Annotated in this window: 757 protein-coding genes, 6 tRNA genes and 1 riboswitch (1 of these 764 running past the window's edge); of the genes, 436 read left to right on the top strand and 327 right to left on the bottom strand. The window is 63.0% G+C overall.

Annotated elements, in window-relative coordinates; genetic code table 11:
- Positions 1-3,491 (bottom strand): M10 family metallopeptidase C-terminal domain-containing protein (locus V6B08_RS18125; protein WP_341983483.1); only part of this gene is annotated, 3,491 nt, incomplete at its 3' end.
- A gap of 366 nt (positions 3,492-3,857) precedes the next feature.
- On the opposite strand from V6B08_RS18125, the gene V6B08_RS18120 reads away from it, so the two are divergent.
- The 3 genes from V6B08_RS18120 (at position 3,858) to V6B08_RS18110 (ending at position 7,648) form a co-directional block, all read left to right on the top strand.
- Positions 3,858-4,727, top strand: a complete 870-nt coding sequence (locus V6B08_RS18120) for a WxcM-like domain-containing protein (protein ID WP_341983482.1) — start codon at positions 3,858-3,860, stop codon at positions 4,725-4,727.
- A 2-nt stretch (positions 4,728-4,729) separates the two neighbouring features.
- Positions 4,730-5,611 (top strand): dTDP-4-dehydrorhamnose reductase, encoded by an 882-nt coding sequence (rfbD, locus tag V6B08_RS18115; RefSeq protein WP_341983481.1) that lies wholly within the window; start codon positions 4,730-4,732, stop codon positions 5,609-5,611.
- A gap of 66 nt (positions 5,612-5,677) precedes the next feature.
- Positions 5,678-7,648: a polysaccharide biosynthesis protein gene (locus tag V6B08_RS18110; RefSeq protein ID WP_341983479.1), complete on the top strand. Its 1,971-nt coding sequence runs from the start codon at positions 5,678-5,680 to the stop codon at positions 7,646-7,648.
- Positions 7,649-7,691: 43 nt separating this feature from the next.
- Here V6B08_RS18110 and hspQ read toward each other — a convergent pair whose 3' ends face one another.
- Entirely contained in the window at positions 7,692-8,024 is a 333-nt protein-coding gene (gene hspQ, locus V6B08_RS18105; RefSeq protein ID WP_341983477.1) for a heat shock protein HspQ, read from the bottom strand.
- Positions 8,025-8,063: 39 nt separating this feature from the next.
- On the bottom strand, positions 8,064-8,804 hold the full coding sequence (locus V6B08_RS18100) for an SDR family NAD(P)-dependent oxidoreductase (RefSeq protein WP_341983474.1): 741 nt from the start codon (positions 8,802-8,804) through the stop codon (positions 8,064-8,066).
- Between the two features lie 119 nt (positions 8,805-8,923).
- On the opposite strand from V6B08_RS18100, the gene V6B08_RS18095 reads away from it, so the two are divergent.
- The 3 genes from V6B08_RS18095 (at position 8,924) to V6B08_RS18085 (ending at position 10,650) form a co-directional block, all read left to right on the top strand.
- A complete protein-coding gene (locus tag V6B08_RS18095) occupies positions 8,924-9,430 on the top strand; it encodes a PAS domain-containing protein (protein ID WP_341983472.1) in 507 nt (168 codons plus the stop codon).
- 87 nt (positions 9,431-9,517) lie between these two features.
- On the top strand, positions 9,518-10,078 hold the full coding sequence (rfbC, locus tag V6B08_RS18090; protein ID WP_341983470.1) for a dTDP-4-dehydrorhamnose 3,5-epimerase: 561 nt from the start codon (positions 9,518-9,520) through the stop codon (positions 10,076-10,078).
- Positions 10,075-10,650 carry a D-sedoheptulose-7-phosphate isomerase gene (locus tag V6B08_RS18085; RefSeq protein ID WP_341983468.1) on the top strand — a complete coding sequence of 192 codons (576 nt, stop codon included), beginning with the start codon at positions 10,075-10,077 and terminating at the stop codon, positions 10,648-10,650. Before rfbC ends, V6B08_RS18085 begins: the two co-directional genes overlap by 4 nt.
- Before the next feature lie 4 nt (positions 10,651-10,654).
- Here the strand turns inward: V6B08_RS18085 and V6B08_RS18080 are convergent, their stop codons facing one another.
- The gene (locus tag V6B08_RS18080; protein ID WP_341983466.1) at positions 10,655-10,987 is read right to left on the bottom strand and encodes a hypothetical protein; all 333 of its coding nucleotides are present in this window, start codon (positions 10,985-10,987) and stop codon (positions 10,655-10,657) included.
- A gap of 144 nt (positions 10,988-11,131) precedes the next feature.
- On the opposite strand from V6B08_RS18080, the gene V6B08_RS18075 reads away from it, so the two are divergent.
- A complete protein-coding gene (locus V6B08_RS18075; protein WP_341983463.1) occupies positions 11,132-12,121 on the top strand; it encodes a glycosyltransferase family 2 protein in 990 nt (329 codons plus the stop codon).
- Here V6B08_RS18075 and V6B08_RS18070 read toward each other — a convergent pair.
- The 9 genes from V6B08_RS18070 to V6B08_RS18035 all read right to left on the bottom strand — a co-directional run bounded on the left by V6B08_RS18070 (position 12,118) and on the right by V6B08_RS18035 (position 20,068).
- Entirely contained in the window at positions 12,118-13,332 is a 1,215-nt protein-coding gene (locus tag V6B08_RS18070) for a multidrug effflux MFS transporter (protein WP_341983461.1), read from the bottom strand. The genes V6B08_RS18075 and V6B08_RS18070 overlap by 4 nt on opposite strands.
- Before the next feature lie 103 nt (positions 13,333-13,435).
- A complete protein-coding gene (locus V6B08_RS18065) occupies positions 13,436-14,239 on the bottom strand; it encodes a crotonase/enoyl-CoA hydratase family protein (protein WP_341983459.1) in 804 nt (267 codons plus the stop codon).
- A gap of 797 nt (positions 14,240-15,036) precedes the next feature.
- The gene (locus tag V6B08_RS18060) at positions 15,037-15,267 is read right to left on the bottom strand and encodes a hypothetical protein (RefSeq protein ID WP_341983456.1); all 231 of its coding nucleotides are present in this window, start codon (positions 15,265-15,267) and stop codon (positions 15,037-15,039) included.
- A gap of 406 nt (positions 15,268-15,673) precedes the next feature.
- On the bottom strand, positions 15,674-16,423 hold the full coding sequence (locus V6B08_RS18055) for a metallophosphoesterase family protein (RefSeq protein ID WP_341983454.1): 750 nt from the start codon (positions 16,421-16,423) through the stop codon (positions 15,674-15,676).
- A gap of 68 nt (positions 16,424-16,491) precedes the next feature.
- Entirely contained in the window at positions 16,492-17,139 is a 648-nt protein-coding gene (locus V6B08_RS18050; RefSeq protein WP_341983453.1) for a hypothetical protein, read from the bottom strand.
- Positions 17,136-17,867 (bottom strand): HAD domain-containing protein, encoded by a 732-nt coding sequence (locus V6B08_RS18045; protein WP_341983452.1) that lies wholly within the window; start codon positions 17,865-17,867, stop codon positions 17,136-17,138. The genes V6B08_RS18050 and V6B08_RS18045 overlap by 4 nt, the downstream gene beginning before the upstream one ends.
- Positions 17,868-18,042: 175 nt before the next feature.
- On the bottom strand, positions 18,043-18,480 hold the full coding sequence (locus V6B08_RS21950; RefSeq protein ID WP_440588824.1) for an integrase core domain-containing protein: 438 nt from the start codon (positions 18,478-18,480) through the stop codon (positions 18,043-18,045).
- Between the two features lie 15 nt (positions 18,481-18,495).
- A complete protein-coding gene (locus V6B08_RS21945) occupies positions 18,496-18,927 on the bottom strand; it encodes an IS3 family transposase (protein ID WP_440588823.1) in 432 nt (143 codons plus the stop codon).
- A gap of 667 nt (positions 18,928-19,594) precedes the next feature.
- Positions 19,595-20,068, bottom strand: coding sequence for a hypothetical protein (locus V6B08_RS18035; protein WP_341983451.1), 474 nt, complete (start codon positions 20,066-20,068; stop codon positions 19,595-19,597).
- A gap of 2,221 nt (positions 20,069-22,289) precedes the next feature.
- On the opposite strand from V6B08_RS18035, the gene V6B08_RS18030 reads away from it, so the two are divergent.
- Genes V6B08_RS18030 through V6B08_RS18020 form a run of 3 tightly spaced genes read left to right on the top strand, consistent with a single transcriptional unit; the run spans position 22,290 to position 25,380 of the window.
- Positions 22,290-23,159, top strand: coding sequence for an SMP-30/gluconolactonase/LRE family protein (locus V6B08_RS18030; RefSeq protein WP_341983449.1), 870 nt, complete (start codon positions 22,290-22,292; stop codon positions 23,157-23,159).
- A gap of 15 nt (positions 23,160-23,174) precedes the next feature.
- The gene (locus V6B08_RS18025; RefSeq protein ID WP_341983448.1) at positions 23,175-24,326 is read left to right on the top strand and encodes an acyl-CoA dehydrogenase family protein; all 1,152 of its coding nucleotides are present in this window, start codon (positions 23,175-23,177) and stop codon (positions 24,324-24,326) included.
- 10 nt (positions 24,327-24,336) lie between these two features.
- A complete protein-coding gene (locus V6B08_RS18020) occupies positions 24,337-25,380 on the top strand; it encodes an acyl-CoA dehydrogenase family protein (protein ID WP_341983447.1) in 1,044 nt (347 codons plus the stop codon).
- Here V6B08_RS18020 and V6B08_RS18015 read toward each other — a convergent pair.
- Complete coding sequence (locus tag V6B08_RS18015; protein WP_341983446.1) at positions 25,377-26,006, bottom strand: DNA-3-methyladenine glycosylase I; 630 nt, start codon at positions 26,004-26,006, stop codon at positions 25,377-25,379. The two genes, V6B08_RS18020 and V6B08_RS18015, sit on opposite strands and share 4 nt — an antisense overlap.
- Positions 26,007-26,024: 18 nt before the next feature.
- A complete protein-coding gene (gene ygfZ / locus V6B08_RS18010) occupies positions 26,025-26,876 on the bottom strand; it encodes a CAF17-like 4Fe-4S cluster assembly/insertion protein YgfZ (protein ID WP_341983444.1) in 852 nt (283 codons plus the stop codon).
- Positions 26,877-26,944: 68 nt separating this feature from the next.
- Between ygfZ and V6B08_RS18005 the strand changes: the two genes are divergently transcribed.
- From V6B08_RS18005 to asnB, 4 genes are read left to right on the top strand one after another with little or no spacing between them, the layout of a single operon-like run.
- Positions 26,945-27,910, top strand: coding sequence for a glycosyltransferase family 9 protein (locus V6B08_RS18005; RefSeq protein ID WP_341983442.1), 966 nt, complete (start codon positions 26,945-26,947; stop codon positions 27,908-27,910).
- A 2-nt stretch (positions 27,911-27,912) separates the two neighbouring features.
- Complete coding sequence (locus V6B08_RS18000) at positions 27,913-28,662, top strand: glycosyltransferase family 2 protein (protein ID WP_341983440.1); 750 nt, start codon at positions 27,913-27,915, stop codon at positions 28,660-28,662.
- The gene (locus V6B08_RS17995) at positions 28,662-29,702 is read left to right on the top strand and encodes a glycosyltransferase (RefSeq protein ID WP_341983438.1); all 1,041 of its coding nucleotides are present in this window, start codon (positions 28,662-28,664) and stop codon (positions 29,700-29,702) included. The genes V6B08_RS18000 and V6B08_RS17995 overlap by 1 nt, the downstream gene beginning before the upstream one ends.
- Positions 29,681-31,450 carry an asparagine synthase (glutamine-hydrolyzing) gene (gene asnB / locus V6B08_RS17990; protein ID WP_341983436.1) on the top strand — a complete coding sequence of 590 codons (1,770 nt, stop codon included), beginning with the start codon at positions 29,681-29,683 and terminating at the stop codon, positions 31,448-31,450. Before V6B08_RS17995 ends, asnB begins: the two co-directional genes overlap by 22 nt.
- On the opposite strand, the gene V6B08_RS17985 is transcribed toward asnB, so the two are convergent.
- The 7 genes from V6B08_RS17985 to secA form a co-directional block, all read right to left on the bottom strand.
- Complete coding sequence (locus tag V6B08_RS17985; protein ID WP_341983434.1) at positions 31,437-31,715, bottom strand: usg protein; 279 nt, start codon at positions 31,713-31,715, stop codon at positions 31,437-31,439. The two genes, asnB and V6B08_RS17985, sit on opposite strands and share 14 nt — an antisense overlap.
- A 220-nt stretch (positions 31,716-31,935) precedes the next feature.
- On the bottom strand, positions 31,936-32,694 hold the full coding sequence (locus tag V6B08_RS17980) for an SDR family oxidoreductase (protein WP_341983432.1): 759 nt from the start codon (positions 32,692-32,694) through the stop codon (positions 31,936-31,938).
- Positions 32,695-32,771: 77 nt separating this feature from the next.
- Positions 32,772-33,227 (bottom strand): MaoC family dehydratase, encoded by a 456-nt coding sequence (locus V6B08_RS17975; protein WP_341983430.1) that lies wholly within the window; start codon positions 33,225-33,227, stop codon positions 32,772-32,774.
- The gene (locus V6B08_RS17970; protein WP_341983428.1) at positions 33,224-34,405 is read right to left on the bottom strand and encodes an epoxide hydrolase family protein; all 1,182 of its coding nucleotides are present in this window, start codon (positions 34,403-34,405) and stop codon (positions 33,224-33,226) included. The genes V6B08_RS17975 and V6B08_RS17970 overlap by 4 nt, the downstream gene beginning before the upstream one ends.
- A 46-nt stretch (positions 34,406-34,451) precedes the next feature.
- Complete coding sequence (locus V6B08_RS17965; RefSeq protein ID WP_341983426.1) at positions 34,452-34,742, bottom strand: hypothetical protein; 291 nt, start codon at positions 34,740-34,742, stop codon at positions 34,452-34,454.
- On the bottom strand, positions 34,739-35,770 hold the full coding sequence (locus V6B08_RS17960) for a DUF2891 domain-containing protein (protein WP_341983425.1): 1,032 nt from the start codon (positions 35,768-35,770) through the stop codon (positions 34,739-34,741). The genes V6B08_RS17965 and V6B08_RS17960 overlap by 4 nt, the downstream gene beginning before the upstream one ends.
- Positions 35,771-35,772: 2 nt before the next feature.
- Positions 35,773-38,472 (bottom strand): preprotein translocase subunit SecA, encoded by a 2,700-nt coding sequence (gene secA, locus V6B08_RS17955; protein ID WP_341983423.1) that lies wholly within the window; start codon positions 38,470-38,472, stop codon positions 35,773-35,775.
- A 221-nt stretch (positions 38,473-38,693) separates the two neighbouring features.
- Here secA and V6B08_RS17950 point away from each other — a divergent pair, with 221 nt between their 5' ends.
- The 4 genes from V6B08_RS17950 (at position 38,694) to V6B08_RS17935 (ending at position 42,498) form a co-directional block, all read left to right on the top strand.
- On the top strand, positions 38,694-39,320 hold the full coding sequence (locus V6B08_RS17950; RefSeq protein ID WP_341983534.1) for an IS607 family transposase: 627 nt from the start codon (positions 38,694-38,696) through the stop codon (positions 39,318-39,320).
- Positions 39,314-40,531 (top strand): RNA-guided endonuclease InsQ/TnpB family protein, encoded by a 1,218-nt coding sequence (locus V6B08_RS17945; RefSeq protein ID WP_341983421.1) that lies wholly within the window; start codon positions 39,314-39,316, stop codon positions 40,529-40,531. Before V6B08_RS17950 ends, V6B08_RS17945 begins: the two co-directional genes overlap by 7 nt.
- 45 nt (positions 40,532-40,576) lie before the next feature.
- Positions 40,577-41,722 (top strand): succinyl-diaminopimelate desuccinylase, encoded by a 1,146-nt coding sequence (gene dapE, locus V6B08_RS17940; RefSeq protein WP_341983418.1) that lies wholly within the window; start codon positions 40,577-40,579, stop codon positions 41,720-41,722.
- A gap of 179 nt (positions 41,723-41,901) precedes the next feature.
- Entirely contained in the window at positions 41,902-42,498 is a 597-nt protein-coding gene (locus V6B08_RS17935; protein WP_341983416.1) for a DUF6624 domain-containing protein, read from the top strand.
- Positions 42,499-42,533: 35 nt separating this feature from the next.
- Here V6B08_RS17935 and truA read toward each other — a convergent pair whose 3' ends face one another.
- Genes truA through def form a run of 3 tightly spaced genes read right to left on the bottom strand, consistent with a single transcriptional unit; the run spans position 42,534 to position 44,732 of the window.
- The gene (gene truA, locus V6B08_RS17930; RefSeq protein WP_341983413.1) at positions 42,534-43,277 is read right to left on the bottom strand and encodes a tRNA pseudouridine(38-40) synthase TruA; all 744 of its coding nucleotides are present in this window, start codon (positions 43,275-43,277) and stop codon (positions 42,534-42,536) included.
- Positions 43,277-44,212, bottom strand: coding sequence for a methionyl-tRNA formyltransferase (gene fmt, locus V6B08_RS17925; RefSeq protein ID WP_440588822.1), 936 nt, complete (start codon positions 44,210-44,212; stop codon positions 43,277-43,279). Before fmt ends, truA begins: the two co-directional genes overlap by 1 nt.
- Before the next feature lies 1 nt (position 44,213).
- A complete protein-coding gene (def, locus tag V6B08_RS17920; RefSeq protein WP_341983411.1) occupies positions 44,214-44,732 on the bottom strand; it encodes a peptide deformylase in 519 nt (172 codons plus the stop codon).
- A 58-nt stretch (positions 44,733-44,790) separates the two neighbouring features.
- On the opposite strand from def, the gene V6B08_RS17915 reads away from it, so the two are divergent.
- Both V6B08_RS17915 and V6B08_RS17910 read left to right on the top strand, forming a co-directional pair.
- Complete coding sequence (locus tag V6B08_RS17915) at positions 44,791-46,185, top strand: DNA recombination protein RmuC (protein WP_341983409.1); 1,395 nt, start codon at positions 44,791-44,793, stop codon at positions 46,183-46,185.
- A gap of 23 nt (positions 46,186-46,208) precedes the next feature.
- Complete coding sequence (locus V6B08_RS17910) at positions 46,209-46,628, top strand: cupin domain-containing protein (RefSeq protein ID WP_341983407.1); 420 nt, start codon at positions 46,209-46,211, stop codon at positions 46,626-46,628.
- Here V6B08_RS17910 and yddG read toward each other — a convergent pair.
- Both yddG and V6B08_RS17900 read right to left on the bottom strand, forming a co-directional pair.
- Positions 46,625-47,527, bottom strand: a complete 903-nt coding sequence (gene yddG, locus V6B08_RS17905; RefSeq protein ID WP_341983405.1) for an aromatic amino acid exporter YddG — start codon at positions 47,525-47,527, stop codon at positions 46,625-46,627. The genes V6B08_RS17910 and yddG overlap by 4 nt on opposite strands.
- Positions 47,528-47,545: 18 nt before the next feature.
- A complete protein-coding gene (locus V6B08_RS17900; protein ID WP_341983403.1) occupies positions 47,546-48,028 on the bottom strand; it encodes a hypothetical protein in 483 nt (160 codons plus the stop codon).
- A 103-nt stretch (positions 48,029-48,131) separates the two neighbouring features.
- Here V6B08_RS17900 and V6B08_RS17895 point away from each other — a divergent pair, with 103 nt between their 5' ends.
- Entirely contained in the window at positions 48,132-49,346 is a 1,215-nt protein-coding gene (locus V6B08_RS17895) for an MFS transporter (RefSeq protein ID WP_341983401.1), read from the top strand.
- A 3-nt stretch (positions 49,347-49,349) separates the two neighbouring features.
- Here the strand turns inward: V6B08_RS17895 and V6B08_RS17890 are convergent, their stop codons facing one another.
- The 4 genes from V6B08_RS17890 to V6B08_RS17875 form a co-directional block, all read right to left on the bottom strand.
- Complete coding sequence (locus V6B08_RS17890) at positions 49,350-50,651, bottom strand: TRAP transporter large permease (RefSeq protein WP_341983399.1); 1,302 nt, start codon at positions 50,649-50,651, stop codon at positions 49,350-49,352.
- A complete protein-coding gene (locus tag V6B08_RS17885; protein ID WP_341983397.1) occupies positions 50,648-51,166 on the bottom strand; it encodes a TRAP transporter small permease in 519 nt (172 codons plus the stop codon). Before V6B08_RS17885 ends, V6B08_RS17890 begins: the two co-directional genes overlap by 4 nt.
- Positions 51,167-51,241: 75 nt before the next feature.
- Positions 51,242-52,258 carry a TRAP transporter substrate-binding protein DctP gene (gene dctP / locus V6B08_RS17880; RefSeq protein ID WP_341983395.1) on the bottom strand — a complete coding sequence of 339 codons (1,017 nt, stop codon included), beginning with the start codon at positions 52,256-52,258 and terminating at the stop codon, positions 51,242-51,244.
- Positions 52,259-52,314: 56 nt separating this feature from the next.
- Positions 52,315-53,205, bottom strand: coding sequence for a shikimate dehydrogenase (locus V6B08_RS17875; RefSeq protein WP_341983393.1), 891 nt, complete (start codon positions 53,203-53,205; stop codon positions 52,315-52,317).
- Between the two features lie 173 nt (positions 53,206-53,378).
- Between V6B08_RS17875 and V6B08_RS17870 the strand changes: the two genes are divergently transcribed.
- The 3 genes from V6B08_RS17870 (at position 53,379) to V6B08_RS17860 (ending at position 58,287) form a co-directional block, all read left to right on the top strand.
- Complete coding sequence (locus V6B08_RS17870; protein ID WP_341983391.1) at positions 53,379-54,089, top strand: TetR/AcrR family transcriptional regulator; 711 nt, start codon at positions 53,379-53,381, stop codon at positions 54,087-54,089.
- Positions 54,090-54,311: 222 nt separating this feature from the next.
- Positions 54,312-56,192: a bifunctional sugar phosphate isomerase/epimerase/4-hydroxyphenylpyruvate dioxygenase family protein gene (locus V6B08_RS17865; RefSeq protein ID WP_341983389.1), complete on the top strand. Its 1,881-nt coding sequence runs from the start codon at positions 54,312-54,314 to the stop codon at positions 56,190-56,192.
- Between the two features lie 127 nt (positions 56,193-56,319).
- Positions 56,320-58,287 (top strand): APC family permease, encoded by a 1,968-nt coding sequence (locus V6B08_RS17860; RefSeq protein ID WP_341983387.1) that lies wholly within the window; start codon positions 56,320-56,322, stop codon positions 58,285-58,287.
- 18 nt (positions 58,288-58,305) lie between these two features.
- On the opposite strand, the gene V6B08_RS17855 is transcribed toward V6B08_RS17860, so the two are convergent.
- The 4 genes from V6B08_RS17855 to V6B08_RS17840 all read right to left on the bottom strand — a co-directional run bounded on the left by V6B08_RS17855 (position 58,306) and on the right by V6B08_RS17840 (position 60,650).
- Positions 58,306-59,097, bottom strand: coding sequence for a TerC family protein (locus V6B08_RS17855; RefSeq protein WP_341983385.1), 792 nt, complete (start codon positions 59,095-59,097; stop codon positions 58,306-58,308).
- Positions 59,098-59,262: 165 nt separating this feature from the next.
- On the bottom strand, positions 59,263-59,460 hold the full coding sequence (locus V6B08_RS17850) for a hypothetical protein (RefSeq protein WP_341983383.1): 198 nt from the start codon (positions 59,458-59,460) through the stop codon (positions 59,263-59,265).
- 66 nt (positions 59,461-59,526) lie between these two features.
- Entirely contained in the window at positions 59,527-60,228 is a 702-nt protein-coding gene (locus tag V6B08_RS17845; protein ID WP_341983381.1) for a cation efflux transmembrane domain-containing protein, read from the bottom strand.
- Positions 60,225-60,650 carry an ArsR/SmtB family transcription factor gene (locus V6B08_RS17840; protein WP_341983379.1) on the bottom strand — a complete coding sequence of 142 codons (426 nt, stop codon included), beginning with the start codon at positions 60,648-60,650 and terminating at the stop codon, positions 60,225-60,227. Before V6B08_RS17840 ends, V6B08_RS17845 begins: the two co-directional genes overlap by 4 nt.
- A gap of 216 nt (positions 60,651-60,866) precedes the next feature.
- On the opposite strand from V6B08_RS17840, the gene V6B08_RS17835 reads away from it, so the two are divergent.
- Genes V6B08_RS17835 through V6B08_RS17825 form a run of 3 tightly spaced genes read left to right on the top strand, consistent with a single transcriptional unit; the run spans position 60,867 to position 63,282 of the window.
- Positions 60,867-61,820: a hypothetical protein gene (locus tag V6B08_RS17835; RefSeq protein WP_341983377.1), complete on the top strand. Its 954-nt coding sequence runs from the start codon at positions 60,867-60,869 to the stop codon at positions 61,818-61,820.
- A 17-nt stretch (positions 61,821-61,837) separates the two neighbouring features.
- A complete protein-coding gene (locus V6B08_RS17830; protein WP_341983375.1) occupies positions 61,838-62,524 on the top strand; it encodes an SDR family oxidoreductase in 687 nt (228 codons plus the stop codon).
- Between the two features lie 11 nt (positions 62,525-62,535).
- Positions 62,536-63,282 carry an SDR family oxidoreductase gene (locus V6B08_RS17825; protein ID WP_341983374.1) on the top strand — a complete coding sequence of 249 codons (747 nt, stop codon included), beginning with the start codon at positions 62,536-62,538 and terminating at the stop codon, positions 63,280-63,282.
- Between the two features lie 2 nt (positions 63,283-63,284).
- Here V6B08_RS17825 and V6B08_RS17820 read toward each other — a convergent pair whose 3' ends face one another.
- The 3 genes from V6B08_RS17820 to xseA are packed head-to-tail and all read right to left on the bottom strand — an operon-like array spanning position 63,285 to position 65,781.
- Positions 63,285-64,121, bottom strand: coding sequence for a M23 family metallopeptidase (locus V6B08_RS17820; RefSeq protein ID WP_341983371.1), 837 nt, complete (start codon positions 64,119-64,121; stop codon positions 63,285-63,287).
- A gap of 2 nt (positions 64,122-64,123) precedes the next feature.
- Positions 64,124-64,339, bottom strand: coding sequence for a DUF2093 domain-containing protein (locus V6B08_RS17815; protein ID WP_341983369.1), 216 nt, complete (start codon positions 64,337-64,339; stop codon positions 64,124-64,126).
- Positions 64,339-65,781 carry an exodeoxyribonuclease VII large subunit gene (gene xseA, locus V6B08_RS17810; protein ID WP_341983367.1) on the bottom strand — a complete coding sequence of 481 codons (1,443 nt, stop codon included), beginning with the start codon at positions 65,779-65,781 and terminating at the stop codon, positions 64,339-64,341. Before xseA ends, V6B08_RS17815 begins: the two co-directional genes overlap by 1 nt.
- 81 nt (positions 65,782-65,862) lie before the next feature.
- On the opposite strand from xseA, the gene purD reads away from it, so the two are divergent.
- The 3 genes from purD (at position 65,863) to V6B08_RS17795 (ending at position 69,417) form a co-directional block, all read left to right on the top strand.
- Positions 65,863-67,131, top strand: a complete 1,269-nt coding sequence (gene purD, locus V6B08_RS17805) for a phosphoribosylamine--glycine ligase (protein ID WP_341983365.1) — start codon at positions 65,863-65,865, stop codon at positions 67,129-67,131.
- Between the two features lie 159 nt (positions 67,132-67,290).
- The gene (locus tag V6B08_RS17800) at positions 67,291-68,358 is read left to right on the top strand and encodes a phosphotransferase family protein (RefSeq protein ID WP_341983363.1); all 1,068 of its coding nucleotides are present in this window, start codon (positions 67,291-67,293) and stop codon (positions 68,356-68,358) included.
- A 30-nt stretch (positions 68,359-68,388) separates the two neighbouring features.
- Positions 68,389-69,417: a phosphotransferase gene (locus V6B08_RS17795; RefSeq protein WP_341983361.1), complete on the top strand. Its 1,029-nt coding sequence runs from the start codon at positions 68,389-68,391 to the stop codon at positions 69,415-69,417.
- Between the two features lie 55 nt (positions 69,418-69,472).
- On the opposite strand, the gene V6B08_RS17790 is transcribed toward V6B08_RS17795, so the two are convergent.
- The 3 genes from V6B08_RS17790 to V6B08_RS17780 all read right to left on the bottom strand — a co-directional run bounded on the left by V6B08_RS17790 (position 69,473) and on the right by V6B08_RS17780 (position 72,404).
- On the bottom strand, positions 69,473-70,570 hold the full coding sequence (locus V6B08_RS17790; protein WP_341983359.1) for a M14 family metallopeptidase: 1,098 nt from the start codon (positions 70,568-70,570) through the stop codon (positions 69,473-69,475).
- Between the two features lie 62 nt (positions 70,571-70,632).
- Positions 70,633-71,838: an acyl-CoA dehydrogenase family protein gene (locus V6B08_RS17785; RefSeq protein WP_341983357.1), complete on the bottom strand. Its 1,206-nt coding sequence runs from the start codon at positions 71,836-71,838 to the stop codon at positions 70,633-70,635.
- 110 nt (positions 71,839-71,948) lie between these two features.
- The gene (locus V6B08_RS17780) at positions 71,949-72,404 is read right to left on the bottom strand and encodes a nucleoside deaminase (RefSeq protein ID WP_341983355.1); all 456 of its coding nucleotides are present in this window, start codon (positions 72,402-72,404) and stop codon (positions 71,949-71,951) included.
- A gap of 88 nt (positions 72,405-72,492) precedes the next feature.
- On the opposite strand from V6B08_RS17780, the gene V6B08_RS17775 reads away from it, so the two are divergent.
- From V6B08_RS17775 to rsmD, 3 genes are read left to right on the top strand one after another with little or no spacing between them, the layout of a single operon-like run.
- Positions 72,493-73,221 (top strand): gamma-glutamyl-gamma-aminobutyrate hydrolase family protein, encoded by a 729-nt coding sequence (locus V6B08_RS17775; RefSeq protein ID WP_341983531.1) that lies wholly within the window; start codon positions 72,493-72,495, stop codon positions 73,219-73,221.
- Positions 73,218-74,066, top strand: coding sequence for a pseudouridine synthase (locus V6B08_RS17770; protein WP_341983353.1), 849 nt, complete (start codon positions 73,218-73,220; stop codon positions 74,064-74,066). Before V6B08_RS17775 ends, V6B08_RS17770 begins: the two co-directional genes overlap by 4 nt.
- A complete protein-coding gene (rsmD, locus tag V6B08_RS17765) occupies positions 74,066-74,638 on the top strand; it encodes a 16S rRNA (guanine(966)-N(2))-methyltransferase RsmD (RefSeq protein WP_341983351.1) in 573 nt (190 codons plus the stop codon). Before V6B08_RS17770 ends, rsmD begins: the two co-directional genes overlap by 1 nt.
- A 190-nt stretch (positions 74,639-74,828) precedes the next feature.
- On the opposite strand, the gene V6B08_RS17760 is transcribed toward rsmD, so the two are convergent.
- The gene (locus V6B08_RS17760) at positions 74,829-75,995 is read right to left on the bottom strand and encodes an aromatic ring-hydroxylating oxygenase subunit alpha (RefSeq protein ID WP_341983349.1); all 1,167 of its coding nucleotides are present in this window, start codon (positions 75,993-75,995) and stop codon (positions 74,829-74,831) included.
- A gap of 224 nt (positions 75,996-76,219) precedes the next feature.
- Here V6B08_RS17760 and V6B08_RS17755 point away from each other — a divergent pair, with 224 nt between their 5' ends.
- On the top strand, positions 76,220-76,648 hold the full coding sequence (locus tag V6B08_RS17755; RefSeq protein ID WP_341983347.1) for a PaaI family thioesterase: 429 nt from the start codon (positions 76,220-76,222) through the stop codon (positions 76,646-76,648).
- Between the two features lie 5 nt (positions 76,649-76,653).
- A complete protein-coding gene (gene lepA / locus V6B08_RS17750; protein WP_341983345.1) occupies positions 76,654-78,459 on the top strand; it encodes a translation elongation factor 4 in 1,806 nt (601 codons plus the stop codon).
- A gap of 68 nt (positions 78,460-78,527) precedes the next feature.
- Here the strand turns inward: lepA and V6B08_RS17745 are convergent, their stop codons facing one another.
- On the bottom strand, positions 78,528-78,851 hold the full coding sequence (locus tag V6B08_RS17745; RefSeq protein ID WP_341983342.1) for a hypothetical protein: 324 nt from the start codon (positions 78,849-78,851) through the stop codon (positions 78,528-78,530).
- Between the two features lie 97 nt (positions 78,852-78,948).
- Between V6B08_RS17745 and V6B08_RS17740 the strand changes: the two genes are divergently transcribed.
- From V6B08_RS17740 to V6B08_RS17720, 5 genes are all read left to right on the top strand, one after another.
- A tRNA-Ser gene (locus tag V6B08_RS17740) sits at positions 78,949-79,039 on the top strand.
- A 210-nt stretch (positions 79,040-79,249) separates the two neighbouring features.
- Complete coding sequence (locus tag V6B08_RS17735) at positions 79,250-80,533, top strand: TniQ family protein (protein ID WP_341983340.1); 1,284 nt, start codon at positions 79,250-79,252, stop codon at positions 80,531-80,533.
- 47 nt (positions 80,534-80,580) lie between these two features.
- Positions 80,581-81,096, top strand: a complete 516-nt coding sequence (locus V6B08_RS17730) for a TnsA endonuclease N-terminal domain-containing protein (RefSeq protein WP_341983338.1) — start codon at positions 80,581-80,583, stop codon at positions 81,094-81,096.
- Between the two features lie 80 nt (positions 81,097-81,176).
- Positions 81,177-83,108, top strand: a complete 1,932-nt coding sequence (locus V6B08_RS17725) for a TnsB C-terminal domain-containing protein (RefSeq protein WP_341983336.1) — start codon at positions 81,177-81,179, stop codon at positions 83,106-83,108.
- Complete coding sequence (locus tag V6B08_RS17720; protein ID WP_341983334.1) at positions 83,105-84,001, top strand: TniB family NTP-binding protein; 897 nt, start codon at positions 83,105-83,107, stop codon at positions 83,999-84,001. Before V6B08_RS17725 ends, V6B08_RS17720 begins: the two co-directional genes overlap by 4 nt.
- Before the next feature lie 32 nt (positions 84,002-84,033).
- Here the strand turns inward: V6B08_RS17720 and V6B08_RS17715 are convergent, their stop codons facing one another.
- The 4 genes from V6B08_RS17715 to V6B08_RS17700 all read right to left on the bottom strand — a co-directional run bounded on the left by V6B08_RS17715 (position 84,034) and on the right by V6B08_RS17700 (position 90,675).
- Positions 84,034-84,996: a Wadjet anti-phage system protein JetD domain-containing protein gene (locus V6B08_RS17715; RefSeq protein WP_341983332.1), complete on the bottom strand. Its 963-nt coding sequence runs from the start codon at positions 84,994-84,996 to the stop codon at positions 84,034-84,036.
- Positions 84,997-85,178: 182 nt separating this feature from the next.
- Complete coding sequence (locus V6B08_RS17710) at positions 85,179-88,616, bottom strand: SbcC/MukB-like Walker B domain-containing protein (RefSeq protein WP_341983330.1); 3,438 nt, start codon at positions 88,614-88,616, stop codon at positions 85,179-85,181.
- Positions 88,613-89,281: a DUF4194 domain-containing protein gene (locus tag V6B08_RS17705; protein ID WP_341983328.1), complete on the bottom strand. Its 669-nt coding sequence runs from the start codon at positions 89,279-89,281 to the stop codon at positions 88,613-88,615. The genes V6B08_RS17710 and V6B08_RS17705 overlap by 4 nt, the downstream gene beginning before the upstream one ends.
- Positions 89,278-90,675 carry a Wadjet anti-phage system protein JetA family protein gene (locus V6B08_RS17700; RefSeq protein WP_341983326.1) on the bottom strand — a complete coding sequence of 466 codons (1,398 nt, stop codon included), beginning with the start codon at positions 90,673-90,675 and terminating at the stop codon, positions 89,278-89,280. The genes V6B08_RS17705 and V6B08_RS17700 overlap by 4 nt, the downstream gene beginning before the upstream one ends.
- Positions 90,676-90,937: 262 nt before the next feature.
- On the opposite strand from V6B08_RS17700, the gene V6B08_RS21940 reads away from it, so the two are divergent.
- Positions 90,938-91,444, top strand: coding sequence for a DNA-binding protein (locus V6B08_RS21940; protein WP_440588821.1), 507 nt, complete (start codon positions 90,938-90,940; stop codon positions 91,442-91,444).
- A gap of 265 nt (positions 91,445-91,709) precedes the next feature.
- Here V6B08_RS21940 and qatD read toward each other — a convergent pair whose 3' ends face one another.
- The 11 genes from qatD to V6B08_RS17645 all read right to left on the bottom strand — a co-directional run bounded on the left by qatD (position 91,710) and on the right by V6B08_RS17645 (position 105,746).
- Positions 91,710-92,465 carry a Qat anti-phage system TatD family nuclease QatD gene (gene qatD / locus V6B08_RS17695; RefSeq protein WP_341983324.1) on the bottom strand — a complete coding sequence of 252 codons (756 nt, stop codon included), beginning with the start codon at positions 92,463-92,465 and terminating at the stop codon, positions 91,710-91,712.
- Positions 92,462-93,832, bottom strand: coding sequence for a Qat anti-phage system QueC-like protein QatC (gene qatC, locus V6B08_RS17690; RefSeq protein ID WP_341983322.1), 1,371 nt, complete (start codon positions 93,830-93,832; stop codon positions 92,462-92,464). The genes qatD and qatC overlap by 4 nt, the downstream gene beginning before the upstream one ends.
- The gene (gene qatB, locus V6B08_RS17685) at positions 93,829-94,563 is read right to left on the bottom strand and encodes a Qat anti-phage system associated protein QatB (RefSeq protein ID WP_341983320.1); all 735 of its coding nucleotides are present in this window, start codon (positions 94,561-94,563) and stop codon (positions 93,829-93,831) included. Before qatB ends, qatC begins: the two co-directional genes overlap by 4 nt.
- A 143-nt stretch (positions 94,564-94,706) precedes the next feature.
- Positions 94,707-96,686 (bottom strand): Qat anti-phage system ATPase QatA, encoded by a 1,980-nt coding sequence (qatA, locus tag V6B08_RS17680; RefSeq protein ID WP_341983317.1) that lies wholly within the window; start codon positions 96,684-96,686, stop codon positions 94,707-94,709.
- Positions 96,687-97,497: 811 nt separating this feature from the next.
- On the bottom strand, positions 97,498-98,349 hold the full coding sequence (locus tag V6B08_RS17675; RefSeq protein ID WP_341983315.1) for a metallophosphoesterase: 852 nt from the start codon (positions 98,347-98,349) through the stop codon (positions 97,498-97,500).
- A 1,230-nt stretch (positions 98,350-99,579) separates the two neighbouring features.
- Complete coding sequence (locus tag V6B08_RS17670; RefSeq protein WP_341983528.1) at positions 99,580-99,891, bottom strand: TauD/TfdA dioxygenase family protein; 312 nt, start codon at positions 99,889-99,891, stop codon at positions 99,580-99,582.
- A 232-nt stretch (positions 99,892-100,123) separates the two neighbouring features.
- Positions 100,124-100,447: a BON domain-containing protein gene (locus tag V6B08_RS17665; RefSeq protein ID WP_341983312.1), complete on the bottom strand. Its 324-nt coding sequence runs from the start codon at positions 100,445-100,447 to the stop codon at positions 100,124-100,126.
- A 43-nt stretch (positions 100,448-100,490) separates the two neighbouring features.
- On the bottom strand, positions 100,491-100,742 hold the full coding sequence (locus V6B08_RS17660; protein WP_341983310.1) for a YMGG-like glycine zipper-containing protein: 252 nt from the start codon (positions 100,740-100,742) through the stop codon (positions 100,491-100,493).
- 96 nt (positions 100,743-100,838) lie between these two features.
- Complete coding sequence (locus tag V6B08_RS17655; RefSeq protein ID WP_341983308.1) at positions 100,839-101,009, bottom strand: CsbD family protein; 171 nt, start codon at positions 101,007-101,009, stop codon at positions 100,839-100,841.
- A gap of 26 nt (positions 101,010-101,035) precedes the next feature.
- Positions 101,036-101,194, bottom strand: coding sequence for a DUF3309 domain-containing protein (locus V6B08_RS17650; RefSeq protein WP_341983305.1), 159 nt, complete (start codon positions 101,192-101,194; stop codon positions 101,036-101,038).
- Positions 101,195-101,339: 145 nt separating this feature from the next.
- Positions 101,340-105,746 (bottom strand): chemotaxis protein CheB, encoded by a 4,407-nt coding sequence (locus V6B08_RS17645; protein WP_341983303.1) that lies wholly within the window; start codon positions 105,744-105,746, stop codon positions 101,340-101,342.
- A gap of 684 nt (positions 105,747-106,430) precedes the next feature.
- On the opposite strand from V6B08_RS17645, the gene V6B08_RS17640 reads away from it, so the two are divergent.
- Together V6B08_RS17640 and V6B08_RS17635 are read left to right on the top strand one after the other, a co-directional pair.
- Positions 106,431-107,048, top strand: a complete 618-nt coding sequence (locus tag V6B08_RS17640) for an OmpA family protein (RefSeq protein ID WP_341983301.1) — start codon at positions 106,431-106,433, stop codon at positions 107,046-107,048.
- A gap of 294 nt (positions 107,049-107,342) precedes the next feature.
- The gene (locus V6B08_RS17635) at positions 107,343-108,032 is read left to right on the top strand and encodes a LuxR C-terminal-related transcriptional regulator (protein ID WP_341983299.1); all 690 of its coding nucleotides are present in this window, start codon (positions 107,343-107,345) and stop codon (positions 108,030-108,032) included.
- Here the strand turns inward: V6B08_RS17635 and V6B08_RS17630 are convergent.
- Together V6B08_RS17630 and V6B08_RS17625 are read right to left on the bottom strand one after the other, a co-directional pair.
- Entirely contained in the window at positions 108,029-108,559 is a 531-nt protein-coding gene (locus V6B08_RS17630; RefSeq protein ID WP_341983297.1) for a hypothetical protein, read from the bottom strand. The two genes, V6B08_RS17635 and V6B08_RS17630, sit on opposite strands and share 4 nt — an antisense overlap.
- A 119-nt stretch (positions 108,560-108,678) precedes the next feature.
- On the bottom strand, positions 108,679-109,338 hold the full coding sequence (locus V6B08_RS17625; RefSeq protein WP_341983295.1) for a helix-turn-helix transcriptional regulator: 660 nt from the start codon (positions 109,336-109,338) through the stop codon (positions 108,679-108,681).
- A 168-nt stretch (positions 109,339-109,506) separates the two neighbouring features.
- Between V6B08_RS17625 and V6B08_RS17620 the strand changes: the two genes are divergently transcribed.
- The 5 genes from V6B08_RS17620 to V6B08_RS17600 all read left to right on the top strand — a co-directional run bounded on the left by V6B08_RS17620 (position 109,507) and on the right by V6B08_RS17600 (position 113,403).
- A complete protein-coding gene (locus V6B08_RS17620) occupies positions 109,507-110,493 on the top strand; it encodes a CsgG/HfaB family protein (RefSeq protein WP_341983522.1) in 987 nt (328 codons plus the stop codon).
- Positions 110,490-111,491: a hypothetical protein gene (locus V6B08_RS17615; RefSeq protein ID WP_341983293.1), complete on the top strand. Its 1,002-nt coding sequence runs from the start codon at positions 110,490-110,492 to the stop codon at positions 111,489-111,491. The genes V6B08_RS17620 and V6B08_RS17615 overlap by 4 nt, the downstream gene beginning before the upstream one ends.
- A gap of 91 nt (positions 111,492-111,582) precedes the next feature.
- Positions 111,583-111,987 carry a hypothetical protein gene (locus tag V6B08_RS17610; RefSeq protein WP_341983291.1) on the top strand — a complete coding sequence of 135 codons (405 nt, stop codon included), beginning with the start codon at positions 111,583-111,585 and terminating at the stop codon, positions 111,985-111,987.
- 34 nt (positions 111,988-112,021) lie between these two features.
- Positions 112,022-112,969, top strand: coding sequence for a tetratricopeptide repeat protein (locus V6B08_RS17605; protein WP_341983289.1), 948 nt, complete (start codon positions 112,022-112,024; stop codon positions 112,967-112,969).
- A gap of 20 nt (positions 112,970-112,989) precedes the next feature.
- The gene (locus V6B08_RS17600; protein ID WP_341983287.1) at positions 112,990-113,403 is read left to right on the top strand and encodes a hypothetical protein; all 414 of its coding nucleotides are present in this window, start codon (positions 112,990-112,992) and stop codon (positions 113,401-113,403) included.
- A gap of 6 nt (positions 113,404-113,409) precedes the next feature.
- Here the strand turns inward: V6B08_RS17600 and V6B08_RS17595 are convergent, their stop codons facing one another.
- The 7 genes from V6B08_RS17595 to V6B08_RS17565 all read right to left on the bottom strand — a co-directional run bounded on the left by V6B08_RS17595 (position 113,410) and on the right by V6B08_RS17565 (position 128,009).
- Complete coding sequence (locus tag V6B08_RS17595) at positions 113,410-121,878, bottom strand: glycoside hydrolase family 94 protein (protein ID WP_341983285.1); 8,469 nt, start codon at positions 121,876-121,878, stop codon at positions 113,410-113,412.
- 75 nt (positions 121,879-121,953) lie between these two features.
- On the bottom strand, positions 121,954-122,229 hold the full coding sequence (locus tag V6B08_RS17590; RefSeq protein WP_341983283.1) for a hypothetical protein: 276 nt from the start codon (positions 122,227-122,229) through the stop codon (positions 121,954-121,956).
- Positions 122,230-122,362: 133 nt separating this feature from the next.
- Positions 122,363-123,709, bottom strand: a complete 1,347-nt coding sequence (nhaA, locus tag V6B08_RS17585; RefSeq protein ID WP_341983281.1) for a Na+/H+ antiporter NhaA — start codon at positions 123,707-123,709, stop codon at positions 122,363-122,365.
- A gap of 12 nt (positions 123,710-123,721) precedes the next feature.
- Positions 123,722-124,018: a hypothetical protein gene (locus tag V6B08_RS17580; RefSeq protein WP_341983280.1), complete on the bottom strand. Its 297-nt coding sequence runs from the start codon at positions 124,016-124,018 to the stop codon at positions 123,722-123,724.
- Positions 124,019-124,549: 531 nt separating this feature from the next.
- Complete coding sequence (locus V6B08_RS17575; protein WP_341983279.1) at positions 124,550-125,332, bottom strand: hypothetical protein; 783 nt, start codon at positions 125,330-125,332, stop codon at positions 124,550-124,552.
- Between the two features lie 118 nt (positions 125,333-125,450).
- Positions 125,451-126,587, bottom strand: a complete 1,137-nt coding sequence (locus V6B08_RS17570; protein ID WP_341983278.1) for a hypothetical protein — start codon at positions 126,585-126,587, stop codon at positions 125,451-125,453.
- A 531-nt stretch (positions 126,588-127,118) separates the two neighbouring features.
- Entirely contained in the window at positions 127,119-128,009 is an 891-nt protein-coding gene (locus tag V6B08_RS17565) for a LysR family transcriptional regulator (RefSeq protein ID WP_341983276.1), read from the bottom strand.
- A gap of 139 nt (positions 128,010-128,148) precedes the next feature.
- On the opposite strand from V6B08_RS17565, the gene V6B08_RS17560 reads away from it, so the two are divergent.
- From V6B08_RS17560 to V6B08_RS17505, 12 genes are all read left to right on the top strand, one after another.
- Positions 128,149-129,330, top strand: a complete 1,182-nt coding sequence (locus V6B08_RS17560; protein WP_341983274.1) for a lipid-transfer protein — start codon at positions 128,149-128,151, stop codon at positions 129,328-129,330.
- 10 nt (positions 129,331-129,340) lie between these two features.
- Complete coding sequence (locus V6B08_RS17555; protein WP_341983273.1) at positions 129,341-129,841, top strand: MaoC family dehydratase N-terminal domain-containing protein; 501 nt, start codon at positions 129,341-129,343, stop codon at positions 129,839-129,841.
- Between the two features lie 10 nt (positions 129,842-129,851).
- Positions 129,852-130,268, top strand: a complete 417-nt coding sequence (locus tag V6B08_RS17550) for a MaoC/PaaZ C-terminal domain-containing protein (protein ID WP_341983270.1) — start codon at positions 129,852-129,854, stop codon at positions 130,266-130,268.
- Positions 130,269-130,349: 81 nt separating this feature from the next.
- Entirely contained in the window at positions 130,350-131,498 is a 1,149-nt protein-coding gene (locus V6B08_RS17545) for an acyl-CoA dehydrogenase family protein (RefSeq protein WP_341983268.1), read from the top strand.
- Between the two features lie 2 nt (positions 131,499-131,500).
- Positions 131,501-132,325: an SDR family NAD(P)-dependent oxidoreductase gene (locus tag V6B08_RS17540; RefSeq protein ID WP_341983266.1), complete on the top strand. Its 825-nt coding sequence runs from the start codon at positions 131,501-131,503 to the stop codon at positions 132,323-132,325.
- A gap of 27 nt (positions 132,326-132,352) precedes the next feature.
- Positions 132,353-133,225 carry a branched-chain amino acid ABC transporter permease gene (locus V6B08_RS17535; protein ID WP_341983264.1) on the top strand — a complete coding sequence of 291 codons (873 nt, stop codon included), beginning with the start codon at positions 132,353-132,355 and terminating at the stop codon, positions 133,223-133,225.
- A gap of 4 nt (positions 133,226-133,229) precedes the next feature.
- Entirely contained in the window at positions 133,230-134,306 is a 1,077-nt protein-coding gene (locus V6B08_RS17530; RefSeq protein WP_341983262.1) for a branched-chain amino acid ABC transporter permease, read from the top strand.
- The gene (locus tag V6B08_RS17525; RefSeq protein ID WP_341983260.1) at positions 134,303-135,067 is read left to right on the top strand and encodes an ABC transporter ATP-binding protein; all 765 of its coding nucleotides are present in this window, start codon (positions 134,303-134,305) and stop codon (positions 135,065-135,067) included. The genes V6B08_RS17530 and V6B08_RS17525 overlap by 4 nt, the downstream gene beginning before the upstream one ends.
- On the top strand, positions 135,064-135,834 hold the full coding sequence (locus tag V6B08_RS17520; RefSeq protein ID WP_341983258.1) for an ABC transporter ATP-binding protein: 771 nt from the start codon (positions 135,064-135,066) through the stop codon (positions 135,832-135,834). The genes V6B08_RS17525 and V6B08_RS17520 overlap by 4 nt, the downstream gene beginning before the upstream one ends.
- A complete protein-coding gene (locus tag V6B08_RS17515) occupies positions 135,831-137,684 on the top strand; it encodes an AMP-dependent synthetase/ligase (protein ID WP_341983257.1) in 1,854 nt (617 codons plus the stop codon). The genes V6B08_RS17520 and V6B08_RS17515 overlap by 4 nt, the downstream gene beginning before the upstream one ends.
- 38 nt (positions 137,685-137,722) lie before the next feature.
- Positions 137,723-138,886 (top strand): ABC transporter substrate-binding protein, encoded by a 1,164-nt coding sequence (locus V6B08_RS17510; RefSeq protein ID WP_341983255.1) that lies wholly within the window; start codon positions 137,723-137,725, stop codon positions 138,884-138,886.
- Positions 138,886-139,749 carry an enoyl-CoA hydratase/isomerase family protein gene (locus tag V6B08_RS17505; RefSeq protein ID WP_341983253.1) on the top strand — a complete coding sequence of 288 codons (864 nt, stop codon included), beginning with the start codon at positions 138,886-138,888 and terminating at the stop codon, positions 139,747-139,749. The genes V6B08_RS17510 and V6B08_RS17505 overlap by 1 nt, the downstream gene beginning before the upstream one ends.
- 161 nt (positions 139,750-139,910) lie before the next feature.
- Here V6B08_RS17505 and V6B08_RS17500 read toward each other — a convergent pair whose 3' ends face one another.
- The 5 genes from V6B08_RS17500 to V6B08_RS17480 are packed head-to-tail and all read right to left on the bottom strand — an operon-like array spanning position 139,911 to position 144,944.
- Positions 139,911-142,232, bottom strand: a complete 2,322-nt coding sequence (locus V6B08_RS17500; RefSeq protein ID WP_341983251.1) for a molybdopterin cofactor-binding domain-containing protein — start codon at positions 142,230-142,232, stop codon at positions 139,911-139,913.
- A 3-nt stretch (positions 142,233-142,235) separates the two neighbouring features.
- Positions 142,236-142,730: a (2Fe-2S)-binding protein gene (locus V6B08_RS17495; RefSeq protein ID WP_341983248.1), complete on the bottom strand. Its 495-nt coding sequence runs from the start codon at positions 142,728-142,730 to the stop codon at positions 142,236-142,238.
- Positions 142,723-143,598 carry an FAD binding domain-containing protein gene (locus V6B08_RS17490; protein WP_341983246.1) on the bottom strand — a complete coding sequence of 292 codons (876 nt, stop codon included), beginning with the start codon at positions 143,596-143,598 and terminating at the stop codon, positions 142,723-142,725. Before V6B08_RS17490 ends, V6B08_RS17495 begins: the two co-directional genes overlap by 8 nt.
- 21 nt (positions 143,599-143,619) lie before the next feature.
- Positions 143,620-144,261, bottom strand: coding sequence for an SRPBCC family protein (locus V6B08_RS17485; RefSeq protein WP_341983244.1), 642 nt, complete (start codon positions 144,259-144,261; stop codon positions 143,620-143,622).
- 26 nt (positions 144,262-144,287) lie between these two features.
- Complete coding sequence (locus tag V6B08_RS17480; RefSeq protein ID WP_341983242.1) at positions 144,288-144,944, bottom strand: GntR family transcriptional regulator; 657 nt, start codon at positions 144,942-144,944, stop codon at positions 144,288-144,290.
- Positions 144,945-145,124: 180 nt separating this feature from the next.
- Here V6B08_RS17480 and V6B08_RS17475 point away from each other — a divergent pair, with 180 nt between their 5' ends.
- The 13 genes from V6B08_RS17475 (at position 145,125) to V6B08_RS17415 (ending at position 157,682) form a co-directional block, all read left to right on the top strand.
- Positions 145,125-146,369: an ABC transporter substrate-binding protein gene (locus tag V6B08_RS17475; protein WP_341983240.1), complete on the top strand. Its 1,245-nt coding sequence runs from the start codon at positions 145,125-145,127 to the stop codon at positions 146,367-146,369.
- A gap of 46 nt (positions 146,370-146,415) precedes the next feature.
- Positions 146,416-147,279: a branched-chain amino acid ABC transporter permease gene (locus tag V6B08_RS17470; protein ID WP_341983238.1), complete on the top strand. Its 864-nt coding sequence runs from the start codon at positions 146,416-146,418 to the stop codon at positions 147,277-147,279.
- Positions 147,276-148,223 carry a branched-chain amino acid ABC transporter permease gene (locus tag V6B08_RS17465; protein WP_341983236.1) on the top strand — a complete coding sequence of 316 codons (948 nt, stop codon included), beginning with the start codon at positions 147,276-147,278 and terminating at the stop codon, positions 148,221-148,223. Before V6B08_RS17470 ends, V6B08_RS17465 begins: the two co-directional genes overlap by 4 nt.
- The gene (locus tag V6B08_RS17460; RefSeq protein WP_341983234.1) at positions 148,220-148,963 is read left to right on the top strand and encodes an ABC transporter ATP-binding protein; all 744 of its coding nucleotides are present in this window, start codon (positions 148,220-148,222) and stop codon (positions 148,961-148,963) included. The genes V6B08_RS17465 and V6B08_RS17460 overlap by 4 nt, the downstream gene beginning before the upstream one ends.
- Positions 148,953-149,669: an ABC transporter ATP-binding protein gene (locus V6B08_RS17455; protein ID WP_341983232.1), complete on the top strand. Its 717-nt coding sequence runs from the start codon at positions 148,953-148,955 to the stop codon at positions 149,667-149,669. The genes V6B08_RS17460 and V6B08_RS17455 overlap by 11 nt, the downstream gene beginning before the upstream one ends.
- Positions 149,670-149,682: 13 nt before the next feature.
- Positions 149,683-150,462 (top strand): alpha/beta fold hydrolase, encoded by a 780-nt coding sequence (locus V6B08_RS17450; protein ID WP_341983229.1) that lies wholly within the window; start codon positions 149,683-149,685, stop codon positions 150,460-150,462.
- Between the two features lie 363 nt (positions 150,463-150,825).
- Positions 150,826-151,458, top strand: a complete 633-nt coding sequence (locus V6B08_RS17445; protein WP_341983227.1) for a GntR family transcriptional regulator — start codon at positions 150,826-150,828, stop codon at positions 151,456-151,458.
- 45 nt (positions 151,459-151,503) lie between these two features.
- Complete coding sequence (locus tag V6B08_RS17440) at positions 151,504-152,610, top strand: ABC transporter substrate-binding protein (RefSeq protein WP_341983225.1); 1,107 nt, start codon at positions 151,504-151,506, stop codon at positions 152,608-152,610.
- 39 nt (positions 152,611-152,649) lie between these two features.
- The gene (locus V6B08_RS17435) at positions 152,650-153,438 is read left to right on the top strand and encodes an ABC transporter permease (RefSeq protein WP_341983223.1); all 789 of its coding nucleotides are present in this window, start codon (positions 152,650-152,652) and stop codon (positions 153,436-153,438) included.
- Between the two features lie 18 nt (positions 153,439-153,456).
- Positions 153,457-154,551, top strand: coding sequence for an NAD/NADP-dependent octopine/nopaline dehydrogenase family protein (locus V6B08_RS17430; protein ID WP_341983221.1), 1,095 nt, complete (start codon positions 153,457-153,459; stop codon positions 154,549-154,551).
- 27 nt (positions 154,552-154,578) lie between these two features.
- Positions 154,579-155,676: an NAD/NADP-dependent octopine/nopaline dehydrogenase family protein gene (locus V6B08_RS17425; protein ID WP_341983219.1), complete on the top strand. Its 1,098-nt coding sequence runs from the start codon at positions 154,579-154,581 to the stop codon at positions 155,674-155,676.
- A gap of 71 nt (positions 155,677-155,747) precedes the next feature.
- A complete protein-coding gene (locus tag V6B08_RS17420) occupies positions 155,748-156,848 on the top strand; it encodes an ABC transporter substrate-binding protein (protein WP_341983217.1) in 1,101 nt (366 codons plus the stop codon).
- 27 nt (positions 156,849-156,875) lie between these two features.
- Entirely contained in the window at positions 156,876-157,682 is an 807-nt protein-coding gene (locus V6B08_RS17415; protein WP_341983215.1) for an ABC transporter ATP-binding protein, read from the top strand.
- 109 nt (positions 157,683-157,791) lie between these two features.
- Here the strand turns inward: V6B08_RS17415 and V6B08_RS17410 are convergent, their stop codons facing one another.
- Positions 157,792-159,276 carry an amidohydrolase family protein gene (locus tag V6B08_RS17410; protein ID WP_341983213.1) on the bottom strand — a complete coding sequence of 495 codons (1,485 nt, stop codon included), beginning with the start codon at positions 159,274-159,276 and terminating at the stop codon, positions 157,792-157,794.
- 31 nt (positions 159,277-159,307) lie between these two features.
- Between V6B08_RS17410 and V6B08_RS17405 the strand changes: the two genes are divergently transcribed.
- Positions 159,308-160,168, top strand: a complete 861-nt coding sequence (locus V6B08_RS17405) for an SMP-30/gluconolactonase/LRE family protein (RefSeq protein WP_341983211.1) — start codon at positions 159,308-159,310, stop codon at positions 160,166-160,168.
- On the opposite strand, the gene cofC is transcribed toward V6B08_RS17405, so the two are convergent.
- From cofC to V6B08_RS17340, 13 genes are read right to left on the bottom strand one after another with little or no spacing between them, the layout of a single operon-like run.
- Positions 160,153-160,791 (bottom strand): 2-phospho-L-lactate guanylyltransferase, encoded by a 639-nt coding sequence (cofC, locus tag V6B08_RS17400; RefSeq protein WP_341983209.1) that lies wholly within the window; start codon positions 160,789-160,791, stop codon positions 160,153-160,155. The two genes, V6B08_RS17405 and cofC, sit on opposite strands and share 16 nt — an antisense overlap.
- Positions 160,792-160,794: 3 nt before the next feature.
- Positions 160,795-161,754, bottom strand: a complete 960-nt coding sequence (gene cofD / locus V6B08_RS17395; protein WP_341983207.1) for a 2-phospho-L-lactate transferase — start codon at positions 161,752-161,754, stop codon at positions 160,795-160,797.
- A 15-nt stretch (positions 161,755-161,769) separates the two neighbouring features.
- Complete coding sequence (cofE, locus tag V6B08_RS17390; RefSeq protein ID WP_341983204.1) at positions 161,770-162,537, bottom strand: coenzyme F420-0:L-glutamate ligase; 768 nt, start codon at positions 162,535-162,537, stop codon at positions 161,770-161,772.
- Positions 162,538-162,560: 23 nt separating this feature from the next.
- A complete protein-coding gene (locus V6B08_RS17385; RefSeq protein WP_341983202.1) occupies positions 162,561-162,773 on the bottom strand; it encodes a MoaD/ThiS family protein in 213 nt (70 codons plus the stop codon).
- 47 nt (positions 162,774-162,820) lie between these two features.
- Positions 162,821-163,825 carry a glucose-6-phosphate dehydrogenase (coenzyme-F420) gene (gene fgd, locus V6B08_RS17380; protein WP_341983200.1) on the bottom strand — a complete coding sequence of 335 codons (1,005 nt, stop codon included), beginning with the start codon at positions 163,823-163,825 and terminating at the stop codon, positions 162,821-162,823.
- A 34-nt stretch (positions 163,826-163,859) separates the two neighbouring features.
- Positions 163,860-166,250, bottom strand: a complete 2,391-nt coding sequence (cofH, locus tag V6B08_RS17375; RefSeq protein ID WP_341983198.1) for a 5-amino-6-(D-ribitylamino)uracil--L-tyrosine 4-hydroxyphenyl transferase CofH — start codon at positions 166,248-166,250, stop codon at positions 163,860-163,862.
- Between the two features lie 7 nt (positions 166,251-166,257).
- Positions 166,258-167,232, bottom strand: a complete 975-nt coding sequence (gene gnd, locus V6B08_RS17370; RefSeq protein ID WP_341983196.1) for a phosphogluconate dehydrogenase (NAD(+)-dependent, decarboxylating) — start codon at positions 167,230-167,232, stop codon at positions 166,258-166,260.
- A 36-nt stretch (positions 167,233-167,268) separates the two neighbouring features.
- Complete coding sequence (locus V6B08_RS17365) at positions 167,269-167,991, bottom strand: carboxymuconolactone decarboxylase family protein (protein ID WP_341983194.1); 723 nt, start codon at positions 167,989-167,991, stop codon at positions 167,269-167,271.
- Positions 167,992-168,002: 11 nt separating this feature from the next.
- On the bottom strand, positions 168,003-171,395 hold the full coding sequence (locus tag V6B08_RS17360) for a molybdopterin cofactor-binding domain-containing protein (protein WP_341983192.1): 3,393 nt from the start codon (positions 171,393-171,395) through the stop codon (positions 168,003-168,005).
- The gene (locus V6B08_RS17355; RefSeq protein WP_341983190.1) at positions 171,392-171,856 is read right to left on the bottom strand and encodes a (2Fe-2S)-binding protein; all 465 of its coding nucleotides are present in this window, start codon (positions 171,854-171,856) and stop codon (positions 171,392-171,394) included. The genes V6B08_RS17360 and V6B08_RS17355 overlap by 4 nt, the downstream gene beginning before the upstream one ends.
- Positions 171,853-172,779, bottom strand: a complete 927-nt coding sequence (locus V6B08_RS17350) for a DUF1177 domain-containing protein (RefSeq protein WP_341983188.1) — start codon at positions 172,777-172,779, stop codon at positions 171,853-171,855. The genes V6B08_RS17355 and V6B08_RS17350 overlap by 4 nt, the downstream gene beginning before the upstream one ends.
- 25 nt (positions 172,780-172,804) lie before the next feature.
- Positions 172,805-173,812 (bottom strand): LLM class flavin-dependent oxidoreductase, encoded by a 1,008-nt coding sequence (locus V6B08_RS17345; protein ID WP_341983186.1) that lies wholly within the window; start codon positions 173,810-173,812, stop codon positions 172,805-172,807.
- 6 nt (positions 173,813-173,818) lie between these two features.
- Entirely contained in the window at positions 173,819-174,526 is a 708-nt protein-coding gene (locus tag V6B08_RS17340) for a GntR family transcriptional regulator (RefSeq protein ID WP_341983184.1), read from the bottom strand.
- A gap of 278 nt (positions 174,527-174,804) precedes the next feature.
- On the opposite strand from V6B08_RS17340, the gene V6B08_RS17335 reads away from it, so the two are divergent.
- From V6B08_RS17335 to V6B08_RS17290, 10 genes are all read left to right on the top strand, one after another.
- Entirely contained in the window at positions 174,805-175,965 is a 1,161-nt protein-coding gene (locus tag V6B08_RS17335) for an ABC transporter ATP-binding protein (RefSeq protein WP_341983182.1), read from the top strand.
- Positions 175,962-176,669 carry a dipeptidase PepE gene (gene pepE / locus V6B08_RS17330; RefSeq protein WP_341983180.1) on the top strand — a complete coding sequence of 236 codons (708 nt, stop codon included), beginning with the start codon at positions 175,962-175,964 and terminating at the stop codon, positions 176,667-176,669. The genes V6B08_RS17335 and pepE overlap by 4 nt, the downstream gene beginning before the upstream one ends.
- Positions 176,670-176,679: 10 nt before the next feature.
- Complete coding sequence (locus tag V6B08_RS17325) at positions 176,680-177,552, top strand: FAD binding domain-containing protein (protein ID WP_341983178.1); 873 nt, start codon at positions 176,680-176,682, stop codon at positions 177,550-177,552.
- Positions 177,549-178,031: a (2Fe-2S)-binding protein gene (locus V6B08_RS17320; protein WP_341983176.1), complete on the top strand. Its 483-nt coding sequence runs from the start codon at positions 177,549-177,551 to the stop codon at positions 178,029-178,031. Before V6B08_RS17325 ends, V6B08_RS17320 begins: the two co-directional genes overlap by 4 nt.
- 72 nt (positions 178,032-178,103) lie before the next feature.
- Positions 178,104-179,126 (top strand): extracellular solute-binding protein, encoded by a 1,023-nt coding sequence (locus tag V6B08_RS17315; protein WP_341983174.1) that lies wholly within the window; start codon positions 178,104-178,106, stop codon positions 179,124-179,126.
- Positions 179,127-179,159: 33 nt separating this feature from the next.
- Positions 179,160-179,993 carry an ABC transporter permease gene (locus V6B08_RS17310; protein ID WP_341983172.1) on the top strand — a complete coding sequence of 278 codons (834 nt, stop codon included), beginning with the start codon at positions 179,160-179,162 and terminating at the stop codon, positions 179,991-179,993.
- On the top strand, positions 179,990-180,790 hold the full coding sequence (locus tag V6B08_RS17305) for an ABC transporter permease (protein WP_341983170.1): 801 nt from the start codon (positions 179,990-179,992) through the stop codon (positions 180,788-180,790). The genes V6B08_RS17310 and V6B08_RS17305 overlap by 4 nt, the downstream gene beginning before the upstream one ends.
- 36 nt (positions 180,791-180,826) lie before the next feature.
- Positions 180,827-183,094: a xanthine dehydrogenase family protein molybdopterin-binding subunit gene (locus tag V6B08_RS17300; protein WP_341983168.1), complete on the top strand. Its 2,268-nt coding sequence runs from the start codon at positions 180,827-180,829 to the stop codon at positions 183,092-183,094.
- A gap of 10 nt (positions 183,095-183,104) precedes the next feature.
- Complete coding sequence (locus tag V6B08_RS17295) at positions 183,105-183,725, top strand: flavin reductase family protein (RefSeq protein ID WP_341983166.1); 621 nt, start codon at positions 183,105-183,107, stop codon at positions 183,723-183,725.
- A 92-nt stretch (positions 183,726-183,817) separates the two neighbouring features.
- On the top strand, positions 183,818-184,624 hold the full coding sequence (locus V6B08_RS17290; RefSeq protein ID WP_341983164.1) for a short-chain dehydrogenase/reductase: 807 nt from the start codon (positions 183,818-183,820) through the stop codon (positions 184,622-184,624).
- On the opposite strand, the gene V6B08_RS17285 is transcribed toward V6B08_RS17290, so the two are convergent.
- On the bottom strand, positions 184,621-185,418 hold the full coding sequence (locus V6B08_RS17285) for an enoyl-CoA hydratase/isomerase family protein (RefSeq protein WP_341983162.1): 798 nt from the start codon (positions 185,416-185,418) through the stop codon (positions 184,621-184,623). The two genes, V6B08_RS17290 and V6B08_RS17285, sit on opposite strands and share 4 nt — an antisense overlap.
- A gap of 112 nt (positions 185,419-185,530) precedes the next feature.
- Between V6B08_RS17285 and V6B08_RS17280 the strand changes: the two genes are divergently transcribed.
- The 9 genes from V6B08_RS17280 to curA all read left to right on the top strand — a co-directional run bounded on the left by V6B08_RS17280 (position 185,531) and on the right by curA (position 195,611).
- Positions 185,531-186,199, top strand: a complete 669-nt coding sequence (locus V6B08_RS17280) for a TetR/AcrR family transcriptional regulator (protein WP_341983160.1) — start codon at positions 185,531-185,533, stop codon at positions 186,197-186,199.
- 266 nt (positions 186,200-186,465) lie between these two features.
- Positions 186,466-187,602 carry an ABC transporter substrate-binding protein gene (locus V6B08_RS17275; protein ID WP_341983158.1) on the top strand — a complete coding sequence of 379 codons (1,137 nt, stop codon included), beginning with the start codon at positions 186,466-186,468 and terminating at the stop codon, positions 187,600-187,602.
- A 72-nt stretch (positions 187,603-187,674) separates the two neighbouring features.
- Positions 187,675-188,574, top strand: coding sequence for a branched-chain amino acid ABC transporter permease (locus V6B08_RS17270; protein ID WP_341983156.1), 900 nt, complete (start codon positions 187,675-187,677; stop codon positions 188,572-188,574).
- Between the two features lie 5 nt (positions 188,575-188,579).
- Positions 188,580-190,328, top strand: a complete 1,749-nt coding sequence (locus tag V6B08_RS17265; RefSeq protein WP_341983520.1) for a branched-chain amino acid ABC transporter ATP-binding protein/permease — start codon at positions 188,580-188,582, stop codon at positions 190,326-190,328.
- Positions 190,328-191,038: an ABC transporter ATP-binding protein gene (locus tag V6B08_RS17260; protein ID WP_341983154.1), complete on the top strand. Its 711-nt coding sequence runs from the start codon at positions 190,328-190,330 to the stop codon at positions 191,036-191,038. The genes V6B08_RS17265 and V6B08_RS17260 overlap by 1 nt, the downstream gene beginning before the upstream one ends.
- Positions 191,039-191,060: 22 nt before the next feature.
- Positions 191,061-192,299, top strand: a complete 1,239-nt coding sequence (locus tag V6B08_RS17255; protein ID WP_341983152.1) for a thiolase family protein — start codon at positions 191,061-191,063, stop codon at positions 192,297-192,299.
- Positions 192,300-192,314: 15 nt separating this feature from the next.
- Positions 192,315-193,853: an AMP-binding protein gene (locus V6B08_RS17250; RefSeq protein WP_341983150.1), complete on the top strand. Its 1,539-nt coding sequence runs from the start codon at positions 192,315-192,317 to the stop codon at positions 193,851-193,853.
- Positions 193,853-194,509: an SDR family NAD(P)-dependent oxidoreductase gene (locus tag V6B08_RS17245; RefSeq protein WP_341983147.1), complete on the top strand. Its 657-nt coding sequence runs from the start codon at positions 193,853-193,855 to the stop codon at positions 194,507-194,509. The genes V6B08_RS17250 and V6B08_RS17245 overlap by 1 nt, the downstream gene beginning before the upstream one ends.
- 85 nt (positions 194,510-194,594) lie before the next feature.
- Positions 194,595-195,611, top strand: a complete 1,017-nt coding sequence (curA, locus tag V6B08_RS17240; RefSeq protein WP_341983145.1) for an NADPH-dependent curcumin/dihydrocurcumin reductase — start codon at positions 194,595-194,597, stop codon at positions 195,609-195,611.
- A gap of 19 nt (positions 195,612-195,630) precedes the next feature.
- Here curA and V6B08_RS17235 read toward each other — a convergent pair whose 3' ends face one another.
- Both V6B08_RS17235 and V6B08_RS17230 read right to left on the bottom strand, forming a co-directional pair.
- On the bottom strand, positions 195,631-196,524 hold the full coding sequence (locus tag V6B08_RS17235) for a shikimate dehydrogenase family protein (RefSeq protein ID WP_341983143.1): 894 nt from the start codon (positions 196,522-196,524) through the stop codon (positions 195,631-195,633).
- Positions 196,521-197,933 (bottom strand): FAD-binding oxidoreductase, encoded by a 1,413-nt coding sequence (locus tag V6B08_RS17230; RefSeq protein ID WP_341983141.1) that lies wholly within the window; start codon positions 197,931-197,933, stop codon positions 196,521-196,523. The genes V6B08_RS17235 and V6B08_RS17230 overlap by 4 nt, the downstream gene beginning before the upstream one ends.
- 89 nt (positions 197,934-198,022) lie before the next feature.
- Between V6B08_RS17230 and V6B08_RS17225 the strand changes: the two genes are divergently transcribed.
- The 9 genes from V6B08_RS17225 to V6B08_RS17185 all read left to right on the top strand — a co-directional run bounded on the left by V6B08_RS17225 (position 198,023) and on the right by V6B08_RS17185 (position 206,427).
- Positions 198,023-198,478 carry a MaoC/PaaZ C-terminal domain-containing protein gene (locus tag V6B08_RS17225; RefSeq protein WP_341983139.1) on the top strand — a complete coding sequence of 152 codons (456 nt, stop codon included), beginning with the start codon at positions 198,023-198,025 and terminating at the stop codon, positions 198,476-198,478.
- Positions 198,475-199,281 carry a 3-ketoacyl-ACP reductase gene (locus tag V6B08_RS17220; RefSeq protein WP_341983137.1) on the top strand — a complete coding sequence of 269 codons (807 nt, stop codon included), beginning with the start codon at positions 198,475-198,477 and terminating at the stop codon, positions 199,279-199,281. Before V6B08_RS17225 ends, V6B08_RS17220 begins: the two co-directional genes overlap by 4 nt.
- A 26-nt stretch (positions 199,282-199,307) precedes the next feature.
- Positions 199,308-200,081 (top strand): SDR family NAD(P)-dependent oxidoreductase, encoded by a 774-nt coding sequence (locus V6B08_RS17215; protein ID WP_341983135.1) that lies wholly within the window; start codon positions 199,308-199,310, stop codon positions 200,079-200,081.
- A 133-nt stretch (positions 200,082-200,214) separates the two neighbouring features.
- Positions 200,215-201,069: a branched-chain amino acid ABC transporter permease gene (locus V6B08_RS17210; protein WP_341983133.1), complete on the top strand. Its 855-nt coding sequence runs from the start codon at positions 200,215-200,217 to the stop codon at positions 201,067-201,069.
- A complete protein-coding gene (locus V6B08_RS17205) occupies positions 201,069-202,037 on the top strand; it encodes a branched-chain amino acid ABC transporter permease (RefSeq protein ID WP_341983517.1) in 969 nt (322 codons plus the stop codon). The genes V6B08_RS17210 and V6B08_RS17205 overlap by 1 nt, the downstream gene beginning before the upstream one ends.
- The gene (locus V6B08_RS17200) at positions 202,034-202,795 is read left to right on the top strand and encodes an ABC transporter ATP-binding protein (RefSeq protein WP_341983131.1); all 762 of its coding nucleotides are present in this window, start codon (positions 202,034-202,036) and stop codon (positions 202,793-202,795) included. The genes V6B08_RS17205 and V6B08_RS17200 overlap by 4 nt, the downstream gene beginning before the upstream one ends.
- On the top strand, positions 202,792-203,550 hold the full coding sequence (locus V6B08_RS17195; RefSeq protein WP_341983129.1) for an ABC transporter ATP-binding protein: 759 nt from the start codon (positions 202,792-202,794) through the stop codon (positions 203,548-203,550). Before V6B08_RS17200 ends, V6B08_RS17195 begins: the two co-directional genes overlap by 4 nt.
- Positions 203,551-203,587: 37 nt before the next feature.
- On the top strand, positions 203,588-204,730 hold the full coding sequence (locus tag V6B08_RS17190) for an ABC transporter substrate-binding protein (protein WP_341983127.1): 1,143 nt from the start codon (positions 203,588-203,590) through the stop codon (positions 204,728-204,730).
- A 53-nt stretch (positions 204,731-204,783) separates the two neighbouring features.
- A complete protein-coding gene (locus V6B08_RS17185; RefSeq protein ID WP_341983126.1) occupies positions 204,784-206,427 on the top strand; it encodes an AMP-binding protein in 1,644 nt (547 codons plus the stop codon).
- A gap of 3 nt (positions 206,428-206,430) precedes the next feature.
- Here the strand turns inward: V6B08_RS17185 and V6B08_RS17180 are convergent, their stop codons facing one another.
- The 3 genes from V6B08_RS17180 to V6B08_RS17170 all read right to left on the bottom strand — a co-directional run bounded on the left by V6B08_RS17180 (position 206,431) and on the right by V6B08_RS17170 (position 208,409).
- The gene (locus V6B08_RS17180) at positions 206,431-207,084 is read right to left on the bottom strand and encodes a TetR/AcrR family transcriptional regulator (protein WP_341983124.1); all 654 of its coding nucleotides are present in this window, start codon (positions 207,082-207,084) and stop codon (positions 206,431-206,433) included.
- Between the two features lie 96 nt (positions 207,085-207,180).
- The gene (locus tag V6B08_RS17175; protein WP_341983122.1) at positions 207,181-208,110 is read right to left on the bottom strand and encodes a dihydrodipicolinate synthase family protein; all 930 of its coding nucleotides are present in this window, start codon (positions 208,108-208,110) and stop codon (positions 207,181-207,183) included.
- A gap of 11 nt (positions 208,111-208,121) precedes the next feature.
- On the bottom strand, positions 208,122-208,409 hold the full coding sequence (locus tag V6B08_RS17170) for a DUF1330 domain-containing protein (RefSeq protein WP_341983120.1): 288 nt from the start codon (positions 208,407-208,409) through the stop codon (positions 208,122-208,124).
- A 158-nt stretch (positions 208,410-208,567) separates the two neighbouring features.
- Between V6B08_RS17170 and V6B08_RS17165 the strand changes: the two genes are divergently transcribed.
- From V6B08_RS17165 to V6B08_RS17105, 13 genes are all read left to right on the top strand, one after another.
- Positions 208,568-209,377, top strand: coding sequence for an enoyl-CoA hydratase/isomerase family protein (locus V6B08_RS17165; protein WP_341983118.1), 810 nt, complete (start codon positions 208,568-208,570; stop codon positions 209,375-209,377).
- Positions 209,378-209,415: 38 nt separating this feature from the next.
- On the top strand, positions 209,416-210,579 hold the full coding sequence (locus V6B08_RS17160; RefSeq protein WP_341983116.1) for an acyl-CoA dehydrogenase family protein: 1,164 nt from the start codon (positions 209,416-209,418) through the stop codon (positions 210,577-210,579).
- 27 nt (positions 210,580-210,606) lie between these two features.
- Positions 210,607-211,794, top strand: a complete 1,188-nt coding sequence (locus tag V6B08_RS17155) for a CaiB/BaiF CoA transferase family protein (RefSeq protein WP_341983114.1) — start codon at positions 210,607-210,609, stop codon at positions 211,792-211,794.
- Positions 211,795-211,815: 21 nt separating this feature from the next.
- Positions 211,816-215,232 (top strand): indolepyruvate ferredoxin oxidoreductase family protein, encoded by a 3,417-nt coding sequence (locus V6B08_RS17150; protein ID WP_341983112.1) that lies wholly within the window; start codon positions 211,816-211,818, stop codon positions 215,230-215,232.
- A gap of 94 nt (positions 215,233-215,326) precedes the next feature.
- Positions 215,327-216,541: a TIGR03862 family flavoprotein gene (locus V6B08_RS17145; protein WP_341983110.1), complete on the top strand. Its 1,215-nt coding sequence runs from the start codon at positions 215,327-215,329 to the stop codon at positions 216,539-216,541.
- Between the two features lie 266 nt (positions 216,542-216,807).
- Positions 216,808-217,650, top strand: coding sequence for an IclR family transcriptional regulator (locus V6B08_RS17140; RefSeq protein WP_341983108.1), 843 nt, complete (start codon positions 216,808-216,810; stop codon positions 217,648-217,650).
- Complete coding sequence (locus tag V6B08_RS17135; RefSeq protein ID WP_341983106.1) at positions 217,650-218,900, top strand: M24 family metallopeptidase; 1,251 nt, start codon at positions 217,650-217,652, stop codon at positions 218,898-218,900. Before V6B08_RS17140 ends, V6B08_RS17135 begins: the two co-directional genes overlap by 1 nt.
- A 4-nt stretch (positions 218,901-218,904) precedes the next feature.
- Positions 218,905-219,750, top strand: coding sequence for an ABC transporter permease (locus V6B08_RS17130; RefSeq protein ID WP_341983105.1), 846 nt, complete (start codon positions 218,905-218,907; stop codon positions 219,748-219,750).
- Positions 219,747-220,535 (top strand): ABC transporter permease, encoded by a 789-nt coding sequence (locus V6B08_RS17125; RefSeq protein WP_341983103.1) that lies wholly within the window; start codon positions 219,747-219,749, stop codon positions 220,533-220,535. Before V6B08_RS17130 ends, V6B08_RS17125 begins: the two co-directional genes overlap by 4 nt.
- A 49-nt stretch (positions 220,536-220,584) precedes the next feature.
- Complete coding sequence (locus V6B08_RS17120; protein WP_341983100.1) at positions 220,585-221,679, top strand: ABC transporter substrate-binding protein; 1,095 nt, start codon at positions 220,585-220,587, stop codon at positions 221,677-221,679.
- 22 nt (positions 221,680-221,701) lie between these two features.
- Entirely contained in the window at positions 221,702-222,808 is a 1,107-nt protein-coding gene (locus tag V6B08_RS17115; RefSeq protein WP_341983098.1) for an ABC transporter ATP-binding protein, read from the top strand.
- A complete protein-coding gene (locus tag V6B08_RS17110) occupies positions 222,805-223,707 on the top strand; it encodes an amidohydrolase family protein (protein ID WP_341983096.1) in 903 nt (300 codons plus the stop codon). Before V6B08_RS17115 ends, V6B08_RS17110 begins: the two co-directional genes overlap by 4 nt.
- A gap of 1 nt (position 223,708) precedes the next feature.
- Positions 223,709-224,419, top strand: a complete 711-nt coding sequence (locus V6B08_RS17105) for a DUF1028 domain-containing protein (protein ID WP_341983094.1) — start codon at positions 223,709-223,711, stop codon at positions 224,417-224,419.
- A gap of 8 nt (positions 224,420-224,427) precedes the next feature.
- Here V6B08_RS17105 and gcvA (V6B08_RS17100) read toward each other — a convergent pair whose 3' ends face one another.
- Positions 224,428-225,393, bottom strand: coding sequence for a transcriptional regulator GcvA (gene gcvA / locus V6B08_RS17100; RefSeq protein ID WP_341983092.1), 966 nt, complete (start codon positions 225,391-225,393; stop codon positions 224,428-224,430).
- A 53-nt stretch (positions 225,394-225,446) separates the two neighbouring features.
- Between gcvA (V6B08_RS17100) and V6B08_RS17095 the strand changes: the two genes are divergently transcribed.
- The 9 genes from V6B08_RS17095 (at position 225,447) to V6B08_RS17055 (ending at position 235,223) form a co-directional block, all read left to right on the top strand.
- Positions 225,447-226,049, top strand: a complete 603-nt coding sequence (locus tag V6B08_RS17095) for a (2Fe-2S)-binding protein (protein ID WP_341983090.1) — start codon at positions 225,447-225,449, stop codon at positions 226,047-226,049.
- Positions 226,046-229,432, top strand: a complete 3,387-nt coding sequence (locus V6B08_RS17090; RefSeq protein WP_341983088.1) for a molybdopterin cofactor-binding domain-containing protein — start codon at positions 226,046-226,048, stop codon at positions 229,430-229,432. The genes V6B08_RS17095 and V6B08_RS17090 overlap by 4 nt, the downstream gene beginning before the upstream one ends.
- Before the next feature lie 28 nt (positions 229,433-229,460).
- Positions 229,461-230,558 carry an ABC transporter substrate-binding protein gene (locus V6B08_RS17085; protein WP_341983085.1) on the top strand — a complete coding sequence of 366 codons (1,098 nt, stop codon included), beginning with the start codon at positions 229,461-229,463 and terminating at the stop codon, positions 230,556-230,558.
- Positions 230,555-231,352, top strand: a complete 798-nt coding sequence (locus V6B08_RS17080) for an ABC transporter ATP-binding protein (RefSeq protein WP_341983083.1) — start codon at positions 230,555-230,557, stop codon at positions 231,350-231,352. The genes V6B08_RS17085 and V6B08_RS17080 overlap by 4 nt, the downstream gene beginning before the upstream one ends.
- A 20-nt stretch (positions 231,353-231,372) precedes the next feature.
- Positions 231,373-232,164 carry an ABC transporter permease gene (locus tag V6B08_RS17075; protein ID WP_341983080.1) on the top strand — a complete coding sequence of 264 codons (792 nt, stop codon included), beginning with the start codon at positions 231,373-231,375 and terminating at the stop codon, positions 232,162-232,164.
- A 107-nt stretch (positions 232,165-232,271) separates the two neighbouring features.
- Positions 232,272-232,658 carry a RidA family protein gene (locus tag V6B08_RS17070; RefSeq protein ID WP_341983079.1) on the top strand — a complete coding sequence of 129 codons (387 nt, stop codon included), beginning with the start codon at positions 232,272-232,274 and terminating at the stop codon, positions 232,656-232,658.
- Between the two features lie 26 nt (positions 232,659-232,684).
- Entirely contained in the window at positions 232,685-233,134 is a 450-nt protein-coding gene (gloA, locus tag V6B08_RS17065) for a lactoylglutathione lyase (protein WP_440588820.1), read from the top strand.
- A 24-nt stretch (positions 233,135-233,158) separates the two neighbouring features.
- A complete protein-coding gene (locus V6B08_RS17060) occupies positions 233,159-234,163 on the top strand; it encodes a Rieske 2Fe-2S domain-containing protein (RefSeq protein ID WP_341983074.1) in 1,005 nt (334 codons plus the stop codon).
- A gap of 295 nt (positions 234,164-234,458) precedes the next feature.
- A complete protein-coding gene (locus V6B08_RS17055) occupies positions 234,459-235,223 on the top strand; it encodes an IclR family transcriptional regulator (protein ID WP_341983071.1) in 765 nt (254 codons plus the stop codon).
- Between the two features lie 2 nt (positions 235,224-235,225).
- Here V6B08_RS17055 and V6B08_RS17050 read toward each other — a convergent pair whose 3' ends face one another.
- From V6B08_RS17050 to V6B08_RS17035, 4 genes are read right to left on the bottom strand one after another with little or no spacing between them, the layout of a single operon-like run.
- Positions 235,226-236,650 carry an amidase gene (locus V6B08_RS17050; protein ID WP_341983069.1) on the bottom strand — a complete coding sequence of 475 codons (1,425 nt, stop codon included), beginning with the start codon at positions 236,648-236,650 and terminating at the stop codon, positions 235,226-235,228.
- Positions 236,647-236,841 carry a hypothetical protein gene (locus V6B08_RS17045; protein ID WP_341983067.1) on the bottom strand — a complete coding sequence of 65 codons (195 nt, stop codon included), beginning with the start codon at positions 236,839-236,841 and terminating at the stop codon, positions 236,647-236,649. Before V6B08_RS17045 ends, V6B08_RS17050 begins: the two co-directional genes overlap by 4 nt.
- A gap of 10 nt (positions 236,842-236,851) precedes the next feature.
- Positions 236,852-237,652 carry an alpha/beta fold hydrolase gene (locus tag V6B08_RS17040; protein WP_341983062.1) on the bottom strand — a complete coding sequence of 267 codons (801 nt, stop codon included), beginning with the start codon at positions 237,650-237,652 and terminating at the stop codon, positions 236,852-236,854.
- 33 nt (positions 237,653-237,685) lie between these two features.
- Positions 237,686-238,879, bottom strand: a complete 1,194-nt coding sequence (locus tag V6B08_RS17035; protein WP_341983060.1) for an FAD-dependent monooxygenase — start codon at positions 238,877-238,879, stop codon at positions 237,686-237,688.
- 436 nt (positions 238,880-239,315) lie between these two features.
- Between V6B08_RS17035 and V6B08_RS17030 the strand changes: the two genes are divergently transcribed.
- The 14 genes from V6B08_RS17030 to V6B08_RS16965 all read left to right on the top strand — a co-directional run bounded on the left by V6B08_RS17030 (position 239,316) and on the right by V6B08_RS16965 (position 253,894).
- The gene (locus V6B08_RS17030; protein WP_341983058.1) at positions 239,316-241,712 is read left to right on the top strand and encodes a xanthine dehydrogenase family protein molybdopterin-binding subunit; all 2,397 of its coding nucleotides are present in this window, start codon (positions 239,316-239,318) and stop codon (positions 241,710-241,712) included.
- A gap of 99 nt (positions 241,713-241,811) precedes the next feature.
- Complete coding sequence (locus tag V6B08_RS17025) at positions 241,812-242,648, top strand: ABC transporter ATP-binding protein (RefSeq protein WP_341983513.1); 837 nt, start codon at positions 241,812-241,814, stop codon at positions 242,646-242,648.
- Positions 242,649-242,662: 14 nt separating this feature from the next.
- Positions 242,663-243,505, top strand: a complete 843-nt coding sequence (locus tag V6B08_RS17020; protein ID WP_341983056.1) for an ABC transporter permease — start codon at positions 242,663-242,665, stop codon at positions 243,503-243,505.
- A gap of 70 nt (positions 243,506-243,575) precedes the next feature.
- The gene (locus tag V6B08_RS17015) at positions 243,576-244,562 is read left to right on the top strand and encodes a D-2-hydroxyacid dehydrogenase family protein (protein WP_341983054.1); all 987 of its coding nucleotides are present in this window, start codon (positions 243,576-243,578) and stop codon (positions 244,560-244,562) included.
- Positions 244,563-244,579: 17 nt separating this feature from the next.
- Positions 244,580-245,617, top strand: coding sequence for a 2,5-dihydroxypyridine 5,6-dioxygenase NicX family protein (locus V6B08_RS17010; protein ID WP_341983052.1), 1,038 nt, complete (start codon positions 244,580-244,582; stop codon positions 245,615-245,617).
- A gap of 77 nt (positions 245,618-245,694) precedes the next feature.
- Positions 245,695-246,795 carry an ABC transporter substrate-binding protein gene (locus V6B08_RS17005; RefSeq protein ID WP_341983049.1) on the top strand — a complete coding sequence of 367 codons (1,101 nt, stop codon included), beginning with the start codon at positions 245,695-245,697 and terminating at the stop codon, positions 246,793-246,795.
- 64 nt (positions 246,796-246,859) lie between these two features.
- The gene (locus V6B08_RS17000; RefSeq protein ID WP_341983046.1) at positions 246,860-247,720 is read left to right on the top strand and encodes an FAD binding domain-containing protein; all 861 of its coding nucleotides are present in this window, start codon (positions 246,860-246,862) and stop codon (positions 247,718-247,720) included.
- Positions 247,721-247,740: 20 nt separating this feature from the next.
- Positions 247,741-248,238 carry a (2Fe-2S)-binding protein gene (locus V6B08_RS16995; RefSeq protein WP_341983045.1) on the top strand — a complete coding sequence of 166 codons (498 nt, stop codon included), beginning with the start codon at positions 247,741-247,743 and terminating at the stop codon, positions 248,236-248,238.
- A 31-nt stretch (positions 248,239-248,269) separates the two neighbouring features.
- Entirely contained in the window at positions 248,270-248,974 is a 705-nt protein-coding gene (locus V6B08_RS16990; RefSeq protein WP_341983043.1) for an isochorismatase family protein, read from the top strand.
- Positions 248,975-249,132: 158 nt separating this feature from the next.
- Positions 249,133-250,221 carry an AbrB family transcriptional regulator gene (locus tag V6B08_RS16985; RefSeq protein WP_341983040.1) on the top strand — a complete coding sequence of 363 codons (1,089 nt, stop codon included), beginning with the start codon at positions 249,133-249,135 and terminating at the stop codon, positions 250,219-250,221.
- A 2-nt stretch (positions 250,222-250,223) separates the two neighbouring features.
- Positions 250,224-250,685: an SRPBCC family protein gene (locus tag V6B08_RS16980; protein ID WP_341983038.1), complete on the top strand. Its 462-nt coding sequence runs from the start codon at positions 250,224-250,226 to the stop codon at positions 250,683-250,685.
- A gap of 32 nt (positions 250,686-250,717) precedes the next feature.
- A complete protein-coding gene (locus tag V6B08_RS16975) occupies positions 250,718-251,824 on the top strand; it encodes an ABC transporter substrate-binding protein (protein ID WP_341983036.1) in 1,107 nt (368 codons plus the stop codon).
- A 153-nt stretch (positions 251,825-251,977) separates the two neighbouring features.
- On the top strand, positions 251,978-252,616 hold the full coding sequence (locus V6B08_RS16970) for a VOC family protein (protein WP_341983034.1): 639 nt from the start codon (positions 251,978-251,980) through the stop codon (positions 252,614-252,616).
- Between the two features lie 87 nt (positions 252,617-252,703).
- Entirely contained in the window at positions 252,704-253,894 is a 1,191-nt protein-coding gene (locus tag V6B08_RS16965; protein ID WP_341983031.1) for a lipid-transfer protein, read from the top strand.
- A gap of 54 nt (positions 253,895-253,948) precedes the next feature.
- Here V6B08_RS16965 and V6B08_RS16960 read toward each other — a convergent pair whose 3' ends face one another.
- Positions 253,949-254,476, bottom strand: coding sequence for a MarR family winged helix-turn-helix transcriptional regulator (locus V6B08_RS16960; RefSeq protein ID WP_341983029.1), 528 nt, complete (start codon positions 254,474-254,476; stop codon positions 253,949-253,951).
- Positions 254,477-254,482: 6 nt separating this feature from the next.
- Positions 254,483-255,055 carry a carboxymuconolactone decarboxylase family protein gene (locus V6B08_RS16955; protein ID WP_341983027.1) on the bottom strand — a complete coding sequence of 191 codons (573 nt, stop codon included), beginning with the start codon at positions 255,053-255,055 and terminating at the stop codon, positions 254,483-254,485.
- Positions 255,056-255,193: 138 nt separating this feature from the next.
- On the opposite strand from V6B08_RS16955, the gene V6B08_RS16950 reads away from it, so the two are divergent.
- The 6 genes from V6B08_RS16950 to V6B08_RS16925 all read left to right on the top strand — a co-directional run bounded on the left by V6B08_RS16950 (position 255,194) and on the right by V6B08_RS16925 (position 261,358).
- Positions 255,194-256,390: an ABC transporter substrate-binding protein gene (locus tag V6B08_RS16950; RefSeq protein ID WP_341983026.1), complete on the top strand. Its 1,197-nt coding sequence runs from the start codon at positions 255,194-255,196 to the stop codon at positions 256,388-256,390.
- 98 nt (positions 256,391-256,488) lie between these two features.
- Positions 256,489-257,346: a branched-chain amino acid ABC transporter permease gene (locus V6B08_RS16945; protein ID WP_341983024.1), complete on the top strand. Its 858-nt coding sequence runs from the start codon at positions 256,489-256,491 to the stop codon at positions 257,344-257,346.
- Complete coding sequence (locus tag V6B08_RS16940; RefSeq protein WP_341983021.1) at positions 257,343-258,287, top strand: branched-chain amino acid ABC transporter permease; 945 nt, start codon at positions 257,343-257,345, stop codon at positions 258,285-258,287. The genes V6B08_RS16945 and V6B08_RS16940 overlap by 4 nt, the downstream gene beginning before the upstream one ends.
- Positions 258,284-259,045 carry an ABC transporter ATP-binding protein gene (locus tag V6B08_RS16935; RefSeq protein WP_341983019.1) on the top strand — a complete coding sequence of 254 codons (762 nt, stop codon included), beginning with the start codon at positions 258,284-258,286 and terminating at the stop codon, positions 259,043-259,045. The genes V6B08_RS16940 and V6B08_RS16935 overlap by 4 nt, the downstream gene beginning before the upstream one ends.
- On the top strand, positions 259,038-259,727 hold the full coding sequence (locus V6B08_RS16930) for an ABC transporter ATP-binding protein (protein ID WP_341983017.1): 690 nt from the start codon (positions 259,038-259,040) through the stop codon (positions 259,725-259,727). The genes V6B08_RS16935 and V6B08_RS16930 overlap by 8 nt, the downstream gene beginning before the upstream one ends.
- 23 nt (positions 259,728-259,750) lie before the next feature.
- Positions 259,751-261,358 (top strand): AMP-binding protein, encoded by a 1,608-nt coding sequence (locus V6B08_RS16925; RefSeq protein ID WP_341983015.1) that lies wholly within the window; start codon positions 259,751-259,753, stop codon positions 261,356-261,358.
- A gap of 22 nt (positions 261,359-261,380) precedes the next feature.
- On the opposite strand, the gene V6B08_RS16920 is transcribed toward V6B08_RS16925, so the two are convergent.
- The 3 genes from V6B08_RS16920 to V6B08_RS16910 all read right to left on the bottom strand — a co-directional run bounded on the left by V6B08_RS16920 (position 261,381) and on the right by V6B08_RS16910 (position 262,879).
- Positions 261,381-261,454 (bottom strand) — tRNA-Gly (locus V6B08_RS16920).
- Positions 261,455-261,580: 126 nt separating this feature from the next.
- Complete coding sequence (locus V6B08_RS16915; RefSeq protein ID WP_341983013.1) at positions 261,581-262,291, bottom strand: hypothetical protein; 711 nt, start codon at positions 262,289-262,291, stop codon at positions 261,581-261,583.
- A gap of 75 nt (positions 262,292-262,366) precedes the next feature.
- Positions 262,367-262,879, bottom strand: a complete 513-nt coding sequence (locus V6B08_RS16910; protein WP_341983011.1) for a PaaI family thioesterase — start codon at positions 262,877-262,879, stop codon at positions 262,367-262,369.
- A gap of 127 nt (positions 262,880-263,006) precedes the next feature.
- Here V6B08_RS16910 and V6B08_RS16905 point away from each other — a divergent pair, with 127 nt between their 5' ends.
- Positions 263,007-263,477, top strand: coding sequence for a MarR family winged helix-turn-helix transcriptional regulator (locus V6B08_RS16905; RefSeq protein ID WP_341983010.1), 471 nt, complete (start codon positions 263,007-263,009; stop codon positions 263,475-263,477).
- Between the two features lie 141 nt (positions 263,478-263,618).
- Positions 263,619-265,562: an acetate--CoA ligase gene (acs, locus tag V6B08_RS16900; protein ID WP_341983008.1), complete on the top strand. Its 1,944-nt coding sequence runs from the start codon at positions 263,619-263,621 to the stop codon at positions 265,560-265,562.
- A 157-nt stretch (positions 265,563-265,719) separates the two neighbouring features.
- On the opposite strand, the gene V6B08_RS16895 is transcribed toward acs, so the two are convergent.
- Positions 265,720-266,406: an extensin-like domain-containing protein gene (locus V6B08_RS16895; RefSeq protein WP_341983006.1), complete on the bottom strand. Its 687-nt coding sequence runs from the start codon at positions 266,404-266,406 to the stop codon at positions 265,720-265,722.
- The gene (gene epmA, locus V6B08_RS16890) at positions 266,382-267,437 is read right to left on the bottom strand and encodes an EF-P lysine aminoacylase EpmA (protein WP_341983004.1); all 1,056 of its coding nucleotides are present in this window, start codon (positions 267,435-267,437) and stop codon (positions 266,382-266,384) included. The genes V6B08_RS16895 and epmA overlap by 25 nt, the downstream gene beginning before the upstream one ends.
- A gap of 114 nt (positions 267,438-267,551) precedes the next feature.
- On the opposite strand from epmA, the gene efp reads away from it, so the two are divergent.
- Positions 267,552-268,118, top strand: coding sequence for an elongation factor P (gene efp / locus V6B08_RS16885; RefSeq protein ID WP_341983002.1), 567 nt, complete (start codon positions 267,552-267,554; stop codon positions 268,116-268,118).
- Positions 268,119-268,175: 57 nt separating this feature from the next.
- Here the strand turns inward: efp and V6B08_RS16880 are convergent, their stop codons facing one another.
- Complete coding sequence (locus V6B08_RS16880) at positions 268,176-268,589, bottom strand: winged helix-turn-helix transcriptional regulator (protein WP_341983000.1); 414 nt, start codon at positions 268,587-268,589, stop codon at positions 268,176-268,178.
- A 192-nt stretch (positions 268,590-268,781) separates the two neighbouring features.
- On the opposite strand from V6B08_RS16880, the gene V6B08_RS16875 reads away from it, so the two are divergent.
- Positions 268,782-269,246, top strand: coding sequence for a (2Fe-2S)-binding protein (locus V6B08_RS16875; protein WP_341982999.1), 465 nt, complete (start codon positions 268,782-268,784; stop codon positions 269,244-269,246).
- A 2-nt stretch (positions 269,247-269,248) separates the two neighbouring features.
- The gene (locus V6B08_RS16870) at positions 269,249-271,447 is read left to right on the top strand and encodes a xanthine dehydrogenase family protein molybdopterin-binding subunit (RefSeq protein ID WP_341982998.1); all 2,199 of its coding nucleotides are present in this window, start codon (positions 269,249-269,251) and stop codon (positions 271,445-271,447) included.
- A gap of 31 nt (positions 271,448-271,478) precedes the next feature.
- Here V6B08_RS16870 and V6B08_RS16865 read toward each other — a convergent pair whose 3' ends face one another.
- The 5 genes from V6B08_RS16865 to V6B08_RS16845 are packed head-to-tail and all read right to left on the bottom strand — an operon-like array spanning position 271,479 to position 276,423.
- Complete coding sequence (locus tag V6B08_RS16865; protein WP_341982996.1) at positions 271,479-272,669, bottom strand: MFS transporter; 1,191 nt, start codon at positions 272,667-272,669, stop codon at positions 271,479-271,481.
- A gap of 12 nt (positions 272,670-272,681) precedes the next feature.
- On the bottom strand, positions 272,682-274,826 hold the full coding sequence (locus V6B08_RS16860; protein WP_341982994.1) for an FUSC family membrane protein: 2,145 nt from the start codon (positions 274,824-274,826) through the stop codon (positions 272,682-272,684).
- Positions 274,827-274,838: 12 nt separating this feature from the next.
- On the bottom strand, positions 274,839-275,363 hold the full coding sequence (locus V6B08_RS16855) for a GNAT family N-acetyltransferase (protein ID WP_341982992.1): 525 nt from the start codon (positions 275,361-275,363) through the stop codon (positions 274,839-274,841).
- Positions 275,360-275,851: a GNAT family N-acetyltransferase gene (locus tag V6B08_RS16850; RefSeq protein WP_341982990.1), complete on the bottom strand. Its 492-nt coding sequence runs from the start codon at positions 275,849-275,851 to the stop codon at positions 275,360-275,362. The genes V6B08_RS16855 and V6B08_RS16850 overlap by 4 nt, the downstream gene beginning before the upstream one ends.
- Complete coding sequence (locus V6B08_RS16845; RefSeq protein WP_341982988.1) at positions 275,848-276,423, bottom strand: helix-turn-helix domain-containing protein; 576 nt, start codon at positions 276,421-276,423, stop codon at positions 275,848-275,850. The genes V6B08_RS16850 and V6B08_RS16845 overlap by 4 nt, the downstream gene beginning before the upstream one ends.
- Before the next feature lie 79 nt (positions 276,424-276,502).
- On the opposite strand from V6B08_RS16845, the gene dgt reads away from it, so the two are divergent.
- A complete protein-coding gene (gene dgt / locus V6B08_RS16840) occupies positions 276,503-277,774 on the top strand; it encodes a dGTP triphosphohydrolase (protein WP_341982986.1) in 1,272 nt (423 codons plus the stop codon).
- Here dgt and V6B08_RS16835 read toward each other — a convergent pair.
- Positions 277,771-278,502, bottom strand: a complete 732-nt coding sequence (locus V6B08_RS16835; RefSeq protein ID WP_341982984.1) for a 2OG-Fe(II) oxygenase — start codon at positions 278,500-278,502, stop codon at positions 277,771-277,773. The genes dgt and V6B08_RS16835 overlap by 4 nt on opposite strands.
- A 69-nt stretch (positions 278,503-278,571) precedes the next feature.
- Between V6B08_RS16835 and V6B08_RS16830 the strand changes: the two genes are divergently transcribed.
- Complete coding sequence (locus V6B08_RS16830; protein ID WP_341982982.1) at positions 278,572-279,675, top strand: PQQ-dependent sugar dehydrogenase; 1,104 nt, start codon at positions 278,572-278,574, stop codon at positions 279,673-279,675.
- A 234-nt stretch (positions 279,676-279,909) separates the two neighbouring features.
- Here the strand turns inward: V6B08_RS16830 and V6B08_RS16825 are convergent, their stop codons facing one another.
- The 4 genes from V6B08_RS16825 to V6B08_RS16810 are packed head-to-tail and all read right to left on the bottom strand — an operon-like array spanning position 279,910 to position 283,081.
- Entirely contained in the window at positions 279,910-280,437 is a 528-nt protein-coding gene (locus V6B08_RS16825; protein WP_341982980.1) for an OsmC family protein, read from the bottom strand.
- Positions 280,438-280,480: 43 nt separating this feature from the next.
- The gene (locus V6B08_RS16820; RefSeq protein ID WP_341982978.1) at positions 280,481-281,254 is read right to left on the bottom strand and encodes an ABC transporter ATP-binding protein; all 774 of its coding nucleotides are present in this window, start codon (positions 281,252-281,254) and stop codon (positions 280,481-280,483) included.
- Positions 281,254-282,105, bottom strand: a complete 852-nt coding sequence (locus tag V6B08_RS16815) for an ABC transporter permease (RefSeq protein WP_341982977.1) — start codon at positions 282,103-282,105, stop codon at positions 281,254-281,256. The genes V6B08_RS16820 and V6B08_RS16815 overlap by 1 nt, the downstream gene beginning before the upstream one ends.
- A gap of 4 nt (positions 282,106-282,109) precedes the next feature.
- On the bottom strand, positions 282,110-283,081 hold the full coding sequence (locus tag V6B08_RS16810; protein WP_341982976.1) for an aliphatic sulfonate ABC transporter substrate-binding protein: 972 nt from the start codon (positions 283,079-283,081) through the stop codon (positions 282,110-282,112).
- 311 nt (positions 283,082-283,392) lie between these two features.
- On the opposite strand from V6B08_RS16810, the gene V6B08_RS16805 reads away from it, so the two are divergent.
- From V6B08_RS16805 to V6B08_RS16795, 3 genes are all read left to right on the top strand, one after another.
- Positions 283,393-283,743, top strand: coding sequence for a hypothetical protein (locus V6B08_RS16805; RefSeq protein WP_341982975.1), 351 nt, complete (start codon positions 283,393-283,395; stop codon positions 283,741-283,743).
- Between the two features lie 586 nt (positions 283,744-284,329).
- Positions 284,330-285,349 (top strand): NADP-dependent oxidoreductase, encoded by a 1,020-nt coding sequence (locus V6B08_RS16800; protein ID WP_341982974.1) that lies wholly within the window; start codon positions 284,330-284,332, stop codon positions 285,347-285,349.
- Positions 285,350-287,173 (top strand): ABC-F family ATP-binding cassette domain-containing protein, encoded by a 1,824-nt coding sequence (locus tag V6B08_RS16795; protein WP_341982973.1) that lies wholly within the window; start codon positions 285,350-285,352, stop codon positions 287,171-287,173. It abuts the gene before it with no gap.
- 87 nt (positions 287,174-287,260) lie between these two features.
- Here V6B08_RS16795 and V6B08_RS16790 read toward each other — a convergent pair whose 3' ends face one another.
- Genes V6B08_RS16790 through V6B08_RS16755 form a run of 8 tightly spaced genes read right to left on the bottom strand, consistent with a single transcriptional unit; the run spans position 287,261 to position 295,959 of the window.
- Entirely contained in the window at positions 287,261-288,139 is an 879-nt protein-coding gene (locus tag V6B08_RS16790) for an ABC transporter permease (RefSeq protein ID WP_341982971.1), read from the bottom strand.
- Positions 288,136-289,077, bottom strand: a complete 942-nt coding sequence (locus V6B08_RS16785) for an ABC transporter permease (protein WP_341982969.1) — start codon at positions 289,075-289,077, stop codon at positions 288,136-288,138. Before V6B08_RS16785 ends, V6B08_RS16790 begins: the two co-directional genes overlap by 4 nt.
- 48 nt (positions 289,078-289,125) lie before the next feature.
- The gene (locus V6B08_RS16780; protein ID WP_341982967.1) at positions 289,126-290,628 is read right to left on the bottom strand and encodes an ABC transporter substrate-binding protein; all 1,503 of its coding nucleotides are present in this window, start codon (positions 290,626-290,628) and stop codon (positions 289,126-289,128) included.
- A gap of 18 nt (positions 290,629-290,646) precedes the next feature.
- On the bottom strand, positions 290,647-291,717 hold the full coding sequence (locus tag V6B08_RS16775) for an ABC transporter ATP-binding protein (protein WP_341982965.1): 1,071 nt from the start codon (positions 291,715-291,717) through the stop codon (positions 290,647-290,649).
- Positions 291,714-292,679 carry an ABC transporter ATP-binding protein gene (locus V6B08_RS16770; protein WP_341982963.1) on the bottom strand — a complete coding sequence of 322 codons (966 nt, stop codon included), beginning with the start codon at positions 292,677-292,679 and terminating at the stop codon, positions 291,714-291,716. The genes V6B08_RS16775 and V6B08_RS16770 overlap by 4 nt, the downstream gene beginning before the upstream one ends.
- Positions 292,679-293,413, bottom strand: a complete 735-nt coding sequence (locus V6B08_RS16765) for a DUF1028 domain-containing protein (protein ID WP_341982961.1) — start codon at positions 293,411-293,413, stop codon at positions 292,679-292,681. The genes V6B08_RS16770 and V6B08_RS16765 overlap by 1 nt, the downstream gene beginning before the upstream one ends.
- A 32-nt stretch (positions 293,414-293,445) precedes the next feature.
- Positions 293,446-295,263, bottom strand: coding sequence for a gamma-glutamyltransferase family protein (locus V6B08_RS16760; protein ID WP_341982959.1), 1,818 nt, complete (start codon positions 295,261-295,263; stop codon positions 293,446-293,448).
- Positions 295,264-295,269: 6 nt separating this feature from the next.
- Positions 295,270-295,959, bottom strand: coding sequence for a GntR family transcriptional regulator (locus V6B08_RS16755; protein ID WP_341982957.1), 690 nt, complete (start codon positions 295,957-295,959; stop codon positions 295,270-295,272).
- 286 nt (positions 295,960-296,245) lie between these two features.
- Here V6B08_RS16755 and V6B08_RS16750 point away from each other — a divergent pair, with 286 nt between their 5' ends.
- Together V6B08_RS16750 and V6B08_RS16745 are read left to right on the top strand one after the other, a co-directional pair.
- Entirely contained in the window at positions 296,246-296,935 is a 690-nt protein-coding gene (locus V6B08_RS16750; RefSeq protein ID WP_341982955.1) for an SDR family NAD(P)-dependent oxidoreductase, read from the top strand.
- Positions 296,932-297,666 carry an SDR family NAD(P)-dependent oxidoreductase gene (locus V6B08_RS16745; protein WP_341982953.1) on the top strand — a complete coding sequence of 245 codons (735 nt, stop codon included), beginning with the start codon at positions 296,932-296,934 and terminating at the stop codon, positions 297,664-297,666. Before V6B08_RS16750 ends, V6B08_RS16745 begins: the two co-directional genes overlap by 4 nt.
- Here V6B08_RS16745 and V6B08_RS16740 read toward each other — a convergent pair.
- Genes V6B08_RS16740 through V6B08_RS16730 form a run of 3 tightly spaced genes read right to left on the bottom strand, consistent with a single transcriptional unit; the run spans position 297,663 to position 304,572 of the window.
- On the bottom strand, positions 297,663-298,607 hold the full coding sequence (locus V6B08_RS16740; RefSeq protein WP_341983511.1) for a transglutaminase family protein: 945 nt from the start codon (positions 298,605-298,607) through the stop codon (positions 297,663-297,665). The genes V6B08_RS16745 and V6B08_RS16740 overlap by 4 nt on opposite strands.
- Entirely contained in the window at positions 298,607-301,195 is a 2,589-nt protein-coding gene (locus V6B08_RS16735) for a circularly permuted type 2 ATP-grasp protein (RefSeq protein ID WP_341982951.1), read from the bottom strand. Before V6B08_RS16735 ends, V6B08_RS16740 begins: the two co-directional genes overlap by 1 nt.
- A 32-nt stretch (positions 301,196-301,227) precedes the next feature.
- On the bottom strand, positions 301,228-304,572 hold the full coding sequence (locus tag V6B08_RS16730) for a transglutaminase family protein (protein ID WP_341982949.1): 3,345 nt from the start codon (positions 304,570-304,572) through the stop codon (positions 301,228-301,230).
- Positions 304,573-304,786: 214 nt separating this feature from the next.
- On the opposite strand from V6B08_RS16730, the gene V6B08_RS16725 reads away from it, so the two are divergent.
- The gene (locus V6B08_RS16725) at positions 304,787-305,554 is read left to right on the top strand and encodes an SDR family NAD(P)-dependent oxidoreductase (RefSeq protein WP_341982947.1); all 768 of its coding nucleotides are present in this window, start codon (positions 304,787-304,789) and stop codon (positions 305,552-305,554) included.
- Here the strand turns inward: V6B08_RS16725 and V6B08_RS16720 are convergent.
- Positions 305,551-306,219, bottom strand: coding sequence for an RluA family pseudouridine synthase (locus tag V6B08_RS16720; RefSeq protein ID WP_341982945.1), 669 nt, complete (start codon positions 306,217-306,219; stop codon positions 305,551-305,553). The two genes, V6B08_RS16725 and V6B08_RS16720, sit on opposite strands and share 4 nt — an antisense overlap.
- 134 nt (positions 306,220-306,353) lie before the next feature.
- Between V6B08_RS16720 and V6B08_RS16715 the strand changes: the two genes are divergently transcribed.
- Positions 306,354-307,097 carry a GntR family transcriptional regulator gene (locus tag V6B08_RS16715; protein WP_341982943.1) on the top strand — a complete coding sequence of 248 codons (744 nt, stop codon included), beginning with the start codon at positions 306,354-306,356 and terminating at the stop codon, positions 307,095-307,097.
- Positions 307,098-307,110: 13 nt separating this feature from the next.
- Here V6B08_RS16715 and atzF read toward each other — a convergent pair whose 3' ends face one another.
- Positions 307,111-308,913 carry an allophanate hydrolase gene (gene atzF / locus V6B08_RS16710; RefSeq protein WP_341982941.1) on the bottom strand — a complete coding sequence of 601 codons (1,803 nt, stop codon included), beginning with the start codon at positions 308,911-308,913 and terminating at the stop codon, positions 307,111-307,113.
- A 315-nt stretch (positions 308,914-309,228) separates the two neighbouring features.
- Between atzF and V6B08_RS16705 the strand changes: the two genes are divergently transcribed.
- From V6B08_RS16705 to V6B08_RS16630, 16 genes are all read left to right on the top strand, one after another.
- Positions 309,229-310,845 carry an ABC transporter substrate-binding protein gene (locus V6B08_RS16705; protein WP_341982939.1) on the top strand — a complete coding sequence of 539 codons (1,617 nt, stop codon included), beginning with the start codon at positions 309,229-309,231 and terminating at the stop codon, positions 310,843-310,845.
- A 14-nt stretch (positions 310,846-310,859) separates the two neighbouring features.
- Positions 310,860-311,873 (top strand): ABC transporter permease, encoded by a 1,014-nt coding sequence (locus tag V6B08_RS16700; RefSeq protein WP_341982937.1) that lies wholly within the window; start codon positions 310,860-310,862, stop codon positions 311,871-311,873.
- 13 nt (positions 311,874-311,886) lie between these two features.
- Positions 311,887-312,732 (top strand): ABC transporter permease, encoded by an 846-nt coding sequence (locus tag V6B08_RS16695; protein ID WP_341982935.1) that lies wholly within the window; start codon positions 311,887-311,889, stop codon positions 312,730-312,732.
- 36 nt (positions 312,733-312,768) lie between these two features.
- A complete protein-coding gene (locus V6B08_RS16690; protein WP_341982933.1) occupies positions 312,769-313,737 on the top strand; it encodes an ABC transporter ATP-binding protein in 969 nt (322 codons plus the stop codon).
- Complete coding sequence (locus V6B08_RS16685) at positions 313,734-314,774, top strand: ABC transporter ATP-binding protein (protein WP_341982931.1); 1,041 nt, start codon at positions 313,734-313,736, stop codon at positions 314,772-314,774. The genes V6B08_RS16690 and V6B08_RS16685 overlap by 4 nt, the downstream gene beginning before the upstream one ends.
- A 5-nt stretch (positions 314,775-314,779) precedes the next feature.
- Complete coding sequence (locus V6B08_RS16680) at positions 314,780-314,962, top strand: DUF4089 domain-containing protein (protein WP_341982929.1); 183 nt, start codon at positions 314,780-314,782, stop codon at positions 314,960-314,962.
- Positions 314,959-316,344: an AtzE family amidohydrolase gene (locus tag V6B08_RS16675; protein WP_341982927.1), complete on the top strand. Its 1,386-nt coding sequence runs from the start codon at positions 314,959-314,961 to the stop codon at positions 316,342-316,344. The genes V6B08_RS16680 and V6B08_RS16675 overlap by 4 nt, the downstream gene beginning before the upstream one ends.
- A complete protein-coding gene (gene hpxZ / locus V6B08_RS16670; protein ID WP_341982925.1) occupies positions 316,341-316,733 on the top strand; it encodes an oxalurate catabolism protein HpxZ in 393 nt (130 codons plus the stop codon). Before V6B08_RS16675 ends, hpxZ begins: the two co-directional genes overlap by 4 nt.
- Before the next feature lie 228 nt (positions 316,734-316,961).
- On the top strand, positions 316,962-318,083 hold the full coding sequence (locus tag V6B08_RS16665) for a TRAP transporter substrate-binding protein (RefSeq protein ID WP_341982923.1): 1,122 nt from the start codon (positions 316,962-316,964) through the stop codon (positions 318,081-318,083).
- A gap of 8 nt (positions 318,084-318,091) precedes the next feature.
- Positions 318,092-318,646: a TRAP transporter small permease subunit gene (locus V6B08_RS16660; RefSeq protein WP_341982921.1), complete on the top strand. Its 555-nt coding sequence runs from the start codon at positions 318,092-318,094 to the stop codon at positions 318,644-318,646.
- The gene (locus V6B08_RS16655; RefSeq protein WP_341982920.1) at positions 318,636-319,961 is read left to right on the top strand and encodes a TRAP transporter large permease; all 1,326 of its coding nucleotides are present in this window, start codon (positions 318,636-318,638) and stop codon (positions 319,959-319,961) included. The genes V6B08_RS16660 and V6B08_RS16655 overlap by 11 nt, the downstream gene beginning before the upstream one ends.
- Before the next feature lie 43 nt (positions 319,962-320,004).
- Positions 320,005-320,829, top strand: a complete 825-nt coding sequence (locus V6B08_RS16650; protein ID WP_341982918.1) for a sulfite exporter TauE/SafE family protein — start codon at positions 320,005-320,007, stop codon at positions 320,827-320,829.
- Between the two features lie 10 nt (positions 320,830-320,839).
- The gene (locus V6B08_RS16645; protein ID WP_341982916.1) at positions 320,840-322,429 is read left to right on the top strand and encodes a gamma-glutamyltransferase family protein; all 1,590 of its coding nucleotides are present in this window, start codon (positions 320,840-320,842) and stop codon (positions 322,427-322,429) included.
- A gap of 22 nt (positions 322,430-322,451) precedes the next feature.
- Positions 322,452-323,084, top strand: coding sequence for a bifunctional 4-hydroxy-2-oxoglutarate aldolase/2-dehydro-3-deoxy-phosphogluconate aldolase (gene eda, locus V6B08_RS16640; RefSeq protein ID WP_341982914.1), 633 nt, complete (start codon positions 322,452-322,454; stop codon positions 323,082-323,084).
- A gap of 44 nt (positions 323,085-323,128) precedes the next feature.
- The gene (locus tag V6B08_RS16635) at positions 323,129-323,737 is read left to right on the top strand and encodes a glutathione S-transferase (protein ID WP_341982912.1); all 609 of its coding nucleotides are present in this window, start codon (positions 323,129-323,131) and stop codon (positions 323,735-323,737) included.
- A 15-nt stretch (positions 323,738-323,752) separates the two neighbouring features.
- Positions 323,753-323,947: a superinfection immunity protein gene (locus V6B08_RS16630; RefSeq protein ID WP_341982910.1), complete on the top strand. Its 195-nt coding sequence runs from the start codon at positions 323,753-323,755 to the stop codon at positions 323,945-323,947.
- Here V6B08_RS16630 and V6B08_RS16625 read toward each other — a convergent pair.
- From V6B08_RS16625 to V6B08_RS16605, 5 genes are all read right to left on the bottom strand, one after another.
- Entirely contained in the window at positions 323,919-324,992 is a 1,074-nt protein-coding gene (locus tag V6B08_RS16625; RefSeq protein ID WP_341982907.1) for an ABC transporter ATP-binding protein, read from the bottom strand. The genes V6B08_RS16630 and V6B08_RS16625 overlap by 29 nt on opposite strands.
- 13 nt (positions 324,993-325,005) lie before the next feature.
- Positions 325,006-326,028 (bottom strand): ABC transporter substrate-binding protein, encoded by a 1,023-nt coding sequence (locus V6B08_RS16620; protein WP_341982904.1) that lies wholly within the window; start codon positions 326,026-326,028, stop codon positions 325,006-325,008.
- Positions 326,029-326,058: 30 nt separating this feature from the next.
- Positions 326,059-327,078 carry an ABC transporter substrate-binding protein gene (locus V6B08_RS16615; RefSeq protein ID WP_341982902.1) on the bottom strand — a complete coding sequence of 340 codons (1,020 nt, stop codon included), beginning with the start codon at positions 327,076-327,078 and terminating at the stop codon, positions 326,059-326,061.
- 17 nt (positions 327,079-327,095) lie between these two features.
- Entirely contained in the window at positions 327,096-329,237 is a 2,142-nt protein-coding gene (locus V6B08_RS16610; protein WP_341982900.1) for an ABC transporter permease, read from the bottom strand.
- Between the two features lie 190 nt (positions 329,238-329,427).
- On the bottom strand, positions 329,428-331,461 hold the full coding sequence (locus tag V6B08_RS16605) for an elongation factor G (protein ID WP_341982898.1): 2,034 nt from the start codon (positions 331,459-331,461) through the stop codon (positions 329,428-329,430).
- A gap of 181 nt (positions 331,462-331,642) precedes the next feature.
- Here V6B08_RS16605 and V6B08_RS16600 point away from each other — a divergent pair, with 181 nt between their 5' ends.
- Positions 331,643-332,413 (top strand): crotonase/enoyl-CoA hydratase family protein, encoded by a 771-nt coding sequence (locus V6B08_RS16600; protein WP_341982896.1) that lies wholly within the window; start codon positions 331,643-331,645, stop codon positions 332,411-332,413.
- A 49-nt stretch (positions 332,414-332,462) separates the two neighbouring features.
- Here the strand turns inward: V6B08_RS16600 and mutY are convergent, their stop codons facing one another.
- Positions 332,463-333,566 (bottom strand): A/G-specific adenine glycosylase, encoded by a 1,104-nt coding sequence (gene mutY, locus V6B08_RS16595; RefSeq protein ID WP_341982893.1) that lies wholly within the window; start codon positions 333,564-333,566, stop codon positions 332,463-332,465.
- A 375-nt stretch (positions 333,567-333,941) separates the two neighbouring features.
- On the opposite strand from mutY, the gene V6B08_RS16590 reads away from it, so the two are divergent.
- The 5 genes from V6B08_RS16590 to V6B08_RS16570 are packed head-to-tail and all read left to right on the top strand — an operon-like array spanning position 333,942 to position 338,843.
- Positions 333,942-334,502, top strand: a complete 561-nt coding sequence (locus V6B08_RS16590; RefSeq protein WP_341982891.1) for a F0F1 ATP synthase subunit delta — start codon at positions 333,942-333,944, stop codon at positions 334,500-334,502.
- Complete coding sequence (atpA, locus tag V6B08_RS16585; protein ID WP_341982890.1) at positions 334,502-336,031, top strand: F0F1 ATP synthase subunit alpha; 1,530 nt, start codon at positions 334,502-334,504, stop codon at positions 336,029-336,031. The genes V6B08_RS16590 and atpA overlap by 1 nt, the downstream gene beginning before the upstream one ends.
- 18 nt (positions 336,032-336,049) lie before the next feature.
- Complete coding sequence (locus V6B08_RS16580; protein ID WP_341982889.1) at positions 336,050-336,934, top strand: F0F1 ATP synthase subunit gamma; 885 nt, start codon at positions 336,050-336,052, stop codon at positions 336,932-336,934.
- Between the two features lie 49 nt (positions 336,935-336,983).
- Positions 336,984-338,408, top strand: coding sequence for a F0F1 ATP synthase subunit beta (gene atpD / locus V6B08_RS16575; protein WP_341982887.1), 1,425 nt, complete (start codon positions 336,984-336,986; stop codon positions 338,406-338,408).
- A gap of 33 nt (positions 338,409-338,441) precedes the next feature.
- Positions 338,442-338,843: a F0F1 ATP synthase subunit epsilon gene (locus V6B08_RS16570; protein ID WP_341982885.1), complete on the top strand. Its 402-nt coding sequence runs from the start codon at positions 338,442-338,444 to the stop codon at positions 338,841-338,843.
- A 129-nt stretch (positions 338,844-338,972) separates the two neighbouring features.
- Here the strand turns inward: V6B08_RS16570 and V6B08_RS16565 are convergent, their stop codons facing one another.
- Together V6B08_RS16565 and thiC are read right to left on the bottom strand one after the other, a co-directional pair.
- Complete coding sequence (locus V6B08_RS16565; protein WP_341982883.1) at positions 338,973-340,043, bottom strand: TIM44-like domain-containing protein; 1,071 nt, start codon at positions 340,041-340,043, stop codon at positions 338,973-338,975.
- Between the two features lie 142 nt (positions 340,044-340,185).
- Positions 340,186-342,018 (bottom strand): phosphomethylpyrimidine synthase ThiC, encoded by a 1,833-nt coding sequence (gene thiC, locus V6B08_RS16560; RefSeq protein ID WP_341982881.1) that lies wholly within the window; start codon positions 342,016-342,018, stop codon positions 340,186-340,188.
- 73 nt (positions 342,019-342,091) lie between these two features.
- Positions 342,092-342,232, bottom strand: a riboswitch (TPP riboswitch).
- Positions 342,233-342,638: 406 nt separating this feature from the next.
- Here thiC and V6B08_RS16555 point away from each other — a divergent pair.
- From V6B08_RS16555 to V6B08_RS16540, 4 genes are all read left to right on the top strand, one after another.
- Complete coding sequence (locus V6B08_RS16555; RefSeq protein ID WP_341982879.1) at positions 342,639-343,742, top strand: autotransporter outer membrane beta-barrel domain-containing protein; 1,104 nt, start codon at positions 342,639-342,641, stop codon at positions 343,740-343,742.
- A 207-nt stretch (positions 343,743-343,949) separates the two neighbouring features.
- A complete protein-coding gene (locus V6B08_RS16550) occupies positions 343,950-344,771 on the top strand; it encodes an alpha/beta fold hydrolase (protein ID WP_341982877.1) in 822 nt (273 codons plus the stop codon).
- Between the two features lie 173 nt (positions 344,772-344,944).
- Positions 344,945-347,083 carry an O-antigen ligase family protein gene (locus V6B08_RS16545; RefSeq protein WP_341982875.1) on the top strand — a complete coding sequence of 713 codons (2,139 nt, stop codon included), beginning with the start codon at positions 344,945-344,947 and terminating at the stop codon, positions 347,081-347,083.
- 67 nt (positions 347,084-347,150) lie between these two features.
- On the top strand, positions 347,151-348,104 hold the full coding sequence (locus V6B08_RS16540) for a glycosyltransferase family 2 protein (protein WP_341982873.1): 954 nt from the start codon (positions 347,151-347,153) through the stop codon (positions 348,102-348,104).
- Here V6B08_RS16540 and V6B08_RS16535 read toward each other — a convergent pair.
- Complete coding sequence (locus V6B08_RS16535; protein ID WP_341982871.1) at positions 348,101-348,943, bottom strand: MraY family glycosyltransferase; 843 nt, start codon at positions 348,941-348,943, stop codon at positions 348,101-348,103. The genes V6B08_RS16540 and V6B08_RS16535 overlap by 4 nt on opposite strands.
- Positions 348,944-349,027: 84 nt before the next feature.
- On the bottom strand, positions 349,028-349,231 hold the full coding sequence (locus tag V6B08_RS16530; protein WP_341982869.1) for a hypothetical protein: 204 nt from the start codon (positions 349,229-349,231) through the stop codon (positions 349,028-349,030).
- A gap of 135 nt (positions 349,232-349,366) precedes the next feature.
- Here V6B08_RS16530 and V6B08_RS16525 point away from each other — a divergent pair, with 135 nt between their 5' ends.
- Genes V6B08_RS16525 through V6B08_RS16510 form a run of 4 tightly spaced genes read left to right on the top strand, consistent with a single transcriptional unit; the run spans position 349,367 to position 353,388 of the window.
- Positions 349,367-350,665 carry a glycoside hydrolase 5 family protein gene (locus V6B08_RS16525; protein ID WP_341982867.1) on the top strand — a complete coding sequence of 433 codons (1,299 nt, stop codon included), beginning with the start codon at positions 349,367-349,369 and terminating at the stop codon, positions 350,663-350,665.
- A complete protein-coding gene (locus V6B08_RS16520) occupies positions 350,662-351,474 on the top strand; it encodes a VanZ family protein (RefSeq protein WP_341982865.1) in 813 nt (270 codons plus the stop codon). Before V6B08_RS16525 ends, V6B08_RS16520 begins: the two co-directional genes overlap by 4 nt.
- Positions 351,449-353,047, top strand: coding sequence for a sulfatase-like hydrolase/transferase (locus tag V6B08_RS16515; protein ID WP_341982863.1), 1,599 nt, complete (start codon positions 351,449-351,451; stop codon positions 353,045-353,047). The genes V6B08_RS16520 and V6B08_RS16515 overlap by 26 nt, the downstream gene beginning before the upstream one ends.
- Positions 353,044-353,388 carry a hypothetical protein gene (locus V6B08_RS16510; RefSeq protein WP_341982861.1) on the top strand — a complete coding sequence of 115 codons (345 nt, stop codon included), beginning with the start codon at positions 353,044-353,046 and terminating at the stop codon, positions 353,386-353,388. The genes V6B08_RS16515 and V6B08_RS16510 overlap by 4 nt, the downstream gene beginning before the upstream one ends.
- A gap of 12 nt (positions 353,389-353,400) precedes the next feature.
- Here the strand turns inward: V6B08_RS16510 and V6B08_RS16505 are convergent, their stop codons facing one another.
- From V6B08_RS16505 to sfsA, 4 genes are read right to left on the bottom strand one after another with little or no spacing between them, the layout of a single operon-like run.
- Positions 353,401-353,988 (bottom strand): hypothetical protein, encoded by a 588-nt coding sequence (locus V6B08_RS16505; RefSeq protein ID WP_341982859.1) that lies wholly within the window; start codon positions 353,986-353,988, stop codon positions 353,401-353,403.
- Positions 353,989-354,017: 29 nt separating this feature from the next.
- Positions 354,018-354,704 (bottom strand): RadC family protein, encoded by a 687-nt coding sequence (radC, locus tag V6B08_RS16500; protein ID WP_341982857.1) that lies wholly within the window; start codon positions 354,702-354,704, stop codon positions 354,018-354,020.
- A gap of 53 nt (positions 354,705-354,757) precedes the next feature.
- Positions 354,758-355,570 carry a type I methionyl aminopeptidase gene (map, locus tag V6B08_RS16495; RefSeq protein ID WP_341983509.1) on the bottom strand — a complete coding sequence of 271 codons (813 nt, stop codon included), beginning with the start codon at positions 355,568-355,570 and terminating at the stop codon, positions 354,758-354,760.
- A gap of 27 nt (positions 355,571-355,597) precedes the next feature.
- A complete protein-coding gene (sfsA, locus tag V6B08_RS16490; protein WP_341982855.1) occupies positions 355,598-356,314 on the bottom strand; it encodes a DNA/RNA nuclease SfsA in 717 nt (238 codons plus the stop codon).
- Between the two features lie 81 nt (positions 356,315-356,395).
- On the opposite strand from sfsA, the gene V6B08_RS16485 reads away from it, so the two are divergent.
- The 5 genes from V6B08_RS16485 (at position 356,396) to V6B08_RS16465 (ending at position 358,668) form a co-directional block, all read left to right on the top strand.
- Entirely contained in the window at positions 356,396-357,169 is a 774-nt protein-coding gene (locus tag V6B08_RS16485; RefSeq protein WP_341982853.1) for a competence/damage-inducible protein A, read from the top strand.
- Positions 357,169-357,576, top strand: coding sequence for a Rap1a/Tai family immunity protein (locus V6B08_RS16480; RefSeq protein ID WP_341982851.1), 408 nt, complete (start codon positions 357,169-357,171; stop codon positions 357,574-357,576). The genes V6B08_RS16485 and V6B08_RS16480 overlap by 1 nt, the downstream gene beginning before the upstream one ends.
- Before the next feature lie 107 nt (positions 357,577-357,683).
- The gene (locus V6B08_RS16475; RefSeq protein ID WP_341982849.1) at positions 357,684-358,019 is read left to right on the top strand and encodes a hypothetical protein; all 336 of its coding nucleotides are present in this window, start codon (positions 357,684-357,686) and stop codon (positions 358,017-358,019) included.
- Positions 358,016-358,357 (top strand): hypothetical protein, encoded by a 342-nt coding sequence (locus tag V6B08_RS16470; protein ID WP_341982847.1) that lies wholly within the window; start codon positions 358,016-358,018, stop codon positions 358,355-358,357. Before V6B08_RS16475 ends, V6B08_RS16470 begins: the two co-directional genes overlap by 4 nt.
- Complete coding sequence (locus tag V6B08_RS16465; RefSeq protein WP_341982845.1) at positions 358,354-358,668, top strand: hypothetical protein; 315 nt, start codon at positions 358,354-358,356, stop codon at positions 358,666-358,668. The genes V6B08_RS16470 and V6B08_RS16465 overlap by 4 nt, the downstream gene beginning before the upstream one ends.
- A 600-nt stretch (positions 358,669-359,268) precedes the next feature.
- Here the strand turns inward: V6B08_RS16465 and V6B08_RS16460 are convergent.
- From V6B08_RS16460 to V6B08_RS16440, 5 genes are read right to left on the bottom strand one after another with little or no spacing between them, the layout of a single operon-like run.
- The gene (locus tag V6B08_RS16460) at positions 359,269-360,246 is read right to left on the bottom strand and encodes an ABC transporter ATP-binding protein (protein ID WP_341982843.1); all 978 of its coding nucleotides are present in this window, start codon (positions 360,244-360,246) and stop codon (positions 359,269-359,271) included.
- Entirely contained in the window at positions 360,243-361,211 is a 969-nt protein-coding gene (locus tag V6B08_RS16455) for an ABC transporter ATP-binding protein (RefSeq protein ID WP_341982839.1), read from the bottom strand. The genes V6B08_RS16460 and V6B08_RS16455 overlap by 4 nt, the downstream gene beginning before the upstream one ends.
- Before the next feature lie 3 nt (positions 361,212-361,214).
- Positions 361,215-362,051, bottom strand: coding sequence for an ABC transporter permease (locus V6B08_RS16450; RefSeq protein WP_341982837.1), 837 nt, complete (start codon positions 362,049-362,051; stop codon positions 361,215-361,217).
- A complete protein-coding gene (locus V6B08_RS16445; RefSeq protein WP_341982835.1) occupies positions 362,044-362,991 on the bottom strand; it encodes an ABC transporter permease in 948 nt (315 codons plus the stop codon). Before V6B08_RS16445 ends, V6B08_RS16450 begins: the two co-directional genes overlap by 8 nt.
- A 3-nt stretch (positions 362,992-362,994) precedes the next feature.
- The gene (locus V6B08_RS16440; protein ID WP_341982833.1) at positions 362,995-363,183 is read right to left on the bottom strand and encodes a DUF1289 domain-containing protein; all 189 of its coding nucleotides are present in this window, start codon (positions 363,181-363,183) and stop codon (positions 362,995-362,997) included.
- A 142-nt stretch (positions 363,184-363,325) separates the two neighbouring features.
- Here V6B08_RS16440 and V6B08_RS16435 point away from each other — a divergent pair, with 142 nt between their 5' ends.
- From V6B08_RS16435 to htpG, 5 genes are all read left to right on the top strand, one after another.
- On the top strand, positions 363,326-364,066 hold the full coding sequence (locus V6B08_RS16435) for an ABC transporter ATP-binding protein (protein WP_341982831.1): 741 nt from the start codon (positions 363,326-363,328) through the stop codon (positions 364,064-364,066).
- A gap of 11 nt (positions 364,067-364,077) precedes the next feature.
- Positions 364,078-364,812 carry an ABC transporter permease subunit gene (locus V6B08_RS16430; protein WP_341982829.1) on the top strand — a complete coding sequence of 245 codons (735 nt, stop codon included), beginning with the start codon at positions 364,078-364,080 and terminating at the stop codon, positions 364,810-364,812.
- 3 nt (positions 364,813-364,815) lie between these two features.
- Positions 364,816-366,765, top strand: coding sequence for a GldG family protein (locus V6B08_RS16425; protein WP_341982827.1), 1,950 nt, complete (start codon positions 364,816-364,818; stop codon positions 366,763-366,765).
- Between the two features lie 10 nt (positions 366,766-366,775).
- Entirely contained in the window at positions 366,776-367,909 is a 1,134-nt protein-coding gene (locus V6B08_RS16420; protein ID WP_341982825.1) for a DUF4340 domain-containing protein, read from the top strand.
- A gap of 139 nt (positions 367,910-368,048) precedes the next feature.
- Complete coding sequence (gene htpG, locus V6B08_RS16415) at positions 368,049-369,929, top strand: molecular chaperone HtpG (RefSeq protein WP_341982823.1); 1,881 nt, start codon at positions 368,049-368,051, stop codon at positions 369,927-369,929.
- Positions 369,930-370,043: 114 nt separating this feature from the next.
- On the opposite strand, the gene V6B08_RS16410 is transcribed toward htpG, so the two are convergent.
- The 16 genes from V6B08_RS16410 to V6B08_RS16335 form a co-directional block, all read right to left on the bottom strand.
- Positions 370,044-370,865, bottom strand: coding sequence for an NUDIX hydrolase (locus tag V6B08_RS16410; RefSeq protein WP_341982821.1), 822 nt, complete (start codon positions 370,863-370,865; stop codon positions 370,044-370,046).
- A 38-nt stretch (positions 370,866-370,903) separates the two neighbouring features.
- Complete coding sequence (locus V6B08_RS16405; RefSeq protein WP_341982819.1) at positions 370,904-371,377, bottom strand: GNAT family N-acetyltransferase; 474 nt, start codon at positions 371,375-371,377, stop codon at positions 370,904-370,906.
- A 46-nt stretch (positions 371,378-371,423) separates the two neighbouring features.
- Positions 371,424-372,173, bottom strand: coding sequence for a DUF1223 domain-containing protein (locus tag V6B08_RS16400; RefSeq protein ID WP_341982817.1), 750 nt, complete (start codon positions 372,171-372,173; stop codon positions 371,424-371,426).
- Positions 372,170-375,652 carry a double-strand break repair helicase AddA gene (addA, locus tag V6B08_RS16395; protein ID WP_341982815.1) on the bottom strand — a complete coding sequence of 1,161 codons (3,483 nt, stop codon included), beginning with the start codon at positions 375,650-375,652 and terminating at the stop codon, positions 372,170-372,172. The genes V6B08_RS16400 and addA overlap by 4 nt, the downstream gene beginning before the upstream one ends.
- A gap of 2 nt (positions 375,653-375,654) precedes the next feature.
- Positions 375,655-378,591, bottom strand: a complete 2,937-nt coding sequence (gene addB / locus V6B08_RS16390) for a double-strand break repair protein AddB (RefSeq protein WP_341982813.1) — start codon at positions 378,589-378,591, stop codon at positions 375,655-375,657.
- On the bottom strand, positions 378,575-379,327 hold the full coding sequence (locus tag V6B08_RS16385; protein WP_341982811.1) for a nucleotidyltransferase family protein: 753 nt from the start codon (positions 379,325-379,327) through the stop codon (positions 378,575-378,577). Before V6B08_RS16385 ends, addB begins: the two co-directional genes overlap by 17 nt.
- Positions 379,324-380,328: an aminoglycoside phosphotransferase family protein gene (locus V6B08_RS16380; protein ID WP_341982809.1), complete on the bottom strand. Its 1,005-nt coding sequence runs from the start codon at positions 380,326-380,328 to the stop codon at positions 379,324-379,326. The genes V6B08_RS16385 and V6B08_RS16380 overlap by 4 nt, the downstream gene beginning before the upstream one ends.
- Positions 380,325-380,789, bottom strand: coding sequence for a tRNA (adenosine(37)-N6)-threonylcarbamoyltransferase complex ATPase subunit type 1 TsaE (tsaE, locus tag V6B08_RS16375; protein ID WP_341982806.1), 465 nt, complete (start codon positions 380,787-380,789; stop codon positions 380,325-380,327). The genes V6B08_RS16380 and tsaE overlap by 4 nt, the downstream gene beginning before the upstream one ends.
- Positions 380,790-380,799: 10 nt before the next feature.
- Entirely contained in the window at positions 380,800-382,899 is a 2,100-nt protein-coding gene (locus V6B08_RS16370) for a PAS domain-containing sensor histidine kinase (RefSeq protein ID WP_341982805.1), read from the bottom strand.
- Between the two features lie 57 nt (positions 382,900-382,956).
- Positions 382,957-384,348 (bottom strand): adenosylhomocysteinase, encoded by a 1,392-nt coding sequence (gene ahcY / locus V6B08_RS16365; protein ID WP_341982804.1) that lies wholly within the window; start codon positions 384,346-384,348, stop codon positions 382,957-382,959.
- A gap of 181 nt (positions 384,349-384,529) precedes the next feature.
- Positions 384,530-384,811: an HPr family phosphocarrier protein gene (locus V6B08_RS16360; RefSeq protein WP_341982802.1), complete on the bottom strand. Its 282-nt coding sequence runs from the start codon at positions 384,809-384,811 to the stop codon at positions 384,530-384,532.
- On the bottom strand, positions 384,811-385,218 hold the full coding sequence (locus V6B08_RS16355; protein ID WP_341982800.1) for a PTS sugar transporter subunit IIA: 408 nt from the start codon (positions 385,216-385,218) through the stop codon (positions 384,811-384,813). The genes V6B08_RS16360 and V6B08_RS16355 overlap by 1 nt, the downstream gene beginning before the upstream one ends.
- 12 nt (positions 385,219-385,230) lie before the next feature.
- On the bottom strand, positions 385,231-386,172 hold the full coding sequence (rapZ, locus tag V6B08_RS16350; RefSeq protein WP_341982798.1) for an RNase adapter RapZ: 942 nt from the start codon (positions 386,170-386,172) through the stop codon (positions 385,231-385,233).
- Entirely contained in the window at positions 386,172-386,627 is a 456-nt protein-coding gene (locus tag V6B08_RS16345) for an HPr kinase/phosphorylase (RefSeq protein ID WP_341982796.1), read from the bottom strand. Before V6B08_RS16345 ends, rapZ begins: the two co-directional genes overlap by 1 nt.
- A gap of 86 nt (positions 386,628-386,713) precedes the next feature.
- On the bottom strand, positions 386,714-388,309 hold the full coding sequence (locus tag V6B08_RS16340) for a sensor histidine kinase (protein ID WP_341982794.1): 1,596 nt from the start codon (positions 388,307-388,309) through the stop codon (positions 386,714-386,716).
- 14 nt (positions 388,310-388,323) lie between these two features.
- On the bottom strand, positions 388,324-389,100 hold the full coding sequence (locus V6B08_RS16335; protein ID WP_341982793.1) for a response regulator transcription factor: 777 nt from the start codon (positions 389,098-389,100) through the stop codon (positions 388,324-388,326).
- A 102-nt stretch (positions 389,101-389,202) separates the two neighbouring features.
- Here V6B08_RS16335 and V6B08_RS16330 point away from each other — a divergent pair, with 102 nt between their 5' ends.
- A complete protein-coding gene (locus V6B08_RS16330) occupies positions 389,203-389,598 on the top strand; it encodes a DUF2306 domain-containing protein (protein ID WP_341982791.1) in 396 nt (131 codons plus the stop codon).
- A gap of 5 nt (positions 389,599-389,603) precedes the next feature.
- Positions 389,604-390,620: an MBL fold metallo-hydrolase gene (locus tag V6B08_RS16325; protein ID WP_341982789.1), complete on the top strand. Its 1,017-nt coding sequence runs from the start codon at positions 389,604-389,606 to the stop codon at positions 390,618-390,620.
- Between the two features lie 91 nt (positions 390,621-390,711).
- Here V6B08_RS16325 and V6B08_RS16320 read toward each other — a convergent pair whose 3' ends face one another.
- The gene (locus V6B08_RS16320) at positions 390,712-391,089 is read right to left on the bottom strand and encodes a VOC family protein (RefSeq protein ID WP_341982787.1); all 378 of its coding nucleotides are present in this window, start codon (positions 391,087-391,089) and stop codon (positions 390,712-390,714) included.
- 93 nt (positions 391,090-391,182) lie between these two features.
- Between V6B08_RS16320 and V6B08_RS16315 the strand changes: the two genes are divergently transcribed.
- Positions 391,183-392,055, top strand: a complete 873-nt coding sequence (locus V6B08_RS16315; RefSeq protein ID WP_341982785.1) for an AraC family transcriptional regulator — start codon at positions 391,183-391,185, stop codon at positions 392,053-392,055.
- Here V6B08_RS16315 and V6B08_RS16310 read toward each other — a convergent pair.
- From V6B08_RS16310 to V6B08_RS16300, 3 genes are read right to left on the bottom strand one after another with little or no spacing between them, the layout of a single operon-like run.
- Positions 392,012-392,506 (bottom strand): GNAT family N-acetyltransferase, encoded by a 495-nt coding sequence (locus tag V6B08_RS16310; RefSeq protein ID WP_341982783.1) that lies wholly within the window; start codon positions 392,504-392,506, stop codon positions 392,012-392,014. The two genes, V6B08_RS16315 and V6B08_RS16310, sit on opposite strands and share 44 nt — an antisense overlap.
- A gap of 2 nt (positions 392,507-392,508) precedes the next feature.
- Positions 392,509-393,321, bottom strand: coding sequence for an ABC transporter permease (locus V6B08_RS16305; protein WP_341982781.1), 813 nt, complete (start codon positions 393,319-393,321; stop codon positions 392,509-392,511).
- Positions 393,318-394,130: an ABC transporter ATP-binding protein gene (locus V6B08_RS16300; RefSeq protein WP_341982779.1), complete on the bottom strand. Its 813-nt coding sequence runs from the start codon at positions 394,128-394,130 to the stop codon at positions 393,318-393,320. The genes V6B08_RS16305 and V6B08_RS16300 overlap by 4 nt, the downstream gene beginning before the upstream one ends.
- A gap of 121 nt (positions 394,131-394,251) precedes the next feature.
- Between V6B08_RS16300 and V6B08_RS16295 the strand changes: the two genes are divergently transcribed.
- Positions 394,252-394,327 (top strand) — tRNA-Phe (locus V6B08_RS16295).
- 18 nt (positions 394,328-394,345) lie between these two features.
- Here V6B08_RS16295 and V6B08_RS16290 read toward each other — a convergent pair.
- Complete coding sequence (locus V6B08_RS16290; protein WP_341982777.1) at positions 394,346-394,918, bottom strand: DUF3291 domain-containing protein; 573 nt, start codon at positions 394,916-394,918, stop codon at positions 394,346-394,348.
- Positions 394,919-394,931: 13 nt separating this feature from the next.
- The gene (locus tag V6B08_RS16285) at positions 394,932-395,201 is read right to left on the bottom strand and encodes a hypothetical protein (protein WP_341982775.1); all 270 of its coding nucleotides are present in this window, start codon (positions 395,199-395,201) and stop codon (positions 394,932-394,934) included.
- Positions 395,202-395,357: 156 nt separating this feature from the next.
- On the opposite strand from V6B08_RS16285, the gene V6B08_RS16280 reads away from it, so the two are divergent.
- From V6B08_RS16280 to V6B08_RS16260, 5 genes are all read left to right on the top strand, one after another.
- Positions 395,358-396,584 (top strand): aminotransferase class I/II-fold pyridoxal phosphate-dependent enzyme, encoded by a 1,227-nt coding sequence (locus V6B08_RS16280; RefSeq protein ID WP_341982773.1) that lies wholly within the window; start codon positions 395,358-395,360, stop codon positions 396,582-396,584.
- Positions 396,585-396,728: 144 nt separating this feature from the next.
- Complete coding sequence (locus V6B08_RS16275) at positions 396,729-399,218, top strand: DNA translocase FtsK (RefSeq protein ID WP_341982771.1); 2,490 nt, start codon at positions 396,729-396,731, stop codon at positions 399,216-399,218.
- Between the two features lies 1 nt (position 399,219).
- The gene (locus V6B08_RS16270) at positions 399,220-399,903 is read left to right on the top strand and encodes a hypothetical protein (RefSeq protein ID WP_341982769.1); all 684 of its coding nucleotides are present in this window, start codon (positions 399,220-399,222) and stop codon (positions 399,901-399,903) included.
- Between the two features lie 104 nt (positions 399,904-400,007).
- Positions 400,008-401,210, top strand: a complete 1,203-nt coding sequence (locus V6B08_RS16265; RefSeq protein WP_341982767.1) for a DUF3142 domain-containing protein — start codon at positions 400,008-400,010, stop codon at positions 401,208-401,210.
- Entirely contained in the window at positions 401,211-403,298 is a 2,088-nt protein-coding gene (locus V6B08_RS16260) for a hypothetical protein (RefSeq protein ID WP_341982765.1), read from the top strand.
- Between the two features lie 266 nt (positions 403,299-403,564).
- On the opposite strand, the gene V6B08_RS16255 is transcribed toward V6B08_RS16260, so the two are convergent.
- Both V6B08_RS16255 and V6B08_RS16250 read right to left on the bottom strand, forming a co-directional pair.
- Positions 403,565-404,122 carry a methylated-DNA--[protein]-cysteine S-methyltransferase gene (locus V6B08_RS16255; RefSeq protein ID WP_341982763.1) on the bottom strand — a complete coding sequence of 186 codons (558 nt, stop codon included), beginning with the start codon at positions 404,120-404,122 and terminating at the stop codon, positions 403,565-403,567.
- Complete coding sequence (locus V6B08_RS16250) at positions 404,112-404,639, bottom strand: RNA methyltransferase (protein ID WP_341982760.1); 528 nt, start codon at positions 404,637-404,639, stop codon at positions 404,112-404,114. Before V6B08_RS16250 ends, V6B08_RS16255 begins: the two co-directional genes overlap by 11 nt.
- Before the next feature lie 60 nt (positions 404,640-404,699).
- Between V6B08_RS16250 and V6B08_RS16245 the strand changes: the two genes are divergently transcribed.
- A complete protein-coding gene (locus V6B08_RS16245) occupies positions 404,700-405,734 on the top strand; it encodes an asparaginase (RefSeq protein WP_341982759.1) in 1,035 nt (344 codons plus the stop codon).
- 10 nt (positions 405,735-405,744) lie between these two features.
- Here the strand turns inward: V6B08_RS16245 and V6B08_RS16240 are convergent, their stop codons facing one another.
- From V6B08_RS16240 to V6B08_RS16225, 4 genes are all read right to left on the bottom strand, one after another.
- Entirely contained in the window at positions 405,745-406,518 is a 774-nt protein-coding gene (locus V6B08_RS16240) for a BUD32 family EKC/KEOPS complex subunit (protein WP_341982757.1), read from the bottom strand.
- Positions 406,519-406,522: 4 nt separating this feature from the next.
- Positions 406,523-407,716 carry a CobW family GTP-binding protein gene (locus tag V6B08_RS16235; RefSeq protein ID WP_341982755.1) on the bottom strand — a complete coding sequence of 398 codons (1,194 nt, stop codon included), beginning with the start codon at positions 407,714-407,716 and terminating at the stop codon, positions 406,523-406,525.
- Positions 407,717-407,800: 84 nt separating this feature from the next.
- The gene (locus V6B08_RS16230) at positions 407,801-408,151 is read right to left on the bottom strand and encodes a thermonuclease family protein (RefSeq protein ID WP_341982753.1); all 351 of its coding nucleotides are present in this window, start codon (positions 408,149-408,151) and stop codon (positions 407,801-407,803) included.
- Positions 408,152-408,391: 240 nt separating this feature from the next.
- Positions 408,392-409,678 carry a nucleotide sugar dehydrogenase gene (locus V6B08_RS16225; RefSeq protein ID WP_341982751.1) on the bottom strand — a complete coding sequence of 429 codons (1,287 nt, stop codon included), beginning with the start codon at positions 409,676-409,678 and terminating at the stop codon, positions 408,392-408,394.
- A gap of 156 nt (positions 409,679-409,834) precedes the next feature.
- Between V6B08_RS16225 and V6B08_RS16220 the strand changes: the two genes are divergently transcribed.
- Positions 409,835-410,989: a glycosyltransferase family 4 protein gene (locus V6B08_RS16220; protein ID WP_341982749.1), complete on the top strand. Its 1,155-nt coding sequence runs from the start codon at positions 409,835-409,837 to the stop codon at positions 410,987-410,989.
- Positions 410,986-411,990, top strand: coding sequence for an MraY family glycosyltransferase (locus V6B08_RS16215; protein ID WP_341982747.1), 1,005 nt, complete (start codon positions 410,986-410,988; stop codon positions 411,988-411,990). The genes V6B08_RS16220 and V6B08_RS16215 overlap by 4 nt, the downstream gene beginning before the upstream one ends.
- 4 nt (positions 411,991-411,994) lie before the next feature.
- Here the strand turns inward: V6B08_RS16215 and V6B08_RS16210 are convergent, their stop codons facing one another.
- The 4 genes from V6B08_RS16210 to V6B08_RS16195 all read right to left on the bottom strand — a co-directional run bounded on the left by V6B08_RS16210 (position 411,995) and on the right by V6B08_RS16195 (position 416,146).
- Positions 411,995-412,972 (bottom strand): HpcH/HpaI aldolase/citrate lyase family protein, encoded by a 978-nt coding sequence (locus tag V6B08_RS16210; protein WP_341982745.1) that lies wholly within the window; start codon positions 412,970-412,972, stop codon positions 411,995-411,997.
- A 71-nt stretch (positions 412,973-413,043) separates the two neighbouring features.
- The gene (gene xerD, locus V6B08_RS16205) at positions 413,044-413,970 is read right to left on the bottom strand and encodes a site-specific tyrosine recombinase XerD (RefSeq protein WP_341982743.1); all 927 of its coding nucleotides are present in this window, start codon (positions 413,968-413,970) and stop codon (positions 413,044-413,046) included.
- Between the two features lie 17 nt (positions 413,971-413,987).
- Positions 413,988-415,823, bottom strand: a complete 1,836-nt coding sequence (locus V6B08_RS16200; RefSeq protein WP_341982741.1) for a hypothetical protein — start codon at positions 415,821-415,823, stop codon at positions 413,988-413,990.
- A gap of 2 nt (positions 415,824-415,825) precedes the next feature.
- Positions 415,826-416,146 (bottom strand): hypothetical protein, encoded by a 321-nt coding sequence (locus tag V6B08_RS16195; RefSeq protein ID WP_341982739.1) that lies wholly within the window; start codon positions 416,144-416,146, stop codon positions 415,826-415,828.
- On the opposite strand from V6B08_RS16195, the gene V6B08_RS16190 reads away from it, so the two are divergent.
- The 4 genes from V6B08_RS16190 to V6B08_RS16175 are packed head-to-tail and all read left to right on the top strand — an operon-like array spanning position 416,141 to position 419,601.
- Positions 416,141-416,704, top strand: a complete 564-nt coding sequence (locus V6B08_RS16190; RefSeq protein WP_341982737.1) for a shikimate kinase — start codon at positions 416,141-416,143, stop codon at positions 416,702-416,704. The genes V6B08_RS16195 and V6B08_RS16190 overlap by 6 nt on opposite strands.
- 7 nt (positions 416,705-416,711) lie before the next feature.
- Positions 416,712-417,851, top strand: coding sequence for a 3-dehydroquinate synthase (gene aroB / locus V6B08_RS16185; RefSeq protein WP_341982735.1), 1,140 nt, complete (start codon positions 416,712-416,714; stop codon positions 417,849-417,851).
- Positions 417,848-418,711 carry a transporter associated domain-containing protein gene (locus tag V6B08_RS16180; protein ID WP_341982733.1) on the top strand — a complete coding sequence of 288 codons (864 nt, stop codon included), beginning with the start codon at positions 417,848-417,850 and terminating at the stop codon, positions 418,709-418,711. Before aroB ends, V6B08_RS16180 begins: the two co-directional genes overlap by 4 nt.
- A gap of 5 nt (positions 418,712-418,716) precedes the next feature.
- Positions 418,717-419,601 (top strand): AEC family transporter, encoded by an 885-nt coding sequence (locus tag V6B08_RS16175; protein ID WP_341982731.1) that lies wholly within the window; start codon positions 418,717-418,719, stop codon positions 419,599-419,601.
- On the opposite strand, the gene V6B08_RS16170 is transcribed toward V6B08_RS16175, so the two are convergent.
- Both V6B08_RS16170 and V6B08_RS16165 read right to left on the bottom strand, forming a co-directional pair.
- Complete coding sequence (locus tag V6B08_RS16170) at positions 419,502-419,870, bottom strand: ribbon-helix-helix domain-containing protein (protein ID WP_341982729.1); 369 nt, start codon at positions 419,868-419,870, stop codon at positions 419,502-419,504. The genes V6B08_RS16175 and V6B08_RS16170 overlap by 100 nt on opposite strands.
- 142 nt (positions 419,871-420,012) lie before the next feature.
- Complete coding sequence (locus V6B08_RS16165; protein ID WP_341982727.1) at positions 420,013-420,306, bottom strand: BolA family protein; 294 nt, start codon at positions 420,304-420,306, stop codon at positions 420,013-420,015.
- A gap of 84 nt (positions 420,307-420,390) precedes the next feature.
- On the opposite strand from V6B08_RS16165, the gene V6B08_RS16160 reads away from it, so the two are divergent.
- The 3 genes from V6B08_RS16160 to cobT all read left to right on the top strand — a co-directional run bounded on the left by V6B08_RS16160 (position 420,391) and on the right by cobT (position 423,992).
- Positions 420,391-421,011, top strand: coding sequence for a J domain-containing protein (locus V6B08_RS16160; RefSeq protein WP_341982725.1), 621 nt, complete (start codon positions 420,391-420,393; stop codon positions 421,009-421,011).
- A 119-nt stretch (positions 421,012-421,130) separates the two neighbouring features.
- Positions 421,131-422,096, top strand: coding sequence for a cobaltochelatase subunit CobS (gene cobS, locus V6B08_RS16155; protein WP_341983506.1), 966 nt, complete (start codon positions 421,131-421,133; stop codon positions 422,094-422,096).
- A gap of 15 nt (positions 422,097-422,111) precedes the next feature.
- Positions 422,112-423,992 carry a cobaltochelatase subunit CobT gene (gene cobT, locus V6B08_RS16150; protein ID WP_341982723.1) on the top strand — a complete coding sequence of 627 codons (1,881 nt, stop codon included), beginning with the start codon at positions 422,112-422,114 and terminating at the stop codon, positions 423,990-423,992.
- Positions 423,993-424,070: 78 nt separating this feature from the next.
- Here the strand turns inward: cobT and V6B08_RS16145 are convergent, their stop codons facing one another.
- Positions 424,071-427,892 (bottom strand): PAS-domain containing protein, encoded by a 3,822-nt coding sequence (locus V6B08_RS16145; RefSeq protein ID WP_341982721.1) that lies wholly within the window; start codon positions 427,890-427,892, stop codon positions 424,071-424,073.
- A gap of 93 nt (positions 427,893-427,985) precedes the next feature.
- Between V6B08_RS16145 and V6B08_RS16140 the strand changes: the two genes are divergently transcribed.
- A complete protein-coding gene (locus V6B08_RS16140; RefSeq protein ID WP_341982719.1) occupies positions 427,986-428,945 on the top strand; it encodes an esterase-like activity of phytase family protein in 960 nt (319 codons plus the stop codon).
- A gap of 57 nt (positions 428,946-429,002) precedes the next feature.
- Here V6B08_RS16140 and rpmB read toward each other — a convergent pair whose 3' ends face one another.
- Positions 429,003-429,293 carry a 50S ribosomal protein L28 gene (gene rpmB, locus V6B08_RS16135; RefSeq protein WP_341982717.1) on the bottom strand — a complete coding sequence of 97 codons (291 nt, stop codon included), beginning with the start codon at positions 429,291-429,293 and terminating at the stop codon, positions 429,003-429,005.
- A 209-nt stretch (positions 429,294-429,502) separates the two neighbouring features.
- Here rpmB and rpmH point away from each other — a divergent pair, with 209 nt between their 5' ends.
- The 6 genes from rpmH to argB all read left to right on the top strand — a co-directional run bounded on the left by rpmH (position 429,503) and on the right by argB (position 433,789).
- On the top strand, positions 429,503-429,637 hold the full coding sequence (gene rpmH, locus V6B08_RS16130; RefSeq protein WP_341982715.1) for a 50S ribosomal protein L34: 135 nt from the start codon (positions 429,503-429,505) through the stop codon (positions 429,635-429,637).
- 20 nt (positions 429,638-429,657) lie between these two features.
- Positions 429,658-430,029 carry a ribonuclease P protein component gene (gene rnpA / locus V6B08_RS16125; protein WP_341982713.1) on the top strand — a complete coding sequence of 124 codons (372 nt, stop codon included), beginning with the start codon at positions 429,658-429,660 and terminating at the stop codon, positions 430,027-430,029.
- 4 nt (positions 430,030-430,033) lie between these two features.
- Positions 430,034-430,315 carry a membrane protein insertion efficiency factor YidD gene (yidD, locus tag V6B08_RS16120; RefSeq protein ID WP_341982711.1) on the top strand — a complete coding sequence of 94 codons (282 nt, stop codon included), beginning with the start codon at positions 430,034-430,036 and terminating at the stop codon, positions 430,313-430,315.
- Positions 430,308-432,152 carry a membrane protein insertase YidC gene (gene yidC, locus V6B08_RS16115; RefSeq protein WP_341982709.1) on the top strand — a complete coding sequence of 615 codons (1,845 nt, stop codon included), beginning with the start codon at positions 430,308-430,310 and terminating at the stop codon, positions 432,150-432,152. The genes yidD and yidC overlap by 8 nt, the downstream gene beginning before the upstream one ends.
- 1 nt (position 432,153) lies before the next feature.
- A complete protein-coding gene (gene yihA, locus V6B08_RS16110; RefSeq protein WP_341982707.1) occupies positions 432,154-432,789 on the top strand; it encodes a ribosome biogenesis GTP-binding protein YihA/YsxC in 636 nt (211 codons plus the stop codon).
- Between the two features lie 67 nt (positions 432,790-432,856).
- Positions 432,857-433,789 carry an acetylglutamate kinase gene (gene argB / locus V6B08_RS16105; protein ID WP_341982705.1) on the top strand — a complete coding sequence of 311 codons (933 nt, stop codon included), beginning with the start codon at positions 432,857-432,859 and terminating at the stop codon, positions 433,787-433,789.
- A gap of 13 nt (positions 433,790-433,802) precedes the next feature.
- On the opposite strand, the gene V6B08_RS16100 is transcribed toward argB, so the two are convergent.
- A complete protein-coding gene (locus V6B08_RS16100) occupies positions 433,803-434,711 on the bottom strand; it encodes a 5'-methylthioadenosine/S-adenosylhomocysteine nucleosidase (protein WP_341982703.1) in 909 nt (302 codons plus the stop codon).
- Between the two features lie 117 nt (positions 434,712-434,828).
- Here V6B08_RS16100 and V6B08_RS16095 point away from each other — a divergent pair, with 117 nt between their 5' ends.
- Positions 434,829-436,631, top strand: coding sequence for a monovalent cation:proton antiporter-2 (CPA2) family protein (locus tag V6B08_RS16095; protein WP_341982701.1), 1,803 nt, complete (start codon positions 434,829-434,831; stop codon positions 436,629-436,631).
- 3 nt (positions 436,632-436,634) lie between these two features.
- Here V6B08_RS16095 and gcvA (V6B08_RS16090) read toward each other — a convergent pair whose 3' ends face one another.
- On the bottom strand, positions 436,635-437,537 hold the full coding sequence (gcvA, locus tag V6B08_RS16090) for a transcriptional regulator GcvA (RefSeq protein ID WP_341982699.1): 903 nt from the start codon (positions 437,535-437,537) through the stop codon (positions 436,635-436,637).
- A gap of 95 nt (positions 437,538-437,632) precedes the next feature.
- On the opposite strand from gcvA (V6B08_RS16090), the gene V6B08_RS16085 reads away from it, so the two are divergent.
- Positions 437,633-438,112 carry a VOC family protein gene (locus V6B08_RS16085; protein WP_341982697.1) on the top strand — a complete coding sequence of 160 codons (480 nt, stop codon included), beginning with the start codon at positions 437,633-437,635 and terminating at the stop codon, positions 438,110-438,112.
- Positions 438,113-438,185: 73 nt separating this feature from the next.
- Here the strand turns inward: V6B08_RS16085 and V6B08_RS16080 are convergent, their stop codons facing one another.
- From V6B08_RS16080 to purB, 4 genes are all read right to left on the bottom strand, one after another.
- The gene (locus tag V6B08_RS16080; RefSeq protein ID WP_341982695.1) at positions 438,186-438,521 is read right to left on the bottom strand and encodes a hypothetical protein; all 336 of its coding nucleotides are present in this window, start codon (positions 438,519-438,521) and stop codon (positions 438,186-438,188) included.
- Between the two features lie 31 nt (positions 438,522-438,552).
- On the bottom strand, positions 438,553-439,071 hold the full coding sequence (locus tag V6B08_RS16075) for a hypothetical protein (RefSeq protein ID WP_341982692.1): 519 nt from the start codon (positions 439,069-439,071) through the stop codon (positions 438,553-438,555).
- Positions 439,072-439,137: 66 nt separating this feature from the next.
- Complete coding sequence (locus V6B08_RS16070) at positions 439,138-440,019, bottom strand: haloalkane dehalogenase (protein ID WP_341982690.1); 882 nt, start codon at positions 440,017-440,019, stop codon at positions 439,138-439,140.
- Positions 440,020-440,127: 108 nt separating this feature from the next.
- Positions 440,128-441,507: an adenylosuccinate lyase gene (gene purB, locus V6B08_RS16065; protein WP_341982688.1), complete on the bottom strand. Its 1,380-nt coding sequence runs from the start codon at positions 441,505-441,507 to the stop codon at positions 440,128-440,130.
- A gap of 134 nt (positions 441,508-441,641) precedes the next feature.
- Between purB and V6B08_RS16060 the strand changes: the two genes are divergently transcribed.
- From V6B08_RS16060 to V6B08_RS16025, 8 genes are all read left to right on the top strand, one after another.
- Positions 441,642-443,462: an acyl-CoA dehydrogenase gene (locus V6B08_RS16060; protein WP_341982686.1), complete on the top strand. Its 1,821-nt coding sequence runs from the start codon at positions 441,642-441,644 to the stop codon at positions 443,460-443,462.
- A gap of 73 nt (positions 443,463-443,535) precedes the next feature.
- Entirely contained in the window at positions 443,536-444,006 is a 471-nt protein-coding gene (locus tag V6B08_RS16055; protein ID WP_341982685.1) for a hypothetical protein, read from the top strand.
- 36 nt (positions 444,007-444,042) lie between these two features.
- Positions 444,043-444,543, top strand: a complete 501-nt coding sequence (locus V6B08_RS16050; RefSeq protein WP_341982683.1) for a DUF721 domain-containing protein — start codon at positions 444,043-444,045, stop codon at positions 444,541-444,543.
- A gap of 109 nt (positions 444,544-444,652) precedes the next feature.
- A complete protein-coding gene (locus V6B08_RS16045) occupies positions 444,653-445,420 on the top strand; it encodes a DsbA family protein (protein ID WP_341982681.1) in 768 nt (255 codons plus the stop codon).
- Positions 445,421-445,462: 42 nt separating this feature from the next.
- The gene (locus V6B08_RS16040) at positions 445,463-449,800 is read left to right on the top strand and encodes an AAA family ATPase (protein ID WP_341982679.1); all 4,338 of its coding nucleotides are present in this window, start codon (positions 445,463-445,465) and stop codon (positions 449,798-449,800) included.
- 21 nt (positions 449,801-449,821) lie between these two features.
- On the top strand, positions 449,822-451,162 hold the full coding sequence (locus V6B08_RS16035) for an AmpG family muropeptide MFS transporter (protein WP_341982677.1): 1,341 nt from the start codon (positions 449,822-449,824) through the stop codon (positions 451,160-451,162).
- A gap of 146 nt (positions 451,163-451,308) precedes the next feature.
- Positions 451,309-452,181, top strand: coding sequence for a l-ornithine N(alpha)-acyltransferase (gene olsB, locus V6B08_RS16030; RefSeq protein ID WP_341982675.1), 873 nt, complete (start codon positions 451,309-451,311; stop codon positions 452,179-452,181).
- Between the two features lie 63 nt (positions 452,182-452,244).
- Positions 452,245-453,789, top strand: a complete 1,545-nt coding sequence (locus tag V6B08_RS16025; RefSeq protein WP_341982673.1) for an acyl-CoA synthetase — start codon at positions 452,245-452,247, stop codon at positions 453,787-453,789.
- 214 nt (positions 453,790-454,003) lie between these two features.
- On the opposite strand, the gene V6B08_RS16020 is transcribed toward V6B08_RS16025, so the two are convergent.
- From V6B08_RS16020 to V6B08_RS15995, 6 genes are all read right to left on the bottom strand, one after another.
- On the bottom strand, positions 454,004-455,011 hold the full coding sequence (locus V6B08_RS16020) for an NAD(P)/FAD-dependent oxidoreductase (protein WP_341982670.1): 1,008 nt from the start codon (positions 455,009-455,011) through the stop codon (positions 454,004-454,006).
- A complete protein-coding gene (locus tag V6B08_RS16015; RefSeq protein ID WP_341982668.1) occupies positions 455,008-456,240 on the bottom strand; it encodes an aminotransferase-like domain-containing protein in 1,233 nt (410 codons plus the stop codon). The genes V6B08_RS16020 and V6B08_RS16015 overlap by 4 nt, the downstream gene beginning before the upstream one ends.
- Positions 456,241-456,293: 53 nt before the next feature.
- Positions 456,294-457,325, bottom strand: a complete 1,032-nt coding sequence (locus tag V6B08_RS16010; protein WP_341982666.1) for an ABC transporter ATP-binding protein — start codon at positions 457,323-457,325, stop codon at positions 456,294-456,296.
- Positions 457,322-459,010, bottom strand: a complete 1,689-nt coding sequence (locus V6B08_RS16005; protein WP_341982664.1) for an ABC transporter permease — start codon at positions 459,008-459,010, stop codon at positions 457,322-457,324. Before V6B08_RS16005 ends, V6B08_RS16010 begins: the two co-directional genes overlap by 4 nt.
- Before the next feature lie 10 nt (positions 459,011-459,020).
- Positions 459,021-460,370 (bottom strand): ABC transporter substrate-binding protein, encoded by a 1,350-nt coding sequence (locus V6B08_RS16000; RefSeq protein ID WP_341982662.1) that lies wholly within the window; start codon positions 460,368-460,370, stop codon positions 459,021-459,023.
- A 135-nt stretch (positions 460,371-460,505) separates the two neighbouring features.
- Positions 460,506-460,898 carry a helix-turn-helix domain-containing protein gene (locus V6B08_RS15995; protein WP_341982661.1) on the bottom strand — a complete coding sequence of 131 codons (393 nt, stop codon included), beginning with the start codon at positions 460,896-460,898 and terminating at the stop codon, positions 460,506-460,508.
- Between the two features lie 181 nt (positions 460,899-461,079).
- Between V6B08_RS15995 and V6B08_RS15990 the strand changes: the two genes are divergently transcribed.
- From V6B08_RS15990 to V6B08_RS15980, 3 genes are all read left to right on the top strand, one after another.
- On the top strand, positions 461,080-461,559 hold the full coding sequence (locus V6B08_RS15990; RefSeq protein WP_341982660.1) for a PAS domain-containing protein: 480 nt from the start codon (positions 461,080-461,082) through the stop codon (positions 461,557-461,559).
- Positions 461,549-462,103, top strand: coding sequence for a DUF924 family protein (locus V6B08_RS15985; RefSeq protein WP_341982658.1), 555 nt, complete (start codon positions 461,549-461,551; stop codon positions 462,101-462,103). Before V6B08_RS15990 ends, V6B08_RS15985 begins: the two co-directional genes overlap by 11 nt.
- 72 nt (positions 462,104-462,175) lie before the next feature.
- A complete protein-coding gene (locus V6B08_RS15980) occupies positions 462,176-462,766 on the top strand; it encodes a LysE family translocator (protein WP_341982656.1) in 591 nt (196 codons plus the stop codon).
- On the opposite strand, the gene V6B08_RS15975 is transcribed toward V6B08_RS15980, so the two are convergent.
- Positions 462,767-464,293 carry a YifB family Mg chelatase-like AAA ATPase gene (locus V6B08_RS15975; protein WP_341982654.1) on the bottom strand — a complete coding sequence of 509 codons (1,527 nt, stop codon included), beginning with the start codon at positions 464,291-464,293 and terminating at the stop codon, positions 462,767-462,769.
- 150 nt (positions 464,294-464,443) lie between these two features.
- The gene (locus tag V6B08_RS15970; RefSeq protein ID WP_341982652.1) at positions 464,444-464,893 is read right to left on the bottom strand and encodes a helix-turn-helix domain-containing protein; all 450 of its coding nucleotides are present in this window, start codon (positions 464,891-464,893) and stop codon (positions 464,444-464,446) included.
- Positions 464,894-465,253: 360 nt separating this feature from the next.
- On the opposite strand from V6B08_RS15970, the gene V6B08_RS15965 reads away from it, so the two are divergent.
- Positions 465,254-465,901 (top strand): hypothetical protein, encoded by a 648-nt coding sequence (locus tag V6B08_RS15965; protein WP_341982650.1) that lies wholly within the window; start codon positions 465,254-465,256, stop codon positions 465,899-465,901.
- A gap of 142 nt (positions 465,902-466,043) precedes the next feature.
- Here the strand turns inward: V6B08_RS15965 and V6B08_RS15960 are convergent, their stop codons facing one another.
- Together V6B08_RS15960 and V6B08_RS15955 are read right to left on the bottom strand one after the other, a co-directional pair.
- Positions 466,044-466,568, bottom strand: a complete 525-nt coding sequence (locus V6B08_RS15960; RefSeq protein WP_341982648.1) for a hypothetical protein — start codon at positions 466,566-466,568, stop codon at positions 466,044-466,046.
- A 97-nt stretch (positions 466,569-466,665) separates the two neighbouring features.
- Positions 466,666-467,193, bottom strand: a complete 528-nt coding sequence (locus V6B08_RS15955) for a helix-turn-helix domain-containing protein (protein WP_341982646.1) — start codon at positions 467,191-467,193, stop codon at positions 466,666-466,668.
- A 452-nt stretch (positions 467,194-467,645) separates the two neighbouring features.
- Between V6B08_RS15955 and V6B08_RS15950 the strand changes: the two genes are divergently transcribed.
- Together V6B08_RS15950 and V6B08_RS15945 are read left to right on the top strand one after the other, a co-directional pair.
- Positions 467,646-468,212, top strand: coding sequence for a TMEM165/GDT1 family protein (locus V6B08_RS15950; protein ID WP_341982644.1), 567 nt, complete (start codon positions 467,646-467,648; stop codon positions 468,210-468,212).
- A 21-nt stretch (positions 468,213-468,233) separates the two neighbouring features.
- Positions 468,234-468,797: a hypothetical protein gene (locus V6B08_RS15945; protein WP_341982642.1), complete on the top strand. Its 564-nt coding sequence runs from the start codon at positions 468,234-468,236 to the stop codon at positions 468,795-468,797.
- 8 nt (positions 468,798-468,805) lie between these two features.
- Here the strand turns inward: V6B08_RS15945 and V6B08_RS15940 are convergent, their stop codons facing one another.
- Positions 468,806-469,789: a LacI family DNA-binding transcriptional regulator gene (locus V6B08_RS15940; RefSeq protein WP_341982640.1), complete on the bottom strand. Its 984-nt coding sequence runs from the start codon at positions 469,787-469,789 to the stop codon at positions 468,806-468,808.
- A gap of 150 nt (positions 469,790-469,939) precedes the next feature.
- Between V6B08_RS15940 and V6B08_RS15935 the strand changes: the two genes are divergently transcribed.
- Positions 469,940-471,505, top strand: a complete 1,566-nt coding sequence (locus V6B08_RS15935) for a UxaA family hydrolase (protein ID WP_341982638.1) — start codon at positions 469,940-469,942, stop codon at positions 471,503-471,505.
- Between the two features lie 7 nt (positions 471,506-471,512).
- Here V6B08_RS15935 and V6B08_RS15930 read toward each other — a convergent pair whose 3' ends face one another.
- Entirely contained in the window at positions 471,513-472,316 is an 804-nt protein-coding gene (locus V6B08_RS15930; protein ID WP_341982635.1) for an SDR family NAD(P)-dependent oxidoreductase, read from the bottom strand.
- Between the two features lie 380 nt (positions 472,317-472,696).
- Complete coding sequence (locus tag V6B08_RS15925; RefSeq protein WP_341982633.1) at positions 472,697-474,418, bottom strand: methyl-accepting chemotaxis protein; 1,722 nt, start codon at positions 474,416-474,418, stop codon at positions 472,697-472,699.
- A gap of 408 nt (positions 474,419-474,826) precedes the next feature.
- On the opposite strand from V6B08_RS15925, the gene V6B08_RS15920 reads away from it, so the two are divergent.
- The 3 genes from V6B08_RS15920 to V6B08_RS15910 all read left to right on the top strand — a co-directional run bounded on the left by V6B08_RS15920 (position 474,827) and on the right by V6B08_RS15910 (position 478,090).
- Positions 474,827-476,002 carry a phosphoserine transaminase gene (locus V6B08_RS15920; RefSeq protein WP_341982631.1) on the top strand — a complete coding sequence of 392 codons (1,176 nt, stop codon included), beginning with the start codon at positions 474,827-474,829 and terminating at the stop codon, positions 476,000-476,002.
- A 76-nt stretch (positions 476,003-476,078) separates the two neighbouring features.
- Positions 476,079-477,653 (top strand): phosphoglycerate dehydrogenase, encoded by a 1,575-nt coding sequence (gene serA, locus V6B08_RS15915; protein ID WP_341982629.1) that lies wholly within the window; start codon positions 476,079-476,081, stop codon positions 477,651-477,653.
- Positions 477,654-477,826: 173 nt separating this feature from the next.
- Positions 477,827-478,090, top strand: coding sequence for a hypothetical protein (locus tag V6B08_RS15910; RefSeq protein WP_341982627.1), 264 nt, complete (start codon positions 477,827-477,829; stop codon positions 478,088-478,090).
- 7 nt (positions 478,091-478,097) lie between these two features.
- Here V6B08_RS15910 and V6B08_RS15905 read toward each other — a convergent pair whose 3' ends face one another.
- Positions 478,098-478,757: a YggS family pyridoxal phosphate-dependent enzyme gene (locus tag V6B08_RS15905; RefSeq protein WP_341982625.1), complete on the bottom strand. Its 660-nt coding sequence runs from the start codon at positions 478,755-478,757 to the stop codon at positions 478,098-478,100.
- 101 nt (positions 478,758-478,858) lie between these two features.
- Between V6B08_RS15905 and V6B08_RS15900 the strand changes: the two genes are divergently transcribed.
- Positions 478,859-479,404: a thiamine phosphate synthase gene (locus V6B08_RS15900; RefSeq protein WP_341982623.1), complete on the top strand. Its 546-nt coding sequence runs from the start codon at positions 478,859-478,861 to the stop codon at positions 479,402-479,404.
- 84 nt (positions 479,405-479,488) lie between these two features.
- On the opposite strand, the gene V6B08_RS15895 is transcribed toward V6B08_RS15900, so the two are convergent.
- Positions 479,489-480,277, bottom strand: coding sequence for a TorF family putative porin (locus tag V6B08_RS15895; protein WP_341982622.1), 789 nt, complete (start codon positions 480,275-480,277; stop codon positions 479,489-479,491).
- A gap of 457 nt (positions 480,278-480,734) precedes the next feature.
- Here V6B08_RS15895 and V6B08_RS15890 point away from each other — a divergent pair, with 457 nt between their 5' ends.
- Both V6B08_RS15890 and V6B08_RS15885 read left to right on the top strand, forming a co-directional pair.
- Positions 480,735-482,384 carry a 3-(methylthio)propionyl-CoA ligase gene (locus V6B08_RS15890; protein WP_341982620.1) on the top strand — a complete coding sequence of 550 codons (1,650 nt, stop codon included), beginning with the start codon at positions 480,735-480,737 and terminating at the stop codon, positions 482,382-482,384.
- A complete protein-coding gene (locus V6B08_RS15885; RefSeq protein WP_341982618.1) occupies positions 482,381-482,980 on the top strand; it encodes a hypothetical protein in 600 nt (199 codons plus the stop codon). Before V6B08_RS15890 ends, V6B08_RS15885 begins: the two co-directional genes overlap by 4 nt.
- A gap of 6 nt (positions 482,981-482,986) precedes the next feature.
- On the opposite strand, the gene V6B08_RS15880 is transcribed toward V6B08_RS15885, so the two are convergent.
- From V6B08_RS15880 to V6B08_RS15870, 3 genes are all read right to left on the bottom strand, one after another.
- Positions 482,987-483,253, bottom strand: coding sequence for a GNAT family N-acetyltransferase (locus V6B08_RS15880; protein ID WP_341982617.1), 267 nt, complete (start codon positions 483,251-483,253; stop codon positions 482,987-482,989).
- Positions 483,250-483,801 (bottom strand): PAS domain-containing protein, encoded by a 552-nt coding sequence (locus V6B08_RS15875; protein ID WP_341982616.1) that lies wholly within the window; start codon positions 483,799-483,801, stop codon positions 483,250-483,252. The genes V6B08_RS15880 and V6B08_RS15875 overlap by 4 nt, the downstream gene beginning before the upstream one ends.
- 119 nt (positions 483,802-483,920) lie before the next feature.
- Positions 483,921-484,829 carry an MBL fold metallo-hydrolase gene (locus V6B08_RS15870; RefSeq protein ID WP_341982615.1) on the bottom strand — a complete coding sequence of 303 codons (909 nt, stop codon included), beginning with the start codon at positions 484,827-484,829 and terminating at the stop codon, positions 483,921-483,923.
- 189 nt (positions 484,830-485,018) lie between these two features.
- Between V6B08_RS15870 and V6B08_RS15865 the strand changes: the two genes are divergently transcribed.
- The 9 genes from V6B08_RS15865 to V6B08_RS15825 all read left to right on the top strand — a co-directional run bounded on the left by V6B08_RS15865 (position 485,019) and on the right by V6B08_RS15825 (position 495,250).
- Positions 485,019-485,873: a branched-chain amino acid ABC transporter permease gene (locus V6B08_RS15865; RefSeq protein WP_341982614.1), complete on the top strand. Its 855-nt coding sequence runs from the start codon at positions 485,019-485,021 to the stop codon at positions 485,871-485,873.
- Between the two features lie 3 nt (positions 485,874-485,876).
- Positions 485,877-486,953 carry a branched-chain amino acid ABC transporter permease gene (locus tag V6B08_RS15860; protein ID WP_341982613.1) on the top strand — a complete coding sequence of 359 codons (1,077 nt, stop codon included), beginning with the start codon at positions 485,877-485,879 and terminating at the stop codon, positions 486,951-486,953.
- On the top strand, positions 486,950-487,708 hold the full coding sequence (locus V6B08_RS15855) for an ABC transporter ATP-binding protein (protein WP_341982612.1): 759 nt from the start codon (positions 486,950-486,952) through the stop codon (positions 487,706-487,708). Before V6B08_RS15860 ends, V6B08_RS15855 begins: the two co-directional genes overlap by 4 nt.
- Before the next feature lie 3 nt (positions 487,709-487,711).
- Positions 487,712-488,485, top strand: a complete 774-nt coding sequence (locus V6B08_RS15850; protein WP_440588819.1) for an ABC transporter ATP-binding protein — start codon at positions 487,712-487,714, stop codon at positions 488,483-488,485.
- 23 nt (positions 488,486-488,508) lie between these two features.
- Entirely contained in the window at positions 488,509-490,362 is a 1,854-nt protein-coding gene (locus V6B08_RS15845; protein ID WP_341982611.1) for an AMP-dependent synthetase/ligase, read from the top strand.
- 59 nt (positions 490,363-490,421) lie between these two features.
- The gene (locus V6B08_RS15840) at positions 490,422-491,603 is read left to right on the top strand and encodes an ABC transporter substrate-binding protein (protein WP_341982610.1); all 1,182 of its coding nucleotides are present in this window, start codon (positions 490,422-490,424) and stop codon (positions 491,601-491,603) included.
- Positions 491,604-491,766: 163 nt separating this feature from the next.
- The gene (locus V6B08_RS15835) at positions 491,767-492,954 is read left to right on the top strand and encodes an ABC transporter substrate-binding protein (protein ID WP_341982609.1); all 1,188 of its coding nucleotides are present in this window, start codon (positions 491,767-491,769) and stop codon (positions 492,952-492,954) included.
- Positions 492,955-493,040: 86 nt separating this feature from the next.
- Complete coding sequence (locus V6B08_RS15830) at positions 493,041-494,228, top strand: ABC transporter substrate-binding protein (protein ID WP_341982607.1); 1,188 nt, start codon at positions 493,041-493,043, stop codon at positions 494,226-494,228.
- 119 nt (positions 494,229-494,347) lie between these two features.
- Positions 494,348-495,250, top strand: a complete 903-nt coding sequence (locus V6B08_RS15825) for a DMT family transporter (protein WP_341982605.1) — start codon at positions 494,348-494,350, stop codon at positions 495,248-495,250.
- On the opposite strand, the gene V6B08_RS15820 is transcribed toward V6B08_RS15825, so the two are convergent.
- Together V6B08_RS15820 and V6B08_RS15815 are read right to left on the bottom strand one after the other, a co-directional pair.
- Positions 495,239-495,315, bottom strand: a tRNA-Pro gene (locus V6B08_RS15820). The genes V6B08_RS15825 and V6B08_RS15820 overlap by 12 nt on opposite strands.
- An 88-nt stretch (positions 495,316-495,403) precedes the next feature.
- Positions 495,404-496,402 (bottom strand): polyprenyl synthetase family protein, encoded by a 999-nt coding sequence (locus V6B08_RS15815; RefSeq protein WP_341983500.1) that lies wholly within the window; start codon positions 496,400-496,402, stop codon positions 495,404-495,406.
- Positions 496,403-496,521: 119 nt separating this feature from the next.
- On the opposite strand from V6B08_RS15815, the gene V6B08_RS15810 reads away from it, so the two are divergent.
- The 5 genes from V6B08_RS15810 to ppdK all read left to right on the top strand — a co-directional run bounded on the left by V6B08_RS15810 (position 496,522) and on the right by ppdK (position 503,575).
- Positions 496,522-497,316: a tRNA1(Val) (adenine(37)-N6)-methyltransferase gene (locus V6B08_RS15810; protein ID WP_341982604.1), complete on the top strand. Its 795-nt coding sequence runs from the start codon at positions 496,522-496,524 to the stop codon at positions 497,314-497,316.
- Between the two features lie 45 nt (positions 497,317-497,361).
- Positions 497,362-497,631, top strand: coding sequence for a hypothetical protein (locus V6B08_RS15805; protein ID WP_341982602.1), 270 nt, complete (start codon positions 497,362-497,364; stop codon positions 497,629-497,631).
- 172 nt (positions 497,632-497,803) lie between these two features.
- Positions 497,804-498,697: a glycine--tRNA ligase subunit alpha gene (locus tag V6B08_RS15800; RefSeq protein ID WP_341982600.1), complete on the top strand. Its 894-nt coding sequence runs from the start codon at positions 497,804-497,806 to the stop codon at positions 498,695-498,697.
- Positions 498,697-500,769 carry a glycine--tRNA ligase subunit beta gene (gene glyS, locus V6B08_RS15795; RefSeq protein WP_341982598.1) on the top strand — a complete coding sequence of 691 codons (2,073 nt, stop codon included), beginning with the start codon at positions 498,697-498,699 and terminating at the stop codon, positions 500,767-500,769. The genes V6B08_RS15800 and glyS overlap by 1 nt, the downstream gene beginning before the upstream one ends.
- Before the next feature lie 7 nt (positions 500,770-500,776).
- A complete protein-coding gene (ppdK, locus tag V6B08_RS15790) occupies positions 500,777-503,575 on the top strand; it encodes a pyruvate, phosphate dikinase (protein ID WP_341982596.1) in 2,799 nt (932 codons plus the stop codon).
- Between the two features lie 71 nt (positions 503,576-503,646).
- Here ppdK and V6B08_RS15785 read toward each other — a convergent pair whose 3' ends face one another.
- From V6B08_RS15785 to V6B08_RS15770, 4 genes are all read right to left on the bottom strand, one after another.
- Positions 503,647-505,617 carry a glycosyltransferase gene (locus tag V6B08_RS15785; protein WP_341982594.1) on the bottom strand — a complete coding sequence of 657 codons (1,971 nt, stop codon included), beginning with the start codon at positions 505,615-505,617 and terminating at the stop codon, positions 503,647-503,649.
- A gap of 5 nt (positions 505,618-505,622) precedes the next feature.
- The gene (locus V6B08_RS15780; RefSeq protein WP_341982592.1) at positions 505,623-506,876 is read right to left on the bottom strand and encodes an HlyD family secretion protein; all 1,254 of its coding nucleotides are present in this window, start codon (positions 506,874-506,876) and stop codon (positions 505,623-505,625) included.
- A 230-nt stretch (positions 506,877-507,106) separates the two neighbouring features.
- Positions 507,107-509,908: a DNA polymerase I gene (gene polA / locus V6B08_RS15775; protein WP_341982590.1), complete on the bottom strand. Its 2,802-nt coding sequence runs from the start codon at positions 509,906-509,908 to the stop codon at positions 507,107-507,109.
- Positions 509,909-509,918: 10 nt separating this feature from the next.
- On the bottom strand, positions 509,919-510,095 hold the full coding sequence (locus V6B08_RS15770) for a zinc-finger domain-containing protein (RefSeq protein ID WP_341982588.1): 177 nt from the start codon (positions 510,093-510,095) through the stop codon (positions 509,919-509,921).
- A gap of 117 nt (positions 510,096-510,212) precedes the next feature.
- On the opposite strand from V6B08_RS15770, the gene V6B08_RS15765 reads away from it, so the two are divergent.
- From V6B08_RS15765 to V6B08_RS15750, 4 genes are all read left to right on the top strand, one after another.
- Entirely contained in the window at positions 510,213-511,148 is a 936-nt protein-coding gene (locus V6B08_RS15765) for an ABC transporter ATP-binding protein (RefSeq protein ID WP_341982586.1), read from the top strand.
- A gap of 99 nt (positions 511,149-511,247) precedes the next feature.
- A tRNA-Arg gene (locus V6B08_RS15760) sits at positions 511,248-511,324 on the top strand.
- A gap of 170 nt (positions 511,325-511,494) precedes the next feature.
- The gene (locus V6B08_RS15755) at positions 511,495-512,334 is read left to right on the top strand and encodes a hypothetical protein (RefSeq protein WP_341982584.1); all 840 of its coding nucleotides are present in this window, start codon (positions 511,495-511,497) and stop codon (positions 512,332-512,334) included.
- Positions 512,335-512,838: 504 nt separating this feature from the next.
- A complete protein-coding gene (locus tag V6B08_RS15750) occupies positions 512,839-513,654 on the top strand; it encodes a hypothetical protein (protein WP_341982582.1) in 816 nt (271 codons plus the stop codon).
- A gap of 427 nt (positions 513,655-514,081) precedes the next feature.
- Here the strand turns inward: V6B08_RS15750 and V6B08_RS15745 are convergent, their stop codons facing one another.
- The 10 genes from V6B08_RS15745 to V6B08_RS15700 all read right to left on the bottom strand — a co-directional run bounded on the left by V6B08_RS15745 (position 514,082) and on the right by V6B08_RS15700 (position 524,796).
- Positions 514,082-514,576 carry a hypothetical protein gene (locus V6B08_RS15745; RefSeq protein ID WP_341982580.1) on the bottom strand — a complete coding sequence of 165 codons (495 nt, stop codon included), beginning with the start codon at positions 514,574-514,576 and terminating at the stop codon, positions 514,082-514,084.
- Positions 514,577-515,281: 705 nt separating this feature from the next.
- A complete protein-coding gene (locus V6B08_RS15740) occupies positions 515,282-515,809 on the bottom strand; it encodes a cupredoxin domain-containing protein (RefSeq protein ID WP_341982578.1) in 528 nt (175 codons plus the stop codon).
- Positions 515,810-515,990: 181 nt separating this feature from the next.
- Positions 515,991-519,236 (bottom strand): efflux RND transporter permease subunit, encoded by a 3,246-nt coding sequence (locus V6B08_RS15735; protein ID WP_341982576.1) that lies wholly within the window; start codon positions 519,234-519,236, stop codon positions 515,991-515,993.
- Between the two features lie 23 nt (positions 519,237-519,259).
- Positions 519,260-520,474 carry an efflux RND transporter periplasmic adaptor subunit gene (locus V6B08_RS15730; RefSeq protein WP_341982574.1) on the bottom strand — a complete coding sequence of 405 codons (1,215 nt, stop codon included), beginning with the start codon at positions 520,472-520,474 and terminating at the stop codon, positions 519,260-519,262.
- Between the two features lie 16 nt (positions 520,475-520,490).
- On the bottom strand, positions 520,491-521,729 hold the full coding sequence (locus tag V6B08_RS15725; RefSeq protein ID WP_341982572.1) for a TolC family protein: 1,239 nt from the start codon (positions 521,727-521,729) through the stop codon (positions 520,491-520,493).
- A 65-nt stretch (positions 521,730-521,794) separates the two neighbouring features.
- Entirely contained in the window at positions 521,795-522,178 is a 384-nt protein-coding gene (locus tag V6B08_RS15720; protein ID WP_341982570.1) for a hypothetical protein, read from the bottom strand.
- A 25-nt stretch (positions 522,179-522,203) separates the two neighbouring features.
- Positions 522,204-522,575, bottom strand: a complete 372-nt coding sequence (locus V6B08_RS15715; protein WP_341982567.1) for a hypothetical protein — start codon at positions 522,573-522,575, stop codon at positions 522,204-522,206.
- A gap of 105 nt (positions 522,576-522,680) precedes the next feature.
- Positions 522,681-523,154, bottom strand: a complete 474-nt coding sequence (lspA, locus tag V6B08_RS15710; protein WP_341982565.1) for a signal peptidase II — start codon at positions 523,152-523,154, stop codon at positions 522,681-522,683.
- Entirely contained in the window at positions 523,151-524,023 is an 873-nt protein-coding gene (locus V6B08_RS15705) for a cation efflux transmembrane domain-containing protein (RefSeq protein ID WP_341982564.1), read from the bottom strand. The genes lspA and V6B08_RS15705 overlap by 4 nt, the downstream gene beginning before the upstream one ends.
- Positions 524,024-524,025: 2 nt before the next feature.
- On the bottom strand, positions 524,026-524,796 hold the full coding sequence (locus V6B08_RS15700; protein WP_341982563.1) for a transglutaminase-like domain-containing protein: 771 nt from the start codon (positions 524,794-524,796) through the stop codon (positions 524,026-524,028).
- 98 nt (positions 524,797-524,894) lie between these two features.
- Here V6B08_RS15700 and V6B08_RS15695 point away from each other — a divergent pair, with 98 nt between their 5' ends.
- The 3 genes from V6B08_RS15695 (at position 524,895) to V6B08_RS15685 (ending at position 527,176) form a co-directional block, all read left to right on the top strand.
- Positions 524,895-525,329: a MerR family transcriptional regulator gene (locus V6B08_RS15695; protein WP_341982561.1), complete on the top strand. Its 435-nt coding sequence runs from the start codon at positions 524,895-524,897 to the stop codon at positions 525,327-525,329.
- A 281-nt stretch (positions 525,330-525,610) separates the two neighbouring features.
- Positions 525,611-526,876 carry an adenylate/guanylate cyclase domain-containing protein gene (locus V6B08_RS15690; RefSeq protein ID WP_341982559.1) on the top strand — a complete coding sequence of 422 codons (1,266 nt, stop codon included), beginning with the start codon at positions 525,611-525,613 and terminating at the stop codon, positions 526,874-526,876.
- A 96-nt stretch (positions 526,877-526,972) separates the two neighbouring features.
- Positions 526,973-527,176, top strand: a complete 204-nt coding sequence (locus V6B08_RS15685; RefSeq protein ID WP_341982557.1) for a heavy-metal-associated domain-containing protein — start codon at positions 526,973-526,975, stop codon at positions 527,174-527,176.
- Between the two features lie 18 nt (positions 527,177-527,194).
- On the opposite strand, the gene V6B08_RS15680 is transcribed toward V6B08_RS15685, so the two are convergent.
- On the bottom strand, positions 527,195-529,588 hold the full coding sequence (locus V6B08_RS15680) for a heavy metal translocating P-type ATPase (RefSeq protein ID WP_341982555.1): 2,394 nt from the start codon (positions 529,586-529,588) through the stop codon (positions 527,195-527,197).
- Between V6B08_RS15680 and V6B08_RS21960 the strand changes: the two genes are divergently transcribed.
- Positions 529,522-529,686, top strand: a complete 165-nt coding sequence (locus tag V6B08_RS21960; protein ID WP_502258302.1) for a hypothetical protein — start codon at positions 529,522-529,524, stop codon at positions 529,684-529,686. The genes V6B08_RS15680 and V6B08_RS21960 overlap by 67 nt on opposite strands.
- On the opposite strand, the gene V6B08_RS15675 is transcribed toward V6B08_RS21960, so the two are convergent.
- Positions 529,605-529,916: a hypothetical protein gene (locus V6B08_RS15675; protein ID WP_341982553.1), complete on the bottom strand. Its 312-nt coding sequence runs from the start codon at positions 529,914-529,916 to the stop codon at positions 529,605-529,607. The two genes, V6B08_RS21960 and V6B08_RS15675, sit on opposite strands and share 82 nt — an antisense overlap.
- A 236-nt stretch (positions 529,917-530,152) precedes the next feature.
- Between V6B08_RS15675 and V6B08_RS15670 the strand changes: the two genes are divergently transcribed.
- The 15 genes from V6B08_RS15670 to V6B08_RS15600 all read left to right on the top strand — a co-directional run bounded on the left by V6B08_RS15670 (position 530,153) and on the right by V6B08_RS15600 (position 543,169).
- Positions 530,153-530,617: a hypothetical protein gene (locus tag V6B08_RS15670; RefSeq protein WP_341982551.1), complete on the top strand. Its 465-nt coding sequence runs from the start codon at positions 530,153-530,155 to the stop codon at positions 530,615-530,617.
- Positions 530,618-530,694: 77 nt separating this feature from the next.
- Complete coding sequence (locus tag V6B08_RS15665) at positions 530,695-531,015, top strand: hypothetical protein (protein ID WP_341982549.1); 321 nt, start codon at positions 530,695-530,697, stop codon at positions 531,013-531,015.
- A gap of 8 nt (positions 531,016-531,023) precedes the next feature.
- Positions 531,024-532,442: a TolC family protein gene (locus tag V6B08_RS15660; protein ID WP_341982547.1), complete on the top strand. Its 1,419-nt coding sequence runs from the start codon at positions 531,024-531,026 to the stop codon at positions 532,440-532,442.
- 18 nt (positions 532,443-532,460) lie between these two features.
- A complete protein-coding gene (locus V6B08_RS15655; RefSeq protein ID WP_341982545.1) occupies positions 532,461-533,759 on the top strand; it encodes a multicopper oxidase family protein in 1,299 nt (432 codons plus the stop codon).
- Positions 533,760-533,789: 30 nt separating this feature from the next.
- The gene (locus V6B08_RS15650) at positions 533,790-534,302 is read left to right on the top strand and encodes a cupredoxin domain-containing protein (RefSeq protein WP_341982543.1); all 513 of its coding nucleotides are present in this window, start codon (positions 533,790-533,792) and stop codon (positions 534,300-534,302) included.
- Between the two features lie 14 nt (positions 534,303-534,316).
- The gene (locus tag V6B08_RS15645; RefSeq protein WP_341982541.1) at positions 534,317-534,517 is read left to right on the top strand and encodes a hypothetical protein; all 201 of its coding nucleotides are present in this window, start codon (positions 534,317-534,319) and stop codon (positions 534,515-534,517) included.
- 14 nt (positions 534,518-534,531) lie between these two features.
- The gene (locus tag V6B08_RS15640) at positions 534,532-534,831 is read left to right on the top strand and encodes a copper-binding protein (RefSeq protein WP_341982539.1); all 300 of its coding nucleotides are present in this window, start codon (positions 534,532-534,534) and stop codon (positions 534,829-534,831) included.
- Between the two features lie 93 nt (positions 534,832-534,924).
- Positions 534,925-535,443, top strand: a complete 519-nt coding sequence (locus V6B08_RS15635) for a copper chaperone PCu(A)C domain-containing protein (protein WP_341982538.1) — start codon at positions 534,925-534,927, stop codon at positions 535,441-535,443.
- A gap of 82 nt (positions 535,444-535,525) precedes the next feature.
- Positions 535,526-535,888 (top strand): hypothetical protein, encoded by a 363-nt coding sequence (locus tag V6B08_RS15630; RefSeq protein ID WP_341982537.1) that lies wholly within the window; start codon positions 535,526-535,528, stop codon positions 535,886-535,888.
- 59 nt (positions 535,889-535,947) lie between these two features.
- Positions 535,948-537,228: a TolC family protein gene (locus V6B08_RS15625; protein ID WP_341982536.1), complete on the top strand. Its 1,281-nt coding sequence runs from the start codon at positions 535,948-535,950 to the stop codon at positions 537,226-537,228.
- A complete protein-coding gene (locus V6B08_RS15620) occupies positions 537,225-538,556 on the top strand; it encodes an efflux RND transporter periplasmic adaptor subunit (protein ID WP_341982534.1) in 1,332 nt (443 codons plus the stop codon). The genes V6B08_RS15625 and V6B08_RS15620 overlap by 4 nt, the downstream gene beginning before the upstream one ends.
- On the top strand, positions 538,553-541,669 hold the full coding sequence (locus V6B08_RS15615; protein WP_341982532.1) for an efflux RND transporter permease subunit: 3,117 nt from the start codon (positions 538,553-538,555) through the stop codon (positions 541,667-541,669). The genes V6B08_RS15620 and V6B08_RS15615 overlap by 4 nt, the downstream gene beginning before the upstream one ends.
- Positions 541,670-541,680: 11 nt before the next feature.
- Positions 541,681-542,127 (top strand): DUF411 domain-containing protein, encoded by a 447-nt coding sequence (locus tag V6B08_RS15610; protein WP_341982530.1) that lies wholly within the window; start codon positions 541,681-541,683, stop codon positions 542,125-542,127.
- 31 nt (positions 542,128-542,158) lie between these two features.
- Positions 542,159-542,641: a DUF305 domain-containing protein gene (locus tag V6B08_RS15605; RefSeq protein ID WP_341982527.1), complete on the top strand. Its 483-nt coding sequence runs from the start codon at positions 542,159-542,161 to the stop codon at positions 542,639-542,641.
- Between the two features lie 93 nt (positions 542,642-542,734).
- Positions 542,735-543,169, top strand: coding sequence for a cation diffusion facilitator family transporter (locus tag V6B08_RS15600; RefSeq protein WP_341982525.1), 435 nt, complete (start codon positions 542,735-542,737; stop codon positions 543,167-543,169).
- An 89-nt stretch (positions 543,170-543,258) separates the two neighbouring features.
- On the opposite strand, the gene V6B08_RS15595 is transcribed toward V6B08_RS15600, so the two are convergent.
- The gene (locus V6B08_RS15595; RefSeq protein WP_341982524.1) at positions 543,259-544,098 is read right to left on the bottom strand and encodes a dienelactone hydrolase family protein; all 840 of its coding nucleotides are present in this window, start codon (positions 544,096-544,098) and stop codon (positions 543,259-543,261) included.
- 219 nt (positions 544,099-544,317) lie between these two features.
- Between V6B08_RS15595 and V6B08_RS15590 the strand changes: the two genes are divergently transcribed.
- Positions 544,318-544,701 (top strand): helix-turn-helix domain-containing protein, encoded by a 384-nt coding sequence (locus tag V6B08_RS15590; RefSeq protein WP_341982523.1) that lies wholly within the window; start codon positions 544,318-544,320, stop codon positions 544,699-544,701.
- A 7-nt stretch (positions 544,702-544,708) separates the two neighbouring features.
- Here the strand turns inward: V6B08_RS15590 and V6B08_RS15585 are convergent, their stop codons facing one another.
- From V6B08_RS15585 to V6B08_RS15555, 7 genes are all read right to left on the bottom strand, one after another.
- Complete coding sequence (locus tag V6B08_RS15585) at positions 544,709-545,071, bottom strand: DUF3768 domain-containing protein (RefSeq protein ID WP_341982522.1); 363 nt, start codon at positions 545,069-545,071, stop codon at positions 544,709-544,711.
- Positions 545,072-545,153: 82 nt separating this feature from the next.
- A complete protein-coding gene (locus tag V6B08_RS15580; protein WP_341982521.1) occupies positions 545,154-545,381 on the bottom strand; it encodes a hypothetical protein in 228 nt (75 codons plus the stop codon).
- Complete coding sequence (locus V6B08_RS15575; protein WP_341982520.1) at positions 545,368-545,556, bottom strand: hypothetical protein; 189 nt, start codon at positions 545,554-545,556, stop codon at positions 545,368-545,370. The genes V6B08_RS15580 and V6B08_RS15575 overlap by 14 nt, the downstream gene beginning before the upstream one ends.
- Positions 545,553-546,344, bottom strand: coding sequence for a hypothetical protein (locus V6B08_RS15570; protein ID WP_341982518.1), 792 nt, complete (start codon positions 546,342-546,344; stop codon positions 545,553-545,555). Before V6B08_RS15570 ends, V6B08_RS15575 begins: the two co-directional genes overlap by 4 nt.
- 7 nt (positions 546,345-546,351) lie before the next feature.
- On the bottom strand, positions 546,352-546,558 hold the full coding sequence (locus V6B08_RS15565) for a hypothetical protein (RefSeq protein ID WP_297683033.1): 207 nt from the start codon (positions 546,556-546,558) through the stop codon (positions 546,352-546,354).
- 98 nt (positions 546,559-546,656) lie between these two features.
- Positions 546,657-547,658, bottom strand: a complete 1,002-nt coding sequence (locus tag V6B08_RS15560; RefSeq protein WP_341982514.1) for a hypothetical protein — start codon at positions 547,656-547,658, stop codon at positions 546,657-546,659.
- A 126-nt stretch (positions 547,659-547,784) separates the two neighbouring features.
- The gene (locus V6B08_RS15555; RefSeq protein WP_341982512.1) at positions 547,785-548,360 is read right to left on the bottom strand and encodes a tyrosine-type recombinase/integrase; all 576 of its coding nucleotides are present in this window, start codon (positions 548,358-548,360) and stop codon (positions 547,785-547,787) included.
- A gap of 259 nt (positions 548,361-548,619) precedes the next feature.
- Here V6B08_RS15555 and V6B08_RS15550 point away from each other — a divergent pair, with 259 nt between their 5' ends.
- Positions 548,620-549,576, top strand: a complete 957-nt coding sequence (locus V6B08_RS15550) for a hypothetical protein (protein WP_341982511.1) — start codon at positions 548,620-548,622, stop codon at positions 549,574-549,576.
- Between the two features lie 24 nt (positions 549,577-549,600).
- Here V6B08_RS15550 and V6B08_RS15545 read toward each other — a convergent pair whose 3' ends face one another.
- Complete coding sequence (locus V6B08_RS15545; protein WP_341982509.1) at positions 549,601-549,792, bottom strand: hypothetical protein; 192 nt, start codon at positions 549,790-549,792, stop codon at positions 549,601-549,603.
- 168 nt (positions 549,793-549,960) lie between these two features.
- Entirely contained in the window at positions 549,961-550,704 is a 744-nt protein-coding gene (locus tag V6B08_RS15540; protein ID WP_341982507.1) for a competence protein CoiA, read from the bottom strand.
- A 477-nt stretch (positions 550,705-551,181) separates the two neighbouring features.
- Between V6B08_RS15540 and V6B08_RS15535 the strand changes: the two genes are divergently transcribed.
- Positions 551,182-551,871 carry a helix-turn-helix domain-containing protein gene (locus V6B08_RS15535; RefSeq protein WP_341982505.1) on the top strand — a complete coding sequence of 230 codons (690 nt, stop codon included), beginning with the start codon at positions 551,182-551,184 and terminating at the stop codon, positions 551,869-551,871.
- The gene (locus V6B08_RS15530) at positions 551,858-552,490 is read left to right on the top strand and encodes an RES family NAD+ phosphorylase (RefSeq protein ID WP_341982503.1); all 633 of its coding nucleotides are present in this window, start codon (positions 551,858-551,860) and stop codon (positions 552,488-552,490) included. The genes V6B08_RS15535 and V6B08_RS15530 overlap by 14 nt, the downstream gene beginning before the upstream one ends.
- Here V6B08_RS15530 and V6B08_RS15525 read toward each other — a convergent pair.
- Entirely contained in the window at positions 552,487-553,170 is a 684-nt protein-coding gene (locus V6B08_RS15525) for a hypothetical protein (RefSeq protein WP_341982501.1), read from the bottom strand. The genes V6B08_RS15530 and V6B08_RS15525 overlap by 4 nt on opposite strands.
- Positions 553,171-553,317: 147 nt before the next feature.
- Between V6B08_RS15525 and V6B08_RS15520 the strand changes: the two genes are divergently transcribed.
- Positions 553,318-553,596, top strand: coding sequence for a helix-turn-helix transcriptional regulator (locus V6B08_RS15520; protein ID WP_341982499.1), 279 nt, complete (start codon positions 553,318-553,320; stop codon positions 553,594-553,596).
- A gap of 193 nt (positions 553,597-553,789) precedes the next feature.
- Positions 553,790-554,710 (top strand): hypothetical protein, encoded by a 921-nt coding sequence (locus tag V6B08_RS15515; RefSeq protein WP_341982497.1) that lies wholly within the window; start codon positions 553,790-553,792, stop codon positions 554,708-554,710.
- A 384-nt stretch (positions 554,711-555,094) separates the two neighbouring features.
- Here the strand turns inward: V6B08_RS15515 and V6B08_RS15510 are convergent, their stop codons facing one another.
- The 4 genes from V6B08_RS15510 to V6B08_RS15495 all read right to left on the bottom strand — a co-directional run bounded on the left by V6B08_RS15510 (position 555,095) and on the right by V6B08_RS15495 (position 559,008).
- Positions 555,095-555,757, bottom strand: a complete 663-nt coding sequence (locus tag V6B08_RS15510; RefSeq protein ID WP_341982495.1) for a DsbA family protein — start codon at positions 555,755-555,757, stop codon at positions 555,095-555,097.
- Positions 555,754-556,203, bottom strand: coding sequence for a disulfide bond formation protein B (locus V6B08_RS15505; RefSeq protein WP_341982493.1), 450 nt, complete (start codon positions 556,201-556,203; stop codon positions 555,754-555,756). The genes V6B08_RS15510 and V6B08_RS15505 overlap by 4 nt, the downstream gene beginning before the upstream one ends.
- 1 nt (position 556,204) lies before the next feature.
- Positions 556,205-558,418: a heavy metal translocating P-type ATPase gene (locus V6B08_RS15500; protein ID WP_341982491.1), complete on the bottom strand. Its 2,214-nt coding sequence runs from the start codon at positions 558,416-558,418 to the stop codon at positions 556,205-556,207.
- Between the two features lie 128 nt (positions 558,419-558,546).
- Positions 558,547-559,008 (bottom strand): MerR family transcriptional regulator, encoded by a 462-nt coding sequence (locus V6B08_RS15495; RefSeq protein ID WP_341982489.1) that lies wholly within the window; start codon positions 559,006-559,008, stop codon positions 558,547-558,549.
- 93 nt (positions 559,009-559,101) lie between these two features.
- On the opposite strand from V6B08_RS15495, the gene V6B08_RS15490 reads away from it, so the two are divergent.
- The 8 genes from V6B08_RS15490 to V6B08_RS15455 all read left to right on the top strand — a co-directional run bounded on the left by V6B08_RS15490 (position 559,102) and on the right by V6B08_RS15455 (position 567,298).
- On the top strand, positions 559,102-559,836 hold the full coding sequence (locus V6B08_RS15490) for a transglutaminase-like domain-containing protein (RefSeq protein WP_341982487.1): 735 nt from the start codon (positions 559,102-559,104) through the stop codon (positions 559,834-559,836).
- A gap of 113 nt (positions 559,837-559,949) precedes the next feature.
- Positions 559,950-560,321, top strand: a complete 372-nt coding sequence (locus V6B08_RS15485; RefSeq protein ID WP_341982484.1) for a hypothetical protein — start codon at positions 559,950-559,952, stop codon at positions 560,319-560,321.
- A gap of 36 nt (positions 560,322-560,357) precedes the next feature.
- Entirely contained in the window at positions 560,358-560,741 is a 384-nt protein-coding gene (locus V6B08_RS15480) for a hypothetical protein (protein WP_341982482.1), read from the top strand.
- Between the two features lie 68 nt (positions 560,742-560,809).
- Positions 560,810-562,108 carry a TolC family protein gene (locus V6B08_RS15475; RefSeq protein ID WP_341982480.1) on the top strand — a complete coding sequence of 433 codons (1,299 nt, stop codon included), beginning with the start codon at positions 560,810-560,812 and terminating at the stop codon, positions 562,106-562,108.
- A 76-nt stretch (positions 562,109-562,184) separates the two neighbouring features.
- A complete protein-coding gene (locus V6B08_RS15470) occupies positions 562,185-563,342 on the top strand; it encodes an efflux RND transporter periplasmic adaptor subunit (RefSeq protein WP_341982478.1) in 1,158 nt (385 codons plus the stop codon).
- Positions 563,343-563,365: 23 nt separating this feature from the next.
- On the top strand, positions 563,366-566,602 hold the full coding sequence (locus tag V6B08_RS15465) for an efflux RND transporter permease subunit (protein WP_341982476.1): 3,237 nt from the start codon (positions 563,366-563,368) through the stop codon (positions 566,600-566,602).
- 113 nt (positions 566,603-566,715) lie between these two features.
- Positions 566,716-566,838 (top strand): hypothetical protein, encoded by a 123-nt coding sequence (locus V6B08_RS15460; RefSeq protein WP_341982474.1) that lies wholly within the window; start codon positions 566,716-566,718, stop codon positions 566,836-566,838.
- Positions 566,839-566,845: 7 nt separating this feature from the next.
- On the top strand, positions 566,846-567,298 hold the full coding sequence (locus tag V6B08_RS15455; RefSeq protein ID WP_341982472.1) for a copper chaperone PCu(A)C domain-containing protein: 453 nt from the start codon (positions 566,846-566,848) through the stop codon (positions 567,296-567,298).
- Between the two features lie 141 nt (positions 567,299-567,439).
- On the opposite strand, the gene V6B08_RS15450 is transcribed toward V6B08_RS15455, so the two are convergent.
- Positions 567,440-567,787, bottom strand: a complete 348-nt coding sequence (locus V6B08_RS15450) for a hypothetical protein (protein ID WP_341982470.1) — start codon at positions 567,785-567,787, stop codon at positions 567,440-567,442.
- 310 nt (positions 567,788-568,097) lie between these two features.
- On the opposite strand from V6B08_RS15450, the gene V6B08_RS15445 reads away from it, so the two are divergent.
- The 8 genes from V6B08_RS15445 (at position 568,098) to V6B08_RS15410 (ending at position 574,352) form a co-directional block, all read left to right on the top strand.
- Positions 568,098-568,397, top strand: a complete 300-nt coding sequence (locus V6B08_RS15445) for an ArsR/SmtB family transcription factor (RefSeq protein WP_341982468.1) — start codon at positions 568,098-568,100, stop codon at positions 568,395-568,397.
- Positions 568,398-568,446: 49 nt separating this feature from the next.
- Positions 568,447-569,844, top strand: a complete 1,398-nt coding sequence (locus V6B08_RS15440; RefSeq protein WP_341982466.1) for an FAD-dependent oxidoreductase — start codon at positions 568,447-568,449, stop codon at positions 569,842-569,844.
- A gap of 10 nt (positions 569,845-569,854) precedes the next feature.
- Entirely contained in the window at positions 569,855-571,063 is a 1,209-nt protein-coding gene (locus V6B08_RS15435; protein ID WP_341982464.1) for an MFS transporter, read from the top strand.
- A gap of 38 nt (positions 571,064-571,101) precedes the next feature.
- Positions 571,102-571,494 (top strand): ArsR/SmtB family transcription factor, encoded by a 393-nt coding sequence (locus V6B08_RS15430; protein WP_341982462.1) that lies wholly within the window; start codon positions 571,102-571,104, stop codon positions 571,492-571,494.
- Complete coding sequence (locus tag V6B08_RS15425; protein WP_341982461.1) at positions 571,460-571,984, top strand: arsenate reductase ArsC; 525 nt, start codon at positions 571,460-571,462, stop codon at positions 571,982-571,984. Before V6B08_RS15430 ends, V6B08_RS15425 begins: the two co-directional genes overlap by 35 nt.
- On the top strand, positions 571,981-572,406 hold the full coding sequence (gene arsC / locus V6B08_RS15420) for an arsenate reductase (glutaredoxin) (RefSeq protein ID WP_440588817.1): 426 nt from the start codon (positions 571,981-571,983) through the stop codon (positions 572,404-572,406). Before V6B08_RS15425 ends, arsC begins: the two co-directional genes overlap by 4 nt.
- 48 nt (positions 572,407-572,454) lie before the next feature.
- A complete protein-coding gene (gene arsB, locus V6B08_RS15415; protein ID WP_341983496.1) occupies positions 572,455-573,477 on the top strand; it encodes an ACR3 family arsenite efflux transporter in 1,023 nt (340 codons plus the stop codon).
- 173 nt (positions 573,478-573,650) lie between these two features.
- Positions 573,651-574,352 (top strand): hypothetical protein, encoded by a 702-nt coding sequence (locus V6B08_RS15410; RefSeq protein ID WP_341982460.1) that lies wholly within the window; start codon positions 573,651-573,653, stop codon positions 574,350-574,352.
- A gap of 412 nt (positions 574,353-574,764) precedes the next feature.
- On the opposite strand, the gene V6B08_RS15405 is transcribed toward V6B08_RS15410, so the two are convergent.
- The 4 genes from V6B08_RS15405 to V6B08_RS15390 all read right to left on the bottom strand — a co-directional run bounded on the left by V6B08_RS15405 (position 574,765) and on the right by V6B08_RS15390 (position 578,090).
- Positions 574,765-575,619, bottom strand: a complete 855-nt coding sequence (locus tag V6B08_RS15405; protein WP_341982458.1) for a hypothetical protein — start codon at positions 575,617-575,619, stop codon at positions 574,765-574,767.
- A gap of 211 nt (positions 575,620-575,830) precedes the next feature.
- Entirely contained in the window at positions 575,831-576,052 is a 222-nt protein-coding gene (locus V6B08_RS15400; protein ID WP_341982456.1) for a dienelactone hydrolase family protein, read from the bottom strand.
- A 529-nt stretch (positions 576,053-576,581) separates the two neighbouring features.
- Entirely contained in the window at positions 576,582-577,424 is an 843-nt protein-coding gene (locus tag V6B08_RS15395; RefSeq protein WP_341982454.1) for a dienelactone hydrolase family protein, read from the bottom strand.
- Positions 577,425-577,478: 54 nt separating this feature from the next.
- Positions 577,479-578,090: a hypothetical protein gene (locus V6B08_RS15390; RefSeq protein WP_341982452.1), complete on the bottom strand. Its 612-nt coding sequence runs from the start codon at positions 578,088-578,090 to the stop codon at positions 577,479-577,481.
- Between the two features lie 336 nt (positions 578,091-578,426).
- Between V6B08_RS15390 and V6B08_RS15385 the strand changes: the two genes are divergently transcribed.
- Positions 578,427-578,780: a helix-turn-helix transcriptional regulator gene (locus tag V6B08_RS15385; protein WP_341982450.1), complete on the top strand. Its 354-nt coding sequence runs from the start codon at positions 578,427-578,429 to the stop codon at positions 578,778-578,780.
- 3 nt (positions 578,781-578,783) lie between these two features.
- Here the strand turns inward: V6B08_RS15385 and V6B08_RS15380 are convergent, their stop codons facing one another.
- The 8 genes from V6B08_RS15380 to V6B08_RS15345 form a co-directional block, all read right to left on the bottom strand.
- Positions 578,784-579,125: a DUF3768 domain-containing protein gene (locus V6B08_RS15380; RefSeq protein ID WP_341982448.1), complete on the bottom strand. Its 342-nt coding sequence runs from the start codon at positions 579,123-579,125 to the stop codon at positions 578,784-578,786.
- A 76-nt stretch (positions 579,126-579,201) separates the two neighbouring features.
- Positions 579,202-579,444, bottom strand: a complete 243-nt coding sequence (locus V6B08_RS15375; RefSeq protein ID WP_341982446.1) for a hypothetical protein — start codon at positions 579,442-579,444, stop codon at positions 579,202-579,204.
- Entirely contained in the window at positions 579,441-579,770 is a 330-nt protein-coding gene (locus V6B08_RS15370) for a hypothetical protein (RefSeq protein ID WP_341982444.1), read from the bottom strand. Before V6B08_RS15370 ends, V6B08_RS15375 begins: the two co-directional genes overlap by 4 nt.
- A gap of 8 nt (positions 579,771-579,778) precedes the next feature.
- A complete protein-coding gene (locus V6B08_RS15365) occupies positions 579,779-579,985 on the bottom strand; it encodes a hypothetical protein (RefSeq protein WP_341982442.1) in 207 nt (68 codons plus the stop codon).
- A 95-nt stretch (positions 579,986-580,080) separates the two neighbouring features.
- Positions 580,081-581,082 (bottom strand): hypothetical protein, encoded by a 1,002-nt coding sequence (locus V6B08_RS15360; RefSeq protein WP_341982439.1) that lies wholly within the window; start codon positions 581,080-581,082, stop codon positions 580,081-580,083.
- Positions 581,083-581,210: 128 nt separating this feature from the next.
- Positions 581,211-581,786, bottom strand: coding sequence for a tyrosine-type recombinase/integrase (locus tag V6B08_RS15355; protein ID WP_341982437.1), 576 nt, complete (start codon positions 581,784-581,786; stop codon positions 581,211-581,213).
- A 157-nt stretch (positions 581,787-581,943) separates the two neighbouring features.
- Positions 581,944-583,329 (bottom strand): MFS transporter, encoded by a 1,386-nt coding sequence (locus V6B08_RS15350; protein WP_341982436.1) that lies wholly within the window; start codon positions 583,327-583,329, stop codon positions 581,944-581,946.
- A gap of 27 nt (positions 583,330-583,356) precedes the next feature.
- The gene (locus V6B08_RS15345) at positions 583,357-583,638 is read right to left on the bottom strand and encodes a metal-sensing transcriptional repressor (RefSeq protein ID WP_341982434.1); all 282 of its coding nucleotides are present in this window, start codon (positions 583,636-583,638) and stop codon (positions 583,357-583,359) included.
- 83 nt (positions 583,639-583,721) lie between these two features.
- On the opposite strand from V6B08_RS15345, the gene V6B08_RS15340 reads away from it, so the two are divergent.
- The 8 genes from V6B08_RS15340 to V6B08_RS15305 all read left to right on the top strand — a co-directional run bounded on the left by V6B08_RS15340 (position 583,722) and on the right by V6B08_RS15305 (position 591,788).
- Positions 583,722-584,126, top strand: a complete 405-nt coding sequence (locus V6B08_RS15340; RefSeq protein WP_341982430.1) for a hypothetical protein — start codon at positions 583,722-583,724, stop codon at positions 584,124-584,126.
- Between the two features lie 107 nt (positions 584,127-584,233).
- A complete protein-coding gene (locus V6B08_RS15335; protein WP_341982429.1) occupies positions 584,234-584,905 on the top strand; it encodes a HupE/UreJ family protein in 672 nt (223 codons plus the stop codon).
- A gap of 17 nt (positions 584,906-584,922) precedes the next feature.
- Positions 584,923-585,549 (top strand): transmembrane anchor protein, encoded by a 627-nt coding sequence (locus V6B08_RS15330; RefSeq protein WP_341982427.1) that lies wholly within the window; start codon positions 584,923-584,925, stop codon positions 585,547-585,549.
- 20 nt (positions 585,550-585,569) lie between these two features.
- Positions 585,570-586,691 (top strand): efflux RND transporter periplasmic adaptor subunit, encoded by a 1,122-nt coding sequence (locus V6B08_RS15325; RefSeq protein ID WP_341982424.1) that lies wholly within the window; start codon positions 585,570-585,572, stop codon positions 586,689-586,691.
- Positions 586,692-589,778, top strand: a complete 3,087-nt coding sequence (locus V6B08_RS15320) for an efflux RND transporter permease subunit (RefSeq protein WP_341982422.1) — start codon at positions 586,692-586,694, stop codon at positions 589,776-589,778. It begins immediately after the preceding gene.
- The gene (locus V6B08_RS15315) at positions 589,775-590,086 is read left to right on the top strand and encodes a DUF3240 family protein (RefSeq protein WP_341982420.1); all 312 of its coding nucleotides are present in this window, start codon (positions 589,775-589,777) and stop codon (positions 590,084-590,086) included. Before V6B08_RS15320 ends, V6B08_RS15315 begins: the two co-directional genes overlap by 4 nt.
- The gene (locus V6B08_RS15310; protein WP_341982418.1) at positions 590,086-591,528 is read left to right on the top strand and encodes a TolC family protein; all 1,443 of its coding nucleotides are present in this window, start codon (positions 590,086-590,088) and stop codon (positions 591,526-591,528) included. The genes V6B08_RS15315 and V6B08_RS15310 overlap by 1 nt, the downstream gene beginning before the upstream one ends.
- A 23-nt stretch (positions 591,529-591,551) precedes the next feature.
- Positions 591,552-591,788 carry a hypothetical protein gene (locus V6B08_RS15305; protein WP_341982416.1) on the top strand — a complete coding sequence of 79 codons (237 nt, stop codon included), beginning with the start codon at positions 591,552-591,554 and terminating at the stop codon, positions 591,786-591,788.
- Between the two features lie 21 nt (positions 591,789-591,809).
- Here the strand turns inward: V6B08_RS15305 and V6B08_RS15300 are convergent, their stop codons facing one another.
- A complete protein-coding gene (locus tag V6B08_RS15300; protein WP_341982415.1) occupies positions 591,810-592,265 on the bottom strand; it encodes a chromate resistance protein ChrB domain-containing protein in 456 nt (151 codons plus the stop codon).
- A gap of 100 nt (positions 592,266-592,365) precedes the next feature.
- Here V6B08_RS15300 and V6B08_RS15295 point away from each other — a divergent pair, with 100 nt between their 5' ends.
- Positions 592,366-593,343 carry a chromate resistance protein ChrB domain-containing protein gene (locus tag V6B08_RS15295; RefSeq protein ID WP_341982414.1) on the top strand — a complete coding sequence of 326 codons (978 nt, stop codon included), beginning with the start codon at positions 592,366-592,368 and terminating at the stop codon, positions 593,341-593,343.
- A gap of 24 nt (positions 593,344-593,367) precedes the next feature.
- On the top strand, positions 593,368-594,771 hold the full coding sequence (locus V6B08_RS15290; RefSeq protein WP_341982412.1) for a chromate transporter: 1,404 nt from the start codon (positions 593,368-593,370) through the stop codon (positions 594,769-594,771).
- A gap of 171 nt (positions 594,772-594,942) precedes the next feature.
- On the opposite strand, the gene V6B08_RS15285 is transcribed toward V6B08_RS15290, so the two are convergent.
- Together V6B08_RS15285 and V6B08_RS15280 are read right to left on the bottom strand one after the other, a co-directional pair.
- Complete coding sequence (locus V6B08_RS15285) at positions 594,943-596,229, bottom strand: tyrosine-type recombinase/integrase (protein WP_341982410.1); 1,287 nt, start codon at positions 596,227-596,229, stop codon at positions 594,943-594,945.
- Between the two features lie 219 nt (positions 596,230-596,448).
- Positions 596,449-597,843, bottom strand: coding sequence for a class II fumarate hydratase (locus tag V6B08_RS15280; protein WP_341982408.1), 1,395 nt, complete (start codon positions 597,841-597,843; stop codon positions 596,449-596,451).
- A gap of 97 nt (positions 597,844-597,940) precedes the next feature.
- On the opposite strand from V6B08_RS15280, the gene V6B08_RS15275 reads away from it, so the two are divergent.
- Entirely contained in the window at positions 597,941-598,699 is a 759-nt protein-coding gene (locus tag V6B08_RS15275) for a sulfite exporter TauE/SafE family protein (RefSeq protein WP_341982406.1), read from the top strand.
- A gap of 1 nt (position 598,700) precedes the next feature.
- Here V6B08_RS15275 and V6B08_RS15270 read toward each other — a convergent pair whose 3' ends face one another.
- The 3 genes from V6B08_RS15270 to V6B08_RS15260 are packed head-to-tail and all read right to left on the bottom strand — an operon-like array spanning position 598,701 to position 603,252.
- The gene (locus V6B08_RS15270) at positions 598,701-600,122 is read right to left on the bottom strand and encodes an efflux transporter outer membrane subunit (RefSeq protein ID WP_341982404.1); all 1,422 of its coding nucleotides are present in this window, start codon (positions 600,120-600,122) and stop codon (positions 598,701-598,703) included.
- Between the two features lie 5 nt (positions 600,123-600,127).
- Entirely contained in the window at positions 600,128-602,110 is a 1,983-nt protein-coding gene (locus V6B08_RS15265; RefSeq protein ID WP_341982402.1) for a MacB family efflux pump subunit, read from the bottom strand.
- Positions 602,107-603,252, bottom strand: a complete 1,146-nt coding sequence (locus V6B08_RS15260; RefSeq protein ID WP_341982400.1) for an efflux RND transporter periplasmic adaptor subunit — start codon at positions 603,250-603,252, stop codon at positions 602,107-602,109. Before V6B08_RS15260 ends, V6B08_RS15265 begins: the two co-directional genes overlap by 4 nt.
- A gap of 217 nt (positions 603,253-603,469) precedes the next feature.
- Here V6B08_RS15260 and V6B08_RS15255 point away from each other — a divergent pair, with 217 nt between their 5' ends.
- The 5 genes from V6B08_RS15255 (at position 603,470) to arfB (ending at position 609,208) form a co-directional block, all read left to right on the top strand.
- Positions 603,470-605,494 (top strand): hybrid sensor histidine kinase/response regulator, encoded by a 2,025-nt coding sequence (locus tag V6B08_RS15255; protein ID WP_341982398.1) that lies wholly within the window; start codon positions 603,470-603,472, stop codon positions 605,492-605,494.
- Positions 605,495-605,566: 72 nt separating this feature from the next.
- A complete protein-coding gene (locus tag V6B08_RS15250; protein WP_341982396.1) occupies positions 605,567-606,517 on the top strand; it encodes an MBL fold metallo-hydrolase in 951 nt (316 codons plus the stop codon).
- The gene (locus tag V6B08_RS15245) at positions 606,514-607,503 is read left to right on the top strand and encodes a phosphotransferase (RefSeq protein ID WP_341982394.1); all 990 of its coding nucleotides are present in this window, start codon (positions 606,514-606,516) and stop codon (positions 607,501-607,503) included. The genes V6B08_RS15250 and V6B08_RS15245 overlap by 4 nt, the downstream gene beginning before the upstream one ends.
- Positions 607,500-608,783: a phosphopyruvate hydratase gene (gene eno, locus V6B08_RS15240; RefSeq protein ID WP_341982392.1), complete on the top strand. Its 1,284-nt coding sequence runs from the start codon at positions 607,500-607,502 to the stop codon at positions 608,781-608,783. Before V6B08_RS15245 ends, eno begins: the two co-directional genes overlap by 4 nt.
- Before the next feature lie 5 nt (positions 608,784-608,788).
- The gene (gene arfB / locus V6B08_RS15235; RefSeq protein WP_341982390.1) at positions 608,789-609,208 is read left to right on the top strand and encodes an alternative ribosome rescue aminoacyl-tRNA hydrolase ArfB; all 420 of its coding nucleotides are present in this window, start codon (positions 608,789-608,791) and stop codon (positions 609,206-609,208) included.
- Positions 609,209-609,238: 30 nt separating this feature from the next.
- Here the strand turns inward: arfB and V6B08_RS15230 are convergent, their stop codons facing one another.
- Together V6B08_RS15230 and V6B08_RS15225 are read right to left on the bottom strand one after the other, a co-directional pair.
- Positions 609,239-609,961 carry a response regulator gene (locus V6B08_RS15230; RefSeq protein WP_341982388.1) on the bottom strand — a complete coding sequence of 241 codons (723 nt, stop codon included), beginning with the start codon at positions 609,959-609,961 and terminating at the stop codon, positions 609,239-609,241.
- On the bottom strand, positions 609,961-611,493 hold the full coding sequence (locus V6B08_RS15225; RefSeq protein ID WP_341982386.1) for a sensor histidine kinase: 1,533 nt from the start codon (positions 611,491-611,493) through the stop codon (positions 609,961-609,963). Before V6B08_RS15225 ends, V6B08_RS15230 begins: the two co-directional genes overlap by 1 nt.
- Before the next feature lie 312 nt (positions 611,494-611,805).
- On the opposite strand from V6B08_RS15225, the gene V6B08_RS15220 reads away from it, so the two are divergent.
- Together V6B08_RS15220 and V6B08_RS15215 are read left to right on the top strand one after the other, a co-directional pair.
- Positions 611,806-613,389, top strand: a complete 1,584-nt coding sequence (locus V6B08_RS15220; protein ID WP_341982384.1) for an MFS transporter — start codon at positions 611,806-611,808, stop codon at positions 613,387-613,389.
- Between the two features lie 132 nt (positions 613,390-613,521).
- A complete protein-coding gene (locus tag V6B08_RS15215; protein WP_341982382.1) occupies positions 613,522-613,932 on the top strand; it encodes a GFA family protein in 411 nt (136 codons plus the stop codon).
- Positions 613,933-613,951: 19 nt separating this feature from the next.
- On the opposite strand, the gene V6B08_RS15210 is transcribed toward V6B08_RS15215, so the two are convergent.
- The gene (locus tag V6B08_RS15210; RefSeq protein ID WP_341982381.1) at positions 613,952-614,449 is read right to left on the bottom strand and encodes an Lrp/AsnC family transcriptional regulator; all 498 of its coding nucleotides are present in this window, start codon (positions 614,447-614,449) and stop codon (positions 613,952-613,954) included.
- Between the two features lie 159 nt (positions 614,450-614,608).
- On the opposite strand from V6B08_RS15210, the gene V6B08_RS15205 reads away from it, so the two are divergent.
- From V6B08_RS15205 to V6B08_RS15190, 4 genes are read left to right on the top strand one after another with little or no spacing between them, the layout of a single operon-like run.
- Positions 614,609-616,615 (top strand): hypothetical protein, encoded by a 2,007-nt coding sequence (locus V6B08_RS15205; RefSeq protein ID WP_341982379.1) that lies wholly within the window; start codon positions 614,609-614,611, stop codon positions 616,613-616,615.
- A 47-nt stretch (positions 616,616-616,662) separates the two neighbouring features.
- Complete coding sequence (gene trxB, locus V6B08_RS15200; protein WP_341982377.1) at positions 616,663-617,631, top strand: thioredoxin-disulfide reductase; 969 nt, start codon at positions 616,663-616,665, stop codon at positions 617,629-617,631.
- A gap of 41 nt (positions 617,632-617,672) precedes the next feature.
- Entirely contained in the window at positions 617,673-618,560 is an 888-nt protein-coding gene (locus V6B08_RS15195; protein ID WP_341983494.1) for a LysR family transcriptional regulator, read from the top strand.
- Positions 618,561-618,568: 8 nt separating this feature from the next.
- A complete protein-coding gene (locus V6B08_RS15190) occupies positions 618,569-620,779 on the top strand; it encodes a PAS domain-containing sensor histidine kinase (protein ID WP_341982375.1) in 2,211 nt (736 codons plus the stop codon).
- Positions 620,780-621,028: 249 nt separating this feature from the next.
- Here the strand turns inward: V6B08_RS15190 and V6B08_RS15185 are convergent, their stop codons facing one another.
- The 3 genes from V6B08_RS15185 to V6B08_RS15175 form a co-directional block, all read right to left on the bottom strand.
- Entirely contained in the window at positions 621,029-621,679 is a 651-nt protein-coding gene (locus V6B08_RS15185; RefSeq protein ID WP_341982373.1) for an HAD family hydrolase, read from the bottom strand.
- Between the two features lie 48 nt (positions 621,680-621,727).
- The gene (gene msrP / locus V6B08_RS15180; RefSeq protein WP_341982371.1) at positions 621,728-622,723 is read right to left on the bottom strand and encodes a protein-methionine-sulfoxide reductase catalytic subunit MsrP; all 996 of its coding nucleotides are present in this window, start codon (positions 622,721-622,723) and stop codon (positions 621,728-621,730) included.
- A 113-nt stretch (positions 622,724-622,836) separates the two neighbouring features.
- Positions 622,837-623,307 carry a Dps family protein gene (locus V6B08_RS15175; protein ID WP_341982369.1) on the bottom strand — a complete coding sequence of 157 codons (471 nt, stop codon included), beginning with the start codon at positions 623,305-623,307 and terminating at the stop codon, positions 622,837-622,839.
- Positions 623,308-623,485: 178 nt separating this feature from the next.
- Between V6B08_RS15175 and folP the strand changes: the two genes are divergently transcribed.
- From folP to thiD, 3 genes are read left to right on the top strand one after another with little or no spacing between them, the layout of a single operon-like run.
- The gene (gene folP / locus V6B08_RS15170) at positions 623,486-624,319 is read left to right on the top strand and encodes a dihydropteroate synthase (protein WP_341982367.1); all 834 of its coding nucleotides are present in this window, start codon (positions 623,486-623,488) and stop codon (positions 624,317-624,319) included.
- Between the two features lie 55 nt (positions 624,320-624,374).
- Positions 624,375-625,718, top strand: coding sequence for a phosphoglucosamine mutase (gene glmM, locus V6B08_RS15165; protein WP_341982365.1), 1,344 nt, complete (start codon positions 624,375-624,377; stop codon positions 625,716-625,718).
- A gap of 10 nt (positions 625,719-625,728) precedes the next feature.
- Positions 625,729-626,538: a bifunctional hydroxymethylpyrimidine kinase/phosphomethylpyrimidine kinase gene (thiD, locus tag V6B08_RS15160; protein WP_341982363.1), complete on the top strand. Its 810-nt coding sequence runs from the start codon at positions 625,729-625,731 to the stop codon at positions 626,536-626,538.
- On the opposite strand, the gene V6B08_RS15155 is transcribed toward thiD, so the two are convergent.
- Together V6B08_RS15155 and V6B08_RS15150 are read right to left on the bottom strand one after the other, a co-directional pair.
- Positions 626,535-627,965: an L-lactate permease gene (locus V6B08_RS15155; protein ID WP_341982360.1), complete on the bottom strand. Its 1,431-nt coding sequence runs from the start codon at positions 627,963-627,965 to the stop codon at positions 626,535-626,537. The genes thiD and V6B08_RS15155 overlap by 4 nt on opposite strands.
- Positions 627,958-629,370, bottom strand: a complete 1,413-nt coding sequence (locus tag V6B08_RS15150; protein WP_341982358.1) for an aminotransferase-like domain-containing protein — start codon at positions 629,368-629,370, stop codon at positions 627,958-627,960. Before V6B08_RS15150 ends, V6B08_RS15155 begins: the two co-directional genes overlap by 8 nt.
- Positions 629,371-629,475: 105 nt before the next feature.
- Between V6B08_RS15150 and V6B08_RS15145 the strand changes: the two genes are divergently transcribed.
- From V6B08_RS15145 to V6B08_RS15085, 13 genes are all read left to right on the top strand, one after another.
- Positions 629,476-629,742 carry a DUF1127 domain-containing protein gene (locus V6B08_RS15145; RefSeq protein ID WP_341982356.1) on the top strand — a complete coding sequence of 89 codons (267 nt, stop codon included), beginning with the start codon at positions 629,476-629,478 and terminating at the stop codon, positions 629,740-629,742.
- A gap of 32 nt (positions 629,743-629,774) precedes the next feature.
- Positions 629,775-630,572, top strand: a complete 798-nt coding sequence (locus V6B08_RS15140; protein ID WP_341982353.1) for a PhzF family phenazine biosynthesis protein — start codon at positions 629,775-629,777, stop codon at positions 630,570-630,572.
- Between the two features lie 106 nt (positions 630,573-630,678).
- Positions 630,679-631,152, top strand: coding sequence for a GNAT family N-acetyltransferase (locus V6B08_RS15135; RefSeq protein WP_341982351.1), 474 nt, complete (start codon positions 630,679-630,681; stop codon positions 631,150-631,152).
- 63 nt (positions 631,153-631,215) lie between these two features.
- A complete protein-coding gene (locus V6B08_RS15130; protein ID WP_341982349.1) occupies positions 631,216-632,085 on the top strand; it encodes a crotonase/enoyl-CoA hydratase family protein in 870 nt (289 codons plus the stop codon).
- Positions 632,075-632,710, top strand: a complete 636-nt coding sequence (locus tag V6B08_RS15125) for a TetR/AcrR family transcriptional regulator (protein WP_341982347.1) — start codon at positions 632,075-632,077, stop codon at positions 632,708-632,710. The genes V6B08_RS15130 and V6B08_RS15125 overlap by 11 nt, the downstream gene beginning before the upstream one ends.
- Positions 632,711-632,761: 51 nt before the next feature.
- Positions 632,762-634,117, top strand: coding sequence for a thioesterase family protein (locus tag V6B08_RS15120; protein WP_341982345.1), 1,356 nt, complete (start codon positions 632,762-632,764; stop codon positions 634,115-634,117).
- Between the two features lie 26 nt (positions 634,118-634,143).
- A complete protein-coding gene (locus V6B08_RS15115; protein WP_341982343.1) occupies positions 634,144-635,085 on the top strand; it encodes an AEC family transporter in 942 nt (313 codons plus the stop codon).
- A 229-nt stretch (positions 635,086-635,314) separates the two neighbouring features.
- A complete protein-coding gene (locus V6B08_RS15110; RefSeq protein WP_341982341.1) occupies positions 635,315-636,490 on the top strand; it encodes a TRAP transporter substrate-binding protein in 1,176 nt (391 codons plus the stop codon).
- A 114-nt stretch (positions 636,491-636,604) separates the two neighbouring features.
- Entirely contained in the window at positions 636,605-637,207 is a 603-nt protein-coding gene (locus tag V6B08_RS15105) for a TRAP transporter small permease subunit (RefSeq protein ID WP_341982339.1), read from the top strand.
- Positions 637,204-638,658 carry a TRAP transporter large permease gene (locus V6B08_RS15100; RefSeq protein ID WP_341982337.1) on the top strand — a complete coding sequence of 485 codons (1,455 nt, stop codon included), beginning with the start codon at positions 637,204-637,206 and terminating at the stop codon, positions 638,656-638,658. The genes V6B08_RS15105 and V6B08_RS15100 overlap by 4 nt, the downstream gene beginning before the upstream one ends.
- Positions 638,659-638,801: 143 nt before the next feature.
- Positions 638,802-640,265: a DegQ family serine endoprotease gene (locus V6B08_RS15095; protein ID WP_341982335.1), complete on the top strand. Its 1,464-nt coding sequence runs from the start codon at positions 638,802-638,804 to the stop codon at positions 640,263-640,265.
- A 58-nt stretch (positions 640,266-640,323) separates the two neighbouring features.
- Positions 640,324-641,004 (top strand): winged helix-turn-helix domain-containing protein, encoded by a 681-nt coding sequence (locus tag V6B08_RS15090; protein ID WP_341982333.1) that lies wholly within the window; start codon positions 640,324-640,326, stop codon positions 641,002-641,004.
- Positions 640,934-642,364, top strand: a complete 1,431-nt coding sequence (locus V6B08_RS15085) for a sensor histidine kinase (RefSeq protein WP_341982331.1) — start codon at positions 640,934-640,936, stop codon at positions 642,362-642,364. Before V6B08_RS15090 ends, V6B08_RS15085 begins: the two co-directional genes overlap by 71 nt.
- 44 nt (positions 642,365-642,408) lie before the next feature.
- On the opposite strand, the gene V6B08_RS15080 is transcribed toward V6B08_RS15085, so the two are convergent.
- From V6B08_RS15080 to V6B08_RS15050, 7 genes are all read right to left on the bottom strand, one after another.
- Complete coding sequence (locus V6B08_RS15080; RefSeq protein WP_341982329.1) at positions 642,409-644,532, bottom strand: 3-hydroxyacyl-CoA dehydrogenase NAD-binding domain-containing protein; 2,124 nt, start codon at positions 644,530-644,532, stop codon at positions 642,409-642,411.
- A gap of 11 nt (positions 644,533-644,543) precedes the next feature.
- Positions 644,544-645,752 (bottom strand): acetyl-CoA C-acetyltransferase, encoded by a 1,209-nt coding sequence (locus V6B08_RS15075; protein WP_341982327.1) that lies wholly within the window; start codon positions 645,750-645,752, stop codon positions 644,544-644,546.
- A 171-nt stretch (positions 645,753-645,923) separates the two neighbouring features.
- Positions 645,924-647,072: an acyl-CoA dehydrogenase family protein gene (locus V6B08_RS15070; protein WP_341982325.1), complete on the bottom strand. Its 1,149-nt coding sequence runs from the start codon at positions 647,070-647,072 to the stop codon at positions 645,924-645,926.
- A 43-nt stretch (positions 647,073-647,115) separates the two neighbouring features.
- Positions 647,116-648,909 (bottom strand): acyl-CoA dehydrogenase C-terminal domain-containing protein, encoded by a 1,794-nt coding sequence (locus V6B08_RS15065; RefSeq protein WP_341982323.1) that lies wholly within the window; start codon positions 648,907-648,909, stop codon positions 647,116-647,118.
- Between the two features lie 26 nt (positions 648,910-648,935).
- A complete protein-coding gene (locus tag V6B08_RS15060) occupies positions 648,936-651,254 on the bottom strand; it encodes a 3-hydroxyacyl-CoA dehydrogenase/enoyl-CoA hydratase family protein (RefSeq protein WP_341982321.1) in 2,319 nt (772 codons plus the stop codon).
- A gap of 16 nt (positions 651,255-651,270) precedes the next feature.
- Positions 651,271-652,407: a thiolase family protein gene (locus V6B08_RS15055; RefSeq protein WP_341982319.1), complete on the bottom strand. Its 1,137-nt coding sequence runs from the start codon at positions 652,405-652,407 to the stop codon at positions 651,271-651,273.
- 64 nt (positions 652,408-652,471) lie between these two features.
- Entirely contained in the window at positions 652,472-652,924 is a 453-nt protein-coding gene (locus V6B08_RS15050; protein WP_341982317.1) for a MerR family transcriptional regulator, read from the bottom strand.
- Positions 652,925-653,127: 203 nt separating this feature from the next.
- Here V6B08_RS15050 and V6B08_RS15045 point away from each other — a divergent pair, with 203 nt between their 5' ends.
- The 6 genes from V6B08_RS15045 (at position 653,128) to V6B08_RS15020 (ending at position 660,222) form a co-directional block, all read left to right on the top strand.
- Positions 653,128-653,556, top strand: a complete 429-nt coding sequence (locus V6B08_RS15045) for an Mpo1-like protein (protein ID WP_341982315.1) — start codon at positions 653,128-653,130, stop codon at positions 653,554-653,556.
- Positions 653,557-653,584: 28 nt separating this feature from the next.
- Positions 653,585-654,511, top strand: coding sequence for a sulfite exporter TauE/SafE family protein (locus V6B08_RS15040; RefSeq protein ID WP_341982313.1), 927 nt, complete (start codon positions 653,585-653,587; stop codon positions 654,509-654,511).
- Entirely contained in the window at positions 654,508-655,281 is a 774-nt protein-coding gene (locus V6B08_RS15035) for a TIGR02186 family protein (protein WP_341982311.1), read from the top strand. Before V6B08_RS15040 ends, V6B08_RS15035 begins: the two co-directional genes overlap by 4 nt.
- A 118-nt stretch (positions 655,282-655,399) precedes the next feature.
- Complete coding sequence (locus V6B08_RS15030) at positions 655,400-656,569, top strand: acyl-CoA dehydrogenase family protein (RefSeq protein ID WP_341982309.1); 1,170 nt, start codon at positions 655,400-655,402, stop codon at positions 656,567-656,569.
- Positions 656,566-657,828, top strand: coding sequence for an MFS transporter (locus V6B08_RS15025; RefSeq protein ID WP_341982306.1), 1,263 nt, complete (start codon positions 656,566-656,568; stop codon positions 657,826-657,828). The genes V6B08_RS15030 and V6B08_RS15025 overlap by 4 nt, the downstream gene beginning before the upstream one ends.
- A gap of 75 nt (positions 657,829-657,903) precedes the next feature.
- Positions 657,904-660,222 carry a xanthine dehydrogenase family protein molybdopterin-binding subunit gene (locus V6B08_RS15020; RefSeq protein WP_341982304.1) on the top strand — a complete coding sequence of 773 codons (2,319 nt, stop codon included), beginning with the start codon at positions 657,904-657,906 and terminating at the stop codon, positions 660,220-660,222.
- Here V6B08_RS15020 and V6B08_RS15015 read toward each other — a convergent pair.
- Entirely contained in the window at positions 660,207-661,421 is a 1,215-nt protein-coding gene (locus V6B08_RS15015; RefSeq protein WP_341982302.1) for a cytochrome P450, read from the bottom strand. The genes V6B08_RS15020 and V6B08_RS15015 overlap by 16 nt on opposite strands.
- 47 nt (positions 661,422-661,468) lie before the next feature.
- Between V6B08_RS15015 and V6B08_RS15010 the strand changes: the two genes are divergently transcribed.
- From V6B08_RS15010 to V6B08_RS14995, 4 genes are all read left to right on the top strand, one after another.
- Positions 661,469-661,900 carry an NUDIX hydrolase gene (locus V6B08_RS15010; RefSeq protein ID WP_341982300.1) on the top strand — a complete coding sequence of 144 codons (432 nt, stop codon included), beginning with the start codon at positions 661,469-661,471 and terminating at the stop codon, positions 661,898-661,900.
- Between the two features lie 106 nt (positions 661,901-662,006).
- The gene (locus V6B08_RS15005) at positions 662,007-663,116 is read left to right on the top strand and encodes a hypothetical protein (RefSeq protein ID WP_341982298.1); all 1,110 of its coding nucleotides are present in this window, start codon (positions 662,007-662,009) and stop codon (positions 663,114-663,116) included.
- The gene (locus V6B08_RS15000) at positions 663,113-664,534 is read left to right on the top strand and encodes a hypothetical protein (protein ID WP_341982297.1); all 1,422 of its coding nucleotides are present in this window, start codon (positions 663,113-663,115) and stop codon (positions 664,532-664,534) included. The genes V6B08_RS15005 and V6B08_RS15000 overlap by 4 nt, the downstream gene beginning before the upstream one ends.
- Positions 664,535-664,571: 37 nt before the next feature.
- Entirely contained in the window at positions 664,572-665,819 is a 1,248-nt protein-coding gene (locus V6B08_RS14995; RefSeq protein ID WP_341982295.1) for a pentapeptide repeat-containing protein, read from the top strand.
- Here V6B08_RS14995 and V6B08_RS14990 read toward each other — a convergent pair whose 3' ends face one another.
- The 5 genes from V6B08_RS14990 to V6B08_RS14970 all read right to left on the bottom strand — a co-directional run bounded on the left by V6B08_RS14990 (position 665,820) and on the right by V6B08_RS14970 (position 672,164).
- A complete protein-coding gene (locus tag V6B08_RS14990; protein ID WP_341982294.1) occupies positions 665,820-666,956 on the bottom strand; it encodes a hypothetical protein in 1,137 nt (378 codons plus the stop codon).
- A 65-nt stretch (positions 666,957-667,021) separates the two neighbouring features.
- Positions 667,022-668,692 (bottom strand): glucose-6-phosphate isomerase, encoded by a 1,671-nt coding sequence (pgi, locus tag V6B08_RS14985; RefSeq protein WP_341982292.1) that lies wholly within the window; start codon positions 668,690-668,692, stop codon positions 667,022-667,024.
- A gap of 3 nt (positions 668,693-668,695) precedes the next feature.
- Complete coding sequence (locus tag V6B08_RS14980; RefSeq protein ID WP_341982290.1) at positions 668,696-670,318, bottom strand: alpha-D-glucose phosphate-specific phosphoglucomutase; 1,623 nt, start codon at positions 670,316-670,318, stop codon at positions 668,696-668,698.
- The gene (gene glpX, locus V6B08_RS14975) at positions 670,315-671,280 is read right to left on the bottom strand and encodes a class II fructose-bisphosphatase (RefSeq protein ID WP_341982288.1); all 966 of its coding nucleotides are present in this window, start codon (positions 671,278-671,280) and stop codon (positions 670,315-670,317) included. The genes V6B08_RS14980 and glpX overlap by 4 nt, the downstream gene beginning before the upstream one ends.
- A gap of 101 nt (positions 671,281-671,381) precedes the next feature.
- A complete protein-coding gene (locus tag V6B08_RS14970) occupies positions 671,382-672,164 on the bottom strand; it encodes a DUF1194 domain-containing protein (RefSeq protein WP_341982286.1) in 783 nt (260 codons plus the stop codon).
- A gap of 188 nt (positions 672,165-672,352) precedes the next feature.
- Between V6B08_RS14970 and V6B08_RS14965 the strand changes: the two genes are divergently transcribed.
- Positions 672,353-673,594, top strand: coding sequence for a UbiH/UbiF/VisC/COQ6 family ubiquinone biosynthesis hydroxylase (locus V6B08_RS14965; protein ID WP_341982284.1), 1,242 nt, complete (start codon positions 672,353-672,355; stop codon positions 673,592-673,594).
- Between the two features lie 5 nt (positions 673,595-673,599).
- Here V6B08_RS14965 and V6B08_RS14960 read toward each other — a convergent pair whose 3' ends face one another.
- The 4 genes from V6B08_RS14960 to V6B08_RS14945 are packed head-to-tail and all read right to left on the bottom strand — an operon-like array spanning position 673,600 to position 675,857.
- The gene (locus V6B08_RS14960) at positions 673,600-673,989 is read right to left on the bottom strand and encodes a gamma-butyrobetaine hydroxylase family protein (protein WP_341982282.1); all 390 of its coding nucleotides are present in this window, start codon (positions 673,987-673,989) and stop codon (positions 673,600-673,602) included.
- Between the two features lie 5 nt (positions 673,990-673,994).
- The gene (locus V6B08_RS14955; protein WP_341982280.1) at positions 673,995-674,195 is read right to left on the bottom strand and encodes a Trm112 family protein; all 201 of its coding nucleotides are present in this window, start codon (positions 674,193-674,195) and stop codon (positions 673,995-673,997) included.
- A 29-nt stretch (positions 674,196-674,224) separates the two neighbouring features.
- Positions 674,225-674,893, bottom strand: a complete 669-nt coding sequence (locus V6B08_RS14950) for an LON peptidase substrate-binding domain-containing protein (RefSeq protein WP_341982278.1) — start codon at positions 674,891-674,893, stop codon at positions 674,225-674,227.
- A 10-nt stretch (positions 674,894-674,903) separates the two neighbouring features.
- The gene (locus V6B08_RS14945) at positions 674,904-675,857 is read right to left on the bottom strand and encodes a tetratricopeptide repeat protein (protein ID WP_341982276.1); all 954 of its coding nucleotides are present in this window, start codon (positions 675,855-675,857) and stop codon (positions 674,904-674,906) included.
- Between the two features lie 216 nt (positions 675,858-676,073).
- Between V6B08_RS14945 and amt the strand changes: the two genes are divergently transcribed.
- Positions 676,074-678,182 (top strand): ammonium transporter, encoded by a 2,109-nt coding sequence (gene amt / locus V6B08_RS14940; protein WP_341982273.1) that lies wholly within the window; start codon positions 676,074-676,076, stop codon positions 678,180-678,182.
- Here amt and V6B08_RS14935 read toward each other — a convergent pair.
- Positions 678,179-678,964 carry a 2-keto-4-pentenoate hydratase gene (locus tag V6B08_RS14935; protein ID WP_341982271.1) on the bottom strand — a complete coding sequence of 262 codons (786 nt, stop codon included), beginning with the start codon at positions 678,962-678,964 and terminating at the stop codon, positions 678,179-678,181. The genes amt and V6B08_RS14935 overlap by 4 nt on opposite strands.
- 19 nt (positions 678,965-678,983) lie before the next feature.
- Entirely contained in the window at positions 678,984-680,069 is a 1,086-nt protein-coding gene (locus tag V6B08_RS14930) for a malate/lactate/ureidoglycolate dehydrogenase (protein ID WP_341982268.1), read from the bottom strand.
- Positions 680,070-680,239: 170 nt separating this feature from the next.
- Between V6B08_RS14930 and V6B08_RS14925 the strand changes: the two genes are divergently transcribed.
- Positions 680,240-680,647: a hypothetical protein gene (locus V6B08_RS14925; protein ID WP_341982266.1), complete on the top strand. Its 408-nt coding sequence runs from the start codon at positions 680,240-680,242 to the stop codon at positions 680,645-680,647.
- Positions 680,648-680,710: 63 nt separating this feature from the next.
- A complete protein-coding gene (msrQ, locus tag V6B08_RS14920) occupies positions 680,711-681,577 on the top strand; it encodes a protein-methionine-sulfoxide reductase heme-binding subunit MsrQ (RefSeq protein WP_341982264.1) in 867 nt (288 codons plus the stop codon).
- On the opposite strand, the gene V6B08_RS14915 is transcribed toward msrQ, so the two are convergent.
- On the bottom strand, positions 681,489-682,400 hold the full coding sequence (locus V6B08_RS14915; protein ID WP_341982262.1) for a DMT family transporter: 912 nt from the start codon (positions 682,398-682,400) through the stop codon (positions 681,489-681,491). The two genes, msrQ and V6B08_RS14915, sit on opposite strands and share 89 nt — an antisense overlap.
- 115 nt (positions 682,401-682,515) lie before the next feature.
- On the opposite strand from V6B08_RS14915, the gene V6B08_RS14910 reads away from it, so the two are divergent.
- From V6B08_RS14910 to V6B08_RS14900, 3 genes are read left to right on the top strand one after another with little or no spacing between them, the layout of a single operon-like run.
- A complete protein-coding gene (locus tag V6B08_RS14910) occupies positions 682,516-683,424 on the top strand; it encodes a LysR substrate-binding domain-containing protein (RefSeq protein ID WP_341982260.1) in 909 nt (302 codons plus the stop codon).
- Positions 683,425-683,467: 43 nt separating this feature from the next.
- Positions 683,468-683,956, top strand: coding sequence for a response regulator (locus tag V6B08_RS14905; protein ID WP_341982258.1), 489 nt, complete (start codon positions 683,468-683,470; stop codon positions 683,954-683,956).
- Positions 683,953-684,447 (top strand): Hpt domain-containing protein, encoded by a 495-nt coding sequence (locus V6B08_RS14900; protein ID WP_341982256.1) that lies wholly within the window; start codon positions 683,953-683,955, stop codon positions 684,445-684,447. Before V6B08_RS14905 ends, V6B08_RS14900 begins: the two co-directional genes overlap by 4 nt.
- A gap of 6 nt (positions 684,448-684,453) precedes the next feature.
- Here the strand turns inward: V6B08_RS14900 and V6B08_RS14895 are convergent, their stop codons facing one another.
- Together V6B08_RS14895 and V6B08_RS14890 are read right to left on the bottom strand one after the other, a co-directional pair.
- Positions 684,454-685,023, bottom strand: coding sequence for a cob(I)yrinic acid a,c-diamide adenosyltransferase (locus tag V6B08_RS14895; RefSeq protein ID WP_341982255.1), 570 nt, complete (start codon positions 685,021-685,023; stop codon positions 684,454-684,456).
- Between the two features lie 4 nt (positions 685,024-685,027).
- Positions 685,028-685,225: a twin transmembrane helix small protein gene (locus V6B08_RS14890; RefSeq protein ID WP_341982254.1), complete on the bottom strand. Its 198-nt coding sequence runs from the start codon at positions 685,223-685,225 to the stop codon at positions 685,028-685,030.
- Positions 685,226-685,337: 112 nt separating this feature from the next.
- Between V6B08_RS14890 and V6B08_RS14885 the strand changes: the two genes are divergently transcribed.
- The gene (locus V6B08_RS14885; protein ID WP_341982252.1) at positions 685,338-686,273 is read left to right on the top strand and encodes a threonine/serine dehydratase; all 936 of its coding nucleotides are present in this window, start codon (positions 685,338-685,340) and stop codon (positions 686,271-686,273) included.
- On the opposite strand, the gene V6B08_RS14880 is transcribed toward V6B08_RS14885, so the two are convergent.
- Together V6B08_RS14880 and serB are read right to left on the bottom strand one after the other, a co-directional pair.
- Positions 686,270-686,539, bottom strand: coding sequence for a hypothetical protein (locus tag V6B08_RS14880; protein ID WP_341982250.1), 270 nt, complete (start codon positions 686,537-686,539; stop codon positions 686,270-686,272). The two genes, V6B08_RS14885 and V6B08_RS14880, sit on opposite strands and share 4 nt — an antisense overlap.
- A gap of 202 nt (positions 686,540-686,741) precedes the next feature.
- The gene (gene serB / locus V6B08_RS14875) at positions 686,742-687,641 is read right to left on the bottom strand and encodes a phosphoserine phosphatase SerB (protein ID WP_341982248.1); all 900 of its coding nucleotides are present in this window, start codon (positions 687,639-687,641) and stop codon (positions 686,742-686,744) included.
- A 27-nt stretch (positions 687,642-687,668) separates the two neighbouring features.
- Between serB and miaA the strand changes: the two genes are divergently transcribed.
- From miaA to ilvC, 4 genes are all read left to right on the top strand, one after another.
- Positions 687,669-688,649, top strand: a complete 981-nt coding sequence (gene miaA / locus V6B08_RS14870) for a tRNA (adenosine(37)-N6)-dimethylallyltransferase MiaA (protein WP_341982246.1) — start codon at positions 687,669-687,671, stop codon at positions 688,647-688,649.
- Between the two features lie 65 nt (positions 688,650-688,714).
- Positions 688,715-690,496, top strand: a complete 1,782-nt coding sequence (locus V6B08_RS14865) for an acetolactate synthase 3 large subunit (RefSeq protein WP_341982244.1) — start codon at positions 688,715-688,717, stop codon at positions 690,494-690,496.
- A 32-nt stretch (positions 690,497-690,528) separates the two neighbouring features.
- Positions 690,529-691,047: an acetolactate synthase small subunit gene (gene ilvN, locus V6B08_RS14860; RefSeq protein ID WP_341982242.1), complete on the top strand. Its 519-nt coding sequence runs from the start codon at positions 690,529-690,531 to the stop codon at positions 691,045-691,047.
- A 43-nt stretch (positions 691,048-691,090) separates the two neighbouring features.
- Complete coding sequence (gene ilvC, locus V6B08_RS14855; protein WP_341982240.1) at positions 691,091-692,113, top strand: ketol-acid reductoisomerase; 1,023 nt, start codon at positions 691,091-691,093, stop codon at positions 692,111-692,113.
- A 67-nt stretch (positions 692,114-692,180) separates the two neighbouring features.
- Here ilvC and V6B08_RS14850 read toward each other — a convergent pair whose 3' ends face one another.
- Positions 692,181-692,702: a methylated-DNA--[protein]-cysteine S-methyltransferase gene (locus tag V6B08_RS14850; RefSeq protein WP_341982238.1), complete on the bottom strand. Its 522-nt coding sequence runs from the start codon at positions 692,700-692,702 to the stop codon at positions 692,181-692,183.
- Positions 692,703-693,079: 377 nt separating this feature from the next.
- Between V6B08_RS14850 and V6B08_RS14845 the strand changes: the two genes are divergently transcribed.
- Complete coding sequence (locus tag V6B08_RS14845; RefSeq protein ID WP_341982236.1) at positions 693,080-694,267, top strand: pentapeptide repeat-containing protein; 1,188 nt, start codon at positions 693,080-693,082, stop codon at positions 694,265-694,267.
- A gap of 16 nt (positions 694,268-694,283) precedes the next feature.
- On the opposite strand, the gene V6B08_RS14840 is transcribed toward V6B08_RS14845, so the two are convergent.
- Both V6B08_RS14840 and V6B08_RS14835 read right to left on the bottom strand, forming a co-directional pair.
- Positions 694,284-695,387, bottom strand: a complete 1,104-nt coding sequence (locus V6B08_RS14840; protein ID WP_341982234.1) for a nucleotidyl cyclase domain-containing protein — start codon at positions 695,385-695,387, stop codon at positions 694,284-694,286.
- Between the two features lie 42 nt (positions 695,388-695,429).
- Positions 695,430-695,915, bottom strand: a complete 486-nt coding sequence (locus tag V6B08_RS14835; protein WP_341982232.1) for a helix-turn-helix domain-containing protein — start codon at positions 695,913-695,915, stop codon at positions 695,430-695,432.
- 511 nt (positions 695,916-696,426) lie between these two features.
- On the opposite strand from V6B08_RS14835, the gene V6B08_RS14830 reads away from it, so the two are divergent.
- From V6B08_RS14830 to V6B08_RS14800, 7 genes are all read left to right on the top strand, one after another.
- The gene (locus V6B08_RS14830; RefSeq protein ID WP_341982230.1) at positions 696,427-698,013 is read left to right on the top strand and encodes a 2-isopropylmalate synthase; all 1,587 of its coding nucleotides are present in this window, start codon (positions 696,427-696,429) and stop codon (positions 698,011-698,013) included.
- Positions 698,014-698,117: 104 nt separating this feature from the next.
- A complete protein-coding gene (locus tag V6B08_RS14825) occupies positions 698,118-699,164 on the top strand; it encodes a rod shape-determining protein (RefSeq protein ID WP_341983492.1) in 1,047 nt (348 codons plus the stop codon).
- 78 nt (positions 699,165-699,242) lie between these two features.
- A complete protein-coding gene (gene mreC / locus V6B08_RS14820) occupies positions 699,243-700,097 on the top strand; it encodes a rod shape-determining protein MreC (RefSeq protein WP_341982227.1) in 855 nt (284 codons plus the stop codon).
- 22 nt (positions 700,098-700,119) lie between these two features.
- Positions 700,120-700,638 carry a rod shape-determining protein MreD gene (gene mreD, locus V6B08_RS14815; protein WP_341982225.1) on the top strand — a complete coding sequence of 173 codons (519 nt, stop codon included), beginning with the start codon at positions 700,120-700,122 and terminating at the stop codon, positions 700,636-700,638.
- 13 nt (positions 700,639-700,651) lie between these two features.
- Positions 700,652-702,583, top strand: a complete 1,932-nt coding sequence (mrdA, locus tag V6B08_RS14810) for a penicillin-binding protein 2 (protein ID WP_341982223.1) — start codon at positions 700,652-700,654, stop codon at positions 702,581-702,583.
- 2 nt (positions 702,584-702,585) lie between these two features.
- Positions 702,586-703,734, top strand: coding sequence for a rod shape-determining protein RodA (rodA, locus tag V6B08_RS14805; RefSeq protein ID WP_341982221.1), 1,149 nt, complete (start codon positions 702,586-702,588; stop codon positions 703,732-703,734).
- Between the two features lie 83 nt (positions 703,735-703,817).
- Positions 703,818-703,893: transfer RNA gene (locus V6B08_RS14800), tRNA-Lys, on the top strand.
- A gap of 50 nt (positions 703,894-703,943) precedes the next feature.
- Here the strand turns inward: V6B08_RS14800 and V6B08_RS14795 are convergent.
- Positions 703,944-704,855 (bottom strand): diacylglycerol/lipid kinase family protein, encoded by a 912-nt coding sequence (locus tag V6B08_RS14795; protein ID WP_341982219.1) that lies wholly within the window; start codon positions 704,853-704,855, stop codon positions 703,944-703,946.
- 4 nt (positions 704,856-704,859) lie between these two features.
- Positions 704,860-705,540 (bottom strand): exopolysaccharide biosynthesis protein, encoded by a 681-nt coding sequence (locus V6B08_RS14790; RefSeq protein WP_341982218.1) that lies wholly within the window; start codon positions 705,538-705,540, stop codon positions 704,860-704,862.
- 117 nt (positions 705,541-705,657) lie between these two features.
- Between V6B08_RS14790 and V6B08_RS14785 the strand changes: the two genes are divergently transcribed.
- Complete coding sequence (locus tag V6B08_RS14785; RefSeq protein ID WP_341982215.1) at positions 705,658-706,374, top strand: hypothetical protein; 717 nt, start codon at positions 705,658-705,660, stop codon at positions 706,372-706,374.
- Here the strand turns inward: V6B08_RS14785 and V6B08_RS14780 are convergent.
- The gene (locus V6B08_RS14780; RefSeq protein WP_341982213.1) at positions 706,371-706,886 is read right to left on the bottom strand and encodes a flavin reductase family protein; all 516 of its coding nucleotides are present in this window, start codon (positions 706,884-706,886) and stop codon (positions 706,371-706,373) included. The genes V6B08_RS14785 and V6B08_RS14780 overlap by 4 nt on opposite strands.
- Positions 706,887-707,033: 147 nt before the next feature.
- Between V6B08_RS14780 and V6B08_RS14775 the strand changes: the two genes are divergently transcribed.
- From V6B08_RS14775 to V6B08_RS14745, 7 genes are read left to right on the top strand one after another with little or no spacing between them, the layout of a single operon-like run.
- Entirely contained in the window at positions 707,034-707,492 is a 459-nt protein-coding gene (locus V6B08_RS14775) for an SUF system Fe-S cluster assembly regulator (protein ID WP_341982212.1), read from the top strand.
- Positions 707,493-707,515: 23 nt separating this feature from the next.
- Positions 707,516-708,994, top strand: a complete 1,479-nt coding sequence (gene sufB, locus V6B08_RS14770; protein ID WP_341982210.1) for a Fe-S cluster assembly protein SufB — start codon at positions 707,516-707,518, stop codon at positions 708,992-708,994.
- A gap of 11 nt (positions 708,995-709,005) precedes the next feature.
- Positions 709,006-709,755 carry a Fe-S cluster assembly ATPase SufC gene (gene sufC / locus V6B08_RS14765; protein WP_341982208.1) on the top strand — a complete coding sequence of 250 codons (750 nt, stop codon included), beginning with the start codon at positions 709,006-709,008 and terminating at the stop codon, positions 709,753-709,755.
- Positions 709,752-710,933, top strand: coding sequence for a Fe-S cluster assembly protein SufD (gene sufD, locus V6B08_RS14760; protein ID WP_341982206.1), 1,182 nt, complete (start codon positions 709,752-709,754; stop codon positions 710,931-710,933). The genes sufC and sufD overlap by 4 nt, the downstream gene beginning before the upstream one ends.
- Entirely contained in the window at positions 710,930-712,177 is a 1,248-nt protein-coding gene (locus V6B08_RS14755) for an aminotransferase class V-fold PLP-dependent enzyme (RefSeq protein WP_341982204.1), read from the top strand. Before sufD ends, V6B08_RS14755 begins: the two co-directional genes overlap by 4 nt.
- Positions 712,177-712,518, top strand: a complete 342-nt coding sequence (locus V6B08_RS14750; RefSeq protein ID WP_341982202.1) for an SUF system Fe-S cluster assembly protein — start codon at positions 712,177-712,179, stop codon at positions 712,516-712,518. Before V6B08_RS14755 ends, V6B08_RS14750 begins: the two co-directional genes overlap by 1 nt.
- Positions 712,519-712,551: 33 nt before the next feature.
- A complete protein-coding gene (locus tag V6B08_RS14745) occupies positions 712,552-712,929 on the top strand; it encodes a HesB/IscA family protein (protein WP_341983490.1) in 378 nt (125 codons plus the stop codon).
- A gap of 88 nt (positions 712,930-713,017) precedes the next feature.
- Here V6B08_RS14745 and V6B08_RS14740 read toward each other — a convergent pair whose 3' ends face one another.
- Positions 713,018-714,682 carry a hypothetical protein gene (locus V6B08_RS14740; RefSeq protein WP_341982200.1) on the bottom strand — a complete coding sequence of 555 codons (1,665 nt, stop codon included), beginning with the start codon at positions 714,680-714,682 and terminating at the stop codon, positions 713,018-713,020.
- A 91-nt stretch (positions 714,683-714,773) separates the two neighbouring features.
- Between V6B08_RS14740 and V6B08_RS14735 the strand changes: the two genes are divergently transcribed.
- The 3 genes from V6B08_RS14735 to V6B08_RS14725 are packed head-to-tail and all read left to right on the top strand — an operon-like array spanning position 714,774 to position 716,814.
- The gene (locus V6B08_RS14735) at positions 714,774-715,508 is read left to right on the top strand and encodes a class I SAM-dependent methyltransferase (protein WP_341982198.1); all 735 of its coding nucleotides are present in this window, start codon (positions 714,774-714,776) and stop codon (positions 715,506-715,508) included.
- The gene (locus V6B08_RS14730) at positions 715,505-716,476 is read left to right on the top strand and encodes a glycosyltransferase family 2 protein (protein WP_341982196.1); all 972 of its coding nucleotides are present in this window, start codon (positions 715,505-715,507) and stop codon (positions 716,474-716,476) included. Before V6B08_RS14735 ends, V6B08_RS14730 begins: the two co-directional genes overlap by 4 nt.
- A complete protein-coding gene (locus V6B08_RS14725; RefSeq protein ID WP_341982194.1) occupies positions 716,473-716,814 on the top strand; it encodes an EamA family transporter in 342 nt (113 codons plus the stop codon). Before V6B08_RS14730 ends, V6B08_RS14725 begins: the two co-directional genes overlap by 4 nt.
- A 16-nt stretch (positions 716,815-716,830) precedes the next feature.
- On the opposite strand, the gene V6B08_RS14720 is transcribed toward V6B08_RS14725, so the two are convergent.
- Positions 716,831-717,952 (bottom strand): DegT/DnrJ/EryC1/StrS family aminotransferase, encoded by a 1,122-nt coding sequence (locus V6B08_RS14720; RefSeq protein WP_341982192.1) that lies wholly within the window; start codon positions 717,950-717,952, stop codon positions 716,831-716,833.
- 101 nt (positions 717,953-718,053) lie between these two features.
- Between V6B08_RS14720 and V6B08_RS14715 the strand changes: the two genes are divergently transcribed.
- Positions 718,054-718,473, top strand: a complete 420-nt coding sequence (locus V6B08_RS14715; protein WP_341982190.1) for a hypothetical protein — start codon at positions 718,054-718,056, stop codon at positions 718,471-718,473.
- Positions 718,474-718,499: 26 nt separating this feature from the next.
- On the opposite strand, the gene V6B08_RS14710 is transcribed toward V6B08_RS14715, so the two are convergent.
- From V6B08_RS14710 to ugpB, 4 genes are all read right to left on the bottom strand, one after another.
- Entirely contained in the window at positions 718,500-719,582 is a 1,083-nt protein-coding gene (locus V6B08_RS14710) for a sn-glycerol-3-phosphate import ATP-binding protein UgpC (protein ID WP_341982189.1), read from the bottom strand.
- A gap of 6 nt (positions 719,583-719,588) precedes the next feature.
- A complete protein-coding gene (gene ugpE, locus V6B08_RS14705; RefSeq protein WP_341982188.1) occupies positions 719,589-720,446 on the bottom strand; it encodes a sn-glycerol-3-phosphate ABC transporter permease UgpE in 858 nt (285 codons plus the stop codon).
- Positions 720,446-721,327 carry a sn-glycerol-3-phosphate ABC transporter permease UgpA gene (gene ugpA / locus V6B08_RS14700; RefSeq protein ID WP_341982186.1) on the bottom strand — a complete coding sequence of 294 codons (882 nt, stop codon included), beginning with the start codon at positions 721,325-721,327 and terminating at the stop codon, positions 720,446-720,448. Before ugpA ends, ugpE begins: the two co-directional genes overlap by 1 nt.
- An 81-nt stretch (positions 721,328-721,408) precedes the next feature.
- Positions 721,409-722,773: a sn-glycerol-3-phosphate ABC transporter substrate-binding protein UgpB gene (gene ugpB, locus V6B08_RS14695; protein WP_341982184.1), complete on the bottom strand. Its 1,365-nt coding sequence runs from the start codon at positions 722,771-722,773 to the stop codon at positions 721,409-721,411.
- 113 nt (positions 722,774-722,886) lie between these two features.
- On the opposite strand from ugpB, the gene V6B08_RS14690 reads away from it, so the two are divergent.
- On the top strand, positions 722,887-723,624 hold the full coding sequence (locus tag V6B08_RS14690; RefSeq protein WP_341982182.1) for a M48 family metallopeptidase: 738 nt from the start codon (positions 722,887-722,889) through the stop codon (positions 723,622-723,624).
- A 10-nt stretch (positions 723,625-723,634) separates the two neighbouring features.
- Complete coding sequence (locus V6B08_RS14685) at positions 723,635-724,837, top strand: multidrug effflux MFS transporter (protein ID WP_341982180.1); 1,203 nt, start codon at positions 723,635-723,637, stop codon at positions 724,835-724,837.
- Here the strand turns inward: V6B08_RS14685 and V6B08_RS14680 are convergent, their stop codons facing one another.
- Both V6B08_RS14680 and V6B08_RS14675 read right to left on the bottom strand, forming a co-directional pair.
- Positions 724,838-725,872 carry an alpha/beta hydrolase family protein gene (locus V6B08_RS14680; RefSeq protein ID WP_341982178.1) on the bottom strand — a complete coding sequence of 345 codons (1,035 nt, stop codon included), beginning with the start codon at positions 725,870-725,872 and terminating at the stop codon, positions 724,838-724,840.
- A 10-nt stretch (positions 725,873-725,882) separates the two neighbouring features.
- A complete protein-coding gene (locus V6B08_RS14675) occupies positions 725,883-727,967 on the bottom strand; it encodes a transglycosylase domain-containing protein (RefSeq protein WP_341982176.1) in 2,085 nt (694 codons plus the stop codon).
- 149 nt (positions 727,968-728,116) lie between these two features.
- Here V6B08_RS14675 and V6B08_RS14670 point away from each other — a divergent pair, with 149 nt between their 5' ends.
- The 5 genes from V6B08_RS14670 to V6B08_RS14650 all read left to right on the top strand — a co-directional run bounded on the left by V6B08_RS14670 (position 728,117) and on the right by V6B08_RS14650 (position 735,814).
- Positions 728,117-728,302 carry a hypothetical protein gene (locus V6B08_RS14670; RefSeq protein WP_341982174.1) on the top strand — a complete coding sequence of 62 codons (186 nt, stop codon included), beginning with the start codon at positions 728,117-728,119 and terminating at the stop codon, positions 728,300-728,302.
- 11 nt (positions 728,303-728,313) lie between these two features.
- Positions 728,314-729,060 carry a metal ABC transporter ATP-binding protein gene (locus V6B08_RS14665; protein ID WP_341982172.1) on the top strand — a complete coding sequence of 249 codons (747 nt, stop codon included), beginning with the start codon at positions 728,314-728,316 and terminating at the stop codon, positions 729,058-729,060.
- 2 nt (positions 729,061-729,062) lie between these two features.
- The gene (locus V6B08_RS14660; RefSeq protein WP_341982169.1) at positions 729,063-729,935 is read left to right on the top strand and encodes a metal ABC transporter permease; all 873 of its coding nucleotides are present in this window, start codon (positions 729,063-729,065) and stop codon (positions 729,933-729,935) included.
- Positions 729,936-730,202: 267 nt separating this feature from the next.
- Positions 730,203-731,141, top strand: a complete 939-nt coding sequence (locus V6B08_RS14655) for a metal ABC transporter substrate-binding protein (RefSeq protein ID WP_341982168.1) — start codon at positions 730,203-730,205, stop codon at positions 731,139-731,141.
- A 65-nt stretch (positions 731,142-731,206) separates the two neighbouring features.
- The gene (locus V6B08_RS14650; protein ID WP_341982166.1) at positions 731,207-735,814 is read left to right on the top strand and encodes a PAS domain-containing protein; all 4,608 of its coding nucleotides are present in this window, start codon (positions 731,207-731,209) and stop codon (positions 735,812-735,814) included.
- Between the two features lie 121 nt (positions 735,815-735,935).
- Here V6B08_RS14650 and V6B08_RS14645 read toward each other — a convergent pair whose 3' ends face one another.
- Entirely contained in the window at positions 735,936-736,274 is a 339-nt protein-coding gene (locus V6B08_RS14645; RefSeq protein WP_341982164.1) for a P-II family nitrogen regulator, read from the bottom strand.
- A 284-nt stretch (positions 736,275-736,558) separates the two neighbouring features.
- Entirely contained in the window at positions 736,559-738,247 is a 1,689-nt protein-coding gene (leuA, locus tag V6B08_RS14640) for a 2-isopropylmalate synthase (RefSeq protein WP_341982163.1), read from the bottom strand.
- A 470-nt stretch (positions 738,248-738,717) separates the two neighbouring features.
- On the opposite strand from leuA, the gene V6B08_RS14635 reads away from it, so the two are divergent.
- Complete coding sequence (locus tag V6B08_RS14635) at positions 738,718-739,422, top strand: CoA transferase subunit A (protein ID WP_341982162.1); 705 nt, start codon at positions 738,718-738,720, stop codon at positions 739,420-739,422.
- 12 nt (positions 739,423-739,434) lie between these two features.
- Positions 739,435-740,085: a CoA transferase subunit B gene (locus V6B08_RS14630; protein WP_341982160.1), complete on the top strand. Its 651-nt coding sequence runs from the start codon at positions 739,435-739,437 to the stop codon at positions 740,083-740,085.
- Between the two features lie 57 nt (positions 740,086-740,142).
- On the opposite strand, the gene V6B08_RS14625 is transcribed toward V6B08_RS14630, so the two are convergent.
- Entirely contained in the window at positions 740,143-740,712 is a 570-nt protein-coding gene (locus tag V6B08_RS14625; RefSeq protein ID WP_341982159.1) for a hypothetical protein, read from the bottom strand.
- A gap of 178 nt (positions 740,713-740,890) precedes the next feature.
- Between V6B08_RS14625 and V6B08_RS14620 the strand changes: the two genes are divergently transcribed.
- The 3 genes from V6B08_RS14620 (at position 740,891) to V6B08_RS14610 (ending at position 742,484) form a co-directional block, all read left to right on the top strand.
- Positions 740,891-741,478, top strand: a complete 588-nt coding sequence (locus tag V6B08_RS14620; RefSeq protein ID WP_341982158.1) for a YbaY family lipoprotein — start codon at positions 740,891-740,893, stop codon at positions 741,476-741,478.
- 152 nt (positions 741,479-741,630) lie between these two features.
- The gene (locus tag V6B08_RS14615; RefSeq protein WP_341982157.1) at positions 741,631-741,990 is read left to right on the top strand and encodes a DUF6152 family protein; all 360 of its coding nucleotides are present in this window, start codon (positions 741,631-741,633) and stop codon (positions 741,988-741,990) included.
- The gene (locus V6B08_RS14610) at positions 741,990-742,484 is read left to right on the top strand and encodes a hypothetical protein (RefSeq protein ID WP_341982155.1); all 495 of its coding nucleotides are present in this window, start codon (positions 741,990-741,992) and stop codon (positions 742,482-742,484) included. The genes V6B08_RS14615 and V6B08_RS14610 overlap by 1 nt, the downstream gene beginning before the upstream one ends.
- 15 nt (positions 742,485-742,499) lie before the next feature.
- On the opposite strand, the gene V6B08_RS14605 is transcribed toward V6B08_RS14610, so the two are convergent.
- The 3 genes from V6B08_RS14605 to V6B08_RS14590 are packed head-to-tail and all read right to left on the bottom strand — an operon-like array spanning position 742,500 to position 745,497.
- Positions 742,500-743,690 (bottom strand): MFS transporter, encoded by a 1,191-nt coding sequence (locus V6B08_RS14605; protein WP_341982153.1) that lies wholly within the window; start codon positions 743,688-743,690, stop codon positions 742,500-742,502.
- Positions 743,691-743,693: 3 nt separating this feature from the next.
- Positions 743,694-745,088, bottom strand: a complete 1,395-nt coding sequence (locus V6B08_RS14600) for an FAD-dependent oxidoreductase (protein ID WP_440588816.1) — start codon at positions 745,086-745,088, stop codon at positions 743,694-743,696.
- 49 nt (positions 745,089-745,137) lie between these two features.
- Positions 745,138-745,497 (bottom strand): ArsR/SmtB family transcription factor, encoded by a 360-nt coding sequence (locus V6B08_RS14590; protein ID WP_341982147.1) that lies wholly within the window; start codon positions 745,495-745,497, stop codon positions 745,138-745,140.
- Positions 745,498-745,710: 213 nt separating this feature from the next.
- Here V6B08_RS14590 and V6B08_RS14585 point away from each other — a divergent pair, with 213 nt between their 5' ends.
- A complete protein-coding gene (locus V6B08_RS14585; protein WP_341982145.1) occupies positions 745,711-746,799 on the top strand; it encodes an alkene reductase in 1,089 nt (362 codons plus the stop codon).
- Positions 746,800-746,936: 137 nt separating this feature from the next.
- Here the strand turns inward: V6B08_RS14585 and V6B08_RS14580 are convergent, their stop codons facing one another.
- Positions 746,937-747,404, bottom strand: a complete 468-nt coding sequence (locus tag V6B08_RS14580) for a DUF1569 domain-containing protein (RefSeq protein WP_341982143.1) — start codon at positions 747,402-747,404, stop codon at positions 746,937-746,939.
- Positions 747,401-747,844: a hypothetical protein gene (locus tag V6B08_RS14575; protein WP_341982141.1), complete on the bottom strand. Its 444-nt coding sequence runs from the start codon at positions 747,842-747,844 to the stop codon at positions 747,401-747,403. Before V6B08_RS14575 ends, V6B08_RS14580 begins: the two co-directional genes overlap by 4 nt.
- 167 nt (positions 747,845-748,011) lie before the next feature.
- On the opposite strand from V6B08_RS14575, the gene V6B08_RS14570 reads away from it, so the two are divergent.
- Positions 748,012-748,788 (top strand): glutathione S-transferase family protein, encoded by a 777-nt coding sequence (locus tag V6B08_RS14570; protein WP_341982139.1) that lies wholly within the window; start codon positions 748,012-748,014, stop codon positions 748,786-748,788.
- Here V6B08_RS14570 and V6B08_RS14565 read toward each other — a convergent pair.
- Positions 748,785-749,114: a YkvA family protein gene (locus tag V6B08_RS14565; RefSeq protein ID WP_341982136.1), complete on the bottom strand. Its 330-nt coding sequence runs from the start codon at positions 749,112-749,114 to the stop codon at positions 748,785-748,787. The genes V6B08_RS14570 and V6B08_RS14565 overlap by 4 nt on opposite strands.
- Before the next feature lie 104 nt (positions 749,115-749,218).
- Here V6B08_RS14565 and V6B08_RS14560 point away from each other — a divergent pair, with 104 nt between their 5' ends.
- The 10 genes from V6B08_RS14560 to V6B08_RS14515 all read left to right on the top strand — a co-directional run bounded on the left by V6B08_RS14560 (position 749,219) and on the right by V6B08_RS14515 (position 756,837).
- Entirely contained in the window at positions 749,219-749,980 is a 762-nt protein-coding gene (locus V6B08_RS14560) for an SDR family NAD(P)-dependent oxidoreductase (protein WP_341982134.1), read from the top strand.
- A 104-nt stretch (positions 749,981-750,084) separates the two neighbouring features.
- Entirely contained in the window at positions 750,085-751,053 is a 969-nt protein-coding gene (gene mdh / locus V6B08_RS14555; protein WP_341982132.1) for a malate dehydrogenase, read from the top strand.
- 12 nt (positions 751,054-751,065) lie between these two features.
- On the top strand, positions 751,066-751,728 hold the full coding sequence (locus V6B08_RS14550; RefSeq protein WP_341982130.1) for a lysoplasmalogenase: 663 nt from the start codon (positions 751,066-751,068) through the stop codon (positions 751,726-751,728).
- Positions 751,729-751,760: 32 nt separating this feature from the next.
- On the top strand, positions 751,761-751,949 hold the full coding sequence (locus V6B08_RS14545; protein WP_341982126.1) for a YqaE/Pmp3 family membrane protein: 189 nt from the start codon (positions 751,761-751,763) through the stop codon (positions 751,947-751,949).
- A 24-nt stretch (positions 751,950-751,973) separates the two neighbouring features.
- Positions 751,974-752,549 (top strand): hypothetical protein, encoded by a 576-nt coding sequence (locus V6B08_RS14540; RefSeq protein WP_341982124.1) that lies wholly within the window; start codon positions 751,974-751,976, stop codon positions 752,547-752,549.
- 224 nt (positions 752,550-752,773) lie between these two features.
- Entirely contained in the window at positions 752,774-753,355 is a 582-nt protein-coding gene (locus V6B08_RS14535) for a hypothetical protein (RefSeq protein WP_341982122.1), read from the top strand.
- Positions 753,352-754,527, top strand: coding sequence for a M48 family metalloprotease (locus V6B08_RS14530; RefSeq protein WP_341982120.1), 1,176 nt, complete (start codon positions 753,352-753,354; stop codon positions 754,525-754,527). The genes V6B08_RS14535 and V6B08_RS14530 overlap by 4 nt, the downstream gene beginning before the upstream one ends.
- Positions 754,524-755,126, top strand: coding sequence for a hypothetical protein (locus V6B08_RS14525; RefSeq protein WP_341982118.1), 603 nt, complete (start codon positions 754,524-754,526; stop codon positions 755,124-755,126). Before V6B08_RS14530 ends, V6B08_RS14525 begins: the two co-directional genes overlap by 4 nt.
- Positions 755,127-755,231: 105 nt before the next feature.
- Positions 755,232-756,452 (top strand): MFS transporter, encoded by a 1,221-nt coding sequence (locus tag V6B08_RS14520; RefSeq protein WP_341982116.1) that lies wholly within the window; start codon positions 755,232-755,234, stop codon positions 756,450-756,452.
- A gap of 16 nt (positions 756,453-756,468) precedes the next feature.
- The gene (locus tag V6B08_RS14515; protein WP_341982114.1) at positions 756,469-756,837 is read left to right on the top strand and encodes a hypothetical protein; all 369 of its coding nucleotides are present in this window, start codon (positions 756,469-756,471) and stop codon (positions 756,835-756,837) included.
- Here the strand turns inward: V6B08_RS14515 and V6B08_RS14510 are convergent.
- Entirely contained in the window at positions 756,817-757,293 is a 477-nt protein-coding gene (locus V6B08_RS14510; RefSeq protein WP_341982112.1) for a PAS domain-containing protein, read from the bottom strand. The genes V6B08_RS14515 and V6B08_RS14510 overlap by 21 nt on opposite strands.
- A 119-nt stretch (positions 757,294-757,412) precedes the next feature.
- Here V6B08_RS14510 and V6B08_RS14505 point away from each other — a divergent pair, with 119 nt between their 5' ends.
- Positions 757,413-758,060, top strand: coding sequence for a response regulator transcription factor (locus V6B08_RS14505; protein WP_341982110.1), 648 nt, complete (start codon positions 757,413-757,415; stop codon positions 758,058-758,060).
- Positions 758,061-758,063: 3 nt separating this feature from the next.
- Here V6B08_RS14505 and V6B08_RS14500 read toward each other — a convergent pair whose 3' ends face one another.
- Positions 758,064-761,906: a hybrid sensor histidine kinase/response regulator gene (locus tag V6B08_RS14500; RefSeq protein ID WP_341982108.1), complete on the bottom strand. Its 3,843-nt coding sequence runs from the start codon at positions 761,904-761,906 to the stop codon at positions 758,064-758,066.
- Between the two features lie 116 nt (positions 761,907-762,022).
- On the opposite strand from V6B08_RS14500, the gene mtgA reads away from it, so the two are divergent.
- Positions 762,023-762,715, top strand: coding sequence for a monofunctional biosynthetic peptidoglycan transglycosylase (gene mtgA, locus V6B08_RS14495; protein ID WP_341982106.1), 693 nt, complete (start codon positions 762,023-762,025; stop codon positions 762,713-762,715).
- Here mtgA and V6B08_RS14490 read toward each other — a convergent pair.
- Both V6B08_RS14490 and V6B08_RS14485 read right to left on the bottom strand, forming a co-directional pair.
- Positions 762,702-763,055 carry a cupredoxin domain-containing protein gene (locus V6B08_RS14490; RefSeq protein WP_341982104.1) on the bottom strand — a complete coding sequence of 118 codons (354 nt, stop codon included), beginning with the start codon at positions 763,053-763,055 and terminating at the stop codon, positions 762,702-762,704. The genes mtgA and V6B08_RS14490 overlap by 14 nt on opposite strands.
- The gene (locus tag V6B08_RS14485) at positions 763,055-763,864 is read right to left on the bottom strand and encodes a DUF4394 domain-containing protein (protein ID WP_341982102.1); all 810 of its coding nucleotides are present in this window, start codon (positions 763,862-763,864) and stop codon (positions 763,055-763,057) included. The genes V6B08_RS14490 and V6B08_RS14485 overlap by 1 nt, the downstream gene beginning before the upstream one ends.
- Before the next feature lie 149 nt (positions 763,865-764,013).
- On the opposite strand from V6B08_RS14485, the gene V6B08_RS14480 reads away from it, so the two are divergent.
- Both V6B08_RS14480 and V6B08_RS14475 read left to right on the top strand, forming a co-directional pair.
- Positions 764,014-765,528: a malonate--CoA ligase gene (locus tag V6B08_RS14480; RefSeq protein ID WP_341982100.1), complete on the top strand. Its 1,515-nt coding sequence runs from the start codon at positions 764,014-764,016 to the stop codon at positions 765,526-765,528.
- 8 nt (positions 765,529-765,536) lie between these two features.
- Positions 765,537-766,676 carry an aminotransferase gene (locus V6B08_RS14475; RefSeq protein WP_341982098.1) on the top strand — a complete coding sequence of 380 codons (1,140 nt, stop codon included), beginning with the start codon at positions 765,537-765,539 and terminating at the stop codon, positions 766,674-766,676.
- Here V6B08_RS14475 and V6B08_RS14470 read toward each other — a convergent pair.
- Positions 766,673-767,083 carry a DUF2000 family protein gene (locus V6B08_RS14470; protein ID WP_341982096.1) on the bottom strand — a complete coding sequence of 137 codons (411 nt, stop codon included), beginning with the start codon at positions 767,081-767,083 and terminating at the stop codon, positions 766,673-766,675. The two genes, V6B08_RS14475 and V6B08_RS14470, sit on opposite strands and share 4 nt — an antisense overlap.
- Positions 767,084-767,167: 84 nt before the next feature.
- Between V6B08_RS14470 and V6B08_RS14465 the strand changes: the two genes are divergently transcribed.
- Positions 767,168-768,001, top strand: a complete 834-nt coding sequence (locus V6B08_RS14465; protein ID WP_341982094.1) for an AraC family transcriptional regulator — start codon at positions 767,168-767,170, stop codon at positions 767,999-768,001.
- Here V6B08_RS14465 and V6B08_RS14460 read toward each other — a convergent pair.
- A complete protein-coding gene (locus V6B08_RS14460) occupies positions 767,958-768,884 on the bottom strand; it encodes a ketopantoate reductase family protein (protein ID WP_341982092.1) in 927 nt (308 codons plus the stop codon). The genes V6B08_RS14465 and V6B08_RS14460 overlap by 44 nt on opposite strands.
- Positions 768,881-769,516 (bottom strand): TIGR02466 family protein, encoded by a 636-nt coding sequence (locus tag V6B08_RS14455; RefSeq protein ID WP_341982090.1) that lies wholly within the window; start codon positions 769,514-769,516, stop codon positions 768,881-768,883. Before V6B08_RS14455 ends, V6B08_RS14460 begins: the two co-directional genes overlap by 4 nt.
- Positions 769,517-769,604: 88 nt before the next feature.
- On the opposite strand from V6B08_RS14455, the gene V6B08_RS14450 reads away from it, so the two are divergent.
- From V6B08_RS14450 to V6B08_RS14435, 4 genes are all read left to right on the top strand, one after another.
- Positions 769,605-770,342: a DUF4197 domain-containing protein gene (locus tag V6B08_RS14450; protein WP_341982088.1), complete on the top strand. Its 738-nt coding sequence runs from the start codon at positions 769,605-769,607 to the stop codon at positions 770,340-770,342.
- Between the two features lie 105 nt (positions 770,343-770,447).
- Positions 770,448-771,656 (top strand): acyl-CoA dehydrogenase family protein, encoded by a 1,209-nt coding sequence (locus tag V6B08_RS14445; protein ID WP_341982086.1) that lies wholly within the window; start codon positions 770,448-770,450, stop codon positions 771,654-771,656.
- A gap of 197 nt (positions 771,657-771,853) precedes the next feature.
- A complete protein-coding gene (locus tag V6B08_RS14440) occupies positions 771,854-773,275 on the top strand; it encodes a DUF1217 domain-containing protein (protein WP_341982084.1) in 1,422 nt (473 codons plus the stop codon).
- A 148-nt stretch (positions 773,276-773,423) separates the two neighbouring features.
- Positions 773,424-775,145, top strand: coding sequence for a DEAD/DEAH box helicase (locus V6B08_RS14435; RefSeq protein ID WP_341982082.1), 1,722 nt, complete (start codon positions 773,424-773,426; stop codon positions 775,143-775,145).
- Here the strand turns inward: V6B08_RS14435 and V6B08_RS14430 are convergent.
- Genes V6B08_RS14430 through V6B08_RS14405 form a run of 6 tightly spaced genes read right to left on the bottom strand, consistent with a single transcriptional unit; the run spans position 775,100 to position 781,488 of the window.
- Positions 775,100-776,227: an amidase gene (locus tag V6B08_RS14430; protein ID WP_341982080.1), complete on the bottom strand. Its 1,128-nt coding sequence runs from the start codon at positions 776,225-776,227 to the stop codon at positions 775,100-775,102. The two genes, V6B08_RS14435 and V6B08_RS14430, sit on opposite strands and share 46 nt — an antisense overlap.
- Positions 776,224-776,886 carry a cysteine hydrolase family protein gene (locus V6B08_RS14425; protein ID WP_341982078.1) on the bottom strand — a complete coding sequence of 221 codons (663 nt, stop codon included), beginning with the start codon at positions 776,884-776,886 and terminating at the stop codon, positions 776,224-776,226. Before V6B08_RS14425 ends, V6B08_RS14430 begins: the two co-directional genes overlap by 4 nt.
- A gap of 4 nt (positions 776,887-776,890) precedes the next feature.
- Complete coding sequence (locus V6B08_RS14420; RefSeq protein WP_341982076.1) at positions 776,891-777,811, bottom strand: ABC transporter permease; 921 nt, start codon at positions 777,809-777,811, stop codon at positions 776,891-776,893.
- Positions 777,811-778,896, bottom strand: coding sequence for an ABC transporter permease (locus V6B08_RS14415; RefSeq protein ID WP_341982074.1), 1,086 nt, complete (start codon positions 778,894-778,896; stop codon positions 777,811-777,813). The genes V6B08_RS14420 and V6B08_RS14415 overlap by 1 nt, the downstream gene beginning before the upstream one ends.
- Before the next feature lie 13 nt (positions 778,897-778,909).
- Entirely contained in the window at positions 778,910-780,496 is a 1,587-nt protein-coding gene (locus tag V6B08_RS14410; protein ID WP_341982072.1) for an ABC transporter ATP-binding protein, read from the bottom strand.
- Complete coding sequence (locus V6B08_RS14405) at positions 780,496-781,488, bottom strand: BMP family protein (RefSeq protein ID WP_341982070.1); 993 nt, start codon at positions 781,486-781,488, stop codon at positions 780,496-780,498. The genes V6B08_RS14410 and V6B08_RS14405 overlap by 1 nt, the downstream gene beginning before the upstream one ends.
- 271 nt (positions 781,489-781,759) lie before the next feature.
- Here V6B08_RS14405 and V6B08_RS14400 point away from each other — a divergent pair, with 271 nt between their 5' ends.
- From V6B08_RS14400 to V6B08_RS14325, 16 genes are all read left to right on the top strand, one after another.
- Entirely contained in the window at positions 781,760-782,554 is a 795-nt protein-coding gene (locus V6B08_RS14400) for a cysteine hydrolase family protein (protein WP_341982068.1), read from the top strand.
- 600 nt (positions 782,555-783,154) lie between these two features.
- Positions 783,155-793,786, top strand: coding sequence for a cadherin-like domain-containing protein (locus tag V6B08_RS14395; RefSeq protein ID WP_341982066.1), 10,632 nt, complete (start codon positions 783,155-783,157; stop codon positions 793,784-793,786).
- A gap of 26 nt (positions 793,787-793,812) precedes the next feature.
- On the top strand, positions 793,813-795,357 hold the full coding sequence (locus V6B08_RS14390; RefSeq protein WP_341982064.1) for a TolC family protein: 1,545 nt from the start codon (positions 793,813-793,815) through the stop codon (positions 795,355-795,357).
- Between the two features lie 2 nt (positions 795,358-795,359).
- Positions 795,360-796,331 carry a TAXI family TRAP transporter solute-binding subunit gene (locus V6B08_RS14385; protein ID WP_341982062.1) on the top strand — a complete coding sequence of 324 codons (972 nt, stop codon included), beginning with the start codon at positions 795,360-795,362 and terminating at the stop codon, positions 796,329-796,331.
- Positions 796,328-797,098, top strand: coding sequence for an efflux RND transporter periplasmic adaptor subunit (locus V6B08_RS14380; protein ID WP_341982060.1), 771 nt, complete (start codon positions 796,328-796,330; stop codon positions 797,096-797,098). The genes V6B08_RS14385 and V6B08_RS14380 overlap by 4 nt, the downstream gene beginning before the upstream one ends.
- 7 nt (positions 797,099-797,105) lie before the next feature.
- Positions 797,106-798,488, top strand: coding sequence for an efflux RND transporter periplasmic adaptor subunit (locus V6B08_RS14375; RefSeq protein WP_341982059.1), 1,383 nt, complete (start codon positions 797,106-797,108; stop codon positions 798,486-798,488).
- Between the two features lies 1 nt (position 798,489).
- A complete protein-coding gene (locus tag V6B08_RS14370) occupies positions 798,490-800,568 on the top strand; it encodes an HlyD family efflux transporter periplasmic adaptor subunit (protein ID WP_341982057.1) in 2,079 nt (692 codons plus the stop codon).
- A 136-nt stretch (positions 800,569-800,704) separates the two neighbouring features.
- Entirely contained in the window at positions 800,705-801,484 is a 780-nt protein-coding gene (locus V6B08_RS14365; protein ID WP_341982055.1) for an IclR family transcriptional regulator, read from the top strand.
- 1 nt (position 801,485) lies between these two features.
- On the top strand, positions 801,486-802,532 hold the full coding sequence (locus tag V6B08_RS14360) for an extracellular solute-binding protein (protein ID WP_341982053.1): 1,047 nt from the start codon (positions 801,486-801,488) through the stop codon (positions 802,530-802,532).
- Between the two features lie 2 nt (positions 802,533-802,534).
- Entirely contained in the window at positions 802,535-803,602 is a 1,068-nt protein-coding gene (locus V6B08_RS14355; protein WP_341982050.1) for an ABC transporter ATP-binding protein, read from the top strand.
- Positions 803,599-804,459, top strand: coding sequence for an ABC transporter permease (locus V6B08_RS14350; RefSeq protein WP_341982048.1), 861 nt, complete (start codon positions 803,599-803,601; stop codon positions 804,457-804,459). Before V6B08_RS14355 ends, V6B08_RS14350 begins: the two co-directional genes overlap by 4 nt.
- Entirely contained in the window at positions 804,456-805,235 is a 780-nt protein-coding gene (locus tag V6B08_RS14345; protein WP_341982046.1) for an ABC transporter permease, read from the top strand. Before V6B08_RS14350 ends, V6B08_RS14345 begins: the two co-directional genes overlap by 4 nt.
- A 22-nt stretch (positions 805,236-805,257) precedes the next feature.
- Complete coding sequence (locus V6B08_RS14340; protein WP_341982044.1) at positions 805,258-806,685, top strand: dihydroorotase; 1,428 nt, start codon at positions 805,258-805,260, stop codon at positions 806,683-806,685.
- Between the two features lie 2 nt (positions 806,686-806,687).
- Positions 806,688-807,707: a zinc-binding dehydrogenase gene (locus V6B08_RS14335; protein ID WP_341982040.1), complete on the top strand. Its 1,020-nt coding sequence runs from the start codon at positions 806,688-806,690 to the stop codon at positions 807,705-807,707.
- The gene (locus V6B08_RS14330; protein ID WP_341982038.1) at positions 807,704-808,762 is read left to right on the top strand and encodes a CobW family GTP-binding protein; all 1,059 of its coding nucleotides are present in this window, start codon (positions 807,704-807,706) and stop codon (positions 808,760-808,762) included. The genes V6B08_RS14335 and V6B08_RS14330 overlap by 4 nt, the downstream gene beginning before the upstream one ends.
- A gap of 565 nt (positions 808,763-809,327) precedes the next feature.
- Positions 809,328-809,649, top strand: partial view of a ShlB/FhaC/HecB family hemolysin secretion/activation protein gene (locus tag V6B08_RS14325; RefSeq protein ID WP_341982036.1) — the start only. The gene runs 1,334 nt beyond the window's last position; only the first 322 of its 1,656 coding nucleotides appear in the window; its start codon is at positions 809,328-809,330; the stop codon falls past the right edge of the window.

Genomic DNA, 809,649 nt, shown 5'->3' with positions numbered 1-809,649 from the left:
AGGCTGTCGTCGGAGGCCGAGCCATAGACGCGCTCGATGCCAACCAGCGTGTCGCCCTGGGCATCGCCGCCCAGCCCCGTGCCTGTGGTGAGATTGATGGTGACGCCGGCAGATGAGGCAGAGTAGTAAACCGAATCGTTGCCGGCACCGCCATCGATATAATCCGCCCCGGCGGAGCCGTTGAAATGGTCATGGCCGCCGCCGCCCACCAGCAATTCGGCAGCGGCGCTGCCGGTCAGGCTGTCGTCGGAGGCCGAGCCATAGACGCGCTCGATGCCAACCAGCGTGTCGCCCTGGGCATCGCCGCCCAGCCCCGTGCCTGTGGTGAGATTGATGGTGACACCGGCGGCGGAGGCGGAATAATACACTGTGTCGATGCCGGCGCCGCCATCGATATAATCGGCGCCCGCGGCCCCATTGAAGTGATCGTTGCCGTCGCCGCCTATCAGCAATTCGGCGGCGGCACTGCCGGTAAGGCTGTCGTCGGAGGCCGAGCCATAGACGCGCTCGATGCCAACCAGCGTGTCGCCCTGGGCATCGCCGCCCAGCCCCGTGCCTGTGGTGAGATTGATGGTGACGCCGGCAGATGAGGCAGAGTAGTAAACCGAATCGTTGCCGGCACCGCCATCGATATAATCCGCCCCGGCGGAGCCGTTGAAATGGTCATGGCCGGTTTCGCCATACAGGTAGTCGTTGCCTGCGCTGCCAACGAGGCTGTCGTCGAAGGCGGAACCGTAAACCCATTCGATGCTAACCAGGATGTCGCCCTGGGCATCGCCACCGCTGCCCGTGCCAGTGCCTAGGTTGATGCTGACGGCGGCCGCAGAGCCGGTATACTTGATGCTGTCGCTGCCGCTGCCGCCATCAAGATAATCCGCGCCAGCCCCGCCGATGAGGGTGTCGTTGCCGATATCGCCGGCCAGGTATTCGCCGCTGCTGCTGCCTGTAAGGGTGTCGTCGAAGCCGGAGCCAAAGACACGCTCAATGCTGACCAGCGTATCACCCTGGGCATCGCCGCCGATACCGGTGCCGGTGCCCAGATTGATGGTCACCCCGGCAAGCGAAGCGGAGTAGTAGATCGTGTCGTTACCGGCGCCGCCATCGATATAATCGGCCCCGGCGGCGCCGTTGAAATGGTCGTGACCGACATCTCCAAGCAGCGAGTCGGCGCCGGCGCTGCCGGTGATGGAATCGTCAAAAGCAGAGCCGACAACGCCCTCGATGCGGAGCAATGTGTCGCCTTCGGCATCGCCGCCATGCCCGGTGCCGGTTGTCAGGTTGATGGTAATGGCGGCCACCGATCTGGTATAGCCGGCGACATCATTGCCGGCACCGCCATCGATGCTGTCGGCCCCGGTGCCGCCATCGATGTAATTTGCATTTGCGTCGCCGATCAGTGTATCGGCGTAAGCCGAGCCGCGCAGGTTTTCAAAACTCAGTAAGCTGTCGCCGGCCGCCTCGCCGCCGGTGCCCTTGCAGTCCAGTAGACTAACGATCACGCCCGCCATGGCGGCCTGATAACTGGCAGTGTCGATGCCGGCACCGCCATCCATGATATCGGCGCCAGCACCGCCGCGCAGGATGTCGTCTCCATTGCCGCCATAGAGTATGTCGTTGCCTGCTTCACCGCGCAGTTCATCATTGCCGCTATTGCCGATCAGATGGTTGGCTGAGGCATCGCCAAAAATGAAATCAGACCCAAAGGAGCCGACAATGTTTTCGACACCGGATATGATCTGGGTAAGTGTTGTATTGGTGCCGCCAGATCCAGTGCCCGCGGAAAGGTCGACATAGATGTTGTTCGAAACGGGTGAATAGTCGATCGTGTCAGTGCCGGCGCCGCCAATCAAGGTATGGGTGCCGCCGCTTACAACAAGAATGTCGTCGCCATCGCCGCCATCCAGTAGATCTTTAGCGTTGTTGTCGTACTTCCCAGCCTGCTCGCCGCGAGTTTCGAAATAGGCATAGAGAATGTCGTTGCCTGCTTCGCCGTAGATTTTCTGATTGCCGCCGTGGCCTTTGATGATGTCGTTGCCTGCGCCGGCATTATAAACCGTGGCAATACCGGTCAACACGTCGTCATAAGCGGTGCCGACGATACGCTCGATCTCGAGGCCGCTCAGCGCATCATAACTGCTGAATATATTCAATGCCGTGGTCGCCAATGAAAAATCCACGGTGTCGAAGCCATCGCCACCATGGAATTCGCCAGCGACCGCGCTGGAGAGAATGGTGCCTCCGGTTGAGCGGTAATAGGTGTCGTCACCGCCCCGGCCATAAATATAAATCGAACCGGTATTCTTGAAGTTGTCGGCATAGGCCGTGCCGATCAGGTATTCGACATTGCTGATACTGTGACCGGCAATGTTGGTTTTCGAGGTCGCCGTCAAGCCGCTGCTCAGTGCCGACAGATCGATTGTATCAACGCCGTGGCCCCCATTTACGGTGTCTGTGCCGTCGCCACCGACAAAGACGATGGTGTCATCGCCGTCGCCGCCATTGATTGTGTCGTTGCCGGCGCCGCCGGTCAGCACGTTGTTCAGGGTGTTGCCGGTGATGGTATCGTTGCCGCTGCCGCCTATGGCATTCTCGATATTGGCGCCATAGGCTATGGCGATATTGTTGCTGCCGCTGGTGTAGATGCTGCTGAAGCTGCCGGCATTGAGGTTGATCGTATTGCTGCCGCTGAGGCCGGTCAGGTCGATGGTGTCGGTGCCACCGGCATCCCAGAGGGTGCGGATGACATCTTTGGTGAACCATGTGGCATCGTAAATAGTGTTGCCCGAACGCGTGCTGGCGTTGGCGCCATAGACCAATTGCAATGCCGCGATATCGAGTAACATCGGCGTCAGCGGCGCCTGATAGTTGCCGCCTTCATAGGTGTAGCTCGGGTGATCGTAGTAGGACATTACCGTGTACTGGTTGTTGTCCAGGTTCGAGGGCAGGAACGGACCTTCCTCGAGGCCATTGTAATTGCCCGGATGCTTCAGGCCGAGCGCGTGGCCGACTTCATGCAGGATGGTGAGGTAGCTGTATTTCTGGAATGCTGTGCCAGTGTAGCTCGAATTGGTGTAATCATTGTCGACAAAGATGTCACCGCCGACATCGATGTCGCCACCCACGGGCTGCGAGTTCGGATAGAAGGCGAAGGCTGCAGCGCCGGCCAGCGCAGTGGCGTCGATATTGAAATTGCCGAAGGAAATACTGCTCTTCGCATTTGGGTTAAAGTTCACCTCGGTAAAGATGATGTTGGTAACCTCGGCGATCAACGCGAATATCTGCGAGACCACATTGCGCTGCGCCGTGGTGAAGGCCGAGAAGCCAGTGCTGACAGTGGAAACGTAGTCGCCATCGCTGCCCGGCTGCGCATCCAATTGGGCATAGCGCGTTGGCACAGAGGTCATGAAGCTGTAGGTGAGAGTTACGCCGGTGCCGAGCGCCGAACTGTAATTCCAGTATAATTGCGATGTCTGGTTTAGTATGCCGTCCACATTGGTGGGCGCGCCGAAAATTAAACTAACCCGGGGAAGGGCCGTTGGCTCGGAGAACGCATTTGGTTCGGCGACCATCAATTAAGCCCAGGCCAGGATGAAGTATGGATTGTTGCACACATCAGTATATGTGAGGTGGTGGCGGCAATGTCAATCAATAGTTGTATTTTATCTTAATATTTCCATTATTTATAGTGGATAAGCTCGAGCCATAGTGCTGCCTGCCAGCGCTTGGCTGATATTGCCGGCGTGGCGGCAACCGCCTAACAATAGACATCATTTTGTGGTGCCTGGCTATCCGATGCCGAGCATCTGGCCCTGTGATGAATATCCTAAGCGATCCGTGCCTTAGGATGGAGCGCTTGCATGACCAAAGCCGCCACTGCCATCGTAATAGATGGCGCCACCGTTGCCGCCTCTGCCAGGGTTGGCGACCATGTGGTGATCTATCCTGGCGCCGAAATCGCCGAAGATTGCGTGCTGCACGGCTTTACCCAGGTCTGGGGCGGCATTCGCATCGGCCATGGCGCAAGTTTGGGGCCGGGCGTGGTCTTCGATGAGGCCGTTGCCGGCGGCGCCATCGAGATCGGCGCTGGCGCCCGCATCGGCGCTGGCAGTGTGATCAGCCGCGGTGTCAATATCGGTGCCGGAGCCGTGGTGATGCCGGGCTCGGTGGTGGCGCAGAATGTGCCGCCCTATGCGATTGTTAGTGGCTCGCCGATCCGCATCACCGGCTATGTCTCTACCCATGCGCTCGGCCTGGCGCGCGAGCCGGAGCAGTTCAATCCGAACTTTCCGCCGGGCCAGGACAGTATCCGCATTGGTGTCGGCGATGTGACGCTGCATCGCTTCAAGAAAGTGCGCGACATGCGCGGCGATCTGGCAGTTGCGGATATTCCGAAGGATGTACCCTTCGCGCCGCAACGCTGGTTCGCAGTGTTCAATGTGCCGAGCGAAAAGACGCGCGGCGAACATGCGCATTACCGCTGCCATCAGTTCTTGGTCTGCCTGCATGGCAGTTGCGCCATTGTCGCCGATGACGGCATCAACCGCACCGAGGTGATGCTCGATTCGCCCGACATGGGAATCTACCTGCCGCCGCTGACCTGGGGCATCCAGTACAAGTATTCGGCCGATGGCGTGCTGCTGGTGTTTGCTTCCGATCCTTACGATCCCACCGATTATATCCGCGACTACGCTGATTTTGTCCGTGTCGTCGCCGCCAAGCCGGCCTGAGCGTGGCTGACATCCTCGTCACCGGGGCTTTGGGTCAGGTAGGCCAGGAATTGCAGCGCCATGCGGTCGGCCGCGATGCCGTGTTCGTTGATCGCGCGGCACTGGATATCACCGATGCTGCGGCCGTGGCGCGATGTGTCGCTGAATTGAAACCGCGTGTGGTGATCAATGCCGCTGCTTACACGGCGGTGGATAAGGCGGAGACTGAACGGGAATTGGCCTTCGCGGTCAATGGCGAAGCGCCTGGGCATCTGGCGCTGGCCTGCGCTGAGACAGGAGCTGCGCTGCTGCATCTCTCTACGGACTATGTGTTCGATGGTAGCGGCACTAAGGCATGGCGCGAGGATGATCCGGTGATGCCGCTCTCGGTCTATGGCGCCAGCAAGCTGGCCGGGGAGCAGGCGGTGCGGGCTGCCTTGCCACGTCATCTGATCCTGCGCACCGCCTGGGTGGTGAGTCCGTTCCGGAGCAATTTTGTCAAGACCATGCTGCGGCTGGCAGCCGAGCGCGACGAATTGCGCGTGGTCGCCGATCAGTTCGGCGGCCCGACCATGGCCGCCGATATCGCCGCCGCCTGTTGGCGGCTGGCTGACCGCATTGCCACGAGCCACGATCCGGCACAGTTCGGTATTTTCCATTTCGCCGGCCAGCCGCATGTCAGCTGGCATGACTTTGCCTGCGCCATCATCGCCGAATCGGCACGCCATGGCGGCAGGCAGCCGAAAGTCACGGCAATCACCAGTGCCGAATACCCGCTGCCAGCACCGCGCCCTGCGAATTCGCGGCTGGATGGCGCCAAGCTTGAGCGCGTGCATGGCATATCGGTGCCGGATTGGCGCCGGTCGCTGGCGACGCTGGTCGACGAGCTATATGCCAGCAGCTAGCGCGGGCAGATAAATCCTTGGATCGGCTGGCGCCGGCCATAGCCGCCCCGGCCAGCCCCGGCTAAGATGGCCGCCAATCTGGAAAACCGCCGTTTTGCCCTGCAGCCACTGATGCTCCGCTTCAATTCCCGCATCGCCGTCGTCGCCCTGCACGATATCGTCATGGCGGCGCTATCCTTCGAGGGTGCGCTGGCGCTCCGCTACTGGCTGGCCGACTATGATTACGTCTGGCTGGGCCATCCCGAACATACCTTGCTCTTCACGGTGCTGGCGGCGGTGGTATTCCAGGTCATGGGGCTGTATCGCGGCATTTGGCATTATGCCTCGCTGCGCGATATGGCAGCAATCATGAAAGCCAGCGCCCTGGCGCTGCTGATCTTCCTGCCGTTGCTGTTCTGGATTTCGCGTCTGCAGGATTATCCGCGCAGCGCCGTGGTGATCCAGTATGGCCTGCTTTGCCTGCTGCTGGCCGGGCCGCGCCTGCTCTACCGCTCCTGGAAGGATGGCAGCCTGATGCAGGCCTTGAAGCGCGAGGTGGATACCCGCGTGCCGGTGCTGCTGGTCGGCTCAGGTGCTGCCGCCGATGCCTTCATCCGCGAAATGGACCGCAACCGCCAGTCCGGCTATCGCGTTGTCGGCATTGTCGATGCCAAGGAAGCCCGCCAGGGCCGAGACATCCGCGGTGTGCGCGTGCTTGGCAGCATTGATGAACTGGACGCGGTGCTGGCCCGCTTTGGCGATCATGACCGCCCGCGCCGCCTGATCCTGGCCGACATGCGGCCGGAGCGCGAGCAGATGGCGGCTTTGCTCGAACTGGCGAACCAGCGGGGGCTCACAGTATCTCGGCTGCCACGGCTCACCGATTTCCAGCGCCAGGGCGAGCAATCCCCGGGAGGGCAATCCCTGGGTGCGCGGGACCTGCGCCCGGTGGATATTGAGGACTTGCTCGGCCGGCCGCAGAAAGTGCTGGACCGCGAGGCGGTGCAGCGCCTGATCAAGGGCCGCCGCGTGCTGATCACCGGTGCCGGCGGCACCATTGGCTCCGAGCTTACCCGCCAGGTAGCCGATCTCGCGCCGGCTGAAATCATTCTGTTCGAGCAGGGCGAGCATGCGCTCTACCAGATCGACCTCGAGCTTGCCGAGCGCTGGCCCAGTCTGCCGCGTCGCGCCCTGCTTGGCGATGTGCGTCAGCCCGAGCGCGTCGAGCGCGTTTTGGCCGAGACGCAGCCGGAAATCCTGCTGCACGCCGCCGCCTACAAGCATGTGCCGCTGACCGAGGCGAATATCGAGGAAGCGGTGCAGACCAATGCCTTTGGTACCCGCGTGGTGGCGGAAGCGGCCTTGCGCCACAAGGTCGGCGTCATGGTGCTGATCTCCACCGACAAGGCGGTGAACCCGACCAACGTGATGGGCGCCAGCAAGCGTGTCGCCGAGATGGTGGCGCAGAGCCTGGATATCGCCGCCAGTGAAGCGGCGGCGCCGACCCGCTTCGTCACCGTCCGCTTCGGCAATGTGCTGGGCTCGTCCGGTTCGGTGGTGCCGCTGTTCCAGCGCCAGTTGCAGCAGGGCGGGCCGCTCACCGTCACCCATCCGGAAGTAACACGTTTCTTCATGACTACGCGCGAGGCAGTGGAACTGATCCTGCAGGCTGCCGCCATGCCGGCGGAGGCGGTGCATGCGGCCGGCAAGATCTTCGTGCTCGACATGGGCGAGCCGGTGCGCATTCAGGATCTGGCACGGCAGATGATCCGGCTGGCGGGCTTAAAGCCCGAAGCCGATATCAAGATTGTCTATACCGGGCTGCGGCCGGGCGAGAAGCTCTACGAGGAAGTGCTGCACCAGTCGGAAACCCTGGTGCCGACGCCAAGCCAAGGTATCCTGCTGGCGGCACCACGCATCCTTGATGCCGCCGAACTCGGCCGTGCACTGGATGCGCTCTCAGCCGCCGTGCAAGCCCGCGATGCCGCCCGTGCGCTGGCATTGCTGAAAAGTCTGGTGCCGGAATTCCAGCACGCGCCGCACGGTCAGGATAAGTAAGCTGGGTCAGGATAAGGGCTGGATAGCTTAGGCGCGTCTGCCGCTACATGCGGCTGCCGCCGCGCCAGATGTAATGACCGTCGCGATAGCCGTCGAAATACTTCGGCACATCGGGGTGGTTCACCGGGCCGCTCTCGGCATCGGGCAGCAGGTTCTGCTCCGAAACATAAGCCTGGTAGCTGGTCTGGGCATTCTCGGCCAGCAAATGGTAGAACGGCTGGTCCTTGCGCGGGCGCATGTCGGCGGGGATTGCCAGCCACCACTCCTCGGTATTGTTGAATACCGGGTCGACGTCGAAGATCACGCCACGGAACGGGAAGAGGCGATGCCGCACGACATCGCCAATTGAAAACTTCGCTTCCCTGCTTTGCGGCATCCTGCCTGCTGTCCCGCCATGATTACGCTGACCTGCAGTTTAATAGGTAGCGCGTCCACCGCTCAAGTCGAACACGGCGCCAGTGGTGAAGGAATTCTCCGCCGACAGCAGCCAGGCCACCATCGCCGCCACTTCCTCAACCAGCACGAAGCGTCCGCGCGGAATCTTCGACAGCATGTAGTCAATATGGGTCTGCGCCATCTGGTCGAAAATGCGGGTTTTCGCCGCTGCCGGCGTTACGCAATTGACCGCGATATCGTGCCCGGCCAGTTCCTTGCCGAGCGATTTGGTCAGCGCCACCACGCCGGCTTTGGCCGCCGAATAGGCACCCGCATTGGGATTGCCCTCTTTTCCGGCGATTGAGGCGATATTGACGATGCGGCCGAATTTCTGCGCCAGCATCAGCGGCACCACGGCGCGGCAGCAATAGAATACGCCGTTGAGGTCCAGGTCGATCACTGCCTTCCAGGCATCCAGCGGGTATTCATGCACCGGGCCGTTGGGGCCGGCGATGCCAGCATTATTCACCAGCAGGTCGATGCCGCCGAGTTTGGCGGCCGTGTCGCGCACCGCCTGTTCCACGGCGGCATAGTCGGTCACATCCACCGCCACCGCCTGGGCGCCGATTTCCTTGGCCACGGCCGCTGCCAGGGCGGCATCGCGGTCCCAGATCGCCACGCTGGCGCCGGAGGCAAGCAGCCGTTCGCTGACGGCGCGGCCAATACCCTGCGCGCCGCCGGTAACGACGGCACGGCGGCCCTTGAGGTCGATCTGGTTCATGGTGGCATCTCTCCCGTTGATTTTGCCTTTCTCATATATCAGATATGATGGATTCGCCAGAGCTGGAGCGCTCAAGTCATTCACTCGACCGCGGCTCTGGTCCGTCATAGGCTGATGCGATGGATGATAAGCCGCCGATTATGCGCGCTACCCAGGAATGGCCGGAAAGCCTGCCTGAGCCGCTGGCGCTGTTCCTGGCCTATTGGCGGCAGCATTGCGGCCCCGATGGCCGTCCGCCCCTGCGCCGGGACATTGATCCACTCGACATGCCGGCCCGCATCCTGCCGGGCCTCGGCCTGATCGAAGCCCTGGCACAGCCCGATGGCCGGGTGCGCTACCGCTATCGCCTGCTCGGCACCGACCATCTGGTGGCCAATGGGCGAGAGCATACCGGGCTGTATTTCGATGATCTGCATCCGGCAGCGGAAATGGCCGTGGTGGAACCGCTTTATGCCCGTCTGCTGGCCGGCCGGGAGCCGCATTACTGGCGCCGCCCCAGCACCGACCCGAGCCGCCGCCATATGGGCTACAGCCGCATTCTGGCCCCCCTGCTGAACGATGCCGGCGAGGGTGCCTTTCTGCTCGGCTACTGGCTGTGGGAGCATCTGCGCTACGGCCCGGATTAAGGCCCGCCAGTTGCGGGGGCTGGGCGAACCGACTACTAACAGGGGCATCCGCCACCTGCCGCCCAGCCCGATACAGCGCCCGATTCAATGCAGATCACCGTCACCCGTTTCGATATCGAAGGTCCGCTCAAACTGACCGGCCGCCGCTTCGGCGACAATCGCGGCTGGTTCGCCGAGACCTACAGCCAGGCGGACATGGCGGCGTTTGGCATCACCAATACTTTTGTGCAGGACAACCATTCCCAGTCGGTGCCGCGCGGCACTGTGCGCGGCATGCATTATCAGTTGCCGCCCCACGCCCAGGCCAAGCTAATCCAGGCCCTGCGCGGCCGCGTGCTCTCGGTGGCGGTGGACATCCGGCGTTCATCGCCCACCTTCGGCCAGCATGTCGCGGTCGAACTGTCGGCCGACACGCCGGAGCATTTCTACATTCCGGCCGGTTTCGCCCACGGCTTCTGCACCCTCGAGGACAATGCCGAGATTTTTTACAAGGTGGATGCCTATTATGCCCCGGCGCAGGAACGTGGCATTCTGTGGCATGATCCAGCGCTTGGCATTGCCTGGCCGGTCGATCCTGCCTCCGCCGTGATCTCTCCCAAGGATGGCCTGCATCCACCGCTGGCTCAGCAACCGGACCTGTTTCCATGACCCAGACTTCGCTCAACGACTACCTGTTGCATTCCGCTGAAATCCTGCGGCTGGCCGCCAGCCCGGCGCTTGAAGATGGCGTTGCCAAGGCAGTGGCGGCGGTGGTTGCGGCGCTGAAAGCCGACAAGCCGCTGCTGGTCTGCGGCAATGGCGGCTCGGCTGCCGATGCCATGCATATCACCGGCGAACTGGTGGGGCGGTTTCTCAAGGAACGCCCGGCCCTGCGCTGCATCTGCCTTTCCGACAATCCCTCGGTGCTCACCGCCTGGGCCAATGACTACAGCTACGAGACGGTGTTCTCGCGCCAGGTCGAAGCCTATGGCCAGTCCGGCGGCGTGTTCTGGGGCATCAGCACGTCAGGCAATTCGCCGAATGTGGTGCTGGCGGCCAAGGAAGCGCGCAAGCGCGGCATGACTGTGCTGGCGCTGACGGGAGAAGGTGGCGGCAAACTGGCGGCGGAAGCCGATATCCTGCTCGCCGCGCCTTCGCGCCACACGCCGCTGATCCAGCAGGTGCATATCTGCCTGTATCACTATATCTGCGAAAAGATCGAAGCCGCCTTCGCGGCTTGAAGATTCAGCGTGAAGCAGTGCCCGCCGCAGCCGGCGGTGCATCGCCACGCTTGGTCATCTCGATATGGCCTTCGAGCGACTGGATCTGTAATTCGCAATCGACATTGGCGTTGTAAATTGCCTGGCGATTGAACTTGGTCATGGTTTTGAGTGCCTCGTTGAGGCATTCGCGACGGTCTGGCGCCTCGATATTCGAGCCTGGGATATAATGAATCTCAGCCCGCTTGCTCTGCTCGTAGCTCTTGATCGCATTGGCCCCGACCATACCGGCAGCGCCAAGCCCTGCCAGGACCAATATGCCGGTAATTCCGGCCCGCTGCAGATCGTTAAGCGCCACGCACTGCCTCGTGCATTCCAAATCTGACCATTCTGGCCGCCAGCGTGGCGGGGAATGCCGTGCTGCCGTGATCTATCCCTAACAATCCGCCCCGGAATGGTCAACGGGGCTTGGCAGGGTGTTACGAGGAATTCATGATGCAGCATGGTCGCCGCCAGCATACTGATCGTGAACTTCAACGCCGGCAGGCATTTGGCCCGCTGTATCGAGGCACTGCGCCGTCAAGATTCGTCGAATTTCGAAGTGCTGCTGCTCGATAATGCGTCGAATGATGACTCATGGGCGCTGGCCCAGCAGGCAGCAAGCGGCGATCCGCGTTTCCATTTCGAGGAGGCCGGCGTCAATCTCGGATTCGCCGCCGGCAACAACCGCCTGGCGGCGAAGGCCCGCGCGCCCTGGTTGGCATTCCTCAACCCCGATGCGATAGCGGCGCCGGACTGGCTTGGCAAACTGCTCGACGCGGTGGTTCGCCATCCCGGTGTGGCGCTGTTCGGTTCGCAGCAACTGGATGATGGCGATCCTGCCATCCTCGATGGTGCCGGCGACCGCTATTTGTGCCTCGGCCTGCCCTGGCGCGGCGGCCATGGCTGGCCCGCCAGCTTAAAAATGGCCGAAGGCGAAGTGTTCACCGCCTGTGCCGCCGCTTCGCTATGCCGCCGCGATGCCTTCGAGGCGGCAGGTGGCTTCGATGAAAGTTTCTTCTGCTATGTCGAGGACGTCGATCTCGGCTTCCGCCTGCGCCTGCAGGGGGAGACCTGCATTCAGGTGCCGGCCGCTGTGGTGCGCCATGTCGGCAGCATTTCCTCAGGCGGCGCCGGTTCCGCCTTCGCGCGTTACCACGGCACCCGTAACTTGATCTGGTGTTTCGTCAAGAACATGCCCTGGCCGATCTTCTGGCCGCTGATGCCGCTGCACCTCATCGTGCTGCTGCTTCTGTGGCTACGGGCATTGTCGCGCGGCATGGGTGGCACGGTTGCACGTGGCATCGGCGACGGCCTGGCTGGCCTTGGCCGCGTGTGGTTGGCGCGCCGTAAAATCCAGGCGCGTCGTCGCGCCTCGCTCTGGGCTATCGCCCGTGCTCTCACCTGGGATCTGCGCGAGTACCTGACCCGCGCACCGGCGAATAGGCTTTAGCTTTTCGAGATTTGGCCGCGCGCTTTGGCGCTGATCAGGCAGGTGATACCTGCCGCCAGTGACATGCCCAGCATGGTCAGCACCATCGGAAACTGGTTTGGTTGCACGTCCTGCCAATGGCCGACGATCTGGGTCGCCACCGCACCCATGCCCATCTGCATGGCGCCGACCAGGCCCGCCGCCGTGCCGGCAAGCTTCGGATTCACCGAGATGGCGCCGGCAATGCCATTGGGCAGCGTGATGCCATTCGCCACCGCCACAACGGCCATGGGCAGGAAAACCGTTTCCGGGGTAACGATATTGAGGAAACCGAACAATGCGATCAGGCTGGAACCGACAATCGAGATGATGGCGCCGGCAGCAAACATGCGGTCGGTGCCGAGCCGTCGGACCAGGCGGCCGGTGGAAAAATTGCCGAGCATGTAGCCCAGCGATACCAGGATGAACCACAGGCCGTAGGTTGAGGGTGGCAGCTTCAGCACCGTGATCACCACGAAGGGGGCGCCGGTGATGAAGGAGAAGAAGACACCGGAAACGAAGGTGGTCTGCAAGGCATAGCCACGAAAGGCCGGGTGGCGCAGCAACGTGAAATGATCGGCGATATAGGCACGGATGCTGCCGGCTGGCATGGTCTCGGCACCGGCTTTCAGCGTTTCCGGCAGGCGCAGATAGGCCCAGAGGAAGACGCTGCCGCCAAACAGCATGCAAACCGCGAAGCTGGCGCGCCAGCTGATCCAGGAATCGAGATAGCCGCCGATAGCTGGGGCGAACATCGGCGCCAGGCTCATAGCCATGGTGATATAGCCAATCATCGCCGCCGATTCTGAGCGATCGTAGATGTCGCGCACGATGGCGCGCGACAGCACAATGCCGGCGCAGCCGCCCAAAGCCTGCAGCAGGCGGCCAAAGATCAGTACTTCCACATTCCAGGCGGCGGCGCAGAGCAGGCCGCCGGCGATGTAAATGCCGAGGCCCCAAAGCAGTGCAGGACGGCGCCCAGTGCGGTCGGAAATCGGACCATAGGCGAGCTGCGCCGAGGCCATGCCGACGAGGTAGAGCGTGAGTGTGAGCTGAATGGTGCCGTAATCGGTGTTGAACACTTGCACCATGCCCGGCATCGACGCCATGAAGATGTTCAGGGCGGTGGGGCCGAGCGCCGTCATGGCGATCAGAATCGCAAGCGACGGGCGAGAGAGACTCAAGGCGGACATTGACTGCCGGGGAGCGGGGGATCTGCCGGGGGCGGGGAAGGCCGGCAGCATAGCCGGCCACCGCCCCGCGTCAATCGACGGGGCGGCAGTCAGTCGCGGAAAGTCACTTGCCGACGAATTTTGGCGCCCGTTTCTCGAAGAAGGCGGTCACCGCCTCGCTCTGGTCCTGGCTGCTCTGCACCAGGGCCTGCATGCCGGCGGCCATTTCCAGGCTGGCGCGCAGCGGAATACCGTAGCTTTCGCGGATCAGCTTCTTCGACAAACGCAGCGATTGCGGCGATTGCGCTGCAATACGCTTTGCCAGCTTCTGCGCTTCCGGCAGTAACTTATCCACCGGCACCACATGGTTTACCATGCCCCAGGCGAAGGCCTGCTGCGCCTTGATCACGTCGCAGGTGAAGGTCATCTCCATTGCCCGCGACAACCCGATCACACGCGGCAGGAACCACGCGCCGCCATCGCCGGAAATCAGCCCGACGCGGAGGAAGCTTTCGGAAAACTCTGCATCCTCGGCGGCGACGCGGATGTCGCACATCATGCTGAGGTCGCAGCCAGCGCCAACAGCATGGCCGTTCACGGCCGCGATGGTCGGCACCTCGATGGCCTGCATCGCCTCCGGAATGCGCTGGATGCCGTGCTGATAGCCGCGCCGGGCTTCCAGTGGCGTGCCGCCGAACAGGCCGGTGCGTTCGCGCATCTCTTTCACATTGCCGCCCGAAGAGAAGGACTTGCCGGCGCCGGTGATCACCACGCAGCACACGCTCATATCAGCATTGATCCGGGCGCAAGCAGAAGTTATGCCATCGACGATGGCCGGCGAGATGGCGTTGCGGGTGTCCGGCTCGTTCAGGGTCAGAGTGACGACGCCACCCTCCTGGGCATAGATCACCGCATCCTTTGCGCTCATGGTTTCCTCCTGGTCCAACAAGAAAGGTATCAAAATTCGTCAGGAACTATTAGTGCTCTATAGAGATAAATAACTTCAAATTATATAGAGTTCGGGGTCGAACTCGTTACAGCTACCGAAAGACGGGAGTGATGGCGGCGAAGAGGCTCTGATATTTCCGCCGAAGCGCATGACCAATGGGCGCCAATCCTTGAGGCAGAAGGATGATCAAGCAATGACGTGGTTGATCTTTTTGTAATGTTTTGGACTTAAGTGGACACGCATGCCACGCAAATAAAAAATCAACCAAGAAGAGGTAGTTACAAAACTCCTCCATGTGGGCGCTTACCCCTCATGGACAAAGCCTCACTGAGAGGATCTCTTTATCCGAGTTACCGAGGCGGTTTATTATCGATAGGGCAGGGAGCAGGCTAAAGATTGAATATGTATTGCACCTGAAGGAACTGAAACGGGGGAATGCCGAGTTGCGCTGAGTGGTCTCTGACGTGACCCTGGAGAAATTGATCCTGGCTAAGGCGGCAAAGGGAAGCATCTAAGTTCTGCGGGCCTATGTTCCCAAAGCCGATTCATGGCGGCATGCTATCAGCATTTGCCTCGCTGTCCGTGGCGCCGACAGCCTCATCGAGGTGCGGTACCTCTATGCCTATGAAGGCGGCTCCTTGTTTCAGCCGACCTATCTCGGCCAGCGGGCCGAACTCGAGGTGGGCGACTGTGTGAAGAGGCAGCTCGAATGTAAGCCGGAAGAATAGCCTGCCGCCCGGCTTCGCATGTAGGCGGCGGTGTAGCCGGCCCCCATTTCAATCCAGTCCGCGAACACCTTTGGCGATCAGCAGATTAATCGCAGCCGACCGGCTTAATCCGCGGCGCTTGGCCCAGAGATCAAGCTCTTTCCTCAGGTCCCGAGGCATCTTTAAGGGCGTGACCACCAAGCCGGCATCATCGATTTCCGGTGGTTCGCCGTGATTAGTGAAATCGCTATTTTGCGAAATATGAATGCCCTGGTCCCCTTGCGATTTACCGCTGTTCAAGGGAAATCTCTCGCGAATACCTTGTAGATGCAATAAAATTCTATCGTATATGCTTGACATATCCAACTCGTTTTTAGCAAAAGAAGTTCCCTCTGTAGGGTGCGGCTACAGGCTTTCACTATAGAATTTTTTGACGCCTGTTTTTTGATTATTCCTGATTGACTGGCTATTCGGCAGGCGTCTGGGGGCGGCAAGTGGTTATTATTATTGAAAACGGAGGATTTGCGAATTGCTATGCTCGGCCCAAATCCAATGATTTTGGCGAAACTCTCCTGAGCGCCACGCCCTTTGAGCTCGAGATGTTGCTTCGGTCAATGGTGATGCCTGATAAGAAGCCAGGTGACTGAAAATCCATCCCGAATCTAAACGAACTGCCTACGCGAATGGATGAATTGAAGGAACTAAACTAATCACCTTTTCGGGTCACCGGGTAACTTTCGAGCCCTGGCGAGATTAGTTCACCATCTTGGTCGATGATACCGGCAAGGGAAACACCGATCACTGGAACTCCGAATTCGGTCGTTCCACGGTAGTTCTGGTGGTGATGCCCGTGGATCACCAGCCTCACCTTCATCGCCTCAGCAAGCTCGCCGAGGGTCCGAAATCCGAACGGATGGCATTCTGGCGCCTCATGCAGAACCAGGATGTCTGCTTGCTGCTGTCGCAATGTCTCATAGTCCTCCGGCCAGATGGCGACGTGATGGCGAAACGGGATCCCATCCCGCAAGGCATCCCTTGTCGCAGGATCCCGTGCCAACCGCTGAGCGGAATGACACAGGCTGTTCCGATCCCTATGTCTGGGCGCTGACTGAGACTTGGGATTCCAAATCTTCTGACGAAAGACCCCGCCCAGCCCAGCGACGTTAAGCCCGCAAACCTCTCGAACATTCCCAGAGAGATTGTTGGTCGATAGATCGCTGCCGAACAAACAATCAAACATTTCCGGCTCATCGCCGTCGTGGTTGCCCGGGATCCAGTAAATCTCGATTCCTGCTGCTATCACGGCAGCCAATTCTTCATGCAGTGGACGGACCAACTCCATATCGCCAAGGAGTACAGCGGCCGCGGGCCTATGCTCCATGAGAACAGGCACGATCCTCTCCCATTGCCCATGGGGGTCGCCAACAAAGAAGATGCGGTTTACATCAAAACCCACAGAAGACACTCTCTAAGGGAGGAGATGATCAGCTTCCCAGGCGTCGTGCAGGCTGGCAAAGTAGCTGATCATATATCAGGCTGTACAATCTGCCGCGCACGCCCCGTTGAGTATATTTCTATGCTGCCTACTACACTGCGTAAGACATCCAATCCCAGATCAGACCCATCGGCTATTCCCCCAAACCCTGCACCGGCAACTCTCTCGACAGCGATCTGCCACCACGCCCAATGCGCGGCATCCTCGGCTGCTGCATGCGGGATGGGCGGCGCCAGTTTCTTTAAAAGCGTCCAGGATACGTCACCAATACCCAAGCGATGCGCAGAGTTGATCGTCAGCATGTCGGCGGACGTCGCGGCGAGCCGTAACACTCTCTCGACCCCGCTCTCGGCATACAGTTGATCAAGCCATCGACTGTCTATCCCGGCGGCACCCGTATCGAAGCAAATCTCTGAATCGACAAGCGCTTCATTGATTGTTCTACAGGCGGCGTCGACCGGTTTTCCTGAGTGGCGCAGCATATCCATTCCGATCCCGTGAATGTGCTCCGCCGCAGGATCCCAATGATATTCTGGCGACAGCCATCTATCTGTTGGAGCGATAAGAAATGAGCGCGCCTCAACATGTGAACTTTCAGCCCAGGCCCAGCCGAACTCGATCGGGAAGCCTCGGTGCAATGCAGATGCCTCAATGTCTGCAAACACAATGCGCTTCATGGTTTGTCCAGCAAAAGATGAAGATCAAGTTTGGTATCAGACAAATCCACGCCCTCAGCTAATGCGGTTTCAGTCAGCGCCTCCTGATCATCCAATACCATTGTCAGTTTCATCCACACGCCTGACGCAAATACGAAGGGGCCGATGATGCGCTCGGGCAAGATATGGCGCAGTCGCGTCTTGGGGTATCCAATGAAAAGTCGGTAGCTGCCATCTTTTGCCCGTCCAATGCGATATTTTGCAGCAAAGCGATCACTGCCTAATACACACGACGCCTGCGTATATATTGATGCGGTGATGCCATCGTACCTACTGAACTTTGGCCGCCTCATCCCGTGCGGATCATTGAGCAATACTCCGGCTTCTTCGCCCTGTAGGTCTGCGTCGTCGTCGAGCGCGAACCATTCTGCCGGTCCGTGTTCGGCGATCCAGGCCGCAATCTCAGCGTGACGGTCGTGGCGCAAGCTGGGCGTGACGGAATGCTCGTGAAACCACGGAAGCTCAATTCCATTCGCCAGTGCTATGCGATCAAGCACCTGCCTTCCGTGAGACTTCCAAGACGTCGACCAGACCAGCTTGGCACCTGTCTCAGTGACAAGCTCGCGCAGCATATCGACTGCGACTGCATCAAACCTGTGTATCCGGGGGTCAGGAAACGCGCCGGGAGGCAGACGATGGGCTCGACCAGGCAACAGTACCCCGTCTATATCGAGGAAAATGGCCTTCATAGTGGTGGGCGCTCGATGCTTTTTTGTGTTGTGAAGGGTCTCATAGCTAAGCAGCCACCGCAATCACAGGGCCTATTCTTTCATGCAGCAGCTGGGCCAGATCATATGCCCGAGGAATACCCTGACCGGCCCCCATTGAGTGGTCCGTCTGCAATTTTAGTTTAGCGGTGGGGTGTCAGGCAATGGCAGCGTGGTCAGCAGAGCTGGCCGGGGTAGCGCTGCCGCCCCCGCTGCCATTGCCTGGACAAAGCCCCACCGGTGCTGGCGGTCGGTAGCGGAGCGAGGCATGCGGCCGGACCGTGTTGTAATGCTGTCGCCATGCCTCGATGCCAATCCTGGCATTAGCCAGGCTGTAGAACAGCTCGCCATTGAGCGGGTTCGTCGCGCAGGCGGGCGTTGAAGCTCTCGACATAGCCATTTCCCAGGGGCCGCCCGGTATGATGTAGGCCATCTTTGCACCGACCGCAACGATCCAGTCCTGGATCGCCTGGGCAATGAACTCCAGGCCATTGTCGGATCGGATATAGCAAGGAACGCCCCGCAAGACGAATAGATCGGACAGCACGTCGATTACATCGACCGCCTTGGGCCTGCGGGCGATGCAGATGCTCAATCACTCATGTGTATATTAATCGGCCATGTTGAGCATGTGGTATTCGCGGCCATCATGGGTGCGGTCCTTAACGAAGTCATAGGGCCTGACATGGTTGCGGTGCTCGGCCCGAAAGCGGATGAAGGAGCCGTCATTGAGCCAGAGACGCCCCCGCTTGGGCTGTTTACTCGGGACCTTGAGCCCTTCGGGCCTGTGCGCCCGTATCCGCTTCGCGGCTGCGCGCTTACAGCCCTCGCGTCGCCAGATACGCTCGACCCGCTTATCGTTGACCAACCAGTCGGCCCGCCGCAGCACGGCGGCGATCTTGCGGTAGCCATAGCGGCCATATTGCCGGGCCAGTTCGATGATGTCGGCGGTCAGTTGCTTCTCATCGTCACGGCCCTGGGGTGCTTTACGCTGGGTCGAGCGGTGCCGCCCGAGCGCCCGGTAGGCGCTACGCTCGGACACCGCCAACACCGACCGGACATGGTCGATGCAGGCAGGGCGAAGCGAAGGGCTTAGTAGTTTCCCTTTGCCTTCGTCGGACTTACGCGGCCTTCGGCCACGCTTCCCCCTCAGCGGTCAGGATCAGCTTATCCAGGGTCAGGTCAGACACCGCCCGGCGCAACCGGGCATTCTCCTGCTCCAGATTCTTCAGGGGCCGAATCCGGTCGCTCTTCAGCCCGCCGAATTCCTGGCGTCACCGATAGTACGTTACCTCGGCAACCCCGATCTGGCGGATTGCCCAGGCGACACTCTGGCCCTACGAGGTCAGCACATCGACCTGGCGCAGCTTCGTAACTATCTCTTCCGGCTTGTATCTTTTGCGTGGCAGGCGATCATCCTTGATGCCAAAAACAATACATCAACTCGGACCACTTCAGTGGGGGAGGATCAGTCATCCCAGCGACACCAGCGCGCTCGGCAACGTAAACTCGATTAGCTTCGCCACCCATCCTGCCATTGTTAGACACAGCACCATTAAACTAACATTGCAGCCGCACCACTCCGAGAGCACCAATTAGTGGTCACTTCTAGATCAATGAACCCGAGAATGCCGTGCGGACTGTAGACTGCAATGCACTTCAATACGATAGATTGCCTGACCCATCCATTTCCACGCCGTACCAGGAGTCTACTTCGGTGGGGAAAGTTTTACATCTGCAAGTTCGAACTCAAAGCGATGGAAATCGTAGTGAAGCTCATCATCATTTCCGACAAGTATACTAATTCTTCGATACTCGTCATCCATAAGCACAAAATCTGCAACTCTCTTTATTTGCTCCCCCGAAAACAATAGTAAATCCGAAAACTGATCACCGTCGGAATCTATTACGTCGACCCAGTAGCCTGATCCCAGTTTTTCCAGGTGGACACCAGCCGGAAGAAGCCAAGGCGTAGAGCATCTGCTTGAAATCGCCTCAATGGCGACAAGCAAACTCACTGCTTGCGCCGGATCTAGTCCGGGGCCTTTGATTACAGAAAAGCTAACGTCAATTCCGGCAACATTAATTGCACCAAGTAGGTAGTTCTCATCATCGCTTCGGCCTAGAACAGATAGCCCTTCGAGCAGGATCGCTCTATCTTTAATCATGATCGGCTTTGCCATTTCAGTAGCTCCATGTATATGAGGAGATGTAGACGATTTACTAAGCTGTCTTTACTTCTTTTGTTTCTACAAAGTTTTCACCTCATCCAAGCAAATGACGATGTTTGGAGACCCAGAGAAATCCGCGTCGCTGGGGGTAGGCGACGGAATGCTGAAGTCCTGTGACCTGGAATACGTGGCCAGTCGGCTTGTTAGCTGAGGCCTCGCCAGCAAGGGTGTGCCGACGCTGATAGGCGGAAATGCTATAAAAAATATCTTCGTCGCATTCCCATCTTTGTAGCCTTCCAGAAAACCGCAGTTGACCAGCTTCATTACCAAGCTTCCATCACAACCAAGAGTCTTGGCGGTGGCCCTTATTGGAATGGCGTCTCTGATGTAGTCGGTTGACATTGGTTCATTACCCTCTCGAAAACCCAATTATTGTAAACTTTCATACTGGCAAGGAGATGAAGGGTGCCTAAGTGAAATATTTTTGAGGTCCTTTTGATCACAGCTCAGATGTCTACGGTTGAGGTGGTCGTCGCTGATATTAATGTCGGCGCCCTTAATGCCTGAAGTCACCACTCTGAACTTTGCCGCCCTTTAGATCGTTGGCAGGCGCCCCACAGACAAGAGCATGTCGACGCTAATAAGCTGGGATGCTTTCAACAAAGACTCTGGTGACGGAGCCGTCCTTGGAACCTTCCAGCAGGTTTGGTTGACTAGTTTCCGAACATGGCCGGCATCACAGCCCAGAGCGTTGGCGGCAGTTTTGGTTGGCACGGCGTTTCTAATGTATTCGGTCGGTATCGGCTTGTTTCTCTACGGTGCCGTATCTACTGTCTGGTTTCGCGCAGACCAGTGACTCCGATGCCCCGAAGAAAATAATTTTCGGGGCCCCAGGTCGCTACCTCAGCTCCGCTGTCCTCGCCAGGCGTGCCATTTGCCTTTGCTAGGCATGTGAATGGCCTCCTTACGGCCCTCATGTTGTTCGAACTGCCTTGCTCAGAAAAAAATAAATACGCCAGAGCGGGGGGCGCTCACCGGGGGGGCTGGCTAACATCTGTCTCCCGAATTGATGGGCTACTAATCTGAGCCGAGAGCCCTCGCTTCCTGCGCGGCGTTGGCTGTTTCGCGATACTTGAAATCGTCGTTGGGCTCGTCGGGCCCCTATGCGTGTTTAAGCAGACAGCTCTCAAGGCTGATTTCAGCTAATAGCTTCTTCGATCACTCATCTCGTTGCGAAGGCTCTTAGCTTCAACACTGTTAGCTTGGCGTTTCTGTATCTCGAGTCAGTCGACGCTTACCAGCTTCCAGGAACTCCTTCGGCCAACTGAAATATAGGTTTTCCGTAATGCCCATGCCGCGGCATAGTTCGGAGATTTAATAATCCTCCTGAGATCCGGCCAGCGCGTTCCTGATCCTCAATTCCTCGGATTATTTCTTACGTGTCGCGCGGCGGATGTCTCACACATACTGTTCGCAGTCTCAAATCGAATGCTGGCGCTGGACAGAGTTGGGTCCCCCTTGGCTCATTGTGGCCATCAGACAATCAGCATGTTGGCCAAGCGAAGGGCGGAGTTGTCTTTCTGCCCTGTTGACGGATCTGAAAGGCCATAAGCCGCCAGACTATTACAGGTTGTGAGATAAGACCTCGTCGTCCAGGAGGGCGGTGATGGGGGCGGTATGAAAGTGGTCGCTTCCTATAATTACCTGACGGAATTTAGTGTGTAAGAAATGTAAGCTAATGCAGTCAGGCAGAAATCACATTGTGTTGCGGATAAAGATTGCTCGGGGCTGCAAACGGCAAATACAACTAAACGATGTTATCGTGTCTCTGAAGGAAGGCTCGTACTCAAGGCCGCCTGCATTTATTGACGGAATTTTGCATTTGGGTCCCAGGACCCAAAATGAAAAAAATGTCAGCTAATGCAGGGGTCGCTTTTTCAGTGCGCTGTAGATGTGTGGCATGATCCAATAGACACGCCTCGCCACTCTTGCCCCCCCCCCCCCTTCGTTGTTGGCTGCAAGGCATTCTGCAATGGGCTGGCGAAATCCTTTGTACCCGGATTGTACGAGGCGCCCCCGATTGATCCTGCATTAGCTGAATTGGACGGGCGGCTTTCAGAGGCGTTACCCCTTATGGAAAATGGGTGTGACAGCACAGTGGCTGCCAACGTGCTGCCGCTTGATCCGTGCCGCTTTGCTGGTCATGCTGGCAGCACACAAGAGGAAACGCAGCATGTATGCCCTGCCCGAGACGCGGTCGCTTGCGGTTTTCGACCGGCTGCCCGAGCGCTATGCCAAGCCGCGCCAGAGCCGCTGGGCGGATATCAACCTCGCCGGCCATCATGCCGGCTGCTTCCTTGAAGGCCCGGATTTCGATCAGGCGGGCAATCTCTATGTCGTCGATATCCCGTTCGGCCGTATCTTCCGCCGCGATCCGGCAGGTGGCTGGCATCTGGTGATCGAGTATGACGGCTGGCCGAACGGGCTGAAACTGCTGCCCGATGGCCGCCTGCTGGTGGCCGATTTCCGTCGCGGCCTGGTGCGCGTCGATCCCGCCAGCGGCGGCTTCGACGTGTTGTTTGACTCGATTGATGGCCAGCCGCTGCATGGGCTGAATGACCTGACCTTCGGCCCTGACGGCACGCTCTATATCACCGATCAGGGCCAGACTGGCCTGCATGATCCGCGGGGCCGCGTGTTGCGCATGACGCCCGATGGTTCTGTTTCGGTGCTGCTGAACAATGGCCCGAGCCCGAACGGCCTAGTCTTCGATCAGCAGAAGCCCTGGCTTTATGTGGCGATGACACGCGGCAATGCGATCTGGCGCGTGCCGCTGTTTGAGGGCGAACCGGTGAAGGTCGGTATCGCGGTACAGCTTTCCGGCGGCATCGGGCCCGATGGCATCGCCATCGATGCAAAAGGCCGCCTGCTGGTGGCGCATATGCAGATTGGCGTGTGGCATTTCGATGCCCGCAATCGCCCGTTGGCGCTCTATGAGGCGCCGGCCGATAGTTACACGACCAATCTCGCGGTGCGCGACAAACGCATCTATGTCACCGATTCGATTCAGGGCCGTATCCTCACGGCTGCCCTGGTGGATTGAGGGAGTAAATATATCATGCGTGCCTTCCGCTTCGATGCGCCCGAGCTTCCCGCCGATACCACCGCATTGCGCCAGCGGCTGCGCGCCTTTCTGGCCGAGCAGCGTGATGCCGGCTTATACAAGCCGAACCGCAATAGCTGGATCAGCTTCAATGCTGAATTCAGCCGCCGCGCCGGCAAGGCTGGCTTCATCGGCATCACCTGGCCGAAGGAATTCGGCGGCCATGCGCTGTCCAACCTGCACCGCTATGTGGTGACCGAGGAAATGCTGGCCCATGGCGCGCCCTGTGGTGCGCATTGGATCGCCGACCGGCAATCGGGGCCGCAGATACTGCGCCACGGCAGCGACCGAATGAAGCGGCTGCTGCTGCCGGGTATCGCTGCCGGCGAATGTTATTTCGGCATTGGCATGAGCGAGCCCGATACCGGCTCGGACCTGGCCAGTGTGCGCAGCCGCGCCGCCAAGACCGAAGGCGGCTGGCTGATCAACGGCGCCAAGATATGGACCTCGAACGCGCATCACGCGCATTACCTGATCGTGCTGGTGCGCACCGCCCAGGCCGGTGAGAACCGCCATATCGGCCTGACGCAATTCATCGTCGATATGCAGTCGCCGGGTATTACCGTGCGGCCGATCCGCAATCTCGCAGGCGTGCATGAATTCAATGAAGTGGTGTTCCGCGACTGCTTCGTGCCCGATGATGCCATGCTCGGGGCCGAGGGCATGGGCTGGAGCATGGTGACGGCCGAGCTGGCTTTCGAGCGTTCCGGGCCGGATCGTTTCCTCTCCGACTACCGCCTGTTGGCGGAATTGATCAACAAGGTCGGCGCGAGGCCCGACGCGCGGCAATCGGTCGAGGTCGGGCGCCTGATAGCCCATGCCGCTGCACTCCGGCGCATGTCGGTTTCCATCGCCGGCCTGCTGGAGAAAGGCCACAACCCAGCCACCGAGGCTGCCCTGGTGAAGGAAGTTGGCACCAGCTTTGAGCGCGAAATTCCCGAGGTTGCACGCAAGCTGGTGCCGGTGGAGCCAAGCTTCGATGAGCCGGGCGATGATTTCAGTGAAGCCCTCGCCTACGTGCTGCTGAATGCACCTTCTTTCACGCTCCGCGGCGGTACACGCGAGATTCTGCGCGGCATGATCGCGCGCGGCTTAGGTCTGCGGTAAGGGGACGGCGATGAACGAGGCGAACGAACTCTCCGCGATTGTCACCGAGCAGGCCGGCCGGCTGTTGCAGCAGCGTGTTACCAAGGAAGTACTGCTTGCCGCCGATCAAGGCGAATGGCAGGCCGGGCTGTGGCGCGAGGTCGAGAAAGCTGGCTTGCCGCTGGCGCTGCTCAGCGAGGCAGCCGGCGGTGTTGGCCTCGGCGCCGTGGATGCCCTGGGGCTGGTGCGGCAGGCCGGCTATCACGCGCTGCCTTTGCCCCTGCCGGAGCATATGCTGGCAGCGAGGTTGTGGTGCGAGGCTGGCGGCGACTTGCCGGAAGGTGTCATCACCCTGGCGCCGGAAACGCTTGGTCTGACGCAGGGGTGTATCCAGGGCGATGCGAAACGTGTGCCCTGGGGCGCCGTGGCCGATCATGTACTGCTGCTGCTCCGCGATGCTGCCGGTGCGTTGCATCTCGCGCTGCTGCCCAAGGGTGTGGCAAAGGCGCAATCGCGCCGCAACGTCGCCTACGAGCCGCGTGACACGCTGCTTTGCGATGGCCTGGCGGTAAAGACACTGCCAGCACCCGCCGCCATCGGCGCCGATGGCCTGTTGCCGCTGGGTGCGCTGCTACGGGCGCAGCAGATGGTGGGTGCCATGGAGCGCGCCTTGGATCATGGCCTTGATTATGCCAATGAGCGCGTGCAGTTCGGCCGTGCTATTGGCAAGTTTCAGGCGGTGCAGCATATGCTGGCGGTTGCCGCCGGCCATCTTGCTGCGGCCACTGCCGCCGCCGATATGGCGGTTGAAGCCTGGGATAGTGATGGCTTCGGCTTCGCCATTGCTGTCGCCAAGGCGCGGGTCGGCGAGGCGGCGAGCGAGGTGGCGGCAATCAGCCACCAGGTGCATGGCGCCATGGGCTTCACCCAGGAGCATCCGCTGCATTTCGCCACTCGCCGGCTATGGTCCTGGCGCGATGAATTCGGGAACGAAAGCCTGTGGCAGCAGCGCCTCGGCGACCTGGTCTGCGCCCAAGGCGGCGAGAAGCTCTGGTCGCTGTTGACCGCTACTTAAGCTCGGCGCTTTAGCTTCTTCACCTGGGCGTGCCGGAAGCAATCGGTGGTGTGGTCGTTCACCATGCCCACCGCCTGCATGAAGGCATAGACGATGGTGGGGCCGACGAAAGTGAAGCCCTGCTTCTTCAGCGCCTTCGACAGGGCCTGGCTTTCAGGGCTTTCCACCGGCACTTCGCGCAGGTGTGTCCAATTATTCTGCTTCGGCTTGCCGCCGACGAAATCCCATAAATATTCAGAGAAGCTGCCATGCTGCTCCTGGATCGCCAGCCAGCCGCGCGCGTTCAGTACGCTGCCGTCGATCTTGGCGCGGTTGCGCACGATGCCTTCGTCCTGCATCAGGCGGTCGAGCTTGCGGCGGTCATAGCGCGCGATCTTCTCCGGCTCGAAGCCATCGAAGGCGCGGCGGAAATTGTCGCGCTTACGCAAAATGGTGATCCACGACAGGCCGGCCTGGAAGCCATCCAGGATCAGCTTCTCGAACAAAGCCCGGTCATCCCATTCCGGCACGCCCCATTCGGTGTCGTGATACTGTACATAAAGCGGGTCATGGCCGGGCCAGCCGCAGCGGCATTTGCCGTCGTCATGAATCAGGCTGGTGCGTTTGTCTTCTGGTCCGGCCGGCATCTTAGCGCTCCCGCAGGCTTACGATTTTGGCGCGGCATAATCCGGGAGGCGGGCGGTGAGTGCAATGCCTTCGCAGAGCAGTGGCGGGCCGCCTGCCGCTGCCCTCGCCACCGCCTCCAGCCGCAGCAAGGCGAGCCCTTGGGGGCCGAGGCTTGAGCGCAGTTCGCCGGCTTCCTGGCCATCCAGGGTGACGATACTGCCGCGTGCCGGTAGCGGCGCTTCGGCATGCACCAGGAAAAGCTGTTTCTTCACCAGGCCGCGATACTTGGTCCGCGCCGTGAGTTCCTGGCCGACATAGCAGCCCTTGTTGAAATCGACGCCGTTCAGCGCCTCGAAATGGTTCTCCAGCAACAGGCCCTTGTCGCGCTCGATGTCGCGGCTGCCGTCAGGCACGCCCAGCAGCAGGCGCAGGGCTTCGTATTCGGCAAGGTCACCCGCCGCCCCGGGCGGCGCAACGCCGTCGGGTAGCCACAGGCGCTGGCCCAGTGCCGGCAGCCGGGGATCGGTGAAGGCAAAGCCCTCTGCCGGGATCACTGTCTCCGGCCCGGCGTTCAGCAAGGCATAGACCTGCCAGCCAGTTTGCATGGCGATCTCCACCTTGGCGCGCAGGCGGTACATTTTTAGCTTTTTTTCCAGTTCTGGCGCGGTGTCGGTCTCGGTATCCAGCCACACCGCCCCCTGCCAGTCGGCCAGCAGCAGCTCGTAGAGGAACTTGCCCTGTGGCGAGAGCAGGGCGGCGAAAAGTGGCTGGCCCGGTGCCAGCCGGCGGGCATCATTGGAAATCAGCCCGTTAAGGAATTCCTTGCTCTCCGGGCCTTCCAGCCGAAGCAGCGTGCGCCCCGGCAGGGCGATGTGGGTCAACAGGCTCATGGCCTTAACAGGTATGGGACTGGCCCCGGCTTGGCAAGCCGGGGCTGGACTTCTATAACCGCCCGGCCATGCGCATTCTGTTCATAACCTCGAACCGCCTGGGCGACGCCATCCTTTCCACCGGCCTGCTCGCAGGCATCGTGGAGCGCGATCCCCTGGCCAAGATCACCGTCGCCTGTGGCCCCGCCGCCGCCGGCCTGTTCCAGACCTCGGCAATGCCGAATCTGGAGCGCCTGATCGTGGTGGAAAAGAAGCCCTGGGCGCGGCATTGGTGGGAATTGTGGAAGCAGGTCGCGACCACCCGCTGGAGCATGGTGGTTGACCTGCGCGGCTCCGGCCTGTCGCAATTCCTGATGGCGTATCGCCGTCGCGTGTTCCATGGCTCAGGTTCCAGCGTGCATCGGGTGATCGTGCTCTCCCAGCTGCTGCGCCTGCCGCCCACCGCGCCGCGCATCTGGATCGGCGAAGCCAACGAAAAGCGCGCCCGCCGGCTGTGGGATGGCAAGCAGCCGGTGCTGGCCATCGGCCCTACCGCCAATTGGGGCGGCAAGATCTGGCCAGCCGACCGTTTCGCCGAACTGGCGCAGCGCCTCACCGCGCCCGATGGCATCCTGCCCGGTGCCCGCATCGCGGTGTTCGGCGGCCCCGGCGAGGAAGCCCTGGCGCAACCGGTGCTGGACCTCCTGCCGCCCGACCGTGCCATGAACTTCGTCGGCAAGCTGGACCTGCTCGATCTCGGTGCCGCCTTGCAGCGCTGCGCGCTCTATATCGGCAACGACAGCGGCCTGATGCATCTCGCCGCCGCCGTTGGCACGCCCACGGTCGGCCTGTTCGGCCCGAGCAAGGAATCGGTCTATGGCCCCTGGGGCCAGAAGACGGCAGCGGTGCGCACCGATCTCAGCTATGATGAGATCGTGACCAGCCCCGGCTATGATTACCGCAAGCAGGACAGCCATATGCTGACCTTGAGTGTCGACAAGGCGCAGCGCGCCGCCGAGACTTTGTGGCGCTATTGCCAGGATGACGACGATTGAGCATGAAACTCTCCGCCCTCGTCGTTGCCCATAACGAGGAAGCCCAGCTCGGCGAATGCCTTGCCCGGCTCAGCTTCGCCGACGAGATCGTGGTGGTGCTGGACCGCTGCACCGACCGCTCGAAGGAGATCGCGCTGGCCGCCGGCGCGCGCATCCTGGAAGGCGCCTGGCCATTGGAAGGCCCGCGCCGCAATGCCGGCATCGCCGCCTGCACAGGTGACTGGACTGTGGAAGTGGATGCCGATGAGCGGGTTTCACCGGCTTTGGCCGAGGAGATCCGCAGCACGATTGCCACTGCTGCACCCGGTTATTTCCTGATTCCGTTCGACAATTACATCGGCGGCCGCCTGGTGCGCTATGGCTGGGGTGCCGCCTGGGGTGTTTCCGCCGCACCGCGCCTGTTCTCGCGTGGCGCAAAGAGCTGGGGCAGCCAGCGGGTGCATCCCGCCCTCGATCTCAAAGGCGAGAAGCGCAGTCTGCGCAATCCGATGGAGCATTACGTCGATACCGATATTTCCGACATGCTGCGTCGGCTCGACCGTTATACCTCGGCGCGCGCTGCCGATCTGCGTGACAGCGGTAATATCGGTGAATTCTGGCCCAATGTGCGGCGCATCTTCTCGCGCTTCTGGAAATGCTATGTCGCGCGCAAGGGTTATCGCGAAGGGCAATACGGTTTCCTGATCGCGCTGATGGCCGGGCTCTATCCGATCCTCAGCTATCTCAAGGCCAGCCTGGAGAAGCCGGAATAATGCGCCTGCTGCAGGTCATGGCGGGAGCGAGACAGGGCGGCGCCGAGACCTATTTCGTCAACCTGGCGATTGCCTTTCAGGCAGCGGGTATCGAACAGCAGGTTGTGATCCGCCGCCATGCCGAACGCGCAGCCATGCTGCGCCAGGGCGGCGTCGAGCCAGTGGAGCTGAAATTCGGCGGCGCGCTGGACATCATCACGCCCTGGCAGTTGCGTGGGCTGGCCAAACGGCAGCGGCCGGATATCGTAATGACCTGGATGAGCCGGGCTTCCGAGAAGATGCCGCGCGGGCCTTATCCGATCGTCGCCCGCCTCGGCGGCTATTATGACCTGAAGCATTACCGCAAAGCCGACTGGCTGGTGGCCAACACGCCGGATATCGCGCGCCACTGTGTCGAGGCCGGTTTCCGCGCTGACCGGGTGCGCTCGATTGCCAATTATGGCCGCTTCGAGGTGGCGTCACCGCAGCCGCGTGCCGAACTCGACACGCCGGCTACTGCGCCTTTGCTGCTGGCCATGGGTCGGTTGCACAAGAACAAGGCGTTCGACGTGCTGCTACGCGCGCTCGCCGAGTTGCCGGAGGCCTATCTGTGGCTGGCCGGCGAGGGTGACGAACGTGCCGCCCTGCAGGCTTTGGCCGAGAGTCTCGGCGTCGCGCGCCGGGTACGCTTCCTCGGCTGGCGCAACGACCGCGAGGCGCTGGCGGCGGCCTGCGATGTCTATGTCGTGCCGTCGCGCCATGAGCCGTTCGGCAATGTCATCCTGGATGCCTGGGGTGCGGGTAAGCCGCTGGTCGCCTCCGCTTCGCAAGGGCCGAAGCAGTATGTGGTGGAAGGCGAAAGCGGCATCCTGGTGCCGGTGGAGGATCACCGCGCGCTCGCCGCCGCGATCCGCGAAGTGCTGACCTTGCCAGAACTGGCGCAAAAGCTCGGCGCGGCCGGCAAGGCGCAATTCGCGCGCGACCATAGCGAGGCGGCAGTGGTCGCCACCTGGCGGCGTTTCTTCGAGGAAGTGCAGGCATGTGCGGCATCGCCGGGCTGATGCGCGCCGATGGTGCGGCGCCGGATGCGGCCCTGCTGGCCCGCATGCTGCGCGCCGTCGGCCATCGCGGTCCTGATGGCGAGGGCAGCCATACCAGCGGCTCGGTGGCTTTGGGCCAGGCGCGGCTGGCGATCATCGATCTTGAAGGTGGCAAGCAGCCGCTGTTCGGTGCCGATGGCCTGGCGCTGGTCGCCAATGGCGAAATCTACAATTACCGTGAGCTCTACAGCCTGCTGCCGGGTGTGAATTTCGCCACAGGGTCCGATTGCGAGCCGCCGCTGCATCTCTATCACCGCGACGGCAAGAGCTTCCTCAACTATCTGCGCGGCATGTATGCCATCGCATTGCATGATCCGCGTGATGATTCACTGCTGCTGGCGCGTGATCCCTTTGGCATCAAGCCGCTCTATTACGCCGAAGCCGGCGGCCACCTGCTGTTTGCTTCCGAGCCGCAGGCGATCATCGCCTCGGGTCTGATCGAGCCGCGTCTGGTGGCGGCGAAGCGAGACGAATTGTTGCAATTGCAGTTCACCACGGGTGCTGACACCATCTTCCAGGGCATTCAGCGTTTGTTGCCCGGCGAAATGCTGATCTGCCGCAAGGGCCGCATCATTGAGCGCGAGCGTCGCGCGGCGCCGATGGCTGCCGTCACGCCACGCAGCGAGACAGAAGCCCTGGCTGAACTCGACCGCCTGCTGCAGGAGAGCGTCGATCTGCACCAGCGCGCCGATGTGCCCTATGGGCTGTTCCTCTCCGGTGGCATCGATTCTTCTGCCTTGCTGGCGATGATGGCGCGGCTCAACCCGCGCCCGGTGCTGGCCTATTCGCTAGGTTTCCCCGATAGCGGCCTGCACGATGAGCGCAATCTTGCCGCCGCTTTGGCACGCAAGGTGGGAGCCGAGCATCGCAGCGTCGATTTCACGGCAGCGGACTTCTGGTCGCTGCTGCCGCGTGTCGCTGAGGCGATGGATGATCCGGCCGCCGATTACGCCTGCCTGCCGACCTTCAAGCTGGCGCAATTTGCCGCCCGCGAGGTGAAGGTGGTGCTTTCGGGCGAGGGCGGCGACGAGATTTTCGGCGGCTATGGCCGCTACCGTTCGGCGATGCGACTGCTGTTCGCCAAACCGCTGCGGCGCAAGGGGGCGCTGGATGGCCTCGGTCTCTTCCGCGAGGAGCCGGCGAAATGGCGCAGCGGCTTTGCCGGCGCGGAGCGGGCCACCCGGTTCGCCGAGGAAAGCAAGCTGCAGGCGGCGCAGCGCCTGGATATCGCCGACTGGCTGCCGAATGACCTGCTGACCAAGCTGGACCGCTGCCTGATGCGCAATGCGCTGGAGGGGCGCACACCGTTCCTCGATTGCGGCGCCGTGGATGCGGTGGGCCTCAGCGCCTTCGGCTTCGGCCTAAATGATGGCTTCAAAATCCGCGATGGCCTGGGCAAGCATCTGCTGCGCCGCTGGCTCAAGGAACATCTGCCTGAGGCTGAGCCATTCTCGCGCAAGCGTGGCTTCACCGTACCTGTCGGGCAGTGGATTGCGGCGCAAGGCAAGCGGCTGGCGCCGCTGATGGTGCAGCAGCCCGGCATTGCCGAGACATTCAAGCCCGAAGCCGTGACGCAGCTTTTTGCGGGCGGCGCCGAGCGCAACGGCTTCGCCGCCTGGGCGCTGCTGTTCTATGCGCTGTGGCACCAGCATCACATGCTGGGCCACAGCGCCGAAGGCGATGCCTTCGATTTACTTAGTGCAAGCTGAACGACTCGCTCGCCGCTCGAATTTCCGCCGGCTTGACCAGTTGGGAAGACACCACCCGCACCGAGTAGAGCTTGCCGTCCAGCTTAGCTTCCCAGAAATCGAGGAATTTGCGCAAGCCCGGAAATTTCGGGGCCAGATCGTATTCCTGCCACACATAGCTTTGCAGCAGGTTGGGATGATCAGGCATGCGGTAAAGGATTTCAGCCGTGGTCAGCCGGTAATGCAGCAGGCGTTCCAGGCGTTCGGCACCAGACAAAACGGTCATTCTGCCTCCTTGCTTGGTTAAGCTGAGGCCGAAATCCAATCGCCGGCTTCGAGGCAACCGGATCGCGGCACCCACGCATTAAGCCTGCAAGACAGTCTGGTTGCAGTGCAATAAAAATGTCTTAAGACACTGAAGAATGGCACTCGGGAATGATGGCTGCTAACAGCCAGACCAAAGGTGTCATCCCTGCTTTCGCGGGGATGACACCTTTATTGGAAGTCTAGCCCCGGCCGACGAACGGCATCTTGGTCGCCATCACGGTCATGAACTGCACATTGGCATCCAGCGGCATGTTGGCGATATGCACGATGGATTCGGCGACATGGCGCACATCCATGCGTGGCTCCACCATCATGGTGCCGTTGGGTTGCGGCACGCCCTTGGTCATGCGCTCGGTCATCTCGGTGGCGGCGTTGCCGATATCGATCTGGCTGCAGGCGATGTTATGGGCGCGGCCATCCAGCGAGGTGGACTTGGTGAGGCCGCTGATGGCGTGCTTGGTGGCCGTGTAAGGCGCCGAGAACGGGCGCGGCGCATAGGCCGAGATCGAACCATTGTTGATGATACGGCCGCCCTGCGGCGTCTGCGCCTTCATGATGCGCATGGCTTCCTGGGTGCAGAGGAAGGGGCCGGTGAGGTTGGTATCCACCACAGCCTTCCATTGCTCGAAGCTCAACTCGTCCATTGGCACGGCAGGGGCGCCGATGCCGGCATTGTTGAACAGCACGTCCAGTCGGCCGAAGGTGGCCTTCAGCTTGGCGAACAGGCCCTTCACCGAATCCGGGTTCCCGACATCGGTGACGACGCCGATCGCCTTGACGCCGAATGCCTCGCATTCCTTGGCTGCCGCATCCAGCAGTTCCAGCCGGCGCCCGGCCAGCACGATATCGTAGCCGGCCTTGGCCAAAGCCAGGGCCGAGGCCTTGCCGATGCCGGCGGTGGCGCCGGTGACGAGTGCGACTTTGCGCGGGGCGGACATGGGTTTCCTCCAGATATGTTTGTATCCCGTTGGTTACTTTGGCGCCGGGGCATGCCCGAGGCAAGAGCTAGCCGGATTTAGCCCGGCCGCTTGGACACAAGCTGATTGCCGTAGAAGCTCATCACCATTTCGCCGCGCTGGTTTTCCACCCAGTATTTCAGCTTGACGATGCCGCGATCCGGCTTCGAGGCGGACTCGCGCTTCTCCTCCACACTGGCCTTGCCATAGAGCGTGTCGCCCGGCCGCACCGGCTTGTACCAGCGCAGTTCATCCAGGCCCGGCGAACCCATGCTGCCTTTGCCGAGCAGGCCGGCCTGCATCAGCATGCGGAAGCCCAGAGCGCCGGTCTGCCAGCCCGACGCGATAAGGCCGCCATAGATCGATTTGGCCGCGACTTCCTTGTCGAGATGGAAGGGCTGCGGATCGTAGCGATAGGCGAAATCGAGGATGTCGGCTTCCGAGACGGTGACGCCATTGGCATGGATCACCTCGCCCTGATCATAGTCTTCGTAATAGCGGTCACTGCGGCTCATAAAGTCTGGCTCCTGAAAAACGCCTGTACATCCTCGACGAAAATATCCGGCTGCTCCATGGCAACGAAATGCCCGCCACACGGCATCACACGATGCTGCACCACATTGTAGCCGCGCTCCAGCCAGCCAGGCGGCGAGGGTGGAACCAGATCCCAGGGCGGCAACAGAAACGCAGTTGGCGGGGCAATGTATTGGCCGGGCTTGAGCGACAGATCGCCGCGCTGCACCGCTGCCCAGTAAAGCCAGGTGGCGGTGGCCGCCGTGTCGGTCAGCCAGTAGAGCGCGATGGTCGCCAGCATGTCGTCCATGGTGAAAGGCGGCTCGCTGTTGGCTGCGCCACGCGGATGGCCGTGGAATTTTTCCACGATCCAGGCGGCAAGCCCGGCCGGGCTGTCGGTGAGGCCGAAACCCAGCGTGTTCGGCTTGGTGCTCTGGATGGCGAAATAGCCGCTCTCGGTGCTCTGGCGCTTTTTCACCTCAGCCGCCCAGGCTTTCTCGGTGTCGTTCAATGGCGTGGTGAGCGGCGGGCGCAGCGGCACCATGTTCAAATGCATCGCCGCCACGGCTGCAGGGAAATCGGCGCCGAGCCAGGAAGAAACAATCGAGCCCCAGTCGCCGGCCTGCACGAAGAAGCGCGGGATGCCCAGCGCCTTGGTTATCAGGTCATGCCACAGCGCGGCTACCTGGCGCGGGCTGATCGGCTGCTTAAGTGGGATCGAGAAACCATAGCCCGGCAAGCTCGGGCAGATCACGGTGAAGGCATCTTCCGCGCGACCGCCGAAGCGTTCCGGCTGTGTCAGGCGGTCGAGGATATGTATGAACTCGAACACCGAACCCGGCCAGCCATGGGTGAGCAGCAAGGGCCGCGCCGCCGGGTTGCTGCTGCGCGCGACGAGGTAATGCACGGTTTGCGGCGTGCCGTCATCGGGGCGGGGCAGGCTGACGCGGTAATTCTCGTAATCATTCAGCCGGGCTTCCCACTGGCGCCAGTCGAAGCCATCGCGCCAATATTCCAGGAAGCGCGCAAGGTAGGCGCCGTTGGCGCCATACTGCCAGGCCGTATCGGCTGGCTGCAGCGGCAGGCGGGTGCGGCCGAGGCGCTGGCGCAGATCATCGAGATCCGCTTGCGGCACGGCGATGGTGAAGGGTTGCGGTTTATAGGTTTCGAGCGTTTCCATAGCCTGAGCAAGCCATAGAACGGCTTGCCTGTCACGCCCCGGAATATTATGGGCAGATGTTGCCGCCGCGCGCGTAGCAATCCAGCTGGCTCTCGGCGCGGTCGCGCTCGCGGCGGCCCCGGTCGGCCTCGTCGTTGAGGCAATCGATATAACGGTCCATGCGCCGGCGGTAATCGTTCACCTCGGCGCGGCAATAGGCCACCGCCTGGTTGTCCGCCGTGCTGCCCAGGCGCTCCAGGCAGCCGGGCGGGCGCGGCGGCGTCGAACAACGCGAGGGCTGCGCCAGGGCAGGGGAGGCGATCAGCAGCAGGGCGAAAAAAGCGGCACGCAGGCTCAATCTTCCAGCCCCTCAATGGCAAGCGCGGCGAAAGTCGCCAGCCAATGCTCGCCGCCATACTCGCCGCTCTCGAGAAACGGCAGGCTGGCCGCTTCGTGGCTATCGGCCACGCTCATCAGCACGCCATGGGAGGAATGGCCGGCTGAAAGCGTGGCGGCGATACCACGCAGGCACCAGGCACGCGAGAGGTTCAGGCCATCGAGATGCACACCCTTGGCGTCGTTGCGGTCGGCAACGATGGCAGGCTGAAACGGCCCGGCGCCACCATTGTGGTAACCAGGCAGATAGTGGCCGAACCAGGCAGCGAATTCCGGGGGTTGCATCAGGCGGCTCATCAGCAGCGCGGCAACCAGGCCGCCGGAGAGGAAGTCATCGCCATTCGGCTCGTAATGACCGGGGTAGTCCACATCCTGGCCAAAATAGCGCCGTGCCGTCTGTTCGATCAGCGCCACCATGGGCAGCCTGTCGATCACGCGGGCATAATGCAGCGCCAGCAGCAGGCCGAAGGCGGTGTTGAAATGGGTGCCGACGCGGATCGGATAGGTCAGCTTCGCCAGATAGGACGGGAGTTCCTGCAGGATGACGCTTTCCAGCGGCTTCAGCGCCTCGCGCCAGCCCGCGGCCTGCGGGTCGTCCCATTGCGCCAGTTCGGCGGAGAGAGCCAGTAGCCAGCCCCAGCCATAGGGACGCTGCCAAGTAGTCCTGCCCGGTGAGCTGAAATACTCCGCCTCACCGACGCCGGCAGCCGACGTGAAGCGGGTGGTGAAGATGGCGCGGGAGACTTCGGCATGGGCCAAGCCAGGATGGCGGCGCAGGCAGCGTGCCAGCAGCCAGAAGCCATGCACGCAAGAATGCCAATCGTAGCTGCCCCAGAAGATCGGATGCAGTTCACGTGGCGGCCGCATGTCGGCATCGCTATGGGCGAAATGCGCCAGGCTGTTTGGGTATTCGCGCTCGAGGTTGCGCAAGGGCAGCGCGGCGAAACGCAGCGCCTGGGATTCGGATAATCCGCCCGGGCGCTGCGCCATGCTCATTTGCCGTGGCAGTATTTGTATTTCTTGCCCGAGCCGCAGGGGCAGAGCGAATTGCGCGGCGTCGCCCGCCAGGTATTCGGATCGTTGGGATCGACCTGGGCGGAGGCCTGCACCGGACGCGCCGCCAGGGTCGGCTGCGCCTCGCCGCCTTCCAGGGCCTCGCCACGGCTTTCCTGCATAGGTTGGGTGGGGCGCGCGAACAGGTCAGCGGGCGGCTCCTCGGCACGCACTTCCACCCGCGCCAGCACGGCGGTGAGATTCTCGCGCACGCGCAGCAGCATCTGCTGGAACAGCGCGAAAGCCTCGCGTTTGTATTCGTTCAGCGGGTCCTTCTGCGCATAGGCGCGCAGGCCGATGGCCTGGCGCAGGTAATCCAGGTGATGCAGATGTTCCTTCCAGGCCTGATCCAGCACCTGCAGCAGCAGGCTGCGCTCGATCATGCGCATCAGGTCGGGGCCGATATTCGCGGCCTTCTCGGCCATCTTGCGGTCGGCGGCATCCTGCAGGCGCTCATGGATCTCGGTATCGGCGATACCTTCCTCCTTGGCCCATTCCTGGATCGGCAGGTCGAGGCCGAACACGCGGCGCACTTCCTCTTCCAGGCCGGCGGCATCCCACTGCTCGGCATAGGCCTTCTCGGGGATGTGGCGCGTCACCAGGGTTTCAACGATCTCGCGCCGCATGTCGGCCACGGTATCGGCGACATTGTCGGTGCTCATCAGTTCGATACGCTGTTCGTAGACCACCTTACGCTGGTCGTTCATCACGTCGTCGAACTTCAGCAGGTTTTTACGGATTTCGTAGTTCCGCGCTTCGACCTTCTGCTGCGCCTTTTCCAGCGCCTTGTTGATCCAGGGATGGGTGATCGCCTCGCCATCCTTCAGGCCCAGCTTCTGCAGCATGCCGTCCATGCGCTCGGAGCCAAAGATGCGCAGCAGGTCGTCTTCCAGGCTGAGGAAGAAGCGCGAGGCACCGGGATCGCCCTGGCGGCCGGAGCGGCCACGCAGCTGGTTGTCGATGCGGCGGCTTTCATGGCGCTCGGTGCCGACAACGCAGAGGCCGCCTGCCGCCAGTACCTTTTCCTTCTCGGCGGCTACTTCGGCGCGGATCGCCGCAACCTTGGCTTCAAGGGCTGCGCCTTCCAGGCCTTCGGTCTCGGCTCGGATGCGCATTTCGGCATTGCCGCCAAGCTGGATGTCGGTGCCGCGGCCGGCCATGTTGGTGGCGATGGTGACGGCACCCAAGCGGCCGGCCTGGGCGACGATGCCGGCTTCCTGTTCGTGGAAGCGGGCATTCAGCACCGCATGCTGCACGCCCTTCTGCTTCAGCAGATCGGAAAGATGCTCCGACTTCTCGATCGATACCGTGCCGACCAGCACCGGCTGGCCCTTGGCGCGGCATTCGGCGATCAGCGTGGCGATGGCTTCATACTTCTCGCGCGCGGTGCGGTAGACCTCGTCGTCGTTGTCGAGGCGCTTTACCGGCACGTTGGTGGGAATTTCCACCACTTCGAGATTATAGATATCGGTGAATTCCGCCGCCTCGGTCGCTGCCGTGCCGGTCATGCCGGCCAGCTTCGGATACATACGGAAATAATTCTGGAAAGTGATCGAGGCCAGTGTCTGGTTCTCGGTCTGAACTTCAACGCCTTCTTTGGCTTCCAGTGCCTGGTGCAGGCCATCTGAATAGCGGCGGCCTTCCATCATGCGGCCGGTGAATTCGTCGATGATCACCACCTTGCCGTTCTTCACGATGTAATCGACATCGCGGGTGAACAGTTTGTGGGCGCGCAAAGCCTGGTTGGCGTGATGCACCACAGCGATGTTGTCGATATCGTAGAGATCGGTATCGGGCTTGATCAGTCCGGCACCGCGCAGCAACTGCTCGATATGCTCGGTGCCAGCTTCGGTGAAATTCACCGTGCGCTGCTTCTCGTCCTTCTCGAAATCCTCCGGCACCAAGTCAGGCACCAGCACATTGACCTTCACATAGAGGTCGGTGGTGTCTTCTGATGGGCCGGAAATGATCAGCGGCGTGCGGGCTTCATCCACCAGGATGCTGTCCACTTCGTCGACGATGGCGAAGCTGAACGGCCGCTGCACCATGGCCTCGCGCTGGAACTTCATATTATCGCGCAGGTAGTCGAAACCGTATTCGTTGTTGGTGCCGTAGGTCACGTCGCAGGCATAGGCGGCGCGGCGTTCCTCGTCATCCAGGCCATGCACGATGATGCCTGTGGTGAGGCCGAGGAAGCCGTAGACGCGGCCCATCCATTCGGCGTCGCGCCGCGCGAGATAGTCGTTCACGGTAACGACATGCACGCCCTTGCCCGGCAGGGCATTGAGGTAGACGGCCAGCGTAGCGACCAGGGTCTTGCCTTCGCCGGTCTTCATCTCGGCGATCTTGCCGGAATGCAGCACCATGCCGCCGATCAGCTGCACATCGTAATGGCGCTGGCCGAGCACGCGCTTGGCCGCCTCGCGCACCACCGCGAAGGCTTCCACCAGGATGTCGTCGAGGTCGCTGCCCTGTTCCAGGCGGCTGCGGAATTCAGTGGTCTTGGCCTTAAGTTGATCGTCCGACAGGGCGACCATCTGCGGTTCCAGCGCGTTGATCGCTTGTACCTTCTTGGCGAAGCCGCGCACCGCGCGATCGTTGGCCGAACCGAACAATTTCTTGGCGAGCGCGCCGAACATGCCGTACCTCTGATTGTCGGCTGGGGTGTGGGTACCGCTACCGGCGCCCGGGGCCGAAAAACGGCCCGGGTGAGAGATAAGGGGCGGGGGACGCTCTGTCAACGCAAGCGGGCACAACGGCTGGACTTTCAGGGCTTTGGCAGCCTTGTGAACCTGCGAAATACAAAGTGGCCAGTACAAATTTCTTGAAAACTACCCAAAACTATTCTAATCTCTACAATATGAAGAGATTGGTAGGTGTAGGTGAAGCAGCAGAGGCGCTTGGCGTGTCGATTACGACGCTGCGCCGTTGGGAGGCTTCGGGCAGGCTGGCTGCCGAGCACACGGCCGGCGGTCATCGTCGCTATGACCTTGCCAAGCTCAAACCGGAACTCTTTCGCGTACAAGATGATGCCCGGCGGCGTACCGTTGCGTATGCCCGCGTCTCAAGCCACGACCAGAAGGATGATCTGGAGCGACAAAAGCAGGTGTTGGGGCATTATTGCGAGCGGCAAGGTTGGACGTTCGAGGTCATTGCCGATCTTGGTTCGGGCGTGAACTACCACAAGAAGGGCTTGAAGAAGCTACTCGTTGCCGTCATCGACGGCCAGATCGGGCGACTGGTCATCACCCACAAAGACCGGTTGCTCCGCTTTGGCGCAGAACTGGTCTTTGCAATCTGTGAAGCAAAGTCCGTCGAGGTGGTGATTCTGAATCAGGGTGAGGATGCGACATTCGAGGAAGATTTGGCCAAGGATGTGTTGGAAATCATTACGGTATTTTCTGCCCGTCTGTACGGGTCGCGTAGCCGGGCGAACCAGAAACTGCTTGATGGCGTGCGCCAAGCGGTAGAGGCATCGCAATGCTGATCGCCCATCGCATCGCGCTCGATCCGAACGACATGCAGGCCGCATATCTGGCCCGTGCGGCGGGGGCGGCGCGTTTTGCCTACAACTGGGCGTTGGCCGAATGGAAGCGCCAATACGAGGCTTGGAAGGTCGACAACTCCCTGCCCAAGCCTTCGCAAGTGGCGCTGAGGCGCCAGCTGAACGTCATCAAGCGCCACCAGTTCCCTTGGATGCTGGAAGTCACGAAGAACGCGCCGCAGATGGCGATTATTCAGTTGGGGCAGGCATTCCAGAACTTCTTCGCTGGTCGTGCAAAGTACCCGCAGTTCCGCAAGAAGGGCGCGCATGATCGCTTTACGCTCACTAATGATCAGTTTTGCATCGACGCTTCACGTATTCGCATCCCAAATCTTGGCTGGGTGCGCATGCGCGAGACGTTGCGCTTTACAGGCAAGATCATGTCGGCCACGGTGTCTCGTGTGGCTGACCGCTGGTTTGTCAGCATCGTCTTGGACACCGCAAACAGATCACACTTTTCCACAGCCGAAAACCAAGGCGCGGCAGGTGTAGATCTGGGTGTCTCGGTGCTTGCAACACTCTCGACCGGCGAAACGATCCCTGGCCCCAAGCCACACAAGGCTCTGCTTGCCCGGCTACAACGACTCTCGCGCAGCTTGAGCCGAAAGGTCAAAGGATCGGCGAATGGGAAAAAGGCCAAAGCCAAGCTGGCGAGGCTACATGCCCGGATTGCCGACATTCGCAGCGATGCTCTGCACAAGCTCACCACAGATCTCGCTCGCCGATTTCACACCATTGGCATCGAGAACTTGAATGTGCGTGGGATGATGAAGAGCCGCCATCTGGCGCGTTCCATCGCTGACATGGGTTTTTACGAGTTCCGTCGGCAACTGTACTACAAAACGGCAGTGCGTGGCGGTCAGTTGGTGGTGGCTGACCGTTTCTACGCCAGCAGCAAGTCCTGCTCGACTTGTGGTCACAAGCTCGAAGCACTGGCATTGTCGGTGAGAAACTGGACATGCCCGGCTTGCGGTGCACAACATGATCGCGATTTGAATGCGGCGATCAATCTGAAGAACTTGGCGGTGAGTTCCACCGTGTCAGCCTGTGGAGAGGAAGGCGCTGGCTCAGGTCGCAAGACCTTGAGTGAAACCGGCCTCAGTGAAGCAGGAAGCAATCCGCAGATCAGATCAGTTATGATTAGATTTGTATAAGTATTGCGGAACGGTTACATCGCAACCCCGGCAAGGAGTAAACCCGTGATCGATCCCGTTGCGCTCGCCCAAGACCTGATCCGCTGCCCCAGCGTCACCCCCGCCGACCTGGGCGCGCTGGGCGTGCTGGAAGCCACCCTGACCCCCTTGGGCTTCGCCTGCCACCGGCTGAAATTCACCCATCCCGGCACGCCGGATGTGGAAAACCTCTATGCCCGCCATGGTAAGGGGGGGCGCAATTTCTGTTTCGCCGGCCATACCGACGTGGTGCCGGTGGGCGACCGCCAAGGCTGGACCGTCGACCCCTTCGGCGCCGAGATCATTGATGGCCAGCTCTATGGCCGTGGCGCCACCGACATGAAAAGCGCGATTGCCGCCTTTGCTGCCGCTGCTGAACGCTTCCTGGCCGAGCGTGGCGCCGGCTTCGATGGCTCGATCAGCTTCCTGATCACCGGCGATGAGGAAGGCCCGGCCATCAACGGCACCGATAAGGTGCTGAAATGGTTAAAGGATCGCGGTGAAGAGCTGTCCGCCTGCGTGGTTGGCGAGCCGACCAACCCGTTGCGCCTCGGTGAAATGATGAAAATCGGCCGGCGTGGCTCGCTCACTGCCCGCATCGCCGTAAACGGCATCCAGGGCCATGTCGGCTACCCCCATCTGGCCGATAACCCAGTGCCGCGCCTGCTGGATATCCTGCAGGCCCTCAAGACCCGCCGGCTCGATACCGGCAACGCGCATTTCGAGCCGAGCAACCTGGAAATCGTCACCGTTGATGTCGGCAATGCCGCCACCAACGTGATCCCGGCCCAGGCCCGCGCCGTGCTGAATATCCGCTACAACACCGAGCAGACCTCGGCCGGCCTCAAGACCTGGATCGAGACCTGCTGCGGCTTGGGTGGCGAAGGCAGGGTCGAGGTGGCTTTTGAAGACGGCGCGCGGCCCTTCCTCACCCAGCCCGGCCCCTTCGTGCAGGCAATGGCGGAAGCGGTCGCGGAAGGTACCGGCCGGCAGCCGGAACTCAGCACCACTGGCGGCACCTCTGATGCGCGGTTTATTCAAGCCTACTGCCCGGTGGTTGAATTCGGCCTGGTCGGCCAGACCATGCACAAGGTGGATGAGCGCGCCGGGGTGGCCGACATCCGTGCGCTGACGGATGTCTATCTCGGCATGCTGCGGCGCTACTTCGCTTGAAAGATCAATCTGCCTAAATGTGACGGTTGCACAAACCGGTCGCTGCTGCCCGTATCGGCATGCTTGCGGTTGGCGCGTTGCCGGGGCAGGGTTAAGGCGTGGCGAATCGCCCGCTGAATCGGTGCGCCGGTGTCTGGCAGTAAGCCTTTCCGGCCATTATCAAGCCAAGTGGACCTGTCATGGACGATCAACTTCGCCGCCGCCTGTTCGAGATGCTCGAACGCGATACCAAGGCGCGCCAACTCGCCGCCATCGGAGGCGGGCTGTTCGAGGGCTATAACGAAAAGCTGCGCGATGTCTACAACGCAAATGCGCGCGAACTGGCCGAGATCGTCGACCAGGGTGGCTGGCCCGACAAGTACCGGGTTGGCGAGGATGGCGCCACGGTGGCATTCCTGGTGGTGCAGCATGCCATCGGCCTGCCGAATTTCATGCGTGCCTGCCTCGAACTGATCGAGGAAGCCGCCGCCCGTGGCGCCGTGCCGCGCTGGCATGTCGCCTTCCTCACCGACCGCATCCGCGTCATGGAAGGCAAGCCGCAACTTTACGGCACGCAATTCGACTGGGATGAAGCCGGCCAGATCAACCCGCTGCCGATTGAAAGCCCGGAGACGGTGGATGAGCGGCGCAAGGCAATCGACTTGGTGTCGCTGGCCGATGCCATCGTGATCGAGCGCAAGGAACGCGCGGATCGCGGCGAATTGTCGCCCGGCAACTGGGCCCGGCGGCAGGCCGATTTCGTATTCTGGGCAGAAGCGGTTGGCTGGCGCAGCTAGGCTGCGCGCAAGCGAATGGCGGCTGGCGCTAAGCCCTAATACTCCACAGCCATGAAGTAGAGGCCATCGGGCGGCGCGGTCGGCCCGGCGGCGCGGCGGTCGCGTGCAGCCAAAGCCGCGCTCACGTCATCGGCATTCCACTTGCCTTCGCCGACCAGTTTCAGCGTGCCGGCCATGTTGCGCATCTGGTGATGCAGGAAGCTGCGGGCGCGGCCATGGATATGGATTTCTGCACCGGAGCGTTCGACGCGCAGTTCTTCCAGGGTCTTTACCGGCGATTTAGCCTGGCATTCACTGGCACGGAAGCTGGTGAAATCGTGATGGCCGATCAGGCGCTGCGCTGCCTGGTGCATCGCCTCGGCATCAAGCTGCACCGGCACATGCCAAACCAGCCCGGCCTCGATGGTCGGCGGCGGATGCCGCGTCAGGATGCGGTAGAGGTAATGCCGCTGCTTTGCATCCAGGCGAGCATTGAAGTCAGGCGCGGCATAATCGATGCGCAGCACACTCACCGGCTCCAGCCGCAGATGGAAATTCATCCCCGTCAGCAGCCGTTCAGGTGCAAAATCCTTCGGCAGGTCGACATGCGCCACCTGGCCGCGCGCATGCACCCCGGCATCGGTGCGGCCGGCGGCGAAAACCTGCGGCATTTCGCTGTTGCCCAGCATCGCGGCGAAGGCTTCTTCCACCGCCTGCTGCACCGAGCGGCCCGATTCCTGGCGTTGCCAGCCGACATAGGGCCCGCCCTGGTATTCCAGCGTGAGCTTGTAGCGCGGCATCAGCCGAGCCGGGTGCCGGCGGGCAGCGGGCGGCCATTCAGGAAAGCCGCGAGATCCATTGCCGGCTTGCCTGGGCGCTGCAGCCGCAGCAGGCGCAGCGCACCGTCTGCGCAGGCGACAAGGCCCTTGTCATCCAGCATGGTGCCCGGCAATCCCCTGGCCGCCACCGGCTCGGCGGCCAGCACCTTCAGCCGTTCGCCTTCCAGCTCGGTAAAAGTACCAGGCCCTGGATTGAGGGCCCGGATCATGCGGTCGAGTTCGGCGGCGCTTTTCGTCCAATCGAGCTTGCCTTCGTCGCTTTTCAGCTTGGCGGCATAGGTCACGCCCTCGGCACTCTGCGGCACGGGCTGCAAGTCGCCGCGCGCATGGGCATGCAGCGCGCGCAGCATCAGCGGTGCGCCAACTTCGGCGAGCGCGTCATGCAGCTCGATGACCGTCATGCGCGGGCCGATCGGTACCACCGCGCGATCCAGTACCGGCCCGGTATCGAGGCCGATATCCATTTTCATGGCGCAGACACCGGTCTCGGCATCGCCGGCCATCAGCGCGCGCTGGATCGGCGCAGCGCCGCGCCAGCGTGGCAGCAGCGAGGCATGCAGGTTGAAGCAGCCGAGCCGTGGTGCTTCCAGGATCGGCTTGGGCAGCAGCAGGCCATAGGCCACCACCACCGCCGCGTCGGTTTTCAGGCCGGCGAATTCGGCCTGTGCTTCGGGTGTCTTGAGGCTGGTGGGGTGGCGCACCAGCAGGCCCCGGCTTTCAGCGAAGGCCTGCACCGGCGAGGGCGTCAGCTTGTAGCCACGGCCGGCCGGGCGCGGCGGCTGGGTATAGACGGCGGCGATCTCGTCGCCGGCTTCAAGGAAGGCGCGCAGCACTGGCACGGCGAAATCCGGGGTGCCCATGAAAACCAGGCGCAGCCTCTGCGCGGTCGCTGCCATCTCAGGCGTCGGCCTTGAGCCGCTTCATCTTCACCAGCTTGCGCAGGATCATGTTGCGCTTCAGTGCTGAAATGTGGTCGACGAACAGGATGCCTTCGAGATGATCCATCTCATGCTGCAGGCAGATGGCGAGCAGGCCGGTGGCATGCAACTCGCGCTTTTCGCCGTTGTAATCCAGGTAGTCGATCTTCACCTCGGCCGGGCGCACCACCTCGGCATAATGCTCCGGCAGCGACAGGCAGCCCTCTTCGTAGGACTGGTCGTCATCCGACACCCAGGTCACTTCCGGGTTGATGATGTAAAGCGGCTGCTTTTCCTCATCCTCGCGCGACACGTCGATCACCAGCATGCGCTTCGGGATGCCGACCTGGATCGCCGCCAGGCCGATGCCGGGCGCGGCATACATGGTCTCCAGCATGTCGTCGAGGGTACGGCGAATGTCGTCGTCCACGGTTTCGACGGCTGTGGAAATCTGGGTCAGCACCGGGTCGGGTGCCACAAGGATGGGTAACAGGGCCATGGCAGGGAAATAAGGGCCGGGCTGGCGGTCCGTCAAGCCCGCTGCTATGGATTAGGGCATGGATAATGCCTTGATTCTCGCGATTCCACTGCTGGTGCTCATCCTGGGCGGCATCGTGCTGCTCTACCTGCGCGTCAACCGCGGCCAGGGGCCGGATCTGGCCGGCCCGCTCCAGGCCCGGCTGGAACAGGCATTGGCCGACCGTGCCGCTGCGCTGGAACAGGCCCGGCTGCATGGCATCGAGGTGGAGAAGGCAATGGCTGCCCGCGATGCCGCCATCGCCGCCAAGGAACTGGAACTCGGCCGCCGCGTCGAAGCCGAGCGCGAGGCGGCCCTGGCCCGGCAAAAGCTGGTGGATTTCGAGCAGCTTAAACAGCAGATGACCGAGGCCGCCAAGGCTGCGACGCTCGAAAGTGGCAAGCAGCTTTCCGGTCAGTTGCTGGAACAGCATAAGCGCGAGGCGGAAGCCGCCAAGCAGCAGCAGGAAGCGGCGATCAAGCAGACCACGGAAGCCCTGACCCAGCGGTTGGAGCAGGTCAGTGCCGGCCAGGTCGCCAGCGTGGCGCAACTGAACCAGACCCAGATCACGGTGGCGACCATCCACCGCGCCATCTCGCATCCCGGCGGCGCCGGCCGCATGGCGGAAATCGGCCTGGAGAATCTGCTGAAATCCTTTGGCCTCGAACCCGGGGTGGATTTCATCGTGCAGTACCACGTTGCTGGTGATGGTGAACGCGGCACGCAACGGCCCGATGCCGTGGTGTTTCTGCCGGGTGATGCGGCCCTGGTGATCGATTCCAAAGCGTCGAAAACCCTGCTCGATCTTGCCGAAGCCGAGACGCAAGCGGCAGCCGAGGATGCCCTCGCGCGGTTCGCACAGCGCATGAACCAGCATCTGCGCAGCCTCAGCAGCAAGGAATACGGCAAGGGTGTGCTGGATCAGTACAAGACGCTGGGGCGTGGTGGCAGTTTAAGCCGCACCATCATCGCCATGGCGCTGCCCAATGATGCGGCGGTGGAAAAGCTGCGCCAGGCCGATCCGACGCTGGAGCGGCTGGCGGCAGAGAAGGATATCGTCATCGCCGGGCCTTCGGCGCTGGCGGCGATCATCAGCATGGCGCGGGTGAACATTTTCGCCGGAAGGCAATCAGAGAACCAGGAGCAGATCGTCGAGGCCGTGCGGCTCTTGATCGATGGCCTGGTGACGGCGCTTGGTGCTGCCGAGAAATCCGCCAAGGGTTTCGCCACCGCTGCCGAACAGCTTGAAGCCTTCACGCGCTCGGTGAATTCGCGCCTGCTGCCGCGTGTGCGTAGGCTTGCGCAGCTTGGCATCCGCCCGAGCAAGCAGCCGCCGCAGGCTCTGCCCGGTGTGCAGGTGACGGTACAGCAGGGCGATGCCATTGATGCCGAGGCCGAGGAAATCCTGCCGCCCCGCATCGGCAAGCCTGAGTAGCAGCCCGGGTAATAGGGGGTATCGTGAGCGAAGCCGACGACATCATTGCCGCCCTGGGTTTGCAGCCGCATCCCGAAGGCGGGCATTTCGCCGAAACCTTCCGCGATGCCGCCAGTAAGGATGGCCGCAGCCATGGCACGGCGATCTATTTTCTCTTGAAACGCGGCGAGCGCTCGCATTGGCATCGCGTTGATGCCGCCGAAATCTGGCATGTCTATGCCGGTGCGCCGCTGAAACTCGGCATCGCCGCGCCAGGCGAGAAGGCGAAATGGCTGTTGCTTGGCGGCGATGTGCTGGCCGGCCAGCGGCCGCAGGCGGTGGTGCCTGCAGGCCATTGGCAGGCGGCGGAATCCAGCGGCGACTATACCCTGGTCGGCTGCACCGTGGCGCCGGGCTTCGACTTCAAGGGTTTTGAACTGGCACCGCCCGGCTGGGAGCCTTAGGCCGCTTTCTTCCTTAAATCCCCGGCGCCGAGCACGGCACCGCCGGCAATCAGCAGGCAGGCGGTGGCTACCTGCCAGGTGAAGGCGCCCTTGCCGAAAAGGATCAGCAGCAAGGTCGAGAGCAGCGGCGTGGCATAGGCCATGGCGCCGAGCGCGCGGATATCGCCGCGCTTCATGCCGATATCCCAGAGGAAGAAGGCGCCGCCGGCAGGGCCGAGGCCGAGCGCCAGCACCGCCAGCCATTCAGTGACATCGGCTGGCCAGAACGTGGTTTCCCATAAGCCATGCCCGCCCCAGGCGAGCAGGGCGGCAACCGCGCAGAAGCCGCCGATCGAGCCGGTCGGCACATCGGGTACGCGGCGGCAGAGCACGGAATAGATCGACCAGGTGAAGGCGCAGGCGAAGGCGGCGAGGAAGCCCGGCAGATGCGCCGGATCGAAGGCAATCTCCTTGCCGAGAAACAGCACCACGGTGCCACAGAGGCCGAGCAGCACGCCGATGGCATGAAACCAGCGCAGGCGCTCGCCCGGCAGCAAGGCGGAAAAGGCAACGATCAGCAGCGGCCAGAGGTAGTTGATCAGGCTGGCTTCCAGCGGCGGCGCGAATTTCAGTGCCACGAAGTAGAGTGCGTGATAGCCGAACAGGCCGAAGATACCCAGTGCCCAGATGGCAGGCGGCAGGCGCAGATAGCCGAGCGGGTTTTCGCGCCGGGCGATCCAGGTGCCGAATGCCAGCAGGGCGGCGATGCTGAAGGTCATGCCGGTCAGCTGCAGCGGCGGCACCGCGCCTGTGAAGGTGGTGAGCAGCGCCAGCGAGGACCAGAGCAGGATGGCGCAGGCACCTATAAGCGTGGCGCCGGTTCGCGTGGCGCGCAGGCGCGCCGCGGTATCGGTAGACATGAATAAACCTGGAAGAATTTAGGCGGCGCGGGCGCCGTCGAGGCGGAAATACAATGGCGACTGGTCCTGTTCGATCAGGCTCAGCTTGCCACGGACCATCAGCGGCGCATTGTTCAGCGCCACCGGCTGGGCAGCACGGACCGCGACGATGCGCGTAAGATCGCCCATCATGCAGGTGGAGCAGTGGAACTGCATGCCGCCGAGCAGGAATTCGCTATGGGCCGGGGAATTGCTGAACGGCATCATGTAGCCGGTCAGCGTCACCTCGGTATTGTGCAGCGCGCGGAGCGCTGCGGGGAAACGGCTCATGGCGCCATCGCGGAAGCGGGTTTCGCCGGCTTCGGCCAGCAGGCTCCAGTCCACTGCGCCATCGGTGGACGGTACGCCAAGGCGCAGATGAGAGGGCGCCGGTTCCAGCGACATCGCCTGCGCCGGCATGGCGACGAAGCCACTGGCGGTAGCGGCGAGGGCGAAGTTGGAAAGGAAATGGCGGCGCAGCATGGTCGGCCTCCGGTTGGCATCTGCCCGTATAATGTAGGCATTTACGCATCCTCCGCCAAGGGCTGCTTGACGCTGCCAGACAGTAAGATTATTGCCGGGAGCCATGTCCGCCGGCCCAGAACCAACAAATTTCCGCCATAACGGCTGGCCGCTGGTCATGGCGCTGTCCTTCGCCCAGCTGGTCTCCTGGGGCACCATCTACTATGGCTTCGCGCTGTTCGTGGTGCCGATGGAGGAGGCGCTTGGCTGGAACCGTGCCACTCTCAATGGCGCGATGTCGCTCGGCTCGCTGGTCGGCGGCTTCTGCGCCTATCCGGTGGGCAGGCTGATCGACCGCCATGGCGGCCGCCTGCTGATGAGTGCCGGCTCGCTCGTCGCGTCGCTGATGTTTGTCATCTGGTCGCAGGTGGAGCAGGTCTGGGTTTTCTATGCGCTGTGGATCGGGCTGGGCGCCACCAAGGCGATGACGCTCTATGACCCGGTCTTCGCCGTGGTCACAAGGCTGTTCCCGGACAATTTCCGCCGCCGCATCACCATCATCACCCTGCTGGGCGGCCTCGCTTCCACTGCCTTTGTGCCGCTGACGGCATTCTTCATCCACTGGCTCGGCTGGCGTGATGCCTTGCTGGCGCTGGCGGCCTGCAACCTGCTGATCTGCCTGCCGGTGCATGCCCTGTGGCTGCGCGACCGTACGGCACCGCCTGCTCCGGTGCATACAGCGCCCGAATTACCGCAAAGCCGTGGCCCGATGCAGCGTGCATTGCGCCATCCAGCTTTCTGGGCCCTGCTGGTCAGCTTCACGGCCTTTACCACGGTGGCGGCGTCGCTGACCTTCCACTATTTCCCGCTGGTCGCCGAGCGCGGCGTGCCACAGGCCTTGGCCGTGGCGATTTTCGCCGTGATCGGTCCCTGTCAGGTGCTGGGCCGCATCGTCCTGCTGGCCTTGCCGCCGATGAACGTGGCGACGATAGGGCGCATCGTGGTGCTGATCTTCCCGCTGTCGGTGCTGATGCTGCTGCCGACCGATGGCGGCGCGATAATGCTGTTCGCCTTCATCCTGCTCTATGGTCTGGCCAATGGCTGCATGACCATTGTGCGCGGCACGGCGGTGCCGGATTTGCTGTGGCGCCAGGGCTATGGCGCGATCAACGGCGCCATCGCGCTGCCCGGCAGCATCGCCGCCGCCGTGGGGCCGACGGCAGCGGCTCTGCTTTGGGAAATCTCAGGCGCTTACGGCCCGGTGCTGTGGGTGATTTTCGGCCTCAGCCTGCTGGTTGCCGGTGCCTTCTGGTTCGCGGTCAGCCGCCGCGAGCAGTAGACCTCAGCCCTGGTAGCCGAGCAGGTGCGGCAGCCACAGCACGGTTTCGGGCACGAAGGTGATCAGCGCCAGGGCGGCCATCATGGCGAACAGGAAAGGCATTGTGTCCTTCACGATGTCACGCACCGGCACCTCGGCGATGCGCGTCATCACGAACAGCAGCAGGCCATAGGGCGGCGTGATCAGCCCGAGCATGATATTCACCACCACCACGACGCCGAAATGCACCAGGTCGATGCCCAGCGCCTTGGCGGTGGGGATCAGCACCGGCACCACCACCAGCAGGATCGTGGTGCCTTCCAGCAGGCAGCCCAGCACCAGCAGCAGGATGTTGACCAGGATCAGGTAGGTGGTCGGACTCAAATCCCAGGCATTGAGCAATACCTTGATGCTGTCCGGGATATTCTCCACCGTTACGACATAATTGAACACCAGGGCGCCGGCGATCAGCATGCCGATGGAAGCCGAAGTGCGCGCGCTGGTCAGCACCGAGCCGTATAAATCGCGCCAGGAAACGCTGCGGTAAAGCACAACCGAGATCATCAGGGCATAGGCTGCTGCCACCGCCGCCGCCTCGGTCGGCGTGGTGATGCCGCTGTAGATGCCGCCGAGCAGCACCACCGGCATCATGATGGTGGGCAAAGCGCGCCAGGTGATCAGCGGCAGCTCGCGCAGGGGTGTCGGCGGCTCCACCGGAAAATTGCCGCGCCGTGCCTGGACGCCGACAATGAACATCTGCGCACCGGCCATCAGCAGGCCGGGAATCAAACCGCCGAGGAACAGGAAGCCAATGGAAGCATCGGAAACCAGGGCATAGAGGATCATCGGGATCGAGGGCGGAATGATCGGCCCGATCACGGCGGTGACGGCGGTGAGCGCAGCGGCATAGGAGGCGCGGTATTTGTTATTCGCCGTCATCATCTGCTGCATCATCTTGCCGGTGCCGGCGGCATCGGCGATGGCCGAGCCGGACATGCCGGCGAAGATGATGCTTTGCAGCACATTGACCTGCGCCAGGCCGCCACGGAAGCGCCCGACAATGGCATCGCAGAAGCGCAGCAGGCGCTCGGTCATCGAACCGATATTCATCAGTTCGGCGGCGAGGATGAACAGCGGCACCGCCAGGATGATGTAGTTGGAATACATGCCGTTGAGCAGTTGCTCGGCGGCGGTGCCCATATCCAGGCCGGCAAGCCAGAGATAGAGGATCGAACCGGCGATCATGGCATGCCCGATCGGCAGGCCGAGGAAGGCCAGCAGCGTCATGGTGACGATACAGAGCGAGAAGGGACTGGCCAGATTCATACGCCGGAAACCGTCTTGGTCGGGTCGATGGCCTCAGGTGCCCGGCCCCACACCGCCTGGCCGCAGAGCCAGAGGTAGCGCACCAGCACCGCGATGATGAACACCACATAGATCGAGAACAGCCAGTCGAAGCGGATCTTCAGATAGGCGGTCTTTTCCACCTTCATGAACATCACATAATCAGTGCTGGCTGGCAGCGAGGCGCCATAGAGCAGCAGCAGGCCGATGCCGGAAATCAGCAGCATGGCGCGCCGCGCCTTCGGGCCGGCGGCGCCGGTAAACAGGTCGAAGCGGATTTCTTCTTCCTCACGCAGCACGAAGGCGGCGCCCCACAGCACCAGCCACAGCCACAGCACGGTGCTGGCCTCGTTGGTCCAGCCGGTTTTCATGTTCAGCAGGTAGCGGAACACGATCTGCAGCAGAAACAGCACGAACATGACGCCGAGCATTGCCGCCAGCAGGTTCTCGGCGCGGCGGTGCAGGAAGCTGCCCCAGCGTTTCATGGTGTTGTGCATGTCGTGTCCACCCCACTGGAAAACCGAGATGGCCCGGACCTCCCCCCGAAGGCCCGGGCCTCGCGCTAGTGTACTTTACAGCGCGTTGATGCGGTCCAGCATACCCTTCGGCCAGTCCTTGGCCAGATCGGAGGCCAGGTACTTCTGCTGCGCATGCTTGCGGAAGGCGGCCTGGTCCGGCTCATAGACCTGCACGCCCTTGCTCTTGAAGAATTCCACCAGTTCCTTCTCGCGGCTCTGGTGCTTCTTGGTCGAGAAGTCGATTGCCGAGTCGGCGGCGGCCTGGAAATTCTTCTGCTGCGCCGCGTTCATGCCGGTCCACACCTTGTTCGACACCGTGAGCAGGTCGAAGCCGACCAGATGCGATGTCATGACGATCTGCGACATCACTTCGTAGAACTTCATGTTCTCGACATTCGGCAGCGGATTGTCCTGTGCATCGATGGCGCCGGTCTGCAGGCCGGTATAGACCTCGGCATAGGCCATGGCGGTGGGGTTGGCGCCGAGCGACTCGCCCAGGAACTGCCAGGCCTCGCCCGGCGGCATGCGCAGCTTGATGCCGGCCAGATCAGCGGGTGTGTTGATCTTCTTGTTCGGCTTCAGGCCCACCTGCCGCGCGCCGAAATAAGTCGGGCCGAGAATGCGCACGCCGAGCTTGTCCTCGGTCATCGCCTTCATTTCAGCGCCGGCCGGGCTGGCGAAGAACTTGGCCAGATGGTCGGCATCGCGGAACAGGTAGGCGGCGGTGAGGATCGACCAGGCCGGAATCTGCTTGGAAATATCCTGCGGCGCGATGTTGCCCATTTCCAGGTTGCCGCGCTGCAAGGCCACCAGCTCGGTACCCTGCTTGAACAGGTTGCCGCCGTAATAGCCCTCGAACACGAAGTCGCCGGCCACGCCCTCGGCGAATTTCTTCATCATCTCGGCGCGAATATCCTGCTCCGAGAACACCGCCGAGAAGCGCAACTTCGGCTTGGCCTGGGCCTGGGCCTCGCGCGAGACGATGGCGGGGAAGCCGGCGAGACCTGCCGCCAGCATGGTGGCTTGGGCGGTGCCGGCCAGGAAGCGCCGGCGGGTGGTGTGCATGCTCATTTGTTTCCTCCGTTTTTATGGTTCGTGGGTAAGCAAAGCTCGACTGAACGGGTAAGCTAACGGCTGCCTTGCGCCTTGCCGGCAGCGAGGAAATGCCGCGTCATCGCCTCCGCATCGGGCGCGATACCGCTGAACAATTCGAACGCCTTCACCGCCTGGAAGATCGCCATGCCGGCGCCCGGCAGCACGGTGCAGCCAAGGCCGCGCGCCGCTTGCAGCAGGGCGGTTTCGGCAGGGAAATAGATGATGTCGGCCACCCAGTGGCGCGGCTTGAGCCAGCCCAGCGGGATCGGGCTGCCGGGATAGCTGGCCATGCCGATGGGGGTGGCATTCACCACGCCATCGGCACGGTGCAGGGCCATTTCCGCATCACTCACCGGCACGATCTGTTTGGTGCCGAAACGCTCGGCCAGTGCAACCGCGCGTGCCGGATCGGTGTCGAACACCGCCACCTGACTGGCGCCGAGATCGAGCAGGGCGCGTGCCACCGCAAGGCCGGCACCGCCGGCACCGAGTAACAGCACATATTCACGCCGCGCCTCTGCTAGGCCACGGCGGAAGCTTTCCGCGAAGCCCCAGCAATCGGTGTTGTAACCATGGCGCCGGCCGGCCTCGAATACCACGGTGTTGACCGCACCGATGGCGGCAGCTTCCGGCGAAAGTTCGTGCAGCAGCGGGATCACCGCCTGCTTTACCGGATGGGTGATGTTGAGGCCGCGATAGCCTTCGGCCTCGGCCTTGTCGAGCAGGTCTGCCAGTTGCGTGCCAGCAGGCAGCTCAGCCAGGTCGATGCGGTGATAGCTGTAAGGCAGGCCGAGGCGGGCCCCCTCGGCCTCATGCATGTAGGGCGTGCGCGAGGCGCCGATGCCATGGCCGATCAGGCCGGCCAGCACGGCTTGTTGCGTCCCGTCCCTGGAGGGCCGCAATTTGGCGTCGAGCGCATTCACGCCGTCATTCCTCCCTGCAAGCTGGCGGCGCTTCCTGGGAACCAGGGCGTCGCGGGCCTGTTGCTCTGCCGGGAATCACGGTATCTGATACCAGTATTCCGGCTTGCCGGGACTATGTACGAACTAGTTCGTCCGTGCAACGGGTAAGTTGCCGGGCTGCAAAGGGCAGGAGCATGACGGCCAAAAAGGCTGGGGAAACAGGCAAGACAACGGCCAGGGCAGGGACCGGGGCGGCCAGGACGGAGGGCGCCCCGCGCAGCCCGAATCCAGAGGCGACGCGGCTGAATATTCTGGAAGTCGCCACCGAGGAATTCGCCCGCATGGGCCTAGCCGGCGCGCGCGTGGATGAGATCGCGGCCAAGACCGGCTCGTCCAAGCGCATGATCTATTATTACTTCAAGGACAAGGAAGGCCTCTATATCGCCGCGCTGGAAGAGGCCTACCGCAAGGTGCGGCAGACCGAGGCGACGCTGGACCTGGAGCATCTGCCGCCGGTCGAGGCGTTGCGCAAGCTGGTGGAATTCACCTTCGACCACCATGGCGCCAACGAGGATTTCATCCGCCTGGTGATGATCGAGAATATCCACCATGCGGAGTACTTGGCGCGGTCCGAAGCGATCCAGGAACTCAATGTTTCCGCCATCGGCGAGGTCGAGCGGGTCTACAAGCGCGGCGTCAAGGAGGGCCTGTTCCGCAAGGGCCTCACCGCCATCGACCTGCATTGGCAGATCAGCGCGCTGTGTTTCTTCAATGTCTCGAACCGCGCGACATTTTCGAAAATCTTCCGCACCGATCTCGGCTCCCGCAAGGCCCAGGCCGCCTTGCGCGAACACACCGTCGAGATGGTGCTGCGCAACGTGCTGAAATCGGCGCGGGATAGCTGAAAACAGCCTGTATTGTCATACCCGCGAAAGCGGGTATCCCATTCATCTTGTCCTGGCCAATAATGGGATACCCGCTTTCGCGGGTATGACAATTCCATTAGCCATGCGCGATCGCAAAATTCCCGCCTTGACCCTGGCCGGCTTCGCCGCCATCTTATGTACGAACCAGTTCGTTCATAGTGGGCCGGAACCATAACCGGCTCAGGTCCGGGAGGCCAGACGATGAAAACCTCGATCGCCACCGTGTCGATCAGCGGCACCTTGACCGAGAAGTTGCAGGCCATCGCGGCGGCCGGTTTCCAGGGCGTGGAGATTTTCGAGAATGATTTCCTGGCTCAGGATGGTTCGGCGCGCGAGGTCGGCCGCATGGTGCGCGATGCCGGGCTGGAAATCACGCTGTTCCAGCCGTTCCGCGATTTCGAGGGTCTGCCGGAGCCGCAGCGCAGCAAGGCTTTCGACCGCGCCGAGCGCAAATTCGACCTGATGCAGGAAATGGGCACCAGCCTGATGCTGGTCTGCTCGAATATCTCGCCGCTCTCGCTTGGCGGCATCGACCGCGCAGCGGCGGATTTTCGCGAGCTAGGCGAGCGCGCGGCGAAACGCGGCCTGCGCGTCGGCTACGAAGCGCTGGCCTGGGGGCGCCATATCAACGACCATCGCGATGCCTGGGAGATCGTGCGCCGCGCCGATCACCCCAATATCGGCCTGATCCTCGATTCCTTCCACACCCTGTCGCGCCGTATCGATCCGAATTCGATCCGCGCCATCCCGAAGGACAAGATCTTCATCGTGCAGCTTGCCGATGCGCCGCGCATCGACATGGACCTGCTCTACTGGAGCCGGCATTACCGCAATATGCCAGGCCAGGGCGACCTGCCGGTGCTGGATTTCATGCGCGCCGTCGCTGCTACCGGCTATGACGGCGTGCTGTCGCTGGAAATCTTCAACGACCAGTTCCGTGGCACACCGCCGCGCCAGATCGCCCAGGACGGCCGACGCTCGCTGGTGGCGCTGATGGATCAGGTGCGCCGCCGCGAACCGGGCATCGCCTATCGCGTGCCCGAGATGCCGGACCGCATCGCCGTCGAGGGCGTCGAGTTCATCGAGTTCGCAGCAAGCGAGACCGAAGCCGAAGCCCTGGCCCGGCTGTTCCGCAGCCTCGGTTTCCGCCGCGCCGGGCGGCATCGTTCCAAGGATGTGGTCTGGTGGCGCCAGGGCGGCATCAATCTGGTGATCAACACCGAGCCGGAAGGCTTCGCCCATGCTGCCTATCTGCTGCATGGCACGGCGGTCTGCGATATCGGGCTGCATGTCGAGGATGCCGCTGCCACGCTCAGCCGCGCGCGGCAACTCGGCGCGGCGATGTTCGAACAGCCGGTGGCGCCGGGCGAACTCAGCATCCCGGCGATCCGTGGCGTCGGCGGCGGGCTGTTGCATTTTCTCGACCGCAAGAGCGATCTGGCCCGCGTCTGGGATATCGAATTCATCCCCGAGGCCGATACGGCGGTGCCGGTGGATGCCGGGCTGACCCGCATCGACCATGTGGCGCAAACCATGCCGCATGAGGAAATGCTGACCTGGATCCTGTTCTACACAACACTCTTCGCCACCCATAAGACGCAACCGGTCGATATCGTCGATCCGGCCGGCCTGGTGCGCAGCCAGGTGATCGAGAATGTCGCCGGCACGCTGCGTCTGACATTGAACGGCGCCGAGAATGACCGCACCCTTGCCGGCCACTTCCTCGCCGAACGCTTCGGTTCCGCCGTGCAGCATGTCGCCTTTGCCACCGATGATATCTTCTCCACTGCCGCCGCGCTTAAGCGCAATGGTTTTGAGGCGCTGAAACTCTCGCCGAATTACTATGATGATCTCGAAGCCCGCTTCGGCCTCGACGATGACCTGCTCGAGCGCCTGCGTGCAGGCAACATCCTCTATGACCGCGACGAGGCCGGCGAGTATTTCCAGCTTTATGGTCCCAATGTCGGCGGCGGCTTCTTCTTCGAGATCATCCAGCGCGGCGGCTATGGCGGCTATGGTGCCGCCAATGCGCCGTTCCGCATCGCCGCCCAGAAACGCCATATCGCCGCCCCCGCTCCCTGAATGCCGGCACCCTGACCGGCCAATAGCGCAAGCGCGTAATCATTTCTTTATGGGGAGCGAACTTGACCGTCGCGGGAAACGGGTGGAGATTCCGCCCATCCACGACCGGACATAAGTTTCCTCCCCCATGCCAAACTTTAGCCTCGCCGGGCTGAAACGCTTCTTCCTGGGCGCGCCGCTTGATCCCATGGCACCCGGCATGCGCAGCCATATGGCCTTGGTTGCTTTCCTCGCCTGGGTCGGCCTCGGCGCCGATGGTCTCTCCTCGGCCAATTACGGTCCTGAGGAAGCCTTCCTGGCGCTCGGCACGCATACCCATCTGGCGCTCTATCTCGCGGTCGCCACGGCGGTCACGGTGTTCATCATCGCCTTCGCCTATAATCAGGTGATCGCGCTGTTCCCGGCTGGTGGCGGCGGCTACAAGGTCGCCACCGAACTGATCGGCCCCTATGCCGGCCTGGTTTCCGGCTGCGCCCTGATCGTCGACTATATCCTCACCATCGCCATCTCGGCGGCCAGTGGCATGGATGCGCTGTTCAGCCTGCTGCCGCTGCACTGGCAGGCCTATAAGCTGCCATCCGAATATCTCATCGTGCTGTTGCTGATGGTGCTGAACCTGCGTGGCATGAAGGAGCCGATCGCGCTGCTGGTGCCGCTGTTCCTCGGCTTCCTGATCACCCATGTGGCGCTGATCGTCTATGGCATCATCGCCCATGCCGGCGCGCTGCCGGCCCTGCTGCCCGATACCATCGCCGAGACCAGCGACCTCACGCGCGAGATCGGCTGGATCGGTGTTGCCGCCCTGCTGCTGCGTGCTTTCGCCATGGGCGGCGGCACCTACACGGGCATCGAAGCGGTGTCGAACAATGTCAACATGCTGCGCGAGCCGCGGGTCGAGACCGGCCGCTACACCATGCTCTACATGGCGCTGTCATTGGCCTTCACCGCGGCCGGCCTGATCGTGCTCTACCTGCTATGGAATGTGCAGCCGCAGCCGGGCCAGACGCTCAATGCCGTGGCCTTCAATGCGATTCTGGAAGAAGCCTTCGGCGCCGGCTCCGGCATTGTCGCGGTCGGCCTCACGCTCACGCTGGTATTTGCCGCCGCGCTGCTGTTTGTCGCCGCCAATACCGGCTTTCTTGGCGGCCCGGCAGTGCTGGCGAACATGGCGGTCGACCGCTGGGTGCCGCACCAATTCAGCCAGCTTTCCAACCGCCTGGTGACACAGAACGGCGTCTTGATGATGGGCGGTGCCGCGCTCGCCGCGCTCTGGGTCACCCATGGCAAGGTACATCTGCTTGTGGTGCTCTATTCGGTGAACGTGTTCCTCACCTTCTCGCTCTGCCTGTTCGGGCTTTGCCGCTACTGGTTGCTGCATTGGCATGAGCGCGGTTCAGGGCTCAAGCTGCTGCAGGCAGCCCTTGGCCTGCTGGTCGCCGGCGGTATCCTGCTGGTCACGGTGTTCGAGAAGTTCCTCCATGGCGCCTGGCTCACGGTGCTGGCTACTGGCCTGCTGATCATCGCCGGGCTTTGGACACGGCGGCATTATCTCGGCGTCAAGGCGCAATTGAAGGAAGCCGACACGCTGTTCGTTGACCAGCGTGACAGCGTGCCGGTGGCGTCGCCGCCGCCCGACCCGAAGGCACGCACAGCCGCCTTCTTCGTCGGCTCTGCCGATGGCATGGCGATGCATACCCTGCTGGCGGCGCTGGCCCTGTTCCCGAAGCAGTTCCGTAATATCGTGTTCATTACAGTCGGCGAGATCGATGCCGAGCAGTTTCGCGGCGAAGCCAAGATCGAGGCTTTGCGCGCCGAGACCCAGAAGCGCATGCAGCGCTTCATCACCTGGTGTGCGCGCCACGATCTGGCTGCGGAGGTGGTGCAGGATTTCGGCACCGACCCGGTGGAACTGCTCGACCGGCTCTCCGGTGATGTGCTGGCGCGTTATCCCAACACCGTGTTCTTCGCGGCGAAGCTGCTATTCCGCCAGGAGAACCTGCTTACCCGCCTGCTGCATAACGAAACGGCGCTGACTTTGCAGCGCCGTCTGCATCTGCGCGGGCAGGCCTGTGTCATCCTGCCCATGCGCATTTAGTGCGGGATCGCTGCAGGCTTATGCCTGCGGCTTTTCCAGGGGCTTGTCCTGAGCCTGCTCGTCATCTTCTCGGATGTCGCGGAAGGGCTGGCTCAGCTTGGCGCGGCGCGAAAGCATGTTCAGCGCTTCGACCGCCACCGAGAAGCCCATGGCGGCATAGATGATTGCCTTCGGCACCGGGATGTCTACGCCCTCGGCCACCAGCGCCATGCCGATCATCACCAGAAACGACAGCGCCAGCATCACCACATTGGGGTTGCGCTTCACAAAGCGCGCCAGCGGCTCGGCGGCGGCAATCATGATCGCCACCGATACCAGCACCGCCACCACCATGATTTCCAGGTGGCGCGTCAGGCCGATGGCGGTGATCACGCTATCCAGCGAGAACACCACGTCCAGAATCATGATCTGGCCGATGGTCGGCCAATAGGCGGGCATGCGCTTCGGCGTCGGCTTGGCGCCCGGCTCGTCCAGTTCGTCGGCATGCGACGGCGTCACGCGCTCGTGAATCTCCATCGTCGCCTTCCAGATCAGGAACAGGCCGCCGCCGATCAGGATCAGGTCGCGGCCGGAGATTTCCTCGCCGAACACGCTGAACCAGGGCTCGGTCAGGGTGATGATCCAGGCCGCCGAGAACAGCAGCATCAGGCGAGTGACGACCGCCAGGGTCAAACCCCAGCGCCGCGCACTGGGCTGCTGCGCCTCGGGCAGGCGGCTGGTGACGATGGTGATGAAGATCAGGTTGTCGACCGCCAGCACCAGTTCAAGCGCGATGAGGCCGCCGAGGCTCAGCAGAGCCGCGGGTTGCATAAAGATCGAAAGATCCATGGGGAGAGTCCCGGCGGGAGAATAGGGGCCCTAGGTCGGATTCCTAGCGTCCGACATCACCGCTGCTCCCGCGCAGCGACCAGAGGGGCCCGGACGTGCGCCTATATAGCCACGCCCCGCCGGGTTGCAAAGGGGTTTTCTTTGAATTTACGCCGAAATATCGACGGAGCCGCCAACGCCGCTGGCGAGCGCGCCAAGCGACTGGCTGAGAGCGGCGGAAATCTGCGCCAGATTCGCCACAGCCTGGGCCTGGGCGGCGCTGGGCGTGGTGCCGGCGGTGAGGCCGGTGGTGGCGGAAGCCGGGGTGTAGCTCCCGGAGGAGCCAACGGAAGAGATGCTGCTCATAACTTCAGACTGCCACGTCTCCGGGCCGCCGGCAACGGCGCCGTGGTCAAGGCTGTGTGACGGTACTCACAGGTTTTCAGTTCTGAGTTCGGCCCTGGCCAGCCAAAGCACGCGCCAGGAGGCATGCAAAGCCAGACCGGCCATGAAGGTCGCCACCAGCAGGTCGGGCCAGTTGGCGCCGCCGGTCAGCCACACGCCGCCGGCCGCGCCCAGCACCGCCAGGTTGCCCAGCGCGTCGTTGCGGGTGCAGAGCCACACCGCCTGCATGTTGCTGTCACCATTGCGGTGGGCATAAAGCACCCAGGCGGTGGCGAGGTTGGCGAGCAAGGCCAGCACGCCGATCGCGCCCATGGTGGCCGGCTCCGGTCTGGTGCCCTGCAGCAGGTGCCACACCACGGTGCCAAGAATCCAGAGGCCGAACAGGCCCATGGATGCTGCCTTCACCAAAGCGGCGCGGGCGCGCCAGGTCAGCGTCAGCGACAGCACGGCAAGGCTCAGGCCGTAATTCGCCGCGTCGCCGAGGAAGTCGAGCGAGTCGGCAAGCAGCGAGGTCGAGCCGGCGGCGAAGCCGGCGCCGATTTCCACCACGAACATACCGGCATTCAGTGCCAGCGCGATGATCAGTGCACGGCGTGGTGCGCCTTCGCCGTGGTTGTGGTCGCAGAAGGCGCCGTGGGTGTGATCGTGATTATGGTCATGCCCCGCATGGTCATGGACATGATCGTGGCCGTGCCCGTGCCCATGTTCATGAGTGTGCTGTGCGCTCATGGCGTCTCTCTTTCTTCCGCCATGTGCTCGATCATGTCGCGCAGCATGTGGCGCACATGGTCGTCGGCGGCGGTGTAGCGGATGGAGCGGCCGTCACGCTCGGCGCGCACCAGTCGGGCGGCTTTTAAAAGCCGCAGGTGGTGGCTGGCAGCCTGGGGCGACAGGCCGCAATAGGTTGCAAGCTCGGTGGCCGGCCAGGCGCGTGACAGGCAGGCCAGCAGCAGCCGCAGCCGCGAGGGATCGCCGAGCAGGTGGAAGATATCGGCAAGCTGCGCCACCTCGGCCGCCATGGCGGCGTCGAAGCCGGGCGGCGTGTCGGCGCCAGGAGCATGAAGCCCGGGAGCCTGGACCCCGGTGGTATGGATACCGGTAGAGTGGGCCTTGGCAGTGCCGGTGGGGGGTATGTGGAGATGATCCTTCATTTAAATAGATGTTGAAATGTGGAAGTGTTTAAGTCAAGCCCTTTGTTGTGTCCTTCCCAAGCCGGGGATTGCCCGGAATCGGCGCTGCGTTATGCTCAGGATTGGCCGTAGGCGAATGATCTGCCGGCCTGTCTCGCCGTCCTCACAATAAAAACCAAAGGCTTATATGCCTCTTCCGGGAATATGTTCGCTTCTTGTTTCACGTGAAACGCGGCCATGCTGAGTTCCGCGCTGGATTTCATTGGCCGCCACGCCACCCGCTTCATGTTCGGCGGCGTGCTGGTTGGCCTGGCTCTGCCCTGGCTGGCCGATCTGATGCGGCCGCTTTTCGTGCCGCTGCTGCTGATTCCGCTCACCCTGGCGCTGATGCGGCTCGACTGGCAGGCCTTCACGGCCTATGGCCGCCGGCCGCTGCTGATCCTGGCGATCCTGGTTTTCCTGCTGCTGCTCTGCCCGGTGCTGATGCTGTTCGCGCTGAAGCCCTTCGGCCTGCCGGCGCCGCTGAATGCCGCCATCGTGCTGATGGCGGCGGCGCCGCCAATCGTCTCCGCCGCCGCAATCTCCTTCATCCTCGGCCTTGATGCGGCACTCGCCGTCATCGTCATCGTACTCTCGACCGCATTGGTGCCGCTCACCCTGCCGCCGCTCGCCTTCATCCTGCTCGGCATCCAGGTGGAAATGTCGCTGCCGGAATTCATGGCCCGGCTCGCGTTGCTGGTCGGCAGTGCCTTCATCGCCGCCCTGGTGCTGCGCCGCTTCACCTCGCCAGCCTGGCGTATCGAAAACGCACGGCTGCTGGATGGCACATCGGTGCTGGTGCTGGTGCTGTTCGCGGTGGCGATCATGGCCGGCGTCACCGACAAGATGCTGCAGAGCCCGGGCTATGTCGCGCTCACCACGCTGGCCGCCTTCATCGCTAACCTGTCGCTGCAGGCCCTGGGCTACGGCGTCGCCCGGCTGGTCTTTCGCCTCAGGCCGCCTGCCTCGGCGACGCTGGCGCTGCTTACCGGCAATTGCAACATGGGCCTGGTGATGGTGGCCCTGGCAGACAAGGCGGAATTCGACATGGTGGTGTTCTTCGCCATGGGCCAGCTGCCGATGTACATGCTGCCCGGCCTGCTCTATCCATTGTATAAGAAGCTGGCCCAAGGCAGCCCCAGCGAGAGCTAAAGGAACGGAAACGCCCCATGCCCACCGTGTTCATCACCGGCGCCAGCCGTGGCATCGGCCTGGAATTCGCCAAGCATTATGCCGGCCTGGGCTGGCAGGTCATTGCCGGCGTGCGCGCGCCGGATACCGCCACGGCACTATCCTCGCTCAGCGCCGGCGGCAATGTCAGCATCGAACGCCTGGATGTCACCGACGACGCGGCGGTGGATGCGGTGGCGGCCAAGCTGAAGGGCCATGCCATCGAGCTGCTGATCAACAATGCTGGCATCTATGGCGACCGCGATGCGTCGCTCAGCATCGGCAATTTCGATACCTACCGCCGCGTGCTGGCGACCAATATCGCCGCGCCGATGAAAGTGGCGCTGAGCCTGCTGCCCAATCTCAAGCTCGCCGATGGCGCCAAGATCCTCACCATTTCCAGCCGCATGGGTTCCATCGGCTTGAGCGGCGGTGGCTCCTATGTCTATCGCTCGTCGAAAGCCGGCGTGAATGCGGCGATGCATGCGCTGGCGCTGGACCTCAAGCCGCAGGGCATCACCGCCATCGTGGCGCATCCCGGCTGGGTGCGCACCGACATGGGCGGCTCCGGCGCAGATATCTCGGTGCAGGAGAGCGTCGCCGGGCTGACCAGTGTCATTGCCCGCGCCACGCTGGCCGATAGCGGCAAGTTCTTCAATTACGATGGCGCCGAACTGGCCTGGTAGGAACAACGACCATGAGCAAGACCATTCTCGTCACTGGCGGCAGCAGAGGCATCGGACGTGCCGTGGTGATGCTGGCGGCGAAGCGTGGCTGGGCCATCGGCGTCAATTACGCCAGCAACGCCAAGGCAGCGCATGAAACCGTGGCGGCGGCGAAAGCGGCCGGCGGCAAGGCCATCGCGGTGAAGGGCGATGTGGCGTCAGAGCCTGATGTCATCGCCATGTTCGAGGCCACTGAGAAGGCTTTCGGCCGCATTGATGGTCTGGTGAACAATGCCGGTGTGGTGGCGCCCACTGCCGATCTGGTCGATATGAGCCTGGAGCGTCTGCGCCGCGTGTTCGATACCAATGTGCTCGGCTCGGTACTCTGCGCGCGTGAGGCGGCACGCCGCATGGCGAAAAGCCGGGGCGGCAAGGGCGGCGTGATCGTCAATCTCTCCTCGGCTGCGGCGCGGATCGGCTCGCCGAACCTATTCGTCGATTACGCCACCTCGAAAGGCGCCATCGATACCATGACGCTCGGGCTGGCGAAGGAACTCGGGCCGGAAGGCATCCGCGTCAACGCCGTTCGTCCCGGCATCATTGAAACCGATATTCATGCTTCGGCCGGCGAGCCTGACCGCGCGGCGCGGCTTGGCCCCACGGTGCCGCTCGGCCGCTCCGGTTCGGCGGAAGAAGTGGCGGAAGCGATCCTCTGGCTGATGGAGGACAAGTCCTCCTACGTCACCGGCGCCATTCTCGACGTTGCCGGCGGGCGGTGAGCCTAACGCGGCGGCAGCAGCCGTTGCGGATCAAGGCGGACATCGAACCAGTTCACGCGCCAGTCGAGATGCGGTCCCGTGGCGCGGCCGGTGGCACCCACCGCGCCGATCTGCTCGCCCTGTTTCACTTGCTGGCCGACCTTCACGTCGATCCGTGAGAGATGCGAGTAGGCGCCGTTGATGCCGTGGCCATGGTCGATGATCACGGTGCCGCCGGTGTAATACACATCCTTGTCGGCGAAGGTGACCACGCCGCCGGTGGAGGCGCGCACCGGCGTACCCGTGGGCGCCGCGATATCCAGGCCGAAATGCGGCTGCCGCGGCTCGCCGTTCAGAATCCGCTGGCTGCCATAGACGCCGCTCACCGGGCCATCCGCCGGCCATACCCAGCCGGCGAGAAAATCCAGGCGCGGCGAATTGATCTGGCGTGCGGCGGCGATCTTGGCATTCTCGCGCTTGATGCGTTCGAGCAGTTCCGGCGGCGGCGTCACCTGCGCCGGCGGCAGGCCATCAATGCGCTGGATGTCGTATTGCCGCTTGGCGATGCTTAGCGTGAGCTTGGTCTCGCGGCCATCGGCGGCGCGGATACTCAAATTCGCTTCCGCCGGTTCATCGCGACCGAAGCCGAACACAAATTCGCCATTCGGCCCCAGCGGCACGTCACGGTCGCCGAGTTTCAGCTTGAGGCCTGCTGCCGCGCGGCCCTGCACCAAGCCGCCCTGGCTGAAATCGCCCCGCCACTCGATGCCGCCAGGGGCCTGATTGGTTTGGGCTTGATTGCTACCTTGTGCCCAAGCCGGCGTGGCGAGCAGCAGCAACACCGTCAGCAGACGCCACATGCTCAGTCGACCCGCTGGCCGCGCATGCCCTGCAAGGCGGCATTGGCATTGACATAGGCTTCCTGGCGCTCGGCGCTCCAGTATTTCAGCCGCTCGATATCGATGCGCATACCGGTGACAGCACAAATTACATAACGCCCCGGCACAAGCACCTGGAAGCCGGCATCGCCATAGCGCAGCTTGGCCTCGCCATCGCGCGGATTGAATGGCATGTCCATCAGAACAGCTCCTCCTGCTTGGTCGGCGCGCCACTGCGTGCGGGTTTGCGCGATGTGGACTTTGCTGCTTCGCCCTCGATGATCGCCTTGCGGCTGCCATCGCGCAATTCGATGCTTACACTGACGCCAGGGTCGAGCGCCGCTACCCCCTGTATGGCGCGGCCCTGTTCATCCAGGATCACGGCATAGCCGCGCGCCAGCACGTTGCGATAGCTCAAGGATTCAAGCAGTTTCGACTGCTGCTGCAGCGCGCGGGCGGCCAGTTCGGTGCGCTGCTGCGTGGCACGGCGCAGGCGCTGCGTGCGTTCGTCTAGCTGGCGGCGGTAGTCGCGGGTCTCGCGCAGTAACTGCTTCGGCTGCAGTTTCGCGAACTGCACCTCCATGCGGGCGCGCTTGGCTTCCACGCCGGTGCGGAGCGCATGGCGCAGTCGTTCGGCCAGGTCGTCGAAACGCTGCTGCAACTGCGCCAGTTGCTCGCGCGGATCGCGCAGGCCCCGGCGCAGCAGATCAAGCTGCCGCCGCTTGTCGCTGGCCATGCGCGCCACCGAGCGGCGCAGGCGTTCGTCCAGTCCAGCCAGGGTCTGCAGCAGGTCGAGCCGCACCGGCACCGCCATCTCGGCGGCAGCCGTCGGCGTCGGGGCGCGGCGGTCGGAGGCATAGTCGATCAGCGTCGTGTCGGTCTCGTGGCCCACCGCCGAGATCAGCGGGATGGCGCTGGCGGCTGCCGCGCGCACCACGCTTTCCTCGTTGAAGGCCATCAGGTCTTCCAGGCTGCCACCGCCGCGCGCCACGATCAGCAGGTCCGGGCGCGGCACTGGTCCGTTCGGCGCCAGAGCGTTGAAGCCCTGGATGGCGCGGGTCACCTGGTCGGCGGCGCCTTCGCCCTGCACCAGCACCGGCCAGACCAGCACGCGGGTCGGGAAGCGGTCGGCCAGGCGGTGCAGGATGTCGCGGATCACCGCGCCGGTGGGCGAGGTGACGACACCGATGACGCGCGGCAGGTAGGGCAGGGGGCGTTTGCGTTCGGCGGCGAACAGTCCCTCGGCGGCCAGCTTCTGCTTGCGCTGCTCCAGCAGGGCCATCAGGGCACCAAGCCCGGCCAACTCCATGCGCTCGACCACCATCTGGTATTTCGAGCGGCCGGGATAGGAGGTCAGCTTGCCGGAGCAGACCACCTCCATGCCATCCTCGGGCTTCACGCCCAGCCGCGCCGCCTGGCCTTTCCAGCACACGGCATCGAGCAGCGAGTCGGCATCCTTGAGGGCGAAATAGAGATGGCCGGAGGCGGCACGCTTGAAGCCGGAAATCTCGCCGCGCACCCGCACCCAGCCGAAACTCTCCTCGATGCTGCGTTTCAGCTTCAGGGATAGTTCGGTAACGGTGAATTCCGGCACATTGCCCCGTCCGTCTGGGCCACGGCTGGTTTCCGGCGAATCGCTCATGCTGCAAGCCTTGCCAATATGCCGGCCATGATACAAAGATTGCCGCCTTTCCGATAGTTGCCGAACAACAGGTGAATCAAGATGAATCTGCTGGTGGTGGGTTCGGGCGGCCGCGAGCACGCCCTGTGCTGGGCGCTCAGCGCCTCTCCGCTGGTGAACAAGCTGGTCTGCGCGCCGGGCAATGCCGGCATCGCGCAGGTGGCGAAAATCCGCCCCGTAGGGGTGAGCGATCTCGACGGCATGCTGCAGCTCTGCCGCGACGAGCATATCGACTTCGTGGTGGTCGGCCCGGAAGTGCCGCTGGTCGCCGGCCTGGTCGACAAGCTGGAAGCCGCCGGCTTCGCCTGCTTCGGCCCCAATGCCGCCGCGGCCCAGCTCGAAGGTTCCAAGGGCTTCATGAAGGATATCTGCGCCAAGTACGGGATCCCGACGGCGCATTACGGCCGCTTCAAGGAGCGCGCCCCGGCGGAAGCCTATATCCGCAAGCATGGCGCGCCGATCGTGGTGAAGGCCGATGGCCTGGCCGCCGGCAAGGGCGTGACCGTGGCGATGACGCTGGAAGAAGCGCTGGAGCCGCTGGAGAGCCTGTTCGCTGTGCCCGGCGCCGAGGTGGTGATCGAGGAATTCCTTGATGGCGAGGAGGTCAGCTTCTTCGCCCTGGTGGATGGCCAGACGGCATTGCCGCTGGCCTCGGCGCAGGACCACAAGCGTGTCGGCGATGGCGACACGGGGCCGAATACCGGTGGCATGGGCGCCTATTCGCCGGCCCCGGCGCTGACGCCGGCCTTGCAGCGCGTGGTGATGGACAGCATCGTCAATCCCACCGTGGCGGCGATGCAGGCGGAAGGCATGCCATTCAAAGGCGTGCTGTTCGCCGGCCTGATGCTCACCGCTGCCGGCCCCAAGCTGCTGGAATACAATGTGCGTTTCGGCGACCCGGAATGCCAGACGCTGATGCTGCGGCTGAAATCCGATCTGCTGCCGGCACTGATCGCGGCGCGCGAGGGCCAGCTCAAGGACTTCGATCTGCGCTGGCGCGATGAAGCCGCGCTCTGTGTCGTGATGGCTGGCAAGGGCTATCCCGGCGAGCCGGCGAAGGGCGGCGTGATCGAGGGCCTGGAGGCAGCGGCGGCGGAACCCGATGCGCAGGTGTTCCATGCCGGCACCAAGCCCGGCGCGGGTGGCGCAGTGATCGCCGATGGCGGCCGCGTGCTCGGCATCTGCGGCCTGGGCAAGAGCGTGGCGGAGGCACAGGCACGCGCCTATGCGGCGGTGAAACATGTGCGCTGGGCCGATGGTTTTTGCCGCAGCGATATCGGCTGGCGTGCCATTGCCCGCGAGAAAGCCTGAACCTCCCCGGGTTTCAAGCGCAAACATACAATTTTCTGCCGCTTTCCTGACTTGCCGCTTTCCTGACTATCGTACCCGTCGTCATGGCGGCGGCTAGATGGTTGCGCCCCTGCCGCTGCCTTGGCTATCGTAGCCGCAGCCTCGAGGGGGGAATGTTGAATGAGTGAGCAGGATCGTTTCGTTGGCACCATGCCTGTGCAGGATCGGCATCGTTTCGATGTCGGCCAGCTTGAGGTATGGCTGAAGGCGAATGTCGAAGGCTACAAGGGCCCCCTGGAAGTGCAGCAGTTCAAGGGCGGGCAGTCGAACCCGACCTTCAAGCTGGTGACGCCGGAGCGCAAATACGTGCTGCGCCGCAAGCCGCCGGGCAAGCTGCTGCCATCCGCCCATGCGGTGGACCGCGAATACCGCGTGATCAAGGCGCTGGGCCAGACCGATGTGCCGGTGGCCAAGGCCTATGCCTTGTGCGAGGACGACAGCGTCATCGGCACCGCCTTCTATGTCATGGATTGCGTCGAGGGCCGCATCTTTTGGGACCAGCGCCTGCCGGAACTGAACCGCGATGAGCGCGGCCAGATCTTCGATGCCATGAACCGCACCATCGCGGCGTTGCACAGCGTCGACTACAATGCCGTGGGCTTAAGTGATTTCGGCAAGGCCGGCGATTATTTCGCGCGCCAGATCGCGCGCTGGAGCAAGCAGTACAAAGCCTCCGAGACCGAGCATATCCCGGCGATGGAGAAGCTGATCGAGTGGCTGCCGGCGAATATCCCGCCGGGCGACGAAGTTTCCGTGGTCCATGGCGACTACCGCATGGACAACATGATCTTCCATCCCACCGAACCGCGCGTCGTGGCGGTGCTGGATTGGGAACTTTCCACGCTGGGCCATCCGCTCGGTGACTTCACCTATCACCTGATGAGCTGGCGCCTGGCGCCGGATGTGTTCCGTGGCATCCAGGGTGTCGATTTCGCCGCGCTGGGTATTCCGGATGAAGCCGAATACTGCCGCCGCTACTGCCAGCGCACCGGTCGGGATGGCATTCCGCATCTCGAATTCTACATGGCCTACAACATGTTCCGCATTGCCGGCATTCTGCAGGGGATCATGGGACGGGTGAAGGACGGCACCGCCGCCAGCCAGCATGCGATCGAATCCGGCAAGCGCGCCAAGCCGATTGCCGAGATCGCCTGGGCAGTGGTGGAAAGGCTCACCGGGGGTAAGTGAGCCATGGTCTTTCCCGCCGAATTGATGCCCGTGCAACCGCAACACCGGTTCGACGAAGGCAAACTATCGGCGTATCTGCAGGGCGCACTCGCTGATTTCCGCCCGCCGCTGACGGTGAACCAGTTCAAGGGCGGCCAGGCATCGCCCACTTTCCTGCTGCACAGCCCGGGGCAGAATCATGTGCTGCGCAAGCGCAGCGTGGCGAAGAAGGGCGCAACACTGGCCGAGAGCATCGAGCGCGACTATGCGCTGATCTCGGCTTTGCATGCCGCCGGCCTGCCGATGGGACAGCCCAAGCTGGTCTGCCTGGATGAAGCCGTGATCGGCACGCCCTTCTATCTGCTGGAATACGTGCCGGGCCGGCATTTCCGCGATCCCAACCTGCCGGGCATGGATGCGAAGCAGCGCCAGTCCATCTATGCCGCGATGGCGCAGGCGATGGCGCAGGTGCACCAGCTCGATCCACTCAAGCTCGGGCTTCCCGCCAATGGCAGCGGCAGCGACTATCTGGCACGCCAGGTGGCGGCGTTAGTGCAGCAATACAATGCCAACCGCACCGAGGATATCGGTGCCATGACGCGGCTGCTGGACTGGCTGCCGGCGAATGTGCCGCAGGATGGCATGACCAGCCTGATGCATGGCAATTTCCGCCTCGACAACCTGGTGTTCCATCCCAGCGAGCCGCGCGTCGTCGCGCTGCTGGATTGGGATGTGGCGGCGGTGGGCCATCCACTGGCCGATCTGGCGATCAACTGCATGCCCTACCGCGTCACCATTCCCGGCATGGGCAGCCTGCAGGGCATCGATTTCATCGATACCGGCATTCCCGGCGAGCATGATTATGTGTCCAGCTACTGCGCCGCGCGCGGGCTGGAAGGCATCGCGCACTGGAACTTCTTTCTCGCCTTCGCGCTGTTCCGCGTCGCCGTGATGGCGCAGGGCATCTACAAGCGCGGCAGCGAACGCGGCCCGGCCACGCCGGCGGTGAAAGCCTATGGCGCGGTGGTACGCTCCGTCGCCAACCAGGCCTGGAACCTGGTCGACGGCGGCGACGACTAATTTCCTGTGTCACCCTCGCTTTCGCGAGGGTGACGGAATGAGGTGAGGCGACTGCCTACTCCGCCAGGCCGTGGAAGCTGCGCAGCGCGAAATCGGCGGCGCGGCCGAAGATCGCGGCCTTCCAGGGCGCGGTATCGACATAGAAGGCATCGCGCATCTGGCGCTTGAGCTGCTGGCCGAGGGCTGAATTGAGATCGCCGCGCGCATGCAGCCAATGGTCGGCGCGCAGCGCATTCAGCACTTCCGGCACCGGCTTGGTGCCGTATTCAAGGGCCACCGATACCACCTCGATGCCAGCAGGCAGGTCGAGGAAGGCTTCCGGCACTGTGCCGGTCACCTTGGCCGAGGTCGAACTGCCGTCATTCGGATCGGTCACGGAGGGGCCATACCAGGCCTTTGCCTTGTCAACGCCGCGCATCGTGCCGAGCATCTCGGGGCCGACATAGATCGGCTCGCCATAGCCCATGGGGCCGAGGCCGGTATGGTAGTCGATGCTGGCGAGTTTCAGCGCACCCGCCGGCACATGCTCGGCCAGGATGCGGCGCAAAGTGGTGTTGGACCAGGTGGCCTGGCCGCCGCCGAAGAACAGCCCATCGCCATGGCTGTATTGCCCGCCGGTGACGGCGGCCTGATAGGCGCGCAGGCCATGCTTCTGCTGGTAGTCGAGGATTGCCTTGTCGGCGGCGGCCTTGGCCGGGCCGTCCCAATCGGCCGGGATCAGCCAGTCATGCACATCCTTGTAGGCGGCATTGTTCGGCAGCGGCTTGGCGAAATCCTGGAAATTGCGGTTGAGGTCCACGTTGTCCTCGGTCACCCGGCGGATCCAGGCGAAGCCGTAGGGATTGATGGCGTGGATCATCACGATCTTGGTGTCGGCCGGCGCTGCTTCATAGATGCGCTCGTGGAAAAAGCCGACCTGGCAGCCCGAGCCGCAGAAGCCTTCGGCGCCATGGGTGCCGGAGATGGTGAGGTAGACGCGCTTGGCATTGGCCGGGCCAAGGCAGGCGACATCGGTGGTCAACGGCGCCCCGTCAGGCGTGCGCGCCTTGGGATTCTCATAGGCCGTCAGCGTGGCGCCGGCGTCCCGGGCCGCGGCGCGGAATTTCTCCCGCGCCTCGGCATAGGTGGCAGAGAAGTAATCGGAAACGGTCATGGGGAGGCACTCTTTTTTTGTTGTGTCTTAAACCTGACCGTTTCCGGCCAATCACTTCCTGCTTAGTTCCAGCGCTGCAGCTCGAGGCGACCGATCTGGTTGCGATGCACCTCGTCCGGACCATCGGCGAAACGCAGCGTGCGGGCCTGGGCATAGGAATAGGCCAGCATCTGGTCGTCGGAAACGCCCGACGCGCCATGCACCTGCATCGCCCAGTCGATCACCTTGCAGGCCATGTTCGGCGCCGCCACCTTGATCATGGCGATTTCCTTGCGCGCCGCCTTGTTGCCCACCGTGTCCATCTTCCAGGCCGCGTGCAGGGTCAGGAAGCGGGCCTGGTCGATCAGGATGCGCGATTCGGCGATGCGCTCCAGCGTCACCGTCTGCTCCGACACCGGCTTGCCGAAAGCAACACGGCTCTTGGCGCGCTTGCACATCTTCTCCAGGCTGCGCTCGGCCAGGCCGATCAGGCGCATGCAATGGTGGATACGGCCCGGGCCAAGGCGGCCTTGAGCGATCTCGAAGCCACGGCCCTCGCCGAGCAGCACGTTGCTCACCGGCACTCGGACATTGTCGAACACCACTTCGCCATGGCCATGCGGCGCGTCGTCATAGCCGAATACCGGCAGCATGCGCAGCACCTTCACGCCGGGCGTGTCGCGCGGCACCAGCACCATGCTCTGCTGCATGTACTTGTTCGGGTTGTTGGCGTCGGTCTTGCCCATGAAGATGATGATCTTGCAGCGCGGGTCGCCGATGCCGGAGGTCCACCACTTGCGGCCGTTGATCACGTAGTGATCGCCGTCGCGCTTGATCTCGGACTCGATGTTGGTGGCGTCCGACGAGGCCACCGCCGGCTCGGTCATGGCGAAGGCGGAGCGGATTTCACCAGCCAGCAGCGGCTCCAGCCACTGCTTCTTGTGCTCCTCGGTGCCGTAGCGTTCGATGGTCTCCATGTTGCCGGTATCCGGCGCCGAGCAGTTGAACACTTCCGGTGCCAGGAAGGAGCGGCCCATGATTTCGCAGAGGCTGCCATATTCATGGTTCTTGAGGCCGGCGCCGCGATGGCTGTCAGGCAGGAACAGGTTCCACAGCCCTTGCGCCTTGGCCTTGGCCTTGAGTTCTTCCACCACCTTTGTCGGTTCCCAGCGGTCGCCGGTGGCGATCTCGGCAAAGAAACGGTCCTCGTTGGGATAGATATGGTCATCCATGAATTTGGAGACCTGCTCCTGCAGCGTTTTCACGCGGTCGGAAAAAGTGAAATCCATTGTGGTTAGTCCTTGTTCGATAGTTAGCCGATAACGGTTGACGGACCGAGTTTAAACCCGTGCAAGGAAGCCGGATAGGGCCAGCCGGGTGGCCGAACAAACAGGAGGGATCAGCGGCGGCTGGAAAAGAAGTCGCGCAGCAGGGCTGCCGAATCCGCGGCGGCCAGCCCGGCATAGACTTCCGGGCGGTGATGGCAAGTTGCCTGGGCGTAGAAACGCACGCCGTTTTCCACGGCGCCGCCCTTGGGATCGTCGGCGCCGTAATACAGCCGTCGCAGCCGCGCGAAGGAAATTGCTGCAGCGCACATAGGGCAGGGCTCCAGCGTCACGTAAAGGTCACAGCCGGTCAGCCGTTCCTGGCCCAAGGCGGCGGCGGCGCGGCGGATCGCCAGCACCTCCGCATGGGCGGTGGGGTCGTTCAGCGCCCGGGTCTCGTTGCCGGCCTGGGCCACCACCTGGCCGGTGGCGCCATCCACCAGCACGGCGCCGACCGGCACCTCGCCGCGCTCTGCTGCGACGCGAGCCTCGGCCAGAGCCAGATCCATGTAGCCGGAAGCCTGTTTCATGGCGCCAACCTGCGGCAGCGCGGGTGGGGCGTCAAGCCCGGTTGCCGCCGCTGTTGCTGTGATGGGCTGCCGGGCCTATAACCGCGCCATGACCAGCAAGACCAAAGTCCCCCTGATCGGCCTGACGCTCGATTCCGAGCAGCCCGGCGGCTATTCCAAGTTTCCGTGGTATGCGATCCGACAGAATTACTGCTCGGCGGTTACCGAGTCCGGCGGTGTGCCGCTGGTGCTGCCGCATGAGCCGGCGGTGGCAGCGCGCTATGTCGAACTGCTGGATGGCCTGATCGTCACCGGTGGTGCCTTCGATGTCGATCCGGTGCTGTTCGGCGCCGGCACCAAGCATGCCAGCGTCACCACCAAGGATGCGCGCACGCAGTTTGAGTGGGCGATGATCAAGGGCATGCTGGCGGCGGACAAGCCGGTGCTCGGCATCTGCGGCGGGCAGCAATTGCTCAACGTGGTGCTGGGCGGCACGCTGATCCAGCATATCCCCGATGCGGTGCCCGATGCCCTGGCGCATGAACAGCCCAATCCGCGCAACGAGGCCGGCCATGATGTGGCGATCACGCCCGGCACCAGGCTGCAGGCGATCGTTGGCAAGGACGCGCTGCCGGTGAACTCGGCGCATCATCAGGCAGTGGACAAGGTGGCGCCCGGCGCCACCGTCAATGCCGTGGCCTCCGATGGCGTGATCGAAGGCATCGAGCATGGCGGCTACCGCTTCTGCATCGGCGTGCAATGGCACCCGGAATTCTTCATCTCCGAAGGCGACCGCGCGCTTTACGCCGCCTTCATCGCCGCGGCGGCCAAGCCATGACCGACAAGCACAAGGATGCCGCCAAGGATGGCACCAAGGATGGCGAGCGCATCGCCAAGCGGCTGGCGCGCGCCGGGCTTTGCTCGCGCCGCGATGCCGAACGCTGGATCGCCGAAGGCCGCGTGATGGTGAACGGCAAGGTGCTGACCACCCCGGCGGTGGTGGTGACCGCCGCCGACCGCATCGTGGTGGATGGCAAGCCGGTGGGCGAGCCGGAGCGCACCCGGCTGTGGCTGTTGCACAAAAAGCGCGGCCTGATGACCACGCATCGCGACCCGCAAGGCCGCCCGACGGTGTTCGAGCAACTGCCCGAGGATATGCCGCGCGTCATCTCGGTTGGCCGGCTCGACTTCAATTCCGAAGGCCTGCTGCTGCTGACCAATGATGGCGCGCTGGCACGCAAGCTGGAATTGCCGAGCCAGGGCTGGCTGCGTCGCTACCGCGTGCGCGTGCATGGCCAGGTGGTGGAAGCTTTGCTGGCACGGCTGGCCAATGGCATCACTATCGATGGCGTCGAATATGGCGCCATCCAGGCCAGTGTCGAGCGCCAGAAGGGCGACAATGCCTGGCTGATCATCGGTCTGCGCGAGGGCAAGAACCGCGAAATCCGCCGTGTCATGGAGCATCTCGGCTATCCGGTCAGCCGCCTGATCCGTGTCGCCTATGGCCCGTTCCAGCTCGGCAACCTGGTGGAAGGCGAAGTCCGCGAGGTGGCGGGCAAAGTGCTGGCCGAGCAGCTTGGCGAAAAGCCGGCGAAGCGTCCGCGCACAGGCCAAGATCGCAGCGCCCAGGACCGCAGCGCCCAGAACCGCGGTATTCAGGCCCGGCCTGAAAAGAAAAAGTAATGCGCATCGTAGGCGGCAGCCATCGCGGCCGTGCGCTGCATGCGCCGCCGGAACAGGCTACGCGCCCGACCACCGACCGGGTGCGCGAATCCCTGTTCAACATGCTGCTGCATTCGCCCTCCCTGCTCACCGATGAGGGCAAGACACGGCTGGATGGCGGCATCGTGCTGGATGCCTTCGCCGGCAGCGGCGCCTTGAGTTTCGAGGCGTTGTCGCGCGGCGCACTGCATGCCTATCTGTTCGAGATCGATCCGGCGGCGCGGCGCTGCATCCTGCGCAATGCTTCCGAGCTTGGTCTATCGGAGCGCATCACGCTGCGCGCCGCCGATGCGCGCCAGCCCGGCCGCGCTTCTGTGCCGGTGGACATTGTGTTCCTCGATCCGCCCTACCGTTCCGGCCTTGGCACGCCGGTGCTGCAGGGTCTGGACCGCGATGGCTGGCTCAAACCCCAGGCGCTGGCGATCATCGAAACCGACGCCAAAGGCGCCTATGCCGTGCCCGAGGGTTTTGATCTGCTCGAGGAACGCCAGCAGGGCCCGGCGCGGCTCACTTTCCTGCGGAAGAGAGCTTAGTCTCGTCACCGCCGGGCTTGACCCGGCGGTCTCTTGGAAAGTGGCATGAGATGCGCGGATCAAGTCCGCGCATGACGATTCTTTTTTATTCGTCATGCCCTGCGGAGGCAGGGCATCCACGAGTGTTTTTATTCTGCGATAAAAAGAAACTCGTGGATGGTCCGCCTGCGCGGACCATGACGAAACCTAGTTACTCCTCCACCGACCGCGTGCCGAGATCGGCGTCGAGCTGGTCATGGAACACCTTGATGCCGTATTCGAGCTGGCCGAAGGTGAAGCGCGTATTCGCGCCCGAACGCAGCGAGGCGTGGATACGTTCCGAAATCCACAGATCTTCGGCCTGGAATACGCCGCCTTCGATCAGCGCGAAGGAGCGCTGCCAATGGTCGCGCTCCTTGTCGTTGCGCGGCGGATGTGGGGTGAGCATGGTATGCATGAAGTCGGTTTCGTCGGCACCGACCGGATACATCGTCAGGATGCTGGTGTAATCGGGATGCAGCACCAGAACGGTGTTGGGATAGATCACATAGGCGAAACTGGCATGGCGGCGGGCATCCCAGTCGCTCTCCGGCAGGTGTGCGATTTCGCCGAATTCCTGTCGCGCCACGATGGAGCGGATGTGCGGCCCGACGCGGTCGAGAATCGCGGCACCATCCTGGAAGAACGGCCCGACGGTTTTGTGATGCAGTCGCACCACATGGTAGCTTTCCAGGAAAGCATCCATCACCAGCTTCCAGTTGGTCTTGCGCCGCGTGATCGCGCGGGCGAAGCCGTGCATGTTGGCGAAGCCGAAGACATCCAGGTCTTCGCCCAGCCCTGAGAGGAAGCTGGTCAGGTCGAGGCTGCTGCTGTCGCCGGCTTGCGGAATGCCCCAGATGATGCCGTGGCGGATTTCGAGCGGAAACGGGGTGAGGCCATGCCGCGCCGGATCGAGGCCGGGGAAGGTGTCGAGGCAGGGGATATGCTTCACCCGGCCATCCAGATCGTAGGTCCAGTTATGATACGGGCAGACCAGCGACGACTTGCGCGCCGGTTCCGGGCAATCCGCCAGCCGGGCGCCGCGATGGCGGCAGGCATTGAGGAAGCCGCGGATTTGCCCGTCGCGGGCACGCAGCAGCAGCAGCGGGCGGTCGATGATATCCAGCGTCAGGGTGTCGCCGGCCTTGGGCAGGGTGCTTTCATGCCCTAGCACCAGCGGCAGGCGGCGGAACAGCGTCTCCTGCTCCAGCCGGGCGCGGTCGGCGTCGTAGTAGACCTCGGGGGCAATATGGAAGGGGCGCGCGATTTTCTCCGCCCGCTCGGCGGCGAGGCCGTTCAACAGGCGCCGGAATTGCGCCAGATGCGCCGGGTGTCGCATCCTGAAATCCTCCCTGCGGCCCACTGGAAGGGGCCTTTCTTGGCACCCAGGGAAGCATGGCGGGTGGAAAAAGCAAGCGGAATCGCCAAAACTGCCGCTACGTCAAGCGCTTAACCGCATTTCGCGGGCGCAACCGGCTTTCATTGCTCAGGCCCCGCTTGGGTGCTAAAACCCGCGCCATGACACAGCCTCAACCTATTGCCCTGGCGACTGTTCCGGCCGGCATGAAAAAGTTGGCCCTCGATGTCGGTTTCATGGCGGCGAACGGCCCGCTATGGGGCCGGCTCGATCCGGAAGACGGCTTGCCGATCATGGGCTTCCGGGTGGAGGAGCGGCACATGAATCCGGGCCGCATCTGCCATGGCGGCATGATGATGACCTTCGCCGACATGCTGCTGGGCTTCACGGCCGGCATCGCCGCCGGTGGCCGCAAATTCGTGCCGACAATCCAGTTGAATGGCGACTTCGCCGCGCCGGCACCGCTCGGCGCCTGGGTCGAGGGCAAGGGCCGCCTGGTGCGCCTGACCCGCAACATGGGCTTTGTCGACAGCCTGATCACCGCCGATGGCGTGCCCTGCCTGCGCGCCAATGGCATCATGAAGATTCCGTCGCAGGATACGCCGCATGGCGATATCCGCCGCCTGTTTGGATAAGCACCTTGGCCACCGATCTTTCCCTGATCCGCAACTTCTCGATCATCGCCCATATCGATCATGGCAAGTCGACTCTTGCCGACCGTCTGATCGAGGCCTGCGGCGGCCTGGAAAAGCGCGAGATGACCGAGCAGATTCTCGACAACATGGATATCGAGAAGGAGCGCGGCATCACCATCAAGGCGCAGACCGTGCGCCTGAACTACACGGCCAAGGACGGCAAGACCTATGTGCTGAACCTGATGGACACGCCCGGCCATGTCGACTTCGCCTATGAAGTCAGCCGCAGCCTGGCGGCCTGCGAAGGCTCGCTGCTGGTGGTGGATGCCAGCCAGGGTGTGGAAGCGCAGACGCTGGCAAACGTGTATCAGGCACTGGATGCCAATCACGAAATCGTGCCGGTGCTGAACAAGATCGACCTGCCGGCGGCCGAGCCCGACCGCGTGAAGGCGCAGATCGAGGATGTGATCGGCCTGGATGCCACCGATGCGGTGGAAATCTCGGCCAAGACCGGGCTTGGCATCGACAAGGTGCTGGAAGCCCTGGTGACACGCCTGCCTGCACCGAAAGGCGACCGTGAGGCGCCGCTGAAGGCCCTGCTGGTGGATAGCTGGTACGATGCCTATCTCGGCGTCGTGGTGCTGTTCCGTGTTGTCGATGGCACGATCAAGAAGGGCATGAAGATCAAGTTCATGTCCTCGGGTGCGGTGCATCCGGTGGAGCGCGTCGGCGTATTCAACCCTAAGCGTGTCATCGTTGATGAACTCGGCCCCGGTGAGATGGGCTTCTTCACCGCCGCGATCAAGGAAGTGGCCGATACCAATGTCGGCGACACGATCACCGAGGAAAAGCGCGCCACGGCAACGCCGCTGGCCGGCTTCAAGCCCTCGGTGCCGGTGGTGTTCTGCGGCCTTTATCCTGTGGATGCCTCCTCCTTCACCGAATTGCGCGACAGCCTGGCCAAGCTGCGGCTGAACGACGCCAGCTTCCATTTCGAGATGGAAAGCTCGGCCGCGCTCGGCTTCGGCTTCCGCTGCGGCTTCCTTGGCCTGCTGCATCTGGAAATCATCCAGGAACGGCTGGAGCGCGAGTTCAACCTCGATCTCATCACCACGGCACCGAGCGTGATCTACAAGGTGCACAAGATCGATGGCAGCGTCGAGGACGTGCATAACCCAGCCGATATGCCGGATCCGACCCAGATCGACCATATCGACGAGCCGTGGATCAAGGCCACGATCATGGTGCCGGACGAGCATCTCGGCTCCATCCTCAAGCTCTGCGAAGACAAGCGCGGCCGCCAGGTGCAACTCACCTATGCCGGCAATCGCGCCATGGTGGTTTATCGCCTGCCGCTGAACGAAGTGGTGTTCGATTTCTATGATCGCCTGAAGTCAGTGAGTCGCGGCTATGCCAGCTTCGATTACCAGATGGATGGCTACGAGACCGGCAATCTGGTGAAGATGTCGATCTTGGTGAATGCCGAGCCGGTGGACGCGTTGGCCACCATCGTGCATGCCGCCCGCGCCGAGGCCCGGGGCCGCCAGCTCTGCGAGCGGCTGAAGGAACTGATTCCGCGCCAGATGTTCAAGATCGCCATCCAGGCGGCAATCGGCGGCCGTATCATTGCGCGCGAAGACATCTCGGCGCTGCGCAAGGACGTGCTGGCGAAATGCTATGGCGGCGACATCAGCCGCAAGCGCAAGCTGCTGGAGAAGCAAAAAGAGGGCAAGAAGCGTATGCGCAATGTCGGCAATGTGGAAATCCCGCAGGAAGCCTTCATTGCGGCGCTCAAGATGCCCGAGCCGTAAGGCGGGGAAGAGCTACCCGAGCCGTAAGGCGGGAAGAGCAACCCGAGCCGTAAGGCCCAGGCAGAAGGTTAGCTGAGCGCGCCGAAGCGGGCACGCTGTTTCTCTGCCGGCTTGCGGAACAGCCAGATTGCCGCCACGCCGATGGCGGCCAACACAATGGCACCTGGCTGGTGCAGCAGGCCGGTCATGCCCGGATCCCAGATATAGGCCGGCAGGTAACGCTGCATCAGTGCCTGCAACAGGGTCAGGCTGCCGGCATCGAGCTGATACCAGAAGGCGCCGAGCTCGCCGAAACGGGCCTGGCCGCTCTCCAGCCAGTTCAGGGCGTCGCCGCCCAGCGCCATCAGGCTCAACGCCACCAGCACCCAGCCGATCCAGCGCCCCAGAAACATCCCCACACCCCGCAGAAAGCCCTACCTGCCAATAGCTTAAAGCCTGTGGCGGGACAATTGCAAATTCGCCCGGCCAAAGTATAGTGCCGCCCGCGCTGGATGGGTGGCCGAGTGGTCGAAGGCGCGCGCCTGGAAAGTGCGTATACCCCAAAAGGGTATCGTGGGTTCGAATCCCACCCCATCCGCCATCTTCCCGTCGCCAACCACGACAGCGACTGTCGGAAACCACGTTAGTTGACAAAACACCACGTTAATTGACAATTCCGACAACCTTAATTGACAATTCGGCAGCATTACTGCCCCACTAAATCGCTATTTCATCTTATCCATCGTGGTAAAATTGTACCGAATCGCGCTCGCATTTTTCTCACCCGCGATGGATCCAGATGGATGCTTCCATGCAGCTGCCGAGCAGATGGCCGGTTGGCGTGAAGTTGCAGCCAAGCGAGAGCTTCGGCTCTTGGTTCGCACGCCTTGCATGGGCTCATGGACTATCGCCGTCTGAACTCTATCGCGTTGCGTTGCCCGGTGGGCGCATCGCCGGCGCCGACCTCGATCGCCATGCATGCGATGATCTGATCGCCAACCTGACGATCCACACCGGCGTACCTCGTAGCGACCTGGAGAAGGCCACCTGGCGCTCCTGGCGAGGCGCTGTCTTCGGCAGGGACGACGGCGGCGGGAATCTAGCCTGGCTGCCACCAGGCGGCCGTATCTACTCCAATCACTCCTTTGGCCAGCAGGTATGCCCCTCGTGCCTGGCGGCCGACAAGGAGCCCTATTTCCGGGCCGAGTGGCGCCTGGGGTTCGTGGCTGCCTGCCCCCATCACCGCCAACTGCTGGTCGACCGGTGCCCCGGTTGCTCCAGCTCGATCGGCGCTCAGGCTGCCCCGAACAACGCTTCCTTGGCCAAGTGCGGCTATTGCGGCTTCGACCTCCGGAATATCGCTCCGATCAAGGTGGATGAGCATGACCTGGCGCCTCAGCGACGTCTGCTGCGGATCGCCCGGGGCGACTGGCAGCACATGGGCGAGGCCGGGCCAGTGCATCCGGTGCTCTTCTTCAGGATATTTGCCCTGCTCTACCGCCTGGTGGCGTCCGGCCGCCATGCTCTGCCATTGCGCCGCTATCTGATGGGCCCGGGCTCTGACATTCGCGCAGAAGCGATCCCGAGGCTTCAGGAGATCGAGCGCTATCCGCCAAGGACTCGCCTGATCCTGGTCGGCCTGGCTTGGCAGCTGGCGCAGGATTGGCCGCATCGCTTTGCCGAGGCCTGCGGTGCAGCAGGGTTCCACCGCTGGATGATGTTCAAGCAGCCGGTTGACGTACCTTTCATCTATGCCGTGGCAGTGATGCGGTATCTGAACGGCTCGACCCATCATGTTCAGCCGGACGAGATTCGTGTAGCCGCCGGCAAGCTGGAAGCAGAGGGAGAGCAGCCAACCTACAAGGCGCTCCGGGGCGTCCTCGGGGTGAAATTCCATGCCGCTCGTCATCTGGCCGCGCCGGCGAAGCCGCACAAACCTTATGGCACACATCGCTACTGGAAGCTCGATGGCGTCTCGCCGTCGACCAGGGCGGCAGTAAAGGCCGCAGCCCATCACGCGGGCGAGAATGTCGGTGCCTGGGTGGATCAGGTGCTGCGCGAAGCGCTGGCCAAGACCAAGAAGGCGGATGGATGAGAGCGAAAGCCAGAAAGATCGGCCCAGGCAGGCAGAGCATTACCGGGATGGTTGCCAACGGTGACGATCCCATAGAGTTCGAGTCTACCCTTGAGCGCGATTATGTGGTGCTCACCAAGTTCCGGGAGCCGGATGCCGAGATACAGGATCAGCCCGAGAAGGTCTGGTTTATCAATGAGAGGGGCCGGAAGACCAAGTATGTCCCCGACTTCCTAGTCCGGCATGCCTCGGGCTATACAGAGCTAGTCGAGGTGAAGCCCAGACAAATACTGACGGAGCAGAAGGACTTCTTCGCTGCTCGCTTCGACGCCGCCCGCGAATTTGCCCGTGAGCGAGGCTGGGAATTCCAGATCTACTCAGAAATCCATATTCGCATCCCGATGCCGCGGAATGCGCATTTTCTTACCCCGTATCGTTCCCAGAAGGTGAAGCCAGACCTGTGCGCACGGTTGCTGCTCACCGTGAAGCGAGGACGCTTGCCGGTATCTGAACTGATAGCCGCGGTGGCTGGCAACAGAGAAGAGCGCCTCTATGCGATTCCTCAAGTGTGGCACCTGGTCTAGACCGGAAGACTGTCCGTCGATCTGGATGTCCTGGTTTCCCAGTCATCCATGATCTCCCTCACCCAAGCGGAACGTCATTAATGAAGCAGCTCGCTACCTTCAAGAAGGGTACGGAGGCCTATCTCTATGGCCGGCCCTGCCGGATCGTCGGTACGGCCGGCACGACGGCTGTGAGGGTGATGTTTCTGGACAGCGGTGAAACCGTTCAGACGAGCATCGACAACCTTTGGTCGGAGCTGCCCGAGAGTGCGCCGGAGCCTGCGCGCACATTGGATATGTGCCATCCGGGCGATATCTCTGAAGCCACCCGCCGTTTTGAGATCATTCGTCCTATCATTGAATTCATGGATTCACCTGAGAAGGCCGGCAAGATCGGTGATGTCTATGCCGCCGTGAACAAGCAGAGCGGCTTGGGGATCAAAACACTGTATCGCTGGGTCGATGTGTTCTGCAGCCGCCGTCTCCTCGCCGATCTTGCGCCACGCCGTCGGCGAAAACACAAACGGTTTCTCGGTGCCAAGCAGGAAGAGCTGGTGGCCGAGGCCGTGGAAATATACCTGTCGCCAAAACGGCCTTCGGTTAAGAAGGTTTATAAGTGGCTTACAATACAATGTGCGGACCTGGCTATTCCTCCACCGCATCTGAACACTTTTCGCCGGCGTCTGCGGGAATTGCCGCCCAGGCGCGCCCTGGCAGCCCGCCATGGCGCCAAGGCCGCGGCCGATAAGTATGACCAGATCAAAGGCCACTATCCCGGAGCCGATTATCCCCTGGCTTATGTCCAGATAGATCACACGCTCTTGGATATGACTGTCGTCAGCTCGAAATCCCGCGAGCCGATTGGGAGGGTCTGGCTGACAGTCGCGATCGACATATTCAGCCGAATGATCGTTGGGTTCTACCTTTCATTCGAGGCGCCGAGTGCATTCTCGGTATGCATGTGCATCCGGCGGGCCTTCCTGCCGAAAGAATCACTGCTTCTCGACCTCAAGGTAAATGGCGATTGGCCGGTCTGGGGCTTCATGCGAAATCTGCATGCCGATAATGGCGCTGATTTCAGAAGCGAAGTTTATAAGATAAACGTCATGCAGTATGGCTGCAATCTGAACTGGCGGGTGGTGCGGGATCCGCATTATGGCGGACATATTGAACGCCTCATCGGCACGATAAACACGTTCATGCATGATATTCCGGGGACGACATTCTCCAACCCGAGAATGCGTGGCGAATATGATTCGGAAGAGAATGCTGTCCTCGATATCGATGAGCTGGAGCAGCTTTTCTGCCATTGGATGGTGAATGTTTATCACAAACGTCCTCATACTGAGCTCGGCTGTACCCCGCTGGAGAAGTGGGAGGCAGGCATTGTCGGCTCTGATGGGTCGCCAGGTGTCGGCCTGCAGGATCGGATCGAGGATCCGGCGCGGCTGGCGATTGAGATGCTGCCCTTCACGGAGCGGACCATTCAGCGGGACGGCATCTCCTGGGATTCGATCACCTACATATCGGAAGCTTTAACGCCCTATATCCGGGCCACAGAAGGGCGGTCTTCTGCCAAGTTCAAAGTGCGTCGAGATCCCAGGGATGTCTCCTGCATATGGTTTCTTGATCCGAGGTCAGGTGAGTATCACCGGGTATACGAAGAAACACGCCAGATGCAGCCAATAACCATATGGGAGCACAAAAGGGCGAGGGAGCTGGCTGCCAAGCTCGGGCGGAGAAATGGCACCACGGCAGATAATATTGATGCTCATAAGGAAGTAGATCGCCTTGTCGAACAAGCCGAAACGAAAACCAAAACGGCCAAATCAGAGCGTCGCAATGCCGAGCGCCGGCGGCGAAGCAGGGCAACGTTAGCTACGGAGCCCCATCAGAAGAGGCCATCCGAGACACATAAGCGGGCTGCTGGCTTGCAACTGGTTGTTGATAACGACAGCAAGGCACAGCCCTTTGCACGTGACCTGGCACTCGACCTGGTGGATGACGACTTTCCTGTGGCGGAGGAAATATGACCGAACCAAATGCGGGTACCGATATATTCTCCGGCACGGGCGCCACGCTTTTTGCTGGGGACTTTGATGTTCTGCGGCGGCCCTGCTGGATACCTTATCCGCGGGCCAGCCTGGGGGTGCGCAAGCTTCGTGACCTGCTCCAGGCGCCCAGAAGCCACCGCCCTCGTGGCATGCTGCTGTATGGCGAGACTAACAGCGGCAAGACGACGATTGCCCGACACTTCCAGAATACGATCAACAAGGAGAGGCAGAGAAGCACGGAAGGCGACGACGTACCTGAGGACCGGCCCGTCATCATTGTTCAGTCCCCGCCATATGCCTCAGCCGAAGCCCTGCTCAGTAGCCTTTTGCGTTCAATCAATGCTCCTTTCCAGGAAACTTGGCGGTTCGAACGCAAGCTTGCCCAAACACTGAAGCTATTTCCGAAAAGCGGCATCAAGATGCTGATGATTGATGAGATTCATAATTCGCTAATCAGGCCTCATGACAAACGGGTGCAATTCCTAAATACCATTCGCTATCTGTCCAACGAACTTGAGATCCCAGTTGTTGTCATTGGTACAGATTTGGCGCTAAGCACCATTCAGTCTGACCAGCAGCTCGGGAATCGTCTGGAACCATTTAAGTTGATGCCATGGATGGCGGACAACGAGTTTGCCCGCTTCCTGGGTGGCATCCTGAAGCATCTGGGTTTGAGTCCACTGCCAGCAGTCAAGTCGAAGAAGTTTTGCGATAAGGTCATTAATATGACTGACGGCCTTACGGGGGAGATTTGGTCTCTCTCGGTCCAAGTGGCTGAATTTATGTGCGAGCAGAATATAGAGGTGCTCGATGAAGGCGTGTTGGATGCAATTGCGTGGGTGCGTCCACAGGAGCGGAGAAATGACAAGTAACTCTGTGGCCGCAGGGTACTTTCCCAGCCACTTCATATGGCCGTTTCTGGCACCGCTGGCATTGGCGACTCTGGCGGGAGGCTTTCCTGCTCGATCTTTCGTGCGTCAGGACCCATCAGCCAGGCCGCAAGGCCAGCGATGGCGGAGTCAGACTGCGCGATGGCGGACAGGCGCCGATCCGGCTTCATAGGTGCCCCGCGGCTAGCTAACCTTGTTGACATCAGATGCGGTCGGAGCTGGACACCGATCTCAGCTTCGATACGTCGAAATATGGTCACTCCGCCGGCATCAATGTCACCCCAATGCCAGGCTGGCAGACCGCCTGCGACCAGACTGCGGATGCAGGAGAGCACAGCCGGGGAAGGAAAGCCTCCGGTAAACACGACGATTCCGTGATCACGAACCTCGCGCACCTGGCGATGAAAGGACTGAAGATTCTCGATAAAGAGCAGGTATCGCGCGCTTACATCTGACCGCAAATCCGCTACTCGTTCGGGAGCGATTGCAAGATAGGGGTTCGCGGGCAGCTTACGGTCGTCGATAGTAACTGGTCCGCCGACAAACACAGGATTCCCATAGCGTACAAATCCGAGAACATCGAGTATATCGGTTCCTTCGGGCAGGCTTAGTAGGTGGCCAAGAATGCGGAGTAGCGATGACCGCACAGATTCGAAGTCCTTGCTGCCGAGGCCGAGCGAGACGCTAAACTGCCGTATGTCTTTGCCGCGATGCTCATTCTGGATGATGGCGCCTATGAATCGGATGACGAGAACGGCCCGATCCTCGTCACCGAGCCTGATACCAAAGGCGCCTTTTCCCAAGATCCAGGCCTCTATCAGGATGATCAGGGCCTGTCTCTGCAGTTCGTCTAGGATCTGGCATTCCCGCATAACCCTGGCTTCGAGTGCGCGACAGATTCCTTCCAGCCGTCTGTGTCCAATAACCGAAGCCAGTGCCGCAGCATCAAGGACCTCGATCATACCGAAATCATTCATTCGGCGCTCTTCGGTGCTTCGCCGCAGTTTAAGAATGCCGTTGGCTTCTAGTCTCGCCAAGGTGGAGCGGGCTTCGTCTTCAGCTTCGACAGGGATGGAAACGCGAGCTAGGCGTCGGCTCGGGCGCCGACCGGCGTCCGCGACATCGATTAGGTCAGATAGGAAGGCTTTGAGCTCAGGGTTCAAGCAGTCACCTCGCTATGCATCTCCCCTTCGAGCAGTTTGCGCCCCTTCTCTTTCAGGTTAACGTATTCAATATGGACGATATTACTACTGGATACCTTAGTCAGCACAATCGCCGTGTCCATCTTGGCATAGTAGACGGCCTTATTTGTTGAGGGCGCTACGCAAATGAGTTGTAGCCCAGTTCTCCGAAAGAATTCGATGGTCTTGGCAACGTTCATTGGTTCAAACTTGTTGAATGCCTCATCTAGCAAGATGGTGCCTGACCGATTTATTCGCGCGGTTGGGCTCATGCTGCCAAAATATGCCATAGCCACTGCAACTCCGAGACAAATGTAAAATGGCGCCTCGCGCTCGCCACCTGAGAGATCGCCAATCATATTCGACAACTTCCCCAGAGGTTTTGTCTTACCCGCTCCCACAAAAGTCGCAGCATTGTATATGTCGAGGTCGTACTCGTAGTAATTCCGTGGATCAATCAGCTCCTTGATCGGGTCATCATCGGTAGTCCCGCCAGTGAGCATATCCATCATCTGCTTTATAATTTTCACGTCATTGTGGTGAGGGTTTTGCTCAATGAAATCCATGGACAGGATTTTGTGGTTGCTGCGTACACGTTCAGCTAAGTTCAAATACTCACTAAGCCGTGCATTTGGAGACGATGTGATCTGGAAGATCATCTCGTTGAATTGAGCGCCGCGAAGATTAACGTTGAGGTCATTCTGGACCCGTCTCTGCTCGGCAATTTTTAAGAGGATCATGTCGAAGAATGCTGTCCTGGTAGTCTCCAAGAACAGATCAGCCGCGCGCCTAACGTCTTCGCTGTACGGTCGCAGGATATCATTTTCTATTTCATCGCAGCGGCGGTCTGTCCATGCGGCATGACGACGCATAATCGATAGCTGTTCATCATCATGGGTTGGAATCCCATGTGGATCGTGTGCATCGAGATACCGCGTCCTGGCATTCGCAAATGTAGTCCGAGCCCTATCCAGCCCGCGTTTATACTCCTTGATCAAACCCTCACAGTTTTCGTTGAATCTGGCAGTGTCGGATAACTTGTCTGTGATAAGTTTGATGGCCGACTCAAGATCATCGAGGAGGTCAGCCCGTTTGGCGTCCGCGGCTATACGACGTTCTCTCGATAGCATGCTGCGTACTTCTGGCAGGTAGTTTTTGACGGTCGTTTCTGCTTCCAATGCAGTCTTCTCTAGGTCCTTCCTTTTACTCTTATCCTCCGCCAATTGCCCATTGATCCCATCGAGCTCTTTCTTGTAGCCACTAATTTTATTCCCAAGTTCAGGATCGATCGCATCCATTGCGGCGTCTAGTTCTCGACTATTTCGTTCTAGGTCCTCTCGTCCCGCTTTAGCATTCCAGAGTACTTGGCTTGCCGCCGTCCGATCTGCTGGCACTTTATCGAATGCAGCGAGAATGCCCGACAAAAGATCTTGAGTTAGCTTCACTTTAGCATTGGCTGGACGCAGATCGACATTGATGTCTGCAAGTTTCTTCTGAAGAACTTCCTTTATCAGTCCGGTCCCTGAACCAAAGAGCTGAGGGTAACCATAGCGGCGAGCGCGGCGGATCGTGATACCTGAAGCCAGTCGACCATCGATCGTCGCCCCTCGATCGACCTCCTTAAGCTCTGCCTCTGTCGTAACTCGAAAGATGCGACCAATTTGATACTCAATGACCGCTCTGGCCAACGAATCGGTGACAACACAAACTTCTGCTAGACTGCCCTGGGAGAACTTGGCGTGCCCAACTGGAAGCTTGTTAGTCCGGATGACGATAGGATCTCCCTCTACTGTGTTTGCAACGACCGCCGCCGCCTCAATATCGTCAGGTTGGACCACTATTCCATGACACATATCGCCGAGAATTCCTTCGACGGTTCTACGCCATTCCTTGAATTCGGGTTTGATATCGACCAGTGCAGATAGGGGGCGTGCCTTGATGCCGCGTGCGATTAGCCGATCGATAACGCTACTAACTTGGCTCGGGACGGGGTCTCGTGAATCCTTCGCCAACTCGATCATTCTCTGTAGTTCCGCAACCTCCCTTTTCAGTCCTTCGGCTTCGGCAGCCGCCCTCGCTACTAGGCCTCGGATTGCCTCGATCAATCCAGATGTTCGCAGCGACTCGTAGGCATTGAACACGTCGTCGAATCTGGCCTGCCATGCTTTGCTACCGTCCATAAGGTCGATGATCGCAGTGGCATCGCTCACATAGCTACTGACATCAAGACCAATATCTACTGCACGGTTCACATGCCTGGGAACGGATAGAATGGCGACGCGAATCTCTTCAACTGCCCCATCTAGGCGGTCGAGATTCTGCTGAAGATACTCTCCGCGTTCCTTGAGTCTCTGGACGCGTTCAGCTTCTGGGCTCGCGGTAAGTTGTCGCTCTGTCGAGCCCAAATCTTGGTTCACTCGATCCCGCTCGTTCTCGAGGCGAGCCATACCATGGGTAATTTGTCCGATTTCCCACTTTGCCTTGCGGCGAGCGATCATCTCCTTGCGAACTCGACGTTGCTTTGTTTGGCGAGGAATCCTAATCTTGAGCCACTCGATGGCCGCTAGATTCATCTCATTTTCTATCGCGGATCGAGCCGCCCGACCGATTGCCTTGACTGCCTCAAATTCTGCTTCGGTCCGGCGTAGTCGGTCCAGCATGGCTTTCCATTGCGCATATTGTTCTTGCCAAGTTCCGACCGGCAATACGTCGTCTGGTAAGATGTTTGTGCGCATGAAATCGGAAATATCGCGAACCGCACCAGTCTCGAACTTGAGCGCCTGACGGAAGGCTCGGGTAAATCGCTGATCGGACATGCCACTGGCAGCACGGGCGCCACCTGGTCCTGCGTTTAGGATGCGGTGCCACGCCAGCCGAAAATCCTTAGCTTTCGTGTATGTCTGGATCAGGAAATCGTCGTCATCCAGAGCGGACTTCACCGATTTCCAGTCTCGCACGTAGAACTCATCGCCATTTATATAAGAGAAATCTTCCTTCGCCAGGAGACGGTCGCCCTCGATTACAAATCTGACATCGACAGCCTCAGTCTTGTCTTCGATAGAAGCTTTCATTCCGACACCGATGGTGATGTACTTTCCCGTAACCAGACAGTGATAGCCGGCGGCCAGATAACTGTAGGCACTTTCCCGTGTGTAGCGGTCCTTTACCTTGCCGAGGATATAAGAATGTACAGATCTCGATTGCTGCTTTGCCGTACTGCCATCCTCAGATCTGGAGTTGAGTCTTTGGGCACGATGGTCAATACCCAGGAGGCAGCACTGGATGGCGTCAAGAAGCGCAGTTTTTCCGGCGCCATTCCCACCAAAAATTACGGTCATTGGACCGAATCTGATATCCTCAGCTTGGTAAAGATACCAATTAATTGCTGTCAGTCGCTCGAGCGTATTGCTGTTCATTGATTATTTGTCTCGATCTTCCGTTGTTGCGCCATCTCATCCGTGAAGCGTTTCAGAAGTCCGATCTTTTCTTGGCTCAGTACAATGGTAATCGTTGGTCTGATTTTTACGAGAAATGGCTCCTCTGCTTCTGCATCGACATGGACGAGGCCATGATACTCCAAGTCCTTGAGCACATCGCGAAGCTGCTTTGTATTGGGATAGGATCGCTGTGGCGAGGTATCGGTAATTGCGGTTTCAATTTCGTCGCTGGTAACTATAACATCGTCGATTCCTGTGGCGTCATCGTCGCCGGTTGTGTCACCCATCGATCGGCGGGCATGATAGAGGTGTCGTAAGGTTAGTAAGAGCAGGGTGGTGCGCACATCGAGACGTCGTTCGCGCGGCTGCTGGACTACCTCGCCCGTTCTTGGATGCACAAGGGGGCGCATTCGGAAGCCGATTACGCCGATGTCCGTTCGCATAATGCCCTGATATCCCATCATACCGAGAATGGCCTCAACATCCCGCCACTTCTCCCTAGCCATGGCGTAGAGTTTGTCGGTGAAGCGATCGCCTTGGATAAAAAACTGTCGATCGAGGAGTGATTGCATGATGAATGCCATATCCGCTCCGGCTCCAGTCCGATCGATCTTATCGGCTAAGGTCTGAATATCCTCATTCATGACTTGTCCTTGATCTCGATGCGTCGTCCTGACCCTGTGAACCACTCGTTGTCTTCGTTGCCCTCTCGCCTTTGCACCGAAATTCCGAACTCAGTCTCGAGAGCCGCGAGAGATTCCCGGTCGAGGCCATAGAATCCAATTAAGTTAAGAAGATCAGTGGCCCCGTTCACGGGGAGCTCCGACAATGTGGCCGATTTTCTATCCTGCAGTTCGGATAGAATAAATTTACCGATAGCTTGTGGGTCGAATAGCCCTAGATTCTCAAATCTCTCCTTCAAGCGTTGCAGCGCCAGGTCTTCTTCAGTGGCTGGACGCTGGGCCGGCGCTGCGCCTGCAACGAACCTGGATGAAATGTTCGGAAAACGAAATACCTCCTGGTCGTAGGTCTTGCTCCGCCGTGCTATACCAGAAGAGAAATTGACACGATCCCAGACTGAGTCCGACAGTGTTCTACGCAAGGTTTCGATATCATTCATTTCGGTGCCATCAATGCTATCTAGGTAGCGAAGGCGGGAGTTGACCCGCGTCTGAACTCTGACCATCATTCGGTCGATCCGCTCTTGCAGGTCGGCGACGGCCTCGAAGGTCATGCGAATCCTGTCGAGAGTGCTTGTAATGATTTCGACCGCGTCCGTGATCTCGCTCTTCACAAACCCTTTGTCGAGTAGACCTTGGGCGAGTGCGGTCCGCACACCGCTATAGTCGATCGCGGCTTCACAATAGTTGATGATTTCGGCCCGAACTCGAAAAGGAGAGTTGGTCGATTTAAGCGTTGCCCAGTCTGTGATTAGGGTCTCGGATACGAAGTCTCTAAAGAAAACTTCAACAGCGCCAGCCGTCGACTGACTCCTAGCGATCTCTCCTTCGATCTTGCGCAAGGTCGACATAACCACGCGGAAATGCCGGGCCATGCGGTCAGCGAGGTTAGCGGCCTCCATGACTTTGTCGGCATTAGCCCGGGCAGCTTCAGGGTTGGCATCAGCCAGAGCATCGTGCAGAGAATCGTGGATCAGCTTGACCGACCCGCCATAGCTCTGACGTGTTTGCTCCGAAAAACCTCTTACAAATGAGAGGGTATGCAACCCGGCGACGGTAAAATTGACATGTACACGGAAGCGGTCACGAATTTCTTCTATCCAGCCGGCGTCCCTCAGGCGTCTGTAAACTTGGTAGTGGGTTTGAAGGTTCGGCTGGTCATCTGCCTCCTCCACGAGGTTGTGGTTCATAATGGCGAGGCAGTTGTGGATAGCCTCTCGGACTATTTCGACCGTTGGCATATCGGCTTCGAACTGGAACACGGCACGGTCAAGATGATCGACTACGGCATAATGCAAAGCGCCATTTGCCGAGGCGATAGTGCCAAAAAGCTTCGTAATTCGTTCATCAAAGGCCATGTCCGCTACTTTAAAGAATATAAGTGACTAATTAAATCCACTTTTTATTTCTATAGTACAAGAAGCTGCCTGATTCTAATGGCATAAAATTTTTTGGTGTTCTTCTTCAAGAATTCGAGCGGGCTGCCCCCGATCAATTCTGTAGCACCATATGTAACGTTACCATTTCGTTATGAAAAGATGAGGGCATAAAAGAACAATATTATCAGACAGAATTATGTAACGAATTGCATAACGTACAAAAAATGTTACAGTAACCGGCATGCGCAACGCATCTATATCCGAACAGGATGTCGTCAAGGCAGCTAAGGCCCTGATCAGCTGTGGCCGCGCGCCAAGTGTTCGTAATGTGCGCGATGTCATTGGTCGTGGGAGTTACGAGACAATTAATCGATACCTAAGGGCAGGCAGGGAGCAGGGGCTTCTGCCCCCCGTCCGTCGCCCCGAATCCGCCGGTCGCTCCACTGGGTCAGCGCGGGTCGCTGAACTCGAGGCTCTGCTAGCTGAAAATCATGTGAGTGCTGATCTCCAGGCCAGGGAGATTGCCGTGTTGGAACGGGATGTTGACCGCTGGAAGGGCATAGCGGCCGATTATCGGGTTAAATATGAGCGAGAATTGGAGAAGAGTGTTGAAGAAAGGATTCGCGGTACGGCGCAGGCAGACCAGCTTCGAGCGCTGAAGATGAGGTTAAATGACATCATGCGGCGCAAGCCAGTACGCCAAGACATCCTAATAAAATTGGCCTCCAAAGGTCGCCTAGTTTTCTAGAAGGTTCCGGTTCTCCTCGCATAAGAGGCGGCCGAGAGGATTGGCCCGGCCGCCGGGGAAGGTTTTCCCCTCAGCGATCCAGCCGAACCTGCAATCGGCGTGCGCTCGCGAAAGGCTTCATCTCCACCTTCTAAGATGTCGCTAACGGCCATGCGAATAGCCGGATTCTCCAGACTATCAGCCGTGTAGTTGATGGGGCAGCCCCGGCAGTGTGAGGGTCCGCCTTGGCGACGATGACTACAACATTGCCAGCTTTAGGCATACGTCAGCCAACCAGGGATCGAAGGTTTGATCGTACAGTATTTGTAATCGAGTCCGATGAAAGGCTCAAAAGGCCGGCGATCGCGGCGACCGTCGCTTTCACGTCGGCGGGCTCACTGGGGCGATCGTCGACCTGCGTGAACGGACCATCGGTTTCGGTCAGGATGCGGTCGATCGGCAATTCCGCGACTAGAGCACGGCCGCGGTCTGCTCGAACCATTTCCGCATTGATCGAGAAGTAGCAGCCAAGGGAGACGGCGCGTTTGGCCTCGCTGCGGCTGCCTGTAAACCAGTGTAGTACGACGCTTCCGCGATCGCGTGGTAAATGTTCTTCAATCATATCTAGAACCTGTGAAGTACTTCTCACGCTGTGGACTGTGAGAATTTTACCGCCCGCTTCAGCGCAGCACCGAAGGACACGGCGGAACACATGCTTTTGGACATCCAAAGACTTGTAGAAGCGTGGTCCCGCATCGAGCCCGACTTCACCCACGTATCGCGTCTCGGACAAGTGCCCCTCCCAGAGCGGTAGCTCGTGGGCGCGCTCTGCGACAAGCTGCGGGTGCAGGCCGAGCGCGGCACGCACGAAGCGCGTATGGCGCGTGAGCTCGTGATTGCGTACCCAGGCTTTGGGTGTTGTCGTGACGGTCAGCGTGTAAATTCGGGCAGCTTCTGCCCTTGCGATGGCGGCTTCATGGTCGGGATAAAGGTCAAGATGACAGTGGAAATCCACGCCGACAGCTTGAGCGGTATTGGTCATCCTGGGCGCGTCCTCACGCCCGTAAGCAGCGCGCCAACCTCCTCAAGCCCGCGTCGGTAGACGCCGGCAAGGGCTGCTTGCCGGGCTGGAGATTCATCGAAAAGCGGTCCCGGCTTGTGGATGAGGATTGGCGCCAGTGCCGGTCGGGCGCGAAGCCGCTCGATAGCGAGCTGGAAAGAGCGGATCTGGACGCCTTCCGATTGGCGTGTGTCGAGTGCTCGGGCGGTGAGGTCGTCGACCGTATAGACGGTCGGATCGGGATCGGGGCGGAGGCCGGCAACGAGTGCTGCCCGTCGAATGAGACAGGGGAGGCAATAACCGCAATGTTGTGTACTAAGGCCCTGCCAGCGTCCCTTGGTCGGAGCTGCGCAGGATAGCGATGAGGGGACGAGGCGGCGCAAAAGTGCGCCGTTGGCACAGGCCGCCACCATCTCCCCTTTGGTTTTATCCCAGTAAGGATTTTCGATTCGCCCGTTCACGCCGAGCCCATGGAGGGCGTCATTCCAGCGGGCGATGTAGAAGGGATGGGTCGTGCGTGTGCTCAGCGCTCCCAGGCGCAATGGATCGAGTGGCACGTTGACGGCTATGAGGCCGTTCTCTGGGACTTTGAGAGTGAAGGGGGCCTCGAGGCCGCTACCGGCAAAGATGCCGAGCGCGAAAAAGAGGAACGACCTTCCACGGGTTGTGTTCTCTCCGCCTGAACCACGAACGAAGTCATTCGGGTATGCCATCCAGAGGCGCAAGCGATCGAAGGCGCGGCCGCGATAGTGGGCCTTCAAGGCGTCAAAGATAGTAGACTGTGCATCGCTGGTCGCACCCTCGCCGGCATGGCTGATCAGAAGCGGCGTTCGACCATTTTCAAGTGCATCGATCGCGCCGATCAGGCTGTCGAGACCACCCGAGAAGAGGGCCAAGTCATCAAAGGGAGGGCCGATAAGCCTGGCGGGTGATGCCGATGCGACCCTTGTGAAGCTGCGTGGCCGCGGGCGGAACGCAAGCGACCAGTGGTCACCGGTGAGGAAGTTCAGCATCCGAACGAATATCGGCGCAACAGCGGTCCACCTATCGGGGGCAGCGACGGGAACGATCAGTCGGATTTCGCGTGTCCAGCCATCCTGCGATTCGCTCGCTCGCGAAATGCGGGTGTCGGCAGCATGGACGTGCGCAGCCAGAACCAGAATGTCCACTCCAACTTCGGAGGGGTGAACGCCGAGGCGAGAGAGATCGTTTATCGCGCGGCCGATTCCGTGATCGAGTGTCCGGTCGCCGAGAACCAGGTCGAGACGGGTTTGGGTTTCTCCATCGCCAAGTGGAACGCGGCTGCGGTCGCCGGGGCCGTACCGGCCTATGATGACGTGCCTCCTCATGCGCCTTCTGCCTCCGCGTCGCCCATGCTCTGCAAGATCCCAAATGCCTGCTCGTAAATGCGACCAACAAATTGAAGCACGCGATTGGGTGTGAGAGCAGCAGCAGTGGCACGGGCGTTTGTGAGCGCATCGGCCACGCCCCGCTGTATGAAGTCGCTCAATTGCGCCTGGACGCGCGCAGCCTCACGGCTGTCCGATGGCAGAGTGATCGTCTTCGCTCCGATGTCATTGCAGAGCCGCGCTTCGATCGCATTGGTAGCGTAAAGTTCAAACACCGCTTGCATCTGATCGGTCGTGAGGCTGTCGAGATCGGTTATGCCCGCACCGGCCAGATCGGTGATCGTCTCGATAAATGCTTCACGTGCGATGCCTTCGTCGATCGAACCACCGTCTGGACACACATAGTCCGCCAAACCAAGAAAGACTTCTTCGATCGGCCGACCCGCGAGAGCACCAAGATTCAGCGCCCGAAGGGCTTCGGTCGCCCCGCGGGTAACGGCGTCCGACAGGAAGCCAAGCAAGCGGCTGCCTGCGCCACGGGCTGATCCCATTCTTGCGGCGGCCGTGCGCGCCCCGCCTGAGGATGAGCCCACATAGTGCGATACTGCTCGGCCGAGGCTTCTACGGTCGTTGCCGCCGGAGCTGGCGAAACGCGAGAAATTGTTGCGAGCTGCCGAGAAGCGCGTGGGATCGGCCGCAGGCGGTATGGGCGGGCGCACCGGTGGTGCCATAGGGGCGGCTGGTGCAGCACCGTCCGCTGGCGCACCGTCCAGAGCTCCGCCCGACGCAGCAGGCGGCGCACCGTCATCGCCAAGCCAGCTTGGGACGAGAGGTGTCCCGCCGCCCTGGCCGCCAAATGCACTCGAGGTGCCCATCAGCGCGCTCCCTGGCGAGCTCGAAGAACGTTGGTCGCTGTCGCCTTGAGCATCGTTCCGCCTTCCTTACCCCAGGTCTGAAGAAGGCGGTCGAAGCGCTGGGTCGCATCGCCGTCCTTCAGAACACTCTCCCAGCCGCTGCATACCCATGGCCCGAGACGATCTCGTGGGAGAGTGTCAAGGAAGTCGAGTAGACTGCTTTGCAGGGTTGGATGAGCCCTCACGAGAACTGCCAGACCTGCCGCACCTGGCGGTTCGGTGTCGAAGCTGTCACCCCCGACGATGCGCCCGCGCACGGCTTCAAAGATTTGCGCCGCTTCCGGCGAAGCCAGGCGTTTGAGATCTGTTTCCAGCCCCTGCACTGCAAACTTGCCGCCAAAGAGCTGCTCGACCACGCCGGCCAGATGGCCAAGCACAGAAGCGGCGCCGAAATAGTCCTTCCGGTCCTTGGCGACGAAGAGGTAGGGGCGGAGATCCACGCCGCCGATCGCAGTCGGCACCGCCGCCCAGGCCTTGATCGCGGGGGACGACAACCATTCGCCCAGCAACGCGCTGTCAGCTAATTTCACCGCTTCCAGTTTGGGCGCCAGCTTCGCGGCATCGGTGCCCTTGGCAGTGGCCTTCTCCAGTTTGACGGCGGGTTTCGGGTCTGCTTTGGCAGTTGCCACAGTTTCGAGCGTGGACAGGTCCGGGCATTTTCCGTCCGCTGCCGCTGCGGCGGCTGCGGCAATCTGGTCGAAGAGACGTGGGAGAAACCGCTCGGCAAGCATTAACTTCGCAAGCACCGGCAGCTTGACGTCGTCGCCGAACCCCCGTGCTTCGGCAGTGCGTTGCCGCAGCATTAGTGTGTTGAGAAACCGCTTGATCTGACGCGGGTTGCCCTTAGTGCCGCTCGCTAGAATCGGTCCGATCTGATCGCTGAGTGCCAACGCGTTGTTGGCGCGCGAAGCCTTGTCGCCGAGTGTGGCTCTTACCGTGGCCGCATCAAGCGCTCCCGAAGTCCAGGGGCGCTTCAGTCGTTCGCGAGCGACCTTGATCAAGGCGTTGAAGGCGACATCGTCCTCGCCGAGTTCTGAGCCGACGAGGAGGAGTGTTACATAAATCCGCGTTTCCGTGTCGCCGAGTGCCGGGATGCGGAAGGGCACCTGGATGAGCTTTTCAAGATAGTTCCGAGCGTATGTCTGTGGGCCGGTGGTGTCTGGCAGATCGGGGAAGTGCTTGCGCACCGCATACTCGATCATCGCCTCGTCGGCGGCGACGACGAAGGCGGTGCGCGACGTGAAGACGAAGAGGCGCACAGCCTCCAACGTCTCGATCGCGGTATCCGGGAGGCAGCGATCCAGGTCATCGATCAGGACAACAAGCTGCTCGACGCCAGCTTTGTCGAGGAGGTCGTCGAAGGCCTTCCGGAACGCGTTGATTTCCTCGGGGACATTGGTCGAGTCGCCTTCACCCTTCGGCTTCAGCAGGCCCTTCACGCCTTCGACGGTGGCTTCGAGATTGCCCTTGCTGGCGAGTTTCGTCGGGTCGGCGAGGAAACCTTCCAGCGTTCCTACGATGGTCTGAATTTGATCCGGTGTTGGAATTCCTGTGAAAGCGGTGAAGGCGAGCCCGCCGGCCTTCTTCGCGACCTTGAGCCAGTCGATTCGTCGAAAGATATCCTTGACCGCCTCGCCGGTCTTGGTCAAAGCGGGGCGCTTTTCGATGAGGCCAGTGACGATACCCTCGATGAGGGCGATTTTGGCGTCTTCAAATCCCTGGAAGCGCCAACCGTTGAACTTCAAGCAGAGGACCTTGGCCTCGCCATTGAAGCCGGCATCGATCATTTCCAGTACACTGGATTTGCCTGCGCCCCAATCACCATGGACACCCACGGTGACCGGCTGATCAGGTCGGTCGCGGAGGAGTTTGATGATGGTTGCCGCGATCGCCTCGTTGTTGAGGAGGTCAACCCTGGTTTCATTGTCCGTCAGGATCACCGATCACCTCCCCGGTTTTAGCAGCCGTAGGAGCTCGTCCTGGCGGCGACCGCGCAACAGCAGCTAGCCTGCCTTCTTCATGCTGCGGACCTTTGAGTTGTGTAGCATGAAGAAGGCAATTATTCCAGATGGGAAAGCGCCATAAAATTGAAGACTATTGGGTTGTGTTCTATTTTACGATGGAAGTTGACGCATTGGGCAATGGCAGCCTGGCTGACGGATTTGGTGAGAGTTGCGCAGCCGTTGGAAGCGGCACAAAAATTGTCACCTAACGTGGCTTCCGACAGCAGTATTTAAGCGATGCGGATAAAAAATAACTCGTCAGTCCTTCAGAGAAGTGTAGTTCATTAAATATCTAACCGCTCACTCTCGGTGTCTAGCAGCGGTTCCACCTAAAAACTTCTACAGTCACTCTGGTTAATCTGACTGATAAACCAAAGCATATCAGCACCAATCCTACTAGCTCAAACCTTTCATAATGCACGTTCGGCTCCACCAATGTGTGGAACTTCATCGGCAATCCAAAGATCACCGCGAACAGCCAAACATAATCACTAGCTTTGAGTTTACGCTCTGTGAGTGCAGGCCCTAGGCCCAATGCGGCGGAATGGCAGCCCAGCAAACAAGCAAGAAAAATCAGAGTCATGAAGATGTATGAGGGAGAAAGATTTCCCCATCGATCAATGGAAACAGTCCGCAACTCTGAATTCAAGAAGTGATGGGCGCAATAGAAGCACAACACTCCAAGTGCTATCAAAACAAGGCTATATAGGTTTCGCCTATTCATTTTTATGGCCTTTTTTGCGATGATTTACTGAGCCTCGAGCGTGGCGATATTAATCGTGAAACCTGATGAGAATGCCCCGTTCTCTTGGGTCCGACTTGATCCACGCGACGGATATCCCCGCGGATTGCAGGCAAGAACTGTTCGGCCAATTTTATAGTTGAAACTGAAATGCGTATGGCCGTGCAGCCAGGCGGCGGGTTGATAATGTTCGATTATGTCCGACAGGTCGGACACGTAAGCTGCCGAAATCATGTCATCCTTATAGGCGGTCGCAATTGAACCGAGCGCCGGTGCATGATGCGTCACGACAACGGTTGGACCTGCAAATTCATGGGACAGCGTCTCTTCCAGCCAGGTGCGGGTTGTTTCGTGGATCTGGAGCGCATCAATTGGTCTGAACGTTCGGCCCTGCAGTGCGATGAGCCTGTGATCGTTTAGACATTCTCCGGCATTCGACATTGCTGCAGTGGCCCGGTCTGCGCCGAGGATTTCATAGTCTGTCCAAAGGGTGGCGCCGACGAAGCGGGTCCCACTAATAATGGCGACTTCCTGCTCGAGGAAATGCACCTCTCGACCGGAATCTCGATGTCGTGCGGCACCTAATCGCAGCTCCTCAATATCCTCGAGCAAGCTGCCCTTATAGAATTCGTGATTGCCGGCGACATAGATGATCGGGATCTCGAGAAACTCAGACACCTGCGACACGTAGTCCAGTGCCATACGTGGGCCGACTTCTATATCCCCGGCCAGCACCAGGACATCGGGCCGCTGCTTCTTCAATTCGGATAAAGAAGGTCCTCGATCTGGGTGGCGGTCTCGCCGCGGGCCAGGCTTCTCGAACTCACAATGTAGATCTGACATCAGGGCGATACGCATGTCACCAGATCACCGATCTCACTGCGAGGCGGCTGTGGATTACATCGAAGCGACTGGCAAGGGGTGGCTGAGGCCTTCCTTCAGGGAACCCCTGGTGGCGGCCCGGGGCACCATTACTAAAGCTACTCTCAGCCTGCTGATGGTTACTTTCTGACATGATCAACAGCCAGTCCGTATCCCTCTTGGCGCAGCAGAGGCATAAAGACCCGCATGAAGTTTCTTAACCTGGGCCTACCGGCCGAACTCAGCATCCGAACCAGGCGCTCTCTCCGAATTCCGGTTTGCTGGGCCAAGCCTTTAAAGCCACAAGTGGCTTCCACGTAGTAGCCCATGGTTTGCAGGGCCATCCGGGGCTGATCGTTCAGCTGCTTTACTGCCTTCTCAAGCAGCCTTCTCCTGGCGGCAGCGCTGCGCCTGGCTCTGGCGATAATGGTTTGCTGGTCGGTTTTGGTTCGCGGCATTGCGTACCTGCGGGTGTTACCTCTAGGCGCCAGACGGTTGCCGTGGGCAAACCGCCAGCCCTGTTTGGATCACATCATGCCACGAAATCCGGATGTGGAGTCGTCTAAAAGGTCCGCCTTGGCGGCCAGTTTGCAGATCGGTATGCGGAGGGATGCGGAAGTTGTTGGAAGGGATGGGATCGGTAGGTTAAGCGGGCCTCACGCTACATGGCTTTACCGGGAACCAGCCTGTTCCGTTCTGAATTGGATAATATCAGCAGCAATGGGAGGCTTGATCGGAAATGCTGCGCTCTCATACTGATGCACGAGGAGGCCCAGCACTTCGAGCTCATCAAGTGCCGGCGAGCCGGGCTCTGCATCCATCAGCTCATCAATGAGGTGGCCAGCCAAGAGCTTCCCATGTGTTGTAGTATTTCAAGCATCCGCGATATTGACCGAAGTAGATTTCGGCACCTCTGTGAATCTGCGGAGTATCGCCTCGCTGAATATGTATACAAGCTATTGGGATTCGAAGACCTCAAGAAGGATCTTGGGTTCTATGTATCAAGCCGAGCATCTACTTGTTTTCTGTAGGGTCTCGCATAAAATGAAAACTCGTCTCATATAAGCCCTTGAGTATGGCTTATATTCTAGAAAATGAGGTTCCCAGTTCGTCTCGCATAACCTGAACAATCCCTACTGAAATCTCGCATATAATGATCCGAGGAAAACTGCGAAAACTGGTCCTGGCAGAGGCTGTCGCCAGGATTGCGCAAAGAGCCCCGTAGCCTCAGGCACAGGAAGCGTAGCGTTCCCAGCCGCCATAAAGGCGGCGCACCTGGGTCCGGTGCAGCAGACGGCGGCTTGCCGGATCGAAGGCATCGCGACGATGCATCACGCCTACATTGTTCCACAGCAGCAGATCGCCCTGGTGCCAGCTATGGCGCGCGGTGAAGCGCGGCTCGGTTGCGTGCCACCACAGTTGATCGAGTAGTTCAGCGCCCAGAGCCTCGTCCAGGCCTTCCACCTTGGTACTCGAGCGGCGGCCAAGGGCAGTGACGGCTGCCCGCTTACCGGATCGGTAGTCAACAGCGGATGCCAGCTACCCTGACGGGGCTTGGTGCCAGAGTTTCCCATAAAGTGAAACTCCGTGTCATTTAAGGTTTTGATTTTGCCGCTATTCTCAGAGGGAAGCTTCGGCGATTTGTCTCGCATAGCATGAGATAATCGTCGCCAATCTTACATAAAATGCACGACTGTTAAGTGTCCGAAAAGTCAGGCCCATAGGCTGCGACTGCACCAAGGACCTGACCGTTTTATGCCGGGCTAGAGCGCTACTTGACCACCAGGTCGTTCTTCACCGACTTCACGCCCTCGACATTGCGAGCGAGTTCACCGGCCTTGGAGCGGTTTGCGGAGCTATCGACGAAACCGCTCAATTGCACTGAGTCCTTGAAGGTCTCGACGCTGATCTGCATCGACTTCAGGCTGGGCTCGTTCAGGATCGCGGTTTTCACCTTGGTGGTGATGGCAGCCGAATCAACATATTCGCCAGTCGATTCCTGGCGTGGTGTAGAGGAGCAGGCCGCAAGGCCACCGGTGACGGCCAGCAGTGCAGCTGCCGCGGCGAGCATGCGCAAGGTATGAGACGTGGTCATGGAAGATTCTCCGAATTGGACAGGAGGGCGTGGCGGATCAGGCTTATTTCTTTTTCCAGAGCGGATCGCCGAGATCGATCTGGTTTTCGTCGGTGAGGGCACCGGTGCCGGCGCCGACAGCGCCGCCAATCAAGGCACCTTCAAGTGGCGCGCCTATGAGGGCACCGCCCACCAGGCCTGCCGCGGCACCGATGCCGCCGCCGGAGATAGCGCGATCACCCTTCGATTCACCACAGGCACTGAGGCCGAGCAGGGCGCAGAGGGCAACGGTGAAGGCAATATCTTTGAAAGTCATGATGAATACTCCAAAAAAACTTGTTCAGTTCTAGGGAACTCCAGCCACCAGTATTCGGTGGCCCTGATCAGCAGAGTGGAAGCAGATTGTGTCGTATTAGCGTTTGAACGAATCTTTGATGGTGCCAACGGTATTCTGGATCTGGCCCTCGGCCTTGTCGGCTTTGCCCTCCACCTGCAGCTTGGCGTCGCCCAGGGCTTTTCCTGTCGCAAGCTTGAGGATGCCTCTGGCTTGCTTGGCCGATCCAACAATGCGGTTTTTATCCATGGTAAGAGCCTTTGCGTTGGCAGGGGCTAGATGCGCCCCATCAGTATTAGAACGACGACAACGATCAGCACGAGGCCGAGGCCGCCACTCGGGAAGTAGCCCCAGCCGTTGCTGTGTGGCCAAGTCGGCAAGGCGCCGATCAGAAAAACCACCAGGATGACAAGCAGAATGGTGCTGAGACTCATCACTTGAACTCCTATTGGAACGGGGCAAATGCAATCCCAGCGTGATCATGCAGTCTTTATGGCTTGGTTGTCGGAGGGACAGCATCCAGTACAAGGTCAGGGAATGATCAGGCGCCGAATATCGCTAGTGCGATAGAATCGGAATTTACCTATCGGCATTGCTCTTGGTGGCGGCTAGCGCCAGGCGGGCCAAGGCCGGCAAGGACTTTGATCCAGTTTTCTTCATGATCTGAGCGCGGTGATTTTCCACCGTGCGTTGGCTGATCCCGAGGTCGGCCGCGATATTCTTGCTGGGGTGCCCAGCCAGTACCAAGTCCATGATCTGGCGTTGGCGGGATGTAAGCCCGGCGATGCGGCCTGCGGCATCTTCCTGCCAAGCCAGTAACTTTGTTGCGTCACGTGATTGCAGAAGCGCACGCTCAACACTGGCCAGCAACTCACCGCGACCCACCGGCTTCTCGATGAAATCCAAAGCGCCGGCCTTCATCGCCTGCACCGCCATGGAGACGTCGCTATAGCCGGTGATCATAATGGCTGGCAGCCGATACCCGGCTTCTTTAAGGCGCCGTAGCAATTCGATTCCGTTCATGCCTGGTAGATAGGCATCAATCAGCAGACAGCCCTCTTGATCCGGGCGATAGGATTCCAGGAAGGTCTCGCAGCTTATGTAGGTTTCAACAATGCGACCACTTTCTTCAAGTACACTGCGAATTCCTTCGCAGACATGCCGGTCGTCATCCACAACGAAGACTGTAGGTTCCTCGGTATCGCCAGATGCCTTCGTGGCCGGTGTGGCGGGCTGTAGCAGCGGAACAAGGCGCTGAATGGATTCCATCAGCTCCGTCACCCGTACCGGTTTGTTGAGTTTAAGGCAATTATGCCGCGTGATCTCATGCATCGTGTCGGTCGATATGTCGCCCGTAAGAATAATCACGGGAATATGACGAATCAGCTTTCCCCGCAACTTCACCGCAGTTTCGAGTCCATTCAAACCATTGGGCAAATTGTAATCGGCAAGAATGAGGTCGGGCTGCAGCTTGCCGTCTGCGGCCAGTTCCAGTGCAATAACACCATCTGCCGCCGCCACAACATTATAGCTTTCATCCCTGAGGATCATTTCAAGAAGGTCACGTACTTCTGGGTCATCTTCGATCACCAGAATCGTACCCGTATGGTGCAAGGGAGCGGCTATATCGGCTTCTGTTATGCGCTGCGGGTTTTTCCAGCTTACAGCCTTTTCACTGGAGGGCAGTTCCAGCGCGATAATGAAAACGGAGCCTTTTCCTGGTTGTGAACGCACACTGATCGAATGCCCAAGAAGATTGCTGAGGCGTTGCACAATGGAAAGGCCGAGGCCAAGGCCGCGGCTTCGCTCCCGGGCTGGGTTATCAAGCTGATGATACTCCTCGAAAATAGCCTGCAATTCCTGCTTCTCTATGCCGATGCCGGTGTCCCAGATCTCGATGCGTAAGGTACCCTGATGACGGCGGCAGCCAAGCAGCACCTTGCCGCTCTTGGTATATTTCAAGCCGTTCGAGAGCAGATTTCGGATCATCTGTTCAAGCAGGCGCGGATCGCTGTGGATCGACAGACTGCAGGGAATAATGCGCAGCTCCAGACCTTGCACTTGCGCATAATAGGTGAACTCGTCGCGCAGGCGGTCGAATATGCTGTTGATTGGGAAATCCACCATCTCGGGACGAACGGTACCCGCCTCAATCTGGTTGATGTCAAGCAGAGCGTTCAGCATGCCTGACATGGTGGCCAGTGTGTCGCCGAGACGGGAAACCAGCTTTGGCGCGGTTTCACCCTCAACGGTCTTCGCTAAAAGTCCCTGTAGCAGCGAGAAGGTTTGTAGCGGCTGGCGCAGATCATGGCTTGCTGCCGCCAGAAAGCGCGATTTCGCCGCATTCGCTAGCTGCGCCTGTCGCTTCGCGGCTTCGAGGGCATCTCCCGCGCGTTTCCGCTCGGTGATGTCGGTGAAGGTGATGACCACACCCTCAACACCACTATCCTGGGTTCGATACGGCAAAATGCGGCGTACAAACCAGGCACCATTCTGGGTTTCAACTTCACGTTCAAGCGGGGTGAGGGAATCCAGCACTGCGCGTGCATCGGCCAGCGGTGTGCCATCGGCCGAAAGCGAGCTGAAATCCGCCAATGGCCGGCCAACATCGCTTGGAATCAAGTTGAAAAGTGCTTTGGTGGCCGGAGTGAAGAAGCGGATATTCAGTTTTGTATCAAGGAAGATCGTTGCCACGTCGGTGCTGTACAGCACATTCTGCAAATCATTCGATGTAGTGCGCTGCCGCTCCAGGGTTTCCTGCAACTGGCTGTTCAAGGTGGTCAATTCCTCGTTCAGGGTCTGTAGTTCTTCCTTCGATGTCAGCAACTCCTCGTTCGCTGCCTGGTATTCCTCATTCACCGACAACGCGTCTTCGTTTATCTCCTTCTGCGTTTCCGCCGAAGCTTCCAGGCTGCGGATGGCATCCTGCAGTTCGATCCGGGTGGATTCAAGCTCATGCTCCAGCTCGGCGACTCGCGATACATCCTCTGGCATGGTGGCGCGGGTTGGCTGTTGCTCTGACTTCGGCTCATCGAAGAAGGAAATCAGCTGGAAGGCCTCGCTTTCGTGGGTTACTGGCTGAACCACAATGCGGAAGGGCAGGATTAGGCCTTGGCTTTCCGTCTGGCCGCCCTGCATCACAACGCGTGCATTATGCTGCGTGGCCTGCTGGATTGCCGAGCGCAGCTTGGTGCGCACACCGTCGCGTGCCATGGCAAGCAAATCATGGCTGGGATGGCCTGGCGCCACGTGCAGATAGCGATCCGTTGGCCCGAGTGAGTAGACAACTTCATGCCGGCGATTGATCAGCACGCTCGCCGGTACGTAAGCTTCCGCAACAAGCCGACGGCAAAGTTCGGCCAGGATGGCTTGCTGAGACTGTCCCTGTCCCTGTCCCTGTCCCTGTCCCTGTCCCTGTCCTAACCTCAAGGCAACACGCACGCCACCCGCATTCATCGGCAGGCCGAAATCGCCCGGCCGGCTTGGGCCAATATGGCGGTACACCCGGTTTGGCTTGGAAACGACCTCAAAGCGCCCCTCGCTATTGCCAATGGTTTCCGCATTGCCAAGCAGCAGGATGCCGCCGCTACGTAGAGCGAAGTGAAACAGCGCGACTACTTTCGCCTGGGCCTCGGGCTGCAGATAAATGAGCAGATTGCGGCAAGAGACGAAATCAAGCCTGGAAAAGGGCGGATCGATCAGCACATCCTGCACTGTGAAAATCACCGAAGCGCGCAGTTCGGGCGAGACCCGGTAACCCTGCTCTTCTTTGGAGAAGAAGCGAGCCAGGCGCTGCGGCGACACATCCGCTGCTATCGTATCCGGGTAGAGTCCATCGCGCGCGGTGATAATTGCGTCGAGATCGACATCGGAAGCAAAGACTTGCAGTTTTATATTGCGCTTGCTTGCTGTGATCTGCTCGCGGAACAGCATCGCCAGCGAATAAGCTTCCTCGCCGGTACTGCAGCCGGCGATCCAGATGCGGAGATGGTGATCGAGAGTCCGGTCGCGGACAAGATCCGGGATGATTTTGGTCGCCAGTAGATCGAAAACCTTGGGATCGCGGAAGAAGCTGGTGACGTTGATCAGGAGATCGTTGGCCAGTTGATCAAGTTCGCTCTCATCGGTTTGCAAGGTCTCGAGATAGCGCTCCACATCATCGGCATCTACGCCAACCATTGCCATGCGCTGCTCGATGCGCCGTTGCAGCGTGCCGGGTTTGTAGAGCGTGAAGTCATGTGCCGTACCGGCCCGCAGGATGCCAATTGCCTTAGCCATCCAGGCTGGCGGCGTGCGCGATATTTCGGCGCCAGCGCTCCTATGTGAATTCTCCATCTCCCTCAGATGTCCGAGCAAAGCCGCTGGAATCGCGGCCACTGGCAGTACCATGTCGGTCACGTTCGTGGCGATGGCGTTGCGCGGCATGCCGTCGTAGATGGCCTCTTCCGGATCCTGCACAATCACCAGGCCGCCCGCATCCTTCATCGCCCGGAGCCCCAGGCTGCCATCGGTTCCGGTGCCGGAGAGGATGACGCACATGCCGCGTTCACCACACTCTTCTGCCAGGGACCGCAGCAGGAAGTCGAAGGGCATGCGGGTGCCGTGACGCTCCCGTGGCTTGGTGAGCCGCAAGGCCCCATGGCGCAATGCGATGCAGACACCCGGCGGGATCACATAGACGCAATCGCGCAGCACCGGCATGCCATCCACGGCCTGCTGTACCTTCATTGATGTGTGGCCGGAGAGTAGTTCCACCATCATGCTCTGATGCGTGGGGTCGAGGTGCTGCACCAGGATGAAGGCTATGCCGCTGGCTGGTGGCAGGGCGGCAAAGAATTTCTGGAAAGCATCCAATCCGCCGGCTGAAGCGCCTAGGCCCACGACCGGAACCAGGCCGGTTTCTTCCATACTGGTGCGCAGCGGCAGGACATGCTGAACCTGCGGCAGATCAACTGCGTCATCCGGTAGAGGCCGGCGTTTAGTCATGTTGTCTTTCTGTCCCGCCCACATGCCGCGCATGTAATTGCAGGATGACGCTATCCTAGCACACTAATCTCTCCGCCGCGAATGGTGTGTTTATCCATTTGGTGTGTGCCGTATGAGTATTTTCCGATTCTATCGCTATCGAGCACCGCCAGATATCAGGGGAGCATAGGACCCTGAATAACTATTCCAGCTTGGCTTTTCCAAGCGCATGGCAGTCAGTGAAGCGGGGGCACTACTATTCATCCTCGCGCAATAAGCATAGCGTTTGGCCGGGATTTCACCGGGTCCCAGTCAAGCAAGCCCCCTTCACGTTTCATTGTGGAGGGGGCTTTTCATTTCTGTGCGCAATGCTCACGGAAATCAGAATCACCATAAGGGTGGTGCGGCGCCCATTCGGGGTACGTCATTGCTGAATGGTGAAAGCAGAAAACGATCATCGGGTTTTTATTTTTGCTACGGTTATCAAACGGTTATCAATCTGATACGGCATCAGGCGGCTTGCAAAGAACCGAATTGTATTGGTACTTGCCGCAACACTGCGCTCGGTGGGCTGTGTGTTTTCCGATTCTATCGTCGTCATCTTGCACAACGCTAGGATCAATCATCGCGCAGAAGGCCAGTGCAAGCACATTGCCAGCCAGAAGGCGATTGAAACTTCACCAGTATCCAGCGGAGAATCCCGCCATGAAGTTCCCCTTTTTGCTCGCTGCCATAGGCGCGTCAATCGTTGGAGTCAACACATTGCATGCCCGCTATATCGGCGCGAATGATGCGCGCGCCATAACCAATGTTCATGTGCGTGCCGACCAGCCAGATGTCGCGCTTAATTCCAGTGCCGGCATGATCGCCCAGAGCGTTGGAAATGATATCGTTGGCGGGCGCCGCACGGCGTCGGACTCCAGCGACATGTCGGGTATTTCCGGTCTGGCGGCACCACAAGGCCATGTCGGCCTAGCCGGCACCTATGGTCCGACCGGTTCTTTCAACAACTGGACGCCGTATCAGCGCTTTGCTTTCGACAAGGACAGTGCCGATGTACGCTTCTCCGATATGCGGCAAGCCTCCGATATCACCGCCTATATGCTGGAAAACCCCACCGCTCGCCTTGGCATTGATGGCTCCTCCAGTGCGCCAACCGCCGAATGGCGCGACCAAGCCCTTACCGAGCGCCGGATCGGTGCCGTGCGTGATGCGTTGGTCCAGGCCGGAACGCCAGCCTTTAAAATCCAGATCGGTGCATTCGGAGATCCGGAGTCCCGTCGCGAGAATCAGGTCGAAGTCCTTCTGATCACCGTCCGGTAATACCCCTATAGGAATGGATTTGACGTCCAGAAGTCCCTTCGCGCTTTGTGCAAAGGGAATCCGGTTCTCTAGTCATGCATAAAAGAGGGGAGACCTGGCGCGGAAGGAGAGATGCCGGACAAAAGGGGGTACTCACCATAGCGCCCCTCCCCCTGAATGACGGCGCGAATGCCCAATACCCTGCCCGAACGCTCCTTAGGGCAGCAAGCGGGATTCCTTTAAGTTCATTTGCACATACACGAACACGAAATTGCATATTGACGCTTTAATCCCAATCCCGAAAGGGGAAGTCACATGGACGGAACTTCGGTGTTGCACATTGATCGCAACCAGCTATTTCGGGAGGGTCTGCGGCGCATCCTCGATGATTCACCATTCTATGTTTCCTATGAGGCTTCATCTTTCTCGGAAGGGTCGAATCAGGTGGTTGCCCAGAAACCCGGAATTATCATCATCGATACCAATGGTTATGGCGATGTCTTGCCGGAGCTGATGCTCTCCGCGCGTTCCGTGCCGGTGCCGCCGCGTGTGGTGGTGCTTACGGATACGGTGGGTATTCCCCGCCTCGCCACGGCACTCAGCGCGGGCGTGGATGGTTATCTGCTGAAGGATATGTCGGCGGATGCACTCAAGCAGTCGCTGCGCCTGGTGCTGATGGGTGAGAAGGTGTTCCCCACCGATCTGGCGCATCTGCTGATCAACAACCGCTTTGTCGCCCAGAATAGCGCGCCGACTGAACGCAACGGTGCCTTGTCGGATAGGGAAACGGAAATCCTCGCCTGCCTGGTCAATGGCCATTCCAATAAGGCCATTGCCAATCGGCTGCAGATCACCGAAGGCACCGTGAAGGTGCACCTGAAAGGGGTTTTAAAAAAGATCCATGCCAGCAACCGGACGCAGGCCGCTATCTGGGCCTTACAGAATGGCATCATCGCCGATGTGATCGCCGAACCGCAGCCGCTGCGGATACTGAAGCAGGCCTAGTCCAGATCATCCTGGCTGATCCAGGCATCGAGTGGAGTGCCAGCATTACTCGGCGGCAGCAGACCCTCAGCCGAGCCGCGGCCCAGGCCTGGGCCAAGCATGGATATCCACTGCATCATGCTGTCAGCGGGATGATTGCTGCGGCCGTAATGGCTGGCCAATCCGCCACTGGCGGCAAACAACCCCCAGCCTAATCCTGTGCCCAGGCCGGTGGCCCAACCACGCCCTGGCCGCGCCCCGGGCAGGAAAGCACCTGAGCCGGGCGAATAGAGGAAAGCCTGGCTGCCGCGGCGCGAAACATCAAGCAGGCCGCCGGCGCCGTCTCGCACCAGATTGCCCGGCCGGCTACCCAGCAGGCGCGCATTCAGGATTGCCAGCCGCGCACCGGAACTGACACCGGTGCCACCACCTGCCTGATAGGGCAGATTACCTGCCTGGGCTAGGGCGGCGCCGCCAGAGAAGAGAGTGAGCCCGGCGACCAGAATGACGGTGCCCAGCGGCAGACACGTGGTGAGAATTAGCTTCATGACATAAATCTCCCATCAATGATGCCCGACAGTAGTGCATCCCCGCCAGGTAGGAAGCCAAGACACGGCCTCTTCCCCCTTTGCGCTCACGCTATCACGGAGTTGCAGCGGCAAAGGCTTCACGCCAGAGGTATGATTACCCCAGGCGTTACTGGTGATAGCCCATTTTCCGCGGCAAACACCGCTACGGCCGTGCGGTTATGCATCCGCAGCTTATGCGTCACCAGGTGAACCAGGGTCTTCACCCGGCTTTCCGCCAGCCCGCTGCGCTGGGCGATATGGCGGTTGGACAGCGCGGCACCGATATAGGCCAGCACACGCAACTCCTCGGGTGACAGGCTGCCGACGATATCCAGGCGCAGGCGATTGGCCATAAGGCGGTGGAGTAACTCGCCCGATATCGACATATACCCTTTGATGGCCAATTCCAGCAGGTCGATCGGCACATCGCCGTACTGTTCCCGAAGCAGCAGGCCGCAGTTGCGCTGGGCCCTGCTCATCACATCCAGCATCTGCTGATCCGAGAGGATCACCACGGCGCGTACGCTGGCCAGCGTCTTCTGTGTCGCATCCAACCTGTTATCCCAAAGCCAGATCAGGTCATCGGCTTCGATCAGCACAAGATCCGTCATGGTACAGGTATGATCGAACGAATCTCCCACGCGTGGATCGATGATGCCGATTAGTTTCCATTGTGCCAGGCGCATCACTTCGTGATGCAGGGCCCAGGCCAGGTCGGTTTTTCTCGAAGCAATCAGCACACGCCGACCGGTGAACATTTTCTTCCTATTGCTGTCGTCAAATTATGCACAAGCATCACCATATCCGCCAGAAAACTCGATGCGGGAGGCCTCGCCGCATTGTAGTCGTTTTGCGCATCAACCGCAGCGTTACATGGAGAGCATCGGTAGTAGAAGCTCTCCCCCTATCGAGACTGCGCCGTGGAAATGCGTATCTCCTTTGCGCGGAAATCCAACCTCCTGTTTCCTTCTGTATCCGCCAGCAATCCCTATTGTGGCGCACAGGAGATCAGGGAGATGGCGCATGGCCTGCGGATACGAATTTGGTCACATGCCATTCTCCATAACAGACGGGAGAGACCGGTGCGCAGTTTTCCCTTAGTAGCCATGGCGGCTTTGTCCTTGAGCGCATGCTCCGCACAAGACGTCTATTCCAGCCAGGGAGCCCGTCCGACCTACGGCTTGCCCGTCACCAACAACGACACGCCTTACTCACAATGCTTGTCGGCACTGTCCAAGCTGCCGGCGAACGGCCTGCCGGTTTTCACCGTCGGTGAAGTGGCAGACAAAACGGGACAGGTTGATCGGTCGAATAACGGTGCCGTCTTGTCGCAAGGCATCACGGAAATGATGATGAGTGCTTTTTACAAGACCCGCCGCGTTCATCTGGTCGAGCGTTTCGACCTCCGCATTCCGCTTGCTGAGGCTCGTATGGTCGAACAGAAGCTGGCCCAGGCTCCAGCGCAAACGTCGGCACCCATCCGCGCCAGTAACTTCGTGGTCATGGGGGCGCTCACCGAGCTGAATTACAACATCGTCAGTGAAGGTGCCCGGCTTTCGGTCGGCGGCATTGGCGGCGGTGCGCGCACGGTTGTCATCAATGTTGGCCTGGATGTCCGGGTCGTCAATTCGCAGAGCTTCGATGTCCGTTTCGTCAGCTCGCTGCAGAAGCAGATCTTTGGTTATGAAGTCGAGGCAAACGTCTTTCGTTTCTTTGGCTCAAGGCTCGTCGAGTTTGATGCGGGACGTATTCAAAACGAACCGCTTCAGCTCGGTGTGAGGTCCGTTGTTGAAATGGCCGTGTACCAGATCATGACGGAATATATGGGTTTGCCGAGTTCGGCCGAGTGCCAGCTCGAACGGACCAACTACGCTGAGGAATCTCTCTTGAAACCCAAAGGAGCTAAAAAATGAACGGCATCTTCAAGGCTGGCCTGCTGGCTGGCGTGTCCGTAGCGGCCCTCTCTCTGTCGGTCGCCACCCCTTCCTACGCCTTCGACAGTGTCGATTGGACGTGGGATGCCACCGTGACCGAGAACGTGGTCAAGAATGTCAACGTCAACATCAATATCAACCCGACCGGCATGACCATGATTGAGGGTCTGCAGGGCCATATTGGTGATGTGATGGCGACTTCGGTCATCGAAGGCACCACCAACACTCAGCCTGCCTCTGCTGGCACTGTGGATCTCGGCACTGTCGATTTCCAGTTCCATTACGGCCTCGGCGGCACTGGCGTTGTGGTACTGGATGACAGCTTCAAGAGCCCCAACGTTGTAACCGGCACGGTGGATGAGGGTGATGAAGCCCCCAACATCAATGGCACCGTGGTCGGCTCGCTGAGCCTCGGCACGGTTGAAGTTCCGGCTTCCGCTGTGCTCTCGGCCGCCACTGATCTGCCGTCTGTTGTCAGCGCCGCGACTGCGGTTGCCAACAACCTGACCATCGGTTCGGATGTGGCGACTGAGCTGCATATTGGCCAGTTTGCCATCGGTGATGGCAGCGGCGAAATTGGCGCGATCCCCAATTTCGGCACCAACAACTCCAACCTGACTGTCGCCGGCGCCCTGGCTTCCATGGCGGTGAACGGCAGCCTGGTGAAGGCCAAGGTCGAAGCCAAGTCGACTGTCAGCGAAATCCTCAACGCTTCGGTCGATAGCTCGGCCACGGCGGTTGCGAACAACCTGACTGTCGCCGTTGCTCCGGCCACTGCTGGTGACGGCCTGCTGATCGGCGACGTAATCCAGTTCGCCTATGCCGATGTGAAGGCGAACTCGAAGGTGACTGGCGTGACTCTGAGCAACTACAGCGGCCTGGGCAGCTTGACCCGCCCGGTTGTGAGCTCGGTGGCTACGGCGGTGGGCAACAATGCGTCCATCACGGTCAAGACTCCGGTGGTTGCGGTTCCGTAACCAACGGTCGGCGCTGGGAGAGAGGGCAAAATCCCCCCATCTCGCTCTCTCTCCCAATGTCCATTCTTACCCGAAATAAATGGAGGCTCTCATGCTTTGGACAAAACCCTCTTCGTTCGCCGTACTTACTGCGCTTGCGATGCTAAGCCAACCCGCCACGGCCCAGCAGATGGGTCGCGAGGGCTACAATTTTCCAGTTCGTGCTCCCAGCATGGCCGCGCAATTCGATTTTCAGGCCCGCATGGATAGCAACAGCGCATCTTCCGCCGGCGGTATGGGTGCGCTGAATCAGTATGTCAATCAGTACAGCTCAAGCTCGACCTCGATCGCCAACATGAATCAGGTCAATCAGACCGTGACTGGTGGCTCCACCGCAACCGTGGGGCAGACAGCGGATCAGACGAGTGCTGGTAACCAGGATGCCGATGCCAGCACCAAGACCAAGGTCGATAACTCGCTTTCGGTGCTGCAGAAGAACAGCAACAACCAGCCGTAGGTGCAGCATGTCGACAACGACAGAGAGATCGGCAATGAACGGACGCTGGATGCTGGCTATGGTCATGTACGCCATCGCGCGGCGGAGCTTCGGCGCTGCTGCACGCCAAGCGGCACTTCCGTTCAACGCAAATCTGACTTCGCCGCTGCCGACATCTGAGCTTGCCGCGCTGATTCACTCTGCCAATACTGGTGGTGCGGAGGCCCAATACCGCCTTGGTGTACTGGGCCTGGTGGGCAAGCTAGGCCCCGTGGGCCGCAAGAAATGCCGCCTGCTACTTGCCGCTGCTGCCATGCAGAACCATTCCGGTGCCTGCTTCGTATTGGGCATGCTGTACCAGCACGGCGCGCTGATCGCGTTAGACCGGACCAAGGCCGCGCATCTGTTTCAGCGTGCCGCCAGTAGTGGACATGCCAGAGCGCAGAATGCTCTGGCCCAGCTCATGCTGATCGGCAATGGAGTTGTTCGCGACAAGAGCGGTGCAATCGATTGGTTCGAGGCGGCCGTGGCCCAAGGTTTGCCCGAAGCCAAGGCCAATCTTGGTGCAGTTTTCATTCACGACCGTGGCGCAGCGACCGAGCGCGGCATGGCACTGATGATGGATGCGGCGGAGAATGGGATCATGGATGCCCAGCATTTCCTGGGATTGCATCACTATACAAATGTACGAGTGCCGCAAGACATCGATGCGGCCTACAAGTGGTATGGCATGGCGGTCGACCGCGGCCTGCCCACAGCGCAATACAATCTTGCGCTACTGATGCTGCGGCCTGTAGACGAACGTTTCAATCCGGTTACTGCCCTGAAATGGCTGCTGGTAGTAGCGACCAGCCGAAATGCCGTATTGCGGCAGGCTGCCGGCAAGGCCATAGACCATTTGGCGCCGCAGCTATCCCCGGCTGATGTGGCCAGCGCCACCGAGGCAGCCCTGACTTGGCGGCAGCAGCTTAAACCGGCCTCGCCGCCAAGGCCTAACCTATGAAGGCCCCGCTTGCACTAGCCATGCTCCTATTCGGCCTTGCCAGTAGTGGTTGCACGCCGTTGCTGCCGCTGGTGAGCGCTGCCCTGGGCGGCTTGGATGGCGGCGGCGGCAAATCGATGGCGCGAGGTCCCTTCGCCGGCGCCCCCTCCGCCACTCAGAACAGCCGCCCGGCCGAACCATCCGTCAACGACGCTCTGGCGGGCCTGGACCAGCGCATCAAGGCGAGCTGCCAGGCATTGCTGCCGCCACCGGAAGTCGAGCCGGCCATAGGCTGTGTCATGCGCGATATGTGCCTGCCTGGTGGCGAGCGGCCATTCCGGATGCGGGTCTGCGCGGCGGTTGGCAGCGATACCATCGCCGTATCGCCGGTAACGCGGATGCCAGACTGGCATTGGGCGAACGACAGCGCGCTCGCCTTGGCGGCAGAGCCGTAAGCCGCATCATAGCGTGATCTGCACATCGTGCTTTCCGCCATCCAGGGGAATCCGGACCTGCCCATCACCGCAGGCAGTCGCGGAGCCATCGAGCATCGCCTGCATCATATCCGTGCTGTGGCCTTCGCGGTTCACCACACGAATGCTGTAGTGGGTTGCGGCCATGGCAACCGTGGCTGAAAAACCGGGCCATGCTGCCGGTAAGCAGGGCTCCACGACCAGCACATCGCCTTCTCGGCGAATACCCAGGATACCCTCAATCCCGGCACGATACATCCAGCCAGCCGAGCCGGTATACCAGGTCCAGCCGCCGCGCCCGATATGGGGCGAAACGGAATAGACATCGGCGGCCACCACGTAGGGTTCCACCTTATAGCGCTCGACCTCGGCCGGAGTGCGGGCGTGATTGATCGGGTTGAGCAATGCAAACAAGTCCGCCGCCTTGCGACCATCGCCTAGCTTGGCGAAAGCCAGAATGGCCCACATGGCGGCATGGCTGTATTGCCCGCCATTTTCGCGCAGGCCCGGCGGATAGCCTTTGATATAACCTGGATCATGGGTGGTCTGATCGAAGGGCGGCGTGAATAGCAGCGCCAGGCCAGCCTCGCGCCGGATAAGCTGCTTGTCCAAAGATGCCATTGCCGTGGCTGCGCGGACCGAATCGGCAGCACCCGATAGCGCCGCCCAGGATTGCGCGATGGAATCGATGCGGCATTCCTCACTCTGTTGCGAGCCGAGCCAGGTGCCGTCGTCATAAGTCGCCCGGCGATACCATTGGCCATCCCAGGCCTCGCGCTCGAGTGCCTGCTGCAACGCATCGGCATGGGTCTGCCAGCGCTGCATGCGCCCGGCATCGCGGTTCGCCGCGAGCGGCGCAAAGAGTGCAATGGCCCGCAGCAGCAACCAGCCAAGCCACACGCTTTCGCCGCGACCTTCGGCGCCGACCCGATTCATGCCATCATTCCAATCGCCGGTGCCAATCAGCGGCAAGCCATGCTCGCCGGTGAGATCGAGGCATTGGTCGAGGCCCCTGGCGCAATGCTCGAACAGTGAAGCTGAGATATCCGCGGTCATCGGCTGGAAAAAGGCATCATGCTCGCCTGCATGCAGAACCGGGCCCTCAAGAAAGGGCACGCATTCGTCCAGAATGGCAGCATCACCGGTGGCGACAATGTAGCTAGCGGTTGCGAAGGCGAGCCAGACACGGTCGTCCGATATGCGCGTACGTACGCCCTGGCCGGAATGCGGCAGCCACCAATGCTGTACGTCACCTTCGACAAACTGCCGCGCTGCCGCGCGCAGGATATGGCGCCGCGTTTCCTCCGGCATGGTGAAGGTCAGGGCCATGCCATCCTGAAGCTGGTCGCGGAAGCCATAAGCGCCACTGGCCTGGTAGAAGGCCGAGCGCGCCCAGATGCGGCAGGCCAGGGTTTGATAGAGCAGCCAGCCGTTCAGCATGATATCCATGGCGCGGTCCGGCGTCTTGACCTGCACGCCGCTCAGCAGCGCCTGCCAGTAATCCGTCACTTCGGTGAAAACCGCATCCAGGTCCGTGCTGCGATAGCGCTTGACCAGCATGCGCGCTTGCTCAGCAGACGCACATTGCCCGAGCATGCAAATAACCTCGATTGCCTCACCCACGCCAAGCTCGATCACCTGCTGCAAGGCCGCGCAAGGGTCCAGCCCGGCACCGGTCCGGCCCGAAAGTGGTGCTTTCTCCAGCAAGGCAGCCGGCGCTGCGGGACTGCCATGACGGCCAAGGAACTCCGTGCGGTCTGCCGTCCAGGCAGTCTGGTGGCCACCAAGATCAGCAAAGCCGATACGGCCAGGAAAGGCGGTGCTCCAGGGATTGCGCGCCAGCATCGCGCCGCTGGCATCATCCATCTCGGTGATGATGAAGGGGCCAGATGCGCCGCGCGCAGTGCCAAGTACCCATTCGGTATAGGCGGTGACCGACAAGCGGCGCGGCCTGCCAGAGAGATTGCGCAGGCTCAGGCGCGATATCTTGATAGGATCGGCCAGTGGCACGTACTGCAGCAGGTCGAGAGCGATGCCATGCGCCTCATGCTCGAAGCGGCTGTAGCCATGGCCATGGCGGGCGACATAGCTGCCGCCATCCTGGATCGGCTGTGCTGTGGCGCACCAGAGATCGCCGGTCACCTCGTCGCGAATATAGATCGCCTCGCCAGCCGGATCGCTTACTGGATCGTTTGACCACGGCGTTAGCTGATTCTCACGGCTATTCTCAGCCCAGGTATACCCGCTGCCCCCAGCTGCCACCTGGAAACCGAAGCCCGGATTGGCGATCACATTGATCCAGGGTGCCGGCGTCGTCTGGCCGGCATTGAGGATCGTCACATATTCGCGGCCATCCTTATCGAAGCCGCCCAGTCCGTTGAAGAATTCAAGCGCGGCCGGTGCGGCCGGTTGCACCGCCGGCGCTGCCTTGGGCCGGCGGGGCGGTACCGGGTTGGCCGGTGTTGACGGAATGCGGGCAAGCTGGTCGGCGATGGGGCCGCGGCGCGCCACCAGGGCGACACGGGCGACCGATTGCAGCAGGGCCCGGACTTCGGCGGTGATCAGATCGGCGCGCAGGGCGAAAACCGTGCCTTGCCCCAGCGGCATGCCGAAATGCGGTCGTGACTGACTGCTTCTCACCATCGTTTCGATGGCGATCTGAAGATCCTGCGTGTAGGAGGAGGCACGCTCATTGACGATGACGAGATCGACGCTCAGGCCCTTCATGCGCCAGTATTCATGGGCTCGCAGCAACTGACGCACCTGGGCGATATCCTCGATCTCATCAATGCGCAACAGAACGATGGGCAGATCGCCGGAGATGCCATGCAGCCATAGCCCGGATTGCGGGCCGGCACCACGCTGGATCGCGTCGGCGGGAGCGCGGAAGCGTGGATCGGCGTAGAGGATCGGCGCCGCCAGGCGCTGGAAATCCGCTGCCTCGTCCGGCTCAATATCGATGTGACGCAACTGCACCTGGGCCTGGGTCCAGGCCAGTGTCTTGGCCCGCTCGAAAGCGTTCCGATCTTGGTGTTTGTCAATCAATGCCAGCAGTTCGTCCTTGGATGCTGCGGCAACGGTCCAGAAAGCGATGCGGGCTGCGCCGCCCGGCGGGATGCTCAGGCAATACCGCAACGAGACAATCGGATCGAGCACCGTGCCCACACTGCCAGACAATGGCTGATGATCGATAATCGCGGCGGCGCCGGCGAGGCCCCGGCACCGGCCAAGAAAGCGGCTGCGGTCGGATTCGTATTGCGGTTTGGTGGTGACGGTGCCTTCCACAACGGCGAAATGAGCGACCCAGACTTGCGGCTCGCCGTCAGAGCGCGGCCGGCGTGTCGCTACCAGGGCGCCGAATTCGGCAAGATAGCTGGTTTCAACAAAAAGCTTGGAGAAAGCCGGATGGGCGGCATCCGCCGCCGGACTCGCCAGTACCATCTCGGCGTAGGAGGTCAGTTCTATTTCACGCCCCCGATTGTCGCTGTTGGTGAGCGAAACGCGGCGCACCTCGCTATCATCCTCGCCGGAAACCAGCACCTCGGTGACGGTGGTCAGGTAGCCGTCGCGCCGGATGAACTCGGCATGATCCTCGGCGAACACAACTTCCTCATTATCCACCGCTTCTCCGGCGGGCTGCATGCTGGCGGACCAGGTTCGGCCGCTCTGCGTATCGCGCAGAAAGATGAAGGAACCCCAATCGTCGCGTGTGACATCCTCGCGCCAGCGGGTAATAGCGATATCGCCCCAGCGGCTGTAACCCGCCCCCGTCGCCGTGAGCATCACCGCATAGCGGCCATTCGACAGCAAATGCGTGATAGGCGCCCCATGAATGGGGGCACTCAGGCGTCGCTGGGTTGTTGCGGTGGCATCTTCCTCGGTCGGCGTGGCCTTCACTTCCTCTGCTCGAGGATGTGCCGCCGCCACATTCCTGGCAATGCGCTCCTGCAGCAGCAGTTCGCTGGCCTGGATCATCGGTTCGCGATGGAAGCGCGTACGCATGCGACCGTCCTGCAAGGCGTTGGCGATGGCAACGATGGTCATGCCCTGGTGATGCGCCATGAAACTGCGGACAATGGCAAAGCTGGCGCCATCGGGCAGCCGGGCGCGGGTGAAGTCGAGCGCTTCGTAGAAGCCGTAGCGGCCCCGCGCACCGATATTTGTGAGCTGGGCGTAATTTTGCCGTGCCGCTTGCGGGTTCACCATTGTGGCGAGGCCCGTGGCATAGGGTGCGATCACCATATTATCGGCCAGGCCACGCTTCAGGCCCAGGCCGGGCACCCCGAAATTGGAATACTGATAAGTGAATTCCATGTCCCGGGCATTGTAGGCGGATTCAGAAATTCCCCAGGGAATACCATTCGCCCGGCCATGGGTTTGTTGGCGTTCCACCACCAGGCGGCTGGTCTGTTCCAGCAAGCTGCCAAGCGGTGCCCGCATCACCAGCGACGGCATCAGGTATTCGAACATGGAGCCGGACCAGGAAATCAGCGCCGAGCCCCTGCCTAGCGGCGTTGTGGCGCGTCCGAGCCGGAACCAATGCTTGGTCTCCGCATCGCCTTTCGCGATGGCGAACAGGCTGGCGAGGCGCGCTTCGGAAGCCAACAGATCATAGCAACTTGGGTCAAGATTGTTGTCGGCATGAGAAAAGCCGATGGAGAGCAATTTTCGGTCGGCATCCATAAGAAAGGCGAAATCCATCGCCAGTGCCATTTCCCGTGCTGATTTGGCCAGGACTCGCAACCGATGCATCAGATTGTCCATGGCATCGGCATTCAGCACCCGGTCGCGCTCATGCTCAGCCAGTCCCTTGCCCAGCGCCCCAACCCAGAAAGCCAAGTCGGCATTGTCGGGCGCGGACGATATGCTGCCGCTGGCTGTTGCTGCTTCCGCCGCCAGTTGCTGCAGAATCGGCAGCCGCATGGCAATGGTGTTATCCTCGCTCAGTAGTGCTTCGAGCTTTGCCAGAATGGACAGCAGATGCCATGCCTGCTCATCGTTTCGGGTCGGCAGCACCTCGAGTGCTTCGCGCACCAGCCATAGATTATCCAGGCTGCCTTGCTTGAGATCGGCCGGGAAGGCCGTGTTCCCCCAGTCTTCACAGGCATTGGCAACCACGATCAGATGACCCGCAAGATTTCCGCTATCGACCGATGAGACATAGGCGGGAGCGAGCACGGCCAGATCCTGGGTGCCGTACCAATTGAAGAAATGCCCGTTGAAGCGCGGCAGCTTCTGCATCACACCGAGCGTCGCTTCCAACCTTTCGACAGTCTCGTTCGCTCCGGCCCAACCGAAATCACGCGCCGCGATGGTTGAAAGCAGATAAAGCCCGATATTGGTGGGTGACGTGCGGTGCGCGACGACCGGCTTGGGGTCCTCCTGGAAATTGTCCGGCGGCAGCATATTGTCGGCCGGGGTCACGAAGGTCTCGAAGAAACGCCAGGTACGGCGTGCAACCAGGCGCAGATCGCGCGTATCGGATTCCGAAAGCATCCGGTGCGGCGCCAATTCGGGCGGGCGGCTGGCCCAAAGAGCTAGCGCTGGCGCCGTCAGCCAGAGTAGCGCGAGCGGCCAGAAACCAGGCGCAATGGCTGCGGCGCCGATGGCGGCGAGCATAGCAAAAACAACACCGCCACTCATGATGCGATAGAAGTCAAAGCGGTTCAGGCGCGCGCTCTCAGCCGTTTGCGCGGTCGTGGTCCATTCCAGCAGATGGCGCCGGGTGCGGAACAGTCGCAGCAAGGTGCGGATGATTGCATCGCCCATGCGCCAAGCCTGATCCGCAAGGAAGGCCAGGGAAAAGAAGGTTTGCAGTGCCGCACCGCGCAGGTCGGTACCCAGCATATCGAAATGGTTGCGCAGATTCATACCCGCGCGATGCGGCAGGATGGCAAAGAAGGCTGGCAGAAAAGCTGGAATGGCCAGAGCGGACAGAAGCAGCAGGGCGCCTCGCATGCCAGCCGGCTCCGGTAGCAGCCAGCAGATGCCAAGAGCCAGTAGCATGCAGGGCGCCAGCAGCGACCGCCGCAAGTTGTCCAGCATCTTCCAGCGTCCGATGGCGGGCAATAGCCGGTCGCCCAGCAGCCAAGGCAGGAGCTGCCAATCGCCCCGGGTCCAACGGTGGCTGCGTTTGGCGGCCACGTCATAGCGCGCGGGAAAATCCTCCACGAGCTCGATATCGGAAGCCAGGCCGGCCCGTGCGAAGACACCCTCGAAGAGATCGTGGCTGAGCATGGTATTCTCAGGCACCCGGCCGGCGAGTGCGGCCTCGAAGGCGTCTACATCGTAGATGCCCTTGCCGGTGAAGGAGCCTTCGCCGAACAGATCCTGATAAACGTCGGAAACCGCCGCCGCATAGGGATCGATCCCGCTGGGGCCGGAGAATATCCGCTGATACAGCGAGCCTTCTCGGCCGATGGGGAGCGATGGGGTGACGCGCGGCTGCAGAATACCATAGCCGTCAACCACCCGCTGCTCGGCCTGGCTAAATCGGGGCCGGTTCAACGGATGCGCCATCTTGCCGATCAGCCTTATGGCCGCATCTCTAGGTAGGCGCGTATCGGCATCCAGGGTGATGACATAACGCACATCGGGAGGCACTTGCGGAGCCTGGCCGCCGATGGCGATGAAGCTGGTATCGCTGGCGCCGCGTAAAAGGCGATTCAGTTCATGCAGCTTGCCCCGCTTGCGCTCCCAACCCATCCATTTGTTCTCGCTGGTATTGAACAGGCGGCGGCGATGCAGCAGCAGGAAGCGGGCCCCGCCTACCGCTGGGGAATGGCGGATGTTCAATTGCGCGATGGCATCGGTAGCCAGAGCGAGCAAGGATGCGTCACCGGCCATTACCTCCTGATCCGCGTCGACGTCATCCGTCAGCAGCGCGAAGCTGAGATCACCCCCGGTGCCGGACAGGTGATGAACTTCCAGCCGCTCGACCTGTTCAAGCAGATCAGCTTGGCTAGTCAGCAAAGTAGGTACTACCACCAGCGTGCGCAGCGATGGCGGCACACCGGCGGCGAGGTCAATCCCAGGGAGCGTCCTGGCGCCGAGACTCCAGGTGACGCCGCGATTTACCAGGGCTGTGGCCAGCTCGGTCGCCGGCATGAAACCGGCCAAGGCGAACAAGGCTAGCCAGCCAAGGCCGGGTGCCGATAGCAGCCATAGAGCGGCGCCGAGCAAGAGCATGGCCGTCAGTAAAATGACGCCGATATAGCCGCGGATGCCGAGGCGAGCGATGGCTCGGCTGAAGCGCAGGCGAAAGCCTGGCTGGAATTCTATCTGCCGCTCAAAATCGCGGCGTCCGGCGGCAAGCAGGTGAAAGCCTGGATCGCCACTGCGCTCGGCTTCCACACCATCGGTGGCCACGGCCATTGCGGTTTGCGATACCTGCAAAACACGATCGACAACCTCAAGCTCAGATGCAGGTGAGCCGCGCGCGAGTTGCTCGATGGCACTGCGGTAGAGGTTGCGTGTGGAGAAATCCATGGCAGCGAAGCCGCTGGCGGCGCGTAGCCGTTCATCCACCAGGCTGACGCTTTCAAACAACTCCGCCCAATCGATATCCGATATCAGGCGCATGCTGGTGATGACATTGCGCACGGTGACATTGGAGGCACCCTGCCGCTGCTGGGCATGCTGCACCACATCGTCGATGGTTTCGTTCTGGCGCTTCAGGCGCTCTTCCAGCCAGGCGAGCGCGGGCATTTCGCGTGGATCCTGATCGCGCAGACGTTTGGCGAGCTGCGCGGCGAAACGCTCCGACAGGGCCGATGGGTCGCGCGCGGCAATATCGGCCTCAAGGGCGGCACGGGCATTTCCCGGTATCAGCAGCCGATCGGCCAGCATATCGGCATTGGCTCTGGCCTCGCGGCCAGCGGTGATTTGATCAGTGAGCCGGCGCAGATTTTCGATCAGCACGATACGCAGCGTGATCGCCACCGCCCATAATTCGCCGATGGTGAGTGGCTGAACGCGCTGATAGGCAATGATGAAGCGGCGCAGGGTATTGGGATCGAAATGGCTGTCGGTATGGGCAATGAAGGCCCAGGCGATACCGAAGACACGCGGATAGCCGGCGAAGGGCCCATCGGCCAGTTTGGGCAATTGGCGGTAATAGCCCGGTGGCAGGTCATCGCGAATCTCGCGGATCTGTTCTTCCACGAGATGGTAATTGTCGAGTAGCCATTCGGAGGCCGGCACCACGTCGCGGCCGCTCTCGAGTTCCTTGGCGCTGGCCTGATAGGCTGCCAGCAGCACCGCTGCATTATCGTCGAGGCGCTTATGCAGCGACAAAACGGCGGTCGGATTGGGTGTGACGGGTTGAGCGGCGGCCAGGCTCGCGGCGTGCTGCTCCAGCCGTTCGATACCGAACAGCTCCTCCCGTACCGGCGCCGAGCCGTTCCAGGGGGGCGAAGGCCGGCGGTGCCACAGGATACGATGAAGCAGCGAATGCATGGACGCCTTTTCCGGGTATATCCAGGACTAGGCGTCGGTGGATGGCCCTATTTTTGTATCAGGCGGTTCGCATCCTTACAGCGGATCGGGATGAGAGCGCGTATCGGCCGCCATGGCCGCTTCCAGTTCACCAGCGTTTACCGGGTAGGCTTGATGCGAAGCGCTGATGACGGACAGCGCCGGAACATGCAATGTCGTGGATACGCGCTGGAAAGCGACAAACGACAGGCCGAGGATTTCCTCTTCCTCAACCACGAGGAGATAGGTTCCCGGCGGCTGTGCGCTGTCGAAGCAACTCAAGCTGAAAGGGTGCGCAAACGTGATCTTCGTTTCCGTCGTCCGCGTCGTCATGCAGCCCTAACCCTTCTTCACGATGTGAAAAACGGAGTATCGGCAATGGATTGTCGTGATGCGCGCCTGATCCGCGCGGCGGTCAGTGGAATCTATATGGTATCTGACCGGCGGTTTATCAAGAATGCGGCCGTTAAGTATTCGCTGCCTGGGACATGGTGGTATTGCCGTGCCTGCCCGGCGATGTCAGCCACAGCAATGCCAGCAATCCGCATACTCCCGATATCGCCGAAGCCACCAGAATGCCCAGCTTGGCGGAGTTCAGTAAGTTCGGACCATAGGCCAGGCCGGCGATAAACAAAGACATGGTGAAACCGATGCCGGTAAGCAGGCCGCCGGCGGCGAGTAGGCGCCAGCTCAGATCCGGCGGCCGAGCCGCCAGGCGCAGGCACACAGCCAGGAAGCTGAACAGCACCACCCCCACGGGCTTACCGATCACAAGGCCGACCACGATGGCCGTGGCCACGGCACCATCCAGCTTATCCAGGGAAATCGGGATGCCGGCATTCGCCAGCGCGAAAAGCGGCATGATGGCGAAAGCCACCCAGGGATGCAGCAGGATTTCCAGGCGTTCCACCGGCGACAGCCTTTCCCGGGTGGCGATGCTGGCGCGGCGCAGGTCATGGCGGTCGCTGGTATCGCCGCTTCGGTTTTCCCCCGGCGGATGCGCGGCAACGCGTTTCAGGATCGCACGCAGGCGGCGGTCGCTGACCCAGCCGCGCGCCGGCGTCAGTAGGCCGAGAATAACGCCGGCAATGGTGGGGTGGACGCCGGAAGCATCAAGCGCCAGCCAGATCAGGCCGCCGACCAGGAAATACATCGGGATGCTGCGGATGCCGATCCAGGTCAGCGCCGGCACGATGGCGATACCAAGGCCGGCAAGCAGCAAAGCCGTGCCATGCAGTTTTTCGCCATAGCCGATGGCAACGACCAGGATGGCGCCGATATCGTCGAAAATGGCGAGCGACAGCAGGAAGAGGCGCAGATTGATTGGAATCCGCGTGCCAAGCACGGCAAGGCAGCCGATCACGAAGGCGGTATCGGTGGCCATCACGGTGCCCCAGCCATGGGCGCCGGCCGAGCCTCTCGCCACCATGAAATAGAGCCCTGCCGGTACGATCATGCCGCCGAGCGCGGCAGCCAGCGAAAGTGCTGCCATGCGCGGGTTGCTCAATTCGCCCATCACCATTTCGCGCTTCAACTCCAGCGCGACGATGAAGAAGAACAGGGTCATCAATCCATCGTTGATCACGTGCTTCAATGAACGGATGTATTCGATGGCACCCAGGTTTACGCCCACCGGTATTTCCCAGAGAGCCAGGAACGGGACGGACCAGGGTGAATTCGCCAGGGCCACGGCACAGAGGGTGACGAGCAGCAAGGCGCCGGCGCCAGCAGCCTCGATGCGTAGGAAGCGGGCAAGGGGCTTGGTGAACAGGTCGGCCGGTTCCTTGGGCAGGTGGCTCAGACTCTCGTTCATGGCCTGCGGGTTTTACGCCGCACCCGTATCGTCCTTGTGGTCATGCAGGAAGCGGGCGATCTGTGGCACCAGCAGCATCGGATCGTACGTTGCTTCGGCAACCGCATTGCGGAAAATGGCGCGGCGGACAGTCGTTGGCAGATCGTTCCAGCCATTGACGACGGCGGCGCCAAGGCATTCGAGGACACGACGGTCCTGCTCGCTCAAGGTGCTCAGCTCATTGCTTGCGCCGCCCTCGCCTTCCCAGCGCGCAAGCGATGGGCTGAGCGGCACCTCGGGCGCTGCATCCGGAAAGGGCTTTTTTAACATCAGCCATCATAGCACCCGCGCATGGACGATGGCGATGTGACTTTGGCGCGCGCGCGGGCTATTGCCGCCAAATGAGTATATTCCGCAACAGGGTCGTTACGGTGATGAGCAACCATGTGCCCTTCGATCACCTCGATGGTGGGGCGGTTGCCAGATGTAATTTTCTACTTCTTGCTCCGGCCAATCTCCTTCGCCCAGATATGTAAATTTTGATGGGTCAGGCAAATGTGAAGCGAAGTATTTGTTTGCTGCCCTGGCCGCAGAGCTAGGTGGTGTAGGGTCTCGCATAAAGTGAAAATTTGTCTCAACTAAGGTACTGACGGTGATTGTTATTTTGGTCAGCGTCGCTAGAGCTAGGTGGTAAGGTCTGCTGCTGGTTGTCCGAGCCACATAACAAACAGCACCAAGAGACGCCCAAGCCGCTGCGAGGCCGCATATTGTTGTCAACAATAGTGGCGGCGGCCGTTCTCAACCCCACGATCGCAACCTCGATTCTATTGCCGAGGACGACTTCCTCATGGCGGAGGAAATCTAATGACCAAATCTGAAATCGCTGTAGATCAGGGGTGTTGCTCGGAGGTCTTCTACGCGACTGACTTCATCACCATCTAGCCAGATCAAAAGGGAGTAGTTTTCACGATAGTCGGCCCCATACGCAGCCGCCGCGTCCGATTTGCCGCTCCCCGCGATACCACCAATGGCGATACATGTCTCGCTCATGAGGCGGCGATGGATTTCATTAGACACAACGGGACGTTTCTGGTGCCGTGGATCCGGTGTGGGAAACAGGCGATCTCGAGCGGCTTCTTCCCAAATCTCGGTTAGTATGGGGAGAAAGGTAGATAATTCTTCAACGGCTGAATCATAGGGTAAAATTTTATCTATCAACTGCTCGGCAATGCTCTCGGCGCTCCAAATTCTTAGCGAGCGTCCTTTCATTCTTGGCTTTGCTAGCTCAGTCTTGACGAAAGTATCGATGATTTGTGGGCGACCTGGCTGCGCGGCAATGAGGAGGATCTCCTGCGCGTTTGGTCGGCGCGATAGAGCATGGGTGAGATCCTTCTTTGCCTTGAGCATCCCTCGGGTGAAGTAATCGGCGTCTGCGGAATATTCAGCCACAACCTTGCCATCAGCACTGCTGCTATCAAGTACTCTGCCTATGGGGAAGCCGAGCATGTTGAGGCCGGTATGTTCTAGGGCCGTTGAGAGTATGTGATCGAAAAGCACTTCTCCGAAACGTTCGAAGCTAGGGCCAATCACGCCGATGGGCTCGATAAGGCGTTTGATGAGGTATTTGCGAGCTTGTGGGTTCATGATTGGACAATTTTGTCGACTTCCACCTCTAGAATAAAGGACTATCTGCGGTAGCGCCGTCGCGGTGCCTGGTAATCCTGGCTACCATTGCTGGCCCACTTAGCTTCCGAACGTTGAGTTAATTGGACGGAGACCAGCGCATTCCAATACTGGTCGATTCCTGCCCTCGTGACAAAGTGATCCCGCTAGCTGATTTCGGAAGGCCTTTTAGAACGTCTTTATATCCGTTAACGGCCGGAGAATTCGGATTAGCTTTAAAGCGATCTCGAGCCAAGCGCATTGAGTTGAGCATTGGATTCTCGGCAAACATAACCATACAGATTGGTGGGGCGGTAGGCCCACTGCACTGGTCACATAGTCCGCTGCCGCCACTCTCTGGGTCAGGTCGGCATAGAGCGGTCTTATTGAATTTCTCGAACTCCAAAAGCCGCTTTGTGTCTTCTCTGGCTTCCTCCTTTGTGCGAGGCTTAAACCAGCTTTCGTAAGATTTTCTAGCTTCCTCTTCCTTTCTTTTGCGTTCGGCTTCAACAGCGGCTCTCAGTTTTTGCTCTTCCTCGGCTCGCTCCTTTTGAGCTTCAGAAATCTGTCGTTGACGAACGGCTTCTGCCCGTTCTGCGTCACTACGAGCTTTTTCCTCAGCCTGCTTTGCAGAAGCTATAGCATCGTCAGCCCATTTCTTCCTGGCTTCAAGTTCCTGTTGCTTGCGAGCACCAATTAAGTTGAATGAAGCGTCACGGGCCGCCACAATCTGTCTAGCATTCATTGGATACTCAATAATCGAACCTGGTTCGTCACCTCGTTGGAACCAGAAGCCATAGACTTCGAGTTGCTCCTCACCCTGAATATTTTGTTTGATCTGTGGTTGGGAGTATGCCTTCGCAAATGCGTCGGTTGGCGTTGTTCCTCCCGCAATCCAATCAACAATGGCGGATCGACTCTCTAGTGGTGATGAGTGGTGCGATGGATCCTTGAATGTGCGAACCGTGTAGAATACGCCATGTTCAGTTGGATGATCCTTAAGGTACTTAGCGGCGCTCTCCCGGGCTTCGTTCGCAGCTCTCCTCTCGACCGAATGGCGACCGAAGTACGCTAACCAGTACGCAGCAACGTCGAAGGCGTCTTCTTTGGCTTCAAGTGTTCCTCGAACATCCGGATCTGGTGTCTGTGGACGGGTTGGTATCGAGATGATGAGCCTGTCGGTTGCGAAGGCTGGTAGAGCAAAAGTAAGTACTGCCAGGAGTGCGAGCAAGCGCATTGAGATCCCTCCAAACTAATTACCTCAACCCAACACTGTGCAATGCTAGACAAGCGCAACTGTTACGGCAAATGGATTCGTAGATTTGGTGTGCGCGGGCATTCACATCGCAGTTGCGCAGAACTCCAAATACCAGGTTCATGCTGCGCTGGAAGTGGCGACAAAAAAAAGTGAGCAGGTGGCCGAGCCTACGGGCAGGCTTGCAGTGAAATGACAGGTCGACAATCGGTAGAAGCGGAAATTGTCAGGAAAGTTGGTCGCTTCTCCGGAAGTTGTCAGAAAACACGGTAATAAATTGTCATTCTACTCGGTGCGACTCGCAGGAATCGGCCAAAAAATTGTCAACTAACGTGGTTTCCGACACCAACGCCAAGACCTGGCCAACGCCAACCTTCGCGTTGTTTCAAAGCGGTTTGGTCGGACCCTCCGAACCGCAGAGACTGGCCAAGGGCAAGAATACGCTCTCTGAACAGCTTTCCACATAAACCAGAGCTCAACGGCTGCAGGTTCCGGGGCTCTCGACAATAGCGATCAGTTTGGTGGAAAGCGCCGCACGGCCTTTAGAAACAGCGCCATGGGCGGCGAGGGCAGCCATCGCGCCCGGCGCGCCACCGATAGCTTCAGCGGATGATCGACCGTATTCGGCACAATACGGAATTTGTCCAGAAAGGTCCGCGTTCTGGCAAAGCCGGAAGAGGCTACGCCCAGCGCATCGGTATTCTCGATGATGCTCGCCACCATGGGGAAGTTATCGATGATATGCAGGTGGACATAGCCACTATCGACGCCATACACCGTGCGCACCAGATGCTCCACCAGCGGCGCCGAAAGGTCCGGTGAGATGATCGGATAGCGCCGGATCTGCTGTTCACTGACTTTTTTCTCGACCAGCAAGGGGTGATCGCGCCGGCAGAATATGCGGCCGACAAAATCAGGCAGGTCCTCCAGAATGAAACTCTGTTCCCGGTTGAGTTCATCGGTGGGGCCAACCAGGAGATCGATATCTCCCTGGCTCAACAGGGCCATCGCCTTTGGCGTCGAGCTGGCCTGCATATGCAGGCGGAACTGATTGGGTTCGCGCAGCAGCATGCGGATGGCGCGATTGAGCAGGCCTTCGAGCGACGGTGGCGCGACGCCGACGCGTAAGATCGCGCTACGCTCGCCACGGCCGGCGGCGGTATCGGCGGCCAGGCGGTCCATGTCGGAGACGATGCGGGCGGCGCGGTCAATGAAATTACGCCCAGCCTCGGTGACCGAAACGCCGCGCGCGCGCCGATCGAAAAGCGCATAGCCGAGGGCCTGCTCCACCCAGGCGACCGATTTCGTGACGCTGGACTGGCTGACATTTAGCTCCGACGCGGCGGCGGTAAAGGAGCCCATTCTGTAGACCATGACCACGTGCCGGAGATGATTGAGGTTCATGGGTGGGTTCCCTGTCTGCCATTCCTGTATGGAATATCACTAGAATAATTTGAATTTGTGTTATGGCGCAACCCTGGCAAGGTGGTTGGCGAAAGCGCGGTCGATTTCCAGAAAAACGTACCGCCGGGAGGGAAAACATATGTCGCAGCCGATCGTCGCCGGCGTGGGAATGATCAAGTTCGCCAAGCCTGGCGCTTCCCTGAGCTACCATGAAATGGCTGCCCAAGCGGTCCGCAACGCATTGGCGGATGCCGGCCTGGGCTATGAGGCGGTGCAGCAGGTGTATGCCGGCTATGTCTACGGCGACAGCACCAGCGGGCAGCGTTCGGTCTATGACGTCGGGATGACCGGTGTGCCGGTGGTCAACGTCAACAACAACTGCTCATCCGGCTCCACCGCGCTTTGGCTTGCACGCCAGGCCGTGGAAAGTGGCGCGACCGATTGTGCGCTGGCGCTTGGTTTCGAGGAAATGCGGCCGGGTGCGCTGGGAACCCACTTCAACGACCGGACCAGCCCGTTCCAGCGCTTCGACGAAGCGACGGACCGTATCGTCGGCCATGGCGAAGTACCGCTGGCGCTGCGCTATTTCGGCGGCGCCGGTCTCGCCTATATGAAGAAATATGGCATTGGGCTTGAGGAATTCGCCAAGGTGAGGGCCAAGGCCAGCCGCCATGCCGCGCGCAACCCCTTGGCGCTGTTCCGGCAGGAGGTGTCGGTCGAGGACGTGATGCAGAGCCCGGTGGTATGGCCCGGCGCCATGCACAAGCTGATGGCTTGCCCGCCGACCTGCGGCGCAGCAGCGGCCATCATCTGCTCGGAGGACTTCGTCAGGAAACATGGGCTGAACGACCGTGTCCGCATCGTGGCGCAGGAGATGCGCACGGACCGTCCCTCCACCTTCGAAGATGACGATATGATGCGTGTCGTCGGCTACGACATGACGGCGGCGACAGCCAAGGCAGTCTACGAACGCTCCGGCATCGGGCCTAAGGATGTGGACGTGCTCGAGCTGCACGACTGCTTCGCCCAGAATGAATTGATCACCTATGAAGGGCTTGGCCTTTGCCCCGAGGGGGGCGCGGCAAAGTTCATCGACGATGGCGACAATACCTATGGCGGCCAGGTCGTGACCAATCCGTCCGGCGGCCTGCTCTCCAAGGGGCATCCGCTCGGCGCCACCGGCCTCGCCCAGTGCTACGAACTGACGCACCAGTTGCGCGGTACGGCGGGTCCGACCCAGGTCGAGGGGGCGCGTACTGCTTTGCAGCACAATCTCGGCCTCGGCGGTGCCTGCGTGGTCACGCTGTATCAGGCGCGCTGAGGGGCCAATCATGACCGAGACCGCAGCGCCTGCCGCCAATCCGCGCGGCATCTTCAACCGCACCAGCATCGGTGCGAAAACCAAGCCAGTTTCCTATCCGGTCGAGAAGGGGCGGATTGCCTTCTTCTGCGATGTGGTGGGGGAGACCAATCCGATCCATTTCGATGAGGCGGCGGCCCGCAAGGCCGGCTTCCCAACAATTGTGGCGCCGCCAACCTTCCCGATGGTCATCGACCTCGAAACCACGAACGCGGCGCGGCGCCTGGGCTTCACGCCGATCTTCGATCTGGTGCGCTGTGATCTGCGCTACCTGCTGCATGGCACTGAACGCTACGAGTATGCCGGGCATCTGCTCGCCGGCGACGAAATCACCATCACCCATGAGGTGCTGGGCTTCGAGGACAAGAAGGGTGGGGCGCTGGAATTCTGCCATGTGCGTTCCTCGCTCACTCATCCCGTGCGGGGTGAGGTTGTCGCGATCCGTCGCACCTTCGTGCATCGCTTAGGCTGAGGAGGCGCTCATGGCCACGGATCTGAGCAAGGCGAAAGTGGGCGATACCCTGCCCGAAATCACCTTCGGCCCGTATACGCGCAAGCTGCTTGCGCTGTATGGCGGCGCATCGGGCGATCACAATGCCGTCCATATCGACACCGATTTCGCCCGTGCGGCCGGTCTCGATGATGTGTTTGCTCAAGGCATGCTGTCGATGGCGCCCTATGCGCGGGTGGTGACGGACTGGGCCGGGCTAGAACGGCTGGAAAGCCTGGAGACCCGCTTCATGGCGATCACTCCGGTGGGTGCCACCGGGCGCTTCACCGGCAAGGTCGTCGAGAGTTTCGAGGTTGACGGCGTGGCGAAGCTGCGTATCGCGCTGGCGGCCTTTATCGACGGCAACATACAGACACTCGGCGGCGAGGCTGTCGTCCGCGCGGGTTGAGGCCGGGAATAGAACCCGCCTGACATAGGCGGCGGGCAAGAAACCAGCCTCGGCATGAAACGGGGCGTAGAGGGAGGCGATATGTCGGAAGCCGCATGGCTCACCGATGACCACCGTGCCTTTGGCGCGACGGTTCGGAAATTTCTGGCGCAGGATTACGAGCCGCACCGTGCCCAGTGGACGCGCGAGCACCGCGTGCCACATGCCTTCTGGGAGAAGGCGGGGGCGCTCGGCATCCTGGGCGCCTCAACGCCGGTGGCGTATGGCGGCTCGGGCCTGGCGCGCAGCTTCGACCTGGTGACCTACATGGAGCAGGGCCGGATCGGCGATACCGGCTGGGGCCTGGGCGTCCACAATATCGTGCAGCATTACCTGATTGCCTTCGCCACCGAGGAGCAGAAACGCGCCTGGTTGCCAAAGCTGGCTTCCGGGGAATGGGTCGGGGCCATCGCGATGACCGAGCCTGGCACCGGCAGCGATCTGCAATCGGTCCGCACCACTGCGATCGCGGATGGCAACCAGTATGTGCTGAACGGCCAGAAAACCTTTATCTCCAATGCGGCCAATGCCGATTTCATCATTGTTGTCGCCAAAACCGACCCAGCCGCCGGCGCCAAGGGTATTTCACTCATGGCGCTGGAGACCGGCGGTGCCGAAGGTTTCCAGCGTGGCCGGCAGCTCGACAAGATCGGCATGGACCGCCAGGACACGATGGAACTGGCCTTCCAGGATGTGCGTATTCCGCGCATGAACCTTATCGGCGAAGCCGAAGGCCAGGGCTTCTACCAGTTGATGGGGCAGCTTTCCTGGGAGCGGCTGATGATCGCGGTTGGTGCGCTTGCCGCCTCGCGCTGCGCACTTGATGTCACGCTCGACTATGTGAAGAACCGCAAGGCCTTTGGCCAGCGGCTGATGGATTATCAGAATACGCGCTTCAAGCTGGCCGAGGCCAAGAGCGAGATCGAGATATTCGCCGCCTTCGTCGACAGGCTGGTCGAGGAACTCGAGGCCGGCACGCTCAAGCCGGAGCGGGCCGTCATGGGCAAGTGGTGGGGCAGCGAAATGCAATGCCGCATCGTCGACAACTGCCTGCAACTGCATGGCGGCTACGGCTACATGAATGAATACCGTATTGCCGAACTCTACCGGGACGCCAGGGTGCAGCGCATCTATGGCGGCACGAACGAGATCATGCGCGAGTTGGTCGCGCGTTCATTGGACAGGGATTGATTATGGGAAAGCTGGACGGAAAGACCGCCTATGTGACGGGTTCGGGGCGCGGCATCGGGCGCGCGCTGGCGCATAAACTGGCATCGGAAGGCGCGGCGGTCGTGGTCAACGATCTCGACGCCGATCCCGCCAACGCTGTTGTCGACGAAATCATCGGCAAGGGTGGCAGGGCCATCGCGGTTGCCGGCAGCGTCAATGAGGCGGATTTCGCCGAACGCTTCATCAATGCCGGCCTCGACCGTTTTGGCGGCGTCGACATCATCGTGAACAATGCCGGCTATACCTGGGACAGCATGATCGGCCGCATGACGGACGAGCAGTTCGACGCCATGGTCGATGTCCACCTGAAAGCACCCTTCCGCATTCTGCGCGCCGCCTATCGTCCGATTTCCGAAGCGGTGCGGGCCGAGGCCGCGGAGGGGCGGGAAGTGATCCGCAAGGTCGTCAACATCTCTTCGGTGGCCGGTACTGCCGGCAACCCGGGTCAGGTGAATTACAGCTCCGCCAAGTCCGGTATCCTCGGCATGACCAAGACACTGGCCAAGGAATGGGGCCGCCTGAAGGTCAACGTCAATTGCGTCGCCTTCGGCTATATCGAAACCCGCCTCACCATTGCCAGCGACGAGAAGGTCGAGATGCGGTTCGAGGGCAATCGGGTCCAGGTCGGCATCCCGGAAAAGGTGGCGCAGGGACTTAAGGCGATGATTCCCATGGGCCGCGCCGGCACGCCGGATGAAGCCGCCAGCGGCGTCTACCTCTTCTGCACCCCGGAAAGCAATTACATCTCCGGCCAGACCATCATCGTCGGCGGTGGCATCTCGATATGAAGCCTTTGTCGTCACGGGATAGCATTCATGGCAACGTCTGACGTCCTCCAGCTCCTGCTGATCGGCTTGGCACAGGGCTGCGGCTATGCACTCGTGGCGATTGGCTTCGTGTTCATCTACCGGGCCACCGAAGTCGTGAACTTTGCCCATGGCGAGATCATGATGGTGGGCGCCTTCGTGGTGCTCACCTTCGCCGAATTCTTGGGCCTTGGTTTCTGGTTTGGCGCGGCCCTTGGCCTGCTGACAATGGCCATCACCGGCTACCTGCTCGATATGCTGGTGATGCGGCGGATGATTGGTGAAAATCAGGCATCCGTCTTTATCCTCACGGTGGCGATCGGGCTGATGCTGAAGGCGGCGGCCGGGATGATCTGGGGCTTCTCTCCGCATGTCATGAAATCATCCTTCCAGGGCCAGATATCGGTTGCCGGCATCGTGCTTGGCACGGACCGGCTGGCGATCATGGCCGGCACATTCGTTATCTGCCTGCTGCTCTGGGCATTCTTCAGCAAGACCCGTATCGGTCTTGCCATGCAGGCTGCATCGCAGAATCAGCTTGCGGCCTATTATAGCCGCGTGCCGGTCCGCCGGCTGGTTTCGGTGATCTGGGCCATTGCCGCCGTGGTGGCGGCCTTCGCCGGAATCCTGGTGGCACCGATCACCCAGATCGATACCGAAATGTCTATATTCGGCATCAAGGCCATTGCGGGTGCCGTGGTCGGCGGCTTCGGTTCCATTCCTGGCGCGCTGATCGGCTGTCTCATCCTCGGAATCAGCGAACCCTTCCTCGATTATTTCTATCCGCCGCTGAAAGGCGTCTACGCCTACATCATCCTTCTCGTCGTGCTGTTCGTGCGCCCGGAAGGACTGATCCCGCAAACCTACCAGAAGAAGGTGTGAGGCCATGCGGGTTCTGTTCAAGACCACCTATAACCAGGACATTGATCACCTCGTCGATCCGGGCGAGCGGATCCGCGTCGGCCTGGTGATCGCCATCGCGCTGGCCGCCCCGCTTTTCGTCTCTTCCTACTTCCTGTCCGAACTCGCCATGTTCATCTGCTACGCGCTGGCGGGCATCGGCCTGATGGTGCTGCTTGGCTTCACCGGCCAGGTCTCCTTCGGCCATGCGGCATTCCTTGGCATCGGTGCCTATACCCAGGCGGCGTTGATGACGCGCGGCATTCCCTTCGTTGTGTCGCTGTCACTCGCTGGATTGATCGCCGGCCTGGTGGGAGCGGCGCTGGGGCGCGCGGTATCCAAGATGCACGGCTTTTATCTGGCGGTCGCTACGCTGGCCTTCGCCATTGTAACCGAGAGCGTGATTGGCGCGGCCGAGCCGATCACCGGCGGACATATGGGCCTGAAAGTGCCGCCCATCGCTTTCTTCGGTTATGAACTCAGCCAGAATTGGCAGATATATTATCTCTACCTTGCCGTCCTGCTTTTCGTCATCTGGGGTGTTGCCAATCTGATGCGCGCCCCGGCAGGCCGGTCGATGATCGCGGTCCGCGATAGCGAAACCTCCGCCAAGTCGCTCGGCATCAATGTCGGCAGCGTCAAGGTTCGCGCTTTCTTCGTCTCCGCCGCGATCACCGGCGTGGCGGGCGCGCTGCTGGCGCATCTGCTTTTCTACCTCTCGCCGGAAACCTTCAATCTGCTTGAAAGCCTGCGGCTGATGCTGATGGTCGTGGTCGGCGGCCTCGGCACCATCTCGGGTGCCATTCTCGGGGCCATCTTCGTCAGCTTCCTGCCCAATGCCATCGATGTTCTGCGCGCCATCCTGCCATCCGCTGTGGCGGATCAGGCCGGGCTCGAATATCTGGTCTTTGGTGCGGTTATTGCCCTTTTCATCATCTTCGAGCCGCAGGGCATCTATGGCCGCTGGCTCAAGCTCCGCCTGTTCATCGAGACCTATCCCTACTATCGCCGGGCGACGTTCATACGCCAGAAGCGATACCTGAAATCGGAGCGTTTCCGATGAGCGTGCTCGCTATCAACGACATCGCCCTCAGCTTCGGCGGCAACAAGGCGCTGGACGGCGTTTCGTTATCCGTGATGCCAGGCGAAACGCTTGCCTTGATCGGGCCGAATGGCGCGGGAAAGTCCACGGTCTTCAACGTTGTGAGCCGCTATTACCAGCCATCGGCCGGTAGCGTGCGCTATGGCGACCATGACCTGCTACGGTGCCAGCCGCATGAAATCGCGGCACTTGGCATAGCGCGCACATTCCAGAATATCGAGCTGTTCGAAAACGCCACCGTGCTGCAGAACCTGCTGGTCGGGCGCCATGCCCGCACGCCATCGAACTGGGTGCGTGAATTTCTCTTTGCCGGCCAGACTCGCGCCAACGAACTCTTCGCCCGGCGCAAGGTGGAGGAGGTGCTCGATCTGCTTGATCTCCAGCACCTGCGCAACGAGATCGTGCGCGACCTGCCATATGGGGCGCGCAAGAATGTGGAACTGGCGCGGGCGGTCTGCGCCGAGCCTAAGCTGTTGCTGCTCGATGAGCCGGCTTCCGGCCTCAACCCGGAAGAGGTGGCGGACATGGCCTTTTGGCTGAAGGATATCCGCGAGGAACTCGGTATCACCATCCTGATGGTCGAGCATAATATGAGCCTGGTTTCCCGGATCGCCACGCGCTGCATCGCCCTGGTTTCCGGCCGCGTCCTGGCGCAAGGCAGTGTTGCCGAAGTGCAGGCCAACCGCGAGGTGCAGCGAGCCTATCTGGGGACGGCAGCATGAGTGCGCTCCTGAGCACCCGCAATGTCGAGACCTATTACGGGCCTATCATGGCGATTGGCGGCGTGTCCATCGATGTGCCGGAGGGGCGTATCGTCTGCGTTCTTGGCGCCAATGGTGCCGGCAAGACGACCTTGCTGAAGACCATTTCCGGCGCCATCGATTGCCGCAAAGGCCAGGTCGTCTTTCGCGACAAGGAAATCCAGAACCTCAATCCCGACGTCGTGGCCGCGCATGGTATCGCCCATATCCCCGAGGGTCGCGAGGTCTTTCCGTTTATGACCGTGGCGGAGAATCTGACCGTTGGCGCCTGGGGTCGGGCCGACAAGGATGCCGTGGCCCGTGACCTCGAAACGGTCTACCGCTATTTCCCGGATCTCGAAACCAAGCGCAACGACATGGCCGGGTTCCTGTCGGGCGGGCAGCAGCAGATGCTTGCTATCGGGCGCGGCCTGATGGGCGACGCGTCGCTGATGATTCTCGATGAACCCTCGCTTGGCCTCTCGCCGCTGCTCACCCAGCAGATATTCGGCATCGTCCGACGGATCAATCGCGAGCGCGGCGTGACGATACTCCTTGTCGAGCAGAATGCCGTTGCCGCCCTCGACCTTGCCGATCATGGCTACGTCATGGAGGTGGGGCGCATCATGATGGACGCACCGGCGAGCGAACTGCGCGAGAGCGACGATATCAAGGAGTTCTACCTAGGCAAGTCTGATGATGGCATTCGCGGCGAGCGGCGCTGGAAAAAGCGGAAGACCTGGAGATGAATGAGATGCGGCATATCGGGCGCGAAGCCGGTCCAATATTGATCGATGACTGCGATACGCTTGCCCGGCTGTTTCTGAAACGCGTTGAGCAATGGGGCGACAGGACCGCGCTGCGCGAAAAGAATTTCGGTGTCTGGGAGAGCTATACCTGGCGCGATTTCCATCGCCATGCGAGTGCCTATGCCGCCGGTCTTGTCGCGCTTGGTATGCGGCCCGGCGATGTCGTCGCGATCTTGTCCGAGGATAACAAGGAGTGGGTTTTCACCGACATGGCCGTGCACCTGGCCAACGGCACAGTGAACGGCGTCTACCCCACCTACCAAGCCGAACAGCTGCATCATATCCTTGAAGACAGCACTACTCGCTGGCTGTTTGTCGAGGACGAAGAACAGCTCGACAAGTATCTCAGCATTGCCGACCGGTTGCCCGGCGTTGAGCGTGTTTTCGTCGTCGACTGGAAAGGCCTGCGCAATTTCAGCGACGAACGGGTCTGGCCGATCTCCCAGCTCGAAGAATTGGGAACGGCAGCTCTGGCCAAAGCGCCAGACCTGCTGGATGCACGCATCGCAGCCGGCCATGGCGAGCAGCCTGCCGTTCTTGTCTATACCTCGGGCACCACCGGCAAGCCGAAGGGCGCACGCATTTCGCATCGGGCGCTGCTGTTCCAGATGACGGCAGTGCCCGATCCTTTCGCGGCGTGGCAGGGCGATGAGCTTCTTACCTATCTGCCGCTCTGCCATCTGGCGGAACGGGTCGTGTCGCTCTGCATCCAGTTGCGCGTCGGCACAATGCTCAATTTCGCTGAGAGTTCGGAAAGCGTGTTCCTGAATATCCGTGAGCTCTCGCCCACCATCCTGTTCGCGGTGCCGCGTATCTGGGAGAAGTTCTATTCCAGGATCGCTACGCTGATGGATGAGGCGACCTGGATCGGGCATACCGGCTACAATATCGCGATGCGTATCGGGCGGCGGCGGGCAAGGCTGCTGATGCAGAACAAACAGCCGTCGCGCCTACTCGATGCCGCCTTCCGGATCGCCGACTTCCTGGTCTTCCGCAACATCAAGCAGGAACTCGGCCTCGATCGCACCCGCATCAGGCTTTCAGGCGCGGCGCCGATCAGTGTCGATCTGTTGGAATGGTATGTTGCCCTTGGGCTGCCGGTGAGCGAGGTCTACGGGCAGACCGAAACGGGCATCGCCACCTTCTGCAGCCCGGGATCGCCGCCAGGCCATGTCGGGTTGCCGATGCCTGGCGTCGAGTTGAAACTCGGTGCGCAGGATGAGATTCTGGTGCGCTCGCCGGGTAATTTCTCGGGCTATCTGAACATGCCTGAAGCGACGACTGCCACACTGGTCGATGGCTGGGTCCATACCGGCGATGTCGGCGCCCTGCTTCCTGGTGGCGAACTCAAGATCACCGACCGACTCAAGGACATCATCATCACGGCGGGTGGCAAGAATGTCACCCCGTCGCTGCTCGAGAACCGGCTGAAATTCTCCTCCTACATATCCGATGCCGTGGTGGTCGGCGACCGGCGCAAGTATCTCGCCTGCCTGATTATGATCGACCGCGAGAATGTCGAAGCCTATGCGCAGAAGAATGCCATTCCGTTTTCCAATTTCCGCTCGCTCTGTGCCCGGCCGGAGATCGTCGGGCTGATCGGCAAGGTGGTTAAGGAGGCCAACGAGCAATTCTCCAGCGTCGAGCAGATCAAGGCCTTCCGACTGATCGATGTGATGCTGACGGCAGAGGATGACGAACTGACGCCGACGATGAAGCTGAAGCGCAGCTTTGTCGAACGCAAGTATTCGGAGTTGATCAAGGAAATGTACCGCAGTTCGGCCGCGTGAAGGCCATAGCTACAACAAAAAACTAGGGAGAAACCGCAATGAAACCGTCGCTACTTAGCCTGGCCGCCCTGCTCTCGCTTGCCGCCAGCCCACTATTGGCCCAGACGCAAGGCGTCACCGCCACATCGGTGAAGTTTGGCAGCCATACCGATCTATCGGGTCCGCTGGCCATTGGCGGTGCGCCCGCCACCCTCGCGTCGCAGATCCGCTTTGAAGCCGCCAATGCGGCGGGCGGCGTGCATGGCCGCAAGATCGAGCTTGTAGTCGAAGACACGCAATACCAGGTGCCGCTTGCCGTGCGCGCCACCAACAAGCTGGTGCAGAACGACAAGGTCTTCGCGCTGTTCCATGCGGTCGGCACGCAGCAGGGCCTGGCGACGATACCGATCACCGACCGCGCCAAGATACCCTACATCTTCCCGCTCACGGCGGCTGCCTCAATGGCCGAGCCGCTGCATCCTCTGCATTTCAGCTATTTCGTCACCTATGCCAACCAGGCCAGCGGCGCGATCCGCTACTTCCACCAGAAGGAAAAGTTCGCCTCGCTCTGCATGCAGACGCATTCAACGGAATACGGCGAGGAGAATCGCCGTGGCATGGAAGAAGTCACCAAGGAGCTCGGCATTCCGGTGAAGCTTGTTGGCACGCATAAGCCGACCGATACCGAGTTTGCGGGTGCCGCGACCGCGATCAAGAATGCCGGCTGCGACTTCGTCTATCTCGGCACCACGATCAAGGATACCATCGCGCTGTATATGACGCTCAGGAGCCTCGGCTTCCAGGGCACCATTGCCTCTAACATGTTGCCCTTCCTGCCCATCGTGCCGCAGGCCGGTGGCGGTGCCATGGAAGGCCTCCAGGTGGTGACGCCGATGGGCGCCGTTGACTGGACCACCGGGCCCAAGGAGCGCAAGGCCTTCTACGACGAATACATGAAGCGCAAGGGTGAGGAACCCTCCGTCTATGCGCTCTATGGCTGGCTCGCCGCGGATCTCACGATCAAGGCGCTGGAGAATGCCGGCCGCAACCTGACAGTCGACAGCTTCGTCAAGGGCATCGAGCAGATCAAAGGCTATCAGGATCCGTTCGGCGGCCCGACCATCAGCTTCGGTCCGCAGAAGCATTTCGGTGGCGACAGGCTGCTGCTCTATGCCATCAAGGGCGGCAAGTGGGAGTTGGTCGAGCAGAGCCTTAAGTTCTGATGCAGCCGGCATTGGCGCGAGGCCATGGCGGTCTCGCGCCGACCTGGGAGGAGGCAGCTTTGCAGGAATTCTCCAGCCAGACCCGGCCGGACGGCGTCGCTATCGTGACCTTCGAGCGGCCCGAGCGGCTGAACCCGCTGGGGCCTGAGGGCCTGCGCGATCTGGCGCTGCATCTGGAGGCGTTGGCCAGCGATCCTGCGGTTGGCGCGGTAGTATTGACCGGCAGGGGGAAAGCTTTCTGTTCCGGCGCCAGCCTTGAGCGCCTGCTGGGCCTGATGGGCTCGGAAGAAGCGGTCGGGCTGCCCGAGCATGTCATTCGGAATCTGTTCGACACGGCGGTCAATCCGATTCAGAGGGCAATCGCCCGGATGCCGAAGCCGGTGGTGACGGCCATCAACGGTGTCGCCGCGGGCGGTGGCGTCGGTTTGGCATTGGCCGGCGACGTGGTGCTGGCTGCCGAGACCGCCAGTTTCCAGCTCACCTTCGTGCCGAATCTGGCAATCGTGCCCGATCTGGGTGCGAGCTGGTTCTTCTCCCGTCTTGCCGGGCGTGGCCGCGCATTGGCAGCGATGATGACCGGAGAGGCCATATCGGCGCGCGAGGCGCTGGAATGGGGCCTGGTCTGGCGGGTCGAGCCGGAGGAAAAACTGCTGGATGCCGCGATCAAGCTGGGGTTGCGGCTTGCCGCCGGTCCCCGGCACATGTATCCGCTGCTGCGGGGCGCCGTTGACGAAGCGTCGCGACGGACCTTATCCGAACAGCTCGATCTGGAGCGCGATCTCAACGTAGAGCTTTGTGGCAGCGCCCAGTTCTCCGAAGGAGTCAGAGCCTTCCTCGAGAAGCGCCGCCCGCGATTTCAGTAGATTGAAGGAAATCGGAGCAAATGTATCGCGCTCCACCATCTCGTCTGCCGCTGGAGAGCCAAGTCTACGCGGGCGGTAAATTATCAAAACATGCCGCATGCTCTGCCGGCAGATTATCGTTTTACCGGGAGGCCCGGTAACATCCAGCCCGCATTGCTGCCTTAAGCGCGTTCCACCAGGCCCAGAATTTCCTCGGGCGCCAGGGGATGCTTGGCGATCCTGGCATCGAATGGAGCCAGGGCATTCTCGACAGCGGCGATCACGGCAGCGGCCGCCGGAATCGTACCGCCCTCGCCAGCGCCCTTGATGCCCAGCGGGTTGTTGGTAGCCGGTGTTTCGAGATGATGAATTTCGATGCGTGGCATCTCGGTGGCGATCGGCAGCAGGTATTCGCCGTAATTGGTGGTCAGCGGCTGGCCGCTCTCGTCATAGACCATGCGCTCGAATAGCGCGTTGCCGATGCCATGCACCACGCCGCCGATGATCTGGCCGTCCACCAGGCGCGGATTGATCAGGCGGCCGCAATCATGCGCCACCACATAGCGCAGGATGCGCACTGCACCGGTTTCAATATCCACTTCCACTTCGCAGACATTGGCGCCATTGGAGAAGGTGAGCTGCTTGGCGTCGAAATAGGCCGTGGCACTCAGGCCCGGGTCCATGCCCTTATGCGTCGGGATGCCTGGCATGCCATTCAGCTTGGTGGCAATCGCGCCGAGCGGCACCGAAGGCCGCGGCACGCCTTTCACCTTCACCATCCCGGCCACGATCTCGAGATCAGCCTCGGCTGCCTCCAGCATATCGGCGGCAACGCGCAACGCCTTGTCGCGCACCTGCACGGAAGCGAGATGCACCGATGAACCGGCAGTGACGGCAACGCGGCTGGCTATGGTGCCGATGCCGAGCGGGAATTTGCCGGTATCGGCCTGCTCGACACTGACATGTTCCAGCGGCACCCCCAGCATGTCGGCGCAGATCTGGGCCAGCACGGTGGCATGGCCCTGGCCCTGGCTGGCGGCGCCGGTTTCCACCTGCACGCGGCCAGTGGGCAGCACGCGCACGGTGGCGCCTTCAAAGGGGGCAAGCCCGGTATCCTCGACGCAACTGGCAATGCCAAGGCCCAGATAGCGGCCTTCGGCGCGCGCCTTGGCCTGGCGTTCGGGGAAGCCGGCCGCGTCGATTTTTTCCAGCGCCAGGTCGAGCGTGGCATGAAAATCGCCGCTGTCATACTGCACCGGCGAGCCATCGCGCGCCTTCATGCCGGTGACATAGGGCATCTGTTCGCTGCGCACGAAGCTGCGCCGGCGTACTTCCTCGGGCGGCAGTTTCAATTCGCGCGCCACGCGGTCGGCCAGGCGTTCCAGCACGAAGCAGGCATTCGGTCGGCCGGCACCGCGCACCGGTGTGTTCGGCACCATGTTGGTGTAGACCGCGTTCAGGGTCAGATCGAGCGCCTGCAACGCATAGGGACCAGGGAAGGAGCCAAGGGTGGTGGCGGGCAGCACCAGGCCATAAGGCACATAGGCGCCGTTATCATGCAGGCAGGTGCCGCGCACAGCGAGCAGGCGGCCATCGGCGTCGGCTGCCACCTCCACATCCCAATATTGGTCGCGCTGCTGTGTCGTAGCGACAAAATGCTCGCGACGGTCCTCGATCCATTTCACCGGCCGCCCGATTTTCAACGCGGCCAGCATCAGCGCTGCCTCTTCGGCATAGAAGGCAGCCTTGGGGCCAAAGCCGCCGCCGACATCCGGCGCAATGACGCGTAATTCGCTTTCCTCGCGGCCAAGATAGGCGGCAAGGAAGCGGCGCACCAGGTAGGGCGATTGCGAAGAGGTGTAGAGCGTCATCTGTCCGCTCAGCGCATCGCTGCTGGCGATCACGCCACGGCATTCCATGGAATGGCAACCGCCACGATGCATCTCGATGCGCTCAGCAAAAACATGCGGTGCGGCGGCAAATACCGCCGCTGCATCGCCAAACGCCCCGCGCATCACCGCCACGACATTGTCCGGTGCATCCTGATGCACCTTCACCGCATCGGGGCCGATCGCAGCGCGGCAATCAGCCACTGCCGGCAATGGCTCGTAATCCACCACCACCAGCGCGGCGGCATCCTCGGCCTGGGCGCGGGTTTCAGCCAGCACGATGGCAATGGCCTCGCCGGCATGGCAGACCTCGCCTTGCGCCAGCGGGTGATAGGTGTGTGATTGTTTCAGGATTGGCGCCGGCAGGGTTTGCGGCAAAGGACCCTGCGCCAGTCCGGCGAAATCCGCCATGGTGTAGATCGCGGCAATGCCGGGCAGGGCCCGTGCTGCTGCCGTGTCGACGCCCTTGATCAAGGCATGGGCATGCATCGAGCGCACGAAGGCTGCCTGCAGGCAATGCGGCGGATGAATGTCATCGACATAGCGACCCTTGCCCGTGAGCAGGCGCGGATCTTCCAGGCGGTGAACCTTGCTGCCGAAATAGCGCACACCCATGGCTCAAGCCCTTCCGCGTAGCTGGGCTGCTGCATCCAGGGCGGCATCGACAATGCCCTGATAGCCGGTGCAGCGGCAGATATTGCCGGAGATCGCTTCGCGTACCGCTGCTTCATCGGCATCCGGCTGATCCTGCAGCAGTGCCTTCAGGGTCATCAGCATGCCCGGTGTGCAGAAGCCGCATTGCAGGCCATGATGCTCGCGGAAGGCTTCCTGCAGCGGGTGCAGGCTGCCATCTGCCGCTGCCAGGCCTTCCACGGTCTCGACTTCGGCGCCATCGGCCTGCACCGCCAGCATCAGGCAGGCGCGCGCCGGCACACCGTCAACAATGACGCTGCAGGCACCGCAGACGCCATGCTCGCAGCCGACATGGGTGCCGGTCAGCAACAATTCGTGGCGCAGGAAATCAGCCAGGCTGAGGCGCGGCTCGACATTGCGCTCATGGCTGGTGCCGTTGATGGTGACGCGGATGCGGCGAGGGGTGATGGCGTCAGACATGGCGGGCCTCCCGGGCGCGCTTGGCGGCCTGTTCCAGGGCACGGCGGGTCATCACCCCGGCCAGCTTCTGGCGGTAGCCGCTGGTGATATGGGCATCGGACAAGGCATCGATCTTGCTGGCTTCTGCCGCCGCCGCCGTGAAACTTTCGGCATTGGCCTTCTGGCCGAGCAGGGCGGTTTCCACCGCACGCAGCCGCATCGGCTGGATATCGACACCGACCAGCGCGATTGCAGCGCGCGTGATCACATCCTGCGCATCGATCGCCAGCAGCACGCCGGCGCCAACAATGGCGAAATCGCCATGCCGGCGGGCAAATTCCACGAAGCCATAGCCATGCGGTTCATTCCAGGGCTTCATGGCAATGCGGGTCAGCACTTCGTCAGGCGCAAGGTTCGGCATCATGAAGCCAAGGCCCCATTCCTGCATCGCCGTCTGGCGCTCGCCACCGGGGCCCAGAATGGTCAACTCGCCATCATAGAGCGCCACGATACCGGGCTGCTCGGCTGCTGGATCGAGATGGCACAAGCTGCCGCCGATGGTGCCGCGGCTGCGGGTCTGAATATGCCCCACCCAGTCGAGTGCTTCGGCCAGCACCGGGCAATGCTGCTGCACCAGGGGATCGCGCTGCAGGCTGCGCTGGCGCGTCATGGCGCCAATGCTCAGCATGCCATCGGCATAACGTGTACCGGCAAGCTCCGGCAGGCGATTGAGATCGATCACGTGATCGGCGATCACGTAGCGCATGTTCAGCATCGGCATCAGCGACTGGCCGCCTGCCAGCAGCTTGCTGTTTTCCAAGCGCCCGAGCAGGCCGACGAGATCGTCCAGGCTGCGCGGATCGTGGTAGGCGAAGGGGGCTGGCTTCATGGCGCGCTGAACTCTCTTCTATCAGCCGCGACCGAACCAGCGGGCCACCATGGCGCGCAGAGCGGCCCAGACCAGGCTGAGTCCTGAAACGGCCTTTACAGGTGGCGGCGGCATGATTGCGGCAGGGGGCGGCGGCGGTGCTGCGGCAGCGTTCGGCATAGTTGCAGAAGCAGGAGCGGATTCTGCCGCCGGGGCCGGGGCGGCGGATTGTTCCGCCGCAATCGACGCCTGCAGATTGCGGGCGAATTGCTGAGTGAGCTGATTGGCGATTTCCTTGATCAGGCCGGCACCGCGACCATATTGCGCCACGGCACCGACCAGTTGGAGATCGGTTATGGCGACAACCTTGGTACCGGCGGCATCGGGGCTGAGCTGGAAACGCACGGTGGCAGCGGCATTGCCACGGCCTTTGCCCTCAGCGCCGCGCGCCACCACTGATGCGGTATGGGCCTGATTGTCAATATCCCGCAGCTCGGCTTCGCCGGCGAAGCTCAGTTCGATCGGGCCGACCTTCACCCTGGCGCGGCCCTTGTAGCGGTTGTCGCCCAGCACATCGGTGAGTTCAGCACCAGGCAGGCAGGGCGCGATGCGGCGCACATCAAGCAACAGCGGCCAAGCCTGCTCGGGTGGCATTGGCACAACGAAAGAGACATCGAATTGCATGGGACTACCAGCGCAAACGGAAAGATTCAGGGAATGACAGCGGCCTGTTCCAGCGCCTTCAACACGCGTTTGACGCCGAATTCGATATGCTTCTGCAGCAGCCGCGCCGCCAGGCGACCATCGCGTGCCTGCAAGGCATCGATGATGGCGGCATGTTCGGCGATCAGGCCTTCGGTATTGCGTTCGGCCAGGGTGGAGATGCTCATCACCACCAGGCGGTCGAACTGCTCGATCACGGATCGCCCGGTCTCGGCGATGCGCCGGTTGCTGCACAACTCGACCACGGCGCAATGGAATTCACGGTTATAGGTAACGAAATCGTCGCTGCCCCAGGCCGCCAGGCTGCGGAAGCGGTCCAGCGCCTTCAGATCGGCTTCCGAAGCATTGGCCGCCACATCCGGCGCCGCCGCCTGCTCAAGCACCATTCGCAGGCCGAACAGGTCGCGCGCATCCGACACCGAAATCGGCGCCACGCGATAGCCCTTGCGCGGCGCCACCAGCACCAGGCGCTCGGCTTCCAGGCGCATCAAGGCGTCACGGATCGGCGATTTGCTGATCGCGAAACGCTCCGCCAGTTCGGCTTCATGCAGATTGGCGCCCGGCGCCAGGGCGCAGGATAACATCTCTGCGCGCAGACGCTGATATATCTCCTCGCGGCGGAGGTGTGTGGTCTCAATATTCATATGGCCATTATAGCTGTGATATATCACCGATCAAGCCAAAAACTCGAGTCTCTCTATCGCTGCGGTAAATCAGAGGGTATTTCCTGAAAAAGCAACAATTTATCATCTGATAATAGAAAGCGCCTTGCCCATCATTCAATTTATTGATATATCAATGCCACAATGAAATTGGGAGGAAATATGTTACATCGTCGCCAATTCGCGGCCCTTGCGGCAGCGACCCTGTTTGGCGCGACTGCTTTCGCCGGCGCCGTGCAGGCGCAGGAAGCGGTCCGCGTCGGCTTCCTCACGGTGAATTCCGGCGCGCTCGCGGCCGGTGGTCGCCAGATGGAAGAGGGCATCAAGCTGTTCCTCAAGGAGCGCAATGGCCGTTTGGCCGGTCGGCAGATCGAGCTGATCGTTGCCGATACCGCCGGCGTTCCCGCCAATACCCGCTCCAAGACCCAGGAACTGGTGGAGCGCAACAAGGTGCATGTAGTGATCGGTCCGCTCGCCGCTTTCGAGGCGCTGGCGATCAATGACTATATCCAGCAGGCACAGGTGCCGATCATCTCGCCGTCAGCGGCGGCAGAGGATCTGACCCAGCGCCGGCTCAATCCCTGGTTCGTGCGCGCGGTGTCCACTTCGGCGCAGCCGGTGCATGCCCTGGCTGATTATGCGGCCAAGACCCTGGGCTACAAGCGCATTGCCATCATCGCCGACGATTTTGCCTTCGGCCATGAAATGTCGGCCGGCTTCCAGCGCGTGTTCGAGGAAAATGGCGGCAAGGTGGTGCAGAAGCTGTGGCCGCCGCTGAATGTGGCCGACTACGGCTCCTATATTGCCCAGATCAACACCAAGGTGGACGCGGTATTCGCCGGCTTCGCCGGTGCCAACGGCCTGCGGTTCCTCAAGCAGTATAATGAATATGGCATGAAGGGCCGCATCCCGGTGCTGGGTCACATGACCACGGTGGATGAGGGCATCCTGAAGAACATGGGCGATGAAGCGCTCGGGGTGATTTCCGCCGGCTGGTACAGTGCCGCACTGGAAAGCCCGGCGAATGCCAAGTTCGTCTCGGCCGTGCGTGCCGAATACAAGGCCGATCCGGGTTACTACACCATGGGTGCCTATCTCGCCGGCATCTTCCTGGAAAAGGCCATGGAAAAAGTGCAGGGCAAGATCGAGGACAAGGATGCCTTCATGAAGGCGCTGCGCAGCCTCGATCTGCCGGAAACCCCGCTGGGCCCGGTGAAGATCGACCAGTATGGCAACCCGGTGTTCAACACCTATATCCGCAAGGTGGAGAAGGGTGCGAACGGCCTGACCAACAAGGTGATCCACACCTATACCGGCACCACGCAATTCTGGAGCTATGATCCGGCGGCCTTCCTGGCCAACCCGGTCTATTCCCGTGAATGGCCGCTGGCGAGGAATCTCGAGTGATCATCGTCCGTCAATCGTAACCTGTTGCTGTGAAGTAGGCCCGCCCATGCCGCTAGCTTTCTGGCTGATCCAGAGCCTGAATGCCCTTGCCTTGGGCGGGCTGCTTTTCCTGCTCTCTTCTGGCTTCTCGCTGATTTTCGGCCTCATGCGCATCGCCAATCTGACGCATGGCGCCTATTTCATGCTCGGCGCCTATGTAGGCCTCTCGGCCTTGCGCGCCGGCCTCGGCTTTCCGCTCGCTATTCTTGCCGGCGGTGCCACCATCGCGGTGGTGGGCGGCCTGGTTGAGCGCTTCATCCTGCGGCGGCTGGCCAGTCGCACGCTGGCCCAGGTGCTGGTGACGCTTGGTCTCTCCTTCGTCATCGCCGATCTCTGTCTGATGCTGTGGACCGGCGATCCGATGCAATTGCCGGTGCCACCCTACCTGTCGCAGCCGGTGCGGCTCGGCAATTTTGTCTTTCCGGGGTACCGCATCTTCGTCGTCGTGTTGTCCTTGCTGGTAGCGTTCCTGCTGTGGCTGCTGCTTGAGCGCACGCGGCTCGGCGCCATGGTGCGCGCTGGTGTCGATGATATGGAGATGGCGCGTGCTGTCGGCATTCCGGTGCCGCGTCTGTTCACCATTGTCTTCTGCCTCGGCTGCGGCCTTGCCGGCATGGGCGGCGTGCTTGGTGGCCCGATCCTGTCGGTTTATCCCGGTCTCGATGGCGAGATGCTGCCGCTGGCCCTGGTCGTGGTCATCCTCGGCGGCATCGGCAGCCTCGCGGGCGCCTTTGTCGGCAGTTTCATCACCGGCTTCATCTACACGTTCGGCCAGGCATTGCTGCCCGGCCTTGCCTACATGATCCTGTTCCTGCCGATGATCCTGATATTGATGCTGCGTCCGAGCGGCCTGTTCGGAGCCAAGCAATGATGCGAGTATTGCCCTGGCTGCTTGGTGCCGTGGCATTGGCTGTGCCGTTGATGATCGGTCAGGCCTTTTACATCAATGTCGCCAGCCAGATTCTGATCGCGGCGATTTTCGCCTCCAGCCTCAATATCCTGGTCGGCTATGCCGGTCTCACCTCGCTCGGCCATGCCGCCTATCTCGGCACCGCAGCCTATCTGGTGGCATGGCTCAACACACAAGGCGGCTTTGGCCATCTGCCGGCGGTGCTGCTGGCGCTTGGCGGCACCACGCTGATGGCTGCGCTATTCGGCCTGATGGCTTTGCGTGCCACCGGTATCGCCTTCCTGATGATCACCCTGGCGCTTGGTCAGACTTTGTGGGGTGTTGCCTATCGCTGGGTGACTGTCACGGGCGGCGACAATGGCCTGCCGGGCCTGCAGCGCCCGATGCCGTTCGGCATCGCGCTCACCAATCCGGTTGCCTTCTATCTTTTCACCACGATCGTCTTCCTGCTCGCCATCGGCTGCATTGCCGTGTTCGCGCGCTCTGGCCTTGGTACCAGCCTGGTCGGCAGCCGCGACCAACCGCGCCGCATGCGCATGCTTGGCCATAACGTCTGGCTGGTGCAGTGGCTGGCCTTTGTCTTTGCCGGTTTCTGGGCGGCAGTCGCCGGCGTGGTGTTCGTCTATTACCACCAGTATATCAGCCCGCACGCACTCGGCCTGCCGGCCTCGGCGGAAACCCTGCTGATGGTGATTGCCGGCGGTGCCGGCACGTTGTTCGGCCCGCTGGTCGGCGCCTTCATCGTTGTGGTGCTGAAAATGGTGGTCAGCGCCTATGTCACCCGCTGGGTAATGCTGCTGGGTATTGTGTTTGTTGTGATCGTCATCTTCATGCCGGAAGGCGTGGTGCCGGGGCTGGATCGCCTGCGCCGACGCCTGTTGCCCGGCGCCAGGAATGCGCCATGACCGCGCCCGCCCTCAAGATCACCGGTCTGCGCAAGCGTTTCGGCGGGCTGCCGGCCGTGGATGGCGTCGACCTGACGATTCCGGTCGGTGACCGCCGGTTGCTGCTGGGTCCGAATGGCGCCGGCAAGACCACATTGTTCAACCTGATCACGGGCGATATCAAACCGACATCTGGCCGGGTTGAGCTGTTCGGTGAAGATATTACCGGTGCCGCGCCGTATCGCTGCGCCCATCGCGGCCTCGCCCGCACCTACCAGATTCTGACGCTGTTTCCCAACAACACACTGCGCGAGAATGTGTATCTCTCGCTGTTGGGCCTTTCGCCGCTGCGGCTCAATCCGATTGCCAGCATGCGCCGGCGCAGTGAGTTCGCGGCCCGCGCCGAGGCGGCGTTGGAGCGCGTCGGCCTGCATCGCCTGGCCGACCGTAAATTGTCGGAAACCGCTTATGGCGAGAAGCGTCGCCTGGAGATTGCCCTGGCACTGGCGCAGCAACCCCGATTGCTGCTGCTTGATGAACCATTGGCCGGCTTGTCACGCGAGGAGCGTAGCGAGGTGCAGGCGCTGGTGCGCGACATTCCCGCCGACATTACCGTGGTACTGATCGAACATGACATGGATATCGCGCTGTCCTTGGCCCGGTCCATCACCGTGATGTATTACGGCCAGGTGATCGCTGAGGGCGATCGCGCCAGCATCACCGCGCATCCGCGGGTGCGGGAGGTGTATTTTGCCGACTGATGCGCTGCGGCTCCAAGCCATTAACACCTATTATGCCGATAGCCGCGCGCTGCATGACGTGTCGTTGAGCCTGCAGTCCGGCGAAGTGCTGGCATTGCTGGGGCGCAATGGCGCCGGCAAGACGACAACAATGCATTCCATCATCGGTTTCACGCCACCTCGGGATGGCGAGGTATTGCTGTTCGGCGAGAGCCTGCGCGGCCTGCCGCCGGAGGCGGTGGCGCGACGCGGTGTCGGCCTGGTGCCGCAAGGCAGGCGCATCTTCCGTAGCCTCAGCGTGATGGAAAACCTGCGTGTCGCGGAACGGGCTGGCACACAGGGCAAGGCGGCATGGGATGTGGCGCGGGTATTCGACCTGTTTCCACGCTTGCGCGAACGCAAGAGCCAGGCGGCTGGTTCAATGTCAGGCGGCGAGCAGCAGATGCTTGCCATTGCCCGTGCGCTGATGGGCAATCCGCGCGTGGTGCTGTTTGACGAACCATCCGAAGGCCTGGCACCGCAGATCGTCGAGGAGGTAGGCGCCATCCTGCGTCGGCTGAAGACCGAGGGTCTATCGATCATCCTGGTGGAACAGAATACCCGCTTCGCGCTTGCACTGGCCGACCATGTGGCGATTCTCAACACCGGTCGCGTGGTTTTCGATGGCACACCGGAGGCCCTTGCCGCGGATCCCAACCTGATTGCCGCCAATCTCGGCGTACATTGAGGAAGTAATCGTTATGCAAAAGCTTACCAGCCGCGATGGCAAACTCACTGCTGTGCAGACCGGCACTGGCCCGGACCTGTTGATCCTGCATTCGCTGCTCACGGATCGCACCGCCTTTGATCCGGTATTACCGAAGCTGACCGAGAAGTTCCGCGTCACCCTGGTCAACCTGCCTGGTTTCCATGGGTCGGCCCCGATCCCGGCGGGCATCGAGGGCTATGCTGATCGCGTCGCCACCGTGTTCGACGATTTCGGCCTTGGCCAGGATTGCGCCGTCATGGGCAATGGCTTTGGCGGCACCGTGGCGGTTGCGATGGCGCTGCGCCACGGCGCGCGCTTCGGCAAGATGGTGCTCAGCGACGTGGCGGCGGGCTTTCCGGAGCAGGGCAAGGTGGCGTTTCGCGTCATGGCAGAGAAGGTCGGCAGCGAGGGTCTTGGCGGCATTGTCGATATCGCCGCGCGCCGGGTGTTTCACGATGCCTATCTGGCAAAGCATCCCGAAGCCTTTGAGGAACGCCGCCAGGTGTTGCTTGGTATCGATCCGCAGGCCTTCATTGCTGCCTGCCAGTCGCTGATTGCCTGCGATCTGGTGCCCCAGCTTGATAGCATCCGCAACGCCACCCTGGTGGTGGTGGGCGAACTTGACGCCGCCACGCCGCCAGTTCTGTGCCGGCAGCTTGCGGCCGGCATACCCGGCGCCTGGCTCACCGAGATTGCGCAATGCGGCCACTGCCCGCCGCTGGAAATGCCCGACGTTTTCATTGAGACGGTGCGTGGCTTCCTGGCGTTCTGACTGCTAGCTACCGAGCCAGCAGCTCGGGACGGAGCAGCGCGACGCGCCGCCAAGGCTTGATGCGGGCACCGTCGCATATCAGGCCGCCAGTAATGGCGGCCTGAATTTTAAGCAGATGATTTTTTATGCGCTTAGGACGGGGGAATCATGCCGGATTTCTGCCGCTTTCATTGTGCCCAAAGGGGCTGCCTGGGGCCGATCTAATATTTCGATTTGACTCAATAGTCTGTCTCTGATATTTCACAAAGAGCGCAGTGCCTCTTCTTTTGGTTGAGTTTTCGGCCAAAATACAGGGAATAACCCAGACTTATGTCGCTAAAAGTAGTAGCGAGTGACAACCAAGATATTTCACAGCAAGGCTCTTTGCTGCGAGAGACGGTTTATGCCCGCCTACGTTACGAGGTGCTCTCCTGTCAGCTCGCCCCAGGTGAGCCGCTGCGCGAGCAGGAACTGGCGGCACGCTACGAGGTGAGCAAGCAGCCGGTGCGGGAGGCCTTGTTGCGGCTGGAGCGCGAGCGGCTGGTGACCGTGCTGCCGCGCCAGGGTTATCGCGTCAATCCGATCTCGCTGTCCGATGCCCGCGATCTCTGTCGTTTCCGCGAAACCCTGGAGCCGATCTGTGCCAGCGAAGCGGCCCGGCAGGCTAGCGACGAAGAACTGGCCGCGCTGGAGGCCTATCGCAGCTTCAGCGGGGATAGTTCTGCCTTCACGGCCTATAACCGGCATTTTCACTGCGCCATCGCGGATGCCTCGGGTTCGGCACGGATGGCGGCGACGGTGCGCGAATTGGTGGAGCAGGCCGAGCGGCTGGTGCTGGTGAGCCTGCAATCGGTGAAGGGGCGCAATAATGCGCTGCTGGCGGCCGAGCATGGCGACATCGTCGATGCCCTGCTGGCACGCAATGGCCGCCAGGCCGCCAACCTGCTGCGCGATCATGTTGTGCGGGCCAATGCCCGCATTCTCGAATTCCTGTCTCGCTTCCCGGTGGTGCCGTGATGCTGCCGGAGCATTTTGTCACTGCCTAGGAGATCCGGGGGGATCATGACGCAACACACTGCCCGCACCCATTCTGCCTTCGCGTCCTGCTTGCGCGCTGCTGTCATTGCCGGCCTGTCGCTGCTGCCCCTGGCGGTGCATGCGCAGGAAAAGATCAAGATGGGCACGCCGGCCCGGGTCAATATCGGCTATTCGCCTTTCCTGCTCGCGCGTGACATGGGCTACTTCCAGCAGGAAGGCCTGGAGGTCGAAATCATCGAATTCCTTGGCACCTCGGTCCTGATCCCGCAGGTGGCGAACAAGGGCGTGGATATTGGCTTTCCCGGTGCCGACGCGGTGATCATCAGCCGCCAGCCGGGCCGCGACTACATGCCGGTGCGTTTCTTCTACAACGTGACTCGCAAGAACCCGTGGGATTTCGTGGTGCCGGATAACAGCCCGATCAAGCGGGTCGAGGATCTGCGGGGCAAGAAGATCGGCGTCGGCGCGCTGGCCAACGGCAATGTGCCGATTGCCCGATCGATGTTCCGCGAGATGAAAATGGAAGCCGGCCGCGATTACGAATTCGTGCCGACCGGCGTTGGCGCTCCGGCGATCCACGCCATGAACACTGGCCAGATCGATGTGTTCAACGGCTTTGATGCCACCATTGCCTTCCTGGCTAATGCCGGGATCAAGCTGCGCTATCTGCAGCAGCCGCCGAAATACACCAACCTGATCTCCAACGGCATGATGACGCACGAGGATACGATCAAGAACCGGCCGGAAATGCTCGGCAAGTTTGGCCGTGCCGTCGCCAAGGCCATCCTGGCCTGCGAAGCCGACATCCCGCATTGCATCCGCTCCGCCTGGAAGCAGTATCCGTCGCTCAAGCCACAGGACAAGACCGATGAACAGGCCCTGGCCGAAGCGATCCCGACGGTGACCAAGCGCATGGAATCGATGCTCACCTTCGCCGACCCGAAGGCGCCGCGCCGCTTTGGCGAGTACCAGCCGCAGATGTGGCAGGACTACATCGATGTGCTCTATGACGGCGGTGAGATCACCAGCAAGCAGATTGATGTTGCGTCGCTCTATACCAACCAGTTTGTCGATGCCATCAACGCCTTCGATCCCGCCAAGGTACTGGCTGATGTGAAGGCCCGCCGTTGATAGGCACAGCTTTGAGCGCTCAGCGCTGAGGAGAGGGATATGCTGCGTCGCAATCTAGCCAATGTAGTCTATCCGATGATCACCCTGGTGGTGTTGATCATTATCTGGACGGTGTCGATCCGGCTGTTCAAAGTGCCGAACTACATCCTGCCGGAACCGATGGCCGTGCTGCGTCAACTGCACAAGGGCTATATCCTTGGGGATTACTGGCCGCATGTGCTGTTCACGCTGCAGAACACGGCCATCGGCTATTTCTTCGGCTGCAGCATAGCCATCGTATTCGGCGCCTTGCTGGCGGAATCGCGCAATTTCGATCGCTTTGTCTATCCCTTCATCATTGCCCTGCAGTCAATGCCGAAAGTGGCGCTGGCGCCGCTGATCATCGTCTGGTTTGGCTTCGGCATGCTGTCGAAGGTGGTGATGGTGGCGCTGATCTGCTTCTTCCCGCTGTTCATCAATACCAGCGTCGGCATCAAGCAGACCCCGCAGCCGCTGATTGACATGATGAAGGTGTTCTCCGCCTCGCGGCTGGAAATCTTCTTCCGTCTCAAATTGCGCGCCGCCATGGGTCATATCTTCGCCGGACTGCAGATCGGCGTGGTGCTGAGCCTGATCGGCGCGGTGGTGGCCGAATTCGTCGCTTCGACCAAGGGCCTGGGCTACCTGGTCTCGACGTCGCAGGCGAATTTCGATGTCGCAACCATGTTTGCTGCCTTGGTCGGCCTGATCGCCATCGGCATCACGGGCACGCAATTGGTCCGGCTGTTCCACGGCATCGTGGTGTTCTGGGAAAGTAACAGCAGCAGCGAAACCGTGGTTTCCGAGTAGGGTTTGGAGGAGTGGGGCGTGAGCAACGGTAAGGAAATCTGGACGATCATCGGCGCCGGCATGGGCGGCAAGGGGCTGGTGGCCCAATTGGGCATCGATGGTTGTCGGCTGCGCATCCACGACATTGACGATGCCCAGGTGGCAGGCATGCGTGCCGCCGGCGGCCTGCATATCGAAGGTCGTGATATTCCTTTTGCGCCGGTGGAGATGGCCACCACGGATCTCGCCGCGGCCGTCAAGGGCGCCGGCGTGCTGATCGTCAGTACCTATGGCAACGATCATCCTGCGCTGGCGCGGCAACTTGCACCGTTGCTCGAAGATGGCCAGTTGATCGTGCTCTGCCAGGGCCATTTCTGCGGCCCGCTGGTTTTCCGTTCGGCACTGGATGCCGCCGGCTGCAAGGCCATGGTCGATATCGCCGAGATGGATGCTTATCCTTACATGCTGCATGTGAAGGCGCCTGACCGCGTCATCATGACCACCATCAAGGAGAAGTGGCATCTTTCAGCCTTACCGGCTTCGCGTACCGAAGCCTGCCTGGCGCGCATTGTTCACGCTTTTCCAGGCTTGCAGGCCGCCGGCAATATGCTCGAGACGGCATTGGTCGATCTTGGTGGCATCCTGCATGTCGGCGGCATGATCACCAATGTCGGCATGGTCGAAGGCGATCAGACTTACAATTTCTACGCCAATAACATGGTACCCAGCGTGTGCAACCTGCTGCTCGCCATGGACCGGGAACGGCTGGCAGTGGCACAGGCCTTCGGCATCAAGACGGTGGATATCCCCACCTGGCTGGCGGTTACGTATTCCTTCCGCGACATGACATTGCATGAAGCGCTGCAGAAAATGGCGGTGACACATTATCGCTATGCGCCCGCGCCGAAATCACTGACCCATCGCTATCTGGTGCAGGATGTCGGCTGCGGTTTGGTGCCGCTGGCGGCCCTGGCCCGCGTGGCCGGCCTGGCAACACCGGTGATCGACTCGGTGATCCAGATCGCCAATGCGCTTACCGGGCGTAATTTCCATGAGGAAGGGCGCAATCTCGCCGCGCTCGGCCTTTCCGGAAAGAACATCGCACAGATCAACGCCACCATCACCGGCAATTGAGAAAAGCCCCCAGAGCAGGACGTAAACATGGCTTCGATCACCAAACAGGACATCATCACGATCATTGGCGCCGGCATGGGCGGCAAGGGTCTGGCGGCGCAACTCGGCATCACCGGCTTTCGCCTGCGCATCCATGATATCGACGATGCCCAGGTGGCGGGCATGCGTGCCGCTGGCGGCCTGCATGTCGAAGGCCGCGATATCACCTTCGCACCAGTGGAGATGGCAACCACGGATCTCGCGGCGGCTGTAAAGGGCGCTGCGGTGCTGATCGTCAGCACCTACGGCACCGATCATCCGGTGGTGGCGCGTAACCTGGCGCCGCTGCTCGAAGATGGCCAGACCATTGTGCTCTGCCAGGGCCATTTCGGTGGCGCATTGCTGTTCCGCGCTGCACTTGATCGCCTTGGCTGCAAGGCAAAGATCGATATTGCCGAGATGGATTCCTATCCCTACATGCTGCATGTGAAGGCGCCAGACCGGGTCATCATGACCACGATCAAGACGCGCTGGAACCTGGTGGCGATGCCGGCAGCGCGCTCGGCCGCAGTGCTTGAGCGCGTTGGCATTGCCTTCCCGAACATGGTGACGGCGCCGAACCTGCTGCATACCGGCTTTGTCGATCTCGGCGCGATCTTCCATGTCGCCGGCATGGTCACCAATGTCAGTCGCGTCGAAAATGACGAGAGCTATAATTTCTACACCGCCAACATGGTACCGACGGTGTGCGACCTGATCGCCAAGCTGGATGCCGAGCGCGTAGCCGTGGCAGCGGCCTATGGCGCCAAGATCATGAATGTGCGCGATTGGCTGGAACTGACCTACCAGTTGCATAACCCGACCCTGCAGGAAGACATGCAGGAGATGGGTCGTACCCATTTCCGCTATGCCCCGGCGCCAAAATCGCTGGAGCATCGCTATCTGGTGCAGGATGTGGCCTGCGGCCTGGTGCCCATCGCCTGCCTCGGCCCGCTCGCCGGTGTGCCGACCCCGGCTGCCGATACAGTGATCCGCTTCGCCGGCCTGCTCACCAATCGTGATTTCTACGCCGAGGGCCGCAACCTGCATGTGCTGGGCCTGGAGGGTAAGACCGTGGCGCAGATCGTACAGACAGTCACCGGCTGATCGCCCAAAAGAGAATAACAGGAGCAACCAGGCGCCGTGTTGGGCGTCGCGAACAGACAAGGAGCATCCCTATGGCGTTCAAGTTCACGGCCCTGAAACGTATTGCCACCGGCGCGCTTGGCGCAGCCATCCTGCTTGCCGCCCCGGTCCTGCCGGCACTGGCGCAGCAGAAGGTGAAGCTTGGCACGCCGGCACGCATTACCTACAGCTATTCCCCATTCCTCATGGCCATCGAGATGGGCTACATGAAGGAAGAAGGTATTGAGCTTGAGATCATCGAGTTCCTGGGTACCTCGCTGCTGGTACCGCAGGTAGCCAACAAGTCGGTCGATATCGGTTTTCCCAGCGCGGATATCGTGATCATCAACCGCCAGCCCGGCAAGGACTACATGCCGGTGCGCTTCTTCTACAATTCGGCGCGCAGCAATATCTGGGAATTCGCGGTGCTGGAAAACAGCCCGATCAAGTCCATTGCCGATCTCAAGGGCAAGAAGATCGGCATTGGTGCCCTTGCCAATGGCAATGTGCCGATCACCCGCGGCATGTACAAGGAAATGGGCATGACTGCCGGCAAGGACTATGATTTTGTCCCCACCGGCGTTGGTGCCCCGGCGATCCGCGCGCTTACCAACAAGGATGTGGATGCCTTCAATGGTTTCGACGCGATCATCGCCCAGTTCGAAACCGCCGGCCTGAAGATCCGTCGCCTGGAGCAGCCGCAGAAGTATCGCGGCCTGCTCTCCAATGGCTTCATGGTGCATGAGGATACGCTGAAGTCGAACCCGAAGCTGCTGGCCGGTTTCGGCCGGGCCATCAGCAAGGGCGTGGTGGCCTGCGAGGCGAATATCGATTTCTGCGTCCGCAATACCTGGAAATACTATCCCAGCACCCGTGGTGACGGCGGCAGCGAAGCCGAACAGCTTGCCTCGGGCCGTCATATCCTGCAGTCGCGCATGCTGCGCAACTTCGACTTCACCGATATTGGTGGCGCGCGTCGTTTCGGCGAATACGCTCCGCAGGTCTGGAAGGACTATATCGACGTGCTGTTCGATGGTGGCGAGTTGACCACCAAGCAGGTCGACATCAACAGCCTGTACACCAACGAGTTCGTGCCGGAATTCAACAAGTTCGACACGGTCCAGGTGCAGGCGCAAGCCAAGGCAAGGCAGTAATCCATGGTTAGTGCGGCGGGGGCGAGTATGGTGAGCGGTACTGCGGCGGCGACCGAGAGGCCGGTGCTGCTGGATATTGACCGTATGACCGTGACCTACGCGTCCTCGCGTGGTCCGGTCACGGCGGTGAGCAATCTGTCGGCCAAGATCCGTGATGGTGAATTCGTTTCGGTTCTCGGTCCGTCAGGTTGCGGCAAATCCACCCTGCTGGGTGTGGTGTCTGGGCTGCTCAAGCCCAGCGCCGGCCAGGCTCTCCTGGGCGGCGTGCCGGTGAACGGGCCGCGCCGCGATGTCGGTGTGGTCTTTCAGCGACCGACATTGCTGCCCTGGCTCACCGTGATGGAAAACGTCATGGTGCCGGTTCGCACCCTCAAGCTGCCGCAGAAAGAGTATACCGCGCGTGCCGAGGCGTTGATCGAGATGGTCGGCCTGCATCGTTTCCGCAATCACTATCCGAATGAGTTGTCTGGTGGCATGCAGCAGCGTGTGGGTATTGCCCGCGCCTTGGTGCATGACCCAAAACTGCTGCTGATGGATGAGCCTTTCGCGGCATTGGATGCAATGACGCGCGAGAAAATGTCGCTGGAACTGCAACGCATCTGGACGGATGCGAAGAAGACGGTGTTGTTCATCACCCACAGCATACCGGAGGCGGTGTTTCTCTCGGACCGCATTCTGGTGATGTCTTCTTCGCCGGGCCGGGTGGTGGAGGATATCGCTTGCGACATCCCACGGCCACGCAATCTTGATACGCTGGAAGAACCTACCTTCGCTGCCGCCTGCAACCGGCTGCGCCGCCTGTTCGACGCGATCGAGGCCGGTGCCCAGCACTGAAGCGCCTGTCTGATATATGGGATTGGTAACGCCGGTTCGGCCCGGCCGTACCGTGGCTCTGGCGATGCAACCCCTGCCGCGAACAAGACGCAGCAGGGGTGATCCTGGCCTAGGGCAGGCGGTAGACCGTCTTCACATTGTCGACGGCCACCTTCTGCGCCAATTGTGGTGGCAGTTGCGACAGCAGATGGCGCGCGCCCTGGGTAAGCGGCACCGTCCGCTCCAAGAAGATATTGCCGGCCGAAGCCCGCTGGTTGCCGCCACTACCAGCGCGCAGGCCCACGGCCGACGAGCCATAAAAGCGGTCAGTACCGATCACAAAGCGATCAGGGAATTCGGCGATTAAGCGTCGCCATTCTGGTTTTAACCTGCTTTCGCCAGCCAGCGGTGCATTCGGCTGTGGCGATTGCGGCATGGTCTTAAGGCTCATGTAGAGATTGGGATGCTGCTGCATCATGCGGCGGATTACGTCTACATTCAGCTCGCCGGTATGATCGATGCCGGCATGGGCCCAAATGATGCGCGCGCCACGATCATGCGCCAGCAGCTTCTCGAATTGGGCTAAGTTCGGCACCAGCGAGGCTGGATTGCGCTGCGACATATCCCGCAATCGAGGCTGTGTCGGCATCGGCTCGATCACCAGATCCATATGGATATCAATCACTGCATTACGCTTTGCTGCGATCTCGGCCAGCAGCAGGAAAAGCGGGTGATCAGGGCGCGCACGATGATAGGCATGGGATTCATTAAGAGACAGGTGGGTGGCCGCCATTTCGCCAAAGCCAGTAGCCCCTGCATCCAAGATGCCATTGGCTATATCGGTGAACTTCTTCCGCGTCGCTTCGCTCACGGTCTCGGCGTCCGGGTCCTGCAGGATCATTGGGTTCAGCGTGCCGCCACCACCGAGGAAGGCAAAGCGGGTCGGGTGCTTCTTAATCGCATCGACGAAGTCGGCAATGTCGTAGAGATTGTTGCCTGGAGGCTGCGGTGTTGGCATCACGATGGCGATGCCAATATCATTCTTGTCCATATCGGCCAGGGCAACTTGAACTGCACCGGCCCAGTCACCGGTCGTGTTGGTTGCGCCGCTGACCAGATGCACATGCGTGTCTATCCAGCGCGGTACCTCGCCTCTGGCTCGCGGGCCAGCTCCTTCTTCACGCGGCATCCCGCCTTGGCCAGCCTGGCCGCCGCCCTGTCCCCCACCACCCTGGCCACCACCATGCATACCGCCAGGGGCGTTGCCATCGCCTTGCTGCATGCCTTGGCGGCGCATCGGTTGCGCTTCGGCAAGCGGCATCATCGCCAGCGAAACGGCGCAGACCCCCAGCGCCGCTGTGACCCAGGTAAAAACACGATTCTTTGACATACTCAGCATTGGAATCTTCCCCCTAAAACCAGCAGTGCAACTGGGCTGCAAATGTGAACGCACAAAGTCTAACATCCGAAATATGTGGAAATCACGCTTCTGAATCAGATGAAATAAGTTGGTCTGCGAGACATTGTTTGAGTTGCAGGTGACGATTCGATTCGTGTTTGTAAAATTGAAAAAAGCTGGCGCTGTTCCAGCAGGTGGCGCGGGTGCTGTATTCATGCGACTATCTGGTTGTGCGCAAGAAAGGTAGATGGCCGGTATGGAATTCGAGCGTCTGATTGATCGGCCGTTGCAGATTGGCGAATCGCCGGTCTGGGACGAACAGCGGCAATGCCTGTGGTTCGTCGATATCCTGGCCCCAGCAATCCTGCGCTACGACTGGGCAAGCAGAAGCCTTGCCGATTCCGCCATGCCCAGTGCCGTGGGCAGTATTGGACTGGCTAGCCAAGGTGAATTGGTCGTCGCCCTGCGCAGTGGCGTGCATCTGTTCAATCCCGATACCGGCGCGCTGCGTTTCCTGGTGCAGCCCGAGCCAGACCGGCCGATGAACCGGCTGAATGATGGCAAGGTGGGGCCGGATGGCTGCTTTTGGATCGGCAGCATCCACGATGCCTCGCCGCGCCAGCCCACCGCCGCCCTCTACCGCGTCACGCCCGAGGGCAAGTCGCAGCTTGTGCTGGATGACCTTAAGGCCTCCAACGGCCTGGCCTGGAGCCCCGATGGCGGCATTCTGTATCACGCCGACACGCGCGGCCCCTATATCGCAAGCTATGCCTTCGATCGCGCCACCGGGGCCTTGTCGGAACGGCGCCTGCTGCGCGAATGCGACGAAGCATCCGGTCTGCCTGATGGTGCCGCCGTGGATGCCGAGGGCTGCTACTGGAGTGCCGGGGTAAGTGCCGGTTGCCTCAACAAGCTGGCACCCGATGGCCGGTTGCTGGACAGCATAAAGCTGCCGGTGGCGGCGCCGACCATGCCCTGTTTTGGCGGGCCGGATCTGCGCACGGTATTCGTCACCTCGTTGGCTAAGAACGCCGAGCCAGGCAGCTTGATCAGTTTCCGCGTGGAAACGCCGGGCCTGCTGTCACCGCGGTTTCAGGTCGCGGCCTGACGCTGCCCGAGGGCAGTCGGCTCGGCCACGGCTTGCCAGGCGGCATAGTCTTCCGGCGTGTCTATGTCGCAGGCCAAGGTTGGCTCGGGCAGCAGGTGCGGGGTGATGCCGAGGCGCGCCGCTTCCGCCTGATGCAGCAGGAAACTGCCGGGTCCGAAGCGGAAGCTGAAACGCGGCGCGATGCCGGGGCCGAGGCGCAGCAGGTTGGTTCCCTGTCCAGCATGATCCGGCACCAGCAGGATATCCGCCGGCATATCGAGGGCCGCCCGCAATGCCGCCGGTGTCGCCAGCGGCAGATCGGTCGGCAACAGCAGCAGGCTGCGTTGCGCGAAATCCTGTCGCTGCCGCGCTAGCTGCGTGATGGCACCGCTCAAGGCCTCGTTCAGGCCGGCCTGCGTTTCGTCGAGAGTGGAAATGCCGGCCGCTGCAGCCATGGCAGTGGCTTCCCTATCGGCAGTCACGACGTGGATGTCTGGCTTGGGCACCAGCGCGGTGATCCGCGCCAGGGTGTCGTGCAGGAAGCGCCGGCAAAGCGCTTCGCGTGCAGCCGGGTTCAGCACAGGCGCAAGCCGGCTCTTGCCCTGGGTGAAGGGGCGGCAGGGGATCAGCACCAGCGGCAGCATTTTTCAGCCACCCACCGGCAGCGAACGGGCGAATTCCAGCACTTCAGCCGCCAGCCGCTCGCTGTCTTCCGGTCCGCGCATCAGCGTATCGGTGATCCGCACCGCCAGGCCGGTGGCCGCGATGGCATCGGCCAGGGCGGCATCGGCCTTATCGATCACCAGGCCATGCAGCAGGCCACTGTATTTCTCCGCCACGGTGAGGCTCGAGGGTGTGTGGCCCAGCTCGCGCATCATCTTCGCCGCCGGGCCCTTCACGGCGGCACCGCCGATGATCGGCGATACCGCAACGCGCGGTACCTTGGCGGCCAGCAGCCGCGCCTGCATGTCGCCCACCGCCAGGATCGGGTCGATGCTGACATAGGGGTTGGAGGGGCAGACGATGATGGCTGCGGCTGCCGCGATGGCTTCAGCTACCATTGCTGGCACGCGGGCTTCGCGCGCGCCATCGAATTGCAGGCCGCTGATGGCCACGTCGCAGCGGCGGCGCACGAAATAGTCCTGGAAGTCCAGCAGGCCTTCCGCCGTCTGCACGCGGGTGCGCACGATGTCGTCGCTCATCGGCAGGATCCGGCTGGCAATGCCATGGCGTTGACAGAGGCGTGCCGTCACCTGGGTCAAGGTGTCGCCCTGGCCGAGCCATTCCCGGCGTAACACATGCGTGGCGAGGTCGCGGTCGCCGAGCAGGAACCAGTCCGGCCCGCCGAGTTCGCAGAGCTGCGCCATGAAATTCCAGCTCTCATTGGCAACGCCCCAGCCGGTTTCCGGATTGGCGCAGCCGGCCAGGGTATAGGTCACGGTATCGAGATCCGGGCTGATCGGCAGGCCGAGATGCTCGAAATCATCGCCGGTATTGACGATCACGCTCAGGTGGTCGCCAAGCAGGCGTGCCAGGCCGCGCGACAGGCGCGCGCCTCCAACGCCACCGGCAAGGGCGGCAACGCCACCGGCCAGGGCGGCAATCATGTGGCTTTCCTCGGTTCAGCGGAACAAGTCATGCTTCTTGCTCCGCAGCAATTCGCTGGCATCACCGGGCCGGAAGGAAAGCGGGAAGCCGCGCATATGCACGGCTGGCAGGCCTTCCGCCGCCTGGCCCATCAGCAGCGACGCTGCCGCCGCCACTTCGTCGGCGATGCCCACCTCGGTATGGCGCAGGCTGCGGCCATTGCGGTCGGCGATGCCGCGCATGTCCCACAAAGCCGGCGGGCCGCTGACGCCAATGGCGGTGCCGATGGTGCCGTTGCGCCAGGCGCGGCCAAAGCTGTCGTTGATCACCACGCCGATATCGCGTCCCAGCAGCCGCTGCAAGGCCGCGCGCAGGCCGGCGGCGCTGCGGTCCGGGTCTTCCGGCAACAGCAGTACGGCTTCATCGGCCTCGCTGCCTTCGACATTCGAGGCATCGATGCCGGCATTCGCCATCACCATGCCGAGACGATGCTCGACGATGATAACGCCGGGCTGGCAGCGCACGACATCGGCGGATTCACGCAGGATCAGCTCCACCACGCGCGGGTCCTTGCCGGCTTTCGTCGCCAAGGCTTCAGCGCGTTCGCCAGGCGTCACATCGCGCAACTGCACCAGGCGGCCTTCGGCCTTGGACACGATCTTCTGCGCCACCACCAGCACGTCGCCATCAGCGGCCTCGATGCCATTGCCATGCATCGCTTCGGCCAGCAAGGCGCCGAGATCATCACCCGGTCGGATGGTCGGCAGGCCGGCAAGCGCGGTGAGTGTCATGCGGCGTGACATGCAGGTCCTGAACCAGCGGCGGCCTAGCCGCCCTCCATATGCGGGAAGAAATCGATCGCAGCGCCATCATTGAGTCGAGCCGACAGCGGGACGGCGACATTGTCGATCGCCGCGAGCCAGACATCATGCTGCGCCTGCAGTCGTTCCAGCAGGTCGGCGACGCGGGTTTCATCCGGCAGGGCCAGGCGCAGGCTGGCAGCGCCATCGGGCAGAAAGCGCCGCAGCTCGCCGTGCATGTTCACATCCACATGGATCATGGCCGGCAGTATATTGCTGTTCCGGCTCAGCCGAAAGCCGCCCGCAGCTTCGGTATCACCTGCTCGGCATACAGCTTGATGAAGCGCGCCTGATCCGGCCCCGGGGCATGGAACACCAGGTGGCGGAAGCCGAGTTCGACATAGGGGCGGATACGCTCCACCTGCTCGTCCGGGTCGTTGGAGACGATCCAACGGCTGGCGGCGCGCTCCAGCGGCAGGGCATCGGCCAGCCGCTCCATTTCCAGCGGATCTTCCACGCTGGTCTTTTCCTCGGCGGAAAGCGCCAGCGCGGCCCAATGGCGGGTATCCTCCAGGGCGCGCTGCTTGTCGGTGTCGAACGATACCTTCACCTCGATCATGCGGTCGATACTGTCGGCGGCGCGGCCCGAGGCTTCGAGGCCTGCCGAGACATTCGGCAGCAGGGTTTCACGGTAGAGTGCCGGCGCCTTGCCGCTGGTGCAGATGAAGCCGGCGGCAACCTTGCCGGCGAGCGTGGCGGCGGTGGGGCCGGCAGCGGCAACATAGATCGGCACCGGATTTTCCGGCCGATCATAGATGGTGGCATTCTCGGTACGATAATACTCGCCCTCGAAGCTGACGCGCTCCTCGCGCCACAGGCGGTTCATCAGGGTGATGGATTCCTTCAGGCGGCCAAAACGCTCCTTGAAGCCCGGCCATTCAATGCCGATGGCTGGCACTTCGTTCAGCGATTCGCCGGTGCCGACACCAAGGATGATGCGGTCCGGGAACATCGAGCCGAGTGTGCCAATGGCCTGCGCCACCACGGAAGGATGATAGCGGAAGGTCGGGGTCACCACGCTGGTGCCGATCAGTACCCGGTTGGTACGAGCACCGGCGGCACCCATCCAGGCGAAGGAATAGGGCGCATGGCCGTTGGTATGGCGCCAGGGCTGGAAATGGTCGCTGATGAACACGGAATCGAAGCCGGCGGCTTCAGCGAGGCAGGTGAATTCCAGCAGGGCCGAGGGGGTGAATTGTTCCGCCGATGCCTTGTAACCGATCCTGAGCACAACAACCTCCGTTGCAACGATATACTGGGAAGAACTAGACGACGTGCCGCGCCAGCGCCTTGGGATCGCTGGGCGGGGTAAGTACGATGGGCAGCAATTCGACGGCTGCCTCGGCGGCCGACTGGCGCTCGCGGCTCACCGGGCGATAGAGCGTGTCGCGCTGCATCGGTACGCGGCCGATGCCCTGGATCAGCGCCTGCATTTCTGCTGGCGGCATTTCCTGGCCATGCTGGGTGCCGGCGGCGCGCGAGATGCTCTCGTTCATCAGCGTGCCGCCGAGATCATTGGCGCCGGCACGCAGGCAGAGTTCGGCACCAGCCTTGCCCATCTTCACCCAGGAAGTCTGTATATTGTCGATTTCGCCATGCAGCGCCAGCCGCGCCACGGCATGCATCAGGATCGCTTCGCGCACGGAAGGTCCGCGCCGCGCGCCGCCTTTCAGGAAGATCGGCGCTTCCATGGCAACGAAAGGCAATGGCACGAATTCGGTGAAGCCGCCGCTGCGTTGCTGCAGGTCGCGGATCGCCAGCAGATGCAGCGCCCAGGAATCCGGACCATCGACATGGCCATACATGATCGTGGCGGTGCTGCGCAGGCGGGCGCGGTGCGCCGCTTCCATCACGCTTAGCCATTCGTCGGCATCCAGCTTGTCTGGGCAGATCACCGCGCGCACCGCAGGGTCCAGGCTTTCCGCCGCCGTGCCCGGCAGGGTGCCGAGGCCGGCATCGCGCAGGCGATCGAGGAAATCCGGCACACTGAGGCCCAGCGTGCGCGCGCCCTGGCTTACTTCCAGCGGCGAGAAGGCATGCACATGCATCTGCGGCACGGCGCGCTTCACGGCGCGGCAGATTTCCAGATATGTCTCGCCGGTATATTCGGGGTGGATGCCACCCTGCATGCAGACTTCGGTGGCGCCGCGGTCCCAGGCTTCGATGGCGCGGCGGCTGACTTCTTCCAATGCAAGATCATAAGGCTTGCCACGTAAAGCCTCATGGGTCTTGCCCTTGGAGAAGGCACAGAAGCCGCAGCGGAAATAGCAGATGTTGGTGTAGTTGATATTGCGGTTCACCACGTAGCGCACGGTATCGCCGACGCTATGGCGACGCAGTTCGTCGGCGGCTTCGCAGAGGAAGCGGAAATCCCGGTCGCGCGCCGTGAACAGCATGGCTAATGCGGATTGATCCAGGCGCCTGCCGGTCGCGGCGATGGCGGCCTGGCGCTGCACCGCGCCATCCACGGCCGCGAGATAGGGCCGGCGCGTCACATCGCTCAGCGCCCAGTCGGAGAGCGGCAGGCCCGGGGCCCAGCTATCGCTGCGCGCCAGGCCTTCGCCATCGCTGGCGCGCAAGGCTGCCGGCTGCATGGCCGCATCGAGCCAGCGGGCTGGCTGGCGCAGGTAGCGCGGATAGATCGCCAGCCGCTCGACCAGCAGATGCCCGGCATCCGCCGTGGCCTGGGCCAGGGCTTCGATCTGTGGCCAGGGCGCTTCGGGATTCACATGGTCTGGCGTCACCGGCGAGATGCCGCCCCAGTCATTCAGGCCGGCGCCGATCAGCGCGGCATAGCCATCCGGCGTCAGGTTCGGCGGCGCCTGGATATTCATTTCCGGGCCCAGAATCAGCCGCGCCACGGCGATGGTCCAGCGCAGGTCGTCGAGGTCCGGTTCCGCAGCAGCAGCCAGCTTGGTGCCGGGCTTGGCGCGGAAATTCTGCACGATCACTTCCTGGATATGGCCATGGCGGGCATGCAGCTCGGCCAGTGCCAGCAGCGACTCAATGCGTTCGGCGCGGGTTTCGCCAATGCCGATCAGAATGCCGCTGGTGAAAGGGATCGCCAGTTCGCCGGCAGCGTTGATAGTGGCAAGCCGTACCGCAGGGTCCTTGTCCGGCGAGCCGAAATGCGGCCCGCCGCGCTGGCAGAGCCGTGCTGAGGCGCTTTCCAGCATCAGGCCCATGGAGGCCGAAACCGGGCGCAGCATCGCCAATTCGTCGCGCGTCATCACGCCGGGATTGAGATGCGGCAGCAGGCCGGTCTTTTCCAGCACGGTGCCAGCAGCATGGGCCAGGTAATGCAGCGTGCTTGGCATGCCCATGGTATACAGCGCGTCACGGGCAGCGGTGTAGCGGTCCTCCGGCTTGTCGCCGAGGGTGAACAAGGCTTCGTTGCAGCCGGCATTGCGGCCCTGCTCAGCAATCTTCAGCACTTCATCCAGGCTGAGATAGGCCGGCTGTGTCTTGCTCGGCCGTTCGGCGAAGGTGCAGTAATGGCAGACATCGCGGCACAGCTTGGTCAGCGGAATGAAAACCTTGCGCGAATAGCTGATCCGCCGGCCATGGCCCTGGTCGCGGAGTGCAGCCGCCTCGGCGAGCAATTCCGCCAGCGGCAGTTGCTCCAGATCGCGCGCGAGAGACAGGGGGCGGGTCATGCTCGGCTCACTTGCTCTCGGTATGGCCGCCGAAGCCGGCGCGCATGGCAGACAGCACCTTCTCGGCGAATTTCTCCTGGCGCCGCGAACGGAAGCGCGCGAACAGGGCGGCGCTCAGTACTTCCGCCGGCACGGCCTGCTCAACAGCGGCCTGCAACGCCCAGCGGCCTTCGCCGGAGTCATTCACCTGGCCGGAATAGGCGGCAAGGTCGCCATCCTTGGCCAGCGCCGTCGCGGTGAGGTCGAGCAACCAGGAGGTCACGACACTGCCGCGCCGCCACACTTCGGCGATGTCGGCAACTTCGAGATCAAGGCGCAGTTCCTCCGCCACATGGCCGTCGCCGGCATGGCGCATGATGTCGAAACCTTCCGCCATCGCCTGCATCATGCCGTATTCGATGGCATTGTGAATCATCTTCACGTAATGCCCGGCGCCATTGCCGCCGGCATGCAGGTAGCCCTGCTCGACGCGGGCATCGCGACCCTCGCGGCCGGGTGTGAGCGGAATTTCGCCTCGGCCCGGGGCCAGCGCGGCGAAGATCGGATCGAGATGCCGCACGGCGGCATCGGGGCCGCCGATCATCAGGCAATAGCCACGCTCCAGGCCCCAGACACCGCCGCTGGTGCCGACATCGAGATAGACCAGGCCCTTTTCGCGCAAAGCTGTCGCGCGACGGATATCATCCTTCCAGAAGCTGTTGCCGCCATCGATCAGCATGTCGCCCGGCGCCATCAGGGCGGCCAGGGCATCGACATTCTGCTGCGTGATGGCGCCTTCCGGCAGCATCAGCCAGATGGCGCGCGGCGGCTTCAGTGCCTGCACCAAGTCGCTCAAGCTTTCCACGGCGCGGGCGCCTTCGCCGGCCAGCGCGGCGCGGGCGGCGGCATCGCGGTCATAGACCACGCAATCATGGCCGGTGCGCATCAGGCGGCGCACCATATTGGCGCCCATGCGGCCCAATCCCACCATCGCGATCTGCATCTGCACTCTCCTCACGTAACTCAGTTGCGGCCAAGCCTAATTGCGACCATCAAGGCCAAGCAATTCGGCGCCTTCCCAGGCCGTGGTCATGGAATCGCACAATTCCATGATCTGCACCACTTCCAGCACTTCCGCTTCGCTGGTGCCAAGTGCCCGGGTCTTGTTCTCATGCACTTCGATGCAGCCATCGTTGAAATTATCCGAATAGCCATGGTTCTTCAGCGTGATCGCCATGGAAAGAAGCTGCACGCCGCGCTCGTCGATGCTGCGCGGCGAAAGCTTGATGGCATCCGAGCGTTGCAGATACAGCTTCAGCCATTCGCCATCGGCGCTATAGACCCGGAAGCCATTGGCGATGTATTTCCGCGTCTCGATAATCTTCTGGTAGATTTCGGCCAGCGTACCCTGGCGCGGCGGCTTCACTTCCGGGAACAGGCCGGAACGCCATAGGCCCAACAGCTTTTGCGCGTCCTGGAAGCCGCGCAGGCCGCGATAGAAATCCAGGATTTTCAGCACCAGGCGCAGGTCATCATCGGTAGCGCCGGCCGCCAGCGCGCGCTGGCGATGGTGCTGCGCCGCCGCCGCATAACGGTTGATCACGTAGCCGGCAACGAAAACCAGTTCGCGCAGTTTCGGCGCCAGTTGGCCCTCTTCGACGCGGGCGAAACGCTGGCGCATTGCATCGAGCCAGGTCGGCTCACCCTTGAACACCGCCAGGTAGGTCGGCTCAGGCGCGGGGATTATGGTCAGGGTGGTCATGCTTGCCTCATTCAGGCGCGCGCCGCGATGGCGCTGGTGATGGCGCGCTCGGTCAGATTGACCAGCAGGTGGGTCTTATGGGTGTTGTCGCGCAATGGCAGGCTGCCATGCACGGCGAGTTCCGCTGCCTGCCTGATCGCCGCGGCATTGGGCTTGCCGGCAGCCAGCAGGGCGCGTTCAGTGGCCGTGGCGCGGATCGGCAGCGGTGCCACGGCGCCGAGCGAAATGCGCACGTCGTTCAAGTGGCCGCCATCCCAGCCTAGCCGCACCGCCACCGAGGCTTCGGCGAAATCGCTGCGGCGCACGGCGAATTTCTCGAAGGCATGGCTGGTGCCGCGCGGCAGCGGCAGTTCGAAGCGCAGGATGGCTTCATCGGCGGCAACGCAGGAAAGCCCGGACCAATGGTAGAAGTCGGCCATCTTCACCCGGCGCTCGCCGCGGGGCCCAAGGATCACGGCGGTGGCATCCAATGCCGTGAAGATCGGCGCCAGGTCGGCCGGGCAGGGCGCAGCGCAACGCTTGGCGCCGAGAATCGAATGGAAGCGTGAATTGCCCTGCACGGCGAAGCAGGGGCAGGTGGTGCCGCCGAGCTTGTAGCAGGGGAAGGCGCTGCGGAAGAACCAGCAGCGTTTTTCCTGGCAGAGATCGCCGGCGACGGTGGCGACACTGCGGATCTGCGGCGTGGCAATCAGTTCCACGCCCTCGGCCAGCATCGGCAGCAATTCGTGCACCAGGCCGGAGCCAGTGATTTCCGCCAGCGGTGTCGCGGCGCCAATAAGCAGCACGTCATCGGCTTGCGTTATACCGCGCAAAGCCGCCAGGCGTGAGGCATCGACCAGCAGGTCGGTATCGTAGATGCCCTGGCGCAGGCCAACGAACAAATCCGTGCCGCCGCCCAGAATGCGCGCCTTGCGGCCCGGCTGGCTGAGTGCGGCCAGAAGACCATCGACATCGCGCGGTGTCATCACGTCAGGCTTCACACCGGTTTTCGGCAGTTTGGCAAACTTGGTGCCCACCTTGCGCAACACCGGGAACACCGCGTCGGGATAGGCTGCGCGCACCGTGGCGACTTCCAGATTGTAGGGCCGCTTCCATGGCTTCAGCGCCAGCGTGCGGCCTTCCTTTTCAACGAGCTGCGGCAGCACGCGGTCCGGGCTCATCGGCAACTGCTTGAAGCGGATGCCGGTGGCGTGCGCCACGGCATTGGCGATGGCGGCGATGGTGGCGTTGATCGTTGGTTCCGCACCGGCCTTGGCGCCGAGCGGGCCCTCCGGATCGTTGGTCTCGATCAGCGCGATCTCGATCGGGGCTGAATCGCCGATGCGCGGCACTTTGTAGTCGAGGAAGGAGGCGTTCACCGGCCGGCCTTCCTCGAAGATCAATTCTTCCTGCAGGGCCATGCCGATGCCCTGCACAATGCCGCCATAGATCTGCCCCTCCATGGCAGTGGGATTGAGCGCGCGACCGACATCCTGGGCGGCGACGATCTTCAGGATCGTCACCTTGCCGGTGGCGGGATCGACTTCCACTTCCACGGCCTGGGCGCCGAACACATAGGTGGCGGCATAATTGCCGATGCCGGTAGCCGGATCGGGGCGTTCGCCGGGCGTTGAATAGCGCGCCTCGGCATCCAGCGGCGCGCAGAGCGCGGCCACTTCGGCGATGCTGGCGCTGCGCATCGGATCGGCCAGTGTCACCCGGCCATCGGCAAAGCTCAGATCGTCAGGATTGCAGTTCCAGTGCCGGCCAAGCTGCTCGGCGATCTTGCGCTGCAGGGCCTGGCCGGCGCGCAGGGTGGCATTGCCGGAAACGAAAGCGACGCGCGAGGCAGCGCTGCCAAGATCGGGCGGCGCCGCATCGGTATCCATGTGCGAGACGCGTACCAGTTCGCTCGGCACGCCGAGGCCCTCGGCGGCGAGCTGGGCCAGCGTGGTATTCTGCCAGGTACCGGCATCGGCGGTCTGGGTGTGCACCACGAATTCGCCGTTGCGCAGCAGCTCGACGCGGCTGTTGGCATAATTGCCTTCCTGGTAGATCACGCCGCCGCTGGGATGAATCATCGCCGCGATGCCGACGCCGCGATACTTGCCATCATGCAGGCCGGAGGTTTTGCGCTTCTCGTCCCAGCCGATGCGGCGGGCCACTTCGGCCAGGCAATCGGACAGGCCGCAACTGCTGATCTTCCAGCCTAGCGGCGTCACGTCGCCGCTGCGATTGGCTTGTGCTAAGCGGTATTCCAGCGGATCGCGGCCCAGGCGCTCGGCGATCTGGTCCATATGGCTTTCGATAGCCCAGATGGTCTGCGGCGCACCCATGCCACGATACTGGCCGCCCGGTACCTTGTTGGTATAGACGAGGTCGCAATCGTAATGCGCGGTCTTCACCCGGTAGAGGCAGGTGGTGCGCTGGCGCGAGGCGCCGACATAGGTGGGCGCATAGGCGGTATAGGCGCCATTGTCGATCTGCAATGAGGTCGAGCGGCCGAGGATGGTGCCATCGGCCGCAACCGCCGTGCGGATGCGGATGCGCTTGGCATGGTCGGTCTTGCCGCTGATGAATTCCTCGCGGCGGTCCAGCAGCAACCGTACCGGGCGGCCGGTGGCGACCGAAAGCCGCGCGGCCAGGGCTTCCTGCTCACAGATCTTCGATTTGCCGCCGAAACCACCGCCGACCTCGACGCCCCGGATATGCACGCGTTCGACCTCAAGGCCGAGCACATGGGCCACTTCCTTGCGGATGAAATACGGTGCCTGGGTGGCGGTCCACAGTGTCAGGTCGCCGCTATTCGCCTCGAAACTCGCCACCGTGGCATTGGTTTCCATGCAGGCGGGCACCACCACGCCATGGCTGAATTCATCCTCGAAGACATGGGCGGCTTCGGCGAAAGCCTGGTCGATGGCACCGTAATCGCAGCGGAAGCGGATCGCCAGGTTACGGCCGCCGGCCATATTGGCTGCTTCATGCAGCGCCGGTGCATCTTCCGCCAGCGCGGCTTCCGGCGTCAGCAATGCGGGCAGCGGTTCATAGCTGACGCGGATCAGGCGCAGGGCCTGCTGCGCCAGTTCCATGCTGTCGGCGGCCACGGCGGCCACTTCCTCGCCCTGGAAACGCACCACATCGACCGCCAGCGGAAAGCGGTCGGCATAGCTGCCGCCAAGCTGCTGGTAGCGCCGGCCGGGGAAATCGGCGGCGGTGATCACTGCATGGATGCCGGGCAGGGCGCGTGCTGCCGAGGTGTCGATCTCCAGAATGCGGGCATGGGCATGTGGGCTGCGCAGCACCGCCGCTGTCAGCATGCCGGGCAGGCTGATATCATGAGTGAAGCGGGCTTCGCCGCGCACGCGCTGCTTCGCACCCTTCTGCGGGATGCGGCGACCGACTTCGCGCGGCAACACCTGCATCATACGGCGCCCCGCTCTGCCACGCTAAGCACTGCCGCAATGATCTGGCGATAGCCGGTGCAGCGGCAGATATTGCCGGTGAGGCCATGTATCACATCGGCCTCGGTCGGCTGTGGATTGCGTGCCAGCAGGGCGCAGGCCGCCATGATCATGCCGGCGGTGCAGAAGCCGCATTGCGTTGCGCCGTGATCGATGAAGGCCTGCTGCAGGGCATTCAGTCGCCCGGCATCGGCCAGGCCCTCAATGGTGGTGATCTCGCCATCAGCGGCGCGATAGACCGGATAGAGGCAGGAGCATACCGCCTGGCCATCGAGCCAGACGGTGCAGGCGCCGCATTCGCCATTGCCGCAGCCGATCTTGGTGCCGCGCAGGCCAAGCTGCTCGCGCAGCACGCGGGCCAGCGGGGTCAACGGCTCGGCATCGACACCGTGTTCCTGGCCGTTGACCTGCAAAGTCAGATTCACGGAATAGCTTTCCCCGCTGTCTGCAGATGCTGCATCGAGCCATAGAGCGCCTGCAGGCGATCAAATTCGGTTTCGTCATGGAAGGCGCAGATGCCGCGCCCGAGATTCTTCGCCACTTCAATCGAGAAGCGTACCGATTTCTCGATATCGTCGAGTTGTGTCGCACCGGTGGCGCTGCCAGGAACCGCCACGCGCGCCGTCACCGCCACGCCTACCACCGGTTTGTCGGTATAGACCGAGGGCTGCAGGATCGAGTTGATGTGGTAGAGGTTGTTGGCATAGGGCGTGATGTCCTGGGTGCTCAGCGGCATCACCACGGCAGGTTCGGCGGTGACGATTTCCAGGATGTCGGTCAGGTCGCGGCTGACGGGAAGGATATAGCCCTGGCGCACCGTCGGCGTGATGGCGATGCCCTTGTGGTTGACCACGCGGTTGCCGCGCGAGGTATCGATGCTCAGCACCGCATTCATGTCTGGGTGCAGTTCGGCGCGGCCGAGCTTCACGCGGTCCACCGGGGCCGACATGAAGGGCACCGGCTGATGCGGCCGGGTCGGCGCCGCCGGGCAGATATGGGTGGAGATGATCACATCGCCTTCCAGCCGGTCGCCCTTGGCCGCCATGGTGGCAAGCTTGGCGGCGGCGGCCACGGCGGCGATGGCGCCATCGGCATCGGAAACCATGCCGACCTGGGCCGGCCTGGCACCGATGCCGCCAAGCTTGCCGATGATGCCGAGTACCGGCGCAGCTTTATTGCGGCCTGGAATGCGGATCTGCATGAAATCGGTGTGATGCTTCTCCGAGGTCATGCGCTCGACGCGGATATCCTCGGCGCCCTGGCCACGCAGGAACTCGGCCACCGCCGGGCCATCGATCAGCGCTGAGTCCAGCAGCTCGAAAGCATCAATCACTTGCCGCATCGTCATGGCCGCTGCCCCTTGCTGCTGTCGCTCAGATGTCGCGCACGCTCGGCAGCACGTCGCTGCAGAACAGGGCCGTCATTTCAGGAATGCTCATGCCGGCGGCCGGGTAGGGCAGGACAATCACATTGTCGATGCCGCAGGCGCGGATGGCACGGATGCGGTCGATGCATTCCTGCGGCGTGCCGGAGATGGAAAGCTGTGCGGTGAGCGAGTCGCTTACCGTATCGCGCATCGCCTGATCGTATTCCGGCGAGCGTGCATAGCCGAAGCGCTCCAGTTCCTCGAGCAGACGCGGTGCGTTCTCGCCCAGAATCTCGAGCGCCTCCGGCGTGGAGCGGATGGTGCGGCCGATGGCCGGCTTCACCGCCGCGCGGGCGGCATCGCCGTCCTTCGACACCGAGGTATAGGCCCAGACGGCGATTTCCGGCCGACCACGATCCGGCGAGCGCTTTTTGATGCCCGCACTGATCTGGTCCTGTGCCGAGCCGAGGCCGCGTTCAGAGGTGAAATGGCCGATAATGACGCCTTCGGCCACTTCGCCGCCGAGCGCCAGCACCTTAGGGCCACGTCCGGCAATGTATACAGGGATCTGGCGCGGAGCCGTGAAATTGAGCTGGGCGGCCTTGGCATAAACCGGGCCTTCAAGCTGGGTGATGGCCTCGCCGGCCCAGAAGCGGCGGCAGAGGTCGATGGTCTGGCGCAAAGCCGTGGCCGGGGCATGGCGCTTGATGCCAAGCGCGTCGAAACCGCTGACGCCGGCGCCGATGCCGAGAATGGCGCGGCCGCCGGATAATTCATCCAGCGAGGCCATCCCGGCGGCAGTGAGCAGCGGGTGGCGGATGAAGGGATCGGTGACGCCGCTGCCCAAGCTCACCTTGCTGGTATTGGTAGCCAAGGCGGCCAGCGAAACGAAAACATCACGGAAAAAACGCTCGTCTGGTACCCAGAGCGAGAGATCGCTTTTTTCACATTCCTGGCCCAGGCGGATAAAATCCGTGAACGGCAGCTTCGGCAGAACGGCGATACCCAGCTTCATGATTTCTTACGCGGCCTCGGCGTCGGAGGATTTCTTGCCCTTGCTTGCGGACATGGCGTCGCGCCCATTGTCGAGCAGCAGGCCGACGGCGCGATGCAGATGCGCCCGCACGATGCGGTCAGCCTTGTCGCCATCACGCAATTCCAGCGCATCCACCAGGATTTCATGCTCGCGCACGAACTGGCGGCAGGCATCCAGGGTGTGGATCTGCATGTCTTCGTCGGTGAAGATGAATTCGCGCTGATTGTCGAAGGCCTGGATAATCCGCGGCGCGCGCGAGGCATGGGCCACGATCTGGTGGAATTCCAGATTCAGTTCGGCGCGGCGTCGGGTATCGGAAAGGTCGATCGCCATATTGGCGGCGACATTTTCGCGCAGGCGCTGGATTTCGGCATTGGTGATGTTCTCGGCCGCCAGCCGCGCCGCATAGCCCTCGATGGCGGCGCGCAGGTGATAGGCGTCGGCAAGATCCTGGCGCGGATCGGTCACGACATAACCGCCGCGTTCGGCGCTGCGGATCAGGCCGTCCTGCGCCAGCTTGGCCAGGGCCTCGCGCAGCGGCGTGCGGCTGACCCCCATGGCCTGCGAGAGATCCACTTCGATCAATCGGGTTTCCGGCGGAAGACTGCGATTCAGGATCGCCAGCCGCAGATTGCGGTAGACGCCTTTCCAGGTCGGCTCACGCCGGGGCAGCTTGAAGGTCTCTTCCAGCATTGATGTATCCAGAATGCAAATAGTGGTAGGGTTCTGTAACCGAGTTCGGCCATTATTATCATTGTTTTGAATGAGATAAAAGAGAAATGATGTGAATTTTCCTGTTTGACAATGAATACCGTATACAGGATAGTGCGTCGGCCTGCTGGCAATCGAGTAACGTCGGCGGGCATACAGGGCGATGCCGGCGCATCCGGTGACTGTGCTTTGTGGGGGTGGCGGTTGGCGGTAGCAGACCGGATTTCGAGCCAGGCGCGTTGGCGCCGTGGGGGCGGGCAATGAACGCCCCGTCGCTGGAGGGCGCGTCGCTCAGCATCGGCAATACCGGTGCCGATGGCCGTGCCATTGTTCCCGTTGATGTGAATATCGACAGTATATCTGTCGCCTATGGCGACACGATGCCGGTGCGCGACCTTTCGCTGCATGTCCGGCGTGGCGAATTCCTCTCGCTGCTCGGCCCCAGCGGCTGCGGCAAGACCACCACCTTGCGCGCCGTGGCCGGCTTCGTGATGCCGGCAGCCGGCGATATCCGCATCGGCGGCCAGTCAGTGATCGGTGTGCCGCCGAACCGGCGCAATATCGGCATGGTCTACCAGGATTATGCCCTGTTTCCGCATATGACCGTGGCCGAGAATATCGCCTTCGGCATGAAGATGCGGTCGGTGCCCAAGGCCGAGATCGCGCCGCAGGTGCAGCGCATCCTGGGCCAGCTTCAACTCGCTGCCCTGGGCCACCGCTATCCATCGCAGCTTTCCGGCGGCCAGCAGCAGCGTGTCGCGCTGGCGCGTGCGCTGGTCTTCAACCCGTCGGTGCTGCTGCTGGATGAACCGCTGGCGGCCCTGGACAAGCAGTTGCGCGGCGACATGCAGTTCGAATTGCGCGAATTGCAGCGCCGTTTCGGCATCACCACGATCTTTGTCACCCACGACCAGGAAGAAGCACTGTCGCTCTCCGACCGCATCGCGGTGCTGAGCCAGGGCGCCATCCTGCAGGTTGATACGCCGCGTCAGGTCTATGATTTCCCGGCGCATCGCTTCGTGGCTGAATTCATCGGCACCGCCAATATGCTGTCCGGCCGGGTTGTCGGTCGTGGCGATGGCGCCAGCCGGATCGAACTGGATGGTGTGGCTGGCACCTTCGCCCAGGCCGGCCAGCACGGCGATGGTGCGGTGCAGCTTCTGCTACGGCCCGAACGCATCCAGATCGCGCCGGCCGCCGCGCCGTTGCCGGCGGGGCGCAATGCCATGCGCGGCAAGGTGGTCAATTCCGTCTTTGTCGGCACCACGATCAAGTATCAGGTCGGCCTGGGTGGCGACCTGCTGCTGCGTGTTGATGCGCCGGCCGATCTGCACACGCCGGCAATGGCTGGCGATGAAGTGACGCTTGCCTGGCGTCCGGAGGATGCCCGGCTGTTCCGCGATGATCGGCTTGAAACATGATTCGCGCGCTGCTGATCAGCAATTCAGGCCGTCCTTTCCTGCAGGAATATCTGCCCGAGATTGCTGATTTTCTCGGCCCCGTGCGCCGACTCGGCTACATCACCGCCGCGCGCTTAGGTGATGCCGAGAGCCGCTATGCTGCCGCCGCCGATGCCTTGCGTGGTATCGGCGTGGTGGCCGAGCATTTCCAGGCCGATGCCGCGTTGCCGGCACGGATCGAGGCGGCAGAGGCGGTGTTCGTCGGTGGCGGCAACACCTATGCCTTGCTGCAGCGGCTGCGCGAATGCGGCGCGCTTGTGGCACTGAATGCACGCGTGCGTCGCGGCATGCCCTATATCGGCACCAGCGCCGGCAGCAACATTGCCGGCTTCAACATCCTCTGCACCAATGACTGGAATGTGGTGGGCGCCACCCGCTTCGATGCCATGGGCCTGGTGCCCTGGACGCTCAATCCGCATTACCTGGAAACCGATCCGACCATGGCGCCGGGCAGCGAAACCCGCGATGACCGTATCCGCGAGTACCATGCGGTGAATGCCAACCCGGTGCTGGGCGTGGAGGAATCCACCGCGATCCGCATTGAGCAGGGTAGTGCCAAAGTGGTGGGCCGTGGCCGTGCCAAGCTGTTCCGGCGTGGCCAGCCGCCGCATTGGCTGACTGCCGGCGAAAGCCTGCCGCTCGACCTGCGCGCGGCGGCAGAGTGAGGCGGGCGCAATGACGGCGATGGCCTTCGATTATTCCGAACCGCAGAGCATCGCCGAGGGTATTGCGCTGGCCGGCCGGTTCGGGCCTGCGGCCAGTTTCATCGCCGGCGGCACCGATCTGGTGATCCAGATGCGGCGCAAGTCACGCCAGCCGAGCCATGTCATCAGCCTGCAGGCTTTGGATGAACTGAAGCAGATCGAGCGCGACGGCGACAACGTGACGCTCGGCGCGTTGCTGACGCATAAGCAGCTCGAAGACTATTTCGCGGCCGAGCCAGCCATGCTGGGCCTGATCGAAAGTGCGCGCGTCATCGGTGGCCACCAGGTGCGCAATGCCGGCACCATCGGCGGCAATATCTGCAATGCCTCGCCGGCGGCGGACCTGTTGCCACAGCTTCTCACGTTGGGCGCCGAGGTGGAGCTTGCCGGACCGGCTGGCCGACGCTGGCTGAAGCTCAACGATTTCCTGCTCGGGCCGGGTCGCACCGCGCGAGCCCAGGATGAATTGCTCACCCGGGTGCGTTTCGCCATGCCGGGCAAGAGCGGTGCCACCGCCTTCATCAAGGCCGGTCGTCGTCGCGCCATGGAGATTTCTCTGATCTCCGTGGCGGTGCGGATTGTTGGCGCTAGCACCTCGGATTACGGCCAGGTCGCCATCGCCATCGGCGCTGCGGCACCGGTGGCCTTCCGCGCCAGCGAAGCCGAAGCATTGCTGCACCGCCAGCCACGCGATCCAACTTTGCTGAAGCGGGCAGGCGAAGCGGCGGCGGCCCAGGCCACACCGCTCAGCGATGTGCGGGCTTCCGCCGATTATCGCCGCCGGCTGATCGCCGCACTGGTGCCGCGCGCCGTCATGGCCTGTCTGGAAAGGTTGGCGCCATGAGTCGCCACGCCCTGTCTCTCACCATCAACGGCGAGCGCTACGACGCGGAGATTCCCGCCGGCATGTCACTGCTGGAATTGCTACGCGAGGAATTCGGCCTCACCGGCACCAAGACCAACTGCCTGGAAGCGGAATGCGGCGTCTGCACCGTGCTGCTGGATGGCAAAGCGGTGAATTCCTGCATCACCCTGGCGCTGCAATGCCAGGGCAGTTCCGTCACCACCATCGAAGGATTGGCGCAGGGCGGCGAACTGCATCCGCTGCAGCTGGCCTTCATCGAGGGCGGCGCGGTGCAATGCGGCTATTGTATTCCCGGCATGCTGCTCAGCGCCAAGGCTTTGCTGGACGCCAATCCGCTGCCTGACGAGGCGGCGATCCGCGAGGGCCTCGCCGGCACGCTCTGCCGTTGCACTGGTTATCAGAAAATTGTCGATGCCGTCGGGCGCGCCGCCCGCCAGATGGCACAGGTGCGACCATAAAGCGTCGAAGGGACGAACAGGGATTGTAGGACAACAACCAGTATTCGCCGATAGCAACAAAGGAGCAGGGCCATGAAGGGGACAACGATGATCAAGAAATTCGCGCTGGCGGCCGCATTGGCCGGCATGACGTTCAGTTTCGGCGCCACGGCGCAGGAAAAGCCGCTGGTCTTCATGACCTGGGGCGGCGTGTGGCAGCAGACCTTCGAGAAGCTGGCCAAGGATTACGAGGCAATGACCAAGCAGCCGGTCAGCGTCGTGGCCCAGGGTGCCGGCGAGGCAGGCGTTGCCCGTCTCATCGCCCAGAAGGCGAAGCCCGAGGTGGATATCTGGTCCACCAACATGATCAACTACCAGCGCGCGGTGAAGGAAGGCGTGATAGTGCCGATCGACAAGGCGCGCATCCCTAACACCGCCAATATTAATGCGCCGCTGATCTTCTCCCATGGCGTTACCGCCTGGGTGTCGCTGCGCGGCATCTTCTATCGCAAGGATCTGGTGCCGTTCGAGCCGACCAAGTGGGAAGACCTGTGGGACCCCCGCCTGAAGGGCAAGATCGGCGCGCCGGCGGCCAGCTTCGATCCGGGTTACTTCCCCACCATGGCGGCCTTGCTGGCCGGTGGCAGTGAAAAGAACCTGGCGCCGGGCTATGCCAAGCTGAAGACGCTGCGGCCCAGCATCGTCACTTTCTTCACCAACAACGTGCAGTCGATCCGCCTGCTCGAAGCCGGTGAAGTCGGCCTGATCGCCTGGGGTGTGCTGCCGAACGTGATCAGCTATATCAAGCCGGGCAGCAATTACGGTTTCGTGGTGCCGAGCAAGCCGCTGCTGGTGGCGGAAACCCCGCTCACCATCGTCGCCGGCCCGCGCGTCAAACAGTCCGAGGATTTTGTCAACTTCCTGCTCTCCGAGCCGGTGCAGGCACAGCTTGCCGAAGCCTTCGGCGCGCTGCCGGCCAACAAGAAGGCCAAGGGCCCGGAAGTGGTGCAGTCGATCCTGAGCAATCTGGACGGCGCCTATCCGATGGATTACGGCCACATGGCCGACAATATGTCGACCATCATCAGCCAGTATGACCGTGAAGTGATCCAGTAAGGTGAATATGAGCGTCGCGAAGGAGGAGATTTAATGCGCTGGAATTTGCGGCCCCTGCTGCTTGTCGGCCCGGCCCTCATCCTGCTGGTCTTCTTCTTTGCGGCGCTCACCACTGTGCTGTCGCTGAGTATGCGTAATGCTGCCGGCGATTTCACTCTTGCCAATTTTGTCAGCTTCGCCGCTGATGGTCATTTCCGCACCTACCTGTGGCGTTCGGTGCGTATAGCCAGCTATGTCACGCTGATCGTGCTGCTGGCTGGCTACCCCATCGCTTATGTGATGAGCCGGGGCAGCCGCCGCTTCGCCACTTTCATCACCCTTACCTTGGCGATCCAGTTTTTCTCGATCTATGTCGTGAAGATGTATGGCTGGATGCTGATGCTCGGCAACAATGGCGTGATCAATCGTGGCCTCAAGGCAATGGGCCTGATCGATGCGCCGGTAAAGCTGATGTATAATGAACTCGGCGTTGCCATCGGCCTGTTCGCCTCGGCGCTGCCGTTGATGGTATTCCCGATCAGCTCGGTGCTGCAGAATGTCAGTAGCCGCTATGAAGAGGCTGCGCGCAGCCTTGGCGCCACGCCGCTGCAGGCCTTCCTGCGCGTCACCCTGCCGCTCAGCGCGCCCGGCGTGGTCGGCGGCACCGTGCTCTCCTTCGTCTTCTGCTTCACAGCCTACCTGACGCCGTCGCTGCTCGGCGGCAGCATCTTCAAGATGATTGGCAACCTGATCTACGACCAGGCCATTGTCGGCTTCAATTACGCGCTGTCCGGCACGGCTGCCGTGGTCACACTGCTGATCAGCCTGACGGTGGTATTCGGTATCAACAGTATCGGCGCACGTTTGCTGCCGGGAGGCAACCGATGAGGAGCGCCGTGAATAGCAGCGATCCGCTCTATCGTGTCAGCACGGTGATTGCTGTGGTGGTCCTGCTGTGGATCACGGCGCCGCTGGTCATCACTTTCTTCAGCGCCTTCAGTTCCACCACCCGTGCCACATTCCCGCCGGATGGATTCTCGCTGAAATGGTTCGAGAATGTGTTCAATCAGCCGGATTTCAAGCTGCCCTTCTACCGCTCGATTGCGCTGGCGTTGATTTCCGGCGTCTGTGCCATGACGCTCGGCACCTTGTCGGCCCTGGCGCTCACCCGCTACCGCTTCCGTGGCCGCGAAGCCATAGACGCGGTGCTGATGTCGCCGCTGATCGTGCCGCAGGTGATTGTCGGCCTGTCCTTCCTGATCTTTGCCGCCCGCACCGATTTCATCGAGAAATCCACCAATCTGGTAATCCTGCATTGCGTGCTGACCCTGCCTTACGCCGTGCGCGTGATCCGCGCCTCGCTGGCCCGGATCAGCCCGACGCTGGAAGAGGCGGCTGTCGGGCTTGGCGCCTCGCCGTTCAAGGCTTTCTTCCTCGTCACGCTGCCGCAGATCAAGACCGGTATCTTCGCCGCCAGCTTCTTCTGTTTCGTGGTGTCGTTCGACAACTTCACCGCGACGGCCTTTCTGTCGCAAAGCAACTCCACCCTGCCGGTGGAAATCTACTTCTATATCGAAAGCCGCGTCGATCCGACGGTTTCGGCCATCGCGGCGCTGATGATGATCGGCACCACCGCCTTCGTGCTGCTGATCGACCGTATGGTGGGTGTGAAACGGATTACCTGAGCCGCGCCGCGGTTTGGGCCAGGCAGCGAGGCAGTGATGGCGTCTGATTACAAGGTGGTGGGCAAGTCCCTGCCGCGCTTCGATGCAATGGGCAAGGTGACGGGCCGCGCAATCTACGGCACGGATTTTGCCCTGCCTGGTATGCTGCATGGCAAACTCTGCCGCAGCACGGTGCCGCATGCCCGCATCCGTGCCCTGCGCCTGGATAAAGCACGCCAGATGCCCGGCGTGCGCGCCATCGTCACGGCGGCGGATGTGCCCTGTGCGCGCTATGGCTCCTTCATCAAGGATATGGAGGTATTCGCCCTCGATACCGTACGCCATGTCGGCCAGCCGATTGCCGGCGTGGTGGCGCGTAGCGCCGCCGAGGCAGAAGCTGCCGCTGCGGCTATCGAGATCGAGTATGAGCCGCTGCCGGCGGTATTCGATGTCGAAGTGGCTTTGCAGGCCAATGCGCCGCTGGTGCATCCGGATTTGCTGGGATACCAGGCGATGCCGACCGTGCTGCGCCAGGGCAATGTATCGAACCAGTCGCTGCTGTCGGTCGGTGACATCGAAGCCGGCTTTGCTGCTTCGGATCATATTTTCACCAACCGCTTCACCACCAACATGGTGCATCCCGGCTATACCGAGCCGCGCGCCGCAGTGGCGCAGTGGGATCGCGATGGGCGCTTTACAGTCTGGTCCAACACGCAGTTGCCCTTTGAGGCGCAAAGCACGCTGGCCGAAATCCTGAAAGTGCCGGCGGCCCAGGTGCGGGTGATCTGCACCGTGATCGGCGGCGGTTTCGGCGGCAAGCTGCGCCTTGGGGTCGAGCATTATGTCGCGGTGATGGCGAAAGCCTGCGGCCGGCCGGTGAAGATGGTGACCACCACCGAAGAAGAGATGGCCACCGCCTATTCGCGCCAGCCGGTGGTGATCGAACTGAAAACCGGCGTCAGCCGAGACGGTCGGATTCTGGCAAAGCAGGGCCGCATCATTGTCGATACTGGGGCCACGTCCGGCTCCGGCGTCGGTGTCGGTTCCAGCTCTGCCCTGATCCTGGCTGGTCCCTACCGCATTCCGAACATCTCCATCGAGGGCCTGGCGGTCTACACCAACAAGGCGCCGACCGGCTCGTTCCGCGCGCCTTCCGGGCCGCAGGCGAATTTCGCCGTCGAATCGCAGATGGACATTATCGCCGCCGGCATCGGCCTGGATCCGCTGGAATTCCGCCTGCGCAATATCCTGCGCGATGGCGATACGGCGCCGAACGGCCAGGTGGTGGCCAAGGTCAGCCTGGAGGAATGCCTGCGCAAGGCCGCCGATGCCATTGGCTGGTCGCAGCGCCGTGACGGCAACGGACGTGGCAAGGGCCTAGCCTGCGGCTGGTGGACCACAACCTCCGGCTCTTCGGGCGTCTATGTCAAGATCAACCCCGAAGGTAAGGTGGTGATGAATACCGGCTGTGCCGAAATCGGCACCGGTGCGCTCACCGGCGCCGCCCAGGTGCTGGCCGAAGCATTGGGTGTGAAGCTTGATGATATCGATATCGTCAGCGCCGACAGCACCGCGACGCCGTTCGACCATGGCGCCCAGGGCAGCCGCACCGCCTTTGCGGTCGGCAATGCCTGCATCAATGCCGTGGAGAAACTGCGCCAGCAGATATTCCAGGCGGCGGCGCCGAAGCTCGGTGTGCCTGCCGAAGGCCTCAGTCTGGTTGATGGCGTGGTCAGCGGCGGCGACAAGTCGATCACGCTGGCGGAAATCGCCAAAGCGCTGCAATTATCCGGCGGCGGCCTGATTGCCCATGGCACCTTCATCGCGCCGCCGACGCCCTACGATCCGAAGCGCGGCCGCAACCTGGTGATCACCACGCTGAATTCGCCGAGCTTCCATGCCCATGCCGTGGATGTCTCGGTCGATCAAGAGACCGGCGAAATCCAGATCAATGACTATGTCGTGGCGCAGGATGTCGGCTTCGCCATCAACCCGCTCTATATCGAGGGCCAGATCGAGGGCGGCGTGATGCAGGGTATCGGCCAGGCCTTGTCGGAAGAGATCGTCTACCGCGACGGCCATGTGGCGAATGCCAACCTCACCGATTACAAGATGCCGACGGCAATGGACGCACCGCGCGTGCGCTCCATCCTGGTGGAATGTCCGAGCGAGGTCGGCCCCTTTGGCGCCAAGGGCGTGGGCGAGCCGCCGGTGATCGAACCGCCGGCGGCTCTAGCAAATGCGGTGGCTGCCGCTGCCTGCCGTGTTTCGGACCTGCCGATCACCGCCGAGAAGGTGGTGCGGCATATGGCGATGGCGAGCTGAGGGGTAGACAATGCGTATCCTGCCGAGCGATATCGATCGCGACCAGACCTACAAGCTGCTTACCGGCGTGGTGGTGCCGCGGCCGATTGCCTGGGTCACTTCTTTGAGTGAAGCCGGCCATGTCAACCTGGCGCCGTTCAGTTGCTTCACCTTTGTTTCCAGCGAACCGCCGATGCTCGGCATCAGCATCGGGCGCGGTGACAAGCTGCGACTCAAGGATACCGCCCGGAATATCCGCGAGCGCGGCGAATTCACTGTCAATATCGCCAATGACAGTATGATCGCCACAGTGCATGCCAGCTCGTTCGAGTACCCCACCGAGGTGAGCGAGGTGGAGGAGCTGGGCCTGGCCACGTTGCCCGGCGAATGTATCGCGGCGCCGCGCCTGCGCGATGTGCCGGTCAGCCTGGAATGCCGCTTCAGCCAGTTGATCGAGTTCGGCACCGCCTGCACTGAGTTCCATGTCGGCGAGGTGGTCTGCTTCCATATTCGCGACGATCTCTATGAAAGCGGCAAGATCCGCACCGAGCGGCTGCAGCCGATCTGCCGCATCGCCGGGCCGAATTACGCGCAGCTCGGGCCGATCGTCAGCCAGAGCGGCGGTGCCTGGGGGCCTCGCCCCAAGAGTTGATACTGAGCTGGCACTCTTTCCTGTTTCCTGCCGAGCGCGCTATATAGCCGCATGACGCTTGTCGCCGAATGCGGCGGGCGCTGGGAGGGAACATGGATCTGCAATTGCGTGGGCGCCGCGCCCTGATCACCGGCGGCTCCAAGGGTATCGGCCTGGCGACGGCCAGGGTTCTAGCCGAAGAGGGCTGCGATCTGCTGCTGGTCGGGCGATCGGGCGCGGCATTGGCTGGGGCGCAGCAGGCGCTGCATGCGCGCTATAATGGCCGGGTTGAAATCATCGCCGCCGATGTCGGGGCGCCGGGTGTGGCGGAGCAGTTGGCGGCAGATGCCGGGCATCTGGATATCCTGATCAACAATGCCGGCAGCATTCCGGGTGGCGACCTGCTGGCGGTGGATGAGCCGACCTGGCGTGCCGCCTGGGACCTCAAGGTCTTTGGCTATATCAACCTTACGCGCGCGGTTTATCGCGCCATGGCGGCGCGGCGCCAGGGTACCATCCTCAATGTCATCGGCATGGCCGGCGAGCGGCCGGATGGCCCCTATATCGCCGGCAGCACCGGCAATGCCGCGCTGATGGCTTTCACCCGTGCGCTCGGCGGCGAAAGTGTGGAGCAGGGTATCCGGGTGCTGGCAGTCAATCCCGGCCTGGTGGCGACGGATCGTCTGGTCAGCTTGTTGAGACCGCGGGCCGCCGACGTGCTGGGCGATGCCGAACGCTGGCAGGAGTTGCTCGATTTCCTGCCCATCGGACGCGCCGCGACGCCGGAAGAAATCGCCGATGTGGTGGCCTTCATGGTCTCCGAGCGCGCCGCCTATGTTAGCGGCACGGTCGTGACCGTGGATGGCGGCTTCACCGGGCGCGGCAATATCTGGGGACCGCGCCCGCCGAAACGCGGCTAACGGCCGATAAAGCGCGCCTCGCGCTTCTCGCGGAAGCTGTCGGTGCCTTCCTTGATATCGGCGGTGTCGCCGAGGTCACGGAAGGAGCGCGACTCGAAACGCAGCCCATCCTCCGGTGGCCGCCCCAGGCTGCGCAGCATCACTTCCTTGCCGAAGCGCTGCGCCAGCGGGCCACGGCTCGCCAGCTTCGCGGCATATGCCATGGTTTCCTCCAGCAGCTTCTCCGCCGGCAATACGCGGTTGACCAGGCCGATGCGTAGCGCATGTTCGGCATCGATGCGGTCGCCAGAGAGGAACATCTCCATCGCATTGCCAAGGCCGATGATATAGGGCAAGCGGATCAATGCCCCATCGCAAGGATGGAAGCCCCATTTCACATCCTGGATGGCGAATGCCGCATTCGGTGAGGCAAAGCGGATATCGCAGGCCAGTGCGATCTCGAAGCCGCCGGAGATAGCGAAGCCGTTCACCGCCGCCACGATTGGCTTGAAGATCTCCAGGCCACGGGTGATGCCGCCGATGCCAAGCCCGTTGGTGTAGCGCTCGCGGAAAGCCGGCTGTGGGCTGGTGCCGAAATTCATCGTGTAGGTCTTGAGGTCGGCGCCGGCGCAGAAGGCCTTGTCGCCGGCCCCGGTGAGTACCGCGACCCGAGCTTCCTGGTCGGCATCGAAACGCTGAAATGCCTCCACCAGCGCATCATTCGCGGCAAAATCGAGGGAGTTCATCTTCGCCGCGCGGTTGATGGTGATCAGCCGAACCGCGCCGTGGCTTTCATACAGGATATCGTCGGACATGATGTTTCCTCCGTTTTTATTCTGTCCAGGGGGCGCCATCCTGGCGAATAGACAGCGTGCTGCCAAGGCTTTATGGTCCGCAGAACAAGAACCGATAAGAGTGGCAGGCGGCATGGCGGGTAAGAAGACCTGGGGGAATGTGGTGCCGGATCCGGCACAGCGGCATCAGCTCAAGCGTGATGTTTTGATCAAGAAGGCGGCCGATGCTTTCCGCCGCCAGGGCTTTCATACCACGTCGATGGCGGATATCGCCGCCACGCTCGGCGTCACAAAAGCCGCGCTCTATCGCTATATTTCCAGCAAGGAAGAGATCCTCTACATCCAGCATTGCCACACCATGGATCTGGGTGAGGCGGCGCTACGCCACGGCAAGCGCCACGGCAAGGACGGCCTGGAAAAGACCCTACTGGCCCTGCATCATTTCCTCGCCACCTATGCCGATAGCAGTATCACCGGCGGCGCGCTGACTGATCTGGAAGCATTGCAGACCGACCAGCGCCGTGAAATCACCCGCCGCCGCGATCATTTCGAGCGCACCTTGCGTGGCTTCGTCACCGAAGGCATTGCTGATGGCAGCATACGGGAGTGCGACCCGCGCATGACGATCCTTACCATCATGGGATCGGTGAACTGGCTGTCGCGCTGGTATAATCCGAAGGGCGCATGGAGCGCCCGCGAAGTCGCTGATGGCATGGTGGAAGTCTTTGCCGCCAGTCTGCGTGCACCGCAAAAAGCCGTCGCCCAACCGGCGCGCAAGCCGACACTCAAGCGCAAGAAATAGCACGAATACCGGATTAAGGGTTGTGTGACTGAATGGCGCCGCGCCATTCAGTCGATGCGGCAGGCTGATTCCATTTGCATACGCCCGGTACTCCGCGCCGTAGCGCACATATAACGCCATGCTGCGTCGCACCAAATATTGTTCGAAGATTCCGATTGCTTTCTTCAAGAACCATAATTTACGCTTGGTGAACCACGGTTCACTTTCAGGAAGCGGTTGCGTTCCCCTGGATTTGCCACCGATGGCATAAAACGGAGGAAACGGGAATGAGCAAGGCGCTGAGCCTTTCCGCGGCGGGTATTGCCGCGCTTTCGATGTGGATGAGTGCTGCCGATGTTCGCGCCGAGACAGTGCGGATCGGCGCGGTGCAGGGCCTGAGCGGTGCCCCGGCAATCGTCGATTTCGGCGAGTCGTATCTCCAGGGCAACGAGATGGCGCTCAAGGAATACAACGCCGCCAACCCGAAGCATAAGATCGAATTCATCGTCTATAACGACGAAGCGAATCCGCAGCGTGCGGTGTCGCTGGTGCAGCGCCTGATCGCCAATGACAAGGTTTCGGCGGTGATCGGCACTGTGAACAGCGGCAATGTCGCGGCTTTTGCGCCGATGCTGCAGCAGGCCAAGATTCCGCTGATGGCCGGCCCGGCCATTGCCACCGACATCACGGCGAAATTCATCGACCAGTCGCCGAGCTTCATCTACCGCTGCTCGATGGTGGAGAAATTCCAGATCGACGCGATGCTCGATTGGGGCGTGAAGTCGTTCAAGAAAGTCGGCCTGCTGCATGGCACCAATGGCTACGGCATGTTTGCCGCAGGTGAAGTGCAGAAGGGCATGAAGGAGCGGGGCATGGAGCTGGTGGCCGTGGAAAGCGGCGCGCCAAATGTCACCGACCTGACGCCGCAGATGCTGAAGCTGAAGAATGCCGGTGCCGAGCTGGTGCTGCTGTTCCACGACAGCCTGGAACTGGTCTACCGTTCCATGCCGAAGATCGACTACAAGCCGGTGATTGCCGGCAACTGGGGCCTGTCGTCGCAGATGGTGCTCAACATTGTCGGCAAGGAAGCCATTGAAGGCACGGTGATGGGCCAGGCGCTCGATCTCGCCGATCCCAAGGCACAGGCTTTCGATACCAAAATGAAGGCCGAATATGGCGACAAGTACCGTTGGCCGGTGGTGGCCGCGCTGGGCTACGACGGCATGAAGCTGCTGCTGCAGGCCGTCGACAAGGCTGGCGCCGATCCGCTGAAGCTGCAGAAAGCGCTGGAGGATATCAACGACTTCAAGGCGGTGTCGGGCACTCCGGCAAAGCCGTTTGGCGCCAAGGACCATGAATGCCTCGATGCCGAGAACGTGTTCCTCGGTGTGTGGCGCAATGGCCGCGTGGTCAAGCTGAAGTAACCCTGGTGGGCGGTGTGTGCCGATTACGGCAGGCACCGCCCACTTCCGTTCCTGCGGTTCTGGCGTGGTGCGATGAAGTTCACTGATTTTACCCAGGTGCTGATTTCCGGCATCGCCATGGGCAGCCTCTATACCCTGATGGGGAAGGGGCTGCTGATCACATTTCTCACCACCCGTGCGCTGAATTTTGGCCAGGGCGATTTCCTTATGATCGCCTCCTTTGCCGCCATGGCGCTGCTGCTCGCTGGTTATCCGCTGCTGGCGGTGGTGCCGCTGGTGCTGTTGCTGCTGGTGGCTTTGGGTGTGCTGCTGGAACGCATCGCTATCAAGCCACTGGAGAAACAGCTCGCCGGCAGCGGCGGCAGTCTGGCATGGATTCTCACCACCATGGGCTTCGGCATGCTGTTGCAGAATGCCGCACAGCTCATCTGGGGCAAGTCGCGCTTCTACTCGCCGCCGCTCTTCTCGGCCGGCGACAAGAAGGTGGTGCAGGTATTCGGCGCCGGCTTCTACATGGAAGAACTGATTGTTGCCGGCATCGCCTTGCTGGTAGTGGCGGTGTTCTACTGGTTCCTGTTCCGCGCCCGCTGGGGCAAGGAAATCGCCGCCGTGTCGTTCGACAAGAGCACCGCAGCCCTGCTTGGCATCAATGTACGCCGTGCCGTGATCGGCTCCTATGCCATCATGGCGATGCTCGCCGCCACCTGCGGCATCCTGGCCGGCCCGATCACCACGGTGCAGGCACATATGGGCCTGCTGTTCATCCTCAAGGGTTTTGCCGTGGTCAGCATCGGCGGCTTCGTCAATCCGGTCGGCATCCTGATCGCCGGCATCGCCTTCGGCCTGGTGGAAGGCTTCTCGAACTATTTCGACTCTGCCTTTGGCGACCTCTATCCTTTCATCCTGGCCCTGGTGGTGCTGATCGTGAAGCCATCCGGTCTGTTCGGTGAAGCCAAGGCGGATGTGCGGTGAGTATCATGCGGCACCTGCGCTATATCATTGCCCTGATCGTCATTCTGGCCTTGCCCTATCTCGCGCCGAATGACTTCTTCATCCACCTCAGCACCGATATCGCGATCATTGCCATCGCCGCCATCGGCCTGAATATCCTGCTCGGCCTTTCCGGTCAGCTTTCGCTCGGCCAGGCCGGCTTCTTCGCGCTGTCGGCCTATGGCTCCGGTGTGCTGGCGACCAAACATGGCTGGCCGCTCTGGGCCAGCCTGCCGGTCGGTCTGATGCTGGCCGGCCTTGCCGGCGTGCTGCTCGGTCTTGTGGCTCTGCGGGCGCGGACGCATTACCTCGCCATGGTCACGCTGGCTTTTGGCTATATCGTCGAAATCCTGGCACAGCGCTGGGTCGATCTTACCGGCGGTTCAATGGGCCTGATCGGCGTGCCGCAGCTCAATTTCGGCGATTTCCGCAATGGCGCCACCTATTTCCTCTGGGCCATCGGTATCACCCTGCTGTTGGTGCAGATGGTCAACGACTACATCATGCAGTCGCGTATCGGCCGTAATCTGCATGCCATCAAGGAAAGCGAGAGTTTCGCGCTCACGGTCGGCATCAATGCCGCGCTCTGGCGTGCCGGCATTTTCGTTTTCGCCGCCCTGCTGGCTGGTCTGGCCGGCTTCTTCTTTGTGCATCAGTCCGGCTATATCAGCAGCGATGCCTTCGGTCTCGATCGCTCAATCTCGCTGCTGATTGCCGTGGTGATCGGTGGCCTGGGCCACCCCTATGGTGGCGTGGTCGGTGCGCTGATACTGGTGCTGTTGAACCAGCTCACCGCCGGCCTGTATGAGATTTCCTACTTCATCTTCGGCGGCATCCTGCTGGGCGTGATGCTGTTCTTCCCCGGCGGCGCCACTGGTGCCTTCGAATCCCTGCGCAAGCGTCTGTTGCCTAAGCGGGGAGCTGCACCGGCGCAGTCCGGCGAGGCGGAGCTGCCGCGTATCGAAGCAGCGAATAATGCCGGGCCAATCCTGGAACTGCGCAATGTCACCAAGTCCTATGCCGGCCTGGTGGCGGTGAATGATGTCTCGATCCAGGTGATGCCGGGCAGTGTACATGCCCTGATCGGCCCCAATGGCGCCGGCAAAAGCACGCTGATCAATGTCATCGCCGGGCTTTATGCCGCCAACAAGGGCAGCATCCTCTACCGGGGCACGGACGTGACCAGCCTGCCGGCGCATCGCCGCGCCGCGCATGGCCTTACCCGCACTTTTCAGAACCTGCAGCTTATCGGCACGCTTAGCGTGGCTGAGAATGTCATGCTCGGCCTCAGGCGCCGCCAGGGCATGGTAACGGGCTGGCTGCGCTGGCTGGTCAGCGGCGAGGAGGCGCGTGCCGAGCGCGCCGAGGCTCTGCGGCTGTTGGCCTTTTTCGGCATCGAGCGGTTTGCCGATTCGCTGCCGGGCGATCTCGCCTATGGCCACCGTAAACTTTGCGAACTGGCCCGCGCGCTGGCGCAGCAGCCGACCTTGCTGCTGTTGGACGAGCCGATTGCTGGCCTCAATGAAGGCGAAATGATTGAAATCATGGCGGTGATCCGCCGCTTGAAGTCGCTCGGGGTGACGATCCTGCTGGTCGAGCACAACATGACTTTCGTCATGGGCGTGTCCGACCGCGTATCGGTGCTGGATTACGGCCGCAAGATCGGCGAAGGCACGCCGGCCGAGGTGCAGCGCAACGAGGCGGTGATCACCGCCTATCTCGGGCAGGAGGCGTGATGAGCATTCTCAAAGCCCGCGACCTGCATGTTGCGATCGGCGAAAACACCATCCTGCATGGCATCGACCTGGAAATCGCCGCCGGCGCCCTGGTGGCGGTGGTTGGCGCCAATGGTGCCGGCAAGACCACGCTGCTGCGCGCCGTGTCGCGGCTGCTGCCGCTGCGCCAGGGCAGCCTGCATTTCGATGGCCGCGATATTGGTGCCGAACCGGCGCATCTGCTGGCCCGTTCCGGCCTGGTGCAAGTGCCGCAGGGGCGCCAGATCATCACCGGCCTCAGTGTCGAGGATAACCTGCGTATCGGCGCCGGCAGCCTTGGTCTGCAGGCCACAGAGATCGAGGAATTGCTCGAGCGCGAGTTTCAGCGCTTCCCGGTCTTGAAGCAGCGGCGCGGCATTCCCGGCGGTTCGCTTTCGGGTGGCGAGCAGCAGATGCTGGCCGTCTCCCGTGCGTTGATGATGAAGCCAAAACTGTTGATGCTCGACGAGCCCTCGCTCGGTCTGGCGCCGCAGATCGTGTCGCTGATCTTTGGCGCGCTGCGTGAACTTGCGGCGGCCGGCGTCACCATCCTGCTGGTGGAGCAGGTGGCCTTCATGGCGCTGAAGATCGCCGACCACGGCTATGTGTTGCAGAACGGCCGCATTGCGCTGTCCGGCCCGGCGCCGGACCTGCTGCGCGACCCCAAGCTGATCGAACGCTATCTCGGTTGATCCCCCCGGACGGAGAAGAAAAATGAGCGATATCTATATTGTCGGCATCGGCATGACGCCGTTTGGCAAGTTCCTCGACCAGTCGATGAAGGACCTTACCCGCGGAGCCGTGTCGGCGGCGCTGCAGGATGCCGGCCTGGCCAAGGAGGATATCCAGGCAGCCTATTTCGCCAATGCTTCACAGGCGGCGATTGACGGCCAGTACATGGTTGGCGGCCAGGTGGCGTTGCGCGACATGGGCATCGGCGGCATCCCGGTGGTGAATGTGGAGAATGCCTGTGCCAGTGCCTCCACGGCATTGCATAACGCCTGCCTGCATCTCAAGGCCGGTGCCGCCGATGTGGTGCTGGCGGTGGGTGCCGAGAAGATGTACGACGCCGACAAGACTAAGAGCTTCAACGTGTTCAACGGTGCCTGGGACGTGCATAACGTGCCTACCCTGACCAAGGCGCTGCTGGAGCTTGGCGAGGGCATAGAGCCGCCGCCGGAGCGCCAGGCTCAGGCCAATATGCGCAGCGTGTTCATGGATGTGTATGCCTCGCTGGCACGTTTCCACATGAAGACCTTCGGCTCCACCGAGCGCCAGATCGCTGCCGTGGCGGCGAAGAACCATAATCATTCGATGCTCAACCCGCTGTCGCAATACCGCAATGGTATGAGCATCGAAGAGGTGCTGGCTTCGCGCATGATCTCCTGGCCGCTGACCTTGCCGATGTGTGCGCCGATCAGTGACGGCGCCGCTGCCGCCATTCTAGTCCGCGAGGATATGCTGGACCGCTTCGACCGCAGCCGTGCGGTGAAGGTCGATGCCTGCGTGCTGGCTACAGGCGCCGACCGCAAGGCGGAAGAAGTCGAGAAGCATGTCTGCCATATCGCCGCCAAGAAGGCCTACAACATTGCCGGCATCGGCCCGAAGGATATCTCGGTGGCGGAAGTGCATGATGCCTCCGCCTTCGCCGAAGTGGTGCAGGCGGAGAATCTCGGTTTCTGCGAATTCGGCCAGGGCGGCTGGATTGCCGAGCGCGGCGAGACCAGCCTGGGCGGCCGCATCCCGATCAACACCTCGGGCGGCCTGGAATCCAAGGGCCATCCCATTGGCGCCACCGGTCTCGGGCAGATTCACGAACTGGTGACCCAGCTCCGCCATGAGGCCGGCGACCGCCAGGTGGAAAAAGCCCGCTTCGCCATTGCCGAGAATGGCGGCGGCTTCCATGGCTTCGAGGAAGCCGTGGCCTGTATCACCATTCTTTCGCGCCAGTAAGAAGGAGAGGCAGCCATGAGCATCGCCCGCCTGCTGCACGCCACTGCCCTGAGCTTCGCCGATAATCCGGCCTTGAGCTTTGGCGAACGCCGTATCCACAGCTATGGCAGCCTGCAACAGACGGCGGTGCGGATGGCTGCCGGCCTGCGCGCCTTGCCTGGCCTGAAGCCGGGCGACCGCATTGGCATGGCAATGAAGAATTGCCCGCAATATATCGAGCTGATGTGGGCCTGCTGGCATGCCGGCCTTTGCGCCGTGCCGATGAACGCCAAGCTGCATGCGCGCGAGATTGCCTTCATTCTGGAGAATTGCGGCGTGCAATATTGCTTCGTCGATGCCGATATCGCCTCGGCGATGGCACCGATTGCCGGTGATATTCCGGGCCTGTGCCGCATCATCGATGTTGATAGCGCCGATTTCGCCGCCCTGCGCCGCCATGATCCGATGGCGTTGGAGATCGTGCCCGGCAACCAGCCGGCATGGCTGTTCTACACCAGTGGCACCACCGGCAAGCCGAAGGGCGCGACCCTGACCCATGCCAGCCTGCTGGCCATGGTGTTGCGCTATTATGCCGATGTCGATTACCTGACGCCTGCCGACAGCATGATCCATGCCGCGCCGCTCTCGCATGCTACCGGGCTTTATGCCATCCCGCATATCGCCAAAGGCTCGCATCACGTCATCCCGGATAGCCAGGGTTTCGATGTCGATGAGATGTTCGACCTGATCGGCCTGTATCCCTCCTGCACCTTCTTCACTGCGCCAACCATGCTCACTCGCATGGTGAACGATGCCGGTAGCGCCAAGGCGAAGGTGGAGAATATCCGCACTATCTTCTATGGCGGTGCGCCGATGTATCTCGAAGACCTCAAGCGCGCGCTGGCCACGTTCGGCCCGCGCATGTGGCAGGGCTATGGCCAGGGCGAAACACCGAACACCATTTCCTGCCTGTCGAAGGAGATGCATGCCGACAGCAAGCACCCACGCTATGAACAGCGCCTGGCTTCCGTGGGCATCCCGCGCACCGGTGTCGAAGTCCGCGTGGTCGATCCTGATGGCCGCGACCTGCCGCCGGGCGAGATCGGCGAGGTGATCTGCCGCTCGGATGTCACCATGAGCGGTTACTGGAACAACCCGACTGCCAATGCCACATCCTTGCGCGATGGCTGGCTGCATACCGGCGACCTCGCCACTTTCGATGAGGAAGGCTTCCTCACGCTCAAGGACCGTTCCAAGGATATGATCATCTCGGGTGGCTCCAACATCTATCCCCGCGAGGTCGAGGAGGTGCTGCTGCTGCATCCGGATGTACTGGAAGTCTCGGTGGTTGGCCGGCCGCATGCCGATTGGGGCGAGGAAGTGGTGGCTTTCGTGGTACCGCGACCGGGCCGTGAACTCAGCAATGCCACACTGGAGCAGGTCTGCCTCGATAATATCGCCCGCTTCAAGCGGCCCAAGGAATATGTGCATGTCGAGGCCCTGCCGAAGAACAACTACGGCAAGGTGCTGAAGACCGAGCTGCGCGAGCGGCTGAAGAAATCGGGGCAGGGCTGATGCGCACCGCACCGGTCTGCATCGTCATCGGCGTCGGGCCCGGCCTTGGCCTCGCGCTTTGCCGCGCTTATGCCGCGGCGGGCTATGCCGTTGGCATGGTAGCCCGCCGTGCCGAAGCGCTGGCCGGCTATGCCGCCAGCCTGCCGGCGTCAGCGAAAATTGCTCAAGCCGCGGCGGACGTCGCCGATGTGCCGGCCTTGCTTAGTGCGCTGCAATCTTTGCAGCGTGAACTGGGGCCGGTGCAGACCTTGGTCTACAATGCCGCCAACCTGCAGCCAGGCCTGGCGCTGGAAACCACGCCGGAGCGGCTCGCCGCGGATTTCCAGATCAACTGCGTCGGCTTCTTGGCCGCCGCGCAGGCTGCCGTGGCGCCGATGCGTCAACAGGGCGGTGGCTTCATCTTCTATACCAGCGGCGCTTTTGCAGTGAACCCGTCGCCGAAATTCTCGAGCCTCGCCGCCAGCAAGGCCGCCGGGCGCAATCTTTGCGTCAGCCTTGATAAGGAACTGCGCACCAGCCAGATCCGGGTTGCCAGCGTCACTGTCGGCGGCTTCATCGCGCCGAATACACCGCATGATCCAGACCGCATTGCGGCGGCCTATCTGAAGGCCGCAGGCAATCCCGCCGAGTGGCAACCGGAGATCAGCAGTTACTAGCTGGCCAGCTTCACCGCTGCTGGCAGTGCATTGACTTACTCCTGTGCAAGTCCTACCTCTCGGGCAGGAAATGCATGGAGGAAAGATGTCTGAGAACCGGAAATGGGTGTTGGCGCGGCGCCCGGCGGCCGAACCGAGTGTTGGGGATTTCCGGCTGGAGACGGCGCCTTTGCCGCAGCAGGTCGCTCCCGGCGAAGTGCTCTGCCGCACGCGGTATCTCTCGCTCGATCCCTATATGCGCTGGCGCATGAACGATGCCAAATCCTATGCCCGCCCGGTGGGCTTGGGCGAGGTGATGGTCGGCACCACGGTCGGCGAGGTGATCCGCTCGGAAAGCCCGGATTACAAGCCTGGCGACATGGTGGTGGGCGCGGGCGGCTGGCAGGATTATGCCGTGCTGCCGGCGGCGGGATTGCGCAAGGTGGATGCGGCATCGGCGCCGCTTTCCACCATGCTGGGCGCCCTCGGCATGCCGGGCTTCACGGCATATGCCGGCCTGATGAAGATCGGCCAGCCGAAAGCCGGCGAGACCGTGGTGGTGGCGGCGGCCACCGGCCCTGTCGGCGCCATGGTCGGGCAATTGGCGCGGCTGCAAGGCTGCCGCACGGTGGCGATTGCCGGCGGGCCTGAGAAATGCGCCTATGCGCTGGAAGTGCTGAAATTCGATGTGGCGCTGGATCACCGCGACTCGGCACTGAAGGAAAAGCTCGCCGCTGCCTGTCCGCAGGGTATCGATGTCTATTTCGAGAATGTCGGTGGCAAGGTGTGGGATGCGGTGATCCCGCTGCTCAACGATTTCGCGCGGATTCCGGTCTGCGGCCTGATCTCGCAATACAATCTCGGCAATGCTGCCGATGGCGAAACGCCGATGACTGCCCTGATGCGTGATGTGTTGGTGAAACGGCTGCTGCTGCGCGGCTTCATCGTCACCGATTTCGCCGCCTATCGCGATGAGTTCCTGGAATATGCCACGCCCCTGGTGGCGAATGGCACGCTGCAGGTGCGCGAGGATATCGTTGATGGCCTGGAAAAAGCCCCCGAAGCCTTCATCGGCCTGTTGCAGGGGCGCAATTTCGGCAAGCTGATCGTCAGGTTTGCCTGACGATCAGCTTGCAGTGGCCTTAAGTATCGGGGTGCAGCACGAAGTCCTTCACATCGTGCTGCCGCGCCCTGAGCAGGAAATCGCAAACCCGCACGATCTGCGAATCGAGCATCTCGCGGCCATAGACCGTGAGACAGCCGCTGGCTTGCGCGATGCGCAGCAGCTTGGTGCGGTCCGGGTCCATGATCGCATCCATCACCACCACATTGGCCGGGATCGAGGTCACGTCGATCGGCGCGGCATTCTCATCCAGCATGCCGATCGGGCTGGCATTGATCAGCAGGTCGATATCGTCGAGCCGTGACGGCCCGATGCTGACATTCAGCGCTGGATAGGCGGCGGCGAGGCCGCGTGCCAGATCCTCGGCACGCTGCACCTGCGGCTCGACAACGCGCAAGGCAGCTACGCCCTTGCGCGCCAGCTCTGCGCCGATGGCGGCACCGGCGCCGCCGGCACCCAGCAACTGTACCCGTTTGCCCGGCATGCGTACGCCACGCCGCTCGATGGCGGCAACACAGCCGACGCCATCGAACATCTCGCCGACCCACTGGTCATCCCTGGTGCGGGCGATCACCGAGATGCTGTGGCTGATCCGGGCCATCGGGCCGATATGGCGCAGATGCGGCGCGATCCGCGTCTTGTGCGGCACCGTCACCACCAGACCATCCAGGTTCACCAGCTTGAGCAATTGCGGGAACACCGCGTCGAAATCCTCAGGCTGAATATGGATCGGCAAAAGAATAGCATTCTCGCCGCGCCGGCGCAGTTCATAGGTCACGGTCTCGGGCGAGCGCGCCTGGGCGATGGGATGGCCGAGGATGCCATAAAGCCGCGTGCGGCCATCGACGAAGTTGGCCGAGCCGGCGCGCTGCGGCGCCAGATGCAGCAGGGTGTCGGAGAGGGGAGAGGTCATGCGTAATACTCCAGCATCTTACCGGGATTCATGATGTTCTGCGGGTCCACGGAACGCTTGATCAGGCGCATCAGCGCCAGGGTTTCCTCGCCGTGTTCCAGCGGCAGGTATTTCTGCTTTTCCTGGCCGATGCCATGCTCGCCGGTGCAGGTGCCGTCCATGGCTATGGCGCGCTCCACCATGCGGCGCACGAACTGCATTACCGTCTCGACTTCGGCCGGGTTGTCCATGTCCACCATCGGCTGGACATGGAAGTTGCCATCGCCGACATGGCCGACCACCGGCGCGATCAGGCCCAGTGCCTGGATGTCCTGCTTGGTTGCCTCGACGCAATCGGCTAGCCGCGAGATCGGTACGCAGACATCGGTGGGAATCGGCCGCGCGCCGGGTCGCAGGCCGACGCAGGCCCAATAGGCATCATGGCGTGCCTTCCACAACCGCGAGCGCTCCTCCGGTTTATCCGACCATTCAAAGGGTCCGCCCTCAAACATTTCGGCGATTTCACCGAAGCGGCGCGACTGTTCGGCGACGCCATCGGGTGTGCCGTGGAATTCCAGCAGCAGCAGCGGCGATTCCTGCAGCGAGAGGCCGGAATGGCGGTTCACCGCACCCACGGTCACTTCGTCGAGCAATTCGATCCGTGCCACCGGCAGGGCACTCTGGATGGTGGCGATTACCGCGTCGCAGGCGGCGCGTACGCTGGGGAAGGGGCAGATCGCCGCCGCCACCGCTTCCGGAATCGGCGAGAGCCGCAGCACCAGTTCGGTGATGATGCCGAGCGTGCCTTCCGAACCGACAAAAAGCCGCGTGAGGTCGTAGCCGGCCGAGCTTTTGCGCGCGCGCCGTGCCGTGCGCACGATATCGCCATTGGGCAGCACGGCGGTCAGCGCGATCACATTGTCCTTCATGGTGCCATAGCGCACCGCGTTGGTGCCGCTGGCGCGCGTTGCCGCCATGCCGCCGAGCGAGGCATCGGCGCCGGGATCGATGGGAAAGAACAACCCCGTATCGCGTAGATATTCATTGAGGGTGACGCGGGTGACGCCTGGTTGCACCACGCAATCGAGATCCTCGGCATTCACCGCGATGATCCGCTTCATGCCGCTCAAGTCGATGCAGATGCCGCCATGCGGCGCATTGACATGGCCCTCGAAGGACGAGCCGGAGCCGAAAGCGATCACCGGCACCGCATCAGCGGCGCAAAGCCGCACGATTTCCGCCACTTCCTCGGTGCTTTCGGCGAAGACCACGGCATCTGGCGGCTGGCTCGGCATCCAGGTGAGCTGGCTGGCATGTTGCCGGCATACCGCTTCTGCCGTGCTGAAGCGGTTGGCAAAGCGCGTTTGCAGTGTTTCGGACAGCCGCACCAGGGCTGCCGGGTCTATCGGGGGGCGTGCGTTGTTGGCCATAGGTCTCCTCCAGGTCCGCCCCTAATAGCAGATATTGACCTGCATGTAAGTAAGCTTTATAAGGGCCACCGTCTCATTGGGAGGAAGCAATGCAAGAGGCGGATTTCCATGTCGCCATTGGCGACAAGGTGCAATTTTCCAAGACTGTCAGCGAAAGCGACGTCTACCTTTTCGCCGGCATCACCGGCGATCTGTCGGATGTGCACTGCAATGAAGAGTTTATGAAGAAGTCGGCCTTCGGCCACCGCATCGCCCATGGCGTACTCTCGATGGGCTTCATGTCCACCGCCTCGACACTGATGTTCACCCCGCATGTGCATAAATATGTCGGTTTCACGCCGGTTTCGCAGGGCTACGACCGCGTGCGCTTCATGGCGCCGGTATTCTTCGGCGACACTGTGACCATCACCTACACCATCGCCAAGATCGAGGCCGAGCGTTTTCGCACCCTCTCTGACGTGACGGTTACGAACCAGAGCGGCACCGTGGTTTCCAGCGCGGTGCATATCATGCGCTGGGTGCCGCAGCAGGGAGTTGCCAAGTGAGCGGCGAATCCGGGAAGCTCGGCACCACTCAGCGCCGCGCGGCTTTTGTCACCGGTGGCCGCCGCGGCATCGGCCGCGCCATCGCCTATGCGCTGGCCGAGCAGGGCTTCGACGTGGTGGTGAACGACCTCGAACGTGATGCCTCGGCGGAGGAAACGCTGGCCGGCATCGCCGAGCGCGGCGGCAAGGCCGCTTTCGTGACGGGCAATGTCGCTGACCTGGCGCAGCATCAGCGCATGGTGGACGAAGCCTGTGGCGCTTTCGGACCTTTAAGCTGCCTGGTCAACAATGCCGGCGTGCAGACCCAGTATCGCGGCGACATGCTGGAGATCCCGGTCGAAAGTTTCGACCGCCTGATCGATGTCAATCTGCGCGGCTCGTTCTTCCTCACGCAGCGCATCGCCAAACGCATGATCGCAGAGCCGGCGGGTGACGCGACGCGGCCCAGCCGCTCGATCATCTTCATATCGTCGGGCAATGCGGTGATCGCCACGGCCGCGCAGGCCGATTACTGCATCTCGAAATCCGGCATCGCCATGATGTCGACGCTGTTTGCGTTGCGGTTGGCGGAACACGGCATTGCGGTGCATGAAATCCGCCCCGGCATCATCCGCACCGACATGACCGCCGATGTATTCGAGAAGTACGATGGCTGGGTGAAGGGCCGTGGTTTTCCGCTGGCGCGCTGGGGCGAAGCCGATGATATCGGCCGCACGGTTGGTGTGCTCGCGGCGGGCTTGTTGCCCTACAGCACCGGCCACGCGTTCCATGTCGATGGCGGCATCCATATCCGCCGTACGTAAACGGCGTAATTTCCAGGAACAGCACGATGTATGAGTATTCAGGTGATGTGGCGGTTGTAACGGGTGCCGCCAGCGGTATCGGCAAGAGCATCGCGCAGCGTTTGGCCAAGGAAGGCTGCAAGGTGGCATTGTGGGATGTCGATGCAACCGGCCTTGAGGCGCTCGCCGGCGAGTTAAGCGGGCAGGGTGCAACAGTTAGTGTCGGCAAGGTTGATGTGAGTGATTTGGCGGCAGTGCGTGCTGCTGCCGCTAAACTGCGCAATGAATTCGGCGCGGCGCCCCGCATCTTGATCAATGGTGCCGGTATAGGGCAGGTTGCTTCGATCATCGACGGCACGCCGGAAGATTTTGATTACACCATGCAGGTCAATGTGCGCGGGACCTTTAATTGCTGCCACACCATGGTGCCGATGATGATCGAAAGCGGTGGCGGCCGAATCATCAATATTGCTTCATGGTTCGGCAAATCCGGGCGGCCGATGTCGCTGGCCTATTGCGCGTCGAAATTCGCGCTGATCGGCATGACACAATCCATGGCCCTCGATCTCGCTAAATCCGGAATTCGCGTGAATGCCGTTTGCCCCGGCACCATCACCAATACCCGGATGCGCGAGCAGGCCGATGCAGAAGCGCTTGCCAAGGGCCTGCCGCCCGCGGCGGAGCGCGTGCATCTGATTCCGCTTGGCCGGTTAGGACAACCGCAGGACATCGCCAATGTGGTGGCGTTCCTGGTTTCGGAACAGGCGTCCTACATGACCGGCCAGTCGATCAACGTCACCGGCGGATTGTGGATGAACTGAAAAACCGGCCCCGATACCGCGGCAGCGGAATTGGGGTCTTGACAGGCTATGACTATTTATACTTACTTACGAGTAAGTATAAATAAAAAAGACGTAGCCGGTCCTGGAACAACGGCTGCAGGGAGGGAACACAGTGTTCGAGCTTGCGGAGTATCTTTTGCGTGGCGCCTTGCTCGGGGTCACGTACGGCCTGCTGGCCTTTCCGGTCAGCCTGCTTTTCGTCACCACCGGTTCGGTGGACGTGGCGCTTGGCGCCTATGCCGTGCTGGCGGCGGCGATAATGTATGTCACTGGCGGCCCCGCCGGCGTGGTGTTGGCGATTGCCTCCGCCGTGTTGGCTTCCGGCGTGGTCGGTGTCATCTCGATGCGGCTCAACCGCCCCGGCGCGGTGGATCATGTGATCGCGGTGCTTGGCACCTTCGGCCTCGCCACCTTCCTTGAATCCTTCATCCTGACGTTATTCGGCACCAGCCCGATGATCCGGCAGCCGTTCGAGACCTTCTGGAACATCGCCGGCATCCGCATCAGCCCGCAGATGGGCATCAACATCACGGTTTGCGTTGCCATCCTGGCTTGCCTGTTCGTGGTGCTGCAGAAAACGCCGTTTGGCCGCTCCATGCGCGCCAGCGCCGTCAATCCGGTCGGTGCCGCGCTGAACGGCATTCCGGTGCGGCTGATCTGGTTCTCCACCTACCTGCTGGGCGGCCTGCTGGCCGGCACCGCCGGCGTGCTGATCCTCTACACCACCGGTGCCGATTACAGCACGGCGTTCAACCTCACCATCTGGGGCTTCGGCTCGGCGATCATCTTCGGCATGCGCAGCCCGCTGCGCGGTTTTGCCGGTGGCCTGATCATCGGCGTGGTGCAGGCGGTCAGTGCCGGCTATCTGCCCGGCGCCTGGGCCAATGCCATCCCGCTGGTCTTCATCTTCGTCATCCTGTCGCTCGGCCGGATGAACCAGATTGCCGCCACGGGAGGGCGCGTGTGATGCAAGGCACCCTGCTGCAACGCTGCAAGCCGGCGCTGATCATCCTGGCTATCATCGCGGCGCTGACGCCGCTGATCATCGGCAGCCCGTTCTGGCTCGATAATTCCGTGATGGTGGCGATCTTCTCGCTGCTCTCGCTGTCGGTCGGCATGGCCTATGGCCAGGCCGGCATCCTCTCCATGGCGCCGGCTGCCTTCGGCTCCATCGGCGCCTTCGCCACCAGCATCGTCACCACTCGCTATGGCATGTCGCCGCTGGTCGGCCTGGTGCTGGCGCTGATCCTGCCGATGCTGCTGGCCTATCCGATGGCCCGCGCCATCACCCGGCTGTCGCCGCTGCCGCTGTCGATTGCGACGCTGCTGCTCTGCCTGGTGCTGGAACTGGCGATCCGCGAGGGCGGCAGCTTCACCGGCGGCTATATCGGCCTCTCCGGCATTCCGCCGCTGTGGTTCGCTCCCACCATCCAGTCGATGCATGTGCTGAGCTGGCTGGTCGTGGCGCTGGTGCTGGTGCTGTATGCCAACCTGACCAGCTCGGCCATCGGCCGCGCTGTGCGCACCGCGCAGCATGATCCGCTGCGTGCCACCGCCGATGGCGTCAACGTGCCGGCTTTGCTGGCGCTCTACTTCGCGCTCTCGGCCTCGGTGGCCGGCCTCGCTGGTTGGCTCTATGCCCATCACCTCACCTATATGGGCCCGGATTCGCTGACCATGCATGTCTCGATCAAGATCCTGCTGATGGCGGTGATCGGCGGCGCCTCCACTTTCCTCGGCCCGATCCTCGGTGCGGCGTTCCTCACGCTGATCACGCTGTATCTGCCGGCGGCGGAAACCCAGGGCATGATCTTCGGCTCGGTGCTGATCCTGGTGCTGCTGGTCGCGCCGAACGGCGTGCTGGGCACCAACTGGAAGAAGCTGTTTGCCAGCCGCGCCCGCGCCGGCAAACCGGTGCGTGGAGTTGCCGCATGACCATTCAAGCCAAGAACGTGACGGTGCAGTTTGGCGGCGTCACCGCCCTCAAGGATGTCTCGACCACGGTGCAGCGTGGCAAGATCCTGGCGGTGATCGGGCCGAATGGCTCCGGCAAGAGCACATTGTTCAATGCCATCACCGGCATGGTGAAGCCGACCACCGGCACCATCGTGGTGGATGACGAGGTGGTGGACAACCTGCCGCCCTTCGCCCGCATCGGCCGTGGTCTCGCCCGCACCTTCCAGACGCCGCGCTTCGATCCGAAGGTGACGGTGGAGGAGGCAGTGATGTGCGGCTTCTATCCGGTCAAGCGTGCCGGCTTTGTCTCCGCCATCCTGCGGCTGCCTTCGGCTTCGCGTGAGGAAGCGGGCTTCCGCGCCCGCTGCGACGAGATCCTCGCCGATCTCAAGCTGGCGGAATTCCGCAGCTTGCAGATGAGCGAGCTGCCGATGGGCCGTGTGCGCCTGGTGGAAGTGGCGCGCGCCATGGCCAACGACCCGAAATACATCCTGCTGGATGAACCGGCCGCCGGCCTCGCCCGCGACGAACAGCGCATGCTGGGTGCCGAAGTCCGCCGCCTGGCCGAGCGCGGCGTGGGCGTGCTGCTGGTGGAGCATAACTTCAACCTCATCCGCGAACTGGCCGAGGACGTGCTGGTGCTCAAGGAGGGCGGCATGCTGATCCAGGGCGCCCCCGATGTGATCGCCCGCGACAAGGCCTTCATCGACATCTATCTGGGGAGCACCGGCCGATGAACGCGACGGCGACTATTGCGACCGGCCAGGCGCAGGCCGCTCCGGTCATGACCTGCCGCGGCATCACGGCGCGCTACAGCCGCATCACCGTGGTGGAAGAGGTGGATTTCGACCTCTATCCGGGCGAGATGCTGGCCGTGCTGGGGCCGAACGGCGCCGGCAAGAGCAGCATGCTCGGTGCGGTTTCCGGCATCATCAGCGGTGCCGGCGATGTGAAGGTACGTGGTACCGAGATCGGCGGCATGAGCGCGCATAAGCGTGCTTCCCATGGCATCGCCTTCGTGCCGGAGCGGCGCGGCAACATCTTCCCCACCATGTCGGTGGAAGAGAATATCGATGTCGGCCTGCGGCTGCTGCCGGTGCAGGACCGCGGGGCACAGCGCGAACTGATCCTCAGCCTGTTCCCGATCCTGAAGCAGCGCGCCGATGCCATGGCCGGTGTGCTCAGCGGCGGTGAACAGCAGATGCTCGCCATCGGCATGGCGCTGGGGCGCAAGCCGCAGGTGCTGCTGCTGGACGAGCCGACCCAGGGCCTTGCCCCGATGGTGTTCGACATTCTGGAGAATGCCTTCAACATCCTGAAGAACAGCGGCCTGGCGCTGCTGCTTGCCGAACAGAATGTCCCCTTCGCTGCCCGCGTTGCCGAACGCTACGTGGTGCTGTCGCACGGCCATCTCGTGCGCCAGGGCGGCAAGGAGGATCTACGCAATCCGGAGGAACTCGCCGAAGCCTTCCTGGGCACGGCGAACGGATAATTCACACGCATTCAAGAAAACCGAGAAGGAGAGGAATATGAAGCGTATCACCACCCTGCTGGCGGGCATCGCCGCTTTCGGCCTTGTGGCCGGCGGCGCGTTGGCGCAAGACAAGATCAAGATCGGCGGCATCTACAGCCTCAGCGGCCCGGCGGCGCCGTTTGGCGTGCCGGAACGCGATATCGTTGAAATCCTCACCAACAAGGTGAACAAGGAAGGCGGCATCAAGGGCGCGCAGATCGACCTGATTCTCTGCGATGACCAGACCAACCCGACCGAAGCCGCGCGCTGCGCCACCAAGCTGATCCGCCAGGACGGCGTGGTCGCCATCCTCGGCTCCACCATCGGCACCGGCACCCTGGCGCTGATGCCGATCGCCATGGCCAACAGCGTTCCGGTGCTGGCGCCGGTCGGCACCATCCCGGCGACCTCGAAGGAAAACAGCTTCTGGCCGTGGATCTTCCGCACCGCGCCAAGCGACACCCTGATCGTCGATGCCATCCTGGATCGCGGCGTGTTCAAGCCCGGCCACAAGCGCATCGCCATCATGTACCAGGAAGATGCCTATGGTGAGGCCGGCATGAAGCGTGCCGCCGCGCTGTCGAAGGAGCGCAACGTCGAGATCGCCGCCGCCGTGGCCGCGCCGCTCAACGCCATCGACCTCACTGCCGCTGCTACCAATATCCGCAATTCCAACCCGGATGTGGTGCTGCTGAAGACTTCGGCCCCGGCTTTGGGCGCCGCCTTCATGCGTGCCGCCCGCCAGGTCGGCATCAAGGCGCCGATCGTCGGCACCGGCAGCCTCAACCAGCGGCCCTTCCTCGATGCCGCCGGCCCGGCCGGCGAAGGCATCCAGATCGTGTCCATCGGCAACTGGGACGATCCGTCCGAGCGCCAGAAGGAACTGGGCAAGCTGATCGTCGATGGCGGCAAGACCCCGAAGGGCTATGCCGAGCTGATCGGTTCCACCGGCTTCCTCGCCGCCGCCGAGGCGCTGCGTCGCGTCGATGGCAAGCCGACGGGTCCGAAGATCCGCGATGCGCTGGAAACCATCTGCAACTACACCGGCACCTATCTGGACGGCAACCTCTGCTATTCCAAGGACCAGCATGAAGGCGTGTTCGCCGACACGCTGATCACCGTGGAAATCCGAGGCGGCAAGTTCGTCACCGTCAAGTAATGCCAGTACGGGTCCAGGGACTTTACTGAGGGCGCTAGCGTCGCGGGGTTTCGGTGAAAGCCAGCTATCTCGATTTTGCGCCACAGGAATGGTCCCTGGACCGGGTTTTGGAATGGCGTGCCGGGCAAACCCCCGGCGCGCCATTTCTCGCTTTCGCGGGACAGCCCGCCCTGAGTTTCGTTGACGCCTACACGCGGGCTCTGGATATCGCCTGGTATCTGCATCGCCTCGGCATCCGGGCCGGTGACCGGGTTGCGACCTTTGCCGGCAATTCCGACCAAGCGGTGCTGCTGTGGTTCGGTATCGATCTGCTTGGTGCCATCGACGCCCCGATCAATCCCGCCTTCAGCGGCAAGCCGCTGGAGCATGCCGTCAACTTGGTCGAGGCCGAGGTGATGATCGCCGAGGCGGGTTTGCTGCCGGTGCTGGCGGCGAGCGCGGCCGCGATGCCGCGCCTTGCCCGTATCCTGGCCCATTCCGCTGCCGAACCGCTGCCGGCGGAAATCGGCGGCAAGCCGGTCACGGCTTTTACGCCCTTGAGAGAGCCGCGTCCGACCGATTGGCAGCCGCCCGGCGCCGCCCATAGCGATCTCTGCTCGATCCTGTTCACGTCCGGCACCACCGGCCCCTCCAAGGGGGTGATGGTGACCCATGCCCAGGCCTTCCTTACCGCGCGCCAGAGCGCGGAAGGCATGCGGGTGACGGGCGACGACATCTACTATTGCGCCCATCCGCTGTTTCACATGTCGCCGCGTTTCTGCGCCATCTATGCCGCGATCCTTACTGGCGCAAAAGTAAGTCTGGATCTGCGATTCTCGGCCGCCGACTGGCTGCGCCGGGTACGCGAGTGCGGCGCCACGGTGAGCATCGGCCATGGCCCGCTGCTGGAAATGATCTATGCCGAGCCCGAGCGGCCTGATGATGCCGACACGCGGCTCACCCGCATCGGCACCTCGCCCTTCCCGAAACATATCGCGGTGGATTTCGAGCGCCGTTTCGGCGTGAAGGGGATCGAGACCTGGGGCATGACGGAAGTGAATATTCCCTGCTGGCATCCCTATGACGAAGCCTTGCGGCCAGGCTCCTGCGGCCGCATCCGTGAGGAATGGTACGAATTCCAGGTTGTCGATCCGGAGACCGACCAGCCGCTGCCGCCGGGCCAAGTGGGCGAATTCGTGCTGCGGCCGAAGCTGCCCTGGATCGTCAGCCCGGGCTATTACGCCAACCCGCAGGCGACGCTGAAGGCCTGGCGGAATCTCTGGTTCCATAGCGGCGACAGCGGCTATATCGATGCCGATGGCTGGGTCTATTTCGCCGACCGGCTGGGCGACCGCATCCGGCGCCGGGCGGAGAATATCTCATCCTACGATATCGAAGTGGCGGCCAATGCCCATGCGGCGGTGCTGGAAAGCGCCGCAATCGGCGTGCCCTCCGAATTCGTTTCCGACGACGATGTGAAGCTCTGCGTGGTGTTGCGTCCCGGCGCAGCATTACAGCCGCTGGAATTGCTGGCTTTCCTGGCGCAGTGCCTGCCGCACCACATGGTGCCGCGCTATATCGAGATCCTGCCGGCGATGCCGCGCACGCCGACGCAGAAGATCATGAAGGTGCAACTGCGTGCCGCCGGCATCACCGCCGATACCTGGGATCGCAAAGCGGCGGGCATTGAGCTGCGCAGCCTGATGGCTAAGGCGTAAGGCTCAGCCCTTGCGGCTCTTGGCCGCTGGCTTGTGGCTGTAGGCGCGCTCGATCACGGTCAGCGTCGCATCCCACAGGTCGGTGAGACGGCCGAACTTGCCGTTGTCGCGCGTCACCAGGCCGGCATAGTGGATGATGGTGACAAGCTGAATCACGATCTGCTGCTGCGGCGTATCGGGCTGCAATTCGCCGGACTGCACCGCGGCGCGCACGCCGACGGCAACCAGCATCTCGAATTCGCGCATCACGCCCTGCAGCCGGTTGCGCATCTTGTCGTTCAGCGCATCGCTGTCGGAGCGCAGCCGGGTCATCAGGCTCCACGGATGGCCGTGGTCGCCATCGGGATTGTATTTCTGGTAGCGCTCGCGGTTGAGCTTGATGATGGCATCGATCTTGGTCCGCAGCGTCGTGGTGGTGTCGGTCAGCACGTCGCGGTAGCGGTTCATGGTGCTGGTGGAGTAATCCTCCAGCACTTCCTCCACCAAGCCTTCCTTGCTGCCGAAATGGTAATGCAGGTTGGCGCGGGTGGTGTTCAGGATTTCGGCGATCTGGCGGAAGCTGAGGCCGCGATAGCCATGCTTGACCAGCAATTCCTCGGCCACCATTTTGATCTGGTTGCGCATGGTCTGGCCGGCACTGTTATTGTCAGTTTGCACAGGGCAACTCTCGAAAACCGTTTCACAAAATAATCGCAGTTTTCGCCGCCAGGTGCAATCACCGGAGGCAGCCGAAGCCGCCTCCGGTGGCCCGGATCAGCGTTCGATGCCGGCAGCCTTGAGGTGCTGGCGGATGCGGTCTATCTCGGCGGCACCGAGCTTCTGCAGCGGCGGACGTACCGCAGCGGAAGGCAAGCGACCGAGGATCACCTGGGCCTCTTTCATGCGGTTATGCATGTCCACGGCCGGCGGGCCGTAGAAGGCATGGGTGGTGTGGTAGATGCGGGCCGCCACCGCCTTGGCCTTGGCCAGGTCGTTGCCGCGCACCGCCTCGAACAACTCCACCTGCAGATCGGCGATGGTGCTGCCGGCACCCGAGAGCAGGCCGTTGCAGCCCACCACCAGGGAGGAGAGCAGCCAGGCGCTGTGGGTGGTCAGCACATGGAATGGGCGGCTATCGGATTGCAGTGCCCGCACCGTCATCTCATGCCGCGCCGGATCGCCGCAGGCATCCTTCATGGCCTTGATGCTGGGGATTTCCTGGATCAGCCGCAGCAGCACGTCGTGGCTGTAGGTCACCGGCAGGCTGACCGGGAACTGGAAGATGATCAGCGGCAGGTCGGTGGCATCGGCGATGCGGCGGTAGTGATCCACCACCATCTCCGGGCGCGAGCCGAGCATGAACACATTCGGCGGGAACACCAGCAGCGCGGAAGCGCCCTTGGCATCGGCCATGCGCGCCAGGCGCACGGCTTCCATGCCGCTTTCGGCATAGATGCCGTTCACCAGCGGCACGCGGTCGCCGACTTCCGCCAGCGCCAGATCCAGCAGCTTTTCCTGCTCCTCGAAGGTGCAGGACGATACTTCGGAGGCATGGCCGTTCACGGTCAGCGCGGCGACGCCGCGCGTCGAGCCGACTTCGCGGATATGCTTGCGGTAGTTCTTCTCGTCGATGCTCAGATCATCGTGCAGCGGCAGCAGGCAGGCGGGAATGACGCCAGAGCAGTCATATTTCAGCCGGGGCATGGTTTTCTCCTTCAGATGCCCTGCAGGGCAGTTATTTCGGCGATGGCAGCGCCGGCGCGGGCGTCGCGCGCCTTGCGGTATTCCGGCGAGTCATAGAAACGCTTCACGGTTTCGACCGAGTCGAACTCGACCACGACATAGCGCACCGGGCTGGCTTCGCCCTCGATCATCACCGGGTCGGCGCCGCGCACCAGGTAGCGCCCGCCGAAAGCCTCGATCGCCACCTTGGCGAGCGGTTTATACGATTCGTATTTCTCCGGATCGGTGACCCGGACCTTGGCAACCACGATTGCGGCCATTCTCAACGTTTCCTTTTGCAGAACATCGGACAGAACCGGTGCGGCGGGCAGAGCCGGCAAAGGCCGGGGCCGGACCCCGGCTAGACACAAGGTGGCAAAAAACTGATTGACGTGCAAGTCAGTATACGTCAATTTCCCGGGCCAGGAGGAAACCGAAGATGAGTGATCAAAAAGTCCGCGTCGAAACCCATGGCCGGGTGGCGACGCTGTTTCTCGTCAATCCGCCGATGAATGTGGTGACGCTGGGCCTGACCCGGCAGATGAGCGCCGCGCTCAACGAGCTGGCCGCCGATCCGGGCATCGGCGCCCTGGTGCTGTGCGGCGAGGGCGACCGCGCCTTCTGCGCCGGTTCCGATATCAAGGAATTTCCGCGCCTGATCGCTGAGCAGGGCATTGTTTCGCAAAAATTGGGCAAGGAAAACGACACCTATGGTCAGGTGGCGCATTTCCCCAAGCCGACGGTTGCTGCCATCGAGGGCCTGGCGCTGGGCGGCGGCCTGGAACTGGCCAGCGGCTGTGACCTGATCGTGGCCTCCGCCAATGCCCGCATGGGCTTGCCGGAAGTGAAGCTCGGCGGTTTTCCGGGCAGCGGCGGCACCGTGCGCGTCACCAACCGCATCGGCATGGGGCGCGCCAAGGAAATGATGCTGCTGGGCGACATGATCGATGCCGAGACGGCGCTGGCTTGGGGCCTGATCAACCGCATCGCGCCCAAGGGCGGCGCGCTTGCACTGGCCCGCGAGCTTGCCACCCGCCTGGCGGAAGGCCCGGCCCAGGCCGCCTTCGCCTGCAAGACCGCGTTGCAGAACGCCGTCGACTTGCCGGAAGCCGAAGCGATCCAGCGCAGCCTGGATCTCAGCGAGGCGTTGTCGCAGACCGGCGATTTCAAGGAAGGCGTCACCGCCTTCGCCGAGAAGCGTCCGGCCCAGTGGCGCGACAAGCTCGACCGCAAGGTGTTCGGCGCCTGACAGGCTGCCGCTGTTTCTCTCAATCCAAGGATAGTCCCGTGATCGATTTCTCCATTCCCGCCGAAACCCAGATGGTGCTCGACTCGCTGCGCCGCTTCATCCAGAAGGAACTGGCGCCGCACGAAGCCGAGGTCGAGGAAATCCAGGTTGTGCGCCCGGAATTGGCGCAGGAGCTGCGCAACAAGGCCAAGGAAATGGGCCTGTTCGCCATGGGCATGCCCGAGGATGTGGGCGGCGGCGGCCTCAGCACCGTAGATATGTGCCTCTGCGAAGAGGAGTTCGGCTTCACCAAGGATGCCCTGGTGCGCCGCGCCTTCGGCGCCATTCCCGGTTCGCTGGTGAATTGCGTTGGCGAGCAGCGCGAGAAGTATCTGCTCCCGGCGGTTCGGGGCGAGATCAATGTCGCGCTGGGCATGACCGAGCCGAATGCCGGCTCGGATGCCGCCGGCATCAAGACCGCCGCCAAGCGCGATGGCGACGACTTCATCCTCAACGGCTCGAAGCATTTCATCAGCGATGCCGATGTGGCGCATGCCTTCATTATCACCGCTGTCACCGATCCGTCGAAGGGCGCCAAGGGCATCAGCGCCTTCCTGGTCGACAAGGGCACGCCGGGCTTCACCGTCGGCCGCACGCAATACATGATGGGCCTGCGCGGCACCAATCATTCCGAACTGATCTTCGAGGATGTGCGGTTGCCGAAATCGCAGATGCTGGGCGCCGAAGGCACCGGTCTGTTCCAGGCGCTTTCCACCATCAACCGGGTGCGGCTTGGCATGGTTGGCGGCCGTTCGGTCGGCATGGCGCGCAAGCTGATGCAGAAGTGCATCGACTATGCCAACGAGCGCAAGCAGTTCGGCCAGACGCTGGGCGAGTTCCAGATGGTGCAGGCGATGCTGGCCGACATGGCCACCGAGATTTTCGCCACCCGCATGATGGTGCTGAATGCCGCCTGGGAGACCGACCAGGACCGCGACCCGCGCGAGAAGGTCTCGATGGTGAAGTATTACGCTTCCGAGATGCTGGGCCGTGTTGCTGACAAGGCGGTGCAGATTTTCGGCGGCATGGGCTATTGCCGCGAAATGCCGCTGGAGCAGCTTTACCGCGATGCTCGCGTCTATCGCATCTTCGACGGCGCCTCCGACATCCACCGCATGATCATTGCCCGCAGCCTGCTGAAAAACGGCCGGATGAGCCTGTAATACGCGGTCGGAACCAGGAGTATCGCCATGCTTGGCAAGATGAAGGTGCTGAGTTTCACTCATTTCGTGCAGGGTCCTGCGGCATCGCAGTATCTGGCGGACATGGGTGCCGATGTCGTGAAGATCGAGCCGATTGCCGGTGCTTTCGAGCGCGGCTATGGCGCCGATCAGGTATTCATCCAAGGCTTGAGCGCCAGCTTCTTCGCGGTGAACCGCAACAAGCGTTCGATCTCGGTCGATCTCAAGAGCGACAAGGGCCGGGAGGTGATCCACTCCCTGATCCGCCAGGCCGATGTACTGCTGGAGAATTACCGCGGCGGCGTGCTGGAACGCCTCGGCTTCGGCTACGACGCGGTGAAGGCAATCAAGCCTGACATCATCTATGCCTCCGCTTCCGGCTGGGGGTCGTCGGGTCCAATGGCCAAGGAACCCGGCCAGGATCTGCTGGTGCAGGCGCGCTGCGGCCTGATCGCCGTTACTGGCGACCTGCAAAGTGCGCCGACCGTGCCCGGCGTGCCGATTGTCGATCAGCATGCCGCCGCCCTGATGGCGATGGCGATCACCGCCGCTTTTGTGAAAAAGCTCAGCACCGGCCAGGGCACCAAGATCGAGTCGAACCTGCTCAATGCCGGCCTGGACCTGCAGACCGAGTCGATGGCGGCGTATTTCTCCGGCAATCGCAGCCCGGAGCGTTTCCAGCGCGATTCCCGCCTGGCTTCCTGGTTCCTGCCGGCGCCCTATGGTGTCTACAAGCTGGCCGATTGCCATGCGGTGATCAGCCTGGGCGGCGATATCGAGCAATTCGCCGGTGCCATCGGCAATGCCGAACTGGTGGCGCTGGCCGGCGACCGCATGAAGAACCGCGATGCCTTCATGGGCGTGCTGGGCGAGGAACTGAAAGGCTGGACCTATGCGCGCCTGGATAAGGCGCTGGCGCCGCATGCGCTGTGGTATGCCAAGGTGCAGAATTACGACGATATCCGCGCCGATCCGCAGGTGCAGCATAACCAGTGCCTGCAGCAATTCACCGTCAAGGGCGAGACCGCCACTGTGCTGGCGCATCCGGTGCGCTATGACGGCGAGGCACCGGCGCTCCGTCGCATGCCGGTAACGCTGGGCGGCGATACGCGCGAGGTGCTGCGCGAGGCCGGCTGGAGCGATGCCGATGTGGATGCGCTGGCGGCAGTCGGCGCGGTCAATCTCGGCCAGAAATAAGCGACTATACAGGGTGGCATTGTGACCATTGCACTGCGTGACGTTTCACTGAAAGACCGCTACACGCAGGAATCCGGCGTGCTGTTCCTGAGCGGCACCCAGGCGCTGGTCCGCCTGCTGCTGACCCAGCGCGAGCGTGACCGCAAGGCCGGCCTCAACACCGCCGGCTTCGTTTCCGGCTATCGCGGTTCGCCGCTGGGCGGCTTCGACATGGCGTTGTGGCAGGCGCGCGACGAACTGAAGCAGGCCGGCATCGTGTTCCAGCCTGGCGTCAATGAAGACCTCGCCGCCACCTCTGTCTGGGGCACGCAGCAGCTTGACAGCCTGCCGGGCAAGACCGTCGATGGCGTATTCTCCATGTGGTACGGCAAGGGGCCGGGCGTCGACCGCTCCGGCGACCCGTTCAAGCATGGCAATTATGCCGGCACCACCGAACATGGTGGCGTGCTGGTGGTGTTCGGCGACGATCACCCCGGCAAGTCTTCCACCGTGGCGCATCAGAGCGAGCAGGCCCTGGCAGCCAACCTGATCCCGGTGCTTTATCCGGCCAATGTCGAGGAAATCCTCGAATACGGCCTGCATGGCTGGGCAATGTCGCGCTATACCGGCCTCTGGGTCGGGCTCAAGACCGTGAACGAGACGGTGGAAACCACCGCCACCGTGCCGGTGCTGCCGGGCGGCCCGGCGATCCTGGCGCCGAATGCGCCGGATGATGGCGTCGATATCCGGCCGCAGCCGGATTACGGCCCGCAGCGCGACGAGACCGTGGTGATCCGCCACCGGCTGCCGCGCGTGCATGATTATGCCCGCGCCAACCCGCTCGACCGCCGCCGCCTCGGCGCGGCCGGCGCGCGGCTCGGCATTGTCACCAGCGGCAAGGCTTACACCGATCTGGTCGATGCCCTGGCCCTGCTGGGGATCGACGAGGATCGCGCCCGCACGCTCGGCCTCTCGGTCTACAAGGTCGGCCTGATCTGGCCGCTGGAGCCGGTGGGCCTGCGCGGCTTTGCGGCTGGCTGCGAGGAATTGCTGTTCGTCGAAGAGAAGCGCGCCTTCATCGAGGATCAGGCGGCGAAGCTGCTGATCAACGACAAGGACGCGCCGCGTTTCTCCGGCAAGAACGATCCGCAGGGCGAAGCCTTGCTGCCGTCCGACGTGCAGCTTGTTCCTGCCACCATCGCGGCTGCTTTGCTGCGCCGGCTGGAGGCGCTGGGGCTGGCCGATACCGCTTTGCGCCAAGCTGGCGAACGCATTGCTGTGGCCAAGCCGGCGGCAATCGATCCAGCGCAGCCGAAGCGGCTGCCGTATTTTTGTTCTGGCTGTCCGCATAACTCCTCCACCAAGGTGCCGGAAGGTTCGGTGGCGATGTCCGGCATCGGCTGTCACTCGATGGCGATGTGGATGAACCGCAGCACGCTGAAGCCGGTGCAGATGGGTGCGGAAGGCACCAACTGGATCGGCCTGTCCCATTTCACCAAGACGCGCCATGTGTTCCAGAATCTGGGCGACGGCACCTATTCCCATTCCGGCCTGCTGGCGATCCGCGCCGCAGTGCAGGCGGGCGTGAACATCACCTACAAGATTCTTGCCAATGATGCCGTGGCGATGACCGGCGGCCAGCCGGTGGAAGGCGCGCTGAGCACCGAGATGATCGTGCGCCAGGTGCTGGCCGAGGATATCGCCCGCTGCATGGTGGTGACCGATGACCTGGCCCGTACGGCGGTGAGCGTGCCGGGTGTATCCGTGGTGCCGCGTGCCGAACTGGCGCGGGTGCAGCAGGAATTGAGCGCCATCCCCGGCGTCACCGTGCTGGTCTACGAGCAGGTCTGCGCCGCCGAGAAGCGTCGCCGCCGCAAGCGCAAGCTGATGCCGGACCCGGCGCTGAGGGTATTCATCAACGAGGCAGTTTGCGAAGGCTGCGGCGACTGTACCGTGCAGTCCAATTGCGTTTCGATCCAGCCGAAGGAAACTGCCTTTGGCCGCAAGCGCCGTATCGACCAGTCGAGCTGCAACAAGGATACCTCCTGCATCGAGGGCTTCTGCCCGTCCTTCGTGATTGTCGAGGGTGGCGAGATGCGCAAGAAGTCGAGCGTGCTCGACCGCAGCCGTTTCGCTTCCCTGCCCGAAGTGGCGCCGGCGGCGATGGCGGAATGCAATGTGCTGACCACCGGCGTCGGCGGCACCGGCGTCGTCACCATCGGCAGCGTGCTGGCGATGGCGGCCAATCTGGTCGGCATGGGGGCGAACAGCTACAACATGACCGGCCTGGCGCAGAAGGGCGGCGCGGTGTTCAGTCATCTTCGCCTTGCCGCCAGCCCGGCGGCGCTGAAGGGCTCGCTGGTCGGCCCCGCCGAGGCCGACCTGATCCTCGGCTGCGACATGGTGACGGCCGCCAGCCCCGATGGCATCAAGACCTGCGCGCCTCAGCGCACCCGGGCCTTGCTCAACGGTAATATCGAGCCGACGGCTGCCTTCCAGGCCGACCGCGACTACCGCATCGATACCGGCGCATTGGTGGCCAAGCTGCGTGACCGCACGTTGGAAACCATCAGCATTGATGCCGGCGAGGTGGCCGAGCGCCTGCTGGGTGACAAGATCGGCGCCAACATGCTGCTGGTCGGCTTTGCCTACCAGAAGGGTTGGCTGCCGCTGCCGCTGGCTGCACTCCGCCGTGCCATCGAACTGAACGGTGCCGCCGTTCAGTTCAATCTCGATGCCTTCGATCTCGGTCGCGTGGCTGCTATCGAGCCCGAAGTGCTGCTGCCGGCGCCGCAGCCGGAAACGGCTATACCCGATACCCTGGAGGGGATCGTGGCGCATCGCGTGGCGCATCTTACGCGCTATCAGAATGCGGCCCTGGCGCAGCGCTATGCGGCCTGGGTGGAGAAGGCGCAGCGTGCCGAACAGGCCGCCAGCCCTGGTTCGCAGGCTTTCACCCTGGCGGTGGCGCGGAATCTGGCCAAGCTGATGGCCTACAAGGATGAATACGAAGTGGCGCGGCTTTATGCTGAAACGCCATGGCGCCACGATTTGTCGGAGACGATGCAGGGCGATGTGAAGCTGTCGCTCTACCTGGCGCCGCCGCTGCTGTCGCGTCCCGACCCGGAAACCGGCCGGCCGCGCAAGATCAAGTTCGGCCCGTGGATTTTCCCGGCGATGCGGCTGCTGGCCGGCTTCAAGTGGCTGCGCGGCACGGCGCTGGATCCTTTCGGCCGTACCGAGGAGCGCCGCTCGGAGCGCCAGCTAATCGCCGAGTATGAAGCCGACCTGGCGCTGATCATTGCTCAGCTTTCTGCGCGCAATCTGCAGGCCGCCACCGCCTGGGCGGCAATCCCGGATGCGATCCGGGGCTATGGCCCGGTGAAGGAAGCCGCCATGGCGGCAGCCAGGCCGCTGCGCCTGACGGCACTGAACCAGTTCCACCGGTCGGCGGGTTGAGATCAGGCTGGGGGGATTTGTAATTCCCCCAGCCTGCCCCTACAAAGGCGGCGGAAGTCCCGGCCCCCGGGACATGATGTTCTGACCGCTGCCAATGCCTGGATTGCAAGACAAGACTGTAGCCATCATCGGCGGCGGCCCGGCCGGGCTGATGGCGGCTGAAGTGATCGCGGCTGCCCTGGGATCGGGCGGCCCGCGCGTGCTTCTGTTCGAGCGCATGCCCAGCGTTGGGCGCAAGCTGCTGATGGCCGGGCGCGGCGGCCTCAACATCACCCATTCCGAACCGCTGGACGGTTTCAAGGCGCGCTATGGCGAAGCCGCTGCCTGGATGGCGCGATTGATCGAGGCTTTCCCGCCGGCAGCACTCCGCGACTGGTGCCTGGGCTTGGGGCAGCCGACATTTATCGGCAGCAGCGGGCGGGTGTTTCCGGAAGCCATGAAGGCCAGCCCCTTGCTGCGCGCCTGGCTGGCGCGGTTGAACGGCTTAGGCGTAGAGATCGTGACCCGCGCCGAATGGACCGGCTGGGACGAGGGGGGTGCGCTTTGCTTTGCCGATGGCCGGCGCCAGCAAGCGGACGCGACCCTGTTGGCACTCGGCGGCGCCTCCTGGCCCCGGCTGGGTGCCGATGGCGGCTGGACCGCCTTGCTGCCGGGCATCGCCATCGCGCCGCTGCAGCCAGCGAATTGCGGTTTTCAGGTTGCCTGGAGCGACATCTTCCGCCAGCGCCATGCCGGTCAGCCGCTTAAGCGCATTGCGCTGCAATTCGGCAATGTCACGCGGCGCGGTGAAGCGGTGATCACCGCCGCCGGCATCGAGGGCGGCGCCGTCTATGCTCTCTCCAGCCTGCTGCGCGGGGCGATTGCTCGCGATGGTGCGGCGACGCTGTATCTCGACCTGCGCCCGGACCTAGATGGCCGCGAGGTGGCGCGCCTGGTGGCGGAACCGCGGCGTGGTGCTTCGCTGGCGAATTTCCTCCGCAAACGGATCGGTCTCCTGCCCGTGGCGATTGGCCTGCTGCAGGAAGTCCTGCATGGCGACAGCGCCGGCCAGCCCCTCGACGGGCTGATCAAGTCTCTGCCGCTGCGGCTCACCGCGCCCTTCGGCATCGAGCGCGCCATCTCCACGGCTGGCGGCATTGCGCTGCATGAGGTGGATAGCGGCCTGATGCTGCGGCAGAAGCCCGGTGTTTTCGTTGCTGGCGAAATGCTGGATTGGGAAGCACCGACAGGCGGTTACCTGCTGCAGGGCTGCATGGCTTGCGGCATTGCCGCCGGCAACGGCATCCTGTCCTGGCTGGCATCGCGCTAAAACCCCCAACATTCCTGCGCTTTAGCCGAGTCCGTGCTTGTCGTGCGGCAAGAACGCTGTAATTGCGCGCAGATGCAACGGAATGCGGCAGGGGTTGGCATCGCGACGGGCGATCATCGAAACACTGCATCTCCTTATGCGCGCATGTTGCGGTTGTTTGACAGAAATCGTTTGCGCCGCGGCGGAATCTTCTGCAAGCTTTTAAAAATAGAGACGGCGTCTCTTATCCTGAGACGTGTGGTTTTATCGTGAATTGGCCTGGAGCGATGCCCGAACGCAGCTATTCCGATATCCAGTCTGTCGCCCGCGCCGCGGCTATTCTGCGTGCCTTCACCAAGGCGGATAGCTGGGGCCCGACCGATCTGGCGGCGCATCTCGGCCTGCATAAAAGCGTGGTGCACCGCCTGCTGGCGACGATGGCGAAGGCCGGTGTGCTGAGCCATGATACGGCCAGCGGCCGCTACAGCATCGGCGCCCTGATCCTGCAGCTTGCGCCCAAGGGCGGCGCGAATAACGCCTTGAAACAACTGGCCCGGCCTTACCTGCAGCGGCTGGTGGACAGCACCGGCGAGACCGTCAGCCTGTGCGTAGTGGAAGGCAATCACGGCCTCTGCATCGATTGTATCGACAGCCCGCAGGCCATGCGTTTCACGGTTTCCACCGGTGATACCTTTCCGCTCAATGCCGGCTGCGTCGGCAAGGTGATGCTGGCTTTCCAGCCGAGCCAGTTCATCGAGCAGCTCATCGCCCGCAAGGCGCTGAAACGCTACACCCCCAACACCATCGTCGATCCCACCAAGCTGCGCGCCGAACTGGCGAAGATCCGTCGCCTCGGCCATGGCTTCAGCGATTCCGAAATCACGCCAGGTTCGCGCTCGGTCGGTGCGCCGATTTATGGCGCCGATGGCCAGGTGATTGCCAGCTTGGCGATTTCGGCTCCGGCCTTCCGCATGCCGGATGCCAAGGTGGACGGCTTCATCGCCATCGTGAAAACCGCCGCTGCCCAATTGTCGGGCGAGCTGGCCGGCCATCCGGCGGAAGCCGTCAAGATCGACGCCAAACCGGTGAAAACCAAAGCGGCAACACGCAAAGCCAAGGAGAAGCGTTGATGTTGTTCAATCAGGCGCGTGCAGAGGAAGTCATGGCCCGGGCCGGGGTGGAGGCGCTGATCGCCACCTCGCCGGAAAATGTGATGTATGCCAGTGACTATGAATGCGTCACCCACTGGATCAACAAGGGTTTCCAAGTCTATTCGATCTTCACCCCGAACCATAAGCCCAAGGCCTCGCTGATCGCGCCGAGCCTGGAGCTGGAGGCCATCGTCGATGGCAAGGTGTGGATCGAGGACATCTATATCTTCAGCCCGTTCAAGCGCGGCCCGGCCCAGGGCAACGAGATGGATGCGGTGGGCAAGGCCGGCAAGGCGCTGCTGGAGCGTGCCAGCATTGTCAGCCGAGCGCTTGAAGGCCTGATCGCCGCCATTGAGTCGCGTGGCCTGCAGAACAGCCGCATCGCTGTCGATGAACTCGGCATGTCGCCCTTCATCTTCTGGGAATTGAAGCAGCGTTTCCCCAATGCCGACATTATCGCCGGCAACCCGATGTGGTGGGAAATCCGTATGATCAAGACGCCGGATGAAATCCAGCGCCTGCGCATGGCTTCCCGCATCACCGAACTGGCGGTGAACCATGCTTATGGCCTGATCAAGCCGGGCGTGCGCGAAAGCGAGATTGTGCATGCCTACAACGTCAAGATCGCGGAACTGAAGGGCAAGCCTACCTTCATGCTGATGGGCAGCGGCAGCCGCAGCTCCTATCCGCATATGCTGGTGTCGGAGAAGCCGATCGAGAAGGGCGATATCGTCCGCTACGACATTGGCTGCACCTACGACTACTATCATTCCGACACGGCCCGCGCCGTGGTCTATGGCGGCAAGCCGAGCTTGCAGCAGCAGCGCCTGTGGGATGCGCTGTCAAGCGGCGTCGAGGATGCCATCGCGCTGATCAAGCCCGGAGCCGATGTGCGCGACATCTACCGGGCGGCGATGAAGCCGGGCAAGACGCTGGGGCTCGAGGATTTCGACCGCTTCCATTGCGGCCATGGCATCGGCATCAGCGTTTACGATCCGCCGGTGGTGACGATTTCCGATCCCGCCACCTCGGCCTTCCTGATGCCTTCGGTGGAGGGCGGCCTGCGGCCCGGCATGTCGCTGAATGTCGAGGTCGGCTACTACATGCAGGGTGTGCAGGGCATGCTCTGCGAAGACACCATGGTCGTCACCGAGACCGGCTGCGAAAGGCTGACCAATAACAGCAAGTCGCTGATCTACGACGATTTCATGGCGGCGGCGGTGGTCTGACCGCATGCGCGCCGGGCTCGCCACAAAATTGTCCTTCCTCGCCGCGCCGAAGCTGTGGCTCGTGGTCTTTTTCATCCTGCCGATGTTGACCATGGTGCTCTACAGCTTCTGGCGCGTCGTGGATTACCAGATCGTGGCCGATTTCACGTTGCGCAATTACCAGAAGATCAGCGGGCCGCTTTATACCGGCGTGTTCCTGCGCACCATCAAGCTGTCGCTTTATGTCACCTGCCTGTCGCTGCTGATCGGCTATCCGGTGGCCTATTTCCTGGCGCGCAAGGTGAAGCGGTTCAAGCTCACCCTGCTGCTGCTGATCGTGCTGCCACTCTGGACCAGCTATCTGGTGCGTACCTATGCCTGGATGCTGATTCTCGGCACCCAGGGCGTGATCAATCAGGCATTGCTCGGCCTTGGCATCATCTCGGAGCCGATTACCGGCCTGCTCTATTCCGATTTCGCCGTCACCATTGCGCTGGTGCATATCTACATGCCGTATCTGATCCTGCCGCTCTATGCCGTGCTGGAAAAGATCGACCCCAGCCTGCTGGAAGCCGCCTGGGATCTTGGCGGCGGCAAGGTCCGCACCTTCCTCTCGGTGATTCTGCCGCTCAGCCTGCCTGGCATCGTCAGCGGCTGCCTGTTCGTGTTCATCCCGTCCATGGGCGCCTTCGTCACCCCGGAACTGCTTGGCGGTACCCGCAGCATCATGATCGGCAGCATCATCGCGCAGCAATTCGGTGTCGCCTATGAATACCCCTTCGGTTCCGCCCTGGCGTTGACCCTGATGGGGATCATCTTCGCGCTCGCCGCCCTCAGCCTGCGCTATGGCAAGCCGAGAGGTGTCGCATGATCCGGCGCGACACCAGCAAATACCTGCTTGGCACCTGGACCGGCCTGATCCTGCTGTTCCTGTTTGCGCCGCTGGTCGTCGTTGCCGTCTTTTCCTTCAACAACTCGGCGATCAGCCGCTTTCCCCTGAGCGGCTTCACCTTGAGCTGGTATGCCAAGCTGCTGCAGGACAAGTCGATCCACGAAGCGCTGGTCAACAGCCTGATCATCGCGCTGGCCACGGTATGCATTTCCACCACGCTCGGCATCGCCGGCGCCGTCGGCATTCACCGCTATGGCGGCAAGCTGGCCGGTGGGCTGCGCGCCTTCGCACTGCTGCCGATGATGGTGCCGCGCCTTATCATCGGCATCGCACTGCTCACCTTCTACAACCTGCTGAGCATCGACCTGTCTCTGCTCACGGTAATCGGCGGCCATGTGGTGATGACCTTGCCCTATGTCATCCTTATCACGCTCGCGCGCCTGGTGGGCTTCGACCGCGTGCTGGAAGAGGCGGCCTGGGATCTCGGCGCCAATGCCTTCACGGTGTTCCGCGAGATCACCTTGCCCTTCCTGCGCCCGGCCATCGTTGCCGCCGCGCTGATGTCCTTCACCCTTTCCTTCGATGAGGTAGTCGTCACCTTCTTCACCACCGGCAACGACAACACGCTGCCGATGGTCATCTGGTCGAAATTGCGCTTCGGCATCACGCCGGAACTGAATGCCATCGCCACGATCACGGTGGTGGTAAGCGGCTTATTTGCCGTCGTGGCCGAGTTGTCGCTGCGGCGTGCGCAACAGCGTTGACATGAGTTCATCATTTCAAAGCAGACAGAAAAGAAAAGGAGATCACCAAATGGAACGCGAAACCTTCAACATGCTGCTGCCCAGCAACATGAGCCGACGTGGCATGCTGCGGCTGATGGCCGCCTCCGGCCTGATGGCGGCAATGCCGGCTGGCCTGCGCGAGGCACTGGCGCAGGACAGGTCGCTGAACCTGTTCACCTGGTCGTCCTGGGGCGGCGGTGAATTCGTCAAGGACGCCAAGGACAAGCTAAACCTGGAGCTGAGGCCGACCTTCTACAGCAGCTCGGACGAGATGATGGCCAAGCTGCGTGGCGGCGGTACCAAGCTCTACGACATGATCGTACCGGTGCAGAACTATATCGAGCCCGCCGTGAAGGCTGGCCTGATCGAGCCGCTGAATCCGGCGGCCCTGCCCAACACCAAGGATATCTTCGAGCAGTTCGCCACTTCGCCGCAGTGGCGCGTCGATGGCAAGCTCTATGGCATCCCCTTCGTGTGGGGCGCCAATGCCATGGCCTTCAACCGCAAGGTGACGGGCGATCTGGACTCGCTCTCGGCTTTGTTCGACCCGAAATACAAGGGCCGCATCGCCATGCGCGACGAGCCGGAGGATACCCTGGCGGTGGCCGCGCTGCATCTCGGTATCAAAAAGCCCTATTCCATGGAGGAAAAGGAACTGCAGGAGGTCAAGAAGCTGTTGATCTCGCAGAAGCCGCTGGTACGCGCCTACTGGAAGAACGTCGCCGATGTGCAGAACCTGCTGGCCTCTGGTGAGGTGGTGGTGTCCTGGGCCTTCCTGGCCATCATCGCGCCGCTGCTGAAGGCTGGCGTGGATGCCGGCTGGGTGTGGCCGAAGGAGGGCGCTATCGGCTGGAACGAGTCGATCACGCCGGTGAAGGGCACCACCAAGATCAAGCTGGTGGAGGAATACGCCAACTTCACGCTCAGCCCGGAATACGGCGAGTTCATGGCCCGCAACACCCGCTATGCGCCGGCTTCCAAGGCGGCGATTGCCCGCCTGGAGCCGCAGCTGATCAAGGATCTTGGCATCGACATCAACAATGTCGGCCGCCTCGTGTTCAAGGATATCCCGAAGGACAAGTCGCGGTGGAACGAGATCTGGAACGAGGTCAAGGCGGCCTGACGTAGCAAGAGGGAGAGTGGTGGTGGCGAAAGTGGTGGATGTCGAACTGCAAGCAGTATTCAAGCGCTTCGGCAGCTTTGTCGCGGTCGATGGTATCGATCTAACCGTCGAGCGCGGCCATTTCGTCACCCTGCTCGGACCCTCCGGCTGCGGCAAGACCACTACGTTGCGCATGATCGGCGGACTGGAATACCCGGACTCAGGCAATATCCTGGTGGCCGGGCAGCATCTGTCCGCCGATCTTGGCGCGGCGCGTCCCACCCGCATGGTGTTCCAGAATTACGCATTGTTCCCACATATGACGGTGGCCGAGAATGTCGCCTTCGGCTTGCGCATGCAGAAGCTGCCGAAGGCCGATATCACGACACGGGTGAGGGAAATAATTGCCCTGCTCGGCCTCACGGATCATATCGCCAAATACCCGCGCCAGATGTCTGGCGGCCAGCAACAGCGCGTGGCGCTGGCCCGCGCGCTGGTGACGCGTCCGCGCGTGCTGCTGTTGGACGAGCCGCTCGGCGCGCTCGATCTCAAGATGCGCAAGCATATGCAGAATGAGTTGAAGAAGCTGCAGCGCGAGGTCGGCATCACATTCGTTTATGTCACCCATGATCAGGCTGAGGCGATGTTCCTCTCCGATGCCATCGTGGTGATGGACCAGGGCCGCATCGTGCAGCAAGGCACGCCGGCGGATATCTACCGCTTTCCCCAGACTGCCTATGTCGCGGATTTTATCGGCGAGGCGAATATCCTGCCGGGCGAGTTCGGTATGCGCCGGGGCGATGAAGGCAGCGTGACCACGGCTCTGGGCGCCATGCGCGGCAGCATTGCCGCCGGCTTCCAGCCGCAGGCACAGCAGCGGGTGCTGCTCTCGATCCGGCCTGAACATGTGCTGCTCGGCGCGGCGGTTGGCGGAGCGGATTTCGCCGCCAGCGGCAAGGTGGTCGATCTGGCCTATCTCGGCGGTGTATCGCGTGTCGGTATCGCGATGAACGGCCTGACATTGCATGCCGATTGCCCGGGGCTGTTCCAGGGGGCCGAGGGCGATACGGTGAATTTCGGCTGGAAGGCCGCTGATCTGCGCCTGCTGGCCCATGATGACCGCTTCGGCGATGGCAAGGGGGCCGCATGATCATCGATATCGAAACCCATCCGCTGCGTTTCGCCCGCAACGGCGCGGTGAATCCGCAGATGTCGATGATCAAGCATTATACCTGGTGCGAACAGTCGCCGGACCTTTTGGTAGCCGAGATGGAGTATGCCGGCGTCGACAAGGCTTTCCTGATCAGCTACGACGCCGAGGACATTCAGTGGGGCAGCAGCCGCAAGGGCTTCGATCTCGAGGATTACAGCGGTGGGCGGAAATACAGCCTGCTCGGTTTCCGCCGCTATCCGGAGCGCTTCTACTGGTTCAACACGCTGAAGAACCCCAAGCGCCATGACATCCTGGCGCAGGTGCGGCGCGATTTCGCCGATGGCGCCTCGGGCGTCAAGGTATTTGCCGCCTATATCCAGGTCAACCTGCTGGATGAAGCCTTTATTGCCGTCTGCCGCGAGATCATGGCGCAGGGCAAAGTGCTGCTGCTTTCCTTCCAGACCTTGCGGCCACCTGATTCCTACACGCTTGAGGAATATCTGGAACAGCTTGACCGCCTGCTGCAATTGTTGCCGGGCTTGCCGCTGGTGCTGATGCAGGCCGGCTGTGTCGACCCGCTTACGCCGCGCTGGGATCAGGTGCGCCGGCTGGCCGACAAGCATGCCAATGTCATCATGGGCTGCGGCTTCGTCGGCGAGATCTGGGATGACGAGACTGAATATCCGTTCCCGAATTATCTCGGCCGCCTGCGTAATGTCGCGGCAGCGGTAGGCACCGGGCGGATGATGTGGGGTACGGACTGGCCGTGGTTCGAGGACAAGTTCAAATACCGGCAGGCGGTGGACAGTATCCGCAAGCATGCCGGTTTCTGGACCATGGATCAGCGAATGGAATTCTTGGGCGGCACGGCTGCGCGTTTGATGGGAGCGGAGTGAGATGACTTTTACTGTTGTTGCAAGAGACATGGAAACCGGCCTGCTGGGTGTGGCGCAGGCCACCAACCCGCTATCGGTGGGCGCGCGCTGCCCGTTCATCCGTGCCAATGTCGGCGCCGTGAGCAGCCAGGCCTATACCGATCCGGGCCTCGGGCCGCTGGCGATTGAATTGCTCACCCTGGGCCATGCGCCGAAGAAGGTGCTGGCCGAGATCGAGGGCAGCGACGATGGCTGGGCCTGGCGCCAGGTCGGCATCGTCGACCGCCATGGCCGTGCCGCCGTGCATACCGGCACGGAATGCAAGGTTCACAGTGCCGCTATCACCGGCGAAGGCTATCTGGTGATGGGCAATCTGCTGACCACCGACCAGGTGGTGCCGGCGATGGACAAGGCCTGGCATGACAGTGCCGGCGAGCTGTTCGAGGAACGCCTGATGCGCGTGATCACTGCCGGGCGCGATGCCGGCGGTGATGCCGGCGGGCATCGTTCATCCTGCCTGATCGTCTACGATACCGAAGCCTATGGCCGCACCGACCTGCGGGTGGATTTCGCGCCGAAGCGCGCCGGGTCGCCGGATGCGGTGGACATGCTGCGCGAGGCCTTCGATCACTACAAGCCGATGATCCCGTATTACAAGGTGCGGCCGCACCGCCCCTGGATGCCGGGCTGGATGGACTGGCTGAAGACGCAGGGTATCGAGTTCAAGGACTGAGGGCTGTCTCAGGCGAAAGCACGGCCGAAGCTGCGATCGAAGTTGCGGTCGTGCTCTTCCGAACGCGCCACTTCCAGCACCCATTCGCGGAAGATGCGCACCTTGTCGAGCTTTGTCTTCTTCTTGCTTGAGACAACATAGTAAGACGACAGGATCGGTTTTTCCCAATCGGGGAAGGGCTTGACCAGGCGGCCCGAGGCCAAGTGATCCTGGATCAGCATGGAGCGGCCCAGTGCCATGCCGCCGCCGGCGCTGGCGGCGCGCAGGATCAGCAGCGGATCACTGTATTTCGGCCCCTGGGCGCTGGCCTTCTGCTTCACTTTGATTTCCTCGAGCCACGGCGCCCAGGAAATCCATGGTTCATGCACCATGCGCACCGACGAATGCAGCAGGGTGAATTTGGCCAGGTCGCGGCGTTCCAGCGGCTTGTCGCCTTCTGCCTGCAGCAAGGCGGGGCTGCAGACCGGCGTCACGGTTTCATTGGCGAGCAGGGCGACATCCAGATCCTCGCCGAAATCGCCGCGCCCGAAGCGTATGGCGATATCCACTGTGTCGGCGGCCAGATCCACCATGCGGTAATCGGTCTGCACCAGCACGTCGATTTCCGGATGCGCGGCACGGAACTGCACCAGACGCGGCAGCAGCCATTCCTGGGTGAAGGAAGGCAGGGCACTGATCACCAGGATGTCGGCTTCCGCCACTTTGCCTTTCGGCAGCAGCCACACGGCTTCCTCGAATAGATCGAAGCCCTGCGATACCAGCGGCAGGATGGTCTTGGCTTCCGGTGTCAGCACCAGGCCGTTCGGCAGGCGCTGGAACAGGGTGCAATCGAGAAACTGCTCCAGGATCTTCACCTGATGGCTGACGGCGGTCTGCGTCACCAGCAATTCCTGCGCGGCTTTCGCGAAACTGCCGACGCGCGCGGCAGTCTCGAATGCCTTCAGTGCATTCAGCGGCGGAAGTTTGCGGCGCATGCACATACTCCAGTCTCTGTCGGCGCCAGCCTCTGTTGGGGCCAGGGTTTGGGTTGGGCAAGGCCAAATATTATTTGGTTGCGACGCGTGTCACAATAACGGAGCCTTGCTGCAACAGCGAGGTAAGACGATTGCAACCAGCCATACCCATCGCGTCGCCTGTGACAATCGACGATGCCCGGCACCGTGATGCCTGGGGTGAAACCCGCATCAATGGCGCTGTTGTGCAGTTGCGTGGTGAGCAGCGCATGGCAGTGGCGGCTTTTTTGCGCGATGTGCTTGATCTAAAAGGCACCAAGATCGGTTGCGGCAATGGTGAATGCGGTGCCTGCACCATCGTGGTGAATGGCGATGCGGTCTGTTCATGCCTGTTGCCGCTGCATCGGCTCGATGGCGCAGAGGTCGTCACCATCGAAGGTTTGTCGCAGGATGGTGCGCTGCATCCAATTCAGGCAGCTTTGAAAGACTTTGGCGCTTTTCAGTGCGGTTACTGTACGCCCGGCGTCACAATGTCGCTATTCGCGCTTTTCTCTGCCGATCCTCAACCGGAGGAAATGGCGGTGCTGGAGGCGCTGCAGGGCAACATCTGCCGCTGCTCCGGTTATGTGAAGCTGCTGGAAGCTGTGGATGCTTTGCGCCGCAGCGTGGCCGAATGACACAGCATTTCCGCCATATCGGCCGGCGTATGCCGAGCCTGGATGCAGAAGCCAAGGCCACCGGCCAGCTTGCCTATACCCAGGATATCGTGCGGCCGGGCATGCTGCACGGACTGATCCTGCGCAGCCCGCATGCCCATGCCAGGATTGTCTCAATCGACCTGAGCGCAGCGGCAGGCATGCCCGGTGTGCATGCCGTGGTATGTGGCCGCGATTATCCTGGCGGGCAATACATCAATTTCGGCGCGGTCTATGCCGACCGCTATCCGCTCGCCCTGGATACCGTGCGCTACAAGGGCGAGGATGTGGCGGCGGTGGCGGCGGAAAGCCTGGAACAGGCTCGCGCGGCACTGCAAGCCATCCGCATCACCTATGAGCCCTTAGCCCCGGTTTTCGAACCGGAAGCGGCGCTGGCCGCCGATGCGCCGCTGCTGCATCCGCAGAGGAATAACCTGCCGGCCAATGTGGCGCAGCATGCCGAAGCGGTGTTCGGCGATCTCGATGCCGCTTTCCGCGATGCCGCCGTGGTGGTGAGCAATACATTCTCCCACGGTGCCGTGGCGCCGATCTGCATGGAAACCAATGCGGTTGTTGCCGAGTATGACGCGGCCAGCGGCCAGATGCAGATCTGGACCGGCAGCCAGGCGCCGTTCTTCGCCCGCAAGGAAGTAGCGCATGTGCTCGGCCTGCCGCTGCAGCAGGTGGTGATCCGTGCATCAGGAATCGGCGGCGGCTTCGGCGGCAAGTCGCAATCGCCCGAGCCGGTGGCGGTGGCGGCTTTGCTCTCGTTCAAGGCCGGCAGGCCAGTACGGATCGTGCTCGACCGCCGCGAGGAATTCATCAGCGGCAAGACCGATCATCCGAAGACAATGACGGTATCCACCGCCGTTGCCGCCGATGGCAGCATCCTGGGCCGTCGCACACAGTATTATGTCGATAACGGCGCCTATACCATGATGGGCCCGGCTTATATCTCGGCGGTGCGCCAGCGCACCTGCAATCTCTACCGGGTCGGCGCTGCCGGCTTCGATGGCAAGCTGGTCTATACCAACAAGGTGCCAGGCGGTTCCTATCGCGGCATGGGGGCGCCGCAGATCATCTGGGCCATCGAGACCCAGATCGACGAGATTGCCCGCAAGCTTGGCCGCGACCGCCTGGAATACCGCCTGCAGATCGCCAACCGGCCAGGCGACACCACGCCGCTGGGCTGGAAAATCGGCAGTTGCGCCATGGCTGAATGCATCGCGGAAGCCGGCCGCCGCATCGGCTGGGCGGAAAAGAGCAAGAATCGCAAGCCGTGGCGCGGCCTCGGTATCGCGGCGATGATCAATCCCAGCGTCGGCGTGCTCTATCCGGAGGGTAATTTCGCCAATGTGTCGCTGGAACTGCGCCCCGATGGCCGCATCCTGCTTGGCACCCAGACCGCCGATTGCGGCACGGCGCAGAATACCGTGCTGGCGCAATTCGCCGCCGAGGCGATGGATGTCGACCTCGGCTGCTTTGATGTGCTGCACATGGATACCGAGAACGCGCCCGACGATCTCGGCAGCGCCGCCTCGCGCGTCACTTTCGTCAGCGGTGCCGCCGCCATCGTTGCCGGCAAGGAAATGGTGGCGGCAATCAAGGCGCGGCTGGCCGAACGCTGGGCTGCCGTGTCGGAGGATATCGATTTCCGCGATGGCATTGCCGGCCTGCGCGGCGACAATTCCCGCCGCATGAGCCTGGCCGAATTCGCCGCTGCGGAAGCGCCACTGAAAGTGGTGGGCCGCCACGATATCGAACTGCCGCGCGCCGATCCCAAGACCGGCTACGGCCATTATGCCCCGGCCTATGGTTTCGGTGCGCTCGCAGTCGAAGTGGAGGTCGATCCCGGCACGGGTGCGGTGACGATCCTCAAGATCGTGTCGGTGCAGGATATCGGCCGGGTGATCAACCCGCTGGCGCTGGAAGGCCAGGTGCAGGGCGGGATCCTGCAGGGCATCGGCATGGCCTTGCAGGAAGAGTTGGTTTTCGACGACGGCGAACCGGTGAATGCGTCGCTGATCAGCTACAAGGTGCCGCGCATCTTCCAGACGCCGAATATCGAGATGGCCTTCATCGAGACCGGGGAGCCGAATGGCCCCTTCGGCGCCAAGGCCGGCGGCGAGCATCCGATCAACATGACCGTGGCGGCAATTGCCAATGCCATTACGGACGCCACCGGCATACAGTTCACCAGCCTGCCGATTACACCGCAGAAGATCCTGGATGCCCTGGTGCGCCGCGACGGCGCGATGCCGCAGACCCGGCCCTGGATGCGGCCCTATAACCTGGAAGTCGCCACCGCCCGCGCGCTTTATCCCACGGTGCTGTTTCCCGGCCTCAAGAAACTCGGTGCCGCAATCGGCCGTCCGGTGAAGCAGCCGCGCAAAAGCGAGTTCGTGCCGGCGCGCGAAATCGGCGTGGCGCTGTCACTGCTGGCGGAGGCCAAGGGCGAGGCCAAGCTGATGGCCGGCGGCACCGATCTGCAGCCTGGCATGCGCCAGGGCGTCTATGCGCCGCGCCTGGTGATCGATATCAGCGGCATCACGGCACTGCGTGGCGTGACCGAGCAAGGCGACGCCTTGCGTATCGGCGCCGGCACCACGCTGTCCGCGATCATCCGTGATCCGCTGGTGCGGCGGCATTTCCCGCTGCTGGCGGAAGGCCTGCGCCAGACCGCGACGCAGCAGATCCGCCATGTCGCCACGCTGGCCGGCGATCTCTGCCAGGAGAAGCGCTGCTGGTTCTTCCGCTCGGCCAAGCAATGCTACAAGCATGGCGGCGCCACCTGCCCCTGCTATGCCGTGCTGGGCGACAGCCGGCATCATTCCATCATGGGCGCGGGCCGCTGTGCCGCGCCCTGCGTTGCCGATGCAGCACCTATGCTGGTGGCGCTGGGGGCGCGCGCCGAGGCGCTGGGGCCGCAGGGCACGCGCTTCATTGCCATGGAAGAGTTTTACCGCTGGTCCGGCGAAACCGCGCTGGCTGCCGATGAGATGCTGGTGGCGCTGCATCTGCCGCTGGCCGCAGCCGGGCTGCGCCAGCATTTCGAGAAATTCGCCATGTGGCGCGGCGATTTCGCCGAAGCCAGCGTGGCAGTAGTGGCAGATGTCGCGGCTGATGGCAGGGTGCAAAGCCTGCGCATGGCTTATGGCGGCGTGGCGCCGCTGCCGATGCGCGCCAAGCCGGTCGAAAGCCGCCTGCTTGGCCAACGCATGACGGAGGATGCCATTCGGGCCGCTGCCAGCCATTGCGCCGATGGCGCGCTGCCCTTGCGCGAGAATGCGGCCAAGGTGCCGCTCTTGCAAACACTTGTCGCCCGCAGCCTGGCCGCCATCGCGACCCAGGCAACCGGGCATTGATCGGATCAGCAGCAAAGGAGAAGCAGAGATGATGCAGTCGAAGTCGTTCCGCAAACTGGGTGTGATGGCCGTTGGTGCCGCCGCCATGGTATCTACCGCGCTTTCCGATGCGGCTGCCCAGGCCAAGGACAAGTTCGTCTATGGCGTGCCTTCGGCGATCAGCTCGGCTATCGCGAACTTCGTGTTTGCCAAGGAACTGGGCTATTTCGACCAGGAAAACATCGATATGCAGATGGTGCCGCTGGCCGGTTCGGCGGTGATCATCCCGCAGCTGCTGAGCAACCAGATCCAGGCTGCCGGTGCCAGCCTTGAGCCGCTGGTGATCGCACGCCAGCCGGGCAAGGCGAATTTCCCGCTCAAGTTCGTCTACAATTACCTGCGCAATTCGGTGTGGGAATTCGCCGTCACCGCCAACAGCCCGGTGAAGACCGTGGCCGACCTGCGGGGCAAGACCATCGGCATCGTCTCGCTCGGCTCGGGCAATGTCTACACCACCCGCGCCATCCTGGCGGCCGCCGGCGTGCCGTGGGATCAGGTGAAGGTGCTGGCGGTCGGCTTCGGTGTGCAGGCCTTCGAGGCGCTGCGCTCCGACCAGATCCAGATGTTGAACCTGTGGGAAAGCGCGCATGCCTCGCTGGAAGTGGCAGGTACGCCGCTGCGCCGCCTGGAATACCCGGCGCAGTTCCAGGGCGTTTCCAGCCATGGCTTCGAGGTGACGGATGCGCTGCTGAAGGATAATCCGGGCCTGATCGCCCGTTTCGGCCGCGCCGCCTCCAAGGGCTCGGTGGCCTGTATCGCCAATTACGAAGGTTGCCTCAAGGCCTTCTGGAAGCATTATCCGGAGCAGAAGCCGAAGGTGGGCACGGAAGAAGAGATCCTGCGCAAGGAACTCGCGATCATGGTGCCGCGCATGCAGAATATCGGCTATTTCGCGCCGGGCCAGCCAAAGCGCTGGGGTGAATATGCCGAACGCGACTGGACTGTGCTGATCGCGGCGCTGAAGGCCGGCGGCGAAGTGACGGATGAGAATATCCCGCTCTCCTCGCTCTACACGAACGCGCTGGTGCCGGAATACAACAAGTTCGACTCTGCGGCAGTCGAAGCCCAAGCGAAGGCGTGGAAGTGAGCAAAGTATCTGTACCTGCGTCCGGTGAAGGCCATCTCGTTGTCGATGGCCTCACCGTCACCTATGCCTCCTCGCGCGGCAACCTCACTGCTTTGCAGGAGGTGTCGCTCGAGGTAGGCAGCGGCGAATTCGTCGCCGTGCTGGGGCCTTCGGGCTGCGGCAAGTCCACTTTGCTGCGTATTGCCTCCGGCCTGCTGCCGCCGACCAAGGGGCGCGTGATGTTGGGCGGCAAACCGGTCGATGGGCCACGCCAGGATGTCGGCATCGTGTTCCAGCAGCCGACCCTGTTGCCGTGGAAGACGGTGCTGGAAAACGTGCTGGTGCCGATCCGCAGCCTGAAACTGCCGCTGGAAGCCGGCCGCAAGCGGGCCGAGGAATTGCTCGAACTGGTGGGCCTGGCGAAATTCGCCCAGCATCATCCCTATGAGCTTTCCGGCGGCATGCAGCAGCGCGTCGGCATCGCGCGCGGCCTGGTGCATAACCCGACCTTGTTGCTGATGGATGAACCCTTTGGCGCGCTGGATGCGATGACGCGCGAGCATATGACCCTGGAATTGCAGTCGCTGTGGTGGCAGGCGCGCAAATCAGTGCTGTTCATCACCCATTCGATTCCCGAGGCCGTGTTCCTGGCCGACCGCATCATCGTGTTGTCGTCGCGCCCGGGCCAGGTGATGGAAACCATCACCGTGGATATCCCGCGGCCGCGCCGTGTCCAGTCGATGGGCGAGCCGCAATTCGCCGCCATCTGCAACTACTTGCGCGGGCTGTTCGGCAGCCATGGCGCCATCGATTGACCTCAAGGAGTGCGCCGACCATGAAGAATGGAATGCTGCAATACGGCCTGCCCGTGCTCTCGATGTCGCTGTTCTTCGTCTTCTGGCACAATGCCATCGACTGGTTCGCGGTGCCGGCCTATCTGCTGCCGGGGCCGCTGGATGTGGCCAAGACCTTGTGGATCGGCTATGCCGGCGGCCGTTTCTGGCCGCATCTCGGCATCACGCTCTATGAAATGGTGGTGGGCTATGCCATCGGCTGCACGGCGGCCCTGGTGCTCGGCGCACTGGTGGCGGAATCGCGCATCATCGATCGCCTGGTCTATCCTTTCATCATCAGCCTGCAATCCATGCCCAAGGCGGCATTAGCGCCGCTGCTGATCGTGTGGTTCGGCTTCGGCCCGGCCTCGAAGATCGTCATGGTGGCGCTGATCTGCTTCTTCCCCACTTTCGTCAACAGCGTTACTGGCTTGCGCGCCGCGAACCAGGATTTGCTGGATCTCTACCGCGCCTGCCGCGCCTCGCGCTTGTCGATCTTCTTCAACGTCAAGCTGCCGACGGCGGCCAGTTCCATCTTTGCCGGCCTGCAGATTTCCGTGGTACTGGCACTGATCGGTGCGGTGGTTGCCGAATTCATCGCGGCGCAGAAGGGCCTAGGCTACCTGATCCAGTCTTCCACGCTGAATTTCGATGTCGCCACCATGTTCGCCGCGATCATCTCGCTGGCTTTTGTCGGCATCGTGGCAACCACGGTGATCCGCGTCATTCAGGCCAAGGTGGTGTTCTGGGATGGTGGCCGTCCGCGTGCCTCGACGCAGGCGGAAACCGCATGAAGTAAGGCCCAATCAAGCATGGGCCTAGACGGAGAATTGCTCATTCACGCCACTGCGGGCGTGGGGAGTATGGTGTGTTCGAACGGTAAAACACGAAGGAGACTATTATGACTGTCAAGGCGATCAATCCGGAATCCATGGGCGGCGCCCCGGCGGCCTACACCAACGGCATGCTCGATGTCGGCGGCAGCGAAACGCTCTACATCTCCGGCCAGATCGGCATTGATGCCAAGGGCGTCTGCTCGCCGGATTTCAGCACCCAGACCCGTCAGGTCTGGAGCAATATCGAAGCCATCCTGGCCGATGCCGGCATGACGCTGAACAACATCGTCAAGACCACCATCTTCCTGGTCGACCGCGCCGACTATCCGGCCTTCGTCGATATCCGCAAGGACGTGCTGAAGGGCCACAAGCCGGCCTCCACGCTGGTCTATGTCTCCGGCCTGGTGAAGCCGGAATGGAAGGTCGAGATCGAAGCGATCGCGGTGAAGTAAACAGCCCCGCCCGGGGAGGATGACCGATGGATTACAATACGGAAGAAGCGGAAGTGGTGGAGGTGCCGTACCGGCTGGCGCAACGGCCGGTGCGTATCCTGCACACCATGCTGCGGGTGAAGAACCTGCAGAAGTCGCTGGAATTCTACATCGGGGCGCTCGGCATGCGCCTGCTGCGCCGCCAGGATTATCCCTCCGGGCGATTCACCCTGGCCTTCATCGGCTATGGCGATGAAAGTGGCAACACGGTGCTGGAATTGACCCATAACTGGGACAATGCCGATGGCTACGAGATCGGCACCGCCTATGGCCATATCGCCATAGCGGTGCGCGATATCTATGCCACCTGCGCCGAGCTGGCGGATTTCGGGGTGAAGATCACCCGTGCCCCCGGCCCGATGAAGTTCAGCCCCACGGTGATCGCTTTCATCGAGGATCCGGATGGCTACAAGATCGAGCTGATCCAGCGCGACTAGAGACAAGCGGAGAGCGGAAACATCATGGCGGATCATACCAGCAGCTCTAACCAGGCACCCAAGCGCGGCAGCCTGGCTTCGCGCCGCCTGCCGGCGGAAGGCGAGAATGGCGTGTTCTCGCAATCCTGGTTTCCGGTGGCATTGGCCACCGACCTGCATGCGGAGCGGCCGCTGGGGTTGGATTTCCTCGATGGCCGCATCGTGGTCTACCGTGAGCCCGGTGGCACCGTGGTAGCGCTCAGCGCCTATTGCCCGCATGTCGGCGCCGATCTTTCCGCCGGCCGCATCGTCGATGGCCGCATCCAGTGCGCTTTCCATCATTGGGAATATGATGCCACTGGCAAATGCGTGAAAACCGGCATCGGCGACCGGCCGCCGCCGCGCGCCTGCCTGTTCAAGTTCCCGACCCGCGAACGCTACGGCATTATCTGGGTGTTCAACGGCGAGGAGCCGCTGTTTGAATTGCCGGATTTCCCCTACGCCGACGATGAAATGGAGATGCTGAACTACAAGGCGGAGCGTCCGTTGCGCTCAGACCCTTGGGTATTTGCCGCCAACACGCCGGATATTCAGCATCTCAAGGTCGTGCACAAGATGCAGTTCCAGGTCTCCGACCCGCATGAACTGATGATCTGGCACGATTACGGCGTCGAGTTCCCCTACAAGGCAGTGCACCAGGGCAATGTGCCGATGGAGAATACCGCCGCCATCCGTGGCACCAGCATTTTCTACCGCTGGGGCAAGTATGGCGATTTCTGGCGTGGCACCATCACTGGCTTCGGCCTGCCGCGGCCCGGCCACAACATGGTGTTCAATTGCAACATGGTGCTGAAGGGGCCGCAGGCGCGTGAGCAGCTCGAAAACCTGCTGGTGGTGAGCAAGCGCACCATCTCGGAAGACTGGGAATTGCTTGATGGCATCAGCTTCCGTGAAGGCATGCTGACCCCGGGCGACCGTTCGCTTGCCCGTTTCCTGCAATATCTGCGCGGCTATCCGCGGGCGCATCCGTCTTCTGAATTCATCCGCTGAGGCGGGCAACAATCCAGCGCGCGGTCTGGGCAGATGTTCCGGACCGCGCATTTTTTATTGGTGGAGCCCACTTCGTTCTGTCAGGCAGACTCATGCGGCAGGGCGCGTCCGATACGGCCCCTGCTTTTCAAGCCTCGGAATATATATTTGTTATAATTAGTATATTTATCCATTTTGCGTTATGTTGCGGTGCCAAATCGCTACGGAACATGACGTAACGGAAGGAATTTTTGTTCCGTCTGGCATAATCTTTGTCTTGCCAGCCGGGGGCGCTTCCATGCTATGCAGCGCCACCATGGCAGAAGACAGCAGCATCAAGTCGGCAGACAAAGAACAGGGCGTGGCGGCGGTCGAGCGCGCATTCACCATCATGAATGCCTTCACCGTGCGCGATGTGTCGCTGTCGTTGCATGAACTCGCCGAGCGCACCGGGCTCTACAAGAGCACCATCTTGCGCCTGATCTCGTCGTTGGAGCGCTGGGGCTGCATGCATCGCCTGCAGGATGGCCGCTATCAGCTCGGGCCGCGCCTGATGAACTGGAGCCGCATCTACCAGAGTTCGCTGCGGCTGGATCAGCATGTGCTGCCGGTGCTGAAACTGCTGGTCAGCGAGACCGGCGAGGGTGCTTCCTATTTCAAGCGCGAAGGCGACATGCGCGTCTGCCTCTATCGCGTCAATTCCGAACGCGCCATCCAGGAATATGTTACCCAGGGCGACATGCTGCCACTGGGCCGTGGTGCGGCGGGCCGCATCATGCTGGATTATGCCAATGTCGAGCAGACTGGCATGCCGACGCGCTCGCCGGTCTATGTCTCCTTCGGCGAGACCGATCCGGAAGTTACCGCACTGGCGGCGCCGGTTTTCGAATCGATGAATGCGCTGGCTGGCTCCATCGCCGTATCGGGGCCGCGCAGCCGCATGACCCGCACGGTTATCGACTATATCGCCGAATGCCTGCTGCGCGCCGCCACCGATCTGACCCAGCGGCTTGGCGGCGATCCGGCGCTGTTCCGCAATGCCTCGCTGCCTTTCGGCCCCGGCGACAGCACCGCCGCGTAAGGCTAAAGCACCGGCCGGCGCAGATGCCAGCCGGTGGCTGCCTCATAGGCCTCGGCGATGCCGAGCAGGGTGGCTTCATCGAACAGCCTGCCGACGAACTGGATGCCGATGGGCAGGCCATCGCTGCTGAAGCCGCCCGGCAGCACGATGGCGGGATTGCCGCTGAGATTGAACGGCATGGTGCGCAGCCGCTGGCGCGGCGGCCGGCGCGGTGAGAAGCTGGCGATATCCGGTGCCGGCTCCAGCCCGGCGGCGCAGAGCATGGCGTCATAGCGGCTGAACAGATCGGTGTTCAGCAGGCGCGAGAAGGCGCGGCGCACGCGGTTGGCCTGCACATAATCGGCGGCGGTCAGCGCCGCGCCGCTCATCAGCCGCAGATAGGTGTAGCGCGCATATTCGCCGGGCCGCGTGCGCAGGGTCGGCTCATGGATGGCATGGGCTTCGGCCTGCAGGATGACACGGCCAGCAGCCTCGAAGATATCGTAATCCGGCAGCGTCACGTCCTCGACGATGGCGCCGAGTTCTTCCAGCCGCAGGGCGGCTTCCTCCAGCGCGCTCACCACTTCCGGTGCGGCAGCGGGATCGGCGCGGTGGAAGCCGCGCGGGAAAGCGATGCGCCGTCCGGCGATGCCTTGGCCGATCTGGCTGCTGTAATTGGGAATCGCCACCGCCATGCTGCCGGGATCGAGCGGATCATGACCGGCAACCACCTGCAGGGTCAGTGCCGCATCGCTCACGCTGCGCGTCATCGGCCCGGCATGATCCAGGCTGAAGGCGAGCGGGAAAATGCCGCGCCGCGATACCAGGCCATAGGTCGGCTTCAACCCGACCACGCCGCAGTAGTGCGCCGGGCCCCGGATCGAGCCGCCGGTATCGGACCCCATGGCGGTGCGCAGGAAGCCGCCGGCAATCGCCACGGCCGAACCCGACGAGGAGCCGCCGGTGAAATGCTGCCGGTTCCAGGGATTGAGCGCCGGCGGGAAGGCGACATCGAGACTCGGGCCGCCGGTGGCGAATTCATGGGTAGATAGCTTGCCGAGCAGCACCGCGCCGCCTTCGCGCAGGCGATGCTCCACCGCGCTGTCCTGCGCCGGCACATGATCGAGGCGGAAGCGCGAATGGCAGGTGGTGAGAATGCCGGCGGTGTCGTAGATATCCTTCAGCCCATAGGGAATGCCATGCAGCGGGCCGCGGTCGATGCCGGCCTGCAATTCGGCATCGGCACGGGCGGCGTCAGTGCGGGCACGCTCATGGGTCACGGTGATGAAGGCATGCAATGCCGGATTGTGGGCATCGGCATGGCCAAGCGCGGCCTCGGTCAAGGCCGCGGATGTCAGGCTGCCTTCGCGCAGGCGGCGGCCGAGTTCGGCAATCGGCCTGTCGTGCAGCGCAATAGTGGCGGATGATGCCAGTTCATCGAGGCTCATGCCGGCATTCCACCGGGGCGATGGATCAGGCCGGATTCTTCCAGTTGATCCAGCGGCAGGCGGCGCAGGATATCGGCCTGGCGCCGCATGTCATCGAACATGAAGTTCAGGTCTTCCAGCAATTCGGCATCCTGCGTCTGCTGCACCTGGCGGAGCAGCAGCACAGTTTCCGGACCGGCCTTGTCCGTCATGCCGGCCCGCCTAGAAGCTGGTGCCGAGGATCTTGCCGACAGTGGCAAGGAAGGCTTCCAGGTCTTCGAACGGAATCATGTGGCCGGCGCTTTCCACGTATTCCACCACCAGCTTCGGGGCGAGTTCCTGCATTTCCTGCACATCCGGCGGCTGGATAACGCCGCCCTTGCCGGCCACGATAAGTGCTGCCGGGATCTTGATATGCGGCAGGTCGCTGAAGATGTCTTCCTCATGGAAATTGCGGTAGGTGGTCTCCACCGCCACGCGGTTGCAGGTATGCATCCATTCGGCGCGGATGCGGGTGGAATATTCGGTCCAGGTCGAATTGTCCTTGGTCGCTTCCCACAACTCGCCGCGCTGCGCTTTGTCCAGCATCGGCAGGGGCACCGGAATCGGATAAGGACGGCGGCCGGGGCCGCTCACCGGCGGATCCACCAGCACGATGCTGCTCAGCAGGTCGCCATATTTCCGCGCCGTGCGGATGGCGATACGCGCGCCCATGGAATGGCCCATCATCAGGAATTTGCCGAAGCCCATTGCCTTGGCGAAGCCGGCGACATCGGCGGCATAGGCATCGAGGCTGTAATCCAGATTGTCGCCGGTTTCCGACAGACCACGGCCGCGCACATCCAGGATATAGACGTCATAGACCTGGCCCAGGCGCTGGCCGACGAATTCCCACAGCATCGCCGGGCTGACGATGCCCGGCACCAGTACCAGCGGCTGGCCCTTGCCGCCGAAGCGCAGGTAATGCTGCCGGATATCATTGGCGCGGATGGTATTGCCGTGGACGAAGGTAGATACGGTCATGACGCTTCCTGCTGCTTGGGGTGAAGGCGGTGATCAGATGGCGACGCGGGTGGCGTCGTAGGTGAACAGCCATTCGCGGGTATCGCGCTGTTCGATGGCTTCGCTATCGACATAGCGCTTGGCGCTTTCCGGATCGCCGAGATCGGGATGGCGGAAGCGCTTCAGGTTGCCGGCGGAAGCATTGACGATATCGGTGGTGCGCGGGATGCGCAGTTCCTCATACCGCTTGAAGGCGACTTCCACGTTGCCATCAAAATGGCGCAGGCAGCGCGCCAGCACATAGCCATCCTCGATCGCCATGTTGGCGCCGGAAGCCAGGTAGGGCAGGGTGGGGTGGCAGGCATCGCCGAGCAGGGTGACGCGGCCCTTCGACCAACTCTGCAAGGTCGGATGCAGGAACAAAGCCCATTTGTAAGGCTTCTCGATGGCGCGGATCAGCGTCTGGATGGTGGAATGCCAGCCGGCGAAATCGTTGGAGATTTCTTCCGTGGTGCCGAGCGTGGTCCACGACTCGACCTGCCAGTCATCGCGATTCTTGTGCCCGACGATATTGACCAGCTCGCCGCGGCGGATCGGATAGACAACGAAATGCCCGTTGGTGCCGACCCAGTTCTGCGCGTATTTCGGGCGCACTTCCTCGGGCAGGGTTTCGATGGGAATCAGACCGCGCCAGGAAATCCCGCCGGTGAATTGCGGCTTGGACGGGCCGATATGCTGGCGGCGCACGGCGGAATGCAGGCCATCGGCGCCGACCAGAGCCGTGCCGGAGAATTTCCGCCCGTCGGCGAGATGCAGCGTGACGCCATCGCCATGCTCTTCGAAGCCGGCGACCTTGGCGTTCAGATGGATGGTGACATTCGGATTATCCTCGAGGCCATCCACCAGGATATTGTGCAGGTCGGCGCGGTGCATGGTGACATGGGGATAGCCGTAGCGGGCGATCACATCCTCGCTGCGCGTCGGCGTCGAGGTGCGGTAGCCGGTGTTCCACACGATCATTTCGCGGCCAACAGGATTGTAGCATTCGGCTAGGATACGGTCCTTGAGGCCGAGCGCATCCAGCACGCGCATGGCGGCCGGGCTGATCTGCACGCCAGCGCCGATTTCGCCCAAAACCGGGGCCTGTTCGAAGATTTCGACCTTGAAGCCGTATTTTAAGCAAGCCAGCGCCAGGGTAATGCCACCGATGCCGCCGCCGGCGATGAGGATGGTCTGGGGGTGGGACATGTCCGCCTCTCGCTCTGCTGAACCCGTAGAATTAGTCGTGTCCCGGGCTGCTACCGATAAGGGAGCAGAACCGGAGAATGCTGCGTCGCAACACGACGTATGCCCATTCTTTATACTGACAAAACGTTGAGCGTTTCAGATAAGTTCTGACAAACAGAATTATCTTCTGTTGTGAAGAATTACGCTAGGACGAAGTATCCGGCTTGGCAAGCGAAAAGTGACGCAAAAATAATAGGCAAAAGCCGCGTAAAATGTGATCATTTTGCGCTTTCTCTGACCAATCGCCGTAACTTCACAGCGTAGCCATGAAATTTGTTGACTCAATGAATTCTATATAACAGAATTCAATTCTGTTTTTTATAATACGCAATGAGTGAGGGTCTATCGGGGTGTGTGCGCCGCAGCATTTCTGGCGCTGAGAAAGGGGTGGTCCAGCATGAACGCGAGTGCGGCGATTCAGAGGCAGAATCCGGGGGTTGGCACAGCGACCCTGCGCCGTGAGGACTTCCGCTTTCTCACTGGCAAGGGCTGCTACGTCGACGACATCAAGCTGCCCGGCATGCTGCATGCGGTGGTGATTCGCAGCCCTATCGCCCATGGCCGGATTCTCAAGATCGACGCTTCCGCCGCCCTGGCAGTTCAAGGCGTGCATGCCTTCATCACCGCCGAAGACATCAAGGACTATGCCCGGCAGATTCCGGTGCCGCCGCCTTTCGATATGCCGGGCTATGAGCGTTTTCTGGAATGGCCGCTGGCGGTGGATGTTGTCCGCTTTGTCGGCGAGCCGGTCGCCGTGCTGGTTGCCGATAACCGCTATATCGCCGAAGACGCCACCAACCTGGTGGATATCGGCTTCGAACCCTACGAAGCCGTCACCAATATCGATCAGGCGCTGACCGACAAGGTGCTGGTGCATGAAACTGCCGGCACCAACATGGCCTGCAAATACGATGTGTCGCGCGGCGATGCCGATGCCGCTTTCGCCAATGCCCACTACGTGCGCAAGGATGTGTTTCGCATCCACCGCCATTCCGGCATGCCGATGGAAACCCGTGGCAATATCGCCCACTGGGACGAAGCGACCGGCAAACTGATCTGCTATGGCGCCAATGGCCGGCCGCGCGGCACGCGCGACCTGCTGGCTTCGATGCTGAAGCTGCGGAAGGACGACGTTACCCTGATCGAGAACGATGTTGGCGGGGCTTTCGGTGTCCGCGGGCATTTTTACCCTGAGGACCTTTTCACCGCGTTCCTCTCGATCAAGCTGAAACGCCCGGTCAAGTATATCGAGGACCGCCGCGAGCATATCATGACCACCAACCACTCGCGGGAAGGCGCCTGCGAGCTGGAAGCGGCTTTCGACAAGGATGGCTACATTCTGGGGATGCGTGCCCGCGTATTCACCGATCTCGGTGCCTATTGCACCTGCGCCGGTGCGGCGGTGGTGCCGGCAAAGACGGTGCAATTCATTCCCGGCCCCTATGATGTCGAGAATTTCTCCTGCGAACTCAATGTCCTGATCACCAACAAGACGCCGGTGGGTGCCTATCGCGGTCCCGGCCGCTATGAGGCGGCTTTCTATACCGAGCGCCTGCTGGACATGGCGGCGGCCGATCTCGGCATCGATCCGCTGGAATTGCGCAAGAAGAACCTGATCCGCAAGGAACAGCTACCCTACAAGGGCGGCATGCTGGTGCCCTATATGGGCGAGAGCGACTACGATACCGGCGACTACCATCAAACGCTGGAGCACGCGCTGAAGCTCTTCAATTATGAAGAGGTCAAGCAGCTCAATGGCAAGTTCGTCGATGGCAAATGGCACGGCATCGCTGTGTCCTGCTATGTCGACTCGACCGGCGTCGGCCCTTCGGAAGATGCGCGTATTGTCGTCAAATCGCCGACCGAGGTAGAGGTGAGTGTCGGTTCCTCAAGCTGCGGCCAGGGCATCCAGACCGTGATGGCCCAGGTGGCGGTCGAGCAGCTCGGCATCCCCTTCGAATCGATCAATGTGCTGCATGGCAGCACGCATCTGGTGCCGAATGGCAACGGCTACGGCCACAGCCGCTGTGCTGTCATGGGCGGCAGTGCCGTGCATATCGCCACCCGCAACCTGATCGATAAGATCGTGCAGGTAGCGGCTTTGCGCTACAACGAAGCACCGGAGAATATCGCCTATCGCGATGGGGCCTTGTTCCGCAAGGGGGAGTCCGAGGCCCTGGCCAGTTTCGCGGAATTCGTCGAAGCCGTGCAGAAGGACATGGGCGGCATCGAGGCGCTGCAGGCCGAAGGTACCTTCCTCAACAAGGATCTCACCTACAGCTACGGCACCCAGATCGCCCATGTGGCGGTGGATCCGGAGACAGCCATTGTCGATGTGGTGCGTTTTCTTACCGTCGAGGATATCGGCCGCGCCATTAACCCGATGATCGTGCATGGCCAGACTATCGGCGCTTCGGTACAGGGTCTGAGCGGCACGTTCATGGATGAATTCGTCTACGACGAGAGCGGCCAAATTCTCACCGGCAGCTTCGCCGATTATCTCGTCGCCACAGCCACCGACTTCCCCTGCGTGGAAGCCGACTCGCTGCAGGAAGCGCCGTCCAAGCTCAATCCCCTGGGCGTGAAAGGCGCCGGTGAAGGCGCCATATCCGCCACCGGCGGCGTGCTCGCCAATGCGGTGTCGAACGCATTAGCGCCGATCGGCGTGCAGATCTATGACCTGCCGATGTCGCCCAACAATCTTGCGCGTCTGATCCGCGATGCGGCGGCGGGCAAGGATATCCGTCCGGCAACCGGTGCAGCAGCCAAGTTCGGACTCACCTATTCCTCTTGATTACATGGGCCGGTTCGCCGGCCCATGTCGTATCCGATTAGCCCCAGACCAAAGAACAAAGCAGCCCAAAACGAACAGCGAGGTGCCACCGTGAACATCATGACCGCGCTTTCCCCAACGGCCTGGTCGTTGGCCGTTGCCGAGACCAAGGCCGCCACGCTGACGCCGCGCATGCCCGGCGAAACCATCGTGAGCGTCGAGCGGATGTCGGTGGTCTATCAGTCGAGCCGTGGCCCAATCCAGGCGGTGACCAACCTCAACATGAAGCTGAAGGCGGGCGAGTTCATCTCGATCCTCGGGCCTTCGGGCTGCGGCAAGTCCACCCTGCTCAGTGTGCTGGCCGGCCTGCGCCGTGCCAGCAGCGGCATTGTCACGCTGTTCGATGAGGTGATGGAAGGTAATCCGCACCGCAATGTCGGCATCGTATTCCAGCGCCCGACCCTGCTGCCCTGGGAGACGGTGCTGGAAAACATCCTGATCCCGATCAGCGCCATGCGCCTGAACAAGAAGGATTATATCGACCGTGCACATCAGTTGCTCAAGCTGGTGGCGCTGGAGAAATTCGCCAATCACTACCCAAGTGAACTTTCCGGCGGCATGCAGCAGCGCGTCGCCATCGCGCGCGCCATGATCCACAATCCCGGCCTGCTGCTGATGGACGAGCCCTTCGCCGCGCTCGATGCCATGACACGCGAGCGCATGTCGGTGGAATTGCAGGAAATCCTGGAGAAGAGCCGCCAGAGCGTGCTGTTCATCACCCATTCGATCCCGGAAGCGGTGCTGCTCTCCGACCGCATCATGATGATGTCGGCCTCGCCGGGCCGCTTCATCGAGGAAGTGGTGGTGGACCTGCCACGTCCGCGCACCATGGAAACCATGGCATCCAGCGATTTCGCCGAACTCTGCGGTCAGCTCCGCAAGCTCTACAACCATTAAGGCAGGAGGGAATCATGAGCGACCAGGCCTCGACCGAGATGTTTGTTGCCGCCAAGCAGCCTAAGACCAGGCTGGTACTGTCTTCGCGCGCCACCACGATCATTTACCCCCTGATCACCTTTGCCTGTCTGCTGGTGATCTGGGAAGCGAGTGTAGTCGCCTTCAATGTGCCTGATTACATGTTCCCGCGCATCCTGCCGGTGTTGCGTGAAATCTGGATCGGCTATGTCGATGGCGGCCTGCTCTATCCGCATCTGTCCTACACGCTGCAATCGACTTTTTACGGCTATCTGATCGGCTGTGGCTTCGCCATCCTGGTCGGTACCGTGCTGGCGGAATCGCGCACCTTCGAGAAATTCGTCTATCCCTTCGTGGTGGCGCTGCAATCGACGCCGAAGGTGGCGGTGGCGCCGCTGATCATGCTGTGGCTTGGTTACGGCCTCAGCTCGAAGATCGCCATGGTGGCGATGATGTGCTTCTTCCCGCTTTTCGTGAACACGGTGACCGGCATCCGCCAGACCGATCCGGCTCTGGTCGATATGATGCGGGCTTTCTCGGCGCCGGGCTGGCTCACCTTCTTCCGCATCAAGATCTTCGCCGCTGCCGGTCATATCTTCTCAGGGCTCCAGATCTCCATCGTTTTCGCCCTGATCGGCGCGGTGGTGGGCGAATTCGTTGCTTCATCACAGGGCCTGGGCTGGCTGATCCAGTCGGCGATGGCGAACTTCAACACGCCGCTGATGTTCGCCTGCATCATCAGCCTGATCATGCTCGGCCTGATGGGCACGGCGATTGTCCGCTTCGCTCATCGCCGCATCGCCTTCTGGGACAATTCCAGCAAACCGGCAAGCCATTGAGTTCCTGCCTGGCCGGACTCGTAGCGTCCGGCCAGGCAGCCTTTCCCGTATTGCCAAACAAAGGTGTGTCATGCGTGTAGCGATTATCGATGACTGGCAGGATGTGTCGCGCGCTTGCGTCGACTGGGCTCCCCTGCAGCAGAAAGCCGACGTGGTGTGGTTTACCCAGCCGCTCGGCGATGAAGACGCTACGGCCAAGGCACTTGCCGATTTCGACGTGCTGGTGCCGATGCGCGACCGTACCAAGTTCACGCCGTCGCTGCTGCGCAAGCTGCCGCGACTGAAGCTGATCGCCCAGACCGGTGCGCTCACGCTGCATATTGACCTTGAGAGCTGCGATGCCATGGGCATCCTGTGCAGCCTCTCGAACGCGCCGAATGCCAATCTCTGGGCGACCCCAGAACTTACGCTCGGCCTGATGCTGGCGGCGATGCACCATATCCCGGTCGGCCACGCGAATATGCGCGCCGGCCTGTGGCAGGAAGGCATTCCCTTCGGCGAGACGCTGAACGGCCGCACGCTCGGCATCGTCGGCCTGGGCAATATCGGCAAGAAGATGGCGATTTACGGCAAGGCCCTGGGCATGAAGCTGCTGGCCTGGAGCCCGAACCTGACGCCGGAGCGCGCGGCGGAAGCCGGCACCACCATGGTTTCCAAGGAGGCGCTGTTCGCCGAATCCGACGTGGTGACGCTGCATCTGGTGCATTCGCCCAAGACCGTGGGCGCGATCACCGCCGCTGATCTCGGCCGCATGAAGCGCGGCGCACTGCTGGTGAACACGGCACGCGGCCCCATCGTTGATGAAGCTGCCCTGCTGGCGGCTTTGCAGGAGAGGCGCATCTTCGCCGCCATCGATGTCTACGACCAGGAGCCACTGCCGGCGACACATCCGTTGCGCCAGGCCGGAAACGCCATCCTGACGCCGCATGTCGGCTTCGTGAAGCGCGACATGTTCACCGGCTTCTATGAACAGTCGCTCGAAAATGTCCTCGCCTTCCTGGATGGCAAGCCGCTGCGCCTGGCCAATCCGCCAGCGGCGATGCGCAACGCCTCCTGAGACCGAAAGGAACCGCCATGCCCGCCATTGATGTGGAAATGCTCGACATCTTCACCGCCGAACTGAAGCTGTGCAATGTGCAGCCGGGCGAGGTGGTGGCGATCCTCAGTGCCGCGACCAACAAGGCCGAGTTCGCCCAGGCCTTCCTGGTGGCGGCGCGCAATCTCGGCGCCACTGTGCTGCACATCAATGTGCCGGACCACAGCACCGCCAACAAGGCCGGCGTGATCGGCAAGACGCCGCTGGCTGGCAACCGCCCGGCCATCGAGGCGCTGAAGAATGCCGATATGGTGGTGGATCTGCTCGGCCTGCTGTTCTCTGCCGAACAGCTTGAGATTCAGGCCGCCGGCACCCGTATCCTGATGGTGTCTGAGCCGCTGCATGTGCTGAAGCAGATGTTCCCGAGCGTCGATCAGCGTCGCCGCGTCGAGGCCGGCGCCCGCATGCTGTCGCAGGCGCGTGAACTGCGCGTCACCTCCGCCGCCGGCACCGATATCCGCTATGCGCTGCAGCAATATCCGGTGATGACCCAGTATGGCTACACGGATACGCCCGGCCGCTGGGACAATTTCCCCTCCGCTTTCCTGTTCACCCAGGGCAACGACGACGATATCGAAGGCACCGTGGTGCTGTCGCCGGGTGACATCCTCTCGGCCTTCAAGCGGTATATCCAGACGCCGATCCGCCTGACGGTGAAGAAGGGCTATGTCACGTCCATCGAGGGCGATGGCGTCGATGCCGCGCTGATGCGCGACTACATGGACAGTTTCCGCGATCCGCGTGCCTATGCCATCTCGCATATCGGCTGGGGCATGCATGAGCGCGCCAACTGGTATCACATGATCACCAGCCCGCGCGTGCAGGAAGAGCGCATCATGAATGCGCTGTCGTTCTACGGCAATGTGCTGTTTTCCACCGGGCCGAATACCGAGCTTGGTGGCACCAATGATACTGCCTGCCACCTGGACATCCCGATGCGCAATTGCAGCCTGTTCCTCGACAATCAGCAGATCGTCGATGCCGGCCGTGTCGTGGTGCCGGAGTTGCAGGCATGAGGGGGGAATCGAAGCCGGAGCGGGCAATCGGATTCACGCGGGTGATGAAAAAAGCGCAGGGCGCAGAGCAGGAGGCCATGATGACGATTTCGAAGCGGGTACGGGTGAGGCAATTCGGTCTGGCGGCAGCGGCTTTGCTGCTGGCCGGCATGGCGGCGGAGCCCGCACAGGCGCTGGAGGAAGTAGTGGTGGGCCTGCCCACAAATGTCACTGTCGGCCAGTCGAATGTCGTTGCCGCCATGGAACTCGGCTACTTCGAGGCCGCTGGCCTCAAGGTGAAGCTGCAGGATTTCCAGGGTGCCGCCATCGTCATCCCGCAGGTCAGCACCAAGTCGATCATGATCGGCTCTGGCGGCGGCGATCCGCTGGTGGTGGCAAACCAGCCGGGCAAGACCCGGGTGCCGGTGAAGTTCTTCTACAATGCCTCGCGCGACTATATCTGGGAATTCGTCGTACCGGCGGATAGCCCGGTGAACTCGTTGAAGGATCTCAAGGGCAAGAAGATCGGTGTCGGTTCGCTGTCGAACTCACATGTGCCGGTCACCCGCCTGATCATGAAAGAGAATGGGCTGGAGATCACCAAGGATTACCAGCTCATGGCTATCAGCATCGGCGGCCCGGCTTTCCGTGCCCTGCTCGGCGGCCAGGTCGATGCCTACAACACCTGGACGGCGAACATCGCCGGCTTCGAATCCTCGGGCACCAAGCTGAAGCGGCTGCCGATTGATCCGCGCTTCAAGGATCTGTTCACCGTCGGCTATTTCGCCCATGAGGATACGTTCAAGCAGAAGCCAGATGTGCTGGCCAATTTCGGCAAGGCAGTCAGCATGGGCACGCTGGCATGTCGCGAAGCTATCGAATGGTGCGTCAAGACCTTCTGGAAACACTATCCGAACCTGAAGCCGCGCGAGGGTACGGATGAAGAGATCATCAAGCGCCAGAGCTATGCCGTGCTGGAAGGCATGAAGACCATGTTTGCCTTCCCGGAAGGAAAGCCGAAGCGCTGGGGCGAATACCCGGAAGGCGCCTGGAAGAGCTTCATCAACATCCTGCATGAAGGCGGCGAGATTGCCTCGGCCAATATCGATCCGAACATGTTCTTCACCAACGAGCTGGTGGACAAGATGAACGCATTCGACGAGGCCCAGGTGCTGGCCAAGGCCAAGACGCTGAAGTGAGCCATGCCGGGCTGCCGCCGCTTTTCTGGCGGTGGCCCGGTCCAGTTCCAAGGAGCAAGCCGCCATGAAGCCGAGCCGTTTCGAATATACCGCCCCCACCAGCCTGGGTGCCGCTCTGCAGGCCCTGCAGGACGGCGGCGATGATGCCCGCGTGATTGCCGGCGGCCAGAGCCTGATCCCGATGATGAATTTCCGCCTCGCCGCGCCGGAAAAGCTGATTGATCTTCGACGCGTGCAGGAGTTGACAGGGATCAGCCAGATAGAGGGCGGCCTGATCCGCATTGGCGCCATGACGCGCCACCGCGCGGTCGAAACCTCGGATTTTCTATTGCAGCATCTGCCGCTGTTGCCGGCCGCCATGGCGCATGTGGCGCATGTGCCGATCCGCAACCGTGGCACCATCGGCGGCAGCCTGGCCCATGCCGATCCGGCTGCCGAATGGCCGGCATTATGCCTGGCCCTGGATGCTACCATGGTGGTGGCAGGCCCATCCGGCGAGCGCCTGGTGCCAGCGGCGGATTTCGCGCAAGGCGTGCTCACCACGGCGCTCGAGCCCGGCGAGATTCTCAAGGAGATACTATTCCCGGCCTGGCCTGCTGGCCGCAATTGGGGCTTCACCGAGATTGCGCGGCGCCGGGGCGATTTCGCCATCGTCGGCGTTGCCTGCATCGTCGACCGCGATGCCGCCGGCATTGTCGCGGCGGCGCGTATCGTCGTGTTTGGCGCCAGCGACACACCCGTATTGTCTCTCGAAGCAGCAGAGGCGATCACCGGCAAGCGGCTGGATGCCGCCCTTGCTCGGGGGGCCGGTCGTGCCGCCAGCGCCGCCATCGAACCGCGTTCCGACCTGCATGCCTCCGCCGATTATCGCAGCCAGCTCATCGAAGTGCTGGTCGGCCGTGCCCTGCAGCAAGTGCTGCCCTGATCTTCAGTGGAGTCTGCCCCATGACCGAGCTTGTCGACATCGCCTTTACCGTCAATGGCCGCCAGATCGCCGGCAAGGTGGAGAATCGCCGCCTGCTGGTGGATTTCCTACGCGAGGAACTCGATCTCACCGGCACGCATATCGGTTGCGAGCATGGCGTCTGCGGTGCCTGCACCATCCTGATGGATGGCGCGGCGGTGCGCTCCTGCCTGATGTTCGCGGTGCAGGCCGATGGCGCCAGCTTCACCACCGTGGAAGGCTTGGCCGAGGAGGGCAAGCTCTCGCCGTTGCAGGAGGCCTTCCATCGCCACCATGCCCTGCAATGCGGCTTCTGCACGCCGGGCATGCTCGCCACCGCACAGGCCCTGCTGGACGAGAATCCGTCGCCCAGCGCTGAAGAGGTGCGCGATGCGATTTCCGGCTCGATCTGCCGCTGCACTGGCTACATGCCGATTGTCGAAGCGATTCTCGATGCCGCCCGCCAGTTGGGCGGCCATGCCGCGTTGACGCACGAATAGTAGATACCGCCAACAGAGAAGGGACAGGACCATGAGCAATCCGTGGGACGGCTACATACCAGAGGAAACCATCGAGCATTACCGACGCGCTGGTTTCGCGCGGCCCTCCGATCTCGGCAAGGCGCCGGCCCTGCTGATCATCGACGTGCAATATCTCACCACCGGCGAGGGGCCGATGCCGCTCTCCGAAGCGGTGTCGTATCACCCGATGAATTGCGGCGAGGATGCCTGGAAGGCCATCGGCCATATCCGGCAGTTGATCACCGCCTTCCGCAAGGCCGGCTTCCCGATCATCTATCCGCATATCTCCTCGATTCGCATGCGCGCCAAGCATAACCGCATGCCGACCGATAATGTGAATCCCCGCCATCTCGAGATCGTCGAGGAAGTGGCGCCGCAGCCTGGCGATGTACTGCTGCCCAAGACCACGCCCAGCGCCTTCTTCGGCACGCCGCTGGTGAAGTATCTCAACAGCCTCAAGGTTGATACGCTGTTCCTGGTCGGCAACACGACCAGCGGCTGCATCCGCGCTTCGGCCATCGATGCCTTCGCCTATGACTACAAGGTGATCGTGCCGCATGAAGGCTGCTACGACCGTTCGCCGGTCTCGCATGCGGTCAACCTGTTCGATATGGGCAGCAAGTATGCCGAGGTGGTGGATACTGCTGAAGCCATCGGCATGCTGCAGACCATGGCGGCCCAGAACGCGAGCCAGAGTGCCGTCGCCGCTGAGTAGCGGCTAAGCAACGGCGGTACTCTGGCTGAACTGAGCACCGCCGTATCGCCGAAATAATACCAGGGAATATCCGTGGACCCTCGGGCCCGCGGCAGGGATCGTGCGTCCTGCGGTCCGGCCTGTTCACTAGTCCAGTACTCTTGCAAAGCAAGGCGCCCATGTCGCTTCGTTCCTTCGCCGAGAAACGCCGAGATCTGCTGGTCATGGCCGCCTTGCTGACCGCCACGCTGGTTGTGTCGCTGGCACTGCAATGGCTGTCGGTGCCGGCGCCGTTCCTGCTCGGCGCATTGCTGACCGCCATCGGCTTTTCCCTGCGCGGCATCAAGGCGCAGGTGCCACGATCGCTTTTCCTGTTTTCCCAGGGCGCCATCGGCGTTTCGGTCGCAGGCTGGATCAGCCCCGAGGCGCTCAACGGCTTCGCCACCAGTTGGCCGCTGTTTGTCGGCCTCACTATCGTGATGATCTTCGTTGCCTACCTGATCGGCGTGGTGGTGAGCCGCCGCACCAGCATTCCGGTGGATGCGGCGATCTGGGGCGGCCTGCCTGGCATGGCCAGCATGATGGTGGCGGCGGCGCATCAATCCGGTGCCGATAGCCGCCTGGTCGCCTTCATCCAATATGTCCGCGTAGCCGAGGTGGTGCTGGTCGCCACCGTGGTATCGCATTTCCTGGCCGACGACATCACCGGCACCGGCCTGCATGTCGGCGCCGCGGACCTGCCTTCCACCATTGCCAGCATCGCCATTGCCTGCCTAGCGATACCGGCGGCACGCATCCGCTGGATGCCGGCGGCGCCGATCCTGGTGGCGATTTCAGCCGGCAGTGTGTTGCAGCTCAGCGGCGTGGCGCAGGTGTCGATCCCGAACTGGCTGCTGCTGGGTGCCAATGTCACCCTCGGCATTCAGATCGGCCTGCTGTTCACGCGCCAGACCATTGATTCTGTCGTCCGCATCATTCCGCCGGTGGTGCTGTCCTCGGCAGTGCTGATCCTGATCAGCGCCATCGCCGCCTATGGCGTGTCGCAGGTGATGCATGTGGACCAGCTCACCGCCTTCCTGGCCACAGCGCCGGGCAGCATCGACATGATTGCCATCATCGCCATGACCAACCATGCCAATGTTTCCTTCGTGCTGGCGAACCAGGTGACGCGGCTGCTGCTGGTGGTGGTGATCGGGCCGATATTGGCGCGCCGCGTGACGCGCCAGGTCAAATACCAGGAAACCAAGTATCGCGAAGCAGGGGATTAGGCATGGCGTTGCAGATGACGGGCGAAGTGGAGATCGCGGCGGAGATTACCCAGGTCTGGGCGGCGCTGAATGACAAGGATGTGCTGGGACAGTGCATTCCCGGCTGCCGCGAGATCGACTGGGTGTCGGAGGACGTGCTGAGTGCCGTAGTGGTGGCCAAGCTCGGCCCGGTGCGGGCGACTTTCTCCGGCAAGGTGACGATCAGCGACCGCCAGGAACCAGTGCGTTACCGCATCAGCGGCGAAGGCAATGGCGGCATCGCCGGCGCGGCCCAGGGCGGGGCGCTGGTGCATCTCTCAGCCAGTGATACCGGCACGCTGCTGCGCTACGAGGTCGAAGCCAAGGTGGCGGGCAAGATCGCCCAGCTCGGCCAGCGCCTGATCGAAGGCACCGCCAAGAAGAATGCCGATGAATTCTTCACCAAATTCGCAGCTTTGATGCAGCCGGAGGCAATGCCGGTCTAGGGTTCACTAATAGCAATCGCCAGGAGGCTATCATGGTACAGGGTCGTTTTAAGGCAGTATCCACGCGTCTCCTGCAGCGTATCGGCCTTTCGGCCGCTGCGCTGCTGCTTGGGCCGCTTGCCACGCCGGCAATGGCGCGCGAGGTGATCATTGGCTGGCCAGCCACCATCACCATGAATCTGGCGCCGATCGCCGCCGGTATCGAACTCGGCCTGTTCCAGAAGGAAGGCTTGAGCATCCGCGTCGTCGAACTTAAGGGCACGTCGATGGTACTGCCGCAGGTGGTGTCGAAGGGCGTCGATTTCGGTTTTGTAGGGGCCGAGCCGCTGGCGGTGCTAAAGCAGCCGGGCCGTTCGCCGATGCCGGTGAAGTATTTCTACAACGCCACGCCCTTCTACAATTGGGAGATCATCGTGCCGGAGGCCGGCCCGGTGCATAAGATCGAAGACCTCAAAGGCAAGAAGGTCGGCGTGCAGGTACTGACCAACACCCATATGCCGATCACCCGCGTGCTGCTGAAGAATCACGGTCTGGTGGAGGGCCGCGACTACAGCTTCCAGACCATCGGCTATTCCGGCCAGGCGCTGTATTCGCTGATGCGTGGCGATGCCGATGCCTATTACATCGGCTGGAACGAGATTGCCAATTACCAGGCGATGGGGGCCAAGCTGCGCATCCTGCCGATGGACCGCGAGATCAAGACGCTGTTCGGCAATGGCTATGTTGCCGCCGAGGACCGCTTCAAGAGCGACCCGCAGACCATGGTCGGCTTCGGCCGCGCCATGGCGCAGGCGACGCTGGCTTGCCTTGGTGCGCTGGAATGGTGCGTCAAGGCGACCTGGAAGGTCTATCCGCAGGTCAAGCTGAAAGACGGAACGGAAGCCGAGATCATGGCCAAGAGTGTGCCAGTGGTGCAGACCATCCTCAAGACCATGCTGCCCCAAGGCCTGAATGACAATCCGCGCTATGGCGCCTTCTCCGAGGAATCCTGGAGCAACCTGCTGCGCTTCCTGCATGAAGGCGGCGAATTGCAGTCGCGCGACATCCCCACCAGCACGCTCTATTCCAATGAACTGGTGGATCAGATCAATGTCTTCGACCGCAAGGCATTGATGCAGACGATCAGCACCCTGAAGTAAGCGGAAGCAGGCGCAAAGCGCCGAGAGCAGGGAAAAGACCGGGGCAGCGGTGGATGCGCTGCCCAGGTATCTGCTTCTGCTGTTCCTACTGAACTGCCTGCGCCAGCCGGGCGTTCCGCGGCGGGCTGCGGTGCTGTAAGCTCGCATCCCGGCATGCTGTATCTCGATCATCTCACCGTCATTGCTCCCGATCTTGCCGAAGGCGCTGCACATGTGCGCGCCTGCCTGGACCTGGATGTGCCTTTCGGCCAGCGGCACCTTTATATGGGCAGCCATAATCACCTGCTGCAGCTCGGTGGCAGCGTCTATCTCGAAATCGTCGCGCTCGATCCTGATGGCCGGGCGCCTGGCCGGCCGCGCTGGTTCGGCCTGGATAATATGAGGGCGGTCCGTGCCGCCTGGGATGATGGCCGCCGCCTGCGGGGTTGGGTGGCGCGGGTGGATGGCATGGACGCGGTTCTCGCCCGTCATGCCACCATCTTCGGCACCAAGGTGGCGTTGCCACCAGAGAATCCGGTGTTCGATTTTGCGATCCCGGTCGATGGGTCGCTGCCGCTGGATGGTGCTGCGCCGTCGCTCATCGACCGCCGGGGCAAGCCGCGCTCGCTGGCGACCATGGCTGATCTGGGGGCGCGGCTGCATTCCTTTTTCCTGGAACACCCAGACCCGGTTGCCCTGTCAGGGCTTTATGCCGGCCTGGCGACAGACCGCCCGCCGCAGATCCGGCCCGGTCCTGTGCTGCGTTATCGTGCCATGATCGAAACGCCGGCGGGCCTGCGCGAACTGACGTAAGGCCTCCCGCTTCATAATTGCACTTGCCAAAGCCGGCGAGGCTGGATAATTATATCAACAATGTTGATATAAAAGCAGGAGGGAACGATGGCAAAGTCCGCCTATATCGCTGGTGTCGGCATGACCAGCTTTACCAAGCCCGGTACCAATGAGCCTTTCCCGGTGATGGCCAAGCAGGCGATTTCAGAAGCCCTGGCCCATGCCGGCCTGGAATTCTCCGCCGTGCAGCAGGCCTATGCCGGCTACGTCTATGGCGATACCACCTGCGGCCAGCGCGCGGTCTACACCGCCGGCATCACCGGCATTCCGATCATCAATGTCACCAATGCCTGCGCCACCGGCTCCACGGCCCTGTTCCTGGCCCGCCAGGCGGTGGAAGCCGGCGTGGTCGATTGTGCTTTGGCGCTTGGCTTCGAGCAGATGCCGGCCGGCGCCATCGATGTGATCTACCCGCAATGGCCGAGTCCGTGGCAGCCCAGCCTGGAAGCCGCGCAGCGCGTGCAGGGCGAATCCGCCGCACCGTTTGCCTGCCAGCTTTTCGGCGGCGCCGGCCGCGAATACATGGACCGCACCGGCATGGCCGCCGAGACCATGGCGGAAGTGCAGGTGAAGGCCCGCCGCCATGCCGCCAATAACGAGCGCGCGCTGTTCCGCAAGCCGGTGACGGTGGAGGAAGTGATGGCCTCGCCGGCGATGTTCGGCCCGCTCACCCGCCTGATGTGCTGCCCGCCCACCTGTGGCGCTGCCGCCGCCATCGTGGTGTCGGAGGATTTCGCCCGCCGCCATGGCCTGAACCGTGCCGTGCGCGTGCGCGCCCAGGCGATGGTCAGCGATCAGCCCGATGTGTTCGAGGCCGGCAGCATGATGAAGCTGGTCGGCTACGACATGGCGCATACTGCTTCGCGCCGGGTTTACGAGGCCGCCGGCGTCGATCCCAAGGACATTCCGGTGGTGGAGCTGCACGATTGCTTCGCCTCCAACGAGATCATCGCCTATGACGCACTGGGGCTGATCGATAGCGGCGATGCCGAGCGTTTTGTGCGCGACGGCGACAATACCTATGGCGGCCGCTGTGTTACCAATCCTTCGGGCGGCCTGCTCTCCAAGGGCCATCCGCTCGGTGCCACCGGCCTGGCGCAATGCGCCGAACTGGTGTGGCAGATGCGCGGCGAGGCCGGGGCGCGCCAGGTGGAGGGTGCCAAGCTGGCGCTGCAGCATAATCTCGGCCTGGCTGGCGTCTGCGTCATCAGCCTGTATGAGGCGCCTGCCGCAGCCTAAGCGAGCGCAAACGGGGCGAGCGCAAACGGGGAGGCCGCCGCGCGTGCGGCGGCTTCACTCCGGCTGGTAGACGCTGATCCAGGGTTTGTCCTGGTCGCGCACCATTTGATAGAGCACGGCCCAGAAGGTTTCGAGCTGCTTGCGTGGCAGGTGGCGCAGGCTGGTTTCGATATGCTCGAACTGCAGCTTGGTCAGGCGGCGGTCGAGTTGCAGGCCCTTGGGCGTGCAGTAATGGCAGCGGTGGCGGCGATCGGTCTTGCCCGGCCGCTGCTCTATCAGGTCCATGCGCATAAGCTGGTTCAGGGTGCGTGACAGCGCCTGGTTGGTGATGCGCAGGATCGAGAGAATCTCGTTCACCGTGATGCCGGGATTATGCGCCGTCAGGTACAGCACGCGGTGATGCGCGCGGCCCATGTCGTATTGCGACAGTACGCGGTCGGCAAGATGAGCCATTTCCATATGCACGTAAAACACCAGTTCCAGCGTGCGGCGCGAATCCTGCTCCACATCGGCCATCATCGCGGCTGTCGCCACAGAGGCGGTATTTGCTGCCGCCACTGACTTCTTCTGCTTCGCCGCCATCGGCGCTCACCCCATATTCAACCAGGGAATCCGTGCGGCAAATGCCGCCGGCTCCGCTTCCAGATCGCTCTGCATAAGGGAATTCCAGCGATTAAACCAGCCAAAAGCGGCGATAACGGTAATGATCTCATGCAACGCCTCGGTGCCGTGATGCCGCGCGGCGGCAGCATAGGCGGCGCTGGTATCGCCCATCGGCAAGCGGCCACCGGCGGCGGCAAGGTCGAGCGCCGTGCGTTCGGCATCATCATAGAGCGGCGAGGTGGCGCGTTCGGGCAGGGCGATGATCTTGGCTTCCGCCACGCCGGCATGCGCGGCGGCATGCACGACATGCGCGGTGGTGTAGCGGCAGCCGGCGATGCGGCTGGTTTCAGCGGCGATCATGAAGCGGAAGGCTTCCGGGAAGTGGCCGGGGCCGCGCGCCGTCACGCGCACCAGGCCGAGCACTGCACTCAGCAGGCCCTCGCGCCGCGCCATGGTGAACAGCGCATTCGGGCGATAACCGACAAAGTCGATAAGTGCCTGCAATTCCGCGGCATTGCTGCCGGCATCAGCGGATTCGAGCGGACTGATCCGTGCCATGAGTATTTCCTCCTGCTGCGCCATGCCTGTTTAATCCCGGATGGCATTTATAGAAAACATGTTGATATATTGATCAAGCGGTGATAATAGTGCCGCCAATAGTCGCGTACTGCAACGATAAAAAAACCGGAGGAAACCATGAAGCCGTCGCGTGCCACAGCCGTGGCCTGTTCCGCTCTCGCGCTTGCTCTTGCAGCGGGCGTTGCATTTTCCGCAGCCACTGCCGCAGCGCAGCCGGCCGACAAATTCCGCATTGCCGGCATCATTCCGTTGAGTGGTGCCTGGGGTATCATCGGCGAGAATATGCGCCGTGGCGCCACCATCGCCATAGAAGAGCGCGGCAGCAAGGTGCTCGGCAAGCCCATCGAAGTGATGTGGGAGGATACCGAAACCTCCACCCAGGTGGCGGTGCAGAAGGCGACTCGTGCGCTTTCTCAGGGCGTACACACGGTGTTCGGCGAAGTCTCGTCCGGTTCCACCCTGGCGATCATGAAGCTGACCGATCAGCGCAAGGTGCCGCAGATCGTCACGCTTTCCGCCGACGACCGCATCACCGGCGCCGACAAGAGCCGCTACACTTTCCGCACCTCGAATACCGTGTCCATGGAAAACACCATGATCGGTGAATTCGCCAAGCGCCAGTCGGTGAAGAAGCTCTACGGCATCATCGCCGATTACCAGGTCGGTCGCGATATGTGGACGGCGCTGAAGGCCGATCTTGCCAGCAAGAATATTGCCGTTGCCGGCGAGGAATTCGCGCCGATCGGCTCGAAGGATTATTCGATCATGCTGGACAAGGCAGTGAAGTCCGGCGCCGATGGCCTGCTGCTGCTGGTGGTTGGCGGCGACGTGGTCACGTCGCTGAAGCAGGGCGGCGAAACCGGCCTGCCGCAGAAGATGAAGGTGATGGGCACCATGCTGATGGATGAGACGCTGGGTCTTGCCGTCGGCCCCACCGGCGCGCTCGGCATCAATTCCACTTTGCGCTACCACTACACGCAGGATACGCCGCGCAACAAGAAGTTCGTTGCCGCCTACCAGGCGAAGTTCAACGAACTGCCGAGCCAGTATGCCGGCGAGGCCTATGATGGCCTGAGCTGGTGGCTCGATACCGTGGAAAGCACCGGCGTTTGGGACAAGGAGAAGTGGGTGGATGCGTTCCGCAACTCCGTGCGCCAGGATTCGGTCGAAGGCGTGAAGCGCATGCGGGCCTGCGATAATCAGGCGGAGCAGATCGGCCTGTTCGGCACCGCCGTCAGCGGCGCCAATGCCAGCGTCACCATGAAGGTGGTTGAGACTTTCCAGTCCGCCACCCTGTTCAAGCCCTGCGGTTGATCCTCCCCGGACGCCGCGCCGGCGCGGCGGTTGCACTCCCACGCAGCCGCCGCGCCGGTCAGCTTCTCGCATCAGGCCAGAACATTCCGGGCTAAAGCATGTCCACCATCGTCATCGGTCTCAGCATCGGTATGCTGCTGTTCCTGCTGGCCGCAGGCCTGACGCTGATTTTCGGCATGCTGGGCATCATCAATTTCGCCCATGGCGCGCTCTACATGCTGGGCGCCTACTTCGCCTATCAGGTCGCTGCCAGTTTTGGCACCTTCTGGCTCGCCCTGCTGATCTCGCCCTTGCTGCTCGCCCTGGTTGGCGCCGGCATCGAGCGGCTGGTGCTGCGGCCAATCTACAGCCGCGCCCATGAATTCCAGTTGCTCGCCACCTTCGGCCTGATTCTGGTGCTGGAGGAATTCGTCCGCGTGGTCTGGGGCCTGCAGCTCCGCTCCATCGCGCCGCCGCCCGGTCTCTCCGGCAGCATCAACCTGTTCGATACCGACATCTCGAAATACCGCCTGTTCGTGGTGTTTTTCGGCGCCATCATGGTCGCGCTGCTGTTCTTCGGCATCGAGCGCACCAAGCTTGGCCTGATCCTGCGCGCCAGCAGCGACAATGCTGCCATGGCCGCCAGCCTCGGCATCAATGTCAACCGCGTGCGCACCGGCATCTTCGCGCTGGGCGCGGCTTTGGCCGGGATCGGTGGCACGATCGCGGGACCGATGCTGCCGATCCAGTTGCAGATGGGCTTCACGGTTATTCTCGATTGTTTCATCGTGGTGATCATCGGTGGTCTCGGCAATATCCGTGGTGCGGTGTTCGGCGCGCTGCTGATCGGCATGACCCGCGCCTTCGGCCAGCAATATGCCGCCGAGTGGATCGACATCGCTACCTACGCTGTGCTGGTCGCCACGTTGCTGCTGCGTCCCGCCGGCCTGTTCGGCATCAGGGTGCGCACGGCATGACGCGCAATCTGCATCCCGAAGCCCTGCCGATTCTGGGCTTGGCCCTGGTCTTCCTCGGCGCCGGCCTGTTCTCGGCCAATGAAGGCTTCATCTATCTGGTGGCGCTGATCATGATCTGGTCGATCTTCGCGCTCGGCTACGATATCGCCTTCGGCCTTTCCGGGTTGCTCTCGTTTGGCCACGCCGCCTTCTTCGGGCTTGGCGCCTATGCCGCTGCCTGGGCGATGCTGGATGGCGGCTGGCCTTTCTCGCTGGCCTTGCTGGCGGCGACAATTGCCGGCGCGCTTACCGCTTTGCTGTTCGGCATTATCGGCCGGCGCGTATCGGGTCTCTATTTCTCACTGATGACTTTGATGCTGGCGGAACTGATCGCCATCGTGATGACGACGCGGTTGCGCAAGCTTTCGGGCGGCGTCGACGGCCTGCCCGGCGTGCCGCGTCCGGCCTTCGGCGAAATCGATTTCTTCAACAACCATGCCTTCTACTGGAGCATCTATGCCGCGTTCTTGGCAACGCTGGTGTTCTGCGGCATCTTCAAGCATTCGCCCTTCGGCCAGGCCCTGCAGGGCCTGCGACAGAATCCGGTGCGCGCCGAACAGATCGGCTTCGATATCACCGGCCTGCGGCTGGCGGCACTCACGGTTTCGGGTGGTTTTTCCGGCCTTGCCGGCGCCTATCTCGCCTCGCTGATGATGTATGTCAGCCCGCAGATGCTGAACTGGAAGATTTCCGGCGACGTGGTGATCATGACCTTGCTTGGCGGCAGCGGCACGCTGCTGGGGCCGGTGATCGGTGTCACCCTGGTGGAATTGCTGCGCGAGGGCCTCTCCGCCAGCACACAATATTGGTATGGCATCCTCGGCGTCATTTTCATCTTCTGCACCATCTTCCTGCCCCAGGGTCTTGTGGGCCTGGGGGCGCGGTTATGGAAGCGGTCATGACAGCAGAAATCGCCCTTTCCTGCCGCGATGTCAGTGTCCGCTTCGGGCAGTTCCAGGCTTTGAGCAATGTCAGCCTGGATCTCGAACGCGGCAAGACCATCGCCCTGATCGGCCCCAATGGGGCCGGCAAGACCACGCTGATCAATGCCCTGAGCGGCCGGCTGACCATGGCAGCCGGCAGTATCGAACTGGCGGGCCAGGATATCACGGCATTGCCGGCGCATCGCCGCGCCGCAGCCGGTCTGGGGCGCAGCTTCCAGATCATCAATATCTTCGACCGCATGACGGTGCTGGAGAATCTGCGCCTGGCGGCGCAGCCGCGCCGCTTCCGGCTGCAACCCTTCTGGCGGTCAGTGGCGGCATGGCCGGAACTCACCGAGCAGGCAAGGCGGGTTGCGGGCGAAGTCGGCCTGGAAGCCGAGCTTGATCAGCCGGTGGCGGTGCTGAGCCATGGCAAGCAGCGCGCCGTTGAGCTCGGCCTGTCCTTGATGACCGAGCCGAGCGTGCTGCTGCTGGATGAGCCATTGGCTGGCGTCGGCCAGGCCGAGATCGATGCCGCCATGGCCTTGCTTGATCGCGTGCGGCGCCATCGCTCCGTGCTGCTGGTGGAGCATAACATGGATGCGGTGATGCGCATTGCCGACGAGATCGTGGTGATGATCGCCGGTGAAGTGCTGATGCGCGGCTCGCCCGACGCGGTCTGCCGCGACGCGGAAGTGCGGCGGCTCTATCTTGGGACGGATCAGGCCCATGCTTGAACTGCAGAACGCTGATGTCTTTTATGCCAAAGCGCAGGCGCTGCATCATGTCGATTTCGCTATTGCCGCCGGCGGCATCGCGGCCTTGATCGGGCGCAACGGCGCCGGCAAATCCACCCTGCTGCGGGCGCTGGCCGGCGGCCAGGCGGTGGCTTCAGGCGCGCGGCGGCTGGATGGCGCGGATATCACCAGGCTGGCGGCGCATGAATGCAGCCGGCGTGGCATCGCCCTGGTGCCGGAGAACCGGCAGATCTTCCCCAGCCTGACGGCGGAGGAAAACCTGCGCCTGCCGGCGGCGATCCATCCACCCGGTTATTGGACGCTGGAGCGCGTCTACGGCCTGTTTCCGCGCTTGGCCGAGCGCCGCGCCACCAATGGTACGTCGCTCTCCGGCGGCGAGCAGCAGATGCTGGCGATCGGTCGCGCATTGATGGCCAATCCGCGCTACCTGCTGCTGGACGAACCGACCGAAGGCTTGGCGCCGGTGGTGGTGGATGCGATCATCCAGGCCATTGGCGAGATCAATGCCCAGGGCACCGCTGTCGTGCTGGTGGAGCAGAATTTCAAGGTGCCGCGCCTGCTGGCGCAGCAATTTCATCTGATCGATAGCGGCCGCATCGTGTGGAACGGCGGGCCTGAGGCAATCGCCGAGGCGCAGGACCGCATGATGATCGGGCATTAAGCATTGGTGTGAGGAGCAGGGGCATGTACAGCAAGGTTGATGATCCGTCGCAATGGCTGCTGCCGCAGGCGCTGGCCGAACAGGGCGCGCGGCAGCCCGATGCGCCCTGGATCATCATGACCGATGGCGCTCGCCTCAGCTTCGGCGAGGCGGCTGCCGATGTCACCCATGTCGCCGGCTACATCAGTAGCCTCGGCATCAAGCCGGGCGACATGGTGGCGGTGATGATGCCGAATGGCATCGATCTGGTGCGGGCCTGGCAGGGTTTGGGTCGGCTCGGCGCCGTGGCGGTGATGCTGAACACCGAATTGCGCGGCGCTTTCCTTGAGCATCAATTGCGCAATTGCGGCGCCGATCTCGCCATTGTCGATGCCAGCCTGCTGGAGCCGGTGCTTGCTGCTGGCGCTGATGTGCCGAGCCTGAAGCGCATCATCGTGGTGGGCGACAAGCCCGCGCATGCCGCCGCGAGCCAGGTTTTGCTCGACTGGGCCGGGTGGCGCCAGGCGCCGGCCTATGACGGGCCGATGCCGCGTGCCGAGGATATCGCCTGTGTCATGTACACGTCTGGCACCAGCGGCCCCTCAAAGGGCGTGCTGATGCCCCATGCCCATTGCGCGCTCTATGGTATCGGCCAGATCAAGGCGGTGCAGCTTACCGCGGCGGATAAATACTACATCACCTTGCCGCTGTTCCACGCCAATGGCCTGCTGATGCAACTCGGCTGCACCATCCTGATGGGCATTCCGGCGGTGATCCGCCAGCGTTTCAGCGCCTCGGAATGGCTCAACGATATCCGCCAGCATGGCTGCACGGTGTCGAACGGACTCGGTGCACTGGCTGCCTTCGTGCTGTTGCAGCCGCCACGGCCCGAGGACAATCAGCATAAGCTGCGCGTGCTGTGCAACGCGCCGAACCTGCCCGAGCATGAAGCCGCCTTCCGCCAGCGATTCGGCATCGGCGATATCGTTTCCGGCTTCGGCATGACGGAAGTGAATATCCCGGTCTGGGGCCGTATCGGTCAGCCCTGTCCGGGTGCCGCCGGCTGGGCGCATGAGGAGCATTTCGAGGTCATCGTCGCCGATCCGGAAACCGACCGCCCAGTGCCGCCGGGCGAACTTGGCGAAATCCTGGTGCGGCCGAAAGTGCCCTTCGGCTTCATGGTCGGCTACCACAACATGCCGGAGCGCACCGTCGAGGCCTGGCGGAATCTCTGGTTCCATACCGGCGATGCCGGCACCAAGACCGCCGATGGCCTGATCACTTTCGTCGACCGCATCAAGGATTGCATCCGCCGCCGCGGCGAGAATATTGCCGCCACCGAGGTGGAGAGTGCCATCGGGCGCCTGGATGGCATCGAGGAAGTAGCGGCCTTCGCCGTGCCGTCCGACATCGCCGGTGGCGAGGATGAACTGATGTTGGCCATTGTGCAGAAGCCGGGCGCGGCATTGGCACCGGAAGCAGTGGCGCGTTTCGGCGATGGCGTGCTGCCGCGCTTCGCCACCCCGCGCTATATCGAATTGCTGCCTGAATTGCCCAAGACCGCCACCGGCAAAGTGCAGCGCGCCGTATTGCGCAAGCGCGGTGCAGGTCAGGCCTGGGATCGCGAAAAGGCCAAGGCCAAGGTGGGGTAAAGGCTATATCAGTCGGGGAATTTGGAGCGGGTGAGGGGAATCGAACCCCCGTCGTAAGCTTGGGAAGCTTCTGCTCTACCATTGAGCTACACCCGCGCAACGCACAGCGTCGGCTGGGCGCACCTTAGCCAAGCCGGCGCGGGGCTGCAAGGTCAGGGCCGGCAGGGGGCGGGCCGAAGCAGGCTCGTTGCGCGGATGTAGCTGCCCTCAGGTGGGCGGGTATCAGGATGCAGGCGCCAGGGCCGTGGTGCTGAGGCGCTGGGTCATGGTGTCGACCTCCTCGCTGCTGACCGGCCAGGAGGCGGCCTGGCTGGCGGAGAATTTGCTGCCGCGCCATTGCTGATAGATTTTGACCAGCGTGTCGCCTTGCTTGCCGAACCAGAAGACACCGACTTCACCGACGCCTTCACCATAGCCGCTGCCCACCGGTATGTGCGGCGTGTTCTGGCACACCACGCGGATCAGCGTGTAATCATTGGCCAGCGGCTGCACGGTGGCGGTGAAATTCTCCCGACCGCAAGCCTGTACCAGCGGCGTCAGGGACTGGTTGATGAAATCCTGCATCGGCATACCCGGCAGCTTCTGCGCCACCACGCCGTAAAGCCGCTTCCACGCCTTGAAGCTGTCGCCTTTCGGAATCTGCTCCTGGATGAAAGCCGTTTCTCGCTGCTGCCGGTTCACTTCGCTGCCGCCGAGCGGTTCTTCGTATTTTTGCCAGCTAGGCCCAGGATGCTTTGCCACGGCATCGAATAGTCGCACCGTCTGGGTCGTCTTGTCGGCTGTCTTCGCCGTATTGGTCTGTGCCGCACTGGTGGCGGCCAGCGCACAGCCGGCAAGCAAGGCCAGCAGCAGGGCCGTGCCTCGCCGATGCCTAAGGCGCCAAACATGTGGCGGCTGATTCAAATCGTCGGATGAAATCGAAGGCTGTCGCATGACTCTCTCCCGATTTGCTCAATAAGTACAATCTGTGGAGAGTATTTCGGAACTTCAAGTGCGACTTTTTCAACTTCAGATGGGGAATATCAGGCAGGTGGTGGTGCCATGGGCATAGAGCTTGCCGCTGGCATCGTAGAGATGGCCTTCCGCCGTGCCGACCTGGCGGCCGACATTGACGACCGTGCCGACGCAGAAGACCGGGCCGATCTGGTCCGAGAGGCCGCGCACCAGGTGCACACGGTATTCCAGCGTGGTGTAGCCGGTGCCTTTCTTCAGCGTGCTCTGGATGGCGCAGCTCATGGCGCTGTCCATCATCGTGCCGGTGAAGCCGCCATGCACGCTGCCGATCGGATTGTAATGCCGCCGCTGCGGCCGGGCGGCGAACACGACGCGGCCGACCTCGGCCTCGTGGATCCACATATTCATGCTTTCGGCGATCGGTGCGCCGGGAAAGGTGCCGTCCATCAGGCCGCGGAACAGGTCGATGCCATCCAGTTCGCGCAGCTTTTCCAGCGGCAGCACGCCGAAAACCGGGTTGGCCGGCGGCTGGACATCGCTTGGAAAACGGGGGGCGGCTGCAGCCATGACGGTTCCTCCTTGGCGGGGCGGCTTAATTAGTGTAGATACACATATTATGAATTCCGCCCCTGGACGCAACCCTCTCGACCCGGCTGACGTGGCGGCAGGACCTGATTTGCCGGCAGGGCAGGATATGCGGCCCTGGCCGGAGCCGAAGCCTGACGGACGGGAATACTGCCCCTGTTATGAATCGCGCCGCCTGGCCCGGCGGGTGAACCTGTTCTACGAAACCAATACCGGCCTGACCTCGGCGCAGTTCAGCCTGGTCGGCTTTGCCCTGGCGCGGCCCGGCCTGTCGATCTCCGAGATGGCGCGGCTGCTGGATGTCGACCGCACCACGGTGACGCGCAACCTGGCGATCCTGGAGCGGCTCGGCCTGGTGCGGCAGGAAGCCGCCCCCGGTGATGCGCGGCGCCGCGCGCTCCATGCCACTGCGGAAGGCCGTGTCGCCTGGCGTGCCGGCCTTGCCTCCTGGCGCGCGGCGCAGGCCAGCTTCAAGCAGCAGATCGGCGGCCAGGAGGCCTTCGATGACCTGATCGGCCTGCTGCGGCAAACCGCCAATCTGCTGCCTGGCGACGCGCCCAAAGCCGCAACCGGCTCGTAAATCCACGATCTAGTTGTGCTTTAGTCGAAAGCGGGCGGCCTCGTGCTTGGCCTTGGCGGATGTTTTGTGAATAATCCCCAGCGAAAGCGCGCCGGCCTTAAGCGGCGCCACAAGAATCTGTTGCCTAGGGAGAGCACCGCCATGGCCGATAACGAGCTGTTTCCGGTTTCCGACGCGTGGGCCAAGCGGTCCTGGATCGACAATGCCAAGTACAAGGCGCTCTACCAGCAGTCGGTGAGTGATCCGGAAGGCTTCTGGGCCGAGCAGGGCAAGCGCGTCGACTGGATCAAGCCCTATGCCAAGATCAAGGATGTGTCCTACGCCAAGGACGACCTGCATATCCGCTGGTATTACGATGGCGTGCTGAACGTTTCGGCCAATTGCATCGACCGCCACCTGGCTAAGCGCGGCGACCAGACCGCGATCATCTGGGAAGGCGACGATCCGGCCAAGTCGGCGCATATCACCTACAAGCAATTGCATGCCGAGGTGTGCAAGCTCGCCAATGTGATGAAGGCCAACGGCGTCAAGAAGGGCGACCGCGTCACCATCTATCTGCCGATGATCCCGGCGGCCGCCTATGCCATGCTGGCCTGCGCCCGCATCGGCGCCATCCATTCCGTGGTGTTCGGCGGCTTCTCGCCGGACAGCTTGGCCAACCGTATCCAGGATTGCGACAGCAAGTTCGTCATCACCGCCGATGAAGGCCTGCGTGGCGGCCGTGGCGTGCCGCTCAAGGCCAATGCCGATGCGGCGCTGAAATCCTGCCCCGGCGTCGAGAAGGTGCTGGTGGTGAAGCATACTGGCGGCAAGATCGATTGGACGGCGGGCCGCGATCTCTGGCTGCATGAAGAGGCCGCCAAGGTGCCGGCCGATTGCGCGCCGGAGCCGATGAACGCGGAAGATCCGCTGTTCATCCTCTATACCTCGGGCTCGACCGGCAAGCCGAAGGGCGTGCTGCACACGTCCGGCGGCTATCTCGTCTTCGCCTCGATGACGCACCAGTATGTTTTCGACTATCACGATGGCGATATCTACTGGTGCACCGCCGATGTCGGCTGGGTGACCGGCCACAGCTATATCCTCTATGGGCCGCTGGCGAACGGCGCCACCACGCTGATGTTCGAAGGCGTGCCGAACTATCCCGATGCCTCGCGCTTCTGGCAGGTGATCGACAAGCACAAGGTCAACATCTTCTATACCGCGCCGACCGCGATCCGCGCCCTGATGCGCGAAGGCGAGGCCCCGGTGAAGAAGACCAGCCGCGCGTCTTTGCGCCTGCTTGGTTCGGTCGGCGAGCCGATCAACCCTGAAGCCTGGCTGTGGTATCACCGCGTGGTCGGCGATGGCCGCTGCCCGATTGTCGATACCTGGTGGCAGACAGAGACCGGCGGCATTCTCATCACGCCGCTGCCCGGCGCTATCGCCCAGAAGCCGGGCTCGGCGACGCTGCCGTTCTTCGGCGTGCAGCCGCAATTGGTGGACGGCGAGGGCAAGGTGCTGGAAGGCGCCACCGAGGGCAACCTCTGCATTACCGATAGCTGGCCGGGCCAGATGCGCACCGTCTATGGCGACCACCAGCGTTTCATCGACACCTATTTCAGCACCTTCCCCGGCAAGTATTTCACCGGCGATGGCTGCCGCCGCGATGCCGATGGCTATTACTGGATCACCGGCCGCGTCGATGACGTGATCAACGTGTCGGGCCATCGCATGGGCACGGCGGAAGTGGAAAGCGCGCTGGTCGCCCATGCCAAGGTGGCGGAAGCCGCCGTGGTCGGCTATCCGCACGACATCAAGGGCCAGGGCATCTATGCCTATGTCACGCTCAAGGCCGGTATCAGTGCCAGCGACGAGCTGCGCGCCGAACTGGTGAAGCATGTGCGCACGCTGATCGGCCCGATCGCCACGCCGGACCTGATCCAGTGGGCGCCGGGCCTGCCCAAGACCCGCTCGGGCAAGATCATGCGCCGCATCCTGCGCAAGATCGCCGAGAACGAGTTCGGCGCGCTGGGCGACACCTCGACGCTCGCCGATCCCACCGTGGTGGATGATCTGATCAGCAACCGCCAGAACAAGGGCTGATCGGCTTTTCCGCCTTCGTCATGCTCGCTTTCGCGAGGGTGACGTTATGGGGTGAATTCTGAAACGTCGTCATGCCCGGGCTTGACCCGGGCATCTTTTTCAGCCGCCACGCGGCATAAGACCCCCGGATCAAGTCCGGGGGTGACGACTAATTCTTCTACAATCCGCAGCGTTTCCACTGGCCGATATCCCAGTGGAAATGCGCGCCATGGGCGGCGTCGCTGTTCGGCGTCAGCACCACGGAGAAATAGTCGCAGCTCTTGCGCGCCACTTCGCGCAGATAGGCACCGAAGGCATCGCGGCTGCGCCATTGCCGGTCGATGGAGATGCGCGTCTCGTCCATCAGGCTGAAGCCCCAGATGTCGATGGCGCGGCCATGGCCGTGTTCGGAAATGCGGCTGCCATTGCCGGTCATGCGCTTGCAGGTGAAGCCGCCGGCATGGTTCAGGCGCCTGAGTGGCTTGCCGAACGTGCCGAGCGCGAGCGGCTTCAGCACATCGCGCTCGAATTCCATCAGCCGCACCGCCATCGGGCAGGTCAGCTCCACCGGGCGGTTCAGTTCCAGCGTGGTGCGGTCGAGGCGGATGCCGTTTTCCAATGTGCAGCCGCCGCGGCCCTGCTCGGCCTGGGCGATCAACTCGAATTGCGCGCCGAGTGCCGCGAGATCGTTGAGGCAGGCCGACTGGATGGCATCGCGGTTCGGCCACAGTTTCAGGCTCGGCGGCGGCACCGGCACGGCCACGGGCTGTGGCGGCGGCGCCGGCACCGGGCGCGGGGCCTGGGCGCAGGCGGCCAGAAAGCCGAGCAGCAGCAGGGCGGCTAGACGTCGGAAACCGGCAGCCACAATACCTCCTCGATGCGTTCGGCATGACAGAACAGCAGCACCAGCCGGTCGATGCCGAGCGCGATGCCGGTGCAATCCGGCAGGCCATGGCGCAGGGCGGCGATGAAATCCGGGTCAATCGGATAATCGTAGCCATAGAGGCTGCGCTTCAGCGCCATATCGGCCTCGAAGCGGCGTTGCTGTTCCTCCGCATCGGTCAGTTCGGAAAAGGCGTTAGCCAGTTCGACGCCGCAGGCATAGAGCTCGAAGCGCTCGGCGAGATGCGGCGCACCGGGCTTCGGCCGGCTCAGGGCCGCCATGTGGATCGGGTAGTCATAGAGAATCGTCGGCGCCTTGAGGCCGAGCTGCGGTTCGATGCGCTCAAGCGCCAGGCGGAAATAGAGATCGTCCCAGCTATCGCCGTCATCGACGCGCAGGCCGATGCCGGCGCAGGCGGCGCGCATCGCAGCCGTGTCGGGCTTGAGCGGATCGGCGCCGATGCAGAGGCTGAGGTCGATGCCGGCATGCAGGCGGCAGGCCTCATGCACAGTGAGATATTGCCACGGCGCGGCGACATCGGCTTCCAGTCCCTGCCAGCGCAGTCGGCTCTCGCCGATGCTGGCCGCGATGGCGCGCAGCATCGCCTCGCAATCCTGCATCAGGCGGCGGTAATCGGCATGCGCACGATACCATTCCAGCAGGGTGAAAGCCGGGTGATGCAGGGCGGCGCGTTCGCCGTTGCGGAACACCGGGGCAAGCTGGAACAGCTTTTCCTCGCCTGCCGCCAGCAGCTTCTTCATGGCGAATTCCGGCGAGGTATGCAGATAGAGCGGTGCGCGGCTGCCATCGGGCCGCTCCAGCTCGGTGGCAAAGGCTTTCAGGTGCGGCTCCAGCCCGGGCGAGACCTGCAAAGCCGGGGTCTCGACCTCGACAAAGCGCTCAGCCGCGAAATACGCCCGGATTGCCGCCAGAATAGCCATGCGGCGCAACAGGTTGGGCCGCCTGCGGGCATAGAGCCCAGGCCGCCACCATTCCGTTCCCGTCTTGGTCATGTTTTCAGGCCGAATCGGGTTGTTTCACCGTATATGACCTGATAGTTTCCGGCCGGCTTTTACGCAAGCGGGCCTGGAATCGAGGGCCCGTTTTTTCGATTCAAAGGACGTCCCATGAAGGTCAATGCCAACCAGTTGCGCAAGGGCAACGTGGTCGAGATCAACAACAAGCTCTACGCCGTGATGACGGCGCAGAATATCCAGCCGGGCAAGGGCACCCCGGTGACCCAGCTCGACCTGCGCGATCTTGCCACCGGCCTGAAGATCAGCGAGCGCTACCGCACCACGGAATCCGTCGAGCGCGTTTTCATCGAAAACCGCGAATTCAGCTTCCTCTATGCCGAGGGCGACACGCTCACCTTCATGGATGTGGAGAATTACGAGCAGCTGCCGGTGCCGCGCGAGGTGGTGGGCGACAGCGCGGTGTATCTGCAGGACGGCATGAAGGTCGAGATCGCGCTGTATGAAGGCAAGGCGGTCAGCGTCGAGATGCCGCAGACCGTGATCCTCGATGTCGCCGAGACGGAGCCGGCGGTGAAGGGCCAGACGGCCGCTTCCTCCTACAAGCCGGCGATCCTGTCGAATGGCGTGCGCATCATGGTGCCGCCCTTCGTCGGCATCGGCACCCGCATCGTCATCAACGTCGCCGAGAATGCCTATATGGAGCGCGCCAAGGACTAAGCGCCGCAGCTTCACGCCGCAAAGCAAAAGCCCGCCATTCCGGCGGGCTTTTTTTATTCAGACGGTTTCCTTCACGCGGGCATCGAAGCATTGCCGCGCCGCTTCCATGCGGTCGCCATTCTGCATCACCCATTGCCACATGCCGCAAACCACTTCGCCCAAGCTGTGGCCGAGCGGCGTGAGACTGTATTCCACATGCGGCGGCACCACCGGGTGCACATGGCGGGCCACCAGTCCGTCGCGCTCCAACTGGCGCAGGGTCTGGGTCAGCATCTTCTGGCTCACGCCCGGCAGGCGTTCGCGCAGGCGCGAGAAACGCATCGGGCCGGCATCCAGGTTCTCGATGGTCAGCAAGGTCCAGCGGTCGGCCAGCCGGGTCAGCAGGTCGCGCACCAGTTCTTCCACGCGCGGGTCGTCGCAGCCGGCGCAGGAAACCGGCAAGTCGGTATCGGGTGTGGGGCTCAGCATCATCGGGGCTCCTAAAAAACGCATATCCAGGCTGGCACAGAGAAAACGCTGACGCGGATCACTGCAGCACAGTATCCGCGCGGTGCCTATGGAACTTTCGGGTGCCTTCTTGCCGAGTATAGCATAGGCGCCTATTTCTGCCCAAGCGCCGCCAACTGCCCCACCCCCTTGCGTGCGCAAAATCGCGGAGACTTGATGATGCCCGTCACATTCACCCTGAATGGCAAGCCCGTTCGCCTCGATGTCGATCCCGATATGCCGCTGCTTTGGGCAGTGCGCGATGAAATTGGCCTCACCGGCAGCAAGTTCGGCTGCGGCATGGCGCAATGCGGCGCCTGCACCATGCATGTGGAAGGCGAGCCGGTGCGCGCCTGTTCCACGCCGCTTTCCGCCATCGAAGGCAAGAAAATCACCACAATCGAGGGCCTGAATGGCAAGGTGGCGCAGGCGGTGCAGGCTGCCTGGGTGAAGCATGAAGTGGCGCAATGCGGCTATTGCCAGTCCGGCCAGGTGATGTCCGCAGTGGCACTGCTCAGCGGCAACAACAACCCCAGCGATGCGGATATCGACGAGGCGATGCGCGGCAATATCTGCCGCTGCGCCACCTATGTGCGGATCCGCTCCGCCATCCACGATGCCGCCAAGACCGTGAGGGCCTGAGCATGACCATGCAGCGACCGATCGATACTTCGCGCCGTTCCTTCCTCAAGGGCAGCGCTGTTGCCGCCGCCGGCCTCGTCGTCGGCTTCCACATGGCGCCGGCTGGCAAGGCCTTCGCCGCCACGGCTAAAGCGGGCGAGGGCGGCATGCTCAATGCCTTCGTGCGCATCGCGCCGGATGGCATTGTCACCGTCTATGCCAAGCATGTGGAAATGGGCCAGGGCAGCTATACCGGCCTTGCCACCATCCTGGCCGAGGAACTGGATGCCGACTGGAGCAAGGTGCGCGCCACCGGCGCGCCGGCCGATGCCAAGCTCTATGCCAACCTGGCTTTCGGCATGCAGGGCACTGGCGGCTCCACCGCGATGGCGAATTCCTGGGACCAGTTGCGCCAGGCCGGTGCCACGGCGCGCGCCATGCTGGTAGCCGCCGCCGCCGAACGCTGGAAAGTGCCGGCGGCTGAGATCACCGTCGCCAAGGGCGTGGTGTCGCATGCCGCCTCGGGCCGCAAGGCGGGTTTTGGCGAACTGGCCGTGGATGCCGCGCGCCAGACGCCGCCGGCCAGCGTGACGCTGAAGGACCCGGCGAAGTTCGCGCTGATCGGCAAGCGGGCGCCGCGCCTCGATGCTCGGGCCAAGGCCAATGGCACGGCGCAGTTCACCATCGACGTGAAGCTGCCGGGGCTGCTCACCGCCCTTGTCGCCCGTCCGCCGCAATTCGGCGGCAAGGTGAAAAGCGTCGATGCCGCCGCGACCCGCAAGGTGCCGGGTGTGGTCGACGTCGTGCAGGTGCCAAGCGGCGTTGCGGTGATCGCCAAGGGTTTCTGGGCCGCCAACAAGGGCCGCGAAGCCCTGCAGGTGGAATGGGATCTCAGTGCCGCCGAGACCCGTGGCTCGGACGAGATGCTGGCAAGCTACCGCGCGCTGGCGAAACAGCCCGGTGTCCCGGCACGGCGCGATGGCGATGCGGAAGTCGCCCTGAGTCAAGCAACGGCGGGGCAGGGGGCGCGGAAATTCGAGGCCACGTATGATTTTCCCTTCCTCGCCCATGCGCCGATGGAGCCGCTGGATTGCGTGGTACGCTTGAGCAATGACGCCTGCGAAATCTGGGCCGGCGACCAGTTCCAGACCGTGGATCAGGCCAATGCCGCCCATGTGCTGGGCTTCAAGCCGGAGCAGGTGAAGATCAACACGCTCTATGCCGGCGGCAGCTTCGGCCGCCGCGCCACCACCCAGTCGGATTACATCGTCGAGGCGGTGCAGGTGGCAAAAGCTTTCGGCGCCGGCAAGCCGCCGGTGAAGGTGCTGTGGACCCGCGAGGATGATATTCGCGGCGGCTATTACCGCCCGCTCTATCACCATGCGTTGGCGGCCGCGGTGGATGAAAAGGGTGAGATCACCGCCTGGCGTCAGCGCATCGTTGGCCAGTCGATCCTCACCGGCACGCCGTTCGAGCCGGTCATGGTGAAAAATGGCGTCGATATCACTTCGGTCGAAGGCGCGTCCACCCTGCCTTATGCCATCCCGAATCTGGCTGTCGATCTGCACACCACCAAGTCTGGCGTGCCGGTGCTGTGGTGGCGTTCGGTCGGCTCGACCCATACCGCCTTCGCCACCGAAGTCTTCCTGGATGAAATCGCCCTGGCGACCAAGCAGGACCCGGTGGCGCTGCGGCGCAAGCTGCTGGCCAAGCACCCGCGCCATCTTGGCGTGCTGAACCTGGCGGCCGAGAAGGCCGGCTGGGGCAAGCCGCTGCCGAAGGGCTGGGCGCGCGGCGTCGCCGTGCATGAAAGCTTCTCGTCCTTTGTCGCCGAAGTGGCGGAAGTGTCGGTGCAGGCCGATGGTTCCTGGCGCGTCGAGCGCGTGGTGGCGGCGGTGGATTGCGGCCAGCCGATCAACCCGGAGATCATCAAGGCCCAGGTGGAAGGCGGCATCGGCTATGGCCTGGCAGCGTTGCTCTCGGGCGCCATCACGCTGGAAAAGGGCGAAGTGCAGCAGTCGAATTTCCACGATTACGAAGTGCTGCGCATCGACCAGATGCCGAAGGTGGAGGTGCATATCGTGCCCTCCAAGGAAAAGCCGACCGGCATCGGCGAGCCTGGCCTGCCGCCGATCGGTCCGGCAGTAGCCAATGCGCTGATGGCCGCGACGGGGCAGCGTTTCCGTGCCCTGCCGCTGCCGTCGTCAATCAAGTCGGCCTAACCGAAACGGAGGCCTAACCAAAACGCAAGGCCTAACCGAAACGGAGTTGGTGGCGTCGGCGCCAGAGTAGCCAGGTGCCGACGCCGCCCATGATCGTCAGCGGCAGCATCGCCGGATAGACCCAGCCGCCCCCCAGGCCGGTGAAGCCGGCGGCGTAAAGCGGCCCCACCACCATGGTGCCGATGGCCAGCATCATGCCGTTGCCGGCGCCATAGAGGGTCTGCGCGGTGGCCGAGGCCGACGCATCGCAGCCTTCCGCCATCAGCCGCATGGCACCGAGATGGGCGGCGCCGAAGGTGGCGGCATGCAGTACCTGCAGCAACACCAGCGAGGTCATGTCGGTGAGCACGCCCTGCAGGCTCCAGCGGATCACGCCACCGGCCACGGCGCAGAGCAGCAGCCCGACGCCGCCGAGCTTGGCCGCCACGCGTTGTCCCACCGCGAACAGTATCACCTCGGCGATCACGCCTTCGGCCCAGAGGAAGCCGATCTGCGCGTCGCTAAGGCCTACGCTGCGCCAATGCAGGGTGCCGAAGGTATAGAAGGCGGCATGGCTTGCCTGTAGGCAGGCATTGGTCAGCAGGAAGATGCGGAAGCCGCCATCACGCAGCAGCCGCAAAGCCGGGGCACCGGCGCGCGGGCGGTCCAGCGGCAGGCGGATATCGGGCAGCAGATAGGCGCAGCCGACCACCGGCAGCATGCCGGCCAGGATAAGCCAGAAAATCCAGTCCTCGCTGCGGCCCTTCAGCCACAGCCCGGCGAGATAGGCGCAGACCAGGAAGCTGATGCTGCCCCACAGCCGGATGCGGCCATATTGCACGCCGTGATGCGTGGCGGTGAGCATGGCGAGGTTCTCGGTCAGCGGCGCCAGCGGCGACCAGACCAGCGCGAAGGCGATGCCCACCAGCAGCAGCGGCCAGAAGCCATCCACCAGGCCGAAGCCGATGAAGCTGATCAGGCTGGCGATGGCGCAGACCTGGATGGCGCGGCGGCGCTCGCCGCTCTTGTCCACGATATGCGCCGCCAGCGGCGCGCCGACCAGGCGCAGCCAGATGGCGGTGGCCAGCATGATCGAGATTTCCGTCGGGCTGAGGCCACGGCTTTCCAGCCACACCGCCCAGAAGGGCAGGTGCACGCCGGGAATGGCGAACAGGGCGATGAAAAACAGGCTGACGCGGAATCCGGGGGAGGAGTCGCGCAAGCGGTCAAGCGGGGCGAACATGGCGGACTGACTTTACCGCAAAGCCTCAGTCAATACAGCCGCCTCCGGCTGGGAAAGCTGGCGGATTTCGCTGGCCAGCTGCTCGGCCTGCAGCAGCCGGCGCTGCAGCACCACCAGCAGCGGCGCGCTGCCGAGTTCAGCATCGGGCAGCGGTTGCGGCGGTGGCTCGGGGATAGCCGGCGGCGGCGCCCCCAGGATATCCAGCAGGCGGTGGCGGTGCAGGCCGAGCAGGCGTTCCAGCAATTGCGGATCGACCTCGCGGCCGCGCATGCGCAGCACGATATGCAGGGCGGCCAGATGCGACATCAGGCGGTAGCTCTGGCTCAGGAAAACCCGCCGACGCGGCAGGTCGACCTGGCCGAGGCCGGGTTCGTCCGGCATGCGTTTCAGCGAGGCGGCAAAGTCGGCGATGGCATCGAACAGGTCCTTGCGCGCCAGCCGGTAGGTCTGGTCCGGCGGGTTCTGCTTCAGCGCCTGGCGGGCGTATTTGCGCAAGCCGCGCAGCAGGTTGGCGCCGCGGTCGGAGAGGCCGGCGCGCTCCCAGTTCGGCCAGAGATGGCTGAAGCCCCAGGCCAGCAGGGCGCCGATCAGGGTATCCACCAGGCGCTCGATCAGCACATTGCCGGAGCTGGGATTGATGAAATGCATCATCAGCAAAGCCATCACGGCGGCGGCCACAGCGGTGACGCGGTAGCGCACCGGGGCATAGGCGTGACTCAGGCCGATGCTCAAGGCCGCCAGCGCCAGCAGCCAGGGATCGCTCATATATTGCAGCGCCAGGGCGGCCAGCACGCAGCCGACCAGATTGCCGATCAGGCGGTCCTTCTGGCGCTGGCGCGTTGCCGAATAGCTGGCGCGCATGATCACCGCCACGGTCAGCATGATCCAGCTGCCATGGTGGAACCAGGGTTGCAGCAGCAGGCTGATGATATAGCCGGCCAGGATGGCGCTGGAAAAGCGCAGCGCGTAGCGGAAGATCGGCGAGTTGCTGCGGAAATGCCGCGCCATGGTGCGCCAGCCATAGGGCCGCGCGGGCAGGAAATCCGCCACCTGCACGGTGCTGAGCTGCAGGGCTGCCGCCGCATCGTCGCGTGCCGCCTGCTGCTGGCGGCGCACCGCCGCGATGGCATGGCCGATGCGCACGAAGGCGGCGTTGAGTTCCAGAGCGGCGCGGCCCATCTCGGTATCCGGCGCCGCCGCCTGGGCCAGCAGATCAGCCGAGCGGCTTTTCAGTTTTTCAAGATCGGCTTCCAGCGGATCGAGCGCCGGGCAGGGGGCATGGCCGGCGATTTCCTCGGCCAGGATTTCCAGCCGGTCGGCCAGCCGCAGCACGATGTCTCGCAAGGCCGGCAGCGGCGTGCCGCGTTCGCCATAGGCCTTGCGCAGCAGGGCATAGTCGATCTGGCTTGAGAGCACGGTCTCGAAACTGTCCAGCAAAGCCACCAGGCCGGCGGCGAGGCGATGCTCGGCATCATCCTCGATATGGCGCAGCAGCAGGTTGCGCGCGGCTTCGACGCGCTCCATCAGCGTCACCTGGCGCTCGATCAGCCGGTCATAGGCGCGATCCAGCGGCTCGTTGGGATCGTAGAGCGCTGCTTTCTCGCGGGTATAGTCGGCCAGGCCGCGCAAGGCGCCGACCAGGGCGATGCGCTTGTGCCGCTTGGCCAGCAGTTCCGCCACCACCACGCCGTAGATCAGATAGCCGGTGCCGCCGAGCACGAATAGCAGCGCATGATGCAGCGCGCCGCCGCGTTCATGGATTTCGGCGCCGAGCGTGAAGATCGAGGCCAGGATCATCGCCATGCAGAGCGCCAGAGCCGCCTTGCCATGCGCTGTCACCATGGCGGCGGCGAAACCGAAAACGGTGATCAACGGCGCCATCAGCCATGGATAGGGTGCCGCCAGGCCGGTGAGCAGCGTGATGACGCTGCACAGCGCCAGGGCGAGCAGGAAGCTGGCGCGCTTGTGGCTCGGCGGGCTCGGTGTATCGACGATGGAAACGCAGATGGCGCCGGTGGCCATGCCGGCGGCGGTATTGAAATCGGTGGCGAAACCGGCCACCAGTGCCACCAGCGCGACGCCGAGCGCGGCGGTGGCGCCGCTCAGGCTCTGCTGCTGCGGCAGCGCGAGGGTGGAGAAACTGATCAGGGGCCGCATGGCCCTGTTATATCAGGCGGCGTCGAGGAATTTATAGTAGAAGGCGCAGGGTTGCGGCGCGCCGCCCTGGGGCGGCAGGGAATAGGCCGGCATCACGCCGAGCAGGCTGTAGCCCAGCGCCTGATACAGCGGTTCCGCCTCGCTATGCTGGCCGGTATCGAGCACCAGCAGATGGCGGTTCAGCCGCCGGGCTTCCGTATGCAGCGCCAGCATCAGGCGGCGGGCCAGCCCCTGGCGGCGGGCGCGGCGATGCACCAGCATCTTCTTCACCTCGGCGCGGTGCGGCTGGTTCGGCGGCACATCCAGGCCCAGGCTTACCGTGCCGCTCAAATGCCCATCCGCGTCATAGCCGGCGAACAGCACCAGCTCACCGCGCTGCTGTGCCGCCAGCGCCTTGCGCCAGAAGCCCAGCGCATCGCCGTGGCTGTAGGGCAGCATGAAATTCACCATGGCGCCGCCTTCGACGCAGTCGCGCAGGATCTCCGCCAGGTCGTCGATGGCGGCTTCGGCCTCGGGCGGCGTCAGGATGCGGATCATAGGCGCTTTTCCATGAACACCAGGTCGAGCCAGCGCTCGAATTTCCAGCCGACCTCGGTAAGCCTGCCGGCCTCGCGGAAGCCCATCTGAGTATGCAGGTGCAGGCTGGCGGCATTGTCCGCCGTGATGCCGGCGATCATGGCATGCATGCCGGCGGCCTGGGCGCGGGCGAACAACGCCGGCAACAGCAGCTTGCCTAGCCCCTGGCCGCGCCGTTCGGGCGCGATGTAGATGGCGTTCTCCACCGTGTGGCGATAGGCCGGCCAGGGCCGGAAAGGGCCATAGCTGGCGAAGCCGAGCACGGCATCGCCCTCGACGGCCAGCAACACCGGCAATTGCTGTTCCTGCTTGGCCGCGAACCAGGCGCGCTGCGCTTCCAGGCTGCGCGCCGCGTAATCAAACACGGCGGTGGTGTTGACCACGGCATCGTTATAGATCGGCAGGATCGCCGCCATGTCGGTAGCAGTGGCATCGCGGAGTGTGATCATGGCCGTAGCTTTCGGATGATGACGAGATAGCGCGCCGGCTGCTTGCCGGGATTGCGGAAGCCATGCGGCTGGTCGAGCATGGTGTAGAGGCAGTCGCCGGGGCCGATATCGAAGCTTGCATCGCCGAGATGGAAGCGCAGCCGGCCCTCCTGGCCCAGGATATGCTGGTCATAACTCGCGGGATTGAGCGCCGGATACTCGATGCGGGCGCCGGGCGGCAGCATGCCCTGCACGATCTCCACTGCGGACGCCGTGCCGCCGGGCGTCACCGCGCGGCGCTCGAAGCCGGTGGCCGGGTCGCGCCAGAAGGGCTGTTCGGCCGCCGCCACGAAACGCGTGCGGCTGATATCCTCGATGCCGGCCATCAGGCTCGACAGTGTGGTTTCCAGCCCGGCGCAGAGCCGCCCGAGTAGGGCCGCCGTGGGGCTCGATTCCCGCCGCTCAACGCGCGAGATCATCGCCCGGCTGACGCTTGAGCGCTCCGCCAGCATGTCCAGCGTCAGCCCCAGTTCCTCGCGGCGGGCTTTCAGCCGGGCGGCGATGCGGGCTTCGATGTCACCAGGGTCATTCATTGGAATAAATCTACTATAATGGAATTATACTGGCAAGGGGCCATGGCAGGCCGCCAGCGTAGATGCTAGGAAACGATTCATGGATTGGATCGAAACCCTGTTGAGCTGCCCGCCGAACCGCCGCCCGCCCGGCGATGGCCGTTCCCCCTTCCAGCAGGATGCCGACCGCATCGTGTTTTCCTCGGCTTTCCGCCGGCTGCAGAACAAGACCCAGGTGCATCCGTTGCCGCATACCGATTTCGTGCGCACGCGGCTGACCCATTCGATGGAAGTGGCCTCCGTCGGCCGTTCGCTCGGCGGCCAGGTGGCTCGCAGGCTGCCCGATGATGTGCTGAAGGCGCATCCGCATCTCGCCGCCGATCTCGGCGACATCGTTGCCGCCGCCTGCCTGGCACATGACATCGGCAATCCGCCTTTCGGCCATACCGGCGAGCAGGCGATGCAGCATTGGTTCGCCGATTTCTTCGGCCGCCGCGGCGGCGACGATCTGAGCGATGCCGAACTCGAGGACTTCCTGCGCTTCGAGGGCAATGCTCAAGGCTTCCGCATTCTCACGCGGCTGCAGATGGACCGCAACGAGGGCGGCATGCGGCTGATGGATGCCACGCTCGGCGCCTTCACCAAATACCCTTGCGCCAGCGATGCGCGGCAGAAACCCGGCTATAGCGGCCGCAAGAAGCATGGCTTCATGCAGGCAGAGGCCGAACTATTCGCCGCCCTGGCCGCCAGGCTGCGGCTTGAGCCTTTCGCGGGCGTGCAGGCCTGGCGGCGCTATCCGCTGGCCTATCTGGTCGAGGCCGCCGACGACATCTGCTACAGCATCATCGACGTGGAAGACGGCGTGAAACTGGGCCGCATCGGCTTCAGCGAGGCCGAGGAACTGTTCCTGCCGATCATCGGCGCCGATCTCGGCGAACGCTACAAGCTGCGCAATGCCGATGAGAAACTCTCGACACTGCGCTCGCGCGCCATCGGCGGCCTGATCGATGCCTGCTGCGCCGCCTTCGTCGCCGCGCCGCTGGAAGCCGCCGTGGTGGATGCCACGCCGCACCGCGAGACCGTGAAGAAGCTCAAGACACTGGCTGCCGAGCGGGTCTACCGCTGGGAGCGCACCGTGACCAAGGAACTTGAAGGCATCGCGGTGATCCGCCGCCTGCTCGACCTGTTCGTCGGCGCCCTGGATGCCAAGCCCGGCCATGTCACCGCCGAGCGCCTGCTCGACCTGGTGCCGCATTACCGCAGTGCCACCACGCGCTATCAGCGCCTGCTCAGCATCACGGATTATATCTCGGGCATGACCGATCGCTATGCCATCGAGATGCAGCAGCAGTTGCGCGATATCTCGCTTTAAGCCGCATCATGCAGGATGCAGCCGAAGGTGTAGCGCTCGCCGCTCAACACTTCGCTCACGCCATGGCGCATCGTCGCGCGCATGAAGCCGCGCGCAGCCTGCACCGGACGGTCTGAAACCGCGAACACGATCATCTCGCCCTGTAGCGGTGCCAGCACGCGGCCGATGCTCTGCTGCCGGGGGCGGTTTTCCACCAGCAGGAATTCACCGCCGGTAAAGTCTTCATTGGGCCGAGACAGCATGGTGACACTCTGCAGCGGAAATACCGTATCGCCATAGAGGTCCTGGTGCAGCCGGTTATAGTCGCCGGTGCGATACTGCAGCAGCAACGGCGTCGGCCGCGTCTGCCCGGCAGCATGGCAGCGGGCAATGAATTCTGCATGGGTTGCAGGATAAGTGGCATCGCGGCCCAGCGCGCGCATCATGCGGTTGGCGATGGGGCTGAGGCCGGCATAGAGCGCGGTGCGCAGCGCAGTGATCGGTTCCGGCAGGGGGGCGGCGAAATAGGCATAAGTGCCGCGCCCGAAAGCATGGCGGGCCATGTCGATGCGGCTGCGGAACAATCTGTCCTCGCCATAGAGCGAGGCCAGCGCGCGGCAGCCCGTTGCATCCAGCATGTCCGGCAGGCGGGCGAAGCCATCGCGGAAAATCGCCGCCTCGACCTGGTTCCAGTCGATAGAAGCTGTCTTGAATGTGCCATCTGGCTTGAATGTGATCGTGTGCTGCATCGCTGCATCCTATAGACTGATTGCTGTCGGCGCTTCCCGCTTCTTGCGCCGATGTTGATGGAGGAAGGAATGCGCGCCGCCCTGCTGGCTCTGTTGTTGCTGTTGGCTGCGCCCCTGTCCGCCCAGGTGGTGCCGACCGAGAAGGGGCCGGTGCGGGTGGTGACGGTGGCACGCGGCCTGGAAATGCCCTGGGCCATCGCCTTCCTGCCCGATGGCGCGCTGCTGGTGACGGAGCGGCCCGGCCGGCTGCGCATCATCCGCGATGGCGTGCTGTCGCCGCCGCTTTCCGGCGTGCCGCGGGTCTACAATTCCGGCCAGGGCGGTTTGCTGGATGTGGCACTCGATCCCGATTTCGCCGCCAACCGCACTGTGTATTTAAGTTTCGCCGAAAGTGGCGAGGGCGGCGCCGGCACGGCTTTGGCGCGTGGCCGCCTCACCGATGGCGGCCTTGCCGATACGCAAGTGATCTTCCGCCAGATGCCGAAACTTTCCGGCGGTTTGCATTTCGGCTCGCGCATCGTATTCGATGGCCAGGGGCTGCTCTATCTCGGCTTGGGCGAACGCTACCGCCGCGACGAGGCGCAGAATCTGGGCAACCATCTCGGCAAGGTGATCCGCATTGAGCGCGATGGCCGCGTGCCGGCGGATAATCCCTTCGTCAACCGCGCCGGCGTGCTGCCGGAAATCTTCTCCTACGGCCACCGCAACATCCAGGGCTTCACGCGGCATCCCGAGACCGGTGTGCTATGGCTGCACGAACACGGCGCCCAGGGCGGCGATGAAGTGAACCTGCCGCGCGCTGGCTTGAATTACGGCTGGCCGGTGATCACCCATGGCATCGACTACAATGGAGCCAAGATCGGCGAAGGCACGCACAAGGCCGGCATGGAGCAGCCTTTGCTGCACTGGACGCCATCAATCGCGCCGGCCGGGATGGCCTTCTATGCCGGCGACAAGCTGCCCTTCTGGCGCGGCAACCTGTTCGTCGGCTCGCTGAAATTCAACACCCTGCACCGGCTTGAAATCGAGAATGGCCGCGTCGTGCGCGAGGAAACCATGCTGAAAGCGATCCGCGAGAATTACCGCGACGTGCGCTCAGGACCCGATGGCTTGCTCTATCTCGCCACGGATAATCCGGAAGGCCGCATCCTGCGCATCGAGCCGGCGAACTAGGGTCATTGTCACCCTCGCGCAGGCGAGGGTCCCATTTTTTCCGATAAAACGGGATGCCGGCTTTCGCCGGCATGACGGATAATCGCCATACAACGTCGTCATGCCCGGCCTTGAGCCGGGGATCTTCAACCGAGCAATGGCAATGTTGATGTCACGCGGCATGAGATGCCCGGGTCAAGCCCGGGCATGACGCCGGTGTGTTGAGGGCGTGGTGTGTGTTGAGGGCGCCGCCGCTTACCCCGCGCGCTTCACGCTCACATCCAGTTGCGGCTTGGCGGCGATGGTCTGGAACACCACGCAATAGCGTTCGGTCAGCTTGATGAGCTGCGCCACCTGTTCTTCCGTGGCATCGGTGTCGATCTCGAAGCGCAGCCGGATGGCGGCAAAGCCGACCGGGGCATCCTTGGCGACGCCGAGTGTGCCGCGAAAATCGAGATCGCCCTCGGCCACCACCTTGGCATCCTTCAAATTCACGCCGATGGCGGTGGAGACGGCCTTGAGCGTCACGCCGGCACAGGCCACCAGGGCTTCCAGCAGCATGTCGCCGGAGCAGAGTTCCATGCCGCTGCCGCCGGTGGCGGGATGAAGGCCGGCCACGGCCACGGCGCGGGCGGTATCGACGCGGCAGGCAATCGCCTGGTCATCGACATGGCCTTCCGCCTTCAGGGTGATGAAGGCGGCTTGCGGCGCGTCGCGGTATTGCTGCTTTAGCGGCGCCTGCATGGCGCGGAGCGTCTCCGCATCGATGATGGGGGCGGCCATAATGTTTCCTCACTGCTTGCTTGAAGTTTGGGGCGGTACTTGATCAGATCGCGAGCGCGGGTGCCAGTTCCTCGCCGCTTGGCCGGGGCTTCAGCGAGCGGTCCAGCGCTTGGCGCAGCCGCCGCTTGATGGCCTCGAAATCGGCGCCATCGCGGTCGCGCGGGCGGGTCAACGCCATGTCGATCACCGCGTCGATGCGGCCCGGCTTCGGGCTCAGCACCACCACGCGGTCGGCCAGCACCAGGGCTTCCTCGATATCATGCGTCACCAGCACCATGGTCGGGCGGTCGTAATGCCACAGATCCACCAGATGGTCCTGCAAACTGGCGCGCGTCATGGCGTCCAGCGCCGAAAAGGGTTCGTCCAGCAGCAGCACGCGCGGCCGGGCCACCAGGGCGCGGGCAATCGCCACGCGCTGCGCCATGCCGCCGGAAAGCTCGCGCGGCCACTTATCGGCCGCACCCTGCAGGCCGACGCGGACCAAAGCCTGCTCAACGCGCTGCTTGCGTTCGGCCTCGGGCAGGTCGGCGATACCGAAGGCGATATTGTCGGCCACTTTCAGCCAGGGCAGCAGGCGCGGCTCCTGAAAGATCAGGCCGATCAGCGGATGCGGTGCCGTCACCTTGTCGCCGTCGATGCGCACTTCGCCGGACGAAGCCGGATCGAGGCCGGCAATGGCGCGCAGCAGGGTGCTCTTGCCCGAGCCGGAGCCGCCGACCACGGCGAGGATTTCGCCCTGCTCGACTTCCAGGCTCACATTGTCGAGCGCGCGCTCGCCATTGGGATAGATTTTCGTGACGTTGCGCAGGCTCAGCATCAGCGGCCCCCCGCATAGGCATCCTGCCAGCGCAGCAGCGGCTTGGTCAGCGCCACCAGCAGCGCATCCGCCGCCTTGCCGAGGATGGCGAAGGCAAGAATCGCGGCAACGATCTGGTCCGGCTTGCCAAGCTGCTGGCCATCCACCAGCAGATAGCCCAAGCCCTCCGACGCGCCCATGAATTCCGCCGCCACCACGAACATCCAGCCAAGCCCGAGGCCGGAGCGCAGCGCGATGACGTAGGCGGGCAGGATCGAGGGCAGCAGGATGCGGCGCACCAGGGCGAAGCCGGAGAGGCGGAAGATGCGGCCGACCTCGACGATCTTGCGATCGGCGGAAAGAATGCCGCCGAGCACGCCGAGATAGACCGGGAAGAACACGCCGACCGCGATCAGCGCGATTTTGGAGGCCTCGAAAATGCCGAGCCAGAGGATGAACAAAGGCACCCAGGCAATCGAGGGGATCGAGCGCAGGCCCTGCAGGCTGGGATCGAGCAGGCGGCGGGCCAGCCCGGAATAGCCGGCCAGCGCGCCGATCACGGTGCCGGCCAGGGTGCCGAGGCCGAAGCCGGCGCCGACGCGGGCGAGCGTCGCCAGCACATGGCCCCACAGCGTGCCGCTTTCGGCCAGCGCAACGAATGTAGCAATGACGCGGCTCGGCGGCGGCAGCAGGCGGCCTTGCGACAGGCCGAGCGAAACGGCGGCTTCCCAACCCAGCGCCAGCCCAAGCGGCAGCACCAGGCCGATCAGCCAGCCCCAGCCCAAACGCAAGCGGCGCCGGGGCGCCGCCTTGGCTGGCGAAACGGCGGCACCTTCCGGCGCCGCCGCGATTTCCGCTTCCGCTGCCGCCATTGACTTAGCGCGAAGCCACGGAGTAGCTGCCGTCGATCAGCGCATCCACCACGGCCTTCACATTCACCTTGGCTTCGATCACGCCGGCCTGCTGCAGGGCGATGCCGGCATCCAGGATGGTCTTCTTCTGCTTGTCGCCGATCTTGCTTTCAGACAAGTCGGTGCGCTCAAGCTGGCGTGCGATCACCGGCTCCGGCAGCTTGGCTGCGGCGAGCAGCGAAGCCTTCAAGGTCGCCGGCTCCTTGAGGCTCAGCTCGCGCGCCTTCTCGTAGGTCGCCAACACCCGCTTCACCAAAGCCGGATTCTTGGCGGCGAAATCCTCGCGCACATTCAGCACGCCCCAGCTATTCAGTTCCGGGCGGCGATAGAACAGGGTCGCGCCTTCATCCACTTCGGCGGCGGCCATCAGCGGATCGAGGCCGGCCCAGGCATCCACGTCGCCGCGCTGCAAGGCCAGGCGGCCATCGGGGTGCTGCAACAGCACGATCTTCACATCCTTTTCGGTCAGGCCGGCACCGGCCAGCGCCTGGATCAGGAAGATATGCGGATCTGTGCCGCGGGTGACGGCGATGCGCTTGCCCTTGAGGTCGGCGGGCTTGGTGATGGGGCTGCCCTTCGGCGCCACCAGGGCGGTCCATTCGGGCCGCGAATAGACATAGACCGAGCGGATCGGGTTGCCGTTGATCTTGCCGATCAGCGCGGCGGCGCCCGCCGTCGAGCCGAAATCAAGGCTGTCGGCGTTGAGGAATTCCAGCGCCTTGTTCGAGCCCAGCGACTGCACCCAGCGGATGTTGATGCCATCGGCCTTGAATTCCTGCTCCAGCAGGCCCTTGTCCTTCAGCACCAGGCCGACCGGATTGTAGGTCGCCCAGTCGATGCGGATTTCCTTCACCTGCGCCAGGCTTGGCGTGGCGGCGGCGGCAAGGCCGAGCAGGGCGGCGGCGCCCAGCAGCAGTCGGCGAGACAGCTTAATCATCTTTACTCTCCCCAGAGGTCTGAACCGCTCGATTATCCGGCGGCGGTCGTACCTTACGGGGAATGCACATATCACAATGAATGAATAAAACTAAATACAAAATTTAATGTAAATAATTTCTCCTTATCCCGTGCCGTCACCCTCGCGCCTCACACCTGTCACCCTCGCGCCAGCCCTTCGGGCCTGTGCGCTCACGAACGCCGTGAGGCGTTCGCGCGCTTACAGAGGGTCTCATTGGGTTTTGACCGGAAATACAAGTTAAATGGGATGCCCGCTTGCGCGGGCATGACGGCTTACTGCTATCCTGCAGCATGTTCAGCATCCTGGAAGTCGCCATCCTGTCGATGATCCTGTCCGGTAAGGCGGAGCCGTTTTTCTGCCGGTTGCGGGAAGAGGGCGGCACGGTCTGCACCAATGGCCTCGGCGCTGCATTGATTGCTGACGACACGCTGCGCTTCACTAACTTTGCCGAAGTGGGCAAGGACGCGGAGGGCAATTACCGTTTTTCCAATGGGATAACCGCATGGCGTAGTTCCGCCGGCGGCATCCGCTTTTCCACCGGCATCTCGGTGCGACGGCGCTCCTACAACACCTTCGATGCCACCAATGGCCTGGTCTGCCATCTCGGCTCCCAGGATATCGCCGTCTGCGAGAAGCAATAGGCTGGCGCAGACCGACCATCGGGTCATTCAGCGCAGCATTTACCTGGCTTCGTCTGGGCATGACGCGAGGGGGATCGGGATGGTTAGCCGCCCAATTTTTCTGGAACAATTATCGAACATTGTGCTATGCTTCAAACCCGGTCAGCCGCAGCGGCATGAGCTGTGACAAAAACCTGCGAATGTCCGGGAACAAGGCGGAAGCTTTGGGAGGGTAAATTGAAGCAGGCGACAAGCGACAATGCGGGCGCGGGCGATACTGTGGGCGTGGGCCAGCAAATGATGCTGGCTTTTCAAATAAGAGCATGATGGGAAAATATGCTGAGGGTTTATTCTGGAAAACCGGCAAAACCGCCTGTTTTGGCTCAGGCAGAATAAGGTGAAATAAGCCGGAATAAGGAGAAATAAGGAAAAATAAGAACGAATAAGGAGAAATAAGCCGGGATAAGCGCGATCACGCGCCAGCCGAACGCCGGGCACTGCCAAATACTGGGAGCCCCCAAATACTAGGAGCCCCCAAATACTATGAGATTGGGGGCCATCGCCCTAGATTGCGGCCACCAGAAAACGACCTTCCGGAGAGGATTCCATGTCCCTGCCCGCCAGCTATCGCCGTGTCGTGCTTGCCGCCCGTCCGCCCGCCGAGGTGAGCGGCAATGACTTCCGGCTCGAGACCGTGCCGATGCCGCAGCCAAAGCATCGCGAAATCCTGGTGCGCGCGATCTATCTCTCGCTCGATCCCTATATGCGCGGCCGCATGAAGGATGTGCCGTCCTATGCCCCGCCGGTCGCCATCGGCGGTGTGATGGCCGGCGGCATCGTCGGCGAGGTGGTGGCCTCCGAGCATCCCGATTTCAAGCCGGGCGAGATCGTGGAAGGCAGCCTCGGCTGGCAGGAATACGCCATCGCCCAGGCCGGTGAGCTGCGCAAGATCGACACCAGCCTCGGCCCGATCTCGTGGTCGAACTCGATCCTTGGCATGCCGGGCATGACCGCCTATTTCGGCCTGTTCGATGTCGCAGGCGTAAAGGCCGGCGAGACCGTGGTGGTCTCAGCTGCCTCCGGCGCCGTCGGCCAGGCAGTGGGCCAGCTCGCCAAGATCGCCGGCTGCCGCGTTGTCGGCATTGCCGGTGGTGCGAAGAAATGTGAGTTCGTGAAGAGTCTCGGCTTCGATGCCTGCGTCGATTACAAGGGCGCCGACCTTGACGCGGCCTTGAAGGCGGCGGCGCCCGGCGGCGTCGATGTCTATTTCGACAATGTCGGCGGCGCGGTCGCCGATGCGGTGTTCAAGCAGATGAATTTCTTCGGCCGCATCGCGCTCTGCGGTTCGGTATCGCAGACCAGCCTGGCGCAGCCGGAAATGGGCCCGCGCCTGCTCGGCCTGTTCGTCGGCCGCCGTGTCACCATGCGCGGCTTCATCGTGTTCGATTATGTCTCGCGCTACCATATCGCCCTGCCGCGCATGGCGGCCTGGCTGAAATCCGGCCAGATCAAGTATCGCGAGGATATCGTCGATGGCATCGAGAATGCCGCAAACGCCTTCGCCGGCATGCTGCGCGGCGACAATTTCGGCAAGATGCAGGTTCGTATCGGCCCGGAACCCAAGTAAGTGGCTGCTCCGCTTCTTATCCTGCGTGATGTGCAGTTGAGTTTCGGCGGCCCGGCCTTGCTGTCGGGCGCCGAATTTTCCGTGCTGCCGAATGATCGCCTCTGCCTGGTCGGACGCAACGGCTCGGGCAAGTCGACGCTGCTGAAGATCGCCGCCGGCATCGTGCAGCCGGACAAAGGCGAGCGTGCCCTGCAGCAGGGCGTGACCCTGCGCTACCTGCCGCAGGAGCCTGATTTCCGTGGCTTCAATACGGTACTCGCCTATGTCGAGGCTGGCCTTGCACCGGGCGACGACGCGCATCGCGCCCGCACCCTGCTGAGTCATCTCGGCCTGAGCGGCGAGGAAGACCCAGCAAGGCTTTCCGGCGGCGAGGCACGGCGCGCGGCCCTGGCCCGCACGCTCGCGCCCAGCCCGGATATCCTGCTGCTGGATGAGCCGACCAACCATCTTGATCTCCCGGCCATCGAATGGCTCGAGCGCGAACTTGCGGGCATGAATTCCGCCCTGGTGCTGATCAGCCATGACCGGCGTTTCTTGAGCAACCTGACGCGGCGCACGCTGTGGCTGGATCGCGGCGAGACCCGCGCGTTGGACCAGGGCTTCGCCGCTTTCGAGGCCTGGCGCGACACCTGGCTGGAGCAGGAGGAGCTTGAACGCCACAAGCTCGACCGCAAGATCGCTGCCGAACTCGACTGGCTGCGCTATGGCGTCACCGCCCGGCGCAAGCGCAACATGGGCCGCCTGCGTGGCTTGCAGGATTTGCGCAAAGAGCGCCGCGATCAGCGGAAAGTTGCCGGCGCGGTCAACTTCACCGTCACCGAGGCCGAGCTTTCGGCCAAGCTGGTGGTGGATGCGGAAACTATCTCAAAGAGCTATGGCGACAATGTGGTGATCCGCGATGTCAGCGTCCGCGTGCGGCGCGGCGACCGGCTCGGCATTGTCGGGCCGAATGGCGCCGGCAAGACCACGCTGATCAACCTGCTCACCGGCGCCATGCCGCCGGACCAGGGCAAGATCAAGCTCGGCGCCAATCTGCAGATGGTGACGCTGGATCAGAAGCGCGAGGCGCTGGATCCGAATATGACGCTGGCCGACACGCTGACCGGCGGGCGCGGCGATCAGGTGCGGGTCGGCGACAGCTTGCGCCATGTCATCGGCTACATGAAGGATTTCCTCTTTGGCCCGGAACAGGCGCGCACCCCGGTGGGTGTGCTCTCAGGCGGCGAACGCGGCCGGCTGATGCTGGCGCGTGCGCTGGCTTTGCCCTCCAACCTGCTGGTGCTGGACGAGCCGACCAACGATCTCGACCTCGAGACCCTGGATTTGCTGCAAGAGATGATCGGCGAGTATCCCGGCACGGTGCTGCTGGTCAGCCATGACCGCGATTTCCTCGACCGCACCTGCACCGCCGTGCTGGGCTTCGAGGGCGAGGGCCGCTGGCAGCTCTATCCTGGCGGCTATTCCGACATGGCGACGCAGCGCGGCCAGGGCGTCACCGCCAAGCGCGCGGCAGCGGAGAAGGCTGAGAAGCCTGAGAAGCCTGAGAAGCCTGAGAAGGCGCCGGCAGCACAGCAGAGCGAACGCAAGCGCAAGCTCAGCTTCAAGGAGAAGCATGCGCTCGAAACCCTGCCCAAGCGCATGGAGCAGTTGCAGGCCGAGATCGTCGCAGCGCAGGCCAAGCTCGCCGACCCGAAGCTGTTCAGCCGCGATGCCGCTGCCTTCGCCAAGGCTGCCGCTGCGCTTGATGCAGCCCAGGCCGGGCTCGCCGAGGCCGAGGAGGAATGGCTGCGGCTCGAAATGCTGCGCGAGGAGTTGGAGGCTTGAGGGAGATCGCCGGGTCAAGCCCGGCGATGACGACCTATATTAGTATCTCGTCATGCGCGGACTTGATCCGCGCATCTCATGCCGCCTCTATCCCCGATGCCGGGGATCAAGCGCGTCGCGCAGGCCATCGCCGAGCAGGTTGAAGGACAGCACCACAACGAAGATCGAGATGCCGGGCCACACCGCCATCCACGGCGCCTGGCTCAAGAAATCCTTCGCCGAGTTAAGCATGCTGCCCCAGCTTGGGGAGGGCGGCTGCTGTCCCAGCCCGAGGAAAGACAGGCTGGCTTCGGCGATGATGGCGGACGCGATGGTCAGTGTCGCCTGCACCATCAGCGCCGGCACGATATTCGGCAGCACATGGCGGAAGGCGATGCGGGCCGGCGGATTGCCCACGGCACGCGCCGCCTCGATATAGTCTTCCACCATCACGGCCTGCACCTGGGCGCGGGTCAGGCGCACGAAGATCGGTGTTGCCGAGAGGCCAATGGCGATCATGGCGTTGGTCAGGCTGGGGCCGAGGAAGGCGGCCAGCGCGATGGCCAGGATCAGGAACGGCACCGCCAGCATGGCATCGATGATGCGCATGATGATGCCGTCCAATAGCCCGCCAGCATAGCCGGACAATAGCCCGATGGGGATGCCGAGCAGCAGCGCCAGCGCCACCGAGATGACACCGGCCAGCAGCGAGGCACGCGCGCCATGGATCACGCGGCTCAGCACGTCGCGGCCCAATTCATCGCCGCCGAAGGGATGCGCCCAACTTGGTGCGCCGCGCAAGGCGCTCCAGTCGGCGGCAATCGGATCATAGGGCGCGACGAAATCGGCGAAGGCGGCAATGATGACGAACAGGCAGACCACCACCAGGCCGACCACGGCGCCCTTGCGCCGCAGCAGGCGGCGGAAGGCACGCCGCGTCGGGCTTTCCTCGCGGACTTTTTGTATCGGGACAGTTGCCGCGCTCATGACCGCAGCCTCGGATTGACCAGGAAGTAGGCGATATCGGCCAGCAGGTTCAGCAGGATATAGGCCGTCGCGGTGCAGAGCACGACGCCCTGAACCACCGCATAGTCGCGGTTGAACACCGCATCCACGATCAGCTTGCCGAAGCCGGGGATGGAGAAAATCTGCTCGGTGAGCACGGCACCGGACAGCAACTGCCCGAATTCCAGCGCGCCCAGCGTGATCACCGGCACGGCGGCATTGCGCAATGCGTGCTTGAAAATCACCATGCGCTCATAGAGGCCCTTGGCCCGCGCGGTGCGGATATAGTCGCTGCTCAGCACCTGCAGCATGGCACTGCGGGTGTGGCGCATCATCACCGCCGCGATGCCGGTGCCGAGCACGAAGGCCGGCATGATCATGGCTTGCAAGTTACCGAGCAAATCCTCGCCGGGCTCGACATAGCCGGATGCCGGCAGCCAGCCGAGTTCGACCGAGAACAGCAGGATCATCATGATGCCGAGCCAGAAATTCGGCGTCGAGAGGCCCCAGAGGCCGACCACGTTGGCAACGTAGTCGGCCCAGCGGCCGTTATAGAGCGCCGAGATGATCCCGGCGGGAATGCCGATGCTGAGCGCCACCAGCATCGCCAGCACGGCGAGTTCGATGGTGACGGGCAGTTTCTCCACCAGCAACTGCGAGACCGGCAACTGGATGCGGATCGATTCGCCGAAATCGCCCTGCAGCACGCCGCTGATCCACAGCCAGTAGCGCACCGGAATCGGCTTGTTCAGATTGTACTTCTCGCGGATCTGCTCGATGGTCTCGGGGTCGCGCTCCTCGCCGGCCATGGCAATGGCGGGATCGCCGGGCAGCAATTGCTGCAGCCCGAAAATGATGATCGACACGAACAGCAGTGTCGGCAGCAGGATGGCGATACGGCGGACCAGGAAACGCAGCATGTGAAACCGGCGGATGCGGTTGCCCGCACCCGCCGCTCCTTACCCTTATCAGCTCAGCTTCATGCCGGTGAAACGCAGCAGGCCGTCCGGATATTCCTTGAAGCCGGTCAGCTTGGCGTTATAGGCCCACAGCCACTTGCGATGCAGCAGGTAGATGATCGGGCGTTCGGCCAGCACGATCTTCGCCGCGCTGTCCCAGGCCTTGCGGCGCTGGGCGATGTCGGTGGTCAGCCGGCTGTCGTTCAGCACCTCGTCCAGCGCCGGATTGCACAGGCCGGAATAGTTCAGCGGCTGCTTGCAGGCATGGAAGCTGTAGAGGTTGCCGTCCGGATCGGGGCGGCCGCTCCAGGCCAGGATATAGGCCTCGAAGTCGCCCTTGTCGGCCATGTTGAGGGAAGTGGCGAATTCGGTGGCCTGGATGCGGACATCGAAGCCGGCTTCCTTCGCCATCGCCTGCACCACCTGGGCGATGTTGCGGGCATCGGTGGTGGTCGGCGTCACCAGGTTCACCACCGGGTTCGGATTGCCGGCCTCCTTCAGCAACTGCTTCGCCTTGGCCACATCACGCTTCGGCACCGGCACCGACTTGGCGTAGTTGGCATTGCTCGGTGCCACCCACTGGTTGCCCGGCGTGGCCAGGCCATCGAACACCACCTGGTTGATGCCCTGGCGGTCGAGCGAGAGTTCCAGCGCCTCGCGGATCTTGGCATTGGAGCCGATCGGCGACTTGGCCTTGTCGCTCTTGCCGATATTGATGGTTATGCCGTAATAGCCGATCTCGGTGATGGAGCCGAATTTCAGCTTCTTGTCCTTCTGCACCGCTGCCGCGTCGGTGGCAGCCAGGCGCTCCAGGATGTCAAGCTGGCCGGAACGCAGGTTGGCGAAGCGCACGGTGGCGTCGATGAAGGGCCGGAACTCGATGCGCGAGAAATGCACATTGGCCTTGTTCCAGTAGCCGTCATACTTCTCGACCACGATGCGGTCCTGCGCCACGCGCTCGACGAATTTGAACGGACCGGCGCAGACCGGGGCGGTGGCGAACTTGTCGCCGAGCGCGGCACCGGCCTTCGGCGAGATCATCATGCCGGCGCGGTCGGTCAGCGTGGCGAGCAAAGGCGCGAAGGGTGCCGTGGTGTTGATCTTCACAGTCAGCGGGTCGACCACATCGACGGTGGTGACCGCCGAGAGTTCGCCACGGCGCTGCGAGCCCTGCATGGTCTTGTGCCGTTCGATATTGTACTTCACGGCCTCGGCGTCGAACTTCTCGCCGTCATGGAAGGTGACGCCGGGGCGCAGCTTCATGGTCAGCGCCTTGTTGTCGGCCGACCAGGACCACTCGGTGGCAAGCTGCGGCACCACGGAAAGATCCGGGGCGATATCCACAAGCTTGTCGCACAGCGCGGAGAACACCACGCGGCTGACGAAAGTGCGGGCCAGCGTCGGATCAAGGGCATCCGGGTCCTCGGCAAGGCCGAATTTCAGCGTCTGCGCCGCCGCCGGCATTGCCATGGCGCTGGCGAGCAGAGCAGCAAATAGGGTTCGCTTAAGCATCGTGTTGTTCCTCCGTTTTTACGGTTGCGTACTGATTTCAAGAGAACGGACTGGTTCAAGGAATTTGGCCTGCAAGCGGCGCAGCCGCTCGGCACCGGCTGTGCTGCCTTCGGATGGCAGCGGCGCGGCGGCAGGCAGCTCACGCCAGTGATGGCAGGCGACGCCATCTTCCAGCACCGGGGCTTCCTGGCTGCAACGCGGGCTGGCGAAAGCGCAGCGGGTGTGGAAGCGGCAGCCGCTTGGCGGGTTGATCGGGCTTGGCACATCGCCGGCCAGGATGCTGCGCTGGCGGTTAGCCTGCGGATTGGGCACCGGAATCGCCGAGAGCAGCGCGCGGGTATAGGGATGGCGCGGCTGGCTGAACAATTGCCGCGTCGGCGCGATCTCGACGATGCGGCCGAGATACATCACGGCCACGCGGTCGGCGATATGGCGCACCACGGCCAGGTCGTGGGCGATGAAGATATAGGCGAGGTTCAGCCGCCGCTGCAGGTCGCGCAGCAGGTTCAGTACCTGTGCCTGCACCGAAACGTCCAGAGCCGATACCGCTTCGTCGCAGACGATCAGGTTCGGCTCCACCGCGAGCGCGCGGGCGATGCCGATGCGCTGGCGCTGGCCGCCGGAGAATTCATGCGGATAGCGCCGCGCATGATCCGGGCTCAGGCCGACCAGGCGCAGCAGTTCCGCCACGCGCTCCGGCCGCTTCGCCGGCGGCACCAGGCCATGCAGCATCAGCGGCTCGGTGAGGATATCGGCCACCGTCATGCGCGGATTGAGCGAGGCATAGGGGTCCTGGAATACCAGCTGCATGTCGCGGCGGAGTGCGCGGAGCTGCTCGCCTTCCAGCGCCGTGATGTCGCGGCCATCGTAGCGGATGCGGCCAGCCGAGGCTTCCAGCAGCCGCAGCACAAGCCGTCCGGTGGTGGACTTGCCGCAGCCGGATTCGCCGACGATGCCCAGGGTTTCGCCGGCATCGAGCGTGAAGCTGATGTCGTCCACGGCGCTGAGATAAGCCGTCGGCTTGCCATACCAGTTGCTGCGCGCGGTGAAACGCTTCGACAGATTCTCGACTTCCAGCAAGGCGGTCATAGCGGTGCTTTCCAGCAGGCGACGCGATGGCCGGGCGCCATGTCGCGCAAGGCTGGCTCGGTCTGCAGGCATTCGGCATCGGCAAACGGGCAGCGCGGATGAAAGCGGCAGCCCTGCGGTGGATTCATCGGATCCGGCACGCTGCCCTCGATGGCGGCAAGGCGCTCCTGTTCGGTTTCAAGCCGAGGGATCGAGCCGAGCAGGCCGATGGTGTAGGGGTGCTGCGGTGCGTCGAACAAGGCCGCCACCGGGGCTTCCTCGACCACGCGGCCGGCATACATCACCGCCACGCTGTCGGCCATTTCGGCGATGACGCCGAGATCGTGGCTGATCAGCATGATGGCGGTGCCGAAATCGTGCTGCAGGTCGCGCAGTAGGTCCAGGATCTGCGCCTGCACGGTCACGTCCAGCGCCGTGGTCGGTTCATCGGCGATCAGCAATTGCGGGCCGCAGGCCAGTGCCATGGCGATCATGGCGCGCTGGCGCATGCCGCCGGAAAGCTTGTGCGGATAATCGTCGACGCGCTGTTCCGGCGCTGGAATGCGCACGCGGCGCAGCATCTCGATGGCCTGGGCGCGGGCCTCGGCCGGCGAGAGGTTGCGGTGCCGCTGCAGGCCCTCCATGATCTGGTCGCCGATGGTATAGGCCGGGTTCAGCGAGGTCATCGGTTCCTGGAAGATCATCGCCAGCCGGTTGCCGCGCAGGTCGCGCATCGCGGCATCAGGCAAAGCCAGCAGATCGGTGCCATCGAAGCGGATGGCGCCTTGCGCGATGCGGCCGGCCGGCTTGGCCAGCAGCCCCATCACGCTAAGCGAGGTGACCGATTTGCCGCAACCGCTCTCGCCGACGATGCCAAGCGTGCGCCCGGATTCGACCTGGAAGCTGACGCCTTCGACGGCACGGAATTCGCCGCCATCGACCTGGAAATAGGTGTGCAGGTTCTCGACTTCGAGCAAAGCCATCAGGCCGCTCCCTGGGCTTGCGCATCCAACTGGGCTTGCGCCTCCAGCCTCTGTGCCTCGGCCTCGATCACCGCGCGGTCGTAGATGCCGGAGGGATTGGCGCGCGTCGCCATGAACTTGCGGAAGGCGGCAAAACGCCCCTGCGAGAGTTCATAAAGCCGGCGCAGTTCGATGAGTGGCTCGGCATGGTCGTCCACCCGCAGCGACACTTCCGGATAGTCTTCCTCGCCATAGACAATCAGTGCGGCAGATTGCTTGCCGCGCTTGTCGCCGCCTTCTGCCTGGCCGGCATCCAATGCGTCAATCAGCCGTTCCGCGAAGGACTTGGCTGAGTTGGCAAAACTCTGGGCTGTGGCCGCAATCACGGCTTCACCAGCCAGCATGTTGCCGGCCACCGAGAAGCCTTTGCCTGCCACATGGCCGCACCAGCCGATACAGTCGGCACCGGTATGCTGCGCCACGCGGCCATGGCTGTCGACGAGATGCAATTGCCGCGTGGCGCGGCCCTCGTCAGAAGCCACGAGCTGATCCAGCACGGCTTGGGCCGGTGCACCTTCGCGCAGCAAGGCCAGGCCGCGCGGTCCCCAGGTCGGGTTCACCAGTGCCTGGGTTGCCAGTGCGCCGGTCTGGCTGGCGGCATGCGGGCAGAGCGCGCCGACGGCGAAGAATTTGGTGGTGACGGCGACGCCGAAGGCGCCGGAAGCAGGATCGCGGGCGACGATCGACCAGGTCATCGGTCAGCGTTCCCCTTCATCGCCGCGCCTGCTCATCGTCCCACCGCGTAGCCCTGCATGCCGCGCGGATTGGCGCCGGCCTTCAGCACGGTGCCTTCCGGCGTCTGCTCGATGGCGGTGGCGCAGAGCCGGCCTTCCGACCAGTCGCCGCCGACATGCACATCATGGCCACGGCGGCGCAGTTCTTCCACCGTCGCCTTGGGGAAACGGCCCTCCAGCGCCAGGAAACCGGGCTTGGCCTTGCGCGGATAGAAGGAGGAGGGGAAATGCTCGGAATGGAAGGCCGGGTTGTCGATGGCTTCCTGCAGGTTCAGGCCATGATGCGCAATCTTGAGGAAAAGCTGCGGCGACCACTGGTCCTGCTGATCGCCACCCGGTGTGCCGAACGCCATCGCCGGCTGGCCATCCTTCAGCGCCATCGAGGGCGACAGCGTGGTGCGCGGGCGCACATTCGGTCGCAGGGAATTGGGCAGGCCTTCTTCCAGCCAGAACATCTGCGCCCTGGTGCCGAGGCAGAAGCCGAATTCCGGGATCACCGGCGAGCTTTGCAGCCAGCCGCCCGATGGCGTCGCCGCCACCATGTTGCCCCAGCGATCGATCACATCGACATGGCAGGTATCGCCACTGGCGGCGCCGCGCTTGTTCGGCACTGGATCGAGATTGCCCACTGTCGGCTCGCCAACACCAGCGGCCATGCCGACATCCGCCTTCACGCTGGCAAGTTTTGCGCTGCCGCCGCCGGGATTGCCCGGGCGCAGTTCCAGCGAGGCGCGTTCGCCGATCAGCTTGGCGCGGTTGGCATTGTAGGTGTCGGAAAGCAGCGCCTGCATCGGCACGTCAACCGCATTGGGATCGCCATACCAGGCTTCGCGGTCGGCGAAGGCGAGCTTGGTCGCTTCCGTCACCACATGCACGAAATCCGGCCCCGCCGGGTCCATCTTGTCGAGGTCGAAATAACGCAGCAAGGCGAGCTGCTGCAGGAAAGCCGGACCCTGGCTCCAGGGGCCGCATTTTGCCACCGTCCAGCCCTTGTAATCGTAGGTCAGCGGCGCTTCCCAGCTTGCCTGCCAGCCGGCCATGTCGGCGCCGGTGAGCAGGCCGCGATGGCGGCGGCCAGAGGCATCCATTGCCTCGGTCTCGCGGCAGAAGCGGTCGATGCGTTCGGCGACGAAGCCCTCGCTCCAGGCCTTGCGCACGGCGTCGATCCTGGTTTCGCGGCTGCCCGAGGCTTCGCTGCCGATCTTGGCCAGCTTCTCGTAGAAGGCAGCGAGAGCGGGATTGCGGAACATCTGCAGCGGACGCGGCAGGTTGCCGTTGGGCAGGTAGATCGCCGCCGAACTCTGCCACTCGTCGCGGAACAGCTCGGTCACGGTAGCGATGGTATCGACGATGCGATGCACCAGCGGATAGCCCTGGCCGGCATAGTGGATGGCGGGCGCCAGCGCCTCGGCGGCCGAGATGGTGCCATGGTCGCGCAGCATCAGCAGCCAGGCATCCATGGCGCCGGGCACACAGGGCGCCAGCAGGCCGGAGCCGGGAATCAGCGCCAGATCCAGCTTGCGGAAAGCCTCCGGCTTTGCGGCCGCAGGCGAAGGACCCTGGCCGCACAGCACCTCCATCTTCTGCCGCCTGGCATCCCAGATCAGGGCCGGCAGGTCGCCGCCGGCACCGTTGAGATGCGGTTCCACGACCTGCAGCACGAAGCCGGCGGTGACGGCGGCATCGAAGGCATTGCCGCCGCGTTCCAGCACGCCCATGGCGGCCTGTGCCGCGATCCAGTGGGTGGAGGCGACGACGCCGAAATTGCCACGAATTTCCGGGCGAGTGGTGAAGCGCGGTTCTTTGCTCATGCTGATTCAGATCGGATGTTTGGGACGGGCGAGGAATTCGGCCGAGGCATCGCCGGCCTGGGCGAGATGGCCGCGCATGGTGGCCTGGGCGGCATCGGCATCGCGCGCGAGAATGGCCGCCACCAGGGCTTCATGCTCGGCGTAGGATTCCTCGATGCGGGCCGGATTGAGGAATTGCGCGCGGCGGAAGGGCGTAACGCGCAGGCGCAGGCTTTGTGCCGCTTCCGACAGATAATCGTTATGGCAGCCGCGCAGGATCAGGGCGTGGAAATCGCGGTTGAGCTGGTCATAGCGTTCGAAATCACCCGCCGTTGCCGCCTCGCGGCTCAGGGCATGCAGCGAGGCCAGGGCGTGGCGCTCGGCATCGTCCATGCGCAGGGCGGCATGCCGCGCGCAGGCGGCTTCCAGATCGGCCATGGCCTCGAACATCTGCGCCAGGCGTTCCGGCGTCACCGCCGAAACCACCACGCCCTTATGCGGGCGGGCCTCGACCAGCCCGGTGACGGCCAATTGCTTCAGGGCCTCGCGTACCGGCGTGCGCGACACACCGAAACGCTGCGCCAGGCTCTGCTCGTCCAGGCGGGAGCCGGGTTCGAGCTGTCCCAGCAGGATTTCGTCGGCGAGTCGCTCACGCACATCGTCGGTCGTGGTGCTGCGTTTCAGCACGGCAGAGCGGAGGGCGATGGTCTCGTTCATGGGGCTACCGGAGCGGCAGAAGAGCGGGGCGTTTAAGTGCTCCATACAGTATGCAGTCGCCGTGCCAGTCCTGCCAATGGGGCCGTAAGACTTATTACAACTATTTGAATGTTATGGGGAATTAATTGACTTGCTGAAGCCTTGGGCGGACTCGGGCGGTGCCGCGCTTTGCTTATTTTCCGGGCGGTGCGTTGATCCAGAGCGGGAGAGCGTCAGTATAGTGACCAAAGGCGAGCAGGGAGTCGGCATTTTGAGTCTCGTGGATCTTAAGGGGCGGCGGGCCCTGGTGACCGGGCATAAGGGCGGCATCGGTGCGGCCATAGCCGCCACGCTGGCCGAATGCGGTGCCGACGTGCATGGCTTTGACCTGCCGGAGCAGGATCTCTCGCGGCTGGAGGCGGTTCCGGGCTGGGTAGCCGAATTGCGCGCCCGTGCCGGCACCATCGATATCCTGGTCAATAATGCCGGCACGACCTTGTTGGGCAGCCTGCTCGATACCCCGGTCGAGGATGCCGAGCGGGTTTTCCGCATCAATGTGCTGGCACCCTTTGCCCTGATGCAGGCGGTTCTGCCCGATATGATCGCGGCCCGGCGCGGCAGCGTGGTGAATATCGCCAGCGACCAGGCCTTCATCGGCAAGCGGGTCTCTGCGGCTTATGGCGCCAGCAAGGCGGCCATTGCGCAATTGACCAAGAGCGCGGCGCTGGACTGGGCGCCGCATAATATCCGCTTCAACTGTGTGGCGCCCGGCAGCACCGATACGCCGATGCTGCGTGGCGTGATCGCGGGTCTGGGGCAGCGCTATCCGGAAGCCTTCGCCGGCACATCGGATGCAGCCTATACCCAGGCCGTGCCATTGGGGCGCTTCGCCGCGCCGGGCGAGATCGCCGCCATGGTGGCATTCCTGGCGTCCGATGCGGCTTCCTTTGTCACCGGTGCGGTGATCCCGGTGGATGGTGGAGGCACGGCGCAATGATTGCCAAGGCAGGGAATGCTGAACCACGCATCGCCATCGTCACCGGTGCCAGCCGAGGCATCGGCCGTGCCATTGCGGTGGCGCTGATCGAGGCTGGCTATGTGGTGCATGGCGCGGCGCGCGACGGCTTCGAGCCCTTGCCCGGATTGCAGCCGCATCATTGCGATGTGACCGATGCGGATGCGGTGGCGGCAATGTTTGCTGCGGTGAAAAAGCAGCATGGCCGGCTGCATCTGCTGGTGAATAATGCCGGCATCGCGGGCGGTGCCGAATTCGGCAGTGTGGCGGAAGCTGCGGCCTGGGATGGCATCCTCGCCACCAATCTCACCGGCACCTATCTGTGCTGTCGTGCGGCGCGTGACCTGCTGGTGGATGGCATGGGCCGCATCGTCAATATCGCTTCCGTGCTGGGCCTGCGCGGTGTGCCGGACCAGATTGCCTATGTCGCGGCCAAGCATGGTGTCGTGGGCCTTACCAAGGCGCTGGCGCAGGCATTGGGACCGCGCGGCATCACAGTGAATGCCATTTGCCCCGGCTGGGTCGATACCGCCATGGCGCGGCAGCGGTTTGCCGAGCTTGGCATCACGGCAGCGCAAGCTGGTGCCACTGCGCCGCTTGGACGTGTCACGATGCCGGATGAAGTGGCGGCAATGGTGCTGTATCTGGCGGGGGTGGCAGCGGCCAACATCACCGGCCAGGCATTGACCATCGATGGCGGAGAATCGCTCTAGCCGGGGCTTTGGGTCTGGCTCTGGCTTTGCGCCATAACTGTGGGAGCTGGAGCGGGTGCGGCAACCGGCAGCGGCAGCAACTCCACCGCCACGTTCACGCGATGCGGGCCACCGCCCAGCACAACGCCACGCACCGGGCTGATATCGCTGTAGTCACGGCCCGTGGCAGTGGTGACATGATCTTCCGAGACCACCAGATTGTTGGTCGGGTCGAGGTCGATCCAGCCATGTTCAGCGCCGCACCACACCGACACCCAGGCATGGCTGGCATCGTAGCCGCGCAGGCCGGCCTTATCGCCCGGCTGCATGGTGCGGATGTAACCTGATACATAGCGCGCGGCGAGGCCATGGGAGCGCAGCATGGCGATCTGCAGATGCGCGAAATCCTGGCAGACGCCGGCGCGCTTCGCCATCGCCTCGGCGACCGGCGTGAATACTTCCGTCGCCGCCGGGTCGTAGCGGAAATCCTTGTTGATGCGCGCGGTAAGGTCGCGCGCCGCCGCCAGGATTGGGCGTTTCGGCGTCAGCGATGTGGCGGCATAGTCGGTGATAGCCTTGTCGGCGACGGCCAGCGGCGATTCCAGCACGAATTCGCAGGCGGCGCTCTCGGTTGGAAAGCCGTCGCCGTTCAAGGTCGCGCGGATTTCTTCCCAGGGCGGTGTTGCCTCATCCGCCGGCGCCTTGAAGGGCTGCACATCCACTTCCGCCACCACTTCGACATCGAAGCGCGTATGCGGCTCCTCGATGGCGAGATAGCCAATGCGGTTGCCGAAATGATCGACGCTCTCGGTGAGAGTGCGGCCTTCCGGCGCGGTAGTGATGCGGCAATTGCGCACGGTCTGGCGCGACCCATCCTGCAAGGCCAGATGCAGCAGGTGGTGCGACATGTCGACCGCCCAGCTATAGCTGTAGGAAGTGGTATGACGCAGGCGGTACTTCATCACGAACCGAACCCGAAGGCATGCGCCAACTGGATATGCGAGAAATAGGTGCGCGTGATCTGATCGGAAATATCCATCAGGCCCTGGGTGGTGGCATCCAGGCTGCCGCGCAGGCGCGATACCTGGGTCTGCCACTCGGCACCGGACAGGTCGTCGCGGTCGAAGCGTTCAACGATATCGGCGAAAGGCTGGCTCAGGCTGAGGCAATCCTCAGAGCGCGGCGGCTGTTCGCGGCGTGGCAGGATATCGAGATGCTGCGCCATGGTCTGCAACTGGAAACCCAGCGAATGCGGGTTGCTGACATCGAGCAGCAGCAGGTCGAACACCGCGGCTGCCTGCAGCGAAGCGCGGTAGCGGCGGCGATAGGTGAGGCTGGAATCGTTGAGTTCCAGCGCCACGCGGAAAGCCGATTCCTGGTTGCTCGCCAGCACGGTGGCGGCCGCCGAGACCGTGCGCGCGATGTAGATGCCGCGCTCCAGCCGGCGGCCGAAATCAAGGAAGCGCCAGCCGCTGCCGCGCGTCATGTGTTCGGCCAGCATGCCGGCGATGGCGGCGGTGGCGCGGATGATCTGGTCGCAGAATTCCAGCATTGCATCTGGGTCGCCGCTGGCGCCAGGCCGGGACAGGCGCAGCTCGCCAAGCAGGTGATTCAGCATCCGCCACATATCGGCGGAGAAGCGATGCCGCGCCACGGCCGCCAGGCGCTCCATGGCTTCCAGGGTCTGGCCCAAAGTCTGGTTCGGCGCACAGGCATTGGTGACGGCGCGGGCGAAGACCTGCGTATCGGGCGGTGCCGCTGCCGCGCGCTGGTCGATGATGCCGCAGCGCGACAGCGCGCGTGCCAGTACCGACATTTCCACCAGATCGCGGGCGCTGCCGATTTCGCCGATCAGGCGGGTGAGCGTGGCGCGCAGCAGCCGCGCACCATCATCCAGGCGCTCCACCGAGCGGCCGAGCCAGAACAGATCATCGGCAACACGGCTCTGCAGCGTGCCGGACGAACGGCGGAGTTGCAGGCGCTGGCGCGGCGTGTTGCCACGGATCACTAGCGGACCGGGATCGGTCGCCTCAACCCAGACATCCTTGTTGATGCCGCCACGCTGGATGGTGGCGCTGAACGGATCGCCGCCACTCGGCACGCGCGCCAGACCGCCAGGCATCACCACATAGCTGTCGCCATCGGCCACCACCTGCACACGCAGCAGGATCGGCGTCGGCTCCAGCTTGCCGCTTTCGCCCAACCCCGGCGCCACGGAAGGCACGATGCGCTCCTGCGCCACGAAATCCGCCGGCCTGGCCTTGATGCGTGCCAGCAGGGCGGCCTGTTCCGCCTCGCTCAAATTCGCCACCGTGATCGGTGCGAAGCGCAGGTCGCGTGCGCCACGCACCACCATCTGGTCGAAGCGCGATTCCACTTCATGCAAGGCATAGGATTGCCCGCACCACCAGGTGGCGATGGACGGCATCTGCAGCGGTTCGCCAAGCAGCTGCTCGGAAAGGGTGGGGAGGAAAGCGAGCAGGGCCGGCTGTTCGGCGATGCCGCTGCCAATGCCATTGCTCACCGCCACGCGGCCCTCGCGCACCGCCTGCAGCAGGCCGGTGACGCCGAGCGCGGATTCGGCGCGCAGTTCCAGCGGGTCGCACCATTCGCCATCAAGCCGGCGCAGGATCACTTCCACCGGGTCAAGACCGCCCAGTGTCTTCAGGTAGATGCGGCCGTCGCGCATGGTGAGGTCGGCGCCTTCCACCAGCGTGGCGCCGAGTTCGCGCGCCAGATAGATATGCTCGAAATAGGCTTCGTTATAGGGGCCAGGGGTAAGCAGCACGACGCGTGGGTTATCGCGCATCGTCTGGCCGCGCGCCTGCAGATCGGCCTGCCAGTATTCGAAATAGGCATTGATCGGCCGTGCCCGGCATTCGCGCAGGGCGGCACCCATCAGGCGCGACATGACGCGGCGGTTCTGCAAGGCATAGCCTGCGCCGGCGGGTGCCTGGGTGCGGTCGGCGATGACACGCCACACGCCGTCAGGGCCGCGCACCAGTTCGGCTGAGTAATGCTGCAGCATGCGGCCGGGGGTGCCGCCATCGGCCTGGCGCGCGGGGCGCAGGAAATCGCGGTGGCCATAGACCAGCGCGGGCGGATATCGGCCTTCCTTCAGGCTGCGCATCGGACCGTAGATGTCGCGGAGCCAGGCATCGAGCAGTTGCGCGCGCTGGATCAGGCCTGCCTCGATGACGGCCCATTCGCCCTTGGACAGAATCACTGGCACTGGATCGAGCCGCCAGGGGCGCTGCTCCGGGATCGGCGGTGCGATCTCCACCGTGCTGCCGCGGCCGGGTTCGTTCGGCAGTTCGTAGACGTTGTAGGTGACGCCTTCATCTTCCAGATGCTGGCGGCCGCGTTCGGCGCGCTCCACCAGGCCACTGGCGCCTAGCAGGCTCAAGGAAGCCAACAGCGGCTGCCAATGCGGCCGGATGCTGCCCTGGCCGGTGACCATTTCATCCCAGGCTTCCGGTTCGCGCGCCGCTGCGTCGCCACCGACCGGGGCGGTGGGCTTTTCGGCCTTTATTGGGGGCGCGGAGGACATGGTTCTCCCGGAGGCGAATCGCGGCGGCTATTTTAGCCGCTGCGCAAGTCCAGTGTAAGCGGTTGCTGACCCGGCGCCTGGCTCGCTGGCTGCGGCATCGGGCCAGGTGTGTGGCCTATGGCAAAGAAGCGCGCGCGGCGCCGCGCCTCGGCTTCGTTCGCGTTCACCGGGAAGGTATCGTAATTGCGACCGCCCGGATGCGCGACATGGTAGGTGCAGCCGCCGATGGAGCGGCCATTCCAGCCATCGAACAGATCGAACACCACCGGGGTGTGTACCGGCACGGTCGGATGCAACGCGCTCGGCGGGCCCCAGGCCTTGAAGCGCACGCCGGCGATATATTCGCCCGGCACGCCGGTGGCACGCAGCGGCACGGCGCGGCCATTGCAGGCCACCACATGGCGGGCATCGGTGAGGCCCTTCAGTTTCACCTGCAACCGCTCGATCGAGGAATCGACATAGCGCGCGGTGCCGCCGGCAGTGGCTTCCTCGCCCAGCACATGCCAGGGCTCCAGCGCATGGCGCAGTTCCAGTTCAATGCCGCGCGCCGCGATACTGCCAACATGCGGGAAGCGGAATTCGGCATGGGCCGAGAACCAGTCCGGGTCGAAGGCATAGCCGCGCTCGGAGAGGTCTTCCAGCACGTCGTTGAAATCCTGCATGCAGAAATGCGGCAGCAGGAATTCGTCATGCAGTCTTGTGCCCCAGCGCACCGGCTTGCGTGTATAGGGCCGCTCGGCGAAGGCGGCGACCAGCGCGCGCAGCAGGGCCTGCTGCGCCAGGCTCATGCGAGCATGCGGCGGCATCTCGAAAGCGCGCAGTTCCACCAGGCCGAGCCGGCCGGTGGGGCCATCGGGTGAGAACAGCTTGTCGATGCAGAATTCGGTGCGGTGCGTGTTGCCGGTGAGGTCCACCAGCACATTGCGGAAAATGCGGTCGACCAGCCAGGGCGGCGGGTTGTCGCCGAACTTCGCCACCTGCTCGAAGGCGACTTCCAGATTGACCAGGGCATCGTCGCGCGCTTCGTCCACACGCGGATGCTGGCTGGTCGGGCCGATGAAAAGCCCGGAGAAGAGATAGGACAGCGACGGATGGTTCTGCCAATAGCCAAGCAGGCTGCGCAGCAGATCGGGGCGGCGCAGGAACGGGCTGTCGGCGGGCGAGGCCGCTCCCATCACCACATGGTTGCCGCCGCCGGTGCCGACATGGCGGCCATCGAGCATGAATTTCTCGGTGCCGAGCCGGGTCTGGCGTGCTTCCTCGTAGAGGGTCTCGGTGCGCTCGGCGAGCTGGCGCCAGGAATCGGAGGGGTGGATGTTGACCTCGATCACACCCGGATCGGGCGTGACGCTGAAATGTATCAGGCGATGATCGCGCGGCGGCAGATAGCCTTCGATCACAACCTTATGGTTCAGCGTCGCCGCCGTATCCTCAATGGCGGCGACGAGATCGAGATAGTATTCGGCATTTTCCAGCGGCGGCATGAAGACATGCAGCAGCCCGCCACGCGGCTCGACGCAGATCGCGGTGCGGATCACGTCGGTCGCTGATTGTTGATCCGCCGGCAGCGGCTGCTGCGCCCGCGGCGCACCGGCAGCTTGATAGAGGCTGCCCTTGGTCCAGGCCTGCATGCGTTCGGCGACGATCTTGTGCGCCTCGCGGAACACGTCATGCGGCGGCAGCGGCGGCCGCTCCTCCATACTGTCGCGGTCAAACTGGTAGAGCGTGTCGCCCGGCGCCGACCAGGGCAGGCTATCTAGCGGCAGGCGATAGCCCATCGGGCTGTCGCCAGGCAGCAGGAACATGGTCTGCGGCCGGAAGAACCACGGGCCGGAACGCCAGCGCGTGCGGCTGCCATTGCTGCCCGGTTCGGCGCGCAGCGGCAAGGTGTAGCCCACCACCTTGTCCAGACCCTGTTCGAAGATGCGCGCCAGTCGCGCGCGCTCCTGCGGATCGGCCAGCTTCGACTTGAACGGATCGACATTGGTCGGCAGCCGGCGTTCGCGCCAGAGATAGTACCAGGCGTCCTCGAAGCCGGGGATACGGTGGCCCGGATCGACCTGCAGGCGTTCAGCGAGGGCGGCGGCGAACAGATCGGCCAGGGCCACATCGGCGCCATCGCCGGCATCCTCATCGGCGGCCAGCAGTGCACGGTCCTTCCAGATCGGCTCACCATCACGGCGCCAATGGCAGGACAAGGCCCAGCGTGGCAATTGCTCCCCGGGATACCATTTGCCCTGGCCGTAATGCAGCAACTCGCCGCTGGAGAAGCGGTCGGCAAGGCGGCGCAGCAGCTTGCCGGCCAGCAGCCGTTTGTTCGGGCCGAGCGCGGCGGTGTTCCATTCCGCGCCTTCCATGTCGTCGATGGAAACGAAGGTCGGTTCGCCGCCCATGGTCAGGCGCAGGTCGGCGCGGTTGATCGCGCCATCCACCTTGTCGCCAAGCTTAAGCAGCTTGTCCCAGGCCTCGTCGCTGATCGGCTTGGTGACGCGCGGCGTCTCGTGGAATCGCCGCACGCTCATCTCATGGCCAAATTCAACCTCGGCTTCGTCCAGCATGCCGGAAATCGGCGCGGCCGATTGCGGCTCTGGCGTTGCTGCCAGCGGGATATGGCCTTCGCCGGCCATCAGGCCGGAGGTCGGGTCCAGCCCGATCCAGCCGGCGCCAGGCAGATAGACTTCACACCAGGCATGCAGGTCGGTGAAATCCTGCGCCGGGCCTTCCGGCCCCTCGATCGGTTTCACATCGGCGACAAGCTGGATCAGGTAGCCCGAGACGAAACGCGCCGCGAGGCCGAGATGGCGCAAGGCCTGCACCAGCAGCCAGGACGTGTCGCGGCAGGAGCCGCTGGCATTGCCGAGCGTTTCCTCCGCCGTCTGCACGCCGGGCTCGAGCCGGATGAGATACTTGATCTCGTTGGCCAGCCGCTGGTTGAGGCCGACGAGGAAATCCACCGTGCGCTTCGGTGTGCGGTCGACGCTGGCCAGCCATTTGCTCAGCAGTGGCCCGGGCTTCGAGAGGCGGCGGAAGGGCGCCAGGTCTTCATGCAGCGCGGGATCGTAGGTGAAGGGGAAGTTTTCCGCTTCCGGTTCCAGGAAGAAGTCGAACGGGTTGATCACCGCCATGTCGGCGACAAGGTCGACGGTGACGTCGAAATGGTCCGTGCGTTCAGGGAAGACCAGGCGGGCGAGGTAGTTGCCCTGGGGGTCCTGCTGCCAGTTGATGAAATGATCCGCCGGCGAGACCTTGAGCGAATAACTCAGGATCGGGGTGCGGGAATGCGGCGCCGGCCGCAGGCGGATGGTCTGGGGGCCCAAATTGATCAGGCGGTCGTAGCGATACGTGGTGCGATGGTGCAGCGCAACCTGAATGCTCATAAGTCCTCGCCTTCCGCCAATAAACTTGCACAAAGAAACCTGTAAAAGAATGCAATCGGTATGCCGGGCGAAGTGCAAGCGGAATCCGCGTGCTACTTGTGTTTGACTGGCGACGGTAACGCCCAATGAGGCGGCTTGTTGATCATAAAATAGGCATAAACCGGGTGGTGGCTAGCGCCGGTTCCGGAAAGAGCTATCCTATGGGCAGAATCACATGCAGGAGATCGGTATGCCAGAGGTGTTCGGTGGGGTATTCAAGGGTAAGCGGGTGGTGGTGGCGGGCGGCAGCCGGGGTATCGGCCGCTCTATCGCGCTTGGCTTCGCGGCCGGCGGCGCGGCGGTTTCGATCTGCGCCCGGGGCGCCGAGGGCGTCGCCAAGGCGGTGGCCGAACTTGGCGCCAAGGCCCATGGCGCGGCTTGCGATCTAGCCGATGGCAAGGCCGTCGCCGGATACATTGAGGCGGCGGCCACGGCATTGGGCGGCATCGACATCCTGATCAATAACGCCTCGGGCTTCGGCCGCAGCGACGACGAGGATGGCTGGGCCGCCTCGATCAATGTCGACCTGCTGGCGACTGTGCGTGCCTGCCGCGCCGCGTTGCCGTATCTGCAGAATGCCGGCGGCGGCAGCATCGTGCATATCTCCTCGATTTCCGGCCTGGGGCCGAGCACGCGCACGCCGCCCTATGGCGCGGTAAAGGCAGCGCTGATCCAGTATACCCAGACCCAGGCAGCGGCCCTGGCGGCGAAGAATATCCGCGTCAATTGCGTCGCGCCGGGTTCGATCGAATTCGTCGGCGGCGTGTGGGATCAGGCCCGCCAGCATAACCGCCCGCTATACGACGCCACGCTCGGCAGCATTCCCTTCGGCCGCATGGGCAAGCCGGAGGAAGTGGCTAATACCGTGCTGTTTCTGGCTTCCGACCTGGCGAGCTGGGTCACTGGCCAGACCATCGTGGTCGATGGCGGGCAGATGCTTTAAGCGAAACCCAGCAGGCGCAGATTCTCAATCATGTGATCCGGCGGCGGTGCTTCCACCTGCACCGCGGCTTTCTCGACATGATACGGGATCGCCAGCTTGCGCGCATGCAATTGCATCGGCATCGCGCCGTTCACGCCGTATTGCGCGTCGCCAAGCAGTGGGCAGCCGAGTGATGCCGCATGCACGCGGATCTGGTGCGTACGTCCGGTATGCGGCCGGAAGGCGATCCAGCTCAGGCTGCCGTTGCTGCCCAAAAGTTCGTAATCGGTGCGCGCCGGCTGGCCGGCGGAATTGGGTTCCATATGCCAGCCTTGCCGCGTGTTGATTTTCAGCAGCGCGAGATCGATGCGGCCGCGCGGTTCCGCCGGCTTGCCCTGCACGATGGCCCAGTAGGTTTTCACCACACGATGCTCGGCGAAAAGCTGGCCCAGGCGCCGCATCGCCTTTTCATGCCGCCCGAGCAGCAGGCAGCCACTGGTATCGCGGTCCAGGCGATGCGCTGGTTGCGGCAGGAAGCGGTTGCCGAAACGCAGCGCTTCGAGATGGTTTTCCAGGCTTTCCGGGGTTTTAGGGCCGGCATGCACCGCCAGCCCGGCGGGCTTGTTCAGCACCAGCAGGCAGGAATCCTGGTGCAGCACCAGGGCGATGGGATCAAGGTCAGCCATGGCCGCTGTGGTAGCACGATTATGTCAATCCGACGACTCCTGTGGCTCTGCCCAAGAAGTTGGCACGGTATTCGCTAGAGGATTTCGGTTTATTGTGATGAGGACGGTCGCTGATCGTCCGTGGACAGAAGTGCATGACCGTGACCACCGAGACCCGCAAGATCCTGCTCGACCTCTCGATCGACGACGCGCCGCGCCGATCCAGCGGCCGACCGACCCTGGCCGACGATCTGCGTCGCCGCCTTGCCGATGCGATCATGGCCGGTGAATTGCCGCCGGGCAGCCGGCTGGATGAGCATGACCTTGCCGACCGCTATGGCATGTCGCGCACGCCGGTGCGCGAGGCCCTGCGCCAGCTTGCCGCCGTTGGCCTTGCCGAATACCGGCCGCATCGCGGCGTTATCGTCGCCTTCCCGGAACAGCAGCGCATCGCCGAGATGTTCGAGGTGATGTCAGAACTCGAGGCGCTCTGTGCCCGGCTTGCCGCTTTGCGCATGGACGCCGCCGAGCGGCGCGATTTCGAGGCGATGCATCGCCGCTCGCTGGAACATGTGCGGGAAGGCCGCATGGAGGATTACGACGCCGCCAATCTGGCGTTCCACTCCGCGCTCTATCGCGGCGCCCATAACCGCTTCCTGGAGGAGACCACGCTGTCGGTGCGCCGCCGGGTGCAACCCTTCCGCCGCAGCCAGTTCCGTGTGCTGGGGCGTTTGGGCAATTCCTTCGCCGAGCATGACCGCATCGTCGAGGCCGTGCTGCGCGGCGATGCCCAGGCGGCGGAAAACAGCATGCGCGAGCATGTCAGCAAGGTCAGCGTGGCGTCAGCGACCTTGATCGAGGGCCGCCGCCAGCAGCAGATGGAAGACAGCGAAGCCTGATCCGCCTCGTCGGCTATTTCGCCAGCCAGGCGCGGTAGGCGCGCCAGTCGGCGAAGCGCGAAATGTCTTCCGCGCCTACCGTCGCTGCCGCCTCGCAGAGGAAGCCTTTCACCGTGGTGCCATCAGCCAGTGTCACCGTGCCGATGCCGAGTGGTGCCGGGATGCCGGCGACAAAGGCGCCGAAACCCGCCGTGGGCAGATCCCAGATTTCGCCGGCCAATGCCACGCCGCTTTCTGCCACGCGCAGCACGCCGGGGCGCGGCGGGCCGCCGGCATCGATGCGGTAGAGCTTGTAGATCGGCGCGGTCTTGATCTCGGCGACATAGCGGCCGCCAAGGCCAAGGATTTCGTGGTTCAGCGGCTGGCCCTGCATATGGGCGCCGAACACCGCGATGCGGATGCTGGGCGAGGGCGGTGCTGCCGTTGCCGCCGTTTCCGGCAGGGCATGGCCGGTGGCGCCGAGCGGCAGCTTGGCCTTGGCATGGAAGGCGGCGCCGAAGCCGGCGAGTTTGGCCTCGAAGAAGGCCGGGGCGATCAGCGTCACGCCACTCGGCAGGCCATCGGCGCGCATCGCATTCGGCACGGCAAGGGCGCTGAGATCGAAGTAATTCACGAAATTCGTGTAGTAGCCGAGATTGGCGTTGAGCTTCAGCGGCTCGGCCAGGATTTCGGCGACGCGGTAGATCGTGCCGCTGGTCGGCACCAGCATGAAATCAACCTCGCCCCAGATCGGGTCGATCTGCTGCTTCAAGGCTCGCAGCCGCTGCTGCATGCGGTAGAGATCGACCGCGCTGGCGGATTGGCCACTCTCCAGGATGCCGCGCGTCACCGGATGGAAAGCATCCGCATGATCGCGGAAGAAATCATGCAACGCCGTCACCCGTTCGGCAGCGCCAGGCGGCGAATAGAGCATCGCCTGTGCTTCGGCGAAGGGCGCGTAGTCAATCACCTGCTTCTCGCCGCCCATGGTCTCAAAGCGCGCCACGGCGGCATGGAACAGCTTTTCGGCCTCGGCATCGCCAAAGAATTGCGGTTTGTCAGGCACGGCGAAACGGAACTTGGCCGGGCAGGGCGGCACGGTGGAGCGGAAACCCGCCGGCGCGCTGCGTGAATAGGCATCAGCCGCATCCAGGCCGCGCGCCGCTTCCAGCACCGCCATGGCATCGGCGACCGTAAGGGCGAAAACCGAAATGCAATCCAGCGAACGGCAGGCCGGCAGCATGCCGCTGGAACTGATCAGGCCGATGGAGGGCTTGAGGCCGACGATGTTGTTGAAGCCGGCCGGCACGCGGCCGGAGCCGGCGGTATCGGTGCCGAGCGAGAAGCTGACCAGGCCGGCGCTCACCGCCACAGCCGAGCCCGAGGACGAACCGCCCGGCACATACTCCTTGTTGAACGGGTTCACCGCCACACCATAAGGCGAGCGCACGCCAACCAGGCCGGTGGCGAACTGGTCCAGATTGGTCTTGCCGATGACGATGGCGCCGGCGGCTTCCAGCTTTGCCACCGCCGTCGCGGATTGCGACGGGGTATAGGCGAAAGCCGGGCAGGCCGCCGTGGTCGGCAGGCCGGCGACGTCGATATTGTCCTTCACCGCGAAAGGGATGCCGTAAAGCGGCTTGCCCGCCGGGCCGGCGGCCTCCAGTGCGGCGGCGCGCTTGAGCAGGGCTTCGGGCGGGGTGAGGCTGAGCCAGACCGCATCCTGGCCCCGGGCCGCTATCGCCTCGGCAATGGCGGCGACCAGTTTGGAAGGGCTGGTTTCGCCTGCTGCATAGGCTGCCTGCAGGGTGGCAATGCTAAGGCTGGGCAGAGTCATGGAAAGCTCCGGCAAGAGGTGTCGAGGTCGTTGTATGCAACTGTCATACCGGCCCATAACTGCACGATTGCCTTGAAATTATGCGACTTTTCTCGATCCTGCTGCCGCGCACTTAGTCATATTGCCTCTAGTGTATGGATATTAAATAGGCAATCCAGTTTCTGCGCAAAGCTGCAACCTCTGCACCGTCTGGTGGTGGTGAGTGGTGATTCTCCTAGCCATTTCAGCAACGTGCATACAATTCGCATAAACGGGCCGTCACCATGGCACGCCCGTTGCAGTGCAATAGGCATCGGACCCGAACTGGAGACTGCCATGCGCCGCCGTGCCTTTCTCGTAGCCACTACGATACTTTCCGCTTTATCGCTGCTGGGCGCTGCCGCACCGGCCGAGGCCCAGGGCCGCAAGGATACTTTGCTGGTGCTGGTGGAGAACGGCCCGAACAGCATGGACATCCACGGCGTCGGCACCAGCTTCCGCTCCTATGTAGCGGCGTGGAACATGTATGACCGCCTTGTCTCCTTCGGCATCAAGACGTTGCCGGATGGCACGCAGATGTACGATTACAGCAAGATCGTGCCGGAACTGGCCGAGAGCTACACGGTCTCGCCGGACGGCAAGAGCTTCACCTTCAAGATCCGCCGCAACGCGAAATTCCACGACGGCGAGCCGGTGACGGCGCATGACGTGAAGTGGTCCTACGACCGTGCCGTCTCTGTCGGTGGCTTCCCCACCTTCCAGATGGCCGCCGGCTCGCTGACCAAGCCGGAGCAGTTCGTGGTGGTGGACGACTACACCTTCCGCGTCGACCTGCCGAAGCGCGACAAGCTGGCTCTGCCCGACATGGCCGTGGTGGTGCCTGCGATCTACAATTCCAAGCTGGCCAAGAAGAACGCCACGGAGAAGGATCCGTGGGCGATGGACTGGATGAAGACCAATGGTGCCGGCGGCGGCGCCTATAAGCTGGAAAAGTGGACGCCGGGCCAGGAAACCATCCTGGTGCGCAACGACGACTGGAAGAATGGCCCGCTGCCCAAGATTCAGCGCGTCATCCTGCGCGAGGTGCCGCAGGCCGGCAACCGCCGCGCCCTGATGGAACGCGGCGACGCCGATATCTCGGTGGATATGCCGCAGAAGGATTCCGCCGAACTGCTCGCGCTCGGTGAAGCCGGCAAGTACAAGGTTGTCGGCGTGCCGGTGGAGAATTCGCTGAAATATGTCGGCATGGTCTCCACCATGAAGCCCTTCGATAATCCGAAGGTGCGTCAGGCCATTGCCTATGCCACGCCGTTCGAGCAGATCTACAAGACTGCCATCTATGGCCGCGGCATTCCGATGTCCGGCGGTCCGGCCGATGCGCCCAAGGATGCGGTCTGGCCGCAGCCTTTCCCCTACAAGACCGATCTTGTCAAAGCCAAGCAGCTCTTGACCGAGGCCGGTTATCCTGATGGTTTCGAGACCACCATCTCCATCGATCTTGGCGATGCCACGGCTTCGGAACCGGAAGCCGTGCTGCTGCAGCAGTCGCTGGCGCAGATCGGCATCAAGACCACCATCGAGAAGATCCCGGGCGCCAATTTCCGCAATGCCATGCTGCAGAAGAACCGGCCGCTGCATATCGCCAGCTTTGGCGGCTGGCTGAACTTCCCGGATTACTTCTTCTTCTGGGGCTACCATGGCCAGAACGCGGTGTTCAACACCATGTCCTACCAGAACAAGGCGATGGACGCCCTGATCGATGCCTCGCGCTATGAGGAAGACCCGGCCAAGTATGCCGAGCAGGTGAAGGGCTTTATCAAGATGGCGATTGATGAAGTGCCGCGCGTGCCGATGTACCAGCAGATCCTTGATGTCGGCATGCAGAAGAACATCAAGGGCTATACCTACTGGTTCCACCGCCAGCTCGATTTCCGCCAGCTCGAAAAGCTCTGAGAACCGGCTGACCCATGCTGCGGCTGATCAGCAAAAGGTTGGTGAGTGCCATCCCGAGCATCATCGGGGTGCTGATCGTCACCTTCCTGCTCACCCGCGCCTTGCCCGGCGACCCGGCGGTGTATTTCGCCGGGCCCGCCGCCAGCCAGGAGGCCATCGAACAGATCCGCAAGGCGCTCGGGTTGGACAAGAGCCTGCCCGAGCAGTTCGTGGTCTATGTGAAGGATCTGGTACGCGGCAATCTTGGCAACTCCATTGCCACCGGTCGCCCGGTGGTGGAGGAGATCGCCACGCGCCTGCCGGCATCGCTTGAACTGACCTTGATCGGCCTGATCGTTTCTGTCGGCATCGCGGTGCCGCTCGGCATCGCGGCGGCAACACGGCCAGGGTCATGGATCGACCATAGCTGCCGAGTCATCACCACGGCGGGCGTCAGTCTGCCGGCCTTCTTCAGCGGCCTACTGCTGATCTATGTGCTTTACTATCTGCTCGGCTGGGCGCCGGCACCACTTGGCCGGCTCGATATTTATGCCTCCACGCCGCCGCATGTCACTGGCCTGTATCTGGTCGACAGCCTGCTGGCGCGCGATGGCGAAACCTTCGTCTCGGCGCTGAAGCAGTTGGCGCTGCCGGCCTTCACGCTGGCCTTCTTTACCCTGGCACCGCTGGCGCGCATGACGCGCGCCTCGATGCTGGAAGTGCTGAGCAGCGATTTCATCCGCACCGCACGGGCCAGCGGCCTGTCGAAAACCAAGGTGATCTACGGCTATGCCTTCCGCAACGCCATGCTGCCGGTGATTACCACGCTGGGCATGGTGTTCTCCTTTCTGCTCGGTGCCAATGTGCTGGTGGAGAAGGTGTTCTCCTGGCCCGGCATCGGCACGTTTGCCATCGAGGCACTGATCGCTTCCGATTACGCCCCGATCCAGGGCTTCGTGCTCACCATGGCGATGCTCTATGTGGCACTGAACCTGCTGATCGACATCCTCTACATCGTGATCGACCCGCGCGTCGGTTTCGAATCATGAGGGGCTTTGAATCATGAACGCCACGCTGAAGCATATTCGTTACGTGATCACCGAAAACCCGGTGACGCTGTTCGCCTTCAGCCTGTTTTTCCTGCTGCTCTTCGCGGCCATCTTCGGGCCGCTGCTGGCGCCCTATGACCCGCTGGCCACCGATGCCAGCCGGGCGCTGAAGCCGCCCTCGGCGCAATTCTGGTTCGGCACCGATGCTTTGGGCCGCGATATTTTCAGCCGCGTGCTGGTGGCGACAAGGCTTGATCTCACCATCGCTTTCGCCGCCGTGATCCTCACCTTCGGCATCGGCGCCATTGCCGGCATCGCGGCGGGCTATTTCGGTGGCTGGCCAGACCGCATCGTCGGGCGCATCGGCGATACCATCATGGCCTTCCCGCTCTTCGTGCTGGCCATGGGCATCGTCGCGGCTCTGGGCAACACGGTGGGCAATATCGTGATCGCCACCGCGATCATCAATATGCCGCTCTATGCCCGTGTCGCCCGCGCCGAAGCCAATGTGCGGCGCAATGCCGGCTTCATCGAGGCGGCGCGGCTTTCCGGCAATTCGGAAGGCCGCATCCTGTTCATGCATATCCTGCCCAACATCCTGCCGATCCTGATGGTGCAATGCTCGCTCACCATGGGCTATGCCATCCTGAATGCGGCGGGCCTGAGCTTCATCGGCCTCGGCATCGCGCCGCCGACGCCGGAATGGGGCATCCTGGTGGCGGAAGGGGCGCAGTTCATCATCTCCGGCGAATGGTGGGTGGCGCTGTTTCCAGGCCTTGCCCTGATGCTGGCGGTGTTCTGCTTCAACCTGCTCGGCGATGGTCTGCGCGATATTGTCGATCCCCGGAGGCGCACATGAGTGCGCCGACCAGAAAATGCTGAGGCGAACGTAGCCATGACAGCCGTTCCTCTGCTCTCCGTTACCGACCTCAGTGTCGATTTCCGCACCCGCTCAGGCATCGTGAAAGCGCTCGACCGTGTCGATTTCGATATTCACAAGGGCGAGATGGTGGCGATTGTCGGCGAGTCCGGTTCGGGCAAGTCGGTGACGGCCTATACCGTGATGGGCATTCTCGATCCCGCCGGCAAGGTCACTACCGGCAGTGCAGTGTTCGGTGGTCTCGACCTGCTGCAAGCCAGCGAGGGTGCGCTGCGCGAATTGCGCGGCCGCGAGATGTCGATGATCTTCCAGAATCCGCGCGTGGCACTGAACCCGATCCGCCGGGTGGGGCAGCAGATTGCCGATGTGCTGATCGAGCATGGCGGCGTCACCCATGCCGAGGCACCGAAACGCGCCATCGATATGTTGCAGAAAGTGCGCATCCCCGATCCGGAACGCCGCGCCAAGGCCTATCCTTTCGAGCTTTCCGGCGGCATGTGCCAGCGCATCATGATCGCCATTGCGCTCGCCTGCCAGCCGAAGCTGCTGATCGCCGACGAACCGACCACCGGCCTGGATGTGACCACCCAGGCGGTGATCATGGATCTGGTGCAGGAACTCGGCCAGGCCCAGGGCATGGCGACCGTGCTGATCACCCATGATCTCGGCATGGCGGCGGAATACTGCGACCGCATCGTGGTGATGCATGCCGGCCATGTGGTGGAAAGCGCACCGACGGTGGAACTGTTCCGCAATCCACGCCATCCCTACACGGCCAAGCTGATCGCCGCCACGCCGCGCCCCACCGCCTCGCTGGCAAGCCTGGCCTCGATTCCCGGCTCGCTGCCCGATCTGCGCGCCGAAAGCATTCCGCCCTGCCGCTACAGCCTGCGTTGCGAACGCAAGCTGGCCAATTGCGAGCGTTCGCTGCCCAAGCAGCAGCGCGGCGATGGCGGCCTCGTTGCCTGCTGGAATCCGCTATGACCGACGCCCCCGCTCCCCTGCTCGATATCGCCTCGCTTTACAAGCTGTTTCCGGTCGGGCAGAAGCCTGGCCTGTTTGCCCGTGCCCGCGGCGCCGACAAGCCGGTGGCCAAGCTGCATGCAGTGGATAATGTCAGCTTCCAGGTCGCGCGCGGCGAAACGATGGGCCTGGTTGGCGAGTCCGGCTGCGGCAAGTCGACTTTGGTCCGCCTGATCACTCGCCTGCTCGACCCCAGCGATGGCAGCATCCGGCTGAACGGCGAGGAAATCGGCCATATGCCGGCCAAGGGTTTCGGCTCCAGCCCCTATCGGCCGCGCGTGCAGATGGTGTTTCAGGATGCCACCGACAGCCTTAATCCACGTTACACCGCCTTCGATGCCATCGCCGATCCGATCCATCGCCTGAAGCCCATGCCCAAGGATAAGCTGAAGCCGCGCGTCGAGGAACTGGCCGAGCTCTGCGGCTTGCCTGTAGCCTTGCTCAGCCGCTTCCCGCATCAGCTTTCCGGCGGCCAGAAGGCGCGCGTCGGCATTGCCCGCGCCATCGCCGTGGACCCGGAATTGCTGATCCTGGATGAGCCGACGGCGGCACTCGACGTGTCGGTGCAGGTGGTGATCCTGCAATTGCTCGAGACCCTGAAGCAGAAGCTCGGCATGAGCTATCTGTTCGTCAGCCACGACCTCAATGTGGTGCGGCTGCTCTGCGACCGCGTCATGGTGATGTATCTCGGCAAGATCGTGGAAATCGGGCCGGCGGAATCGGTGTTCCGCAATCCGCGCCATCCCTATACCAAGGCCTTGCTTTCGGCGATCCCGCATTTCGATCCCGGGGTGGAGACGCAGCGGGTGCGGCTGGGCGGCGAGCCGCGCAGCCCGATTGATCCGTCGCCGAATGTCTGCCGCTTTTATGGCCGCTGCCCGAAAGGCGATAGCGCTTGCGAAACCACCATGCCAGAATTGCGTGCCATGGCGGCGGGCCATCAGGCCGCCTGCCACAAGGCAACGCCAGACCCGGATTTGATGCGTGAGGTAGCGTAAAAGTCATGGCTGAATTCGATGCGGAAGCTTATCTCGATCAGGCTCTGGCGCTGACCGGCCTGGAACTCGATCCGGCCTATCGCCCGGGCGTGATCGATAACCTCAAGCGCTCAGCGGCCATCGCCAAGGTTTATCTCGATTTTCCGCTGCCCGACGATGTCGAGCCGGCGGCGACCTATGTGCCATGATCGACCATACCAGCACGGCTGCTGAAATCGCCGCTGCCGTCTCCACCGGCAAGGTCAGTGCGGCGGAAGCGGTGGAAGTATCGCTCGCCCGTATCAGGGCCACCAATCCGCAGCTTAACGGCTTCATCGACATCACGGCTGAACGCGCCCGCGCCAAGGCCAAGGCCGTGGATGCGGCGAAGGTGCGCGGCGAGGTGCTCGGCCCGCTCGCCGGTGTGCCTTTTGGCGTCAAGAACCTGTTCGATATCGCCGGGCTGCCGACGCTGGCCGGTTCCAAGATCAACCGCGACCATGCCCCGGCCAAGCAGGACGGCACCCTGGTGCGCCGCATGGAAGCCGCCGGCGCGGTGCTGGTCGGTGGCCTCAACATGGGCGAATACGCCTATGATTTCACCGGCGAGAACAGCCATTACGGGCCCTCGCGCAATCCGCATGACCCGAACCGTATGTCGGGTGGCTCGTCCGGCGGTTCGGGCACGGCGGTGGCTGCCGGCATGGTGCCGGTAAGCCTCGGCTCCGATACCAATGGCTCGATCCGTGTGCCCTCCTCGCTGTGCGGCCTGTTTGGCCTCAAGCCGACCTTTGGCCGGCTGTCGCGCCATGGCAGCTTCATGTTCGTTGCCAGCATTGATCATCTCGGGCCCCTGGCACGCAGCACCGCCGACCTGGCCCTGAGCTACGATGCCATGCAGGGGCCGGATGCCGAGGATCCGGCCTGCGCCCAGCGTGCCATTGAGCCGGCCTTCCCGGAACTGGATAAGGGCATCGATGGCCTGCGCATCGCCGTGGCCGATGATTATTTCGCCAGCGGTGGCGAGCCCTATGCCCATGCGGCGGTGGAAGCCTTCGCCAAGGCGCTGGGCGTGACGCGGCGCGTCACGGTGCCGGAAGCCAAGCGCGGTCGCTCGGCGGCCTATGTCATCACCGCCCATGAAGGCGCCAACCTGCATCGCCAGCGCCTGCGCGAGCGACCGCAGGATTTCGACCCCGATACACGCGACCGCTTCTTCGCCGGCCTGATGCTGCCCGGCGACTGGTATGTGCAGGCGCAGCGTTTCCGTCGCTGGTATCGTGCGCGGCTCTTGGAAATGTTCAAGGACGTGGATGTGCTGCTGGCGCCGGCGACGCCTTGTTCGGCGCCTTTGCTGGGCCAGAAGATGATGACAATCGCGGGTGTCGAGATGCCGGTACGGGCCAATCTCGGCATCTTCACGCAGCCGATTTCCTTTGCCGGCCTGCCGGTGGTGGCGACGCCCTATGCCGATGCCCGGCCGCTGCCGATCGGCGTGCAGGTGATCGCGGCGCCCTGGCGCGAGGACCTGGCCCTGCGCGTGGCGCGGCAACTGGAAAAGATCGGTATTGCTTCGTCGAGGGTGGCATGAGCCTGGAAATCAATATCCCCGAGGTGCTGGCGGAAGTGCAGGCGCAGTTCGCCCGCTACGAAAAGGCGCTGACCGGCAACGATGTGGCAGTGCTGGACGAACTGTTCTGGAACAGCCCGCATACGTTGCGCTATGGCGTCACCGAGAACCTGCATGGCTACGCGGCCATTGCCGCTTTCCGTTCTTCGCGTCCATCAGCGGGCCTGGAGCGTACGATCTATAATACGGTGATCACCACCTATGGCCGCGACTTCGCCACGGCCAATACCGAATTCCAGCGGGCGAACAGCACCAAGACTGGCCGTCAGAGCCAGACCTGGATGCGCACGCCCGAGGGCTGGCGGGTGATTTCCGCCCATGTCAGCCTGCTCGACGCCCCGAAAACCTGACGCTGCTGCCCGCTTGGGCAGAGTTCTGCCGCGATAGCGAGCAACTAAAGAGGCGCCCGACGCAAGTCCGGCGCCTTTTTCAGCTTTTTTACGCCCATTTGACGGCTTGGTTACGGCTGGCACGCCGATTGCACACATCAATGGGTCGGATTGCATGCTGTATGCAGCGTGCGAAAAGCCAACCGCCCAGGCTCAAGCAGCCGAAAACCAGAGGAAGAGGCCACCCCAATGACCCGCAAGACCTCGATCAACCGCCGTTCGCTCGTCAAGGCCGGCCTGGCCGGCGCCGCTGTCGGCGGTTTCGCCATGCCCAATGTTGTTGCCGCGCAGTCGCGGACCTTCCAGTGGAAGATGACCAACGCTTACGGTCCGGGTTCGCCCTTCTATGTCGCTGGCCCCGGCAGCCCCACCGATTTCTGCGAAATGGTCAAGAAGATGTCGGGCGGCCGCCTGACGATCCAGCATTTCGCCGCTGGCGAACTGATCCCGGCGCTGGAGGGCTTCGATGCGGTGTCCAAGGGTGTGGTGGAGATGAATGCCGCCAACAGCTACTTCTGGGCCGGCAAGATTCCTGCCGCACAGTATTTCACCGTGGTGCCGTTCGGCCTGAATTTCCAGGGCCAGACCGCGTGGATCTACCATGGTGGCGGTCAGAAGCTGTGGGAAGAACTCTACGCGCCGTTCGATCTGGTGCCGATGGCGATGGGCAATACCGGCGTGCAGATGACCGGCTGGTACCGCAAGCCGGTGACCAGTGTGGATGACTACAAGGGCCTGAAGATGCGCATCCCGGGCCTGGCGGGCAAGGTCTATGCCGCGCTCGGCGTCGACGTGAAGCTGTTGCCTGGCGGCGAAATCTTCCCGGCACTGGAACGTGGCGTGATCGACGCGGCCGAATTCGTCGGCCCCTACCAGGACCGCCGCCTCGGCCTGCAGAAGGCAGCGAAATACTACTACACCACGGGCTGGCACGAGCCGTCCAACGTCACCGAACTGATTGTCAACAAGAAGGCCTTCGAGTCACTGCCGGCCGACCTGCAGGAAATCGTGCGTGTCGCCGCCGCCGCCTGCAATACCATCAGCCACACTTGGTGCGAGGCGACCAATGCCGAGGCGCTGGACGATCTGGTGAAGAACCAAGGCGTCACGGCGCAGCCGCTGCCGGTCTCGATCGTCGCCAAGCTGAAGGAAGTGACCGAAGCGGTGCTGAACGATGGCGCGGCCAAGGACCCGTCGATCAAGAAAGTGCACGATGCCTTCATGGCATTCAAGGCTAACCACGATAAGTGGGCCGGCATCTCGGAAGCCGTCTATCAGGGCCAGATTCGCGGTCAGTTGAGCAAGGCGTAATCTCCTCCATGTCTGCCTCCCGTCTGGAGTCCGCCGCCCGCAAGCTCGATTTTCTTGTCGAGCATTGCGGGCGGCTTGCATCCTGGACCGGCTTTGCGCTGGTCCTGGTCATGGCCTTCAATGTGCTGCTGCGTTACGGCTTCCGCACCGGATCCGTGGCGATGCAGGAGCTTGAATGGCATCTGATGGCGCCGGTCTCGCTGCTCTGCATGGCTTATGCGATCAAGCATGAAGGTCATGTCCGGGTGGATATTCTCTATGGCCGCTTCTCCCCGAAAATGCAGCAGGTGGTGGAATTCATCTCCTGCCTTGCCGCCGTGGCGCTCTGCGTCATCGTCATCAAGCTGAGCTTCGGCTATGTCGAGCAATCCTACCGCATCGGCGAGAAATCGCCCGATCCCGGTGGCCTGCCATACCGCTTCATCCTCAAGGCGATGATCCCGGCCGGTTTCGTGCTGCTGCTGCTGCAAAGTCTGGCGGCCACCTGTCGCGCCCTGATCCCTTTGCTTGGCGGCCCACCATCGCAGAACAAGCCTGATCAAGAGTTGGAACATGCCGCTTAACGAAATCCTGGCTATTTCCTGTATCGTTTCGTTTTTCCTGTTGTTAGCCGTGGGTGTGCCGGTTGCGCTGACGCTGGCGATCAGCGGTTTCTTTTTCGGCTATCTCGGTTTCGGCGCGTTGCTGTTCAATCTGCTGCCGGCGCGCATCTTCGGGGTAACGGCCAATTATACCCTGATCGCCATTCCGCTTTTCGTCTTCATGGGCATGATGCTGGAGAAGTCGAAGATCGCGAATGACCTGATGGAGGTGATCGGCCATCTCTCCGGCGGCTTGCGCGGCGGCATGGGCATCGGCATCGTGCTGGTTGGCGTACTGATGGGCGCCACTACCGGCATTGTCGGTGCCACCATCGTCACGCTGGGCCTGCTGACGTTGCCCACATTGCTGCGGCGCGGCTACAACAAGTCCATCGCCTGCGGCACCATCTGCGCCTCGGGCACGCTCGGCCAGATCATCCCGCCCAGCACGATCATCATCCTGCTCGCCGATATTCTCGGCCAGTCGGTCGGCACACTGTTTGCCGCCGCCGTGTTCCCGGGCCTGATGCTGTCTGGCATCTTCTGCATTTTCCTGCTGGTACTCGGCATGGTGAAGCCGGAAATGGTGCCGCCGATTCCGGCCGAGGAACGCTTCGCCATGAGCCGGCAGGAATTGCTGCAAAAGACCCTCAAAGTAGGCCTGCCGCCTATCGCCCTGGTGCTGGCGGTGCTGGGTTCCATCATCGCCGGCGTTGCGGCGCCGACGGAAGCCGCCTCCATGGGGGCGCTGGGTTCCATCCTTGTGGCGGCGATTTCCGGCCGCCTGAACTGGCAGATGCTGAAGGAAACGGTCTATGCCACCGGCCGCATCACCGCCTCGATGATGTTCATCCTGATCTGCGCCCAGGTTTTCGCCCTGGCTTTCCGTGGTCTGCAAGGCGAGCAACTGGTGCATGATTTCTTCAAGATCGTGCCCGGCGGCATCACCGGCGTGCTGTGGTTCATGATGTTCCTGATCTTTATCCTCGGCTTCTTCATCGAATGGATTGAGATCAGCTACATTGTCGTACCGCTATTCCTGCCGATCCTGCAGGCGGCGAATGTCGATCTGGTCTGGGTAGCCACCCTGATCGCCCTCAATCTGCAGACTTCGTTCCTGACACCACCCTTCGGCTGGGCCCTGTTCTACCTGCGTGGCGTCGCTCCGCCGCAGGTTACGACCCTTGACATCTACAAGGGCGTGGTCCCATTCATCGGGCTGCAATTGATCGCGCTGGTCATCGTCTTCTTCAACCCCACCATCGCCACCTGGCTGCCCAAGGCCATCGGCTGGTAGGCAGGGGCGGTCAGGCAGGGCCCCGGCGCCGCGAGGCCAAGTCATGTCGCTCGATCTCAGTCAGGTTCTGTTGTTTGGCGCGCTGCTGCTCGCCGCCGGTGCGGTGGCGGGCATCACCGCCGGCCTGCTCGGGGTTGGCGGCGGTATCGTCATCGTGCCGGTGTTGTGGCACCTGTTCTCGGCCCTTGGCATCGACGAGGATGTGCGCATGCATGTCGCGGTCGGCACCTCGCTGGCCTCGATCATCGCCACCTCGGTTTCCTCGGTCCGGTCGCATCACAAGCGCGGCGCGGTGGATTTCACCCTGCTGAAAAGCTGGGGACCGTGGATTTTCTTTGGCGTGCTCTGTGGCACCGCGCTGGCGAGCTATGTGCGCGGCCCGGTGCTCAGCGCCGTTTTCGCCACCGTGGCTTTGGTCGTGTCGTTGCATATGGGTTTCGCCAAGCCGGAATGGCGACTTGCGGAAAGCCTGCCGAAGGGGGCGCCGAAAGCCCTGCTGGCCGGTACCATCGGCACCATCTCGGCCATGATGGGCATTGGTGGCGGCACGTTGAGCGTGCCGATCCTGTCGCTGTTCGGTTATCCGATCCACCGCGCGGTGGGCACTGCCGCTGCCATCGGTTTCATCATCGGCATTCCCGGCGCCATCGGTTTCGTGCTGGCGGGCTGGAATGTGCCTGGCCTGCCGCCATTCTCCCTGGGCTATATCAGCCTGATCGGCTTCGCCCTGATCTTCCCGACCTCGACCTTGCTGGCACCCTATGGCGCCAAGCTGGCGCATGGTCTCAATACCCGCAATCTCAAGCGTGTCTTCGCCGTCTTCCTCGGCTTCACGGCGTTGCGCATGTTCTACGACCTGCTCACCTGAGGACCTAGCTATGCTCCACACCCCGCGCGCCCGTCGCGGCATGGTCACCGCGCCGCATCACCTGGCCTCCCAGGCCGGCCTCGCCGTGTTGCGCGAGGGCGGCAATGCCATCGAGGCGACGGTGGCGATGGCGGCGGCGCTGGCCGTGGTCTACCCGCATATGACCAGCATCGGTGGCGATGGCTTCTGGCTGGTGGCGCAGCCGGGCCAGGTGCCGGAAGCGGTGGAGGGCTGCGGCGCGGCCGTGGCCAAGGCCGATGTGGCGCTTTATCGCGCCCAGGGCCTGGAAAGCATCCCGTGGCGCGGGCCGCTTGCCGCCAATACCGTGGCCGGCACCATTTCTGGCTGGGGCGAGGTGCTGAAGACTTCCGTCGCCTGGGGCGGCAAGCTGCCCTTGAGCCGTTTGGTGGAAGAGGCTGCCTGGCATGCCGAAAATGGCTTCGCTGTCACGCTGAGCCAGGCCGAACTCACCGAGCAGAAATGGCCTGAGCTGAAGGATGCGCCGGGCTTCAAGGAAGCTTTCCTGATCGATGGCTGTCTGCCGCGCGAAGGCGAGCGCATGAAACTGCCAGCCTTGGGCGCGACATTGAAGCGCATCGGCCAGGCCGGTACCGAGGATTTCTATCGCGGTGAATTGGCCAGGAGCCTGGCCGCCGACCATGCCCGCTTTGGCACGCCGCTGGCGCAGAGCGATTTGGCGGTGCATCAGGCGCGGCGGCCCGCGGCGCTTTCAGTCGCGCTGAAGAATGCCACGCTCTACAATTTCGCGCCGCCGACCCAGGGTTTTGCTTCGCTGATGATCCTCGGCCTGTTCGACCGGCTGAATGTGCGCGAGGCGGAAGGCTTCGCGCATATTCATGGCCTGGTGGAGGCAACCAAGCAGGCCTTCCTGATCCGCGACCGCATCCTCGGCGATCCGGATTCGATGCCGGAGCAGCCGGGGCCTTATCTTGCGCCGGAGGCGCTGGACCAGTTGGTGCAGCGCATAGACCGCGAAAAGGCTTTGCCCTGGCCCTATCCGGTCAATCCCGGTGACACGGTGTGGATGGGGGCCATTGATGGCGAGGGCCGCCAGGCCAGTTTCATCCAGAGCATCTATTTCGAATTCGGCTCCGGCTGCGTGCTGCCGGAAAGCGGCATCGTGTGGCAGAATCGCGGCTCAAGCTTCCTGCTCAGCGGCAAGGGGCCGCGCCTGCTGGCGCCTGGCCGACGCCCGTTCCACACCCTCAATCCGGCGATGGCGCGCTTCAAGGATGGCCGCGACATGGTCTATGGCACCATGGGCGGCGAGGGCCAGCCGCAGACTCAATCCGCCCTGTTCAGCCGCTACGGCCTGTTCGGCCAGCCGCTGCAGCAGGCGATCACCGCGCCGCGCTGGCTGCTGGGCAAGACCTGGGGCGAGAACAGCGTGACGCTGAAGCTGGAAGGCCGCTTCGATCCCGATCTGGTGGCGCATCTCAGCCGTGCCGGCCACGACGTGGAGATGATGGCGGATTTCACCGCCACCATGGGCCATGCCGGCGCCATCGTGCGGCATCCGGATGGTGCCCTGGAGGGCGCTACCGATCCGCGCAGCGACGGAGCCGTTGCCGCTTTCTGACGGGGCCGCTACTCTGCGCGCCATGACGCGCAGCATCGAAGACATCGTCGCCCTTTCGCCGGTCATCCCCGTGGTGGTGGTGGAAGCGGTGCAGGATGCGGTGCCGCTGGCCGAGGCCTTGCTCGCAGGCGGCATCGGCATCATCGAAATAACACTGCGCACACCGCAGGCCCTGGAAGCCGCCGCCCGTGTCGCCAAGGCAGTGCCGGGTATCGCACTCGGCATCGGTTCGGTGCTGGACCACCGGCAATTGGCGGCTGCCCGCGATGCCGGCGCGCATTTCATTGTCACCCCCGGCACGCCGCCGAAGCTCGGCGAGGCGCTGGCACGCTCCGGTCTGGCGGCGTTGCCCGGCAGCGGCACGGTGAGCGAGATGCTGGCGCTCCGCGATCTCGGTTTCCGCCATATGAAATTCTTTCCCGCCGAGCCGGCCGGCGGCATGGCCTATCTCAAGGCGGTAAGCGGCCCCATCGCCGATCTGCGTTTCTGCCCCACCGGCGGCATCGATGCGGAAAAAGCCAAGAACTATCTGACGCTGCCGAATGTGCCCTGCGTCGGCGGTTCCTGGCTGGCGCCCGAGGCGCTGGTGCGCGCCCGCGACTGGGCTGCCATTACCAAGCGTGCCACGGATACGCTCGCCGCGCTTAAATCCTGATTAACCCGCCCCCGCAAAGCAGCCAAAACACACAAGGAAACGCCATGAAGCTGTATTACTCGCCGACCTCGCCCTATGTGCGCAAGGTCGTGGTGCTGGCCATCGAAACCGGCCTCAATGACAAGATCGAGCGCGTCAATAAGGTGGTGTCGCCGGTGTCGCGCGACGAACTGGTGGCCGCTAGCAATCCGCTCGGCAAGGTGCCGACCTTTGTCACCGATGACGGCCAGGCGCTCTACGACAGCCGCGTGATCTGTGAATATCTCGACAGCCTGGCGGGCAACAAGCTGTTCCCGGCCAGCGGCAAGGCGCGCTGGACCGCCCTGGTGCGCCAGGCGCTGGGTGATGGCCTGCTCGATGCCGCGTTGCTGGTGCGCTACGAAGGCTTCCTGCGGCCCGAGGACAAGCGCTGGTCGGACTGGACCAGCGGCCAGTCGACCAAGATGGCGGCGAGCCTCGCAGAAATTGAGCGCCAGGCGCCGTCCTTTGGCGACGGCCTGGATATCGGCCTGATCAGCATCGGCTGCGCGCTCGGCTATCTCGATTTCCGCTACGCCGACATGAACTGGCGCGATACCTACAAGGCCACTGCCGCCTGGGCGGCGAAGCTGTTCGAGCGCCCGTCCTTCAAGGCAACGGTGCCGGCGGCCTGACGGAGCTGTAAGGCAATGGGACTGCCAGGGCTGATCCTGGCCCTGGTGGTCGGCACGGTCTATTTCATGCCGGCCTTGTTCGCCTGGCGCCGGCGCGTTCCGCGCGCCGGCCTGATTTTTCTGGCCAATGCGGCTTTGGGCTGGACGGTGATTGGCTGGATCGTGCTGCTGATCCTGGCCCTCAGGCCGCAGAACCCGGCACCAGGGTAACGCCGGCACCGGTGAAGCCGATCCAGGCATCGCTGCCGATGGCGAGCGGCCGTCCCACATGCGGATCGACGATGAACACCTCACCCTGCGGCGTGGTCACCGTGTATTCCATATGGGTGCCGAGATAGGCCGCCTTGCGGATCACGCCCTGCAAGGCGGGAGTCGCCGGCGCGGTGTCGCTCAGCACCAGCGCCTCTGGCCGTGCGGCGATCCTGGCCCTGCCGGAATTCAAGCCACGGCGCGGCAGTTCCAGCACCACATTGCCCAGCCTAACTTCGGCGCGGGCATCGTCCAGCGGCAATACCTCCGCTTCCAGCACATTGGCATCGCCGATGAAATCGGCGACGAACAGATTCGCCGGGCGCTCATAGAGGTCGCGCGGGCTGCCCGATTGCGCGATCTCGGCATTCGACATCACGATGATGCGGTCGGAAACCGCAAGGGCTTCCTGCTGGTCATGGGTCACATAGACCACGGTTAGCTTCAGGCTCTGCTGCAATTCGCGGATATCCTCGCGCACGCGGCGGCGCAGCTTGGCATCCAGATTCGACAAGGGCTCGTCGAACAGCAGCACGGTTGGCTCCAGCACCAGGGCGCGCGCCACCGCCACGCGCTGTTGCTGGCCGCCGGAAAGCTCCGACGGCAGGCGCTTTTCCAGCCCGGCCAGACCCATCAGCTTCAGCTTCTCGGCTGCCATGGCTTCCGCCTTGGCCTTGTCGATGCCGCTCACCAGCGGACCATAGGCGGCATTTTCCAGCACGGTCATATGCGGAAACAAGGCATAGGACTGGAACACCATGCTGACGCCGCGTTCGGCAGCCGATAGCCGCGTCACGTCGCGCCCGCCGATCAGGATGCGGCCAGCACTTGCCATCTCCAGGCCGGCGATGAGGCGCAATGTGGTGGTCTTGCCGCAGCCCGATGGTCCGAGCAGAGTCACCAGCGTTCCCGGCTCGATGGTGAATGACACGTCCTTCACGGCGGTGAAGGCGCCGTAGCGCTTCACTACCTGCTGGAATTCGACCGAAGCCGGCTGCTGGGACATTTATGCTCTGGGCTTACTTGGGCTGCGATCCGACATCCTTCTCCCAGCGCGCGATCAGCCGCTTGCGCTCGGCGGAGGTGCCATATTTGGCGAAGTCGTAGTCGATCAGCTTCACCTGCTCCAGCTTCGGCGCCTTGGGTGGCGTCGGGGTCTGCGGGTTGCTCGGGATCTGGTAGGACTTGCCCTGCACCGCCAGCGCCTGGGCTTCCGGCGTCAGGGCGAATTCATACCACTTCTTGGCATTTTCCAGATTGCGCGCGCCCTTGATGATCGACATCGAGCCGATCTCGTAGCCGGTGCCCTCGCAAGGCGCCTGCACCGCGACCGGGAAGCCTTCCACGGCCTCGGCCACGGCATCATGCAGAAACATCACGCCGATCATGGTTTCGCCGCGCGCCGTGTTGCGCGCCGGCGCCGGGCCGGAGCGGGTATACTGGTTCACCTGCCCGTGCAGGCCCTTGAGATAGGCGAAGGCCTTGTCCTCGCCCATCAACTGCACCAGCGTGGCGATGGCGGTATAGGCAGTGCCCGAGGAAGCCGGATTGGAAATCTGCACCTCGTCCTTGTATTGCGGCTTCAAGAGGTCGGCCCAGCACATCGGCGGCTGCACCTTCTTCTTGGCGATCAGCTCGGTGTTGTAGGCAAAACCGAGCGTGCCGGCATAAATGCCGACCGTGCGGTAGCCCGATTGCTTGGCCTGGCTCTGCGCCCAAGGATGCAGCTTCTCAAGCTGCGGCGAGCGATAGGCTTCGCTCAAATTTTCTTCCGCCATCTGCAGATGCGGGTCGCCGGTGCCGCCCCACCAGATATCGCCCTTGGGGTTGCTGGCCTCGGCGCGGATCTGCGCCAGCGTTTCGCCCGAACCCTTCTGCGTCATCGTCACCTTGATGCCGGTCTTCTTCTCGAAGGCGTTGGACATCACCTGGCACCAGTCCATCAGAGCGCTGCAATATACCGTGACCTGGGCCTGGGCCGGCTGGGCGGCAAAAAGAGCCGTGCTGGCCAGCAGGCCGGCGGCAATCAGAGTATTACGCATGGTGTTCCTCCTTGTGCGTTTTCTTGAGCCTCACTTCGGCAGCGAAGCCACTTCCTTTTCCCAGCGCTCTAGCAGCCGCTTGCGTTCGGCGGCCGAGCCGTATTTCACGAAGTCATAGTCGATCAGTTTCACTTCCTCCAGCCTCGGCGTGTTGGGCGGGATCGGCGCCTCCACGTTGCTGGGAATCTGGAAGCTCTTGGCCCGGGCGCCGGTGGCCTGCGCCGCCGGGCTGAGTACATACTCATACCACTTGCGCGCATTCTCCGGATTCTTGCCGCCTTTCACCAGCGACATCGAGCCGATCTCGTAGCCGGTGCCCTCGCAGGGCGCTATCGAAGTGACCGGCGCGCCAAGCTGCGCCTCCGCCACGGCAGCGAACATCCAGGTGATGCCGAGCAGGCTTTCGCCGCGCGCCACATTGGCCATCGGTGCCGCGCCGGAGCGCGGATACTGGTTCATGTTGACATGCAGCTTCTTCATATAGGCGAAGGCCGGTTCCTCGCCCATGATCTGCACCAGGGTCGCCAGCACAGTATAGGAGGTGCCGGAGGTGGCCGGGCTCGACATCTGGATTTCGTCGCGATAGGCCGGGTTCAGCAGGTCGGCCCAGCATTTCGGCGCCGGCAGCTTGCGCTTCGCCAGGGCATCGGTGTTCCACACGATGCCAAGCGTGCCGGCATAAATGCCGACGCTGCGCCAGCCGGAAATTTCCGCCGCGCGCTGCGCCCAGGGGTGCAGCTTGGGCAGGGTCGGGCTCTTGTATTCCTGCAGCAGGCCGAGTTCGGCCGCCTGGAGATGGGAGTCGGTCGGGCCGCCCCACCACACATCGGCGCGCGGATTGTCGGCCTCGGCGCGGATCTGCGCGAAGGTCTCGCCGGTGCTCTTGGTCGTTACCTGCGCCTTGATGCCGGTATCGCGCTCGAAGCTCGCGCGCATCAATTCGCACCATTCGCTGAGCAGGCTGCAATAGACCGTCACGGTCGGTTGCGCTTTGGCTTCGGCGCCAAGCAGAAGCACGAACGGTAAGGCGAGCAGGCAGCGTTTCAGCATGGGATTGTCTCCATGAGTTAACCGGCACCAAAAGGCGCAAGCTGGTCACTGGCGGCACGGCGGCCGATGCGGCGTTCGCCGACCAGCCATTGAATGCCGATGATGGCCAGGATCATCACCAGGATCAGGGCCGAGGAATAGGCGATGGCAAGGCCGAGTTCGCCGGCCTCGACGCGGCCGACGATATAGGCGGTGGAAAGATTGTATTGCGCGGTGACCAGGAAGATCACGGCGCTCACCGCCGTCATGGCGCGCACGAAGCTGTAGACCAGGGCGGCGATGATGGCGGGGCGCAGCAGCGGCAGCATGATGCGCCGGAGCGTGCCGCCGGTGCCGGCGCCCAATGTGAGCGAGGCTTCATCCAGGCTCTTGTCGATCTGGCTCAAGCTGGCAATGCCGGCGCGCACGCCGACCGGCATGTTGCGGAACACGAAGCACAGCACCAGGATCAGGCCGGTGCCGGTGAGTTCCAGCGGCGGGGTGTTGAACGCCATCACATAGGCAACGCCGATCACCGTGCCAGGGATGGCGAAGCTGAGCAGGGTGCCGAATTCAAAGGCGCGGCGGCCCTGGAAATCCTGGCGCGCCAGCAGGTAGGCCGTGAGTATCCCGATGCTAGCAGTGAGTGGCGCCGAGATGCCGGCCACACCCAGTGTGACCCAGAAGCTGTTCCAGGCCGCGCCGGTGAACAGCAGGCCATGCGGCCCCCAGTCGAGGCTGAAGCCGGCAAGGTAATGCGCCAGCGTGAAGCTGTGATCGCGGCCGACCGATTTCACGAAGCCACCGAACAGGATGGTGGCATAGATCACGATGGTGAAGGCTGCCCAGGGTAAAGCCAGGCCATAGGCCAGGTATGAGACGCGGCGCGGCAAGGCCTGGGCGATGCCGGCATCGCCCTTGCCGGTCATGGTGGTATAGCTTTTCTGCCCCAGCCAGCGTTGCTGCGCCCAGAATACGCCGAGCGTGAAGGCGAGCAGCACGAAGGCGAGCATGGCGGCCTTGCCCTGGTCATGGGCGGCGCCGACCACGGCGAAGAAGATCTTGGTCGAGAGCACTTCGAAATTGCCACCCAGCACCAGCGGATTGCCGAAATCCGCCAGGCTTTCGACGAAACCAAGCAGGAAGGCATTGGCGACGCCGGGGCGCAGCAGCGGCCAGGTGACGGTGCGGAAGGTGGTCCAGCGGCTGGCACGCAAGGTCTGCGCGGCTTCTTCCAGCGAGGGCGCGATGCCTTGCACCACGCCGATCAGCACCAGGAAGGCGATCGGCGTGAAGGCGAGCAATTGCGCGATCAGCACGCCGGTAAGGCCGTAGATCCAGCGCGAGCGCGGGATGTCGAACCATTCGGTGAGCAGCGCCGTGACCGCGCCGGAACGACCAAACAGCAGGATCAGCGCCAGGCCGATGACGAAAGGCGGCGTGATGATCGGCAGCACGGTCAGCGCCCGCAGCAGCGGCTTGAAGCGGAAGCTGGTGCGCACCGCGATCAGCGCAAAGGCGAGGCCCAGCGCCGTGGTGCCGGCGCCAACCAGCAGGGCGAGGAACAGGGTGTTCCAGGCGACGCCGCAGCGCTGCGGACCAGTGAGGCAATCCAGGCCCCAGATCGAGCTATCGGCAAGCCGGCCAAGGAAATGCAGCAGCGAAATCGCGCCCTGTTCGTCTTTCAGCGCATGCACCAGCACGATCAGCACCGGCAGGAACACGAACAGCGTGATCAGCGTGACGATGCCGGTGATGGAAGCAATGACGAAGGTATCGCCGCGGCACCAGCCAAGCCGGGCGAGGCCGAAGCTCAGCCACATCAAGGCGGCGATGCCATAGAATGTTGCGCCGAGGCCGAAGCCGGGCTGGCCGCCGGCGCCAAGCGAGCCGAGCAGGGCCAGCGTCGGCCCCTTGTGATCAATGGCGAAGCCTTGCGCGAAGAGATAGCCAAGCCCGAGCAGGCCGGCGGCGATCAGCCACCGCGCGCCGCGCCGGTGCAACGCCGCCAGGCCGAGCGGCAGCAGCAGCGGCCATAGCCAGCCATGGCCCTCGCGGGAAGCCAGCAGCCAGGCCGGCCCGGTATCCTGTGCCGGGAAGCTGCCAAGCCAGGCCAGCGAGGCGAGGCCGGCACCAGGCAGCGCATACCAGGGCAGCACCAGCAGACCGAGGGCAGCCACGGCCAGCCAGAATGTTACCGACTGGGGCGTGATGGGCCAGGCTGTGATGGGCCAGAGGTTGATGGGCGTGCGGGCGGACGGCATCAGGTTTGTGACAGTTCCTTTACAGCAGTCTCGGATTTGGGCGCGGCGGCGTCAATGCCAATCCCGCCGCGCCCTTATCCGCGCCGCTGTTCCGTGCCCTTTCGACTCAGGCGGCAAGCGCGCGCCGCCGGTCCTCCACCACGCGGTCGGCCAGCTTGCCGATCAGTTCCTGCAGGTGATCGAACCGCGCCGCGAAGCCGCCGACGCCCAAAGTCGCCGAGCGCAGTTCGGTGGCCAGCCCGGTCATCTCGGATTCCGGCAGGTAGCAGTCGATCACATCCCAGCCGCTCCAGCCTTCACGGGCTGTCATGCCGAGGATTTGCCCGCGCCGGCTGGCGACGATGGCATGCACCTTGGCGGTGAAGGCATTCGGCACCGTGAAGCTGACACTCTGGATCGGCTCCAGCAGCACCGGCGCGCAATTCGGCAAGCCTTCATGCAGGGCCATGCCGCCGGCGGTGCGGAAGGCCTGATCGCTGGAATCGACGGCATGCGATTGCCCGTCCAGCAACGTCACCGCCACATCCACCACGGGGAAGCCGAGCGGCCCGCGCACCAGGGCTTCCTGAATGCCCTCGTCCACGGCGGGGATGTAGTTTTTCGGGATCGCGCCGCCGACCACGCGGTTATGGAAGACATACCCATTGCCGCGCGGCTGCGGTGCGATTTCCACTTTCACATCGGCGAACTGCCCATGGCCACCGCTCTGGCGCTTGAAGCGGGCATGGTAGGAAGTGCTGTGGCGGATCGTCTCGCGATAGGCGGTGAGGGGTGCCGCAATCCGCACCGAGACATTGAAGCGCTGCTGCAGCCGCTCGATGGCGAGCTTGAGATGGATTTCCCCCTGGCCCTTGAGCAGCAACTGGCCGTGCTGGCCGCCATGCTCAAGGCTCAACGCGCGGTCCTCTTCCAGCAGCTTGTGCAGGGCGGCGGAGAGTTTCACCTCATCCTTGCGGTCGGCCGGTGCCAGCGCATAGGCCATCACCGGCGCAGGTGCCTCTGGCCAGCCGGCTTCCGCCTGCTGCCGGCCTTCCGCGCCGAGGCGGTCGCCGGTCTGGGCTTCTTCCAGCTTGGCGATGGCCGCCACCATGCCGGTTTCGGCCATGGGCAGCTTTGTCAGTTCGCCGCCCATGGGTTTGAGCAGCCCGGCGATGCGCCGGCTGCCGAGCGTGGCATTCTCGCCCAGGCTGCCGGACCACACACGGCAGAGCGACAGCTTGCCGGTATGGGCCTGATACAGGGTCTTGAACACCGTGGCGGCGAAGCTGCCGTTGCTCTTGATACCCAGCCGTTCGGCGGTCTGCATCGGCTCCGGCGTTTCATGCCGCAAGGCTTTCAGCAGCCGCATCACGCCATTGCCCTGTTCCGCCGAGCCGAAGAATACCGGCACGATCAGGTCCTGCTGCAGGTCGCGGGTAAGTTGGCTGTAGATTTCGGCGGGCGCTGGCACGCGGTCTTCCAGCAATTGCTCCAGCAGCACATCGTCGAAGTCGGCGATGGCTTCCAGCATGCTCTGGCGGGCCTCGGCCTCGCGTGGCTTCACCAGTTCCGGCATCTCGATCAGGTCGGAGGCGGCATTCGGACGCCAGCGATAGGCGCGCTCGCTTACCAGGTCGACATAGCCGGCGATCTGCTCGCCATCGCGGATCGGCACTTCGCGCAGCACCAGGGGTCGCGACGACACGGTTTGCAGCACGGTGAGCAGGTCGCGCATGCGCAAGCTGCTCTTGTCCATCTTGTTGATGAACAGCAGATGCGGAATCCGCCGCGCATCAAGGAATTGCAGCAAAGGCGCCAGGGTCACCGCGCGTGCCGGATCCGGCTCGGCTACCACGATGGCGATATCCGCCACCATCAATGCTGCCAGCGCCTCCTGCGCCAGTTCCACCGAACCGGGGCAGTCGATGAAGGTCCAGCTTTCGCCCAGGAAGGAAAGCGATGCGATATTCGGCTCGATGGTCATCTGCCGTGCCCGCGCTTCCGGCTGGCTGTCGCCGAGCGATGTGCCGGCGGCGACGGAGCCTTTGCGCGGGATCGCTCCCGCAGCGAACAGCAGTGACTCGAGCAGGGTTGTCTTGCCGGCGGTGTAGGGCCCCACCAGGGCGGCTACGCGCGGCTTGGCTAGCGGTTTGGCTACCATGCGCTTTCCTCCCGTTTTCAGATGCCAGATGCAGTCTGGGGAATACTCGACGCGGGTTTTGACCGGCCCGTCTGGTCACTAGGATTCCACATCACGGCGAAAGAGTCTCGGAATAATGGTTGTTGTTCCTGGAACCGCCCGTTAGCCTCGCCTAAACAATTGATATCTGGAGGAAACAGCCATGGCGGTGCGGGTGGAGAAGCAGGGCGCGGTGACCACCGTGATCCTGTCGCGGGCGGAAGCGCGCAACGCGGTGGACAAGCCGCATGCCGATGAATTACGCGCCGCCTTCAAGGCTTTCGACGCCGATGACACGGCCCGCGTTGCGGTGCTGTGGGGCGAGGGCGGCAATTTCTGCGCCGGCGCTGACCTCAAGGCGGTGGCCGATGGCGAGCGGCGCAACGACGCCACGCCGGAAAGCGAAGGCCCGATGGGGCCGACGCGGCTGCAGATGTCGAAGCCGGTGATCGCGGCGGTGGCGGGTTATGCCGTGGCCGGCGGCCTGGAACTCGCCTGCTGGTGCGACTTGCGCGTGGCGGAGGAGAGCGCGGTGTTCGGCGTGTTCTGCCGCCGCTGGGGCGTGCCGCTGATCGATGGCGGCACGGTGCGGCTGCCGCGCATGATCGGCCATAGCCGGGCGCTGGACATGATCCTCACCGGCCGCGCCGTACCGGCGGCGGAAGCTTTGTCCTTCGGGCTGGCCAACCGTGTGGTGCCTGACGGCCAGGCGCGCCAGGCGGCGGAAGCCATGGCCGCCGAGATCGCGCAATTCCCGCAGCTCTGCATGAAGACCGACCGGATATCGAGCTATGATCAGTGGAATCTCTCGATCGACGCCGCGCTGCATCACGAGGCGGAAGGCGGCTGGCCGGTGGTGGAGGCCGAAGCCATCAACGGTGCCGCGCGTTTCCGCGATGGCGCCGGCCGCCATGGAAGCTTCAAAGAGATTTAAGGCTTCATACTATTACTCTCGTCATCCCCGGGCATGAAAATGTGTTCTTTTAACCCGACCGCAGCTTCAGCATTTTCTTGATCGCGGTCGGAACGGCTGCCTCGTTGGGTGGCAGCCAGTCGCCTTCCAGTTTCGCCGCCTGCCGCGCATCGATACGCGCTTCCGCGACACGGATGGTCAGCGCGAAATGGGTGAAGACATGTTCGGCGCTGGTGGGCCGTTCCTGCCAGTCGATGCGGTCCAGCGGCGCATGGGCCAGGGCATCTTTTAGTGCCCAGGGCGTATCGCGCCACGGCGCGCTCGGCACTTCCAGCATACCGCCGAGCAGGCCCTTTTCGGGGCGACGGCGGAACAGCATGGCGCCGTCCGGCCGCATCAGCAGGAAGGCCAGGGTATGCCGGCGTGGCCGTTCCGGCTTCGGCGCCTTGGCCGGCAGGCTGGCGGCGATACCGAGCTTGCGCGCGGCGCAGAGCTTATTGAGCGGACAGAGCAGGCAGTCGGGTTCGCCCGGCGAGCAGATCGTGGCGCCGAGATCCATCATCGCCTGGGCGTAGTCGCCGGGGCGTTCGTCAGGCGTCGCGGCTTCCGCCAGGGCGCGCAGCACCGGCTTGGCGACGGGCAGCGGCTCGCGCACGGCAAACAGCCGCGCCAGCACGCGCTCGACATTGCCATCCATCACGGCGGCAGGGCGGTCGAAGGCAATCGCCGCGATGGCGGCCGCCGTGTAGGCACCGATGCCGGGCAGGGCCAGCAGGGCCTCGACGCTATCGGGGAAAATACCGCCATGCTGGTCGCGCAGTACCTTGGCGCAGGCATGCAGGTTGCGGGCGCGGGCGTAATAGCCAAGCCCGGCCCATTCGGCCAGCACATCCTCTTGTGGGGCATCGGCCAGTGCAGTCAGCGTTGGCCAGCGCGCCAGGAAGCGCCCGAAATACGGGCCGACGGTCGCCACCGTGGTCTGCTGCAGCATGATTTCGCTGAGCCAGACCCGGTAGGGCTCGGTTTTCGGCTGGCCCGGATTGGCCCGCCAAGGCAGGGAGCGGTGATGGCGGTCGTACCAGGGCAGCAGCAGCCCGGCGATGCGTGCCGCCTGACGCTTTTGGCTGGGATCAAGGACAGGACTCGGATTCGCTTCTTTAGGGCGGCGGGGCATGGCCGAAAGCTACGCCATCACTGCGCGTCCCGCGATGTCTCGCCATCGATTCCGTTACCTTTTCGCGCAGTATTCGATACAGATCAGAGCGGAACCTGTGGATAACTTCGAGAAGCTGCCGTTTATGCGACGTTTAGTCGCGACTGCCACACCGGTCTATGTTGCGGGGGCGAAACCCTTATGCTAGGTAAACGCGGCTTTCGCGCCGGGTGGGTGGCGGATTACCGCTCCGTTTGTGTGCAAAAAGCCAGGCCAATCAAGATCTTGTGCCTCCCTGGCGAAGATTTAGGCGGCCCAACATAGCACTCGTGGTTCCGACTGGGGGTTCTCCTTGCGCCGCAGCGCGAGGGCGGACCGATAAACAAAGGGTCGTACGTGGCTCAGGAAAGCGCTCTCGTCTCCGGCATTGCCGGTCGTTACGCCACCGCGCTGTTCGACATGGCGCGGGACAACGGCCAGCTTGATGCCGTTGCCAATGATCTGGAGCAGTTCACCAAGATGCTGGCCTCGTCGGCCGATCTGGTGCGGCTGATCCGTTCGCCCGCCTTTTCGCGCGCCGAACAGGGCGCTGCCATCGCTGCTGTGATGGACAAGGCTGGTTTCAACGATCTCACCCGCCGTTTCGTTGGTGTGCTGGCGCAGAACCGCCGGCTGTTCGTTCTGGCGGATGTGATTTCCTCCTACAAGAAGTTGCTCAGCCATCATCGCGGCGAAATCGTCGCCGAGGTGGTGTCGGCCGCGCCGCTCGACGATCAGTCGCTGGCGCAGCTCAAAACGGCGTTGTCGTCGGCCGCCGCCGGCAACGTGGTGCTTCAGGCCCGGGTCGAACCCGAGCTGATCGGTGGCCTCGTCGTTAAGCTCGGTTCGCGCATGATCGATGCGTCGGTCCGTGCCAAGCTCAACTCGCTCAAGTCCGTGATGAAAGGGGTTGCGTGATGGATATCCGCGCCGCAGAGATTTCCGAAATCCTGAAGAGCCAGATCAAGAATTTCGGCGCTGAAGCCGAGGTTTCCGAGGTCGGCCAGGTGCTCAGCGTTGGCGACGGTATCGCCCGCGTGCATGGCCTCGACAAGGTGCAGGCCGGTGAAATGGTCGAGTTCCCGGGCGGCGTGAAGGGCATGGCGCTCAACCTCGAAGTCGACAATGTCGGCGTCGTGATCTTCGGCGAAGACCGCGGCATCAAGGAAGGCGACATCGTCAAGCGTACCGGCGCCATCGTGGACGTGCCGATCGGCAAGGGCCTGCTGGGCCGTGTTGTCGACGCGCTCGGCAACCCGATCGACGGCAAGGGCCCGCTCAAGGACGTCACCCGCGCCCGCGTGGAAGTGAAGGCCCCGGGCATCATCCCGCGCAAGTCGGTGCATGAACCGATGCAGACCGGCCTAAAGGCGCTCGACGCCCTGGTGCCGGTTGGCCGTGGCCAGCGCGAGCTGATCATCGGCGACCGCCAGACCGGCAAGACCGCCGTGGCGATCGACACCATTCTGAACCAGAAGGCGGTGAACGCCGCTGGCGACGAGAAGAAGAAGCTCTACTGCATCTACGTCGCGGTGGGCCAGAAGCGCTCGACCGTTGCCCAGGTGGTGAAGACCCTGGAAGAAGCTGGCGCGATGGAATACTCCATCGTCGTTGCCGCCACTGCTTCCGAGCCGGCGCCGCTGCAGTTCCTGGCCCCGTATACCGGCTGCGCCATGGGCGAATACTTCCGCGACAACGGCATGCATGCCGTGATCATTTATGACGATCTGTCCAAGCAGGCCGTCGCCTACCGCCAGATGTCGCTGCTGCTGCGCCGTCCGCCGGGCCGCGAAGCCTATCCGGGCGACGTGTTCTACATCCACTCGCGCCTGCTCGAGCGCGCCGCCAAGATGAACGACAAGCTGGGCGCCGGTTCGCTCACCGCGCTGCCGGTCATCGAAACCCAGGCGGGCGACGTGTCGGCCTATATTCCGACCAACGTGATCTCGATCACCGACGGTCAGATCTTCCTCGAAACCGAACTCTTCTATAAGGGCATCCGCCCGGCCATCAACGTCGGCCTCTCGGTCAGCCGCGTCGGTTCTGCCGCGCAGATCAAGGCCATGAAGCAGGTTGCCGGCTCGATCAAGCTTGAGCTTGCGCAGTATCGTGAAATGGCTGCCTTCGCCCAGTTCGGTTCAGACCTCGATCCCGCCACCCAGCGCCTGCTGGCGCGCGGCGCGCGCCTGACCGAGCTGCTGAAGCAGGCTCAGTATCAGCCGCTGCCGGTGGAAGAGCAGGTCGTGTCGATCTATGCCGGCGTGAAGGGCTATCTCGACAAGATTCCGGTGAATGCCGTGAACCGCTTCGAGGCCGCCTTCCTGGGCGCCGTCCGCTCCAAGCATGGCGACCTGCTGCAGGGCATCCGCGATGCCCAGGCGCTGACCCCCGATATCGAAACCAAGCTGAAGGCGATCCTCGAGGATTTCTCGAAGAGCTTCGCTTAAGCCTGAGGATCACGCGCGATGCCCAGCCTTAAGAGCCTGCGCATTCGGATCAACTCGGTCAAATCGACCCAGAAGATCACGAAGGCGATGAAGATGGTGGCAGCCTCCAAGCTGCGCCGGGCGCAGGAGGCCGCGGAAGCGGCCCGTCCCTACGCCGAGCGCATGGCAGGCATGCTGTCCTCCCTGGCCGCCGGCCAGGCGGGTGCGGATAACGCCCCCCGCCTGCTGATCGGCACCGGCAAGGACGACGTGCATCTGCTCGTCGTCGCCACCGCCGAACGCGGCCTTTGCGGCGCCTTCAATTCCTCGATCGTCAAGCTGGCGCGCCGGCGGATCGAGGAGCTGACCGCCCAGGGCAAGAAGGTGAAAATTCTCTGCGTCGGCAAGAAGGGCCGCGACCAGTTGCGTCGCGACCATGCCGACAAGATCGTCGACACCGTCGATCTCTCCAAGGTGCGCAAGGTGGGCTTCACCGAAGCGCAGGAGATTTCCGACCGCGTGCTGGCGATGTTCGAGGCCGGCGAATTCGACGTCGCGACCATCTTCTTCAACAACTTCAAGTCCGTGATCAGCCAGATCCCGACCGGCACCCAGCTCATCCCCGCCCAGGTTGGCGGTGAAGGCGAAGTCGCGGGCGATATCGGCGGCGCGGCCTACGAGTATGAGCCGGAAGAAGGCGCCATCCTGGAAAAGCTGCTGCCGCGCAATCTGTCGGTGCAGGTCTACCGGGCGCTGCTCGAGAATGCCGCCTCCGAACAGGGCGCGCGCATGTCGGCGATGGACAACGCCACGCGCAATGCTGGCGAAATGATCAAGAAACTGACCACGGTGTACAACCGTACCCGCCAGGCGCAGATCACCAAGGAACTCATCGAAATCATCTCCGGCGCCGAGGCCGTTTAAGAACGGCGCGCGCGGGACGATCAGAGAATAGCAGGAGCGGAGCAGTATCATGACAACCAACAAGGTCGGTCGCATCACCCAGGTTATCGGCGCCGTCGTCGACGTGCAGTTCGACGGCCATCTGCCGTCGATCCTGAACGCGCTGGTCTGCACCAACCAGGGCAACCATCTGGTGCTCGAAGTGGCGCAGCATCTCGGCGAAAACACCGTGCGCACCATCGCCATGGACTCCACCGACGGCCTCGTGCGCGGCATGGAAGTCAACGACACCGGCGCGCCGATCTCGGTGCCGGTGGGCCAGGAGACGCTGGGCCGCATCATCAACGTGATCGGCCAGCCGATCGACGACCGCGGCCCGGTCAACGCCAAGAAGGCCGCGCCGATCCACGCCCCGGCGCCTGACTACGTCGACCAGTCGACCGAGCAGAAGGTGCTGGTCACCGGCATCAAGGTCGTCGACCTGCTCGCGCCCTACTCGAAGGGCGGCAAGATCGGCCTGTTCGGCGGCGCTGGCGTCGGCAAGACCGTGCTGATCATGGAGCTGATCAACAACATCGCGAAGACCCACGGCGGCTACTCCGTGTTCGCCGGCGTCGGCGAGCGCACCCGCGAGGGCAACGACCTCTATCACGAAATGATGGAGTCGGGCGTTATCAAGACCGATGGCCCGGGCTCCAAGGTGGCCCTGGTGTACGGCCAGATGAACGAGCCGCCGGGCGCCCGCGCCCGCGTCGCGTTGACCGGCCTGACGCTCGCGGAATACTTCCGCGACCAGGAAGGCCAGGACGTGCTGTTCTTCGTCGACAATATCTTCCGCTTCACCCAGGCGGGTTCGGAAATGTCGGCGCTGCTCGGCCGTATCCCCTCCGCCGTGGGCTACCAGCCGACGCTGGCCACCGACATGGGCGGCCTGCAGGAGCGCATCACCTCGACCAACAAGGGCTCGATCACCTCGGTGCAGGCCATCTACGTGCCGGCCGACGACTTGACCGACCCGGCGCCGGCGACGTCGTTCGCCCACTTGGACGCCACCACGGTGCTTAGCCGCCAGATCGCCGAACTCGGCATCTACCCGGCGGTGGACCCGCTCGACTCGACCTCGCGCATTCTCGATCCGCGCATCGTCGGCGAAGAGCATTACCAGGTTGCCCGCCAGGTGCAGAACATCCTGCAGAGCTACAAGTCGCTGCAGGACATCATCGCCATTCTCGGCATGGACGAGCTTTCGGAAGAGGACAAGCTCACCGTGGCCCGCGCGCGCAAGATCCAGCGCTTCCTGAGCCAGCCGTTCGACGTGGCGCAGGTGTTCACCGGCTTCCCGGGCGTGCAGGTGCCGTTGGCCGAGACCATCCGCGGCTTCAAGGAAATCTGCGAAGGCAAGCACGACCATCTGCCGGAATCGGCTTTCTACATGGTCGGCAGCATCGACGAGGCGATTGCCAAGGCGAAGAAGATGGCCGCCGAAGCGGCCTGAGCCTGAAGCGGTCCGATTTAAGGAGTACGCAGCATGGCCGAGACCTTTGGTTTCGAGCTGGTTTCGCCCGAGAAGCTTCTGCTCTCGATCGAGGCCGAAATGGTGACGGTGCCGGGTGAGGAAGGCGACATGGGCATTCTGCCCGGCCACTCGCCGGTGATCTCGTCGCTGCGGCTTGGCGTCATCGACGTGACCAAGGCCGGCGGGGGCGAGGAGCGCATCTTCGTCGCCGGCGGCTTCGCCGAGATGTCGAACAACAAGCTGACCGTGCTGGCCGAGGAGGCCGTGCCGGTAGCTGAGCTGAAGCGCGACAAGATCGAAGCCAAGCTGAAGGATGCGCGCGAGGACCTGGCGGATGCCAAGGAAGACCACGCCCGCAACCGCGCCCAGGCCGAGATCGACAAGCTCAGCGCGATGCTGGAAGCTGCGGCTTAAAGTTACCGCATATCAATTAACGGAACGGGCGCCCTTGCGGCGCCCGTTTTGTTTTGAGTGAGGATTTTGTTTGGCGCCAAATAAAAAACGGCGGGGCTCCCGCGCCGCTGTTCGTTCAGACGTATCTGATTAGTTGGTGTCTTCCGGCTGCTGGATCGCCGAGAGCAGCCACTTGCCGCCCTGGCTGGCGCGCATGAAGGTCCAGATTTCCACACTCTCGCCGCGCTCGCTGCGGCTGCCTTCGACCAGGCTGCCATCCGTACGGTTCAATGTGTAGTCCAGCGCCGTCCACCGCATCGCGACGGTGGCATAGTCGATGCCGTCCTCGCGCCAGGCTTCGGCCAGATCGCCCTGTTCCAGGGTTACCTGCTCGACATGGTTGGCGAGGCCACGGCTGGCCAGGGTGGCCAGTTCGCGGGCGAAGAAGCTGGAGACTTCCGGCGTTGCCAGATTGCCCAGCGCCGTCAGGTCGCCCTTGCTCCAGGCGGCCTGGATATCCTTCAGGCTCTGCTCGAAAGCCTGATAGTCGGCTTCCTCGATGCCTACGCCATCGGTCTGCAGCGCCATCTGGCCGCGGGCATTGCTGCTGCCGCCGGCAGGGATGTCGTAGCGCCCACCACCATGCGACGGCGCCTCATAAGATTGCCGCGCCATGGTCTCCGGGTTGCCCCCAGTACCGGCACCAGCACCAGCCCCGGCATAAGCCGGCTGCGGGCCGGAAGCGGCGCTGCGGCGACGGAACATGGCGACCACCAGGTAGACCAGGCCGCCGATCAGCAGGCCCTGCAGCAGCAGGCCGAGGATGCCGGCGGCACCCAGGCCGGAGCCGAACAGGCCGGAGCCGAACAGCAGGCCAACCAGGCCGGCGCCGAGCAGGCCGCCCATCATGCCGGCCATGAAGGGATTGCGCTGGAAGAAGCCGCCCTGGGCGGCAGGCGCGGCGGCAGGAGCCGCCTGGCGGGTGCCAGCTTGATTGGCAGCCGGCTGGTTGGCAGGCGGTGGGGTCACGCTGCGCTCCACCGGACGCGCGGTGGGCGCCGTCGGCGTCGAGGGTGCGGCATCATAGGTGCGGCTGCCACGGCTGCCAATGCTGGCGCCACCGCCGCCGGAGCGGCCGGCCTTGGCTTCCACCAGGGCGGGCAGGATGGCAAGGCTGAAAGCCAGGCCAAAAATACCGAGAAACTTGGTGATGCGACGCATCGGCGGATTCCCCTTCCATCTCCCATACCCCAGCGCCGTCCATGCGGCTGCTGGTTATGGGATATTTATGTAAGGCCGGACGGTGACTTATGCAAGATGTCACCGCCCGGAAATCCTCCAGCCAATTCACCCAGAAGTTCGGTTATTCGGCTGCCGGCTTGGCGGTGTAGATTTCGCCGCCGCCCTGCCGGAAACTTTCGGCCATGGCCGCCATGCCGGCGTCCTTGGCTTTAACAGCCTCGGCGCGCACTTCCTGGCTGATCTGCATGGAGCAGAATTTCGGCCCGCACATGGAGCAGAAATGCGCCGTCTTGTGCGCTTCCTTGGGCAGGGTCTTGTCATGGAAGTCGCGCGCCGTCTCCGGGTCGAGGCTGAGGTTGAACTGGTCCTCCCAGCGGAACTCGAAGCGGGCGCGGCTCAAGGCGTCGTCGCGCCGCCTGGCGCCGGGATGGCCCTTGGCGAGATCGGCGGCATGGGCGGCGAGCTTGTAGGTGATCACGCCGGTCTTCACGTCGTGGCGGTCGGGCAGGCCGAGATGCTCCTTCGGCGTCACGTAGCAGAGCATGGCGCAGCCGAACCAGCCGATCATCGCGGCGCCGATGCCGCTGGTGATGTGGTCATAGCCCGGCGCGATATCGGTGGTGAGCGGCCCGAGCGTATAGAACGGCGCCTCGCCGCAGCTTTCCAACTGCCGGTCCATGTTTTCCTTGATCTTGTGCATCGGCACATGACCGGGGCCTTCCACCATTACCTGGCAGTCGCGCGCCCAGGCGATGCGGGTCAATTCGCCCAGCGTCTCCAGCTCCGCGAATTGCGCAGCGTCGTTGGCATCGGCGATGCTGCCGGGCCGCAGGCCGTCGCCGAGCGAGAAGCTGATATCGTAGGCCCGCATGATGTCGCAGATATCCTCGAAATGGGTGTAGAGGAAATTCTCGGCGTGATGTGCCAGGCACCACTTTGCCAGGATCGAGCCGCCACGGCTGACGATACCGGTGACGCGCTGCGCAGTGAGCGGGATATGCGCCAACCGCACGCCGGCATGGATGGTGAAATAATCCACGCCCTGTTCCGCCTGCTCGATCAGCGTGTCGCGGAACACGTCCCAGTTCAGGTCCTCGGCGCGGCCATTCACCTTTTCCAGCGCTTGGTAGATCGGCACCGTGCCGATCGGCACCGGTGCATTGCGCAGGATCCAGTCGCGGATATTGTGAATGTTGCGCCCGGTCGAGAGGTCCATCACCGTGTCGGCGCCCCAGCGGATAGCCCACACCATCTTGTCCACTTCCTCGGCCATCGAGGATGTCACCGCCGAATTGCCGATATTGGCATTCACTTTGACGCGGAAATTGCGGCCGATGATCATCGGCTCCAGTTCGGGATGGTTGATGTTGCACGGAATGATGGCGCGGCCGCGCGCGATTTCGTCGCGCACGAATGCCGGCGTCACGAAATCGGGGATGGCCGCGCCCCAATCCTTACCGTCACGCTGCATGTCCGCAGCCTGCCGCCGCGCCTCGTTCTCACGGATCGCCACATATTCCATCTCGGTGGTGATGATGCCGCGCCGGGCATAGGCAAGCTGCGTCACGGCCGCCGCACCACTAGCGCGCAGCGGGGCATGCTGTTGCGGGAACGGCGGCACGCTCGCCTGGGCATTGCCCGGGCCGCCATTATCCTCGAGCCGCAGCGCCCGTCCGCCATACTGGGCCACATCGCCACGCGCCTCGATCAACGCCTGGCGCCAGCGCGGCAGGCCGGCGGCGATATTGATCACCTGGGCCGGATCGCTGTAGGGGCCGGAGGTGTCGTAGACGCAGAGCGGCGCTTCATTGGCGCTGGGATGGGTGGCGATGGCGCGGTGCGGTACGCGGATGGTCGGAAACAGGTGGCCGGCGCTGTAATGCTTTTCGGAAGCCGGCAGCGCTCCGGTGGTGACGTTTGGGGCCTGATGCGGGCCGTTCTGGATGGTGGACATGGCGGATCTCCTGGTGCGGTGAGGCTGGGAGACCCGGGAATGGGGTGGAAAGAGTATGGGGGCAGGAGGATAATCCCCCTGGCAGGTCCGTTCCCTCCGCCGGCATGACCCGGATCAGGTTCTAAGGGTCACGGCGCTGCCGGGATTGCTCTTTGCGAGTATTCCAGGCCGGTCCGAATCTCAGCCCCCTGGCGGGGCACCCCTCGGTGCCGGCAAAAGTAGAATACGGAAGCCGCCGGGTCAAATCCGGGCAGATACCTCGGCGACGCGAAAAAAGCCACTAAAAGTTGTGTTTATGAGCGCGTATGGTCAACTTCCTGTGTCAAATACATATACTGCAAGATGTGGAGTCTCGGTGGTGAAAGCCTTAAGCGGCGCGAAAAAGCACGGGTAAAGCTCCCCTCGGCCCAGGGAAAAGTCTGGCTAACGCTGTGTTGGGGCGTGCGAAATTGTAAAAAAACCAACCAGACTGTGCTGTTTTTGCAACAGCGAGCAAAGTAAACGGCAGAGGCGCATTGTCAGGTTGACCAGCGTCGCCGGACTCACATAGTCTCCAACCTGAAGCGGTTTCGGTCTGCAAACGGACTGGCGCCTGAGGTTTTTTTATTGGGAGCGCAATAATGATTCGGAAAATCGCAGCGGCAAGATTTGCCTTCGGCGTCCTTACGTTTGGCCTGGTGGCCGGTGGCCTCTTCGCCGCCGCGCCGGCTTTCGCCGCTTCTGACGTCTCCAATTCGGGTGCCGTTGCCAACCAGGCAGTTACCGCGGTGGCCGCGCCGATCGCCTCGGCCCAGACCGCTAGCCTGATCAGCGGTGCCATCGGTGGCGCCATCAGCGGCGGCATCGGCGGCGGCTTTACTGGCGGCGGCACCGGCGGTGGCTTCAGCCCCAGCGGCGGCGCTACCCCTGGTCCCATCTCGATGAACGGTCGCGACTCCGGTCGCGCCGCCGGTTCGGCCGACAAGAAGTTCGGCACCTGGATGCAGGGCAGCTATGCTTCGGTGGAGAACAGCCAGGCCGGCCTGCAGATGGATGGCAACGTTTACAACGTGGTCGGCGGCCTTGATTACAAGCTTAGCGACCGCGCCCTGATCGGCGTTTCGCTGGGCTACGAGAACCTCGACCTCACCACCACGTTCAACAATGGCTCCACCAAGAGCGACGGTCTTTCGATCATCCCGTATTTCGGCTTCCAGCTGAACAACACCTGGAGCATCAGCGCTTCGGGCGGCTACGGCATGCTCAACTACGACGTGGTCCGCAACACCAACGTGCGCGGCTCGTATGATGCCGAGCGCTGGTTTGTTTCCGGCAACCTGAACGGCGCCTATGGCTTCGGTCGCTGGCGCCTGATGCCGACGGTTGGCGTGATGTATCTTGAAGAAAAGAGCGACGCCTACACTGAATCGACCGGCGGCCTGGTCGGCTCCAGCACCACCAAGCTGGGTCGCGTGACCTTCGGCGGCAATGTCGGCTATGCCTTCGAGAAGGTGATGCCGTATGTGAAGCTGGTTGGCGAGTATGATTTCGAGAAGAACGCCCCGGTGGCCCTGGGCAACGGCACCTTCTCGAATGACGACGAGCTCGGCGCGCAGATCGGCCTTGGCATCAACTTCTTCGGCTTGGGTAGTTTCTCCGGCAATGTGGAAGGCGCCTATCTCTCGGCTGGCCGCCAGGACCTTGACGTGTGGAGCGTCTCGGCCCGTCTCCGCGCCACCTTCTAAGCCAGACCTTCCGGCTTAAACGGCCGGCTTAAACAAAAGGGCCAGACCGCAAGGTCTGGCCCTTTTTGCTGTTCAGGCACCATTCTTTGCCATGCCGCTTTTCAAACGTGGCGACGGCAGGCAGTCTGGCTGGCATGATGATGCCGTCACGGGATGGGGATGCCTGCTGATATGACTCTGTTGCGCGGTATTGGCTGCCTGTTATTTATGCTCCTGCTGGCCGGCTGCGAAGGCGGCGGACTGCTGCTGAGCGATGAAGCCCGCGCCGATGCCGCCGCGCGCCTGGCAAATCCGCCGCTGCAGCGGGTGCGCTTCGCCACGCGCAGCTTCGATATCGCGGCATATTATCGCCAAGGCGATCCGAGCGATCCGCGTCTTGGCATTTTCATCGAGGGCGATGGCGAAGCCTATATCAGCCGCTATCAGCGCTCTGGCGATCCGACACCAGGCAAGCCGGTGGCGCTGGATCTGGCGGCACGCCATCCTTTGCCCAACCTGCTGTATTTGGCGCGGCCCTGCCAGTTCATCGGCGGCGATAAGGCGCGCAACTGCGTTTCGGAATACTGGACCACACACCGCTTCGCGCCGGAAACCGTGGCGGCACTGAATGAGGCCATCGACCAGTATGTCGCCCGCTTTGGTGCGCGGCGGTTGCAGCTTTATGGCTATTCCGGTGGGGCGTTGATGGCGCTGCTGCTGGCTGGCAGCCGCAATGACATCGAAAGCATCGTCACCGTTTCAGGCCTGCTCGACCATCAGGCTTGGACCAGTCATTTCGGCGACACGCCGCTCTTCGGCTCGCGCAACAGCACCGAGACTGCTGCGGCCTGGACGCGTTTGCCGCAGCGCCATTTTGTCGGCAGCCGCGACAAGCAGGTGCCGCCGGAGCTGACCTTTGCCGCCCTGCGCCGGTATGGCCTGCAGCCTGAAGCCCTGGTGACACGGATCGACGACGCCGATCACGATTGCTGCTGGGCGAAGCTGTGGCCGCAATTGTCGCGACTGTCGCCAGTGGCGCCACAGCGGTAAGGAGGCGGGCTGAAAGTAAAGCCCGGTTCGACAAAGCCGCCATTTTCGTTTAATCAGCCCCAATAACATCATTGGAGCGTGCTGCGTGGCCAAGCCGTCCCTGTCCCAGTCGAGCGAGTCAGGCGCACTGGCGTCTAGCGGAGTCATGGACCGAGAGCCATGAGGGGTTAGACATGAGCAGGAAGGCCAAACGCCCACAACAGCAGCCAGCATCCTCTGCCAGCGCTGTGGCCCGCCCTGCAGGCGAGGAGACCGGCAGCGCCGCTGTGGCGGCTGTTGAACGTATCGCGCCCTATCTTGCGGTGCCAGTGCTGTGGCTGGCGCTGGCCGGCCCGCTTTTTTCTCTGCCGCTATTCAAGCGCGGGCTTTGGCAATTGGCCGAGCCGATTGTGATTGCGCATTTCATTGCGGCCGCGCTTGGCGCAATGGTCTTGGCGGTCTGGCTGGGGGCGGGTGGCCGGCCATCACGACCTGCGCTCTTGCTGGCCCTGCCAGCCTTCCTGCTTGCCGCCTGGCTGCTGCTAAGCGGCCCGGGCGGTTTCACGGGCGCCGAATGGCGGCTGCGTCTGCTTGGCGTGCCGCAATCCGGCTTCGGGCCGCTATGGTATACCGGGCTTGGCCTCTGGCTGCTGTTGGGCGATCTGGTGCTGCGCCAGCCGCGCGCCTTGCGGCTGGTCTTATGGGGCGGCATGGCCGCATCCGCAGGCATCCTGGTGGTGCTTGGCCTTGATCGCCTCAACGGTACCGAGACGGTATTCCAGGTGCTGGCCTACTATGCCTGGCCCGGGCTCGCGCTGCCGGTCATGGCCTGGGCAATGCCCGCGCAGGGCCGGTTGGAAATTGCCGAGCGGATCATTGCTGGCTTGCTCGCCGTGGGCCTGCTGGTCCTGTCAAAGGCATTGACCATGATGGGCGCGGCTTTGGTCGGCCTTGCCATTGCCCTGTTATGGTGGCGCCTGCCGAAGCAGGGCTGGCTCAGTTTGATCCGCCGCCCGGCAATGGTCGGGCTGATCCTGGTATTCGCCGCTTTGTTGCCTCTTATCCTCGTCAGCATTCCAGCGTTGACCGCCAGTATCGCCTCACTGGAGGATCGCCGCATGGTGTGGTTGGTCATCAGGGCAGCGGCTGAGCAACAGCCCATCGCCTGGCTGTTTGGCAATGGCGCCGGCAGCATATCGAACACCATGATGTCTCATGTCACGTTTTCCGGTTTCCCTATATGGCGGGTGAACGATTGGCACGTGCTGACCTCAAAATACCTGCATGCGCATAACTGGCTGATGCAGGCTTTGCATGATGGTGGCTTGCCGGCGGTGTTGTTGACCGCTTGGTTGCTGCTGCAGCCGGCATGGCTCGCGCAAGATCAACATCTGCCGCTGCGGCGGGGTCTCACGCTTGGTCTGGTGGTGGCCTATATTCTCTCGCTGGGCTTGTGGTTTGAGCTGATCTTCGCCGTACCCTACATGGCTCTGGCCTGGATTGCCGTTATCGGGCGGCAAGGCATCCCGCTTGTGGCTGGCGGCAATGCTGCCCTGGTGCGCGCCGCGCCGATGCGTGCGGTTCTGATCAGGCGCACGGCCGCAGCGAGCAGTCTGATATTGATTTCCGTCACCTATATCTGGGGCGCCATTTTGTTGGATCGCTATGCCCGCGATATCGATCAGCAGCGAGCTTGGTTTTCAGCCGAGACTGAATCGCAGCGCCAGCCGCTCGCGCCACCACCACCTTTGCCGGCGGATCCGCGCCGCGCCGATATCCAAATCGCGGATATGGTGGACTATGAAATCCGGTTCCTGGTCGGTCGCCACGAGCCGGGCAAACCAACACCCAATTTCGAGCGAGAGGCGGCGCGTATCGATTGGCTGAGGCAGATCATCGTGTTGCGCCTGCCTGAAACCACGTCGCCGTTGATACCGCTGTATGGCAGTGCATTGTTTGACGAAATCATGCTGCGGCCAACCCTCGCGGCTTACCAGCCATTGCTGCTGCCCCATATCGCATTGTGGCGCCAGATTATTGAGCGCGGCCTGGAGCTGGCCCCTTGGCGCAGCAACATTGCCCTCGGCTATCTGAACTGGACCTTCCAGACAGGTCAGCTTGATAAGGTCAGGGAGCTGGCCCTCCGCTTGCGCAAGGCCCGGCCGGAGGACCCGATTGGCCTCTTTTTCGAAGGAGGGGTATTGCTGCAGCAGCCAGAACCGGAGGCTAAGCGCCAAGGCGCTGCTCTGGCACGGCGCGCCATTGCCGCGGGCGTTGAGCAATTTTTCCCTTTGGACGACAATTTCAAGGCCCTGATCAATAGTGTTCGATAGGTCCGGCGGTTCGACAAGGCGCTGGAATTAAGGTATTGAGCCGGTTTTAGGCCCTTCGGAGTATCGTGTGTCTGAGCAGCCGTTAGCATTGCCGAGCGAATTGAACGCGCCATTGCCGCGCCGGGTCTCGGCTGTGACTGTCAGCTACTACACCGGCCCGGTGCTGTGGGAAAACATCGCCTCGCAATTGGCGCAGCCGGAACTGGTCGAATTGATCCTGGTGGATAACGGCAACTCGGCAGAGACGCGCCAGCGCCTGGCCGCAATGGCGGCAACCGAACCGCGTCTCAAGCTGCTGCGAGCCAGGCGCAATCTTGGCTTTGCCGCTGGCTGCAATTTCGGCGCGGCGCAGGCCCAGGCCGACTACATCGCCTTCGTCAATCCCGATTGCGTGCTGTTGCCCGCGACCTTCAGCCGGATCCTTGATGTCTTTGCGCAGCAGGAGCGGGTCTGGCTCTGCGGCGGCCGGCTGCAACATCCCGATGGCCGCGAGCAGCGTGGTGGCCGGCGCGAAATCCTCTCGCCCTGGCGCGTACTGATGGAATTGCTGCGGCTGGACCGGCTGTTTCCCAATCATCCCTATTTCCGCCGCCTGCACCGCTTTGATGCCGAAGCAGAGCGTAGTGTGGCTGAAGTGCCCACGGTGTCGGGGGCGTTCATGATGATTCCACGCCGCTATTATGAACAGCTCGGCGGCATGGATGATCACATGTTCCTGCATTTCGACGATGCCGACCTGTGCATCCGCATCGCTCAGATGGGTGGGCGGGTGCTCTATGCTGGCGACATACCGATCCCGCACCATCTCTCCACGTCTGATGTCTCCCGCATCTTCGTCGAATGGCACAAGACGCGCAGCGCCAGCTACTATTTCGTCAAGCATTTCCACACCAGCTATCCGCGCTGGTTCCTGTCGCTGGTCTCGACGTTGCTGTGGCTGCGTTTCGGGCTGATCTTTCTGCGGCGTCTGCCCGGCGACTTGCCCGGCATTTTACGCCGGGCTTTTCAGCGCGACACCTAACGCATCATCAGGGCAGTTACGGTCAGGCCGAACAGGGCGGCGGCCAGGGCATAGAGTGGCGGAAGCAAGAAAGCCGGCAGGCCGGTGCGCAGCAGGCGGTGGCCGGAATGATCGGTGCCGCCGATCCAGGGTTTCGCGCCGCGCTGCAACCGGCTCGCCACCACCAGGGCGGAATCGAGCAGCGGCACCGCGCTCCAGGCCAGGGCTACTTCCGGCCCCAGCGGCGCCGCCAGCAGCACCAGGGTGGTGCCCAGCAGCAGGCTGCCGCCATCGCCCATGAAGCTGCGGGCCGGCGGCAGATTGAAGACCAGGAAGCCGGCCAGCGCCGCGGCCGCCAGCGGGCCGCCGGCAACGCCCATCAGCAGGCAGGCGGCGCAGGCGGCGGCGGCGGCAAGGCCATCGGCATGATCCAGCAGGTTCCAGGCATTCGCCGCGATCCAGATCGCCGGGGCTACCCAGGCCTGTCCGGTTACCCAGGCACCGGCCAGGGCCGGAACCAGCAGCAGCAGCGCCTTCGGCCCCGCCGCGAGGTGCTGGCGGTCATCGAGGCAGCCGATCAGGCAGGCTGAGGCCGCCACCAGCCATAGCGGCAGCGGCAGGGCAAAGACCAGGCCTGCCAGCAGGCCCGGCCCGGCCAGCTTCGGCACGGCGCCGCTCTGGTGCCAGCGGTCGGCCTGCACCTGCGCAATGGCGCCAAGCCTGGGTGCCAGCCGCATGCCAAGCCAGGTACCTGCCAGCGCGACCAGGAAGGCCGCAGCCAGTGGCCAGCCAAGGCCGGCAACAGCGGGCCAGTAATCCGGCGACAAGGGCGAGGGCAGGAGATTCTGGCTCGGGAACATGGCCCGGCTTACGCTGGTTCGGCGCAAAAATAAAGCCGCGCCGAATTGTCACATCCGGCGCGGCCGACAGAGTGGCGTACAGGCTTACTTCTTCGGTGCCTGCTCCGAAGCCTTTTCCTCGGCCTTCTTGGTCCCGTCCTGGACCGCCTGGGAAGTGGCACCGGCCTGGTTCTGGGTGACGATCGGCGCGATCACCGGCGTTACGACCTGGGGCACTGTCTGCGCCTGGGCAACGGTGCTGCCAATCAGCAGCATACCGGCGGCAAGGGTGAGAATGCTAAACTTCATGGGGCCCTCCTGGAGCTTGAAACAGGTTCAGCTTATATCATTTGGGAATGAAATTGCGGGGATTCAATGGTGCGGGCCGGGCAGCTTGATTTCATCCACAGCGGGTATGTGGGCCGGAGCGCCGCCCGGCTTGCGATGTTGCTGGTATTTCTCGGCCTTTCCGCCTGCCAGTCCGTGACGGTTCCGGACGAGCCGCCGGCTACGGCGCAGCAGATGGTGCATCGCGAGGGCGTGCCGCACACGGATGCCCAGGGCAACCTGCGCCGCGCCTATGATCCGGCCCGTTCCTTCTTTCCCATCGGCGCCTACCACGCGCTGCATGGCGAAGCCTTCGGCCAGAAGCATGATCTCGCATTGTTCAAGCAAGCCGGTTTCAACACGGTGCATCTGTGGCCGGTGCAGAATATTGATGCCGCCCTGGATGCTGCCGAGCGGCTGGGCCTGCAGGCAATCGTGGAGAACCCCGAAGAGACGCTGGCGCGACGGCGCTGGCAGAGTCCGGCCATTCTCGCCTGGATGCTGGAGAATGAAGCAGCGCAATTCGTCTCCGACGCGGACACGCCGGCCCGTCTGGCTGTGTTCGACCAGACCCTGGCGCGCTTTCGCAGCTTCGATCCCGGGCGCGCCTCATTGATCGTTGATGGCGCAGGCCTGGCGCCGATTTACTATCAACGCTGGGCGGCATGGCGGGAAAAGGCCGATATCTCGGCTCTGTTCAACTACCCCTTTTTCCGCCGTGCCGACCCGGTGCAGCATATCGAACGGGTGGCACGTACCATGTCGCGGGCCGTGCGTCTGACCGAGGGAAAGAAGCCGGTCTGGTATATTTCCCAGGCTTTCGCCGATACCCGTATGGGCTGGTACATGCCCGATGCCGAGCAGTTGCGCGCCACGATCTATACCGCGCTGGTGCATGGTGCCACCGGGGTGATCCATTTCAGCTATGACAGCCACGGCACCCGCGATGGTGACGTGCTCGGCTACAGCCCGTCGCCAATCGCCGATTACGGCGACGTGCCGGACTATGACAACAGCAAGAAGCCGGCACTGGTGGCAACGCCGCAGCAACTTCGCCAGTCACAGGCGATGTGGCGCCAGGTGGTGGCACTGAACCATGAACTGGCCCTGGTCGGCCCCAGCATGCTGCAGCCGACAGCCGATCTCGCCTGCACGGTGAAAGCCGACGGTCCCTATCGCCGCAGCCAGCCGATCCGCCTGATCGTCAAGCCGGCGGATAATGGCGACCTGCTGCTGATTGCGGTGAATATCGAGGATATGGCGCTGAACGTCGACATTACCTGCGACCGTGTCATCGCCACGCTCGCGCCATTTTTGCCGGTTGCCATGCCGGAGATGACACTGGCCGAGCCGAATCTGATCCGCGACCGCTTCACGCCCTTCGGCGTGCGGCTGTATCGCCTGCGGCTGGCATGACCGCTTTGGCCCAGCCGGATTCTCGCCGCGACTGGATGGCGCTGGCCTGCTGGCCGCTGGCCGCCGTGCTGCTGCTGGCTTTCGTCAATGCCTTTCCGGCCTGGCAAGCCTTGAGCGTGCAGCTTGGCGGCGGGGCCAGATGGCTGCCGATGCTGGCGCTTACGGCTGTGCTGCTGCCGCTGGCCTTGATTGCCTGGCGGCGGCGGCCCTGGGATTGGCGGCTGCTGCTGGCCGCGATCATCTGCGCGGCGCTCGGGTTGCTCGCCACCGATCCGGCCTTTCCGGCGAAGCGGATTCATGTCGCGGAATATGCCGTGCTGGCGCTGGTGCTGCGCCGCGCGCTGTGTCCCTGGTTCGCCGGCTGGCCGCTCACCCTGATGGCCGCTTTGCTCGGCCTGTTTGCCGGCATGCATGATGAAATGCTGCAGGGCCTGCTGCCGAGCCGCAGCTATGGTTTGCGCGATATCGGCGTCGATGGCCTCGGCGCGCTGGCCGGCACCCTGCTTGGCCATGGCCTGGGCCTGACGACAGGCAAAAGCGTGGCACAACTCTCGTTCCGCCGGGCCAGCCTGCCGGCGCTGCCGCTCGGCGTCGGTCTCATGCTGCTGCTGGTGCCGCTGGAGCGTCTCGCGGGCTATCCGATCCCGCCCTGGACCGTTGCGCCGCTGCTGGCTGGCGCTGCCGTGTTGCTGCTGCTGCCGGACTCGGACCCGGCGGTGCGGCGCCTGCATCTGCTGCTTCTGCTGTTCACCGCGCCGCTGGCGCTCTATCCGCTGCTGAGCCATGTACCGCCGCTGGTTTTTCGCTAGCCTGTTCGGCATCGCTGCCCTTGCCGCCGCCGCCAGTGTCTGGTTGCCGGGCGCCGCACCGCGCCGCAATGTCATCCTGCTCACCGTCGAAAGTACGCGCTTCGACATGGTGCGGCCGGAGATCGCGCCGCATGTTTTCGAGGCCGCGCAACAGGCGCTGCGCTTCCAGCGGCATCGCGCCATCTCGGCCTGGACAGCGCCGAACGCGGTGGCCCTGCTTACCGGCCTCGATGCCTATGAGCAGGGTATCCATGCCGCTGGCGATACCGTGCCGCGCGACCGCGAATTGCCGCTGCAGGCCTTGAACCGCCAGGGCTGGCGCGTTGCCGGCCTGCAGGCCTTCATGCATATCGAGCAATTCCAGCATCTCGGCCTGCTGGTCGAGCCGGCCGGCGCTCCGCTGCCGTGGCTGGCTGGCCGCGTGCTCGACCGCCAGCCGTTCTTTCTCTGGCATCACTATCTTGAAACCCATCTGCCTTATGCGCCGGACCCGGCTTTCGCGCCGGATTGGCGCAAGCTGCTGCCGCCGGGCGATGCCGCCGCCGCGGCGCGGATCCAGGCAGTGAACACCCAGCCTTCGATTCCAGCCGGCAGCATCGACTTCCAGGCCAGCGACCGCGCCGCCATCGTCGCCTTGCATGAAGCCACCTGGCGCCAATTCGACGCCTGGTTCGCGCAGTTCTGGCAGTTCTTCCAGGCCAGCGGTCTGGCGCAAAACACCATTCTGGTGCTGACCGCTGATCATGGCGAGGAGCATCTCGAACGCGGCCAGGTCGGCCATGCTTCCACCACGCATCGTGGGCAATTGCATGAGGAGATCGTGCGGCTGCCACTTTTTGTCTGGCTGCCGCCGGATCTGGCCCAGCCGCCGCGCGATCTGGTCCATCCGACCGATCACCGCGCGGTGATGCCGAGCCTGATGGCCTGGCTGGGGCAGGCGAAGCTGCCTGCGCCGCTGCTGGATGAGACACAGAAGCCTTGGCGCGCCCTGACCAGCCTTGCCGGCTTTGCCGAGCCTGATCCGAAGCAGGTGCGGGAATTCATCGCCGCCCGCATCGAGGGCGACTGGAAGCGTATCGAGCGCCGCGTTGATGGCGTTGTTGTGGATGTCGAACTCTTTCATTTGCCCGATGATCCGGGCGAAAGCCGCAATCTGATCATGGCGCAGCCGGAAATCGCGGCGCGGCTTGCTCTGCCGATGCAGCAGGATTTCTACGCGCGCCGTGTCGACCGCCGCGAAGTCGCAACCGCTACCGCCGGACCGGCGCCGCGCTGGCGCCTGCCATCAGGCAGCCGCGCGCTGCGCTTTGCCGATATCGCCGAGGGCGTGAAGTTGGCCTGGAGCGGCGATTCCGCCGCGCGATATGTGCTGGAATACGAAGCCGGCGAGGGCGGTGCGTTGAGCCTCAAGGGCCGGTTGGATGTCGATGGCCTGGAGAAGGATTTTGGCCGCATCGACGAAGTCTACTGGCGCAATTATGTCTTGCCCTATGGCCGGGTGCGGCTGCGTGTTGGCCTCAGCGGACGCGACGATGCCTGGAGTGAGTGGATAGAGGTGAGGGCTTTGCCATGAGTGGCGCGACGATGCGGAATCTGGCTGCGGGTATAGTGCTGCTGCTCAGCTATGCCGCCTATGCGCAAGGTGCGCTGACCTCGCCGCTGCTTGACCCGGCCCGGCCAGAATATGTCGCCGCCGCCAACCAGGTGGTCAAGGAAGCGGCGCAGGAAAACGAGACGGAGCGCTACCTCGCCGAACTCTACTGGCAGCGCTATCCCGATGTCGCGGCGGACCGGGTATATGGTCCCAAGGGGGCGCATGGCATCTTTGGGGCGCGCGAGCATTACCAGCGCCATGGCCGGCATGAGGGGCGGATTTGGGGCCTGGAGGGGACGCCACAACCCCGCCAGCAATAATGGGGCTGTAACTTAGCGCCGCCGGCCCATGCCGCAGGGCTGGCCGCGCAGGCGGCTGTCGCAGAGTTCGACGCTCTGGATCAGGCTCGCCCATTCATCGCCGGTCTTGTCATCGCGCAGCGGCGGCGGCAGTGCATCCTTACCGCCGCGCCAGGCATGTTGCACCAGATACAGGTTGTCGATGCCCTGGATGATCTTGGCCATCAGGAATTCATTCGGCTGGCGGCCAGCGGTCTTGCCGTCCACGCATTGCATGGCGAACACCGCGATGGGATAGCTCTTCTCGAATTGCTGTTCCACCGGATGGCTGTCGAACTTGCCGCAATCCTTGCGCCACTCCGCCTGCAACGTTTCCGCCACGGTCTTGGGGCTTTTGCCGGTGACGCCGACATAGACGATGATCGCCACGCGCTCGGTCCAGGTCTCCAGCGTCTGGTTGCTCGGCACCAGTTCCACCACGCGCTTCTCCTTGCCGTTATCCTGATAGACCGGCTTGAAGCTGGGCAGCGGCGGCAGCACGAGCTGCTCGGCCGGCGGCGCATCCTGGGCATGCAGCGCGGCGGGCAGCAACAGGAGAAGAAGCAACGCAAGGATACGCATGAAACCGGACTCCGGGCTGGTGGCGGCGTTTAGATTAAACCTTTGCCGCGGAAACTGGTATGGCCGTGGCGCCCGACGATGACATGGTCATGCAGGGTGATGCCGACGGCTCGGGCGGCCTCGCGCACCTGCTTGGTCATCTCGATATCGGCCTTGGAGGGGGTGGGGTCGCCAGATGGATGATTGTGGACGAGGATGACTGCGCTGGCCTGCAACTCAAGGGCGCGGCGCACCACCTCGCGCGGATAAACCGGAGTGTGGTCCACCGTGCCGCGCTGCTGTTCCTCGTCGCCGATCACCGTGTTCTTGCGGTCGAGGAAGATGACGCGGAACTGCTCCACCGGATCATGCTGCATGGCAGCATGGCAATAATCCAGCAGCGCCTGCCAGGAGGAGATGACATGCTTGCGCATCACCTCACCCTTCAGCAGGCGCAGGCCCGCTTCGCGCGTCAGCTTCAGCATGGCGATCACGGTTTCCGAACAGCCAGCCCGCCGCAGCCGTTCCGGTTCGGCGCTGAGCAGGGTGCCCAGGCTGCCGAATTGATCGACCAGCGCCTTGGCCAGCGGCTTCACGTCGCGGCGCGGGATGGCGTTGAACAGCAGCAATTCAAGGATTTCGTAATCCGGCATGCCGTCGCCGCCAGACGCCAGGAAGCGCTCGCGCAGGCGTTCGCGGTGGCCGTGATAATGCGGCTTGGCGGCATCTTCGGCCAAACCATCTGCAGCGGTGCTAGGCTTTGGCCCCGCGGCCTTAGGCATGGCGGCCGTCAGGCATAGGGCGGCTTGTGCCAGCCCTTGGGCGAGAGCGTAAAGATCTCATGGCCGGTTTCGGTAACGCCGATCGAATGCTCGAACTGCGCCGACAGCGAACGGTCCTTGGTCACTGCCGTCCAGCCGTCGGACAGCAGCTTCACCTGCCACTTGCCGGCATTCACCATCGGCTCGATGGTGAAGAACATGCCAGCCCGCAGCGGCACGCCGGCGCCAGGCTCGCCGTAATGCAGGATGTTCGGCGGTTCGTGGAAAATCCGCCCTAAGCCATGGCCGCAGAAATCGCGCACCACGGAGAAGCGTTCCTTCTCGACGAAGCGCTGGATGGCATAGCCGATATCGCCGGTGGTGGCGCCGGGCTTCACCACCTCGATGCCGCGCATCATGGCTTCGTAGGTCACTTCGGTCAGGCGGCGGCCCTTCACGCCGACATCGCCGACCATGAACATGCGACTGGTATCGCCGTGCCAGCCATCCAGGATCACGGTGACGTCGATATTGAGCACATCGCCGTTTTCCAGCCGCTTGTCGCCCGGGATGCCATGACAAACAACGTGGTTCACCGAGGTGCAGATCGACTTCGGATAGCCGCGATAGCCCAGCGGCGCCGGCACGGCGCCATGCTTGAGGATAAAATCGTGGCAGAGCTGGTCGAGATGGCCGGTGGTCACGCCGGGTTCGACATACGGGGTGATGAAATCGAGTGTTTCGGCGGCCAGACGGCCGGCGCGCCGCATGCCTTCGAAATCCTCCGCCCGATGCAGACGGATGGCGCCCGGGCGCAGCGCCTCGAGATCGTCCTCATCCAGCAGGGCGGCATTCTTGTTCACGGAACTCTATCCTTCGGTTTCGCCTTCAGTTTCGATCGGCAGGGCGCGGGCAAGGGCAATGCCTGCCTCCGTCACGCTGCAATCGTAACATAGCGCTTCAACCCCGGTTTTCCTAGCCTCGCGGTAGGCGGCGGCATAGCCGGGGTCGAGGTCCGGGGCGAGGCGGAAGTGGCTGCAATCCGGGCGTTGCACCAGGTAAAGCATCAGCGCCCGGTTGCCCTGGCGCACCTGGTCGGCCAATTCCCCAAGATGCTTGGCGCCCCGCGCGGTGACGCAATCCGGGAACTCGGCCAGCGGCGGGCGGCGGCTCAGATGCACATTCTTGATTTCCAGGTAAGCCGGCTTCAGGCCCTGGCCGTTGAGCAGAAAGTCGATCCGGCTGTTGCGGCCATAGGGCACTTCCGGGCGGATATCGGTATAGCCGGCCAGCTCGCGGATGCGGCCCTGCTGCAGTGCCTCGGCCACCAGGCGGTTGGGCAGCGTGGTGTCTATCCCGACGAGGGCACCGCTGCCAGGGATTTCGCTCAGCACCCAGCCCCAGGCCAGCTTGCCCTGGCCGGGCTTCAGCCACACCCGCATGCCCGGCTCGGCCAGGCCCAGCATGGCACCCGGATTGGGGCAATGCGCCACCACTTCGGTGCCATCGGGCAGCCGCATGTCGGCCAGGAAGCGTTTGTAGCGCCGGATCAGGGTGGCCGGCTGCAGGGGATGGGGAAACAGCATGCCCTGCCATAGCCTGAGGTTGAAATCAGGTCCAGGGCTGGTCTGGCCTCGGCCGGGGGGAAATGCTATGTCCAGGGCGCCATGACGGATAGCCCAGCCAACCCGCCCAAGATCGTCACCGCCGCCATGCTGGTGATCGGCAACGAAATCCTTTCCGGGCGTACCCGCGACGCCAACATGCACTTCCTTGCCGGCAAGCTCACCGAACTGGGCATCCGGCTGGCCGAAGCGCGCGTGGTGCCGGATGTGCCGGAGCGCATCATCCGCGCGGTGAACGAGCTGCGCGCCACCTATGACTATGTCTTCACCTCGGGCGGCATCGGCCCGACCCATGACGACATTACCGCCGACTGCATCGCCCAGGCTTTCGGTGTCGGCATCGACATCCACCCGGAAGCGCGCCGCCGGCTGGAGGCGCATTATGAAGCCGGCATGCTGAATGCCGCCCGCCTGCGCATGGCCCGCATTCCCGATACCGCCAGCCTGATCGACAACCCGGTGAGCGCCGCGCCCGGCTTCCGCATCGACAATGTGCTGGTGATGGCCGGCGTACCCTCGATCTTCCAGGCCATGGTGGCTTCGGTTGCCGCCGATCTGGTGGGGGGCGACAAGCTGCTGTCGCGCACTGTGATCGCCCTGATCCCGGAAGGCGCCATCGCGGAGCAGCTCGGCGCGTTGCAGCAGGAATTTCCGGATGTGGATATGGGGTCCTATCCGGCTTTCCGGGGCGGCAAGGCATCCTGTGCCATCGTGATGCGCTCCACCGACAAGGCGCGACTCGATGCTGCCGCCGAAAAGATGCACGGCATTTTCCGCGCCATGGGCGGGGAGCCGTTCGAGAACGAGATCGTTTGATGCGTCTGCCCAAAGCCCTGATGTTCGCGGCCCTGCTGGCCGCCGGCGCCGCCCAGATATCCCTGTCCATGCTGCCCGCTTCATCCGCCTGGGCGCAGATGTCCAGCGCGCTGCAGCCGCCGCCCCCGTTCCTCGGCAAGGACCTGTTGGCGCTCTGCCAGGCACCCGATGCCAGCCCGCAGCGCAACGGCTGCCTGCGCTACCTGCAAGCGGCGGTGGCGATGTATGAGGCGTTGGTCGGCGAGGGCAAGGAGATTTCCTGGTTCTGCGCCCCGCGCGAAGCCCCGGCCGCGACGTTGCGCCAGCAATTCGTCGAATACGGCGCCGAAAATGCCGACGACATGGCGCAGGATGCGATCAAGGCGGTGCGCATGGCATTGTCAGATGCCTTTCCCTGCCAAGAATGATGGGCCCCGGCCAGGAATAATTGGTTTTTCCAGGAATAACCGGCGCCTTGCTTTTGCCCGAATCCAGGCGCAGCATTAACCTCAATCCATTCCAGGAGGAATGCGCTTTGCGCCGTTTGCTGCCCCTGATCCTGGCGGCATTCCTTACCGCCTGTGGACCGGCCATGGTCTGGGACCGGCCGTTCACCTCGGATGCCGCCCTTCACGCCGACCAGCAGGAATGCCGGCAGATGGCGCGCCAGCAGGCTTTTGCCGAAACCTGGCCGCGCTTCGGCTCTGGTTTCGGGTATCGCGGCTGGTATGACCGCCATGGCCGCTATTACCGCGACCCGTTCCCCTATGATCCGTTCTTCGAGCGCGAGCAGCGTGAGGCATCGCTCAGCGATTTCTGCATGCGGGCGCGGGGCTACCGCCTGACCCCGGTACAGACAGGCACGTCATGACGACACGTCTGCCGTTGTTTGGCCTGTTGCTCTTGGCTGCCTGCGCGCCGGCCACAGAATGGCGCCGCGCCGATACGGCGCCTGAGCAGCGGCTGGCCGACGAGAAGGGCTGCCATGCTGTTGCCGACTACCAGGCGTTTGACGAAAGCTTCGGCACCACGGCGAAATATCCGCCCTTCCGCGACACGCAATTCATTCAGGGCGGCGGCGATGATGGCGGCGGCGGTCTCACCGTCAGCTACAGCCAGCGCGGCCCCCGGCTCTATGAACTCACCGAATACTGCATGCAGCAGCGCGGCTATTCACTGGTGCGGCTCGACAAGGTTGGTGCGCGATGAAACGACTGTTGCTTGGTATTGGACTCCTTGCGCTGGCCGGTTGCGGCACCGCCTCGGAATGGGCGCGCGACAACACTTCGCCGGAGCAGCTTGCGAAGGATGAACGGGAATGCCGTGCCGTTGGCGATCAGAAGGCTTTTGACGCCAGCTTCAAGCCGCGCAGCTATGGTTTTGGTGCCGGCATGACCACGGAAAGCCCGAGTTATTTCGAGCGCGGCGCCGACATGTATCTGTTCACCAACGAATGCATGATGCAGCGCGGCTACCGGCTGGTACCGGTGCCAGCACCCGGGCAGCTAAAGACTTCCTGAAACGCCTGAGCAGGCTGCCGCAATTATGCTGCAATCCGGCCCTGGGATTGCCCGAAACCGATGATTGCATAAGTTCCCGGGCGGCAAGGTCCGCCTGGGAGCAAAAAGATGCGAGCGGCAATCTGCATGGTTGGCGTTGCGTTACTTGCGGCATTCACGCCGCATCAGGTTTTTAGCCAGGATAAGGAAACGAGACCGGCTGAAAGTATTTTTCAAGCTCAACATGGCCGGAGTCTGTATTCCATGGCGCAAGGGGCGCGTCACTGGGGTAGCGGCTCTCCGAGTGACAATACCTGGAGGCCCAACACGGGCAACCAGGCGTCGCGCCAGCCTTGGAGGCCCCATGCGGTCATCCAATCGTCACGCCGGGAAGCATTCGACGACGACTACAAGAGCCGGATGCGCCAATATGGCCAGAGTCACTTTCCGCTGAAGCCAAATGCACCGGAATGCCTGGCGCCGCATAATGACCGCAGTTTCTCCTGGTCAATGGTGATGCGCGATCCGCAGCCGGGCCGTGGCGGCTGGAGGGATTGGCAGCCGGGCTACTATAGAGACTGGCGGCGCACGGACGCGAACTGCCAGTAGATTTCCTTGGTCTTATATCTCTTCTGCTCTGTGGCAAGCCACCAGGCGCCCATCCAGCGGGCGCAGGGCGGGTGTCTCGGTGCGGCAGCGTTCCTGCACGAAGGCACAGCGTTCGGCCAGCGCACAGCCGGGCTGATCCGCCGGGCGTATTGCGGCATGGCCTTGCAGCAATTGCCGCTTGCGCCGCGTGCCGGGCAATGGCGGCACCGGCTGCGGCAGGGCGGCCAGCAAGGCACGGGTATAGGGATGCGCTGGCTGGCTGAAGATGGCGCGGGTCTCGCCCTGTTCGACGATGCGGCCCAGATACATCACCGCGACTTGAGCGCAGAGATGGTCCACCACCGCCAGGTTATGGCTGATGAAAAGGTAGGTGACATCGAAACGCTGCTGCAATTCCGCCATCAGGTTCAGCACGCTGGCCTGCACCGAGACATCCAGCGCGCTTACCGGCTCGTCGGCGACGATCAGCTTCGGTCGCGTGATCAGCGCCCGGGCGATGGCGATGCGCTGGCGCTGGCCGCCGGAGAATTCATGCGGGTATTTCTCCGCATCGGCGGGCCGCAGGCCGACGGCGCCCAGGGCCTCTGCCACACGGCTTACACGCTCCGACTTATCTACGTTCAGCAGGGCATCCAGTGGTTCGGCAACGATGCGGCCGACCCGCTGGCGCGGATCGAGCGAACCATAAGGGTCCTGGAACACCATCTGGAAATCGCGCCGCGCCGCCCGCAGGGCTGCCGCGTCCAAGGCATTGAGGTCCTGGCCCTGGAAGATGACGCGGCCCTGGTCCGGTCGTTCCAGTGCCATCGCCAGCCGCGCCAGCGTGGACTTGCCGCAGCCGCTCTCGCCGACCAATCCAAGGCTGATCCCCGCCTGTAACGTCAGGTCGACGCCGTTCACCGCCGGCACCAGGCGCGGCTTGGCGAACAGGCCGCCGCCGGGCAGGCGGTAGACGCGATGCACGCCCTCGATGTGCAGCAATGCCGTCATGGCGCGGCCTCGCCGGGATGCCAGCAGGCCGCAACATGGCCCGGCCCGATCGGCACTGGCGGCGGCATCTGTGCGCGGCAGGTCTGGTCGGCAAGCGCGCAGCGCGGCGCGAAGGGACAGCCTGCGCCCAGTTCATGCAGATCCGGCACGATGCCGGGAATGGTCGGCAACAGACCAGCGCCCCGGCCCAGACGTGGCATGGCGGCGAACAGGCCGCGCGCATAGGGATGCGCCATGGCGGCGAATACCTCATGCACCGGGCCCTGCTCGGCGGCGATGCCGGCATACATCACCAGCACCCGGCGCACGCTCTCGGCGATCACGCCGAGATCGTGGCTGATCAGGATCAGCGCCATGCCGCGTTCGGCCACCAGTTCGTCGATCAGGTCTAGGATCTGGCCCTGGATGGTCACGTCCAGCGCCGTGGTCGGCTCGTCCGCCACCAGGATGTCCGGGTTGCAGGCCAGGGCCATGGCGATCATCACGCGTTGGCGCTGGCCGCCCGAAAGCTGGTGCGGGTAGGCGTCGATGCGCTGGCGCGGATTGGGCAGGCCGACGCGGTCGAGCAGGCCCAGCACGCGTTCCTGCGCCGCCGCCCGCGTCAGTCCTTCATGCAGCAGCAAAGGCTCGGCGATCTGCTCGCCGATGCGCTGCAAGGGGTTCAGCGAGGTCATCGGTTCCTGGAAGATCATGCTGATGCGGTTGCCGCGCAGCTTGCACAGCTCGGCCTCCGGCAGGCCGACCAGATCGCGGCCCTGGAAGGCGATGCGGCCCGAGAGTTTCGCGCCATCGGGCAGCAGGCCCATCAGCGCCAGCGCGGTCATCGACTTGCCGCAACCGCTTTCGCCGACGATACCCAGCGTCTCGCCGCGTTCCAGGCTGAAATCCAGGCCGCGCACCGCCGCTGCCGGGCCGCGTGCGGTGGCTAGTTCGACGCGCAGGTTTTCGACCTCCAGCAGCGCCATGGGCTAGCGTTGCCGCGACAGGCGCGGATCGGTGAGATCGCGCAGGCCGTCGCCCAGCAGGTTGAGGCCGAGGACGCTCAGCATGATGGCGAGGCCGGGGAATACCACCAGGAACGGGCTGCGGAAGATCATCGCCTGGGCTTCGTTCAGCATGCGGCCCCAGGAGGGCGTCGGCGGCTGGGTGCCGAGGCCGAGATAGGACAATGCCGCTTCCGCCAGGATCGCCAGCGCGAACTGGATCGTTGCCTGCACCACCAGCACCGCCAGGATATTGGGCAGCACATGCTCGATGGTGATGCGGAACGCGCCTTTGCCGGCGGCGCGGGCGGCGAGGATGAAATCGCGCGCCCAGATCGCATTGGCCGAGCCGCGCGCCACGCGGGCGAAGATCGGAATGTTGAAAATCGCAATGGCGATGATCGAATTCAGTGAATTCGGCCCCAGCACGGCGGCAAACATGATCGCCGAGAGGATGGCCGGGAAGGCGAAGGTGAAATCGGCGAAACGCATGATCAACTCTTCCAGCCAGCCGCGCCGCGCCGAGGCCCAGAGGCCGAGCGCCGTGCCGATGCTCATGCCGATGCCGACCGCGACGACGCCGACGATGATGGAATTCTGCGCGCCGACCAGGATCATGGAAAACACGTCGCGGCCATAGGGATCGGTGCCGAGCCAGTAATCGGCGGAAGGCGGCGCTAGGCGGCGGCGGATATTGATTGCCGTCGGGCTGTAGGGCGTCCAGATCAGGGAGATCGCCGCCATGCCGAGCATCAGCAGGGTCAGCACGCCGCCGCAGAGGAAGCTGCGATGCTTCAGCGCGCGCTTGAGGAAATCAGACATCGCGCGCCTGCAGCCGCGGGTCGATCACGGCATAGAGCATGTCGACGACGAAATTCACCATCACCACGGTGAAGGCGAGCAGGATCACGGCGGCCTTCACCACTTCGATATCGCGGTTGGCGATGGCCTGGAATACCAGCCGGCCGAGGCCCGGCAGCGAGAAGACCTGCTCCACTACGATGGCGCCGGCAAGCAGGCCGCCGAATTGCAGGCCGATCACCGTGATCACCGGGATCAGCGCGTTGCGCAGCACATGGCGGCGCAGCACGGCGCCGCTGGAGAGCCCCTTGGCCCGCGCCGTGCGCACGAAATCCTCGCGCAGCACTTCCAGCACGCTGGAGCGCGTGATGCGTGCCAGGATCGCCGCCTGCACCACGGCGAGCGAAAGACTGGGCAGCACCAGGGCCTTGAAGCCGGCGGCCGCGTCGGCCCAGCCGGGAAAGCCGCCAGCGGCGAACCAGCCGAGATGCACCGCGAACAGCAGGATCAGCAGGATGCCGAACCAGAAACTGGGAATCGAGATGCCGATCTGGCTTAAAGACATGATCAGCACATCGCCGAGCCTGTTATGCCGCTGCGCTGCGAACAGGCCGAGGCTCAAGGCCAGCAGCACCGTCAGCGTCATGGCATTCAGCGCCAGCGGATAGGTCAGCCACAGGCGTTCAGCGATCAGCGGCCAGACGGGAGTCTTGTAGGCATAGGAGATGCCGAAATCGCCCTGCACCAGGGCGCCGATCCAGGCCAGGTAGCGGATATGCGCCGGGCGGTCGAGGCCGAACTGGCTGCGCAAAGCGGCAAGCTGCTCGTCGGTGGCATCGGTGCCGAGCAGCAGCAGGGCGGGATCGCCGGGCAGGATTTCCAGCACCAGGAACACGATCACCGACGTGGCCAGCAGGGTAGCCAGCAGGGTCAGCGCACGCTTGAGCAGGAAACCCGGCAAGGTCTAGCTCCAGCGCCGGGCCGAGAGGCGGCGGAGCAGGTCGCTTTTCTCCTGGGCGGTCAGGGCGGGCCAGGCGCCGATCTCCTCGCCGGTGCGCCAGCAGCCCAGGCAGAAGCCCGTGCTGACATCGATCCGGCACACTTTGGTGCAGGGCGAGGGCGGATGCGCGTCGGTGTCGTCCCAGGCGGCCATTTCTCGCGGGTATCACCCCCGGAAGTTCCTGTCCAGTACTGCAATTTAAGGCAATTTCCGCCCCCCAACCCTTGATGCCCCTGGGGTGAGCGCTTATCTGTCGGACGCGCCAGGGAAAAGACCAGGGGAGTGGCTGGGCACAATGATCGAAATTCGCGATTTGGTGAAGAAATTCGGCCCCTTCACCGCTGTGGATGGCATCAGCCTCACGGTTGGCAAGGGCGAAGTGCTTGGCTTCCTCGGGCCCAATGGCGCCGGCAAGTCCACCACCATGAAAATGCTCACCGGGTTCCTCACACCCACCTCGGGCAGCATCAAGGTCTGCGGCCATGACGTGGCCGAGGACCCGCTGGCGGCCAAGCGGCTGCTCGGCTACCTGCCCGAAGGTGCCCCGGCCTATAGCGACATGACGGCGCGCGGCTTCCTCGATTTCATCGCCGATGTGCGCCGCCTCTCCGGCTCGGAGCGCCAGTGGCGGCTCGACAAGGTGGTGGACCAGGTCAACATCAAGGAAGTGCTGGACCAGCCGATCGACACGCTGTCGAAGGGCTTCAAGCGCCGCGTCGGCCTGGCCCAGGCGATCCTGCATGATCCGCCGGTGCTGGTGCTGGACGAGCCGACCGATGGCCTCGACCCGAACCAGAAGCATGAAGTGCGCGGCCTGATTCAGGGCATGGCGGCGGAGAAGGCGATCATCATTTCCACCCATATCCTGGAGGAAGTGGAGGCGGTGTGCCGCCGCGCCATCATCATCGCGCGTGGCCGCATCGTCGCGGAAGGCAAGCCGGAAGGCGAGGGCTGGCGCATCGGCGACATCCTGGCCCAGCCGGGCCGGCTTGATGCCGCCTTCCGCCAGCTCACCCAGTCGCGCCAGGCCGCTTGAGGAATTTCACCATGACCGGATTGTCCGCCGTGTTCCGCCGCGAGCTTGGAGGCTACTTCTCCACGCCCGTCGCCTATGTCTTCATCGTGGTGTTCCTGTTCACCACCGGCATCTTCACCTTCTATCTCGGCCAGTTCTTCGAGCGCGGCCAGGCCGACCTGAAGGCCTTCTTCCTGTTCCATCCCTGGCTCTACTTGTTCTTCCTGCCGGCCATCGGCATGCGGCTATGGGCCGAAGAGCGCAAGAGCGGTACCATTGAGCTACTGCTCACGCTGCCGATCCCGCTGGGCCAGGCCGTGCTGGCCAAGTTCCTCGCCGCCTGGGCCTTCGCCGGCATCACGCTGGCGCTCACCTTCCCGTTCTGGATCACGGTGGCCTGGCTTGGCCAGCCGGATCATGGCGTCATCCTCGCCGGCTATCTCGGCAGCCTCTTGATGGCCGGTGGTTATCTCGCGATCAGCTGCTGCCTCTCGGCGCTGACCCGCAATCAGGTGATCGCCTTCGTGCTGAGCGTGCTGGTCTGCTTCATCTTCACCGTGTCCGGCGCGCCGATGGTGCTGAACTTCTTCTCCGGCTGGGCGCCGACCATTCTGGTCGACACCATCGCGTCGTTCAGCTTCCTCGGGCATTTCAATGCCATCATCGAAGGCGTGATCGACCTGCGCGATCTGATCTATTTCATTACCCTGATCGCCGCCTGGCTCTATGCCACGGCGGTGGTGGTCGATATGAAGAAGGCGGGCTGAGCCATGAACGCGCGCAGCAAGACTCTCCTCACCGGCACCGGCCTTGTCGCGGCTTTTGCCCTGTTCTTCGCCGTCAACGTCGCCTCCAACCAGGGCCTGCGCGATGCGCGGCTGGATCTGACCCAGGCGCGGCTCTACACGCTCTCGGACGGCACCCGCAATGTGCTGAAAGGGCTGCAGGAGCCGATCACGCTCCGCTTCTTCTTCTCCGACAAGCTCGCCACCCAGGCGCCGCAGATCAAGCAGTATGGCCAGCGCGTGCGCGAATTGCTGGAACGCTACGCGGCGCTCTCTGGCGGCAAGCTGCGGCTCGAAGTGATCGATCCGGAGCCGTTCTCGGAAGCCGAGGATCGCGCAGTTGCCGCCGGCATTCAGGCGGTGTCGCTCGGCCAGTCCGGGCAGAATTTCTATTTCGGCCTGGTTGCCACCAATAGCGTCGACCAGCAGGAATCGATCCCGTTCTTCCAGGCCGACAAGGAACAGTTCCTGGAATATGACCTGACCAAGCTGATCTACGGCCTGAACAACCCGAAAAAGCCGTCGATTGCCATCATCGGCTCGCTGCCGCTGGAATACGGCCCGGGCGGCATCATGGCGGCGATGCGCGGCCAGGCGCAGCCCTACCTGGTGCTGGGCCAGGTGAAGCAGTTCTTCGATGCCAAGGTGCTGGAAGCGCCGAAGCCGGAAGACATCACCGACAAGTTTGACACCATCGTGCTGGCGCATCCGAAGGACCTTTCGGATGAAGCGCAGTATGCCATCGACCAGTTCGTGCTGAAGGGCGGCCGCCTGATCGCCTTCGTCGATCCCTATTCGGAAACCATGGCGGCGATGCCGAACCCGATGACCGGCCAGCCGATGCCGGGTGGCGACAGCGGCTCGCTGCTGCCCAAGCTGTTCCAGTCCTGGGGCGTCGATATCGAGCCGAAATTCGTCGCTGACCTGAGCCTGGCGCAGCGCGTGCAGACCGGTCGCCAGGGTGCCGGCGCGATTGCCGATTACATTCCGTGGCTGGCGCTGACTGAGGCGCAGATGAGCCATGACGACATCATCACCGCGCAGATCACCTCGATCAACGTCGCTTCCGCTGGCGCGATCAAGAAGCGCGAGGGTGGCACCACCACGATCACGCCGCTGATGCAGTCGTCGAAGAATGCCATGCTGATGGATGTGGCCGACCTGCGCGGCGATCCTAACCCGCAGGCCCTGGCCGAGAAGTTCAAGGCCACCGGCGAGACCTACACGCTGGCCGCCCGCATCACCGGCCCGGCCAAGACCGCCTTCCCCGATGGCCCGCCAGCCCCGAAGGCGGATGACAAGAAGGATGGCGAGAAGAAGGAAGCTGCCGCTCCCACCCCGCAGGTGAAGGAAAGCGCCAAGCCGATCAATGTCGTGCTGGTGGCCGATGCCGACCTGTTGGATGACCGCTTCTGGGTGCGCACGCAGCAGATGTTCGGCCAGTCGCTCTATGTGCCGATTGCCGCCAATGCCGACTTCCTGGTCAATGCCATCGACAACCTGTCGGGTTCTGGCGACCTGATCGGGCTGCGCAGCCGCGGCAAGTCGCAGCGCCCGTTCCTGGTGATCGAGGAACTGCGCCGTTCCGCCGACCAGCAGTACCAGGCACGCGAGCGCGCGCTACAGAAGAAGCTGGACGAGACCGAGAAGCAGATCGCCGAGTTGCAGAGCAAGGCCGGCACTGGTGGCAGCGGCGCCAATGCCCTGGTCAGCGCCGAACAGCAGGCCGCCATCGAGGGGCTGCGGGCCGAGATCCTGACCACGCGCAAGGAGCTGCGTAACGTGCAGCGCGAGCTGAACCGCGATATCGAGAAGCTGCAGCTTGGCGTGAAGTTCATCAATATCGGCTTGGTGCCGCTGCTTGCCGCCCTGGTGGCGATCGGACTTGGCATCGCCTGGCGGCGCCGCCGGTTCGTGCGAAGTGTGGAAGGATGAGGGTTCAGCCATGAAGGGCAAGGTTGGTGTCATCCTGCTGGTAGCGGCTGTCGCGCTGAGCGGTGTGGCCTGGTATGTGGCGCAGCAGCGCGAGCAGGCGACGGAGGCGAATTTCGCTTCCAAGCCGCTGCTGCCCGATCTGGCAAAGCGGGTGAACGATGTCACTGCACTGGAAGTGGAAAGCCTCAAAGGCCGTTTCCGTATCGAGCGCGCCGGCGAATATTGGGTGATGCCGACCAAGGACGGCTACCGCGTCAAGGGCGACATCCTGCGCAAGAACATCCTCGGCATTGCCGAACTGCAGACCATCGAGCCGCGCACCGACAAGCCGGAACTCTATGACCGCATCCAGGTCAGCGATCCGGCGGCCTACAAGCCGGCAGATGAGGCCGCGAAGGCAGATCCCGGCCCGATCAAGGTGAAGCTGCTGGATGCCAAGAATACGCCGCTGGCAGAATTGATCGTCGGCAAGGTGCGCACCCGCGAGATCGGCCCGAAGCCGGCGGAACTGCATGTGCGTCTGGTCAGCGACACCAAGTCCTGGCTCGCCAAGGGCCGCGTCGATCTGCCAGCCGATCCGGTTGCCTGGCTGGACAAGGACATGGTGCGCATCGAGCGTGCCCGCGTCGCCAGCACCACCATCCGCCACAGCGATGGCGAGGTGCTGGAACTGGTGCGCACCAATGGCGAGAACGGCACCGCCAAGGACGATTTCAAGCCGGCCCAGGCGATCCCGGCGGGCAAGAAGCTGTCGTCGCAATACGACACCAACTCGGCCCCCGGCGCGCTCGCCTTCATCGCCTTCGATGATGTCGCCCGCGCCGCGGCACATGATTTCTCCAAGGCCAATGTCACCGAGATCGTGACACTGGATGGCGTGCGTGCCACGGTGCGCAGCCTGCCGGCCGCCGACAAGAAGGCCTGGGTCACTATTCAGCTCGGTTACGACCCTGCCTTGGTGAAGGAAGACAAGGACAATGCCGCCTTGCTCAAGCGGGAAGACGCGCAAAAGCAGGTCGACGAGGCCAATGGCCGCATGAACGGCTGGTCCTACCTGGTGTCGGAATACGCCGCCCGCGACCTGCTGCGCCGGTTTTCTGAGCTGCTTGAGGACGAGAAGCCGAAAGAAGAGAAGAAGGACTGAGGTTCTAGCGGCAGGCGCCCAAATGGGATTCTCGGGTCAAGCCCGAGGATGACAAAACCCATAATCGTCATGCCCGGGCTTGATCCGGGCATCCCATTCGTCCGGCGAACGCCGCCTTGGAAGCGACGAGGACGAATCGATGACCGACCAGACCATGACTTTTCAGGCCGAAGTGACGCGGCTGCTCCATATCGTCACCCACTCGCTCTACAGCCAGAAGGAAATTTTCCTTCGCGAGCTGATCTCGAATGCTTCGGATGCCTGCGACAAGCTGCGCTTCGCGGCCCAGACCGATGCCTCGCTGTGGGATGGCGACAATGAGCTGCGGGTCAGCCTTAGTGTCGACAAGGCGGCGCGAACGCTGACCATTGCCGATAACGGCATTGGCATGAGCCGCGATGAACTGGTGGCCAATCTCGGCACCATCGCGCGCTCCGGCACCGGCGAATTCATGGCCGGCCTCTCCGGCGACAGCGCCAAGGATATGTCGCTGATCGGCCAGTTCGGCGTCGGTTTCTATTCCGCCTTCATGGTGGCGGCCAAGGTGGAAGTGGTGTCGCGTCGCGCCGGTGAGCCGGAAGCCTGGCGCTGGATCTCCGACGGCTCGGGCAGCTTCACTATCGGCGAGGCCGAGCGTGAAGGCCGTGGCACCACTATTCTTTTGCATCTGCGCGAGGGCGAGGATGAATTCCTCGACCCCGCCAACCTGCGCCGTATCGTCAAGGCCTATTCCGACCATATCGCCCTGCCGGTGGTGCTGCTGGAAGAGGGCAAGGACAACGAGACGCTGAATGCCGCATCAGCCTTGTGGACGCGCGCGAAAAGCGATGTCACCGAGGAGCAGTACAAGGATTTCTACCATCACGTCGCCCATGCCTTCGATGACCCCTGGCTGACCCTCCATACCCGGGCCGAGGGCAAGCTGGATTACACCCTGCTGCTCTATGTGCCGACGATGCAGCCGCGTGATCTGTTCGATCCGGCGCGCAAGCCGGCGCTCAAACTTTATGTCCGCCGGGTCTTCATCACCGATAATTGCGAGGGCCTGGTGCCGTCCTGGCTGCGCTTCCTGCGCGGCGTGGTGGATTCCGCCGACCTGCCGCTGAATGTCAGCCGCGAGATGTTGCAGAACAATCCGGTCCTGGCGCGCATCAAGCAGGCGATCACCCGGCGCGTGCTCTCCGAACTGGAGCGCAAGGCCGAGAAGGAACCGGAAGCCTACGCGACTTTCTGGGAAACCTTTGGTGCGGTTCTGAAGGAAGGGATCTATGAGGATGCCGAGCATCGCGAGAAGCTGCTGAAACTGGCGCGCTTCCGCTCCTCGACCCAGGATGGCTGGGTGTCGCTGGATGAGTATGTCGGCCGGCTCAAGACCAATCAGACCGCTCTCTACACCATCACCGGCGACCAGCTTGAGACGCTGAAGCGCAGCCCGCAGCTTGAAGGCTTCCGCGCCAAGGGTGTGGAAGTGCTGCTGCTCACCGATCCGGTGGATGATTTCTGGCTCTCGATGGTCACTGACTGGCAGGGCAAGCCGTTCCGCTCGGTGACACGCGGCGGCGCCGATCTGGATCAGATCGAGGCAGCCGCCGATGCGCCACAGCCCGAGGACAAGGGCGAGGCGGTGGAAGGCGCGGCGCTCGGCACCCTGGTGGCGGCCCTCAAGACCATTCTCGGCGAGGCGGTGCGCGATGTGCGCGAAAGCGCGCGTCTGACCGATAGCGCCTGCTGCCTGGTCGCCGCCGATGGCGACATGGACATGCATCTCGAACGCCTGCTGCGCATGAACAAGCAGTTGAGTGCGCTCGGGCCTTCGCTCCGCATCCTGGAGATCAATCCGCGCCATCCGCTGATCCGACGCATGGCAGAGCGCGCGGCTGAGTCTGGCGCAGTAGATGCCCTGCAGGATGCGGCGCATCTGCTGCTCGATCAGGCCAAGCTGGTGGAGGGTGAGGCACTCACCGATGCCACGGCTTTCGCCCAGCGCCTGGCACGCGTGATGGCTGCGGGGATCGTTTAAGCTGTTGATCGTCATGGTCCGCGTAGGCGGACCATCTACGAGTTGCTTTTCAGTTGTTGCAAAAAGCGACTCGTGGATACCCCGCCTGCGCGGGGTATGACGGCTGGACTGGTGCTACATCCCGACGCGGCTGAGCGGCACGCTGGTGATGCCATAGCCGGCCTCAGCCGGAATGCGCAGATGCGGCTCGCCAGGCGCGTCCTTGTCTAGCACCGGCATCACCGTCATGATCGGATCGGCGGCAGAGGCCTTGAAGGCATCGCTGCTGGTGCTGCTGCGGCCGAGTTTTACCAGTTGCATGCGGGTGGCGAAGACAATGGTCTTGGTCTTGGCTTCCCACTCAGCCAGCGCGGTGTTGGGATTGATCCATTCGGATTCCACGGATTCGCCGCCATCGTGGCTGCCGATCTGGTCGGCTGGCGCCGGCGCCAGGAAGAACCAGGTATCGAAGCGTTTCGGCATGCTCACCGGCGTGACCCAATGCGCGAAGGGCACAACGGCATCCACGGCATATTCAATACCTTCGGCTTCGGCGAGGTCGAGCAGGGTTTTCTCGCCCTTGTTGAGCGGCTCGCGCCAGCCATCGAGTTTCTCCACCCGTGCGGCATCGAGAAAGCGGTCCGACCCTTTCTCCCGCGCCAGCAGCAGGCCGGATTCCTCGAAGCTCTCGCGGATGGCGCCGAGTGCATAGGGCAGTAAGTCGGCCCCCAGCCTGCCCTGGCGCAGATGGTTGCCAAGGCGCGGGTCGCTATCGCCCTCGGCCAGTTTGCCGCCCGGAAACACCAGGGCGCCGGAGGCGAAATCGATGGCGTAATTGCGCTTCACCATGAAGACCTGCAGGCCGGCTTCGGCGTCGTCGCGCAGCATCAGCATGGTGGAGGAGGCTAGCGCCGGCTTGGGGGCAGCGGCCGGGGCATCTTTCAGCGAAGCGGACATCGGGTGTTTCCTCGGACTTTTCTATTTTTGATGCTTGGTCAGGGCAGTCTACGCCGCAGATAATAGCGTTGGTAGCCGCCGGGGCCAGGCGAGCGGATGGTTTCGAAGCCGAAGCGGCCGAACCAGCCCAGCAGTGGCAGCATGGCCCGCTCCAGCGAGACTTCCAGGGCCGGCAAGCCCTGGCTGATGGCATGGCTGAGGGCGAAATGCAGCAATTGCGCGCCGACGCCCTGGCGTTGTGCCTCCGGCGCCACTGCCAGGGCATGCAGCAGCAGCGCGTTGTGAATCGGCAGCAGCACGGTGAAGCCGGCAACCCCTTCCTGGCTCTCGGCAACGAATACGGCATCGTCATTGACCAGCGCGGTATAATCGTCGCGTACCGGCTGGGGCGGCGTCGCCATGCTGCCGGCATAGATGCCATAGGCGGCATTGGCGATCTGCTTCAGCCGCTGGGTATCGTGGCGTTCCGCCGGGCGCAGCCGCGCCAATGTGGAGGGAGAGGGGCCTGCCATGGCTTTCAGCTTCGGCTTCCGGACGGGTTCCGTCAATTAGGAAGCGTTATTTACCACCCAGGTCGATGGCGCCGAGGATCTGGCCCTTTTTCGCCTGCACCATCACAACCGCGCCGCGATTGTCCCAGTCGTAGCTGACCAGCTTCGGAGTCAGATCGAGCGTGGCGGCCTCGCCGGTCCAGCGCCCGAGATCGATCCAGGCACGTGCCACGTTCACATAGCTCAGGCTCTTGCCGCTATTCTCGCCGCGCTGCACGGTCACGTCATGGCGCTTGTCGAACAGGCAAAGCCAGATTGTTGCCTCGCCTTCCCATTCCCTGCGCCCCGGAATGGCCAGGCGCAGCGGCTTGCCATCGGCATCGCGCTCGGCCTTCAGCGCCAGCTGGCGGTCCTTCATGGCACTGCGCACGGCGGCTTCCACTGCCTCACGGTTGGAACCCACGGCGATATACTGCCCGTTCACCACCGCCTGCGGCGTATAGACCTGGCGCGAACCGGAATACTTGGCATAGGCCTGCTGGCGGTCGGTATGGCCGCGCTTGGCGAACGTGTCGCGCCAGCCGAGGTAATCCCAGTAATCGACATGCAGCGACAGCGCGATCACCTGGCGGTCATTGGCCCAACCCTGCATCAGCAGGTCGGCGGGGGGGCAGGAGGCGCAGCCCTGGCTGGTGAACATCTCGATCACCACCGGAGTCGGCGGATCGGCCCGCGCTGGCACACTGGAAAGACCAAGCGCGGCGGGCAGACCAAGCGCAAGGGCGAGGATCAGGCTACCGAAAAGCTTACGCATCATGGTCTCAAGCTAGGAGCCGGGGGCGCTTGCGGCGAGTCACGATGCAGTGAGGCAGACAGCAGGTCTTCCGGCAGCGGCATCAGGCTTGGGCCATGCGTCCAGAGCAGGGCGGCACTGATCCGGTGGCGCGGAAAAATCGCGCGCAAAAGGGCGGTATACAGGGCCATTTGCATCAGGTAGGCAGGGTCCGTTTCTGCCGCGCTGGCGGGCGGCGGGCGGTCGGTCTTGTAGTCCAGCACCAGCACATTGTCGGGCATCACGATCAGGCGATCCACGCGGCCGACCACGATACGGTCGCCGACGCGGCCAGCCAGTGGCGCCTCGACGCGGGCAGCCCCTGAGAATACCGGCGCAAAGACCGGATCGTCCAGCAGCCGCAACACTTCCTCGGCCAGTTCCGCCTGTTCCTCTAGTGCCAGGCCATGGCCGGGATGCGCCAGGAAACGGCGTGCGGCCAAGGCTCTTTCCCCTGGCGCGAGTTCGGGCAGGCTTTGCAGCAGGCGGTGGATAAGTTTGCCGCGCAGCAGGCCGGCGCGGCGCGGCGGCAGGGCTGGGCTTGGCGGCGGTGCCGGCTCGCGGGCCGGGCGCGAAGGGCTCAAGGGCAGCGGCGGGCTTGGCTCCGGTCCCGGCGGCAGGCGGCTCCAGGGCGGCAATGCCTCACGTTCGCGTTCGGCCTCGGGGTTTTCGGGCTTTTCTGACCCACTGCCGGCATTGGCGTAAATCCGGGCCGTGTCGCCCCAGGGCAATTCGGCTTCGGTCACGCCTTCCAGCGTATCGAAAGCGGCCTGCACCAGTGCATACCAACTACCCGCCGGCGCACCGCTCTTGGCGGTTTTGCCATTGAGATAGCCGGCGACGATCAGGCGGTCCTTGGCCCGGGTGAGTGCCACATAGAGCAGGCGGCGGTATTCCTCGAGCTGGGCGGCCTGGCGTAGCTGCCGGATCGCGGCGGTCTCCGCCACGTCATGCTCCTTGCGCGGCGGCCAGAACAAGGCGCTGCCTTGATTGCTGCCGGTCTCCGCCTCGCGCCATAGCAGGCCTTCATCCTCGCGCGCCTTTGGCAGGTCGCAGGTGTCGGGCAGGATCACGATCGGCGCTTCCAGGCCCTTGGCACCATGCACGGTCAGCACGCGCACCTCGCCACGGCCCTGGTCAAGGTCGCGTTTCACTTCGCCGGCATGGGCATGAAACCAGGCAACGAAGCCCTGCAGCGAGGGCGCGGCTTCGCGCTCATAGGCCAGGGTGGCGGCAAGGAATTCGTCGATCGGCTCATCGGCTTCCTGGCCCAGCCGCGCCAGCAGCCGTTGCCGGCCACCGCCGGCGCCGAGCAATTCGGCATAGAAGGCAAACGGCGTGGTGCGGTCGGCGCGGTTGAGCAGGGTGCCCAGTTCCTCGGCGGCGCTGGTCCAGAGCGGCTTCTCGGCGGCACGGCGGCGCAGCGTGGGCCACAGCCGGGCTTTCTCGCCGCGCTCATGGCACAGCGCGAAGAGATCGTCCTCGGGCAGATTGAACAATGGTCCCTTCAGCACAGTCGCAAGCGTCAGGTCATCCTCGGGCAACAGGCAGAAGTCGGCGATGGCGAGCAGGTCCTGCACCGCGATCTGTTCGGCAAGCTGCATGCGGTCGGCGCCGGCCACCGGCACATCGGCCAGTTTCAGTTCGCGCACCATGGCATCGAAGAAGGCGTTGCGCCGCCGCACCAGGATCATCACGTCGCCGGCACTCACCATGCGGCCCTGGCCCGGCAGCCATTCGCGGCCAAGCCAGGATTTCACTTGGCCCGCGATGCGTTTTGCCAGGGTGACGCGCGGGTCATCGGCGCCGATGTAATCCAGCGGCACATCCCAGGCCTCCGCCGCCTGGCGTTCCGGTGGCGCCAGGGTGGGCCACAGCTCCACCCGGCCCGGCGCATCGGCGCGGCGGGCGCGATGCTCCAGCACGTCGCCCGGTTCGACAACGCCGGCCTGTGCCGCTTCCAGCCGGAATACCGCATCCACCAGCCGCAGCACGGCTGGTGTCGAGCGGAACGACATCTGCAGCGGCAGCACGCGGAAGGTCAGCGCTGCATCCTCCGCCTTGTGGCGGAAGCGGTCGCGCATGTCGAGGAAGGCCTTGGGTCGCGCACCCTGGAATGAATAGATCGACTGCTTGGCATCGCCGACCGCGAAGACGGTGCGCAGGCCCGGGCGTGCACCGGCGCCGGTGAAGAAATCGTCAGCCAAAGCCTCGATCACGCGCCACTGGTCCGGGCTGGTATCCTGCGCTTCATCCACCAGGATATGGTCGATGCCTTGATCCAGTTTGAACATCACCCAGGCGACCTGCGTCGGCTCGGTAAGCAGGTCGCGGCTGCGCAGGATCAGGTCATCGTAATCCAGCAGGCCCTGGGCGCGCTTGGCCGAGGCGTAGCCGTCCAGCAATTCAGCCCCCAGCCGCAGCAGGCTGGCGGAGGCGCGCAGTACCAGCAGCGCATTGAGCTGGTCGCGCAAAGTCATCAGGCGCTGCTGCTCGGCCTGCAGAATATCATCGGCATCGGGGCAGAGTTTCAGCGCATCCTTGTTGGCCAGTTTCTTCCGTGGCTCGCCTTCGCTGGTAAAGAAGGCCGGCAGCCATTCCTGCAGAAACCGCGCAGCAGGCAGCTCGTCACCAAGCCACGGTGCCAGTTTATCGGCAAGCTGCGTATCGTTCTTGCTGCCCTGGCTCAGCGCGGCAACGGCCCGGCGCAGATCCGCCACCGGCATCGAGGCGATATGGCTGGCGATCAACGCGGTCTCGCTATCCGCCTGCACATTCAGCCGCTGGCGCAATTCGGCGATGGCATTCTCAACGCCGCCGGCGGCATCGAACCATTGCACCAGGTCGCGGCGCTTGTTCAGCAGGGCGCGCAGCAGCTTGTCGAAACGGGCATCGTCCAGCCGCTCGGCAATGAACAGCAAGGCCTCGCTCAAGCCGTCTTCCTGCAGCGCACGGCGCAGCATGCGCTCGCGTGCGGCCTGCATCAGTTCGGCGGCGCGGGGCTCGTCGGCGATGCTGAAATGCGGCGGCACGCCTGCTTCCACCGGAAACCGTTTCAGCAGGGCTTCGCAGAAGGCATGCACGGTCTGCAGCCGCAGGCCGCCAGGCGCTTCCAGGGTGCGGGCGAAAAGCCGCCGCGCGGTATCGAGATCGCCAGCCGTTGCCGGGCGGCTGAGCAGGTCGGTAAGGGCCGGGCGCAGCTTGTCGTCCGGCAGCAAGGCCCAGTCGCCCAGCCGCTTGTTCAGGCGGTTGGCCATTTCGGCGGCGGCGGCCTTGGTGAAGGTGAGGCAGAGGATGCCGTTTGGCCGCGTGCCGGCGAGCAGCAGCCGTGTCACGCGGTCGACCAGCACGCTGGTCTTGCCCGAGCCGGCATTGGCCGCCACCCAGGCCGAAAGTCCTGGATCGGCGGCGCCGCGCTGATTGCGCGTATGCAGCAGCAGATCATCCTCGCCGCGCGCTGCCATGGTCATTCCTCGTCCAGGCTGCGTTCGGCGACGCGTGCCAGATGGTCGTAGTCGCCGGCATAGCTGAGGAATTGCGGCCTGGGCCGCGAGAGATACGGCGTCGCCGGATCATCGAAGCGCCGGATCCAGTGCTGAAAGCGTTCCAGGGCCTGATTGGTCAGTTCATCGGCGGGTGGAATTTTCTTCTTTGTATCTGGCTCGATGCGGCGTTCCTCGCCTGAAGTCTCGCCACCATGCAGCCGGATATAGACCAGTTCCGCTATGCTGCCCGGTGGCAGATCGGTAAAGCCGCCGGCTTTGGCGATGGCCGCTTCCAGCGGCAATTGCGGCGCCAGGCCGGCATGCACCTGATCCTTGGAAGGCGGCTGGCCGGTCTTGTAGTCGAGAATCGCCAGACTGCCATCGTCATGGCGGTCGATGCGGTCGGCACGCGCCTTCAGCGTGAAATCGCCGCCGACCAGCATCTCGCCTTCCTGTTCCAGCACGGCGGGGCGGAAGCCACGGGCGCGACGTTTGGCTTCGTAATCGATGAACCAGGCCATGGCGCGTTCGAAACGCGGCCACCACAGGGCCGCCACTTCCGCCTGATGCATCCAGGGCTTGAAAGCGTCGCGGCCGAGCTTGAGCAATTCAGCCAGCGCCACATCGCGCGGCGGCAGGGCATCGGGGTGCTGTTTTAGAAAACGTTCCAGCACATCGTGGATCACATTGCCGCGCATGCGCGCATCGGCCGGCTGGGCCAGTTCCTCCAGCTTGCGCAATTTCAGGATATGGCGGGCATAGAGCGCATAGGGATCGCGCACCCATTGCTCCACGGCGGTGACGAACAGGCTGCGTGGCCGTGCCTCGAGCGGCGGGCGCGGCATCGGCGGCTCCATCGCAATCTTGCCAAGTGGCTTATCCAGCGCCGCCGCCCAATCGAGATAGCGCGGCGCCAGGGTGGCTTTCCAGCGCCTGTCCTCGCCGAGCCTTGCCGCCAGCCGCAGCAGCCAGCGCGCCGGCACCGTGGGCGTACCGTCCACCTTGATGGCGCGGCTTAATATCACGTCAGACCGCGATGCCGCCTGCACGAAGTCATGCGCGGTCTGGCCCAGGCGGCGCTCCGGCGGTGGCAGGCCGAGAGCGGCCCGCATTGGCCGGCTGAGCCAGGCATCTTCCTGCGCCTGCGGTGGCCAGGTGCCTTCGTTCAGGCCGCCAAGGATGACGCGGTCCGCCTGCACCAGGCGGGCTTCCAGCAGGCCGAGGATGCTGAGGCGCGGATGGCTGCCATAGCGTGGCCGCACCACACGGCCTTCGAGCAAAGCCTCGAACAGGCGTGGCCATTCGTCCGGCTGCACCGGGCCGAGTTCGCCACCCTGCGCCAGGATATCGAGTAGCAATGCATGCAAAGCCTCGCCGGCTTCGCGCTGCCACAGCGGCGGGGTTTCACCCGCCGGCGGTGCACTCAGCAATTCAGCGGTTTCGATCAGTGCCTGGGTCAGCATCGGCAAAGATGGTTCGGCTTGCGCCAGGGCCGTCTGCAGCGGTGCCATTGCCTGACGGAACTGCGCCAGCAGCGGCAGCAGATCGGAGCGCTTCTGCAGCCGTGCGGCAATCACGCCGAGGCCACCGCCTGGTTCGTTGACGCGCAGCGCGAACCGTTCAAGCTGCCGCGCCCAGTCGAGCAGGACTGCCCGCGAACCGCCCAGCATGCAGAAGGGATGTTTCAGCAAGGCCAGCAATTCCACCGGCGCGCAGTCGCTGCCGGCCACCTGCGTCACCAGCCGCAGAAACACCGCGGGCGGCGTGTTGAGCAACGGCAGGCCGGCGGAATCATCGACAGCGATGCCATAGCGCTGCAATTCCGCCGCCACGCGCCGCGCCAGATTGCGGTCCGGCGTGATCAATGCCGCGGTGCGTTCAGGGTCTTCCAGCGTCTCGCGCAAGGCCAGGGCGATGGCGAGCGCCTCCTCGCGCGGGCCAGGCGCCTCGATGCGCTGCAGGCCGGCGAAAGCGGCATCCTGCGGTGGCGGCAGTTCACGCCAGCCATGGGTTTCCGCCGGCGGCAACAGGGCTTCGCGCAACAGCGCGACGCGCGCGCCGGGCTCGGCAGCTTCCGGCCAGCGTTGCACCTCCCCGCGCAGGATGCCGAGCTTGTCCAGCAGCAGCGCTAGCGCATGCTGCGGATGGGTCGGTTCGGTGCGGATTTCGCTCCAGGCGGCATCGCTCAAAGACTCGTCCAGTCCCGGCAGCACCACGGCACCCTGCGGCAGCCGCGCCACCAGATGCAGCAGCCTGGCTGTGGCGGGAATGGTGCCGGTGGAGCCGGCGGCGATCACCGGGCCCTCGGGCGGCTGGTTGTGCCAGAAATCCAGCCAGGCCTGCATGGTGATGCGCCGGTGCTCGGCGGCATCCAGGCCCTGACGCTCGGCTTTGATGGCGGGCCAGGTCTCCCGGATCACGGCGAGAAATTTCAGTGTCAGTTGCCAATGCTCGGCAAGTTCTCCCTGCACCAGGTCCGGCAGGCGGTCGAGGCCGACTTCCTCGGTGGCTGCCGCATCCAGCAACTCGGCCAGATTCTGCGCCAGGCGATAGGCATTCGCCGCATCGCCGCCGGCCAGCGGCGAGGCGCGCAGCAGCCGGGTCAACAGCAGCGCGCGCTGCAGGTCCGGGATTGGCTGGCTGGTATCGTTGCCGAGGCCACGCAGTTCCAGTTCATCCTCGTCGATATCGCCAAGCGGGCGGATGCTCGGCAGCAGCAGGGCAGCCAGGCCCTGGGCAGCACCAAGCCGCAGGAAGGCTTCCGCCAGTGCACGGCAGGCACGCCGCGTCGGCAGCAATATGGTGACACGCGAGAGTTCCGGGGGATCGGCGCCATGGCGGCGCAGAATGCCGGCCGCCAACGCCTCGAGGAAAGGCGCGCCGGCCGGAATCGAATAGACTCTAGGTGCGGCGGCCATGGCTGATCGGCTCGGCCAGCCGTGCCTCGGCCTCGGCAATGCCGGCATGCGTGCCGACATCCATCCAGTCGCCTTCATGGCGCATGCCATAAAGCCGCCCGGCCTCGATGGCGCGGTTATAGAGCAGGTTGAGCGAGAAGGCGCCGGCCGGGGCATCGCGCAGCAAGGCTGGCGACACAATCTGCACGCCGGTATAGACGAAAGGCGCCACGGCACGGATGTCGCGTCGTGTCAGGCGTCCCATCTGATCCATGGTGAAATCGCCCTGGCCATCATAGCCGGTGGCGGCGGTGGTCGGCTGCAACAGCAACAAGGCATCCATCTCGGCGGCATCGAAACGCTGCGCCAGCCGTTTCAGCGAATTGCCGCGCGCATCGCGCCAGATCAGGTCGGCATTGACCGAGAAGAAGGGCGCATCGCCGAGCAAAGGCAGCGCGCGCACTAGGCCGCCGCCGGTTTCAAGCAAGGCATCGCTCTCATCGGAAATAACAGTCTCGATATCCTTGCGGCTTTGCAGATGGCTACGGATTTGCTCGCCCAGCCAGTGGATATTCACCACCGCGCGCTGCACACCGGCTTCTACCAGGCGGTCGAGGCAGCGGTCGAGCAGGCTGCGGCCGGCCACCTGCACCAGCGGCTTGGGCAATGTGTCGGTGATCGGCTTCAGCCGGGTACCGAGGCCGGCCGCCAGCACCATGGCGGTTTTCGGTCGATTGAATGATACGGGGGCGATCATGCCGCCTGCTCCAGGCCGGGCAGCGGCTGGCGGCGCAATGCTGGTGGCGCCACGCGGTCGATGAAGGCGCGCAATGGCTGCAATTCCGGGTGTTGCAGGTCGCGCTCCAGCAGGCCCCACATGCGCGGCATGAAGGCCTGGTAGCCTTTCTTGCCATCGCGTTTCCACAGCCGGGTGAAGATGCCGATGATGCGGATATTGCGCTGCGCACCCAGGATGGCATAGGCGCGGCGAAAGGCCGCTGCATCAACGCCGCTTTGTGCGATGTAGCGGGCCAGCATGGCTTCGGCCAGTGCCGGTGCCACGTCGCGACGCGCGTCTTCCAGCAGCGATACCAAGTCATAGGCCGGATGGCCGGCCACGGCATCCTGGAAATCCAGCAGGCCGACGCGGGCAGGGCCCTGGCGCTGCGGCAGCCACAGCAGATTGTCGGCATGATAGTCGCGCAGCACGGCAACGGGCCGTGCCGCAATCGCCGCGGGTGCCAGCCCGCCGATCAGGGTGTCGAATTCGGCCCGCAGGTCGGCGGAAACCGGTGCGCCATGCAGGGCCGGCAGATACCAGTCCGGAAACAGCCCGGCTTCATCTACCAGGCGCGGCACATCATAGGGCGCGATGCCGGCAGGAGCAGCATGCTGATGCAGCGCCAGTTGCTGGTCTATCGCCGCTTCATAGAGTTCCTGCTCGTTGCCGCCCTGGCGCAGCAGGCGGGAATAGAGATCGTCGCCTAAGTCTTCCAGCAGCAGAAAGCCATGCTCGATGTCTTCAGCCAGGATACGCGGCGCGCTGAAGCCGCTTTCACACAGCCAGCGCGCCATGCGGATGAAGGGGCGCACATCTTCCTGCGGTGGCGGCGCATCCATCAGCACGGCGGTTTCTTTGCCGCGATGCAGGCGCTCGTATTTGCGGAACGAGGCATCGCCGGCCAGCATGCGGCGCTCGGCATCGCCCCAGCCGGCGTGGTTGATGAAATGCTGCGCCAGGTCTTTGCGGTCGGTCATGCTTTCAGATCACTCAAACGTGGCGCCCAATCCCCGGCGCCCTGGAACGTGGCTTTCCGGCTGCTGCCGGTGGTGGGAAGCAGGCTCAATGTCAGCGCGCCGCGCGGCGCATCCGGCCCCAACCGGTCGGGCCATTCGATCAGCGCGATGCCATCGGCGAAGATTTCCTCAAGGCCGAGTTCATCCACTTCGCGCGGATCGGCAACGCGGTAGAGATCGACATGCCAGAGCGGGCCGGCCGGCGTGTCATAGGTCAGCACCAGATTGAAGCTGGGGCTTGGCACTTCGGTGCCGGGGCCGCAGAGCGCGCGGATCGCGGCGCGGGCGAAGCTGGTCTTGCCTGCGCCCAGCGGCCCCTGCAGCAGCAGGGCATCGCCGGCCTTGAGGCGTGGCGCCAGCGCAGCAGCCAAAGCGGCAGTGGCGGCCTCATCGGGCAGGGTCAGCGTCAGCAGGTCGGGCATGGCGCTGAGTCTAGTTCGGCCGTGCCGGGGCCGCAATCGCGGCACCACCGGCGGGCAGGCGGATTTGCAGGGTCTGACCGGTTTCCTGGCTCCGCACGGTCACGCTGCCGCCATGCAACTCGATCAGGCCGCGTGCCACCAGCAGGGAAAGATTGGCACTGCCATGGCGGCGCTCGGGTTGCGGCTGTAGGTCGGCGAACAGGCGCGACGGCGCAATCGGCGCCAGGCCGCCGCTATGGCTTTCAATCTCGATGCTCAGGCAATCCGTGCCTTGGGTAATGCCGAGGCGCAGGCCGCCGCCCTGGGGCGTGCCGTTCAGCGCCGCCAGCATGATGCTGCCCAAGGCCTGGCGCAGGCGCTGCAGGTCGCCATGGCAGGGATTGTCCTGCACCGCATCGGGCAAGGTCAGCGTGATGCCGTGATGCTCGGCGCTGTCGCGCCATTGCGCGGCATCCTCCTGCCATAGTTCGGCCGTGGAGAAATTCTCCGGCTCCAGTGCCAGTTGCCCGACCTCGATGGCGGCGATGACGATGATGTCGTCCAGCAGCCGCAGCAGATGCCGCGAGGCCTGCATGATGTCGCGGCCATATTCCGCCTGGCGTTCGTTGACCGGGCCGAGGATGCCGTGGCTCAGCACTTCGGTCATGCTGATCAGGGTGCCGAGGGGTGAGCGCAGTTCATGGGTGATGTTGGATATGAACGCCGCGTTCATGCGGTCGGTGCGTTCCAGCGCCTCGTTGCGCTCGCGGAGCGCGCGCTGGATGCGCACGGAGGCGCTCACATCCAGGTAGGTATAGAGCATCGAACCATCGGGCAGCGGCACACTGGCCTGGTCTATCACCTTGTCGTCGCCGCGTTCCAGACGGCCCTGGCCAGCGCGGCGGGCGGCGAAGCCATCCACCGACTGGTCACGCCAGGCCTGCCAGTCATTGCCGCGTGGCAGCAGCGGCCGCGCCCATTCCAGCACTTCGGTGATGTGGGGCTGGCGATTCAGCCGGTCATCGTCGAGTTGCCAGAGTTCGGCGAAGGCGCGGTTATAAAGCGACAGGCGGCCATCGGGGCCGAACACCACCACGGCTTCATAGAGATTATCCAGCGTGGCGCGCTGCACGGCGGTCAGCGTGTTGGTGGCGCGTTCCAGTGTCAATTGCCGCGTCACGTCGTCATAGGCGAAGAACAGGCCGCCGGAGGGATAGGCGCTGATCACCAGCCGCAGGGTCGAGCCATCGGGCAGGTGCATCAGTTCTTCCTGGCGCTCGATCACCGTGGTGAAGAGCGCAAGCTGGCCCTGCTTGTAGGCCTGCCAGTCGATCTGCTCCGGCAGGCGGCGTTCGGCGCGCAGTTGTTCCAGCACTTCGCCAAAGGTCGGGCGCTGTTCCAGCCAGGCCTCATCGAGCTGCCACAGCCGGGCATAGGCGCGATTCCACAGCACCAGGCGCTTGTCCTGGCCGTAGATCGCGGTGGCGGTGGAAATCGTGCGCAGCACTTCCAGATGCGCTTCCATGTGGCGGCGCAACTGGCCGCGCGCATCGGCTTCCTGGGTGATGTCCTGGGCGAAGCCGAGGAAGCCGTGTTCCAGCGGCATCTCGAAGATGCGGTAATTGCGGCGGTCGCCCTCGGCGACGAAGCGGCGCTCCTCGGCCATGGTCTGGCCGGCCTCGCGGGCCTTGCGTGCCAGGCTGCGCGGCAATTCCGGATCATGGGCGGAAGCCAGTTCGATGCCGCGTGTCACCACATCGGCGGGACTGGCTTCCGTCATCTCGGCATAGCGGCGGTTGACCCAGACCAGTGCACCATCGTCGCCACGACGCCAGATCGGGAAGGGGGCGGCATCGAGCAGTTGCGCCGCCTGCTTGCCGGCATCGATCAGGCGGTGATTCTCGGCCTGCAGCTCGGCGCGCTCGCGTGCCAGGGTGTCTATCTGGTCGGATTCTGCGGCAAGGCTGGCATTGTCGGTGCGGGCGGCGGCAAGCGCGGCGTCACGCGCGGCAAGGCGTTCGGCGGCCTCGCGCAAGGCGGCAGAAAGACGTTGGGCGCGGATCGCCTGCCAGCCGGCTAAGCCAGCGGCGACGCCCGCGCCCAATGCGAAAATCCAGCCTGCCGCGTCCAAGCGAATCCCCCGGTGAACCGGCCCCAACTATGGGCCGGTGCCGGGGGTGTGGCAAGCTTAGTAGCGGTAATGATCCGGCTTGAACGGGCCGGTCTGGCCAACGCCGAGATACTTCGCCTGGGCGTCGGTCAGCTTGGTGAGATTGGCACCCACCTTGGCGAGATGCAGCGAGGCCACCTTCTCGTCGAGATGCTTCGGCAGCGTGTAGACCTGCTTCTGGTACTTGCCCGGATTGGTCCACAATTCGATCTGCGCCAGCACCTGGTTGGTGAAGGAGGCGCTCATCACGAAGCTCGGATGGCCGGTGGCATTGCCCAGGTTCACCAGGCGGCCTTCCGACAGCACGATGATGCGCTTCTTGTCCGGGAACTCGACCTCGTCGACCTGCGGCTTGATGTTATGCCACTTGAAGTTCCGCAGACCGCCGATCTGAATCTCGGAGTCGAAGTGGCCGATGTTGCAAACGATGGCGCGATGCTTCATGGCGCGCATATGGTCGACGGTGATAACGTCAACATTGCCAGTCGCCGTGCAGAAGATGTCGCCCAGCGGGGCGGCTTCTTCCATGGTCACCACCTGATAGCCTTCCATCGCCGCCTGCAGCGCGCAGATCGGGTCGATTTCAGTCACCATCACGCGGCAGCCGGCATTGCGCAGCGAAGCGGCGGAACCCTTGCCGACATCGCCGTAGCCGGCGATTACGGCGACCTTGCCGGCCATCATCACGTCGGTGCCGCGACGGATGCCGTCCACCAGGCTCTCGCGGCAACCATAGAGGTTGTCGAACTTCGACTTGGTGACGCTGTCGTTGACGTTGATCGCCGGGAACAGCAGGCGGCCTTCCTTGGCCATGATGTAGAGGCGATGCACGCCGGTGGTGGTTTCCTCGGTCACGCCCTTGATCGCGGCGCCCATCCTGGAATACCAGCCCGGCGAGGTCTTCAGCTTCTTGGCGATCGCGGCATAGAGGACGGTCTCTTCCTCATTGGTCGGCTTGGAGATGACGGAAGCGTCCTTCTCCGCCTGCATGCCGAGATGGATCAGCAGGGTGGCGTCGCCGCCATCGTCCAGGATCATGTTCGGCGTGCCGCCATCGGCCCACTCGAAGATGCGGTGGGTGTAGTCCCAGTATTCCTCCAGGGTTTCGCCCTTGACGGCGAAGACCGGGGTGCCGGCGGCGGCAATGGCGGCGGCGGCATGGTCCTGGGTCGAGTAGATGTTGCACGAGGCCCAGCGCACATCGGCGCCCAGCGCCTTCAGCGTCTCGATCAGCACGCCGGTCTGGATCGTCATGTGCAGCGAGCCGGCGATGCGGGCGCCCTTCAGCGGCTGCTTCGGGCCGTATTCCTCGCGGGTGGCCATCAGACCGGGCATTTCGGTCTCGGCCATGTCGAGTTCCTTCCGGCCCCAATCGGCCAGGCCCATATCCTTCACAACATAATCGGTCATTGTCGCATGCTCCGCGTTTTACCGGCTTCGGTTGGCCGGGTTTGTAGCAGGGCCGCCGAGGCCTGTCCAGAACTATATAAGGAAATCTTTATATAGGAATATAGAGGCGGAAATGGCTCAGGCATGCCTGGAGACCCCTTGGGTCAGGCCGGGGGAGACACATCTGCCAGGAACCGGGGGGTTATTCCGCTTCGCCGAACTTGTTCTGCACCAGCTCGACCAGCGCAGACATGGCCGGGATGGCCTCGGCGCCGTTGGCGCTGATCTCGATGCTGGAGCCCTGGGTGCCGGCCAGCATCATCAGGCCCATGATGGACTCGCCATTCACGGTCTGGCCGTCCTTGGACACCTGGATGCGCGCCTGCGGGTATTTCGCCACCACCTGCACGAACTTCGCCGCCGCTCGGGCATGCAGGCCGCGCTGATTCACAATAGTGACGGAACGAACGACGGAATCCGACATTACGGGCCGTCTCCGGCCAGCAGCTTGGAGGCGACGTTGATATACTTGCGCCCGGCTTCCTGCGTCGCGGTGACGGCCGCTGCGAGGTCGCATTTGCTGCGCACCTGGGCCAGCCGGATCAGCATCGGCAGGTTGACGCCAGCGATCACCTCGACATTGGCCTGGTTCATGATCGAGATGGCGAGATTGGACGGCGTGCCGCCGAACATGTCGGTCAGCACGATCACGCCCTTGCCGTCATCCACGGCGGCGACGGCGGCGAGGATATCCTTGCGCCGCTGCTCCATGTCGTCATCGGGGCCGATGCAGACGGCGCGCATATTGCGCTGCGGGCCATGCACATGCTCAGTGGCGAGGATGAATTCCTCCGCCAGGCGTCCATGGGTGACAACAACGATGCCGATCATGCCTATCGTCTCTTAGTGCGTGATGCCGTCTTGGCCTGTCAGGTCGCGGTCGCGGTGGCGCAGACTGACCGGATAGCCGGCCGAGCGCAAGCGCTGGGCCAAATCTTCAGCCAAGTATACCGAGCGGTGGCGACCGCCAGTACAACCCATGGCTATTGTCAGGAAGCGTTTGCCTTCCGCGTCGAAACGCGGCAGCAGGCTTTCCAGCAGATCCGTCACGCGCGCCATGAACGGCTCGCAATCGGGATCCGCAGCAATATAGGCGCCCACTTCCGGATCGTCACCGCTGCGCGGGCGCAAGATTTCGTCATAATGCGGATTGCGCAGAAAACGGGCGTCGAAAACCAGGTCGGCTTCGCGCGGCAGACCGAGGCGATAGGAAAACGACGTCACCGAGATGCTTAAAGTGGGCGTGCTGGCGAGGCTGAAATAGGCCACCAGCAGGCGGCGCATGTCGGGCGAGGCCAGCGCCGAGGTATCGAACACATGGTCCGCAACGCTGCGCAGTGGCTGCATCATGGCGCGCTCGGCGGCGATACCGTCGGAAACGCTGCGGTCGTCGGCGAGCGGGTGGCGTCGCCGCGTGGCGGTGAAGCGCTTGAACAGCACTTCATCCTCGCAGTCAAAATAGACCAGTTGCACATCCAGTTCGGGCCGTGCCTTCAATTCGCGGATCAACTGCACCAGCGCGGCGGCATTGAAATCGCGCGTGCGGCTGTCGATGCCGGCGGCGATGGCGCCGCGCGGCGGCATGTCGCCCTGGGCGCCGTCGCTGACCAGCAGGCGGCGCAGCAGCGACAGCGGCAGATTGTCGACGGCCTCGTAGCCAAGGTCTTCCAGCACTTTCAGCGCACCGGTCTTGCCGGCACCGGAAAGACCGGTCACCACCACCACTCGGATGCGTTCTGGGCGAGTGTGCCCTGGGCGGATGTGGTCTGGGGCCGGCTGGTTCATCACGCCATTCCCGCCGCTTCGGCCGGGGTGAAGACCAGGCCCGCCATGGCACGGCCGAGTGCGTAGCGCACCTTGAGAGCCGCGCTGGCCGAAAACGCCTCAACCGGCAGCACAGGCAGGTCCAGGCCCGAGAAACTTTCAAACGTCGGTTCCGGCAGGCGTGGCAGCTCGGCCAAGGGCACCAGGTCGAGGATCAGGGCGGCGGGCGTCGGCGGCGCCGGCAGCACCGGCACCGGGCCAAGGCCACGGATTTCCAGGAGGCCACGGATGCGTTCCGGCGCACGGGCGATCAGGCGGTCGCCCTCGCGTTCGAGCAGGGTACGGTCGTCGGATACCAGGCGTCCGCCCAGCGCGATGAGGCGCAGGGCGAGATCGGATTTGCCAGCGCCGGAAGGGCCGCGCAGCAGCACGGCACCGCCATCAAGGGCGACGCAACTTGCATACAGTATATGCATGGCGGGCGAGCCTGCCGTTGTGCAGCGCACATGTCAATACGCCGTCATCGTGCATAAAGCCGCTTATCCGCTTGACAATGCTGCGCTTATACCGGCAGCCGGACGGTGAAGCGGGCGCCCGAGGCGCGGTCGCTGCGGTTCTCCGCCGTGATCTCGCCACCCAGCGATTGCACGATCTGGCGCGAGATGGAAAGGCCGAGGCCGGAATGCAGGCCGAAGGCTTCGCTGCTCGGCCGCTCGCTGTAGAAGCGTTCGAAGATCGATTCCAGATTTTCCGGTGGAATGCCGGGGCCCTCATCACTGATCGTGAACACCACTTGGCCCTGTTCACGCCGCAGCACCACGTCGATGCTGCTGCCGGCCGGCGCGAAGGACAATGCATTGTCGATCAGGTTCCGCACCACCTGGCCCAAGCGGCTCTCGAAGCCCGGCGCCAGGAACGGCCCGTTGCCTTCGCGGCGATAATTCAGCTTGGCCTGGTCGGGTTCCGCCTGGTCCTGATATTGCCCCACCACGCTGGTCAGCAGGGCATTGATATCCACCGGGGCGGAAACGGCGCGGCCGAGTTCCGCATCCAGCCGCGAGGCTTCCGAAATATCGCTGATCAGGCGATCCATGCGCCGCACATCGTCCTGCATCACCGCCAGCAGCCGGGCGCGGGCCTCCGGATTCTCGATGCGGGCGAAGGTTTCCATCGCACTGCGCAGGGAGGTGAGCGGATTCTTCACTTCATGCGCCACGTCGGCGGCGAAATGCTCGATGGCATCCAGGCGCTGCGCCAGGGCCTGGGTCATGGCGCCGAACGCCACCGAAAGGTCGCCGATCTCGTCGCGGCGCGAGGAAAAATCCGGGATATGCAGATGCGCGATACGGCCCTTGGCGGCGCGGATGCGGTCGGCGGCCTCGGCCAGGCGATGCACCGGCCGCACGATGGCGGCGGCGAGGTAGAGCGAGGCCAGCACGGTGAAGCCGAGGATCAGCGCGAACAGTTTCATCACTGTCAGGCGTTCCTCGCGCACCCGGGCGTCGATTTCGGCGCTGTCGATGGTCAGCATCAGCGCACCCACCACCTTGCGCAGGCCCTGCACCGGCACCGCCACCGAAAGCAGCAGGCGGCCATCGCCGATATCGCGGATCTCGTTCGCCACCTCGCCATCCAGGGCGCGGATCACTTCCACATAATCGTTGGCATGCGAGAAGGGCAGTTCGGCATAGCGCGGCAGGTCCAGCGTGGTCATGAACAGCGCGTTGAGCTTGTCGTAGAGCTTGATCAGCGCCTGGTCCCAGGGCTGTTCGACATTCGGCGGCGGCAATTGCCGTGTCACCACGCCGCGCCCGGCGGCCAGCAGCAGGCGGCTGTCGGCGATCAGCTCGCCCTCGCCATCGAACAGCCGCGCACGGGCAGAGGATTGCGCCGATAGGCGTCGCATCAGTTGCCGCGAGAGGTCCGGATCTAGGCCCGGCGCCAGTTCATAGGGGCTGATGGCGGATTCGCCGAGCGCGCCGGCGATCAGGTTGCCCTCGAATTGCAGGGCATTCAGCCGCGTGTCGATCAGGCCGAGGCGGAACTGGTCGAGATACAGGAAGGCGGCGGCAAGCAGGATCGGCGCCGCCAGATTGATCAGCAGGATGCGCCGCGTCAGTGGCGACATCCAGCGGCGCTTGGTCCTGACTTGGGCCATGCGCTGTCCCGGCCTCAGTCTTCCTTGGCCGGGCTGTCAGCGGCGGCTGAACCGGTGCCGGCTGAGTCGGTGCTGCCAGAGTCGGCGACGGCGCTTTCCTTGAAGCGGTAACCGACGCCATACAGCGTCTCGATGGCATCGAAATCGTCGTCCGCCATCTTGAACTTCTTGCGCAGCCGCTTGATGTGGCTGTCGATGGTGCGGTCATCGACATAGACGTTGTCGTCATAGGCCGCGTCCATCAGCTGGTCGCGGTTTTTCACATGGCCGGGGCGTTGCGCCAACGCCTGCAGCAGCAGGAACTCGGTGACGGTGAGCACCACATCCTCGCCCTTCCAGGTGCATTTGTGGCGCGAGGGGTCCAGCGTCAGCGGCCCGCGATGGATCATCTTCTCGGCTGCGGTCTCTTCCGCGCCCGGCTTGTTGGCCTCGGCGCGGCGCAGCACCGCCTTGATGCGTTCGATCAGCAGGCGCTGGCTGAACGGCTTCTTGATGTAGTCGTCGGCGCCCATCTTGAGGCCCAGCACCTCGTCGATCTCCTCGTCCTTGGAGGTGAGGAAGATCACCGGCACCTGGCTGACGCGGCGCAGCCGGCTCAGCGTTTCCATGCCATCAAGACGCGGCATCTTGATGTCGAGCACCACCAGGTCAAAGGCCTGCTGCGTGATGTTGCGCAGGGCCTCGGCGCCATCATTGTAGGTGCGCACCTTGTAGCCTTCGGCTTCCAGCGCGATGGACACGGAGGTGAGGATGTTGCGGTCGTCGTCGACCAGGGCAATGGTGGCGCTCAAAATCCAGGCTCCCTCAACAGCATGATTGCCGCGTGACCGTGGTCACAGGCTTTAGATAGGAAAGGCGTAGGCGATTTTAAGGCCCGCCGCTAGCGTTTGCCTATGACTTTAGCCCCCCTTCTGGCCGCCAGCCCGGCGATCCAGCTCCATGTCGCCAGCACGCTCAGCGCCCTGGTTCTCGGCACGATTGTATTGCTGCGGCCCAAGGGCACCGGGCCGCATAAAATGATGGGCTGGGGCTTCATCCTGCTGATGCTGACGGCCAGCGGCTCGTCGCTTTTCATCCGGGAAATCTTCCCTGGCAGCTTCAGCCCGATTCATATCCTTTCGATCACCACGCCCGTTGGCATGGCTGCCGCCATTTATGCCGCACGGCGCGGCAATTTCTATTGGCACCGCCGTGCCATGCTGCTCACCTACTGGAGCGGGCTGATACTGGCCGGTGTCTTCACCCTGCTGCCGGGCCGTATCCTCGGCCGGGTGCTGTTCGGAGGCTGAAAGCCATGAGCGCGAACCCCTCGAATCATGCGAAACCCTGGCACCACACCGCCTCCGGCTTCCGCAATCCGCCGGGCAGCCGCCACATGACACCCGATGCCGGCACCTACTGGCGCTTCATCGGCCGTATGCTGCGCAATGCCCGCAAGCCGCAGGTGCTGCCGCCCGGTCATGCCCTGAGCGCCGACGAGGCCCTGGCCGGCTGGCGCGCACTGGAAGGGCAGGGGCCGGCGCTGATGTGGCTTGGCCACGCTGCCTTCCTGCTGCGCCTCGGCGGCAAGACCGTGCTGCTCGATCCCTATCTCGGCGAGGAAGCCGGGCCGGTGCGCGGCATGTCGCCGAAGCGTTTCGTAGCGCCGGGCCTGACGCCGGAGACTCTGCCGCCGATTGACGTGGTGGCGATCAGCCATAACCACTATGACCATCTCTGTACCGACACGCTGAAACGGCTGCCGAACCGTGCCGGCATCAGCATGGTGGTGCCGCTGAAGCTCGGCGCTTTCTTCAAGCCCTATGGCTTCGGCCAGGTGATCGAACTCGACTGGCATGACCGCCATGAGGCCGATGGCCTCGCCATCACGGCACTGCCGGCGGTGCATTGGTCGAAGCGCACGGCGTTTGATGCCAACCGCTCGCTCTGGGCCGGCTTCGCGCTGGCCGGCGAGGGGCAGAAACTCTGCTTCACCGGCGACACCGCCTATCACGAAACCCTGTTCCGTGAGATCGGCGAGCGCCATGGCCCATTCGATCATGCCCTGGTGCCAATCGGCGCCTATGAGCCGCGTGCCATCATGGCCGGCCACCACGCCAACCCGGAGGAAGGCGTGGCTTTAGGCCGCGATCTCGGCGCGCGGCGGCTCGTGGCGATGCATTGGGGCACTGTCATGCTCACCGACGAGCCGCCGTTTGAGCCGCCGGGGCGTTTCCGCCAGGCGGCCCGGGACGCCGGCTATGCCGAGGAAGATGCCTGGGTGATGCGTATTGGCGAAACCCGCCTGCTCACCCCCAGGCCGACGAATTGATTCAGAGACCCCCGGGTCAAGCCCGGGGGTGACGACCTAAATTTTCAACATCGTCATGCCCGGGCTCGACCCGGGCATCTCGTTCAGAGTCTCACCCCGCCTTGCCGCAATAGGCTTCGATGCGGTAGCCATCGGGATCGACCACGAAGGCGGCGTAGTAATTGGCATCGTAATCCGGGCGCAGGCCGGGTTTGCCGTTATCCTGCCCCTTGGCCTTCAGCGCCGCCTTGTGGAAGGCATCGACGCTGGCGCGCGTCGGCGCATCGAAGCAGATATGCAGGCCGGAAGCCGGGTCCGCCGGCACCGGGCTGCTCGTCGTGCTGATCCACAGCACCACGGCCTTGTCGCCATAGCCTAGCGAGCTATCGCCGGATGACAGGCAGCTATAGCCGAGCGGTGCCAGCACCGCATCGTAGAACGCCTTGGTGCGCTTGATATCCCGCACGCCGATGGAAAGATGGTTGATCATGCACAACTCCCTGGAATTTACCTCTGTGTCGAGGACGGGGAGCATGCCGCATCGCCCATTCCGGCACTTGGGGAATGTTGCTATTCTTAAGCCATGACCAAGCCGCTGCTGCATCCTGCCCAGCCAACTGGCCGTCTGCTCGGCCAGGGCCGTGGCTGGCGCTTGAGCGAATTTGTCTGTCGCGCCGGACCGGGCGACAGGCCGTTCGAGGAGCGGCATGACATGGTGGCGATTGCCGCCGTGCTGGAGGGCTCGTTCCATTATGCCGCCGATAGCGGCAAGGCGTTGCTGCATCCCGGTGCGCTGATGCTGGGCAATCCCGGCAGTTGCTACCAATGCGGCCATGATCATTCCACCGGCGACCGCTGTGCCGGCCTGCATCTGGCGCCCGAATTGTTCGCCGAGATCGCTGCCGGCAATGGCGGCGGCGGCAATTTCCGTTTCACGGCCGCGATGCTGCCGGCCCTGCCGGATGTGACCCGGCCACTGGTGCAATTGCTGGCGGCGCGCGAGGAGGGACTACGCGAGGAAGCGGTAATCGCACTGGCCGAGAAAGTGGTGTCCACCTTAAGCGGCAAGGCGCCCAGCGTGGCGGCGCCGAATGCACGCGACCATCGCCGCATCGACCGCGTGCTGCGCCATATCGAGGCCCATGCCGGGGAGGCGCTCGATCTGGATGCGCTGTCCGGCATTGCCTGCATGAGCAAATACCATTTCCTGCGCTGCTTCCGCCGCATCACCGGCGTCACGCCCTATGATTTCCTGCTGCGCTTGCGGCTGCGCCGCGCGGCGCTGAAACTGAGCGAGACTCCGGAACCGGTCTCGGCCATCGCCTATGACAGTGGCTTCGGCGATCTCTCCACCTTCAACCACCGTTTCCGCGGCACTTTCGGCGAGAGCCCGAGCCGCTTCCGCGCTCGCTTCAGGGGGCTTCCCGGGGCGGGGAATCGCCGCGCAGCCGGCTGAGCAGCAGCACATCGCGCGGCTGGCCATCGGCGCCGATACGGTAGCCGCGCAGGTGGCCTTCTTCGCTGAAGCTTAAGCCCCGCAGCAGCGCGATGCCGGCGGCGTTATCCGGGTCGAGCCGGGCGCCCAGGCGGTGCAGCAGCAACGTATCGAAAGCGTAGGCCGCCACGCGGCTTGCGGCTTCGCGCATATGGCCCTGGCGGCGCTGCGCCGGCAGCACAAAGCCATCCAGCGCGGCGCGGCGCTGCAGCGGTTCGATGCCGCGCAAACCGATCCAGCCGAAGCCGGGCTGGCGTGGATTGGGCGCGATCAGCCACAGCAGGCTGGCGCCCAGGGTGGCTTCCTGCAGCAGGGCTTCCACGACGGGCGGTTCCAGGCCCAGCGCCGTGGCGTCGCGCGCGCTGAGCGGTCGCAGGGTTATGCTCCCGGCCTTCAGCAGTGGCGCTGGCATGCCTATTCGCCCTGGCCCAGCAATTGCCCGCCGCGCCGCGCCGCCTCGAACAGCGCCATGAAGGCACCAAAGCCAAGCACCAGGTAGACGGCGTTGAGCGCGAAGGCGCCCCACATCAGGTCGGCGCGGAACTGGCCATCCACCAGCAGCGCGCGCAGGCCCTCGAAGACATAGGCCGGCGGGAAGCTCCAGGCGACATATTGCAGCCAGCCGGGCAGCACGCTCACCGGGTAATACACCGCCGCGATGGGCAGGAAGAGAAACGCCGCCGCCCAGGCGATATTCTCCGCCCCCAGGCCCTGGCGCATCACCAGGCCGCTGACCGCCAGCCCGATGGCCCAGCCGAACAGGGTCAGCGAGGCGAAGAAGCCGGCCAGCGCCAGGCCGAGCGAATAGACCGAGAAATCGAAGAACCACCAGGCCATAAGGCTGACCGGGATCATGCTGAAGGCGGTGCGCAGGAAGCCCATGATCAGCAAGGAGGCGGCGAATTCGCTGGGCCGCAACGGGCTGACGAACAGGTTGCCGAGGTTGCGGCTCCACATTTCCTCGAGGAAGGAAATCGCGACGCTCAACTGGATGCGGAACATCGAATCCCACAGCATCAGGCCGGCCAGCAGCAGGCCGAAGGCTTGCGCGATATAGCTGGTCTTGCCCATCAGGAACTGGGTGAGGAAGCCCCACATCAGCATCTGCACCGTGGGCCAGTAGACCAGGTCGATCAGCCGCACCCAGGAAGAGGAGAGCAGGTAGTAATGCCGCCGCAGCATCGCGGCGATGCGATTGGGGCTGAAGCCGAAGATTTGCGCGCTCATGTCAGCCTGCCCGCGAATTCCGCCGCCTTGCCCTGGCCGCGGGCGATATCGAGGAACACTTCCTCCAGGTCGTTGCGGCCATAACGTTCGATCAAGGCCTCGGGCCGGCCACGGTCGACGATCTTGCCCTGCTTCATCATCAGCACCTGGTCGGCCAGGCGTTCCACCTCGGCCATGTTATGCGAGGCCAGCAGAATCGTGGCGCCGCGCTCAGTGCGGTAGCGTTCCAGCAGGCCGCGCACCCAGTCGGCGGTGTCGGGGTCGAGCGAGGCGGTCGGCTCATCCAGCAGCAGCAGCTCCGGCTTGTTGATCAGCGCCTTGGCCAGCGCGACGCGGGTTTTTTGCCCAGCGGAAAGCCCGCCGGCGGAACGGTCGAGCAAGGCGGCGAAATCCAGCGCCTCGGCCAGTTCGGCGATACGGTCCGGTGCGCGCGGCACGTCATAGAGTTGGGCGAAGACCAGCAGGTTCTGGCGCACGGTCAGGCGGTGCGGCAGGTCGACATAGGGGGAGGAGAAGTTCATGCGCGGCAGTACCCGGTGCCGGTGGCGCTCCATGTTGGCGCCCAGCACGGTGACGCTGCCGCGCGTCGGCGTCAGCAGCCCCAGCAGCATGGCAATCGTGGTGGTCTTGCCGGCGCCGTTGCCGCCGAGCAAGGCAGTGGTCGAGCCGGCGGCCACGGTGAAATCGATCCCCGCCACGGCCGCCACGGCACCGTAATCCTTGGCCAGGCCGCGCACCGCGATGGCTGCCGCCGGGGCCGGTTCAGGCGCCGTCCCCGGGGCTGTCTTTGGGGTGGGGTGAAGGGTCATAAGTCGTTGAAATCCCGGGCGGCGTTTTTCTTGCCCTGATATATGGACAGGCGGGGGGAGTTTGTCTATAACCCCGCCCCATTACGCCTTTGCGTAGCAGATGGTTACGCAGGCTTGGTGTGCCCAGGTAGCTCAGATGGTAGAGCAGAGGACTGAAAATCCTCGTGTCGGCGGTTCAATTCCGTCCCTGGGCACCATTCCTTCCTCCCCAAAATCTAAGCTTGTAGCGCCACCTGCCGCTCGCGGTTGATGGCTGTCAGCCGCCGCAGGGCGTCGCGGTCGAGGCTGGCTGGGCGGCCCTCGGCGTCGAAGGGTGTTTTCCAGTCGAAGGCGTGGGCCGAGGCGCCGTGGTCGTGCAGGTATTCGTGCCGCTCAACGGCTTCCTGCCAGTCGGGCACATGGCCCGGTGCCACCCACCACAGCACATAGGGCGGCCAGGCCGGTTTCAGCGGCGGCGCCAATGGGCGCTGGAACCAGTCGCGGCCACGCGACAAGGCTTCGGCATGGATGCCGCTATAGGCGTAGGCATAGGGGGCGTTGAGATCACGCCATAGCGACAGTGTGGAAGGCGAATGGCCTTCGCCGCTATAGAAGCGCGGATAGCGATGCGGCCCCCAGCTTGCTGGCCCCGGATCGCCGTCATAGCCCGAGCGCGCGATGAAGCCTTCACTGCATTCCGCGGCGGCGAGGTTGATATCGTTGCGCGCATGGAAGCCGTCATTGGCGGGATCGGCGGAAGGGCGGATGAAAATGCCGAAGGTATAGAGCGCCAGGCGCGGGCCGGTCATTGGCGAGGGCCACTCACTGCCGCAGTTCTTTCAGCGCCGCATGCAGCGCGTCGTCACGGATCTTCGGCAGGCTCTGCCCGAGCAGGGCCTGGAAGGCGGCAGCATCGGGCGCCGGCGCATCTGTTGCCGCGCCGAGGCCGGCCAGAAGCTGCCGCGCCGCCTCATCCGGCGCCAGGCGCCAGAGTTGGCTAAGGCAGGGGCCGATCTCGTCCGGCCCGAGGAAGCCCATATAGGCATCTGGCGCGAAACGGGCAGCGCAGCTCGGCGAAGCGGGGTCGTTCATGGCCGCCAGTCTAGCACAGGTCGGGTCTAGCACAGGTCAGGTCTGGCACGGATCAGGCCCGGCGCGGCCTATTGGCTTGCGGTGCGACTCGGGCGCGGGTAGGCTCTGCGGATTCGCTCATGGCCCCCGATTCGGGCCGCAAGGCCTTGATTCGCAATGCTGAACAGCAACCTAGACGTTCTTACCGACTATCCCTTTCAGCGCCTCCGCGCGGTGTTGGACAGCCAGCCGACGAGCCATGGCCTGAAGCCGATCAATCTTTCGGTCGGCGAGCCGCAGCATCCGATGCCGGATTTCGTCGGCACCATCATGCGCGGCGACCTTTCGGCCCTGAGCCGTTACCCGACCCCGAACGGTTCCCCTGATTTCCGCGCCGCCTGCGCCGAGTGGCTGAAGCGCCGCTATGCTCTGCCCGAAGGCTTGATCGATCCCGAGCGCCAGATCGTGGCGCTGAACGGCACCCGCGAAGGCCTCTACATGCTGGCCCAGGTGGTGGTGCCGCCGGAGAAGAACGGCAAGCGCGCTGCCGTGCTGATGCCGAACCCGTTCTATCAGGCCTATATCGGCGCCACCGCCTCGGTGGGCGCGGAAGCGGTATTCGTGCCGGCCCCGGCGGAAAATGGCTTCCTGCCCGATTTCGCGTCGCTCGACCCGGATACGCTGGCGCGCACGGCTCTGGTCTATCTCTGCTCGCCGGCCAATCCGCAGGGCACGGTGGCGAGCCTTGAGTATATGACGCGGCTGATCGAGCTGGCACGGCAGTATGATTTCGTCATCGCTTTCGATGAATGCTATGCCGAAATCTACGACAGCGTGCCGCCGCCGGGCGGCCTGGAAGCGGCGCTGAGCTTAAGCGGCGGGCGTGTCACTGATCGCACGCTCGACAACATCATCGTGTTCCATTCGCTGTCGAAGCGTTCCTCGGTGCCGGGCCTGCGCTCCGGCTTCTGTGCTGGCGATGCCCGCATCACCCAGGCCTTCATCAAGCTGCGCAATTATGGCTGCGCCGGCATGATGATGCCGGTGGCCGAGGCTTCCGCTGCTTTGTGGCGCGAGGAAAACCATGTGGAAGCCAACCGCGCGCTCTATCGCGCCAAGTTCGATATCGCCCAGAGCGTGATCGGCAACCGCTTCGGTTTCTACCGGCCGGCCGGCGGCTTCTATCTCTGGCTCGATGTCGGCGATGGCGAGGCAGCCGCCGTGAAACTCTGGCGCGAAGCCGGGGTGCGGACCCTGCCGGGCGGTTTCCTGGTGCGCGATCTCGGCGATGGCGTGTCGGCCAGGGCCGGCAATCCCTACCTGCGCATCGCCCTAGTCTGCGAGTTGGAACAGACCCGCGAGGCGTTGCAGCGCATTGGCAGTGTCCTGGGGGCAGGGTCTTAGGGGATCGGTAAGGATTTAGGGGCTTAATCGTCAGGCTGGCTGTGGGCTGTCCACGAGCCGGTGGAGGTTGATTCGATGAGGGGCGGCATGCGCGGCAAATCGGCCCGGAAACCGCGGTTTTTTCCGCAGGGTTTTGATGGTTTCATGCGTCAGCGGGCGCAGGAGGGCGGCGGCGTGCTGCTGCTCGGCTGCGGCTTCCTGCTGGCTTTGGCGCTGGCTACCTACACCGAATCCGACCCGAATCTTAACCATGCCACCCGCCAGGTGGCGCAGAACTGGCTCGGCCGCCCGGGCGCCTATCTCTCCGATCTACTGCTCCAGACCCTTGGCCTCTCGGCCTGGCTGTTCGTCGGCCTGCTCGCCACCTGGGGCTTCCGCGTCGCCTCGCATCGCGGCCTGCCGCGCTGGTGGCTGAATATCGCCCTGGTGCCGCTCACCCTGCTGCTGTTCGCTGCCTTCGCCGCCGCCCTGCCGCTGCCGGCTTCCTGGACGTTGCGCACCGGCCTTGGCGGCATCCTTGGCGACTGGCTGATGTACCGCCAACTGGTGCCGGTGGCGGTCGAACTCGGCCTGCCGATTTCCGCCGTGCTGCCGGGTGCTGCCTGCCTCGGCCTTGCCTGCATCTGCTTCTATTTCTGCTCTGGCCTGTCGCTCGGCGAATGGCGCAGCGTCGGTTCCGGTATCGGCTTTGGCGCCAGCGCCGCCGCCGGCCTCACCGCGCAAGGCCTCTACCAGGGCGGCAAGGCGGCCATCCGCGCCGGCGCCGAAGCGCCCGGTTTCTTCGGCAGCATCAAGCAGATGTTCGGTGCTGCCTTCGCGCCGATTTTCGCCCGCCGTGCTGTCGATGCCGAGGACGACGATTTCGAGACCCCGGTGCCGAACGAGGACAAGCCGCGCGGCAGTCAGCAGCGTGCCGAGCCGCGCCTCACGCCTAAGTCGCGTCCTGTCGATGACGAGGAAGAGGCCGACGACGACGAGGATGAGCGCGAGAGCATGGTGTTGCCGCCGGCCAAGAAGCTGGACGAGCAGGGCCGCGTCGAGCGCCGCCTGGAGCGGCCGAAGACCGGCAAGCGCGCCGCCGCCGAAGCGCAGGTGGCGATGAAGCTCGGCGATGGCGGCAGTTTCGAACTGCCCGAACTGGGCCTGCTGAAGCCGCCGCCGGCCGATGCCGGCCGCGAGAAGATCAACGAGGAAGCACTGGAGCAGAATGCGCGGATGCTGGAATCCGTGCTCAGCGAATTCGGCGTGCAGGGCGAAATCACCAAGGTGCGCCCCGGCCCCGTGGTCACGCTCTATGAACTCGAGCCGGCACCCGGCACCAAGTCCAGCCGCGTCATCGGCCTGGCCGATGATATCGCGCGCTCGATGAGCGCGCTGTCCGCCCGCGTCGCCGTGATCCCGGGCCGCAACGCCATCGGCATCGAACTGCCGAATGCCAAGCGCGAGACGGTTTACTTGCGCGAGCTTCTGGCTTCCGCCGAATTCGAGAATTCCTCGAACAAGCTGGCGCTCGCCTTGGGCAAGGATATCGGTGGCTCGGCGGTGATCGCCGATCTGGCGAGGATGCCGCATCTGCTCGTCGCCGGCACCACCGGCTCGGGCAAGTCGGTGGCGATTAACACCATGATCCTGTCGCTGCTTTATCGCCTCACCCCGGATCAGTGCCGTTTCATCATGGTCGATCCGAAGATGCTGGAATTGTCGGTCTATGACGGCATCCCGCATCTGCTGGCGCCGGTGGTCACTGAGCCCGGCAAGGCGGTGGTGGCGCTGAAATGGACCGTACGCGAGATGGAGGACCGCTATCGCAAGATGTCGGAACTCGGCGTGCGCAATATCGCTTCCTACAACGAGCGGCTGGCGCAGGCCCGCGTGAAGGGCGAGGCTTTGGGCCGCACGGTGCAGACCGGCTTCGACCCTGAGACCGGCAAGCCGATCTTCGAGGAACGCCCGCTCGACCTAAACCCGCTGCCCTTCATCGTCGTGATCGTCGACGAACTCGCCGATCTCATGCTGGTCGCCGGCAAGGATATCGAGGCCGCGATCCAGCGCCTGGCGCAGATGGCGCGCGCCGCCGGTATTCACCTCATCATGGCGACGCAGCGCCCGTCCGTGGACGTCATCACCGGTACGATCAAGGCGAATTTCCCCACCCGGATTTCCTTCCAGGTGACCTCGAAGATCGACAGCCGCACCATTCTGGGCGAGATGGGCGCCGAGCAGCTTCTCGGCATGGGCGACATGCTCTACATGCCGGGTGCCGGCCGTATCCAGCGCGTGCATGGACCGTTCGTCACCGACGAGGAAGTCGAGCGCGTGGTGAAGACGCTCAAGGATCAGGGCGAGCCGGTCTATGTCGAGGCGGTCACCGCAGACAATGACAGCAAGTTCGGCTTGCCCGGCATGGGCGGCGGCGAGGATGGCGACGAGAGTGACACGCTCTACGATCAGGCCGTGGCCCTGGTCTGCCGCGAGCGCAAGGCCTCCACCAGCTTCATCCAGCGCCACCTGCAGATCGGCTATAACCGCGCCGCCCGCATCATGGAGCGCATGGAAAAGGAAGGCGTGGTCGGCACCGCCAACCATGTCGGCAAGCGCGAAGTCCTCGCCCGCGACATCGAGGCGGCGGAGTAGCATGCTGCTTCGCCTGCTGCCGTTCCTGGCTCTGCTGGTTTCAGCGTCAGGGGCTGTAGCGCAGGAAACCGCGCATGGCATACTCAATAACCTGCGCCAGGACATGTATGTTGCCGGCGAGACCAACGGCAATTTTTCCATTCCCATCGCCAAGGCGCGTGAGCGGATGACGGCGCTGGTGCAGCGGGGCGGCGATGCTGCCGGGCTGACCGCAAGGAACAATAACGGCATGACGCCTCTGATCGCGGCAGCTTTCATGGGTTATGCTGAGATGGCCGAAATCCTGTTGCAGGATACGGCAGTGCGCGCAGCCATCGATGAAACCGATAACGACCAGCGTTCGGCCTGGACCTACAGCATATTCACTTTCCGCCAGAGCCTGTGGGCTTGCAGCCTGCGTGTCTTTGACAATCCGTTCACCTGGGTGCCGGCCATGGTGACGCAGCCTTATTATCTCGGCGGCGACGAGATGCCCTATGTGAAAACCCGCAAGCTGCTCGAGGTCGCGGGTGCCAGAACCGATATGGCGGCAGCACGGCAGCAATGGTTGGCCTTGTGCAAGGACCATGCGCCAGAGACAGCCAAAGCTATTGAGGCGACGGGCGACCTCCAGACGGCATTGATCACCGAGGGCCAGCGCATCCTGCTGGAGCGGATGCAGGCTCAGAAGCAGCAGAAGCAATAGCAGGCTGGTGCTGCCAGTGATTTCCTGTTTGCCGGTCGCGTCGGTCTTGAATCCGCCATAATGCGCGCCATGATGGGCGCCATCCCCTCTGGTCGTCGGTCCTGATGCCCGTCCTCCGCTTCGTGCTGCTTTGTCTTCTGCCGCTGCTCCTGGCTCCGGCTGCGGCCCGCGCCTTGCCGCAGGAAAGCTATATCTGGCAGCGCAAATGGACGCCTGAACTGGCCCGCACCGCTACCCAGGCGGCGCCGCTGCTGCAGGGCTGGCGCGTGCTGGCGGGTGAATTCGGCTGGGGCGGTTATTACACGGCAGTCGCGCCCGATTTCGCCGCCATGCGTGCCATGGACCGTCCCGCCCGTCCGGTGCTGCGCATCGAGGGCAGCCAGTTGCCGCAGGTGCAGGCGGTGGCCGAACAGGTGGCGCGTATCCTGTCGGCCTGGCGTGCTGCCGGATTGGCACCCAATGGCATCGAGATCGATTGCGATGTCGCCACAGCCCGGCTGCCTTTCTATGCCGCCTTCCTGCGCCAGCTCCGCACGCAATTGCCCGCCGATACCCGGCTGGCGGTGACCGCCTTGCCGACCTGGCTCAGCGACGCGGAAAGCCTGCGCGGGCTGCTGGCGGAGGCGGATGAAAGCGTGCTGCAGGTGCATGCGGTGCAGAATCCCGGTCGTGGCCTGTTCGATGCCGAGCTGGCGCGGCACTGGGCCGAAGCCTGGGCAAAGCATACCGAGAAGCCCTGGTTCATTGCTCTGCCGACCTATGGCTCCCGTGTCAGCCTGGATGCCAGCGGCAATGTCATCGGCATCGCCTCCGAACGCGGCCATCTGGTTGGCGGCAGCGAGGTGCGCGAACTGGCGGTATCGCCCGAGCGAGCCGCGGCTTTCCGCGATGCCTTGCGTGAGGCGCCGCCGCGCGGCCTGGCCGGCATCGTCTGGTTCCGCCTGCCACTGGCCGGCGACCAGCGGGCCTGGAGCCTGCGCAGTTTCCATGCCGTGCTGCGCGGTGAGGCATTGCAAGCCACCATCGTCTTGCGCCTGCGGCAAAAACCCGAAGTCGGCACGGGCCATGCGGATATGTTTCTGGTCAATGAAGGCAATGCCGACGCGCCCTTGCCGGCGCGGCTGCGGCTGCAGCGGCCATGCGCGGCGCTGGATGCGGTGAATGGCTATCGGCTGGAACAGGCAGCGGGCAGTATCGTGTTGCGCCGCACCGATGATGGCCTGTTGCGTGCAGGCATGGCGCGGCCGATCGGCTGGCTGCGCTGCGCGGTGGAGCAGGCCGACTGGTTGGTGGAGCAGGAGGGGTAGATGAAACGCGGGCTGCTGCTGGGCATGGTGTTTGTAGGAGCAGCGGTCGGTGCCGCGATTGCCTGCGGGCCGTTCTTTCCACTGGAGGCGCTGGATGACCGCGCCGGCACGATGAAGGTGCTGCCGGCCAACAGCTTCCTGCGCGAGATCGCCCGGTTGCATCCGCCGCCGCCGGCAGCCCTCAAGCCGGTGGAGCAGCGCACCGAGGCCTATGAAGCTGGCACGCCGGAAGCAGCAGCCATAGCAGCGATGCGACAGGCCGGCAGCGCCGCCGAAGCCTATGCGCGCGGTGCGTCGCTGCCGCCGTCGATCCGCGACTACACCGCCGGTGCGGTGGCCTATCATGCCCATGACGATGAGACGGCCCGCCACCATTTCGAGGCGGTGCTGCGCCATGCCGATGCGCCGCGCCGCGCCGCCTGGGCGCTTTACATGCTAGGCCGCCTGGATGCAGTGGCGCTGGAGCGGGCAAGCGGGCCAGAGCGTTGCGCCGTGGAAGCGGCTGCGGCGCGGTTCACCGAACTGCGCCGGCAGGTCGCGGCCGGCCTGCCCGATCCGCTCGGTCTGGCCATAGCCAGCCTAGGCGAGGAAGCCCTGCTGTATCTCGCTCTCGCCACGGATGAAGTGGATTGCCCTGGCCGCAGCGTGGCGCAGGCGCTGGAGCGCATGACCATGCTCTATGCCGAGCAGGCCGCCGGCGGCGATCCGGTGGGCGCGGAATCCTTGCGCACCGTGGCCGACCGGATTTTCGCCAGCCCGGCCTTGCTGCGGGCAGGGGTGAGTCAGCCGACCTTGCGGCAATTGCTGATCCTCTATGCCCTGCATCAGACGGCGGTGCGGCGCATGGAAGTCGATGTTTCGACTCTTCTGGCCGATCAGCCCGATGGCGGCCAGGTGGCTTTCCTGATTGAACAGGTGATGGCGCAGACAGGCGGCACGCCGCTGCCGGAAGCCGACCGGCTTGCAGCGTTGCTCTATCAGCAGGGCCGCTTCGATATGGCGGAGAAGCTGTTGCCGGCGGCGCGCGGGCCGTTGGCGGAATGGCTGCGGGCCAAGCTGGCGCTGCGGCGCGGCGACCAGCCGGCGGCGGCGGCAGCTTATGCGGCGGCCAGCCAGGCCTTCACAACCGCGCCGGCTGGTGCCTACGCGCCGGACATGGCGGCAGCGCTTTATGCCGAACGCAGCGTGCTGGCACTCAGCCAGGGCGAGTTCGTGCAGGCCATGCGCATGATGCTGCAGGCATCGCCCGACTATTGGACCGATGCCGCCTATATCGCCGAGCGCATCCTGTCGACGGCGGAACTGCGTGCCTTCGTCGATGCCGAAGTGCCGGCGCCAAATGAGCCTACCGCCAAGCCCGATAGCCTCGACTTCACCTACTTCATCGATCTCGACCGGGCCTCGCGCCTGCGCTACCTGCTGGCACGCCGGCTGGTGCGGGAAGAGGATTTCACCACCGCGCAACGCTACATGCCGGCCATGGTGCGGGCATCGTGGTATGACAGGCAGACGGAGACGGGCCGCATCCTCTCCGACTATGCCTCGGCGCGGCAATCGGCGGCGGACGCATGGACCGACAATGGCAGCGCCCGCGCCCTGTTCGAGGCCGGCCGTCTGGCCCGACGCCATGGCATGGAAATCATGGGGCATGAATTGGAACCCGATGGCGCCATCTATGGCGGCAGCTTTCCCTGGTCGCTGCCACTCGAGCGGCTGGAGCCATCGCACTGGCTGAGCAAGGCGGAAGTGACGCGGGTGCGCGCCAGCGAGCCGGCGCGGCCCTGGCGCTACAGCTACCGCTTCACCGCCGCAGACCTTGCCTTGCAGGCTGCCGCGAAACTGCCGCCGCGTTCCCAGGCTTATGCCGCCGTGCTGTGCCATGCGGCGCGCTGGGTGCCGGCACGGCAGGATGAAAGCGAAGCCTATGCGGCGCTACGCCGGCGCGAAATCTATGCGCAGTATCTGAAACACGGCGCCTATGTGCCCTGGGGCGACAAGTTCGGCCAGAGCTGCCCGGAGCCGGATTTCGATGCCGCGCGTTTCTGGACCCTGCGTCGTGCCTGGGCGAAAGTGAAAAGCCTGCTGTAGAGCGTTTCCTCTTCATATTGAACCAGCTGCGTTGCGTCTGGAGGCGGTAGGCCGCTAGGAGAGGTGCGCAGCAGGTACCGGGGGTACCTGCAAGCGCGTCGACGACGCGGATGCCGCCTCCAGACGTAACCCCTTTGGGGCCGGGCGCTTTTGCGTTTTGAGCGTGTCGCCCGGCTTGGCCGTAGCCCCACTACGCCCTGCGCCGGGCTCCTCCTCAAAACGCAAAAGCGCCACGGCGCAGCGATTCAATATGAAGAGGAAACGCTCTAGAACAAGCTCGGCTGCCGGTTGTCCGGCGCACCGCCTTCGATGGCGAGCAGCTTGAGTTTCGTCTCGCGCCCGCCGGGCGCCGAGAAGCCGCCGAGCTTGCAATTGGCGGCGACCACGCGGTGGCAGGGGATGATCACCGGGATCGGATTCTTGCCCAAGGCATAGCCGACCGCGCGGGCATCGCCGTCGGGGCCTGCATCCAGTTCACTGGCAATCGCGCCATAGGTCATGGTTTCGCCGGGCTTCAGCCGGCTGATCACGCCATAGACGCGGCGATGGAAGGCGGGCAGGGCATCGGTATCCAGCGGCACACCGCTGAAATCCACCGACCTGTCGCCGCCCAGCAGGGCCTGGATGCCGGCAATGGCCTTGGCAATAGTCGGCGGCGGCGTTGCCTGTTCTGCACCGGCATGGCGATGCAGCAGGCGGTCGCGGGTTGCATCGCGGCTATATTCCGGCAATTGCACCGCCGCGATGCCGCGTTCGCTCCACAGTATGCCGCAGGGGCCGAGCGCGGTATCGAACACGCAATAGTTCATGGCATCACGACTCAACGATGCGCTTGCGCTGACGGCCGCCCTTGTCTTCGGGCCACACTGGTTTGCCGAGCGGCGAAAGCGGGCGTTCGGCGAATTTGCCGAGCGTGATCAGGCGGTCATACATCACGATGGCGCCGGCAACGCCGACATTGACGCAGAAACTGGTCGGGATCTTGATCACATGGTCGCAGCGCGCGACAAGCTCGGGGCTGAGCGAGCCCTGCTCCGGCCCCAGCACATAGGCGGCGCGCTGCGGATGGCGGAAGCTCGGCAGGTCGACCGCGATGTCGAGCAATTCGATCCCCACCAGCTTGCAGCCTTGCGGCAGTTTCAGGTCGGCGGGTTTGTCGTAGGTATACCAGGGCAGGTTGTCGGGGGTGCGGCTGGTATCGGAGCGGGCGGCATTCACCGAGTAGGCGGCGTCGATGGTGAAGACGAAGCCGGCGCCAAAGGCATGCGCGGTACGGAACAGCGTGCCGGCATTCATCGGCTTGCTCATCCGCTCAGTACCTACGCCGAAAAAGCCACGCATCTCTGGTCCGCCTGTGTCTCAGTGGGTATAAGGAACGCCCGTATATCCAGGGAGGAAGCCATGGCTACCACATTCGGCCCCCTGCCGGCGCCCGGCGCGCGGCCCTTTATCGTCGAGGTTCGCCGGGGCGCGCAAGTGGAAAGCCGCCATGCCGTGGCCGCCGTGGTGGTGGATGCCGCCGGCCATCAGGTTGCCGGCTGGGGCGATGTCGGCATGACGATCTTCCCGCGTTCCTCGAACAAGGCCTTCCAGGCCCTGCCGTTGATTGAGACCGGTGCCGCCGAGGCGGCCGGCTTGAATGATGCCGAAATCGCCATGGCCTGCGCCAGCCATGGCGGCGAGAAACGGCATACCGATACCGTCGCCGCCTGGCTCGGCCGCCTTGGCCTTGACCATACGGTGCTGGAATGCGGTGCCCATTGGCCCTATCACGAGGAAACCGCGCGTGACATCGCCCGCGCTCAGGCACAGCCAACCGCGTTGCAGAACAATTGCTCCGGCAAGCATGCCGGCATGGTGACGGTGGCACGCCATATGGGTGAGCCGTTGCAGGGCTATGTCTCCCCCGATCATCCGGTGCAGCGCCGCGTTACGGCGGCCATTGAGGGTGTCTGCGGCATCAAGATCGCTGCTGATGCCTATGCCACGGATGGTTGCTCGATGCCGACTCTGGCCCTGCCGCTGAATAAGCTGGCGCAGGGCTTCGCACGTTTCATCACCGGGCAGGGCCTTGCGCCCGAACGGGCCAAGGCGGCGCAGCGGCTGGCCAAGGCCGTGCTGGCCGAGCCGTTCTTTGTCGCCGGCACAGGCCGTTTCTGCACCGCCGTGATGCAGGCGGGACGAGGCCGTTTCATCGCCAAGACCGGTGCTGAGGGTGTCTACACGGCGGCGTCGGCCGAACTTGGTATCGGCATCGCGCTCAAGGCGCTGGATGGCACGGCGCGCGCGGCACAGACCGCACTCGGCGGCGTGCTGGAGCATCTCGGCCTACTGGATGAAGCGGCGCACGAAGCAATGCGGCCGCATGTAGAGCCAGTGCTGAGCAACTGGCGCGGTCTGCGCGTCGGCGATATCGGGCTGGAGCCGGGCTTTTAGTTCAGAGCTTTTAGATCAGGGCCGCAGCGATGGCCGCTTCCGCCGCCAGGGCCTGGCGCACATCGCGGCCGGCCTTGGCGGCGAAAGGTTTCGCCAGCCGGATGATCGGCCCGATGCGGCGATGCAGCCGGGCGATCTCGGCGCGCGTTTCCGGCTCGGCGCCCTTCACCAGCCGTTTCGCCACGGCGGGCAGCAAAGGCGCAGCGGCATCCTTGTCATAGCGCGTCAGCGAATAGAGAAACAGCAGCAGGTCGCGCGCCTGGCGCTGCGCCAGATTCATGCCCGGCAGGTCATGGTCCTCAAGATCGAGCAGGCCGGGCTGTCCGTCGCGCCAGGAGAAATTGCGGATCTGCGCACCGCCATGCCATTCGCCCTGGCGGTGCAGGCGCAACAGCAGGTCGGCGCAGGCCTCGATCAGCGCGCGGCGGCGCATCGGGTCGGCTTCCTGGTTCAGCAGCGTCTCGACGCTGGCGCCGCCATCGCCGAGCACCAGCCAGCGCGGTTCCTCGATCACCAAAGCCGGCACCGGCCAGCCATTGGCGGCGAGGTGGCGCAGGGCTATCGCCTCGCTTTTCAGGTTGCCGTCGCGCGGCGGCTTCAGCATGGCGAGGCCAAAGGCCAGGGCGATGCAACGCTGCATGAACACGGAGGAGCGCAGGCGCGGCAGGCCGGGCCGCTTCACCCAGTAGCGCCGGCCGCCATAATCCAGGCTGAACACGCGCTGGCGCGCGGTGGCCGCCATGGCGGCAATGGCGGCATCGAGGCCGGGGGCGGGTACTTGCATGCCTCTAACGGCCGGCGCCGAGGCTTTCCGGCGGCGTGGCTTCGGCCTGCGCCAGGGCAGTGAGCGTCTGCTCAATCACTTCGCGGCCCAAGTCGCGGGTGATGAACACGATCTTGCTGCGGCGGTCCTCGTCGGGCCAGGCCGGAATCGTCGCTGGCGGATGGAACAGGTGCTGCACGCCATGCACCACCACCGGACGGTCGACACCGACCACGTTGATCAGGCCCTTCACGCGCAGCAGGTTGTCGCCGCGATAGGCCGCCAGCAGGTCCAGCCAGGTGGCGAGCGTATTCCACTCGAAGGGTTCGTCGAAGGTGAGACAGAAGGAACCGATCGAGGCATCGTGGCGGTTCACGTCCAGCTTGCCTTCCGCTGTACGCGGGTGGTCATGCTCGTCATGCCCGTGGTCGTGGCCGTGGCCGTGATCATGATCGTGCCCATGGTCATGGTCATGGTGGTGATGATCATGGTCGTGATGATGGTGATCATGATCGTGATGATGATGGTGCCCGCCATAGGCTTCGGCGCGCAGCCAGTTCTGCACATCGTAGCTCTTGCGCGTCGGATCGTAGAGTCCGGCATTGAACAGCTTGTCCGGCTCGATATCGCCTTCCACCACGGTCAGGATCGGCGCACCGGGATTGAGATGTTGCAGCCGGTGGCGCAATTCGCCCACCACCGCCTTGGGCGCCACGTCGGTCTTGCTCAAGACCAGGCGGTCGGCGACGGCGGCCTGCTTCACGGCTTCCATGTGGTTGTCCAGCGTGGCGCTGCCGTTCACGGCATCGACCAGGGTGACGACGCTTTCCAGCCGGAAGCGTTCCGACACCACGGCATCGCTCATCAGGGTGTGCAGCACCGGCGCCGGATCGGCAAGCCCAGTGGTCTCGATCACCACGCGGCGGAACGGCTTCACCGCGCCGCTTTCGCGCTTCTGCATCAGTTCGCGCAGCGTATTCACCAGGTCGCCGCGCACGGTGCAGCACAGGCAGCCCGAGGATAGCAGCACGGTATCCTCGCTGCTGGATGCGATCAGCGCATGGTCGAGGCCGATCTCGCCGAATTCGTTCACGATCACCGCCGTCTCGCCCATCGCCGGATGGCGCAGCAGGCGGTTCAGCAGGGTGCTCTTGCCGGCACCGAGAAAGCCGGTGATGACGGAAACGGGCAGGCGGTGGTCGATCTGGCCAGTGGTCATGGAAATCTCCTTGGCCGTCTATTTCGGGCGAGTTGGCCGCGAAGTCCAGTGCCAGGGGCAGAACCTGTAAGGGGCGCGGGTTGCCTATTGGCACCAGGGCTGCTTGCGCCCGCCATCGTAGCGCCGCGCCAGCCCAGCCTGGATCAGCATTTCGCCGAGATCGGCACTGCCATCGGCATTTTGCACCCGGCCGACGACGCGGCGGCCGTATTTGTCGTGAATCAGGTCGCGCAGCACGATGCGGCCCTGGCTCGCCAGCCAGTCGGTCGCGAAGCGGCTGGCGGCGGCGGCTGCCTCGCGTTCGGCGGCGCAGGGGCTGCGGCGTTCCGGGGTGTCGATCCCCTCGATCCGCACCCGGGTGGTGACGCGCTGGTCGAGCCAGATCAGTGCCACCACTTCCAGGGTGTCGCCATCGATCGCGCGCGCCTGCTCCACTGCCACGGGTCCGCGCAGGGCAGGTTCGCCTATCGCAGCGGCAGGCAGCAGGACGGCCCACACCCATAACAGGCAGAAAGCCGCCGATCTATATATGTTGTATTGTAATGACATCCTAATACGAGAATTATAGGAACGAATGATCCTGTCTTGTTCTCATTCTAAGCCGAATTTGCCTAAAGGCAAGGCTGGCTTGCGCGTAAAAGTCGCGAGTCAGGCCGGGATCAGGTCAGGAAAGGGTCAGAGTACCCAGCGCTTGAGGTCGCTGGGCAGCTCCAGGCGGCGCCACATCCCCTTGAGGTCGGCGACCAGGCCGCCGGGCTTGAGCATGGCGATGATCTGGGCCGGGCTGAGTTTGCGGTAGGCCTCATGCGGCACGGCACCCAGCACGGCATCGAAGCCGCGCAGTTCGTCCAGCTTCGGCGCCAGCATAATGCCGTATTCGTGCTGCGCCTCGTCCGGATCGGCCAGCGGGTCATGCACCGCCACGCGGTGGCCCAGCTTCTCCAGCGCCCGCACCAGGTCGGCGACCTTGGAATTGCGCAGGTCCGGCACGTCTTCCTTGAAGGTGAGGCCCAGCACCAGCACGCGGCCCGGCCCCTTGATATGGCTATGCACCTGGTCGGCGACGAAGCCGCTCATGCCGTCGTTGATGGCGCGGCCAGACAGGATGATGCGCGGATCATGGCCCAGTTCCTGGGCGCGATGCGCCAGGTAATAGGGATCGACGCCGATGCAATGGCCGCCAACCAGGCCGGGCTGGAATTTGAGGAAGTTCCACTTGGTGCCGGCGGCCTCCAGCACGTCATGGGTCGAGATTCCGAGCTTGCCGAAGATCATGGCAATCTCATTCATGAAGGCGATGTTGATATCGCGCTGCGCGTTCTCGATCACCTTGGCAGCTTCCGCCGTCTTGATCGTCGGCGCCAGGTGGATGCCGCCCGAGGTGACGCGGCCATAGACCTCGGCCAGCATTGCGGCAATGGCCCCGTTCTCGCCTGCCACCACCTTGGTGATCTTGTCGACGGTATGCACCTTGTCGCCGGGATTGATGCGTTCCGGTGAGTAGCCGAGGAAGAAATCCTCGCTCTGCTTCAGGCCGCTCAATTCGGCCAGGATCGGGCCGCAGACATCCTCGGTGACGCCGGGATAGACCGTGCTTTCGAATACCACCACAGCATTCTTGGCCATGGCGGCACCGACGCTGCGCGAGGCCGAGCGGACGGGGCCGAGATCGGGCTTGTTGTCGGCATCCACCGGGGTCGGCACGGTGACGATGTAAAGGTCCTTGGCCTTGATCGCGGCAGCCTCGGCGGTCAGCGTCAGAGTGTTCGCCACTGCCTGCAGCGCTTCAGGCTCGATCTCGCGGGTACGATCCTCGCCGCGCTGCAATTCAGCCACCCGGTTCTTGTCGATATCGAAGCCGATCACCGGGAAATGCCGCGCCAGCGCCACGGCCAGCGGCAGGCCGACATAGCCGAGGCCGACAACGACGATGCTGCGGGGAAGCGGATGCGAGGCGGTCACGGCTTTAGGGTTCCGGGATCAGGGAAGAAAAGGGGGTGGCTGTGGGTAGCCCGCCCACCCCCCGGTGTCAATTGCCCCGGAGATACCATGGGGCATGCGGGGGGCTTGAACCCCAGGGAGTATTGACCGGGGGGGTGGACCGGGTTAGTTCCGGACATGGCCCGCCGCCTGCTCATCATCGTCCACGAGGCGCTGTTCTTCACCACCCACCGTCTGCCGGTGGGGCGTGCCATGCGCCAGCATGGCTGGGAAGTACATGTCGCGGCGCCGCCGGACCCGGAAATCACCGCCCGGCTAGAGGCGGAAGGCTTCATCCTGCACCCGATCCCGCTGGCCCGCGGCGGCAAGAACCCGCTGGCCGAGCTGCGCCTGGTGGCGGCGCTCTACGGCATGATCCGCCGCATCCAGCCGCTGCTGGTGCATCATGTGTCGATGAAGCCGGTGATCTGGGGCGGCATGGCCAGCCGGCTCGCCAATGTCCCCGCCGCGATCCATGCCATCACCGGCCTCGGCTTCGTGTTCATCCGCCAGGATTTCAAGGCGCGGCTGCTGCGCCTTGTGATCCGCGCGCTCTATGGCTTCGCACTGGCGCACCGGAACGGCTACGCGATTTTCCAGAACCCGGACGACCTCGGCCTGTTCGAGCAGAATGGCATGGTGCAGCCCGGGCGCTGGTGCATGATCAAGGGCTGCGGCGTCGACATGCGCGGCTTCCCCGCTCAAGCAGAGCCCCAAGGCGAACTGCCGGTGGTGATGTTTCCGGCGCGGCTCCTGGGCGACAAGGGCGTCAATGAATTCACCGGCGCCGCCGCGATCCTGCGCCAGCAAGGTGTGAAGGCACGCTTCGTGCTGGTCGGCCGCCGCGATCCGGATAACCCCACCGATATCGGCGAGGCCAGGCTGCAACAGTGGATCGACAGCGGCCTGGTGGAATACTGGGGCTATTCCACCAACATGGCCGCCAGCCTGGCGCAGGCCAACCTGATCGTGATGCCGAGCTACCGCGAAGGCTTGCCGCGCGGCCTGATCGAGGCGGCGGCGACGCAGCGTGCCATCATCACCGCCGATGTGCCGGGCTGCCGCGAAGTGGTGCGGCATGAGGAGAACGGCCTGCTGGTGCCGGTGCGCGACACGGTGGCGACGGCTGCGGCGATGCGCCGGCTGATCGAGGATGCGGCCCTGCGCCAGCGCCTTGCCGCACGCGGCCGCCAGATTGCCGAGAGCGAATTCTCCGTCGAGCATTTCGTCACCGAGAGCCTCAAGGCCTATGACGTGGTGCTGCGGCCATTAGGGCAACAGGTGGAGCCGTGATCGAACCGACCTGGCCCTTTGCGCTTGGTTTCGGCCTGCTGGCGGCCATCGGCACCATGCTGCTGCTGGTGCCGCTGATCATCTGGCTCAAGACCCGCGCCGTGCTCGATATGCCCAACGCGCGATCCAGCCACACCGAGCCGACGCCGCGTGGCGGCGGCATTGCCGTGGTGGCGATTATTCTCGCCCTGGGCCTGCCCTGGATCACTCTGGCCGAGCAATGGGGCCAGGGCATGCTGCTGGTCGGCATGCTGGTGCTGGCTTTGCTGTTCTGGTTCGACGACCGCCTGAAGGGTCTGCCGATCCTGCTGCGCATGGGCGCGCAGGCGCTGGCCGTGGCGCTGGTGCTCGGGCAGTTGCCGGCGGAAGCGACGGTGACGCAAGGACTGGTGCCGCTGTGGTTCGAGCGTCTGGTCTGCTTCCTCGCCTGGCTATGGTTCGTCAACCTGTTCAATTTCATGGATGGCATCAACGGCATCACCGGCATCGAGATGGCCGGCATCGGCATCGGTCTGGCGGCCTGCGGCTGGCTTGCCGGTTTCGGCGGCGGCTATGCCGGCCTGGCGCTGATCGTGGCTGGCGCCGGACTCGGTTTTCTGCGCCGCAATTGGGGCAGGGCAGATGTCTTCATGGGCGATGTCGGCTCGGTGCCGGTCGGTTTCCTGCTCGGCGGCCTGCTGTTGCAGGCGGCGCTCAGCGGCCTCTGGGCGGCGGCGATCATCCTGCCGCTGTATTACTGGGTGGATGCTACCTTCACGCTGCTGAAGCGTGCGCTGCGTGGTGAGAAATTCTGGCAGGCGCATCGCCAGCATTTCTATCAGCAGGCTGCGCGCAAGGCCGGCGCCCATGCCCCGGTGGCGGCGAAGATCGGCGGCCTCAATCTGGCGCTGATCCTGCTGGCGCTGGCGGCGCAAATAGGGCCGCAACCGTGGTCGACGGTGGCGGCCCTGCTGCTCGGCCTGCTGTTCGTGCTGGCGCTCTGCCGGCACTTCCAGGAATAAGAAACTAACCGCGCGCGATCAGTTCGTACTGCTTCACCAGCGCCTCGGCCTGGCGGATCGAGGCGATGTCGATCAGCTTGCCATCCAGCGCCACGGCGCCAAGGCCATCGGCCTGCGCCTTGGCCATGGCTTCCAGGATGCGGCGTGCCTTGGCCACTTCCGCTTCCGGCGGCGTGTAGACCTCGTTGGCCAGCGGAATCTGGCTCGGATGAATCGCCCACTTTCCTTCGCAGCCGAGGATCGCGGCACGGTTAGCCTGCGCCTTGTAGCCTTCGGCATCGGAGAAATCGCCGAACGGGCCGTCGATCGGGCGGATGCCGTTGGCGCGCGCCGCCACCACCATGCGGGCAATGGCGTAATGCCACATGTCGCCCCAGAAATAGTCGCGCGGCTTGTCGCCGTCCTTGTCGGTCAGCACGCCATAGAGCGCATTCGGGCCGCCGATCGAAGTGGTGCGGGCGCGGGTCGAGGCAGCATAATCGGCAACGCCGAAATGCAGGCTTTCGAGGCGCGGCGAGGCGGCGGCGATCTCGTTGATATTCTGCATGCCAAGCGCGGTCTCGATGATCGCTTCGATACCGATGCGGCGGGTGAAGCCCTTGGCGGTCTCGATCTGGGTCAGCAGCATGTCGACGGCATAGATATCGGCCGCTGTGCCCACCTTCGGCACCATGATCAGGTGCAGCTTGTCGCCGGCCTGCTCCACCACGTCGACGACGTCGCGGTACATGTAATGGGTATCCAGGCCGTTGATGCGCACGCTCAGGGTCTTGGTGCCCCAGTCGATGTCATGCAGCGCCTGCACAATATTCTTTCGCGCCTGTGGCTTGTCGTCCGGGGCGACCGCGTCCTCAAGGTCCAGGAACACCACATCGGCGGCGGATTTAGCAGCCTTTTCAAACAGTTTGACGCTGGAGCCAGGCACCGCCAGCTCGCAACGGTTAAGCCTCGGCGTGGTCTGGGTTACGGTCTTGAAGCTCATGGTGGCTGCCTCTCCCTGCTGCTCTGCTGCAACTGCTAACTAACCGGCAGGGCCTTGGCAAGAGCTATCCGCTAGGTGCCGTGGCGTCCCTTCGCCAGCGGGTGATGGTCCTGCACCAGGGCCTGTTTCCGCGATTCCAGCACATGCGTGTAGATTTGCGTGGTGCTGATATCGGCATGGCCGAGCATCTTCTGCACGGCGCGCAGATCGGCGCCATGGGCTAGCAGATGGCTGGCGAAGGCATGGCGCAGCACATGTGGCGATACTTTCGCAGTATTGATGCCGGCGGCGGCGGCCAGCTCCTTCAGCAACTGGCCGAAACGCTGCCGCGTCAGGTGGCCGCTTTCGCCGCGTGATGGGAACAGCCAGGGCGAGAGCTGTTTCGGCGCCAGGAATTCGCCGCGCCAGTCCTGCACATAGTCGCGGATCGCGGCGCGCGCCACCTCGCTTAGCGGCACCAGGCGTTCCTTGTTGCCCTTGCCGCGCACCAGCAGGAAACGCTGGTCGTCGCCAAACGGCGGGAAGCGCAGGCCGACCAGCTCGCTCACCCGCAGTCCGGTGGCATAGAGGATTTCCAGCAACGCCGTGAGCCGCGCGCTTTCCGCCGGGTCCTCGCGCTGGTGCCTCACCTGCGCCAGCAGCAGTTCGACTTCCGCCTCGCTCAATATTTTCGGCAGCGGCCGGCCGCGCTTTGGCGCATCGAGCAGCGCGGAGGGATCATCCTCGCGAATGCCTTCAGACGCCATGAACTTGAAGAATTGCCGCAAGGCCGAAAGCCTCCGTGCCGCCGTGGCCGGCTTCAACCCGGCATCGCTCAAGCTTTGCGCATAGGCGCGCAGGATTTCGATGCCGACGCTCTGCGGGGCGGCTTCGCGCGTGGTGAGGAAGCCGGCGAAATCGGCCAGGTCGTTGGCATAGGCTTCCAGCGTGTTCTTCGCCAGGCCGCGCTCGGCGCCGAGCATTTCGAGGAAGGCCTCGATATGCCGCTGGGCGCGCATTGTGGGTGGGGCAGGCGTCAGAGGCCGCGCAGCAGCGCTGCTTCCAACGCCAGTGCGCGCACTTCCGCGTCGAGCTTCAGCCGCTTCAGCGCGCCGAATGCCGTCGCCAGCATCGCTGGATCATCCTTGGCGAGATTATCCCCCAGCAGGATCAGTGCCAGGGCGACGGTTTCGGCCTTGGCATTGGCTTCCGAGGCGCGCAGCAGATTGCGCCAGTAGGCAACCGGCGGGTTGCTGCTGCTGGTTTCAAGCCCGGGCTGGATCATCGCCTGCCAGGTTTCCGCCGGCACCGGCACGCCACTGGCTTCGGCCAGGATCAGCACCAGTGCCTGCAGTGCGGCCTTGCGCTGCGGCGGCAGGTTTTTCAGCGTCTCGCTCCAGGCCTGGAACTGCGCTTCCGGCCAGGCTGTCGGCGGCTCCACCAATACCAGCAGAGGCCAGGTCTGTGCCGCAATGGTGGTCAATGCCGGATCGGTCTGGCTCAGCAGGCTGTTGCGCCATAGCCGCGCGGTGCCGGTTTCGCCCGCCGCCAGGGCCAGGCGGATCACCGCCGGAGCAGCGCTCAAGCTTTCCGGTTCGGCCGGCAGGTCGCGCAATGTCTCGCGCAGCACGACAGCGCTCATGAACAGGGTGCCGCGCGCAGCGGCGAGCTCATAGACGCGCTTCAGCGCCTCGGCGCGCTTCGGGCCAGATGCGTTGAGTTCGCGCGCCTGCTGGAACAGGAAGGCGGCAGCACGGGCGCCTTTCAGTTTGCCGGCAAGAATATCGGCACGCTGTGCTTCGGTGATTTCAAGCTGGGTATAGGCGCTGATGAGCCGCTGCGGCGGAATGGCACCAAGCGCCACGCCGATACCGAGCGCGTTCAACCGCATCTCGGGATCAAGCTCGGGCAGGTCGGCGATGGCGGCAAGCGTGCCGGCCGGGGCAATTTCGATGGAACCTGGCGGCAGCGGGCGCTTGGTCTCGCGCAGCATCGCCACAATCAGCGGATCGACATGCGCCAGTTTCTCGACTTTCACGCGGCTGTCGCCGCCCATGATGGCCGCCAGCGCCTGGAAGGCGGTGTCCTCGCCGCCCTGGTCGCGCCACAGGCTCAGCGCCAGTTCACCGCTGGCGGTCTCACCGTTCTTGAAGCGGCAGAACACCGCCACCCGCAGCCAGGCCGCTTCGGAGGGTTCTTCCGCCAGCGCACGGGCGCCAAGCGGGCAGGCGGCGGCAATATCATGCTTCTGCAGCGCCAGATTGATCGGCAGCGCGGTGAAGATGCGGTCGCGCAATGCTTGCGGTTTCGGCACACCGAGATCAGCGGCTTCCGCATTCAGGCCGAGGCGGTAGAGCTGGCGCACGCGCAGGCCGAGCAGGCTGTTCTCACCGCTCGTCTGGCCAGCAGGTACTTCCGCCGCTGTCAGCAGCAGGCGGCGCTGCAATTGCCGCAATGTCGGCGAGGCGATAGGTGCCGGCAGCAGGCCGATCACGCGCTCCGCCTGGGCGCGGCTGGTGCCGGCCCACATCTTGATGCCAAGGCCGCCATTGTCGTCGCCGAGCAGGCCGGCGCTGGACGGATCGGGCGCGCTCAGGGTTTCCACCGCCACCACGCCGCCCTTCGGCACAGCCGTGCCACCAGGAGCGCCAGCAGGGGCCCCGGCGGGCGGCACGTTAGTCTGCTGTACAGGCGTCTGCTGTACGGGTGCCGGCTGAGCAGCCGCCGGCTGTTCCGGCTTCTGCTCCTCCTGCGCCTGATTCTGGCTCTGGTTCTGCGGCGGCGCTGCCGGCGTAAGGCGCACTGGCTGCGCCAGGGCGGTGCCGGCCAGGGCAAGAAGAAACGGGATGCTGAGGGCGGCCAGCCGGCGCATGATTATTTCCCGAGCCTGTCGTTGGGGATGACCTTTTCGACCTTGGATTTCGGTGCCGGAATGTCCCAGGTGGCGAGGAAAATGCCGCCGCCCACTACCAGCAGCACCAGAAGGGCAAGGAAAATCGCAAGAAGGCGGCTCATGAAATCCTCGGATACGTGCGCAAACAGGGCCAGCCGCGTTTGAATTGCCAGCCGGTTACAGTATTCTACCGGCCCGGCCAGGGTATCGCAATTGGGCGCCATGCCTGGCTGGCCGCTTTGTCGTTTCCAGCCGACCTGTTGTCCGGCTGCGGCCGGCGTGAACCAGAGGGTGTTGTGCAACCGATTGTTCCCGTACCGCTGAAGAGTCTGGTCCTGGTCGGCTTGATGGGGGCGGGAAAGAGTTCGGTTGGCAAGCGCCTGGCGTCACGCCTCGGGCTGCCGTTCTTCGATGCCGATACCGAGATCGAGAAAGCCGCCGGCGCCAGCATCCCGGATATTTTCGCCGAGCATGGCGAACCCGCCTTCCGCGATGGCGAGCGCCGCGTCATCGCCCGGCTGCTGGAGCAATCGCCAATCGTGCTGGCCACCGGCGGCGGCGCCTTCATGAATGCCGAGACCCGCGCCCGCATCAAGGAGCGTGGCCTGTCGATCTGGCTCAAGGCGGAACTCGATGTGCTGGTGAAGCGCTGCTCCCGGCGCGGCAACCGGCCGCTGCTGGCTGGCGGCGACATGCGTGCCGTGCTCTCCCGCCTGATGGACGAGCGCTACCCGGTCTATGCCGATGCCGATATCACCGTGCTCACCGGCGATGGCCCGCATGAAGGCGTGGTCGAGCGCATCATTGCCACCTTGCCGCCTGGCTATGTCAGGCCGGTAACCGAGACTGCTGGAGATTGATGGCGCCATGGCCGCTTCCCACCGCATCCGTGTCGAACTCGGCCAGCGTGGCTATGATATCCATGTCGGTGCCGGGCTGATTGCCCAGGCTGGCGCGTTGATAAAGCCGATCCTGCGCCGCCCGTTCACGGTGATCGTGACGGATGAGAATGTCGCGCCGCATCGCCTGGCGCCGCTGCAGGCGGCGCTCGACGCCGCCGGCATCCAGCACAAATCCGTGATCCTGCCGCCGGGCGAGGGGCAGAAAAGCTTTGCCGGCCTGGAGCGCGTCTGCACTGCGCTGCTCAGCCACAAGGTGGAGCGCCGCGACCACGTTATTGCACTTGGCGGCGGCGTGATTGGCGATCTGGTCGGCTTCGCCTGCTCGATCCTGCGCCGCGGCGTCGATTTCATCCAGATTCCCACCACATTGCTGTCGCAGGTCGATAGCAGTGTCGGCGGCAAGACCGCGATCAATGCGCCGCAGGGCAAGAACCTGATCGGCGCCTTCCACCAGCCGCGCCTGGTGCTGGCCGATATCGATGCGCTGGACACACTGCCCTTGCGCGAACTCCGTGCCGGCTATGCCGAAGTTGTGAAATACGGCCTGCTCGGCGATGCCGATTTCTTCGCCTGGCTTGAGGCCAATGGCGCCGCATTGCTCGCCGGCGACAAGGCGCTGCGTGCCGAGGCCGTGGCGCGCTGTTGCGCCCATAAGGCGCGCATCGTCGCGGCTGATGAGCGTGAGGAAGGCGAGCGTGCGCTGCTCAATCTGGGCCACACTTTCGGCCATGCGCTGGAGGCCGAGACTGGCTATTCCGCGCGGCTGCTGCATGGCGAGGGCGTTGCCATCGGCATGGTGCTGGCTTTCCAGCTTTCCGGCCGGCTCGGTCTGTGCGATCCGGCGCTGGCCGCCCGCGTGCAGCGCCATCTTGATCTGAGCGGCCTGCCGGCACGGCTCGCGGCGGTGGATGGCGCGCAGAATTTCACTGTTGAAGTGCTGCTACACCACATGCAGCAGGACAAGAAAGTGCAGGACGGCAAGCTGGTCTTCATCCTGGCGGAAGCCATTGGCCGCGCCGTGCAGCGCAACGATGTCGCCCCGGCGGCGGTGAGCGCATTGCTGGCGGATGAATTGGCGCCGGCGAGGCAAGCAGCCGGCGCATGAGGGGACGGCTGCTCCGGCTTGCCCGTCTGTTGCGCTGGCTGCGCCCGCGCAAGCGCGGCGACCGACCGCCGCCGCCCGAACCGCCCACCGCCACCGATGTGCTGCGCAGCCAACTTGAGCAGCACGCTGCCCAGGGCAGCCTGGTCAAGCTCGAACGCGACATGCTCGGCTCGATCCTCGATCTCGACGAGGTGCCGATCGGCGATGTGATGGTGCACCGGCGCAAGATGGAAATGCTGGATGCCAGCCTGCCGCCGGCGGAGATCGTGGCGCAGGTGCTGGAATCGAGCCATACCCGCATCCCGGTCTGGCGCGACGAGCCGGAGAATGTCATCGGCGTGCTGCATGCCAAGACATTGCTGCGTGAACTGCATGCGCTGCATTTCGAGATCGAGAAGCTGGATCTGAAGCCGCTGCTGCTCGAACCCTGGTTCGTGCCGGAAACCACCACGCTCCGCGAACAGCTCAACGCGTTTCGCCAGCGCCGCGCCCATTTCGCACTGGTGGTGGATGAATACGGCGCCATCCTCGGCCTGGTTACGCTGGAAGACATTCTGGAAGAGATCGTTGGCGATATCCGCGACGAGCATGACCGGCCCAAGCGGGTCTACCGCCGCCAGGCCGATGGTTCGGTGCTGGTCGATGGCACGGCAACCATTCGCCAGCTCAACCGGCAATTCGACTGGCATCTGCCCGACGAGCATGCCACCACAATCGCCGGCCTGGTGCTGCATGAAGCCCAGGTGATCCCGGAGGCCGGGCAGGTTTTTGTGTTTCACGATTTCCGTTTCGAGGTGCTGCGCCGCCAGCGCAACCAGATCACGGTATTGAAAATCGCGCCGCTGCGCTCCGAGGATTAGCGGCCATGGCGATGTTCGCGGAAATCTTCGCCGTCATCGCACCGATCTTCGTGCTGGCCGGCCTGGGCTTCATCTGGGCCAAGCGCGGCCTGGCCTTTCCGATGGATGCCATCGGCCAGCTCGCCACCCATATCGGCACGCCCTGCCTGGTGATTTCCACCCTGCTGAAGGCGGAATTGCCGCGCGCCGAATTGGGCTGGATGGCGCTGTCGGCGGTTTCCGCCACCCTATGCTTCGTGGTCATCGGCTTCTTCGCGCTGCGGCTGCTGGGTTTGCCCTGGCGCAGCTATCTGGCGCCGATGGCCTTCCCGAATAGCGGCAATGCCGGGCTATCGCTCTGCCTGTTCGCCTTCGGCGCACCGGGCCTGGCGCTGGGTCTGGTCTGCTTCGCGCTGAACTCGTTCTGCAATTTCTCCATCGGCCAGGCGCTCTATGCCGGGCGCGGCAACTGGATCGGGCTGCTGCGCGCGCCGGTGATCTATGCCGTGCCGATTGGCGTGCTCGGCAACCAGTTCCAGGTCGAATTGCCACTGTTCCTGATGCGCAGCCTGGAAACCGCGGGCGCCATCACCATCCCGCTGATGCTGCTAACGCTCGGCGTCTCGCTCGCCAGCCTGCGGGTGCAGGATCTGCGCAACGCGCTTACCCTCACGGCTTTGCGTCTCGGCATGGGCTTCGCGGTCGGTCTGGCGCTGACTTGGGCCTTCGGCATGACCGGCGTGGCGCGCGGCGTGCTGATCATCCAATGCGCCATGCCGGTGGCGGTGATCAACGTGATCTTCGCGGTGCGCTATGCCCGCGATGCCACCGCCGTGGCCGGCCTGGTGGTGGTTTCCACCCTGGTCTCGTTCGCCACCTTGCCGCTGTTGCTGCTGATCGCCCTGGGATAGTGGCTGCCTAGCGAGCTACCGCCGAAGCCGGCGGCCTTCATGCAATAGGCCAGGATGGCGCAGCGCAGCCGCGAGGTGAGTGTGTTCTCGCGCCGCGCCGGATCGGCCTGCACCCGGGCCGCGAAGCCATGGCGGTCGAGGCCCTCCAACAGGCAGATATGCTCCAGCGCCTGCCATTCCTGCTGCTCCAGCCGCACGCTGGTCCGCATCAGGCCGAGCCGGATATTGCGGGTGACCAGGCTGGGGCGCACCGGGCGAAGCGGTGCCACCGGGGTTTCGGTTGTGTTTGGAGGGTTTTTAATCTCGTTCATGGGTATACGTTTAGTACATATACGTGCATGATGCAAACAAAAAGTTGTTGATTGACGCGCAAATCCTCTTATGAGCGCAAATAGCAACCCTAAAGTTTTGTTATGACAGGCTTTTTCCCGCTTCGTCCGGGGTGAGGGCGGTCAGCGCCAGGGCGTGCACGCCATCGGCCAGCTCTGCCGCCAGCAGCTTGTAGATCAGCCGCTGCCGCGCCACGCGGTTCTGGCCCTGGAAAGCCGCCGATACCACCCGCACCTCGAAATGGGTTTCCTCAGGCTTCAGCCCCTTCATGCCGGCATGGCCGGCATGGCGGCTCGACTGGTCCTCGATTTCGAGGGCCAGCGGCGCCAGCGCCTCGGTCAGCTTGTGTCGGATACGGTCCTGGATCGCGCCCATGTGACCCGCTTAAGTGGCGTTCGCCGCCCTGTCAAGCGCGGCTTCGCCTTGCCTTGCCCCCGGGCGCTCCCATACTCTTGCGCCATGGCACGGGCACGATCGGCACGGCAGACGCATTTCATCGAGCACGAGGCGGAATCCGCCGAGGGTCTCGGTACGCATCTGCGCACCTGCGACCATCCGGAATGCCGCCGCGAAGGGCGTTTTCCGGCGCCGAAAAGCCGCGAGCCACGCGATGGCCGCTTCTGGTTCTGCCTCGAACATGTGCGGCAATACAATCTCGGCTGGGATTTCTTCCGCGGCATGACGCCGGAAGAAGTCGAGGATTATCAGCGCGAGGACATGCTGGGCCACCGCCCGACCTGGACCTTCGGCACCAAGGCGCCCAGCGGCGAGGAACCGCAGGTCTGGGTCAAGGACGATCTCGGCATCCTGGCCGATGTCGGCATCGTGCTGAATGGCGGCCGGCGCCGCCCCGGGCCGGAGCCGGTTTTCGAGCCGCGCGAGCGCGAGGCCCTGCAGGAGCTGGATTTCGACCTGCAGGCGCTGAAACCGCCGCTGCGCTGGGCCGACATCAAGGCGCAATACAAGCTCATGGTGAAACGCTACCACCCGGACGCCAATGGCGGCGACCGCGAGGCAGAAGAGCGGCTGAAAAGCATCAACCAAGCCTATGCGTACCTGGAATCCCGGGGCTATACTTAGAGCCATCGACCCGGGAAGCCGCAGCCCTCCGCCCAGACGACAAGAAATTACCCGAAACGAGAGTCACGATGACGGCCATTCAGACCAAGCCAGTTTCTTCGCCCTTTGCTGCCGCCGGCATGCCGGACATGCCCGATGTGAAGATTTCCGTGCGCGATGTATTCGGCATCGACAGCGACATGACGGTGCCGGGCTTCTCGCATCGCTCGGAGCATGTGCCCGACCTCGACAGCACCTACCGCTTCGACCGCGAGACCACCCTCGCCATCCTGGCCGGTTTTGCCTATAACCGCCGCGTCATGGTTCAGGGTTACCATGGTACTGGCAAATCCACTCATATCGAGCAGGTTGCCGCCCGCCTCAATTGGCCCTGCGTGCGCGTCAACCTCGACAGCCATATCAGCCGTATCGATCTCGTCGGCAAGGATGCCATCGTGCTGCGCGACGGCAAGCAGGTGACCGAGTTCCGCGAAGGCATTCTGCCCTGGGCGCTGCAATCGCCGGTCGCCCTGGTGTTCGACGAATACGATGCCGGCCGCCCGGACGTGATGTTCGTGATTCAGCGTGTGCTGGAAGTAGAGGGCAAGCTCACCCTGCTCGACCAGAACCGCGTCATCCGTCCGCACAAGGCCTTCCGTCTGTTCTCCACCGCCAACACCATCGGCCTTGGCGACACCACCGGGCTCTATCATGGCACGCAGCAGATCAATCAGGGCCAGATGGACCGCTGGTCGATCGTCACCACGCTGAACTACCTGCCGGCCGAGGATGAAGTCGCCATCGTGGCGGCGAAGTCGCCGAGCTACCAGGATGCGGCGGGCCGCAAGACCCTGTCGCAGATGGTGGCGGTGGCCGAACTGACCCGCGCCGGCTTCATCAACGGCGATATCTCCACCGTGATGAGCCCGCGCACCGTGATCACCTGGGCCGAGAATGCGCGCATCTTCGGCGGTGTCGGTTTCGCCTTCCGCGTCACATTCCTCAATAAGTGCGACGAACTGGAGCGCGCCACGGTGGCGGAATACTACCAGCGCTGCTTTGGCGAGGAACTGCCGGAGACGGCGGCGAAGGTCGACCTGAAGTAACGGGACGCGCGTAGCATGGCCGGCAAGCCGGAATCGCCCATCGAGCCGTTCAAACGGGCGCTTGGCAATGCCACGCGCTCGATTTCGGGCGAGCGCGAATTGCAGGTCACGTTCGGGCCGGAAACCCCGGGCCTGCGCGGCCTGCGCGCCCGCCTGCCGGTGCCGGGCCGCGATCTGCCGGCGGCCGAGGTGGCGCAGTTGCGCGGCTTGGCCGATTCCATGGCTTTGCGGCTGAAGCATCACGACGACAAGCTGCATTCCAAGCTGCTGCCTCAGGGCGGCACCGCGCGCGCGGTGTTCGATGCCGTGGAACAGGCGCGGGTGGAAGCCATCGGCTCCAACCGCATGCCGGGCATGGCGCAGAATCTCACCGCCGCGCTGGAAGATCGCTGCAAGAATCGCGGCTTCCAGAAGGTCAAGGACCGTTCCGAGGCACCGCTGGCCGAGGCCGTGGGCCTGATGGCGCGCGAACGTCTTACCGGCCAGGCCGTGCCGGAAACCGCGCGCACCATGGTGGAGATGTGGCGCGGCTTCATCGAGGAGAAGGGCGGCAGCGATCTCGACCGCCTGCTCGGCTCGCTGCATGACCAGCGCGCCTTCGCCAAGCTGGCGCGCAAGCTGATCAAGGACCTCGACCTCGCCGACGAAGAGAGCGGCGACATGTCGGAGGATGACGAGAATTCCGACCAGGATAGCCAGGGCCAGCAGCCGCAGAGCCAGTCTGAAGGCGAGGACAGCCAGGATGGCGAATCCTCCGCCTCCGGCGAACAGCAGGCGGAAGCCTCCGATGCCGGCGGCGGCGAGGCCGCCGAGATGGAAGCCGAAGCCGGCATGGAGCAGCAGGTCGCTGGCGCGGGCGAGGAGGCCGGCAAGGGCCGCCGCCCGCCGATGGGCGATAATTACGGCGCCAACCGCGAGCAGACCTACAAGGCCTTCACCAAGCAGTTCGACGAGGTGGTGGAAGCCGACGATCTTTGCGATGCCGAGGAACTGGCCCGCCTGCGCCATCATCTCGACCAGCAGCTCAATCACCTGCAAAGCGTGGTCGGCCGGCTGGCCAACCGGCTGCAGCGCCGACTGCTGGCGAAACAGACCCGCTCTTGGGATTTCGACCTCGAGGAAGGCATTCTCGATGCGGCGCGGCTGGCGCGCATCGTTGCCAACCCCACGCTCTCGCTTTCCTACAAGGAAGAGAAGGAAACCGATTTCCGCGATACGGTCGTGTCGCTGCTGATCGACAATTCCGGTTCGATGCGCGGTCGCCCGATCACGGTGGCGGCGATGTGTGCCGATATCCTGGCGCGCACGCTGGAACGCTGCGCCGTGAAGGTCGAAATCCTCGGCTTCACCACCCGCGCCTGGAAGGGCGGCCAGAGCCGCGAGAAGTGGCTGAACGAGAACAAGCCGGCAGCCCCGGGCCGCCTCAACGATCTGCGCCACATTGTCTACAAGGGCGCCGATGCGCCCTGGCGCCGCGCCCGGCGCAATCTCGGCCTGATGCTGCGCGAGGGCCTGCTGAAAGAAAATATCGATGGCGAGGCGCTGATGTGGGCGCATGACCGCCTGCTTGGTCGCCCGGAGCAGCGCCGTATCCTGATGGTGATTTCGGATGGCGCGCCGGTGGATGATTCCACGCTCTCGGTCAATCCCGGCAATTATCTCGACCGCCATCTACGCGAGACCATCGAATGGATCGAGCGCCGCTCGCCGGTCGAACTCACCGCCATCGGCATCGGCCATGACGTGACGCGTTACTACCGCCGCGCTGTTACTATCGTGGACGCCGAGCAACTCGGTGGCGTGATGATGGAGCGTCTGGCGGAATTGTTCGAGGACGATCCCGGCGCCAAGGGTGCCGGCGCTGGCCGCGGTCGCGGACGTTCGCGCGCCGCCTGAAATGTCGGGTTCCATGGAGCCCGCGACTTTTTTACACGCCTTGCCGCATGCTGGCGCCGGCCCAAACTGGGGCGATGCCTAACTGATCTTCTTGATGCTATCGAGCAGCGACCCGAGCTTTGCCCGGGTCGCATTGCTCAAACTATTTGGGCCCGGGTCATTCGAACTCTGGGCATCGGAAGCTGTCGATGCAGGGTCGGCATTGGCGGCTTCCGGCGTCTCTGCCATGTCTTCCGGCGTGCCAAGCAGCGTGTTGATCGTGCCGACCAGTTGCGTCAGGTCGATAGGCTTCGCCACATAGGCATTCATGCCGGCGCCGAGATAGATCGCACGGTCGCCTTCCATGGCATTGGCGGTCAGTGCCACGATGGGCAACTGGCCGACCGGCGGCGGCAGCCGGCGAATGGCGCGGGTGGCGGCCATGCCATCCATCTCCGGCATCTGCACATCCATCAGCACCACGTCATAGGGCGCCGTCTGCACGGCGGTGCAGGCTTCGACGCCATTGTTCACCATGTCGACATGATGGCCGAGGCGGCGCAGCATGGTGGCGATCACCATCTGGTTCACCTGATTATCCTCGGCCACCAGCACCCGCAGCGGGCGGCCAAGCGCGGAACGGCGCAGATCCTCGGCACGCGGCAATTCCGCCTGGCTCGGCGCGATGCCCTCCGGCAGGGTGAGCTGGAACCAGAAGCGGCTGCCTTTCCATTCCTCGCTCTCGGCGCCGATCTGCCCGCCCATCAGTTCGACAAGCTGGCGCGAAATCGCGAGGCCGAGGCCGGTGCCGCCGAAGCGCCGGCTGATCGAGCGGTCAGCCTGGGTGAAATGAGTGAACAGGTCGGAAATCTTGTCGGCGGCGATGCCGATGCCGGTATCCTCGACGCCGACAGTGAGGTCGATCTGGCCATCGCTGCTATGCGCCGCCGTCACCGCGATGGTGACGCTGCCATGATCGGTGAACTTGATCGCATTGCCGACCAGGTTGAAAAGCACCTGGCGGATGCGGCTGGGATCGCCGCGCAGGTAGCGGGGCGTGTCCTCAGCCATGCGCACGGTGAGCGCCACGCCCTTGGTGGTGGCGCGCGGGCCCATCATGAACACGATGCTTTCGATCAGGCGCGGCAGGTCGAAATCCACTTCGTCCAGCCGCACCTTGCCGGCTTCCAGCTTGGAGAAGTCGAGGATGTCGTTCAGCAGCACCAGCAGATGCTCGGCCGATTCACGCGCCGCGCCCAGCAGCTTGCGCTGCTCCTCGTCCAGCGCGGTGTCGCCAAGCAGACCGACCGAGCCGAGTACGCCGTTCAGCGGCGTGCGGATTTCGTGGCTCATCATGGCCAGGAAATCGCCCTTGGCGCGGTTCGCGGCCTCGGCGCGGTCCTTGGCCTGGGCATAGCGGTCGGCGAGATCGCTCAAGCGGGCTGCCTGGTCTTCCACTTGGCGCTTGGCGGCGGCGAGGTCGACCAGGTTGGTTTCCAGCGCGCGCTGCTGTTGTTTCAGCGCCGTGATATCGGTGGCGATGCCGACCAGGCCGCCATCGGCGGTGCGGCGCTCGGCGGTGCGCAGCCAGCGGCCATCGGCCAGCCGCAATTCGGTGCTGCCATTCGCCGGCATCATCTGTTCGCGCTCGGTGAGCCAGGCGTCCACCTCGCCGGGCGCCACATCCACCAGCTTGCCGGCGATGGAGGCGCGCAGGATGTCGGCGAAGGCCATGCCGGGCACCAGCAGATGGCCGATCTCGGCATGGAAATCGCGGAAACGGCTGTTGCACAACACCAGGCGGTGATCGCGGTCGTAGAGCACGAAGCCATCGGAAATGCTCTCGATGGCATCGGCAAGCTGCGTCTCGGCGCGCTTCAGTTCGCTGATGTCGGAAAAGATCGAGATCACGCCGCCATCGGCGATGCGGTGGCGCGTGATGCGCAGCCAGAATCCAGGCCGCGGCTCGGCGATCATCGGCCGGCCATCGGGCTGATGCAGCGATTGCCGCAATTCATGGCGGAAGGCCTGGGCGTCCAGGGCGGGATTGTCGACCAGCCGCTGCCGCAGGATTTCCTCGAACAGCAATTCCAGATGCACGCCGGGCCGCACGATGGCCGGATCATGGCCGCTGATCTCGTAGAAACGGCTATTCGCCATCACCATGCGTTCGTCGGGGCCATAAAGCAGGAAGCCGTCAGGCAGGCTCTCGATCGAATCACGCAGGCGCTGTTCGGCGCGCTTGATGTCCGAGATATCGGCGAAGGTGGCGATCATGCCGCCTTGAGCGATGCGCTGGCGGGTGACGCGCAGCCAGCGGCCGGGCCGGTATTCGATATCCTGAGGCTGACCGGAGGGATTGAGGAAATCCTGCTCGGCCTGGCGGCGCATGCCGGCCTGCAGTTCAGGCGGCACGCCCCAGAGATTGCGCTCCACCACCATGCGGATCAGGTCAAGGCCATGCATGCCGGGCTTGGCCAAGGCCGGATCATGGCCGGAGAAATCGTAGAAACGCCGGTTGGCCAGCACCAGATAGCCATCGGCATCGTAGAGCGCGAAGCCTTCGTCGATGGTTTCGATGGCGTCGCGCAGCCGGTGCTCCGCCTGTTTCAGCGCCGTGATGTCGGAGGTGATGGACACCATGCCGCCATCGCCGGTCGGCGCTTCCGAGATGCGCAGCCAGCGGCCATCGGGCAATTGCCGTTCCACCGAATAGCCGGTCTTTTCGACATGCAGCTTCTGTTCGCGCAACTCCTCCCAGGCGGCAAGGTCGGCGGCATGGGATGGTTTCCCGTCATGCGCTATCGCGCGGCGGATCAGCTCGGCATGATCGCGACCGATCAGGCTGCTATTGCCATCGATGCCGAAATACTCGGTGCTGCGGGTATTGTGCAGCACCACGCGATCCTGTTCGTCGTATAGCACGAAGCCGTCCGGCATGTGCTGCAGGGCGGCGGTCAGGCGTTGCTCAGCGCGTCGCGTCGCCAGCATCTGCCGACGTAGCATCAGGCCAAGCCCGATGGCTACCAGCAAAGCCGCCGCCAGCAACGAGAAATCCGCTATCACATTGCGCCGCCAGTTGCTCAAGGCATCTTCCGGCGCCAGACCGGCGGCTACCACCAGCGGGTAATTGGCGACGCGGCGATAGGCGACATAGCGCGCCCTGCCGTCGCTGCGGCCAGACGAAAGATAGACGCCTTCGCCATGCTGCGGCAGCATCTCGGTGAACAGTTTCAGCCCGGCATCGCTGGAGCCGATATCGATGCCCTGGGGCGTATGGCGCATCAGACGCAGGCCGTCAGTGCGGTAGAGCGACAGCAGCGAATGCTTCTGCGGCTGCAGTTTGGCATAGACATTAGAGAAATATTCCGGCGCCACCGCCACGGCGATGACACCGCCGAAACCGCCATTGGCCCGATCAATGCGACGGCTGGCGCTGATCAGCCATTGTCCGGTAAGGCGGCTCAGCATCGGCGCGCCGATGAATAATCCGGTGTCGTTGCGCTCGACATGGGCCCGGAAATAGTCGCGGTCGGCGAGATTGATCGGGCGCGGCGGATCGGCGCCACTATCCAGGATCAGGTTGCCTTCTGTATCGAATACAATGAAGGACCGGATCTGCGGCAGGTCGGCTATCATGTTCAGCATGCGCCGCCGGACTTCGCTCAGAGGCGCCGCCTGCAGCACGCCGGCATCGGTTACCGCATCGGTGAAATACTGCAGGAACAGGTCGACCCCGGAAAAGGTGCGCGCAGCATGTTCATCCAGAACACGCGCCAATGCCTGCGCCTGTGCTTGCGCCGCGTTGAGATCTTCATCGCGCTGGCGGTGCAGTTGCAGCGCCACCGAGATGGCGAGCATGAACAGCACCAGGCCGAGAAACGCGGACAAGACCAGGGATATATTGCTACGCTTCTGCATGCGCCGGGCGGTACTGCCGCCAGATGAGGAATGGGTGTGTCGAGACTAGCAGAATTATCGCGGTTTAGTGCAATCGGCCTGCTTGCAGTTGTGGTGCTGGTTGTGACCTGGGCTGCACCGGCCTCGGCGCAGGTGCCGGGCCGGGATCCATTGCTGGTTAAGAGCCTTGCGCTTGAACTCAACCCGGAGGCGCCTGCAGAGCACCGGCTGGGGGTATTGGAGTATCTCGGCGGGCTGGTACTGGCCAGCGGGGATGGCCGCTTCGGCGGCTATTCCGGCCTCAGTGTCGATGCCGATGGAGCCGGCCTCTGGGCGGTGTCGGATCGCGGCCATTGGCTGCGGCTGGATTTCGCCCGCGATGCCGCCGGCATTCCCACGGGTATTGCCTCTGCCACGTTGGCGCCGTTGCTGGATCAGGCCGGCAAGCCGCTCACCGGCCGCAGGGCGGATGCCGAGGCGCTGCGCCGCGACCGCAGCGGCGGCTTCCTGGTCAGTTTCGAGCGCGAACACCGGGTCTGGCGCTATGCCAGCCCGCAGGAAAAGCCGGAGCCGGTGCCGATTCCCAGGGAGGTGAACGAATTACCGTCCAATGGCGGCCTGGAATCGCTGGCTATGCTGCCCGATGGCCGTTTGGTGCTGATCGGCGAGGAGGCGCTGTCGGTCCAGGATGCTGTTTCGCCCGTGTGGATCGGCGCTGAGTCGGCATGGCGCCAGCTTGGCTGGCCGCAGTATCAGGGGTTCCGGCCCACCGATGCGGTGGCCTTGCCGGATGGCGGATTGCTGGTGCTGGAGCGGGATTTTCGCTGGGCGGCGGGCTGGGCGGCACGGCTCAGCCGGGTCGGACCAGAGGATTTGAAGGCCAGGCCGGGAACCCTGCTGGTGCCGGCATTGCTGGCGGAATGGGCCAGACCCTATGCCAACGACAATCTGGAAGCCTTGGACCTGCGGCCGGGGCCGGATGGCCGGCCCTGGCTCTATCTGATGTCCGATGACAACCACAGCCGCTTCCAGCGGACGCTGCTGCTGGTGTTCAGATTGCCGGAAAATCAGTAAAAACAAACGCCCGCCCGGGTTTCCCAGGGCGGGCGCGAAACCTGTTCGGCTGCGGCCTTAGGCGGCCTTGGCCAGCGCCTTCTTCACCTGGCGCTTCAGCTTCTTGGCGTCATCCGACAGCTTCGAGTCGGTGGTCTTGACCAGCCAGTTGTCGAGGCCGCCATTATGCTCCACGGAGCGCAGGCCCTGCGCCGAGAGGCGCAGCTTCACATTGCGGCCAAGGGCTTCCGAAATCAGCGTAACAGCATGCAGATTCGGCATAAAACGACGCAGCGTCTTGTTGTTCGCGTGGCTCACATTGTGGCCGAACTGAACACCCTTGCCGGTCACTTCGCAGCGACGAGCCATGACAGACCTCTTTCTGGCAAAATTGCCCAACAAATCCAAAATCGGGCCGGGTTATAGGGGGGCTGGGGCCGCCCGTCAACCAGATTCAGGCCTGAAAAGCCGATCTTGGTTATATCGTTGACTCCGGGAGCCCAAGCCCGTATACAGCGGCACCCTTTTGACCGGGCCCCCGTTGGGGCCCTTTTTACGCTTTTCGACGGAGAGCGGTTGTGAAACGGACTTATCAACCCAGCAAGCTGGTGCGCAAGCGCCGCCATGGTTTCCGCGCCCGCATGGCCACCGTGGGTGGCCGCAAGGTAGTGGCTTCGCGCCGCGCCGCTGGCCGCAAGAAGCTGTCGGCCTGATCCTTTAGGACCGAACGCTCATGGCGACGGGTGGCCTCGAACGGCTCCGCCGCCGGGCGGATTACCTAAGGGTGCAGGGCGCCGAACGGCGCTCGGCCCAGCCCGGCCTGTTGCTGCAGGCCGCGCCTGCCGTGGATCTTCCAGGCCCCCCGGAATTCCAAGGTATTCGCATCGGATTCACCGCGTCGCGCAAGGTTGGCAACGCGGTGTTGCGCAACCGTGCCCGCCGCCGCCTGAAGGCGCTGGCGCGCGAGCTGCTGCAGGCCCATGCCCAGCCCGGCCATGATTATGTGCTGGTGGCGCGCCAGGCGACGCCGGAACGCGCCTATGGCGATCTGCGCCGGGATCTCGAAGCGGCGCTGAAGCGGCTGAAACTGTGGCGTGCGGCGTAATGCAATGAGCGCCGAACCGTCATATTCCGTGGCGGCCCGCCTGGTGGCTCTGCCGATCCAGGCCTACCGGTTGTTTCTCTCCCCCTGGGTGGGGCATAACTGCCGCTTCCAGCCGACCTGCTCGTGCTATGCACTCGAGGCGCTGGAGCGCCATGGTGCCGTGCGCGGCTCCTATCTCACCGTGCGGCGCCTGGCGCGCTGCCAGCCGTTCGGTGCCAGCGGTTTCGATCCGGTGCCTCCCGTGGAGGCGCCGGCCAACAAGGCGGATAGTCAAAAGCATGTCTGATCAGAAGAACCTCATCATCGCCATCGCGCTGTCGCTCGCGATCATGCTGGGTTTCCAGTTTTTCGTGGATGCGCCGCGCCAGGAGCGCATGCGCGCCGAGCAGGCGGCACAGAAGGCCGCCACCACGCAGGTGACGACGCCTGATGGCTCCAGCGCGCCGACCGCTGCGGGTCAGGTGCCGGGGCAGGCGCCGGGCCTTTCAGCAATGCCGAGCGTACCGGGTGCGCCGGTGGTGCCGGGTGCTGCCCGCGAAGCGGTGGTGAACCAGACCCCGCGCGTCACCATCGACGGCAAGCGGCTGCGCGGTTCGATCAATCTGGTCGGTGGCCGCATCGATGATGTGATCCTGCCGGATTACAAGGAGACGCTGGCGCCGGACAGCCCGGCGATCACGCTGCTCTCGCCAGCCGGTTCGCCGCATGCCTATTACGCCGAGTTCGGCTGGACCGCAGCACCAGGCGACACCACCAAACTGCCCGGCGGCCAGACCCGCTGGACCGCCGACCGCGAGGTGCTGAAGCCAGGCGAGACGCTGAACCTGCGCTGGGACAACGGCGAGGGCGTGGTGTTCACCCGCGCCATTTCGCTTGACGACAATTTTATGTTCAACGTCGTGCAGGGCGTCGAGAACAGCGCCGGCAAGCCGCTGACGCTGTTCCCCTATGCGCTGCTGTCGCGCCATGGCCTGCCCAAGACCGATGGCCTCTACATCCTCTATGAAGGCCCGCTCGGCGTGTTCCGTCCCAAGGCGGACGAGAAGGGCACGCTGAAGGAAGTGCCCTATGGCGATCTCGCCAAGGACAAGACTTCGGAATTTGATTCCGTCGGCGGCTGGGTTGGCTTCACCGACAAGTATTGGCTCGCCGCCCTGGTGCCGGGCGTGGAGCAGAATGTGAAGGCGCGCTTCACCCATGCCGGTGCGGCGCCGGCCGAGCGTTTCCAGGTCGATTGGCTCGGCGGCGGTGTCACCGTGCCGGCCGGCGGCAAGGCTGCTTCCTCCAGCCTGCTGTTCGTCGGCGCCAAGCAGACCGAACTGATCAACCGCTACGAGGAGCGCCACCAGATTCCGCGCTTCGACCTGGCCATCGACTGGGGCTGGTTCCCGTATCTCACCAAGCCGATGTTCTTCGGCATCCACTGGCTCTATGGCGCGGTCGGCAATATCGGCATCGCCATGCTGATCCTCACCGTGGTCGTGAAGCTGCTGTTCTTCCCGCTCGCCTACAAGTCCTACGTGGCGATGAGCGCGATGAAGAAGCTGCAGCCGGAAATGCAGCGCCTGCGCGAGCGCCATGGCGAGAATCGCGAGGCGATGCAGAAGGAGCTGATGGAGCTGTACAAGAAGGAGAAGGTCAATCCGGCCGCCGGCTGCTTGCCGATCCTGCTGCAGATCCCGGTCTTCTTCGCGCTCTACAAGGTGCTCTACATCACCATCGAAATGCGCCATGCGCCGTTCTATGGCTGGATCCACGATCTTTCGGCGCCGGACCCGACGTCCTGGATCAATCTGTTCGGCCTGCTGCCTTATGATATTCCGGCGATCTTCGCGGTTGGCGGCCTGCTGCATATCCTGTCGCTCGGCATCTGGCCGATCATCATGGGTGTCACCATGTGGCTGCAGATGCGCCTCAACCCGCAGCCGCCGGATCCGGTGCAGCAGAAGATCTTCGCCCTCATGCCGGTGGTCTTCACCTTCATGCTCGGCTCGTTCGCTTCCGGCCTGGTGATCTACTGGTCGTGGAACAACCTGCTCAGCATCGTGCAGCAGATCATCATCATGCGGCGCATGGGTGTGAAGATCGGCGGCGGCGCCGATCCGGAAGCCGCGAAGAAATAAGATGACACAAACGCCGTATACCGCGGCACAGATCGAGAAGGGCCGGCTGCTATTCGCCGGCCCTTGCGATTTTGTCGCCGGGGCGCAGCGCGCGGAGATGCTGCCCGGCCCCGGTGTGCCGGAAATCGCCTTCGCCGGGCGCTCCAATGTCGGCAAGTCCAGCTTGGTCAACGCGCTGACCGGCCGCAAGACCCTGGCCCGCGTGTCGAACACGCCGGGCCGCACACAGCAGCTCAATTTCTTCGCGCTGGGGACTAAGCTGATGCTGGTCGACCTGCCGGGCTATGGCTATTCCCAGGCCGGCAAGCAGGTGGCCGCGGAATGGACCGGGCTGGCCATCGATTTCCTCAAAGGCCGGCCCAACCTGCGCCGCGTGCTGTTGCTGGTGGATGGCCGCCATGGCCTCAAGGACAGCGATTTCGAGATCATGGAAATCTTCGATCTCTCGGCGGTGGTCTACCAGGTGGTGCTGACCAAGGCGGACAAGGTGAAGCCGGCGGAAGCGGCAGCAAGACTGGCGGAAACCAAGGCCAAGGTGGCCCGCCGGGTAGCGGCGCATCCCGATGTGCTGTTCACGTCCAGCGAGAATGGCACCGGCATTCCCGAGTTGCGCGCCGAACTGGCGGCGCTGGCCTAAGGCTCCGTTACCCTTTATAAAATTCCGCGACTGAGCTCGAGACTGAAAGCCTGACACGGAAACGCCCATGAAAACCGCCGGCCCGAAGCCCCTGGAAGCGCATCTGCAGGATACCGCCAAGGTACTTTCCGAGGCGCTGCCCTATATGCGCCGTTTCCATGGCCAGACCATGGTGATCAAGTATGGCGGCCATGCCATGGGCGACGAGCATCTGGCGCTGGAATTCGCCCGCGACGTGGTGCTGATCAAGCAGGTCGGCATCAATCCCATCGTGGTGCATGGCGGCGGGCCGCAGATCGGCGCCATGCTGGAGCGGCTCAAGATCAAGAGCGAATTCATCGATGGCCTGCGCGTCACCGACCAGGCCACCGTCGAGATCGTCGAGATGGTGCTGGCCGGCTCGATCAACAAGCAGGTTGCCACTGCGATCAACACGGTGGGCGGCATCGGCATCGGCATCTCGGGCAAGGATGGCCGGCTGATCGAGGCGCGCAAACTGCGCCGTAGCGTGCGCGATCCCGGCTCCAATATCGAGAAGCTGCTCGATCTCGGCTTTGTCGGCGAGCCGGTGCGGGTGAACCCGGATATCCTGCGCACGCTGCAGAATTCCGACATCATCCCGGTGGTGGCGCCGATTGGCGTCGGCGAGAATGGCGAGACTTACAACATCAACGCCGATACGGCTGCTGGCGCCATTGCCTCCGCCGTCGGCGCCGCCAAGTTGCTGATGCTTACCGATGTGCCGGGCGTGCTGAACAAGGAAAAGCACCTGATCCCGAAGCTGACGCCGAAAGACGCGCTGATGCTGATGGGCGACGGCACGATTTCCGGCGGCATGATCCCGAAGCTGGAAACCTGCCTGGATGCGGTGCGCGGCGGCGTTGGCGCGGCGCATATCCTGGATGGCCGCATCCCGCATGTGCTGCTGCTGGAGCTGTTCACCGCGCATGGCGTCGGCACCATGCTGGAACGTCCGGCGGTGCAGCCGCGCAAGGACTAGCGGCGCGCGGCTTCTAGCGCGGCGGCTGCCAGAGGCTTAAGAAGCGCTGCACCACGCTGGCGGAATTGTCGGAAGCCAGCGCCATGAAGGTTGCCATCTCGTTGGCGCCTGATTCACCGCCCGCCAGATCGGACAGGCTGCGGAAGGCGATGAACGGCACGCCGTTGGCATAGGCCACCATCGCCACCGCAGCACTTTCCATGTCCAGCACCTGCGCCTTGAAGCTGGCGAACACATAGCGGCGGAAATCGGCATTATCGACAAAGGCCTGGCCCGAGACGCCGTTGCCGCCAACCAGCAGGCGCGGTTTTTGCTCCAAGCAGACATTCGCCGTCGTGCAATGTGCCAGCGGCACATCATGCAGCCTGCGCGCCGCCGCCAGCATACCGGCATCGGCAGCGAACCAGAATTTCTCTTCCGGCTGTTTCAGCCCGGCGCGGCGCACTTCCACGCTGCTTGGAAAGATCATGCCGTAATTCGGCTGTTCGGGTTTTTTCCACGGCGGCAGCGCGTATTTGCCGCCGCCCAAATCGCGCGCGAAGGTGGCTTCCAGATATTGTGCCCATTGTTCCGCCACCACCACATCGCCGATATGAAGCGCCGGATCGACGCCGCCGGCAATGCCGCTGAACACGATGCCGGTGATGTCGAAACGGTCGAGCGCGATCTGCGTCGCCATGGTGGCATTGACCATGGAAATGCCACTCAGGAAGAGCACCACCTTGCGGCCTGACAGTGTCGCGGTGACGAATTCGATGCCGTTCACGTCATGGCTTTTCGCGTCATTGGCGGCGGCTTTCAGTTTCACCCATTCCGGCGCGAAGGCGGAGATCACCGCAATGCGCGGCAGCGGGTCCAGCCGCTCGGCAGCCTGTAGCGGGAAGGTGAAAATCAGCAGCAGGGCAAGCAGCAGAGGGCGCATGGGAGGCTCCGATGTTTGAATCGATCATAGCGTAAGTTGCGGTATCGGGGCAGGCGGTTCTGGCGATTGCCGGCGTGACGCGGCATAGTGCTGGCCTGTTGCAGGAAAGGAATGGAAATGGCTGCTGACACCACCGCCCGCGCCGCCGAGGCTGCCGCGCATCATGGCGGCTTCGATCTGCTGCCGGTGGTGATCCTGCTGGCGGCGGCCGTGGTGGCGGTGCCGCTGTTCCGGCGGCTCGGGCTTGGCTCGGTGCTCGGCTATCTCGCCGCCGGGCTTGCCATCGGCCCCTATGGTGCAGGGCTGTTTTCCGATCCGCAGGCGATCCTGCATGTCGCCGAACTCGGTGTTGTCATGTTCCTGTTCATCATCGGCCTGGAAATGCAGCCCTCCCGGCTGTGGGCGATGCGCGGCGAGATTTTCGGCCTTGGCCTGGCCCAGGTTGGCGCCTGCATCGGCCTGCTGATCTGCGTCGGCCTGGCGCTCGGCTATCCGGTGGCGCAGAGCTTCGTCGCCGGCACCGGCTTCGTGCTTACCTCCACCGCCATCGTCATGCAGATGCTGGAAGAGCGCAAATCCATGGGCCTGCCCAAGGGCAGGCGCATCATCGCCATCCTGCTGCTGGAAGACCTTGCCATCGTGCCGCTGCTGGCGCTGGTTGCCTTCCTGGCGCCGGGCGGCGGCAGCATGAGCCTGATGGATCGCCTGGCCGGCATCGCCGTCGGGCTTGCCGCCATCGTCGGTCTGATCGCCGCCGGGCGCTGGCTGCTCGATCCGATGTTCCGCCTGCTGGCCAAGACGCGGGCGCGTGAGGTGATGACGGCGGCGGCATTGCTGGTGGTGCTGGGTGCGGCATTGGCGATGCAGGCCGCCGGGCTGTCCATGGCGATGGGCGCTTTCCTGGCCGGCGTGCTGCTTTCCGAATCCTCCTTCCGGCACCAGCTCGAAGCCGATATCGAACCCTTCCGTGGCGTGCTGCTCGGGCTGTTCTTCCTTGGCGTCGGCATGGCGCTGGATCTCGCCACGGTGGCGAATAACTGGCGCCTGATCATCATCGCGGTGGCGGCCTACATGGTGCTGAAGACCATCGGCATCTACATCATAGCCCGGCTGTTCCGCGCCAAGCATCGCGAAGCGGTGGAACGTGCCGTGCTGATGGCGCAAGGCGGCGAATTCGCCTTCGTGCTCTACGCCACCGCCGCCAGCGTCGGCATTATCAACGCCGAAGCCAATGCCATGCTCACCGCCATCATCATCATCTCGATGGTGCTGACGCCAGTGATGACTATTCTGCATGACCGCCTGATGCCGGCCGCCGATGATGCCTCCATGGATGGTGTCGAGATGGCGGAGGGCCTGGAGGCCAGCGTGCTGCTGATCGGCTTCGGCCGTTTCGGCCAGATCGTCAGCCAGCCGCTGCTAGCCAACCAATGCTCGATCTCGATCATCGACACGGATACGGATTCGATCCGCGATGCCCGGCAGTTCGGCTTCAAGATCTATTACGGCGATGGTGGCCGGTTGGATATCCTGCGCGCCGCCGGTGCCGACCGCGCGCGGCTGGTGGTCGTGGCGCTGAACGACCGCGAGGCCAGCCTGAAGATTGTGAAGATGGTGAAGGCGGAATTTCCGCTGGTGCCGGTGCTGGCGCGCGCCTTCGACCGCGAGCATGCCAAGGAGCTGATCGAAGCCGGCGTGGATTACCAGATCCGCGAGACTTTTGAATCCGCACTGGCCATGGGGCAGCAGGCGCTGACGGTGTTGCAGGTCGAGGAAAGCGCGATCAACGATGTCCTGGCCGATATACGGCGGCGCGATCTGGAGCGGCTGAATGTCGAGATTGCCGGCGGCGACATGGGAGATGCGGCACGCGAGCTGATGTATGGCAATATCGGGCGCGGAGATCCCGGCAAGCATTGAACGTTAGCTGGGCAGGCTGAGCAGCCAGTCGCGGAAGGCGCCGATCGCCGGTTCGCGGGTGCGGCCTTTCAGGTGCAGCAGGTAATAGCCGCCAGGTCGGCGCACGCGCTGACTGGGCAGTGGCTCCACCAGGCGGCCGTCGCGTAACTCCGTCGCCACGAAGAAATCCGGCACCAGGGCGAGGCCAAGCCCGTTCACCGCCGCTTCGATCGACATGAAGAAATGTTCGAAGGCCGGGCCCTGCTGTGCCATCGGCTGTTTCAGACCGGCCTGGCCGAACCATTCCGCCCAGGCCTCGGGCCGGGTCGAATGGGTCAGCAAGGCATGGCGGCGGATATCCTCGGGCCGTTTCACCGGGCGGCTTTTCAGCAGCGCGGGGGCGCCGACCAGGATCACGGTTTCGGGAAACAGGAAGGTGGCTTCCAGTTCATCGGGCCAGTCGCCGGCGCCGTATTGCAGCCCGACATCGATGGCCTCGCGGGCGAAGTCGATGCGGCGGTCGGCGCTGGTCACGTCCACGGCGATTTCCGGGTGGAGGCGCTGGAATTCCGCCAGGCGTGGCATGAACCAGCGCATGGCGAAGGTTGGCAGCGTGGTAATGGTGAGGCGGTTGGCCGGCCGTCCAGCGCGCGCCACCAGGCGGGTGGCAGCAGTCAGACGGTCGAAGGCATCGGTCAGCGCCGGCAGGTAGGCCGCGCCCATCGCGGTCAGTTCCAGGCCGCGTGGGCCGCGCTGGAAAAGCTGCACGCCGAGATCGGCCTCCAGCTGCTTCACCAGCCGGCTCACCGCGCCCTGGGTGACATGCAGTTCCTGGGCGGCGCGGGTGAAGCTCAAATGCCGCCCAGCGGCGGCGAAGGCGCGCAGGGCGTTCAGCGAGGGGAGGGCTTCACTATGAGAAAAACTCATAACACCGGAGTTTAAATCGATTGTCGCGGCGGCGCCAGCGGCTAAGATCGCTGCCATAACAATCCTCAAGCCCAGCGATTGCCAGGAGCCGCCCCATGAACGCACTGACCCCGACCCAGAAGCCAGCCGGCGCCAGCACGCTGCCGAATGGCGGCCGCCCGATCCGCCCCTTCCATCTTGCCTTCCCGGTGCATGATATTGCCGAAGCGCGCCGCTTCTATGGTGAGCTGCTCGGCTGCCCGGAAGGCCGCTCGGCCGATAACTGGGTCGATTTCGATCTCTTCGGCCATCAGATCGTGGCGCATCTGGCGCCGGAAGAATGCGGCCATGCCAAGACCAGCGATGTCGATGACCATGCCGTGCCGGTGAAGCATTTCGGCGTGGTGCTGACCATTCCGGAATGGAAGGCGCTGGCCGAGAAGATGACTGCCGTCGGCACCAAGTTCGTGATCGAGCCTTATGTGCGCTTCGAGGGCGAAGTCGGCGAGCAATACACCATGTTCTTCCTCGATCCCTCGGGCAACGCGCTGGAGTTCAAGGCCTTCGCCCATGACGAGATGATCTTCGCCAAGTAAGTTCTACAGCAGCCCCATAAGCTGTTCTCCAGATGCAGCCGTTGGCTCCCGTGCCAGCGGCTGCATTTTTTTTCTAGGCTGGCAATACCCTGCCGATGGCGCCGCCTATGGCGCTCCACAGCGCGCCAACCAGGGCGTTCCAGGCTTTTTCCAGCATCACTGCGGCCAAGCCTTTCAGCACGTTGACCAGATTGCGCGCCATGGTCTTGAGGCTGTCGAGGAAGAAGGGCTCAAGGTCCGGCCCGATCTGGCCCGAGGCGATGCCGGAGGCCACCAGGGCGCCTTGCTGCGCCAGGGCCTGCATCTGCGCCTGCGCGAAACCTTGCACCTGGGTCACATCCTGGCCGATGGCGGTGTTCACGGCGCCGGTGAGCTGGCCGACGAGGGCATTCACATCGATTGCGGGCATGTTGCGTCCTCCAATGATCAGCCAGCGGCTATCAGCGCGCCAGCGCCTTTTCGTAGATCAGGGCCTGCTGCATCGAGATGACATACTGGCCCTTGAAGGCCTGCACCTCGATCAGGCTGAGCGCGCGGGTGGCGTGGGTGCTGCGCATGGTCGAGATCGTCTGTGCCAGCAAGGCCACCACGCCGGAGCTCGGTGCCGGCATTGCCTGGATGTCGCTGATCGCCTTGCCGAGCAGGTTGGTGCCGCTGGGCGTCGAGGGCATCGGGCGGCTGTCGATCTGCACCTTGGTGGCTTCCAGCAGCGCGATCAGTGCCGTGTAGTTGGTCTGTGCCGCGGCATAGCCCTGCGGATTGCTCGGGTTCTGTGCCACCTGGTCGAACAGCGCCATGCCATTGGTGTTGGCGGTGCCGAGCGCCTGCACGATGCTCTGGTCATAGGCCGGGGCGAGCTGGGCCTGGCAGCCGCCGAGAAACAGCAGGGCCAAGAGGGCGAGGAAGGGCACCCGAAGGCGATGTCGGATATTCGCCCTGAATACGGGAATATTATGCATAAATACCTCCTATAAGGGCTAATTCGCCTCTTATAGGAGGTATTGTTCCGCCGATCTATGTTTTTCTTATAGGTGGGCCAGCGCCCGCTCCAGGAATTGCTCCGACCATTCCTGCACAAAATGGCCGCCATCGGGCACTTCAATGGGCGGCGGGCAGTTGCGGATCACCTTGTGCAGGCCCTGCATCACCGGGGCGCCCAGCACCGGATCGGCCATGCCGATCACCATCACGCTCTTGCCCTGCCAGTCGTTTTTCCAGAATTCCAGCGCGCGGCGCGAATGCTCGGTGCCCGGTGCCTGCGGATTGTCTGGCACCAGGTTGGGGAAGCGGCGCACGCCGCCCTTGTAGTGCAGATCGGGATAGGGCGCGTCATAGGCGGCGGTTTCCGCCGGCGTCAGGTGCGGGCAGCCGCGCGCGATCAGCTTGCCAATCGCCATGTCCGGATTCTTGTTGTTCCAGGCGCGCCAGTCGAGGAAGCCTTGCGTCAGCGGCCGGTCGCCGGTCGCCAGCGCCGTGTTCATCACGAACAGGCCGCTGAAGCGTTCCGGCATCTTCATCGGAATGGTGAGGCCAAGCAGCCCGCCCCAATCCTGGCAGACCAGCACCACGTTCTGCAGGTTCAGCGCCCGGATCAGCGCGATCAGGCTGTCACGGTGGAAATCGAAGGTATAGACCGCATCTTCGCGCGGCTTGTCGGATTTGCCGAAGCCGAACAGGTCCGGCGCCACCACCCGGTGGCCGGCCGCCACCAGCGGCCCGATCATGCGGCGGTAGAGATAGCTCCAGGTCGGCTGGCCATGCAGGCAGAGGAAGGTCTTGCCGCCATGCTTGCCTTCGTCCAGGTAATGCATGCGCAGGCCATTGGCCTGATCGAGGTAATGCGACTTGAAGGCATAGCCGGGCAGGTTCTCGAACCGCTCGTCCGGCGTGCGCAAGGCTTCGATCATGGCGTCTCTCTCCCTTGTTTATCTTTATGGGAGAAAGACTGAACCTCCGGGCGGCCAAGTCAATGGCCGGCCCGGGTGCCAAATTTGCTTGCTGCCGTTACGGCAGCCTTATTTCTTCTTGCTCTTCTTCTTCACCTTGGGGCGCGCCTTGCCCGGCTTGGCGCGCACCGCCTTGGCATGGGCGGCCATCGCCTTGGGGCCGAAGACGCGGCGGAAGATGGTATCCACATGCTTGAGGTGGTAGCCGAGGTCGAACAGCTCGGCGAGCTGCTTCGGCTTCAGCTTGGCGGTCACTTCCGGCTCGCTTTGCAGCAGCTTGAGAAAGTCGCCGCCCTGGCGCCAGATGGTCATGGCGTGCTTCTGCACCAGGCGGTAGCTGTCCTCACGCGACAGCCCGGCCTGGGTCAGCGCCAGCAGGATACGCTGCGAATGCACCAGGCCGCCGAAGCGGTCCAGGTTCTTCATCATGTTTTCGGGATAGACCACAAGCTTCTCGATCACGCCAGCCAGGCGATGCAGCGCGAAATCGAGATGGATGGTGGCGTCGGGCCCGATGCCGCGCTCGACGGAAGAGTGGCTGATGTCGCGCTCATGCCACAAAGCCACATTCTCCAGTGCCGGAATCACGGCCGAACGCACCAAGCGCGCCAGGCCGGTGAGATTCTCGGTCAGCACCGGGTTGCGCTTGTGCGGCATCGCCGAGGAGCCCTTCTGGCCGGGCGAGAAATATTCCTCGGCTTCCATCACCTCGCTGCGCTGCAGGTGACGGATCTCGGTCGCCAGCCGCTCGATGGAGGACGCGACCACGGCGAGATGCGCGAAATAGGCGGCATGGCGGTCGCGCGGGATCACCTGGGTGCTCACCGGCTCCGGCTTCAGGCCAAGCTGCTTGGCGACATGCTCTTCCACGCGCGGGTCGATATTGGCGAAGGTGCCGACAGCGCCGGAAATCGCGCAGGTGGCCACTTCCTCGCGCGCCAGTTCCAGGCGGCGGCGGGCACGCTGGAATTCGGCATGGTAGCCGGCCAGCTTCAGGCCGAAGGTCACCGGCTCGGCATGGATGCCGTGGCTGCGGCCGATGGTGGGCAGCAGCTTGTATTCGAAGGCGCGCTCTTCCAGTGCCTTCAGCACCCGGTCGCAGCCGGCCAGCAGCAGGTCGGCGGCCTTCACAAGCTGCAGGTTGAAGCAGGTATCCAGCACGTCCGACGAGGTCATGCCCTGGTGCACGAAGCGCGCCGCCGGGCCGACATATTCCGCCAGGTTGGTGAGGAAGGCGATCACGTCATGCTTGGTCTCGCGCTCGATGGCGTCGATCCGCGCGATCTCCCACTTGCCCTTCTTCCACACCTCCTTGGCGGCGGATTTCGGGATCACGCCCAGTTTGGCCTGGGCATCGCAGGCATGGGCCTCGATCTCGAACCACAGCCGGAACTTCATTTCCGGCTCCCAGATGGCAGCCATTTCAGGGCGGGTATAGCGGGGAATCATGCGGGCCTCGTCTGCGGCGGGAAGCGAGGCGGTTTTACTCCCCCGGGCCGGCCAATTCAACGCATCGGAACGGGCGGATTGACGCTTCCGTGCGATTAGGGCAGCGTCCGGGCAACTTCCGGGGAGGTGCCGCCATGGCTGCTGAGAATACTGTTCCGACCATCGACCGCCGCGACCTGGATTTTCAGCTTTTCGAGGTGCTGGATGTGGCCGCCCTGGCCGAGCGGCCCTATTTCGCCGACCATGACCGCGAGACGCTCGGCGCCGCGCTGGATACCGCCCAGAGCATCGCGGCGGCGCATTTCCAGACCCATAACCGCAAGAACGACCTGAACGAGCCGCATTTCGATGGCGCGACCGTGCATATCATCCCGGAAGTGCGCGCGGCTTTGGATCAGTTCATCGCTGCCGGCTTCATGGCGGCGCATCGCGGCTATGACGAGGGCGGCCAGCAATTGCCCTGGAGCGTGATGCAGGGCTGCTTCGCCTGTTTCAACGCCGCCAATATCGGCACCATCGCCTATGCCTTCCTCACCATCGGCGCTTCCAACCTGATCGGTGCCTTCGGCAACGATGAGCAGAAGCGGCGCTATCTCAAGCCGATGACCGAGGGCCGTTTCTTCGGCACCATGTGCCTGTCCGAGCCGCAGGCCGGTTCCGGCCTCGCCGATATCCGCACCCGCGCCGTGCCGCAGCCCGATGGCAGCTATTCGATCAGCGGCAGCAAGATGTGGATTTCCGGCGGCGAGCATGAACTGGCGGAAAACATCGTGCATCTGGTGCTGGCCAAGATCGAGGGCGCGCCGGCCGGCGTGCGCGGCATCTCGCTGTTCATCGTGCCCAAGCGTCATGTGCATGAGGATGGCTCGATCGGCCAGCGCAATGACGTGCAGCTTGCCGGGCTGAATCACAAGATGGGCTATCGCGGCACCACCAACACGTTGCTGTCCTTCGGTGAGAATGGCGCCTGCATCGGCTATCTGGTCGGCGAGCCGCATCGCGGCCTCGACTACATGTTCATGATGATGAACGAGGCGCGCATCGGTGTCGGCCTCGGCGCCACTTCGCTCGGCATCGCCGGCTACCGCTACAGCCTGGATTACGCGCGCCAGCGCCTGCAGGGCCGCGCGCCGGACAACAAGGACCCGGCCTCGCCGCCGCTGCCGATCATCCAGCATGCCGATATCCGCCGCCTGCTGCTGGCACAGAAGGCAGCGACAGAAGGCGCGCTGGCGCTCTGCCTCTATGCCGCGTATCTGGTCGATCTGCAGCATGCGGCAAAGGATGCGGCGGAAAAGCAGCGCGTGTCGCTGCTGCTGGATATGCTCACGCCAATGGTGAAATCCTGGCCCAGCGAATTCTGCCTCGAGGCCAACAAGCATGCCATCCAGGTACTCGGCGGCTATGGCTATACCCGTGATTATCCGGTGGAGCAGTATTACCGCGACAACCGCCTCAACCCGATCCATGAAGGCACCCACGGCGTGCAGGGCATGGACCTGCTGGGCCGCAAGGTGACGATGCAGGGCGGTGCCGGCTTCAAGCTGCTGTTCGAAACCATCCAGGCCGATTGCGCCTTGGCTAAAGCTGTGGCGGAAACCGCCGGCCTGGCGGCTGCGCTGGAAACCGCCCTGGCCCGCGTGGCGGAGACCACCCAGGCGATGCAGCCGGCGGCGAAAGATGGCCGCATCGCGCTCTATCTCGCCAATGCGACCCTGTATCTCGACATGATGGGTCATGTCGTTGTCGCCTGGATGTGGCTGCGTCAGGCGCGGGTCGCCGCCCAGGCGCTGGCCGCCGGCCAGAGTGGCACGGAAGCGGATTTCTACCAGGGCAAGCTGGCGACGGCGCGCTACTTCTACGCCTATGAACTGGGCAAGCTGGATTACTGGCTGCCGTTGCTGGCGCGGCTGGAGCCGGCGACGCTGGAAATGCGTCCCGAGTGGTTCGTCTAAACCAAGATATGATGGCGTAGCCGCTTGGGAAGCGGCAGAGTGGCGGCATCCGTCAGCAAAGGTGCCCCACGCCATGTATGTCATTGTCCCCACCATCGTTCACTCGCTGATCAGCTTCGCTGCGCTTGCCGCCGGCCTGGCGGTGCTGCTGGACCTGCTGCGCAAAGATGATCGCCCGGCAATGGTGAAGCTGTTCCTGCTGACGGCATTTCTCACCTCGGCCAGCGGCTTCCTGTTTCCCGTCACGGAGATACTGCCGTCCCATATCACGGCAGTGATTGCCCTGCTGGTGCTGCTGCCGACCTGGTCCGCGCGCTATCGCTTCCGGCTGCTCGGCGCCTGGCGCTGGGTTTATGCCGGCGGTGCGGTCGCCAGCCTGTATTTCATCGTCTTCGTGCTGATCGTGCAGATATTCATGAAAACCCCGGCGTTGCGCCAGGCGGCGGAAAAGGCCGAACCGCCTTTCGCTATCACCCAAGGCATCGTGTTGCTGATTTTCCTCGCGCTTGGCCTGCAGGCGGTGCGTAAATTCCGCCCGGCATAGCTGTTCCGCTTCAGTGGCAACGGCTATGCTCAACCCATGGCCGACAAGCCGGAAAAACCCTTTCAGCGTTTCAACGCGCCGCGCGGCCTCAATGTCGCGCTTGGGCGGCTGACCAAACCGCTGGTGAAGCAGCGCGGCGCGGTGTTCGGCGACATCCTGTCGCGCTGGCCGGAAATCGTCGGGCCGTTGCTCAGTCCTGACACGCAGCCGGAACGCCTGCTCTACGGCGCGCGCGATGGCCATGGCGCGACGCTGGAAGTCGGTGTGAACGGCGCCCAGGCGCTGGAATTGCAGCATCTGGCGCCGCTGGTGGTGGAGCGCATCAACAGCTATTTCGGGTATCAGGTTGTCGCCGGACTGAAACTCAAGCAGATGCCGATTCGGCCCAAGCCGAGCCAGGCGCGTCCGAGTCGCGTTCCGCGCCGACTCGGGCCGGAGGAGGCTGCCAGGCTGTCCGAACTGCTCTCCGCAATCGAGGATAAAAACCTCCGCCAAGCACTTGAGACTCTTGGCCGATCTCTTCTGAAGCAAGGCTAGCTGCGCCTTATTGGTGCCAGATTCCTGTGGATAAGAAACGAGTTGGGTTGAAGGCCCGTCGTTGAAATCCATAAAATACCCCCTGGATATTGGGGGTGGGAGCCTCTTCATGAACTATATACAGCGTCTTGCCGCCATTCTGTTTTTCGCCGCCGGGCTTGTGGGCCTGGGTGGCCTTGTGACTGTGAGCGGTGTGGCGCGTGCGCAATCCACCGATCCGCGGCTGCAGGACATGGTGCTCGGCAAGGCCGATGCGCCAGTCACCCTCATCGAGTATGCCTCGCTGACCTGCCCGCATTGCGCCAATTTCCACGCCAGCGTTCTGCCGGTGCTGAAGACCGAATACATCGATACCGGCAAGGTGAAGCTGATCTTCCGCGACTTCCCGCTGGACCAGCTCGCGCTGGCCGGTGCCGCCGTCGCGCGCTGCGCCGGGCCGGAACGCTACTACAGCTTCCTGGAAGTGATGTTCAGCCAGCAGCGCGCCTGGGCCACGGCGGCCGATCCGCGCGCCGCGCTGGCCCAGATCGCCCGCCTCGGCGGCATGTCCACCGAGCAGGTGGAGAATTGCTTCAATGATCAGGCGGTCAACGACTACATCCTGAATTCCCGCCTAGAAGGCAATCAGAAGTTCAACGTCAATTCGACGCCGACGCTGATCGTCAACGGCAAGACGCTGGCTGGCGTGCCGAGCATCGATGAGCTGCGCAAGCTGATCGACGGCCTGGCTGCCAACGCCCCCGCCGGTGGCAGCAATGCGTCGCAGGCGGCAAGCGCCGGCAACTGGTTCGGCGGCAATAGCAAGACCTATATCGCCATCGGCATCGTGGTGCTGGTGGTCGGCGGCATTGTGATCTTCCTGCTCCGCAAACGCTGAAGCAGGCTTCAAGTTCAGGGCGGTTTTCGAAAGGGAAAGCCTGTGCAGTTCACCAAGTTGCGCCTTTCCGGCTTCAAGTCCTTCGTGGAGCCGACCGAATTCGTCATCCATCCGGGCCTCACGGGCGTTGTCGGGCCGAATGGCTGCGGCAAGTCGAACCTGGTCGAGGCGTTGCGCTGGGTGATGGGCGAAAACTCGGCCAAGCGCATGCGCGGCTCAGGGATGGACGACATGATCTTCGCCGGCACGGCCACGCGGCCGGCGCGGAATGTCGCCGAAGTGTCGCTGGTGCTGGACAACAAGACCCGCACCGCGCCTGCCGCCTTCAACGAGCATGAGAACCTGGAGATCGTCCGCCGCATCGAGCGCGAGCGCGGTTCGGATTACCGCATCAACGGCCAGGATGTGCGCGCCCGCGATGTTCAGTTGTTTTTCGCCGATCTGGCATCGGGCGCCAATTCGCCGGCCATGGTCAGCCAGGGCCGCGTTGGTGCCATCATCAATGCCAAGCCGACCGACCGTCGCATGCTGCTGGAAGAGGCGGCCGGCATTTCCGGCCTGCATTCGCGCCGGCATGAGGCCGAACTGCGCCTCAAGGCGGCGGAAACCAATCTTGAGCGTGTCGTCGATGTCATCGGCCAGCTCGATCAGCAATTGCAGGGCTTGAAGCGCCAGGCGCGTCAGGCCAGCCGCTACCGCAACATCGCCGGCCAGATCCGCCGCACCGAGGCGATCCTGTTCCATCTGCGCCATCAGGCTTTGCAGGAAGCCCTGGCCCAGGCCGAGGCGGCTTTGCATGAAGCCGAGCGCGAGGTTGCCGACCGCACGCTGCAGGTTTCCGAAGCCCATGGCGCCGAGCGCATCGCCGCCGAAGCGCTGCCGCCGCTGCGCCAGGCCGAAGCCGAGGCCGGCGCCCGTCTGCATCGCCTGGCCGTGGCCCGCGACGGTCTGGATGCCGAGGAAGCCCGCGCCCGCGAGGCAGCGGCGCAGGTCGAGCAGCGTCTGGCGCAGATCGACTCTGACGCTGGCCGCGAACAGAATCTGAGCCAGGATGCCGCCGCTTTGTTGCAGCGCCTGTCGGAAGAGGCCGCACTGCTCAGCCAGCAGGCCGAAGCCGCCCCGGCGCTGGAGACTGAAGCCGCCGAAGCCGCGCAGACCGCGCAGGATCAGGTGGTGGCCCGCCAGCAGGAACTGGATGCCGCCACCGAGCGCGCCGCCGCCGAACATGCCGAGCGCACCCGCCTGACCCAGGCGATCCAGGAATCCGAGCGCCGGCTGGAGCGGCTGCGCAGCCGAGTTGCCGAACTCACCGAAGAACATGCGCGGCTTGAAGGCGATGTCACTGCCCAGGCCGCCGCCGATGAAGCGGGTGCCGAGATCGAGGCCAAGCTGGCCGCTGTCGAGGCCGCGCGCGCCGCGCTCGATCTTGCCGAGCAGCAGCAGGCGCAGCTTGTGGAAGCCGCCCGTGCCGCATTGGAAAATGTGGAGAGCGATTTCACCGGCCGCATCGATGCCGCCCGTGCCACCCTGGAAGCCATTGAAGCCGAACATGCCGGCAAGCTGGATGCCGCCCGCGCCGCGCTCAGTGCCATCGAGGCCGAGCAGGCGACCAAGGTGGAAGCCGCCCGTGCCGCGCTGAACCAGGTGGAAGCCGAGCAGGCGGCGAAGATCGAGGCGGCTCGTGCCGGCATTGCCAGCGTCGAGACCGACCATGCCAGCCGCATCGAGGCGGCCCGTGCCGGTGTTGCTGCCGTTGATGCCGAATATGCCGAGAAGCTGGAAGCGGCCCGCGGCGTGGTTGCTGCCGCCGAGGCCGAACAGGCGCAGTTGATCGCCGCTGCCCGCGCAGCTTTGGAAGCGGCGGAAGCCGAGCGCCAGGGCCTTGCCGCCGCCGAACAGGCGGCGCGCGATGCCTGGCAGGGCGTACAGGGCGAGCTTACCCGCTTGAAGGCGGAAGAGGCTGGTCTGGCGCGTCTGCTCAAGGCCGACGACAACAACATGTTCGCGCCGGTCATCGATCAGGTGACGGTGGCGCCGGGTTATGAGAAGGCGCTGGGTGCCGCGCTCGGCGATGAATTGAATTCCGCCATCGACAGCGGCGCGCCGATGCATTGGGAAGCGTTGCCGCCGCTCTCCGATGCGCCGGCTCTGCCGGAAGGCGTGCAGTCGCTGGCCAGCCAGGTGACGGCGCCGGCGGCGCTTGCCCGCCGCCTGGGCCAGATCGGCATAGTCGAGGATGCGGACGGTTTGCGTCTGCGCGGCCAACTGCGCCAGGGCCAGCGGCTGGTGTCGAAGTCCGGTGCGCTGTGGCGCTGGGATGGCTTCACCGTTAAGGCCGGTGCGCCCACCGCTGCCTCGATCAAGCTGGAACAGCGCAACCGCCTCGCCGATCTGCGGGAGGAACTGCGCGAACTGGAAACCAAGCTTGCCGATGCCCAGGCTGCCTATGCCGAAGCGCGCCAGGCCACCGAGGCCGGCGTGCAGGCCGAGCGCGAAGCCCGCGCCGGTGTGGCCCAGGCCGAGGCCGGTCGCGATGCCGCGCGCCAGGAAGCCGGCAAGGCGGTGACGGAAGTCGAGCGCCAGCGCAGCGAGGCACGCGAGCGTGCCGGTCAGGTGCTGGCCCAGGCCGAGCGCGACCGCCTCGATGCCCGCAAGGCCGCCGAGCAGGTGGTGGTGCTGGCCGAGCGTGCGCGCCAGGAAGCCCGCCAAGTGGCGGAGCAGGGCGTGCAGCAGGCCGAGCGCGAGCGGGCAGGGGCGCGTGAGCAGGGCCAGGGCCTGATCGCCAGCGCCGAGCGGGAGCGCAACGAAGCCCGAGACCGCGCCCAGTCGGCGCTCGGTGCTGTGGAGCGTGAGCGCAACGAAGCCCGCCAGCGGGCGACGCAGGCATTGGCTCAGGCCGAACGCGAACGCCAGTCAGCGCGCGAGATCGCCAGCCAGGATATCGCGCGGGCCGACCGCGAACTGGAAGCCGCGCGCGTGCGCCAGGCGGAAGTGGTGCGCCGCGAGGCCGAGCGCCAGTCGAAGCTGGCCTCGCTCGGCACCCAGATCGCCGAACTGGGCCAGGAGATCACCGAAGGCGAAGCCGCCTGGCTGGCCTTTGGCGAAGCCCTGGCGGCCCTGCCGGCGGAGGAACTGGCGCGCGAAGCGATTGGCGCGCTGCGCCAGGAAGTCGATACGCTGCGCCAGAAGCTGGCCGAAGCCCGCGCCGCCCTGGAGCAGCTTCGCCGCGATGCCGTTGCCCGCGCCAACCGCCTGGAAGCGATTGCCGCCGAGCGTCAGGCTGCCGAGAACCGCGCCGCCGATGCCGGCCGCCAGCTTGAGCAGTTGCTGAAGCGTCGCGAGGAAGCCGCCACTGAGCTGCAGCGCCTCAACGAAATCCCTGCCGGCATCGAAGCCAAGCGTAGCGGCCTGCTGGACGAACTGGCCAAGGCGGAAGCCGCACGCCAGGAAATGGCCGATCATCTCGCCAATGCCGAAGCGGCGCAGGCGCTGGCGGCCAAGACCGCGCGCGAACTGGAACAGCTTCTCGGCCAGGGCCGTGAAAGCCGCGTGCGCGCCGAGTCCGAACTGGACCACCAGCGCCAGAGCCTGGATGAACTGGCGATCCGCATTCGCGAAGTGCTGGAATGCGCGCCGGAAGACGTGCTGAAGGCCGGCGAAGTCGAGGATGGCGAGGAATTCCCGGCACTGCCGCAGGTCGAGAACCGGCTCGAACGGCTGCGCAAGGAACGCGACAATATGGGTCCGGTCAATCTCCGCGCCGAGCTTGAGGCGCAGGAGGTCGAGGAGAAGCTGAACACCTTGCAGGGCGAGCAGAACGATTTGGTCGCCGCCATCGAGAAGCTGCGCCAAGCCATCGCCTCCTTGAACAAGGAAGGCCGCGAGCGCCTGCTCGAAGCCTTCAAGAAGGTGGACGCGCATTTCCAGAAGCTGTTCGTGCAGGTATTTGGCGGCGGCAAGGCCTATCTGCAGCTCGTCGAAAGCGACGATCCGCTGCAGGCCGGTCTCGAGATCATGGCGTCGCCGCCGGGCAAGCGTTTGCAGGTGATGTCGCTGCTTTCGGGCGGCGAGCAGGCGCTGACCGCGCTGAGCCTGCTGTTCGCCGTGTTCCTCACCAACCCGGCGCCGATCTGCGTGCTCGACGAGGTCGACGCGCCACTGGACGATGCCAACGTGGAGCGGCTCTGCAATCTGATGGAAGCGATGGCGAAGGAAACCGCCGAACTCGCCGAGGGCACCCGCTTCGTGGTGGTGACGCACCACCCGATCACCATGGCGCGCATGGACCGCCTGTTCGGCGTCACCATGGCCGAGCGCGGCGTCTCCACCCTGGTCTCGGTCGATCTGGCCGGCGCCGAGGCGATGCGTCAGACGGCTTGATCCAGCCATGATGCGGGTGGCATGAACCAGGCGATCCGCGACTGGCTCTTGGCCTTCGCGGTCTATCGCGACCGCCGGGTGCTGGCGATCCTGGTGCTCGGCTTTGCGTCCGGCCTGCCGCTGGCGCTGACCGGGCAGACCTTGCAGGCCTGGCTCACCGATAGCGGCACCTCGCTCAAAGCCATCGGCCTGTTCGCCGCCGTCGGCACGCCCTACACACTGAAATTCCTCTGGGCGCCGCTGATCGATCGCCTGGAATTGCCCTGGCTTACCGCCACGTTGGGCCGCCGACGCGGCTGGTTGATCTTCGCGCAGATTCTGCTGATCGCCGCCATCGCCGGTCTGGCCAGCACCGATCCGGCCACGGCGCTGCATATCACCGCGCTTTGCGCTATCGGTGTGGCCTTCGCCTCCGCGACGCAGGATATCGTGATCGATGCCTGGCGTGTCGAGATCCTGGAGGAGCGGCAGCTTGCCGCCGGTGCCGCAACAATAGTGTTCGGCTACCGCGTCGGCATGCTGGTCTCGTCGGCCGGCGCGCTTTATGCCAGCGCCTACTTCTCCTGGCCCGTCGTTTACCTCGGGCTGGCCTGCCTGCTGCTGCTCGGTACCCTCACGGTCTTGCTTGTTGGCGAACCGGCCTCCCGTCCGCGCGAGGATGCCGAGCGCCGCTTCCGCGAGGTCGCCACCTGGCTGGAACAGCGGCCCAATCTGCGCGGTGCGCCAGCCCGTCTTGCGGCATGGCTCTATGTCAGCGTCGCCGGACCCTTCGCGCAATTCATGAGCCGGCCCGGCTGGGTCGCCGTGCTGCTGTTCGTGATGCTGTTCAAGCTCGGCGACAGCCTGGCCGGTGCGCTCGCCACCAGCTTCTATCTCAAGCTTGGCTTCGCCCGCGAGGACATCGCCGAGATCGGCAAGCTCTATGGCTTCGCCGCCACCATGCTGGGCCTGTTCCTGGGCGGCTGGCTGATGCAGGCAGTGGGGCTCTACCGGTCGCTGTGGTTCTGCGGCCTGTTGCAGATGGGCTCCAACCTGCTGTTCGCCGTTCTGGCTTTGCGCGGCCCGGATACCGCTTTCCTGGCGCTGACCGTGGGAGTGGAAAACCTTGCCGGCGGCATGGGCACGGCGGCGCTCGTCGCCTATCTGTCCGCGCTTTGCAATGTCGCCTACACGGCCACGCAATATGCGCTACTGTCCTCACTGACTGCGGTTGCGCGCACGCTGCTGTCATCTTTCGCCGGCTACATGGCCGATTCGCTCGGCTGGCCGCTGTTTTTCGTCGCCACCACCCTGGCGGCCATCCCCGGCCTGGCATTGCTCGCCTGGCTTACACGGCGCGGCGCGGCCACCCGCCTGGGCTAACTTTCTGCTGGAAATCGGGCAATATATCTGCTGAATTTATGTGCAGTTTATGTTGATGACGGCCGCATCTTACCAAGACGACCGCTTTCACCTATATGTCACAAAATTGACATCGTCCCTCAACAGTGTGGCGGGATAGTCGGAGCATGAACATGCAAGTCCCTCTCGGCCTCGCCCCCGCAGTCGCCCTCAACCCGGCACTGCATGGCTGGCAGTGCGCCTCGGCGGATGGCCGTTTCGAGGTGCGTCTCACCCGCCGCGCGGAAGATATCCGGGCCGCACAGCGCCTGCGCTACCAGGTTTTCTACGAGGAGATGGCAGCGCAGCCGACGCCCGAGATGGCGCGCCTGCAACTCGACTTCGACAAGTTCGATGATCTCTGCGACCACCTGATGGTGTTCGACCGCTCGCTGCCCCGCGCCGAGCAGGCCGTGGGTACCTACCGGCTGCTGCGTCGCTCGGTCGCCGAGCGCCATGGCGGTTTCTACTCGGCGTCCGAGTACGATATTTCGCCGATGCTGAACCAGGTCGGCCCGCAGGGCGGCCTGCTGGAGCTTGGCCGCTCCTGCGTGCATCGCGACTATCGCTCCAACGCCATCATCCAGTTGCTGTGGCGCGGCATCTCCACCTATATCGACGACCATGGCATCGAGTTCATGTTCGGCTGCGCCTCGCTGGCCGGCACCGATCCCAGCCGCCATGCCCTGGCGCTGAGCTACCTGCACCATAACCATCTGCCGCCGGAAGCCTGGCGCGTGCGCGCCCTGCCGGCACGCTACGAGGCGATGAACCTGCTGCCGCCCGAGCAGGTCAGCGCGAAGGCTGCGATCCATGCCCTGCCGCCGCTGATCAAGGCGTATCTGCGGCTTGGTGCCTATATCGGCGATGGCGCGGTGATCGACGAGCAGTTCGGTACCACCGACGTATTCATCCTGCTGCCGGTATCGCGTATCGCCCCCAAATACCAGAACCGCTTCCTGCCCGAGGATGGCTTGATCCACGTCGAGGGCCACGCCTAAACTCTCCCGACAAGGGAGAGAAGCGGCAAGGCCCAAACTCTCCCGCTCAGGGAGAGCAACGGGATGTATATTACCCAGTGGGCGGCAAAACTGCCTGGCAAGACGGCCATTGTCATAGCCGAAACCGGCGCCGCGCGCACATATGCCCAGCTTGAAGCGATGTCGAACCGTGCCGCGCAGCTCTTCCGGCAATGCGGCCTCGGCTTCCGCGACCATATGGCCTTGCTGCTTGAGAACAGCCTCGAATTCTATGATGTCTGCTTCGGTGCCGACCGCGCCGGCCTGTACTACACCGCCATTTCCACCCGGCTCACGGCGCCGGAAGTCGCCTATATCGTCAACGATTGCGGCGCCCGGCTGCTGGTAATCGCCCCGGCCTTCGCCGACATGGCTGCGGAATTGCGCAGCCTCTGCCCCAAGGTCGAGCGCTTTTTCATCGTTGGCGCTGTGGCCGGTGGCTTCGAATCCTGGGATGCGGCGGTGGCCGCGATGCCGACGGAGCCTATCCCTGACGAAGTGCAGGGCCGCGACATGCTCTACTCCTCCGGCACTACCGGCAAGCCCAAGGGCGTGAAACGGCCGCTGGCCGGCGACCCGGTCGGTGTCTCGACGCCGTTCTTCGAGAATGCGCTGAAGATTTATGGATATGGCCAGGAGATGGTCTATCTCTCGCCAGCGCCCGGCTACCACGCCGCACCCTTGCGCTACACCATGGTGGTCAGCCGGGTCGGCGGCACCCTGGTGGTGATGCAGCATTTCGATGCCGAACGGGCTTTGGCATTGATCGAGCAGCATGGTGTCACCCATTCCAACTGGGTGCCGACCATGTTCGTGCGGATGTTGAAACTGCCCGACGCAGTACGGACCAAATACCGCCTCGGCACGCACCGCGTCGCCATCCATGGCGCCGGACCGATTTCCATCGAGACCAAGCAGCGCATGATCGATTGGTGGGGGCCGATCCTTTATGAGTATTATGCCGCGTCCGAGGGCAATGGCACCACGATCATTACTTCACCGGAATGGCTTGAGCGGCGCGGCTCGGTCGGCCGCGCGGTGATCGGCAAGCCACATATCGTGAATGAAGAAACCGGCGCCGAGCAGCCTTTGGGCCAGGCCGGCGTGGTGTATTTCGAGGGCGGTCTGCCTTTCGCCTATCATAACGACCCGGAAAAGACCGAAGGTGCCTTCAACGACAAGGGCTGGTCGACGCTCGGCGATATCGGCTATCTCGATGCCGAGGGCTATCTCTACCTTACCGACCGCAAGGCGTTCATGATCATTTCCGGCGGCGTGAATATCTATCCGCAGGAAGCCGAGAATGTGCTGATCAATCATCCGCTGGTCGCCGATGTGGCGGTGATCGGCGTACCGAACGAGGATTTCGGCGAAGAGGTGAAGGCGGTGGTGCAGCTTGTCGATCCGGCCTCGGCTTCACCAGCCCTGGCCGCCGATCTCATCGCCTATTGCCGCCAGCATCTGGCGGCGATCAAATGCCCGCGCAGCATCGATTTCGACCCGGCGCTTCCCCGCCATGAAACCGGCAAGCTCTACAAGCGCCTGATCAAGGACCGCTACTGGGGCAACAAGACCAGCCGGATCGTGTGAACTATTCTTCACGTCGTCACCGCCGGACTTGATCCGGCGGTCTTTGGCAATCCGGCCTGAGATGCGCGGATCAAGTCCGCGCATGACGACAGTGGGGGGCGAGTATGAGGTGGGTGCCCCCCCCCCTGTGTCATGCTCGCGAAGGCGAGCATCCCATTTGATTTGATCAATGGGATTCCCGCGTGCGCGGGAATGACAGTATGGCTTCACAAGCCTACTGCCCCGGCACGCCCTTGGTGGTGGAGTATTCGAAATGCAGCGCCTTGCCCTTGAGGCGGGGATAGAGCGCATGCGCGGCCGATGCCGCTTCTGCGAAGCCGGTGAGGATCAGCTTCAGCTTGCCGGGGTAGCTCGCCACATCGCCGATGGCATGGATGCCGGGCTCTGATGTGGCACAGGTGGCGGGATCGACGCGGAGCTGGTGCCGTTCGAGATCGAGCCCCCAATGCTGCAGCGGCCCGAGATCGCTTTTCAGCCCGAAGAAGGCGAGCAGATGCTGCGCTTCCAGCCGGCGGGCCTCGCCCTCCAGCGATTGCACCAGCACGGCATTGAGCCTGCTGCCATCGCCTTCCAGGCCGCTCAACTGATATGGCACCACGAATTCGACTCCGTTGCCTTGAAGCGCCTGCAACCGGGCGACGCTTTCCGGCGCGGCGCGGAATTGCGCCCGGCGGTGGATCATATGGATGCGGGCCGCCACACCATGCAGCGCCAAAGCCCAGTCGACGGCGGAATCGCCGCCGCCTGCAATCGCCACGCTGGCCCCGCGAAAATCCTCTGCCCTGCGCACCAGGTAATGCACCGCCTTGCCTTCATAGGCCTCGATGCCAGCGAGCGGTGGCCGGTTCGGGCCGAAGGCGCCGGCACCGGCAGCGATGATTACCGCACGTGTCTGGATCGTATCGCTCTTGTCGGTGCCGAGCAGAAAGCCGTCACCCGCGCGGCGGCAGTTCTCGATGCGGCGGCCGAGCAGATAGCGTGGCGCGAAGGGCGCTGCCTGCGCTTCGAGTTGCTGGATCAGGTCGGCGGCGGCAATCCGCGGGTAACCCGGAATGTCGTAGATCGGCTTTTCCGGATAGAGCGCGCTGCATTGCCCGCCGAGTTCCGGCAGCGCATCCACCAGCGTGCAGGAAAGCCCGAGCATGCCGCACTGAAACACCGCGAACAGCCCGACCGGACCGCCGCCGATGATCGTTACGTCGCTGCCGTGTGCTTCGCTCATTCCGCCGCGGCGCTGTTGGCCCGCAGCGTGTTCTGCACCAGGGCGGCGAGGCGCTCGATGCCTTCCTCGATGCGCTCCGGCTGGCCGAGCGAGAAGCTCAGGCGCGCGGTGTTGCGCTTCGGCTCGGTGGCATAGAAGGCCGAGCCGGGCACGAAGGCGACATTGGTATCCTTGATGGCGCGCTCCAGCAGGGCGGTGGCATCGACGCTTTCCGGGAATTCCAGCCAGATGAACATGCCGCCATCGGGCACGTTCCAGGTCACTTCCTTGGGGAAGCTGCGGTTCAGCGCCGCCAGCATGGCATCGCGCCGCGCCTTGTAGGTCGGGCGCAGCTTCGCCACTTGGGTGGTGTGCGAGGAACGCGCCAGTTCGTTGGCGATGATCTGGTTCACCGTCGAGCAATGCAGGTCGGATGCCTGCTTCAGCAGCACCAGCTTGTTGATCAGCGAGGCATCCGCCGCGATCCAACCGATGCGCAAAGCCGGGGTCAGCACCTTTGAGAGGCTGCCGACATAGATCACCAGATTCTTGTTATCGGCGCGCTTGGCTTCCAGCGCGGCGAAGCTCGGGATGCGCTGGCCGTCATAGCGCAGTTCCTCGTAGGGCGAATCTTCCAGGATCGCGACATTGTATTTGTAGGCGAGATCGAGGATCGCCTCGCGGCGCTTGAGCGAGGTGGTTATGCCGGCCGGATTGCAGAAATCCGGCGTGAGATAGAAGAATTTCGGCTTCCGGGCGAAGGCGGCTTCCAGTTCCGGCAGCTTGGCGCCTTCCGAGTCCATCGGCACGGCGATAAAATCCGGCTGGTAGGTGCCGAACACCTGGATGGCGCCGAGATAGCTCGGATCCGTCACCACCAAGCCGTCGCCGGCATTGATGAAGGCGCGACCGAGGAAATCGAGTGCCTGCTGCGCGCCGCTGGTGATCAGAATGCGGTCGGGCGCGGCTTCGATGCCATGGCCCTGCAGGTAGCCGGCGATCCATTCGCGCAAGGGCAGGTAGCCCTCGCTGATCGAATACTGGAAGGCATCGGCGGCGCGTGCCGGGTCGCCCATGATCTCGGCATAGGCCTTCGAGATGGTTTCCAGCGGGAACATCGCCGGGTCGGGAATGCCGCCGGCGAACGAGATGATCTCCGGGCGGTTGATCAATTTGAGCAACTCGCGAATCTCGGAGGCGCGCAGATCGTTGACGCCCTGGGCGAGCGCGGGAAGGGATGATGTGGACATGCTGGTTCGTTTCCTCTGCTTGGCCGCAGATTAGCGGAGCAGGCAGGGCGAGCCTAGTCCCGCAGCAGCAAAACCGCCTCGTCGGGCACTTGTACCGATACAATCCGGCCGGGATCGAAAACCGCCTCGCCGGGGCGGTGCAGGCGGTCGATATGCAGCCGGTGCGGCCCGACCTGCACGGCATAGCGCACCATGCCGCCGAGGAATTGCCGGCTCGTCACCTGGCCATTGAGGGCACCGGCCTGGTCCGATCCAAGGCCCAGGCTCTGCGGCCGCAGGGCCAGGCAGGCCGGGCCATCCTGTGCCGTCATGGGCAAGATGATGGCCTCGGCCTCGAAGCGGCCGTCGCGCACATTGCCTTCGATCAGGTTGGCGGAACCGAGGAAGCCGGCGACGAAGCGGTTCGCCGGGCGGTCATAGAGGTCCACAGGGCGGCCGATCTGCTGGATGCGGCCGCCATCCAGCAAAGCCATGCGGTCGGAGACGGCGTTGGCTTCTTCCTGGTCATGGGTGACGAAGATCGTGGTCAGTCCGGTGCGGCGCTGCAGGTCGCGCAATTCCTCGCGCATTTCCTCGCGCAGCTTTGCGTCGAGATTCGAGAGCGGCTCGTCCAGCAGCAGTACTTCCGGCTGCACCACCAGGGTGCGCGCCAGCGCCACGCGCTGCTGCTGCCCGCCGGAAAGCTGGCTGGGGCGCCGTGCGCCATAGGCTTTCAGGCCGACCAGATCCAGCGCCTGTTGCACGCGTGTCGCGATCTCGGCACGCGGCACTTTGCGCTGCTCCAGGCCGAAGGCGACATTCTCCGCCACCGTCATATGCGGCCACAGGGCATAGGACTGGAACACCATGCCGACATTGCGCTGCCAGGGCGGCAGGCGGGTGATGTCGCGGCCATTGACGCGGATGCTGCCTTGATCCGGCTGGCCGAAGCCGGCAACAAGGCGCAGCAAAGTCGTCTTGCCCGAGCCGGACGGCCCGAGGAAGGCGAAGAATTCGCCGCGCGCAATATCCAGGCTCACGTTATCGAGGATGGTCTGGGCGCCATAGCTGAAGCGCACGCCGGCAATATCAACGCCACCAGTCATTCGGTCCCCCTCAATCCACGTTTGGCCCGGTCGTGCTCGGCGATGCGATACGAGACGAAGCTGCCCAAAGCCACCAGCAGCACGGCTATGATGCCGAGAGCCGCACCGGGGCCGCGTCCCGCCGGGGTCTGCATCGCGGTGTAGATGCCATAGGAAATTGGCGCCGAGACATCGCGCGTCACCAGCATCAGCGTCGCCGACAATTCCACGGCGGCGGTGGCGAAGCTGGTGACGAAGGCGGCGGCGAGGCCGCCGGTCATCAGCGGTACGACAATGCGGCGCAAGGTGGTGAGTTTGCCGGCGCCGAGCATCTCGGCGGCTTCCTCCAAGCTGACATGCAACTGCTGCAAGGCAGCGACGCAGGCGCGCAAGGCATAGGGCAGGCGACGGATGGCATAGGCGATCACCAACATGCCCCAGAAGGTGGCGAGCGACGAGCCATCGGGCAGCTTCACTTCGAAATAGAGCCTGAGCAGGCCGATGCCGAGCACCAGGCCGGGCACGGCCAAGGCTGCGGTGGCGATCTGATCCAGCAATTGCCGCGCCGGTAGCTTGGTGCGCAGGATCAGCCAGGCGATTGCCGTGCCCAGCACCAGGTCGATCAGGGCCGCCAGGCCGCAATAGAGCACGGTGTTGCCGATCTGATGCGCGGATTCATTCCAGGCGGTGATGTAATGCTGGAAGGTGAAGGCATCGGGCAGCACGCTGAAGCTCCAGATAGTGCCGAGCGAGAGCAGCAGGATGCCGATATGCGGGCTGAGCGCCACCAGCAGCGCCACCACGATGAAGCCCCAGGCCAGCAGCATCTGCGGCCGGCTCAATTGCCGCCGGCCGAGGCCGCCGCCGCCGCGCTGCTGCGTGGAGTATTCCTTGCCGCGCAAGGCTAGCGCCGAGAGTGCCATGGCGGCGAGCGAGAAGCCGACCAGGATCACGGCGATGACATAGCCCATCGGGTCGCCCATGCCGACCGAGGTGATGCGCAGGTAAGCCTGCGGCGCCAGCATGTTGGTGACGCTGAGCAGCAGCGGCGTGCCGAGATCGTCGAACACCTTGACGAAGACCAGCGAGGCACCGGCGATATAGCCCGGCAAAGCCAGCGGGAAGACGATGCGGCGGAACAGCCCGAAGCCGTGCGAGCCGAGATTCTGCGCTGCTTCCTCCATGGCGCTATCGATGTTGTTCAGCGCTGCGGTGAGGTTGAGCAGGATGAAGGGGAAGTAATGCAGCGCCTCGACGAAGACGACGCCGTTCAGCCCTTCCATGAAGCCGATGCGGAAGCCGAACCAGTCGTTCAGCAGCAGGTTGACGCTGCCGTTGCGGCCGAAGATCAGCTGCATCGCCACGGCGCCGACGAAGGGCGGCATCACCAGGGGGATGACGCCCAACGCCTGGATCAGGCCGGCGCCGGGAAAGCGGAAGCGGGCCAGCAGATAGGCCAGCGGCACGGCGATCAGCGTCGCCCAGATCACGCTCATCACCGCGACATAGAAGGAATTGAAGAAGCTTTCGCGGAACAGCGAGGTGCCGAAGAAGTCGGCGAAATGCACCAGGGTGAAGCCGCCATCCTGAGCACGGAAAGCGGTGAGCACCACGCTCAGCACCGGCAGCACCAGGAACAGCAGCAGGAACAGCCCGACCAGGGCGGCTAGCGCGAGGGCGAAGCCGCCCCCGCGCCCGAACGACAATGCCGGCACCTTACTTCGCCGCCTTCACCGCCTGCTCGGCCAACCCCTTGGCCTCGGCATAGTTCTTCTTGGCGAAGGCATCCCACTGTTCTTCATACTGCGCCTGGCGGGCCTGCGCCGGCTTCTCCTTCGAGGTCGGCTGGAAGGCACCGGCAATCGCCGGGTCGGCGGCTTCCTTGTCGCTGAGCGGAATCGCGGTGGCTTTGGCGCGCGCATCCGCCAGCAGCTTCTCGGCTTGCGGCGTCTTCTTCTTCGCCACTGCCGCGTCGGCGGCATGGATTGCCTTCCAGGCTTCGTTCAGTTCCTTGAGGCGGAAGGTGACCAGGCGGTCGTAGAGCGAGTTCACCAGCTCATAGCGCGCTTCCGAGAGATCGGAATCGAACGCCACCTTGGCGCCGAGCTTGGTGTTCTTGAACGGGTTCGGGTAATCCGCCGGCGCCTTGGCATAGGTGTCGGGGCGCACTGGCAGGCGGCGGATTTTCGGCTCCAGCAGGATTTCCTGGCCCTCGGGCGACATCAGGAATTCCACGAAGGCCTCGGCGGCCTTGCGGTTCTTGGCGTTGTTGATGATGCCGATGCTGGCCGGCACGATGGTGGTGAGTTCAGGATAGACGAATTCCACCGGGAAGCCGCTGGCCTTGGCGGCGAGGCCGAAGAAGTCGATCACGATGCCGAGGCCATACTGGCCGCTATTCACCGAGTCCGGCACGCCGAAGCTGCGGTCGGAAACGGTGACGAGGTTGCCGCCGATTTCCAGCAGCGTGGCCCAGCCCTTGGTCCAGCCTTCGCCCTGCAGGATGGTCTCGACGGTGAGATGCGTGGTGCCGGAGCGCGAGGGCGCCGAAATGCCGACATGGCCGGCATAGATCGGCTTCTTCAGGTCATCCCATTCCTTCGGCAGCGGCAGCTTGTTTCCCTGCATATAGCGGGTGTTGTACATGATGCCGTAGCCGGACGCGGCGAAGCCGAAGAAATGCCCCTCGGGGTCGTTGATCGGGAAGGCACCGACCTTTTCCGGGATGCCGCTGGCCTTGAGCTTGTAGGGGCTCAGCAGCTTGTTCTTCTTCAGCACCTCGAAAGCGTCCGGCGCCGACACCCAGAACAGGTCCGGCGGATTGCTCTGGGTCTCGCGGATATAGGCGACGGCAGCGGTGGTGTTGCGGTTCTGCACTTCCACCTTGGTGCCGGGATATTTCTTCTCGAAGGCGGCGGCATAGGGGCCGGTGAGATCCTTCGGGAAGGAGGTGATCACCACCACCTTGTCTTCCAGGGCTTGCGCCAGAGCGAGGCCCGGCAGGCCCGCCGCGGCGGTCAGGGCGAATGTGGCGGCGGCCAGCAGATGGCGGCGAGCGAGACGCATGGATTCCCTCCCGGGATGTTATGGTTTGTCATAAAACCGTAACAATGCTCGCGCTGCTTGGCAATGAACCGAGAGGTGATTCCCGCTTAATGCGGCCCAGTTTAGTGCGGCCTAACCTCTAATGCGGCCCAATCTCTAATGTGGCTTGGCGCCATGCTCGTCGGCCAGTTGCGCCACGGCGCGCAGCAGTTTGCCGCGTTCGCGTTCGGATTCGATCTGGCCGAACAGGAAGGTGAGGCGTTCGAGTTCGAAATCGCCGGCACGTTCCTGGGCGCGGCTGGTGAAGGAAGCTTGTTCGAAGCCCAGCACCTCGGCGATGCGCCCGAGCAGGCGCGGCGCTACCGGCCGGCGGCCGGATTCATATTCGGCCAGGGTGGCGGCGCGGCAGCGGCAGGCCCGCGCCAGTTGTTCCTGGCTCAGTTCGCGGAATTCGCGGAATAGCCGGATCCGGCGTCCGAGATCGGCCTGGGCTTCAGGATTAGCCCTGGTTTTCGACCTATTCGGGGTTTTTGGTGTATTCATCGCCATCGTGCCGCCCCTAAAGTGTTCCACTATGTGGAACACTGCCACTGTGGCAAATCGCGCGAGGAAATACAACTGGAGCCTTCGGGTTCGGCTTCGTCTTTCGATGAAGCGCTGTGACCGTCGATACAGCGGCCGGGTGCGCCAGCGGCTATATCGGCTGCATAACAGGCTGGGAGGCCGGAAGATGCACAGGTCGATGCAATTGCCAGAGCATTTGCAGGCGTTGGAGGCGTATTGGTGCCTGAAGCGGCGCGGCCGTCTGCTGCCGGATCGCTCCGGCTTCGGGCCGCTGGAATTGCGCCCCTGGCTCGGCCATATCGCGGTGATCGCAGTAGAGCGCCAGCCGGCAGGCGATGACGCAGCTATGCGCTTCCGTGTCGCGCTGTCCGGCATGCATATCGATGATTATCGCGGCGGCGGCGTCACCAACCGCTATCTCGACGATCTCACCCGGGGCCGTACCAGCACCGAACCGCATTACCGCTGCTGCGTCGCGACGCGCCAGCCGGTGCGTTTCCTGCACGACAATTCCCATAACAGCCTGCTCTATCCGCAGATGCTGAAACTGCTGCTGCCCTTAAGTCAGGATGACCGCAGCGTCGACCGCATCATTGTCGGCGTGCATGCCGAACCTTTGCCGATGGATCGTTCCCTTGCAGCTTGAAGCCCAGGCTGCCGAGGCGGAAAACGTCATCGCTTTCTGGCGCCAGGCCGGGCCGGAGCGCTGGTTCGCCAAGGATGCAGCGTTCGACGAGGATTTCCGTGCCCGTTTCCTGAGCCTGCATGAGCGCGCAGCGCGCGGCGAACTCGATGCCTGGCTGGATACGCCGGAAAGCGCGCTGGCGCTGCTGCTGCTGCTCGATCAATTTCCGCGCAACTGTTTCCGTGGCTCGGCCCGCATGTATGCCACCGATGCGGCGGCGCGGGCGGCGGCGGCACGCGTCATCGATGCAGGTTTCGACCTGCGCATCGAGCCAGCGTTGCGGCTTTTCGTCTATTTGCCGTTTTCCCATTCCGAGTCGCTTGCCGACCAGGATCATGCCGTGGCCTTGCAGCACTCGCTCGGGCCGGAGCCTTACAGTCACGCCCTTGGCCATCGCGACATCATTCGCCGCTTCGGCCGTTTTCCCCACCGCAACGCAATTCTAGGCCGTGCAACGACGCCTGAGGAAGCGGCCTTCCTCGCCGGCGGCGGCTTCAGCGGCTGACAGGTCACATGCTTACAAGATAGCGGCATGATGCTGCGCCATATCTCTGCCAGGTAATCGCGGAGGTTTTGCATGGTCGGCGCGGCGGCATCCTTGCTTCTGGCGGCATTGATCGTGATGGGCAGTCCGGGGCCATCCACAGTCAGCCTTACGGCAGTGACGGCCAGCCTCGGGCTGCGCGCATCGCTGAACTATGGTGCCGGACTGGTGCTGGGCACGGTCTCCGTGTTGCTGCTGGTTACGACCGGCGTTTCCGGGCTGCTGCTGGCCTGGCCGCAGGCGGCTTTGCCGCTGCGCCTCGCAGGCCTCGCCTATTGCCTCTATCTCGCCTGGCGCATCGCGACCGGGCCGCCCTTGCAGATGGCGCATAGTACTGACCGCGCACCCGGCTGGCTTGCCGGCTATCTGCTGGCATTGGCCAATCCGAAAGCCTACCTCGCCATCGGCGCGGTCTATTCCGGCCAGATGCTGCTGCCCGCTGCGCCGCTCGCCGATGCGGCGCTGAAATGCCTGCTGCTCAGCCTGATGGTGGTGCTGATCCATCTTGCCTGGGGCCTGTTCGGCGCGCTGCTGGCGCGGCATCTGCGCGATGCCCGGATGGCGCGGCTGATCAATGGCGTGCTGGCGGCGGCCTTGGTGCTGAGCTTGATACTGACATTCTAGCTACCGCGCCAAAGCGATGCGGCGATAGCTGAGTGCTTCCGCCACATGCAGGCGGCGCACGCCGTCGCTGCCTTCGAGATCGGCGAGCGTGCGGGCGACACGCAGCACGCGGTGATAGCCGCGCGCAGTGAGGCGCAGGGCGCTTGCTGCTTCGGTCAGCAGCGTGCGGCCGGCAGTATCGGGTGTGGCGACACGTTCGAGCAATTCGCCATCGGCATCGGCGTTGCAGCGCACCGGCATGTCGCCATGCGTCGCATCGGCATAGCGTTGGCGCTGGATCTCGCGCGCCGCCTGCACCCGTGCCGCAACTTGTGCAGAGCCTTCGCGGGGGGCAGGCAGGGCCAGGTCGGCGGCTTCCACCGCCGGCACGTCGAGATGCAGGTCGATGCGGTCGAACAGCGGCCCTGAGATGCGGGTCTGGTAATCCTGGCCGCAGCGCGGTGCCTTCGAGCAGGCCTGCGCCGGATCGGCGAGATAGCCGCAGCGGCAGGGATTCATCGCCGCCACGAGTTGGAAACGCGCCGGATAGGAGACATGCGCATTGGCGCGCGCCACCACGGCGCGACCTGATTCCAGCGGCTGGCGCAGACTATCGAGCACGCTGCGGCCGAATTCCGGCAGTTCGTCCAGGAACAGCACGCCGAGATGCGCCAGGCTCACTTCGCCGGGCTTGGCGCGATGGCCGCCGCCGATCAGCGCCGCCATCGAGGCGGAGTGATGCGGGTTGCGGAACGGGCGGCGGCGGGTGAGGCGGCCATTCTCGATCTGCCCGGCCAGCGAGGCGATCATGCTCACCTCCAGGATTTCAGCCGTATCGAGCGGCGGCAGCAGGCCAGGGAGGCGCTGCGCCAGCATCGACTTGCCCGCACCCGGTGGGCCGATCAGCAGCAGGTTGTGGCCGCCGGCTGCCGCCACTTCCAGGGCGCGCTTGGCACTTTCCTGGCCCTTGATGTCGCGCAGATCGAGGTGCGTCAGGGCTTCTTCGGCGGCTTCCGCCTGGGGCGTCGGCAGCACCTGGCTGCCCTTGAAGTGATTGACCAGGGCCAGCAGGCTCGGCGCCGCGACCACAGCGGCGGCGCCGCCGGCCCAGGCGGCCTCGCCGCCTTGCGCACCAGGGCAGATCAGGCTTTTGCCGAGCGCATTGGCGGCGATGGCAGCGGGCAGCACGCCGGCCACCGCGCCGATGGCGCCATCCAGCGCCAGTTCGCCAAGCGCCACATGCTCATCCAACAGGTCGACCGGCAGCACGCCCATGGCGGCGAGCAGGGCGAGCGCGATCGGCAGGTCGAAATGGCTGCCTTCCTTGGGCAGGTCGGCGGGAGCGAGGTTCACCGTGATGCGTTTCGGCGGCAGGCCGAGGCCGATGGCGCCAAGGGCTGAGCGCACCCGCTCGCGGCTTTCCGCCACCGCCTTGTCGGCGAGGCCAACGACGGTGAAGGCCGGCAGGCCGGCGCTGACCTGCACCTGGACATCCACCGGCAGCACATCGATGCCCTGGAAGGCGACGGTCTGGATACGCGCGACCATCTAGCGCTATGGGGGAGAAATGGCAGGTTGGCACATGCATAGGATGCTATGCGCCGCTGGCAATCATGCCAAGTGCGAAAGCGACGCCCTGCTCATGCGCCGCCAACGCGCGCGGGCACCGGTTAGACCGGCGCCCGCTGCTTGAGTCGATCAGGCTTCGGCGGTCGGCGCGGTGCCGGTGCCGGGCTGCAGGTTCTTCGCCGCGGTCTTCACCAGCTCGAAGATGGTGGCGCGCAGATCGGCGCTCGGAATGCGGCCGAAATAGCGCACCAATTCCAGGGCCTGGCGGCGCGAGGCATCGCCGTAATCGAAGCGGGTCTCGTTCTGGTCGGAGGAATCGACCGGGCCGAGCGGCGAGTTGCCCTTGATGTCTTCGAAGAAGAATGACGGGGTGACGTTCAGGATATTGGAGAACTGCATCAGGCGGCTGGCGCCGATACGGTTCAAGCCTTTTTCGTATTTCTGAATCTGCTGGAAGGTGATGCCGACCGCCTGGCCGAGCACGGTCTGGCTCATGCCGGCAAGGGTGCGGGCCTCGCGCAGGCGCGCGCCGACCAGGATGTCATGGGGATTCGGACTCGTTTTCGGTGGCTTGGACACGGATACCCTCCAAAGTGTTGTGTCAGCATGTTGCGCCTGATGTGGCGTGTATCAGCGTTCCACCGACACATTCCCAACAGTATGTCCGCAAGAATTGTCCGCTTTGGAAAAATTTGCAAGAAAAAATGTCGTTTATGGAAAATTTCTGCACTTTCCTGGTTCACAACCTCTGCGGTCGCCAAATACCGCCCCTTAAACCCGCTGTTAACCATAACAGCATTAGAAAATCAGTATCCGGATGCAACCACTCCAGCGGAAATCAGCCACCAAGGACTCAAGCGAAAGGACCACGACGCCATGCGCAAGACCCCCTATACGTCACAATCGTATATTGAAGGGATTCTCGGCCAGCTGGAGGAGATGCAATACAGCATCTATATCGAGCCAGACTTGCGCGACTGGGTCAGTTTCCTCCAGCACCAGCCCAAAACCATCGGCATCAACGCCACGTTCAATCCACGCCACCACGAGTTGCCGCCCGGCGACGACAATTACTGGCTCCGGGTCATGCAAGGCGATACCCCGGTGGCCTGTATCGCTTATCGGTTGTTCGATCTGCCCGGCGGCTGGATCTCCTTCCTGCGCTCCGGCCGGCTCTGGTCGCAATATATGCCGCCGCTGGCTTACCCGCGTGTGGTGCATCCCAGCAACCGCGACTATACGGGACGGATCGGTCACCATGGCGGCCTCTGGGTGCATCCCGAGCATCGCGGCCGGCATCTCAACTTCTACCTCACCCGCCTGGTGCGCGCCCGCTCCCTGCAATATTTCAATGTCGACCATCATTGCGGCGTGGTGTTCGAGGGCCTGAAGAATAATGGCCTGCCGCTGCGCCCCGAGGGCTACGGCTACGAGCGTCTGGACGCCTCGATGGAAGGTTTCCTGCAGACCGTGGGGCAGAATTCGCGGCTCTATACCACCTATATCTCGCGTGCCGGCATGCTGAAGCAGATCGCCGCCGGTCCGCATGTGCCGAGCGTAGCGAAGCAGGCCAGCGTCGCGGCGTAAGCCGCGCGCAAGCTGGAAAGCCGTGTCGCGGCGTAAGCCGCGCGCAAGCCGGAAAGCCGCGCACGAATACAAAAGCCGCGTCGCAGCAGCCCTGCGGCGCGGCTTTTGCTTTTTACGGCAAAGGAATTTCAGGGCAGTGGTATCAGTGCAGCACTTCGCTGAGACGGCGGCGGCTGAGCAGCGGATGTACCAGTGTGACGATCAGCGTCACCTTGTCGCCGGTGAAGAACGGAAACATCAGGCGCTGATAGACGCGTTCCGGCATCGTCACGGTATAGAAGGAGGCGCGCCTGGTTTCCTTCACCTGGCAATAGGTATGGACCGCCACTTTCTTGGCCGGGCTTGATTCGATCAACCCGACCGGGCGGCCGACATAATTCTCGCCGTCCATGACGAAGGGATGGGATTCCTGGTCGATCATCACGAAGTCGTCGTAGTGATCGGCGGAAACATCGACGAGATGCGCCGGGTCCGGAGCAAATATCCAGCGGGCGCGTTTCAGGAAGGCGGCGGCTTCGCTGTGGCGGTGGCCAAAGCGTTGGTAGATGTCCAACGCCAGCGAGGCCTTGCCGTCACTGACGGCAGCCTCATTGATATCCGTATAGTCGATCTGCACCACTGAGTTGTCCTCGTGGTGAATCGTATGGCGCTTACTCGAAGTGAGCATAGCCCTGTAATCGACCCCGAAACGACATGTCCCAGGGGCAATAATACCGACTTTTAACTTGTGTTGGTATCTTTATTTGCAGGTATAGGACGAATGTTCAGTAGTTTTCCGGCAAACCCTGCTCGACCACAACGCCGGTGCGGCCGGCAGTGGCTTCGCGTTCGGCACGCTGCTTCAGCGCCCGCTCAATCAGATGCAGACGCTGCACCGCCTTGAGTTGGAGGCCGAGGGCCGAGCCGATATCGCGGGCATGAATATCGGCATCCAGGAAGGCTTGTTCCTCGCGGTCGCCGGTAGCAACCGCCTCGATGATCCCGAGCAGATGGGTGCGGTGGCTGGGCGACAACCTGGCCCAAGCCTTCGCCACGCCGGCGGCATCCTCGGGATCGATATTGCCCGGCACAAGGTCGGTATCGGCACCAAGGCCGGGGGCGCTCAGCAGGGCGGCCGGGCTGCGGCCATAGACTGCTGCCAAGCGATGCAGCCATTTGTCGGTCACACGCAGGCGGCTATTTTCCAGTTTGCTCAATGCCGAAGGGGTGCAATCAGCCCGTTCTGCCGCCTCGGTCAGGGTCAGCTTGGAATAGAGGCGCCAGGCTTTGAGGTAGTTCGGAGGGGTCTGCATGGCTCAGGCTGTTCAGGCTGCCGGTTTCAGTATGTGAAACGTAGAATAGCACCCTTGGCCAATCTGGAAAAGCCCGGTCTGCAACAACATGACGGAATTTGTCTAAACTTGCCAATGTGTTGGTGTAAATTACCCTTATATGCAGCCAGTTGGTTATATGCTGTGTTTATCCGTCAGAGAGGCTCTGGCGCGATTGGCCGCCGCAGGCTATAGAGGCAGCGTTCCATTGGGGAGTAGCCTCCCGCCCGGCCCGGATTCGGACCGCGAGCGGGGGAAGCGTCAACAGACTAGGGATGGCCGGACCAGCAGCCGGCACCCTTGGCGCTTCCGGCCCTTAGGGTGTTCACCCTTAGGCTTGGCGAGACCTTTGGCTTCATCCATCGCAACCGGGGATCGGGCGCGGTGGGTAAGCCATTGGCCTTGTCGATGCCTGATCCCATGGTGCCGCCCCAATGCTCGAAGCTTTTTTCACTGTGTTCGGCCTCGTTGCCATCGCCGAGATCGGCGACAAGACCCAGCTTCTCTCTCTCCTGCTTGCCGCGAAATTCCGCCGCCCCTGGCCGATCATGGCCGGCATCCTGGTCGCCACCGTGGCCAACCATGCCCTTGCCGCCTGGGCCGGGGTGTGGCTCGACGATCTGGTGGAGCCGAAATACCTGCGCTGGGCGCTGGGCGCCTCCTTCATCGCCATGGCGCTTTGGACGCTCAAGCCCGATACGCTGGAAGATGATGACGCACCGCTGAAAATGAGGCGCTTCGGCGCCTTCATGGGCACCCTGGTGGCATTCTTCCTGGCTGAGATCGGCGACAAGACTCAAGTTGCCACCACGGCGCTGGCAGCCCGCTACAGCGATGTCTGGACGGTGACGGCGGCCTCCACGCTCGGCCTGTTCGCGGTCAATGCGCCGGTGGTTTTCATGGGCGAGAGGCTGATGCGGCGGCTGCCGCTTGACCTGGTGCGCAAGCTGGCGGCAGCGGCCTTCGCGATTGTCGGTGTTGTCACGTTGATCGGTTGGTGACTATGGGATTGGCTGGTAGTCATGGTTAATATGGGCGCTGCCATGGTCGGTATCGCCCATAAGACCTATACCCTTGCCGAGATCCAGTCGCTGCTGCAGGCACTGGAGAAGCAGACGCGCCGTGCCGCCAAGAAGGCGGACAGCGCCATAGAGCGCATCTCCAAGCTGGCCTTCGAGCCGTATTACGAATACCGCGAATCGCTGACCGAAATCGAAGGCGTGATCGTACTGATCGAGGATCGCATGGCGCATGCCGAGAAGGCAGCGCTGGAGAAGCTGCGCGACTATCACACCAAGCTGATCACCAACCTGCTGCGCATGAAGATCGATGTGATCCTGCGTGTCTTTCCGGCGCTGGAAAGCGCTTCCACGCTGCCGATGGGGGCGCAGAAGGTGTTCCTCGCCACGTTGTGGGAAATGAAGGAGACGGTGGCGCATATCGACCGCGCGCAGATGAGCCATCTACTCGATCCGGACGCCCGCAAGCGCCTCACGGTGGCGGAAACCATTCTCAGCGACGTGGCGATGCGGGCGCCGCGCCTGTTGGAAATGGCCGAGGGCCAGGCCAAGAAGCTGGACGCTTAAGCCGCGCTCTAGCTGCTGCCGCGTTGCACCAGGGTGAAACCGACATCGACGATACGTTGCGCGACCGGCTGGCCGGTGGCACGCGCTACCAGCATGGCGGCGGCCAGGCGGCCGATCTCGCCACCCTCGATGCGCAGGCTGGTCAGCGGTGGGTCGGCATCCTTGCCATAGCTCTGGTCGCCATAGCCGATCAGTTTGAGTGTCTGCGGCACGGCGATGCCGCGCGCCTTGGCCTCGATCGCCGCGCCGAGCGCCAGATTGTCCGAGCCGCAGAATACACCGTCGATATCGGCGTGCCGGTGCAGCAATTCCGCCAGGCAGCTGCGGCCATCGCCCATCGGTGTCGGCGCTTGCGCCTCCAGCACCGGCGCACGCCAGCCGCAAAGCTGGCGGAAGCGTGCCACGAAGGCCGCGGCACGCAGCCTGGCGCGGCGGTCGTCCGGCGAAATCACGGCGGCGCGGCGGCAGCCGCGCTCATAGAGATGCTCGGCCGCCGCCTTGCCGATGGCCGGATGCGAAAATCCGACCAGCATGTCGATCGGTTTCGGCGTCAGGTCCCAGGTTTCCACCACCGGGATGCGCGCGGCGCGCAACTGCCGCCGCGAGGCTTCGGAATGCACGATGCCGGTGAGGATGATGCCATCTGGCCGGCGCCCGATCACGGCGCCGAGCAGGGCTTCCTCGCTGGCTTCGTCATAGCCGGCCTGGCCGATCAGGAGCTGATAGCCCTGATCCTGCAGATGTGCCGCCACCTGCTGCATGGTGCTGGTGAACATGGCGCCGCTGATGCTGGGCACCAGGGCGACGATCAGTCTGCTGCGCGCCGATGAGAGCGAGCCGGCCAGCAGGTTCGGCGTGTAGCCGAGTTTCTTCGCGGTGGCGCGGATTTTCGCCAGCGTGTCGGGCGAAAGCTGGCCGGGCGTGTTGAAGGCGCGCGAAACGGTGATCTTGGTGACGCCCACGGTTGAGGCGATGTCCGCCAAAGTAGGCACTTTCGCCGGCTTTTTCGCCGGTTCTTTCGCAGGTGCAGCAGGGGATTTCTTGGCGCGCGTCACCGGAACAGTATAGCCAAGCCGGGTTTTCCGGGGTAGGCTTGGCTCTGTCATGTTACCGGTAACATAAATCAGCCCCGAGAATGCCCCATGTCGATGATTGACCTGCACGCCAAGCGCCTGATTGGCCCCGTGATCCGCCTGCACCCGGACGACAACACCGTCGTCGCCCGCATCGATGTGGTGCCGGGCATGCCGGTGGATGGCGACAACCAGCATCCGCGCTTCCTGATCCGCGACAAGGCGCCGGCCGGCTACAAGATTGCCGCCCGCGACCTGAAGAAGGGCGAGCCGATCCTGAAATACAATGTCACGGTCGGCTTCGCGGCGGATGATATCCGCGCCGGTTCGATGCTGCATAACCACAACACTGAATTCCGCGAATTCGACCGCGACTACCAGCATGCGCAATTCTACAAGCCGGTCGAGCTGCTACCCGAGGCCGAGCGCGCCACCTTCCAGGGCATCGTGCGCCCGGATGGCCGCGTCGGCACGCGCAACTTCATCGGCATCGTCTCCACCGTGAACTGCTCCGCCACCGTGGTGCATGCGGTGGCGCGGCATTTCACCGAGGAACGCCTGGCGGATTTCCCCAATGTCGATGGCGTGGTCGCCTTCGCCCATGCGCTCGGCTGCGGCATGGAGATGACCGGCGAGGCGATGGCGTTGCTGCGCCGCACGCTGGGTGGCTATATCCGCCATGCCAACCTGGCCGCCGTGGTGGTGATCGGCCTGGGCTGCGAGCGCAACCAGCTCGACGGCATGATGGCGGAGCAGGGGCTGGAGCGTAGCGACAACCTCGTCACCTTCGTGATGCAGGAGACCGGCGGCACGCGCAAGACCATCGAGGCCGGCATCGAGGCCGTGAAGAAGATTCTGCCCAAGGCCAATGACGTGACGCGCAGCACGGTTTCGGCCAGCCATATCACCGTCGGCCTGCAATGCGGCGGTTCGGACGGCTTTTCTTCCATTACCGCCAATCCGGCGCTGGGGGCGGCAATGGATATCCTGGTGCGCCATGGCGGCACCGCGATCCTCTCCGAAACCCCGGAGCTTTACGGCGTCGAGCATACGCTGACCCGCCGCGCCGTGACGCGCGAAGTCGGCGAGAAACTGGTGGAGCGTATCCGCTGGTGGAAGGAAGACTATGCCGTCGGCCGCGATGTGCAGATCAACGGCAAGGTCAGCCCCGGCAACCAGGCCGGCGGTCTCGCCAATATCTTCGAGAAGTCGCTCGGTTCCTCCATGAAGGGTGGCACCGGGCCGCTGATGGAAGTGTACAAATATGCCGAGCCGGTGACGGCCAAGGGCCTGGTGATCATGGACACGCCCGGCTACGACCCATGCTCGGCCACGGGCCAGATCGCTGGCGGCGCCAATATCATCGCCTTCACCACCGGGCGCGGTTCGGCCTTCGGCGCCAAGCCGGTGCCCTCGCTGAAACTCGCCACCAATTCGCCGATGTATCGCCGCCTGGAAGAGGACATGGACATCAATTGCGGCCAGATTCTCGATGGCACCAAGTCGATGCAGGAAATGGGGCAGGAGATTTTCGAACAGATTCTGCGCACAGCATCAGGCGAGAAGAGCAAGAGCGAGCTGCTCGGCGTCGGCGACCACGAATTCGTACCCTGGCAGATCGGCATCGTGGGGTAGTCGCGCTTCAGCTATTCCGTCGCTCGCCCCGGAGCGTCGGCAGGCCGATGCCCGTGGAGTCGAAGCCGCCATCGACGCAGAGCACCTGGCCGGTGATATAGCCGGCCTGGTCGCTGCACAGGAAATAGATGGCGTTGGCAAGTTCTTCTTCCAGGCCATAGCGGTTGAGCGGGATATGGTCGTGATAGTCGGCGCGGATTTCCGGCGTGTGCACGGCTTTCGCCATGGCGGTATTCACCGGCCCCGGTGCCACGGCATTGACGCGGATGTTCAGCGCGCCGAATTCGGCCGCCTGCTGCTTGGTGAGATGCGCGAGGCCGGCCTTGGAGGTGCCATAGGCGACGCGCAGCGTTGAGGCGCGCAGGCCGGAGATCGAGGTGATGTTCACCACCGCGCCGCCGCCCTGGTCGCGCATGATCGGCGCGACAGCTTGAGTCATCAGGAAGGGGCCGGTGAGGTTCACCGCCATGACGCGGCTCCAGTCCTCCAGCGTCACCTCCAGGATCGGCTTGAACACGGCGATGCCGGCATTGTTCACCAAGGCGTCGATGCGGCCGAAATGCTTATGCGCTTTCGCTACCGCCGAAATGATCGCCGCCGGATCGGCGATATCCGCTTCCAGGCTCAACGTGGCCTCGGGCTGGTTCAGCGCGGCTTCCGCCTGGCGCAGGGTGTCACCCAGGATATCCAGCATGGCCACGCGCCAGCCCTCGGCGAGAAACTTGCGCGCAGCCGCAAGGCCAAGGCCACGGGCTGCGCCGGTGATGAGCGCCACTTTGTCTTTGCTGCTGGTCGCATTGGTGCTGGTCATCTGCGCTTTTTGCCTCCCTTGCGCTGAATTCCCCGCAGGCTAGCGGAGTTCGCTTGGGGGCGGGAGGGGCGAGAGCAGGGTTTACGGACCAGCCAAAATGTACTATCATTGTTCTTGTAAATCAAAGGCTTCATACTGCGGCATGAGCCAGAATACGGCACCATAAGGCGGGATAAGCCGCAATAAGGAAAAATAAGAAGAAATAAGAAGAAATAAGAAGAAATAAGAAGAAATAAGGAAAGTTAAGTCGCTAAATGATTGGAAATATTGCTTTTGATCAACGCACCAAGGCAGCTCTATCGGAAAATATTCCTGCTGCAATCAGGGCGGCATGATGCCGGCGCCGCTCCATCCCTTTGCCGGGGATGGAGCGAGCCGGATCAGGCGGCGTTACGCAGCACAATGTTGCGCCGGTCGATGGCAAGGCCTTCCTCGGTGCGGTAGCGCTGTACCAGGGCTGCGAGGTCGCTGGCCTGGGTGGACAGGGCTTGTGAGGCCGCCGAAGTTTCCTCCACCAGGGCGCCATTGCGCTGGGTGGTTTCATCCATGCTGCCGATGGCAGTATTGATCTGCTCCAGGCCGTTTGATTGTTCTGCCGAGGCTGCCGTGATTTCGGCGACGATATCGGACACTTTCTTGATCTCGCCGACAATCTCATTGAGTGCGACGCCGGCACTGTTCACCAGATCCGAGCCGGCCTTCACTTGAGCATTGGACTGGCTGATCAGCGTCTTGATTTCCTTCGAGGCGCCGGCGGAGCGTTGCGCCAGGCTGCGCACTTCCTGCGCCACCACGGAGAAGCCCTTGCCGGCTTCGCCGGCACGGGCGGCTTCGACGGAAGCATTCAGTGCCAGCAGGTTGGTCTGGAAGGCGATCTCGTCGATCACGCCCATGATCTCGGCGATCTTGTCTGCGCTGCTCTCGATGCGGCCCATCGCCTGCACGGCTTCGGCAACGATGCTGCCGCCCTTGTCGGCGGTGTCGCGCGCTGCGCTGGCCATCCGGTTGGCGGCCTGGGCATTCTGCGCGTTCTGCCGCACCGTGGTGGTGATTTCGTGCATCGAGGCGGCGGTTTCCTCCAGCGAGGCGGCCTGGCTTTCGGTGCGCTGCGCCAGGTCCTGGCTGCCAGCGGAAATCTCAGCCGATGCGGCGGCAATGGCGGCGGAAGCCTCGCGGATATTGCCGATGATCCCGGCCATGGTGTCCATCAGATCATTCACGCCGCTGCATAACGTGCGGATTTCGCCGCTCTTGCCATCCAACGGGATACGCTGCGTCAGATCATGTGCCTTGGCCGCGTCCACCGCACGGCCGACCTGCCGCACCGCCTGTTCGGTCATCTGCGCCGCCTTGATCTGGGCGGTGATGTCGGTGGCGTATTTCACCACCTTGTAGGGCCGTCCGCTGGCATCCATGATCGGATTGTAGCTGGCCTGGATCCACACCTCGCGGCCATCCTTGGCGATGCGCTTATACTGGGCGGCATCGTATTCGCCGCGGCCCAGCTTGGCCCAAAAGGCTTTATACTCGGCGCTATCGCGATACCCCGGCTCGACAAACATCGCGTGATGCTGGCCCTTCACTTCTTCCAGCGTATAGCCCAGCGTGGCCAGGAAATTGCTGTTGGCCTTCAAGATCGTGCCGTCGAGCGTGAACTCGATCACCGCCTGCGACTTGTGGATCGCGGCGAGTTGGCCCTCGAATTCCGCATCGCGCTGCTTCTGTGCCGTGATGTCGTTGGCGAATTTCACCACCTTGTAGACCCGGCCCCTGGCATCCAGGATCGGATTGTAGCTGGCCTGGATCCAGACTGCACGGCCGCCTTTGGCGACGCGCATATACTGAGCAGCATCGTATTCGCCGCGGCCCAGCTTGGCCCAGAAGGCCTTGTAGTCGGCGCTGTTGCGATAGCTCGTCTCGACGAAGATCGAGTGATGCTTGCCCTGCACTTCCTCAAGCGTATAGCCCATGGCGGTGAGAAAGTTTTCGTTGGCCGAGAGGATCATGCCGTCGAGGGAGAATTCGATTACGGCGAAGGACCGGTTCACGGCGGCGATCTTCGCCGTATCGTCTCGGCGCTCGGAAAAGTTGAATATGGACACGGATTACCTTTAGGGCAGGGCGCTGGGGAGCGCTGGTTTATGAATGATCTTGATACGACGTACTTAAAGGGTTGGATTGGCCTTTAGCAAAAATATCCACATGAATCATTCAAAAAAATATTGCAAAGATCATGCACTTATCCGGAAATATAACCCAATGCTAATGCACTCGGTGTCGCTGGGATTGTTGGTTTTCAGGAAAAAACCCTAGAGCTTTGCCCTGTGTTGTCGGGTTCATGCCCTAGCGTAAACAGCAACCACAGGGAGAGTGGACTTTCCCTGGCTGACCCGGCAAGCCCTGCGGCGAATTGTCATGCTTCCCCCATTGCGGCGGACCCGGCTGACGGAGTAGAAGGGCTGCGGGCCACACTCCCCCAACGGAGTGCTACTATCTGGAAGGATAGAGACATGACTGGTAAGCCTACCGCGCGTCCCGCTGTCGCGCATTTCTCCTCCGGCCCCTGCGCCAAGCGCCCCGGCTGGACCCCCGAAATCCTCAAAAACGCCCTGCTCGGCCGCTCGCATCGCTCCAAAGAGGGCAAGGCGCGCTTGGTCGAAGCCATCGAGCTGCACCGCCAGATCCTCGGCATCCCGGCGGATTACAAGATCGGCATCGTGCCCGCGTCCGATACCGGCGCCGTCGAGATGGCGCTGTGGTCATTGCTCGGTGCGCGCGGCGTCGACGTGCTCGGCTGGGAGAGCTTCGGCTCCGGCTGGGCTTCCGACATCACCAAGGAACTCAAGCTCACCGACGTGCGTAGCCTGAAGGCCGGCTATGGCGAGATCGTCGATCTTGCCAAGGTCGACTGGAGCCGCGACGTGGTGTTCACCTGGAACGGCACCACCTCGGGCGTGCGCGTGCCGAATGGCGACTGGATCAAGGCCGACCGCGAAGGCTTGAGCATCTGCGACGCCACCTCCGCCGTATTCGCCATGGACCTGCCCTGGGACAAGCTGGATGTCACCACCTGGTCGTGGCAGAAGGCGACCGGTGGCGAGGCCGCGCATGGCATGATCGTGCTCAGCCCGCGCGCCGTGCAGCGTCTCGAAACCTACACGCCCGCCTGGCCGCTGCCGAAAATCTTCCGCATGGCCAAGGACGGCAAGCTGATCGACGGCATCTTCAAGGGCGAGACCATCAACACGCCCTCCATGCTCTGCGTCGAGGATATCATCGATGCGCTGAAATGGGGCCAGTCGATCGGCGGCCTCGCCGGCATGAAGGCGCGCTCGGAAGCCAACCTCGCCGCCATCGAGGCCTGGGTGGCCAAGTCCGACTGGGCCGGTTTCCTCTGCGCTGACAAGGCGATCCGCTCCAATACCTCGATCTGCCTCAAGATCGTCGATCCCTGGTTCACCGCGCTGGGTCCGAAGGATCAGGATGCGGCGGCCAAGCAGGTCGCCTCGGTGCTGGAGAAGGAAGGCGTGGCGCTGGATATCGGTGCCTATCGCGATGCCCCTCCGGGCCTGCGCATCTGGGGCGGCGCCACCGTCGAGCCCAAGGATACCGCGGCCCTGCTGCCCTGGCTCGACTGGGCCTTCGCCCAGGTGAAGGCCAGCTTCAAGCCGGCTGCCGCCGCCTAAGCGCTCACGTTCCGCAGGCACGGCGCCGCCGTGCCTGCCGCTCTCCCCATTTTCCTATCTCCTGTGAGGAACACCCATGGTGAAGGTTCTCATTTCCGACGAGTTGAGCCCGGCCGCCGTCGACATTTTCAAGACTCGCGGCGTCGAGGTCGATATCAAGACCGGCCTGAAGCCGGATGAGCTGATCGCCATCATCGGCCAGTATGATGGCCTCGCCATCCGCTCGGCCACCAAGGTCACCGCCAAGGTGCTGGAAGCCGCCACCAATCTGAAGGTGGTCGGCCGCGCTGGCATCGGCGTCGACAACGTGGACATCCCGGCTGCCACCGCGCGCGGCGTCTGTGTCATGAACACCCCGTTCGGCAACTCGATCACCACCGCCGAACATGCCATTGCCATGATGATGGCGCTGGCCCGCGAAATTCCGCTGGCCGACCGCTCCACCCAGGCCGGCAAGTGGGAGAAGAACCGCTTCATGGGCGTCGAGCTTTACGGCAAGACGCTGGGCCTGATCGGCTGCGGCAATATCGGCTCCATCGTTGCAGATCGTGCTCAAGGGCTGAAGATGAAGGTGGTCGGCTTCGATCCGTTCCTCACCCCGGAACGCGCCCAGGCGCTCGGCATCGAGAAGGTGGAACTGGACGAATTGCTTGCGCGGGCTGATTTCATCACGCTGCATACCCCGCTCACCGAGCAGACCAAGAACATCCTCGACGCCAAGGCGCTGGCCAAGGCGAAGAAGGGCGTGCGTATCGTCAACTGCGCCCGTGGTGGCCTGGTGGATGAAGCGGCGCTGAAGGAAGCGCTCGATTCCGGCCAGGTGGCCGGCGCTGCCTTCGACGTGTTCGTCACCGAACCGGCCAAGGAAAACGTGCTGTTCGGCCATGAGCGCTTCGTCGCCACGCCGCATCTCGGCGCCTCGACCAACGAAGCGCAGGAGAACGTGGCGCTGCAGGTGGCCGAGCAGATCTCGGACTACCTGTTGAGTGGTGCTGTCACCAACGCGCTGAACATGCCGTCGGTCTCGGCGGAAGACGCGCCGAAGCTGCGCCCCTATATGAAGCTCGCCGAGCAGCTCGGCAGCTTTGTCGGCCAGTTGGCGGAAGCCAACCTGACCAAGGTGGTGATCGAGTATGAAGGCCATGTCGCGACGCTGAATACCCGGCCGCTGACGGCCATCGTGCTGGAAGGCCTGCTGCGCCGCCAGCTTTCCAGCGTCAACATGGTCAACGCGCCGCTGGTGGCCAAGGAGCGCAATATCGAGGTCTCCGAGGTCAAGCATGACCGCGAGGGTGATTATGCCACTTTGATGCGCGTAACCATCCACGCCGACAAGGTGCGCCATCTCTCGGGCACGCTGTTCGCCAACAAGAACCCGCGCGTGGTGGAGATCAAGGGCATCGACATCGATGCCGAGCTTGGTCCGAACATGCTCTACGTCACCAACGAGGACAAGCCGGGCTTCATCGGCCGGCTTGGCACAGTGCTCGGCGATGCCGGCATCAACATTGCCACCTTCCATCTGGGCCGTGCCGCCAAGGGCCAGGAAGCCATCTGCCTCGTCGAAGTGGATGGCCCGATCCCGGCCGCAGTGGCGGCCAAGGTGAAGGAAATCCCCGGCGTGCGTCAGGTGACCCCGCTCAAGTTCTAAGCCGATCTGTATTAAGTCTTTCCGCCAGGGCCCCGCCTTCAGGAATGAAGCGGGGCCCCGGTTCGTTTATGGCCGGCCCGTCATGATTGAATTGCGTCGGCCCTCTTGAAGGCTGGACGCCGCCCGTGGCTTCACGCTTTATTGGTGCCAGCCCACCCAACGGAGTCGCCGCCATGGCCCGCCTTGCCCGTCTGCTGCTGATCCTGCTGTTGCCGCTCGCCGTCGTTGCCTGCGGTCCCGATAGCAGCGAACAGGTGATTAAGAAGGCCGAGAAGGCCGGCACCAAGGCCGAACTGGAAAAGGCCATCGGCCGCCCGACCGAGATTTCCAAGCTCGGGCCGATTGAGCAGTGGACCTACAAGACCAAGGACGGCCAGGTCAGCTTCACCATCACTGGCGACAAGGTGATGCTCGCCTCCGGCGGCACGAAGAAGTAAGCAGGCTTCAGGCGGCGGGATAATTCCGCCCGCCAAAAATGGCGCTGCCGACCCGTATATAGGTGGCGCCAAAGGCCGCGGCGATTTCGTAATCGCCGCTCATGCCCATGCTGAGATCGGCCAGGCCGTTGCGCTCGGCGATCTTGCGCAGCAGGGCGAAATGCGGCGCCGGCTCTTCGTCGGCTGGCGGAATGCACATCAGGCCCACAACCGGCAGGCCAAGGCGGTCGCGGCAATCGCGGATGAAGGCATCGGCTTCCAGCGGCGCCACGCCGGCCTTCTGCGGCTCTTCGCCGGTATTCACCTGGATGAAGCAGGGCAGGCGGCGCTCCTGCCGGGCGAATTCCTTGGCCAGTTCCTCGGCCAGCTTTGGCCGGTCCAGGGTGTGGATCACATCGAAATGTGCCACCGCCTGCTTCACCTTGTTGGTCTGCAGCGGCCCGATCAGGTGCAGCACCATGCCCGGATGGCTGGCGCGCAGGGCAGGGTATTTCTCCATCGCCTCCTGCACCCGGTTCTCGCCGAAATGGCGCTGGCCGGCGGCATAGGCGGCTTCCACGGCGCTGGCCGGGAAGGTCTTGGCCACCGCGATCAGCGTGGTGCTGGCCGGCAGGGTGGCGCGGATGGCATGGATTGCCCCGGCTATGGTCGAAGCTGAATCGGACATGGCATGATCACATGATGCGGAAACGGAGCGGCACGCTAACAAGGCCCAGTCTCGGGCGAAAGGTCTGGCTTCGGCGAAAGGCCCGGCCCGGGCAAAAAGCCTTGGGCGGCAAGCCGCGCCTATGGCTGTTCAGCGATCCGCAGCGACTGCCGGATCCGGCCAAGCTGCTGGCCGCGCTGCCGCCGGGCAGCGGTGTGGTTTTCCGCCCCTATGGCCTCAAGGATGCCGAGGCGATCGGGCGCCGGCTGCGAAGGCTGACACGCCGCCTGGGGCAGATACTGCTGGTGGCCGGCGATGCAAGGCTGGCGCGGCGGCTCGGCGCCGATGGCCTGCATCTGCCGGAACACGCATTACTAAGCCCCCGGCGCGACGGCCTGCCGGCAGTGACCGCAGCCGCGCATGGCATGACAGCCATCAACCGCGCGGCACAAGCGGGGGTGAAGGGGGTGTTCATCTCGCCGGTATTCGCCACGGCCAGCCATCCCGGTGCGGCTGGCCTGGGGCCGTTACGTTTCGCGGCGCTGCTGCGGGCGGCGCGGCGGCGGGGATTGGAAGTCTACGCGCTTGGCGGCATCGATGCGGCGAGCTGGCGCCGGCTGGCACCCTTGCTGCCCGATGGCAGCGGCGGCATCGGGCGCTTCAACTGAAGGCAGGGTTCGGCTGAAGCCAAAAAGAAACCGCCGCTGCCCGGAGGCAGCGGCGGCTCTGAAACACAGCCCGGTGAGGCTGAATTAGAAGGTCAGGGTGTAACCGACCGAACCGACCAGGGCGCCGGAGCAGAGGTCGCCAAGATTGCGGCCACCAGCCTGCGGGAAGCACTGGGCATCCTTGATGTTGGTGTCGACCCACTGCACGCCCACATCGAGAGCGCCGAAGAAGGTGGCGAACAGGCCAACGTTCCAATCGGTGTAGTCCGGCACGCCGAAGGTGGTGTTGTCCTTGACCTTCTGACGGCCAACGTTGGCAACCACGCGCGGGCTGAACTCGGTGAAGGGGATCGGAACCTTCACGCCGCCGTAGACGTAAGTGGCGGAGCCGGTGTTGCCGAAGAAGCCGGTCGACCAGTTGATGCCGATGGTCGGGATCACGAAGCCGAAGTCATAGTTCACGGCCGCGGCGTATTCGGTGTAGTCGTAGTTCAGAGCGCGGGTGGCGCCCGGATAGGTGTACAGGATGTACTTCAGGTCGTAGCCGAAGCTGCCGATGGTGCCGCGCAAACCGACGGTGTAGTCGAGTTCGGCGTTGGCTTCCTGGTCGGTCGGCACCAGCGGCACGAACTTGACGTTGCTGCCCCAGGCATTGATGTAGCCGGTGACGTAGTCGGAGATCGTGACGGCGGCTTCGATGCTGCCCTGGATCGCCGGTTCATTGTCGGTCTGGCTCAGGCCGCGGAAGCGGTAGTCAGACACGCCGCCGAGGGTGGCGGTGAAGTTCAACTTGTCAGCCGGCTTGTCCTGCGCGACGGCCGGACCGGCAAACAGCACGGCGGCCAGCAGCGCGCCAAAAATCTTCGTCTTCATAAGGAGACCTCCAGAAACTTTTCCCGCAGCGAATTAAGCAAATTCTCCGTCGGCGAACAAACACTTGCACGTTGCTCCAGACATCAGGCCGCAAACCTGTGGCGCGAAAGTCACGCTGGTGTAAAGAACTGGTCAAGTTGTCTAATTTATGGGCAAAAACCCTCTGGTTGCAGTTTTTGACCCTGCCGAAAAATGCACCAAACGCCTGATTTTGGGGGTGAATGTATGCAAGGGCTATCGGATCGATTCCCTGTCTCACCCTTGGGTTTGGCCGAATCTGACCGACCGAACCCTGGGGCGAGGCCATTCCGCTGCCCCGTAACGGGATTATGTCGCCGAAAAAGTGTGATGAAGCTCGCTTGCCGCGGGGGCAGCCAGGGGTGCAACCATTGCGACGCAAATGCCTGCTCCATAATATCGGCGCACTGCAAATATTTGGTTCCTTGGGAGGAAGCGCATGCTTGGTTTGACGCAGGATCGTCCGCTGCTGATTTCGTCGCTGATCGAGTTCGCGGCGCTGTACCATGGCCGCACCGAGATCGTGACCCGGTCGGTCGAAGGGCCGATCCACCGTTGTACTTACCGCGACCTGCGCGACCGCTCGAAGCAGCTCGCCAATGCGCTGACCCGGCTGGGCGTCAAGCTCGGCGACCGCATCGGCACCCTGGCCTGGAACACCTACCGCCATTTTGAACTCTATTACGGCGTGTCCGGCATGGGCGCCGTGCTGCATACCGTCAACCCGCGCCTGTTCCCGGAGCAGATCGACTACATCGTCAATCACGCCGAGGACAGCTACCTGTTCTTCGACCTGACCTTCCTGCCGCTGGTAGAAAAGCTGGTGCCGCAGCTCAAGACCGTGAAGGGCTTTGTGCTGATGACCGATGCGGCGCATATGCCCAAGGACAGCAAGATCCCCAACCTGCATTGCTACGAGGACCTGATCGGCGCCGAGAGCAGCGACTATGACTGGCCGGAATTCGACGAGCGTACGGCTTCCTCGCTTTGCTACACCTCCGGCACCACCGGTAATCCTAAGGGCGTGCTGTATTCGCACCGCTCCACCGTGCTGCACAGCTACGCCGTCTGCCAGCGCGACGGCCTCAATCTCGGCTCGGCTGACTCGGCCCTGGTGATCGTGCCGCTGTTCCATGCCAATGCCTGGGGCGTGCCCTACGGCGCCTGCATGAGTGGCGCCAAGCTGGTCTTCCCCGGCCCGGCGCTCGACGGCAAGAGCGTGTATGAACTGCTGCGCGACGAGAAGTGCAATTTCTCGCTCGGCGTACCCACCGTGTGGCTCGCCTTCTTCCAGTATATCGATGCCAATCCGTCGCTCGACACCAAGGCCGATATCAAGCTGGAGCGTTGCGTCATCGGCGGCTCGGCGGCGCCGCGCGCAATGATCGAGCGCTTCGCCAAGCAGTTCAACTGCTTCGTCATCCATGCCTGGGGCATGACCGAGATGTCGCCGCTGGGCACCACCGGCAACCTGCTGAAGAAGCACGGCGACCTGCCGCTGGAGAAGCGCCTGGATGTGCAGGCCAAGCAGGGCCGCACGGTCTATGGCGTTGATATCAAGATCACCGACGACGAAGGCCGCGAATTGCCGCGCGACGGCGTCGCCTTCGGCAATGTGAAGGTGCGCGGCCCGTGGATCACCAAGGGCTATTTCAAGGGCGAGGGCGGCAACGTTATCGACGCCGACGGCTATTTCACCACCGGCGACGTGGCGACGCTCGATGCCGATGGTTACATGCAGATCACCGACCGCGCCAAGGACGTGATCAAGTCCGGTGGCGAGTGGATCTCCTCGATCGACCTTGAGAATGCCGCTGTCGGCCATCCGGCGGTGCAGGAAGCTGCCGTGATCGGCGTGTTCCATGCCAAGTGGCAGGAACGCCCGCTGCTGCTGGTGATCAAGAAGCCTGGCCAGGAGGTCACCAAGGAGGAATTGCTCAAATTCCTCGACGACAAGATCGCCAAGTGGTGGCTGCCGGACGATGTGGTGTTCGTCACCGAACTGCCGCATACCGCTACCGGCAAGCTGCTCAAGACCAAGCTGCGCGAGCAGTTCAAGGATCATAAGCTGCCGACGCCGGGGGCATGATTGCGACTATCCATATGCGGTGCCGGCTCTTAGTAGCGGTACTGCTCTTTTTCCTTGCTGGCTGTGCCGCTCAAGACCGCCTTCCTGGTATTGAGCGGCCAGTCCGCATCGCCATCCTCGATATGTTTGGCGGCGAAGATTTCTCGCCCGTAACAAAGGCTTCTGTTGACGAATACTTCGCCAAGCAAGGAGCCGGTGATGTCAAATTGCAGCGCAGCGCTTTGCGGGACGCTGATCTTGTCGTCTTCCTTGTCGAAGACTTGAGCCCCGCCGCGCGCTATGGAGTGATCCTTGATGAGTTCAGCAGGAAAACCGGTGGGACGTTAAGGGGCGGCATTATCACTGTAGTAAGTCACAGCCTACACAGTGAGACCTGGATATGCGATAGTGATAACCGGCTCCGGCGATATGCGATTGTTGTTGGTTTGATAGATTCGTATAGAATTCGCTATTACAGAACGGTCGATGATCGACCCATGTCTCCAACGGAATTGGACGCATTCAGGAAAAGATATATCCCCTCTGAACTTGCAAAAGCGGTTTCCAAGCTCGGCCATGTCTTGGAAAACTGTAGGCACACTATATTTCTCAACTAATCCCTATCAGGGATGCCGCGCCATCCAGGCGCGGGCATAGGAGCAGAGCGGCACCAAAGTCGTGCCCTGCTCGGCGGCGAGCGCGACGATGCCGCGCATCAGTCGGTCGGCGGCGCCGGTGCCGCGCAAATTTACGGGCGCTTCCACATGCAGGATCAGGGTCTGGCCCTCCTGGCGGCGATAGCGGGCGAACACCGTCTGGCCATTCACGTCCAGTTCGTACTGGCTGCGGGCGGTGTTGTCGGTCACGCTATTCATGGATGCGGAACTCATGGGTGCAGGCCATCCTTATCCAGGTCGCTGAAGCAGAACACCATGTCCACATTGTCGCCATCGCTTGAGAGCGGCATCAGCACCGAACTGCTGGCATGCCATGGCATCTGGCGCATCGAACTGCCATCGGGCATGGCGCCGATGATCGGATTGTAGGTGTAAACCACGGTGCGCTTCTCGATCACAATACGGTAGTTCAGCATCACATCGTCGCCGGGGATGCCGAGATGGGCGCCCATGTAATTGCCATGCACCGGCTGGCCGGTAGGATCGCGGCCGCGCAAGGCGGCTTGGGCGGTGCCGACCAGGCGATAGCGCAGCCAGGGCGCTTCCGGCAGCACTTCGGTGAGCAGGATGCAGGGCAGCAGGTCGCGCGGCATCTGCAGTGGGTCGATATCCTGGCGCGATGGCATTAGCCGGTCGCCACGTTGCGCGTTCCAGTATTCCCACATGCGGCGGATTTTGGGCGAGCAATTGTCCAGGAAACCGAAACCCACGATGCGCGGGTATGTCGATTCACGGATCTCGTCATCAAGCGTACTGCTCACCGATCCCCTCGTGCCTAAGGTTGCCGCCATTCTGTCGGCGGTTGCCAGTTTGCCGCTACCGTAGGGTGTTGGCAATGGAAACCCGCAGCAGGCGTTAATCGGTAATCATACGGTTCTGTTTAAGCGGCGCTGTATAATGCGGTTTCGTTGGCGGCAGGCGCGGCCTTCACCCGCCCATCCGACACCATGTGAATGAGATGCGCCAGCACCGAGCGGCCGGCGGCGCCGTGCAGTTGCTTCGGCACATCGGCGTACATGCGTTCAACCATGGCCGGGATGGTCTGCGGCCCGTTGGCCAGGCAGGCCATGATCTGCGCCTCGCGCGCCTCGCGATGCTTGATCAGCCCTGTAACAAAGGCTTGCGGCGTGATGCCGGTGGTGGCCTGGCCAATCGGCGCACCGTGGGTGGGATAATAAACGGTTTCGCTGCGGGGCAGCAATTTGCGCAACGAGGCGTAATAATCCGTCATGTTGCCATCCGGCGGCGAGATCACCGTGGTTGACCAGCCCATGACATGATCGCCGGAAAACAGCGCCGCTTCCTCATGCAGCGAGAAGCAGAGGTGGTTCGAGATATGGCCCGGCGTGTGCAGTGCGGTAACGGTCCAGCTTTCGCCCTGCACCACATCGCCATCCTTGAGTATCACATCGGGGCGGTAATCATAGTCGCCGCCTTCCTCCACCATACCGCCGCCCGGTGAAACCGGATGCGGACCGAAGCCGTAGCTTGGCGCATTTGTGTGCTTTTTGAGCAGCGCGGCGCCAGGAGAATGGTCGCGGTGGGTATGGGTGATCAGGATATGGCTCACCGTCTCGCCCGGGATACTGTCCAGCAAGGCCTGGATATGCGCCGGATCATCCGGCCCGGGGTCGATCACCGCCACCTTGCCCTGGCCGATGATATAGGTGCCGGTACCGTGGAAGGTGAAAGCCGAGGGGTTCTGCGCCACCACGCGCCGCACCAGGGGGGTCAGCCGTGCGGCCTGGCCATAGGTGAAGTCCAACTGCTTCACGAAGGGGATGTTCATACCTGCGCCGCTCCCGGGAAAAATATTGACGTTACGTCACGTTACCGTGGTTCATCCGAGCCGGAAACGGATTGACCCGCCCCGCGCCCTTCCATAATGTTTCAACCTTGACGGCAAACATAAGCACAGAATCGTCAGGCGCGAAAAGCGCCGGCAAGGGAGGAGGCTAAGCTGTCTGAGATCGTTCAGTTGCTGTTGAACGGCCTGGCATCAGGTTGCATCTACGGCCTAGTCGCGCTCGGTTTCGTGCTGATTTACAAAGCCACCGAAATGGTGAATTTCGCCCAGGGCGACCTGATGATGCTGGGGGCCTTCGTCGCCTTCACCGTCATCGAGCTGATGGGCTATAATTACTGGGTCGGCTTCGTTGCCGCAGTCCTGGTGATGGCCGCATTCGGCTACCTGCTCGACGCCCTGATTCTGCGCCAGGTGATTGGCCAGCCGCAATTCGCCGTGGTGATGCTCACCATCGGCCTCGGTTTCATCTTCCGCGCCGGCGCCTCGATGACCTGGGGCACCGAAACGCGCGCCTTCGAAACGCCATTCACTGGTGGCGTCACCCGGCTTGGCGGCCTGCTGATTGCCAATGTCTCCCTTTCGATCATCGCCGGCACCGCGATCCTCTGTGCAATGCTGTTCGCCTTCTTCCGCTACACCCGTATTGGCGTGGCGATGCAGGCAGCGTCGCAGAACCAGCTCGCCGCCTACTACATGGGCATTCCGGTGAAGATGATCTTCTCGCTGATCTGGGCGATCTCGGCCGGCGTTGCCGCCGTGGCCGGCCTGCTGCTGGCGCCGGTGGCGCTGATCGATGTCACCATGGGCCTGCTCGGCCTCAAGGCTTTCGCCGCCGCCGTGCTCGGCGGCTTCGGCTCGATCCCCGGTGCGGTGATCGGTGGCATGGTGATCGGTGTCATTGAGCAGTTCTCCGGCGTCTACCTTGAAGAAGGCCTCAAGGATGTGGCGGCCTACATCGTCATCCTGCTGGTGCTGTTCCTGCGTCCGCAGGGGCTGTTCGGCAATATCGGTCGCAAGCGGGTGTAGGTCATGCGTTTCTTCTTCAAGACCGACTATAACCAGGATATCAACCTCACCCGCGACAAGGTGGACCGCTTCTGGTACGGGCTGCTTTTGCTCGTGCTGCTGCTGGCGCCTTTCGTGCTGGAGGATTTCTGGCTCGGCGAGATTTCCTACGTCTTCATCCTCTCCATCGTTGGCATCGGCCTGATGCTGCTTACCGGCTATACCGGGCAGGTGTCGCTGGGCCATGCCGCGTTTCTTGGCATCGGCGCGTACACGCATGCAGTGCTGCTGCACCACGGCGTGCCGTTCATCATCGCCATCACAGCGGCAACGCTGCTCTCGGCCTTCATCGGCATGGTGATCGGTTCGCGCGTGCTGAAGCTCACCGGCCTCTACCTCGCCATTGTCACGCTGGCCTTCGCCTTCATCATCGAGCACGTGCTGGTGAAATGGGAAAGCGTCACTGGTGGCTTCAAGGGCTTCGCGGTTTCGCGTCCAGAGTATTTCGGCGTCGCGCTGACCGACGACGTGCCGTTCTATTATCTCACCTTCTTCTGCCTGGTGCTGGCGGTGCTGGCGGCGCTGAACCTGTTGCGCTCGCCAACCGGCCGCGCCTTCATCGCCATCCGCGATTCCGAGGTTGCGGCTCAGTCGATGGGCGTCAATCTGGCGCGCTACAAGACCACGGCCTTCGCCGTCTCGGCCGGCTTCACCGGCTTCGGCGGCGCATTGTTCGGGCACAAGATCGGCTATCTCGCGCCGGATGCCTTCAACATCCTGCTCTCGATCCAGTTGCTGCTGATGGTGGTGGTGGGCGGCCTCGGCTCGATCCACGGCGCCATCTACGGCGCGGCCTTCGTGGGCGCCTTGCCGGTGCTGATCGCCATCGGCCGCGACTACCTGCCTGAAACTATTGCGCGCCAGCCGGGCCTCGAGCCCGGCCTGTTCGGCCTCATCCTGGTCTGCTTCATTCTGTTCGAGCCCTACGGCATCTATGGCCGCTGGCTCAAGCTGAAGCTCTTCTTCTCGCTGTTCCCGATGTACAAGCGGGCGACATTCAAGAAGCAGAAGTCCTACACCAAGTCGGAGCGCAACCGGTGACCTTCTTCAAAGCCGAAAACATCGCCATCAACTTCGGTGGCATCAAGGCGGTGGACGGGGTCGACTTCGAGGTCGAGCAGGGCACCGTGTTCACCATCATCGGCCCGAATGGCGCCGGCAAGACCACGGTGTTCAACCTGATCAGCCGCATCTATAACCCGACCGAGGGCCGGCTGGTATTCCAGGATCAGGACATCACCAGGCTGCCGCCGCATGATATCGCCAAGCTCGGCATCGCCCGCACCTTCCAGAATATCGAGCTGTTCGAGCATGCCACGGTGCTGCAGAACCTGCTGCTCGGTCGCCATTGCCATCGCGGCTCCAACCTGCTCACCGAATTGCTGTTCCTGCCCAGCGTGCGGAAAATGGAAGTGGCGCATCGCGAGAAGGCGGAGGAGGTGATCGACTTCCTCGACCTGCAGCAATACCGCGACACCATGATCGTGAATCTGCCTTATGGCGCGCGCAAGGTGGTGGAACTGGCCCGCGCGCTCTGCACCGAGCCGAAACTGCTGCTGCTGGACGAGCCTTCCTCGGGCCTCAACACCGAGGAAACCGAGGACATGGCCTGGTGGATCCAGGATATCCGCGACGATCTCGGTATCAGCGTGCTGATGGTGGAACACGACATGAGCCTGGTGAACGAAGTGTCGGACCGCGTTCTGGCGCTGAATTACGGCCGCGTGCTGGCCACCGGCACCGCCCGCGAGGTGCAGAGCCACCCTGAAGTGGTCAAGGCGTATCTGGGGGGCTGACACGTGGCGGAACCGATCCTCAAGCTGTTGAACATCGAGACCTATTACGGTCCGATCATGGCCATTCGCGGCGTCAGCCTGGAAGTGCCGGAAGGCTCCATTGTCACGGTCCTGGGCGCCAATGGCGCCGGCAAGACCACGATCCTCAAGACCATCTCCGGCGTCATGGACCCGCAGAAGGGTAGCGTCATCTTCGAGGGCCGCGAGATCCAGAAGATGGATCCGGACAAGGTGATGCGGCTTGGCATCGGTCATGTGCCGGAAGGCCGCGAGACCTTCCCGTTCCTCACGGTGCGCGAGAACCTGATGATGGGGGCCTATACGCGGAGCGACCGCGATGGCATCGCCAAGGATATCGATCTGGTGTTCAGCTATTTTCCGCGTCTCAAAGAGCGCGAGAGCCAGCCGGCTGGTTCGATGTCGGGTGGCGAGCAGCAGATGCTGGCGATTGGCCGCGCCCTGATGGGCCGCCCGAAGCTGCTGCTGCTGGACGAGCCCTCGCTCGGCCTGTCGCCGAAGCTGGTGAAGGAAATCTTCGAGATTGTTGTGCGCATCAACAAGGAGCAGGGCACTACTATCCTGCTCGTTGAGCAGAACGCCAATGTGGCGCTGCATACGGCGCATTTCGGCTATGTGCTCGAGGTTGGCCGCATCGTGATGGAAGATACCTGCGAGCGCCTGCTCGAGAAGGAAGACATCAAGGAATTCTACCTCGGCCAGAAGGAAGAGGGCGTGCGCGGCAAGCGCCGCTGGAAGAAACGCAAGACCTGGCGCTGAGGCTGGGAATAGGGGAGAGCGTCATGACCGCAATGAACGTGGCGATCGACAAGGACATTCTCGAAGTCATCCAGCGCGATACGATCCCGCGCTATTTCTGGCGTCGCTGCGCCGAACGTGGCGAAGCCATCGCGCTGCGCGAGAAGGATTTCGGCATCTGGAATGCCATCACCTGGCGCCAGTATGGCGAAAATGCCAAGAATACCGGCCTGGGGCTGGCTGCCCTTGGCGTGAAGCGCGGCGATGTCGTGTCGGTGATCTCGGAAGGTAACCCGCAATGGCTCTATGCCGATATGGGCACCCAGGGCATCGGCGGCGTGACGAACGGCATTTACACCACCGATTCCGCCAAGCAGGTCGAGTATATTCTCAACGACAGCCGCACCGTCGTCTATATCGCCGAGAATGAGGAACAGCTCGACAAGGCGCTGGAGGTGCGCGACCGCGTGCCGACGCTGAAGAAGATCATCGTGATCGACATGGAGGGCCTGCGCGATTTCCGCGACCCGATGGTGATCAGCTTCGATGAGCTGCTCAAGCTTGGCCAGGCCTTCGGCGAACAGCATCCCGGCTTCTGGGAAGCCGAGCTGGCCAAGGGCAAGCCCGATGACCTGGCGATCCTGATCTATACCTCAGGCACCACCGGTGCACCCAAAGGCGCCATGATCAGCCACAGCAATCTGCTGTTCCAGCTTGAGAATAGCTACAAGCTGATGGAGCAGTATCCGTCCGATGAGCAGCTTTCCTTCCTGCCGCTCTGCCATATTGCCGAGCGCGGTTTCACCGTGCTGTGGCCGCTGAAATCCGGCTCGACGGTGAATTTCGCCGAAAGCCCGGACACGGTGGCGCAGAACCTGCAGGAAGTGCAGCCGACCCTGTTCTTTGCCGTGCCGCGCCTGTGGGAGAAGTTCTTCTCCGCCATTGCCATCCGCATGAAGGATGCCACGCCGATCGGCAAATGGGCCTACAAGAACGCGCTCGGCATCGGCTACCTGATGGCCGAGACCAAGCTGGAAGGCCGCACCCCCTCGCTTGGCCTGCGCGCCGCTTTCTGGCTCGCCGATCAACTGGTGCTGAAGAACGTCAAGAGCATCATCGGCATCAAGCGCTGCCGCTGGCTTGCCACGGGCGCCGCGCCGATTTCGCCCGACCTGATCAAGTGGTATCTGGCGCTCGGCATGGACATGCGCGAAGTCTATGGCCAGACCGAGAATGTCGGCCTTGCCACGGCGCCGCAGGATAACCGCCTCAAGCTCGGCACAGTGGGCAAATGCGTGCCGAACACGGAAGTGAAGATCAGCCCCGAAGGCGAAATCCTGCTGCGCGGCCCGCATGTTTTCATGGGCTATCTCAACAATCCGACCAAAACCGCCGAGACGGTGAAGGACGGCTGGCTGCATACCGGCGATGTCGGTCTCATCGACAATGAAGGCTGGGTCAAGATCACCGACCGGATGAAGGACATCATCATCACTGCCGGCGGCAAGAACATCACACCCTCCGAGATCGAGAATCAGCTGAAATTCAGCCCCTATATCTCGGATGCGGTGGTGATCGGCGACCGCCGCAAATTCCTCACCTGCCTGATCATGATCGACCATGACAACGTGGTGAAATACGCCCAGGACCTGAACGTTCCCTTCACCAACTTCGCCTCGCTCTGCCGCACCCGCGAGGTGCAGGAGCTGATCTGGCAGGAGATCGAGAAGGTGAACAAGAATTTCGCCCGTGTGGAGACGATCAAGAAATTCCGGCTGATCGAGCAGCAGCTCACGGCCGAGGATGACGAACTGACGCCGACGATGAAGCTGAAGCGCAAGTTCGTGAATGAAAAGTACAAGGATATGATCGAGGAAATGTACCGCGGCGGCGAATAAGCCGCCTCCTTGGGGTTCAAAAAAGTCCCATAGGCCAACCTGGAGAAGGAACGACAGAGATGCGTATCAGGACTGCGATGATTGGCGGCGCCCTTGCCGCCTCGCTGGCTCTTGTGGCCGGCGCTGGCCATGCCCAGAGCGTGCGTGGCGTGAGCAAGAACGAAGTGGTGGTCGGCATGCATACCGACCTGTCTGGCCCGGCGGCGAGCTACGGCGTCACGTCGTCGAATGCCGTGCGTCTGCGCTTCGATGAAATCAATGCCCAAGGCGGCGTGCATGGCCGCAAGCTGAAGCTGATCGTGGAAGATCACCAGTATCAGGTGCCGCGTGCCGTGCAGGCCGCGAACAAGCTGATCAACCGTGACAAGATCTTCCTGATGGCCGGCGCGCTCGGCACGCCGATGAACAACGCGGTGTTCCCGGAGCAGTTCAAGGCCAACGTGCCGAACCTGTCGCCGCTCACCGCCGCGCGCTCGATGGCCGAGCCGTTCCACCCGCTGAAGTTCGTGACGCAGTCGTCCTACTACGACCACGTCCGCGTCGGCCTGAAATACATGGTGGAAAAGAAGGGCCGCAAGAAGATCTGCTCGCTCTATCAGGACACCGATTTCGGCAAGGAAATCTTCGACGCCGTGCAGGATCAGGCCAAGGCCATGAACATGCCGGTGCTGGAGACCGCCACGAACAAGCCGACCGACACCGACTTCACCGCCCAGATCACCAAGCTGCGCTCGGCGGGTTGCGACGTCATCGGCCTCGGCTCGATCGTGCGTGACGCCATCCTGCCCTATGGCACGGCCCGCAAGATGGGCTGGATGGATGTCGATTTCGTTGCCCAGTCGGCCAGCTTCGACCAGATCGTGGCTTCCGCTCCGGGCGGTGCCACCGAAGGCCTCTATGTTGGCGCCGGCACCATGATGCCGTACCGCGACACCGCCAGCCCGGTGGTTGCGGCCTGGTGGGATGCCTACAAGGCGAAGTACGGCGCTGACCCGAATATCGGCGCGGTTTATGGCCAGGTCATCGCCGACCTGATCATCCAGGCGCTGGACAAGGCCGGCAAGGATCTGACCACCGAGAAGTTCCTGGCGGGTCTGGAATCGATCGAAGGCTACCGCGATATTTTCGGCGGCCCGGTGATCAGCTTCTCCAAGACCAAGCACCAGGGTTCCAACTCGGCCTTCCTGTTCCAGGTCAAGTCGGGCCGCTTCACCATGGTGGATGGTCCGTTGACCTACTAATTTCGCGCCGGTTTCCGGTGTGAAAGGCGCCCGCGGGGAAACCCGCGGGCGTTTTCTTTTCGCATATGCGAGATTGCGGGACGCAGAAAAATAAGGACTGGCGCGGGTTTCTGGCTCCGCTACTATCCTCCCAATAAGAATTATAAAACCGGGAGGAGAGCACATGAGCAGGGTGACGTATGTCGGGCTGGCTGCAGTGGTGGCTTTGTCCGTTCCTTTCGCGGCCGCGGCGCAAAGCGCCAAGGTCCGCGGTGTCAGCAAGAATGAAATCGTGATCGGCATGCATACGGACCTTTCCGGTCCGGCCGCCAGCTATGGCGTGCATTCCTCGAATGCCATGCGGATGCGCATCGACGAGGTGAACGAAGCCGGCGGCATCTATGGCCGCAAGCTGAAGCTGATCGTCGAGGATAATCAGTATCAGGTGCCGCGCGCCGTGCAGGCCGTGAACAAGCTGATCAACCGCGACAACATCTTCCTGATGGCCGGTGCGCTCGGCACGCCGATGAACAATGCGGTGATGGCGGATCAGCTCAAGGCCAATGTGCCGAACATGTTCCCGCTCACTGCGGCGCGGCAGATGTACACGCCGATGCATCCGATGAAGTTCGCCGCCGGTTCGTCCTACTACGACCAGGTCCGTGCCGGCATCAAGTGGATGGTGGAGAAGAAGGGCAAAAAGAAGGTCTGCACGCTCTACCAGGATACCGATTTCGGCAAGGAAATCTTCGAGGCGGCGCGCGACCAGACCCAGGCGATGAAGATCGCCCTGGTGGAAACCGCCACCAACAAGCCGGCCGATACCGACTTCACGGCGCAGATCACCAAGCTGCGTTCCGCTGGTTGCGACCTTATCGCGTCGGGCTCCATCGTGCGCGACGCCATCGTGCCCTATGGCACGGCGCGCAAGATGGGCTGGATGGATGTGGATTTCATCGGCCAGTCGGCCTCCTATGACCAGATCGTCGCCTCGGCGCCGGGCGGTGCCACGGAAGGCTTCTACACCATGGCGGGCACCATCCTGCCGTATCGCGATACGGCGCCGCCGCAGCTCGCGGCCTGGATGGACAAGTACAAGGCCAAGTACAATGCCGATGTGAATATCGGCGCCGTCTACGGTTATTCGCTGATGGACATGATCGTCCAGGGTATCGACCGTGCCGGTAAGGACCCGACGATGGACAAGTTCATCGCCGGTATGGAATCGATCAAGGGCTATCGCGATATCTTCGGCGGCCCGGTGGTCAATTTTGGCCCGGACAAGCGCCAGGGTTCGGATGAGGCTTTCCTGTTCCAGGTACAGAAAGGCCGCTTCGTGCTGATCGATGGCCCCGTGAATTACGGCTCCTGAGCCCGAGACCAGCGGCCGGCGGCAAAACCGCCGGCCGTTTTTTGTTTCCGCGTAACACAAAACAAAAAGACGACCAGGGAGGTCTCATGTCCGCTACCCGCGTTCGTATCGCGGCCACCATGCTGTGCGGTGCCGCCATCGTCACATTCACCGCTGCGCCGGCGCAATCCCAGGGCAAGGGCCAAGGCATCACCAAGACCGAGATCATCATCGGTACCCATACCGATCTTTCCGGCGTGGCTGCGGCTTTCGGGGTGCATTCCTCCAATGCGGCACGCATGCGCTTCGATGAGGTGAATGCGGCCGGCGGCATCCATGGCCGCAAGATCCGCTATGTCATCGAGGACAGCCAGTATCAGGTGCCGCGCGCGGTGCAGGCGGCGAACAAGCTGTTGAACCGCGACAAGGCGATGCTGCTGCTGCTTGGCGCCGGCACGCCGATGAACAATGCGGTGATCCCGGATGCCATCAAGCTCGGTGTGCCGAACATGTTTCCGCTATCCTGGGCGCGGCAGCTTTACGAGCCGTTCCATCCGTTGAAATGGGCTGCCGGCGCCTCCTACTACGCCCAGATGCGTGGCGCGGTGAAGTATTTCGTCGAGCAGAAGGGCAAGAAGAATATCTGCGCGCTATACCAGGACACCGATTATGGCCGCGAGATTTTCGAGGGCGCGCGGGATCAGACCCAGGCGATGAATATTAAGCTGGTGGAAACCGCCACGCACAAACCCACCGATACGGATTTCACCGCACAGCTTACTCGCCTGCGCGCGGCAAATTGCGATCTGATCGTGCTGGGCGCCATCATCCGCGATTCCATCGGCGCGCCGTCCACGGCCAAGAAGATGGGCTGGAATGTCGATATGGTGGGCAGCACCGCCACCTTCGATCTTAACGTCTCGAGTGCGCCGGGCGGTGCCACGGAGGGCCTCTACACCATGACGCAGATCGAGGCGCCGTATCGTGACTCGCCCAATCCGGCGATCCGGCAATGGGTCGAGCGCTATCATGCCAAGTTCAATACCGATCCGAACCCGGCGGCGCAGTTCTCCTATGTTGCGGCCGATCTAGTTGTCATGGGGCTCGATCGCGCCGGCAAGGACCTCACTACCGAGGGTTTCCTCAAGGCCATGGAATCGATCCAGGGCTATGCGGATATCTTCGGCGGCCCGGTGATGACGTTTGGCGCCGGCAAGCGCCATGGCACGGATTCCGTGTTCATGGTGCAGGTGAAGAGCGGTCGCTGGGTACGTGTCACGGATTCACTGAGCTGATGATTTCTTGAACTGAAGCTCGGCCCCGCGAGGGGTGCAAATCCTGGCCCGGCATGGCAAAACCATGCCGGGCTTTTTCTTCACGGTATCGCAGCATGTCTTCGGCCATATCTCCGGTCATGTCCCAGGAACGCCAGACGGCGATCGGCATCGGCTACATGGTGATGGCGGCGGCAGTATTCGGCGTCATGGATGCGCTGGTGAAGTGGCTGGCCGGCAGCTATCCCACGGCGCAGATCATGTTCTGCCGCAGTTTCTTCGCCTTTCCGCCGATCCTGTTCATGCTCTGGCGCAATGGCGGCGGCATTGCTTCGTTGCATACCAGGCGGCTGGCCGGCCACGGCATCCGTTCGATCTATGGCTGCCTGGCGATGCTGTGCTTCTTCTATTCCTACCGCACGCTGCCGCTGGCCGATGTCACCGCGATTTCCTTCTCGGCGCCGATCTTCGTAGCCGTGCTCTCGGTCTGGCTGCTGAAGGAAAAGGTCGGGCCGCACCGCTGGTCGGCCATTCTGGTCGGCTTCCTCGGCATGCTGGTGATCCTGCGGCCTGGCCAGGGCGAGGGTGGTATTCCCGCCGCTTCGCTGCTCGTGGTGCTGGCCACCTTCTTCTATTCGATGGCGCTGATCCAGATCCGCAAGCTCACCGCCACCGAGAACTCGGTGACCACGGCTTTCTACTTTACCGGCTTCTGCACCATCTATACCGGCCTGCTGATGCCATGGTTCTGGGTGGCGCCCACGGCTGCCGACTGGCCGTTGCTGATCGGCGTCGGCCTGCTCGGCGGCCTGGCGCAGCTATTCATGACCCGCGCCTTCTCATTGGCGGCGGCATCCATCGTGGCGCCGTTCGACTATACCCACCTGCTGTGGTCGGTGCTGCTCGGCTGGTATCTGTTCGGGGATTTTCCCGATATGTGGACCTGGGCTGGCGCCGCAATCGTGATCGCCAGCGGTCTCTACATTCTCTATCGGGAGACTGTTCGGAAACGCGTGGTTCCGGCAACCGCCTGGTCGGAGTGAGAGGATTCGAACCTCCGGCCCCTAGCTCCCGAAGCTAGTGCTCTACCAGGCTGAGCTACACTCCGTCCGGCGGTTGCGGGCGTTTGTATAGCGCCTAGCCGCCCCCGGTTCAAGCGGTGGCCGGGGGAAATCGCGGCAGTCCTGTTACAGGGGTTAAAGCGCTCTGTGGATTGCGAAATCCACCGCCTCGGCGAGAGCGTCGCGCATCGCGCCGGGCTTGAAGCCGGCAAGTTGAGCCTTGGCCTGGGCGCCATAGCGGCGGGCACGTTCCAGGGTCTCGGCCAGGGCGCCGTGCTGGCGCATCAGGCGCAAAGCCTCGGCGAAATCCTCCGGCGTCTGCTGCTCCGGGGTCTCGATCACCCGGCGCCAGAAAGCGCGCTCAGCCTCCGAGCCGCGGTTGAAGGCCAGCACGACGGGCAGGGTCACCTTGCCTTCGCGGAAATCATCGCCGGTATTCTTGCCCAGGGTGGCGCCGTCGGAAGCGTAATCCAGGGCGTCGTCGATGAGCTGGAAAGCGATGCCGAGATCGCGGCCATAGGCATCCATCGCCTCGGCCTCGGCCAACGGCCGGTCCGCCACCACGGCGCCAACGCGGCAGGCGGCGGCGAACAGGGCCGCCGTCTTGCTCTCGATCACCTTGAGGTAATCGGCTTCGGTGGAATCCATGTCATTGGCGGTCATCAGCTGCAGCACTTCGCCCTCGGCAATCACGGCGGAGGCGCCGGCCAGGATGCGCAGCACCTCCAGCGAGCCGGATTCCACCATGAGCTGGAAGGCGCGGCTGAACAGGAAATCGCCCACCAGCACGGAGGCCTGGTTGCCCCACACCACATTGGCGGTTTCAGCACCACGGCGGCGCTCGGATTCGTCCACCACATCGTCATGCAGCAGCGTGGCGGTATGGATGAATTCGACGCAGGCGGCGAGCAGGATCTGTTTATCCCCCTCGTAACCGCAGAGCTTGGCGGCGCCGAGCGTCAGCAGCGGGCGGATACGCTTGCCGCCGGATGCGATCAGGTGGTGCGCCAGTTGCGGAATCAACTGCACATCGCTCTGCATGCGGGCGATGATCTCGCGGTTGCATGCGTCCATCTCGGCCGCGACAAGGCGGCGCAGCGGCTCTATGCTGGGGGTGCCGCCGGGGCTCGGCATGATGATCGGGGCCGGTTGCGACACTGGGGCAATTCCTGTGGCAAGACTGAAAACGCGTTTGTCGGAGCATAGTTGGCATGCTCTCGTGGTCAAGCGCCGGGCGCTGCACGAGGCTGTGTGTGACTGACCGGGAATCGGCCGATTTCGCCCAGGATACCACCCTGGATGCGCTGCTGGGCGGCCGGGTGCAGCTTAAGCAGCCGCGCAAGGGCCAGCGGGCCAGCGCCGATGCGGTGATGCTGGCGGCCGCCGTGCCGGCGCGGCGCGGCCAGCGGGTGCTGGAACTGGGCTGCGGCACCGGGGTGGCCATGCTCTGCCTCGCCGCCCGGGTGCCGGGGCTCGAGGTGGATGGCATTGAATTGCAGCCGGGCCTGGTGGCGCTGGCACAAGGCAATATCGCCGCCAATGGCCAGGAGCAGCGGCTGCGGGCCTTTGCCGGCGACCTGCGCGAGCGCAAAAGCTTAGGACCGGGGGTGGCGCCAAACAGCTACGATCAGGTTTTCGCCAATCCGCCCTATTTCGACCCGGCTCGCCACCGGGTGGCGACGGATCCCGGCCGCGCCCTGGCCCGCCATGGGGGGGTAAAGGGGGATTTAGCCGCCGGGGCCGATGCCACCGCCTGGATCGGCGCCATGCTGCGCTATTGCCGGCCCGGCGGACGGCTCACCTTGATCCAGCGGGTGGAACAATTGGGTGCCCTGCTGGCCGCGCTGGAGCCAAAAGCCGGTGGCATCGAGGTGATTCCGCTGCATTCCAAGCCCGGCCAGGCAGCGAAACGGCTGATCCTGCGCGCCGTGAAGGGTGGCAAGGCGCCGCTCACTTTGCGGCCCGGCCTGGTGCTGCACCGCCCGGATGGCGGCTATTTCCCGGAAATCGATGCCGTATTGCGCGACGGCGCGGCACTGCCCATATAGAATGGCTGAATGGAATGGCGAAACAGGGCCGGATGACCCGACACGATGCTTAAATACCTGCTGCTGATCGGCGTGATCGCCGCAGCCTATTATGGCTACCGCTATTACAACCGCCTGGAAGAGGCAAAGCTGAAGGCTGCCGAAGAGGCCAAGCTGCGCGAGCAGGCGAAGCCTCCGGCGGAGGCCCCGAGGCCGAGTCAGGCAGCCGAAATGGGCGGTGAGGACATGGTTGCCTGTCCCGGCTGCGGCACCTACCGGCCGGTCGGTGTCACCACGCCCTGCGAGACGCCTGGCTGTCCCACAACGCGGGCCTGAATCACGGCGGGCCGTGATTCACACGCTGGCCTGAACGCGCTGCGACTCGGGCGGCGTGAAAAACCTATTCCGCAGTGCAAAAATGCAGTTCTGGCGGGCGCTTGACCGGGGGCGGCACGGCCTTTAAGGTCCGCCCGATTTTCCGTCACCCCTGGCACGGATCGGCAGCATAATGGCGCCCACCGGACAGCCCGTATCACACGCTTTCCAGGACCTGATTCTTGCGCTGCAAGGCTATTGGGCGCGTCAGGGCTGCACGATTCTGCAGCCCTACGACATGGAAGTCGGCGCCGGCACCTTCCATCCCGCCACCACGTTGCGCGCATTGGGTCCTGAACCGTGGAACGCGGCCTATGTGCAGCCCTCGCGCCGCCCCAAGGATGGCCGCTACGGCGAGAACCCGAACCGCCTGCAGCATTACTATCAGTTCCAGGTGATCCTGAAGCCGAGCCCGGCGAATGTGCTCGACCTTTATCTCGACTCGTTGGCCGTACTCGGCATCGACCACAAGCGCCATGACATCCGTTTTGTGGAAGACGATTGGGAAAGCCCGACGCTTGGCGCCTGGGGCCTGGGCTGGGAAGTCTGGTGCGATGGCATGGAGGTGACGCAGTTCACCTATTTCCAGCAGGTCGGCGGCTACGACTGTTCGCCGGTTTCCGCCGAGATCACCTACGGGCTTGAGCGCCTGGCGATGTATATCCAGGGCAAGGATCGCGTCTACGATCTGGATTTCAACGGCCGTGGTGTCAGCTATGGCGATGTGTTCCTGCAGGCCGAACAGGAATTCTCCGCCTACAATTTCGAACACGCCGATACCGAGCAGCTATTCCGCCGCTTCAACGATGTGGAAGCCGAGTGCAACCGGCTGGTCGCAGTCGGCCTGGCGCTGCCGGCCTACGACCAGTGCATGAAAGCCAGCCACACCTTCAATCTGCTGGATGCGCGCGGCGTTATCAGCGTCACCGAGCGCGCCGCCTATATCGGCCGTGTGCGGGCGCTAGCCAAGGCCTGCTGCACCCAATGGCTGCGTTCGCGCGGCCATCTGCCGGAAGGAACGCCGTGATGCTCGGCGAATTGCTGCTCGAGCTACATAGCGAGGAAATTCCGGCACGGATGCAGCAGCGTGCTGCCGAGGATCTGCAGCGCCTGGTCAGCGATGGCCTGCGCCAGGCCAGCCTGGGCTTCACCGAAGCCACCGCCTATTGCACGCCGCGCCGTCTGGCGCTGGTGGTGAAGGGCCTGCCGCGCGCCCAGTCCGATATTCGTGAAGAGAAGAAGGGGCCGCGCGTCGGCTCGCCGGATCAGGCCGTGCAGGGGTTCCTGCGTTCGGCCGGGCTCACCAGCCTGGAGCAGTGCGAGAAGCGCGATACCGGCAAGGGCGAATTCTGGTTCGCGGTGATCGAGAAGCAGGGCCGTGCCACTGCCGAAGTGCTGCAGGAATTGCTGCCCACGGCACTGGCTGCGCTGCCCTGGCCGAAATCGATGCGCTGGGCCGATCACTCCTTGCGCTGGGTGCGCCCGCTGCACAGCATCCTCTGCCTGTTCGAAGGCCAGGTGGTGCCGTTCAGCTTCGGCCATCTCAAGGCCGGCGACAGCACCCATGGCCACCGCTTCATGGCGCCGAAGCGCCTGGTGGTGCGCGATGCCGCCGATTGGCTGCGCAGCCTGCGCGGCGCCTATGTCGAGCCGGATTTCAATGCCCGCCGTGAATTGATCCTCAAGGATGCGGCCTTCGCTGCCGGCAACGAGAAGCTCACCCTGGTTGACGATCCGGGCCTGGCCGATGAAGTCGCGGGCCTGGTGGAGCAGCCGGTGGTGCTGCTCGGCGCAATCCCGCAGGCCTTCATGGATGTGCCGCGCGAAGTGCTGACCACGGCGATGCGCACGCATCAGAAGTATTTCTCGCTGAACGATGCCGAGGGCCGGCTGGCGCCGCGCTTTGTCATCGTTGCCAACACGTTGACCAACGATGGTGGCAAGCAGGTCGTCGCCGGCAACGAGCGCGTGCTCGCCGCGCGCCTTTCGGATGCCAAGTTCTTCTGGGACCAGGACCGCAAGCAGCGCCTTGATGCCCGCCTGCCGGGCCTCAAGGACATCGTGTTCCATGCCAAGCTCGGCACGCTGGCCGAGAAGTCGGCGCGTATCGAGCGCCTGGCCTTCGAGATTGCCGGCCTGGTCGGCGCCGATACCAAGCAGGCCCGCCGTGGCGCAGAGCTTGCCAAGGCCGATCTGCTCACCGGCCTGGTCGGTGAATTCCCCGAATTGCAGGGCATCATGGGCCGCTATTATGCGCGCCATGACGGCGAGTCCGATGCGGTGGCGGAAGCCATCGCGCAGCATTACTCGCCGCAGGGCCCGACCGACCGCTGCCCCTCGGATCCGGTGGCGGTGAGCGTCGCGCTGGCCGACAAGATCGACATTCTTACCGGCTTCTTCGCCATCGACGAGAAGCCGACCGGTTCCAAGGATCCTTATGCGCTGCGCCGTGCCGCGCTGGGCGTTATCCGTATCATCCTGGAAAACAAGCTCAGCATCGCGCTGAAGCCGCTATTCGCCTCGGCGCTGTCGCTGCATTCGGCCAAGGCCGATGCGGGCCGCGATGTGCCGGATGAATTGCTGCGCTTCTTCGTCGACCGCCTCAAGGTGTTCCTGCGCGAGAAGGGCGTGCGGCATGATGTGATCAGCGCCGTGTTCGCCATTGGCGGCGATGATGACCTGCTGCGCGTGGTGGCCAAGGCCGAGGCGCTGGGTGCCTTCCTGGCCTCCCAGGATGGTGGCAACCTGCTGACCGCCTATCGCCGCGCCAATAACATTGTCCGCGCCGAGCTGAAAAAGACGCCGGACCTGCCGCTCAGCGATGTGGCGGAAGGTTTCCTCAGCCAGATCGAAGAGAAGGCGCTGGCCGCCTGCCTGGCCGAGATCGGCCGCGCCGAGGGCGCTGGTGCCACTGATGCTGTCGGCTTCGCCAAGTATCTCGCCGCGCTGGCCCTGATGCGCCAGCCGGTGGATGCCTTCTTCGAGCGCGTCACCGTCAATGCCGAAGACGCGGCCCTGCGCCGCAACCGCTTAAGCCTGCTTGCCGCTGTCGCCGGCAGCATGGATCGTATCGCCGACTTTTCGCAAATCGAGGGATGATTTCGTCATGGCTAAGCCCAAGACCAAGTCGAAAACCGTGAAGAAGACCGTAGCCAAGAAAGTCGTGGCCAAGAAGGCTGCGCCGAAGAAGGTTGCGGCCAAGAAGGTCGCTGCGCCGAAGGCCGCGACGAAGGGCAAGCTGGTCTATTCCTTCGGCGATGGCCGCGCCGATGGCCGTTCCGAGATGCGCGAGCTGCTGGGCGGCAAGGGCGCCAATCTCGCCGAGATGAGCAATCTCGGCCTGCCGGTGCCGCCGGGCTTCACCATCACCACCGAAGTCTGCACCGCCTTCTACAAGAATGGCCGCAAGTATCCGGCCGAGCTGAAGGCCCAGGTGGATACCGCCCTGGCGCGGATCGAAAAGCTGGTTGGCGCCAAGTTCGGCGATTCCGTGATGCCGCTGCTGGTCTCGGTGCGCTCGGGCGCCCGTGCCTCGATGCCGGGCATGATGGATACGGTGCTGAATCTCGGCCTCAACGACACCACGGTGCAGGCGCTGGCCAAGCAGTCGGGCAACGAGCGTTTCGCCTGGGACAGCTACCGCCGCTTCATCCAGATGTATTCCAACGTGGTGCTGGATGTCGGCCACGAGCATTTCGAGGAACTGCTCGAAATGCACAAGGAAGACAAGGGCCTCACGCTCGATACCGAATTGACCGCCGAGGATTGGAAGACGCTGGTTGTCGCCTACAAGGCCAAGGTGAAGGAAGAACTGGGCAAGCCCTTCCCGCAGGATGTGCGCGACCAGCTCTGGGGCGCCATCGGTGCCGTGTTCTCAAGCTGGATGAATAACCGCGCCATCACCTACCGCACGCTGAACCATATCCCGGAAAGCTGGGGTACGGCGGTGAACGTGCAGGCCATGGTGTTCGGCAATATGGGCGACACCTCCTGCACCGGTGTCGCCTTCACCCGTGATCCCTCCACCGGTGAGAAGGCCTTCTACGGCGAATACCTGATCAATGCCCAGGGTGAGGACGTGGTGGCGGGTATCCGCACGCCGCAGCAGCTCACCAAGGTGGCGCGCCTCAAGGTCGGCAACGACATGCCGTCCATGCAGGAAACCATGCCGGGCACCTTCAAGCAGCTCACGGACGTGTTCCAGAAGCTCGAGAAGCATTACCGCGACATGCAGGATATCGAGTTCACCGTGCAGCAGGGCAAGCTGTGGATGCTGCAGACCCGTTCGGGCAAGCGCACCGCCAAGGCCGCGCTGAAGATCGCGGTGGACATGGTGAAGGAAAAGCTGATCAGCCAGGCTGAGGCGGTCACCCGCATCGATCCGGCTTCGCTGGACCAGTTGCTGCACCCGACGCCGGATCCGAAGGCGCCGCGCACCGTGATCGCCAAGGGCCTGGCTGCGTCGCCGGGCGCCGCCGCCGGCAAGGTGGTGTTCAATGCCGATGAGGCCGAGAAGCTGGCTGCTTCGGGCGAAGCCGTCATCCTGGTGCGCATCGAGACGTCGCCGGAAGACATTCACGGCATGCATGCCGCCAAGGGCATTCTGACGGCGCGCGGCGGCACCACCAGCCACGCCGCCGTGGTGGCGCGCGGCATGGGCCGGCCCTGCGTCTCGGGTGCCGGTGCGCTGCGCATCGACTATGCCGCCAACCGCATGACGGTGAGCGGCACTGTGGTGAACAAGGGCGATATCATCACCATCGACGGTTCCACCGGCGAAGTGATCCTCGGCCTGGTGCCGACCATCGAGCCGGCTTTGTCTGGCGATTTTGCCACCCTGATGAGCTGGGCCGACAAGCTGCGCCGCCTCAAGGTGCGCACCAATGCCGAGACTCCGGCGGATGCCGCCGCCGCTGTCAAGTTTGGCTGCGAGGGTATTGGTCTCTGCCGCACCGAGCATATGTTCTTCGATGCCGACCGTATCACGGCGGTGCGCGAGATGATCCTCGCTGCCGATGTGGAGGGCCGCAAGAAGGCGCTGGCCAAGCTGCTGCCGGTGCAGCGCGGCGACTTCGTGAAGTTGTTCAAGATCATGGCCGGCCGCCCGGTGACGATCCGCCTGCTTGATCCGCCGCTGCATGAATTCCTGCCCCATACCGATGCCGATTTCGCCGCCGTGGCGAAGGCTTCGGGCCTCTCGGCCGATGCCCTGCGCGAGCGCGCCAAGGCGCTGCATGAGACCAACCCGATGCTCGGCCATCGCGGCTGCCGCCTCGGCATTTCCTTCCCGGAAATCTACGAGATGCAGGCGCGGGCCATTTTCGAGGCCGCTGTCGAAGCCTCGAAGAACGGCAAGGCAGTGGAGCCTGAGGTGATGATCCCGCTGGTTGCCACCAAGGTGGAAATCGACGTGCTGAAGCGCCGTGTGGATGCGGTGGCTGCCGCCGTCACCAAGGAAACCGGCAAGAAGCTGAAGTATCTGGTCGGCACCATGATCGAACTGCCGCGTGCCGCTCTGCGCGCCGCCGAGATCGCCGAGCATGCCGAATTCTTCTCCTTCGGCACCAACGACCTGACCCAGACCACGCTGGGCATCAGCCGCGATGACTCGGCCCTGTTCATGGAAGACTATCTCAAGGCCGGCATCTTCGAGCGCGATCCGTTCGTCAGCATCGACCAGTCGGGTGTCGGCGAACTGGTGCGTACTGCTGTCGAGCGTGGCCGCAAGGCCCGCCCGGGCATCAAGCTCGGCATCTGCGGCGAGCATGGCGGCGACCCGTCCTCTGTGCGCTTCTTCCACAAGGCCGGCCTCGACTACGTGTCCTGCTCGCCCTATCGCGTGCCCATTGCCCGCCTCGCGGCGGCGCAGGCTGCGATCTCGGAAGAGAAGGCCAGCGAAGCCTGAGGCTTCCTCGAGCTTTGATCTGACAGGCGGCGCCGGAGCAATCCGGCGCCGTTTTTCGTGGTGGCGCCGATTTAGCGTTCCAAGCCGAAGGCGTTGCGGAACACGCCTTTAAGCGCCGTGGCGATGTTGGCGCGGCGGGCGACACTGTCATAGGGGCCGGTATAGAGCTTGGTGACGATGCTGGCGCGCTGTTCCTCGGAATCGAAGCGCAGATGCACATGCTTGCCGCCAGCATCGGTCACCTGCGCCGAAAGTGCCGGGCAGTCACTGGTTTCCAGCGTCACGGCTTCGTCGCGCAGCTTGGTTGCCTGGTTCGGGTCCATGATCAGCCGCGCGCCGGATACAGACATGTCGGCAAGGTTTGCAGTCAGGCTGCCGCCGCGCCAGTTGATCCGCACCGTCTCGTCGATCAGGAAACGCTCCTCGCGGCGCATGCGCGGGCGTTCGATTGCCAGCAGCATCACCAGTGACAGGATCAGCAGGTTCCAGCAGCTCCAGAACACATACAGCGTCGGGTCGCCGCCATCGGGCAAAAGGCCGTCGATCAGATGGCTGTGGAAGGCCAGCACCGCCACCGCGGTCAGCACGAACAGGGTGCCGGCCTCGAGGAAGACCGGCCAGTTGACCTGGATGCTGGTGGAAAGCAGGCCTTTGCCGGTAACGCGGAAAGGCTGCACTTTGCGGAACAGCAGGGCCGACCATACCGAGGGAGCGACGCGCGAGGCGCAGATGAATTCAGTGAGATCGGTGAGAATTGGCACGATACGGCCCGATGACACCCACACGAACAGTGCTGTGGAGGAGAAGAAGGCCGGGATGAAATGATAGGTATAGGGCGCCAGCTCGGCACGCAGGATCGAGATGCCGCCATACCAGTAGAGCAGGGGGGCGAATAACGAGAACAGGCAGAAGGTCGGCAAGCTCAGCCAGTAATTCGCGGTCTCGAGAAACAGCAGACGTTGCAACGGCTTCAGGTTGTTGCGCCCGAACGGGCCAACCTGCACGAACAGCGACTGGATGGCGCCGATGCCCCAGCGGCTGCGCTGCTTGATGTATTCGTTGATCGTCTCTGGTGCCAGGCCGGTGGACAGCTTCTCATTGAGATAGCGCGAGATATAGCCGGTATCGATCAGCTTGAAGCTGAGCAGGATATCCTCGGTGATGGTCTCGGTGGGGTAGCCGCCGACGGCCTCAATGGCGGCGCGGCGAGCCACGAAGGAAGTGCCGCAACAATAGGATACATCCCAGCCGTCTTTCGCCGGCTGCAGCGTATCGAAGAAGAAGCGCTGCTCATCGACCCAGCTTTCCGACAGCATGAAATTATGCTGCAGCATGTTCGGGTTGAAGAAGAATTGCGGTGTCTGTACCAGGGCTACGCGCTGGTCGTCGAAGAAGCCGATGGTACGGCGCAGGAAATTTCGCTTCGGCACGAAATCGGCGTCCAGCACCATGATGAAGGGAGCGCCGGTTTCCTGCTTCGAGATAGTCAGGGCGTTATTCAGGTTGCCAGCCTTGGCCCCCTTGTTGTCTGGTCGCCGCAGGTAGCGCACGCCGATCTCGGCGCATTTTTCCTGCAGCCAGTCGCGCCGCGTGTCATCCAGCACCCAGACCTTGAAATGCGGATAATCCAGCGCCTTGGCACCGAGGATGCTGCGTTCCAGCACTTCCCAGGATTCGTTATAGGTGGGGATGAATACATCCACCGCCGGCAGATCGGTGCGGCGGTGGCTTTCGATTTCGTTGCGTTCGGCCTGTGGGCGGTTGTCGCGGTGGCGCCAGAAGGTCAGCAGGCACATATAGGTGCTGAAGGCCAGCATCAGTTCCAGGCCGAGGAACAGCAGGCCGAAGATGAAATCCAGCGGCTTTTCGATCTCCGGGATGGTGTCTTCGATGCGCCACCAGAAATACCGGATCGACAGTGCCAGCACGAGCAGGATCAAGGCGCGGCGCACCAGCAGATTGTTCGGCGAGATCGCCGGCAGCAACAGCAGCAGGGCGGCGAGGAACGCCGCGCCAGGAATCCAGGCGATCCAGTCCTGCATCGGCGTTATTGCTTGAAGCGCGCGATGATGCCGTCGATGCCGGCCTGCGCTTTGGCAATCAGGCGGGCAAGGCCCGGGCCGCTGCTGCTGAGATAGCCGGTCTGGCCGACAGGGCAACTCAGCGTCGGCTCGCTTGCCGGCGCCAGGGCATAGATCAGGCGGAGCTGGCTGGCCTGCAGGTTGCCGGCGATGGCGATGTCGCCCCGGTCGCTATCCTGCTCGCCTCGGATCGCTGCCAGCCTTGCCTGCCGCGAGGTCTGCTGCCGGCCATCATGGAAGCTGATCTCGACATTGGTACCGATGCCAGGTGTCTCCTCGCCACGGCGCTCCTGGATCACCTCAAAGAACAACCGGCCGCAATCCACCACCTGCAAAAGCGGCGCACTGGTGCCGATGGTGGCGCCTTCGCTTTCCATCTGGCGCCACAGGATGCCGGCAACCGGTGCCTGCATCACCGCGCCATCCACCTGCAGCCGGCGGCGGCGCTCGGCCTCCACCTGGCGGCGAAGCTGCGCCACCTCGGCTTCCAGGTCGGCGCGGCGGGTGGCAAGCGTCAGGCGCTGCAATTCCACATCGTCGCGGCGCTGCTGCGAATAGGGGGCATTGTTGTAGGAGTCGTTGAGGTAGATGCCTTTCTCCGCCGCTTCGCGCTCTTTGCGCAGGCGCTCCAGCGCCTTCTGGTCAGCAGCCAGGTCGGCGCGGCTGATATTCAGGGTGGCGAGACGCTGGTCCAGTTCCGCCGGCGTGGCATAGGCGGCGGCGACCAGTGGCTGGATGCGCTTGTATTGCGCTTCGGCCAGCACGATGGCGGCTTCGGAACGCTTCACTTTGGCTACGGCCTGGGCAACCTGCGCATCCAGGCTGGCAATCACGGCGGCCTGGAAGCCTTTATTCTCGCCATCCAGACGCGTCACGATCGGCGACAAGGCCTCCTGCTGCGCCGTGATGCTGGCCAGGCGCTCAGTCAGTGCCTTGAACTGGGCTTCCAGATCGGCAAGGCGCACGTCGCGGTCCGGCGGTGAGGTGACAGTCGCCAGCGATTGCCCGGCGGTAACACGTTCGCCGATACGTGCGGTGCTGAAAGTGACGCGGCCATCAATGGGCGAGCGCAGCGTGATCAGTTCGGCGTTGATGCGGCCGCTTTGCCCGCCGCCGGTGATTGTGCCAGGCAGCAGGGTGTAGGCGAACAGCGCCAGCAGGAACAGCCCGAGCGCGATGCGTAGCGGCCGGCCGATGGTGGAGAAGGAAAGCTTGGGCATGAAAGTTCCTGGTGGTCAAACAATCCACGGTTAACACAATTAACCATGGCGCGAACGACTTGGCCTCTAAAAACGCTGTGAGTAGCAAGCCGGGGCAGAGGATTCCCTCTGCTGCGGGCCAGCGTCAACCTGGAACTAACGGTAATACAGTTTCAAAATGCTTCAGCAGCATGGTTAACAGGCTGAATAAGCACAACTTAATGTGCGAAGCCGGGATCCATGCGCGGCATTCAGTGCGCGTCGTCCCAATTGTCGCCGACGCCGGCCTCGACATCGAGTGGCACGCTCAAGCTTGCCGCGCCTTCCATCACCCGTTTGGCAATGGCGATGGTTGCATCAACCTCGGCCTCCGGAGCCTCGAACACCAGTTCGTCATGCACCTGCAGCAGCATGCGGGCGCTCAGCTTCTCGGCACGGAGCGCATCGGGCAGCCGGGCCATGGCGCGCTTGATCACGTCGGCCGCCGTGCCCTGGATCGGTGCGTTGATCGCGGCGCGCTCCAGGAAGGAGCGTTCGGCGGGATTCTTCGAGTTGATGTTCGGTAGATGGATGCGGCGGCCGAAGGCCGTGCTGACATAACCGATTTCATGCGCCTGCTTCTTGGTCCGGTCCATATAGTCGCGGATGCCGGGATAGCGCTTGAAGTAGGCATCGATATAGTTAGCGGCCTCGCGCTGCGGGATGCCGAGTTGGGCGGCGAGGCCAAAGGCGCTCATGCCATAGATGATGCCAAAATTGATCGCCTTGGCGGAACGGCGCACGATCGGGTCCATGCCTTCGATCGGCACGTTGAATACCTGGCTGGCGGTCAGGGCATGGATGTCCACGCCATCAAGGAAGGCCTGCTTCAGCGCGCCGATATCGGCGATATGCGCCAGGATGCGCAATTCGATCTGTGAATAGTCGGCGCTGATCAGCTTGTGTCCCGGTTCGGCCACGAAGGCGCGGCGGATCTTGCGGCCTTCCTCGGTGCGGATCGGGATATTCTGCAGGTTGGGATCGGAAGAGGCAAAGCGGCCGGTGCTGGTGGCGGCCAGCGAATAGGAGGTATGGACGCGGCCATCGCTGCCGATCTGCTCCTGCAGCGCGTCGGTATAGGTGCCCTTCAGCTTCTGCAACTGGCGCCAGTCCAGCACCACCTGCGGCAGCTTGTGGCCTGCCGCTGCCAATTCTTCCAGCACATCGGCGCCGGTGCCATAGGCGCCGGTCTTGCCCTTCTTGCCGCCGGGCAGCGACATCTTGTCGAACAGGATTTCGCCTAGCTGCTTCGGCGAGCCGAGATTGAAGCTCTCCTCGGCCAGTTCATGCGCCTCGCGTTCCAGCGCAGCCATGCGGTTGGCGAAATCGGCGCTCAGGCGATTAAGCTCGGCCTTGTCCACCTTCACGCCGGCCAGCTCCATCGCCGCCACCACGCGCGGCATCGGCCGCTCGATGGTCTCATACAGCGTGGTCATCTTGTCGCTCAGCAGCCGTGGCTTCAGCGCGCGGTGCAGTCGCAGGGTGATATCGGCATCCTCGGCGGCATAGGCCAGCGCCTTGTCCAGCGGCACGCGGTCAAACGTGATGCGCGCCTTGCCGGTGCCGGTCACGTCGTCGAACTTGATCGTGGTATGGCCGAGATGGCGTTCGGCCAGGTCGTCCATGTTGTGATTATGCTTGCCGGCATCCAGCGTGTAGGACAGCAGCATGGTGTCGTCATAGGGCGCCACGCTGAGGCCGTAGCGCGCCAGCACCACCATGTCGTATTTGATGTTCTGGCCGATCTTCAGCACGGTTTCATCGGCCAGCAGCGGCTTCAGCGCAGCGACCACCTGATCCAGCGGAATCTGCTTCGGCCGGCCGCCGCCGCCAAGATCCAGGCCGTCGCCGTTCGGCGCCGTATGCCCCACCGGGATGTAGCAGGCCTCGCCTGGCGCCACACTCATCGACACGCCGACCAGTTCGGCGCGGGTGGCGATCAGGTCGGTGGTCTCAGTATCCACCGCCACGATGCCGGCCTTGACCGCGCGGCGGATCCAGGCTTGCAGTCGCTCCAGATCCTGCACCAGTTCATACTGCGCTTCCGCCGGCGCCGCTGCCGTTTCCGCTGCATCCTGCAGGCGCGCCGTATCCGGATCGGTGAGCTGAGCCTTGCTCACCGGCACCAGGCCCTTCACGCGCGCTTCCAGGCGACCGCGCAGGGTGCGGAATTCCATCGAGGCGAGGAAGGCATCAAGCGTCGGCCAGTCGAGCGGGCGGATGGCGAAATCGTCCAGCGTCTCCTTCACCGGCACGTCATCCTTCAGCAGCACCAACTGGCGGCTGATGCGGGCCTTCTCGGCATTGCTGAGCAGGCTTTCGCGCCGCTTCGGCTGCTTGATCTCGGCAGCGCGGGCCAGCAGCGTGTCGAGGTCGCCATAGGTGTTGATCAGTTCGGCCGCGGTCTTGATGCCGATGCCGGGCACGCCGGGCACATTGTCGGTGCTGTCGCCGGCCAGCGACTGCACATCCACCACCTTGTCTGGCGCGACGCCGAATTTTTCCATCACTTCCGGCGCACCGATGCTGCGGTTCTTCATCGGGTCATAGAGCGCCACGCCGGGGCGCACCAGTTGCATCAGGTCCTTGTCGGAGGAAACCACCACCACTTCCATGCCCTGCTCGCGGGCCTGGCGGGCATAGGTGGCGATCAGGTCGTCGGCCTCGAAGCCCTCCATCTCGATGCAGGCGAGCGAGAAGGCGCGCACGGCATCGCGGATTGGCGCGAATTGCGGGATCAGGTCTTCCGGCGTCTCGGAGCGGTTGGCCTTGTAGGCGGGATAGATTTCGTTGCGGAAGGTCTCGCGGCCGGCATCGAAGATCACCGCCATGTGGCTCAGCGCGCCATCGGCCTCGGCGCGTTCGCGCAAACTCGCCAGCATGTTGCAGAAGCCGGAAACGGCACCTATAGGCATGCCGTCGCTTTTGCGTGTCAGCGGCGGCAGGGCATGATAGGCGCGGAAGATATAGCCCGAGCCGTCGACCAGATAGAGGCGATGCGGGGCGGCGCTCACAAGCGGGTGCTTAATGCGCGTGCGCCGCAGCGCCGGCCTTCAGCACATAGCGGCGGCCGCAATAGGGGCAGTCGATCTCGGTCTTCTCGCCCATATTGAGGTAGATGCGCGGATGGCCCAGCGCGGCGCCATCGCCGTCGCAGGCGATCCGGGTGCTGTCCACTTCCTTGGTTTCCACTGGTTCCATGGCGACCCTCGTCTGGCGGAATTTGACCGCAGCGTTATGGGGTGATACCTAGCCCAACGCCACGCCGGATGCCAGTCTCAGGCACCCATCTGTTCCGGTTTTTTTCTTCTCTCGACCATGTCCCAACCCGCCGCCATCCGCCTTTCCGCGCTCAGCAAGACCTATGGTTCCGGCCCGCGCGCCAAGCTGGCCCTGGATGCCGTCGATCTTGAGATTCCGAAGGGCAGCTTCTTCGGTCTTCTGGGGCCGAACGGGGCGGGCAAATCCACCCTGATCAACATCCTGGCCGGGCTGGTGCGCAAGACCTCTGGCTCTGCCGCGATCTGGGGCCATGATATCGACAGCGATGCCCGCCGGGCCCGCGCCGCCATCGGCGTGGTGCCCCAGGAACTCAACCTCGATCCCTTCTTCACGCCGCGCGAGGCGATGGAATTCCAGGCCGGCCTCTACGGTGTGCCGAAGGCCGAACGCCAGACCGACGCCATTCTCGCCGCCGTCGGCCTCACCGAGAAGGCCGAGGCCTATGCCCGCACGCTTTCGGGCGGCATGCGGCGGCGGCTGCTGGTGGCCAAGGCGCTGGTGCATGCGCCGCCGGTGCTGGTGCTGGACGAGCCGACCGCCGGCGTCGATATCGAATTGCGCCAGCAGCTCTGGGCCTATGTGCGGCGGCTGAATCAAGCCGGCACCACGGTGGTGCTGACCACGCATTATTTGGAAGAAGCCGAGGCGCTCTGCGACCGCGTTGCCATCATCAACCATGGCCGCGTGGTGGCCTGCGACCGCACGCCTGCGCTGATCGGCCAGCTCGACCGCAAGGATGTCATCCTCACGCTGGCCGAGCCGCTTGAGGCGCCGCCCGAGGCGCTGGCCGATCTCGGCCCGGAATTGCTCGAGCCGAAGCGTCTGAAGCTGCAGTATCGCCCGAGTCTCTTGCCCTTCGATGCCGTGCTGGCGCGCTGCCAGGCGGCCAACTTAAGGATTCTCGATCTCTCCACCCAGGAAGCCGACCTCGAAGACCTGTTCCTCGAACTCACCCGGCGGCCGGCAGCCTGAAGCGGAAATCCACCGGATTCCGGCAGCGCCGGCTCATCGCCGATTCCGGCGGGCCTTGCCCGCTGCCGCCCCCTCGGCTATGGTCCGCCCCGGCTCCTGGCACCCGTAGCTCAGCTGGATAGAGCGCTGCCCTCCGAAGGCAGAGGTCACAAGTTCGAATCTTGTCGGGTGCGCCAGTTTTTTCAAATACTTAAACTAAATTCAGGAATTGCCATTTTAGGCATAGCTACAGAATAGCTACAGTGCTGTATGGCAAATACTAGTAGTAGCTAGGTGTCATGCCATCGTGCTTTGTATTCGCAGGTCTTATCCGAGCCCACCACATCGGCAATTGGTTGCGAAGCGAATGAACGACAGGAATATTGAGATTTTTGAAGCGCCCTTTTTGCGCATTATTGGAAACCGGCCAGCCGAATGGACTAGACCAGAGTGTCGCGCCGTCTACTACCGGCTTGTTGCTTGGTTAACCGCCGGCCACAACAATGCAGCCCGTAGTCGGGCACTATCTAAGTTTCACTTGGATATGGCGCACAGGCTTGCGGACAATGATAGCGATCCGTCAACAGCAGAGGGGGCTAGGCTGAAGAAGCTTAGGGCATATGAGCGAAAATTATATAGTTCAGATGAAGCCTCACTCCTGGCGTCCGGGGGTGTCGAGAATTATCTCAATAAGCTTAAGGCGAATGATACGAAGAAGAAAAATCCTATTCCCGAGGAATTGAAAATTGTCCTCACTGCAGGCGAAGTCGTTTTGTTATTGGCCAGGATGGAGATTACGACCAATTCATCCTCGATTAGCGTTACACGGTGTCGGCATTTTATTGAGAAGACGAGTAAGCCTGAGCTCTACAAGCAACCAAAAAGAATTCATGGGGCGCTACACAGCCATGGCTGTATAGCGCAATTATGCGGAGCGGTTCGGTGGTATCTAACTGGCGGTGGTGATCGTGAGTTCGCTCTTGTTTCGCACAAATTCTGGCGCCGAGATTTATCAAAGTTGCTTTTCATCGCGAAAAAATTGGAAGATTTATTGCTGGAAAGTCGGGACTCTAAAGAATCTTTTGCGGATCGAAACAAGCTAATTCGACTGCCGCCGCTTGATTTTTCAGGGTGCGATCAACCTCAACTAAATTCACTATCAATCGAGACCTTGAAGAAGTTACATGAAGCCAAGGACCATAGTTGATCAAGCAATATAGTTCGCAAATTTGAGAACTGGTTCTCAAAACAAGTCACGATACACCACGGGTCGCAGACGCTATTTCTGCTTCATCGCCAATAAGGTGGCGAAGAAGCAGGAGGACTAACACGAACACACAAAACTTTCTTTTGACGGAAGCAGAATTGGCTTCTCGCTGGAAGTTACGCAGTGCCAAAAAACTGCAAGCTGACCGTCTTAAGGGCATCGGGTGCCCATTTCTCAAAATTGGTCGTCTCGTTCGATATCGCCTCAGCGACGTCGAAGCTTTCGAGATGGCCAACTGGGTGGTGCCTCCCCCAGCTTCATAGGCCTTCTAGCCATACGCGACAACATGGATGCGGGCGGGAAATCGCCCGCAACTACCTCAGCGCAATCAGGAATGGCACTTTAAGGCGCCATGTCCAATGCGCAAACGACCTGCAATGTATGTCAACCCAAACAACTCCGGGGCCGTCAGGTTCCCGTGCGAAAATTGGAAGGAAATCCAAGATGCCTGTTGAAGTTCAACAACGCTTTCCAGAAACGAATTCAGAGCGTGATGCGATAAAATATACCGCGGCGAGATCAGATATTGAGGTGGTGAGTGTCCAAGCGGCACTCGGCAAGCTCGGGGCGGAAGCCCGCAATGCTGCAAAAACCGCGAGTGAACTGAAGAAACATAAATACAAAGAACTGGAGAGAACTTACGAGATCGGATTGGCGGCGATTAACAACAAGAGGCTTTCCGAAGAGATTGATAAAATGCTGAGAACGGCTGAGATTCGTTTCACCCGTGACAGCTCTATATTTGCAAAGATTCAACGCTTGCATTCAAAAGAGACGATGAGTTCGCGAGCGTTGGCGTCGCACGACGCCCTAGCATTACGCGAAGCAGCGCGCCGAGGTTGGAGCCCAGAAAAGCTGGGGCGGCGCCTGCAGGATGGTAAGTACACGGTCAACAAATTGGCGGCCACATTCAAAATGTGGTTCTCCGAAGCGCATCCCGAGTTGGCCAAAACCCGCGGCGAGCAGCGGCGGGTCGTGGTCACGAAAGATAGTGTGAAGGTTGCGGCAAAGTTGAAAGAAAGCCACCGCCGTCGCCTTGTCCGATACCATCGGGACCGGCGTACAGAGGTTCTGCTCACCATTAATATTTCGGACCCATCGAATCCGTTTACGGTTGCGCTTACAGCGGCTAAAGCTTTCCACTCCGAGAAAGAAGAAGTGCAGGAGGTGACGGCCTTGGCGCGTGCGACTTCTCGGAGTCGTCGCAATTTTTGGAAACAGAGGCCGACGAGGCAGCGGGTCCGTCAGGTGAGACGCTAGGTCAAAAGTCTTGAATGGCGCCAACGTTTTATGAAAGTTGCTGAGAAAAGGTTGGCATCACGTGTGATAGGCTGGATGGCTGTTCGCCATCCAGCCGTCATTCTTATATTTCTCTCCGAAACGTAAAACATTTGACGTTGGCGAACCTTAAGGGGTGTGAGCGGCAGAAAAGCCAAATTAAGCCAATTGGCTTCCAGGTCGTCAGATGAGCGTTTGGACATGATTCTTTAATGCCGAACACGGGTTCGGTCAGTTCAGCCCAGCCGCTTGTTCCAGTTGAACCGAGCGTGGCTTCTGGTTCTGGATTACAAGCTTGATGACGAAGGTCGCAGGCACGACCGCGTGGGTAGCGAAAGCAGCGCGAGGGGTCTGAGTGTCAGCGATCTAATGCTAAATTAGCATTTTTTGGGCGCAACAAATCGGAGCTTCAGACCACAATCAAGCCGGTCAGCGCCCCACGACCCCGTTCCTTCAGCAGGTACGAAATCACAACTCTCGGCTTTTTGGTAATCGGCTTTATATCAATACTTCCCGCCGGTGCTATCGGTTGCCAGGCGCGGCGGATAGCAGAGGCTGTGCGCTCGTTCTGCCAGTCGCGGCAAAATAAGGCCGGAAGAGTAAGTGCATGGACGTGAATGTTGGTGTCGGGGTGTTCGATCACCACATATCCTCGCCAACGGCGTTCGTCAGTGAGCCAACGTGGCCCCAGCGTCGCGCGGTTAAGCCTGGCGAAGGCATGGCGCACATCGCGATGGACGTCGCTGATACTCCGTGGCCGATTGTAGTTGAGTGTCAAGAGTAGGTTGTAGCCGTGTTGATACTGATCGAGTAGGTACTGTCGCCAAGTGGCAACCAAGGTGGGAGAAATTGGTTCATTGCCGTCGTGGGCAAAGTGATTCTGGCGATAATCGTATTTGGACATGGTGCGCTCCTCAGGTTGGGCGCCACCACTTTACAAATCGCTCGTTTCTCACTTGGCAGCTCCTCTGTGCGGTCAAGCACAGCGCTCAAATGATCAAGATATGAATTATGCCTGTTGTCCGAATGCACTTAGTGGAATTTTCGCAAAATGTACTCAGTCCTGAGGGCAAATCGGCGATAATTTACTCTATGCGGTTTGTGAGCAGGCGGGGAAATAGAGCATGGGGAAGCAAATAGAGATTTGGTGGCTGAACAAATCGGCTCGTGATTATGCCGATTTTCTACCAGCCTAAGATTTCTCAATGCTGAAGCATCGCAGTCATTATTCCCATGCAATGCGAGGTCCGAGAGGAAAGATAACTTCTGTCGTTTGCCGGCTCAGCGTTTCGAAGCGAAGCGCATTGCTCGATTAGCAGTATACATCATTGGGATTATTCATTTTCCATTCTATGGCTTGAACGTTTACCAACTTGCCTGCTTCGGCGACAAATGGGCTTGGGAGAGCCGGTCATCTGGGGATGGGGGCATTTCCAACTTCCACATTTTTCTATTCTCATTCTCCCGGCAAAACCTAGGCCTACAGAGTTTAGTGGGAGCGGAGCCGGGACCCCTCCAAGCCCCGCTCCCGGGTGGCGGCAGAAGGGACGCTGCCGCCTGCCATCATCGTGTGTCAGCGTCGATGATGGCCGTCTCATCGTTTAGTCGGTCACAGTTCAAACTGGCCGACAGTCAAGGTGATCAGCTTTTTCCGGCCATCGGCGAAATCTAGACAGCCCTGCACAGTCTCGCCATACATCAGGTCACGACTCAGGCCGATCAGCCTGATCCAAGCAGTGTCTTCAAGATCGAGGGTTTCACCCGGCCGGATTGGCAAGGAGCCCATTGGGACCGCACGGACAGGAGAAACCTTAACTTCGATCCTGCTCCCGGAGGCGAACTCTGCATGCAGCCCCAGAAACTGCCGCGTGCCGCTGCCCTGGTTCTCCAAACGCAGACGCGCTATGGCGTCCCCGCCACTGCGGCCAGGCTCGACATAAGGATGCGTCACAACGATGGTGCCGATCTCGTCCTGATGTGCATGAGCAGGCCGGTACATCAGCGCGCCAACGAACAACGCCGCGCCGCAAAGCAGCCAAGCCAGTCGCATCAGATCAACGCCCTGCAAGTTAATCCAAGTCATCTTGCCACCTATGCCGGGGGCCGCGAACGCCCTTGGCGCCCGGCTCGCGGTCATGATCCTGGTGCAGTGCCTTGGCAATGCATTCTTCAAATGGCTTCGTTTGCTCCGTGAGACCTTTTGCCCTGCATTCCCGGCGTAAGCTTTCCTGATATTGCTCCGTTGTATAACCGCACCCGCCCAGTCCGATGACGGCAGTGAGAAGCATGACAGCTGAGGTTGTATTCATAGATGCCTCCTATTCTGACGGATGTCCGTGTGGCGCATGGACATCTACCTCATCGACTTCATCATCGATTTGACGGCGGCCCGCGCCAAATCGTGCGTAAAGCGCAGGTAAGACCAACAGGGTTAGGATGGTGGAACTGATCAGGCCACCAATGACGACCGTGGCAATCGGGCGCTGAACTTCGGCACCAGTGCCTGTGGCAATGGCCATTGGCACAAAGCCGAGGGAGGCCACCAGTGCCGTGATAAGCACCGGCCGCAGGCGGACTTCGGCACCCTCAATGACTGCGGCGATCTTCTCGACGCCCTCGGCCAGTTCCTGCTGGAACCGGGTTACCATCACCAGGCCGTTCAGCACGGCAATCCCGCTGAGCGCGATGAAGCCGACGATGGCCGAGACCGATATCGGCATGCCGCGTAAAGCCAGCGCCAGGATGCCGCCAACGAGTGCAAAGGGAATGCCGCTGTAGACGATCAGCGAGTCCCGTACGCTCCCAAGCGCCATGAACAACAGGAAGAAGATGGCGGCGAAGCACAGCGGCACCACCAGGACCAAGGTGTCTCGGGCTGCCAGTAGATTCTCGTATTGCCCGCCCCAGCCCAGCCAGTAGCCAGACGGCAACTGCACCTGCGCGGCAATCCGCGCCTGGGCATCCTGCACCACCGAGCCGATATCCCGGCCGCGCACGTTGGCCTGCACCACCACGCGCCGCTTGCCGTTCTCGCGGCTGATCTGGTTCGGCCCCTCGCTGATGGCGATATCGGCAAGCTGCCGCAGCGGGATGGTGATCGCCTGGTTGCTGTTGGGTAGAATCACCGGCACCGGCAGGTTGCGCAGCACCTCCAGGTCGCTGCGGGCGGCATCGGACAGGCGCACCACAATATCGAAGCGCTTGTCGCCCTCGAACAGCACGCCCACCTCGTTGCCACCGATGGCGGTGGCGATGACATCCTGCACATCGGCGACCGACAGGCCGCGCCGGGCGATTTCGCGCTTCTTCAGGTTGATGTCGAGATACGGCAGACCGGCAGCCTGCTCGACCTTGACGTCACTGGCTCCCGGCACGCCGCGCATCACTGAAGCAACGGCATTGGCTGTTTCCAGCAGCGTGTCAAAATCGTCACCGTAGACCTTCACCGCGATATCCGAGCGGACACCGGCAATGAGCTCGTTGAAGCGCATCTGGATCGGCTGGGTGAACTCATAGTTGTTCCCCGGCACCTGCTTCACTGCCCGCTCAATCTCGGCGACAAGTTCTGCCTTGGTCTTGCTCGGGTTCGGCCACTCCTTCTGCGGCTTCAGGATGATGAAGGTGTCCGAGACGTTCGGCGGCATCGGGTCAGCAGCCACTTCGGCAGTGCCCGTCTTGGCAAATACGGTCACAACTTCGGGGAAGCCGGAGACCGCCTTTTCGACGAGCAACTGCATCTTGGAGGACTGGTCCAGCGACGTGCTGGGGATGCGCATCGCATGCATGGCGATATCTTTTTCATCCAGTTGCGGAATGAACTCCTGCCCGAGCTGGGTCATGACCAGCAGGGACGCCGCAAACAACCCGGCTGCGGCGATACCCACCCGGCCCGGCATATGAACCACCTTCTCAAGGATGGCCCGATAGCGGGTCTGGGCGGCCACCATGAAGCGGCTTTCCTTCTCCTTGACCGGGCCGCTCACGAACAGGGCAATCATGGCCGGGACAAAGGTCAGCGACAGCACGAAGGCACAGGCCAGTGCGATGATGACCGTCAGGGCCATGGGCTCGAACATCTTGCCCTCGACGCCCGTGAAGGTAAGCATCGGGACGTAGACGATGATGATGATGGCCTGGCCGAAGACAGACGGCTGAATCATCTCCTTCGAGGCGACCATCACCTCCAGCATACGTTCCCGCCGGGTCAGTACCCGCTTCAGCTCATGTTGCTTGTCCGCCAGGTGACGCAGACAGTTCTCAGCAATGATGACGGCGCCATCGACAATCAACCCGAAGTCCAGCGCACCCAGGCTCATCAGGTTGGCGCTGATATGCCCTTTGAGCATGCCGGTCGCCGTCATCAGCATGGTGATGGGAATAACGGCTGCGGTAATCAGCGCGGCACGGATATTGCCGAGGAACAGGAAAAGCACCACGACGACCAGCAGTGCGCCTTCGGCCAGGTTCTTCTCCACCGTGGCGACCGTAGCGTCCACCAGCTTTGTGCGGTTCAGCACCGGGGCTGCTTCCACGCCGGGCGGCAGGGAGGCGTTAATCTGGCTCAATTTCTTGTCGACGCTCTCGGCGACCGTGCGGCTGTTCCCACCAATCAGCATCATCGCAGTGCCGACCACGACTTCCTTGCCACCTGAGCTGCCGGAACCCGTGCGTAGCTCATGGCCGATGTCGATGGCGGCGACGTCACGAACATAGACCGGCACGCCATCACGGGTGGTGACGACGACCGCGCCGATGTCGTCGATGTTTTCCAGACGGCCATAGGAGCGGACGACCAGTCCTTCGCCATTCTGCTCCATGAAACCGGCGCCGATGGCCGTGTTGTTACGCTGAATGGCAGTGGACAGATCCGTGAGCGTCAGGCCCTGGGCAACGAGGCGGTCCAGCTTGGGCTGGATATGGAATTCCTTGGTGTAACCGCCGATAGAGTCGATACCGGCCACCCCCTGCACACTGCGAAGCTGCGGCTTGACCAGCCAGTCCTGCACCGTGCGCAGATAAGTGACCTGCTTCATCTCGGTATCGAGGACTTCGCCTTCGGGCGTGCGGAAGGTGCCGTTCTTCTGCCAGCCGGGCTGGCCATCGGCCACGGCCTGGCGCGGCTCTTTGTAGCGCACGAGCCACATATAGACTTCACCTAGGCCAGTCGTGATCGGGCCAAGTCGTGGCTCTACGCCCTCAGGCAGTCCCTCCTTCACCTCGGTCAGTCTCTCGCTCACCTGCTGGCGGGCGAAATAGACGTTCGTCTTCTCTGAGAAGATGGCCGTGACCTGCGCGAAGCCGTTACGAGACAGCGAACGGGTGCTTTCCAGGCCAGGAATACCGGCCAAGGCGTTCTCAATGGGGTACGTGACCTGCTTTTCGATTTCCGTCGGAGACAGCGCAGGCGCCAGGGCATTGATTTGCACCTGGTTGTTGGTGATGTCGGGTACGGCATCGATAGGCAGTTTCAGCAGGGACTGAACGCCCAGGATACAGACGCCGACCACCAGGATGAGGACGACCAACCTCTGCCGGATCGACAGGCGAAGAATATGCTCAATCATTGTTCTGGTTCCGCCTGCAGCAATCAGTGAGCGTGCTCGGCTTCAGCTTTTTCGAGCTGAGCCTTCAGAACAAAAGAGTTCTCGACTGCGACGAATTCACCGGCATCGACGCCGAAACGGATTTCGACCTGGCGGCCGTCAGCTCGGCCGAGAACAACTTCGCGCTTCTCGAAGCCTTCATCGGTACGGACGAATACGACCTGATCCTTCTTGATGCGCTGGATGGAGGCCTTGGGCACCAGGATGCCAGCCTTCTCAGACGAACTGTTCACCGTCACGGAAGCAAAGTCGCCGGGACGCCAGTTACCGCCGTCATTGGGGATTTCGACAAGGACCTTGGCCAGCCGGGTCTCACGATCGATGACCGGGCTGACGAAGACGACTTTGCCCTTGGCCGGATTTGCCTGGCCTTCGATGTTGACGACCTCGCCTTCCTTGACGAAGGCGAGGTCGCCGGGAGCCACCGAGGCCTCGACCCAGACAGCCGATAGGTCGGCGATGGTGAAGAGTTCGGTCTCGGCGGGTACGGAGGCGCCAATGGCTCCGCGGCGCTCGACCACGCGACCCGCAATCGGGCTGCGGATTTCGAGGATTTGCAAACCCGAGCCGCTACCGCTCATGCGTGCCAGGTCCGTCGGGTTGAGACCCAGCGCCGCAAGCTTCTGGCGGGCCAAGTCGACACGAATGCGGGCTTCTTCCAGGGCAGTCCGAGCCGTCAGGAAATCCTGCTCGGAAGAGATTTTCTTCTCCCAGAGGTTCTTTTCCCGGTCGTGAGTGTTACGGGCCAGCGCTTCGGTGCGCTGGGCAGCCAGCAGCTCGCCTTTCACCTCGGCGATTTCCCGGCTCTCGATGGTCGCCAGCAACTCGCCCTTGGCAACGGTGTCACCCAGACGCTTTTTCAGGTCGATCACAACGCCGGACGCCTTGGCCGCCACAATCGCCATGCGGTCGGGATTGGCCGTCACGGTGCCCGGGAAGGTCGTGGTGCGGACCAGGTCACCCTCGGTGGCCTCGGCAACGGTAATGCCGGACTGCTGGATCTGCTCGGCCGTCAGCTTGAGCGGGTCGCCTTCTTCCTCGCCTTCACCATGGCCATGGCCACCGCCAGTCTTGCCGTGACTGTGCCCACCGGCTTCTTCCTCATGATGACCGCCAATCAGGCCGGTCTTCACGGCTACGACCGATCCGCCGATGCCCAGAGCGATGCCCAGGATCAGGGCGATGATGGTATTGCGCATGGTGTTCTCCGAGAAATCAGTAAGTGCGGCCAACAAGGCGCATCAGTTCGATACGAGCCAGGTGATAGTCGCGCAGCGCAGTGGCATGCTGGGCTTTGACGTCGAACTGGGTCCGCTGGGCATCCAGCAGGTCGAGGAAGCCGAACTTGCCAGCGGAATAACCTTCACGGGCAGCAGCAGCAGCTTCATCGGCAGCAGGTATAATCGTCTTGCCCATGGCTTCGGCTTCGCTATGCGCCGCCAGCAGCGTCTGTCGGGCGCGCGCCAAGTTGCCGAGCAACGTCAGCCGCATGGCATCGGCCTCGGCTTCAGCCCGATTCAGATCTTGGCGGGCACGCAAGATGTTTCCGCTGTTCTGGTCGAAGACCGGGATGGGAATAGACAAGCCCACCACCAGGGCATTGCCGCCATCTTCGTTGTACCGACGCATACCCGCTCGGAGCGTCGGGTCCGGCACACCGGCAGCGCGCTCGCGGTCCACGCCAGCGCGCGCTTGGGCGATTGTCGCGTTTAGCCGGGCAAAGTCCGGATTCTCGGCCAGTGCGGCTTCATTGGGGCTTACATCGGGGACATCGCCGATACGATCGAACCAGCCAGAATTCAGCGCCAACGTGACATTCGGCACTCCCAGCAAGGCTGTCAGAGCGGCCCGACTGCCCTGTAGCTCGCGCTGTGCTTTCTGGCTTGCGACCTGAGCCGCCGCCAAAGTGATGTCGGTTTTGCGAGACTGGACGGGAGACTCTCGGCCGTTCTGGACACGCTCACGGATGGCGCCCGCCAACGACTGAGCGTTCTTCAGCCGGTCGTCCTCCAGGGCCACCAGGCGAGCCGCGTACAGTGCGCCGATATACGCCTTGGCGACCTCGTCTCGCAGGGCGAGCTGGTCGGCCGTGCGGTCGTGGGTAGCGAGCGTCAGTCCGGCTTCGGCAGCATCAATGCGGGCCTGCCGTTTACCGCCAATCTCGATACGCTGGGACAGGCCTGCCGTCAGCTCGATGTTGTTGGTGCCGCGATACTCCTTACTGCCCGCAAAGTTCTCGGCATCGACGAATAGCTCGGGGTTCGGCCAAGCACTGGCCTGCATGCGGTCGCCTGTCGCTCCTTCGCGCCGGGCATCGGCCGCGCGAATGCGAGGTGAATTGGTCTCGGCAATGCGCAGGGCATCGTCGAGCGTGCGAATTTCGACCGTCTGCGCATAGGCAGTTGAGGTCAGCGCCACGCAGAGTGCGAGCGCGGAAAGGCTGTAGAAGCGCATGGAATCCTCGGACAGACACAGGTTTCCCGGCGCAGACACACCAGGTCGTGTTCAGAGTCGAAGGATCAGGCTTTGGGAGGTTCTAGAAGGCCGTCAGGCTGCGCAACGGCAAGGCCGTTGTCGTTAAGGGCCAGGAGCTTGGGCGCCGTGGGCATGGAGTGATTCAGGCTGGCCACGGTATGCGGCAGGCCACGACCATGCTGTTCACAATGGGAAGCACAGTTCTGGCTTCCATTGGCACCTGGCTTGGATTTATCGATATCGACCTGCGACGCACTATCGCCCGACTGGAACGCCGATACCGTCGTTTGGTCATTGAAACCGGCGACCATGTCCGGATGCTCTAGATGCCAGGCGCCGACAGTCGCGCTGAACAGCATGCCAAGCACAGTGACAATGACGGCGAAACGCCGACCTGCCAAAAAATGCCTGAAAATACCGATTTTCATTGATTTTGTTTGCCTGGGGATACGCTTACTTGACGTTCAGATTGTACTGAGCCTTGCCAACTTCCTTACCACCATCAGCAAGGGTTGTCATGGCCCGAACATTCCCGGCGGCGGGGCTTGCGGCCTTGCCAACCAGCTTATTGCCTTCGGGCTTCAGCTCGACCGTGCTCTCAGCGTTGTTCACGAAGAGGCGCACATTGGCCGACATAGAGGCCGTCGGGTTCATCGGCTTATGGTCCTTGATGACATAGAGATGGACGTCGCTACCCTTGACGACCAGCTCGCCTTCGTAAGAACCGATTTTCTTGACCTGGCCACCGTATTTCGCCTCGTCCGCCTGCGCCGAAACGGCGAAAGCGAATAGGCCTGCGGCGACCAATGCACTCAGTTTCCTCATTCGACACCTCCATGTTTGAGGGACATACAGAACTAGCGACGGAAGATTACGCTGGCAAGTCACGGCGTTGTCAGGCTGCTGCGACGCTTCGCCGCCGCAATACTGTTACATCCGCTCTTGCGACCGAGGGTGAATACCATCCCAAAGAATATAGGCGACACCGGCGAAAATGGCGACGTCCGCCAGATTGAAAGCGGGCCAGTGCCAGCCGAAGGCATGGAAATCCAGAAAGTCGGTCACGGCCCCGTGCCGATATCTATCCAGAACATTGCCGACGGCACCCCCAATGATAAGCCCAAGCCCAGCGGATGTGATCCAAGAGGCTTCTCGCCAGAGCCACCACAGGAGGTAAGCGATGACTACGAGAGCAAACATCGACAGTGCCCACCAAGGTATATGGCCGCCGAGCAGGCCAAAGCTGACGCCGTCATTGCGCACCAGGATCAGATTGAAGAATGGGGTCACCTGAATGGCCCAGGTGGAATCACCTGAGCCCGCGGCAAGGGTAATTGCCTTACTTGCCTGATCCAGGAGGAGCGCGGCGGTGCCCCATACAAATCCTGCAATACGCGGCGTCACAGCGATGTTTTACCTGCTCTGGCCAAGTCACTTCGCGCATCCCGCACAATCGACCAGGCCGATTGCAGGAACAGTCCTGCTATAACGATGGCAACGACCAGATCCGGCCATGCCGAATCCGTCCAGGCGACCACGCCAGCAGCAACGACAACGGCGGCATTGCCGATGGCATCATTCCGGCTGAATAGCCAAACAGCTCTGACATTGGCATCGCCCGCACGATGCGGCACCAGGACAGCAGCAGCCGCGACATTTACAGCAAGTGCGATAAGGCCGAACAAGCCCATCAACTCAGCTTCCGGCGTATGCAAGACCAGAACCCGATAGGCCGTATTGGCAAGGACTGCGAGCCCCAGTGCGCCAAGAAACAGGCCCTGGATGAGAGCCGAACGCGCACGCCACGCCAAACTCCACCCTATAGCCAGTAGCCCGAGGAATGTGATGAGACCATCGCCCAGGAAATCGAGCGCATCGGCCTTCAGTGCTTGAGAACCAGACCAGAAACCGCCCATCGCTTCCACGATGCCGTAGCCAACATTCAGCAGCACAACAATCCAGAGCGCGCGCCGATAAGCTGGTGCAACATGCGATATGTCTTTCGGCAGCTCATCGTTTTCGCCATCCGTTACGGTATCCAGGCGCTGAAGGTGATAGCCCAGACCTGTCACCGCCCGCTCGACTTCAGGCAGTTGTACCGCCGGTTCCGCAACGTCGAGCGTCATGATCTGAGACGCGATTGATACCCTGACATCGTTAACACCAGTTATCTTTCGAGTGGCGCCTTCAATCTTGGTGGCACAACTGGAGCAATCCATACCGGTCACGCGGTACTGAATATCAGATGCCTTCGGTGCAGCCGTGGTGGACATGATTACCTGATGATTGCGTTTCGGATGCGGGCGACATTCCGGTTCATCACATGCCGGATGTAGTGGATGTAGAACCATCGTTTCCAGCCCCTGATATTCGTACCGACCTTGGCGTAAAACTCGTCAGGGGTATTGAATAGACCGAAATCGTGATTGATGCCTTTATCCTGGATATAGGTATCTCGGCCCGTCCATGCTGTCTTCGGATTGCGGAAATCGGCGGTGGACACGCCGTATCCGCAGAAACTTCCGGAGCAGTCAGGAAAACGGGCCTGAAGCTGCCGCAGATATTTGTTATCCAGGATCAAGCCTTCGAGATTCAACCAGCGGCCATCAATCTGAACCTCGACCCAGCTGTGCAAAATGTTGGCGGGCGCCAGCAGATAGAACAGGCCAGTGACCGCGCCCTTCTGAAGGCGCTTGTGAATGGTGAAGCCGTGGAATCGGCAGGAGATGCCGACCGCGCGCAGCAGCGCCATGAAGAGGGTCGCCTTGGTGTTGCATTGACCGTAGCCGTCAGCCAGCACGGCTGACGCCGGAATATCGTCGTCGGTGTTGTAGCCGAACAGGATTTCGTCACGGACGAACTCATAAATTGCCTGCACGCGGTCTTCGCGAACCATGTCGCGCCAGCCGCGCTCGGCAATCAAGGCCACGATGCTGGGATGGTCGAAGTCGAGCAACGGCGTGCGCTCCAGCAATTCGCACACGCATTCGGCTTCGTTGGGCGTTACGGGCTGGTGGCCGCGGAAAGCAATGTCGGTCGCAAGCATGGTGCGCCTGTTGATTTGATTTCACTTCGGACACCGTACAGCCTACAACTATTGTAGGTTCAAGCGGTGATTTCACCTGCCGTAGACGAGTTCACAATATGAAAAATCAATCACTTACGATTGGACAGCTTGCCGACCAGAGCGGCTGCTCTGTCCAGATTGTCCGTCACTATGAAGAGGAAGGCCTGCTACCAGAGCCTCCCAGGACGGCAGGCAATCAGCGCCGATATGGCGCCAATCATCTCCGACGCCTGCAATTCATCAGGCACAGCCGGGATCTTGGCTTTTCGCTCGGGGATATCCGGGAAATCATCCGCATCTCAGACGAGCCGGACCAGAGTTGCGATGCGGTCAATGCAATCGCGCAGCAACATCTCGAAAACGTCGAGCGACGCATCTCGCAGCTCAAGGCCTTGCGTAAAGAGCTGAAGCGGATGGTTGGTGAATGTGGCTCCGGCAAAGTCGCTGAATGCCGCATCATCGAAACACTGGCGGACTTTGGACATGCCCATTGCCGTCATGACCAGGCGTGAGTTTGATCTCAGGAGCATGGCGATCCTATACCTTCGGTTTACAAACCCGAAGGTCTGCCAAAGGCTAGCACCGACCGCAGGTAATATTCGGGAAATATCTTACTGCTCTGTAGCTCGCCGAGCCTAAAGCCCTGGAGATCAATGAAAATTTTTTACACGAGAAAGAAATTGGTCGATAATATCTGGCTTCGCACATATGGCCAATTTGGACTTGCACGGTCCTGGAATATATTGACCTCAGCCATTTCTCGGGCGACCAACCAACGGGAAGCCTGAAACAAATGACCGAAGGCACATTCCTCCCACAAGACCTTACGCAAGCCTTCATCGCATCCGACCTCGAAAGCGAGCGGATAGCATCGATCATTCGCGCCATCATCCTGGTGACGCTGCTGGCCGCAGTTTTTACGGCACGCACGCAGGAAGCAGATCACCGGCCACTGGAGTTGGCCGTGCTGGTTTACGGCATCGGAACCATTGGGGGCCTGTATGCGGCCTGGAGGAAGTATCATCACGCCATCCTACCCTATTTCCTGGTCGGCTTCGACATCATCACCTTGACGACTGCCATCGTCATGATCGGGGCGGAATTAGGCATTTCGCCAATTGACGCTTTCACGCTGCCGATCTCTGGCCTGCTTGTCGTAGTCTTCCTCCATGCGTCACTTCGCTACAACCCTTGGCTGGTGGTGTTTGCGGCCGGCATCCTGGCGACAGTGGTCCTGATCGCGTCAATGGTCAGCAAAGTTGATGACTCTGGCTTCCATACGGATGCGGCAGGGCATCTGATGCACTTCAGAGTTTTTCCGATCATCATTTTCCTGCTGACCATGGGCATTCTCGCGGTAACGACCGCGCGAACCAGGCGACTGATTGCCAATGTCTATGTCAGCACCAGTCGGGCCGCCACCTTGTCTCGCTACTTTTCCCGCGACGTCGCTGAAGAGCTGATGAACAGGCCATCTGGAACACCTGAGTTTGGCGATCGCATCCGCGCCGCGGTGCTGTTTGCCGACTTGCAAGGCTTCACCGCCATGGCGGAGGCGATGGATCCTGGCGAGCTTGCCAAGTTCGTTTCGGACTTCAGGGAGCGGATTTCCAGGCCAGTATTGGCCAATGGCGGTGTGGTCGATAAATACATCGGCGACGCCGTCATGGCGGTCTTCGGCGCACCACGACAGGCGCCGGAAGATGCAAAGCGGGCCATACTCTGTGCTCTGTCGATGGTCGATGAAATCGAGGCCTGGTCCCGGGAACGCAAAAATCTGGGCAAGCCGCCCATTCGTATCGCGATTGGTGGGCATTTCGGGGATGTGTTCGCAGGCGTGATCAGCGATGGCACGCATCTGGAATATACCGTCATTGGCGATACCGTGAATGTCGCCAGCCGTCTCGCGCGATTACCGCGTGCCTTGGAGACACCGCTGGTTCTCTCGACTCCGCTTGTCGAGGCGGCAGGTTACCACGATGCCAGGCTTGTGGCGCTGCCGCCGCAACCGCTTCCCGGCCACCCCAAACCGATGCCAGTGCATAAGCTTTCAGGCTGACGAGCTTGGGAGCAGCTTCAGCCTCATCTCCGGCAGACATGCCTTGACCTTCCCACGCAGGAAGGCCGTAAGGCTGGAGCGGCAAGGAGATACCCGATGACTGACCTTACCGTTCCCGACATGACCTGTGGTCATTGCGAGGCCAGTATCCGCAAGGTGGTTGCCGCTTTGCCTGGCGTCGATGACATCGTCGTCGATCGCCCGAACAAGCGCATTTCCGTGCGTGGCTCAGTGTCTGACGATGCGGTTCGCAAGGCCATCGAAAATGCTGGCTTCACGCCAAAGACAGCGTCGGCGTGACCTCCTGACAGGTTCCGTTCATTTGATGCGGACGGCACGCAGTCGCAAAGCGTTGGCAATCACACTCACCGACGATAGGGCCATGGCGGCCGCAGCAATAACAGGTGACAGAAGCATTCCAAAAGCCGGATACAGCACCCCGGCTGCGATCGGTACACCCGCTGCATTGTAGATGAAGGCGAAGAACAGGTTCTGTCGGATGTTCCGCATGGTCGCGGCCGAGAGGTGGCGGGCCTTCACGATGCCCTGAAGATCGCCCTTCAGCAGGGTGACGCCGGCACTTTCGATGGCGACGTCCGTCCCGGTCCCCATGGCAATGCCGACATCGGCGGCCGCAAGCGCGGGTGCGTCGTTCACGCCATCGCCGGCCATGGCCACCACACGGCCTTCGCCGCGCAGGCGCTCGACGATGGCGCTCTTGCGGTCCGGCAGCACATCGGCCTCTACCTCTTCGATCCCGAGGCGTCGCGCCACGGCTTCGGCCGTGATGCGGTTGTCGCCCGTCAGCATAACGACATGGATGCCATCTTCGCGCAGGGCGGCAAGCGCTGCTGGCGTCGTCTGCTTGACCGGATCGGATATCGCCAGGATACCGGCCACCTCCTGGTCGATGCCAAGATAGATGGCGGTTGCGCCGTCCTGGCGGAGTTCATCGGCCTGGTGACTGAACCGCTCCGCCGGCAGGCCGTGGCTGCGCAGGAAGTCAGCGTTGCCGATGACGACCTGATGGCCATCGATCCGTCCGACCACGCCTTTGCCGACCGGGCTGTCGAAGTCGGTCGCCGTGCCGAGCGCCATGCCGCGTTCAGCCGCCAATTGTACAATCGCCTGAGCCAGTGGATGCTCACTGCTCCGTTCGAGACTGGCTGCGAAATAAAGCAGTCTGTCCTGGCCAATCTGGGCCGTTGTGCGGATCTGGGTGAGCTTTGGCTTGCCTTCGGTCAGCGTTCCGGTCTTGTCGACCACGATGGTATCGACTTTTTCCATCCGCTCGAGTGCTTCTGCATTCTTGATCAGGACGCCGAGCTGGGCACCGCGCCCGACCCCGACCATGATCGACATTGGCGTCGCCAGGCCAAGCGCGCAGGGACAGGCGATAATCAGTACGGATACAGCAGCTACCAGTCCAAAGGTGAGGCGCGGCTCCGGGCCCCAGACAGCCCAGGCAGCAAACGCGAGGATCGCTACCACGATGACGGCAGGCACGAACCAGCCGGCAACGTCGTCGGCAAGGCGCTGGATCGGGGCCCGACTGCGCTGGGCCTGCGCCACCATCTGGACGATCCGGGACAGCATGGTGTCATGGCCGACCTTATCGGCGCGCATGACGAATGACCCGGTCTGATTCATGGTTCCCGCGATCACCTTGCTGCCAGCTTCTTTGGTGACGGGCATCGATTCACCGGTGACCATGGATTCATCCACGGCACAGCGGCCCTCCAGTACCTCGCCATCGACCGGCACCTTTTCGCCGGGCCTGACTCGCAAACGATTCCCGACCTGGATCAATTCAGCAGGAATGTCCTCATCCGAGCCATCCGCGGCGATGCGCCTAGCCGTCTTCGGTGTCAGGTCCAGCAGGGCCTTGATCGCACCCGATGTCTGCTCACGCGCCCGCAATTCCAGAACCTGGCCGAGCAGGACCAGCACAGTGATGACAGCTGCCGCCTCAAAATAGACTGCGACGGCGCCATCTGGCCCGCGAAAAGCCGGTGGAAAGAGGCCTGGATGAATGGTTGCTACCAGACTGTAGGCCCAGGCAATGCCTGTCCCCATGGCGATCAGGGTGAACATATTCAACTGGCGGGTTGCAATGGACACCGCACCGCGCTGGAAGAAGGGCCAGCCCGCCCACAGAACGACAGGTGTTGCCAAGACCAACTGGATCCAGTTCGACATCTGCTGCCCGACGACATGCAGGTTCAAGAGATGCCCGCCCATCTCGAGCATGAAGACGGGGATAGTCAGCCCCAGCCCGATCCAGAATCGCCGGGTCATATCGATCAGCTCGGGATTGGGCCCGCTGTCTGCCGAGACGATTTCCGGCTCAAGCGCCATGCCGCAGATCGGGCATGAGCCAGGCCCGGGCTGACGGATCTCAGGGTGCATCGGGCAGGTATAGATGGTACCCGCCGCAGCCGGCGGCATGGCCGGCTTTACCTGCCTGGTCGTGTAACGGGCCGGATCAGCAGTGAACTTGGATTTGCAGCCGCCCGAGCAGAAGAAATAAGGCCGCCCCTCATGCTTTGCCTGATGAGCGGTTTTTGCCGGGTCGACCTGCATGCCACAGACCGGATCCCTCACTGTGTCCGGCGTGTCATGCTGATGACCGTGAGCATGATTATGTGCGGCTGGATCATGCCCATGATGATGGTCGTGGCTCGAATGGTCGTGGCGGCTGGTGTCGTTCATGTTTTTCTCGTCTCGGTCAGTCGCTGTGGCAGTTGCCGGATTCGCGAATACTGCGCAGGGTATTTGTGCGATCGAACTCCATCCGCACCCGGCAATGATGCAGACGCGGCGAAGGCGATCGGGGTGTCGCTGACGGAAGGCGATGTTCATCCATGATATAGGTCAGCACCTGTCGGTCATTGATCCAGGTCTCTGCATCCGGCGATCCATACCGCTTGAGGATGTCTGCTCTGGGCAAGCCGATCAGATCATCGAATCTTGATGGCGTACCTGTCGCACAGGCAGCAGAAAGTATTGGTAGCAGCAGGATGAGGACCCGGATCGACATGATCAGCCTCCGCAATTTCTGCAGGCAAGAATCTGCTCCGATCAATGATCGAGCAGTCTTTAAGTTGGGTCCTTAACAATCAGAATATCGGAAAACTCATATTTTTCAAACGCGAAGCCGCCTGAGCCGACAGCCAGGCATGGTTTGCTCTAAAATTGGTAACCTCTCGTTCCGGCCTTGACCTTGCCATGCTGGAAGGTTGTATCGTGCTCCCCATGATGTCCAGTCAGACACAGATGACGCTTTCGCCGTGGCGGCGCCTTGCCGCCACTTTGGCGTTGTTTGCGCTTCTGTTTGCCGGGACCGTCTCCTCGCTTTCGCACAGCATGGCGATGGCAGCGACATCGAATACGATGATTACCGCTGTCTCCGGATCTCCTGGGCATGATCACGCAGATCAGGCCTCGGTGGCCGGTCATGATCATCAAGGTGTCAAAACCTCGAAGATCGATGCGACCACCGCCCATGAATTGGGCCTGCCGCATGATCACGATGCCATGGCAACCAGTGGCGACAGCGCACCTGGCAATTGCGATCAGGGCTGCATCCTGTGCAAGGACTGTGCGCTCTGCGGCCTGTTTGCATTCGGCGAACGGCCACTGACGGCCTTCGTGGCCTATTACGCGGGCTATGCACTGCCGGCGACCCAGTCGCCCGCAAGCCTTACGCCCGCACTTCCCTCCGAGCCTCCTCGAGTCTGATCGACGCCTGAGGATCGCCCCGCAGCACTACCTGCGGTCGATCATCCTTTCGTCGTTCAACTTGATGAGGCTTTTCCATGTCTTCCTTGAGCTTTCGGTCAGCCCTTCTGGGCATGACCATGGGCCTTGTAGCGCAAGCTGCAGGGGCCGCAGAGCCGCCGGCCGGCCTGCTTGATCCGAATGCGCCGACCGCGCCGCTTCCCTATCAGTCCGCCTTCAGCGGCTATAAGCGCTCTCAATTCGAGGGCAAGACCGATTGGCGCAAAGCAAATGACACCGTGCGGGATGTCGGTGGCCATGTGGGGGCCATCAAATCGGACAGCACCGACGAGATGCCGGCCAAGGCCACGAGTGATGCAGCTCCGGCGGCCGGCGGCCATGCCGGACACGGCAAGTGAGGTCCGCCATGATGACCCAAGCCATTACCATGCGCCGCCTCACCGCGAGCGTTGCCCTTGTCGCCTTACTGGGCGCCTGCGCCGGCCCGGTTGCCAATCGTGCCTTCAAGGAGGTCGCATCCACCACGGAACAGCGCATCGGCCAGAAGCCGGTCTGGATCAAGTCCGAGGAGGATGAGGTCAAGGTCCGCAAGACCATCGACGAATTGCTGGCCAAGCCGTTGAGCGCCGATGACGCGGTCCAGGTCGCCCTGCTGAACAATCGCCGGCTGCAGGGCAACTTCTCCGAGCTCGGCATCGGCGCTGCCGATCTGACCAGCTCCTGGCGGCCAGAGAATCCTGGCTTCAGCTTTGCCCGACTGAGGCGTGGCCAGGAGATCGAGATCGAACGTTCGATCGGGATCGACGCCCTCAGCTTGCTGGTGTTGCCGATCACGGCCAGCATCGAAAGCCGGCGGTTCGAGCGGACAAAACTCAATACTGCCACCGAAGTGCTGTCGCTGGCGGCCCAGACGAAGCGGGCCTGGTATGAGGCTGTGGCTGCCGAACAGACTGCTAAATATGTAGCCCAGGTCCGCGAGACGGCCGAAGTCCAGGCCGAACTAGCCCGCCGCATGCGCTCCGTCGGCAACTGGAACACGCTCGACTATGTCCGCGAGCGAATCTTCTATGCCGATGCCACAGCCCGCCTGGCCAAGAGCCGGGTGATGGCCACGGCTGCCCGTGAGCGGCTCGGCCGTCTGATGGGTCTGTGGGGCAACGATATGGCCTACAAACTGCCGGACCGGCTGCCCACCCTGCCTGGCAGCCCGCGCAGCGTAGAGAATATCGAAGCCAAGGCGATCACCGAACGCCTCGATATCCAGATGGCCAAGGCCGACGTGTCCGCCCTGCAGAAGTCCTATGGGCTGACCAATGCGACCCGCTTCGTGAATGTCCTCGAAGTCGGTTTCCAGCGGAACAGCCAGAGCGAGGCCAAGGACCAGACCGGATACGAGGTCAGCTTCCAGGTTCCGCTGTTCGACTTCGGTGACGCCAAGGCGACCAAGGCCGAGCAGTATTATCTGCAGGCGGTGCATCGCCTGGCCGACACGGCGGTCAATGCCCGTTCGGCTGCGCGTGAGGCCTGGCTTGGCTACCAGACCAACTATGAGCTCGCCAAGCACTATCAGGACGAGGTCATCCCGCTACGCCAGAAGGCGTCCGAGGAGATGGTGCAGCGTTACAACGGGATGCTGATCAGCGTATTCGAACTGCTGTCAGACGCCCGTGACCAGATCGCCGATGTCACTTCGGCGCTGGAAGCGCAGCGCGATTTCTGGATCGCCGATACCGACCTCACCTTTGTGACCATCGCGCCCGTCGAAGCCGGCACACCGGCTGGCGGCAATGCTGTTGCCGCTGCCCGCGCCGGCGGCGGTCACTGAACTTCTGGAGATACGAGCATGTTCACCCGACGCAATCTCTTTTCTGCCGCCGCCACCGGTATCGCCGCTGCGGCCGTTAGCCGCTCGGCGCTCGCCGCCCTGCCGGAACCGGCCTATCCGGCCGGCCCCAAGACCGAGCCGCCGCCGTTGCCCAGCACCGGCCGGCCGTTCAATCCGGTCGTGACCCTGAACGGCTGGTCCGCGCCCTGGCGCATGAACGGCAAGTGGAAGGAATTCCACCTGGTCGCCGAACCGGTCGTGCGCGAACTTGCCCCCGGCATGAAAGCCAATCTGTGGGGCTATAACGGCCAGTCACCTGGCCCAACGATTGAAGCCGTCGAAGGTGATTGGGTCCGGCTGTTTGTCACCAACAAGCTGCCGGAACACACCACCATCCACTGGCATGGCCAAATCCTGCCGGCCGGCATGGATGGTGTCGGAGGCTTGAACCAGCCGCAGATCAGGCCAGGCGAGACGTACGTGTACGAATTCCAGCTGAAGAAATCCGGCACCTTCATGTACCATCCGCATGCCGACGAGATGGTGCAGATGGCCATGGGCATGATGGGCATGTTCATCGTGCATCCGCGCGACCCGAACCAGTACCGGGTGGACCGCGACTTCGTCTTCCTGATGAACGCCTACGACATCGAACCGGGTGCGGCAACACCCAAGGTCGCAGAGATGACCAACTTCAATCTCTGGACCTGGAACAGCCGTGTCTTCCCCGGCATCGACACTCTGCCGGTGCGGATGGGCGATCGGGTGCGAATCCGGTTTGGCAACCTCACCATGACCAACCACCCGATCCACATGCATGGCTACGATTTTGCGGTCACCTGCACCGATGGCGGTTGGGTACAGCCATCGGCACGCTGGCCAGAAGTCACCATCGACTGCCCGGTCGGTGCCATGCGGGCATTTGAGTTCGACGCCGTGCATCCGGGCGACTGGGCTTTCCACTGCCACAAGTCGCACCACACCATGAACGCCATGGGCCATGACGTGCCGACCATGATCGGCGTCGATCATCGCGGCATCTCCAAGCGCATGGTCTCGCTCATTCCCGACTACATGACCATGGGTGAGCGCGGCATGGCCGATATGGGCGAGATGGAAATGCCGCTGCCCGACAACACCCTGCCGATGATGACCGGCACTGGTCCGTTCGGGCCGATCGAGATGGGCGGCATGTTCACCGTCGTGAAGGTCCGCGAGGGTCTGGCCCGCGGCGATTACAAGGATCCCGGCTGGTACAAGAACCCGCCCGGTACGGTTGCCTACAAGTACAACGGCGACGTTAACAAGCGCGGCTGAAGAGCCGTAACACTGCAGAAGGAAAACTCAATGCTCTCGAATCATCGCAAAATGATGCTCATGCTGGTCAGCGGCACGCTTAGCCTGGCGGCCGTCGCTGTCTCCGCAGCACCTGGCCATAGCGGCGGCCACGGTCATGACGACAAGAAGGGTGCCTACGATGGCCATGCCGCAGCCTTGGGCGAGCCTGGCGATCCGAAGGCCAATGCCCGGGTCATCAATGTCAACATGACGGACGAGATGCGCTTCAGCCCTGCGACCGTGATGGTCTCCCGCGGCGAGACGGTCAAGTTCGTGGTGAAGAACAGCGGTCAGCTTAAGCATGAGATGACGCTGGGCACCATGGATGAGCTGGTTGAGCATGCCACGGTGATGGAGAAGAACCCGGAGATGGAGCATGACGATCCCAATGCGGTGACCGTCGATCCAGGCAAGACCAAGACCATCCTGTGGAAGTTCACCAAGGCAGGTACCTTCGATTATGGCTGCCTGGTTCCGGGCCACATGCAGGGTGGCATGAAGGGCAAGATCATCGTCCGCTAATCAGGAAGGTCATTATGTCCAACATCAGTTCCGTCGTGATTCTTCTGGTCCTGGCCGGGTGCGCCGCGCAGTCGAATCCACCCTTTCCGGTGGATCAGGCGGCCTGCGTAAAGCTTAGCCGGGCCGGCACGGCAGAGTACCGCCAATGCATCACGGATCGAGTAACGGCCTATGACGAGCGCTCGAACCGCTGGCGCGTTGAACAGTCAAACTGAAAAGGAGTTGCATCATGAAAAAGCTTATCCTCGCCGCCGCCGTGTTTCTGGCTCTTGGTGGAGCTGGCCTTGACGCTTTTGCCCAGATGATGGGCAAAGGAGAAGGTGAAATCCGCAAGGTCGACAAGGACGCCAGCAAGATCACCATCAAGCATGGCCCGATCGAAGGCATGGATATGCCGGGTATGACCATGGTCTTCCAGGTGCGGGATTCGAGTCTGCTGGACAAGGCCAAGGTCGGAGAGACGGTCAATTTCACTGTGACCAAGGACAGTGGCGCCATGGTCGTGACCTCGGTCGAGCCCAAGAAATAAAGGGCCGGCAGAGGCCTCCCCTGATCCGGACGGCGCCGTCGTGGGTCCTTCGGTCCGCCATTCGGTTAGGGGAGGTTTTGCTGGACATCGCCCATGCCGCTTAAGCTTAATTCCGTCTCTTTTCAGGTGACCAGCCGCATGAAGGTCTGGCGTGACCATCATCATGTACCTCGGCGTCACGCTGCATGGGCGCTCATGCTGTTCGTTCTTGTGCTGCTGCTCCCACCAGCAGTTCGTGCCCATACGGAATTCGGTCCCCAGATCGATGTCGACCACGCCTTGATCGAGCCGCGCAACGGCACAAGTGCGGTCCTGAAATTCAGTATCCATAACAATACAGGCAGCATCATCCACCTGCTGCGTGTCGACACGCCGATCGCATCCGGCAGCCGGATCATGTTCAATCCCGGCGATGGGCGCCAGCTGCAGCTGGACTCACTTGGCGTGAAACCAGAGCAGGCCCTCGATTTCGCCACATCCCATATGTGGGTCGAACTGACCGGGTTGCGTGAAACACTGCGCAACGGCGTGCATGTCCCCTTGCGCCTCATTTTCAATGCCGGGCAATGGGTCGACGTGGTCGGTGATGTCGGGCCGCATCATGATCATTGATGATCTACCCGCGCTGGAATGCCCGTCCGACCTGCGTCACTTTGCCGTTCGGAACCGGGCAGAGTCGGTGTAGACTATGCCCATGACCGCCGGTTGGGCTAAAGCGCTCCGTCTTTTGGTCGCCATCGGGCTTCTGCTGGGCCCTCTGGCGCCGATGAGTGCCAATTGCGCGCCGGCCAATGATGCCAGCACAGTTCAGTTGGAAATCATCCAGGCCTTGGCACCAGGTCACGATTGCTGCGACGAAGCCGATCAGGCCGGTCTCAATGGCAATGCTGATCTGTCGAAATGCAAGGTTGGTTGCATCGCTATTCCGGGCGTGAGCCTGCCTACGCAATCCGCCATGACCCGACTTACTGTTGTGGCTGAACCATCGTTCGTCGGCCGTGGCATCGCCGACTGGCTGCCGCCGCCGCTCTACGATCCGCCGATCCTCCGCTCCTGACCTGACCCACGGCCCGGCCTGCCGGGCCATGTCTGACGTCTGGAAACGGAGCATTTTCCATGTTCGAAGCTTTTGTATGGCGTGGTGCCATTGGCGCCATGCTGATGCTGGTTGCCACGATCGGCATCCCGGTTATGGCTCAACCGACGCTCGCACAGCCTGCTTTGGGCAGCGAGTTGCCCTTGCTGCTGGCGACGGCACGCAGCCAGCATCCCGATATCGCGTTCGCAGCCCTTGAGCGCGACATGGCGATGGCCCGCGCCTCAGCGGCCGACAGCCTTGCCGACCCAACCTTCCGGGTCGAATTCAACGACAACACGCGCTCATCCGGCCTGCTGCCCGACCAGCTTGGCTACCGCAAATACATGCTGGAACAGAGCTTCCCATTGGGTGGCAAACGCGACTTGCGCCGCAACATCGCCGATGCCGATACGGCGGATGCGCAGGCGCGTCAGGAGCTGGTTGCCAACGAACTGGTCGCGCGGATCAAAGCGGCCCAGGCACAGCGTTTTCTTGCTCAAGCGGGTCTGCGCATCCTCAATGAACAGCGTGGCCTGCTGGACCGCATTGTCGAGGCAGCAGATCGTGGCTATGCGCAAGGGCGGATCGGACAGGAAGGTGCGCTCAACAGCCGCCTGGCCCGGAACCGGCTCGAAACCGAGATTGCGCGCCTGCAGGGCGATGTACGCCAGTTCGATGCCCGCCTGAATGGGCTGCTTGGCAGAGATGCTGGTGCCGACCTGCAGCCGCCGCTCGGGCTGGCTCCGATGCCGAGGCCCGAGCGGCTGCAGTTCGACAGCCTGATGATCGAAGCGCTCGACCGCAACCCGCAATTCCGTCAGCTGGCCGCCCGCGGCACCGGCGCCGATGCCAGGCGGCGGCTTGCCGATGCCGACTGGGTGCCAGACGTGTCGCTTGGCGTAGGTACGATCGAACGGGATCTCGGGGTCCGGGCCTATGAGGCTTATGTCACCCTGAACATTCCGCTGCGCGGCGGTCTGCGGGATGCCAAGAAGAACGAGGCGATTGCCGAACAGAGCGCTGTTCGGGTCCAGCGCCAGGCCATTGAACTGGAACTGGCCGCAACTCTGCGCGAGATGCTGGCCGGTCTGGAGGCTCAGCGGCGCATCGAGAGTTTAAGTGGTGGCAGCATCCTGTCCCAGGCTCGGGCAGCCCTGACTGCCCAGTTGCGCGCCTATGAGCAGGGTAGCGGCGGCTTCGCTGACCTGGTTCAGGCGCAGAGCCGGCTGCGCGAAGTCGAACTGGATGGCATCCGGGCCCAGGCCGAACAACGCCGGCTGCTGGCCGAAATCGAACGTCTGGTCGGAGGTGACCTATGATTCGCCCTCAATTCATCCTGGCCGGCGTCGCGATTGCGACACTGGCTGGTGTTGGCGGCTACGCCCTGGGAACGCACGGCCTACCAGCAGCAATTCGTGGCAAGGACACCACTATGTCAGCCATGACATCGAGCCAGCCGGCTGGAGAAGCGCAGAAGGCTGAAAAGAAGCTGCTCTATTACCGCAACCCGATGGGCCTGCCTGATGTCTCCCCCACCCCAAAGAAAGACTGGATGGGCATGGATTACATCCCTGTCTATGAAGGTGAGGAAGAAGGACCTGATCGCGGCATCAAGCTCAGTCCGCAGAAGATCCAACTGCTCGGCGTCCGCACCGAAGATGCCCGCAGCCGCATGCTGTCCAGGCCGGTGCGCGCGACTGCAAGCTTCCAGTTCGACGAACGCCGCCAGGTCGATGTGACGGTCAAATACGAGGCCTGGATCGAGAAACTGCTCGTCAATGCGACCGGCGAGCCGGTCAAGGCCGGCCAAACCATGATGCTGGTCTACAGCCCGGCCATGGTGCAGGCCCAGGAGGAATACCTGCTGGCCGCACGCCTGCGCGATGAGGCACCTTCCGATGACCGGGCCGTGCGCAATGACGCGGAACGCCTCGTCCAGGGGGCGCTGGCACGGCTGCGCAACCTCGATCTGCCCAAAGCTGTCCAGGACCGCCTGGTACGCATCGGCCAGGTCAGCCGGCAATTCGCCATTGCCGCCCCCATGCAGGGTCTCGTGATGGACAAGGCCGTGGTCGAAGGCATGCGCATCATGCCAGGCGAACGGCTTTACCGCCTGGTGGATGACAGCCAGCTCTGGTTGCAGGCTGAGGTATACGAGCAGGACCTGGGTCTGATCAAACCGGGCCAGCCGGTCGAGATCGCAGTGAATGCCTATCCCAACCGCAAATTCGCCGGCAAGGTCGCCTTCATCTATCCGACGGTGAACCGCGACACCCGCACCGCCCGGGTGCGAATCGAGGTGCCCAATCCGGATGGTGCGCTCAAGGCCGAGATGTATGCCTCGGTGCTGCTGAATACCCAGGCCGTCACCGAAGAGACGCTGGCCATCCCCGAAAGCGCGGTGATCGACAGTGGCCGACGCCAGATCGTCATCGTCGATATCGGCATGGGCCGGTTCGATCCGCGCGAGGTCAAGCTGGGGGCCCGCGGTGATGGCTATATCGAAGTGCGCGACGGTCTAGATGAGGGCGAGGCCGTGGTGGTGCAGGCGAACTTCCTGCTGGATGCCGAAGCCAATCTGAAAGCGGCCCTGCAATCATTTGCACCGCCATCGGCAGCGCAGTCGGGCCAGGAGGCGCCGAAATGATTGCCGCCCTGATCCGCTGGTCGACCCGCAACATCTTCCTGGTGCTGTTTGCAACCCTGTTCCTGAGCGCGGCCGGCCTTGTTGCACTAAGCCGGCTGCCGCTCGATGCCATCCCGGACCTCTCCGATACCCAGGTCATCGTTTACACCGAATATCCGGGTCAGGCGCCGCAGGTGGTGGAGGATCAGGTCACCTACCCGCTCACCTCGGCCATGCTGAACGTGCCCCGTTCCAAGGTGGTGCGCGGCTTCTCATACTTTGGGGTGTCTTTCGTCTATGTGATTTTCGAGGAAGGCACCGACCTCTACTGGGCGCGCAGCCGGGTGCTGGAATACCTCAATTTCGCCACCAAACGGCTTCCCGCCGGCATCACTCCAGCACTCGGCCCCGATGCGACCGGTGTGGGCTGGGTCTACCAGTATGCCGTCACCGGGGCACAGAAGACGCTGGCCGAGCTGCGCAGCCTGCAGGACTGGAATTTCCGTTACCAGCTGGCCAAGTCCGATGGTGTGGCCGAGATCGCCTCTGCGGGCGGCTTCGTGAAGCAGTATCAGGTCGTGGTCGATCCCCGCAAACTGCAGGCCTTTAACATCCCGCTCGAGCGGGTCGCCGAGGCGATCCGGCAGAGCAACCGGGATGTTGGCGGCCGGGTGATCGAGATGGCCGAGACCGAATTCATGGTCCGTGGCCGTGGCTACCTGCGCAACCTGTCCGATATCGGCCAGATCGTCCTGAAGTCGGAAGGCGGCACGCCGGTGCGGCTCTCCGATGTGGCCCGTATCGAATTGGGGCCGGATGAGCGCCGCGGCATCACCGAGCTGAATGGCGAAGGCGAAGTGGTGAGCGGCACCGTCATCCAGCGAGCCGGCCAGAATGCGCTTGCCGTGATCGACGGGGTTAAGGCGCGCATCCAAGAGATGAAGGCAAGCCTGCCCGAAGGCGTCGACATCGTGACGGTCTATGATCGCTCGGAACTGATCCGGCGGGCCGTCGCCACGCTTAAATCGACCCTTGTGGAGGAGTCGATCGTGGTGGCGCTCGTCTGCTTCATCTTCCTGCTGCATATGCGCAGTGCGCTTGTCGCCATCGTCACCCTGCCGGTCGGCATCCTGATCGCGATCATCCTGATGGAGGCTTTCGGCATCACCTCCAACATCATGAGTTTAGGGGGCATTGCGATCGCGGTTGGCGCCATGGTCGATGCTGCCATCGTGATGATCGAGAATGCCCATAAACGGCTGGAGCGGGCCGGCCCGGAGGCTGATCGTGTCAAGGTGCTGACCGAGGCGGCCGTCGAGGTCGGACCGTCGCTTTTCTTCAGCTTGCTCATCATCACGGTGTCCTTCATCCCGATCTTCGCGCTCGAAGCCCAGGAAGGCCGGCTGTTCAAGCCGCTGGCCTATACTAAGACCTTCGCCATGGCTGGTGCGGCTCTCCTTTCCGTGACGCTGGTGCCAGCACTGATGGTACTGCTGATCCGCGGCAAGATCGTGCCCGAGCACCGCAATCCGGTGAACCGGCTGCTGATTGCAGCCTACCGGCCGGTGATCGACCTCGTGCTCCGCGCCAAAGGGGTGACGATTGCGATCGCCGTCCTGGCCTTGGGCCTGAGCTGGATTCCGCTTTCCCGCATCGGTACGGAATTCATGCCGAACCTGAACGAGGGTACCATCCAGTACATGCCCGTCACCCTGCCGGGGCTGTCGATCGCCAAGGCAGCCGAGCTGGTGCAGACCCAGAACAAGATCATCAAAAGCTTCCAGGAGGTGGAAAGTGTCTTTGGCAAGGCCGGCCGCATAAATTCGGCGACCGACCCAGCACCGACCGAGATGTTCGAGACCGTGATCAACCTGAAACCGCAGTCGGAATGGCGGCCAGGTGTGACCGTGGACAGCCTGATCCGGGAGATGGATCAGGCACTGCAGATCCCAGGTGTTTCGAACGCCTGGACCATGCCGATCAAGATGCGCACCGACATGCTCTCGACCGGCATCCGTACCACGCTTGGGATCAAACTGTTCGGACCTGACCTGGTCGAACTCGATGGGCTCGCCAGAAAGATCGAGACCAGCCTGCGCAAGGTCCAGGGGACATCGAGTGCCTTTGCCGAGCGTGTGATCGGCGGCTACTACCTCACCATCGAACCGGACCGTCTGGCGCTCGCCCGGCATGGTGTATCGATCGACACCGTGCAGAACGTCATCGCCATGGCACTGGGCGGCGAGATGGTCACCAGCACTGTGGAAGGCCGGGAGCGCTATGGCGTGATTATCCGCTATCCGCGCGAGCTGCGTTCCAGCCCCCAGGCCATTGCGCGTGAGGTGCTGGTACCGCTGCCCAACGGCGCCATGGTGCCGCTGGGGCAGCTGGCCAGCACCCGGCTGGAGCAGGGTCCGACCGGGATCCGCACCGAGAATGCCCAGCTCGCGGTCTATGTCTTCATCGACATGCAGGGCCGCGATATCGGCTCCTATGTGGCAGACGCCCAGGCGTTACTGGCCCGCGAGATCCAGGTGCCGAAGGGGGTGACGCTCGCCTGGAGCGGTCAGTACGAGTATCTGGAACGTGCCAAGCAGCGCCTGCGCATTGTCGTTCCGGCGACGCTTTTCGTGATCATGCTGCTGCTCTACCTCAACTTCCGGCGCATGACGGAAACCCTGATCGTGATGCTGAGCCTGCCTTTTGCCCTGATCGGCGGACTCTGGCTGATGGATTGGATGGGGTTCAACTTCAGCGTGGCCGTTGCCGTCGGCTTCATTGCGCTGGCCGGCGTCGCCGCCGAGACCGGAGTGATCATGCTGATCTACCTCGACCATGCACTTCGCGACCGGAAGGCGCTCTGTCACAGCGAGGGACGGGCGTTCACACAGGCGGACCTGCGGGCGGCAATCATCGAGGGCGCCGTTGACCGCGTGCGACCCAAGGCCATGACGGTGATTACCATCATGGCAGGCCTGCTGCCGATCCTGTGGATCACCGGCACGGGCTCGGAGGTGATGCAGCGTATCGCCGTACCGATGATCGGTGGCATGGTCTCATCCACCTTGCTGACGCTGATCGTCATTCCGGCGATCTATGCCCTGATCAAGCAGCGCAACATTCCAAAGATGTGAAGGAGACCACCATGAATCGACGCAGTTTTCTGGTACTGACGCTTTCTGCAACAGCCCTGCCCGTACTCCCGGCGCGGGCAACGGACACAGTCCATGTGCTGAAAACCTCAAGCTGCGGCTGCTGCAACGCCTGGATCACCCATCTGCGCAAGGCTGGCTTCCCGGTCACGGCCAAGGATGTGCCGATGGCGCTGCTCAACCAGGAGAAGCTGAGTGCCGGCCTCACGCCTGAGCTGTCCTCCTGCCATACCGCGCGCGTCGGCGGTTATGTCATCGAAGGCCATGTCCCAGCCGTTGATATCCAGCGCCTGCTGCGCGAACGGCCGGACGCGCTTGGCCTGACGGTGCCCGGCATGCCGGAAGGCTCGCCCGGCATGGAGACCGGGAAGGCAGATCCATACGACGTCCTGCTGTTTGCGAAGGGTGGAACGACCACAGTCTATTCGCGTTACTCTTAGGCCGGTCTGATCATGGTCCTGGAGGCATATCATGGCGCACCATTCGACGGAGATGCATAAGTCCCATTACTGGGGCTTCGCCGCTGAGCTGGCGGTCGATTTCGCCATCATGTACCTGGTCATGTACGCCATGATCAATTCGCTGTCGGATTTCCATTTCAACCTCAACAACGTCTACATGACCTTGATGATGGTCGCCCCCATGGCTCTCGTCATGCTTGTCGCCATGCGCTCGATGTTCCCCATACAGCGTCTGAACTGGACGATCGTTGCCGTGGCTGCACTCGTGTTCATTGGCAGCTATGTCGGCATGCGCACACAGGCAGCCGTCGGGAATGCCGAATTCGTGCGCTCCATGATTCCGCATCATTCGGGCGCCATCCTGATGTGCCGTGAGGCCAACATCACCGATGCCGAACTAGCCGATTTGTGCCGGCAGATCATCAAGGGCCAACAGGGGGAGATCGACCAGATGGAGCAGATTTTAGATAGGTTGCGATCGTCAAATATATAGACAGGATGAAACTCAAACGCGCTTACGAAGCAATGCTTGCAACATTACCCGGATATTCGTCACCGGCATGGCCACTAACCTTGTGAGGACAATATGGGTGTGGGACATGACCATAATCGCGTCAAAATCGAAGGCCAGAGCGAGCGACCGATCTGGTGGGCCCTAGGCCTCACCACAACTTTCCTGATAGCTAAAGTTGTCGGCGGCATTCTGACCAACAGTCTGGCGCTCATTTCCGACGCTACGCATATGTTCACCGACTCGGCAGCTCTTGCCATCTCGCTGGTAGCAATCCGTATCGGCCGACGCCCGGCCGATCGGCAGCGGATATTCGGCTATTACCGATCACGTGACAGTGCAGATCGAGGCAAACCTCTGCGAGCAGGCCACGGAAGCCCATTCCTTTGGCCCCCTGGCCCAAGCGCATGCCGGCCATTCGCATCAGCATTGATGTGTCCGGGCATGGGCCTGCGGATAATCTCAAAATTTATGGTAATTTCACGGTATCTTCTCAGGGAAGATGGGTAAATCTTCCAATCATATGCTTGAGTGCATTTTACATCATTTCTACTAAGTGGCTGTTTTTAACGTCGGATGCTCGATTGGATGGGCTAGCCTCAATTATTAGCGGCAGAGAATACCCGCTCAAAAAATGCCTTGCTTCTTTTGAATGAATCTTCTGCCGCTACTGGATTGCCACCAATCTTGTGCTTTTTCACACCACCCCCAACGCTCCAGCCATCCACTTCAGTGATGCGCTCAGGCCGGTCGAAGCTGTGATACGTGTTGGGGTAGAAAACCATTTCAGTAGGGGCTGCTGACTTTAGATTGTCGTTTGCCTGCAGTTCGCGGCAGAGAGGCGCCGGAGTCCAGCTGTCATCCTCTCCAATGAGGATAAGGAGTGGGATGCTGATTTTCGAATCCTGCTTTGGATTGCAGTAAGGGTAGTAGGCGACAGCCCCTCGGATGCCGAAAGACTTTAATTGATATCTTTCCTGTACGGCCTTCATGACAGTCCAGCCGCCATGTGAAAATCCGACCAGGCCAATCTTGTCCTTTGCCACATATGGCAGGCCGGCAAGGTACTCAGTGCTGCCCATGATATCGGAAACCCGCATTTCCGGCGTTACAACAGTAGTCTGAGTACAGATGCTCTTGTGCCCGCGAGACATAAAGCTATCAGGGACAAGTGCCACATAACCCCATGACACCAAACGCTCGGCCCAAGCCTTGTGATTATAATCGGTGCCGCCGCAGCCATGCAGGACAATGACGGCTGGGAAAGGGCCGTTCCCGCGAGGCTTATAGATGCCCGCGTACACGGTAACAGCCCCACCTAGTCCTGGAATCACTACATTTGGGTAAGTGACATTTTCCTTGGATTGGGCGTGGGAGTAGCTGATGCCTGAGAAAGCAGTGACGATCATTGCAAATATAAACATTACGAACTGTCGCATGAATGTTTCTCCATGATGCAAGAGATGAAATAGAAACGCGACGCAGAGTTATGTAGAGATGCTTGTGTCTCCGGCGGGCCTCGATTCGGAGGGAAATGCCGGATTGTGACGTTTCTCGACCAATTTGTCGCAATTATCCTCGGAGTATATCTCCGGTCAAGTGGCATTTCCGTAGTTTTCCTCGGTGGTTAAGGGGGCAGCCCGAAACGACATTCGGGCATGGACAAACGCAGTAAATCGACACCGGCCGAGGCTCGCCAAAAGGCATTGGGCCGCCGGATCAAGGCGCTCCGCAAGGAGCGAAAGCTCAGTCAGGAAGACCTGGCCGAAATAATCGGTAAGAGCGTTGATACCGTGTCGAATATCGAGCGCGGGTTTTCCTCGACACGGCTGTCAACGGTGTTCGAGATTGCCGAGGCGCTGAAGGTCGGCTTTATCGACCTTTTCGATTGGGCGGATATGCCGAAGCAAACAGCCCAACAGAAGGCCCGGGCCGAACTTGTCGAGAAATTCCGCATCCTGTTGGATGGAAACGCCGAGGTCACAGTGGCGGATATTGCCGAGTTGACGCGGGCGATTTCCGAAGCCGCGACCAGACGCTGAACCCGGCTCAGTATTCCTGCGCCAACATGAGGGTCAGCACTCGGGTCGTGACAGCCGGATCGGTAGGATCTGGCGAGCCAAACTCCAGCGACTTGTCGTAGGCATCGATTTTCCAGAAGAACTTTTGGCCACCGTATTCGATGCCCCCGAAGTCATGTTCGCCATAGGGATCGTTGTCCTCGGTGAAGGCGTCGAACCGGATCACCAAGCGACTTAGCTCGGCCACATGAATGGGGCCGAGCGCCTGGACACCGGCGGTTATCATGAAGCGCCCTCCGACGCCGCCACTCGTGCGGAAGCCGTCATTGAGCTTGGCGATGCGCTGGGACTGTTCAGCCGAATCTTCGCGATCGGTCGGTGTGTTAGACATGGGCAAGAGTCTCCTGTGGCGCGGCCGGGTGGTTGGCCCAGGCGGCGCGGATGGATTAGCGTTAAAGGTGGATTAAGCGCGACTACGGACGAAACGGACGGCGGCGGAGCAGCCGCAGTCGGGAGACGGGTTGGCCCTTCGTCTCCAGCACCAGGTAGAGGCAGGTTGGTCGGTGACGCTGGGCGCGAGGATTGGAGACCCGAACACTGATAATCCGGTAAGCGATATTGCGGCCGTCCGGCGCCAGCACCAGAACTTCGGCGCTGAGCGGCACGCCCTCCAGGAGTTCAGCGAGGTCATCCACGGTCATGATGGCCTCGCTCTTGATCCTGTGCTTGTTGGTCGGAGTCCTGGCCCTGACGATATTGCCGGAGCGCCGAATCCAGCTCTCGGACCGCCGCGGCCAGGTCACCGCGGCTCCAGCGGTCGAGCACCACCTGCGCGGCTTCGGCGAGGGTGACCATGCCTTTACGAGATGAATTCATGGCGCACCGTCCTTTGCACTGCCAGCCGGTGGTGTCAGCGGGCTTGGAGGGAGCGTTGAAAGAGATGGTGGGCCGGTGGGCACCTCAGGCGCGTGATCTGGAAATGGCCTCCGAGGCGGGAAGCGGTTGAAAAGCTGATCCAGGGTGAGATGGATGCTCTCGGCACCGAGGTCAAAAAACGGGCCTAATGCTGAGATCACCAAACCCGTGACCAGTAGATTCAATCGCCGCGCCCGTTCCAGGCGATTGTCCAGTTCGTCGGCTTCTTCAGCGGTGCCATCGAAGGCCAGAATGAACAGCTCGGTCTCTGGACCCTGGAAAAGCGCCAGGTAGCGCCGCTGGACCGGAGTTGGTGGTTCAAGTCCTGTGAAAGCAGCGAATTCTTCGAGTGTTCCAGCGAAGGCGAGTGAGAGCCGGTATGCCGGAGCCGAAAGGTCTCTACGCCAGACCTTGATGACCAGCTCGGCTTCTAATGCTGAGACCTCATAGCGAAAATCGAGCTGACCCTGGTCCCACCAATGGCTGCAGAGCGCAAAATTAGCACCGCCCTTTACGTCGTCATCTGCCCGTTGCGGCTTGGCAGCTGCTAGGAAGGCCGCGGCCCAGTCCCCAGCCTCGAACTGCGGCAGCGACCAGGCATAGAGACGGGCCCGATAGCAGATGAGCGCGAAATTTCTTGGATCGCCCTCCGGCTCGATCCGAATATGGAAGGATTGCCCCCTGTTCTTAACGCTCAAAATGGCCTTGATGACCTGGGCCGGCGGTTCGACGTTGCTTCCGATGCTCATGATGTCCTCACTCGAACCGCAGGGTGGCTTCGTCGGCATCATGCATCACTGGCTGCGGATGCCCTGCCGAAGCCCAGTCCTGCCAGAACCGGACAAATGGGCGGTGATCCACGGTGATGCGGGCTGGAGTTCCGTCATCGTCATATTGGCCCAGCAGCGATACGACGCTGCCGTGGTCGACGATGCGGCGGATATGAACAGGACGTTCGATCATGTGATCTCCTTCTAGGATTGCGATGGGCAATAAGAGAGCGCAGGCGCCAGCCGAGGCGGGCGCGGTGACTTCCGGGTTTTAAGGTGGACTAGAGAGGTTTACTCGGCGCCGTAGAGGCGCAGCAGGGCGGTTTGATTTCCGACCTGAATTGTTTTGGCGGCGAGCGGCTGTAACCGATACGGACCTCGTTTCGGTCCCTCTGCCAAAGCCTCACGGGGCACATTCATGGCAGCCAGGGGCGATTGGTTCGCTTGGGGCAGCTTCTCTTCAAAATGCGCTGCTCCGACAGCTAGGCCGCCTTGCAGGGCAGCAGACGCCACCGCCAGCCCGTGCCGCTGCCAATAGCCATCGCGCCCCGGCAGCTTGAAAGCATGGATGGCAGCGAGAGCGAGGGTAGGACGATGCTCATCGAGCAGGGCCTGCCAATCCTGGAGCGCCTGTTCGCGGAGCGACTTGAAACCGGATTCCTCGACCCTTGGGCATTTGCCATTCGGGAGCCATAAATCCCGGATCGGCGATCCGCGCTTTCCCAGCATGGCAGGATCGCCGCAGATCCCGAACATATCGAAACAGGAATTGAGCACTGCCTTATGGCCGCTCGGCAGGGTCACGAAACGATGGGGCGAGGAATAGTCCGATTGGGCGGGGACATAGACCCGCATGCAGTGGATGGTGTCGGGATTGGACGGAATGACTTTCCGGGCGAGACCGGCGATTCCATCCGACCTAACACCTATGCAAAACTGATCGCCGAACTCCCAGCGTCGGGGCGAAGCTGAGTCGGCTCCGAAGACCAAAAGGCTACCTGGTGAGGTATCAGCCAGGCTCGCCGCCGCCCGCCTCACGGCAGGCATGAAGGCCTCCTTGGCGAGCAGCCTGATCCGGGTAGGGTGTTTCTTGTCTCCGATATAGGCGGAGAGTCGGAAATAGGCACCGGGCAACAGCATGGCATCCAGGTTTTGCCATGCGGTGTCCTCCGCGATGGCAGTTGCGGCTGCGATCAGCAGTTCGCTCCTAGGCTTGTTGACGAATACTCTATGGGCGCGCTTACCCAGCACGCATAGGGCCGCTATCCGCGGCGACCGAATTGGTCCACGCATGACATCACTCCAGATTTTCGATTGAGGGAGCTGATTGGAACTGCGGCTTCACACCGGATCAGCTCGTCCCGGCTTGCCGTTACTAACCCTGGCCAGAACCCTCCGGCCATTTACGCGTATGACTGATCAGACCAAGGCCACCAGGCGGCGCTTGGCGTGGCTGTCGCCATCGATATACCGCTGGGTCTGCTCGATTGAGCGATGCCCAGCTAACTGCTGCACATCCCGCAAGCTGCCTCGAACCCTATGGACCAGCCGGGCAGCCCGAGTGATGAAGGTCCGCCGCCCCGAATGGGACGAGCAACCAGCGAAGCCGAGTTCACCGTAGAATGCTTTGAACCAGTTCACGACGCTGCTGGCCCTCAGCGGTCCGCCGCGCTCGGACTCAATGACATACCCGCTCGGGCCACGGTGCCGTCGCAGCCGCATCAGAACCTGCCGCAAATCGGGGTGCAGCGGGATCATGCGCCCACTGCCCATTTTGGCGATCCCGTCTCGCAGCTCGATTCGATCGCCAAGATGACCATCTGAAGTCTCGACCATCGGCCAGGTCAGGCCGGCAATCTCGCCGGCGCGTAGGCCGGCTTTGACTGATAGCAGCAGCATTGCTTGATCGCGCCGGCCATGCCGGCTGCGGCCTGCTTCGGCCATGGCCAGCCGTAACTGGCCGCTTGTTAAGATTTTGGCTTGTTTGCCTGCCATTTTAGCCTCGTTTTCACTTAAAACACCCGCATAAGTAGTATATCAGGTCAGACTAATTTGTCAATATAATCAAATAGATAGGCGTAAATGGTTAATTATCGACTTGGCAAAAATCCCGGCGCGAATTCAGAGGAAAATGAATAGCCAAATTGACCCCTGCCAAGGATGCTATCGGCAGCAGCATTAGATTTTCAAAGGTGGCTTTTTGGTCTTCGCACTTACTCCTGATCATATTCAGAGAATTCTCGGGTATCCGCAGATGCTGGGTAAAACGCCGACGGAGAAGCGCGTGTTTCGTGATCTCGTTCGCGGCAGAACTAAGCGGCCTCAAGCAAAAACTTTCGACCTTTTTATGCGCCGGCTGTCGGAGGGCTTCGGCGTACCCAGTTCAGAGTTCGATATTTTGGAGGTGGCAAAATCCATCCCCGATGGGCCGCCTTGGGAAACCTCAATAGTAAGCTGGAACGCTGGCGTGGTTGCTGCAGGTGGGCCGGAGATGAAGCTTTTTGGGGGCGAAGCCATCCGGCTTGAGCAGCTAGCGAACTTGGCGAGGAGAGAGTTCGCAAGAGGTCAATTCAAGGCAGCGGTTGATCATATCTTACACTGGGGCGTGAGCGACTTTCCGAACCTTCGGCATATCGTCGAGCGAATAGATTGCTATTCGACCAAAGAGCAGTTTATCCGAACCGCACTGCCGATAATGATTTCATCGACACTGTACCTGTTGGCTTTTTTTGATGCGGATTATTTCGTGGGAAAGGCTTCGCCAAACTTAGGCCCGCTCATGCCTCGCCGGGAAAACGGGAAAATACTGAGGCCTATGAGATGCTTTTTGGAGGTGGTGAAGGCCGATAAGAAAATTAAGTCAGTCCGCGCCCTATCGGATTTTCTTCTAGCGCCTCGGACAGCTGGGGAAGATTTAGACACCCTGAGATCACTATTTAAGACGTGGTGGTACAATGGCGAGTATCCAGCGTGGAGCAGAGTACCCCACATTATTGCCTCAACAATTGGAGTGGTCGGGGAACAGAACCAGATACAAGCTAAGGGTGTCTATATCGCGATCGCGCTAGTGCGACTATTGGATTGGCTGCTTTCCGTCAGTGAAAAAATTCAGCAAGAACAGCTCGAAGGGTTCGATCCGGTTTCGGTGTTCTCTGATTATCCGGCGATGTACGCTAGGGCACTCAAGGAAAAGGCGGCGCTAGGGCTTTGATCTGCCATTGCGCCGCCTGATAAATCAGTCTTCTTCGTCCCAATCTTCAGGGCGTTCCGGCAAGCCCCGAGATTGATGATAGGCGTCGTTGTTGGGGTTCAGTTGATCGGAACGGTTGTCCAGATCCGATTGGCTCGGTCCGCCACCGCCCTTGCCATTTCCCCCACTACCACCTTTTCCATCTGCCATTTTCAGTTCCTTCTTCAGGGCCGCCATGTCGGCCGGGAGCCCCAACCTAACGACTGATGCAGAAGGAGAAGAGGATAGAAAAGTGGAAGAAAATGGAAAAAAGGAGCGGCTGGGCCGCCTGCTTCGCTGCGAAGTGCAATATATACATCCACGATAAGAGAGAAGCCGCTGACGCGGGAGTGGAGATTGATGTCACTAGAACCTCCGAAAGCGACGGCGCGGGTGCTCAAGAAGCGGCGGAAGCGGAATGCGTACTGCTGGAGGAGGTGCGGGCTTGTAGAATAGTCGCTGTAAAGCTCCGCCTTTGTGCAGCATCTCGATGAATGCATCGGTGTAAATCGGCGTTAGGAGTACTTGGCGCTGCGGATCCGGGTGTAGTTGCCACAAAACCGGCCTGCCGAATGTCGCTATATCCTCTTTGCACTCGCCAAAATCGAAAACGACATCTACAGGGCGGCCCAACCAGTCACGCAGCAAAGCGCACTCGTCCTCAAAGCCAGAATAGACTAGCGGTTTACGATTTTTTACATGAATGGTCTTGGTGAAACTCTTCCGGTCTCGTATGCGGCGTAGGCCATCGACGACCCAGACCATAGACCCATAGAAAGCCTCGCGTGACTGTCGTTCGAGTTCTGAAATCGGGGAGTGCTGAAACTCTAGAACGTAATTGGTCGGCGTCTTCACATCGGCAATATGAATTTCACTATTTGGCCCAGTATGGAGAATTTCTTGCCAATCAGATGGAAACCGATTCTTCCAGGCAATATGCCATTCGGTCTCTTCCCACCAAGGATCGCAAACACGCTTGCCCTGATGAGCCCAGTGCCAAGCGCGGAGGTTCCCGCACTTGGGAATCGTCGGCGATTGACAGACCTGGCAGATGCCGGCCAGGCCAGGAGCGGCTTCGCTGCGATGTCCGTTTACGAGCGCAATTCGCATATCGACGCTCCAAATCAAGCTTAGACGAGCGAGTGTCGGGCAGTGATGAGGGAGAATCCTATCAGGATGTGGGGCGCTGTAGGGCTGGTGAATCCAAGCCGAACGTCCATACGCGTCCGGGGAAATTCAGCACTGATTTTTTCGTATTTTTTCCGTACAGCGAGCTGTCGAGGCTCTGAAGGGCGGATAAGCATTTGATTTCTTTGGAGCGGGTGAGGGGAATCGAACCCCCGTCGTAAGCTTGGGAAGCGCTCGAAGCGGGTTTTGCAACCTCTTGAAAAATCTCTAATATTCTTTTTATATCAATATATTAGGTGGGGAATTAGCTTCCCGCGATTCCCCGCTTTTCCCCTCGTTTTCCGGCCCTCACTGTCCCAAATTTGTCCCAAAAAATGGAGAGGGAAAACCGATGAATTTTGCTCACAGTTTACCATGTAAATAAACACGAATAATGGTATAAGGTAAACCAGTTCATCCATGGAGGTCATGATGGTGGCGGCAAGGACAGACGCGCGTCAATCCCCTCGGCAGACGCCCTCGCGGAAAGCCGCCGGCAGCGATCCGGCCTTCTGGCGCCTGCGCGTCGGCGGCGACGATATCGCCATCCCGAAATCGGCCGGCCCCGGGGCCGCCCTGCTCATGCGCACCCTGCGCGCCTTCGGCCGGGTGATCGAGGACAATCCCCGCCTGGTCGATAGCGCCCTGCAGGCACCGACCGATGCCGGCGGCCTGGCCGTGCTGGCCTCTGCCGCTGCCGCCCTGCCGGCGGTGGAGGAACTGGACCCGGCGGCGCGGCTGCTCGCAGAGGGGGCGCAGTACAAGACCGAGCTGCTGGCCAGGGCCGGCGGCAGCATCGGGGTCGGCGAGGTTGCCGAGCTGCTGGGGATCAGCCGGCAGGGCGTCGACAAGCAGCGCAAGGCCGGCAAGCTGATCGCCCTCCCGGCCGGCAGCGACCTGCGCTATCCATCCTGCCAGTTCACCAGTCGCGGCCTTGTCCCCGGTTTGCAGCAGGTCTTGAAAGCACTGCCGATCCAGGATGGCTGGATGCGCCTGGAATGGCTGCTTACGGCGGACGATGCCTTGCTGGGCCTAAGCCCGTTGCAGGCATTGCAGGCCGGCCAGGTCGCCGAGGTGATGGACTTGGCGGCAGGGCATGGCGGTCAGTAAAGGCAAATCGGCCGGCGGTGGCCATTCAGGCCCGCGTTTGCCCCCGGGGCCGCCGGCCGATCTTGCCAAGCGGGAATTGCCCCTGGTGCCGTGGCCGGCCGCCACGCCGCTTTATCGGGTTCATCCGGCGAACCGCGACCCGATCTATTACGGCCCGCGCAAGCCGCCATCGCAGCGATTCGATGACCCCGATGGCCGTTTCGGCACGCTCTATGTCGGAACCAATCTCGAAATCGCCTTTGTCGAAACCCTGCTGCGTAATCCGCAATTACGCATGGTCGCCATGTCGGAAGTGGCGTCGCGCCGCTGGTCCATCCTTCAAGCAGCTTCAGATATGCGGCTGGTGGATTTCGCCGGGTCGGGCCTGAATGCGCTGGGCACGGATAACGGCGTGAACACCGGACCCTATGCGATTTCCCGCGCCTGGGCGGCGGCCTTGCATGCCCATCCCGCCAAGCCGGACGGCATACTCTATGTCTCGCGCCACAATCCGGCCCATCGCTGCATCGCCGTATTCAGCAGGCGAATTGAAATCGCACCGACTGCACCCCCGGCTGCCTTCGAGACCGATTGGCTGTGGTCGACCCTGAAGCGATATCACAAACTGCTTTCCGATTAGTCTGCCTTCAGTTCCGGGAAGAGCTTGACCAGCTTCAGGAGAGAGGCATCGCTTATGGCCCGGAAGCTGTAATATTCAATTAAGCCGTTTGATTTCTTCCGGCGTCCAAGAGCGACCAGCCATTTGCCCCGCCCGATGTGCAAGCCGGAACCTTCACTCGTTTGTTCGGCGCCTCCTTTTTGAAGAGCCTGCTTGATCTCGCTGGCCGCCTTGAGGGCCTTGGCGCTCTTCGCTTCGGATTTTTTACTCCCCTTGAGGGCGTCGACATACCCGGTATATCCACCTCGCTTTTCCATGTCCGCGTAGAATTGTTTCGGTGCAAATTTCTTGTCTCGGGAAAAATTCAGAGCACAGCCGAGCCGATATTCAGTCGGGCCCGATTGCGCCGGAAATAATAGCCGGATGATGCTGACCTGCGGAACCGCGTTCTCCCGAACGGCATATTCGGCACCCCGCGTCTTCTTATCAAGGGCGGAGCGTAATTGTTTGTCCTTGTCAGCACGATTGAGAAAATCGAGCGCCATCACCAGGGCCCGCTTCTTGTATTCCATGCTGCCGCGGCGTCCATGGGCTTCCCGCGGCACCCATCTCCAATCGAAGTGGTCGGTCTGTCCGGCAAGGATTTTTTCAATCCGGTTTTTCATTTCGGAAATTTCTTTATAGGATTCTTTTTCAGCCATTTGGCGCATCTTTCAATGTGAAGATTTGGCAGAATAATTCGCTCAGGAATATTTTTCAATATGAAAAATAATGGGAAGATTTGGCTCAAGAAGTAGCGACTTTTCGTATTTGTAAAGGGATGTCGTCATCAACAGATAGGTGTCGGCATGACGACGAAATCATCAATTCATTCCGTTTTGAAAGTGGATGATTCGCACAATCCGGGCCGTGCGGTTCCACCCACAAATGGAACTGGTCTACCTGCCCGCTTCGACGAGAAGACTCTTTCAGAATGGTGGGGCGTTTCAGTCAAAACCCTCCAGAACTGGCGCTCCATGGGCGAGGGTCCGAAGTACATTAAATTTCGGAATGGAATCGTCCGCTATCGGCGCGAGGAGATTCTGTCATATGAAGCGGATTTCCTCCGCGATCCGAATGGAATCTAGCAAGCGCTTATGCGCGCGAAGCGCCGAATGCACTTTTTCAGAAAGGAGGGGCGATTCTGTCAGATGCTTGTGTGCGCACCATGTTGCGTAAACTTTATCGGCAGAATTGCTAATTGAGAGCATGAGCAGGAACTTTCGATTGCACAAACGTTATAACCCTCGAGAGCCGGGCTGGAGTCTAAGAGGGGATGGTTTGCTGCCCCGCGACAATAGTTTTGATTGCCCGCCGGATGATTCATCAGATGATTTGGAAATAAGTGATATCTCCGACCACTCTGATATTGAGGACGATGTTGGGCCGGAAGAGCATCATGTTAATGAGGATTATCAACTCTACCCCGGAAAGGGCCGTTCCTATCACAATCCGGTTCTGGCATTGAGGGATGCTCGGAACACAATCCAAAGGCTGGAGCGCGCTCTGGAACTCAATCTGAAGCGGGGCCCTTGGAGCCTTGGCCGGCCGGCGCTTGATATCCATCGGGCCGGTGATGGATGCTATGTGAACCCAGCCGCGCCGTTGCTGATGCGGCCCATCCTGGACGATCTTCTCGCGCCGGTGCTGGCGGGCGAGAAGAATGCCCAGAAGGTGACAATATTGACCGCCGATTGGCATACATCGGTCGGGCAGTGGTTCTTCGACAAGGAGGCCATGAAGGCGGCCGTGCGAGAAATCATGGGCGGGCGCCATGGCGTGTTCTCGATAGAGTTCGCAGTCTACCGAAATCAACGCGACACGAGGACGCCTTATCGTCCGATCGTGGCTTTCCACGTTGAGGGAGTCGCCTGGGGAGTTGAGACCGAGCGGCAGAAGCGTGCGGCGAACAAGGTACTTCCTCCGGGCCTTTTCTCAGCACCCAGCGTTGTTCGGAAGGATATCTATGATCGCCGCGGCGCAGTCGATTACTGCATCAAGCATCCGTATCGGGTCTACAGCGTCTACTGGTTTGCCGATGGCACCCGAAATCACCAAGCCAGCAGCCCATCCTACCGACTGATGTATGAAATCTGGAAAGAGTTCGGCACCGTCTGGTGGCCTGAAATGATGTTTGGGATCAATGACGGTAAGGAGATTGTGAAGCGATTTGAGGATCGTGCTGCCCGCGCCCACTGGTAGGGGGTATAAGGCAGAAGTCACCTATGGCGTAGGTGCAGACCAGCGTGCCATACGGATTTGCTCTTAGTAGAAAAATTAAGCTTCCTATGGGTACCGAGTTTTGGTCATCACCGGATCATTTGAAATCCCGGCCTGGCGGCAGATGGATGCTGACCTCGCGCAGCGGTTTGCGATCCTCGGGTACGATATCGTCGCCAACATCTTCCAGTCGGGTGAGCAGTGCGGGGCGCTAGGTAGATGCCGTGTAATGTTTGATCGGAGGTGCCGCACTTCTCTGCAGGTTTTGGACTTGGCAGGCATTCATGATTGGCTATGACAGCGCCCAGCGGCGTGAAAAGACCAAACAATGCGTTTGGCTTATCGTGTCACTATAGTTTTTGAAGGTCAGCGGCTTTGCCGCACCGCCACCCTGACCCGGTCGGTAAGATCGCGCGGCCCTGCCACTTCAAGCCGTTCGCCGTTCATGAAGAAGGTCGGGGTGAAACGGACCTGCGCCGCCCGGACATCGGCGGTATCCTGGTTCAGGAGCGCGGTAATGTCTGGATGCAGCCGATCGGCCTTGGCGCGTTCCAGATCCAGTCCTGCCGTCCCTGCCACCTCCCAGGCCACATCCAATGCCGGTGCGCCATGCATGGCCCAGTGCGGTTGCTGGGCGAGCAGGGCATCGAGCACGGCCTCGAACTTGCCCTGCATGCGTGCGGTCTCAAGGATGCGCACGGCTTCATCGGAGCCCTTGTGAAACGGCGTATAGCGTATGACGACACGGAACTGGGTCGGGAATTCGCTATGTAAGGCTTTAAGATAGGGATGATAGGCGCGGCAGGCTTCGCAGGAGGGATCGAAGAATTCCACCAATGTGACCGGCGCATTCCGTGGGCCGATGATGGGGGAATGGGCCCGAATCAGCATGGATTCTTCCGCCGGCGGTGTGGCCGCAGCCTTGAGCGCCGCTTCCTGTTTGCGGCGCTGGTCCCAATAAAAAGCGCCGGAGGCAAAGGCGGCGGCGCCCAGGGCCGAGACACCCAGGATGAGGCTGCGGCGTTTCATGAACGGGTTCTCCATGCGATGCAGAAGCAACTGATGATGGCGGCAAAGGCACCGAGCGATAGGTACGGGATGGGCAGGCCGAGAATGATTTGAGCGTTGTCGATGCAGGAAGGGCCGTCTGCGCTGCAGGGCACGATCCTTTGGGGCAGCATTCCGGCATAGAGGCCGGAATGCCAGGCGGCCAGAAGAAAGCCGGCAAGCGCCAGGGGAGCCGCATAGATCGCGCCCGTCAAATCAGCCCGCCACAGGGCGATGCCGAGGATCGGCACCAGTGGAAACATGGCGATACGCTGATACCAGCAGAGTGTGCAGGGCATCTGGCCCATGATTTCGCCGATGAACAGCGCCCCCAGGGAGGCAGCAAGGGCAATGACGAATGCCGCCATCAAGGCGGATTCGGCCAATACCGGCAGCGGTGTGCCGGGCTGATCGGGAGATGCCGTCACCTCATGCCTCCCGCTCGGGATCGAAACGCAGCAGGCGCAAGGCATTCAGGGTGACCAGTACCGTTGCGCCGGTATCGGCCAGGATGGCGATCCACAATCCGGTGAGGCCGACCACCGAAGTGACCAGGAAAACCGCCTTCAGCCCGAGGGCCAAGGCGATATTCTGCCGGATGTTTGCCATGGCGGCACGGGCGAGCCGGATTTTGGCCGGTATATCCGTCACGCGGTCGCGCAATACCGCAGCATCGGCGGTTTCCAGGGCGACATCCGTGCCGGAGCCCATGGCGACGCCCACGGCCGCCTGCTTCAACGCCGGGGCATCGTTGATGCCATCGCCGATCATCATCACGCTGCCGCTGCGGCTGAGGTCGCGGATGGCTTCGAGCTTCTGTTCCGGCAGCATTTCGGCGCGGTAATCCATGCCCAGAATCCCGGCAATGGCCGCCGCCGTGCGCGGGTTGTCGCCGGTCAGGATCACGGCGCCCAGGCCCATGGCCCGCAATTGCCGCATCGCATCCGCCGCATCGGCGCGCAATTCGTCTCGCATGGCGATCAGGCCGAGGATGCCATCGGCCTGGAATACCACCGCCACGGTCTTGCCTTCCTGCTCCAGATCGGCGGCACGGCGCAAGCCCTGCTCGTTCAGGATGCCCGCTTCAGCCGCATGCCGCGGACTGGCAACCCAGGCTTCCTTGCCATCGACGGTGGCCGCCACGCCTCTGCCGGGCAGTATTCTGGCGGCGCTGCCGGATATCGGCGAGACGCCGGCCTTCGCCGCCCGTTTCAGGACCGCCTGGGCAAGCGGATGGCTTGAGCCTGCTTCCACCGCTGCGGCCACCGCCAGGATTTTTCCTTCGCCGGCTGTGCCGAGATCGACGACATCGGTGACTTCCGGGCGGCCATGGGTCAGCGTGCCGGTTTTATCAAAGGCGACATGCGTGATGCCGGCTGCCGCTTCCATCACTGCGCCGCCTTTCATCAGCAGGCCACGCCGTGCACCGGCTGATAGTGCCGAAGCAATCGACGCGGGCACCGATATGACCAGGGCACAGGGGCAACCGATCAGCAGCAGCGCGAGGCCGCGGTAAATCCAGATATCCCAGGGCTGGGCAAGCGCCAGTGGCGGCAGCAGCGCGACGCAGGCGGCCAGCAATACGATGGCGGGCATGTACCAGCGGCTGAAACGGTCGATGAAACGCTCGGTCGGTGCCCGGGCTTCCTCGGCTTCCTCCACCAGGCGGATGATGCGGGCAATCGTGTTGTCCGCAGCGGCCTTGGTGACCCGCAGATGCAGCACGGCCTCGGTATTGATCGAGCCGGCAAATACCGCCTCGCCGGGGCCACGGGTTTTGGGCAGGCTTTCGCCGGTTACCGGGCTTTCATCGATGCCCGAGGTGCCGGTGATGATCTCGCCATCGGCCGGGATCCGGTCGCCAGGCCGCACCAGCACCACCTGACCCACGGCAAGCTGTTCCGCCGGCACTTCCCGTGGCTCGCCAGCTGTCAGCAGCAGGGCCGTTTTGGGCACCAGGCTGGCCAGAGCGCGGATACTGTCGCGGGCCTTGCCGGCAGCCACACCTTCCAGCACTTCGCCGACCGCGAAGAGAAAGACGACAAGGGCTGCCTCTTCGGCCGCATTGATGGCAATCGCGCCGATGGCGGCAATGGTCATCAGGCTTTCGATTGTGAAGGGCTGCCCCAGGCGCAGGGCGGCAAAGGCGCGGCGTGCCACGGGCACCAGGCCGATCAGGCAAGCGACAATGAAAGCCCAGTTGCCGAGTTGCGCCGATCCCAGATGGCCGATAGCCCAGGCGGCGGCAAGAAGCAGGCCGGTGATGAGCGCAAGCCTGCCTTTGCCGGTGTTGTACCAGGACTGGCCATGATCCTGCGGATCGCCGTGCTGATGCTGGTGGTCGTGGTGTGGCCGCTGAACCGGCTCGCGCTGTTCCGGCGGTTCGACCTGGCTTTTCTGTTGCGCGACAATGCCAAAGCCCAGGGCGCGCACGGTTTTCTCTATGGTGTCCGGCGTGGAAGCGCCGGCATCCAGCCGCAGGCGCAGCCGCTCGGACATCAGGCCGATTTCAATATCGCTGACGCCCGGCAGCCGCCGCAGGGCATCCCGAATCTTTGCCGTGCATGAACCGCAATCCATGCCGGAAATGGACCATTCGTAAGAGTCGCCTTGGCTGGTCGGCTCGGAGTTCAGGGAAGCCATGTGCTTATCCTGCCCAATGGATGAATGCGGAAGGGAATTCCTTCCGCGCTTCTCCCAGCCTAATACCTATAACCGTTGGAGGTTCAAGGGTCCGGTCCGGCTTCCCATTGGCGGTTTTCCCCGCGCCGCTACAGTTTTCTGCGCCGCGATGCCGCCGGCGTGGTGCCGTGCTCGTGAAATTGGCAATGCTGGTGGGAAAAATCCGCCAGGGTTTCGATGATGCGGCAATCGGCGATACGGCCACGCCCGCAGGCACGCACCATCCGCCGCAATTCCGCCCGCATACCCTCCAGCTGCTTGAGGCGGCGCTCCACGTCCTCGAGATGCTTTTGCGCCACCCTGTCGACGGCTGCGCAAGATTGGTCGGGCCGGTCGGTCAGCGTGACCAGCTCGCGGATGTCATCGAGGGAGAAGCCGAGGTCGCGGGCATGGCGGATGAATTGCAGCCGCTGCAGATGCGCCTGGCCATAGCGGCGCTGGTTGCCGCCGGTGCGGGGTGGTGAGGGCAGCAGGCCAGCCTGCTCATAGTGGCGCACGATCTGCACCGAACAACCGCTTTGTTCCGCCAGTTTGCCAATCGCCATTTCCATATTACCGGCCCTCCAAAAAATCCGCTTGAAGCTATAACTATTGTAGACTGTAGGTTATCGCCAGCAACCCCGAATCACAAGTGGAAGAACGCGATGGGTATGATGGGCGAAGCTGCACAGGCAAAAAGCGGCCTGCTGGCGGAAACGCGCTTGCTGGATTTCAGCGCCACGACAATCCAGGCGCTAATCGACCGTCAGTCTTGGCGGGGCCTGCCGCCGGAGGCAGCGGCAGCCGGAATCTATACCTTCGTGCGCGATGAGATTCTATTTGGCTATAACAGCGACGACGCCCTGCCAGCGTCGCAAATCCTGAGCGACGGCTATGGCCAGTGCAATACCAAAGCGACCTTGTTCATGGCACTCCTGCGGGCGGTGGGCATCCCCTGCCGTTTTCATGGCTTCACGATTCACAAGGCATTGCAGCGCGGCGCGGTGACCGGAATTTTCTATCACCTGGCACCCAATGACATCCTGCATAGTTGGGTGGAGGTCTGGCTGAATGGCCGGTGGATCAATCTCGAAGGCCTGATCCTCGACAGGCCATACCTTCGGCAGTTGCAGCACCGGTTCAAGGACAGCAGCCGGAACTTCTGCGGCTATGGTGCGGCAACGGCGAATCTCTGTATGCCAGAGGTCGAATGGACAGGGGGTGACACCTATATCCAGCGCGACGGCATCAACCGCGACTTCGGACTCTATGACACGCCGGACGCGTTTTATGCCGAGGTCGGCACCAATGTGACGGGTTGGCGTCGCTGGCTTTACGTTCATTTCGTGCGGCATCTCATGAACAGCAACGTCGCCCGTATCCGGAATGCCGTAATTTGAGGCAGGACGATGCGCTACAGTATTACGGTGGCAAAGCGCCGCAGGGCATAGGCTTGCAAGCCTGTGTCAGCTTTGGCAATTTCCACACGCAATGCCTACCATATGGAGGATGAATGAAAGCGTTACTAGCGATCATCGCCGCTGCCACGCTGGCTTTCGCGGCATCGGCTCATGCCGATGAGGCGAAATACGGTGGCCAGGTGAAGAAGATCGGTGCCTATGAAGGCGAATTGGTGGTCAAGGGCAGCGATGTGCAGCTCTATGTCATCAAGGATCATAAGCCATTACAGCCCACGGGCGGCATGGCGGCGTCGGTCAAGCTCTTCGTCAACAACGCGGAGAGCAGCGTGGAACTGAAGCCGCAAGGCGACAAGCTGGCCGGCAAGGCCGGTGCGCCGCTTTCGGGTGCGGTCCGCGCCATGGCCACCCTCAGCGAGGGCGGCAAGGAAATCGGTAAGGCGCAGTATAGTCTTACCGCTAAGTAGCCCTAGTATTAGTGTAAGAAAGCAGTAGCACAGAGCATGACCCAGGCAATCGCAGCATATCGACGGAACGGACGGCTTCTCGCCGCCCTGCTCGCCGTGTCTGCGCTCCTGTTCTCTGCCCTGTTCGGTTCCTGGCATGCGGAATATGCCAGTGCCAATGCTGTGGAGCCGGCAGCCCTGGCCTATTCGGCAGCGTCCGATACAGCGCCGTTGGAAGCCGCCGCGGGTGACGAGACGCCTGCACCCGCCAAGCAGATGCAGGACTGCGCCGTGCATTGCGACCAGCATGGCCGCGCCATGCCGGCACAGCTGAAAGTCCTGATCGCTGACCTCCCGTCGGCCGAGTGCCTGCTGCCGCTGCGCGATGCCGGCATCGATCTTGGGCTGATTTTCGGCCTGCTCGAACCCCCCAAAGCCTGATTCCCTGAGCCTGAACGCTCCGGCGCCATTGGTGCCGGCCATTCGTATTTCGTTCAAGGGAACAGAACATGCGTCTCCCCCTGCTTGCGCTCGCCGTAATGGCGGGCCTGGTCAAGCCTTTGGCCGCGCAAACCCCTGTGCAGATTACCCCTGTGCAGACCATTCCTGTGCAGATCACGCCGGCTTCTGGTGCAGTGGCCCGGATCGGCAGTCTTGAAGAAGCCCTCCGTATCGGCGAGGCAAATTCGCCGCGGCTGCGTGTTGCCGAGGCGCGGCGGGAAGCTGCCGGCGGCGACCGCCTGCAGGCGGAAGCCCGGCCCAATCCGGAACTGTTCGTCGATGCCGACAATTTTGCCGGCAGCAAATCCTATCGCGGCAGCCGCAATATCGAGGTCGCCGCCGGCATCTCCCAGACCATCGAAATGGGTGGCAAGCGGGAAGCGCGGATCGGTTTCGCCGATGCCGGCCTCGCTCTGGCGGGACACGAACGCGATGTCGATCAACTGGCTCTGCGCGAGGAGATCGCCCGTGGCTATGTGTCGGCGCTGTATGCCGCCCGTGTCGTGGCGCTTGAAGGTGATCGGCTGAAGAATGCGCAAGCCCTTGCCGGTGCCGTGCGCGAGCGGGTGCAGAATGGCCGCGAGCCGCCGTTCCAAGCGCGCAAGAGCGAAATCGCGCAAGCCGCCGCCGAGGTGGCGACCCAGAAAGCGGAGCGCGAATATGCTGCCGTACTAGCAACGCTAGCCGGCAGCCTTGGTGTTACTCGGATCGACCTGGCCAATGACGGCGGCTGGTTTGAGCGCAGTGGTGCCCTTCCCAATGTGGGGCCCGATGAGGAAAGCCTGCGCGCCAACCCGGATTTCAGCCGTGCCGGTGCCGCCATAGCCCAGGCAAGGACAGCTATTGCCAAGGAGCAGTCCGCCGCCGTGCCAGATCCGACCCTGCGCGCCGGGATTCGCCGCTACAACGAGGATGACAGCAACGCCTTCATGGTTGGTATTTCGATCCCGATTCCGGTGTTCGACAGCAATCGGGGCGGTATCCAGCGTGCGCGCCAGGAACTGGTCCGCGCGGAAGCCGAGGCGGATGCATTGCGCCTCAATCTGCTGGCCAGCCTGGCGAAAGCGCGGCAGTCGCTGCAGGCGGCGCACCGCGAAGTGGAGGTGCTGAGCCGGACGATCATCCCGGCTGCGGACGAGACCTATGCCGCTGCAGCCGAGGGCTATGCTGCCGGCAAATTCGGCTTTCTCGATCTGCTCGATGCCCAGCGCACGCAATTCGATGTCAAAGCGCAACATGCCACCGCCCTGCGCGACTATCACCTGGCACGCATCGAGTTGATGCGTCTCGCCGGCCGCACTTATTGATCTGGAGATCCCCATGCGTAACAGCCTTATCGCCCTTGCGGCGGGATTGATTGTCGGTATCGGCGGCACGCTGTTCGTGGCGGCGCCGGAAAAACTGCCGTTCCTGCATAGCGATGGCCCAGCCAGCCATGGTGCCGAAGATGGCCATGGTCATGGCGGCGGGAATCGCGGCCATGGCAGTGAAGCAGAGGAGAATCCGCTGAAACTCAGCGATGATCAGGTGACGCAGTCGGGCATCAGCCTCAGCCCGGCGCGGGAAGGGGAGTTGGTGCGGACCACCACTTTCCCCGGCAATGTGGTGGCGAACCCGGATCAGGTTGCGGCTGTGGCTGCCAAGTCCTCCGGTGTCATTGTTGATCTGCGTAAGCGGCTCGGCGATGCCGTGGCCAAGGGGGAATTGCTGGCGGTTTTGGAAAGCCGCGAGATTGCCGAAGCCAAAGGTGAATTCCTGGCGGCTCAACGCAGCGAAGCTCTGGCGCGCACCACCTTTGAACGGGAACGCAATCTCTGGGAAAAAAAGATCAGCTCGGAACAGGATTATCTGCAAGCGCGCGCCACGGTCGAGGAGGCCCGCATCCGGATCGATCTTGCGCGCCAGAAGCTTGCCGCTTTCGGTTTTAATGGCAGCGATCTGTCGCGGCTGAATGGCAGCAATTCCGGTTTGCAGGTATTGGAAATCCGCAGCCCGATTGCCGGCAGGGTGGTGGAGCGCCGCGGCGTACTGGGTGCCTCGGTTCCCAGCGAGACTGAACTCTTCACCGTTGCAGACCTTTCAAAACTCTGGATCGAGGCTGCGGTGGCGCCGGCCGACCTCGCTGCCATACGCGAGGGGGACCTGGTTGCGGCTGATGGGCCGATCAAGGCCGAGGGCAAGGTGGTTTTCGTCAGTCCGGTGGTCGATCGCGAAACCCGCCTGGCCAAGATCGTGGTGCAGATCAGCAATGAAACAGGCAACTGGCGCCTTGGCGATTTCGCCTCGGTAACGGTGAAAAGCGCCATTGAGCGGGCCGCCGTCCTGGTGCCGAAGGCCGCGATTCAACGCTTGAAGAAGGAGTCGGTGGTGTTTGTTCGCACTCCGGATGGTTTTGAGAAACGTGATGTTGTCCTCGGACGCAGCGATGGCAATCAAACCGAGATCCGTTTTGGCGTGGAGGCCGGCGAGGAAGTGGCGGTGATGAACTCCTTTGTGCTCAAGGCTCAGCTTGAAAAGGCTGAAGCCGAGCATTCGCACTGAGGCCTACGGGAAAGCATCCGATCATGATTGAGCAAATCCTCCGCCTATCGATCCAGCAGCGCCTTGTCGTGCTGATCGTCACGCTCGGCATCTGCATTCTCGGCGTGCAATCACTGCTGAAACTGCCGATAGACGCGGTGCCCGATATCACCAACAACCAGGTGCAGATCAATGCCGTGGCGCCGTCCCTATCGCCGATGGAGATCGAGAAGCAGGTAACCTACCCGCTGGAGAACTCGCTGGCCGGCATACCGGGACTGGAATCGACACGTTCGCTGTCGCGCAATGGATTCTCCCAGGTCACGGCTATCTTCAGCGACAAGACGAATATCTATTTCGCCCGCCAGCAGGTCGCCGAGCGGCTGGCCGAAGCGCGTGAATTGCTGCCTGAAGGTATCGAACCACGGTTGGGGCCGATCTCCACGGGCCTTGGCGAAGTCTATATGTGGCTGGTGCGTTTCAAGGCAGAGAAAGGCACCGTCGGCAGCGAAACGGGCTGGCAGGCCGATGGCAGCTATATCACTGCCGAAGGAGAAAAGCTGGATACCGAGGTGAAGCGTGCCACCTATCTGCGCACCGTGCAGGATTGGCTGGTGCGGCCACAATTGCGCAATGTCACCGGTGTCGCCGGCATCGATTCCATTGGCGGCTATGTTAAAGAATATCATGTGCAACCGAAGCTCGACCGGCTGCTCGCCTTTGGCCTGACGCTGAACGACCTGTCGGATTCGATTCAACGCAATAACAGCGCCATCGGCGCCGGCTTCCTGGAACAGAATGGCGAGGGCCTGGTTGTTCGCGCCTATGGCCGCCTGGAAAGCGTCGAGGATATCGGCAACGTGGTCGTCGCCACCCGCGACGGCGTTCCGGTCTATGTCCATGACGTTGCCACCATCGATCTTGGCCATGAGTTGCGCAGCGGTGCCGCCAGTTCCGCCGGGGAGGAAGTGGTGGTCGGTACCGCTCTTATGTTGATCGGCGGCAACAGCCGCACGGTGGCGGATGCGGTGCATGTCAAATTGGCGGAAGTGAATCGGTCGCTACCGCCGGGGGTGGAGGCGGCGGCGGTATTGAACCGGACCAAGCTGGTGGATGCCACGGTGGCGACCGTGGAAAAGAACTTGGCTGAGGGCGCCCTGCTGGTGATCGTGGTGCTGTTCCTGTTTCTCGGCAATATACGGGCCGCTATCATCACCGCCCTGGTCATACCCATCACCATGCTGATGACCGCGACCGGCATGCTGCAGGGACGCATCAGCGCGAACCTGATGAGCCTGGGCGCCCTGGATTTCGGCCTCATTGTCGATGGCGCCGTCATCATCACCGAGAACTGCCTGCGCCATCTGGCCGACAAGCAGCATGAACTGCGCCGGGCGCTGACCCGCCGGGAGCGTCTGACGGAGGTAATGGTCGCGTCCAAGGAGATGATACAGCCGTCGGTCTTCGGCCAGGCGATCATCATCATCGTTTATGTGCCGATGCTGAGTTTCACCGGCGTGGAAGGCAAGATGTTCGAGCCGATGGCGCTGACCGTCATCATTGCCCTGGCTTGTGCCTTCGTGCTGTCGCTTACCTTCGTGCCGGCGATGATTGCCCTGTTTGTCACGGGCCCGGTGAAGGAGAAGGAAAGCCGCTTCATGGTGGCGGCGCAAGACCGCTACGGCGCGCTGCTGAACCGTGTCGTCGGCATTCCGGGTCGTATAGCTGCCGTGGCGGCGGCAATGTTCTTTGGTTCCCTCCTGCTGCTGACGCAGCTTGGCCAGGAATTCATCCCGACCCTGGATGAAAAGGATATCGCCATGCACGCCATGCGTATTCCTAGTACCTCGCTGAACCAGTCGGCGGCGATGCAGAACCAGGTGGAGAAAACAGTGGCCCGGTTCCCGGAAGTGGCTACGGTTTTTTCCAAGACCGGGACCGCCGAGGTGGCTTCTGATCCAATGCCGCCGAACGTGTCGGACACTTTCATCATCCTCAAGCCACAACAGGAATGGCCTGATCCAGACAAGACTAAGGTGCAGCTGATCCGCGAGATCGAGCAGGCCGTGGGCCGCGTGCCAGGGAACAATTACGAATTCACGCAGCCGATTCAGATGCGCTTCAATGAACTGATCGCCGGCGTGCGCTCCGATGTCGCGGTGAAAGTCTATGGGGACGATTTCGATACGTTGCTTGAAACCGCCAATGCCGTGGCGGCTGTTCTGCGCGGTGTCGATGGGGCCAGCGATGTCAAGGTGGAGCAGGCGGCGGGGTTGCCTTATCTCAATATCAGGCTGAAGAAGCGCGAGATTGCCCGGCGCGGCCTCAGCGTGGCGCAGGTGCAACAGGTCATCGCTACGGCGATAGGCGGTCATGAGGCCGGAGCGCTCTACGAAGGCGACAAACGTTTCGATATCGTGGTGCGTCTCGCCGATACGGTGCGCAGCGATCTGGAGGTGCTGCATAATCTGCCGGTGCCGCTGCCCGGCAATGGCCGCCTGGCCACCATCCCGCTGCGCCAGCTTGCCGATATCGAAATCGATGAGGGGCCGAACCAGATCAGCCGAGAGAATGGCAAGCGCCGGATCGTGGTGCAGGCCAACGTCCGGGGCCGCGATATCGGTTCTATGGTGCGTGATGCCCAGGCGCAGATTTCCGCCCGGGTGACACTGCCGCCGGGCTACTGGATTGCCTGGGGCGGCCAGTATGAGAACCTCATCGCGGCCAAGAACCGCCTGCTTGTCGTCGTGCCGCTCTGTTTTGCTGCCATCTTTTTCCTCCTGTTCATGGCGCTGGGCAGCGTGCGCGATGCCCTGATCGTCTATAGCGGCATCCCCTTTGCCCTGGTCGGTGGCATTCTGGCGTTGACCTTGCGCGGTATGCCGATTTCGGTTTCGGCGATTGTCGGATTCATTGCGCTATCGGGCATCGCCGTGCTGAACGGCTTGGTGATGGTCAGCCGCATCCAGCAGGAAATGGCGGAAGGGGTGGATAGAGTCGCTGCCGTGATCGACGGTGCGGTTGCCCGCCTGCGACCGGTGCTGATCACCGCGCTGGTTGCCTCGCTCGGGTTCGTGCCAATGGCGATTGCACTCGGCACCGGTGCCGAGGTGCAAAAGCCCATTGCCACGGTGGTGATCGGTGGCCTGATCAGCTCGACGCTACTGACTCTGCTGGTGCTGCCGGCGCTCTATGCCCGTTTCGGCACCGGGCGGCAGACCAGTGACGACGAACTCGACCTGATCGTTACGCACCAGCGACATGCTACGGCAGGAGAATGACCATGCGGATAGGTTGCTTTGCTATAATAGCCTTAGCCTTGTTGCTGAGTGGCTGTGGTTGGTCACAGGAGCAGTATCATGCGGCGATCCGACAGGAATGCCAGGCAAAAGGATTGCTCCCCGATACCCCCACCTTCCAGGAATGTTTCGCCAAGGGGCTGCATGAGGATCACTCGTTCGCTCCGGGCATCAATGCCCGTTTCAAGGGCCATGATTGGCGCCATGATATGGAGTAGTCGTGCGATGCGTATTCTGACGAAGTATTCTATCGGTTTGGCTGCCCTTACCATAGCCGCACTGTACGCAGATCTGGCTCGGGCACATCAGGACGAGATTGGCACTGTGGTGATCCAGCACGCCTATGCCGAGCCGGCCGGTTTGGGCGGGGAAACGCTGGTGCGGCTTGCCATCGAGAATAATGGTGCTTCGGTGCGCCAGTTCATCCGCCTGCATTCCGATGCGGCCGAGGCAAGCCAGATCGAGGTAAAAGTGGCAGCTGGCCGCTTCGTGCCGATTGGCTCCATGGCCATACCGCCCGGTCAGGTCCTGGACCTGGAAGAAGCAGCACGCGTTCGACTGTTGCGGCTGCGGCGCCCTCTTGCCACCGGCAGCAGCCTGGAGGCATGCCTCGATTTCGCCGACGGCCGCGAGAAGCGAATCCAAGTCACAGTCGGGAAATTCGAGCCGACTAACTAAAATGCATTTGTGGACCTTCTACGCGTCTGTTCGGTCAGCGCGCTTGCCTCAGAAGCGGTATTGCACATTTTATAATGACTGTGATTGATAGTATAATTATCATGCTTTCCACTAAGTGTCGGGATTTCGCTCATCGACGGGTCATCTGAAATCCCGGCTTGGCGGCAAAGAGATGCTGACTTCGCGCAGCGGTTTGCGAGCCTCGGGCACGGTATCGCCGCCCACATCTTCCAGTCCGGCCAGCAGGGCGCTGCAATCTTCCAGACGCCCGGCGACTAGGTGGATAATCAGGCCCTTGCGCTGCACCTTGCCGGTGACGCTGAGCAGCAGCGCGCCGAGTCCCGCGCGGCGGTGGCCCTGGAACGCCATGGACCAGATGGCGATGTTGCCGACACCGGTCTCATTCTCCAGGGTGGCGAAGATGACGCCGGAGGTGGTACCGGGCCGCTGGCGCACTAGCACACGCTCGCCGACGCTCAGTGCCAGCAAGCATGTTGGCCCCAGCCATTCTCGGGCGGTGGCCGGTTGGCAGTATGCACCGACTCCGCATTGGTAAACCCGAAGAGCCGCAACTAGGTATGGTGCCACACACCGATCACGGAGCGCGGCTGGGACATCGCCTTCGCTCCGGCTGGCGACCATAAACGCAAAATGTTCCTGCGAGAATTTGGCTTTACATTTGCGCCCGATGCGCTACGTTATTCGTCGAATGACGAATGAGGTGGCTGTGGTACAGCAGGTCAAACCGAAGGAGAAGAAAGGCGCGGCGGTCTAGGGTCAATCCTGCTGCGCGCCAGCGATGACGCCTGCCGATCTGGCCGAGCCGCTGCGCTCTGAGGACGAGGAACTCGCGCTGCTGGCCAAGGCCATCGGCCATCCGGTGCGGATTCTGATCCTGCGCAACCTGCTGCGCATCGGGGCCTGCTATTTCGGCAAGCTGGCCGACCTGCTGCCGGTGGCGGCATCCACCGCCTCGCAGCACCTGACGATCCTCAAGGAAGCCGGCCTGGTGAAGGGCCAGATTGACGATCAGCGCCCTTGCTACTGCGTCGATCTGGAGAAGCTGCGCCGTTTGCAGCATCTACTGGGCGATCTCTAAAAAATTTACCTCATTATTCGTATTTCGGCGAATAACGAAAGGAATTCTGATGAATGCCTTCACCACGATGGAGAACCGTCTCGATCCGGCGAGCCTGCCTGTTGCCGTGATCGGTGCGGGGCCGGTCGGACTGGCGGCGGCGGCGCATCTGATCGCCCGCGGCCTGCCGGTGCGTGTCTATGAGGCTGGTGCCGAGGTGGCGAGCCATATCCGCTCCTGGGGCCATGTGCGGCTCTTCTCGCCCTGGTCCTACAACATCGACAAGGCCGCCTGCACGCTGCTGGAACAGGCAGGATGGCGGGCACCGCCGGCCAATCGCCACCCCACGGGGGCGGAACTGGTTGCCGACTACGTGCAGCCCCTAGCCGAACTGCCCCAGTTCAAACCTGCCATTGAGACCGATGCGCGGATTGCCGCCGTGAGCCGGCTCGGATACGACAAGATGAAAACCCCGGGCCGCGAGGCTGCGCCTTTCGTGCTGGTGATGCGCAAGGGCGATGGCGGCGAGCGGCAGGATCTGGCCCGTGCCGTGATCGATTGCAGCGGCACCTGGAGCCGGCCCAATCCGATGGGCGCCCATGGCCTGGCTGTTCCGGGCGAGGCCGATATTTCGGATCGGATCGCTTACGGCATTCCCGATGTGCTTGGAGCGGATCATGCCGCCTATGCCAGCGCACGGACGTTGGTGGTTGGCGCGGGGCATTCTGCTGCCAATGTGCTGCTGGATCTTGGGCGCCTGGCACAGCAGGGGCTGGGCACGGAGATTCTGTGGGCGGTGCGCGGCAATAGCTTGGCGCGGCTGTTCGGCGGCGGCGAGAATGACAAGCTGGCGGAGCGCGGCGCGTTGGGCCGCAGCCTGGAGGCAATGACCCAGGCGGGCGATCTCGATCTGCATCTTGGCGCCGGTATTACCGCGATACGCCGGGATGCCTCGGCCCTAACGGTGACGCTAGGCAGCCAGCAAGGATCAAGGGTCGACGTGACGGTGGACCGCATCGTGGTCGCCGCTGGGCAACGGCCTGACCTGGAGATGCTGCGTGAAATCCGCCTCGACCTCGACCCAGCCACCGAAAGCCCCAGGGCCCTGGCGCCGCTGATCGATCCGAACGTGCATTCGTGTGGTACGGTTCGTCCGCATGGACATCGCGAACTCACGCAGCCCGATCCCGGCTTCTACATCGCCGGCATCAAGAGCTATGGCCGTGCCCCCACCTTCCTGCTCGCCACAGGCTATGAACAGGTGCGCTCCATCGCCGCCGCATTGGCGGGTGACTTTACCGCTGCCGACGATGTGCAGCTCGACCTACCGGAAACCGGTGTATGCAGCAGCAATTTGCCGGTCGAGGGCGCGGAGAACTGCGCGGCGCCAGTGGAAGCTGTGTCGGGTGGGTGCTGCGGCCCTGCCAAGCCGAGGATAAGAGTAAAAGCGGCTTCGGGCTGCGGTTGAGGTGGCGGCAATGTCCGATCCGCGAACCACGAAGCAAACCAGGGTGGTTATCGCGCTCGGCACGGCGCAGACGCTGAGCTGGGGTTCGACCTATTACCTTCCCGCCATCCTGGCTGCGCCGATGGCAGCGGAATTGGGCGTCTCCACGGCGTGGATTTATGGTGCCTTCTCGGTGGCAATGGTGCTTACCGCCTTCATTGGCCCTGGTGTGGGCGGCTATATCGACCGTTTCGGCGGACGCAATGTGCTCGCCCTGTCCAGCCTGATCTTTGCCGGCGGCTTGGCCTTGCTCGGCGCCTCGTCCGGCCTCGCCACCTTCTTCATCGCCTGGCTGGCGATAGGCGCCGGGATGGCAATCGGCCTCTATGAAGCCGCCTTCGCCACGCTGACCGCCATCTATGGCAAGGATGCCCGCCGCGCCATCACCGGGATCACCCTGCTGGCTGGCTTCGCCAGCACCATCTGCTGGCCGATCTCCGCCTATCTCGATGCCGAATGGGGTTGGCGCGCCACCTGCTTCGTCTGGGCCGGAGCGCATGTCTTGATCGGACTGCCGCTCAACCGGCTGATGGTGCCGCGCGAACTCGGGGCTCATATAACGGTGTCCGCACCCAAGACAGCCCTAAGCGCCAAGGCGGAGAGCATTTTCAGCCGCTCCATGGTGCTGCTGGCTTTCGCTTTTGCCGTTACCTGGATCACCAGCACGGCCCTGGCGGCGCATCTGCCGCGCATGCTTGAAGCAGCCGGCGCCTCGAAAGCCGAAGCCATCGCCGCCGCCGCCCTGGTCGGGCCAGCCCAGGTTGCCGCCCGCATCCTTGAATACAGTCTATTGCAGCGGTTTCATCCGCTGCTATCGGCTCGGCTGGCCTCTATCACACACCCAATCGGGGCAATGCTGGTGCTCATCTTCGGCGCGCCGGCTGTTTATCTCTTCACCTTGCTGCATGGCGCCGGGAATGGGGTGATGACGATTGCCAAGGGAACTCTGCCGCTGACCATCTTCGGCCCGAGCGGCTATGGCAGGCGCCAGGGATGGTTGGTTGCGCCGGCTCGGTTCGGGCAGGCCGGGGCACCTTTCGTCTTTGCCATCCTGCTGGAAAATTTCGGCCGCCATGTCCTGTTGTTTTCCAGTGGCCTCTGTTTGCTGGGCTTCGCCGCCATGCTGCTGTTGCGGGCGGAAAAAGCCGGCAACACGCAACCGGTGCCAGAAGACGCTTGAGGAGTACCTCCTTCGTCACAAAAGGTTCACGGGATTTCATGGATAATTTCGATAATACTGGAATCATGAAAAGAATTGATGATGCATCGGCTGTCGCCGCCTTCGCCTCCCTGGCGCAGGGTACCCGGCTGGCGATCTACCGCTTGCTGGTGGGATACGGTGCCGAGGGTCTCTGTGCCGGCGAGATTGCCGAGACTTTGGCTGTTCCGGCCGCCACCTTGTCGTTTCACCTGGCGCATCTGCATCGGGCGGGCCTGATCCGGCAGCGGCGCGATAGCCGGTTGCTGATCTACAGCATCGACATCGACCGCATGAATGAGGTGATCGCATTCCTTAGCGATCATTGTTGTGGCGGCAAACCGGAACTTTGCCGTCCTGCTGTCAAAGGAAAGCGGCATGAGCCAGTCCAGCGCACCCGAAAAGCTGTTTAACGTCCTGTTTCTCTGCACGGGGAATTCCGCCCGCAGCATCCTCGCCGAGGCGATCATGAACCAACTCGGCCAGGGCCGCTTCCGCGCCTACAGCGCCGGCAGCTTTCCCAAGGGACAGGTGCATCCCTTCGCCCTGGACCTGCTGGAAAAGAGCGGCCATCCCATCAAGGATTTGCGCTCGAAGTCCTGGGATGAATTTGCCAAGCCCGACGCGCCGCACATGGATTTCGTCTTCACGGTCTGCGATAACGCGGCCAACGAGGTCTGCCCAATCTGGCCCGGTCAGCCGATGTCGGCGCATTGGGGATTGGCTGACCCAGCGGCGGTAGAGGGCAGCGAAGTGGAACAGCGGCTCGCTTTTGCCGACACCTATCGGATGCTGACCAACCGCATCCGCATCTTCACCAGCCTGCCGTTCCGTTCGCTGGATGAGATGACCTTGCAGGCCCGCCTGAACGAAATCGGCCGCTCCCTGCCGCAGGCATCATGAGCATCCGTATCTACCACAATCCAGATTGCGGCACCTCGCGCAACGTACTGGCCCTGATCCGCAATAGCGGCGAAGAACCGGAGATCATCGAGTATTTGAAGGCGCCCCCGGATCGCCCCACGCTAGTCTCGCTGATCGCACGGATGGGCATTCCGCCGCGCGACTTGCTGCGCGAGAAAGGTACACCGTTCGCTGCCCTTGGCTTGGGCGATGCCAAATGGAGCGATGACGAATTGATCGATTTCATGCTGGCGCAACCTATTCTGATCAATCGCCCCATTGTTGTTACGCCGCTTGGCACCAGGCTGTGCCGCCCATCGGAAACAGTTTTGGATATTCTGCCCCATCCGCAGCAAGGGCCAATAGCCAAGGAGGACGGTACGCTTCTGGTCGATGCCAGTGGCAATCGCGTCCATCAATAAAGGTATAAGATCATGTCGGATGTCGCTGTCGGCCGATCCAAGCCGGTGATGAATCGCTTCGAGCGATACCTGACTCTCTGGGTCGCGCTCTGCATCTTGGCTGGTATCGCGCTCGGTCATTGGTTTCCGGCGGTCTTCCAGGTCGTCGCGGCGGCGGAAATCGCCAAGGTCAACTTGCCGGTCGCGGTACTGATCTGGTTGATGATCATCCCGATGCTATTGAAGATCGACTTCGGCGCCCTGGGCGAGGTGCGGCAGCATTGGCGTGGCATCGGCGTCACGCTGTTCATCAATTGGGCGGTGAAGCCGTTTTCCATGGCCCTGCTCGGCTGGATTTTTGTCGGCTGGCTGTTTCGGCCATATCTGCCCGCCGATCAGATCGCTTCCTATATCGCCGGTTTGATTCTGCTGGCGGCAGCACCATGCACGGCCATGGTATTCGTGTGGAGCAACCTCGTCGATGGCGAGCCGCATTTCACGCTGAGCCAGGTGGCGTTGAACGATGCCATCATGGTGGTGGCTTTCGCGCCCATCGTCGGCTTGCTGCTCGGCATATCGGCGATCACCGTGCCCTGGGACACGCTGCTGCTCTCGGTCGGGCTTTATATCGTCATTCCGGTTGTCATCGCCCAGATTTGGCGCCGGCTGTTATTGGCGAACAATGGTATACGTGGATTGGAGCGCGCCCAGCAGGCCCTGGGGCCGGTTTCCCTCGTGGCCCTGCTTGCCACCCTTGTGCTGCTCTTTGCCTTTCAGGGCGAGCAGATCGTGGCGCATCCGCTGGTCATCGCGCTGCTGGCCGTGCCGATCCTGATCCAGGTCTATTTCAATTCCGGGCTAGCCTATTGGCTTAATCGCCAATTCGGCGTGGCGCATTGTGTGGCCGGTCCATCGGCTTTAATCGGCGCCAGCAATTTCTTCGAGCTGGCAGTCGCGGCGGCGATAAGTATCTTTGGTTTGAATTCAGGCGCTGCGCTGGCGACTGTGGTCGGCGTGCTCATCGAGGTGCCGGTGATGCTGTCGGTCGTTAAGATCGTCAATGGCAGCCGCGTTTGGTATGGGCGACTCTAAATCGCCGAAAAAGAATAGTAGAAAAATCGCAATTCATACTAAGTGAGTGTTTCTCGGAGTAAACGAAGTGAGTGTCGACTGGATTGGACGCGGCACCCCAAAGCCGCATCTTATCCTCTGTAAGGTGTTGTTTTCAGCTGTGATTACTCGGACTATAAATGGGGAGGTACTTAATGCGTGTGATCGACATGCTCAATTCATCTCGACAGATGATGTTCGAGAACGCTGTAGAGGGCTACGAATACACTGGACGCGGCACATGCTTCTTATGCAGGTATAATGGCTGCGACTTCGCAATCACGGCCAAGCATGTTATCAAGGGGTTTACTGCGGACGACGTGCGCATCCAGTTTCATCTGGGAGCGCATGAATTTGCTCCCCACAATGCGCAAGTCACCATAAAGATTTCAGATGTCGATGACCCGGATTGGGGGGACCTGGCGTTCTATCCGCTTGAGCGAATTATGTACGACGACACTCAGTTTGGCGGGCAGCTACCATATCCGCTTCAACATCCACAATTGGTTTGGCAACCACTGATGCCTGGTAGCTTTATCATGAGGGGCTTCCCACATGATCTAAACGCCATCGACTATGAACAGGCAGTGATCAATCAGCAGGCCGCAATAATTGAGGCTGACTATCTTGGCGCGTCACCGATGGCGCATTGCCATGAGGTCGCTTTTCGGGATCTAGCCGCATGCACTACGCTTGATGGCTTGAGCGGGACGCCGGTATTTTGGGTTGGAGATTCCAAGCCGCGTGACCATCGCTTCGCGGGAATCATGCTGAGAGCTACATATGCAAGCAAGCGAGGACACTTCGTACATGCCAGAGTAATTCTTGCCGCGCTCGGCAAGATTCTCGGTAGCTAGACGAATCTTACCCCTGCAATCTGCCCTTTTTCCGCAGAAGCGCCATTCCGACCAACTGAAGTCGCGCAGCTTGTTGGCTGAGAAGATTTATCTCTCGTATGAAGGTGAACTGCATGCACGGACCAGCCTACAGTAGACTGGACCGCAGAAAGTCGGAAAATTCTAGATATGATTCAGGAACCGGAAACGAAGGGGTGTCATGAAGGCATCGCGGTTCAGCGAAGTGTAGGCCACTGGTGATTTGCCGCAGGTCGAGAGAGCTGCGGCGTTGGTTGTGGGATTGAAGTAGCGTTGACCACAATAAGGGTGAGCGAAGAATTTCTGGCAACATAAGAAATTGATCTGCTATCTGTAATCCGAAATCCAATATGACATTTTTGTCCAGTAGATATTTCATGCCAGAATAGTATTGTTATTTGTGGCTAATCTTTTCTGCGCCAAATGCGGGGGCAATGGTTTCATTCCATATTTTTAGGGCCTCGAAGCCTCCGCCGCTGCCAATTATTTCTAGTGGCTCGTTCGCAGCGACAATACCTTGAGGAACATATTCTAGCTCGGTATTGCCTACAGCGGCGCGAAATGCAGAAAACCCCTGTCTTTGAAAACGAGGGAGGTCGAGGATTGCTGCTTGAAATTTTTTGATTGTGTTGTCTCCGGCTCCGGGCCCAATAATGTCTACTTCACGGGCCCGGAAAAGTGTGGCCGACTCAATCACGACGGTACTGGGTATCTCTTCAATGAAATGGCGGTGATCCCATCGTTGCAAACGTGCGGTAAGGTCAACGCACTGAAATGGAGGGATAACTAGCCAGAAATGCCCAGTTATGCCACATGGGTCGTCAAGGTGATCTACAAGCCTAAGGTACCGAGGCCCTAATTCAGGATGGTTCGTGAGAGAAACTGTGAGGGAACCACCCGCGACGTAGCTCCAAATGCCAAGCCGATCAAGGAAGCGGTTTGCAGCAAGATTAACTTGCTTACAATTGCCTAGAAGAGCGTCCGTGGAGAGATGCTTATGAATTAGAGTGCAGAAACGGGGCAGGACCTCTCGCACCTGCTTCATGTACCTTACCGTGTATGGCTGGTCTCGCACCCAGATTGCGTAGTTCTCGAGAAATAGTGGGTTTCGCTTTTCTTGTTGGATGAAGCCCGGATTATCATAAAAACCAGGACTTGAAGCGTCGATACTATGCTTGTCAAAAAGTGAGCGCAGCATGGCATGGCGAGTAGAAGAATTCAGAGTTTTACGCCTTTTCGCCTCACCCATAATTTTCTTCCTTTAAAATACAATGAAAAATCTAACCACATGACAATAATAGCTATCCCATAGAAAGAGAATAACCTTTTGTCCAGACTATGTTGCCCAACAGGTCCAGGGGGCGTTGGCGCAGGGTCAGGCTGATCTCCAGACAGTCTTAAACTATATGCTGACTGGGTAGGGTCACATCGGGTTCTTGGCCGGTGTGACAGGAGGGAGGTTACGTGCTGCCGCCGGTCTTGTGCTTCTTCACCCCGTCGCCAACACCCCAACCATCCGCTTCTGTGATGCGCCCGGGCCGGTCGAAGCTGTGATAGGTGCCGGGGTAGAACCCCATTTCAGCCGGGGCTGCCGACTTGGGGGCGTCGCCTGCCTGCAATTCACGGCAGAGAGGTGCCGGTGTCCGGCTGTCATCATCTCCAATGAGGTTGAAGAGCGGCACACGCTTATTTTCGTGTCTTGCTTGGGAGTGGGGTAAGGGTAATAGGCGACGGTGCCACGGATGCGATATGACTTCAGCTTATACTTCTCCTGTACGGCTCTCATGATTGTCCAACCGCCACGGGAAAAGCCAACGAGGCCGATCTTGTTCTTTGCCACATAGGGCAAGCTAGCTAGATATTTAGTGCCCCAGGACACTAGGCGCTCTGCCCAAGCCATATGATGGTAGTCGGTGCCGCCACAACCGTGCAGAACGATGACTACAGGGAATGGCTCATTGCCTCAGGGTTTATAAATGCCTGCATACACTGTTGCTGCAACACCTAGCGCCGCAATAAACGCGTTTGGGTAGGTCACATTCTCCTTGGACCAGGCGCGGGTCTCATTGAGAGAGACGCAAAATGCGAACACCAATAAGACAAGGCTTTTTTTAATATCTTACGCATGAATTCTCCTGTCGATTTTGTGGTGAAACTTAACGAAAGGCTGGCCCTTCCTGATTATCGAAAGGGAGGTTGTCTGGAGGGTGGCTATTTCAGAAGCCTGCCAAGAAACTCCTTCACCCGCTTCTCGGCATCGGCTGTGGCGGCAGGATTCATTTCGAGACGATGCATCTCGACCTTGCCGCCGATCACGGTACCCGGCACGTCAACCGGGCGCGGGATGTACTCGTCGAAGGAATGCGTGACGCCCGGATAGACCACCAGTTCGACTAGGTCCTTGCGCTTGAGCGTGCGGCCGTTGACCAACTCCTGGCAGCGATAGGCCGGCGTCCAGCCGTCCTTGTCGCCGATCAGGATCAGCAGCGGAATGGCGACGTTGCCTTCGGTTTTCACATCGCAGAGCGGGTAGTAGGCAATCGAGCCCTTGATGCCGTACTCCTTGGCGTGGAAGTCTTCCTGGACCAGCTTCATGGTGGTCCAGCCACCGTGGGAGAAACCGATGGTGGCGAGCTTTCCCTTGGCGACATACGGCTGCTTGTTGAGCCACTCGGCAGCCCCGATGGCATCGGATACCCGCTTCTGCGGCATTACGGCCGGAGTGTTGGTTGCGATCCCATTGGGGAAGCCTCTCGGCGAGAAGCTGTCGATTACCAAGGCGACGTAACCCCAGGAGACGAGCTTGCGGGCCCAGATACGGTGATGCTCGCGCAGACCGCCGCTGCCATGCATCACGATCACCGCCGGGAACGGCCCGGCGCCTTCGGGCCTGTAGACTTCCGCCTTGATGTCGAGCGGCTCACTCCCGCCGGGAAAGCTGGCGGTTGGATAGGTCAAGGTATTTGCCGGGGTATCGGTGGTCTTGCAGCCTGCCAGGCTGAACAGGGCGATGGATACACAAAATGCCGAAACCAGATGCTTCCATTGAGCCATTCTGCTTCTCCCAAGTATGCGGATGGGTATGTGCGAGGCGAAAACTGGATATGGCTAGAACCGCGCCTCAATATACCAGTGGCCTTTGGTCTTATCGGTCCAGCTTATGCTGTAGAGAATGGTCCGCTTCCCGGCATTGGTGATCGCCTCGGCTTCGCAGAAATAGCCAAGCAACTCGCCGTTCTGGTCCTTCACGACGGCTTCGCCGGCATTCCACTTCCAGGCATTCTGCGTCAGGGCGGCGGAGAGTATTTCCTGTATCTCCAGCTTCAGCCGGCGCCCCGCGGGTGAGTTCTTCACCGCTTCCTTCAGGTGGCTCTGGGCTGTCCGGCTCTCGCAAGTCGGCAGGGAAGCGGTCTGGCCGAACTCGCCATCAGCGCCTTGCCGCATCAGATTCCAGCCAAGGACAATGACCAGGACGATGCAGAAGACAATCTTGTCCCGGACCCGATGCAGAACCACTGTGTCTTTCTTGCGCTTATAGACGGGCCCCATCCAAAGCAGGACCAGCCCCGGTAGCAGCAGCGCCAGCGAGGCCAGCACGTTGAAGAAGGCGACCGCCACGCCCAGGGCGTTGATGGTCCCGACGAACCAGAGTTTGCGGTAGGCCGGGATGGCGCCCCATTCGGGCAAAGCGGGAGCGGTGACGGAATCGGTGTTCGTCATGAAGGCCTCTTTTCGGCGGGTGGATTGGCTATGGGGGATTAAAGCGGCGGTCCGGCGCCCGGTTCTGTTCGGATGGTTGTATCTCCCCGGCGGACACGATTCGGCAGGAGATGCCGTTTTATCGGAACTCCCGCTCCAGTAGTCGTAATTATCCTCGTGGTTATGTCGCGGTCAAGCGGCATTTCCGTATTCCTGTGCGGTGGTTAAGGCGGCGACCCGAAACGACATTCGGGTATGCAAAAACGCCATTCGACCCAGTCCTCAGGCCGTACTCGGGGCCCAGCCAAGAAACCCGCTCCCGCTTCCCGGGAGCCGCCGGCAACACCGGAAGAAAAGATGCGCCGGAAGCAACTCGGTCGCCGGATCAAGATGTTGCGCAAGGAACGCAAGCTGAGCCAGGAAGGGCTGGCCGAACTGATCGACAAGAGCGTCGACACGATTTCCAATGTCGAGCGCGGTGCTACCTCGACGCGGATGTCGACGGCGTTCGAGATTGCCCAGGCGCTGAAGGTCAGCTTCACCGACCTGTTCGACTGGGTGGATACTCCGAAGCAGACGCCGCAGCAGAAGGCTCAAGCCGCGCTGGTGGAGAAGTTCCGGGCCTTGCTGCAGGGCAGTACCCAGGCCACTTTGGCTGATGTGGCGGAACTGACCCGGGCGATCTCCGAGGCGGCAAGCCGGCAGAAATAGCCGTCAGTATTCCTCGGCCAGCATCAGGGTGAGCACCCGGGTGGTGACGGCCGGGTCGGCGGGATCGGGTGAGCCGTATTCGAGCGCCTTGTCGTAGGTGTCGATCTTCCAGAAGAAGGTCTGGCCGCTCTCCTTGAAGTTGCCGAAATCATGCTCATGGTAGGGATCGTTGTCGGCGCTGAAGGCGTTGAAGCTCATTACTTGGCGGGTCAGAACGGCCACGCGGATGGGCCCGAGGGCCTGGACGCCGGCGGTGATCATGAAACGGCCGCCGGTGCCGGTCTTGCGGAAGGCATCGTTCAGCGCCCGGATGCAGGCGGTTCGGTCAAGCTGTTGCTGAGACATGGGCAAACTCCTCTCATTGCCGGAAGCGGGATGCTGCCGGCTGGGTGGGCGATGGGTGAAGGACAGGGGGCGGCGGTCAGCCGGTGACGCGGCGGGCGCGGCGTAGCCGGTAGGCGGCGAGCGGTGTGGTCCGGTCGTCCAGGATGACGAAGACGGTGCCGACGAGCCGGGTCAGGCCGTGGCCGATGTTTTGGCGGTCGCGGCGGTAGCGCAGTTCCAGGATGCGGGTGACGCGGTAGGGCCTGCCGGGCAGCAGCACCAGCACCTCGGTCTCGACCGGGCGGCCTTCCAGCAGGAACATCAGTTCATCCACGGTCATGGCGTCGCCCTCCCATTGGTGGGCGGCGGGGGCGGCGTTGTCTCCGGGGGCGCTTCCCTGGGCGGGAAGTCGTTAAAGAGCTGGTCCAGCGCCAGGTGGATGTTCTCGGCGCCGAGTTCCAGGATCGGGCTGTTCGGCGCGATCACCAGACCGGTGAGCAGCAGACCCAGCTTGCAGGCACGGTCCAGGCGGTCGCCGAGTTCATCGGCTTCCGCCCTGGTGCCATCGAAGGCCAGGACGAATAGCTCGGTCTGCTTGCCCTGGAACAAGGCAATGTAACGCCCCAGGGCAGAGGGGGCGGGTGGATGGCTGAATTGGGTTGTCATGCCGGGCCTCAATCGAAGCGGAGCGTGGCTTCGTCGGCATCGTGCAGCACCGGCTGGGGATGGCCGGCCCTGGCCCAGTCCTGCCAAAAGGCAACAAAGGGCCGATGGTCCAGGGTGATGCGGGCCGGGCTGCCGTCGTCGTCATACTGGCCCAGCAGCGAGACGACGCTGCCGTGGTCGACGATGCGGCTGATATGGACGGGACGCTCGATCATGGTGTTCTCCTTCAGTTGAGCGATGGGCAAGCGGATGCGTGGCGCCGGCCGGGGCGGGCGCAGGGAAGACGGATTGTCTGATTGGTGCTTAGGGGTTACTCGGCGCCGTAGAGGCGCAGCAGGGCAGCCTGGCTGCCGGCCTGGATGGTCTTGGCCGCCAGGGGCATGGCGCGGTGCGGACCGCGCTTCGGGCCCTCCGCCACCACGGAAGCCGGCACGTTCATGGCAGCCAGGGTCGATTGCTTGGCACTGGGCAGCTTGGCCTCAAAATGCGCCGCCCCGATCGCCAGGCCGCCCCGCAGGGCTGCCGAGGCCACCGCCAGGCCATGCCGCTGCCAATAGCCGTCACGGCCCGGCTGCTTGAAGGCATGGATAGCGGCCAGTGCCAGGGTAGGGTGGTGCTCATCGAGCAAAGCCTGCCACTCCCGCAATGCCTGTTCCCGGAGTGGCTTGAAGCCTGGCTCCTCCACCCGGGGGCATTTACCGTTCGGTAGCCACAGATCCCGGATCGGAGAGCCGCGCTGCTTCAGCATGCCGGGATCGCCGCAGATGCCGAACATGTCGAAGCAGGAGCAGAGCGCCGCCTTGTGGCCGCTTGGCAGGATGACGAAGCGATGCGGCGAGGCATAGTCCACCAGGGCGGGGACATAGACCCGCTTGCAATGGATGGTGTCCTGGTCGGCCGGAATGATCTTACGGGCCAAGCCGGTAATGCCATCGGCTCCGACAGCGATACAGAGCTGATCGCCGAACTCCCAGCGCCGGGGCGAGGCGGAATCCACCCCGAAGACCACCAGGCTGCCGGGTGAGGCCTCGGCCAGGATAGCCACGGCCTCCCGCACCGCCGGCATGAAGCCTTCCTTGGCGAGCAGCTTGACCCGGGCAGGGTGCTTCTTGCCGCCGAGATAGGCCGAGGCGCGGAAGAAGGCGCCCGGCAACAGCAAGGCATCCAGGCCATGCCATTCGGGATCTTCCGCAATCGCCTGGGCGGCGGCAAGCAGCAGCCTGGCTCTTGGCTTGTTGATGGCTACACGATGGGCGCGCTTACCCAGCACGCACAGGGCCGCGATCCGCGGCGACCGGTTCGGTCCACGCATGAAACACTCCAGATTGTTGAGTTGGGATTCGGGTTGCTCAGAGACTTCGGACCATGCCGGATCAACCCATGCCGGCCTGCCGCTACAGATCCCAGCCGAAATACTTGGCCGGGCTACTCAAGCCATACTCACATCAGGGCGACCAGCCGCCGCTTGGCATGGCCATCGCCGTCGATGTAGCGCTGGGTCTGCTCGATGGAGCGATGCCCAGCCAGTTGCTGCACATCCCGCAAGCTCCCGCGTGCCTTGAAGACCAGCCGGGCGGCCCGGGTGATGAAGGTGCGCCGGCCGGAATGGGACGAGCAGCCGGCAAAGCCGAGCCGGCCGTAGAAGTCCCGGAACCAGTTCACCACGCTGCTTGCCCGCATCGGGCCGCCGCGCTCGGACTCGATGACATAGCCGCTTGGGCCCCGATACCGCCGCAGCCGGCCCAACACATGCCGCAAATCCGGGTGCAGCGGGATGGACCGACCACTATTCATCTTGGCCACCCGGTCCTCAAGCTCGATGCGGTCGCCGAGATGACCGTCCGAGGTCTCGGCCATCGCCCAGGTCAGCCCGGCGATCTCGCCCGCCCGCAGGCCGGCCTTGACCGACAGCAGCAGCATCGCCTGGTCGCGCCGGCCATGCCGGCCACGGCCTGCCTCGCCCAAGGCCAGCCGAAGCTGGCCGCTTGTTAACACTTTGGCTTGTTTGCCTGCCATTTTAGCCTCTTTCTGAAGGTGAATACCCGCAAAAGTAGTATATCAAAACACAGAAATATGTCAATAGAAACAAATACATAAGCCGAAATGGTTAATTTTCGACTTGGCAAGATGATTGGGTGCTGCTGGCTTATCAGCATAACGGGCTTTGGGTTGGCTAGTGAGAGTTTTCGCGGCCAGAAGTTGCTTTACCGACTATCGAATTAGCAACTGAAGGCTTTGTAGTTGAATAAGGCCATTCCGGGTGATGGCTGTCGATCACGAAGGTATGGCTGTGGCGATAGCCGGCCGAGGTATGCGTGCCGCCGGCGAGATGAGGGTGTTCAGGGCCAAGATCCTGGTGCACATGGTCAAGCTCCTCCGGGTCCCGGCTCGGCCAGAGCCTGCTGGCGGCCAGGATGGCGATGACGCCTAACGAGCAAAGAACCGCGAAGGTGGCTTGCAAGCCGATCTTCGCGCCGAACCATCCGGCCAGCGGATAGGTGATCAGCCAGCAGGCATGGGATAGGGCGAATTGGGCCGCGAAGAGGGCCGGCCGGTCTTCCGGCTGGGACGAGCGGCGCAGCAGGCGGCCCGATGGCGTCTGGGCCAGCGAGTAGCCCAAGCCAAGGACGAACCAGAGCGGCAACAGCAGCAGATAGCTGGGGACGGCGATGCCGAGCCCTAGGCCGGCGGTGAGGATGCCGGCACCTACGAGCATGGCGCGCCGGTCCGGAATCTGGTCCAGCAGGCGGGGCAGCAGCAGGGCAGCGGCCATGGAGCCACCTCCGAACGCGCCGAGCGCAACCGCCGTTGCCTGCTGATCGAGGCCGAACTGCGCCTGGACCAGCACCACGGTATTCACGATCACCATCGACCCCGCAGCGGAAACCGCCAGGGTCAGCGCCAGCAGGCCGCGCAGGCGCGGCGTTGCCAGGTAGATGCGGATACCCCGTGTCGTCCGGTCATAAATGCCACGTTTCTCCATAGGCTTTGGGCTTGGCAGGCTGACCGACACCACCAGGGCCGCAGACACCAGGAAGCCAACGACCGTGCCGGCAAACAGGTTATGGAAGCTGATAAGGGTCAGGAGGGCCGCAGCGAGCATGGGACTGACGAGGCTTTCCATGTCGTAGGCCAACCGGGAGAGGGATAAAGCCCGGGTATAGTCGCGCTCGTCGGGCAGGATGTCGGGGATCGTGGCCTGGAAGGTCGGGGTGAAAGCTGCTGAGGCTGATTGCAGGATGAAAATCAGGACATAGACCTCCCAGATCTGCGTCACGAACGGCAGCAGCACTGCGACAAATGCCCGCACCAGGTCCAAGGCAACCAGCATGAACCGCCGCGGCAGGCGTTCCACAAAGGCCGTGGCAATCGGTGCGACGCCGACATAGGCAATCATCTTGATGGCGAGTGCTGTGCCTAAAACGGCGCCGGCCTCTGAGCCGGCGAGATCGTAGGCGAGCAGGCCGAGCGCAACGGTCGCCAACCCGGTGCCGATCAGGGCAATGATCTGGGCCAGAAAGAGATGGCGATAAGTTCTGTTGGCGAGAATCTGAAGCATGGCAACGCCTCCCGCCACCCCCTGATTTCAGAGGTATTTGGCGATTTCCTTGAATTCGTCGATGGTGCGGCGCTGGCTGCGCGGCAATGCGCCCACCACGTCTTCCAGGCAATGATCAAGATGGTCCTGGATCAAAGTCTTCTTTGCCTGGCCGATCGCCTTCTCCACGGCATGGAGCTGTTGCGCAACATCCAGGCAGCCTCGCCCGGCCTCGATCATCTCCACGACACCGCGCAGGTGGCCTTCAGCCCGGCGCAGCCGCTTGACGATTTCAGGATGGGTGGCGTGTAGATGTGTGTGCTCGCTCATGGCTTGACACTATCCCCCTGGAGAGGATATGACAAGACCAATCGTCATTGGCTTTGTCATATCCCTCTGTTAAGATCGCACCCATGCTGGTTTGGAAGCGCAGGAGAGCAGTTCGGCCCTTCATCGCATTTGCGGTGACGGTTGCGCTTATCCTGTCGGCGATCGGCATTGCCTTCTCACATCATGCAAGCGTGGCCATTACCGATTCCGCGCATCATGCCAGTATTGGCGCGGGCGCCGATCATCACCATGATGGTCATTCCCATGATGATGACGAGGAAGACGGCGATAAGAATCCGCAGAAGCCGGCTCATAAGCACACCCATAATGCGGCCGATCACTCCCATGTAACGGCCAGCATTCCGCCGGCTCCGACGTCGATGTTCTTCGCGTTTGGGCATGATTGGCGGGGTGACCCGCCTTCATTCGGCGTCCTCAAACCCCACTTCAACCTCGACCGTCCGCCGAAACCGATCTTCTTCGCGTAATTGCCGTCGCTTTTGCGAGCACTTTTACCTGAAGAAGGTCTATTTCCATGCAAGTACCCTTTTGCAAGGGTATGCCGCGCTTGGCATTCATATGCCGCCGGCTATCCATGCCTGTTCTGGCCACCCTTCTCGCTGTTCTGGTCAGCAGCACCGCTTTCGCCCATGCCGTCGCCGATGGCGATAAAGGCTATATCCAGGAGGTAAGCGGCGTATTGCTGCTGCCCTTCACCTATCTCGGCGCCAAGCACATGGTGACGGGATACGACCACATCCTGTTTCTGTTCGGCGTCATCTTCTTCCTTTACCGGATGAAGCAGATCGCCATCTATGTCAGCCTTTTTGCGCTGGGGCATTCCTCGACGATGCTGCTCGGCGTCTATTTCGATTTCGGCATCAACAGCTATCTGATCGATGCCATCATCGCCTTCTCGATCGTCTACAAAGCACTGGACAATCTCGGTGCCTTCCAGCGCTGGTTCAATTACCAGCCCGATACCAAGCTGGTGACGCTGATCTTCGGCCTGTTCCATGGCTTCGGACTGGCCTCGAAGATCATCGACTACGACATATCGCCAGATGGCCTGCTGCCGAATCTGCTCGCCTTCAATGTCGGGGTCGAGATCGGCCAGCTTCTTGCGCTCTCCGCCATTCTGATCGCCATGGGCTACTGGCGCAGGACGCCCAGTTTCCTGCGCCATGCCTACACCGCAAACGTGGTGATGATGACCGCAGGCTTCGTCCTGATCGGCCTTCAGCTCACCGGCTATTTCACCTCCTGAGACATTGAGGAACACCCATGTACAACACCGATATGCCGACCCGCGCCGAGCTTCCCAGCACCAAGCAGCTGATCCGCTCGACCATCATCGCGATCCTGGCCGCCGCGGCCATCCTCATCACGATTGTCCTGCCGGCCGAGTATGCCATCGATCCGACAGGCATCGGCCGCATGCTCCGGCTCACCGAGATGGGCGAGGTCAAGCAGCAATTGGCCAAGGAGGCCGAAGAAGATCTCCGCCGCGACCAGCAGAATGCCGCGCCGGCGCCTGAGCGCCGCTCGAGCTTGGGGAGCTTCTTCATCCGCTCCGCCCAGGCGCAGACCGCTCCGGCAACCAAGGTCGCCGAGATGGAGATCGTTTTGCAGCCTGGCCAGGGGGCGGAAGTGAAGCTGGAGATGAAGCAGGGCGACAAGGCTGCCTATACCTGGGTCGCCACGGATGACGTGAACTACGATCTCCATGGCGACGCCCTTGGCAAATCGATCAGCTACAAGAAGGGGCGCGGCGTCGCGAAGGACGAGAGCACCATTACGGCGGCCTTCGATGGCAACCATGGCTGGTTCTGGCGCAACCGCACCAAGGCGGAAGTGAAGGTGACGCTCAAGGCAAGCGGCCAGTTTGCCGCGATAAAGCGCGTCCTCTGACCGAACCCGGGAAGAAAGAAATGAACTATCGCAACGTAATGTTGTCGGGCGCCACGGTGATTGTGGTGGCTGGCATTCTGAGCAATCCGGCCGCCTTCGCGGCCGAGCCGCTCAAGATCACCAAGGACCAGGCCAAGCTGGTCGGGATCGAGACTGCGGTGCTGTCACAGACAGCAGGTGCTGCCAGCCAGGGCTTTCTTGCCCGCGTCGTTATCCCGCCGCAGAAGATCAGGCATGTGGGGCCCGTCATGGGCGGCCGCATCGAAACCCTGCTGGTGGCGCCCGAGCAGATGGTGAAGCAAGGCCAGCCGCTTGCCCAGGTAGCAAGCCCAGAGCTTCTGAAGACTCAGCTGGAGTACATCCAGTCTGTTGCGCAGGAACAATACCTCAGGGAGACGCTTGCCCGTGAACAGGCGCTGTCTCAAGACCGTGTGGTTTCGCCAAAGCAGGTACTTGCCACCCGCAACGAACTCACGAATGCGACAGCAACGACGGTCGAGCGCCGGCTGGCGCTACAGATGAGCGGCATGGCGGATTCTGCCATTGCCGCGCTCGCGGCAAGCCGGGTGCCCGTGGGTGCCATAACAGTCCAATCGCCGATGGAGGGCGCTGTTATCGAGGTGGCGGCTTCGGTCGGTCAGAATATTGAGGCCGGCGGCGCATTGCTGAAAATTGCCCAGCTTTCCGTGCTCTGGCTTGAAGTGCAGGTGCCATCGGTGCAGATCAGCCGTGTTGAACTGGGCGCCGAGGTGATCATTCCGGGCGTAGATGCCAAGGGCAAGATCACTGCCATCGGCAGCACGGTGGATGCTACCAGCCAGGCGATCACGGTGCGGGCCGAGATTGATAACCAGAATGCAAAGCTGCGTCCTGGCCAGTTTGTCGAGACGCGGGTGCAATTTGCCCTGGGCCGGGAGCTTAAATACTGGAATGTGCCACCCGCCTCGCTCGTCCGCATGGGCAGCGATGTGTTCGTGCTGAAAGAAATCGACGGCGGCTACCAGCCCGTCGCCGTGCAGGTTCAGCATGAGGCGACCGACATTACCATGATCACGGGTGAACTGAGTGGTGAAGACAAGATTGCGGTTCGCGGCCTTGTTGCCCTGAAGGGCGCGATGCGTGGCCTCGGCGGGGGCGAGTAAATGTCCCAACTGGGAAGGATCGTAGAATATTCACTGGCGCAGCGCCTCTTTGTCCTGCTGCTGACAATCATGTTGATCGCCGGCGGCGCCTATGCCTTCCGGCAATTACCCATCGACGCTTACCCGGATGTATCCCCGGTTCAGGTGAAGGTGATCATGAAGGCTCCGGGTATGACGCCGGAGGAAGTGGAAGCGCGCATCACGGCGCCCATCGAAATCGAGATGCTCGGCATTCCAAACAAGCGGATCGTGCGCTCGGTGACCAAATACGCCCTGACCGACGTCACCATCGATTTCGAGGAGGGAGTGGATATCTACTGGGCGCGCAATCAGGTAGCGGAACGCCTGGCCAATATATCGAAGGATTTGCCGACCGGAATCAGCGGCGGCCTGGCGCCTATCACCACGCCGCTTGGCGAAATGTTCATGTTCACCATCGAAGGCGGCGATCTGTCGCTGACCGAGCGCCGCACGTTGCTCGATTGGGTGATCCGGCCGGCGCTGCGGACTCTTCCTGGCGTTGCCGATGTGAACGCCCTGGGCGGCCTGGTCCGGAGCTTCGAGGTTGTTCCCAATAATGCTGCGATGTCGGCCTATGGCGTTTCCGTGGAGAAGCTCCGTAAGGCCATTGAGGCGAATAACCGTAATGATGGTGCCGGGCGGCTGAGCGAAGGCGAGGAAGTCCTGCTTGTCCGGGCCGAAGGCAACATTGCGACGCTCGATGACCTGAGTGCCATCGTGGTGGCGTCCAATGGCTCCAGCGTTGTCCGGCTAGGCGATGTCGCAACCGTCAAGATCGGTAGCGTCACCCGCTACGGCGTCGTCACCAAAGATGGCAAAGGCGAGGCCGTACAGGGCCTGGTGCTTGGCCTGCGGGGCGCCAATGCCCGTGAGGTTGTCAATGCCGTGCAGCAGAAGCTGACGGAGCTGCAGCCAACATTGCCCCCGGGCGTGACCATCGAGACATTCTATGACCGCAGCAGCTTGGTCGACCGGGCCGTCGGCACCGTGTCGAAAGCTCTGCTCGAGGCCATCGTCCTGGTGCTGATCCTCCTGCTCCTGTTCCTGGGGGACTGGCGTGCCGCTTTCGTCGTGGCACTTACCCTGCCCCTGGCAGCCTTGGCGACCTTCCTGCTGATGCGCTGGACCGGGCTTTCGGCCAACCTCATGAGCCTTGGTGGCTTGGCCATCGCCATCGGCATGCTGATCGATGCTGCCATCGTGGTGGTCGAGAATGTGGTTTCTCATCTTGAGCATGACCGGGGCGCGGCGAATGCGCCGCTGCTGAATACCATATTCCGGGCCACCAAGGAGGTTGTGGTGCCGGTGGCGTCCGGCATTGCGATCATCATCATCGTTTTCCTGCCGCTGCTCACTTTGCAGGGGCTGGAAGGGAAGCTGTTCGTGCCGGTAGCCCTGGCAATTGTCTTCGCGCTCGGCAGCTCGCTGCTGTTGTCGCTGACGGTTCTGCCGGTTCTTGCCTCCTTCATCCTGAAGCGGAAGGGCCATTCCGATCCCTGGCTGGTCCGCAAGGCGTCGGGGATTTACCTGCCCACCTTGCGCTGGGCGCTCAACCATGAGCGTCCGGTACTGATCGTCGGCGCGGCGCTTCTGCTCGCCACCGCCGGCGTTTTCACCCAGATCGGCAAGACCTTCATGCCGACCATGGATGAGGGGAGCATTATTGTCGGTATCGAGAAGCTGCCTTCGGTCAGCCTGGAGGAAACCGCCGCCATCGATCTGAAAATCCATCAGATGCTGATGCGGGAGGTTCCCGAGGTCATCAGCATCGTGGCGCGGGCAGGTTCGGATGAACTGGGCCTCGATCCGATGGGCCTGAACCAGACGGATACCTACCTGATCCTGAAGCCGGAGGCCGAATGGCGGCAGCAGGACAAGGAATGGATGATGTCCGAACTGCGCCGGGCACTCAATCAGCTGCCTGGCATCTCCTACAGCTTCACGCAGCCGATCGACATGCGTGTGCAGGAGATGATCATCGGCGTTCGCGGCGATGTCGCGGTGAAGATCTTCGGGCCGGATATTCCAACCCTGAACCGCTTGGCAGAACAGATCACCACCCGCCTGCAGGGCGTATCCGGCAGCGAGGATGTCTTCACTACGCTGAACGAGGGCGTGCAGTATCTCAGCGTCAAGGTCGACCGCATGAGTGCCGGGCGTTATGGCTTGAGCGTGGATGACATTGCCGACTCCCTGCGGGCGCAGATTGTCGGCCAGGACCTGGGCATCGTTCTCGAGGACGGTCGCCGCACCCCGATCATTCTGAGGGGGACGGAAGCCATCCGGCAGTCGCCCGCGCTGTTCTCCAACCTGAACATCATCCTTGATGACGGCCGCTCCATCCCGCTTTCCTCGGTAGCCACCCTGGAGCGGATCGACGGTTCGGTGAAGATCGACCGCGAAAGCGGACTGCGCATGGCTATCGTGCAGAGCAATGTGCAGGGCCGTGATCTCGTCGGCTTCGTTGAAGAGGCCAAGGCGGCCGTTGCAAAGGATGTGCCGCTGCCGGCGGGCTATAGCCTGAAGTGGGGCGGCCAATTCGAGAACCAGCAGCGCGCCGCGGCGCGGCTTCAGATCGTGGTGCCGATCGCCCTTGGGCTGATCTTCATCATCCTGTTCGCCACCTTCTCGTCGGTGCGCCAGGCGGTGCTGGTCTTCGTGAACATCCCGTTCGCGATGATCGGCGGCGTCTTCGCCCTCTGGATTTCGGGTGAGTATCTGTCGGTTCCAGCCTCGGTCGGCTTCATCGCCTTGCTTGGCATTGCGGTCCTGAATGGATTGGTGCTGGTCAGTTATTTCAACCAGCTGCGCGAGGAAGGCGTCGCCCAGGCAATTCTGGTCGTGGATGGCGCCTTGCGCCGAATGCGGCCCGTGCTGCTCACGGCCAGTATCACCGCCTTCGGGCTGTTGCCGTTGCTATTCGCAACGGGCCCTGGCTCGGAAGTGCAGCGCCCCCTGGCCATCGTGGTGATCGGCGGCATTGTCAGCTCCACCTTGCTGACGCTCGTGGTACTGCCTGTCCTCTATCGCCGTTTCGGTACTTCCAGCCGCGAGGCCATCGCATGACAACGCAACTAGCATGTCTGACCCTTCTGGTGCCGAAGGCATTCGAGGAGAAGCTGGCTGATATCCTGCTGGCGAACCCGGTTGCTGCCAGCGCCGGCTTCACCATCCGCGATATCAACGCCTACGGCGCCAACATCGCCTATCGCACGGCCATGGAACGGGTCCATGGCCGGGTGCGGGGCGTGGAGATTGTCGTGATCGTGCAAGAAGCAGAGGCCGGTGCCGTGCTTGATGAGATCAAGCAGGCCATGCCGGGGCGCGGTGTCGTGTACCGGCTGTATACCATATCCGATGCAGGGGAAATCTGATGCGACTGATCGATTATAAGAGCCGGAAGGGTGGCCGCGGAAGCGCCGCGCTATGGATGGTGGCAGGTACTGCCGTATTACTGGCCGGCTGCGCGGAATACAAGGCCAGCCCGATTGTAGCTGCAGAAACCGCTGCGGTACTCGAAACCCGCAGCCTTGATGATCAGCGCCTCGCGCGCTTCATCGAGGCAGCCAGGCCTGGCGCCAGAGCAGGGGACTGGAACCTCTCCAACCTCACCCTTGCGGCATTGTACTTCCATCCAGACATTGAGTTGTCCCGCGCCAAGCTGGCCGTTGCGGAAGCCAGTGTGCAGACTGCGAAGCAGCGCCCCAATCCACTCCTCAGCTTGCTGCCATCCTTCAACCAGACGGTATCCACGCCATCGCCCTGGACCATTGGTGCTGTCGTCAGCCTCTTGGTCGATGCCACGGGCCAGCGCGATGCCAGGATTGCCCAGTCCGAGAGCATGGTGGAGGCGGCACGCCATGACCTGACAACTGCTTCATGGCAAGTCCGCGGGCAGGTGCGTTCGGCTTTGCTGGCGCTCTGGGCCGCACAAGGACGGCAGGATCTGGTCAACAAGCGGGCCGACCTGCAAGAAGAGTTTGTCGGTGTTCTTGAGCGGCGCTTCATCGTGGGGGAGGCGACATCCCTTGATGTGTCGCGCGAGAGGATCAATCTCAATCAGCTGCGGCTTGCGGCAGCTGAGGCCGGCCGTCAGGCCGAAGAGGCCCGTGCAAAGTTGGCATCGGCAATCGGCGTTCCATTGAAGGCGCTGGCGAATATCGAGCCACGCCTAGTGGAGATCGAGATGCCGGCCGCGCAGGTGCGGATTGCGTCCATAACGGCCCCAGATCTCCGGCGCACTGCCTTGGAAAGCCGCAGCGATGTGCTGGCATTGCTCGCCGAATACGAAGCGGCCCAGGGAGCTTTGCGTTTGGAGATCGCCAAGCAATTCTCCAACCTGACCTTGGGGCCCGGCTATACCTATGATCAGGGGGATCATAAATACTCTTTCGAGATTGGCGGCGAACTGCCGATCTTCAATCGGAATCAGGGCCCAATTGCGGAAATGACCGCGCGCCGGCAGGAGGCAGCTGCCCGCTTCACGGCATTGCAGGCCCAGATCATTGCCGCAATCGACACGGCGCTGACCAATCACCGCGCTTCAATGCGGATGGCGGAATTAGCCAGCAGCCAGCTCGCCAGCCAGACCGGCCGGCGCCGGCAGCTGCAGCGGGGCGTGCAGCTAGGAGAGCTCGACCGCTCGACCGTGATGTCGGCCGATATCGAGATCGGTGTTGCCGAACTAGCAAGATATGAGGCGGGCGTTCAGCAACGCCAGGCCCTCGAAATGCTGGAGGATGCCTTGCAGCAGCCACTTTTCGAGACTGCGGCTGGTATTCCCCTTCTGGCAAGAATTGTCGGCAGTCGAGAATGATAAAAAGCCACTCAATCGTGCCAATGCGCGGCTACGCCATTGTGATCGGCATAAGCCTCCTGCTTTCGGGATGCAGTACCGAGGAGTGGCAGCGCAGCTACCATGCCAGAATCCGGGAGGATTGCGCCGAGAAAGGCTTTCGGCCGGATACCCAGGAAGGCAAGCTCTGCTTCGCGAAAGCATTGCAGCGCGCCACGGCACGCCCACCAGGAGCCAAGCCCTATCGGCCGCCAAAGAGTCTTGAGCATTTCATGGAATAGTGTCGATGACACGAAACCGCCCTAGCTGGGGCGTGGTGGCCATGAGTGGTTTTCGTCCTGCCCGCTTCTGCACCAGGCATACAATGCGTCGTACATCACCATGCCATGCCGCAGCATCTCATGGTCATCAGTGAAGAGCGCGCTGAGCCCCAGTGAGATGGCCAACAGGCCGGGCGACTGCGGTGTCAATTCAAGCCGCGACGTATCGGCACCCCGGACAATCCTGGCCAACTGCTGAAGCGCGCCATCGGTCAGTGCGTATTGCTCCAGGAAGGCATCAAAGCTGCATTTCTCTCCGGCATGGGTGAACTTAACCCCCGGAATGTCATAGGGGATGGCCCCGGTGCGCCCGGCGATTTCAAGAACCTGGCCGCTTGGCACATAGAGGAATTCCGGCTCGCTATCGATGAAACGGGCAATCAGCCAGGGACAAGCGATCCGGTCGATCTTCGGGCGTTCGCGGGTAATCCATTTCATATCGATGCTCATTCGCTTTGGTATGATATGAAATATGATACATAGATAATTATAAGATACAAGTGTTGCATTTTTCGTTGAAGCGGCTAGGATGGCGGTCATGAGGGTTCACGCACCGACAATCGACCGCTGGCTACTGCTCATTCACCAATTGCCGGCAAAGCCCGCATATTTGCGCGTCAAAATCTGGCGGCGCCTGCAGGACATCGGCGCGGTGGCGGTCAAGAAGACCGTCTATGCCCTGCCAATCGGAGAGCAAAGCCAGGAAGACTTCGCGTGGCTGCTGCGCGAAATTGCGGAAAGTGGCGGCGAGGCGATGATCTGCGAGGCCCGGCTCATCGAAGGTCTAAGCGACCAGGAAGTGCGGGCGAAATTCAATGATGCCCGGGATGCGGATTATCAGGCGCTTGCGGCGGATATACGCAAGCTGCCGGCGACTGCGGCCAGGGACGACGCGACTGCAGTCGGTGCCGATGTGAAGGCCCAGGTGACGCGCTTCCGCACGCGCATGCAGCAGATCATCGCTATCGACTTCTTTGGCGCCGACCGCCGCGAGGGGACCGAGGGCATTCTCGCCGCTCTTGAGGCGCGCGTGAAGGACGGGGAGAGCCAAGCCATGCCGGCCGTTGCAAATGCTGCGCTGGGGGAATTGACGAAGCGGACCTGGGTCACCCGTGCCGGCGTGCAGGTCGATCGCATTGCCTCTGCCTGGCTTATACGCCGGTTCATCGATCCCGCTGCCGGTTTCAAATTCGTGCCGGCCAAGGGCTATGAGCCACGGAAAGGTGAGCTGCGCTTTGACATGTTTCAGGGCGAGTTCACCCATGAGGGCGACCGCTGCACCTTCGAGGTGCTGATTGCCCGCTGTGGCATCAGGGATGCGGCCCTGGATGCCATTGCCGAGATTGTCCATGACATTGATCTGAAGGATGGCAAATATGGCCGTGATGAAACGCCCGGCATCGCCCGCCTGCTCGGCGGCATTGCAGCCAGCATCGTGGACGACAAGGAACGCATCACCAAAGGCTCCGAGATATTCGAGGGCCTGTACGAATCCTTCCGTGCGCAGGGTCGCTAGCTGGCGGATGAAAGGCCAATTGCCATGACCGCTCGTGAGCTGGCGCCGTCTCCTCATAAGGCTGTGTCCAGCCACGGGGTTTCCCTGGGCGAAGCCATGCGCGTCTGGGCACGGGTTGCCGCCCTCAGTTTCGGTGGGCCGGCAGGGCAGATTGCGGTGATGCATCGGATCATCGTCGAGGAAAAGAAGTGGATCGGCGAGAACCGCTTCCTGCATGCCTTGAACTACTGCATGCTACTGCCGGGGCCGGAGGCGCAGCAGCTTGCTGTTTATATCGGCTGGCTGATGCATCGTACCCTGGGCGGCCTGATCGCCGGTATGCTGTTCGTATTGCCGGGCATAGTCGCCATCATGGCACTCAGTTGGATTTATGCCGGGTATGGTGGCGTTGGTGTCATTCAGGGCTTGTTTTTTGGCCTCAAAGCGGCGGTGCTGGCTGTCGTGCTTGAGGCCGTGATCCGCATCGGCAAGCGGGCGTTGAAAAATACCACCATGGTGCTCATCGCGGCAGCCGCTTTCATCGGCATCTTTGTTTTTGGGATCGGCTTCCCGTGGATTGTCCTCACGGCTGCGATCCTGGGATATGGAGGGGGCCGCGCCGGTATAGCCAGCTTCCTGGTCGGGGGCGGGCACAAGGCCGCGGGCGGCAGCGTTGTGGCGGATGCGGACTCGTTGCTTGGCGAGGAGGCTCCCGCGCATGCCCGGCCGGGACCGGGATGGTCGCTCCGTGTCGCCGCAATCTGTGTCGCGCTCTGGTTCGGGCCGATTGTTGCGCTGTTGCTCGCGTTTGGCCCGGGGAATGTCTATAGCAACATAGCCATCTTCTTCAGCCAGATGGCGGTGGTCACCTTCGGTGGTGCCTATGCGGTGTTGGCCTATGTCGCCCAGCAGGCAGTGGAGAATTTCGGCTGGCTGCGGCCGGGTGAAATGCTGGACGGCCTCGGCATGGCGGAAACCACGCCCGGCCCGCTGATCATGGTGCTGCAATTCGTCGGCTTCATGGGGGCATATCGCGATCCCGGCATGCTGCATCCGATGCTTGCCGGCACCCTGGGCGGCTTATTGGCCACCTGGGTCACATTCGTGCCATGCTTCCTGTGGATTTTTCTCGGCGCCCCCTTCATCGAGAAGCTGCGGGGCAACAAAATGGTTGGCGCGGCTCTTTCCGCAATCACGGCCGCGGTGGTTGGGGTGGTGCTGAACCTCGCCATCTGGTTCGCGCTACACACCATCTTCAAGGAAGTACGGAAAGTGTCGGACTTTGGCCTGTCGCTCGATGTGCCGATACTGGCTTCAGTGGATGTGCCATCCCTGGTGCTGATGCTTGGCTCAATCGTGGCCCTGTTCTGGTTCAAGCTCGGAATGGCCAAGACTCTGGCTGGTGCGGCTTTGCTGGGTATTGTTTGGCATTTTATTTCCACCGCATGAGATTAGGCTGGGATCGCCAGTATCCATAACAACTCCGATCGAACTGAGGGGGGGCGCACTTGGCCCGCCTCGGCTGGCCAGAGTGCCGGAGTGAAATCACCCAAGCACAATAAGTATATGATTGCCTTGGGGCGGGTGAGGGTAATCAAGCCCGCTTCAAAGCTTGGGGGGCTACTCGCAGTTCTTTGTATCTGATACGGCCAGAAATGCACCCAAACTCAAGTATCCCGATATATGGGCTGCAACTCTGTCTGCTGCGGCAATAAGCGCTGAATCTAAATGATGAATGTATCTGCTGGTGATCGTGCCGAGTCTATGCCCCAGCATGGTAGCAATAGTGGCTTCAGTGTAGCCAAGCTCATTGGCAAGTGACGCAAATGAATGGCGCAAAGTATGGAGTGTCACATTGTAGTATCCGTCCTCATCTTTATCTGTAAGTCCTGCGGCTGCTCGAACCGTGTCCATGATTTTTGGGGTGCCATCGTAAAATCGTCCGCGCTCACCCGGAAAGACCGCATCAGTGTTTGCCGCTCTTGGTTGATCTTGAAAAAGCTCCAAAGCAGCCTTGCCGATGGGTCGAGTGCTCTTGCCGCTTTTAGTGTCTGGAAAGCGTACAGAACCACCATCAATATCGAGAAAAGGCCAGCGGAGAGTATGAATCTCGCTTTTACGGCAGCCAGTCAGGGCAAGTGCTTGTATAACAGCAATCCCTTGCGGATTTACTCTTTGCAACTCGGCAAGCTTCAGCCCTCGGCCAAGTGCAATGAATTCCTCGTGGGTTAAGCGTCGATCTCGAATCTTATCGCGATGGCGCTCAATACCATGCACAGGATTATCAGCACGAACTCCATGCTTCACGGCATACTGGAAAATACCGCCAAGCAGGCCCACAGTCCTTGTGGCCGTTCCCCGCCCTCCCTTTACAACTGACTTGCCGCGTGGCTTGGTTTTCTCAACTTTCTGGGTTTTGCCTGCGGCAATGTCATTCATGAAGCGCAGAATATCGGCGCGGGTAATATCCTTGACCTTTTTTCGGCCGAGCAGTGGTTTAATGTGACGTTCAATCCGGCCTCGATCCACATAGATTGTGGATTGCTTTTTGGCATAGCCGCCACGGGTCAGAATATTCCCGGCTAAGGCATCCTTATAATACTGGTCACATAGGTCTGCGACTGAAGAGGCCATGCGCTCGTCGCGTTTTAGCCGGCCAGGATCGACACCTTGAACAATGCTGCCCAGCAGTTTGAGTGCCTCTCCACGTGCCAACTCTGGTGTAAATGGCGCTCCATGTCGACCAATGGTTATCCATTGCTGCTGGCCCTTTACGGTGGCTTTCACAAAGTAGGTGATGGCGTCCTTTTGCCGTCGAGCGCCAAAGCCCTTGATCTCTGTATCGAACAGGTTTTGGCCTGGCTGAAGGGCCTCGACGACCCGCTTTGTAATCTTGGCTTTTGGCACCGATTACGACCCTTGCTCTTGCTTTCGTAGCTACAGCCTAGCTACAGGGAGACAGAGAATTCAAGGGTGAATGGAAGAAATTCGCAGAGAATATTTGCTGGAAAAATGGGAAAAATAGAACGGGATGGTACTCAATAGAAATGGCCTTTTCACGCTCCGAAGGCAGAGGTCACAAGTTCGAATCTTGTCGGGTGCGCCAATTTCCCTTGAAAAATTCGTCTACGGCCTCGGCCCGATCATGCTGCGTGGGTCGGCGAGGCGGTCATATTCCTCGGCGCTGAGCAGGCCGAGCGCGATGGCGGCTTGTTTCGGGCTGATATTCTCGGCGAAGGATTTGTTGACGATCTGCGCCACGCGGTCATAGCCGAGATGCGGGTTGAGCGCGGTGGCGAGCATGATGGAATGCTCGACATTGCGGCTGAGCGTGGCGGTATTCGGCTCGATGCCGGCCACCATGTCGTCGCCGAACAGCTTCGCCGCGTCGGCCAGCAGCGCGATGGAGCGCAGGATGTTGTGCACGATCACCGGCTTGGCGACGTTGAGTTCGAAATGCCCGGCCGCCGCTGCATGGGTCACAGTCACGTGGTTGCCCATCACCTGATAGCAGACCTGTAGCGTCGCTTCCGCCAGCGTCGGGTTGCGCTTGCCCGGCATGATCGATGACGTGAGGCCATCATGCGGCAGCAGCAATTCCGCCAGGCCGGCGCGCGGGCCGGAACCGAGGAAGCGGATGTCGTTGGCGATCTTGGCCAGCGAGACCGCGAGCGTGTTGAGCATGCCGCTGGCTTCCACCAGGGCGTCATGCGCGCCCATGCCCTCGAACTTGTCCGGGTTGGCGCGGAAGGGCTGGCCGCTTAAGGTCGCCAGTTCCTCGGCGAAGGCCACGTCGAAGCCGGCCTTGGCATTCAGCCCGGTGCCCACCGCCGTGCCGCCCTGGGCCAAGGCATAAAGCCGCGGCAGGGTATCGTTCAGCCGCGCCTGGCCGAGTTCGATCTGCCGTGCCATGGCGCCAAAACCCTGGCCCAAGGTCATCGGCGTCGCATCCTGCAGATGGGTGCGGGCGATTTTCACGATATCGGCCCAGGCCGCTGCCTTGATGCTGAGCTGGCTCTGCAGGCTGGCGAGCGCGGGCTTCAGCCGCCCGACCAGTTCCAGCACGGTGACAATGTGCATCACGGTGGGGAAGGTGTCGTTCGACGACTGGCCGCGATTGACATGGTCATTCGGATGCACCGGCTTCTTGGTCGCCAGCGGCTGGCCGAGCAATTCATTGGCGCGGTTGGCGATTACCTCATTGGCATTCATGTTGGTGGCGGTGCCGGAGCCGATCTGCCACACCGGCAGCGGGAAATGCGCGTCGAACTTGCCCTCCCAGACTTCGCGCGCTGCCTGCTCGATTGGCGCCACCAGGTCGGGCGGCAATTCGCCAAGCCGGGCATTGGCGCGCGCGGCAGCCAGCTTCTGCAGCCCGATGGCATGCACCAGGGCCGGCGGCAATTGCTCGTCGCCGATGCGGAAAAGCTGCAGCGCGCGCTGGGTCTGGGCGCCCCAGTATTTGTCGGCGGGCACGGCGACGCTGCCGAAGGCATCGCGTTCCTGGCGGGTCTCGGTCATGCTGTATCCTCGAATGCTTCGACGCGGAGCGAAATATCGGGCCGCGTCCTCTGCTACATTGCGCCGGTCGCCCCATTCTAGCGTGGAATTGTTGCCGATGTCGTTGTTTGCCGTTGATTCTCCTTCTTTGCTGATTTTCACCGCCCTGGTGCTATTGCTGGCCGGTTTCGTCAAAGGCGTGATCGGCTTAGGCTTGCCCACCATCTCGGTCGGGCTGCTCGGCCTGATCATGGCCCCGGTGGAAGCGGCGGCCTTGCTGGTGGTGCCTAACCTGGTCACCAATGTGTGGCAGTTGCTCGCCGGGCCGAGCGTGCGGGCGCTGGTGGCGCGGCTCTGGCCGATGATGCTCGGTGTATTGCTCGGCACCCTGGCCGGCGCGCAGTTCTTTCCGCTTGGTGCCTATGCCTGGGCCACGGCCTTGCTGGGTGTGGCGCTGGCGCTCTATGCCGGACTTGGACTGGCGGCGAAGCAATGGCCGCTCAAGCCCGAACAGGAAGCCTGGATGGGCCCGTTGGTCGGCTTCGCCACCGGCGTGGTGACGATCCTCACCGGGGTCTTTGTCATTCCCGCCGTGCCCTATCTGCAGGCCTTGAAGCTGGAGAAGGACGATCTGGTGCAGGCGCTCGGCCTGTCCTTCCTGGTTTCCACGGTGGCTTTGGCATTGGCGCTGTTTGGCAACGGCCTGTTCGCCACTGCCATTGCCGGTTCCTCGCTGCTCGCCCTGGTGCCGGCCTTGGGCGGCATGCTGATCGGCCAGGCCTTGCGCAACCGCATCTCGGCCACCAGCTTCCGCCGCTGGTTCTTCAGCGGCCTGCTGCTGCTCGGTGCTTATCTGGTGCTGAAGGCGCTGTGGTGAGCTATTCGCTCCAGCCGCCGCCGAGTGATTTGTAGAGATCGACCAGGGCGGTGAAGCGGGCCAGCATCGCCTGCGCCAGGGCATCGTTGGCCTGGAACACGGTGCGCTGGGCATCCAGCAGGTTCAGGAACGGCACGGTGCCGGCGCGGTAGCGCGCTTCCACGATGCGGTAGGCTTCGCGCGCCTGATCATAGGCTTCGCGGGCATAGCCCTGGCGCTGCGCCGCGTTGGCGGTGCCGGTCAATGCGTCTTCCACATCGCCGAAAGCGGTGACGGCGGCCTTGGCATAGGTTTCCGCCAGTTCGGCAAAGCGGGCGCGGTTCAATTCTTCCTGGCCCTCCAGCCTGCCACCCTCGAAGAGCGGCGCGGTGATCGAGGCGGCCAGCGAATAGAGCGCGCTTTGCGGCTGCAGCAGGGTATGCAGGGCTGTGCTTTGCAGGCCGCCGGAAGCCGTGAGGGCCAGGCTTGGCAGCCTTGCCGCCTCGGCCACGGCAATATCCCGGTTGGCGGCCAGCAGGTCGGTTTCGGCCTTGCGGATATCGGGGCGGCGGGCCAGCAGGGTAGAAGGCAGGCCGGCCTTCACGCCCGGCAGCCGCAGGTCGTCCAGCGATTGCGCCGTGACGCTGAAGCCCTGCGGTGCGCGGCCGAGCAGCAGCGCCAGCGCGGTCAGGGTCTCGCGCTCGCTCTGGCGCAGCACCGGAATGGTGGCGCGCTGGGTCGCCACGCTGTTGCGCTGCTGTGCCACTTCCAGGTCGGAGGCAGCGCCAAGCTGGCGCTGGCGCTCCAGCACATTCAGCACGTCCTGGGCATTCTGCAGCGTGTCTTCCGCCAGGCGGATACGGTCGCGCAGCGAAAGCAGTTGAAAATAGCTGGCGGCGAGATCGGCATGCAGGGTCAGCATCACGGTTTCGCGGTCGTAGCGGCTGGATTGCAGCCGCGCCAGGGCGGTATCCGAGGCAGCACGGTTGCCGCCGAACAGGTCGACCTGGTAACCGGCGGTCAGCCCGGTATCAAAGGTATTGCGCACGATGCGGCCCGAACTGGCGCGCTGCGTGCTGCCGGAAGAGGTCGAGGACGACGGCGACCAGGAGCGGCTGGCGCCGCCATCGGCTCCCAGTGTCGGCAGCAGGGCGGCGCCGGCAATCTTCGCAGAAGCTTCGGCCTGGCGGATACGGGCCATGGCGGCGCCGAGGTCGCGGTTGCCGGTTTCGGCGGCACTCATCAGGCCATCGAGTTCGCTGCTGCCGAAATCGCGCCACCAGGTGGTGTCGGGCCACAGCCCGGCGCCGGCATTGCCGGCATCCCAGGCGGCAGGCGCGGCGGTCTGCGGTTTCACGAACGGGTCGCCGATATCGCAGCCGGCGAGAGCAAGGGAGGCTACAAGCAGCGCGGCCATCGGGGCGCGGCGGGAAAGCTTGGTCATCTGGGTCATTCCGAAGCGAGGGCGACCACGGGGTCGAGGCCGGCGGCCTTGCGCGCCGGTAGATAGCCGAATGTGAGGCCGGTGAGGAAGGCGCAGCCGAAGGCCAGCAGCACCGGTCCAGTGGAATAGATCACCGGCTTGCCGAAAGCCTCGAACACCGCCGTGGCACCAAGGCCGAGCAGCACACCGATGATGCCGCCGAGCGTGCAGATCGCCAGCGCTTCGGTATTGAATTGCAGCAGGATATCCAGCCGCCGGGCTCCGGTGGCCATGCGCACGCCGATCTCGCGGGTGCGCTCGGTGACGCTCACCAGCATGATGTTCATCACGCCGATGCCGCCAACGATCAGCGAGATGATGGCAATAGAGCCAAGCAGCAGGGTGAGAGTGTTCTGCGTCTCGGTGGCGGTCTGCAGGATCGCCGCCATGTTGCGGATCTGGAAATCCTCGGCACGGTGGCGGCCGATCAGCGTCTGGCGGATCGCTTCCTGGGTCTCGTCGATGCGAGCCACATCCTTCACCTGCACAGTGATGGTGCGCACGTAGCGTTGGCCGAACAGCCGCAGCATGCCGGTGGATAGCGGCACCAGGATGGTGTCGTCCAGGTCGGTGCCAAAGGGCGAGGCGCCCTTGGCGTCCAGCACGCCGATCACCAGGAAGGGGATATTGTTGACCAGCACATACTTGCCGAGCGGATCGGTGCCGGCATCGAACAATGCCTTCACCGTGGTTTGGCCCAGTACCGCGACGGGGGCAAAATTCCGTACATCCTCGTCGTTGAAAAACACACCGGAGGCGATCTTCCAGTCGCGCGCCTCGGCGAAGCCAGCGCCGGCGGCATTGGCCTGAGTCAGGTAGTCGTTGCTGCCGAAGCGCAAAGTGACCTGACCGGTATATTCGCCCACGGCAACATTCACATTGGCCAGTTCGGCGATGGCGTCGGCATCCTCGGCCACCAGTGTGGCGGTGATGCCGCCGGCCTGACGCATGTTCGGCGCACCGGGCCGGATCAGCAGCAGATTGGTGCCCATGGCGGAGATACGGTCGAGCACCGATTGGCGGGCGCCGTCGCCGATCGCCAGCATCGCCACCACGGAAGCAACGCCGATGATGATGCCGAGCAGGGTGAGCAGCGTGCGCAGCAGATTGCTATGCAGCGCCTGCAAAGCCATGCGGCTGGCTTCCAGCAGGCTGGCGCTGGGCGCCTTGCGGCTGGCGGCGTTGTGGCGTGGCAACGCGCCGGTAACCTCGGCTTCATCCAGCCGTGTATCCGAAACGATGTTGCCATCGCGGATTTCCACCACGCGCCTGGCCTGGCGAGCCACTTCGGCATCATGGGTGATGAGCAGGATGGTATGGCCGCGCTGGTTCAGATCGCGCAGCAGCTTCATCACTTCGGCGCCGCTTTTTGAGTCGAGCGCGCCGGTCGGCTCATCGGCCAGGATCACCGGGCCGCCATTCATCAGCGCGCGGGCGATGGAAACGCGCTGCTGCTGCCCGCCGGAAAGCTGGGTCGGCTTGTGGTCCAGCCGCTCGGCGAGGCCGAGGCCGGAGAGCAGCTCCACGGCGCGGTCATGCCGCGCTTCGCGGTTCAGGCCGGCATAGATCGCCGGCAGTTCCACATTGGCGGTGGCACTGGCCGATGGCAGCAGATTGTATTGCTGGAAGATGAAGCCGAAGGCTTCGCGGCGCAGCAGGGCGCGGCCATCGGCATCCAGCGCCGAAACCTCACGGCCCTCGAAACGGTAGCTGCCGGAGGTCGGGCGGTCGAGCAGGCCGATCAGGTTCATCAGCGTCGACTTGCCCGAGCCCGAGGCACCCATGATAGCGACGAATTCGCCGGGATGGATATCCAGCGAAATGCCATGCAGCACCTCGACGCTGATGTCGCCGCGACTGAAGCTCTTGGTGATGCCTTGCAGCGAGATCAGTGGAATGTCAGGAGATACGGGTGCCGCCGGGCGCTGCAGCGGGAGTTGCGCGGTCATAGGCGGGGTGTCCTGGCGAAGCTGCCCCCGGGGGCGCTGGCGCCGCGCGGCTGGTCGAGCACCAGTTCATCGCCGGCTTTAAGGCCGGAGCGGATTTCCGTCATCACCCGGTTGTTGGCGCCGATCTCGACGCTGCGCTCCACTGGCTGGCCGTTTTCCATCACCCGGGCGGTATAGCGGTTGCGGCTGCCCGGCATCTGGCGCAAAGCGGCCAGCGGCACCACGGGCACATTCTCGGCATGGGCGACGATGAAGAAGACCTGGGCGCTCATCTGCGGCAGCAGGTCCTGGCCCGGATTCGGCACGTCGAACAAGGCTGAATAAAGCACCACGTTGTTCACCACCTGGGGCGTGGGCAGAATCTGGCGCAGCGTACCGGTGCGGCGGCGGTTGGGCTGGCCCAGCGTGGTGAAATAGGCAGGCATGCCGATTTTCAGGCGCGAGACATCGGCTTCCGATACCTGGGTCTGCACTGTCATCGTATCCAGGTCGGCGATGCGCAGGATAATCGGCGCCTGCTGATTGGCATTCAGGGTCTGGCCCTGGCGCGCGGTCACGTCGATCACCGTGCCGGTCATCGGTGCGTAGATCTTGGTATAGCTCAGGTTGGCGAGGTCGCCCTTGAGCGTCGACTCGGTCTGCTGCACCTGGGCATTCAGGGCGTCGATCTGCGCCGTGATCGCTTTCAGGTTGGCTTCCGCGGTATCGAAGCTGTCCTCGCTGGTGGCGCGGTCGGCAAGCAGGCGGCGCTGGCGCTCGAACTGCTTCTGCGCCAGTTTCTGCTGCACACTCTTCTCGGCGATCTGGGCCTTGAGATTGAGCAGTTGTGCCTGGTCGGCACTGACCCGCGCCTCATAGACGGTGGGGTCGATCTGGGCGAGCAACTGGCCTTTTTCCACCCGGGCGCCGAAATCGACCAGGATCTGGCGGAGCTGGCCGGAAACCTGGGTGCCGACATCGACATAATTCAGCGGCTGCAGGGTGCCCACCGCTGAAACGGTGTCTTCCACCAGGCCGAGCGCCACGGTCTGGGTGCGGGGCGGGGCTGCCGTATTGGCGCGGGCCTGCCAATACCACCAGCCGCCACCGGCAACGCCGGCCAGCAGGACTATGGTAGCGAGGTATTTGACGGTGCGAGACATGGGCATTCTACATAAGCTTACTGGGGAGGTGGTTGAGCATCATAGTTTATCACGCCGTCCGGCTGCCAATCCTACGGCTGTAGCGGGGCTTTTCATGTAACAGATGATGACAGTGACAGGTAGAACAAGCCCCGCCACGGAAGTTGCATTTTCATGCATTTCGGGTCTTAGCGATAAGTAATTGGCTTTCCTATACCCCTCCCGCCTACGCTGAGGTATGTCGCAATCCGCGCCCGACACGCAGGCCATCGGCCTCGTCCTTGCCCAGCTCGATACCCACGGCATCGCTGCCTGCTACATCGACGCTGCCGAGCGGTTGCAGCTTTGGAATCAAGCGTATCTGCGGTTTTTCCCCGAGCATATCGGCATTGTCCATGCCGGCTGGCCCTACATGGACAATCTGCGCCACTATTTCACCACCAATCACAGCCATGCCACCAGCCCGCAGCAGTTGGAGGACATGATCGCTACTTCCGTGATGCGCCACCGCACCCAGAGCGGGCCGCTGGATTTCCAGAAACTCGATGGCCGCTGGTTGCGCTCCCAGGTCAACCGCTTCGACGATGGCGGCATGGTGAAGACCTGGGCCGATGTCACCGCCGAGGTGCTGCATTCCGAAAGTTCGGTGATCGAGGCGTTGTCCACCCTGCAGCAGGCCTTGCTCTGCTACGACCAGGAGGGCCGCTTCCGTTTTGCCAATAACCGCGCCAGCAGTTTCTTTCCCGCCCTGATCAGCCGGTTCCGTCCCGATTCCGGCTTTGCCGATCATCTGCGGCATCTCTCGGCTGAGACCGAGGCGAGCGAGGACCGCGACATCCTGCGCCAGCTTGCCGCGCGTTCCTGGCCGGCCGATCCCGGCCCGTATCAGCCGCTGCTGATCAACATGCGCGGCGGCCGGGTGGTGCAGTTGGAGATGACGCCGACCCGCGATGGCGGGCTCACAGCGGTCTGGACCGACATGACCGAGGCGCATCGGCTGCTGGCCGAACGCAGCCGGGCCGAGGCCGAGGCCACTGCCAAGTCTGAATTCCTGGCCGTGATGAGCCATGAAATCCGCACGCCGCTGAATGGCGTGCTGGGTGCCATCGGCCTGCTCGACCGCGTTACCCTGGCGCCGCGCGACCGCGATCTGCTGGATACCGCGCGTGGTTCGGCCGAGCATTTGCTGCATCTGCTGAACGATATCCTGGATTTTTCCAAGCTCGAGGCCGGCCGCGTCGAGTTGGAGGAAGTCGATTTCGATCTCCGTCGCCTTGTCGAAGGCCTGGCGGCATCGCTGCGGAGCCGCGTCGCCGAGAAGGGCCTGCAACTCGACTGGAAGGTGGCGCCGGAATTGCCGGCGATATTGCGGGGTGACCCTGGCCGGCTGCGCCAGGTGCTGCTGAACCTGCTGGGCAATGCCATCAAGTTCACGGAGCGCGGCTGGGTGCGGCTGGAAGCCGGGCTGGACCCCGCCAGCGGCAAGCTGCAATTCAGCGTCGCCGATTCTGGCATCGGCATCGCGCCGGAAGTCCGCCCGCTGCTGTTCCGGCATTTCACCCAAGGCGACCGTTCGATCACCCGGCGCTATGGCGGTACTGGCTTGGGCCTTGCCATCTGTGGCCAGCTTGCCGCGCTGATGCAAGGCGAGATCACGGTGGAGAGCGAATTGGGCCAGGGCAGTGTGTTCCGCTTCAGCCTGCCGATCCATGCCGGTGCCGCTGCGCCGGCGCAGCCTTCGACACAGCCGCTGGTGGAGATGGCGCGGCGCGGCGCTGCCCTGCGCATCCTGGTGGCGGAGGACAACCCGACCAACCAACTGATCCTCTCAACCATGCTGCATGAACTTGGTCATCAGGTCGCGATTGCCGACAATGGCCTGGAAGCCTGCGCACGGCTGCGCCAGGATCGTTTCGATATCGTGCTGATGGACATGCAGATGCCTGAAATGGACGGCATGGCGGCCAGCCGCACCATACGTGCCATGGCGGAACCCTATGCCTCGGTGCCGATCATCGCCATCACCGCCAATGCGCTGGCGGGCGACCGCGAACGCTGCCTTGCCGCCGGCATGGATGGCTACATCACCAAGCCGATTGACCTGCCGCTGCTGATTCAGGCCATGGATCAGGCCCTGCACCGTCGACCGGCGGCGGTGGCCCGGGCTGCGGCACCGAGCCTGGGGGCCGACCTCACGCCGGCCGCCGCCAAGGCGCTTGGCGCCCTGGCCGACAAGCTGAAGCTCACCGGCGCCGCCCGCTGATCCGCCTTCCTCGCGCCGCTGCCTGCGGTTATCCTGCCCGGTAGAGAATAAAAATCCGCCGGGAGGAACAGCATGGCCAAGGGATTCGCGTCGACCAACGACCTGGAGGAAAAGGTCGTTTCCTTCACCCAGCTTGGCGAAGGACTCTACGCCTTCACCGCCCAGGGCGACCCCAATACCGGCGTCATCGTCGGCGATGATAGCGTGATGGTGATCGATGCCCAGGCAACGCCGACAATGGCCGCCAGCGTGATCGAGTATATCCGTGGCGTTACCGATAAGCCGATCAAGTATGTGGTGCTGTCGCATTACCATGCTGTGCGCGTGCTGGGTGCGTCTGCCTATGGCGCCGAGCAGGTGATCGCTTCGGATGCCACGCGCGGCCTGATTGTCGAGCGCGGCCAGGAGGATTGGGATTCCGAATATGGCCGCTTCCCACGCCTGTTCCGATCCGCCGAGAGCATTCCCGGCCTGACCTGGCCGACCATGACCTTTCCGCGCAAGATGAGCATCTATCTCGGTCGCCGCCGTGTTGACCTGATGCATCTCGGGCGCGGCCATACAGCAGGCGATATCGTTGCCTGGGTACCCGATGCCGGCGTGATGTTTTCCGGCGATCTGGTCGAGTACCATTCCGCCTGCTATTGCGGCGACGCGCATTTCGCCGACTGGCCGAAAACCCTTGATGCAATTGCCGAATTCAATCCGGCGGCCTTGGTGCCGGGGCGCGGCGATGCGCTGGTGCATCGCGATCAGGTTGGCGACGGCCTGAAACTGACCCGCGATTTCCTCACCACGCTTTATGGCTCGGTAGCAGAAAGCGCCGCCAAGGGCTTGCCGCTCAAGGATGCCTTCGACCGCGCCAATGCCGCCATGGCGCCGCGTTTCGGCAATTTCGCCATCTTCGATCATTGCATGCCGTTTAATGTCGCCCGGGCCTATGACGAGGCCAGTGGCTTGGCGCATCCGCGCATCTGGACTGCCGAACGCGACCAGGATATGTGGGCGAGGCTGCAGGGGTGATTCCGGCTGAGATTGTCGTCGGCCTTAGCAATATGGGGTTGGGCCGGCCGCTGAGTGGCGAGCCGCTCACCGGCGGCGTGTCTTCCGATATCTGGCGGATCGAACTCGAGAGCGGCCCGGTTTGCGTAAAGCGCGCCTTGCCGAAGCTGCGCGTTGCCGCCGATTGGCAGGCGCCGGTGGAGCGCAACCGCTACGAGGCACGCTGGATGCAGGTGGCGGCCAGTGCGGCGCCGGCCGCAGTGCCGGCTTTGCTGGGGCAGGATGAGGCTACCGGCTGCCTTGCCATGGCCTACCTGCCGGCGGAGCAGCATCCGCTCTGGAAGGCGCAGCTGCGCGATGGCCTGGCCGATGCGGATTTCGCCGCCGCGGTGGCCGGCAAACTTGTGGCGATCCATGCCGCCACTGCCAACAGCGCGGCAATAGCTGCTGATTTCCCCACCGACCGGATCTTTTTCGATATCCGCCTCGATCCCTATCTCGGTGCCACCGGGCGGGCGCATGGCGATCTCGCGGCCTGCTTCCAGGCGCTGATCGCCACCACCCAGGGCAATAAACGCGCCCTGGTGCATGGCGATGTCAGCCCGAAGAATATCCTGGCCGGCCCGGTGGGGCCGGTTTTTCTGGATGCCGAATGTGCCTGGTATGGCGATCCAGCTTTCGATCTGGCCTTCTGCCTCAATCATCTGCTGCTGAAAAGCCTCTGGAACCGTGCTGCCCATGGCGCTTTTCAGGCCTGTTTCGCGGCACTCCACCGGCGTTATCTCGCCGGTGTGACCTGGGAGCCGCCGGCGGTGCTGGAGGCGCGCGCCGCCGCCTTGCTGCCCGGGCTGCTGCTGGCACGGGTGGACGGCAAGTCGCCGGTGGAATATGTCACCCGTGACGAGGACAGGGAGCTGGTGCGCCGGGTGGCGCGGCCGCTGCTTCTCGACCCGCCGGTGCGGCTGGCAGCCGTGGCGGCGGCCTGGAACGGGGAATTCGGCGCATGAGCGCGAGACAGATCGTTACGGTGCAGGGCCGGCGGGTGTGGGATTCGCGCGGTCGGCCAACCGTGGAGGCGGACGTGACGCTCGCCGATGGCAGCAGCGGGCGCGGCATTGCGCCGGCCGGCGCCTCGCGCGGGCGGCATGAGGCCATCGATCTGCGCGATGGCGGTGTGGTGTTCGGCGGCTTCGATGTCGGCCAGGCGGTGGCGCATGTGAACGGCGTTCTCGCCGATGCCGTGCGCGGCCTCGATGCGGGTGACCAGGCGACTGTGGATGCGGCGCTCTGTGCCGCAGATGGCACGCCGAACAAGGCACGGCTTGGCGGCAATGCGGTGATCGCCGTATCGCTGGCGGTGCTGCAGGCAGCAGCCGTGGCCGAGAAGCTGCCGCTTTGGCGCTATCTCGCCGGCGATGCCGATGTGGCTTTGCCGCTGCCTGAGATCCAGATTTTCGGCGGCGGCGCCCATGCGGCACGGCGTGTCGATATCCAGGATTTCATGGTCATGCCGCTCGGCGCGCAGAGTTTCGACGAAGCCATGGTGATCACGGCTGAAATCTACCGCGCCGCCGGCAAGCTGATGGCGGATGCCGGCAAGCTCGCCGGCGTCGCGGACGAGGGCGGCTTCTGGCCCAGCTTCGAGTCGAACGAGCAGGCGCTCGACATGCTGACCCGCGCCATTGAGGCGGCCGGCTACCGGCCCGGCGAGGGCGCGGCGATTTCGCTGGATATCGCGGCCTCCGAATTTCATGATGGCCGGGATTACGTGCTTGGACTCGAGCACCGCCGGCTGGCGACGCCGGAAATGATCGACATGCTGCTCGGCTGGCTCGGACGCTACCCCATCGTTTCGATTGAAGACCCGGTGGCGGAAACCGACGCGGAAGGCATGCGGGCCTTCACCAGGGCAGTACGCGGCCGCTGCCAGGTGATCGGCGATGATTACCTGGTGAGCAATGCCGCGCGCACGGCAGCCGCGATTGCCGGCGGTGACTGCACCGCTGTACTGCTGAAGCCGAACCAGGCCGGTACAGTGAGCGAAACCGCCGCCACCATGCGCGTGGCGAAAGCCGCCGGCTGGGGCCGTATCGTCTCGGCGCGCTCGGGCGAGACAGAGGACGTTTCCATCGCCCATCTCAGCACTGGCTGGAATGCCGGCCAGCTTAAAGTCGGCTCCTTCGCGCGCTCCGAACGCATGGCGAAGTGGAACGAGGTGCTGCGTATCGAGGAAGCCATGGGCAGCCGGGCGCGCTTCTGGGGCCGCGCTGCCCTGGCCTTCGGGTGAAGGCCATGATCCAGGTGACGCAGCGGATTGCGCTCCGCGACGACGAAATCCAGTTGAGCTTCATCCGTGCTTCCGGGCCGGGCGGGCAGAATGTCAATAAGGTATCGTCGGCCGTGCAGTTGCGCTTCGATGCCAAGGGCTCGCCTTCATTGCCCGAGGAGGTGCGTGCCAAGCTGCTCACCCTGGCGGGTCAGCGGCTGACCAATGACGGCGTCATCGTCCTCACCGCGCAGGCACACCGCAGTCAGGAGCGTAACCGCGAGGACGCGATTGCCCGCCTCGTTGACCTGATCCGTCAGGCGACGCACAAGCCGAAGCCACGCCGCGCCACCAAGCCGACCAAGGGCTCGCAGCAGCGGCGCATGGATTCAAAGGCGAAGCGCGGCAACGTGAAAGCCAACCGCGGCCGCCCGAATCTGGATTAGGTTTCAGTGCGCAAGCTGAGCCCGCGCGCGTCAGCGCGCAAGCTGAGCCTGATCGGCAGTCAGCAGCCGGTAGCCAACGCCGAGTTCGGTGGCGATGTAGCGCGGGCGGGTCGGATCGGGTTCGATCTTCTGGCGCAGCTTGCGCATGAAGATGCGCAGGTAATGCACATCTTCGGCATGGGCAGCGCCCCAGACATGGCGCAAGAGCTGGTCATGGGTCAGCACCTTGCCGGCATGTAGCGCAAGCTGGCTCAGCAGCTTGTATTCCTTGGGCGAGAGCCGCACCGGCTCGCCGCGCATCGATACCACGCGGTGTGCCATGTCGATGGCCAGTTCGCCGACATTGAATACCGGCTCGCCGGTCACCGCATCGGCCTTGCGCCGGCGCATCAGTGCCTTCACGCGAGCGACGAATTCCGCCATGCCGAATGGCTTCACCACGTAATCGTCGGCGCCGAGTTCGAAGGCCCGTACTTTCTCCACCTCGCGGTTGCGTACCGAGAGGATGAAGACCGGCACCGCGCTCCATTCGCGCAGGCGGTTCAGCACATCCAGGCCGTCCATGTCGCCAAGTTGCAAATCCAGTACCACCAGGTCGGGTGGCGAGGCGGCGGCGAGTCGCAAGCCTTCCTGGCCGGATTCGGCTTCGGCGACATCGTAACCGTGCACCGACAGGCCGGTGCGCAGGAAACGGCGGATCGGCGCTTCGTCGTCGATCACCAGGATTTTCTGGATCGTATTCTTCTGGGTCATCATGCCTCCAACGCCGGTTCAGCCGGCGGTACTGGTAGGGAAATACGGAAAATGGAGCCTTGGCCCGGACCCGGGCTGCTGGCCGTGAGCGTGCCGCCATTGGCTTCGACGAAGGCGCGGCTGATCATCAAGCCAAGGCCCTTTCCGGCAGGGCGCGGCTCCAGGCCATCGCCGCTACGGCCGGCGCGATAGAAAGGTTCGAAGATGCGCTCGATCTCGTCGGCACCAATGCCGATGCCTTGATCGGCGATTTCGATCACCACGCGCTCGCGGCCCATTTCGGTCTGCTGGCGTGCGGTGAGGCTTACGCTGGTACCGGCGGGGGCGTATTTCGACGCATTCTCCAGCAGGTTTTCCAGCGCGTGTTCCAGCATCAGGGCATCGAGATGCAGCATCGGCAGGTCTACGGGCAGCGATACCTCGACGTGATGCGCGCGCAGCACGCGGGCGGTGTGGCGCAGCACGGCGTCGACGATATCGGCCAGTTCCAGCCGCTCCAGCTTCGGCACCAGTTCGCCGGCACCGATCTGGCTCATGTCGAACAGTTTGGAGAAGTTTCGCCCCAAGCGTTCGCTTTCCTCGCGGATGGTGCCGAGCAGTTCGACGCGCTGCGGCTCGTCCACTAGGCTGCCGAAGCTTTCCAGCGTCGAGGCAGCGCCGATAATGGCCGCCAGCGGTGTTTGCAGATCATGGCTGATGGCGCCGATCACGGCTTCGCGCAGCCGCTCGGCATGCTTGGCGACGCGGGCATTTTCCATCGCCAGGGCAAGTTGCGCACGTTCCAGCGCGGTGGCCGCCTGATCCAGCAGCGCGGCGCCGTAATCGGTTTCGCCGATGGCACCGAGATCGTCGCGCCGTCGCGCCAGCAGGCCGATGGCGCGGCCACCGGCGCGCAGGAAGTGAAAGCGCCACGGGCCGACATCCGCCTGCACCCGCGCTGCACCGGAAGCCAGGGCGTCATTCCAGGCCTTGCGTGCTTCCTCGAACGGCAACGGCTGCTGTTGCGCAGCGGCGCTGGAGGCAATCGGCTCCAGGCTGCCGCGCTGCGGTTCGAACAGATGCGCCGGTTTCGCGGCACCGCCAAGATGCTCGACAATCACCCGGCCGACGCCGGCCGGATCGGCGGTATCGGCCAAGCGGCGGCTGAAACGCTGCAGGTCGGCGAGATCGGCCTCACGGCGTCGGGCTTCCAGCGCGTGGCGGCGTGCGAAGGCAGCAAGGTGGCTTGCCACCACCGCCACGGCGGTGAACACCACCAAGTCGACCAGCTCCTGCGGTTCGCCGATATGCAGATTGTAGAACGGCTTGTAGAAGAAGAAGCTCGATACCGCGACCGCCAGCACAGCGGCGAACAGTGAGGGCCCCAGGCCCCAGGCAATGGCGCTGGCCAGCACGGCGGGCAGAAACACCACGCTCAGGTGGTCGATCGGCAGCAGCAGTTCCAGCACATGCGCGATCAGTCCGCAGACCGCAGTGAGTGCAGCACTGCCGAGCACCGGCGCCACGCGGTGCCCCATCCAGCGGGGCCGCATATCCGGCTCTCCGGTATCTGAGACATGGAAAAAGACAGGCATGGCCATGCAGCGGCACCGCAACTCTTGGTATCGGCAGGCCAGTCTCCCGTAAACGCGCGCCCCCCGCAACCATGAGCAGGCAGGCGGCATGCGATGCCGTGCAACTGCAGGCATTACTTTTTGTTTATGCGGTGCGGGGGCTTTAGCCATGGAGAGTTTATGACCCCGCATGGGAGTCTGGAATCAGAGGCGTCAGGAATGCTGGCAGCGTACCCGGCAGCGTAAAAGGACCGGACCTGAACCATGAGCGAGGCGGTGGCAGGATTGGGGATGACAACGGCAGGCACAGGTGTTGCTGCCGGCTGGCGCCCCGTTGCCGCTGCGGCATTAGGCAGCCTGTTCGAATGGTATGATTTCTATATCTACCTGTTGCTGGCGCCGGTGCTGGCCGGGCAGTTCTTCCCCCTGGGCAGTGAAACCGCTGCCCTGCTTGCGCTTTTTGCCACTTATCTTTCCGGCCTGCTGACCCGGCCGCTGGGAGCATTACTGTTTGGCCCGCTGGCGGATCGTCATGGCCGTCGCGCTGCCTTCCTGCTTTCCCTGCTGATTTCGGGCCTCGCCACGTTGCTGCTTGGCCTGCTGCCGGGTTTCGCCAGCATCGGTTGGGCGGCACCGATGCTGTTGCTGTTGTTGCGTGCGCTGCAGGGTATCAGCCTGGGCGGCGGCCAGGGGGCCGCCATTGCCTATGTCGCGGAGCAGGCGCCGCAGGCCCAGCGCGGCCAGGCCACCGGCTGGCTGCAGGCGGCAGGTTCGCTCGGCCTGCTGCTCGCCCTGCTGGTGCTGACCATAAGCCGGGCGGCATTCACCCCGGTAGAATTCGCCGAACTCGGCTGGCGGCTGCCGTTTCTTGGCGGTGTGCTGCTGCTGGGACTGTTCGCCATCACGCGCCTGCGCATGAACGAATCCAGCGTGTTCCAGCGGCTGCAGGCCGAGGGCCGCAATGCCGATGCACCTTTGCGCGAAAGCCTGTTCCGCTATCCCAATAGCCGCCTGGTGCTGCTGGTGCTGCTTGGTGCCACCGCCGGCCCGGCCGTGGTGTGGTATGCCGGCCACATCTACGCGCTGAATTTCCTCACCGAAACACTGAAGCTCGATACCGGCATTGCCTACGGCCTGGTCGGTGCGGCCCTGTTGCTGGCGGCTCCGGGCTATGTGCTGTTCGGCTGGCTCTCGGATCGCATTGGCCGGCTGCGCATCATCATGGCTGGCTGCCTGCTGGCGGCGGTGGGCTACTTCCCGCTGTTCAATGCGCTGAGCCATGCCGCGCATCCGGCTCTGGCGGATTTCCAGCGGCGCATACCGATTGCCATCGCTGCCGATTGCGGCACCGCATTTCCGATGCTGGCCGGGCCGGAGCGGAACGCTTGCGACCAGGCCCGTGATTTCCTGCTGCGCGCGGGCTTGAGCTTCCATAGCCAACCGGCCTTGCCCGGCCATGCCTTCACGCTGCGCGTCGGTGCGCGTGAATTGCACAGTTTCGATCCGCCGCGGCTGCTGGCCGTGATGCGCGATAGCGGCTATCCCGTCACAGCCGATCCGGCTCAGGTGAATTATCCGCTCAGTTTGCTGTGGCTGACGCTGCTGGCCTTGCTGGGTGCGATGGTGTTGGCGCCGCTGGCCGCTTTCCTGGCCGAAACCTTTCCGGCACGGCTGCGCGTCTCCTCGCTGTCGTTGCCGCTGCAGCTTGGTTTTGGTGGTTTCGGCGGTCTGCTGCTGCTGCTGGCGCCGGCCATGGTGATGGCGTCCGGCAATGTTTTCATGGGGCTTTGGTATCCAATCGCTATCGCGGTCATGTCGCTTGTCGTTGGTTCGTTGTTCCTCCGCGACAAGTTGGACCGCGACCTTCATGCCTGACTGAGCAGTCCTGCCCTGGCATGAGCCCGGCCGAACTCGTTTCGGCCGGGTATTTTTTTGCCCGCCGCAATGCTTGACCGCGGCCTGCTGCCGCGACGGATAATGCCACCAAGATCAATGAGGGAGGGTGTGATGACGCTGGAAGGTGGATGCTATTGCGGCAAGCTGCGCTATCGCGCCGAGGGCGATCCGATCATGAAGGCGCAATGCCATTGCCGCGAATGCCAGTATATCAGTGGCGGCGCGCCGAACCTGTTCATGCTCATGCCGGCCCAGGGCTTCAGCTATACCAGCGGCGAGCCGAAGTTATTCACCCGCAGCGATCTGGAGCAGCCGGTGACGCGGGAATTCTGCCCCGATTGCGGTACCCATCTGATCACCCGCCGTCCGGGTCTGCCGGCCGTGGTGCTGAAGATCGGCACGCTGGACGAGCCGGCAAAGTTCGGCGGGCCGAAAATGGCGATCTACACGATGGACCGGCAGGATTTTCACGTCATCCCGGAACAACTGCTGCAATTTGAAGGGTTGCCGCCCCGGCGGTAATGCCGGCGCCTGGCTGGTTTTAATCCACCGTGGCGTCGTCGGTCGGCATGTCCACCGGTACGCCCGGCTCGCTCTTGGAGCAGCGGATGGTCAGCGCGGTCTTCACATGCGCCACATTCTGCAACGCCGTCAGTTCCTTGGTCAGGAAGGTCTGGTAGGCGTCCCAGTCGCGGGCCACCACCTTGAGAATGAAATCGTTCTCGCCGGCCAGCATGTGGCATTCGCGCACCTGCGCCCAGCCGGCCACGGTTTGCTCGAAGGCCACCAGGTCATGCTCGGCCTGGCTGTTCAGGCCCACCATTGCGAACACGGTGACGCCGTAGCCGAGCAACTGGGCGTTCAACTCGGCATGGTAGCCCTTGATATAGCCAGCCTCCTCCAGCGCTCGTACCCGGCGCAGGCAGGGCGGGGCGGAAATCCCCACCCGTTGGGCGAGATCCACGTTGGTCATGCGGCCATCGGCCTGCAGATCGGCAAGGATCTTGCGGTCGATCTGATCGAGCTTAACTTTTTGCATAAAAATTCCTACTGGCGCCCCGTCGCGCAATAATATTATACAAATGCCACCCGTTCCAAGGGGGTGGGCAGGGAAAAAACGAGGCCGAAGCGATTTATGTGGGGCGGTCGCAGTGCTACCGTCCCGCCGCACGCTTTCAGACTAAAGGCCCAGGCCCGCATGGCGCTCAAATTCGAGACGTTTTCCAACCAGGACGCCCGTGGCGGCTGGCGTCCGGGCAATAATTTCGGCGGCCATAGCCTGTTCAAGGCCTTAGGGCACCCCCGCACCATGGCGCAGGGACGGGAACTCGCCGCCAGTCTGGCAAAATTCCAGCGCCTGGTGGTCTACGACCCGGAACCCTCGCCGGCTGCCGAGCATTTCAATGCCTTCTTCCCGGTGCCGCGCGACAATCTCGCTGCCGTGCTGGTGCAGCGCGTGGAGGATATCGGCCAGACCCGGCTTGGGCTCACCACCCGGCCAGTAACCGACATCAAGGCGCTCAAGCCCGATGGCGTGCTGATCACGGCGTTTGACGCGCAACTGTTGGCCAAGCAGATCGAACGCCTGCTGCCGCCGGGCTGCGAGGTGCTGACGCTTGATGCCATGCGGCTGCCCGATACCTGGCTCAGCAATCGCGGTCGCTACCTCGATCCGATCAATTTCGCCACCAATTTTGCTTTCCTGCGCGATGAAGCTGCCAGCGCGGCCAATGGCAACGATGGCCTGCATACCAAGGTGGTGACGGCGAATTACTGGACCGGCTATGGCGCCGAGGCACCGGCTTTGTGGTGCTGCCTGTTTGGTGCCGATGGCCGCGTGCTGGCGGAATGGACCGAGGAAAATCTTGGCGGTGCCTTCCACTCCATTGCCATCGACAGCCGTGATGTGCGCCAGCGTTTCGGCCTCGACGATTTCGTCGGCTCGCTGTTTCTGCATGCCCTGCGCGTGAGGGGCCATGATGTGGTCAAATACGCGCTCGACAGTTTCTCTGATTCGGGCCTGCAGCTTTCCTGCACCCATGACGCCAATGCCTGGCCGGCGGATCTCTATGCCGGCGTGCCGGCGCCGAAGGATGGCGAGAAGCTGCTGCTCTGGGTACAGAACAGCCACCCACTGACCATTCCGGCCGGCGCCATCGGCATCAATCTGATGGGTGCTCAGGCGATCTCCTGGTATGGCCAGGAAGTGCCGCCATTCGGCACCGTGGCGGTGGATCTCGGTGCGCTGCTGCCCGAGGCGCGTTTCCCGGACCAGATCGAAATTCAGGCCGGGCGCTATTTCGTGCGCCCGCGCTACGAAATCGTGCAGGGCGAGGGCAATGCCAAGCCGGGTCGCCGGCGCATCGCGCATGCCAATGTCGAGCGTATCGACCTCAAGCCGGATCCGAATTTGCCGAAGCTCGGCGGCCTGATCGGCAAGGGTTACATCATGCCGCTGCCGATCCTGCCGGTGGATGAATGGCGTTCGGTGACCTTGCCGACGCCGATGTCGACGGCGCAGAACGAACTGCCGCTGCGCGTGGCCTTGATCGACGCTTCCGGCGAGACGGTGGCGGAGGAGTATCTCGGCCGTCTGGCGCGGCGCGAGTCGCGGCCCGCCGATATCGATGCCTGGGTGAAAGCTGCCGGCAAGGCCATGCCCTCAGGCTACGGCCATGTGGAATATCTCTACGACTTCCGCGAGGGCGGCGAAGGCGATGGCTGGCTGCATGCGCTCGGGCTTTATGAGCAGCGCGCCTCCGGCCATCAGGCCGAAACTATTTTCGGCGCGCATATCTACAATATGCCGATCACCTACCGCGACGAGCCGCAGAGCTACACGCACCGGCCGCCGGGGCTGACAACCCGGCTGTTCCTGCGGTTGGGCGATGCTCCTTTCGACTCGATCTGCCATCTGGTCTATCCGGCCTCGCTGCCGGCCGACAGCTACGGCCCTGGTGCCTCGGAGACCAAGCTGACCCTGTTCGATGGCCAATACCGCCCGGTGGCGGAGTGCGACATTGCCATTCCCCATGGCGGCTCCTATTTCTTCAAGGTATCAGCGCTGTTTGGCGAGGCGGCGCGTCAGCGCGCCGGCGCCGGCGCCTGGGTTCAGGTCCGCGATGTTACCTGCCGGCTGTTCGGCTTCCATGGCCTGCAGCACGGCCGGCAGAGCTTCTGCCTGGATCATATGTTCGGCTTCTGACGCGCTGCCAGACGAGTGACGCACTGCGAGACGAGAAAGTTAAAGAGATGGCACAGACCTTTCGCACCAAAGTCCTGATCCTCGGTTCCGGCCCGGCCGGCGCCACCGCTGCGATCTATGCCGCGCGCGCGTCGCTGAAGCCGATCATGGTGCATGGCCTGCAGCCTGGCGGCCAGCTCACCATCACCACGGATGTCGAGAACTATCCCGGGTTCGCCGAGGTGATCCAGGGCCCCTGGCTGATGGAGCAGATGGAAGCTCAGGCCAAGCATGTCGGCACCGAGATCATTCATGACATCATCACCGAGATCGACCTCTCGAAGCGGCCTTTCGTCGCCAAGGGCGATTCCGGCGATAGCTACATCGCTGACGCGCTGATCATCGCCACGGGTGCCCAGGCGCGCTGGCTCGGCCTGCCGAGCGAGCAGGCTTTCCAGGGTTTCGGTGTTTCCGCCTGCGCCACCTGCGATGGCTTCTTCTTCCGTGGCAAGAAGGTGGTGGTGGTCGGCGGCGGCAATACCGCCGTGGAAGAAGCGCTCTATCTCACCAATCACGCGGCGGAAGTCACCGTGGTGCATCGCCGCGACGGTTTCCGCGCCGAGAAGATCCTGCAGGATCGCCTCTTCGCCAATCCGAAGATCAAGGTGGTGTGGGACCATGTGATCGACGAGATCCAGGGCGGCGAGGAGCCGAAGGGCGTCAATGCCGTGCGGCTCAAGAACGTGAAGACCGGCGCGGTGCAGACGCTCGCCACCGATGGCGTGTTCATCGCCATTGGCCATACGCCGAATACCACGCTGTTCCAGGGCCAGTTGCCGCTGGATGCGGAAGGCTACATCACCACCAAGCCGGGTACGACGCAGACAACCATTCCCGGCGTATTCGCGGCCGGCGATGTGCAGGATAAAATCTATCGCCAGGCGGTAACGGCGGCCGGTACCGGTTGCATGGCGGCGCTGGAAGCGGAAAAATTCATCGCGGAGCATTCGCACCACGCCGCCGAAGCGGCTGATTAACCCCCCGGCGTGGGGGAGGGGGCAACAGAACGATGTCGGCGCTGGACTGGGACAAGCTGCGCATTTTCCATGCGGTCGCGGAGGCTGGCAGCCTCACCCATGCCGGCGAGCAACTCGGCCTGTCGCAATCGGCAGTGAGCCGCCAGATCGGCGCGCTGGAAACCCAGCTCAACACCACGCTGTTCCACCGCCATGCCCGTGGCCTGATCCTCACCGAACAGGGTGAATTGCTGTTCCGCACCGCGCGCGACATCTTCTCGCGCCTGGCGGTGGCGGAAGCGATGATTGCCGACAGCAAGGACAAACCGTCTGGCGACCTGCGCGTCACCTCCACCGTCACCTTCGGCACCGTCTGGCTGGCACCGCGGCTGAAGGAATTCATGGATCTCTATCCTGATATCCGCATCTCGCTGCTGGTGGACGATCACGAACTCGATCTCTCGATGCGCGAAGCGGACGTGGCGATCCGCATGTGGAAGCCGACTCAGTCCGATCTGGTGCAACGCAAGCTGATCACCGTGCATAATCACATCTATGCGTCGGTGGATTACGTGACACGCCATGGCGCGCCGCAGACCGTGGCGGATCTCGATCGCCACCGCATCATCGTTTACGGTGAGGAAGCGCCGGCGCATTTCAACAACCTGAACTGGTTGCTCACGGCTGGTGAGTCGACGCGGCCGCGCGAGCCAGTGCTCAGCATCAACAATGTCTATGGCGTGCTGCAGGCAGTGGCGAGCGGACTCGGCATCGCCGCCATGCCGGACTACCTAGTGCAGAATAACCCGCGCGTGGTTCGCGTGCTGCCAAATGTCGATGGCCCGGCTTTCGACACCTATCTTGTCTATCCAGAAGAATTGCGTGCCACCAAGCGGCTGGCCGTGTTCCGGGATTTCCTGCTTCGCAAAGTCGCCGATTGGCAGTATTGAAGTCGCCTATGCGATCACAACCGGACCAGGTTATTCCGCGCCTGAACGAGCTGCTGGTGCGGGTGCGCCGGCCGTTCGACATGGTGGCGCAGGGCCTTGTCGCCTTCCTGGTCACGCAGTTGCTGCGCGATCATGTCGACGCTCTGTGGCGCTATAGCTATTTCGTCGGCATCGCGCTGGTGCTGGCGCTGCAATTCCTGCTGCATGCCCGTTTTCGCCTTGATCCCCGCCGCCGCGAGTTCGAACGTGCGGTCAACTGGCGGCGACTGTTCGGCGCGGCTTATTGCCTCAATGGCCTGCTGCTCGGCGCCATCCTGGCCGCCACGCTGATTGCACCGCGCACCGAAGAGACCATGCTGGCCTTGCTTTGCATCATGGGCATGGTGGTGTCGGGTACACTGACCGTGGCGGCACATCTGCCGCTGTCCGGCCTGATCGGGGTGCCGGCGATTTTGCCGTCAATCCTGTTGATGGCGTGGCGTGGCGACCGTGCCAGCCTGATCCTGGCCTTGGTGGGTGTGGTGCTGTTGGCGTTGCTGGCTGCTTTCGCCTGGCGGCTCAATCGCTATTTTTCGCGCGGCGCCCTGTTGGTCGGCCGGCTGCGCGCGACACTCCGCGAGCGCGATCGCGCCAGCGAGGCGGCGCAGGAAACCGAAAGCCGCCTGCGTTCGATCCTGGATACCGCGCCGTTCCCCATCGTGGTGGTGCGGCGCCGTGATGGCGGTTTCCTCTATTCCAATCGCCCAGCAGCGGAATTGTTCGGTATCGCCGTCGGTGTGGAAGCGATCCGCTCCAGGCTCGACCCGGCGCATCATGCCCGCATTTTCGACGGCAGTGATGCGAATCAGGAATTCCAGCTGATCACTGCGCGCGGCATGGTGATCTGGGCCACCATGGCGGCGGTGCCGATGCGCTATGCGGAAGAGGAATCGGCGCTGGTCGTGGTGAACGACATCACCGCGCGGCGCACCTCGGAAGTGAAGCTGCGGGAAGTGGAACAGCGCCTGCTCGATGCCGTCAGCGCCATCCCCGATGGCGTGGCGCTGTTCGGCCCGGATCAGAAGCTGCTGATCTGCAACCATGCCTATGCCGGCATTATCGGCTTGGCGCCGGATGCGGCCCGTGGCCTGAGCCATATCGATGTCTGCGCCGCATCGGTGCGGGCCCGGCCGCTGCCTGCCGAGGCCGGGGTGCAGACCGACTATGCTGCCTGGACCGCCGAGCGCATCCGTATCTTCGATGCGGCGCGCGGGGAGCCGCATATCTTCTACGACACCCGCGACCGCTGCTGGCTGCAGATCCGCGATTTCCGCCTGAGCGATGGCGGCACTGCCTCGCTGATCACCGACATCAGCGAGCTGAAGCGGCGCGAGCGCGACCTGCATGCTGCCAATGAGAGCCTGGGAAAACAGGCGGAGGAACTCGCGGCCCGCACCGAGACGCTGGAGACAGCGCGGCGTACCGCGATCAAGGCGTTGCAGGAGGCGGAATTCGCCAACCGTGCCAAGAGCCAGTTCCTGGCGCATATGAGCCACGAATTGCGCACCCCGCTGAATGCCATCATCGGCTTCTCGGAAATCATGGCGCTGCAATTGCTCGGCAGTTCCGGCGTGCCGCAATACGACCGCTATGCCGGCGATATCCTGGCTGCCGGCCGGCATTTGCTGGCGGTGATCGACGATATCCTTGACCTGTCCAAGGTCGAGGCCGGCAAGATGAAGCTGCATCTTGCCGAAGTGCCCTGGAGCCGACTCAAGGCCGATTGCCTCACTCTGGTGCGGCCGCTGGCTGCTGATCGCCTGGTGCAGCTTGTCGGGCCGACCGATTTCGATGGTCTGCCAATCACCGCCGATGAACGCCTGGCCAAGCAGATGCTGGTGAACCTGCTGACCAACGCGGTGAAATACACGCCATCCGGCGGGCGTGTGACCTTTTATCCCGAAATCCGCGAGGATGGGGGTGTCAGCCTCGTGGTCGAGGATACTGGCGTCGGTATGAGCCCGGCGGATATCGGCAAAGCACTGGAGCCGTTTGGCCAGGTGGACAGCGCGCTGGTTTCCCAGATGCGCGGCACTGGCCTTGGCCTGCCGCTGGTTAAGAGCTTGATCGAATTGCACAAAGGCCAGTTGGAGATCGACTCCGAGCGCGGCCGCGGCACTTGTGTGAAACTACATTTTCCGGTTGAACCGGCAGGGCCTGTCGAGCGACTGACTCCCTGAGTGTAGTTATGCAGTCGATGCATGGCTGGCCTGACAAATCGACGGATACTCAAATCGCCGTAACGGCATTATATCCATCCTCGTTAGATGTTGCGTCGCAGCATCTTCCGGTTTTTGGCTTCGGCCAGAAACTTGGCTGTGGACAGCTCCCCCGCTGTCCCGGCCGTCCGCGCGTCTCGCGCGCGGAGCCTCCCTGTTAAGACTTAACCGGCTGGGTTTCCCGGCCGGTTTTTTTTTGAGCAGACTGGATCAGTTCAGCTGCCCCAGTAGCGCGCCCATGTCGCGCAGCAATTCGCAGCCCAGGGCAGTGAAGGCCTGGTCGGCGCCAGAGGGTTCCGGGCGGAATGCCAGCACCCGCATGCCGGCGCGAATACCGGCCGTGGCGCCGGGCAGGCTGTCTTCCACCACCAGGCAATCACCCGGCAATGCGCCCATCCGCGCCGCCGCATGCAGAAACACATCGGGTTCCGGCTTGCCGCGCGCCACCTGTTCCGCACTGAAGATATGCGCGCCGAAATGCGGCCGCAGCCCGGTCAGTTCCAGGCTCAGCGCGATTTTCTCAAGGTCTGAGGAGGACGCGACGCAGCGCGGCAGGGCGAGGGCTTCCAGCATTGCCGGCACGCCTGGGATCGGCTGCAATTCGGCGCGCATGCGGGCATAGGTGGCTTCCTGCAGCGCGTCCCGGAAACCCTCGGGGATTTCCAGGCCATAATGCTCGCGCGCATGCTTGAAGCAGCTCTGCAGGTTGAGGCCGGTGAAGTCTTCCGTCACCCGTGCTTGATTGATGCTGGCATCGAGACCCAGCGTCACCAGCTTTTCATAGAAGACGCGGTTGGCCAGCGGCTCGGAATCCACCAGCGTGCCGTCGAGATCGAAGATAACCAACTTAGGCGTAGCCATGTCGCGTCCCGCGAAAACATCAGGGACGCGAACTATAGCGCGCCGCCCCTACATGAACAGCTTCCGGCCGGTGCCGCCCTCGATATCCTTGTAGAGCGCAGCCACCTGCTCGCCATAGCCATTATAGATCACGCTTGGGATGCGCTTGCCGGTGCCGATAATCTCTTCCGTCGCCTGGCTCCAGCGCGGATGCGCCACCGCCGGATTCACATTGGCCCAGAAGCCGTATTCATCCGGCGCCAGGCCTTCCCAGAAGGTGCGCGGGCGTTCGTTGGTGAAGGAAAAGCGCACGATGGATTTCACCGACTTGAAGCCGTATTTCCACGGTGTGGCGAGCCGGATCGGTGCGCCCATCTGCTTTGGCAGCGGCTTGCCATAGGCGCCGGTGACCATGAAGGCCATCTCGTTCATTGCTTCCGCCATGCTGAGGCCTTCGGTATAGGGCCAGGGATACCAGTCCTGGCGCTGGCCGCGGGCCTCGTCGCTGCGCACGAAGGTTTGCATGCGCAGGTATTTCGGATCGCCCGCCGGCTTGGCGAATTTCACCAGCTCGCTGAGCTGGAAGCCGCTCCATGGCACCGTCATCGCCCAGGCTTCAACGCAGCGGAAGCGGTAGATGCGTTCTTCGACCGGCATCTTGCGGATCAGCTCCTCGGCATCGATCTCAATCGGCTTTTCCACCATGCCGTCGATCTGGATGCGCCAGGGCTTGATGGTCAGCTTCTGGGCCGAGTCCGCGATGTATTTGTTGGTGCCGAATTCGTAGAAGTTGTTGTAGTTGGTTGCGACCTTTTCTTCGGTCAACTCGCGGCCGGCCTGATAGGCCTCGTTGCGCTTGGCCGGGTAGAGTTCCGGCGCCACCAGGCCAGACGTTTGGGGAGCATTCTTGGCCTGTGCCAGGGCTGTACGCCCAATCCCGCCAGTGGCGGCCACGGCGGCGGCACCGGCCAGGCCGAAAATCGCCGAGCGCCGGTCGAGGAAATACCGCTCCGGCGTGATCTCGCTTTCCTTGATCTCCCAGCCGCGCTTGCGTTTGATCAGCATTGCTGTTCCTGCCCTGAAATGAAAACACCCGGCGTGGAAGGTAGTCCTTCCGCCGCCGGGTGCCAATCAAGCTTGAGTGAGCGCCACGGCCGCCCGCTCACGAAAAGCGGCGCTTACTTCTCCAGCAGCGAACGCAGCATCCACGCGGTCTTTTCATGCACCTGCAGGCGCTGGGTCAGCAGGTCGGCGGTCGGCTCGTCGCTGGCCTTCTCGGCCGCAGGGAACACGGCCCGGGCGGTGCGCGCCACGGCCTCGTGACCCTTCACCAGATCCTTGATCATGTCGGTGGCGGACGGGATCGATTCCACTTCCTTGATGCTGGAGAGCTTCACGAACTTGGCGTAGGTGCCCGGCGCCGGGAAGCCCAGGGCACGGATACGCTCGGCAATGGCATCCACCGCCAGGGCAAGTTCGTTGTAATGGGTCTCGAACATCAGATGCAGGGTCTGGAACATCGGGCCGGTGACGTTCCAATGGTAGTTATGGGTCTTGAGGTAGAGCGTGTAGGTGTCGGCGAGCAGGCGCGACAGGCCATCCGCGATCTTCTTCCGGTCCTTTTCGGCAATGCCAATATCGATTTCCATGGGGACACTCCTTCTTATATGCCGTGCTTGTCTGTTTGGGACGAGACTAGAATTACTCTAGAAATGTGGCAACAGATTGGTTTGGCAATGAGTTTTCCGCTATTTTCTATAGCGGTTCCAATTCGCAAGGCAGGCGAGATGGTTGCGATGCCGAATCGAACGCGATAGGAACGCCGGTATGACGGATCTGGCCCCCATGCTCGGCTGGGATTGGTCGCGGCCCATTGTCATGGGCATCGTCAATGCCACCGACGACAGCTTCTCCGGCGATGGCCTCGGTGCCGCCACGGATGCCGCCATTGCCCAGGCCCGCAGCATGGTGGCGCAGGGCGCGGACGTAATCGATATCGGCGCGGAATCGACCCGCCCTGGCGCCCCGGCGATTGCGCCCGAGGCGGAAATCGCCCGCCTGTTGCCAATCCTCGATGGCCTGCGGGAACTCGGCCGTCCGATCAGTATCGACACCCGCCATGCCGCCACGATGCGTGCTGTGCTTCAGGCCGGCGCCGCCATCATCAACGATATCAGCGCGCTGGAAGACGATCCGGCGGCCATGGATGCTGTTGCCGGCAGCAACTGCATGGTGGTGCTGATGCACAAGCAGGGCCAGCCTGCCAGCATGCAGCAGGCGCCGCGCTATGATGACGTGGTGGCGGAGGTGCTCGGCTATCTGGCGCACCGCATTGCCGCCTGCGAAGCGGCCGGCATTGCCAAGGCCCGCCTGATCGTCGATCCCGGTATAGGTTTCGGCAAGACCCAGGCGCATAACCTGGCCCTGATGCAGGCCCTGCCGCGTTTCGGCGACCTGGGTTGCCCGGTGCTGCTGGGCGTCTCGCGCAAGAGTTTCATTGGCCACCTGACCGGTGAGACGGTGCCGACCATGAGGATTCCCGGCTCGGTCGCTGCCGCGCTCTGGGGGGCTGCCCATGGCGCCCATATCCTGCGGGTGCATGATGTAGACAAGACCGTTCAGGCGCTGCGGGTTTGGCAGGGTCTGGAGGGTAGCGTATAATTCCGCCACATTCTCACCGAGTCGCCCGAGGCTCCCCGGCTTTCCCAGAGGCTTTATGTCACGACGCTTTTTCGGCACCGATGGTATCCGCGGCCTGGCCAATGCCGAGCCGATCTCGGCGGCGACGGCGCTGAAAGTCGGCATGGCCGCCGGTGCCTATTTCACCCGTGGCGATCATCGTCACCGGGTGCTGATCGGCAAGGACACCCGGCTTTCCGGCTACATGCTGGAGCCCGCCCTGGTGGCCGGCTTCACTGCCGTGGGCATGGATGTGTTCATGGTCGGGCCGATGCCGACGCCGGCGGTGGCGATGCTGACCCGGGCGCTCCGCTGCGATCTCGGCGTCATGATCTCGGCCTCGCACAATCCCTATCACGACAACGGCATCAAGCTGTTCGGTCCCGATGGCTACAAGCTCTCGGATGCCGCCGAGTCCGAGATCGAGGCGATGATCCTCGGCGAAGCGCAGCCGCCGCTGGCAGACTCCGCCAGGCTCGGCCGCGCCAAGCGCCTGGAAGACGCCGGTGGCCGCTATGTCGAATTCGCCAAGGCCACATTGCCCAAGGGCCAGAAGCTCGCGGGCCTCAAAGTGGTGGTCGATTGCGCCAATGGTGCCGCCTACAAGGTGGCGCCGAATGTGCTGTGGGAACTGGAAGCCGATGTCATCGCCATCGGCGTGAAGCCCGATGGTTTCAACATCAACAAGGAATGCGGCTCCACCCATCCGCGCGGGCTGCAGCAGGCGGTGCTGGAGCATGGTGCCGATCTCGGCCTGGCGCTGGATGGCGATGCCGACCGCCTGGTGATGGTGGACGAGCGCGGCCAGGTGATTGACGGCGACCAGCTCATGGCCATCGTCGCCGAAAGCTGGCTCGCCCAGGGCAAGCTCAGCCGGGGCGGCCTGGCGGCCACGGTGATGTCCAATCTTGGCCTGGAGAAATTCGTCAACGGCCTCGGCCTTGAACTCACCCGCACCAAGGTCGGCGACCGCTATGTGCTCGAAGCGATGCGCGAGCATGGCTACAATCTCGGCGGCGAACAGTCCGGCCATATCATCCTGTCCGACTTCGCCACTACCGGCGATGGCCTGATCGCCGGCCTGCAGGTGATGTCGGCGCTGGTCGACTCGGGCCGTAAGGCTTCCGAATTCTGCCGCCGCTTCGAGCCGTTTCCGCAGGTGCTGAAGAATGTGCGCGTGCAGGGCGCCGAGCCACTGCAGCTTCCCGCCGTGCGTGACGCGATCAAGGCCGGCGAGGCGCGGCTGGCCGGCAATGGCCGCGTGCTGATCCGCCCGTCCGGCACCGAGCCGCTGATCCGCGTGATGGCCGAGGGTGAGGATGAGCGCCTGGTCAGCGATGTGGTCGACAGCATCGTCGCTGCGCTTGAGCGCGCCGCGTGAGTCGCCGCCAATGAGCGTGAACAACCGCAACCGCGGCCGTGTGCTGATTGTCGCCGGATCGGATTCCGGCGGTGGTGCTGGCATCCAGGCTGATATCAAAACCGTCACGGCTCTTGGTGGCTATGCTGCCACGGCAATCACGGCGCTGACCGCGCAGGACACCATCACGGTACACGCGGTGCATGATGTGCCGGCGGAATTCGTGGCGCAGCAGATGCGCGTGGTGCTGCGCGATATCGGCGCCGACGCGATCAAGACCGGTATGCTGAACCGGCCCGAGGTGATCCATGCCATTGTCGAGGTGCTGGATGAACTGGCACCCGACGTGCCGCTGGTGGTCGACCCGGTGATGGTGGCCAAGGGCGGAGCGCGGCTGTTGCAGCCCGAAGCCGAGGTGGCGCTGATCGAGCAATTGATCCCGCGCGCGGCGGTGATCACACCAAACCTGCCGGAAGCCAGCGCGCTGATCGGCCGCACTATTGCCGATGCGGCGGCAATGGAGCCGGCGGCACGCGACCTGCTGGCGCTGCGCCCGCGCGCCGTGCTGCTGAAAGGCGGCCATCTGGAGGGTGATGAACTGGTGGATCTGCTGCTTGATCACCATGGCGTGCAGCGCTTTACCAGTACAAAACTGCATACCCGCTCGACGCACGGCACCGGCTGCACGCTGGCCTCCGCGATTGCCACCGGCCTGGCGCTCGGCCAGCCGCTGGCCGAGGCTGTGACCGATGCACGCCGCTATGTGCGCCGCGCCATGGAAACCGCGCCCGGCTTCGGCCAGGGCCACGGCCCGCTCAACCATGGGCATCGAATAGTCTAAGCGTTCAACAGCAGGATCAGCAGTGCCACCAGCATGGCACTGGCCAGCATCAGCCCGCCATAACCGAGCGAGGCGCGCAGCACGGCGCGCTCCTGTCCAGGAATGCCAGCGAAGGCGCAGGCCAGCGCCAGCTTGCCGGGGAACAGGCTGTTGATTAGGCTGCCGGTGGTGTTCTGCAAACCGGCCAGCCACAGCACCGGCATGCCGCTCTGTTCCGCCAGCGCCACCTGGATCGGCAGCATCAAGCTGTTGGACGCTGTGTTCGAGCCGGTGAGCAGGCCAGCGAGGCCGGAAAAAAGTGGCGTGCCGAGCGGCGCCAAGCTGCCGGCAAAGCCATTCCATTGCATTGCGAGCTCGGCTGCCATGCCGGAGCCGGCATAGAGCCGCGCCATGATCAGGAATAGCAGGGTGGCACCGATGGAAAGCCGGCCGCCGCGCCAACTCTGCGTTGCGATGGCCGGCAGGCGGGCGAGGCCACCTTGCAGGGCCAGGGTGATCAGTGCGGCGAATAGCAGCAGCGTGCCGGCATAATGCAGCAGGGGAAAGGCCGGCATGTCCGGAAAGGGACGCCAGACCAGCACGGACTGCAAGGTGGAGGCGATGCCGGGCAGCAGGCGGGTTAACAGCAACAGCCCCAGCAGCAGGCCATAGGGCAGCACCAGCCGCCAGGCGACGCGGCCAGCAAGGGCATCGCGCCAATGCAGCAATGCCAGCAGCGGCGCAGTGGCAAGCAGGCCGGCAGCATCGACAATGCCGGCATGATTGGCGGCGATCAGCAGGCCGATCAGCGCCAGCAGCAGCACCAGTTCACTGAACTTGTCGCGCCGGTCACCCGTGATGCCGCTCAAGTCGAGGCCGCGCCAGAACCAGGCCAGCATTACCAGCAGCGATGGCGCGATCACCAGGGCGGAATGAAAGCCAAAGCCTTGCAGCGGCAGATGCACCAACGATGCCCCGATCAGCGTGCCGATGCCGAGGGCGCCCCAGGGCACCAGCATCTGGCTGGCCAGACTCAAGACCGCGGCACGCAGCGGCGCGATGCCGAGGCGCAGCAAGCCGCCGATGGCGACGGCGAAGCCGACGCCGAAGCCGATGGCGGATTCCACCACCGGCGCGGCGATGAAACAGAGCACGAAGGCATGCAGATGCGGGCGGCGCGGTGCGGTATCGGGGCTGCCACTGCTGCTGCCGAGGGTGTGATGAAAGATCAGGCCGCCCAGCACCATGGCGCCGGAAAGCAGTGCCAGCCAGGCGCCTTGCAGCATTTCAGTCCAGACCAGCGGCCAGTAATCCTGCTGGGTCAGTGCTGCTGCCAGCAGGGTGGCGAGCAATCCGGCGCCGCCGGCATAGAGCAGCGGCAGCCGGCTGCCGAGCACCAGCGCGCCGACCAGCAGGATCGGCGCCAGGTAGGCAAGCGTGTTAAACAACGCCGCGGCGGGCTTCGGGGCGGCGGTCGAGCAGGCCGCGCAGGCGGCGCAGGCCTTCGGTCAGTTCCTCGCGGCTCGGCGAGGGGGCGAGCGACACGCGCACCCACGGCGCCGGATTCTGCCGGTGGTCCGGCACGAAAGACGTGCAGCCGGCAATGCGCACGCCCTGCATCAGCGCCTGTGCCGTGAAATCATTCGACTGCCATGGCTCGGGCAGTTCGACGAAGCAATGCAGGCTGGCCGGATGGCTCTTCAGGCGGTAGCCGGCGAAGATCTCGGCGGCAAGCTGCTGGCGCGCAGCGGTTTCGACGCGCAATTGCTCCAGCATCGCTGCGGCGGTGCCGTCCTCGATCCATTGCCGCACGATTTCCTGGTTGAGCCGCGGGTTATTCACGGCGACGGCATGCTGCGCATCGGCGAAACGCTCGATCAGCGCCAGCGGCGCCGCCAGCCAGCCGACCCGCAGGCCCGGCGCCATGCATTTCGAGGCACTGGTGATGTAGATGGTGCGCTCCGGCGCCAGCGCGGCGATTGGCAAGGGCCGCTCAGAGATGATGAAGCCGTACACATCGTCCTCGACGATGGTGAGGTCATGCCGCCGCGCTACGTCGATGATCGCCTGGCGGCGTTCCAGCGGCATGGTAGCATTGGTCGGATTATGGATGGTCGGCTGCAGCATCACCATGCGGGCGCCGGTCTCGCGCACGGCTTCGTCCAGCGCGTCGGGCAGCATGCCGTGCTCATCCATCGCCACAGCATGCAGCGTTGCCGAGCGCAGCCGGGCATTCTCATGGATGCCGCCATAGGTCAGGCTTTCCACCAGCACGGTCTCGCCCGGTTCGACCAGAGCAATCATCACGATGGCGATAGCCTGTTGCGCCCCGGCAGTGGCGATCACCTGTTCGGGCGAAAGCTTGAGCCCGGTGCGGCCGATCCATTGCGCGGCTGCCGCGCGGTGCGCCGGATCGCCGAGGCTGCGGCTGTAGCCGAGCAGATGCTCAAGGCCACCGCGCGCCGCCAGGGTGCGCAGCGAGCGCCGCAGGATGGCATCGTAGTCGGGCAGCATCGGTTCGTTATGCGACAGCTCGATCAGGCTGGGCAGGCGCAGGCTTTGCACCGGCGCCAGCTCGCCAAGCGCTTCGCTCGCCGGCGAGTCGTCGTTGCTGGTGCGCACGAAGGTGCCGCGCCCGACCTCGCCGGAAAGCAGGCCCTTCTGCTCGGCCAGCATGTAGCCGCGACTCACCGTGCCAACCGTGACGCCCAGCTTCCAGGCCAGATCGCGCTGCGGCGGCAGGCGGCTGCCGGGCGGCAATTCGCCGGAGCGGACAGCGGTTTCGATGGCCGTGGCCAATGCCTGGTAGCGCGGGCCAGGGAATTGTTCGAGGTTGGGCGTCCATATTGTCATGGTGACAATATTTGCATTGACTGCATCAATGTGTCAATGACAAATTCAATCCAGACATTGAACCAATGCAATGTCACTCAAATTGATGGAGAAAGAGACAGTGTCATGGCTGAATGCATCGATACAATTGGACGGAGCGTCTATTTAGGTCCGGCGGAACGGCTGTTCGGGTCGTTTGGTCGGGCCATGGACAAGGCGGGAGCTGCGATCGCCGTAGGGGCGAGCGCCATGGTGGTTTCGCTGCTCGAGTGGCAGCGGCGGGCCGAGGAACGGGCGGCGTTGCACGCCGTGTCCGATGAACTGCTGAAGGATGTTGGCTTGACCCGCGCGGATGTCGCCGCCGAGGCCGGCAAGCCCTTTTGGCTTCGATAAATTCTGAACGGCTGGGCTAGTGGAGTCCTGCAATGCAATTGCCGATCTACCAGGTCGACGCCTTTGCCGATGCCGTATTCGCCGGCAATCCGGCAGCCATTGTGCCCCTCGAGGCCTGGCTGCCGGATGCCACGATGCAGGCCATCGCGGCAGAGAATAATCTCGCCGAAACGGCCTTCTTCGTGCCGGAGGGCGGGGCGCGCTATGGCCTGCGCTGGTTCACCCCGGCAGCCGAAGTCGATCTCTGCGGCCATGCAACGCTCGCCACCGCCTGGCTGATTTTTAACAAGCTGCGGCAGGATCTGAATGCCGCCACCTTTGCCACCCGCAGCGGCGACCTGCATGTGACGCTGTCTGGCGAGTCGGGCCGCATCACCATGGATTTCCCCGCCCGTATCGGCCAGACGATGGCTGCGCCGCCGCCGGTCTTGCTGGCAGCACTGGGCGGCCAGCCGCTTGGCGTGCTCGAATCCGCCGCCTATATGGCGGTCTATGCCACGGCAGACGAAGTTCGCGCGCTGAAGCCGGATATGTCCGGCCTGGCCAGCTTGGAGAAATACGGCATCATCGCCACCGCGCCGGGCGACCGGCCGGGCATCGACTGTGTTTCGCGTTTCTTCGCGCCACGTGTCGGCGTGCCGGAAGATCCGGTCACCGGCTCGGCGCATTGTTCCATCGTGCCCTATTGGGCCGACCGTCTCGGCAAAGCCGAGATCATCGCCTACCAGGCCTCTGCCCGCGGTGGCACGCTGTATTGCCGGGCCGCCGGCGAGCGCGTGTTCATGGCGGGCAAGGCGGTGCTGTTCCTGGAGGGCAGCATCCGCCTCTAGAATGCGAATCGGCCGCGTCGATGTCCCCCGAAGGACGCGGTTGTAGGGCGGGGTGCGCTGTCCCTGTTGCGCGCCCCGCCCGCACTCATTCGCAAAGGCTTGTCCCATGCCAAACGTCATTATCCGTCCCGCCAGCAGCGATGCCGATCTCGATGAGGTCCGCCGCCTGTTCCGGGCCTATGCCGATTCGCTGGATTTCAGCCTCTGTTTCCAGGACTTCGACGCCGAGCTTGCTGACTTGCCAGGCAAATATACCGGTGCCAAGCGCGGCTGCCTGCTGCTCGGGCTGGTCGATGGCAAGGTGCTTGGTGTCGTCGGCCTGCGCGATCTAGGCGAGGGCATCGCCGAGATGAAACGGCTCTATGTCGCGCCGGAGGCACGCGGGCTGAAACTCGGCCTGCAACTGGCGGAAGCGGTGATCGAGGAGGCGCGGATGCTGGGCTATAAAGCCCTGCGGCTCGATACGCTCCAGCGCATGGTGGAGGCCAACCGGCTCTACGACCACCTCGGCTTCAGCGATATTCCCGCCTATTACCACAATCCGATGCCCGACACCCGGTATCGCGAGCTGAAATTATGAACATTGTTCATTTTAATGAACGATGATAGTATCCGGCCCATCAATAAGGATGGGAGGCAATAAATGAGCAAAGAACCGCCGAGCAGCAAAGAGCCTGTGGTGCTCTACGAGCGCGATGGCCGCATCGCCCGTATCACCCTGAACCGGCCGGAACATCTCAACGCCATCAACGACGAACTGCCCGATGCCCTGAAAGCCGCCGTTGAGCGCGCCAATTGGGATGATGCAGTACATGTCATCGCGCTGACCGGCGCCGGCCGCGCCTTCTGCGCCGGCTATGACCTCAAGGCCTATGCCGAGGCGCCGCGCCCGGTGAAGGGCAGCCAGGACATGCCCTGGGACCCGATGGTGGATTACCAGTGGATGCGCCATTGCACCGATTGCTATTTCAGCCTCTGGCGCTCGCTCAAACCCGTGGTGACCAAGGTGCGCGGCTTTGCCGTGGCAGGCGGCAGCGACATCGCACTTTGCTCCGATCTGGTGGTGATGGCCGAGGATGCCCGCATCGGCTATCCGCCAGCCCGCATCTGGGGCTGCCCGACCACGGCGATGTGGGTTTATCGCCTGGGCGCTGAACGCGCCAAGCGCATGCTGCTGACCGGCGACCTGATTGATGGCCGCACCGCCAAGGAATATGGCCTGGTGATCGAGAGCGTGCCGGAGTCGCAGTTGGACGACTATGTCGAGGACCTGCTCGGCCGTATCGCCAGTGTGCCGAAGAATCAGTTGATGATGCAGAAGCTGATGGTGAACCAGGCGCTGGACAATATGGGGCTGAATTCCACCCAGACGCTGGCCACCGTGTTCGACGGCATCACGCGGCATACGCCGGAAGGCATTGCCTTCAAGGACCGTTGCGAACAGGTCGGCTTCAAGGCGGCGGTAAAGGAACGCGATGGCGGTGATCCGCTGTCGTGGAAGAATGCCCGCTAGCGTCGAACAGAAACAGGGCCGCCGCGCGGCATTGCGGAGCTTCAAGCGCGAAGCCATCCTCGATGCCGCGCGCGGTGTCTTCGCCGCGCAGGGGCTGGAAGGCGCCACCATCCGCGCCATTGCCGAAGCCGCCGGCATCGCGCCCGGCACGGTGTATCTGCAATTCGAGTCCAAGGAGGCGATCTATGCCGAGATGCTGCAGGCATCGCTGGCCGACCTGCTGAAAAGCATGCGCGAGGCGGTGGATCCGGCGGCCCCGCCGGAAGCACGCCTGCTGGCCGGCGCGCTCGGCTTCTACCGTTTCTATCAGCGCCGCCCCGAGGATCTGCATCTCGGCCTCTATCTCGCCCAGGGACTGAAGCCCATCGGCCTCAGCCCGCAACTGGACCGCATGCTGAATGGCCGCCTGATCCAGTGTTTCGCGCTGCTTGGCGATGCTATCGGCGGGCTTGGCATTACAGAGCCTGAGCATGTGCGTGCCGAAACGGTGGAATTGGCCACCAGCATTTGCGGCACGCTGCTGCTGCAGGCCACCGGAAGGCTGCGGATGCTCGGCGACGAGGGCGAAATGGTCCTTACCCGCCAGGTCGGGCACGTGGTCGAGCGCTTGCGCGGGCGGCGATAAACCGCGAACATGGCAGGATATTCCGCCTCTCGAGACAGAAGAGTCCCCCCCGTGTCAGCCTTTCGCGAAACCTATCGCGGCTCGGTCGCAGCCTGGGAATGCGACCAATATGGCCATCTCAATGTGCAGTTCTATGTCGGCCGCCTCAGCGATGCGGTGGCCAGCATGCTGCTGGAAGGCGGGCTTGGCCGCAAAGGACTGGAGGAGCGCCGCCTTGGTATGGTGGCGGTGAACCAGAACCTCGATTACATGAAGGAATTGCGCGCCGGCACGCTGCTGCGGTTGGAAAGCGCGGTGAAGCTGATCGAAGGGCGCAAGATGGTACTGCACCACCGCCTGTTCGATGCCGAAAGCGGCGATATTGCGTTCAAGGCCGATGTGCTGGGCCTCTGCTTCGATCTCGAAGCGCGCAAGTCGGTACCGTTCCCCGATGATCTGCAACAGGGCTTCTCCCGGCTGCTGATCAAGGGCGACGAGCCGCTGGTGCAGCATGCCGTGCCGAAGCTGGAGCCTGGCTGGATCGCCAGCCACCGCAGCCCGGTGAATGCCTGGGAATGCGACCGCATGGGGCATCTCAATGTGCAATTTTATCTGGGCCGTGCGGCGGAAGCGGACCGCCAGGTGCTGAATGCCATCGGGCTTGGCCCGAAGGCATTGAAGGCGCTCGGTCTGCGCATCCAGGCGCAGCGCTACCGGCTGTCTTTCAAGCGCGAGATGCATGCGGCTGCCGTCACCACTGTACGCAGCGGCATCCGCGCCGCTGGCAGCGATGGGCTGCAGCTCTACCATGAAGTAATCGACCCGGAGACCGGCATCCTGGCCGCCAGCGTCGAAGCCGGCATCATGCTGGAGCGTAGCGACAGCGGTGCCGCCGCGCCGTTTCCGCCCGAGGCCCTGGCGCGCGCGCAAGCCTATGCCGCCGCTTTCGCCGGGCCTGCGCCGGCGCCGCCCAATGGTATGCCGGCCGCCCCCACCACGGTGCAGCCGGGCATGTATGAAACCTGCCGTGGCGGGGTGGATCAATGGGAATGTTATGATGATGGCCGCATGGCCGAGCGTTTCCTGATGGCGCGGTTCTCCTCGGCGGCGATGAACCTGCTGTCCGGCTCGGAATACAATGCCGTATCGATGCGCGAGGCCGGGCTTGGTTCGGCAGCGCTGGACTACACTATCGAAATCAAGCGCGCGATGCGGGTCGGCGATGCCTATAATTGCCGTACCGGCGTGCTGGAATTGCGCGACAAGACCTGGCGCTTCTGCCATGTGCTGCTCGACAGCAATACCGGCGAGACCATCGCCACCGCCGAAGTGCTGGCGGTGCTGTTCGATCTCAAGGCACGCAAATCGGTGCCACTACCGGAGCCGGCACGCGCCAGCTTCGGCAAGCGTCTGCTGCAACTGGCCTGAGGCCGCAAGGGGGAGGGAGGCGTGCCATGGAAACATTGCTGACCGTTTCGCTGCCCTTCTTCGGCTTGATTTTCACCGGCTATGGTGCCGGCCATTTCCGCCTCATCACCGCCAATGCCCATGTCGGGCTGAACGCCTTCGTGATCTGGTTTGCGTTGCCGGTGATGCTGTTCATGAAGATGTCGTCGGCACCGGTGGTGGAGGCGTTCGATCCGCGCTTCGTCGCTGCCTATACCGGTGGCGGCCTGATCACCTATGGCCTCGTGGTGTTTCTCAGCCGGCTATTGTTCCCGCGCTTGAACTGGGGTGAGCGTGGCGTACAGGGCATGGGCGCAGCCTTCGGCAATGTCGGCTATATGGGACTGCCGATCATGATCGCGCTGTTCGGCGATGCCGCCGTGCTGCCGGCGGTGCTGGTGATTGTGTTCGATCATGTGGTGCTGATCCCGCTCACCACCGCCATCATCGAAGGCACCGGCGGTCGCCATGCCTCGGTGAAGGCCATTTTCAAACGCGTGCTGATCGGCATGGCGCGCAATCCGCTGATCATCGCCACCTTTGCCGGCCTGGCCTGGGGCTTCACCGGCTGGTCGCTGCCGGCCCCGGTCGATGCTTTCGGCAATCTGCTGGCCGCCGCCTCGGCGCCCTGCGCCCTGTTCTCGCTCGGCCTTACCCTGGTCGGTCGCCCATTGAGCGATGGGCTGGAAGAGGTGACCCTTACCACCATCGGCAAACTGGCGATCCATCCGCTGGTGGTCTGGATGCTGGCCAGCCTGGTGCTGAAACTCGATCCCTTCCTTACTGCCGTTGCGGTGATCCAGGCCTCGATGCCCACGGCGGCCAATGTTTATATCCTGGCGACGACCCAGAATACCTATGTCGAGCGTGCCTCGACGACGATTCTGGTCACCACCGTGATTGCCACGATCACGGTCTCCGCCTTCATGGTGCTTTTCACGGCCTACTGATTGGCTATTGATTGGGCAAACCGGCACGATCCGGGCTTTTCGCATCTGCGAAAAGGTTGGGCATCCACCGATATCGCACGAAGTCGTGAGATTTATTGATCACTTGGATATTTGTCCTTGCCAGCCTCCGGCTGCCTCCGTAATCATTCCTCCACTCACTCGTAAGTATTGAGTCAACAATAATAAGAACCCGGTCGCGAACCGCGGCCGATACAACGGAGGAAACCTAATGACCGAGCAGCAAAAGCCGGCAGCGAAGACTGTTGCCGATACCACGACCGCTCTCGACAAAGGCAAGAGCAGCCGCCGCCGCTTTCTCAGCGGGGCTGGTATTGCCGCCGGCGCAGCGGTTGCCACGGTGGCGATGCCGAATGTCAGCCGTGCCCAGACCGTGACCCTGAAATTCCAGTCGACCTGGCCGTCGAAGGATATCTTCCACGAGATGGCTGGCGATTATGCCACCCGCGTCAACGAGATGTCGGGCGGCCGCCTCAAGCTCGAATTGCTCGCCGCCGGCTCCGTGGTGCCAGCCTTCCAGATGCAGGATGCGGTGCATAGCGGCGTGCTGGATGCCGGCCATGGCGTCAGCGCCTACTGGTATGGCAAGCACAAGGCCTTCTCGCTGTTTGGCACCGTGCCGCCCTTCGGCTGGGATGCCAATGGCGTGCTGGCCTGGATGGCCTATGGCGGCGGCTACAAGTTCTACAACGAACTGCTGCACGACATCCTGAAGCTGAACATTGTCGGCTTCATGTCGGCGCCGATGCCGTGCCAGCCGCTCGGCTGGTTCAAGAAGGAAGTGAAGACGGCGGACGACTTCAAGAACCTGAAATACCGTACCGTCGGCCTCTCGGCGGACGTGTTCAAGGAAATGGGCGCCGCTGTCACCATCGTCGCCGGCGGCGAAATCGTGCCGGCCATGGATCGTGGCCTGCTGGATGCGGCGGAGTTCAACAATCCGTCTTCCGACCGCGTGCTGGGCTTCCCGGACGTCTCGAAGGTGTTCATGCTGCAAAGCTGGCACCAGTCGGCGGAATGCTTCGAGATCATCTTCAACAAGACCAAGTTCGATGCCCTCTCGGCCGAGCAGAAGGCGGTCATCAAGTATGCTGCCGAAGCCGCCTCGTCCGACATGTCGTGGAAGGCGCTCGACCGCTATTCCCGCGACCTGCAGGAATTGCAGAGCAAGGACAAGGTGAAGGTCTACACCACGCCGCGTTCGGTGCAGGAAGCCCAGCTCAAGGCCTGGGATGTCGTGCTCAAGGCGCAGCGCGAAGAGCCGTTCTTCGACAAGGTGGTGAAGTCGCAGCTCGACTGGGTGCGCCGCACGGTGCGTTATGAACTGCTCAACACCCCGAGCAAGCAGATGGCCTACAACCACACCTTCGCGCCGAAGAAGGGCTGATACAGTTAGTATTTTGCTTCCGGGCGGGAGCCGTCGGCATGGCCGGCGGTTCCCGTTCTGCTACTGGGGGCCAGTTCTGTATAAAAAGCGTAAAAATATAAGCGGGGAGTGACGATGAACAGGGAGAGTTTCGATGGCCGTCTGGTCTACTGGATCGACAGCCTCAATACCTGGGTGGGAAAGATTTTCGGCTGGTGCATTCTGCTGCTCACCGCCGCCACTTCTTACGAAGTGTTCTCGCGCTATGTGCTGAAAGCGCCCACGGACTGGGCCTTTGATGCCGCCTATATCCTCTACGGCACATTGTTCATGATGGCTGGCGCCTATACGCTGGCACGCAATGGCCATGTCCGTGGTGACTGGCTCTATCGCAGTTGGCAGCCGGCGACCCAGGCGCGCTTCGACCTGGCGCTCTACTTCCTGTTCTTCTTCCCGGGCATCATCACCCTGATCTATTCCGGCTGGGACTATGCCGCGCATTCCTGGGCGATGAAGGAGCGCAGCCTGTTCAGTCCGAACGGGCCGCCAATCTATCATTTCAAGACCATCATCCCGATCACCGGCGTGCTGTTCCTGCTGCAGGGTGTGGCGGAAGTGCTGCGCTGCCTCTACTGCATCCGTAACAATGTCTGGCCGCCGCGTCTTGGCGACGTGGAGGAACTCGAACAGGTGTTGCAGAAGCAGTATGGCGCTGACGGCCAGGAGGCCAGCCGATGACCGATCCCCAGGTTGGCATTACCATGCTGGTGGCGTTCCTTTTCGCCATCGCGTTCGGTTTTCCCATCGCCTTCACCCTGATGGCCATGGGCGTCGGCTTTGGCTACTACGCCATGGGCGACCATATCTTCCAGCTTTTTGTGCAGCGCACCTTCTCGGTCATGGCCAATGACGTGCTGATCTCGGTGCCGCTGTTTCTGTTCATGGGCTATATCGTCGAGCGCGCCAATATCCTCGACCGATTATTCCTCAGTATCGAGTTGGCGGCGAAACACATACCTGGTTCGCTTGCCGTCGCCACTTTGCTCACCTGCGCCATGTTCGCCACCGCCACCGGCATTGTCGGCGCGGTGGTGACGCTGATGAGCCTGCTGGCGCTGCCTTCCATGCTGCGTGCCGGTTATGACAAGAAGCTGGCCACCGGTGTGGTCTGCGCCGGCGGCTGCCTTGGCATCCTGATTCCGCCCAGCGTGCTGCTGATCCTCTATGGCGCCACGGCCGGCGTCTCGGTGGTGAAGCTCTATGCCGGTGCCTTCTTCCCGGGCCTGATGCTGGCCGGCCTCTACGTGCTCTATGTGATCATGCGGGCCGTGCTAAACCCGCAACTGGCACCGAAGCCGCCGAAGGAAATCCTCGACGTGCCCTTCACCCAGGTGATGTGGGCGTTGTTCACCTCTTTCGTGCCGCTTGCAGCCCTGATCATCTCGGTGCTGGGTGCGATTCTCGCCGGTCTGGCCACGCCGACGGAAGCGGCGGCCGTGGGCGCCGCCGGTGCCATCGTGCTGGCCATAGCCTATCGCAGCTTCAGCATCGAGAAACTGAAGGAGTCGGTGTTCCTTACCGCCCGCTCGGCGGCGATGGTCTGCTGGCTGTTCGTCGGCTCCGCCACCTTCTCGGCGGTGTTTGCCTATCTCAACGGCCATGAAGTGGTGAAGGATCTGATCGATTATCTCGATCTCTCCAGCACGCAATTCATGCTGCTGGCGCAGTTCCTGATCTTCCTGCTCGGCTGGCCGCTGGAATGGACCGAAATCATCGTCATTTTCGTGCCGATCTTTCTGCCGCTGCTACAGCATTACGGCGTCGACCCGCTGTTCTTCGGCATCCTGGTGGCGCTCAATCTGCAGACGTCATTCCTCACACCACCGGTGGCGATGGCGGCCTTCTATTGTAAAGGCGTGGCGCCGAAGAATATTTCGATCGACGAGATTTTCGCCGGCATTTATCCCTTCGTCGCCATCGTTCTGGTTGCCATGGCCTTGCTCTATTTCTTCCCGGAAATCGCCTTGTGGCTGCCCGAACAGCTTTATGGCGGCGGGGGTGGCGTCGGCTCGGAGAATGTCATCCCGGTCGACGGCTTGCCGGTGGGCATAGAGAACAGCGGCGATCTGCCACTGCCGGATACGCCGGACGAGGAGGGCGGTGAAGTCCCCCTGCCTGAAGAGGATTAAAATACGGGAACCCCGGGCCAACCCCGGGGTTCTTTGTGCCTGGAACATTAAACGGAATTAACCTGGCGTTCAGGTGCCATGGAGCCGGCGCTTCCTATGTTGCAAGGGACCGAACACCCCTCGGCAACCACAGGAGCTGACCCATGTCGTTGAAACGCACCCTTGCCGCTGTCCTGCTCGCCACCACCGTACTCTCCGGTACCGGCGGCTATATCGTTGCCCGCGCACAATCCAATGGCGCGCCGCTGAACCTGCCGGCGGCACCGGCACCCGTCCAGGTGCAGGCCGCCCGCCCTGGCTTCGCCGATCTGGTGGAAAAAGTGAAGCCGGCGGTGGTGAACATCGCCACCACCGAGAAGGCCGAAGCCAAGACGCGCCGCGCGCCGGAACCGCCGACCTCGATGGAAGACTTTTTCCGCCAGTTCATGGAACAGCAGCAGCGCCCGCGTGGGCCGCAGCATGCGCTAGGTTCCGGCTTCATCATTGATCCGGCCGGCTACATCGTCACCAACAACCACGTGGTGGAAGGCGCCAGCAAGATCGTCGTCACCCTGGAAGACGGCAGCGAGCACCCAGCTATCGTGAAGGGCCGCGACCCCAAGACCGATATGGCTTTGCTGAAAATCGAGGTGGCCAAGCCGCTGCCCTATGTCGCCTTCGGCAATTCCGATACGGCGCGGGTCGGCGACTGGGTGATCGCGGTCGGCAACCCGTTCGGGCTCGGCGGCTCGGTCACGGCCGGCATTCTCTCGGCACGTGGTCGCGATCTCAACAACAGCCCCTATGACAGCTTCCTGCAGATCGACGCGCCGATCAATCCGGGCAATTCCGGCGGCCCGATCTTCGATGCCACAGGCAATGTCATCGGCATCTCCACCGCGATCTATTCTCCGAGCGGCGGCAGTGTCGGCATCGGTTTCGGCGTGCCGGCTAATATGGCACAGCAGATCGTCGCGCAGCTCAAGGAGGGTGGCAAGGTCGAACGTGGCTGGCTCGGCGTAAGCATGCAGCCGCTGACCGAGAGCCTCGCCAAGGCGCTCGGCCGTCCGAACACCCATGGCGTGCTGGTGAACGATGTGATGGCCGATGGTCCGGCGGCCAAGGCCGGCCTGCAGCAAGGCGATATCGTCACCGCCGTGAATGGCCGTCCGGTGCAGGATGCCCGCGATCTCGCCACCCAGGTGGCCGGGCTGAAGGCGGGCGATAATGCCAAGCTGACCTACTGGCGCGAGGGTCGCGAGAAAGTGCTGGCTGTCACCATCGGCAGTCAGCCGGCGGACCAGACTGCCTCGGCCGGTGACGCCGATGGCGGCGAGGCCAAGGTGGGCCTGAGCCTGGCACCGCTCAACCCGGAACTGCGCGGCCGGCTTGGGCTGGATAATGCCGCCAAGGGCGTCGTCGTGTCCGAGGTGGCGCCGAGCAGCAAGGCCGAGGATAGCGGCGTGCGACCGGGCGACATCATCGTCGGCATTGCCGGCAAGCCGGTAGCGACGCCATCCCAGGCGGTGGCCGCGATCAAGGCGGCGCAGCATGAGAAAAAGGAGGCAGTGCCGCTGCTGGTGAACCGTGCCGGCACCACCTACTACTTGGCGCTTCAGCTCGCCTGACCCCTCAACATCGCACCGGGGCGGTTGCCAAGCCGCCCCGGTGTCTTATCCTGAAGCCATGAAATTCCTGCTCGTCGAAGACAATCCCCAGGTGGCGCAATTCGTGCGCAAGGGCCTGACTGAATCGGGCCATGTGGTCGATCATGCCGATAATGGCCGCGACGGGCTGTTCCTCGCCATCACCGAGAAATACGACGCCATCATCCTCGACCGCATGCTGCCCGGCGGCATTGACGGCCTCGGCATCATCGAGGCTTTGCGGCGCACCGGCAATGCCACGCCGATCCTGATCCTTTCCGCGCTCGCCGATGTTGATGAGCGCATCCGTGGCCTCAAGGCCGGCGGCGATGATTACCTCACCAAGCCTTTCGCCTATGGTGAACTGGAGGCGCGGCTGCTGGCGCTTACCCGCCGCGCCTTGACGAGTACCGCCGAGACCCAGTTGCAGGTGGCCGATCTGAGCCTCAACCTGCTCAGCCGCAAGGTGACGCGCGCCGGCCAGCCTATCGCGCTGAAGCCGCGCGAATACAAGCTGCTGGAATACCTGATGCGCCATGCCGGGCAGGTGGTGACGCGCACCATGCTGCTGGAGAATGTGTGGGATTATCATTTCGATCCGCAGACCAATGTGATCGATGTGCATATTTCCAACCTCCGGCAGAAGATCGATGCCGGCTTCGCTCAAACCTTGCTGCATACCGTGCGCGGCGCCGGCTACCGGCTGGGGCCGCAAGCCTGATGCAGAGAATGGTGGCGCGATGCTGAAATACTGGCGCTCGACCTCGCTGCGCGTCGCGCTGCTGTTCGCGGTGTTCTTCATCATCGGTGCCGCCTTCCTGGCCAGCCTGCTATGGTGGAACACTGCTGGCTATCTCGACCGCGAGACTGACGCGGTGATCGCTGCCGATACCCGCGCCATTGGCGATCGCTTGCGCGACTTTGGCCTGCCTGGCGCAGTGCAGATGCTGCAGGAGCGCGTGGCAACTGCCGCCAGCCCCAATGCCGACCGCCGCGCCATCTACCTGCTCACCGATCCGCGCCTGCGTCCGCTGGCCGGCAATGTCGATGCCTGGCCGCTGAAGATCGGTGCCGCACCGGGCTGGTATGAAATCGAACTGGTGCATCGCGACAAGCTGCATGCCACGCGCATGCTGCATGTGGTGCTGCCCGGCAATTTCCAGCTTCTGGTCGGCCGCGATGTGCAGGATAGGGCGCAGATCCGCAATCTGGTGCTGCGCAGCTTGGCCTGGTCGGGCCTTGCCATGCTGGTGTTGGCGTTGGCGGGCGGCTGGCTGATCCGCCGCGCCGTGCTGCATCGCGTCGAAGGCATCAACCGCACCGCTTCAGCCATTCGTCAGGGCGACTTGGCGCAACGGCTGCCGCAGCGCGGCAGCGATGATGAATTCGACCAGCTTGTCGTCACCATCAACCGCATGCTGGATCAGATCCAGCAACTCGTTGAAGGCGTGCGCAATGTGTCGAATGCCATCGCCCATGATCTGCGTACGCCACTGGCCGAGACACGAGCGCGGCTCGAGGGTTTGCTGCGCCATCCAGGTGAGGGCGAAGAGGAAATTGCAGCAGCGATTGCCGATATCGACCGGCTGATCGGCGTGTTCAATGCCCTGCTGCGGCTGGCCGAACTGGATTCCGGCCTGCGCCGCGCCGGCTTCCAGTCGCTTGATCCGGCCTTGCTGGTGGAGGAGGCGGCGGAGCTATACACCCCTTTCGCCGAGGCCAAGGGTATCAGCTTGGACGTAGAGGCGGTGGCGGGTTCGAGCATCACCGGCGACCGGCAATTGCTCGCCCAGGCCATCGGCAATCTGCTCGACAATGCCATCAAGTACACGCCACAGGGTGGCCGTATCGTGGTGGCGGCGACAGCCGAGGCCATCACCGTGGCCGATAGCGGCCCCGGTATGACAGAGGAAGAACGCGGCCTGGCAGCCCAGCGTTTCTATCGCGGCGATGCGGCGCGCGGCGCTGCCGGTTTTGGCCTGGGCTTGAGCCTGGTGGAAGCCATCGCCCGCCTGCATGGCGGCGCCCTGAGCCTCGAAGACAACGCGCCGGGCTTGCGCGCGGTGCTGAAACTGGCATGAAAAAAGCCCCGGATTTGGTCCGGGGCTTCTTCATGGAAGTGGTATCAAGCGTAGAAACGCTTGCCCTGGTCTGCCATCTCGCGCAGCAGCTTCGGCGGCGTGAAGCGGGCGCCGAATTTCTGCGCCAGCTTGTCGCATTCCGCCACGAAGGGCTTCAGGCCGACCGTGTCGATATTGCTTACCGTACCGCCACGGAACGGCGGGAAGCCCCAGCCCATGATTGAGCCGACATCGGCGTCGCGCACATCAATCACCACATTTTCCTCCAGGCAGCGCGCGGTCTCCACCGACTGGATGTAGACCAGCCGCTTGATCACGTCCTGCACGTCCGGCTGTTCCGCCTTCACCGGGAAGGCTTCGCCAAGGCCGGCCCAGAGCCGCTTCTTGCCGTCGGTCGGGTAGTCATAGAAGCCCTTGCCGGCCTTCTTGCCGATGCGGCCGAGCTTTTCCACCATGGCGGAGAGCACCGGCTCGGAGCCATCCGGCTTGTAGGCATCGCCGAGGTCCTTGCGGGTCTGCTGGCGCACGCGGTGCATCAGCTCCATGGAGACTTCGTCGGCCAGCGCCAGCGGGCCCACCGGCATACCGGCCATCTTGCCGGCATTCTCGATCAGTGCCGGATTGACGCCTTCGGCCAGCATGGTCAGGCCCTCGGTGACATAGGTGGCGAAGACGCGGCTGGTGTAGAAGCCACGGCTGTCGTTGACCACGATCGGCGTCTTGCGGATCTTCTTCACGAAGTCCATTGAGCGCGCCAGGGTCTCATCAGAGGTCTGCTTGCCACGGATGATTTCCACCAGTGGCATCTTGTCGACGGGCGAGAAGAAATGCAGGCCGATGAAATTGGCCGGACGGGCAGAAGCTTCTGCAAGGCCAGTGATAGGCAGGGTCGAGGTATTGGAGGCGAAGATGGCATCGGGAGAGAGCTGTGCCTCGGCCTTTTTGGTCACGTCCGCCTTGATGCCGCGGTCCTCGAATACCGCCTCGACCACGATTTCGCAGCCTTTCAGCAGGGCATAATCGGTGGTCGGCGTGATCAGCGCCAGTTGTGCATCGCGCGCTTCCGGTTTCAGCTTCTTCGACGCCACCCGCTTATCCAGCAGGCCGGCGCTGTAGCTCTTGCCCTTCTCGGCGGCTTCCTGGGTGCTGTCGAGCAACACCACCTGGAGGCCGGCGGAGGAGGCGGCGAAGGCAATGCCCGCGCCCATCATACCGGCGCCGAGGATGCCGACCTTGGTGTAGCTCTGGGTCGGCACGCCCTTCGGCCGGTTGGCCAGCTTGTTGGCTTCACCGACGGAGACGAACAGGCTGCGGATCATGTTGCGCGCCGCATCCGAGCGGGCACAGGCGATGAAGTAGCGCGTCTCGATACGCAAAGCGGTATCGATATCGACGATGCTGCCCTCGAACACGCAGGACATTATGTGCTGCGCTGCCGGGTAGTTGCCTTGAGTCTTGGCCCGCAGCATGGCATTGCCGGCGGTGAAGGTCTGGGCGCCAGCCGGGGTATTGGCGCCATCCTTCATGCGGAAGCCCTTCTGGTCCCAGGGCTTCACGCAATTGGCCGGGCCATCGCTGAGCAGCCATTCCTTGGCCCGCTTCAGCAGGTCAGCCGCCGGCACCACTTCGTCCAGGATGCCCATGCCGAGCGCGGTCTTGGGATCGACCTTGCGGCCTTCCAGCAGCATCGGCAGCGCGTTGCGTACACCGATGATGCGCGGCAGGCGCTGGGTGCCGCCAGCGCCCGGCAACAGGCCGATGGTCACTTCCGGCAGGCCGATCAGCGCCTTCGGATTGTCGGCGGCGATGCGGCGATGGCAGGCGAGGCAGATTTCCAGGCCGCCGCCCAAAGCCGTGCCGGGGATGGCGGCGACGAAGGGCTTGCCGGCTTTTTCGATGTCGCGGAACAGCTTCTGCAGGTTCATCGAGAAGTCGAACATGGTTTGCGGTTCGACATTCTTGAACAGGTTGATCAGGTCGGCACCGGCAACGAAATCCGGCTTGGCCGAGGCGATGATCACACCTTTCACCGCCTTGTCGGCGATGGCCTTGTGTACCGCCGCCTTGAATTCGGCGATGGACTGCTCGTTGAGCACGTTCATCGAGCGGTCGGTCATGTTCCAGGTGATGGTGGCGACGCCGTCGCCATCAACGATGTAATCGATCATGGTGTGATACCTCAGACGCGTTCGATGATGGTGGCGGTGCCCATGCCGGCGCCGACGCAGAGCGTCACCAGCGCGGTGCTCTTGCCGGAACGCTCCAGCTCATCCACCACGGTGCCCAGGATCATGCCGCCGGTGGCGCCCAGCGGATGACCCATGGCAATGGCGCCACCATTCACATTGATCTTGTCATGCGGGATGTTCAATGCCTGCATGAAGCGCAGCACCACCGAGGCGAAAGCCTCGTTCAGTTCGTAGATGTCGATGTCGGACGGCTTCATTCCGGCCAGCCGCAGCGCCTTCTCGGCGGCAAAGGAAGGGCCAGTGAGCATGATGGTCGGTTCTGAGCCGATGGAAGCGAAGCTGCGGATGCGGGCGCGCGGCTTCATGCCGGTCTTCTTGCCGGCCTCGGCATTGCCGATCAGCACGGCGGAGGCGCCATCGACGATGCCGGATGAATTGCCGGCATGGTGCACATGCTCAATGCGCTCCACTTCCGGGTAGCGCTGCAACGCCACGGCATTGAAGCCGAATTGCTCGCCCGGCACAGTGAAGGACGGATCAAGCTGCGCCAGGGTCTGCATCGTGGTGTCGGGGCGCATATGCTCGTCATACGCCAGGATCGGCAGGCCGTTTATATCCTTCACCGGTACGATGGATTTCTTGAAGCGGTTCTCGTCCCACGCGCGCTTGGCGCGCTTCTGGCTTTCGACGGCATAGGAATCGACGTCGGCGCGGCTCATGCCATACTTGGTGGCGATGAGGTCGGCGGAAATGCCCTGCGGCACGAAATAGGTTGGGATCGCCACGGCCGGATCGGTGGCCCAGGCGCCGCCGTCCGAGCCCATCGGCACGCGGCTCATGCTTTCCACGCCGCCGCCAATCGCCATCTGGCTCTGGCCGCTCATCACCTGCGCGGCTGCCATGTTGCAGGCTTCGAGGCCCGAGGCGCAGAAGCGGTTGATCTGCACGCCGGCAGTGGTTTCGGCATAGCCGGACTGGATCACGGCGACGCGGGCGATATCCGCGCCCTGTTCGCCGACGGGCATGACGCAGCCGAGCACCACGTCGTCGACGAGAGAGGTATCGAGTTCGTTGCGGTCGCGCACCGCCTGCAGCACGGTGGTGGCCAGGCGCATCGGGGTGACTTCATGCAGGGCGCCGCTGGCGCGGCCCTTGCCGCGCGGCGTGCGCACGGCGTCATAGATGAAGGCTTCGGTCATCTGTTTCTCTCCCATTAATTTGGTCTGCTGAAATTAAAACCGAACGATCGTTTGGTGACAAGGCGCAATTTGCCGGCACGGGTGGAAAAAGCGCGGCTGACGCGGGTTTACGCTACGTCAGCCGAAAATTTCACCGCATTGACACTTTTACGAGATGGAAACGGGTCAGCCTCACAGAGTGCGGCTGATCAGTTCCTTCATGATCTCGTTGGTACCGCCATAGATGCGCTGTACGCGGGCATCGGCATAGGCGCGGGCGATCGGGTATTCCCACATGAAGCCATAGCCGCCATGGAGCTGCAGGCAGCGGTCGATCACCTTGTTCTGCAGGTCGCTGCACCAGTATTTCGCCATCGCGGCGGTGGCGACATCCAGCTTGTTCTGCGCTACCAGTTCGATGCACTTGTCGACGAAGACGCGGGCCACCTGGGTCTCGGTCTTGATCTCGGCGAGCTGGAAGCGGGTATTCTGGAAATCGCCGATGGATTTGCCGAAAGCCTTGCGGTTGCGGGTGTATTCCACCGTCCATTTCAGCGCCGCTTCGCAGCCGGCCACCGACATGATGGCGATCTGCAGGCGCTCCCAGGCCAGTTCCTGCATCAGCATGTAGAAGCCCTGGCCTTCGCCACCCAGCATGTTTTCCGGCGGCACGCGCACGTCGCTGAAGAACAGTTCCGACGTATCCTGGGCGTGCATGCCCAGTTTTTCCAGGTTGCGCCCCTTGGTGAAGCCCTCGCGGCCGGCTTCCACCAGGAACAGCGACATGCCCTTGGCGCCTTCCTTCGGGTTGGTCTTGGTCACCACGATCACCAGGTCGGCATTCTGGCCGTTGGTGATGAAGGTCTTCTGGCCGTTGATGACGAATTCGTTGCCGTCGCGGACCGCGGTGGTCTTGACGCCCTGCAGGTCGGAGCCGGTGCCTGGCTCGGTCATGGCGATGGCGCCGATCACTTCGCCGCTAGCCATCTTCGGCAGCCACTTCTTCTTCTGCTCTTCCGTGCCGTAATTCAGGATATAGGGCGCCACGATGTCGGAATGCAGCGAGAAGCCGGGGCCCGACGCGCCGATATAGCCCTGTTCCTCCATCAGGATGGTGGAATAGAGCCGGTCGGCGCCGGAACCGCCATATTCCTCCGGCATGGTGGCGCAGAGGAAGCCGGCGGCGCCAGCCTTCAACCATGCCTCGCGCGGCACGATGCCGTCCTTTTCCCACTGGGCGTGGTATGGCGCGATCTCGCGCTCGAAGAAGCGGCGTGCCGCATCGCGGAACTGATTATGCTCATCCGAGAAGATGGTGCGCGGGATGGCGAACTCGGTCATTTCTGTTTTCCCTGTTCCCTAGACTCAGGCCGCCTAACGGCTGTTAGAAATTAGCTGCCTCCAGATGCATTGTCGAGCCGGCCCCCGCCTGAATCTTGGCGAGCTGCGAGGCCGTGTCGGGCAGCATGCGGTCCATGAAGAACTTGCCGGTGGCCAGCTTGTTTTCCATGAAGGTCTTGTCGTCGTCGTTGGCCGCCAGCTTGGCATGGGCCACCTTGGCCATGCGGCACCACATCAGGCCGATGGCGACCAGGCCGAACATGCAGAGATAATCCCAGGAAGCCGCGCCGGCCTCGTCGGGATTCTTCATGCCCTTTTCGCTGATGTAGCCGGTGGCGGTCTGCAGCCGGGCGAAGGCCTTGGCCAGCGGCATCACGAAATCCTTGCCGATCTTCGGATCCGCCATGTTGGCCTGGATGAAGCCATCCACCTGATGGAAGAAGCGGCGGGCAAGGCGGCCGATGCCCGTCGGCAGCTTGCGGCCGACCAGGTCGAGCGCCTGGATGCCGTTGGCGCCTTCATAGATCATGGCGATGCGGGCATCGCGCACGAACTGCTCCATGCCCCATTCGGCGATATAGCCATGGCCGCCATAGACCTGCTGCGCCATGGTGGTGGACTGGTAGCCGTATTCGGTGAGGTAGGCCTTGATCATCGGCGTCAGGAACGCCACCAGGTCGTCGGAAACCTGGCGCTGCTCTGGATCGGGATGCTTGCCGGCGACATCGATTTCCAGGCCGGTCCACAACGCCAGCGCGCGGGCGCCCTCGGTGAAGGCCTTGATGCTCATGAGCATGCGGCGGATATCGGGATGCACGATCAGCGGATCGGCCGGCTTGTCCGGCGCCTTGGTGCCGGTGATCGAGCGGCCCTGCAGGCGGTCCTTGGCGTAGGTGACGGCATTCTGATAGGCGACTTCGGCCTGGGCCAGGCCCTGGATGCCGACGCCGAGGCGGGCGGCATTCATCATTACGAACATCGCCTGCATGCCCTTGTGCATCTGGCCAACCAGCCAGCCCTTGGCATTGTCGTAGTTCAGCACGCAGGTGGAATTGCCGTGGATGCCCATCTTGTGTTCGATGGAGCCGACTGCGACGCCGTTGCGCTGGCCCAGCGAGCCATCGGCATTGACCAGGAACTTCGGCACCACGAACAGGCTGACGCCCTTGATGCCTTCCGGGCCGCCCGGAATCTTCGCCAGCACCAGATGGATGATGTTCTGCGACATGTCATGTTCGCCGGCCGAGATGAAGATCTTGGTGCCGGAGATCAGGTAGCTGCCATCCGCTTGCGGCTCAGCCTTGGTGCGCATCAGGCCCAGATCGGTGCCGCAATGCGGCTCGGTCAGGTTCATGGTGCCGGTCCATTCGCCCGACAGCATCTTCGGCAGATAGGTGCGCTTCTGCTCGTCGGTGCCGTAGCGGTGCAGCGCCTCGTAGGCGCCATGGGTCAGGCCGGGATACATGGCAAACGCCATGTTGGCCGCCGATTGCATCTCCGCCATGGCGAAGCCGACCACATGCGGCAGGCCCTGGCCGCCATATTTCGGATCACCGGTGAGGCCGCCCCAACCGGCTTCGCAATATTGCTGATAGGCTTCCTTGAAGCCGGTCGGCGTGCGCACCACGCCGTTTTCCAGCTTGCAGCCCTCGCGGTCGCCCACCTGGTTTAGCGGCTGCAGCACCTCGCTCATGAACTTGCCGCCCTCTTCGAGGATGGCGTCGATGGTGTCGCGGCTGGCTTCCTCGAAGCCGGGCATGGAGGTGTAGCTTTCCAGGTTCAGCACATCGTGCAGCACGAACTGGAAGTCCTTCACCGGAGCGGTATAGGTCGGCATGTCGAATCCTCCTCAGTTGCGCCCGATCAGTTGCGGAGCGGCCGGCCCTTGGTCAGCATATGCTCGATGCGGTCCAGGGTGGCGTTGGTCTTGATCAGCGACATGAAATTCTCGCGCTCGAGTTCCAGCAGGCGCTTTTCCGTCACCACCTCGGTGATGTCGGTGTTGCCGCCGGAGACCACGTTGGCGAGCGCGGCGGAAACCACCACGTCATGCTTGGTCGCCTTGCCCTGCTGCGCGAAACCTTCCACGGCCAGGCTCATCGCCGCCTTGGCGGCCGGGCCGGGCAGGCTGATTTCCACCGGCTTGGGCGGGGCGTAGTTTTCCACCAGCTTCAGCGCCTTGGCCTTGGCATCGGCCAGCAGACGGCGGCGGTTCATGGTGATGCCATCGCCATCGCGTAGGATCAGCATGTCGCGGGCTTCCATGGCGGATGTCGCCACCTTGGCGGTCGAGATCGCCTCGAATACCTGGGCCAAGGCCGGCATCGGGCCGCCGGGGCGGCGCTTGTTGGTGATGGCGCGGGTGATCAGTTCCTTGCAGCCACCCCAGCCGGGGATGACGCCGACGCCCACTTCCACCAGGCCCATATAGCTTTCGGCATGGGCCTGGATGGCATCGGAATGCAGCGCCAGTTCGCAGCCGCCGCCCAAGGCCATGCCCGCCACCGCCGCAACCACGGGGAAGGGGGCATATTTCAGCTTCATATAGGCGTCCTGGCCCTCGGCGATACCCTGCTCGATGGCCGGCCACATGGCGATATTGGCTTGGAACAGCGCGATGCCGACATTGGCGCCGACAGAGAAGTTGTCGTAGTCGCCGCCAATGATCAGGGCCTTGAAGCCCTTCTTGTCGATCTTGGCCGCTTCCTTCACCATGGCGATGATATCGGCATCCACCGCATTCATCTTGGTGTGCAGCTCAAGGCAGGCGACGCCGTCGCCAACATCCCACAGGCTGGCGCCCTTGTTGGAGAGGATCGGCTGCTTGCCCCGCTTCACGTCGGCCAGCATCCAGGCACCTTCCTGCACCACGATCTCGGCATACTCGCCGGCCGGCGTGAGGCGATAGGCCTTGCCGTTTTCTTCCTTGTAGAAGGGCCGGCCATTGGCGACCTGCACCATCTTCGGCACCGGCATGCCTTCGGCCTTCAGCTTCTCGGCAAACCAGGCGGTGCCAAGCTGGTCGATCTGCTCATAGGGGCCGTATTTCCAGGCATAGCCGGTCTTCATCGCCACATCCACGGCGGCGATGTCGTCGACAATTTCCGGCACCAGGTCAGCGGCGTAGGAGAGCACGCGGCTTAAGACGCCCCAGGCATATTTGCCGCCCTTGTCGTCGAATTCGACCAGGGCACGCAGGCCCTTGCGGGCCGCCTTCACGGAAGCAAAGTTGGGCCGCTGCTTCGGGCGGTATTCGCCGGTCTGCAGGTCCAGGGCTTCCTTGCCCTTGTTGCGGTAGAAGCCGCCCTTGCCCTTGCGGCCGGTATAGCCGTCCTTGATCATCTTCTGCATCAAGGCGTTCAGCGGATGATCGGCCTTGTGGAACTGCGGCAGCGGATCGCTGGCGGGCAAAGTCTTCAGCATCGAGCCGACCACATAGGGGCCGAGGTCGATGCCGGTGAGGTCGGCGAGGCCGAAAATACCGGTCTTCGGGATGCCGGTCGGCTTGCCGATGATGCTGTCGGCTTCCTCGACGGTGAGGCCCATGTCATAGGCGAGCGCAGTGGCGACCGTGGACCAGTAGATGCCGATGCGGTTGGCGATGAAGCCCGGGCGGTCCTTGCAGTCGACCACTTCCTTGCCGAGCTTCTCGTCGCCGAACTTGCGCAAAGCTGCGATGGCATCGCTGCGGGTCTTGGGGCCCTTCACCAGTTCGAACAGGCGCATGTAGCGCGGCGGGTTGAAGAAATGCGTCACCGCGAAATCGGCGGCAAAGCTTTCCGGCAGCCCTTGAGTCAGCAGGTCGAGCGGGATCGTCGAGGTGTTCGAGGTGACGATCGACCCCTTCTTGCGGTTCTGCTCCAGCTTGGCATAGAGGTCGCGCTTCAGCTCGACATTCTCGATGATCGCTTCGCAGATCCAGTCGACATCGGCGAGCTTGGCGAGGTCATCTTCGATATTGCCCGGCGTGACCAGCTTGGCGACACGCGGATGCATGAACGGCGCCGGCTTGGTCTTGAGCATCTTCTGGATCGCGCCCTCGGCGAGCGCGTTGCGGTTATTCGCTCCCTTGGGAACAATATCCAGCAGCAGCACCGGAATGCCGGCATTGGCGACATGGGCGGCGATGCCGGAACCCATGACGCCGGAGCCGATGACGGCAACTTTCTTGATCTCGGTCATATGCGTCGCGCTCCGCTTACACGGCTTCCAGCACGGTGGCGATGCCCTGGCCGCCGCCGATGCACTGGGTGGCCAGCGCGAACTGCTTGCCTTCGCGCTTCAGCAGCGCAGCAGCCTTGCCGGTGATGCGGGCGCCGGTGGCGCCCATCGGATGGCCGAGCGCAATGGCGCCGCCGTCGATATTCACCTTGCTCATGTCGTAATCGGCCTGCTTCACGCAAGCCAGTGCCTGGGCGGCGAAGGCTTCGTTCAGCTCGATGATGTCGATGTCCTTCAGGCTGAGGCCGGCGCGCTTCAGCGCCTTCTCGGTCGCCGGCACCGGGCCGATGCCCATCAGTTCCGGCGCGCAGCCGGCGACAGCCACCGACTTGATGCGGGCAAGCGGCTTCAGGCCATGGGCCTTGGCGAAGTCTTCCGAGCATACCAGCGTCGCGGAAGCGCCATCGGTGAGCGGCGAGGATGTGCCGGCGGTGACGGTGCCGGCCTGGTCGAAGGCCGGGTTGAGGCCGGCGAGGCCCTCAACGGAGGTATCCGGGCGGATGCAGCCATCCAGCTCAACGCGGTTGTTGCCGTCGATGATGGCGACGATTTCATCCTTCAGCTTGCCGGCCTGCTGCGCGGCGGCGGCCTTGCGATGGCTTTCCACCGCCATCTGCTCCTGCGCCTTGCGGTCGATGGAATACTTCTTCGCCAGGTTTTCGGCGGTGATGCCCATGGAGACATAGGCCTGCGGATAATCCTGCAGCAGCTTCGGGTTGGGCAGCGTGTTGAAGCCGCCCATCGGCACGCGGGTCATGCTCTCCACGCCGGCACAGATAAAGGCTTCGCCGGCATTCATCTGGATGGCGCCAGCGGCCTGGTGGATCGACTGCATCGACGAACCGCAGAAGCGGTTGACGGTGGTGCCGGCGGCTTCCTGCGGCAGGCCGGCCAGGAAGGAAATCAGGCGGGCGACGTTGAGGCCCTGCTCGCCCTCGGGGAAGGCGCAGCCGACGATCACGTCCTCGATGGCCTTCGGATCGACGCCGCTGCGCTCGACCAGCGCCTTAACCACCTGCGCCGTCAGGTCATCGGGCCGCACCTTGGTCAGCGCGCCCTTGCGGGCCAGCGTGAAAGGCGAACGGGCATAGGCGGCGATGACGACATTGCGCATGGCGGTTTTCTCCCTAGGGGTACGAGATAGATAAAGATCGAGACGGTTTGGTTTTGCTGACTGCTTATTCAGCGACGTTCAGCATCGCGTCGCTGCGGGTCTTCACGAAGTCATCAATGTTCGGCACCTTGCCGCCACGGTCCTTGAGGCCAAGATATTCCTCAAGTATGGCAACCGAGCGACGTAGCTCGTCGATGGCGGCATCGACATCGCGGCGCTGCGCTTCCAGCGCCTTGAGCCGTTCCGCCGAGCGCCGCAGCGTGACGCGGAGCTGTTCGCCCTGGCCGTCGCCGAGATCGTAGAGATTGATCATCTCGCGGATCTCCGCGAGGCTGAAACCGAGCCGCTTGCCGCGCAGAATCAGGATCAGGCGGGCGCGGTCGCGCTTGGTATAGACCCGGTTCATGCCCTGGCGGGAGGGATGCAGCAGGCCCTTGTCTTCGTAAAAACGGATCGCGCGGGCAGTAACTTTGAATTCCTGCGCGAGGTCGGTGATGGTGAAGGTCTTCTCGGTCACGGAACGCCTCCCACTGCCTCCGGCCGCATCGTCTTCGAGCGATGCCGGCCTTGCGTCTTGCTGGGGCCGACTCTTAGTTTACGTTAACGTAAACGTCAACTGGATTCTTATTCACAATTGCGCCCAAGCTATCGTCGCGGCTTCCACGCGTTAAAAACCTGCCCCTAGGGCAGCAAGGGGGCCCATATGGGGTGGAATCGGCTGTGGAAAACCAAGGCTGGCAGGTCTATGCTGCCGGCCAGCCGCGCCAGCGCATGGAGGAAATTGCCATGGCGGATGAACGCATTACCACCTACGCCGCCTTCTGGCCCTACTACCTGAGGGAGCATTCAAACCCGAAGGCTCGCGCATTGCACTATTTCGGCACCAGCCTGGCCCTGATTGCCCTGGCGGCACTGATTGTCACCGGCAATGCCTGGTACCTGCCAGTGGCGCTGGTCTCGGGCTACGGTCCGGCCTGGATCGCGCATTTCTTCATCGAGAAGAACCGCCCGGCGACCTTCAAATATCCATACTGGTCGCTGGTTTCCGACTTCCGCATGTATTTCTGTTTCATCACCGGCCGGCTCGGGCCAGAGCTTGAGCGCGCCGGCGTTACCAGCAGCAGCCAGACCGGTCACGCAGCAGTGTAACCCTTAAACAAGGGCGTTTTAGAGTCCGATGCAGATTTACCTGCCCATCGCTGAGCTGTCGGTCAATATCTGGCTGCTGCTTGGCCTGGGCGGCGCGGTTGGCTATCTCTCCGGCCTGTTCGGCGTCGGCGGCGGCTTCCTGCTGACGCCATTACTGATTTTCATCGGCGTGCCGCCGGCGGTGGCGGTGGCGACCTCCGCCAACCAGGTGGTGGCGGCCAGTGTTTCCGGCTTCTATGCCCATTGGCGCAAGGCCAATGTCGATTTCCGCATGGGCGGCATGCTGCTGGCCGGCGGCCTTGCCGGCTCCGGCTTCGGCGCATGGCTGTTCAGCTACATGCGCCAGGCCGGTCATCTCGATCTGGTGATCAGCCTCTCCTATGTGGTGATTCTCGGCACTGTCGGCAGCCTGATGGCAGTGGATGCGGTGCGCGCGCTGCGCCGCCGAGCCGATGCCGCGCCGCCGCGCAAGATCAAGCGTTTCCATGATCACCCGCTGCTCAAGGCGCTGCCCTTCAAGATGCGCTTCCGTCGCTCGCAGCTCTATATCAGCGCCTTGCTCCCGCTCCTGCTCGGCTTCGTTGTGGGTGTGCTGGCGGCGATCATGGGTGTGGGCGCCGGCTTCCTGCTGGTGCCGGCGATGATTTATCTGCTCGGCATGCCGGCTGCCGTGGTGGTTGGTACCTCGCTGTTCCAGATCATCTTCGTCACCGCCAATGTCACCATGCTGCATGCCATCACCACGCAGACCGTGGATGTCACCCTGGCACTGATGCTGCTGGTCGGTTCGGTGGTCGGGGCGCAATTCGGTGCCCGTGCCGGTGCGGCTTTGCGCGGCGAGCATCTGCGTGGCCTGCTGGCGGCCCTGGTGCTTGGCGTCGCGATTTTCCTGGCGTTGGAATTGTTTATTCCGCCGGCGGATATCTACTCGCTCGAGCCGGGGAATCTGCGATGACGCGCCGGTTCACCACGCTGTTCACCTTGCTGTTGCTGCTGGTTTGCGCCGGCGAGGCGCGGTCGCAGCGTGGCCTGTCTTCCACCGTGGTGCCGGCCGATGCGCCGCTGGTCACCGATCTTTCGGCGCATCTGATCGCCATCACCTCCAGTTTCACCGGCACTGAATTGCTGCTGTTCGGTTCGGTGGACGAGCCGGGCGATATCGTGGTGGTGGTGCGCGGCCCATCGGGCCCGGCCATCGTGCGGCAGAAGAAGCGCGAAGCCGGCATCTGGCTCAACCGCTCGCCGTTGCGTTTCGAGGGCGTGCCGGCCTATTACGCCGTTGCCTCGACCCGGCCGTTGAAGGAAGTGGCCTCGCCGAGCTTGCTGGCGCGGCTGCAGATCGGTGGCGAGAATCTGCGCTTCCGTTTCACCCGGCCAGCCGAGGAGCCCGATACCAGTCCGCACCGCGCTGCCATCCTGCGGCACAAGGCGCTGGGCGGCCTCTACCGCGAGGAGACCAGCGTGGTTTTCCTGGGGCCCAAGTTGTTCCGCACCGAGATCAGCTTCCCATCCACCGTGCCGGTCGGCACCTACACGACGGAAGTCTATCTGATCCGCGACGACCGTGTGATCGCGGCGCAATCGACGCCGCTATTCGTCGACAAGCAGGGCATCGAGCAGGAAATCTTCGACTTTTCCCGCCGCGAGCCGGCGGTCTATGGTTTCATATCCGTACTGCTGGCGGTGACGGCTGGCTGGGCCGCAGCTTTGCTGTTCCGCAGGTGATGGCTGTGGGTGGGGGTAAAGGTATTGCCGTACCCCCCGCGTTCTGACGCCACCTCTTTTCCCAGCAACACTTTCTCCTGGGGAAGCAATATGCGAAATTGCATTTCATTTCTCTGACATGAGTGCCATTGTGATGGACAAGGATATTCTCGATCAGTTTCGCACCACGTTGCGCCGCTTCGTGCGTGAACGCCTGGTGCCGCTGGAGCGCCAGGTGGCGGATGACGACCGGATTCCGGATGAGATCCGCGCCGCCTTCGCCGAAATGGGCCTGTTCGGCCTGTCGATCCCCGAAGAATATGGCGGCCTTGGCCTCGACATGGCCGAGGAAGTCGAACTGGTGATGGAGCTAGGCTGGACCTCGCCGGCCTTCCGCAGCATGTTCGGCACCAATGTCGGCATCGGCAGCCAGGGCATCCTGATCGATGGTACCGAGGAGCAGAAGCGCGCCTATCTGCCGAAGCTGGCGGCGGGCGAGATGGTGGCCAGCTTCGCGCTCACCGAGCCGGAAGCAGGCTCCGATGCCGCTTCTCTGCGTACCCGCGCCGACCTGGATGGCGATCATTACGTGGTGAATGGCACCAAGCGCTTCATCACCAACGCGCCGCATGCTTCGATCTTCACCCTGATGGCACGCACGGATCCCGGCAACAAGGGGGCGGGCGGCATTTCCGCCTTTATCGTCGACGCCAAGTCGCCGGGTATACGCATCGGCAAGCCGGACAAGAAGATGGGCCAGCGCGGCGCCCATACCGCCGATGTGATCTTCGACAATGTGAAAGTGCCGGCGGCGAATATCATCGGTCTCAAGCCGGGGCAGGGGTTCAAGACGGCGATGAAGGTGCTGGACCGTGGCCGCCTGCATATCGCGGCGCTCTGTGTCGGCACGGCCGAGCGGCTGATCCATGAGAGCTTAAGCTATGCCCGCGAGCGCAAGCAGTTCGGCCAGCCTATTGCCGAATTCCAGTTGGTGCAGGCGATGCTGGCCGACAGCCGCACGGAAGCCTATGCCGCGCGCTGCATGGTGCAGGACGCGGCCCGGCGCTATGCCGCCGGCGAGGTGGTTGCGACCGAGGCTTCCTGCTGCAAGCTGTTTGCTTCCGAGATGGTTGGCCGCGTCGCCGACCGCGCGGTGCAGATCCATGGCGGTTCGGGCTACATGCAGGAATATGCGGTGGAACGCTTCTACCGCGATGTGCGCCTGTTCCGGCTTTATGAGGGCACCAGCCAGGTGCAGCAGATCGTGATCGCGCGCAACATGCTGCGCGATGCTGCGGCACAGGCATGACCATGCCGGACGACGGATCAAGTAGTACAACGCTGGTACCGCCCCGCCTGCCGATGGCGGTGGCGACGATCTGCTTCCTGTTCAGTGTCATCAATCGCGGCTTGAGCGAATGCTTCACCGCCTTCCTGCTGCCGTTGACCCGTGAATTCGCCGCCGACCGTGCCCATGTTGCCACCATCTATTCGCTGATGATGCTGATCGCCGGCTTCGGTGCGCCGTTGGCCGGCTATGGTTTCGACCGTTTCGGGGCGCGGCGCATCTATGTCACCGGCCTGGTGCTGTTCATCCTCGGTCTCGGCCTCGCCTCCTTCGCCCGGGAACTGTGGCAACTCTATATCGCCATCGGGCTGCTGGTCGGCTGTGGCTCGGCGGCGCTTGGCAATGCCGCGCATTCCGCCTTCCTGGCGCGCTGGTTCGAGGGCGCCAAACTCTCCCGGAGCGTCAGTCTGGTTTATGCCGGACTCGGCATCGGCACATTGCTGATTGTGCCGTTGTCGCAGTGGATGATCGAGACGTTTGGTTGGCGTATCGCCTATCTCGGCCTTGCGGCTTTGCCGCTGGTCGGCGTGATGCTGCTGCCGATACTGGACTGGCGCCGCGCCCAGGCGGGCTCGCCCGGCTGGCAGGCAGCACGGCTGGCGATGTCGAGCGGCAGCAGCGGCCAGCATGAATGGACGCTCGGCAAGGCGTTGCGCGAGCCGGCCTTCTGGGGCCTGGCTTCGGTATTCTTCTTCACCGGCTCCGGCATCTTCTCGGTGATGGTGCAGGGTGTCGCCTATCTGGTCGAACTCGGCTATCCGCCACTCAAGGCGGCTTCGGTCTACGGTCTGGTCGGCATCCTGACGCCGATCGGCATCATCGGTTTCGCCTGGGCCGATGGCCGCATCGGGCGCCATGCCTCGGCCCTGCTGTCCTATATCTTCAGCCTTACCGGCCTGCTGGCGCTATGGGCGTTGCAGTTCTATTTCAATGAGCTGCTGATCGCGGTTTTCGTGCTCTGCATCGGCCTCACCTTCGGCGCCCGTGGCCCGATGGTCAGTTCCACGGCGGCGCGCATCTTCCAGGGCCGGCGGCTTGGTAACATCTTCGGCACGGTGATGCTCGGCAGTGGCCTCGGCATAGCGGCCGGCAGCTATCTCGGTGCGCTGCTGCACGATCTTACCGGCAGCTACAACGCGGTTTTCGTCTATTCCGGTATCTGCGTGGTGCTGGGCGCCCTGCCATTCTGGACCTATCGGGCGCTGCGGGAGGCGGCTTGAAACACCAGCCGGAATCCCTATCATCATTCCCAATCTGACTCCCCGTTTTAAGCCCCGCTTCCAAGGAATACGCGCATGAGCAAGTTCGGCCTCAGCCAGCCGGTCCGCCGGGTGGAGGACAAGCGTTTCATTACCGGCCAGGGCCGCTACACCGACGATATCAGCCTGCCGGGCCAGGCCTTCGGTTATTTCCTGCGCTCGCCCCATGCCCATGCCCGCATCCTTGGCATCGATACCTCGGAAGCCCGCCAGGCGCCGGGTGTGCTGGCGGTCTACACCGTGGCCGACCTGCGCGACGCCAAGATCGGCGACCTGCCTTGTACCATTCCGCTGAAGAACCGTGATGGCAGCAAGCGCGCCGATCCGCCGCGCCCGGCGCTCGCCGAAGGCTTCGTGCGCCATGTCGGCGATCCGATCGCTTTCGTTGTGGCCGAGACCCTGGCACAGGCGCGCGATGGCGCCGAACTGGTGGCGGTAGACTATGATCCGCTGCCGGCGGCGCCCGACATGGCCACCGCGATGCAGCCCGGCCAGCCGCAGATCTGGCCCGAGGCGCCGAACAACCGCGTGTTCGATTGGGAAGTTGGCAAGAAGGACAAGGTGGACGAACTCTTCGCCGCCGCCGCCCACACAGTGAAGCTGCGCCTGACCAACAACCGCATCGTCGTCGCCTCGATGGAGGCGCGTGCCGCGCTGGCGGCGCATGATGCCGAAAGCAACCGCTTCACGCTCTACACCCCGACCCAGGGCGTGTGGGTGCAGAAGAATTTGCTGTCGAAGATTTTCAGCGTCGAGCCGGCGCAATTCTCGGTGCATACCACCGATGTTGGCGGCGGCTTCGGCATGAAGATCTTCATCTATCCGGAGCAGGTGATGACGCTGTTCGCCGCGCGCGAACTGAAGCGTCCGGTGAAGTGGACGTCGGACCGCGCCGAGGCCTTCCTCACCGATACCCATGGCCGCGCCAATCTCACCGAGGCCGAGCTGGCATTGGACAAGGACCATAATTTCCTGGCGCTGCGTGTGCATAACATCGCCGATATGGGCGCCTATCTTTCCACTTATGCGCCGATGATCCCGACCATGGCCGGCACCAAGGTGCTGTCCTCGGTCTACCGTTTCCAGGCGGTGCATGCCCGCGTCGAGGGCGTATTCACCAACACGGTGCCGGTGGATGCCTATCGCGGTGCCGGCCGCCCGGAATCGAACTACATCATGGAGCGCCTGATCGACGTGGCGGCGGTGGAACTCGGCGTCGAGCGTTCGGAATTGCGGCGCAAGAACTATATCCCGCCCTCGGCCTTCCCGTGGACCAGCGCCATGGGCCTCACCTATGACTCGGGCGAGTTCGAGAATACCTCGGCCACGGCGCTGAAGGCGTTCGATTGGGCCGGCGCGGAAGCACGGCGCAAGGAAGCCGCCAAGCGCGGCAAGCGGCTGGGCGTCGGCATGGCCTATTATCTCGAAGCCACCGGTGGTGCCCCGACCGAGCGGGCGGAAATCCTGTTCCATGAGGGCGGTGATGTGGAAGTGCTGGTCGGCACCCAGTCGACCGGCCAGGGCCATGAGACCGCCTACATGCAGCTCATCCACAACAAGCTTGGCGTGCCGTTCGAGAAAATCCGCGTCACCCAGGGCGATTCCGACCGCATCCCCACGGGCGGCGGCACCGGCGGCGCGCGTTCGCTCTATTCCGAGGGCGGCGCCATTCTCGCCGCCAGCGACAAGGTGATTGAGAAGGGCAAGGATATCGCCGCTGACATGCTGGAAGCGGCCGTGGCCGATATCGAGTTCAATGATGGCCAGTTCCGTATCGCCGGCACCGACCGAGGCGCCAGCATCCTGGAAGTGGCGGCCACCGCGCGGTTGCGCTCAGGCGCCGCAGCGGATCAGCCGGCTGGCCTCGACACGGCAGCCGATTTCCAGGTCCAGGCGATCACCTTCCCCAATGGCTGCCATGTGGCGGAAGTGGAAGTGGACGAAGCCACCGGCATCGCCACCGTCACCCGCTATGTCGTTGCCGACGACATGGGCAAGGTGATCAACCCCATGATCGTGGAAGGCCAGATCCAGGGTGGTGTCGCTCAGGGCATTGGCCAGGCGCTGTATGAGCGCGTGGTCTATGATGCCGATGGCCAGTTGCTCACCGGCAGCTTCACCGATTATTGCATGCCGCGTGCAGACGATATGCCGGACATCCAAGTGATCCTCTGCGAGGTGCCGTGCAAGACCAACCCGCTGGGCGTCAAGGGCGCTGGCGAGGCGGGCGCGGTTGGTGCGCCGCCGGCGGTGATGAACGCGCTGGCCGATGCGCTGAACGTCAGGCATGTCGATATGCCGGCGACACCAGAACGCATCTGGGAAATCCTGCAGCAGCGTCAGGCGGCGGAATAACTGATCTGCAGGCTGTTCAGGCCGCGCACCACGATTGAGTCGCTCCAGTCCGGGGCGGCGGCAAGTTCGATATGCGGCAGCCGGCGCAGCAGGGCGGGGAAGGCGGTTTGGCCTTCCAGCCGTGCCAGCGGTGCGCCGATACAGAAGTGGATGCCATAGCCAAAGGTCAGGTGCGGATTGTGTTGGCGCCGGATGTCAAAACGGTCCGGCTGCTCGAACACGCGCGGATCGCGGTTGGCCGCACAGAGCATCTGGAATACCCGGTCGCCGCGCTTGATCTGCTTGCCTTCGAGCTCGATATCCTCAGCCGCAACGCGTACCTGCGCGAGTGATGGCCCGTCCCAGCGCAGCATCTCCTCTATGGCGGTTGCGGCCAGCGTCGCATCGTCGCGCAGCATATGCATCTGCTCCGGGTGCTTGAGCAGCGCCAGCAGGCCGTTGCCAAGCAGATGCGTGGTGGTCTCGTGTCCGGCAAACAGCAGCAATACGCAGGCGCCCACCAGTTCTTCGGTGGAAAGGAAGTCGCCGCGCTGTTCCGCTTGCACCATGCCGGTGGTGACATCTGCCTCTGGCTGGCGCCGCCGGGCTTCCACCAGATCGGTAAAATAGGCGTTCATCTCCAGCAGGGCGCTGTTGGCCTGACGGTATTTGTCGGCGGACATGCGCGAGGTCAGCACGAAGGCGCCGAGGTGGTCTGACCAATGTTTCAGTTTCTCTACATCGGCGGCCGGCACGCCCAGCATGCTGGCAATGACATGGGCCGGTAGCGGATAGGCGAAATCCTGGATGAAATCGGTTTCCCCACCGCGTTTGGCGAGGTCATCGAGCAGCCGCTCGACAATGGCTGCCACGCGCGGTCGCATGGCCTCCAGCGCGCTGGTGGTGAAGGCCTTGTTCATCAGCCCTCGCACCCTTGTATGCGCCGGCGGATCGTTGAACACCGCCCAGAGCCGCATGCTGGCATCAAGTTCACGCAAGTCGGCGCGTTCCGCATCTGGCATACGGTCGAAGAAGGGCCGCATGCGGTCGGAGGAAAAGCGCCGGTCACGCAGGGACTGGCGGATATGGTCGTAGCGCGTCAGTATCCAACCGCCGAGCTTGTCGCTCCAATGCACCGGATCATGCTCCATCAGGGCATGCAGTGAGGGGTACGGATCGGCTATCACCGCCGCGTCGCGGGCGTTGAAGGTCACTGTCATGGCGCTTCCCGGCGTCTGTTATTTTGCCCGAGTATGGAGATGGATCGATGCCGCGTGAATACCCCTCCGCTCCGATAGTCGGCCTTGGCGCCGTGGTCTGGCATGAGGGCAAGGTATTGATGATCCGCCGGGGCCAGCCGCCGCGTCAGGGGCTATGGAGTCTGCCGGGCGGGGGGCAATTATTGGGCGAGACGGTGGAACAGGGTATCCGGCGGGAATTGCTGGAGGAGACCGGTGTCGAAATTGATTTACTCGGACTGGTTGCAGTGATCGACTCGGTCCAGCGCGATACGGAAGGCCGTGTGCTGTATCATTACACCATCATCGACTATGCCGCGCGCTGGCGCTCTGGCGACACCGTGGCGGGCGATGATGCGGCCGAGGCCGCCTGGTTTACGCCGAAAGAACTAGAAGAACTTGATCTCTGGGAGGAGACGCTGCGGGTGGTGGAGCAGTCTCGTCGCTTTTTGTCGCAATGAGTATGTGAAGGATTAACTGTCAGTCGGATACAGACATTTCCGGCGCGGGCCAATTGTGCTTTAGTGGCTTGCAACAGACCTATTATTCTACCCTCAGGGGCAGGGAATGAATTTTCCAAAAGGCGCCGGCTCGCAGTTTCAGCCGACGAAATTCGAGGAGCGTGGCACCGCTGTCAGTTTCACCACGCCGGCCATCAGCCAGGCGCGTGTGCGCGTGGATAGCCGCGAGCAGCTTGAACTCACGGTCTCCGCCTTCTCCGGTGTGAAGGGCAATTACGTCATCCGCTGGAAGGATGTGCCGGAAATCTTCTCGCTGACGATGCATGATCGTTCGCTGCATGAAGAGATCCTGAAGCGCAATTCCTGTCTGCCGCCACATGTGCGCAGTGCCACGCTGGAGGCGGCGAAATCAGGCCTCGCCGGCCCGGAAGCGCAGAAGTCCGCCGAGGAAGCATTGGCGGAAGATGAAAACGAGATGCTGCTGACGCGCTTCTTCCTGTTCAAGGGGGCGCTGGAGAAGATGTCGGGCGGCCAGATGAATCTGCGCGTCTCCGACTTCGTGTCCGACTCCGGGCGAGACCGGGTGAAGCATGCCATGGGCGACATCGCCCAGCGGTTGCAGGCTACGACGAATCTGCTTTACGACCGGCTGGAATCCTGGGGCAACCTGATCTCGCCGCTCGGCGTGCCCGGCATGAGCAAGGATTGCCGCCTGCGCCGCATCGTCAATGCCATCGCCGGGCTCGAGGAAGCCATGGCCAAATGGTCTGCCGAGGACAAGTCGGAAGCTGCGGAACTGGCTCGCCCGATTGGCAAGATTTGCGGGTTTACCGGCGATTATGCCAAGGAACTCATTGCTTCCGCGATGCGCCCTCTGGAACATCCCGAGCGGGTGCTGATGAACTGGGAGAAGATTTCCGGCTCGATCCAAAAGGACCTGGAACGGCTGTGGTGGACGGTTGATGGCTGGGAATACGTTATCCTGCTGTGGCAGGATGTGCAGGATAAGGACCGGGATACCCAGCGGGCGGCGATAACGGAAATTTATCGAATTCTGCCCATCATCCCGGAAAAGGAAGCGGCCAACCGCCCGAATGCCCAGGCGATGCAGGAAAACACCAAGCTCCAGGTGCGGGCGCTTGAGAGTTGGAATTCAGGCACGTTGGATATGGAAATGCTGCGACGGGTCGAATCCACGAAAAGGAGGCAGGTATGACCGATCTTGCTTCCGAACTGCGGGATATCGAACGCAAGCTGTTCGAGATACCCGACGAGAAGGTGGCGCAGCTCACACTGCTCATCGAGCGTTCGCGCGCTATCGTCCTCTCTGCCGCTGTTGCCAATGCCGCGCTTGGCACCCTGCGCCCGCGTCTGGTGAAAACCCGGCCGCCGCGTTACCTCACGCTGCAGCGCGTGTTCTGCCATCCGTTCGAGGATCTGCTGGTGATGGGCGATGACGGCGTGAAGCCGTTCGGCCGCATCGCCCGCTCGTCGCTGGCGCCCTGCTGGGAATTCGTGCTGTCCAGCCTGGATGCCGCCGCCGTGAAGCAGCTTGAAGCCTCGCTGCGCGCCGCACCGGCCCCCGATATCGGGTCCAGCAGCGATCCGCGTATTCCGCGCCTGGGTGCTACGCTTTGGAAAGTCGCGGCGCAGCGCCTGCGCGAGGAATTGAACAAGGCTGCCGCCGATCCCGGCCAGCATGCCGCCCTGGTGGAGAAGCTGGGGGGGGAGAACGTGCTGGGTGACCTCACCGACATGACCTGCCTCCTGGAACTGGCGCCGGAAACCGAAAAGCTGCGTGAGGCGATGTCGCCGAAGCCGGTCGGCCGCCTGCTGGAAGAGCAGGTGGAGGAGATCAAGCAGATCTACAGCGATGTGGCGACCACTGGCAAAGGCATGCCCGGCTGCCTGATTGCCATCACCGTGGCGCGCCTCACCGATGGCTTCCAGGCGCTGCCGATTTTCGACTCCCTGGCTGAATTGCCCACCGGCATCGAAGGCATGAAGCCCGGCCAGTATGTCCGCGCCATGCTGTCGGGCGATTCCAAGCGCTTTTTCGGTGCCGTCACCCGTACCGATCCTTCAAAGGTAGACGATGCCAAGGTGGCTGACATGGTGGGCGATTTCGTGTCGCTGATCGGCCGGCTGAAGAAGGACGGCATGGCCGAGGGGCCGCAGCCTGAGATGGATGCGGCCAGTCGTCAGCTCAAGGACATGGTGCGCATCGGCGTGCTCGGCGGCATCGACGAGAAGGTGCTGGGCGGCATTGATGCGGTGCTGTCGCTGCCGCCGGCAGAAGACAGCGAGGATGCCAAGAAGGCGGTGTTCGACGCCAAGCTCGAGGCCGAGAATCGCGTCTATGCGCTGCAGCGTGTTGCCAGGGTGGCGACCGAGATCGGCGCCGACAAGGATGTCAACGGCGCGATCAAGCAGCTTACCAGCCAGATCGATGGCACCGGCAACACGCTGCTGGCCGATATCAAGGCGGGCAAGCTGAATGCGGAAGGCCCGGAGGCGGCGCGTACCAAGCTGTTTGCGGCGGTGCGCATGCTGGAACTGGTCGCCGGCAGTCAGTATGCCAACAAGCTGATGAAGGACGGGATGGCCGCTATCGCACGGATGCCGCAGGCATAAGCAGCACCGAGGGCGGCCTCATTGGGGGGATGGGCCGATGAGCGAAGGCACAGGCGGATCGCGTGGCAGCCGCAAAAAATTGAGCCACAGCGAGATCGCGCAGGCAATCAAGGCGCATGAGAATTACCGCAACGGCATCATGGGCGGTCGCCGCGCCATATTGTCGTTCCATGATCTTTCCAATCTGATCCTATCTGGCGCCAATCTCAGCGATGCCGATTTCACCGGCTGTGTGCTGTATGGCACCAAACTGCAGGACTGCAATCTTGACCGCGCGGTGCTGTTCGGCGCAGATCTGCGCGAGGCCGATTTAACCGGCGCCAGCCTGGTGCGGGCCGATCTGCGCGGAGCCTGTCTGCATGGCGCCAATCTCACCCGGGCCAATCTGTTCGACGCAGATCTGCGCGATGGCATGATCGCCGAACGTGACCGCCACGGTAACATTCATGCGCTCGGCTTCGATGTCGGCCCGGCGGAAATGAATGGCGCCAAGATGCGCGGTGCCAACCTTACCTCGGCGAAGATGACCGGTTCGGTGGCGACCCATACCGATTTCACCGATGCCATCATGATCGGCGCCAACCTGGTGCGCGCCAATCTGGCCAATGCCAATCTCACCGGCGCCAATCTGGCCGGCGCCGATCTTTCCGGTGCCAGCCTGAAAGGTGCGGCACTGACCAATGCCGTGATCACCGGCGCCAAGATGCAGATGGCTGATCTCACCGGCGCCAACACCGATGGCCTGCTTTCCGACAAGCCGGCAGGCAAGCCGCTGGAAGACCTCGGCCTGACGCCGGAAGAGGCGCTGCGACTGCATAGTCTGTGGGTCACGAGCGGCGGCAAGGAAGGCAAGCTGACCGATTTCAGCGGCTATGACCTGCGCAAGCTTGGCAGCCTCTACAAGGCCCTGCTGGTCGGCCTGGTGGCGAACAAGGCCGTGCTGTTTGGCCTCAACATGGAAGGCGCGCTGCTGCAGGGTGCCAAGCTGGCGGAAGCCGATCTACGCAACAGCAAGCTGGCCGGCGCCGATCTGCGTGGCAGCAGCCTGAAGGGCGCCAAGCTGGCCCATGCCGATCTGCGCGATGCCAATCTCAGCGCGCTGGTGGTTGGTGCCGACCGCTATTTCCCCGCCAATCTGGAAGGTGCCAACCTGCGCCGCTGCGATCTGCGCGGCGCCAAGCTCACCCGCGCCAACCTGCGCGGTGCCGACCTGACGGAAGCTGATCTCGCTACGGCGGATCTTGCCGATGCAGACCTGACCGATGCCATTGGCTTTGTACGCTAGCTATTTCTGGCCCGAGAGCTGGCGCACATCGTAAAGCGTCGGCTCGGCGCCGAACTCGCCGAGTTCGGTGGTGCCCAGACCAAGGCTGATCGATTCCGCGCCATCGCGGTCGATGGTGATACGGGCATTGAAGGCCTGGTGCGAAAACCCGTGCTTGTCGACGATGCGGTAGACCGTGACGCCGTTGCGCACTTCCACTGCTGACGTGACGCTGGCGCGGATATTGGTGATACGGTAACCACCCAGCTCCTGGCCGATCAGCGGCTGCACCAGCTTTTCGGCGCGGGCAAGAAACAGGATGGTGTCGATCTCGCTCTGGTTCACCAACTGGTCTGACGAGCGGTTGAACTGCCCGATCAGCACCTGCTGCGCCTGGGCTTTGCCGATGATGCGGGCCAGACCGATGGTCACATCGCCGACGATATACTCGAAGCCGCGCGGATTGTTGCCTTCCACCTGGTGGTAGGAGAAATGCGGGCCGACAGTGAAGGCGGCACGCAGGATCGGCACCAGGCGCGGATTGCCCTTGCGCCGCGCCAGCGCGTTATCGGCCAGGATCAGGATCAGCGCGATATAGGTGCGCATATCCGCTTCAACGCCCTTGGCGCGGTTCCAGACATAGAAACCATCACCCACGGTGGAGCGTGCCAGTTCGTTGCGCAGGCCGACTTCGTTGAGGCGTTTGCTGGCCGAGTTGATCGAGTATTCCAGCGACGAAAGCTGCGCCACCTGCTCCAGCGGCGAATGCTTGGAGAAGCCGACGATATCGAACAGCATCACGGCGCGGTTGGCGGTTTCAACCACGGCATAGCGCTTGACCAAATTCTCGATCATCGCCGGGTTCACGTCGTTGCGGCCCTGACCGACGCTGAACGGCACGTCCATGGTCAGCGGCCGGATGCCCAGCACTTTGCAGGTTTCGGCGAAAGTCTTGCCGCCCATCAGGCGACGGCCACGGATCAGACGCGGATAGGCTTCCGCATTACCCAGCACATTGTAGGGCGCGGAGAAGGCGAAGGAGATCTGATTGTTTTCATGGCTCCAGCCGGCAAGGATGTGCTTGCCCAGGCGCCAGGAGGAATACAGGACAAAGTCGATCTCCCGCATTCCCTGTCGGACGGCGTCCATGTCGCTCATGACGCGACGGCTTCCCCTTGCACACGCTTATTGGCGAAATACCCTGGCGCGGCTGGCGGCTTGGTTCACCGAAGCGTTGCCCGGCGGACCAGTGCAATCAGCGCGCTGGTTGCGCCGTCATGATGCGGTTGCCGGCTCGGGTCCGTCAACTCTTCCAGGATCGGGCCGGCCAGACGCTTGCCCAGTTCTACGCCCCACTGGTCGAAGGAGTTCACCCCCCAGATCACGCCCTGGCAGAAAATCTTATGCTCGTAGAGCGCGATAAGCATCCCAAGATGGTAAGGATCAAGGATCGGCAGGGCGATCAGCGCGCTTGGCCGATTGCCAGAGAATACCTTGTGTGGCGCCAGGGCCGCTGCGGCCTCATCGCTCATGCCGCTGGCCCGCAGGTCGGCGGTGACTTCCTCCAGCGTACGGCCCAGCATCAGCGCCTCGGCCTGTGCCAGCACATTCGCGGTGAGCATGGCGTGGTGCTGGCCCAGCGGATAGCGGCTTTCCAGCGGCAGGATGAAATCCGCGGGCACTACCGGGGTGCCCTGATGCAGCAACTGGTAGAAGGCATGCTGACCATTGGTGCCCGGCTCGCCGAATACCAGCGGTCCGGTGGCATAGCCGACGCTGCGGCCCCAGCGGTCGGTGGACTTGCCGTTGCTCTCCATGTCGGCCTGCTGCAGATAGGCCGGCAGGCGACCGAGGCCCTGGTCATAGGGCAGCACGGCCAGGGAGTTGAAGCCGAGGAAGTTGACATTCCAGATGCCGGCGAGCGCCATCAGCACCGGCAGGTTGCCGATCAGCGGCGCCGTGCGGAAATGTTCGTCCATGGCATGGGCGCCGGCGAGCAGATCGCGGAATTTCTCCATGCCGATGCTGAGCGCGATGGGAAAGCCAATGCTCGACCACAGCGAATAGCGGCCGCCCACCCAGTCCCAGAAGGTCAGGCGGCGGTCTGCCTTGAGGCCGAAAGCCGCCACCGCCTTGGGCGCGGCGGAGAGCGCGACAAAATGCGCCGCCCAGTCGGCCTTTTCGCCCAGGGCCTGTTGCAGCCAGTGCCGCGCGCTGGCGGCATTGGCCATGGTTTCCTGAGTGGTGAAGGTCTTGGAGGCGACAATGATCAGGGTGCGTGCCGGCTCGCAGCCGGCCAGCACCCGCATCAGATCGGCGCCGTCCACATTGCTGACGAATTTTACGTCAAGGCCGGGCTCATGGTCGGCGGCCAGGGCATCGACCACCATGCGCGGCCCGAGGTCGGAACCGCCGATGCCGATATTCACCACATAGCGGAAAGTCTCGCCGGTGGCGCCGCGCCAGGTCCCATTGCGCACCGCCTGCACCATGGCTTCCATGCGGTCAAGTTCGCCATGCACCTGCTGCACTACGTCAGTGCCATCAACCACCAGGGTTTCCTCGCGCGGCAGCCGCAAAGCGGTATGCAGCACGGCGCGGTCCTCGGTGCTGTTGATATGCACACCAGCGAACATGCGCTCGCGCCAGCCTTCCAGATCGGCGGCGCGGGCCAGCTTCAGCAGCAGGCCGAGTGTCTGGGCCGAAAGCCGCTGGCGCGAGAGATCGAGCAGCATGTCGCCATGCTGGAAAGAGAAGCGTTCGAAACGCTTTGGATCGGCGGTGAAAAGCTGGCGCAGCGTGATGTCGCGCTCGGCTGCCGCCTGGGCCGCCAAGGCGCGCCATTCTTCGGTCTGATCGATGGAGGGCGAGAGGGGGGGCGGCAGCAGGGTCATGGGTCAGGTCACCACATCGGGGCCGGCCCGGCCGCTGCGGCGGCGTAGGCCAAGCTGGCTTTCAGCAAAATCGATCAGCGGTTTCAGGCGGGCCTGCACATCATCATGTTGGCGTGCAGGGTCGGCCTCGAAGCGTTCAAAATAGAGCCGCACCGTGGCCCCTTCAGTACCGGTGCCGGAAAGGCGGGCGATGACGCGCGCCGCCTCACCGCAGATCACGCGCAGCCCTTGAGCCTTGGAAACGCTGCCATCGATGGGATCGGTATAGGCGAAGTCATCGGCCTGGGTGATCGCCATGCCGTCAATCGAGCGCCCGACCAGGCCGGGCAGTGCCTTGGCAAGATCGGCCATCGCTGCCTGCGCCGTGGCGGTCTCCACCGCCTCGTAATCGTGGCGTGAATAATAATGCCGGCCAAATTGCCGCCAATGCTGCGCCAGGATATTCGCCACCGGCTCACGCCGCTTGGCCAGCAGGTTGAGCCAGAACAATACGGCCCAGAGCCCATCCTTCTCGCGCACATGGTTCGACGAGGTGCCGTAGCTTTCCTCGCCGCATAAGGTGATGCGGCCGGCGTCCAGCAGGTTGCCAAAGAATTTCCAGCCGGTCGGCGTCTCGAAACAGGGAAGGCCGAGCTGCTTCGCCACGGCATCGGCGGCGCGACTGGTCGGCATCGAGCGGGCAATGCCGGCAATGCCTGCAGCATAGCCCGGCGCCAGCGTCGCATTGGCGGCGAGCACCGCCAGGCTGTCGGAAGGGCTCACTGCAATGCCGGGGCCGAGAATCATGTTGCGGTCGCCATCGCCATCCGAGGCGGCGCCGAAATCCAGGCCTGGCATCAGGCCCACCAGCTCTTCGGCATGGGCGGGATTGGGATCGGGATGGCCACCGCCGAAATCCGGCAGCGGCACCGCGTTGAGCAGCAGGCTTTCCGGCGCCCCCAGCATGTCCACAAGGACACGGCGGGCATAGGGGCCGGTCACGGCATGCATGCCGTCGAAACGCATGCGGAAGCCGGAATGCAGCAGGTCGCGGATGGCATCGAAATCGAACAGCGTCTGCAGCAGCGCGGCATGATCGGCCACCGGGTCGATGATCGAGATGCGCATGCCGCCGAGCGTGGCCGCGCCGAGACGGTCGAGGTCGATATCGGCGGCGTCGATGGTGAGATAGCGGTCGATTTCCTGGCTGCGGCGATAGATCGCTTCCGTCACCGCTTCCGGCGCCGGGCCGCCATTGCCGATATTATATTTGATGCCGAAGTCGCCGTGCGGGCCGCCAGGATTGTGGCTGGCCGAAAGCACAATGCCGCCCTGGGCATCATGGGCGCGGATCACGGCGGAAGCTGCCGGCGTCGAGAGCAGGCCGCCCTGGCCGAGCAGCACATGCGCCACGCCATTCGCCGCCGCCAGCCGCAGGATGATCTGCACGGCTTCGCGGTTGAAGTAGCGGCCATCGCCGCCAAGCGCCAGTGTGCCGCCCTTGAGATCGGCCCGAGTATCGAACAGCGACTGCACGAAGGCTTCGAGATAGCCCGGCTGTTGGAATTCGCGCACCTTTTTGCGCAGGCCAGACGTGCCTGGCTTCTGCCCGGCAAAGGGCTGCAATGCGACGCTGCGGATGTTCATTGGTGCGACGGGTTGGGGCGCAACTGGCTGACCAGATCGTGCCGCGCCTGGGTGGCAGCCATCAGGATCACGGTGTGCAGCCGCACGATGCCGCGATGGATCTGCACGCCGCGGCAAAGTGGGCCGCTGTTGATGCCGGTGGCGATGAAGATGGCATCGTCGCTTTTCACCAGTTCCTGGCCCGAAAGCCAGCGGCTGCTGTCGAGGCCGAATTCCTTCACCTTGGCGGCCTCGTCTTCGCTCTGCGGATCGACGCGGCCAAAGAATTCGCCGCCCATGGCGCGGGCGAAGATCGCGGTGATGACGCCTTCCGGAGAGCCACCGGTACCAAACAGTGCATCCACGTTGCTGCCGCCGTCCACCGCCATGAAGGCGCCGGCCACGTCGCCATTCTCCTGCAGCATGGTGCGCGCGCCGGCGGCATGGATTTCCTTGATCATGGCATGGTGCCGCTTGCGGTTCAGCACGAAGATGCGCAACTCACGCACCGGCTTGTTCAGGGCTTCGGCCAGTGCCTCCAGCTTGCGCTTAACCGGCCAGGTCGGATCCACCTTGCCTTTGGCGGCGGCGGGCAGCACCAGCTTGTCCATGTAGAAGCTGGGGCCGAGGTCGAACATGGCGCCGCGCGGCGCCAGGGCCATCACCGCCATGGAATTATCGACGCCGTTGGCCATGTTGGTGGTGCCCTCGATGGGGTCCACGGCGATTTCGATTTCCGGTTCACCCTTGCCGATGCGTTCGCCGCGATAGAGCAGGGGGGCGTTGTCCTTCTCGCCCTCGCCGATCATCACCACCGCATTGATGTTGATATCGCCCAGCGCCTTGCGCATCGCCTCGACAGCGGCGCCATCGCCCGCTTCCTTTTCGCTACGGCCAACCCAGTCATGGGCCGCAACGGCTGCCGCTTCGGTCACATGCCGCAGGGCAAAGGGGAAATCGGCGCGGGCAAACGGGCTCGGCATCGGGCACTCCATTCTCGGGCTTCGTTCTTGTCGCCTGGAAATACGGCAAAATTCCGCCCGCGCCAAGGCGGGCCAGGGGTTTAGGGGCGGAATTTAGGGGGTTACTGGTCGAAGCGGCGGCGCCAGAATTCCTGGCTCTGGCGTTCACCGGCATCGCAGCCCTTGGGGTAGCGGTAAGCGCCCTGGGCAAATTGTAATGGGTGCTGCAAACGCACCGGCGGGCCGGCTTGGCCCCATTGCCGGGGCACGATGGGAGCAGATGCAATTTCGAGCACCAGCTTGCGCCGTACCGCCTCATGGAAGGTATCGAAACTCTCCGCTACCACCACGAAGGAGCCAGGGCCGCCGATCACACAGCCCTCGTAATAGCGGTCCAGGTCTTCCATCACCGGCATGCCCCAGGGATTGGGCCGGTCGTTAATGATCGGCAGGCCGTTGATCACGATGCCCTGGGCCAGCGCCTTGTCGCGCGCCAGGTCCACCGGGTCGCCGGCATTGTTCGGGCCGTCGCCGGAGATATCCAGCACTTTGCGCAGGCCCTGGTAGGGCGAGGCCTTGAAGCGCGGGATGGCCGCGTTGATGGCGCCGCTGATGCTGGTGCGCCGGCCGATGCGGATCGGCACTTCCAGCAGCTTGGCTGCCACCACCTTGGCGCTGGCCATATCGCTGATCACCGTCCAGTCCAGCACGGTATTCTCGGTATAGGCGTCGGCCCATTCGAAATAGGAAATCGCGATGCGGCCATGGATACCGCTGCCGATGGCCTTTACCACCTGGGGATCGACCAGGGCCTTGGCATAGCCTTCGCGCTGTAATTTGGCCTCATCGGGATCGACGCTGCCGGAGATGTCGATGGCGAGCAGCAGTTCCAGGTCGACGGCCAACTTCTCCCCTGCCGCCCAGGCGGCGGAGGGAAGGAGGAAACCCGGCGCAAGCAACGCCAGGGATAAAATCGCAAGCCATCGCCACTGCATGACTCGGAGTCTATACCCGGCCCAGCCCAGGCGTCCATGACCATTTGCCGCGCCGGCCATGCCTGGAACAGGACCGCTGCCGGGGCTAAAATCGTGTCATGGCTGAAATCATCCAGACGGAAGTGGCAATTGTCGGCGGCGGCCTGGCCGGGCTGACGCTGGGCATTGCCCTGGCGCGCCACGGCGTCGATACCCTGCTGATCGACCGCGAGGACCCGGCCCGGGCGCTGAATGCCGGCTTCGATGGCCGCGTCTCGGCCATCGCGCTCGCCTCCCAGCGTATGCTGGCGGCCATCGGCCTGTGGCAGCATGTCAGCGAAGCCCAGCCGATGTGGGATATCCGCGTTTCGGACGGCGACTCGCCGCTTTTCGTGCATTACGACCACAAGGCGCTGGGCGAGGACCCGTTCGGCTGGCTGGTGGAAAACCGCGTCATGCGCGCCGCCCAGCAGGCGGCCCTGGCCGAATTGCCCAAAGCCCGGCTGCTGGCACCGCTGGGTGTGGCGATGGTGGAACGCGGTCAGCCCGGCTCCGGCGCGCCGGCACGGCTGACGCTTGGCGATGGCAGAGAGGTGCGCGCCCGGCTGGTGGTCGGTGCCGATGGCCGGCAATCGTTCATGCGCCAGCAGGCTGGTATCAAGGCAATGGAATGGAGCTATGCCCAGACCGGCATCGTCTGCACTGTGCGTCATGAGAAGCCGCATCATGGTGTGGCGCAGGAGCGTTTCCTGCCGGCCGGTCCCTTCGCCATCCTGCCGATGACCGATGATGCTGAGGGCCGACACCGCTCCTCCCTGGTCTGGACCGAGCCGCCGGAACGCGCCAAGGCGATCCTGGCGCTTGATGATGTCGCCTTCGTCGCGGAGATGCGGCAACGCTTCGGCGATCATTTCGGCACACTGGCCGTGACCGGCCCACGCTGGTCCTATCCGCTCACCTTCGTGCATGCCGAACGCTATATTGATCATCGCCTTGCGCTGGTCGGCGATGCCGCCCATGGCATCCATCCGATTGCCGGCCAGGGCCTCAATCTTGGGCTGCGCGATGTTGCCGCCCTGGTCGAAGCGGTGGTGACGGCACGACGCGTCGGCCTCGATCCGGGGCAGCAGGATGTGCTGGAGTCTTACGAGAACTGGCGCCGCGTCGATACCGCCGTGTTGTCGGCGGTGACCGATGGGCTGACGCGGCTGTTCTCAAACGATATCGCGCCGGTGAAACTGGCGCGCGACCTGGGGCTTGGCCTGGTCGAGCGGCTGAAGCCGGCCAAGACCTTCTTCATGCGCCATGCCATGGGCGATGTCGGCAAGTTGCCGAAGCTGCTGCAGGGGCGGGCGCTTTAGAAAAATCAGCGCGGGTCGCGCTTGAGGCCGCGTTCTTCCAGCGCCGCCAGATACCGCGCCCAGAGTTCGTCCTGGTCGTAGCCGCGGTCGTAGAAATATTCCCAGCTATAGATGCCGGTATCGTGCAGGTCGTCGAATTTCAGCCGCACGGCATAGGTGCCCACCGGCTCGATGGCGATGATGTTCACATGGCGCCGGCCGCCGATATAGGTGCGCTGATGCGGGCCGTGGCCCTGCACTTCCGCGGATGGGCTTTCCACGCGGAGGAATTCCGCCGTGAAGCGGAATGACTTGCCATTGGCGTAATCGACTTCCAGCACCTTCTCCTGCGACTTCAGCCGCAATTCGGTGCAGGCCGGGCGCCCGGCGAGGGTATAGGGGGAAGACTGGTCCACGGTTTTCAGCCCTCGATCTGGCGGGCCTCGTCCACCAGCATGATCGGAATGCCGTCGCGGATCGGGAAGGCCAGTCGCGCCTTCTCGCTCACCAGTTCATTGGCTTCGCGGTCATAGCGCAGGGTGGTCTTGGTCAGCGGGCAGACCAGCAGTTCCAGCAGCTTGGGGTCGACCGGGGCAGGCGTGGTCTGGGGTGTTTCCGACATGGCGTGTTCCCGTCAGTTGAAGCGGCCAATTAATTAAACCGACTCGTGCTGCTGTCTGGGCGCTCCAGCAGCGCCATTTCCAGCAAGGCAGTGAGCAGGGCGCCGCGCGCGGCAAAGCTTTCCGCTTCCAGCAGCGCCTGCTTTTCGCTCGGCGCGAAGGGGCAGAGCATGGCCAGCGAATGCACCAGTACTTCGTCATTCGCCGCCGCGATGGAAGGCCAGTCGGCGGGCAGGTTCTGGCGTTCGAGATAGCCGCGCAAGGCATTGACCAGGCGCTGGCGGTCGATCTGGCCGTTTGGCGCCGAGGCCAGGTCGCTGGCGAAGGGCGCGTAATCCGCGGTCACCTGACGGTAGGGCTCGGTCATCGCTTGTTCATTCGCCACGGCGAAGCGGCAGACGCCTCTGAGCGTGATCAGCACGCGGCCATCCTCGGTATCGACCGAGGCGTTGATGCGGCCCAAACAGCCGATGCGGTAGACCGGCGGCTTGGCCTCGCGGCTGAAGGCTTCTTGCGGCTGGATCATACCAATCAGCTTCGAGCCTGCCAGGGCATCCCGCGTCATCGCCAGGTAGCGCGGCTCGAAGATGTTGAGCGGCAGCATGCCGCGCGGTAGCAGCAGCACACCGGTAAGCGGAAAGATTGGTATGGTGCCGTCGAGCGCGGCGATGTCGGTGATTTCCGGCTCCTGGTCCGCCATGCCGCGGGCGTCAGGCGAACAGGATCGAGGAAAGGCGGCGGCGGGCGTCCACCACCAGCGGGTCCATCGGGCCAAGCGCCTCGAAGATCTTCACCAACTGCTTGCGCGCCGCCTCATCGTTCCATTTGCGGTCAAGCTTCACCAGCTCGAGCAACTGGTCCAGCGCATCGCCCTGGCGGTTATCGCCAAGCAGCGCCAGCGCATAGTCATAGCGCGCCTGATGGTTCTTCGGATCGGCGTTGACGGCGGCTTCCAGGCCAGCCAGTTCACCGGCGGCACCGGCGCTTTCGCGCGCGAGCTGCAGCGCCGAGCGCGCCGAGGCAACATCGGGATGATTCTCATGCGCCGGTGGCACCTGGGCGAGGATTTCGTCCACCGCTTCCAGTTCACCCAGGCCGACCATGGCGCGGGCCAGGCCACCCAGCGCTGCCGGATTCTCGGCTTCCTCGCCGAGCGCGCCGGAGAAGGCTTCGCCGGCTGCCGCCCAGTCCTGGGCCGCCAGCGCCGCCTTGCCAGCCTCAATCAGCTGCACGGCTTCGCTGTCGCCCACCGCCTCGCCGACCACCTGCTCAATGAACTTCTTCAACTGGCTGTCGGGCAGGGCGCCGACAAAGCCATCCACCGGCTGGCCCTTGGAAAAGGCATAGACCGCCGGGATCGACTGGATGCGCAACTGCTGCGCCAGCGGCTGATTGCGCGGGTCGTCGATATTGACCTTCACCAGCTTGAACTTGCCCTTGGCAGCCACGGCGGCCTTTTCCAGCGCCGGGCCCAGTTGCTTGCAGGGGCCGCACCACGGCGCCCAGAAATCCACCAGCACCGGCTGCTTCATCGAAGCCTGCACCACATCCTGCATGAAGGTGGAGATATCGATTTCCTTCACCAGATCCCCAGCCGGAGAAGCGCCCGGGGCGGCGGCGGGAGCGGCGGGGGTGCCGCCGAGATTCAGGCTGATGGGTTCCATGATGCTGCGGTCCGATAAAGGCTCTGGTGGCCGTTTTTTGCGTGGTCTCTGACATAATGCGCCGCAGGGGAAATGCCAACACCCCGGTTTCGGCTAATTTTTAGCCATCATGCCTAAGGCAAGGCCGCTTGCCGCCACATTGGGCCGAATATCGCGGGTTTAGCACTGGTATGCCTCTTGCTTAAGCAAGGTTGTGTTCGGTCTCCCCCGGAATTCATGTCCATAGAACGCGTAGACCTTGTCTGGATCATGGTGGCCACCTGCATGATTTTTGTCATGCAGGCCGGTTTCTGCTGTCTGGAAAGCGGCTTTGTCCGGGCCAAGAACAGCATCAACGTGGCGTTGAAAAACCTGGTCGATTTCTGCATCGCCGGCCTGCTGTTCTGGATGTGTGGTTTCGCCTTGATGTTCGGCATCAGCCAGAACGGCTGGGTCGGTGCTTCTGCCTGGATGTATGACGCCCGCCAGGATGCCTCGATCGGCGGCTTCCTGCTGTTTCAGCTCATGTTCTGCGGCACGGCAGCTACCATCGTTTCCGGCGCGGTGGCCGAGCGCGTGGCGTTCAGTTCCTATGTCATCATCACGGTCATCATCTCCGGCCTGATCTACCCGGTCTTTGGCCATTGGGCCTGGAATAACGGCCAGCTTGGCGGCGAGGCTGGCTGGCTGGTCAAGCTCGGCTTCATCGATTTCGCCGGCTCCACAGTGGTGCACTCGGTCGGCGGCTGGGTGTCGCTGGCCGCCGTGCTGGTGATCGGTCCGCGCATGGGCCGGTTCAAGAAGGGCGTGGCGATGATCCGCGGCCATGACCTCACCATGTCCACTCTCGGCGTCATGCTGCTGTGGTTCGGCTGGTTCGGCTTCAACGGCGGCAGCACGCTTGCGATGTCGGCGGATGTGCCAAGTGTGCTGATCAACACCACGTTGGGCGGCTGCGCCGGCGGCGTTGCCGGGCTGATCGCCTCGCGGCTGATGTATCCGCTGCCGCGCGTCGAGGATTTCCTTAATGGCACGCTGGCCGGCCTCGTCGCCATTACTGCCAATTGCCATGACACCTCGGCTTTGGCCGCTGTGATCATCGGCGGTGTTGGCGCCGTGGTGGCGATCCTGCTCGGCGAATGGCTGGAGCGGCTGCGCATCGACGATGCAGTCGGCGCCGTCCCGGCGCATCTCGGCGCCGGCATCTGGGGCACGCTGGCCGTGGCTTTGTTTGGTGATCCGGCCAATTGGCCCGTGCAGCATGACCGCATCAGCCAGTTCGGCATCCAGCTTCTCGGCTGTGCTGCGGCTGCGGTCTATTGCTTCGGCCTGGCCTATGTGGGGCTCAAGATCATCAACCGCTTCCATCCCCTGCGCGTCTCGCCGGAGGCCGAGCAGGCCGGCTTGAATCAGGCCGAGCATGGCGCCACCTCGGCGATGCTCGATCTGGTCAACGACATGGAGCGCCACCGCGTTGAAGGCCGCTTCGATGCGCCGGTCAACGTGGTGATTGGTTCCGAGGTGGAGCCGATCGCCTTGCAGTACAATCGTGTCATCCAGCGCGTGAATCGTGATTCCGAACGGCTCAAGCGTGTGATTGATGCGCTGAAGCAGGCCAAGGGCGAAGCCGAGGCGGCGAACCAGGCCAAGACCGCTTTTCTCGGCAATATGAGCCACGAATTGCGCACGCCGCTCAACGCCATCATCGGCTTTTCAGAAATCCTTACCGGTGAATTGTTCGGTAAGCTCGGCGATGGCCGCTACAAGGAATATGCCGCCGACATCCTGGCCAGCGGCAAGCATCTGCTCAGCCTGGTCAACGACCTGCTGGATCATACCCGCATCGAGGCCGGTCGCGTCGAATTGACTGAAGAGGAAGTCGATATCTACGAGCAATACCATGCCGTACTGCGCATGCTGCGCGACAAGGCCGAGGAGAGCAACGTGGCGCTGGTGGCGGAATTGCCCGATGGCTTGCCTTATCTCCGCGCTGATATTCGCGCCTTGCGGCAGATGCTGCTGAACCTGCTGTCCAATGCGCTGAAATTCACGCCGGCCGGGGGCAGCGTCACGCTCGGCGCGGAAGTCGAGGACGATGGCCGCTTCGCCATCTGGGTGCGCGATACCGGCATCGGCATGAAGCGCGAGGACGTGCCGCGCGCACTGGAGCCGTTCGTGCAGTTGCACCACCATCTCTCCAAGAGCTATGGCGGTGCCGGCCTCGGCCTGCCGTTGGTGCAGTCGCTGATGCGGCTGCACCAGGGATCGCTCACCATCGATAGCCGCGAGGGCAGTGGCACCAAGGTGACACTGCGCTTCCCGCGCAGCCGCAGTGCGGATATTTAGGCGGCGAAATTCACTTCGCAGCGGCCCAGGCCCTGGATTTCGATGGCGATGGCGTCGCCCGGCTTGGCCGGCTGCATCGGGCAATAAGTGCCGGTCATCACCACATCACCAGCGCGCAACGGCAATTCGGCCTTGACTTGCTTCGCCGCCAGCCAGGCCAGTGCATTGATCGGGTTGCCCCACACTGCAGCGCCAGTGCCCTGGCCGATTACCTCGTCGCCACGATAGAGCAGGCCGCTCGCCCGGCGCAGGTCCAGGCCGTCCAGCTTGCGCGCCACACTGCCGAGCACGAAGAAAGCACCGCTGACATTATCAGCGACCAGGTCGACGATATTGGTGGCGGTGTTGATAATGCGGCTGTCCACCACCTCGATGGCCGGCACCACGTAGCCCACGGCGCGCAGCGTATCCACCAGGGTCGGGTTCGGCATGTCGAGGTCGCGCTCCAGCACCACCGCCACTTCCGCTTCCAGGCGTGGCTGGATCAGCCGGCCGGCGGGAATTGTGTCGCCGTCATTCAGCACCATGTCGTGATACAGCATGGCGTAGGTCGGCGCGCTGATGCCGAACATCTTCAGTGCTGCCGGGCTCGAGGTGCCGATCTTGCGGCCGATCAGACGGCGGCCCTGGCTGATGAAATGCTCGCGGTTGGCGCGCTGCACAGCATAGGCGGTGCGCAGGTCGGTCTCGGTGCCCAGCAGGCCGCGCACCGGCTCGCAGGCGGTGACGCTGGATTCCGCCTGGCGCAGGCGTTCGGCGGCTTGGGCAATCGCGTCGCTCATCGTTTTGATCTCCTCGGAATTACAGGCCGGCCAGGCGGCGCGTTTCGGCAGCCTTATGGCCGAGCATTTCGGCGGCGGCAACGATCTCGTTCCAGGTTGTCACATCGATCGGGATGCCGCTGATATTACGTTCGGCGCGCATGCGGCGCTCCGGTTCCCCGGCCACCAGCACGCCACCGGTCTTGTTATCCGGTGCCGGCGGCGAATCCTTCACGAAATTCACGAAGGCTTCTGCCTCTTGCTGCCAGCTATCGGCGCCGCCGAGTTTGGCTGGATCAAACACGATGGAGAGCATGTTGTTGGTGATGGTGCCGACATCCCAGCGGTTGCGGCCGGTGCCGCCGCCGCTTAAAGGCCCGGAAAGCAGTTCAGCGATCAGCGCCAGGCCGAAACCCTTGTGTTCGCCGAAGGCACGAATGGCGCCGATGGGCTGGTTGAACATCACCTTCGGGTCGGTGGTCGGGTTGCCCTGGCTGTCGATCAGGATGCCGGGCGGCACCTGTTCGCCCTTGTTCATTGCCACGCGCACCTTGCCCATGGCGATGGTGCTGGTGGCCATGTCCAGCACGATGGGCTCGGCATCGCCAAGGCCCGGAATGGCGCAGCAATAGGGATTGGTGGCGAAGCGGGCATCCGAACCGCCGAACGGCGCCACCAGTGGCGAGCGGTTCACCACGTTGACGTAATGCGTCGAGATCATGCCGGCCGAGGCGCATTGCTCGCCCCAATGGCCGATGCGGCCGATATGGTGGGTTTCACGGATCGCCATGACGCAGACGCCATGCTCGCGGGCGCGCAGGATCGCCAGTTCCATCGCCTCATGGCCGATCACCTGGCCATAGCCATAACCGCCATCAATGGTCACCATGGCGCCGTTATCCAGGGCCACGCGGGCGCTCTGATTCACCTTGAGCCGTTTCTCATGCACCGCCAGCCAGTATTGCGGCAGCATGCCGACGCCGTGGCTGTCATGGCCGCTCAAGTTAGCCAGCACCAGGTTGTCGGCCACCAGGGCCGCTTCGCGCTCGTTGCTGCCGCCCTGGCGGCAAACCGCGCGCACTGTCTGGCGCAGGGCTTCGGGCATCACCGTCACATACTCGGCCATTGTTCCTCCTGGAGGATGCTTCTCGGGGGCGCTGGGGCGCTTCTATGGCCAAGCTGTAACGCAAAGGCCCCAGGGCTGCAATTCGGGGTCGGCAATTCTGGGGCCGCAATTGCGGCACCGGGCGTGCCGGCGTTTGACGACGGCAGCGGCTTCCGGCATGCTCCGCCGCCATGAAACACGTCCTTGCGCTTGCCTTCCTAGTGGTACTCGCCGGCTGTTCTTCCGGCCAGGAAGAACTGGCCCTGCGCGGCCAGAAGGAACTTGTCGGCCTGTCCGAGCAGCAATTGCTTTCCTGCGCCGGCGAACCGACTGCACGCAATCGTGAAAACGGCGTCGACCTGCTGAGCTACTTCCGTGAAAGCTCGGCCTATGCCTCGATGAACAGCGGTACCGACCGGGATTACTCGCCGCTCAGCCGTCCGGGCGGCGAATACGAGTATTTCCGCTATTGCGAGACCACCTTCGCCCTGCGCCAGGGTCGCGTCACCGAGGTGGCGATGAAGGGCCGCACCGCCACCGGGCGCGAGACGCTGGTGGCCTGCGGCCAGATCGTGGCGCGCTGCCTCAGGGCGAAATAGCTCTCTCCATCGTGACAGAGACGGCGCTTGCCTTGGCGCCGCGCGCTTGCGATTTTCCCTGCCATGGCTTTTCCCTGGCAAGAACGCGATGGTCGCCTGTCGCCGCTGAAGGCGGCCTGCTTCGTGCTGCTTTGGCTGCCCGGCCTGTGGCTGGCGGCGCGGCTGGCGTTGAATGACCTGGGGCCGCGCCCGATCGACGAACTGACCCATGAATCCGGCCGCTGGGCGGTCTGGCTGCTGCTCGGTTCGCTCGGCATCACGCCGCTGCGCCGGCTGCTCGATTGGCCGGCCCTGATCAAGCTGCGGCGCCAGATCGGCGTTGCCGCCATGGCCTATGCATTGCTGCATCTCAGCATCTATATCGCCGACCTCAAGTTCGATCTGGTGCGCGTCGCCACCGAGATCGTGCTGCGCTTCTATCTCACGATTGGTTTTGTTGCTGTGCTTGGGCTGATCGCGCTCGGCATCACCTCCTTCGACTCGGCGATCCGCCGCATGGGCGGCAAGGCCTGGGGCAGGCTGCATCGCATTGTCTACCTCATCGCCGTGATCGCCCTGGTGCATTATCTGCTGCAGGCCAAGCGCGAGATCGATCCGCCGATGTTGCAGGTCGGCATCTTCCTGTGGCTGATGCTCTACCGCCTCGGCTATGCCATGGGCCGGTTGCGCAAGGCCTGGGAAGCCTGGCCGCTGGCATTGCTGGCCGGCCTGGTGGCGGCGGGTGCCGAACTCGGCTGGGCTGCCTGCTGCACGCAACTGCCCTGGCGCCGCCTGGCTGCGGCGAACTGGATGTTCGATTTCCGCATCTCGCCAGGCTGGCTCACATTGGGCGCGGCACTGGCTATGGCTTTGCTGGCGCAGGCGCGGGCCAGTTGGCACAGGCGATCCCGAGCAGGATCGCCGCCAGCCCCAGCGGCAGCGCGCCGCTGACCGGTTCATGCAGCAGCAGAGCGCCGAGCGTCATGGCACTCACCGGGTTGAGCGCCACGGTGATCGCCACCTGGGTTGGCGAGGCATACTCCAGCCCCAGGCTCCAGAGATAGAAGATCAGCGCCGCGCCGACGATGCCGAGATAGGCGATGGCGGCCCAGGCCAGCAGCGGCAATGCTGTGGCGGCATGGCGTGACGGTTCGCCCCAGGCGATGGCGTTGAGCAGCACGGCGCCAAACAGCATGCCCCAGGCGGTGAAACCCAGCGCACCGTATTTCGCCATGTAGGGCCGCGCCAGGGCATTGAACACGGCACCGAGCAGGGCAGTGGCGACCATCAGCAGGTCGCCGCGCCAGGCACCATCGGGTGCCGCCAAATCGCGGCCCGAGATCAGCGCCAGGCTGACGCCGCCCAGCGCCAGCAACACGCCGGTAAGCTTCAGCGCAGTGAGTTTCTCGCGGCCCAGTGCGGCGGCGCAGAGCAGGGTGAGGAACGGCAGGGTGGAGAGCGCCAGCGCGCCGCGCGCCGCCGAGGTATAGGCCAGGCTGGCGCTGAACAGGGCCGGGAAGGCGGCAAAGAACAGGGCGCCAAGCAGGAACACCGCCAGCCAGTCGCGCCGTTTCAGCCGTGTTGCCCGCCGCAGCAGCAGGACCAGGACGCCGAGCACGATGGCGCCGAGGCCATAGCGCAGAGCCGCCAACGCCACCGGATCGAGGCCGGCGACGGCATAGCGGGTGGCGACCACGGCGCTGCCGCCCAGCAGGCTGGAGCAGCAGGCGGCGGTGAGGCCGAGCAACGGGCGTCGGGTGTCAGGCAGAGTCATGGGATACAGGCCGGAGAGTCGGGCGGGGAGGCGGTTTGTTGTTGCCTGATCCTGCCCGGAAGCGCATCATCATGAAAGAGAATGTTGAGAATAGTATTAATCAAGGAAATTGATGATGGAGACCCGGCTTGATCCGGATCTGCTGGCGGCCTTCGTGGCGGTGCTGGACCAGGGCGGTTTCACGGCGGCCGCCCGGGCGCTGAACCGCACGCAGTCGGCGGTGAGCATGCAGGTGCAAAGGCTGGAGGCGGTGGCCGGCGTGAAGTTGCTCGACCGCGACCGCCGCCGTCCGGTAGCGACGCCGGAGGGCGAGGCGATGCTGGGTTATGCCCGGCGTTTGCTGGCGTTACAGCGCGAGGCCTTGCAGAGCGTGGCGCGGCCCGGCCTGCGCGGCCGGGTGCGGCTTGGCGTGATGGCGGATTATTCGGCCACCCTGGTGCCGCCGATCCTGGCGCGTTTCGCCGCCAGCCATCCTGGCATCGAGGTGGAGGTGATTACCGGCCTGACCGCTGAAATGCCCCGGCAATTGGGGCGCGAACTCGATCTCGCCATTGTCATGCACGACGCGGCAAAGCTGGATGACAGCACTGGCGAGCTGCTGCGCTATGAGACGCCAGTCTGGGCCACGGCGCGCGGCCATGCGGTGCCCCAGCGGCGGCCCCTGCCGCTGGCGCTCTCGCCCAGTGGCTGCCTGTTCCGGGCGTGGGCCATCGCGGCGCTGGAACAGGCGGCCATTCCCTGGCGCATGGCCTATCTCAGTGCCAATTACGCGGCGGTAGAGGCAGCGGTGCGGGTCGGGCTGGCGGTTTCGGTGTTCAAGGCCGGCACCATGGCCCGCGACCTGCGTCCGCTTGGGCTCGCCGATGGCTTCCCACCACTGCCGCGTGCCGCCATCTGCCTGCATCTGCCGCCAGTGCGAGCAGGATCCGGACCCGGCCAGGCAGCTATCGTATTACGCGAGCATATCCGCGTGGCATTGAATGATACGGTAGAAACCCAATCAGCGATTGTGGCGACCGGGTAAGGCGGGTAAAATCCTGGCCCGCGAGAGGGGGCAGTCGCGGTCGATGCAGCTTTATGATCTTGGTTCAGTCAGTGTTCTGGTGGTCGATGACAACCGGTTCATGCGCAACATCGTCGCCAATACCTTGAACGGCATCGGCGTGCGCAGTGTGGCGCAGGCCGATAGCGTCGATCAGGCCCTGGAGCAGCTTGCCGAAATCGCCGTCGATCTGGTGATCAGCGACTGGGATATGGGCGAGAAATCCGGCATCGAGCTGATCCGCCGGATCCGTGCAAACAAGTCGATGCGGCTGCTGCCGATCATCATGCTTACCGCCAACACCACGCGCACCAACATTTTTACCGCGCGCGATGCCGGCGTCACCGAGTTCCTCGCCAAGCCGATCTCGGCCCAGGCCTTGTATGGCCGTGTGGTGGAAGTGATCGAGCGGCCCAGGCAGTTCGTGAAGACCAAGAGTTTCTTCGGGCCGGATCGCCGCCGCCGCCGGGCGGACAGCTATCGCGGCCCGAAGCGGCGCAAGGAAGACCAATGAGCGACGACGTTGAATTCATCGGCAATCCCAACCTGATCGCGCGCAAGGCGCGGCCGGTGGGCAAGAATGCCGACGACATGCTGAAGACTGCCGACCAGCGCGTGGCTGCGCTGAAGAACGAATTCGGCAGCATCCTCAAGCGCGATACCCAGACGATCATCGATTTGCTGCGCAATGCCGAGACCGACCTTGCCGGCCGCCAGCGTTACCTGCTCGACCTGCGTCGTGTGGCGCATGAATTGCGCGGCCAGGGCGGTACTTTCGGTTATCCGCTGGTCACGGCGGTCTGCGATTCCTATTGCAAGCTGCTCGATATGATCAAGGATGTGGACGAAGCCCGGCTGCCGCTGGTCCGCACCCATGTCGATGCCCTGCGCGCCGTGGTCGGCGCCGATATCAAGGGTGATGGCGGCGCTATCGGCCGCGAGCTGATGGAATCCCTGCGCGTGATCCGCCAGAAGGTGGCCGAGGAAACCGGCAGCGAACTCTGACCGGGTCTAGCGGTTCTGGCCCGGCACCCAGAGCACATCGCTGGCGCCGTTGTTGTTGGCATGCCGCGCGGCCACGAACAGGTGGTCGGAGAGCCGGTTCAGGTATTTAACCACCATCGGATTGATCGTCTCGCGTTCGGTGAGCTCGACGGCAAGCCGCTCGGCGCGGCGCGACAGCGTGCGCGCCAGATGCAGATAGGCGGCGGCCGGCGAACCGCCCGGCAGGATGAAGGAATGCAGCGGCGGGATCTGCGCGTTCATCGCATCGATCTCGGCTTCCAGGCGGTCGACCTGCGCCTGCACGATGCGCAACGGCTCCCATTTCGGTGCCTCCTGCTCCGGCGTGGCAAGGTCGGCGCCGAGATCGAACAGATCATTCTGGATACGCCCGAGCATAGCATCGAGGTCCGGCAGGTCCTTGGTATGCAGGCGTGCCAGTCCGAGCGCCGCATTGGTCTCGTCGGCAGTGCCGTAGGCGGCGACGCGCAGGTCGTGCTTGGGCACGCGGGTGCCGTCGACCAGCGAGGTCTGGCCCTTGTCGCCGCCGCGCGTATAGATCTTGTCCAGCTTGACCATGGGGCTACTTCCCCAGCACCAGGCCGGCCAGGGCGATCAGGCAGATGGCGATGAATTGCAGCAGGATGCGCCAGCGCATCAGCAGGTTGGAATAGGACCGGTTGAACCGCCCGCCGCGGAACAGGGCATAGATGCCAATGCACAGCACGATGAAGGTGGCGCCGATGGCAACCGGAATCATAGCATGGACGAATGAGCTCATGGTCTGATCATAGCGCGCGCCGGCTTGCGGTCCAGCCCCGGGCAGGTTAGCAGGTGGCGGCATACCGCCGCAGAAGGCCGCCGCAGAAGGCCGCGGTACAAGGAGATCGCCCATGATCAATCGAGAGGCCATTGCCGCTACCGAGGGGCGCATTCGCCCGCATGTGCGGCGCACCCCGGTGATCGCCGTGGCGGCCAGTGATTTCGGCCTCGATGGCGGCGATATCCAGCTTAAACTGGAATTGCTGCAGCATACCGGCTCGTTCAAGCCGCGTGGCGCTTTCGCCAACCTGCTTGGCAGCACTGTGCCAAAAGCGGGTGTGGTGGCGGCCTCTGGCGGCAATCACGGCGCGGCGGTGGCCTATGCGGCGATGCGGCTCGGCCTGCCGGCGCGCATCTATGTGCCGAGTGTCGCCTCGCGCGCCAAGATTGCCCGTATCCGCGCCTATGGCGCCGATCTGGTGATCGAAGGCGAACGCTATGCCGATGCCTTGGCGGCATCGGAGGCTTGGCGCGCGGAAAGCGGCGCGCTGCCGGTACATGCTTATGACCAGCCGGAAACCTTGCTCGGCCAAGGCACCTGCGGCCTCGAATTCGAGCAGCAGGTGCCGGACCTCGATAGCGTGCTGGTTGCGGTCGGTGGCGGCGGTTTCATCGGTGGCATCGCCGCCTGGTATCGGGGCCGCACGCGCGTTATCGCCGTGGAGCCGGAAACCGCGCCGACACTAAACATGGCGCTCAAGGCCGGACAGCCGGTGGATGCGCCGGCCGGCGGCATCGCGTCGGACTCGCTGGCGCCGCGCCAGGTCGGGCAGTTGATGTTCCCGATCGCGCAGCAGTTTGTCGCTGCGAGCGTTCTGGTGCCCGACGATGCCATCCGCATGGCGCAGGCGGTGCTGTGGGACAAGCTGCGGCTCGCCACCGAACCGGGCGGCGCCACGGCTTTCGCGGCGTTGCTCTCTGGCGCCTACAAGCCGGCGCATGGTGAGCGCGTCGGCATCATGGTCTGCGGCGGCAATGCCGCCGACCATGGCTACATGCAGCTTTAAGCCGCGCGCACCAGCATCTCGGTGCCATCGCCGGCGGCCAGCCGCAGCAGGCCATTGGTGTCGAGATCGTCAAGTCCGGCAGTGACACCTTCGTGTGCCACCACGCGGCCATTCATCCGTGCCTTGGCGGAGCGGATCAGGTGGCGCGCATCGCTGCGGTCATTGGCCAGTCGGGTGGTGACCAGCAGGTCAACCAGGTCCATGCCCTGGCGCAATGCCTCGCGCGGCAGGTCCAGGGTTTCAATATGGGTTGTAAGCGTGCTCACGGTACTTCTCCTTGGGGTTTCCGCCGGAGGCCGGAAGCATCGAATTATGTGGGAAAAAACGAATGCCGCCGGTTGGCTGCGGCGGCATTGGGTCGTTTGTCACATACGAACCGTCACCGCTATGTCAGCAGTGTAAAATACCAATAGTTAAAGACGGCGCGGCTGTGCATGGCAGGAAAGCTAGGGCGTAAACGGACCGATGTCAACGCCCCAGAATCTCGTCCCGCCTGTATCCTTGCGCATAGAGCAGCGCGGTGAGGTCGCCATGCTGGATGCTGAAGCGGGCCTGGGCCTGCACCACCGGCTTGGCGCGGAAGGCGATGCCCATGCCGGCGGCCTGCAGCATGGCAAGGTCGTTGGCGCCATCGCCGACCGTGAGACAATCGGCGAGATCGACATGGCGCGCGATGGCGATGCGCTTCAATGCCTCGAGCTTGGCTTCGCGGCCCAGGATCGGCTCGCGTACGCTGCCGGCCAGGCGGTCGAAGGTCACCACCAGATGATTGGCCTGCTGCTCGTCGAAGCTGAAACGTTCCTGGATCATCCGGGTGAAGAAATCGAAGCCGCCGGAAACCAGGGCGCAATAGACGCCCTGGCTTTTCAGCGTGCGCAGCAAGGTGGCCGCACCCGGCATCGGCTGGATGCGCGCGGCAGCGCGGTCGAGCAGGGCTTCCGGCAGGTCCTTCAGCAGTGCCACACGCTCACGCAACGCGGCCTCGAAATCCAGTTCGCCATTCATGGCGCGGCGCGTGATCTCGGCGATGCCGGGGCCGAGATCGGCGAGGTCGGCCAGCTCGTCCAGCATCTCGTTCTTGATGATGGTGGATTCCATGTCCGCCACCAGCACCTGCTTGCGGCGGTTCTCCGGGTTCACCACCAGCAGGTCCACCGGGGCGCCGCGCAGGGCCACCTTGGCGGCCTGGGTCGCGGTGGCGGGGGCGATGCGGTCGAACGGGATGTCGCAGGCCACGCCGGGGTCCAGCCAGTCAGCCTTGGCCACCCGGGCGCCGGCCAGTGCCAGGGCATCGCGTACCGCGCCGGCCATGCGTTCGCTCAGGATGCCGCCGCGCGGATCGCTGATCAGGGTGAGGATGTTTTGCATGGGGGCCAACCAGGGTAAGAAGAACGGATGACCGATATACCTTCCAGCCTGCCGCTTGTCATCGTTGCCGGGCCGACCGCCAGCGGCAAGTCGGCCCTGGCGTTGGCAATTGCCGAACGGTTCCGGGGCATGGTGATCAATGCCGACAGCATGCAGGTCTACCGCGACCTGCATGTATTGACCGCCCGGCCAAGCCCGGCGGAGGAGGCCCGCGCGCCGCACCGGCTCTATGGCGTGCTGGATGCCGCCGAGCATGGCACCGCCTCGGTCTGGTGCGGGCTGGCCCGACAAGCCATCGCGGAGGCGGCCGAAAAAGGCCTGCTGCCGATCCTGTGCGGTGGCACCGGCATGTATATGCGGGCGCTGACCGAGGGCCTGGCGCGGATTCCGGCCATCCCGGCGGATATCCGCGACCAGGCGGTAGCGGCGCTGGCCGAGCTGGGTACCGCCGGCCTGCATGGCAGACTGGCAGCCGCCGACCCGGAAACCGCAGCAAGGCTCAAAACCGGCGACAGCCAGCGGGTGGTACGGGCCTGGGAAGTCTGGCTGGCGACGGGCCGGGGCTTGGCTGCCTGGCAGCGCGAGGCGGCCGAGCCGGGCCTGCCCAATCCGGTCTGCCGCATCCTGCTGCGGCCGCCGCGCGGGCTGCTTTACGCCCGGATTGACCGGCGCTTTGAGGCGATGATGGCCGCCGGCGCCCTTGAGGAATCCAGGAAATTCGCGGAACGGCGGGATATTCCGGCCGATGCGCCGGTGCGCAAGGCGCATGGCCTGCCGGAATTGCTGCAATACCTGCGCGGTGAACTGCCATTGGGCCAGGCGATTGCGATTGCCCAAACGAATACAAGGCATTACGCTAAGCGTCAGACCACATGGTTCCGGCATCAGATGCAGCCGGACCTGGTTGAGGAAACCGACCTCGGGGAGAAAGAAAATTTCAACCCAGAGGCAAAAATCTTTCCATTTCTTATGGGATATCTGTTGACCGTCGGCTATGGCGGTGTTTAGGGTGGCGCGCTTTTTTACAGGGGTGCGCGAGGGTTTCGTGTGCCCGCAACTTAAGGAATGGAGTTATGCAGACCGAGCAGCGTGAACAGCAGACCATGTCCGGCGCGGAGCTGGTGATCAAGGCGCTTGTAGATCAGGGCGTCGAGGTCATTTTCGGCTATCCGGGCGGCGCGGTACTGCCGATTTACGATGCCCTGTTCAAGCAGAACGCCATTCGCCATGTCCTGGTGCGCCATGAGCAGGGCGCAGTGCATGCGGCGGAGGGCTATGCCCGTTCCACCGGCAAGCCCGGCGTGGTGCTGGTCACCTCCGGCCCTGGCGCCACCAATGCCGTCACTGGCCTCACCGACGCGCTGCTGGATTCGATCCCGATCATCTGCCTCACCGGCCAGGTGGCGACGCATCTGGTCGGCACCGATGCCTTCCAGGAATGCGACACCACCGGCATCACCCGGCCCTGCACCAAGCATAACTACCTGGTGAAGAGCCCGGCCGACTTGGCGCGCATCGTCCATGAAGCCTTCTATGTCGCCACCAATGGCCGGCCCGGCCCGGTGGTGATTGACCTGCCGAAGGACGTGCAGGTGGCGCATGGCCCCTATACCGGCCCGGCCAATGTGCGCCACAAGACCTACAGCCCGCGTGTCGAAGGCGACGACAACAAGATCCGCGAAGCGGTGGCGCTGATGGCGCAGGCCGAACGCCCGGTTTTCTACACCGGCGGCGGCATCATCAATGCCGGCCCGAAGGCCGCCAAGCTGTTGCGCGAATTGGTGAAGCTCACTGGCTTCCCGATCACTTCGACGCTGATGGGCCTGGGCGCCTATCCGGCCACTGACCGGCAGTTCCTCGGCATGCTTGGCATGCACGGCACCTGGGAAGCCAATCATGCCATGCATGATTGCGACGTGATGATCAATATCGGTGCGCGTTTCGACGACCGCATCACCGGCCGCCTCAATGCCTTCTCGCCGGGTTCGAAGAAGATCCATGTCGATATCGACCCGTCGTCGCATAACAAGACGGTGCGGGCTGATCTCTGCATCGTCGGCGATGCCGCCCGCGTGCTGGAACGCATGATCGCGGTGTGGAAGGAAGCCGGCTATAAGCCGAAGGTGAAGGCGCTGGATGCCTGGTGGCAGCAGATCGACCAGTGGCGTGCCCGCGACTGCCTGCGTTTCACCCAGGACGACAAGATCATCAAGCCGCAATACGCCATCCAGCGGCTGTATGAAAAGACCAAGCACCGCGAGACCTTCATCACCACGGAAGTGGGCCAGCACCAGATGTGGGCGGCGCAGTTCTACAAGTTCGATGAACCGAACCGCTGGATGACCTCGGGCGGCCTTGGCACCATGGGGTACGGCCTGCCGGCGGCGATCGGCGCGCAGCTTGGCCATCCCGGCAAGCTGGTGGTGGATATCGCCGGCGAAGCCTCGATCCTGATGAACATCCAGGAGCTCGGCACCGCGGCGCAATACCGTTTGCCGGTGAAGGTGTTCATCCTGAACAACGAATATATGGGCATGGTGCGCCAGTGGCAGGAGTTGCTGCATGGCAGCCGCTATTCCGAAAGCTATTCCGAAGCCCTGCCGGACTTCGTGAAGCTGGCGGAAGCCTTCCATTGCGTTGGTCTGCGCTGCACCAAGCCGGGCGACCTTGATGGCGTGATCGACGAGATGATCAAGATCGACCGCCCGGTATTGGTCGATGTTGCGGTCTCGAAGAACGAGAACTGCTTCCCGATGGTGCCTTCGGGCGCCGCCCATAACGAAATGATCCTGCCCAACCACGGCGACGCTGATCCGGAGCCGGCGGTGAGCGAAGAGGGCATGGCGCTCGTCTGAGCGCTGATCAAGGAATACGGGAAACCATCATCATGTTTGCGCAAGTCACGCTGCCGGTTCAGTCGCATATCCTTTCCGTGCTGGTCGATAACGAGCCCGGCATCCTCGCCCGCGTCGTCGGCCTGTTCTCCGGCCGAGGCTACAATATCGAGAGCCTTACGGTGGCCGAGGTGTCGCATGCCGCCCATCTCTCGCGTATCACCATCGTCACGTCCGGCCCCGATGCGGTGATCGAACAGATCAAGGCGCAGCTTGGCCGCCTGGTGCCGGTGCATAGCGTGCATGATCTGTCGGTCGAAGGCCCGCATATCGCCCGTGAGCTGGCGCTGGTGAAGGTGGCTGGTGTCGGCGACAAGCGGGTCGAATCCTTGCGCATCGCCGATATCTTCCGCGCCCGCGCCGTCGACTCTACCATTGAATCCTTCGTCTTCGAGGTTACCGGCACGCCGGAGAAGATCGATGCCTTCATCAAGCTGATGCAGCCGCTCGGCCTGGTGGAAGTGTCGCGTACCGGCGTGGTCGCGATCAGCCGCGGCCCGCAGGCCCTCTAACCGATCTATTGCAAACCACGACGCATTAAAGGGAGAAGAAACCATGCGTGTGTACTACGACCGCGACGCCGACCTGAACCTGATCAAGGGCAAGAAGGTCGCCATCGTCGGCTACGGCAGCCAGGGCCATGCCCATGCCCAGAACCTCAAGGACAGCGGCGTGAAGAACCTCGCCGTGGCGCTGCGCAAGGGTTCGCCAGGCAACAAGAAGGCCAAGGATGCCGGCTTCAAGACCATGACCCCGGTCGAAGCCGCCAAGTGGGCCGATGTGATCATGGTGCTGACCCCGGATGAAGGCCAGTCGGCTTTGTGGGAGAATGACCTGCGCGACAATATGAAGGAGGGCGCCGCCCTTGCCTTCGCGCATGGCCTGAACATCCACTTCAACCTGATCGAGCCGCGCAAGGACATCGACGTGTTCATGATCGCGCCGAAGGGTCCGGGCCACACCGTGCGCTCCGAATACCTGAAGGGCGGCGGCGTGCCGTCGCTGGTTGCCGTGCACCAGAATGCCTCGGGCAACGCGCTGGAAATCGCGCTCAGCTATGCCTCGGCCAATGGCGGCGGCAAGGCCGGCATCATCGAGACCACTTTCCAGGAAGAATGCGAAACCGACCTGTTCGGCGAGCAGGTGGTGCTCTGCGGCGGCCTGGTCGAACTGATCAAGGCCGGCTACGAGACCCTGGTGGAAGCCGGCTACGCGCCGGAAATGGCCTATTTCGAGTGCCTGCATGAAGTGAAGCTGATCGTGGACCTGATCTACGAAGGCGGCATCGCGAACATGAACTACTCGATCTCCAACACCGCCGAATACGGTGAATACGTTACCGGCCCACGCATCATCACCGCCGAGACCAAGGCCGAGATGAAGCGTGTGCTGGAAGACATCCAGTCGGGCCGTTTCACCCGCAACTGGATGCTGGAGAACAAGGTCAACCAGACCTCGTTCAAGGCCACCCGCGCCAAGATGGCTGCCCATCCGATCGAGGAAGTGGGCACCAAGCTGCGTGGCATGATGCCGTGGATCGCCAAGAACAAGCTGGTCGACAAGAACCGCTCGAACTAAGCGGCATTCCGCTTAACAGGACGGCCGCCGGAGTGATCCGGCGGCCGTTTGCTTTTGTGCGGCCCGCTTATGCTATTGCGACGCCTTCATGCCGCAGCAGCCATTCCTTGCGGTGCAGCCCGCCGCCATAGCCGGAGAGGCTGCCATCGGCACCGATCAGGCGGTGGCAGGGGATCACCACGCTGATCGGGTTGGCGCCATTGGCCAGGCCGACAGCGCGGGCAGAGGCCGGCGACAGCTTGAGCCGTTTCGCCAGCGCGCCATAGGTCAGCGTTTTACCAGCCGGGATGGCGCGCAACGCCTGCCAGATGCGCTGCTGGAATGCCGTGCCCTCGAAGGCGCAGGGCAGGGCATCGATACTGCGCAGATCACCGCAGAAATAGGCCATGAGCTGCTTGCGCAATGCGGCTGGCGCATGGCCCGGCGTCAGGTGCAGGCCAGCTTTGTATTGCCTGACGGCAAGGCGGCGCATGCGCGCCTCATGCTCTTCCCAGTCGAGGATACGCAAATGACCCTGATCGTCGCTGGCGATCAGGGCTGTGCCAATGGGCGTCTTGATTGTATCGAGAGTGAAGGCGGGGTCGCTCATTGCCCGATTGTGGCGGGCAAAAAGCGACAACGAAAGTGCCTGTTCCGGTTCGATCCCGGCGCTTACCTTCGCGATGTTTTCGAGCGACCGCCTCACCATGCGACCGCTGACCGGGCCCTCGCTCAGCCGTCAGATCGGTCTGCTGCAACTCAAGGGTCGGTCGCTTTCCGCGCCTGCCACTGCCCTGGTTGCCGAAATCCGTTTGGCTTTCGCCAAAAGGCGTAAACTTGCTGCGTGAATCTGACGGATTCTGCGTAATCAATCGCCGCAGCCATTCCACATAAATTCGATATAGTCACCAGTAGAATTGTCTCTCAACAAAGCTAATATTGCGCGTTACACAGCAATGCCGCGTTGCCGGCGCAGGACGCCCATGCATGCCGCTTGATGACCGCACCCCGCCTGAAGGCCCTGGCTTCGATGTGCGTATGGAGGAGCGCTTCCGCTCCCGCGCACCGACCACGGTCAAGGTCATCGACTTTACCCGCAAGAGTCTGATCGGGGCCAATTTCGAAGGCCGCGTTCTCACCAAGGCGAAACTCTCCGGCTCGGATCTGACGCGCGCCAGGCTGGCCAAGGCCGATCTGGTGGAAGCCGATCTGTTCGGCGCCAATCTTGAACAAGCCGATCTCAAGCATGCCAACCTGACCAATGCGATCCTGCGCGGTGTCAACCTCAAGGGCGCCAACCTCAATCATGCCAAGCTCAGCGGTGCTGATTTCCGCGGTGGCGTGATGATGGGTGCGCAGGGCGGCCGCACGGGTCTTGAAACCTCCGACCTCACCGACTGCCTGCTGGAATTCGCCAACGCATCGCGTGCCGAGTTTTCCGGCGTCGATCTTTCCGGTGCCAGCATGATTGGTGCCGATCTCTCGGGCGCGAATTTCTTCGGCACCAACCTGCGCAATGCCGACCTGTCACACGCCAATCTCTCCGGCGCCAATCTCGGCGATACCAAACTGATCGGCACCAAGCTGATCGGCACCAATCTGGAAGGCGCTCAGATCGTCAATGCCACGGTCAGCGGCGTAGTCAGCCTCGGCACCGAATTCACCAATGCGGTGATCAAGGGCGTGGCGATCGAGCAACTCACCGCCAGCCCGCCGCTGCTGACCGAGCCGCAGGATTTTCCCGAGTTCCTCAAAAGCGAATTGCTGTTGCATACCGACTGGGTGGAAACGCGCGGCCAGCAGGGCCGCCGGTTGATCCTGAAGGATGCGCAACTGCGCTACTTCAATTTTTCCGGTCTGATGCTGGATGCAGTGGATTTCAGCGGTGCCGATCTTTGCGGCTCGCGTTTTGCCGCAGCCTCGATGAAGCTGACGAACTTCTCAAATGCCAAGCTGATTGGTGCCGATTTTACCGAGGCGCATATCAGTGGCACCAACTTCACCGGCGCGACGTTGCGGCTGTCGAATTTCCGGGGTGCACAAAGCGGCAGCGTGCCGATCTACAGTCCCACCGGGCAATTCACCGGACGGCAGTTCGCAACGAATTTCTCCGGTGCCGATCTGGTGCGGGCCGAACTCGATGGCTTCGACTTATCTGCCTGCGTGAAGTCTTAGGCATAAGTCTGGAGCTTCAGTCTGGGGCTTGAATCATGTCGGTGTGCTGCAGGCCGCCGAAGATCGGTTCAGCGCCAACCGGATGTGCGTTGAGCTTGGCGTTGAAGCAGCGATGCTCGAAGCCATGCTTGTCGAGCACTGTTATCGCCTGTGGCGGATAGCTGCCGTCGGCTGCACGCTGTCCGGTCAGGTAAAAGGCGAGGCGTTCCACCGGCATGTTTAACAGCCGCAACTCGCCAAGGCCATTGATGCGCTCGGATACGGCGGCGAGGAATACTTCCGTGCCGCAGAGCGTGCCGCCATCTGAGATTGGGCGGCGGAAATCTCCGACCAGGATCTGCCCTGCCTTAGCCGCACCGATCAGGCGGGCGACTTCTATGGTGACATTGCCGACGATGAATTCCCCTGCCATGCCGCCATTGGCGCGTGGCTGGCCATACTGGAAATGGCTGCCGATGCCGAGGCAGAGCCGCAGTTCCGGGATCGCCGCAGGCACGCGTGTAGTGCGCTCCAGCGTCTTGAACATCATCACGAACAGCGCGAAGCAGCAGAAGAAATCGATATCCTCGGTGAAGCCCTTGAGCCGGTTCCAGACATAGAAGCCGTCGCCGGTAGTTGTGCGGGCCAGTTCCACCTTGAGGCCGCGCTTGCGGCTTATTTCCTCGGCCAGATTGATGGCGAATTCCAGGGTGGCGAGCTGGGCCGCCTGTTCCGCCGGGCTGCGATGCGAGAAGCCGACAATATCGATCAGCAGCACGGCGCGGTGCTGGGTTAGCGTTACCGCAAAGGCAGCGAAAAGCTCATCGACGCGCTCGGGATGCGCTTCGCCTGGTTCGGTGCCGATGGCCTGGTCGAGCCGGATCTCGATCGGCTGCACATTCAGTTCCTGCGCCACCATGTCGAAGGTATGACCGCCCATCTGGCGGCTGCCGGCGAAGATTCGCGGGTTGGCGGTGTCGGCAAAGAACAGCCGCACCTTGGGCACGGTGATGACTTCGATGCCGAGACGGCTGGGACGCCAGCCGACCAGGGCGTTGCTGCCGAAGCGCCACAGATCGAACAGCACATTGTAGATTTCGCCATAGCCGGCGCTATCGCCGCTGCGTTCGTCGCCTTGCATGCGACCTCGATCGAAGGCCGTGCCTTCGCGTCAAAGCGGGTGTCAGTCGATCTCTTCCAGCGACGGGCCGGCGACTTCGCCCGGCTGTGCACCGGCGGCCTTCACCAGATCGAAGATATGGCGGCGCAGGCTTTTCGAGTCGATGCGGCTGAAGTAGCGCACCAGCTCCATGGCCTGGCGCTGCGATACGCGGCCCGAAGTCTCGGCATCGATCTCATCGACAGCCGGGGTGGCGGCAATCGCGGCGCCTTCATCCATCTGGCCTTCGAAGAAATAGGACGGCGGCACATTCAGGATATGGGCGAATTGCTGCAAGCGGCTAGCGCCGATGCGGTTCATGCCCTTCTCATACTTCTGGATCTGCTGGAAGGTGAGGCCAACCGCTTCGCCCAGCCGGGTCTGGCTGATGCCGGCAAGGGTGCGGGCGGCACGCAGCCGCCGACCGACATGGCTATCGAACTGGTTGGGGCCGCGGCTCTTGGCGCCTTTGGAGCGGCCGGCGATGCTGCCCTCGGTGGTAGTCGGCACGATATTCTCCTTCAAGAGTCAGGCATGCCGGCTTTGGGCGACTAGATTCAACAAGTCTAGACTGTATTTCGTAATTTTCCCACCAGCCGGATGCCTTTGGCATCTTTCAGGGGAGATTTTATCTTTGATTTTAAGGAGTTACGCGTTAATTATCGCTAATATCGAGTCACGCGTTCCTATATCGTTGGTTATGCTCGGCTCGTGGTACCGCAACCATAACCTTTTTAGTTGTATTACCATGAAATTGCCGTAATCGCCCGGCAACCTGACATGGTTAACTGTTCACGCTCTTTTAAGCCCGGCAAAGCACAGTGTTAGGCGTCACCAATCCGTATTGCCGCCATCCCGGCCAGCCGGGATCGCCTTTGCCGAGGACCCGTCGAAGCGTGTACACTATCGCTAAACCACGGAAATATTGGTCGGATCGGGTTAGGCGCGGGCATTGGCGCGCAGCCCGGCCCGTGATCCCCATGGCCGTGGCGGCTATGCGTCAGGGTGGAGAGGGCCTGTCATGAACAGCATTGCAGCAAACAACCTGAGCGGCGAATCGAAAATCGCGGCGCGTGAACGCGTCATTATTTTCGACACTACATTGCGCGATGGCGAGCAATCGCCAGGCTGCTCGATGAATCTGGAAGAGAAGCTGCGCATTGCCGAGACGCTGGAAGCGATGGGTGTTGATGTCATCGAGGCCGGTTTTCCGATTGCATCGAACGGTGACTTCGAAGCCGTGCATGAAATTGCCAAGCGGGTGAAGAATTCCGTGGTCTGCGGGCTCAGCCGCGCCGGTCGCAAGGATATCGACCGCGCCTGGGAAGCATTGCAGCCGGCGAAGCGCGCCCGCATTCACACCTTCATCTCCACCAGCCCGCTGCATATGAAGTACAAGCTGCAGATGGAGCCGGATGCGGTGCATCAGGCTGTGATCGATTCCGTCACCCATGCGCGCAATCTTTGCGACGATGTCGAGTGGAGTTGCGAGGACGGCACCCGCTCTGATCCCGACTTCCTTTGCCGCCTGATCGAGAGCGCGATCAAGGCCGGCGCACGCACCATCAATGTGCCTGATACGGTCGGTTACACCGTGCCGGCGGAATATACACGACTGATGCGCTATCTCATCGAAAACGTGCCAAACAGTGATTTGGCGCGCTTTTCGGCGCATTGCCATAATGATCTCGGCTTGGCTGTCGCGAATTCGCTGGCGGCCGTCATCGGCGGCGCGCGGCAGGTGGAATGCACTATCAACGGCATCGGCGAACGCGCCGGCAATGCCGCGCTGGAAGAGATCGTGATGGCGCTGCGCACGCGCGGCGATGCGATGGCTTTCGATACCGGTATCCGCACCACCGATATCACCAAAGCGTCGCGGCTGCTCTCCTCGGTCACCGGCTTCAACGTGCAGCCGAACAAGGCCATCGTCGGCGCCAATGCCTTCGCGCATGAAAGCGGCATCCACCAGGATGGCATGCTGAAGCATGCCGGCACTTACGAGATCATGACGCCGGAATCGGTCGGCCTGAATCGTTCGACCCTGGTGATGGGCAAGCATTCCGGCCGCCATGCCTTCCGCAAGAAGCTGGAGGAGCTCGGCTTCCAGCTTGCCGACAACCAGCTCAACGATGCCTTCGCGCGATTCAAGGATCTCGCCGACCGCAAGAAAGATGTGTTCGACGAGGATCTGGTGGCGCTGGTGGACGACACCACGGGCCGCGAGAATGACCGCATCCGCTTCCAGAGCCTGCAGGTGGTGGCCGGTTCCAAGGGGCCGCAATCGGCGGAACTGGAACTCGAGATCGATGGCAAGCCGGCCGCCGTGAAGGCCACCGGCAACGGCCCGGTGGATGCCACGTTCAATGCCATCAAGGCGCTTTATCCACACGACGCCAAGTTGCAGCTCTATCAGGTCCATGCGGTTACCGAAGGCACCGATGCTCAGGCCGAGGTGACGGTGCGACTCGCCGAAGGCGGCAAAACCGTGAACGGACAGGGCGCCGATGCCGATACCCTGGTGGCTTCGGCCCGTGCGTATATCCATGCGTTGAACAAGCTGCTGGTGAAGCGGGAGAAAACCGCGCCGGCTGCACTGAGTGCGTAATCCCCTGGCGTTAAGGCCGCGGAAATAGCGGGGGCGAAGCCTTGCTTATCCAGTCCTGACGCCGCATAACGGCCCGAATATCCGGTTCAAGAGGTGAAGTGTCGATGTTTTCGCGATTGATGGGTTTCATGTCGGCCGATATGGCCATCGACCTCGGCACGGCCAACACGCTGGTCTACGTGAAGGGCCGTGGCATTGTGCTGAACGAGCCCTCGGTGGTGGCGATCAGCAATGTGCGCGGCAAGAAGGAAGTGCTGGCCGTGGGCGACGAGGCCAAGCAGATGCTGGGCCGTACCCCGGGCAACATCGAGGCCATCCGTCCGCTGCGCGACGGCGTCATCGCCGACTTCAATGTCGCCGAGGAAATGATCAAGCACTTTATCCGCAAGGTGCATAACCGCCGCAGCTTTGCCTCGCCGCAGGTCATCATCTGCGTGCCGTCGGGTTCCACCGCCGTGGAGCGCCGCGCCATCATGGAATCCGCCGAGTCGGCAGGCGCGCGCCGCGTGCAGTTGATCGAGGAGCCGATGGCTGCCGCGATCGGCGCTGGCCTGCCGGTCACCGAGCCGACCGGTTCGATGGTGGTGGATATCGGCGGCGGCACCACCGAAGTGGCGGTGCTTTCGCTGGGCGGCATCGTTTATTCGCGCAGCGTGCGCGTCGGTGGCGACAAGATGGATGAGGCGATCATCGCCTATATCCGCCGCAACAATAACCTGCTGGTGGGCGAGGCCTCGGCCGAGCGCATCAAGAAGCAGATCGGTTCCGCCTGTCCGCCGGAAGAGGGCAATGGCCTTTCGATGGAGATCAAGGGCCGCGATCTGATGAACGGTGTGCCGAAGGAACTGGTGATCAACCAGCGCCAGATCGCCGAAAGCCTGGCCGAGCCTGTTGGTGCCATTGTCGAGGCAGTGAAGGTGGCGCTGGAACATACCGCGCCGGAACTCGCCGCTGATATCGTAGACAAGGGCATCGTGCTTACCGGCGGCGGCGCGCTGCTTGGCAATCTCGATCTGGTGCTGCGGCATGCCACCGGCCTGCCGGTGACCATTGCCGATGAGCCGTTGTCCTGCGTGGCGCTGGGCACCGGGCGTGCGCTGGAAGGCATGAAGACGACATTCAAGCAGGTGCTCTACAATCCCTCCTACTAGGCTGGGATAGGAGCGGGGGCCGCAACCAGGGGACTGGATTTAATAGGGGCTTAGATGCGGTTGAGGAGTGGACGTGGCATGGGGCTGGCTGCGCCGATCAAGGCGCTGGCGCAGCGTTTTGCTTTCCTCTTGCTCGTCGGTGCCGCGCTCGGCCTGATCCTGCTGAGCCGCATCGACCGCCCGGCCGTGGAGCGCGTGCGCGCCGTCACCGCCGATATCTTCGAGCCTGTGCTGTCGGCGGTCTCGCAGCCCATCGCCTTCGTCGGCAACATTGTCGGCATCGTCGACGATCTGCTGTTCGCCCATGAGGAAAACGTCCGGCTGCGTGTCGAGAATGCCCGCCTGCTGCAATGGCAGGACGTGGCCCGCCGCCTGGAACAGGACAATGCCAGCCTGCGCCGTCTGCTTGCTGCCGGCCCGGATCTCAGCCACAGCTTCGTCACCGGTCGTGTCATCGCCGATGGCGGCGGCCCCTTCGTGCGCACCGCGCTGATCAATATCGGCGCCAAGGAAGGCGTGAAGAAGGGCCAGGCCAGCATCGGCGAGGGTGGCTATGTCGGCCGCGTTGCCGAGGTCGGCCAGCGCGCGGCGCGCATCCTGCTGCTCACGGACTTGAATTCGCGCCTGCCGGTGATGATCCAGGAAGGCGGGCACCGCGCCGTGCTGGCGGGCGACAACTCGCCGCAGCCGAAGCTGGAATACCTGCCCGCCGGCGCCAAGCCGCAGGTCGGCCAGATGGTCGTCACCTCCGGCGATGGCGGCCAGTTCCCGGCCGGCATCCCGGTCGGCGAAATCGTTTCCGCCTCGGAAGGCAATGTGCGGCTGCGGCCCTTTGTCGATCTGGGCCGGCTGGATTTCCTGCGCGTGGTGCAGTTCGACGAAACCCGGCTGGATACCGAGGAGGCGCCGCGGCCCGCCGCGCGTAAGCCGTGACCCTGATTTCTGGGGCGCAGCCATGAAGCCCCTGGCGAATGCAACCCGACGGATGCGCGGGTTCCTGCCCATCGTTTCCTGCCTGCTGCTGGTCGCGGTCGGCCTGGCCCCGGTTGGCCTGCCGTATTTCGCCACCGTCTCCCCGGCGCTTGCCCTGATGGCGGTATTTTACTGGAGCATCTTCCGCGCCGACCTGATGTCGATGCTGGGCGCTTTCCTGATCGGCCTGGTGGTTGATCTGATCACTGCCGGCCCGCTCGGCCTCAACGCGCTGATCCTGCTGCTGACCCACGAACTCGGTGTGTCGCAGCGCCGCGTCTTCCTCGGTTCCTCCTTTCTGGTCAATTGGTGGGCCTTCGCGTTGGTCGCCATCGGCGCCAGCCTAATCGGCTGGGTGGTGGCGAGCCTGCTGCACTGGCAGATCCATGCCTTCCGTCCGCTGCTGGCGCAGCTCCTGCTTTCGCTAGGCCTCTATCCGGCGATCTACTGGCTGCTGAGCCGTTTGGAGCAGCGCTATCTGCGCCCCGGTCTGCCTACATGAGTAGGGCGGCGACATGAACCGGCGCGACCAGGATCTGCAACGCGTGTTCACCCGCCGGGCGCTGATGCTCGGCGTCGGCCAATTGGCCCTGTTCGGCGCCCTGGCCGGGCGGCTGTATTATTTGCAAGTCCTCGAATCCGGTCGTTACACGCTGCTCTCGGATGAGAACCGCATCTCGATGCGGCTGTTGCCGCCGCGCCGCGGCCGCGTGCTCGACCGCTTCGGCACCGAACTCGCCTCCAACCGGCGCAATTACCGCGTGCTGATCGTGGCCGAGCAGGCGCGCAATGTCGATGCCACGCTGACCAAGCTGGCCGATCTGATCCATATCGATGATACCCAGCGCGCCCGCGTGAAGCGCGAGGTTGAGCGGCGGCGCAAATTCGTGCCGGTGGTGGTGGCGGAAAACCTCTCCTGGGAGGATTTCGCTCGCATCAACCTGCATTCCCCGGACCTGCCCGGCGTGCAGCTCGATGTTGGCGAGACGCGCGACTATGGCATGGGCGCGGTGTTCAGCCATGTCGTCGGCTATGTCGGCGCTGTGGCGGAAAACGAGCTTGGCGATGATCCGCTGCTGGAATTGCCAGGCTTCCGCATCGGCAAGAGCGGTATCGAGAAGCTGTTCGACGAGGATATGCGCGGTCGCGCCGGCCACAGCCAGATCGAGGTCAACGCCTATGGCCGCGCCATCCGCGAGCTGGACCGCACCGATGGCCTCACCGGCGACGATGTGGTGCTGACCATCGATGCCGAACTGCAGCGTTTCACCGCCGAGCGGCTGAAGGATGAAAGTGCGGCAGCCGTGGTGATGGATGTGCATACCGGCGAAGTGCTGACGCTGGTGTCGAATCCCGGTTTCGATCCGAATTGGTTCAATGTCGGCATCACCACGGCGCAGTGGCGCCAGCTCAACGGCGACAAATACCGCCCGCTGACCAACAAAGCGGTGCAGGGCCAGTACCCGCCCGGTTCCACCTTCAAGATGGTGGTGGGCCTGGCCGCATTGGAAGCTGGCGCCGTCACGCCCGATAGCCGTGTGTTCTGCCCCGGCCATATGGAATTCGGCAACAACACCTTCCATTGCTGGAAGAAGGGCGGCCATGGCAGCATGAATCTGGTGCAGGCCCTGGAAGAGAGCTGCGACGTCTATTTCTACGAAGCTGCCCGCCGCATCGGTGTCGACAAGATCGCCGACATGGCCAAGCGGCTCGGCCTTGGCGATGTCAGTGGCCTGGATGTTACCGGCGAGCGCCGCGGCCTGATCCCGACCCGTGCCTGGAAGCAGGGCGCTCTGGGCCAGCCCTGGGCGCAAGGCGAAACCCTGGTGGTCGGCATCGGCCAGGGCTATGTGCTGGCAACGCCACTGCAGCTTTGTGTCATGACAGCACGGCTGGCCAATGGCGGCTATGCGGTGCGACCGCGCCTGGTGCGGCATGACGATGTGCTGGGCCCGTCGCCGGAACAGCGCCCCGCCAGCCAGCTTTACAATTCACTCAATATCAAGCGCGAACATCTCGAGGTGGTTCAGGAGGGCATGGTGCGTGTCACCACGCCGCCGCGCGGCACCGCCCACGGCGCCCGCATCACCCAGCCGCAATTCGCCATGGCCGGCAAGACCGGCTCCAGCCAGGTGCGCCGCATTTCCAAGGCGGAACGCGATACCCGTGTGCGCAAGAACGAAGAAAAGCCCTGGGAAGAGCGCGACCACGCCTTGTTCGTGGCCTATGCCCCGATCGGCAATCCACGCTATTGCATTGCCGTGATCGTCGAGCATGGCGGTTCCGGCTCCAAGGCGGCGGCGCCGATTGCCCGCGACATCCTGCTGGAAACCCAGCGCCTCGACCCCTCGCGCCGCAACCGCGCGCCCGGCCCGCCGCCTGGCACCACTGCCGATACGCCGTCAGCGCCGCAACCGGCGCCGGCGCCGAAGCCGCGGGAGGGCTGAGCATGCGCCGTACCTCCCTGCTCAGCCGTGGCAACGACCTCACTTTTGGCCGCAAGCTGCGCGATATCACCTGGGGCCTGGTGCTGCTGATCTGCATGATCGCTAGCGTCGGCTTCATCCAGCTTTACTCGGCTGCCGGCGGCGATATCGATCCCTGGGCCGACCGCCAGATGCTGCGCTTTGCCATCGGCCTCTGCGTCATGACCATCATCGCGATCACCGATATACGCGTCTGGATGCGGGCGGCCTATCTGTTCTACGCCGTGGCCCTGGTGCTGTTGGTGGCCGTCGAACTGGTTGGCCGTGTCGGCATGGGGGCGCAGCGCTGGCTTGATCTCGGCGTCATCCATATCCAGCCTTCCGAGATCATGAAGATTTCCATTGTGCTGGCCCTGGCGCGCTACTTCCATGGCCTGTCGCATGAGGAAGTCGGCATGATCCGCTGGCTGTTCATCCCGCTGGGCCTGGTGGTTGCGCCGGTGGTGCTGGTGATGAAGCAGCCTGATCTTGGCACCGCCATGCTGCTTCTCGCCACTTCGGGCGCGGTGTTCTTCTATGCCGGCGTGCGATTGTGGAAATTCCTGCTGGTGATCATCGCAGGCGGTTCGGCATTACCGATTGCCTGGAACCTGATGCACGATTACCAGCGCAAACGCGTGCTCACCTTCATGAACCCGGAGCAGGATCCGCTCGGCGCCGGCTATCACATCCTGCAATCCAAGATCGCGCTTGGTTCCGGCGGCTTCATGGGCAAGGGTTTTCTGCAGGGCAGCCAGAGCCACTTGAGTTTCCTGCCGGAAAAGCAGACCGACTTCATCTTCACCATGCTGGCGGAAGAACAGGGTCTGGTCGGCGCGCTCGGCCTGATCACGCTCTATATCCTGGTGCTGGCCTACGGCTATGCCATCGCCATGCGCTCGCGCAACCAGTTCGGTCGCCTAGTGGCCGGCGGCCTCACCACCATGCTGTTCCTCTATGTCTTCATCAACATCGCCATGGTGTCCGGCATGGTGCCGGTGGTGGGCGTGCCGTTGCCGCTGGTCAGCTATGGTGGCACGGCGATGATGACGCTGCTGATCGGTATCGGCCTGCTGATTGGCGTCTATGTCCACCGCGACGTGGAAATCCCCAGGCATATGAGCGGCTTATAGGTTATCCCCAGGGCATGAATTTGCCCTGCTGATAGCCCTTGCAATCGCTGCGAATCCGAGTATCTTCCGCGCCGGATTTGACTGGGCGCATAGCTCAGTTGGTAGAGCAGCTGACTCTTAATCAGCGGGTCCCAGGTTCGAGCCCTGGTGCGCCCACCATTCCCCCTCGGGAATGACTTCCAGTCGATCCACTCCACAAAATCAGGCGCTCAGACTGCCGGTTTCGGCAATCTTACGCGCAGCGCGCGCGGCTCCACGGCATAGTCGATGGGGCCGGGCAGCATGTCGATTTCGCCGTCATTGGCGACCGGCTTGGGCCGCGGGAAGTCGATACGCAGGCGGTCGGCCTTGATCACTTCCAGGCGCGGGTCGCTGTCCAGCGTGCCGAGGAACAGCTTGGCCAACTGGCTGGCCGAGCCGAGCCAGTTGTTTTCATGCGAGATATAAACATTGAGTTCGCCGCTCTGCAGGTCGGGGCGGCCGAAAAGCTGCCCGGCACGGAATTCATAGGCACCCACCGCCACCACGATGGCGGGCGAGAGTATCTCACGCCGCTGGCCCTGATGCTGAATGGCGATCTGCATCATGCGGTGGCGGCGCACCGCGCGCCACGCGGCACGCAGCATGGCGCCCCATTTGCTCAAGCCCCAGAGACGGCGACGGCGTTCGCGGTCCACCACCATGTCCGGGTAGAGGCCGAGTGCCGACTTGTTGAGGAACAGTCGGTCGTTGATCCGGCCGAGATCGATGGCGGTAACATCACCCTGGCAGAGCGCCGCCACGGCATGCTCGATTTCCAGCGGAATATTGAGGTCGCGGGCCAGCAGGTTCATGGTGCCGAGCGGCAGTACGCCGAGGATGCCGCCTTGCTGGTTGCCACGTTTTTTAAGCAGTTCCGCCGCGCTGCGCAAAGTGCCATCGCCGCCGCCGACCCAGACTTCCTCGGCCTCATTGGCGGCGCGGTGCAAGGTGCCTTGCAGCGCCTCCGGTGGCACTACATGCACGCGCATATCGGTCTGGCCTTGGGCCAGGGCGGCCTCGCGGATCAAGTCGCCAAGCGCCTCCGGGCCATAGCGACGTGCTGTGCCTGAGGCGGCGTTTATCACCACTTGCGTGGCCATGCCGTTACCAGGGCAACAGGTCGGCGATGCCGGTGCCGGCACGCCAGGCGGCAAGGCCGAGGCCGACGCAGATGCCGGTGCTGATCAGGCCCAGTGTCTGGCCCGCCAGCACGCCGAGCCCGTCGCGGGTCAGCAGGCCAAGCGCGATCAGGATGATGCCAACAGCGAAGGGCGCGTTGGCAAACGGGATCGGCAGCGCCAGACCGATGGCCTGAATCATAATGCCGAGCAGCGCCAAGGCCAGGCCGAGGCCGCCAAGCATCCAGGTCAGGCGCGGGCGGAAATGGCGTTCCACCCAGCGCAGGCGGGGAATCGTGTAGCGCAGGAAGCGGTCGAGGAAGCCGCTCGATAGCTCGCGCCGGGCCAGCATGCCGGGCAGCAGGGCCTGGCCATGGTCGCGCCGCAGCAGCAGGGCCAGCAGCATGCCGCCGGCAATTGCCACGATCAGCGAGCCGGTGAGGAAGCCAAGCGGCAGGCCCGGCGATGGCATCAGCCCGAGCAGGCCGAGGAACAGCAGCAGTAGCAGGGCCGAGCGTTCGGCGAACAATTCGGCGGCCTCCGCCAGCGTCACCGGGCGGTCGCGGCCGAGGCGGCGCAGCTTGGCCAGATCACGGGCGATCGAGGCCGGGCGTTGTCCCACGGCGTTGTTCGGGGCGCTGCCGGTGGCAGGGGATTGCATAATCATGTCCGTTACTTGGCCCGGAAATTGGGGCGGGATCATGGCGGCCCGGTGACGCTTGTTAGGAGCTTGTTAAACTTTGCAGACTCGCCTCGGACCCGCCTTGCCGGGTAGGATGCGGCCATGAGCATCGCGCCGCGCTTCTTCGCTGCCCTGGGCACCGTGCCGCATGCCGAGCGGCTGGCTTTCCTGACTCAGGATGTGCGCGCCGCCGGCACGGTATTCGGTTTCTATGGTGCCGCCGCTGCGATCGGTGCGCGGCCGACCGAGATGGCGCTGATCGTGGTGCGCCGCTACCGGCCCGAGGATCTGCACCGCCAGGTGGTGCTGGTGTTCCAGCAGGATCGTAAATTCGCCGAGGCTTTGTCCAAGCTCTATGCCGCCCATGGCAAGCCGCTGGGTTTCGAGGGTCAGTACCGCTGGTGCGCGATTCCGGAACCAGCCTTCATGGCGCCGGAAACCTTTGCCTTGCTGGCGCAGCGTTTCCCCACCCTGCTAATGATTGAGGAGCAGGAGGAGAAGGCGCGGATCGTGGTCTACGGCTCGGAAGGCTTCAAGCAGCGCCCGCCGCTGAAATTAGCACCGCTGCCCAAGCCGGCACCGCCGAAGCCGCAGATCGCCGTGCCGCCGCCGAAGCCGAAGGCACCGCCGGCTGCCGCTAAAGTCGTGCCGCTGCGCCCCTTCGCGGCGCCGCCCGGAGCCAACCGCGCGCCGCTGCCGCCGCTGCCGCTCAGCCGCCGCCGCCGGCTGCGCAGCGTGGTGGCGCTGAACGAGAAGGTGGAACGCCAGGTGGTGAACGAGTTCCGCCGCCTGCTGACCGTGCTGGCCTATTACGGCTAAAGCGGTTCCGTCCGCATATAGCGGCCATCCTGGTAGACCAGCGGCGCGATGGCGTCGCGGGTTTGCACCCGCAGCACCCGGCCGATGAAGATGCCGTGCGAGCCATAGGCATGCACGGCTTCCACGGCGCAGAAGATATTGGCCTGGGCATCGTGCAGGTAGGGCACGGCCTCGTCATCGTCGCGCCAGTCGCCGGTATTGAACCGGGCTTCGCCTTCGGCGCCGCCGCTGCAGATTTCCGAAATCGGCTGCTGCCCGGTATGCAGCAGGTTGATGCAGAAGCGGTTGCCGAGGCCCAGATGAGCATGCAAAGCCGCCGAGCGGTTGACGCAGGCGAGCAGGGCTGGTGGTGCGGCCGAGACCGACGTGACCGCCGTAGCGGTCATGCCGCAGCGCCGGCCCAGCGGGTCGCGGGCCGACAGCACAGTGACCGTGGCGGCGAGCCGGCGCATGGCGGCGCGGAAGTCGCCATCCAGACCAGGGGGGGAGGCAGGAAAGCAGGGGTCAGACATGGCCCCAAGATGCGGCTGATTCGCAAATAGCGCAATCTTTTCGGCGGCTTGACTTCGCTGGGCAGGCCACCATCTTGCAAACCGGACCAAAATGGTCTTATTTGCGCGCGAACAAGCAACCCGAATACGCAAAGGTGGAACCGGATTATGCTGCGGCTCAGCCGATTGGCGGATTATGGCGTGATGGTGATGGCCCATGTGGCTGCCGCCCCCGCCGCCGTGCATACGGCGGATGCCGCCGCTGCCGCCACCGGCCTGCCGGGGCCGACGGTGGCCAAGCTGATGGCCAAGCTGTGCCGCGCCGGCCTGCTTGCGTCCCAGCGCGGTGCGCGGGGTGGCTATTCGCTCAGCCGCGAGCCGCAGGCGATGACGGTGGCCGATATCGTCTCGGCGCTGGATGGCCCAATCGCGCTGACGCAATGTTCCGAACACCAGCCGAGCGCCTGCGACCGCGAAAACCTCTGCGTCTCGCGGCGCGGCATCCACAAGATCAACAGCGCCATCCGTCAGGCGCTGGAATCGGTCAGCCTCGCCGAACTGGCGCGGCCGGCCTACGACTTCATGCAGCCGCCAGCCGAGCGACCGGCGGCGAGCCGCCCGACTTGAACCAGTAGCAGCCCAGGTGCCCCATGCCTGCCGCCCTTGAAACCATCGACACCGTCGCCAAGCTTGGCGACTACAAATACGGCTTCGTCACCGACATCGAATCCGAGGTTCTGCCCAAGGGTCTGAACGAGGATGTGGTGCGCTTCATTTCGGCCAAGAAGAACGAGCCGGAATGGATGCTGGAATGGCGCCTCAAGGCTTTCCGGATGTGGCAGAAGATGGAAGACCGCGAGCCGACCTGGGCGCGCGTCAGCTATCCCAAGATCGATTTCCAGGACATCCACTACTACGCCTCGCCGAAGCAGAAGAAGGGCCCGAAAAGCCTGGACGAAGTGGATCCCGAACTACTCGCCACCTATGAAAAGCTCGGCATCCCGCTGCGCGAGCGCGAAGCCCTGCTCGGCATCGAGAGGGAAGGCGGCAGCAACATCGCCGTGGACGCGGTGTTCGACAGCGTTTCGGTCGCCACCACCTTCAAGGGCAAGCTGAAGGAGATGGGCATCATCTTCTGCTCGATGTCGGAGGCGATCCGCGAGCATCCTGAACTGGTGCAGAAGTATCTCGGCTCTGTGGTGCCGATGGCGGACAACTATTACGCCACGCTGAACTGCGCGGTGTTTTCGGACGGCAGCTTCGTCTATGTGCCGCCGGGCGTGCGTTGCCCGATGGAGCTTTCCACCTATTTCCGCATCAACGAGGCCAAGACCGGCCAGTTCGAGCGCACGCTCATTGTCGTCGATAAGGGCGCCTATGTGTCCTACCTCGAAGGCTGCACCGCGCCGATGCGTGATGACAACCAGCTTCACGCGGCGGTGGTCGAGCTGGTGGCGATGGAAGACGCCGAAATCCGCTATGCCACGGTGCAGAACTGGTATCCGGGCGACAAGAACGGCAAGGGCGGCATCTACAATTTCGTCACCAAGCGCGGCGCCTGTCGCGGTGCGCGCTCGAAGATTTCCTGGACCCAGGTCGAGACCGGTTCGGCGATCACCTGGAAATATCCGTCCGTGATCCTGCAGGGCGACGACAGTGTCGGCGAGTTCTACTCGGTGGCGGTGGCGAACAATGCGCAGCAGGCTGATACCGGCACCAAGATGATCCATCTCGGCGCCAACACCAAGTCGACCATCATTTCCAAGGGCATCTCCGCCGGCCGGGCGCAGAATACTTATCGCGGCCTGGTGCGGATGCAGGGCGGCGCCAAGAATGCGCGCAACTACTCGCAATGCGACAGCCTGCTGATCGGCGACAAGTGCGGCGGCCATACCGTGCCGTATATTGAAGTGCGCAACCGCTCCGCCAAGGTGGAGCATGAAGCCACCACCTCGCGCATTTCCGACGACCAGTTGTTCTATTGCCGCCAGCGCGGCCTCTCGGCGGAAGATGCCGTGTCAACCATCGTCAACGGCTTCTGCAAGGATGTGCTGCAGAAGCTGCCCATGGAATTCGCCGTCGAGGCGCAGAAGCTTCTGGGCGTCAGCCTCGAAGGCTCGGTAGGTTAAGGATGAGTGCCATGCTTGAGATCAAGAACCTGCATGCCCGTGTTGATGGCAAGGACATCCTGCGCGGCATCGACCTAGTGATGCGACCCGGCGAGATCCACGCCATCATGGGGCCGAACGGCTCGGGCAAGTCCACGCTCTCCTATGTGCTGGCCGGCCGCGATGGCTACGAGGTCACTCAAGGCGACGTCCTGTTCAATGGCCAGAGCCTGCTGAGCATGGAGCCTGAGGAACGCGCCCGCGAAGGCGTGTTCCTGGCCTTCCAGTATCCGGTGGAGATTCCCGGCGTCGCCAACGCGGTGTTCCTGCGCTCCGCCGTCAATGCCGTGCGCAAGCATCGCGGCATACCGGAACTGGATGCCATGAGCTTCCTGAAATTGGCGCGAGCCAAGATGAAGCAGTTGCAGATGGACGAGAAGTTCCTGCAGCGCCCGGTGAATGTCGGCTTCTCTGGCGGCGAGAAAAAGCGCAACGAAGTGTTCCAGATGCTGATGCTGGAGCCGAGCCTGATGCTGCTGGACGAGACCGACAGCGGCCTCGATATTGATGCGCTGAAGATCGTTGCCGAGGGCGTCAATGCGCTGCGCGGCCCGGAGCGTTCCGCCCTGGTGATCACCCATTACCAGCGTCTGCTGGATTACATCGTGCCCGATCATGTGCATGTGCTGGCCAAGGGCCGCATCGTGAAGTCGGGCGGCAAGGAACTGGCGCTCGAACTCGAGGCCAAGGGCTATGCCGATATCGTGTCGGAGGCGGCGTGAGCGGTTTCGCCGACCATATCGCCACGTTGCAGGCGGAACTGCCGGCTTTGCCCGCCGCGCAGGCCCTGCGCAGGAGCGGGCTGGCCGATCTGCGCCGCACCGGGCTCCCGGGCCGCAAGGTCGAGGCGTGGAAATTCACTTCGCTGCAGCCGGTGGAAAAGCGCGGCTGGCGCCTGGCTGCCAATGGCGCTGCGCCCTTTGCAGCACCGCTGCCCCAAGGCGTGAAGCTGGTGCCAATCGCCGAGGCCCTGGCTGAGCAGGGCGAGGCCCTGGCCAAGGCCCTGGCGCCTGCGGGCCATGAGCCGGCCGATGCCCTGGTCTCGCTGAACGCGGCCTTGCTCAGGGATGGTTGGCTGCTGGATGTGGCGCCCGGCGTGCAGTTGCCGAAGCCGATCCATCTCGATCTGCGCAATGATGATGCCGATGGCCTGGCCAATATCACCTGCCTGCTGCGGCTCGGCGACGGCGCTTCCGCTGCTTTGTTTGAAAGCCATGAAGGCGGTGGCTTTTCCAACAGCCGCATCAAGATCGAACTGGCGCCGGGCGCGAGGTTGTTCCATGCCCGTTTGCAGCGCCAGGCTGCCGATGCCTACCATGCCGGCCTCACCGAAGCGCGGCTTGGTGCTGGTGCCGAATACCGCCATATCTCGCTGATGCTGGGTGCTGCCATTGCACGCCACGAATTGGCGGTAACGCTGGCAGGCGAGGGCGCGCAGCTAGACGCCCAGGGCCTGAGCCTGGCGCGTGGCAAGGCGCATCTCGATCACACCTTGCGGCTGGCGCATGAGGCGCCGGGCTGCAACAGCAACCAGTTGTTCAAGAATGTGGTCGACGATCACGGCCATGCCGTGTTCCAGGGCCGCATCCGTGTGGCGCCGGGCGCACAGCAGACCGATGCGCAGCAGCTCTGCCGCACGCTGCTGCTCTCCGACGATGCCGCCATCGACACCAAGCCCGAGCTTGAGATCCTGGCCGACGACGTGAAATGCAGCCATGGCGCCACGGTTGGCGACCTGGATGCCAACATGCTGTTCTATCTCCGCGCCCGTGGCATCGATGCGGCCCTGGCCCGCCGCCTGCTGCTGGAAGGCTTCGCTGCCGAAATCCTGGAGGCGATCCCGGCCGGCGACCTGCGGCTGCCCTTCATTGCCGCGCTTGAAGATTGGTTCGCCGCATGAGTGCCAAGCTGAATAGCATTCCCACCGGCTTTGATGTCGAGCGCATTCGCCAGGATTTCCCGATCCTGTCGCAGCAGGTCTATGGCAAGCCGCTGGTATTCCTCGATTCAGGTGCCAGCGCGCAGAAGCCGCAGGTGGTGATCGACGCCATGAGCCGGGCTTTTGCCACGCAATATGCCAATGTGCATCGCGGCATCTACCAGCTCAGCCAGCTCGCTACCGATGCCTATGAGGCGGCGCGTGAGAAGGTGCGGGCCTTCATCAATGCCGGCGATCTGCGCGAAGTGGTGTTCACCCGGAATGCCACGGAAGCGGTCAATCTGGTGGCCAATTCCTATGGCTTCGGCCTGCTCAAGCCGGGCGACGAAGTGCTGATCAGCCACATGGAGCACCATGCCAATATCGTGCCCTGGCAGTTGCTGCGCGACCGCCATGGCATCGTGCTGAAAGTGGCGCCGGTGCTGGATGACGGCAGCCTCGACATGGCTGGCTTCAAGGCGCTGCTCGGGCCACGCACCAAGCTGGTTGCCATCGCCCATGTTTCCAATGTGCTTGGCACCGTCAATCCGGTGGCCGAGATCATCCGGCTGGCCCATGCCGCCGGCGCCCATGCACTGATCGATGGCAGCCAGGCGGTGCAGCACATGCCTGTGGATGTGCAGGCCCTGGATGCCGACTTCTACGTCTTCACCGGCCACAAGCTTTACGGCCCCACCGGCATCGGTGTGCTGTACGGCAAGGCCGCCTTGCTGGAAGCCATGCCGCCCTGGCAGGGCGGTGGCGACATGATCCTCTCGGTCACTTTCGAGAAGAACGAATGGGCCGATCTGCCGCATAAATTCGAAGCCGGCACGCCTGCTTTCATCGAGGCCGTGGGGCTTGGCGCCGCCATCGACTATGTGCAGTCGGTCGGGATCGAACAGATCGCCGCCCATGAGCATGATCTGCTGCTCTATGCCACGGCGAAGCTGAAAGAGATCAACAGCCTGCGCATCATCGGCGAGGCGCCGGAAAAGGGTGCGGTGATTTCCTTCGTACTCGAAGGCATCCACGCCCATGATGTCGGCACCATTCTCGACCGCGAGGGCATCGCGGTGCGGGTCGGCCAGCATTGCGCCCATCCGCTGATGGAGCGTTTCGGCGTCAATGCCACGGTGCGGGCGAGTTTCGGCATGTACAACACCCGGGCGGAAGTGGATGCGCTCTGCGCCGGGCTGAAGCGGGTGATGGAGATTTTCGGCTGATGGGCGCGAAGGCGAAAAAGCCGGCGGTTGCGCCGGAACAGATCCGGGACCAGGTGATCGAGGCGCTGAAAACCGTCTACGACCCGGAAATCCCGGTTAACATTTTCGAATTGGGCCTTATATACAAAGTGGATGTGAACGACGACACCCACGATGTTGCCATCGAGATGACGCTTACTTCGCCCAATTGCCCGGCCGCGCAGTCGATGCCGGGCGAAGTCGAGGTCAAGGCGCGCGAGGTAGAGGGTGTCGGCGAAGTCACGGTCGAGGTCGTGTGGGATCCACCGTGGACGCAGGAAAACATGTCCGAGGCAGCCCGCCTCGAACTTGGTATGATGTAAAATTGGGCATGATGTAAGGGTGACGTCATGAGCATGGATACACAACAGACTGAGGCGCCGAAGCCGGTGCGTCGCGCATTGCCGCCGCCGGTGACGCTCACCGAGGCTGCCGCAGAGCGCGTGCGCACACTGATCGCGCGCAGCGACAAGCCGGTGCTCGGCCTGCGCATCGGGGTCAAGACCAAGGGCTGCTCCGGCATGGCCTACGATGTGACCTATGCCGAGGAAAAGGCCAAGTTCGATGAGGAAGTGACCGACAAGGGCGTCACCATTTTCATCGACCCGAAGGCGCAGATGTTCATTTTCGGCACCGAGATCGACTGGGTGGAGGACAAGCTGCAGGCCGGCTTCGTGTTCCGCAATCCCAACGAAAAGGGCCGCTGCGGCTGCGGCGAAAGCTTCCACGTTTAAAGTGGCGTCAGGGCTTTTCTCGATAGTTCGGTAATTTCAGAAAAATAAGCCTGATTTCAGGTGGCGTGGCATTTGCCCGCCTCTCGGATCAGGAAGCCGCCTGCACCTGCGGCGCCGGCTGGCGGCGCTTGTAGATCACGTAGCGGTCGAATTCCATGAGCTGGTCATAGTCCTCGAACCGCTTGGCGAACAGCGGGTTGCGCAGGAAATAGTCGAGGTAGTCGAACACCTCGCCCTGGCAGCGCGGGATGCCGGCCACCTTGTCGACGATCAGCAGCGCCGGCTTCTTCTTGTAGAAATCCTCAGCCACCGAGCGGAACACGAAGGATTCGCCCCGGCTCATGGCTTCCGGCGGATTATACAGTGGCGCGAATTCCGAGCAGTCGGCATAGGCGCCCTGCAGCACCCACATGCTCTCGAAGCGCATGGTCATGCGGGCGCCGGCATAGTTCATGATCGGGAAATGCGGGTAGATGCCGGGCGAGAGCACCAGCACGCGGTTGTTGTAGGCCTCCTGCTTGATGATATGCAGCAGGCGCGGCACTTCCGAATTGGCGTATTCGAGTTGCTTGAAGAAGGGCCGCGTATGCAGGCCTTCCTGGTAGAATACCAGCAGCATCAGCGCGGCAGCGAACAGGCGCGGGCCCTGCTGGCGCGGCTGGCCGCCGACGATGGTGCGGCGCGGCCACACCTGGTGGTCCATGACATGGGCGATGATCACGGCGGCGAGCAGCAGGGTGAGCGCCTGCGCCGGCATCGCCTGGTAGGGCCAGCCCTTGCCCTGGGCATAGGCGGAGAACAACGCGCCGAGGCCGGCGAGCCAGATCACGCGGGCCAGATCCGAGCGGATGGCGAACCAGGCCGGAATGCCGAGCAGCGGCAGGATCACGGTTGGGGGCCCAAGATGCGGCCCGGTGATCAGGTTCAGCCAGTCAGTGTCGCTGACCACGGAATAGAATTCGCGCGCAATCGGCAGCGCGATGGTGAAGTATTCCGGCGTCACGAACAGCGCGAACAGTGCATGCGCCACGCCCACCGACAGCATGCTCCAGGGCACCGGATCACGCAGTTCGGCCCGCCAGCCGCGCCGCGCCAGTATGTAGATTTCCACCAGGGCCGGGATGGCGATGAAGTAGGGCTTGATGCAGAAACCCAATCCGGCCAGCAGGGCTGTGGTGATGCGCAATCGCTGGCTCAGGCTTTCGCCTTGGGCGCGGCCGGAGGCGACCAGCAGATAGGGTATGCAGAGCACCAGCAGGATATGTTCGCGCTGGCCGAAGGTCTGGTTCGGAAACACGATCAGCAGGAACAGCAGCAGCAGCGGCAGCAGGGCGTCGGCGGTGGCATGCGCCGGGTCGAGGCTGGCGGCCAGCACCCAGCGGCAGGTCAGGTAGGAGGCGGCAATGCCGATGGCGAGGCAGACCACCAGCAACGTGGTGCCAGGCAGGCCGGTGACTTTCGCCAGCGCTTCGGGCAGCAGATGCAGCACAAAGGTCAGTGGCGTGTTCATGTCGATGGCATCGACATAGAGCTTGCCGCCCTCGAGCCAGACCTTGGAGATATAGAGCAGCACCGCCGTGTCATGATTGATCGGCGGGAAGAAGTAACCGACGATCCAGGCAGTGCAGAGCACCAGCAGGAAGCCATAGAGCAGGCGAGACCAGTCCAGCCGCATCAGCAGCGGACGGCTGGGGTCGCGGCGCTCCAATGCCATGTTGGCAGGCGGCAGGTCGGCGGGCTGGATATGGCTCATGCTATCGTTACGCCCCCTCCAGGGGGCCGGGACAAATCTACCGGGACTTGGTAAATCATTCACTTCATTCGGAATCAACGGGTATCTAGGGATGCAGCGCGAGGAATACCGCCGCATGGCGGCGCTGGAAGAGAGCATGTGGTGGTACCGGGCGCTGCATGCCGGCGTGTTGCAGCGCATCCAGCGGCTTGGACTGGTTGCCGGTTCCCGGCTGCTGGATGCCGGCTGTGGTACCGGTGGCTTTCTCCGCTATCTGAAGCTGTCAGGGCTGCCGGTTCTGCCCCAGGGGGTAGAGTATGACGCGGAAGCCGCCGCCGTCGCCCGGGACAAGACCGGCCTGCCGGTGGCGGTTGGCTCGGTGAACGGCCTGGCCTATGCCGAGGGCAGCTTCGATGTCATCGTTTCCAATGACGTGCTCAGCCATGCCGCCGTGGACGAGGCAGTGGCCCTGGCCGAGTTTCGCCGTTGCCTGGTGCCGGGCGGCCGGCTGCTGCTGAGCCTGCCGGCCTATGCCTGGATGGCCTCGGCCCATGACCGCCATGTGCATAATGCCCGCCGCTACACCGCCGGCTCTGCCCGGGCAGCGCTGGAGCGGGCCGGGTTCCGGGTTGAGGCCGTGGGCTATTGGAACAGCCTGCTGTTTCCTCTAATGCTGCTGCATCGGCTGACCGCCGGCCAGACGCAGCAGGAAAGCGACGTGAAACCGTTTCCGCCGCTGCTCGACCGGTTATTCTTTGCCGTCACCGCCCTGGAGCGCGCCCTGGCCCGGCTGGGTCTTGGCCTGCCCTTTGGCGGCTCCGTCTGGGTGCAAGCGAGAAAACCATGAACACCAGTCCTGCGCCGCTCTTTGCCCTGTCCATCGTGGTGCCGGTCTATAATGGTGCCAACAGCGTACCGACCCTGGTCGATGCGCTCGCCCGGCTCGAGGTCGAGGGTGGCCTGGAGATCGTGCTGGTAAATGATTGCAGCCCGGATAATTCGCTCGCCGTCTGCCGCGAACTCTGTGCCGCCAACAGCGTGGCGCTGAGCGTGGTCAACCTGTCGCGGAATTACGGCGAGCATAACGCGGTGATGGCCGGCCTGAAGCATGCCCGCGGCGCGCATATCATCACCATGGACGATGATCTTCAAAACCCGCCAGAAGAGGTGCTGCGGCTGTGGCGCCATACCCGGGATGGCGGCTTCGATGTCGTCTACACCTATTATGCCGAGAAGCAGCATGAATCCTGGCGCAATCTCGGCAGCCGCTTCACCAACTGGTGTGCCGACCATCTGCTCGACAAGCCCAAGGGTCTCTACCTTTCCAGCTTTCGCTGCATGAGCGCCTTCCTTGCCCGCACAGTGGTGGATCACGATGGGCCGTTCCCTTATATCGACGGCCTGATCATGCAGATCACGCAGAATATAGGCCGCCTGCAGGTAGCGCATCTGCCGCGCGCCGAGGGCCGCAGCAACTACACGCTCGCCCGCCTGTTCCGCCTGTTCCTGTCGATGTTCCTGAATTTCTCGGTGATTCCGCTGCGTGTCGGCACCATGGTCGGCGTGGCGATGGCGGGCCTTGGTGTACTCGGCTTCGTCGTGGTGCTGGTGGAGGCACTGATCTCCGCCGACCGGCCGCAAGGCTGGGCCTCGCTGATGGCTGCGGTGCTGCTCCTGGCCGGCGTGCAGCTCATCATGCTCGGTCTGGTCGGCGAGTATCTTGGCCGCATGTTCCTGGCGGTGAACAAGCGGCCGCAATTCGTGGTGCGCGACGTGCAGCGCAATGAGAAAGCTGAGGCGGGGGCCGCGCCATGATGCAGTTCTATATTGTGCTGGCGCTTGGCGTGCTGATCGGTGTCGCTGGACAGATGCTGCTGAAATCCGGCGCCGATGCGGGCCAGGAAGGGCTCTTGGCGCAATTCCTGGCGCCGCAATCGATCCTCGGCCTCGGGCTCTATTTCCTCGCCGCGCTTTGCTACATGTATGCCTTGCGCAAGCTGCCGGTCTCGGTCGCTTTCCCGATGGTGTCGCTGTCCTATGTGGTGGTGGCGCTGGCGGCCTACTGGCTCTATGGCGAGCCGCTCGGCCTGCCCAAGCTGGCCGGCATCGCGCTGATCTGCGCCGGCGTCATCCTCGTCACGCGCACCGCTTAACCGTTGCAATCAGCCGTCAGGCTGATTGCCTGACAGCCGCCACCACGGCGTCCGCCTGAATATCGCTGAGCTGCGGGAACATCGGCAGGCTGATGATGCTCTTGGCCGCGGCCTCGGTGCGCGCCAGGCCGCCGACGCCCAGCGGCACGCGACCCTGATAGGCCGGCTGCAAGTGGATCGGCACCGGATAATGGATCAGCGTGCCGACACCGGCCTTGGTCAATGCCTCGCGCATGGCATCGCGGCGTGCTGCGCCGACATCGATGACATATTGATGGTAGACCGGTTCGGCGCCGGCACGGGTCGCCGGCAGGCTGACGCCATCCAGGTTCTTCAGGCCGGCATCGTAGCGGGCGGCAATCGCCTGGCGCCGCGCCGTATCGGCCTTGAGGCGTGTCAGCTTCACCCGCAGGATCGCCGCCTGCAGTGGATCAAGACGGCTGTTCATGCCGGTGATGGCGCTGACATAGCGGTCACGCCAGCCATATTCGCGCAATTCCTTCAGCCGGGTAGCCACTGCGGCATCCTCGGTGGTGATGATACCGCCATCGCCGATGGCGCCGAGATTTTTGGTCGGGTAGAGCGAGTAGGCGGTGAGCTGACCCCAATGGCCGATACCGATGCCGCCGAGACGCGCGCCATGGGCCTGGCTGCCATCCTCGATGATGGCAAGGCCGTATTTGCCGGCGATGGCCGCGATGGCCGGCATGTCGGCAGCCTGGCCATAGAGATGCACCGGCACGATCGCCTTGGGCTTGGCGGCGCCTGCGGGCCAGGCGGCCAGGGTCTTTTCCAGTTGCGCCGTATCGATGCCGTAATAGGCATCCACATCCAGCAGCACCGGCGTGGCGCCGACCAGTTCGATGGCCGAGACAGTGGCGACAGCGGTATGCGACACGGTGAATACGGCATCGCCTGGACCAAGGCCGAGGGCGCGGAAGGCGAGGATCAGTGCATCGGTGCCGCTGGCCACCGCCACGCCCTGCTTGGCGCCGGCATAGGCGGCGAACTCGGCCTCGAAGGCACTCACTTCCTCACCGAGGATATAGCGCCCGCCTTCGAGCACGCGACGGATAGCGGCGTCGATCTCGGCCTGTTGCGCCAGGTAGGCGGCCTTGGGGTCGGTCTGCGGAATCATGATTCGGGCCTCTTGTAATGCGCCGCTATGGCAGCACGGGATTATGCCGAAATCATGGCCCCTCACCAGGGTCAGCCAGCCTGCGCCAGGGCTTGCCAGTCATGGCGCGGAGCGGCAAAGTGGCCGCCATGCTGACCGATACCGCCCGTCCTCGCCGCCGTCTTGCCATCCTGTTGCTTGGCTGCGGCCTGCTTTCCGGCTGCGGCGGCGTTACCGGGGCGCTGAGCGATCCATATTTTATAACGGTACAAGACCAGACACTGGATCCGGCTACGGCCCTGCCGTTGTTCTCGGTCTGCTACAATTCGACCCTGCACAAGGCGGAAGCGGTGCGGAATCTGGTGGTACAGCATTGTGCCAATCCGAAGCCGCTGGAGAACCGCAGTGACCTGGATCACTGCTCGCTGGCCGCACCGGTGCGTGTCACCTACACCTGCACCGCGATCAGCCGCACGGCAGCGGAAGCCCGGCCGGCGCAATCCACCGATACCAGCAGCTTCAGCACCGGCTTGGTTTTCTAGTATAGCCCGGTTTTAAGCGCCCGGTTTCAAGTGCTGAGGCGCTTGCCGCTTTCCTTGTCGAACAGATGCAGTTGCGTGCTGTCGACACTGAGCGTCGGCTGGCTGTTGTCGTGGAAGCCGGCATTGCTCGGCACGCGCGCCACCACATCCTCGCCGCCGATCTTGCAATGCAGCAGCGTATCGGCGCCGAGTTCTTCCGCCACATCCACCTTCAGGCTGAGGCGGCCAGCCGCGGGTGCGCCGGTGTCACCGGGGCGGACAAGCAGCATATGCTCCGGGCGCAGGCCCAGCGTGTAGGCGCCGGCAGCACCGGCATAGGCCGGCGGCAGCGACAGCCGGCTGCCATCCTGCAATTGCGCCACGCCACCCGCCACCTGGCAGCTCAGGAAATTCATCGGCGGGCTGCCGATGAAGCCGCCAACATAGGTGGTGGCCGGCGTGGTGTAGACCTCGGCCGGCGTGCCGATCTGCTCGGCGCGGCCCTGGTTCATCACGATCAAACGGTCGGCCAGTGTCATCGCCTCCACCTGGTCATGGGTGACATAGACCGAGGTGACGCCGAGTTGCTGGTGCAGGCGCTTGATTTCAAGCCGCATCTGTACGCGCAGCTTGGCATCCAGGTTGGAAAGCGGCTCGTCGAACAGGAACACGCTCGGCTCGCGCACGATGGCGCGGCCCATGGCGACGCGCTGGCGCTGGCCACCGGAAAGTTCGCGCGGACGGCGCTGCAGGTAGGGCTGCAATTGCAGGATTTCAGCGGCGCGGGCAACGCGCTTGGCGATCTCGTCCTTGCCCATGCCGCGGATGCGCAGGCCGTAGGACATGTTCTCATGCACGCTCATATGCGGATAGAGCGCGTAATTCTGGAACACCATGGCGATGTCGCGATCGGCCGGTTCGATTTCGTTGACCACGCGCTCGCCGATGCTGATCGTGCCGTCGGTGATGGCTTCCAGGCCGGCGATCATGCGCAGCAGGGTAGACTTGCCGCAGCCTGACGGACCGACGATGACAATGAATTCGCCGTCCTTGATCTCCATGTCGACGCCATGGATGACCCGGAGCGAGCCGTAGTTCTTCTTAACGCTGTTGAGCGTCACCTTTGCCATGGCGGCTTACTTCTCCGTTTCCACAAGTCCCTTGACGAACCAGCGCTGCATCAGTACCACCACCGCCACCGGCGGCAGCAGTGCCAGCACGACCATGCCCATGATCACCGGCCATTCCAGGAAGGCGTCAGGCGCACGCACCAGGCGGCCGATGGCCAGCACGATGGTCTGGTAATTGGCATCCGAGGCGATCAGCAGCGGCCACAGATACTGATTCCAACCGTAGATGAACTGGATCACGAACATCGCCGCGATGCTGGTGCGGGCCAGCGGCACCAGCACATCCCAGAAAAACCGCATCGGGCCGGCGCCATCGATGCGTGCCGCTTCCACCAGTTCGTCCGGCACGGTCATGAAGAACTGGCGGAACAGGAAGGTGGCGGTGGCAGAGGCGATCAGCGGCAGCACCAGGCCGGTATAGGTATCGAGCAGGCCAAGATCGGCGACGATCTTGTAGGTCGGGATGATGCGCACTTCGACCGGCAGCATCAGGGTGATGAAGATCATCCAGAAGAAGAAGTTCTTCAGCGGAAAACGGAAATAGACGATGGCGAAGGCGGAAAGCAGCGAGATGATGATCTTGCCTACCGCAATGCTCACCGCCATCAACAGGCTGTTGGCCATCAGCACCAGTGCCGGCGTGCCACCGGAAACGCCGACCAATTGTGGCCCTTCGAACAGCGCCTGCGCGGTGTTCTTGAAGAACTCGGCGCCGGGCAGCATCGGCATCGGCGATTGCGCCAGATCCGGGATGGTATGCGAGGCGGCGATGATCGCCAGATAGATCGGGAAGGCGACAATCAGTCCGGCCACGGTCAACGTGGCATGGCTGATGAAATCGGCAACAGGGCGGCGCTCGATCATCAGTAGTGCACCTTGCGCTCGATGTAGCGGAATTGCAGCACCGTGAGGCCAATCACGATCAGCATCAGCACCACGGACTGCGCAGAGGAGCCGCCGAGATCCTGCGCCTCGAAGCCGTCGTACCACACCTTGTAGACCAGGATTTCGGTCGCCTTGGCCGGGCCGCCACGGGTGGTGGCATGCACCACGCCGAAGGTTTCGAAGAAGGCATAGACCACGTTCACCACCACCAGGAAGAACAGGGTGGGCGAGAGCAGCGGGAACACGATGGTCCAGAAGCGCCGGGTCGGGCTGGCGCCATCGATGGCGGCCGCCTCGATCAGCGATTTCGGGATCGATTGCAGGCCGGCCAGGAAGAACAGGAAATTGTAGCTGATCTGCTTCCAGGTGGCGGCGATCACCACCACGAACATGGCCTGGCCGGAATTGATCAGGAAGTTCCAGTCATAACCCATCTGCTTCAGCAGGTAGGCGACAATGCCCTGGCCGGGCAGGAAGACGAAGCTCCACAGCGCACCGGCGGCGGCAGGCGCCACGGCATAGGGCCAGATCAGGATGGTCTTGTAGGCCATGGCGCCGCGGATGATGCGGTCGGCCATCACGGCGAACAGCAGCGAGACGCTCAAGCCGATGGAGGTCACCAGCAGGCTGAATATCGCCGTGACCTTGAAGGAATTCAGGTAGTATTCGTCTTCCAGCAGGTTGACGAAATTCTCCAACCCGACGAACTGGCTGGAGGTGCCGAAAGCATCCTCGCGCAGCACCGACTGCACCACGGCCTGGCCTGCCGGCCAGAAGAAGAACACGATGGTAATCGCGATCTGCGGTGCCAGCAGCAGGTAGGGCAGCAGCTTATGGTTGAAGACGACGCGCTTTTCCATGCTCGCGATTCTCTAGATTCGCCCCAAGAAAAGGCCCGCGCCTGACAAAGTCAAGACGCGGGCCGATCCTCTCAGGTGCGCTTAAGAGCGCTTGTTGTCGCGCTCGAACTGGCGCAGCAGGCGGTTGCCGCGCTCGACGGCGGTATCAAGGGCTTCCTTCGGCGACTTCTTGCCCGACCACACCGCTTCGAGTTCTTCGTCCATCACATCGCGGATCTGGACGAAGTTACCGAGGCGCAGGCCCTTCGAGTTGGCAGTCGGCGGCTTCAGCATCATCTGCTGCACCGAAGTGTCGGTGCCCGGGTTGGCGGCGTAGAAGCCCTGGGCCTTGGTGGCCTCATAGGACATCGGGGTGATCGGCAGATAGCCGGTCGCCTTGTGCCACGCAACCTGGCTTTCGGTAGCGGCCAGGTAATCGAAGAACTGGGCAACGCCCTTGTATTCTTCGGCCTTGTGCTTGGCCAACACCCACAGCGAGGCGCCGCCGATGATCGAGTTCTGCGGCGCGCCGGCCACGTCGCTGTAGTAGGGCAGCATCGAAATGCCCCACTTGAACTTGGCGCCGCGGGCAAAGGTGGCATAGCCAGCCGAGCTTTCCATGTGGATGGCGCACTCGCCCGAGACGAACTTGGCGTTCGGCTCGTTCTTGCGGCCGCCATAGGTCATCAGGCCTTCCTTCATCCAGTTGGAAAGCGTGGTGATGTGGCGCACATGCAGCGGGCTGTTGAACTGCAGCACGGTGTCGAAGCCGTCGAAGCCGTTGGATTTCGAGGCGAACGGCACGTTATGCAGGGCCGAGAAATTCTCGAGCTGAATCCAGGTCTGCCAGTTGGACTGGAACGGGCAGGTGGAGCCGGAAGCCTTGAGCTTGCGGATCACGCCGTCCATTTCCTGCCAGGTCTTCGGCGGCTGGTTCGGGTTCAGGCCGGCCTTCTCGAAGGCGTCCTTGTTGTAATACATCACCGGGGTGGAGGAATTGAACGGGAAGGACAGCATCTTGCCGTCCGAGGTGCTGTAATAGCCCGTCACCGCCGAGATATAGGAGCCCGGGTCGAACTTGTAGCCGTTCTGGGCCATCAGCTCATAGACCGGCTTGATGGCGGCGCGGGAGGCCATCATGGTGCCGGTGCCGACTTCGAACACCTGCACGACATGCGGGCCCTTGCCGGCGCGGAAGGCGGCCATGGCAGCGGTCAGGGTCTCAGGGTAGCTGCCCTTGTTGACCGCGACGATCTTGTACTTGTCCTGGCCCTTGTTGAAGCCGTCGGCAACTTCATTGACGCGGTCATTCAGCGCGCCGGTCATGGCATGCCACCACTGCAGCTCGATCCGGTTGTCCTTGGCCTGCGCCAGGGCAGCCGAGGAAGAGGCGATCAACGCGGTGCCGGCAAGCAGCGTCAGCGCCAGGCGCGCGCCAAAGCCAACAGAAGTCCCTGTGGTTTTCATTATTCCGTCTCCAATGCTAAATTTCCCACCCTGTCGGGGGAGCCCGACTTATAGTTTTCATGCCGCGACGGTTCCGCGTCAGCATGGTTACAGTTATATGACAGGGGCCGTCTGTGACCAAGGGTTATTCGCACACAATCGAATGGGCCGCCGACCAGGTGCTCGTAGACGGTCGCTCCTATCCCTTTACGCTGCGTCGCGATGCACGGGCCCGCCGTATGCTGCTGCGCGTCATGCCGCGTGATGGTGCGGTTGTGCTGGTGCTGCCGAAACGCGCCAGCCTGCAGGCCGGGCGGCAGTTTATGGCGGAACAGGCCGGCTGGATCCTGGCGCGCCAGGCGGAACGGCCGCAATCCCCTCCGTGGGCGGATGGCGGCTCTGTGCCATTTCTCGGTGAAACACTCACCATCCGGCACTGCCCGCAGGCACGGGCACGCGGCGCGGTATGGCGCGAGGGCGGGGAACTGCTGGTCGCCGGCCAGCCGGAACATCTGGCGCGGCGGCTGCGCGACTGGCTGAAGGTGCGGGCGCGGGAGGAATTCACCGTCCAGGCCCGCAGCCTGGCCGCAGGCGAGGGACTCGCCATCAGTCGCGTCACGGTGCGCGATACGTCGAGCCGCTGGGGCAGTTGCTCGGCCGGCGGCAATCTCTCCTTCTCCTGGCGCCTGATCATGGCGCCGCCGGCCATCGTGCGTTACATGGTGGCGCATGAAGTGGCGCATCTGCGTCATATGGATCATAGCGACGCGTTCTGGCGGCTGGTGGCGCGCTTAAGCGGCGGTGAGGCGGAAATGCGCACCGCCCGGCACTGGCTCAAACGCCATGGCGCCGCCCTGCATCTGGTGGGATAGGCAAAAGCGGATGGCCAAGCTGAACAAGGATTCGCTGGCGATGGTGGTGCTGCTCGGCTGCATCACCGCGTTGGGCCCGCTTTCCACCGATATGTACCTCGCCTCGCTGCCGAGTCTGGCGCGTCTCTACCAGACCGATGCCGCCACGGTGCAGCTCACGCTATCTGCCTTCCTTGCCGGCTTCGCGGTGACCCAGCTCATCCATGGTCCGCTCTCCGACCGCTTCGGCCGCAAGCCGGTGCTGCTGGTCGGGGTCGCCATCTTCATCCTGGCCAGCATCGCCTGTGCCCTGTCGCCGAGTATCGAGGCACTGATTGCCTGGCGTTTCGTGCAGGCTTGTGGCGCCTGTGCCGGCGTGGTGCTGGGCCGCGCCGTGGTGCGTGACCTGTTCGACCGCGAACGCGCCGCGCGCATGATGTCGATGATCGCCATGGCGCTCGGCCTCACGCCGGCGGTGGCGCCGGTGCTGGGCGGCTTCCTGCACAGCTATATCGGCTGGCAAGCCAACTTCATCGCCATGGCCTTGATCGGCCTCTCCTTGTGGCTGGCCATTGCGCTGCTGCTGGCAGAAAGCAATACACGGCTGGACCCCACCGCAACGCAGCCGCTGCCGATGCTGCGCAATTTCGGCGCCCTGCTGCGGCACCAGCGGTTTCGTGGCTATGCCGGCTGCATCGCCTTCTGCTACGGCGGCCTGTTCGCCTTCATCTCCGGCTCCAGCTTCGTGCTGATCGGGGTCTACGGCGTCTCGGAAACCGCCTATGGCTTCTACTTCGGCATGGTGGTGATCGGCTATATCACCGGTGCACTGATCGGTGCGCGGTTCACTGTGCGCCTCGGCGTTGACCGCATGCTGCAACTCGGCGTCGGGTTATGCGCCGGCGGCGGCCTGCTGATGCTGGCGGCGGTGCTGTATTTCCTGGTCCGGGGCAGCCAGGGCCATTGGCTCGCCGTGGTGCTGCCGATGCTGCTTTATACGGCGGGTGTCGGGCTTACCATGCCGCAGGCCCAGGCCGGCGGCCTGCAGCCATTTCCGCAAATGGCCGGCGCAGCGGCGTCGCTGATGGGCTTCACGCAGATGACGGTAGCGGCCTGTGTTGGCATTTTCGTCGGCCACGCGCTGGATGGCACGGCCTTGCCGCTGGCGGCGACTATCGCTGCCATGGGCGTGCTGAACGCGGCGTCCTACTGGCTGATTGTGCGGCGCAGCTAATTAGTCACTGCCTAGCGCCGGGCCGAGCCATTCGCTCAGCGCCCGCAGCATTTCCTCACCTACCGGGCCTGACAGGTCCGGCACCGTGCGGCTCTTGAAATTATGGCTGAGCTGCGGGAACAGGCGCAGGCTGTGCGGCGCCGGCCCGCGCGCGGCGAAGGCATTGTCCAGTGCCGGGGCATCGCGCTCGGCCGAGACCTGGGTGTCGCCCTGGCCCTGCAGCACCAGGACGGGGCCGGGGAAGCTGCGCGCCAGGCTGGCCGGTTCCAGTTTCAGGAAAGCCTGCAGGAAGGGGCCGGCATAGGCCGGGTAGAGCGGCGCCAAGCCACGCGGCATTTCGGCGGGCACCTGGCCGGTATTGATGATGGTTTCCATGATGCGGCGGTTGGCCGCCAGCAGCGCCCGGCTCTGGTTGGCCGGGGCCTGCTGTTCGATCAGCAGCCGCTCGAGTTGTTCCGGGATCACCGCATCCATGCGCCGGCCCGGCGTGGCAGCAAGCACCAGCACGGCCGGCGCTGGTTTCAACTGCGCCGCCGCCGACAGCGCAATCATGCCGCCTTCGGAATGGCCCAGGATGCCTGTGCGGCTGCCGTCGATGCCGGGATGCTCGGCCAGGAAGCGGAAGGCAGCCATGGCGTCGCCGACAAAATTCTCCCAGCGGAAGAATTCGGGATAGGCCGAGGCATCGGCGGGCAGGCTGGCATTATTGGCATGCATGCCACGCTTGTCGTAGCGCAGCGTGGCAACACCCTGCGCCGCGAGATACTCGGCGATTTGGCGCAGCAGGTCGGTGCGGATATGCGGCGGCTGGTTGCCATCGCGGTCGGTGGGGCCGCTGCCCTGGATCAGCAGCAGGGCAGGCCAGCCCTTGGCCGGCTGCTGTTTGCCGGCAGGCATCACCAGGGTAAGGGCCAACGGCGTGTTGCCGGCGCCTTGCGCAATACCTTGCAGCACGGTGGCGGTCTCCGATGCGCGGGCGAGGCCGGCGCTCAGCAGCAGGGTGAGAATAAAAGTGAGGCGGACAAACGGACGCATGGCGGGCATGTTATTGCCTAATCGGCTGCGGGCCAACCTGCCAGATCATGCGCGGTTCGGCGGGTTCCGGGGCTGCGGGCTGGGGCATGCTGTTGTCCGACAGCGGCGTCTGGCGTGGCGGTGGCGGCGCATTGCCTTGTGCGGGTGAAGGCGCAGGCGTGGCGGGACGGCCATTGAACTGCTGCAGGATGCGGTCCCACAGCGAGGTGATGCCGGCCAGCGGGGTTTCGCTGCGCGGCGGCTGGCGGACCAGCGGCTTGGCCTCACTGCCCTTCACCGCTTCCTGCATGAAGGCGCGCCAGATCTGCGCCGGCATGCCGCCGCCGGTAACCTTGTTCATCGGTGCGTTATTGTCGTTGCCAACCCATACGCCGGTGATCAGGTCCGGCGTATAGCCGATGAACCATGCGTCGCGGTAATCCGACGTGGTGCCGGTCTTGCCCGCTACCGGGCGGCCGATACGGGCGGCGCGACCGGTGCCGTTATCCACCACGCCTTGCAGCAATTCGTTCAATTCGCTCAACGGCTCGGGGTCGATCATATGCGCCATCACGCTCTGTCCATCGCGGCGGAATAGCACGTTGCCCCTGGTGTCGCGGATTTCCAGCACGGCATAGGCCATCACGGTGTAGCCGCCATTGGCAAAGGTGGTGTAGGCGTTGGTGAGTTCGAGCAGGCCGGTCTCGAAGGCGCCCAGCGCCAGGGAGGGATGCGGCTTGAGGTCGCTGACGATACCAAGCCGCCGCGCCGTCTCGATCACGCGCTGGCGCCCGACGCGTTCGGAGAGTTGCACCGCCACGGTATTGGTGGATTGCGCAGCGGCTTCGCGGAACGTGGTCGGGCCCTGGAACTTGCCGTTGTAGTTGCGTGGCGCCCAGTTCTCCACGCTGATCGGGCCGTCGATGAAACTGTCCTCGGGGTGGATGCCGTTTTCCAGCGCGGTGAGAAACAGGATCGGCTTGAAGGCGCTGCCCGGCTGGCGGCGCATCTGGGTGGCGCGGTTGAAGCTCGATTCAAGATAGTCGCGGCCGCCCACCATGGCGCGCACAGCGCCATCGGGCGATAGCGCCACCAGCGCCGCCTGGTCGACATCCAGCTTCTCGCCATCGCGGCTCAAGGCCGCTTCCGCCGCCCGTTCGGCGGCTTGCTGCAGGCGTGCATCCAGCGTTGTCCACACGATCAGGTCGGGCTGGTCGCGGCCGACAAGCTGGTAGATTTCCTCCACCGCCCAATCGGCGAAGTAGCGTGCATTCGGCATCGGCAGGCGCGAACGGGCAAGCTGTGCTGGCTTGGCTGCCGCCGCTTTGGCTGCGGCTTCGTCGATAAAGCCGGCAGCCACCATGTTGTCGATCACCTGCGCCGCGCGGCTCTGCGCCGATTTGATGTTGCCGGTAGGCGCCAGGCGGGACGGTGCCTTCAGCAACCCGACCAGCATGGCGCTCTCGGTCAGATTCAGCTTGCTTGCCGGCTTGTCGAAATAACGCTGCGCCGCAGCCTCGACGCCATGGGCGCCGGCGCCGAAATAGACGCGGTTGAGATACATCTCCAGGATCTGGTCCTTGGTGAAATTGCGCTCCAGCCAGAAGGCGAGCAGCAATTCCTGCACCTTGCGCTTCATGGTGCGACTGGTATCGAGGAACACATTCTTGGCGAGCTGCTGCGTCAGCGTGGAGCCACCCTGCACCACGCGGCCGGCGCGGATATTGGCGAAGGTGGCACGGCCCAGGCCGATCGGATCGATGCCGAAATGGCTGTAGAAGCGCCGGTCCTCGGTGGCGATCAGCGCCTCCGGCAGATGCTTGGGCAATTCCTTGAGATTGCGGTGTTCGCCATAGAGGTCGCCGAAAGTGGCGAGCATGCTGCCATCCGCTGCGCGCAGCGAGATCGAGGACCGCCGCTCGATGACATAAAGCTCGTTGAAGCTCGGCAAGGTATAGGCGTAGTAGGCCACCACGCCACCGACCATGACCACACTCCAGATGCCGAGCAAGGCAATGCCGACCAGTATCCGGCGCAGCCAACCGCCCCTGAGGAGCTTGCGCGCCTTGGGCGTGGACTTCTTGCGGCTGGACTTACCGGAGGAGGATGTGGACATGGGGCAGGCTTACAGGACCAGGGTTACGGAATGGTAGCCCCCGTATGCTGAAACAAGGGGCGGCTTGGGGCCTGATTGGCGGCAGAATATGTCGGCTTTAGGGCAGGGGGCTTGACCGGGATGTTTTTCCCCGTATGTTATAAAGTAACATGTCCAATCAACACCACGATCATAGCCATCATCACCATGGCAGCCATGGCCCTTCGCCGGCTTTGGCTGGCGCGGGTATGGCGGTCAGCTTCCTGGCGGCCGGCCTGGTGCAGCGCCTGCTCTGGCTGCTGCCGTTGCTGGCGGCCCTCTGGGGCCTGATCGCCTGGGCCTTGCTCAGCGATTGAAGCCTGCCGCCATGAGCGCCGATATTTCCTGCCGCAATGTTACCGTTGCCTATGACCGCCACCCGGCGGTGCATCACCTGAGCGGCTGCTTCACAGCGGGCTCGCTCACCGCCGTGGTCGGGCCGAATGGCGCCGGCAAGAGCACGCTGCTGAAGGCCATGGCCGGCATGCTGCCGCTGGCCGGCGGCAGCATCGAACGCGGTCCACTGCGGCAGCGCGATATCGCCTATCTGCCGCAGCAGGCAAGTCTTGATCGCGCTTTCCCGATTTCGGTGCTGGAACTGGTGCTGCTCGGGCAATGGCAGCATGTTGGTCCCTTCGGCGGCATTGGCCGGCACGGCATTACAGCGGCGCGCGAAGCACTCGCCGCCGTCGGTCTCGAAGGTTTCGAAAAGCGCCCGCTGGCAACGCTGTCTGGCGGCCAGTTGCAACGCGCGCTGTTTGCCCGCGTGCTGGTGCAGGATGCCCGCCTGATCCTGCTGGACGAGCCGTTCAACGCGCTGGATGCCCGCACGGTGAGCGATCTGGTTGAGCTGCTGCATCGCTGGCATGGTGAAGCGCGTACCGTTGTGGCGGTACTGCATGATTTCGATCTGGTGCAGAGCCGTTTCCCGGAAGCGCTGTATCTGGCGCGCGAACCGGTTGCCTGGGGTCGCACGGCGGAAGTGCTGACGGCGGAAAACCAGTTGCGCGCCCGGCGCATGGCGGAATCCTGGTCTGAGCATGCGGCGGTCTGCGCCGCCGATACGGCGGCCTGACCATGCTCGAGTTCTTCATCCAGCCATTCATCGAATTCGCTTTCATGAAGCGGGCATTGGTTGCCTGCTTCGCTCTGGCGCTGGGCTCGGCACCGATCGGCGTGATCTTGATGCTGCGGCGCATGAGCCTGTTCGGCGAGGCAATGAGCCATGCCATCCTGCCCGGTGCCGCCACCGGCTTCCTGATCGCTGGTTTCTCGCTGCCGGCGATTTCCATCGGTGGCGTGATCGCCGGCCTTGTGGTGGTGCTGGCGGCGGGTGCAGCCACGCGCGCCACCGACCAGCGCGAAGACGCTTCGGTCGCGGCTTTCTACCTGATCGCCCTGGCGCTTGGTGTGGCGCTGATCTCGATGCGCGGCTCCAGCGTCGATGTGATGCATATTCTGTTCGGCAGTGTGCTGGCGGTGGATGAAGCCGCCCTGCTGCTGCTCGGCGTGATCAGCAGCATCAGCCTGGCATTGCTGGCGGCGCTCTACCGCCCGCTGCTGCTCGATGGCTTCGATCCCGAATTCCTGCGCAGCCTGCGCGGCACCGGCGGCGGCACGCTGTATCATCTGATTTTCCTTGGCCTGGTGGTGGTGAATCTGGTCGCCGCCTTCCAGGCACTCGGTACGCTGATGGCGGTCGGCCTGATGATGCTGCCGGCGGTGACGGCGCGCTTCTGGGCACGCTCGCTGCCGGGCATGATGGCGGTGGCGGCCTTGATCGCCGCGATTTCCGGCTATGCCGGCCTGCTGCTGTCTTTCCATGCCAACCTGCCGTCCGGCCCGGCCATCGTGCTGGCCTGCGGCAGCCTTTACATCGTGTCGCTGTTCTTCGGCCGCGTGCAGGGCATCCTGCTGCGGCTGCTGCCGGCACGGCATCTGGAGGCCTAGGGTCCGGACCCATTGGGGATAGGCCCGTGACGTTGTGATTTTCTTGCCTGGCTAGGAGAAAGGCCGAAAGCGATGTGGGGCATCGGTGAGGGTTTTCGACAACGCCAGGCAAGAAAAGCACATCGCCCGCAAGGGTTGGTCTGGGAAGGCCGCCGGATGTCGTCGCAAATCTTGCCCGTAGTCCTACTACGCGCTGCGATTTGCTCCTAACCGGTGGCCTTCCCAGACCAATCCCGGGCCTATCCCCAATGAGTCTGGACCCTAACCATGCGCGCCATGCTGTTTGCCCTGATGTTGCTGTTCGCCGCCCCGCCGGTTCACGCCCAGGCCCAGACCCAGGAAAAGCTGAAGGTCATTGCCAGTTTCTCGATCCTGGCCGATATCGTCGAGCAGGTCGGCGGCGAGCGGCTCACCGTCACCACGCTGGTACCGGCTGGTGGCGATGCCCATGTCTTTCAGCCGAGCCCGGCCGATGCCCGCGCCGTTGCCAGTGCCGATATCCTGATTGCCAATGGTCTCAATTTTGAAACCTGGCTCGACCGCCTGGTGGCCGCTTCCGGCTTCAAGGGCCGGCGTATCGTTGCTGCCCAGGGGATCCAGCCGCGCAAGCTGGCTGGCCATGATCATGCCGGCCATAGCCATGGGCCTGCCGATGCCAAGGCGGGCAAGGAACAGGATGATCCGCATGTCTGGCATGACCTGCAGCGTATGCAGGCTTATGTGGCGAATATCGTTGCCGGCCTGGCCGCTGCCGATCCGCAGCATGCCGAGGGCTATCGCCAGCGCGGCGCAGCCTATGCGGCACAGCTAAAGGACCTGGATACCTGGGCATCGGCGCAGTTCGACCTGGTGCCGCGTGCCCATCGCAAGGCGATCACCCAGCATGATGCCTTCGGCTACCTGGCCGACCGCTACCTGATCACCTTCCTTGCGCCGCAAGGCATGAATACGGAGTCGGAAGCCTCCGCCGAGACCGTGGCGCAGCTCATCCGCCAGATTAAGCGCCAGCGGGTACAGGCGCTGTTCTTCGAGAATGTGGTCAATCCGCGCCTGATCGAGCAGATCGCCAAGGAAGCCAAGGTGACGGTGGGTGGCCGGCTCTATTCCGACGCCCTGGGGCCCCGGGGCAGCGAGGCCGATAGCTACCTCAAGCTCTACCGCCTCAATGTCGAGCGTCTGGTCGGCGCCATGCGCCGCGAGAGCTAAGCCGCCGCTTCATTTTAGCTGCATTCCGCTCTAACCTGCCTCAACCTTGAGGCGGGGGAGTGCCTTTGACCGACGATACCGAGCCCGATACCACCCCGGGCCTGCCCCTGAAGCCGTCCTTGAGCATCGGCAAGCTGATCTTTGGCGGCTTCCTGGCGCTGGTCGGCGTGATCATGATTTCCAATGCCATCGGCCTTGTCACCTTGCGCGAGATCGAGCGCAAGGCAGTGGCTTCGGCTGACCGCGCCTCCCTGGCCGCGCTGGCAACCGATGTCGAACGCGCCACCGCCGAATTGCGGCTGGCCGTACTCACCTATGCTTCGGGCCGTCGCAATGAACAGCGCGACGAAATCGGCGCCCGCATTGCCACACTGTCGCACACGCTGACTGAAGCGGTAGAGCGGTTTGGCAAGGTGGAAGGCAATCGTGGGCTTCGCGTTCTTCAAGGCGAACTTGGTGGGTTCACCGAGCTTTTTGATGGCCTGGTGACAATGCAGGAGCAGCGCCAGCAGGCGCGGCAGGAGTGGCTGGCCAAGGTCGGATTCGTACTGAACGGCCTCGATACGCTCGGTGCCGGAGCGCTCGGCCGGGGCGATCTAGGCGCCGCGCGGCGAATCGGCGAGGTGCGTCAGCGCCTGATCCAGGCACAGGCCCTGGCCTTGGAAATCTTTGCCACCGGCACCCGCTCGCCGCTGCTGGAGGCGCATCAGCGCCTTAACCTTTTGCGTCCCGATCTGCTCGAGATCGAGGAGATGCTGCATGATGAGGCAGCGCGCCGCGCCGTGCAGCTGATGCAGGCCGATCATGGCGATGTGGAAAGCCGCTTCGGCGAGTTGGTGGAGCTGGATGACAGACTGCTGCGCCAGATTGCGGCCCTGGCCGAGCATGGCCGGGTGATCGGCGCCGGTGCCGGCGATCTCCGCCGGCAGGCTGCCGCCGAGGAACAGCGTCTGGCGGCCGGCCTGTTGCGCGACCTGCAGACCAGCGCGGTGTTTAACCTGTTCATCGGCGTGCTCTGCCTGCTGCTCGGCCTGGGCTGCGCCTGGCTGGTGGTGCGCCGCACGGTGCGGCCGCTGGCGGATATGACCCAGGCGATGCGCAGCCTTGCTGCCGGCCGCCTTGAAACCGATATTCCGCATCTGGCCGAAGGCAATGAAATCGGCCAGATGGCGCGAGCCACCGATGTGTTCAAGGCGGCTCTGCTCGATGTTTCGGCAGCCCGGCGCAAGAGCGAGGCTGCCCTGACCAATCTGCGCGTCGCCCAGGCCGATCTCGCGGAAAAGTCGGCGGTGATCGATACCGCGCTGGAAGCCATGGGCCAGGGCCTGGTGATTTTCGATGCCCGGCGTGCCGTGGTAGTGGCCAATGCGCAATTCAGCAGCCTCCTGGCTCTGCCGCCAGGGCGGCCGGAAACCGGCGAGAGCGCCGACAGCTTGTTGTCATACAAGGCGGCCAGCCGGTTCCATGATCCCGCCGCCGTGCGCGATTATCTGCGTGATGCCGTGCTCGACCTGGCGGCCGGGAGGGTCCATGAAGGCGAAATCCTGCGGCTGGATGGCACCATCCTGCGCATGCAGGCATATCCGCGTTCCGATGGCGGTTCGGTCTGCATTGTCACCGATATCACCGAATTGCGCCGCAGTATCTCGGCTGCCGAGGAAAGCCGCCTGTTGCTGCAGACAGTGCTGGATGAAGTGCCGGTCGCGCTGCAGGTGAAGGACCGCGAGCATCGCTATACCCTGGTCAACCGCCAATTCACCGAAGTGGTCGGGCGCGCCGCCAGCGAGTTGCTGGGCCATCGTGCCGCCGAAGTCGCGGGTACGCATGCGCCGGTCAATGTTGCCGCTCTGGATGCCCGGGTGCTGGCTACCGGCCGTGCCACCGGCTTCGTTGAAACCACCTTCCCGGATGCCTCTGGCCGCAGCCGCGCCTGGCTGATCAACAAGGTGCCGATGCACAATGCCGAGGGCATCATCGATCAGGTGTTGACGGTGGTGTTCGACATCACCGACCAGAAGCGGGCGCAGCGCGAGATCGAGCAGGCCCGGCGCATGCTGCAGATGGTGCTGGATGAATTGCCAATCGCTGTCAGCCTCAAGGATGACCAGCTTCGCTTTGTCATGGTCAACCGGCAATTCTCCGGCTTTGTCGGCCTGCCGGCGGAAAAGCTGCTTGGGAAGCGCATGGAGGAAGTGGCCGCCGGTGTGCCGCAGGGGCCCGGCATTGCCGACCGTACCAACGAGCAGGACCGCCAGATTCTCACCCATGGCATTGCCACCGGCTTTGTCGATATCGAGCGCCATTGGGAGGCCACCGGGCAGACCCAGCATCTGCTTTACAACAAGCTGCCGATCCGTGGCGAGGATGGCCGCGTGGCGCAGATCCTCACCGTCACCCTGGATGTGACCCGGCAGAAGCAGGCGGAGCGCGCCACCGAGGAAAGCCGCCGCCTGCTGCGTACGGTGCTGGATGGCATTCCGGTGATTATCAGCGTGAAAGACCGGGAATTACGCTACCGCCTGGTCAATCGTCATTTCCAGGAGATCAATGGCGTCAGCGCCGATCAGGCGCTGGGCCGCACCGCGCTGGAGCTGTTCCAGGCAACGCCGAGCCGGGTGGCGCCGCAGATGGACGATGCCGCTGTTCAGCATGGCGAGAGCAACATGTTCGACCAGACTTTCCCGGACGCACAGGGACGGCTGCGTGACTGGCAGACCAACAAGCTGCCGCTGCTGGCGGCGGATGGCAGTGTCGAAGGCGTGCTGTCGTTGTCCTTCGAGGTCACCGAACGCAAGCAGGCGGAACGCCTGATCGAACTGAGCCGCCGGACATTGCAGACGGTGATGGATGCGCTGCCGGTAGCGATCCATCTCAAGGATATCGACCTGCGCTATGTGCTGGTGAACCGCTACTTCGCCGAAGAAGTTGTCGGCCTGCCGCCGGAACGCCTGCTCGGCAAGCTGGCAGGTGAAGTGTTCGGCGAGCGGCGCTCGGATTTCATTCATGATTACGAGGCCCAGGTGCTGCAGAGCGGTCGCGAGACCGGCTTCGTCGAAGTGCGCCACCCGGATGCCCAGGGCCGGCTGCGCGTCTGGCTCTACAACAAGCTGCCGATCAAGGATCGCGACGATGATATTCGCCAGATACTCACCGTGGCACTGGATATTACCGAGCTGACGGCCGCCAAGGAGGCCGCCGAGCAGGCGGCGCGGGCCAAGGCGGAATTCCTTGCCGTGATGAGCCATGAAATCCGCACGCCGATGAATGGCGTTCTGGGCATGACGCGGCTGCTGCTGCGCAGCGGCCTTAATGATGAACAGCGTGAGCGTGTCGAGACCGTGCTGTCCTCCGGCCGCGCCCTGCTGGCCATCCTGGACAACATCCTGGATTTTTCCAAGCTGGAAGCCGGGCGGGTGGAGGTCGAGAAGATCGACTTCTCGCTCGCCGAACTCTGTGGCTCGGTGCTGTCCATGCTGGCGCAACGCGCCGCCGAGAAGCCGGCGCTGGTGCTGCGCAGCGAGATCGATCCGATGCTCGGCGAATGGCATCGCGGCGATCCGACACGGCTGCGCCAGGTGCTGCTGAACCTCGTGGGCAATGCGCTGAAATTCACCGAGGCCGGTTCGGTGGTGCTGGATGTACAGCGCCTGGAAGGCGATGGCGAAGCCGAGCGGGTGCGGATCGCTGTGCGCGACACCGGCATCGGCATCACGCCGGAGCAGCGCGAGAAACTGTTCGCGGCCTTCTCCCAGGCGGATTCCTCGATCACCCGGCGCTATGGCGGCACCGGTCTGGGCTTGAGCATTTCCAAGAAGCTGGTCGAACTGCTCGGTGGCCGCATCGATGTCGATTCCGCACCCGGCGCCGGCTCCACTTTCTGGTTCGAGATCACCATGCCGCTCGGACAGGCACCGCAGCGCGAAAGCGGCGAGCCACCCCTGCGCTTGCCGCCGCGCCGCCTGCTGCTGGTGGAGGATAATCTGGTCAACCAGCGCATCGCCGCCACGATGTTGCGCGAGGATGGTCATGCCGTTGTGGTGGCCAGCGATGGTTTCGAGGCCTTGGCGGTGGTGCGCAGCGAGCCGTTCGATGCGGTGCTGATGGATATGCAGATGCCGGGTATGGATGGCCTGGAAGCCACTCGCCGTATCCGCGCCCTTGGCGGCCGTTTCGCCTCATTGCCGATCGTGGCGATGACGGCGAACACCTTGCCCGAGGATGTAGAAGCCTGCCTCGCCGCTGGTATGAATGCCCATCTCGGCAAACCCTTCGAGCCGGCAACGCTTTACCGCGTGCTTGCCGGTCTGCTGGCTCTGCCGCCGGGCGAGGCGGCAGCGGCAGGCGGGGAGCGGTTCGAGGAGGATCGCATCGCCCGGCTGGAGCGCCGGCTTGGCCGCGAGGAAACGGCGGCGATGCTGGCCGGCTTCCTGGATGATTTCAGCGCCAGGCTGGCGGAAGTGGCGCCGGGAGACCGCGCCGCGCTGGCCGGCTTGGCGCATACCATCAAGGGCAGCGCCGGCACATTGGGGCTCGATGGGGTGGCCGCTGCAGCCGACGAACTGGTTGCACGCTGCCGTGGCGAGGGAGATGCGGCAGGGGCGGCGAGCAGACTCGGCGATGTTATGACCGAAGCGCGGGCGGATATTGCCGCGCGCTATGGTCTCAAGCATTGAAGGCTGTGGAACGAAGGCAGGCGGCAGACATGCGAACCGGCTGCCGTCACGCTTGCAAGGCGCGGGTCCCCGGAGGAGTGGGACGCAACGGCAGCCGGCGCATTAAGCCGGACAGAGATACTTAGAGCGCGTCGTCGTCGGTTTCGCCGGTACGAATGCGCAGGGCCTTTTCCAGGTCGAGGACGAAAATCTTGCCGTCGCCGATCTGGCCGGTCTTGGCGGCGGTCTGAATCGCCTCCACCACGCGGTCGGCCAGGGCCGACTTCACCGCCACTTCGATCTTCACCTTGGGCAGGAAGCTGACGGCGTATTCGGCGCCGCGGTAAATCTCAGTATGGCCCTTCTGCCGTCCGAAGCCCTTGACCTCGGTTACCGTGAGGCCTTCGACACCGAGGGCGGTAAGCGCCTCGCGTACTTCGTCGAGCTTGAATGGCTTGATGACAGCCGTGACCAGTTTCATGTCTCGCACTCCTCAACGTTATCGCCGGCCCGCCCCGGCCGCCTTAAGGGCGGAAATCGGGCTCGGGCGTTTCGCCTCATCACTCCTTCAAGAACCGTGCCGCTTTGAAACCCGGTTGGCAAGTCCGAGTCGTAGCGGGGTTAGAGGCAGATTCAGCGCCTAAGCGGAGGACATCCGCAAGCAGGTGACGAATCACCGCCTAAAAAACGCGCATTTTGTGCAATAAATACCCAGGGTGGTCCACTGGGGCGGGTTCCCGCCCCAGTGGTGCCGATACCCTGTGGTTAGCCGCCGGTCATCAGGCGATTGGCCGCCGAGGTCACCGCCTTGAGCGAGGCGGCGACGATATTGCGGTCACAGCCGACCCCGAACAGGGTGGAGCCATCCGGCCGCTTCAACTCGACGAAGGCGGCGGCCTCGGTGGAGCTGCCTTTGCCGATGGCATGCTCCCGGTAGTCGATCAGGTTCAGCGTCAGGCCGCTATGGCGGCTGAGCGCGTCGATATAGGCGTCGATCGGCCCGGTGCCGCTGCCCTCGAGCGAAACCTTCTCGCCATTCACCTCCACTTCGGCGGTGAGCAGGCGGCGGTCGGAGGCGTGCACATCCGGCAGGGTGCGGTGGCCCTTGAAGCGGTAGGCGGCTTCCGGCTGCTCGAGATATTCACCCTTGAAGCTGTTCCAGATCAGGTCAGGCGAGATTTCCTTGCCGGTGTTCTCTGCGATCTTCTGGATCACCTGGCTGAATTCGATCTGCAGCCGGCGCGGCAGTTCGAAACCGTAATCCTGTTCCATCACATAGGCGATGCCGCCCTTGCCGGACTGGCTGTTGATGCGGATCACCGGCTCGTAGGCGCGGCCGACATCGGCCGGGTCGATCGGCAGGTAGGGCACTTCCCAGACATTGTCGTTGCGCTGGCTCTGTGCCGCCATGCCCTTCTTGATCGCATCCTGGTGCGAGCCGGAGAAGGCGGTGAAGGCCAGTTCGCCCACATAAGGGTGGCGCGGATGCACCGGCAACTGGTTGCAGTATTCCGCCGTGCGGGCCGCGGCCGTGATGTCGGTAAAGTCCAGCGTCGGGTCGACGCCCTGGCTGAACAGGTTCATCGCCAGTGTCACCACATCGACATTACCGGTACGCTCGCCATTGCCGAACAGCGTGCCTTCCACGCGGTCGGCACCGGCCATCACGCCCAGTTCGGCGGCGGCAACACCGGTGCCGCGGTCGTTATGCGGGTGCAGGCTGAGGATGATGCTGTCGCGGTTTTTCACCTTGCGCAGGAAATACTCGATCTGGTCGGCGTAGATGTTTGGCGTGCTCATTTCCACCGTGGCCGGCAGGTTGAGGATCATCCGCCGCTCCGGCGTCGGCTGGATCACGTCCATCACCGCCTCGCAGATTTCCACCGCGTAATCCACTTCCGTGCCAGTGAAGCTTTCCGGCGAATACTGGAACACCCAGTCGGTTTCCGGCGCCTGGGCGGCCAGCTGCTTCACCAGCCTGGCGGCATCGGTAGCGATCTGGGTGATGCCTTCCTTCTCCATGCCGAACACCACGCGGCGCTGCAACGTGGAGGTGGAATTGTAGAAATGCACGATGGCGCGCTTGGCGCCCTTCAGGCTCTCGAAGGTGCGCTCGATCAATTCCGGCCGGCATTGCACCAGCACCTGCACGGTCACGTCATCGGGGATCAGGTTCTGCTCGATCAGTTCGCGGCAGAAGTCGAAATCGGTCTGGCTGGCGGCCGGGAAGCCGATCTCGATTTCCTTGAAGCCCAGCTTCACCAGGGTCTCGAACATGCGGCGCTTGCGCTCCGGGCCCATCGGCTCGATCAGCGCCTGGTTGCCGTCGCGCAGATCGACGCTGCACCAGATCGGCGCCTTGGTGATGACCCGGTTCGGCCAAGTGCGGTCGGGCAGCTTGATCGGCTGGAACGGGCGGTACTTGTGGAACGGCATGGTGTTGGCGGTGCTCATGGCACACTCCTGAAAGTCGGAATTTGTAGCGATAAGGGTGAGGGGCCCGATTACGGCCGCCGAGTGGCCCGGAAAAGACTCAGCGGCCGCCGCTAAGTCGTAGCGCGCCAAGCTGCGCCGCCAGGGCCGGGAGAATGCGGGCCGGGATATGGCTATGCGCCGGGGTAATGCGGGTAGACGAATGGCTGGACATGGTAGGCGACCGGAATTTGGGGAGGATAAGGGGACTTAAACGCGTGCGCTGCTGTTGCCCGACCCTGCTTACAGGATCGGGTTGATAAGGAGCAGCTGCGTAAGTCGCCGGTCGCGCTTCATAATAGGGTTATTCTGCCTGCCGGGCCGGCAGGCGTCAAGCGGCCCCTGGGCTGGGCCGGAGATATGACGTGTCCGTCAGGTCGGGCATTGCCACTTTGCGGTGCAACATGTAAGGTCCGCGCGATCAACACAATAGCGGTGAGGACCGGGAAATTATGGGGAAAGTCTATCCAAACGCTAAGGCGGCGCTGGACGGCCTGCTGCGCGACGACATGATGGTGATGTGCGGCGGCTTCGGCCTGTGCGGCATCCCTGAAAAGCTGCTGGTTGCCCTGCGCGACAGTGGCGTGAAGGGTATCACCGGCGTGTCCAACAATGCCGGCGTCGATGGTTTCGGCCTCGGCCTGCTGCTGGAGACGCGGCAGGTGAAGAAGATGATCTCGTCCTATGTCGGCGAGAACAAGATCTTCGCGCAGCAGTATCTGGCGGGTGAACTGGAACTGGAATTCAATCCCCAGGGTACGCTGGCCGAGCGCATCCGCGCCGGCGGCGCTGGCATCCCGGCCTTCTACACCAAGACCGGCGTCGGCACGCTGATCGCCGAGGGCAAGGAAGAACGCGTCTTCAACGGCGAGCGCTACATCATGGAGACCGGCCTGGTGGCCGACCTCTCGCTGGTGAAGGCGTGGAAGGCTGATACCGAAGGCAACCTCATCTACCGTAAGACCGCGCGCAACTTCAATCCGATGATGGCCACCGCCGGCCGCGTCACCGTGGTGGAAGTGGAGGAGATCGTGGAAGCCGGGCAGTTGCCGCCCGACCAGATCCACACGCCGGGCATCTACGTGCAGCGCCTGATCTGCGGTGCCCCCTATGAGAAGCGGATCGAGAACCGCACCACGCGCAAGCGCCCGGCTTAAGGAGATCTGACCATGGCTTGGACCCGCGATGAAATGGCCGCCCGTGCCGCGAAGGAACTGAAGGACGGTTTCTACGTCAATCTCGGCATCGGCATCCCCACTCTGGTGTCGAACTACATTCCCGACGGCATGCATGTGGTGCTGCAGTCGGAAAACGGCATGCTCGGCATGGGCCCCTTCCCCTATGAGGGCGAGGAAGACCCGGACCTGGTGAATGCCGGCAAGCAGACCATCACCGAACTGCCCTATTCCAGCTACTTCTCCTCCGCCGACAGCTTCGCGATGATCCGTGGCGGTCATATCGACCTGTCGATCCTCGGCGCCATGCAGGTGTCGGAGAATGGCGATCTGGCCAACTGGATGATTCCGGGCAAGATGGTGAAGGGCATGGGCGGTGCCATGGACCTCGTTGCCGGCGTGAAGCGCGTGGTGGTGGTGATGGAGCATGCCGCCAAGGATGGCGAGAAGAAGCTGCTGCATCGCTGCAACCTGCCGCTGACCGGCGCCGGTGTCGTTGATATGGTGGTGACCGATCTGGCGGTGTTCTCCGTCGACCGCAAGGGCGGCGGCATGGTGCTGCTGGAGCGTGCGCCGGGCGTGTCGCTCGAGGAAATCGCTTCCAAGACCGAAGCGACCTACAGCATCGCCGATACCGCCAAGTAAGCGGTTCGCTGCATTGAATAGCCAAGCCCCGGCGGGTAACCGCCGGGGCTTTTTCTTTTAGGAAGAGTGGGGCCGTTGTTCCGGCAGCGCGTGATCCGGCACCAGCATCCAGTCGCCAGCCAGTTTCAGGCCACGTTCGGCGGCTTCCTGTGCCAGCCAGCCGGCAACGGCGGCAGCAACGACCGGCGCTGCGGCTTTGGCGAGAACCGGTGCCGCGACACCGGCTAAGGCTATCTTCGATGTGCTGGCGGCGAGCGTGGCGGCAAGGCCGCTGCCGGCGCCGCTGAAGGCGTCGCGACCGGCGGCCTTGCATGTCGTGCGCCAGTTCTGCTCGCCGCGCGCCTGGCGATGCAGGTTGAGCAGGGCGGCAATGGCGGCCGAACTCATGGCGCCGCCGAGTGAGCCGCCGCGCGCCGAATCCAGCAACGTCGCGGCGCTTTCGCGGCCGTGATGCAGCAGCATGCTGCCAATGGCGACGCCGACATCGCTGCCAAGCCGCAGCACTTTCAGGGTTGTGCCACGCTCGAGCAGCGATTGCACGCGTGCTGCCTGATCGGAAAATCGCCGCGCGGTTGCCTCGGCGGTTTCCTGCCAAATATCTGCGGTGAAACGGAAACGCATCGTCATCGCTGATGCAGATAGGGATGCAGCAAGGCCAATTCAAGCAACGGGTGCACACAATCATTCCTTGCTATGGACACATTCGGACCATGTTCCAGGGCCGCAATGGAACCAGCGCCGGACTGCATGAAACCCGGAGCCTCAACCGAAGTCATATAGCCATCCAAGAATAAGGGAGTTTCCCATGACCGTTGTTCAGACTATCGCAAAGAATATCAACAATCATCCGCGCCCCTCGCGTCGTACCACGCTGGCGCTGGTGGGCCTTATCGCCGCGATGCCACTGGCCGCTTGTGCCTCCGGGCCGCAGGAGTCGGTAAGTGGCACCATTGCCACGCGCCAAAGCATGGTGCTGCCGGCTGACTCGGTGCTGGTGGTGCGCCTGCTCGACGCCACGCGCGGTGACATGGCTGCCTATACGGTGACAGAGCAGCGCATTGCTGCGGCGCCGCTGCCGGCCCATTTCGATCTGCGCTACTATTTTGGCACAATCAATCCGAACGGCACCTACTATGTGCAGGCGCAGGTGGAGCAGGCTGGCCGCTTGTTGCTGATCAACGACCAGAACTATTCGGTGATCACGCGCAACTCACCTTACCGCAATGTGCAGGTCACCCTGGTGCCGGCTGCCGGCACCGTGCTGGTACCGAATGCCGCCGCACCCGTCGCCGCAACGCCGACTGCGGTGATCCAGAACTCGCCGACGGTGACCGTGGCTCCTGCCACCACCACCGTAATCGTTCCGGGCGGCGTCTATGTGACACCCCGCTAAACTACCGGGATTAATATTCCCAAGCTGAAGCTTTAGGCGGCAGTCTAGTGGAGTAAAGCGGGTGGCGGCTCTCTGTTGAGTCGCCGCCCGTATTTTTTCCGGTTATACTTCTCTCGTTTTGTCGCCAGGGAATTTGCCACCAGGGGGAAATCATGCCGCTTTGCCGCCGCCAGATACTTTTGGGGTCCGCTACCCTGCTGCTGCTCGCCGCTCCGGCATTGGCGCATCATGGCTGGGGTTCCTATGATGCCGCCACGGTGCTGACGCTCGATGGTGTGGTGGCGGAAATCGATCCGAACAATCCGCATGGCGAATTACGGCTTAAGACGGCTGACAAGACCTGGACGGTGACACTTTCCCCGCCGGCCCGCATGGCCGCGCGTGGCAAGCCGATAGCGGATATCAAGGTCGGCGACAAGGTGGTGGCGGTGGGGTATCCCAGCCGCTCGCGTACGGACGAGATGCGTGCCGAACGCTTGACCCATAACGGCTTCACGGTCGAACTGCGCTGATGGCCGATCACGGCGCCATCCAGCACCCACTGCTGCTCGCGCTTGAGCATTCCAGCCTTGGCCGCGCCATGCGCGAGGAATTGCTGCTCTATCCGGCGGTGGAAGTACTGCATATCCTCGGCTTCGTGGCTTTGTTTGCCGGCATTGCCATTTTCGACCTGCGCCTGCTCGGCTTCGGGCGATCACTCTCGCCGGTGCAATTGGCCCGGATCAGCATACCGCTGGCCGGCTATGGCCTCGGTCTCGCCATCGCCATGGGATTGCTCTTGTTCAGCACCGAGGCGACTCACCTCGCCGCCAACCCGGCTTTCCAGATCAAGCTGGTGCTGATCGCGCTCGGGCTGCTGAATGTGTTGCTGTTTCATTACGGCCCCTGGGGCAAAATCGCCGCCTGGAGCACTGAGCCGCCGCGCGCCGCCAAGATCGCGGCCGCCGCCTCGCTGCTGTTCTGGACCGGTGTGGTGATTTGCGGCCGGCTTATTGCCTATCTGTAGCGCATCCCGGTGCAATCAGGAGGCTTGCTCATTGGTGTTGCGCAGCAGCATCAGGGCGGCCAGCGAGATCACGCAGAGGCCGCTGGTGAATAGCAGGACGTAGTGGCCGTATTGCTCCAGCAGCAAGGCGAAGACGAAGGGCGCCGCTGCCTGCCCGAAGCGCGAAGGCGCCGCGAGGTATCCCTGGCGGCGGCCATAGCCAATCGGTCCGAAGATCGCCAGCGGCAGGGTGCCCTTGGCAATGCTGATTACACCGTTGCCGGATCCATGCAGGATCGTGAAGACATAGGCTGCGGCCGGTCCGAAGATCAGCAGCATGGCAAATCCGATCGGATGGGTGATTGTCGCCAGCCTTGCCGAGAGTAGCGGGTGATAGCGCTGCAGCACGCTATGTTCCAGTATGCGCGCCGCCACCTGCGCCGGCCCGACCAGCGAGGCTGCGGCAACTGCCACGGTCTTTGTCGCGCCGGCTGCCTCCAGTATCCGGGGAAGGTGGGCGGCCAGGGCCGTGCTGGTGATCCACATGGCCGCGAAAGAGATGCCGAGCAATATCATCGGGCGGCTGAACATGGATGTGTCAGGATTCGATGGCGCCTCACTGCTGGCGGATGGTGCGCTGACGGATGCTTGAGAGTCCGTCTTCGGTATCAACAGGCGATTGATCGGCAGGCCGATCAGCAGATGGGCGGCTGCCCAGACATAGCAGGCAACGCGCCAGCCCCATTCCGCTTCCACGATGGTTGAGATCGGCCAGCAGATGGTGCTGGCGAAGCCGGCAAGCAGCGTGATGCCGGTGATGGCGCTGCGGGCATCCTTGCCGTAGATGGCGGTAAGGGTGGCGAAGCCTGCTTCATACAGGCCCATGGCCATGCCCAGACCGATTGCCAGCCAGCCGATGACGAATACCACCAGATTGGGAGAGGCGCCAAGCAGGATCAGGCCCAGCGCAAAGACCAGGCTGGACGTGGTGAGAACACCGCGCCCGCCGAAGCGGTCAATCCGCTGGCCGACACCCGGGCCGAAGAAAGCCGTGATCAGCATGGCGATGGAAAAAACGCCATACACGAACCCGGTCGAAACCCCGAAAGTGTCGGCCATGGGGGCTGCGAGAATAGCTGGCAGATAGTAGGTCGAACCCCAGGCAAGTGTCTGCGCTGTACCCAACGCGATGACGATCAGGGTGCGGCGCTCTTTTGCAATGGGCATGGATCAGCAGCAGCCTTGCGTGGTGGTCTGTTTCCCCTTGCTGGTGCCGCAGCCGGACACGACTTGAACCGCAGGCGACTCAGATTGGGTTGAGCAGGACGAAGACGAACAGGAGGAGGTTTCGACAGGCAGGTTCGTGCTGCACACGCCAGTTTCGGGTAGTTCAAGCTGGATGTCATCCGCTGCCGCAAGATCTCCCGCGATGGCAGCCGCGATGGAGCGCACCTGCTCATAGCCTGTTGCCAGCAGGAATGTGGGGGCGCGGCCATAGCTCTTGATGCCGGCGATATAGAAGCCGGCATCCGGCTGTGCCAACTCCCGATGGCCATGCGGGCGCACGGTGCCGCAGGAATGCACATTCGGATCGATCATCGGCGCCAGGATACGCGGGCTTTCCGTGGCGGGGTCAAGATCCAGCCGAACCTCACGCAGCATCGTAAGGTCAGGGCGCTGCCCGGTGGCAACGATGATGCGGTCAACCTCTATCACCATTGGATCAAGGTGCTGGCGACGGAGCGTAACCGTCAAGGGTTCGCCGGTCTCAATATGCGCGATGCTGCTTTGCATATGAACCGTGATCTGCCCGCCGGCCACCATGTTCTCCAGGCTGCGCCCGAGTGCGCCGCGCGCCTCAAGCTTATCATTCGCGCCGCCGCCAAACAGGCGGGCAAGGCTTGCACCGCGCACGGCCCAGATGATTTCCGTCTGCGGCGCCCGCTGCCGCAGCGCCACCAGGTCGAGCAGGACATTCGCCGCCGAATGACCGGCGCCGGTGACCAGTATCCGCTGGTTGGCATAACGCGCGTCGGTCAAGACATCTGGCGTGCCATAGGCGATGCGGTCACGGGCGGCGATTTCGCCAGGCACAGGCAAGCCATTGGTACCGATCGGATTGTGCTGGCTCCAAGTGCCGGAGCAGTCAATCACCGCGCGGGCCAGTTCGATCCGTTCGGCGCCATCTGGTTTCCGCACCAGAATAGTAAATGGTGCCAGGTCACGGCCACTCGATTTCATCTTGTCAAAACCCAGGCGGCTTACGGCAATGACGCGGGCATCATACTCCACAACTGATGCAATCTCGGGCGTTTCGGCCAGCGGCTTCAGGTATTGGGTATATAACTCGGCGCCGGTCGGGTGCTGGCTTCGGCGTGGGGCCTGCCATCCGGTTTTCAGCAGCAGGGCGCGGCTGGCGGCATCAATGTTATAGGACCAAGGCGAGAATAGGCGGATATGGCCCCAGTCGCGCACATGGCTACCCACATCCGGGCCAGCTTCGAGAAGCTTGACGCCAATGCCGCGCGCCAGCAGATGCGCTGCGGCAGCAAGGCCGACAGGGCCGGCGCCAATGACGATCACGGGAAGGTCGTTGCCGAGATTGGGGTGGTTGATCGCATTCATGACATGGTCTTTCGTTATTCGCCGAAGGGCGAATGATTGGGGAAATTTTTTAAAGGTCGCCGATCAGGTGTTGCAGACGGCGCAGTTTCTTCACATCCACGCAATAGCAGGGGCGGGCATCGCTGATATCGCCTTTGACTAGCCCGGCTTCCTTGAGGATGGTCAGGTGCTGCGAGGCGGTTGACGCGGCCACGGGGAGCAGGTCGGCGAGCTTGCCGAAATAGCAGGCGCCGATCCGCAGCAGGTTGCGGATGATGAGAATGCGAACCGGATGGCCAAGCGCTTTGGCCAGTTCGGCCAGTTCGTCATCCTCTGGGCGCGGAGCCTCCACCAGTTCCGAGGGGGCCGCACCAGGGGGGCAGCAATCGGCGTTGGGTTTCGGCTTTCTCGTGGTGGAGCGGGTGGTCACGGCGAGTCCATTCGTTATTCGACGAATAACATATAATGGCCACGCCAGGAGTCAAGCGCCGTTCTGCGCTGGCGTCTGGTGGTGGTCATTTGGCGCCCGACATGGCGGCTATTAAAATGCCACCCGGCGGCTTGTTGCCTATCCCTGATCCACCCCTATCTTAGGCCTGCCCGCCTCAGCAACCCATTCCGGACAGATCACAGGATTCCCAGCATGACCGACTTATTCTCGCCCATTCGCCTGGGCCGCTATGATTTGAAGAACCGCATCGCCATGGCGCCGCTGACCCGCAACCGCGCCGCCCCAGGCAATGTGCCGACCGAGCTGATGGCAGAATATTACGGCCAGCGCGCCGATGCCGGCCTGATCATCGCCGAGGCGACGCAGATCGTGCCGGAAGGCCAGGGCTACCAGGATACGCCCGGCATCCACTCACCGGAGCAGATCGCCGGCTGGCGCAAGGTGACGGACGCGGTGCATGCCAAGGGCGGTCGCATCTTCCTGCAGCTCTGGCATGTCGGCCGCGTCAGCCACTCGTCGTTGCAACCGGGTGGCCAGGCGCCGGTGGCGCCCTCGGCTATCCGCGCCAAGACCAAGACCTTTGTGAATGGCGGCTTCGCCGATGTGTCCGAGCCACGCGCGCTCGACGCCAGCGAGATCCCGGCGATCATCGCCGCCTATGGCAAGGCGGCGGAGAATGCAATTGCCGCCGGCTTCGACGGCGTTGAGGCTCATGGCGCCAATGGCTATCTGCTGGATCAATTCCTGCGCGATGGTTCGAACCAGCGCACCGACGAGTATGGCGGCTCGATCCAGAACCGCGCCAAGGTACTGCTCGGTGCCATGAAGGCGATCACCGATGCCGTGGGCGCCGACCGCACCGCCATCCGCATCTCGCCGGTAACGCCGGCCAACGATGCCGCCGACAGCAATCCGCAGCCGCTGTTCAACTATGTGGTCGAGGAACTGAACAAGCTGAAGCCGGTCTATATCCACATCATCGAGGGCGCCACCGGCGGCGACCGCAATTTCGGCGCCGGCTTTGACTACAAGGCGCTGCGCCAGCGTTACAACGGCGTGTGGATCGCCAATAACGGCTATGACCGCGCCATGGCGCAGGCGGTACTGGCACAGAACGAAGCCGACATGATCGCCTTCGGCCGGCCATTCATCGCCAATCCTGATCTGGTGGAACGCCTGCGCCGCGATGCGCCGCTCAATGCGGTGGAGCGCGCCACGCTCTATGGCGGCGGCGCCAAGGGTTATACCGATTACCCGACCATGGCCCAGGCTGCGGAATAAACATCGCGTTTACGCCTGACCCCACGTCAACTTGAGACGGTTTCGGCGGCGGTGCTAGCATCGCCGCCGTGTTTTTGTGTCCACATGGCCGTTCGCCACCAGGCGAGCGTCGTGCATCAATCAAGCGTCATCACGCTCTAGCGTCGCAAGGCGTTCAGATGCTCGGCGATATGGTAGGCCTGCAGCCGGGCATACTCGGCAGGAGCGACATCGCCATAGGCGAAATGCGGCTGCAGCGCTCCCCGGTTCTGCGCCGCTGCCTCGAAGGCATCAATGGCAGCGAATAGCCGCGTGTAGGCGGCGGCCATGTCACCCTCGCGGGGAATTTCCGGCGCGCCCGGGATCGGCGCATCCAGGCCATGCTTCAGCCGGCCGCGCACCAGGAACACACGCGCCGCCAGTGGGCCGATGCTGGCGCGGAACCAGGCGGGCTTGAGCTGCGGGAAGCCATGCAACCCGTATTCCAGGCTCTGGGCGCAGTGATGCAGCGCCTGATGCAGGCTGACCGGCCCAGCCATTGGATTGCTGCTGCCCTGGTTCCGCAATTCTTCCAGCACGCGGCGCGCGGCGGGAAGGTCAGCCAGTGTCAGATCCGCCTGACTCATTTAGGGCAGGGCGCTTCGCGGAAGGAATAGACCTTGTCGTCGGCGGTGCTGATATCCGGTTTGCCGCTGGTGCTGCTGCCACCGGGCGCCCCGATCCATTCCGGCGCGATATGCATCTGGTAGATGAAGCAGGACGGATGGCCGTCGCGCTCGCGGGCGACGAATTCCGCCTTGGCCACCAGCACATTGCCGGGGCGAAACACGCGGGTCTCCCCCTCGCTGACTTCCACGGTCCAGATTTCGGTGCTGTTGTCCTCGAAGCGCACGATCACCTGGCCTGGATTGGCCGGGATGGTGGTGGCGCCGCCCAGCACATGGCCGGTGGCCAGCACGGTGCCCTCGGCCAGGAAGATGGTCGGGGCGGCCTTGAGCGGCGGCGGTGGGGCAGGCGGGTTCTGCGCCGCCAGCGGGGTGGCGGCAAGCCAGAACGCGGCCGCCATGGGAAGCAGGGAGGCTGGGCGGAATCGCATGGCCACGTTTATAGCATGGCCGGCCCCGGGGCTTCATCCATCGGCAGTTCGCTACCCCCGGTTTTGTCGGGAACGCTTGACCGCCGTCACACTGCCGCGGACACTTGCCGTAACAGTGTAACGTGGGAGGAAAGCAGATGGCCCTGGTGCTTATTGACGTGGCGTTGTCGCCCTTCGCCCAGAAGGTGAAAATCGCGCTGCGCGAAAAGAATATTCCATTTGAGATCCGGGGCACTGATCTTACGACCGCCGATCCGGTGCGCGCCGCCAACCCGCGCGGCGAAATCCCGCTGCTGCTGGATGGCGATGCGGCGGTATGGGATTCCAGCATCATCCTCGATTATATCGAGGACAAATGGCCGGAGCCGGCTTTGCTGCCGAAGGACCCGCTGGGCCGCGCCCGGGCCCGACAGATTGAGGAACTCTGCGACGGCCCGTTCGAGGCGGTGATCTTCTGCACCAGCGAGGTGACGGTGTTCCGCCGGGCCCAGGGCGAGTTGCAGGCGGCAATCCTGGCCGAGGCAAAGAACAGCCTGCAGCAACTTTTCGCCTATCTCGAGCAGCAACTCGGGGATAAACCGTATTTTGGCGGTGAGGCCTGGGGCCGCGCCGATTGCGCGGTGTTTCCGCATGTGATGAATGCGCGCGGCCAGCGCACGCCGCCGCCAGAAGGCAGCAAGCTCGCCGCGTGGCTGACCCGCGCGCTGGAGCGGCCGAGTGTGCAGCAGACCATGGCTGAGGCAAAGGCCGGCATAGCGGAATTCAAGGCAATGGCTGAAGCCTATGCCGGGTCGCAGGCCAAGCGGCAGTATCGCGATTACCGGCTCGACTGGATGCTGCGGGCAGGAGGTGTGAGCATTGTCCAGGAAGGCTTGGCCAAGGGCAATATCCGTTTTGGCGGCCTGATTGGTTAGCTTGAACCGGCCTCATCGCGGGCGGCCTTGAGCGCCGCCTGGGCGCGTTCGCGATGGGCCTCGGTTATATGGCCTTCCACGGCCTTGGCGGCCAGCAGCAGCACGGCAAGGTCGTCGGTGTAACCGAGCAGGACGAAGAAGTCCGGCACGGCATCCAGCGGCAGGATGAAATAGCCGATGGCGCCGGCCAGGATGGCTTTCACCCGGGCCGGGGTCTGGCTGTCGGTGGCGCAGTAATAGGCTGCCAGGAGCTGGTCGGCCCAGGGCAGGTGGCTCAGGGCAGCCTTGAATTTGGCCCAGAAACGGGCGGGTTCGATATCGGCCATGCCCCGGATATGGGGGCTGGCCCGGCTATCGCCAAGGCTTGGGCGTTTCGGTTATAAGGCCGGCAGCTTTTTGTAATGCTAGTGAACTATCAGGAGGGAAGAACATGGATCTCAAGGGAGTGGGCGCCATCGTCACCGGCGGCGCATCGGGTCTGGGTGCCGCCACGGCGCGTGAACTGGCCAAGGCCGGTGCCAAGGTTGCGATCTTCGACATGAATCTCGAACTCGCCCAGCAGACCGCCAAGGAGATCGGCGGCGTTGCCATCAAGTGCGACGTGGCCGATGGCCCGGGCGGCGAGGCCGCCGTGAAGGAAGCGGCGGAGAAGGTCGGCCCGCTGCGCGTGCTGGTCAATTGCGCTGGCGTCGGCACGCCGATGAAGGCGGTGGGCAAGGACGGCCCGGTGGCGCTTGAGAAGTTCATCCGCGTGGTGCAGATCAACCTGGTCGGCACGTTCAACATGATCCGCCTGGTGGCGCATCACATGCAGCAGCAGGCCGAGATGGATGGCAAGGAGCGCGGCTGCATCATCAACACCGCTTCCGTCGCTGCATTCGATGGCCAGATCGGCCAGCCGGCCTATGGCGCTTCCAAGGCCGGCGTGCATGGCATGACCCTGCCGCTGGCGCGTGAATTCGCCTCCTTTGGCATCCGCGTCTGCACCATCGCGCCGGGTCTGTTCGGCACCCCGATGATGTTCGCCCTGCCGCCGGAAGCGCAGGAAAGCCTGGGCAAGTCGGTGCCGTATCCGTCGCGCCTCGGCCGTCCGGAGGAATATGCCGCGCTGGCCCGCCATATCTGCGAAAACCAGATGCTGAACGGCGAGACCATCCGCCTCGACGGCGCCATCCGCATGGCGCCGAAGTAACAAAATACGCTTGAAAACCGGGGGCGCGGGCCTTGCCCGCCCGCGCTTTTCCCGCTACGCCTAGGCCCGGCTTTTTCCCTAGCAAAAATCCGGAGGTTTTCCCCATGGCGCGCAAGAAGATCGCCCTTATCGGCGGCGGCAATATCGGCGGTACGCTGGCCCTGCTGGCTGGCATGAAGGAACTGGGCGACATCACCATTTTCGACGTGGTCGAAGGCCTGCCGCAGGGCAAGGCGCTCGACATGGCGCAGGCTGGTGCGGTCGAGGGTTTCGATGCCAAGCTGAAAGGCACCCAGGACTACGCCGATATCGCGGGTTCGGATGTCATCATCGTCACCGCCGGCGTGGCGCGTAAGCCCGGCATGAGCCGCGACGACCTGCTCGGCATCAACATCAAGGTCATGCAGGCGGTCGGCGCCGGCATCAAGGCGCATGCGCCGGGTGCCTTCGTCATCTGCATCACCAACCCGCTCGACGCCATGGTGTGGGTGCTGCGTGAAGTGTGCGGCCTGCCGCACAACAAGGTGATCGGCATGGCCGGCGTGCTCGACAGCGCCCGCTTCCGCCACTTCCTGGCCGAGGAATTCAATGTCTCGGTCAATGACGTCAACGCCTTCGTGCTGGGCGGCCACGGCGACACCATGGTGCCGCTGATCCGCTACTCCACCGTTGCCGGCATCCCGGTGCCCGACCTGATCAAGATGGGCTGGTCGACCCAGGAGAAGATCGACAAGATCGTGCAGCGCACCCGCGATGGCGGTGCCGAGATCGTTGCCCTGCTCAAGACGGGCTCGGCCTTCTATGCCCCGGCTTCGTCCGCCATCGAGATGGCCGAGAGCTTCCTCAAGGACAAGCGCCGCGTGCTACCCTGCGCTGCCTGGCTGGATGGTGGTAAGTATGGCCAGTCCGGCATGTATGTCGGCGTGCCGGTGGTGATTGGTGCCAATGGCGTCGAGAAGATTGTCGAGATCGAGCTGAACGCCGAAGAGAAGAAGATGTTCGAGCATTCCGCCAACGCCGTAAAGGGCTTGGTGGATGCCTGCAAGGCGATCGATCCGTCGCTCGGCAAGTAAGTTTATCCGGCTATGACTATCGCGGCGCGCCCGGCATCGTTGGGCGCGCCGTTTGTTTTGGCGTTGCTGCTGGCGGCGCTGTATCTGGCGCTGCCGCTGCTGGCCGTGCCGAAAATCGCCATCGTTGTGGTCAAGGGTGCCGTCTGCCCGCTGCTGGCGTTCAGCATCTGGCGCTGGCGCGGCGGCGATGCGATAGCCAAGCTGCTCTGTATCGCCTTGATGTTTTCCGCCGCCGGCGACGTGTTCCTGGCGCTCGACCGGGTGCGCCTGTTCGTGCCGGCGCTGGCCAGTTTCCTGCTGGCGCATCTCGCCTATCTGGCGCTGTTCCTGAAACACCGTGCGCGGCCGTCGCTGCGGCAATGGCTGCTGATCGTGTTGCTGCTGGCCTATGCCGCCATCATGCTGTCAGTGCTGACGCCCGGCCTCGGCAAGCTGCTGCTGCCGGTTTATGGCTATGTTGCCGCCATCATCACCATGGGCGTGGCGGCTTTGCTCTTGCCCGGCAAACCACTGGTTGGATTGGGCGCGGTCAGCTTCATCCTGTCAGACTCGCTTATTGCGCTGGACAAATTCGTGGAACCCATCGCCTGGGCCGGCCCGGCAATCTGGATCATCTATGTGGCGGCGCAAGTGTTGATCCTGTTTGGCTGGCGCAATGCGGCTGCCTCGGGATAAACTGGGCGTAATCATTCTCCAGGGAACCCAACATGCGCCTGCTGATCGCGATCTTCCTGCCCTTCCTGCTGTTCTTCACCATCGGCCGCCCGTTCTCCGGCATCATCTGCCTGATCCTGCAACTCACCCTGATCGGCTGGATTCCGGCCGCCCTCTGGGCGGTCTATACGCTGAGCCAGTACAATACCGACAAGAAGATCCGCGAAAGCCAGGGCGTCTAAGGCCGCTATCGTGAGCATTCTCCGGTGAGCGATCTGCCCGGTTTTCCCGGCGCGCCAAGCAACGGCCCCGAAGACAGCGGCACGACGCGACGTCCACAGCGCTGGCGGGTGCGCGGCGTGCCATCTTCGCGGCCGCTGCAATTTCTCATCGCCTTGCTGATCGCACCGCCGCTGGGTCTGGTCGCCGCCCATGCGCCGTTGCTGCTGCTGGTCGTCCTCGGCCCGCTCGGCTGGTCGCTGATGGCGGCCGGCTTCGCCCTGGCGCTCGGCGCCGCGGCCGTGATGTACGGCGCCATGCTGCTCGGCGGCCTGCCGCTGCTGCTGCTGATCTCCTGGGCAAAATTGCGTGGCCTGGCGCCCTATGGCGTGGCCGGCCTCAGCGTCGGACTGGCCACCGGGCTGCTGCTCGCTGACTGGGTGGGCCAGGATCCCGCTGGCATCGGCGCCGTGCTGCTGGGCCTCGGCCTCGGGCTCTATGGCGCCTGGCTCGGCCTCTGCATGGGGGTGTTCGCGGGCCTGATCCTGCTGGCGGCGGAAGCGCAGCAGCGTGCCCAGGCCGCCGGCCCGGTGATCATCGATGCCGAGCGCGACAAGGAGTGAACGTCTAGCGATTAGTTTAGTCCCTCACGGAACTCACGCAACCTATTGTTATGCAGGTCAAAGTAGATATACTTTGTCTATATTCGTGATTCCTGGGGGAGCTCGTGCGTAAATATATACTTCTGATCGCTGCCGTACTGATTCTTGCCGGTTGCAACACCAGGACCCATCAGCTCACCACTACCTTGAAGAGAGATCCGGAGAAGCAGCCCACGGTGGTTCTGATGCCTCTGGATGTTGAGCTGTCGCTGCTCAGTGCCGGTGGCATGCCGGAAGTTAAGGCGGATTGGACCGAGGCCGCCAACAAGCTGCTGCTGGAGTCGATCCGCAATGAAAAGCAGAATCGCAACATCCAGATGGCGGTGTTCAGCGACGGCAAGGCCGATGAGGCCCGCAACGATCTGGCGAACCAGTTGATCAAGCTGCATGGCGTGGTGGGCCAATCGATCTTGCTCCACCATTATATGGGACAGCCACCTCTGCCGAGCAAGGCAGGTGCTTTCGAATGGAGTCTCGGCAGCTCAGCCAAGGTGCTCAAGGAGGTGTATGGCGCGGATTACGCCCTGTTCGTCTGGGTGCGCGACAGCTACACCAGCGGCGGCCGTGCCGTGGTGATGTTCCTGGCGGCGGCGGCCTTTGGCGTGGCACTGCCGGGCGGACAGCAGCTTGGCTTTGCCTCGCTGGTAGAACTCGAAACCGGCAATATCGTGTGGTTCAACCTGCTGGCGCGCGGGCATGGCGATCTGCGTAGCGCCGAGGGTGCCGCCAACACGGCAGAAAATCTGATGGCACAATTGCCGAAATGACTAGCCATAATCGCCGCTATGTGCTGCGTGGGCTCTGCGCCTGCTCGCTGACCGGATTGGCGGCCTGCAATGCGACCACGGGCAATGAAGCACCGATGGTCTCCGGCTATCGGCCAGCGTCGAATACCGATGAAGGTGGTCTTTGGCTCAGCGTTGAGAAGGCGGAGCGCGAAACCCAACGGTCACGGTACCGTATGCGCGATGCCGAGTGGAACCAGTATCTGGAAGATATTATCGGGCGACTCAGCCCAGAATTCCGCAATGACATGCGAGTCTACCTGATCCGGACGCCTCTTTTCAATGCCACAATGTATCCCAACGGCATGATGCAGGTGTGGAGTGGATTACTGCTGCGCGTGAAGAATGAGGCGCAGCTTGCGGCCGTAATCGGCCACGAAATAGGCCATTATGTGCATAAGCATTCGCTGGCGCGTATGCGTGATCTCAGGGCGCGCGCTGATTTCAGCGTGTTTCTGAGCATGGGATTGGCGGCAGCCGGTGTTGGTGCGGTGGGCAACCTCACCAACCTGATTCTGATTGCGGGTAACTTTGCCTATAGCCGCGAGCATGAGCGCGAGGCTGACCGCTATGGCATCGATGCCATGGCGCGCGCCGGATACCAGCCCATGGCAGCCTCTGAGGTCTGGCAGCAGATGATCGAGGAGACTGAGGCTGACAAGAATTACAAGGGGCAGAGCTTGTTGTTTGCGAGCCATCCCGCTTCGCAGGAGCGTATGGATACCTTGAAAACGCGGGCCAACGAACTTGGCAATAAGGGGGAAGACTTCGCCTCGCGTTACCGCGACCATGTGCGCCACATCCGTTTCATGATGCTCGAAGATGAATTACGGCTGCGCCAGTATGATCGCTCGCTGGTGCTGCTTCGCCGGTTGCAAAAAGAACAGCCCAATGATGGCGAACTGATTTTCTTCGAGGCAGAAGTCTACCGCCTGCGGCAAGAAACTAATGACACCACCCAGGCCGAGGAAACCTACCAGCGTGCCATAGCAGCCGATAACCCGCCGCCGGAGACTTGGCGCGCGCTTGGCCTGTTGCAGCGCCGCCGTCGCCAGCACGAAGAAGCGGTAAAATCCTTCCGTAAATACCTTGAGCTACGGCCCGATGCCGAAGATCGCTTGATCATCTCTAGCTACCTGGAAAAAATTTCATGACCCATATCCGTATCTTCTGCCTGCGCTCTCTGGCCCTGGTTGTGCTGCTGCTTGTTGCGGCCTGCGCACCCTACACCCTGGTGCCGGCTTCCAGCAGCGATGTGGCGAATTTCCGCGTCGATGTGGATATGCCCTGGAACAAGGCCAACATGCTGCGGGTTGAAAGCAGTGCCCCGCTTGCTGTTTGGACCGCTGACTCGCCGACCCTGAACAGCATTATGTTCATTGGTGGGGTGCGCGATGGCGGCGCGGTGTTGCGGATATCCAACGATACCGACAAGTCGCCCTTGATCTTTCGCTCGGCCATGACACCAACGGAAATTGTCGAACTGTGGGAAGCCACCATTACCAAGGTGAATAGTGCAACGATTGCAAAGGGCAGCAATATCCAGCCGGTCACTTTCGGCGGCGTTCAAGGTTTCCGCTTCGACTTCCACTTCGTAACCAAGGATGAGGTCGACCGTACCGGCTTGGCGTATGTGGCGGTCAAGGGTGACCGCCTTTACATGATTTTTTATTCCGGTACCAAGCTGCATCACTTTCAGTTGCGGCAGGCCAACGTGCAACGGATGATTGAGTCGGCCCGTATCACGGGCTGAACCGGCTACAGACCTGAACCGCGGGAAAGTTTTAAATCTGGACTTGCTTCTTGGCGGCCCTAGTTTCAGGATGCCCGTCATAAATAACACCCCCGGAGTCCCGAGATGAGTGCCCAATCCGCCCCTGCCTTCGGCTGGCGTACCCCGCTGGTCGTGATCGTTGCCGGCTGCACTATTGCGCTGCTGAATTTCGGCGTCCGCTCCGGCTTCGGCCTGTTCATGGAGCCGATCAGCGTAGCCAATGGCTGGGGCCGCGAGGTTTTCGCCTTCGCCATCGGCGTGCAGACCGTGTTGTGGGGCTTCGGGCAGCCGTTTGCGGGTGCCTTTGCCGACCGCTACGGCTCTGGCCGCGTGCTGGCAGTGGGGGCGGTGTTCTATGCTGTCGGTGTGGCGCTGACCGCGATTTCCAGCGACCCCCTGACCCTGACCCTGACCACCGGCGTGCTGGTCGGCGTGGGTCTGGCCGGCACTTCCTTCACCGTGGCGCTGGCTGCCATTGCCCGCATGGTCAGCCCGGAGCGCCGCTCCTGGGCGCTGGGGCTTGGTACGGCAGCCGGCTCGCTGGGCCAGTTCCTGATGGTGCCGCTGGGCCAGGCCTTCATCGCCGCCCATGGCTGGGCCTTCGCCCTGGTGCTGCTCAGCTTGTTCGCGCTGGCCATCGTGCCGCTCTCCACGGCGCTGGCCGGCAAGACGCCGGAAACCGCCGGGCCGAAGCAGTCGATGGGCGAGGCGCTGAAGGAGGCGGGCGGTGAGCGCAGCTATTGGCTGCTGATCGCCGGCTTCTTCGTCTGCGGTTTCCATGTCTCCTTCATCCAAACCCATCTGCCGGCCTATGTCGTCGACCGTGGCCTGGATCCGCGCACCGGCGCCTGGGCACTGGCGCTGGTAGGCCTCGCCAACGTGATCGGCTCCTACACGGCCGGTGTGCTCGGCGGCAAGCACAGCAAGAAATACATGCTGAGCTTCATCTACTTCGCCCGCGCCATCGTCATCACCGTGTTCGTGCTGATGCCGATGACCCAGACCAGCGTGCTGATCTTCGCTTTCTTCATGGGTCTGCTGTGGCTCTCCACCGTGCCGCTCACCTCCGGCCTGGTGGCGCAGATTTTCGGCCCGCGCTACATGGCCACCCTGTTCGGCATCGTGTTCTTCAGCCACCAGGTCGGCGGCTTCCTCGGCGTCTGGCTCGGTGGCCGGCTGTTCGACCTCACCGGCTCCTATGACATCGTGTGGTGGATCAGCGCTGCGCTCGGCATCTTCTCCGCCATTGTTCATTACCCGATCGACGAGCGGCCGCTGGTACGTGCGGCGCCCGCCTCGGCCTGAACCGGCGGCGGCGGCCATGCGCGGGCACCTGCTCGCTGCGGGTTTCCTGCTGGCGGCACTGGCTGCCTGGGGTTTCAGCCTGTCCGCCACGCTGACCGAGGCCGATCTGCCCGATAGCGCCGAAGGCCGCCTGCTGGCGGTGTTTCCGCTGCGCCATGGCGGGCAGCAAAGCTTTGCCGCCGCCAGCCGGGCCGGCGGCGCCATCGCCCGCGAGTTATGGCTGCCCAACATGCTGGTGGTGGAGGACAGATCGCCGGGCTTTGCCGAGCGGCTGCGCCAGGCTGGGGCGGTGGCGGTTTATCGCGCCGAGCCGTTCGAGGCCTTCACGCTCTCGGGCTGCACCGGGATGCCGCCGAAACCGCTGTCATTCCGGCGCTTCGGCTAGCAGGTCGATCGGCGTATTCTCCAGCCGGTAATCGGATTGTGGCTGGCGCAGTACCAGGCAGAACAGCAGCATGTTCGGCTGTGCCGCTACGCCTAGCGGCAGCAGCAGCCGTTCGGCCCAGAGGTCGTTATGCTCCCGGGTGCGGTAGATGCCACGGAACAGCACCGGCTGCGCAGTTTCCCAGCAACGGCGGCAGGCCTCGCGGATCACATTGGCATAGCTGCCGCCGGTGGAGGCGCCGACCTGCCTGCCGGTCGGGTCTTCGCCGAAAGCGCGTGCGATGCCGGTGCCGACCAGCCGGTAGCTGAATTCCTCTCCGCCCTCCATCACGTCGATCAGGCCGATATGTTCCAGCAGGCGGGGTATCTCCAGCGGATCGATATCGGCGCGCGACGGGAATCGCCTGCCGTGCCGCTTGCCGCGCCAGTAATCGTAGAGCGCGCGCAGTTCCGGCATGCAGTTATTCAGCGGAGCGGGATACAAGGGCCTCTCCCAAGGTCGTGGGGCCATGGTAGGCCCACGCGCTTGCGCGGTCCACCGCTGCCCGTTAGTTTGGCCCCAGGGGAAGGAACTGGGTGACCGTGGCTGAAGCGCCGCTTACCATCGTTATTGCCGACGACCATCCGCTGGTGCGCGAGGCGCTGTCCGGCGCATTGCGGCAATCCTTGGCCGGCGCCCGCGTTGTCGGTGCCGCGAACCTGCATGAGGCCCGGGTTGAACTGGATCGCCTGGAAAGTGTTGATCTGCTGATCCTTGATCTCGACATGCCAGGCATGGATGGTTTTGCCGGGTTGGCCGGGGTGCGGGCGGATTATCCGGCCGTGCCGGTGGCGATTGTTTCCTCCACCCGCGAGCCGGCGGTGATGCGCCGCGCCATGGATTTTGGCGCCGCCGCCTTCGTGCCGAAATCGGCGGCGCTTGAAACCATTTCCTCGGCGCTGCAGGCGGTGCTGGATGGCGATGTCTGGCTGCCGGCGGAAGCTGAGGAAGCGGAAGGCTCGGGCGATGATTTCCCGCGCCGCGTGGCGGAATTGACGCCGCAGCAATTGCGCGTGCTGAACCTGCTTTCGCAGGGCAAGCTGAACAAGCAGATCGCCCATGAGCTTTCCGTCGGCGAGGCCACGGTGAAGGCGCATGTCACCGCCATCCTGAAGAAGTTGGGCGTGCGCAGCCGCACCCAGGCAGTGATCCTGGCGCGGCGCTTTTCGGTGAGTGGGGAATAGCTCCTAGTCGCCGGTGGCGTCGAGTTTCGCGGTCGGGCGCCAGCGTTGGCTGATCAGCGCCCGCAAAGCCGCCGGGCGCACCGGCTTGTGCAGCAGGTCAATCCCCAGCCCCTGGCAACGCCGGCGCAGATCCTGGGCGCGGTCGGCGGTGATCAGCACCGCCGGAATCTGCCGGCCCCAATCCTGGCGCAGCCGGGCAATCACCTCCAGGCCATCCAGGCCATCGGCGCGGTCTTCCATGCCATCGCCGAGATGCAGGTCGGCCAGGATGATATCCGGGCCACGGCCGCGCTGTGCGGCTGCCTGGCGGGCGTTTTCCAGGTTTTCCACCGCCGCGACATCGCAATGCCAGCCGCCGATCAGGGTATGCATCGCCTCGCGTACACCGGCCTCGTTGTCGATGCAGAGCACGAAACAGCCTTCCAGGCTGGCGGCGGCCATGCTCGGTGCCGGCTGCGCCGCCGGCTGCGGCGACGCTTCGGCGGCGGCCAACGGCACGGTGATGGCGAAAACCGAGCCGCGCCCGACTTCGGAGCGCAACGTGATCGGGCTGTCGAGCATGCGGGCGACGCGCTCGACGATGGCGAGGCCCAGGCCTAGGCCGCGTTCGCCGGCATCCACCTGCGGATTTTCCAGGCGGGCAAATTCCTGAAAGATCACCTCGCGCTTGTCGGCGGGAATGCCGGGGCCGTTATCCCATACCTCGATGCGTACGGACTCACCGCTGCGGCGGCAGCCGATCAGCACGCGGCGGTTGCCGGCATCCAGGCGGCAATAGCGGATGGCATTGGCAACGAAATTCTGCAATACGCGGCGAAGCAGCGCCGGATCGCTCTGTACCGTCAACTGTGTCGGCACCATTTTGAGCGAAACGCCGCGCCGCGCCGCCAAGGGCGCGAAGGCGGCAACCAGCGAGCCGAGCAAGGGGTCGAGCGCCACCGGGCGCGGCTCCGGCCGCACCGCGCCGGCATCCAGCTTGGAGATATCGAGCAGGGCATCGAGCAGGGCTTCCACCGCGCCAAGGCCATGGTCGATGCGGGCGACCAGATCGTTTTCCGGTTCGCGCTCGGCCAGCGCGGCGGTGAATAGCCGTGCGGCATGCAGCGGCTGCAAAAGGTCATGGCTGGCAGCGGCAAGGAAGCGGGTTTTGCCGAGATTGGCGGCCTCTGCCTCGGCACGGGATTTTTCCAGCTCGGCGGTGCGCTCGGCGACGCGGCGTTCCAGGCTGGCATAGGCGGCGCGCAGCGCGGCATCGGCCCGACGCCGCTCAGTGATGTCCTGATACAACAGGAAGAAGCCGGCAATGCTGCCGCTGGCATCGCGGTGCGGGATATAGGTGCCCTGCGCCACCTCGATCTTTTCGTCGTTGGTGGGGAATTCGATTTCGAAACTCTGGCGCCGTCCGGCCAGCGCCGCATCGATATAGGGCCGCAGGCGCTCGTAGCGTTCCGCCGATAGCATCTCGCGGATTGGCTTGCCGTCGATCTGCTCTTGCGGCAGGTTCAGCGCGCGGCGGAATGGCATGTTGGTGAAGCGGTAGCGCTCATCGCGATCCACATAGGCGATCAGCACCGGCACGTTATCGGTATAGACACGGATGGCGCGTTCCGAGGCGCGCAAGGCCTCCGCCGCACGCACGCGCTCGGTCACGTCGGTGCAGGTGGCGACGAAACCGCCGTCCGGCATCGGGTCGATGCGGATTTCCAGTACAGCACCATCGCTGCGGCGGCGTTCATGGATGCGGCTGCCGGTGCCCGAGCGCGGCGCATGGGTAGCCAGGATCTGGGTCAACTCCGGCGTACCGTGGCTCGCCATGTCGTCCACCCGCACGCCGATCTCGGCGAGATTGGCTGGCAAGCCGAGCAGGTCGAAGAACCGCTGGTTCCAGGCCGCGAGGCGACGCTGGTTATCGAACACGCCGATACCCTGGCCGATATGGTCGAGTGTGGTGCGCAGCAGATCGAGATTGTGGCGGATCGCTTCCGAAGCCTCGCCCAGCATGGCGCGGGCGGCACGCGGGCTGAGATTGCCCTTGGCCTGGGCCGAGGCCATCACGATGCGCGCCGAGGCAGCACCAATGGCGCCGGAAAGCAGATGCTCGGTGAAGGCAACGGCTTCCGGCAGGCTCATGCGGCGGTTGCCGAAGGCGCGCTGCACGCGGTCGACACCAAGGAAGCGGACAGCAACGGCACGTAGTTCCTCGATGCGCGGATCATGCGTGGCGTCGTCATTGACTGGCGGTTGTGGCAGATCGCCATCGCCGCCAGAGACGAAGATTTCCGCTTGCTCGATATCACGGGCGCGCGGTGCTGCCAGCAAGGACACCAGCACCAGCAGGATCAGGTTGACGATCTGGCAGGCAATGAAGCCCTGCAGGGTCGGATCAAAGCCATCCAGTGGCGCCGGCAGATAATCGGCCAGCGGCGGCTGCATTGGCGTGCCACGCTTGGCGCCCTCAATGGAGGGGAGCAGCAAGGTGTAGAGCCACACTGCGAAGCCGGCGGTGAGGCCGGCGATCACGCCATAGCGATGCGCGCCGCGCCAGTAGAGTCCGAGCAGCACTGCCGGCGCGAAATTCGCCACGGCGCAGAACGAGATCATGCCGATGGAGGCAAGCGGCAGATGGCCGGCGATCCAGGAATGGTAGATATAGGCCAGCAGCAGGATCACCACCACGGCGCCACGGCGCACATTGAGCACCAGGCGACCGACCTCGCCGGAGCCGCCGGCGCGCGAGCGCAGCAGGAAGGGCGTGACCAGTTCATTCGATACCATGATCGATAGCGCCATGCAGGCGACGATCACCATCGAGGTGGCCGCTGACAGGCCGCCGATGAAGGCGAAGGCGGCGACCGCCTGCTGTTCCGCCAGCAGCGGCAGGGTGATGACGAACAGGTCCGGGTTGGCGCCCTTGCCGATCAGCAGCAGGCCGGCGGCGGCAATCGGCACCACGAAAATGTTGATGACGATGAGATAGACCGGAAACAGCCAGCGGGCGGTCTGTAGCGAGGAGGGGTCGCCATGCTCCACCACCGCGACATGGAACTGACGCGGCAGGCAGAGGAAGGCAAAGCCGGAGAGGATCGTCATCACGATCCAGTTGGTGCCGAAGCCGGCCGTGAGGCGCTGCGTCAGGTCGGGAGCATCGACGATGGCGGACAGCAGCCGTACCGGGTTGTCGAACAGGCCGAAGACAACAAAGCTGCCGACCAGCAGCAGGGCTGCCAGTTTGACCAGGGATTCGAAGGCAATGGCCAGCATCATGCCGCGATGCTGCTCTGTCGCCTGCACGCTGCGCACGCCGAACAGGATGGTGAATAGCGCCATGATGGCGGCGACGAACATCGAAGTGTCGCGCCAGGGCGGCGGCAGGGTGGCGTTGAGCAGGTGCGCCACATCGGTGCCGACCAGCACCTCGAAGGTGATGGTCACCGCCTGCATCTGCAGCGCGATATACGGCAGCACGCCGATCACGGCTGTCAGGGTCGCCAGCACCGCAACAGCGCGGCTCTTGCCGTAGCGCGAGCCGAGGAAGTCGGCAATCGAGGTGACATTCTGGCGCCGCGATACCGCGATCATCTTGCGCATCAGCGGATAGCCGGCGGTGATCGCCAGGATCGGGCCGACATAGATCAGGATGAAGTCTGCGCCTACCGTGGCGGCGCGGCCGACCGAGCCATAGAAGGTCCAGGAGGTGCAATAGATCGCCAGCGACAGCGAGTAAATGATGGCGCCGATACGGCCTGTATACCAGCGTGGGCTAAGCCGATCGCCGGCATGGGCGATGGCGAATAGCAGGCCGAGATAGGCCAGCGACAGCAGCAAAATTGCCGTGCCCTGCAGCATCCCGCGCCATGCCTCCCCATAGTTGTTGCGCCTGGGCCGAGTAAACCCCCGGCGGGCAGCCCCTGTCCAGGCATCAATTCCTTGAAATCGCCCAGTTTCGCGGTTTTCCTGGCGTCATGATTGGACTGTTCCGTCGCCTCCTGCGCATGGCTCTACTGGCCTTCTGCTTCCTGCTGCTGCTCTGGGCCGCAGGGCTGGTGCTGTATCGCTGGGTTGACCCGCCGGCAACGCCGCTGATGGCGATCCGCGCCGTGCAGGGCGAAAGCATCCGCTTTCGCCCTGTTGCCCTGGAGCGGGTTGCCCGGCCATTGCGGCAGGCAGTGGTGGCTTCCGAGGATGCCCGCTTCTGCCTGCATGCCGGCATCGATCTTGGCGCGGTGCGCGATGCCCTGGAGGATTATCAGGAATCCGGACGGCTGCGTGGCGCCAGCACGATCAGCATGCAGGTGGCGCGCAATCTCTTTCTATGGAATGGCGGCGGCTTCGTACGCAAGGCACTGGAGGCGCCGCTGGCCCTGGCGCTGGATATGCTATGGCCAAAGCGGCGGATTTTGGAAATCTATCTGAATATCGCCGAATGGGGGCCAGGCATCTTTGGCGCTGAAGCCGCCGCTCAGGCCCATTTCGGTCGCTCGGCTGCGGACCTCACCCAGGCACAGGCGGTGCGTCTTGCCGCCGTGCTGCCCAATCCGATCCGCTGGAGCGCGGCACGGCCCACCGCCTATATCGAGGCGCGCGCCGCCACGATTACCAACCGCAGCGGCCGGCTCGGGTCTGAGCAGACCGGCTGCTTCCTCACTGCACGGTAATCTCGGCCCGCATCTTGGGGTGGATACGGCAGCGCACTTCATAGGCGCCGGCCTTGGCGAAGCTGACGCTGGTTTCCGCGCCAGGCTCCTGCAGACCGATATCGAAAGTGCCGCCGGCAGTGGGTGAGTAGACATTATGCGCAAAGGGGTCGCGGTTCTCGAACACCACCTTGCCGCCCACTGCGATGCGCGCGCTGGCTGGGGCGAAGGCGATGCCCTGCTGGCGGATCACAGCCTGATTTGCCTGCCCGATGCCCGTGCCGGGCAGCAGCGCAAGGCCCAGCCCCAGGATGCCCAGGGCCAGGCCAAGCAGCAGGTCGCGCGGACGGATCAGGGCCATCAGCGCAGGTTGAGCACGGCAATATCGATCAGGGCGGCGTCGCCCTTGCCGACGGTGCCGATGCGGCCAAGCTTGCCGGTGCCGACATCGAAGCGGTAAAGCGCGGCGCCGATCACCGCGAAGCCGTGATAGTCATCCTTGGTATCGGTGTAGATATCGATACCGCTGATCACCGCGCCCTTGTTCAGCTTCACGGCGGCAATGGTGCGGAGCTGACCGTCATTCGGCGGGTCCTGCACGATATAGGCCGGCAAGCCGCTGTCGAATTCAAAGAGCTGAGTCTGCTTCGCCGCGGGATAGGAATTGATATAGGCGCCGGCAGTGACCATCGGCGCCTTGCCGGCAGCACCATCCTTGGCGCTGTAGGCCAGCTTGCCGTCCACGATGGTCTGGCCGGTCTCGACATTCACGCGCAGATTCTGGCCCGTCGAGCCGATCACGCGCAGGCGGTCGGCCTGCGGGTTGAAGTCCACCACCAGGGCATCGATGGCATCCAGCGCCACGCTCAGCTTCGGGCCGGCCTTGGCGGCGCCGGTCTTGGTGTCGATGGTGTAGAGCACGCCCGAGGAACTGATGCCATAGAGCGTGTTGGTGGCCGGTCGCAGGTCGATGCCGAGCAGCTTGCCCTCGACGCCGGTGACCGGCAGGGTCCTGGCCTTGCCGGGCGCCTTGTCGGTGAACAGCACCAACTCGTTGCGGTTGTTCAGGCCAGCCAGGTCCAGTGCTTGGGCCGGCTGGGCGATGGCGGTGCCGAGACCAAGGCCGAGGCCGAGGGACAAGGCAAGACGCGTAAAGGTGACAGGGCGCATAGGTTCCTCCTTGAGCGACCGACTAGTTACCACTTTTAGTACGGAAAATCAGCCAGGATAGATCACCCCAAGGCTTGCATGAGCAGCCTGCCTTGGTCGTAATGGGGCGCGAAATCGAACCCCTGGAAGGGGATAACGGGACGACCGGGATGAATCACAATCTTGTCAGTTTAGTTCAGGCGCGGGTCAGCGACCCCTCCAAGACTTTCATCGAGGCCGATGATGGCCGCGTGTTCAGCTATGCCGATGCCTTCAAGCTGGCGGCGCGCTTCGCCAACACGCTCATTCGCCTGGGTGTGCAGCCGGGTGACCGGGTCGCCGTGCAGTTGGACAAGTCGCCGGAAGCGCTGATTCTGTATCTCGGTGTGGTTGCGGCGGGTGGTGTCTATTTACCGCTCAATGTCGGCTACACGCTGGCCGAACTGGAATACTTCATCGGTGATGCCGAGCCGCGCATCGTCGTCGGCCGGCCGAAGGGTGCTGATGAGCTCGCCGCCCTTGCCGGCAGGCTTGGCGTGGCGCATTGCCTCACGCTTGGTAGCAAGGCCGATGGCACGCTGATGGAGGCCATCCAGGGCGCTGCCGAGAGCTTCGCGCCGGTCGAACGCAAGTCGGATGATCTGGCGGCGATCCTCTACACCTCTGGCACCACCGGGCGCTCCAAGGGCGCGATGCTGAGCCATGCCAACCTGTTCTCGAATGCCGAGACATTGCAGGCCTATTGGCGCTACACGGCGAAGGATGTGCTGCTGCATGCATTGCCGATCTTCCACACCCATGGCTTGTTCGTCGCCACCAACGTCGTGCTGCTGGCCGGCGCCTCGATGCTGTTTCTGCCGAAATTCGATGCCGATCAGGTGATCAAGCTGCTGCCGCGCGCCACCAGCATGATGGGCGTGCCGACCTTCTATGTCCGCCTGCTGGAGCATCCGGACCTCAACAAGGATCTGGTCAAGCATATCCGCCTGTTCATTTCCGGTTCGGCGCCGCTGCTGGCCGATACGCACCGCGAATGGGAAGCCCGCACCGGGCATCGCATTCTCGAGCGCTACGGCATGACCGAGACCAACATGAACACCTCCAACCCCTATGATGCCGAGCGCATTGCCGGCACGGTGGGTTTCCCGCTGCCGGGGGTTTCCCTGCGCATCGCCGATCCGGAAAGCGGCAAGCTGCTTGGCACCAACGATATCGGCATGATCGAGGTGAAGGGCCCGAATGTGTTCCAGGGCTACTGGCGCATGCCGGAAAAGACCAAGGCTGAATTCCGCGATGACGGTTTCTTCATCACCGGCGATCTCGGCAAGGTTGATGACCGCGGTTATGTCCATATTGTCGGTCGCGGCAAGGATCTGATCATCTCCGGTGGCTACAACGTCTATCCCAAGGAAGTCGAAACCGAGATCGATGGCATGCCGGGCGTGATCGAAAGCGCCGTGGTCGGTGTGCCACACAAGGATTTCGGCGAGGGCGTGACGGCGGTGGTGGTGAAGGACAAGGCTTCGCCGCTGGACGAAGCTGCCGTGCTTAAGGCGCTGGAAGGCCGCCTGGCCAAGTTCAAGCAGCCCAAGCGCGTCATCTTCATGGAAGACCTGCCGCGAAACACCATGGGCAAGGTGCAGAAGAACCTGCTCCGCGATCAGTTCAAGGACCTCTACAAGTAAGCGTCACCATGAATCCGATTTTCGCCGATATCCCCACCACCATCTTCGAAACCATGAGCCGGCTGGCGCGCGAGCACCAGGCGGTGAATCTGGGCCAGGGTTTTCCCGATGATCCAGGACCGCTGGATGTGCGCGAAAAGGCGGCGGAAGCGGTGGTGCATGGCTGGAACCAGTATCCGCCGATGATGGGAATCCCTGAACTGCGCCAGGCTGTCGCTGCGCATTACAAGCGCTTCCAGGGCCTCGATATCGACTGGGAAACCGAGGTGATGGTGACCTCTGGCGCCACCGAGGCGCTGGCCGACTCGCTGATGGCGGTGCTGCGGCCGGGCGATGAAGTGGTGCTGTTCCAGCCGATGTACGATGCCTATCTGCCGCTGGTGCAGCGCGCCGGTGGCGTGCCGCGTTTCGTCACGCTGAAGCCGCCGCATTGGCGCATCACGGAAGAAGACCTGCGCGCCGCCTTCACCCCGAAGACCCGCGCCGTGCTGCTGAACAACCCCCTCAATCCGGCGGGCAGCATCTTCCCGCGCGAGGACCTGGAACTGCTCGGCCGCTTCCTGATCGAGCATGATGCCATCGCGATCTGCGATGAAGTCTGGGAGCATGTGATTTTCGATGGCCGCCAGCATCAGCCGCTGATCGGCTTGCCCGGACTGCGCGAGCGCTGCATCAAGATCGGCTCGGCCGGCAAGATTTTCTCGCTCACCGGCTGGAAGGTCGGTCTGGTTGTCGCTGCACCGAAGATCATGCGCGTGCTGGCCAAGGCGCATCAGTTCGTCACCTTCACCACGCCGCCGAACCTGCAGGCTGCCGTGGCCTATGGCCTGATGAAGGACGATGATTATTACACTGGCATGCGCGCCGAACTGCAAGCGGCGCGCGACCGCTTCTCGAAAAGCCTGAGCGAAGCCGGCTTTACTGTGCTGCCGAGCCAGGGCACCTACTTTGTCAATGTCGATCTCGGCGCCAATGCCGATGATGCCGCCTATTGCCAGAAACTGGTGGCAGAGGCCGGCGTTGCCGCTATTCCGGTCAGCGCATTCTATGCCGAGAACCATGTTCGCAACGTGGTGCGATTCTGCTTCGCCAAGACCAACGCGACGCTCGATGAAGCTGCCAAACGCCTGAAGGCGTATTCTGGCTAAGGGTGCAGTTTCAGGCCCTTGAGCACCTTGTCGACCAGCTTGCGCTCGTCATGCAGGGCGATGCCGACCAGCGGCAAGTCGCTGGCCTGGCGTGCGGCCACCGTCTCACGGTTGGCGGCATCGTGGCCGGTTGAGAACATCGGCTCGATATAGACTGCCATGCGCACGCCGCGCTCCAGCCCCCGGGCATGGGCGCGGGCGAGGTCGGTGGCATCGGCGGCGAAAACCAGCATCGGCTGGCGCACCATGCGCAGATACTGGTTGCCGGAGGCATCCTGGTAGGGTTCGCCGAGCAGGGCAGGGTCGCTGCCGGTGATGCCGCTGGCCAGGAAGGCGGCGACATTGAGTTTCTGCCAGACAGGGAGATCGGCGCGCAGCGCCAGGGCGATCTTGGTATCGAACTGCATAGCATCAGTCTGCCGGTCCGGGGACTGCCGGTCTTGCACGGATGTGACCTTGCCAAGTCCGGCGGCCGGCCCCAGAATCCATCCATGAGCATCCGGCAGGCAGAAGAATGGGTAAGGTTGGTGGCGGACCCTGCCACCGGGCTGGAGGCCCTGCGTGCCCGGTTCGTGCAGCATGCCTATGACCGCCACGCCCATGAAACCTATGCCATCGGCATGACCGAGACCGGTTCGCAGAGCTATCGCTGCCGGGGTGCCGGCTACAGCACCCGGCCTGGCGCGCTGATGCTGTTCAATCCGGCGGAAGTGCATGATGGTCGCCCCACCGATGCTGGCGGCTTCACCTATCGCATGCTCTACCTGCCGGTGCCGCTGTTGCGCGATCTCGGCGGCGAAGGCTTCGGCGCACCGGGTGCCGAGCCGCTGTTCCGCCAGCCGCTGGCCCAGGACGAGACGGCGGCGCGGGTGATTGCCGAGGCATTCGACAGCCTGGCTGAACCGGATACCCGGCTACGCCGCGATGAAGCCCTGCTTGGCGTGCTGGGCATCCTGCTGCCGCGCTATGCCGGCCTGGCGCCACGCCAGGCACCGCCGGCCGCACCGGGCCTGCGCCGTGCCCGCGACCTGCTGGAGGCCAGTCTGCTGGAGGATATTGGTATCGCTGCCCTGGCGCGGGAAGCCGGCATCAGCCGCTTCCATCTGGCGCGTGGTTTCCGCCGCCTCTATGGCCTGAGTCCGAGCGAATACCGCCGCCAGCAGCGCCTGCGCGAGGCGCGTCGCCGCATTGTTGCCGGCGCCAGCCTAGCCGATGCCGCGTTGGCCTCAGGCTTCACCGATCAGGCGCATTTCACGCGCCAGTTCAAGGCCGCCTATGGCGTCACGCCCGGCCGTTGGCGGCAAGCTGCAATGCCGCCTGGATGAAAGCATGTGTCGGCGTCGGCACGCCGAGTTCGGCGCCGAGCCGCGCCACGGCGCCAGACAGCCAGGGCAGTTCCAGCTTGTTGCCGCGCTCAAGGTCGCCAAGCATCGACGCCTTCATGCTGCCTGGCAGCTTTTCGGAAAGCCCCAGCGCGCGCTCATGGTGATCGGCAGCCAGGCCAACACCTTTGGCGCGGGCCACGGCACAGGCTTCCTCGAGCGCGGCGATATAGAGCGCGCGGGTCTTTGGCTCGGCCAGGATCGGACCGATACTGCTGCGGGTCAGTGCCGTGAGGCCTGAAAAGCTGGCGAGGAACACGAACTTGTCCCAGATGGCGCGATGGATGTTGTCGGGCAGGGCCAGCTCGATTTTCGCCTTCTCGGCCAGGGCCGCGAAGGCATCGAGCCGGGCGCTCCTGCCGCCATCCACTTCGCCGAGCGTCACCTTGGCCATGGTGCCGTTGTGGCGGATCACGCCGGGCTTTTCGATCAGCGCCGCTATATGCGCCACGCCGCCCAGCGTGGCGGCCTTGCCATAGACCGCCGTCACCTTGTCCACGGCTTCGATGCCGTTCTGCAGCGAGGCGATGGCACCGCCCGGCTTCACCAGCGGCTTGGCCTGCTGCAGGGCGGAGTCGGTGTCCCACAGCTTCACGGAAAGCAGCACCAGGTCGGCCGGGGCGACGCTCGCCGGGTCGTCGGTCACCTGGATCGGCAGATTTTTCAGCGGCCGCACATTGCTTTCAATGCTCAGGCCATCCTGCTGCAATGCCTTGAGATGTGCGCCGCGCGCGATGAACACCACATCGGCGCCGCTTTCCGCCAGCAGGCCGCCGAAATAACCGCCCACGCCGCCCACGCCCATGATCGCCACGCGCATGCTCATTTCCCCTTCGTCACGTCTTCCCAGGCATAATTGAAGCTGACCGATATCCGCTCGCCCTTCACGTCGCTGGCCGGCACTTCATGGCGCAGCCAGCTCTCGAACAGCACCAGATGCCCGGCCCGTGCCTTGTACGTCACGAAAGGCCTTTTTGCCGCCGGTGCATCGGCGCGGCGGGGCGGTGCCGCCATCAACAGGCCTAAGCGCGGATCCTCGAATTTCAGCGGCGCGGCATTGCGCGGCGTCTGCACGTAGTAGGTGCCGCTGATGAAGGAGAGGGGGTGCAGGTGCGAACCATGCATCACCTGCGGCGGCATGATGTTCACCCAGCAATCGGTCATCACCAGGCGTCGTTGGCGCAGGTCATAATGCAGCGCATCGGCATAGCGGCGTGCATGCGGCCGGATGGCGCGCTCCAGTTCGGCGAAAAGCGGCGAGATCAGGTGCAGGCGGCAATGGCTGCCATAGGAAGTGTAGCCGCCGAGATAGTTGCGCGTGCTCCAATCCTGGCCGGCGGCATCGGCATCGGCCAGTGCCATGCTTTCATCGGCCAGGCGCTGGTTCAGGACGGCTAGGCCGGTCCGCTTCAGGGCGGCGCTGTATATTTGCGTCGGGAACAGAGTTTTGGTCGCCATGACCTGTTTTCCGCCCCAGACCGGACGATGTCAACCGATCCATCCTGTTCTATAATGATGCCAAGCTATCCTGTGGGAGGTTGATGCCATGAAACGATCCGCGGCACTGGGTTTGACTCTGGCTCTGTTGGCTTTGCCGGCGGCGGCGCAGTTCAGCCTGCCGAAATCGGCCAATGATCTTTCCGGCCTTGCCGGCAAGCTCGGCGGCAGCGGTGGCAGCGCCAAGGTGAGCGACGCCGATGCCACTGCCGGCCTGCGCGAGGCGTTGAAGGTGGCATCCGAACGCACCATCGGCCAGGTCGGCAAGGCCGATGGCTATCTCAAGGATCCGGCAATCCATATCCCATTGCCCGGCATGCTGGCCAAGGGCAAGTCGCTGTTGCAGGCGGTCGGCGGCGCCGGGTTGGTGGACGATCTTGAAACCCGTATGAACCGGGCGGCGGAGGCGGCGGTGCCAAAGGCGCGGGACATCTTCGTCAAGGCCATCACCGATATGTCGCTGCAGGATGCCCAGGGTATTCTGCAGGGGCCGCAGGATGCCGCCACGCAGTATTTTCGCCGCACCACCAGCCAGCCGCTCAGCACCGCGATGCGACCGGTGATCGACAATGCCATGCGCGATGTCGGCGCACTGCAATCCTACCGCGCGGTCACGGACAAGCTTTCTGCATTGCCGGGCGGCGGGGTGGGGGCCCTGGATATTACCGACCATGTGCTGGAAAAGGCGCTGGATGGCCTGTTCCACTATATTGCCAAGGAAGAGGCGGCGATCCGCACCAATCCCGCAGCGCGCAGCACCGAGCTTTTACGCAAGGTATTCGGCTAGATACCTGCTTCGGGTGAATTCCCGTCAACTGGCGGCGGGCGGCGCTTTGCGGCGCCGCGGCGCAAGCCTATATTGGGGCAAAAGAAGCCGAGCGGGAGGGAGCCTATGGACCTCGAATTCACTGCCGAAGAACGTGCCTTTCAGGCCGAAGTGCGCCAGTTCATCGCCGATAATTTCGATGACGAGATGCGCGCCGCCATGGCCAGGACGCGCACCGGCTATATCGCCAAGCATCTGCACCAGCGCTGGCAGGAGCGGCTTTCGGCCAAGGGCTGGCTGGCGCCGAACTGGCCGGTGGAGCATGGCGGACCGGGCTGGACGCCGACCGAGCGGTATATCTACGAGCAGGAAATGACCGCCGCCGGCGCGCCCATCGTGGTGCCGTTCGGCCCGCGCATGCTGGCACCAGTAATTATGAAATTCGGCACCCCGGCGCAGAAGGCGAAATACCTGCCCGATATCCTGGCCAGCAAGGTGTGGTGGTGCCAGGGCTATTCCGAGCCGGGCGCGGGTTCCGATCTTGCCTCGCTGCAGATGAAGGCGGAGGACAAGGGCGACCATTTCCTGTGCAATGGTAGCAAGATCTGGACCTCGGAAGCACAGCATGCCGACATGATCTTCTGCCTGGTGCGCACCGCCCAGAGCAAGAAGCCGCAGGAAGGCATCTCCTTCCTGCTGATCGACATGAAGTCGCCCGGTATCACCGTGGCGCCGATCGTCACGCTGGATGAGCCCGGCCCGCATATGCAGGAGGTGAACCAGGTTTTCTTCGACGATGTGAAGGTGCCGAAGGAAAATCTGGTCGGCGAACTGAACCAGGGCTGGACCTGCGCCAAGTACCTGCTGGAATTCGAGCGCGGCAATGCCTATTCCGGCATGCTGAAGCGTGGCCTCAAGCATGTGCGCAAGATTGCCCGTGCCGAGGGCGGCCCCGATGGCACGCCGCTGATCGAAGATCCCGCCTATGGCGCCAAGCTGGCACAATGCGAAATCGAGATCATGGCGCTGGAAATGACCGAGCTGCGCGTGCTCGGCCAGTTCAAGAGCGGCCAGAATGTTGGCGCCGCATCCTCGCTGCTCAAGACCCGTGGCACCGAATTGCAGCAGATGGTGACCGAGCTTGCCGCCGAGGCGGTGGGCTATTATGCGCTGCCCTTCACGCCGCAGATGGAAGGCTCGAACCTGCCCGGTGTCGGCCCCGATTATGCCGATGGCGTGGCGCCGCGCTATTTCAACATGCGCAAGGTTTCGATCTATGCCGGCTCCAATGAGATCCAGCGCAATATCATGTCGAAACTGATCCTCGGCCTCTGAGGCCCAAGGATCTAAAAGCGTCTGTAACAATACTACGCTCTGTTACATGAAGGCCTTGCCTGAAACATGGAAAGGCCTTTGCTTTTGCAGGCTTTTACGCTTGCTGGTTAACGGAGGCTGAAGCCGTTTGTGTAACGCAGCATTGCTGACACGCATTTCGCCTCGGCGGCCTGCGGCCTGCACGCTAGCCTCGGGTCATGGAACTCGATCTCAGTGTCCTATATAGCTCATCCTCCTCCAGCAACACCGGCTCGGCCTCGGCGCTGGCGATGTACAAGAAGCTGCAGCAGACGGCGGAAGCCAATAGCTCTGCTACGGCGGCCAGCATCGAAGACAGTGTGGTGGCGGAGCAGATCCGCGAGATGAACAATGCCGCCATCCGGGCGCGCAATGTCCTCTACAAGCAGGACAATGCCAATGTCGTCAGCGATGCGCAGTATTTCCAGAACCGTGCCGCCTCGGCCACCACCGTTGACGAACTGATCAATGACGACCGCTTCCTGCGCGTGCTGGCCGAAGCCAACGGCATGGGCGATCTCTACCTGAGTAACAAGCAGCGACTCAAGGATGTTCTCACCAGCGATCTCAACGACCTGACGTCGACGGCACGCCAGGGCAGTGCCAAGGAACTGGAGCTGGCGAAGAAGTATAATTTTGGCGCCCAGGGCGACCTTACCGATGTGAACGGCAATTTGGTCGGCTACGAGACCGATGGCACGTTGTCCAACAGCGCCAATGTGGTGGCGGGCCTGCCGGCAGGGCTGGCGAAGCTGCAGGGCGTCACGGTCAGCCTGAACGGCCAGGCGGTGCTTGATTCCAGCGGCAAGATCATCCAGGCCGGCGATATCGCGGGCAATGATGCCGCCGCTTACGCCAAGGCTAAAACCAAGACATTGCTGACCGAGACGGCGGCAAGCACCACAACCAGCCAGGCTTATGAGTATGATGGGCAGGATTATCAGATCTTCATCAACCGCAGTGATGTGCAGCGCGAGATCACCTACTACAAGGATAATATCGGCAGCGTGAAGTCGCTGGACGACCTGTTCGCCAATAGCCGGCTGCTGAAATTCGTGCTCAGTGCCTATGACCTGGAGGACGAAGCGCAATATCCCGGCAAGATCCGCAAGATCCTGGAAAGCGATCTGTCGGATGTTGACTCACTGGCTAACCGCTTCGAAGATTCCCGCTTCAAGCAGTTGGCCCAGGATCTCAATGTCGCGGTGAATGGTGTAACCGCACTCACCAGCTCCGGCACCACCGACAGTCTGGTGCAGAAATATCAGCAGATCGAATACGAGCGGCATCTGGACGAGGAGGCGCCGGGGGTGCGCGCGGCAATCGAGTTCAGCCGCCGCATCCAGTCGGCCAGCTCCACGGTCAGCCTGCTGGCGGATTCGGTGATGCGCGAGGTGGTGACGGTGGCGAATGCGATTCCGAAGGAAATCGCTTACCAGGAAGAGGATGCCCAGGTAGCAGCCGTTGAGGCCAAGGTCGATCTCGCCGAGCTGAAAAGCGACAGTAATGCGGTAGAAAAGCTGGTTTCCCGCTATCTGGTGCTCAAGGATAGCGGCACCTCGAGCGGCAGCAGCAGCTACTTGCTTAACCTGTTTTCGTAGGCAGGCTGTTCTCATAAGCAGACGGTAATGCCGGTTACAATTGGTGCCGGCGCAATTGACGTTTCCGAATCCAGGGCTTAAAAGACGCGCCAACTCGGGCTGTGGCCCGCCCTGCGCCCGCGTTGGCGCCTCCTGGAAGTTTCTAGCAATGCATGGTTTGGAAAGCGTGGTCCCGGCTTTGGCCCGGGCTTTTACCGCGCGTGGATACGATACACTCACGTCAGTGCAGGCAATGGTGCTGGCGCCGGAAACGGCGGACCGCGATCTGCTGGTCTCGGCCCAGACCGGCTCGGGCAAGACCGTGGCCTTTGGCATGGCCATGGCGCCCGGCCTGCTGCGTGGGCAGGAGCGTTTCGAGCGCGGCAGCTTGCCGCAGGCCTTGGTGGTGGCGCCAACCCGCGAACTGGCGCTGCAGGTCTGCACCGAACTGACCTGGCTCTATGAGCAGACCGGCGCACGCGTGGTCTCCTGTGTTGGTGGCATGGACATGCGCCAGGAGCGCCAGATGCTGTCGGGCGGGGCACATATCGTTGTCGGCACACCGGGCCGCCTGCGCGACCATATCGAGCGCGGCTCGCTGGATATCCGCGCGTTGCAGGCCGTGGTGCTGGACGAAGCTGACGAGATGCTCGATCTCGGCTTCCGCGAAGACCTGGAATATATCCTGAGTGCCGCGCCACCGGAGCGCCGCACGCTGCTTTTCTCCGCCACCGTGCCACAGCCGATTGCCGCCCTGGCAAAACGCTTCCAGCGTGATGCTCTGCGCCTCTCGGCACAGCAGGGGCGGGTGCAGCATGGCGATATCGAATACCGCGTGCTGCAGATGGCACCGGGTGACCGCGAGAATGCCATCATCAACCTGCTGCGCCATATGCAGCCGAGAAGTACGCTGATCTTCTGCGGTACCCGCATGGGCGTGAATCATCTCACCGCGCGGCTGGCGAACCGTGGCTTCGTGGTGGTGGCGCTGTCGGGCGAGTTGAATCAGGCCAGCCGTGGCCATGCCTTGCAGGCAATGCGCGATGGTCGTGCCCGCATCTGTGTCGCCACCGATGTGGCGGCGCGCGGCATCGACCTGCCGGACCTGGAACTGGTGATCCATGCCGACCTGCCGACCAACGGCGAGACGCTGTTGCATCGCTCGGGCCGCACCGGTCGCGCCGGTCGCAAGGGCCTTTGCGCCCTGATGGTGCCGTATAACCGGCGCCAGACGGCGCAGCGGCTGCTGGCTGGTGCCAATATCCGCGCCGAATGGGGCTCGCCACCCAGTGCCGCCGATGTCGCCGCCCGCGACCGCCAGCGCATGCTGGAGGATGCGGTGCTGCAGGCGCCGCTGAGCGGGGATGAACCGGATTTCGTGCAGGCCCTGCTGGCGGCGCATCCGCCGGAGCAGATCGCTGCCGCCTATCTGCGGCTGCAACGCGCCAGTCTGCCGGCGCCGGAGGAATTGTCGGAAAATCTGCCTGCCACCGCGCCGGCAGCCGAAACGGCGAAGAAGCCGCGCGAGGCTTTCAGCGGCGGTGTCTGGTTCAGCATCTCGGCTGGCCACAAGCAGAATGCCGAGCCGCGCTGGCTGCTGCCGCTGATCTGCCGCGTCGGCAATCTCACCCGGCGCGATATCGGTGCGATCAAGGTGTTCCACACCGAGGCCCATTTCGAGGTGGCGGCGAATGTTGCCGAGCGTTTCTGGCAGCAGATCGAGCGCGAGGGTACTGGCGAGAATCTGCGTATCCTGCGCCTGCAGCCGGGCAGCGAAGGCGAGGCATCGAAGCCGCGCAAGCTGAAAAAGCCGGAATGGGACAAGAAGCACCGCAAGAAGGGCGGCTACAGCGGGCCCGCCAAGGCGAAGTCGAGCAAGGCTTCATCCTGACCCGCGCCGGCGAGCAGCGACAGACCGACCGGACAGCCATCGACTTCCGCTGCCGGAATATTCAAAGCCGGCAATCCGGCGTGACCGGCGGCTGAAGTGAGCGTCAGCGCCCTGCGGTAGAAATCCCCGCGCGCCGCGCCATCGCTGTCTCGCTTCAACGCCGGGCAGGGTGCGGTGGGCAGCAGCAGCACCGTGCCGGGCGGCAGCATCGCTTCCAGTTTGGCCCGGATGGCTGCCCGGATCGGGCGGTAACGCTTGATCTCGGCTTCGCTCAACGCCAGGGCTTCGCTGAAGCGTGGGGCAATGTTTTCGCCGAAACGCGGCCTAGCCGTGGCGATCCAGGGCCTAAGCGAAGCCTGGATGTCGGCAGCCTGCAACACGCGATAAGCCTCCAGCCAGTCGACGTCCTCACCATCATAAAGCTGCACGGCTTCGCCAAGCTGGGGCAGGGCGGCGGCCACAGCCGGTTGGGTCATTGCATAGGCATCACTGGCCCACATGACACGCGTGATCGGCATGGCGGGCGCGGTATCCACCAGCACCGCCAGGGCGCCGCGCCGCAACGTATCGGCATCGCGGGCGAACAGGCCAACCGTGTCATAGCTCGGCGCGAAGGGGATCACGCCGTCCAGCGGCAGGCGGCCATGGCTGGGGCGATAGCCGAACAGGCCGCAGAAGCTGGCGGGTACGCGCACCGAGCCGCCGGTATCGGTGCCGAGCGCCAGATCGGCCAGGCTGGCGGCAACAGCAGAGGCTGAGCCGCTGGAGGAGCCGCCAGGCAGGCGGTCAGGGCAGCGCGGATTCAGTGGCGTGCCGAAATGCGCATTCTCGCCTTCCAGGCTGAAGGCCAGTTCATCGGTGATGGTCTTGCCGATCAGCGTGGCGCCAGCGGCCAGCATTCGCTCCACCACCGGGGCATGGTGTTTCGCCGGTTGCTGTGCGGCGGCCCAGTCGGGATTGCCGCCGCCGGTGACATGGCCGGCAATATCGATCAGGTCTTTTACGGCGAAGGTGCGGCCGTTAAGCAGCCCGGCGCCGGTTGGCGGTATGACGAAGGTGCCACCCGGAACGAAGGCGCTCATGCCAGATGCGACAGGATGGTCTTTACCGGCGCAGTCCAGCCGACGATACCGCCCTGGGCGCGGATCATCGCCAGGGTGGCGGCCTTGAATTCGGGGAAATAGCTTTCGGTCGCATCCTCGGCCAGCAGGCATTCATAGCCGCGGTCATTGGCCTCGCGCATCGTGGTCTGCACGCAGACCTCGGTGGTGACGCCGGCAAATACCAGATGATTGACCCCGGCGCGGCGCAGGATATCGCCGAGCGGCGTGGCATAGAAGGCACCCTTGCCGGGCTTGAGGATCACCGCTTCGCCGGGCACCGGCGCCAGCTCAGGGATGATGTCGTTGCCCGGTTCGCCATCCACCAGGATGCGCCCCATCGGGCCGCTATCGCCGATGGTCAGGCTGCCCTTGCCGCGTACGCGCTTGGAGGGCGGGCAGTCGGAAAGATCGGCGCGGTGGCCTTCGCGGGTATGGATCACCGGCAGGCCGGCCTTGCGGAAACCGGCGATCAACTCGGCCACCGTGGGGATGATGGCGGTCAGCAGGCTGACATCATTGCCGAGTACGGCACCGAAGCCGCCGGGCTCGACGAAATCGCGCTGCATGTCGATCACGATCAGCGCCAGCTTGCCGGCGGGAAACTCGAATTCATAAGGCTGGGCGGGAATGATTGGCATGGCATCACTTTCCGCGCTGGAAGGGCAGGGTGAGGGCGGCAGGCGGATCGAGCCGGCCGACCACGCCAGCCACCGCCAGCAGCGCCAGGATATAGGGCAGCATCAGCAGCAGTGCGGTGGGTACGTTCACGCCCATGGCGGGTAGCTGGAATTGCAGCGCCGTAGCGGCACCGAACAGCAGGCAGGCGCCAATGGTGCGCCATACTGTCCAGCCACCGAAGATCACGGCGGCAAGCGCCAGATAGCCGGCGCCGTTGGTCATGTTCTCGGTGAAGGTGTTGATATCGGCCACCGAGAGGAAGGAGCCAGCCAAGCCGGCCATGGCGCCGGTGATCAGCACCGAGAGATAGCGCGTGCGCGCCACCGGCACGCCGGCCTTGTCGCCGGCACGCGGATCGTCGCCGACGGCGCGGATGGCGAGGCCGAAGGCGGTGTATTTCAGCATCCACCACAAGAGCAGCACGCAGCCGAAGCCGAAATAGACCAGGTAGCTCTGCTGGAACAGCGCCGGGCCGATCAGCGGCAGGTCGCTCAAGCCCGGAATATGCATCTTGGGCAGGCCCGGGATTTCCTCGCGCGACAGGCCGCCGAAGATGATGCGGTAAAGCAGCGTGGTGGCGCCAAGCGCCAGGATGTTGAAGCCGATGCCGACCACGAGCTGATTGGCCCGCAGCCGCACGCTCAGCACCGCTTGCACCGCCGCCACCACAACAGCCGCCAGCACGGCGCAGAGGATACCCAGCACCGGCGAACCGGTGCCCCAGGCACCGAGCGCACCGAAGAAGGCCGCCGTCAGCATCATGCCTTCCAGGCTCAGGTTGAGCACGCCGGAACGTTCGCTCACCAGTTCGCCGCTGGCGGCCAGCATCAGCGGCATGGCCAGCCGCAGGGTGGAGGCGAGGAAAACCGCGAACAGGTCGATCATCACTTGGCCTCCCCGGCAAGCCGTTCGGAGAGGATCACCGAACCGGCGACGGCAATGACGATCAAGCCCTGGATTACAAGAGTAAGCGCGGCAGGCACTTGGGCCATGATCTCCATGGAGATGCCGCCCGACCGCAGGAAGCCGAAGAACAGCGCCCCGGCCAGCACACCTATCGCCGAGCCGCGCGACAGCAGGCCGACCACCAGGCCATCGAAGCCATAGCCCGAGGAGAAGCCGGTCTTGAGGTAATATTGCTCGCCCTGGATCATGGTGGCGCCGGCCAGACCGCCGAGCGCGCCGGCGAGGCCGAGGGCGGCGATCAGCAGCATGTCGCAGGGCATGCCGGCGCGGCGCGCGGCCAATTCATTCAAGCCCACGGCGCGCAGTTTCAGGCCGAAAGTAGAGCGACCGAGCATCACGGCGGTGGCGATGCCGCAGAGAATGCAGATTACCAAGCCGATATGCAGCGGCGATTCCGGATCGGGCGTCAGCAGCGGCAATTGCGTGGCTTCCGGAATTGGCAGCGATTCCGGAAGCGTTGCCGAGGAATTGCGTGGCTGGCGCAGCAGGTTGTCGGACTGCACGGACCAATAGACGAACAGCAGCGCGATGAAGCCTAGCAACAGCGTACTGATCACTTCATTGGTGCCAAAGCGCACTTTCATCACACCGGCGATTGCGCCCCAGACAGCACCGCAGAATGCACCGGCCAGCAGTGGCAGCAGCACGGCAAGGCCCAGCGGCAGGCCCTGCACGCCGCCATAGAGCGCCACGGCGGTGGCGGCGATACCACCCACGGCGATCTGGCCTTCGCCGCCGACATTGGTAAGATTGGCACGGTTGGCAATAATGAAGCCGAAGCCGACCATGGCCAGCGCTACGGCGCGGTTCACCGAGGCACCAAACGCAAACGGCGAGCCGATGGCGCCATCGATGAAGGCCGCCACCGCATCGGGCACCGAGCGGCCCGACAGGGCGATCATCAGCAGGCCGAACAGCAGCGCGATGGTAGTGGCGCCGAGTGGCACCGCCAGACGCAGCGCGGTACGGGTGAGGGCGGGGCGAGAAAGCGCAATAGCTGTCATGCAACCAACCTTGTCATGCAGCGTGTCCCGACATCAGGGCGCCGATGGCTTCGCGCTGGTCCATCCGTGCCGGTTTCTCACCGATCACCCGGCCGCGATACAGCACCAGGATTCGGTCGGAGGCCGCGATCAGTTCATCGAGTTCGCTGGAAATCAGCAGCACGCCGACGCCGCGTGCCGCGGCGGCGCGAATATTACGGTAGACCGCTTCCACGGCACCAATATCCAGGCCGCGTGTGGGCTGCGCAGCGAGCAGGAAAACCAGCTTCTTCAGGGTCAGTTCGCGCGCCAGCACGGCCTTCTGCTGGTTGCCGCCGGAAAGGCCGCCGAAAGCGACCTCGGCGGAGGCGGCGCGCACATCATATTGCGTCATCAGTTCCTTCGCCGCCGTGGTCATGGCGCCACGCTGCAGCATGCCGAAGCGGGTGAAGTCGCCGAGCTTGTTGAGGAAGATATTCTCCGCCACGCTCATGCCGGTGACGCAGGCGACCGCATGGCGATCCTCCGGCACGATGCCGCCGCCGGCCGCCGTCACCGCCGCCGGCCCGGCTTCGGTCAGATCCTCATCGCCGATATGGAACCGCCCGGCGCTGGGCTTCAGCAATCCTGCCAGCACGCGGCCAAGCTCGGATTGCCCGTTGCCTTCCACGCCGGCCAAGCCGATCACTTCGCCGGCCCGGATTTCCAGCGTGAAATTATCCAGCCGTACGGCGCCGGTACGGTCCTTCACCGTCAGGCCGTCGCAGATCAGGGCGAAGGGCTTGGGCTTGTCGTCATCCGCAGTGGGTGGCGACGCAATCTCGGCCAGACTGGCCTGTAGCGCACTTTCCAGCGACACCACTTCGCGACCGACCATGGCGCGCACCAGGTCACCCATCTGGGCTTCCGCCATGCGCACGGTGGTGATCTTGCGGCCGCCGCGCAGCACGCTGACGCGGTCCGCCACCTTGGCGATCTCGGCCAGTTTATGCGTCACCATGATCACCGCGCGGCCATCGTCAGCCACGCGGCGTACGATATCCAGCAGCGCGCCGATTTCCTCCGGCGGCAACACGGCGGTGGGTTCATCCAGCACCAGCAGGCGCGGCTCACGCATCAGGCATTTCACGATTTCGACGCGCTGACGTTCGCCAACCGACAATTCGCCGACAATGGCATCGGGATCGACCGCAAGGTCGTAGCGTTTGCCCAGTTCGCGGATGCGCGCGGCATAATCCTTGTGCTTTAGCACGCCGCGCACCTGGCCGAGCATCAGGTTTTCCACCACGCTCATGCGCGGCACGACGCTGAAATGCTGGTGCACCATGGCGATGCCGCTGGTCAGGGCTTCGGCGGGACCGCTCGGCAACCATTCGCGGCCCTGATAGCGCATGAAGCCGGTATCCGGCGCATGGGTGCCGAAGATCAGATTGCAGAGTGTGGATTTGCCGGCGCCGTTTTCGCCGAGCAGGCAATGCACCTCGCCGGCATGGAAATCCAGGCTGATATCGGCCAGCGCCTGCAGGCTGCCGAAGCGTTTCGAGACACCTTCAAGCACCAGCAGGGGCCGACCGGCATCGGCCCCCGCCATTGCTTCCGATACCTCGGCTGTGGCCTGCATCAGGCGTCGAGCACCTTGATCTTGCCCGAAAGCAGGTCCTTCTTGATCTCGTCCAGCTTGGCCAGCATTGCCGGCGTGCCGCCGCCGCAGATGATCATGTCGGAAGATTTCGGGCCCATGGCAAGGCCGAAGGGCTTGAATTCCGGCTTCCAGGTGCCGGCGACAGCCTGCTCGATGGCGTATTCGACCTGATAGCCGACACCGGTGATCGAGTAGGCGATATAGAGCGGATCGGTGCCGCAGCGGTCGGTATAGCTGCCGATGATCTTGGTGCCCTTCTCGCGCGCCGCCTGTTCCATGCCGCGCAGGCCGAGATTGAGGATGTGGTAATGCACATCGGCACCCTGGGCGATGGCGGCCAAAGTCGCTTCCTTGGACTTCGCCACGTCGTCGAAGTCGCCGGTGTAGTTCTCGAAATACTTGATGCCGGGGTTGATATACTTGGCGCCGTTGCCGAATTCCTTGCCGGTGTTGACGATGGCGGGGATTTCCAGGCCACCGACATAGGAGACGGCACCGTTCTTTGACAGCATGGCGGCGGCGGCACCGGCGACGAAGCCGATCTCGGCTTGGCGCACATCATAACCGGAAACATTGGCCGGCTTGTTCGGATCGGCATTGCCGCCGACGATGGCGAACTTCTTCTTGGCAAAACGGGGCGCCACCTTCATCACGGAAGCCTGGGTCTGACCGCCGACGCCGATGATCAACTCGTTCTTGCCGGCAAGCGCGACCAGCACTTGCTCCATTTCGCCGAATTTCACGTTTTCGATGAAGCTGATCTTCACCTTGTCGCCGAGCTTCTTTTCCACGGCCTTGAGGCCGTCATAGCCCGATTCCATCCAGCCCTTGTCGGACTTCGAGCCAGGGATCAGCACACCCACGGTGAGTGGGCCGGCGGCACGGGCGGGCAGGGCCCAGCTACCGGCAAAGGTGACACCAGCGGCGGCGGCGGTGCCGGTGAGAAAACGGCGGCGATCAACGTGAAGCATGGCATTCCCCCTCAGGATGGCGACAGATCAGTCGTCGGAGAAAGCTGCAATCGGCGTGCCAGCGTGATTCATAATTGAATCGAGTGGAATCAAGCGGGCTCAGTGTCTTGCCTGAGGGACTCTGCCAATGCGCTGCGCATAATTGCATGCAAAGCCTAAAAAACAGGCATCGTATGCATGTCATTCCTGGACTATCTGGCGCTGGCGGCTGGCAGGTTATTTGCTTCTGCAGGACCAGCCGATGTCATGGGCTGTGTCATGGGAGAAGATGATGGCCAAACCGAGCAAGAAATCCGCTGCCAAGCTGAAGCCGCTATCGGCACCCGGTGCCTATTATGCCTGGGGCGCCAGCGCGAGCCATATCGACATGGCGACCCCGGCCCCGGCGCCAAAGCCGGTGACCGTGAAGGCAGCGCCGCAGAACATCACTTTCGATGCCAAGCGCACGGCGATGATCGTGATCGATATGCAGAACGATTTCTGCGCGCCCGGCGGCTGGGTGGATCATATCGGCGGCGACTACCGGCCGGACCGCGCCCCGATCAAGCCGCTGCAGAAGCTGCTGCCGGTTTTGCGCAAGGCCAGGATTCCGGTGATCTGGGTCAATTGGGGCAACCGGCCGGATCTCGCCAACATGCCGCCGAACCAGATTCATCTCTACAAGAATTCCGGCAGTGGCGTCGGCCTGGGCGATCCGCTGCCCGGCAGCGGCGCGCGGGTGCTGGAAAAGGATAGCTGGGCGGCGGCGGTGGTCGATGAACTTGAGCAGAAGCCGGAAGACATCAAGGTCGACAAATACCGCATCAGCGGCTTCTGGGACACGCCGCTGGATTCCATCCTGCGCAACCTCGGTATCCGCACGGTGCTGTTCTCCGGCGTCAACACTGATCAATGCGTGCTGCACAGCCTCACTGATGCGAATTTCCTCGGCTATGGCTGCGTGCTGGTGGAGGATTGCTGCGCCACCTCGTCGCCGGCCTTCTGCACCGAGGCGACAGTGTGGAACGTGAAGAAATGCTTCGGCTTTGTCACCAAGTCGGCCACCCTCATTAAAGCCCTGGGGTGATCAAGGCGCGGGCTTAATATCCTGGAGCGGCAGCGTCACAGCGACTCCGCTGCTGGCCTGCCTGGTACCTACTCGACTTGCTGAGCCGCCGCCTGGATGTGATGGAAGCATCCTGCTGTGGTGATTGGCCTGATCAATGGGCCAGCAGCCAGCATCTGATTATAATCATAAGTTGATTATGTACATATTTATATCGATCATTCGCTCCTTCGACCTGGATGGTTGAAGTGCCTATCGCCGAAGCTGCACTTTAGAATCTTTCGCATGCGTTCTACCTTGGGGCGCATAGAAGCATATTGTGTCAATATTATAAGATAATAATCCTATAATTCCCTCTGAGGGTGTATGCGGTAGATTGATACCTGCGCGAGGTCATTTATAGAATTGTTCTGAAAAAACGACGCAATATGTCTAATCTTGACGGATATTTCGCGCGTGCGTTATCGCATGGAGGTTGCTGAATAGTGCTTGCTGGGGTGGTTTCTGCCGGTTAATTTCCTTGCAAAGGGTGATCCTGCGATTTTTTGAGGCCGCAGCCGAGGCGATGAGAACATCATTTGTTCCAGATTGCACTGGCCTGTGGTTGTAGAGGCAAAGGCCATGACGTTTCAGCCCAGCGGCTCGCAGCTTAAGAAACCATCTCTGCAGCCAGCCGATGTGGCGCGAGGCCCCCTCACATTGCGCGCGCTCGAGCCACGCATCCTGTTCGATGCTGCTGCGCCGGCTGCCGCTGCCACAGCGGACCATAATACCACCCCCACAACGCAAGATACGGCGCAGCAGGATCAACAGCAGCAGGAAGTGGCGGCGCTGATTGCCACGCTGACACAGGCGGCCACCGATGCCGCGCCGTCGACAGAGCAGGGCAATGGCAGCGCCGATCTGGTGGCGCCGCCGCCGCAGACGGCACAGGACAGCCTGGAGAATACGCCCAAGACCGTGGTGTTCATCGATGCCAAGGTGGAAGGCGCTGCGGCGCTGATCGCCGACCTGCCTTCCTCGGTGACGGTACGACTGATCGGCGCCGACGAGAATGGGGTGCAGGTGATCGGCGACACCCTGGCGCAGCTCGGCGGCAATGTCGGTGCCGTGCATATCCTGGCGCATGGCGATGAAGGCCGCATCGCGCTCGGCAACAGCATTCTCGATACTGCCTCGCTGCAGGGCGATTTCGCTCAGGCGGTGGCGCAATGGGGCCAGTCGCTCAATGCCGGCGCCGACCTGCTGCTCTATGGCTGCTCGGTGGCCGCCAGCCCGGATGGCACCGCCTTCGTGCAGCAACTGGCACAGCTTACCCATGCCGATGTGGCGGCTTCCACCAACCTGACCGGCGATATGTCGCGCGGCGGTGACTGGGTGCTGGAATACAGCACCGGCAGTATCGAGGCGGCGTTGCCATTCTCGGCTGCCGCAATGGCGAATTTCACTGATCTGCTCGATGACCCGGTGCCGAGCATCAGTTCGTCCGCTGCCGCCGACAAAATCTACAAGATCGCCGAAGCAGCCGAACTCGCCATCACGGATTTCACCGTCAGCGACGGCGACGACAGCGGCAACACTATCGAGATGACGGTGACGGTATCCGCCGCCAACGGTACGGTGACGCTGAAGCAGACCACCGGCCTGACTTTCACCGTCGGTGATGGCACCGCCGACGCTACGATGACCTTCAAGGGCACTCAGGACGCGATCAACGCCGCCCTGAATCAGATGAAGTACAAGGGGACCGAAGGTTCCGGCGCCACCGACGACTATACCGGCAACGACACCATCACAGTGGCCGCCACCGGTGGCAACAGCAAGGCGATCAACGTCAACATCACGCCGGTGAACGACGTGCCGGTGGTCTCGACGCCGGGCGTTACCGTTGCGGAAGGCGGCACCGTTGCCTTCAGCAACGGCACGAACTTCTACGCCTTTTCCGCCGTCGATCCCGATAATCAGACCGTGCAGCTCATCTACAAGGTGGTGACGCTGCCAACCGACGGCGTGCTGACCTTCAACGGCAGCCCGGTGGTTATCGGCACTGTGTTCGATCAGACCCAGATCCAGCATCTGCAATACAAGCATGATGGCAGCCAGGTGCCGAGCAACACCTCGGACAATTTTGAGCTGCTGCTGGAAGACGGCGCTGGCGGCATCGTCACCAATATCATTGTGCCGGTGACCATCACGCCGGTGAATCAGGCGCCGGAAGCCGCCGGCACCACCGACGTCTATGAAGGCCAGACCGGCAAACAGGTGACGCTCACCATCACCGATCCGGATATCAGCGACGGTCCGCATAGCATCGAGATTCTGTCGCTGCCCACCGCCGGCGTGCTGAAGCTGAACGGCGTTGCGTTGACGGTCGGCGCAACCTTCACCAGCAACGACGTGGCCAACCTGACCTACGATGCCAGTGCCGATGAGCCGAGCGGCACGCCGCTGACTTTCCAGGTCAAGGTGACCGACAATGGTGGCGGCGAGGGCGTGAACAAAAGCACGACCAGCGATATCAAGCTGAACGTACTCTACAACAATGACGACCCGATATTGGCTGTGAATACTGGCGCGATCATGGCGCCGGGCCAGGGCAGCATCGTCATCACCAACAGCATGCTGCAGGTGACCGACCCGGATTCCGGTGCCGACAACCTTACTTACACTGTAGTTGCCGTGCCGCCGGAGGGCCAGCTCCAGTTCCTCGATGGCAGCACCTGGAAATACCTCACGATCGGCTCCACTTTCACGCAGCAGGATATTGACGACGGCAAGCTGCGCTATTCCGACCTGTCGGTGGCAACTTATGTGACACAGGCGATCTTCACGGTGAAAGATGGCGGCCTGCGCAGCTATCCTGACCGTCGTGAAGGCGGCATCTACGACGATCCCAGCGCCAGTGCCACCCTGACGCAGATTGTTTTCCAGATCGAGGCTAACCTGATCGCCGGCGATGGCGCCGGCCCGGAAGCTCTGGATGATGTGCCGGCCAACACCATTGCACCGGTGATCGTCTCCAATACCGTGATGCTGGATGAAGGCAGCAGCGGCACCATCGCCACCGCCAATCTGAGTACGACGGACGGCGATACGCCGGTCGAGTTGCTGGTCTACCGCATCGAGACGGTTTCCGATAATGGCACCATCTATCGTGGCGCCACGGCGCTCGGCCTGCATGCCACCTTCAGCCAGAAGGACGTGGATGACGGCCTGATCACCTACAAGCATAACGGCAGCGAAAACTTTCTCACCACCAACAACCGTATCCAGCTCACCGTCAGCGACGGCACCAATATCAGTTCGCTGGTGGATCTCGATTTCGACATCACGCCGGTGAACGACCAGCCGACTGCCGAAGTGCTGAAAGTGCCGGTGGTGAATGAAGGCGGCAGCTACATCATCGACGAGGAAGTATTCACCCTCGCGGATGTGGATGGCTCCGGCGACAAGAGCGGCACCGGCTATGCCGATCCCAACGACCTGACCTTCAAGATCACCAACCTGCCGACCTATGGCGTGTTGGAACTCGATGCCGACAATAACGGCAGCTTCGAGACCACGGTGGATCTCACCACGGTGATCACCAAGGCGCAGCTCTACGGCGGTAATCTGCGCTACACTCATGGCGGCGATGAGCAGTTCGCCGACAGCTTCAAGTTCCAGGTCAACGACAATATGGGCGTGAATGACGGGGGCGGGAAGGCGGATAGCCTTTCAACTGTCTACACCGTCAACATCGAAGCCGCGCCGCTGAACGATCCGCCGGTATGGTACAGCCAGAAGGACATGACCCTCAGCGAGGGCGAGACCAAGACCATCAAGGGCAGCAATGGTTTCGGCACCGACAATACCGCCGGCACCGGCGATGATGAATTCCACCTGCACTATACTGATCCTGACAACACCACGATCCAGCGCCAGTACCTCATTACCAATAATGTCGATTATGGCACCCTCAAGCTGAATGGGGCCGTGCTTGGTGTTGGTTCGGTGTTCACGCAGGACGACCTCGACAATAACCGTGTCACCTACACCCACGATGGTTCCGAGAACCACGCCGATACCTTCGCCTTCACGGTGCGCGATGGTGCTGGCGGTTCGGTGAATGGCAGCTACAACATCACCATCACGCCGGTGAATGATGCCCCGACCCTGACGGTGCCGGGTACCCAGACCTTCTCGACCGTGACGCCGCTGACCTTCTCGGCCGGCAACAGCAACCGTATCGTGGTAGGCGATCCCGACTACGAAAACACGCCGTCGATGACGGAAGACAAGCTGACGGTGACGCTGGATATCCAGAAGGCTGGTTCCACCTATGGCTCCGCGGAACTGACGCTCAGCACCACGACGGGCCTCACCTTTACCACGGGTGACGGCGCTGCCGACTCGATCATGACCTTCTATGGCACCAAGGCCGATGTGCAGGCGGCGCTGGATGGCCTGCAGTTGCAGGTGCCGGGCGATGAAAACGCCACCCTGCGCCTGGTGGTGACGGTTAATGACATCACCACAGCCAATAACGGCAACGGCGGTGCGGATCCGAGCGGTGCCACCGCCGGCTACAACATCGTCACCAAGAATATCGATATCAACACCTCGAATGCGAACGATCCGCCGGTGATCACCGCGCCGAGTTCGGTGACGGCGACCGAGGATACCTCCCTCACATTCACCAGCGGCAACCTGATCTCGGTGGCCGACCCGGATTCGTTTGGCAGCAACATCACGGTCACGCTGGAAGTGCAGCATGGCAAGCTGACGCTGGGCACCACCAGCAACATCAGCTTCGATAACAGCACAGCCAACGATTCCGATACGATCACCATTTCCGGCTCACGCACGGCGGTGAATGCGGCGCTGGCCAGCCTGAGCTACAAGGCCAACGAAGACTATAACGGCACCGGTGCTGGCGCCTTCAACAGCCAGGTCAAGGACACGCTCACCATCACGGTGGACGATAACGGCAATACCGGCACGGGTTCTGGCACCGATACCAAGACCGTGGATATCACTGTTGACCCGGTGAACGATGCGCCCAGCCTGACGGCGCCGACCGCCGTACAGTATCTCACCACTGGTGGCGCCCTTACTTTCAGTACCGGCAACAGCAATGCTATCAGCTTCGATGATGCCAAGGACACACCTTACGAACTTTCGACGCTGACCTACCGGCTTACCCTGGCCTCGACCTACAATTCCTCGGGCTATGGCAGCCTGACGCTTGGCAGCACTACCGGCATCAGCTTTATCACCGGCACCAATGGCGCCAGCAGCATGGTGATCGAAGGCACCATGGCGAACCTGAATGCGGCCCTGCAAGGCCTGCAATTCTCGCCGGCTGCCGGCAACCCGGATATCTCGGTCGATATTGCCGTTACCATCGACGACAAGGCCAATGGTGGCACCGGCGCGCTCACCGAAACCAAGCATATCACTGTGGCGATTTCCGGTTCCAACGATGCGCCGGGCATCACCCTGGCGAACAACAATGTTTCGGTGAACGAAGATACCGACCTGATCTTCAATTCCACCAACAGCAACCTGATAAGCGTTGATGATCCGGACGATTTCGGCGCGCCGCTAAAAGTCACGCTTACGGTCAGCCATGGCGTGCTGACCTTGAGCAGCACCACCGGCCTGACCTTCACCACGGGTGACGGCACGTCGGATGCGACGATGACCTTCACCGGCACCGAGGATAAGATCAACGCCGCCCTGGCCGGCCTGAAGTATCGCGGCGACCTGAACTATAATTCCAATATCGCTACCACTGATTCGCTGGTGATCAAGGTCAATGACCAGGGCAATACCGGTGCCGGCGGTGCACAGGAAACCACTTCCACCGTTACCATCACCGTCAACCCGGTGGATGACGCGCCGGCTATCACGCGGCCGGCCACGACGCAGACGGTGAATGAAGATACCGACCTGATCTTCAATTCCACCAACAGCAACCTGATCAGTATTGCCGACGTCGATTCCGATGAGGGCTCGGGCGATCACAAACTGACCATGACCCTGACGGTCAGCCATGGTGTGCTGACACTTTCCGGCACTTCTGGCCTGACCTTCACCACCGGCGATGGTACATCGGAGGCGACGATGACCTTCTCCGGCACTAAGGCCGACATCAACACTGCCCTGGCCGGTCTGAAATACCGAGGCGATCAGCATTATAATGGCAGCGACACGCTGCAGATCGGTGTCAACGACAACAGCCAGACCGGCTCAGGCGGCCCGCTGACGGATAGCAAGACGGTGGCGATCACTGTTGCAGCGGTGGACGATGCGCCGGTGATCACTGTGCCGACAGCGCAGACGGTTAATGAAGACACCGACCTTACTTTCTCGACGGGCAATAGCAACCTGATCAGCATCGAGGATGTCGATTCCGACGAAGGTGCTGGCAATCACAAGCTGACCATGAGCCTGACAGTCAGCCATGGTGTGCTGACGCTTTCCGGCACTTCTGGCCTGACCTTCACCACGGGTGACGGCACGTCAGATGCGACGATGACCTTCTCTGGCACCAAGGCGAATATCAATGCTGCCCTGGCCGGCCTGAAATACAAGGGTGATCTCAATTACAATGGCAGCGACACGCTGCAGATCGGCGTCAACGACAACAGCCAGTATGGTTCCGGCGGGCCACTGACCGATAGCAAGAATATCGCCATCACCGTGAGCCCGGTGGATGATGCACCGGTGATTACCCGCCCAGCCACTACTCAGACGGTGAACGAAGACACCGACCTCACTTTTTCGGTCGGCAACAGCAACCTGATCAGCATCGACGATGTCGATTCCGATGAAGGCTCGGGCGACCACAAGCTGACCATGACCTTGACGGTCAGTCATGGCGTCATCACGCTTTCCGGCACCACGGGCCTGACCTTCACGACCGGTGACGGCACGTCGGATGCGACGATGACCTTTTCCGGCACCAAGGCGAATATCAACACGGCGCTAGCCGGCCTGAAGTACAAGGGCGACCTGAACTACAATGGCAGCGATACGCTGCAGATTGCGGTTGATGACAACAGCCAGACCGGCTCCGGCGGCCCGCTCACCGATAGCAAGACCGTGGCGATTACAGTCAGCCCGGTCGATGATGCACCAGTGATCACCCGGCCGGCCACCACCCAGACGGTGAATGAGGATACTGACCTCACGTTCTCGACCGCCAACAGCAACCTGATCAGCATTGATGACGTCGACTCCGACGAAGGTGCTGGGGATCACAAGCTGACCATGACCTTGACGGTCAGCCATGGCGTGCTGACACTTTCTGGGACGACTGGCCTGACTTTCACGACCGGCGACGGCACGTCGGATGCGACGATGACCTTCTCCGGCACCAAGGCGAATATCAACACGGCGCTGGCCGGCCTGAAGTACAAGGGCGACCTGAACTACAATGGCAGCGATACGCTGCAGATCAACGTCAACGACAACAGCCAGTATGGCTCCGGCGGTCCGCTCACTGACGCCAAGACCGTGGCGATTACGGTGGACCCAGTGGATGATGCACCGGTAATCACCCGGCCAGCCACCACCCAGACGGTGAATGAGGATACCGACCTCACTTTCTCGACTGCGAATAGCAACCTGATCAGCATCGAGGATGTCGACTCTGATGAGGGATCGGGCGACCACAAGCTGACCATGACCCTGGCGGTCACGCACGGCGTACTGACGCTTTCTGGCACTTCCGGCCTGACCTTCACTGCTGGTGACGGCACGTCGGATGCGACGATGACCTTCTCCGGCACCAAGGCGAATATCAACGCCGCCCTGGCTGGCCTGAAGTATAAGGGTGATCTCAATTACAACGGCAGCGACACGCTCAGCATCGACGTCAACGATAACAGCCAGACCGGTTCCGGCGGTCCGCTGACCGATGCCAAGACCGTGGCGATTACAGTCAGCCCGGTCGATGATGCACCGTTGATCACCGTGCCGACCGGGCAGACGGTGAATGAAGACACCGACCTCACTTTCTCGACCGCCAACAGCAACCTGATCAGCATCGACGATATCGATTCCGATGAGGGCAGCGGCGACCACAAGCTGACCATGACACTCACCGTCAGCCATGGGGTCATTACGCTTTCCGGTACTTCCGGCCTGACTTTCACCACGGGGGACGGCACGGCTGATGCGACGATGACCTTCTCCGGCACCAAGGCGGATATCAATGCCGCCCTGGCTGGCCTGAAATACAAGGGCAACCTGAATTACAACGGCAGCGACACGCTGCAACTCAATGTCAACGACAACAGCCAGACCGGCTCCGGCGGCCCGCTCACCGACACCAAGACCATCGCCCTTACGGTCAGCCCGGTGGATGATGCACCGGTGATTACGGTGCCGGCGACGCAGAGCGTTGCCGAGGATACCGATCTGACTTTCTCGGTCGGCAACAGCAACCTGATCAGTATCGACGACGTCGATTCCGATGAAGGCAGCGGCGATCACAAGCTGACCATGACCCTGACCGTGGGCAAGGGTACGCTGACGCTTTCCGGCACTTCTGGCCTGACCTTCACCGCCGGTGACGGCACGTCGGATGCAACGATGACCTTCTCCGGTACCAAGGCGAATATCAATGCCGCCTTGGCTGGTCTGGTCTATCGCGGCGATCCGGACGACAATTCCGGCGCCACCTCCACCGATACGCTGGACATCATCGTCAACGACAACAGCCAGACCGGTTCCGGCGGCCCGCTCACCGATACCAAATCGGTGCTGATCCAAGTCGGTCCGATCAACGACCCGCCGGTGATTACGCGGCCGACTGTCGCCCAGCATGTGAACGAAGATACCGACCTGGTCTTCAATACCGCAAACAGCAACCCGATCAGCATTGCTGACGTGGATGCCGATGAAGGCACCGGCGACCACAGGCTGACGGTGACACTGACGGTGGCGCACGGCGTTATCACACTTTCCGGCACCAATGGCCTGACCTTCACCACAGGCGATGGCACGTCCGATGCGACGATGACCTTCTCCGGCAGCCAGGCCGATATCAGGGCAGCCCTTGATGGCCTGAAATATCGCGGCAACCTGAACTACAATTCGCATCATGCGGCAAACGATACGCTGCAGATCGAAGTGACCGATAACGGTAATACCGGCTCCGGCGGTCCGCTCACCGATACCAAGTCCGTGAGCATCGTGGTCGATCCGGTGGATGATGCGCCGGTACTGACGGTGCCGACCGCACAGACGGTACGGGAAGATACCGATCTGGTGTTCAACAGCACAAACAGCAATCTGATCAGCCTGGATGATATCGATTCCGATGAGGGCAGCGGCGATCACAAGCTGACGGTAACGCTGACCGTCAGCCATGGCGTCCTGACGCTCTCCGGCATCACCGGTCTTACCTTCACCGCGGGCGATGGCACGTCGGACGCGACGATGACCTTCTCCGGCACCAAGGCGAATATCAATGCAGCCCTCGCCGGCCTGACCTACAAGGGTGATCTGAACTACAATGGCAGCGACACGCTGCAGCTCAATGTCAACGACAACAGCCAGACCGGCTCCGGCGGCCCGCTGACCGATAGCAAGACCGTGGCGATCACGGTGCAGGAGGTCAACGACACCCCGACCATCGCCGTGCCGGGCGTGCAGACGGTGGACGAAGATGTCGATCTGCCGCTGACCGGTATCAGCTTCGCGGATGTCGATGATCTCGGCGGCAACATGACCGTCACCCTGACGGTCAGCCATGGCACGTTGACGCTTGCCGATACCACTGGCCTGACCGTCGATAGCGGGGCCAACGGCGGCGCCACGATGACGCTTACCGGCACCAAGGCGGCGCTTAACACGGCCATTGCCAACCTGACCTATCGCGGCAACCTGCATTTCAACGGCGTCGATACTTTGTCGGTGACGCTGAACGACCGCGGTAATACCGGTATTGATCCGCTGCTGACCGGTGGCCCGTCGGACGAGCAGACGACAGCCTCGGTCACTATCAATGTCGATCCAGTGGATGATGCCCCAACCATCACGGCACCGGACAAGATTAGCGCGGTCGCGACAATTGCGACCCAGATCAGCGGCGACAAGCTGATCTCGCTGGCTGATGTCGATGTCGGCAGCGGCAACATGACCGTGACCCTGACGGTGAATGAAGGCACGTTGACGCTGGCCAGTACAACGCTGATTACCGGCGGCCGCAACGCCAGTGAGACGATCACGCTTACGGGCACGCTGTCGCAGCTCAATGCCGCGCTTACGGGGCTGTCCTATCTCAGCAGCAAGGCGGCCGGCGGCTTGAACGAACTCACCATCGTGGTGAACGATTTTGGCAATACCGGTTCAGGCGGTCCGCTCAGCGCCACCAGTATCGTGCCGATCACCGTCGATCCGGCACCGCTGCAGCCGCCGCAGACGACCACGCCGCCGCCGCCGCCGACTGTGGTGATCACGCCGCCGCCGCCGACAGCGCCGGTCGACCTCACCAACGCGGCACTGAATCTGCCGAGCAGCGTCAGCGGCAACAACAGCTCTTCCTCCAGCTCCACCACTACAATCGTCGGCGCCGGCGAAGGCCAGCTTGGCGGCGCGCCGCTCACGGTTGCCGGTTTCGTGCAGAGTTTCTTCTCGCTGCCGATCAATCCGGTGCAGTTGGCCGCCTCAATGCAGGACCGCGTGCTCGGCGAACAGACCAGCGAAACCTTCTCGATTCCGGCCTCGGCTTTCCGCCATTCCGACCCGTCGGAACAGATTGCCAAGGAAGCCAAGCAGCCTGATGGCAGTGCATTGCCATCCTTCGTGCAGTTCAACCCGCAGACCGGCGAATTCAGCGTCAATGCCCAGGAAGCCCGCAGCCAGGGTGTCGAAGCGGTGGATGTGAAGGTGGTTGGCCGCGACAAGCAGGGCAATGAGGCTTCGGCGGATTTCCGCATTATCCTTACCAATCCCGATGGCTCGCAGGCGCCCCAGGGCGGCCAAGGGCAGGGTGGCGGGCAGGGCGGCCAGCAGCAGGCGCCGGGCCAGCAGACACCTGGGCAGCAAACGCCCGGGCAGCAAGGCGCCGAGGCGCCGGCTGCCGATGGCGCGCCCGGTTCCGACCAGGCCGATGCCGCAACACCGGCCGCCCGCGAGGCGAATGCGGCACCTGCTGGCAAGCCGGGTTTGACCGAGCAGTTGCGCCAGACCGGGCCATCATTGTTCCAAGCGCAGCGCGATGCCTTGCTTGCAATCCTGCAGGACCGCGCGGCGTGAGTATGGAGTTGAGGGGGAAGATGCAGTTGAAATCGCAACATTATGCCCGGCGCGTGCTGCCGGCGATGGCGATGCTGGCCATGCTTGCCGGCTGTTCGGTCGAGCCGGTACCGGTGACCAAGCAGGATCTGGTAGCGATGGTCAATCTCGACCGTCAGGTAATCGATGCCAACCAAGAGCCGCTCGATGGTCCGGTGACGCTCGACGAGGCCCTGGCCCGCGCCGTGGCCTACAACCTCGATCATCGCACCCGCATGATGGAAGAGGCGTTGGCCCTCGGCCAGGCCAACCTGGCGCGCTACGACATGCTGCCGGTGCTGGCGGCCACGGCGGGCTACGTCAATCGCGACAGCATGAATGCCTCATCCAGCCGCTCGCTGGAAACCCAGCGCCAGTCGCTGGAACCGTCCTATTCCACCGACCGCGACCGCTTCACCAGCGATATCAAGCTGTCCTGGAACATCCTGGATTTCGGCGTCAGCTATTTCCAGTCGATTCAGACCACGAATAACTTCATGATCGCCAAGATGCGGCAGAAGAAGGCGATGCTGCGCCTGATGCAGCAGACCCGTACTGCCTTCTGGCGTGCCGGTGCCGCGCAGGAGCTTCGTGGCGATATCAACCGCATCTCGCTGGAGGTGCGCGAAACCCTGCGCGATCTCGACAAGGCGCAGAACGAGCGCGTGCAGAATCCGGCCTCGGTGCTGCAGTTCAAGCGCACCCTGCTCGATCTGTTGGGCCAGCTTGAATCGCTCGATCAGGCACTAGGCCAATCGGAGATCGAGCTGAAGAATCTGCTCAATATCGACCCGACTACGGAGTTACGCCTGCAGCTTCCGGCTACGCTGGTACCGCTGGCACCGCTGGGTGTCGCCATCGAGCAGCTTGAGCAGGTGGCGCTGCAGAATTCCGCCGATGTCGAGGAGTTGGTCTATACCCGCCGCGTGGAGATTGCCGAAGTGCGCAAGGCGTTGCTGCGCCTGCTGCCCGGCCTGGAATTTTCGGCGAGCCGGAATTCCGACACCAATTCCTTCCTCACCAACCAGACCTGGACCGAGCTTAGCTCGCGCGTGACCTGGAATATTTTCCGCGTCTTCACCATCCAGAGTCAGCTTGATATCGCCGATGCACGCGAGGAACTGGCAACCGCCCGCCGCCTGGCGATGAACATGGCGGTGGTCAGCCGTCTGCATCTCTCCTGGCGGCGCTATGTCGACATGGTGTCGCAGCTTCGCCGCAGCGAGGAAATCGAGAAACTGGAAATGGAGATCGCGGCCTTGAGCAAGGGCAGCGTGGCTGCCGATGCCGGTGCGCGTATCGAGCGGATCCGCAACGAGGTGTCGGCATTGCGTGCGCAGCTTCGCCGCTTCGAGACCTACGCCAATGCCCAGGATGCGCTGGGACAGATTTTCCTGGCTCTGGGCCTCAATCCGGTGCCGGCGGATTTCCGCAGCAAGCCGATCAAGCAGCTTGCCGAGAATATCGGCAGCACCATGCGGCCCTGGGAGCGGGGCCTGTTTCCCGATCCGATTACGCTTGACCTGCCGATCGAGCGCCAGGGGGCGAAGTGACCATGATGATGCGACGTCTTTTCCTGTCCTGCGCCGCGCTCCTGGCCCTCTCGGCCTGCGCCATCGACGACAAGCTGCCGCAGCCTGAAAAATTGCTGCGGGTCAGCACCGGCAGCTATGGCGGTGTCTACTATCCCTATGGTGTTTCTGCTTGCCGGCTGTGGAATGCAGATCAGAGTTTGTCCACCACACGCTGCCTGGTGCAGACTTCGGCTGGTTCGGGCCAGAATATCGCCCGGCTCAAGGATGGCCAAGTCGATTTCGCCCTGGTGCAGGCCGATGTGCTAGCTGCCGAAATCGAACGCGAGCGCCAGGCCGGCCGGGAATCGTCGCTGCGGGTGGTTGTCGCCGGGCCGCAGGAAGCGCTCACCGTGATCGTCAATCCGGCTAGTGGCATCACCAATGCCTCAGGCCTGAAGGGCAAGCGGATTGCGCTCGGGCCGCAGGGCTCCGGCCAGCGGGCGACGGCGCAGCGGCTGTTCGATTCTCTCGGCATCAATATTGCCGATGTGCAGGATGTGCCGGCGCTTACCTCCGGCCAGCAGGCGCGCCTGCTCTGCACCGGCGAACTGGATGCCGCACTCTATGTCTCGGCGCCGCCCAGCGGCTATGTCGCGGAATCGGCTTCGGCCTGCGGCGGCATCATCCTCAGCCTGGATGAAGCGGTGCGTAATGGCATGATCGCACGCAACCCGCATTTCAAGCACATGGTGGTGAAGCGCGATGAGTATCGTGGCCAGGTCGCCGATATCAACACCATCGGTGTCGGTTCCCTGGTCGTCACCCGCGCCGACCAGTCGGCTGAAAACGTCTATCGCTTCACCCGCCTGCTGGTAGGACAGGTGGAAACCTTCAAGCGCCAGCATCAGGCTTTGCGCGATACCACGGCGGCGGCCATGGCGGCAACGCCGGCCTTCGTGCAGCGGCATCCGGCTGCCGAACGGTATCTGCGCGAGGCGCGTCTCCTGCCATGAGGGGCGTCCGCCGCATGTCGGCGGCGCTGCTGGCGGCGCTACTGCTGACCGGTGTCATGATAGTGCCGGCCCATGCACAATCTCCGGCACAGCAAGCCGAGGGTGATTACACGGTGCGGGCGCAGTTCCGCTCGCGCACCTTCACCACATTGGCGGCTGCCATGCCTGGCGTGATTCTGCGCATGCCGGTGCGCGAAGGCGATCAGCTTGCGGCCAATGCCCTGGTGGCAGTGATGGACTGTGCCGCGCAGCAGGCCGGCAAGAAGGTGGTGGAGGCGCGTCTTGCCGGTACCCAGGCAAAGTCGCGGGTGAATGAGCGCCTTACCGAACTCAACATGGCGAGTGTGCTGGAGACCGAACTGGCCAAGGCGGAAGAAGCACAGACTCGGGCCGAGCTTGCTGCCATCGATGTGACTTTGCGTAAATGCGAGGTGCGGGCACCCTTTGCCGGCACGGTCGTCGCCCAGGCGGCGCGGGCGCATCAGTATGTGCGCGAGGGCGAGCCGCTGATCGAGCTTTACGACACTTCCAGTTTGGAAGTGGAATTGATCGTCGCTTCGCGCTGGCTGGAATGGCTGCGCCCTGGGGCGGTATTCACCATCAGTGTGGATGAATTGCGCAAGCCGGTGCGTGCCGTTGTCGACCGTTTCGGCGGCCGCGTCGATCCGGTCAGCCAGACCGTGCGCCTGATCGGCCGTGTGGAAGGCGAACATCGCGACCTGCTGCCGGGCATGAGTGGCTTGGCCCAGTTCCAACGTGGCCGGTAGAGCTTCCATGAAGGCAGCATCGGAAGCGTCGCCCGACGCGGCGGGGGAAGGGGAGGCGCTGAGGCAGCTCGCCACCCTGTTGACCCTGCAACGCAAGGCGCAGGCAGCCAAGAGCCGTGCCGAGATCGGTTTCCTGCTGGCCAATGACAGCCAGCTCCTGGTGCCTTACCGGAATGCCGTCCTGTGGCTCTATCGGGCTAAGCGACGTGGCCGTATCGAGGCGATGTCAGGCGTACCATTGCCGGCACGCGATGGTCCATACGGCCATTGGGCGGCAAAACTCTGTCGCTTTCTCGGCCATGACAGCCGCGCCACGCCCAAAGTGGTGACAGCCGATACAGCGCCCGAGGCGCTGCGGCGGCAATGGCGCGAACATTTCCCAGCCCAGGCCTTGTGGCTGCCGGTGACCGGCGCGGCGGGCCGGCCGATTGGTGCGCTGCTGCTTGGCCGCGATCAGTCCTGGCCGGAGCGCGATATCCGCCTGCTTACAAGCTGGGCCGATGCGGCGGGCCTGGCGCTTGATGCGGTCGTCAGCAATGAAGCCCTGCCGCTGCGGCTATGGCGCTTCCTCACCGCCCGTGGCGCTTATCTTGCCGCGGCTGCTGTGCTGGTCGCCGCTGCCGGGTTGTTCGTGCCGGTTCAGCTTACCGTGCAGGGCGCAGCGGAAGTGATTCCGCTGCAGGCATTGGTGGTGCGGGCACCGATCAATGGCGTGATCGATGAAATCGCCGTGCGACCGAATGCACCGGTCAGTGCTGGTGCGCTGCTGGTGCGTTTCGATGACCGTGAAATCCGCGCCAAGCTGGATGTGGTGCGCCATGGCCTGGAATTGGCGCAGGCGGAATACCGCCTGGCACAGCAGGCCGCGATCACCAGCCGCGAGGCCCAGGCCAATCTCAACATCCTGCGCGAGCGTATTGAGCAGCGCCGTGCCGAAGTGGTGCAGGCCGAGCGTCTTCTGGAGCGCGTCGAATTGCGCGCCGACCGCGATGGCGTGGCAGTGCTGGCCGATGCGGAGGGATTGAAGGGGCGCCCGGTGCGGGTCGGCGAGCGCATCTTGAGTGTGGCCGATCCGACCCGCGCCGAATTGGAAATATGGATTGCGGCCGCCGACAGCATTGCCTTGCCCGATGGTGCCAGCGTTGATTTCTTCCTCAATGTCGAACCCGGTCGGCCACGTCCGGCCCGGCTGGCCTATGTCAGCTATCAGGCGGTGAATTCGCCCGCCGGTATCCTGGCTTTCCGCGCCACGGCGCGTTTCGCGGAAGGCGAAGCACCGCCGCGCATCGGCCTGCGCGGCACCGCCAAGCTGCATGGCGACAGGGTCCCGCTCGGCTATTACCTGCTGCGTCGTCCGCTGGCCGCCGCCCGTGAGATGATCGGCTTCTGACATGCTTGCGCTGCGCCAGGATCTCACGTTGCTGCCGGTGGAACCTGACCGCGATGGCCAGCCAGCCTGGGTGCTGCACGATCCGGCCCAGCACCGATTCTTCCGTTTTGGCGCCACCGAAATCGACCTGCTGGATGCCATGGCACGGCCCGATGCGCCGGATGCGAAAGCGCTGCTGAAGGCAAACGCCTCCCGCGTCGAGGCTTTCATGGCCTATCTGCGGCAGATGAATCTGCTGCAGGGGGTTGGCGATGCCGAACGCCAGCGCCTGTTGCAATCGCGCAAGCAACAGACCCCCGGTTGGTTCACCTGGGCCTCGCGCAGCTATCTTTCCCTGCGCCTGCCGGTGCTGCGGCCCGATGCTTTCCTGGATGCCACCGTCGGCTATATGCGCTGGTGGTTCGATCCGCGCATGAAGTACGTCATGCTGGCGCTCGGGTTGCTCGGGCTTAGCCTGATGTTGCCACGGCTCGATCTCTTCTTCGCCACTATTGCCGAGAATTTCACGCCCGGCGGCCTGTTGCTTTATGGCCTTGCGCTGGCGCTGGTGAAGATCGTGCATGAATTCGGCCATGCCTATACCGCCAAATATCACGGCTGCCGCGTGCCGGTGATGGGCGTGGCTTTCATTGTCTTCTGGCCGATCTTCTACACCGACACCACCGATGCCTGGCGGCTGCATTCCCGCGCCGCCCGAGTGGAGATCGATATTGCCGGCATGAAGGCAGAGATTGCGGTAGCGGTTCTGGCCCTGCTCGCCTGGTCGGTGCTGCCGGAAGGGCCGCTGGCGGCGGTCTGCTTCATGGTCTCCACCACCAGCCTGCTGCTCACCTTCGCGGTCAACCTCAATCCGCTGATGCGCTTCGATGGCTATTACCTATTGTCCGATTGGCTCGGCATCGAGAATCTGCAGGAACGCTCCACTGCACTGGCGCGCTGGCGACTGCGCGAAATCCTGTTTCGGCTGGGCGATGCACCGCCGGAAAAGCCCAGCGACCTGCTGGTGATCTATGCCTTGAGCGCCTGGGCCTATCGCCTGCTGCTCACCCTGTCGATTGCGGCTTTCATCTACAGCTTTTTCTTCAAGCTGCTTGGCGCGCTGTTGTTTGCCTGGCAGCTCTGGCTTTATGCGCTGAAACCCATGCTGAAGGAAGTGACTCTGTTGGCGCCGCTGCTGCCTCGGCTGATCCGCAGCGGCCGCGCCTGGCTCAGCTTCGGTATTTTCGCGGGCGGTCTGCTGCTGCTGGCTTTGCCCACCGATCGCAGCCTGTCGCTGCCATCCTATCTGCGTGCGCGTGATGTGGTGGTGATCTATGCGCCGCTGGCGGGCCGGGTGGCCACCCTTGGTGCCGCCAACGGCGTGCAGGTGGCAGAGGGGGCGCCGCTGCTCGAGATCGCGGCCGAGGATCTGACGCTGGAGATAGGGCAGGCCGAGCGCAACGCCGCCATGCTGCGCTGGCAGCTTGAGGTGCAGAGTCTGGCGCCGCCCTGGATGCGGCGCGGCGGGGTTATCGAAGCCGATCTCCAGGCCACCATGGCGCGGTTGCAATCGCTGCGCCAGCAAGCTGATCGTGCGCGTCTTGCCGCGCCCTTCGCCGGCATGGTGCGCGATATGCTCCCCGATCTGGCGCCGGGGCAGTGGATCGGTGAGGGCGAAGCCTTGTTCACGCTGACCGGGGCGCAGGACTGGGAGGCGGTAGCGTTCGTCACCGAATCCGATGCAGAGCGGCTCAAATCAGGCGCCGAGGGGCGCTTTGTCGCCGGTGATGGCAGTCGCGCTGCTTTGCCGGTGCGGGTGATTGCCGTCGATGCCACGGCATTACGTGAGTTCGATCAGCCTTACCTGCTGTCGCTGCATGGTGGGCCGTTACAGGCGCGATCACGACCGAATGGCGGTGCCGAACCATTGCGTGCCTATTATCGCGTGCGCATGACGGTGCTCGATCCGGGGGCCGAGGCAGCAACGGCCGCGGCGCATGTGCTCACGGGCCATGTGGTGCTGAATGTCGAGGCGCGTTCGCCGGTACTGCTTGGCTTCACGCATCTGCTGGCGGCACTGCGCCGCGAAGCCAGCTTCTAACAACAAGAAAATCGCCAGGAAATTAGCAGCTTTCCGCTGCTCTCATACGTGCACGTATTGTTAGCCGCATTTGTTGTTGACGTGTGTTTTACACTTCGCTCTAATATTGGCACAGCGTTTTAAATAGTGGAACGATATGACGGCCAAGACGGTTCAGAAGAGTTTGGTCCTGCTGGATCTGCTGTCGCGCAGCCGCGAGCCGCGCGGCGTTGCTGAACTCGGCCGTGAACTCGGCCTGCCGAAAAGCAACGTCTTCCGTTTGCTCGATACCCTGGTGGAAGGCCGCTATGTGCGCCGCCGTGAGCAGGATAGCCGCTACGAACTGACGCTGAAGCTGTGGGAGATGGGCATGATGTCCTTCTCGCAGGAGCGGCTGGTGGAAGTGGCGCGTCCCTTCCTTGATCGCCTGGCCAATGAGACCGGCGAATCAGTGCACCTCGCGATCTATGACGAAGGCGAATCAGTGTTCATCGACAAGCGCGACGGAACGCATCCGGTGCGCGGCGTCACCCAGGTTGGCAGTCGTGCGCCGGCCTATTGCTGTGCCACTGGCAAGGTGGCGCTGGCCTATTGTGCGCCGGGCGAGGTGGCCCGTGTCACCTCGCGCATGAAGCGGCAGACGCCCAGCACGATCACGTCGGCGCCGGTATTGCAGCGCGAATTGAAAACCATCCGCCAGCAGGGCTATGCGGTGAACCGTGGTGAATGGTTCGAGGATGTGTGGGGGATTGCAGCGGCGGCGCGCAACGAAGCCGACAGCATGGCGGCTTCAATTGGCATCTGGGCGCCGAAACACCGCGTCTACAAGCGGGTCGAGGCACTGGGCAAGACCGTCGCTGTGATGGCTGATGCGCTGTCCGTGGCGCTCGGCTGCACGCCCAAGAAATCCGATATTTCTGCAAGCAAGGGGAATTGACATGAACGCACGTGGCTTGGTTTTCGGAACGATCATGGCGGTGGCTGCCGGCTTTGCCACACTGCCCCAGGCGGTGCGGGCTGCCGATCTGAATGTTTATATGCCGCAGGGCGTGGTCGGTGCCGTGGAAAAGGTGCTGGTGCCGATCATGCGCGACAAGTTCAACACCAAGGTGGTGATCACCCCGGTGCTGAGCGGCCAGGCCCTGACCAAGGCAGTGGCGCAGCGTGCCAATCCCGAAATCAGCGTGTTCATGCTGGATGAAGGCCCGTGGCTGCAGGGCAAGCAGGCCAATCTGTGGGACAAGCTGGAAGGTCTGCCCAATATGGCGCAGATTCCGGCCCGCTTCCGCGATGCTGATGGCATGGGCAGCGGTTTCCTGCTCTACCTGCTGGGCTTGCTCTATGATGAGAAGGCCTTCGCCGATGCCAAGCTGCCGGCGCCGACTTCCTATGAAGACCTGTGGAATCCGGCGCTCAAGGGCAAGGTGACGATCCCGGATGCCAATAGCACCTTCTCCTATGCGCTGCTGTTCAAGATCAATGAACTGCAGGACGGCAAGGCGTCCCAGTCGGTCGATGCCGGCTTTGCCAAGCTGGCGCAGTTGGCGCCGAATGTCGGCACCTTCCATGGCGGCGCCTCGACGTTGATCCCGCTCTTCTCGCAACGCCAGGCCTGGATCGGCTTCAATGCCAGCTTCCCGGCACAGCGCCTGGCTGCTGATGGCGTGCCAATCCGCTGGGTGGCGCCGAAGGAAGGCGCCATTGCCGTGGCCGCATATATCGCCGTTGCCAAGAACGCCCCGAATGCCGAAGCGGCGCGCCAGTTCGTCAACCTGGTACTGTCGCCGGAATACCAGGCGGCGCAGACCGAAACCGCGTTCGGCGGCTACGTCAACCCCAATACCAAGCTCAGCCCGGATTTCGTCAGCAAGTTCCTGCTCAAGCCCGAGGATATCGAGAAGGCCTCGGTGATGTCGTGGGATGTCTATCTTGCCAAGCGCACCGAACTGAGCGGCCGTTGGCAGCGCGAGATCGAGAAGAAGTAAGCATGACTTCGAGTCCTGTTCTGTCGTTGCGTGGCGCCACCAAGGCTTTTGGTGGCGCCACGGTACTGAAGTCGATTGATTTGGATATCCAGCAGGGCGAATTCGTCTCGCTGCTCGGGCCATCGGGTTGCGGCAAGACCACGACGCTTAACATCATTGCCGGCTTCACTTCGCCCGATAGCGGCGATGTGATCATCAATGGCCAGCGCGTCAACGATGTGCCGCCGCATCAGCGCGATCTCGGCATGGTGTTTCAGGGTCATGCGCTGTTTCCGCATATGACCTGTTTCGACAATGTCGCTTTCGGCCTGCGCATGCGCAAGCTGGCGCCCGAGGTGATCCGCGAGCGTGTGTTGCAGGCGCTGGATCTGGTCCGGCTGGCGGATTTCAGCCAGCGTTACCCGCGCGAGCTTTCCGGCGGCCAGCAGCAGCGCGTCGGCCTGGCCCGTGCACTCGCGATCAATCCGCGCGTGCTGTTGCTCGACGAACCGCTGAGCAATCTGGATGCCAAGCTACGCCGTGCCATGCAGAGCGAATTGCGCAGCATCCACACCAAGCTGCGTACCACCATGGTCTATGTCACCCATGACCAGGAGGAGGCGTTGACGCTGTCTGACCGCATCGCTCTGATGCGTGATGGCAGGATCGAGCAGATTGATACGCCGGAAGGCATCTATTGCCGTCCGCAGACCCGCTTCGTCGCCGATTTCATCGGTTCGTCCAGTTTCCTGCGCGGTATCGTGGCGGAGGTAACGGGGCAGGGCATGCGGGTCCGCGTCGGCGATGCCGGCTCTGTCCTGGTGGCCTATGACGCATCCCTGGCGGTGGGCCGCGAAGTGCTGCTTGGTGTCCGTGCCGACCGTATCCGCCCGGTGGTACCCGGTCCTGATACGCTGCGTGGCCGCGTATCTGACCGTATTTTCGCCGGCGCCAGCACACATCTGCGCGTCGATCTGGGGCAGGGCGACGAAATCGTAGCGCATCTGGCTGAGCCGCCTCCGGCTGAACTGGTGGCCGATGCCCCGGTGTCTATTGCCGTGGCGCCACACGACTGGATCGTGCTGCCATGAGCCGCCGTTCGCCCGCCGTCCTGGTGCTGCCGGCGACCCTGTGGCTGGTCGTGTCCTGGGGTTGGCCGCTGCTGCTGGTGCTGAGCATGAGTTTCCGCACCATGGACCAGGTTACGTTCGAATTGTCCGGTTTCACGCTCGGGCATTTCCGCCAAGTGCTGACGGATCCGTTCTATCTCGACTCACTGCTGCGCTCGGTCCGTATCGCCGCCATCGTCACGCTGCTGTCGGGGTTGCTCGGCTATCCTGTCGCGCTGCATATCGCGCAGACCACGTCGCAGCGCGCCCGCACCGCCTACACCATGATTCTGCTGATCCCGATCATGATCAGCCTGGTAGTCACCGCCTTTGCCTGGATCCTGATCCTCGGCCCCAGCGGCTTCATCAACCGAACGCTGAGCTTCCTCGGCCTGACCAGCGAGCCGGTGCAGTTCCTGAATTCCGAGGCTGGTGTGATCGCCGTGCTGGTCTACAGCTTCGGCCCTTATATGATCATCAATATCTGCACCGCCATCGATAAGATCGACCCGGCGGTGATCCGTGCCGCGCAATTGCATGGCGCAGGGCCCTGGCGGGTGTTCCGGTCGATCATTCTGCCGCTGAGTTTCCCCGGCATTCTCTCTGGTGGCCTGATCGTTTTCTCCCTATCGGCAGCAGCCTTCGTCACGCCCTATGTGATTGGCGGCAACCGCGTCAAGGTGATCCCGCTGCAGATCTACAATGCGGCCGTCACCACCTTCGACTGGCCGATGGCGGCAACGCTCAGCATCCTGCTGCTCGTCATCTCCCTGGCACTCACCGCCCTGGTGGGGCGCTATACCGAACGCCGCTTCGCGGCATGGCTGCGTGGCGCATGAAATTCCCAATCGTCAGTTACCTCGCCTGGGCGATCTACGCTGCCATCCTTGTGCCGATCATCATGGTGATCGGCGCCGCCTTCACCGAAACGCGGTATATCACCTTCCCGCCGGTTGGCTTCACCTGGCGCTGGTATGGTGCTGCCTTCGCCGATAGCTCGCTGATGAACGGCCTCTGGCTCTCGACTATGGTGGCACTTGCCAGTGTCGTCATCGCCACCTGTCTCGGCACGGCCGCAGCGCTCTATCTGGAACGGCCGAATGCGCGTTTTCGTGGGGCATTTTCCACCTTCTTCCTGGCACCCTTGAATGTGCCGGCGGTGATGACTGCCTTTGCCCTGCTGCTCGCCTTCACGCAATGGCACCTGATCAACTGGCGCGGCCTGATCATCGCCCATGTGATCCTGACGCTGCCCTATATCGTGCGCTCGGTGCTGGTCAGCCTGGCGGGCCGCGATGGCGCGGTGGAACGCGCCGCCGCCATTCTTGGCGCCAGCCCGTGGCGGGTATTCTGGCATATCACGCTGCCGATCATCCGGCCCGGCGTGCTGGCCGGCGGCACCTTCGCCTTCCTGATCTCCTTCAACAATGTGCCGGTTTCGGTATTCATCTCCACGCCCGGCTCGGCGCCGTTCCCGGTGGTGCTGTTCAACCGCATGCAATGGCTGGCGGAGCCCTCCGTTGCCGCCGCTGCTACCATCGCCATCCTCAGCACCATCGCGGTGATGCTGATCCTGGAGCGCAAATTCTCTTTCTACCGTTCGATGTTCCGTTGATGTCTGCCAGCAGGAGTACACAATGAAAGCCGATCTGGTTCTTACCGGCGCCGATGTAGCGACCCCCGGCGGTGTGGTGCGTGCCGATATCGCCATCAAGAATGGCCGTATCGTCTGCCTCACCTCGGGTGAACTCACCCCGGCAGCCGATGAAGTGATCGATCTCAGCGGCAAGACCATTCTGCCTGGCGGCGTCGATACCCATACCCATCTGCGCGAGCCCGGCTTCACCCACAAGGAAGATATCGTCACCGGCACCCAGGCCGCGGCGGCCGGCGGCTACACCATGGTTTCCGGCATGCCGAATGTTGATCCGGTTACCACCACGGTGGAACGCTACCTCGATGCTATCGAACGCTACAAGCAAAGCTCCCTGGTCGATTTCAACCATAATCCGTCGCCGACCCGGCTTGAGGAAGTGGGGCCGCTGGCTGAGGCCGGCGCCATGGGCTTCAAGGTTTTCATGATCACCGACAAGGGCGCGGTCTATCCGCATATGCCCGAACTCGGCGTGCATCATCAGGGCCGGCTGTTCGAAATCGCCGAGGCGGTGAAGAAGACGGGCCGCCCGATGATGGTGCATCCGAATAACCAGGAGCTGATCGACACGCTGTCTGATCGCGCCATCAAGGCAGGTGATACCAGTTATCAGACCGTGGCGCGGCTTTCTGCTTCCTATGATGGCATCGTGTTCGATTCCGCCATCAGCTATCTCTGCCGCTTGCAGGAAGTGTTGGGCTTCCACCTGCATATCCTGCATCTGCGTTCGCCGCGTTCGCTGGATGTTATCCGCCAGGCCAAGCGCAAGAAGCAGAAGGTGACGGTGGAGACCAATCCGCACATGATGTTCCTGTGCAATGACTGGAACGAGATCGAGCGGCTAGGCCCCTATGCCCTCAATCTTTGGAACGGCCCGGATACCACCGATCTGCTTTGGGAATGCCTGCGCGATGGCGTCATCGACGTGATCGGCTCCGACCACGCGCCGCATCTGCGCGAGGAAAAGGAAATCGGCTGGACCAACATGTTCGTTGCCGCCAACGGCACGCCGAAGATCCAGGAAACCCTGCCGCTGTTTCTCGATCAGGTGAATGCCGGTCGAATCTCGATGAGCCGGCTGGTGGAAATATTCTCCAGCGCGCCGGCAAAGATTTTCGGCCTCTATCCGCGCAAGGGCGCAATCCAGGTTGGTTCTGATGCCGATCTGGTGGTGGTAGACACTCAGCGCAAGCAGGTGCTGCGCAACGAGGACATGCTCAGCAAGTGTGGCTGGAGTTCCTGGGATGGCCGCGAAGTGACCGGTGCTGTGGATCACACCCTGGTGCGCGGACAGTTCGTTTATCGCGATGGCAAGATCGTCGGCAAGCCGGGCTATGGCCGCCATACCAAGCCGCTGCGTGGCGAGGAAGCTGACCGTCTGATGGATATGTACGCCGCCGCCCGGGTTTGAAGATGCGCAAGATTGTCATGTATCGGACCGGCGGTCCGGATGTGCTGGAAATGGCCGAGGCGCCGGAACCGCAGCCGGGTCCTGGCGAAGTCGTGGTACAGGCCGAGGCCATTGGTGTCGGCTGGCCGGATATCCTGATCCGGCGTGGGTCCTACAAATGGATGCCGCCGTTGCCGACCAGCCCCGGCAGCGATCTCGCCGGCCGCGTCGTTGCGCTCGGTTCCGGCGTCGATGCCGCGATGCTGGGCCGTTCAGTATTGCTCACGGCTCGTGAATTGAAGGTGCGCGGCGGCTGTTATGCTGAACAGGTGGCTGTGCCGGCCGAAGCGCTGTTTCTGCTGCCCGAAGGCGTCGATCTCGATGCCGCCGTCTGTCTGCCGAATTACCAGGTGGCGTGGAATCTGCTGCATGTGGCGCCGCGCGGCCAGGCGGTGCGCAGCCTGTTTATCAATGGCGTCGCTGGCGGTGTTGGCAGCGCCCTGGCGCAGCTTGCCAAGGCGGCCGGCATCACCGTGTTTGGCAGCGTCAGTTCGTCGGAGAAGGCGGCTTTCGCAAAAAGCCTCGGCGTCGACCATGTGATTGATTACCGGCGCGAGGATGTGCCGGCGCGGGTACTGGCGCTGACGGCGGGCGAGGGCGTGGATCTGGCTGTCGATCATGTTGGCGGTGCGGGTTTCACACAGTTGCTCGGCTTGCTCGGCAATTGGGGCCTGCTGGTCTCCTACAATGCCAGCGGTGGCATGCCGCCGGAAAACCTGCTGCAGGCGTTGCGTAACCATGGCACGAAATGCCTCGCCATCCGCATTTTTGAGATGCATCTCTATGACCATGACCGCGAAGGCCGCCGCCATATCATGCAGCAGGTGATCGACGCGCTTGCCGCTGGCCGCATCGCGCCTGTAGTGGCGGCGCGGCTGCCTTTTGCCGCCGCCGCTGAGGCGCATGCGATGGTGGAAGAGGGCAATGCCTGCGGCAAGGTATTGCTGAAGCCGGGGCTGGACCGCCTGTGGGCCGCGGCATGAGTGATGGCGGCCGTATCCCGGTATCAGTGATCACCGGCTTTCTCGGTAGCGGCAAGACTACCTTGCTCGGCCGGTTGCTGCCGAAGCCGGAACTGGCTGATACGGCGGTGATCATCAACGAGTTCGGCGAGATCGGCCTCGACCATGAACTGGTCGAACGTTCCGACGATCATATGGTATTGCTGAGCAGCGGCTGCCTGTGCTGCACGATCCATAACACGCTGGTCGAAACTCTACGCCTGCTGCACGACAAGCGCGAGCGTGGCGAGATTCCGCGTTTCCGCCGCGTATTGGTCGAAACCACGGGGCTTGCCGATCCGGCGCCGATCATTCACACGCTGATGGATGATTCCTTCGTGCGGCATCATTTCCGTTTTGACACGATCATCACAACGGTGGATGCCCTGCATGGGGATGGACAACTGGACGAGCATCCGGAATCGCTGAAGCAGGCGGCGGTGGCAGACAGCTTGGTGCTGACCAAGACCGATATTGCAGCGCCCGAAGCAGTGGCGGCCCTCCGCGAGCGGCTGATCCGGCTCAATCCTGGCGCCGCGCTGCATGTGGCGCAGCAGGGCGAGATCGATGCCAATCTGCTGTTTGGCGCCGGCCTCTATGATCCCAGCGGCAAGAGCGAGCAGGTGATCCGTTGGCTGAATGCGGAAGCCTATGGCCATGATCACCATCACGGTCATGCTCACCATGATCGGGGCCATCAACACGGCGGCGACGTGAACCGGCATGATGCCCGCATCGTGGCGCATTGCCTGACTTTCGATGCGCCGCTGAACTGGCGCTATTTCAGCCCCAACCTGGCTTCTCTGGTCAGCCGCCATGCGGAAAAGCTGCTCCGGGTGAAGGGTATTCTCAATGTCGATGGCGAGGCGCGGCCGGTGGTGGTGCATGGCGTGCAGCACCAGTTTCACCGTTTGCTGCTGGATGCTTGGCCGTCGGCGGATCGGCGTTCGCGACTGGTGGTGATTGCGCGAGACCTCGACGGGTCGTTGCTGCGCAACTGGCTCAAGCCCGATGACCTGGCGGATATTTCCGGCTAGGCGAAGCCAATAGGAAAGTAAGAATTTGCCCCACTCCATTCGCAGAGTATTGGGGCGAGCATTACTCAATCATAAACTATGTGGTGTATTGCCGTAGAAATACTACTAAAGAGGGAACGGCAGGCTTTTCGGCGAGCTGCCCCCGTCAACTTTTGACACAATCTACCGTCGTATATTTACTTTCGGGTGTGAAAAAAACTGTTGATATTTTTCCGCGTGTGCGGCGGTGCAATATACCTGTTGGTCACCCACTTTGTGACAAAAAATGTAATATCTACATTGGGTTATATACTTGATCCAGACATGTGGTTTTAACTTGTCGGAACCCGGTGCCTGTGCCAAAGAGACATGCAGAGATTGTACTATCAGGGGAAGGTCTGTGTCTGCGTCGCAGTCTCACGCTGCTCTCCGGGTGTCTAACCAGCCGGCAAGCGCGGATGACTCATTCGACGACGGAGCACGGGCATTGAAGAAGGTGAGCGAAGTGCGGCCTTATCTGCGTGGCTCTGCGGGGCGGGGAAGCAGCATTGTTGCTGTGTGTTGGACACTGGCTTTGACTGGCGGCTTGCTGCTTGCGCTGCCGATCACATCGGCCATAGCGCAAGCGCCTTCGCAGCTGCCTTCCGGCGCCGTGCCGGGCCGCGAATTGCCGCAGCCGCTGATGGTGGCGCCGCCGGGCCCAGGTGGCAGCATTGTCGTGCCGCGCGCTTCCGCTGCCGAAGCGCCGGCTGGTGCCGAGCAGGTTTCCTTCACGCTCACCGCCGTCGATATCCAGGGTGCCACGGCTTTTTCCGCTGCTGAATTGCAGACGAGCTATGCCGCATTGCTCGGCAAGCAGATCTCGGTGGCTGATGCCTTCAAGATCGCCAATGAAATTGAGCTGAAAT

Source organism: Ferrovibrio sp. MS7, from assembly GCF_038404985.1.
Classification (GTDB): domain Bacteria; phylum Pseudomonadota; class Alphaproteobacteria; order Ferrovibrionales; family Ferrovibrionaceae; genus Ferrovibrio; species Ferrovibrio plantarum.
The sequence above is the reverse complement of the archived record's forward strand: the minus strand, read 5'-3'. Positions and strand labels throughout refer to the sequence as shown.

Coding starts and splice junctions, on each gene's coding strand:
- V6B08_RS18120 (WP_341983482.1), top strand. CDS start 3,858: ATGACCAAAGCCGCCACTGCCATCGTAATAGATGGCGCCACCGTTGCC.
- V6B08_RS18110 (WP_341983479.1), top strand. CDS start 5,678: ATGGCCGCCAATCTGGAAAACCGCCGTTTTGCCCTGCAGCCACTGATG.
- hspQ (WP_341983477.1), bottom strand. CDS start 8,024: ATGCCGCAAAGCAGGGAAGCGAAGTTTTCAATTGGCGATGTCGTGCGG.
- V6B08_RS18100 (WP_341983474.1), bottom strand. CDS start 8,804: ATGAACCAGATCGACCTCAAGGGCCGCCGTGCCGTCGTTACCGGCGGC.
- V6B08_RS18095 (WP_341983472.1), top strand. CDS start 8,924: ATGGATGATAAGCCGCCGATTATGCGCGCTACCCAGGAATGGCCGGAA.
- rfbC (WP_341983470.1), top strand. CDS start 9,518: ATGCAGATCACCGTCACCCGTTTCGATATCGAAGGTCCGCTCAAACTG.
- V6B08_RS18085 (WP_341983468.1), top strand. CDS start 10,075: ATGACCCAGACTTCGCTCAACGACTACCTGTTGCATTCCGCTGAAATC.
- V6B08_RS18075 (WP_341983463.1), top strand. CDS start 11,132: ATGGTCGCCGCCAGCATACTGATCGTGAACTTCAACGCCGGCAGGCAT.
- V6B08_RS18070 (WP_341983461.1), bottom strand. CDS start 13,332: ATGTCCGCCTTGAGTCTCTCTCGCCCGTCGCTTGCGATTCTGATCGCC.
- V6B08_RS18065 (WP_341983459.1), bottom strand. CDS start 14,239: ATGAGCGCAAAGGATGCGGTGATCTATGCCCAGGAGGGTGGCGTCGTC.
- V6B08_RS18050 (WP_341983453.1), bottom strand. CDS start 17,139: ATGAAGCGCATTGTGTTTGCAGACATTGAGGCATCTGCATTGCACCGA.
- V6B08_RS18045 (WP_341983452.1), bottom strand. CDS start 17,867: ATGAAGGCCATTTTCCTCGATATAGACGGGGTACTGTTGCCTGGTCGA.
- V6B08_RS18035 (WP_341983451.1), bottom strand. CDS start 20,068: ATGGCAAAGCCGATCATGATTAAAGATAGAGCGATCCTGCTCGAAGGG.
- V6B08_RS18030 (WP_341983449.1), top strand. CDS start 22,290: ATGTATGCCCTGCCCGAGACGCGGTCGCTTGCGGTTTTCGACCGGCTG.
- V6B08_RS18025 (WP_341983448.1), top strand. CDS start 23,175: ATGCGTGCCTTCCGCTTCGATGCGCCCGAGCTTCCCGCCGATACCACC.
- V6B08_RS18020 (WP_341983447.1), top strand. CDS start 24,337: ATGAACGAGGCGAACGAACTCTCCGCGATTGTCACCGAGCAGGCCGGC.
- V6B08_RS18015 (WP_341983446.1), bottom strand. CDS start 26,006: ATGCCGGCCGGACCAGAAGACAAACGCACCAGCCTGATTCATGACGAC.
- ygfZ (WP_341983444.1), bottom strand. CDS start 26,876: ATGAGCCTGTTGACCCACATCGCCCTGCCGGGGCGCACGCTGCTTCGG.
- V6B08_RS18005 (WP_341983442.1), top strand. CDS start 26,945: ATGCGCATTCTGTTCATAACCTCGAACCGCCTGGGCGACGCCATCCTT.
- V6B08_RS18000 (WP_341983440.1), top strand. CDS start 27,913: ATGAAACTCTCCGCCCTCGTCGTTGCCCATAACGAGGAAGCCCAGCTC.
- V6B08_RS17995 (WP_341983438.1), top strand. CDS start 28,662: ATGCGCCTGCTGCAGGTCATGGCGGGAGCGAGACAGGGCGGCGCCGAG.
- asnB (WP_341983436.1), top strand. CDS start 29,681: ATGTGCGGCATCGCCGGGCTGATGCGCGCCGATGGTGCGGCGCCGGAT.
- V6B08_RS17985 (WP_341983434.1), bottom strand. CDS start 31,715: ATGACCGTTTTGTCTGGTGCCGAACGCCTGGAACGCCTGCTGCATTAC.
- V6B08_RS17980 (WP_341983432.1), bottom strand. CDS start 32,694: ATGTCCGCCCCGCGCAAAGTCGCACTCGTCACCGGCGCCACCGCCGGC.
- V6B08_RS17975 (WP_341983430.1), bottom strand. CDS start 33,227: ATGAGCCGCAGTGACCGCTATTACGAAGACTATGATCAGGGCGAGGTG.
- V6B08_RS17970 (WP_341983428.1), bottom strand. CDS start 34,405: ATGGAAACGCTCGAAACCTATAAACCGCAACCCTTCACCATCGCCGTG.
- V6B08_RS17960 (WP_341983425.1), bottom strand. CDS start 35,770: ATGGCGCAGCGCCCGGGCGGATTATCCGAATCCCAGGCGCTGCGTTTC.
- secA (WP_341983423.1), bottom strand. CDS start 38,472: ATGTTCGGCGCGCTCGCCAAGAAATTGTTCGGTTCGGCCAACGATCGC.
- V6B08_RS17950 (WP_341983534.1), top strand. CDS start 38,694: ATGAAGAGATTGGTAGGTGTAGGTGAAGCAGCAGAGGCGCTTGGCGTG.
- V6B08_RS17945 (WP_341983421.1), top strand. CDS start 39,314: ATGCTGATCGCCCATCGCATCGCGCTCGATCCGAACGACATGCAGGCC.
- V6B08_RS17935 (WP_341983416.1), top strand. CDS start 41,902: ATGGACGATCAACTTCGCCGCCGCCTGTTCGAGATGCTCGAACGCGAT.
- truA (WP_341983413.1), bottom strand. CDS start 43,277: ATGCCGCGCTACAAGCTCACGCTGGAATACCAGGGCGGGCCCTATGTC.
- fmt (WP_440588822.1), bottom strand. CDS start 44,212: ATGGCAGCGACCGCGCAGAGGCTGCGCCTGGTTTTCATGGGCACCCCG.
- def (WP_341983411.1), bottom strand. CDS start 44,732: ATGGCCCTGTTACCCATCCTTGTGGCACCCGACCCGGTGCTGACCCAG.
- V6B08_RS17915 (WP_341983409.1), top strand. CDS start 44,791: ATGGATAATGCCTTGATTCTCGCGATTCCACTGCTGGTGCTCATCCTG.
- yddG (WP_341983405.1), bottom strand. CDS start 47,527: ATGTCTACCGATACCGCGGCGCGCCTGCGCGCCACGCGAACCGGCGCC.
- V6B08_RS17900 (WP_341983403.1), bottom strand. CDS start 48,028: ATGCTGCGCCGCCATTTCCTTTCCAACTTCGCCCTCGCCGCTACCGCC.
- V6B08_RS17895 (WP_341983401.1), top strand. CDS start 48,132: ATGTCCGCCGGCCCAGAACCAACAAATTTCCGCCATAACGGCTGGCCG.
- V6B08_RS17890 (WP_341983399.1), bottom strand. CDS start 50,651: ATGAATCTGGCCAGTCCCTTCTCGCTCTGTATCGTCACCATGACGCTG.
- V6B08_RS17885 (WP_341983397.1), bottom strand. CDS start 51,166: ATGCACAACACCATGAAACGCTGGGGCAGCTTCCTGCACCGCCGCGCC.
- dctP (WP_341983395.1), bottom strand. CDS start 52,258: ATGAGCATGCACACCACCCGCCGGCGCTTCCTGGCCGGCACCGCCCAA.
- V6B08_RS17870 (WP_341983391.1), top strand. CDS start 53,379: ATGACGGCCAAAAAGGCTGGGGAAACAGGCAAGACAACGGCCAGGGCA.
- V6B08_RS17865 (WP_341983389.1), top strand. CDS start 54,312: ATGAAAACCTCGATCGCCACCGTGTCGATCAGCGGCACCTTGACCGAG.
- V6B08_RS17860 (WP_341983387.1), top strand. CDS start 56,320: ATGCCAAACTTTAGCCTCGCCGGGCTGAAACGCTTCTTCCTGGGCGCG.
- V6B08_RS17855 (WP_341983385.1), bottom strand. CDS start 59,097: ATGCAACCCGCGGCTCTGCTGAGCCTCGGCGGCCTCATCGCGCTTGAA.
- V6B08_RS17850 (WP_341983383.1), bottom strand. CDS start 59,460: ATGAGCAGCATCTCTTCCGTTGGCTCCTCCGGGAGCTACACCCCGGCT.
- V6B08_RS17845 (WP_341983381.1), bottom strand. CDS start 60,228: ATGAGCGCACAGCACACTCATGAACATGGGCACGGGCACGGCCACGAT.
- V6B08_RS17840 (WP_341983379.1), bottom strand. CDS start 60,650: ATGAAGGATCATCTCCACATACCCCCCACCGGCACTGCCAAGGCCCAC.
- V6B08_RS17835 (WP_341983377.1), top strand. CDS start 60,867: ATGCTGAGTTCCGCGCTGGATTTCATTGGCCGCCACGCCACCCGCTTC.
- V6B08_RS17830 (WP_341983375.1), top strand. CDS start 61,838: ATGCCCACCGTGTTCATCACCGGCGCCAGCCGTGGCATCGGCCTGGAA.
- V6B08_RS17825 (WP_341983374.1), top strand. CDS start 62,536: ATGAGCAAGACCATTCTCGTCACTGGCGGCAGCAGAGGCATCGGACGT.
- V6B08_RS17820 (WP_341983371.1), bottom strand. CDS start 64,121: ATGTGGCGTCTGCTGACGGTGTTGCTGCTGCTCGCCACGCCGGCTTGG.
- V6B08_RS17815 (WP_341983369.1), bottom strand. CDS start 64,339: ATGGACATGCCATTCAATCCGCGCGATGGCGAGGCCAAGCTGCGCTAT.
- xseA (WP_341983367.1), bottom strand. CDS start 65,781: ATGAGCGATTCGCCGGAAACCAGCCGTGGCCCAGACGGACGGGGCAAT.
- purD (WP_341983365.1), top strand. CDS start 65,863: ATGAATCTGCTGGTGGTGGGTTCGGGCGGCCGCGAGCACGCCCTGTGC.
- V6B08_RS17800 (WP_341983363.1), top strand. CDS start 67,291: ATGAGTGAGCAGGATCGTTTCGTTGGCACCATGCCTGTGCAGGATCGG.
- V6B08_RS17790 (WP_341983359.1), bottom strand. CDS start 70,570: ATGACCGTTTCCGATTACTTCTCTGCCACCTATGCCGAGGCGCGGGAG.
- V6B08_RS17785 (WP_341983357.1), bottom strand. CDS start 71,838: ATGGATTTCACTTTTTCCGACCGCGTGAAAACGCTGCAGGAGCAGGTC.
- V6B08_RS17780 (WP_341983355.1), bottom strand. CDS start 72,404: ATGAAACAGGCTTCCGGCTACATGGATCTGGCTCTGGCCGAGGCTCGC.
- V6B08_RS17775 (WP_341983531.1), top strand. CDS start 72,493: ATGACCAGCAAGACCAAAGTCCCCCTGATCGGCCTGACGCTCGATTCC.
- V6B08_RS17770 (WP_341983353.1), top strand. CDS start 73,218: ATGACCGACAAGCACAAGGATGCCGCCAAGGATGGCACCAAGGATGGC.
- rsmD (WP_341983351.1), top strand. CDS start 74,066: ATGCGCATCGTAGGCGGCAGCCATCGCGGCCGTGCGCTGCATGCGCCG.
- V6B08_RS17760 (WP_341983349.1), bottom strand. CDS start 75,995: ATGCGACACCCGGCGCATCTGGCGCAATTCCGGCGCCTGTTGAACGGC.
- V6B08_RS17755 (WP_341983347.1), top strand. CDS start 76,220: ATGAAAAAGTTGGCCCTCGATGTCGGTTTCATGGCGGCGAACGGCCCG.
- V6B08_RS17745 (WP_341983342.1), bottom strand. CDS start 78,851: ATGTTTCTGGGGCGCTGGATCGGCTGGGTGCTGGTGGCGTTGAGCCTG.
- V6B08_RS17735 (WP_341983340.1), top strand. CDS start 79,250: ATGCAGCTGCCGAGCAGATGGCCGGTTGGCGTGAAGTTGCAGCCAAGC.
- V6B08_RS17730 (WP_341983338.1), top strand. CDS start 80,581: ATGGTTGCCAACGGTGACGATCCCATAGAGTTCGAGTCTACCCTTGAG.
- V6B08_RS17725 (WP_341983336.1), top strand. CDS start 81,177: ATGAAGCAGCTCGCTACCTTCAAGAAGGGTACGGAGGCCTATCTCTAT.
- V6B08_RS17720 (WP_341983334.1), top strand. CDS start 83,105: ATGACCGAACCAAATGCGGGTACCGATATATTCTCCGGCACGGGCGCC.
- V6B08_RS17715 (WP_341983332.1), bottom strand. CDS start 84,996: ATGAATGATTTCGGTATGATCGAGGTCCTTGATGCTGCGGCACTGGCT.
- V6B08_RS17710 (WP_341983330.1), bottom strand. CDS start 88,616: ATGAACAGCAATACGCTCGAGCGACTGACAGCAATTAATTGGTATCTT.
- V6B08_RS17705 (WP_341983328.1), bottom strand. CDS start 89,281: ATGAATGAGGATATTCAGACCTTAGCCGATAAGATCGATCGGACTGGA.
- V6B08_RS17700 (WP_341983326.1), bottom strand. CDS start 90,675: ATGGCCTTTGATGAACGAATTACGAAGCTTTTTGGCACTATCGCCTCG.
- V6B08_RS21940 (WP_440588821.1), top strand. CDS start 90,938: ATGCGCAACGCATCTATATCCGAACAGGATGTCGTCAAGGCAGCTAAG.
- qatD (WP_341983324.1), bottom strand. CDS start 92,465: ATGACCAATACCGCTCAAGCTGTCGGCGTGGATTTCCACTGTCATCTT.
- qatC (WP_341983322.1), bottom strand. CDS start 93,832: ATGAGGAGGCACGTCATCATAGGCCGGTACGGCCCCGGCGACCGCAGC.
- qatB (WP_341983320.1), bottom strand. CDS start 94,563: ATGGCACCACCGGTGCGCCCGCCCATACCGCCTGCGGCCGATCCCACG.
- V6B08_RS17675 (WP_341983315.1), bottom strand. CDS start 98,349: ATGCGTATCGCCCTGATGTCAGATCTACATTGTGAGTTCGAGAAGCCT.
- V6B08_RS17665 (WP_341983312.1), bottom strand. CDS start 100,447: ATGACCACGTCTCATACCTTGCGCATGCTCGCCGCGGCAGCTGCACTG.
- V6B08_RS17660 (WP_341983310.1), bottom strand. CDS start 100,742: ATGACTTTCAAAGATATTGCCTTCACCGTTGCCCTCTGCGCCCTGCTC.
- V6B08_RS17655 (WP_341983308.1), bottom strand. CDS start 101,009: ATGGATAAAAACCGCATTGTTGGATCGGCCAAGCAAGCCAGAGGCATC.
- V6B08_RS17650 (WP_341983305.1), bottom strand. CDS start 101,194: ATGAGTCTCAGCACCATTCTGCTTGTCATCCTGGTGGTTTTTCTGATC.
- V6B08_RS17645 (WP_341983303.1), bottom strand. CDS start 105,746: ATGACTAAACGCCGGCCTCTACCGGATGACGCAGTTGATCTGCCGCAG.
- V6B08_RS17640 (WP_341983301.1), top strand. CDS start 106,431: ATGAAGTTCCCCTTTTTGCTCGCTGCCATAGGCGCGTCAATCGTTGGA.
- V6B08_RS17635 (WP_341983299.1), top strand. CDS start 107,343: ATGGACGGAACTTCGGTGTTGCACATTGATCGCAACCAGCTATTTCGG.
- V6B08_RS17630 (WP_341983297.1), bottom strand. CDS start 108,559: ATGAAGCTAATTCTCACCACGTGTCTGCCGCTGGGCACCGTCATTCTG.
- V6B08_RS17625 (WP_341983295.1), bottom strand. CDS start 109,338: ATGTTCACCGGTCGGCGTGTGCTGATTGCTTCGAGAAAAACCGACCTG.
- V6B08_RS17620 (WP_341983522.1), top strand. CDS start 109,507: ATGCGTATCTCCTTTGCGCGGAAATCCAACCTCCTGTTTCCTTCTGTA.
- V6B08_RS17615 (WP_341983293.1), top strand. CDS start 110,490: ATGAACGGCATCTTCAAGGCTGGCCTGCTGGCTGGCGTGTCCGTAGCG.
- V6B08_RS17610 (WP_341983291.1), top strand. CDS start 111,583: ATGCTTTGGACAAAACCCTCTTCGTTCGCCGTACTTACTGCGCTTGCG.
- V6B08_RS17605 (WP_341983289.1), top strand. CDS start 112,022: ATGAACGGACGCTGGATGCTGGCTATGGTCATGTACGCCATCGCGCGG.
- V6B08_RS17600 (WP_341983287.1), top strand. CDS start 112,990: ATGCTCCTATTCGGCCTTGCCAGTAGTGGTTGCACGCCGTTGCTGCCG.
- V6B08_RS17595 (WP_341983285.1), bottom strand. CDS start 121,878: ATGCATTCGCTGCTTCATCGTATCCTGTGGCACCGCCGGCCTTCGCCC.
- V6B08_RS17590 (WP_341983283.1), bottom strand. CDS start 122,229: ATGACGACGCGGACGACGGAAACGAAGATCACGTTTGCGCACCCTTTC.
- nhaA (WP_341983281.1), bottom strand. CDS start 123,709: ATGAACGAGAGTCTGAGCCACCTGCCCAAGGAACCGGCCGACCTGTTC.
- V6B08_RS17580 (WP_341983280.1), bottom strand. CDS start 124,018: ATGTTAAAAAAGCCCTTTCCGGATGCAGCGCCCGAGGTGCCGCTCAGC.
- V6B08_RS17575 (WP_341983279.1), bottom strand. CDS start 125,332: ATGAACCCACAAGCTCGCAAATACCTCATCAAACGCCTTATCGAGCCC.
- V6B08_RS17570 (WP_341983278.1), bottom strand. CDS start 126,587: ATGCGCTTGCTCGCACTCCTGGCAGTACTTACTTTTGCTCTACCAGCC.
- V6B08_RS17565 (WP_341983276.1), bottom strand. CDS start 128,009: ATGAACCTCAATCATCTCCGGCACGTGGTCATGGTCTACAGAATGGGC.
- V6B08_RS17560 (WP_341983274.1), top strand. CDS start 128,149: ATGTCGCAGCCGATCGTCGCCGGCGTGGGAATGATCAAGTTCGCCAAG.
- V6B08_RS17555 (WP_341983273.1), top strand. CDS start 129,341: ATGACCGAGACCGCAGCGCCTGCCGCCAATCCGCGCGGCATCTTCAAC.
- V6B08_RS17550 (WP_341983270.1), top strand. CDS start 129,852: ATGGCCACGGATCTGAGCAAGGCGAAAGTGGGCGATACCCTGCCCGAA.
- V6B08_RS17545 (WP_341983268.1), top strand. CDS start 130,350: ATGTCGGAAGCCGCATGGCTCACCGATGACCACCGTGCCTTTGGCGCG.
- V6B08_RS17540 (WP_341983266.1), top strand. CDS start 131,501: ATGGGAAAGCTGGACGGAAAGACCGCCTATGTGACGGGTTCGGGGCGC.
- V6B08_RS17535 (WP_341983264.1), top strand. CDS start 132,353: ATGGCAACGTCTGACGTCCTCCAGCTCCTGCTGATCGGCTTGGCACAG.
- V6B08_RS17530 (WP_341983262.1), top strand. CDS start 133,230: ATGCGGGTTCTGTTCAAGACCACCTATAACCAGGACATTGATCACCTC.
- V6B08_RS17525 (WP_341983260.1), top strand. CDS start 134,303: ATGAGCGTGCTCGCTATCAACGACATCGCCCTCAGCTTCGGCGGCAAC.
- V6B08_RS17520 (WP_341983258.1), top strand. CDS start 135,064: ATGAGTGCGCTCCTGAGCACCCGCAATGTCGAGACCTATTACGGGCCT.
- V6B08_RS17515 (WP_341983257.1), top strand. CDS start 135,831: ATGAATGAGATGCGGCATATCGGGCGCGAAGCCGGTCCAATATTGATC.
- V6B08_RS17510 (WP_341983255.1), top strand. CDS start 137,723: ATGAAACCGTCGCTACTTAGCCTGGCCGCCCTGCTCTCGCTTGCCGCC.
- V6B08_RS17505 (WP_341983253.1), top strand. CDS start 138,886: ATGCAGCCGGCATTGGCGCGAGGCCATGGCGGTCTCGCGCCGACCTGG.
- V6B08_RS17500 (WP_341983251.1), bottom strand. CDS start 142,232: ATGGGTGTGCGCTATTTCGGCAGCAAGGTTCACCGCCTGGAAGATCCG.
- V6B08_RS17495 (WP_341983248.1), bottom strand. CDS start 142,730: ATGTCTGACGCCATCACCCCTCGCCGCATCCGCGTCACCATCAACGGC.
- V6B08_RS17490 (WP_341983246.1), bottom strand. CDS start 143,598: ATGAAGCCAGCCCCCTTCGCCTACCACGATCCGCGCAGCCTGGACGAT.
- V6B08_RS17485 (WP_341983244.1), bottom strand. CDS start 144,261: ATGCAATTCGATGTCTCTTTCGTTGTGCCAATGCCACCCGAGCAGGCT.
- V6B08_RS17480 (WP_341983242.1), bottom strand. CDS start 144,944: ATGAATATTGAGACCACACACCTCCGCCGCGAGGAGATATATCAGCGT.
- V6B08_RS17475 (WP_341983240.1), top strand. CDS start 145,125: ATGTTACATCGTCGCCAATTCGCGGCCCTTGCGGCAGCGACCCTGTTT.
- V6B08_RS17470 (WP_341983238.1), top strand. CDS start 146,416: ATGCCGCTAGCTTTCTGGCTGATCCAGAGCCTGAATGCCCTTGCCTTG.
- V6B08_RS17465 (WP_341983236.1), top strand. CDS start 147,276: ATGATGCGAGTATTGCCCTGGCTGCTTGGTGCCGTGGCATTGGCTGTG.
- V6B08_RS17460 (WP_341983234.1), top strand. CDS start 148,220: ATGACCGCGCCCGCCCTCAAGATCACCGGTCTGCGCAAGCGTTTCGGC.
- V6B08_RS17450 (WP_341983229.1), top strand. CDS start 149,683: ATGCAAAAGCTTACCAGCCGCGATGGCAAACTCACTGCTGTGCAGACC.
- V6B08_RS17440 (WP_341983225.1), top strand. CDS start 151,504: ATGACGCAACACACTGCCCGCACCCATTCTGCCTTCGCGTCCTGCTTG.
- V6B08_RS17435 (WP_341983223.1), top strand. CDS start 152,650: ATGCTGCGTCGCAATCTAGCCAATGTAGTCTATCCGATGATCACCCTG.
- V6B08_RS17425 (WP_341983219.1), top strand. CDS start 154,579: ATGGCTTCGATCACCAAACAGGACATCATCACGATCATTGGCGCCGGC.
- V6B08_RS17420 (WP_341983217.1), top strand. CDS start 155,748: ATGGCGTTCAAGTTCACGGCCCTGAAACGTATTGCCACCGGCGCGCTT.
- V6B08_RS17415 (WP_341983215.1), top strand. CDS start 156,876: ATGGTGAGCGGTACTGCGGCGGCGACCGAGAGGCCGGTGCTGCTGGAT.
- V6B08_RS17410 (WP_341983213.1), bottom strand. CDS start 159,276: ATGAATACAGCACCCGCGCCACCTGCTGGAACAGCGCCAGCTTTTTTC.
- V6B08_RS17405 (WP_341983211.1), top strand. CDS start 159,308: ATGGCCGGTATGGAATTCGAGCGTCTGATTGATCGGCCGTTGCAGATT.
- cofC (WP_341983209.1), bottom strand. CDS start 160,791: ATGCTGCCGCTGGTGCTGATCCCCTGCCGCCCCTTCACCCAGGGCAAG.
- cofD (WP_341983207.1), bottom strand. CDS start 161,754: ATGATTGCCGCCCTGGCCGGTGGCGTTGCCGCCCTTGCCGGTGGCGTT.
- cofE (WP_341983204.1), bottom strand. CDS start 162,537: ATGTCACGCCGCATGACACTCACCGCGCTTGCCGGCCTGCCGACCATC.
- V6B08_RS17385 (WP_341983202.1), bottom strand. CDS start 162,773: ATGCACGGCGAGCTGCGGCGCTTTCTGCCCGATGGCGCTGCCAGCCTG.
- cofH (WP_341983198.1), bottom strand. CDS start 166,250: ATGACCCGCCCCCTGTCTCTCGCGCGCGATCTGGAGCAACTGCCGCTG.
- gnd (WP_341983196.1), bottom strand. CDS start 167,232: ATGCAGATCGCGATGGTGGGATTGGGCCGCATGGGCGCCAATATGGTG.
- V6B08_RS17365 (WP_341983194.1), bottom strand. CDS start 167,991: ATGACCACCCTGACCATAATCCCCGCGCCTGAGCCGACCTACCTGGCG.
- V6B08_RS17360 (WP_341983192.1), bottom strand. CDS start 171,395: ATGATGCAGGTGTTGCCGCGCGAAGTCGGTCGCCGCATCCCGCAGAAG.
- V6B08_RS17350 (WP_341983188.1), bottom strand. CDS start 172,779: ATGACGATGCGGCAAGTGATTGATGCTTTCGAGCTGCTGGACTCAGCG.
- V6B08_RS17345 (WP_341983186.1), bottom strand. CDS start 173,812: ATGAAGCTGGGTATCGCCGTTCTGCCGAAGCTGCCGTTCACGGATTTT.
- V6B08_RS17340 (WP_341983184.1), bottom strand. CDS start 174,526: ATGCTGGAAGAGACCTTCAAGCTGCCCCGGCGTGAGCCGACCTGGAAA.
- V6B08_RS17335 (WP_341983182.1), top strand. CDS start 174,805: ATGAACGCCCCGTCGCTGGAGGGCGCGTCGCTCAGCATCGGCAATACC.
- pepE (WP_341983180.1), top strand. CDS start 175,962: ATGATTCGCGCGCTGCTGATCAGCAATTCAGGCCGTCCTTTCCTGCAG.
- V6B08_RS17325 (WP_341983178.1), top strand. CDS start 176,680: ATGACGGCGATGGCCTTCGATTATTCCGAACCGCAGAGCATCGCCGAG.
- V6B08_RS17320 (WP_341983176.1), top strand. CDS start 177,549: ATGAGTCGCCACGCCCTGTCTCTCACCATCAACGGCGAGCGCTACGAC.
- V6B08_RS17315 (WP_341983174.1), top strand. CDS start 178,104: ATGAAGGGGACAACGATGATCAAGAAATTCGCGCTGGCGGCCGCATTG.
- V6B08_RS17310 (WP_341983172.1), top strand. CDS start 179,160: ATGCGCTGGAATTTGCGGCCCCTGCTGCTTGTCGGCCCGGCCCTCATC.
- V6B08_RS17305 (WP_341983170.1), top strand. CDS start 179,990: ATGAGGAGCGCCGTGAATAGCAGCGATCCGCTCTATCGTGTCAGCACG.
- V6B08_RS17300 (WP_341983168.1), top strand. CDS start 180,827: ATGGCGTCTGATTACAAGGTGGTGGGCAAGTCCCTGCCGCGCTTCGAT.
- V6B08_RS17295 (WP_341983166.1), top strand. CDS start 183,105: ATGCGTATCCTGCCGAGCGATATCGATCGCGACCAGACCTACAAGCTG.
- V6B08_RS17290 (WP_341983164.1), top strand. CDS start 183,818: ATGGATCTGCAATTGCGTGGGCGCCGCGCCCTGATCACCGGCGGCTCC.
- V6B08_RS17285 (WP_341983162.1), bottom strand. CDS start 185,418: ATGTCCGACGATATCCTGTATGAAAGCCACGGCGCGGTTCGGCTGATC.
- V6B08_RS17280 (WP_341983160.1), top strand. CDS start 185,531: ATGGCGGGTAAGAAGACCTGGGGGAATGTGGTGCCGGATCCGGCACAG.
- V6B08_RS17275 (WP_341983158.1), top strand. CDS start 186,466: ATGAGCAAGGCGCTGAGCCTTTCCGCGGCGGGTATTGCCGCGCTTTCG.
- V6B08_RS17270 (WP_341983156.1), top strand. CDS start 187,675: ATGAAGTTCACTGATTTTACCCAGGTGCTGATTTCCGGCATCGCCATG.
- V6B08_RS17265 (WP_341983520.1), top strand. CDS start 188,580: ATGCGGCACCTGCGCTATATCATTGCCCTGATCGTCATTCTGGCCTTG.
- V6B08_RS17260 (WP_341983154.1), top strand. CDS start 190,328: ATGAGCATTCTCAAAGCCCGCGACCTGCATGTTGCGATCGGCGAAAAC.
- V6B08_RS17255 (WP_341983152.1), top strand. CDS start 191,061: ATGAGCGATATCTATATTGTCGGCATCGGCATGACGCCGTTTGGCAAG.
- V6B08_RS17250 (WP_341983150.1), top strand. CDS start 192,315: ATGAGCATCGCCCGCCTGCTGCACGCCACTGCCCTGAGCTTCGCCGAT.
- V6B08_RS17245 (WP_341983147.1), top strand. CDS start 193,853: ATGCGCACCGCACCGGTCTGCATCGTCATCGGCGTCGGGCCCGGCCTT.
- curA (WP_341983145.1), top strand. CDS start 194,595: ATGTCTGAGAACCGGAAATGGGTGTTGGCGCGGCGCCCGGCGGCCGAA.
- V6B08_RS17235 (WP_341983143.1), bottom strand. CDS start 196,524: ATGACCTCTCCCCTCTCCGACACCCTGCTGCATCTGGCGCCGCAGCGC.
- V6B08_RS17230 (WP_341983141.1), bottom strand. CDS start 197,933: ATGGCCAACAACGCACGCCCCCCGATAGACCCGGCAGCCCTGGTGCGG.
- V6B08_RS17225 (WP_341983139.1), top strand. CDS start 198,023: ATGCAAGAGGCGGATTTCCATGTCGCCATTGGCGACAAGGTGCAATTT.
- V6B08_RS17215 (WP_341983135.1), top strand. CDS start 199,308: ATGTATGAGTATTCAGGTGATGTGGCGGTTGTAACGGGTGCCGCCAGC.
- V6B08_RS17205 (WP_341983517.1), top strand. CDS start 201,069: ATGCAAGGCACCCTGCTGCAACGCTGCAAGCCGGCGCTGATCATCCTG.
- V6B08_RS17200 (WP_341983131.1), top strand. CDS start 202,034: ATGACCATTCAAGCCAAGAACGTGACGGTGCAGTTTGGCGGCGTCACC.
- V6B08_RS17195 (WP_341983129.1), top strand. CDS start 202,792: ATGAACGCGACGGCGACTATTGCGACCGGCCAGGCGCAGGCCGCTCCG.
- V6B08_RS17190 (WP_341983127.1), top strand. CDS start 203,588: ATGAAGCGTATCACCACCCTGCTGGCGGGCATCGCCGCTTTCGGCCTT.
- V6B08_RS17175 (WP_341983122.1), bottom strand. CDS start 208,110: ATGCCCCGGCTGAAATATGACTGCTCTGGCGTCATTCCCGCCTGCCTG.
- V6B08_RS17170 (WP_341983120.1), bottom strand. CDS start 208,409: ATGGCCGCAATCGTGGTTGCCAAGGTCCGGGTCACCGATCCGGAGAAA.
- V6B08_RS17165 (WP_341983118.1), top strand. CDS start 208,568: ATGAGTGATCAAAAAGTCCGCGTCGAAACCCATGGCCGGGTGGCGACG.
- V6B08_RS17155 (WP_341983114.1), top strand. CDS start 210,607: ATGCTTGGCAAGATGAAGGTGCTGAGTTTCACTCATTTCGTGCAGGGT.
- V6B08_RS17145 (WP_341983110.1), top strand. CDS start 215,327: ATGCCTGGATTGCAAGACAAGACTGTAGCCATCATCGGCGGCGGCCCG.
- V6B08_RS17140 (WP_341983108.1), top strand. CDS start 216,808: ATGCCCGAACGCAGCTATTCCGATATCCAGTCTGTCGCCCGCGCCGCG.
- V6B08_RS17135 (WP_341983106.1), top strand. CDS start 217,650: ATGTTGTTCAATCAGGCGCGTGCAGAGGAAGTCATGGCCCGGGCCGGG.
- V6B08_RS17130 (WP_341983105.1), top strand. CDS start 218,905: ATGCGCGCCGGGCTCGCCACAAAATTGTCCTTCCTCGCCGCGCCGAAG.
- V6B08_RS17125 (WP_341983103.1), top strand. CDS start 219,747: ATGATCCGGCGCGACACCAGCAAATACCTGCTTGGCACCTGGACCGGC.
- V6B08_RS17120 (WP_341983100.1), top strand. CDS start 220,585: ATGGAACGCGAAACCTTCAACATGCTGCTGCCCAGCAACATGAGCCGA.
- V6B08_RS17110 (WP_341983096.1), top strand. CDS start 222,805: ATGATCATCGATATCGAAACCCATCCGCTGCGTTTCGCCCGCAACGGC.
- V6B08_RS17105 (WP_341983094.1), top strand. CDS start 223,709: ATGACTTTTACTGTTGTTGCAAGAGACATGGAAACCGGCCTGCTGGGT.
- gcvA (WP_341983092.1), bottom strand. CDS start 225,393: ATGCGCCGCAAACTTCCGCCGCTGAATGCACTGAAGGCATTCGAGACT.
- V6B08_RS17090 (WP_341983088.1), top strand. CDS start 226,046: ATGACACAGCATTTCCGCCATATCGGCCGGCGTATGCCGAGCCTGGAT.
- V6B08_RS17085 (WP_341983085.1), top strand. CDS start 229,461: ATGATGCAGTCGAAGTCGTTCCGCAAACTGGGTGTGATGGCCGTTGGT.
- V6B08_RS17075 (WP_341983080.1), top strand. CDS start 231,373: ATGAAGAATGGAATGCTGCAATACGGCCTGCCCGTGCTCTCGATGTCG.
- V6B08_RS17070 (WP_341983079.1), top strand. CDS start 232,272: ATGACTGTCAAGGCGATCAATCCGGAATCCATGGGCGGCGCCCCGGCG.
- gloA (WP_440588820.1), top strand. CDS start 232,685: ATGGATTACAATACGGAAGAAGCGGAAGTGGTGGAGGTGCCGTACCGG.
- V6B08_RS17060 (WP_341983074.1), top strand. CDS start 233,159: ATGGCGGATCATACCAGCAGCTCTAACCAGGCACCCAAGCGCGGCAGC.
- V6B08_RS17055 (WP_341983071.1), top strand. CDS start 234,459: ATGGCAGAAGACAGCAGCATCAAGTCGGCAGACAAAGAACAGGGCGTG.
- V6B08_RS17050 (WP_341983069.1), bottom strand. CDS start 236,650: ATGAGCCTCGATGAACTGGCATCATCCGCCACTATTGCGCTGCACGAC.
- V6B08_RS17045 (WP_341983067.1), bottom strand. CDS start 236,841: ATGACGGACAAGGCCGGTCCGGAAACTGTGCTGCTGCTCCGCCAGGTG.
- V6B08_RS17040 (WP_341983062.1), bottom strand. CDS start 237,652: ATGACCGTATCTACCTTCGTCCACGGCAATACCATCCGCGCCAATGAT.
- V6B08_RS17035 (WP_341983060.1), bottom strand. CDS start 238,879: ATGTCCCACCCCCAGACCATCCTCATCGCCGGCGGCGGCATCGGTGGC.
- V6B08_RS17030 (WP_341983058.1), top strand. CDS start 239,316: ATGAACGCGAGTGCGGCGATTCAGAGGCAGAATCCGGGGGTTGGCACA.
- V6B08_RS17025 (WP_341983513.1), top strand. CDS start 241,812: ATGACCGCGCTTTCCCCAACGGCCTGGTCGTTGGCCGTTGCCGAGACC.
- V6B08_RS17020 (WP_341983056.1), top strand. CDS start 242,663: ATGAGCGACCAGGCCTCGACCGAGATGTTTGTTGCCGCCAAGCAGCCT.
- V6B08_RS17015 (WP_341983054.1), top strand. CDS start 243,576: ATGCGTGTAGCGATTATCGATGACTGGCAGGATGTGTCGCGCGCTTGC.
- V6B08_RS17010 (WP_341983052.1), top strand. CDS start 244,580: ATGCCCGCCATTGATGTGGAAATGCTCGACATCTTCACCGCCGAACTG.
- V6B08_RS17005 (WP_341983049.1), top strand. CDS start 245,695: ATGATGACGATTTCGAAGCGGGTACGGGTGAGGCAATTCGGTCTGGCG.
- V6B08_RS17000 (WP_341983046.1), top strand. CDS start 246,860: ATGAAGCCGAGCCGTTTCGAATATACCGCCCCCACCAGCCTGGGTGCC.
- V6B08_RS16995 (WP_341983045.1), top strand. CDS start 247,741: ATGACCGAGCTTGTCGACATCGCCTTTACCGTCAATGGCCGCCAGATC.
- V6B08_RS16990 (WP_341983043.1), top strand. CDS start 248,270: ATGAGCAATCCGTGGGACGGCTACATACCAGAGGAAACCATCGAGCAT.
- V6B08_RS16985 (WP_341983040.1), top strand. CDS start 249,133: ATGTCGCTTCGTTCCTTCGCCGAGAAACGCCGAGATCTGCTGGTCATG.
- V6B08_RS16980 (WP_341983038.1), top strand. CDS start 250,224: ATGGCGTTGCAGATGACGGGCGAAGTGGAGATCGCGGCGGAGATTACC.
- V6B08_RS16975 (WP_341983036.1), top strand. CDS start 250,718: ATGGTACAGGGTCGTTTTAAGGCAGTATCCACGCGTCTCCTGCAGCGT.
- V6B08_RS16970 (WP_341983034.1), top strand. CDS start 251,978: ATGCTGTATCTCGATCATCTCACCGTCATTGCTCCCGATCTTGCCGAA.
- V6B08_RS16965 (WP_341983031.1), top strand. CDS start 252,704: ATGGCAAAGTCCGCCTATATCGCTGGTGTCGGCATGACCAGCTTTACC.
- V6B08_RS16960 (WP_341983029.1), bottom strand. CDS start 254,476: ATGGCGGCGAAGCAGAAGAAGTCAGTGGCGGCAGCAAATACCGCCTCT.
- V6B08_RS16955 (WP_341983027.1), bottom strand. CDS start 255,055: ATGGCACGGATCAGTCCGCTCGAATCCGCTGATGCCGGCAGCAATGCC.
- V6B08_RS16950 (WP_341983026.1), top strand. CDS start 255,194: ATGAAGCCGTCGCGTGCCACAGCCGTGGCCTGTTCCGCTCTCGCGCTT.
- V6B08_RS16945 (WP_341983024.1), top strand. CDS start 256,489: ATGTCCACCATCGTCATCGGTCTCAGCATCGGTATGCTGCTGTTCCTG.
- V6B08_RS16940 (WP_341983021.1), top strand. CDS start 257,343: ATGACGCGCAATCTGCATCCCGAAGCCCTGCCGATTCTGGGCTTGGCC.
- V6B08_RS16935 (WP_341983019.1), top strand. CDS start 258,284: ATGACAGCAGAAATCGCCCTTTCCTGCCGCGATGTCAGTGTCCGCTTC.
- V6B08_RS16930 (WP_341983017.1), top strand. CDS start 259,038: ATGCTTGAACTGCAGAACGCTGATGTCTTTTATGCCAAAGCGCAGGCG.
- V6B08_RS16925 (WP_341983015.1), top strand. CDS start 259,751: ATGTACAGCAAGGTTGATGATCCGTCGCAATGGCTGCTGCCGCAGGCG.
- V6B08_RS16915 (WP_341983013.1), bottom strand. CDS start 262,291: ATGCGACAGCCTTCGATTTCATCCGACGATTTGAATCAGCCGCCACAT.
- V6B08_RS16910 (WP_341983011.1), bottom strand. CDS start 262,879: ATGGCTGCAGCCGCCCCCCGTTTTCCAAGCGATGTCCAGCCGCCGGCC.
- V6B08_RS16905 (WP_341983010.1), top strand. CDS start 263,007: ATGCGGCCCTGGCCGGAGCCGAAGCCTGACGGACGGGAATACTGCCCC.
- acs (WP_341983008.1), top strand. CDS start 263,619: ATGGCCGATAACGAGCTGTTTCCGGTTTCCGACGCGTGGGCCAAGCGG.
- epmA (WP_341983004.1), bottom strand. CDS start 267,437: ATGACCAAGACGGGAACGGAATGGTGGCGGCCTGGGCTCTATGCCCGC.
- efp (WP_341983002.1), top strand. CDS start 267,552: ATGAAGGTCAATGCCAACCAGTTGCGCAAGGGCAACGTGGTCGAGATC.
- V6B08_RS16880 (WP_341983000.1), bottom strand. CDS start 268,589: ATGATGCTGAGCCCCACACCCGATACCGACTTGCCGGTTTCCTGCGCC.
- V6B08_RS16875 (WP_341982999.1), top strand. CDS start 268,782: ATGATGCCCGTCACATTCACCCTGAATGGCAAGCCCGTTCGCCTCGAT.
- V6B08_RS16870 (WP_341982998.1), top strand. CDS start 269,249: ATGACCATGCAGCGACCGATCGATACTTCGCGCCGTTCCTTCCTCAAG.
- V6B08_RS16865 (WP_341982996.1), bottom strand. CDS start 272,669: ATGTTCGCCCCGCTTGACCGCTTGCGCGACTCCTCCCCCGGATTCCGC.
- V6B08_RS16860 (WP_341982994.1), bottom strand. CDS start 274,826: ATGCGGCCCCTGATCAGTTTCTCCACCCTCGCGCTGCCGCAGCAGCAG.
- V6B08_RS16855 (WP_341982992.1), bottom strand. CDS start 275,363: ATGATCCGCATCCTGACGCCGCCCGAGGCCGAAGCCGCCATCGACGAC.
- V6B08_RS16850 (WP_341982990.1), bottom strand. CDS start 275,851: ATGATCACACTCCGCGATGCCACTGCTACCGACATGGCGGCGATCCTG.
- V6B08_RS16845 (WP_341982988.1), bottom strand. CDS start 276,423: ATGAATGACCCTGGTGACATCGAAGCCCGCATCGCCGCCCGGCTGAAA.
- dgt (WP_341982986.1), top strand. CDS start 276,503: ATGGATTGGATCGAAACCCTGTTGAGCTGCCCGCCGAACCGCCGCCCG.
- V6B08_RS16835 (WP_341982984.1), bottom strand. CDS start 278,502: ATGCAGCACACGATCACATTCAAGCCAGATGGCACATTCAAGACAGCT.
- V6B08_RS16830 (WP_341982982.1), top strand. CDS start 278,572: ATGCGCGCCGCCCTGCTGGCTCTGTTGTTGCTGTTGGCTGCGCCCCTG.
- V6B08_RS16825 (WP_341982980.1), bottom strand. CDS start 280,437: ATGGCCGCCCCCATCATCGATGCGGAGACGCTCCGCGCCATGCAGGCG.
- V6B08_RS16820 (WP_341982978.1), bottom strand. CDS start 281,254: ATGCTGAGCCTGCGCAACGTCACGAAAATCTATCCCAATGGCGAGCGC.
- V6B08_RS16815 (WP_341982977.1), bottom strand. CDS start 282,105: ATGGCGGCAGCGGAAGCGGAAATCGCGGCGGCGCCGGAAGGTGCCGCC.
- V6B08_RS16810 (WP_341982976.1), bottom strand. CDS start 283,081: ATGATTAAGCTGTCTCGCCGACTGCTGCTGGGCGCCGCCGCCCTGCTC.
- V6B08_RS16805 (WP_341982975.1), top strand. CDS start 283,393: ATGTTCAGCATCCTGGAAGTCGCCATCCTGTCGATGATCCTGTCCGGT.
- V6B08_RS16800 (WP_341982974.1), top strand. CDS start 284,330: ATGTCCCTGCCCGCCAGCTATCGCCGTGTCGTGCTTGCCGCCCGTCCG.
- V6B08_RS16790 (WP_341982971.1), bottom strand. CDS start 288,139: ATGAGCGCGGCAACTGTCCCGATACAAAAAGTCCGCGAGGAAAGCCCG.
- V6B08_RS16785 (WP_341982969.1), bottom strand. CDS start 289,077: ATGCTGCGTTTCCTGGTCCGCCGTATCGCCATCCTGCTGCCGACACTG.
- V6B08_RS16780 (WP_341982967.1), bottom strand. CDS start 290,628: ATGCTTAAGCGAACCCTATTTGCTGCTCTGCTCGCCAGCGCCATGGCA.
- V6B08_RS16775 (WP_341982965.1), bottom strand. CDS start 291,717: ATGACCGCCTTGCTGGAAGTCGAGAATCTGTCGAAGCGTTTCACCGCG.
- V6B08_RS16770 (WP_341982963.1), bottom strand. CDS start 292,679: ATGGCTTTGCTCGAAGTCGAGAACCTGCACACCTATTTCCAGGTCGAT.
- V6B08_RS16765 (WP_341982961.1), bottom strand. CDS start 293,413: ATGACCTGGTCGATCGTCGCCCGCGATCCTGCTTCCGGCGCCTTCGGC.
- V6B08_RS16760 (WP_341982959.1), bottom strand. CDS start 295,263: ATGAGCAAAGAACCGCGCTTCACCACTCGCCCGGAAATTCGTGGCAAT.
- V6B08_RS16755 (WP_341982957.1), bottom strand. CDS start 295,959: ATGAACGAGACCATCGCCCTCCGCTCTGCCGTGCTGAAACGCAGCACC.
- V6B08_RS16745 (WP_341982953.1), top strand. CDS start 296,932: ATGATTGCCAAGGCAGGGAATGCTGAACCACGCATCGCCATCGTCACC.
- V6B08_RS16740 (WP_341983511.1), bottom strand. CDS start 298,607: ATGAAGTACCGCCTGCGTCATACCACTTCCTACAGCTATAGCTGGGCG.
- V6B08_RS16735 (WP_341982951.1), bottom strand. CDS start 301,195: ATGTCCTCCGCGCCCCCAATAAAGGCCGAAAAGCCCACCGCCCCGGTC.
- V6B08_RS16730 (WP_341982949.1), bottom strand. CDS start 304,572: ATGAGCATTCAGGTTGCGCTGCACCATCGCACCACGTATCGCTACGAC.
- V6B08_RS16725 (WP_341982947.1), top strand. CDS start 304,787: ATGCAGGAGATCGGTATGCCAGAGGTGTTCGGTGGGGTATTCAAGGGT.
- V6B08_RS16720 (WP_341982945.1), bottom strand. CDS start 306,219: ATGGCTGACCTTGATCCCATCGCCCTGGTGCTGCACCAGGATTCCTGC.
- V6B08_RS16715 (WP_341982943.1), top strand. CDS start 306,354: ATGACCGTGACCACCGAGACCCGCAAGATCCTGCTCGACCTCTCGATC.
- atzF (WP_341982941.1), bottom strand. CDS start 308,913: ATGACTCTGCCCAGCCTTAGCATTGCCACCCTGCAGGCAGCCTATGCA.
- V6B08_RS16705 (WP_341982939.1), top strand. CDS start 309,229: ATGCGCCGCCGTGCCTTTCTCGTAGCCACTACGATACTTTCCGCTTTA.
- V6B08_RS16700 (WP_341982937.1), top strand. CDS start 310,860: ATGCTGCGGCTGATCAGCAAAAGGTTGGTGAGTGCCATCCCGAGCATC.
- V6B08_RS16695 (WP_341982935.1), top strand. CDS start 311,887: ATGAACGCCACGCTGAAGCATATTCGTTACGTGATCACCGAAAACCCG.
- V6B08_RS16690 (WP_341982933.1), top strand. CDS start 312,769: ATGACAGCCGTTCCTCTGCTCTCCGTTACCGACCTCAGTGTCGATTTC.
- V6B08_RS16685 (WP_341982931.1), top strand. CDS start 313,734: ATGACCGACGCCCCCGCTCCCCTGCTCGATATCGCCTCGCTTTACAAG.
- V6B08_RS16680 (WP_341982929.1), top strand. CDS start 314,780: ATGGCTGAATTCGATGCGGAAGCTTATCTCGATCAGGCTCTGGCGCTG.
- V6B08_RS16675 (WP_341982927.1), top strand. CDS start 314,959: ATGATCGACCATACCAGCACGGCTGCTGAAATCGCCGCTGCCGTCTCC.
- hpxZ (WP_341982925.1), top strand. CDS start 316,341: ATGAGCCTGGAAATCAATATCCCCGAGGTGCTGGCGGAAGTGCAGGCG.
- V6B08_RS16665 (WP_341982923.1), top strand. CDS start 316,962: ATGACCCGCAAGACCTCGATCAACCGCCGTTCGCTCGTCAAGGCCGGC.
- V6B08_RS16660 (WP_341982921.1), top strand. CDS start 318,092: ATGTCTGCCTCCCGTCTGGAGTCCGCCGCCCGCAAGCTCGATTTTCTT.
- V6B08_RS16655 (WP_341982920.1), top strand. CDS start 318,636: ATGCCGCTTAACGAAATCCTGGCTATTTCCTGTATCGTTTCGTTTTTC.
- V6B08_RS16650 (WP_341982918.1), top strand. CDS start 320,005: ATGTCGCTCGATCTCAGTCAGGTTCTGTTGTTTGGCGCGCTGCTGCTC.
- V6B08_RS16645 (WP_341982916.1), top strand. CDS start 320,840: ATGCTCCACACCCCGCGCGCCCGTCGCGGCATGGTCACCGCGCCGCAT.
- eda (WP_341982914.1), top strand. CDS start 322,452: ATGACGCGCAGCATCGAAGACATCGTCGCCCTTTCGCCGGTCATCCCC.
- V6B08_RS16635 (WP_341982912.1), top strand. CDS start 323,129: ATGAAGCTGTATTACTCGCCGACCTCGCCCTATGTGCGCAAGGTCGTG.
- V6B08_RS16630 (WP_341982910.1), top strand. CDS start 323,753: ATGGGACTGCCAGGGCTGATCCTGGCCCTGGTGGTCGGCACGGTCTAT.
- V6B08_RS16625 (WP_341982907.1), bottom strand. CDS start 324,992: ATGTCCCAGCAGCCGGCTTCGGTCGAATTCCAGCAGGTAGTGAAGCGC.
- V6B08_RS16620 (WP_341982904.1), bottom strand. CDS start 326,028: ATGCGTAATACTCTGATTGCCGCCGGCCTGCTGGCCAGCACGGCTCTT.
- V6B08_RS16615 (WP_341982902.1), bottom strand. CDS start 327,078: ATGCTGAAACGCTGCCTGCTCGCCTTACCGTTCGTGCTTCTGCTTGGC.
- V6B08_RS16605 (WP_341982898.1), bottom strand. CDS start 331,461: ATGGTAGCCAAACCGCTAGCCAAGCCGCGCGTAGCCGCCCTGGTGGGG.
- V6B08_RS16600 (WP_341982896.1), top strand. CDS start 331,643: ATGGCGGTGCGGGTGGAGAAGCAGGGCGCGGTGACCACCGTGATCCTG.
- mutY (WP_341982893.1), bottom strand. CDS start 333,566: ATGCCCCGCCGCCCTAAAGAAGCGAATCCGAGTCCTGTCCTTGATCCC.
- atpA (WP_341982890.1), top strand. CDS start 334,502: ATGGATATCCGCGCCGCAGAGATTTCCGAAATCCTGAAGAGCCAGATC.
- V6B08_RS16580 (WP_341982889.1), top strand. CDS start 336,050: ATGCCCAGCCTTAAGAGCCTGCGCATTCGGATCAACTCGGTCAAATCG.
- atpD (WP_341982887.1), top strand. CDS start 336,984: ATGACAACCAACAAGGTCGGTCGCATCACCCAGGTTATCGGCGCCGTC.
- V6B08_RS16570 (WP_341982885.1), top strand. CDS start 338,442: ATGGCCGAGACCTTTGGTTTCGAGCTGGTTTCGCCCGAGAAGCTTCTG.
- V6B08_RS16565 (WP_341982883.1), bottom strand. CDS start 340,043: ATGCGTCGCATCACCAAGTTTCTCGGTATTTTTGGCCTGGCTTTCAGC.
- thiC (WP_341982881.1), bottom strand. CDS start 342,018: ATGTCCACCATCCAGAACGGCCCGCATCAGGCCCCAAACGTCACCACC.
- V6B08_RS16555 (WP_341982879.1), top strand. CDS start 342,639: ATGATTCGGAAAATCGCAGCGGCAAGATTTGCCTTCGGCGTCCTTACG.
- V6B08_RS16550 (WP_341982877.1), top strand. CDS start 343,950: ATGCTCCTGCTGGCCGGCTGCGAAGGCGGCGGACTGCTGCTGAGCGAT.
- V6B08_RS16545 (WP_341982875.1), top strand. CDS start 344,945: ATGAGCAGGAAGGCCAAACGCCCACAACAGCAGCCAGCATCCTCTGCC.
- V6B08_RS16535 (WP_341982871.1), bottom strand. CDS start 348,943: ATGTTCCCGAGCCAGAATCTCCTGCCCTCGCCCTTGTCGCCGGATTAC.
- V6B08_RS16530 (WP_341982869.1), bottom strand. CDS start 349,231: ATGAAGTTTAGCATTCTCACCCTTGCCGCCGGTATGCTGCTGATTGGC.
- V6B08_RS16525 (WP_341982867.1), top strand. CDS start 349,367: ATGTTGCTGGTATTTCTCGGCCTTTCCGCCTGCCAGTCCGTGACGGTT.
- V6B08_RS16520 (WP_341982865.1), top strand. CDS start 350,662: ATGACCGCTTTGGCCCAGCCGGATTCTCGCCGCGACTGGATGGCGCTG.
- V6B08_RS16515 (WP_341982863.1), top strand. CDS start 351,449: ATGTACCGCCGCTGGTTTTTCGCTAGCCTGTTCGGCATCGCTGCCCTT.
- V6B08_RS16510 (WP_341982861.1), top strand. CDS start 353,044: ATGAGTGGCGCGACGATGCGGAATCTGGCTGCGGGTATAGTGCTGCTG.
- V6B08_RS16505 (WP_341982859.1), bottom strand. CDS start 353,988: ATGCGTATCCTTGCGTTGCTTCTTCTCCTGTTGCTGCCCGCCGCGCTG.
- sfsA (WP_341982855.1), bottom strand. CDS start 356,314: ATGCTGTTTCCCCATCCCCTGCAGCCGGCCACCCTGATCCGGCGCTAC.
- V6B08_RS16485 (WP_341982853.1), top strand. CDS start 356,396: ATGACGGATAGCCCAGCCAACCCGCCCAAGATCGTCACCGCCGCCATG.
- V6B08_RS16480 (WP_341982851.1), top strand. CDS start 357,169: ATGCGTCTGCCCAAAGCCCTGATGTTCGCGGCCCTGCTGGCCGCCGGC.
- V6B08_RS16470 (WP_341982847.1), top strand. CDS start 358,016: ATGACGACACGTCTGCCGTTGTTTGGCCTGTTGCTCTTGGCTGCCTGC.
- V6B08_RS16465 (WP_341982845.1), top strand. CDS start 358,354: ATGAAACGACTGTTGCTTGGTATTGGACTCCTTGCGCTGGCCGGTTGC.
- V6B08_RS16460 (WP_341982843.1), bottom strand. CDS start 360,246: ATGACGGCATTGCTGCACATCGAGGGCGTGCATCGCGTCTACCGCCTG.
- V6B08_RS16455 (WP_341982839.1), bottom strand. CDS start 361,211: ATGGCGCTGCTGGAGGTCGAAAACCTGCGCGTCGAACTAGCCACCGCA.
- V6B08_RS16450 (WP_341982837.1), bottom strand. CDS start 362,051: ATGTCTGATTTCCTCAAGCGCGCGCTGAAGCATCGCAGCTTCCTCTGC.
- V6B08_RS16440 (WP_341982833.1), bottom strand. CDS start 363,183: ATGGCCGCCTGGGACGACACCGACGCGCATCCGCCCTCGCCCTGCACC.
- V6B08_RS16435 (WP_341982831.1), top strand. CDS start 363,326: ATGATCGAAATTCGCGATTTGGTGAAGAAATTCGGCCCCTTCACCGCT.
- V6B08_RS16430 (WP_341982829.1), top strand. CDS start 364,078: ATGACCGGATTGTCCGCCGTGTTCCGCCGCGAGCTTGGAGGCTACTTC.
- V6B08_RS16425 (WP_341982827.1), top strand. CDS start 364,816: ATGAACGCGCGCAGCAAGACTCTCCTCACCGGCACCGGCCTTGTCGCG.
- V6B08_RS16420 (WP_341982825.1), top strand. CDS start 366,776: ATGAAGGGCAAGGTTGGTGTCATCCTGCTGGTAGCGGCTGTCGCGCTG.
- htpG (WP_341982823.1), top strand. CDS start 368,049: ATGACCGACCAGACCATGACTTTTCAGGCCGAAGTGACGCGGCTGCTC.
- V6B08_RS16410 (WP_341982821.1), bottom strand. CDS start 370,865: ATGTCCGCTTCGCTGAAAGATGCCCCGGCCGCTGCCCCCAAGCCGGCG.
- V6B08_RS16405 (WP_341982819.1), bottom strand. CDS start 371,377: ATGGCAGGCCCCTCTCCCTCCACATTGGCGCGGCTGCGCCCGGCGGAA.
- V6B08_RS16400 (WP_341982817.1), bottom strand. CDS start 372,173: ATGATGCGTAAGCTTTTCGGTAGCCTGATCCTCGCCCTTGCGCTTGGT.
- addA (WP_341982815.1), bottom strand. CDS start 375,652: ATGGCAGCGCGCGGCGAGGATGATCTGCTGCTGCATACGCGCAATCAG.
- addB (WP_341982813.1), bottom strand. CDS start 378,591: ATGGCCGCCGCACCTAGAGTCTATTCGATTCCGGCCGGCGCGCCTTTC.
- V6B08_RS16385 (WP_341982811.1), bottom strand. CDS start 379,327: ATGATCGCCCCCGTATCATTCAATCGACCGAAAACCGCCATGGTGCTG.
- V6B08_RS16380 (WP_341982809.1), bottom strand. CDS start 380,328: ATGACCGACCGCAAAGACCTGGCGCAGCATTTCATCAACCACGCCGGC.
- tsaE (WP_341982806.1), bottom strand. CDS start 380,789: ATGCCCGACCTGCTGACGCTGACCCTGCCCGATGAGGCCGCCACTGCC.
- ahcY (WP_341982804.1), bottom strand. CDS start 384,348: ATGACCGATTATGTTGTGAAGGATATGGGCCTGGCCGATTGGGGCCGG.
- V6B08_RS16360 (WP_341982802.1), bottom strand. CDS start 384,811: ATGTCGGATTCCGTCGTTCGTTCCGTCACTATTGTGAATCAGCGCGGC.
- V6B08_RS16355 (WP_341982800.1), bottom strand. CDS start 385,218: ATGATCGGCATCGTTGTTGTCACCCATGGACGCCTGGCGGAGGAATTC.
- rapZ (WP_341982798.1), bottom strand. CDS start 386,172: ATGAACCAGCCGGCCCCAGACCACATCCGCCCAGGGCACACTCGCCCA.
- V6B08_RS16345 (WP_341982796.1), bottom strand. CDS start 386,627: ATGCATATACTGTATGCAAGTTGCGTCGCCCTTGATGGCGGTGCCGTG.
- V6B08_RS16340 (WP_341982794.1), bottom strand. CDS start 388,309: ATGGCCCAAGTCAGGACCAAGCGCCGCTGGATGTCGCCACTGACGCGG.
- V6B08_RS16330 (WP_341982791.1), top strand. CDS start 389,203: ATGACTTTAGCCCCCCTTCTGGCCGCCAGCCCGGCGATCCAGCTCCAT.
- V6B08_RS16325 (WP_341982789.1), top strand. CDS start 389,604: ATGAGCGCGAACCCCTCGAATCATGCGAAACCCTGGCACCACACCGCC.
- V6B08_RS16320 (WP_341982787.1), bottom strand. CDS start 391,089: ATGATCAACCATCTTTCCATCGGCGTGCGGGATATCAAGCGCACCAAG.
- V6B08_RS16315 (WP_341982785.1), top strand. CDS start 391,183: ATGACCAAGCCGCTGCTGCATCCTGCCCAGCCAACTGGCCGTCTGCTC.
- V6B08_RS16310 (WP_341982783.1), bottom strand. CDS start 392,506: ATGCCAGCGCCACTGCTGAAGGCCGGGAGCATAACCCTGCGACCGCTC.
- V6B08_RS16305 (WP_341982781.1), bottom strand. CDS start 393,321: ATGAGCGCGCAAATCTTCGGCTTCAGCCCCAATCGCATCGCCGCGATG.
- V6B08_RS16300 (WP_341982779.1), bottom strand. CDS start 394,130: ATGACCCTTCACCCCACCCCAAAGACAGCCCCGGGGACGGCGCCTGAA.
- V6B08_RS16290 (WP_341982777.1), bottom strand. CDS start 394,918: ATGACCGGCCCGCGCCTGGCGCTCTATACCTTCGGCATTTTCATCCGC.
- V6B08_RS16285 (WP_341982775.1), bottom strand. CDS start 395,201: ATGAACGACCCCGCTTCGCCGAGCTGCGCTGCCCGTTTCGCGCCAGAT.
- V6B08_RS16280 (WP_341982773.1), top strand. CDS start 395,358: ATGCTGAACAGCAACCTAGACGTTCTTACCGACTATCCCTTTCAGCGC.
- V6B08_RS16275 (WP_341982771.1), top strand. CDS start 396,729: ATGCGTCAGCGGGCGCAGGAGGGCGGCGGCGTGCTGCTGCTCGGCTGC.
- V6B08_RS16270 (WP_341982769.1), top strand. CDS start 399,220: ATGCTGCTTCGCCTGCTGCCGTTCCTGGCTCTGCTGGTTTCAGCGTCA.
- V6B08_RS16265 (WP_341982767.1), top strand. CDS start 400,008: ATGCCCGTCCTCCGCTTCGTGCTGCTTTGTCTTCTGCCGCTGCTCCTG.
- V6B08_RS16260 (WP_341982765.1), top strand. CDS start 401,211: ATGAAACGCGGGCTGCTGCTGGGCATGGTGTTTGTAGGAGCAGCGGTC.
- V6B08_RS16250 (WP_341982760.1), bottom strand. CDS start 404,639: ATGCGTGGCTTTTTCGGCGTAGGTACTGAGCGGATGAGCAAGCCGATG.
- V6B08_RS16245 (WP_341982759.1), top strand. CDS start 404,700: ATGGCTACCACATTCGGCCCCCTGCCGGCGCCCGGCGCGCGGCCCTTT.
- V6B08_RS16240 (WP_341982757.1), bottom strand. CDS start 406,518: ATGCAAGTACCCGCCCCCGGCCTCGATGCCGCCATTGCCGCCATGGCG.
- V6B08_RS16235 (WP_341982755.1), bottom strand. CDS start 407,716: ATGACCACTGGCCAGATCGACCACCGCCTGCCCGTTTCCGTCATCACC.
- V6B08_RS16220 (WP_341982749.1), top strand. CDS start 409,835: ATGGCCCGCCGCCTGCTCATCATCGTCCACGAGGCGCTGTTCTTCACC.
- V6B08_RS16210 (WP_341982745.1), bottom strand. CDS start 412,972: ATGAGCTTCAAGACCGTAACCCAGACCACGCCGAGGCTTAACCGTTGC.
- xerD (WP_341982743.1), bottom strand. CDS start 413,970: ATGCGCGCCCAGCGGCATATCGAGGCCTTCCTCGAAATGCTCGGCGCC.
- V6B08_RS16200 (WP_341982741.1), bottom strand. CDS start 415,823: ATGCGCCGGCTGGCCGCCCTCAGCATCCCGTTTCTTCTTGCCCTGGCC.
- aroB (WP_341982735.1), top strand. CDS start 416,712: ATGGCCGCTTCCCACCGCATCCGTGTCGAACTCGGCCAGCGTGGCTAT.
- V6B08_RS16180 (WP_341982733.1), top strand. CDS start 417,848: ATGAGGGGACGGCTGCTCCGGCTTGCCCGTCTGTTGCGCTGGCTGCGC.
- V6B08_RS16175 (WP_341982731.1), top strand. CDS start 418,717: ATGGCGATGTTCGCGGAAATCTTCGCCGTCATCGCACCGATCTTCGTG.
- V6B08_RS16165 (WP_341982727.1), bottom strand. CDS start 420,306: ATGGGCGCGATCCAGGACCGTATCCGACACAAGCTGACCGAGGCGCTG.
- V6B08_RS16160 (WP_341982725.1), top strand. CDS start 420,391: ATGGCACGGGCACGATCGGCACGGCAGACGCATTTCATCGAGCACGAG.
- cobS (WP_341983506.1), top strand. CDS start 421,131: ATGCCGGACATGCCCGATGTGAAGATTTCCGTGCGCGATGTATTCGGC.
- cobT (WP_341982723.1), top strand. CDS start 422,112: ATGGCCGGCAAGCCGGAATCGCCCATCGAGCCGTTCAAACGGGCGCTT.
- V6B08_RS16145 (WP_341982721.1), bottom strand. CDS start 427,892: ATGCAGAAGCGTAGCAATATATCCCTGGTCTTGTCCGCGTTTCTCGGC.
- rpmB (WP_341982717.1), bottom strand. CDS start 429,293: ATGGCTCGTCGCTGCGAAGTGACCGGCAAGGGTGTTCAGTTCGGCCAC.
- rnpA (WP_341982713.1), top strand. CDS start 429,658: ATGGCGACGGGTGGCCTCGAACGGCTCCGCCGCCGGGCGGATTACCTA.
- yidD (WP_341982711.1), top strand. CDS start 430,034: ATGAGCGCCGAACCGTCATATTCCGTGGCGGCCCGCCTGGTGGCTCTG.
- yidC (WP_341982709.1), top strand. CDS start 430,308: ATGTCTGATCAGAAGAACCTCATCATCGCCATCGCGCTGTCGCTCGCG.
- yihA (WP_341982707.1), top strand. CDS start 432,154: ATGACACAAACGCCGTATACCGCGGCACAGATCGAGAAGGGCCGGCTG.
- argB (WP_341982705.1), top strand. CDS start 432,857: ATGAAAACCGCCGGCCCGAAGCCCCTGGAAGCGCATCTGCAGGATACC.
- V6B08_RS16100 (WP_341982703.1), bottom strand. CDS start 434,711: ATGCGCCCTCTGCTGCTTGCCCTGCTGCTGATTTTCACCTTCCCGCTA.
- V6B08_RS16095 (WP_341982701.1), top strand. CDS start 434,829: ATGGCTGCTGACACCACCGCCCGCGCCGCCGAGGCTGCCGCGCATCAT.
- gcvA (WP_341982699.1), bottom strand. CDS start 437,537: ATGAGTTTTTCTCATAGTGAAGCCCTCCCCTCGCTGAACGCCCTGCGC.
- V6B08_RS16085 (WP_341982697.1), top strand. CDS start 437,633: ATGAACGCACTGACCCCGACCCAGAAGCCAGCCGGCGCCAGCACGCTG.
- V6B08_RS16080 (WP_341982695.1), bottom strand. CDS start 438,521: ATGCCCGCAATCGATGTGAATGCCCTCGTCGGCCAGCTCACCGGCGCC.
- V6B08_RS16075 (WP_341982692.1), bottom strand. CDS start 439,071: ATGCATAATATTCCCGTATTCAGGGCGAATATCCGACATCGCCTTCGG.
- V6B08_RS16070 (WP_341982690.1), bottom strand. CDS start 440,019: ATGATCGAAGCCTTGCGCACGCCGGACGAGCGGTTCGAGAACCTGCCC.
- purB (WP_341982688.1), bottom strand. CDS start 441,507: ATGATTCCCCGCTATACCCGCCCTGAAATGGCTGCCATCTGGGAGCCG.
- V6B08_RS16060 (WP_341982686.1), top strand. CDS start 441,642: ATGGCTGCTGAGAATACTGTTCCGACCATCGACCGCCGCGACCTGGAT.
- V6B08_RS16055 (WP_341982685.1), top strand. CDS start 443,536: ATGTATGTCATTGTCCCCACCATCGTTCACTCGCTGATCAGCTTCGCT.
- V6B08_RS16050 (WP_341982683.1), top strand. CDS start 444,043: ATGGCCGACAAGCCGGAAAAACCCTTTCAGCGTTTCAACGCGCCGCGC.
- V6B08_RS16045 (WP_341982681.1), top strand. CDS start 444,653: ATGAACTATATACAGCGTCTTGCCGCCATTCTGTTTTTCGCCGCCGGG.
- V6B08_RS16035 (WP_341982677.1), top strand. CDS start 449,822: ATGAACCAGGCGATCCGCGACTGGCTCTTGGCCTTCGCGGTCTATCGC.
- olsB (WP_341982675.1), top strand. CDS start 451,309: ATGAACATGCAAGTCCCTCTCGGCCTCGCCCCCGCAGTCGCCCTCAAC.
- V6B08_RS16025 (WP_341982673.1), top strand. CDS start 452,245: ATGTATATTACCCAGTGGGCGGCAAAACTGCCTGGCAAGACGGCCATT.
- V6B08_RS16020 (WP_341982670.1), bottom strand. CDS start 455,011: ATGAGCGAAGCACACGGCAGCGACGTAACGATCATCGGCGGCGGTCCG.
- V6B08_RS16015 (WP_341982668.1), bottom strand. CDS start 456,240: ATGTCCACATCATCCCTTCCCGCGCTCGCCCAGGGCGTCAACGATCTG.
- V6B08_RS16010 (WP_341982666.1), bottom strand. CDS start 457,325: ATGACTGGTGGCGTTGATATTGCCGGCGTGCGCTTCAGCTATGGCGCC.
- V6B08_RS16000 (WP_341982662.1), bottom strand. CDS start 460,370: ATGCGTCTCGCTCGCCGCCATCTGCTGGCCGCCGCCACATTCGCCCTG.
- V6B08_RS15995 (WP_341982661.1), bottom strand. CDS start 460,898: ATGGCGATGAATACACCAAAAACCCCGAATAGGTCGAAAACCAGGGCT.
- V6B08_RS15990 (WP_341982660.1), top strand. CDS start 461,080: ATGCACAGGTCGATGCAATTGCCAGAGCATTTGCAGGCGTTGGAGGCG.
- V6B08_RS15980 (WP_341982656.1), top strand. CDS start 462,176: ATGGTCGGCGCGGCGGCATCCTTGCTTCTGGCGGCATTGATCGTGATG.
- V6B08_RS15975 (WP_341982654.1), bottom strand. CDS start 464,293: ATGGTCGCGCGTATCCAGACCGTCGCCTTCCAGGGCATCGATGTGCTG.
- V6B08_RS15965 (WP_341982650.1), top strand. CDS start 465,254: ATGCAATACAGCATCTATATCGAGCCAGACTTGCGCGACTGGGTCAGT.
- V6B08_RS15960 (WP_341982648.1), bottom strand. CDS start 466,568: ATGCTCACTTCGAGTAAGCGCCATACGATTCACCACGAGGACAACTCA.
- V6B08_RS15955 (WP_341982646.1), bottom strand. CDS start 467,193: ATGCAGACCCCTCCGAACTACCTCAAAGCCTGGCGCCTCTATTCCAAG.
- V6B08_RS15950 (WP_341982644.1), top strand. CDS start 467,646: ATGCTCGAAGCTTTTTTCACTGTGTTCGGCCTCGTTGCCATCGCCGAG.
- V6B08_RS15945 (WP_341982642.1), top strand. CDS start 468,234: ATGGTTAATATGGGCGCTGCCATGGTCGGTATCGCCCATAAGACCTAT.
- V6B08_RS15935 (WP_341982638.1), top strand. CDS start 469,940: ATGTCGATGATTGACCTGCACGCCAAGCGCCTGATTGGCCCCGTGATC.
- V6B08_RS15930 (WP_341982635.1), bottom strand. CDS start 472,316: ATGACCAGCACCAATGCGACCAGCAGCAAAGACAAAGTGGCGCTCATC.
- V6B08_RS15920 (WP_341982631.1), top strand. CDS start 474,827: ATGACTGGTAAGCCTACCGCGCGTCCCGCTGTCGCGCATTTCTCCTCC.
- serA (WP_341982629.1), top strand. CDS start 476,079: ATGGTGAAGGTTCTCATTTCCGACGAGTTGAGCCCGGCCGCCGTCGAC.
- V6B08_RS15910 (WP_341982627.1), top strand. CDS start 477,827: ATGGCCCGCCTTGCCCGTCTGCTGCTGATCCTGCTGTTGCCGCTCGCC.
- V6B08_RS15905 (WP_341982625.1), bottom strand. CDS start 478,757: ATGTCCGATTCAGCTTCGACCATAGCCGGGGCAATCCATGCCATCCGC.
- V6B08_RS15895 (WP_341982622.1), bottom strand. CDS start 480,277: ATGAAGACGAAGATTTTTGGCGCGCTGCTGGCCGCCGTGCTGTTTGCC.
- V6B08_RS15890 (WP_341982620.1), top strand. CDS start 480,735: ATGCTTGGTTTGACGCAGGATCGTCCGCTGCTGATTTCGTCGCTGATC.
- V6B08_RS15885 (WP_341982618.1), top strand. CDS start 482,381: ATGATTGCGACTATCCATATGCGGTGCCGGCTCTTAGTAGCGGTACTG.
- V6B08_RS15880 (WP_341982617.1), bottom strand. CDS start 483,253: ATGAGTTCCGCATCCATGAATAGCGTGACCGACAACACCGCCCGCAGC.
- V6B08_RS15870 (WP_341982615.1), bottom strand. CDS start 484,829: ATGAACATCCCCTTCGTGAAGCAGTTGGACTTCACCTATGGCCAGGCC.
- V6B08_RS15860 (WP_341982613.1), top strand. CDS start 485,877: ATGCGTTTCTTCTTCAAGACCGACTATAACCAGGATATCAACCTCACC.
- V6B08_RS15845 (WP_341982611.1), top strand. CDS start 488,509: ATGACCGCAATGAACGTGGCGATCGACAAGGACATTCTCGAAGTCATC.
- V6B08_RS15840 (WP_341982610.1), top strand. CDS start 490,422: ATGCGTATCAGGACTGCGATGATTGGCGGCGCCCTTGCCGCCTCGCTG.
- V6B08_RS15835 (WP_341982609.1), top strand. CDS start 491,767: ATGAGCAGGGTGACGTATGTCGGGCTGGCTGCAGTGGTGGCTTTGTCC.
- V6B08_RS15830 (WP_341982607.1), top strand. CDS start 493,041: ATGTCCGCTACCCGCGTTCGTATCGCGGCCACCATGCTGTGCGGTGCC.
- V6B08_RS15825 (WP_341982605.1), top strand. CDS start 494,348: ATGTCCCAGGAACGCCAGACGGCGATCGGCATCGGCTACATGGTGATG.
- V6B08_RS15815 (WP_341983500.1), bottom strand. CDS start 496,402: ATGCCGAGCCCCGGCGGCACCCCCAGCATAGAGCCGCTGCGCCGCCTT.
- V6B08_RS15805 (WP_341982602.1), top strand. CDS start 497,362: ATGCTTAAATACCTGCTGCTGATCGGCGTGATCGCCGCAGCCTATTAT.
- V6B08_RS15800 (WP_341982600.1), top strand. CDS start 497,804: ATGGCGCCCACCGGACAGCCCGTATCACACGCTTTCCAGGACCTGATT.
- glyS (WP_341982598.1), top strand. CDS start 498,697: ATGCTCGGCGAATTGCTGCTCGAGCTACATAGCGAGGAAATTCCGGCA.
- ppdK (WP_341982596.1), top strand. CDS start 500,777: ATGGCTAAGCCCAAGACCAAGTCGAAAACCGTGAAGAAGACCGTAGCC.
- V6B08_RS15785 (WP_341982594.1), bottom strand. CDS start 505,617: ATGCAGGACTGGATCGCCTGGATTCCTGGCGCGGCGTTCCTCGCCGCC.
- V6B08_RS15780 (WP_341982592.1), bottom strand. CDS start 506,876: ATGCCCAAGCTTTCCTTCTCCACCATCGGCCGGCCGCTACGCATCGCG.
- V6B08_RS15770 (WP_341982588.1), bottom strand. CDS start 510,095: ATGGAACCAGTGGAAACCAAGGAAGTGGACAGCACCCGGATCGCCTGC.
- V6B08_RS15765 (WP_341982586.1), top strand. CDS start 510,213: ATGTCCCAACCCGCCGCCATCCGCCTTTCCGCGCTCAGCAAGACCTAT.
- V6B08_RS15755 (WP_341982584.1), top strand. CDS start 511,495: ATGAACGACAGGAATATTGAGATTTTTGAAGCGCCCTTTTTGCGCATT.
- V6B08_RS15750 (WP_341982582.1), top strand. CDS start 512,839: ATGCCTGTTGAAGTTCAACAACGCTTTCCAGAAACGAATTCAGAGCGT.
- V6B08_RS15745 (WP_341982580.1), bottom strand. CDS start 514,576: ATGTCCAAATACGATTATCGCCAGAATCACTTTGCCCACGACGGCAAT.
- V6B08_RS15740 (WP_341982578.1), bottom strand. CDS start 515,809: ATGACCGCGAGCCGGGCGCCAAGGGCGTTCGCGGCCCCCGGCATAGGT.
- V6B08_RS15735 (WP_341982576.1), bottom strand. CDS start 519,236: ATGATTGAGCATATTCTTCGCCTGTCGATCCGGCAGAGGTTGGTCGTC.
- V6B08_RS15730 (WP_341982574.1), bottom strand. CDS start 520,474: ATGCGCAATACCATCATCGCCCTGATCCTGGGCATCGCTCTGGGCATC.
- V6B08_RS15725 (WP_341982572.1), bottom strand. CDS start 521,729: ATGCGCTTCTACAGCCTTTCCGCGCTCGCACTCTGCGTGGCGCTGACC.
- V6B08_RS15720 (WP_341982570.1), bottom strand. CDS start 522,178: ATGAAAATCGGTATTTTCAGGCATTTTTTGGCAGGTCGGCGTTTCGCC.
- V6B08_RS15715 (WP_341982567.1), bottom strand. CDS start 522,575: ATGAGGAAACTGAGTGCATTGGTCGCCGCAGGCCTATTCGCTTTCGCC.
- V6B08_RS15705 (WP_341982564.1), bottom strand. CDS start 524,023: ATGTCCACCACGGCTGCACCGAAGGCATCTGATATTCAGTACCGCGTG.
- V6B08_RS15700 (WP_341982563.1), bottom strand. CDS start 524,796: ATGCTTGCGACCGACATTGCTTTCCGCGGCCACCAGCCCGTAACGCCC.
- V6B08_RS15695 (WP_341982561.1), top strand. CDS start 524,895: ATGAAAAATCAATCACTTACGATTGGACAGCTTGCCGACCAGAGCGGC.
- V6B08_RS15690 (WP_341982559.1), top strand. CDS start 525,611: ATGACCGAAGGCACATTCCTCCCACAAGACCTTACGCAAGCCTTCATC.
- V6B08_RS15685 (WP_341982557.1), top strand. CDS start 526,973: ATGACTGACCTTACCGTTCCCGACATGACCTGTGGTCATTGCGAGGCC.
- V6B08_RS15680 (WP_341982555.1), bottom strand. CDS start 529,588: ATGAACGACACCAGCCGCCACGACCATTCGAGCCACGACCATCATCAT.
- V6B08_RS15675 (WP_341982553.1), bottom strand. CDS start 529,916: ATGTCGATCCGGGTCCTCATCCTGCTGCTACCAATACTTTCTGCTGCC.
- V6B08_RS15670 (WP_341982551.1), top strand. CDS start 530,153: ATGACGCTTTCGCCGTGGCGGCGCCTTGCCGCCACTTTGGCGTTGTTT.
- V6B08_RS15665 (WP_341982549.1), top strand. CDS start 530,695: ATGTCTTCCTTGAGCTTTCGGTCAGCCCTTCTGGGCATGACCATGGGC.
- V6B08_RS15660 (WP_341982547.1), top strand. CDS start 531,024: ATGATGACCCAAGCCATTACCATGCGCCGCCTCACCGCGAGCGTTGCC.
- V6B08_RS15655 (WP_341982545.1), top strand. CDS start 532,461: ATGTTCACCCGACGCAATCTCTTTTCTGCCGCCGCCACCGGTATCGCC.
- V6B08_RS15650 (WP_341982543.1), top strand. CDS start 533,790: ATGCTCTCGAATCATCGCAAAATGATGCTCATGCTGGTCAGCGGCACG.
- V6B08_RS15645 (WP_341982541.1), top strand. CDS start 534,317: ATGTCCAACATCAGTTCCGTCGTGATTCTTCTGGTCCTGGCCGGGTGC.
- V6B08_RS15640 (WP_341982539.1), top strand. CDS start 534,532: ATGAAAAAGCTTATCCTCGCCGCCGCCGTGTTTCTGGCTCTTGGTGGA.
- V6B08_RS15635 (WP_341982538.1), top strand. CDS start 534,925: ATGCCGCTTAAGCTTAATTCCGTCTCTTTTCAGGTGACCAGCCGCATG.
- V6B08_RS15630 (WP_341982537.1), top strand. CDS start 535,526: ATGACCGCCGGTTGGGCTAAAGCGCTCCGTCTTTTGGTCGCCATCGGG.
- V6B08_RS15625 (WP_341982536.1), top strand. CDS start 535,948: ATGTTCGAAGCTTTTGTATGGCGTGGTGCCATTGGCGCCATGCTGATG.
- V6B08_RS15620 (WP_341982534.1), top strand. CDS start 537,225: ATGATTCGCCCTCAATTCATCCTGGCCGGCGTCGCGATTGCGACACTG.
- V6B08_RS15615 (WP_341982532.1), top strand. CDS start 538,553: ATGATTGCCGCCCTGATCCGCTGGTCGACCCGCAACATCTTCCTGGTG.
- V6B08_RS15610 (WP_341982530.1), top strand. CDS start 541,681: ATGAATCGACGCAGTTTTCTGGTACTGACGCTTTCTGCAACAGCCCTG.
- V6B08_RS15605 (WP_341982527.1), top strand. CDS start 542,159: ATGGCGCACCATTCGACGGAGATGCATAAGTCCCATTACTGGGGCTTC.
- V6B08_RS15600 (WP_341982525.1), top strand. CDS start 542,735: ATGGGTGTGGGACATGACCATAATCGCGTCAAAATCGAAGGCCAGAGC.
- V6B08_RS15595 (WP_341982524.1), bottom strand. CDS start 544,098: ATGCGACAGTTCGTAATGTTTATATTTGCAATGATCGTCACTGCTTTC.
- V6B08_RS15590 (WP_341982523.1), top strand. CDS start 544,318: ATGGACAAACGCAGTAAATCGACACCGGCCGAGGCTCGCCAAAAGGCA.
- V6B08_RS15585 (WP_341982522.1), bottom strand. CDS start 545,071: ATGTCTAACACACCGACCGATCGCGAAGATTCGGCTGAACAGTCCCAG.
- V6B08_RS15580 (WP_341982521.1), bottom strand. CDS start 545,381: ATGACCGTGGATGACCTCGCTGAACTCCTGGAGGGCGTGCCGCTCAGC.
- V6B08_RS15575 (WP_341982520.1), bottom strand. CDS start 545,556: ATGAATTCATCTCGTAAAGGCATGGTCACCCTCGCCGAAGCCGCGCAG.
- V6B08_RS15570 (WP_341982518.1), bottom strand. CDS start 546,344: ATGAGCATCGGAAGCAACGTCGAACCGCCGGCCCAGGTCATCAAGGCC.
- V6B08_RS15565 (WP_297683033.1), bottom strand. CDS start 546,558: ATGATCGAACGTCCTGTTCATATCCGCCGCATCGTCGACCACGGCAGC.
- V6B08_RS15560 (WP_341982514.1), bottom strand. CDS start 547,658: ATGCGTGGACCAATTCGGTCGCCGCGGATAGCGGCCCTATGCGTGCTG.
- V6B08_RS15555 (WP_341982512.1), bottom strand. CDS start 548,360: ATGGCAGGCAAACAAGCCAAAATCTTAACAAGCGGCCAGTTACGGCTG.
- V6B08_RS15550 (WP_341982511.1), top strand. CDS start 548,620: ATGCTGGGTAAAACGCCGACGGAGAAGCGCGTGTTTCGTGATCTCGTT.
- V6B08_RS15545 (WP_341982509.1), bottom strand. CDS start 549,792: ATGGCGGCCCTGAAGAAGGAACTGAAAATGGCAGATGGAAAAGGTGGT.
- V6B08_RS15540 (WP_341982507.1), bottom strand. CDS start 550,704: ATGCGAATTGCGCTCGTAAACGGACATCGCAGCGAAGCCGCTCCTGGC.
- V6B08_RS15535 (WP_341982505.1), top strand. CDS start 551,182: ATGGAGGTCATGATGGTGGCGGCAAGGACAGACGCGCGTCAATCCCCT.
- V6B08_RS15530 (WP_341982503.1), top strand. CDS start 551,858: ATGGCGGTCAGTAAAGGCAAATCGGCCGGCGGTGGCCATTCAGGCCCG.
- V6B08_RS15525 (WP_341982501.1), bottom strand. CDS start 553,170: ATGGCTGAAAAAGAATCCTATAAAGAAATTTCCGAAATGAAAAACCGG.
- V6B08_RS15520 (WP_341982499.1), top strand. CDS start 553,318: ATGACGACGAAATCATCAATTCATTCCGTTTTGAAAGTGGATGATTCG.
- V6B08_RS15510 (WP_341982495.1), bottom strand. CDS start 555,757: ATGAAACGCCGCAGCCTCATCCTGGGTGTCTCGGCCCTGGGCGCCGCC.
- V6B08_RS15500 (WP_341982491.1), bottom strand. CDS start 558,418: ATGGCTTCCCTGAACTCCGAGCCGACCAGCCAAGGCGACTCTTACGAA.
- V6B08_RS15495 (WP_341982489.1), bottom strand. CDS start 559,008: ATGGAAATGGCGATTGGCAAACTGGCGGAACAAAGCGGTTGTTCGGTG.
- V6B08_RS15490 (WP_341982487.1), top strand. CDS start 559,102: ATGGGTATGATGGGCGAAGCTGCACAGGCAAAAAGCGGCCTGCTGGCG.
- V6B08_RS15485 (WP_341982484.1), top strand. CDS start 559,950: ATGAAAGCGTTACTAGCGATCATCGCCGCTGCCACGCTGGCTTTCGCG.
- V6B08_RS15480 (WP_341982482.1), top strand. CDS start 560,358: ATGACCCAGGCAATCGCAGCATATCGACGGAACGGACGGCTTCTCGCC.
- V6B08_RS15475 (WP_341982480.1), top strand. CDS start 560,810: ATGCGTCTCCCCCTGCTTGCGCTCGCCGTAATGGCGGGCCTGGTCAAG.
- V6B08_RS15465 (WP_341982476.1), top strand. CDS start 563,366: ATGATTGAGCAAATCCTCCGCCTATCGATCCAGCAGCGCCTTGTCGTG.
- V6B08_RS15455 (WP_341982472.1), top strand. CDS start 566,846: ATGCGTATTCTGACGAAGTATTCTATCGGTTTGGCTGCCCTTACCATA.
- V6B08_RS15445 (WP_341982468.1), top strand. CDS start 568,098: ATGACGCCTGCCGATCTGGCCGAGCCGCTGCGCTCTGAGGACGAGGAA.
- V6B08_RS15440 (WP_341982466.1), top strand. CDS start 568,447: ATGAATGCCTTCACCACGATGGAGAACCGTCTCGATCCGGCGAGCCTG.
- V6B08_RS15435 (WP_341982464.1), top strand. CDS start 569,855: ATGTCCGATCCGCGAACCACGAAGCAAACCAGGGTGGTTATCGCGCTC.
- V6B08_RS15430 (WP_341982462.1), top strand. CDS start 571,102: ATGGATAATTTCGATAATACTGGAATCATGAAAAGAATTGATGATGCA.
- V6B08_RS15425 (WP_341982461.1), top strand. CDS start 571,460: ATGAGCCAGTCCAGCGCACCCGAAAAGCTGTTTAACGTCCTGTTTCTC.
- arsC (WP_440588817.1), top strand. CDS start 571,981: ATGAGCATCCGTATCTACCACAATCCAGATTGCGGCACCTCGCGCAAC.
- arsB (WP_341983496.1), top strand. CDS start 572,455: ATGAATCGCTTCGAGCGATACCTGACTCTCTGGGTCGCGCTCTGCATC.
- V6B08_RS15410 (WP_341982460.1), top strand. CDS start 573,651: ATGCGTGTGATCGACATGCTCAATTCATCTCGACAGATGATGTTCGAG.
- V6B08_RS15405 (WP_341982458.1), bottom strand. CDS start 575,619: ATGGGTGAGGCGAAAAGGCGTAAAACTCTGAATTCTTCTACTCGCCAT.
- V6B08_RS15395 (WP_341982454.1), bottom strand. CDS start 577,424: ATGGCTCAATGGAAGCATCTGGTTTCGGCATTTTGTGTATCCATCGCC.
- V6B08_RS15390 (WP_341982452.1), bottom strand. CDS start 578,090: ATGACGAACACCGATTCCGTCACCGCTCCCGCTTTGCCCGAATGGGGC.
- V6B08_RS15385 (WP_341982450.1), top strand. CDS start 578,427: ATGCGCCGGAAGCAACTCGGTCGCCGGATCAAGATGTTGCGCAAGGAA.
- V6B08_RS15380 (WP_341982448.1), bottom strand. CDS start 579,125: ATGTCTCAGCAACAGCTTGACCGAACCGCCTGCATCCGGGCGCTGAAC.
- V6B08_RS15375 (WP_341982446.1), bottom strand. CDS start 579,444: ATGACCGTGGATGAACTGATGTTCCTGCTGGAAGGCCGCCCGGTCGAG.
- V6B08_RS15370 (WP_341982444.1), bottom strand. CDS start 579,770: ATGACAACCCAATTCAGCCATCCACCCGCCCCCTCTGCCCTGGGGCGT.
- V6B08_RS15365 (WP_341982442.1), bottom strand. CDS start 579,985: ATGATCGAGCGTCCCGTCCATATCAGCCGCATCGTCGACCACGGCAGC.
- V6B08_RS15360 (WP_341982439.1), bottom strand. CDS start 581,082: ATGCGTGGACCGAACCGGTCGCCGCGGATCGCGGCCCTGTGCGTGCTG.
- V6B08_RS15355 (WP_341982437.1), bottom strand. CDS start 581,786: ATGGCAGGCAAACAAGCCAAAGTGTTAACAAGCGGCCAGCTTCGGCTG.
- V6B08_RS15350 (WP_341982436.1), bottom strand. CDS start 583,329: ATGCTTCAGATTCTCGCCAACAGAACTTATCGCCATCTCTTTCTGGCC.
- V6B08_RS15345 (WP_341982434.1), bottom strand. CDS start 583,638: ATGAGCGAGCACACACATCTACACGCCACCCATCCTGAAATCGTCAAG.
- V6B08_RS15340 (WP_341982430.1), top strand. CDS start 583,722: ATGCTGGTTTGGAAGCGCAGGAGAGCAGTTCGGCCCTTCATCGCATTT.
- V6B08_RS15335 (WP_341982429.1), top strand. CDS start 584,234: ATGCCTGTTCTGGCCACCCTTCTCGCTGTTCTGGTCAGCAGCACCGCT.
- V6B08_RS15330 (WP_341982427.1), top strand. CDS start 584,923: ATGTACAACACCGATATGCCGACCCGCGCCGAGCTTCCCAGCACCAAG.
- V6B08_RS15325 (WP_341982424.1), top strand. CDS start 585,570: ATGAACTATCGCAACGTAATGTTGTCGGGCGCCACGGTGATTGTGGTG.
- V6B08_RS15320 (WP_341982422.1), top strand. CDS start 586,692: ATGTCCCAACTGGGAAGGATCGTAGAATATTCACTGGCGCAGCGCCTC.
- V6B08_RS15315 (WP_341982420.1), top strand. CDS start 589,775: ATGACAACGCAACTAGCATGTCTGACCCTTCTGGTGCCGAAGGCATTC.
- V6B08_RS15310 (WP_341982418.1), top strand. CDS start 590,086: ATGCGACTGATCGATTATAAGAGCCGGAAGGGTGGCCGCGGAAGCGCC.
- V6B08_RS15305 (WP_341982416.1), top strand. CDS start 591,552: ATGCGCGGCTACGCCATTGTGATCGGCATAAGCCTCCTGCTTTCGGGA.
- V6B08_RS15300 (WP_341982415.1), bottom strand. CDS start 592,265: ATGAAATGGATTACCCGCGAACGCCCGAAGATCGACCGGATCGCTTGT.
- V6B08_RS15295 (WP_341982414.1), top strand. CDS start 592,366: ATGAGGGTTCACGCACCGACAATCGACCGCTGGCTACTGCTCATTCAC.
- V6B08_RS15290 (WP_341982412.1), top strand. CDS start 593,368: ATGACCGCTCGTGAGCTGGCGCCGTCTCCTCATAAGGCTGTGTCCAGC.
- V6B08_RS15280 (WP_341982408.1), bottom strand. CDS start 597,843: ATGACCGAGACCCGCCAGGAACGCGATGCCTTCGGCAGCGTCGCCGTG.
- V6B08_RS15275 (WP_341982406.1), top strand. CDS start 597,941: ATGTCGTTGTTTGCCGTTGATTCTCCTTCTTTGCTGATTTTCACCGCC.
- V6B08_RS15270 (WP_341982404.1), bottom strand. CDS start 600,122: ATGACCAAGCTTTCCCGCCGCGCCCCGATGGCCGCGCTGCTTGTAGCC.
- V6B08_RS15265 (WP_341982402.1), bottom strand. CDS start 602,110: ATGACCGCGCAACTCCCGCTGCAGCGCCCGGCGGCACCCGTATCTCCT.
- V6B08_RS15260 (WP_341982400.1), bottom strand. CDS start 603,252: ATGTCTCGCACCGTCAAATACCTCGCTACCATAGTCCTGCTGGCCGGC.
- V6B08_RS15255 (WP_341982398.1), top strand. CDS start 603,470: ATGTCGCAATCCGCGCCCGACACGCAGGCCATCGGCCTCGTCCTTGCC.
- V6B08_RS15250 (WP_341982396.1), top strand. CDS start 605,567: ATGGCCAAGGGATTCGCGTCGACCAACGACCTGGAGGAAAAGGTCGTT.
- eno (WP_341982392.1), top strand. CDS start 607,500: ATGAGCGCGAGACAGATCGTTACGGTGCAGGGCCGGCGGGTGTGGGAT.
- arfB (WP_341982390.1), top strand. CDS start 608,789: ATGATCCAGGTGACGCAGCGGATTGCGCTCCGCGACGACGAAATCCAG.
- V6B08_RS15230 (WP_341982388.1), bottom strand. CDS start 609,961: ATGACCCAGAAGAATACGATCCAGAAAATCCTGGTGATCGACGACGAA.
- V6B08_RS15225 (WP_341982386.1), bottom strand. CDS start 611,493: ATGCGGCCCCGCTGGATGGGGCACCGCGTGGCGCCGGTGCTCGGCAGT.
- V6B08_RS15220 (WP_341982384.1), top strand. CDS start 611,806: ATGACAACGGCAGGCACAGGTGTTGCTGCCGGCTGGCGCCCCGTTGCC.
- V6B08_RS15215 (WP_341982382.1), top strand. CDS start 613,522: ATGACGCTGGAAGGTGGATGCTATTGCGGCAAGCTGCGCTATCGCGCC.
- V6B08_RS15210 (WP_341982381.1), bottom strand. CDS start 614,449: ATGCAAAAAGTTAAGCTCGATCAGATCGACCGCAAGATCCTTGCCGAT.
- V6B08_RS15205 (WP_341982379.1), top strand. CDS start 614,609: ATGGCGCTCAAATTCGAGACGTTTTCCAACCAGGACGCCCGTGGCGGC.
- trxB (WP_341982377.1), top strand. CDS start 616,663: ATGGCACAGACCTTTCGCACCAAAGTCCTGATCCTCGGTTCCGGCCCG.
- V6B08_RS15190 (WP_341982375.1), top strand. CDS start 618,569: ATGCGATCACAACCGGACCAGGTTATTCCGCGCCTGAACGAGCTGCTG.
- V6B08_RS15185 (WP_341982373.1), bottom strand. CDS start 621,679: ATGGCTACGCCTAAGTTGGTTATCTTCGATCTCGACGGCACGCTGGTG.
- msrP (WP_341982371.1), bottom strand. CDS start 622,723: ATGCTGATCAAACGCAAGCGCGGCTGGGAGATCAAGGAAAGCGAGATC.
- V6B08_RS15175 (WP_341982369.1), bottom strand. CDS start 623,307: ATGGAAATCGATATTGGCATTGCCGAAAAGGACCGGAAGAAGATCGCG.
- folP (WP_341982367.1), top strand. CDS start 623,486: ATGACGGATCTGGCCCCCATGCTCGGCTGGGATTGGTCGCGGCCCATT.
- glmM (WP_341982365.1), top strand. CDS start 624,375: ATGTCACGACGCTTTTTCGGCACCGATGGTATCCGCGGCCTGGCCAAT.
- thiD (WP_341982363.1), top strand. CDS start 625,729: ATGAGCGTGAACAACCGCAACCGCGGCCGTGTGCTGATTGTCGCCGGA.
- V6B08_RS15150 (WP_341982358.1), bottom strand. CDS start 629,370: ATGACAATATGGACGCCCAACCTCGAACAATTCCCTGGCCCGCGCTAC.
- V6B08_RS15145 (WP_341982356.1), top strand. CDS start 629,476: ATGGCTGAATGCATCGATACAATTGGACGGAGCGTCTATTTAGGTCCG.
- V6B08_RS15140 (WP_341982353.1), top strand. CDS start 629,775: ATGCAATTGCCGATCTACCAGGTCGACGCCTTTGCCGATGCCGTATTC.
- V6B08_RS15135 (WP_341982351.1), top strand. CDS start 630,679: ATGCCAAACGTCATTATCCGTCCCGCCAGCAGCGATGCCGATCTCGAT.
- V6B08_RS15130 (WP_341982349.1), top strand. CDS start 631,216: ATGAGCAAAGAACCGCCGAGCAGCAAAGAGCCTGTGGTGCTCTACGAG.
- V6B08_RS15125 (WP_341982347.1), top strand. CDS start 632,075: ATGCCCGCTAGCGTCGAACAGAAACAGGGCCGCCGCGCGGCATTGCGG.
- V6B08_RS15115 (WP_341982343.1), top strand. CDS start 634,144: ATGGAAACATTGCTGACCGTTTCGCTGCCCTTCTTCGGCTTGATTTTC.
- V6B08_RS15110 (WP_341982341.1), top strand. CDS start 635,315: ATGACCGAGCAGCAAAAGCCGGCAGCGAAGACTGTTGCCGATACCACG.
- V6B08_RS15105 (WP_341982339.1), top strand. CDS start 636,605: ATGAACAGGGAGAGTTTCGATGGCCGTCTGGTCTACTGGATCGACAGC.
- V6B08_RS15100 (WP_341982337.1), top strand. CDS start 637,204: ATGACCGATCCCCAGGTTGGCATTACCATGCTGGTGGCGTTCCTTTTC.
- V6B08_RS15095 (WP_341982335.1), top strand. CDS start 638,802: ATGTCGTTGAAACGCACCCTTGCCGCTGTCCTGCTCGCCACCACCGTA.
- V6B08_RS15090 (WP_341982333.1), top strand. CDS start 640,324: ATGAAATTCCTGCTCGTCGAAGACAATCCCCAGGTGGCGCAATTCGTG.
- V6B08_RS15085 (WP_341982331.1), top strand. CDS start 640,934: ATGCCGGCTTCGCTCAAACCTTGCTGCATACCGTGCGCGGCGCCGGCT.
- V6B08_RS15080 (WP_341982329.1), bottom strand. CDS start 644,532: ATGATCGATTACATCGTTGATGGCGACGGCGTCGCCACCATCACCTGG.
- V6B08_RS15075 (WP_341982327.1), bottom strand. CDS start 645,752: ATGACCGAAGCCTTCATCTATGACGCCGTGCGCACGCCGCGCGGCAAG.
- V6B08_RS15070 (WP_341982325.1), bottom strand. CDS start 647,072: ATGACCGAGTTCGCCATCCCGCGCACCATCTTCTCGGATGAGCATAAT.
- V6B08_RS15065 (WP_341982323.1), bottom strand. CDS start 648,909: ATGCCGACCTATACCGCTCCGGTGAAGGACTTCCAGTTCGTGCTGCAC.
- V6B08_RS15060 (WP_341982321.1), bottom strand. CDS start 651,254: ATGACCGAGATCAAGAAAGTTGCCGTCATCGGCTCCGGCGTCATGGGT.
- V6B08_RS15055 (WP_341982319.1), bottom strand. CDS start 652,407: ATGCGCAATGTCGTCATCGCCGCCTATGCCCGTTCGCCTTTCACGCTG.
- V6B08_RS15040 (WP_341982313.1), top strand. CDS start 653,585: ATGCAGATTTACCTGCCCATCGCTGAGCTGTCGGTCAATATCTGGCTG.
- V6B08_RS15035 (WP_341982311.1), top strand. CDS start 654,508: ATGACGCGCCGGTTCACCACGCTGTTCACCTTGCTGTTGCTGCTGGTT.
- V6B08_RS15030 (WP_341982309.1), top strand. CDS start 655,400: ATGAGTGCCATTGTGATGGACAAGGATATTCTCGATCAGTTTCGCACC.
- V6B08_RS15025 (WP_341982306.1), top strand. CDS start 656,566: ATGACCATGCCGGACGACGGATCAAGTAGTACAACGCTGGTACCGCCC.
- V6B08_RS15020 (WP_341982304.1), top strand. CDS start 657,904: ATGAGCAAGTTCGGCCTCAGCCAGCCGGTCCGCCGGGTGGAGGACAAG.
- V6B08_RS15015 (WP_341982302.1), bottom strand. CDS start 661,421: ATGACAGTGACCTTCAACGCCCGCGACGCGGCGGTGATAGCCGATCCG.
- V6B08_RS15010 (WP_341982300.1), top strand. CDS start 661,469: ATGCCGCGTGAATACCCCTCCGCTCCGATAGTCGGCCTTGGCGCCGTG.
- V6B08_RS15005 (WP_341982298.1), top strand. CDS start 662,007: ATGAATTTTCCAAAAGGCGCCGGCTCGCAGTTTCAGCCGACGAAATTC.
- V6B08_RS15000 (WP_341982297.1), top strand. CDS start 663,113: ATGACCGATCTTGCTTCCGAACTGCGGGATATCGAACGCAAGCTGTTC.
- V6B08_RS14995 (WP_341982295.1), top strand. CDS start 664,572: ATGAGCGAAGGCACAGGCGGATCGCGTGGCAGCCGCAAAAAATTGAGC.
- V6B08_RS14990 (WP_341982294.1), bottom strand. CDS start 666,956: ATGAGCGACATGGACGCCGTCCGACAGGGAATGCGGGAGATCGACTTT.
- pgi (WP_341982292.1), bottom strand. CDS start 668,692: ATGACCCTGCTGCCGCCCCCCCTCTCGCCCTCCATCGATCAGACCGAA.
- V6B08_RS14980 (WP_341982290.1), bottom strand. CDS start 670,318: ATGAACATCCGCAGCGTCGCATTGCAGCCCTTTGCCGGGCAGAAGCCA.
- glpX (WP_341982288.1), bottom strand. CDS start 671,280: ATGCCGAGCCCGTTTGCCCGCGCCGATTTCCCCTTTGCCCTGCGGCAT.
- V6B08_RS14965 (WP_341982284.1), top strand. CDS start 672,353: ATGGCTGAAATCATCCAGACGGAAGTGGCAATTGTCGGCGGCGGCCTG.
- V6B08_RS14955 (WP_341982280.1), bottom strand. CDS start 674,195: ATGTCGGAAACACCCCAGACCACGCCTGCCCCGGTCGACCCCAAGCTG.
- V6B08_RS14950 (WP_341982278.1), bottom strand. CDS start 674,893: ATGGCGGACCAGGAGCCGGAAATCACCGACATCGCCGCGCTCGACGGC.
- V6B08_RS14945 (WP_341982276.1), bottom strand. CDS start 675,857: ATGGAACCCATCAGCCTGAATCTCGGCGGCACCCCCGCCGCTCCCGCC.
- amt (WP_341982273.1), top strand. CDS start 676,074: ATGTCCATAGAACGCGTAGACCTTGTCTGGATCATGGTGGCCACCTGC.
- V6B08_RS14935 (WP_341982271.1), bottom strand. CDS start 678,964: ATGAGCGACGCGATTGCCCAAGCCGCCGAACGCCTGCGCCAGGCGGAA.
- V6B08_RS14930 (WP_341982268.1), bottom strand. CDS start 680,069: ATGGCCGAGTATGTGACGGTGATGCCCGAAGCCCTGCGCCAGACAGTG.
- V6B08_RS14925 (WP_341982266.1), top strand. CDS start 680,240: ATGAAACACGTCCTTGCGCTTGCCTTCCTAGTGGTACTCGCCGGCTGT.
- msrQ (WP_341982264.1), top strand. CDS start 680,711: ATGGCTTTTCCCTGGCAAGAACGCGATGGTCGCCTGTCGCCGCTGAAG.
- V6B08_RS14915 (WP_341982262.1), bottom strand. CDS start 682,400: ATGACTCTGCCTGACACCCGACGCCCGTTGCTCGGCCTCACCGCCGCC.
- V6B08_RS14910 (WP_341982260.1), top strand. CDS start 682,516: ATGGAGACCCGGCTTGATCCGGATCTGCTGGCGGCCTTCGTGGCGGTG.
- V6B08_RS14905 (WP_341982258.1), top strand. CDS start 683,468: ATGCAGCTTTATGATCTTGGTTCAGTCAGTGTTCTGGTGGTCGATGAC.
- V6B08_RS14900 (WP_341982256.1), top strand. CDS start 683,953: ATGAGCGACGACGTTGAATTCATCGGCAATCCCAACCTGATCGCGCGC.
- V6B08_RS14895 (WP_341982255.1), bottom strand. CDS start 685,023: ATGGTCAAGCTGGACAAGATCTATACGCGCGGCGGCGACAAGGGCCAG.
- V6B08_RS14890 (WP_341982254.1), bottom strand. CDS start 685,225: ATGAGCTCATTCGTCCATGCTATGATTCCGGTTGCCATCGGCGCCACC.
- V6B08_RS14885 (WP_341982252.1), top strand. CDS start 685,338: ATGATCAATCGAGAGGCCATTGCCGCTACCGAGGGGCGCATTCGCCCG.
- serB (WP_341982248.1), bottom strand. CDS start 687,641: ATGCAAAACATCCTCACCCTGATCAGCGATCCGCGCGGCGGCATCCTG.
- miaA (WP_341982246.1), top strand. CDS start 687,669: ATGACCGATATACCTTCCAGCCTGCCGCTTGTCATCGTTGCCGGGCCG.
- V6B08_RS14865 (WP_341982244.1), top strand. CDS start 688,715: ATGCAGACCGAGCAGCGTGAACAGCAGACCATGTCCGGCGCGGAGCTG.
- ilvN (WP_341982242.1), top strand. CDS start 690,529: ATGTTTGCGCAAGTCACGCTGCCGGTTCAGTCGCATATCCTTTCCGTG.
- ilvC (WP_341982240.1), top strand. CDS start 691,091: ATGCGTGTGTACTACGACCGCGACGCCGACCTGAACCTGATCAAGGGC.
- V6B08_RS14850 (WP_341982238.1), bottom strand. CDS start 692,702: ATGAGCGACCCCGCCTTCACTCTCGATACAATCAAGACGCCCATTGGC.
- V6B08_RS14845 (WP_341982236.1), top strand. CDS start 693,080: ATGCCGCTTGATGACCGCACCCCGCCTGAAGGCCCTGGCTTCGATGTG.
- V6B08_RS14840 (WP_341982234.1), bottom strand. CDS start 695,387: ATGCAAGGCGACGAACGCAGCGGCGATAGCGCCGGCTATGGCGAAATC.
- V6B08_RS14830 (WP_341982230.1), top strand. CDS start 696,427: ATGAACAGCATTGCAGCAAACAACCTGAGCGGCGAATCGAAAATCGCG.
- V6B08_RS14825 (WP_341983492.1), top strand. CDS start 698,118: ATGTTTTCGCGATTGATGGGTTTCATGTCGGCCGATATGGCCATCGAC.
- mreC (WP_341982227.1), top strand. CDS start 699,243: ATGGGGCTGGCTGCGCCGATCAAGGCGCTGGCGCAGCGTTTTGCTTTC.
- mreD (WP_341982225.1), top strand. CDS start 700,120: ATGAAGCCCCTGGCGAATGCAACCCGACGGATGCGCGGGTTCCTGCCC.
- mrdA (WP_341982223.1), top strand. CDS start 700,652: ATGAACCGGCGCGACCAGGATCTGCAACGCGTGTTCACCCGCCGGGCG.
- rodA (WP_341982221.1), top strand. CDS start 702,586: ATGCGCCGTACCTCCCTGCTCAGCCGTGGCAACGACCTCACTTTTGGC.
- V6B08_RS14795 (WP_341982219.1), bottom strand. CDS start 704,855: ATGGCCACGCAAGTGGTGATAAACGCCGCCTCAGGCACAGCACGTCGC.
- V6B08_RS14790 (WP_341982218.1), bottom strand. CDS start 705,540: ATGATTATGCAATCCCCTGCCACCGGCAGCGCCCCGAACAACGCCGTG.
- V6B08_RS14785 (WP_341982215.1), top strand. CDS start 705,658: ATGAGCATCGCGCCGCGCTTCTTCGCTGCCCTGGGCACCGTGCCGCAT.
- V6B08_RS14780 (WP_341982213.1), bottom strand. CDS start 706,886: ATGTCTGACCCCTGCTTTCCTGCCTCCCCCCCTGGTCTGGATGGCGAC.
- V6B08_RS14775 (WP_341982212.1), top strand. CDS start 707,034: ATGCTGCGGCTCAGCCGATTGGCGGATTATGGCGTGATGGTGATGGCC.
- sufB (WP_341982210.1), top strand. CDS start 707,516: ATGCCTGCCGCCCTTGAAACCATCGACACCGTCGCCAAGCTTGGCGAC.
- sufC (WP_341982208.1), top strand. CDS start 709,006: ATGCTTGAGATCAAGAACCTGCATGCCCGTGTTGATGGCAAGGACATC.
- V6B08_RS14755 (WP_341982204.1), top strand. CDS start 710,930: ATGAGTGCCAAGCTGAATAGCATTCCCACCGGCTTTGATGTCGAGCGC.
- V6B08_RS14750 (WP_341982202.1), top strand. CDS start 712,177: ATGGGCGCGAAGGCGAAAAAGCCGGCGGTTGCGCCGGAACAGATCCGG.
- V6B08_RS14745 (WP_341983490.1), top strand. CDS start 712,552: ATGGATACACAACAGACTGAGGCGCCGAAGCCGGTGCGTCGCGCATTG.
- V6B08_RS14740 (WP_341982200.1), bottom strand. CDS start 714,682: ATGAGCCATATCCAGCCCGCCGACCTGCCGCCTGCCAACATGGCATTG.
- V6B08_RS14735 (WP_341982198.1), top strand. CDS start 714,774: ATGCAGCGCGAGGAATACCGCCGCATGGCGGCGCTGGAAGAGAGCATG.
- V6B08_RS14730 (WP_341982196.1), top strand. CDS start 715,505: ATGAACACCAGTCCTGCGCCGCTCTTTGCCCTGTCCATCGTGGTGCCG.
- V6B08_RS14725 (WP_341982194.1), top strand. CDS start 716,473: ATGATGCAGTTCTATATTGTGCTGGCGCTTGGCGTGCTGATCGGTGTC.
- V6B08_RS14720 (WP_341982192.1), bottom strand. CDS start 717,952: ATGATTCCGCAGACCGACCCCAAGGCCGCCTACCTGGCGCAACAGGCC.
- V6B08_RS14715 (WP_341982190.1), top strand. CDS start 718,054: ATGGCGCGGAGCGGCAAAGTGGCCGCCATGCTGACCGATACCGCCCGT.
- V6B08_RS14710 (WP_341982189.1), bottom strand. CDS start 719,582: ATGGCAAAGGTGACGCTCAACAGCGTTAAGAAGAACTACGGCTCGCTC.
- ugpE (WP_341982188.1), bottom strand. CDS start 720,446: ATGATCGAGCGCCGCCCTGTTGCCGATTTCATCAGCCATGCCACGTTG.
- ugpA (WP_341982186.1), bottom strand. CDS start 721,327: ATGGAAAAGCGCGTCGTCTTCAACCATAAGCTGCTGCCCTACCTGCTG.
- ugpB (WP_341982184.1), bottom strand. CDS start 722,773: ATGAAAACCACAGGGACTTCTGTTGGCTTTGGCGCGCGCCTGGCGCTG.
- V6B08_RS14685 (WP_341982180.1), top strand. CDS start 723,635: ATGGCCAAGCTGAACAAGGATTCGCTGGCGATGGTGGTGCTGCTCGGC.
- V6B08_RS14680 (WP_341982178.1), bottom strand. CDS start 725,872: ATGCGTCCGTTTGTCCGCCTCACTTTTATTCTCACCCTGCTGCTGAGC.
- V6B08_RS14675 (WP_341982176.1), bottom strand. CDS start 727,967: ATGTCCACATCCTCCTCCGGTAAGTCCAGCCGCAAGAAGTCCACGCCC.
- V6B08_RS14670 (WP_341982174.1), top strand. CDS start 728,117: ATGTCCAATCAACACCACGATCATAGCCATCATCACCATGGCAGCCAT.
- V6B08_RS14665 (WP_341982172.1), top strand. CDS start 728,314: ATGAGCGCCGATATTTCCTGCCGCAATGTTACCGTTGCCTATGACCGC.
- V6B08_RS14660 (WP_341982169.1), top strand. CDS start 729,063: ATGCTCGAGTTCTTCATCCAGCCATTCATCGAATTCGCTTTCATGAAG.
- V6B08_RS14655 (WP_341982168.1), top strand. CDS start 730,203: ATGCGCGCCATGCTGTTTGCCCTGATGTTGCTGTTCGCCGCCCCGCCG.
- V6B08_RS14645 (WP_341982164.1), bottom strand. CDS start 736,274: ATGAAACTGGTCACGGCTGTCATCAAGCCATTCAAGCTCGACGAAGTA.
- leuA (WP_341982163.1), bottom strand. CDS start 738,247: ATGAGCACCGCCAACACCATGCCGTTCCACAAGTACCGCCCGTTCCAG.
- V6B08_RS14635 (WP_341982162.1), top strand. CDS start 738,718: ATGGGGAAAGTCTATCCAAACGCTAAGGCGGCGCTGGACGGCCTGCTG.
- V6B08_RS14630 (WP_341982160.1), top strand. CDS start 739,435: ATGGCTTGGACCCGCGATGAAATGGCCGCCCGTGCCGCGAAGGAACTG.
- V6B08_RS14625 (WP_341982159.1), bottom strand. CDS start 740,712: ATGACGATGCGTTTCCGTTTCACCGCAGATATTTGGCAGGAAACCGCC.
- V6B08_RS14620 (WP_341982158.1), top strand. CDS start 740,891: ATGACCGTTGTTCAGACTATCGCAAAGAATATCAACAATCATCCGCGC.
- V6B08_RS14615 (WP_341982157.1), top strand. CDS start 741,631: ATGCCGCTTTGCCGCCGCCAGATACTTTTGGGGTCCGCTACCCTGCTG.
- V6B08_RS14610 (WP_341982155.1), top strand. CDS start 741,990: ATGGCCGATCACGGCGCCATCCAGCACCCACTGCTGCTCGCGCTTGAG.
- V6B08_RS14605 (WP_341982153.1), bottom strand. CDS start 743,690: ATGCCCATTGCAAAAGAGCGCCGCACCCTGATCGTCATCGCGTTGGGT.
- V6B08_RS14600 (WP_440588816.1), bottom strand. CDS start 745,088: ATGAATGCGATCAACCACCCCAATCTCGGCAACGACCTTCCCGTGATC.
- V6B08_RS14585 (WP_341982145.1), top strand. CDS start 745,711: ATGACCGACTTATTCTCGCCCATTCGCCTGGGCCGCTATGATTTGAAG.
- V6B08_RS14580 (WP_341982143.1), bottom strand. CDS start 747,404: ATGAGTCAGGCGGATCTGACACTGGCTGACCTTCCCGCCGCGCGCCGC.
- V6B08_RS14575 (WP_341982141.1), bottom strand. CDS start 747,844: ATGGCGGCCGCGTTCTGGCTTGCCGCCACCCCGCTGGCGGCGCAGAAC.
- V6B08_RS14570 (WP_341982139.1), top strand. CDS start 748,012: ATGGCCCTGGTGCTTATTGACGTGGCGTTGTCGCCCTTCGCCCAGAAG.
- V6B08_RS14565 (WP_341982136.1), bottom strand. CDS start 749,114: ATGGCCGATATCGAACCCGCCCGTTTCTGGGCCAAATTCAAGGCTGCC.
- V6B08_RS14560 (WP_341982134.1), top strand. CDS start 749,219: ATGGATCTCAAGGGAGTGGGCGCCATCGTCACCGGCGGCGCATCGGGT.
- mdh (WP_341982132.1), top strand. CDS start 750,085: ATGGCGCGCAAGAAGATCGCCCTTATCGGCGGCGGCAATATCGGCGGT.
- V6B08_RS14550 (WP_341982130.1), top strand. CDS start 751,066: ATGACTATCGCGGCGCGCCCGGCATCGTTGGGCGCGCCGTTTGTTTTG.
- V6B08_RS14545 (WP_341982126.1), top strand. CDS start 751,761: ATGCGCCTGCTGATCGCGATCTTCCTGCCCTTCCTGCTGTTCTTCACC.
- V6B08_RS14535 (WP_341982122.1), top strand. CDS start 752,774: ATGCCTCTGGATGTTGAGCTGTCGCTGCTCAGTGCCGGTGGCATGCCG.
- V6B08_RS14530 (WP_341982120.1), top strand. CDS start 753,352: ATGACTAGCCATAATCGCCGCTATGTGCTGCGTGGGCTCTGCGCCTGC.
- V6B08_RS14525 (WP_341982118.1), top strand. CDS start 754,524: ATGACCCATATCCGTATCTTCTGCCTGCGCTCTCTGGCCCTGGTTGTG.
- V6B08_RS14520 (WP_341982116.1), top strand. CDS start 755,232: ATGAGTGCCCAATCCGCCCCTGCCTTCGGCTGGCGTACCCCGCTGGTC.
- V6B08_RS14515 (WP_341982114.1), top strand. CDS start 756,469: ATGCGCGGGCACCTGCTCGCTGCGGGTTTCCTGCTGGCGGCACTGGCT.
- V6B08_RS14510 (WP_341982112.1), bottom strand. CDS start 757,293: ATGCCGGAACTGCGCGCGCTCTACGATTACTGGCGCGGCAAGCGGCAC.
- V6B08_RS14500 (WP_341982108.1), bottom strand. CDS start 761,906: ATGCTGCAGGGCACGGCAATTTTGCTGCTGTCGCTGGCCTATCTCGGC.
- mtgA (WP_341982106.1), top strand. CDS start 762,023: ATGATTGGACTGTTCCGTCGCCTCCTGCGCATGGCTCTACTGGCCTTC.
- V6B08_RS14490 (WP_341982104.1), bottom strand. CDS start 763,055: ATGGCCCTGATCCGTCCGCGCGACCTGCTGCTTGGCCTGGCCCTGGGC.
- V6B08_RS14485 (WP_341982102.1), bottom strand. CDS start 763,864: ATGCGCCCTGTCACCTTTACGCGTCTTGCCTTGTCCCTCGGCCTCGGC.
- V6B08_RS14480 (WP_341982100.1), top strand. CDS start 764,014: ATGAATCACAATCTTGTCAGTTTAGTTCAGGCGCGGGTCAGCGACCCC.
- V6B08_RS14475 (WP_341982098.1), top strand. CDS start 765,537: ATGAATCCGATTTTCGCCGATATCCCCACCACCATCTTCGAAACCATG.
- V6B08_RS14470 (WP_341982096.1), bottom strand. CDS start 767,083: ATGCAGTTCGATACCAAGATCGCCCTGGCGCTGCGCGCCGATCTCCCT.
- V6B08_RS14465 (WP_341982094.1), top strand. CDS start 767,168: ATGAGCATCCGGCAGGCAGAAGAATGGGTAAGGTTGGTGGCGGACCCT.
- V6B08_RS14460 (WP_341982092.1), bottom strand. CDS start 768,884: ATGAGCATGCGCGTGGCGATCATGGGCGTGGGCGGCGTGGGCGGTTAT.
- V6B08_RS14455 (WP_341982090.1), bottom strand. CDS start 769,516: ATGGCGACCAAAACTCTGTTCCCGACGCAAATATACAGCGCCGCCCTG.
- V6B08_RS14450 (WP_341982088.1), top strand. CDS start 769,605: ATGAAACGATCCGCGGCACTGGGTTTGACTCTGGCTCTGTTGGCTTTG.
- V6B08_RS14445 (WP_341982086.1), top strand. CDS start 770,448: ATGGACCTCGAATTCACTGCCGAAGAACGTGCCTTTCAGGCCGAAGTG.
- V6B08_RS14440 (WP_341982084.1), top strand. CDS start 771,854: ATGGAACTCGATCTCAGTGTCCTATATAGCTCATCCTCCTCCAGCAAC.
- V6B08_RS14435 (WP_341982082.1), top strand. CDS start 773,424: ATGCATGGTTTGGAAAGCGTGGTCCCGGCTTTGGCCCGGGCTTTTACC.
- V6B08_RS14430 (WP_341982080.1), bottom strand. CDS start 776,227: ATGAGCGCCTTCGTTCCGGGTGGCACCTTCGTCATACCGCCAACCGGC.
- V6B08_RS14425 (WP_341982078.1), bottom strand. CDS start 776,886: ATGCCAATCATTCCCGCCCAGCCTTATGAATTCGAGTTTCCCGCCGGC.
- V6B08_RS14420 (WP_341982076.1), bottom strand. CDS start 777,811: ATGATCGACCTGTTCGCGGTTTTCCTCGCCTCCACCCTGCGGCTGGCC.
- V6B08_RS14415 (WP_341982074.1), bottom strand. CDS start 778,896: ATGACAGCTATTGCGCTTTCTCGCCCCGCCCTCACCCGTACCGCGCTG.
- V6B08_RS14410 (WP_341982072.1), bottom strand. CDS start 780,496: ATGCAGGCCACAGCCGAGGTATCGGAAGCAATGGCGGGGGCCGATGCC.
- V6B08_RS14405 (WP_341982070.1), bottom strand. CDS start 781,488: ATGCTTCACGTTGATCGCCGCCGTTTTCTCACCGGCACCGCCGCCGCC.
- V6B08_RS14400 (WP_341982068.1), top strand. CDS start 781,760: ATGGCCAAACCGAGCAAGAAATCCGCTGCCAAGCTGAAGCCGCTATCG.
- V6B08_RS14395 (WP_341982066.1), top strand. CDS start 783,155: ATGACGTTTCAGCCCAGCGGCTCGCAGCTTAAGAAACCATCTCTGCAG.
- V6B08_RS14385 (WP_341982062.1), top strand. CDS start 795,360: ATGATGATGCGACGTCTTTTCCTGTCCTGCGCCGCGCTCCTGGCCCTC.
- V6B08_RS14380 (WP_341982060.1), top strand. CDS start 796,328: ATGAGGGGCGTCCGCCGCATGTCGGCGGCGCTGCTGGCGGCGCTACTG.
- V6B08_RS14375 (WP_341982059.1), top strand. CDS start 797,106: ATGAAGGCAGCATCGGAAGCGTCGCCCGACGCGGCGGGGGAAGGGGAG.
- V6B08_RS14370 (WP_341982057.1), top strand. CDS start 798,490: ATGCTTGCGCTGCGCCAGGATCTCACGTTGCTGCCGGTGGAACCTGAC.
- V6B08_RS14365 (WP_341982055.1), top strand. CDS start 800,705: ATGACGGCCAAGACGGTTCAGAAGAGTTTGGTCCTGCTGGATCTGCTG.
- V6B08_RS14360 (WP_341982053.1), top strand. CDS start 801,486: ATGAACGCACGTGGCTTGGTTTTCGGAACGATCATGGCGGTGGCTGCC.
- V6B08_RS14355 (WP_341982050.1), top strand. CDS start 802,535: ATGACTTCGAGTCCTGTTCTGTCGTTGCGTGGCGCCACCAAGGCTTTT.
- V6B08_RS14350 (WP_341982048.1), top strand. CDS start 803,599: ATGAGCCGCCGTTCGCCCGCCGTCCTGGTGCTGCCGGCGACCCTGTGG.
- V6B08_RS14345 (WP_341982046.1), top strand. CDS start 804,456: ATGAAATTCCCAATCGTCAGTTACCTCGCCTGGGCGATCTACGCTGCC.
- V6B08_RS14340 (WP_341982044.1), top strand. CDS start 805,258: ATGAAAGCCGATCTGGTTCTTACCGGCGCCGATGTAGCGACCCCCGGC.
- V6B08_RS14335 (WP_341982040.1), top strand. CDS start 806,688: ATGCGCAAGATTGTCATGTATCGGACCGGCGGTCCGGATGTGCTGGAA.
- V6B08_RS14330 (WP_341982038.1), top strand. CDS start 807,704: ATGAGTGATGGCGGCCGTATCCCGGTATCAGTGATCACCGGCTTTCTC.